Annotated in this window: 847 protein-coding genes, 8 tRNA genes, 1 rRNA gene, 7 pseudogenes and 3 riboswitches (2 of these 866 cut by a window edge); of the genes and pseudogenes, 442 read left to right on the forward strand and 421 right to left on the reverse strand. The window is 67.7% G+C overall.

Going from position 1 to position 877,297, the window contains the following annotated elements; genetic code table 11:
• Together JL11_RS01625 and fzlA are read left to right on the forward strand one after the other, a co-directional pair.
• A protein-coding gene (locus tag JL11_RS01625) for a cation diffusion facilitator family transporter (RefSeq protein ID WP_054764145.1) crosses the window boundary here: on the forward strand, positions 1 to 851 show its 3' portion. The gene continues 160 nt to the left of window position 1, outside the view; only the last 851 of its 1,011 coding nucleotides appear in the window; the start codon falls outside the window, past its left edge; its stop codon occupies positions 849 to 851.
• Positions 852 to 909: 58 nt separating this feature from the next.
• Positions 910 to 1,596 carry an FtsZ-binding protein FzlA gene (gene fzlA, locus JL11_RS01630; protein WP_054764146.1) on the forward strand — a complete coding sequence of 229 codons (687 nt, stop codon included), beginning with the start codon at positions 910 to 912 and terminating at the stop codon, positions 1,594 to 1,596.
• On the opposite strand, the gene JL11_RS01635 is transcribed toward fzlA, so the two are convergent.
• Positions 1,593 to 1,928, reverse strand: coding sequence for a GIY-YIG nuclease family protein (locus JL11_RS01635; RefSeq protein WP_054764147.1), 336 nt, complete (start codon positions 1,926 to 1,928; stop codon positions 1,593 to 1,595). The two genes, fzlA and JL11_RS01635, sit on opposite strands and share 4 nt — an antisense overlap.
• Positions 1,929 to 1,986: 58 nt before the next feature.
• Here JL11_RS01635 and JL11_RS01640 point away from each other — a divergent pair, with 58 nt between their 5' ends.
• Together JL11_RS01640 and queG are read left to right on the forward strand one after the other, a co-directional pair.
• Positions 1,987 to 2,526, forward strand: coding sequence for a DUF2239 family protein (locus JL11_RS01640; RefSeq protein ID WP_054764148.1), 540 nt, complete (start codon positions 1,987 to 1,989; stop codon positions 2,524 to 2,526).
• A gap of 195 nt (positions 2,527 to 2,721) precedes the next feature.
• Positions 2,722 to 3,849, forward strand: coding sequence for a tRNA epoxyqueuosine(34) reductase QueG (gene queG / locus JL11_RS01645; protein ID WP_054764149.1), 1,128 nt, complete (start codon positions 2,722 to 2,724; stop codon positions 3,847 to 3,849).
• 221 nt (positions 3,850 to 4,070) lie between these two features.
• On the opposite strand, the gene JL11_RS01650 is transcribed toward queG, so the two are convergent.
• Positions 4,071 to 4,586 carry an FKBP-type peptidyl-prolyl cis-trans isomerase gene (locus tag JL11_RS01650; protein WP_054764150.1) on the reverse strand — a complete coding sequence of 172 codons (516 nt, stop codon included), beginning with the start codon at positions 4,584 to 4,586 and terminating at the stop codon, positions 4,071 to 4,073.
• The gene (locus JL11_RS01655; RefSeq protein WP_054766757.1) at positions 4,567 to 5,769 is read right to left on the reverse strand and encodes a threonine ammonia-lyase; all 1,203 of its coding nucleotides are present in this window, start codon (positions 5,767 to 5,769) and stop codon (positions 4,567 to 4,569) included. The genes JL11_RS01650 and JL11_RS01655 overlap by 20 nt, the downstream gene beginning before the upstream one ends.
• A gap of 188 nt (positions 5,770 to 5,957) precedes the next feature.
• On the opposite strand from JL11_RS01655, the gene JL11_RS01660 reads away from it, so the two are divergent.
• The 3 genes from JL11_RS01660 (at position 5,958) to JL11_RS01670 (ending at position 7,401) form a co-directional block, all read left to right on the forward strand.
• On the forward strand, positions 5,958 to 6,467 hold the full coding sequence (locus JL11_RS01660; protein WP_054764151.1) for a hypothetical protein: 510 nt from the start codon (positions 5,958 to 5,960) through the stop codon (positions 6,465 to 6,467).
• A gap of 67 nt (positions 6,468 to 6,534) precedes the next feature.
• Positions 6,535 to 7,077, forward strand: a complete 543-nt coding sequence (locus tag JL11_RS01665) for a BA14K family protein (protein ID WP_054764152.1) — start codon at positions 6,535 to 6,537, stop codon at positions 7,075 to 7,077.
• 129 nt (positions 7,078 to 7,206) lie between these two features.
• Entirely contained in the window at positions 7,207 to 7,401 is a 195-nt protein-coding gene (locus JL11_RS01670; RefSeq protein ID WP_054764153.1) for a hypothetical protein, read from the forward strand.
• Positions 7,402 to 7,415: 14 nt separating this feature from the next.
• On the opposite strand, the gene JL11_RS01675 is transcribed toward JL11_RS01670, so the two are convergent.
• The 5 genes from JL11_RS01675 to JL11_RS01695 all read right to left on the reverse strand — a co-directional run bounded on the left by JL11_RS01675 (position 7,416) and on the right by JL11_RS01695 (position 10,763).
• The gene (locus JL11_RS01675) at positions 7,416 to 7,949 is read right to left on the reverse strand and encodes a GNAT family N-acetyltransferase (protein WP_054764154.1); all 534 of its coding nucleotides are present in this window, start codon (positions 7,947 to 7,949) and stop codon (positions 7,416 to 7,418) included.
• Positions 7,950 to 8,113: 164 nt separating this feature from the next.
• The gene (gene rpmA, locus JL11_RS01680; RefSeq protein ID WP_054764155.1) at positions 8,114 to 8,401 is read right to left on the reverse strand and encodes a 50S ribosomal protein L27; all 288 of its coding nucleotides are present in this window, start codon (positions 8,399 to 8,401) and stop codon (positions 8,114 to 8,116) included.
• Between the two features lie 97 nt (positions 8,402 to 8,498).
• Positions 8,499 to 9,065 (reverse strand): 50S ribosomal protein L21, encoded by a 567-nt coding sequence (gene rplU, locus JL11_RS01685; RefSeq protein ID WP_054764156.1) that lies wholly within the window; start codon positions 9,063 to 9,065, stop codon positions 8,499 to 8,501.
• 122 nt (positions 9,066 to 9,187) lie between these two features.
• Positions 9,188 to 9,721, reverse strand: coding sequence for a phosphoribosyltransferase (locus JL11_RS01690; RefSeq protein WP_054764157.1), 534 nt, complete (start codon positions 9,719 to 9,721; stop codon positions 9,188 to 9,190).
• Positions 9,714 to 10,763, reverse strand: a complete 1,050-nt coding sequence (locus JL11_RS01695) for an MJ0042-type zinc finger domain-containing protein (RefSeq protein ID WP_054764158.1) — start codon at positions 10,761 to 10,763, stop codon at positions 9,714 to 9,716. The genes JL11_RS01690 and JL11_RS01695 overlap by 8 nt, the downstream gene beginning before the upstream one ends.
• Before the next feature lie 71 nt (positions 10,764 to 10,834).
• Here JL11_RS01695 and JL11_RS01700 point away from each other — a divergent pair, with 71 nt between their 5' ends.
• Genes JL11_RS01700 through JL11_RS01720 form a run of 5 tightly spaced genes read left to right on the forward strand, consistent with a single transcriptional unit; the run spans position 10,835 to position 14,674 of the window.
• Positions 10,835 to 11,554 carry a cell division ATP-binding protein FtsE gene (locus JL11_RS01700; protein WP_054764159.1) on the forward strand — a complete coding sequence of 240 codons (720 nt, stop codon included), beginning with the start codon at positions 10,835 to 10,837 and terminating at the stop codon, positions 11,552 to 11,554.
• Positions 11,551 to 12,456, forward strand: a complete 906-nt coding sequence (locus JL11_RS01705; protein ID WP_054764160.1) for a cell division protein FtsX — start codon at positions 11,551 to 11,553, stop codon at positions 12,454 to 12,456. Before JL11_RS01700 ends, JL11_RS01705 begins: the two co-directional genes overlap by 4 nt.
• The gene (locus JL11_RS01710) at positions 12,453 to 13,121 is read left to right on the forward strand and encodes a YdcF family protein (protein WP_054764161.1); all 669 of its coding nucleotides are present in this window, start codon (positions 12,453 to 12,455) and stop codon (positions 13,119 to 13,121) included. The genes JL11_RS01705 and JL11_RS01710 overlap by 4 nt, the downstream gene beginning before the upstream one ends.
• Positions 13,122 to 13,853: a lysophospholipid acyltransferase family protein gene (locus tag JL11_RS01715; RefSeq protein ID WP_054764162.1), complete on the forward strand. Its 732-nt coding sequence runs from the start codon at positions 13,122 to 13,124 to the stop codon at positions 13,851 to 13,853.
• 26 nt (positions 13,854 to 13,879) lie between these two features.
• A complete protein-coding gene (locus JL11_RS01720) occupies positions 13,880 to 14,674 on the forward strand; it encodes a MipA/OmpV family protein (protein WP_054764163.1) in 795 nt (264 codons plus the stop codon).
• Between the two features lie 278 nt (positions 14,675 to 14,952).
• On the opposite strand, the gene hisC is transcribed toward JL11_RS01720, so the two are convergent.
• From hisC to JL11_RS01745, 5 genes are read right to left on the reverse strand one after another with little or no spacing between them, the layout of a single operon-like run.
• On the reverse strand, positions 14,953 to 16,050 hold the full coding sequence (hisC, locus tag JL11_RS01725) for a histidinol-phosphate transaminase (RefSeq protein WP_054764164.1): 1,098 nt from the start codon (positions 16,048 to 16,050) through the stop codon (positions 14,953 to 14,955).
• A 14-nt stretch (positions 16,051 to 16,064) separates the two neighbouring features.
• Positions 16,065 to 16,751 (reverse strand): hypothetical protein, encoded by a 687-nt coding sequence (locus JL11_RS01730; protein WP_054764165.1) that lies wholly within the window; start codon positions 16,749 to 16,751, stop codon positions 16,065 to 16,067.
• Positions 16,751 to 17,803, reverse strand: coding sequence for a DUF2125 domain-containing protein (locus JL11_RS01735; RefSeq protein ID WP_054764166.1), 1,053 nt, complete (start codon positions 17,801 to 17,803; stop codon positions 16,751 to 16,753). The genes JL11_RS01730 and JL11_RS01735 overlap by 1 nt, the downstream gene beginning before the upstream one ends.
• Positions 17,804 to 17,857: 54 nt before the next feature.
• A complete protein-coding gene (gene ybaK / locus JL11_RS01740; protein WP_054764167.1) occupies positions 17,858 to 18,331 on the reverse strand; it encodes a Cys-tRNA(Pro) deacylase in 474 nt (157 codons plus the stop codon).
• A gap of 1 nt (position 18,332) precedes the next feature.
• On the reverse strand, positions 18,333 to 21,212 hold the full coding sequence (locus tag JL11_RS01745) for an ATP-dependent DNA helicase (protein ID WP_054764168.1): 2,880 nt from the start codon (positions 21,210 to 21,212) through the stop codon (positions 18,333 to 18,335).
• 96 nt (positions 21,213 to 21,308) lie between these two features.
• Here JL11_RS01745 and JL11_RS01750 point away from each other — a divergent pair, with 96 nt between their 5' ends.
• The 4 genes from JL11_RS01750 to pdeM are packed head-to-tail and all read left to right on the forward strand — an operon-like array spanning position 21,309 to position 25,346.
• Entirely contained in the window at positions 21,309 to 21,545 is a 237-nt protein-coding gene (locus tag JL11_RS01750) for a hypothetical protein (RefSeq protein ID WP_054764169.1), read from the forward strand.
• Positions 21,542 to 21,976, forward strand: a complete 435-nt coding sequence (locus tag JL11_RS01755; RefSeq protein WP_054764170.1) for a type II toxin-antitoxin system VapC family toxin — start codon at positions 21,542 to 21,544, stop codon at positions 21,974 to 21,976. The genes JL11_RS01750 and JL11_RS01755 overlap by 4 nt, the downstream gene beginning before the upstream one ends.
• Complete coding sequence (locus JL11_RS01760) at positions 21,973 to 24,564, forward strand: ligase-associated DNA damage response DEXH box helicase (RefSeq protein WP_054764171.1); 2,592 nt, start codon at positions 21,973 to 21,975, stop codon at positions 24,562 to 24,564. The genes JL11_RS01755 and JL11_RS01760 overlap by 4 nt, the downstream gene beginning before the upstream one ends.
• Positions 24,561 to 25,346 (forward strand): ligase-associated DNA damage response endonuclease PdeM, encoded by a 786-nt coding sequence (gene pdeM / locus JL11_RS01765; protein WP_054764172.1) that lies wholly within the window; start codon positions 24,561 to 24,563, stop codon positions 25,344 to 25,346. Before JL11_RS01760 ends, pdeM begins: the two co-directional genes overlap by 4 nt.
• A 421-nt stretch (positions 25,347 to 25,767) precedes the next feature.
• Here the strand turns inward: pdeM and JL11_RS01770 are convergent, their stop codons facing one another.
• Positions 25,768 to 27,099: an ATP-binding protein gene (locus JL11_RS01770; RefSeq protein WP_035308677.1), complete on the reverse strand. Its 1,332-nt coding sequence runs from the start codon at positions 27,097 to 27,099 to the stop codon at positions 25,768 to 25,770.
• Positions 27,096 to 27,749, reverse strand: a complete 654-nt coding sequence (locus JL11_RS01775; RefSeq protein WP_035308676.1) for a response regulator — start codon at positions 27,747 to 27,749, stop codon at positions 27,096 to 27,098. Before JL11_RS01775 ends, JL11_RS01770 begins: the two co-directional genes overlap by 4 nt.
• A 62-nt stretch (positions 27,750 to 27,811) precedes the next feature.
• Between JL11_RS01775 and dsbD the strand changes: the two genes are divergently transcribed.
• From dsbD to JL11_RS01825, 10 genes are all read left to right on the forward strand, one after another.
• Positions 27,812 to 29,710: a protein-disulfide reductase DsbD gene (gene dsbD / locus JL11_RS01780; RefSeq protein ID WP_224764426.1), complete on the forward strand. Its 1,899-nt coding sequence runs from the start codon at positions 27,812 to 27,814 to the stop codon at positions 29,708 to 29,710.
• Complete coding sequence (locus JL11_RS01785) at positions 29,707 to 30,501, forward strand: TlpA disulfide reductase family protein (protein ID WP_035308673.1); 795 nt, start codon at positions 29,707 to 29,709, stop codon at positions 30,499 to 30,501. The genes dsbD and JL11_RS01785 overlap by 4 nt, the downstream gene beginning before the upstream one ends.
• 23 nt (positions 30,502 to 30,524) lie before the next feature.
• Complete coding sequence (locus JL11_RS01790) at positions 30,525 to 31,199, forward strand: DsbA family protein (RefSeq protein ID WP_035308672.1); 675 nt, start codon at positions 30,525 to 30,527, stop codon at positions 31,197 to 31,199.
• Positions 31,200 to 31,207: 8 nt separating this feature from the next.
• Positions 31,208 to 32,635: a bifunctional metallophosphatase/5'-nucleotidase gene (locus JL11_RS01795; RefSeq protein WP_035308671.1), complete on the forward strand. Its 1,428-nt coding sequence runs from the start codon at positions 31,208 to 31,210 to the stop codon at positions 32,633 to 32,635.
• A gap of 11 nt (positions 32,636 to 32,646) precedes the next feature.
• The gene (locus JL11_RS01800; RefSeq protein ID WP_035308670.1) at positions 32,647 to 33,264 is read left to right on the forward strand and encodes an SAM-dependent methyltransferase; all 618 of its coding nucleotides are present in this window, start codon (positions 32,647 to 32,649) and stop codon (positions 33,262 to 33,264) included.
• 29 nt (positions 33,265 to 33,293) lie between these two features.
• Positions 33,294 to 33,818 (forward strand): DsrE family protein, encoded by a 525-nt coding sequence (locus tag JL11_RS01805; RefSeq protein ID WP_052005017.1) that lies wholly within the window; start codon positions 33,294 to 33,296, stop codon positions 33,816 to 33,818.
• Positions 33,819 to 33,917: 99 nt separating this feature from the next.
• Positions 33,918 to 34,568, forward strand: a complete 651-nt coding sequence (locus tag JL11_RS01810; protein WP_054764173.1) for a peroxiredoxin — start codon at positions 33,918 to 33,920, stop codon at positions 34,566 to 34,568.
• 64 nt (positions 34,569 to 34,632) lie between these two features.
• The gene (locus JL11_RS01815) at positions 34,633 to 35,532 is read left to right on the forward strand and encodes an MBL fold metallo-hydrolase (RefSeq protein ID WP_052005015.1); all 900 of its coding nucleotides are present in this window, start codon (positions 34,633 to 34,635) and stop codon (positions 35,530 to 35,532) included.
• Entirely contained in the window at positions 35,532 to 36,305 is a 774-nt protein-coding gene (locus JL11_RS01820) for a substrate-binding domain-containing protein (RefSeq protein ID WP_054764174.1), read from the forward strand. The genes JL11_RS01815 and JL11_RS01820 overlap by 1 nt, the downstream gene beginning before the upstream one ends.
• Positions 36,306 to 36,340: 35 nt before the next feature.
• Positions 36,341 to 37,831: a L,D-transpeptidase family protein gene (locus JL11_RS01825; RefSeq protein ID WP_054764175.1), complete on the forward strand. Its 1,491-nt coding sequence runs from the start codon at positions 36,341 to 36,343 to the stop codon at positions 37,829 to 37,831.
• A 3-nt stretch (positions 37,832 to 37,834) separates the two neighbouring features.
• Here JL11_RS01825 and JL11_RS01830 read toward each other — a convergent pair whose 3' ends face one another.
• From JL11_RS01830 to JL11_RS01840, 3 genes are read right to left on the reverse strand one after another with little or no spacing between them, the layout of a single operon-like run.
• Entirely contained in the window at positions 37,835 to 38,230 is a 396-nt protein-coding gene (locus tag JL11_RS01830) for a cupin domain-containing protein (protein WP_054764176.1), read from the reverse strand.
• A 25-nt stretch (positions 38,231 to 38,255) separates the two neighbouring features.
• Positions 38,256 to 38,675, reverse strand: coding sequence for an ArsR/SmtB family transcription factor (locus JL11_RS01835; RefSeq protein ID WP_054764177.1), 420 nt, complete (start codon positions 38,673 to 38,675; stop codon positions 38,256 to 38,258).
• Positions 38,672 to 39,331 carry a peroxiredoxin gene (locus JL11_RS01840; RefSeq protein ID WP_054764178.1) on the reverse strand — a complete coding sequence of 220 codons (660 nt, stop codon included), beginning with the start codon at positions 39,329 to 39,331 and terminating at the stop codon, positions 38,672 to 38,674. The genes JL11_RS01835 and JL11_RS01840 overlap by 4 nt, the downstream gene beginning before the upstream one ends.
• A gap of 104 nt (positions 39,332 to 39,435) precedes the next feature.
• Between JL11_RS01840 and JL11_RS01845 the strand changes: the two genes are divergently transcribed.
• The 13 genes from JL11_RS01845 to JL11_RS01905 all read left to right on the forward strand — a co-directional run bounded on the left by JL11_RS01845 (position 39,436) and on the right by JL11_RS01905 (position 49,615).
• Positions 39,436 to 40,377, forward strand: a complete 942-nt coding sequence (locus tag JL11_RS01845) for an MBL fold metallo-hydrolase (protein WP_054764179.1) — start codon at positions 39,436 to 39,438, stop codon at positions 40,375 to 40,377.
• A gap of 12 nt (positions 40,378 to 40,389) precedes the next feature.
• Positions 40,390 to 40,824 carry a YeeE/YedE family protein gene (locus JL11_RS01850; protein ID WP_054764180.1) on the forward strand — a complete coding sequence of 145 codons (435 nt, stop codon included), beginning with the start codon at positions 40,390 to 40,392 and terminating at the stop codon, positions 40,822 to 40,824.
• Positions 40,821 to 41,240 carry a DUF6691 family protein gene (locus JL11_RS01855; RefSeq protein ID WP_197273334.1) on the forward strand — a complete coding sequence of 140 codons (420 nt, stop codon included), beginning with the start codon at positions 40,821 to 40,823 and terminating at the stop codon, positions 41,238 to 41,240. The genes JL11_RS01850 and JL11_RS01855 overlap by 4 nt, the downstream gene beginning before the upstream one ends.
• A gap of 29 nt (positions 41,241 to 41,269) precedes the next feature.
• On the forward strand, positions 41,270 to 41,692 hold the full coding sequence (locus JL11_RS01860; RefSeq protein ID WP_054764181.1) for a TIGR01244 family sulfur transferase: 423 nt from the start codon (positions 41,270 to 41,272) through the stop codon (positions 41,690 to 41,692).
• A complete protein-coding gene (locus JL11_RS01865) occupies positions 41,689 to 42,966 on the forward strand; it encodes an NAD(P)/FAD-dependent oxidoreductase (RefSeq protein ID WP_054764182.1) in 1,278 nt (425 codons plus the stop codon). The genes JL11_RS01860 and JL11_RS01865 overlap by 4 nt, the downstream gene beginning before the upstream one ends.
• Before the next feature lie 8 nt (positions 42,967 to 42,974).
• Positions 42,975 to 43,769: a sulfite exporter TauE/SafE family protein gene (locus tag JL11_RS01870; protein ID WP_054764183.1), complete on the forward strand. Its 795-nt coding sequence runs from the start codon at positions 42,975 to 42,977 to the stop codon at positions 43,767 to 43,769.
• 9 nt (positions 43,770 to 43,778) lie between these two features.
• Positions 43,779 to 45,206 (forward strand): cytochrome ubiquinol oxidase subunit I, encoded by a 1,428-nt coding sequence (locus tag JL11_RS01875; protein ID WP_054764184.1) that lies wholly within the window; start codon positions 43,779 to 43,781, stop codon positions 45,204 to 45,206.
• Positions 45,196 to 46,197: a cytochrome d ubiquinol oxidase subunit II gene (cydB, locus tag JL11_RS01880; RefSeq protein ID WP_054764185.1), complete on the forward strand. Its 1,002-nt coding sequence runs from the start codon at positions 45,196 to 45,198 to the stop codon at positions 46,195 to 46,197. The genes JL11_RS01875 and cydB overlap by 11 nt, the downstream gene beginning before the upstream one ends.
• The gene (locus JL11_RS18055) at positions 46,197 to 46,325 is read left to right on the forward strand and encodes a hypothetical protein (RefSeq protein ID WP_257720137.1); all 129 of its coding nucleotides are present in this window, start codon (positions 46,197 to 46,199) and stop codon (positions 46,323 to 46,325) included. The genes cydB and JL11_RS18055 overlap by 1 nt, the downstream gene beginning before the upstream one ends.
• The gene (locus JL11_RS01885) at positions 46,322 to 46,807 is read left to right on the forward strand and encodes a methyltransferase family protein (RefSeq protein ID WP_054764186.1); all 486 of its coding nucleotides are present in this window, start codon (positions 46,322 to 46,324) and stop codon (positions 46,805 to 46,807) included. Before JL11_RS18055 ends, JL11_RS01885 begins: the two co-directional genes overlap by 4 nt.
• Before the next feature lie 315 nt (positions 46,808 to 47,122).
• Positions 47,123 to 47,665 carry an alginate export family protein gene (locus tag JL11_RS01890; protein WP_054764187.1) on the forward strand — a complete coding sequence of 181 codons (543 nt, stop codon included), beginning with the start codon at positions 47,123 to 47,125 and terminating at the stop codon, positions 47,663 to 47,665.
• A 179-nt stretch (positions 47,666 to 47,844) separates the two neighbouring features.
• Positions 47,845 to 48,378: a TnsA endonuclease N-terminal domain-containing protein gene (locus JL11_RS01895; protein WP_054764188.1), complete on the forward strand. Its 534-nt coding sequence runs from the start codon at positions 47,845 to 47,847 to the stop codon at positions 48,376 to 48,378.
• Positions 48,379 to 48,425: 47 nt separating this feature from the next.
• Positions 48,426 to 49,615 (forward strand): IS3 family transposase gene (locus tag JL11_RS01905; protein ID WP_165906610.1). Its coding sequence is split into 2 segments (ribosomal slippage): positions 48,426 to 48,678 and positions 48,678 to 49,615, totalling 1,191 coding nucleotides; the frame shifts between segments, so codons are not numbered across the junction.
• Positions 49,616 to 49,789: 174 nt separating this feature from the next.
• Here the strand turns inward: JL11_RS01905 and JL11_RS01910 are convergent.
• The 3 genes from JL11_RS01910 to JL11_RS01920 are packed head-to-tail and all read right to left on the reverse strand — an operon-like array spanning position 49,790 to position 51,722.
• Positions 49,790 to 50,356, reverse strand: coding sequence for a hypothetical protein (locus tag JL11_RS01910; RefSeq protein ID WP_156314135.1), 567 nt, complete (start codon positions 50,354 to 50,356; stop codon positions 49,790 to 49,792).
• 20 nt (positions 50,357 to 50,376) lie between these two features.
• On the reverse strand, positions 50,377 to 50,898 hold the full coding sequence (locus tag JL11_RS01915) for a hypothetical protein (RefSeq protein WP_035305723.1): 522 nt from the start codon (positions 50,896 to 50,898) through the stop codon (positions 50,377 to 50,379).
• Positions 50,895 to 51,722: a DUF5677 domain-containing protein gene (locus tag JL11_RS01920; protein ID WP_035305726.1), complete on the reverse strand. Its 828-nt coding sequence runs from the start codon at positions 51,720 to 51,722 to the stop codon at positions 50,895 to 50,897. Before JL11_RS01920 ends, JL11_RS01915 begins: the two co-directional genes overlap by 4 nt.
• Before the next feature lie 98 nt (positions 51,723 to 51,820).
• On the opposite strand from JL11_RS01920, the gene JL11_RS01925 reads away from it, so the two are divergent.
• Positions 51,821 to 55,873, forward strand: coding sequence for a helix-turn-helix domain-containing protein (locus tag JL11_RS01925; protein ID WP_052004698.1), 4,053 nt, complete (start codon positions 51,821 to 51,823; stop codon positions 55,871 to 55,873).
• An 18-nt stretch (positions 55,874 to 55,891) separates the two neighbouring features.
• On the opposite strand, the gene JL11_RS01930 is transcribed toward JL11_RS01925, so the two are convergent.
• Positions 55,892 to 56,815 (reverse strand): HEPN domain-containing protein, encoded by a 924-nt coding sequence (locus tag JL11_RS01930; RefSeq protein ID WP_054764189.1) that lies wholly within the window; start codon positions 56,813 to 56,815, stop codon positions 55,892 to 55,894.
• A gap of 352 nt (positions 56,816 to 57,167) precedes the next feature.
• On the opposite strand from JL11_RS01930, the gene JL11_RS01935 reads away from it, so the two are divergent.
• From JL11_RS01935 to JL11_RS01945, 3 genes are all read left to right on the forward strand, one after another.
• Positions 57,168 to 60,347: a hypothetical protein gene (locus JL11_RS01935; protein WP_054764190.1), complete on the forward strand. Its 3,180-nt coding sequence runs from the start codon at positions 57,168 to 57,170 to the stop codon at positions 60,345 to 60,347.
• Positions 60,348 to 60,432: 85 nt separating this feature from the next.
• Complete coding sequence (locus tag JL11_RS01940) at positions 60,433 to 61,110, forward strand: hypothetical protein (RefSeq protein WP_054764191.1); 678 nt, start codon at positions 60,433 to 60,435, stop codon at positions 61,108 to 61,110.
• Between the two features lie 2 nt (positions 61,111 to 61,112).
• Positions 61,113 to 62,150 (forward strand): hypothetical protein, encoded by a 1,038-nt coding sequence (locus tag JL11_RS01945; RefSeq protein ID WP_054764192.1) that lies wholly within the window; start codon positions 61,113 to 61,115, stop codon positions 62,148 to 62,150.
• 443 nt (positions 62,151 to 62,593) lie between these two features.
• Here the strand turns inward: JL11_RS01945 and JL11_RS01950 are convergent, their stop codons facing one another.
• Entirely contained in the window at positions 62,594 to 63,223 is a 630-nt protein-coding gene (locus JL11_RS01950) for an HAD hydrolase-like protein (protein WP_197273335.1), read from the reverse strand.
• A 142-nt stretch (positions 63,224 to 63,365) separates the two neighbouring features.
• Between JL11_RS01950 and JL11_RS01955 the strand changes: the two genes are divergently transcribed.
• A complete protein-coding gene (locus tag JL11_RS01955) occupies positions 63,366 to 63,665 on the forward strand; it encodes a hypothetical protein (protein WP_054764194.1) in 300 nt (99 codons plus the stop codon).
• Positions 63,666 to 63,687: 22 nt separating this feature from the next.
• Here JL11_RS01955 and JL11_RS17085 read toward each other — a convergent pair whose 3' ends face one another.
• The 19 genes from JL11_RS17085 to JL11_RS02050 form a co-directional block, all read right to left on the reverse strand.
• Entirely contained in the window at positions 63,688 to 64,071 is a 384-nt protein-coding gene (locus JL11_RS17085; RefSeq protein WP_082382559.1) for a helix-turn-helix transcriptional regulator, read from the reverse strand.
• Positions 64,061 to 64,246: a hypothetical protein gene (locus JL11_RS01965; protein ID WP_054764195.1), complete on the reverse strand. Its 186-nt coding sequence runs from the start codon at positions 64,244 to 64,246 to the stop codon at positions 64,061 to 64,063. The genes JL11_RS17085 and JL11_RS01965 overlap by 11 nt, the downstream gene beginning before the upstream one ends.
• Complete coding sequence (locus tag JL11_RS01970; protein WP_231681368.1) at positions 64,243 to 64,440, reverse strand: hypothetical protein; 198 nt, start codon at positions 64,438 to 64,440, stop codon at positions 64,243 to 64,245. Before JL11_RS01970 ends, JL11_RS01965 begins: the two co-directional genes overlap by 4 nt.
• Positions 64,441 to 64,550: 110 nt before the next feature.
• Positions 64,551 to 65,159 carry a lytic transglycosylase domain-containing protein gene (locus JL11_RS01975; protein WP_054764196.1) on the reverse strand — a complete coding sequence of 203 codons (609 nt, stop codon included), beginning with the start codon at positions 65,157 to 65,159 and terminating at the stop codon, positions 64,551 to 64,553.
• The gene (locus JL11_RS01980; protein ID WP_082382560.1) at positions 65,153 to 65,656 is read right to left on the reverse strand and encodes a S26 family signal peptidase; all 504 of its coding nucleotides are present in this window, start codon (positions 65,654 to 65,656) and stop codon (positions 65,153 to 65,155) included. The genes JL11_RS01975 and JL11_RS01980 overlap by 7 nt, the downstream gene beginning before the upstream one ends.
• Positions 65,653 to 66,831, reverse strand: a complete 1,179-nt coding sequence (locus JL11_RS01985) for a TrbI/VirB10 family protein (RefSeq protein WP_082382561.1) — start codon at positions 66,829 to 66,831, stop codon at positions 65,653 to 65,655. The genes JL11_RS01980 and JL11_RS01985 overlap by 4 nt, the downstream gene beginning before the upstream one ends.
• Entirely contained in the window at positions 66,828 to 67,877 is a 1,050-nt protein-coding gene (locus JL11_RS01990) for a TrbG/VirB9 family P-type conjugative transfer protein (protein WP_054764198.1), read from the reverse strand. Before JL11_RS01990 ends, JL11_RS01985 begins: the two co-directional genes overlap by 4 nt.
• Positions 67,856 to 68,539 (reverse strand): conjugal transfer protein TrbF, encoded by a 684-nt coding sequence (gene trbF / locus JL11_RS01995; RefSeq protein WP_054764199.1) that lies wholly within the window; start codon positions 68,537 to 68,539, stop codon positions 67,856 to 67,858. Before trbF ends, JL11_RS01990 begins: the two co-directional genes overlap by 22 nt.
• A 2-nt stretch (positions 68,540 to 68,541) precedes the next feature.
• On the reverse strand, positions 68,542 to 69,927 hold the full coding sequence (gene trbL, locus JL11_RS18125) for a P-type conjugative transfer protein TrbL (protein ID WP_261339035.1): 1,386 nt from the start codon (positions 69,925 to 69,927) through the stop codon (positions 68,542 to 68,544).
• A gap of 11 nt (positions 69,928 to 69,938) precedes the next feature.
• On the reverse strand, positions 69,939 to 70,712 hold the full coding sequence (locus JL11_RS02005; protein ID WP_156314136.1) for a conjugal transfer protein TrbJ: 774 nt from the start codon (positions 70,710 to 70,712) through the stop codon (positions 69,939 to 69,941).
• Positions 70,651 to 73,104 (reverse strand): conjugal transfer protein TrbE, encoded by a 2,454-nt coding sequence (gene trbE / locus JL11_RS02010; RefSeq protein ID WP_054764201.1) that lies wholly within the window; start codon positions 73,102 to 73,104, stop codon positions 70,651 to 70,653. Before trbE ends, JL11_RS02005 begins: the two co-directional genes overlap by 62 nt.
• 9 nt (positions 73,105 to 73,113) lie before the next feature.
• A complete protein-coding gene (locus tag JL11_RS02015; protein WP_054764202.1) occupies positions 73,114 to 73,392 on the reverse strand; it encodes a VirB3 family type IV secretion system protein in 279 nt (92 codons plus the stop codon).
• Positions 73,392 to 73,712: a TrbC/VirB2 family protein gene (locus tag JL11_RS02020; protein WP_054764203.1), complete on the reverse strand. Its 321-nt coding sequence runs from the start codon at positions 73,710 to 73,712 to the stop codon at positions 73,392 to 73,394. The genes JL11_RS02015 and JL11_RS02020 overlap by 1 nt, the downstream gene beginning before the upstream one ends.
• Before the next feature lie 513 nt (positions 73,713 to 74,225).
• Positions 74,226 to 76,067: an ATP-binding protein gene (locus JL11_RS02025; protein ID WP_054764204.1), complete on the reverse strand. Its 1,842-nt coding sequence runs from the start codon at positions 76,065 to 76,067 to the stop codon at positions 74,226 to 74,228.
• Between the two features lie 6 nt (positions 76,068 to 76,073).
• On the reverse strand, positions 76,074 to 76,292 hold the full coding sequence (locus JL11_RS02030; RefSeq protein ID WP_054764205.1) for a hypothetical protein: 219 nt from the start codon (positions 76,290 to 76,292) through the stop codon (positions 76,074 to 76,076).
• 135 nt (positions 76,293 to 76,427) lie between these two features.
• Positions 76,428 to 77,348, reverse strand: coding sequence for a P-type conjugative transfer ATPase TrbB (gene trbB / locus JL11_RS02035; protein ID WP_054764206.1), 921 nt, complete (start codon positions 77,346 to 77,348; stop codon positions 76,428 to 76,430).
• Positions 77,345 to 77,758 (reverse strand): hypothetical protein, encoded by a 414-nt coding sequence (locus JL11_RS02040; protein ID WP_054764207.1) that lies wholly within the window; start codon positions 77,756 to 77,758, stop codon positions 77,345 to 77,347. Before JL11_RS02040 ends, trbB begins: the two co-directional genes overlap by 4 nt.
• Positions 77,745 to 79,622, reverse strand: a complete 1,878-nt coding sequence (locus JL11_RS02045) for a type IV secretory system conjugative DNA transfer family protein (RefSeq protein WP_082382754.1) — start codon at positions 79,620 to 79,622, stop codon at positions 77,745 to 77,747. Before JL11_RS02045 ends, JL11_RS02040 begins: the two co-directional genes overlap by 14 nt.
• A 193-nt stretch (positions 79,623 to 79,815) precedes the next feature.
• Positions 79,816 to 80,220: a thermonuclease family protein gene (locus tag JL11_RS02050; RefSeq protein WP_035306061.1), complete on the reverse strand. Its 405-nt coding sequence runs from the start codon at positions 80,218 to 80,220 to the stop codon at positions 79,816 to 79,818.
• Positions 80,221 to 80,306: 86 nt separating this feature from the next.
• On the opposite strand from JL11_RS02050, the gene radC reads away from it, so the two are divergent.
• The 4 genes from radC to JL11_RS02070 all read left to right on the forward strand — a co-directional run bounded on the left by radC (position 80,307) and on the right by JL11_RS02070 (position 88,437).
• Complete coding sequence (gene radC / locus JL11_RS02055) at positions 80,307 to 81,002, forward strand: RadC family protein (protein WP_231681370.1); 696 nt, start codon at positions 80,307 to 80,309, stop codon at positions 81,000 to 81,002.
• Positions 80,999 to 81,910: a toprim domain-containing protein gene (locus JL11_RS02060; RefSeq protein ID WP_054764208.1), complete on the forward strand. Its 912-nt coding sequence runs from the start codon at positions 80,999 to 81,001 to the stop codon at positions 81,908 to 81,910. The genes radC and JL11_RS02060 overlap by 4 nt, the downstream gene beginning before the upstream one ends.
• 38 nt (positions 81,911 to 81,948) lie before the next feature.
• The gene (locus JL11_RS02065; RefSeq protein ID WP_052004749.1) at positions 81,949 to 84,015 is read left to right on the forward strand and encodes a ParB/RepB/Spo0J family partition protein; all 2,067 of its coding nucleotides are present in this window, start codon (positions 81,949 to 81,951) and stop codon (positions 84,013 to 84,015) included.
• Between the two features lie 141 nt (positions 84,016 to 84,156).
• Entirely contained in the window at positions 84,157 to 88,437 is a 4,281-nt protein-coding gene (locus JL11_RS02070; protein WP_035307822.1) for a strawberry notch-like NTP hydrolase domain-containing protein, read from the forward strand.
• Positions 88,438 to 88,607: 170 nt separating this feature from the next.
• Here the strand turns inward: JL11_RS02070 and JL11_RS02075 are convergent, their stop codons facing one another.
• The 11 genes from JL11_RS02075 to JL11_RS02120 form a co-directional block, all read right to left on the reverse strand.
• Complete coding sequence (locus JL11_RS02075; protein WP_035307824.1) at positions 88,608 to 88,913, reverse strand: hypothetical protein; 306 nt, start codon at positions 88,911 to 88,913, stop codon at positions 88,608 to 88,610.
• A gap of 115 nt (positions 88,914 to 89,028) precedes the next feature.
• Positions 89,029 to 89,466 (reverse strand): CopM family metallochaperone, encoded by a 438-nt coding sequence (gene copM / locus JL11_RS02080; protein WP_035307825.1) that lies wholly within the window; start codon positions 89,464 to 89,466, stop codon positions 89,029 to 89,031.
• Between the two features lie 30 nt (positions 89,467 to 89,496).
• Positions 89,497 to 92,058, reverse strand: a complete 2,562-nt coding sequence (locus JL11_RS02085; RefSeq protein ID WP_035307827.1) for a heavy metal translocating P-type ATPase — start codon at positions 92,056 to 92,058, stop codon at positions 89,497 to 89,499.
• A gap of 11 nt (positions 92,059 to 92,069) precedes the next feature.
• Positions 92,070 to 92,201 (reverse strand): hypothetical protein, encoded by a 132-nt coding sequence (locus JL11_RS18060; protein WP_255347087.1) that lies wholly within the window; start codon positions 92,199 to 92,201, stop codon positions 92,070 to 92,072.
• Between the two features lie 7 nt (positions 92,202 to 92,208).
• Entirely contained in the window at positions 92,209 to 92,808 is a 600-nt protein-coding gene (locus JL11_RS02090; RefSeq protein ID WP_224764254.1) for a methyltransferase family protein, read from the reverse strand.
• 8 nt (positions 92,809 to 92,816) lie between these two features.
• A complete protein-coding gene (locus JL11_RS02095; RefSeq protein ID WP_035307831.1) occupies positions 92,817 to 93,422 on the reverse strand; it encodes a cation transporter in 606 nt (201 codons plus the stop codon).
• The gene (locus JL11_RS02100; RefSeq protein ID WP_054764209.1) at positions 93,419 to 96,643 is read right to left on the reverse strand and encodes an efflux RND transporter permease subunit; all 3,225 of its coding nucleotides are present in this window, start codon (positions 96,641 to 96,643) and stop codon (positions 93,419 to 93,421) included. The genes JL11_RS02095 and JL11_RS02100 overlap by 4 nt, the downstream gene beginning before the upstream one ends.
• A 9-nt stretch (positions 96,644 to 96,652) precedes the next feature.
• Complete coding sequence (locus tag JL11_RS02105; RefSeq protein WP_054764210.1) at positions 96,653 to 97,855, reverse strand: efflux RND transporter periplasmic adaptor subunit; 1,203 nt, start codon at positions 97,853 to 97,855, stop codon at positions 96,653 to 96,655.
• Positions 97,855 to 99,108, reverse strand: a complete 1,254-nt coding sequence (locus JL11_RS02110; RefSeq protein WP_054764211.1) for a TolC family protein — start codon at positions 99,106 to 99,108, stop codon at positions 97,855 to 97,857. Before JL11_RS02110 ends, JL11_RS02105 begins: the two co-directional genes overlap by 1 nt.
• 56 nt (positions 99,109 to 99,164) lie before the next feature.
• The gene (locus JL11_RS02115; protein WP_197019742.1) at positions 99,165 to 99,521 is read right to left on the reverse strand and encodes a hypothetical protein; all 357 of its coding nucleotides are present in this window, start codon (positions 99,519 to 99,521) and stop codon (positions 99,165 to 99,167) included.
• 28 nt (positions 99,522 to 99,549) lie between these two features.
• The gene (locus tag JL11_RS02120) at positions 99,550 to 100,218 is read right to left on the reverse strand and encodes a cation transporter (protein ID WP_054764212.1); all 669 of its coding nucleotides are present in this window, start codon (positions 100,216 to 100,218) and stop codon (positions 99,550 to 99,552) included.
• Between the two features lie 53 nt (positions 100,219 to 100,271).
• Between JL11_RS02120 and JL11_RS02125 the strand changes: the two genes are divergently transcribed.
• Positions 100,272 to 100,718: a MerR family transcriptional regulator gene (locus tag JL11_RS02125; protein WP_035307839.1), complete on the forward strand. Its 447-nt coding sequence runs from the start codon at positions 100,272 to 100,274 to the stop codon at positions 100,716 to 100,718.
• On the opposite strand, the gene JL11_RS18220 is transcribed toward JL11_RS02125, so the two are convergent.
• Positions 100,615 to 101,034 carry an NRDE family protein gene (locus JL11_RS18220; protein ID WP_368664386.1) on the reverse strand — a complete coding sequence of 140 codons (420 nt, stop codon included), beginning with the start codon at positions 101,032 to 101,034 and terminating at the stop codon, positions 100,615 to 100,617. The genes JL11_RS02125 and JL11_RS18220 overlap by 104 nt on opposite strands.
• Positions 101,035 to 101,049: 15 nt before the next feature.
• Here JL11_RS18220 and JL11_RS02130 point away from each other — a divergent pair, with 15 nt between their 5' ends.
• The 5 genes from JL11_RS02130 to JL11_RS02150 all read left to right on the forward strand — a co-directional run bounded on the left by JL11_RS02130 (position 101,050) and on the right by JL11_RS02150 (position 105,220).
• Positions 101,050 to 101,415, forward strand: coding sequence for a single-stranded DNA-binding protein (locus JL11_RS02130; RefSeq protein WP_035307841.1), 366 nt, complete (start codon positions 101,050 to 101,052; stop codon positions 101,413 to 101,415).
• Between the two features lie 37 nt (positions 101,416 to 101,452).
• A complete protein-coding gene (locus JL11_RS02135; protein WP_035307844.1) occupies positions 101,453 to 101,878 on the forward strand; it encodes a single-stranded DNA-binding protein in 426 nt (141 codons plus the stop codon).
• Between the two features lie 125 nt (positions 101,879 to 102,003).
• The gene (locus JL11_RS02140; RefSeq protein ID WP_066555132.1) at positions 102,004 to 102,411 is read left to right on the forward strand and encodes a GcrA family cell cycle regulator; all 408 of its coding nucleotides are present in this window, start codon (positions 102,004 to 102,006) and stop codon (positions 102,409 to 102,411) included.
• A 312-nt stretch (positions 102,412 to 102,723) separates the two neighbouring features.
• The gene (locus tag JL11_RS02145; RefSeq protein ID WP_035307847.1) at positions 102,724 to 103,662 is read left to right on the forward strand and encodes a DUF2493 domain-containing protein; all 939 of its coding nucleotides are present in this window, start codon (positions 102,724 to 102,726) and stop codon (positions 103,660 to 103,662) included.
• A gap of 379 nt (positions 103,663 to 104,041) precedes the next feature.
• Positions 104,042 to 105,220 carry a DUF3363 domain-containing protein gene (locus JL11_RS02150; protein ID WP_231681456.1) on the forward strand — a complete coding sequence of 393 codons (1,179 nt, stop codon included), beginning with the start codon at positions 104,042 to 104,044 and terminating at the stop codon, positions 105,218 to 105,220.
• Positions 105,221 to 105,233: 13 nt separating this feature from the next.
• Here the strand turns inward: JL11_RS02150 and JL11_RS02155 are convergent, their stop codons facing one another.
• Positions 105,234 to 105,812: an SOS response-associated peptidase family protein gene (locus tag JL11_RS02155; RefSeq protein WP_035307852.1), complete on the reverse strand. Its 579-nt coding sequence runs from the start codon at positions 105,810 to 105,812 to the stop codon at positions 105,234 to 105,236.
• 198 nt (positions 105,813 to 106,010) lie between these two features.
• Here JL11_RS02155 and JL11_RS02160 point away from each other — a divergent pair, with 198 nt between their 5' ends.
• The gene (locus JL11_RS02160; protein WP_035307855.1) at positions 106,011 to 106,769 is read left to right on the forward strand and encodes an ImuA family protein; all 759 of its coding nucleotides are present in this window, start codon (positions 106,011 to 106,013) and stop codon (positions 106,767 to 106,769) included.
• Positions 106,684 to 108,204: a Y-family DNA polymerase gene (locus JL11_RS02165; RefSeq protein WP_054764214.1), complete on the forward strand. Its 1,521-nt coding sequence runs from the start codon at positions 106,684 to 106,686 to the stop codon at positions 108,202 to 108,204. The genes JL11_RS02160 and JL11_RS02165 overlap by 86 nt, the downstream gene beginning before the upstream one ends.
• A gap of 12 nt (positions 108,205 to 108,216) precedes the next feature.
• Here JL11_RS02165 and JL11_RS02170 read toward each other — a convergent pair whose 3' ends face one another.
• The 3 genes from JL11_RS02170 to JL11_RS02180 are packed head-to-tail and all read right to left on the reverse strand — an operon-like array spanning position 108,217 to position 111,943.
• Positions 108,217 to 110,274, reverse strand: coding sequence for a DUF3732 domain-containing protein (locus tag JL11_RS02170; RefSeq protein WP_035307860.1), 2,058 nt, complete (start codon positions 110,272 to 110,274; stop codon positions 108,217 to 108,219).
• 3 nt (positions 110,275 to 110,277) lie between these two features.
• Entirely contained in the window at positions 110,278 to 110,772 is a 495-nt protein-coding gene (locus JL11_RS02175; protein ID WP_035307862.1) for a three component ABC system middle component, read from the reverse strand.
• Positions 110,762 to 111,943 (reverse strand): ABC-three component system protein, encoded by a 1,182-nt coding sequence (locus tag JL11_RS02180; RefSeq protein WP_035307863.1) that lies wholly within the window; start codon positions 111,941 to 111,943, stop codon positions 110,762 to 110,764. The genes JL11_RS02175 and JL11_RS02180 overlap by 11 nt, the downstream gene beginning before the upstream one ends.
• Before the next feature lie 185 nt (positions 111,944 to 112,128).
• On the opposite strand from JL11_RS02180, the gene JL11_RS02185 reads away from it, so the two are divergent.
• The 3 genes from JL11_RS02185 to JL11_RS02195 all read left to right on the forward strand — a co-directional run bounded on the left by JL11_RS02185 (position 112,129) and on the right by JL11_RS02195 (position 117,052).
• On the forward strand, positions 112,129 to 112,758 hold the full coding sequence (locus JL11_RS02185) for a hypothetical protein (protein ID WP_035307865.1): 630 nt from the start codon (positions 112,129 to 112,131) through the stop codon (positions 112,756 to 112,758).
• 68 nt (positions 112,759 to 112,826) lie between these two features.
• Positions 112,827 to 116,063, forward strand: coding sequence for an error-prone DNA polymerase (locus JL11_RS02190; RefSeq protein WP_054764215.1), 3,237 nt, complete (start codon positions 112,827 to 112,829; stop codon positions 116,061 to 116,063).
• Between the two features lie 83 nt (positions 116,064 to 116,146).
• Positions 116,147 to 117,052 (forward strand): hypothetical protein, encoded by a 906-nt coding sequence (locus JL11_RS02195; protein ID WP_052005029.1) that lies wholly within the window; start codon positions 116,147 to 116,149, stop codon positions 117,050 to 117,052.
• An 18-nt stretch (positions 117,053 to 117,070) separates the two neighbouring features.
• Here the strand turns inward: JL11_RS02195 and JL11_RS02200 are convergent, their stop codons facing one another.
• The 6 genes from JL11_RS02200 to JL11_RS02230 form a co-directional block, all read right to left on the reverse strand.
• Entirely contained in the window at positions 117,071 to 117,292 is a 222-nt protein-coding gene (locus JL11_RS02200; RefSeq protein WP_035308709.1) for a hypothetical protein, read from the reverse strand.
• 98 nt (positions 117,293 to 117,390) lie between these two features.
• Positions 117,391 to 117,777, reverse strand: coding sequence for a hypothetical protein (locus JL11_RS02205; RefSeq protein WP_054764216.1), 387 nt, complete (start codon positions 117,775 to 117,777; stop codon positions 117,391 to 117,393).
• Positions 117,778 to 118,478: 701 nt separating this feature from the next.
• The gene (locus JL11_RS02215; RefSeq protein WP_035308713.1) at positions 118,479 to 119,714 is read right to left on the reverse strand and encodes a tyrosine-type recombinase/integrase; all 1,236 of its coding nucleotides are present in this window, start codon (positions 119,712 to 119,714) and stop codon (positions 118,479 to 118,481) included.
• A 175-nt stretch (positions 119,715 to 119,889) separates the two neighbouring features.
• The gene (locus tag JL11_RS02220) at positions 119,890 to 120,450 is read right to left on the reverse strand and encodes an HNH endonuclease (protein ID WP_054764217.1); all 561 of its coding nucleotides are present in this window, start codon (positions 120,448 to 120,450) and stop codon (positions 119,890 to 119,892) included.
• A 131-nt stretch (positions 120,451 to 120,581) separates the two neighbouring features.
• Complete coding sequence (locus JL11_RS02225) at positions 120,582 to 121,232, reverse strand: trimeric intracellular cation channel family protein (protein ID WP_054764218.1); 651 nt, start codon at positions 121,230 to 121,232, stop codon at positions 120,582 to 120,584.
• On the reverse strand, positions 121,229 to 121,885 hold the full coding sequence (locus JL11_RS02230) for a DNA-3-methyladenine glycosylase family protein (RefSeq protein WP_054764219.1): 657 nt from the start codon (positions 121,883 to 121,885) through the stop codon (positions 121,229 to 121,231). The genes JL11_RS02225 and JL11_RS02230 overlap by 4 nt, the downstream gene beginning before the upstream one ends.
• 214 nt (positions 121,886 to 122,099) lie before the next feature.
• Between JL11_RS02230 and gluQRS the strand changes: the two genes are divergently transcribed.
• Positions 122,100 to 122,960, forward strand: a complete 861-nt coding sequence (gluQRS, locus tag JL11_RS02235) for a tRNA glutamyl-Q(34) synthetase GluQRS (protein ID WP_054766763.1) — start codon at positions 122,100 to 122,102, stop codon at positions 122,958 to 122,960.
• On the opposite strand, the gene JL11_RS02240 is transcribed toward gluQRS, so the two are convergent.
• From JL11_RS02240 to JL11_RS02250, 3 genes are all read right to left on the reverse strand, one after another.
• Positions 122,944 to 123,765, reverse strand: a complete 822-nt coding sequence (locus tag JL11_RS02240; protein ID WP_054764220.1) for a TIGR02186 family protein — start codon at positions 123,763 to 123,765, stop codon at positions 122,944 to 122,946. The two genes, gluQRS and JL11_RS02240, sit on opposite strands and share 17 nt — an antisense overlap.
• The gene (locus tag JL11_RS02245; protein ID WP_054764221.1) at positions 123,765 to 124,688 is read right to left on the reverse strand and encodes a sulfite exporter TauE/SafE family protein; all 924 of its coding nucleotides are present in this window, start codon (positions 124,686 to 124,688) and stop codon (positions 123,765 to 123,767) included. The genes JL11_RS02240 and JL11_RS02245 overlap by 1 nt, the downstream gene beginning before the upstream one ends.
• Positions 124,689 to 124,803: 115 nt before the next feature.
• Positions 124,804 to 127,701 carry an SEL1-like repeat protein gene (locus JL11_RS02250; protein WP_231681371.1) on the reverse strand — a complete coding sequence of 966 codons (2,898 nt, stop codon included), beginning with the start codon at positions 127,699 to 127,701 and terminating at the stop codon, positions 124,804 to 124,806.
• Between the two features lie 214 nt (positions 127,702 to 127,915).
• Here JL11_RS02250 and JL11_RS02255 point away from each other — a divergent pair, with 214 nt between their 5' ends.
• Both JL11_RS02255 and JL11_RS02260 read left to right on the forward strand, forming a co-directional pair.
• A complete protein-coding gene (locus tag JL11_RS02255; RefSeq protein ID WP_054764223.1) occupies positions 127,916 to 128,128 on the forward strand; it encodes a hypothetical protein in 213 nt (70 codons plus the stop codon).
• 70 nt (positions 128,129 to 128,198) lie between these two features.
• The gene (locus JL11_RS02260) at positions 128,199 to 128,699 is read left to right on the forward strand and encodes a pyridoxamine 5'-phosphate oxidase family protein (RefSeq protein WP_054764224.1); all 501 of its coding nucleotides are present in this window, start codon (positions 128,199 to 128,201) and stop codon (positions 128,697 to 128,699) included.
• 46 nt (positions 128,700 to 128,745) lie between these two features.
• On the opposite strand, the gene argF is transcribed toward JL11_RS02260, so the two are convergent.
• From argF to JL11_RS02280, 4 genes are all read right to left on the reverse strand, one after another.
• Positions 128,746 to 129,660, reverse strand: coding sequence for an ornithine carbamoyltransferase (gene argF / locus JL11_RS02265; RefSeq protein WP_054764225.1), 915 nt, complete (start codon positions 129,658 to 129,660; stop codon positions 128,746 to 128,748).
• 144 nt (positions 129,661 to 129,804) lie between these two features.
• The gene (locus JL11_RS02270; protein WP_257720138.1) at positions 129,805 to 130,998 is read right to left on the reverse strand and encodes an aspartate aminotransferase family protein; all 1,194 of its coding nucleotides are present in this window, start codon (positions 130,996 to 130,998) and stop codon (positions 129,805 to 129,807) included.
• A gap of 121 nt (positions 130,999 to 131,119) precedes the next feature.
• Positions 131,120 to 132,013, reverse strand: coding sequence for a M28 family metallopeptidase (locus tag JL11_RS02275; protein WP_054764226.1), 894 nt, complete (start codon positions 132,011 to 132,013; stop codon positions 131,120 to 131,122).
• A 38-nt stretch (positions 132,014 to 132,051) separates the two neighbouring features.
• A complete protein-coding gene (locus JL11_RS02280; RefSeq protein WP_054764227.1) occupies positions 132,052 to 132,885 on the reverse strand; it encodes an ABC transporter permease in 834 nt (277 codons plus the stop codon).
• Positions 132,886 to 133,195: 310 nt separating this feature from the next.
• On the opposite strand from JL11_RS02280, the gene gcrA reads away from it, so the two are divergent.
• A complete protein-coding gene (gcrA, locus tag JL11_RS02285; RefSeq protein WP_054764228.1) occupies positions 133,196 to 133,732 on the forward strand; it encodes a cell cycle sigma 70 cofactor GcrA in 537 nt (178 codons plus the stop codon).
• A 249-nt stretch (positions 133,733 to 133,981) separates the two neighbouring features.
• Here the strand turns inward: gcrA and apaG are convergent, their stop codons facing one another.
• Complete coding sequence (apaG, locus tag JL11_RS02290; protein ID WP_054764229.1) at positions 133,982 to 134,389, reverse strand: Co2+/Mg2+ efflux protein ApaG; 408 nt, start codon at positions 134,387 to 134,389, stop codon at positions 133,982 to 133,984.
• 81 nt (positions 134,390 to 134,470) lie between these two features.
• Between apaG and JL11_RS02295 the strand changes: the two genes are divergently transcribed.
• Positions 134,471 to 135,496: a 2'-deoxycytidine 5'-triphosphate deaminase gene (locus JL11_RS02295; RefSeq protein WP_054764230.1), complete on the forward strand. Its 1,026-nt coding sequence runs from the start codon at positions 134,471 to 134,473 to the stop codon at positions 135,494 to 135,496.
• Positions 135,497 to 135,583: 87 nt separating this feature from the next.
• Here the strand turns inward: JL11_RS02295 and JL11_RS02300 are convergent, their stop codons facing one another.
• Together JL11_RS02300 and JL11_RS02305 are read right to left on the reverse strand one after the other, a co-directional pair.
• Positions 135,584 to 136,876, reverse strand: a complete 1,293-nt coding sequence (locus JL11_RS02300; RefSeq protein WP_442320090.1) for an MFS transporter — start codon at positions 136,874 to 136,876, stop codon at positions 135,584 to 135,586.
• Positions 136,873 to 137,349: a cupin domain-containing protein gene (locus JL11_RS02305; protein ID WP_054764231.1), complete on the reverse strand. Its 477-nt coding sequence runs from the start codon at positions 137,347 to 137,349 to the stop codon at positions 136,873 to 136,875. The genes JL11_RS02300 and JL11_RS02305 overlap by 4 nt, the downstream gene beginning before the upstream one ends.
• Before the next feature lie 42 nt (positions 137,350 to 137,391).
• On the opposite strand from JL11_RS02305, the gene dapE reads away from it, so the two are divergent.
• From dapE to JL11_RS02320, 3 genes are all read left to right on the forward strand, one after another.
• Positions 137,392 to 138,579 carry a succinyl-diaminopimelate desuccinylase gene (gene dapE, locus JL11_RS02310; RefSeq protein WP_054764232.1) on the forward strand — a complete coding sequence of 396 codons (1,188 nt, stop codon included), beginning with the start codon at positions 137,392 to 137,394 and terminating at the stop codon, positions 138,577 to 138,579.
• Between the two features lie 196 nt (positions 138,580 to 138,775).
• Complete coding sequence (locus JL11_RS02315) at positions 138,776 to 139,129, forward strand: hypothetical protein (RefSeq protein ID WP_054764233.1); 354 nt, start codon at positions 138,776 to 138,778, stop codon at positions 139,127 to 139,129.
• A gap of 41 nt (positions 139,130 to 139,170) precedes the next feature.
• Entirely contained in the window at positions 139,171 to 139,602 is a 432-nt protein-coding gene (locus JL11_RS02320; protein WP_054764234.1) for an SRPBCC domain-containing protein, read from the forward strand.
• A gap of 4 nt (positions 139,603 to 139,606) precedes the next feature.
• On the opposite strand, the gene JL11_RS02325 is transcribed toward JL11_RS02320, so the two are convergent.
• The 9 genes from JL11_RS02325 to JL11_RS02365 all read right to left on the reverse strand — a co-directional run bounded on the left by JL11_RS02325 (position 139,607) and on the right by JL11_RS02365 (position 149,001).
• Complete coding sequence (locus JL11_RS02325; RefSeq protein ID WP_054764235.1) at positions 139,607 to 140,587, reverse strand: type II secretion system F family protein; 981 nt, start codon at positions 140,585 to 140,587, stop codon at positions 139,607 to 139,609.
• A gap of 9 nt (positions 140,588 to 140,596) precedes the next feature.
• Positions 140,597 to 141,577 carry a type II secretion system F family protein gene (locus tag JL11_RS02330; protein WP_054764236.1) on the reverse strand — a complete coding sequence of 327 codons (981 nt, stop codon included), beginning with the start codon at positions 141,575 to 141,577 and terminating at the stop codon, positions 140,597 to 140,599.
• 4 nt (positions 141,578 to 141,581) lie between these two features.
• A complete protein-coding gene (locus JL11_RS02335; protein ID WP_054766766.1) occupies positions 141,582 to 143,036 on the reverse strand; it encodes a CpaF family protein in 1,455 nt (484 codons plus the stop codon).
• Positions 143,037 to 143,225: 189 nt separating this feature from the next.
• The gene (locus JL11_RS02340) at positions 143,226 to 144,794 is read right to left on the reverse strand and encodes an AAA family ATPase (protein ID WP_054764237.1); all 1,569 of its coding nucleotides are present in this window, start codon (positions 144,792 to 144,794) and stop codon (positions 143,226 to 143,228) included.
• Between the two features lie 5 nt (positions 144,795 to 144,799).
• A complete protein-coding gene (locus JL11_RS02345) occupies positions 144,800 to 145,483 on the reverse strand; it encodes a CpaD family pilus assembly protein (RefSeq protein ID WP_054764238.1) in 684 nt (227 codons plus the stop codon).
• Between the two features lie 4 nt (positions 145,484 to 145,487).
• Entirely contained in the window at positions 145,488 to 147,146 is a 1,659-nt protein-coding gene (locus tag JL11_RS02350) for a type II and III secretion system protein family protein (protein ID WP_054764239.1), read from the reverse strand.
• A complete protein-coding gene (gene cpaB / locus JL11_RS02355; protein ID WP_231681373.1) occupies positions 147,143 to 148,120 on the reverse strand; it encodes a Flp pilus assembly protein CpaB in 978 nt (325 codons plus the stop codon). Before cpaB ends, JL11_RS02350 begins: the two co-directional genes overlap by 4 nt.
• A 76-nt stretch (positions 148,121 to 148,196) precedes the next feature.
• Complete coding sequence (locus tag JL11_RS02360) at positions 148,197 to 148,718, reverse strand: A24 family peptidase (protein WP_054764240.1); 522 nt, start codon at positions 148,716 to 148,718, stop codon at positions 148,197 to 148,199.
• A 106-nt stretch (positions 148,719 to 148,824) separates the two neighbouring features.
• Positions 148,825 to 149,001, reverse strand: coding sequence for a Flp family type IVb pilin (locus tag JL11_RS02365; protein ID WP_054764241.1), 177 nt, complete (start codon positions 148,999 to 149,001; stop codon positions 148,825 to 148,827).
• A 240-nt stretch (positions 149,002 to 149,241) separates the two neighbouring features.
• Between JL11_RS02365 and JL11_RS02370 the strand changes: the two genes are divergently transcribed.
• From JL11_RS02370 to JL11_RS02380, 3 genes are read left to right on the forward strand one after another with little or no spacing between them, the layout of a single operon-like run.
• Complete coding sequence (locus tag JL11_RS02370; protein ID WP_054766768.1) at positions 149,242 to 149,655, forward strand: pilus assembly protein N-terminal domain-containing protein; 414 nt, start codon at positions 149,242 to 149,244, stop codon at positions 149,653 to 149,655.
• 3 nt (positions 149,656 to 149,658) lie between these two features.
• Positions 149,659 to 150,189, forward strand: coding sequence for a TadE/TadG family type IV pilus assembly protein (locus JL11_RS02375; protein WP_054764242.1), 531 nt, complete (start codon positions 149,659 to 149,661; stop codon positions 150,187 to 150,189).
• Positions 150,189 to 150,743 carry a TadE/TadG family type IV pilus assembly protein gene (locus JL11_RS02380; protein WP_054764243.1) on the forward strand — a complete coding sequence of 185 codons (555 nt, stop codon included), beginning with the start codon at positions 150,189 to 150,191 and terminating at the stop codon, positions 150,741 to 150,743. The genes JL11_RS02375 and JL11_RS02380 overlap by 1 nt, the downstream gene beginning before the upstream one ends.
• Here the strand turns inward: JL11_RS02380 and JL11_RS02385 are convergent.
• From JL11_RS02385 to JL11_RS02405, 5 genes are all read right to left on the reverse strand, one after another.
• The gene (locus JL11_RS02385) at positions 150,695 to 152,041 is read right to left on the reverse strand and encodes an anthranilate synthase component I family protein (protein WP_054764244.1); all 1,347 of its coding nucleotides are present in this window, start codon (positions 152,039 to 152,041) and stop codon (positions 150,695 to 150,697) included. The genes JL11_RS02380 and JL11_RS02385 overlap by 49 nt on opposite strands.
• Positions 152,038 to 152,829 carry a tyrosine-protein phosphatase gene (locus tag JL11_RS02390; RefSeq protein WP_054764245.1) on the reverse strand — a complete coding sequence of 264 codons (792 nt, stop codon included), beginning with the start codon at positions 152,827 to 152,829 and terminating at the stop codon, positions 152,038 to 152,040. The genes JL11_RS02385 and JL11_RS02390 overlap by 4 nt, the downstream gene beginning before the upstream one ends.
• A gap of 144 nt (positions 152,830 to 152,973) precedes the next feature.
• Entirely contained in the window at positions 152,974 to 153,276 is a 303-nt protein-coding gene (locus tag JL11_RS02395; RefSeq protein ID WP_054764246.1) for a winged helix-turn-helix domain-containing protein, read from the reverse strand.
• A complete protein-coding gene (locus tag JL11_RS02400; protein WP_054766769.1) occupies positions 153,276 to 153,899 on the reverse strand; it encodes a hypothetical protein in 624 nt (207 codons plus the stop codon). The genes JL11_RS02395 and JL11_RS02400 overlap by 1 nt, the downstream gene beginning before the upstream one ends.
• 255 nt (positions 153,900 to 154,154) lie before the next feature.
• Positions 154,155 to 155,600, reverse strand: a complete 1,446-nt coding sequence (locus JL11_RS02405; protein WP_054764247.1) for an AMP nucleosidase — start codon at positions 155,598 to 155,600, stop codon at positions 154,155 to 154,157.
• Positions 155,601 to 155,728: 128 nt separating this feature from the next.
• Here JL11_RS02405 and JL11_RS02410 point away from each other — a divergent pair, with 128 nt between their 5' ends.
• Together JL11_RS02410 and JL11_RS02415 are read left to right on the forward strand one after the other, a co-directional pair.
• Complete coding sequence (locus JL11_RS02410) at positions 155,729 to 156,973, forward strand: multidrug effflux MFS transporter (RefSeq protein ID WP_054764248.1); 1,245 nt, start codon at positions 155,729 to 155,731, stop codon at positions 156,971 to 156,973.
• Positions 156,974 to 157,057: 84 nt separating this feature from the next.
• Positions 157,058 to 159,010 (forward strand): M1 family metallopeptidase, encoded by a 1,953-nt coding sequence (locus tag JL11_RS02415; protein ID WP_054764249.1) that lies wholly within the window; start codon positions 157,058 to 157,060, stop codon positions 159,008 to 159,010.
• A gap of 179 nt (positions 159,011 to 159,189) precedes the next feature.
• On the opposite strand, the gene JL11_RS02420 is transcribed toward JL11_RS02415, so the two are convergent.
• Positions 159,190 to 159,621, reverse strand: a complete 432-nt coding sequence (locus JL11_RS02420) for a DUF488 domain-containing protein (protein ID WP_054764250.1) — start codon at positions 159,619 to 159,621, stop codon at positions 159,190 to 159,192.
• A 529-nt stretch (positions 159,622 to 160,150) separates the two neighbouring features.
• Here JL11_RS02420 and JL11_RS02425 point away from each other — a divergent pair.
• From JL11_RS02425 to JL11_RS17620, 3 genes and pseudogenes are all read left to right on the forward strand, one after another.
• Positions 160,151 to 161,128, forward strand: a complete 978-nt coding sequence (locus tag JL11_RS02425; protein WP_054764251.1) for a complex I NDUFA9 subunit family protein — start codon at positions 160,151 to 160,153, stop codon at positions 161,126 to 161,128.
• A gap of 85 nt (positions 161,129 to 161,213) precedes the next feature.
• Positions 161,214 to 163,076, forward strand: a pseudogene (gene recQ, locus JL11_RS02430) (DNA helicase RecQ); the annotation flags it as partial.
• Between the two features lie 72 nt (positions 163,077 to 163,148).
• Positions 163,149 to 163,445: an endonuclease domain-containing protein gene (locus JL11_RS17620; RefSeq protein WP_197273363.1), complete on the forward strand. Its 297-nt coding sequence runs from the start codon at positions 163,149 to 163,151 to the stop codon at positions 163,443 to 163,445.
• A gap of 164 nt (positions 163,446 to 163,609) precedes the next feature.
• Here the strand turns inward: JL11_RS17620 and JL11_RS02435 are convergent, their stop codons facing one another.
• The 3 genes from JL11_RS02435 to mutM all read right to left on the reverse strand — a co-directional run bounded on the left by JL11_RS02435 (position 163,610) and on the right by mutM (position 166,294).
• Positions 163,610 to 164,524, reverse strand: coding sequence for an alpha/beta fold hydrolase (locus JL11_RS02435; RefSeq protein ID WP_054764252.1), 915 nt, complete (start codon positions 164,522 to 164,524; stop codon positions 163,610 to 163,612).
• A 53-nt stretch (positions 164,525 to 164,577) separates the two neighbouring features.
• Positions 164,578 to 165,363: an enoyl-CoA hydratase gene (locus tag JL11_RS02440; RefSeq protein ID WP_054764253.1), complete on the reverse strand. Its 786-nt coding sequence runs from the start codon at positions 165,361 to 165,363 to the stop codon at positions 164,578 to 164,580.
• 67 nt (positions 165,364 to 165,430) lie between these two features.
• On the reverse strand, positions 165,431 to 166,294 hold the full coding sequence (mutM, locus tag JL11_RS02445) for a bifunctional DNA-formamidopyrimidine glycosylase/DNA-(apurinic or apyrimidinic site) lyase (RefSeq protein WP_054764254.1): 864 nt from the start codon (positions 166,292 to 166,294) through the stop codon (positions 165,431 to 165,433).
• 198 nt (positions 166,295 to 166,492) lie between these two features.
• Here mutM and JL11_RS02450 point away from each other — a divergent pair, with 198 nt between their 5' ends.
• A complete protein-coding gene (locus JL11_RS02450) occupies positions 166,493 to 167,227 on the forward strand; it encodes a phosphatase PAP2 family protein (protein ID WP_231681376.1) in 735 nt (244 codons plus the stop codon).
• A 78-nt stretch (positions 167,228 to 167,305) separates the two neighbouring features.
• The gene (locus JL11_RS02455; RefSeq protein ID WP_054764256.1) at positions 167,306 to 169,366 is read left to right on the forward strand and encodes an OPT family oligopeptide transporter; all 2,061 of its coding nucleotides are present in this window, start codon (positions 167,306 to 167,308) and stop codon (positions 169,364 to 169,366) included.
• Positions 169,367 to 169,416: 50 nt separating this feature from the next.
• On the opposite strand, the gene ubiG is transcribed toward JL11_RS02455, so the two are convergent.
• Positions 169,417 to 170,232, reverse strand: coding sequence for a bifunctional 2-polyprenyl-6-hydroxyphenol methylase/3-demethylubiquinol 3-O-methyltransferase UbiG (ubiG, locus tag JL11_RS02460; RefSeq protein WP_152949159.1), 816 nt, complete (start codon positions 170,230 to 170,232; stop codon positions 169,417 to 169,419).
• Positions 170,233 to 170,288: 56 nt separating this feature from the next.
• On the opposite strand from ubiG, the gene JL11_RS02465 reads away from it, so the two are divergent.
• From JL11_RS02465 to JL11_RS02490, 6 genes are all read left to right on the forward strand, one after another.
• Positions 170,289 to 171,563 carry an aspartate kinase gene (locus JL11_RS02465; RefSeq protein WP_054764257.1) on the forward strand — a complete coding sequence of 425 codons (1,275 nt, stop codon included), beginning with the start codon at positions 170,289 to 170,291 and terminating at the stop codon, positions 171,561 to 171,563.
• A gap of 61 nt (positions 171,564 to 171,624) precedes the next feature.
• Complete coding sequence (gene ptsP / locus JL11_RS02470) at positions 171,625 to 173,883, forward strand: phosphoenolpyruvate--protein phosphotransferase (RefSeq protein WP_306414842.1); 2,259 nt, start codon at positions 171,625 to 171,627, stop codon at positions 173,881 to 173,883.
• Between the two features lie 184 nt (positions 173,884 to 174,067).
• Positions 174,068 to 175,189 carry a helix-turn-helix domain-containing protein gene (locus tag JL11_RS02475; RefSeq protein WP_054764258.1) on the forward strand — a complete coding sequence of 374 codons (1,122 nt, stop codon included), beginning with the start codon at positions 174,068 to 174,070 and terminating at the stop codon, positions 175,187 to 175,189.
• A 49-nt stretch (positions 175,190 to 175,238) separates the two neighbouring features.
• Entirely contained in the window at positions 175,239 to 176,384 is a 1,146-nt protein-coding gene (gene ispG / locus JL11_RS02480; RefSeq protein WP_054764259.1) for a flavodoxin-dependent (E)-4-hydroxy-3-methylbut-2-enyl-diphosphate synthase, read from the forward strand.
• A gap of 118 nt (positions 176,385 to 176,502) precedes the next feature.
• Positions 176,503 to 176,973: a PEGA domain-containing protein gene (locus tag JL11_RS02485; protein WP_054766772.1), complete on the forward strand. Its 471-nt coding sequence runs from the start codon at positions 176,503 to 176,505 to the stop codon at positions 176,971 to 176,973.
• A complete protein-coding gene (locus tag JL11_RS02490) occupies positions 176,973 to 177,503 on the forward strand; it encodes a hypothetical protein (RefSeq protein ID WP_156314137.1) in 531 nt (176 codons plus the stop codon). The genes JL11_RS02485 and JL11_RS02490 overlap by 1 nt, the downstream gene beginning before the upstream one ends.
• 43 nt (positions 177,504 to 177,546) lie before the next feature.
• On the opposite strand, the gene JL11_RS02495 is transcribed toward JL11_RS02490, so the two are convergent.
• The 3 genes from JL11_RS02495 to JL11_RS02505 are packed head-to-tail and all read right to left on the reverse strand — an operon-like array spanning position 177,547 to position 179,517.
• On the reverse strand, positions 177,547 to 178,323 hold the full coding sequence (locus JL11_RS02495) for a sulfite exporter TauE/SafE family protein (protein ID WP_054764261.1): 777 nt from the start codon (positions 178,321 to 178,323) through the stop codon (positions 177,547 to 177,549).
• 15 nt (positions 178,324 to 178,338) lie between these two features.
• Positions 178,339 to 178,794, reverse strand: a complete 456-nt coding sequence (locus JL11_RS02500) for an RrF2 family transcriptional regulator (RefSeq protein ID WP_054764262.1) — start codon at positions 178,792 to 178,794, stop codon at positions 178,339 to 178,341.
• Between the two features lie 45 nt (positions 178,795 to 178,839).
• On the reverse strand, positions 178,840 to 179,517 hold the full coding sequence (locus JL11_RS02505; protein WP_054764263.1) for a response regulator: 678 nt from the start codon (positions 179,515 to 179,517) through the stop codon (positions 178,840 to 178,842).
• 187 nt (positions 179,518 to 179,704) lie between these two features.
• On the opposite strand from JL11_RS02505, the gene prfA reads away from it, so the two are divergent.
• Positions 179,705 to 180,772, forward strand: a complete 1,068-nt coding sequence (gene prfA, locus JL11_RS02510) for a peptide chain release factor 1 (protein ID WP_054764264.1) — start codon at positions 179,705 to 179,707, stop codon at positions 180,770 to 180,772.
• A 149-nt stretch (positions 180,773 to 180,921) separates the two neighbouring features.
• Here prfA and JL11_RS02515 read toward each other — a convergent pair whose 3' ends face one another.
• From JL11_RS02515 to JL11_RS02560, 10 genes are all read right to left on the reverse strand, one after another.
• Entirely contained in the window at positions 180,922 to 181,266 is a 345-nt protein-coding gene (locus tag JL11_RS02515; RefSeq protein ID WP_197273337.1) for a hypothetical protein, read from the reverse strand.
• Between the two features lie 225 nt (positions 181,267 to 181,491).
• Entirely contained in the window at positions 181,492 to 182,997 is a 1,506-nt protein-coding gene (gene odhB, locus JL11_RS02520) for a 2-oxoglutarate dehydrogenase complex dihydrolipoyllysine-residue succinyltransferase (RefSeq protein WP_054764266.1), read from the reverse strand.
• Positions 182,998 to 183,036: 39 nt separating this feature from the next.
• Complete coding sequence (locus JL11_RS02525) at positions 183,037 to 186,048, reverse strand: 2-oxoglutarate dehydrogenase E1 component (RefSeq protein ID WP_054764267.1); 3,012 nt, start codon at positions 186,046 to 186,048, stop codon at positions 183,037 to 183,039.
• 256 nt (positions 186,049 to 186,304) lie between these two features.
• Entirely contained in the window at positions 186,305 to 187,207 is a 903-nt protein-coding gene (gene sucD / locus JL11_RS02530; RefSeq protein WP_054764268.1) for a succinate--CoA ligase subunit alpha, read from the reverse strand.
• 18 nt (positions 187,208 to 187,225) lie between these two features.
• Positions 187,226 to 187,648 carry a PIN domain-containing protein gene (locus JL11_RS02535; protein WP_082382563.1) on the reverse strand — a complete coding sequence of 141 codons (423 nt, stop codon included), beginning with the start codon at positions 187,646 to 187,648 and terminating at the stop codon, positions 187,226 to 187,228.
• The gene (locus JL11_RS02540; protein ID WP_054764270.1) at positions 187,632 to 187,889 is read right to left on the reverse strand and encodes a ribbon-helix-helix protein, CopG family; all 258 of its coding nucleotides are present in this window, start codon (positions 187,887 to 187,889) and stop codon (positions 187,632 to 187,634) included. The genes JL11_RS02535 and JL11_RS02540 overlap by 17 nt, the downstream gene beginning before the upstream one ends.
• Positions 187,890 to 187,960: 71 nt before the next feature.
• Positions 187,961 to 188,845 (reverse strand): hypothetical protein, encoded by an 885-nt coding sequence (locus JL11_RS02545; protein WP_156314138.1) that lies wholly within the window; start codon positions 188,843 to 188,845, stop codon positions 187,961 to 187,963.
• A 117-nt stretch (positions 188,846 to 188,962) separates the two neighbouring features.
• Positions 188,963 to 190,153 carry an ADP-forming succinate--CoA ligase subunit beta gene (gene sucC / locus JL11_RS02550; protein ID WP_054764271.1) on the reverse strand — a complete coding sequence of 397 codons (1,191 nt, stop codon included), beginning with the start codon at positions 190,151 to 190,153 and terminating at the stop codon, positions 188,963 to 188,965.
• An 87-nt stretch (positions 190,154 to 190,240) separates the two neighbouring features.
• Complete coding sequence (locus tag JL11_RS02555; RefSeq protein WP_054764272.1) at positions 190,241 to 191,767, reverse strand: spinster family MFS transporter; 1,527 nt, start codon at positions 191,765 to 191,767, stop codon at positions 190,241 to 190,243.
• A gap of 142 nt (positions 191,768 to 191,909) precedes the next feature.
• Positions 191,910 to 194,156 carry a TonB-dependent receptor gene (locus tag JL11_RS02560; RefSeq protein WP_054764273.1) on the reverse strand — a complete coding sequence of 749 codons (2,247 nt, stop codon included), beginning with the start codon at positions 194,154 to 194,156 and terminating at the stop codon, positions 191,910 to 191,912.
• 324 nt (positions 194,157 to 194,480) lie between these two features.
• On the opposite strand from JL11_RS02560, the gene JL11_RS02565 reads away from it, so the two are divergent.
• Positions 194,481 to 195,242: a TetR/AcrR family transcriptional regulator gene (locus JL11_RS02565; protein WP_054764274.1), complete on the forward strand. Its 762-nt coding sequence runs from the start codon at positions 194,481 to 194,483 to the stop codon at positions 195,240 to 195,242.
• Here the strand turns inward: JL11_RS02565 and JL11_RS02570 are convergent.
• Positions 195,235 to 195,759, reverse strand: coding sequence for a DUF2306 domain-containing protein (locus JL11_RS02570; RefSeq protein ID WP_054764275.1), 525 nt, complete (start codon positions 195,757 to 195,759; stop codon positions 195,235 to 195,237). The genes JL11_RS02565 and JL11_RS02570 overlap by 8 nt on opposite strands.
• A 162-nt stretch (positions 195,760 to 195,921) precedes the next feature.
• Between JL11_RS02570 and JL11_RS02575 the strand changes: the two genes are divergently transcribed.
• Positions 195,922 to 196,686: a LytTR family DNA-binding domain-containing protein gene (locus JL11_RS02575; RefSeq protein WP_054764276.1), complete on the forward strand. Its 765-nt coding sequence runs from the start codon at positions 195,922 to 195,924 to the stop codon at positions 196,684 to 196,686.
• Between the two features lie 34 nt (positions 196,687 to 196,720).
• Here JL11_RS02575 and JL11_RS02580 read toward each other — a convergent pair whose 3' ends face one another.
• Positions 196,721 to 197,170: a COG3650 family protein gene (locus tag JL11_RS02580; RefSeq protein WP_054764277.1), complete on the reverse strand. Its 450-nt coding sequence runs from the start codon at positions 197,168 to 197,170 to the stop codon at positions 196,721 to 196,723.
• A gap of 82 nt (positions 197,171 to 197,252) precedes the next feature.
• Between JL11_RS02580 and JL11_RS02585 the strand changes: the two genes are divergently transcribed.
• Entirely contained in the window at positions 197,253 to 198,407 is a 1,155-nt protein-coding gene (locus JL11_RS02585; protein WP_054764278.1) for a DNA cytosine methyltransferase, read from the forward strand.
• Positions 198,408 to 198,428: 21 nt separating this feature from the next.
• Here JL11_RS02585 and JL11_RS02590 read toward each other — a convergent pair whose 3' ends face one another.
• The 3 genes from JL11_RS02590 to JL11_RS02600 form a co-directional block, all read right to left on the reverse strand.
• Entirely contained in the window at positions 198,429 to 198,788 is a 360-nt protein-coding gene (locus JL11_RS02590) for a DUF1318 domain-containing protein (protein WP_054764279.1), read from the reverse strand.
• Positions 198,789 to 198,821: 33 nt separating this feature from the next.
• Positions 198,822 to 199,010, reverse strand: a complete 189-nt coding sequence (locus tag JL11_RS02595) for a YnbE family lipoprotein (protein ID WP_054764280.1) — start codon at positions 199,008 to 199,010, stop codon at positions 198,822 to 198,824.
• A gap of 76 nt (positions 199,011 to 199,086) precedes the next feature.
• Entirely contained in the window at positions 199,087 to 202,278 is a 3,192-nt protein-coding gene (locus JL11_RS02600; protein ID WP_082382564.1) for an intermembrane phospholipid transport protein YdbH family protein, read from the reverse strand.
• Positions 202,279 to 202,616: 338 nt separating this feature from the next.
• Between JL11_RS02600 and JL11_RS02605 the strand changes: the two genes are divergently transcribed.
• Positions 202,617 to 203,972: a M23 family metallopeptidase gene (locus JL11_RS02605; protein WP_054764281.1), complete on the forward strand. Its 1,356-nt coding sequence runs from the start codon at positions 202,617 to 202,619 to the stop codon at positions 203,970 to 203,972.
• 211 nt (positions 203,973 to 204,183) lie between these two features.
• Here the strand turns inward: JL11_RS02605 and JL11_RS02610 are convergent.
• A tRNA-Arg gene (locus JL11_RS02610) sits at positions 204,184 to 204,260 on the reverse strand.
• 144 nt (positions 204,261 to 204,404) lie between these two features.
• Here JL11_RS02610 and JL11_RS02615 point away from each other — a divergent pair.
• The gene (locus JL11_RS02615; RefSeq protein WP_054764282.1) at positions 204,405 to 206,150 is read left to right on the forward strand and encodes a gamma-glutamyltransferase family protein; all 1,746 of its coding nucleotides are present in this window, start codon (positions 204,405 to 204,407) and stop codon (positions 206,148 to 206,150) included.
• 15 nt (positions 206,151 to 206,165) lie between these two features.
• Here the strand turns inward: JL11_RS02615 and JL11_RS02620 are convergent, their stop codons facing one another.
• Both JL11_RS02620 and JL11_RS02625 read right to left on the reverse strand, forming a co-directional pair.
• Complete coding sequence (locus JL11_RS02620) at positions 206,166 to 206,996, reverse strand: lipid A-modifier LpxR family protein (protein WP_224761120.1); 831 nt, start codon at positions 206,994 to 206,996, stop codon at positions 206,166 to 206,168.
• A gap of 217 nt (positions 206,997 to 207,213) precedes the next feature.
• On the reverse strand, positions 207,214 to 209,103 hold the full coding sequence (locus JL11_RS02625; RefSeq protein WP_054764284.1) for a ribonucleoside-diphosphate reductase subunit alpha: 1,890 nt from the start codon (positions 209,101 to 209,103) through the stop codon (positions 207,214 to 207,216).
• Between the two features lie 274 nt (positions 209,104 to 209,377).
• On the opposite strand from JL11_RS02625, the gene JL11_RS02630 reads away from it, so the two are divergent.
• The 3 genes from JL11_RS02630 (at position 209,378) to JL11_RS02640 (ending at position 212,394) form a co-directional block, all read left to right on the forward strand.
• Complete coding sequence (locus JL11_RS02630; RefSeq protein WP_054764285.1) at positions 209,378 to 210,160, forward strand: phosphatase PAP2 family protein; 783 nt, start codon at positions 209,378 to 209,380, stop codon at positions 210,158 to 210,160.
• Between the two features lie 82 nt (positions 210,161 to 210,242).
• Positions 210,243 to 211,562, forward strand: coding sequence for an acetyl-CoA hydrolase/transferase family protein (locus JL11_RS02635; RefSeq protein ID WP_054764286.1), 1,320 nt, complete (start codon positions 210,243 to 210,245; stop codon positions 211,560 to 211,562).
• A 56-nt stretch (positions 211,563 to 211,618) separates the two neighbouring features.
• Positions 211,619 to 211,800: riboswitch (yybP-ykoY riboswitch) on the forward strand.
• A gap of 30 nt (positions 211,801 to 211,830) precedes the next feature.
• Positions 211,831 to 212,394 (forward strand): TMEM165/GDT1 family protein, encoded by a 564-nt coding sequence (locus JL11_RS02640; RefSeq protein WP_054764287.1) that lies wholly within the window; start codon positions 211,831 to 211,833, stop codon positions 212,392 to 212,394.
• Between the two features lie 58 nt (positions 212,395 to 212,452).
• On the opposite strand, the gene JL11_RS02645 is transcribed toward JL11_RS02640, so the two are convergent.
• Both JL11_RS02645 and JL11_RS02650 read right to left on the reverse strand, forming a co-directional pair.
• On the reverse strand, positions 212,453 to 213,034 hold the full coding sequence (locus tag JL11_RS02645; protein WP_054764288.1) for an NUDIX domain-containing protein: 582 nt from the start codon (positions 213,032 to 213,034) through the stop codon (positions 212,453 to 212,455).
• 22 nt (positions 213,035 to 213,056) lie between these two features.
• Positions 213,057 to 214,295, reverse strand: a complete 1,239-nt coding sequence (locus JL11_RS02650) for an argininosuccinate synthase (RefSeq protein WP_054764289.1) — start codon at positions 214,293 to 214,295, stop codon at positions 213,057 to 213,059.
• A 196-nt stretch (positions 214,296 to 214,491) separates the two neighbouring features.
• Here JL11_RS02650 and JL11_RS02655 point away from each other — a divergent pair, with 196 nt between their 5' ends.
• Positions 214,492 to 217,395, forward strand: coding sequence for a M16 family metallopeptidase (locus JL11_RS02655; protein WP_054764290.1), 2,904 nt, complete (start codon positions 214,492 to 214,494; stop codon positions 217,393 to 217,395).
• Here the strand turns inward: JL11_RS02655 and JL11_RS02660 are convergent.
• Both JL11_RS02660 and secA read right to left on the reverse strand, forming a co-directional pair.
• A protein-coding gene (locus tag JL11_RS02660) for an IS3 family transposase (protein WP_165906610.1) occupies positions 217,365 to 218,554 on the reverse strand; the annotation gives its coding sequence in 2 pieces (ribosomal slippage) (positions 217,365 to 218,302 and positions 218,302 to 218,554; 1,191 coding nt in all). The genes JL11_RS02655 and JL11_RS02660 overlap by 31 nt on opposite strands.
• A gap of 157 nt (positions 218,555 to 218,711) precedes the next feature.
• Positions 218,712 to 221,561: a preprotein translocase subunit SecA gene (gene secA / locus JL11_RS02670; RefSeq protein WP_054764291.1), complete on the reverse strand. Its 2,850-nt coding sequence runs from the start codon at positions 221,559 to 221,561 to the stop codon at positions 218,712 to 218,714.
• Positions 221,562 to 221,900: 339 nt separating this feature from the next.
• On the opposite strand from secA, the gene JL11_RS02675 reads away from it, so the two are divergent.
• The 4 genes from JL11_RS02675 to JL11_RS02690 are packed head-to-tail and all read left to right on the forward strand — an operon-like array spanning position 221,901 to position 224,840.
• The gene (locus JL11_RS02675; protein WP_054766775.1) at positions 221,901 to 222,830 is read left to right on the forward strand and encodes a peptidylprolyl isomerase; all 930 of its coding nucleotides are present in this window, start codon (positions 221,901 to 221,903) and stop codon (positions 222,828 to 222,830) included.
• Position 222,831: 1 nt separating this feature from the next.
• Positions 222,832 to 224,226 carry a bifunctional glutamate N-acetyltransferase/amino-acid acetyltransferase ArgJ gene (gene argJ / locus JL11_RS02680; RefSeq protein WP_054764292.1) on the forward strand — a complete coding sequence of 465 codons (1,395 nt, stop codon included), beginning with the start codon at positions 222,832 to 222,834 and terminating at the stop codon, positions 224,224 to 224,226.
• Complete coding sequence (locus JL11_RS02685; protein WP_054764293.1) at positions 224,223 to 224,636, forward strand: (deoxy)nucleoside triphosphate pyrophosphohydrolase; 414 nt, start codon at positions 224,223 to 224,225, stop codon at positions 224,634 to 224,636. Before argJ ends, JL11_RS02685 begins: the two co-directional genes overlap by 4 nt.
• Positions 224,637 to 224,660: 24 nt before the next feature.
• A complete protein-coding gene (locus tag JL11_RS02690) occupies positions 224,661 to 224,840 on the forward strand; it encodes a Flp family type IVb pilin (RefSeq protein WP_054764294.1) in 180 nt (59 codons plus the stop codon).
• An 18-nt stretch (positions 224,841 to 224,858) separates the two neighbouring features.
• Here the strand turns inward: JL11_RS02690 and JL11_RS02695 are convergent, their stop codons facing one another.
• On the reverse strand, positions 224,859 to 225,788 hold the full coding sequence (locus tag JL11_RS02695) for a methyltransferase domain-containing protein (protein ID WP_054764295.1): 930 nt from the start codon (positions 225,786 to 225,788) through the stop codon (positions 224,859 to 224,861).
• Here JL11_RS02695 and JL11_RS02700 point away from each other — a divergent pair.
• The 7 genes from JL11_RS02700 to JL11_RS02730 are packed head-to-tail and all read left to right on the forward strand — an operon-like array spanning position 225,787 to position 230,024.
• Positions 225,787 to 226,593, forward strand: coding sequence for a ComF family protein (locus JL11_RS02700; RefSeq protein ID WP_054764296.1), 807 nt, complete (start codon positions 225,787 to 225,789; stop codon positions 226,591 to 226,593). The two genes, JL11_RS02695 and JL11_RS02700, sit on opposite strands and share 2 nt — an antisense overlap.
• A gap of 60 nt (positions 226,594 to 226,653) precedes the next feature.
• Positions 226,654 to 226,911, forward strand: coding sequence for a glutaredoxin 3 (grxC, locus tag JL11_RS02705; RefSeq protein WP_054764297.1), 258 nt, complete (start codon positions 226,654 to 226,656; stop codon positions 226,909 to 226,911).
• Positions 226,912 to 226,915: 4 nt separating this feature from the next.
• On the forward strand, positions 226,916 to 227,755 hold the full coding sequence (locus JL11_RS02710) for a carbon-nitrogen hydrolase family protein (protein WP_054764298.1): 840 nt from the start codon (positions 226,916 to 226,918) through the stop codon (positions 227,753 to 227,755).
• A gap of 16 nt (positions 227,756 to 227,771) precedes the next feature.
• On the forward strand, positions 227,772 to 228,206 hold the full coding sequence (locus JL11_RS02715) for a DUF1178 family protein (RefSeq protein WP_054764299.1): 435 nt from the start codon (positions 227,772 to 227,774) through the stop codon (positions 228,204 to 228,206).
• 1 nt (position 228,207) lies between these two features.
• The gene (locus JL11_RS02720; protein WP_054764300.1) at positions 228,208 to 229,032 is read left to right on the forward strand and encodes an AraC family transcriptional regulator; all 825 of its coding nucleotides are present in this window, start codon (positions 228,208 to 228,210) and stop codon (positions 229,030 to 229,032) included.
• A 33-nt stretch (positions 229,033 to 229,065) separates the two neighbouring features.
• On the forward strand, positions 229,066 to 229,536 hold the full coding sequence (locus JL11_RS02725; protein WP_054764301.1) for a DUF6265 family protein: 471 nt from the start codon (positions 229,066 to 229,068) through the stop codon (positions 229,534 to 229,536).
• Entirely contained in the window at positions 229,491 to 230,024 is a 534-nt protein-coding gene (locus tag JL11_RS02730; protein ID WP_231681378.1) for a GNAT family N-acetyltransferase, read from the forward strand. The genes JL11_RS02725 and JL11_RS02730 overlap by 46 nt, the downstream gene beginning before the upstream one ends.
• On the opposite strand, the gene JL11_RS17625 is transcribed toward JL11_RS02730, so the two are convergent.
• Complete coding sequence (locus JL11_RS17625; protein WP_197273338.1) at positions 230,021 to 230,329, reverse strand: UrcA family protein; 309 nt, start codon at positions 230,327 to 230,329, stop codon at positions 230,021 to 230,023. The genes JL11_RS02730 and JL11_RS17625 overlap by 4 nt on opposite strands.
• 225 nt (positions 230,330 to 230,554) lie before the next feature.
• Between JL11_RS17625 and typA the strand changes: the two genes are divergently transcribed.
• The 5 genes from typA to JL11_RS02760 all read left to right on the forward strand — a co-directional run bounded on the left by typA (position 230,555) and on the right by JL11_RS02760 (position 238,394).
• Positions 230,555 to 232,387 (forward strand): translational GTPase TypA, encoded by a 1,833-nt coding sequence (typA, locus tag JL11_RS02740; RefSeq protein WP_054764304.1) that lies wholly within the window; start codon positions 230,555 to 230,557, stop codon positions 232,385 to 232,387.
• Between the two features lie 44 nt (positions 232,388 to 232,431).
• A complete protein-coding gene (glnD, locus tag JL11_RS02745) occupies positions 232,432 to 235,134 on the forward strand; it encodes a [protein-PII] uridylyltransferase (protein ID WP_054764305.1) in 2,703 nt (900 codons plus the stop codon).
• Between the two features lie 36 nt (positions 235,135 to 235,170).
• Positions 235,171 to 236,766, forward strand: a complete 1,596-nt coding sequence (gene murJ, locus JL11_RS02750; RefSeq protein ID WP_054764306.1) for a murein biosynthesis integral membrane protein MurJ — start codon at positions 235,171 to 235,173, stop codon at positions 236,764 to 236,766.
• A 123-nt stretch (positions 236,767 to 236,889) separates the two neighbouring features.
• Positions 236,890 to 237,930, forward strand: a complete 1,041-nt coding sequence (gene trpS, locus JL11_RS02755) for a tryptophan--tRNA ligase (RefSeq protein WP_054764307.1) — start codon at positions 236,890 to 236,892, stop codon at positions 237,928 to 237,930.
• On the forward strand, positions 237,930 to 238,394 hold the full coding sequence (locus tag JL11_RS02760; RefSeq protein ID WP_054764308.1) for an OsmC family protein: 465 nt from the start codon (positions 237,930 to 237,932) through the stop codon (positions 238,392 to 238,394). Before trpS ends, JL11_RS02760 begins: the two co-directional genes overlap by 1 nt.
• Position 238,395: 1 nt before the next feature.
• Here JL11_RS02760 and JL11_RS18065 read toward each other — a convergent pair whose 3' ends face one another.
• From JL11_RS18065 to JL11_RS02775, 4 genes are read right to left on the reverse strand one after another with little or no spacing between them, the layout of a single operon-like run.
• Complete coding sequence (locus JL11_RS18065) at positions 238,396 to 238,524, reverse strand: hypothetical protein (RefSeq protein ID WP_255478926.1); 129 nt, start codon at positions 238,522 to 238,524, stop codon at positions 238,396 to 238,398.
• A 58-nt stretch (positions 238,525 to 238,582) separates the two neighbouring features.
• Positions 238,583 to 239,533 (reverse strand): NAD(P)/FAD-dependent oxidoreductase, encoded by a 951-nt coding sequence (locus JL11_RS02765; RefSeq protein WP_227976018.1) that lies wholly within the window; start codon positions 239,531 to 239,533, stop codon positions 238,583 to 238,585.
• The gene (locus JL11_RS02770; protein ID WP_054764309.1) at positions 239,534 to 239,989 is read right to left on the reverse strand and encodes an Rrf2 family transcriptional regulator; all 456 of its coding nucleotides are present in this window, start codon (positions 239,987 to 239,989) and stop codon (positions 239,534 to 239,536) included.
• Positions 239,990 to 240,046: 57 nt separating this feature from the next.
• Positions 240,047 to 240,796: a dienelactone hydrolase family protein gene (locus JL11_RS02775; RefSeq protein ID WP_054764310.1), complete on the reverse strand. Its 750-nt coding sequence runs from the start codon at positions 240,794 to 240,796 to the stop codon at positions 240,047 to 240,049.
• A gap of 108 nt (positions 240,797 to 240,904) precedes the next feature.
• Here JL11_RS02775 and JL11_RS02780 point away from each other — a divergent pair, with 108 nt between their 5' ends.
• Both JL11_RS02780 and JL11_RS02785 read left to right on the forward strand, forming a co-directional pair.
• Positions 240,905 to 241,534, forward strand: coding sequence for a PadR family transcriptional regulator (locus tag JL11_RS02780; RefSeq protein WP_054766777.1), 630 nt, complete (start codon positions 240,905 to 240,907; stop codon positions 241,532 to 241,534).
• Positions 241,531 to 242,340: a siderophore-interacting protein gene (locus JL11_RS02785; protein ID WP_054764311.1), complete on the forward strand. Its 810-nt coding sequence runs from the start codon at positions 241,531 to 241,533 to the stop codon at positions 242,338 to 242,340. The genes JL11_RS02780 and JL11_RS02785 overlap by 4 nt, the downstream gene beginning before the upstream one ends.
• Here JL11_RS02785 and JL11_RS02790 read toward each other — a convergent pair.
• A complete protein-coding gene (locus JL11_RS02790) occupies positions 242,327 to 242,950 on the reverse strand; it encodes an alpha-ketoglutarate-dependent dioxygenase AlkB (RefSeq protein WP_054764312.1) in 624 nt (207 codons plus the stop codon). The two genes, JL11_RS02785 and JL11_RS02790, sit on opposite strands and share 14 nt — an antisense overlap.
• Positions 242,951 to 243,186: 236 nt before the next feature.
• Here JL11_RS02790 and dnaK point away from each other — a divergent pair, with 236 nt between their 5' ends.
• From dnaK to dapB, 3 genes are all read left to right on the forward strand, one after another.
• Positions 243,187 to 245,085 (forward strand): molecular chaperone DnaK, encoded by a 1,899-nt coding sequence (gene dnaK / locus JL11_RS02795; protein WP_054764313.1) that lies wholly within the window; start codon positions 243,187 to 243,189, stop codon positions 245,083 to 245,085.
• Between the two features lie 173 nt (positions 245,086 to 245,258).
• A complete protein-coding gene (dnaJ, locus tag JL11_RS02800; RefSeq protein ID WP_054764314.1) occupies positions 245,259 to 246,458 on the forward strand; it encodes a molecular chaperone DnaJ in 1,200 nt (399 codons plus the stop codon).
• Positions 246,455 to 247,204 carry a 4-hydroxy-tetrahydrodipicolinate reductase gene (gene dapB / locus JL11_RS02805; protein WP_054764315.1) on the forward strand — a complete coding sequence of 250 codons (750 nt, stop codon included), beginning with the start codon at positions 246,455 to 246,457 and terminating at the stop codon, positions 247,202 to 247,204. The genes dnaJ and dapB overlap by 4 nt, the downstream gene beginning before the upstream one ends.
• 31 nt (positions 247,205 to 247,235) lie before the next feature.
• Here the strand turns inward: dapB and JL11_RS02810 are convergent, their stop codons facing one another.
• Positions 247,236 to 247,601, reverse strand: a complete 366-nt coding sequence (locus JL11_RS02810) for a hypothetical protein (RefSeq protein ID WP_054764316.1) — start codon at positions 247,599 to 247,601, stop codon at positions 247,236 to 247,238.
• Between the two features lie 135 nt (positions 247,602 to 247,736).
• On the opposite strand from JL11_RS02810, the gene JL11_RS02815 reads away from it, so the two are divergent.
• Together JL11_RS02815 and JL11_RS02820 are read left to right on the forward strand one after the other, a co-directional pair.
• Positions 247,737 to 248,675 (forward strand): DMT family transporter, encoded by a 939-nt coding sequence (locus JL11_RS02815; protein WP_054764317.1) that lies wholly within the window; start codon positions 247,737 to 247,739, stop codon positions 248,673 to 248,675.
• Positions 248,676 to 248,882: 207 nt separating this feature from the next.
• On the forward strand, positions 248,883 to 249,926 hold the full coding sequence (locus JL11_RS02820) for an aspartate-semialdehyde dehydrogenase (protein WP_054764318.1): 1,044 nt from the start codon (positions 248,883 to 248,885) through the stop codon (positions 249,924 to 249,926).
• A gap of 18 nt (positions 249,927 to 249,944) precedes the next feature.
• Here JL11_RS02820 and truA read toward each other — a convergent pair whose 3' ends face one another.
• Positions 249,945 to 250,688 (reverse strand): tRNA pseudouridine(38-40) synthase TruA, encoded by a 744-nt coding sequence (truA, locus tag JL11_RS02825; protein WP_054764319.1) that lies wholly within the window; start codon positions 250,686 to 250,688, stop codon positions 249,945 to 249,947.
• Positions 250,689 to 250,700: 12 nt separating this feature from the next.
• Here truA and JL11_RS02830 point away from each other — a divergent pair, with 12 nt between their 5' ends.
• Positions 250,701 to 250,943, forward strand: a complete 243-nt coding sequence (locus tag JL11_RS02830; protein ID WP_054764320.1) for a hypothetical protein — start codon at positions 250,701 to 250,703, stop codon at positions 250,941 to 250,943.
• On the opposite strand, the gene fmt is transcribed toward JL11_RS02830, so the two are convergent.
• The 8 genes from fmt to JL11_RS02870 all read right to left on the reverse strand — a co-directional run bounded on the left by fmt (position 250,935) and on the right by JL11_RS02870 (position 257,415).
• Entirely contained in the window at positions 250,935 to 251,858 is a 924-nt protein-coding gene (gene fmt / locus JL11_RS02835; protein WP_054764321.1) for a methionyl-tRNA formyltransferase, read from the reverse strand. The two genes, JL11_RS02830 and fmt, sit on opposite strands and share 9 nt — an antisense overlap.
• A gap of 18 nt (positions 251,859 to 251,876) precedes the next feature.
• Entirely contained in the window at positions 251,877 to 252,119 is a 243-nt protein-coding gene (locus tag JL11_RS02840) for a hypothetical protein (RefSeq protein ID WP_054764322.1), read from the reverse strand.
• Entirely contained in the window at positions 252,119 to 252,697 is a 579-nt protein-coding gene (def, locus tag JL11_RS02845) for a peptide deformylase (protein WP_054764323.1), read from the reverse strand. The genes JL11_RS02840 and def overlap by 1 nt, the downstream gene beginning before the upstream one ends.
• 44 nt (positions 252,698 to 252,741) lie before the next feature.
• The gene (locus JL11_RS02850; protein WP_054764324.1) at positions 252,742 to 253,143 is read right to left on the reverse strand and encodes an acyl-CoA thioesterase; all 402 of its coding nucleotides are present in this window, start codon (positions 253,141 to 253,143) and stop codon (positions 252,742 to 252,744) included.
• Positions 253,144 to 253,256: 113 nt separating this feature from the next.
• Positions 253,257 to 253,916 carry a hypothetical protein gene (locus tag JL11_RS02855; RefSeq protein WP_197273339.1) on the reverse strand — a complete coding sequence of 220 codons (660 nt, stop codon included), beginning with the start codon at positions 253,914 to 253,916 and terminating at the stop codon, positions 253,257 to 253,259.
• 5 nt (positions 253,917 to 253,921) lie between these two features.
• The gene (locus tag JL11_RS02860; RefSeq protein WP_054764325.1) at positions 253,922 to 255,094 is read right to left on the reverse strand and encodes a polysaccharide biosynthesis/export family protein; all 1,173 of its coding nucleotides are present in this window, start codon (positions 255,092 to 255,094) and stop codon (positions 253,922 to 253,924) included.
• Positions 255,095 to 255,125: 31 nt separating this feature from the next.
• Positions 255,126 to 256,415, reverse strand: a complete 1,290-nt coding sequence (locus JL11_RS02865) for a glycosyltransferase family 4 protein (RefSeq protein ID WP_224764298.1) — start codon at positions 256,413 to 256,415, stop codon at positions 255,126 to 255,128.
• Between the two features lie 7 nt (positions 256,416 to 256,422).
• Positions 256,423 to 257,415 carry a KpsF/GutQ family sugar-phosphate isomerase gene (locus JL11_RS02870; RefSeq protein WP_054764326.1) on the reverse strand — a complete coding sequence of 331 codons (993 nt, stop codon included), beginning with the start codon at positions 257,413 to 257,415 and terminating at the stop codon, positions 256,423 to 256,425.
• Between the two features lie 168 nt (positions 257,416 to 257,583).
• Here JL11_RS02870 and otsB point away from each other — a divergent pair, with 168 nt between their 5' ends.
• From otsB to JL11_RS02885, 3 genes are read left to right on the forward strand one after another with little or no spacing between them, the layout of a single operon-like run.
• On the forward strand, positions 257,584 to 258,342 hold the full coding sequence (gene otsB, locus JL11_RS02875) for a trehalose-phosphatase (protein WP_227976023.1): 759 nt from the start codon (positions 257,584 to 257,586) through the stop codon (positions 258,340 to 258,342).
• A 4-nt stretch (positions 258,343 to 258,346) separates the two neighbouring features.
• Positions 258,347 to 260,131 carry a glycoside hydrolase family 15 protein gene (locus tag JL11_RS02880; protein WP_054764327.1) on the forward strand — a complete coding sequence of 595 codons (1,785 nt, stop codon included), beginning with the start codon at positions 258,347 to 258,349 and terminating at the stop codon, positions 260,129 to 260,131.
• 42 nt (positions 260,132 to 260,173) lie between these two features.
• A complete protein-coding gene (locus tag JL11_RS02885; protein ID WP_054764328.1) occupies positions 260,174 to 261,586 on the forward strand; it encodes an alpha,alpha-trehalose-phosphate synthase (UDP-forming) in 1,413 nt (470 codons plus the stop codon).
• A gap of 13 nt (positions 261,587 to 261,599) precedes the next feature.
• On the opposite strand, the gene JL11_RS02890 is transcribed toward JL11_RS02885, so the two are convergent.
• The 6 genes from JL11_RS02890 to JL11_RS02915 form a co-directional block, all read right to left on the reverse strand.
• Positions 261,600 to 262,580, reverse strand: coding sequence for an esterase-like activity of phytase family protein (locus tag JL11_RS02890; protein WP_054764329.1), 981 nt, complete (start codon positions 262,578 to 262,580; stop codon positions 261,600 to 261,602).
• Positions 262,577 to 264,460, reverse strand: a complete 1,884-nt coding sequence (gene cobT, locus JL11_RS02895) for a cobaltochelatase subunit CobT (protein ID WP_054764330.1) — start codon at positions 264,458 to 264,460, stop codon at positions 262,577 to 262,579. Before cobT ends, JL11_RS02890 begins: the two co-directional genes overlap by 4 nt.
• 41 nt (positions 264,461 to 264,501) lie before the next feature.
• On the reverse strand, positions 264,502 to 265,743 hold the full coding sequence (locus JL11_RS02900) for a DUF418 domain-containing protein (protein WP_054764331.1): 1,242 nt from the start codon (positions 265,741 to 265,743) through the stop codon (positions 264,502 to 264,504).
• 50 nt (positions 265,744 to 265,793) lie between these two features.
• Positions 265,794 to 266,339, reverse strand: coding sequence for a hypothetical protein (locus tag JL11_RS02905; protein WP_054764332.1), 546 nt, complete (start codon positions 266,337 to 266,339; stop codon positions 265,794 to 265,796).
• Complete coding sequence (locus tag JL11_RS02910) at positions 266,336 to 267,217, reverse strand: 3-hydroxybutyryl-CoA dehydrogenase (RefSeq protein WP_054764333.1); 882 nt, start codon at positions 267,215 to 267,217, stop codon at positions 266,336 to 266,338. The genes JL11_RS02905 and JL11_RS02910 overlap by 4 nt, the downstream gene beginning before the upstream one ends.
• A 106-nt stretch (positions 267,218 to 267,323) precedes the next feature.
• Positions 267,324 to 267,629 carry a YggT family protein gene (locus JL11_RS02915; protein WP_054764334.1) on the reverse strand — a complete coding sequence of 102 codons (306 nt, stop codon included), beginning with the start codon at positions 267,627 to 267,629 and terminating at the stop codon, positions 267,324 to 267,326.
• Positions 267,630 to 267,793: 164 nt separating this feature from the next.
• Here JL11_RS02915 and JL11_RS02920 point away from each other — a divergent pair.
• Positions 267,794 to 267,869 (forward strand) — tRNA-Ala (locus JL11_RS02920).
• Between the two features lie 14 nt (positions 267,870 to 267,883).
• On the opposite strand, the gene JL11_RS02925 is transcribed toward JL11_RS02920, so the two are convergent.
• Positions 267,884 to 268,261 (reverse strand): hypothetical protein, encoded by a 378-nt coding sequence (locus JL11_RS02925; RefSeq protein ID WP_054766780.1) that lies wholly within the window; start codon positions 268,259 to 268,261, stop codon positions 267,884 to 267,886.
• Between the two features lie 281 nt (positions 268,262 to 268,542).
• Here JL11_RS02925 and JL11_RS02930 point away from each other — a divergent pair, with 281 nt between their 5' ends.
• Together JL11_RS02930 and JL11_RS02935 are read left to right on the forward strand one after the other, a co-directional pair.
• Complete coding sequence (locus JL11_RS02930; RefSeq protein ID WP_054764335.1) at positions 268,543 to 271,146, forward strand: TonB-dependent receptor; 2,604 nt, start codon at positions 268,543 to 268,545, stop codon at positions 271,144 to 271,146.
• 65 nt (positions 271,147 to 271,211) lie between these two features.
• Positions 271,212 to 272,045: a hypothetical protein gene (locus JL11_RS02935; RefSeq protein WP_054764336.1), complete on the forward strand. Its 834-nt coding sequence runs from the start codon at positions 271,212 to 271,214 to the stop codon at positions 272,043 to 272,045.
• Positions 272,046 to 272,049: 4 nt separating this feature from the next.
• Here the strand turns inward: JL11_RS02935 and JL11_RS02940 are convergent, their stop codons facing one another.
• From JL11_RS02940 to fsa, 3 genes are all read right to left on the reverse strand, one after another.
• On the reverse strand, positions 272,050 to 272,973 hold the full coding sequence (locus JL11_RS02940) for a tyrosine recombinase XerC (protein ID WP_054764337.1): 924 nt from the start codon (positions 272,971 to 272,973) through the stop codon (positions 272,050 to 272,052).
• A 157-nt stretch (positions 272,974 to 273,130) separates the two neighbouring features.
• On the reverse strand, positions 273,131 to 273,844 hold the full coding sequence (locus JL11_RS02945) for a DUF484 family protein (RefSeq protein ID WP_054764338.1): 714 nt from the start codon (positions 273,842 to 273,844) through the stop codon (positions 273,131 to 273,133).
• A 36-nt stretch (positions 273,845 to 273,880) separates the two neighbouring features.
• On the reverse strand, positions 273,881 to 274,534 hold the full coding sequence (gene fsa, locus JL11_RS02950) for a fructose-6-phosphate aldolase (RefSeq protein ID WP_054766781.1): 654 nt from the start codon (positions 274,532 to 274,534) through the stop codon (positions 273,881 to 273,883).
• 30 nt (positions 274,535 to 274,564) lie between these two features.
• Here fsa and JL11_RS02955 point away from each other — a divergent pair, with 30 nt between their 5' ends.
• The gene (locus JL11_RS02955; protein ID WP_054764339.1) at positions 274,565 to 276,727 is read left to right on the forward strand and encodes a primosomal protein N'; all 2,163 of its coding nucleotides are present in this window, start codon (positions 274,565 to 274,567) and stop codon (positions 276,725 to 276,727) included.
• 52 nt (positions 276,728 to 276,779) lie between these two features.
• Here the strand turns inward: JL11_RS02955 and JL11_RS02960 are convergent, their stop codons facing one another.
• Positions 276,780 to 277,193, reverse strand: coding sequence for a hypothetical protein (locus JL11_RS02960; RefSeq protein WP_054764340.1), 414 nt, complete (start codon positions 277,191 to 277,193; stop codon positions 276,780 to 276,782).
• Positions 277,194 to 277,329: 136 nt separating this feature from the next.
• Here JL11_RS02960 and ahcY point away from each other — a divergent pair, with 136 nt between their 5' ends.
• The 3 genes from ahcY to JL11_RS02975 all read left to right on the forward strand — a co-directional run bounded on the left by ahcY (position 277,330) and on the right by JL11_RS02975 (position 280,559).
• Entirely contained in the window at positions 277,330 to 278,721 is a 1,392-nt protein-coding gene (gene ahcY / locus JL11_RS02965) for an adenosylhomocysteinase (protein ID WP_054764341.1), read from the forward strand.
• Between the two features lie 24 nt (positions 278,722 to 278,745).
• On the forward strand, positions 278,746 to 279,951 hold the full coding sequence (locus JL11_RS02970; protein WP_054764342.1) for an NAD(P)/FAD-dependent oxidoreductase: 1,206 nt from the start codon (positions 278,746 to 278,748) through the stop codon (positions 279,949 to 279,951).
• A gap of 302 nt (positions 279,952 to 280,253) precedes the next feature.
• On the forward strand, positions 280,254 to 280,559 hold the full coding sequence (locus JL11_RS02975; protein ID WP_054764343.1) for a TFIIB-type zinc ribbon-containing protein: 306 nt from the start codon (positions 280,254 to 280,256) through the stop codon (positions 280,557 to 280,559).
• 3 nt (positions 280,560 to 280,562) lie between these two features.
• Here JL11_RS02975 and JL11_RS02980 read toward each other — a convergent pair whose 3' ends face one another.
• Together JL11_RS02980 and JL11_RS17845 are read right to left on the reverse strand one after the other, a co-directional pair.
• The gene (locus tag JL11_RS02980; protein WP_231681381.1) at positions 280,563 to 281,699 is read right to left on the reverse strand and encodes a hypothetical protein; all 1,137 of its coding nucleotides are present in this window, start codon (positions 281,697 to 281,699) and stop codon (positions 280,563 to 280,565) included.
• Entirely contained in the window at positions 281,591 to 282,280 is a 690-nt protein-coding gene (locus tag JL11_RS17845; protein WP_231681383.1) for a hypothetical protein, read from the reverse strand. The genes JL11_RS02980 and JL11_RS17845 overlap by 109 nt, the downstream gene beginning before the upstream one ends.
• Positions 282,281 to 282,477: 197 nt before the next feature.
• Between JL11_RS17845 and JL11_RS02985 the strand changes: the two genes are divergently transcribed.
• The 5 genes from JL11_RS02985 to JL11_RS03005 all read left to right on the forward strand — a co-directional run bounded on the left by JL11_RS02985 (position 282,478) and on the right by JL11_RS03005 (position 285,998).
• Positions 282,478 to 283,182: a response regulator transcription factor gene (locus JL11_RS02985; RefSeq protein ID WP_054764344.1), complete on the forward strand. Its 705-nt coding sequence runs from the start codon at positions 282,478 to 282,480 to the stop codon at positions 283,180 to 283,182.
• The gene (locus JL11_RS02990; protein ID WP_054764345.1) at positions 283,151 to 284,776 is read left to right on the forward strand and encodes an ATP-binding protein; all 1,626 of its coding nucleotides are present in this window, start codon (positions 283,151 to 283,153) and stop codon (positions 284,774 to 284,776) included. Before JL11_RS02985 ends, JL11_RS02990 begins: the two co-directional genes overlap by 32 nt.
• Entirely contained in the window at positions 284,773 to 285,207 is a 435-nt protein-coding gene (locus JL11_RS02995; protein ID WP_054764346.1) for an HPr kinase/phosphorylase, read from the forward strand. Before JL11_RS02990 ends, JL11_RS02995 begins: the two co-directional genes overlap by 4 nt.
• Before the next feature lie 117 nt (positions 285,208 to 285,324).
• Positions 285,325 to 285,729 (forward strand): PTS sugar transporter subunit IIA, encoded by a 405-nt coding sequence (locus JL11_RS03000; protein WP_054764347.1) that lies wholly within the window; start codon positions 285,325 to 285,327, stop codon positions 285,727 to 285,729.
• On the forward strand, positions 285,726 to 285,998 hold the full coding sequence (locus JL11_RS03005) for an HPr family phosphocarrier protein (RefSeq protein ID WP_054764348.1): 273 nt from the start codon (positions 285,726 to 285,728) through the stop codon (positions 285,996 to 285,998). The genes JL11_RS03000 and JL11_RS03005 overlap by 4 nt, the downstream gene beginning before the upstream one ends.
• Before the next feature lie 12 nt (positions 285,999 to 286,010).
• Here JL11_RS03005 and JL11_RS03010 read toward each other — a convergent pair whose 3' ends face one another.
• Positions 286,011 to 287,114, reverse strand: coding sequence for a phytase (locus JL11_RS03010; RefSeq protein WP_054764349.1), 1,104 nt, complete (start codon positions 287,112 to 287,114; stop codon positions 286,011 to 286,013).
• Positions 287,115 to 287,351: 237 nt separating this feature from the next.
• On the opposite strand from JL11_RS03010, the gene JL11_RS03015 reads away from it, so the two are divergent.
• The 3 genes from JL11_RS03015 (at position 287,352) to lpdA (JL11_RS03025) (ending at position 293,804) form a co-directional block, all read left to right on the forward strand.
• Positions 287,352 to 290,201: a TonB-dependent receptor gene (locus JL11_RS03015; protein WP_054764350.1), complete on the forward strand. Its 2,850-nt coding sequence runs from the start codon at positions 287,352 to 287,354 to the stop codon at positions 290,199 to 290,201.
• Positions 290,202 to 290,404: 203 nt separating this feature from the next.
• Positions 290,405 to 292,285, forward strand: a complete 1,881-nt coding sequence (locus tag JL11_RS18130) for a PAS domain-containing sensor histidine kinase (RefSeq protein WP_082382567.1) — start codon at positions 290,405 to 290,407, stop codon at positions 292,283 to 292,285.
• A gap of 112 nt (positions 292,286 to 292,397) precedes the next feature.
• A complete protein-coding gene (lpdA, locus tag JL11_RS03025; protein WP_054764351.1) occupies positions 292,398 to 293,804 on the forward strand; it encodes a dihydrolipoyl dehydrogenase in 1,407 nt (468 codons plus the stop codon).
• An 88-nt stretch (positions 293,805 to 293,892) separates the two neighbouring features.
• On the opposite strand, the gene JL11_RS03030 is transcribed toward lpdA (JL11_RS03025), so the two are convergent.
• Together JL11_RS03030 and mutS are read right to left on the reverse strand one after the other, a co-directional pair.
• On the reverse strand, positions 293,893 to 295,719 hold the full coding sequence (locus JL11_RS03030; RefSeq protein WP_054764352.1) for a methyl-accepting chemotaxis protein: 1,827 nt from the start codon (positions 295,717 to 295,719) through the stop codon (positions 293,893 to 293,895).
• Positions 295,720 to 295,805: 86 nt separating this feature from the next.
• A complete protein-coding gene (gene mutS / locus JL11_RS03035; protein ID WP_054764353.1) occupies positions 295,806 to 298,490 on the reverse strand; it encodes a DNA mismatch repair protein MutS in 2,685 nt (894 codons plus the stop codon).
• A gap of 98 nt (positions 298,491 to 298,588) precedes the next feature.
• Positions 298,589 to 298,728, forward strand: a riboswitch (cobalamin riboswitch).
• A 165-nt stretch (positions 298,729 to 298,893) separates the two neighbouring features.
• On the opposite strand from mutS, the gene JL11_RS03040 reads away from it, so the two are divergent.
• Positions 298,894 to 300,717, forward strand: coding sequence for a TonB-dependent receptor plug domain-containing protein (locus JL11_RS03040; protein WP_054764354.1), 1,824 nt, complete (start codon positions 298,894 to 298,896; stop codon positions 300,715 to 300,717).
• Here the strand turns inward: JL11_RS03040 and JL11_RS03045 are convergent.
• The 3 genes from JL11_RS03045 to JL11_RS03055 form a co-directional block, all read right to left on the reverse strand.
• The gene (locus tag JL11_RS03045) at positions 300,701 to 301,621 is read right to left on the reverse strand and encodes an aldo/keto reductase (protein ID WP_054764355.1); all 921 of its coding nucleotides are present in this window, start codon (positions 301,619 to 301,621) and stop codon (positions 300,701 to 300,703) included. The two genes, JL11_RS03040 and JL11_RS03045, sit on opposite strands and share 17 nt — an antisense overlap.
• 90 nt (positions 301,622 to 301,711) lie before the next feature.
• Positions 301,712 to 302,347 (reverse strand): maleylacetoacetate isomerase, encoded by a 636-nt coding sequence (gene maiA, locus JL11_RS03050; protein ID WP_054764356.1) that lies wholly within the window; start codon positions 302,345 to 302,347, stop codon positions 301,712 to 301,714.
• A complete protein-coding gene (locus JL11_RS03055) occupies positions 302,347 to 303,000 on the reverse strand; it encodes a fumarylacetoacetate hydrolase family protein (protein WP_054764357.1) in 654 nt (217 codons plus the stop codon). The genes maiA and JL11_RS03055 overlap by 1 nt, the downstream gene beginning before the upstream one ends.
• A 137-nt stretch (positions 303,001 to 303,137) precedes the next feature.
• On the opposite strand from JL11_RS03055, the gene JL11_RS03060 reads away from it, so the two are divergent.
• The 3 genes from JL11_RS03060 (at position 303,138) to JL11_RS03070 (ending at position 304,186) form a co-directional block, all read left to right on the forward strand.
• Positions 303,138 to 303,482: a DUF883 family protein gene (locus JL11_RS03060; RefSeq protein ID WP_054764358.1), complete on the forward strand. Its 345-nt coding sequence runs from the start codon at positions 303,138 to 303,140 to the stop codon at positions 303,480 to 303,482.
• Complete coding sequence (locus JL11_RS03065) at positions 303,482 to 303,892, forward strand: hypothetical protein (RefSeq protein WP_054764359.1); 411 nt, start codon at positions 303,482 to 303,484, stop codon at positions 303,890 to 303,892. Before JL11_RS03060 ends, JL11_RS03065 begins: the two co-directional genes overlap by 1 nt.
• A gap of 114 nt (positions 303,893 to 304,006) precedes the next feature.
• A complete protein-coding gene (locus JL11_RS03070; RefSeq protein WP_008262305.1) occupies positions 304,007 to 304,186 on the forward strand; it encodes a DUF1328 domain-containing protein in 180 nt (59 codons plus the stop codon).
• A gap of 100 nt (positions 304,187 to 304,286) precedes the next feature.
• On the opposite strand, the gene JL11_RS03075 is transcribed toward JL11_RS03070, so the two are convergent.
• From JL11_RS03075 to JL11_RS03085, 3 genes are all read right to left on the reverse strand, one after another.
• Positions 304,287 to 305,138 (reverse strand): metallophosphoesterase family protein, encoded by an 852-nt coding sequence (locus JL11_RS03075; protein WP_054764360.1) that lies wholly within the window; start codon positions 305,136 to 305,138, stop codon positions 304,287 to 304,289.
• Positions 305,138 to 306,094 (reverse strand): diacylglycerol/lipid kinase family protein, encoded by a 957-nt coding sequence (locus JL11_RS03080; RefSeq protein ID WP_054764361.1) that lies wholly within the window; start codon positions 306,092 to 306,094, stop codon positions 305,138 to 305,140. Before JL11_RS03080 ends, JL11_RS03075 begins: the two co-directional genes overlap by 1 nt.
• Before the next feature lie 66 nt (positions 306,095 to 306,160).
• Positions 306,161 to 306,427 carry a hypothetical protein gene (locus JL11_RS03085; protein WP_183216454.1) on the reverse strand — a complete coding sequence of 89 codons (267 nt, stop codon included), beginning with the start codon at positions 306,425 to 306,427 and terminating at the stop codon, positions 306,161 to 306,163.
• Positions 306,428 to 306,560: 133 nt separating this feature from the next.
• On the opposite strand from JL11_RS03085, the gene JL11_RS03090 reads away from it, so the two are divergent.
• The 3 genes from JL11_RS03090 to JL11_RS03100 all read left to right on the forward strand — a co-directional run bounded on the left by JL11_RS03090 (position 306,561) and on the right by JL11_RS03100 (position 309,735).
• Positions 306,561 to 306,902, forward strand: a complete 342-nt coding sequence (locus JL11_RS03090; protein WP_054764362.1) for a YMGG-like glycine zipper-containing protein — start codon at positions 306,561 to 306,563, stop codon at positions 306,900 to 306,902.
• Between the two features lie 193 nt (positions 306,903 to 307,095).
• A complete protein-coding gene (locus tag JL11_RS03095; protein WP_227976024.1) occupies positions 307,096 to 307,455 on the forward strand; it encodes an OmpA family protein in 360 nt (119 codons plus the stop codon).
• Between the two features lie 51 nt (positions 307,456 to 307,506).
• Positions 307,507 to 309,735, forward strand: coding sequence for a protein-disulfide reductase DsbD family protein (locus JL11_RS03100; RefSeq protein ID WP_082382568.1), 2,229 nt, complete (start codon positions 307,507 to 307,509; stop codon positions 309,733 to 309,735).
• A 28-nt stretch (positions 309,736 to 309,763) separates the two neighbouring features.
• Here the strand turns inward: JL11_RS03100 and JL11_RS03105 are convergent, their stop codons facing one another.
• Together JL11_RS03105 and JL11_RS03110 are read right to left on the reverse strand one after the other, a co-directional pair.
• Positions 309,764 to 310,516, reverse strand: a complete 753-nt coding sequence (locus JL11_RS03105; protein ID WP_054764364.1) for a hypothetical protein — start codon at positions 310,514 to 310,516, stop codon at positions 309,764 to 309,766.
• A gap of 137 nt (positions 310,517 to 310,653) precedes the next feature.
• The gene (locus tag JL11_RS03110; RefSeq protein WP_054764365.1) at positions 310,654 to 311,130 is read right to left on the reverse strand and encodes a hypothetical protein; all 477 of its coding nucleotides are present in this window, start codon (positions 311,128 to 311,130) and stop codon (positions 310,654 to 310,656) included.
• A 113-nt stretch (positions 311,131 to 311,243) separates the two neighbouring features.
• On the opposite strand from JL11_RS03110, the gene pgi reads away from it, so the two are divergent.
• Entirely contained in the window at positions 311,244 to 312,851 is a 1,608-nt protein-coding gene (gene pgi, locus JL11_RS03115; protein ID WP_054764366.1) for a glucose-6-phosphate isomerase, read from the forward strand.
• A 3-nt stretch (positions 312,852 to 312,854) separates the two neighbouring features.
• Here pgi and JL11_RS03120 read toward each other — a convergent pair whose 3' ends face one another.
• Entirely contained in the window at positions 312,855 to 313,424 is a 570-nt protein-coding gene (locus tag JL11_RS03120; protein WP_054764367.1) for a DUF1826 domain-containing protein, read from the reverse strand.
• Between the two features lie 93 nt (positions 313,425 to 313,517).
• Here JL11_RS03120 and zigA point away from each other — a divergent pair, with 93 nt between their 5' ends.
• Positions 313,518 to 314,738 carry a zinc metallochaperone GTPase ZigA gene (zigA, locus tag JL11_RS03125; protein ID WP_269464969.1) on the forward strand — a complete coding sequence of 407 codons (1,221 nt, stop codon included), beginning with the start codon at positions 313,518 to 313,520 and terminating at the stop codon, positions 314,736 to 314,738.
• 48 nt (positions 314,739 to 314,786) lie between these two features.
• Here the strand turns inward: zigA and JL11_RS03130 are convergent, their stop codons facing one another.
• Positions 314,787 to 315,221 carry a hypothetical protein gene (locus JL11_RS03130; protein ID WP_054764369.1) on the reverse strand — a complete coding sequence of 145 codons (435 nt, stop codon included), beginning with the start codon at positions 315,219 to 315,221 and terminating at the stop codon, positions 314,787 to 314,789.
• A 281-nt stretch (positions 315,222 to 315,502) separates the two neighbouring features.
• On the opposite strand from JL11_RS03130, the gene groES reads away from it, so the two are divergent.
• The gene (gene groES / locus JL11_RS03135) at positions 315,503 to 315,790 is read left to right on the forward strand and encodes a co-chaperone GroES (RefSeq protein WP_054764370.1); all 288 of its coding nucleotides are present in this window, start codon (positions 315,503 to 315,505) and stop codon (positions 315,788 to 315,790) included.
• A gap of 137 nt (positions 315,791 to 315,927) precedes the next feature.
• Complete coding sequence (groL, locus tag JL11_RS03140; protein ID WP_054764371.1) at positions 315,928 to 317,574, forward strand: chaperonin GroEL; 1,647 nt, start codon at positions 315,928 to 315,930, stop codon at positions 317,572 to 317,574.
• Between the two features lie 99 nt (positions 317,575 to 317,673).
• On the opposite strand, the gene JL11_RS03145 is transcribed toward groL, so the two are convergent.
• Positions 317,674 to 318,414 carry a glycosyltransferase family 2 protein gene (locus JL11_RS03145; RefSeq protein WP_054764372.1) on the reverse strand — a complete coding sequence of 247 codons (741 nt, stop codon included), beginning with the start codon at positions 318,412 to 318,414 and terminating at the stop codon, positions 317,674 to 317,676.
• A gap of 75 nt (positions 318,415 to 318,489) precedes the next feature.
• Between JL11_RS03145 and JL11_RS03150 the strand changes: the two genes are divergently transcribed.
• From JL11_RS03150 to JL11_RS03160, 3 genes are all read left to right on the forward strand, one after another.
• The gene (locus JL11_RS03150; RefSeq protein WP_054764373.1) at positions 318,490 to 320,193 is read left to right on the forward strand and encodes an ArnT family glycosyltransferase; all 1,704 of its coding nucleotides are present in this window, start codon (positions 318,490 to 318,492) and stop codon (positions 320,191 to 320,193) included.
• The gene (locus JL11_RS03155) at positions 320,190 to 321,104 is read left to right on the forward strand and encodes a hydroxymethylglutaryl-CoA lyase (protein ID WP_054764374.1); all 915 of its coding nucleotides are present in this window, start codon (positions 320,190 to 320,192) and stop codon (positions 321,102 to 321,104) included. The genes JL11_RS03150 and JL11_RS03155 overlap by 4 nt, the downstream gene beginning before the upstream one ends.
• Positions 321,105 to 321,171: 67 nt before the next feature.
• Positions 321,172 to 321,594, forward strand: coding sequence for a hypothetical protein (locus JL11_RS03160; protein ID WP_054764375.1), 423 nt, complete (start codon positions 321,172 to 321,174; stop codon positions 321,592 to 321,594).
• A gap of 179 nt (positions 321,595 to 321,773) precedes the next feature.
• Here JL11_RS03160 and JL11_RS03165 read toward each other — a convergent pair whose 3' ends face one another.
• The 3 genes from JL11_RS03165 to trhA all read right to left on the reverse strand — a co-directional run bounded on the left by JL11_RS03165 (position 321,774) and on the right by trhA (position 323,550).
• Positions 321,774 to 322,136, reverse strand: coding sequence for a hypothetical protein (locus JL11_RS03165; protein WP_054764376.1), 363 nt, complete (start codon positions 322,134 to 322,136; stop codon positions 321,774 to 321,776).
• Positions 322,133 to 322,750 (reverse strand): polyhydroxyalkanoate synthesis repressor PhaR, encoded by a 618-nt coding sequence (phaR, locus tag JL11_RS03170; RefSeq protein ID WP_054764377.1) that lies wholly within the window; start codon positions 322,748 to 322,750, stop codon positions 322,133 to 322,135. The genes JL11_RS03165 and phaR overlap by 4 nt, the downstream gene beginning before the upstream one ends.
• 86 nt (positions 322,751 to 322,836) lie before the next feature.
• Positions 322,837 to 323,550: a PAQR family membrane homeostasis protein TrhA gene (gene trhA / locus JL11_RS03175; RefSeq protein WP_054764378.1), complete on the reverse strand. Its 714-nt coding sequence runs from the start codon at positions 323,548 to 323,550 to the stop codon at positions 322,837 to 322,839.
• Positions 323,551 to 323,707: 157 nt separating this feature from the next.
• Between trhA and JL11_RS03180 the strand changes: the two genes are divergently transcribed.
• Complete coding sequence (locus JL11_RS03180) at positions 323,708 to 324,883, forward strand: acetyl-CoA C-acetyltransferase (RefSeq protein ID WP_054764379.1); 1,176 nt, start codon at positions 323,708 to 323,710, stop codon at positions 324,881 to 324,883.
• A 191-nt stretch (positions 324,884 to 325,074) separates the two neighbouring features.
• On the opposite strand, the gene JL11_RS03185 is transcribed toward JL11_RS03180, so the two are convergent.
• Together JL11_RS03185 and htpX are read right to left on the reverse strand one after the other, a co-directional pair.
• Positions 325,075 to 326,679, reverse strand: a complete 1,605-nt coding sequence (locus tag JL11_RS03185; RefSeq protein ID WP_054764380.1) for a M20/M25/M40 family metallo-hydrolase — start codon at positions 326,677 to 326,679, stop codon at positions 325,075 to 325,077.
• Between the two features lie 147 nt (positions 326,680 to 326,826).
• The gene (gene htpX / locus JL11_RS03190) at positions 326,827 to 327,825 is read right to left on the reverse strand and encodes a zinc metalloprotease HtpX (RefSeq protein ID WP_054764381.1); all 999 of its coding nucleotides are present in this window, start codon (positions 327,823 to 327,825) and stop codon (positions 326,827 to 326,829) included.
• Between the two features lie 93 nt (positions 327,826 to 327,918).
• Here htpX and JL11_RS03195 point away from each other — a divergent pair, with 93 nt between their 5' ends.
• Both JL11_RS03195 and JL11_RS03200 read left to right on the forward strand, forming a co-directional pair.
• The gene (locus tag JL11_RS03195) at positions 327,919 to 328,176 is read left to right on the forward strand and encodes a DUF1674 domain-containing protein (protein ID WP_054764382.1); all 258 of its coding nucleotides are present in this window, start codon (positions 327,919 to 327,921) and stop codon (positions 328,174 to 328,176) included.
• A gap of 60 nt (positions 328,177 to 328,236) precedes the next feature.
• Positions 328,237 to 329,064 (forward strand): hypothetical protein, encoded by an 828-nt coding sequence (locus JL11_RS03200; RefSeq protein WP_054764383.1) that lies wholly within the window; start codon positions 328,237 to 328,239, stop codon positions 329,062 to 329,064.
• Here JL11_RS03200 and pyrF read toward each other — a convergent pair whose 3' ends face one another.
• The gene (gene pyrF / locus JL11_RS03205) at positions 329,065 to 329,796 is read right to left on the reverse strand and encodes an orotidine-5'-phosphate decarboxylase (RefSeq protein ID WP_054764384.1); all 732 of its coding nucleotides are present in this window, start codon (positions 329,794 to 329,796) and stop codon (positions 329,065 to 329,067) included.
• Positions 329,797 to 329,884: 88 nt separating this feature from the next.
• Between pyrF and JL11_RS03210 the strand changes: the two genes are divergently transcribed.
• A complete protein-coding gene (locus JL11_RS03210; protein ID WP_054766783.1) occupies positions 329,885 to 330,580 on the forward strand; it encodes a MarC family protein in 696 nt (231 codons plus the stop codon).
• 4 nt (positions 330,581 to 330,584) lie between these two features.
• On the opposite strand, the gene JL11_RS03215 is transcribed toward JL11_RS03210, so the two are convergent.
• Positions 330,585 to 330,995, reverse strand: a complete 411-nt coding sequence (locus JL11_RS03215; RefSeq protein WP_054764385.1) for a metallopeptidase family protein — start codon at positions 330,993 to 330,995, stop codon at positions 330,585 to 330,587.
• Between the two features lie 128 nt (positions 330,996 to 331,123).
• On the opposite strand from JL11_RS03215, the gene JL11_RS03220 reads away from it, so the two are divergent.
• A complete protein-coding gene (locus JL11_RS03220) occupies positions 331,124 to 333,496 on the forward strand; it encodes a sensor histidine kinase (RefSeq protein ID WP_054764386.1) in 2,373 nt (790 codons plus the stop codon).
• Between the two features lie 14 nt (positions 333,497 to 333,510).
• Here JL11_RS03220 and JL11_RS03225 read toward each other — a convergent pair whose 3' ends face one another.
• A complete protein-coding gene (locus JL11_RS03225) occupies positions 333,511 to 334,737 on the reverse strand; it encodes an NAD(P)/FAD-dependent oxidoreductase (RefSeq protein ID WP_054764387.1) in 1,227 nt (408 codons plus the stop codon).
• Positions 334,738 to 334,800: 63 nt separating this feature from the next.
• Between JL11_RS03225 and greA the strand changes: the two genes are divergently transcribed.
• Positions 334,801 to 335,280 (forward strand): transcription elongation factor GreA, encoded by a 480-nt coding sequence (gene greA, locus JL11_RS03230; RefSeq protein ID WP_054764388.1) that lies wholly within the window; start codon positions 334,801 to 334,803, stop codon positions 335,278 to 335,280.
• Between the two features lie 6 nt (positions 335,281 to 335,286).
• Here greA and JL11_RS03235 read toward each other — a convergent pair whose 3' ends face one another.
• The 12 genes from JL11_RS03235 to JL11_RS03290 form a co-directional block, all read right to left on the reverse strand.
• Entirely contained in the window at positions 335,287 to 335,700 is a 414-nt protein-coding gene (locus JL11_RS03235; protein ID WP_007390016.1) for a helix-turn-helix domain-containing protein, read from the reverse strand.
• Between the two features lie 22 nt (positions 335,701 to 335,722).
• Complete coding sequence (gene lnt / locus JL11_RS03240) at positions 335,723 to 337,273, reverse strand: apolipoprotein N-acyltransferase (protein ID WP_054766784.1); 1,551 nt, start codon at positions 337,271 to 337,273, stop codon at positions 335,723 to 335,725.
• A gap of 106 nt (positions 337,274 to 337,379) precedes the next feature.
• On the reverse strand, positions 337,380 to 337,841 hold the full coding sequence (gene ybeY, locus JL11_RS03245) for an rRNA maturation RNase YbeY (RefSeq protein WP_054764389.1): 462 nt from the start codon (positions 337,839 to 337,841) through the stop codon (positions 337,380 to 337,382).
• Positions 337,838 to 338,824 carry a PhoH family protein gene (locus JL11_RS03250; RefSeq protein ID WP_054764390.1) on the reverse strand — a complete coding sequence of 329 codons (987 nt, stop codon included), beginning with the start codon at positions 338,822 to 338,824 and terminating at the stop codon, positions 337,838 to 337,840. The genes ybeY and JL11_RS03250 overlap by 4 nt, the downstream gene beginning before the upstream one ends.
• Positions 338,824 to 340,239, reverse strand: a complete 1,416-nt coding sequence (miaB, locus tag JL11_RS03255) for a tRNA (N6-isopentenyl adenosine(37)-C2)-methylthiotransferase MiaB (protein WP_054764391.1) — start codon at positions 340,237 to 340,239, stop codon at positions 338,824 to 338,826. The genes JL11_RS03250 and miaB overlap by 1 nt, the downstream gene beginning before the upstream one ends.
• Before the next feature lie 44 nt (positions 340,240 to 340,283).
• Positions 340,284 to 340,769, reverse strand: a complete 486-nt coding sequence (locus JL11_RS03260) for a Fur family transcriptional regulator (RefSeq protein ID WP_054764392.1) — start codon at positions 340,767 to 340,769, stop codon at positions 340,284 to 340,286.
• Between the two features lie 27 nt (positions 340,770 to 340,796).
• Positions 340,797 to 341,240, reverse strand: coding sequence for a ribosomal protein S18-alanine N-acetyltransferase (gene rimI / locus JL11_RS03265; RefSeq protein ID WP_054764393.1), 444 nt, complete (start codon positions 341,238 to 341,240; stop codon positions 340,797 to 340,799).
• Entirely contained in the window at positions 341,237 to 341,917 is a 681-nt protein-coding gene (gene tsaB, locus JL11_RS03270; protein ID WP_054764394.1) for a tRNA (adenosine(37)-N6)-threonylcarbamoyltransferase complex dimerization subunit type 1 TsaB, read from the reverse strand. The genes rimI and tsaB overlap by 4 nt, the downstream gene beginning before the upstream one ends.
• An 82-nt stretch (positions 341,918 to 341,999) precedes the next feature.
• Positions 342,000 to 342,407, reverse strand: coding sequence for a helix-turn-helix domain-containing protein (locus JL11_RS03275; RefSeq protein ID WP_054764395.1), 408 nt, complete (start codon positions 342,405 to 342,407; stop codon positions 342,000 to 342,002).
• Between the two features lie 45 nt (positions 342,408 to 342,452).
• On the reverse strand, positions 342,453 to 343,034 hold the full coding sequence (locus tag JL11_RS03280; protein WP_054764396.1) for a helix-turn-helix domain-containing protein: 582 nt from the start codon (positions 343,032 to 343,034) through the stop codon (positions 342,453 to 342,455).
• 58 nt (positions 343,035 to 343,092) lie between these two features.
• Positions 343,093 to 343,653 carry a NifU family protein gene (locus JL11_RS03285; protein WP_054764397.1) on the reverse strand — a complete coding sequence of 187 codons (561 nt, stop codon included), beginning with the start codon at positions 343,651 to 343,653 and terminating at the stop codon, positions 343,093 to 343,095.
• 45 nt (positions 343,654 to 343,698) lie between these two features.
• Positions 343,699 to 345,228, reverse strand: a complete 1,530-nt coding sequence (locus JL11_RS03290) for a helicase HerA-like domain-containing protein (RefSeq protein ID WP_054764398.1) — start codon at positions 345,226 to 345,228, stop codon at positions 343,699 to 343,701.
• A 110-nt stretch (positions 345,229 to 345,338) separates the two neighbouring features.
• Here JL11_RS03290 and JL11_RS03295 point away from each other — a divergent pair, with 110 nt between their 5' ends.
• The 3 genes from JL11_RS03295 (at position 345,339) to JL11_RS03305 (ending at position 352,220) form a co-directional block, all read left to right on the forward strand.
• Positions 345,339 to 346,463 (forward strand): AI-2E family transporter, encoded by a 1,125-nt coding sequence (locus JL11_RS03295; protein WP_054764399.1) that lies wholly within the window; start codon positions 345,339 to 345,341, stop codon positions 346,461 to 346,463.
• Positions 346,464 to 346,817: 354 nt separating this feature from the next.
• The gene (locus JL11_RS03300) at positions 346,818 to 351,674 is read left to right on the forward strand and encodes an NAD-glutamate dehydrogenase (protein WP_054764400.1); all 4,857 of its coding nucleotides are present in this window, start codon (positions 346,818 to 346,820) and stop codon (positions 351,672 to 351,674) included.
• Positions 351,675 to 351,752: 78 nt separating this feature from the next.
• The gene (locus tag JL11_RS03305) at positions 351,753 to 352,220 is read left to right on the forward strand and encodes a universal stress protein (protein ID WP_054764401.1); all 468 of its coding nucleotides are present in this window, start codon (positions 351,753 to 351,755) and stop codon (positions 352,218 to 352,220) included.
• Between the two features lie 514 nt (positions 352,221 to 352,734).
• Here JL11_RS03305 and JL11_RS03310 read toward each other — a convergent pair.
• Positions 352,735 to 353,859, reverse strand: coding sequence for an MltA domain-containing protein (locus JL11_RS03310; RefSeq protein WP_054764402.1), 1,125 nt, complete (start codon positions 353,857 to 353,859; stop codon positions 352,735 to 352,737).
• Complete coding sequence (gene timA, locus JL11_RS03315; protein ID WP_054764403.1) at positions 353,859 to 354,500, reverse strand: TIM44-related membrane protein TimA; 642 nt, start codon at positions 354,498 to 354,500, stop codon at positions 353,859 to 353,861. Before timA ends, JL11_RS03310 begins: the two co-directional genes overlap by 1 nt.
• Before the next feature lie 188 nt (positions 354,501 to 354,688).
• Here timA and secB point away from each other — a divergent pair, with 188 nt between their 5' ends.
• Positions 354,689 to 355,201 (forward strand): protein-export chaperone SecB, encoded by a 513-nt coding sequence (secB, locus tag JL11_RS03320; protein WP_054764404.1) that lies wholly within the window; start codon positions 354,689 to 354,691, stop codon positions 355,199 to 355,201.
• A 75-nt stretch (positions 355,202 to 355,276) separates the two neighbouring features.
• On the opposite strand, the gene dnaQ is transcribed toward secB, so the two are convergent.
• Genes dnaQ through JL11_RS03345 form a run of 5 tightly spaced genes read right to left on the reverse strand, consistent with a single transcriptional unit; the run spans position 355,277 to position 358,963 of the window.
• Positions 355,277 to 356,005 (reverse strand): DNA polymerase III subunit epsilon, encoded by a 729-nt coding sequence (gene dnaQ, locus JL11_RS03325; RefSeq protein ID WP_054764405.1) that lies wholly within the window; start codon positions 356,003 to 356,005, stop codon positions 355,277 to 355,279.
• 6 nt (positions 356,006 to 356,011) lie between these two features.
• On the reverse strand, positions 356,012 to 356,662 hold the full coding sequence (gene coaE, locus JL11_RS03330) for a dephospho-CoA kinase (RefSeq protein ID WP_054764406.1): 651 nt from the start codon (positions 356,660 to 356,662) through the stop codon (positions 356,012 to 356,014).
• On the reverse strand, positions 356,659 to 357,489 hold the full coding sequence (locus tag JL11_RS03335) for a shikimate dehydrogenase family protein (protein ID WP_054764407.1): 831 nt from the start codon (positions 357,487 to 357,489) through the stop codon (positions 356,659 to 356,661). The genes coaE and JL11_RS03335 overlap by 4 nt, the downstream gene beginning before the upstream one ends.
• Entirely contained in the window at positions 357,486 to 358,079 is a 594-nt protein-coding gene (locus JL11_RS03340) for a Maf family protein (protein ID WP_054764408.1), read from the reverse strand. The genes JL11_RS03335 and JL11_RS03340 overlap by 4 nt, the downstream gene beginning before the upstream one ends.
• Positions 358,079 to 358,963, reverse strand: a complete 885-nt coding sequence (locus JL11_RS03345; RefSeq protein WP_054764409.1) for a pyruvate, water dikinase regulatory protein — start codon at positions 358,961 to 358,963, stop codon at positions 358,079 to 358,081. Before JL11_RS03345 ends, JL11_RS03340 begins: the two co-directional genes overlap by 1 nt.
• A 460-nt stretch (positions 358,964 to 359,423) precedes the next feature.
• Here JL11_RS03345 and hemE point away from each other — a divergent pair, with 460 nt between their 5' ends.
• The 11 genes from hemE to JL11_RS03400 all read left to right on the forward strand — a co-directional run bounded on the left by hemE (position 359,424) and on the right by JL11_RS03400 (position 369,841).
• Positions 359,424 to 360,494 (forward strand): uroporphyrinogen decarboxylase, encoded by a 1,071-nt coding sequence (gene hemE / locus JL11_RS03350; protein ID WP_054764410.1) that lies wholly within the window; start codon positions 359,424 to 359,426, stop codon positions 360,492 to 360,494.
• Positions 360,491 to 361,552 carry a ferrochelatase gene (hemH, locus tag JL11_RS03355; protein WP_054764411.1) on the forward strand — a complete coding sequence of 354 codons (1,062 nt, stop codon included), beginning with the start codon at positions 360,491 to 360,493 and terminating at the stop codon, positions 361,550 to 361,552. The genes hemE and hemH overlap by 4 nt, the downstream gene beginning before the upstream one ends.
• On the forward strand, positions 361,549 to 362,016 hold the full coding sequence (locus JL11_RS03360; RefSeq protein ID WP_054764412.1) for a CopD family protein: 468 nt from the start codon (positions 361,549 to 361,551) through the stop codon (positions 362,014 to 362,016). Before hemH ends, JL11_RS03360 begins: the two co-directional genes overlap by 4 nt.
• Before the next feature lie 200 nt (positions 362,017 to 362,216).
• A complete protein-coding gene (gene rho / locus JL11_RS03365; protein WP_054764413.1) occupies positions 362,217 to 363,635 on the forward strand; it encodes a transcription termination factor Rho in 1,419 nt (472 codons plus the stop codon).
• A gap of 43 nt (positions 363,636 to 363,678) precedes the next feature.
• A complete protein-coding gene (locus JL11_RS03370; protein ID WP_054764414.1) occupies positions 363,679 to 363,903 on the forward strand; it encodes a DUF6489 family protein in 225 nt (74 codons plus the stop codon).
• A gap of 39 nt (positions 363,904 to 363,942) precedes the next feature.
• Complete coding sequence (gene mnmE / locus JL11_RS03375) at positions 363,943 to 365,256, forward strand: tRNA uridine-5-carboxymethylaminomethyl(34) synthesis GTPase MnmE (protein ID WP_054764415.1); 1,314 nt, start codon at positions 363,943 to 363,945, stop codon at positions 365,254 to 365,256.
• Between the two features lie 114 nt (positions 365,257 to 365,370).
• Positions 365,371 to 367,251 (forward strand): tRNA uridine-5-carboxymethylaminomethyl(34) synthesis enzyme MnmG, encoded by a 1,881-nt coding sequence (gene mnmG, locus JL11_RS03380; RefSeq protein WP_054766785.1) that lies wholly within the window; start codon positions 365,371 to 365,373, stop codon positions 367,249 to 367,251.
• A 14-nt stretch (positions 367,252 to 367,265) separates the two neighbouring features.
• On the forward strand, positions 367,266 to 367,883 hold the full coding sequence (gene rsmG / locus JL11_RS03385; RefSeq protein WP_054766786.1) for a 16S rRNA (guanine(527)-N(7))-methyltransferase RsmG: 618 nt from the start codon (positions 367,266 to 367,268) through the stop codon (positions 367,881 to 367,883).
• A gap of 4 nt (positions 367,884 to 367,887) precedes the next feature.
• Entirely contained in the window at positions 367,888 to 368,685 is a 798-nt protein-coding gene (locus tag JL11_RS03390) for a ParA family protein (protein WP_054766787.1), read from the forward strand.
• A 44-nt stretch (positions 368,686 to 368,729) separates the two neighbouring features.
• Entirely contained in the window at positions 368,730 to 369,611 is an 882-nt protein-coding gene (locus JL11_RS03395; protein ID WP_197273340.1) for a ParB/RepB/Spo0J family partition protein, read from the forward strand.
• 26 nt (positions 369,612 to 369,637) lie between these two features.
• A complete protein-coding gene (locus JL11_RS03400; RefSeq protein WP_054764416.1) occupies positions 369,638 to 369,841 on the forward strand; it encodes a hypothetical protein in 204 nt (67 codons plus the stop codon).
• A gap of 16 nt (positions 369,842 to 369,857) precedes the next feature.
• Here JL11_RS03400 and holA read toward each other — a convergent pair whose 3' ends face one another.
• The 4 genes from holA to JL11_RS03420 form a co-directional block, all read right to left on the reverse strand.
• On the reverse strand, positions 369,858 to 370,910 hold the full coding sequence (gene holA / locus JL11_RS03405; RefSeq protein WP_054764417.1) for a DNA polymerase III subunit delta: 1,053 nt from the start codon (positions 370,908 to 370,910) through the stop codon (positions 369,858 to 369,860).
• Positions 370,907 to 371,386, reverse strand: a complete 480-nt coding sequence (lptE, locus tag JL11_RS03410; protein WP_054764418.1) for an LPS assembly lipoprotein LptE — start codon at positions 371,384 to 371,386, stop codon at positions 370,907 to 370,909. The genes holA and lptE overlap by 4 nt, the downstream gene beginning before the upstream one ends.
• On the reverse strand, positions 371,386 to 373,950 hold the full coding sequence (gene leuS, locus JL11_RS03415) for a leucine--tRNA ligase (RefSeq protein ID WP_054764419.1): 2,565 nt from the start codon (positions 373,948 to 373,950) through the stop codon (positions 371,386 to 371,388). The genes lptE and leuS overlap by 1 nt, the downstream gene beginning before the upstream one ends.
• Positions 373,951 to 374,135: 185 nt before the next feature.
• Entirely contained in the window at positions 374,136 to 374,588 is a 453-nt protein-coding gene (locus JL11_RS03420) for a DUF3576 domain-containing protein (protein WP_054764420.1), read from the reverse strand.
• A 358-nt stretch (positions 374,589 to 374,946) separates the two neighbouring features.
• Here JL11_RS03420 and JL11_RS03425 point away from each other — a divergent pair, with 358 nt between their 5' ends.
• A complete protein-coding gene (locus JL11_RS03425) occupies positions 374,947 to 375,339 on the forward strand; it encodes an NtrZ family periplasmic regulatory protein (RefSeq protein WP_054764421.1) in 393 nt (130 codons plus the stop codon).
• Here JL11_RS03425 and JL11_RS03430 read toward each other — a convergent pair.
• On the reverse strand, positions 375,329 to 375,985 hold the full coding sequence (locus JL11_RS03430) for a thiamine phosphate synthase (RefSeq protein WP_054764422.1): 657 nt from the start codon (positions 375,983 to 375,985) through the stop codon (positions 375,329 to 375,331). The two genes, JL11_RS03425 and JL11_RS03430, sit on opposite strands and share 11 nt — an antisense overlap.
• Here JL11_RS03430 and JL11_RS03435 point away from each other — a divergent pair.
• Positions 375,984 to 376,724: a YggS family pyridoxal phosphate-dependent enzyme gene (locus tag JL11_RS03435; protein WP_054764423.1), complete on the forward strand. Its 741-nt coding sequence runs from the start codon at positions 375,984 to 375,986 to the stop codon at positions 376,722 to 376,724. The two genes, JL11_RS03430 and JL11_RS03435, sit on opposite strands and share 2 nt — an antisense overlap.
• A gap of 62 nt (positions 376,725 to 376,786) precedes the next feature.
• Positions 376,787 to 377,473, forward strand: a complete 687-nt coding sequence (locus JL11_RS03440) for a response regulator transcription factor (RefSeq protein WP_054764424.1) — start codon at positions 376,787 to 376,789, stop codon at positions 377,471 to 377,473.
• A gap of 21 nt (positions 377,474 to 377,494) precedes the next feature.
• On the opposite strand, the gene yczE is transcribed toward JL11_RS03440, so the two are convergent.
• Positions 377,495 to 378,130: a membrane protein YczE gene (yczE, locus tag JL11_RS03445; RefSeq protein ID WP_082382574.1), complete on the reverse strand. Its 636-nt coding sequence runs from the start codon at positions 378,128 to 378,130 to the stop codon at positions 377,495 to 377,497.
• 60 nt (positions 378,131 to 378,190) lie between these two features.
• On the opposite strand from yczE, the gene yczR reads away from it, so the two are divergent.
• Entirely contained in the window at positions 378,191 to 379,675 is a 1,485-nt protein-coding gene (gene yczR, locus JL11_RS03450) for a MocR-like transcription factor YczR (protein ID WP_054764426.1), read from the forward strand.
• 86 nt (positions 379,676 to 379,761) lie between these two features.
• On the opposite strand, the gene JL11_RS03455 is transcribed toward yczR, so the two are convergent.
• The 4 genes from JL11_RS03455 to JL11_RS03470 all read right to left on the reverse strand — a co-directional run bounded on the left by JL11_RS03455 (position 379,762) and on the right by JL11_RS03470 (position 386,987).
• Positions 379,762 to 382,479 (reverse strand): TonB-dependent receptor, encoded by a 2,718-nt coding sequence (locus JL11_RS03455; protein ID WP_054764427.1) that lies wholly within the window; start codon positions 382,477 to 382,479, stop codon positions 379,762 to 379,764.
• A gap of 132 nt (positions 382,480 to 382,611) precedes the next feature.
• Positions 382,612 to 383,409: an exodeoxyribonuclease III gene (locus JL11_RS03460; protein WP_054764428.1), complete on the reverse strand. Its 798-nt coding sequence runs from the start codon at positions 383,407 to 383,409 to the stop codon at positions 382,612 to 382,614.
• Between the two features lie 256 nt (positions 383,410 to 383,665).
• Positions 383,666 to 384,364, reverse strand: coding sequence for a LolA family protein (locus JL11_RS03465; RefSeq protein WP_082382575.1), 699 nt, complete (start codon positions 384,362 to 384,364; stop codon positions 383,666 to 383,668).
• 187 nt (positions 384,365 to 384,551) lie between these two features.
• Entirely contained in the window at positions 384,552 to 386,987 is a 2,436-nt protein-coding gene (locus JL11_RS03470) for a DNA translocase FtsK (RefSeq protein ID WP_054764429.1), read from the reverse strand.
• A 133-nt stretch (positions 386,988 to 387,120) separates the two neighbouring features.
• Here JL11_RS03470 and JL11_RS03475 point away from each other — a divergent pair, with 133 nt between their 5' ends.
• A complete protein-coding gene (locus tag JL11_RS03475) occupies positions 387,121 to 388,374 on the forward strand; it encodes a UbiH/UbiF/VisC/COQ6 family ubiquinone biosynthesis hydroxylase (protein ID WP_054764430.1) in 1,254 nt (417 codons plus the stop codon).
• Here the strand turns inward: JL11_RS03475 and JL11_RS03480 are convergent.
• The 5 genes from JL11_RS03480 to dapF form a co-directional block, all read right to left on the reverse strand.
• Complete coding sequence (locus tag JL11_RS03480; protein ID WP_054764431.1) at positions 388,371 to 389,186, reverse strand: SirB1 family protein; 816 nt, start codon at positions 389,184 to 389,186, stop codon at positions 388,371 to 388,373. The two genes, JL11_RS03475 and JL11_RS03480, sit on opposite strands and share 4 nt — an antisense overlap.
• Before the next feature lie 9 nt (positions 389,187 to 389,195).
• The gene (locus JL11_RS03485) at positions 389,196 to 389,615 is read right to left on the reverse strand and encodes a YraN family protein (RefSeq protein WP_054764432.1); all 420 of its coding nucleotides are present in this window, start codon (positions 389,613 to 389,615) and stop codon (positions 389,196 to 389,198) included.
• Positions 389,612 to 390,484: a 16S rRNA (cytidine(1402)-2'-O)-methyltransferase gene (gene rsmI, locus JL11_RS03490; protein ID WP_054764433.1), complete on the reverse strand. Its 873-nt coding sequence runs from the start codon at positions 390,482 to 390,484 to the stop codon at positions 389,612 to 389,614. Before rsmI ends, JL11_RS03485 begins: the two co-directional genes overlap by 4 nt.
• A 2-nt stretch (positions 390,485 to 390,486) precedes the next feature.
• A complete protein-coding gene (locus JL11_RS03495; RefSeq protein ID WP_054764434.1) occupies positions 390,487 to 392,844 on the reverse strand; it encodes an NADP-dependent malic enzyme in 2,358 nt (785 codons plus the stop codon).
• A 138-nt stretch (positions 392,845 to 392,982) separates the two neighbouring features.
• Entirely contained in the window at positions 392,983 to 393,813 is an 831-nt protein-coding gene (gene dapF / locus JL11_RS03500; RefSeq protein WP_054766790.1) for a diaminopimelate epimerase, read from the reverse strand.
• Positions 393,814 to 393,854: 41 nt separating this feature from the next.
• Between dapF and JL11_RS03505 the strand changes: the two genes are divergently transcribed.
• The 4 genes from JL11_RS03505 to JL11_RS03520 all read left to right on the forward strand — a co-directional run bounded on the left by JL11_RS03505 (position 393,855) and on the right by JL11_RS03520 (position 400,109).
• The gene (locus tag JL11_RS03505; protein WP_054764435.1) at positions 393,855 to 394,649 is read left to right on the forward strand and encodes a potassium channel family protein; all 795 of its coding nucleotides are present in this window, start codon (positions 393,855 to 393,857) and stop codon (positions 394,647 to 394,649) included.
• Positions 394,650 to 394,740: 91 nt separating this feature from the next.
• The gene (locus JL11_RS03510; RefSeq protein ID WP_054764436.1) at positions 394,741 to 396,900 is read left to right on the forward strand and encodes a prolyl oligopeptidase family serine peptidase; all 2,160 of its coding nucleotides are present in this window, start codon (positions 394,741 to 394,743) and stop codon (positions 396,898 to 396,900) included.
• 149 nt (positions 396,901 to 397,049) lie between these two features.
• On the forward strand, positions 397,050 to 399,257 hold the full coding sequence (locus JL11_RS03515; RefSeq protein WP_054764437.1) for a prolyl oligopeptidase family serine peptidase: 2,208 nt from the start codon (positions 397,050 to 397,052) through the stop codon (positions 399,255 to 399,257).
• 69 nt (positions 399,258 to 399,326) lie between these two features.
• Positions 399,327 to 400,109 (forward strand): DUF1223 domain-containing protein, encoded by a 783-nt coding sequence (locus JL11_RS03520; protein WP_054764438.1) that lies wholly within the window; start codon positions 399,327 to 399,329, stop codon positions 400,107 to 400,109.
• A gap of 12 nt (positions 400,110 to 400,121) precedes the next feature.
• On the opposite strand, the gene JL11_RS03525 is transcribed toward JL11_RS03520, so the two are convergent.
• Positions 400,122 to 401,213: a phosphotransferase family protein gene (locus JL11_RS03525; RefSeq protein WP_054764439.1), complete on the reverse strand. Its 1,092-nt coding sequence runs from the start codon at positions 401,211 to 401,213 to the stop codon at positions 400,122 to 400,124.
• Between the two features lie 48 nt (positions 401,214 to 401,261).
• Complete coding sequence (glpK, locus tag JL11_RS03530) at positions 401,262 to 402,758, reverse strand: glycerol kinase GlpK (RefSeq protein ID WP_054764440.1); 1,497 nt, start codon at positions 402,756 to 402,758, stop codon at positions 401,262 to 401,264.
• 58 nt (positions 402,759 to 402,816) lie between these two features.
• Between glpK and JL11_RS03535 the strand changes: the two genes are divergently transcribed.
• The 3 genes from JL11_RS03535 to JL11_RS03545 all read left to right on the forward strand — a co-directional run bounded on the left by JL11_RS03535 (position 402,817) and on the right by JL11_RS03545 (position 405,704).
• Entirely contained in the window at positions 402,817 to 403,797 is a 981-nt protein-coding gene (locus JL11_RS03535; protein WP_054764441.1) for a threonine ammonia-lyase, read from the forward strand.
• A 66-nt stretch (positions 403,798 to 403,863) separates the two neighbouring features.
• The gene (locus JL11_RS03540) at positions 403,864 to 404,331 is read left to right on the forward strand and encodes a MaoC family dehydratase (RefSeq protein ID WP_054764442.1); all 468 of its coding nucleotides are present in this window, start codon (positions 403,864 to 403,866) and stop codon (positions 404,329 to 404,331) included.
• Between the two features lie 215 nt (positions 404,332 to 404,546).
• Positions 404,547 to 405,704: an OmpA family protein gene (locus JL11_RS03545; protein ID WP_054764443.1), complete on the forward strand. Its 1,158-nt coding sequence runs from the start codon at positions 404,547 to 404,549 to the stop codon at positions 405,702 to 405,704.
• 487 nt (positions 405,705 to 406,191) lie between these two features.
• Here JL11_RS03545 and JL11_RS03550 read toward each other — a convergent pair whose 3' ends face one another.
• Positions 406,192 to 406,866, reverse strand: a complete 675-nt coding sequence (locus tag JL11_RS03550; protein ID WP_054764444.1) for an OmpA family protein — start codon at positions 406,864 to 406,866, stop codon at positions 406,192 to 406,194.
• Between the two features lie 229 nt (positions 406,867 to 407,095).
• Here JL11_RS03550 and JL11_RS03555 point away from each other — a divergent pair, with 229 nt between their 5' ends.
• A complete protein-coding gene (locus tag JL11_RS03555; protein ID WP_054766791.1) occupies positions 407,096 to 408,007 on the forward strand; it encodes an isopenicillin N synthase family dioxygenase in 912 nt (303 codons plus the stop codon).
• Between the two features lie 12 nt (positions 408,008 to 408,019).
• On the opposite strand, the gene JL11_RS03560 is transcribed toward JL11_RS03555, so the two are convergent.
• The 6 genes from JL11_RS03560 to JL11_RS03585 all read right to left on the reverse strand — a co-directional run bounded on the left by JL11_RS03560 (position 408,020) and on the right by JL11_RS03585 (position 415,341).
• Entirely contained in the window at positions 408,020 to 409,960 is a 1,941-nt protein-coding gene (locus JL11_RS03560; protein ID WP_054764445.1) for a pilus assembly protein TadG-related protein, read from the reverse strand.
• A gap of 111 nt (positions 409,961 to 410,071) precedes the next feature.
• A complete protein-coding gene (locus tag JL11_RS03565; RefSeq protein WP_054764446.1) occupies positions 410,072 to 411,976 on the reverse strand; it encodes a M2 family metallopeptidase in 1,905 nt (634 codons plus the stop codon).
• Between the two features lie 119 nt (positions 411,977 to 412,095).
• Entirely contained in the window at positions 412,096 to 412,806 is a 711-nt protein-coding gene (mtgA, locus tag JL11_RS03570; protein WP_054764447.1) for a monofunctional biosynthetic peptidoglycan transglycosylase, read from the reverse strand.
• Positions 412,806 to 413,771, reverse strand: a complete 966-nt coding sequence (locus tag JL11_RS03575; RefSeq protein WP_054764448.1) for a WD40 repeat domain-containing protein — start codon at positions 413,769 to 413,771, stop codon at positions 412,806 to 412,808. Before JL11_RS03575 ends, mtgA begins: the two co-directional genes overlap by 1 nt.
• 103 nt (positions 413,772 to 413,874) lie before the next feature.
• Complete coding sequence (locus JL11_RS03580; RefSeq protein ID WP_054766792.1) at positions 413,875 to 414,813, reverse strand: pirin family protein; 939 nt, start codon at positions 414,811 to 414,813, stop codon at positions 413,875 to 413,877.
• 39 nt (positions 414,814 to 414,852) lie between these two features.
• Positions 414,853 to 415,341, reverse strand: coding sequence for an Lrp/AsnC family transcriptional regulator (locus tag JL11_RS03585; protein WP_054764449.1), 489 nt, complete (start codon positions 415,339 to 415,341; stop codon positions 414,853 to 414,855).
• 150 nt (positions 415,342 to 415,491) lie between these two features.
• Between JL11_RS03585 and JL11_RS03590 the strand changes: the two genes are divergently transcribed.
• From JL11_RS03590 to lpdA (JL11_RS03605), 5 genes are read left to right on the forward strand one after another with little or no spacing between them, the layout of a single operon-like run.
• Positions 415,492 to 416,739 carry a 3-methyl-2-oxobutanoate dehydrogenase (2-methylpropanoyl-transferring) subunit alpha gene (locus JL11_RS03590; protein ID WP_054764450.1) on the forward strand — a complete coding sequence of 416 codons (1,248 nt, stop codon included), beginning with the start codon at positions 415,492 to 415,494 and terminating at the stop codon, positions 416,737 to 416,739.
• A gap of 2 nt (positions 416,740 to 416,741) precedes the next feature.
• Positions 416,742 to 417,866 carry an alpha-ketoacid dehydrogenase subunit beta gene (locus tag JL11_RS03595; protein WP_194166996.1) on the forward strand — a complete coding sequence of 375 codons (1,125 nt, stop codon included), beginning with the start codon at positions 416,742 to 416,744 and terminating at the stop codon, positions 417,864 to 417,866.
• Position 417,867: 1 nt separating this feature from the next.
• The gene (locus JL11_RS03600; RefSeq protein ID WP_082382578.1) at positions 417,868 to 419,586 is read left to right on the forward strand and encodes a 2-oxo acid dehydrogenase subunit E2; all 1,719 of its coding nucleotides are present in this window, start codon (positions 417,868 to 417,870) and stop codon (positions 419,584 to 419,586) included.
• 4 nt (positions 419,587 to 419,590) lie between these two features.
• A complete protein-coding gene (locus tag JL11_RS17345) occupies positions 419,591 to 420,052 on the forward strand; it encodes a hypothetical protein (RefSeq protein WP_156314141.1) in 462 nt (153 codons plus the stop codon).
• Positions 420,049 to 421,446, forward strand: a complete 1,398-nt coding sequence (lpdA, locus tag JL11_RS03605; RefSeq protein ID WP_054764451.1) for a dihydrolipoyl dehydrogenase — start codon at positions 420,049 to 420,051, stop codon at positions 421,444 to 421,446. The genes JL11_RS17345 and lpdA (JL11_RS03605) overlap by 4 nt, the downstream gene beginning before the upstream one ends.
• A gap of 18 nt (positions 421,447 to 421,464) precedes the next feature.
• Here lpdA (JL11_RS03605) and JL11_RS03610 read toward each other — a convergent pair whose 3' ends face one another.
• The gene (locus tag JL11_RS03610; RefSeq protein ID WP_054764452.1) at positions 421,465 to 422,262 is read right to left on the reverse strand and encodes an SDR family NAD(P)-dependent oxidoreductase; all 798 of its coding nucleotides are present in this window, start codon (positions 422,260 to 422,262) and stop codon (positions 421,465 to 421,467) included.
• Between the two features lie 7 nt (positions 422,263 to 422,269).
• On the reverse strand, positions 422,270 to 422,740 hold the full coding sequence (locus tag JL11_RS03615; protein WP_054766795.1) for an Rrf2 family transcriptional regulator: 471 nt from the start codon (positions 422,738 to 422,740) through the stop codon (positions 422,270 to 422,272).
• 167 nt (positions 422,741 to 422,907) lie between these two features.
• On the opposite strand from JL11_RS03615, the gene JL11_RS03620 reads away from it, so the two are divergent.
• From JL11_RS03620 to JL11_RS03650, 7 genes are all read left to right on the forward strand, one after another.
• The gene (locus JL11_RS03620; protein ID WP_054764453.1) at positions 422,908 to 424,884 is read left to right on the forward strand and encodes a potassium transporter Kup; all 1,977 of its coding nucleotides are present in this window, start codon (positions 422,908 to 422,910) and stop codon (positions 424,882 to 424,884) included.
• A 47-nt stretch (positions 424,885 to 424,931) separates the two neighbouring features.
• Positions 424,932 to 426,275, forward strand: a complete 1,344-nt coding sequence (locus tag JL11_RS03625; RefSeq protein ID WP_156314227.1) for an RsmB/NOP family class I SAM-dependent RNA methyltransferase — start codon at positions 424,932 to 424,934, stop codon at positions 426,273 to 426,275.
• A gap of 47 nt (positions 426,276 to 426,322) precedes the next feature.
• Positions 426,323 to 426,994 (forward strand): ribulose-phosphate 3-epimerase, encoded by a 672-nt coding sequence (rpe, locus tag JL11_RS03630; RefSeq protein ID WP_054764454.1) that lies wholly within the window; start codon positions 426,323 to 426,325, stop codon positions 426,992 to 426,994.
• Positions 426,991 to 428,844 (forward strand): heparinase II/III family protein, encoded by a 1,854-nt coding sequence (locus JL11_RS03635; RefSeq protein ID WP_054764455.1) that lies wholly within the window; start codon positions 426,991 to 426,993, stop codon positions 428,842 to 428,844. Before rpe ends, JL11_RS03635 begins: the two co-directional genes overlap by 4 nt.
• 89 nt (positions 428,845 to 428,933) lie before the next feature.
• The gene (gene purH / locus JL11_RS03640) at positions 428,934 to 430,538 is read left to right on the forward strand and encodes a bifunctional phosphoribosylaminoimidazolecarboxamide formyltransferase/IMP cyclohydrolase (RefSeq protein ID WP_054764456.1); all 1,605 of its coding nucleotides are present in this window, start codon (positions 428,934 to 428,936) and stop codon (positions 430,536 to 430,538) included.
• 138 nt (positions 430,539 to 430,676) lie between these two features.
• The gene (locus tag JL11_RS03645) at positions 430,677 to 431,576 is read left to right on the forward strand and encodes a dienelactone hydrolase family protein (protein ID WP_054766797.1); all 900 of its coding nucleotides are present in this window, start codon (positions 430,677 to 430,679) and stop codon (positions 431,574 to 431,576) included.
• A 271-nt stretch (positions 431,577 to 431,847) separates the two neighbouring features.
• On the forward strand, positions 431,848 to 433,899 hold the full coding sequence (locus tag JL11_RS03650) for a S8 family peptidase (protein WP_231681387.1): 2,052 nt from the start codon (positions 431,848 to 431,850) through the stop codon (positions 433,897 to 433,899).
• Positions 433,900 to 434,026: 127 nt separating this feature from the next.
• Here JL11_RS03650 and grpE read toward each other — a convergent pair whose 3' ends face one another.
• Positions 434,027 to 434,665 (reverse strand): nucleotide exchange factor GrpE, encoded by a 639-nt coding sequence (gene grpE / locus JL11_RS03655; protein WP_054764457.1) that lies wholly within the window; start codon positions 434,663 to 434,665, stop codon positions 434,027 to 434,029.
• Entirely contained in the window at positions 434,662 to 435,714 is a 1,053-nt protein-coding gene (gene hrcA, locus JL11_RS03660; protein WP_054766799.1) for a heat-inducible transcriptional repressor HrcA, read from the reverse strand. Before hrcA ends, grpE begins: the two co-directional genes overlap by 4 nt.
• 106 nt (positions 435,715 to 435,820) lie before the next feature.
• Here hrcA and rph point away from each other — a divergent pair, with 106 nt between their 5' ends.
• Both rph and JL11_RS03670 read left to right on the forward strand, forming a co-directional pair.
• A complete protein-coding gene (gene rph, locus JL11_RS03665; protein ID WP_054764458.1) occupies positions 435,821 to 436,546 on the forward strand; it encodes a ribonuclease PH in 726 nt (241 codons plus the stop codon).
• A 61-nt stretch (positions 436,547 to 436,607) separates the two neighbouring features.
• Complete coding sequence (locus tag JL11_RS03670; RefSeq protein ID WP_156314142.1) at positions 436,608 to 436,982, forward strand: hypothetical protein; 375 nt, start codon at positions 436,608 to 436,610, stop codon at positions 436,980 to 436,982.
• A gap of 69 nt (positions 436,983 to 437,051) precedes the next feature.
• Here JL11_RS03670 and pnp read toward each other — a convergent pair whose 3' ends face one another.
• The 8 genes from pnp to JL11_RS03710 all read right to left on the reverse strand — a co-directional run bounded on the left by pnp (position 437,052) and on the right by JL11_RS03710 (position 444,857).
• The gene (gene pnp, locus JL11_RS03675; protein WP_054764460.1) at positions 437,052 to 439,274 is read right to left on the reverse strand and encodes a polyribonucleotide nucleotidyltransferase; all 2,223 of its coding nucleotides are present in this window, start codon (positions 439,272 to 439,274) and stop codon (positions 437,052 to 437,054) included.
• 245 nt (positions 439,275 to 439,519) lie between these two features.
• Positions 439,520 to 439,789, reverse strand: a complete 270-nt coding sequence (rpsO, locus tag JL11_RS03680; protein ID WP_054764461.1) for a 30S ribosomal protein S15 — start codon at positions 439,787 to 439,789, stop codon at positions 439,520 to 439,522.
• Between the two features lie 80 nt (positions 439,790 to 439,869).
• Entirely contained in the window at positions 439,870 to 440,799 is a 930-nt protein-coding gene (truB, locus tag JL11_RS03685) for a tRNA pseudouridine(55) synthase TruB (RefSeq protein WP_054764462.1), read from the reverse strand.
• A 134-nt stretch (positions 440,800 to 440,933) separates the two neighbouring features.
• A complete protein-coding gene (gene rbfA / locus JL11_RS03690; RefSeq protein WP_054764463.1) occupies positions 440,934 to 441,383 on the reverse strand; it encodes a 30S ribosome-binding factor RbfA in 450 nt (149 codons plus the stop codon).
• 65 nt (positions 441,384 to 441,448) lie between these two features.
• The gene (locus JL11_RS03695) at positions 441,449 to 442,108 is read right to left on the reverse strand and encodes a DUF2459 domain-containing protein (protein WP_231681389.1); all 660 of its coding nucleotides are present in this window, start codon (positions 442,106 to 442,108) and stop codon (positions 441,449 to 441,451) included.
• Between the two features lie 95 nt (positions 442,109 to 442,203).
• The gene (locus JL11_RS03700; RefSeq protein WP_054764464.1) at positions 442,204 to 442,716 is read right to left on the reverse strand and encodes a hypothetical protein; all 513 of its coding nucleotides are present in this window, start codon (positions 442,714 to 442,716) and stop codon (positions 442,204 to 442,206) included.
• A 47-nt stretch (positions 442,717 to 442,763) separates the two neighbouring features.
• Positions 442,764 to 443,696, reverse strand: a complete 933-nt coding sequence (locus tag JL11_RS03705) for a Gfo/Idh/MocA family protein (protein WP_054764465.1) — start codon at positions 443,694 to 443,696, stop codon at positions 442,764 to 442,766.
• Positions 443,697 to 443,699: 3 nt separating this feature from the next.
• Positions 443,700 to 444,857 carry a DegT/DnrJ/EryC1/StrS family aminotransferase gene (locus JL11_RS03710; protein WP_054764466.1) on the reverse strand — a complete coding sequence of 386 codons (1,158 nt, stop codon included), beginning with the start codon at positions 444,855 to 444,857 and terminating at the stop codon, positions 443,700 to 443,702.
• A 310-nt stretch (positions 444,858 to 445,167) separates the two neighbouring features.
• On the opposite strand from JL11_RS03710, the gene JL11_RS03715 reads away from it, so the two are divergent.
• Together JL11_RS03715 and JL11_RS03720 are read left to right on the forward strand one after the other, a co-directional pair.
• Positions 445,168 to 445,677 (forward strand): D-glycero-alpha-D-manno-heptose-1,7-bisphosphate 7-phosphatase, encoded by a 510-nt coding sequence (locus JL11_RS03715; RefSeq protein ID WP_054764467.1) that lies wholly within the window; start codon positions 445,168 to 445,170, stop codon positions 445,675 to 445,677.
• 69 nt (positions 445,678 to 445,746) lie between these two features.
• The gene (locus JL11_RS03720; RefSeq protein ID WP_054764468.1) at positions 445,747 to 446,622 is read left to right on the forward strand and encodes an alpha/beta fold hydrolase; all 876 of its coding nucleotides are present in this window, start codon (positions 445,747 to 445,749) and stop codon (positions 446,620 to 446,622) included.
• On the opposite strand, the gene JL11_RS03725 is transcribed toward JL11_RS03720, so the two are convergent.
• A complete protein-coding gene (locus tag JL11_RS03725; protein ID WP_054764469.1) occupies positions 446,619 to 449,288 on the reverse strand; it encodes a TonB-dependent receptor in 2,670 nt (889 codons plus the stop codon). The genes JL11_RS03720 and JL11_RS03725 overlap by 4 nt on opposite strands.
• 72 nt (positions 449,289 to 449,360) lie before the next feature.
• On the opposite strand from JL11_RS03725, the gene JL11_RS03730 reads away from it, so the two are divergent.
• Positions 449,361 to 450,239 (forward strand): DUF6528 family protein, encoded by an 879-nt coding sequence (locus tag JL11_RS03730; protein ID WP_054764470.1) that lies wholly within the window; start codon positions 449,361 to 449,363, stop codon positions 450,237 to 450,239.
• 40 nt (positions 450,240 to 450,279) lie between these two features.
• The gene (locus tag JL11_RS03735; RefSeq protein WP_054764471.1) at positions 450,280 to 451,461 is read left to right on the forward strand and encodes an ROK family protein; all 1,182 of its coding nucleotides are present in this window, start codon (positions 450,280 to 450,282) and stop codon (positions 451,459 to 451,461) included.
• A 65-nt stretch (positions 451,462 to 451,526) separates the two neighbouring features.
• On the opposite strand, the gene JL11_RS03740 is transcribed toward JL11_RS03735, so the two are convergent.
• Positions 451,527 to 452,501: an ABC transporter ATP-binding protein gene (locus JL11_RS03740; RefSeq protein WP_054764472.1), complete on the reverse strand. Its 975-nt coding sequence runs from the start codon at positions 452,499 to 452,501 to the stop codon at positions 451,527 to 451,529.
• A 106-nt stretch (positions 452,502 to 452,607) separates the two neighbouring features.
• On the opposite strand from JL11_RS03740, the gene JL11_RS03745 reads away from it, so the two are divergent.
• From JL11_RS03745 to polA, 4 genes are all read left to right on the forward strand, one after another.
• The gene (locus JL11_RS03745; RefSeq protein ID WP_054764473.1) at positions 452,608 to 452,847 is read left to right on the forward strand and encodes a zinc-finger domain-containing protein; all 240 of its coding nucleotides are present in this window, start codon (positions 452,608 to 452,610) and stop codon (positions 452,845 to 452,847) included.
• A gap of 70 nt (positions 452,848 to 452,917) precedes the next feature.
• Positions 452,918 to 453,358: a VOC family protein gene (locus JL11_RS03750; RefSeq protein WP_054764474.1), complete on the forward strand. Its 441-nt coding sequence runs from the start codon at positions 452,918 to 452,920 to the stop codon at positions 453,356 to 453,358.
• The gene (locus JL11_RS03755) at positions 453,358 to 453,993 is read left to right on the forward strand and encodes a DUF6655 family protein (protein WP_054764475.1); all 636 of its coding nucleotides are present in this window, start codon (positions 453,358 to 453,360) and stop codon (positions 453,991 to 453,993) included. Before JL11_RS03750 ends, JL11_RS03755 begins: the two co-directional genes overlap by 1 nt.
• 38 nt (positions 453,994 to 454,031) lie before the next feature.
• The gene (gene polA / locus JL11_RS03760; protein ID WP_054764476.1) at positions 454,032 to 456,947 is read left to right on the forward strand and encodes a DNA polymerase I; all 2,916 of its coding nucleotides are present in this window, start codon (positions 454,032 to 454,034) and stop codon (positions 456,945 to 456,947) included.
• Positions 456,948 to 456,966: 19 nt separating this feature from the next.
• On the opposite strand, the gene JL11_RS03765 is transcribed toward polA, so the two are convergent.
• The gene (locus JL11_RS03765; protein WP_054764477.1) at positions 456,967 to 458,118 is read right to left on the reverse strand and encodes a hypothetical protein; all 1,152 of its coding nucleotides are present in this window, start codon (positions 458,116 to 458,118) and stop codon (positions 456,967 to 456,969) included.
• A gap of 99 nt (positions 458,119 to 458,217) precedes the next feature.
• On the opposite strand from JL11_RS03765, the gene JL11_RS03770 reads away from it, so the two are divergent.
• From JL11_RS03770 to JL11_RS03840, 15 genes and pseudogenes are all read left to right on the forward strand, one after another.
• Positions 458,218 to 458,418 (forward strand): twin transmembrane helix small protein, encoded by a 201-nt coding sequence (locus JL11_RS03770; RefSeq protein WP_054764478.1) that lies wholly within the window; start codon positions 458,218 to 458,220, stop codon positions 458,416 to 458,418.
• Between the two features lie 13 nt (positions 458,419 to 458,431).
• A complete protein-coding gene (locus JL11_RS03775; RefSeq protein WP_054764479.1) occupies positions 458,432 to 459,004 on the forward strand; it encodes a cob(I)yrinic acid a,c-diamide adenosyltransferase in 573 nt (190 codons plus the stop codon).
• Between the two features lie 47 nt (positions 459,005 to 459,051).
• Positions 459,052 to 459,768 (forward strand): tRNA (guanosine(46)-N7)-methyltransferase TrmB, encoded by a 717-nt coding sequence (trmB, locus tag JL11_RS03780; protein ID WP_054764480.1) that lies wholly within the window; start codon positions 459,052 to 459,054, stop codon positions 459,766 to 459,768.
• A 109-nt stretch (positions 459,769 to 459,877) separates the two neighbouring features.
• Positions 459,878 to 461,831 (forward strand): annotated as a pseudogene (locus JL11_RS03785) (methyl-accepting chemotaxis protein).
• A 75-nt stretch (positions 461,832 to 461,906) separates the two neighbouring features.
• On the forward strand, positions 461,907 to 462,410 hold the full coding sequence (locus JL11_RS03790) for a DUF1993 domain-containing protein (RefSeq protein WP_054764481.1): 504 nt from the start codon (positions 461,907 to 461,909) through the stop codon (positions 462,408 to 462,410).
• Positions 462,411 to 462,538: 128 nt separating this feature from the next.
• Positions 462,539 to 463,138 (forward strand): ribosome maturation factor RimP, encoded by a 600-nt coding sequence (gene rimP / locus JL11_RS03795; protein WP_054764482.1) that lies wholly within the window; start codon positions 462,539 to 462,541, stop codon positions 463,136 to 463,138.
• Complete coding sequence (nusA, locus tag JL11_RS03800; RefSeq protein WP_054764483.1) at positions 463,138 to 464,856, forward strand: transcription termination factor NusA; 1,719 nt, start codon at positions 463,138 to 463,140, stop codon at positions 464,854 to 464,856. The genes rimP and nusA overlap by 1 nt, the downstream gene beginning before the upstream one ends.
• Positions 464,857 to 464,874: 18 nt before the next feature.
• The gene (locus tag JL11_RS03805; RefSeq protein ID WP_054764484.1) at positions 464,875 to 465,549 is read left to right on the forward strand and encodes an RNA-binding protein; all 675 of its coding nucleotides are present in this window, start codon (positions 464,875 to 464,877) and stop codon (positions 465,547 to 465,549) included.
• 106 nt (positions 465,550 to 465,655) lie between these two features.
• A complete protein-coding gene (gene infB / locus JL11_RS03810; RefSeq protein ID WP_054764485.1) occupies positions 465,656 to 468,682 on the forward strand; it encodes a translation initiation factor IF-2 in 3,027 nt (1,008 codons plus the stop codon).
• A gap of 232 nt (positions 468,683 to 468,914) precedes the next feature.
• Positions 468,915 to 469,331 carry a DUF2141 domain-containing protein gene (locus JL11_RS03815; protein WP_197273341.1) on the forward strand — a complete coding sequence of 139 codons (417 nt, stop codon included), beginning with the start codon at positions 468,915 to 468,917 and terminating at the stop codon, positions 469,329 to 469,331.
• 43 nt (positions 469,332 to 469,374) lie between these two features.
• On the forward strand, positions 469,375 to 470,853 hold the full coding sequence (locus JL11_RS03820; RefSeq protein ID WP_054764487.1) for a carotenoid oxygenase family protein: 1,479 nt from the start codon (positions 469,375 to 469,377) through the stop codon (positions 470,851 to 470,853).
• Between the two features lie 82 nt (positions 470,854 to 470,935).
• On the forward strand, positions 470,936 to 472,087 hold the full coding sequence (locus tag JL11_RS03825; RefSeq protein ID WP_054764488.1) for an acyltransferase family protein: 1,152 nt from the start codon (positions 470,936 to 470,938) through the stop codon (positions 472,085 to 472,087).
• A 48-nt stretch (positions 472,088 to 472,135) separates the two neighbouring features.
• Positions 472,136 to 472,666 carry a CHAP domain-containing protein gene (locus JL11_RS03830; RefSeq protein ID WP_054764489.1) on the forward strand — a complete coding sequence of 177 codons (531 nt, stop codon included), beginning with the start codon at positions 472,136 to 472,138 and terminating at the stop codon, positions 472,664 to 472,666.
• A 40-nt stretch (positions 472,667 to 472,706) separates the two neighbouring features.
• A complete protein-coding gene (locus tag JL11_RS03835) occupies positions 472,707 to 473,504 on the forward strand; it encodes a tryptophan 2,3-dioxygenase (RefSeq protein WP_054764490.1) in 798 nt (265 codons plus the stop codon).
• Positions 473,505 to 473,596: 92 nt separating this feature from the next.
• Positions 473,597 to 474,082: a PA2169 family four-helix-bundle protein gene (locus JL11_RS03840; protein ID WP_054764491.1), complete on the forward strand. Its 486-nt coding sequence runs from the start codon at positions 473,597 to 473,599 to the stop codon at positions 474,080 to 474,082.
• A gap of 77 nt (positions 474,083 to 474,159) precedes the next feature.
• On the opposite strand, the gene rplS is transcribed toward JL11_RS03840, so the two are convergent.
• Together rplS and trmD are read right to left on the reverse strand one after the other, a co-directional pair.
• A complete protein-coding gene (gene rplS, locus JL11_RS03845; RefSeq protein ID WP_054764492.1) occupies positions 474,160 to 474,582 on the reverse strand; it encodes a 50S ribosomal protein L19 in 423 nt (140 codons plus the stop codon).
• A gap of 1 nt (position 474,583) precedes the next feature.
• On the reverse strand, positions 474,584 to 475,309 hold the full coding sequence (gene trmD / locus JL11_RS03850) for a tRNA (guanosine(37)-N1)-methyltransferase TrmD (RefSeq protein ID WP_054764493.1): 726 nt from the start codon (positions 475,307 to 475,309) through the stop codon (positions 474,584 to 474,586).
• A gap of 112 nt (positions 475,310 to 475,421) precedes the next feature.
• On the opposite strand from trmD, the gene JL11_RS03855 reads away from it, so the two are divergent.
• Positions 475,422 to 475,559, forward strand: coding sequence for an entericidin A/B family lipoprotein (locus JL11_RS03855; protein WP_054764494.1), 138 nt, complete (start codon positions 475,422 to 475,424; stop codon positions 475,557 to 475,559).
• A gap of 45 nt (positions 475,560 to 475,604) precedes the next feature.
• On the opposite strand, the gene JL11_RS03860 is transcribed toward JL11_RS03855, so the two are convergent.
• The 7 genes from JL11_RS03860 to trxA all read right to left on the reverse strand — a co-directional run bounded on the left by JL11_RS03860 (position 475,605) and on the right by trxA (position 483,553).
• On the reverse strand, positions 475,605 to 477,359 hold the full coding sequence (locus JL11_RS03860) for an AmpG family muropeptide MFS transporter (RefSeq protein ID WP_054764495.1): 1,755 nt from the start codon (positions 477,357 to 477,359) through the stop codon (positions 475,605 to 475,607).
• 39 nt (positions 477,360 to 477,398) lie between these two features.
• A complete protein-coding gene (locus tag JL11_RS03865) occupies positions 477,399 to 478,919 on the reverse strand; it encodes a response regulator (protein WP_054764496.1) in 1,521 nt (506 codons plus the stop codon).
• Between the two features lie 72 nt (positions 478,920 to 478,991).
• Entirely contained in the window at positions 478,992 to 480,596 is a 1,605-nt protein-coding gene (locus JL11_RS03870) for a YifB family Mg chelatase-like AAA ATPase (protein WP_054764497.1), read from the reverse strand.
• A gap of 61 nt (positions 480,597 to 480,657) precedes the next feature.
• Positions 480,658 to 481,614, reverse strand: coding sequence for a glutathione synthase (gene gshB / locus JL11_RS03875; protein ID WP_054764498.1), 957 nt, complete (start codon positions 481,612 to 481,614; stop codon positions 480,658 to 480,660).
• A gap of 88 nt (positions 481,615 to 481,702) precedes the next feature.
• Complete coding sequence (locus tag JL11_RS03880) at positions 481,703 to 481,897, reverse strand: Trm112 family protein (protein WP_054764499.1); 195 nt, start codon at positions 481,895 to 481,897, stop codon at positions 481,703 to 481,705.
• A gap of 80 nt (positions 481,898 to 481,977) precedes the next feature.
• A complete protein-coding gene (locus JL11_RS03885) occupies positions 481,978 to 482,634 on the reverse strand; it encodes an LON peptidase substrate-binding domain-containing protein (protein WP_054764500.1) in 657 nt (218 codons plus the stop codon).
• A gap of 13 nt (positions 482,635 to 482,647) precedes the next feature.
• On the reverse strand, positions 482,648 to 483,553 hold the full coding sequence (gene trxA, locus JL11_RS03890) for a thioredoxin (protein WP_054764501.1): 906 nt from the start codon (positions 483,551 to 483,553) through the stop codon (positions 482,648 to 482,650).
• A gap of 193 nt (positions 483,554 to 483,746) precedes the next feature.
• Between trxA and JL11_RS03895 the strand changes: the two genes are divergently transcribed.
• Complete coding sequence (locus tag JL11_RS03895; RefSeq protein ID WP_054764502.1) at positions 483,747 to 485,216, forward strand: amidohydrolase; 1,470 nt, start codon at positions 483,747 to 483,749, stop codon at positions 485,214 to 485,216.
• The gene (locus JL11_RS03900; RefSeq protein WP_054764503.1) at positions 485,216 to 486,556 is read left to right on the forward strand and encodes an amidohydrolase family protein; all 1,341 of its coding nucleotides are present in this window, start codon (positions 485,216 to 485,218) and stop codon (positions 486,554 to 486,556) included. Before JL11_RS03895 ends, JL11_RS03900 begins: the two co-directional genes overlap by 1 nt.
• Positions 486,557 to 486,618: 62 nt before the next feature.
• Here the strand turns inward: JL11_RS03900 and JL11_RS03905 are convergent, their stop codons facing one another.
• On the reverse strand, positions 486,619 to 488,028 hold the full coding sequence (locus JL11_RS03905; protein WP_054764504.1) for a coniferyl aldehyde dehydrogenase: 1,410 nt from the start codon (positions 488,026 to 488,028) through the stop codon (positions 486,619 to 486,621).
• A 104-nt stretch (positions 488,029 to 488,132) separates the two neighbouring features.
• On the opposite strand from JL11_RS03905, the gene JL11_RS03910 reads away from it, so the two are divergent.
• The 3 genes from JL11_RS03910 to arfB are packed head-to-tail and all read left to right on the forward strand — an operon-like array spanning position 488,133 to position 490,395.
• Positions 488,133 to 489,491 carry a PAS domain S-box protein gene (locus JL11_RS03910; RefSeq protein ID WP_054764505.1) on the forward strand — a complete coding sequence of 453 codons (1,359 nt, stop codon included), beginning with the start codon at positions 488,133 to 488,135 and terminating at the stop codon, positions 489,489 to 489,491.
• 44 nt (positions 489,492 to 489,535) lie between these two features.
• On the forward strand, positions 489,536 to 489,994 hold the full coding sequence (locus tag JL11_RS03915) for a YaiI/YqxD family protein (RefSeq protein ID WP_054764506.1): 459 nt from the start codon (positions 489,536 to 489,538) through the stop codon (positions 489,992 to 489,994).
• On the forward strand, positions 489,991 to 490,395 hold the full coding sequence (gene arfB / locus JL11_RS03920) for an alternative ribosome rescue aminoacyl-tRNA hydrolase ArfB (protein ID WP_054764507.1): 405 nt from the start codon (positions 489,991 to 489,993) through the stop codon (positions 490,393 to 490,395). Before JL11_RS03915 ends, arfB begins: the two co-directional genes overlap by 4 nt.
• 7 nt (positions 490,396 to 490,402) lie before the next feature.
• Here the strand turns inward: arfB and JL11_RS03925 are convergent, their stop codons facing one another.
• From JL11_RS03925 to JL11_RS03940, 4 genes are read right to left on the reverse strand one after another with little or no spacing between them, the layout of a single operon-like run.
• The gene (locus tag JL11_RS03925; RefSeq protein WP_054764508.1) at positions 490,403 to 490,882 is read right to left on the reverse strand and encodes a hypothetical protein; all 480 of its coding nucleotides are present in this window, start codon (positions 490,880 to 490,882) and stop codon (positions 490,403 to 490,405) included.
• A 13-nt stretch (positions 490,883 to 490,895) separates the two neighbouring features.
• Entirely contained in the window at positions 490,896 to 492,476 is a 1,581-nt protein-coding gene (gene ubiB / locus JL11_RS03930) for a 2-polyprenylphenol 6-hydroxylase (protein WP_054764509.1), read from the reverse strand.
• Complete coding sequence (locus tag JL11_RS03935; protein ID WP_054764510.1) at positions 492,464 to 493,252, reverse strand: class I SAM-dependent methyltransferase; 789 nt, start codon at positions 493,250 to 493,252, stop codon at positions 492,464 to 492,466. The genes ubiB and JL11_RS03935 overlap by 13 nt, the downstream gene beginning before the upstream one ends.
• 40 nt (positions 493,253 to 493,292) lie before the next feature.
• Complete coding sequence (locus JL11_RS03940; protein ID WP_231681392.1) at positions 493,293 to 494,021, reverse strand: Crp/Fnr family transcriptional regulator; 729 nt, start codon at positions 494,019 to 494,021, stop codon at positions 493,293 to 493,295.
• A 166-nt stretch (positions 494,022 to 494,187) separates the two neighbouring features.
• Between JL11_RS03940 and JL11_RS03945 the strand changes: the two genes are divergently transcribed.
• The 3 genes from JL11_RS03945 (at position 494,188) to JL11_RS03955 (ending at position 495,556) form a co-directional block, all read left to right on the forward strand.
• Positions 494,188 to 494,493, forward strand: a complete 306-nt coding sequence (locus JL11_RS03945; protein ID WP_082382579.1) for a 4a-hydroxytetrahydrobiopterin dehydratase — start codon at positions 494,188 to 494,190, stop codon at positions 494,491 to 494,493.
• Positions 494,490 to 495,290, forward strand: a complete 801-nt coding sequence (locus tag JL11_RS03950; RefSeq protein ID WP_054764511.1) for an SDR family oxidoreductase — start codon at positions 494,490 to 494,492, stop codon at positions 495,288 to 495,290. Before JL11_RS03945 ends, JL11_RS03950 begins: the two co-directional genes overlap by 4 nt.
• A gap of 189 nt (positions 495,291 to 495,479) precedes the next feature.
• Positions 495,480 to 495,556 (forward strand) — tRNA-Arg (locus JL11_RS03955).
• Positions 495,557 to 495,661: 105 nt separating this feature from the next.
• Here JL11_RS03955 and JL11_RS18170 read toward each other — a convergent pair.
• The 4 genes and pseudogenes from JL11_RS18170 to JL11_RS03970 all read right to left on the reverse strand — a co-directional run bounded on the left by JL11_RS18170 (position 495,662) and on the right by JL11_RS03970 (position 498,185).
• On the reverse strand, positions 495,662 to 496,213 hold the full coding sequence (locus tag JL11_RS18170; RefSeq protein ID WP_335337465.1) for a TolC family protein: 552 nt from the start codon (positions 496,211 to 496,213) through the stop codon (positions 495,662 to 495,664).
• A 78-nt stretch (positions 496,214 to 496,291) separates the two neighbouring features.
• Positions 496,292 to 496,660: pseudogene (locus JL11_RS18175) on the reverse strand (TolC family protein); the annotation flags it as partial.
• Positions 496,661 to 496,676: 16 nt separating this feature from the next.
• Positions 496,677 to 496,880 (reverse strand): YgaP family membrane protein, encoded by a 204-nt coding sequence (locus JL11_RS03965; protein WP_054764512.1) that lies wholly within the window; start codon positions 496,878 to 496,880, stop codon positions 496,677 to 496,679.
• A 27-nt stretch (positions 496,881 to 496,907) separates the two neighbouring features.
• A complete protein-coding gene (locus JL11_RS03970; protein ID WP_054764513.1) occupies positions 496,908 to 498,185 on the reverse strand; it encodes an NAD(P)/FAD-dependent oxidoreductase in 1,278 nt (425 codons plus the stop codon).
• Between the two features lie 117 nt (positions 498,186 to 498,302).
• Here JL11_RS03970 and JL11_RS03975 point away from each other — a divergent pair, with 117 nt between their 5' ends.
• From JL11_RS03975 to JL11_RS03985, 3 genes are read left to right on the forward strand one after another with little or no spacing between them, the layout of a single operon-like run.
• Positions 498,303 to 498,641, forward strand: coding sequence for a rhodanese-like domain-containing protein (locus tag JL11_RS03975; RefSeq protein WP_054764514.1), 339 nt, complete (start codon positions 498,303 to 498,305; stop codon positions 498,639 to 498,641).
• Between the two features lie 31 nt (positions 498,642 to 498,672).
• On the forward strand, positions 498,673 to 499,698 hold the full coding sequence (locus tag JL11_RS03980) for an efflux RND transporter periplasmic adaptor subunit (protein WP_054764515.1): 1,026 nt from the start codon (positions 498,673 to 498,675) through the stop codon (positions 499,696 to 499,698).
• Complete coding sequence (locus JL11_RS03985) at positions 499,695 to 502,916, forward strand: efflux RND transporter permease subunit (protein ID WP_054764516.1); 3,222 nt, start codon at positions 499,695 to 499,697, stop codon at positions 502,914 to 502,916. Before JL11_RS03980 ends, JL11_RS03985 begins: the two co-directional genes overlap by 4 nt.
• Positions 502,917 to 502,977: 61 nt before the next feature.
• Here the strand turns inward: JL11_RS03985 and JL11_RS03990 are convergent, their stop codons facing one another.
• The 7 genes from JL11_RS03990 to JL11_RS04015 all read right to left on the reverse strand — a co-directional run bounded on the left by JL11_RS03990 (position 502,978) and on the right by JL11_RS04015 (position 507,831).
• A complete protein-coding gene (locus JL11_RS03990) occupies positions 502,978 to 503,397 on the reverse strand; it encodes an ArsR/SmtB family transcription factor (RefSeq protein ID WP_054764517.1) in 420 nt (139 codons plus the stop codon).
• A complete protein-coding gene (locus JL11_RS03995; RefSeq protein WP_054764518.1) occupies positions 503,394 to 504,053 on the reverse strand; it encodes a peroxiredoxin in 660 nt (219 codons plus the stop codon). Before JL11_RS03995 ends, JL11_RS03990 begins: the two co-directional genes overlap by 4 nt.
• A gap of 174 nt (positions 504,054 to 504,227) precedes the next feature.
• Complete coding sequence (locus tag JL11_RS17350; protein ID WP_156314143.1) at positions 504,228 to 504,395, reverse strand: hypothetical protein; 168 nt, start codon at positions 504,393 to 504,395, stop codon at positions 504,228 to 504,230.
• A 72-nt stretch (positions 504,396 to 504,467) separates the two neighbouring features.
• Entirely contained in the window at positions 504,468 to 505,658 is a 1,191-nt protein-coding gene (locus JL11_RS04000; protein ID WP_054764519.1) for an alkaline phosphatase, read from the reverse strand.
• A 110-nt stretch (positions 505,659 to 505,768) separates the two neighbouring features.
• Positions 505,769 to 506,062 carry a DUF167 domain-containing protein gene (locus JL11_RS04005; protein ID WP_054764520.1) on the reverse strand — a complete coding sequence of 98 codons (294 nt, stop codon included), beginning with the start codon at positions 506,060 to 506,062 and terminating at the stop codon, positions 505,769 to 505,771.
• A 73-nt stretch (positions 506,063 to 506,135) separates the two neighbouring features.
• The gene (locus tag JL11_RS04010; protein WP_054764521.1) at positions 506,136 to 507,065 is read right to left on the reverse strand and encodes an electron transfer flavoprotein subunit alpha/FixB family protein; all 930 of its coding nucleotides are present in this window, start codon (positions 507,063 to 507,065) and stop codon (positions 506,136 to 506,138) included.
• A 1-nt stretch (position 507,066) separates the two neighbouring features.
• A complete protein-coding gene (locus tag JL11_RS04015; protein ID WP_054764522.1) occupies positions 507,067 to 507,831 on the reverse strand; it encodes an electron transfer flavoprotein subunit beta/FixA family protein in 765 nt (254 codons plus the stop codon).
• Positions 507,832 to 507,946: 115 nt separating this feature from the next.
• On the opposite strand from JL11_RS04015, the gene JL11_RS04020 reads away from it, so the two are divergent.
• A complete protein-coding gene (locus tag JL11_RS04020) occupies positions 507,947 to 508,291 on the forward strand; it encodes a hypothetical protein (protein WP_054764523.1) in 345 nt (114 codons plus the stop codon).
• 339 nt (positions 508,292 to 508,630) lie between these two features.
• Here JL11_RS04020 and JL11_RS04025 read toward each other — a convergent pair whose 3' ends face one another.
• Positions 508,631 to 509,140 (reverse strand): prolyl-tRNA synthetase associated domain-containing protein, encoded by a 510-nt coding sequence (locus JL11_RS04025; RefSeq protein ID WP_054764524.1) that lies wholly within the window; start codon positions 509,138 to 509,140, stop codon positions 508,631 to 508,633.
• A gap of 53 nt (positions 509,141 to 509,193) precedes the next feature.
• Between JL11_RS04025 and JL11_RS04030 the strand changes: the two genes are divergently transcribed.
• On the forward strand, positions 509,194 to 509,961 hold the full coding sequence (locus JL11_RS04030) for a DUF6065 family protein (protein WP_152949343.1): 768 nt from the start codon (positions 509,194 to 509,196) through the stop codon (positions 509,959 to 509,961).
• A gap of 45 nt (positions 509,962 to 510,006) precedes the next feature.
• On the opposite strand, the gene JL11_RS04035 is transcribed toward JL11_RS04030, so the two are convergent.
• From JL11_RS04035 to JL11_RS04060, 6 genes are all read right to left on the reverse strand, one after another.
• Positions 510,007 to 510,594 (reverse strand): CC0125/CC1285 family lipoprotein, encoded by a 588-nt coding sequence (locus JL11_RS04035; protein WP_054764525.1) that lies wholly within the window; start codon positions 510,592 to 510,594, stop codon positions 510,007 to 510,009.
• A gap of 114 nt (positions 510,595 to 510,708) precedes the next feature.
• Positions 510,709 to 511,347, reverse strand: a complete 639-nt coding sequence (locus JL11_RS04040) for a LysE family translocator (protein WP_054764526.1) — start codon at positions 511,345 to 511,347, stop codon at positions 510,709 to 510,711.
• Positions 511,348 to 511,407: 60 nt separating this feature from the next.
• Positions 511,408 to 512,025 (reverse strand): hypothetical protein, encoded by a 618-nt coding sequence (locus tag JL11_RS04045; protein ID WP_054764527.1) that lies wholly within the window; start codon positions 512,023 to 512,025, stop codon positions 511,408 to 511,410.
• 80 nt (positions 512,026 to 512,105) lie between these two features.
• Positions 512,106 to 512,564 (reverse strand): hypothetical protein, encoded by a 459-nt coding sequence (locus JL11_RS04050; protein ID WP_054764528.1) that lies wholly within the window; start codon positions 512,562 to 512,564, stop codon positions 512,106 to 512,108.
• Between the two features lie 80 nt (positions 512,565 to 512,644).
• Positions 512,645 to 513,445, reverse strand: a complete 801-nt coding sequence (locus JL11_RS04055) for a metallophosphoesterase family protein (RefSeq protein ID WP_082382580.1) — start codon at positions 513,443 to 513,445, stop codon at positions 512,645 to 512,647.
• Positions 513,446 to 513,463: 18 nt separating this feature from the next.
• Positions 513,464 to 514,243, reverse strand: a complete 780-nt coding sequence (locus JL11_RS04060; RefSeq protein WP_054764530.1) for a hypothetical protein — start codon at positions 514,241 to 514,243, stop codon at positions 513,464 to 513,466.
• Positions 514,244 to 514,370: 127 nt separating this feature from the next.
• Between JL11_RS04060 and JL11_RS04065 the strand changes: the two genes are divergently transcribed.
• On the forward strand, positions 514,371 to 516,512 hold the full coding sequence (locus tag JL11_RS04065; protein ID WP_082382581.1) for a hybrid sensor histidine kinase/response regulator: 2,142 nt from the start codon (positions 514,371 to 514,373) through the stop codon (positions 516,510 to 516,512).
• Between the two features lie 168 nt (positions 516,513 to 516,680).
• A complete protein-coding gene (locus JL11_RS04070; RefSeq protein ID WP_054764531.1) occupies positions 516,681 to 517,730 on the forward strand; it encodes a ribonucleotide-diphosphate reductase subunit beta in 1,050 nt (349 codons plus the stop codon).
• A gap of 6 nt (positions 517,731 to 517,736) precedes the next feature.
• Here JL11_RS04070 and JL11_RS04075 read toward each other — a convergent pair whose 3' ends face one another.
• Positions 517,737 to 518,231: a hypothetical protein gene (locus JL11_RS04075; RefSeq protein WP_054766805.1), complete on the reverse strand. Its 495-nt coding sequence runs from the start codon at positions 518,229 to 518,231 to the stop codon at positions 517,737 to 517,739.
• 150 nt (positions 518,232 to 518,381) lie between these two features.
• Between JL11_RS04075 and JL11_RS04080 the strand changes: the two genes are divergently transcribed.
• On the forward strand, positions 518,382 to 518,645 hold the full coding sequence (locus JL11_RS04080) for a hypothetical protein (RefSeq protein ID WP_007390203.1): 264 nt from the start codon (positions 518,382 to 518,384) through the stop codon (positions 518,643 to 518,645).
• Between the two features lie 3 nt (positions 518,646 to 518,648).
• Here the strand turns inward: JL11_RS04080 and JL11_RS04085 are convergent, their stop codons facing one another.
• Together JL11_RS04085 and JL11_RS04090 are read right to left on the reverse strand one after the other, a co-directional pair.
• Positions 518,649 to 520,121: a sensor histidine kinase gene (locus tag JL11_RS04085; protein ID WP_054764532.1), complete on the reverse strand. Its 1,473-nt coding sequence runs from the start codon at positions 520,119 to 520,121 to the stop codon at positions 518,649 to 518,651.
• The gene (locus tag JL11_RS04090; RefSeq protein WP_054764533.1) at positions 520,118 to 520,879 is read right to left on the reverse strand and encodes a TVP38/TMEM64 family protein; all 762 of its coding nucleotides are present in this window, start codon (positions 520,877 to 520,879) and stop codon (positions 520,118 to 520,120) included. Before JL11_RS04090 ends, JL11_RS04085 begins: the two co-directional genes overlap by 4 nt.
• Before the next feature lie 126 nt (positions 520,880 to 521,005).
• Here JL11_RS04090 and rpmH point away from each other — a divergent pair, with 126 nt between their 5' ends.
• Genes rpmH through yihA form a run of 4 tightly spaced genes read left to right on the forward strand, consistent with a single transcriptional unit; the run spans position 521,006 to position 524,033 of the window.
• Positions 521,006 to 521,140, forward strand: a complete 135-nt coding sequence (rpmH, locus tag JL11_RS04095) for a 50S ribosomal protein L34 (RefSeq protein ID WP_003164000.1) — start codon at positions 521,006 to 521,008, stop codon at positions 521,138 to 521,140.
• Between the two features lie 30 nt (positions 521,141 to 521,170).
• The gene (gene rnpA, locus JL11_RS04100) at positions 521,171 to 521,587 is read left to right on the forward strand and encodes a ribonuclease P protein component (protein ID WP_054764534.1); all 417 of its coding nucleotides are present in this window, start codon (positions 521,171 to 521,173) and stop codon (positions 521,585 to 521,587) included.
• Positions 521,584 to 523,383: a membrane protein insertase YidC gene (gene yidC, locus JL11_RS04105; protein WP_054764535.1), complete on the forward strand. Its 1,800-nt coding sequence runs from the start codon at positions 521,584 to 521,586 to the stop codon at positions 523,381 to 523,383. The genes rnpA and yidC overlap by 4 nt, the downstream gene beginning before the upstream one ends.
• On the forward strand, positions 523,380 to 524,033 hold the full coding sequence (yihA, locus tag JL11_RS04110; RefSeq protein WP_054764536.1) for a ribosome biogenesis GTP-binding protein YihA/YsxC: 654 nt from the start codon (positions 523,380 to 523,382) through the stop codon (positions 524,031 to 524,033). Before yidC ends, yihA begins: the two co-directional genes overlap by 4 nt.
• Positions 524,034 to 524,042: 9 nt before the next feature.
• Here the strand turns inward: yihA and hemW are convergent, their stop codons facing one another.
• Together hemW and rdgB are read right to left on the reverse strand one after the other, a co-directional pair.
• The gene (gene hemW / locus JL11_RS04115; protein ID WP_054764537.1) at positions 524,043 to 525,215 is read right to left on the reverse strand and encodes a radical SAM family heme chaperone HemW; all 1,173 of its coding nucleotides are present in this window, start codon (positions 525,213 to 525,215) and stop codon (positions 524,043 to 524,045) included.
• Positions 525,208 to 525,825, reverse strand: a complete 618-nt coding sequence (gene rdgB, locus JL11_RS04120; RefSeq protein ID WP_054764538.1) for an RdgB/HAM1 family non-canonical purine NTP pyrophosphatase — start codon at positions 525,823 to 525,825, stop codon at positions 525,208 to 525,210. The genes hemW and rdgB overlap by 8 nt, the downstream gene beginning before the upstream one ends.
• A gap of 463 nt (positions 525,826 to 526,288) precedes the next feature.
• Between rdgB and JL11_RS04125 the strand changes: the two genes are divergently transcribed.
• The 3 genes from JL11_RS04125 to JL11_RS04135 are packed head-to-tail and all read left to right on the forward strand — an operon-like array spanning position 526,289 to position 527,771.
• Positions 526,289 to 526,900, forward strand: coding sequence for a DUF2975 domain-containing protein (locus JL11_RS04125; protein WP_054764539.1), 612 nt, complete (start codon positions 526,289 to 526,291; stop codon positions 526,898 to 526,900).
• Positions 526,901 to 526,923: 23 nt separating this feature from the next.
• A complete protein-coding gene (locus JL11_RS04130) occupies positions 526,924 to 527,163 on the forward strand; it encodes a helix-turn-helix domain-containing protein (RefSeq protein ID WP_054764540.1) in 240 nt (79 codons plus the stop codon).
• Complete coding sequence (locus JL11_RS04135) at positions 527,160 to 527,771, forward strand: Smr/MutS family protein (RefSeq protein ID WP_054764541.1); 612 nt, start codon at positions 527,160 to 527,162, stop codon at positions 527,769 to 527,771. Before JL11_RS04130 ends, JL11_RS04135 begins: the two co-directional genes overlap by 4 nt.
• Before the next feature lie 394 nt (positions 527,772 to 528,165).
• Here JL11_RS04135 and JL11_RS04140 read toward each other — a convergent pair whose 3' ends face one another.
• Positions 528,166 to 528,807 (reverse strand): TetR/AcrR family transcriptional regulator, encoded by a 642-nt coding sequence (locus tag JL11_RS04140; RefSeq protein ID WP_054764542.1) that lies wholly within the window; start codon positions 528,805 to 528,807, stop codon positions 528,166 to 528,168.
• 203 nt (positions 528,808 to 529,010) lie between these two features.
• On the reverse strand, positions 529,011 to 530,846 hold the full coding sequence (locus JL11_RS04145; RefSeq protein ID WP_054764543.1) for a cation:proton antiporter domain-containing protein: 1,836 nt from the start codon (positions 530,844 to 530,846) through the stop codon (positions 529,011 to 529,013).
• A 155-nt stretch (positions 530,847 to 531,001) separates the two neighbouring features.
• Here JL11_RS04145 and JL11_RS04150 point away from each other — a divergent pair, with 155 nt between their 5' ends.
• Positions 531,002 to 533,122 (forward strand): M13 family metallopeptidase, encoded by a 2,121-nt coding sequence (locus JL11_RS04150; protein ID WP_054764544.1) that lies wholly within the window; start codon positions 531,002 to 531,004, stop codon positions 533,120 to 533,122.
• 369 nt (positions 533,123 to 533,491) lie between these two features.
• On the opposite strand, the gene hisS is transcribed toward JL11_RS04150, so the two are convergent.
• Positions 533,492 to 534,982: a histidine--tRNA ligase gene (gene hisS, locus JL11_RS04155; RefSeq protein WP_054764545.1), complete on the reverse strand. Its 1,491-nt coding sequence runs from the start codon at positions 534,980 to 534,982 to the stop codon at positions 533,492 to 533,494.
• A gap of 127 nt (positions 534,983 to 535,109) precedes the next feature.
• Here hisS and JL11_RS04160 point away from each other — a divergent pair, with 127 nt between their 5' ends.
• Both JL11_RS04160 and JL11_RS04165 read left to right on the forward strand, forming a co-directional pair.
• Positions 535,110 to 535,337 carry a hypothetical protein gene (locus JL11_RS04160; protein WP_231681395.1) on the forward strand — a complete coding sequence of 76 codons (228 nt, stop codon included), beginning with the start codon at positions 535,110 to 535,112 and terminating at the stop codon, positions 535,335 to 535,337.
• Positions 535,334 to 535,915, forward strand: coding sequence for a hypothetical protein (locus tag JL11_RS04165; protein ID WP_054764546.1), 582 nt, complete (start codon positions 535,334 to 535,336; stop codon positions 535,913 to 535,915). The genes JL11_RS04160 and JL11_RS04165 overlap by 4 nt, the downstream gene beginning before the upstream one ends.
• A 10-nt stretch (positions 535,916 to 535,925) precedes the next feature.
• On the opposite strand, the gene hslV is transcribed toward JL11_RS04165, so the two are convergent.
• Positions 535,926 to 536,480 (reverse strand): ATP-dependent protease subunit HslV, encoded by a 555-nt coding sequence (gene hslV / locus JL11_RS04170; RefSeq protein ID WP_054764547.1) that lies wholly within the window; start codon positions 536,478 to 536,480, stop codon positions 535,926 to 535,928.
• A 237-nt stretch (positions 536,481 to 536,717) separates the two neighbouring features.
• On the opposite strand from hslV, the gene JL11_RS04175 reads away from it, so the two are divergent.
• Together JL11_RS04175 and JL11_RS04180 are read left to right on the forward strand one after the other, a co-directional pair.
• Positions 536,718 to 537,137 (forward strand): BLUF domain-containing protein, encoded by a 420-nt coding sequence (locus JL11_RS04175; RefSeq protein ID WP_054764548.1) that lies wholly within the window; start codon positions 536,718 to 536,720, stop codon positions 537,135 to 537,137.
• Between the two features lie 51 nt (positions 537,138 to 537,188).
• The gene (locus JL11_RS04180) at positions 537,189 to 537,926 is read left to right on the forward strand and encodes a HesA/MoeB/ThiF family protein (RefSeq protein ID WP_054764549.1); all 738 of its coding nucleotides are present in this window, start codon (positions 537,189 to 537,191) and stop codon (positions 537,924 to 537,926) included.
• Positions 537,927 to 537,936: 10 nt separating this feature from the next.
• Here the strand turns inward: JL11_RS04180 and JL11_RS04185 are convergent, their stop codons facing one another.
• On the reverse strand, positions 537,937 to 538,188 hold the full coding sequence (locus tag JL11_RS04185) for a hypothetical protein (RefSeq protein ID WP_054764550.1): 252 nt from the start codon (positions 538,186 to 538,188) through the stop codon (positions 537,937 to 537,939).
• 116 nt (positions 538,189 to 538,304) lie between these two features.
• The gene (locus JL11_RS04190; protein WP_054764551.1) at positions 538,305 to 539,291 is read right to left on the reverse strand and encodes a 2-hydroxyacid dehydrogenase; all 987 of its coding nucleotides are present in this window, start codon (positions 539,289 to 539,291) and stop codon (positions 538,305 to 538,307) included.
• Between the two features lie 63 nt (positions 539,292 to 539,354).
• Here JL11_RS04190 and JL11_RS04195 point away from each other — a divergent pair, with 63 nt between their 5' ends.
• From JL11_RS04195 to JL11_RS04210, 4 genes are all read left to right on the forward strand, one after another.
• Positions 539,355 to 539,927, forward strand: a complete 573-nt coding sequence (locus JL11_RS04195; RefSeq protein ID WP_224761158.1) for an SH3 domain-containing protein — start codon at positions 539,355 to 539,357, stop codon at positions 539,925 to 539,927.
• 78 nt (positions 539,928 to 540,005) lie between these two features.
• Entirely contained in the window at positions 540,006 to 540,542 is a 537-nt protein-coding gene (gene fabA / locus JL11_RS04200) for a 3-hydroxyacyl-[acyl-carrier-protein] dehydratase FabA (protein WP_054764552.1), read from the forward strand.
• 65 nt (positions 540,543 to 540,607) lie between these two features.
• Positions 540,608 to 541,825 carry a beta-ketoacyl-ACP synthase I gene (gene fabB, locus JL11_RS04205; RefSeq protein ID WP_054764553.1) on the forward strand — a complete coding sequence of 406 codons (1,218 nt, stop codon included), beginning with the start codon at positions 540,608 to 540,610 and terminating at the stop codon, positions 541,823 to 541,825.
• A 103-nt stretch (positions 541,826 to 541,928) separates the two neighbouring features.
• Complete coding sequence (locus tag JL11_RS04210) at positions 541,929 to 543,656, forward strand: ATP-binding protein (RefSeq protein WP_054764554.1); 1,728 nt, start codon at positions 541,929 to 541,931, stop codon at positions 543,654 to 543,656.
• Between the two features lie 86 nt (positions 543,657 to 543,742).
• Here the strand turns inward: JL11_RS04210 and dut are convergent, their stop codons facing one another.
• Entirely contained in the window at positions 543,743 to 544,201 is a 459-nt protein-coding gene (gene dut, locus JL11_RS04215; protein ID WP_054764555.1) for a dUTP diphosphatase, read from the reverse strand.
• On the reverse strand, positions 544,198 to 545,421 hold the full coding sequence (gene coaBC, locus JL11_RS04220; RefSeq protein WP_054764556.1) for a bifunctional phosphopantothenoylcysteine decarboxylase/phosphopantothenate--cysteine ligase CoaBC: 1,224 nt from the start codon (positions 545,419 to 545,421) through the stop codon (positions 544,198 to 544,200). The genes dut and coaBC overlap by 4 nt, the downstream gene beginning before the upstream one ends.
• A gap of 108 nt (positions 545,422 to 545,529) precedes the next feature.
• Here coaBC and JL11_RS04225 point away from each other — a divergent pair, with 108 nt between their 5' ends.
• Positions 545,530 to 546,057 (forward strand): S-type pyocin family protein, encoded by a 528-nt coding sequence (locus tag JL11_RS04225; protein WP_224761159.1) that lies wholly within the window; start codon positions 545,530 to 545,532, stop codon positions 546,055 to 546,057.
• Between the two features lie 42 nt (positions 546,058 to 546,099).
• Positions 546,100 to 546,960, forward strand: coding sequence for a haloacid dehalogenase-like hydrolase (locus JL11_RS04230; protein ID WP_054764558.1), 861 nt, complete (start codon positions 546,100 to 546,102; stop codon positions 546,958 to 546,960).
• 2 nt (positions 546,961 to 546,962) lie between these two features.
• On the opposite strand, the gene JL11_RS04235 is transcribed toward JL11_RS04230, so the two are convergent.
• From JL11_RS04235 to sdhC, 12 genes are all read right to left on the reverse strand, one after another.
• Positions 546,963 to 547,310 (reverse strand): PilZ domain-containing protein, encoded by a 348-nt coding sequence (locus JL11_RS04235; protein ID WP_054764559.1) that lies wholly within the window; start codon positions 547,308 to 547,310, stop codon positions 546,963 to 546,965.
• Between the two features lie 112 nt (positions 547,311 to 547,422).
• The gene (locus tag JL11_RS04240) at positions 547,423 to 547,743 is read right to left on the reverse strand and encodes a 2Fe-2S iron-sulfur cluster-binding protein (RefSeq protein WP_054764560.1); all 321 of its coding nucleotides are present in this window, start codon (positions 547,741 to 547,743) and stop codon (positions 547,423 to 547,425) included.
• 160 nt (positions 547,744 to 547,903) lie between these two features.
• Positions 547,904 to 549,037, reverse strand: a complete 1,134-nt coding sequence (locus tag JL11_RS17355; RefSeq protein ID WP_156314144.1) for an adenine methyltransferase — start codon at positions 549,035 to 549,037, stop codon at positions 547,904 to 547,906.
• On the reverse strand, positions 549,034 to 550,293 hold the full coding sequence (locus JL11_RS17360; RefSeq protein WP_231681397.1) for a hypothetical protein: 1,260 nt from the start codon (positions 550,291 to 550,293) through the stop codon (positions 549,034 to 549,036). The genes JL11_RS17355 and JL11_RS17360 overlap by 4 nt, the downstream gene beginning before the upstream one ends.
• 63 nt (positions 550,294 to 550,356) lie before the next feature.
• Positions 550,357 to 551,847, reverse strand: coding sequence for a DGQHR domain-containing protein (locus JL11_RS17095; protein ID WP_082382583.1), 1,491 nt, complete (start codon positions 551,845 to 551,847; stop codon positions 550,357 to 550,359).
• Positions 551,848 to 552,004: 157 nt separating this feature from the next.
• Positions 552,005 to 552,316, reverse strand: coding sequence for a gamma-glutamylcyclotransferase family protein (locus JL11_RS04255; RefSeq protein WP_054764562.1), 312 nt, complete (start codon positions 552,314 to 552,316; stop codon positions 552,005 to 552,007).
• Positions 552,258 to 553,447 (reverse strand): IS3 family transposase gene (locus JL11_RS04260; protein ID WP_165906610.1). Its coding sequence is split into 2 segments (ribosomal slippage): positions 552,258 to 553,195 and positions 553,195 to 553,447, totalling 1,191 coding nucleotides; the frame shifts between segments, so codons are not numbered across the junction. The genes JL11_RS04255 and JL11_RS04260 overlap by 59 nt, the downstream gene beginning before the upstream one ends.
• A 60-nt stretch (positions 553,448 to 553,507) precedes the next feature.
• Positions 553,508 to 553,630, reverse strand: coding sequence for a hypothetical protein (locus JL11_RS18070; protein WP_257720139.1), 123 nt, complete (start codon positions 553,628 to 553,630; stop codon positions 553,508 to 553,510).
• Between the two features lie 34 nt (positions 553,631 to 553,664).
• Positions 553,665 to 554,462, reverse strand: coding sequence for a succinate dehydrogenase iron-sulfur subunit (locus JL11_RS04270; RefSeq protein ID WP_054764563.1), 798 nt, complete (start codon positions 554,460 to 554,462; stop codon positions 553,665 to 553,667).
• 12 nt (positions 554,463 to 554,474) lie between these two features.
• Complete coding sequence (gene sdhA, locus JL11_RS04275) at positions 554,475 to 556,259, reverse strand: succinate dehydrogenase flavoprotein subunit (RefSeq protein ID WP_054764564.1); 1,785 nt, start codon at positions 556,257 to 556,259, stop codon at positions 554,475 to 554,477.
• A gap of 7 nt (positions 556,260 to 556,266) precedes the next feature.
• Complete coding sequence (sdhD, locus tag JL11_RS04280; protein WP_054764565.1) at positions 556,267 to 556,671, reverse strand: succinate dehydrogenase, hydrophobic membrane anchor protein; 405 nt, start codon at positions 556,669 to 556,671, stop codon at positions 556,267 to 556,269.
• Positions 556,668 to 557,132 (reverse strand): succinate dehydrogenase, cytochrome b556 subunit, encoded by a 465-nt coding sequence (sdhC, locus tag JL11_RS04285; RefSeq protein WP_082382585.1) that lies wholly within the window; start codon positions 557,130 to 557,132, stop codon positions 556,668 to 556,670. The genes sdhD and sdhC overlap by 4 nt, the downstream gene beginning before the upstream one ends.
• A 265-nt stretch (positions 557,133 to 557,397) precedes the next feature.
• Between sdhC and JL11_RS04290 the strand changes: the two genes are divergently transcribed.
• A complete protein-coding gene (locus JL11_RS04290) occupies positions 557,398 to 558,276 on the forward strand; it encodes a pirin family protein (protein ID WP_156314146.1) in 879 nt (292 codons plus the stop codon).
• 87 nt (positions 558,277 to 558,363) lie between these two features.
• On the opposite strand, the gene JL11_RS04295 is transcribed toward JL11_RS04290, so the two are convergent.
• Positions 558,364 to 558,876: a hypothetical protein gene (locus tag JL11_RS04295; protein WP_054764567.1), complete on the reverse strand. Its 513-nt coding sequence runs from the start codon at positions 558,874 to 558,876 to the stop codon at positions 558,364 to 558,366.
• Between the two features lie 360 nt (positions 558,877 to 559,236).
• On the opposite strand from JL11_RS04295, the gene alaS reads away from it, so the two are divergent.
• Positions 559,237 to 561,885: an alanine--tRNA ligase gene (gene alaS, locus JL11_RS04300; protein WP_054764568.1), complete on the forward strand. Its 2,649-nt coding sequence runs from the start codon at positions 559,237 to 559,239 to the stop codon at positions 561,883 to 561,885.
• A gap of 85 nt (positions 561,886 to 561,970) precedes the next feature.
• On the opposite strand, the gene JL11_RS04305 is transcribed toward alaS, so the two are convergent.
• From JL11_RS04305 to JL11_RS04315, 3 genes are all read right to left on the reverse strand, one after another.
• Positions 561,971 to 562,522 (reverse strand): DUF2939 domain-containing protein, encoded by a 552-nt coding sequence (locus JL11_RS04305; RefSeq protein WP_054764569.1) that lies wholly within the window; start codon positions 562,520 to 562,522, stop codon positions 561,971 to 561,973.
• A 45-nt stretch (positions 562,523 to 562,567) separates the two neighbouring features.
• Positions 562,568 to 563,149 carry a DUF2939 domain-containing protein gene (locus tag JL11_RS04310; protein WP_054764570.1) on the reverse strand — a complete coding sequence of 194 codons (582 nt, stop codon included), beginning with the start codon at positions 563,147 to 563,149 and terminating at the stop codon, positions 562,568 to 562,570.
• A gap of 188 nt (positions 563,150 to 563,337) precedes the next feature.
• Positions 563,338 to 564,558 (reverse strand): NADP-dependent isocitrate dehydrogenase, encoded by a 1,221-nt coding sequence (locus JL11_RS04315; protein ID WP_054764571.1) that lies wholly within the window; start codon positions 564,556 to 564,558, stop codon positions 563,338 to 563,340.
• A gap of 176 nt (positions 564,559 to 564,734) precedes the next feature.
• Here JL11_RS04315 and JL11_RS17365 point away from each other — a divergent pair, with 176 nt between their 5' ends.
• Genes JL11_RS17365 through JL11_RS04330 form a run of 4 tightly spaced genes read left to right on the forward strand, consistent with a single transcriptional unit; the run spans position 564,735 to position 567,128 of the window.
• Positions 564,735 to 564,902 carry a hypothetical protein gene (locus JL11_RS17365; protein ID WP_156314147.1) on the forward strand — a complete coding sequence of 56 codons (168 nt, stop codon included), beginning with the start codon at positions 564,735 to 564,737 and terminating at the stop codon, positions 564,900 to 564,902.
• On the forward strand, positions 564,866 to 565,078 hold the full coding sequence (locus tag JL11_RS04320; protein WP_054764572.1) for a DUF2945 domain-containing protein: 213 nt from the start codon (positions 564,866 to 564,868) through the stop codon (positions 565,076 to 565,078). Before JL11_RS17365 ends, JL11_RS04320 begins: the two co-directional genes overlap by 37 nt.
• The gene (locus JL11_RS04325; protein ID WP_054764573.1) at positions 565,075 to 566,223 is read left to right on the forward strand and encodes a DUF1176 domain-containing protein; all 1,149 of its coding nucleotides are present in this window, start codon (positions 565,075 to 565,077) and stop codon (positions 566,221 to 566,223) included. Before JL11_RS04320 ends, JL11_RS04325 begins: the two co-directional genes overlap by 4 nt.
• The gene (locus tag JL11_RS04330) at positions 566,220 to 567,128 is read left to right on the forward strand and encodes an NAD(P)/FAD-dependent oxidoreductase (RefSeq protein ID WP_054766809.1); all 909 of its coding nucleotides are present in this window, start codon (positions 566,220 to 566,222) and stop codon (positions 567,126 to 567,128) included. The genes JL11_RS04325 and JL11_RS04330 overlap by 4 nt, the downstream gene beginning before the upstream one ends.
• A gap of 9 nt (positions 567,129 to 567,137) precedes the next feature.
• Here JL11_RS04330 and JL11_RS04335 read toward each other — a convergent pair whose 3' ends face one another.
• Together JL11_RS04335 and glmM are read right to left on the reverse strand one after the other, a co-directional pair.
• On the reverse strand, positions 567,138 to 568,973 hold the full coding sequence (locus JL11_RS04335) for a DUF885 domain-containing protein (RefSeq protein WP_054764574.1): 1,836 nt from the start codon (positions 568,971 to 568,973) through the stop codon (positions 567,138 to 567,140).
• Positions 568,974 to 569,221: 248 nt separating this feature from the next.
• Complete coding sequence (gene glmM, locus JL11_RS04340; RefSeq protein ID WP_082382587.1) at positions 569,222 to 570,571, reverse strand: phosphoglucosamine mutase; 1,350 nt, start codon at positions 570,569 to 570,571, stop codon at positions 569,222 to 569,224.
• Between the two features lie 166 nt (positions 570,572 to 570,737).
• On the opposite strand from glmM, the gene glmS reads away from it, so the two are divergent.
• Entirely contained in the window at positions 570,738 to 572,552 is a 1,815-nt protein-coding gene (glmS, locus tag JL11_RS04345; protein ID WP_054764575.1) for a glutamine--fructose-6-phosphate transaminase (isomerizing), read from the forward strand.
• 15 nt (positions 572,553 to 572,567) lie between these two features.
• Here glmS and JL11_RS04350 read toward each other — a convergent pair whose 3' ends face one another.
• From JL11_RS04350 to JL11_RS04365, 4 genes are read right to left on the reverse strand one after another with little or no spacing between them, the layout of a single operon-like run.
• The gene (locus JL11_RS04350; RefSeq protein WP_054764576.1) at positions 572,568 to 573,311 is read right to left on the reverse strand and encodes a Crp/Fnr family transcriptional regulator; all 744 of its coding nucleotides are present in this window, start codon (positions 573,309 to 573,311) and stop codon (positions 572,568 to 572,570) included.
• Positions 573,308 to 573,571, reverse strand: a complete 264-nt coding sequence (locus tag JL11_RS04355) for a DUF6894 family protein (protein WP_054764577.1) — start codon at positions 573,569 to 573,571, stop codon at positions 573,308 to 573,310. Before JL11_RS04355 ends, JL11_RS04350 begins: the two co-directional genes overlap by 4 nt.
• Before the next feature lie 59 nt (positions 573,572 to 573,630).
• Positions 573,631 to 575,130, reverse strand: coding sequence for a phosphomannomutase/phosphoglucomutase (locus JL11_RS04360; RefSeq protein WP_054764578.1), 1,500 nt, complete (start codon positions 575,128 to 575,130; stop codon positions 573,631 to 573,633).
• Between the two features lie 56 nt (positions 575,131 to 575,186).
• Positions 575,187 to 576,272, reverse strand: coding sequence for a glycosyltransferase family 4 protein (locus JL11_RS04365; protein WP_054764579.1), 1,086 nt, complete (start codon positions 576,270 to 576,272; stop codon positions 575,187 to 575,189).
• A 358-nt stretch (positions 576,273 to 576,630) separates the two neighbouring features.
• Between JL11_RS04365 and JL11_RS17100 the strand changes: the two genes are divergently transcribed.
• Positions 576,631 to 577,485: an FkbM family methyltransferase gene (locus JL11_RS17100; RefSeq protein WP_082382588.1), complete on the forward strand. Its 855-nt coding sequence runs from the start codon at positions 576,631 to 576,633 to the stop codon at positions 577,483 to 577,485.
• A gap of 70 nt (positions 577,486 to 577,555) precedes the next feature.
• Here the strand turns inward: JL11_RS17100 and JL11_RS04370 are convergent, their stop codons facing one another.
• Both JL11_RS04370 and JL11_RS04375 read right to left on the reverse strand, forming a co-directional pair.
• The gene (locus tag JL11_RS04370; protein ID WP_227976034.1) at positions 577,556 to 579,772 is read right to left on the reverse strand and encodes an AGE family epimerase/isomerase; all 2,217 of its coding nucleotides are present in this window, start codon (positions 579,770 to 579,772) and stop codon (positions 577,556 to 577,558) included.
• A 124-nt stretch (positions 579,773 to 579,896) separates the two neighbouring features.
• The gene (locus JL11_RS04375) at positions 579,897 to 580,358 is read right to left on the reverse strand and encodes an Lrp/AsnC ligand binding domain-containing protein (RefSeq protein ID WP_054764580.1); all 462 of its coding nucleotides are present in this window, start codon (positions 580,356 to 580,358) and stop codon (positions 579,897 to 579,899) included.
• A gap of 109 nt (positions 580,359 to 580,467) precedes the next feature.
• Between JL11_RS04375 and putA the strand changes: the two genes are divergently transcribed.
• From putA to JL11_RS04415, 6 genes and pseudogenes are all read left to right on the forward strand, one after another.
• On the forward strand, positions 580,468 to 583,599 hold the full coding sequence (gene putA / locus JL11_RS04380; RefSeq protein WP_054764581.1) for a bifunctional proline dehydrogenase/L-glutamate gamma-semialdehyde dehydrogenase PutA: 3,132 nt from the start codon (positions 580,468 to 580,470) through the stop codon (positions 583,597 to 583,599).
• 115 nt (positions 583,600 to 583,714) lie between these two features.
• Positions 583,715 to 584,494, forward strand: a complete 780-nt coding sequence (locus tag JL11_RS04385; protein WP_054764582.1) for an ABC transporter permease — start codon at positions 583,715 to 583,717, stop codon at positions 584,492 to 584,494.
• A 379-nt stretch (positions 584,495 to 584,873) separates the two neighbouring features.
• Entirely contained in the window at positions 584,874 to 585,689 is an 816-nt protein-coding gene (locus JL11_RS04390; protein ID WP_227976035.1) for a hypothetical protein, read from the forward strand.
• Entirely contained in the window at positions 585,686 to 586,363 is a 678-nt protein-coding gene (locus tag JL11_RS04395; protein ID WP_156314148.1) for an ABC transporter ATP-binding protein, read from the forward strand. The genes JL11_RS04390 and JL11_RS04395 overlap by 4 nt, the downstream gene beginning before the upstream one ends.
• Positions 586,364 to 587,259: 896 nt before the next feature.
• Positions 587,260 to 587,877: pseudogene (locus JL11_RS17860) on the forward strand (transposase); the annotation flags it as partial.
• Between the two features lie 63 nt (positions 587,878 to 587,940).
• A protein-coding gene (locus JL11_RS04415) for an IS3 family transposase (RefSeq protein WP_165906610.1) occupies positions 587,941 to 589,130 on the forward strand; the annotation gives its coding sequence in 2 pieces (ribosomal slippage) (positions 587,941 to 588,193 and positions 588,193 to 589,130; 1,191 coding nt in all).
• Positions 589,131 to 589,158: 28 nt separating this feature from the next.
• Here JL11_RS04415 and JL11_RS18225 read toward each other — a convergent pair.
• The 6 genes and pseudogenes from JL11_RS18225 to JL11_RS17105 all read right to left on the reverse strand — a co-directional run.
• Positions 589,159 to 589,407 (reverse strand): annotated as a pseudogene (locus tag JL11_RS18225) (transposase); the annotation flags it as partial.
• A 77-nt stretch (positions 589,408 to 589,484) separates the two neighbouring features.
• The gene (locus tag JL11_RS04420) at positions 589,485 to 591,518 is read right to left on the reverse strand and encodes a glycosyltransferase (protein ID WP_082382591.1); all 2,034 of its coding nucleotides are present in this window, start codon (positions 591,516 to 591,518) and stop codon (positions 589,485 to 589,487) included.
• A 15-nt stretch (positions 591,519 to 591,533) separates the two neighbouring features.
• On the reverse strand, positions 591,534 to 592,091 hold the full coding sequence (locus JL11_RS04425; protein ID WP_194167000.1) for a tetratricopeptide repeat protein: 558 nt from the start codon (positions 592,089 to 592,091) through the stop codon (positions 591,534 to 591,536).
• A gap of 4 nt (positions 592,092 to 592,095) precedes the next feature.
• Complete coding sequence (locus JL11_RS04430) at positions 592,096 to 593,097, reverse strand: NAD-dependent epimerase/dehydratase family protein (RefSeq protein ID WP_054764587.1); 1,002 nt, start codon at positions 593,095 to 593,097, stop codon at positions 592,096 to 592,098.
• A 1-nt stretch (position 593,098) separates the two neighbouring features.
• The gene (locus JL11_RS04435; protein ID WP_054764588.1) at positions 593,099 to 594,445 is read right to left on the reverse strand and encodes a nucleotide sugar dehydrogenase; all 1,347 of its coding nucleotides are present in this window, start codon (positions 594,443 to 594,445) and stop codon (positions 593,099 to 593,101) included.
• A 158-nt stretch (positions 594,446 to 594,603) separates the two neighbouring features.
• On the reverse strand, positions 594,604 to 595,992 hold the full coding sequence (locus JL11_RS17105; protein WP_082382593.1) for a glycosyltransferase family 4 protein: 1,389 nt from the start codon (positions 595,990 to 595,992) through the stop codon (positions 594,604 to 594,606).
• 72 nt (positions 595,993 to 596,064) lie between these two features.
• Between JL11_RS17105 and argB the strand changes: the two genes are divergently transcribed.
• The 5 genes from argB to JL11_RS04460 all read left to right on the forward strand — a co-directional run bounded on the left by argB (position 596,065) and on the right by JL11_RS04460 (position 601,231).
• Positions 596,065 to 596,994 carry an acetylglutamate kinase gene (gene argB / locus JL11_RS04440; RefSeq protein ID WP_054764589.1) on the forward strand — a complete coding sequence of 310 codons (930 nt, stop codon included), beginning with the start codon at positions 596,065 to 596,067 and terminating at the stop codon, positions 596,992 to 596,994.
• Positions 596,991 to 597,650, forward strand: a complete 660-nt coding sequence (locus JL11_RS04445) for a pyrimidine 5'-nucleotidase (RefSeq protein WP_054764590.1) — start codon at positions 596,991 to 596,993, stop codon at positions 597,648 to 597,650. Before argB ends, JL11_RS04445 begins: the two co-directional genes overlap by 4 nt.
• Complete coding sequence (dapD, locus tag JL11_RS04450) at positions 597,647 to 598,516, forward strand: 2,3,4,5-tetrahydropyridine-2,6-dicarboxylate N-succinyltransferase (protein ID WP_054764591.1); 870 nt, start codon at positions 597,647 to 597,649, stop codon at positions 598,514 to 598,516. Before JL11_RS04445 ends, dapD begins: the two co-directional genes overlap by 4 nt.
• A 97-nt stretch (positions 598,517 to 598,613) precedes the next feature.
• Positions 598,614 to 600,086, forward strand: coding sequence for a D-glycero-beta-D-manno-heptose-7-phosphate kinase (gene rfaE1, locus JL11_RS04455; RefSeq protein WP_054764592.1), 1,473 nt, complete (start codon positions 598,614 to 598,616; stop codon positions 600,084 to 600,086).
• A gap of 2 nt (positions 600,087 to 600,088) precedes the next feature.
• Positions 600,089 to 601,231, forward strand: a complete 1,143-nt coding sequence (locus JL11_RS04460) for an AGE family epimerase/isomerase (RefSeq protein WP_054764593.1) — start codon at positions 600,089 to 600,091, stop codon at positions 601,229 to 601,231.
• Between the two features lie 52 nt (positions 601,232 to 601,283).
• Here JL11_RS04460 and JL11_RS04465 read toward each other — a convergent pair whose 3' ends face one another.
• The 6 genes from JL11_RS04465 to JL11_RS04490 all read right to left on the reverse strand — a co-directional run bounded on the left by JL11_RS04465 (position 601,284) and on the right by JL11_RS04490 (position 606,217).
• A complete protein-coding gene (locus JL11_RS04465) occupies positions 601,284 to 601,784 on the reverse strand; it encodes a YciE/YciF ferroxidase family protein (protein ID WP_054764594.1) in 501 nt (166 codons plus the stop codon).
• A 90-nt stretch (positions 601,785 to 601,874) separates the two neighbouring features.
• Positions 601,875 to 603,809, reverse strand: coding sequence for a threonine--tRNA ligase (thrS, locus tag JL11_RS04470; protein ID WP_054764595.1), 1,935 nt, complete (start codon positions 603,807 to 603,809; stop codon positions 601,875 to 601,877).
• Entirely contained in the window at positions 603,806 to 604,054 is a 249-nt protein-coding gene (yidD, locus tag JL11_RS04475; RefSeq protein ID WP_054764596.1) for a membrane protein insertion efficiency factor YidD, read from the reverse strand. The genes thrS and yidD overlap by 4 nt, the downstream gene beginning before the upstream one ends.
• An 88-nt stretch (positions 604,055 to 604,142) precedes the next feature.
• Positions 604,143 to 604,598, reverse strand: a complete 456-nt coding sequence (locus JL11_RS04480; protein ID WP_054764597.1) for an iron-sulfur cluster assembly scaffold protein — start codon at positions 604,596 to 604,598, stop codon at positions 604,143 to 604,145.
• Positions 604,599 to 604,648: 50 nt separating this feature from the next.
• On the reverse strand, positions 604,649 to 605,314 hold the full coding sequence (locus JL11_RS04485) for an HAD-IA family hydrolase (RefSeq protein ID WP_054764598.1): 666 nt from the start codon (positions 605,312 to 605,314) through the stop codon (positions 604,649 to 604,651).
• A 51-nt stretch (positions 605,315 to 605,365) separates the two neighbouring features.
• Positions 605,366 to 606,217 carry a tetratricopeptide repeat protein gene (locus tag JL11_RS04490; protein ID WP_054764599.1) on the reverse strand — a complete coding sequence of 284 codons (852 nt, stop codon included), beginning with the start codon at positions 606,215 to 606,217 and terminating at the stop codon, positions 605,366 to 605,368.
• Between the two features lie 76 nt (positions 606,218 to 606,293).
• Between JL11_RS04490 and JL11_RS04495 the strand changes: the two genes are divergently transcribed.
• Positions 606,294 to 607,676, forward strand: coding sequence for a leucyl aminopeptidase family protein (locus tag JL11_RS04495; RefSeq protein WP_054764600.1), 1,383 nt, complete (start codon positions 606,294 to 606,296; stop codon positions 607,674 to 607,676).
• A gap of 2 nt (positions 607,677 to 607,678) precedes the next feature.
• On the opposite strand, the gene JL11_RS04500 is transcribed toward JL11_RS04495, so the two are convergent.
• Complete coding sequence (locus JL11_RS04500; RefSeq protein ID WP_054764601.1) at positions 607,679 to 608,164, reverse strand: hypothetical protein; 486 nt, start codon at positions 608,162 to 608,164, stop codon at positions 607,679 to 607,681.
• 173 nt (positions 608,165 to 608,337) lie between these two features.
• Between JL11_RS04500 and JL11_RS04505 the strand changes: the two genes are divergently transcribed.
• Positions 608,338 to 609,123: a C40 family peptidase gene (locus tag JL11_RS04505; protein WP_054764602.1), complete on the forward strand. Its 786-nt coding sequence runs from the start codon at positions 608,338 to 608,340 to the stop codon at positions 609,121 to 609,123.
• Positions 609,124 to 609,447: 324 nt separating this feature from the next.
• Here JL11_RS04505 and mmcB read toward each other — a convergent pair whose 3' ends face one another.
• The 3 genes from mmcB to JL11_RS04520 all read right to left on the reverse strand — a co-directional run bounded on the left by mmcB (position 609,448) and on the right by JL11_RS04520 (position 611,195).
• A complete protein-coding gene (mmcB, locus tag JL11_RS04510; protein ID WP_054764603.1) occupies positions 609,448 to 609,903 on the reverse strand; it encodes a DNA repair putative endonuclease MmcB in 456 nt (151 codons plus the stop codon).
• Between the two features lie 105 nt (positions 609,904 to 610,008).
• A complete protein-coding gene (locus tag JL11_RS04515; RefSeq protein ID WP_054764604.1) occupies positions 610,009 to 610,542 on the reverse strand; it encodes a carbonic anhydrase in 534 nt (177 codons plus the stop codon).
• A 134-nt stretch (positions 610,543 to 610,676) separates the two neighbouring features.
• On the reverse strand, positions 610,677 to 611,195 hold the full coding sequence (locus JL11_RS04520) for a lipocalin family protein (RefSeq protein WP_054764605.1): 519 nt from the start codon (positions 611,193 to 611,195) through the stop codon (positions 610,677 to 610,679).
• 304 nt (positions 611,196 to 611,499) lie between these two features.
• Between JL11_RS04520 and JL11_RS04525 the strand changes: the two genes are divergently transcribed.
• Positions 611,500 to 613,053 carry a methyl-accepting chemotaxis protein gene (locus JL11_RS04525; RefSeq protein ID WP_054764606.1) on the forward strand — a complete coding sequence of 518 codons (1,554 nt, stop codon included), beginning with the start codon at positions 611,500 to 611,502 and terminating at the stop codon, positions 613,051 to 613,053.
• A gap of 261 nt (positions 613,054 to 613,314) precedes the next feature.
• Here JL11_RS04525 and JL11_RS04530 read toward each other — a convergent pair whose 3' ends face one another.
• Together JL11_RS04530 and thpR are read right to left on the reverse strand one after the other, a co-directional pair.
• Positions 613,315 to 613,863 carry a GNAT family N-acetyltransferase gene (locus tag JL11_RS04530; protein WP_082382594.1) on the reverse strand — a complete coding sequence of 183 codons (549 nt, stop codon included), beginning with the start codon at positions 613,861 to 613,863 and terminating at the stop codon, positions 613,315 to 613,317.
• Positions 613,860 to 614,399: an RNA 2',3'-cyclic phosphodiesterase gene (gene thpR / locus JL11_RS04535; protein ID WP_054766814.1), complete on the reverse strand. Its 540-nt coding sequence runs from the start codon at positions 614,397 to 614,399 to the stop codon at positions 613,860 to 613,862. The genes JL11_RS04530 and thpR overlap by 4 nt, the downstream gene beginning before the upstream one ends.
• 130 nt (positions 614,400 to 614,529) lie before the next feature.
• Here thpR and JL11_RS04540 point away from each other — a divergent pair, with 130 nt between their 5' ends.
• Complete coding sequence (locus tag JL11_RS04540) at positions 614,530 to 615,279, forward strand: Bax inhibitor-1/YccA family protein (RefSeq protein ID WP_054764607.1); 750 nt, start codon at positions 614,530 to 614,532, stop codon at positions 615,277 to 615,279.
• Between the two features lie 52 nt (positions 615,280 to 615,331).
• Here the strand turns inward: JL11_RS04540 and JL11_RS04545 are convergent, their stop codons facing one another.
• Both JL11_RS04545 and JL11_RS04550 read right to left on the reverse strand, forming a co-directional pair.
• Complete coding sequence (locus JL11_RS04545; RefSeq protein ID WP_054764608.1) at positions 615,332 to 615,676, reverse strand: DUF2794 domain-containing protein; 345 nt, start codon at positions 615,674 to 615,676, stop codon at positions 615,332 to 615,334.
• A gap of 295 nt (positions 615,677 to 615,971) precedes the next feature.
• Complete coding sequence (locus JL11_RS04550; RefSeq protein WP_054764609.1) at positions 615,972 to 617,342, reverse strand: trypsin-like peptidase domain-containing protein; 1,371 nt, start codon at positions 617,340 to 617,342, stop codon at positions 615,972 to 615,974.
• A 159-nt stretch (positions 617,343 to 617,501) separates the two neighbouring features.
• On the opposite strand from JL11_RS04550, the gene JL11_RS04555 reads away from it, so the two are divergent.
• Positions 617,502 to 617,801, forward strand: coding sequence for a DUF6356 family protein (locus JL11_RS04555; protein WP_054764610.1), 300 nt, complete (start codon positions 617,502 to 617,504; stop codon positions 617,799 to 617,801).
• 80 nt (positions 617,802 to 617,881) lie between these two features.
• Positions 617,882 to 619,042 carry a 23S rRNA (adenine(2503)-C(2))-methyltransferase RlmN gene (rlmN, locus tag JL11_RS04560; RefSeq protein ID WP_054764611.1) on the forward strand — a complete coding sequence of 387 codons (1,161 nt, stop codon included), beginning with the start codon at positions 617,882 to 617,884 and terminating at the stop codon, positions 619,040 to 619,042.
• Here rlmN and JL11_RS04565 read toward each other — a convergent pair.
• Both JL11_RS04565 and JL11_RS04570 read right to left on the reverse strand, forming a co-directional pair.
• The gene (locus JL11_RS04565; RefSeq protein WP_054764612.1) at positions 619,014 to 619,475 is read right to left on the reverse strand and encodes a hypothetical protein; all 462 of its coding nucleotides are present in this window, start codon (positions 619,473 to 619,475) and stop codon (positions 619,014 to 619,016) included. The two genes, rlmN and JL11_RS04565, sit on opposite strands and share 29 nt — an antisense overlap.
• Complete coding sequence (locus tag JL11_RS04570) at positions 619,472 to 620,383, reverse strand: acyl-CoA desaturase (RefSeq protein WP_054764613.1); 912 nt, start codon at positions 620,381 to 620,383, stop codon at positions 619,472 to 619,474. The genes JL11_RS04565 and JL11_RS04570 overlap by 4 nt, the downstream gene beginning before the upstream one ends.
• 90 nt (positions 620,384 to 620,473) lie before the next feature.
• On the opposite strand from JL11_RS04570, the gene JL11_RS04575 reads away from it, so the two are divergent.
• From JL11_RS04575 to JL11_RS04585, 3 genes are all read left to right on the forward strand, one after another.
• On the forward strand, positions 620,474 to 620,806 hold the full coding sequence (locus JL11_RS04575; RefSeq protein WP_054764614.1) for a metalloregulator ArsR/SmtB family transcription factor: 333 nt from the start codon (positions 620,474 to 620,476) through the stop codon (positions 620,804 to 620,806).
• A 69-nt stretch (positions 620,807 to 620,875) separates the two neighbouring features.
• Entirely contained in the window at positions 620,876 to 621,316 is a 441-nt protein-coding gene (locus tag JL11_RS04580) for a DUF350 domain-containing protein (protein ID WP_054764615.1), read from the forward strand.
• Between the two features lie 19 nt (positions 621,317 to 621,335).
• The gene (locus tag JL11_RS04585) at positions 621,336 to 622,166 is read left to right on the forward strand and encodes a S1 family peptidase (protein WP_054764616.1); all 831 of its coding nucleotides are present in this window, start codon (positions 621,336 to 621,338) and stop codon (positions 622,164 to 622,166) included.
• A 104-nt stretch (positions 622,167 to 622,270) separates the two neighbouring features.
• Here the strand turns inward: JL11_RS04585 and JL11_RS04590 are convergent, their stop codons facing one another.
• On the reverse strand, positions 622,271 to 625,138 hold the full coding sequence (locus JL11_RS04590) for a M16 family metallopeptidase (protein ID WP_082382595.1): 2,868 nt from the start codon (positions 625,136 to 625,138) through the stop codon (positions 622,271 to 622,273).
• Positions 625,139 to 625,215: 77 nt separating this feature from the next.
• Entirely contained in the window at positions 625,216 to 626,088 is an 873-nt protein-coding gene (locus tag JL11_RS04595; protein ID WP_054764617.1) for an isoaspartyl peptidase/L-asparaginase family protein, read from the reverse strand.
• Between the two features lie 141 nt (positions 626,089 to 626,229).
• On the opposite strand from JL11_RS04595, the gene JL11_RS04600 reads away from it, so the two are divergent.
• Positions 626,230 to 627,231: an NADPH:quinone oxidoreductase family protein gene (locus JL11_RS04600; RefSeq protein WP_054764618.1), complete on the forward strand. Its 1,002-nt coding sequence runs from the start codon at positions 626,230 to 626,232 to the stop codon at positions 627,229 to 627,231.
• A gap of 159 nt (positions 627,232 to 627,390) precedes the next feature.
• Here the strand turns inward: JL11_RS04600 and JL11_RS04605 are convergent, their stop codons facing one another.
• On the reverse strand, positions 627,391 to 627,789 hold the full coding sequence (locus JL11_RS04605) for a YkvA family protein (protein WP_054764619.1): 399 nt from the start codon (positions 627,787 to 627,789) through the stop codon (positions 627,391 to 627,393).
• Positions 627,790 to 627,844: 55 nt separating this feature from the next.
• On the opposite strand from JL11_RS04605, the gene JL11_RS04610 reads away from it, so the two are divergent.
• Both JL11_RS04610 and JL11_RS04615 read left to right on the forward strand, forming a co-directional pair.
• A complete protein-coding gene (locus JL11_RS04610; RefSeq protein ID WP_054764620.1) occupies positions 627,845 to 628,627 on the forward strand; it encodes an SDR family NAD(P)-dependent oxidoreductase in 783 nt (260 codons plus the stop codon).
• Between the two features lie 266 nt (positions 628,628 to 628,893).
• A tRNA-Gly gene (locus tag JL11_RS04615) sits at positions 628,894 to 628,968 on the forward strand.
• A gap of 72 nt (positions 628,969 to 629,040) precedes the next feature.
• Here JL11_RS04615 and JL11_RS04620 read toward each other — a convergent pair.
• A complete protein-coding gene (locus JL11_RS04620) occupies positions 629,041 to 629,502 on the reverse strand; it encodes a DUF3429 family protein (RefSeq protein ID WP_054764621.1) in 462 nt (153 codons plus the stop codon).
• Between the two features lie 147 nt (positions 629,503 to 629,649).
• Between JL11_RS04620 and JL11_RS04625 the strand changes: the two genes are divergently transcribed.
• From JL11_RS04625 to JL11_RS04635, 3 genes are all read left to right on the forward strand, one after another.
• Positions 629,650 to 630,006: a thiol-disulfide oxidoreductase DCC family protein gene (locus JL11_RS04625; protein ID WP_054764622.1), complete on the forward strand. Its 357-nt coding sequence runs from the start codon at positions 629,650 to 629,652 to the stop codon at positions 630,004 to 630,006.
• 3 nt (positions 630,007 to 630,009) lie between these two features.
• Positions 630,010 to 631,548 carry a cryptochrome/photolyase family protein gene (locus JL11_RS04630; RefSeq protein WP_054764623.1) on the forward strand — a complete coding sequence of 513 codons (1,539 nt, stop codon included), beginning with the start codon at positions 630,010 to 630,012 and terminating at the stop codon, positions 631,546 to 631,548.
• A gap of 81 nt (positions 631,549 to 631,629) precedes the next feature.
• Positions 631,630 to 632,400 carry a M48 family metallopeptidase gene (locus tag JL11_RS04635; RefSeq protein WP_054764624.1) on the forward strand — a complete coding sequence of 257 codons (771 nt, stop codon included), beginning with the start codon at positions 631,630 to 631,632 and terminating at the stop codon, positions 632,398 to 632,400.
• Here JL11_RS04635 and JL11_RS04640 read toward each other — a convergent pair whose 3' ends face one another.
• The 6 genes from JL11_RS04640 to ccmA all read right to left on the reverse strand — a co-directional run bounded on the left by JL11_RS04640 (position 632,401) and on the right by ccmA (position 635,612).
• A complete protein-coding gene (locus tag JL11_RS04640) occupies positions 632,401 to 632,655 on the reverse strand; it encodes a hypothetical protein (RefSeq protein ID WP_054764625.1) in 255 nt (84 codons plus the stop codon).
• A 69-nt stretch (positions 632,656 to 632,724) separates the two neighbouring features.
• A complete protein-coding gene (locus JL11_RS04645) occupies positions 632,725 to 633,291 on the reverse strand; it encodes a DsbE family thiol:disulfide interchange protein (RefSeq protein ID WP_054764626.1) in 567 nt (188 codons plus the stop codon).
• Positions 633,288 to 633,506 carry a heme exporter protein CcmD gene (gene ccmD, locus JL11_RS04650; protein ID WP_054764627.1) on the reverse strand — a complete coding sequence of 73 codons (219 nt, stop codon included), beginning with the start codon at positions 633,504 to 633,506 and terminating at the stop codon, positions 633,288 to 633,290. Before ccmD ends, JL11_RS04645 begins: the two co-directional genes overlap by 4 nt.
• 1 nt (position 633,507) lies before the next feature.
• Positions 633,508 to 634,227 (reverse strand): heme ABC transporter permease, encoded by a 720-nt coding sequence (locus JL11_RS04655; protein ID WP_054764628.1) that lies wholly within the window; start codon positions 634,225 to 634,227, stop codon positions 633,508 to 633,510.
• Between the two features lie 57 nt (positions 634,228 to 634,284).
• On the reverse strand, positions 634,285 to 634,992 hold the full coding sequence (ccmB, locus tag JL11_RS04660) for a heme exporter protein CcmB (protein ID WP_082382596.1): 708 nt from the start codon (positions 634,990 to 634,992) through the stop codon (positions 634,285 to 634,287).
• On the reverse strand, positions 634,989 to 635,612 hold the full coding sequence (gene ccmA / locus JL11_RS04665; protein ID WP_054764629.1) for a heme ABC exporter ATP-binding protein CcmA: 624 nt from the start codon (positions 635,610 to 635,612) through the stop codon (positions 634,989 to 634,991). The genes ccmB and ccmA overlap by 4 nt, the downstream gene beginning before the upstream one ends.
• 366 nt (positions 635,613 to 635,978) lie before the next feature.
• On the opposite strand from ccmA, the gene acnA reads away from it, so the two are divergent.
• Positions 635,979 to 638,705, forward strand: coding sequence for an aconitate hydratase AcnA (gene acnA / locus JL11_RS04670; protein ID WP_054764630.1), 2,727 nt, complete (start codon positions 635,979 to 635,981; stop codon positions 638,703 to 638,705).
• A 111-nt stretch (positions 638,706 to 638,816) separates the two neighbouring features.
• On the opposite strand, the gene JL11_RS04675 is transcribed toward acnA, so the two are convergent.
• Positions 638,817 to 639,278 carry a hypothetical protein gene (locus JL11_RS04675; RefSeq protein WP_054764631.1) on the reverse strand — a complete coding sequence of 154 codons (462 nt, stop codon included), beginning with the start codon at positions 639,276 to 639,278 and terminating at the stop codon, positions 638,817 to 638,819.
• A 117-nt stretch (positions 639,279 to 639,395) separates the two neighbouring features.
• A pseudogene (locus tag JL11_RS17865) lies at positions 639,396 to 639,563 on the reverse strand (ketopantoate reductase C-terminal domain-containing protein); the annotation flags it as partial.
• Between the two features lie 163 nt (positions 639,564 to 639,726).
• Between JL11_RS17865 and JL11_RS04680 the strand changes: the two are divergent.
• Entirely contained in the window at positions 639,727 to 641,202 is a 1,476-nt protein-coding gene (locus tag JL11_RS04680) for a hypothetical protein (RefSeq protein ID WP_156314149.1), read from the forward strand.
• Between the two features lie 7 nt (positions 641,203 to 641,209).
• Here the strand turns inward: JL11_RS04680 and JL11_RS04685 are convergent, their stop codons facing one another.
• Complete coding sequence (locus JL11_RS04685; RefSeq protein WP_054766817.1) at positions 641,210 to 642,109, reverse strand: hydrogen peroxide-inducible genes activator; 900 nt, start codon at positions 642,107 to 642,109, stop codon at positions 641,210 to 641,212.
• Between the two features lie 144 nt (positions 642,110 to 642,253).
• On the opposite strand from JL11_RS04685, the gene katG reads away from it, so the two are divergent.
• Complete coding sequence (katG, locus tag JL11_RS04690; RefSeq protein ID WP_054764633.1) at positions 642,254 to 644,524, forward strand: catalase/peroxidase HPI; 2,271 nt, start codon at positions 642,254 to 642,256, stop codon at positions 644,522 to 644,524.
• Between the two features lie 116 nt (positions 644,525 to 644,640).
• Positions 644,641 to 645,222, forward strand: a complete 582-nt coding sequence (locus JL11_RS04695; protein ID WP_054764634.1) for a DJ-1/PfpI family protein — start codon at positions 644,641 to 644,643, stop codon at positions 645,220 to 645,222.
• Here the strand turns inward: JL11_RS04695 and JL11_RS04700 are convergent.
• The 3 genes from JL11_RS04700 to JL11_RS04710 all read right to left on the reverse strand — a co-directional run bounded on the left by JL11_RS04700 (position 645,209) and on the right by JL11_RS04710 (position 647,785).
• On the reverse strand, positions 645,209 to 645,982 hold the full coding sequence (locus JL11_RS04700; RefSeq protein WP_054764635.1) for a glutaminyl-peptide cyclotransferase: 774 nt from the start codon (positions 645,980 to 645,982) through the stop codon (positions 645,209 to 645,211). The two genes, JL11_RS04695 and JL11_RS04700, sit on opposite strands and share 14 nt — an antisense overlap.
• Positions 645,983 to 645,984: 2 nt before the next feature.
• Positions 645,985 to 646,812: a TerC family protein gene (locus JL11_RS04705; protein ID WP_082382597.1), complete on the reverse strand. Its 828-nt coding sequence runs from the start codon at positions 646,810 to 646,812 to the stop codon at positions 645,985 to 645,987.
• A 97-nt stretch (positions 646,813 to 646,909) separates the two neighbouring features.
• The gene (locus JL11_RS04710) at positions 646,910 to 647,785 is read right to left on the reverse strand and encodes an endonuclease/exonuclease/phosphatase family protein (protein ID WP_054764636.1); all 876 of its coding nucleotides are present in this window, start codon (positions 647,783 to 647,785) and stop codon (positions 646,910 to 646,912) included.
• 258 nt (positions 647,786 to 648,043) lie between these two features.
• Between JL11_RS04710 and JL11_RS04715 the strand changes: the two genes are divergently transcribed.
• The 6 genes from JL11_RS04715 to JL11_RS04740 all read left to right on the forward strand — a co-directional run bounded on the left by JL11_RS04715 (position 648,044) and on the right by JL11_RS04740 (position 654,317).
• Positions 648,044 to 648,598: a F0F1 ATP synthase subunit delta gene (locus tag JL11_RS04715; protein ID WP_054764637.1), complete on the forward strand. Its 555-nt coding sequence runs from the start codon at positions 648,044 to 648,046 to the stop codon at positions 648,596 to 648,598.
• Positions 648,599 to 648,669: 71 nt separating this feature from the next.
• Entirely contained in the window at positions 648,670 to 650,202 is a 1,533-nt protein-coding gene (atpA, locus tag JL11_RS04720; protein WP_054764638.1) for a F0F1 ATP synthase subunit alpha, read from the forward strand.
• 33 nt (positions 650,203 to 650,235) lie between these two features.
• On the forward strand, positions 650,236 to 651,114 hold the full coding sequence (locus tag JL11_RS04725) for a F0F1 ATP synthase subunit gamma (RefSeq protein WP_054764639.1): 879 nt from the start codon (positions 650,236 to 650,238) through the stop codon (positions 651,112 to 651,114).
• A gap of 37 nt (positions 651,115 to 651,151) precedes the next feature.
• Positions 651,152 to 652,687, forward strand: a complete 1,536-nt coding sequence (gene atpD / locus JL11_RS04730) for a F0F1 ATP synthase subunit beta (protein ID WP_054764640.1) — start codon at positions 651,152 to 651,154, stop codon at positions 652,685 to 652,687.
• A 2-nt stretch (positions 652,688 to 652,689) separates the two neighbouring features.
• Complete coding sequence (locus tag JL11_RS04735) at positions 652,690 to 652,959, forward strand: ATP synthase F1 subunit epsilon (RefSeq protein ID WP_054764641.1); 270 nt, start codon at positions 652,690 to 652,692, stop codon at positions 652,957 to 652,959.
• A 224-nt stretch (positions 652,960 to 653,183) separates the two neighbouring features.
• Positions 653,184 to 654,317, forward strand: a complete 1,134-nt coding sequence (locus JL11_RS04740) for a serine hydrolase domain-containing protein (protein ID WP_054764642.1) — start codon at positions 653,184 to 653,186, stop codon at positions 654,315 to 654,317.
• Here the strand turns inward: JL11_RS04740 and rarD are convergent.
• Positions 654,314 to 655,237, reverse strand: a complete 924-nt coding sequence (gene rarD / locus JL11_RS04745; RefSeq protein ID WP_054766818.1) for an EamA family transporter RarD — start codon at positions 655,235 to 655,237, stop codon at positions 654,314 to 654,316. The genes JL11_RS04740 and rarD overlap by 4 nt on opposite strands.
• A 136-nt stretch (positions 655,238 to 655,373) precedes the next feature.
• Complete coding sequence (locus JL11_RS04750) at positions 655,374 to 656,420, reverse strand: aspartate-semialdehyde dehydrogenase (protein WP_054764643.1); 1,047 nt, start codon at positions 656,418 to 656,420, stop codon at positions 655,374 to 655,376.
• Positions 656,421 to 656,567: 147 nt separating this feature from the next.
• Here JL11_RS04750 and zapE point away from each other — a divergent pair, with 147 nt between their 5' ends.
• Positions 656,568 to 657,671, forward strand: a complete 1,104-nt coding sequence (gene zapE, locus JL11_RS04755; RefSeq protein WP_054764644.1) for a cell division protein ZapE — start codon at positions 656,568 to 656,570, stop codon at positions 657,669 to 657,671.
• 231 nt (positions 657,672 to 657,902) lie between these two features.
• On the opposite strand, the gene mdh is transcribed toward zapE, so the two are convergent.
• The gene (gene mdh, locus JL11_RS04760) at positions 657,903 to 658,865 is read right to left on the reverse strand and encodes a malate dehydrogenase (protein ID WP_054764645.1); all 963 of its coding nucleotides are present in this window, start codon (positions 658,863 to 658,865) and stop codon (positions 657,903 to 657,905) included.
• A gap of 106 nt (positions 658,866 to 658,971) precedes the next feature.
• On the opposite strand from mdh, the gene JL11_RS04765 reads away from it, so the two are divergent.
• The gene (locus JL11_RS04765) at positions 658,972 to 659,373 is read left to right on the forward strand and encodes an HIT domain-containing protein (RefSeq protein ID WP_054764646.1); all 402 of its coding nucleotides are present in this window, start codon (positions 658,972 to 658,974) and stop codon (positions 659,371 to 659,373) included.
• 15 nt (positions 659,374 to 659,388) lie between these two features.
• On the opposite strand, the gene JL11_RS04770 is transcribed toward JL11_RS04765, so the two are convergent.
• Positions 659,389 to 660,225: an aldo/keto reductase gene (locus JL11_RS04770; protein WP_054764647.1), complete on the reverse strand. Its 837-nt coding sequence runs from the start codon at positions 660,223 to 660,225 to the stop codon at positions 659,389 to 659,391.
• A 59-nt stretch (positions 660,226 to 660,284) separates the two neighbouring features.
• Between JL11_RS04770 and JL11_RS04775 the strand changes: the two genes are divergently transcribed.
• The gene (locus JL11_RS04775; RefSeq protein WP_054764648.1) at positions 660,285 to 661,280 is read left to right on the forward strand and encodes an alpha/beta fold hydrolase; all 996 of its coding nucleotides are present in this window, start codon (positions 660,285 to 660,287) and stop codon (positions 661,278 to 661,280) included.
• Positions 661,281 to 661,385: 105 nt separating this feature from the next.
• Positions 661,386 to 661,994, forward strand: a complete 609-nt coding sequence (locus JL11_RS04780) for a DUF1134 domain-containing protein (RefSeq protein ID WP_054764649.1) — start codon at positions 661,386 to 661,388, stop codon at positions 661,992 to 661,994.
• A gap of 18 nt (positions 661,995 to 662,012) precedes the next feature.
• On the opposite strand, the gene prmC is transcribed toward JL11_RS04780, so the two are convergent.
• Positions 662,013 to 662,927 carry a peptide chain release factor N(5)-glutamine methyltransferase gene (gene prmC, locus JL11_RS04785; RefSeq protein WP_054764650.1) on the reverse strand — a complete coding sequence of 305 codons (915 nt, stop codon included), beginning with the start codon at positions 662,925 to 662,927 and terminating at the stop codon, positions 662,013 to 662,015.
• 9 nt (positions 662,928 to 662,936) lie between these two features.
• Here prmC and JL11_RS04790 point away from each other — a divergent pair, with 9 nt between their 5' ends.
• On the forward strand, positions 662,937 to 664,268 hold the full coding sequence (locus JL11_RS04790; RefSeq protein ID WP_224761167.1) for a YihY/virulence factor BrkB family protein: 1,332 nt from the start codon (positions 662,937 to 662,939) through the stop codon (positions 664,266 to 664,268).
• On the opposite strand, the gene hslU is transcribed toward JL11_RS04790, so the two are convergent.
• Together hslU and JL11_RS04800 are read right to left on the reverse strand one after the other, a co-directional pair.
• On the reverse strand, positions 664,258 to 665,559 hold the full coding sequence (hslU, locus tag JL11_RS04795) for an ATP-dependent protease ATPase subunit HslU (protein WP_054764651.1): 1,302 nt from the start codon (positions 665,557 to 665,559) through the stop codon (positions 664,258 to 664,260). The genes JL11_RS04790 and hslU overlap by 11 nt on opposite strands.
• A gap of 63 nt (positions 665,560 to 665,622) precedes the next feature.
• The gene (locus JL11_RS04800; protein ID WP_054764652.1) at positions 665,623 to 666,906 is read right to left on the reverse strand and encodes an arsenic transporter; all 1,284 of its coding nucleotides are present in this window, start codon (positions 666,904 to 666,906) and stop codon (positions 665,623 to 665,625) included.
• Between the two features lie 79 nt (positions 666,907 to 666,985).
• Here JL11_RS04800 and JL11_RS04805 point away from each other — a divergent pair, with 79 nt between their 5' ends.
• Both JL11_RS04805 and arsC read left to right on the forward strand, forming a co-directional pair.
• Complete coding sequence (locus JL11_RS04805) at positions 666,986 to 667,321, forward strand: ArsR/SmtB family transcription factor (protein WP_054764653.1); 336 nt, start codon at positions 666,986 to 666,988, stop codon at positions 667,319 to 667,321.
• Between the two features lie 7 nt (positions 667,322 to 667,328).
• Positions 667,329 to 667,754 (forward strand): arsenate reductase (glutaredoxin), encoded by a 426-nt coding sequence (gene arsC, locus JL11_RS04810; RefSeq protein WP_054764654.1) that lies wholly within the window; start codon positions 667,329 to 667,331, stop codon positions 667,752 to 667,754.
• 60 nt (positions 667,755 to 667,814) lie between these two features.
• Here arsC and ppa read toward each other — a convergent pair whose 3' ends face one another.
• On the reverse strand, positions 667,815 to 668,375 hold the full coding sequence (ppa, locus tag JL11_RS04815; protein ID WP_054764655.1) for an inorganic diphosphatase: 561 nt from the start codon (positions 668,373 to 668,375) through the stop codon (positions 667,815 to 667,817).
• 127 nt (positions 668,376 to 668,502) lie between these two features.
• Here ppa and JL11_RS04820 point away from each other — a divergent pair, with 127 nt between their 5' ends.
• Positions 668,503 to 669,189, forward strand: coding sequence for a DUF599 domain-containing protein (locus JL11_RS04820; RefSeq protein ID WP_054764656.1), 687 nt, complete (start codon positions 668,503 to 668,505; stop codon positions 669,187 to 669,189).
• A 262-nt stretch (positions 669,190 to 669,451) separates the two neighbouring features.
• On the opposite strand, the gene JL11_RS04825 is transcribed toward JL11_RS04820, so the two are convergent.
• Entirely contained in the window at positions 669,452 to 670,333 is an 882-nt protein-coding gene (locus tag JL11_RS04825; protein ID WP_082382598.1) for an N-formylglutamate amidohydrolase, read from the reverse strand.
• A 58-nt stretch (positions 670,334 to 670,391) separates the two neighbouring features.
• Between JL11_RS04825 and cpdR the strand changes: the two genes are divergently transcribed.
• Positions 670,392 to 670,748 (forward strand): cell cycle two-component system response regulator CpdR, encoded by a 357-nt coding sequence (gene cpdR, locus JL11_RS04830; RefSeq protein ID WP_054764657.1) that lies wholly within the window; start codon positions 670,392 to 670,394, stop codon positions 670,746 to 670,748.
• A gap of 124 nt (positions 670,749 to 670,872) precedes the next feature.
• Positions 670,873 to 670,947, forward strand: a tRNA-Val gene (locus tag JL11_RS04835).
• A 49-nt stretch (positions 670,948 to 670,996) separates the two neighbouring features.
• On the opposite strand, the gene JL11_RS17110 is transcribed toward JL11_RS04835, so the two are convergent.
• From JL11_RS17110 to JL11_RS04845, 3 genes are all read right to left on the reverse strand, one after another.
• The gene (locus JL11_RS17110) at positions 670,997 to 671,164 is read right to left on the reverse strand and encodes a lipocalin family protein (RefSeq protein ID WP_227976037.1); all 168 of its coding nucleotides are present in this window, start codon (positions 671,162 to 671,164) and stop codon (positions 670,997 to 670,999) included.
• A 33-nt stretch (positions 671,165 to 671,197) separates the two neighbouring features.
• Entirely contained in the window at positions 671,198 to 671,755 is a 558-nt protein-coding gene (locus JL11_RS04840) for an ActR/PrrA/RegA family redox response regulator transcription factor (RefSeq protein WP_054764658.1), read from the reverse strand.
• A gap of 108 nt (positions 671,756 to 671,863) precedes the next feature.
• A complete protein-coding gene (locus tag JL11_RS04845) occupies positions 671,864 to 673,354 on the reverse strand; it encodes an ActS/PrrB/RegB family redox-sensitive histidine kinase (protein WP_224764455.1) in 1,491 nt (496 codons plus the stop codon).
• 44 nt (positions 673,355 to 673,398) lie between these two features.
• Here JL11_RS04845 and JL11_RS04850 point away from each other — a divergent pair, with 44 nt between their 5' ends.
• Positions 673,399 to 674,019: an SCO family protein gene (locus tag JL11_RS04850; protein WP_054764660.1), complete on the forward strand. Its 621-nt coding sequence runs from the start codon at positions 673,399 to 673,401 to the stop codon at positions 674,017 to 674,019.
• On the opposite strand, the gene JL11_RS04855 is transcribed toward JL11_RS04850, so the two are convergent.
• Positions 674,016 to 675,659: a peptide chain release factor 3 gene (locus JL11_RS04855; RefSeq protein WP_054764661.1), complete on the reverse strand. Its 1,644-nt coding sequence runs from the start codon at positions 675,657 to 675,659 to the stop codon at positions 674,016 to 674,018. The genes JL11_RS04850 and JL11_RS04855 overlap by 4 nt on opposite strands.
• 188 nt (positions 675,660 to 675,847) lie before the next feature.
• Between JL11_RS04855 and JL11_RS17630 the strand changes: the two genes are divergently transcribed.
• Positions 675,848 to 676,003, forward strand: coding sequence for a hypothetical protein (locus JL11_RS17630; protein WP_191554957.1), 156 nt, complete (start codon positions 675,848 to 675,850; stop codon positions 676,001 to 676,003).
• 22 nt (positions 676,004 to 676,025) lie between these two features.
• Here the strand turns inward: JL11_RS17630 and JL11_RS04860 are convergent, their stop codons facing one another.
• Complete coding sequence (locus tag JL11_RS04860; protein WP_054764662.1) at positions 676,026 to 676,400, reverse strand: hypothetical protein; 375 nt, start codon at positions 676,398 to 676,400, stop codon at positions 676,026 to 676,028.
• A gap of 140 nt (positions 676,401 to 676,540) precedes the next feature.
• Entirely contained in the window at positions 676,541 to 677,191 is a 651-nt protein-coding gene (locus JL11_RS04865) for a DUF1345 domain-containing protein (RefSeq protein WP_054764663.1), read from the reverse strand.
• A gap of 172 nt (positions 677,192 to 677,363) precedes the next feature.
• Between JL11_RS04865 and JL11_RS04870 the strand changes: the two genes are divergently transcribed.
• Positions 677,364 to 679,481 carry a malate synthase G gene (locus JL11_RS04870; protein ID WP_054764664.1) on the forward strand — a complete coding sequence of 706 codons (2,118 nt, stop codon included), beginning with the start codon at positions 677,364 to 677,366 and terminating at the stop codon, positions 679,479 to 679,481.
• Between the two features lie 49 nt (positions 679,482 to 679,530).
• Here the strand turns inward: JL11_RS04870 and JL11_RS04875 are convergent, their stop codons facing one another.
• Both JL11_RS04875 and JL11_RS04880 read right to left on the reverse strand, forming a co-directional pair.
• Positions 679,531 to 680,586: a mechanosensitive ion channel family protein gene (locus JL11_RS04875; protein WP_054764665.1), complete on the reverse strand. Its 1,056-nt coding sequence runs from the start codon at positions 680,584 to 680,586 to the stop codon at positions 679,531 to 679,533.
• A 57-nt stretch (positions 680,587 to 680,643) separates the two neighbouring features.
• Complete coding sequence (locus tag JL11_RS04880; RefSeq protein WP_082382599.1) at positions 680,644 to 682,518, reverse strand: PAS domain-containing hybrid sensor histidine kinase/response regulator; 1,875 nt, start codon at positions 682,516 to 682,518, stop codon at positions 680,644 to 680,646.
• 191 nt (positions 682,519 to 682,709) lie between these two features.
• Here JL11_RS04880 and JL11_RS04885 point away from each other — a divergent pair, with 191 nt between their 5' ends.
• The 10 genes from JL11_RS04885 to JL11_RS04925 all read left to right on the forward strand — a co-directional run bounded on the left by JL11_RS04885 (position 682,710) and on the right by JL11_RS04925 (position 692,432).
• Positions 682,710 to 683,015: an STAS domain-containing protein gene (locus JL11_RS04885; protein ID WP_082382600.1), complete on the forward strand. Its 306-nt coding sequence runs from the start codon at positions 682,710 to 682,712 to the stop codon at positions 683,013 to 683,015.
• Positions 683,012 to 683,380, forward strand: coding sequence for a response regulator (locus JL11_RS04890; protein WP_054764668.1), 369 nt, complete (start codon positions 683,012 to 683,014; stop codon positions 683,378 to 683,380). The genes JL11_RS04885 and JL11_RS04890 overlap by 4 nt, the downstream gene beginning before the upstream one ends.
• A complete protein-coding gene (locus JL11_RS17870; protein WP_231681399.1) occupies positions 683,377 to 684,291 on the forward strand; it encodes an Hpt domain-containing protein in 915 nt (304 codons plus the stop codon). The genes JL11_RS04890 and JL11_RS17870 overlap by 4 nt, the downstream gene beginning before the upstream one ends.
• Positions 684,258 to 685,421 carry a chemotaxis protein CheA gene (locus JL11_RS17875; protein ID WP_224761172.1) on the forward strand — a complete coding sequence of 388 codons (1,164 nt, stop codon included), beginning with the start codon at positions 684,258 to 684,260 and terminating at the stop codon, positions 685,419 to 685,421. The genes JL11_RS17870 and JL11_RS17875 overlap by 34 nt, the downstream gene beginning before the upstream one ends.
• Complete coding sequence (locus tag JL11_RS04900) at positions 685,418 to 685,930, forward strand: chemotaxis protein CheW (RefSeq protein WP_054764669.1); 513 nt, start codon at positions 685,418 to 685,420, stop codon at positions 685,928 to 685,930. The genes JL11_RS17875 and JL11_RS04900 overlap by 4 nt, the downstream gene beginning before the upstream one ends.
• A 23-nt stretch (positions 685,931 to 685,953) precedes the next feature.
• On the forward strand, positions 685,954 to 688,008 hold the full coding sequence (locus JL11_RS04905) for a HAMP domain-containing methyl-accepting chemotaxis protein (RefSeq protein ID WP_054764670.1): 2,055 nt from the start codon (positions 685,954 to 685,956) through the stop codon (positions 688,006 to 688,008).
• A 99-nt stretch (positions 688,009 to 688,107) separates the two neighbouring features.
• Entirely contained in the window at positions 688,108 to 689,943 is a 1,836-nt protein-coding gene (locus tag JL11_RS04910; protein ID WP_054764671.1) for a methyl-accepting chemotaxis protein, read from the forward strand.
• Entirely contained in the window at positions 689,943 to 690,455 is a 513-nt protein-coding gene (locus tag JL11_RS04915; RefSeq protein ID WP_054764672.1) for a chemotaxis protein CheW, read from the forward strand. Before JL11_RS04910 ends, JL11_RS04915 begins: the two co-directional genes overlap by 1 nt.
• 41 nt (positions 690,456 to 690,496) lie before the next feature.
• The gene (locus JL11_RS04920) at positions 690,497 to 691,351 is read left to right on the forward strand and encodes a CheR family methyltransferase (RefSeq protein WP_054764673.1); all 855 of its coding nucleotides are present in this window, start codon (positions 690,497 to 690,499) and stop codon (positions 691,349 to 691,351) included.
• Positions 691,352 to 691,355: 4 nt separating this feature from the next.
• Positions 691,356 to 692,432, forward strand: coding sequence for a protein-glutamate methylesterase/protein-glutamine glutaminase (locus JL11_RS04925; RefSeq protein WP_054764674.1), 1,077 nt, complete (start codon positions 691,356 to 691,358; stop codon positions 692,430 to 692,432).
• An 89-nt stretch (positions 692,433 to 692,521) separates the two neighbouring features.
• On the opposite strand, the gene JL11_RS04930 is transcribed toward JL11_RS04925, so the two are convergent.
• From JL11_RS04930 to JL11_RS04940, 3 genes are all read right to left on the reverse strand, one after another.
• Positions 692,522 to 694,279, reverse strand: a complete 1,758-nt coding sequence (locus JL11_RS04930) for a hypothetical protein (RefSeq protein WP_054764675.1) — start codon at positions 694,277 to 694,279, stop codon at positions 692,522 to 692,524.
• Between the two features lie 147 nt (positions 694,280 to 694,426).
• Positions 694,427 to 694,502 (reverse strand) — tRNA-Ala (locus JL11_RS04935).
• 221 nt (positions 694,503 to 694,723) lie between these two features.
• Positions 694,724 to 695,185 carry a TIGR02300 family protein gene (locus JL11_RS04940; RefSeq protein ID WP_054766821.1) on the reverse strand — a complete coding sequence of 154 codons (462 nt, stop codon included), beginning with the start codon at positions 695,183 to 695,185 and terminating at the stop codon, positions 694,724 to 694,726.
• A gap of 124 nt (positions 695,186 to 695,309) precedes the next feature.
• On the opposite strand from JL11_RS04940, the gene aroA reads away from it, so the two are divergent.
• From aroA to mscL, 7 genes are all read left to right on the forward strand, one after another.
• On the forward strand, positions 695,310 to 696,629 hold the full coding sequence (gene aroA, locus JL11_RS04945) for a 3-phosphoshikimate 1-carboxyvinyltransferase (protein ID WP_054764676.1): 1,320 nt from the start codon (positions 695,310 to 695,312) through the stop codon (positions 696,627 to 696,629).
• Positions 696,630 to 696,633: 4 nt separating this feature from the next.
• The gene (locus JL11_RS04950; RefSeq protein ID WP_054764677.1) at positions 696,634 to 696,960 is read left to right on the forward strand and encodes a type II toxin-antitoxin system RelE/ParE family toxin; all 327 of its coding nucleotides are present in this window, start codon (positions 696,634 to 696,636) and stop codon (positions 696,958 to 696,960) included.
• Positions 696,950 to 697,258, forward strand: a complete 309-nt coding sequence (locus JL11_RS04955; protein ID WP_054764678.1) for an addiction module antidote protein — start codon at positions 696,950 to 696,952, stop codon at positions 697,256 to 697,258. Before JL11_RS04950 ends, JL11_RS04955 begins: the two co-directional genes overlap by 11 nt.
• On the forward strand, positions 697,258 to 697,902 hold the full coding sequence (cmk, locus tag JL11_RS04960; protein ID WP_054764679.1) for a (d)CMP kinase: 645 nt from the start codon (positions 697,258 to 697,260) through the stop codon (positions 697,900 to 697,902). The genes JL11_RS04955 and cmk overlap by 1 nt, the downstream gene beginning before the upstream one ends.
• 160 nt (positions 697,903 to 698,062) lie before the next feature.
• Complete coding sequence (gene rpsA, locus JL11_RS04965) at positions 698,063 to 699,766, forward strand: 30S ribosomal protein S1 (RefSeq protein WP_054764680.1); 1,704 nt, start codon at positions 698,063 to 698,065, stop codon at positions 699,764 to 699,766.
• A 402-nt stretch (positions 699,767 to 700,168) separates the two neighbouring features.
• Positions 700,169 to 700,459 carry an integration host factor subunit beta gene (locus tag JL11_RS04970; protein WP_054766822.1) on the forward strand — a complete coding sequence of 97 codons (291 nt, stop codon included), beginning with the start codon at positions 700,169 to 700,171 and terminating at the stop codon, positions 700,457 to 700,459.
• 23 nt (positions 700,460 to 700,482) lie between these two features.
• Positions 700,483 to 700,899: a large-conductance mechanosensitive channel protein MscL gene (mscL, locus tag JL11_RS04975; protein ID WP_054764681.1), complete on the forward strand. Its 417-nt coding sequence runs from the start codon at positions 700,483 to 700,485 to the stop codon at positions 700,897 to 700,899.
• A gap of 458 nt (positions 700,900 to 701,357) precedes the next feature.
• On the opposite strand, the gene JL11_RS04980 is transcribed toward mscL, so the two are convergent.
• Positions 701,358 to 702,494, reverse strand: coding sequence for a hypothetical protein (locus JL11_RS04980; protein WP_054764682.1), 1,137 nt, complete (start codon positions 702,492 to 702,494; stop codon positions 701,358 to 701,360).
• A gap of 271 nt (positions 702,495 to 702,765) precedes the next feature.
• Between JL11_RS04980 and JL11_RS04985 the strand changes: the two genes are divergently transcribed.
• Positions 702,766 to 704,529: a peptide MFS transporter gene (locus JL11_RS04985; protein WP_054764683.1), complete on the forward strand. Its 1,764-nt coding sequence runs from the start codon at positions 702,766 to 702,768 to the stop codon at positions 704,527 to 704,529.
• Between the two features lie 70 nt (positions 704,530 to 704,599).
• On the opposite strand, the gene JL11_RS04990 is transcribed toward JL11_RS04985, so the two are convergent.
• On the reverse strand, positions 704,600 to 706,672 hold the full coding sequence (locus JL11_RS04990; RefSeq protein WP_054764684.1) for a TonB-dependent receptor plug domain-containing protein: 2,073 nt from the start codon (positions 706,670 to 706,672) through the stop codon (positions 704,600 to 704,602).
• A gap of 144 nt (positions 706,673 to 706,816) precedes the next feature.
• On the opposite strand from JL11_RS04990, the gene JL11_RS04995 reads away from it, so the two are divergent.
• Positions 706,817 to 707,788 carry a TraB/GumN family protein gene (locus tag JL11_RS04995; RefSeq protein ID WP_054764685.1) on the forward strand — a complete coding sequence of 324 codons (972 nt, stop codon included), beginning with the start codon at positions 706,817 to 706,819 and terminating at the stop codon, positions 707,786 to 707,788.
• 14 nt (positions 707,789 to 707,802) lie between these two features.
• Here the strand turns inward: JL11_RS04995 and JL11_RS05000 are convergent, their stop codons facing one another.
• The 8 genes from JL11_RS05000 to thiC all read right to left on the reverse strand — a co-directional run bounded on the left by JL11_RS05000 (position 707,803) and on the right by thiC (position 715,605).
• The gene (locus JL11_RS05000) at positions 707,803 to 708,105 is read right to left on the reverse strand and encodes a hypothetical protein (RefSeq protein ID WP_054764686.1); all 303 of its coding nucleotides are present in this window, start codon (positions 708,103 to 708,105) and stop codon (positions 707,803 to 707,805) included.
• A 60-nt stretch (positions 708,106 to 708,165) separates the two neighbouring features.
• Positions 708,166 to 709,596 carry a metalloprotease TldD gene (gene tldD / locus JL11_RS05005; RefSeq protein WP_054764687.1) on the reverse strand — a complete coding sequence of 477 codons (1,431 nt, stop codon included), beginning with the start codon at positions 709,594 to 709,596 and terminating at the stop codon, positions 708,166 to 708,168.
• A gap of 59 nt (positions 709,597 to 709,655) precedes the next feature.
• Positions 709,656 to 710,567 carry a hypothetical protein gene (locus tag JL11_RS05010; protein ID WP_054764688.1) on the reverse strand — a complete coding sequence of 304 codons (912 nt, stop codon included), beginning with the start codon at positions 710,565 to 710,567 and terminating at the stop codon, positions 709,656 to 709,658.
• 230 nt (positions 710,568 to 710,797) lie between these two features.
• Positions 710,798 to 711,307 (reverse strand): hypothetical protein, encoded by a 510-nt coding sequence (locus JL11_RS17370; protein WP_156314150.1) that lies wholly within the window; start codon positions 711,305 to 711,307, stop codon positions 710,798 to 710,800.
• Positions 711,308 to 711,311: 4 nt separating this feature from the next.
• Complete coding sequence (locus tag JL11_RS17375) at positions 711,312 to 711,488, reverse strand: hypothetical protein (RefSeq protein WP_156314151.1); 177 nt, start codon at positions 711,486 to 711,488, stop codon at positions 711,312 to 711,314.
• Between the two features lie 76 nt (positions 711,489 to 711,564).
• The gene (locus JL11_RS17380; RefSeq protein WP_156314152.1) at positions 711,565 to 712,704 is read right to left on the reverse strand and encodes a hypothetical protein; all 1,140 of its coding nucleotides are present in this window, start codon (positions 712,702 to 712,704) and stop codon (positions 711,565 to 711,567) included.
• A complete protein-coding gene (locus JL11_RS17385) occupies positions 712,704 to 713,522 on the reverse strand; it encodes a hypothetical protein (protein ID WP_156314153.1) in 819 nt (272 codons plus the stop codon). The genes JL11_RS17380 and JL11_RS17385 overlap by 1 nt, the downstream gene beginning before the upstream one ends.
• A 64-nt stretch (positions 713,523 to 713,586) precedes the next feature.
• Complete coding sequence (thiC, locus tag JL11_RS05020) at positions 713,587 to 715,605, reverse strand: phosphomethylpyrimidine synthase ThiC (RefSeq protein WP_231681404.1); 2,019 nt, start codon at positions 715,603 to 715,605, stop codon at positions 713,587 to 713,589.
• Positions 715,606 to 715,663: 58 nt separating this feature from the next.
• Positions 715,664 to 715,773: riboswitch (TPP riboswitch) on the reverse strand.
• Positions 715,774 to 715,900: 127 nt separating this feature from the next.
• Here thiC and JL11_RS05025 point away from each other — a divergent pair.
• From JL11_RS05025 to JL11_RS05035, 3 genes are all read left to right on the forward strand, one after another.
• On the forward strand, positions 715,901 to 716,866 hold the full coding sequence (locus JL11_RS05025; protein WP_054764690.1) for a nucleoside hydrolase: 966 nt from the start codon (positions 715,901 to 715,903) through the stop codon (positions 716,864 to 716,866).
• Complete coding sequence (locus JL11_RS05030; protein ID WP_054764691.1) at positions 716,863 to 717,708, forward strand: ribokinase; 846 nt, start codon at positions 716,863 to 716,865, stop codon at positions 717,706 to 717,708. The genes JL11_RS05025 and JL11_RS05030 overlap by 4 nt, the downstream gene beginning before the upstream one ends.
• A 126-nt stretch (positions 717,709 to 717,834) precedes the next feature.
• On the forward strand, positions 717,835 to 720,297 hold the full coding sequence (locus JL11_RS05035; protein WP_082382601.1) for a S9 family peptidase: 2,463 nt from the start codon (positions 717,835 to 717,837) through the stop codon (positions 720,295 to 720,297).
• Between the two features lie 4 nt (positions 720,298 to 720,301).
• Here the strand turns inward: JL11_RS05035 and JL11_RS05040 are convergent, their stop codons facing one another.
• Together JL11_RS05040 and JL11_RS05045 are read right to left on the reverse strand one after the other, a co-directional pair.
• On the reverse strand, positions 720,302 to 720,922 hold the full coding sequence (locus tag JL11_RS05040; RefSeq protein WP_054764692.1) for a hypothetical protein: 621 nt from the start codon (positions 720,920 to 720,922) through the stop codon (positions 720,302 to 720,304).
• Between the two features lie 78 nt (positions 720,923 to 721,000).
• The gene (locus tag JL11_RS05045; RefSeq protein WP_054764693.1) at positions 721,001 to 722,131 is read right to left on the reverse strand and encodes a zinc-dependent alcohol dehydrogenase family protein; all 1,131 of its coding nucleotides are present in this window, start codon (positions 722,129 to 722,131) and stop codon (positions 721,001 to 721,003) included.
• Between the two features lie 157 nt (positions 722,132 to 722,288).
• On the opposite strand from JL11_RS05045, the gene JL11_RS05050 reads away from it, so the two are divergent.
• Both JL11_RS05050 and JL11_RS05055 read left to right on the forward strand, forming a co-directional pair.
• Positions 722,289 to 722,723 carry an acyl-CoA thioesterase gene (locus JL11_RS05050; RefSeq protein ID WP_054766825.1) on the forward strand — a complete coding sequence of 145 codons (435 nt, stop codon included), beginning with the start codon at positions 722,289 to 722,291 and terminating at the stop codon, positions 722,721 to 722,723.
• An 87-nt stretch (positions 722,724 to 722,810) separates the two neighbouring features.
• On the forward strand, positions 722,811 to 723,959 hold the full coding sequence (locus JL11_RS05055; protein ID WP_054764694.1) for a serine hydrolase domain-containing protein: 1,149 nt from the start codon (positions 722,811 to 722,813) through the stop codon (positions 723,957 to 723,959).
• Positions 723,960 to 723,995: 36 nt separating this feature from the next.
• On the opposite strand, the gene JL11_RS05060 is transcribed toward JL11_RS05055, so the two are convergent.
• Together JL11_RS05060 and JL11_RS05065 are read right to left on the reverse strand one after the other, a co-directional pair.
• Positions 723,996 to 724,625: a DsbA family oxidoreductase gene (locus JL11_RS05060; protein ID WP_054764695.1), complete on the reverse strand. Its 630-nt coding sequence runs from the start codon at positions 724,623 to 724,625 to the stop codon at positions 723,996 to 723,998.
• A gap of 26 nt (positions 724,626 to 724,651) precedes the next feature.
• The gene (locus JL11_RS05065) at positions 724,652 to 725,272 is read right to left on the reverse strand and encodes an FMN-dependent NADH-azoreductase (protein WP_054764696.1); all 621 of its coding nucleotides are present in this window, start codon (positions 725,270 to 725,272) and stop codon (positions 724,652 to 724,654) included.
• Positions 725,273 to 725,411: 139 nt separating this feature from the next.
• On the opposite strand from JL11_RS05065, the gene JL11_RS05070 reads away from it, so the two are divergent.
• Both JL11_RS05070 and JL11_RS05075 read left to right on the forward strand, forming a co-directional pair.
• On the forward strand, positions 725,412 to 725,735 hold the full coding sequence (locus JL11_RS05070) for a winged helix-turn-helix transcriptional regulator (RefSeq protein ID WP_197273343.1): 324 nt from the start codon (positions 725,412 to 725,414) through the stop codon (positions 725,733 to 725,735).
• 97 nt (positions 725,736 to 725,832) lie between these two features.
• Positions 725,833 to 727,575, forward strand: a complete 1,743-nt coding sequence (locus JL11_RS05075; RefSeq protein ID WP_054764698.1) for a cellulase family glycosylhydrolase — start codon at positions 725,833 to 725,835, stop codon at positions 727,573 to 727,575.
• Between the two features lie 331 nt (positions 727,576 to 727,906).
• Here JL11_RS05075 and JL11_RS05080 read toward each other — a convergent pair whose 3' ends face one another.
• Entirely contained in the window at positions 727,907 to 728,104 is a 198-nt protein-coding gene (locus JL11_RS05080; protein WP_054764699.1) for a hypothetical protein, read from the reverse strand.
• Between the two features lie 146 nt (positions 728,105 to 728,250).
• Here JL11_RS05080 and JL11_RS05085 point away from each other — a divergent pair, with 146 nt between their 5' ends.
• The 18 genes from JL11_RS05085 (at position 728,251) to JL11_RS05170 (ending at position 741,903) form a co-directional block, all read left to right on the forward strand.
• Positions 728,251 to 729,024 carry a YebC/PmpR family DNA-binding transcriptional regulator gene (locus JL11_RS05085; protein WP_054764700.1) on the forward strand — a complete coding sequence of 258 codons (774 nt, stop codon included), beginning with the start codon at positions 728,251 to 728,253 and terminating at the stop codon, positions 729,022 to 729,024.
• A gap of 123 nt (positions 729,025 to 729,147) precedes the next feature.
• The gene (locus JL11_RS05090; RefSeq protein WP_054764701.1) at positions 729,148 to 730,500 is read left to right on the forward strand and encodes a hypothetical protein; all 1,353 of its coding nucleotides are present in this window, start codon (positions 729,148 to 729,150) and stop codon (positions 730,498 to 730,500) included.
• A 58-nt stretch (positions 730,501 to 730,558) separates the two neighbouring features.
• Complete coding sequence (locus tag JL11_RS05095; protein ID WP_054766826.1) at positions 730,559 to 731,254, forward strand: MgtC/SapB family protein; 696 nt, start codon at positions 730,559 to 730,561, stop codon at positions 731,252 to 731,254.
• A gap of 38 nt (positions 731,255 to 731,292) precedes the next feature.
• Positions 731,293 to 731,868: a hemerythrin domain-containing protein gene (locus JL11_RS05100; protein WP_231681405.1), complete on the forward strand. Its 576-nt coding sequence runs from the start codon at positions 731,293 to 731,295 to the stop codon at positions 731,866 to 731,868.
• Positions 731,869 to 731,948: 80 nt separating this feature from the next.
• Positions 731,949 to 732,467, forward strand: a complete 519-nt coding sequence (gene ruvC / locus JL11_RS05105; protein WP_054764703.1) for a crossover junction endodeoxyribonuclease RuvC — start codon at positions 731,949 to 731,951, stop codon at positions 732,465 to 732,467.
• A 142-nt stretch (positions 732,468 to 732,609) separates the two neighbouring features.
• The gene (gene ruvA, locus JL11_RS05110) at positions 732,610 to 733,239 is read left to right on the forward strand and encodes a Holliday junction branch migration protein RuvA (protein WP_054766827.1); all 630 of its coding nucleotides are present in this window, start codon (positions 732,610 to 732,612) and stop codon (positions 733,237 to 733,239) included.
• 166 nt (positions 733,240 to 733,405) lie between these two features.
• The gene (ruvB, locus tag JL11_RS05115; protein WP_054764704.1) at positions 733,406 to 734,437 is read left to right on the forward strand and encodes a Holliday junction branch migration DNA helicase RuvB; all 1,032 of its coding nucleotides are present in this window, start codon (positions 733,406 to 733,408) and stop codon (positions 734,435 to 734,437) included.
• Positions 734,434 to 734,694, forward strand: a complete 261-nt coding sequence (locus JL11_RS05120; protein ID WP_054764705.1) for a BrnT family toxin — start codon at positions 734,434 to 734,436, stop codon at positions 734,692 to 734,694. Before ruvB ends, JL11_RS05120 begins: the two co-directional genes overlap by 4 nt.
• Entirely contained in the window at positions 734,687 to 734,962 is a 276-nt protein-coding gene (locus tag JL11_RS05125) for a BrnA antitoxin family protein (protein ID WP_054764706.1), read from the forward strand. Before JL11_RS05120 ends, JL11_RS05125 begins: the two co-directional genes overlap by 8 nt.
• Before the next feature lie 66 nt (positions 734,963 to 735,028).
• Positions 735,029 to 736,495: an alpha/beta hydrolase gene (locus JL11_RS05130; RefSeq protein ID WP_054764707.1), complete on the forward strand. Its 1,467-nt coding sequence runs from the start codon at positions 735,029 to 735,031 to the stop codon at positions 736,493 to 736,495.
• A gap of 3 nt (positions 736,496 to 736,498) precedes the next feature.
• Positions 736,499 to 736,888 carry a hypothetical protein gene (locus JL11_RS05135; protein WP_054764708.1) on the forward strand — a complete coding sequence of 130 codons (390 nt, stop codon included), beginning with the start codon at positions 736,499 to 736,501 and terminating at the stop codon, positions 736,886 to 736,888.
• Positions 736,885 to 737,355 carry a tol-pal system-associated acyl-CoA thioesterase gene (gene ybgC / locus JL11_RS05140; RefSeq protein ID WP_054764709.1) on the forward strand — a complete coding sequence of 157 codons (471 nt, stop codon included), beginning with the start codon at positions 736,885 to 736,887 and terminating at the stop codon, positions 737,353 to 737,355. The genes JL11_RS05135 and ybgC overlap by 4 nt, the downstream gene beginning before the upstream one ends.
• A gap of 29 nt (positions 737,356 to 737,384) precedes the next feature.
• Positions 737,385 to 737,810, forward strand: coding sequence for a hypothetical protein (locus JL11_RS05145; protein WP_054764710.1), 426 nt, complete (start codon positions 737,385 to 737,387; stop codon positions 737,808 to 737,810).
• A 35-nt stretch (positions 737,811 to 737,845) separates the two neighbouring features.
• Positions 737,846 to 738,943 carry a helix-turn-helix domain-containing protein gene (locus JL11_RS05150; RefSeq protein ID WP_054764711.1) on the forward strand — a complete coding sequence of 366 codons (1,098 nt, stop codon included), beginning with the start codon at positions 737,846 to 737,848 and terminating at the stop codon, positions 738,941 to 738,943.
• 58 nt (positions 738,944 to 739,001) lie between these two features.
• Entirely contained in the window at positions 739,002 to 739,715 is a 714-nt protein-coding gene (locus JL11_RS05155) for a CPBP family intramembrane glutamic endopeptidase, BDIM_20840 family (protein WP_054764712.1), read from the forward strand.
• 126 nt (positions 739,716 to 739,841) lie between these two features.
• On the forward strand, positions 739,842 to 740,597 hold the full coding sequence (gene tolQ, locus JL11_RS05160; protein WP_054764713.1) for a protein TolQ: 756 nt from the start codon (positions 739,842 to 739,844) through the stop codon (positions 740,595 to 740,597).
• A 3-nt stretch (positions 740,598 to 740,600) separates the two neighbouring features.
• Entirely contained in the window at positions 740,601 to 741,068 is a 468-nt protein-coding gene (gene tolR / locus JL11_RS05165) for a protein TolR (protein WP_054764714.1), read from the forward strand.
• A 4-nt stretch (positions 741,069 to 741,072) separates the two neighbouring features.
• Complete coding sequence (locus JL11_RS05170; RefSeq protein WP_054764715.1) at positions 741,073 to 741,903, forward strand: hypothetical protein; 831 nt, start codon at positions 741,073 to 741,075, stop codon at positions 741,901 to 741,903.
• Between the two features lie 3 nt (positions 741,904 to 741,906).
• Here JL11_RS05170 and JL11_RS17115 read toward each other — a convergent pair whose 3' ends face one another.
• On the reverse strand, positions 741,907 to 742,344 hold the full coding sequence (locus JL11_RS17115) for a TA system VapC family ribonuclease toxin (protein WP_054764716.1): 438 nt from the start codon (positions 742,342 to 742,344) through the stop codon (positions 741,907 to 741,909).
• Positions 742,341 to 742,568: a hypothetical protein gene (locus tag JL11_RS17635; protein ID WP_054764717.1), complete on the reverse strand. Its 228-nt coding sequence runs from the start codon at positions 742,566 to 742,568 to the stop codon at positions 742,341 to 742,343. Before JL11_RS17635 ends, JL11_RS17115 begins: the two co-directional genes overlap by 4 nt.
• A 144-nt stretch (positions 742,569 to 742,712) precedes the next feature.
• Here JL11_RS17635 and tolB point away from each other — a divergent pair, with 144 nt between their 5' ends.
• The 6 genes from tolB (at position 742,713) to ftsH (ending at position 750,223) form a co-directional block, all read left to right on the forward strand.
• Positions 742,713 to 744,083, forward strand: a complete 1,371-nt coding sequence (gene tolB / locus JL11_RS05185) for a Tol-Pal system beta propeller repeat protein TolB (protein ID WP_054764718.1) — start codon at positions 742,713 to 742,715, stop codon at positions 744,081 to 744,083.
• Between the two features lie 153 nt (positions 744,084 to 744,236).
• Positions 744,237 to 744,794, forward strand: coding sequence for a peptidoglycan-associated lipoprotein Pal (gene pal, locus JL11_RS05190; protein WP_054764719.1), 558 nt, complete (start codon positions 744,237 to 744,239; stop codon positions 744,792 to 744,794).
• Between the two features lie 113 nt (positions 744,795 to 744,907).
• Entirely contained in the window at positions 744,908 to 746,017 is a 1,110-nt protein-coding gene (locus JL11_RS05195; RefSeq protein WP_054764720.1) for a DUF3667 domain-containing protein, read from the forward strand.
• 42 nt (positions 746,018 to 746,059) lie between these two features.
• Entirely contained in the window at positions 746,060 to 746,902 is an 843-nt protein-coding gene (locus JL11_RS05200) for a hypothetical protein (RefSeq protein ID WP_054764721.1), read from the forward strand.
• Entirely contained in the window at positions 746,893 to 748,209 is a 1,317-nt protein-coding gene (gene tilS / locus JL11_RS05205; protein ID WP_082382602.1) for a tRNA lysidine(34) synthetase TilS, read from the forward strand. Before JL11_RS05200 ends, tilS begins: the two co-directional genes overlap by 10 nt.
• Before the next feature lie 49 nt (positions 748,210 to 748,258).
• Positions 748,259 to 750,223, forward strand: a complete 1,965-nt coding sequence (ftsH, locus tag JL11_RS05210) for an ATP-dependent zinc metalloprotease FtsH (RefSeq protein ID WP_054764722.1) — start codon at positions 748,259 to 748,261, stop codon at positions 750,221 to 750,223.
• 71 nt (positions 750,224 to 750,294) lie between these two features.
• On the opposite strand, the gene JL11_RS05215 is transcribed toward ftsH, so the two are convergent.
• Positions 750,295 to 750,909 (reverse strand): malonic semialdehyde reductase, encoded by a 615-nt coding sequence (locus JL11_RS05215; RefSeq protein WP_054764723.1) that lies wholly within the window; start codon positions 750,907 to 750,909, stop codon positions 750,295 to 750,297.
• A 161-nt stretch (positions 750,910 to 751,070) separates the two neighbouring features.
• Here JL11_RS05215 and JL11_RS05220 point away from each other — a divergent pair, with 161 nt between their 5' ends.
• The 7 genes from JL11_RS05220 to JL11_RS05250 all read left to right on the forward strand — a co-directional run bounded on the left by JL11_RS05220 (position 751,071) and on the right by JL11_RS05250 (position 755,688).
• Entirely contained in the window at positions 751,071 to 751,400 is a 330-nt protein-coding gene (locus JL11_RS05220; protein WP_054764724.1) for a YbaB/EbfC family nucleoid-associated protein, read from the forward strand.
• The gene (gene recR, locus JL11_RS05225) at positions 751,400 to 752,002 is read left to right on the forward strand and encodes a recombination mediator RecR (RefSeq protein ID WP_054764725.1); all 603 of its coding nucleotides are present in this window, start codon (positions 751,400 to 751,402) and stop codon (positions 752,000 to 752,002) included. Before JL11_RS05220 ends, recR begins: the two co-directional genes overlap by 1 nt.
• Positions 752,003 to 752,049: 47 nt before the next feature.
• Entirely contained in the window at positions 752,050 to 753,264 is a 1,215-nt protein-coding gene (locus tag JL11_RS05230; protein WP_054764726.1) for a DNA recombination protein RmuC, read from the forward strand.
• Between the two features lie 83 nt (positions 753,265 to 753,347).
• Positions 753,348 to 753,806, forward strand: coding sequence for a hypothetical protein (locus JL11_RS05235; RefSeq protein WP_054764727.1), 459 nt, complete (start codon positions 753,348 to 753,350; stop codon positions 753,804 to 753,806).
• Positions 753,807 to 753,817: 11 nt separating this feature from the next.
• Positions 753,818 to 754,021, forward strand: a complete 204-nt coding sequence (locus JL11_RS05240) for a helix-turn-helix transcriptional regulator (protein WP_054764728.1) — start codon at positions 753,818 to 753,820, stop codon at positions 754,019 to 754,021.
• A complete protein-coding gene (locus JL11_RS05245) occupies positions 754,018 to 754,671 on the forward strand; it encodes a hypothetical protein (protein ID WP_054764729.1) in 654 nt (217 codons plus the stop codon). The genes JL11_RS05240 and JL11_RS05245 overlap by 4 nt, the downstream gene beginning before the upstream one ends.
• 42 nt (positions 754,672 to 754,713) lie before the next feature.
• Positions 754,714 to 755,688, forward strand: a complete 975-nt coding sequence (locus JL11_RS05250) for a TraB/GumN family protein (protein ID WP_054764730.1) — start codon at positions 754,714 to 754,716, stop codon at positions 755,686 to 755,688.
• A gap of 18 nt (positions 755,689 to 755,706) precedes the next feature.
• On the opposite strand, the gene JL11_RS18075 is transcribed toward JL11_RS05250, so the two are convergent.
• Positions 755,707 to 755,838, reverse strand: a complete 132-nt coding sequence (locus JL11_RS18075; protein WP_257720140.1) for a hypothetical protein — start codon at positions 755,836 to 755,838, stop codon at positions 755,707 to 755,709.
• Positions 755,839 to 755,916: 78 nt separating this feature from the next.
• On the opposite strand from JL11_RS18075, the gene JL11_RS05255 reads away from it, so the two are divergent.
• From JL11_RS05255 to JL11_RS05265, 4 genes are all read left to right on the forward strand, one after another.
• Positions 755,917 to 755,991 (forward strand) — tRNA-Gly (locus JL11_RS05255).
• 276 nt (positions 755,992 to 756,267) lie between these two features.
• On the forward strand, positions 756,268 to 756,531 hold the full coding sequence (locus JL11_RS17390; RefSeq protein WP_152949508.1) for a hypothetical protein: 264 nt from the start codon (positions 756,268 to 756,270) through the stop codon (positions 756,529 to 756,531).
• A gap of 67 nt (positions 756,532 to 756,598) precedes the next feature.
• Positions 756,599 to 757,321 carry a hypothetical protein gene (locus JL11_RS05260; RefSeq protein WP_054764731.1) on the forward strand — a complete coding sequence of 241 codons (723 nt, stop codon included), beginning with the start codon at positions 756,599 to 756,601 and terminating at the stop codon, positions 757,319 to 757,321.
• A 30-nt stretch (positions 757,322 to 757,351) separates the two neighbouring features.
• Positions 757,352 to 758,104 (forward strand): hypothetical protein, encoded by a 753-nt coding sequence (locus JL11_RS05265; protein ID WP_054764732.1) that lies wholly within the window; start codon positions 757,352 to 757,354, stop codon positions 758,102 to 758,104.
• A 102-nt stretch (positions 758,105 to 758,206) separates the two neighbouring features.
• On the opposite strand, the gene JL11_RS05270 is transcribed toward JL11_RS05265, so the two are convergent.
• On the reverse strand, positions 758,207 to 759,028 hold the full coding sequence (locus JL11_RS05270) for a DUF1365 domain-containing protein (RefSeq protein WP_054764733.1): 822 nt from the start codon (positions 759,026 to 759,028) through the stop codon (positions 758,207 to 758,209).
• Entirely contained in the window at positions 759,025 to 760,407 is a 1,383-nt protein-coding gene (locus JL11_RS05275) for an NAD(P)/FAD-dependent oxidoreductase (protein ID WP_054764734.1), read from the reverse strand. The genes JL11_RS05270 and JL11_RS05275 overlap by 4 nt, the downstream gene beginning before the upstream one ends.
• Before the next feature lie 98 nt (positions 760,408 to 760,505).
• Here JL11_RS05275 and JL11_RS05280 point away from each other — a divergent pair, with 98 nt between their 5' ends.
• Together JL11_RS05280 and chrR are read left to right on the forward strand one after the other, a co-directional pair.
• The gene (locus tag JL11_RS05280) at positions 760,506 to 761,111 is read left to right on the forward strand and encodes a sigma-70 family RNA polymerase sigma factor (protein ID WP_054764735.1); all 606 of its coding nucleotides are present in this window, start codon (positions 760,506 to 760,508) and stop codon (positions 761,109 to 761,111) included.
• The gene (gene chrR, locus JL11_RS05285; protein ID WP_054764736.1) at positions 761,108 to 761,746 is read left to right on the forward strand and encodes a cadmium/peroxide/UV radiation responsive anti-sigma factor ChrR; all 639 of its coding nucleotides are present in this window, start codon (positions 761,108 to 761,110) and stop codon (positions 761,744 to 761,746) included. Before JL11_RS05280 ends, chrR begins: the two co-directional genes overlap by 4 nt.
• Before the next feature lie 67 nt (positions 761,747 to 761,813).
• On the opposite strand, the gene JL11_RS05290 is transcribed toward chrR, so the two are convergent.
• A complete protein-coding gene (locus JL11_RS05290) occupies positions 761,814 to 762,206 on the reverse strand; it encodes a hypothetical protein (protein WP_054764737.1) in 393 nt (130 codons plus the stop codon).
• A gap of 281 nt (positions 762,207 to 762,487) precedes the next feature.
• On the opposite strand from JL11_RS05290, the gene JL11_RS05295 reads away from it, so the two are divergent.
• From JL11_RS05295 to JL11_RS05315, 5 genes are all read left to right on the forward strand, one after another.
• Complete coding sequence (locus JL11_RS05295; RefSeq protein ID WP_054764738.1) at positions 762,488 to 762,835, forward strand: hypothetical protein; 348 nt, start codon at positions 762,488 to 762,490, stop codon at positions 762,833 to 762,835.
• A 2-nt stretch (positions 762,836 to 762,837) separates the two neighbouring features.
• The gene (locus JL11_RS05300) at positions 762,838 to 763,518 is read left to right on the forward strand and encodes a response regulator transcription factor (RefSeq protein WP_054764739.1); all 681 of its coding nucleotides are present in this window, start codon (positions 762,838 to 762,840) and stop codon (positions 763,516 to 763,518) included.
• A 10-nt stretch (positions 763,519 to 763,528) separates the two neighbouring features.
• Positions 763,529 to 764,956 (forward strand): sensor histidine kinase, encoded by a 1,428-nt coding sequence (locus tag JL11_RS05305; RefSeq protein WP_054764740.1) that lies wholly within the window; start codon positions 763,529 to 763,531, stop codon positions 764,954 to 764,956.
• Positions 764,957 to 765,025: 69 nt separating this feature from the next.
• Positions 765,026 to 765,937, forward strand: a complete 912-nt coding sequence (locus JL11_RS05310; protein ID WP_082382603.1) for a DUF1206 domain-containing protein — start codon at positions 765,026 to 765,028, stop codon at positions 765,935 to 765,937.
• A gap of 141 nt (positions 765,938 to 766,078) precedes the next feature.
• A complete protein-coding gene (locus JL11_RS05315; RefSeq protein ID WP_054764741.1) occupies positions 766,079 to 766,747 on the forward strand; it encodes a DsbA family oxidoreductase in 669 nt (222 codons plus the stop codon).
• Between the two features lie 6 nt (positions 766,748 to 766,753).
• Here JL11_RS05315 and ppk2 read toward each other — a convergent pair whose 3' ends face one another.
• The gene (gene ppk2 / locus JL11_RS05320; protein WP_054764742.1) at positions 766,754 to 767,503 is read right to left on the reverse strand and encodes a polyphosphate kinase 2; all 750 of its coding nucleotides are present in this window, start codon (positions 767,501 to 767,503) and stop codon (positions 766,754 to 766,756) included.
• Between the two features lie 230 nt (positions 767,504 to 767,733).
• On the opposite strand from ppk2, the gene JL11_RS05325 reads away from it, so the two are divergent.
• The 3 genes from JL11_RS05325 (at position 767,734) to JL11_RS05335 (ending at position 769,541) form a co-directional block, all read left to right on the forward strand.
• Positions 767,734 to 768,303 carry a chemotaxis protein CheD gene (locus JL11_RS05325; protein ID WP_152949515.1) on the forward strand — a complete coding sequence of 190 codons (570 nt, stop codon included), beginning with the start codon at positions 767,734 to 767,736 and terminating at the stop codon, positions 768,301 to 768,303.
• Between the two features lie 76 nt (positions 768,304 to 768,379).
• A complete protein-coding gene (locus tag JL11_RS05330) occupies positions 768,380 to 769,141 on the forward strand; it encodes an extensin-like domain-containing protein (protein WP_054764743.1) in 762 nt (253 codons plus the stop codon).
• A gap of 196 nt (positions 769,142 to 769,337) precedes the next feature.
• The gene (locus tag JL11_RS05335; RefSeq protein ID WP_008264090.1) at positions 769,338 to 769,541 is read left to right on the forward strand and encodes a cold-shock protein; all 204 of its coding nucleotides are present in this window, start codon (positions 769,338 to 769,340) and stop codon (positions 769,539 to 769,541) included.
• A gap of 110 nt (positions 769,542 to 769,651) precedes the next feature.
• Here the strand turns inward: JL11_RS05335 and JL11_RS05340 are convergent, their stop codons facing one another.
• Entirely contained in the window at positions 769,652 to 771,841 is a 2,190-nt protein-coding gene (locus JL11_RS05340) for a histidine kinase dimerization/phosphoacceptor domain -containing protein (protein WP_054764744.1), read from the reverse strand.
• A gap of 235 nt (positions 771,842 to 772,076) precedes the next feature.
• On the opposite strand from JL11_RS05340, the gene JL11_RS05345 reads away from it, so the two are divergent.
• The gene (locus tag JL11_RS05345; protein WP_054764745.1) at positions 772,077 to 772,853 is read left to right on the forward strand and encodes a transglutaminase-like domain-containing protein; all 777 of its coding nucleotides are present in this window, start codon (positions 772,077 to 772,079) and stop codon (positions 772,851 to 772,853) included.
• 14 nt (positions 772,854 to 772,867) lie between these two features.
• Here the strand turns inward: JL11_RS05345 and JL11_RS05350 are convergent, their stop codons facing one another.
• Complete coding sequence (locus JL11_RS05350) at positions 772,868 to 774,640, reverse strand: M1 family metallopeptidase (protein WP_054764746.1); 1,773 nt, start codon at positions 774,638 to 774,640, stop codon at positions 772,868 to 772,870.
• Between the two features lie 109 nt (positions 774,641 to 774,749).
• Entirely contained in the window at positions 774,750 to 775,046 is a 297-nt protein-coding gene (gene rpmB / locus JL11_RS05355; protein WP_054764747.1) for a 50S ribosomal protein L28, read from the reverse strand.
• A 275-nt stretch (positions 775,047 to 775,321) separates the two neighbouring features.
• Here rpmB and JL11_RS05360 point away from each other — a divergent pair, with 275 nt between their 5' ends.
• Positions 775,322 to 775,783, forward strand: a complete 462-nt coding sequence (locus JL11_RS05360) for a DUF3617 domain-containing protein (protein ID WP_228185138.1) — start codon at positions 775,322 to 775,324, stop codon at positions 775,781 to 775,783.
• A 3-nt stretch (positions 775,784 to 775,786) separates the two neighbouring features.
• Here the strand turns inward: JL11_RS05360 and JL11_RS05365 are convergent, their stop codons facing one another.
• The 3 genes from JL11_RS05365 to fdxA all read right to left on the reverse strand — a co-directional run bounded on the left by JL11_RS05365 (position 775,787) and on the right by fdxA (position 777,602).
• On the reverse strand, positions 775,787 to 776,167 hold the full coding sequence (locus JL11_RS05365; protein WP_224764379.1) for a hypothetical protein: 381 nt from the start codon (positions 776,165 to 776,167) through the stop codon (positions 775,787 to 775,789).
• 253 nt (positions 776,168 to 776,420) lie between these two features.
• On the reverse strand, positions 776,421 to 776,951 hold the full coding sequence (locus JL11_RS05370) for a CarD family transcriptional regulator (RefSeq protein ID WP_054764749.1): 531 nt from the start codon (positions 776,949 to 776,951) through the stop codon (positions 776,421 to 776,423).
• Positions 776,952 to 777,260: 309 nt separating this feature from the next.
• Positions 777,261 to 777,602 carry a ferredoxin FdxA gene (fdxA, locus tag JL11_RS05375; protein ID WP_054764750.1) on the reverse strand — a complete coding sequence of 114 codons (342 nt, stop codon included), beginning with the start codon at positions 777,600 to 777,602 and terminating at the stop codon, positions 777,261 to 777,263.
• Positions 777,603 to 777,782: 180 nt separating this feature from the next.
• On the opposite strand from fdxA, the gene JL11_RS05380 reads away from it, so the two are divergent.
• Complete coding sequence (locus JL11_RS05380) at positions 777,783 to 778,424, forward strand: YceI family protein (protein ID WP_224764380.1); 642 nt, start codon at positions 777,783 to 777,785, stop codon at positions 778,422 to 778,424.
• On the opposite strand, the gene JL11_RS05385 is transcribed toward JL11_RS05380, so the two are convergent.
• The 4 genes from JL11_RS05385 to JL11_RS05400 all read right to left on the reverse strand — a co-directional run bounded on the left by JL11_RS05385 (position 778,414) and on the right by JL11_RS05400 (position 783,168).
• Positions 778,414 to 778,692, reverse strand: coding sequence for an RNA-binding S4 domain-containing protein (locus JL11_RS05385; RefSeq protein ID WP_054764751.1), 279 nt, complete (start codon positions 778,690 to 778,692; stop codon positions 778,414 to 778,416). The two genes, JL11_RS05380 and JL11_RS05385, sit on opposite strands and share 11 nt — an antisense overlap.
• A complete protein-coding gene (locus JL11_RS05390; RefSeq protein WP_054764752.1) occupies positions 778,689 to 781,178 on the reverse strand; it encodes a helicase-related protein in 2,490 nt (829 codons plus the stop codon). The genes JL11_RS05385 and JL11_RS05390 overlap by 4 nt, the downstream gene beginning before the upstream one ends.
• Before the next feature lie 68 nt (positions 781,179 to 781,246).
• On the reverse strand, positions 781,247 to 781,858 hold the full coding sequence (fixJ, locus tag JL11_RS05395) for a response regulator FixJ (protein ID WP_054764753.1): 612 nt from the start codon (positions 781,856 to 781,858) through the stop codon (positions 781,247 to 781,249).
• Positions 781,855 to 783,168, reverse strand: a complete 1,314-nt coding sequence (locus tag JL11_RS05400) for a sensor histidine kinase (protein ID WP_224761249.1) — start codon at positions 783,166 to 783,168, stop codon at positions 781,855 to 781,857. The genes fixJ and JL11_RS05400 overlap by 4 nt, the downstream gene beginning before the upstream one ends.
• A gap of 523 nt (positions 783,169 to 783,691) precedes the next feature.
• Here JL11_RS05400 and JL11_RS05405 point away from each other — a divergent pair.
• The 13 genes from JL11_RS05405 (at position 783,692) to JL11_RS05465 (ending at position 793,670) form a co-directional block, all read left to right on the forward strand.
• Positions 783,692 to 785,626 carry a methyl-accepting chemotaxis protein gene (locus JL11_RS05405; protein WP_054764754.1) on the forward strand — a complete coding sequence of 645 codons (1,935 nt, stop codon included), beginning with the start codon at positions 783,692 to 783,694 and terminating at the stop codon, positions 785,624 to 785,626.
• Between the two features lie 74 nt (positions 785,627 to 785,700).
• Entirely contained in the window at positions 785,701 to 785,988 is a 288-nt protein-coding gene (locus JL11_RS05410; RefSeq protein WP_054764755.1) for an STAS domain-containing protein, read from the forward strand.
• Positions 785,985 to 786,350: a response regulator gene (locus tag JL11_RS05415; RefSeq protein WP_054764756.1), complete on the forward strand. Its 366-nt coding sequence runs from the start codon at positions 785,985 to 785,987 to the stop codon at positions 786,348 to 786,350. Before JL11_RS05410 ends, JL11_RS05415 begins: the two co-directional genes overlap by 4 nt.
• Positions 786,351 to 786,380: 30 nt before the next feature.
• Entirely contained in the window at positions 786,381 to 788,645 is a 2,265-nt protein-coding gene (locus JL11_RS05420; RefSeq protein ID WP_054764757.1) for a chemotaxis protein CheA, read from the forward strand.
• A 3-nt stretch (positions 788,646 to 788,648) separates the two neighbouring features.
• Positions 788,649 to 789,104 carry a chemotaxis protein CheW gene (locus JL11_RS05425; protein ID WP_054764758.1) on the forward strand — a complete coding sequence of 152 codons (456 nt, stop codon included), beginning with the start codon at positions 788,649 to 788,651 and terminating at the stop codon, positions 789,102 to 789,104.
• The gene (locus JL11_RS05430; RefSeq protein WP_054764759.1) at positions 789,101 to 789,961 is read left to right on the forward strand and encodes a CheR family methyltransferase; all 861 of its coding nucleotides are present in this window, start codon (positions 789,101 to 789,103) and stop codon (positions 789,959 to 789,961) included. Before JL11_RS05425 ends, JL11_RS05430 begins: the two co-directional genes overlap by 4 nt.
• Positions 789,961 to 791,001, forward strand: coding sequence for a protein-glutamate methylesterase/protein-glutamine glutaminase (locus JL11_RS05435; RefSeq protein ID WP_054764760.1), 1,041 nt, complete (start codon positions 789,961 to 789,963; stop codon positions 790,999 to 791,001). The genes JL11_RS05430 and JL11_RS05435 overlap by 1 nt, the downstream gene beginning before the upstream one ends.
• A 17-nt stretch (positions 791,002 to 791,018) precedes the next feature.
• Positions 791,019 to 791,408 carry a response regulator gene (locus JL11_RS05440; protein ID WP_054764761.1) on the forward strand — a complete coding sequence of 130 codons (390 nt, stop codon included), beginning with the start codon at positions 791,019 to 791,021 and terminating at the stop codon, positions 791,406 to 791,408.
• Positions 791,405 to 791,950 carry a chemotaxis protein CheD gene (locus JL11_RS05445; RefSeq protein ID WP_054764762.1) on the forward strand — a complete coding sequence of 182 codons (546 nt, stop codon included), beginning with the start codon at positions 791,405 to 791,407 and terminating at the stop codon, positions 791,948 to 791,950. Before JL11_RS05440 ends, JL11_RS05445 begins: the two co-directional genes overlap by 4 nt.
• Entirely contained in the window at positions 791,950 to 792,291 is a 342-nt protein-coding gene (locus JL11_RS05450) for a hypothetical protein (RefSeq protein ID WP_054764763.1), read from the forward strand. The genes JL11_RS05445 and JL11_RS05450 overlap by 1 nt, the downstream gene beginning before the upstream one ends.
• A 4-nt stretch (positions 792,292 to 792,295) precedes the next feature.
• Positions 792,296 to 792,889, forward strand: a complete 594-nt coding sequence (locus tag JL11_RS05455; RefSeq protein WP_054764764.1) for a response regulator — start codon at positions 792,296 to 792,298, stop codon at positions 792,887 to 792,889.
• On the forward strand, positions 792,886 to 793,377 hold the full coding sequence (locus JL11_RS05460) for a hypothetical protein (protein ID WP_054764765.1): 492 nt from the start codon (positions 792,886 to 792,888) through the stop codon (positions 793,375 to 793,377). Before JL11_RS05455 ends, JL11_RS05460 begins: the two co-directional genes overlap by 4 nt.
• Before the next feature lie 216 nt (positions 793,378 to 793,593).
• Positions 793,594 to 793,670 (forward strand) — tRNA-Arg (locus JL11_RS05465).
• 350 nt (positions 793,671 to 794,020) lie between these two features.
• On the opposite strand, the gene JL11_RS05470 is transcribed toward JL11_RS05465, so the two are convergent.
• Positions 794,021 to 794,728, reverse strand: a complete 708-nt coding sequence (locus tag JL11_RS05470; RefSeq protein WP_054764766.1) for a hypothetical protein — start codon at positions 794,726 to 794,728, stop codon at positions 794,021 to 794,023.
• 170 nt (positions 794,729 to 794,898) lie between these two features.
• Positions 794,899 to 796,005, reverse strand: a complete 1,107-nt coding sequence (locus JL11_RS05475; RefSeq protein ID WP_054764767.1) for a helix-turn-helix transcriptional regulator — start codon at positions 796,003 to 796,005, stop codon at positions 794,899 to 794,901.
• A gap of 220 nt (positions 796,006 to 796,225) precedes the next feature.
• On the opposite strand from JL11_RS05475, the gene JL11_RS05480 reads away from it, so the two are divergent.
• From JL11_RS05480 to JL11_RS05490, 3 genes are all read left to right on the forward strand, one after another.
• Positions 796,226 to 797,926 carry a ShlB/FhaC/HecB family hemolysin secretion/activation protein gene (locus JL11_RS05480; RefSeq protein ID WP_054764768.1) on the forward strand — a complete coding sequence of 567 codons (1,701 nt, stop codon included), beginning with the start codon at positions 796,226 to 796,228 and terminating at the stop codon, positions 797,924 to 797,926.
• Positions 797,927 to 797,934: 8 nt separating this feature from the next.
• Positions 797,935 to 801,882, forward strand: a complete 3,948-nt coding sequence (locus JL11_RS05485) for a beta strand repeat-containing protein (protein WP_054764769.1) — start codon at positions 797,935 to 797,937, stop codon at positions 801,880 to 801,882.
• A gap of 298 nt (positions 801,883 to 802,180) precedes the next feature.
• A complete protein-coding gene (locus tag JL11_RS05490; RefSeq protein WP_054764770.1) occupies positions 802,181 to 802,792 on the forward strand; it encodes a MarR family winged helix-turn-helix transcriptional regulator in 612 nt (203 codons plus the stop codon).
• A gap of 78 nt (positions 802,793 to 802,870) precedes the next feature.
• Here JL11_RS05490 and JL11_RS05495 read toward each other — a convergent pair whose 3' ends face one another.
• Complete coding sequence (locus tag JL11_RS05495) at positions 802,871 to 804,625, reverse strand: methyl-accepting chemotaxis protein (protein WP_224762151.1); 1,755 nt, start codon at positions 804,623 to 804,625, stop codon at positions 802,871 to 802,873.
• Positions 804,626 to 804,925: 300 nt separating this feature from the next.
• Between JL11_RS05495 and JL11_RS05500 the strand changes: the two genes are divergently transcribed.
• The 4 genes from JL11_RS05500 (at position 804,926) to ligD (ending at position 809,834) form a co-directional block, all read left to right on the forward strand.
• On the forward strand, positions 804,926 to 806,428 hold the full coding sequence (locus JL11_RS05500; RefSeq protein WP_054764772.1) for a methyl-accepting chemotaxis protein: 1,503 nt from the start codon (positions 804,926 to 804,928) through the stop codon (positions 806,426 to 806,428).
• Positions 806,429 to 806,433: 5 nt separating this feature from the next.
• A complete protein-coding gene (locus tag JL11_RS05505; RefSeq protein ID WP_054766834.1) occupies positions 806,434 to 806,946 on the forward strand; it encodes a chemotaxis protein CheW in 513 nt (170 codons plus the stop codon).
• Positions 806,927 to 807,196 (forward strand): hypothetical protein, encoded by a 270-nt coding sequence (locus tag JL11_RS05510; protein ID WP_054764773.1) that lies wholly within the window; start codon positions 806,927 to 806,929, stop codon positions 807,194 to 807,196. The genes JL11_RS05505 and JL11_RS05510 overlap by 20 nt, the downstream gene beginning before the upstream one ends.
• A gap of 82 nt (positions 807,197 to 807,278) precedes the next feature.
• Complete coding sequence (gene ligD, locus JL11_RS05515) at positions 807,279 to 809,834, forward strand: DNA ligase D (protein WP_054764774.1); 2,556 nt, start codon at positions 807,279 to 807,281, stop codon at positions 809,832 to 809,834.
• Positions 809,835 to 809,970: 136 nt separating this feature from the next.
• Here the strand turns inward: ligD and ku are convergent, their stop codons facing one another.
• Complete coding sequence (gene ku / locus JL11_RS05520) at positions 809,971 to 810,816, reverse strand: non-homologous end joining protein Ku (RefSeq protein ID WP_054764775.1); 846 nt, start codon at positions 810,814 to 810,816, stop codon at positions 809,971 to 809,973.
• A 142-nt stretch (positions 810,817 to 810,958) separates the two neighbouring features.
• Between ku and JL11_RS05525 the strand changes: the two genes are divergently transcribed.
• On the forward strand, positions 810,959 to 811,705 hold the full coding sequence (locus JL11_RS05525; RefSeq protein ID WP_054764776.1) for a cytochrome c oxidase assembly protein: 747 nt from the start codon (positions 810,959 to 810,961) through the stop codon (positions 811,703 to 811,705).
• A complete protein-coding gene (locus JL11_RS17880; RefSeq protein ID WP_054764777.1) occupies positions 811,702 to 812,421 on the forward strand; it encodes a cytochrome b in 720 nt (239 codons plus the stop codon). Before JL11_RS05525 ends, JL11_RS17880 begins: the two co-directional genes overlap by 4 nt.
• A 46-nt stretch (positions 812,422 to 812,467) precedes the next feature.
• Here the strand turns inward: JL11_RS17880 and JL11_RS18180 are convergent.
• Positions 812,468 to 813,058, reverse strand: a pseudogene (locus JL11_RS18180) (c-type cytochrome); the annotation flags it as partial.
• Between the two features lie 96 nt (positions 813,059 to 813,154).
• On the opposite strand from JL11_RS18180, the gene JL11_RS05535 reads away from it, so the two are divergent.
• The 4 genes from JL11_RS05535 to JL11_RS05550 all read left to right on the forward strand — a co-directional run bounded on the left by JL11_RS05535 (position 813,155) and on the right by JL11_RS05550 (position 817,370).
• Entirely contained in the window at positions 813,155 to 813,559 is a 405-nt protein-coding gene (locus JL11_RS05535) for a c-type cytochrome (RefSeq protein ID WP_054764778.1), read from the forward strand.
• The gene (gene coxB, locus JL11_RS05540; protein WP_054764779.1) at positions 813,549 to 814,526 is read left to right on the forward strand and encodes a cytochrome c oxidase subunit II; all 978 of its coding nucleotides are present in this window, start codon (positions 813,549 to 813,551) and stop codon (positions 814,524 to 814,526) included. The genes JL11_RS05535 and coxB overlap by 11 nt, the downstream gene beginning before the upstream one ends.
• Positions 814,523 to 817,084 (forward strand): cbb3-type cytochrome c oxidase subunit I, encoded by a 2,562-nt coding sequence (locus JL11_RS05545; protein WP_054764780.1) that lies wholly within the window; start codon positions 814,523 to 814,525, stop codon positions 817,082 to 817,084. Before coxB ends, JL11_RS05545 begins: the two co-directional genes overlap by 4 nt.
• 91 nt (positions 817,085 to 817,175) lie before the next feature.
• On the forward strand, positions 817,176 to 817,370 hold the full coding sequence (locus JL11_RS05550) for a hypothetical protein (protein WP_054764781.1): 195 nt from the start codon (positions 817,176 to 817,178) through the stop codon (positions 817,368 to 817,370).
• A 5-nt stretch (positions 817,371 to 817,375) separates the two neighbouring features.
• On the opposite strand, the gene JL11_RS05555 is transcribed toward JL11_RS05550, so the two are convergent.
• From JL11_RS05555 to JL11_RS05565, 3 genes are read right to left on the reverse strand one after another with little or no spacing between them, the layout of a single operon-like run.
• Positions 817,376 to 817,756 (reverse strand): hypothetical protein, encoded by a 381-nt coding sequence (locus JL11_RS05555; protein ID WP_224761258.1) that lies wholly within the window; start codon positions 817,754 to 817,756, stop codon positions 817,376 to 817,378.
• 4 nt (positions 817,757 to 817,760) lie between these two features.
• The gene (locus tag JL11_RS05560; RefSeq protein ID WP_054764783.1) at positions 817,761 to 818,591 is read right to left on the reverse strand and encodes a TIGR02587 family membrane protein; all 831 of its coding nucleotides are present in this window, start codon (positions 818,589 to 818,591) and stop codon (positions 817,761 to 817,763) included.
• A 46-nt stretch (positions 818,592 to 818,637) separates the two neighbouring features.
• Entirely contained in the window at positions 818,638 to 820,038 is a 1,401-nt protein-coding gene (locus JL11_RS05565) for a UDP-N-acetylmuramate--L-alanine ligase (RefSeq protein ID WP_054764784.1), read from the reverse strand.
• A gap of 68 nt (positions 820,039 to 820,106) precedes the next feature.
• Between JL11_RS05565 and JL11_RS05570 the strand changes: the two genes are divergently transcribed.
• A complete protein-coding gene (locus tag JL11_RS05570) occupies positions 820,107 to 820,946 on the forward strand; it encodes an LD-carboxypeptidase (protein WP_054764785.1) in 840 nt (279 codons plus the stop codon).
• Positions 820,947 to 821,171: 225 nt separating this feature from the next.
• On the opposite strand, the gene JL11_RS05575 is transcribed toward JL11_RS05570, so the two are convergent.
• Positions 821,172 to 821,456, reverse strand: a complete 285-nt coding sequence (locus tag JL11_RS05575; RefSeq protein WP_054764786.1) for a transcriptional regulator — start codon at positions 821,454 to 821,456, stop codon at positions 821,172 to 821,174.
• Positions 821,453 to 822,103, reverse strand: coding sequence for a hypothetical protein (locus tag JL11_RS17890; protein WP_054764787.1), 651 nt, complete (start codon positions 822,101 to 822,103; stop codon positions 821,453 to 821,455). The genes JL11_RS05575 and JL11_RS17890 overlap by 4 nt, the downstream gene beginning before the upstream one ends.
• Positions 822,104 to 822,215: 112 nt before the next feature.
• Here JL11_RS17890 and dnaG point away from each other — a divergent pair, with 112 nt between their 5' ends.
• The 4 genes from dnaG to rpoD all read left to right on the forward strand — a co-directional run bounded on the left by dnaG (position 822,216) and on the right by rpoD (position 827,085).
• Positions 822,216 to 824,078, forward strand: coding sequence for a DNA primase (gene dnaG, locus JL11_RS05585; RefSeq protein ID WP_054766835.1), 1,863 nt, complete (start codon positions 822,216 to 822,218; stop codon positions 824,076 to 824,078).
• 45 nt (positions 824,079 to 824,123) lie between these two features.
• Complete coding sequence (locus tag JL11_RS05590; protein ID WP_054764788.1) at positions 824,124 to 824,369, forward strand: hypothetical protein; 246 nt, start codon at positions 824,124 to 824,126, stop codon at positions 824,367 to 824,369.
• An 8-nt stretch (positions 824,370 to 824,377) separates the two neighbouring features.
• A complete protein-coding gene (locus JL11_RS05595; protein ID WP_231681408.1) occupies positions 824,378 to 824,773 on the forward strand; it encodes a PIN domain-containing protein in 396 nt (131 codons plus the stop codon).
• 365 nt (positions 824,774 to 825,138) lie between these two features.
• Positions 825,139 to 827,085, forward strand: a complete 1,947-nt coding sequence (rpoD, locus tag JL11_RS05605) for an RNA polymerase sigma factor RpoD (RefSeq protein ID WP_054764791.1) — start codon at positions 825,139 to 825,141, stop codon at positions 827,083 to 827,085.
• A 42-nt stretch (positions 827,086 to 827,127) separates the two neighbouring features.
• Here the strand turns inward: rpoD and JL11_RS05610 are convergent, their stop codons facing one another.
• Complete coding sequence (locus tag JL11_RS05610; RefSeq protein ID WP_054764792.1) at positions 827,128 to 827,391, reverse strand: DUF2798 domain-containing protein; 264 nt, start codon at positions 827,389 to 827,391, stop codon at positions 827,128 to 827,130.
• Between the two features lie 203 nt (positions 827,392 to 827,594).
• Between JL11_RS05610 and JL11_RS05615 the strand changes: the two genes are divergently transcribed.
• Genes JL11_RS05615 through JL11_RS05625 form a run of 3 tightly spaced genes read left to right on the forward strand, consistent with a single transcriptional unit; the run spans position 827,595 to position 829,058 of the window.
• On the forward strand, positions 827,595 to 827,774 hold the full coding sequence (locus tag JL11_RS05615; protein WP_054764793.1) for a DUF2256 domain-containing protein: 180 nt from the start codon (positions 827,595 to 827,597) through the stop codon (positions 827,772 to 827,774).
• Between the two features lie 56 nt (positions 827,775 to 827,830).
• Complete coding sequence (locus JL11_RS05620) at positions 827,831 to 828,571, forward strand: extensin-like domain-containing protein (RefSeq protein WP_054764794.1); 741 nt, start codon at positions 827,831 to 827,833, stop codon at positions 828,569 to 828,571.
• Positions 828,572 to 828,608: 37 nt separating this feature from the next.
• On the forward strand, positions 828,609 to 829,058 hold the full coding sequence (locus tag JL11_RS05625) for a hypothetical protein (protein WP_054764795.1): 450 nt from the start codon (positions 828,609 to 828,611) through the stop codon (positions 829,056 to 829,058).
• A gap of 5 nt (positions 829,059 to 829,063) precedes the next feature.
• On the opposite strand, the gene JL11_RS05630 is transcribed toward JL11_RS05625, so the two are convergent.
• Genes JL11_RS05630 through JL11_RS05645 form a run of 4 tightly spaced genes read right to left on the reverse strand, consistent with a single transcriptional unit; the run spans position 829,064 to position 830,834 of the window.
• Positions 829,064 to 829,411, reverse strand: a complete 348-nt coding sequence (locus tag JL11_RS05630; RefSeq protein WP_054764796.1) for a DUF1428 domain-containing protein — start codon at positions 829,409 to 829,411, stop codon at positions 829,064 to 829,066.
• A gap of 22 nt (positions 829,412 to 829,433) precedes the next feature.
• Entirely contained in the window at positions 829,434 to 829,916 is a 483-nt protein-coding gene (locus JL11_RS05635; protein WP_054764797.1) for a VOC family protein, read from the reverse strand.
• Positions 829,916 to 830,374, reverse strand: coding sequence for an SRPBCC family protein (locus tag JL11_RS05640; protein WP_054764798.1), 459 nt, complete (start codon positions 830,372 to 830,374; stop codon positions 829,916 to 829,918). The genes JL11_RS05635 and JL11_RS05640 overlap by 1 nt, the downstream gene beginning before the upstream one ends.
• A gap of 13 nt (positions 830,375 to 830,387) precedes the next feature.
• Positions 830,388 to 830,834 carry a VOC family protein gene (locus tag JL11_RS05645; RefSeq protein ID WP_054764799.1) on the reverse strand — a complete coding sequence of 149 codons (447 nt, stop codon included), beginning with the start codon at positions 830,832 to 830,834 and terminating at the stop codon, positions 830,388 to 830,390.
• Positions 830,835 to 830,890: 56 nt separating this feature from the next.
• On the opposite strand from JL11_RS05645, the gene JL11_RS05650 reads away from it, so the two are divergent.
• Together JL11_RS05650 and JL11_RS05655 are read left to right on the forward strand one after the other, a co-directional pair.
• Positions 830,891 to 831,586, forward strand: coding sequence for a winged helix-turn-helix transcriptional regulator (locus tag JL11_RS05650; protein ID WP_054764800.1), 696 nt, complete (start codon positions 830,891 to 830,893; stop codon positions 831,584 to 831,586).
• Between the two features lie 91 nt (positions 831,587 to 831,677).
• A complete protein-coding gene (locus tag JL11_RS05655; RefSeq protein ID WP_054766836.1) occupies positions 831,678 to 833,585 on the forward strand; it encodes a methyl-accepting chemotaxis protein in 1,908 nt (635 codons plus the stop codon).
• Positions 833,586 to 833,598: 13 nt separating this feature from the next.
• On the opposite strand, the gene JL11_RS05660 is transcribed toward JL11_RS05655, so the two are convergent.
• Positions 833,599 to 833,808 carry a flagellar basal body rod C-terminal domain-containing protein gene (locus JL11_RS05660; RefSeq protein ID WP_054766837.1) on the reverse strand — a complete coding sequence of 70 codons (210 nt, stop codon included), beginning with the start codon at positions 833,806 to 833,808 and terminating at the stop codon, positions 833,599 to 833,601.
• 206 nt (positions 833,809 to 834,014) lie between these two features.
• Here JL11_RS05660 and JL11_RS05665 point away from each other — a divergent pair, with 206 nt between their 5' ends.
• The 3 genes from JL11_RS05665 (at position 834,015) to JL11_RS05675 (ending at position 837,273) form a co-directional block, all read left to right on the forward strand.
• The gene (locus tag JL11_RS05665; protein ID WP_054764801.1) at positions 834,015 to 835,928 is read left to right on the forward strand and encodes a DEAD/DEAH box helicase; all 1,914 of its coding nucleotides are present in this window, start codon (positions 834,015 to 834,017) and stop codon (positions 835,926 to 835,928) included.
• 38 nt (positions 835,929 to 835,966) lie between these two features.
• Positions 835,967 to 836,290 (forward strand): Mpo1-like protein, encoded by a 324-nt coding sequence (locus JL11_RS05670; protein ID WP_054764802.1) that lies wholly within the window; start codon positions 835,967 to 835,969, stop codon positions 836,288 to 836,290.
• Between the two features lie 92 nt (positions 836,291 to 836,382).
• A complete protein-coding gene (locus tag JL11_RS05675; protein ID WP_054764803.1) occupies positions 836,383 to 837,273 on the forward strand; it encodes a hypothetical protein in 891 nt (296 codons plus the stop codon).
• Between the two features lie 72 nt (positions 837,274 to 837,345).
• On the opposite strand, the gene JL11_RS05680 is transcribed toward JL11_RS05675, so the two are convergent.
• From JL11_RS05680 to JL11_RS05700, 5 genes are all read right to left on the reverse strand, one after another.
• Positions 837,346 to 837,906 (reverse strand): 3D domain-containing protein, encoded by a 561-nt coding sequence (locus JL11_RS05680; protein ID WP_082382608.1) that lies wholly within the window; start codon positions 837,904 to 837,906, stop codon positions 837,346 to 837,348.
• Positions 837,907 to 837,990: 84 nt separating this feature from the next.
• A complete protein-coding gene (locus tag JL11_RS05685; RefSeq protein ID WP_054764804.1) occupies positions 837,991 to 838,815 on the reverse strand; it encodes a sulfite exporter TauE/SafE family protein in 825 nt (274 codons plus the stop codon).
• 35 nt (positions 838,816 to 838,850) lie between these two features.
• A complete protein-coding gene (locus JL11_RS05690) occupies positions 838,851 to 839,540 on the reverse strand; it encodes a hypothetical protein (protein ID WP_054764805.1) in 690 nt (229 codons plus the stop codon).
• A 75-nt stretch (positions 839,541 to 839,615) separates the two neighbouring features.
• A complete protein-coding gene (dusA, locus tag JL11_RS05695) occupies positions 839,616 to 840,632 on the reverse strand; it encodes a tRNA dihydrouridine(20/20a) synthase DusA (RefSeq protein WP_054764806.1) in 1,017 nt (338 codons plus the stop codon).
• Between the two features lie 219 nt (positions 840,633 to 840,851).
• The gene (locus JL11_RS05700) at positions 840,852 to 841,781 is read right to left on the reverse strand and encodes a LysR family transcriptional regulator (protein ID WP_054764807.1); all 930 of its coding nucleotides are present in this window, start codon (positions 841,779 to 841,781) and stop codon (positions 840,852 to 840,854) included.
• 93 nt (positions 841,782 to 841,874) lie between these two features.
• Here JL11_RS05700 and JL11_RS05705 point away from each other — a divergent pair, with 93 nt between their 5' ends.
• The 6 genes from JL11_RS05705 (at position 841,875) to mmsB (ending at position 847,392) form a co-directional block, all read left to right on the forward strand.
• On the forward strand, positions 841,875 to 843,377 hold the full coding sequence (locus JL11_RS05705; RefSeq protein ID WP_054764808.1) for a CoA-acylating methylmalonate-semialdehyde dehydrogenase: 1,503 nt from the start codon (positions 841,875 to 841,877) through the stop codon (positions 843,375 to 843,377).
• Between the two features lie 143 nt (positions 843,378 to 843,520).
• Positions 843,521 to 844,660 carry an isobutyryl-CoA dehydrogenase gene (locus JL11_RS05710; protein WP_054764809.1) on the forward strand — a complete coding sequence of 380 codons (1,140 nt, stop codon included), beginning with the start codon at positions 843,521 to 843,523 and terminating at the stop codon, positions 844,658 to 844,660.
• Between the two features lie 57 nt (positions 844,661 to 844,717).
• Positions 844,718 to 844,987: a type II toxin-antitoxin system Phd/YefM family antitoxin gene (locus JL11_RS05715; RefSeq protein WP_082382609.1), complete on the forward strand. Its 270-nt coding sequence runs from the start codon at positions 844,718 to 844,720 to the stop codon at positions 844,985 to 844,987.
• Complete coding sequence (locus JL11_RS05720) at positions 844,968 to 845,396, forward strand: type II toxin-antitoxin system VapC family toxin (protein ID WP_054764810.1); 429 nt, start codon at positions 844,968 to 844,970, stop codon at positions 845,394 to 845,396. Before JL11_RS05715 ends, JL11_RS05720 begins: the two co-directional genes overlap by 20 nt.
• A complete protein-coding gene (locus JL11_RS05725; RefSeq protein ID WP_054764811.1) occupies positions 845,393 to 846,436 on the forward strand; it encodes an enoyl-CoA hydratase/isomerase family protein in 1,044 nt (347 codons plus the stop codon). The genes JL11_RS05720 and JL11_RS05725 overlap by 4 nt, the downstream gene beginning before the upstream one ends.
• A 53-nt stretch (positions 846,437 to 846,489) precedes the next feature.
• Positions 846,490 to 847,392, forward strand: a complete 903-nt coding sequence (gene mmsB / locus JL11_RS05730; RefSeq protein WP_054764812.1) for a 3-hydroxyisobutyrate dehydrogenase — start codon at positions 846,490 to 846,492, stop codon at positions 847,390 to 847,392.
• Positions 847,393 to 847,537: 145 nt separating this feature from the next.
• Here mmsB and JL11_RS05735 read toward each other — a convergent pair whose 3' ends face one another.
• From JL11_RS05735 to JL11_RS05750, 3 genes are all read right to left on the reverse strand, one after another.
• Positions 847,538 to 849,679 (reverse strand): TonB-dependent receptor plug domain-containing protein, encoded by a 2,142-nt coding sequence (locus tag JL11_RS05735; RefSeq protein WP_054764813.1) that lies wholly within the window; start codon positions 849,677 to 849,679, stop codon positions 847,538 to 847,540.
• 104 nt (positions 849,680 to 849,783) lie between these two features.
• Positions 849,784 to 850,263, reverse strand: a complete 480-nt coding sequence (locus JL11_RS17395) for a hypothetical protein (RefSeq protein WP_156314155.1) — start codon at positions 850,261 to 850,263, stop codon at positions 849,784 to 849,786.
• A 217-nt stretch (positions 850,264 to 850,480) separates the two neighbouring features.
• Positions 850,481 to 853,486 carry a TonB-dependent receptor gene (locus JL11_RS05750; RefSeq protein WP_054764816.1) on the reverse strand — a complete coding sequence of 1,002 codons (3,006 nt, stop codon included), beginning with the start codon at positions 853,484 to 853,486 and terminating at the stop codon, positions 850,481 to 850,483.
• A gap of 225 nt (positions 853,487 to 853,711) precedes the next feature.
• Here JL11_RS05750 and JL11_RS05755 point away from each other — a divergent pair, with 225 nt between their 5' ends.
• Entirely contained in the window at positions 853,712 to 855,382 is a 1,671-nt protein-coding gene (locus tag JL11_RS05755) for an FAD-binding dehydrogenase (protein ID WP_054764817.1), read from the forward strand.
• Between the two features lies 1 nt (position 855,383).
• On the opposite strand, the gene JL11_RS05760 is transcribed toward JL11_RS05755, so the two are convergent.
• Positions 855,384 to 855,836, reverse strand: coding sequence for a DUF2147 domain-containing protein (locus JL11_RS05760; RefSeq protein ID WP_054764818.1), 453 nt, complete (start codon positions 855,834 to 855,836; stop codon positions 855,384 to 855,386).
• Complete coding sequence (locus JL11_RS05765) at positions 855,836 to 856,621, reverse strand: ubiquinone biosynthesis protein COQ4 (protein ID WP_231681410.1); 786 nt, start codon at positions 856,619 to 856,621, stop codon at positions 855,836 to 855,838. The genes JL11_RS05760 and JL11_RS05765 overlap by 1 nt, the downstream gene beginning before the upstream one ends.
• Before the next feature lie 59 nt (positions 856,622 to 856,680).
• Here JL11_RS05765 and JL11_RS05770 point away from each other — a divergent pair, with 59 nt between their 5' ends.
• Positions 856,681 to 857,295 (forward strand): TetR/AcrR family transcriptional regulator, encoded by a 615-nt coding sequence (locus tag JL11_RS05770; protein ID WP_054764819.1) that lies wholly within the window; start codon positions 856,681 to 856,683, stop codon positions 857,293 to 857,295.
• A gap of 4 nt (positions 857,296 to 857,299) precedes the next feature.
• Here JL11_RS05770 and JL11_RS05775 read toward each other — a convergent pair whose 3' ends face one another.
• Both JL11_RS05775 and JL11_RS05780 read right to left on the reverse strand, forming a co-directional pair.
• Positions 857,300 to 859,207: a PAS domain-containing sensor histidine kinase gene (locus JL11_RS05775; protein WP_054764820.1), complete on the reverse strand. Its 1,908-nt coding sequence runs from the start codon at positions 859,205 to 859,207 to the stop codon at positions 857,300 to 857,302.
• The gene (locus JL11_RS05780; protein ID WP_054764821.1) at positions 859,208 to 860,020 is read right to left on the reverse strand and encodes an alpha/beta fold hydrolase; all 813 of its coding nucleotides are present in this window, start codon (positions 860,018 to 860,020) and stop codon (positions 859,208 to 859,210) included.
• Positions 860,021 to 860,237: 217 nt separating this feature from the next.
• On the opposite strand from JL11_RS05780, the gene JL11_RS05785 reads away from it, so the two are divergent.
• Positions 860,238 to 861,131 carry an SDR family oxidoreductase gene (locus JL11_RS05785; RefSeq protein WP_054764822.1) on the forward strand — a complete coding sequence of 298 codons (894 nt, stop codon included), beginning with the start codon at positions 860,238 to 860,240 and terminating at the stop codon, positions 861,129 to 861,131.
• Positions 861,132 to 861,167: 36 nt separating this feature from the next.
• Here the strand turns inward: JL11_RS05785 and JL11_RS05790 are convergent, their stop codons facing one another.
• Genes JL11_RS05790 through JL11_RS05800 form a run of 3 tightly spaced genes read right to left on the reverse strand, consistent with a single transcriptional unit; the run spans position 861,168 to position 862,553 of the window.
• Positions 861,168 to 861,770 (reverse strand): cysteine hydrolase family protein, encoded by a 603-nt coding sequence (locus tag JL11_RS05790; protein ID WP_054764823.1) that lies wholly within the window; start codon positions 861,768 to 861,770, stop codon positions 861,168 to 861,170.
• 2 nt (positions 861,771 to 861,772) lie between these two features.
• On the reverse strand, positions 861,773 to 862,003 hold the full coding sequence (locus tag JL11_RS05795; RefSeq protein WP_054764824.1) for a hypothetical protein: 231 nt from the start codon (positions 862,001 to 862,003) through the stop codon (positions 861,773 to 861,775).
• Positions 862,004 to 862,007: 4 nt separating this feature from the next.
• Positions 862,008 to 862,553, reverse strand: a complete 546-nt coding sequence (locus JL11_RS05800; RefSeq protein WP_054764825.1) for a hemerythrin domain-containing protein — start codon at positions 862,551 to 862,553, stop codon at positions 862,008 to 862,010.
• Positions 862,554 to 862,727: 174 nt separating this feature from the next.
• Between JL11_RS05800 and JL11_RS05805 the strand changes: the two genes are divergently transcribed.
• The 3 genes from JL11_RS05805 (at position 862,728) to adhP (ending at position 866,533) form a co-directional block, all read left to right on the forward strand.
• A complete protein-coding gene (locus JL11_RS05805; protein WP_054764826.1) occupies positions 862,728 to 863,696 on the forward strand; it encodes a GAF domain-containing protein in 969 nt (322 codons plus the stop codon).
• Between the two features lie 146 nt (positions 863,697 to 863,842).
• Positions 863,843 to 865,360 carry an acetaldehyde dehydrogenase ExaC gene (gene exaC, locus JL11_RS05810; protein WP_054764827.1) on the forward strand — a complete coding sequence of 506 codons (1,518 nt, stop codon included), beginning with the start codon at positions 863,843 to 863,845 and terminating at the stop codon, positions 865,358 to 865,360.
• Positions 865,361 to 865,501: 141 nt separating this feature from the next.
• A complete protein-coding gene (adhP, locus tag JL11_RS05815; protein ID WP_054764828.1) occupies positions 865,502 to 866,533 on the forward strand; it encodes an alcohol dehydrogenase AdhP in 1,032 nt (343 codons plus the stop codon).
• Between the two features lie 14 nt (positions 866,534 to 866,547).
• Here the strand turns inward: adhP and JL11_RS05820 are convergent, their stop codons facing one another.
• Positions 866,548 to 867,324 (reverse strand): DeoR/GlpR family DNA-binding transcription regulator, encoded by a 777-nt coding sequence (locus JL11_RS05820; protein WP_054764829.1) that lies wholly within the window; start codon positions 867,322 to 867,324, stop codon positions 866,548 to 866,550.
• A gap of 145 nt (positions 867,325 to 867,469) precedes the next feature.
• On the opposite strand from JL11_RS05820, the gene JL11_RS05825 reads away from it, so the two are divergent.
• Positions 867,470 to 870,121: a TonB-dependent receptor gene (locus JL11_RS05825; RefSeq protein ID WP_054764830.1), complete on the forward strand. Its 2,652-nt coding sequence runs from the start codon at positions 867,470 to 867,472 to the stop codon at positions 870,119 to 870,121.
• A 75-nt stretch (positions 870,122 to 870,196) separates the two neighbouring features.
• Positions 870,197 to 872,014: a phosphocholine-specific phospholipase C gene (locus JL11_RS05830; protein ID WP_442853664.1), complete on the forward strand. Its 1,818-nt coding sequence runs from the start codon at positions 870,197 to 870,199 to the stop codon at positions 872,012 to 872,014.
• Between the two features lie 39 nt (positions 872,015 to 872,053).
• On the opposite strand, the gene JL11_RS05835 is transcribed toward JL11_RS05830, so the two are convergent.
• Positions 872,054 to 873,271, reverse strand: coding sequence for a sensor histidine kinase (locus JL11_RS05835; RefSeq protein ID WP_054764832.1), 1,218 nt, complete (start codon positions 873,269 to 873,271; stop codon positions 872,054 to 872,056).
• A gap of 712 nt (positions 873,272 to 873,983) precedes the next feature.
• On the opposite strand from JL11_RS05835, the gene JL11_RS05840 reads away from it, so the two are divergent.
• The 3 genes from JL11_RS05840 to JL11_RS05850 all read left to right on the forward strand — a co-directional run.
• Positions 873,984 to 875,696, forward strand: coding sequence for a methyl-accepting chemotaxis protein (locus JL11_RS05840; RefSeq protein ID WP_054764833.1), 1,713 nt, complete (start codon positions 873,984 to 873,986; stop codon positions 875,694 to 875,696).
• Entirely contained in the window at positions 875,696 to 876,208 is a 513-nt protein-coding gene (locus JL11_RS05845) for a chemotaxis protein CheW (RefSeq protein WP_054764834.1), read from the forward strand. The genes JL11_RS05840 and JL11_RS05845 overlap by 1 nt, the downstream gene beginning before the upstream one ends.
• A gap of 709 nt (positions 876,209 to 876,917) precedes the next feature.
• Positions 876,918 to 877,297 (forward strand): 16S ribosomal RNA (locus tag JL11_RS05850) (it continues 1,081 nt past the right edge of the window).

An 877,297-nucleotide genomic window follows, 5' to 3' on the forward strand; every position in this document is an offset into this window, starting at 1 on the left:
TGGCCAGTCTGACGGATTCGGTTCTGGACCTGGCGGCCTCCCTGGCCACCTTCTTCGCCGTGCGCTGGGCCGCCGCGCCCCCGGACGAGGATCATCGCTACGGCCACGGCAAGGGCGAGGCCCTGGCGGCCCTGGTCCAGGCGGGTCTGGTCTTCGCCTCGGCCCTGTTCATCGGCTGGGAGGGGCTGCAGCGCATCTTCGACCCGCGTCCCGTCACCGCCGGAAGCTGGGCCGTGGGGGTGGTCATCGCCTCCATCGCCGTCACGGGCTGGCTGGTCTGGATGCAGACCCGCGCCCTGAAGACCAGCGGCTCCCTGGCGGTCGCGGGCGACCGCGCCCATTACGCCGCCGATCTGGCCTCCAATCTGGTGGTGCTGGTCGGGGTGATCTCGGGCGCCTTCCTCGGGGCGCCGGGCCTGGACGCCGCCGCCGGACTGGTGGTCGCCGTCTGGCTGTTCTGGGGCGCGATCGGCATGTTGAGGGCCGCCGCCGACCATCTGCTGGACCGCGCCGTCCCGGAAAGCGACCGCGCCGCCATCGCCCAGGCCGTCCTGGCCGACCCCCGCATCCAGGGCGTCCACCAGCTGCGCACCCGGATGGCCGGTTCGGTCATGATGATCCAGATGCATGTCGATCTGGACCCTGACCTGCGTCTGGAGGCGGCCCACGCCATCGTCGTCGAGGCCGAACGCCGCGTGCTGAGCCATTATCCCACGGCGGACATCCTGATCCACGCCGACCCGCGCGGGCGCGCCGTCGCTGCCGCCCCGTCCGAACCGGCGCCCGCCGCCGAGGTCCAGGCCCCTGCTGCGGACACGCCGCCGGCCCCGCCCAAAGGCCCCTGGTCCTGACCGCCCCGCCGTCGATGCGGTAAACGGACATTAACGGGTGCGGGCGCATCTAGGGCCTATGTCCGGCTCCTGCGTCCTGTTCCACTTCCCCTTCCAGCCCGCCTCGCGCGCGGCGCGCCTGGGCCTGGGCGAGGCGCGGATCGAATGGACCGATACGCCGGTTCGTCCGTGGGAAGAGGATTGCCCGGTCAATGATCTGAACCCCTCGGGCCTGCCGCCCGTCGTCCAGACCACCGATCGGGGCCGCCCCCTGACCCTGTGCGAACTGCCCGCCGTCCTGGGCTGGATCGAGGACCAGCAGAAGGCGCCCCTGCTCCTGCCCGCCGACCCCGCCGAACGGGCCGAGGCGCGCCGCCTGACCGGCTGGTTCGAGCGCCGCTTCACCGACGAAGTCGACGCCGTCCTTCTGCACGAGCGGATGGAGAAACCCCTGCTCAAACTGGGCCCGCCCGAGGCCCGCGCTTTGCGCCACGGCCGCGACGCCCTGAAATCCCACCTCGCCATGCTGGAAGACCTGGTCGCCGCCCGCGACTGGCTGGCCGGCCGCCGGCTGTCCCAGGCCGACCTGATCGCCGCCGCCCACCTGTCCGTCTTGGACTATTTCGGCGAGGTCCAGTGGACCCACTGGCCCGCGCTGAAGCTCTGGTACTCCAAGGTCAAATCCCGCCCCTGCTTCCGCCCCCTGCTGGCCGACCGCTTCGTCGGCGTGCCGCCGTCGGGGTGGTATGCCGATCTGGACTTCTAAAGCGCCTCGGCCCCCAATCGCGCGATCCACAGCTTCGCTCGACTGACCAGCTCATCCTTGCGGCGCAGGTCCGAGACGTCCTCCGGCAGACGGTCCAGCTGTTCGAAGCGGAAATCCTCGGGTGCGTGCGCCTTCCAGGCCGCCTGGAGCGACCGATAGGGGCTGCCGCCGTGACGCAGCGCGAACCACAGGCCGTTCTGTTCGGTGTCGATGTGGCGGCTCTTGCCGACCCAGACCTGGCCCGTCGCGCTGCAGATCACAGCATAGACCCCGGCGATGGTCGGCCGCTCCTTATATTCCGCGATCAGGGCCTTGCGATCTGTCTGGGTCATGGCGCTCTCTTATTTATCCGGGTATAAATATGACGACTAATTTTATCCGGGTAAATACATGGGCGACGAAAATCGCAATCTGGTTCTGTTCGACGGCCCCCGCCGCATCGCCAGAGGCTCGGACGCCGCTGTAGCGGCCGCCTTGCGCAAGGCCCTGGAGGCGGCGCCTCAAGCCGCGCTGCGCGTGTTCGATCTGGCGACCGGTCGGCCGGTCGACCTGGACCTCCGCGAGACAGAAGCCGCTCCGGCCGCCAGGCGCGGCCGTCCGCGCCTGGGCGTCGCCGCGCGCGAGGTCACGCTCCTGCCCCGCCACTGGGACTGGCTGGCCAGCCAGCCGGGGGGCGCCTCGGCCGCCCTGCGGCGTCTGGTGGACCAGGCCCGCAAGACCGGCGCAGACGACGACGCGCGGCGCCGCCGCACCGAGGCCGCCTATGGCTTCATGGTCGAGATGGCCGGCGACGCCCCCGATTTCGAAGAGGCCAGTCGCGCCCTGTTCGCCGGCGACCGCGACCGGCTCGCCGCCCTGATCGCCCCGTGGTCGCCCGACATCCAGGCCCAAATCCTTGAGCTGTTCGACGGCGCCGCATCGACCGAATGACCGCCCCAGGATCCTCTCCCGCTTGCGGGAGAGGCGGCCCGGCGTCCGCGCAGCGGACCAGGGTCGGAGAGGGAAGTGTCGCCAAAGGCTAGACTTCCCCCATCGTCAGGCGTGTCGCTTCGCGCCACGGCCTGACACTTCCCCCGCAAGCGGGGGAAGGTCTTCCTCGCCCGATTTCGTGCTATCCCCCGCCCCGTGTCCGACCGCCTGAAAACCTTCATCCGCCGGCGCGCGGCCGAGCTCGGCTTTGACGTCTGCCGCTTCGCCTCGGCCGCCGACGCCTGGCCGGCGGGCGAGCGGCTGCGCGAGTTTGTCGATCAGGGCCGACACGGCGACATGGCGTGGATGGAAACGACGCTGGACCGCCGCGCACACCCCACCGCCATGTGGGACGAGGCGAAGACGGCCATCGTGCTCGGCATGAACTACGGCCCCGACGACAATCCGCTGGACCAGTTGGCCGACCGGTCGGCCGCCTATATCTCGGTTTATGCGCGCGGCGACGACTATCATGAGGTCATCAAGGGCCGGCTGAAACAGCTGGCGGGCCAGATCGCCGCCCGCAACGGCGCCGACATCAAGGTCTTCGTCGACACCGCCCCCCTGATGGAAAAGCCCCTGGCCCAGCGCGCCGGACTGGGCTGGCAGGGCAAACACACCAATCTGCTCAGCCGCACCCACGGCAACTGGCTGTTTCTGGGCACGATCCTGACCGCCGCCGAGATCGAGCCGGACGCGGCCGAGACCGAACACTGCGGCCGCTGCACCGCCTGTCTCGACGCCTGCCCCACCAAGGCCTTCCCCGCCCCGTTCCAGCTCGACGCCCGACGCTGCCTCTCCTACCTGACCATCGAATTCGGCGGTCCCTGGCCGGTCGAGTTCCGCACCCTGACCGGATCGCGCATCTATGGCTGCGACGACTGTTTAGCCGTCTGTCCGTGGAACAAGTTCGCGCAAGAGGCCCGCGAGATCCGGCTTCAGCCCCGCCCGGCCCTTGAAAGCCCACGCCTGGACGACCTGCTGGGGCTGGACGACCCCGCCTTTCGCGCCCTCTTCGCCAAGAGCCCGGTCAAGCGGATCGGCCGGGATCGGTTTCTCAGGAACGTGCTCTACGCCGTGGGAAACTCGGGTGACGCGACGCTGATCGCCCCGACGAAAGCCTTGCTGGCCGACCCCTCGCCCCTGGTGCGCGGCGCCGCCGTCTGGGCCCTGTCGCAGCTGACGCCGCCCGCCGAATTTGCGGCCTTGGCCCAGGCGACGACCGAAACCGATCCCCAGGTTCTGGAGGAATGGCGGCGGTCCGAAACGGCTTGGTCCTCATGACCCACGCGATGGACGGACGCGATTTCAAAAGCTTGCTCGAAATCAGCGCTCTTCAACCCACCGCGCGCGCCGAGACGGTTATACTGCCGTCCTGATCTTTGACATTCACCGCAACGCTGCGAGCCGATCGCAAAAATCTGCACGAAAGTGCACTCAAAAAATTCGCAGTGCACTTTTCGTCTCCTCCCCACGACGTGGGGAGAAGACGGATCGTGCGGGCCTCACCCCATCGCGGTCCCGACGCCCGATCCGCCGCCCGGCGCCTTGGCCACGTCCAGCAGCTTCAGCCGGAAGATCAGGACCGAATTGGCCGGGATCTTGGGGCTGGCGCGTTCGCCATAGCCCAGCTCGGGCGGCACATAGAGGATCCATTCGTCGCCGACGTGCATCTTCTGCAAGGCCTCGGTCCAGCCCTTGACCACCTCCTCGGGGGTGAAGATGGCCGGCGCCCCGCGCGCGAAGGAGCTGTCGAAGACGGTGTCGTCGATCAGCTTGCCCTCGTAATCGACCTTGACCAGGTCGTTGCGGTCCGGACTGACGCCGCCGGCCGGGCCCGACTGGACGACCTTGTACTGAAGCCCGCTGGGCAGGGTGACGACGCCCTCTTCCTTGGCGTTCTTCTCCAGAAAGGCGACGGCCTCGGCCTTGCCCGCGTTCGGATCGACCGGCTCGGATCGGCCGCAGCCCGCCAGCAACACGGCCGCCAGCAGCGCCGCCCTACCCCATCCGAAGTTCATAGCCGCGTTCCTTCAAGGCCTCGCCGATCTCGTCGGCGTGGGTGCTATCGCGCGTTTCGACCATGATGTCGAACTCGGCGCCCTTGGCCGGCACGTCCAGGGCCAGGCGGTTGTGGACCACGTCGATGATGTTTCCGCCCAAGCCGCCGATCACCGCCGCCATGGCCGACAACATGCCCGGCCGGTCGTCGCCCAGGATGCGATAGACGATCAACCTCCGCTCACGGACCATCTCGCGGTTCAGCACCACCGCCAGCATCCGCGGATCGATATTGCCGCCGCACAGCTCCAGCCCGACCTTCATCCCCTTGAACCGATCAGGATAGGCCAGAAGCGCCGCCAGACCGCCGGCGCCCGCCCCCTCCGACACCGTCTTCTCATAGGTGACGTAATAGGAGACGGCCCGTTCGAAGTCCGCCTCCTCGCAGACGAAGACCTCGTCGACCAGCGGATTGGCCAGGGCGAAGGGGATGTCGCCGACCGCCTTGATGGCGATGCCCTCGGCTATGGTCTGGCCGGTGCAGACCGGGGGCTTTCCGGCCCGTTTGGCGGTGAAGGAGGGATAGCGCGCCGCCTCGACCCCGAAGACCTTGATGTCCGGCTTCATCGCCTTGGCGGCGATGGCGCAGCCGGCGATCAGGCCGCCCCCGCCGATCGGAATGACCAGGGCCTCCAGATCCGGCGCATCCTCCAGGAACTCGATGGCGCAGACCCCCTGGCCCGCCACGATCCCCTCGTCGTCGAAGGCCGAGACGAAGACGTATCCCTTCTCCGCCTCCAGCCGCTTGGCCGCCTCGGTCGATCCGGTGAAGTCCAGCCCCTCGATCACCACTGTGGCCCCGTGGGAGCGGGTGCCGTTGATCTTGGCGAAGGGCGTGCCCTCCGGCATCACAATGGTGACCGGCACCCCCAGCCGTCCGCCGTGATAGGCCAGGGCCTGGGCGTGGTTGCCGGCGCTGGCCGCGACCACGCCGCGCTTGCGCTCCTCGGGGGTCAGCATCAGCAGCCGGTTCAGCGCGCCGCGCTCCTTGAAGCTGCCGGTGAAGTGCAGATTGTCGAACTTGACCCAGACCTCGGCCCCCGTCAGCTGCGACAGCTTGCGGGAATAGCGGGCGGGGGTGCGGTCCACCTGACCGGCGATCCGGCCCTGGGCCGCCTCGATATCGGCGAAGGTGACGGTCATATAGGCGGGCTCCAGTACTGCCTGCCGGGCGCTGCGCCCGAGCATTTCCGCCGCCTCTTTCGCGCTTTGTCGGTTCCGGGTCCAGAGGGTGCAACCTTGACCGTGGCGAGGGCGTTGTGGGTCGTGCGATAATGGACCGTCGCATCCCGGCCCTTCCCCTGGGGCCGGATACTCGGAAGGAAGCCCCCATGTCGATCCGCCCCCTCGCCCTGGCCGCCGTCGCGGCCGCCGCCCTTTCGGCCTGCGCCCCCACGACCTTCCCCGCCGGCGCCCCGACCGGCGGCCCCGCCGCCTTCAACGCGGCCGACTTCGCCTGGTCCCAGCGCACCGGCCAGGCCGCCATAGAGGGCCGCGTCGCCTACGCCCAAGACGGAAAGTCCTACGCCTGCGTCGCCTCGGCCGGCCTGACGCCCGAGACCCCCTATACCCGCGCCCGTTTCCGCACCCTCTACGGCTCCACCGACCGGGCCGCCGTCCCCGCCGCCGTGGTGCGGGCCCGCACCGTGCCCGACGCCAGCGCCGACTACACCGGCTTTGTCCGATCCGAGCCCTGCCGCGACGGCCGGTTCCGTTTCAGCGACCTGCCCGACGGCGGCTGGTTCCTGATCGTGCCGGTGCGGACGGGCGACGAGCCGCCCCTGGTCCTGATGCGGCGCGTTGACACGCGCGGCGGCCGCGTCGTCAACGTCACCCTGTAAGCTGATCCGTAGCGTCCCCACGATCCTCCGCCCGGCGAACCGCCGGGCCCCGTTCAGGGAGACTGACATGAGACCCGCCCCGATCCTCGCCGTCCTCCTCCTGTCGTCGGCCGGCCTTTCGGTCGCCGCCCCGACCCAGGCCCAGGCTCAGACCTATTCCAGCTACGGCTCCTACCGGACCTATGAGTACGGCTATGGTCATGAGGACCGGGCTTGGCGCCGCGACGCCCACCGCCGCTACGACTTCAACGGCCAGGCGGATCGGCCGGGCGACTATCGCTGCGACCGCTATTGGGACGCCGGCCGCAGCGACTGCGGCGCCGCCTGGCGCGACCAGCGGCCGGTCCGCGATCGGGCCTGGAGCGATCGCCGCTGGGCGCCGGATTACGGCCATGGCCGCCCCGGCGTCTATCCCGGCGCCTACGGTCGCCCTGACCTGATCTATCCCGGCGGCGGCGTCGGCTACGGCCAGGACTATGGACGGGGTTACGGCTACGGCGCGGCGCGCGATCCCTATCGCGTCGCCTGGTGCCGCGCCTCCTATCGCTCCTATGACCCGGTCGGCGGCTACTACCGCACCTACGACGGGCGACTGGTCTTCTGCGACTGAGCCGCAGAACCGTCTTCGTACGGATGAAGCTCACGAAGTTGCGATTCCGGTAACGGGGATCGCCATCTTCTGGCCGCGACCGGCCCCGACTTATCCCCCCCTGTCGCCGAAGATCAGGGGAGGGTCTTGATGTCCCAGCGTAATATCATCGGGTCCGAAGCCTTCACCCGGGGTCCGATGATCCTGGTTCGCCAGTATCGGGCGGGCGGCGCGCGCCGTCGCCGCGCCCGAACGGCGGCCGCCTTCATCGCCGGGGCGACCGCCATGCTGCTGGCCGGCCTGGTCGGAGCGGCCGTGGTCTACGGCCCCGGCCTGGCAGGCTGATCGAGAGGCGCGGCTCAGGCCAGCCAGACCATCATCCGCGTGTCCGCCTCGGCGCCCCGCGCGCGGCTCCAGGCGCGGCGGGTCTCTCCCGTATAGAGAAAGCCCGCCTTCTCCAGCACCCGGCCCGACGCCGGATTGTCGGCGAAATGGCCGGCGACCAGAGCGCGCCGCTTCCACCGCCGTCCGGCCCAGACAAGGGCGCCGTCCAGCGCCTCGGTCGCAAACCCGCGCCCCCAATAGTCTCTGCCGATCCAATAGCCGGTCTCGGGCACCCGGTCCTCGCCTTCGAACAGGCCGATCACCCCGATCGGCCCTTCCGCCTCATGCTCGATGACGAAGGTGTTGGCCCGCGCCGGGTCCTGGGAGGCGACCTGAATGACGAAGTCTTCCGCATCCTCGATGCGGAACGGGTGCGGCATGCGCTTGGTCATGCGCGCAATGTCCAGATCATTGGCCAGGGCCGCGATGCGCGGCGCATCCTGCGGCGCGGGCGCGCGCAGGATCAGGCGCCGGGTCTCCACGACGGGAGAGGTTTCGATGACGCACATGGCGTTCGCCTCCGTTCGGACCGCCTCCTTGGAGGGCTCGGGCGGTCTTCGAGGCGGGGAAACGCAAACGGGGAGCCTGGTGATCCAGACTCCCCGCGGAATAGTTCCCTGGTCCGGATCGGCTGCTTCGGTGAGCAACGCGATCCGGTATGTTCCAGACTGCGTTACTCGGCGGCGAGCGCCTGGGCGGCGTCGTCATTCGCCGCAAGGATCGACACGTAACAACGGCCGCCGCGTTTGGTGGTGAACTTCACCGCGCCGTTCGTCAGGGCGAACAGGGTGTGGTCGCGGCCCATGCCGATGTTCTCACCCGGGTGGAAGGTGGTGCCGCGCTGACGCACGATGATGTTGCCGGCCAGCACGCGCTCGCCGCCGAACTTCTTCACGCCGAGGCGCTTCGACTCAGAGTCGCGACCGTTGCGCGACGAACCGCCGGATTTCTTGTGAGCCATCTTGCCGCTCCGTCTTTCCTGAGTGTCCTATCGGCCTGTCGGCCTACTTGAGGACGTCTCTCTTAATTGGTCTGGCGCCGGGGCGCCGGTGAATGTCTTAGGCTTCGTCGCCGGCGGCTTCAGCCTTGGGCGCGGCCTTCTTCTTGGCCGGAGCCTTCTTGCCGGAGTCTTGGGCGGGAGCCGAGCTCTCGACCACGGCCGCCTTGACGTCGGCGCCGTCGGCTTCGGTCACAACCGTTTCGGTCGATCCCAGCGACGAGGTCGCGCCGCGGGTCGCGAGACCGCGGGCCCGCAGATTGATCTCGGCCTTGGTGATCAGCTCCACCTTGCCGTCCCACTTGGCGGACTGGCCGGCGCCTTCGATGCCGGTGATGCGCAGGACCGATTCCATCTGACGATGGCCGTTGGTGCGGCGATAGCCCTGGCGACGGATCTTCTTGAAGATCTTGACCTTCTCACCCTTGCGGGTCTCGATCAGGGTGGCGCCGACGAAGGCGCCGTCGACCAGGGGCGCGCCCACGGTCACGCCGTTGTCGCCGCCCAGCATCAGGACGCTGTCGAACTTCAGCTCAGCGCCGGCGTCGCCGTCGAGCTTTTCGACGACGATGGTGTCGCCCGGTTGAACCCGGTACTGCTTGCCGCCGGTCTTGATCACCGCGTACATGTTGAAGCCTCAGCGCAAACGCAAAAAAGAATACGCCCTCCGGGAGGACCCCCGGGGGCGAAGAGCGGCGACATATACGGAAGGGCGTCTCAGAGTCAACGCCGAACCGGCCGCTTTTATCGTCAGTCCAGCGCGCAGATGTCCGGCAGGCCGCGCAGGCCGCCGGCGTTGTCCAGGCCGTAGCCGACCAGAAACCGGTTCGGCGCCTCCCAGCCGACGAAGTCCGGCTCGGGCGCGCGGGGGGCGGGCCAGGGCTTGCGGGCGAAGACGCAGGTCAGGACTTCGGACGCCCCGCCTTCGCGCGCGATCCGCGCCGCCTCGGCCAAGGACAGGCCGGTGTCGAAGACGTCGTCCAGGATCAGCACCTTGCGCCCAGCGATCGGCCGCTGGAACGGCGCATAGACGTCGATCGCGCCCCGGCTGGTCTTCTCGTCCCCATAGGAGGCGAGCCAAAGCGCGTCGAAACGAAGGTTGCGGCCGATGCGGGACAGGGCGCGAGTCAGGTCGGCGGCGAACCACAGCCCCCCGGTCAGAAGCACGGCCGCCACCGTCTCGTCGTCGGTGACGGGGGCGATGCGGGCGGCGAGGTCCGCCACGATACGGGCGATGTCGGCCTCGGCCAGGAGAACGGTCGGCGTGGGGGAGGGATCAGCCATGAGAGGCGGATACCGCCTCCCCATGAGCCCTGTCCACCGTCGCGAGGGGTCGAGCCTCGATCGGAGCAGGCTGACGCTCGCCCATCCCCGGTGCCACCGCCGAGCGCAGGCCGTTGGAGGCCGGCGCCAGTTCCGCATGGGCGTCGGCGGGCGCGTGGCCCTCGGAGGCGGCGGCCGGGGAATGATCGGCGGGAGCGTGGGCGGCGGCGGGCGGCGCATGGGCCTCGCCGTGGGCCTCGGCCCCATGGCCTTCGTCTCCATGGCTTTCGGGCGATCCGTGGGAAGCCGCTGCGTGGCCGTTCGGCGCTCCGTGCGCCTTGGCCGGCGGGGCGTGCGGCGTCTCGGCGGTGACGAAGTTGACGCCGATGTCGGCGGCGTGTCCGCCGGGGTCGGGGATCAGGACGGCGAAGCCCTGCACCTTGCCGGGCAGGACCGGAGCGGCGTCGATGGTCACCAGTTTGAAGCCGATCTCGGCGCCGTGTTCGTCCAGCAGGGCCACCCGCACCGGCGGGGCCACGATCTCGGTGTCACGGACGTTGCGCAGGGCCCCGGAGACCAGGACCATGCCGGGCCGCGAAGGAACCTCCTTGGCGCTCATGGCCTCGAAGTCGAGGCCGACGGGGTTCACCGGGGCGCCGACTGCGGCATAGGCGGCCGCAGCGCGGGGAAAGGCGTCGACCACCTCGATCCGGAACAGGAAGGCTGAAACGATCAGGCCCACGAAGACGCTGGCCAGACCGGCCCAGACCACGCCGTGGGTTGCGGCCCGACGCAGGCGTCGCTGATGTTCGGCGCGGGCGCGGAAGGCCTTGGGCAGTTCCGGCGCCGGGGTTTCGGCCAGGCTGGCGGGCTCAGAGACGGCTTCCGGCTCGGGCGTAGAGATGACGCGCGGTTCGGGCGCGACGCTCAGCTCCAGCGGTTCATCGGGGCTCGCCCGCCACACCTCGCCGCAGGATTTGCAGCGGACCTTGCGGCCGTTCGCCCCCAAGGCGTCGTCGGGAATGAAATAGCTGGTGGCGCAGGCGGGGCAGGTCAGTATCATGTGGCTGACTGCGAGGCTGTCGCCCCCTCCCGTAAGGCGCGGTCCACGCCCTGTCCCTGAAAACAAACCCTATGCCGTCCCCGCCCCCCAGCGCCGCCGATTCCGCCTCCGTCGCCGAGACCGCCCGCCTGTCGGGCGTGGGTTTCGGCTATGCGGACGCGCCCGACGTGCTGCGAGACGTTAACCTCATTCTGACGCGAGGCTCTTTCCACTTCCTTACCGGACCGTCCGGCGCCGGAAAGTCGTCGCTGCTGCGGCTTCTGACCCTGGCCGACCGGCCGACCAAGGGAAGCCTCCGCCTGTTCGGGACCGACGTTTCACACATCGACCGGCGCGACATCCCCGCTTTTCGGCGCCGCATGGGGGTGGTGTTTCAGGATTTCCGCCTGCTGGACCATCTGTCCGCCTTCGACAATGCGGCCCTGCCGCTGCGGCTGGCGGGCGGGCGCGAGGCCGACTACGCCGCCGATGTCGAAGAGATGCTGAAATGGGTCGGGCTGGGCCGCCGGATGGACGCCCGTCCGCCCGCCCTGTCCGGCGGCGAGAAACAGAGGCTGGCCATCGCCCGCGCCGTCATCACCCGTCCCGGCCTGATCGTGGCGGACGAACCGACCGGCAGCGTGGACGCCGTCATGGCCGACAAGCTGCTGCGCCTGTTTCAGTCGCTGAACCGCCTGGGGGCTACCGTCCTGATCGCCAGCCATGACCAGGCCCTGGCCGAACGGTCGGGGGCCAGGGTGCTGAAGCTGGACCAGGGCCGGTTGAGCGAAGCCGGCAGGATGGTCGCATGACGCCGTCGATCCTGGCCCGGAGCCTTCCCCGACGTCGACCCGGCCTGCTGCCCCCCGCCGCTGCGGGCGAGCCCTGGCTGATGACGGTCATCGCCGTCCTGTGTTTTCTGGCCTGTCTGGCCGCCGTCGCCGCCTCGGCCGCCGATCGGGCCGCCCACGGCTGGGCGCGTCAACTGGGGGCGGAGGCGACCGTCCAGGTGCGGCCCCGCGTCGGCGAAAGCGGCGACACCGCCGCCGCCCGCGCCGCCGAAACCCTGGCGGGCGTCAACGGCGTCGAAGAGGCCGCCGCCCTTGACCGCAAGGCGGCCGAGGATCTGCTGCGGCCCTGGCTGGGCGACGCCGTCCTGCCCGACCTGCCCCTGCCGCATCTGGTGACGGTCCGGCTGGACCCCGACGCCCCGGCCAGCGCCGTGACCCTGAGCCGCGCCCTGGCCGAGGCCGGTCTGGACGCCACGGTGGACGACCACAGCCTGTGGCGAGGCGAGGTCGAACGGTCGGCCGCCCTGATCACGGTCCTGGCGGGCGCGGCCTTCCTGGCGATCGCCTTCGCCGCCGCCGCCGCCATCGCCTACGCCACCCGCGCCGGCCTGGCCGCCGGCCGAGGCGTGATCGAGACCCTGAGCCTGAACGGGGCGACCGACGGGCGCATCGCCTGGCTGTTCCAGCGGCGGTTCGCCCTGATCGCGGCCGGCGCCGGCGCCGTCGGCGCCGTGCTGGCGGCCCTGCTTCTGGCCTTTGTGCGGTTCCTGGGCGGATCGGGCGGCCTGACCCAGGCCCTGCCCGTGACCTGGGGGGATCTGCTGTTGCTCTCGCCATGTCCGCTGCTGGCGGCTACGGTGGCGCTTGTCGCGGCCAGATTCGCCGCCATGCAGGTGCTGGGCTCAGGCAGGGGGAAGGCATGAGACTGCTCGTCGTCATCGGCATCGTCGCCCTGATCTGGCTGGTCGGCCTGTTCGCCTTCGCCCATCGGGTGCGCGAACTGACCCCCGCCGACGAACCCGCCCCCGCCGACGCCATCGTGGCCCTGACCGGCCCCTCGTCCGAACGGGTCAACGCCGCCATCCGCCTGTTGGAGCAGGGCAAGGGCGAACGGGTGCTGATTTCGGGCGTGAACCGCGAGGTCCGCCGTCGCGAACTGCGTGAACTGACCCCTGGCTCGAGCCGACTGTTCAACTGCTGCGTCGATCTGGGCTTCGAGGCCGAGGACACGGTGGGCAACGCCCAGGAGATCGCCGCCTGGGCGCGGGCCAAGGGCTATGACCATCTGATCGTCGTCACCTCCGACTATCACATGCCCCGCTCCCTGGTGGAGATCCGCGGCCAGGCGCCGGGCGTGGAACTGACCCCCTACGCCGTCTCCACGCCGTCGCTGGACAATCGGCACTGGTGGCGGGCCACGGTCACGGCCCGACGGATGACCCTGGAATATATGAAATACCTCGCCGCCCTGGGGCGCGAGGCCGTGCGACGGCTCAGCCGAGACGCCCCAAACCCAGCCCCAGCCCCAGCCCCAGCCTCAGCCTCAGAGCCCGAAGCTTCCGCCCCGACCGAAAAGGCCCCCGCCTAAGTGAACACCCTGCGTTCCCTGCTCTTCACCGCCTGGCTCTATCTGTCGATGCCGATCATCGCCATCGGCCTGTCGCCCATCCTCCTGGCGCCGCACCGCTACGTCCAGGGCGTCTGCAAGCTGTGGGCGCGGATCGCCCTGTTCGGGCTGCGCTGGATCGCCGGCGTCAAGGTGGAGGTGCGCGGGCTGGAGAACGCCCCGTCCGGCGCCGCCCTGATCGCCTCCAAACACCAGGGGATGCTGGACATCGTCGCCCTGCTGGCGGTCCTGCCCGACGCCTGTTTCGTCATGAAGAAGGAGCTGATGCCCCTGCCCTTCTTCGGCTGGTTCGCCTGGCGCGCCAAGATGATCGCGGTGGATCGCGCCGGTCACGCCAAGGCGCTCAAGGACATGACCCGTCAGGCCAAAGACCGCCTGGCCGAAGGCCGTCAGATCGTCATCTTCCCCGAAGGCACGCGCAACGCACCCGGCGTCCCCGGCGATTACAAGCCCGGCGTCGCGGCCATCTATCGCGATCTGGAGGGGCCCTGCTGGCCGGTCGCCACCAACTCGGGCGTCCACTGGCCCGCCCACGGCTTCCGCCGCTATCCGGGGACGGTGGTGTTCGAGTTCCTGGAGCCCATCCCCGCCGGACTGAAACGCGGACAGATGATGGCGTTGCTGGAAAGTCGCATCGAGACGGCTTCCGCCGCCCTGTTGGAGCCAAAGGCCGCGCTCGAACGTATGGGGTGACCGATCCCGTATGAGGAAGCTCCCCCATGTCCCTGCGCCGCCTGGTCCTGACCGCCGCTGCCTTCACCGCCGCCGCCCTGACTGCGGGCGCCGCCCTGGCCCAGTCCCAGCCCTATGAGCAGATCCGCCCCGCAGCCGACGGCTGGACCGTCGATCTGGGCGTCGGCGCCCTCTACAGCAAGGACAGCGGCGGCGACACGGGCTCTGAGACGCGGGTCGTGCCCTGGGTCTCGGCCAACTATCGCGACGTCGTCTATCTGAACGCCATCGACGGCCTGGGCTGGAATGCGATCAAGACCGACAGCTTCCGCGCCGGGCTGCAATTGCGCCCTCGCTTTTCGCCGGAAGACATCGAGGGCCTGGACCTGGATCGGCCGGACTTCGGCGCCGACGTGGCCGCCTACGCCTTCCAGCGCCTTCCCGGAAACATCGTGGTGGGCGGCCGTGTCAGCCGCGACGTGTCGGACGTCAGCGAGGGTACGGAATACTACGCCTCGGTCGGCCATCAGCGGGTGACGCCCATCGGCCTGATGAACGTCTCGGTCTATGCGCGCGGCGGCGACGCCAAACTGGCCGACGCCTATTACGGCGTCAGCGCCGAAGAGGCCGCCCGGAACGGCATCGCCCCCTATTCGCCGGGCAGCGGTCTGCAAGGCGCCGGCGCCAGCCTTTTCCTGCTGGTCCCGCTGAACGACAAATGGGGCGCCGGCGCCCTGGTCAACTATGAACGCCGCCTGGGCGACGTGGCCGACAGCCCCCTGTCCCAGGAAGACGACACGATCCGCACGGGCGTCTTCTTCGCCCGTCGCTTCGGCGGCTGATCCGCGTCAGCCTCCCGAGTTGTGATGCTCTCGCCAAGCCCGCCTGGCTTGGCGTACATCCTTTTCGCTCGTGTGAGGGTCTAGGTTGCACCCAAGGAACTGACCGCGCTCCACCTTGCTGTCGGATGTCTGAATAGGCGGCCCCTCAAGCACGAGGCCGCCCAGGGCTTCGCATCGCTGAGCCGGGTCAGTGGGCAGCGGCGGCAAGGGCGTGGCGCAGGCGGACACGCTCAACACGATCCCTCCAACCAACACTCCTGCCGACCGCAAGCCCATGCCTATTGAGCCGCGAACTCGCTCAAGGCGTCGATCACGGCGCGGTTCTGATCTTCCGTGCCGATGGTGATGCGCAGGGCCTGGGGCAGGCCATAGCCGCCGACCGGCCGCACGATGATCCCCTTGGCGTTCAGATAATCATTGGCGGCGGCGGCCCGTTCGGCCCCGTCGAACACGACCAGCACGAAGTTTCCGGCGCTGGGCAGGACCTCGAGGCCGAAGCCGCGCAGGGCCTGGGTCAGGCGCGGCTTCCAGGTCGAGATCAGCTCGCGCGACGCCTGTTGGTGCGCCTCGTCGCCCAGCGCCGCCGTCGCCGCCTCAAGCCCCGGAACCGAGACGTTGAACGGCAGGCGGATGCGGTCGATCGCCTCGGCCACCTTTAGCGGCGCATAGCCGAAGCCGATCCGCAAACCGCCCAGGCCGTGAATCTTGGAGAAGGTGCGGGTGACGACGATGTTGTCGGCGTCGCGGGCCAGGGGGAAGGCCGTCTCCCAGTCCGGCTCGGTCACATATTCGGCATAGGCCTCGTCGATCACCAGAATGACGTGAGCCGGCAGGGCCGCATGCAGGCGGCGGATCTCCTCGCCTGAGTTGTAGCTGCCGGTCGGGTTCGACGGATTGGAGACATAGACGATCTTGGTCCGCTCATCGACCTGGGCCAGAAGCGCGTCCACCTCGGCCTTGTAGTTGGGCTCGGGCGCCAGCTTGACCTGGGCCTCGCAGGCCATGGCGCTGATCCGATAGGCCAGAAAGCCGTACTGGCCGCAGACGATGTTGTCGCCCGCAGTCAGATAGGTCTGGTTCAGCAGGGCGAAGACCTCGTCCGAGCCGTTGCCGAAGATCAGCCGCTCGGGCTCCAGCCCGTGGGTCTGGGCCACGGCCGTCCGCAGCTTGGTCGCCCGCCCGTCGGGATAGATGTGGATGTTGCGAACCGCCGCCTCATAGGCCGCGCGCGCCTTTTCGCCGGCGCCCAGCATGTTCTCGTTGGACGAAAGCTTCATCGGTTCGGCGACGCCGGCGATGGACGACTTGCCCCCGACATAGGGGGCGATGTCGAGGATGCCGGGCTTGGGCTGGGGGCCCTGGGGCGCGTCGGTCATGGAAAACCTTGATCTCAGAAGATGGGGGCGGCGCCGATGACGCCGGTCAGGCGGCCGGGGGCGTTCGTCAGCCGCCCGTCCTCGGCCTGCACATAGCCTGCCAGGGCGAACAGCTTCAAGCCGCCTGCCGCAGCCAAAGGATCGGCGATCAACCCGGCCTCGCCCATGGCTTCCACGATCTTAGTGTCGGACCAGCCGCTGTCGGTGACCCAGAAGGTCCGATCCTCGCCGGTCGGCCCGGACCCCTCGCGCGTCACCAGAAAGGCTTGGGGACGGGCGCGGGCGTCGTCCGGCAGGGCCCCGGCGATCTTCAGCTCCGGCCGGGCCAGCAGCCGACCCCACCAGGGACGATCAGACGACAGGTCGATCAGAGCCCGCGCCCCGTCCTCGGCGGCCTTCAGCGCCTCTTCGGCCGGCAGAGGCCGCCCGCCCAGGCCGTACCGGTCAGCCGCCAGCGCCTGGGCCAGGCCGCCGCTGGTGATCAGGGCCGGCCCGACGGCGGCCTCGATCCGCCCCCATAGGGCCTTCAGCACCTTCGCATCGACAGGCTGCGCCCCAGCCAGAAGCGCGCGCAGACTCAGGGCCGAGGCGTCCAGGCGCGTCCTGGGGCCGGCGGCCAGGCGCGCCCGCACCGCCTCGACCACCGCGCGGTCCAGGGCGTCCAGGGCCGCATCGGCCGGGGGTTCGTTCAGGAACGCCATCAGAACAGCTTGGGCGCAGGGGCCAGGGCGAAGGGCCCCAGCCAGGTCCGGCCGTCGCGGAAGACCAGGGTCAGCGGAACCTCTTCGCCCCCGGCCGCCTGGGCGGCGCCCGCCGCTGCGGCGGCCCCGGCCGCGCCCAGACGTTCGCCGGGCCGGCTGCGGCTTTCCAGCAGGCCCGAAAGCGCCGGCAGCGGCTTTTGGGACTGGACCGTCACCTGGCCGGTCAGCCGCCCGTCGGCGTCGGCCCTCAGAACGTCGCTGCTCAGGGTGGCGCGGCTTTCGCCGGCCTGAAGATCGCCGCGCAGATTGCGGAAGGTCCCGCCGCCCTTGGTCCAGGCGGAAAAGACCCCGGCGGCGTCCGCCCCCTTCAACAGACTGGCCCGGCCGATCGTGGCCTCCAGCTGGGTCGTCAGCTGCCCGTCCTGAGCGAAGCCTTCGACCGGTCCATCGCGTCGCCCCTGGCCGTCGACCAGTCGGAACATGACGTCGATGTCGTCGGTCGCAACGGTCGAGCCTTCCAGATGCGGCCGCGTGTAGAATTCGATCCGCGCCGCCCGGGCGATGGGGAAGGGCTCGCCCTGGGGCAGGGCCGTGAAGATCGGATTGACCAGCTCCAGCGCCAGATTGGGCCAGCGCTGGTCAATGCCGCCGGCGCTCATGCGGATCGCATCGCCGTGGACCGCCACCTTGCCCTTGCCGGCGCGGGTCAGGACCAGCCCCTCCGGCGCCGCGACCACCCATTTGGTCGGCTGATAGGCGTTGGCCTCGGCCTCCAGCTCCGGCGCCGCCAGCGCCAGGCCCGACGGCGCGGCCACGGTGACGTGGGTCAGGCGCACATGGGCGCGGAACGGCCAGCCGACGATCCGCTTGTCGGCGTAGCGGACCTCCCACCCCTGCTGGCGCAGGCTCGCCGCCTGGGCCTCCAGCCCCGCGTCGATCCGACGGGTCAGATAGAACCACCAGCCCGTCCAGGCGGCCAGGCCGATCAGCACCAGGATGGAGGGGCCGTAAAGGCCGGCGCGGCTGTGTCGCGGGGTCGAGGGCTCGGTCATGCAAACTCCGGTTTAAGGCCGCTATACCCCAACCGGCCCCGCCCGCATAAGGCGTCAGGCCGTCAGATCGACCAGCCGCGCGGCCGCCGCCCGCACCGCCTCGTCCGGCGCCAGACCCAGCAGCAGCCCCCTCTGGCCGCCGTTGATCAGGATCTGGTCGAACAGCGCCGCCGTCTCGTCGAACAGGGTCGGAACGGCCTTGCGCTGGCCGAAGGGACTGACCCCGCCGACCTTGTAGCCCGTCAGCCGTTCGGCGTCGGCGGGCTTCATCATCTGGGCCGATTTGGCGCCGAGGGCGGCGGCCAGCTTCTTCATGCTGACCTCGGCGTCGGAGGGAATGACGACACAGGCGGGCGCCCCGTCCGCCAGGGTCATCAGGGTCTTGAACACTTCTTCCGGCGGCCGCTCCAGGGCTTCAGCCGCCTGAAGCCCCACGCGCGGCGCATCGGGATCATAGGAATAGGGAAACAGTTCGAAACCGACGCCCGCCTTGGCGAGGGCGACGGTGGCGGGCGTGGTCTTCGACATCTCAATCGGTCTCGGTCTGGGGCGTCGTCTGAAGAAAGTCACGGGTCAGGGCGACGGCGTCGGCCAGACCCATGCGCTGCACCTCTATCCCAGGCGGCAGGCTGGCGAACAGCCGGGTCGGGGTGGCGGCGTCCAGCATCAGGAAGACCCCCTTGTCGTCGCCGCGCCGGATCAGCCGCCCGAAGGCCTGGGCGATGCGGGCGCGGGCCAGGGCGTCGTCATAGCCCCTGCCCTGCCCGAACTGGCCGCCCAGCCGTTCGCGTCGCGCCTTGTGCAGCAGGTCCGGGCGCGGCCAGGGCGCCCGGTCGAAGGCCAGGACTCGCAGCGACCGGCCCGGCACGTCCACCCCGTCCCGCACCGCGTCCGTGCCCAGCAGGCAGGCGTTCTCCTCGACCCGGAACATGTCGACCAGGGCGCCCACCTCCAGCGGATCGACGTGCTGGGCGTACAGCGGCACTCCGGCTTTCGCGAGGTCCGGCCCCAGCCGCTCATAGACCGCCTTAAGACGTCGGATGGCGGTGAACAGGCCCAGGCCCCCGCCCCCGGCCGCCAGGAACAGCTCACGCATCGCCGCCGCCGTCTGGCGCGGATCATCCTTGACCAGGTCGTTGACCACGATGACCCGGCTGTTGGCGGCATAGTCGAACGGGCTTTCGACCTTCAGGGTGCGCGGCGGCTCGATCAGCCGGGCCGAGCCGGTCCTGAGCCGCGCCAGGTCGAACGGATCGTCCTGCAAGGGGTCCGACAGGGTCGCCGAGGTCACCAGCACCCCGTGCGAGGGTGCGATCACCGCCGCCTCCAGCGGGACGGTGGGATCGATCCAGTGGCGGCGCAGGGCCACGTCGTGGATGCGGCCGAAAGCGGTCTCGGCCGACAGCCAGTCCACGAAGTCGGGATCAGGTTCATCCCCGCCGTCCTCCAGCGCCGCCAGCATCGACCGCCAGCCGGGCAGGGTCATGCGGGCGCGCCGGTCCAGGCCCCGCAAGGCCCCCTCGATCCGCGACCGCTGCGACCCGTCCAGCTCGGCCGCCTCGTCGTCGAGGACGTCCTCCAGATGCCGGGCCAGGGCCAGAAGCGGGGCCTCGACCGCCGCCAGGGCCTGGGCCGCCGCCCGCGCCGTCTCCGCCACGGGATCGGTCACGGGCTTGAGCGCGCACTCCATGCCGAACTCGGCCCCGCCATAAGGGGTTTCGGCCGTGCGGGCGCGCAGCTGATCCAGGGCGGCGGCTAAAAAGGCCTCGATCGGCCCGATCGGATTGACCTCGCCCGAGGCGGGGGCCACCCGGCCGGACACGCCCTCGCCCGGCAGGGCGGCGGCCGCGCGGATCGCGTCCTGAAGCGCCTTCAGCGCCGCCTCATTGTCCCCGACCAGATCGCCCAGCCTCTGTTCCAGACCGCGTCCGCGCCGCCCCCGCCCCTCGGGTCCGCGAATCCAGCGGCGCAGCTCGGCGGCCTCCTGGCCCGACAGACAGGCGGAAAAGGCGCTGTCGGCGGCGTCGAACAGATGGTGGCCCTCGTCGAAGACGATCCGCTTCAGCGCCGCCGTCTCTCCGTCCTGCTGCTGGCCCCGAGCCGAGCGCGCCCCGTCGAAGGCGGCCTGGGTCAGGACCAGGGCGTGGTTGGCGATGACCAGGTCGGCGCGACGGCTGGCGCGTATGGTCTTTTCGACGAAACAGGTGCGGTAGTGGGGACAGGCGGCGTGGACGCACTCGCCCCGCCGGTCGACCAGATTGGCCGCACCCGCCGCATGGGCGGGCGGAACGGCGAACAGGCCCGACAGCCAGCCGGGGAAGTCGCCGCCGGTCATGTCCCCGTCGCGCGTGTGCAGGGCCCACCGTCCGGCCAGGCCCAGGCCGATCAGGTCGCCATTCCCCAACTGGGCCGCCTGGACCATGTCCTGAAGATTGAGGACGCACAGATAGTTCTCACGCCCCTTGCGGATCACCGTCTTTCGGCGGCGCTCCTCCGGATCGGGCCACAGAGCATGGCTTTCCCGGTCGATCTGGCGTTGCAGGGCCCGCGTATAGGTCGAGATCCAGGCCGCCCCCTGGTTCCGCTCGGCCCAGAGTGAGGCCGGCGCAAGATAGCCCAGGGTCTTGCCTGTCCCCGTCCCCGCCTCGGCCAGCAGCACCCGCGGCCGCCCCTCTTCATTCCTCGGCGAAAAGGCGAAGGCGGCCTCGGCGGCGTAGTCGGACTGGGTCGGCCGCGTCTCGTCCAGGCCCGAGGCCTGAAGCAGCTTCTCCAGCCGGATGCGGGCGCTCTCGCTGTCGACGGGCGCCGAGCCCGCCTCGCCGCGCGGCGCCTCGTCCTCCCATTCCGTCAGCCGGCTCCAGACGTCCAGGCCCGAGCCGCGATGCTGGCGCGCCCGCACCCCGCCCGCCTCAAGGGCCTGAACCACCCGCTCGCCCCAGGCCCAGCCCGCCCTTTGCAGAGTCAGGGCCAGAACATAGGCGGCTTCACGTTCGGGATAGGCGGGCGCCGCCAGCTCACGCAGCAGCACGGCCGCCGCTTCACGCAACACCGCCGCCTGCGCCTCGGGCGACTTCGGCTCCGCCAGCCCCAGGACCAGGGCCAGGCCGGTCGGCGAGGGCGCGCAGAACTGAGCGGGCCGCACGAAGGCGTAAAGCTCCAGCACATCCATCAGGTCGCCGGACCGAGGCGGCGGCGTCAGCCCCAGCCGCCGCGCCGTCAGCGACGCATGCGCCACCAGCACCGGCCCGCCGGTGAAGAACCCCTCGGCCGCCCCCCGCCCGATCTTCCGCGCCCCCTGGTCGTCGCACACCGCCCCCGCGCCGGGCGGGGTGGCGAGCGCTGGCGGCAGGTCCAGCCAGGGCTCGGCGCCGCTCAGGCGGGATTCGGCGATGACGGATTCGTCGGACACGGCCGCAGCATAGCGAGCCGACCAGCGAAACGGAACGGGAACATCTGGTTTCGCCGGCCTTCTGCCTCTATATGTCGTCCAAACGAGGAGATCGCCGTGAACAAGCCGATTGATCCCGATGCGTGGCTGGAAGCGCTCGCCGCTCGTGTCGAGGCTGACGGCCCTCAAAAGCTGGAGGTCGAAGGCCACGATCCTTTGGTCGTGATCCCCCTGAATCGGTTCCAGGAAATGCAGAAGCGCAAACCGACCATGCTGGAGATTCTCCGTGGCATGGACTGGTCCGACGTCGATCTTACCCGCGACCCCCGGCCGGCGCGCGAGGCTGATTTTTGAGGTTTCTGCTCGACACCAACGCCATCAGCGAACTGGGCAAGCCTCGCCCCGACCCCGGCTTCATGGCGTGGCACGACCAGCAGGCCGAAACTGCGGACCGGCAAGAGGGAATTTTCCTAAGCGTTCTTCTACTGGGCGAGATGGATCGCGGCATTCTGAACCTGCCTGACAGTCCCAAGCGGGCCGAGCTTTCGAAGCGGCGGGATTTGATCCTGTCGGTTTATCGAAAGCGGATCCTGCCCGTCGATGTCGACGTCGCGCGGCGATGGGGCGCCGTCAGCGACGCACATCGGAGGCAGGGTCTGACGCCCGGCGTGATCGACGAACTGATCGCGGCGACCGCCTTAGTCCATGATCTGACCCTCGTCACGCGCAACACCCGCCATTTCGAACACAGCGGCTGCCGTCTGCTGTCGCCGTGGAGCGGATGACGACGCTTCCGCCCCTGTTCGCCGACTGGTTCGCGTCGCGCGGCTGGTCGCCCCGGCGGCATCAGCTGGAGATGGTCGCGGCGGGCCAGGCGGGGGCGCACGCCCTGCTGGTCGCGCCCACCGGCGGCGGCAAGACCTTGGCGGGGTTTCTTCCCAGTCTGATCGAGCTGGCGGAACGCGGACCCAAGCCGCAGACAGGACCAGGCTCGGGCGTCCACACCCTCTATCTGTCGCCGCTCAAGGCCCTGACCACCGACGTCGAACGCAATCTGATGACGCCGATCCGCGAGATCGGGCTGAACATCCATGTCGAGACGCGGACGGGCGACACCAAACAGTCGAAACGCCAGCGTCAGCGCGACTTCCCGCCCGACATCCTGCTGACCACGCCGGAACAGTTGGCCCTGTTCTGCGCCTGGGAAGGCGCCCGGTCCTATTTCGCCGATCTGAGATGCGTCGTGCTGGACGAGGTCCACGCCATCTGGAGCGGCAAGCGGGGGGACCTGCTGTCGCTGGGCCTGGGGCGATTGCAGAGCTTCGCCCCCGGGATGCGACGGGTGGGTCTGAGCGCGACGATCGAAGACCCGGACCTGATCCGAAGGTGGCTGGCGCCGCGCTTCAATCCTCCCCCATTGGGGGAGGGGGACCGCGAAGCGGTGGAGGGGGCCGACTTAGACGCCGAGTTCGAAGCAAGCCCCCGTCACCAGGCTTCGCCTGGTCCCCTCCCCCCATCGGGGGGAGATTTGGTGCGCCTGGTCAAGGGCGATCCCGGCGCTCCCGCCGTCATCGACGTGCTGATCTCCGAGGGCCATGTGCCCTGGGCGGGGCACACCGGCCGGCACGCCATCCCCGAGGTCTATGCCGCCATCCAGCGCGCCAACCTGGCCCTGATCTTCGTCAACACCCGCTGGCAGTCGGAGTTCGTCTTTCAGCAGCTGTGGGAAATCAATGATGCAAGCCTGCCCATCGGTCTGCACCACGGCTCCCTGGCCGCCGAACAAAGACGCAAGGTCGAGGCGGCCATGGCGCGGGGCGACCTGCGGGCCGTGGTCTGCACCTCGACGCTGGATCTCGGCATCGACTGGGGCGACGTCGATCTGGTCATCCAGATGGCGGCGCCCAAGGGCTCCAGCCGTCTGGTCCAACGGATCGGCCGCGCCAACCACCGGCTGGACGAACCGTCGCGCGCCCTCTTGGTGCCCGCCAGTCGGTTCGAAATGCTGGAATGCCAGGCGGCGCGCGAGGCGGTCGCCGACAACGCCTTCGACTGGGAGCCGATCCATATCGGCACGTTGGATACGCTGGCCCAGCATGTGATGGGCGTGGCCTGCTCCGAGGCCTTCGACATGCAGGCCCTGTACGACGAGATCACCGGCTGCGGCCCCTATCGCGGCCTGAGCTGGGAACAGTTCGAAGAGGTGGTCGATTTCGTCGCCACCGGCGGCTATGCGCTGCGCACCTACGACCGGTTCGCCCGCATCGTCAGGACGCCGGACGGCCGCTGGAAGGTGCGCAACCAACATATCGCCCAGCGCCACCGGATGAACGTCGGCGCCATCGTCTCGGCCGGAACCTTGAACGTGCGCGTCGCCGGCCGTCGCGGCGGGGCCTCGCGTCAGCTGGTCCCCGGCCGCAAGGTGGGCGAGGCCGAGGAATGGTATTTCGAACAGCTGACGCCCGGCGACACCTTTCTGTTCGCCGGTCAGGTCTGGGCGTTCCAGGGCATTGTCGGAACGGACGCCCTGGTCACCCACGCGAACGACAAGGAGCCCAAGATCCCCTCCTGGGGCGGGTCGAAGTTCCCCCTGTCCACCTCTCTGGCCGATCGGGTGCGGACGATGGTTCAGGACCCCGACCACTGGCGCGTCCTGCCGCCGGACGTGCAGGAATGGCTGGCGCTCCAGGCCGAGCGCTCCGCCATCCCCGACGCCGAATCCATGCTGGTGGAGACCTTTCCGCGCGGCAGCCGGCATTTCCTGGTCGCCTATCCGTTCGAGGGCAATCTGGCCCACACCACCCTGTGCATGCTGCTGACCCGGCGGCTGGACCGGCTGGGCGTCGGGCCGCTGGGCTTCGTCGTCACCGACTATTCCCTGGCCGTCTGGTCCATCAAGCCGATGGCCCGGATCGACCTGGACGCCCTGTTCCAGCCGGACATGCTGGGCGACGATCTGGAGGCCTGGCTGGAGGAGAGCTTCATGATGAAGCGGTCCTTCCGCAATTGCGCCCTGATCTCGGGCTTGATCGAGCGCCGCCAGCCGGGCGCCGAAAAGACCGGCCGGCAGGTGACCTTCTCCACCGACCTGATCTATGACGTGCTCCGCCGCCATCAGCCCGACCATCTGCTGCTGAAGACCGCCCGCGCCGACGCCGCCTCGGGCCTGCTGGACGTGGCGCGCCTGGGCCAGATGCTGACGCGGATCGAGGGTCGCATCCGTCATCAGCGGCTGACGCGCCCCTCGCCCTTCTGCGTGCCGGTCCTGGTCCAGATCGGGCGCGAGCGGGTCGGCGGGGACGCCGCCGAAATGATCCTGGACGAAAGCGCCGAACAGCTGATCGCCGAGGTCATGGACGAGGCGCCCGCATGAACGCCGCCCTGCGCCAGACCCTGTCCCCCACGCGCAAGCCCTGCGGGTCCTTGCGGGTCCAGATCGCGGGCGAGACCTGCGTGCTGCGCTGTTCCGGGGCTTTGTGGCTTCCCGCCCATCGCACCCTGGTCGCGGCGGACCTGCACCTGGAGAAGGGCTCGGCCTTCGCCGCACGCGGCCAGATGCTGCCGCCCTACGACAGCCGCGCCACCCTGGACCGGCTGGAAGCCGAGATCGCCGAACTGGACCCGGTCCGGGTCATCCTGCTGGGCGACAGCTTCCATGACCGAAAAGCCGTGCCACGCATGGCGGTGGAAGACCGCCTCCGCCTGGACCGGCTGGCGGCCGGGCGCGACTGGACCTGGCTGGAGGGCAATCACGACCGTGAAGCCCTGACCGCCTCCACGCTCGGTTTGCCCGGCGTGGTCCTGGCGGAGATGCGGCTGGGCGGGCTTCGCCTGACCCACGAGCCCGAGCCCCGCACCGGGACGGACGACCGCCAGGGCGAGGTCGCCGGCCACCTGCATCCCGCCGCCCGCGTGGTCGCCTATGGCCGCGGCGTTCGCCGCCCCTGTTTCATCACCGACGGATCGCGCCTGATCCTGCCGGCCTTCGGCGCCTTCACCGGCGGGCTGGACGTCTGTGATCCGGCCATAGCCGACCTGTTCGGCTCAGAACCGATGGCCGCCGTCCTGGGGCGCGACAAGGTCCATGCCGTGTCATGGAAGACCTGCGCCGAGCCCGCCGCCCCCGACCGCCGGCGTCCGAGTCGGTTCGCCTGACGCCGCGCCTCGACGGGATTCAGGGCTCCAGCTCAATGTCCCAGTAGAGGATATTCGATGCCGCGAACTCTCGTTCTATCCTATTGATAAAGCTGATTTTTCTAAGAACTTAGGAAATCTCAGCGACGATTGGTCACCATATGGTCACCAGAAGAGGGGAAGAGCCAGCAATCTGGATCAATACCCACTTCCTGAAATCCCATAGCAGAAACCCGGTCGGAAATCTCCCGACCAGCGGCCGCTGAGCCGCCGAAAGCCCTAGCCCAACTTAGTGAGCCAGCAGTGGGGTGCGTGCGGGCTATCCTCGCTGTGCGACCAGCAGCCGTTTGCATCAGCAGACGCTGGAGGTGAGAACATCTAATGTCCGCCTCCGATCCGCGATCGGCCCCGAGCTCACCCTTTCGGCGTGCCGAGATCGTTGTTAGTCGGTCAGCGTGCTAGGCTTATGCATCGACCCCGAAGCCTCAATAGCAACTATCACCTCGACACGGAGACCGCCTCCTGGTGAGCGCAAGAACTGCACCTGTCCCCCATGGGCCTTCACTGTGGCGAGGACGATAGAGAGGCCCAGACCGCTCCCTCCGGAAGGTGCATTGGCCGCACGGAAGAAGCGCCTACCCAGCCGATGCAGATCCGAGAAGGCCACGCCCGGGCCGTCGTCCTCGACGATTAAACGCCCGGAAGTCGGGTCGTAACTGATCACGACTGAGGATGCCGCATGCGCCTGCGCGTTGGCGAGGAGATTGGCAGCCGCTGCCTCGAAGCGATCTGGATCCACGTTAAGCAGCGCGTCACCTTCAACGATCGACACCCGATCATCGCCTTCCGCTCCTGCAAACAGCGACCGAAGCGTCACCCAGCGGCGATCTTCGTCGCTAACCGGCATCTCGTCCTCGCGCGCCAAGACGAGAAGACCTGTGACGAGGCGGGCAGTGCGATCGACAGAGGTCTGGATCTGCTCCAGCGCGCGTCTTCGAACGGCCGTATCCGAAGACGACGCCGCAATCTGCGCCTGGACGCGCAGGCCTGCCAGAGGCGTACGCAATTCGTGCGCGGCAGCGGCCGTGAACTCGGCCTCGCGACGTCGCGCTGCGCCAAGGCGTGACATCAAGTCGTTCAGCGCCAGGGCGAAGGGACGGAGTTCGCGGGCGTCCGGCGATACGTCCAACGCCGTCAGATCTTCCGCATCCCGTACCGCAAGGCTGCGGGTCATTTGTCGAATAGGGGTCAGCCCCCGCCCTACCGACCACCAGATCAATACGCCAAGCACCAGCAGACCAAGGACCGCCGGACCGATCAAAGCGGTGACGACATTGCCGACCAGGTGCTCGCGAACGGCCAGATTGTCCCCGACCATGACCCTGAAACCGGCATCACGATCATGCACCGTGTAGACGCGCCAGCGCTCGCCCCGGATCGTGCGTTCTGAAAAACCGTCGCCCCCTTCCGACAACCGCTCCGCAGGCGCGCTTTGGGACCGACCAATCAGATCGCCTTCCAGCGACCAGATCTGGCAGGAGAGCTGACGGTCGTAGACATCGGCGGCCCCGCTTTCCGGAGCCTGCATCGCCGGGCGCACGCTGCCGGCCTGCATCAGGGACGAGACCATGCGGGCCGACTCCATCAGGCGCCGGTCCAGCACCCGTTGCACCTCGGCCCGGGTCTGGATCTCGACCCAGACGACCGCGCCGCCCCAGACGAGGGCGGTCACGAGCGCGAGGGTGGCGAACAGACGCAGGCGGATCGAGCTCATTGCAGGGTGTATCCTACGCCGCGGACGGTGCGGATGAAGCCGGCTCCCAACTTGGCCCGGAGATAGTGGATGTGCACTTCCACCGCGTTAGAGCCGATCTCCTCCTGCCAACCGTACAGGCGTTCTTCTAGCTGACTGCGCGAGAGGACCTGTGCAGGCCGTTCCATCAGGGCCTCCAGGATGGCGAACTCACGTCTCGAAAGGGGCAGGTCCCCCTCTTCACGCCAAGCCAGACGCGACTGGGGATCAAGGGTCACCCCGCCGTGGCGCAAGGCGGGCGCCGAGCGCCCAAGCAGGCGACGCCGCACCGCGCGCAGTCGCGCCGCCAGTTCGTCGAGATCGAAAGGCTTGCCGACATAGTCGTCCGCGCCGGCGTCCAGACCCACAATGCGGTCCCGACTGTCATCGCGCGCCGACAAGACCACCACGCCGACATCCATGTCGCGCTCGCGAACGAAACGCAGCACCGAAAGGCCGTCGCCATCAGGAAGACCCAAATCCAGCACGACCGCATCGAACGCCGAGCTTTCCAGCGCCGCGAGGGCGTCCTCGACCCGCCCGACGACTTCGACCGTCCAGCCGCAGGCGCTGAGCCCGACCTGGAGGCCGTCGGCGAGAACGGGATCATCTTCTATGGCGAGCAGTCTCATGCGGCGTGAGGTGGAAGTTGCGGCTTAAGCCTGACTTAAGCTCGTTTGCCGACGAGATGGCCATGAGGTTTTTCCGCCGACTGTTGCCCGCCGCTCTCGCGATCCTGTCCTTCACCCTTCCGGGTTCGGCATTGGGTCAGGCTCCGCTATCGCCTGACAAGGCCTTCTCCCTGACGGTGACGCGTGAGGCTGACGGCGACCTGGCCTTCGCCTGGGACATTGCGCCCGGCCATTATCTCTATCGTGACCACACCGTCGCCAGCACGCCGGGCGGGAAAGCATCGCTGCCTCTGGAGCTTGCGACCGGCGAAACCAAGGACGATCCGGGCTTTGGCGTCGTCGACGTCTGGCATGACGAGGGTCGCGCGACCCTATCGGCGCAGACCCTGACGCAGGTTGGCGGCCCGACGTCGGTCAACATCACCTACCAGGGGTGCCTCGAGGACTCGATCTGCTACCCGCCGATGACGCGGACAGTGGACGTGCCGACCCGGCCGCAGTCCGAGGTTGCCGCTCGGGAGGCCGATGCGCAGACCGCTCAGGCCGCCGCTCTGCTGGCGATCCAGGCGCCGGGCGCTGCACCCACACCCGCACTCGCGAGTGATGAGGGCGCGTTGGCGCCTCCGCCGGTCGCGCCATCGCCGGCGGTCATCCCGGACCCCAGCCCGGGCTTCGTCGATCGCTTGGCGCTGCAGGGCGGGGCCACCTGGGTCCTGCTCGCCTTCTTCGGTTTCGGCGTGCTTCTGGCCTTCACGCCCTGCGTCTTTCCCATGTACCCGATCCTGGCCGGCGTCATCGGACGCGGCGTGGACGGGCGCGGTACGCGCCGAGGCCTGATGCTCTCGGTCGCCTATGTGCTGGGCCTTTCCGTCGCCTTCGCCCTGCTGGGCGTCGCGGCCGCCTGGTCCGGACAGAACCTGCAGATGGCGCTCCAGTCGGTTTGGGCGATCGGCGCTCTGGTTGTCGTCTTCGTCGTTCTCGCCGCGTCCATGTTCGGCGGCTTCGAGTTGCAACTGCCCTCGGCCTGGACCAGCCGCCTGTCCCGCGACAGCGGTGACGGACGGCGGTCCCTGCCCTCAGCCGCAGGTCTGGGCTTCGTCTCCGCCCTCATCGTGGGCCCTTGCGTCACCGCGCCCTTGGCGGGCGCCCTGCTCTATATCGCACAGACCGGCGACGTTGGGCTGGGCGCGGCGGCCCTGTTCTTCCTGGGCCTGGGCAAGGGGGTGCCCTTGATCGTGTTCGGCACGGTCGGCGCGCGCTTCCTGCCCAAGGCTGGGCCGTGGATGGACCGGGTGAAGATGCTGTTCGGCTTCATCTTCCTGGGCATGGCCTGGTGGCTGGCCGGCCGCATCCTGCCGCCGAGCGCGACGCTGGCTTTCGGCGCGGCGCTGGCGCTCGGTCTGGCGGCGGCTCTCGGCCTGTTCCAGCCGCTGAGCCCGAATCTGAGAAACGGCGTCGCACGTGTCGCTGGCCTGGCGGCCGCGACCTGGGGCCTGTTGCTGCTGGTCGGCCTCAGTCTCGGGGCGGACGACCCGTGGCGTCCGCTTGAGCCCCTGGCGCGGCCCGCTGGAATCTCAGCCGCCGCGCCGGTCGAAACCGCAGCGGTCGTGCTGGATCAGACGGCGCTCGACCGCGCCGTCGCCGATGCCGCCGCGCGCGAACGTCCCGCCCTGGTCTATTTCACCGCCGACTGGTGCGTCAGCTGCAAGGTGATCGAGCGGACGGTGTTCGAGGACCCCGCGGTCATCGCCGGCCTTTCGAACACCGACCTCATCAAGGTCGACGTCACGCGCAGCACGCCCGAGGCGCGCGCGCTTCTTGAGCGGCACGGAGTGATCGGACCGCCGACGATGATCTTCCTGTCGCCCTCGGCGACCGAAGCGCCGGGCAGCCGACTGATCGGAGAGATGTCGGCCCAAGACGTCGCCTCCGCCCTGCAGAGCGCCGGAGCCGCCGCATGAACGCCATCACCCTGGGCCCGCTCGTCCTGTCGGGCGAGCGGTTCGCCATCATCGCCGGCGTGTTCGTCTTCATGATCGGCGTCGGGCTGTTGGCCAGCCGGGTCAGCCCGCGCTTCAACCTGTGGAGCACGGTCCTAGTCTTCGGCGGTCTGGCGGTCGCCCGCCTCGGTCACGTGGCGACGCACTGGGAGTATTTCGGGGCTGACCCGTGGCGGGCGCTCGCGGTCTGGCAGGGCGGATTCAGTTGGATCTGGGTCGCGCCGGTCGTGATCCTGGCCACCATTCTGCTGCTGCGCACGACGCGCGAACGCGCCTGGGCCATTGCGCCTGTGCTGGCCAGCGCCTTGGTTTGGACCACCGCCCATCAGTTGGCCTCGGCGACGCAGCCCATGGCGCCGCCCGCCCTGACGCTGGCCGCGATGGACGCACCGGCGATCGACCTTTCGGCGCCGATCGATCGGCCTACGGTGATCAATCTCTGGGCCACCTGGTGCCCGCCCTGCCGGCGCGAGATGCCGGCTTTGGCCCAGGCCGAAAAAGCCCATCCGAATGTGCGCTTCCTCTTCGTCAACCAGGGCGAGGGCGAAGCCGGCGTTCGGGCCTTTCTGCAGAGCCAGGGGCTGGCCCTCGACCATGTGCTGTTCGACGAGGCCATGGCGCTGCCCCGCCACTACGGTACGGCCGGCATTCCGGTGACCCTGTTCCTCCACGCCGACGGCCGTCTGGCCAAGGCCCACATGGGGGAAATCGCCCCCGAACAGATCGCGACCGAAATCGCGCGTCTGCACTGACCCCCTCGCCTCACGGAGCTTCCATGAACCGCACCTTCGCCCCTGCCTTCGCCGCCGTCCTGGCGCTCGCCGCCTGCGGCCCGGCCGACGCCGACAACGGCGCGGCGCCCGCCAGCCCTTCCGCCGCCTCCGGACAAGACATGCCGCCCATCGCCCAGGTCGGCTTCAATGACCTGCTGCGCGATCCCGCAGCGCCCTTCATCGGCGCCGAGAACGCCGATGTGACCATCATCGGCTTCGTCGATTACAACTGCCCCTACTGCAAGAAGATGCAGCCTGAGATCGACGGCCTGCTGAAGGCGGACACCAAGGTGCGCGTCCTGTACAAGGATTGGCCGATCTTCGGCGACGTCTCGGAGACCGCCGCCCGGACCGCCCTCGCCGCCGCCTATCAGGGCAAGTACGAGGCCGTCCATAACGCCTTCATGCTGTCGCCGTCGCGCATCGGCGACCAGGCGGACATCACCCGTCTGGTCCAGTCGGCCGGCGTGGACATGGCGCGCCTGAATCAGGACCTGGCCGAACACCGCGCAGACATCGACGCGGTGCTGGACCGAAATGGTCGAGAAGCGGCGGCCCTGGCCCTGCAGGGCACGCCCGCCTTTATCATCAACGGCAATCTGATCCCCGGCGGCATGCCCCAGGCGCAACTCGAAGCGGTGATCGGTCGTATCCGCTCCGGACAACCGCTGCGCTGAAGCCGACCATGACCACCCTGACCCTGCTCCAGCTGAACGACCTCCACGGCTATCTCGAGCCGCATCCCGAACTGGTGCGCACCGAAGGCGGCTGGCGGTTCGAACGGCTGGGCGGGGTCGCCCGCATCGCGCGCCTCTTCGAAGAGGCGCGCGCCGAAGGTGCATGCCTGACCCTGGACAACGGCGACACCTTCCATGGCACGCGGGTCGCCGTCGCCAGCCGGGGCGAGGCGCTGGTTCCGATCATGAACGCCCTGAAGATCGACGCCATGACGGCGCACTGGGAGTTCGCCTATGGCCCGGCGGGGTTCAAGGCGTTGGCGGCGGGACTGGATTATCCCGTCCTGGCCGCCAATGTCTTCCGCAAGGATGACGGCGCGCCGGAGTTCGACGGGCGGTGGGTGTTCGAGCGCGGCGGTCTGAGGATCGGCGTGATCGGCCTGGCCTGCCCCATCATCGACAAGACGATGCCCCCCGCCTTCTCTGAAGGCGTGCGGTTTGAAATGGGTGTGGCCGAAGCCCGCGAGCAGCTGCACCAGCTCCGCGAGGAAAAGGTCGATCTGGTCGTCCTGCTGTCGCACCTGGGCTTTCCGCAGGATCTGAAGCTGGCCGCCGAAACGCCGGGCATCGACGTGATCCTGAGCGGTCATACCCATAACCGCCTGCACGAACCGGCCCGCGTCGGCGACACCCTGATCATCCAGTCCGGCTGCCACGGCGCCTATATCGGCCGGCTGGATCTGGAGATTGCAGAGGGCCGCGTGTGCCTGCGGCGCCATCGGCTCATAGCCGTGGACGCTGGCCCAGAAGACGATCAAGTCGCCGGCTTGGTGGAGATGGCCCTGGCGCCCGAGCGCGAGCGTCTGGCGCGCATCGTCGGCCGCACCGCCATCCCCCTTCACCGCTACGCCATGGCCAGCGCGCCGATGGACGACGTCCTGCTGGCGGCGGCGGCGCAGGCGGCGGGCGTGGACATCGCCTTCTCCAACGGCTGGCGCTACGGCGCGCCCGTCGCGCCGGGTCCGGTCACTCTGGGCGACCTCTACAATATGGCGCCGATGAATCCGCCGATCTCACGCACGACGCTGACCGGGGCCGAGTTGCAAGCGATGCTGGAAGAAAATCTGGAGCGCACCTTCGCCGCCGACCCGTATGAGCAGATGGGCGGCTACATCAAACGTTGCCGGGGTCTCACGGCCTTCGTGAAGCTTGAGAATCCCAAGGGGCAGCGCCTCGACCGCCTGCTGGTCGGAGACCGCCCTGTCGAGCCGGAGGCGGACTATCTGGTGGCCTTCGTCACCGCCCAAGGGGTGCCCGAACATTACGGGCGAGACCGCCGGACGCTCGACATCGACACTGTGGGCGCGCTTGAATCCTGGTTCGCCGACCATACGCCTGGCGAGACCGATCTGCCCGTCAGCGTCCTCATCATCTGAAGGAACACCTTATGGACTCCGTCGCCGCCCGCGACTTCTGGAACAGCCGCTATGACCGCCAGGACTATCTGTTCGGCGAGACGCCCAACGCCTTCCTGGCCGCTCAGATCGCGCGGCTCCAGCCCGGCATGACCGCTCTGGCGGTCGCCGACGGCGAGGGCCGAAACGGCGTGTGGCTCGCCGAACAGGGCCTGGCCGTCACCACCACGGATATCGCCCCGCGCGCGGTCGAGAAGGCCCTCGCCCTGGCCGAGCGACGTGGCGTCACACTGGACGCCCAGGTGGCGGACTTCGAGACCTGGGGCTGGCCGCAGGGTGCGTTCGACGTCGTGGTCGCCGTCTTCATTCAGTTCGCCCCGCCTCCCCAGCGCGACCGACTTTTCGAGCGTATGAAGGCGGCCGTGAAGCCTGGCGGCCTGGTCCTGTTGCAGGGCTATCGGCCGGAACAGATCGCCTATGGCACCGGCGGTCCGGGGCAGGTCGAGAACCTCTACACCGAGGCGCTGCTCCGCGACGCCTTCGCCGACTTCGACATCCTGCATCTGAAAAGCCACGACAGCGACGTCTCCGAAGGCGCCGGCCACAGCGGCCGGTCCGCCCTGATCGATCTCATCGCCCGCCGTCCCTGACCCCCAGCGCCCGCACACCGGAACCCGCCATGAAAACCCTCGTGATCGCCCTGTCCTTGGCCGCCTCCCTGGCGGCCTCCCCGAGCTTCGCCCAGGCTGTCTCAGGCTTCGGCGGCTTCAAGCCCCTGCCCGAGGCCGGCGAACAGCCGGATCCGTCGCGCATCTATCGGGTCATCTTCGACGTGTCCCAGGGCGGTGCGGACGACAGGCCGCTGAAGGGATTGGATCGCGTCGCGCGGCTGGTGAATATGCTGGCGGCGGGCGGCGTGGACGCCGACCACCGTCAGATCGTGGTCGTCCTGCACGGCGCCGCCACCCCTGCAGTTCTCTCCGACGCCGCCTGGACCGCGCGCGGCAAGGGCGACGCCAACCCCAACAGCGCCCTGATCCGCGCCCTCATCGCCGCCGGCGTCCAGGTTCGACTGTGCGGCCAGGCCATGGCGGGGAACGGCATCGCGCAAGCCGATCTCGAAGCGGGCGTGAGCGTTGATCTCGCCGCCCTGATGACGGTCATCCACCTTCAACAGGCCGGATACGCCCTGGTTGTGAACTGACGGCTCGGCATAGGCGGAACCTTTCCTGAGCATAAGAACTATTAGTTTGCGTAAGTATTTATGTAATTGTTCATTGGGGCGTCTGAAGGAGATATCGACATGACCGGACTGCCCCGCCTCAACGAACCCGCCCCCGACTTTCACGCCCGCACCACGCACGGGGATCGCAGCTTGGCCGATTACCGCGGCAAATGGCTGATCCTCTTCTCGCACCCGTCGGACTTCACCCCGGTCTGCACGACCGAGTTCATCGGGTTCGCCAAGCATGCGAATGAGTTCGCCGCCATGAACTGCGAGCTCCTGGGCCTCTCGATAGACAGCATCTTCTCGCACCTAGCCTGGACCCGGAACATCAAGGAGAAGTTCGGCGTCGAAATCCCCTTCCCCATCATCGAGGATCTGAAGATGGAGGTGGCCCAGGCCTACGGAATGATCCACCCCGGGGCGGCCGACACCTCGGCTGTTCGCGCCACCTTCCTGATCGATCCGGAAGGCAAGCTGCGCGCCATGGTCTACTATCCCATGAGCAATGGCCGCAGCATCGAAGAGTTCGTTCGGCTGCTCACCGCGCTCCAGGCGTCCGACGCCAACGGGGTCGCGACGCCTGAGAACTGGCGCCCTGGCCAACCGGCCATCGTCCCCCCGCCCAAGGCCGCCGAGGCGGCCGAGGCTCGCGCTTCCGAGGGTTACGTCTACACCGACTGGTATTTCTCGACGCGCGACCTCCCCGACGCCCCGAAAGCCGCCTGATCGGATTCCGGCCGGACCTCGCAAGCGGTCCGGCCTTTTTCTTCGCAAACCAAACGGAGCCTTCATGCAGATCATCGACCACGGCGGAGCGCGCATCGCGGCGCTCCACGACAAGAAGACCGGCAGTTGGCAGTATGTCGTCTCCGACCCGGTCAGCCGCAAATGCGCGATCATCGATCCGGTCTGGGATTTCGACGAGAAGGCGGCGGCGACCTCGACCCGCAACGCCGACGCCATCCTGGACTACGTCAAGGCGGAGGGCCTGACCGTCGAGTGGCTGCTGGACACCCATCCCCACGCCGACCACTTCTCCGCCGCGCCCTTCCTCAACGAGAAACTGGGCGCGCCGACCGCCATCGGCGAAAAGGTCATCGGCGTCCAGAAGCTGTGGAAGGACATCTACGGCCTGGACGACGACTTTCCGGCCGATGGTCGCCAGTGGGACCGACTCTTCAAGGCTGGCGACACGTTCGCTGTTGGCGACCTGCCGGCGCGGGTGATGTTCTCACCGGGGCACACCATGGCCTCCATCACCTATGTGATTGGCGGCAACGCCTTCGTCCACGACACCCTGATGATGCCCTATGCCGGCACCTCGCGCGCCGACTTTCCGGGCGGCGACTCGAAGACTCTCTTCCGAAGCATCCAGGACATCCTGGCCCTGCCTGAAGAGACCGCCGTCTTCGTTGGCCACGACTATGGCCCGGATGGCCGCGAGCCCGCCTGCTTCAGCACCGTGAGAGAGCAGAAGGCGGACAACATCCATGTCGGCGGCGGACGCGGCGAGGCGGATTTCGTGCGGCTCCGCGACGATCGGGACGCCACCCTGCCCTTGCCGAATCTGATGCTCTACGCGCTTCAGGTGAACATCCGCGGCGGGGTGCTGCCGCCGGCCGCGCCGGACGGGCGCGTCTATTTCAAGATTCCCGCCAATCACTTCGCCCCACCCCAGGAGAATTCTTGATGCGCCCGTCCGCACTGACGCTGGCCGCCCTCCTGAGCGCAACGGCCCTGGCCGCCCACGCCCAGACGCCCGCCGATCCACTTCATGTCTACGGTCCCGGCGGCCCCTCCCCCGCCATGCGCGACGCCGCGAAGGCCTATGAGGCGCGCACCGGTCGCGCCGTGGCCGTCGTCGCCGGACCCACGCCCCAATGGCTGGACCAGGCCAAGGCGGATGGCGACCTGATCTTCTCAGGCTCCGAGACGATGATGACCGACTTCGTCAGCGCCCTGGAGGGCCGCATCCGCGCCGAGGCGGTCGAGCCGCTCTATCTGCGCACCGCCTCCATCCTCGTTCGGCCGGGAAATCCGGACGGCATCGGCGGCCTTGAGGATCTTTTCCAGCCCGATCGCCGGGTCTTGGTTGTCAACGGCGCGGGCCAGAACGGCCTGTGGGAGGACATGGCCGGTCGCACCGGCGACATCGCCAAGGTGCGCGCCCTGCGTCGCAACATCGTCGTCTACGCCCGCAACAGCGCCGAGGCCCGACAGGCCTGGATCGACGACCCGACGCTGGACGCCTGGATCATCTGGGGCATCTGGCAGGTCGCCAATCCGGACCTCGCTGATGTGGTCGAGGTCAAAGAGCCCTATCGCATCTACCGCGACGCCGGCGCCGTTGTGACCGAGACCGGCCGCCAGGACGCCGACGCCCAGCCCTTCCTAGACTTTTTGAAGTCCGACGAGGGGGCCGCCATCTTCGCGCGGTGGGGCTGGCGGACCGGCCAACCTTAAGCCTGCCTTAAGGTGAACCCTGCGGTGTCGGCGGCATGGCCAACCGTCGCTCCTTCACCCTGAACCGCCGACACCTGCTGGCGGCCGCGGCGCCGCTCTGGCTCTCGACGACCGCGCGAGCCGCGTCGGCGCCCGCGACATCGAACATCACCGCCCTGACCGCAGCCTTTTACGCCGCCCGCGGCGGACGCCCCGCCTGGGCGGGGCCAGCGCGCCGGCAAGCCATGGACGCCCTGGCTCTGGCGGACCGCCACGGCCTATCAGCGCCCGACGGCCTCGCCCTGGGCGAAGCCGAGCTGACACAGGCCGTCCTGACCCTGGCCGAGGCGCTCGCCCATGGCCGGGTCGACCCGGCAACGGTCGAGACCCTTTGGGAGATGGATCGCAACCAGGTCGACACGCCGCCGCTGTTGGCCAAGGCCGTCGAGGACGGAACGTTGGCCGAGACGATGGCGGGCCTTGCGCCCCAGGACCGCGGCTATCAGGGCTTGTGCGACGGCTTCCTCCGCTATCGCGCCATCGCCGACCGCGGCGGCTGGCCGCCCTTCGCCATGGGCGCGACGATCGAACCGTTTGCGTCCGACCCCCGCCTTCCCGCCCTCCTGCCGCGCCTTCGGGTGGAAGGCGATCTCAGCGACGCCGCCGCCTCCATGATCGGCCCGTCTGGCGGTGACTACGGCTCTGTTCTGCAAGAGGCCGTTCGGGCGTTCCAGGTGCGCCACGGTCTGGAGGCGGACGCCCGCATCGGCCCGGCGACCCAGCGGGCGCTGTCGATTTCGGCCGAGGCCCGTGCTCGCCAGATCGCGCTCAATCTGGAACGCCGCCGTTGGCTAAAGAGAGACGTCGCCCCGGAGCGGATCGAGGTGAACACCGCCGCCTCCATCATGGTCTACTGGAAGGACGGCCGGCCCGTGCATTCGATGCGGGTCGTAACGGGTGACGCCGACAATGCGACGCCCAGCCTCGAACGGCCCTTCGCCTCGGTCGTCGCCAATCCGCCCTGGACGGTGCCGACCTCCATCGCCCAGCGCGAGATCCTGCCGCGCGGCGCCGCCTATATGCGGGCGAACAACATGACGATTCAGAATGACATGGTGGTTCAGCGCGCCGGCCCGAACGCCGCCCTGGGCCAGGTCAAGTTCGAACTTCAGGACAGCTACGCCATCTTCCTGCACGACACCCCGTCGCGGGGTGCGTTCGAGGGGAGCTTCCGCCATCTCAGTCACGGCTGCGTGCGGGTGCAGGACGCGGTCGGCTTCGCTCGGCTACTGCTCGCGCCCGACCCCGCAAGGCTCGCCCGATTCGACGCCGCGCTGGACAGCGGCGAGACCGTCCGGGTGGCGACCGGTCGGCCGATCGACGTGCGCCTGCTGTATTGGACGGCCTTTCTGGACGGCCAGGGCCGCGTCGCCTTTCGCGATGACATCTATCGTCGCGACACCCGTCTGGCGGAGGCGTTGGGTATCGCCTTGCAGCTGCCGCGGCCCGACGACCGGCGCGCCGATGCGGACGACGTCGGCCCCTGACGGTTATTCGGTCGTGCGGCCGTCGAAATGCTCGTGGTCGGCGGAGGCCTCTTCCACCGTGGCGTGAACCGTACCGTCGCGATGCTCCGGCGGACCATAAAGGGTGTAGAGCCGAAGCGGTTCGGACCCCGTGCTGACCACATTGTGGCGGGCGCCCCGAGGGACGATGACCCCGTCGTCCGCCTTCACGGCATGACGAACGCCGTCGATCCAGATTTCGCCCTCGCCCGCCTCGATGCGGAAGAACTGGTCGCGGTCGTCGTGGACCTCTTCGCCGATCTCCTGGCCGTGCGGAATGGCCATGAGGACGAGCTGCAGATTGTGGCCGGTGTAGAGAACGCGGCGAAAGTCTGTGTTCTCTTCCGTCAGACGTTCGATATTGTCGATGAAGCCCTTCACGAGAGTCTCCTGTGCGGGTTTGCCGTCAGCGCCGTGCGACGGCGGTGATGCGGGCGAATTGCGCCGTGTCGCCGCGCGCCGGCGTCGATGTGCGGGGCGCCGGGGCGGCGGCTCGCGCGCCGACCGCCTTCGCATCGCCGCAGAAGATTTCGTAGAGCATGCCCATGACCGCCTGGGCCCGGTCGTCGGCGATCGAATAGAAGATCGAGCGGGACTGACGGCGGGTCTTGACCAGGCCATACTGGCGCAGCTCAGCCAGTTGTTGGGATAGCGCCGGCTGCTTGATGCCAAGGTCCGCCTCGAGCTGGCCCACCGAGCGCTCCTCTTCGGCGATGTGACACAGGATCAGCAGCCGGTTGGCGTTGGCCAGCTGGCGTAACAGCTCTGCGGCCTCCGGCGCCTTTTCCTTCAACCGCTCCATGGCGGCCGCTTGATCGTCGGTCATGCGCGGCGCTCGCGATAGTACCAGGGCGCATCGCCGTCACCGTCGGCGATGGCGGCGTCCAGAGTGGTGGCGGCCGGCTCCAGCAGGGCGTCGCCGGGCGTCCAGCCCGCCGGCGTGGAGGCCGCCTCACGGTCAGACGTCTGCAAGGCGGTGACGAGACGCAGCAGCTCATCAACCGAGCGGCCGATGTTCATCGGGTACCAGCTGATGGCGCGCACCACGCCTTCGGGATCGATCACGAAAGTGGCGCGCACCGTCGCGCTGTCGCTTGAGCCGGCGTCCACCATGCCGAAGGCGTGGCCGATGGCCATGGAGGGATCTTCGATGATCGGGAACGGCACCTTCACGCCGAAGCGGCGGTAGATGTCCTTCAGCCAGGCCAAGTGCGAATACAGACTGTCGACTGACAGGGCCATCAGATCGCAGTCGATCGCCGCGAAGGCGTCGGCCTGTCGGGCCAAAGCCACGAACTCGCTGGTGCAGACCGGGGTGAAGTCCGCCGGATGCGAGAACAGCACCAGCCAGCGTCCACGGTAGTCGCTGAGGCGCTTTTCGCCCTGGGTCGTGCGCGCGGTGAAATCCGGCGCCGTGTCGTTGATGCGCAGGGCGCGCATCGCGGCGGTGTCGACGGTCGGCGCAGTGTCTGTCGTTTCCATGGCGGCAAGCTAAGCGCTTCACGCCCTTTCCGCTACATTAAAATACATACTTGTATGAACTATGAATGGGTATATGTGTTGAGTCACCGAAACGGAGACACGCCATGTCCTCGCCCATCCCCGATCCCGCCCGCGACCACGCCGCCGACATCGTGCGCGCCGCGCTCGCCGATCCCGCTCAACGCCCCTTGGTCAAATCATTCTTCGACGAGGCCACCTTCACCGTCAGCCATGTCGTGCGCGATCCCGGCTCCGATGTCTGCGCCATCATTGACAGCGTGCTGGACTACGATCCGGCTTCGGGCCGCACCACGCACGCTTCGGCCGATGCGCTCATTGATTACGTAAAATCCGAAGGTCTCACGGTTCAGTGGCTGCTCGAGACGCACGCCCATGCCGATCACCTGTCGGCGGCGCCCTATCTTCAGGAAAAGCTCGGCGGTCAGCTCGCCATCGGCCATGAGATCCTCACCGTCCAGGCGGTCTTCGGCAAGATCTTCAACGAAGGAACCGACTTCCGCCGCGACGGCAGCCAGTTCGACCATCTGTTCAACGACGGCGACCGGTTCGAGATCGGCGGGTTGAAGGCCACGGTCCTGCATGTGCCCGGCCACACCCCGGCCTGTCTGGCCTATGTCATCGGCGACGCCGTCTTCCCCGGCGACACCATGTTCATGCCCGACTACGGCACGGCGCGCTGCGACTTCCCTGGCGGCGACGCCCGGACCCTGTATCGCTCGATCCATCGCCTGACCTCCCTGCCGGACGAGGCGCGGGTCTTCCTGTGTCACGATTACAAGGCGCCCCCGGGCCGGACCGAGTTCGCCTGGGAGACCACCATCGGCGCCCAACGCACCGGCAATATTCATATCCGCGACGACGTCAGCGAGGACGAGTTCGTGGCCATGCGCACCCAGCGCGACGCCACCCTTCCCATGCCCAAGCTGATCCTGCCGTCGGTTCAGGTGAACATGAACGGCGGCCGCCCGCCCGAGCCCGAGGACAATGGGGTGCGCTACCTCAAGGTCCCGCTCAACGCGCTGTGAGACGAGCCCCCGATGCTTGAGCCCCTCCCCTTCATCTGGCCGCTGGCCGGCGGTCTGCTGGTCGGCCTGTCGGCTGGCCTCTATCTGCTGCTCAACGGGCGCGTGGCCGGGATTTCCGGCCTGACCGCCGCAGCGACCGGCCTGTCAAAAGGCGCGCCGCGCATTCTGGGCCTGCTTTTCATCGCCGGCCTGCTGGGCGGCGCGGCCCTGGCCTCGGCGCTGATCCGCAGGCCCGAGGTGCAGATCACTTCGGAGGTCTGGCTGCTGGTGCTCGGCGGCCTGATCGTCGGCTTCGGCACCCGCTGGGGCTCGGGCTGCACCAGCGGCCACGGCGTCTGCGGCCTGGCCCGCCTGTCGCCCCGCTCCATCGTGGCCACCGGCGTCTTCATGGCGGTCGCGGCGCTCACCGTCTTCATCACCCGACACCTGTTGGGAGGCCTGGCGTGAACCGGCTGATCGTCGCAGTCCTGTGCGGCCTGCTGTTCGGCGCCGGCATGGTGGTGTCCGACATGATCAACCCGGCCCGCGTCCTGGCCTTCCTGGATGTGACGGGCGCCTGGGACCCCTCGCTGGCCTTCGTTATGGGCGGGGCGCTGATCCCCTCCGCCATCGCCTATCTGATCCGCCGGCGCATGGAGGCTCCGGTCGCGGCTGACACCTTCCATGTGCCTGAGAGCCGCAACATCGACACCCCCTTGGTCGGCGGGGCCGTCCTGTTCGGCCTGGGCTGGGGCCTGGTCGGTCTGTGCCCCGGCCCCGCGCTGGCGGCCCTGACGACCGGCGCCTGGCAGGCCTTCGTCTTCGTGGGCGCCCTCGTAGCCGGCATGGCGCTGTTCCGCCTGACGCTCGACCGAAACGCCTGAACCAGAAAAGACCCTAGGGAGACAAAGCCATGGATATCCGCCCCCTGGACGAGGCCCTGTCCGCCTCGCCCCAGATCGCCCCGGAAGACCTGCCCGCCATCGCGGCCCAGGGTTTCCGGTCGGTGATCTCCAACCGACCCGACGGCGAAGAGCCCGGCCAGCCCAGCGCCGAAGATCTGCGCCAGGCCGCCGAGGCTGCGGGACTGGCTTTCGCCCATGTCCCCGTGGTCGGCGGCGCCATCTCCGACCAGGACGTGGCGGACTTCCGCGAGGCTCTGGCCAACCTGCCCCAGCCTGTGTTCGGCTTCTGCCGCACCGGTACGCGCACGACCACCCTGTGGGCGCTGGCGAACGCCGGCGCACAAACTCCTGAAAATCTGATCGCCCGCGCCAAGAGCGCCGGCTACGACCTCGGCGCCCTGCGTCCCCGTCTTGAAGGAGCCGCATCATGAGCGCCCAGTACGCCCCCTTGGAGTCCTGCGATGTCCTGATCGTCGGCGGCGGATCCGCCGGCATCGCCACAGCCGCCAGCCTCCTGCGCCGTCGCCCGGGTCTCGACGTCCGCATCGTCGAGCCGTCCGAGCATCACTACTATCAGCCTGGCTGGACCATGGTCGGCGCCGGCGTCTTCACGCCCGAGCGGACCCGGCGCCGCACCGAGGACCTGATCCCCCGAGGCGCCCAGTGGGTGCGGGGTTCGGTCGCGGCTTTCGACCCCATCCACGATCGCGTCGAACTGACCGACGGCCGCTGGATCGGCTATCGCATGCTGGTCGCGGCGCCGGGACTGAAGCTGGACTGGGGCGCCATCCCGGGCCTGGCGGAAACGCTCGGGCGCAACAACGTCACTTCCAACTACGGCTATGAGACGGCGCCCTACACCTGGAAGCTGGTGCAGGCGATGAAGAGCGGCCGGGCGATCTTCACCCAGCCGCCCATGCCGATCAAATGCGCCGGCGCCCCGCAGAAGGCCATGTATCTGTCGGCCGATCACTGGCGCGACCACGGCCGAAACGACATCGAGATCGAATTCCACAACGCCGGGCCCGTGCTGTTCGGGGTCAAGGACTACGTCCCGGCCCTGATGGAATATGTTCGCAAATACCGCATCGACCTGAACTTCGGATCGAAACTGGTCGCGGTGGATGGTCCTGCCAGGACGGCGACCTTCGCCGTGACGAACGCGGAAGGCGAAGTCAGTCAGGTTCGGCGCGAGTTCGACTTCCTGCACGTCTGCCCGCCGCAGACCGCGCCGGACGTCATTCGCGAAAGTCCGCTGGCCGCCGAAAGCGGCTGGATCGAGGTGGATGACGCCACCTTGCGCCACAAGCGGTTCGAAAACGTCTTCGGTCTGGGCGACGCCTGTTCGGCGCCCAACGCCAAGACTGCTGCGGCCGCCCGCAAACAGGCGCCCGTGGTGGCCGAGAACATCCTGTCGCTGCTGGACGGCCAGCCGATGCGGGCGGTCTATGACGGCTATGGCTCATGTCCGCTCACGGTCGAGCGCGGCAAGATCGTGCTGGCCGAGTTCGGCTATGGCGGCAAGCTCCTGCCCAGCTTCCCGAAATGGATGCTCGACGGGACCAAGCCGACCCGTCTGGCCTGGCATCTGAAGGCCCAGGCCCTGCCCGAAATCTACTGGCTTGGGATGTTGCGCGGTCGCGAATGGCTGGCCGGCCCCCACCACATCGAACCCGCCCCCCAGCTTCGCCCTGCTGTCGCCTGAGCCTGATCATGGACCTGTCTCCGCTGCAGTACGGCCTCGGCGCCGGCGCCGGCTCGCTCGTCGGCTTCACCCTGGGCCTGGTCGGCGGCGGCGGGTCCATCCTGGCCGTGCCGCTGATCGTCTATCTGGTCGGGGTCAAGGAGCCGCATCTGGCGATCGGCACCAGCGCCTTCGCCGTGGCCGCCAACGCCTTCGCCAATGTGATCAATCATGCCCGCCACGGCACGGTGAAATGGAAAATCGCCAGTCTGTTCGCGGTCGCTGGGGTGCTCGGAGCCTTTCTGGGTTCGAGCCTGGGCAAGGCCGTGGACGGTCAGAAGCTGCTGGCCCTTTTCGCCGTCCTGATGCTTGTCGTCGGGGTGCTGATGTTGCGGGGCCGCTCCGCCGGCGGTGACCCGAACGTCCAGCTTGATCGCCGCAATGCACCCAAGCTCGTCGGCACGGGCCTGGCCACGGGCGTGATGTCGGGCTTCTTCGGCATCGGCGGCGGCTTCCTGATCGTGCCCAGCCTGATGTTCTCGACCCGGATGCCGATCTATTATGCGGTTGGCTCATCGCTTGTCGGCGTCACCGCCTTCGGCCTGACCACGGCCTTCAACTACGCTCTGGACGGCTGGGTCGACTGGCCCCTGGCGGCGGTGTTCATCGGCGGCGGCGTTTTGGGGGGCCTCGTCGGCGCGCGGTTGGCCAAGGCGCTGTCGGGACAAAAAGGCGTCTTGAACACCGTCTTCGCCGGGCTGATCTTCGTCGTCGCCTTCTATATGCTTTACCGCAGCGCCGGCGCGCTCGGCCTGATCGGGTGAGACCACACCATGGAACTTGACGCCCTGATCCTGGCGCGGATGCAGTTCGCCTTCACCGTCGCCTTCCACATCGTCTTCCCGGCCTTCTCCATTGGCCTCGCCAGCTATCTGGCCGTGCTGGAGGCCCTGTGGCTGAAGACGGGGCGAGACCTCTATCTGAACCTGTTCAAATATTGGCTGAAGATCTTCGCCGTCGCCTTCGGCATGGGCGTCGTCTCGGGCCTGGTCATGTCCTACCAGTTCGGCACCAATTGGTCGGTCTTTTCCGACAAGGCCGGTCCGGTCATCGGCCCCCTGATGGCCTATGAGGTGCTCAGCGCCTTCTTCCTGGAGGCGGGTTTCCTGGGCGTGATGCTCTTCGGCCTGAACCGCGTGGGCAAGAAACTGCACTTCCTGGCCACCCTGATGGTCGCAATCGGCACCTTCGCCTCGGCCTTCTGGATCCTGTCGGTGAACAGCTGGATGCAGACGCCGCAAGGCTACGCCATCAACGAGGTCGGCCAGTTCGTACCGGCCGACTGGTTCAAGATCGTCTTCAATCCCTCCTTCCCCTATCGCCTCGCCCACATGCTGCTGGCGGCCTATCTGACCACCGGCCTCGTGGTCGGCGCGGTCGGGGCCTGGCACCTGATGAAGGAGCGGACCAACAAGGGGGCGCGTAAGATGTTCGCCATGGCCATGGGCATGATCCTGGTCGCCGCCCCGGTCCAGATTTTCATCGGCGACATGCACGGGCTGAACACCCTGGAGCATCAGCCCGCCAAGGTCATGGCGATGGAAGGCCATTTCGAAAGCCACCCGGACGGGGCGCCGCTGATCCTGTTCGGCATTCCTGACCGAGAGGCGGCCACCGTCCACGGCGCGGTCGAGATCCCCAAGCTGTCGTCCCTGATCCTGAAGCACGATCCGAACGCGCCCCTGGCGGGTCTGGACACCATCGATCGTGCAGACTGGCCGCCGGTGGAGATCGTCTTCTGGTCCTTCCGCGTCATGGTTGGCCTCGGCATGGCCATGCTGATGCTGGGGCTGTGGGGGCTGTACGCCCGGCTGCGCAAACGCCTTTACGACGCCCCCTGGCTGCACCGCTTCGCCCTGATCATGGGACCGATGGGCTTCGTCGCCGTGCTGGCGGGCTGGATCACCACCGAGGTCGGCCGCCAGCCCTGGACCGTCTATGGGCTGCTGCGCACCGCCGACAGCGCTGCGCCCCTGGCGGCGCCCGCCGTCGCAACCTCCCTGGCCGCCTTCGCCGTGGTCTATTTCACCGTCTTCGGCGCCGGGGTCTTCTACATCCTGCGTCTGATGAGCCATGCGCCGCACCGGGACGAGCCGGGCGTGGCGGAAACCCCGATCCGCACGGCGGGCATCACCCCCGCCCCCGCCATCGACCCGGACCGCCCCATCCCGACCGGCGAGGAGACCGATCATGAGCGTTGATCTGACCCTGGTCTGGGCCGGCCTGCTGGCCTTCGCCGTCTTCGCCTATATCGTCATGGACGGGTTCGACCTGGGCGTCGGCATCCTGTTCCCGACACTGAAGGCCGGCGATCAGCGCGACAAGGCGATGAACTCGATCGCCCCGGTGTGGGACGGCAACGAAACCTGGCTGATCCTGGGCGGCGGCGGTCTGTTCGCCGCCTTCCCGCTCGCTTACGCCGTGTTGATGCCGGCGGTCTACACGCCGATCATCGCCATGCTTCTGGGGCTGGTCTTCCGGGGCGTCGCCTTCGAATATCGCTGGCGGACGGTGCGGGCCAAGCCCATCTGGGATGTCGCTTTCTTTGGCGGCTCCCTGCTGGCCGCCTTCTCCCAGGGCGTGACCCTCGGGGCCATTCTGCAAGGGGTCGAGGTGTCCGGTCGCGCCTACGGCGGCGGCTCGTGGGACTGGCTCAGCCCCTTCAGCCTGCTGACCGGCGCCGCCGTCGTCGTCGGCTACGCCCTATTGGGCGCCACCTGGCTGAACATGAAGACGGAAGGCGCGCTCCAGACCCACGCGCGCTCGCAGGCCTGGAAACTGGGTCCGGCGACCCTGCTGATGATCGGCGCGGTCAGCCTGGCCACCCCGTTCCTCGACGGCGAATACGCCCGCCGGTGGTTCGACTGGCCCGGCGTGCTTCTGACGGCCCAGGTGCCGTTGCTCGTCCTGATCGTCGCGGCCGCCTTCTTCTGGACCATGCGTCAGAAGCGTGAGGTCTGGCCCTTCCTGCTGTCGCTGGGCCTGTTCGCGGTGACCTTCGCCGGGCTGGGCGTCAGCGTCTTCCCTTACGCCGTACCCGACGAGATCACCCTCTGGCAGGCCGCAGCTCCCGCCTCCAGCCAGCTGTTCATGCTGGTCGGCGCCCTGATCCTGATCCCGATCATCCTAGCCTACACCGCCTACGCCTACTGGGTGTTCCGCGGCAAGGTCGGCGACGACGGTTACCACTGATGCGTCGCGGCTCCACAAACGGGCTCCGGCAGGGCCTCAGGTTCGTCGCGCTCTGGGCGCTGGGCGTGGGCGTCCTGGGCATCGTCGCCTATCTGCTGCGCGGCGTTCTCAAGCTGGCCGGGGGGTGAGCCCGCAGGCGCCGAACCGCTGGCCCTGGCCGCCGCTCATCACGGGCGGCGCCGTCCTTGTCGCGCTCATCACGGCGCGTCTGTGGTCCCCGCCCGCTCTCTTCCCCGGCGCCTTCGCCGCTGGCGGCCTCCTGGTCGGGCTCGCCCTTGGTTTGGACCTCTGGGCCATGCTGGTGATGCGGCGGTGGCGCGCCAACATCCTGCCGCACCGGGCGGCGACCGCTCTGGTCACGACCGGTCCGTTCGCCTGGAGCCGCAACCCGATCTATCTCGCCAACGGCCTGCTGCTGCTCGGCCTCGGCGGCCTGTTCGACAACGCCTGGTTCTTCGTGGCCGCCCCCGTCGCCGCCTTCGCCACCGACCGCCTCGCCATCCGGCGCGAGGAACGACACCTGACGGCCCTCTTCGGGCCAGCCTGGTCCGCCTACGCCGATCGCGTGGACCGCTGGTTTGGGCGGCGGATGCCGTCGCAATCACCTTAAGGCTGGCTTAAGCTTGGCCCGGCCTGTTGCGACAAAACGCAGCAGGAAACGACGATGGGAGACATCAAGAGGCCCGCGCCAACCACGGGAACGCTTGTCCGGTGCTGATGGGCCTCCTCATGAGCGGTGCGATCGCCGCCGCCGGGCAACCCACGGACGCCCAGGATAGCTGGCGCGTCTCCGGATCGGCGCGCGCGCGGGGAGAGACGCTGTCAGGCCAGTTTTGTCCGATGGCGGAGCCAAGCGACGCCGTCCTGACGACGCGGCTGACGCTGGCCGTCGAGCGGGATGTGGGTCACGTGACGTTCGGGCGAGGTGTTCGATTCGCGGGCGTTCGGGCAAGGTCCGCTGTCGTCGGTCGGCGTTGGCGAGGTCAATGCGCTGGAGTTGGTTCAGGCCTACGCCAAGATCCGTCTCGGCGCGCGACGTGAGCGGACACTGAAACTCGGCCGCTTCACCATGGATCTGGGTTCCAAGCGTTTCGTTTCTCGCCAGAATTTTCGCAACACCACCAACGCCTATACCGGCGCCCGTTTCGACACGCCCCTGGCCGACGGCGCGCTGACGGCCTTCTGGGTCATGCCGCAGGTGCGGTTGCCGGACGACAGGGCCGCCATCGAGGACAATCGGATCGCGTGGGATCGAGAGAGTTCCAACCTGCAGTTCGCCGGCCTGTTTTGGACTCGCGACCTCGGCCAGCGGCGGTCGCTCGACCTCTATGTCTACGGCCTGACCGAAAGCGATGACGCGGACCAGCAGACCCGAAACCGCCGGCTGGCGACGCCCGGCGTCCGTTGGCGCCATTCGCCGGCGGCCGGGGCGTGGGATGTCGAGGTCGAGGCGGCGGCCCAGGTGTGAGTTCCGGCACCCGATGCGACAAACCAAGCCTGAAATGACCCGTTAGCGGTGCCCAAAGCTCCGATTTCATCCACCAAAAACTGCGACAAAATCTAGGACTTTGGCAAATAATGCGACAAGATACCGAAGTGCATAAGCGCCGACGCATTCCGCCGGGCCGCCGCTCAGTGACAGGGCAGATGCCCTCGCGCTATCCGAGCGGACCGCTTCTTTACGAGTCCAAACTGGAACGCGATTTCCTGATGTCGCTGGAGGTGGACGGCCACATCCGCGACGTGGTCACTCAGCCGATGACGATCAGTCTTACGGTCGATGGCCAGGCGCGTACCTATACGCCCGACATCATGGCGGTCTGGCAGACACGCTCGCCTTGGCCTCACGGCTTTCGACGCGTGGTCTTCGAGGTGAAACCGCTGGCGATCCTACGCTCGGGGTATGGAACACTGGCGCCGAAGTACCGCGCCGCTCGCCGGTATTTCGCCGAGAGAGATGTCGGCTACCGCGTGGTGACCGAACGCACCATTCGCACACAGCGTCAGGTGAACGCCGAGCTGATCGCCCCGACCCTGCGAGGCAGCGTAGATCAGGAAATGGTGCGTCGGGTGCAGGCGATTGTCCTCGCCAAGGGGACGCACCGACTAGGCGACATCCGTTTCCGGCTGGAGGAGGAAGGGGCCATTCGCGGCGTCGTTATGGATGACGTGACCCCCTGAAACTCCTCCAGGAATAGCTAGAGTCCGCCCAACGAAGGACGGACAGAATGAAGCGATCGAGGTTCACGGAAGAGCAGATCATCGGGATCCTGCGGGAGCAGGAGGCCGGTGTAGCGACGGCGGAGGTGTGCCGACGCCACGGGGTCAGCTCGGCGACCTTTTACAAATGGAAGGCCAAGTTTGGCGGGCTCGACGTGTCGGAGGCTCGGCGGCTCAAGGCGCTCGAGGATGAGAACGCCCGGCTGAAGCGGATGCTGGCGGACGCGATGCTGGACAACGTGGCCCTGAAGGACCTGCTGGGAAAAAAGTGGTGACGCCCGCCGGCTATCGCGAGGCGGCTGGCCATCTGCAGGCCGCCTACGAGATGAGCGAAAGGCGGGCGTGCCGTGTTCTGGGCGTCGATCGGACGAGCGTGCGCTATCAGGCGACGCGCCCGGACGACGGCGCTCTGCGCGACCGGCTGAAGGCCCTGGCCCAGGAACGTCGACGGTTCGGCTATCGTCGCCTGCACGTGCTGCTGCGGCGCGAGGGCCATGCGGTCAACAGGAAACGGGTCCAGCGGATCTATCGCGACGAGCAACTGACGGTGCGCCGGCGCGGCGGCCGGAAGCGAGCGATGGGCACGCGGCGACCGCTGGACCTGCCGCTGGCGCCCAACCAGCGCTGGTCGCTGGACTTCGTCGCAGACCAGCTGACGGACGGGCGGCGCTTCCGCATCCTGACGGTGATCGATAACTGTACGCGCGAGTGCCTGGCGCTGGTGGCCGACACCTCGCTGTCGGGCGCGCGGGTCGTGCGGGAGTTGGACGCCGTCATCCGGCAGCGAGGGCGGCCCGACACCATCGTCAGCGACAACGGCACGGAGTACACCTCGAACGCGGTCCTGGCCTGGGCCGACGACACCGGCGTCGGCTGGCACTACATCGCGCCGGGCAAGCCCCAGCAGAACGGCTTCAACGAAAGCTTCAACGGGCGGCTGCGTGACGAGCTGCTGAACGAGACGCTGTTCCGCTCGCTGCCGCACGCTCGCGCCGTGCTGGAGGCGTGGCGACGCGATTACAACGAGCAGCGTCCGCACTCGAAGCTCGGGTGGCTGACGCCGCAGGCTTATGCAGAAGCGCTCACCGGACACATCGGCCGGCCTGCTGCGCTGGTTGATGGCTGCGCAGACCGGCCTCTTGCCAACCCAGCCGATCACAGCTCAGATCAACCTAGGACTCTCGTTATGGCTGGATGAGAAACGGGGGTCACGTCACGACGCACTCAAAGCTTGAATCATGGCGGCGGGGTTTGCAAGCGGTGGCGCATTGGGTGCGCATGTCATCCACGACAAGCCAGCCGCGCGAGCCTCACCGCGCCTAAGCGCCCCATCGGGACACGCGCGTCTTGTCTGAATTCGCTGTCGCGGTCTTCAGGCGGTGAACGGTCTCATCGATGCGACCTTGCGTATCCGATCGACGACCTCCTTCGCCGCTCGCTTGGCCTCCCCTCGTTTCATGCCCTTTCGGCGCAGCTTCAGGGCGGTGTGGGCGAGGAAGAGCCGGTCCCAGGTCGCCTTGAAGCCCGTGTCCGCCACCTCGACGATGATCTTCGGCTTCTGTGGATCGTCCTTGAGACGATCCCCTGGCCGGCCAGGTTGCACATAGAGGCCGCGATTCTGGAGGATCTGCTCCACGATGACCCCATGGTTCTTGTTGAGATCGAATTCCACCATCACCACTGCTTCCACCGGGCGAAGAAGGGTCAGGATGAGGGTCACCGTCTCCTCACGGTGCGGAAGCCTACCCCACTGGACCCGGACGTCTCCCGGCGGCCCATGGTCGTGAGCTGCGATCGCCGCGTCGATATCGGGACGCTCCGTGGTGTCGAGGATGACCAGGGGAAACATCCGACCGTCGCCCACCCCCACGGTGGCGAGCGATCCGTCGGCGATGATCGGCGCGATCAGCTTCTCGTGGCTATGGTTCAGGGCGATCATCGCCTTGCGGAACGCTCCGATCATCGGAGACTCCAGGTCAGCATGTGGGTCTCGAGCGTCGTCTTCTCCTGATGCGTATCGGTCGCGACCAGCTCGTAGCCCTCGATGGTCGAGCCCTTCAAAAGGTCGGCGGCGACCGCGAACCGCACCCAACCTTCGACGGTGTGATGGGCGTCGATGCGCAACGGCATCAGGAGCATCGGCACGCTCTCGTCGGCATTGGGGATCGCCGGCGCCAACAAGGTCAACGGAATCTCGCGGCGGTGGCGGATGCACAGTTCCAGCCCGGCGACACTGTTGGCTGTGTCGGTTGGGTTGGCGATCTGGAGGTGGATGGCGAACGATCTCTTCCCGTCGATGTCGGAGACCTTGGAGTCGATGAGGCGGAGATCCAGCCGGGGCGCGCGACGGGCTTCCTGCCGCTCCGCCAGTCGCTGAGCGCGGTGCGCAGTGATCCAGCTCATGATCGCAACGACAAAGGCGGCGAGGGAGACGAGACCGGTCGCGATGGCGATCACGTCAGACGAGGTGAGACCTTTCATCCGATCGCCTCGCGCTTGCGGGCGATGCGCACTTCGGCAGCCGCATCCTGTGACGCCCTGAAAGGCCCATAGTCGGCCGAGATTTCCCCGAGGCGAGTGTTGTTCTCCTCATCGCCGACGATCTGGGTGAAGGCGACTCCCAGGGCGATCCCGATCATCAGGATGCGATCGAGCGTGTCGGCGATCCGCTCGGGATCCTCGGGACCGACCAGATAGCCGTTCCAGCTCTCACCGTCGTCAGCCATCCTCATGTGCCGCTGCAGGGACTTGCCGGAGGGGTGAACGGCATCGTCCGACATCACGCGATAAAGGAGGTACAGGTGTCCCAGAGGGCCGAGCTCCGCGAGCTTCGAGATGTTCAGGTTCGACACGGATCCGATGCTGTCCACAACATCCTGAAGCATCGCGGCGTCCGCGGACATACCGCTGCGGAGGATCGTTTTCGCCTGCCCCTTCTTGGCGGCGGCGGCATCCTCGATCATCACCGCGCGCGCCTTGTCCGGATTGTCGTGAAGCGCGGCCATCAGCAGGGTGTTCTCCAGCAGTCCGCGCGCCAGTGTCCGCGCCTCAACATCCATGCCGCGTTCGGCCATCAGCACCGCTCCCTGCAACTGGGCGCAGGACCGATGCAGGAGAAGCAGGGCCATCGGCTCGCGGTCGAACGGCATGCCCCGCACGGTTTCGCAGGCCGCGGTGGCGGCCTTCTGAAGGCAGGCATTGAGGGCTTCGACGAGTTCGAACCCGAGGGCGTTGCCGTTCCGCCTGGCCTGGATGCGGTCCGAGATCGCCGTCGACAGAAAGCCTGCTTCGTTGAAAGTCGTCATGCTGCGGATAACACGGTCGTCCCGTCTTGAAGGCAAGGGTCGTCTCTCCCTACCTAGGATTCACGCCCAGGGCGCACGGGGAGGGACTATTCGGCGGGATGACGCAGCAAGGGTTCAGCGCGAAGGACATGGTCGGGGCCCGCGCCTTGTTGGCGTGGTCGCAAGCTGACCTGGCCAAGGCGGCGAATATTCACCCCAGCGAGGTCGCTGACTTCGAGCTCGATCGGCGTGAGGTCAGGCCTGCCGCCATCGAGGCCATGACTGAGGCGATCGCAGACGCCGGCGTCCGGAACGACGATCAAGGCCTCAGCCTCATTGAAGATCCCGCTGCGCCGACCCCCTTCTCCGGCGGGAACCCGACCCGCTTGATCGAGGCTTCCGACCTCGTCGTCTGGGCCGACAGCCGCGACGGCCAGGCTGGCATGCCCGAGCTTCTGAGCCGTTTGATCCGCGCCGAGCGCGGGGTCGCCGCCAGAGTTCGATTCCCGTCCGGCGACAGCGTCGCTCAACATGGCTGGGACGGCGAGGTCCGCGTTGTCGGCGCGTCGGTCAGGATTCCGGATGGCCAGTCGGGGTGGGAAACCGGGACCGACCAGAACAAGAAGTCAAAAGCCGATGGAGACATAGAGGCCCGAACGACGGATCACGGCGACCTCGACCCGGCGGATACGACGTTCGTCTTCGTAACGCCCCGTCGTTGGGCAAAGCAGAAGGACGTCTGGGCCAAGGCGCAGCGCGCCAAGCGCATCTGGAAGAACGTCCTGGCCTATGACGCCGACGACCTGGTGGACTGGATCGAGTGCCATCCCGGCGTCGGCCAGTGGCTCGCAGTCCGCCTTGGCAAGCGCCCTAGAGATCTGAAGTCACTCGCGGACCTCTGGGCGGACTGGTCGGGCGCGACCCAGGTTCCGTTGAGCGGAGAGCTTACATGCATCGGACGCGACGAGGATGCTGCGGTCGTCCTGCGGTGGCTTTCGGCCCCCGCCTCAGAGCCGCTGTTCGTTCAGGCCGAGTCCGTCGAAGAGGCGGCGGCCTTTTTCCATGCGACGATCGAGATGTTGCCTGATCGGTACTATCGCGCCGTGGAAACCCGCGTCCTGGCGCCGGAAACATCGGCAGCGGCGGCGGAGCTTGCCGACGGCCTGACGCCGCTCATCCTCATCCTCAACGAGACGGAAGCCGGCGTCGCTCAGCGGCTCTCTCGAAAGGGCCATTATATCTACGTCGCCCTGGGCCCGAACTCGGAGGCGCCTGACTCAGCGCGTCGGTTGGCGAAGCCGACCCGGAACCAGCTGCAGCAAGTGTTGGAGCGGATGGGCCTCGAGTACGGCCAGGCGCAGAATCTCTCGCTCGACGCCGGCCGTAGCCTCGCCGTCCTTCGCCGTCTCATGCCTGCGGCACCGGGCAGCCGTCCATCCTGGTCGATCCCGCAGCCGCCTCGTCCGATGCTGGGTGCGCTTCTCGCCGGCGGATGGCTCGAGACGCTGGACGGCGACAAGGCCGTCATCGAACAGCTGGCCGGCGTCCCGTACGAAGAGGCCGTCAGAGCGCTCGGGCCATACGCGACCGCTCTGGACGGGCCTCTGCGCAAGCGCGAAGACGCGTGGCGACTGAAATCGCCTCGCGACGCCTGGACCCTCCTCGCGCATAGTCTGACGGCTCCGGACATCGACCGCTTCCTGTCCGTCTATTGCGAAGTCTGCGCCGAGATCGATCCGACATGGGACATGGCGCCGGACGAGCGCTGGCTGGCTCCCATTCGGAACATCCACCCGCGTTTCTCGTCATTCCTGAAACAGTCGATGACGGAAACGATGGCGCTTCTGTCGTTGTACGGCGACCGGGCGGGTCTGGTGGACGGCGTCGAGGCGAAAGTCGCCAGGTCCCTCACCACAATTCTGGACGGCGCCACGGAGGCGATCTGGTGGTCCCTCGGACCCGTCCTGCCGAAGCTGGCGGAGGTCGCGCCTTCGGCCTTCCTTGGCGGCATCGAACGTGCGCTCGGCCCGACGCCCAGCCCACTGATCGCCTTCTTCGAGCCCGAGACGTCGACCCACACCGTCACGCGGCTTCCCCAGCTGATGTGGGCCTTGGAAAGACTGGCCTGGGATCCGGCTCTTCTGCCTCGGGTCGCCGACGTCCTGGCGCGGCTCGATGCGCTGGATGGGGGCGGCAACAACGTCGCCCGTCCGAAGCAGGTTCTCACCACGATCTTCCTGTCGTGGTCTCCTCAAACCCACGCGACGCTGAAGCAGCGGCTGGCCGTCATCGACGGCCTGCGCAAACGACATGGAGACATCGCCTGGGATCTCATGATCTCACTCCTGCCGCGCTCGCACGCGATCACGATGCCGACGTCGTCTCCGCATTGGCGCAAGGCCGCGCCAACCGACCGCGAGGCGTCGCCTGAGACGGTCGTCCACGACTGCGTCGTAGAGGTCTCAGACCGGCTGATCGAGGATGTCGGCAATCGGCCAAAGCGTTGGAAGGCTCTGCTCAAGGCCATGGAGCTCCTTCTGCCCGACGCTCGGGCTGGGATCGGCCAGAAGTTGCTGGAGGCGGAGCCGACGATCATCGGCGAAGAGGATCGCGACTTCACGCGCACGGCCCTTCGGAAGGTCCTGGCTCGCCACCTGGAATTCCAGGACGCGGACTGGTCGATCCCGGCGGATGAATTGACGGTCTTCCAGACCACCCTCGAGCGGTTCAAACCCGAGGATGTCCTCTGGAGGCATGCCTGGCTGTTTTCCAACGGCACCGGCTGGATGGGTTCCGTGCGCGAGTGGCGTCAGTCGCTGGACGAAGCGACCGCCGCCCGTGCGGCGGCCTTCGAGGAGATCGTCGAGGTGCGCGGAATCGACGGCGCGCTGGCCCTCCTCGACCGATGCGATCAACCCCGGTGGGTGGGAGAGGCGGTAGCGCACTCGCCCGCCGCAGCGTCCTGGCGGTCAGACTTCATCGAACGCGGACTGGCCTCCGATGACGGGCCGCTCTGGCAGGCCGCAGCCGAAGCGATCGGCCTTCTACGCGAGAAGGAAGGCGGCGCCGATTTCGTCACCCGCCTGCTGCCGGCGCCGGCCCCCCAACTTGACGAACGCGTGGTCGGACGCCTGCTCCACTTCCTCCCGGCGCGCCCCGAGACCTGGTCGGCGGTCGCGGCCTACGGCCTCTCGTCAGAAGATCGCTACTGGCGTACTCTCGCGGGGTGGGCGGTGGCTGAGACCAAAGAGGAAACCGAGCACGCGATCCGGCGCTTCAACGTCGTCGATCGCGCTCGTGACTCTCTCCATCTGATCGGAAGCCGCCTTGAAGTCGACCTCGATCCAAAGCTGATCGTCGAGACGCTCCACTTGGCGCTGAAGACGATGAACCAGGCGAGCGAGGACACGAACGAGCCGGTGATGCGGCTCCACTACCTCACGCGGATCCTCGCCCACCTCGAAAACCATCCCGAGGTGTCGGACGAAACCTTGGTCCTGCTCGAGTGGTACTACTTCCACATGCTGCGGTACTCCGAGCGACCCAGCCCGGCTTTACACCGCGAACTGGCGAGGAACCCGGACTTCTTCCTCCAGGTGCTGACCATGGTCTTCCTGCGGGACGACGACGGCGGCGGCGCAGACGAGGACCTCCCGGGCGGACCCGCGACGCCGGAACAGCGGGCCGCCATGGCCCGGCACGGCTACGATGTGCTGGATGCTTGGAACCGCATCCCCGGCGCAGACGACAAGGGGCGGATCGACGGCGCCGAACTCGAGCGGTGGGTCACGGAAGTGCGCCGCCGCGCGTCGGAACTGGGACGCAGCCTGCCGGCTGACCTCCGGATCGGCCGCATCCTCGGGATGAGCGCAAAACCAGCCGGCGAGGTTTGGCCTCCCATCGCCATCCGCGAGATTCTCGAGAGCGCAGGATCAGAGACCCTGGAGGATGCTTTCGTCTCGGGTGCGTATTCATCGCGCGGAGTGATCACCCGTGACCTGAGGGAAGGCGGTCGCAAGGAGCGGACGCTGTCTGACCGCTACAGAGATCACTCGTCGGCGATGGCGTCAGACTACCCCGTCACCGCCCGGCTACTGAATGACATCGCCGATATCTACGACGGGCGGGCGAAGCGCGAAGATGACGAGGTCGAGGAGCGGAGCTGGCACTGAGATGCCAGCCGAGCGTGATCAGCTTGCTGCGCCTCGAAGCTGATTGAGGCGCTCGCGGCAGACTTCGGCGACGACGGCCCCGAGGCGGCGGGCCGAAATCGCCAGCATTTCGAGGTCTTCCCGGCTGACATCGTACTGGTCCGAATAGCGGGCCTCGACATAGGCGCGCTTCAGCGTCTCGAACCGCCGCCGTTCGGCCCGCTGCTCACGCGGCCACGCCTCGACAAGGCGCTTGTCGATGTCCTCGGCCAGCGACCTCAGGAACTTGATGTTGTGGGACCGCGGGAAATAGAACGTGTGGACGAGCAGGAAACAGATGTAAGCCGCCTCCACAGTCTGGTGGAGTTGGAACGCTGCGTTCTTACGCCTCGAAAGCGTCGACTCCTGCGCCAGCAGGTGCGCGACGGTGTCGAGCCAGACTTCAATGTCCGCCTGCTTCGTATCGAAGTACCGCTGCGCCATCTCCAAGGCGTCAGCCGGCGTCATCGGCTTGGGAGTCGCCAACGGATGGCCCGGCAGCTCGTAGAGCATGACCCCGTCGCGGGCGATGTCGGTCCAGAAGTATTCGCCGCGTCCGAGAGCCTGGTTCACCTCGGCGAGGTCGTGCACGATGATGTTGACGATCCGGCCAACCGACGGGTCGTGGAGGATCTTATTCTCGGCCTCCCACCAGTAGTCGGCGATGTCGGTCAGCTTGGGGTGGCTGACGATGACCAGCAGATCAAAGTCCGAGAGGTAGCCGTTGTCCGGTTCGTCCACCCAGTCGGTGCGGGCGTAGCTGCCGAACAGGATGATCTTGAGGACCTTGCCGCCCTTGCGCCAATCCGACGTGCCGCCCGCGCCTTTCCGGAGCGCCGCTTCGAACTCCGTCAGCAGGGTCGCGCGGACGTGCGCCAGCTCCTGCTGCTGACGTTCGGGGAGATGGTCGAGGGTCGTTTTCATCGCGATGACTCTAGCGAGAAATTCGCGTTCTGCCGGATATATTTTGGCCGACCGGCACAGATACCCACGAAGCTAGGCTGGAGGCCGCACAACCGTTAGTCTCACTCCGAGAGCGGCGGTCACGCCGGTGGGATCATCGCTGAAAACCACCCTAGAACCTGCCCCTCGCGCCACAGAGGCCGTCGCCAGGGAGCCGCGCATTCTTCGAGTCTTCGCCCACCTCGCCAACCTCACCCAAGGACTGGCCGCACTTCGAAAGCCGTCGCTCCAGCGGATCACGACACGGCTCCACCGCGAGCATCTCCGGCGGAACGTCGCGTCCGCCGGGCTGCGGCATGGATCGGGCCGTCGCATGCTCGCGTTCGTCCGTCGACACTGGCGGGTGTCGCTCCTTGTGGCGATCGCCCTCTACGGCGTTGTCGGCACGATCACCGCCCTTGTGCCGCCCACCGATTACGGACCGCAAATACCGGGCGATCTGGCCGACTATTTCCGCGATCTCCAGACCATCAACCTGGCCCTGCTGGGCGCGCAGGCGACCTTGCTGGGCCTGGTCTATCCCCTGGTGATCGCCTTGGTCGGAATGCTGTTTGAGACGCGGTCCTCGACCGGCCACCGGCTTCAGATCTATTTCTCCGAGACCGAGGCGGCTTCCGTAGGCGGCCTGGCGCTGACCTACATCGCCTTCGTGGCCCTGCAGTCGCTCCTCTACGCCCAGCTCGAGCTCAAGGTCGTCGGCGCGATCACCGTGCTCAACGTGATCTGGTTCGCCATCAATCTCCTGGGCCTGGCCTTCTTTGTTCTGAGAAGCCTGGATTTCATCCAGCCGACCCGCCGCGTTCGACTGACGCGGAGCTACATCGCCAACATCGCCTGGCGCGATCAGTTGCGCGGCCTGATGCTCGCGAACCGCTGGGTGAACGCCGCGAGGTACAAATATCTGCCCGAGGACGCGGCCGAGTCCGAGTTCACCATCACGCCTTTCATCAGCGACGCCGACCTCGTCGCCCGCGAATTCTCCAGCCCACGCCGGCTGCGTGACATCCGCTTCGGCGTACTGTCCGTGGCCCTCAAAGCCAGAACGAAGCGCGCTTCGGCCGAGGACAAGGAAATCCGCACGACGTTAGCGGGATGGCCCGGTCAGGACTACGCCAGCCGCGCGGTCCTGGTTCGAGGCGTGGGTGAAGCGAGCTGGTCCGAACGCCGGCTATTCCTCGCCGCCTTCCGGTTCGGTCCCGTCTCACACGCGGACCCAATCCCGACGACCGAGGGCCTTCTGGCGGAGGGCGCCGCCGATCTCGTCTCGCTGTTCGATGCTGGTCGGCTCGATGATTTCAAGGCGCGCCTGAGGGAACTGCTCGAACAGCACGCGCTCTACTATCAGCTGGCGCAAACGCCCCAGAACCCCGGCGACCCACCCTTCAACTACGGCGCCATGGACGCCGGTTTCCAATCGCTCGCGATGGAATGGGTGCGCGCCTACATCCCCTTGCTGGACCGTCTTGCGGAACGGCTGAGCAGCGACCCCAAGTTTCTGGAGAGCGCGGCCTCGCTTGCCGCCCGGCTTCAGCACCGTGTTGGGAGCGCTCCGCACGAAGCGACCCGCGCATTGTTCTTCCCGACCATGTATCTGGTGCGCGGCCTGCTCCTCACCGCGACGCGCAGTCGAACCCTGTCGCCAGGGACGACGCCCGAGCCGACCTTCGCGTTCTCGGGTCCGAAGGCGGACGCCTATACCCGCGCCTGGCAAGATGTTGTCGGGGGCTGGGAGACCTTCGCCGAAGCTCTCGCTCCGCTCGGGACCAGCAAGCCGGCGCCAGGATGGCCCCAGATCCGGGCCCTGGCGCCGGGTTTGGCGCGACATCTGCGCGACACGGCGATGATGGTCGCCGTGGCGGCTCAATCCGGCGAGACCATCGCCATCCGCTGGACCATCGATCTCATGCTCAAATGGGACGAGCGCAATCGGCGGATCTGGCCGACGTCAAGCCAGGGTTGGGCCGTCGGGCGCGCACTGCCTACTCTGGAGCTGACGTCCCGGGAATGGGAGGCCGTGCCCGCCTCTCTCTACCGTCACGACGATCGCCCCGCAGAACCGATCGATGTCTTCGACGCGGCGATCGAGAACGCCTGGCGAGACACCCTTCTGGTGCTCGTCTGCAGCCTGATCGGACGCTCCGTTTCTCCCGCTCCCGGCGTGGTGAATGACGGCGCGGCCATGGCCGCCTGCGCCCTGTTCCAGAATCGGGAGTTCGACGCCGGCGCCTCCTATCACCCGCGTTCCGCCCCGCTGGTCACGGAGGAAATCCTGCGCTCGATCCTCCGCCTCGTCGGCGAGTCCGGTCGTGACGACGCAGCCTACGGGCGGTCCATCGAGGAGCTCGCCGAGCAAATCAGCCGCCTGGAGGGGCCGAACTACATCTCCGGTCGGGTCTATGGGTGGTCGGGAGAGGCGTCTCTCTGGGGTCAGAACACGACCCATGGCCTGCTGATCGCCGCCAGCCTGAATACACTGCCCGCCGGAAGAACGGGCAAGATCGGCGTGTCGGGCACGATCAGAACCCTTCTTCTGCCAGCCTCCGATGAAGCGCGACGAGCGATCATCCGGCATCTGGAGGGAATCCGCGATGCATTGCCCGGGATCGATCGTGTCCACGGAGCGGGGATAGCGTCCGCACTGACCGCATCCGTGATCGATGTGCCCGAGCTCGAGACACGTCTGGACCGGGTGCGGGAGTGGTTGGAGGAATGCCTTTCGCTCATCCACGTCGCGCGTGAGCAGGTCCTGTTGTCCGCTCCAGTCGACACCGCCGCGCTGAGGGCGATTTCCGACGCCGCCCAAACCAAGGGCTTCTCCAAGGCAGAAGGGGCCTTCCCGGTATCGGCCTTCGCCGTGATCGATCAATCCTCCGACGCTCTGAAGCCTAGGGTCTATCGCCAGACGCACGTCCGCCGAGGAAGCTACGTCTTGCCCCCGATGGACGACCGGATGGGCAGCGAGGGAGAGTGGTGGGCGCACGAACTCGTGGGTCGCGTGGGCGAGATCGTGCTTCTCGATGTGCTCGAGGCCTCCACCCCGTCGCGACGATCCCCGCGCAGCGCAGCGACCTATTGGAAGGCTCTGTCCGAAGCGCTCGAGGCCGTGCGCGCGACCGGGCAATCACCCGTGGTGATCCGGCCTCATCGGCAGGACCCTAAATGTCTCTGGGACTGGACCCACGGCAGCGGCGATCGCCCATCGGACTTCGCCTTCGTGCGCCAGCCGAATGAAGACGACAGCTACGACTTCCATCTCAACGGTACGCCCGTCTACTCGTCGAGAGCCGCGAACGGAGCCACATGGGTGTTCGGCGTGGAGCGGCTGGATCGGCTGACGTTCCAATCCTTCGGCGAAGAGGGTCTGACGAAACTGACGCTGGAGCCGGATGCGGCGAATCCGTGGTCGGCCTCCCTGCGTCTTGAGTGGGCACGCAGGGTCCGCCTGTCCGACGGCCCGGCGTTCCGCATCTCGCACCCCAAGCCATCGTCGTGACAGCCCGGCGATCGCGTTCCCGCCATGGACGGCGCTCGGCCGTGTTCCTACAGTTGCCCCACCTGAATGTTCGGAAGGTCACGCAGTGACAGAGGCGCTCCTCAATCAACTGGTCGAAACGGTAGAGGCGCACTACGCCGCCCCCGAGGCGCCGCCGCTGCTCGCATCGCGCTTTGGGCATAGCAACAAGGCCCTCCTGAACGACCTGAAGGGCGCCTATGGCGGACTGCTGGCTGCCGTCCGGGCCGCCGGCGAGGACCGCCTCAGGATCGCCGACACCCGCCCCGGGCGGGAGGTCATCGCGCCGGCGGACCGGGCCGCCGATATCGGCAATGAGGTGCAGCAACTGTCTGCGACGGCGCGGGCGGCCGGCTCCAGTTTCGACAGTCTTCCGAAGTCCGTTCAGATCGCCTTCTGTGTTCGGACCGAGGCCGGGGAAGTCGTCACCCTTCGTGTGACCTCGCCCTACGACTACAAACGCATCAAGGCCGGTGAAATGGTTCGGCCCGGCTTCCGCATCATCGCGGAAGAATATCGCAAGCCCGGTCTCGCCCTCGCTTCAGCCACCGTCCAGGACAAGCAGGCTTTGTGGCGACAGTTCCTCGCCTGGGCCCAGCAGGAGCAGCTCGACCCTGCGACCTTCCAGGCCGCCAAGAAAGACAGCAACGCCCTGGCCCGGTTCCTCGCCGCCCAGCCTTCGGACATTATCGGCCGCATCGTCATTCCGGCCGATATCGCAGAGATGCTTCTTCGGCGGAGCTAGGCGTGGCGGGGAAGGTCAAGACCAAGGCGAAGCCTGTTTCGCGAGCGAAGACACGCGGCGTCGCCGGCCGAGCGCCGCTGCTTGTGCTCGCGGGCTTGCCGCAAGCCAGCGCCGCCGCCGCCGCGAACACGATCAACAACGACGGAAGGACGCCGTGGCGGGCGACTACGGTCGCCTTCCCGGATCGCGACCCCGTTTACGACGTCGCAGCCGTCGAGGAGCTCGCTGCTCAGGTTCTCGCCTATGCCAGGGAGAACTATCAGGGCGAAGAGAACCCGGTGAACCCGACCCGCATCGTTCTCGCCTATGTCGACGATGAGTGGACCCAACCGTTATGGGAGGTCTTCGGCAGCGCCGTCTTCCCGATACGCATGGCGGACCCTGGCTGGGAGTGGCCGGACGGTCGCCCATGGCGTTTTGACGCTGATGCCGTGCATGCAGCCGTGAACCGCGCACGCGTCACCGCCGAAAGTGAGGAGGTGAACGGCACCCGGCGAAGGCTCGAAGCCCATCGTCGCGACGATCCGTTGCTTCTGCCGGCCCGAAACTTCGAGCTGGCCCGAAATGCGGTGTTTCATGACCGCTTCCTCGCCCTGCTGGAGAGCGGGATCGCACCTGCGGACATCGCCGCGATCGACGAGGACGTCGAGCGCCGCAAGTTCCCGTTCAAGCATCTGCCGAAATTCTACGCCAAGACAGGCGGGCAGAATAAGAGCTTCGCAATCGACCGACGCGACCTCGTCTTTGCGAAGGCTCATGTGGGCCAGGACGGAGGGGTCCACGATATCCCTGCGGACGCCGAAGAGGACCTGACCGCGGCCAGGCTGCGTCGGGAACTTGAAAGCCGCTTCCGGTTCGGGACCCCGCTTCAGCCCCCCGGCTTTCAGCACGATGTTCAGAGGGAGTTCGGCACCCCTCTGGTCCGGGAGCGCATGTTCTGCATCGATCGCGGCCCGGTGCATGTGTTTGGGGATCACGCCAACGTCTTCGGCAGCGACATGATCACCGCACACCGGATCGAAGACGCCCAGAATGAGTAAAGGGCGGGTGCTGGTGCACCCGCCCGATACATAGTCGCGTTATCTTCGTTTACCGCCGATTCAGTTGAGGTCTCAACTGCGTCGGCCCCAAAGCTCCAAGGCCCTATGTCCCCAGTGCCCGGTTTCAACGGATCCAAGATCCTCGGCGACGGCGAGAGAGGTGTTATCCCCTCGTCAGTCCCGTGCACTTCCACCAAAAATGGCTCAGGTGCGAATTAGGATAACGCAAAAACCTGCGTACTATTTAGGCGCAAACCGCCTTCACGACAAGCCGCACGCTTTAAAGCGCGCTGTGGAGGTGCGCCGGGCGTTGAGAACATGTGAGATTCGCATGCGCTCACGCCTTTAGCCGAAGCCTGTACATACGCGTGAGCCGCACCGGGCGGCGCCATTCTAACGTAGAGACAGGCCGACAGGTAGGTCGCGGCGATCGTGAACCGTCGTCAGGCCAAGAGCACAGCGGCAGCCTCGGCCGGCGTATGGACCATGTAGTCCGGCACGGCGGCGCTGAGAGCCGAGGCCGCTCCGTATCCCCAGGACACGGCCATGGCGGCCACATGAACGTGGTGCGCCGCTTCGATGTCCCGCACCTCGTCGCCGACGGCGCAGACGCGGGCCGGTTCGACATCCAGTTTACGGATCAGGGAAGAGAAGCGCGCCCCCTTGCCGAACAGCGACGCGCCGCAGCTAAAGGCGGAGATCAACGCCGCCGATGGCCCGAGCACCGCGCGGACGTTCTCTTCGCTGTTGGAGCTGACCACGGCAGACCGGACGCCGCCGTCATGCAGCCGCCGCAGAAGATCGGGGACGCCTTCGAACAGCGCGATCTGGTGCGCCTCATCGGCCATTCGCTTGCGCAAATCGGCGGCGATCCCCGGCAGGCGGAGCGGCGACACGCCCAACGCCTTGACGACGTCTCGGGTCGGCAGGCCCCGAAGACGTTCGATCTCCGCCACATCGGGAGACCGGAAACGATGAGCCTCGGCGAGGCTCGGCAGCTGGGCGATGAACCATGCCGCGCTGTCGGCGAGCACGCCGTCGAAGTCGAACAGGACGAGTTTGTATTGGGCCATTCGGATCGCCATAGCGGGAATACGGTCGGCGGGCACGGGGTCCCGCCCCGCTACGTCCCGCTGGCGATAAGAAACAGGGTGAATGGGGCCGTTAACGGCGACGCTTAAACGAGCCTTCAGCGCCTCGCACTAGGTGTCGGGAATGAGCTTCCCCGTCGCCAGACCCGATCGCCGCATTCTCGCGCGCCGCCGGTGCGCCGAACAGTGCGTCATCGAGTACGGCCAGGGAGAGACAGCGCCCGGGGTGCTGCGCCAGCTCGATCTGCACGGCGCTCGCGTCAGATTGCTCCAACGGGGCGCCTCGCTCTCGGGCGATGTCCGCATCCTCACGCAGGCCGGCGACGAGGTTTTCGGCGCGACGGCCTGGCGCATCGGCGACGTGCTCGGCGTGCGGCGGCACTCCCGATCCGAAGCCAGGATCAGGGCGCTCGGGGCAAGCTGAACCCCGCACTAGACCCAAGGCGCTAGAAGTCGAAGCCAAGCTGACCCTCTGCAATGACAGGGCCGCTCCGACGCCGGGGGCGCGACTTCGGCTTGCTTCCTCGCGGTGACGGCGACGGGTTCGGCTTTGCCGTCGGCGTCGCGATGACGCGGTCTTCGCGAGGACGGGGCGGCGTCGGCCTGATCGGTCGTGTCGCCGGCTGGGGTTCCGGTGCCGTGGAACCGCGGCTCTCGTTCCAGCGGGCGATATCGCGCTCGCGCCAGGCCACCCGTCCGGGCGAGATCGACACCGGCTCCGGAAAGTCTCCGGCCTGACGCATGCGCCAGGCGGTCGTGCGGCCGAGGCCCGTCAGGTCCCGGACCTGCCGCCAGCCCAGGAACCGCTCGAGCCCGTCGTCATGGGCCATGACGCTGCTCCAGAAGCGCCGTCGCGCGATCCCCCATGACCGAGGCGAGCGCCGCCGCATCGTTGGCCGCGTCCAGGGGATCCCGGCTCCACCAGACCAGCAGCACGGCCTTGAGCGGATAGCTGACCGTCGGATCGTTCATCAGGGTCTCGAGACTGGGGCGGGTGGTCGTCATGGGGTCGCCTCCCGACGCCGGGCCTCCCGCCGCAGCCGCTGGCGCTCGCTGGATGAGGCGGCGGGCGCCGTGATCTGGGCCTCGGCCCAGGTCTCCAGCAAGTCCAGCGGGTAGTAGGGCTTGTTTCGGATGTGCCGGCACGGCGGGCCGCCCGACCCGGTCGAATAGGCGCGCGCCAGGGTCGTCGGCTTCATCCGGATGCCTTTGCCCTCCAGGAATACGGACGCCTCCGCGCGGGTCAGGAGCGTCTCCCGGGGCGACGACGCGGCCGCCTCCGCGCCGTCATGAGGGGCCGTCGCGAAGGTCACAGCCCGGCCTCCGCCGGGACGCATTCCCGCGACGATCGCACCCCGCGCCCCGCCGTGAGCGCCAGGTAGCAGTTGATCACCGAGACGACGTAATTCTGGGTCTCGGTGATGTTCGGGATCCGGCCCAGCCGGGCGACCCGATCCGGTCCCGAATTATAGGCCGCGAGGGCAAGGCGGAGGTCGCCGAAGCGGAGGATCTGCCGGGCCAGATAGTCGGCCCCTCCCCGCAGATTCTCATAGGGATCGAAACGGTCGCGCACGTCGAGATCCGCGGCGGTGCCCGGCATCAGCTGGGTCAGGCCGCAGGCGCCGGCGTGAGAGCAGGCCTGGGCGCGATAGGCGCTTTCCACCACGACCAGGGCATGGAGCAGCTTGCGATCCAGACCATGCCGGTCGGCCGCTTCGGCGATGGCGTCGGCGAAGGGCTGGTCAAGGTCCGCCAGACGAACGGCCTCGAGGCCAGCGGCCTCCGGTGCGGGTGCTTCCGGAACGACGCCCACGAACAGGTCGCCGCCGGCCGGACGCCAGTCGACGCGGGTCTGGGCCGCGACCGGCGTCGCCGCCATGGCGATGACGGCGGCAAGAGGAAGAAGGTGGCTCACCATGTCAGGGTCTCCCGATAGACGCCCTCGATCTGGGCGGTCCTCACCGGCCCGAAGTACCGGCTGTCCAGGCTGGACGGCGTATCGCCGAGCAGAAGTCGTTCGTCGGCGGCGAGCCTGCGACAGCCTCGCCAGGCCGGAAGCGCGACGCCCGCGCTATCCCGGGCGTGGATGCGGACGGTGCGCATCGGCGCGATCAGCCACCGGCCGTCCGAACACACCATCTCGCCGCCCGTCGCCGCCACCCGTTTGATCAGCCGCACCTCGCCGGGCATCCCCTGGCGCGAGAGATAGGGCCGCACGATCTCGGGCTGACGAATGGCGACCACCGCGCCGCGCTCGATGTCCCGGGCGTCGGCGCGGACATAGACGCCCCGAGGCAGGCTCGGGCTCTCATTGATCAGGGCGACGGCGGGCCGCTGCGCCGCGACCCCGCCGACGGCGAAGAGGCCGACGGCGGGCGCGACGGCCGCCACGAGAAGACAACGAAGACGGGTCATCGGCGGTACGGCTCCAGAATGAGGTCGCGGGTGATCATCACCCGAACCGGAGCCCCCGCCCGGACCCTTATGGACGGCTGGACGCCGAGCTCGCGATCGACGAGCCGTCCGCCGACCTGGGAGGCCTCGATCGAGGCTGCGCTCCCCGCACTGGCGGCGAACGAGCGGTCCTCGGATCCGCCGCGCGCCAGTTCGCCCAGGGTCGTGATGGCGCCCGCGAACAGGGTCGCCACGCCGAGCGGCAGAAGCCTTCGATCCACCTCTCCCCGCACGCCGACCGCGCCCTGCGCGTCCACGCCCGGTTCTTCGGACAGGATCAGGCTCTTGCCGTTGGGAAGGATCAGCCGATCCCAGACCAGGAAGGCCCGACGGTCGCCGTGGGCGCTCTCGCCTTCGTGGCGTCCGATCAGGCGCGTCCCCTGCGGGACGACGAGATGGCGACCGGTGATGGAGTCGAACACATTCTGGCTGACCGTGGCCACGACCGGGCCGGGACGCGAGGTGTCCACGGCCGTCAGCAGCACGCCCGGGATGATGGCGCCGGCCTTCAGCTCATAGGGGGAAACCGGCGCCAGGAGGCCGTGGGGACTGTAGATCGCGCCATAGTCCCGCATCGCCGGGGACGGCGGCGCATCCGATCGCCCGCCTCCGGCCGGAGCGGCGGCCCCGCTCGACGGGCCTCCGAAGAACAGCCCGGACGCCGCCGCCTGCTCCACCGGTCGCGGCCCTCTGGGCGTCGCGGCGTATGAGGGCGCCGGCACGCGAGCGGGCGGCGGCGAGGCGACGGGAGGTTCATCTTCCGGCGTGGCGCCCCGGCGCTCCGGCAAGGCGTCCGCCCGGGCGAGCCGGTCATAGCTCGCGGGCTGGTCGGTCACCCGCTCCGAGGGTCGAACGCTGCCCCGGGCCTCGCCCGCGCCACCGGCCTCGGCGGCGTCCCGGGCCTGACGCGTCATCTGCGGCTGGACGACGAAGGCCCAGGCGAGCGAGCCGGACACAAGCAGGGCGGCGACCATCACCGCGCCCTGGACGACGAGCTTGCGGATGCGGACGGCGCCCGGCCGCGGCGCCCGGCCCATCAGGGGCGGCGGAGGCGCCTTGGGCGTCGCTGTCGGGGTGGACGGAGGCGGGGCGACGTCGTCGCGAGGGGTGTCTGGAGAGAGATTGGGATCGGTCATCGGGCGGCTCCCGGAATGCGACGGATGCGGACGATTTGCGGACGACGGTCTCCGAGCCGGAGCTCGGCTTCGTCGAACAGCCTGTCGACGATCAGGACGCCGTCTGCCTGCCGGTAGTTGACCAGCTGGAGTTCCTCGCCGGCCCGGACGAAGAGGGCCGGCGCCTCATCGATCGAGGCTCCCGGCGACAGGGTGATGAAGGTCCGTGCGCCGTCATTGAAGACGGCGGTCGGAGCCCAGCGCGGGGAGCGGCCTCGCGCCTCGATCCTGTAGCGGGCGTCGAGGGGCCCCTGAGGCGTCGCCGCCTGCACATCGACCGGCGGCAGGCCCGACAGCGGGTCGGCGACCGGGCGGCTCGAGGCGGCGAAGCCATAATCCCAGGCGATGGCGGCGTTGAAGGCGTCGGCGGCGCCGCTGCGCAAGGTCAGGAGATAGACCCGCTGGCTGGTGGTCAGGACGAGGTTGGTCTCCAGACCCGCCTGCAGGGGTTTGATCAGGACATGGGTCCGGGCGGAGGCGCCGGCGCCCGACTGGCTCTCGCCGATCTGCCAGCGCACCGTATCCCCGGCCGCCTTGGCCGTGACCGTCTCGCCCGGCGCCAGGGTGAGGGTCGTGACCCGCAGGGGGGCGGTCCAGACCTCGTAGACCCGACCGTCGGACCAGCCGAACACCTGGACTCCGCCCACGAAGCCGTCGGCGCTGGAGGCGGCGCGAGCGGATCGATTGGCTTGTGCGATCGCGGCGCGTCCGGACGGCGTCTCCGGCGGCGGCGTCTCGGCACGACGTCGACGCGGCGGCTCCGCCTGGGCGACCGCCTCGAGGTAGGGTCGTGCGGTGGAGTCCGGCTCTACGGGAGGCGGAGCCGGGTCCGCCTCAGACGAAAGGACGGGCTCGGGCGCGACTTCGGGGGTCGGGACCTCGGGCGTGATCGCCTCGGCCAAAATGACGGGGTCGGCGTCCGGCCCTCGCAGCAGGGCGCAGCCGGAGAGCGCGATAGCGGCGAACGCCGAAAGGGCGGTCACGCTCAGGAAGCGTCGGGGGTCCATGAGACATCCTCGATCTTGAGGCCAAGGGGATTGCGCATCAGCTCGGCCTCGTTGCGCGGCGGCTGATGGGCGACGGTGATCAGGGCGCGCCAACGCTCGGCCCCGGCCTGCTGGCCGTTCACGAACCGGGTCTCACGCCATTGCAGGTCGAAGGTGCGGTCGCTGCGGCGGACCACGTTCAGCACCTCGACATTGACCGCCTCGCGGCCGGCCTCCGCGAACGGATCATTGGCCTGGGCCCAGTCGTTCAGAAAGGCCGAGGCCTTCGGCGTGAGGAGGTCGTAGGCGCGCAGCCAGTTCTGCCGGATCACGATCGGATCGATCGATTTCGACCGAACGTCCCGGATCCATTGCGCGAGGGCATAACCGGTCTGGGCCTCGGTCGGTTCGTACCGGCCGTCCAGGGCCGTGATCCTCTGGGTCTGCCCCCAGTCGGACACCTCCACGACGAAGGGCCGCACCACCGCCCGATCGGCCTGGACCCACCAGCCGGCGCCGAGAAAGGCCGCCAGCGCGAGGTTGGCCAGGGCGATACGGCGCCAGTTGCGGGCATGGGCGATGGAGAGCCCCATCCGGTCGTCCCAGACCTGGCCTGCCCTCTGGTAGGGAGTGGCCTCGGGCGACGCAGTCAGGGCGCGCTTGGGCTTGAAGAAGGGATGCATGCTCAATCCTCGGATCTGACGGTGGGCTTGAGGGCGCCGCTGTTCTCGCCGGCCGGCATCAGGGCGCGACCGGAGTTGGCGATAAAGAAGGCCTGGAGGGCGGCGGATCGGCCGGCGGCGCGTCCCCCCTTCGCGCCCCCGCCCAACGACCGGTCCTCGGACAGGGACGGCCGGGAACGGGTCTCAGCCTGGGGCCCGGCCTGGCCCGGAGGCGGCCCGGACGAATCCGGCTGAGGGGGCGGCGCCTCCGACGGCGCCGGGGTGGGAGAACTCGGGGCCGCCGCAGCGCCCGAGGTCGGCGCGGCGCCGCCGGTGGAGGGCGCCGGATCTCGCGTGCGCCCGGCGGGCCCCAATCCGGGTCCAGGGCCCGGTGATGGCCGCGGTCCGCCGCCCGAGGGCGCGCCTCCCGAGGAAGGGCCGGGTCCCGATGGTCGCGCCGCGGACGCGGCCCCGGCGGCGGATCGCGACGACCCGCCGATCGCCGCGGCCCGTCCGGCCATGGCGCCGACGCCCGCGACCCCGCCGGCGACGAGGGCTCCCGCCCCGGCGACGGCGAGCCCGCTGGTCAGGGCCGCGCCCGCCCCGAGGGCGGGGCCGCCGGTCACCAGGGCCGAGGCCAGGTTGGGGATGAAGATCGCCAACATCGCCAGCAGCAGGGCAGCGACCAGGATCGTGAGGGCTTCATAGATGTCGGGATTGGCGGAGGGCTGAAGCTGGTCGAAGATCGTCCGCGCGCCGGAGACGACGATGGCCAGGGCCAGCACCTTGAGCCCCGAGGAGACGACATAGCCGAGCGGTCGTTCGGCCAGGAAGGCGGTCTTGTTCCAGATGCCGAACGGCAGGAGGACGAAGCCGCCCAGGGTGACGATCTTGAACTCGAGCAGGGAGACGATGATCTGCAGGGCCAGGATGGCGAAGGCCAGCATGATGCCGATCATCGCCAGACCGAGAATCAGGGCGTCGGCCATATTGCCCATGACGTCGAGCGGGTTCTCGACCGGGGCCGGCGTCTCTCCCAGGGCCTTCACGATCTCCCAGCCCTGCTGAAGGATGGCTCCAGGGTTGAGGAACTCCTCGCGCGACAGCGAGCCTCCCCCGGCCGTCAGACCCAGCTCCAGAAACCCGGCGTAGAGGGTCTCGGACAGGGCCTGCCAGTCGTTGATGATCCAGGCGAAGGCGCCGATCAGCAGGACCTTTCCGAAGCCGGACGCCAGGACCTCCCTGTTGGGCGAGAGCGCCCACTGGATCCCTGTCAGGGCCACGACGAGCGCGATCAGCAGACCGAAGACACCGTTGACCGACCCGGACAGGGCGTCGAAGCCGGCGGTGACGGTGTTGGAAAACACCACCATCAGCTCGTTCGGGGTCTCCATTCCGGGGCCGGCCATGACAGCGCTCCTCAGTCCCGGGCGTGGGGCAAGGGGTTGAAGGACGGAGCGGCCGGCGTGGCGGTCCCCCGTTCCCAGAAGCGGCGGCGCGCCTCGATCGCGGCTTCGCGGTCGGCGGCCTGACGCGCCGCGCCCTCGGCCATCAGCCGGGACTGGGCCAGAAGCACGGTCCGCATGCTGGCCAGATCCTCGGCCAGAACGGACAGCATCTGGGTCGAGGACTGGATCGCGGCCGTCTCGCCCTCCGCCGCCTCGCTCGCGGCCATGGCCCCGCGCAGGCGGCCGTCGCGGCTCTGGGCCAGTCGCTCCAGCTCGGCCGCCGTGCGCGCCAGGTCCTCGGCGGTCCGGCGCGCGGTCGTGGACCGATCGGCGCCGAGGGCCGTGAGGTCCGAGAGGGAGAGATCGTCCGGATACAGATCCGCGAACTGCCGCTGAACGCCATCGAGGGTCGAGGCCGTCCCCCGGACCGTGCGCGCCAGCTCGCCGATGTCGCGCAGGGTCTCAGACGATCCCGCGAGATGGCTGTAGGGCGAAGCGGCGAGGCTGCGGGCCTGATTGGCCAGAGTGCGAGCCTCATTGGCGAGGCTCTCGATCTGCCTGGCGGCCGAGAGCATCGCCTCGACATCGGCCTTGGCGTCATACACCGCCCATTGCGCGCTCGCCGGCTGGGGCGCCGCCGCAAGGGTCAGCGAAAGCGCTGCAAGCCCGCAGAGCCAGCGTCGGCTATTCGGCCGCGAGACGATGGGCGACGGCCGGATCGAAGCTGTCGAAGACGTTGTCGACATGATGGACTCCCTTGGCTTTGAGGAATTCGCGGGCGAAGCGGTCAGGCCGCGGATCGGCCGGATCGAGAGCCGCCAGCACGCTCTCGATGAGAGTCTGGTCCTCGGGAGACGAGGCGCCGCAGAGGGCGAGCCCGGCTCCGCTGAGCTTGAGGTCGAAAAGCCGCCGCCCTTCGGGCTGACGCAGGTAGTAGGTGCGCTTGGGGGTGGCCCAGGCGATCAGCTCCAGCTGGCGGCGGTTGAGACCGAACATCCGGTAGAGGTCCGCCGAGGCCGGCTCGAGCGCGCGGGGGTTGGGCAGGAAGATCTGGGTCGGGCAGCTTTCGATCAGGGCCGAGGCGATCGACGAGCGCACGACGTCGTCGAGCGACTGGGTGGCGAAGACCACCGCCACGCCCTTCTTGCGGAGCGTCTTCAGCCACTCGCGGATACGGGCGGCGAACGCCGTCTCGCCGAGGAACAGCCAGGCCTCGTCGAGGATCAACAGGGTCGGCCGGCCGTCGAAGCCGCGCTCGATCTCGTGGAACAGCGCCGCGAGTACAGGCGCGACCGCCGACGGGGTCGCCATCAGGCTCTCGAGCTCGAAGCATTCGAAGGCGGCGAGCGTCTCGTCTTCCGGAGCGACGCCGTCGATCAGGGTGCCATGAGGCCCCTTGAGCGTCAGGGGCTCGAGAGCCGCGGCCACGGCCTTGTCCTGGACCAGGGCCGTGAAGACGGTCAGCGTCCGCTGCGCCACGGGGGCCTGGGCCAGGGCGCCGAGCGCGGCCCAGATCTCCTCGCGAATGCGCGGCGTCGGCTCGAGGCCCGCGAGCCGGACGGCATCCGCCAGCCACTCCGAGGCCCAGGCCCGTTCGCCGTCATCCTCGATGCGCGCCAGGGGCTGGAGGGTGAACGCGCCGCCGGGCTGGAGCGGATGCCAGCGCCCGCCGACCGCCAGGGCCGCGGCCCGCGCGCTGCGGCCCTTGTCGAAAACCACGACCCGCCCCTCGGGATAGCGGAACCATTGAAGGGCGAGGAAGGCGAGCAGCGCGCTCTTGCCCGAGCCGGTCGGCCCAACGACCATCGCATGGCCGACGTCGCCCACATGCAGGGCCAGCCGGAACGGCGTCGATCCACTGGTCCTCGCGACCGCGAGCGGCGGCCCCTGCAGGCGCGGGTCCGATGTCGGTCCGGCCCAGACCGCCGAGACCGGCAGGAGGTCGGCGAGGTTCAGGGTGGAGACCAGAGGCCGACGCACATCCGCATAGGGCTCGCCCGGCAGGGAGCCCAGCCAGGCCTCCACGGCGTTCAGGTCCTCGGTGCGGGCGACGAAACCCTGGGCGTTGAGCGTCGCCTCGATCGCCCGGGCCTGTTCCGCCGCCCGTTCGGGATCGCGCGCCATCACCGTGATCGTCGTGGTCAGATAGCCGTAGGCGCAGGCGTCCGAGCCGAGGGCTTCGAGCGCGCCGTCGCACTCGTCGGTCTTGGCCGCCGCATCCGTATCGAGGAGCGGGACCTCCTCCTTGGTGATGGCCTCGCGCAGGAGAACCCCGACCCCCTTGCGCTTGGCGAACCAGCGCTTGCGCAACTTGACGAGCTCCACCTCGGCGTCCGCCTTGTCCAGACCGATCCAGCGCGCGCTCCAGCGATAGGGGAAGGGCAAGGCCCCGAGGGCGTCGAGCAGTCCCGGCCGCGTGCTCGCCGGAAGCCCCCGCACCGAGACCACCTTGAGCGTCTGGCCGTCCAGTGTCGGAGACACGCCGCCGAGCAGGGGCGCGTCCGCCAGCCAGGCGTCGAGGAACATCGGCGTCGCGGGCAGCGCGAGCCGGACCGACCTCGGAGACACGCAGTCGTGCAGCCAGGTCAGGATCTCCACGTCGTCGAGCATCGCGACTTCCGGAAGGGCGTCGGCCAGAAGGTCGACGATCTGCGCGGTCTCGCGGGCGAAGGCGTCCAGGGCGGTGCGCCAGTCCCGGCTCGCCGGATCTGCGCCGTCGAACAGGACGCGCTCCACCCGGCGGGTCTGGTCCGCCGGCGGAAGCCAGGTCAGGGCCGCCCGATAGTCGGTCTCGTAGGCCGGCTCGCTGGTCTCGAAGAGGGAGCGGCGCTCGGCGTCGACCAGCCAGGCCGCGGCGATCTCGAACTCACTCGTGGGATAGGGCTGGGCGGGGCGGCGACGGGCCTCGACATGGAGGCACCATCCGCTGCCCAGACGCTTCAGGGCGTTGTTGAGCCGCGCTCGAACCGACATCAGCTCCAGGTCGGAGGCTGACTCCAGATCCGGCCCCCGGAACCGCAGGCCGCAGGTGAAGGAGCCGTCCTTGTTCAGCACCACCCCGGGAGCGACCATGGCCGCCCAGGGCAGATGATCGGCCAGAAGCGCGGGCCGGCGGCGATGTTCATCCAGAAAGCGCATGCTCAGGTCTCACGCATCGAGATGGCCCGGCAGGGCCAGATGGCGGCGAAGGACGTCGAAGAACCGCTTGTCAGCCCGTGCGGCGTAGAGTCCGATCGCGTGGGCGACCGCCCACCACAGGAGGCCCAGCCACCAGATCCGCAGCGCCAGCCCCAACACAACCGCCACGGTGCCCATCAGGATGGCGTAGTCGCGAGGCATCCCCGCCAGGGTGACCGGCTCGGTCAGGGCTGCCGCGACCGGAAGATCCCAGCCTGGCGGGCGGTGATCGGACGACGTCTCGGACATCAGGCGATCTCCGCCCCGCCGGCGAAGCCGAAGAACTGCAGGAAGAAGGTCGAGGCGGCGAAGGCGATCGAGAGGCCGAAGAGTATCCCGAGCCCTCGCCGCATGGACGATCCGTTCTCGCTCATGGCGACCCCGGCGCCGAACAACACCACCGCCACGACGGCGGCGGCCTGGACGACCGGCCCGGTGATCGATTCCACGATCTGCTGGAGCGGTCCCTCCCAGGGCATCCCGGATCCGCCCGCCAGGGCCTGTCCGGCAAAGAACAGGCCGCAAGTCACCGTCGCGGCCGAAAGGCCACGTTGAAGTAAACGTCGCATGGTTTGAGTTCCTGTGGTCGGGCCGGAAGGTCGGCGTTGACGATCCACAGCAAGCAAAACCATCCACAGCCTGTCAACGCGGCCTGTGAATATATTTTTACGGCGGAGTCTTGCTTCTAGATCGCCCTCGAAATCCAGCGACCGTCCATCAAAGTCTTGCAACGGCGCAAGTCGTCCGCGACTTTCTTCGATTCACCCGGAGGGCCCGTCATCATTGACTTCAGACCTCAATGCGTCCGGATTTCGCCGGAATGCGCGACAGGGCGCCGACGAGAGAATCGGATCGACGCCAGGCCTCCCGAAAGCGCGAAGCGCATGACGTCAGAAGCTTGTCGGACCGCCGAATATTGTCGGGCGTGGCCTGCGACGGATCAGCATGGGACCGGCGGATGCCGGCGGCCCCTTAAACAGGGGCCCGCCAAGACGTCCGCGACCGCCTGGAAGACGGCGGACACGCGGTCGAGGCGGTCGTCCATCGATGTCGACGATCGCGCCGACAGTCTCTGAGCCGAGTCAGGCGGTCTCGCGCAGGAAGTCGTCCTCGTCCTCGACCTGCGCCTCCTCCCCCTGTCGGTTGGGACGGAACTGACGCCCCATGCTTCGACGGGCGCTCTGGATGGAGTCGTAGAAATCGTCGGCCGCCAGGCTCAGGCTTTCCGGCGCGAGGGCGTGACGCACGGCGTCGGGATCCCATTCCTTGTTGAGCTGCTTGGCCAGGGCGAACACCACCGCCCGACCGACGCGCAGGACCATGCTCTTCTCCGCCTGTCTAACGGCGGCTTCACGCATGGTGTCGAGGTCGGCGACGGTCGCATAGGATGCCTCGAGCGCATCCTTCATCTCGCCGATCGACGGATAGAGCATGTTGAGAAACAGCTGGCCGTTCTCATAATACCGACCGGCCCGCCCCTTCAGCTGCTTCTCCTCGATCTCCTCGGCTGTCCTCAGCAGGACGATCTCGGGCGCGCGTTCGCGGTCTTTCCAGAGATCGGCCGCCTTCGACCCCTGCGGGGCAAGGTTCAGATCGATATGCTTTGTCTTCGGCCTGGAGGCCCCGCCGGCTCCGCCCTCGCCGTCACGCTGGGGTTGGGCGCCCACGCCGCTCGCTGTATCGACCAGACGGATTCCCGTGGTCGTCGGCCTCGGGGAGACCCGGCGAACCCGCAGGTCGTAGAGCAGCTTCTGAAGTTCGTCACGGATGTCGTCGCTGGAGGTGCTCTCCGGCGCGAACGACCGAATGACGTCGATGAGCCACTGGGGGCGATGCTGGGCGACGAGGTCGCCGAAATGGGCGGCTTGAACGGTGTCCTGCTCACCAGCCTGGTATCGCAGGAACTGACGGTAGGCCTCCGGCAGCACGTCTGCGTCGTCCGGCAGTTCGATATGGACAGAGATGTGCTTCGATCCGAAGGGGATGCCGAACAGGGGGGCGTTGATGGACCAGCCGCGCCCGGTTTTCACATCATAAAGCTCGTCGCGATAGACGACGCCGGCGAGACTCAGGGCCGACTGGATGGCGCCGCTGATCGAGCGGTTATGGCTCGGCGACTTCTCATAGGGCGGGTCGTAGAAATAGTGAATCTTCACGCCGCCCGGCGCCTCGACCGTCTCGGTCCGCTCAAAGGCTCCGGCGGCGGCGCGTCGCGGCAGGGGCTCGAAAGCCCGGGTCCCGTCTCCGAGCTTGTGCGTTCCAGCCAGCAGGGTCACGCGCACGCCTTCAGGCAGGCGGTAGAACCGGTGATACAAGTAGGTGGCCAGCCACTGCGCATCGACCACCGGATCGCCGTTGTAAGGCGCACGGGCGGTCTCCTGATCCGCCTCGTTCCCCAGCAGGCGAACTTCCGTCCAGTCCTCCGTCAGGTCGTATCCTTCCTCGGCGGCCAGCTCGGTCACATCGATGACCTCGACGAGGTCGCCGTTCTCCAGCGTTCGCCGAAGACGCCCGTACCGCCCGTCGCGCTCGCAGAGGATCACCTCATTGACCGCGCCGGATTTGCAGGAGCGATAGACCATCCCCAGTCGGTTGGACGGCAGGGACGCCACCTTCGCGCCCATCCCGAAGTTCGCGTCCAGGCCCTTCTGCTTGCGGATGGACGAGGCTAGATCGCACATCCGGTAGAGCTCGGCGGCGTCCATCCCCGGTCCGGTGTTCCAGATCGCAAGCTTGGGCGTGTCGTTGAACGTCACAGTGCGGAAGATGACCTGACGACTGCCTTCGGGCGCGAGGGACGCGGCCTCCATTGCGTTCTTGGCCAACTCCCGCACCATCATGGTGCGCGGGCAACGCTCGATGGTGGTCGAGACGAGGAAATCGACATCGTCGATAAGGATCGGGGTGATGCTGGACTGGGTCATGGCGGCCTACAGCTTGAAGCCGGACTTGCGGGTCCGGGGAGCCTCGAAGCGGGCCTCGACCTCCGCGACGGCGTCACGCAGCGCCCGCATGATCTTCTTCACCTCCACGTCCTCGTACTCATAGACCTGCCGGTTCGACAGGTTGCCGATCCGGGCGATCGCATCGAGCGCCTTGGTGGTGCGACCTTCCGCCAGTTCACGGAATTTTTCGCGTTTCTGAGTCACGAATGAGCATCCTTGTGATCGTATTCGTCGATATTTTCGTCGAATACGAACCACACATCCGCACGATTTGCAATCACGCGGATATTTCAGGCCTATGGGGGAGCTGCCTCTCAGCTCCAGCGCGCGGTACCCTCGTCAGCTTTCAAGGGGCAGCAGGTCATCGACGACCCGGCCCGTCCGGGTCCGGCGGATGTGGACGATGATGTCGATGGACTGGGTGATCATACGGTGCGGGATCGCTGGCCCGACCTCGGCGATCAGATCCTCGATCCGGGACACAGCCTCGCGGGCGGAATTCGCGTGGATCGTCGAAAGGCCGCCCGGATGCCCGGTGTTCCAGGCCTTGAGGGTTTCGAGCGCCGCCGACCCTTCGCGCATTTCTCCAACGACGATCCGATCAGGTCGCATGCGCAAAGCGTCACGGACCAGGTCGACGACCCCGATCGGCACAGGGTGGCGGCGTGTGAGGGTGGCGACGAGATCCCACGCGGAACATTGAAGTTCGGGCGTATCTTCAATCAGGAAGACACGGTCGTTCGCAAACGCCGGCTCTGCGAGCAGCGCATTGGCCAGCGTCGTCTTCCCCGAACCCGTACCGCCCGAGATCAGCAGATTCCGGCGATCCCGCACCGCGGCGCGCAGGACCTCGGCCTGCCCCTCCGTCACCACGCCGTCACGGACATAGTCATCCAGGGTCCAGATCACGGCGGGTCGTTTCCGGATCGAAAAGGCAGGCGCGGCGGTTACCGGCGGGAGAAACCCCTGGAACCGCTCCCCGGTGACCGGAAGTACCCCTGCCAGACGTGGATTCTCCCGGGTGACCGGATCCCCGACATAGTCCGCGATCAACCGGATGACCCGTTCCCGGGCTTCTGACTCCAACTCGTGGCCGGTATCGGCGCGCCCGGTCCCGACGCGATCCAGGACCAGGCGCCCATCCGGGTTGACGAGGACTTCGACCACAAGCGGATCGGTGAGCGCCTCCAGGATGTCGGGCCCCAGCGCGTGGCGAAGCGCCTCCAGCTTCCGTTCGCCGACGATAGGATGGACGCTCATTCGGCCGTCCCGCGCTGCGGCCTGCCGCCCGAGATCAACCGGGCGGCCGTGTCATCGAGAAGCTGTTCGATCCGGCGGTCCACTGCGGCGCGGGCGACAGGATCCTGATCCGTGACGGCGTCCGGCAAACGCATGAAGAAGGCGCGGGCGACCTCGATGACCAGCTCCTGGATGATTTGCACGTCTCGCGCCGTCGACCGCATGTGGTCTCTTAGCGCGCGGTCGAGCTGAAGCAGACGGTCGTCCGGATCGGCGGGGAGGCTTCTGGCCAGGCCCTTCGCAAGCGAGCGTCCGGCGGCCTGGCTGATCGGAATATTGGCCGAGCGCGCTTCCCGCTGCAGGGCGGCGACCACGCGGGGGTCGGTGAGATAGACCTGAACCCGCGTCGCCCCGGTCTCACGCCCGCCCATCCCCGCCTCCCTGCAACCCGTCAAGCACCGCCTGTTCCGCCGCGAAGGCGGTCGAAATCCGCTCGTAGGTCTCGGCCGCCCTGGCGGCGACGCGTCGGTCATGGATCGCCGCCTCCACCTCTTTGAACAGCGGCAGGGCCGCCTCCGGATCCTCGCCCAGCCCCCGTCGTCCCGCCCATGGGTGAACCGGTGCGCCAGGCGTGTCGACGCCAGCCGCCTGATCCGGCGGCGGCAGGTCCGCGCGCGTCCGGAAGGGCCGCTCCCTGTCGTAGAGGACCTTGCGTGTCCGCAGCGGTCTGTGCCCTGCCGCAAAGGTCAGCTGCACCTCGTCCGGCAGCGCCCGGACTTCGCCCGGCTCCAGCAGGGGCCGTTCGATCTCGGAGCGGGACACCGAGCTCCGGCCGGCGCCCAGCCCCGCCGGACCGCTGCGGCTGGTCTTCCGCTCCAGCACGGTGCCGGTGAGCTTGGACACCTTGTCCTGTGTTAGCGGATCGAGAGCGCTGAAGGCGGTGTAGACATGGCAGTTGTCGAGGATGGTGTTGTTGGCCCCATAGGTCTCGACGATGTCGTTCAGGGACTGGGCGACGAACATTGTCTTGATGCCGTAGCCGCTCATCAGGCGCAGGGACTTCTCGAAGAAGGCCAGTCGGCCCAGCAGCGGGAACTCGTCCATGAGCATCAAAAGGCGCCGGCGCTTCTCGCGGCCCGCGTCGTCGGCGTGCTCTGCGGCGGTCAGGGCCTGGGCCGCCGCGTAGAAGAGAAGCCGGATCACCGGTCGCAAGGCGACGGCGTCGGCCGGAGCGACCTGCACATAGAGGGAGACCGGCGCCTCGGCGCACATCAGATCGCCGAGCGCGAAATCCGATGCCGACATCGCCCGAACCAGATCGTCGCCGGCCAGCCATTTGAGATAGCTGCGCGCCGTGCCCTGCACCGAGGTGCGAAAGCGGTCGTGCATCGCCGCGTAGCCCTTCACCGCCGTGGAGATGAACGGATGGACCTCGGGGACGCCCTCGGGACCCAGACGATGAAGGGTCCGGACCATGACGTCGGCGGCGGCGTCCAGATCGGCGAGGATCGTTCTCACCGTCAACAACGTCTTGTCCGCGTCCGGCGCCGTGTAGAGGACGTGCAGGATCACGGCTTCGAGAATCTCGGACGCCGCCTTGTCCCAGATGGCCTCGTCGTCCCGTGCGCCTCCCGGATCGCTGAGGATGGCGACCAGCCGCTGGACCTGCGCCAGTTCCTGGGGCCCCGGTCTGATCTCCGCCAGAGGATTGAAGCGCGCGGACGCCGGGTCTCGCGGGTTGAAGTAGAGCGCATGACTGTGCTGGGCGCGCCAACCGGCGGTCACCCGCCACAGCTCCCCCTTGGGATCATGGACCAGGACGCTGTCGGTCCAGCTCAACAGGGTGGGGACGACATGGCCCCGTCCCTTCCCCGCGCGGGTCCCGCCCGTCACGAGCGTCGGGCGCAGGTCGGTCGTCGCCAGAAGACGGCCCTGCAACCGCCCGAGGACGCACCCCGCGTCGTGCCTCAGGCCCGCACGGCGAGCCTCCGCCAGGCCGCCCCACCCGCGCGTTCGCTTCACGGCGCCGCCGTCGAACAGAAGCAGGCCCCCGGCGCCCGCGGCCATCACGAGCATGAAGACCGAGAGCGGCAGGGCGAAGGCGTCCCCCTCCGCCGCCCCGAACCTCTGGCGCCAGACGAGGATCATCCAGGGCCAGTAGACGCCTGTCTCGTCCAGCCGGAGCGCCGGCCCCAGCGTCACATGATAGCGATAAAGCCAGGCGAAGGTCTGGGTGGACGCCTGAAGCGCGACTAGTAGTGCGGCGACAAGACCGGCGAGGCGTGCTGGCGGCATGACGACCATCCGTTCGAAGACCATCGAGACTTCGAGGGAGAGGGCCGTTTGAGGCGACTTTCTGGCCGCAAATCCGGTCCTCGGGCGCCGTCGACGCCGATATAGAGGCGTGTCACGCGGGTGAGCCGTTTTGCCCGATCCGGCCGGACCGCAATATATTCTCGCTGTCGGCTCGTCTCCGAGCCGTGACGGGTCAGTTGCCGCCTTCGCGCACCCCGGCGGCCCTCAGGAGGTCGCCGACACGACGACCGTCGAGCCGGCAGGTCGCGATCACCCGATCATAGACGATCACCCGGCCGCTACGTCCTCGCGTCGCCACGCATTCGAGGCGTCGGCCCATCACCAGACGGCGCAACTGGTCCCGGGCGGCGCGTCCGCCCGGTGCGTTGAGCTCCGGGGCATTGAAGTCCGCGAGCCTCACCTCGATCCAGGTGGAGGGGTTCGTGCTGTCGCCGACGCAGAGCCCGTCGCCATCGCCGACATAGCGGGTTTGCCCCGAGAAAACCTGTCCGGCGCGATCTGGCAGTCGCCCCTCGCACGGATCGGCATGGGCGATCGCGGGCGCGGCGAGGAGCGGGAGGATGAGCCACCATTTCATCGGATCAACCTGGGCCGATCCGGTCGGATCGAAAAGCGCGATCGGGAAGAAAGGAAGGGCGGCCGGGAATGCTCCGCTTGGGAGCCTTGCTGGAGACCGCCATGCGCCCGCTTCCTGACCTCGAACCCGCGATCGCCGCGGCTGGGCGTTCGCCCGACACGAGTTCCCTCGCCAACCTCGACGACCGCGCCCTCCTCGCGCTTCTGCTGGGCCGCAGCATGCGACAGACATCAATGCCCGCCGTGGACGCCCTGTTCGACCGGTTCGGCGACATCGCCGCCATTGCTTCCGCCGATGTGCCGGAACTGGCGCGCGCCAGCGGACTGGGACCAGCGGCTCTCACCGACCTGAAACTGCTTCGTGTGCTCAGCGAACGGCTGGTCCGCGCCGAGGCTTCGAGACGGCCCGTCATCACCAGCTGGACGGCCTTGCTCGCCTATGTTCGGGTCGCATTGGCCGAGGAACCCCGCGAGCAGTTCCGGGCCCTGTTCCTCGACAAGCGCAACCGGCTCCTGAGCGACGAACTGGTCGCCCAGGGCACGATCGACCATGCCCCCGTCTATCCGCGCGAGGTCGTGCGGCGGGCGCTGGAGGGGTCGGCCGCGTCCATCATCCTCGTGCACAATCACCCTTCGGGCGATCCCGAGCCGTCCCGCGCCGACATCGAGATGACGCGGAAGATCGTCGACGCCGCCAAGGTCTTCGACATCCAGGTTCACGATCATCTGGTCGTCGGGAGGGACGGTACGGCCAGCCTGCGCACCCTCGGGCACTTCCGGTGAGCCTGCGCCAGATCGTGGCGATCCTCGGCGGAGACCTCTACCAGAACGGCTTGCGCGCCAATGTGCCGGCGCCCGGCCATGGGAAGGCGGACCGTTCCGTCTCGCTCCTGCTCGATGGCGGCCGTGTCGTCATCCACACCTTCGGCGCGGCCGATTGGCGGGAGGTGCGCGACGACCTGCGGCGTCGCGGACTGGTCGATCACGGCGGTCGGCTCATGGGTGTCGCGGACACGCCGGACAGGCCCGTGATCGACCACCCCCGACGGCGGGCGGTCGCGGGTGCGCTCTGGCAGGATGGGGTAAGGCCCGCCCGGACCGGCGTGGTCGCACGTCACCTCGCCGTGCGCGGCGTCGCTTGGCGGGAAGACCTCGACGACCTGCTCGAACATCCCCGCGCGCCCCTCTCGGTCTACCGGCCGGGGCGGCGCGTCGGACGCGCGATGATGACCGGGATCCGGTCGCCCTCGGGGGATCTCACGGCCGTCGAGCTCACCTATCTCGCGACCAACGGGCAGGTCGCATCGGGTCTGAGCGTTCCCCGCAAGACCGTGGGCCAAGTCCCGCCGGGATCGGCCGTACGGCTGCGTCCCGCGGCGGCGCGGATGCTGGTGGCCGAAGGCGTCGTCACCACCCTGTCCGCCATGGTCCGCTTCGACCTGCCGGGCTGGGCGCTCATGTCAGCCGGAAACCTCTCGCGGTGGCATGCACCCCACCATGTTTCGACGGTTCTAATCGCCGGAGACCGGGGCGAAGCCGGGGAGATCGCCGCGATGCGGCTGGCCAGGCGGCTCGAGCGCGATGGCGTGGAAGCGATCGTCGCCTTTCCCCCAGCCCCGTTCGGCGACTGGAACGAGGCCGCTCGAGACCATCAGAAAGCGGGAAAGGAAGAGCGCGGACGGGCGCCGTAAAGGCGGGGATGGACCTCGCCTACGGCAGGAGAGCCCTCATGTCCCGTTCCACCGCCGTCGCCGTCGTCGCCACCCCCTTCCAGGTCGCGTCGACCCGTAACCGCCCGCTGGTCCATCTCCGTGATCTCGACATCGCCCCGGAGAACCTTCGCTTCGGCGAGCCCTCCGACGATGACATTCCGCTGCTTGCCGAGACTCTGTTCGCCGCCGGTCAGCTGCAGCCCCTGACCGTCCGGCCCGGTCGAAAGAAGGAAGCCGCCAACATGGCGCTCGACGGCAGGCGGCGCTTGCTGGCGCTTCGTCTTCTGGTCGAACAGGGACGTATCGACGACAGCTTCCTCGTCGATGTCTTCGTCGAGACGGATCCCGCCCGCCAGGCCGCGGCCGTCCTGCTCACCAACACGGCCGTGCCGGTCCATGTCGCCGACATCATCGCGGCGATCGGCCGGATGCTGAAACGCAAGCTCGGCGTGCCCACGATCGCCAAGGCGCTGGGATACGCGGAAATCGACATCAAACGTCTCGCGGCCCTTGCCGCCCTGCCGGATGTCGCGCTGCAGGCGCTGCGGCTCGGCCGGCTGAACCTGCGCCAGGCGCGCCTGCTCGCCAGGCTCTCCGACCCCGACGAGCAGGCGGAGCTGGCCCGGATGACCCTCGACGGTCACGGTTTCCAGGATTGGCGCGTGACCGAAAAGCTCGACGAGGCTCGCGTCACCGCGCGCGACCCTCGCTGCGCCCTCATCGGCCCGGAGCGATACGCCGAGGCCGGCGGCCGCTCCGAGACCGATCTGTTCGGCGAGCTGCCGCCGGTGCTGCTGGACCCGGCCATTCTCACGGAGGCCTGGACCCGACGTGCACGGGAGATCGCCCTGATCTACGAGGCCGAGGGCCTGGCGGTCCACGTCACGGCGGGCCCCGAACCGGACCTGCCGGACGATCTGGAAGCCGCCGGTTACGTCTACGGCGGCATGCTTCCGGCCACGGAGATGGCGGCCTACCGCGACAAGCGAGACGCCTTCAACGCCGCCGTCGAAGGGGTCGAGGCGGTCCTGACGGAGACGACCGACGCCGAGGCGGTGGACGCCGCGCTCGACGTCATGATCCGCGACCGCCTGGCCATGGATCAGGCGGGATGGAGCGGCCGGGCAGCCACGACCCTGGTCCTGCGTCCTGCACTACGCACCGGGATCGAAGTCCGGTGCTTCACGCCCGTGGAACCGGAAGTCGAGGACGAGACCGACGATGAGGCGCCCGCCTCCGCGGGGGGCATCGCTGCCGCTCCCGTCTACCGGCCGCCCGAGGTCGATACGCCGGAACCCGAGACCGAGGGCGTCAACCACGCCCTTCACGCCGTGCGCACCGACGTGGCCACCCGCGGTCTGATCCGCGCCCTCGCCGACGATCCCGGCGTCGCCTTCACGGCGCTGATCGCCCGCCTGTTCAATCAGCTGGCCGTCAGGACCTCCGGCCAGAGGTCCGAGTCCGCCCTCGCCCTGACCGCGTCCGCCTTCAAGCCGACCGGCGGTCGCGTCATCGAGGCGTTGGACGGCGAGGTCCGCCAGAGGCTCGACGATCGACGCGCCGCGTGGGAGGCGTCGGGCCAGACGGTGATCGCCTGGGTGCATGGTCTCGCCCATGGCGACAAGATGGGTTTGCTGGCCGAGCTCACCGCCCTCTCCCTGGATGTTCGGGAGGAGCGGACCACACTGATCCGCAAGTCGGCCCGGGCCGAAGCCGCTGAACTCGCCGAGCTTTGCGGCGCGGACATCAGTCTGCACTGGACCCCGGACGCCGAGTTCCTGAAGCCGCATTCCAAAACCCTGCTGCTGAAGATGCTGGAAGAGATGGACCGGGCCGATGTGAGAGCGGCCCTGCTGAAGAAGGCCGATCTGATCCCCTGGGTCGAGGAGAATGCGGCCGAGAAGGGATGGGCGCCGGCCAGCCTGTCCTGGACCACACCGCCCGACGTCGACGAGGTCGCGGCGTCGGACGCTGACGGTCCGGAGAGCGATACGGCGGAAGAGAGCGAAGGCGATGCTGACGACGGCGTCGGCGCCTTCGAGGTCACCGCTGAAGGCGAGGCGGCGCTCGACGACGCCGCCTGATCCAGGCGTGAAGACGACGAGGCCCGTCGCGACATCGTCGCGGCGGGCCTTCGTCATGGAAGGCGGGAGGAAGGGCGGCTGGGCGCGAGCCTGGAGGACCGGAGGGATGAGCCCGCCGCTCCAGGCGACGGAGCCCTTCCCATGACCGCCGCGCAGACACCGCCTCAGACCGCCAGCCTCTCGCTCTTCAGCGCACCACGCCCGTGCGACCGCGCCGCCAACCTCATGGCCGCAGCCCGGGTGCTCGCCACCCACCTGGCCCGGTCCCGCCCGCTGCACCGCAAACTGGTCTCCAGCGTCATGACCACCGGCTTCGGCGGGTCGGACGCCGAGGGCTTGTGGAACTGGCGGGACGCCTATGAGGCCATCGAGGCGGCGACCGTTTTGCAGATCCGCCGGCTGGCGCCCCAGGTGTCGCGGCTCGAGGACGCGCCGGCCGCCATCGCCGTCCTTCTGGCGACGGTCGGCGCCCTGGGTCTGACCCACAGCCGACGCAGCGAAGATCAGATCGCGCTGGACCAGTTCTCCACGCCGCCGGAACTGGCGGCGCTCGTGGTGCTGGCCGGTCAGGTTCGCCCGGGTGACCAAGTGCTGGAGCCTTCGGCGGGCACCGGGCTGATCGCTATCGTGGCCGAGGCCTGCGGCGGAGTTCTGACGCTGAACGAACTGGCCGAGGGTCGCGCCGTCCTGCTCGACGGCCTCTTCGTTTCGGCGACGCGGTCACGTCTTGATGGACGACGCGTCCAGAACCTGTTGCCGGGCGCGGGCGGGTTCGACGTCGCGGTCTGCAATCCGCCCTTCACCGATCTGGAGGCGCATCTGACCGGGGCCTTCTCGGCCCTGGCCGATGGCGGGCGCCTGGCCGCCGTCGTGCCGATCACCGCCCTCATCGACGAGGGTCTGATGCGTCGGTTGAGCGCCAGGGGGCGTGTCGTCGCCCGGATCGGCTTTCCGCCACGCGCCTTCTCCAGGCACGGCACCAGCGTGGAGACCGGGTTGCTGGTTCTGGACCGGCTCGAGGGCGGCGCCGCGGTCGCTGCGCTCGCGAACGGTGAAGATCTCGCCGCCTGTGCCGCCCTGGCCTCGGCTGTGCCCGAGCGCGTCAAGGCGAGGCCGAGGGTTCGCCTCGAACTCGGGGCGCAGACCTTGCTGGCGCCCCGGGACCGGTCACTCGCCCTGCCGTCCGGGCGTCTCGGCTTCCTCGCGGGAGCGTCCCCCATCACCTATCAGACCCTCGCCTGGACGGGCGAGGGCCGCGATGTCGGCCTCTACCAGGCGCACCGGCTGGCGCGGATCGCCCTGACGGCGCAGACGCCCCACCCGTCAGCCCTGGTCGAGTCCGGTCCGATGGCCTCGGTCGCCCCGCCCGCCCCGTCATACCGGCCGGTCCTTCCGGCGGCGGTGCGTCTCGACGGCCGGATCTCCGACGCCCAGCTGGAGACGGTCATCTACGCCGGCGAGGCTCACGCCGGCATGCTGCCCGCCTGGTGGACGCCGGGAGAGTCGGCTCGTCAGCTCAGGTTGTCGCGGGAGGAGGATGAGGGTTCCGTCCAGCTCCGGCGCGGCTTCTTCCTTGGCGACGGCACCGGCTGCGGCAAGGGCCGGGAGATCGCCGCCGTCATCGCCGACAACATGGCCCAGGGGCGGACCAAGGCCCTGTGGTTGTCGAAGAACGACTCCCTGCTGGACGACGCCCGGCGCGATTGGGCCGCCATCGGCGGCGGGGCCCACGACATCGTGCCGCTCAACAGCTGGAAGTTGGGAGATGGCGTGCGGCTGGATCGCGGGATTGTCTTCACCACCTACGCCACCCTGCGTCAGCCTGCGCGCGGCCAGAAGATGTCGCGGCTCGACCAGATCGTCGCCTGGCTGGGCGAGGATTTCGACGGGGTCATCGCCTTCGACGAGGCCCACGCCATGGCCAACGCCGCGGGGGGCGGCAAGGGGGCGCGGGGAACGAAGAAGGCCTCCCTGCAGGGGATGGCCGGCCTGGCGCTTCAGAACCGGCTGCCGAACGCCCGGGTGCTCTATGTCTCGGCGACCGGCGCCACCACCGCGGAGAATCTGGCTTACGCGGCCCGTCTGGGTCTTTGGGGCGGGCCGGAGGCGCCCTTCGTCACCCGCGACGACTTCCTCGACGCCATGGACAAGGGCGGGGTCGCCGCCATGGAGCTCGTCGCGCGCGAGCTCAAGGCGCTCGGCCTCTATGTGGCGCGGTCGTTGTCGTTCGAGGGCGTCGAGTACGAGCCGCTCTTCCACGCCCTGACCGAGGACGACATCAGCATCTGGGACGCCTGGGCCGACGCCTTCCAGCTGATCCACGCCAATCTGGGCGAGGCGCTGAAAGCGACCGGCTTCAATGATGAGGAAGGCAAGGCCAAGAGCGGCCTGGCCGCCTCAGCCGTCCATTCCGCGTTTGAAGGCGCCAAGCTGCGCTTCTTCGGCCACCTCCTCGCGGGATTGAAGGCGCCGACGCTTGCGGCGTCGATCCGGGCGGACCTGACCGAAGGGCGTTCCGCCGTGATCCAGATCGTTTCGACGAACGAGGCGGTGATGGAGCGAAGACTGGCGTCCATCCCGCCGGAGGAATGGAACAACCTCTCCATTGACCTGACGCCGCGCGAATATGTCCTCGACTATCTGCGCGAGGCTTTCCCGGTGAATCTCATGGAGGCGATCGAGGGTGACGACGGCTCGGTGACGCTGGTCCCGGTCATGGTCGACGGCCGGCCCGCCGTGAGCCAGGAGGCGTTGCGCCGGCGCGAAGACCTGATCGAGAAGATGGCGCTCCTGCCCGCCGTGCCCGGCGTTCTGGACGCCCTTCTGGACACCTTCGGAACAGAGGCGGTCGCAGAGATCACGGGACGGTCGCGTCGCGTCGTCGCGCGCGACGGACGCCGGCTCGTCGAGCGCCGCGGCGCCTCGGCCGCGCGGTCGGAGACCGACGCCTTCATGTCCGGCCGCAAGCGTATCCTGGTCTTCTCGGACGCAGGCGGCACAGGACGCAGCTACCACTCCGACCTCTCGGCGCCGAACCAGCAGCGCCGCTCGCACTACCTGGTCGAACCGGGCTGGCGGGCGGATGCCGCCATCCAGGGTCTGGGGCGCAGTCATCGCACCCATCAGGCCTGTCCGCCGCTGTTCCGCCCGGTCACCACCGACATCCACGGCGAGAAGCGGTTCACCTCGACCATCGCTCGACGGCTGGATTCGCTGGGAGCCCTGACGCGCGGCGAACGCCGAACGGCCGGGGCCGGTCTGTTCCGGGCCGAGGACAATCTGGAAAGCCCGTGGGCGCGACGCGCCTTGCTCGTCTTCTATGGCGCGCTCGGCTTTGGCGAGCTGTCGTCCATGACGCTGGAGGACTTCGAGACCAGGACCGGCCTGAAGCTGCGCGACGCCGACGGGGGGCTCAAGCTCTCCGACGACCTGCCGCCGATCCACACCTTCCTGAACCGGCTGCTGGCGTTGCGCATCGCCGACCAGAACGCCCTGTTCGCCGACTTCGACGGCATCCTTTCAGGCATTCTCGAAAGGGCCGCCGCCTCGGCCGACCTGGACCGCGGGCTGGAGGACATCGAGGCTGAGGAGTTGGCCGTGGTGGAGGAGGAGACCATCCGGACCGACGTCTCGACCGGGGCGGAAACCGCACTCGTCACCTTCGAACTCAAGGTGCGGCGTGAACTCGTCAGCTCGGACGCGGCGTTGGCAGGCGCTGAAGGCTCGGCCTTCCGCCTGGTCGTCAACGACCGTTCCGGCCGCGCCGCCCTGGCCGAGTTCGGGTTGACCACCACGACCGATGACGACCGGCTTGTTCCGGCGGTGCGCCTCTTGCGGCCTGACCAGCATCAGGTCACGCCGGAGAAGACGTTCGAGGAGTCGGCCTGGGCCCAGACCGATGAGGCGGCGTGGCGGGCGGTCTGGGACGCCGAAGTCGCCGCGACCGATCCGTGGCGGACGCGCCGCCTGACCCTGGCGACCGGCCTTCTGTTGCCAATCTGGGGAAGGCTGCCGTCCAAGGGCTGTTCGGTTCGCCGCGTACGCGCGCCGGACGGTCGGCGTTGGCTGGGCCGCGTGCTGGACGAGGTTCAGGCCGCCAGCCTGAAGACGGCGCTGGGCCTGACCGAGGTCGGCGACGCCTGGGCCGATGGCGGGCGCACCGCTGCGGCCGTACTCGACCGCAATGTCCAGCTCGCCCTTTCGGGCGGCCTGTGGCTCAAGCGATCGCGGGTCATGGACCGCTGGCGGCTGGAAGTGGTCGGGGGCCGCACCGACCGTGACGCCCTGGTCTCGCTCGGCTGCTTCGTCGAGATCATCGCCTATGCCCCACGGGTCTTCGTTCCGGTGGACCGGCCCGATGTCGTGGAGGGGGTGCTGCGCCGCCATCCGGTCCAGTCGATCCTGGAGGGTGCCGCAGCCTAGCGAAACAGCGACTTACGCTTGCCGGCTCACTGCGGGTCGCCGGGCGCGATACCGACAAGTCCGGCGACTGGAATCAACAGCGGCAGCGCGCCGACGATTACCAAATGGGAAGAGCGACACCGTCCCGCGAAACCCAGACCGGCTGCGGCCTGGCGGTCTGCGCTGCAGTCTCAAGGCCGTGCCGCTTCGGCCACTCCGGGGTGATCGTGATGACGCGGACCGAACTGCAACTGATCTCGCGTCAGAACAAGAAGGCCGAACCCCAAGAGACATACAGTCGCCATGGCGGCGGTCATGACCCGTCCAGCCTGCCCCTTCCGCCCGAGACGATAGGTCATGATCGCCAGGAGCGACATGAGAACGCCGAAGGACACGAACACCGGGATGCGGTAGGTCGCCGCCAGCGGTACGGCGAGACAGACGACGATCGCGCCGGCGACGAGGCTCGCGCCAATCGCGATCAGTGTGTCCTGCACCGGCCGGAACGGCTCTGGCCTCCCGTATAGCTTGGACCGGCCGCGCCCCTTGTAGCGCCCTGGACGCCATCGAGGAGCCTTGCTCCGGATCGGGGATCGCTTGCCCCCCATGGCTTCAGCCCTGCGCGTCCGCCGGGCGAGCCGCGCGGTTGGCCAGCCACACCCGCATACGGACAATTTCAGCTTCCTGAGTCCGAATGATCTCCTCCGCGAGGCCCTTGACCTCGGGATCCGAACCTTGGTCGAGCGCAATCCTTGCCATGGCGACCGCCCCCTCGTGGTGGGCGATCATCCCGCGCATGAAGTCGACATCGGCGTCGCCGCTGTAGTCGATGTTCATAGCGGCGTGCATCCGCTCGTTCGCCTCCTTGTAGGAACGGGTGGCGGGATTATCCGAGGCGGCATCGCCGTGCCCGGCATGCTGGTCGATCGGGCGTGCATCGACTGCCGTCGGCTCCGGCGCCGGGCGACCCTGCCGCGAGAGCATCCCGAAGCCGAAGACCGAGATCAGGAGAAAGGCGGCGATGACGCCAACCCAGCCGAGACGTTTCATTGGACTATCCTTTGCTTTCCTGAAGGCGGGTCATTCGACGCCGCGCGGACCGCGCCACGCCAGAAGGCGAAGCGCGTTGAAGACGACCAGCAGGGTGGAACCCTCGTGGAGGGCGACGGCAGGGCCGATGCCGAGACCGAGGATCGTCGCCGGGACGAGGAACGCCACGACCCCGAGGCTGACGAACAGGTTCTGGCGGATGATGCGGCGGGTTTGACGGCTGAGACCCACGGTGAAGGGCAACTTCGACAAATCATCCGCCATCAAGGCTACGTCGGCGGTCTCCAGGGCGACGTCCGATCCCGCCGCACCCATGGCGACGCCGACCGTCGCGGTGGCCATCGCCGGAGCATCGTTGACGCCATCGCCGACCATGGCGACCTTGGTCTCCGCCCGGAGTTTCTTGATGGCGTCGACCTTGTCCTCCGGCATCAGGTCGCCCCACGCCTCGGTCAGCCCGACCTGACCGGCCACCGCCTGGGCCGCCTTCTGGTGGTCGCCCGAGATCATGATCATGCGGCGAATGCCGAGCGCGCGGAGCGCGGTAAGGGTCTCGCGCGCCTTGGCCCGAGGCGTGTCGAGAAGGCCGATGACCCCGAGATCCTTTGTCCCGCGGCGAACCACCATGAGCGTCCGTCCCTGGTTTCGAAGGCCCGCGACGGCGATCTCGGTGTCCGGTGCGAGCGGAGCGATGGCGTCCGAACCGAACATCTCCGGTTTGCCGATCCAAACATCCTGGTCGTCCAGGCGTGCCGTGACGCCCTTGCCAGTCAGGCTACGCAAATCCGTTGCGGTTCGAACGGGGGCGGCGACCAACCGCTGGCTTCCGTCGCGGACGATCGCTTCCGCCAAGGGGTGATCGCTGAGCCGTTCGACCGCGACAGCAATCTCCAGGAGCTCGCTCTCTGTCGTCTGGCCGAACGGAACGACATCGGTGATCCGCGGCCGCCCCTCGGTCAGCGTCCCGGTCTTGTCAAACGCGATGGCGTCGAGCGCTCCCAGGTTTTCGAGCGGCGCGCCACCCTTGACGAGAACCCCGGCGCGGGCCGCCCGGGCGACCCCGGACAACACCGCGCTCGGCGTGGCGATCGCGAGAGCGCACGGACTGGCGGCCACCAGCACGGCCATCGCCCGATAGAAGCTGTCGCGGAACGGCTCGTCGACGACAACCCATGCAAACAGGAGGACGAAGGCCAGACCGAGCACGAGGGGCACGAAGACGCGCTCGAAGCGATCGGTGAAGCGCTGGGTCGGCGACTTTTGGGTCTCGGCCTCACTCACCATCCGGACGACCTTGGCCAAGGTGGTGTCGTTGGATCGACGCGTCGTTTCGATCTCGATGGCGCCGCCGCCGTTAATGGTGCCGGCGAAGACCACCGACGCCGCCGAGACATTCGCCGGCTTGGCGCGGGCCTCCTCGGGGTTCAGGACAGGCTGCTTGTCCACCGGAATGCTCTCCCCTGTCACGGGAGCCTGGTTCACGCTGGATGTTCCCTTCACGACGAAGCCGTCGGCCGGGAGACGCTCGTTCGGCCGGACGACGACGAGGTCGCCGACTTCCAGCTCTTCGACCGGAAGTTCGACGACGGCCTCTCCTCGCCGCACATGAGCGGTGCGCGGGGCCAAGGCGGCCAGAGCCTCGATCGCCTTCTTGGCGCGACCCATCGCGAAGTGTTCGAGGGCGTGCCCGAGGCTGAACAGGAACAGTAGCAGCGCCCCTTCCGCCCAGGCTCCGAGCGCCGCGGCGCCGGCTGCGGCCACCAGCATCAGGGTGTCGATCTCGAAACGCTTGCGCCGCAGATTCCCGACAGCCTCGCCGACCGTGAACCAGCCGCCCAAGGCATAGGCGATCAGGAAAAGGCCGAAGGGCAGCCATCCCGGCACGCCCGGAATGAATTTCTCGATCAGCCAACCAATCGTGAGCGCGACACCGCTGCCGACCGCGAAAATGAGCTCCGTGTTGGGTCCGAGGAAGCCGCCATGACCATGGTCGTGCCCGTCGCCTTCGGAATGTCCGTGGTCATGGCCATCGCCATCGAAGTGGCCATGGCCGTGACCGTCATCGGGCGTATGACTGGCCTCGTCATCGGATGGCGCAGTCGGCTGCGCATCAGGGCGCTTTGCAGTGGCTGAAGCAGCGTCCTCCGTCGCTCCGACCAGTGCGAGGCCGTGGCTCGCAAGGCGATCGACAAGCGTCTCACGGTTCGTGATCTGCCGGTCGAACTCCAGGCGCAGAGCGCCAGCCGGATCCAGCACCGCCTCGATCACGCCGGCTTCTTCGCCGAGCGCGGCCGCGAGCGTGCGGGCGTGCCGGGCGTGGCGGACACCCTCCACTCGCCCGACGAGATGCCCGAAACGCTCACTGACCTCGGCTCCGGCCTGACGCGCACGGCGACGGACCTGAGCCAGCGACAGCTGGTCGGGGTCGTAATGGATGCAAAGCTCTGGGCCTCCCTCGCCTTCGGCGACATGCGCCTCAGAGACGCCGGGTTCGGCCCGCAACAGCGCGATCAGCCGTCCAACGCAGCCGTCCTGCACATCGGGCGCATGAGGCAGGAGGACGGGAATGTTGAGGCGGAGGGTCTTGGGCATGATCGGGCTCCTCAGGAGACATCACGGGTAGGGATCGAGCGGTCAGGCACGAACATCCCGGCGCGCTGGGCGACGGCTCCAGCGACGAAGGCGGCGATCGCCAAAGCCGCACTCAGGAGGATGACCAGTCGCTTGCGGTTCATCTCGACCTCACGGTAGGGCGATGAGAGCGTCGAGCCAGCCGAGGTTCTGGAGGTGCTCCAGTCCCTCGAACACGGGCAACGCCAGAAGGAAGACAAGGCCGTCGCGGACAGTCCGGAGGAAGAAGGCCGGCCGGACGGACAGTTCCGCCTCATCACGCCAGAGGCGCAGGTTCGGAACGAAGCGGGGGGTGCGCACGACGTAGCTGCGGTAGGTGTCGCCGAAGGCCGACGTCAGGAAGCTTTCCTCTCGGCTCGCGACGATGCGGAACACGATCCAGCAGGCGACGGCGAAGGTGGCGCCGACGGTCAGGCTGCCCGTCTGTGCGCCGATCCCGAATGCGCCGATGAAGCTGAAAACATAAAGCGGGTTTCGACACAGCGAATAAGGCCCGCTGGTGACGATCTCCTGCTTCTTTCGGCCGCCGATGTAGAGCGAGCACCAGGCGCGCCCCAAGACGCAAACCATGATGGCGATCAGCCCGAGATGTTCGACGGGATGCTCGAGCTGTGGCTGGGCCTTCACGAGAGCGGTCCAGGCCAGCAGGGCGAACAACCCGGCGGCGATGAAGAGTTTGCGCCAGCGCTGGACGGAGGCGATGTCGATCAACGGCGGGCTCATGTCACCGAGCTCTCCGCGTCGCGTCGCGCAAGGCGCGCATCGCGTAGAATGTCGAAGCCGCCCTTGGCGGCTATGGCGGCGACCAGCACCCCCACCAGCAGGTCGGGCCACGACTGGTCCAACCACATCACCAGGCCGCCTGCGACGAGGATGCCGCCGTTCGAGGCGAAATCGTTCAGGCTGAATGTCTCGGCCGCCTTCATGTTGACGTCGCTGCTCTGCTGACGACGGATCAACAGCAGGCAGATCAGATTGATAACCGCCGCTACGACAGCGAGCACCATCATGGTCGGTCCGACCGGCTCGGTTCCCGTCAGCGTCCGGCGCAGGGCGTCGAGCAGGACGAGGACCGAGAAGATCAGCAGCATCACGCCGGAGACCTGAGCCGCCCGCGTCTTCCAGATCAGCGCGCGCCCGACGGCGAGGAAGCTGATCAGATAGACGGCCGCGTCGGAGCCGTTGTCGACGGCGTTCGCGAGCAGAGCGCTGGAGTCGGCGGCGAGGCCGCCGACTCCCAGGCCCACGAACAGCAGAGCGTTCAGGAACAGCACCACCAGGAGGGTGCGGCGCTGGACCTGCTCTGTTTCGTGGGCCCCGCTCATTCCTCGATCCCTTCCGCCTTCCGGTGTTTCACGGCCTTGGCCGCGAAGGTCGGAAGGACAAGGAGCGTCAGCGCGGTGGCCGTGAGCAGGCCTCCGATGACCACGGTGGCCAGCGGCTTCTGCACTTCGGCGCCGGCGCCGTGAGCGAATGCCATCGGGATAAACCCGACGATGGCGACGAGAGCCGTCGTCAGGACGGCGCGAAGCCGGCTTGTCGCGCCTTCGATGGCGGCAAGACGCGGCGCCGCTCCGCCCGTGAGACGCTCCCGAATGGCCTGCATCAGCACGAGACCGTTCAAGGTCGCGACGCCGGACACGGCGATGAAGCCGACCGCTGCGGAAACCGAGAACGGCATCCCCCTGAGGACAAGCGCCAGGGCGCCGCCGACCAGAGCCAACGGAACGCACGCGAACACCAGGCCCGCCTCGGCGAAGGATCCCAGAGCCATGAAAAGCAAGACCCCGATCAGGATGAAGACGATCGGAATGACCAGCCCCAGACGCTGTTCGGCCCGCTTCAGGTTCTCGAACTGGCCACCCCAGGTCAGGGAGTAGCCGGTCGGAAGATCGACGTCGGCCTCCACCTTGGCCTGGGCCTCGGTGACGAAGCCGCCCAGGTCGCGCCCGCGAACGTTGGCCTGCACCACCATCCGCCGGCTGCCGTCATTGCGGCTGATCTGGTTCTGTCCTTCCGCGACCTGAATCCGGGCGACGGAGGAGAGCGGCACGGTCACGCCTGTGGCGGTCGTTACCGGCAGAGCCGCAAGGGCCGCCGGATCATTCCGTGCATCATCCGCGAGACGGACGACGACGCTGAAGCGACGATCGCCTTCGAAGATTTGCCCGGCCTCGGCGCCGCCGACCGCGGCCGAAACCGCCTCGGAGACATCGGCGGCCGACAAGCCGTAGTTGGCGGCCGCGAAACGATCCACGCTGACGGTCAGGGTTGGGAGCCCCGACGCCTGCTCGACGCGAACGTCCGCAGACCCGGGCGTCGCGCGAAGGGCGTTGGCGACCCGGTCCGCCGTGGCCTGCAGCTGGGTGAAGTCATCGCCGTAGACCATGACCGCGAGGTCAGTCCGGACGCCGGAGATCAGCTCATTGAAGCGCAGTTCGATGGGCTGGCTGAACTCGAAGCTGTTGCCGAGCTGGCCGGCGGCGAGCTCTTCGAAGCGCGCGATCAGTTCCTCCTTGGGGAGGTTCGGATCGGGCCATTCCTTGCGGTCCTTCAGGACAATGACCGCATCGGAGATGTTCGGCGGCATCGGGTCCACAGCCGCCTCGGCCGTCCCGGTCCGGGCGAAGATGGTCTTCACCTCGGGCTGGGCCTTGATGACGCGCTCGAGCGCCATTTGCATCGCCAGGGATTGCTCCAGCGATGCTGACGGCACGCGAAGCGCCTGCATGGCGATGTCGCCTTCGTCCAGGGTCGGGATGAACTCACGCCCCAGGGTGCTGAAGGCGATGCCGCCGATGACGAGAGCGCCGAGCGCGGACGCCAGGACGATCTTCGGACGATCGACGGCCGCGCGGATGGCCGGTTCGATCCATCGGCGCGCATAGCGGAGGATGAAGGTCTCGTGCTCGTGCGCGTGGCCGTGCTCGTCGACCTCCACCTTCTTCGGATCCCGCACCAGCAGGGCCGTCATCGCCGGCACGAAGGTGAAGGAGAAGATGAAGGCGCCGACCAGGGCCAGCATGACCGTCGCGCCCATCGGGATGAAGGTCTTGCCCTCCACGCCCTCGAGCATGAGCAGGGGCGTGAAGACCAGCAGGATGATGAGCTGGCCGAAGGCGGCCGGCTTGACCATCTGACGCGCCGCGGCTCCGGCGACCGCCAGACGTTCCCGACGCGTCAGCATCCGGCCGGCCTCGGCCCGCTTCTGGCTGAGCATCAGCAGGGTGTTCTCGACCACCACGACCGCGCCGTCGACCAGAAGGCCGAAGTCCAGCGCGCCGAGGCTCATCAGGTTTCCGCTGATGCCGAAGCGGTTCATGCCGATGACCGCGAACAGGAAGCTGATCGGGATCATCAGGGCGGTAATCGAGGCCGCCCGGATGTTGCCCAGGAGCAGGAACAGAACCACGATCACCAGCAGGGCGCCTTCGATCAGGTTCTTGGCGACCGTCGAGATGGTCTTGTTGACGAGCGAACTCCGGTTCAGGACCGGTTCGGCGACGACGCTCGGCGGCAGGCTCGCGGAGACTTCCTCCAGACGTTCGGCGGCGGCCTGGGCCACCGTCCGGCTGTTGCCGCCGGCCAGCATCAGCGCCGTACCGACGACCGCTTCGTGGCCGTCGCGGCTGGCGCCGCCGAGACGCGGCGCCTGGCCGATTTCGACGGTGGCGACATCGGCGACCCGCACGACCAGTCCGTTGCGGTTGACCACGGGGGCCTGGGCGAGATCCGGAATGGTCTGCGCCAGGGCGTCGGTTCGGACGGTCAGGGCTTCACCGGACCGCTGAACATAGCCCGCACCGGCCTGGGTGTTGGCCCGCTCCAGAGCGACGATGAGGTCGTTGAGGCTCAGGCCGTATCCCGCCAGACGCGCAGCGTCGGGCCGAACCGCATACTCCTTCACATAGCCGCCGTTCACATCGACGCCGGCCAGGCCCTTCGCGGTCCGCATGCGCGGGGCGATGATCCAGTCCTGGACCGTGCGGAGATAGGTCGCGCGGGCCTGTGGCGTGGTCAGCAGTTCGCCTTCGGGCGTCAGATAGGCGCCGCCGGCCTGCCAGCCGGGCTCACCCGGTTTGGCGAGATTGGCGCTGTTGAACGGCTTGAAGTCGACCGTCCACATGAGGACTTCGCCGAGGCCGGTGGTGATCGGCGCAAGCGCCGGCTCCACACCCTCGGGCAGTCGCTCGCGCGCCTGGGCCATCCGTTCGGCCACCTGCTGGCGGGCGAAGTAGATGTCCGTGCTGTCGGAGAAGATGACCGTGACCTGGCTGAAGCCGTTTCGGCTCAGCGACCGGGTGGTCTGGATCCCCGGAATGCCCGCCATGGCGGTTTCGAGGGGATAGGTGACCTGGCGTTCCATCTGCTCGGGCGCGAGCGCCGGGGCGATGGTATTGATCTGGACCTGCCGGTTGGTGATGTCCGGGACGGCGTCGATGGGTAGCTGCGTCAGGTTGTAGAGGCCGAAGGCGGCGACAATCGCCGTCGCCAGGACCACGAACCATCGGAAGCGAACCGAGGCTTCGATAATCGCTTTGAACATGACGCCCCCCTAGTGCCCGTGCTCGGCTTCGCCCTTGGCCATCTCGGCCTTGAGCAGGAAGGCGTTGGCGGAGGCGACGCGTTCGGAGCCGGTCAGTCCCCGCAGGATCTCGGTGCGGCCTGCGGCCTGACGGCCCGCCAGTACCTGCACGGCCTGGAAGCCGCCCTCGACCTGAACGAAGACGACGGTGTTCCCGTCGACCGTTTGAACCGCCTCCGTGGGAACGGTCATCCCGCCGGCAGCCTGGCCGGTCACGACCGCGCCGGTGACGGCCGACCCGGCCGGCGGCAGGGTCGCGCCGGAAGGCCGGGCGCGGATCACGGTCGCACCGCTCTCGCTGAGACCGGCGTCGGCCGCGACACCGGTGACGACGGCGTCGAACTCCCCGTTCGGGCCGGTGACGCGCATGGGCGAGCCCGCGCGGACATTGGCCGCCAGGGCCGGCGGCGCGTTGAAGACCATTTCGACCCGGGCCGGGTTGCTGACCTCAGCCACCACGCCGCCCTGGGCGACGAAGCCGCCCGGTCCGACCTGAACGCTGCTGACCACACCGGAGATCGGGCTGGTCACGCTCAGCCGTCCCGAGGCGTTCGGCGATCCTGCGGCCGCGGAACGGGCGCGGGCGGCGCGGGTCTGCGCCTCTGCACTCAGGAACTGGGCGCGTGACGCTTCGACTTCCTGACGCGCGACGATGCCCTGATCCGACAGGCTGCGATTGCGCTCATAGGCCTGACGGGCCGCCTCGGCGGAAGCTCCGGCTGCATCGGCCTCGGCGCGGAAGGTCGCCGCCTCGCCGCTGACGAGGCTGACGAGCGGCTGGCCCGCCCGGACCGACTGGCCCGGGGCGACGAGGACCCGCTCGACGCGCCCGCCGACGGCAGCGGCGACGGCGGCGCGGGAATCGACCATCGGCTCGACGCGACCGGCCAGACGGGTTTCGCCCCCGCCACCGCCGCCAACGCCGACGATCGTGATGCCCGCTGCCTGGATTTCTGCGGCGGTCAGTTCGACCCGCCCCTCGGTCTCGGTCTCGGCGGCCTCGCCCTCGGTATGTCCGCCCTCCTCTTCGGCATGGCCGGCCTCGCCTTCAGCGGCCGGCGGCGCAGCCGGTTCGGCGGACCGGGTAGCGAACCAGAGGCCGCCGCCTCCGAGTACGACCAAGGCGGCGACGCCGCCGATCAGCAGTGTCTTGTTGGATGTGCCTTTGCGCATCACTGGGCTCCTTCGAAGGGGGCGCGGCCGTTGAGGCGCGCGAGATCGATCTCGGCGCGGACACGCGCGAGACGCGCGTCCACGGCGGCGGACCGGGCGTTGACGAGGGCTGTGCGGGTGACCCGCAGTTCGACCTGGGAGATCCGGCCGGACTCGAAGCCGATCCGCGACAGGCGGTAGGCTTCCTCGGCGGCGGTGACGCCGGCGTCGGCGGCGTTGACGCGGCTGACGGAGGCCGCGAGGCGGGCGACCGCAGCGGCGCGATCCGCCTGGGCCTCCTGCCGTGCGCTCATCAGCCGGGCGTCGGCCGCGCGAAATTCGGCCTGGGCCGCCTCGATGTTCCCCCGGTTCCGGTCGAACAGCGGCAACGGCATGCTGATCCCGAAGGTCAGGGCCGTCGCGTCCTCCGCCTCGAAGCGGCGGATGCCGATGCTGGCGTTGATGTCCGGGCGGGCCTGAACCCGTTGAACATCGATGCGCCGTTCGGCTGCGGACCGCTGCGCCTCGGCCACGCGGACCGTAGGAGCGTCATCGATCACGGAGCCGATCGTCGCGGGCGTCTCGTCCAGGAGACTGTCGTCGATCCGGGTCACGGCGACCGGGGTCATGGCGACCGCGGTCAGGCGCGCGTAGGCGGCGTCGCGCTCAGCGACGGCCTCATCCCGCGTAGCGCGGGCCGAGGCGGCCTCGGCCTCGCCCTGGATGCCGCGCAGCAGGGGCTCGCGTCCCTCCTCCACCAGCGTCAGGGCGGCGCGGGCGTCCGCGACCGTGAGGGTCAGGGTTTCCTCGGCGAGGGTCGCGCGCCTCTGCGCCGCTTCCGCCTCGGCGTAGACGAGGGCGAGACGGCCGGCGGCGTCGACCACGGCGAGATCCCGCTGCAGCCCGACCGCACCGGCCTCGGCGCGGGCGGCGGCGATACGCGTCGAACGACGCCCCCACAGCTCGAGATCCTGGCTCAGCGCCAAGGTCATGTCCGCGTTGTTCAGGCCTGAATAGGGACCTGAGCCGTAGGCGTTCTCGACATCGAAGCCGAGGACGGGGTTGGGCCGCACCCGTGCCTGACGGACACGGGCCTCGGCGGCGTCATAGTTGGCGCCGGCTTCGAGTGTCGCCGGAGCGTCCCCGAGCTGGGCGAGGAGTTGGGCATAGGTCGGGGCCGGGTCAGCCCATACGGGACTGGCCAGGGTCGCCGCGATCGCAGCGAGGGCGCAGCCGACCGCGTAACGCGGCCGCCTGCGAGATGTGGGAGACATGATTCATTTCCAGAGTTTCTGAGGACGAAGAGGCGCGCTAAGGCGCAGGTCTTCGGTCAGACTCTGGGAGGACGCTTCAGGCCGTCAGGCGTGATGGACGCCCGGAAGTCATCCTGTCGGCCGCTTTGCAGAGGAGGCTCGCCGAACGACGGAGCAAAGGCGTCCACGGCAGGACCGCGCGCCGTTGAGGTGTGGTGGCAGTGGCCGTGCGAGCAGATCCCGTGACCGCCGCTCTTGCCGCTGTGGTCGCCCTCGCTTTGATCATGATCGACGACCGCGTGAGCCGCAGGCGGTTCCGGCAGACAGGTCGCGGCGTCGACGGCGGGCGCAAAGAAGAAGGCGGCGAAGACAAGAGTCATCGCCACGATCAGCTTCGCCCATGTCGTCATCGACCAGGTCATCGCGCGCTGCATACTTTCGTTCTCGAAGTTAGGCAATGCGTTACAAAGTCCGAACAGCGGCGTGGGCTGCGCGGCTCTCCGCCCTAGCCTGCACCAAGATCGAAATGGCGGACTGGAGGAAGACGCCGCCCAGCAGAAGGCCCGCCAGCAAGTCCGGCCACCGGGATCCAGTCAGCCAGACCAGCCCGCCGGCCGCGGCGACGCCCAGGCTGTGGATCAGATCGTTCCGTGTGCAAAGCCAGACGGAGCGCACGTTGGCGTCACCGTCACGGAAACGCACGAGCAGCAGGGCGGCGATTAGATTCGCGGCGAAGCCGACCAGTCCCAGACCGGTGATGACGACGCCTTCGGGCGGCTGCCCCGTGACCGCTCTCCAGACGGCGTAGCCGAGAATGCTCACGGCCATGACGAGGAGGCTTGCGCTTTTGAAGACTGCGGCACCGGACCGCACCCGCACGGACTTGCCGATGGCCCAGAGGCTGACGGCGTAGGTGGCGCTGTCGGCCAGGAAGTCCATCGCATTGGCGGCGAGAGCCGCCGATCCCTGCATGAGACCGCCCGCGGCGACCGCGAAGAACCCACCCAGATTAAGGGCGATGACGGCCATCAGCACGCGCCGATAGGCGGGCGAGGCCCCGTCGAACCGGACCTGATGGCCGCAGCAGCCTCGGGCCGGGGCGCAGGATTCTGTCGGAGCGGGCGTCGTCATGCACCCTTCATGCATCCTCTAGCCACTAGAGGATCAAGCCCTATATTTCGAGCATGGCCAGAGACCCATCCCCTCCCCCGCTCCGGACGATCGGGCGCCTTTCGGCCGAGACCGGCGTGAAGGTTCCGACGATCCGGTTCTACGAGAAGATCGGACTGCTGGAGGAGCCGCCCCGCACCGCGAGCGACCGACGCCTTTACGACGGCGCTGCGACGCGGCGGCTCGCCTTCATTCGCCACGCGCGGCAGCTGGGGTTCGAGATCGACGACATCCGCGCCCTGCTGGCGCTGTCCGACGAACCCGACCAGCCCTGCACGGAGGTCAACCGGATCGCCGAACGCCAGCTTGCGGCGGTTGAGACTCGCATCGCCGGGCTTCAGGCGCTGCACGCCGAACTCACCCGTATTCAGGCGGCGAGTTGCTCAGGTGGGCGGATTTCCGACTGCCGAGTGATTGAGGCGCTTGGAAACCATGCGCACTGTGACGGTCTCCACGCATGACGACGGCCCTTCGCGTTCCGTCACTCCAAACAACCTTGGCCGTATCGGTCAGGTGAACGACCCGGCGGAGCACCAGTGGTTCCGAAAGTCGAGCGTACTCTTCGTCGCGGTTGCCGGCCGCCACGAGCGGCCAGTCCGGGTGGATATCCCAGGCGAGGGTGAGAACGCACATGCCCCAGCATCGCGCGAAAGCGGATCGATAGCGACAGTCCAGGCGGTCACGCCCGGGGCGAAAGCGCCCGGCCGGGAGCTGAGGAGGAAGGGAGGTCTCGGGCGAAGCGGGATTGGGGAGATCGGCTCCCCGGCGGCTTCGCATCAACAGGAGACTGATATGCAGACCATGGTGTTCACGGGCCGCCTCGCGGCCGACCCCCAGATCAGCGACGACTTCGGCAAGGCGGTCTTCCGCCTGCTCGAACAGCGCGGGACCGACAATGCCGGCAAGGCCCGGCTGGTCGGCGTCAACTGCGTCAGCTGGTCGAAGGGCCTCAACGAGAAGGTCATCGCGCGCGGGCTGGCGCAAGGGTGCGAGGCCGTCGTGATCGGCGCCTTCATCGACACCGCCTACACCGCCCGCGACGGGTCGGAGCGGACGGCCAAGGAGCTGGTGATCAATCGGCTCACCGTCCTCGACTGGGCGGAAGACCGCCAGGCCGATGCGAGCGCAGACGCGGCGGACGACCGCGCCGCCGCCTGATCCTCAACCGCTCATCCTGATTTCAAGGAGACTGACCATGCAAACCCTGACCCTCGAAGGCTACCTGGCCGCAGACCCTTCCATCCTGTCGGCGCAAGGCTCCGGCAAGAAGCGCGCGAGCTTCCGCGTGGTGGAAACCACCCGCTTCCGGCGCGCCAACGGTGAACCCGGCGAGCGGACCACCGGCTTCAACTGTATCTGCTTCAACGAGGCGACGGCTGAAAACTACATCCAGCCCTATGCCCGAAAGGGCAGCCGCGTCGTGATCCAGGGCCATGTCGAAAACGACACCTGGACCGGCAAGGACGGGGTGGAGCACTACGACCTTCGCCTCGTCGTCAGCGACATCCGGTTGAAGAACCGGCGCGTCGTCGGCGAACCGTCCGAAGACCGCTCCGGCGTCGCCGATCGCGGCGTCGAGGCGGGCGGCGGCTACGATCTCAACGACGACATCCCGTTCTGATCCGAAGGGGAGATTTGAAGGGCCCGGGCGCGCTGCGCCTCGGGCCCTTCTTCGTGCTGGCGACGGAAAGGCCGGAGGAAGGGCGCGGTCGGACGAGCCATCGGGGCTCGCCGAAGGAGACCGCCATGTCCGCATGGACCCAAGCCCGTATCAATCTGCTGAAGCGCCTGTGGCCCGAAGGGCGGAGCGCCGAGACCATCGCCCTGGAACTCGGCGGCGGCCTCACCCGCAACGCCGTCCTCGGCAAGGTCGCTCGCCTCGGCCTCTCGGAGGGGCGCACAGGCGCCCGGACTCGTCGCGAGGCGGCGCATCACGTGGCGCCCGAGCCGCCGCCCGATGGCGTTGCGACCATTCTGTCGGTGAGGCGGATGGATTGCCGTTGGCCGTATGGCGAACCGGGCGACGCCGCCTTCAGCCTCTGCGGTCGTCCGTCTGAACGCGGCGCCTTCTGCGCCGCCCATGCAGCGATCGCCTATCGGCCCACACCGCTGTCGGTGGAGGGCCTTATGCGCCTCGCGGGCGTGGCGCCTTGAGGACGGCTCGCTCGCCTGGGGATGCGCCGCCGGCCCGCCGGCGTCGAGGGACGAGAAGATCGACGCCTTCTCGTCCGTATCGGCGCGACGGCGCCGAATGGAGTCGTCGTCGCGAAGGGCGACGACGACTTGCCCCCACACAACGCCCTCCGACTTTGTCACGGCACCCCGGAAGTCAACGGCTGCGCCGTTCCCCTCCACGGAGGGCAAGCGGCCCTCCGCTCCGGTGACTGCCGAGGACCCCGCCGTGGCCAAAGCCGGGGTCGTTGCGCATGGGGCGCTTCGACAGTCTCTTTTCAAAGGAATGGTTCGATGACCCACTTCAACACCGCCTTCTCCGCCTCTTCGAAGACCGACTCCGCCTTCGACGACCTGACCGCGTCCTTGGGGGATGCGCGTCCGCACCCCACCGAGGACGCCCTGATCCAGCTGGGGCGCGCGCTCATGACCGAGCTCGTGGACGTGATCTCCGACACCGCTCTGGAGGACTATCAGACGATCCTCGGCGAAGCGCTTATCGGCGCCTTCCACTCGGCCGCGGGACGGATTGAACGGGACGCCGACCGCGCCCGTGACGCGATGCGCGCCCTGGATCGGGATTTCGACGGATCGGAAGCGGCCGATGTCGAACTTCAGGACGCAACGGCGAAAGCGAGATCCGGAGATGCGGCGACGCAGGCCTGCGAACTGATCCGGGATGCGGCCTCCGAAACCTGGACGATCGCGACCGGGGAGGTCTGGACCGCCTGGCGGGGATCACGGCGCGGCACCCATCTGACGGCGGCGCAGCTGGAGGCGAAACAGGCGATCCGGGCGATCCGGAATCGTCGGTCCGGAGAGGCCGATCCGGGCGGTCCGGTCGTCGCCTTCCGGGGCGCGCCGATGGCGGACACGGCCGAGGACGCCGGGCGGATCTTCGACGCCCTCAACTGGGCTAAGGGGGAGTGGCCGGACATGGCTCTGGCGACGACCGGGGCGAAAGGCTCCGAGAAGCTGGCGATCAAATGGGCCCAGCAGAAGGGGGTGAAGCTGATCCTCGCCCGGGCGGATTTCGACAGGAACGGAAAGGCGGCTCCCTTCCGGGCGAACGACGAGTTGATCGCGCTGGAGCCGGAGGTCTGCCTGACCCTGGTCCATTCGCTGGCCGGGGTGCGGGAGGATCAGCGGCCGTTCGGACCGGCGCTCAACCTCGGCCAGAAGGCGATGGAGAACGGGCTGCGGCACGTGCCCATCAAGGCCCGGGCCGCCTGAGACATCACGATCTGGATCAATGACCCGCTCGGCTTCGGCCGGGCGGGATTTTTCTTGTCATCCGGCGGACCCGAAGCGGTCTGAACGCCGGGGTCGCCTGGGTCTTGCCGAGGTTTGATCGGCTGTGTTCACTGTTGGAGAGGCTGGTTGGAAATCGTCAGATTGAGGGCTTAGGGCAAGATAAAAGAGGGGTTTTGGCCTTCTGTTTTCCTGAGCCCGGGCAGACACTTGCGAGGATTGCGGAGACCGACGTCGACTTGCGCTGAGTTGACGCCTGATTCCGCGACGACGACAGGCCGGAGCCCCGATCATGCAGGTCCGAACCGCCATTGAGGTACGCCTCGCCCAAGCGTCAAAGGATGACGTCTCGACCTTGAAAGTGCGCCTTCCGCAGAGGTTGAAGTCGGACAAGACCAGCGTCCGGATCGCCATGTTCCAGAGGCTCGCGGCCTCGCGCCTGTTCGCCTACGGGGACCGCGCCGGGTGTCTGCGCGCGGCCCAGAACCGCTCGGGTCGTCCCTTCCGTCTCGACGTCCGGCAGCGCGTCACGGTCAAGGCGCTGGTGTCCCGGCACATGGGCAAGGGGTTCGCCCGGGGCGCGGCGCTCGCCGCCCATATCGCCTATCTCGGCCGCATGGGCGCGGGCGAGGACGGCGAGCGCGCGGCCTTTTTCGGACCGGTGCGTGAGAGGGTCGATCCGACCGGCGCCACGGAGTGCTGGGCGAAGGACAGGCACCATTTTCGCTTCATCATTTCACCCGAGCACGGCGATCGGATTTCGGACCTCCAGGGCTTCGCCAGGGAGGTCATGTCGAGGGTCGCCGACGACCTTGGAGAACCGGGTCTGAACTGGATCGCCGTCTGCCATTTCGACACCGACCAGCCGCACGCCCATGTGCTTGTGCGCGGCCGGAGAAGCGACGGCCGGGACCTCGTGATTCCGCGCGACTACATCGGCTACGGCTTTCGCGCCCGGGCCCAGGAAGTGGCCCAGGAGCGGCTCGGCGACCTCAGCCGTCAGGACGCCGAACGGCGGGTCTGGCGTGAGACCGAGGCCGACCGGTTCACCGCCTTCGACCGCCGTCTCCTGGCAGCTGCGAACAACAACGGCTGTGTCGATGACGGGATCGGGGGCACTGACGCCTGGACGGCGCTGACCCGGGGACGGTTGCGCCATCTGGAGACCCTGGGCCTCGCCGAACGAACAGGGCGGCGCTTCCGGCTGGCCCCGGATATGGAAGCCCGACTTCGGAGGCTGCAGCTCTCGAAGGACGTCATTCGCACCCTCAACCAACGGCGTCTTGACGGCGCGCGGTCGGCGGAACAGCTGGGCAAGGCGCCGGTCCAGGGCAAGGTCGTGAAGACCGGCTTCCACGACGAACTGGGCGGCTCCGCCTATGTGGTGGTGCGCGCCGCTGACGGCTCCGAACACTATGGGCGGCTGGGTGTCGGCGAGACCCCGCCAACCGTGGGAAAAGCGGTCACGCTTTCGCTCGATGCGCGCGGCTTCGCCCAGGTCCTCAGCGGCAAGCATCTGGGTCAGGATCTGGGTCGGTGACGATTTGCCGAACTCATGCCGCTTCCGGGAAGACCTTCTCGACAGACAGGCTGCCTTCCGGCAGGGGGCGCAGCAGCTCGGCCTCGGGTTTGCGCAGGTCCAGCCAATCGAGGGCCGCATCGGGTCTCAGCAGGACGATCTGGCGGTCGTGGTAGGGGGCGATGTCCGGTCCCGGCTCGGTGGTCAGCATGGCGAAGGCGCCGTCTCGAACCAGGCCGGCGACCCAGAAGATCGGCGCGTCGGCCATGGTGAACCGCCACTTGGTCTTGCGCTTCTGACCCGGCTCGGCATCGGTGAACTCGAAGAAGCCGTCGGTGGGGATCAGGCAGCGGGTGACGCCGTCGAAGGATCGACCGTCGGATCGGAAGTTGAACACGGGTCTTCCCTGTGGCGACTTCCAGGCCCAGGGCGACACGATCAGCTGCGAGCCATCGGGGCCTCGCGTGATGATGGGCGCCCGGTCGCCGATACGGATCGAGGCCATGGGTCCGAAGTTGGGCATGCCGCCGGGAAAGACGAGACGGTCGCCGGTTCGGTTGAAGGTCTCGATCACCTCGTCGAACGGCAGGATGAGCTGATACTCGTTGCACATGCGGACCTCCGTCTACCGCCCCATTGATCGCCGACTTCGCTGAAAAAGCCAGCGGCGACCGTCCCTGGCCGTCCTGGCGCGCGGTCCACAGGTCGTCCGGCGAAGGGGATAAGAGATGAGCGAAGGTTGACTCTTCGCATCATACAGAACCAGAACATTACAGGAACATTCATCAGCCTTGGGAACAGGAGGCTTCTCATGCGCGCCCGCCTGCCTGCCGGGCTCGACATCCTGCGCGATCGGATCCGCGCCCTTGAACAGGGCGGCCGGAACACCACCGGGGTGTTGCCCTTCGGCGTGAAAGATCTCGATCGCCATCTCCCCAGCGGCGGTCTTTCACTGGGCGCCGTTCATGAGATCGCAGGCGGCGGCGAGGAGGCCGTGGACGGCGCCGCAGCCGCCCTGTTCGCCGCAGGCATCGCCGCCCGGCGGCCCGGCCAGGTGTTGTGGTGCGTAACCCGCCCCGACCTCTTCGCACCGGCCCTGCGTCAGGCCGGTCTGGGGCCGGACCGGGTGATCTATGTCGAGGCCGGGGACGAGCCTTCCCTTCTCGCCTGTTTCGAGGAAGGCCTTCGTCATCCCGGTCTGGCCGCCGTCGTGGCCGAGACCGCCCGCCTCAGTCTCGTCGCGTCCCGACGGCTGCAACTGGCCGCCGAAGACTCGGGCGGCCTGGGTCTGGCGGTGCGCCGATGGCGACGGGCTTCGGAAGCCGCCGACTTCGGTCAGCACACCGCCTCCGCCACGCGCTGGCGCATCAGCCCGGCCCCCTCCTCGCCCTTGCCCGTGCCCGGCGTGGGGCGGGCGCGCTGGTTCGTCGAACTCATCCGTTGTCGCGGCGCCGAGGCCGCGGATTTCACCTTGGAAGCCTGTGATGAGACGGGTCGTCTCGCTCTACCTGCCGAACTGGTCCGTCGATCGTCTGCGACGCGGACTGGCGGACGTCGCGCCGCCGCCTGAGCTTCCCCTGATCCTCGCGGGTCGGTCCGGGCGCCGTCGGATCGTGCTCGCCGCCAACACGGCGGCGCTGGCCCAGGGCGCACGCGTCGGCATGGCGGCGACCCAGGCTCAGGCCCTCATCCCCGGCCTCGACGTTCGGGTGGCGGATCCGGCGGGCGACGAGGCCGCGCTCGGTCGTCTCGCCGTCTGGGCCATGCGCCGGTACGCCCCCGTCTGCCAGCCCGATCCGCCGGATGGCCTCGCCATCGACGCCACCGGGGCCGCCCACCTTCAGGGCGGGGAGGCCGCCATGCTGGCGGACATGATCCTACGCCTGAAGGAGGAAGGCATTGAAGCCGACGCCGCGATCGGTCCGACCTATGGCTCCGCCCATGCCGTGGTCCGCTTCCGACGCGCGCACCGTATGATCGCGCCCGACGCCGTCGACGCCGCCATCGCAGGATTGCCGCTGGCGGCGCTGCGGCTTCCGGAGGCGTTGATCGCGCATCTGCACCGGATGGGCTTCGACCGGATCGCCGACGTCGCACATCGGCCTCGCGCGCCTCTCACGCTCCGGTTCGGTCATGACCTCGGCCGTCGCATCGACCAGGCCTACGGGCGTGTGGACGAGCCGCTCGTCCCGGTCGAGGCGCCGGAGATCCCGACGGTGTCGCGGGTGTTCGGGGAGCCGATCGGCGCGCCGGAGACCCTCGAGCGCCATGTCACGGCGCTCGCCTCGGAACTGTGCGCGGCGTTGGAGATCCTGAGCCTGGGAGCCAGACGGCTGGACTGGTTGTGCGTCCGTGTCGACAACCGGGTCGAGGCGCAGAGGGTGGGCCTGGCCCGACCGACCCGGGATGCGGCCCGGCTGTCGCGCCTGCTGACCGACCGGATCGAAAAGATCGATCCGGGGTTCGGCATCGAGCGCATGACCCTGTCCGCAGTCCAGGCCGAACCCCTCGATTGGCGGTGGGGCAAGAGCGCCTTGGGCGAGACCGAGGGGCCAGACCTGTCGGATCTCGTCGATATGCTGTCCAACCGCATCGGCGCCCAGCGCCTGTATCGACTGGTCCCGGTCGAGAGCGACGTGCCCGAGCGCTCCGTCGGCAAGGCGCCGCCCCTTTCTGTCGCTCCGGTTCTGGACTGGACGCCGGATTGGCCGCGTCCCGCACGCCTGTTGAAGCGGCCCGAGCCCGTCGAGACCATGGCCCTGCTGCCCGACAATCCCCCGACCCACTTCACATGGCGAGGCGTACGGCGTCGGGTAGTCCGCGCGGACGGCCCTGAAAGGATATTCGGAGAATGGCGACGGCGGGACGCCGAGGTCTGGGCCGTTCGTGACTACTTCCAGGTTGAGGATGAGGTGGGGCGGCGGTTCTGGTTGTTCCGGGCTGGCGACGGCGAAGATGGTCGGACGGGGTCGCAAGCCTGGTTTATCCATGGACTGTTCGGGTGATCGATTGTCGCGTCAATCCGGGGTCACCTCGTTGGGCGCGTCGGGAGCGGCCTCGTCGGCCAACCAGTGCGAGGGGATGAGGAAATCGGCCTCGCCGCGCCAGTTGGCCACCTCTTTGACGCCCTCGATGTCGCCCCATGCATGATGGTCCGCATGATCCAGCACGATGATCTGCAGGCGGGAGTTGAACGACCCGTGCGCGCGAGCGAGGCTCGCGAAAATCTTGCGCGTACTCTCCAGATCGCCGAGCCGACCTTTGCGCCCACGAGCGGCGCCAATCGACTCTCCAGGCTCGTCAAGATCGGCTTCGCCGGTGACGATCTGTTCGAAGGTGTCGCTCGGGAAATAGACCTGGCTCGGCTGATCTATGACGAGGAAGGTCGGCACCGGATTGTTCTGGAGACGATTGAGGAAGACCCCGTGAAGCGCGAGCAGGGCGGCGAGATGGTAGGCCATCCAGTTCTCGCCGCTGCCGATTTCCCAGAGAAAATCCGCGCCCTTGGCGCCCTCGCGTTCGAACCGGAGATTCAGCTCGCGCTCATCGAGCATGGGCCGGCCTTCGGCGCCTTCGATCCCGAGATGCTCGATGAAGCGGACGATGTAGCTTGAGATACGGGCATGGACGTCCGAAGCGCGGCGGCGGCGTTCTTCGTCGTTGCCTTGCCGCTCGATATCCCGGATGTCGCCGCGAAGTTTGGCGACCTGGGCCTCCAGACCCTCGTCACCCTGGATATCCCCGAGCATGCGCAAGGCCTGTTCGGTCGATCCGATAAATCTGAAGATGTTCTCCAGGCTCTGCGACTGGCCGCGTTCCTTATCGACCTGCGCCTCGAACTCGCGTCGGGTGCGTTGCAGGGCCTGAAGATCGTTTTCCGCCTGAAGCAGGGAGCCCTGAACAGCGATAAGGTCACGATCAACCATAGGCCGAGCGGTCGTCGCGCCAGTCGAGAGGCTCTGCAGCTCAGCGATCGGGTCGTTCAGTTCCTCCAGGGCGTCTTTCGCCGCTTCGGTGTCCGATCCACACAGAACGCAGGACTCTCCCGCGACATGAGCCTTGAACCAGCCGACACCTTTCACGCTCGCCGACTGCTCAGCCAGCACATCGGCATAGTCGACCACCGCTCGGGAAAGGCTGCGCAGCTTGCGTAGGCGACGCCGTTCGGCGCCGATCTTCTGGTCGAGCGCCTGCTCCTGACGACGAATGTCGTCCAGCCGGGTCACCGCAGCCGTGACCCGGCCAGGAGCGGCGACAGATTGACCGCCGGCGGCGACCACCTCGGCGAGCACCGAGAGCAGCCCGCGCAGGTCTCCGGGCGGCTCTCCGGGCGGCACGAGACTGAGCTCCTGGGCGCGGAAGAAGGCGCCGCGTGCGTTTGCGCTCCAGTTGTCGATGGCGTTGCGCCGGGTCCGCAGCTCTGTCTCGACCTTGCGTAATTCGTCACGCAGCAGCCGAAGGCGATGGAGTCTCACCAAGTCTTCGTTGGTCACGATCCCCAAAGCGAGAGGCAGCACGTGGCGCAAGGTCTCGCGATGCTCCGAAGAGTCCGCCTTGAAGAAGAGCGTGTAGGGATTGGCCACGACATGTTGTGGCAGAAGGTTGAAGGCCGCCAGATCGCGGAAACTCGCCCGCCCGCCGAAGCCTTTGTCCTTCTCCGGATCGAGCGCCAGATTGGACAGGCCGGAATAGATGTCGAGCAGCGCTTTAAGACGCGCGACGTTGGAGTTCGCCGCCGGGCGCATGGGCAGGGGCTGCTCCACCTCAGGCCCCTGTTGCAGCCATATCTCCTCGGACACCTGACGCGCCGCCGGCTTAGGGCGGGCGATCCTCATAAGGCCGGCGTCGGTTTCGATGGTTAGTCCGAACCAAGAAACCGCGTTGCGGATCACACCGACAGCGATCGAGCAGGAGCCCGACCCGAGCACATAGTCGATGATGTTGACGATCGAGGATTTGCCAGTGCCGCTCCATCCGGTCACCACCGACACCGCGCCCGGGTCGAAGGTCAGCGTCCGGGGTTCGAAGCGAACGTCTTCCGGCCAGATGATGATTTCGCGGATGAAGAGCTTCATGGGTCAGAACTCGATGTTCAGCTGTCGCTGGGCGGCTTCAAAGCCGTCCATGGCGAACCAGGTCCCGAGCCGCTTGGCGGCGCTCAGGACGTGAGAGACCGGGGGGTCGAGATCCCGGATAGCTTGCGGAAGATCGGCGCCGCTCATCGCCCTGAAGCGAGGAAAGCCTTCTCCGCCTTCGCGGATCAGAAGGCCCGAGGCGACACCCACCTGCAGCGCCTTGAGCGCGGTGTCGGCATGCGCCTCCACACGGCGTTGCAGGCCGGCGAGCAAGTCGGGCCGCTCCACGACGGCTTTGAGGAACCCGCTGTCGAAATTCATGCCGTGGACCTTGTCCACCGTCGCGCGGTGAAGAAGCAGGGCGGCGCTGACCACAAAGATGGGCAGGATCGGCGGCGCGCCATGGGCTTTGCCGGCGTGGCGCTGGGCGACATGCCAGAAGGCGCTGGCCATCAGAGCCGGGTTTCTGGCCAGCAGTTCCTCGTGATCAATCTTCACCGGAGGGCTCCGGGGAATAGTTAGGGTCCCACCAGACCTGATTCTCGTCTGCCAGGCGGTGGTAGTGGCCGGACGTCATGTAGAGCTCGCCGCAGGGCTGACCATCCAGCGGTTCCTGGTGATCATAAGTGGCGTCGGCGAGCACGGCTTGTCCGATCTCCGTCGGCGGCTTGGGCTTCATCTCCCGGGTTCGGCGCCGCATCAAATTCTGCCATCGGGTGCGCAGGCGGTCACCCCGATCGCGCCATTCCCCGTCGGCGACCTCGCCCTCGATGACGAGCCGGTGCTTTTCGGCATTGAACTTCAGGAAATGATCGACGGCGTCGACAACATCCTCATCCTGGGCTTCGATCCGGCCGAGGTGCTCGACAAACGTCCGCGACAAGGCGCCGGCACGATCGGCGTCGGACACCCGTACATCCGAGGCCGCCCTCGGAAGAAGGCGGCTCCGCGCCTGGCGAGCCTGGAGGGCATCCTTCTGGAGTAGAATCGCGGCACGCGACACCATTCCGGGACGCCCGGCATTCCATTCCTCACGCACCAGCCGCGTCAGCCATCCGAGCAGGCCGTCCAGAATGTCCTCCGCATTCGCCCTGGGGCTCAAACCGAGGCCGTTCGCCATGGCGGCGCGATCCTCTGCCGGGTCGCCGGCCTCGACGATCTCGATGCGTCCGATCAGGTCGAGCAGTTCGTCGTCGGAGCGTTGTAGCACCCGGTCGATCAAGGCCTGCGCCTGTGTGACCTTGGTCGTTTTCTTGGACGGCGCCGTGCCTTCGGCTCGCAGGGCGACCAACACCTGCGCCGCGCTCGCCTCGCCAAGCTTGCGCTTCTTCAAGAGGGTGGAAATGGCCGTCTCCACAGGCCGATTGACGAAGAAGAGATATCGCTCGCAGGCGATCGCCTCAGGCGTCTCCTGCTGGAGCAACCAGATTTCCAGCGTGCGCCAGATCGCCTTGCTGCGGTCAGAGAGCAATCGGGCGCTGGGCGTCGCCGTGCTCTTGTCCTGTTCCTGAACGACGGCCTTACCATCCTTGAGGACGACCACGTCGTCCAGATGTTCCACGGCGATCACGGCCCCCACACCGGCATGGGCCAGATGGTGAAGCGCCCTTTCGAGTTGAAGGATGTAGCCGGCCGCCTGCGGCGCCGCCGTGTTGTTTATCGCCGCCAACCCCGACCCTAACTTCAACGGCGTTCCGCTTCGCCGGACAGCGGTTAGTTGTACGGATTCCTGCAAGAACGCCAATAGCTGGCTGGAACGAAGACTTTTTAATCCCGGCAGCCTCGACAGTTGGGATAGCGTCGGTCTGCGTTGCACGTCTAGATTATCGATCGGGCCGGAAGGGAGCGAGGGACGTGGAGCATTACACCAGCCGGGTGCGCGACAGCATCCTGCCCCTGTCCATCGCCAAAACCCTGCCTGCGGCGTTCCGCGAATGGCGGTTCACCGAGCGGACCGAGGACCACGGCGCGCCGGTCGAGACCTGTCGCCTCTGCGGTCAGGAAGGGCTCCGCTACCACTTCGAGATCGGCAACGAGCGGACCGACGAGACCCTTTGGGTCGGGTCACACTGCATTCTGAAGTTCGACGTCGCCATCGTCCAGGAAGGACGCCGACTGACGCCACAGGAGGCCAAGCGGCGACTGACCGAACTGACCAATGAGATGCAGCTCAAGGCCTGCATCGCCGCGCTGGAGAAGCTGGCTGCTGCGGAGAACAACGCGATCCTTGAAGGCGCGTTGGAATACTACAAGCGGCACGGGACATTGACGCCGAAATACGCAAACGTGGTCTTCTGGCGTCTGAAGACCAATGGGATCGACCACCAGCCCAGCTTCTTCAAGGTCGAGCTCAAACGTCAGCAGCACATCGACGATTTACAGTCGATGCCCACTGGACGCGTGCACAGGTTCTGGGCAGCGCTTAGTCCTGCCCAGCGAAAGAAGGCCATCGCCCTCGGTCACACGCCACCGCCCCCTGAATAAGAAAGTGATCTCGCTTTCCTGGCGTCGAAGAATGTGAACATAACGGGAACAAACCTCCCGTTGGGCCCATGTCGTACGTCGAACTCCAATGCGCGTCCCACTTCTCGTTCCTGAGAGGGGCGAGTTCTTGCGAGGAGCTGTTTGCCCAGGCGGCCGCCTGTGGGCTCGACGCGCTGGCGGTGACGGACCGGAACAGTCTGGCGGGCATCGTCCGGGCGCACGAGGCAGCGCGGGCGACCGGGGTTCGGCTGATCGTGGGCTGCCGTCTCGTGCTGGAGGATGGGGCGGAGATTCTCGTCTATCCCCGGGACCGGGCGGGCTACGCCCGGCTCTGTCGCCTGCTGACGGTGGGCAAGCGGCGGGCGGGCAAGGGCGGATGCCGGCTCGGGTGGGACGACCTGGAGACTTGGGGCGAAGGATGGATCGCCGTGCTGGTCCCCGACGGCCTGACGGCGGCGCGTCGGAACCTGGTGCATCTGGTCGAAGTCTTCGGCGACGACGCCCATCTGGCCCTGACCCTGCATCGGCGGCCGCGCGACCAGATGAGACTGCATCAGCTCTGCGAAGCCGCGAGGGCCGCGGCGGTGCGGACGGTGGTGACCAACGACGTTCTGTTCCACCATCCCGACCGCAGGATCCTGCAGGATGTCGTCACCTGTATCCGGGAAGGCTGCACCATCGACGACGTGGGCTTTCGCCGGAGCCGGACGGCCGACCGGCACCTGAAGCCGGTGGGCGAGATGCACCGACTGTTCGCGCGCTATCCGGAGGCCCTAGCGCGCACGGTCGAGATCGCCGATCTCTGCCGCTTCAGCCTGGACGAGCTGGCCTACCAGTATCCGCGCGAGGCGGCGGCGGGACAGACCCCGCAGGAGGCGCTGGAGGCCCTGACCTGGGCGGGGGCGGCGGACCGGTATCCGGAAGGCTTGCCTGACAAGGTGCGGGCGGCGCTGAAACACGAGCTCGGACTGATCGAGACCCTGGGCTATGCGCCCTACTTCCTGACCGTTCACTCCATCGTCCGCTTCGCCCGCAGCCGGGACATCCTGTGTCAGGGGCGAGGGTCGGCCGCCAACTCGGCGGTCTGCTTCGTGCTGGGCGTCACCTCCATCGATCCGGGGCGCAACGACCTCCTGTTCGAACGCTTCGTCAGTCAGGAGCGCAAGGAGCCGCCGGACATCGACGTCGACTTCGAGCACGAGCGCCGCGAGGAGGTGATCCAGTGGATCTATGACACCTATGGGCGGGACCGGTCCGCCCTGTGCGCCACCGTCATCCGCTACCGCTCGCGCGGCGCCCTGCGCGATGTCGGCAAGGCGCTGGGCCTGACCGAAGACCTGATCAAGACCCTCTCGTCCCAGGTCTGGAGCTATTCGTCGGAGGGGGTCGAGGATCGGCACGCCGAGGAGCTGAACCTCAATCTGGAGGACCGGCGTCTGAGGTTGGCGCTGGACCTGTCACGACAGCTGATCGGGTTTCCGCGCCACCTGTCCCAGCATCCCGGCGGGTTCGTCCTGACCGACGACCGGCTGGACGATCTCGTGCCCATCGAGCCGGCGGCGATGAAGGATCGTCAGGTGATCGAATGGGACAAGGACGACATCGACGCCTTGAAGTTCATGAAGGTCGATGTCCTGGCGCTGGGCATGCTCAGCTGCATGCGGCGCGGTCTCGACCTGTTGCGCGATCACAAGGGCATGGATCTGGACCTGGCCTCCATCCCGGCCGAGGATCCCAAGACCTACGCCATGATCCGCAAGGCCGACACGCTCGGGGTCTTCCAGATCGAAAGCCGCGCGCAGATGGCCATGCTGCCGCGCATCAAGCCGCGCACCTTCTATGACCTGGTGATCGAGGTCGCCATCGTGCGACCGGGCCCCATTCAGGGCGACATGGTCCATCCTTACCTGCGGCGCCGCGAGGGGAAGGAGCCGGTCGTCTTTCCCAAGCCGGAACTGGAGGAGGTTCTGGGCAAGACGCTCGGCGTGCCCCTGTTCCAGGAGCAGGCGATGCGGGTGGCGATCGAATGCGCCGGATTCACCGCGTCGGAAGCCGATCAGCTGCGCCGCGCCATGGCGACCTTCAAATTCACCGGCGGGGTCAGCCACTTCAAGGACAAGCTGGTCGGAGGGATGGTCGAGCGGGGCTATACGGCCGAGTTCGCGGAGAAGACCTTCAGCCAGCTGGAAGGCTTCGGATCCTACGGCTTCCCGGAAAGCCATGCGGCGTCGTTCGCCCTGATCGCCTACGCCTCCTCCTGGCTCAAGTGCTGGCATCCCGATGTCTTCTGCGCCGCCCTGCTCAACGCCCAGCCGATGGGGTTCTACGCGCCGGCCCAGATCGTGCGGGACGCCCGCGAGCACGGGGTCGAGGTGCGGCCGGTCTGCGTCAATGCCAGTCGCTGGGACTGCACCCTGGAGCCCACGGAGCGGGAGGACCGGTTCGCGGTGCGGCTGGGACTGCGCATGGTGCGGGGCCTGGCCAACGGGGACGCGGCCCGGCTGGTGACGAACCGCGGGGATCGGCCCTTCGCCGGCATCGACGATCTGTGGCGACGGGCCATGACGCCCGTCGGGGCCCTGACGCGACTGGCCGAGGCCGACGCCTTTCTGGAGGGGCTCCGCCTGTCCCGCCGCGACGCCCTGTGGTCGATCAAGGCGCTCCGCGACGATCCCCTGCCGCTGTTCGCGGCGGCCTCGGCGGAGGCCGGCGAACTCGTGCCGGAGGTGGATGAGCCTGATGCTGCCCTGCCGGCCATGCCCGCCGGTCAGGAGGTGGTGGAGGACTACACCCATGTGGGCGTGACGCTGCGGGACCACCCGCTGGCCTTCCTGCGCGACGAACTCCAGGTCCGGCATGTGATGACCTGCGCCGACGGGACGGCCATGCGCGACCGCCGCCTGACCCGGGTCGCCGGCCTCGTTCTGGTCCGTCAGAAGCCGGGATCGGCCAAGGGGGTGATGTTCATCACCATCGAGGACGAGACCGGTGTGGCCAATCTAGTGATCTGGCCGAGCCTCTACGAGCAGCAGCGGCGGGTGGTGCTGGGCGCCAGCCTGCTGGTGGTCGACGGCAGGGTGCAGCGCGAAGGCGAGGTGGTGCACATCGTCGCCGAGCGGCTGCACGACGGCTCGGACCTCTTGGCGTCGCTGGGCCGGAGGGGCGAGTTCCGGTTGCCGCATGGGCGGGGCGACGAGGTCTATCGGGGCAGTAAGCCGGACGCCCGGACACCCAAGGCCCGGGACATCTACATTCCGGACCTGTCGCTCGAGGGCATTCGAGTCAGGACGCGGGACTTTCGGTAGGCATGAGATCGCACCACTTTCCCAGCCGCCTACGGCATCCTAAAGCTCCGCATTAAGGACGAGACCAACCCCGGGGCTATTTGATGGACAAGATGGAGTGGGCAGTCGAGAGCCTGGAGTATCTTCGTAAAGCCCGCATCGCGATCGACGATGAGTTTCGCGGCGCCATGCAAGATGCGAAGGGCTACCCAGGGTCCTGGAAGGATCCATGGCATGGCACATCGCGCGATATCATTTCCAATCTCTACCACTACTCCGAGGAGTTTGTGGCGGACGTCCGGATCCCAAATGAGATGTTCGCCTCACCTGAGCGATTTGAGCAGGGGCTCGTAGCGTACCGGGCTTTCGTGCAGGCAATGGTCGACGACCTCGACGAGGAGCAGGCCGCCTACGAACTCAAGCACAAGATCGTCGGCGCACCACACATCGTCGACGTCGCCCGCCGGCAGGTTTTCCACGTTCTCGGAGCCATTGATTACACCTTGGCACGCAAACCCTCGCCACCCGCTGCCACAGTCAGTTCCGAAACCGCGGATCTGGACCTGATCGTCACACTTGCCCGCCGTTTCCACGAGAGTGTCCTTGCTTTGAAGACCCACCCGCACGGTGGAGCGGTTTATGCCATCAAGGACGAGTGGGACTGCCAATACCTGTTCCGCTCGATCCTCGCCGCCTACTTCCCGGATGTGCGTGAAGAGGAATGGAGCCCATCCGTCGCCGGCAGCGCGTCGAGGTGCGAGTTCTTTCTCAAACCGCTGCGGGCGATGGTGGAACTCAAATACGTCCGCAAGTCCGACACGACCAAGATCAAGAAAGAACTCGCCAACGACTTTGTCGATTACGGCGGTAACAGCGAAGTCGACCGGCTCATCTGCCTCGTTTACGATCCCGACAACCACCTGAAAAACCCTGCAGGCTTCCAGTCCGATCTGTCTAAACCACGGACCGGCCTGATTGACGTGAAGGTCATCGTCTCTCCACCGCGATGAGGGGTGATGCCGCAGGCGTCAGTGCATTTCGGACCGATGCATGGGCGGTGGCGGCTCGGTCATATCCAGGCTGTCGATCATGATGTCGATTTCCGCCTGCACAACATCGAGGTCACGCCCTTCGAACATCTGTTCGGCGGCCTCACGCCAAGCCGCTCGGAGCAACTCTCGGGCATCGTCGGGTAACATATCCTCGAGATAGTGGAGGCCGCGCTCCGCGAGCAGGCGCTGGGCGACCACGCCGGCGCGCGTCGCAATATCTCCTGCGGGGGCCGCGTCGCCGGCCGCACCTCGCTTCAGTGACTTTGTGCGCCTTGGCATGACGAAGGATGTCCCGGCTAGGCGTGTCCGCGCACAGCCGCGTCGGCCAGCACGCGCGCGCGGAAAGACTCGAGATCGAATCCGACTGTGTGATCATCGATCGCCAGAAGCGGCTCAACTGCCGCGGCAGCCACTACGTCGGCATGTATGTAGTCAGCGCCTTCGGCGTCCCCCGGAAGCGTCCAGGCTCGCAGACCACGATCATCATGCAACCGCGCGAGCGCCTCCAGCCGAAGCTGAATGGCAAAGGCATTAAGCGCTGCCTCATCCGCTTCGTCACGCTCCTCGAGTAGTCTGAACAGGCGGAAGGCGCGACCTTCGAACGAACCACGTTGATCCGCAGGCAGTTCGCCGATGGCTTCCAACGACGCCGCAAAAAGCTCGGGCGATACCTCGGCGCTCATGGCTCGATCCGTGAAGCTAGACATGCAGTTCCCCTGAACGGCTGTGGTTCACCAGTATGGGCGTAAAAGCCCGCTCGACTATGTCCGCACTCGAGGGCAACGCCAAGGCCACCTTCATTCACCACCGCTTGATGTCTTGCTTCTCCGCGGGATCCAAGAAAAACCGAAGTTCATAAGCGACCCATCTCACAAGGCTGTGATCGATTTCCTTACTCAGAACCAGATCGGAACAGGCCGAAACAGATCGAACAGGTCACCTATTCATTCCGTCCATCAGTTCTCTACGTCCGCCGGTTGCGGTTTATTTCCGTCGATGCTTGCTTGGTTGCAGTTCTGGTTCAGACGGAAAGGAGCGCCACATGGCCGGTCTACATCTTCACGGAACTGAGGAAATGCTGCTGACCCGCAAGGAAGCGTCCACCGAGCTTCTACGTATGGGCATCCGCCGGTCACCGTCGACACTGGCGAAGGTGTTCTGCACCCGGTCTGACGGACCGCCCTGCACCCACCTCGGGCGGACCCCCTACTACCCCAAGAGCCTGCTGCACGAGTGGGCGCGCAGCCAGCTCTCGGGCCTCCGGTCTTCGTCGAGCCAGCCTCGCCAGGCCGGACATTGGGGCGAGGCCGCTCACGAGGGCGCCTAGCTCCCCAGTCCATCGCGACAACTTCGGCCGCCCGGCGACCCGCCGGGCGGCCGTCTTTCAATGGGCCGTCTGTCCGTCTTCAACCGACCAGCCCGCGAGAGAGGCGGCGACGCTCTCGCTGATCCTGTCGGCGGCGGCACGGACCGGGTCGTCCGCCAGGTGGGCGTATCGACTTGTGGTGCTGACGTGACTGTGGCCGAGCAGCTTGCCGATGAGCTGAAGCCCTTCGCCGCCGGCCAGCCCGGCGCTCGCGAAGCTGTGCCGAAGGTCATGGATCCGCAGGTCTTCCATCCCGGCGCGTTTGCGGATGCCGACCCAGGCCCAGTCGAGATTGGCGATCGGACGCTTGGGATCCTTCCGATCCGGGAACACGTAGATGCTCCCGTTCGAGAGCAGGCCCTCGATCAGCTTCAGCGCCGCGCTCCCGAGACGGATCACCTTCGCCCCGGTCTTGGAATCCTCCAGCCGGAGCATCCCCATGGTGCGGTCGATCTCCGACCACTTGAGCCTGGCGATCTCGTTCTTGCGGGCGCCGGTCAGCGCCAGCAGGCGGATGATGTTGATGTGGCGCGGATCGCCCCCATGCTTCTCGAGCTCCGCCAGGACATCGCCGAGCCGGGCCAGTTCGGCCGGGGAAAGGAAGCGGTCCCGACGGTTGTCCTTGTAGCGTTTCACCCCTCGCGTGGGGTTGGTCTTCACGAACTCCCGCTCAACGGCGAACGTGAAGATACCGCCCAGCAGTCCGACCGTGCGCGAGGCCGCATGAATACCGCCGCGAGTGTGCGGCGTCGCCTCTCCACGAATGCGTCCCGACCCGACATCGACCATCAGCCGCTCGATGTCCGCTCGGCCGATATCGGTGACCTTCATCTTGCCCAGGCGGGGTTTGATGTGGCGGGCGATGCGGATGCGATCGATCCGAAGGGTCGTCGCTTTCTTCATCGTCACGCCCTCCTTCATGTAGAGGTCGCAGAGCTCCGACATGGTCAGTTCTTCGCGTCGTTCGACTTTGGTCCCCTGAGGGTCACCACCTGACGCGACTTCGGCCAGTACAGCGGCCGCTCGTTCGCGGGCTTCCTCGGCGGTCACGACGCCATGGCGAGCGATGTGAAGGAGGCGGTCAGCGCCGCCGATCGTCCTGTATCGAACGACGTAGGTTTTGGTATCGCTGACGGCGACGCGCACCCCGAAACCCTTGAGCTGCGTGTCCCAGAGGGTGAAGCGCACCCCTTCAGACGTCAGGGCGTCGACCAGGCGTTTGGTGATCTTTCCGGACCTCGGGTTCTGAACCATTCGATCTCTCCTCGGGCCCACGAGGGGTCCCGTTTCTGGTCCCGGTTTTGGTCACCACATGGTCACCAGCCGGGAGGATTTCGGAGGATAATCGAGAAATCAGCGGTAAAAGAACGAACCCTGAACCTGCCCACCACAAGGGTGTTTGAGCCATTTCGAGCAACTGAAAAGAACCCTAAGGTTCGAGCTCTATGTCCCAGTAGAGGTAATCGAGCCAGCTCTGGTGCAGATAATGGGGCGGGAAACGCCGTCCCGCCTCCTGAAGCTGCCAGGCGTTGGGGCGGTAGGGTTCGCGCCGGATCGGCATCAAGGCCTGGCGCGGCGTCCGCCCGCCCTTGGTCAGATTGCAGGGACCGCAGGCGGCGACGATGTTCTCCCAGGTCGTGCGTCCGCCCTGGGACCGAGGGATCACATGGTCGAACGTCAGTTCGGTGGAGGCGCCGCAATACTGACAGGCGAAGCCGTCGCGCAGGAAGACGTTGAACCGGGTGAAGGCCGGGCTGCGATCCTGATCCACATAGGTCTTGAGCGCGATGACGCTGGGCAGTTGCATCTCCATCGACGGAGAGCGCACCACCTTCTCGTACAGGGACACCACGTCCACCCGATCCTGATAGACCGCCTTGACCGCCTCCTCCCACGGCCAGAGCGACAGGGGATAGTAAGACAGGGGCCGAAAATCCGCGTTCAGCACCAGGGCCGGAAAGCCCGACGGCGGTCGATGGAGAACCTGCATCAGGCCCTCCCGCTCACAGCGGAGGATATGGAGGCGACAGGATTGAAGACGGATCTCCTTCCCTAGTCAGAGGTCGATAGCCTAACGCCGATTCGAAGACGTCGCCATGACGAACCGACGACGAAACCGGGTCAATTTCGCGCCGGGAACCCCGGCAGGGTCCATCCCCAGCGCAGGGCGCCCGCGCGCAGCATGAAGCCGGCGATCGCTGCGACGATGGCGGCGGGCCAGATCGGCGTCTCGGGCATCCTCAGGACGATGTAGAGGGTCGCGGCCAGGATGGCGGCGGTGACGTTGATCTCGCGCCGCAGCAGGATCGACGGCTGGCCGGCCAGGGTGTCGCGCACCACCCCGCCGAAACAGGCGGTCAAGGTGCCCATGACGATGCAGATCAGCGGATGGGCCCCGGCCGCCTCGGCCTTGGCAGCCCCCATCACCCCATAGGCGCCCAGGCCGACGGCGTCGAGCCACAGAAGGGCGCGGAACCGCCAGTCCCTCTGGCCGATCAGCCACAGCACCACCGCCGCCGACAGGCAGACGGCCATATAGCGCCAGTCCTGGACCCAGAAGACCGGCAGGCCCAGCAGCAGGTCGCGCAGGGTCCCGCCCCCGACGCCGGTGATGGCGGCGAAGAAGGCGAAGGTGACGACGTCGTGCTTTTCCCGCGCCGCCGCCAGGGCGCCCGTGGCGGCGAAGACCGCCACCCCGGCGAAGTCCAGGGCCGCCAGCATGGTCTGGGGGTTGCGCAGCGGCTCGGTCAGGGCGGGGTCCAGCGGGGTCATGGCGTGTGATCCTCCAGCGCGATCTCGCCGCGCCGCACCCCGCCATACCATCCCCACAGCAGATGCGCCGCCACCCCGCGGTGCGGCCGCCAGATTTCGGCGCGCGCATAGGCCTGTTTCTCGTTCGGCCGGACCTCGGCCCGGTCGGCCCAGCGCATGGCCTCCTGCAAGGCCACGTCCCCGCCCGGAAACACGTTCAGCCGCCCCTCGCAGAACATCAGATAGGTCTCGGCCGTCCATTTGCCGACGCCCCGGATGGCCGTCAGGGCGGCGATCGCCGCCTCGTCCGACAGGGTCTGCATATGATCCAGGTCGATCCGGCCTTCGACCTGGGCCAAGGCGATCTCTCGCCCGTAGCGGGCCTTCTGCCCCGACAGGCCGAAGGCGCGCAGCGCCTCGACGTCGTGGGCCAGCACCGCCTCCGGCGTCACGGCCCCGCCCAGCCCCTCGACCGTGCGCCCCCAGATGGAGGCGGCGGCGGCGACCGAGACCTGCTGTTCCACGATCATGCGGAACAGACCCTCATAGCCGCCAGGCCGCAGCCGCCATTCGAAGGCGGGCGTCTGGGCATGGGCCCGCGCCAGGGCGGGATCGGCCTTGGCCAGAGCGTCTCGAGCGGCGGCGATATCCTGGACTGTCGGGGCGACGGGCATCGCCCACGCTTAGAGCATGATCGTTTCCGGCGGAACCGCGAGGCGGTTCCGGCAGAAGCGTGAATCATGCTCTCGCTCTAATCCGGAGCCTGATTCACCGTTTCAGCGGAACCGCGAAGCGGTTCCTCCTCAACGGATCAGGCTCCGGGACCGATGTGGGCTCTCGAAAAGGGCGGGGCGCCGTTCGGGTCCGGAAACCGCTAGGATCATGGAGATGTCCGCCACCCGTTTCGCCCCCTCCCCCACCGGCCGCCTGCACAAGGGCCACGCCTTTTCCGCCCTGACCGCCTGGACGGCGGCTCGGAGGGCCGGGGGGCGGTTCGTCCTGCGGATCGAGGACATCGACCCGACCCGCTGCCGCCCGGAGTTCGAGGTCGGGATTCTGGAGGACCTGGCCTGGCTGGGGCTGGATTGGGAGACGCCGGTGCGGCGCCAGTCGGCGCATCTGGACGATTACGCCGCCGTTCTGGACCATCTGCGGCGTCAGGGGCTTCTGTACCGCTGTTTCCGAACGCGCAAGGACATCCTGGACGGCCTGGGGGATGCGCCCCACGGGGCGATGGAGGCGGTGCGCCCTGGCCCCCATCCGGAGGAGGAGGAGGCGAGGTTTATGGACGAGGGCCGGCCCTTCGCCTGGCGGCTGTCGCTGGATCGGGCGCGCCAGGCCCTGGGGGAGGCGATCTGGACGAGCCTGACATTCGTCGAGGAAGGGACGGGACCGGGCGGCGAGACCGGCGTGATCCCGGTGCGGCCCGAGGCGGGGGGCGATGTGGTTCTGGCCCGCAAGGACGCGGGCGTCGCCTATCATCTGGCGGTCGCCCATGACGACGCCCTGCAAGGGATCGACCATGTGATCCGAGGCCAGGACCTGTTCGAGGCCACCCATGTGCAGCGGTTGATCCAGACCCTGATGGGCTGGCCCGCCCCCGTCTATCGCCACCACCCCCTGCTGACCGGGCCGGACGGGCGGCGCTACGCCAAGCGGGACCGGTCCGTGACCCTGGCGGAACTGCGCGCCGGCGGCCTGACGGCCGAGACCCTGCGGGCCGAACTGGGCTTCAGTTCCGGCGACTGAAGACGCGCGAGGCGCCGTAGCCCGTCAGGGCCGCCAGCAGGACGCAGACCAGGCCGTAAAGCCAAGGCCGACGATGGGCGAACTCATAGATGTCTCGCTCCAGACCCACCTTCTCCACCGTCAGGGTCAGGTTCGAAACCGACTGGGGCTCCCCGTCCTGGAACAGCCAGACCTCGGCGTAATATTTGCCGGTCGGGGCGACGGTGGGCAGTTTCACCTCGGCCCGGAACAGGCCACGGTCCACGAACTCGACCCCCTTGGGATCGGTGTCGTAAAGGGCCGCCGCCTCCTTCAGCCGGATCACCGCGCGCCGCCAGTCCAGATAGTCGTCGCCCAGACGGCTGACCACCACGTCGCGCACGCCGTAGCGGGTGACGGTGCGGCTCTCCTCCGGCGCGTCGATCCTCAGGTGATCGACCCCCACCCCCAGCCGCCGCAGCTGGCCGAACTCAGCGATTTCGGACAGGGGCCGGGTCGAGGCGGTCATGTAGAAGCCGGGCGCCCCCTCGAACAGTACCGGGCGGCTGTTCAGCCAGACGCCCATGTTGCGCGTCTTCTTGACCAGACGCACGGGCGCGTCCGGTCCGCGCACCACCACCACCACATCGGCGGGTTCCGGCGTCGGATTGAAGACGGCGCCGAACAGCACGATCGAGGCGCCGCGGAAGCTGGAATCGACCCGCACCCGCGCGTCGGTCAGGGCGGCTGCGACGCGCAGCTCCCCGGTCGTGGCCTCGGACCGGTCGGGCGCCGGAAGCGTGAGAGGGGCCTCGATCGGGGGCGGAGGGGGTGGAAGCGCCTGCATCAGTCGGCGACCCCGGGCGCGATCAGGAAGATGTCGCTGGGCCGGACGAACAGCTCCAGCCCCATCTGGATCCCCACCAGAAGAACGATCAGCCCCAGGGCGGCGCGCAGTTCCTCCGCCCGGAACCGACCGGCGAACCGGGCGCCGATCTGGGCCCCGACGACCCCGCCCAGAAGCAGGATGGTGGACAGGACGATGTCGACCGTCTGGTTGCGTCCGGCCTGAAGGATAGTGGTGATGGCGGTGGTGATGATGATCTGGAACAGGCTGGTGCCGACCACGGCGCCGGCCCGCATCCGCAGGACGTAGAGCATGGCGGGCACCAGGATGAAGCCGCCCCCCACCCCCATGATGGCCGACAGCACCCCTGCGAAAACGCCCAGGCCGAACGGCGGCAGGGCGCTGATGTAGAGGCCCGACTTGGGGAATTTCATCTTCAGCGGCAGGCCGTACAGCCACAGGGGCCGGCGGCGCTCCTTGCGCGGCGCGGGCAGACCCCGTCGGCGACGCAGGATCTCGGTCAGGCTCTCGTTCAGCATCAGCCCGCCGATGACGCCCAGGAAGACCAGATAGGACAGGGCCACCACCAGGTCCGCCTGGCCCAGCAGCCGCAGATAACGGAACAGCTCGACCCCGGCCAAGGCGCCGACGGCGCCGCCGCCCGCCATCACCAACCCCATGCGGAAATCGACCGCCCCCTGGCCGGCGTAGCGGATCACGCCCGAGGTCGAGGAGGCCACGACGTGGCTGGCCTGGCTGGCGACCGCCACGGTCGGGGGAATGCCGAGGAAGACCAGGATCGGGGCCATCAGGAAGCCGCCGCCGATGCCGAACAGGCCCGAGACGAAGCCGACCACCGCCCCCAGGATCACCAGGGTCGGCCAGTTCACCGAAACCTCGGCGATCGGCAGATAGATATCCAAAGGACGCGCCTTCGGCTGGAGCGAAACGGAAAGCGCCGAACGGCGACAGCTGGTCTTTAGCGACGGGGACGGCGCGCCGCCACCCTGGTCTGGGGCTTTGATCCGAAACCCGGCCTCAGCCCGTCAGCTTGGCGGACTGCTGCGACACAAAGGCCTCGGCGGCGGTGCGGGCGGCGCGCTGGGCCGTGGCGCTGGCGGTCGGGCGCAGACGGTTCACCGCAGCCTGAGCCTCGCTGTCGCCGCCGCGCGCGGCGATCATGTACCACTTCAGCGCCTCGGTCAGATTCTTGGCCACCCCGTCGGCGCCCGTCTCATAGATGCGCGCGACATTATACTGGCTGTCCGGCAGGCCGTGTTCGGCCGCCTTCACCAGCCAGATCAGGCCTTCCGCCTGATTGGCCGCTCCGCCGTCGCCTTCATACAGCTGCATGCCGTAAAGGTGCATGCCGCGCGGATCGCCGTTCTCGGCCGCGCGACGGCCCCAACGGCGGCTCTCGACCGGATCGGCCGCGACTCCGTCCGCCCCGGCCAGATAGAGCTGTCCCAGATAGGTCTGGGCCGGGGCGTAGCCGAGGTTGGCCGCCTTCTTCAAGGCTTCGACGCCTTCCGGATCGCCGCTCTCGATCTGTTCCACGGCGCGGTCATAGGCCTCCGCCCCCGCCTCGGCGGTCGGAACGGCGTCGGCGGGCGTCACCGCCATGGCGAGAGGCGGGGCCGCCGGCTCGGCCGTCGCCGGCGCCGCCTCCCGCCCCGGCAGGCCGGGCAGGTTGATGTCAGGCAGGCCCGAACCGTCGGCCAGGCTGAGCGAAGCATAGGCGCCGCCCGTCAAAGCCACCGCCGTCACCGAGGCCAGAAAGGCCTTCTTGACGGTCGAACCGTCGCGGGCGGCCTGTTTGTCCAGACGTTCCTGCAGCTTGGACTTGCCGCCGCGTTTCGGCGCCAGGCCGAACCCCTGGCGCGGCGCCTCGACCGGGGTCGGGACGGTCATGGCGGCGCGGGCGGCGTTGATGGTCGAGCGGGTCGAGGAGGCCCGGCCCGCCGCCGCGGCGGCGCCCATGGAGGCGCGCAGACGCCGGGGATCGACGAACTCCGTCTCGCCGCCGAAATCATCCTCGCGTGCGGATACCTCCAGGTCGGGGGTCTCCGCCGAAGCCGGAGCCGCAAAGGCCGAGGTCGCAGCCGGGGCCGTGGCGTCCAGCGCATCCTCGACATCGGCCCCGCCGAAGCCGCCAAACGGCTGAATGACCGGCGCGGCCTCGACCACAGGCGCGGGCTCGGGCGCAGGCGTGACGGGTTCAGGCTCGGGTTCGGGCGTCGCCGGGGCGGCGGCGAAGGACGAGGGGAAGGGCGCCGCCTTGGGCGTCGCCGCCGCATCGCTGGACCAGTCGTCGCCGTCGTCGAAGGAGTCGTCGGGGAAGACGGCCGCGCGCCAGTCCGGCTCCACCGGGGCGGAGACGGCGGCCTGGGCCGTCCGCGCCGCTACGGCGCGGGGCCTGGGCTCGGCCTCGGGAATGTCCCATCCCCCCGCCTCGACCGCGATGTCGGCGGTCGGCGCGGCCCGGTCTTCAAAGGCGGGACGGTCGGCGGAACCGGCTTGGCGAGCGTTGATGCTCTCGCGGGCTTCCGCCAGCAGGCGGGCCGTGCGCTCCTCGCTCAGCCGCATCCGCTCGGCCAGTTCGCCCGAGGCGCGGTCGTAACGCTGCTCGATCTTCTCGGAGCTTTCCGACAGACGCCGCGCGATGTCGTCCAGCGCCTGCTGCGAGCGACGCTCGGACTGGACGATCCGGTCGCTGAGCTGATCGGAGATGCGGGTGATCTCGCCGCCCAGCTTCTCCAGCGCCAGGGCGTGGCGGTCCTCTGTCGCGGTCAGCCTCTGTTCGACCCGATCGACATGGCGGGCGAAGGTCTGATCGACCTGGGCCGAATGGCGCGCCAGGTCTTCGTCCACCTTGCGGCTGACGGCGCGGGTCACGGCCTCGGCCTGATCGGCGCCCGCCCGTTCGGCGGCCTGCATCCGCGCATTCAGGTTCTGGGCGATCTTCAGGACTTCGCGGCCCATGGCCTCCAGCCCGTGGGCGCCCTTGCGCTCGGACGCCTGGACCTGGTCGTTGACGGCCTGAACCGCCCGTTCGATCCGGTCGATCCGGGCGCCCGTCTCGGCGGCGTCGAGCCGCTGCATCATCTCGGCGCGGTTGCTGTCGATCTGACGCGACAGGGTCTCGGCCAGTTTTTCGAACCGGGCGGCGTCGCGGGCCCCTTCCGGCTCGACCCGGCCCTCGGCGGCGCGCAGCCTCTGATCCAGATCGGCGAAGGACCGTTCCAGCGCCTTCAGGGCCTCGGTAGTGCGGCTTTGCGCCTGGTCCAGACGCGCCCCGACCTGGGCCAGAAGATCCGAGCCGGCGCCGGGTCCGGCGGCCTTTTCGACCGCCTCCATCCGCTGGCGCAGATCCGCCACGCCGGCGCGTTGACGCTCTTCGATGTCGTACAGCCGCCCCGCCAGGGCGCCGATGGACTGTTCGACCTTGCCGAAGCTCTCCTGAACCTGAGGACCGGTGTCCCGTTCGAAGGCGCGCAGACGGCGGTGCCCTTCGCGCAGCTCCTCGGCGATGTCGTCAATGCGCCGGGCCTGCCCTTTGGTCTGGGCGTCATGACCGTCCAGGCGACGCACCAGGCCGGCGACGGCCTGATCGACCCCCTGGATGGCGACGGTCGAACGGCGCTCGGCCGCCTCCAGCCGGGCGGCCAGGGCGTCGATCGAGGCGCTGACCCTCTGCCATTTCTCGTCCGACGGCTCATAGGCGTCGTCCAGACGGCGGGCGCGATGGCGGCGGTCATAGGTGTCGGCGACAGGACCGCGGCGCGGAAGCGTGGCGTAGCCCTCTTCCTCGTCGTCCATGATCATGGAGTTCAGCCACTCGCCCAGGGTCATGCCTGAACGGCGCGCAAGATCCTTGGCGACCTCGCGGGCTTTCGGGTCGATGCCCTTAACACTCCAAGGCGCGGCTGCGCTCACTGATTCGGCTCCCGACCCATGCGGCAAGGCTATAACGCCAATATCGAGGGTGTAAACGTGTGGTTAACCGCAAGATGTTGCGGCCTCTCTCCAGCCTGTGGAAATCTCGCCGCACCCTGTGTTTCTGGGCCGATCAGGGTTAACGTCGCCTTAAGATTAAGACTTCGGCAAGACTTCCCTTGCGCAACCGACCGGGCTTGGGCAGGTGCAGCCGATGGACCTGAACGCCACACTGATCCTGCTGGTCGCCGCCCTGGCGGTCATGGTCTTCGCCGGCTGGCGGGGCGCCCAGCCGCCCAATCCGTTCAAGGGGCCGCGAATGACGCCCTGGCGGTTCATCATGCTGGGCGCCGCGGCCCTGGCCCTGCTCTTGCTGATTCATCTGGCGACCCTGTTCGGCGCCGAACGCGCGCCCTGGACTCCCTGAGCCGTCCCCCGTTAGGAACCCGATCCGAGCCCGACCATTGTCTCCGCGACCCCAAAAGGAGACGCACGACATGGCCGACACCCTGACCCCTGCCCAGGCCGAGAAGGAATTCTGGGACAGTCTGAAGGACTCCAACACCGGCATGCTGGGCCTGGACCAGGCCGGCTACCACCATCAGCCGATGACCGGCTTCGGCGAGCCAAAGACCGGGACCATCTGGTTCTTCAGTCGCGACGACACCGATTTCGCCCGTGACGTGGCCGTGGGCGGTCAGGCCGGCATGTTCTGCTACCAGGCCAAGGACCAGAAGGTTCAGGCCTGCATCCACGGCGCCCTGTCGATCGACCAGGACCGCGCCCGGATCGACAAATACTGGAACCCGGTCGTGGCCGCCTGGTACCCGGACGGCAAGGACGACCCCCACCTGACCCTGATCCGCTTTGACGCCGAGGACGGTCGGGTCTGGGTGTCGGACAAGGGCGGCGTGGGCTTCGGCTACCAGATCCTGAAGGCCAATCTGACCAAGACCCAGCCGGACGTCGGCGGCGTGTCGGACGTGAACCTGAGCTAGGATAGAGGAAGCGGGGCCGAGGTATTCACCCCGGCCCCTTTTTGCATCAGCCTGCGAAACACCAGGCCAGCACCGCCTTCTGGGCATGGATGCGGTTCTCCGCCTCGTCCCAGACCAGGGAACGGGGGCCGTCGATGACGGCGTCGGTCACTTCCTCGCCTCGGTGCGCGGGCAGGCAGTGCAGGAAGACCGCATTCGGATCAGCCAGGTCCATCAGGGCCTCGTCCACCGTATAGGGCTCGAAGGCCGCCAGGCGGGCCTCATAGTCCTGATCGCCCATAGAGACCCAGGTGTCGGTGACCACGACGTCGGCGCCCTTGACCGCCTCGCGCGGATCGCTGGTCAGGGTCACGGCGGCCCCGCCCTTTTCCAGGTCGCGCAGGTCGGGATGGTATTCGGCCGGACAGGCGACGTTCAGGTGGAAGCCGAACTTGGGTGCCGCATGCATGAAGCTGTGGCAGACATTGTTGCCGTCGCCGACCCAGGCGACGGTCTTGCCCGCGACCGGGCCGCAATGTTCCTCGATCGTCTGCAGATCGGCCAGGATCTGGCACGGGTGCGACCGGTCGGTCAGGCCGTTGATCACCGGCACGGTCGAAACCCGGGCGAAGCGTTCGACGTCCTCATGCCGATTGGCGCGGATCATCACCGCATCGACCATGCGCGACAGGACGCGGGCCGTGTCCTCAACGGGTTCCCCCCGGCCCAGCTGCATGTCCGAGGCGGTGGCGATGATGGAGGCGCCGCCCAGCTGGCGGATGGCCGCGTCGAAGCTGAACCGGGTGCGGGTCGAGTTCTTCTCGAAAATCATCGCCAGGACGCGGTCCTTGGCCGGGGCGTCGGCGTCGGGACGCCCCTGGGGCCAGCCCTTGCGGGCGGCCTTTCGGGCGTGGGCGTCGTCCAGAATGGCGCGCAGGTCGGCGGCGTCCAACTGATGGATGTCGAGGAAGTGCCGGGCCATTGCCTAACTCCGCTCATCCCCGCGAAAGCGGGGACCTAGTGCTTTGGGCGACGGGCGCCCGATGTCTGTTACATCCGCCGGTCCAGGCGCTTTCGCGTAAAAGGCCTGGGTCCCCGCTTTCGCGGGGATGAGCGGTTTTGAGGATCAGGCGGCCCACTTCTCGCGGGCGGCCTCGCAGGCGGCTTCGAACCGGGTGATCAGTTCGCGGGCCTCGTTGAGCGTCAGGTTCAGCGGCGGCAGCAGGCGCACGCAGTTGTCGCCGCCCCCGGCGATCAGCAGCTGTTGCGTGTCGCGCGCCAAGGCCATGAACTCGCGATTGTTCGGGACCAGCTTGACCCCGATCAGCAGCCCCTTGCCGCGGACGTCGACGATGACGTCCGGGAAGCGGGACTGAAGCCCGGCCAGCTGCTGCTTCAGATAGCCGGCGATCTCATTGACGTTGTTCAGGATCTCGGGCGTGTTGATCAGGGACAGGGCCTTGCCGCCCACGGCCATGGCGAGCGGATTGCCGCCGAAGGTCGAGCCGTGCACCCCGACCGTCATGCCCGAGGCGGCCTCGGCCGTGGCCAGGCAGGCGCCGATGGGGAAGCCGCCGCCCAGGGCCTTGGCCACCGCCATGATGTCGGGCGACATGCCGGCCCATTCGTGGGCCCACAGCTTGCCGGTCCGGCCCACGCCGCACTGGACCTCGTCGAAGATGATCAGGACGCCGTGCTGGTCGCACAGCTCACGCAGTCCGCGCAGGCACTGTTCCGGCATGGCGCGGCAGCCGCCCTCGCCCTGGACCGGCTCGACGATGACGGCCGCCGTGGTCGGATTGGCGACGGCCGCCTTGATGGCTTCGTGGTCGCCCCACTTCAGCTGGTGAAAGCCCTGCATGGCGGGGCCGAAGCCCTCGGTATAGCTGGGGTTGGCGGCGGCGTTGATGGCGCCGTAGGTGCGGCCGTGGAAGGAGCCGTCGAAGCCGTAGATGTCGATCCGCTCGGGATGGCCCTTGGCCGAATGATATTTGCGCGCCGTCTTCAGGGCGCACTCGACCGCTTCCGTGCCCGAGTTGGTGAAGAAGACCACGTCGGCGAAGCTCGATTCGCACAGGGCGTCGGCCAGGGCCTCCTGGCCCGGAATGCGGAAGATGTTGGACACGTGCCACAGCTTCTCGGCCTGGTCCTTGACCGCCTGGACCAGTTCGGGATGGGCGTGGCCCAGGCCGTTGGTCGAGATGCCGGCGACGCAGTCGAGATATTCGGTCCCGTCGGTCGACCACAGGCGAGCGCCTCGGCCGCGTTCCACTTCCAGCGGCGCGCGATTGTAGACACCCATCAGATGGTTCGTGGACACGGGACTAAGACCTCCAAAAGCGATACGGCCCCGACGCGAGGCGCGACGGAGCCGGTTTCATAGGGACAGGCGTTGTCGGACGGGCGACAGTGTTAGTCAACACCGGCGCCATGGGCTTTCGTCAGGGCGCCGTCCGGTCCAGCCGCAGGGTCAGGTCGGCGATGAAGCGGCCGAAGCGGGCCACGTCCTCGCCGTTCAGATAGGACAGCTTGTCCTCGGTCGAGTGGATGCGCTGGAAGACCGGCGGGACGAAGCCCTCCTTCAGGCCGTTGTCCTCGCCGCCGTTGAAGGCCAGCCACATCTGGTGGGCGCCGACGGCGTCCTGGGTTCCCAGCGAGACTACGGGCACGCCGGCCGCTGAGAAGACCCGGTCGTCGCTGGGCGGATAGACGGGAAAGGCGATGCAGTTGACGCCCTGTTCCGCGCACTGGCTGCGCAGGGCGGTCAGGACGAAGCCCGACGGGGCGCCGTTGTTCTCGCCGTACATGACGGTGCGGCCGTAGGCGGCGACGTCGGCGTTGATCACGGCGTGGATGCGGCTCTTGTCGTGGCTCTCCAGCCAGGCCTTGGCGCCGATCAGGCCCAGCTCCTCCTGGTCGGTCAGGACGAAGATCAGCCGGTGGCCGGTGGTCTGGCCCTTCAGCGCCTTCATCGCCTCGATCATGGCCAGGACCGAGCCCGCGTTGTCGACGATCCCCTGGGACATCGACCCGTCGCGCAGCTTCACGGCGTCATAGTGGGCGGTCAGGACGATGTCCTTGGGGCCGTCGCCCAGGGTGACGACAACGTTCGAGCCGGCCATCGGCCCGGTGCGTTGATTGCCGCCGTCGAAGGCCTGAATCTGGTGCGGCAGACCGGCGGCCGTCAGCTGATCGACGATGACGGCCATGCGCTCGGCGTTCGTCGGTTTGACGAAGGCGGCGGCGGCCGACTGGATCGCGGCGCCGAAGTCTTGGGCGGCGGCCGGAAGGGCGACAAGAAGCGCCGCAGCGGCGACGAGCGAACGGAACAGCATGGCGGACCTCCCCAGGGTGATCCGCCAGAGTTAGCGGGCTAGCTCTTCAGGCGCCAGCCCGAACGGAACACCAGCCAGCAGATCGTCCCCATGATAACCATCAGCACGGCCGATCCGATCACGCCGACCGTCAGATTGCTCTCGGCATGGCCGATGAAGCCGTAACGGAAACCGTCGATCAGATAGAAGAAGGGGTTGTAGCGGCTGATCGTGCGGAAGGGTTCGGGCAGGTTCTCGACCAGATAGAAGGTGCCCGAGAGGAAGGTCATCGGCATGACGATGAAGTTCTGGACCGCCGCCAGGTGATCGAACTTCTCGCTCCACAGGCCCGCCAGCACCCCGGTCATCCCCATGATGAAGCTGGCCGCGAGCGCGAACCAGACGATGGCCAGCACATTGGCGACCCCGAGCGGCGCGAACGGCAGGACGCACAGGGCCGTGACCAGACCGACCACCGCGCCCCTCGTCGCCGCGCCCAGGGTAAAGCCCAGGGTCAGCTCCAGCGGGCTGAGCGGCGGGGTCAGGAAGTCGGTGGCCGTGCCCATGATCTTGGCCTGGATCAGGCTGGACGAGGCGTTGGCGAAGGCGTTGTTCAGCATGGCCATCATGATCAGGCCGGGCGCCACGAACAGGGCGAAGGGCGTGCCGTGCAGCGGCGGCCGGGCGTCCTGAAGCGCGACCACGAAGACCAGCATATAGAGCAGGGTCGTCACCACCGGCGCAGCCACCGTCTGGGCCCCCACCTTCCAGAACCGCCGCACCTCGCGCAGATACAGGGTCTGCACCCCGATCCAGTTGATCCCCGGATAGCGCCGCGGCTGCGGCAGTCCGGACGGGCGGGTGGCGATCAGGTCGGGCGTGGTCTCGGTCATGAGCCGCCAGATGCGCTTTGCGCCCTTGCTGCGCAAGGGAGTGGCGAGTGGTTAGTGGCGAGTGGCGAGTAGGCGCGGGCCTCGGAGTGCGCACCACAGCCGACCGAGGGGCTCAGAGACCGCGGCAGACCCCACTCGCCACTCGCCACTCGCCACTCGCCACTCCGGCGATTCAACATCTGGTTTCTGTGGACAGTGCGATTCGCACATATTGCGTCTGTTAACGGCTGGTTTACGATTAGTGGTAGGTCAAGACCCCAGAGGGGGAGCCTGAACCTAGATATTGAATCCAAACTCGCTGGAGGGTGGCATGACCGCAGGCTGGACTGACGACCGCGTAGGCGCGCTGAAGAAGCTCTGGCTGGAAGGCCAATCCGCGAGCCAGATCGCCAAACAACTGGGCGGCGGGGTCACCCGCAACGCCGTGATCGGCAAGGTGCACCGTCTGGGCCTGTCGGGCCGGGCCGCCCCGTCCCAGCCGGCCCGCACCGCCGCGACCTTCCGCACCGCCCGCCCGCGCCCTGCGGCCCCGGCCGCGACGGCGGCCGCCCAGCCGGCCGCGCCGCGCCGCCTGGAAGTGGTCCAGCCCAAGGCGGTTCAACCGGCCGCTCCGGCGCCCGCCCCGATCCCGGACCTGCCCGGCACGGCCACGGTCATGACCCTGGGCGCCCATATGTGCAAATGGCCGATCGGGGATCCGTCGTCGCGCGAGTTCAGCTTCTGCGGCCGCCGCGCCTCGGAAGGCGTCTATTGCGTCGAACACGCCCGCGTCGCCTACCAGCCCCAGGTCAAGCGCGGCAAGGACGGCTCGTCCGACCTGGCCCGCAGCCTGCGCCGCTACATTTAAGGGCGACATGTTTGGAGGCGCTACCGCGCTTCGCGCTACTTGAGCGCCGCGCGGCAGCGGCGCTCTGCGCTCAAGTCCTGAGCGACCGCGTCGCGAACATAGCGCACTAAAATGAAGCGGGTCATGCCCGCGTCACAGATGCTCCTTATGGAGCCGACCTCCCCCTCGCCGGTCGCGCAAGCGGCCGGCGAGCCTCTAGGGGGCGGGGCTGCGGTTCATCCGGGTTGACGCAGCCCCATCCGCTTTCGCTCAGTTCAACACCCGTCTTGCACCGGGCGTATCCAGCGAGAAGGCCGGGATATCCACCTCGAAACTGCGCCCCTCCGCGTCGGTCATATAATAGGCTCCGACCATGGACCCGCTGTCGGTCGGCAGGGGACAACCCGAGGCGTAGGCATAGCTGCCGCCCGGCTCGATCACCGGCTGTTCGCCCACCACGCCCGGGCCGCGCACCTCCTCGACATGGCCGTGGCCGTCGGTGATGGTCCAGCGGCGCGCCATCAGCTGGACCGTCGTCCCGCTCAGGTTCACGATCTCGACCTGATAGGCCCAGACCCAGCGACCCTCGTCCGGGTCCGACTGGCCCGCCAGATAGGAGGGCCGGACCCGGATCAGTATGCCGTTCGTTTCGGCGGTATAGGCAGGACCATCGTGCATGGGCTATATGCTCGCCCCGCCGCGCGCGGGCCGCAAGCGCGACTTGGCGACAGGTCGCGAAAACCGTGTGAGACTGACGCCATGAGTTCCTTCCAAGCGCCCCGTCCCGGCATCCTGCCCGCCCAGTCCATCGAGACCCTGATCGCCGCCGGCGCCATCACGTCCGACACCCCCTTCGATCATGACCAGGTCCAGCCCGCCAGCCTGGACCTGCGCCTGTCGGACCAGGCCTGGCGCGTGCGCGCCTCCTTCCTGCCCGGCCGGCGCAAGGTCGAGGAACGGATCGCCGACGTGGCCATGCACCGGATCGTGATCACCGACGCCGGGGTCGTGCTGGAAAAGGGCTGCGTCTATATCGTGCGCCTTCAGGAGCGGCTGAACCTGCCCAAGGGCCTGATCGCCCGGGCCAATCCCAAGTCCTCGACCGGCCGGGTGGACGTCTTCGTGCGCCTGCTGACCGACCAGGGTGCCAGTTTCGACGATGTGGCCGAGGGCTATGACGGCCCCCTCTATATGGAGGTCGCGCCCCAGACCTTCTCCATCCTGGTGCGACCCGGCACCCGGCTGAACCAACTCAGGCTGAAGGCCGGCGATCCGCCCAAGCTGGAGACCCGCTCGGTCGGCGTTGATCTGCAGGGCGGCGACATCGTCGGCTTCCGCGGGCGCCGCCACGCCGGGGTGGTGGATCTGGACCATATCGACGGCCACGACCCGCGCGACTTCTGGGAGCCGCTGACCCTGCGTCGCGGCGAACTGCTGCTGGATCCGGGCGAGTTCTACATCCTGGCCTCGTCAGACGACGTCGAAATTCCGGTCGATCAGGCCGCCGAAATGACCCCCATCGACCCGTCGGTAGGCGAGTTCCGCGTCCACTACGCCGGCTTCTTCGACCCTGGCTTCGGCACGGATGAGGCGCACGGCGCCGGCTCCAAGGGGGTGCTGGAGGTCCGCACCCACGACACCCCCTTCCTCCTGGAACACGGCCAGATCGTCGCCCGCCTGGTCTATGAGCCCCTGACGGAGCGCCCCGTGCGCCTATATGGCGAGAGCGGCAGCCACTATCAGAACCAGGGCCTGAAGCTGTCGAAGCATTTCAGGGGGTGGTGATTAAGGGAGTGGTTAGTGGCGAGTGGCGAGTGGCGAGCCAGCCCCGCCTCTCTGGCCACTCGTCACTCGTCACTCGCCACTAACCCCTCACGTCAGCCGATCCGCCTTCCTCAGTCCCGGGAACATCGCCGACCAGGCGCCGGTCGCAGCCAGCGCGCCGAAGCCGCCGAACACCGCCGCCCCGACCGCGCCCAACATGCGGACCATGACGCCGGAATAGGCCTCGCCCAGTTCGTTCGAGGCGCCGATGAACAGCATGGAGACCGACGAGACCCGCCCGCGCATATGGTCGGGCGTGGCCAGCTGGATCAGGGTCTGGCGCACATTGACGCTGATCATGTCCGCCGCCCCGCCGATCAGCAGGGCCAGGCCGGACAGCCAGACGATCTTGGACAGGCCGAAGGTCAGGGTGCACAGGCCGAACACCGCCACGGCCGAGAACATCCAGCGCCCGCCGTTCCGTCGGATCGGGAAGCGGCTCAGATAGATGGCCATGCCCATGGCCCCGACGCCGAAGGCCGCGCGCAGCAGGCCGAAGCCCTGGGGTCCGACATGAAGGATGTCGCGGGCGAAGATCGGCGTCAGAAGCGCCACCCCCGCCAGCAGGACCACGACCAGGTCCAGCGAAATGGCGCCGAGCACGATCTTGGTCTTCCACACATAGGCCAGCCCCTCCTTGACCGCGTCGATCGGCGACAGCGGATTGGCTTGGGGCGCCGGCTTGCCGCTGGTGCGGATCAGGATGAAGGCGGCGACGGCCAAGAGGAACATCCCCAGCGACACCGCATAGGCCAGGGGCACATTGACGCCCACGATCACCCCGCCCAGGGCCGGACCGGCGATGGCCCCGGTCTGGAAGGCGATGGACTGGGCGGCGATGGCGGGCGGCAGGGCCTTGCGCCCCACCACCATCGGCAGGAAGGCCTGGCTGGCCGGCGCCAGGAAGGCGCGCGCGGCGCCGAACAGGGCCGCGACCGCCAGCAGCCCCCACAGGGGCGGGTTTCCGTGCAGGGCCATGGCCAGAAAGGAGCCGGCGCAGGCCGCCTCGACCAGGATGGAAATCCAGACGGTGCGTTTCCGGTCGCGCCGGTCGGCCATGGCCCCGGCCGGCAGGGTGAAGGCCAGAAGCGGCAGGAACTGACACAGGCCGACCAGGCCCAGATAGAGACTGGCCTGTTCGATCGGATGATCGCGCCGGGCGATCTCATAGACCTGCCACAACAGGGCCGAGGACTGGATCTGGATGGCCAGAACCGCGACCACGCGCCCGAACCACAGAAGGCGGAAATCGCGGATGCCCCAGGGACTGTCGGGGCCCTCGGGCGGAGGCGGCGGAACCGGCGGGGCGGCGGGGGCGGTGTCGAGGGTTTCGGTGCTCACGTGCGTCTGGGGAACTTCGGATAGGGCGAACCGTCGCGGTGGAAATAGCGGTCCGCGCCCGCGGGCAGGACCATGTCGATGTCGGGGTAGTCGCAAGGGGTGACGGTCGGGCTGCGCGTGCCGACCTCGAGCAGAACCGCGTCACGACCGGATCGGTTCTCGATCCGGTGGCCGTTGGGGACGCCGGCCTTGAAGCCGGCGCAGTCGCCGGGGCGCAGAACCGTCTCGCCGTCCTCCTCGACCAGGACGACCTCGCCCTCGACCACCATGACGAACTCGTCTTCGGCCTCGTGCCAGTGGCGCTGGCTGGACCAGGCGCCGTCGGGCAGGCGCAGCAGGTTGACGCCGAACTGGGTCAGGCCCGCCGCATCGCCCAGCTTCCAGCGGCGGCGCGACAGACAGGGGCCGGCGAACGCGTCCGGATAGGTCGTGCCGTCGCCTCTGGGCGCGCTGTCGATGTCGATCTTGGGCATGGGCCTTCTCCCCGTTGCGCGATGTCCCTAAAGCATAGGCGCATGAGCCGCGCATCAACTCCTGTGATCGATCCTGTCGAACTGACCCGCGACCTGATCCGTATTCCGTCCGTCACCCCCGCAGACGAGGGGGCCATGGACGTGCTGGAACGCCATCTGACGGCCCTGGGCTTCCACTGTCGCCGCCTGGCCTTCGAGGGACCGGGGGGCGAAGGGGTCCATGCGCGGATCGAGAACCTGTACGCCCGGCGCGGAACCGCCTCGCCCAACCTGTGCTTCGCCGGCCATACGGACGTGGTGCCGACCGGTCCGTCCGATCAGTGGTCGGCCCAGCCCTTCAACGCCGAGGTCAGGGACGGTCTGCTGTACGGCCGGGGCGCGGTGGACATGAAGGGCGGGATCGCCGCCTGGGTCGCCGCCGTGTCCCAGGTGCTGGCGGAAGGTGAGCCGAAGGGCTCCCTCTCCTTCCTGATCACCGGGGACGAGGAAGGCCCGGCGCTGCACGGCACCAAACGGGTGGTCGAGACCCTGGCGGCCGAGGGCGAGGTGATCGACGCCTGTATCGTGGGCGAGCCCTCGTCGTCGCAGCACCTGGGCGACATGATCAAGGTCGGGCGGCGCGGCTCGCTGAACAGCTGGATCACGGTCACGGGCAAACAGGGCCACGTCGCCTATCCCGAACGGGCGGCCAATCCGGCCCCGGTGATCGCCCGGCTGATGAGCCGGCTGAACGACCATGTGCTGGATCAGGGCTACGAGAACTTCCCGCCGTCGAACCTGGAGATCACCACGATCGACATCGGCAATCCGGCGACCAACATCATTCCGGCCGAGGCCAGGGCGCGGCTGAACATCCGCTTCAACCCCAGCCATACGGGCGATGCCTTGATCGGCTGGCTGAACCGCGAGGCCGGCGCCATCCAGGCCGAGACCGGGCTGCAGATCACCCTGGACCACCTGTGTTCGGGGGAGGCCTTTCTGACCGAGCCCGGCGCCTTCGTCAGCGCCGTGCAGGACGCCGTCGAGGCCGAACTGGGCCGCCGCCCCGAAGCCTCCACCACCGGCGGCACCTCCGACGCCCGCTTCATCCGCGCCCTGTGCCCGGTGCTGGAGCTAGGCCTGGTCGGCCAGACCATGCACCAGATCGACGAACGGGTGCCCACGGCGGAGGTGGAGGCGCTGACGGCTGTGTATCGCCGGGTGATCGAGACGGTGTTCGAGCGGTTGTAGTCATATCCGTCTCCTCCCCGCTCTGCGGGGAGGGATCGCGAAGCGGTGGAGGGGCCTGTCCGCCGCACCGAGTTCGGATCAAGAACCCCTCCGTCACGGCGCTGAAGAAGCGCCGCGCCACCTCCCCGCGAGGCGGGGAGGAGACGACGAACCCATTCCGCTTGTGCAACGACCATCGCTCGGCGACACTCGAATCATGGCCGTCGAAGAGTTCAAGAGCGCAAAGACCGAGTGGAAGGATGTGGTCCTGGTCTGCCGCAAATGTTCGAAGAAGCTGGACGGCGGGTTCGGGCCGGACGGGGACCTGACCCTGAAGAAGGCGCTGCGGAAATATCTGCACCTGAAGAAGGGCAAGAAGGGTCGGAAGGGGGCGCTGACCGTCACCAGCGCCGACTGTTTCGACATCTGTCCCAAGGGCGCCGTCGTCGCGGTCAACGCCGCCCAGCCCAAGAAGCTGCTGATCATTCCGGCCGGCGCCGACCTGTTCGAGGTCAAGACGCGGTTGGGGCTGGACGACGGGCGGCGGCTGAAGATGGTCGTTCCCGACTGAGACGTCTTCCTTCCGCCGGCCAGCCGTGTCAGATCGGCGCCATGGAAGACGCCAAGATCGAACGACGCGCCGGGGTGCAGGCGACCTCTGACCGGCTCTGGGAGCTGGTCTCGGACCTGCCCGGCTGGAACCGCTGGAATCCGCACGAGACCGATGTGGAGGGCGCCATCGCCTTTGGCGGCCAGCTGACGATCACCGAGGCCTTTCCCGGCCAGGGCGAGCGGCGGGCGGCGGCCCGGGTTGCGGAATGGCGGCCCTATGTGCGGCTGGTCTGGACCGAGAACCGGGGCTTTCTGTTCCGCACCCTGCGCTACATCGACATCGAGGAGCTGGAGAAGGGGCGCTGCATCGTCTCGTCTGGCCACAAGTTCGCGGGCCTGCGCGGCGAACTGTTTCACGACAAGCACAGAAACGCCCTGCGCGAGGCGCACCAGGCCATCGTCGACGGATTGAAGGCCGCCGCAGAAGGCTGACGCTTCAGCCCTTGGCCATGGTGTCCATGATGTTCAGGATCGCCGGGCCCAGGATGACGATGAACAGGACCGGCAGGAAGAACAGGATCATCGGCACCGTCAGCTGGGCCGGCAGGGCCGCAGCCTTCTTCTCCGCCGCCGACAGGCGCAGTTCGCGGTTCTCCTTGGCCATGACGCGCAGGGCCGAGGACAGGGGCGTGCCGTAGGTCTCGGCCTGGGTCATGGCGACCGCCACCGACTTGACGCCTGGATGGTTGGTGCGCCGGCCCAGGTTCTCATAGGCCATGCGGCGGTCCGGCAGATAGCTGAGCTCGGCCGACAGCAGGGACAGTTCCTCCGCCAGTTCGATCGAGGAGGAGCCGATCTCCTGGCTGACCTTGTTGACGGCCGCCTCAATCGACATGCCCGCCTCGACGCAGATCAGCAGCAGGTCCAGGGCGTCGGGAAAGGCCAGCATGATCGAGGCCCGGCGTTTGGCGATGCGGTTCTTCACATAGAGGTTCGGCGCATAGAAGCCGGCGACCACGGCGCCCATACAGGCGCTGATCTTGTTCATCGTCGGCCAGTCGACGATCTTGAGCACGAACAGATAGAAGACCGCCACCGCCAGGAACAGGAAGGGCGAGGCGAAGCGGAAGAAGTAGAAGGTGGTCAAGGGACGCGGACCGCGATAGCCGGCTTGGGCCATCTGGTCGGCGACCTTCGGGTCTTCCAGCAGCTTGGTCAGGTTCAGCCGGTCGACGAGCAGCTTCTTGAAGCCCTCGTCATCGCTGTGGCGCAGCGCGCCCTGGCCCGACTGGATCGCAGCGCGTGAGCGACGCTTCAGGTCGTCGCGGCGCTCCGAAACCGCCTTCATCCGCTTGTCCAGCTGAACGCCCCGGGTCATGGAAGACAGCAGGGTCAGGACGGTGGCGAAGACCAGCACCCCCACCCCTATGCTGAGCAGGTTTTGCGGGTCGGTGATGAAGCGAATGAAACCGTCCATGTCCCCGCCTCAGATCTTGAACGAGATCATGCGCTTCATGACGAAGACGCCCAGTCCCATCAGAACCCCCGCCAGCAGCAACAGGGCGTTGCCGCGGATGTCGGTGAACAGGGACATCATGTAGCCGGGACTGGTGAACATCACCATGGCCATGACGGCCGGCGGCAGGGAGCCGATGATCCCGGCCGACGCCAGGGCTTCGGACGACATGGCCTTGACCTTTTCGGCCATCATCCGGCGGGCGCGCAGAACCGCCGACAGATTGCCCAGGGCCTCGGCCAGATTGCCGCCGGTCTTCTGCTGGATGGCGATGACGATGGTGAAGAAGCGCAGCTCGGGCGACGGCATGCGCTCGTACATCCGCTCCAGCCCCTGTTCCAGGGTCATGCCGACCCCCAGGCCCTCGACCAGCAGCTTGAACTCGGGCCCCAGGGGCGCCGGGCTTTCGCGGGCGATAATCTTGAAACACTCGTGGACCGGCAGGCCGGACTTGATGCCCCGCACGATGACGTCGACGGCGTTGGGGAACTCCAGGGAGAATTTCTTCATCCGGCCCTTGGCCAGGAAGCTGACGATCCAGCGCGGCAGGCCCAGCGCCACCCCCACGCCCAGACCGAGCGCCAGAATGACGTGCAGCCCGAACACCAGGCCCAGCAGGGCCGCGATCCCGCCGGCGACGGCGCTGACGATGTAGAAGGTCCGCACGCCTATGCTCAGGCCCGCCTGTTTCAGCCGCACTGACATGGTGGCGCGGGCCTTGCGCTCGCGGCGATCGGCCTCTTTCAACTGTTCGGCGATCTGTTTGCGGCGGGCCTCGGGCGTGCTGGCCGCGGCCGCCGCCCTGCGCGCCGTGGCGGCGTTTCGCTTGGTCTCGCCCAGCTTGTTGGCCCGCTTCAGGGCCTGGCTCGAGGAATCGTCTCCGCCGACGAAGACCCAGCCCAGGCCGCCGATGGTGATGAAGGCCAGAACAGCGGCGAGAATCGGCAGCATGCCCCTACTCCGCCGCGTCCAGGGCGTCGGCCAGCTCGCGCTCCAGCCCATAGTAGCGGGCGCGGTCCCAGAAGCGGGGACGGGCGATGCCGGTCGAGCGGTGGCGGCCGATGATCTTGCCGTTCTCGTCCTCGCCGGTGATGTCGTAGACGAACAGATCCTGGGTGACGATGACGTCGCCCTCCAGCCCGACCACCTCGGTGATGTGGGTGATGCGGCGCGAGCCGTCGCGCAGGCGGGCGGCCTGGATGATGACGTCGACCGAGCCGACGATCATCTCGCGTATGGTCCTGGACGGCAGGCCGTAGCCGCCCATGGTGATCATCGACTCCATCCGGCTGATGGCTTCGCGCGGGGAGTTGGCGTGCAGCGTGCCCATCGAGCCGTCGTGGCCGGTGTTCATGGCCTGGAGCAGGTCGAAGGCCTCGGGCCCGCGCACCTCGCCGACGATGATCCGCTCGGGCCGCATCCGCAGACAGTTCTTGACCAGGTCCCGCATGGTGATCTGGCCCTGGCCCTCCAGGTTGGGGGGCCGGGTCTCCAGGCGCACGACGTGCGGCTGCTGGAGTTGCAGTTCGGCGGCGTCTTCGCAGGTGATGACCCGCTCGGTCGGGTCGATGAAGGCGGTCAGGGTGTTCAGCAGCGTCGTCTTGCCCGAGCCGGTGCCGCCCGAGATGACCAGATTGCAGCGTGAAGCGCCGATGACGCCGAGGACGCGCGCCCCCTCGGGACTGATGGAGGCGTACTCCACCAGATTCTTCATCGTCAGCTTGTCCTTCTTGAACTTGCGGATCGTCAGGGTCGGTCCGTCGATCGCCAGGGGCGGAGCGATGACGTTGACGCGCGAGCCGTCGGGCAGGCGAGCGTCGCAGATGGGGCTGGATTCATCGACGCGGCGACCGACCTGAGAGACGATCCGCTGGCAGATGTTCATCAGCTGGGCGTTGTCGCGGAAGCGGACATTGGTCAGCTGGACCTTGCCCCCCACTTCGATGAAGACCCGGCCGGCGCCGTTGACCATGATGTCGGCGATGTCGTCGCGCGCCAGCAGCGGCTCCAGCGGGCCATAGCCCAGGACGTCATTGACGATGTCCTGGACCAGGTGCTCCTGCTCGGCCACCGACATGGAGACGTTCTTGATCGCCACCAGTTCGGCGACGATGTCGCGGATCTCTTCCGACGCCGTCTTGTTGTCGAGCTGAGCCAGGTTGGCCAGGTCGATGGTGTTCATCAACGCATTGAAGATGGTGGTCTTCGTGGCGTGATAATAGTCGCTCTGTTCCCGGACGATCTCGGCGACCGCCTGGGCCTTCTTCAACTGTTCGAAACCGGCGGTCGGCCGGGGCCCTGCAGCCTTGCCCCCCGACGGGGGCGGGGGCGCCTCGGACGGGGATGAAGGTCGGGCCGCCAGGGCGTCCAGCCGGTCCGGCTTGGGCGGGGCCGCCCCGACCGGGTCCATCTCGCCGAAACCGGCCGCCGCAGTCAGATCGTCAGGTCCGCCGAAGGCAAAGGCCTCGGTCTGGACGCCGGGCGTCGGCTGACGCAGGGGCGCGTCGAAACCCGTGGCTGCGGGCGGCGCGGCAGAGGGCGCCTCGCGCAGGGGCGCCGCGCCGACGCCGGGTTGACCTGTGCGTTTGCCGAACATCCGTCAGCGTTTCTTGAACAGAGAGCCGAACAGGGATTTGGACGCCCTGTCCTCCTCTGCGGGTCGCGCCGCCTTGACGGGCTTGCCTGCAGCCGCAGCCGGCAGCTCTCGGCGCGAGACGATCTGGGCCAGGGTCTGGAAGGCTTCGGCCGCCTTGGTCTTGGCGCCGGCGTCCAGGATCATCTGGCCGTTGTTGGCCGCCGCCCCGAAGGTCTTGGCGTCGAACGGGATGATCAGGCTGGGATGCACGCCCAGGGCGGCGCCGAAATCCTTGGCCGGAATTTCCGGCCGGCCGGGCACGCCGACCTGGTTCAGCACCAGACGCGGCGGAGCGTCGTTGGGCCGGCCCTGACGGATCAGGTCGATCATGTTCTTGGCGTTGCGCAGCGCCGCCAGATCGGGCGTCGCCACCACTACCACCTCGTCGGCGCTGATCAGGGTGCGGCGCATCCACGGCGACCACAGATGCGGCAGGTCCAGGATGACGAAGGGGGCGGTGGCGCGGATGCGGGTCGTGACCTCTTCGAACGCCTCGGTGGAGATGTCCCAATCGGTGTCCAGGGTCGCCGGCGCGGCGAACAGGCTCAGCTTGTCGGTGCAGCGGACCATCATCCGGTCCAGAAGGGTCGCATCCAGCCGGTCCGGCTGGCCCAGGGCGTCGACCACCCCGTTCAGCGGATCCTGGTTGAAGTCCAGCCCGGCCGTGCCGAACGGCAGATCATAGTCGACGATGACCGTATTGGCCCCGATCCGCTCGGAAATGGCGTAGGCGGTGTTGTGCGCCACGGCCGAGGCCCCCGCCCCGCCCCGCGCGCCGACGAAGGCGATGGAGCGGCCGACGAAGGGCTGGGCCGGGTCGTTGAACAGGCCGCCGATCGCCGCGATCAGCTGCAACGGCTGAAGCGGCGCGACCAGATATTCGCTGACGCCGCGCCGCATCAGTTCGCGGAACAGAAGGATGTCGTTGGTCGCCCCGATCACCACCACCTTGGTGCCGGTGTCGCAGACCTCGGCCAGCTGATCCACCTCCCACAGCAGGGTCTGGGGGTCCTTCAGGCATTCGACGATGATCAGGGGCGGGGTCGGCTCATGACGATAGGTCTCGACCGCCCCCATGACCCCGCCGATGCGGATCTGGGTGGTGGCGCGCGACAGGCGCCGGTCCTGGGCCGCGCGCTCGGCTGCGGCCAGGGTGTCCTGACGTTCGGCGAAAACATGGATGGCGATGCGGGGCACCGACACCTCGCCTATGGCGCCGACGGGCGCCAGGCTGGTCTCGGCCGACATCATGGGCGCCAGAGCGGGCGCCGAATGGGGCGTCGCCGCAGGCGCGGGCGCAAGCGTCGACTGCGCCCTGGCCACCATCTCGCCGACAGGATTGAAGCTTGAGGACGCGGGGGCCTGGGGCGAACCCCCGCCGGAGGGCGCCGGCTGGCCCGGATGGGGGCCGGCGCTCAGGAAGGCGGCCGATCGGGCGTCCGAGGTCGGGAAGGCGGACGGCTCGGAAAAGTCCATGTCGACGTCGAAACCGTCGTCCAGGGCGTCGAAGGGGCGAGGCGCGGCGGGGTTCATCAGGCTCAGTCCACCGCCGTCGAAATGCGCGCGCTCTCCACCAGCGTCTCCTGGGGTGCGGCGGTCTGCTCGCCGGCGGCGTATTTGTCGAACACCACCGTGCGCCGCCCGGCCGAGGCGGGGGTCATGGCGCGCGGCCCTGCAATGTCGCGCGGATCAGCGATCTGGGCCGCCAGATTGGCGTTGACCGCGCAGCCGAAGTTGGACGAGGACCTGTTGTCCCCGGTCCGGCTCAGATTGCCCCAGGCCGTTCCGCAGCGGGGCACGGCCGCCTGGACCGTCTCGAAACCGACCAGGACCGGCGCGCGCGGATTGGGTCCGTCGTAGCCGACGATGCGAAGCCGGTCTCCACCCACACCGAGGCGCGTCAGGGCGTCGCGCACGGCGTAGGCGGTCTGGGCGGCGACCGGATCGTCCCCGGCTGGCGCCTCGATCGTGATAGAACCGGCGCCGACGGCGGCGAACCGTTCGACCAGGGCGGCTAGGGCGGCGTTCTGATTGGCCGAAAGGCCGTCGTCGTGAACGGCGAGGGCGATCCGGTCCAGGCCGGTCTCCACCTGGAGCGCATAGCGGGAGGCCGGCGTCAGGGGCGGTTCACCGCCCAGGCTGGCCGGGCCGCCGACGCAGGCGGAGAGGCCGAGCGCCGCGCCGGCCAACTGGGCGAGAGGCAAGAACGAGAGACGGGTCATGAGCTCACTCGATCACATAGCCGACGGCGCCCTGCCAGGCGGCGCCTGAACCGGCCGGTCCGGGAGCGGGCGCGCCATAGACCTGGTTCAGCTGTCCGAACAGGATGGTCTGGGAATCCGTGGCGATCCGCAGGCCGTCGGCAGGGGTCTGCATCCGATCCGGCGAGGTGGGACTGACGATATAGGGCTCGACGATGACGACCAGCTCGGTCTCGCCGTTCAGATAGTCGCGCGAGCGGAACAGGGAGCCCAGCACCGGCAGATTGGTCATGCCGGGCAGGGAATCGACCGCCTGCCTCGTGCTTTCCTGCAACAGGCCGGCGATCATCATCGCGCCGCCTGACGGCAGTTCGACCGTGTTTTCGCTGCGTCGGACGGTCAGGCCCGGCAGGGTGATGGACGAGGCCGTGCCGGCGCCGATGGTGAACCCGCCCTGTTCGGTCAGTTCGGACACCTCGACCTTGACCTGAAGCGAGATGCGGCCGCCCGACAGGACGATGGGCCGGAAGGCCAGGCCCACGCCGTAGGGCTTATAGGTCACGGTGATGTTGCCGTCCCGATCCCGCCCGGTCGGCAGGGGAAACTCGCCCCCGGCCAGGAAGTTTGCGGATTCGCCGTTCACCGACGTCAGATTGGGCTCGGCCAGGGTCCGGGCCAGACCGACCCGCTCGAACGCCTCCAGACAGCCGGTGGCGTTCGTGCCCGTCATGGTGCGGAAGGCGGTGGAGGCGATATCCTGGATGGCGTTCGAGACCGAGGCCGCGCTCGAGGAGCCGGTCGACGCCTGGGCCAGGGCCGTTCCAGGGACCTGAACCAGATTGCCGTTGACGTCGGTGACCGTAACCGTTGTCGGGAAGGGGGCGCCCGTCCAGGTCTGGGAGGCGCTGGCGTTCGAGCCGGCGCTCGTCTGACTGCCGCTGGAGACCGTGCTGGTCCCGTTCGTCGTCCGACCGCCGGTCTGATTGTAACACAACCCCCCGCCTCCGACCGCCGCCCCGTTCACCCCATAGGTGTTGGGGCGACTGAAGCCGTAGGAGTGGATGCCCGAGCCCTTCAGGATGTCGGCGTTGAAACCCAGTTGCTTCAGGCTGCTGCGCTGCACCTCGACCACGCGCACCTTCAGCGTCACCTGGTCCGAGCCGGAGACGCTGATCATATTGATCACCTTTTCCGGGGCCGAAACGAAGGCGCGGGCGACCTGGGCCGCCTGGGCCGCCTGGGCCGGGCTGTCCGCCGTTCCGGTCAGTATGACGCTGTCGTTGACGGCCTCGGCGTGGATGCCGCCGCCGGGGGCCACGCGGCTGAGGGTGTCCTGCAGGGCGCTGACGCCCGCATCGACCCGGACGCGCAGGCTCAGAATGGTGCGGCCGGCGGCGTCCAGGAAGACGGCGTCGGTCTCACCCGGCGCGATCCCGATCACGGTGATCCGGCGCGGCGAATGCAGCATGGCCTCGGCCACCTGCGGATTGGAGACGATCACGTCACGGGCGTCGGCCGGCAGATCCACGGCGAAGGAGGTGCCGCGCGGCAGGTTGATCAGCCGCGGCGCCGTCCCCATCGACACGGCGGCGCGCGTCTGGGCCGTTCCGGCGGCCGGCGCCAGGACCAGGCCGGCGGCGGCGACCGTGATCAGGACGGCCTTGGACAGGATCGAGGCTCTCACGGCGTCACCACGGTTTCAGGCGCCCCGCCGCGATAGACCCTCACGCTGCGCGTCTGGGCCGTCGCCTGGGGCGCGCGGGTCGCGCCGGACGGCCCCGCCGTATCGGCGTAGGAGCGCAGCGACAGGGACAGTTCGCCCTCGGACTTGGCCTGGGCCAGAAGCACGGCGTCTTGGGGGCGGACCTCCAGGGTGGCGGTCGCCCCGACCACGGCCTGGGCGTCGTCGCCGACGCGGGTGGACTGGTCGATGGCCAGGACCTTGACGTTCTGCATCACTGTGGCCGACGAATATTTGGAGCCCGAGCCGCCGCCTTCCACCGCCCCGGAAGGAGTCTCCTTCTGGGCGGTCAGGACGACGTCGACCCGGTCGCCGGGCAGGATGAAGCCGCCGGCGGCCGATTCCACCGTGACCGCAATGGCCATGGCGCGCATGCCGGGCTCCAGATAGGCCGCCAGATAGCCGCTGTCGCCCGCGCGCACGATCTTGCGCGCCACGATCGGCTCTCCGGCGAGAATGGGTTCGCGCACGACCGAGCCGACATAGTCGGACTTGACTCCGGTCCCGACCAGGCGGCCGGCGGCCTCGCCGACCCGCTGAACCGCGCCGGCGGTCTTGTCGGCGACGGCCTTTTCATCAGCGGGCTTGGCCTCGGCCGGCTTGTCGGCGGCGGCGGGAAGCGGGACGGAGCCGTCGCTGATGAAGGCGGGGTTCAACTGATCGACCGGCCAGTCCTTCCAGGACAGGTCGCCGTCGGTCAGGCGTTTGCCGGGCTCCAGATCGCGGGCAGCGACCAAAATCTTGGCCATGGGGCGCGCCTCGACAGGCGCGGCGGCGGCCGGCGCGGCGGGCTCGCCCTGCCCCATGGCGCGCACGACCAGAGCCAGGCCCAGTGCGGACACGGCGGCGATGCAAAGGACGACGATGCGGGCGGGCTTCATCCAGACGATCTCCGGCAGGCGCGGCGAGCCGGACATGATCCTCGCCCCCTACCGTTAACGATCATGAGGCCCGAGAGTTAACGCTTCCTAAGCGACGCCCGCTTGCGCAACCTCAAGAAACCGCCAAGGCGCGAACGACCATGTCGCCCTCGGGAAAGGTCAGCAGGGCGCCGATGGCGATGGCGACGCCATAGGGAATATCGCCCTTGGGCTCCAGCAGGCGGGCGACCCACGGAAGGCGCGGCGGGAGCGGAGACAGCAGAGGATAGTATTGGCGGGCGAGGATCAGCAGGAGGCAGAAGCCGCCGCCGGCCAGGGCGATCCACAGCAGCAGCGGCCCCAGATCGCCGAACCCCAACCACAGGCAGGCCGCAGCCAGGGCCTTGGCGTCCCCGCCCCCGATCCAGTTCAGGGCGAACAGGCCCATGCCGAGGATCAGGGCGGCGAAGCCGACGCCCAGATGGACGGCGATCTCAGGCAGGGTCAGGCCGACGAGCAGGGCCGCCGGAAAGAAGGCGGCCAGCAGGGCCAGGGAGATCCAGTTCGGAATCCGCATCGTGGTCAGGTCGTGCAGACCCGTGGCCACCATCAGGATCGGAAAGACGGCCAGGAAGGGAAGGCTCAGAAGGTCCATGACCCCATGCTGGCACGGGCGGATTAAGGCCGGGTTGCCGCGCCGCAAAGAAGAAGGGCCGGAGCGTGCGCTCCGGCCCTTCCCAGGCTTCAAGACGTCGGGCGTCTTATTCGCCCTTCTTCTCCAGACCCGTGGCGACTTCCTCCAGACGGGCGTTCAGGTTGGTGCCGACGGTGCCGAGCACGGTGATGATCACGACGGCGATCAGAGCGGCGATCAGGCCGTATTCGATGGCGGTGGCGCCGGATTCGTCCTTAGCGAAACGCGAGATGAACTTAGTCATGGTGAGTTCCCTTGTGTAAATGTCTAGCGAGCAAATTGGCGGGGGGAGCCGGTAGCCCGCTTGACCCCCAAAACGCACGGTTAGAATGACCAAGAGGCGTTAAGGGCAGGTCACGGTTTTTAGTTACCTGCGGATTCACCACAGAAAATCCCGGATCGACGAACTTCAGCCTTTGTTGAGGAAGCCTGGGCCATCATGCGCGCGTCCGCGCTGATGCGCGCCCTTGTTTCAGAGCCGCCGATGCCCCGCTTTTCCATCGCCGTCATCACCGCCGTCCTCGCCCTGGCCGGCCTGCCCGCCCAGGCCCAGAGCCCGAACGGCGCGCTCAATGTCGAGATCGACCGCTCCGCGCGCGTCCAGCTGCGGGGCGCCGCCGCCTCGGTCATCGTCGCCAATCCTCAGATCGCCGACGTCACCGTGGTGGACGCCAACACCCTGTTCATCGTCGGAAAGGGCTATGGGGTGACCGAGGTGGTGGCGGTCGACGGCGTGGGCCGCACCCTGTTCCAGCGCGAGATCGTGGTTACCGGCGGATCGACCGGATCGGTTCGGGTCTGGCGCGGGGCCCAGGCCACGGAAATGACCTGCGGCGCCTCCTGCGCCCCCAGCCTGCGCGCCGGCGCCGCCGCGACCGGCCCGGCCTCGGCGCCCTGATCCATGGCGGCGCTGGATCGTTCTCCCCGTCGCGGCTCCGCCGGTCACCGTGAAGGCGCGGCGGCGGTGGAGTTCGCCCTGGTCGCCACCCCCTTCTTTCTTCTGCTGTTCTCGATCTTCCAGCTGGGTCTGGTCTTCATCACCGACGCCGTCGCCGAAAACGCCCTGTTGACCGTCAGCCGCGAAATCCGAACCGGCGAGGCCCAGGCCAAGGGTCTGGATCAGGCCGGGTTCAAACAGGCCTTCTGCGATCAGATGAGCGTGTTCAAGAGCGACTGCGCCGCCCGCGCCACCGTCGATGTCCGGGTCGTCGCCAAATTCTCCGACAATATCGACCCGCCCAAGGACGAGAACGGCGTCCTGGACCTGTCCAAGACCGGCTACGACCCCGGCGCGGCCCAGAATCTGGTCGTCGCGCGTGTCTGGTACAAACAGCCGATGATCGTGCCCGCCCTGACCCAGTCCGTGAGCGCCGCGGGGCCCGGACAGATCATGATCTCCGCCACCACCGCCTTCCGCAACGAGCCCTTCTGATGCGCCGGTCCCTGATGCGCAGGCTGGCGCGCGACGAGACCGGGGTCTCTGCGGTCGAATTCGCCCTGATCGCCCCGGTCATGATCCTGTTCTATGCAGGCATGGTCGATCTGTGTCAGGGCTATATGGCTGTGCGTCGCACCAGCCATGTGGCCGCTTCGGTCGCGGATTTGACCGCCCAGTCCCGCGACATCACCAAGGCCGACATCGACAACGTCTTTTTGGTGGGCCCCTCCATCATGGCGCCCTTCGCCCCGGCCTCGCTGGAACAGAGGGTCAGCAGCGTCAGCCGGGACACGACGACCAAATATACGGTGAACTGGAGCCGCAGCTGGGCGGCCTCGGGCGGGAGTGGGGCCCTCAGCGGCCGACTCACCGTCGCGGACGCCGACATTCCCGCTGATCTCCTGCCGGTCGGGTCGTCGATCATCATCGCCGAGGCCCGCTACACCTACGCCTCGCCGTTCCAGCGCTTCCTGCCGTCCGCCAGCTTCACCCGCCGCGCCTATCTGAATCCGCGCGAGGTGACGCAGATCGCCTGTACGGACTGCTGACCCGTCAGAGCCTGTCTCAGGGCGGCGATCTTTGTTTCGGTCTCGGCAAGTTCGGACTGAGGGTCGCTGTCGGCGACGATTCCGGCGCCGGCCAGGGTGCGGAAGGTCCAACACTCGTCCCGGCGCTCGAACGCGGCGGTGCGGATCAGGACCGAGGCGGTCAGCCCCCCGCCGTCTTCCAGAATGAACAGCGACCCGCACCAGGCGCCGCGCGGCGGCTCATATTCGGCGATGACCTTCATGGCCTGGTGTTTGGGCGCCCCGGTGATCGAGCCCGGCGGGAAGGTCGCCTCCAGCAGGTCGGCCGGCGTCACCCCCGGCTCGGCCCGGCCGACCACGGTCGAGACCAGATGGTGGACGGTCGGATGGCTCTCGATCGCGAACAGCCGTTCGACCGCGACCGAGCCGACGCGCGAGGCGCGGGCCAGGTCGTTGCGCATCAGATCGACGATCATCAGGTTTTCGGCCCGGTCCTTGGCGCTGGCCTGAAGCGCGGCGGCCAGGGCCGCGTCCTCGAGCGGGTCGGCCGACCGGGCGCGCGTGCCCTTGATCGGCCGCGCCTCGATGCGCCGGGCCTCGCCGTCCAAGGCCAGGAAGAGCTCAGGCGAATTGGACACCAGGGCCCGGTCCCCGATCCGCCAGAAGGCGCCGTAGGGCGAGGCCCGCCCCTGTTGCAGCCGCAGGAAGACGTCGAACGGATCGGCCTTTGGCTTCAGCGCGCCGCCCCAGGCGCGGGCGATATTGGCCTGAAACAGTTCACCGGCCGCGATCCGGGCGACCACCTCGGCCACGCAGTCGCGATAGGCCTGGTCCGGCGCCTCGGCCGCAAAGGTCTCGGCCGGAGCGTCGGGCGTCGCAGGCGTGACCGCCGCCGCCCGCCATTTCGACGCCTGAACGGCCGCCGCCTCGGCCTGCGCCGCCGTCGCCCCCCGGCCGACGGCGCGAACACGCCGCTGATGATGGTCGAAGCTCAGCATGGCCGGATAGCGGGCCAGGATCAGGTCGGGCCACACCAGGGGCCGCTCGCCGGTCGCCGGTCGCGCGCCCGCGTCATAGGCGGCCAGTCCCACCGTCCCTGCGCTCCAGGCCGGATCGCGCAGGGGGTCGAACAGATCGGCTTCGACCCCGCCCACATGAACCCGATCCGGCACCGTCGCCACATGGGACCAGCGGCCGCCGGGACCGCCGTCCGACAGCAGGGCCAGGGCGCCGTCCGTCCCACCGATCCCGGCCGCGACAGCCAAGGGGTCCGTCCACGGATGATCGCGGACGACCACATGGGTCAGGGCGCCGTTCACGCCGACAGCCGCGCCTCGATTCGGGCGCGCAGGGCGGCGTCGACGCCCAGGGCCTGTTCCAGATAGGCGTCCAGGGATCCGTATCGCGCCTCGACCTCGGCGAAGGCGGCGTCCAGATAGGCGGCCTCCACCCCGAGGAAGGCCACCACCGCGTCGTCGGAGGCGACACGGCCGGTCATCTCGTGCAGACGCCGGGCAATGGCGGGGGCGCGACCGACCAGATCGACGGCCGTATTGGTCAGCAGATAGTCCTCGATCAGGTCGTCGTGGCGGACGCCCAGCAGATGGTGGGTCAAGGCGGCGAGAAAGCCGGTCCGGTCCTTGCCCGCCGCGCAGTGGATCAACACGGGTCGGTCCTGATCGCCCCCCATCTGTCCCAGGGCTTGGAAATAGCGGCCGAAAACGTCGATGTGGGCGGCGTCGAACGGCAGGCTGCGATAGGTCTGGGTCATGAAACGCCGACCCGAATCCGGCGTCAGATCCGCCGTTTTCAGGAAGGTGATGTGGGGCGCCTCGGCCCCGTCATCGATCCCGCCCTCGATCACCAGGGCGTCGAAACCGTCATGCCGTCGCGAGGGCTGGTCGCGCCTTTCGCCCGGTCGGCGCAGATCGACCACCGCCCCCAGGCCGAACCCCTTCAGCCGCTCCAGATCGGCGTCGCTGGCCCGGGCGTGATGGCCCGAGCGCAGCAGGCGGCCGGGGCGGATGCGTCGCCCGGCCGCCGTGGCGTAGTCGCCATAGTCGCGGAAGTTGTCGATGGCCTCGAAGGCATGGAGACGGTGGCTCATGCCCCGCTTCTAGAGCCTGATCCGCTGAAGAGGAACCGCTTCGCGGTTCCGCTGAAACGGTGAATCAGGCTCCAGATTAAAGCGAGAGCATGATTCACGCTTCTGTCGGAACCGCAAAGCGGTTCCGTCCGAAACGATCATGCTCTAGCGCGCCGGCAGCAGGCCCGCCATGGCGTCCAGATAGGCGACGAAGGCGGCGCGGCCCTCTTCGGTCAGACTGGCCTGGGTCAGGGGCTTGCGGCCGATGAAGCTCTTGGTCACGGCGACGAAGCCCGCCTCCTCCAGCTTTCTCAGATGGACCGACAGATTGCCGTCGGTCGTCTGGAGCCGGGTCTTCAAGGTGTTGAAGTCGGCTGTGTCCGCGCCGGACAGATAGGCCATGATCCCCAGCCGGATCCGCCCGTGGATGACCTCGTCGATCCGGCTGATGTCGAAGTCATCGGCCATCAGACGATCTCCGACGGTTCCTGCCGCATCAGGATCAGACCGGGGACCAGGGCGACGGCGGCCAGGACCAGGGCATAGACCAGATAGATGGCCGGACTGTCCGCAAACCAGGCTATGGCGACGGCGCCGGCGTAGGACAACAGGGCCGTGACGCTCATCCACCGCACGCGCGTCATGGCCGCCGCGACCATCCAGGCCGATCCATAGGCCGTCAGAACCACCGTCGGCATGACCGCCATCCAGGCCCAGCTTCCACTCTTCACCGACAGGGCGGTGAGGGCCAACCAGGTGACGAAGATGCCGAAGCCCACGCCGGACCAGGCCGCGCCCACCGCCCGATTGCCCGACGAATTATAGCCGGGGCGTCCCTTCATCCGCCCGATCAGCACGACCAGGGCGGCCGCGAAGACCAGGGCCGAACCGATCCAAAGCCAGAGCGCCGCCCAGGGATTCAGCGCGATCAAGTCGGTCTTGAGCGCCCACTGCCCCAGGCTGGCGCCTCCGAAGATGATGGCCGCAGCCACCAGTATGGGGCCCGCCAGCAGGGGCGCGTGCCGACCTTCGTGAGCCAAAGCCCGCATATAGGCGATGTCGTCTTGGATCGTCTGCGTGTCGCGCGTCATGGCGAACTCCTCCTGAAATCCGATGATCACAGGATGCACAATGCGCTTTGCATTGTAAAGCGCTTTCTTGATCTGCGACAGCGAACAGACCTTCCCCCGCTTGCGGGGGAAGTGTCAGCTCGTCGAGCGCAGCGAGACGGCTGACGATTGGGGGAAGTCTTCTTTTCAAGTGAAACCTCCCCCTCCGACCCTGGTTCGCAGCGCGAACGCCGGGCCACCTCCCCCGCAAGCGGGAGAGGGTCTATCGCGCCCCTCTTAACGGAACGGCGGCTCGTCGAAGGCGCGGAGCTTGCGGGAGTGGAGTTTCGGTCCCTCGTCCCGCATCAGGCCGACCGCCTGGATGCCGATCTGCAGATGTTCCGAGATCGAGCCTTCGTAGAAGCGGTTGGCCTGGCCCGGCAGTTTGATCTCGCCGTGCAGCGGCTTGTCCGAGACGCACAGCAGGGTGCCGTAGGGCACCCGGAACCGGTAGCCTTGCGCGGCGATGGTGGCGCTTTCCATGTCGATGGCGACGGCGCGGCTCTGGTTGAAGCGAAGCGCCGACTTGGAATAGCGCAGCTCCCAGTTCCGGTCGTCGGTGGTGACCACCGTGCCGGTACGCAGCCGCAGCTTGACCTCGTCGCCCGGCATGCCGCTGACCGACTTGGTCGCATCGTACAGGGCGCGCTGGACCTCGGCGATCGAAGGGATCGGAATGTCCGGCGGCAGGACCGCGTCCAGTACATGGTCGTCGCGCAGATAGGCGTGGGCCAGCACATAGTCGCCGATGGTCTGGCTGGCGCGCAGGCCCCCGCAGTGGCCGATCATCAGCCAGACGTGCGGGCGGGTGACGGCCAGGTGGTCCGTGATCGTCTTGGCGTTGGACGGGCCGACGCCGATATTGACCAGGGTCACTCCTTGGTGGCCCGGCGCCGTCAGGTGATAGGCCGGCATCTGGTGCTTCTTCCAGGCCGTATCGCTGATCGCCGTCTCGGGATTGGGGGTGTCGCGCGTGATCACCACCCCGCCGGCGCAGGACAGGGTCTGATAGGGCGTGCCCGGCGTCTGCAGCTGTTCGATGGCCCAGCGCACGAACTCGTCGACATAGCGGTTGTAGTTGGTGAACAGGACATAGGACTGGACGTCGTCCACCGGGGTTCCGGTGTAGTGTCTCAGCCGCGCCAGGGAGAAGTCGGTCCGCAGGCCGTCGAAATGCGACAGGGGGAAGTCGCCGCCCATGTCGAACAAACCATCGGCGATCTCGTCGCCGATATGGGCCAGGTCCGTGGTCGGGAACCAGCGCGCCAGGGCCGCCGTCATCGACCGGTCCAGCGCCACCTCAAGCCCGTCGGTCACATAGGGGAAGGGGATTTCCTGGTTCGAAATCCCGACCTCGAAGGTCGCGCCGTATTCCTTTTCCAGCAGACCCAGCTGTTCGGTCAGATAGGGGCGGAACAGGTCCGGCCGGGTGACGGTGGTCGAATAGACCCCCTGTTTGGCCAGCCGGGCATAGGCGCGCGGCTCCAGGTCCTGGGGGCGATCCCCGTCCCAGCGGATGCGAAGTTCGGGATAGGCGAACACCCCTTCGGCGCGTTTGACCGGATCGGGCCGGGCGCCGGTGTTGACGAAATCCCGCACGGCGTCGCGCAGGTTGGTCACGGATTGGGTGTAGAGGGTTTCGAGGCGGTCCAGCGCCGCCTGTGCTGTCATCTGTTCTGTCATGACTTCCTCTAGCGAAGCTTCATGACATTGGCGAGGCGCCCGGCGTTCAACCTCGATTTCGCTGCATTGCAGCAATTTATAGCCGGCGACTGGTTGCGGTTCGCGGCGCGGCGGGGCATCTGGCCCGGATGTCCGTTTCCGCCGCGTCAGCCCCCGCCAGAAGAGAACCCGGATTCGTCGAGTTCGTCTGTCTGATCGCCCTGATGATGGCGCTGAACGCCCTGGCGATCGATTCCATGCTGCCCGCCCTGCCCGCCATAGGCGCCGACCTGGGCGTGGCGAACGAAAACAGCCGTCAGTGGGTGGTGACCGCCTATCTTCTGGGCTTCGGCGCGGCGCAGCTGATCTATGGTCCGGTCGCAGACCGGTTCGGACGCAAGTCGGTGCTGCTGTTCGGCGTCGGCGTCTATGTGATGTTCAGCCTGCTGGCGACCCTGGCCCCCACCTTCGAGACCCTGATCCTGGCGCGGATCGGCCAGGGGCTGGGCAGCGCCTGCACCCGCGTGCTGGCCGTCTCCATCGTGCGCGACCGCTATGAGGGGCGCACCATGGCCCGGGTCATGTCGTTCAGCTTCCTGGTCTTCCTGGGCGTGCCCATCCTGGCGCCGTCGCTGGGGCAGTTGATCATGCTGGTCGGGCCGTGGCGCTGGATCTTCGCGGGCCTCGGCCTGATCGGCGTGGCCCTGATCGTCTGGGCGTCCTTGCGCCTGCCCGAGACCCTGAAGCCGGAGGATCGTCTGCCGATCCAGGTCAAACGCCTGACCTCGGCCTATAAGACCGCCCTGACCGACCGCACCGCCATGGGCTACACCCTGGCCATGACGGCCATCACCGGCGCCCTGTTCGGCTTCATCAACTCCTCCCAGCAGATCTTCGCCGACGTCTTCGACGCCGAGGCCGCCTTCCCCGCCGTCTTCGCCCTGATCGCGGGCGGCATAGCGGTCGCCTCCCTGGTCAACGCCCGGCTGGTCGTGAAACTGGGCTCGCGCAAGATCTCCCACACCGCCCTGATCGGCTTCACCACGGTGTCGGCGGTCCATGCGGCGGTGGCCCTCAGCGGACATGAGACGATCTGGACCTTCGCGGTCCTGCAGACCCTGACCATGTTCTGTTTCGGCCTGATCGCCGGGAACTTCGGCGCCATGGCCATGGAGACCATGGGCCATATCGCCGGCACGGCCGCCTCGATCCAGGGCTTCATCTCCACCGTCTTCGGCTCCCTGCTGGGCTTTGCGGTGGGTCAGCAGTTCAACGGCACCACCGTGCCCATGTCCCTGGGCTTCACCGTCTTCGGCCTGACGGCCCTGGCCCTGGTCCTGTTCGCCGAGCGGGGCCGGCTGTTCCGCGCCCATCACGCGCCACCGACCGCATAGGCTGCGGCCGCGTCGAGGCTTGATCTTTTTCGCGTTTCCGCGCGTTCTCCGGGCCAAGCTCATGATCTGATCCGGAAAGCCTCGATGACGCGCAAAGCCTTCGGCCTCGTCTCCGCCCTCGCACTCGCCTCGGCCCTGGGCCTTTCGGCCTGTTCGACCACGACCGGAAGCGCGGCCCTGGCGCCGCCGGCCGTCGCGCCCGCCCCCGGCCCGGACGCCGTCGACAGCCACACCTACGCCCGTCCCGAGATCGCCCGCGTCGTCGATGTGGCCCTGGACCTGACCGCGAACTTCGAGGCCAAGACCCTGTCGGGCACGGCGACCCTGGACATCCTGGCCGTCCCCGGCGCCAACGAGATCATTCTCGACATCCGCAATCTGGACATTCAGGACGTGCGCGACGCCTCGGGTCAGCCGCTGCGTTACGTCGTCGGCGACAATGACGCCATCAAGGGCCAGCCCCTGACCGTCTATTTCCCGGCCTTCGCGCCCAACGAACGGCGCAAGATCACCGTCCGCTATTCGACCCGGCCCGACGCAGCGGCCCTGCAATGGCTGTCGCCCAGCCAGACGGCGGGCGGTCAAAAGCCCTATCTGTTCAGCCAGGGCCAGGCCATCCTGACCCGCACCTGGGTCCCGACCCAGGACAGCCCCGGCATTCGCCAGACCTATTCGGCCCGGATCACCGCGCCCGAAGACCTGACCGTGGTCATGAGCGCCGACCATCTGACGCCGAACGGCGAGCCCGCCGCCGACGGTATGAAGACCTGGCGCTTCCGGATGGACAATCCGATCCCGCCCTATCTGATCGCCATCGGCGTCGGCGACATCGCCTTCGCCCCCTTCGACGAACGCACCGGGGTCTGGACCGAGCCCAGCCGCCTGCGCGCCGCCGCCCATGAGCTGGAGCCGACCGCCGAGATGGTGGACGCGGCCGAAAAGCTCTACGGCCCCTATCGCTGGGGCCGCTACGACCTCTTGGTCCTGCCGCCCTCCTTCCCGTTCGGCGGGATGGAGAACCCCAAATTGACCTTCGCCACCCCGACGATCATCGCCGGGGACCGGTCGCTGGTCTCGCTGGTGGCGCACGAACTGGCCCACTCCTGGTCGGGCAATCTGGTGACCAACGCGACCTGGAACGACTTCTGGCTGAACGAGGGCTTCACCGTCTATTTCGAGAACCGGATCATGGAGTCGGTCTATGGTCATGACCGCGCCATGCAGGAACAGGTCCTGGGCTGGGGCAGCCTGCAGGACACGCTGAAGTCCCTGCCCGCGCCCGACACCCGCCTGCATCTGGACCTGAAGGGCCGCGACCCCGACGACGGCATGAACGACATCGCCTATGAAAAGGGCGCCCTGTTCCTGCGGACGGTCGAACGCACCGTGGGCCGGGATCGGTTCGACGCCTGGCTGCGCGGCTATTTCGACCGCAACGCCTATCGCCCCATGACCACGGCCATGTTCCTGGACGACATCCGCACCCATCTGGTGAAGGGCGACGCGGCCCTGGAATCCCAGCTTCAGCTGGACGCCTGGGTCTATCAGCCCGGCCTGCCGTCCAACGCCGTGGCGCCCGTTTCGAACGCCTTCAAGCCGGTCGATGACGCGGCATGGGCCTTCTTTGTCGGCAAGGGCCCCGCCTCGGCCGTCCCCTGGAAGGACTGGAACACTCAGCAGCGCCAGCGCTTCCTCGGCTGGCGCCCCCCGGTTGGAAACGGCAGCGGCGACTGGCTCACCGACGCCCAGCTGGCGGACATGGAGCGCACCCTGAACCTGGCGAACGAGGGCAACAGCGAACTGACCTTCGCCTGGCTCCAGATCGCCCTGGCCCACCGCTATCAGCCCGCGGTCGCCACGGCCGAGCGGTTCCTGACCAGCCAGGGCCGACGCAAATTCGTCCTGCCCCTGTTCCAGACCCTGTGGAACGAGGGCGACTGGGGCCGGCCCATCGCCCGCCGCATCTACGCCGAGGCCCGGCCCCTGTATCACCCGGTGACCAGCGGCTCGGTCGACGATCTGGTGGGCCGGCCGTAAGGCAAAAGACCCTCTCCCGCTTGCGGGAGAGGTGGCCCGGCGTTCGCGAAGCGAACCAGGGTCGGAGAGGGGGAGTCTTATTTCAGAAGAAAAACGCCCCCCATCGTCGGGCGTGTCGCTTCGCGCCATGACCTGACGCTTCCCCCGCAAGCGGGGGAAGGTGGGCCTCGCCACCACCCCTACAGATTGACCACCGTCGCCCCGTCCTCCTCCGCCAGCCGCTCGGCCAACACCGCGCGGTGGCATCCCGCGTGATCGGCCTCGAAACACAGCAGGGCCACGCGCTTCTCCCCCGCCAAATCCTTCAGCCGCGCATACTCCAGCTGGGCCTGGGGCTCGGCCAGATGGTCGGCGAAAATCGCGCGCATCTCGGCGACATGGCCCTTGCGGGCCGCGTCGCGACCGGCCTTGGGCGTGCCCAGCCCCCGCAGATGCAGATAGTCGATCCCCTCGGCCTTCAGGCTTTCGCCCAGGACCGTCTTGGAAAAACCGGCGCGGCGCGAGGCGGCGACCGCCCGGACGTCGATCAGCAGATCGACCCCGGCGCCCTTCAGCCGCTCGATCACCTCCGCCTGGGTCACCCCCTCATATCCGATGGTGAAAATCTGCATGGGCCTTAGAGCCTGATCCGTTGAGGAGGAACCGCTACGCGGTTCCGCTGAAACGGTGAATCAGGCTCCAGATTAAAGCGAGAGCATGATTCACGCTTCTGCCGGAACCGCGAAGCGGTTCCGTCCGAAACGATCATGCTCTAGATGGGCGAGCGCCGCTCGATCGCCAAGCCGCCCTCAGCCTTTCCAACCGGTTAGGACTCCAAACCCGCCTTCTACGCCCCTGGGCCGCCCGCCGTGCGACAGTCGCGGATCGACGGGGACGAGCGGAGGCGGCGGACGGGCGAAGAGATCGGATCGGACACATCGGACACTTCGGACACCTTTTTTGGGAGCGCACGACCGCGCGAACCGGACACATCGGACACATCGGACACTCTTTTTCAGGAGCGGACGACGGCGCGGATCGGACAAATCGGACAAATCGGACTCTGTTTTTCGTTTCATCCGCCCGGACCGGGTCGCCCGCGTTGCGATGCGGCGCCCCATCGGCTATCCCGCCGACACGGAATTCACTGGAGCTTCTCCCATGGCTGACCTCGCCCCCGGCGTCGTGACCCTCTTCGGAGGTTCGGGCTTCATCGGAGCCCAGGCGGTGCGCGCCCTGGCCCGTCGCGGCTGGCGCATCCGCGTGGCGGTGCGCAACCCGGTTCTGGCCATCGAGGTCCAGACGGCCGGCGATCCGGGCCAGATCCAGTTCATGCGCTGCGACGTCACCAGCGCCGAGGACGTGGCGGCGGCCGTGCGCGGCTCGAACGCCGTGGTCAATCTGGTCGGCGTCCTGCACGACGGCGGCGGCAAGCGCGGCTTCAAGAGCGCCCACGTCGAGGCCGCCAGGAACATCGCCCAGGCGGCCCAGGCCGCCGGCGTCGAACGTGTCGTCCAGATCTCGGCCATCGGCGCCGATGCGAACAGCCCCTCCGCCTACGCCCGCACCAAGGGCGAGGCCGAAAACGAGATCCGCGCCGTCTATCCCGACGCCGTCATCCTGCGTCCTTCGCTGGTGTTCGGCGCCGACGACGGCTTCCTGAACCGGTTCGCCGCCATGGCGACCCTGGCGCCCGCCTTGCCGCTGATCGGCGGCGGCAAGACCCGGTTCCAGCCGGTCTATGTCGGCGATGTGGCCGAGGCCGTGGCCCGGGCCGTGACCCGAGGCGACGCGGCCGGCCGCACCTATGAACTGGGCGGACCGGACATCTATACGTTCCGCGAGGTGCTGGAGCTGGTGAAGCGCGAGACCCACCGCGACCGTCTGCTGGCCCCCATTCCCTTCCCGGTCGCCCGACTGCTGGGCTCGCTGCTCCAGACCGTCAGCCTGATCGGTCTGACCCCGCCCCTGACCCGCGACCAGGTCGTCATGCTGCAGAAGGACAATGTGGTCTCGCCGGGCGCCGAGGGTCTGGCCGCGTTGGGCGTCGTCCATCCGGCCAGCATGGAGTCGATCGCGCCCTCCTATCTGTACCGTTATCGCGTCGGCGGCCAGTTCGCCCCCTCGCTCGCGCACTGATCCGTCCCCAGCCGCGTCAGCCGCTCGGCCGTGAAAGCGGTCGAAGGGGCTTCGCAGGTCGGAACAAAGAGTGCACAACCTTCGGATGCCGGCTACGCAGACCCAGCCCCGCCCCGCCACGACGCCCGGTCTGGCCGACGCCCGCTCTCTGCTGTCGCGGGTCTGGGGCCATGGCGACTTCCGCGGCCTGCAAAGCGAGGTGGTGGCCGAGGTCCTAGCCGGGCGCGACGTCCTGGCCGTCCTGCCGACCGGCGGCGGCAAGAGCGTCTGCTATCAGATCCCGGCCATCCTTCGCCCCGGCCTGGGCCTGGTGGTCTCGCCCCTGATCGCCCTGATGACCGACCAGGTCGAGGCCCTGAAACAGCAGGGGGTGGCGGCCGCCCGGCTGGATTCCGGCGTCTCGCTGGACGAACGGTCGGCCATCTGGGCCGCCGCCCGCTCCGGCGCTTTGGACCTGCTGTACGTCTCGCCCGAAGGCCTGGCGGCCGGCGCCATGATGGACCGGCTGGCCGAGCTGCCGCTCAGCCTGATCGCCATCGACGAGGCCCACTGCGTCAGCCAGTGGGGCCACGACTTCCGCCCCGACTATCGCAACCTGGGCCTGCTGGCCGAGCGTTTTCCCAACGTCCCGCGCATCGCCGTCACCGCCACCGCCGACGCCCGCACCCGCGACGACATCCTGCGCTCGCTGCGGCTGGAGGGCGCCCGGGTTTTCGTCGACAGTTTCGCCCGCCCGAACCTGCAACTGTCGGCCGAGCGCAAGGAGAGCGCCTCGCGCGCCAGGACTGACGCCCGGGTCATCGAACTGGTGCGCGAGCGGCGGGGCAAGTCGGGCGTGGTCTATTGCGGCAGCCGCGACGGCTGCGAACGCGTCGCCCAGGCCCTGCGCGACGCCGGGACCAACGCCATCGCCTATCACGCGGGCATGGACAACAAGGAGCGGGACCGCCGGCTGGAGCGGTTCCTAGCCGAGGACGGCGCCGTCATGGTCGCCACCATCGCCTTCGGCATGGGGGTGGACAAGGCCGACGTGCGCTTCGTCATCCACGCCGATCCGCCCGGCAGTCTCGAGGCCTATTGGCAGGAGATCGGACGGGGCGGCCGCGACGGCGAACCGGCCGAGGGCATCACCCTGTACGGCCCGTCCGACATCGCCTGGACCCTGCGCCGGCTGGACAGCCGGCCGATGGCCGAGGAGGTCAAACAGGTTCAGGTGCGCAAGGCCCGCCAGCTGTTCGCCATGCTGGACGGCGCCGTCTGCCGCGCCCAGGCCGTGCGCCGCTATTTCGGCGAGACCGATGCGGCCCCTTGCGGCGTCTGCGACATCTGCAGCGACCCGCCCCAGACCTATGACGCCACCGTCCCCGCCCAGAAGGCCCTGGCGGCGGTCCAGCGTCTGGGCGGCCGCTTCGGCCGGGGCCGGGTGATCGACCACCTGACCAGCCGCACCAAGGATGTACAGCCGTGGGAGCAGCAGCTGTCCACCTGGGGCATAGGCGCCGACGTCTCGCCCAACGGCTGGCGCGACATCATCGACCACCTGCTGTTCGAGGGCCTGCTGGTCGAGGATCCGAACGACGGCAAGCCCCTGGTCGGCCTGGGCGACCCCGAGGCGGTGCGCGCCGTCTACAAGGCCGAACGCAGGATCGAGGTGCGCCGGCTTCGCGTCCGCGCCTCCAGCTCCGGCCGCCGCGACCGCTCGGGCGAGGGCCGCAACGCCGCGCTCGAGACCATGGACGCCGACGTCCGCGCCCGGTTCGAGGCCTTGCGCGCCTGGCGCCGCGAGCGTGCTTCGGAACAGCACGTCCCGCCCTATGTCATCTTCCAGGACAAGACCCTGCTGGAGATCGCCCAGGCCGAACCCGGCGACCTGACGGCCCTGGCCGCCCTGCCCGGCGTGGGCCAGTCGAAACTGGACCGCTACGGCAAGGGGGTGCTGGAGACGTTGGCGAAGGGTCTGGAGTCCGTAGACGGTCGTCCTTCCGACATCATCGACAAGGCGCGCGATCTGCGGCGGGACATGAGCCTGCCCGAGGTCCAGCTCTGGCAGGCGCTGCGGGGCGAGAAATTGGGCGGGCTGAAGTTCCGACGCCAGCACCCGATACCGCCCTATGTGCTCGACTTCTACTGCGCCGGCGTTCGACTGGCGGTCGAGATCGACGGCGACAGTCACGACGGCCGTGCGGCGCAGGACGCGCGCCGCGACGCCTTCCTGCTCGAGCAGGGCATACGCACCCTGCGGATTCCGGCCCGCGACGTGCTGAACGATCTTCCCGCCGTGACCGATCACATTTATCGCGAGGCCAAAGGCCAATAGGACCCTCTCCCGCTTGCGGGGGAGGTGGCCCGGCGTTCGCGCAGCGAACCAGGGTCGGAGGGGGAAGTCTTCTTTCTTGCAGAAGCGGAACTTCCCCCATCGTCAGCCGTCTCGCTGCGCTCGACGAGCTGACACTTCCCCCGCAAGCGGGGGAAGATCTTTGCCTATCCCAGAAACTGCTCCACCGCCGCCTGGAACCGGGCCGGTTGGTCGATCATCACCTGGTGGTCGGCGCCTTCGATGCGGACGAACTGGGCCGGACGCGGCAGGGTGGAGAAGCCGTAGCGGTAAAGCCCCTCCAGCCGGTTGCGCGGATTGTTCGTATCCCGCGTCCAGCCGTAGACCACCGTCACCGGGGCGGTGACGTCGCGCAGCCGAGGCCGCAGGTCTACGGTCAGGGCCTCGTACAGCCCCTGGGCCAGAACGCGCCGGTCGCCGCCTTGAAGACCCAGGCCGTCGAACACCATGTCGCCCGCCAGACCCAAGTCCCCGCCCAGGGCCGAGACCTGGCCCTTCAGCGCCTGGTCGCCGAACAGCATCAGGGCCTGATAGCCCAGGCGCGCCAGGGGCTCGACCTCGCGCGTCGTGACGCGGGAATCGACCAGGGCCGGAAAGAAGGGGGCGGAATCGACCACCATCACCCGCCCGACTCGGCCACGCATGTCCGCCGCCACGCGCAGCGCGATCTGACCGCCCAGCGAATGGCCGATCAGAGCGGGCCGGGACAGCCTGTGCTCGCGGATGTAGCGTTCGATCTCCAGCGCAGCCGGGGCGGCCAGGGCGCCGCGGGCGTTGGCGCCGATGTCCGTCTGACCAAAGCCGCGGATCGTCACCAGATGAACCCGATAGCGGCCCTCCAGCCTGTCCGCCGTCGACCGCCAGGCCGCCCCGGTCGATCCCAGGCCGGGGATGAAGATCACGTCCGGCCCCGCGCCTCGCGTCTCCACGATGATCCGATCAGAGCGGAAGGCGGGGGCCAGAGACGCTGGGGCTGGGGCTGGGGCTGGGGCTTGAGCCAAGGCGAGGCCCGGCAGGACGAGGGTCAGGATAGCAAGGAGCGAGAGCAGAAGGCGGCGCATGACGCCCTCCTAACGCCGGATCACGGCGATCGGTTGACGGTCGCGGCCTTGGATCACCGCCCCTTGAAGTCGGCTTTGCGCTTTTCGACGAAGGCGGCCATGCCCTCCTTCTGGTCGTCGAAGGCGAACAGGGAGTGGAACAGGCGACGTTCGAAACGGACGCCCTCGGTCAAGGTCGTCTCCAGGGCGACATTGACCATCTCCTTGTTCATCATCACCGCCAGGGGACTTTGCGAGGCGATCTTGGCGGCCGCCGCGCGGGCCTCGTCCAGCAGGGCCTCGGGGGCGACGACGCGGCTGACCAGGCCGGCGCGCTCGGCTTCCGCCGCATCCATCATCCGCGCGGTCAGGATCATGTCCATGGCCTTGGACTTGCCGACCAGGCGCGTCAGCCGCTGGGAGCCGCCGATGCCGGGCGCCACGCCCAGATTGATCTCGGGCTGGCCGAACTTGGCGGTCTCGGAGGCGATGATGAAGTCGCACAGCATGGCCAGTTCGCAGCCGCCGCCCAGGGCATAGCCCGACACCGCCGCGATGATCGGCTTTCTGAACCGGGTGATCCGGTCATGGCCCAGGGCGAAGAAATTGCCCTTGAACATGTCGGCGTAGGACTGGTCCGCCATCTCCTTGATGTCGGCCCCGGCGGCGAAGGCCTTGGCCGAGCCGGTCAGGATCAGGCAGCGCACGCTGTCGTCGGTCTCGACCGCGTCCAGGAAGGCCGCCAATTCGCCGAACAGGGTCGAGTTCAGGGCGTTCAGCGCCTCGGGCCGGTTCAGGGTCACGACCGCATAGCCGTCGGCGCAGCGTTCGATCAGAAGGGTGGAATAGGCGTCGGCCATGTGCGGTCTCCTCTGTTGACGCCGGTCATAGAGGATCGACGGCCGTTCGTCATGACGGCCGGTCGCCTCAGCGCTTCTGGCAGGACGGGCAGTAGAAGGTGGAGCGTCCGCCCTGGACGATCCGGGCGACCGTCCCCGTGCAGCCCTCGCCCCGGCACGGTTCGCCCTCGCGGCCGTAGACGTCGAACCGGTGCTGGAAATAGCCTTGGCCGCCCTCGGCGTTGGCGAAGTCCTTCAGGGTCGATCCCCCGGCGGCGATGGCGTCGTTCAGCACGTCGCGGACCACCGAGGCCAGGGTCTCCAGCCGCGCCTTCGACAGCGATCCGGCCGCCACCAGGGGCGAGATCCGGGCCCGGTACAGGGCCTCGCAGACATAGATGTTGCCCAGGCCGGCGACGATCCTCTGATCCAGCAGGGAGACCTTGATGTTCTGGCTCTTGCCCGCGAAGGCCTCGGCCAGATGGGCGCCGGAAAAGCCATTGCCCAGCGGCTCGGGCCCCAGGCCGGCGAACCAGGGGTGGGCCTCGACCTGGGCGGTGGGGATCAGGCCCATGAAGCCGAACCGGCGCGCGTCGGCGTAGCCGATCCGGGTCGCAAGGCCGTCGCGCTCGGCGCAGCCGCTGAAATGCTCGTGCTTGCCCGCGATGGGCGCCGCCTCCTCGAACTCGCCCAGCTGGGCGCCGTCCAGGGTGAAACGGCCGGTCATGCCCAGATGGGTGATCCAGGTCTCGCCGGTGGACAGGGGCAGAAGCAGATATTTGGCTCGCCGGTCCACGCGTTCGACCGTCGCCCCCTCCAGCCGCTCAACGAAGCCTTCCGGGAACGGAAAGCGCAGGTCGGGCCGGTTGATCCGCACCCGCGACAGACGCGCGCCCGCCAGCACCGGCGTCAGGCCGCGCCGGACGGTTTCGACCTCGGGAAGTTCAGGCATGGGGCGCTCCTAGCCGGTCTTGGAACCTAGGCCAAGTCGATCGTCCGTGCTCGCCCGGATGTTCGGAAAACATTGTTCGTAATGACGCGGGAACGACACCGCGCTCTGGCATTGGCGTCTCCAGACCAATCCGGGGGGAATGTGTCTCAGTCCGTCATCACGCCCGCGCCGCGTCTGCGCCTCTCGTCCTGGACGGACTTGAGCGCTCGCCTTCGTCTCACGCGCGACGACGCAGCCGTTCTGGCTGCGGCGGCCGTCCTGGCGATCAGCGCCTATTTTCTGGTCTTTCCGGGCGTGGACATCGCCGTGAGCCGCCTCTTCTACCGACCTGAGGCCGGCTTCTTCCTGGCCGGCGATCCCGTGCTCAAGGCCTTGCGCAAGAGTTCCACCCTGGTCCTGGCCCTTCTGCTGCTGGGGGTGATCGGCCGCCTGATCTGGCGGGCCCTGCGCGGGCGTTCCGTCGGCGCCGCAGCGCGGCGGGCGATGTTCGCCGTCGCGGCCCTGGCCCTCGGACCGGGGCTGGTCGTCAATCTGCTGTTCAAGAGCCTTTGGGGGCGCGCCCGCCCGGTCCAGATCGACCAGTTCGGCGGCGACGCGGTCTTCACCCCGGCCTGGGTGATCAGCGACGCCTGCCAGTCCAACTGCTCCTTCGTCTCCGGCGAGGGCTCCAGCGCCGCCTGGATGGTGGGCGTCCTGCTGGTCGTCACTCCGGCGCGGTGGCGACCGGCCGTCCTGCCGCTGGGGCTCGTCTACGCCTTGGCCCTGTCGATGAACCGGCTGGCCTTCGGTGGGCATTTCCTGTCCGATATCCTGCTGTCCTGGGCCCTCACGGCCCTGGTCATGGCGGGGGTCTATCGGGTGACGGTGGCCGCCCCGGGCCTGATCCGACGGGCGCGGCGCCGCCTTCGCTGGAGCCAGCCCCTCCCCGCCTGAGGAGTCCGCTGAGCGTGACCAGTTGCCGCAGCGGCCGTTATGGGCTTACGTCCCGGTCGAACGTGGGAACCGATCTTCATGACTGACGCCGTCGCTGCGCCCCAAACCCGAAAGGGCCGGCTTGAACTGACCCTTCGCGCCCTTGTGCTGGGCTGCCTGCTGGCGGTGATCTTCACCGCCGCCAACACCTATCTGGGCCTGCTGGTCGGCCTGACCTTCGCCTCGGCCATTCCGGCGGCGGTCATCTCCATGGCCGTGCTGCGGGCCTTCAAGACCTCGACCATCTGGGAGAATATGACGGTCCAGACCGTGGCCTCGGTCGGCGGGGCCATGAGCTCGATCATCTTCGTCCTGCCGGGCCTGGTGATGATCGGCTGGTGGCTGGAGTTTCCCTTCTGGCAGTCGGTGGCCATCTGCATCCTGGGCGGCGTCCTGGGGGTGACCTTCTCCATCCCGCTGCGCCGCGCCCTGGTGACGGGCGGCGGCCTGCCCTATCCCGAAGGCGTCGCCGCCGCCGAGGTGCTGAAGGTCGGCTCGCGCGGGTCCGAACAGACCGAGAGCGCGGTGCGCGAGAACAAGTCCGGCCTGTGGGTCGTGGTCGGCGGGGCGGTCGTCTCGGCCGGCTACGCCCTGCTGGTCGCGGGTCGCGTCTTCGCCGGCGAGGCGGCGAAGTTCTTCAAGCTTCCGGCCGCTCTGGGGGGCGGGGCCACCGGCATGGGCTTCGGCATGCAGTTCGCCCTTCTGGGCGCGGGCCATCTGATCGGCCTGACCGTCGGCCTGGCCCAGCTGTTCGGTCTGATCCTGGCCTGGGCGATCGCCGTGCCGATCCTGACCAGCCCCGACACCGTCGCCTGGCTGACGGCGCACGGCATTCCTTCCATCGCCTCCACCCTGCCCGCCGGAACGGGCGCAGAGGAGCTGGCCGGACGGGTCTGGAGCCGCGAGGTCCGCTTCATGGGCGCCGGCGTCATCGGCGTGGCCGCCATCTGGACCCTGATCAAGCTGGCCGGCCCCCTGGTCGGCGGCCTGACCTCGGCCCTGGCCGCCAACGCCCGCCGCAATCACGGCGAGGCGCTGGAGCTGACCGAACAGGATCTGCCGATCAAGCTGGTCGGCGGGATCTCGGTCGTCTGCCTGATCGGCATCGCCGGCCTTCTGGCCTGGTTCGCCCAGACCGCTCCAGCCCTGGCCGGATCGACGCCCCTGCTGGTGATCGGCGGCCTGGTCTATGTGGTCCTGATCGGTTTCGCCGTGGCCGCCATCTGCGGATACATGGCCGGCCTGATCGGCTCGTCGAACAGCCCGGTCTCGGGCGTCGGCATACTGGCCGTCGTGATCGCCTCCCTGCTGATGCTGGGCGTGATGGCGATCGCGGGCGTGCCCGCCGATCCGTCCATCATCGCCTTCGCCCTGATCGTGACCGCCGTGGTCTTCGCCGTCGCCGTCATCGCCAATGACAATCTCCAGGATCTGAAGACCGGCCAGCTGGTCGAGGCCACGCCCTGGCGCCAGCAGGTCGCCCTGATCGTCGGCGTCGGCGCCGGCGCCCTGGTCATTCCGTTGATCCTGAACCTTCTGAACCAGGCCTTCGGCTTCGAGGGCGGCCCGCCCGCCATCGTCGAGGGGGCCAAGACCCTGGCGGCGCCTCAGGCCACCCTGATCTCGGCCCTGGCGCGCGGCGTCATCGGCGGCGACCTGCGCTGGGACCTGATCGGCCTGGGCGCGGTGATCGGCGTGGTCATCATCATCCTGGACGCCGTGCTGGAGAAGGCGACCGGCAAGAAGATCAAGCTGCCGCCCCTGGCCGTCGGCATCGGCTTCTATCTGCCGGCCGCCGTCACCACCATGCTGGTCATCGGCGCCGTCTGCGGCTGGATCTACGACAAGGCGGTCTCCAGCACCCGTTACGCCGATGTGGCGCGCCGCATGGGCGTGCTGCTGGCCTCGGGCCTGATCGTGGGCGAAAGCCTGTTCGGCGTCTTCACCGCCGGCGTCATCGTGGCCACCCGCGACGACGCGCCGTTCGCCATGCTGCCCGAGGGCTCGACCTGGCCCGCCATGCTGGCGGGGATCGTCGGCTTCGCCGTCGCCGTGATCGGCCTCTACGCCTGGACCCGCAGCCGCGCTTCGAAGGTGTGAGGCTTCGGCCCAAAAAGGAAAGGCCGCCCTTCGGGGCGGCCTTTCGCGTTTCAGGCCCGCGTGGCCACCATCATATAGTTGATCCCCGCGTCGTCGCTCTGGCTCCAGCGATCCGTCAGCGGGTCATAGTTCAGGCCGTAGGGGCCCTCGACCGTCACCGGCTCCGCCGCCAGCATTTCCCGGATCTCCTGGGGCTTCAGGAACTGGCGCCAGTCGTGCGTCCCGGCCGGCACCCAGCGCAGCACATATTCCGCCGCCACCTTGCCGAGCGCCAGGGACTTCAGGGTGCGGTTCAGGGTGGCGACCATCATCACCCCGCCCGGCCGGACCAGGCGCGAACAGGCGCGCACGAAGCCTTCCGGATCGGCGACATGCTCGATCACCTCCATGGTCAGGACCACATCGAACGGCCCCGCCTTTTCCGCCTCCATCTGTTCAACGGTCGCCGGGCGATAGGCGATATCCAGCCCGACCATCTCGGCATGGGCGCGCGCTGTGCCGATGTTCTCGGTCGAGGCGTCGATGGCGGTGACGGTGAAGCCCATCCGCCGCATCGGCTCGGCGATCAGCCCGCCGCCGCAGCCGACGTCCAGCAGGGCCAGACCCTCGAACGGGCGGCGCGCTCGCGAATCCCGGCCCAGCCGGGCGCACAGCTGCTCGCGGATCAGCTTCAACCGCGCCGGATTGAACCGATGCAGAGGCGCGAACGGCCCGTGCGCATCCCACCATTCGGCCGCCTGGGCCGAGAAGCGGGCGACGTCGGCCGGGTCAATCGATGCGCCGAATGCGCCTTCGGGCGAATTTTGCGAAAAACCATGCCCTTCGCGGGGTAGGCGAGACGGTGCGGCGTCGCTAGAAGCGGTCATGACGCGAGGGATGGACCTTCGCGCCCTTTCACGCAAGCAGGGGGCGGAACGCCACGATGACGCGGCCCGAAACCACACGACTGGTGATGAAGTTCGGCGGCACCTCCATGGGGGACCTCGAACGCATTCGTCGCGCGGCGCGGATCGTCGCCGCAGAGGCCGCCTCGGGCAAGAAGGTGGCCGTCGTCGTCTCGGCCATGGCCGGCAAGACGAACGAGCTGGTCGCCTGGACCGACGGCGCCGGTCCGGCCGCCGCCGGCCTGCCGCTCAGCGACGACGAATATGACGTGGTGGTGGCCTCGGGCGAACAGGTGACGTCCGGCCTCCTGGCCATGACCCTGCGCAACATGGGTCTGAACGCCCGGTCCTGGATGGGCTGGCAGGTGCCGATCGTCACCGACGACGCCCACGGCCGCGCCCGCATCGTCGACATTCCCGGCGAGAAGCTGGGCGCCGCCGTCGACGCCGGCGAGATCGCCATCGTGCCCGGCTTCCAGGGCGTGACCCCGGACGGCAAGATCACCACCCTGGGCCGGGGCGGATCCGACACCTCGGCCGTCGCCGTGGCGGCCGCCCTGTCCTGCCCCTGCGACATCTACACCGACGTGGACGGGGTCTATACGACCGATCCCCGCATCGAGAGCCGCGCGCGGCGTCTGAACAAGGTCTCCTTCGAGGAGATGCTGGAAATGGCCTCTTTGGGGGCCAAGGTGCTGCAAACCCGATCGGTCGAACTCGCCATGGCCAAACAGGTGCCTGTGCGGGTTCTGTCCAGCTTCATCGAACCGGACGAGTCCGGCCAAATGCCCGACAAGGGCGGAACCCTGATCTGCGACGAGGAGGAGATCGTGGAAAAACGCATCGTGTCCGGCGTGACCATGAGCCGTGACGAGGCCCGCATCACCCTTTTGGGCCTGTCCGACCGGGTGGACGCTCCCGCAGACGTCTTCACCCGTCTGGCCGAGGCCAACGTCAATGTGGACATGATCGTCCAGAGCCAGGCCCGCACCGCCAATACGGTGAACCTGACCTTCACGACCGGCCGCCGCGACGCCGTGCGCGCCGCCGACATCATGAAGGCGGCCCAGGCCGACCTGGCTTTCGAGGAGATCCGCGTCGACGAGGACGTGGCCAAGGTCTCCGTCGTCGGGGTCGGCATGCGCAGCCACGCCGGCGTGGCCCAGACCATGTTCAAGGCCCTGGCCGACAAAGGGGTCAAGTTCCAGGCCATTTCGACCTCGGAGATCAAGATCAGCGTGCTGATCGACGCCGCCTATGCCGAACTGGCCGTGCGCGCCCTCCATTCGGCTTACGGCCTGGACGCTGTATAGGTGATTTGAACGGGCGCTGCGGCGCCGAGGCGCGGGAGCCATGATGCCGGCAGGCGGCGCGATGACCAGGGGACCACGCAACCTCCTGCGCCAGATCCGCGAGGCTCTGGGCGGGGCGGGCGCGGGCGCGACCCCGGCTCAGGACCGTCTGAACATGGTGGTGCAGATCATCGCCCGGTCGATGGTCGCCGAGGTCTGCTCCATCTATCTGCGCCGCGCCTCGGGCGAGCTGGAGCTTTTCGCGACCGAAGGTCTGAACCCCGGCGCCGTCCACAACACCCGGCTGCGCCCCGGCGAGGGTCTGGTCGGCGAAGTGGCGCGGACCGCCCAGCCGATCAGTCTGTCGGACGCCCCGTCGCATCCGGCCTTCTCCTATCGTCCGGAAACGGGCGAAGACCCCTATCACGCCTTCCTGGGCGCCCCGCTGCTGCGCGGCGGCCGCGCCATTGGCGTGCTGGTGGTGCAGAACCGCACCGAGCGGCGCTATGACGAGGACGAGGTCGAGGACATCCAGACCATCGCCATGGTCCTGGCCGAAACCGTCTCCTCGGGCGAACTGCTGGACCAGGAGGAGCTGCGCGACGTCGAACTGGCGCCGCATCGGCCGGAACGGCTGAAAGGCCAGAAGTTCGGCGACGGCCTGGCCTTCGGCCATGTGGTGCTGCACGAGGCGCCCCTGCCGCCGGAAAAACTGCTGGCCGAGGACCCCGGTCTGGAGGAGGCCCGCCTGAAGCTGGCCCTGGCCTCGCTGAAGACCGGCCTGGACGCCATGCTGGACAAGGGCCAGGGCCTGGCCGGTCCCTCGTTCGAGGTGCTGGAGACCTATCGGATGTTCGCCGACGATCGGGGCTGGAACCGGTCGCTGGAAGAGGCGGTGAGGAACGGCCTGACCGCAGAGGCGGCGGTGGACCGAGTCAGGAACGAACACCGCGCCCGCTTCGCCCAGGCGCGCGACCCCTATATCCGCGAGCGGCTGCACGACTTCGAAGACCTGGCCAACCGGCTGCTGCGGGTGCTGGCGGGCGACAAGCCCGGCGAGCGCGAACTGCCCGACGACGCCATAGTGGTGGCGCGCAACCTGGGTCCGGCTGATCTGCTGGAATATCCGCGCGACAAGCTGAAGGGCCTGCTGCTCGAAGAGGGATCGGCGGCCAGCCACGCCGCCATCGTGGCCCGCGCGCTGCAGATTCCCTGCGTCGGTCGTCTGATGGGACTGCGCGACCGGCTGTCGGAAGGCGATATGGTCATCGCCGACGGCGAGACCGGCGAGGCCTATCTGCGCCCTCGCCCCGACATGATCGAGGCGGTCCAGTCGCGGATGGCCGTGCGCGACCAGCGCCGGGCCCAGTTCGCCCAGCTGCGCGACACCCCAGCCGTGACCCTGGACGGCCAGCGGATCAGCCTTCTGACCAACGCCGGCCTGGCGGTGGATCTGGAGAATCTGAACGAGACGGGGGCGGAAGGCATCGGCCTGTTCCGCACCGAATTCCAGTTCATGGTCTCGGACGAACTGCCCCGGCTGGACGCCCAGACGGCCCTTTACAAGCTGGTGCTGGACGCGGCCGGCGACCGGCCCGTCACCTTCCGCACCCTGGACATCGGCGGCGACAAGGTCCTGCCCTATCTGGAGGCCGAGCGGGAGGAGAACCCCGCCCTGGGCCGACGCGCCATCCGCCTGGGCCTGGACCGGCCGTCCCTGCTGCGGATGCAACTTCGGGCCCTGCTGACGGCGGCGGCGGGCCGCGAACTGCGCGTCATGTTCCCGATGATCGCGACGGTGGACGAGTTCCGGGCCGCGCGCGAACTGGTCGACGTCGAATGCGCCTGGGCTCGGCGGCGCGGCCGCGCCCTGCCCGCCCTGTTGCGCGTCGGCGCCATGGTCGAATGCCCGTCCCTGCTGTGGCATTTGGACGCGCTTCTGCCCCTGACCGACTTCGTCTCGATCGGCACCAACGACCTGTTCCAGTACATGTACGCCGCCGACCGGACCAATCCCCTGGTGTCGGACCGCTACGACCCTCTGTCGCCGCCCACCTTGCGTGCGCTCCAGACCATCCAGAAGGCGTGCGCCGACACCGGCACCCCGGTCTCGATCTGCGGCGAGCTGGCGGGCCGGCCGCTGGAGGCCTTCGCCCTGATCACCCTGGGCTTCACCCGCCTGTCGGCGCCTGCGGGCGGGGTCGGGCCGGTCAAACGGATGATCCTGTCGGCCGATCTGACGGCCGCACGGCGCGGCCTGAACAATCTGCTGAACCTCTCCACCGGTTCGATCCGCAACGAGATCGAATCCCTGGCCCGGAAGTTGAACGTCGCCGCCTGAGGATTGGCGCGCGCATCCCGATTCGGGAAACGCCGTTGATGGGGCTGACGATATGGTTTATCCACAGAACGCATGGGGTCCGCCGAAGGGGAGAGGCGCGTCCCGTCGCGAAGACATGCTACCGGACGGGTCCGTTGCGAGTACGGGGCGGCTCTCTGTCGTTCCGAGTGTGGGGTCAGGCGTCATGGCGCTGGATGCGGGGAACGCCCCCGAAGAGTTCAAGGCTCATCCGGACTGGAAGGACCTCGCGCCCTCCATCACCGAGGCCGCGACTCTGGGCGACGGCCTGCGCCGCGCCCGCGAACAGTCGGGAAAGTCCCTGGCCGATCTCTCCGCCGAAACCAAGGTCCATACCCGCTTCCTGATCGCTCTGGAGCAGAACGACTGGTCGTCCCTGCCCTCGCGCGTCTTCGCCATCGGCTATGTGCGGGGCTATGCGGCGGCCCTGGGGCTGGACGAACAGCTGGCCGTGGAGCGGTTCAAGCGCGAAAGCCCGGACACCTCCGCCCCGTTGAAGGCGCCGATCGGCATCGCCTTTGAGGACGTCAAACGCTATTCGCCGCGGATCATCGGTCTCGTCGCCATAGTGGCCGTCGCCCTGATCGGCTGGAACGTGTTTCAGCGCCTCAACATCCACCAGGAGGTCCGCCCGTCCGACATCGCCGCCGTGCCGGAAAGCTGGCGGCTGGGAGAGGTGCCCGGCCAGGCCGCCCCGATCGCGCTGGGCGCCCCCAGGGCTGCGCCGCCGGACCAGACGACGCCCGCCCTCTATGTCACGCCCGGCCTTGAGGCTCAGCTGACCGGGATCGATCCGAACGATCCGGCGGTGATCGCGGCGGCCCAGGCGGCGGACGCCGCTCCGGTGCAGAAGGCGTTCAATCCGCGCGGCGCCGTCTACGGCGCCCCGGCCACCGCGTCGCAGGTGGTCATTCAGGCCAAGAAGGCCGGCGCCCTGGTGGTCCGTTTGGGCGGGGGTCAGGCCCTGTTCGCCCGGCAGATGGCGCCGGGAGAGGCCTGGCGCGCCCCCATGGGCGTCAACGCCACGATCGACGTGTCTGATCCAGCCGCCTTCGACGTCTATCTGAACGGCGAGCACAGCGGCGTCCTGCCCGCCCTTCTGACCCCGTTGGCCCAGCTGAACAGCCGCGCCGAACAGGCGGCCCGGCAGGTGGCGGAGGAGCAGGCGCGCCGTCAGGCCCAGCTTCAGGCCGAACGCTCGGCTCAGTTTCTGCGCACTCAGGACGCCGCGCCGCCCGTTGACGCGGCCGCCAATCCCGGCGTCGGCGCCGCCGTGACGGCGAACTGATCGTCACGCCGGTGGTCGCGGAGCCGCAGAGCGCCTATATGGGCCGGAAATGAGCGACCACACTTCAGAACTCGGCCACGTCCGTCCCTGGCGCCATATCGAACGGCGCAAGAGCCGCCAGATTCGCGTCGGCTCAGTCCTGGTCGGCGGCGACGCCCCGATCAGCGTCCAGTCGATGACCAATACGCCGACGTCCGACGCGGGGGCGACGATCGATCAGATCCGTCAGCTGGAAGAGGCCGGCGCCGACATCGTTCGCGTCTCCTGCCCCGACGTTGAATCGACCCAGGCGTTTCGCACCATCGTCCGCGAGGCCAAGGTTCCCTTGGTCGCCGACATCCATTTCCACTACAAGCGCGGCATCGAGGCGGCCGAGGCGGGCGCCGCCTGCCTGCGCATCAATCCGGGCAATATCGGCAGCCCGGATCGGGTCCGCGACGTCATCCAGGCCGCCCGCGACAACGGCTGCTCCATGCGGATCGGCGTCAACGCCGGTTCTCTGGAGAAGGAGCTGCTCGAGAAGTACGGCGAGCCCTGCCCCGACGCCATGGTCGAGAGCGCCCTGAACCACGCCCGCATCCTGCAGGACAACGACTTCCACGAGTTCAAGATCTCGGTAAAAGCGTCGGACCCCTTCCTGACCGTCGCCGCCTATCAGCAGCTGGCGGACGCCATCGACTGCCCCCTGCACCTGGGCGTGACCGAGGCGGGCCCCTTGCGCACAGGGACGATCAAGTCGTCCATCGGCCTGGGCTCCATGCTGTGGGCGGGGATCGGCGACACCATCCGCGTCTCCCTGGCCGCCGATCCGGTCGAGGAGATCAAGGTCGGTTTCGACATTCTGAAGTCGCTGGGCCTGCGTCACCGGGGCGTCAACATCATCGCCTGCCCCTCCTGCGCGCGTCAGGGCTTCAACGTCATCGAGACGGTCGGCCTGCTGGAGGAGAAGCTGGCCCATATCTCGACGCCGATGAGCCTGTCGGTCATCGGCTGCGTCGTGAACGGCCCGGGAGAGGCCCTCTATACCGACATCGGCTTCACCGGCGGCGGCAAGGGCGCGGGCATGGTCTATCTGAACGGCAAGATCGCCCACAAACAGGCCAATGACGGCATGATCGACCATATCGTCGAGCTGGTGGAACAGAAGGCGGCCGAGTTGGAGGCCGCCCGAACCGCACCTGCTGCGGCGGAATAATCCATTTACACACCCATAGATTGACGTTTTTCGCGTCAGGATTGACTACGCCGCCCCCAAGTGCAAGGTGAAGCCTATGGCCGCCTGGGGCGCGGGCCTGTCTTCTCCTGGGGGTTTCATGATTTCCGACTTCATAACGCGCGCCGGCGTGCGCGCCTTCCTGCTCGCCGGCGTGGCCTTCTCCTTGCCCGCCTGCGCCACCGTGACGCGCGGCTCCAGCCAGCAGTTCACGGTTCAGAGCACGCCGCCGGGCGCGCAGGTCAGCACCTCGAACGGCTTCGAATGCCAGGCTACGCCCTGCACCTTCCGCATGCCGCGCAAGGATGCATTCCGCATCACCGTGTCCAAGGACGGCTATGTTTCGCAGACCTATGACATCACCAGCAGCGTGTCAGGCGCCGGCGGCACGGCCATGGCGGGCAACATTCTGATCGGGGGCCTGATCGGCGGGGCGATCGACGCCACCTCGGGCGCCATGAATGATCTGAAGCCCAATCCGCTGATCGTCACCCTGCGCACCCCGGCCGAAGAAGCCGCCGCACGCGCCGCCGCGCCCGCCGCAGGCGCCCAGGCGGCGACCCAACAATGATGTTGCGTCGTCTCGCCATGGCCGGCTGCGCGGCCGGGTTCTTAGGCGTAGCCGCCTGCGCCAGTCCGTCCAACCCCGCCATGATGACCCTGCCGGCCACCGCCGGTCTGACCGCCTCTTCAGGCGATCTGGGCTATCGCTCGGTGACGACCGTGACCGTTTCCGGCGGTCAGGCCACCAATCCGATGTGGACGTCCCAAGTTTCCAACGCCGACTTCAAGACGGCGCTGGAGAATTCCCTAGCCGCCGCCGGCTACATGGGAAGCGAAGGGCCGCCCATGATGGTCGCGGCCTCTCTGATCGACCTGAAGCAGCCCCTGGCGGGCTTCGACATGTCGGTGACGAGCCAGGTCCGCTACACGGTGTCCCAAGCAGACCGCACCGTCTTCGATGAAACGGTGGCCGCCACGGGGACGGCGACCATGGGCCAGGCCTTCATGGGGGTCGAACGTCTGCGGATGGCGAACGAGGCGTCCATTCGCGAAAACATCAAGGCCTTCCTGACCCGCTTCCGCGCCCGCGCGCGTTAAGCCGCCTTTCGGCGACGGCGGCCCGCCGCCGTCGCCCCTCGCTTCAGATGACCTTGAACAGCCTCAGCGCCTGATAGCCCGCCGACAGCAGAACCACGGCCCCGACCCCATAGGTCAGCACTCGGCGCGGCGCGATCCGCGCGATAATCCCGGCGAAGGGTGCGGCGATCAGCCCGCCCAGGATCAGGCCCAGCACCGCCATGGCGTGGGTGGCGACGCCCTCGGCCTGGTCCCAGTGGCCGGTCAGCAGGGCCGCCAGGAAGGTGGCGGAGATGGCGGAGGTGACGAAGAACTCGGCCGTATTGGTGGTGCCGATCGAGGCGCGGGGGTCCTGGCCGGATCCGACCAGGGTGGTGGTGACCGTCGGGCCCCAGCCGCCGCCGCCGATGGCGTCGAAGAAGCCGCCGACAAGGCCCAGAGGCCCGGCGAACTTTCGCGGGAAGAGGCGCTCGCGGGTCTGGCGAGTTGCACGCCAGATGATGACGACGCCCATGACGGCCAAATAGGCGGTGATCCAGGGCTTGATCAGATCCCCGTCAATGCTGGTGAGGACGAAGGCGCCCAAGCCTCCCCCGACCACCCCGCCCAAGGCCAGGGGGGTGAAGAGTTTCCAGTTCACATTCCTGTTGACCGTATGGGAGCCCGCCGAAGCGGCCGTGGTGAAGACTTCGGCCGCGTGAACGCTGGCCGAGGCCGTCGCGGGCGGCACGCCGAATGAAAGCAGGACGGTGGAGGAGATCACCCCATAGGCCATGCCCAGGGCGCCGTCGACGACCTGGGCCAAGAACCCGACGCACAGAAACAGCAGGAAGTCTTGCATGGCCCCTCCAGAGGGTCACGAGGTTGGGGCTTTATCTCCTACTGGGTCAATAGGAGAAAACTTCGCAGCGGCTTGCAGAAGGGTTCGCGTCTCGAAAACGGCGGCGACGGCGTCGCGCCCGTCCTGCAGCACCGGGCGAAGCGGACAGGTGTCCAGGTCGGGACAGGTTTCACAAGGCCCGAAGGCGGTGCGGGATGCGCAGGGCGCGAGCGCCAGAGGGCCTTCCAGCGCTCGGATCACATCGGCGAAACTGATGCGGTCGGCCGGCGCGGCCAGGGCGTAGCCGCCGGTCCTCCCGCGTTTGGACACGAGCAGATGCCGCCGACGCAGGTCCAGCAATATGGCTTCCAGGAACTTTCGCGGCGCCGCGGCGGCCTCGGCGATCTCGCCGATGGTGGCGGGCCCCCCGCCCGGCAGGCCGGCGAGATGCACCATGGCGCGGAGGGCGTAGCGGGATCGGTTCGACAGCATGCCGTCTGATCGCCCGCCCACCGGCCGGACGCAAGCGCCTCGCTGTCAGTCCTCGCGTCGCCTACCGGCCAGGGCCGCCAGAATCTGCGCCCCCGTATAGGGTTTGAACACGACAGTCTCGGCCGGATCGGCGCGGCGGACCGCCTCGACGTCACCCGACGTCAGCACCACCCGCATGTCCCAGCGTCGTTTCAATCGCTCCGCCAGTCCCCTTCCCGTCGCCCCGTCCGACAGATTGACGTCCAACAGGGCGGCGTCGATGGCGTGCAGCGCCGCGGCCGCCTCAGCCGGCGCCGCGCTGTGGAACGGCCCGACCACCCTGTGCCCGGCCTCGGTCAGAAGCTCGGTCAAGGCGGCTGCGGCGTCTGGATCGTCTTCAACGACCAGCACCGTCAGTGGGCCTGTTTCCACGGGGGCTGGGGTCTGGGTCGGCGCAGGGGCCGGTTCGGCGACCGGTTGGTCCGACGCCCGCCCCACCGTCCGGCTGATGACGGCGCGCAGATCGCGCCAGACCATGGCGGCGGTACGGTCGACGGCCAGGCCGTATCGAACCGCCAGGGCATCCAGTTCGCGCCTGCGGCTCGGCGACAGATCGCCCCCTCGCTCCGCCAGGCGCCGGTCGTAGAGGCGGCAGAGTTCCTCCACGTCATGATCGACCGACGGTTCCGCCGACCGGATGGGGTAGGGGGTTTCAGAAGCGCGATGGGGCAGGCGGTCGAACATGGCGTCCTTCTCACAGCGTCGGCGACTCCACGGCCAGCTAAACCCGGACCATGACGTTCGCCACCTCGGCTGACGCCATCGTTATCATAGTTCACGAACCCGGCGCCGGGCGGCGTTGCGATGATCGACATCGCCCCCCCAGGCGGGCTAAGGACGGCCCCTCTCATTGTCCCAGGATGGTTCCGCCTTGCGTCTGCCCCAGGCCCGTCTCGATCAGGTGCTCGACCGTTTCCACGAGGTGGAGGCCCGGATGGGCGCGGCGACCGACGGGGCCGAGATCGTCCGCCTGTCCAAGGAACACGCCGAGCTGAAGCCCGTCGCCGACGCGGTCCAGGGCCTGGCCCGGCTCCGCGCCGAAATGGCCGATCTGGAGGTGATGGCGTCCGACCCCGAAATGGCCGCCATGGCCCAGGAGGAGCTGCGCGACCTGACCGAGCGCCTGCCGCAGTTGGAGCGCGACGTGGCCCTGCTGCTGGCCCCGCGCGACGCCGATGAAAACGCCTCGGCCGTGCTGGAGGTCCGCGCCGGCACCGGCGGAGACGAGGCGGCCCTGTTCGCCGGCGACCTGTTCCGCATGTATTCGCGCTACGCCTCCACCCGGGGCTGGCGGGTGGAGATCGACAGCGTCTCCGAGGGCGACGCCGGCGGCTACAAGGAAATCGTCGCCACCGTCACCGGCGAAGGCGTCTTCGGCCGGCTGAAGTTCGAGAGCGGCGTCCACCGGGTCCAGCGCGTGCCGACCACCGAGGCCGGCGGCCGCATCCACACCTCGGCCGCCACCGTCGCCGTCCTGCCCGAGGTCGAGGACGTCGAGATCGAGATCCGCGACCAGGACATCCGCATCGACACTTTCCGCAGCTCCGGCGCGGGGGGCCAGCACGTCAACAAGACCGACTCGGCCGTGCGGATCACCCACCTGCCGACCGGCATCGTCGTCACCTCGTCCGAAAAGTCCCAGCACGTGAACCGGGACAAGGCGATGAAGAACCTGCGCGTCCGCCTGTACGACATGCAGCGCCAGGCCAAGGATCTGGCCCGCGCCGACTCGCGCAAGTCCCAGGTGGGATCGGGCGACCGGTCCGAACGGATCCGCACCTACAACTTCCCGCAAGGGCGGGTGACCGACCACCGGATCGGCCTGACCCTGCACAGCCTGCCCCAGGTGCTGGAGGGCGACATCGACCCCCTGCTGGACGCCCTGATCGCCGAGGACCAGGCCGCCCGCCTTGCGGACCTGGAGGCCGAGTTCGGCTAGGCCTGGTCTTCGCCTGGGTCCGCGTCGTCCGCGCCTCCCCTGGGCGCGGGATCGGGCTCGGTTTCTTTAACGATGATCGGGTGCGACCCTGCCGGGGCCTTGCCGCCCTTGCCAAATTGTCGTCGCAGCCACGTCCAGGCCGCCCCTATTCAGCCCAGCACGCCGACCGTCGGGAGCCAAAGGACGATCCCGGTGGCGGCGGTGTAGCCGGTAAAGGCGTAGACTGACTGGCGGCGTCCGCTGACGGCCTCAGGCTCCCCGATACGAGAGACATGATCGGTCCAGAGCAGGTACAGCGCCTGGACCGTCCATCCCGCCATGAAGGCGACGACAGCCCAGCCGCTGAGGGCCGCCAGGGCTGCGCCAGAAAGCATGACCAGCACACCGGCCAGAACAATCACGCTATCGCCGAACTGCTCGGCGACGGGGATGGCGACCAGGTCCGACAAGGCCCTTTGCAGACGCCAGTTGAGCCAGGCCTGATACAGAAGCATCAGACCGCCCAAGACGTAGAACACCCCTATCGCGCGCGCCGCCCATTCCATGGCGAGAATAGGGCGCGCCTTTTGGGCGGTTTGTCAGTGCGGAAGAACCCGTAGTCACGCAATGACTCCACCTCTGACGTCGCCAAGACACAAACGTCGATATTCGACACTACGGGCTCGGCCCGACATCAGGCCCAACAAAAAAGGCGGCGAAATCGCCGCCTTTTCAGTTTCTTACAGGTCCAGCAGGGCCCGCTGCGGGTCTTCCAGCAGCTCCTTGATCCGGACCAGGAAGGTCACGGCCTCCTTGCCGTCGACGATGCGGTGGTCATAGCTGAGGGCCAGATACATCATCGGCCGGATCTTGACCTCGCCGTTGATGGCCATCGGACGCTGGACGATGTTGTGCATGCCCAGGATGCCGGACTGCGGCGCGTTCAGGATCGGGGTCGACATCAGCGACCCATAGGTGCCGCCGTTGGTGATGGTGAAGGTGCCGCCTTGCAGCTGATCCATGGTCAGATCGCCGTCGCGGGCCGCCTTGCCCAGGGCGCCGATGCCCTTTTCGATACCGGCCAGGCTCAGGGTGTCGGCGTCGCGCAGCACCGGCACCACCAGGCCCTTGTCGGTGCCGACGGCGACGCCGATGTCATAGTGGTTCTTGTAGATGATGTCCGTGCCGTCGATCTCGGCGTTGACTGCGGGGATTTCCTGAAGCGCGGCGACCACCGCCTTGGTGAAGAAGGACATGAAGCCCAGCTTCACCCCGTGGCGCTTCTCGAAGACTTCCTTGTACTGGGCGCGCAAGGCCATGACGTTGGTCATGTCCACCTCGTTGAAGGTGGTCAGCTGGGCGGCCGTATTCTGGGATTCCTTCAGGCGACGGGCGATGGTCTGACGCAGGCGCGTCATCTTCACCCGCTCCTCGCGCGGGGCCAGAGCGCGCGGGGCCGAAGGTGCGGCGGCCGGCGCCGGAGCGGCCGCAGCGGCCCCGATCGCGGCGATGGCGTCGCCCTTGGTGATATTGCCCTTGGGTCCGGTGGCGGAAATCGCCTTGGGATCCAGGTTGTTTTCAGCGACCACGCGCTGGACGGCCGGCGAAAGGGTCTCGTTCTTCACCTGGGCCGAACCGGTATTGGCCGGAGCGGCGACCGGCGCCGGGGCGGCGGCGGCGGGCGCAACAGCGGCCGCGCCGGAGCCCGACACCGAACCGATCTTCTGGCCCGGCGTGACGGTCGCGCCTTCGTCGGCGGCGATGGTCAGGACCCCGTCGGCGGGCGCCGACACCTCGACGGCCACCTTGTCGGTCTCGATCTCGACCAGCAGTTCATCCTTCTTGACCGCCTCGCCGCTCTTCTTGAGCCACTTGCCCATCGAGCCCTCGGCGACGCTTTCGCCCATCACCGGCACGGTGATGTCGATGCTGGAAGCGGCGGCGGCTGCAGCCGCCTTGGCCTCGCCCTTGGCGGACTTGGCGGGAGCAGCGGCCGGGGCGGCGGCCGCGCCCCCTTCGGTCACCGAACCCAGGACCGTGCCGGGAACCACGGTGTCGCCCTCGGCGGCGTTGATCGCGCCCAAAACGCCGTCGGCCGGAGCCACGACTTCCAGAGAGACCTTGTCGGTCTCCAGTTCGACGAGCAGTTCGTCCTTCTTGACCGCGTCGCCGACCTTCTTGGTCCATTTCGCGATGGTGGCTTCGGTGACGGATTCACCGAGGGCGGGGGTCAGGATGTCGGCCATGTCGGGTCCAGCTGTCTCTAGGTCTGTCTTAAACGCTTATCAGGCGAAGGCTTCGTTGGTGAAGGCCTCGAGCTCCTTCAGGTGCCGGCTCATCAGGCCGGCGGCCGTGGAGGCCGAGCCGGGCCGTCCGACATAGCGGGCGCGCTTGGCCGCGACGTCCAGCTTGTCCAGCGTCAGCTCCAGCCACGGATCGACGAAGGTCCAGCCGCCCATGTTCTTCGGCTCTTCCTGGCACCAGACCAGCTCGGCCTTCGGGAAGCGGGCCAGTTCCTTGCGCAGCGACTGGATCGGCCACGGATAGAACTGTTCCAGACGCAGAATGTAGACGTCGTCCACCGCCTGGCCTTCCTTCATCTTCTTCTCGCGCACGTCCAGCAGGTCGTAATAGACCTTGCCCGAGCACAGGATCACGCGGCGGATGTCCTTGTCCGCCTTGATCTTGATCCCGGCGACCTCGGGGCGGGTCTGGGCGTCGTCGTGCAGCACGCGGTGGAAGGACGAACCCTCGGCCAGGTCGCGCAGCGGCGAGACCGCCTTCTTGTGCCGCAGCAGCGACTTGGGCGTCATCAGGATCAGCGGCTTGCGGAACGGCCGGTGCATCTGGCGACGCAGGATGTGGAAATAGTTGGCCGGGGTCGTGCAGTTGGCGACCTGGATATTGTCCTCGGCGCAGGCCTGGAGGAAGCGCTCCAGGCGGGCGGAGGAGTGTTCCGGCCCCTGGCCTTCATAGCCGTGCGGCAGCAGCATGGTCAGGCCGCTCATCCGCAGCCACTTGCGTTCCCCGGAGGTGATGAACTGGTCGATCACCACCTGGGCGCCGTTCACGAAGTCGCCGAACTGGCCTTCCCACAGCACCAGGGTGTTCGGGTCGGCCAGCGAATAGCCGTACTCGAAGCCCAGCACCGCCTCTTCCGACAGGGCCGAGTCGATGACCTCGAAATTGGCCTGGCCTTCACGCAGATTGTTCAGCGGCATGTACCGCTCTTCGGTCGTCTGGTCGATGATGCCCGAGTGGCGCTGGGAGAAGGTGCCGCGCACCGAATCCTGTCCGGACAGGCGCACGGGGAAGCCCTCGTCCACCAGTGAGGCGAAGGCCAGGCTTTCGGCCGTGGCCCAGTCCAGGCCCTCGCCGGTCGAGACCGCTTCGCGGCGAGCCTCGATGACCCGCTTCAGCGTCTTGTGCATGTCGACGCTGTTCGGAATGGTGGTCAGGCGCGCGCCCAGGTCCTGAAGCTTGGCCAGGGGCACCGCCGTATCGCCGCGCAGCTCTTCCTTGGCGGCGCCCATGCCCTTCCACTGGCCGTCCAGCCAGTCGGCCTTGTCCGCCTTGAAGGTCTTGCCGGCCTCGAACTGTTCGTCGAGGAATTTCTCGAACCGCTCGATCTCGGCGTCGACCTCGGCCTGGGAGATCACGCCTTCAGCGATCAGGCGCTGCGAATAGAGTTCGCGCGTCGAGGGCTGGGCGCGGATCTTCGAATACATCAGCGGCTGGGTGAAGGTCGGGTCGTCGCCTTCGTTGTGGCCGAACCGGCGATAGCAGAACATGTCCACCACCGCGTCCTTGTGGAACTTCTGGCGGTATTCCGTCGCCACCTTGGCGGCGAAGACGACCGCTTCCGGATCGTCGCCGTTCACGTGGAAGATCGGCGCCTGGACCATCAGGGCGACGTCCGACGGATAGGGCGACGAGCGCGAGTTCCGCGGGCTGGTGGTGAAGCCGATCTGGTTGTTGATGACGAAATGCAGGGTGCCGCCGGTGCGGTAGCCCTTCAGCCCCATCAGGGCGAAACATTCGGCCACCACGCCCTGGCCGGCGAAGGCGGCGTCGCCGTGGATCAGCAGGGGCACGACCTTGGAGCGGTCCAGCGCCCATTCGGCCTCGGGCTTGCCGGCGTTGGCCTCACGGATGTCGAAGGCCTGTTTGGCGCGCGCCTTGCCCAGGACGACCGGGTTGACGATTTCGAGGTGCGACGGGTTGGCGGTCAGCGACAGGTGGACATGGTTGCCGTCGAACTCGCGGTTCGATGAAGCGCCCATGTGATATTTGACGTCGCCCGAGCCCTCGATGTCGCTGGGCACGGCCGAGCCGCCCTGGAACTCGTGGAAGATGACCTTGTAGGGCTTGCCCATGACGGCGGCCAGCACGTTCAGGCGGCCGCGGTGGGCCATGCCCAGCACCACCTCGTCGACGCCCAGATTGCCGCCGCGCTTGATCACCTGCTCCAGGGCCGGGACCATGGCCTCGCCGCCGTCCAGGCCGAACCGCTTGGTGCCGGGGAAGCGTTTGTGCAGGAAGCGCTCGAAGCCCTCCGCCTCGATCAGCTTGTTCAGGATGGCCAGCTTGCCTTCCTTGGTGAAGGCGTTCTGCTCGAACTTGTCCGGCCCCTCGAACCGCTGCTGAAGCCAGGCCTTCTCCTCCGGCTCGGCGATATGCATGTACTGGATGCCGATATTGCCGCAGTAGGTGCGCTTCAGAATGTCCAGCACCTGGCGGATGGTGCCGGTCTGCAGGCCCAGCACGCCGTCCAGGAAGATCGGCCGATCCAGGTCGGCGCCGCTGAAGCCGTAGAATTCCGGCGTCAATTCAGGATTTTCCACCGGCTGTTCGATGCCCAGCGGGTCCAGATTGGCCTGGAGGTGGCCGCGCACGCGATAGCTGCGGATCAGCATCAGGGCGCGGATGGAATCGTGGGCGGCGGCGCGGATCGCCTCGGGCGAGGCCTCGGCCGGCGCGGCCTTGGAGGCTGCGGGCGCCGGGGCGCCGGGCTTCTTGGGATCAGGCTTGGGCGCCGGCCAGCGGCCGTCGAACACGGCGGTCGCCTCGGTCGGCTCGGCGACGGCGGCGCGGCCCCAGCCGCCGGCCTCGGCCGAGGCCTTCACGGCGGCGGCGTTGTCGCGCAGCTGGTCGAAGAAAGCCTTCCATTCCGCCGAGACCGAGCCGGGATCATTGGCCCATTTCTCGTGCAGCTCCTCGATATAGGCCGCGTTGGACCCGTAGAGGAAGGAGGTCTCGGCAAAGACCTGGTTCAGCCGACCCGCATCGTCCGCCATTGTTCTCGTCTATTCCCTGGCCCCTGCGGACACATCTCCGTGAGGGGCGCGCCCGTCATATAGGCCCGCTTTCCTTATGGGTCATGACCGAAACGGGGCAATTCGGTGAGAAATTGGTCGCATGCCGAAAGAAAAACGCCCCCGGCCGAAACCAAGGGCGTCCATTTCTGCGTCACACGGCATTTTGATGCCGCGAAGGCGCTCAAGCAGCGAGCCGCCGCGCGGCGAGCGGAGCGCCCGCGCGCAGCGCGAAGCCTCAGCCCTTCAGCACTTCCACCAGGGTCTTGCCCAGACGGGCCGGCGATTGCGACATGCGGATGCCGGCGGCCTCCATCGCCGCGATCTTGGATTCCGCATCGCCCTTGCCGCCCGAGACGACGGCGCCGGCGTGGCCCATGGTGCGGCCCTTGGGCGCCGTGCGACCGGCGATGAAGCCGGCCATCGGCTTCTTGCGGCCCTTCTTGGCCTCGTCGATCAGGAACTGGGCGGCGTCTTCTTCCGCCCCGCCGCCGATTTCACCGATCATGATGATCGAGGTGGTCTCCGGATCGGCCAGGAACATCTCCAGCACGTCGATGAACTCGGTGCCCTTGACCGGGTCGCCGCCGATGCCCACGGCCGTGGTCTGACCCAGGCCCTCATTGGTGGTCTGGAACACGGCCTCATAGGTCAGGGTGCCCGAACGCGACACGATGCCGACCGAGCCCTTCTTGAAGATATTGCCCGGCATGATGCCGATCTTGCACTCGTCCGGCGTCAGGACGCCCGGGCAGTTGGGGCCCAAGAGGCGCGAGTTGGAGCCTTCCAGCCGGCGCTTGACCTTGACCATGTCCATCACCGGAATGCCCTCGGTGATGCAGGTGATGAAGGGGATTTCGGCGTCGATGGCTTCGATGATGGCGGCGGCGGCGCCCGACGGCGGGACATAGATGACCGAGGCGTCGGCGCCCGTGGCGTCCTTGGCTTCGGCGACCGAGGCGTAGATCGGCAGGGTTTCGCCGTGCGAGCCCGTCCAGTTCGTGCCGCCCTTGGTCGGGTGAACGCCGGCGACCATCTGGGTGCCGTGATAGGCCAGGGCCTGTTCGGTGTGGAAGCCGCCGGTCTTGCCGGTCAGGCCCTGGACGATGATCTTGGTGTCTTTGTTGACGAGGATGGACATGGGGTCTCGCTGGTTGGGTTAGGCGGGAAGGAAGGGGTTTTCGACACGGACCGACCCATAGGTCTGACCGTGATTGAGGTCTTCGGAATAGAGCACCTTGGCGCCCAGCCGTTCGGCGGCGGCGATGATGGTGCCGTCCCAGTAGGAAATCATGTAACGCTGGGCGTTCTCGATACCGCTGCGGACCACCCTGTAGTCGATGGGCTGGAAGGGCTTCTTGGACAACCGAAACACCCACTCCTGCGCCTCCTCCGGAGTCAGAGGGCGCGCACCCTTGCGTTGGACGGTGACATAGAATTCGGCCAGAACCTGACCCGAGGTGCCGAAGCGTCGGGTCAGAAGCTCAAGCGCACGATCGTACTTCGCCGGTTCATCGACAGAACCGAGCGCGGCGTAGATCAGGATGTTGGTGTCCAGGAAGACGTCAGCGCCAGCGATCAAAACGAGGCTCGCCGCTATATGCATCTTCTCTGGCGGGGCGCCAGTCGCCCATCCGGCCTTCGCTTTCGCGGGCCAGCTTCAGCAAGGCTTCGGTCGCCTCGTCGTGTTCCGTCTCTTCCTCGACCAGTCGAGCCAGGAAACCGCGCACCATCTCATTGACGCTGGTCCGCTTCATAGCGGCCAGAACACGCACCTTGTCGAGCAGGGCGTCATCTATGGCGAGGGTGATGTTGCGGGTCATGTTCGCGAGCGGGCGGCTTACACGGGTTATGTGGAGCACATAGGCCGCGTGGACAGACCAGGCAAGCCCGGTCAGATATTCAGTAACAACCCGAGCCGTCGCAAGATCGCCTGCTGCCAGGGTTTCAGGGCGTAGAGGTCCGCGAACAGGGCGGCTTCCTCACCCGCTTCTCGCGCCTGAACATAGGCCGCCTGCTGGCGGCGGCGACGGCGCCCCATTTCGGCGGTGTCGCCCGCCGCGACGCGCCGGTCCCACTTGGCCCGCCAGGCGTCCAAGCCGATGGCGTCGTGATGCAGCAGCCAGGCCGTGCGCCCCGTCCCGGGATCGCGCGCCCGCGCCGCCTTCAACGGCCGGTCCCCGCGCTTGGACTCATGGATGCAGACCATGACGTCAGGCAGGCCACGCCGCACCGCGTGCTTGCCCATGTGATGCGCCAGAAGACCACGAACGAAGAAGCGCCCGCGTCCCGGATAGATCAGGTCTGCGAACTGGTCCGACAAAGGGCCGTGATAGGGTTTGCGCGCCAGCGTGGCTCCATACTCGCGCGTCAGGTCGTCGCCGGCCCGCCACACCGCCTCGAGCGAGGGGAAGATGACCGCCTCGCGTTCGGCCGCCACGGTGCCGAGCACAGCGGACACGTCGACATCGCCCAGGATCATCTCGTCGATGTCCACGACCAGCAGCCAATCGGAGGCCAGGGTGGAATAGGCCTCGGCATAGACGACCCTCTGGCGATCCTCGACCGCCTGGGGCCGACCACCGCGCGTCGCCCAGAAGGCCGCGTCGCAGACTATAAGATCCTTGGGATCGAGCCCGACCTGGACCGGGTCAGGTGCATCCTCGCCGTCGAAATAGATTCTGATCCGCGCCGGGTGCTTAGCCCGATAATGGTCGGTGAAGGCCGCGAGATGACGCGCGGGCGCCAAAGCCATCGCGACCACTTCGAAATCCGGCAAGGCTCCCTCCGTCCATAGGCGACGACTATGGCGGGGCGTCGCAGCCCTCCGCAACGAGAAACGGCGACGCTGCAAGCAGCGCCGCCGTCAGAGCCATCAAAGACGGTCTCTTGACGTTTAGCCGACCGCCGCGACGATCTTCTGGGCGGCGTCGTCCAGATCATCGGCGGCCTGGATGGTCAGGCCCGACTCGTTCAGGATTTTCTTGCCCAGTTCGGCGTTGGTGCCTTCCAGACGCACGACCAGCGGCACCTTCAGGCCCACTTCCTTCACGGCCGCGACCACGCCCTCGGCGATGACGTCACACTTCATGATGCCGCCGAAGATGTTGACCAGGATGCCCTGGACGTTCGGGTCGGCGGTGATGATCTTGAAGGCCGCCGCGACCTTCTCCTTGCCCGCGCCGCCGCCGACGTCGCAGAAGTTGGCCGGCTCCTTGCCGTACAGTTTGATGATGTCCATCGTCGCCATGGCCAGGCCGGCGCCGTTGACCATGCAGCCGATGTTGCCGTCCAGCGAGACATAGGCCAGGTCCCACTTGGAGGCTTCGATTTCCTTGGCGTCTTCCTCGGTCTCGTCGCGCAGGGCCTTGATGTCGTCGTGGCGGAACAGGGCGTTGCCGTCGAAGCTGACCTTGGCGTCCAGGACGCGCAGATGGCCGTCCTTCATGACGATCAGCGGGTTCACCTCCAGCATGTCCATGTCCTTCTCGACGAAGGCCTTGTACAGGGCGGGGAACAGCGACTTGCCGTCTTCGGCTGCGGCGCCCGTCAGGCCGTAGGCGGCGTTGATGGCGGCGACGTCGGCGTCGGTCACGCCCGTGGCGGGGTCGATGACGATGTTCTGGATCTTCTCGGGCGTGTCGTGGGCGACGGTTTCGATGTCCATGCCGCCCTCGGTCGAGACGACGAAGGCGATGCGGCCATAGGCGCGATCAACCAGCAGCGAGCAATACAGTTCACGATCAATGTCGGCGCCGTCTTCGATATAGAGGCGGTTGACCTGTTTGCCGGCCTCGCCCGTCTGGGCGGTGACCAGGGTGTTGCCCAGCATCTCCTTGGCGTGGGCGACGACTTCCTCGATCGAGAAGGCGAGGCGCACGCCGCCCTTGGCGTCGGCCGGCAGTTCCTTGAACTTGCCCTTGCCGCGGCCCCCGGCGTGGATTTGCGACTTCACCACATAGAGCGGGCCAGGCAGTTGCTTGGCGGCGGCCTCGGCCTGATCGGCCGAGGTGATGGGCACGCCTGCGGCGACGGGGGCGCCGAAGCCCTTGAGAACCTGCTTGGCCTGATATTCGTGGATGTTCATGGAGACCGCCGCAATCTTTGCTGGGAAGAGTTTGCGGGGCTTATAGGCCCCGCGCCTTCGCAGGTGCAACCGTCTGATTATGACCCTTCAGTCCACCCAGTCCCGCTTCAGCGTCCGCGAGGCCCCAAACAGCAGAATGGCCGCCAGCACATAGAAGCTCATGCCGGTGTAGATGGCCCACCTCAGGCTCTCCTCTCCGAACCGGGGCGCCAGGAGGTCGCTCATCCAGCCGAAATAGTAGAAGCCGACCGCGATCCCCAGCAGATTGTTGATCAACAAAAACAGGGCCGAGGCGGTGGAGCGCATGGCCGCCGGGACCAGATGCTGGACCGCCGCCGTGATCGGCCCCAGCCAGGCCAGGTTCAGCCCCGTGGGCAGAAGAAAGATCAGGAAGGCCAGGATCAGCTGCTGCGCATGGCTGCCCCCGCCCGGCAGGACCAGGCCGATCAGCCAGGGGGAGTTCATCGCCAGAATGAAACAGGGCGCCGAGATCAGAAAGGCCACGGCCGGGGTCAGGGGATAGGCGCCCTTGCCCTTCTTCGACAGCTTGTCGGCGATCATTCCGCCCAGCCAAATGCCCAGGAGGCCGCCGATCAGGGCGATGCCCGAATAGTACCAGCTGGTCTGGCGCAGGCTCAGGTCGAAACTGCGCATGAAGAAGAGGGGCAACCAGCCGGCGACGCCGTAGCCGCAGACGGACGACGAGGCTGCGCCCAAGGCCAGCAGCCAGAAGCTGGGCTTCTTGATCACCACCGATGCGGTGCGCCGCGCCACCATCAAGGAGGCGCCGATCACCCCAGCCAGCAGGCCGCCGAAGCCGAGCACCAGCGGATTGCCGAGCGACAGACCCAGCAGCCAGTCCAGCCCCCCCAGGACCAGAAGACCGGCGCCCAGGCCCAGCATGATCTGGGCCGCGATCTTGCCCGCCCGATCCGTCCCGACCGGCGAGGCGGCCAGAGCCGCGACCTGGGCTTCGGTCTTCACTGCATCGGTTCCGCCGCGCTTGGGATCCTTGACCGTCAGCCGCAGCAGGGGCGCGACCAGCAGACCCGACAGGCCGACGACGATGAAGGCCGTGCGCCAGCCGTAGGTCGCCGCCAGCAGTCCCCCAACCAGGGTGCCCGCGGCCATGCCCAGCGGAATCCCGAAGGCGAAGGCGGCCAGGGCCCGCGCTCTCTGATGCGGCGGGAAATAGTCGGCGATCAGCGAATAGGCCGGCGCCACCCCGCCCGCTTCGCCCACGCCCACGCCCATCCGGCACAGGAACAGCTGGCCGAACGAGCCGGCTATGCCGCACAGGGCGGTGAAGCCCGACCAGACGGCGAGCGCCCCGGTCATGATCCACACCCGGCTGAACCGGTCGGCCAGCCAGGCCAGGGGAATGGCCAGGGTCGAATAGACCGAGGCGAAGGCGATGCCGCCCAACAGACCGAACTGGCTGTCGGACATGCCGAACTCTTCCTTCAGCGGCGCGGCCAGGATGCCGATGATCTGCCGGTCCAGGAAGTTCAGCATGTAGATCAAGATCAGCACCGCCAGCACATAGTAGCGGTAGCCGGGCCGCTCAGGCCGCTCGGGCCGCGCATCCTGGACCGTCAGCGTCTCCGTCGTCATCGGCGTTTCCCCTCGGCGTCTTGTTGTTCGTTGCGGAGAGCCTAGCCGCAAGTCCGCCCTGTGCAAAATAGGCCTGGCGGAGCGAAAAGGGGCGGCGGCCCGGAGACCGCCGCCCCTCGTCGTCAGGCGTGATGAATGGGGATCAGAACTTCAGACCCAGGGTCGCCGTGACGGTGCGCGGCGGGCCGTAGAAGCCGATGATCGAGTCGCCGGTCAGGGCGCCGGGGAAGGTGTAGCCGCCGACGCGATAGCGTTCGTCGCCCAGGTTCTTGCCGTGGACGCCGAAGGTCAGGCGGTCATCGGACGAGGTCCAGACGATGCTGGCGTCATACATCCAGTAGGCATCCTGATCGAGCAGCGGCGCGGGCGTCTCGAACTGTTGGTAGGCACCGCGATAGGCGATCGACGGGATGAAGGCGATCGACGAGCCGTTCTCCATGACCCAGTTGTAGTTGGCCGAGATCGATCCGGTCCATTCCGGCGTGTTCTGGAAGTCGCGCTGCGACGACACATCGACGAAACAGCCGACAACTGTGGGGCAGGTCGTGTTCAGCGGGCCTGTCGGGATGTAGGCCAGGAACTCGTCGAACTTGGCGTCGATGTAGCTCAGCGAGGCGTTGAACGTCAGGGCGTCGGTGGCGCGCAAGCGGCCTTCGAACTCCCAACCGCGGATCGAGGACGAGCCGACATTGTCCACCACCGAGGCGATCGTCGCGCCGGCCGGATACTGGGTCGTGATCTGCTGGTTCTCGTAGCTGGAATCGAAGATCGCGGTGGCGAAGGTCAGGCGACGATCCAGCAGCGAACCCTTCAGCCCGATCTCGTAGGTCTCGACCGTTTCCGGCGCATAGCCGTTGACGGTGGCGGGATACAGGACCGCATCGCCGCGCATGTCGAAGCCGCCCGATTTGAAGCCCTCGCCCCACGAGGCATAGGCCGTCAGGTCGGGGCCGAACTTGTAGTTGACCGCGATGCGGGGCGTGAACTTCTCGAACTCGCGCGTGCGGGTGTAGTTGGTGCGGGGAGCCTCGCCCAAGAACGGCACGGCAGTCGTATTGCCGAAATAGGGGCTGCGGATACCCAAGTAACGCTGACGGAAGACCGTACCTTCTTTCTCGTCCTTGGTGAAGCGACCGCCGACCGAGACCGACAGGGCGTCGGTGACGTCATAGGAGAAGTCGGCGAAGACGGCGTAGCTCTTGGTCGCCACCGAACCCGAGGTCAGGGTCGTCAGATTGGCCAGACCCACGACGGTGTCGAACGCGCCAGAGGCGTTGGCGTCCATATAGTAGACGCCGGCGACGCCGTTCAGACGGCCCGCGCTGACCAGAACCTGGAATTCCTGGCTGAACTGGTCGTCGTCATAGGCGGCGGGGATGTCGAGGATGGGCTGGGGCAGGTTGTCGAAGTCGATATTGCCGCGCGTCAGGCCTTCACGATAGGCGGTGATCGACTTGAAGGTGAACATGTCGCTCATCTCCCACTCGCCGGTCAGCGACACGCCGCGCGTCTGGACGCGGTTCTTGTCGCCGGCGCCGGCGTTGGTGTCATAGACATCGGCGGGCGACGGGGCGAACTCGCGGTGGCCGTGGCGCGCGTTGGAGTCGTCGTTCACCAGATCGCCGGCCAGACGGAAGAACAGGCTGTCGGTCGGGCTCCACTCCGCGCTGGCGCGGAAGGCGGTCACGTCCTTGTTGTAGTGTTCGTTGCCGGTGTTCAGGTTCTTGCCGTAGCCGTCGCGTAGATAGCGGGCCAAGGCGGCCGAGACCTTGAACTCGTCGCTGAAGGGCAGTTGGGCGCTGGCGATCACGTCGCGCTGGTTATAGCTGCCGTAGGAGGCGCGCAGGCGTCCCTCGGGCTCGTCGGCATTGATGCGGCTGGTCACGTATTTGATGGCGCCGCCGATGGTGTTGCGGCCATAAAGCGTGCCTTGCGGTCCGCGCAGCACCTCGACCCGCTCCACGTCGAAGATGTCCAGAACGGCGGCCTGCGGACGGGCCACATAGACGTCGTCGATATACAGGCCGACGCCGGGATCGAAGCCCCACAGCGGATCCTGCTGGCCCACGCCGCGAATGAAGGAGATAAGGGTCGAGTTCGAGCCCCGCGCGGCGTTCAGCGTCAGGCTGGGCGTCGAGCGCGCCAGTTCGGTGATGTCCAGGGCGCCGCGCGCCTCAAGCTGTTCGCCGGTGACGGCGGTCACGGCGACAGGCACATCCTGCAGGCTTTCCGCGCGGCGGCGCGCGGTGACGACGATGTCGTCGACGGTGGCGGCGTCCTGAGCATTCGCGGCCTGAGCGGTCGCCTCCGCGTCCTGGGCGACCGTGGCCCCCGCCAGCACGCCCCACGCCGCGCCGGCCAGCAGCGCGCACTTCACATGACGATTCATGATCCTTAACCCCTTTGTCGTTTCCAGCCTGGTTGACGCTTTTATTCAGCGTTCAATGATTTTCTTGAACCTGACCCGGTTTCGACCGTCTGTCAAACCCCGGGGCTGCCGCAACGTCGTCATCCGCCCACACGGACCGTGCAGCGTGGCGCCGTTGCACCGGCGCCGGCCCTGGCCTAGAGCCTGATCCGTTGAGGAGGAACCGCTTCGCGGTTCCGCTGAAACGGTGAATCAGGCTCCAGATTAAAGCGAGAGCATGATTCACGCTTCTGTCGGAACCGCAAAGCGGTTCCGTCCGAAACGATCATGCTCTAGCGTCGCCGCATGAGCCAGATCCCCGCCGCGCCCCGTCCCGTCGCCGCCGCCCGGCGCAAGACGGCCGCGCCGGATGCGACGCCTGCGCGGCGCGGCCGTCCGCCCAAGGCCCAGGCCAAGGCGGCGGGTGAAACCCGCGACCTGATCTTGGATGCGGCCGAGGATCTGTTTTCCAAACACGGCTTCTACGGCGTCACCATCCGCGAGGTGGCGCGCGAGGCCGGCGTCGACACCGCCCTGGTCCACTATTATTTCGGAGCCAAGCGAGACCTGTTCGACGCGGTCTTTCTGCGTCGCGCCGAGGTCTGGAACAATGAACGGGTCGCCGCCATCAACCGTTACGCCGCCCAGGCTGAGGAGACCGGTCAGCCCATGACGCTGGAGGGGCTGCTGGAAGCCTTTCTGCGACCGCCGTTCGAATGGTCGCTCAAGGGCGGGCCGGGTTGGAAACACTATTCCGCCCTGGTGGCCCAGACCAACGCCAACCCGACCTTCGGCGGCGAAACCATGGCCCGGTATTTCGACCCGGCCATCCGGCGGCTGATCGAACTGATCGCCCAGGTCCTGCCCGAGGCCAGCGAGGTCGATCTCTACTGGGGCTATCACAATCTGTCGGGCGCCCTGACCCTGACCCTGGGCGAGACCGGACGTCTGGACCGACTGTCGGGCGGTCGCGCCCGATCCGGGGATCTTCAGACGGCCGGCGACTATATGGTCCGGTTCGCGGCGGCCGGCTTTCGCGCCGTGGCGGGGCTGTCGCCTTCTAGCTGAAGAAGACCGCCCACATCAGCCGGCCCGGCAGGAAGGTCAGAAGGCCCGCCACGATCAGTCCTCCGACGAACATGGAGGTCATGGCCCGCCGATGGGCCTGCACCCTATGGCGGCGGGCGGCGTAGACCGCCATGGGCAGGCCGACCACCGTCCAACCGCTGAGCAGATGGATCAAGGACAGGCCCGCAGGCCCGCCGGGATTGATGGCGTGAATGAAGAAGGAGCTGATCGCCGTCGTTCCCATGGCCAGCACCCAGGCCCAGCCCAGCGTCCGGTGCAGCCGCGTGCCCTTTATCCCCGCGAGCAGCACGGTCCCGATCCCCAGGGCCGTCAGGGCGGCCGCCACATGGACCTGGATCGCCGTCGGCGCCGCAGCCAAGAGGTCCAGCTTCGGCGCGTGCGGACGGAAGCCCAGCCGTGCGATCTGACCATCGTCTCGTGTCAGATAGAAGAGGATCGGAACGCCGAGCAGGAGAAGACCGGCGGCGGACGGCAGATGACGGGCGAGGCGGGACATGGGACGAAGGCTCCGGGAAAACTCGCCCCCTTCCTGACGGGGCTGCGATCGCCGCGCACCCGCCTCTGCGCGAACGACCACATCGACTTCGCGAACGTCCGCCCCCTTCCGCCCTGAAGGAAATCATGGTTTCAGATCGGCCTTGGAAGACAGAAGGCCCTCATGACGTCACCCGCCGCCGACCGCCGTCGAACCTTTCTGCGCGGGCTTGTCGTGGCTGTCCTGGTCGGCGTCTTCCTGGCCTCGACCGGCGCCTTCGGCAGCGCCGGCGCGCCCTATCTGGAACGTCTGGCCTATTGGGTTCTGGTGATGATCCTGGGCGGCCTTTGGGGCCACCTGTGCAGCGGTTTGGTCACGCGCTTCATCGACGTGGACGACCGGCCGTGGCTGACGGTCGGCCTGATGACGGCAGTCATCACCGGCCCGCTGAGCCTGATCGTCTGGGCCGCGACGGGCCTCTTCTTCGCCCAGCGGCTTTACCCGCTGTCCGCCCTGCCCCAGCTGTTCGGCCCGGTCCTGATCGTCACCCTGGCGGTGACGACGGTCAATGTCTTCCTGGGCCGCGCCCAGCCGGTTCAGACCCACGCCGCGCCCTCCAGCCAGCCGACCCGTCCGGCGCGCTTTCTGGATCGCCTGCCGCCCAGGCTGAAGGGCGCGACCCTCTACGCCGTTCAGGCCGAGGACCACTATCTGCGCCTTCACACCGATCGCGGCTCGGACCTGATCCTGATGCGCCTGTCCGACGCGGTCGAAGAGTTGGAGGGACTGGAAGGCGCCCGCACCCACCGCAGCTGGTGGGTGGCCCGTTCGGCCGTGCGCGGCGTCGAACGCGGCGACGGCCGCGCCACCCTGACCTTGGAGGGCGGGCTGAACGTCCCGGTCAGCCGCCGCTACGCCCGCACCCTGCGCGAAGCCGACTGGTGGTGAGGCGGGCGTCTGGCGCCTATGGCGGAAGCCGGCTTCAGGGGGCCGGCTCCGCCTCCAGAGCCGCCACCGAAGCGGCGCAGCCGGTCAGGGTGTCGTCGCCGATCTCGACCTTGGCCGTCAGCGGATAGGTGCGATCGCTCATGCCGTCCGAACATTCGGTAGCGATCAGGACGACGTTGAGCGCTTCGTTCAGATCGGTCGAGGTGGCGTAGGTGGCGACCGTACCCTGCACCGTGGCGCCCCGGTTCGGCGCATGCTGCGCCGGTTGATCCACACGGGTATAGGTCAGGCCGTCCGGCGTGATTTCGACGCTCCAGAAGGGTTCGGTTCCGAGAGCGCGCACCGGCTTGCCCAGATCGACGCCCGCCAGGACGGGGGCCGGCTCGGGCGGCGGCGCCGCCTCCGGCGTCTGATCCTTGCGGTCATAACAGCCGCCCACCAGGGTCAGGACGGCCGCCGTCAGGGCGGGGGCGATCGGACGCATGCACAGCCTCTTTTTGATTCGCCCCGCAAGTGTGGGCGACATCCTCTTCGGTCAAGGGCGGCGGCTGAGTTATGGTGCGGGAATGTCGATTCGCCTGACCGCATACGAGTTCTTCGCCGGCGGCGGTTTGGCCGGCCTGGGCCTGAACGGGGCCAATCCCGGCGGCGTCTCGGGAATAGAGACCGTCTTCGCCAATGACATGGACCGGGCCAAGGCGGCCGCCTTCACGGCCAATCATCCACGGGTCCCCTTCCATCTCGGCGACGTCTGGGACCTGACGACGGCGGACCTGCCCGGCGCGCCGGACCTGGCCTGGGCTTCGTCCCCCTGCCAGGACGTCAGCCTGGCGGGTGGGCGCGGCGGGCTGACGGCGGGGCGGTCCGGCGCCTTCTGGGGTTTCTGGCGTCTGATCGAGGGCTTGTCGCGCGAGGGACGCGCGCCCGGGATCATCGTTCTGGAGAATGTAATCGGTCTGTTGACCTCGGGCGCAGCGCAGGGCGAGGACTTCGCCGCCGTCTGCACGGCCATGGCGGCCGGCGGCTGGCGGATCGGGGCCTTGGAGATGGACGCCGCCCACTGGCTGCCCCAGTCGCGCCCGCGTCTGTTCGTCGTCGCCATGGCCGAAGAGATTGCTGCGGCGGCGCCGCAGACGCGCGCGCCGAACGGGCCTTTCCACTCGTCCCGGCTGATCGCGGCTGAGGCCCGTCTGCCGCAGGCGGCGCGTGACGCCTGGACCTGGTGGAGCCTGCCGGTCCCCTCGCGCCGCAATCTTGATCTCGACGCCCTGCTCGAACCGGACGAGACCGCCGTCTGGCTCGACGACGGCGAGGCGATCCTGGCCCTGGCCGCTCCGCTGCACCGCGCCCGGCTGGAGGCGGCGATCGCCTCGGGCCGGCGCACGGTCGGCGCGGCCTATCGCCGGGTTCGCCGAGAAAACGGCCGCAAGGTCCAGCGGCTCGAAATCCGGTTCGACGGCCTGGCGGGCTGCCTCAGAACGCCGGCCGGCGGTTCGTCGCGCCAATATGTCGTCGTCTGCGACGGGGGACGCGCCCGGGTGCGGCGGCTGACCGGCCGCGAAGCGGCGCGCCTGATGGGCGTGTCGGACGACTATCTGTTGCCGCCCAGCCAGAGCGCGGCCCTGAAGCTGATGGGCGACGCCGTCGCCGTGCCGGTGGTGCGCGCCCTGGCGGAGGGACTGCTGAAGCCCGCGCTTTCGGCGCGGCGGGCGGCGGCCTGAGGCGTCAGGTCGCCCAAGACCTCAGCGCTGGACCCACTGGCCCTGGGCGTTTCGATACCATTGGCCGGCCGGTATCCGGGGCAGAAGCTGGCTCTGGAACATCCGGGCCCCGGCCACGTCGGGGGTGGCGCCCGCCTCGGCGGCGCTGCGGGCGTAGGCGGCGCGGCGGCCGGCGTTGGTCGCTTCGACGGCCGCGCGCAGATCGGCGTCGGCGCTTGAGGTGCGGAAGCCCAGATAGCCGTCCGCCTGTTCACCCACGACCCCGGCGGCCTTGGCCTGATCGATCATGGCCTTCTGGGCGCTGGTCTGAGCCAGGGCGGCGCCGGCCATGGAGACGGCGGCGGCGACGGCGCCGACGGCGATAAATCTGCGAAAGCTCATGTCAGCCTGTCCTTTCAGGAAAAAGCGAGGCGATCAGAAGAGGTTGGGGTTCTGTTGCAGCAGCTGCTGCAACTCTTGATCCAGCCGGACGCGCACGTCTGCGTCCAATTTGGCGTAGATCTGGATGGGCGCAACCTCCAGACGGACCGTCGGGGCGCAGGCGGCGACGGCGGCGGCGGCGGCTCCGAGGCCCAGTCCGGCCAACTGGCGCTTGGTGATCATGGCTTAGACTCCGGCTCGATCAGGTTTGAAGATGCAATAGCACGGCTGCGCGTGAACGGTCTCTGAATGGCCGGGCTCACGGCGCCGCCTCTTCCTGCTGCCCTTGGCGGGCGCGATTCACCGCCAGCAGATCCGAGAACAGCTGATTGGCGTTCAGGGTCGTATCCAGCGTCAGGTCGATCTGGGTGCCGGACGGCAGGGGCAGTTCCCGCTTGAGGAATTCGCGACTGATCAACTCCGCCAGAGTCAGACGCAGTTCCTGACGCTGGGGCGGCGCGTGCCGGCCGCGAATACGGAACAGGACCGACAGCCGCCCGCCGTCCAGACTGTTCACATCGGCGCTGAGCACGTCGAAGGCCAGGTTCTCCATCGCCTGATAGGCCAGATCCTCGACCATGTTCGGCGGCACCTCCGCTCCGCCTCCGCCGGCGTCCACGTCGGTCAGAACCTCGCGCTTGATCGACAGCCGTCCCGGCTGGACCGCCGCCAGGGTCCCGTTGCGGATCGTCAAGCCGGTCTTGGGATCCATGGTGAAGGGCAGACGGCCCGAGACCACCGCATCCAGCACCACCTTGTCGTCGAAACCGGTGTCGGCCACCACATCGCCCAGTTGGACCCGGTCCAGCACCACCACCCCGTCATAGGGCTGGGCGGCGTCCAGCGGCACGACGAACGGCTCCACCGAGACGACTCCGCCGCCGGCCTGAACCGAGCCTGCGGAGATCTTGATCCCGGCCGCGTCGACGGCGAAGGTCAGGTCCAGATCCGTCGCCTCCGTCCCCACGGCCAGACTGTCGACCGTCAGCTTCTGATCCGGCGCGGTGATCAGCGGCGTCAGGCTGGTGAAGACGATGTCGCCCTTGACGCCCTTGACCGCCCCGGCCGGGCTGACGAAGTCCAGCCCCGGCACGCTCAGACGCCCGCTCGACGTCGGTTCGGCGGTCTTGGTCCAGTCGAACCGGCCCTCGAAGGCGACCGAACCGGTCGCCGGCGACTGCACCAGGTCCGCGACCAGGGGCGTCAGCATGGCCGGTTGCAGGCCGCCCTCGACGAAGGTCACCGGGGGAACCGAAATCTGGAGGCCGCCGGCGCCGCTGCGGCCGTCGTGGATCAAGGTCAACCGCCCCAAGGCGGCCCCTGCCGCCTTGCCGGTCCCTTCCAGGTCGAAACCGCCGCGCCACACCTCCTCGGCCAGCCGCACCTGTCCGACGGCGGCGAGCGGTTCGAACCGCTTCGGGGTCAGGGCGTCCGCCGCCCGCGCCTGGGTCACCGTCGCCGTCAGCCCCACGCCGGAGGATGCGCCGTCCACCGTCACCCGACCGGCGGCCCCTTCGAACCGCATGCCCAGGAAGGGCGCCTGGGCCGAAAGGCGATCAAAGCCGCCGACGACGCGCCAGACCCCCTCCTTGGCGCTGAGCAAGGGCGCGTCCGTGGGACAGAGGGCGCCGGCGACTTCATGGACGTCGTTCTCGTCCAGCTCCAGCCGTTCGACCGTCAGATCCGCACATTCGGGGGTGGTGTAGGTGATCCGTCCGTCCGCAAGGGCCAGAAGCCCCCGCGTCCGGGCGTCGATCCCGCGCGCCACGTCGAAATCCAGTCGCGCACGGCCGTCCATTTGAGCCTCGAAGCCGGCGTCGGTCAGCCGCCACTGCGGCACGTCCACCTCCATTTCCGGCAGTCCCCGTCCCCGCGTCGCCGTCAACCTCAGCGCGCCGCCGCCCAGCCGTCCCGGCTCGGCGGCGTAGGCGGTCTGGCCCGCGGGCTGCGACAGGGTCAACACGCCGCCGTTGGCGGGCTTGGCCGTGACCGGTCGCAGGACGCTGGCCTCCGTCCCGGCCGACCCTGTGACCAGGCGAACCGCCGGGGCGTTCAGGGCGAAACCGCCCAACGCCCGCTTCATCTCGGCCAGTTCGGCGATGTCGTCGGGCCCGACCGGCCCGAACAGGGGCCAGGCGCCGTCCGCCGACCGGATCGCGCCCTGGGCGACGATGCGGACCGCCTCGTCCTTGACGACGTCCAGGCTCAGATCGGCGGTCCCACGCCTTAACGTCAGGTCGCCCCAGCCGATACGGTCGAAACCGGCCTTGACCGGCCCGGTCGCCTCGAAAGCCGCGTCGCGCCCGCCCAACGTCAAGGCTCCGGAACGGATCGAAAGACCGCGCGTCTCGACCCCGCCCGCCGCGCCGGCCTCCGCGGTCAGGACCAGCGGCGTCTCCAGCCCCCAGCCCAGGGCGTCTGCGCGCTTGACCTCAAGGCGTCCGCCTTCGGCTCGGACCCGCGCCTGCGTCGCCTTCAGGCCGGGGCCGTCCACGGCCGCCGCCGTCAAGGCCAGGCCGGTCTCGCCGTCCAGCTGGAAGTCTTCGATCCATCCGGCGGTTCGACCGTCGAACCGGGCCTGGATCTCTGCATCACGCGCCTGGGTCGCCCCCAGGCCGAGAACCTCGCCCGTCAAACGCGCATGGAGGCGCGCGCGGCCATCGCCGCGTCGCGTCTTCAAATCCCGATAGGGCAGGTCCCCGTCCAGGCTCAGCAGGGCGCGACGCCCGCTCAGGCCGGCGCCGACGAAACGCTCGGCCTCACCCCGCAACCTTAATTTCACCCGGTCGCCGGTCGTCGTCAGATCGATCGCAGCGGCGAACCCCTGGGCCTGAACCTCGCCGCTTTGAAGCGCGGTCGCCGGAACCGCCGCCTTCAGCCGCATCAGCTTGCCGTCGTCCACCCGCGCATCGCCCAGAATCCGCACGGCGCCGTAGTCCGTCTCCAACAGCGCCCGGCCGTCTTCGACGATGACCTGGGGCGCGCGCGCATCCGGACGCGGCGGGCCGCCCGTGAAGGATTTGATCACCGGGTCCAGCGATCCGAACGCCAGCTTCCCGTCCTTCCAACTGGCGCGCATCACCGGCCTGACCAGTCGAACGCGGCTGGGCGTCACTCCCAGCCCCGTCTTCGACCAGGGCCAGGCCACGGCGTAGTCCACCTCGACCCGCTCGACCGTCACGTCCGGATTTTTGGGATCGCCGATGCGGATACGCCCGACGAAGCCGTCCAGCTCGATCCGCTCGACCTCGACCTCCGCCTGGACCCCGCGCCGGTCCAGCCAACCCACCAGGACCTCGCGCGCCGCCGCTCGACGATTCAGATAAAGCGCCGCCAGCAGGAGGGCGACGACCAGCACCCCAACGCCGGCGACGCGGCCGAGCCGACGCAGCGGATCGTTCCGCCGGGACGGCGGACGCGACCGGTCGGATGGCGTCGTCGTATCGGTCAAACGTCCAGACCGGAAAGCGAAAGAACCATTTTCCAGACCGCCATCGCTGCCCCCGATGAAGATTTACGCCCCAAGCGTCGCCTTGAAGACGCGCGTCCGCAACGTCCGTTCTCATCTTCCGTTGCAGCCAAGCGGGGCGACAAGAGGGCAACCTATGGAACGGGGGCAGGACGACTACGCACCCTTACGGGCTTGAGCCGTCTCTTAACGCCTTGTAAGCAACCGCCTTCCCAAAGTGGAACAGGCGAGGTATAGGCCTAGCCTTCGCATTTTCAGGAATGCGGCGCAGTTTGGTGACTATGGTTTGACGCCTCTGGCGTTGCAGCACGACGAGACCGATGGCTCAGTTCGACCCTCGCCGACAGCCGATGCGCCTCGCCCCGCACGCTCTGACCGCCGCCGCCGCGGTCTCGGTGGCGCTTCTGGCCGGCAGAGTCTATCAACCCGCCAGGGCTGAAGAAGTTCCCGTCCCCTCCTCGGCCCAGATGGCCGCCATGGAGGTTCAGGCCTTCGCCGCCGCCAATGCTCCGGCCGGCATGACCGCCCCGGAGGCCGTTCCCGTCCAGATCCGTCGCGGCGAAACCTTTGAAGAGGCCGTGCGCCGCACCGGCGTCGCCCCGGAAGAGGCCAGCGCCGTCGCCGCCACCGTCGCCAACGCCTTCGACCTGTCCGACCTGCGCGCCGGCCTTCGTTTCGAGACCGCCATCGCCAAGCCGCGCGACGGCCGAGGCGACGCCCGCCTGATCGGCCTGACCATGCGAACCGGCCCGGCCAGCCAGCTGACGGTGTCGCGCAGCTTCGACGGCGCCCTGCGCCTGCGCTCGCTTGAGGAAAAGGTCACCCACGAGACCGTGGTGCTGAAGGGGGACGTCGAACGCTCCCTGTCCGCCAGCGCCCGCGAACTGGGCGCCACCGCCTCCATCGTCCGCGCCGCCAGCCGACTGTTCGCCACCAAGTTCGACATGCAACGCGACATCCGCGCCTCGGACGAGTTCACCATGGTCTTCGACCGGGACGTGACCGAGGCCGGCCGCACCGTCGCCGTGGGCGATCTGGTCTATGCCGAACTGCGCGGCGTGACCTTCTATCGCTTCAAGCCGGCCGGCGCCAAAGAGGCGCAGTTCTTCGACGCCTCGGGCAAGAACCTGCGCTCGGCCATGATGCGCACCCCGCTGCAGAACTTCCGACGCGTGTCCTCGGGCTTCGGCTTCCGGACCCATCCGATTTCCGGCTATCGCAAGATGCACCAGGGCATCGACTTCGCCGCCGGCACCGGGACGCCGGTCGTCGCCCCCGCCGACGGCGTGGTGGTCGAGGCGCGCCGCTGGGGCGGCTACGGCAACTGGCTGCGCATTCGCCACAACAACGGTCTGGAAAGCGGCTACGGCCACCTGTCCCGCTACGGGGCCGGCATCCGCGCCGGCCAGCGGGTCAGCCAGGGCCAGATCGTCGCCTATGTCGGCTCGACCGGCGCCTCCACCGGTCCGCACCTTCACTACGAAATTTGGCGCAACGGACAACGGATCAATCCGGCCGGCGTCAAAACCCAGGAGGGCACCGAACTGTCCGGCGCCGACCTGGCCGCCTTCCGCGCCGAAAAAGCTCGGATCGACCGCATCATCGCCTCCGGCGGCCAAAAACGCCCCGCCCTCCAGCAAGCCTCCGCCAACGGTCTGCGCGCCGCCCAAGGCTGAGTCTCAGCTGAGATCTAGACGTCGCTGGGCGCTTGGCGCTGCCCCGAGCCTCTCAGAATCCTACTGCATCGCCATGCCGAGGCGGGGCATACGGCCTGCATCGTCTACCACGAGGCTTGGCTGTTAGATGAATTCCGTCTCGACCGTTGCGCGTCTGGCGCCGGCAGGCTCCAAGAGGGCGATCAACCGCAGAGCGCCAAACAAAGGAAAATGGCGCACCCGAAGAGATTCGAACTCCTGACCCCCAGATTCGTAGTCTGGTGCTCTATCCAGCTGAGCTACGGGTGCGTCTGCCTTGCGGCGAGGGCGGGTCTTTAGCCGCTGAACGGGGTGGACGCAAGCGGGGGAATGCAGTTTCTGTAGCGGGGTTGATCGGCGTGGTCCCCTGGCGGGCCTCGTCGCCCGGACCTCTCCCCCTGTCGGACCGCCTGAATGTTGTTTTTGCGTCGTCGTCTCGTGTCCCTGTTGGTCGCGGCGGTTTCCGTCCCGACGCTTCTGGCCGGATGCCAGACCCCGGCCGCGGCGCCTTCGCTGGAGGCGCGGTCGGACCCGGCCGGGGCCCCGTCGATCGCGCGGGGGCCGTTCGTCGCCGCCGCCAATCCCCTGGCGGTCGAGGCCGGGATGAAGGTGCTGCGCCGGGGCGGCTCGGCGGTAGATGCGGCGGTCGCCGTCCAGGCGGTGCTGGGGCTGGTGGAACCCCAATCGTCAGGCCTGGGGGGCGGGGCCTTTCTGATGAGCTATGAGGCCAAGACCGGCCGGATCACCGCCTATGACGGGCGCGAGACGGCCCCCGCCTCGGCCACGCCCGAACTGTTCTATGAGGACGGCGAGCCCCTGCCCTTCATCGACGCCATACTGTCGGGCCGATCGACCGGAGCGCCGGGGGCGGTGGCCATGCTGGCCATGGCCCATCAGGACCAGGGACGGCTGGCCTGGCGCGATCTGTTCGACGACGCCGAACGGCTGGCGCGCGACGGCTTTGTGGTCAGTCCGCGCCTGGCGGGCATGATCAATGGGTCATCGCCCCAGGCCAAGACCCGGTGGGCGACCGCCCTGTTCACCGGCCCAGACGGCCTCCGCTACCGGGCCGGGGATGTGATGCGCAATCCGGCCTACGCCCGAACGGTTCAGACCCTGGCGGCCGAGGGGCCCGGCGTCTTCTACGGGGGACGCATCGGCCGGGAGATCGCCCGCACCGTCGCCGAGGGTCCGCGCCCGGGCGGCCTGACCGAGGCGGACATCGCCGCCTATCGTCCGCTGCGCCGGGACGCCCTGTGCCGGCCCTATCGGATCTATGTGATCTGCGTTCCGCCCCCGCCGTCCAGCGGGGTGGCCCTGTTGCAGTTCCTGGCCATGGCGGAACACACGCCCGACATCCAGAAGGGGGCCGACAGTCCCGAGGCCTGGGTGGCCTTCGGCCGGCTGCAAAGGCTGATGTATGCTGATCGTGACCGCTATGTCGGCGATGCGGATTTCGTGGGCGTGCCGATCGCGGGCCTGCTGGACCCCGCCTATGTGGCCCAGCGCGCGGCCCTGGTCCCGGAGGTCGACGGGCCGGTTCCGGCGGGCGCGCCGCCCGGCTCTGCGCCGCGCAGCGCGGACGCCACGGCCGAGCCGGGCGGAACCTCGCACATGGTCATCGTCGATGCGGACGGGAATGCGGTCAGCATGACCACCACGGTCGAAAGCATCTTCGGCGACGGGCGGGTGGTCGAGGGCTTCTTCCTGAACAATCAGCTGACCGACTTTTCCTTCACCCCGTCCGAAGACGGCCATCCGGCGGCCAACGCCGTAGCGGCGGGCAAGCGGCCGCGCTCGTCCATGACCCCCGTTCTGATCCTGGATCGACAGGGGCGTCTGGTCGGGGCGATCGGGTCGCCCGGCGGGTCCAGCATCCTGGCCTATGTGGCCAAGGCCCTGGTCGGGATGATCGACTGGAACCTGCCGGTCCAGGAGGCGATCGCCCTGCCGAATCTGGTGGTGCGGGGCGGTTCGGTCGGCGCTGATACGGCGCAGATCCCGCCGGACATCGCCCAAGCCCTGGGAGCGGCCGGCATGGGGCTGAGGCCCAACGCCACGGAGACCTCGGGCCTGCATGGCGCGATGTGGCGCGACGGCCGCTGGGACGGCGGGGCCGATCCTCGACGGGAGGGGGTCGCGGTGTCGGAAGCGCCTTGAGGCCCCGATCCGCGATCAGCGGCGAGGCTTGATCGAGAGCTGGAAGGCGATCAGCCCCTCATCCACGTCGGTGTCCAGCCCGTTCATGCCGCGCAGCCCCTTGCCGGCGTCGATTTCGCGATAGACCAGACCGACCGAGGTCTGGACCGCGCCACGGCGATAGGCCACCCCCACGGAGGCGTCGCCCAGGAAGGATCCGCGGTCCTGAGTGTAGCCGGATCGAGCGTAGTCGCCGTCGCGAGTGCGGGCGAAATTATAGCCGACGGCGCGGCCCGAGCCGGCGGCATACAGGTACCAGCGCGGACGCTGGCCGAACCGGGCGTCGCCGTCGGGCGCCAGGCGGTCTAGCCCCTCGCCGATCTTCAAAGTGGCGCCGGCCTCGGCCGATCCGCCCTCGCTGCCCAGGCCGACGCCGGCATGGGGCGTCAGACTGACCTCCAGGCCAGAGGCCGTGCGGCCGACCGCGCTGCGGAAGCCGCGCACATAGCGCAGATCATAGGCTTCGGGCTCCAGAACGGCCCGGTCCTGGAGGGTGACCGGCAGAGGGGAGCCGTCGGCGCGTGTCAGGCGGCCCGCGGTCTCTAGGCTGAGCCGATCGGTGAAGCCTTGGCGGTCGATCCAGATGTCGCGGCGGGTGCTGGCGGCGATCCCTTGAGCCTCACCCGAGATCGCCAGGGGCGTCTTCATCTCGATCTCAGGGCCGAAGGGCGCGTCGGGAGAGACCCGAAAACTCTGCTGTTCGTTCAACCGAGCCGTGACGTTCGATCCGGTTTCGGGTGCGGCGTCAAAGGCGTCGGGGACCCAGGCCTGGGCGCGAGCATCGACCGCGCCGGCGGACGCCAGCACGCTTGCCACTCCAAACAACCAGGCCGCTACACGCATTCGGTCTCCCCACCGTCCGCTGTTCTCCAGCTTGCACCATGCAGGGCGGGAGTCCAACAGACATTTTCACGACATTCTTTGGTCGTTTTTCAACGCCGCGCCTTGTGGCGAGTTCCGAACACGAAAAAAGGGCTCCGTGACCACGGAGCCCTTTCACGCCAGTTGCTGCGGCGCAGGAGGCCTATTGGCAGGCCAGACACTCGTCGTAGTCGGTCTTGGGCATGGAGAAGAGGTCTGGCTGGTTCGGGTCGATCTCGGCCTCGGCCTTGTCCTCGGCGCCGGCGAAGGCGGCGCGCTGAACCGACTTGGATCGCAGATAGTACAGGGACTTCACGCCGCGTTCCCAGGCCGACCAGTGCAGCATGTGCAGGTCCCACTTGTTGACGTCTCCGGGGATGAAGAGGTTCAGCGACTGGGCCTGGCAGATTTCCGGGGCGCGGTCGGCGGCCAGTTCCACCACCCAGCGCTGGTCCAGTTCGAAGGCGGTCTTGAAGATCCCCTTCTCGTCCTCGCTGAGGGCGTCCAGATGCTGGACCGAGCCCTCGTGCTGGAGGATGGAGCTCCAGACCGCCTCGGTGTTGATCCCCTTCTCGTCCAGCAGACGCTCCAGATAGGGGTTCTTGACGGCGAAGGAGCCCGACAGGGTCTTGTGGGTGTAGATATTGGCCGGGATCGGCTCGATGCCGGCCGACGTCCCGCCGCAGATGATCGAGATCGAGGCGGTCGGGGCGATGGCCAGCTTGTGGCTGAACCGCTCCATCACGCCGCGCTCCTCGGCGTCCAGGCAGGGACCCTTCTCCTCGGCCAGAACGCGGCTGGCCTTGTCGGCCTCGCGACGCAGGTGCTTGAACAGGCGCATGTTCCACGACTTGGCCATGGCGCTCTCGAAGGCCACGCCCTGCGACTGCAGGAAGGAGTGGAAGCCCATTAGGCCCAGGCCCACCGAACGCTCGCGCTTGGCCGAATAGACGGCGGCGGCCATGGCCGGCGGGGCGCGGCGGATGAAGTCTTCCAGAACATTGTCCAGGAAGCGCATCAGGTCCTCGACGAAGCGGGGCTCCTCGCGCCATTCCAGGAAGGTCTCGGCGTTGACCGACGACAGGCAGCAGACGGCGGTCCGGTCCACGCCCAGGTGGTCGCGGCCGGTGTGCAGCATGATCTCGGCGCACAGGTTGGACTGTTTGACCTTCAGCCCCAGCTCCCTCTGGTGCGGCGCCATCTGGCGGTTCACCGTGTCGGAGAAGATCATATAGGGCTCGCCGGTCTGCATCCGGATGTCGAGCAGCTTGGTCCACAGCGAGCGGGCGTCGACGGTCTTCAGCACCTCGCCGGTCTTGGGCGAGCGCAGGCCGAAGGTGGAGCCGGTCTTCACCGCCTCCATGAACTCGTCGGTGACGTTGACGCCGTGGTGCAGGTTCAACGAGCGACGGTTGAAGTCGCCTGAGGGTTTGCGGATCTCGAGGAACTCCTCGATCTCCGGGTGGTGGATGTCCAGATAGACGGCGGCCGAGCCGCGACGCAGAGACCCCTGGCTGATCGCCAACGTCAGCGAGTCCATCACGCGGATGAAGGGGATGATGCCCGAGGTCTTGCCCGCGCCCTTGACCTTCTCGCCGATCGAGCGGACGCCGCCCCAGTAGGTGCCGATGCCGCCGCCGTTCGAGGCCAAGGCGACGTTCTCGTTCCAGACGTTCTGGATGCCGTCCAGACTGTCGCCGACCGCGTTCAGGAAGCAGGAGATCGGCAGGCCGCGATCGGCGCCGCCGTTCGACAGGACGGGCGTCGCCGGCATGAACCACAGGCGGCTCATATAGTCGTACAGGCGCTGAGCGTGATCGGCGTCGTCCGAGAAGGCGGTCGAGACGCGGGCGAACATGTCCTGATAGCTCTCGCCCGGCAGCAGGTAGCGGTCCTCCAGCGTCTTCTTGCCGAAATCGGTCAGCAGGGCGTCGCGCGAACGATCCACCTGGACCGATTTCACGACGGTCAGATGCGGTTTCTCAGGCGCCGCGTTCGTCGCAACACCTTGGAATTCCGCTGTCTTCAAAGCCTCGCCGCCAGCCATAGTCATCTGCGTCCTGAACAATAAACTGCCTAGAGCCACCTGCGCCGTAACCACATCATCTAGTGGCTCCAACGCTCCCCGAGCCCACATATAGGGCGCACATGCCTAATAAGCCGTCAACGTCTTGACGCTCGCTTTGTCGGCGAATCGGTCGGACAAGTCGGCCTCGCCTGGGGAAAGTTCAGCGTGCAAGCCAGCAAACCCCTCACGGGCCTCCGCAGCCGCGACATCACGAAGGCGTGATCGGAACTTCGCTCCAGCTTGGCCGTTTCGACGCCCCATGGCCGTTTTCGACCTCCGTCCCTTTTTGATACGCCTGCTGACGGTCGCGCGCGCCGAGACGGCCGCTCTGACGGCCCTGTTCGTCGCCGCCTTGGGCGTGACGGCGTTCGTCGAGATCGCTGACGACATGACCGAGGCCGACGGTCAGAGCTTTGATCGCCAGGTGCTGGGCCTGATGCGGCCCTATGCCGACGATCCCGGCCGCCCCTGGGGGCCGTGGTGGCTGAAGGAGGCGGCGGCGGACCTCACATCGCTGGGCGGCATATCGGTGCTGGGCCTGTTCGCCCTGATCGTCGTCCTCTTTCTGCTGAGCCAGAGGAAATGGCTGTCGTCGCTGCTGCTGGTCCTGGGGCTGACGGGCGGCGTCATGCTGAGCGAGGGGCTGAAGGCGGTGTTCGAACGCGAGCGTCCGCCCCAGGCGCTTCAGGCGGTCGAGACGATCAACGCCAGCTTTCCCTCCGGTCACGCCCTGCTCGCGACGGTCTTCTATCTGAGCGTGGCCGTCATGCTGACCCGCGCCTTTCCTCGCAGGCGGTTCAAGATCTTCGTCCTGGGCGTCGGCATGGTCATGGCCCTGCTGGTCGGCCTGACCCGCATCTATCTGGGCGCCCACTGGGCGACGGACGTCTTCGCCGGCTGGGCCGTGGGCTCGGCCTGGGCCATGCTTCTGTGGCTGGTCGCCTATGGGGTCGCGCGTTGGCAAAAGCGTCGCCGGGCGCCCTTGCAGGACGAACCGTCTCCGACGGCGGACGAGACGCCCGGCGATCCGACCAAAGTCTAGAACCCGCTCAACCGCAGGAGGCCGCATAGTCGGCGCCGACGACGCCTCGTCCGAACAGGGGCGCGCAAACGGGAGAGACGCCATGGATCACGCCGCCTTCTACGCCGAGCGGCTGAAGACGCCGGACCAGGCTGCGGCCCTGATCCGATCCGGCGCCAGGATCGCCATGGGCCTGGGCGTGTCCCAGCCCCCGGCCCTGCTGAAGGCCCTGGCCGAACGGGCAGAGCGCGGCGAGGTCGAGGATGTGAACCTCTATTATCTGCTCTCCACCGCCATCGCCGGCGATACGGTGCTGCGTTACGAACTGATGGACCGCATCCGGCCCTGGAGCCTGTTCCACAGCGCCGTCGAACGCCGGCTGGAGCAGCGCGCCTTTGAGGAGGGGCGGCCCAGCCCGGTCCAGTTCATCCCGACCGGCTTCCAGCAATCGCCCCGCCTGCTGTGCGACGAGGTCGGCGTCGATACCTTAGTCTGCACCGTCTCGCCGATGGACGCCGACGGCTTCTTCTCCTTCGGCACCAATACCGACTACGCCAAGCCGGTGTCGGAGACGGCCCGCACCATCGTGGTCGAGGTCAATCCGCATATGCCGCGCGTGTACGGCGACTGCACCGTCCATGTTTCCCGGGTGTCCGGAATCGTCGAACACGCCGCTCCGCTTCTGGCCGTGCCCAGGGCCGAGCCCCAACCGGCCGACCTGGCCATCGGCCGGATCATCGCCGACCTGGTCGAGGACGGCGCGACATTGCAGATGGGGATCGGCGCCCTGCCCAACGCCGTCTGCGACGCCCTGAAGAACCACCGCGACCTGGGCGTCCACACCGAAATGCTGACACCGGGCCTGGTCGAGCTGATGCAGGTCGGGGTGGCGAACCATACCCGCAAGACCCTGCACCCCGGCGTCGGGGTCTTCGCCTTCTCGATGGGCGACCAGAACACCTATGACTTCCTGCACGAGAACCGGGGGCTGGAGGCCCGGCCTGTCTCCTATGTCAACGATCCGGCCGTCATCGCCCGCAACGCCAGGATGGTCTCGGTCAACGCCACGCTACAGATCGACCTGAGCGGCGCCTGCTGTTCGGAGTATCTGAACGGCCGCCAGTTCACCGCCTCGGGCGGACAGCTGGACTTCGTGCGCGGCGCCTATGGCTCCGACGGCGGCAAGTCGATCATCGCCTGTCATGCGACGGCGGCCAGGGGGAGCTGCTCGCGCATCGTCGCCCGGCTGGACGGCCCGGTCACCACGCCCCGCAACGACGTGCATATCGTCGTCACCGAGCACGGGTGGGCCAACCTGAAGGGCCGATCGACCGGCGAGCGGGCCCGCGCCCTGATCGCCCTCGCCGCGCCCGAGTTCCGCGACGGCCTCACGGCCGAGGCCAGGCGGCAGGGTCTGATCTGAACCCCTTCTTGCGAGTCGTTATCAGCTTTTCATTTCCGGCCTCCTGGCCTAAACCCCGCCCCGTCATCGGGGAGTAGCCGCCCGCAACCATCAGCGGGGCCCGCGTCAACATACTTCCTCTCCCGGAGAGGATGGCGCGGGAACGGTCCAGGGTCTTTCAGATCCGGATCACGGCAAGACCGGCGGCTTTCGCAGGGACGTCCATGCGGGGCTCGGCTGCGAACGCCACAGGTCCGTCCGCCGAGGCTCCCGCGCATATAGGTTCCCGTTGGAAGCCTTCCTCATTTCGACCGGCCTGGTCTCCATCGCGGAGATCGGGGACAAGACCATGTTGCTGTCCATCGTGATGGCGGCGACCTGGCGACGGCCCACGCCCATCATCCTGGGCATTCTGGCGGCCACCCTGCTGAACCACGCCTTCGCCGCCCTGGCCGGCACCGTCCTGGCCCATTTCATCACGGGCGAGTGGATGCGCTGGATCGTCGGCCTCGCCTTTCTGGGTTTCGCGGCCTGGGCCCTGATCCCCGACACCCTGGACGAACAGAAGGGCGAGGTTCAGCGCGGCTTCTGGGCCATCTTCTGGACCACCGCCTCGGCCTTCTTCCTGATCGAGATGGGCGACAAGACCCAGGTGGCCACCGCCATGCTGGCCGCCCGATTCGAGAATCTGCCGGTGGTGGTCGCCGGTTCGACCCTGGGGATGATGCTGGTCAACGGGCCCGCCGTCCTGCTGGGCGAGACGGCGGCGAAGAAGCTGCCGCTGAAGTGGATCCGGCTGGCCGCCGCCGCCGGTTTCGCGGCGACAGGCCTGTGGATTCTGCTGACGCCTTAGAGCCTGATCGGTTGAAGCGGGATCGCTTCGCGATCCCGCTGAAGCCGTTAGGCATGCTTCAGCGGAAGACCGTCAAAGCGAGGTGCTGCAACAGCATGATGGTTTTGGCGTCGCGGATGCGGCCGTCGGCGATCATGGCCAGGGCCTCGTCCACGGTCGGCTCCAGCACCTCGATGTCCTCGCCCTCGTCCGGATGGCCGCCGCCGTCGCCGATCCGCATGGACGCATCATATTCGGCGACGAAGAAGTGCAGGATTTCGGTGACAGAGCCGGGGCTCATGAAGGCCTCGAACACCTTGCGCACCGCGCCGAGGCGATAGCCCAGCTCCTCCTCGACCTCGGCGCGGATCCGCACCTCGGGCTGGGCGTCGTCCAGCAGGCCGGCCGCCGCCTCGATCAGCAGGTCGTCATAGCCGTTCAGATAGGCCGGCAGCCGGAACTGCCGCACCAGCAGCACGGTGCGCGCCGCCGGATTATAGGGCAGAAGCACCGCCCCATTGCCCCGGTCGTAATGCTCCCGCTCCTGGGTCTGCCAGACGCCGTCGCGCCGTTTCCAGTCGAAACGGGTCGTCTTCAGCACATACCAGTTGTCCGAGAGAAGCCGGGTCTGATGGATCCTGATGCGGTCCTTTACGGTCATTCGGCTTCTCCCGCGACGCAGCCTAGCCCTGGCGCGCGCCGCGCTTGGCTAGAACACGCAGGCGGAGCGCATTCAGCTTGATGAAGCCGGCGGCGTCCTTGTGGTCATAGGCCTGGACGCCTTCTTCGAAGGTCACCAGATCCTGGTCGTACAGGCTGTTGGGGCTCTCGCGGCCGATGACCGAGACATTGCCCTTGTAGAGCTTGACCTTGACCGTGCCGGAGACCTTCTCCTGGCTCTTGTCGATGGCGGCCTGCAGCATCTCGCGCTCGGGCGAGAACCAGAAGCCGTTGTAGATCAGCTCGGCGTATTTCGGCATCAGCTGGTCCTTCAGGTGCATGGAGCCGCCGTCCAGGGTGATGCTTTCGATGCCGCGGTGGGCCGCGATCAGGATGGTCCCGCCGGGGGTCTCATAGACGCCGCGCGACTTCATGCCGACGAAACGGTTCTCGACCAGGTCGAGACGGCCGATGCCGTTGTCGTGGCCGTACTGGTTCAGGGCGGTCAGGAGGGTGGCCGGGCTCATGGCCTCGCCGTTGATCGAGACGGCGTCGCCCTTCTCAAAACCGATCTCGATGACGGTCGCCTTGTCCGGCGCGTCCTCGGGCGAAATGGTCCGCTGGTGGACGAACTCGGGGGCCTCGACCGCCGGGTCTTCCAGCACCTTGCCCTCGGAGGACGAGTGCAGAAGGTTGGCGTCGACCGAGAAGGGCGCCTCGCCGCGCTTGTCCTTGGCGATCGGGATCTGGTTCTTCTCGGCGAAGTCCAGCAGGGCCTCGCGGCTGCGGAACGCCCATTCGCGCCAGGGGGCGATCACCCGGATGTCGGGCTCCAGGGCGTAATAGCCCAGTTCGAAGCGGACCTGGTCGTTGCCCTTGCCGGTGGCGCCGTGACAGACGGCGTCGGCGCCGACCTGACGGGCGATCTCGATCTGGCGCTTGGAGATCAGCGGGCGAGCGATGGAGGTGCCCAGCAGATAGTCGCCCTCGTATTGCGCATTGGCGCGGAACATCGGAAAGACGAAGTCGCGCACGAATTCCTCGCGCAGGTCGTCGATGAAGATGTTCTCGGGCTTGATGCCCAGCTTCAGCGCCTTTTCGCGCGCCGGGCCAAGCTCCTCGCCCTGACCCAGGTCGGCGGTGAAGGTCACGACCTCGGCGTTATATTCGGTCTGCAGCCATTTCAGGATGATCGAGGTGTCCAGCCCGCCCGAATAGGCGAGGACGACTTTCTTCACGGGCTTGTCGGCGGGGGCGGACATGGCGGCTCTTTCGGTAAATTCGACGGCGCGATGGGGAGAATTGACGCGCGCATAAGACCGGGGGTCCGGCGATGCAACCTTTTCCGGGGCGGCCCCACGGAAAGATGAAGCTTTGTTCATGTTCACTTGGTCGCGTTGCCAGTGGATCGACCGTCGTTATGGTCGTCGTTCATCTGTCACCAAGGATGTCGAACCCATGCGTCGCGCCTCTTCCCTCGTCGCCGCCGCCGCCCTTCTGGCGGTCTCTACCCCGGTCTGGGCCTCAAACGCCGCCGTGTCGGCCCCCGCAGCCTCGGCCCAGGCCGCCGCGCCCGCCCTGCGGGCCGCACCGGTGTCCGAACTGGTCGCCGAGGTGGACATTCCCTACACCCGCTTCACCCTGGACAACGGCCTGACCGTTCTGGTGCATGAAGACCACAAGGCCCCGGTCGTGGCCGTATCGGTCTGGTACAACGTCGGCTCCAAGGACGAGCCTGAGGGCAAGACGGGCTTCGCCCACCTGTTCGAACACCTGATGTTCGGCGGCTCGGAGAATGCGCCGGGCAGCTATTTCACCCCGATGCGCAACATGGGCGCGACGGACATGAACGGGACCACCTGGTTCGACCGCACCAACTATTTCGAGACGGTTCCGACCCCGGCGCTGGAACAGGCCCTGTTCATGGAAAGCGACCGCATGGGTTATATGCTGGGCGCCATCAGCCAGGAGACGCTCGATCTGCAGCGCGGCGTGGTCCAGAACGAGAAGCGCCAGGGCGACAACCAGCCCTACGGCCTGAACGAATACAAGCAGCTTGAGGCCCTGTTCCCGGAGGGCCACCCTTATCGCCACTCGACCATCGGCTCGATGGCCGACCTGGACGCGGCCTCGATGGAGACGGTGCGGGACTGGTTCCGCTCCAACTATGGTCCGAACAACGCCGTCCTGGTCCTGGCCGGCGACATCACCCCGGCCAAGGCGCGGGAGCTGACCGAGAAGTATTTCGGCCCGATTCCGCGCGGCCCGGTCAACACCCCGGCCCAGGCCTCCGTACCGACCCTGCCGGCGCCGGTCAGCGACACCACCCACGACCGCGTCTCCAACGCCCGAATTCAGATCAGCTGGGCCGTGCCCGGCCTGTTGGACGCGGACACCGTGCCGCTCAGCATCGGCGCCTCGGTCCTGGGCGGCCTGGCCAGCTCGCGGCTGGACAATGAACTGGTGCGCGGGGAGCAGACCGCCGTCTCGGTCAGCGCGAACAACGGCGCCTTCCACCGCGTCGGCATGTTCGAAATCACCGTCGACGTGAAGCCGGGCCAGGACCCGGCGGCCGTCGAGGCCCGCGCCCGCCAGATCCTGAACGATCTGATCGCCAACGGCCCGACGGCGGCCGAGGTGGAACGGGTCAAGACCCAGTACGTCTCGCGCACGGTTCAAGGTCTGGAACAGGTCGGCGGCTTCGGCGGCAAGGCCGTGGCCCTGGCTGAGGGCCAGCTCTACGCCGGCGATCCGGAGCACTACAAGAAGGAGCTCCAGGCCTATGCGGCGGCCACCCCCGCCCAGGTCCAGGCGGCCATGCAGAAGTGGCTGACCCGTCCGGCCTATACACTGACCACCCTGCCGGGCGAGCGTGAGGCTTATCAGGAGGCGGCGGAGGCTCCCTCGGGCGCCAACCGCACCCCGGCGCCCCCGATCAAGCGCGTGGCCCGCATGCCCAAGCCCGAGATCGCCGCCGTCGCCAACGTCGACTTCCCCACTGTGGAGCGCACGCGCCTGTCGAACGGGGTCGAGGTGGTCTACGCCCAGCGCGACGCCGTGCCTGCGACCAAGATCGCCATCGAGTTCGACGCGGGCATCGCCGCCGACGAGGCGTCCAAGCTGGGGCTGCAGACCCTGATGCTGGACCTGATGGACGAGGGCACCCGCAGCATGAACGCCACCCAGCTGGCCGAGGCGCAAGAAACCCTCGGCGCCGCCATCTCGACCGGCGCCTCGATGGACCGATCGGTGGTCCAGTTGTCGGCCGTGACCCCAAACCTGGAGCCCTCGGTCGCCCTGCTGGCCGAGGTGGTCAAGACCCCCGCCTTCGCCGCATCCGAGCTGGAGCGGCTGCGCGCCACCCGTTTGGCGCGGATCGCGGCGGAACGGACCCAGCCGGCCGCCCTGGCCAATCGCGCCCTGCCGGAACTGATCTACGGCTCGGCCAGCCCCTATGGCCGCCCGTTCAGCGGCAACGGCGACGAGGCCAGCGTCAAGGCCATCACCGAGGCCGACATCCGCGCCGACTACGCCGAGTGGATCCGGCCCGACAACGCCAAGATCTTCGTGGTCTCGGACAAGCCTCTGGCGGAGATCAAGCCTCTGCTTGACGCCCAGTTCGGCCATTGGGTCCCCTCGGCCACCCCCAAGGGCGTGAAGGATTATTCCGCGCCGATCCCCGCGACCCCGTCGAAGATCGTGCTGATCGACCGGCCGCAGTCGCCTCAGTCCTACATCATGGGCGGGACGGTCTTGTCGGCCAAGGGCTCGGACGACCTGCTGGTCTTCAACGCCGCCAACAATGTGCTGGGCAACGACTTCCTGTCGCGCATCAACTCGGACCTGCGCGAGACCAAGGGGTGGTCTTACGGCGTCAACGCCTCGACCGCCGGCTTCGTCGGCCGCGTGCCCTATCTGATCACCGCCCCGGTCCAGGCCGACCAGACCGGGCCGGCCATCACCGCCCTGAACGCCCAGTTCAACGACTTCCTGAAGGGCGGCAAGGGCGTGACGCCGGCTGAGCTGGAGCGGACCGTCAACGGCAATACCCGCCGTCTGGCCGGCAGCTATGAAACCTCCTTGGCGGTTCTGAACGCCATGCGGATCAACGACATGCTGGGCCGTCCGGACGACTATCCGGAAACGGTGGCCGCTCGCACCAACGCCCTGACGACGGCCGAACTGGACGCCGCGGCCCAGGCCGCGCTCGACCCGTCCCGCTTCGTCTGGGTGGTCGTCGGCGACGCCTCGGTGGTCAAGCCCCAGCTCGACGCCCTGGGCCTGCCGGTCGAGGTTCGCTCGGCGAGCGGCGCTGACGTGACCCCCGTTTCTCATCCAGCCATAACGAGAGTCCTAGGTTGATCTGAGCTGTGATCGGCTGGGTTGGCAAGAGGCCGGTCTGCGCAGCCATCAACCAGCGCAGCAGGCCGGCCGATGTGTCCGGTGAGCGCTTCTGCATAAGCCTGCGGCGTCAGCCACCCGAGCTTCGAGTGCGGACGCTGCTCGTTGTAATCGCGTCGCCACGCCTCCAGCACGGCGCGAGCGTGCGGCAGCGAGCGGAACAGCGTCTCGTTCAGCAGCTCGTCACGCAGCCGCCCGTTGAAGCTTTCGTTGAAGCCGTTCTGCTGGGGCTTGCCCGGCGCGATGTAGTGCCAGCCGACGCCGGTGTCGTCGGCCCAGGCCAGGACCGCGTTCGAGGTGTACTCCGTGCCGTTGTCGCTGACGATGGTGTCGGGCCGCCCTCGCTGCCGGATGACGGCGTCCAACTCCCGCACGACCCGCGCGCCCGACAGCGAGGTGTCGGCCACCAGCGCCAGGCACTCGCGCGTACAGTTATCGATCACCGTCAGGATGCGGAAGCGCCGCCCGTCCGTCAGCTGGTCTGCGACGAAGTCCAGCGACCAGCGCTGGTTGGGCGCCAGCGGCAGGTCCAGCGGTCGCCGCGTGCCCATCGCTCGCTTCCGGCCGCCGCGCCGGCGCACCGTCAGTTGCTCGTCGCGATAGATCCGCTGGACCCGTTTCCTGTTGACCGCATGGCCCTCGCGCCGCAGCAGCACGTGCAGGCGACGATAGCCGAACCGTCGACGTTCCTGGGCCAGGGCCTTCAGCCGGTCGCGCAGAGCGCCGTCGTCCGGGCGCGTCGCCTGATAGCGCACGCTCGTCCGATCGACGCCCAGAACACGGCACGCCCGCCTTTCGCTCATCTCGTAGGCGGCCTGCAGATGGCCAGCCGCCTCGCGATAGCCGGCGGGCGTCACCACTTTTTTCCCAGCAGGTCCTTCAGGGCCACGTTGTCCAGCATCGCGTCCGCCAGCATCCGCTTCAGCCGGGCGTTCTCATCCTCGAGCGCCTTGAGCCGCCGAGCCTCCGACACGTCGAGCCCGCCAAACTTGGCCTTCCATTTGTAAAAGGTCGCCGAGCTGACCCCGTGGCGTCGGCACACCTCCGCCGTCGCTACACCGGCCTCCTGCTCCCGCAGGATCCCGATGATCTGCTCTTCCGTGAACCTCGATCGCTTCATTCTGTCCGTCCTTCGTTGGGCGGACTCTAGCTATTCCTGGAGGAGTTTCAGGGGGTCACGTCAGCGCCGCCCAGTAAGAGCCTCGTCAGTCGCAAACGACAAAGGCCCGGAGCATTTGCTCCGGGCCTTCTTTTTCGTCCTTACCGCGCCGAAAGGCTCAGATCAGGGCGCCGTGGCAGTGTTTGAACTTGCGGCCCGAGCCGCAGGGGCAGGGCGCATTGCGGCCGGTCATCTCCCAGCCCGGCGGAAGCGCCTCGACCGGCAGTTTCGACCGGTCGTCGCCGATCAGCTGGCCTTCGGGGTTCTGAGCGGCCGGATCGGCCATCTCATTTTCGCCGGTGCCGGGGTTCAGGTGGATTTCCTGGAACTCAGGCAGTTCAGGCGGCGCCTGGAAGCGGAACTCCACCGTCATCAGCCAGCGGGTGACGTTGTGGCGCAGGTCGTAGAGCAGACCTTCGAACAGGTTGAAGGCCTCGGTCTTATACTCCTGCAACGGGTCGCGCTGGCCGTAGCCGCGCAGGCCGATCACGCCGCGCAGATGGTCCAGATGGACCAGGTGTTCGCGCCACTGCATGTCGATCATCTGCAGCATGAATTGCTTTTCCAGGCCGCGCGTCTGTTCGGCGCCGATCAGCTCCAGACGTTCGGCCGCGCGGGTGTCGGCGGCGGCGAGCAGCCGCTCCTCGATCTCCTCGTTGGAGACGCCTTCCTCGGCTGCCCAGTCGTGGAGCGGCAGCTCCAGCCCCAGGGTCGAGCGGACCTTTTCATCCAGGCCGTCGATGTCCCACTGTTCGGCATAGGCCTTGGGCGGCATGTAGCGTTCGACCAGGTCGGACACCACGTCGCGGCGGAAGTCGCCGACCAGTTCCGACAGATCCTCGGAATCCATGAACTCCTGGCGCTGTTCGAACACGGCCTTGCGCTGGTCGTTCACGACGTCGTCGTACTTCAGCAGGTTCTTGCGGATGTCATAGTTGCGGGTCTCGACCCGCTTCTGGGCGGTCTCGATGGCGCGGTTCAGCCAGGGGTGGGTGATGGCCTCGCCTTCCGCGACCCCGAAGGTCTTCATGATCGAGTCCAGACGATCGCCGGCGAAGATGCGCAGCAGGTCGTCCTCGCAGGACAGATAGAATTTCGACACGCCGGGGTCGCCCTGGCGGCCGGTGCGGCCGCGCAGCTGGTTGTCGATCCGGCGGCTCTCATGGCGTTCGGTGCCCAGGACGAACAGACCGCCGGCGGCCAGGGCCTTCTCGCGGTTGACGGCGATCTCGGCCTTGAACTCGGCCTCCTTGGCCGCGTGCATCTCGGGCGTGACCTCGACGGCCATGTTCCGCTGTTCCAGCAGCCATTTCTGCATCTTCATCTCGAGGTTGCCCCCGAGCTGGATGTCGGTGCCGCGGCCGGCCATGTTGGTGGCGATGGTCACCGCGCCCGGCAGACCGGCGTCGGCGACGATATAGGCCTCCTGCTCATGCTGGCGCGCGTTCAGGACCGAGTGCGGAATGCCGCGCAGCTTGGTCTCATAGGTGATGTCATAGGCGGCGTCGCCGATCTTCTCGGCCTCCTTGGCCTTGCCCTCGTACTGGGACTTCAGCTTGCGCGAGACCTCGACCTTGTACTCATAGGTGCGCAGCAGCTCGGACAGCTGTTCGGAGCGCTCGATCGAGACCGTGCCGACCAGGATGGGCTGGCCGGCCAGGTGGCATTCGGCGATCTGCCGGGCGATGGCCTGGCTCTTTTCCGCATGGGTCCGATAGACTTCGTCGTCATAGTCCTTGCGCTGGATCGGCCGGTTGGTCGGCACCTCCAGCACCTCCATCTTGTAGATGTCGCCGAACTCCTGGGCCTCGGTCGCGGCCGTGCCGGTCATGCCGGACAGCTTCTGATACAGGCGGAAGTAGTTCTGGATCGTGACTGAGGCCAGGGTCTGGTTCTCGGGCTGGATCTTGACGTCTTCCTTGGCCTCGATGGCCTGGTGCAGGCCTTCGGACAGGCGCCGGCCGGTCATCATCCGACCGGTGAACTCGTCGATCAGAATGATCTCGCCGCCCTTGATGATATAGTCCTTGTCGCGCTGATACAGGGTGTTGGCGCGCAGGGCCTGGTTGGAGTGGTGGACCAGGCTGATGTTGGCGGCGTCATAAAGACCGGTGGTGTCGGGGGCGAAGTGGCCGCCCTTCTCCAGGGCCTCTTCCAGACGCTCGGAGCCCAGCTCGGTCAGCAGAACCTGTTTCTGCTTCTCGTCCAGTTCATAGGTGTCCTTGTCCTTGATCAGATCTTTGATCAGGGCGTCCAGCACCTTGTACAGGTCCGACCGATCCTCGGTGGGGCCCGAGATGATCAGGGGCGTGCGCGCCTCGTCGATCAGGATGGAGTCGACCTCGTCGACGATGGCGAAGTTGTGGGGGCGCTGCACCATCTCGCGCCGGTCATAGACCAGGTTGTCGCGCAGATAGTCGAAGCCGAACTCGTTGTTGGTGCCGTAGGTCACGTCGGCCGCGTAGGCGGCCTGGCGCTGGCCCTGGGACAGGCCGTTGACGATGACCCCGACCTCAAGACCCAGGAAGCGATAGACCCGGCCCATGGTCTCGGCGTCGCGGCGGGCCAGATAGTCGTTGACGGTGATGACGTGGACGCCCTTGCCTTCCAGGGCGTTCAGATAGACCGGCGCCACGGCGACCAGGGTCTTGCCTTCGCCGGTCCGCATTTCGGCGATGCCGCCCTCATGCAGGATCATGCCGCCCGCCAGCTGGACGTCATATTGACGCTGGCCCAGCACCCGCTTGGACGCCTCGCGCACGACGGCGAAGGCTTCCGGCAGGATCTTGTCCAGGCTTTCGCCATTGCTCAGACGGTCGCGGAAAGCGTCAGTCATCATCCGCAGCTCGTCGTCCGACAGGGCGGCGAACTTGGGCTCTAGCGCATTGATGCGCTGGGCGTGGTCCTGGAAAGCCTTGATCTTGCGGTCGTTGGAAGAGCCGAAGAGTTTCTTGGCGAAGCCGAGCATGTCAGATCCGGTAAAGGTCGAGCGTCATTAAGGAGCGGCTCTGAAATCCCGTGAGGGGCGGCGAGGATCGCGCCCCAAGCGGCGTTCGGACCGATGACGACCCCGCCGCGCCGACACAGGCGCGCGCGAAGGGCCGCGCAGACGATCAAAACCCCTCGACTTGGGCGCAGGCGGGACTTAAGCACCGCCCTAACCCCTGTCAACGCGGGGGCTTTCGGCCGCCTTCGACGGAGCGTCCCCTTGATCCCATTCCGGCGCCTCCATTTCCGACACGCCCCTTCCCGAGGGGGCCTTGGATCGGTCGGCGGCATCGCCTTGGTCGCCGCGACGGCCTTGGCGATGACGCTGGCCGCCTGTTCGCGCGGCGGCGACGACGATCGGGCGCCGCTGCCGGGCGACCAGCAGGTGGCCAAGGTTCAGGACCAGATCATCTGGGCCTCGGACGTCAAGCGCGAGGCGGTGGCGCAGGGTCTGGTCGGGGAAGGCGAGCCCCTGGATGTGACCTCCGAGCTTTTCCGCCGGGTTCTGGACGAGGTGGTCGATCAGAAGCTGCTGGCGCGCGAAGCGGAGCGCCGTCGCCTGGACGCCTCGCCTCTGGCGCAGCGTCGGCTGGAGGCGACCCGGGAGCGGATTCTAGGCGACATGCTGGTCGAGAGCGTCGTCAACGGCGCCATCTCCGATCAGGCGATCCAGACGCTTTACAATGAGCAGCTGCGCCTGGCGAAGACGTCCGAGGAGATTCGGGTCCGCCTGATCCTGTCGCGCACCAAGCCCGAGGCGGACGCCGTCATCGGCATTCTGGGCCAGGGCGCCAGCTTCGAAGCCGTGGCTATGGAGCGGTCGATCGACGAGGCCACCCGCTTCTCGGGCGGCGACCTGGGCTATTCGACCCTGGACGTCATGCCCCAAGCCTATGCCGGCGCCCTGCGCGACAAGCCGGCGGGTTCGACCGTCGGCCCCTTCCAGACCGAGGGCGGTTGGGCCGTGCTGCGGGTCGAGGACCGACGCAAGGAAAACCCGCCGACCCTGGAACAGGCCCGGCCGCAAATCGTCCGCTACCTGACCTATGAAGGGGTGAGACGTCTGTTGGAACAGCTGCGCGGCAAGGCCAAGGTCGATATTCTGCTGCCCGGCGATCCCGGCGCCGGTGACGAGGAGCCGGCGTCGGCGCCGTCGGCGGGCCTGCCCCGCCCCGCTCCCGCCCCCGCTTCCGCCCCGCCTTCCGCCCCGCCTTCCGCGTCTGACACTCCCCTCTCACCGGCCGCCTGACATGACCAAGACCCCCACGACCGGCCAAAAGATCGAACAGGCGTTCGAAAAGGCGCTGGACCCCTTTGCTGCAGCCCTGAAGCGCGCCACCCGTCCGGCCGAGGCCGCCGCCGCGCCCGTCGCCCCAGCCGCCGGAAAGCCCGGCCTGGCCGTCTCGCCCCTGGCTGTGCCCTTCCCGACCATTCCCCCCATCGGCGGGGTCGAGATCGCCACGGCCCGCGCCGGCTTCTACAAGCATGAGCGCGACGACCTGGTCGTTTTCCGCTTCGCGCGCGGCACCAGCTGCGCCGGGGTCTTCACCCGCCACAAGATCGGCTCGGCGCCGGTCGACTGGTGCAAGAAGCATCTGGGCGGGGCCGAGGGCGGCAAGGACGTGCGCGCCCTGGTGGTCAACGCCGGCTGCGCCAACGCCTTCACCGGCAAGCCCGGCGCCGACGCCGCGCGGCGGGCGGCCTCTGAGGTGGCCAAACGGTTCGGATGCCGCCAGCGGGACGTCATGATGGCCTCGACGGGCGTGATCGGCGTGGTGCTGGACGAAAAGAAGATCATCGCCAAACTGCCGGACATCGAGGCCGGTCTGGACGCCGACCTCCATCCGTCCGAACAGTGGGCCCGCGCCGGGCGCGGCATCATGACCACCGACACCTTCCCCAAGGGCTCCTACGCCGAGGCCGAGATCGAGGGGTATAAGGTCCGGATCGCCGGGATCGCCAAGGGGTCGGGCATGATCGCGCCGGACATGGCGACCATGCTGGCCTTCATCGTCACCGACGCCGACATCCATCCGAACGTGCTGAAGGCCCTGCTGGGCCTGCACGTCCGCACCACCTTCAACTCGGTGACGGTGGACGGCGACACCTCGACCAACGACACGGCCCTGCTGTTCGCCACCGGAACCTCGGGCGCGCCGCGGATCGGCCGGGTCGGCGACCGGCGGCTGAAGAGCTTCTCGGCCGCCCTGGACAAGGTCATGCTGGATCTGGCGCACCAGCTGGTGCGCGACGGCGAGGGGGCGACCAAGTTCGTCAAGGTGACGGTGGACGGCGCCGCCAGCCCCGCCTCGGCCCGCAAGCTGGCCAAGTCGATCGCCGACAGCCCCCTGGTCAAGACCGCCATCGCCGGCCAGGACGCCAACTGGGGCCGGGTGGTCATGGCCGTGGGCAAGACCGAGGAGCCGGTGGACCGCGACCGTCTGGCGATCAGGTTCGGCCCGCACCAGGCCGCCGTCGATGGCGCCCCGTCCCCAACCTACGACGAGGCCAAGATGACCGCCTATATGAAGAATCCCGAAATCGACATCACCGTCGACGTCGGCGCCGGCCGGGCCTCGGCCACGGTTTGGACTTGCGACCTGACCAAGGGCTATATCGAGATCAACGGCGACTATCGGTCGTGACCGAGACGCCGCTCCCCATCGTCCTCGTCGTCGCCGTCGCCCTGATCGACGTCGATGGGCGCGTGCTGATCGCCAAACGACCCGAAGGCAAGAAGCTGGCCGGCCTGTGGGAGTTTCCCGGAGGCAAGGTCGAGCCCGGCGAGCGGCCCGAGGCGGCCCTGATCCGCGAACTGCGCGAGGAACTGGGCATAGAGGTCAGCGAGAGTTGCCTGGCGCCCTTCGTCTTCGCCAGCCACGCTTACGATTCCTTTCACCTGTTGATGCCACTGTATCTGTGCCGACGGTGGGACGGCGTGGTCACGGCGCGTGAGCACGCCGGCCTGGCCTGGGTCAGACCGGAGAAGCTTTCGGACTATCCCATGCCTCCGGCGGACGAACCCCTGGTCGCCTGGCTGCGCGACCTGTTGTGACCACCGCCGTCCATGGAGCGGGACATGAACGGATTCATCGCCCGGTTCCTGAGCGACGAGCGCGGCGCGACCGCCATTGAATACGGTCTGATCTGCGGCTTGATCTTCGTCGCCATCCTGGGCGGTTTGAACGCCCTGGGGGGGGCCAACGGCGCCCTCTACAAAGACGTCATGCAGAAGATCGCGGACGCCCTGGGACGCTGACGCGTTCCCGCAGCGCGATCAAGCCGGATCGCCCTCCTCCCCCGTCAACTCCTTGACCCCCAAGGCGTCGGCCAGCCGGACCTTGGCCGAGCCGCGCGGCAGCGGCTTCTGCTGGCTCTCGTGCGGCTTCCAACCGGCCAGGTGAATGATTTCGAAGGTGGCGGAGATCCGCCCGTCCGCGTCGCCGTAGCGTTCGGCGTAAAGATGCGCCGCACGGCTGATGATTGCGCGATTCAGGGGGCGGATCGGCCCGTGCAGCACATTGGTCTCGCCCATGGCGCGGAGATCGCGGACCAGGGCGAACATGTCCGGATAGCGCACCACGAAACGGTCCACGTCCGAGACCGGCAGGGCGAAGCCGGCGCGTTGGAGAAGGGCGGCCCCGTCATAACCGTCGGCGAAGGGCGAAACACGCGCCTGGGCCCCGCCGCGTTCGGCCAGCTCGGCCTCGGTCAGGACGGCCCGAAGCTCCTTCAGGGCGCCCGCCCCGAACAAGGCGCCCAGAAACAGCCCGTCCGGTTTCAAGGCGCGCCGGATCTGGGCCAATGCGCCGGGCAGGTCGTTGGCCCAGTGGAGATTGAGCAGGGAGACGATCAGATCCGTCGTCCCGTCTTCCAGCGGCAGGGCGTCGCGACCGGGCGCGGCCCGCTCGGCCCGCGAGGTCGGAGCGACGATCCGCCCCACCCGATCCGCCGCTTCGCTGGACGCGAGGGCTCGGGCGAAGGGGCCCGGATGGGCGGACAGATCGACCGCGACGGGAAAGTCGCGCAATATGGCCTCGAGACTGCCGACCGCGTTTTCGGCCGCGCGGACGTGAAGAAAATCGGCCTGCGTCAGCCGCCTTTCGGACCGCGCCAGTCGCGCCTCTCGACGCCCGGCGTCAAAGATGCGCGGGGGGGCGGTCGTCGGCGGCACGGCGTCGGGGCCGGAGGAGGGGGAAAGGCTCATGGACCTTCAGGATGGGGGTTTGGGGCGCGCCTGGGAAGGGGCGGCGCGTCATTTGCGGCGGGCCGGCCTGGACTTCGCGCGGGGACTGGCCGATCTGGTCCTGCCGCCCCTGGCGCATGACAGCCCCGAGGCCACGGCCGCTGCCGGCCTGACGCCCGACGCCTGGAGCCGCATACGGTTCTTGGAGGCGCCGGTGTGCGACGGCTGCGGCGCGGCCTTCGAATTCGACGGCGGCCCTTTCGCCGAAACCCGCTGCGCAGCCTGCATCGCCCAACCCTATGTCTTCGCCCGCGCCCGCGCCGCCTGCGTCTATGACGAGGCGTCCCGAAGCCTGATCCTGCGCTTCAAACACGGGGACCAGCAGCAGTTCGCCGCCCTGTTCGCGCGCTGGATCAGCCGAGCGGGCGCTGAACTGGTCGCTGAGGCCGACGCCGTGGTCCCCGTGCCCCTGCACCCGTTGCGACTGCTGTCGCGCCGGTTCAACCAGGCCGCCGAGATCGCCCGCCCCCTGGCCCGAAGGGCGGGGCTGGACTATCTGCCCGACGCCCTGATCCGGGCCAGCCATACGGCGAGCCAGGGCGGCAAGAGCCGCCGCGGCCGACGGCTGAATGTGAAAAAGGCCTTCGCCGTGACCGAGGCCGGGCGACGCCGCCTGAAGGGGCGCCGCATCCTTCTGATCGACGATGTGTTGACCACGGGCGCGACCGGCGAGGCCTGCACGCGCGCCCTGCTCGACGCCGGGGCGCGGGCCGTGGATCTGGCCGTGATCGCGCGGGTGCGAAACGCCCGTGAACTGACTATGTAGTCCCTATCGCTCCCCGCGCGGCTCGCTGCTTGAGGGACATGCTTAATCTGGAGTTCTGATTTGGCCGACGTCGTCATCTACACCAAGCCCGGCTGCCCCTATTGCTACAGCGCCATGGCGCTTCTGAAGAAGAAGGGAGTCGATTATCATGAGATCGTCGCCTCCAACGACCCCGACAAGAAGGCCGAGATGGTCGAGAAGTCGGGCGGGCGCATGACCTTCCCCCAGATCTTCATCGACGGTCAGCACGTCGGCGGCTCGGACGACATCCACGCCCTGGACCGCGACGGCAAGCTCGACCCGCTTCTGACGGCCTGATGCGATGAGCGGCGGGCTCGACATCGCCCTGATCCAGACCCGCACGCCGGCGACGGCCGAGGCGGCCCTGGCTCATGTCGAGCCCCTGATCCGCGAGGCGGCGGCGGGCGGGGCGAAATTCGTCCTGACGCCGGAAGGGACCAATGTCCTGGAACAGCGCCGCGACCGACGCGACGCCGCGATCAAGGATGAAGAGGCCGACGTCGCCGTCCTGGGTCTGCGCCGTCTGGCGGCGGAACTGGGGATCTGGCTTCTGATCGGCTCGGCCCTCGTTCGGTCCGGCCAAACGGGCGATGGGCGAGCGGCCAACCGGTCGCTGCTGGTCGATCCGGCGGGCGCGATCACGGCCCGGTACGACAAGCTGCACGTCTTCGACGTCGAACTGCCCAATGGCGAAAAATATCGCGAAAGCGCCACGGTGCGCCCCGGCGACGGGGCGGCCGTCGCCGACACGCCCTGGGGCCGGCTGGGCCTGACCATCTGCTACGACATCCGCTTTCCCCACCTGCACCGCCAGCTGGCCAAGGCCGGGGCCTTGATGATCGCCGTGCCCGCCGCCTTTACGGTTCCGACCGGAGAAGCCCATTGGGAGGTGCTGCTGCGGGCCCGGGCCATCGAAACCGGCGCCTTCGTCCTGGCCCCGGCCCAGGGCGGGCTTCATGAGGACGGGCGCCGCACCTGGGGCCGTTCGACCGTGATCGGCCCCTGGGGCGAGATTCTGGCCAAGGCGGATCACGACGAGCCTTGCATTCTTACGGCCAGGCTGGACATGGAGGCGACGGCCAAGGCCCGGACCGCCGTGCCGGCCCTGACCCACGACCGCGACTTTCTGCCCGCCCGCTGATTCAGCCCCAACCCTCATGATCCGATACGCCCTCAATTGCGACCAGGCCCACGGTTTTGAAGCCTGGTTCGGCTCGTCCGCCGACTATGACGACCAGGCCGCGCGCGGCCTGGTGGAATGCCCGTTCTGCGGTTCGCGCGCGGTGCGGAAGGCGATCATGGCCCCGGCGGTCAGCGGGACGCGCAAGTCGGACGCGGCCCCCGAGATCGCCGCCCGGATGCAGACCATGATGATGGAGGCCGCGCGCGAGGTGCGCGCCCATGTCGAGGCGAACTTCGACTATGTCGGCGACGCCTTCGCCCGCGAGGCCCGCGACATCCATGAAGGCCGGTCCGAAAAGCGAGAGATCTACGGCGAGGCCACGCCCGCCGAGGTGAAGAAGCTGAAGGAGGACGGCGTGCCGGTCGCCCCCCTGCCCGCCCCGCCGCCGGACCCCTCCAAGGTCAACTGAAGTGGCCTCGGGGGAGGAACGGTATCAGGAGTTCGCGCCGCCGCCGGCGCTGGCGCCCTTCGTCCGCGTCATCTGGACCTACGCCGCCCCCGATCCCAGTCCAACCATCCAGCGTATCGCGCCTGACGGCTGCCCCGAACTGGTGTTCGACCTCGGCGCCCCCTACGCCGAACAGGGCGAGGACGGCGCCTTCCGCCTTCAGCCTCCGGCTCTGTTCGCCGGACAGATGACCCGCCCCCTGGCCATGAAGCCGACCGGCCCCACCGAACTGGTGTCCGTCCGGTTCGAACCGGACGGGGCGCGTGACTTTCTGGGTCGTCCGCTGGGCGAGGCGACCGACCGCCGACTGGACATGGTCGAGCGCCTGGCCGGGTTCGATCCCCCGCCGGGCGATCCGACGGGCCAGGCGGAGGCCTTCGTCGCCTGGCTGACCCGCCAGAAGCAGCGCGGGGACTGGACGATCGACCCGATCGTTCGCGCTGAAGTCGAGGCGGCCGCCGAGGAGCGGGCTGCGGCGTCACGCTCTTCAGGCGAGCAACGGGCGCTTCAGCGGCGCTTCGCCGACCGGGTCGGGGTCTCGCCCCGCCTGCTGCGTTCGATTTTCCGCTTTCGCCGGGTGTTCGACCACGCCGCCCAGCCCGACGGCGAGGCTCAGGGCTGGCTCGAAGCGGGGCTTGAGGCCGGCTATTTCGACCAGCCGCAGATGGCGCGCGACTTCCGGCGCTTCCTGGGCTGCACCGCCACGGAATGGGCGCGGGAGCAGCACGCCCTGGCCCGAGCCATAGCGTCGCAAACCTACAAGCCGTCCAGCCCGCACGCCGCCTAGCCTGTCGACGTCGACCGGAGAGGAAAACCGACCATGCTGACCCCGCTGCTTCTCGCCGCCGCCCTTCAGACCGGGCCGGACCTGCGTCCCGATCTGGGCTGGATGGCCGGCTACTGGCTGTCCTGCGAACCGGGCCGCGAAGTGTCCGAAACCTGGACCGATCCGCGCCTGAAGCTGATGCTGGGAACCTCGCTGACCGTTCGCGGCGGACGGGCGGGGTGGGAGCTGTCGCGCATCGCTCCGGTCGATCCGACCCCGGCCGCGCCCCTGGCCTATTTCGCCCAGCCGGAGGGCCAGCCTGCCGCCGTCTTTCCGGTGGTCGCCTCCGGACCGAGCCGGGTGGTGTTCGAACAGGCGGCCGACGACGACTTTCCAAAACGGGTCGTCTATGAACGCGACGGCGACATCCTGAACGCCCGGATCGAAGGCGTGCTGGACGGCCAGGAGAGGATTATTCGATGGCGTTTCCAGAAGGCGGAGCTGAACGCGCGCTGCCCCGGCTAGTCTGGCGTCCGATGCGGCCGAGCGACATCGACGCCGTGGTCGAGATCGCCCGTCTGTCCTTCCCCGATCATTTCGAGGCGCGGGCCTGTTTCGAGAACCGGCTGGCCCTTTATCCGCGCGGCTGTTTCGTACTGACGGACGGGGACGCCCCCGCGCAGGGCTATCTGATCGCCTATCCCTGGCGGGCCGACGGGGCGCCGCCCTTGAACACGGTGATCGAAGGCCTGCCGACGGACCCGGCTGTCCTCTATCTACACGACCTGGCCCTGCACCCCGAGACGCGGGGCGGCGGGCTGACGCACGCGGTGGTCGAACGGCTGGCGGAACAGGCGACGGAGGACGGCTGGCCCGCCGTCGCCCTGGTGGCCGTCAATGACGCCGTCGCCTTCTGGTCCCGCCACGGCTTCGTTGAGCAGACGGCGCCGGGCATGGCCGCCAAATTGGCCAGCTACGGCGCCGACGCCCGCTATATGGTGCGTCGTCTCTAAAACTGGTTCAGCAGGCGACGCCCGCCGGCCTTGACGAACAGGCGGCGTTCGGAAGCAGGCAGCTGATAATAGGCGCGGCGCCGCATTTCCCGCTCGCACACCTGCGGCAGCCCCAGGTCGCTAGGCGTCAGAACCGCCCGATGCTGGGCGCACCATTCTCGGCTGGCCGTCTGAATTCGATCGGCCAGAACCGCTGCGTCCCCCGTCCGGCCCATGCTCAGCCCCTTGGCGTCCACGCGCATGTCCGGCGCGCCGCCGGGCGCCAGAACGGCCGCCGCCAGCATCAATCCCATTAAGCCCGTCATCATCGTCTCCCTTGTCCAAACGGTCACGCCGTCGAGGGGTAGAGGAGTGGGCTCGACCGCGCGGATGCGGCGTCGGGAATGAAATATCGGTAAGGCGGCGGCAGGCGGCGAAACGCCCGCTCTGGTCTTTCCGTCCACATGGCTGTAAGAGGCGCGCGCTCCCTGCATGCCTTTTCATGACCAGCGGCCGCCCGCATCTCGGCCGCGCCTTTTCGCGATTATCAAATGAACCTGCGCAACGTCGCCATCATCGCCCACGTCGACCACGGCAAGACGACCCTGGTGGACCAACTTCTGGCCCAGTCCGGCGTCTTCCGAGCCAATGAGGCGACCACCGAGCGCGCCATGGACTCCAACGACCAGGAAAAGGAACGGGGCATCACCATCCTGGCCAAGTGCACCTCGGTGCTCTGGAACGGCGAGGCCGGCGAAACCCGGATCAACATCATCGACACCCCCGGCCACGCCGACTTCGGCGGCGAGGTGGAGCGGATTCTGGGCATGGTGGACGGCTGCGTCCTGCTGGTCGACGCCGAGGAAGGCGTCATGCCCCAGACCAAGTTCGTCCTGACCAAGGCGCTGAAGATGGGCCTGCGCCCCATCCTGTGCATCAACAAGGTCGACCGCGCCCACGCCGATCCGGACCGGGTCCACAACGAGACCTTCGACCTGTTCGCCGCCATCGGCGCGACCGACGAACAGCTGGACTTCCCCCACATCTACGCCTCGGGCCGCAACGGCTGGGCGACGCTGGACCTGAACCAGCCGAACGACAATCTGGCGCCCCTGTTCGACCTGATCGTCCGCCACGTCCCGCCGCCCAAGCAGCAGCAGAACGTCGACAAGCCGTTCCAGATTCTGAACGTCCTGATCGAATCCGACCCCTTCCTGGGCCGTCTGCTGACGGGCCGGATCGAGAGCGGCAAGGCCGTGCCCGGCATGGCCATCAAAGCCCTGGACCGCGACGGCAAGGAGATCGAGCGCGGCCGCATCACCAAGGTCCTGGCCTTCCGCGGCCTGAAGCGCCAGCCGCTGGACGAGGGCTCCGAGGCCGGCGACATCGTCGCCATCGCGGGCATGTCCAAGGCGACCGTGGCCGACACCCTGTGCGCCATGGAGGTGACCGAAGCCCTGCCGGCCCAGCCGATCGACCCGCCGACCATCTCCATGACCGTCTCGGTCAACGACAGCCCCCTGGCCGGTCGGGAGGGCGACAAGGTCCAGTCGCGCGTCATCCGCGACCGCCTGCTGAAGGAGGCCGAGGCCAATGTCGCCATCCGCGTCACCACCACCGAAGGCGGCGACGCCTATGAGGTGGCCGGCCGCGGCGAACTGCAGCTGGGCGTTCTGATCGAGAACATGCGCCGCGAGGGCTTCGAACTGTCGATCTCGCGTCCGCGCGTGGTCTTCCAGGAAGGTCCGAACGGCGAGAAGATGGAGCCGATCGAAGACGTCATGATCGACGTCGACGACGAGTTCTCGGGCATCGTCATCGAGAAGCTGTCGGCCCGTAAGGCCGAAATGACCGACATGGGTCCGTCGGGCGCCGGCAAGACCCGTATCCAGCTGAAGTGCCCGTCGCGCTCGCTGATCGGCTATCAGGGCGAGTTCCTGACCGATACACGCGGTTCGGGCGTGCTGAACCGGGTGTTCAGCCACTATGAGCCGCACAAGGGCGCCATCGCCGGCCGTCTGAAGGGCGTGCTGATCTCGAACTCCGACGGCGAAACCGCCGCCTTCGCCCTGTGGAACCTGGAAGACCGCGGCGTCATGTTCGTCGGCGCCGGCGAAAAGACCTACCAGGGCATGATCATCGGCGAGAACGCACGCTGGGACGACCTGGACGTCAACCCGATCAAGGGCAAGCAGCTGACCAACGTCCGCGCCGCCGGCAAGGACGAGGCCGTGCGCCTGACCCCGCCGCGCCAGATGTCGCTGGAACAGGCCATCGCCTATATCGACGACGACGAGCTGGTCGAGGTGACGCCGAAGTCCATCCGTCTGCGCAAACAGGTGCTGAACCCGTCGTTCCGCAAGAAGCGCGTTCGCCCGGAGTGATCCTTCACTGACGCATAGGGGTTCGGCGCCTATATGGGGCGGCCATGACCCTTGTTTCGCCCAGCCTGGATGACCGCCTTGACGAGGCCGCCCGCGCGGAAGACCCGCGCGCGGCGGTCTCTGTCGTTCTGCGCGAGGCTTATGACGCCGCCCGAGCCCGGGCCGAGCGGAAGCTGGACGGGGGGATGAAGGGGCGCGATGTCGCCCGGCTCTACGCCAAGGCCGCAGACGACATGCTGGCGGCCCTGTGGCGTGTGGCGACCGAGGTCCTGTTTCCGGTCTCGCCGGTCGAGAGCGAGCGTCTGTCCCTGGTGGCGGTCGGCGGCTACGGCCGGGGCGTTCTGGCGCCCTATTCCGACCTGGACCTGTTGTTCCTGCGGCCGGCCAAGGCGACGCCGCGCGGGGGGACGGTGATCGAATTCGTCCTTTATGTTCTGTGGGATCTGGGCATCAAGGTCGGGCCTTCCGTGCGATCGGTGGAGGAATGCCTCAGCCTGTCGCGCACGGACATGACGGTGCGGACCACCCTCTTGGAGGCGCGCCATCTGGCGGGGGACGCGCGCCTGTCCGAGCTGATGATCGGCCGGTTCCGCGACATGGTGGCCAAGGCCGACCCCCGGCCCTTCATCGCCGCCAAGCTGGAGGAACGCGCCGCCCGGCACCAGAAGGCCGGCGTGACCCGTTACAAGGTCGAGCCGAACGTCAAGGACGGCAAGGGAGGCTTGCGCGACCTCAACACCCTGTACTGGATCGCCCGATCCCTGGCGCCGGACAGCCGACTGGGCGCGGCGGTGATGGACGAACTGTTCACCCCGCGCGAACGCCGGACGTCCGACGACGCCTTCGACTTCCTGTGGCGGGTGCGGATCCATCTGCATCTGGTCGCCGGGCGGGCGGAGGAGAAGCTGACCTTCGACATGCAGCCCGAGGTCGCCCGGCGCATGGGCTGGCAGGGTCGGGGCGACGAGCCGGCGGTCGAGCGGTTCATGCGGCGCTATTTCCTCTATGCCCGTGACGTCGGCGCCCTGACGCGGGCCATGTCGGCCAAGCTGGAGGCCCGACACCAGAAGACGGCCCATGGTCTGTCGCGCCTGATCGCCTTTCGGCCCAGTCGCCGAAAACTGGACATCGAGGGCTTCTGGATCGACCAAGGGCGGCTGTCGGTCGAGGACGCCTCGGTGTTCGAACGCGATCCGGTCAAGCTGTTGACCCTGTTCGTCTGCGCCGACCGGCACGATCTGGACCTGCACCCCGACGCCTTCTCCGCCGTGACCCGCTCCCTGTCGCTGGTGACGCCCCGTCTGCGACGCGATCCGGTGGCGTCGCGGGCCTTCCTCGACGTCCTGGCGCATGGTCAGAGGCCCTATCGCACCCTGACCATAATGAACGAGACGGGGCTGCTGGGGCGGTTCCTGCCGGAATGGGGGCGGATCGTCGGCCAGACCCAGTTCAACATGTACCACGCCTATACGGTGGACGAGCACACCCTCCAGGCCATCGGCGTCATCAACGACATCGCCCGGGGCAAGTTGAAGGCCGACCACCCGATGGCCAGCGAGATCGTGCACCTGATCTCGGACATGGAAGCCCTGATGCTGGGCATGCTGCTGCACGACGTCGGCAAGGGGGGCGAGCGCGGCCAGCTGGAGGACGGGGCCATCGCCGCGCGCCGGGCCTGCGAGCGACTGGGCGTCGATCCGCGCCGCATCGAACTGGTGGTCTGGCTGGTGCGCAGCCACCTGGCCCTGTCCGACTACGCCCAGAAGCGCGACCTGTCCGATCCGGGCACCATCCGCGCCTTCGCCGAACTGGTGGGCGATCCGGAGCGGCTGCGGATGCTGCTGGTCCTGACCGTGGCCGACATCCGCGCCGTTGGGCCGGGGGTCTGGAACGGCTGGAAGGGCCAACTGATGCGGACCCTCTATGACCAGGTCGCCGCCCTGTTCCGGGGCGAAGACGTGGCGCGCGCGGATCCGCTGGCGGCCCATCCGGCCCTGGTGGAGCGGGCGCGCCAGACCGGCGCCGCCGCCCAGGCCGCCCCCCTGACGCCGGTCGAGGGTCTGCCGGTCCAGGCCACGGAAATCTCCATCGCCGCCCTGGACCGGCCCGGCCTGTTCGCCGACCTGGCCCAGACCATGGCCGCCCTGGGCGCCGACGTCACGGACGCCCGGGTGGCGACCACGGACGAGGGAGTGGTGCTGGACGTCTTTCGGGTTCAGGACGGGGCGGGCCTGCCCTACGGCCAGGCCGAGCCGCGCCGGCTGAACGCCCTGATCGAGGCGCTGGAGAAGGCCGCGCGCGGCGAGGGCCGCATCGGCAAGGCGCCCGCCCCCGCCGGCAACGCCAGAAAGGCCGCCTTCGAGGTCCGGCCCGTGGTCATGGTCGATCACCACGCCAGCGAGACCGCCACCGTGGTCGAGGTCTCGGGCGCCGACCGGCCCGGCCTGCTTGCGGCCCTGTCGCGGGTCTTCAGCGACGAAGGGCTGAACATCCGCTCGGCCCATGTCGCCTCCTATGGCGAGCGGGCGGTGGACAGCTTCTATGTGGTCGATCGCAAGGGTCGGAAGATCACCTCGGAACAGCGGGTCGCCGAACTGCGCGCGGCCCTGGAAGCGGTACTGGACAGCCGCGCCCCGGCGCCGGAGGGCCGCAAGGTCGCCTCGGCCCGCGCCAGCGCGCGCGACGTCTCCGAACTGGGGCGGCGGACCCGCGCCAAATCCGTATCGCCGCCGACGGAAGCGCGCTAAGCCTCGCCTTTCTCCAGCCTTCCTCCCCCGGTCCGCATGAGCCTCGCCCGCAACACCCTGGTTCAGTCCAGCCTGACCCTGGGCAGTCGAATTCTGGGATTTGTCCGCGACATGGCGCTGGCGGCGCGCTTCGGCCAGGGGCCGATGATGGACGCCTTCACCACGGCCTTGATGCTGCCCAACATGTTCCGCCGCCTGTTCGCCGAGGGCGCCTTCGCCCAGGCCTTTGTCCCCGTCTACGGCGGGGTCCGGGCGCGCGAGGGCGAAGAGGCCGCCGCCGTCACCGCATCCGAGGCGCTCAGCTTCATGCTGGCGGTGGTCGCCGGCTTCTGCATCCTGCTTCAGGTCGTGATGCCCTGGATCATGCCCTGGCTGCTGTCGGCCTATCAGGGTCGACCCGAGGTGCTGCGCGCCGCTGTGATCGCGACCCAGCTGGCCATGCCCTATCTGGCCTGCATGACTGCGGCCTCGCTGCTGTCAGGGGTGTTGAACACCGGCGGACGGTTTGCGCTGTCGGCCGCCGTACCGGTGTTTCTGAACCTGTGCACCCTGGCCGCCCTGCTGCCGCCGATGTTCCTGCCGATCCCGCAGGAGACCGTGCTGCTGATGGTGACGGCTGCGGTGACGGTGTCAGGCGTCATTCAGGCGGGCCTCTTGTGGTGGGGCGTGCGGCGGCTGGGCGTGCGACTCAGGATCGGCCTGCCCCGGATCACGCCCAATGTCCGCCACACCCTGGCTCTGGCCGTGCCCGGCGCCCTGGCGGGAGGCGCCCTGCAGATCAACTCCCTGGTGTCGCAGTTCCTGACCGGATCGGACGAAGGCGCGCGGTCGGTGCTCTATAACGCCGACCGGCTGTACCAGCTTCCCCTAGGTCTGGTCGGGGTCGCCATCGGCCTCGCTTTGGTGCCGCGCCTGACCAAGGCCTTCGTCTCCGGGGATCACGTGGGCGGGCAGAAGACGCTGGATGACGGGATCAACCTGGCCATGGCCTTCACCCTGCCGGCCGCCGTGGCCCTGTTCGTCATCCCCTTCTTCATCATCGACGCCACGGTGACGCGCGGCGCCTTCACCAGCGCCGACGCCGCCCGAACCGCCGATGTGCTGCGCCAATTCGCCTGGGGCGTGCCGGCCTTCGTCCTGGCCAAGGTTCTGACCCCGCCCTTCTTCGCGCGCCAGGACACGCGCCGGCCGATGATCTTCGCGGTGGTCAGCGTGGTCATCACCGTCATCCTGGGCTCGGGCCTGTTCTTCTGGTTCAGCGCCCAGGGCTGGGACGGGGTGCTGGGCCTGGCGATCGCCACCAGCGTCTCGGCCTGGATCAATGTCGGCCTGTTGGCCGGGGTTCTGGTTCGCGAGAACAGCTGGCGGCCGTCGCCGGCCTTCGTTTCCCGGCTCTCGCGCGTCCTGGCCGCCAGCGCGGTCATGGCCGGCCTGCTGCTGCTGGCGGGGATCAACTACGGACTGCTCAGCCGTTTGTTTCTGGCCAAGGAGATCGCCGTGCTGGTGGTCTGCGGCCTGGGCGCGGGCGTCTATGGCGTCTGTCTTCTGGCCTTCCGCGCCGTCACCGTGGCGGAGCTGAAGGCGACCCTGCGCCGCGAGCCCGGCGGTTCGGCCGCCTCCGGTCTGGACTGAACCTCTTCGAGGCGATAAGCGCGAGCCATGATCCTTTCGGGCCTGATCTCCACCTGGCGATGGCGCGGCTGAACCGCCGCCCCCTTCGTCACGCCTGATTCCGACTTTCCGAGACCCGACCCCATGACCGATCAAACCCCTCCGGCCCTCTACACCGGCCCGCGCCGTATCCTGTCCGGCATCCAGGCCTCCGGCGCCCTGCACCTGGGCAACTATCTGGGCGCCCTGAAGCGGTTCGTCGAACTGCAGGACCAGGGCGCGCCGGTCTTCGTCTTCGTCGCCGACCTGCATGCGATCACCGTCTGGCAGGAGCCCGAGAAGCTGGCGGCCCAGACGCGCGAGATCGCCGCCGCCTATCTGGCCTCGGGTCTGGACCCGGCCCGGTCGATCATCTTCCCGCAATCGGCCGTGCGCGCCCATGCCGAACTGGCCTGGATCTTCAACTGCGTCGCCCGCCTCGGCTGGCTGGACCGGATGACCCAGTTCAAGGAGAAGTCGGGCAAGCACAAGGAGCGGGCCTCGGTCGGCCTCTATACCTACCCCGTGCTCCAGGCCGCCGACATCCTGCTGTACAAGGCCACGGAAGTGCCGGTCGGCGAGGACCAGAAGCAGCATCTGGAGCTGACCCGCGACATCGCCGCCAAGTTCAACAACGACTTCGGCGCGCCCGGCTTCTTCCCCCTGCCCGAACCGGTGATCCAGGGGCCGGCGACGCGCGTCATGTCCCTGCGCGACGGGGCGGCCAAGATGTCCAAGTCGGACCCGTCCGACAACAGCCGGATCAATCTGACCGACGACGCCGACACGATCGCGTCCAAGATCCGCAAGGCCAAGACCGATCCCGAGCCCCTGCCGGCAACCCTGGACGGGCTGAACGACCGACCGGAGGCCAAGAATCTGGTGGCCATCTACGCCGCCCTGGCCGGGCTGACGCGCGAACAGGTGATCGAACAGTTCGGCGGCCAGGGCTTCGGCGCCTTCAAGCCGGCTCTTGCGGACCTCGCCGTCTCGGCCCTGGCGCCGGTCACGGCCGAGATGCGCCGGCTGATGGACGATCCCGTAGAGATCGACCGGGTGCTGAAGGCCGGGGCCGAGCGCGCCGCCGAAATCGCCGATCCGGTGGTGGAAGAGGTCAAGAAGATGGTCGGCTTCTGGAGGACGTGATGGGCAAGTACGAGGCGAAGGTCGCCTGGAGCCGCGGTGATCAGCCCTTCCTCGACAAGCGTTACAGCCGCGCCCATTCCTGGACCTTCGACGGCGGGACGGTCGTGCCGGGGTCGTCGGCGCCGGCCAGCGTGCCCCTGCCGATGTCCGATCCTTCCGCCGTCGATCCCGAAGAGGCGATGATCGCCTCCCTGTCCAGCTGCCACATGCTGTGGTTCCTGGCCTTCGCCGCCAACGCCGGCCTGGTGGTCGACACCTATGTCGACGAGGCTTTCGGCAAGATGGGCAAGAACGACCAAGGGCGCGGCTATATCGCCGAAGTGACCTTGAACCCATGCACCAGTTTCACGGGTCGCGTGCCGACGCAGGACGAGTTGGACGCCTTGCACCACCAGGCCCACGACCATTGCGAAATGGCCCATTCCGTACGCGCGACGATCACGACGATCGCGACGATCGGCTGACCTAGCCGTTCAGCGCCATCGCCATGAAGACCGGCGCGCCGAGAATGCCGACCGCCGCGACGAGCGCAACAAGGCCGCCCAGAACGAGCAGCCCTTTGAGCGCGATGGATGTCTTGGCGGAAACTTGCATGCGCACAACCTAGCCTGATCAGACTCGCGCGGAAGGCGACATGTTGTCGCCGCGCCAATCAGGCCGCGCGCTGCGTCTCCTCCTCCACCAGCGAGCGGAACAGGGCGTGGCCGGCGATCATGCCGTCCGAGGTCGCCAGGGTGATGTTGGACGCGGCGCGGGCCAGGTCGCCGGCGGCGAAGACGCCCGGCTGGGTCGTCTGCTGCATCCCGTCCACCTTGATCACCCGGCCCATGGGCGTGTCGGTCATTTCGCACCCCAGGCGCTCGGCGAAAGGATTGCCGACCTGGATCTGGGCTCCGACGAAGAGGGCCTTCAACGCCACAAACCGCCCGTCGGCCAGGCGCGCGCCCGTCAGGGTGGGGGCGTCGCCCTCCAGCCGCTCTATGGGCGTGGTCTCGATGGTCACGCCGCGCCGGTACAGCAGATGGGCGTCCTCGGGCGACAGTCCGACCTCCAGCCCCATGAACAGGGTGACCTGGCCCCACTCCGCTACAGTGGCTGCGTACTGGACCGCATGGTCGCCGCGCCCCAGCACCCCGATCGAGCCGCCGCCGATCTCATAGCCGTGGCACCAGGGACAGTGGAGCGCCGTCCGGCCCCAGCGTTCCTTGACGCCCGGAATGTCCGGCAGCACGTCCTCGACCCCGTGCGACAGCAGCAGACGGCGGCCGGTGGTCCGCGTCCCGTCGGCGAAGGCGACCGAGAAGCCGCCCTCGATCCGCTCGACCTCGACCGCCTCGGCCATGCGGAAGGCGGCGGTGGGATAGGCGGCGACCTGGGCGCGGGCGGCGGCGGCGATCTCGGCCCCCGGCCTGCCGTCCTGGCTCAAAAACCCATGGGCGCGCGCGGCGAACCTGTTGCGCGGCTTTCCGTCGTCAATGACCAGCACCCGGCGACGGGCGCGGACCAGTTGCTGGGCGGCGGACAGGCCGGCGTAGGAGCCGCCCAGGATCAGGGCGTCGTGCGGCATGGGCTCACTCGGGACGATGGAGGTTGAGACGGGCATTCAGCAGATCCTTTTTGGGTGGTCGGCCATTCGGCGCGCGAAGTCCGCCGCCAGATCGGCCAGGGTGATCTCGTTCAGCCGTGCGACCAGCAGGGCGCGGGCCTCGGCGTAGGTCTCGGCCAGAGCGTCGTTGACCGCCGCCTCGACCAGGCAGCCGTCGGCCTCGACCGGCGGGGTTTCAGGGAACAGACCGGGCTCGCCCAGAGCGGTGTTGACCTGGCCCAGAGTGACCTGATCCAGCGGCCGGGCCAGCCGCCAGCCGCCGCCACGCCCCTTTTCCGAGACCACCAGCCCCTGTTCGCGCAGGCCCGCCATGGTCCGGCGCACCACGACCGGATGGGTCGACAGGCAGACGGCCAGCTGATCCGACGTCATGGATGCGCCGCTCCGCGCCTCGTACTCGGCCATGTGGAGCAGGGCGTGGAGGATGTTGGAGAGGCGGGAGTCCCTTTTCATGTAACTTCAATTGTTACGTGATAAGCCGATCGTCAAGACGGAGACGGCACTCTTTTTTCAAACGTGCGGCGCGACGTCGGTCAGAAAGGCGCGGAAGCGGCGCAGGGATTCCTCGGTCAGGTCCGGGTCGTGGCGCATCGGGCCGTTGTTGGTCGGTTCGTCGAAGGCGTGGGTGCCGGCGGCGACCCAGCTCTCGACCTCGGCGCCGCAGTTGCGGATCATGGCGTTGACCAGTTCGGCGTTGCGCACCGTGGTCAGATGGTCGCGTTTGCAGGTGACGGCCAGCACCCGGGGGCAATGCCGCCAGGGCTTCATCCGGTTGAAGGCGAAGGGCCCTATATAGGGATAGGCCAGCCAGACGGCGCGAACACCCGACAGGTCGGCCGCACCGGGATCGGCCACGCCCAGGGTGTTGGGCGCAGGGTCGGCGCTCATCATCTCCATGATCGACCAGCCGCCGTGGCTCCAGCCGGCCAGGGCCAGCCGGGTCGCGTGCACGTCCGGGCGGGCCGAAATCCCCTGGATCGCCGCCAGGACGTCGCCGGCCCGCTCATAGCCCCGGAAGGCCAGGCCGGTGCAGACCGCCGTCAGGGTGAAGGCCCGGCCCCATCCGCGCGGCCCATAGGAATCGACGATGAAGGCCCGCCAGCCGGCCGCCTTCGCCGCCTCCGCATAGCGGGGCAGATGGCTGCGCAGACCGCCGCAGCCGTGGAACAGCAGGACCGCCGGGCGGGGCCGATCGTCGTCCGGGCCGACGATGGTCAGATGGGGTTCGAGGCGGGCCCAGCGGCGTTTCAGATCGTCCATCCTGGACATACGCCGCAGCGGCGCGCCGAAAACCAGCCCCCCTTGCGGATTTCGATATTTCGATATATCTGAAAACTTATGAATAGATATATCGAAAAGGAAGCGATGATGAGGACCACGGGGATGTTCCACGGCCGCAACGGATGCGGCGAAAAACATGGCCGTCACGGCGGCTTCGGCCACGCCTTCGGGCGAGGCATGCGCGGCGGACGCGGCGCGGGCTTCGGTCCGGGCTGGGGCGGCGAAGGGCGAGGGCGCGGCCATGGGCCCGGACGCCACGGCGGCGGCCGCCTGTTCGACCACGGGACCCTGCGCTGGGTCCTGCTGTCGCTGATCGCCGAAAAGCCCAGCCACGGCTATGAGTTGATCAAGGCGGTCGAGACGAAACTGGGCGGCGCCTATTCGCCCAGCCCCGGCGTCATCTATCCCAGCCTGACCCTGCTGGAGGAAATGGGCGCGCTGGACTCCGAGGCCCAGGGCGGCAAGAAACTCTATTCGATCACCGAGGCCGGGCGCGCCCTGCTGGCCGAGAACGAGGCGATCCTGCGCGCCGCCGAGGCGACGATGGACAAGTTCGCCGCCCGCGCCCTCAGGCCGACCGCCATCCAGGACGCCATCGGCCGCCTGCGCCACACGATTCACGGCCGTCTGACGGGCGAGACCGCCCTGACCGAGGCCCAGATTCAGGCCATCGCCGCCATACTGAACGAGGCCGCCGACAAGGTGGAACAGGCATGACCGGGCTCTTGCGCATCCCGCGTCGCGTGCGGCACGAACTGAAGTTCCGCACCCTGGCCGTCGCCTCGATCGAGGATCTGACGCCGACCTATCGCCGCATCGTGCTGGAAGGCGCGGATCTGGACGGCTTCGTCTCCCTGGGCTTCGACGACCATGTGAAGATCTTCCCGGTCGCCGAGGGTCAGGCGCCGGTCCTGCCGACGCTCGGGCCGGACGGTCCAGTCTTCGCCGAGCCGCGCCCGGTGATGCGCGACTACACCCCCCGCGCCTATGACGCCGCCGCCCGTCGCCTGACCCTGGACTTCGTCACCGGCCACGGCGGTCCGGCGACCGAATGGGCCATGGCGGCGAAGACCGGCTCGGTCCTGGGGGTGGGGGGGCCGCGCGGCTCCTTCATCGTCCCCACCGCCTATGCCGATCATGTGCTGATCGGCGACGAGACCGCCCTTCCGGCCATCGCCCGCCGTCTGGAGGAACTGCCCGCCGACGCACGCGCCCATGTGGTGGTCGAGGTTGCGGATATGGAGTCGACCTGGACCTTCGAAAGCGCCGCAGATGTCGCCTTTACCTGGGCGATCCGCGACGGCGCGCCCCGAGGCCGTTCCGACGCCTTGCTGACGGCGGCGGATCGGGCCCTGACCGAGGTGGATCGCAAGGACGCCTATGTCTGGATCGCCGCCGAATCCGCCGTGGCCAAGGCCCTGCGCACACGCGTGCTGGCGCTCGGCTTTTCGGCCAAGTCCGTGAAGGCGGCAGGCTATTGGCGCCTCGGCGGCGCCGGCGCCCACGAGGTCATCGAGGATTGATCCCCGCCACGCGCAGGGTCAGATTCAGCCGTCCCCCGCCCGGGATCAGGCGCGACGAGCCCGCCAGGACGCGGTCGACCCCGTGCCGGGCCAGTCGCGCCGGCCCGGTCAGGGCGCAGACGTCGCCGCTGTCCAGCCGCAGCGTCGCAGTGCGACCACCCTCGACCGCCCCGATACGGAACAGGGCCGCCTCGCCCAGCGACACCGAAAGAACCGGAGCCGTCAGGTCCGCCTCGTCCCTGTCCTGGTGCAGGCCCATCTTCGCCCCCTCGCGGTACAGATTGACCAGACAGGCGTCCGGCTGCTGAGGCCCGCCGACGGTCGCCCGCCACAAGTCGAGCAGCACCGGCGGAATATCCGGCCAGGCCCGCCCGGTCTGCGGGTGCGTCGGCTGATAGCGATAGCCGCTGCGGTCCGAGACCCAGCCCAGCGGCCCGAAATTGCTCATCTGCACCGAAAACGGCCGCCCGCCAGGGGTGATCGGCCGATAAAGGGGCGCAGCCTCCAGACGCGCGAACACCGCATCGACCAGATCGGCCTGGGCCGGACCGTCCAGGGCGCCGGGCCACAGGCGGAAGCCTTGAACGGCGGTTTGGACCTCTGAAATCATGCTGAAACCGGGGACATGGCCTCATCCTGCGGGAAAACCGGGGCCGGCGCATCGCTGAATCGCAGAACGCCCTTGCAGGCCTAGGGGACTTTCCCATATCGGGGCCAGCTTCGGAGAAACCCCGCGAAACCTGGGGCTATCCGGCACCATCACGCCAACCCACAGGGGGCGGTCACGCGCGGCGCTTCATCGAAGGCCGCCGCATCGCCCGCCGATACGGAGAGAACAGTACGCCCATGGCCAAGATTATCGGCATCGACCTCGGCACCACCAACTCCTGCGTGGCCGTCATGGACGGCAAGAACCCCAAGGTCATCGAGAACGCCGAAGGCGCCCGCACCACCCCCTCGGTGGTCGCCCTTCAGGACGGCGGCGAGACCCTGGTGGGTCAGCCGGCCAAGCGTCAGGCCGTCACCAACCCGGCCAACACCTTCTTCGCCATCAAGCGCCTGATCGGCCGCAACTTCGACGATCCCGTCGTGGCGAAGGACAAGGGCATGGTGCCCTATGAGATCGTCAAGGGTCCGAACGGCGACGCCTGGGTGCGTGCGCACGGCAAGGACTATTCGCCCCAGCAGATTTCGGCCTTCACCCTGACCAAGATGAAGGAGGCCGCCGAGGCCTATCTGGGCGAGAAGGTGACCCAGGCCGTCATCACCGTCCCGGCCTATTTCAACGACAGCCAGCGCCAGGCCACCAAGGACGCCGGCAAGATCGCCGGGCTGGAAGTCCTGCGCATCATCAACGAGCCGACTGCGGCCGCCCTGGCCTATGGCCTGGAGAAGAACGACGGTCAGAAGATCGCGGTCTATGACCTGGGCGGCGGCACCTTCGACGTCTCCATCCTGGAGATCGGCGACGGCGTCTTTGAGGTGAAGTCGACCAACGGCGACACCTTCCTGGGCGGCGAGGACTTTGACCTGCGCCTGGTCGACTATCTGGCCGACGAGTTCAAGAAGGAGCAGGGCGTCGACCTGCGCCAGGACAAGCTGGCCCTGCAGCGCCTGAAGGAAGAGGCCGAGAAGGCCAAGAAGGAACTGTCCTCGACCACTCAGTACGAGGTCAATCTGCCGTTCATCACCATGAACGCCTCGGGCCCGCTGCACCTGAACATCAAGCTGTCGCGCGCCAAGCTGGAGGCCCTGGTCGACGACCTGGTCGCCCGCACCATCGAGCCGTGCAAGAAGGCCCTGGCCGACGCCGGCCTGAAGGCGTCGGACATCGACGAGGTCGTCCTGGTCGGCGGCATGACCCGCATGCCCAAGGTCCAGGAGGCCGTGAAGGCCTTCTTCGGCAAGGAGCCGCACAAGGGGGTGAACCCCGACGAAGTCGTGGCCCTGGGCGCCGCGGTTCAGGCCGGGGTGCTGCAAGGCGACGTCAAGGACGTGCTGCTGCTGGACGTGACGCCCCTGACCCTGGGCATCGAGACCCTGGGCGGCGTCTTCACCCCGCTGATCGAGCGCAACACCACCATCCCGACCAAGAAGAGCCAGACCTTCTCGACCGCCGACGACAACCAGTCGGCCGTGACGATCCGGGTCTTCCAGGGCGAACGCCCGATGGCGGCGGACAACAAGCTCCTGGGTCAGTTCGACCTGATGGGCATCCCCCCGGCGCCGCGCGGCATGCCGCAGATCGAGGTCGCCTTCGACATCGACGCCAACGGCATCGTCAACGTCTCGGCCAAGGACAAGGCGACCAACAAGGAACAGTCGATCCGCATCCAGGCCAACGGCGGCCTGTCGGACGCCGACATCGAGAAGATGGTCAAGGAAGCCGAGGCCAACGCCGCCGCCGACAAGGCCCGCAAGGACCTGGTCGAGGCCCAGAACGCCGCCGACAGCCTGATCCACTCGACCGAAAAGGCCCTGGCCGACCACGGCGACAAGGTCGAGGCCGACGTCAAGACCGCGATCGAGACCGCTCTGGCCGATCTGAAGACCGCCCGCGAGGGTACGGACGCCGAGGACATCCGCGCCAAGACCAACACCCTGGTCCAGGCCTCGATGAAGCTGGGCGAAGCCATGTACGCCGCCCAACAAGGCACGCCCGCCGAAGGCCAGCCGGCTGACGACGGCGTGGTGGATGCGGAGTTCGAGGACGTCTCGGACACCGACGAGAAGAAGAGCGCCTGATCCGCAACAGGTCGCTGAAATGATACGGCCCCGCTTGTCTTGCGATAGGCGGGGTCTTTTCATGAAACTTGCATCAAGCGTTCCGGCCCCCATGTCAGCCGGGACACCGCCTTTTCCAGAGCCCGCAGAGGTTCGGGCCGGGCGGCAGGGGAAGTAATGAGGACTGACGCCCGATGGCGCGTGACTATTACGAAATTCTGGGCGTCGAGCGGACGATCGACGCCGCCGGCCTGAAATCGGCCTACCGCAAACTGGCCATGATCCATCACCCGGACCGCAACGGCGGCTCGGAAGAGTCGATGGCCAAGTTCAAGGAGATTTCCGAGGCCTATACGGTCCTGTCCGACGACCAGAAGCGGGCGGCCTACGACCGGTTTGGCCATGCCGGGGTCAACGGCGGCGGGGGCGGCAATCCCTTCGGCCAGGGCCAAGGCTTCTCCGATCTGAACGACATCTTCTCCCAGGTCTTCGGCGACGCTTTCGGGGACGCCTTCGGCGGCCGCCAAGGCCGGGGCCAGCAGGGCGGACCGCGCCGCGGCTCGGACCTGCGCTACGACCTGGAGATCTCGCTGGAGCAGGCCTATCGCGGGGCCGAGGTCCAGATCGACGTCCCCGCCACCCTGACCTGCGAGACCTGCGAGGGCTCGGGGGCCAAGCCGGGCACCAAGCCGGTCACCTGCACCACCTGCAACGGCGCGGGCCGCGTGCGCCAGGCCAACGGCTTCTTCCAGGTCGAGCGGACCTGCCCCCGCTGCCACGGCGCGGGCCAGATGATCGCCGACCCCTGCCCCGCCTGCCACGGCCACGGCCAGGTGCGAAAGACACGCACCCTGAACCTGAAAATTCCCGCCGGCGTCGACGACGGTTCGCGCATCCGCCTGACCGGCGAGGGCGACGCCGGCCAGCGCGGCGGCCCGCGCGGCGATCTGTACGTCTTCCTTTCTGTGACGCCGCACGACCTGTTCGAGCGCGACAACCTGGACCTTCTGGTCACCGTGCCTGTGCCGATGACGGTGGCGGCCCTGGGCGGCGAGATCGACGCCCCCTGCCTGGTCTCTGACGCCTGTGACGGCAAGTGCAAGGCCGCCGTCCAGGTGCCCGCCGGCGCCCAGACCGGCAAGACCGTTCGGATTAAGGGCAAGGGCATGCCCCATCTGAACGGCCGCACACGCGGCGATCTGGTCGTCGAACTGTTCGTCGAGACCCCCACCGACCTGACCCCCCGTCAGAAGGAATTGCTGCAAGAGCTTGCCCTGTCCTTCGGCGAGGCGCAGAACCCCCGGAATTCCAGCTTCGCCGGCAAGGCGAAGCGCTTCTGGGCCGACATCCTGGGCAGCCAGGATGCGGACGGGTCGAAAGAGAACGCGGCTTGAGCGCAATCTTCCACGCCGGCATTTCCGGCTATCGCGGCCGGATGGGCCGCGCGGTGTCACAGGTTCTGGATGCGCGCGAGGACGTGGTCGTCGCCGCCCGGTTCGACTGGGGCGAGACGGCCGACATCTCCCTGTGCGACGTCATCATCGACTTTTCGACGCCCGACGCCTCGGTCGCCCTGGCCCAGTCTGCGGCCGAGCGCGGCGGCCCGGCCCTGGTCATCGGCTCCACCGGCTTCACCCCGGCCCAGGAGGCCGAGCTGATGAAGGCCGCCGAGAAGATCGCCATCGTCAAGAGCGGCAACTTCTCCCTGGGCGTGAACATCCTGATCGGCCTGGTCCAGCACGCGGCCCAGCGTCTGGACGCCCAGGACTGGGACATCGAGATCACTGAGGCCCACCACCGCCGCAAGGTGGATTCTCCCTCCGGCACCGCCCTGATGCTGGGCGAGGCCGCCGCCGAGGGCCGCTTCACGGACCTGGCCGAGATCCGCTCCAAACCCTATGACGGCGTCCAGGGCGAGCGCGAGACCGGCAAGATCGGCTTCTCCTCGATCCGGGGCGGCGGCATCATCGGCGAACATACGGTGCTGTTCGCCTCGGAAGACGAGGTCCTGACCCTCAGCCATTCGGCCATCGACCGGTCGCTGTTCGCCAAGGGGGCCGTTGCGGCGGCCGCCTGGGTCCGCACCCGCCGAGCCGGTCTTTACGATATGCAGGACGTCCTGGGCTTCCGGCAGGCTTGAAGCCGCGCCCGGCCACCCGAGCCCGCTGAACTCAGTGCAGCACCCTGCGGCGCCCGAAGGCCGTGCCCGTCAGCAAGGTCTTGATGAAGAAGAAGACGGCGATGACGATGGCGTAGCCCAGGAACAGGGCCAGGCCCGTCAGCCAAAACCCCGCCGTCAGGATGGCCGGCAGGGCGAAGTCGCCGCCGTTCAGGACCGGCAGGACGGCCAGGACGATCAGATGAACCAGGGTCGCCCCCAGGGCCGTCGATCCCAAGGATCGCCAGTCGACCATCATCAGGGCGGCGATCACGGCGATGATCAGACCCATGACCTGATTGACGCCGTCGAAACCGGCGCTGGCCAGGCCCAAGAGGCCGTTCAGAAATTGACCGATCTGATCCAGCAGATTTTCCATAGAGCGCCTCCGAACCCTGTCGATGTTGCAGCGAAGCTTGCCGATCCGCAGGCTTAACGCGGCCGGATGGAAATCGCTCCGCCGGGGTGGGCGGCGGCGACGCGAAGGCCTATGGGTTCGTCCGACAGGAGCGGCATGAGCAAGACGACCGGAAGCGAAGACATTGCGAGGGGCATCGCCCTTCGGATCGCCGCGGCGGGCGCCTTTTCCATCATGGCGGCGGTTCTGAAACTGGCCTCCCTGGACGGGGTCACCGCGCCGGAGATGCTGTTCTACCGCGCCTTCTTCGGCCTGCCGGTGGTGTTGATCTGGGTGCTGACCCAGCCGGGCGGCCTGGCGGGCCTGGCCACGCGCCGCCCCCTGGCGCATCTGGGCCGCAGCGCCCTGGGCGTCGCCTCCATCCTGTGCGTCTTCCAGACCCTGACGCTTCTGCCGCTGGCCGAGGCCACGACCATCAGCTTCACCGCCCCGATCTTCGCCACCATCCTGTCCTTCCTCATTCTGAAGGAGGCGGTCGGCCCCCGGCGCTGGGCGGCGGTAGCGGTCGGATTCATTGGAGTGCTGATCGTCACCCGCCCCCTGTCGCTTGTTTCCGGGGCGAACTCAGCCCCCTTGCCTTTGGCCGGCGTCGGCTTCGGCCTGGCCGCCGCCCTTCTGACGGCGGCGGTCACGATCACCCTGCGGCAGCTGCGCGACACCGAACATGTGGCGGCGATCGTCTTTTGGTTCTTCGTCTGCTCGTCCATCGTCGGCGCCCTGCTTCTGCCCTTCGTCGGCCGGATGCACGCCCTGACGACCTTCGCCCTCCTGGCCGGGTCGGGCGTGGCGGGCGGCGTCGCCCAGCTGTTGATGACCGCCTCCCTGCAAAAGGCGCCCGTCGCCGTCGTGGCCCCGTTCGACTATCTGCAGATCCTCGGCGCCGTCGCCTTCGGCGCCTGGCTGATGAAGACCACCCCGACCGCCGACACCTTGGCCGGCGCCGCCCTGATCGCCGCCAGCGGCCTCTATACGGCTTGGCGTGAACGTGTCCGCCGCCGCCAGGCCCTGTTGCAGACGACCGCCCCGCCCGTCTGAGGTTTACACACTGCGGTTTCGGCCCTAGACAGCTCAGCTGTGACCCTCTCCATGACCAAAGCGATTACCCTGAAAACCACCAGCTTCGGCGGGGCGGTTTCGGGTATGCGCGAGGTCTGAAGCGCCCACTCGAACCCAGCCCCGCCGATGCGCGGGGCGGTCGATCCGGCTGAACCCCGCGCCTCCATCCTCCCAGGAGACGCCTGAATGTCCTTTTCCCCGTCCAATCCGCCCCGTGTGGGCATCGTCGGCGCCACCGGCCTCGTCGGCGAGATGATGCGCGGCCTGCTGGCCGAGCGGAACTTCCCCCTGGCCTCGCTTCGCCTGTTCGCCTCGGCCCGGTCGGCGGGCAAGACCATCCGCTTCGGCGAGACCGACGTTGTGGTCGAGGATGCGGCGACGGCGGACTACGCCGGCTTGGACATCGTCTTCTTCTCGGCCGGCGGGGATACCTCCAAGGCTCTGGCGCCCAAGGTGGCGGCCGTTGGGGCGGTGGTGATCGACAACTCGTCCGCCTGGCGCAGCGACCCCGAGGTGCCGCTGGTGGTGGCCGAGGTGAACCCCCACGCCCTGGCGAACCTGCCCAAGGGGATCATCGCCAACCCCAACTGCACCACCATGGCCGCCATGCCGGTGCTGAAGCCTCTGCACGACGCGGCGGGGCTGAAGCGTCTGACGGTCTCGACCTATCAGGCCGTCTCGGGCGGCGGGATCGAGGGCATCCGCGTGCTGGAGGACCAGTCGCGGGCGGCCGTGGGACAGGGCGCGGCCCTGGCCCGCGACGGCGGGGCCGTGGACTTCGGCGCGCCGGAAAAGTGGGTCGTGCCGATCGCCGCCAATGTGGTGGCCCTGAACTACAAGCTGGGCGAGGACGGCTATACCGACGAGGAGCTGAAGCTGCGCGACGAGAGCCGCAAGATTCTGGAGATCCCCGGCCTGCCGGTCTCGGGCACCTGCGTCCGGGTGCCGGTCTTCACCGGCCACTCCCTGTCGATCAACGCCGAGTTCGAGCGGGCGATTTCGGTCGAGGCGGCGCTGGAGCTCCTGGGCCAGGCGCCGGGCGTGGTGGTCACGGCCGTGCCGAACCCGCTGGAGGCGGCGGGTCAGGACCCGGTCTTCGTCGGCCGGGTGCGTCCCGATCCCACGGTCGAGCACGGCCTCGCCCTATTCGTCTCGAACGACAATCTGAGGAAGGGCGCGGCCCTGAACGCGGTGCAGATCGCCGAGGTCCTGGTCCAGCAGCGCGGCTGACCCGGTCCCAGGCGGGGTTCAGTCGTAGCGCACGCCGCTGAGATAGAGCCCCGCCGAGGGGGCGACGGGGCCGCACCGGGCGCGGTCCTTCGCCTCCAGCGCCGCCTTGACGTCACGGGCGGTCCAGCGGCCCAGCCCCACCTCGACCAGGGTGCCCGCCATCGACCGGACCTGGCGGTGCAGGAAGCTGCGGGCCTGAAAGACCAGATGCACCTCCTCGCCGAACCGGCTGACCCGGGCCACGTCCAGGGTCTTGACCGGCGACTTGGACTGGCAGCCCACGTCGCGGAAGGTGGTGAAGTCGTGCAGGCCGACCAGGACCTGGGCCGCATGGTGCATGGCCTCGGCGTCCACGCTCTTCTTGACGTGCCAGACCCGGTCCCGCTCCAAAACGGGTCGAGGCCGGCGGTTCAGGATCCGGTACAGATAGCCCCGGCCGGTCGCGGAGAATCGCGCGTGCCAGTCGGGATCGGGCGCGTATTCGGCCGCCAGGACGCAGACATCCTGTTTGATCAGATGGGCGTTGACGGCGTTCAGCACCGTATCGACCGGCCAGTCGCGCTCCAGATCGGCATGAATGACCTGGGCCGTGGCGTGGACGCCGGTGTCGGTGCGGCCGGCGGCGGCGATCCGCACCCGCTCGCCTGAAAAGGCCAGTATGGCGGCCTCGACCGCGCCCTGCACCGTCGGCTGGTCCTCCTGAGCCTGAAAGCCGTTGTAGGCCGTGCCGTCGTATTCAATAGTCAGTTTGTACCTAGGCACTCAGGACTCCACATGGCCGTCATCGACCAGTTCCAACCGCTCGATAAAGAGCGGGAGCTCAAGCTGCACCCAACTCACGTCGTCGGCCACTATGGCGTCTTCAAACGTGATGGCCGCGCCTTTTTGCAGATCGACACCTTCGGATCAGCAGATAGAGCCAAACCGAACAGCCAGAGCCAAACGTTTCAGCTGACCTCGGACAGCGCCAAGGCTCTTTGGGAGATCCTAGGCCGCGAGTTCAATCTCTCAGCCTAATAGCGTTCCGGCCGGCAGGGCAAAGCCGCGCAGCATCTCATCCGCCGACTGCGCCGCCTTGCCCTCTCTCTGAACCCGGGTCAGGCGCACCGCGCCGGTCCCGCAGGCCACGGTCAGGGCGTCGTCCAGCACGGTTCCGGGCGCGCCCGATCCGTCGGCGAGGGCCGACAGCAGGGCCTTGACCCGCACCGGTCCCGTCTCGGACGGGGCCTCGAACCAGGCGCCGGGGAAGGGCGACAGGCCGCGGATATGGGCGTCGACCTCGGCCGCCGAACGGGTCCAGTCGATCCGGGCCTCGGCGGGGGTGATCTTCCGGGCGTAGGTGGGTTCGCCGACCTGTTCGGTCGGCGTCACCCCGCCCCGATCGATGGCGGCCAGGGCGCGGGGCCAAAGGGCGGCGCCGACATGGGCCATGCGCTCGGACAGGCTGGCGGCCGTGTCGTCGGGCCGGATGTCCATGATTTCGCTGAGCAGGATCGGCCCTTCGTCCAGGCCCAGGCTCATCTGCATGATCTGGACCCCGGTCTCGGCGTCGCCGGCCATGATGGCCCTCTGGATCGGCGCGGCGCCGCGCCAGCGGGGCAGCAGCGAGCCGTGCAGATTCAGGCAGCCCAGCCGGGGCGCGGCCAGCACCTCGGCGTTCAGGATCTGGCCGTAGGCGACGACGCAGGCGGCGTCGAGGTCCAGGCTCTGGAAGTCGGCGACGGCCTCGGGCGACTTCATGCTCTCGGGCGTGAAGACTGGCAGGCCCATGGTTTCGGCGAAGGCGTGAACCGGCGACGGCGTCAGCTTCTGGCCCCGGCCCTTCGGGCGCGGCGGCTGCGAATAGACGGCGACGATCTCGTGGCCCGAGGCGAGAAGCTCGGCCAGGGACGGCACGGCGAAATCTGGAGTTCCCATGAAGGCAAGGCGCATGGGCTCGCCTTTAGAGGTTTACTGCCAGCGGGTGAAGACGCCGCCGCCCTCATCCCACTCGCCGCCGGCGTCCAGGGCGTCGTCGAAATCGAGCAGCCGGTCCAGCAGCAGGCCCGCCACCACGCCCAGCAAGGCCACGCCGGCGAGGGTCGCGACCCCGGCGACGCCAATCTTCTGGCTGCGCGTCAAGCGACGGCGCCCTTGGGTGTCGATGACCAGGGACTGGCCGCGCCGGATGGGGCGAGGGTTGCGCTTCGTCATCAGGCGGCGATCCTGTCCTTGGCGGCCTTCTTGACCTTGGTCACGGCGCGTTCCCGCTTCAGCCGCGACAGGTGGTCGATGAAGAGCACGCCGTTAAGATGGTCCATCTCGTGCTGGATGCAGACGGCGTAGAGGCCCGAAGCCTCTTCCTCCACCGACTGACCGTCACGGTTCAGATAGCGAATGCGAACGCGGGCCGGACGTTCCACCTTGTCGAAATACTCGGGAATGGACAGGCAGCCCTCTTCGTAGGTGTAGAGCTCGTCCGAGGCCCACAGGATTTCCGGATTGGCGAAGAAGCGCGGGTTCTTGCGCGCCTCGGCGGCCTCCGGCGTGTCTTCCTCTTCCGTTTCGCACACGGCGCCGTCGCGATCGCCCAGATCCATGACGATGACGCGGTCTAGGGCGCCGACCTGAACCGCGGCCAGGCCGATGCCGGGCGCCGCGTACATGGTCTCCAGCATGTCGTCCATCAGGGCGCGCACGGCGTCGTCGACGCCCGCGACCGGCTGGGACACCTGTTTCAGGATCGCCAGGTCGGCGGCGTTGTCGATGGTGAGGATACGTCGGATGGCCATGGTCGGGACGTAGGCGCGACCCGGCGCGAGGTCAAGATTTCCGCCTATTCCTTGCCCGGCAGGGGGCGCGGCTTGCGGTACTGGTCGATGGCCACATAGGTGAAGACGCCTTGGGTCACGCGCACGGACGTGGCCAGCGGCTGACCGCGCGACCGCTTCCAGGCCTCGACATGGATGCGGATCGAGGTGCGGCCCGTGCCGACGACCTTGGCGTAGATGCTGACCTCGTCGCCGACGGAGACGGGCTGGTGAAACACCATGCCGTCCAGGGCCACGGTGGCGCAGCGTCCCTGGGCCAGTTCAAAGGCAGGAGTCGCGCCGGCCACGTCCATCTGGGCCAGCAACCAGCCGCCGAAGATGTCGCCTTCGGGGTTGGTGTCGGCCGGCATGGCGATGATCCGGCCGACCGGCTGGGTTTCGGGGGGGAACTGGGGCGCGTCGGACATGGGAGGCTCTGGCGTTCGAGGACAGCTCGCTCTTAGATCAAGTTTGCGCGATACAAAACAGAGCCGGCAATATTGTTGCGAGTTACGCCGCCTGCAGAAACGGGCCGCCCGCCTCAGCCCGGCTTGGCGGGCTTATACGCCGTTGCAGCGGAGGCGGCCTTGGACCGGCGCTTCCTAGGGGGCATGGCTGCCGGTTCGGTCGAGGGTTTGGCCGAAGGCTTGCGGGGCGTCTTGCGGGGCTTGGGTGCGGGTGGGGCCGCCGACGCAGGCGCGGCCTTGGCGTCCCTCAACGCCCGCCAGGCCCCGCCGAGTTCCATGGCGACCAGCAGATGATCTTCGGTCAGAACGCCCCTCCGCGCCAGGCGCAGGTCGGCGATCTCGTTCAGCAGCCGTGAGGCCGCGCGCAGGTCGGGACGACCGGATCGCGCGCCCAGGTCCTGAAGCCGGGCGAAGCGCCAGCCCGTCTCCGGCGGATGCTCCAAGGCCAGGGCGAAGCGCGCCTGAGGCGTCAGATCCGCAGCGAGAAAGTCCCAAACCGTCTGGTTCGGCGCACGGCGATAGTGTCCGGGACGGGTGGGAAGACCCGCGCCGGCGTAGACCTCCAGAGCGCCCGCCTCGATCTCATCCAAGGCGCCGTCCAGAGGCGAAGGATCGCCCGAGGGGATTTCGGCGGGGCGGGCGAAGGGGTCGGCGGCGGTCGGATCGACCGCATCACTCCCGACGGCGGCGGCGCGCCCCGTCAACTGGGACAGAAGGGCGCGCCAAGCCTGCACAGGCGTCAGTCGACGTTGATCGCACTGGTCACCGACACGTCATAGACGACGCGGGTCACGCTCTGAACGAACTCGAAGAATTTGCGCGCCTCTGCGGCGCCGGCCAGGGGCACATAGATCACGTCCTCGGGCATGATCTCCAGATTGGTGGCGGCGAAGACGTTGGCGGCGTTGTTGAAGTCCAGCTGATAGACCACCGGCACCCCCTTGGGCGTAGCCGGCTGGTTGATTCCCAGAGCCTGGGCCACCTCAGGTCGCTCGAAGCGGAAGACCAGAACACGCCGGGCGTTGGCGGTGGTTGTGTTCAACCCCCCGACCTTGGACATGGCGCCCGTAAGCGTCATCGGCCCCGCAGGCATATCGACCTGGGCGACGGCGTTCAGAGCGCCGAAGGTGGAGAACCGACGCGGCTTGTACTGGACGTTGATCACATCGCCCCTTTGCAGGCGCACGTTCTCGCCGAACTCGGTGGTCACGGCTGAAAGAGGGGCGGTGTAGGTCTGACCGCCGCGCTGGATGCTGATCGTCAGATCGTCGGTCGGGCGGGCCGATCCGCCGGCGGCGGCGATGACGTCCAGAATTCGGTCGCTGTTGACGCCCAGAGGCGCGCGGCCCGGCTGGCGCACGTCGCCCAGGACGTTGACGGTGTTTGAGGCGTTGCCGGCGATGCCGACCAGGACCTGGGGGTTGGCGACCTTGCCGGCCAGGGCCCGGCGGATCGCGGCCGCCGCCTGGGTCGAGGTCAGGCCGACGACGCGAACCGGACCCGCGAAGGGCACGGAAACAGAACCGCTGCGATCGACCGTCACCCCCGGCAAGGCCTGGGACCCGCCGGACAGGCTGGGAACCGTGCGCGCCGAAGCCGACGTCCCGCCCAGGCTGCCGCCGAACAGGGCGCCGGAGGGATCATAGATCGAGATCGCCAGCGTATCGCCCTCGCCGATCACATCGACCGGCTGTTCGCTGGAAGCGGCCGCCAGGGTGCCGAAGAACTGAGGCGGCACCGCCTTCATCCGCTCCGTCACCTCATAGGTCAGGGGCACGAGGGCGTAGCTGCCCAGGGCCTGGGGCGTCGAAGCCCCGGCGTCGATGGAGGCGCCCGAGGGTCCGTCGCGCGGCAGGGTGGAGCACCCGCTCAGGATGGCGACGATGGCAAGCGGCAGGATGGTGCGAGTCATGGAAACGGATCGGCCCTTGTTCGCGCGTTGATTACCCGCCTTTCGCACCGCCCGCCAGAGGCGAGGCCGCCGCCAGGCCGACCGCCCGAGCGACGATGTCGAAATGGGCTTCCCACGACGGCGCAGCGCGACCTTCCGAGGCGGCGGGCGGAGACGTCATGGTCGCCCGCTCGATCGCCGCCAGCCAGCCCAGCCCGTCCAGGGGATCGATCAACTCGGCTTGGGGCGTCAGTTCCCTGTGCGGCGGAATGTCGGAGGCGATCAGGGGGCGGCCCATGGCCACCGCCTCGACCGCAGGCAGGTCGAACCCCTCGACCGACGACGGCGCCAGCACCGCCCGCGCGCCCCGCATCAGGCGCGCCAGCACCTCGTCGGACAGGTTGGCCGCCTGGTGAACGATCCCCCGCAGATTGGGCGAGCGCTGCAGATGATCCAGCACCGCCTCATTCTCCCAGCCGTAGCGCCCGACCAGGACCAGGGAGGGGGTGCGTTCGCCCAGCCGTTCCTCCAGCCGCCGCCACAAGGTCAGCAACAGGGCCAGGTTCTTTCGCGCCTCTATGGTGCCCACATGGACGAAATAAGGACGGCTGGTCGCCACCGCATCGCCGGCGACGAAGGCCGGTTCCAGGCCCAGGTGCGCCACATGGACCGGCGGCTGCGGCAAACCTTCTCGCGCCGCAAAGGCCCGCAACTCGTCGCGGGTATAGGCCGAGTTGACGATCACCCGACTGGCGTGACGCAGGGCGTGGGTCACTCGGGCGTGGTGTTTGGCGCCGTCGCCCGGCCGACAGAACTCCGGATGGGTGATGGGGATCAGATCATGGATCAGAACGACCCGTTCCACACCCGCCGCTTCCAGATCCCTCAGAGCGTCGGCCTGATGCAGGGTCGTATGGCCCACGTTCAGATAGAGGTCGGCGGCCGGCAGGGGCGCGACGTGACGGGATTTGAAGAACTGTTTCAACACCCGTCCCTTGTCCGCCGGCTTCTCACGCTCCGGCGGGGGCGGGGGACTGATGACAGACTCTGCGGGTCGGGCGGGGGCGGCCAGAGCCTCGAGCAACAAGGCTTCATGCGCCACGTCGGCGGGGGCGACGCCCGCCCCGCTCCAACGCGCGCGCAGATCGACCACGAAGTCCCGGAACCACTCGGGCTGGACGGCGACCAGGCGGTTCTTGCGCCCGCGAACCGGCAGGGTGACGACGTCGGGCCGTGACAGCAGCCATTCGGCATAGGCCAGACAGACACGATCGACGCCGGTGGGGGCGGAACGTTCGGCCCGGCTCATCAGCCGGCTGGCGTCATAGAGGATACGCATCATCAGCGGCTCAGGCGACGTAGCCGGCCTGCATCAGTTCCGCGATATGGACGATGGCGGTCGGCCGCCCCTCCTCCACCACGAACAGATTGGAAATCTTGTTCGCGGTCAGCAGGTCGACGACGTCGCTCATCCGCGCGTCCGGATCGACCGTGATCGGATTGGCCCCCATGATGTCGGCGGCGGTCAGGCCGGTGATGTCGCGCTGGAAGGCGCGACGCAGGTCGCCGTCGGTGACGATCCCCGCCAAGGCGCCGTCCGCCTTCAAGACGGCGACCGCCCCCTTTCGGCCTTCCGTAATGGCTGAGACCACTTCGCTGAAGCTGGCGTTCAGCGGCACGCTGGCCGGGGCCGCGGCGTTGTCGCCCATCCATTCCCGCACGCTTTGCAGGCTCATGCCCAAGGCGCCGCCGGGGTGGTGCAGACCGAAATCCAGGGCGCTGAACCCGCGCCGGTCCATCAGCACCATGGCCAGGGCGTCGCCCAGGGCCAGGGTCATCAGGGTCGAGGTGGTCGGCGCCAGGCCGTTCGGACAGGCCTCAGCCACCTTGGGCATGGTCAGGCAGACCGCAGCGTTGCGTCCCAGGAAACTGGTCGGACGCTGGGTGATGGCGATGACCGGAATGCCGTTGCGCTGGCAGAAGATCAGAGGATCGCGCAGTTCGCGGCTCTCGCCCGAGTTGGAGATGGCCAGGACCGTCACATCCGGTCGCAGCATGCCCAGGTCGCCGTGGCTCATCTCCGCCGGATGGACGAAGAAGGCGTTGGTACCGGTGGACGCCAGGGTGGCGGCGATCTTGCCGCCGATGTGGCCGGACTTGCCGATGCCGGTGACGACCACATAGCCGGGACGGCTCATGATCACATCCACCGCCCGCGCGATCGAGACGTCGATCATCCGCTCCAGCGCTTCCAGCGCCTCGATGTTCAACCGCATGACCTCGCGGGCGCGCCCCGTCATGGCGGCGATGTCTTCGGGCGAGGAATGGGCGATCTCGGTCATGTTTGGTCAGGCCCGCGGCCGGGCTCTCCTTGTTTCAACGCACGGCCGCAGACAGTCCCCTCGGCGGCGCGCACCGCCTCTTTCAGACGACTTTGTCGCTTTCGGGTCAACCTTTGCCGCTTTGGCGCGTTATGGGGGCCTGGGGAAGCCGTAAAGAGTCAGATACCTATGCCGTCTCACGCCGGAGCCGCCGATCTGTTGTTGCCCCGACCGCCGGTCGCCGCCCAGGGAATCGCCCTGTTCCTCGACCTGGACGGCGTCCTTGCGCCCATGGCGCCGACGCCGGACGAGGTCGGTCCCGTGGCCCGCCGCACGGCCGTGCTGAAGGCGGTGCAGGATCGCCTCGACGGCCGGGTGGCCGTGGTCAGCGGCCGCACCATCAGAGAGATCGACCGGATCACCGACCGGGCCCTTGAATCCGCCTCGGGCGTTCATGGACTGGAGCGGCGCCTGAAAGGCGGCCCGGTCCAGAGGACGACGGCCGACGCCGCCGTCGCCAGGGCTTTGGACGCCTTTCACGCCTTCGCCGCTGACCGGCAGGGAGTGATCGTCGAGGACAAGGGAGTCTCTGCGGGCCTGCATTATCGACTGGCGCCCGACCAGGGCGCGGCGGCGCAGCGACTGGCCCGGCAGCTGCAGGCCGAGACAGGCCTGGCGCTGCAGCCTGGCCATATGGTGCTGGAGTTGAAGACGCCGGGCGCCGACAAGGGCACAGCCGTCGCCGCCTTCATGCAGGAGGAGCCGTTCAAGGGAGCGACCCCCGTCATGCTCGGCGACGATCTGACCGATGAACATGGTTTCGAGGCCGCCGCCGCCCTAGGCGGCTACGGGGTATTGGTCGGGCCTGAGCGCGAAACCGCGGCCCGCTATCGGCTGGACGACGTGGACGACGTCCTGACCTGGCTGGAAGCGGTGGCGGGGGCCTGAATCGATGACGCCCAATCTCGATCTCTTCCCCATCGGCAATTGCGCGATCAGCGCCCTGATCGACCGTCAGGGCCGGTTCGTCTGGGCCTGCGCCCCGCGCGTCGACGGCGACCCCGTCTTTTCGGCCCTGATGAACGGAGAAGCGCCCGAGCATGGCTATTGGTCCGTCGAGCTGGAGGGGCTGAAACACGTCAGCCAGGCCTATGTCCGCAATACGCCGGTGCTCAAGACCGTTCTGACGGCCGAAGACGGGGCCGCGGTGGAGATCATCGACTTCGCCCCGCGCCATCCGAAACATTCGCGAACCTACCGCCCCCTCGCCTTCGGGCGGATCATTCGACCGCTGCACGGCACGCCGCGTATCCGCGTCCGGCTGCGCCCCTCGTCCGACTGGGGCGCGCGGCGGGCGCCCCACACCTCGGGCTCCAATCACATCCGGTTCCTATGCCCGGACGTCACCTTCCGTCTGACGACCGACTGTCCCGTCTCTCACGTTCTGGAGGAGCGGATCTTTCGGCTGGAACGGCCGCACGCCTTCTTCTTCGGCCCGGACGAGGGCTATGATCAGGATGTGGGACCGGGGGTTCAGGCCGCGCTGGACCGCACGGTCGCCTATTGGCAGGACTGGGTCCGCAAACTCTATCTGCCGCTGGACTATCAGGAGGCCGTCATCCGTGCGGCCATCACCCTGAAGCTCTGCGCCTATGAAGAGACCGGCGCCATCGTCGCGGCCATGACCACCTCCGTTCCCGAATTCAAAGAGAGCGGGCGCAACTGGGACTATCGCTACTGCTGGATCCGCGACGCCTATTATACGGTGCGGGCGCTGAACCGGCTGGGGGCGGTCGACATTCTCGAGAACTACTTGGGCTATCTGCGCAATCTGGTTGACGCCTCGGCCGGCGGCCATGTCCAGCCGGTCTATGGGGTGGGGCTGGAGCCGGGCATCGGCGAGAGCATCGTCGATACGGTCGAGGGCTATCGCGGCATGAAGCCGGTGCGGATCGGCAATCAGGCCCATGAGCACCTGCAGCACGACGTCTACGGTCAGATCGTCCTGCCCCTGGTTCAGGCCTTCTATGACCAGCGCCTGCTGCGCCCGGGCACGATCGAGGATTTCCACGCCCTGGAGAAGGTCGGCGAGCGGGCCTTCGCCATGCACGACCAGACCGACGCAGGCCTGTGGGAGTTCCGCACCATCGCGCGGGTTCACACCTATTCCTCCGTCATGTGCTGGGCGGCCTGCGACCGTCTGGCCAAGGCGGCGGATCATCTGGGCCTGCAGGCCCGCGCCGACGTCTGGCGTCAGCGGGCGGCGGCCATCCGAGAGCGGATCGAGGCGGAAACCTTCCTGACGGACGAGGGGCGTTTCGCCGCCAGTTTCGGCGGACGCGAACTGGACGCCTCCCTGCTGCAACTGACGGACCTGGGCTTTCTGGACGCGCATGATCCGCGCCAGGTGGCCACCTTCGATGCAATCGAGCGGGATCTGAAAAAAGGACCCTTCCTGTTCCGCTATGTCGAGCCGGACGACTTCGGCGAGCCGGAGACCGCGTTCAACTTCTGCACCTTCTGGTTCATCGAGGCCCTGCATCAGAACGGCCGGGTGGAGGAGGCGCGCGCCATATTCGAAGAGATGCTGGCCCGTCGCACCCAGGCCGGCCTCTTGAGCGAAGACATTTCCGTCGAGGACGGGGAGCTGTGGGGCAACTACCCCCAGACCTACTCCCTGGTCGGGATCATCAATTGCGCCGTGATGTTGAGCCGATCCTGGACCGACGTGCGTTGATCTTTCTGGTCCCGGGGCTGGGATCGCTGCCGAAGTGAAGTCATGAGCCGTCTCATCGTCGTATCCAACCGGGTTTCGGCCCCGACCGATCCCGCTGCGGGCTCCGCCGGCGGCCTGGCCATGGCCCTGTCTGCGGCCCTGCGAAAATACGACGGCCTCTGGTTCGGCTGGTCTGGAGAGACGATCGACAGCTTCACCGGCGAGATGAAGGTGGAGGACCGCGCCGGCGTGACCGTCGGACTGGTCGATCTGGAGCCCCAGGACGTCGAGGAATATTACAACGGCTACGCCAACAAGACCCTGTGGCCGCTGTTCCACCACCGGATCGACCTGGCCCAGTACGAACGGTCCTACGGCGAGGGTTATGAGCGGGTGAACCGCCGCTTCGCCGAGGTTCTGGCGCCGGTGATCAAGCCGGACGACGTCATCTGGATCCACGACTACCATATGATCCCCATGGCGCGGGATCTGCGTCGTCTGGGCGTCCGCAACCGGATCGGCTTCTTCCTGCACACCCCCTGGCCGACGCGCCAGCTGCTGGTGACCCTGCCGCATCACCGGCGGCTGGTGGAGTCCATGTTCGACTTCGATCTGATCGGCTTCCATACGCGCGAATGGTGCGACCTCTTCACCGACTATGTGGTCAGCGAGGCCCAGGGCGAGCTGTTCGGTCATGGCGGGCTGGAATGTTTCGGCCGCCGGGTTCAGACCGGCGTCTTCCCCATCGGCATCGATGTGGACGGCTTCCTGGCGGCGAAGAACTCGACCCTCGGGGCCCGGACCTATGATCGGATGGCGGCCTCGGCGGCCTTCCGCGCCATGATCGTCGGCGTGGACCGGCTCGACTATTCCAAGGGGCTGGAGGAGCGGCTGCTGGGCTATGAGCAGTTTTTGCAGGACAATCCGTCGATGCGTGGCGAGGTCTTCCTGCTCCAGGTCACGCCGATCTCGCGGGACGATGTGGATTCCTATCAGGACATGCGGGCGCGGCTGGACGCCCTGGCCGGGCGGGTCAACGGGGCCTTCGCCGACATGGATTGGCAGCCGATCCGCTATCTGAACCGCACCTACCGCCGCGACCAGCTGGCGGGGATCTATCGCGCCGCCAGGGTTGGGCTGGTGACGCCGCTGCGCGACGGGATGAACCTGGTCGCCAAGGAATATGTCGCCGCCCAGAACCCCGACGATCCCGGCGTCCTGATCCTGTCCCGGTTCGCGGGGGCGGCGGAACAGATGCGTGAGGCGCTTCTGGTCAATCCCTACAGCCGCGAGGAGCTGTCGGACGCCATCCAGAAGGCCTTGACCATGCCCCTGGCCGAGCGGGTGCGGCGATGGGAGGCCCTGATGCAGGTGGTGCGCGACACCGACGTGGGCATCTGGCGCGACGCCTTCGTCAAGGCCCTGCTGGCGGTCGAGACCGAGCCGGAAAAATCCCAATGGGCGGGCGCGGCCTGATCCAGGGCCCGGTCTAGCGAATGTCGAAGGCCAGCAGCAGGGTGCGCTGGGCCGGATTGGCGTTGTCGTCCGACAGCAGATAGAGCCGGGTCGTCTGGCCGCGCCGCTCGGCCGCGACGCCTTCGAAATTGTCCGTTGTGCCGGGCAGCTTCAGTTCGATCAAGGCAGGTCCCAAAGACCCATCTGCCGCCATGCGCCGCACCCGGCCCCGCATGTCGATCGGCGGCGTATAGCGGCGCTCCACCACGAACCAGCCTTCGCCGGACGGATCGCGATCCAGACCGGTGAAGCGATAGTCGGAATCGCGGGGCGCCTCGGCCGGCGGCGAGACGACGGTGCGACAGCCGTTCATCGTGCAGTCCCAGACGCCGCCGCCTTCGCCGACCGCGCGCCAGCCGTCTGTCTGAGCGTGCGAAGCGGCTAGGCCCTCCATGCCTTCATTGTCCGCAAAGGCGACGGCGGGCGACGGAACCGGTCGGGGGGCGCGCACGGCCGACAGCGGGCCGTAATTCCAAATTCGATGGCGACGTTCGAAGCTGACGAGCAGGTCGCCTGATTGCGTCAGGGCCAGACCCTCGGCGTCTCCGTCGCGCTTGTCGCTGATCGGCGTCCCGTCCTCCAGGGCCAGCCGGTGAGACGCCAGACCATCGACGCCGACGAGCCGCCCCTGGGCGTTGAGCCGCAGACGGCCGCGAACCAGGTCCCCCGCGTCGGATACGGCGACAAAGCCGCCGCCTCCGCTCAGTTTAAGATCGGAAAGCCCATGCAGCGGCGATCCCAGGCCGGCGACGATCTCGATCCCGCCCGCGAAACGCACGCCGGGCGCCAGGACGGCCCCGGGCAGGCCCAGACCGACCGGCTTCAACGCGGCGGCGGCGAAGGACCAGCCGTCTTCGTCTGAAAGGGACGGTTGTGGCGGGCCCAGAGTCGCGGCGCAGGCCGTCAGGGCCAGGGCCGCCCAGGCCGCCGCGAGACGCGGTAGACGACGTCTCATGCGGCGATCTTCTGACGCGGCCGGCGAGCGAGCGTCGCCGCGGCGTCCGCCTCGAACAGTTCGGCCAGTTTTTCGGTCATGGCGCCGGCCAGCTGCTCCACGTCGACGATGGTCAGGGCCTTGCGGTACCAGCGGGTCACGTCATGGCCGATGCCGATGGCCAACAGTTCGACCGGCGAGCGATCCTCGATCTCGGCGATGACCTGGCGCAGGTGTTTGTCCAGATAGAGGGCGGCGTTGGCCGACTGGGTCGAATCATCGACAGGCGACCCGTCGGAAATGACCATCAGGATGCGGCGCTGCTCGGTGCGGGCCAGCAGGCGATTGTGCGCCCATTGCAGGGCCTCGCCGTCGATATTCTCCTTCAGCAGGCCCTCGCGCATCATCAGGCCCAGATTCTTCTTGGCCCGGCGCCAGGGCGCGTCGGCGGCCTTGTAGATGATGTGGCGCAGGTCGTTCAGCCGGCCGGGATTGGCGGGTTTGCCGGCGCTGATCCAGGCCTCGCGGCTCTGTCCGCCCTTCCAGGCGCGGGTGGTGAAGCCCAGGATCTCGACCTTGACGCCGCAACGCTCCAGCGTGCGGGCCAGAATGTCGGCGCAGACCGCCGCCACCATGATCGGCCGCCCGCGCATCGAACCCGAATTGTCGAGCAGCAGGGTCACGACCGTATCGCGGAACGGGCTCTCGCTCTCGGCCTTGAAGGACAGGGGGGCGGTCGGGTCGGTGACGATCCGGGTCAGCCGGGCCGTGTCCAGCATCCCCTCCTCCAGATCGAAGGTCCAGGCGCGGTTCTGCTGGGCCAGCAGGCGGCGCTGCAGCTTATTGGCCAGGCGCGAGACGACGCTGGCCAGCAGGGTCAGCTGTTGGTCCAGCAGATTGCGCAGCCGCTCCAGCTCCATCGGATCGCACAGGTCGGCGGCGTCCACCACCTCGTCATAGGCGGTGGTGAAGACGCGGTAGAAGTCGACCGCCCGCCCGTCGTCGGCGGTCTGCTGGCGATTGGGCTGCTGGCCCTCGTTCAGTTCCGGCCCGTCCTCGGCGCCTTCGCCTTCCGGGTCGGCGGGGGCGCCTTCGGGGCGGCTCTCGCGCTCCTGCTCCGACGACTGATCGTCGGCGTCGCCCTCCATGGACTGGGAGCCCTCGCCGCCCTCCTCTTCCTCGTCCTCGTCCGGCTGATCGTCGGCGTCGGGCTCCTGGGTATCCGGCTCCTGATCGCCCGGGTCGTCCGAGGCGTCCTCGCCCTGGCCGTCGCCGGGATCCAGGTTCAGGGCGCGCAGCACTTCGCGCATCTTTTCGGCGAACAGAGCCTGGTCGCCGGCGGTCGCGGTCAGGGCGTCCAGCTGATCGCCCGCCTTGGCCTCTATGCCGGCTCGAACCAGATCCAGCAAGGATTTGGTCCCGTCGGGCGAAGGCCGGCCCGTCAGCCGTTCACGCACCAGGAGGGCCACGGCCTCCGAAACCGGCGCCCGCTCGGGCTCGAGGATGCGCAGAGCCCCGGTCTTCTCCAGCCGCGTCACCAGGGCGGCGTCCAGATTGTCCCTGACCCCCGCCAGGAATTCGGAGCCCACGGCCTCGACCCGCGCCTGTTCAACCGCGTCGAAAACCTCGGCCGCCTGGGTGTCGGCGGGGCGCATACGGGCGTCGATCCCCGCGTCATGATTGGCCAAACGCAGGGCCAGGCGGTCGGCCTGGCCTCGCAGGGACGCGCTCTCGTTACCGGAGGGGTCGCGTGGGGGATGCGGCAGAGTCAGAATCCCGCCAGCCAGCTTGGGTCCGTCCGACCCGAACACCACCTCCAGCTCAGGCTGCTCGGCCAGGGCGCGGGCGGCGTGGCTGAGCGCGCGTTTGAAGGTTTCGGCGGGAGTGTCCGGGGCGGCCATGCTCCTCAGTTAATCTTTTCACGCCGCTGATAAAAGCGCGATCAGGCGGCTTTTCGGATCGGCACGCGCCGCCCATAGGTCAGGCAGCGCCACACCCATTCCAGCGGCCCCATTCTGAACCGCGCCAGCCACAGCGGAGACCAGATCAGCTGGACCGCCCAAACGGCCGCCACCAAGCCCCACATGCCGACATAGTCCACCTGACCGAACAGACGCGGCCCCCAAGGCATGTAAAAGAGGGTGGTCATGATCAGCGTCTGGCTCAGATAGTTGGTGAGGGCCATCTGCCCCACCGGCCGAAGCGGGGCGACCAGCCAGGCCGGTCCGCGCGTGGTCACGAGCACGATCAGGCTGACATAGGCCAGGGTCACCAGGATCGGGAAGGCCGCGACCGCCTCCGCCAGCCCTTGCGTCGGATGGGCGTCGGGCGCGGCCATGATTTCGGTCCAATGGGTCGTCGCCACAAGGGCCAGGACCGCGCTCCCGACCGCCAGGACGAAGAGATAGAGCCAGGTCGGCGCCCGGCCGCTGAGGAAACCCGCCTTGAACAGACCCATGCCGGTCATCATCAGGGCGACGGTCGAAAAGACGAACATGGCCAGGCTGGCGCCCTGGAGGAAGAACCAGGCGGTCAGGTTCTGGCCCATGGCCCCGGCCCAGCCGCTGCGATAGGCGGCGATGGCGGCGGCGACGGCCTCCTGGCTGTTCTGCGGCTGGCCCTGTTTCATCGCCTCGACCACTTCTGCGGGGCCGGCGACCATCAGCCAGCTCAACCCCGCCTGCATCGCCCCCAGCGCCAGGGTGACCCCCAGCCCGACCCCGATCAGAACGGGGGCGGAGAAGGACCGCATCAGCATGACGAACAGGCCGGACCAGGCGTAGAGCAGAAGGACGTCGCCGTACCAGAAGGCCAGGCCGTGGATCAGGGCGATCACAGCCAGCCAGAACAGGCGCCGGCGCAGCAGCCGCCCCCGCGCCGCATCGCTTCGTTCACCGCCCACCAGAAAGATCGAAGCGCCAAACAACATGGCGAAGAGGGTGATGAACTTCTGGTGGAAGAAGACGTCCATCGCCCAACGGGCCACGGCGTTGGCGCCCGTCACAGGAAAGGGGCTGAGGTCCGCATCGCCATAGACCATGAAGGGCAGGCCGAAGGAGACGACGTTCACCGCCAATATGCCCAGGACCGCCAGCCCCCGCATCACATCCAGAGAAGCGATACGGGCGGGCGCCTCGACCGGCGCCAGTCCGGTCGGTTCCGTCGTCTGGTTCACCGTCGACATTCACAGCCTCCCCCGAAGCGATTCAGCGCCTGAGCGGCGCTCGGATAAGCTTAGCGACGCCGCCCGACCTCGATCGTCGGCCGCGCCTCAAAGGCGATGAAGGCCACGCAAAGACCCGCCCACAGGGCGTAGCTGACGCCGACGATCATGGCGATGGGCAGGCCGCCCACGCCGAAGATCAGGAGGGTCGTCTCGGTCGCACCGAGACCCTGCATCAGGTCGCCCGCCTCCAGCCAGCCCAGGACCACCATCACCAGGCTGACAACCACCTGGACCAGGGCCGCAGTCAGGCCGCCGAACAGCATGAAACGCCAGACCACGCCCAGCCGCGACCCCGGCCGACCCTCGCGACGGCGCTCCTGATTGATCCGCCACAGGCCCGCAGGAACGGCCGCCAGACCGATCAGCAGCACCAGAATCCGCCAGTCGATGTCACGCCCCGCGCCGATGGCGTTGGGCGGCCAGAAGGGCAGGGTCAGAATCAGCGGGGGCCAGGCGGCGCCGGCCAGAGAGGCCAGGATCGGATACAGCGGCGCCGGCCGCGACTGGATGGTCGCCTGGCCCGGCAGGTCGGCATAGGTCTCGAACCGGCTCATCGGGTCGGGGCCGGCGTCTCGCCGGAATAGTCATAGAAGCCCCGCCCGCTCTTGCGGCCCAGCCAGCCGGCCTCGACATATTTCACCAGCAGAGGACAGGGGCGGTATTTGCTGTCGGCCAGCCCGTCGTACAGGACGTTCATGATGGCCAGGACCACGTCCAGCCCCATGAAGTCCGCCAGCTCCAGCGGCCCCATCGGATGGTTGGCGCCCAGGCGCAGCGCCTTGTCGATGGAGGCGACGTTGCCGACCCCTTCATACAGGGCGAAGATCGCCTCATTCATCATCGGCACCAGGATCCGGTTGACGATGAAGGCCGGGAAATCCTCGGCGTCGGTCGTGGTCTTGCCCAGGCTTTCGGCGAAATCGACGGCCGCCGCATGGGTCTCGGCCGAGGTGGCGATGCCGCGCACGATCTCGACCAGACGCATGACCGGCGCCGGCTTCATGAAATGAAGGCCGATGAACCGGTCCGGCCGATCCGAGGCCGAGGCCAGTCGGGTGATCGAAATGGAGGAGGTGTTGGAGGCCAAAAGGGTCTGGGGGCCCAGATGGGGGGCGACCTCGGCGTAGAGGGCCTTCTTGACCGCCTCGTCCTCCAGCGCCGCCTCGATGACCAGGTCCGCGTCGGACACGGCCTCGGCCATGACCGTCGTGACGGCGATCCGGGCCAGGGCGGCGTCGGCCTCGGCCTGGGTCACCAGATGGCGGCCGACGTGGCGCGACAGGCTGGCGGCGATCTCGCCCTGGGCCAGCGGCAGTCGCGCGGGCGCCACGTCGTAGAGTCGGACCGAATAGCCGCCCAGGGCCACCGCATGGGCGATGCCTGCGCCCATCTGTCCGGCGCCCAGGACGGCGACTGTGGTGATCGTGCTCATGAACCGTGGTCAATAATGGTCGGGGCCGGCACCTTTAGGAAGCTGGCGGCGGGGCGCAAGGGCGGAATCGCCGTCTCGCGTCGGAATCTCCCGCCGCCGTGGCGCCTCAGCCCAACATGCCGATCAGGACCGGGGCCGCCGAGGCGTTGAACAGGATGCGGACGAACTGAAGCAGCAGCAGGACGACGATGGGCGAAATGTCGATCCCGCCCAGCGGCGGAATGATCCGACGGAAGGGTTCCAGAATGGGGGCGGTGATCCGGTCCAGGAAGTCGGCGACCTGGCTGACGAACCGGTTGCGATGGTTGATCACGTCGAAGGCGAACAACCAGCTCAAGATCGCCTGGATGATGATGAACCAGACCATCAGGCCGATGACGGTGTTCACAAGCCAGACCAGGGCGGTGCCCATATGTATTCTCCTGCAAGGCGCGAACCTCGGCTTCTAGCCGTCCCCCGCCCATCCGACAATCTTCTGCGGTCGCCTGCGCGGATTGCGCGCACAAGCCCGTTGACACCACGCCCGCCCGCCTTCTATGTCCCGCGCTCGCCTGGAGGCCTGCTCCTGACTGGAACGGGGCCGTAGCTCAGTTGGTAGAGCGCGTCGTTCGCAATGACGAGGTCAGGGGTTCGACTCCCCTCGGCTCCACCAGGCGTCCTTAGAGCCTATTTCAACACCACATAGCCGCGCTCGACCATGCGGCGCAGGGCTTCGTAGACTTCGGCGAGTTCGTCGAAGGCGGTGCGGGCGGCGGTCAGGCGGGCGACCTGGTCGGGGGTGACGGGCGAGCCCGAATGGGCCAGGCGCAGGGCCTCGGCCCCCCATTTGGCGCGGGCGCCGGCGGTCAGGACCGCCAGTTTCTGAAGAGAGGCGGCGTCCAGACCGGTCAGGGTGTGGCCGATCAGCTCCTTGTTGGCGACATAGGCGGCGTAGTCGATCTGCTCCAACTGGCCGCGCAGGCGGCGCTGCTCGTGCGGATCGGTGTCCTGCGGTTCGAAATGGTCGCTGTGGCGACGCACGCTCGAAGTCATCTTGGTCGACATGGGCCGGCCCTCCACGGCCGACCAGACGTTTCCGGCGGCCACATTGACAAGAGGGTGCGCCGCTTCGGTTAACGTCCCGTTTGCGCCGAGGCGGCTCAGGTTTTGACAGTCGACCGACTGTCGCAATCTCCGCACAGCCTCGGGTCGCAAAGGGCGCGTAGCGGCGAAATCGCCATCGAATCTCCACCCACTGTTGTCGGGCGCGACACAGAACAGACGCCTGCACGTCGCCTCCGCCCCCTATGCGAGCCCCGTCGAAATTCGACGTTGGGGGATAGAACATGTGTTTTTCGTCACAGAGCCGGCAACGGTTTCTGCTCGCCACCACCGCCCTGATCAGCGCCGGACTTGCGGCCAGCGCCCAGGCCCAGGTTCAGGACAACCCGACCGCCGAGGTCGATGAGATCGTCGTGACCGGCCAGCGCGAGGCGCAGCGCGCCGCCATCGCCGTGAAACGCGCTGAGTTCGAGGTGATGGACGCCGTCTCCGCCGACGACATCGGCAAGCTGCCGGACCACAACACCGCCGCCGCCCTGCGCCGCATTCCCGGCGTCTCGGTGATGGAGGATCAGGGCGAGCCGCGCTGGCCGATCCTTCGGGGCCTGGCCTCCACCTACAACCGCACGACCATCGACGGCGCCTTCGTGGGTTCGGTAGATGAAAGCGCCCGCACCGTGCCGATGGACATCGTGCCCTCCGTGATGGCCGGCCGGGTCGAGGTGATCAAGACGGTCACGCCCGAGAACGACGGCAACGCCATCGGCGGCGTGATCAATGTCGCCACCCGCAGCGCGTTCGACGCAGCCAAACCCTTCTTCAACGGCATGGCCTCCTACGGCGTCTATGAACAGCACGGCGACGTCCGCAACGACGATCCGTCCTATCGCCTGGCCTTCGCCGCCGGTCGCCGCTTCGGCGCGGCCGACGAATGGGGCGTGGTGATTGGCGCCTCCCACGAGCAGCTCGACTACGACATTCCACAGGCGGAGTCGGCCGCGCCTTCGATCCGCGAATACGACGCGGCCGGCAAGCCGGTGAACTCGGGCGCTCCGACCGGCAACGGAATCCAGGTGCCGACCCAACTGCGCCTGTTCTGGTACAACAACACCAAACAGCGTTCGGGCGCGAACGGAAAGTTGGAATGGCGGCCGAGCGTCGATTTCCGCTGGGAGGCCTCGGCCCTGTACGCCCGGATGGAGGACGATGAGGAGCGGACCGAGTTCCGCACCGAGCCGGTCGGCAATGTGACCAACCAGACCCGCACCTCGGGAACCTTCGCCACGGGCCGCAACATCATCGGTCTGAACCAGCCCATCACCCGTCGCGAGATCGGCCTGGGCCGTACCGCCTTCCGGTGGGACGCCGCCCCGCAATGGCGGCTGGACGGCGATCTGGTCTATTCACAGGCGGGCTCAGAAACCCCCAACACCTCTATGGAGTTCCGCACGGCGTCGAACGCCAACTTCGGCTTCCGCTACGACACCTCGAACTTTTTCCCGGTGTTCACGCCGACCAATCCGACGGCCTTCCACGATCCGGCCCTGTTCAATCTCCAGCAACGGCGCGTGTCCTTGCTGCGGACCGATGAAGACACCACCCAGGCCCGGTTCAACCTGGCCTTCGACGACGGCGGCGAGACGCGGAACCTGAAGGCGAAGGTCGGCGCCGTGTGGCGCTCCAGCGATCGCAGCTATCGGTCCAGCCGCACCGACTACACCCCCAAGACCGGCTTTATCTATACGCTGGACAAGGTCGATCGTCCCGGGCCGGACAAGCTGATCGAAGGCCAGTATCGTCTGACGCCGCGCATCGACGTCGCCACGGCGGAGGCCTTCTATGCGGCCAACGCGGCCAGCTTCGACGCCAAGACCGCTGCCCCGACCGGCGACTATGACGTCACCGAGGACGTCTTCGCCGGCTACGCCCAGGCCAGCTACAAGATCGGCGACCTGACCCTGCTGGGCGGACTGCGCTATGAGAAGACCGAAGTCAGTTCAGACGCCGCCCGCCTGTCCGGCGGCGTCCTGACGCCGGTGTCGAACAGCGGCGACTACGACAACTGGCTGCCCAGCCTGCACCTGCGCTGGAATCTGCGTCAGAACATGGTCGTCCGCGCCGCCTGGACCAACACCATCGGCCGGCCGGACTTCGGTTCGCTGGCCGCCAGCGAGAGCATCAGCTTCGACGGCTCGCAGCCGACCCTGTCCCGCGGCAACCCCGGCCTGAAGGCGCGCGAGAGCGAAGGTCTGGACCTGTCGTTTGAATACTATCCGACCGACGGGCTGATGTCGGTCGCCCTGTTCACCAAGGACATCGACAACGAGATCTTCACTCTCAGCTCGGTCCAGAACCTGGACGTGGGCCGGGGCGTGGAGGCGGTGATCGTCTCGACGCCGACGAACGCCGAAACGGCCAAGATTCGCGGCGTCGAAGTCGCCTTCCAGCAGGCCCTGACCATGCTGCCGGCGCCGTTCGACGGCCTGGGCGTCAGCGCCAACGCCACCTTCCTGGACACGGAGTTCACCTTCCTGACCACGGCGGGCAAGCGTCACACGGGTCTGTTCCAGCAGCCGGCGACCACCACCAATGAATCGATCTGGTATCAGCGCGGCCCCATCGAGGCCCGCGTCTCGCACAACTATATCGGCGGCTTCCTGGAAACGATCAACGACACCATTCCGAACGCCGACCAATACTGGAAGGGCCGCCACGTCTATGACGCCTCGGTCAGCTGGCGCTTCGACAACGGCCTCACCGTCTTCGTCGAAGGCCAGAACCTGTCGAACTCGGGACGCCGGGAAGTGACCGGCCCGGGTCGAACCTATCTTCAGGAATCGGCCAACTACGGCCGCACCTACTGGGTCGGTCTGTCCGCCAGCTTCTAATCCCGACGATCAAAGGGGCCGCCTTCTCCGGGACGCGGCCCCTGTCCTTTTGAGGAACGCCTGTCATGCTCGCCTCCGTCCTGTTGTCGCTGCTTGTCTCGGCCGCCCAGGCCACACCGACGGCCGAAGGCGACGCGGTTGCGCCGCTCGTCCTGTCGGGCGAAGCTCGGACTCTGCGGCGCTACCCCGCTGAGGCGCGCCAAGGCGTGGCCGTGGGACCCGATGACGTCTACGCCGTCTCCAACTGGTCGATCGTGCGCTATGACAAGAAGACGGGCGCCAAACAGGCCGAATGGACCGGTGACCGAGCCCGATTTCCGCACATCAACTCTTGCGCCCTGATCGACGGCGAACTGGTCTGCGCCAGCTCCAACTTTCCCGCCGTTCCTCAGATCAGCACGGTGGAGGTCTTCGACGCCGTCGACCTGCATCACAAGCGCAGCGTCGCCCTGGGCATGGGGACGGGTTCGATCACCTGGGTCGATCGACATGACGGCGCCTGGTGGGCCATGTTCGCCAACTATGACGGTCGCGGGGGCGAGGCGCCGCGCGACCACCGCCACACCACCCTGGTGCGGTTCGACGACCAATGGCGACGGCTGGAGGCCTGGGGGCTGCCGGCCTCCATTCTGGAGCGGATTGCGCCGATGAGCATTTCCGGCGGCGGCTGGGGACCGGACGGACGTCTCTATCTGACCGGCCACGACCGGCCCGAACTCTATGTCGTCGCCCTGCCCGACGGCGGGGGAGTTCTGGATCATCTGGAGACCCTCGGCATAGAGGCCGAGGGACAGGCGATCGACTGGGATGAAAGCGAGCCCGGCGTCCTCTACGGCATCACCCGGCGAACACGGGAAATCCTGGCGATGCGCACGCCCGTCACGACCACGGCGCCCTGATCTGTCAGGCGCCGCTCGCGCGCGGATGGGCGGCGGAATAGGCGCTTAACAGGCGCTCCGCATCGACGCCGGTGTATTTCTGAGTGGTGGACAGGCTGGCGTGGCCGAGCAGTTCCTGGATGGAGCGCAGATCGGCGCCGGCCCCCAGCAGATGGGTCGCGAAACTGTGGCGCAAGGCGTGGGGGGTGGTGCGTTCGGGCAGGCCCAGCCGGCCGCGCAGTCGCTGGACCGAGGCCTGGACGTGGCGCGGGCTGAGCGGGCCGCCGCGCCGAGCCCGGAACAGGGGGTCGGCGGGCTGAAGGATGAAGGGCAGCAGCGCCAGATAGGCGTCCACCGCCGATCGCACGGCGGGCAGGACCGGGACGATCCGGGTCTTCGATCCCTTACCGACGATCCGCAGGGTGTCGCCCAAAGGAGCCTCTGCGCGAGTCAGGGACAGGGCTTCGGAAATCCGCAGCCCGCAGCCGTAGAGAAGGCTGAGCACGGCGCGGTCGCGGGCGGCCTCCCAAGGCTCCGCGTCGGGATCGGCGTCGGGTTCGGCCAGCAGGCCGCGCGCCTGGTCCTCGCTGACGGGGCGGGGCAGGGACGGCTTGATCCGGGGACCGCGCACCAGAGCCAGCTGGGGGGCGGGCGTGTCCAGCCGCCGGTCCAGAAAGGCGTGAAAGCCCCGAACGGCCGACAGGGTCTGGCTCAGGGATCGGGCCGCCAAGGGGTGATCGCCGCTGCGGCGGTCGGCTAAATGGGCGCGCACCTCGGCGGCGGTGATGGTTCCCAGGCCTTTCAGCGTCAGGGTCTCGCCGCGATGGCGTTCGAGAAAGGCGACATAGAGCCGGCCGATATGGCCGTAGGCCTCAAGGGTGCGGGGCGACAGCCGTCGCTCGTGCGCCAGATGCTCCAGCCAGGCGTGGAGGGCCTCGGCGGCGGTCATTCGCCCGTTTCCTGTCCGTCATCCTCGGGCTTGACCCGAGGATCGGGCGTTGATCGAGGCGAATGGCGGGGATCGTGCGCCAACCCGTACGCATTTGCGACGGAGCGTCCGACCCTCGGGTCAAGCCCGAGGGTGACGGTGAGCGAAGTACGGAAAGTCAGTTCAACACCGGCCATCGCTCGGCCATCCGCTCCACCACCCGCGCCAGAAAGGCCGCCAGTTCGCAGCCCATATTGGGGGTGAAACCCTCGGGCTCAGGCGAGCCGAAGGCGCACAGGCAGGGTCGGGGCGGTTCGCCGGGGGTCAGATGCGGCGCCATGCGGACCAGGGCCACCGACTTCACCTGATCGCCGGCCGCGCCGAACAGGTCGAGCCCGTCGAACATCGGCCCCAGCCAGCTCAGGCCGTGGTCGCCCAGCAGGCGGTCCACCTCGCCGGCGTCCAGTCCGCGCCAGCCGAACGGCACCCCGCCGGGTCTTTCGAGGGCGATGGCGGCGCCGGCCAGGCCGAACCGGCCCTGGGCCGCGGCGTCGAGGCGACGCGCCAGATCGGAATGATTGCGCGCCTCCATCAGATCCAGGGCGGCGACGTGGGTCTGGGTCTGGGCGGCGAAATTGGCGCGGGCGATCATCTCGACCTCGCGCCGGGCGCCGGCCTCGCGCTCGACCACCGCCTCAAGCCGCGTCAGGGCGGCGGCGCCGAACTCGACCACATTGCGTCCGTGCGGACGCAGGCCGATCTCTTCCAACAAGGAACGATCGTCCAGCAGGGTCTGGGAATGGGTCTGGAGCCAGCCGCGCACCTCGGGCCAGGTCAGGCCGTCGCCCAGATGGGGAACCGGCTCCGCTTCAGCGGTTTCGAAAAGGTCCAATGAGCCGCTCAACAGACCTTCTCCGTGACGCGTGAGTTACAGGATGGACTGACCGGTCTTGGCCCAGTCCGCCACGAAGGCATCAAGACCCTTGTCGGTTAACGGGTGCTTTACCAGGGCCTTGAAAGTGTCGGCGCCGAAGGTGGCGGCGTCCGATCCGGCCACGGCGGCGGCGGCCACATGGGCCACGTTGCGCAGCGAGGCGGCCAGGATCTGGGTCTCGAAACCATGGACGTCGTACATCACCCGGATTTCTTCCAAGAGGGCGATCCCGTCGGCGCCGTTGTCCTCCAGCCGCCCGACGAAGGGCGAGACGAAGGTAGCGCCGGCCTTAGCGGCCAGCAGCGCCTGGGCGGCCGAGAAGCACAGGGTGACGTTGGTCTTGATCCCCTTGTCGGTGAAGACGCGACAGGCGCGCAGACCGTCCCAGGTCAGGGGCAGCTTCACGACCACATTGGGGGCGATGGCGGCCAGCTTGTCGCCCTCCTTGACCATGGTCTCGAAATCGAGCGAGACGGCCTCGGCGGAAATCGGGCCCTCGACCAGGGCGCAGATTTCGGCGATGACCTCGGCGATGTTCCGACCCGACTTGGCGATCAGCGACGGATTGGTGGTGACGCCGTCCACCATGCCGGTGGGAACCATGTCCTTGATGACGGCGACGTCGGCGGTATCGAGAAAGAGTTTCATGGACGGCTTCATAGCCGAGGGCGCAGTTCGGTGAAAGTCGCCTCAGTCCTCATTCCCCTGCCCGTGCCGGAAGCCTTCGATTACGAAGTTCCCGAGGCGCTGAGCCTGGCGCGCGGCGATCAGGTCGCCGTCCCCTTGGGTCCGCGCCTGATCCGGGGCGTGGTGGCCGAGGTGTTCGAGACCACCGGCTCGAACCGGCGGCTGAAGGCGGTGGACTCGAAACTGGACGACCCCGCCCTGCCGGCAGGGGTGATGGACTTCGTCGAATGGGCCGGGCGCTGGACCCTGTCCCCCCCCGGAGAGATGGCGGCCACCGCGCTGAAGGGGCTGCGCGCGCCGCGTCCCCGGCCGGAACGGAGGGTGCGGCGGGTCGGCGACCGTCAGCCGGCCCGCGCCACCCCCGCGCGAACGGGCGTGCTGGAGGCCCTGGGCGCGCGATCAATGACGGCCGCCGATCTGGCGCGGGACGCCGGGGTGTCGGCGGGCGTGGTGAAGGGATTGATCGACGAGGGGGTTCTGGAGATCGTCGAGATCGCCGCCGAAGCCGCCTTCGCCCCGCCCGATCCCGACCATGCGCCGGCGACCCTGAACGGCGACCAGGCGGCGGCGGCTTCAGCCCTGGCGGCCGGAGCGACCCAGGGCGGGTTTCGACCCTTTCTGCTGGACGGGGTCACGGGGTCCGGCAAGACCGAAGCCTATCTGGAGGCGATCGCGCGGGTGCTGCGCGCCGATCCGGCGGCGCAGATCCTGATCCTCTTGCCTGAAATCGCCCTGACCCAGGCCCTGATCGAACGGATTGCAGCCCGCTTCGGCGCGGCCCCGGCAGAGTGGCATTCCGGCGTCGCCCCGCCCCGCCGCCGCCAGGTGTGGGAGGCGACCATCGCGGGCCGTTGCAACATCGTGGTCGGCGCCCGGTCCGCCCTGTTCCTGCCCTTCGTCAATCTGCGGCTGATCATCGTCGACGAGGAGCACGACGGCTCGTTCAAACAGGAAGAGGGGCTGGTCTATCACGGCCGGGACCTGGCCGTGGCGCGGGCGCGGATCGAGGGGGCGGCCGTAGTCCTGGCCTCGGCGACCCCGTCGCTGGAGACGCTGTGGAATGCGCAGAACGGTCGCTACGACTGGTTGAAGCTGGGCGCGCGGCATGGGACCGCCGTCCTGCCGGACATCGACCTGATCGACCTGCGCGCGGCGCCTCCGGATCCGCAGACCTGGCTGTCGCAGAGCCTGAGGGAGGCGATCGGCGAAACCCTGGCGCGCGGCGAACAGACGCTGCTGTTCCTGAATCGACGCGGCTATGCCCCCGTGGTCCTGTGCCGCGCCTGCGGGCACAGGCTGACGGCGCCGGACACCGACAGCTGGCTGGTCGAACATCGCTACACCGGCCGACTGGTCTGTCACCTGACCGGCTTCTCCATGGCCCGGCCCAAACTGTGCCCGTCGTGCGGGGCCGAAGACAGTCTGGTCTCGGTCGGACCCGGCGTCGAACGGGTCGAGGAGGAGGTGCGCCAGCTGTTTCCCGAGGCGCGGACGGCGGTGTTCAGCTCGGACACCGCACCCGACGCCAGATCGGCCCGGGCCCTGATCCAGCGGATGACCGACGGGGAGATCGACATACTGGTCGCCACCCAGGCGGCCGCCAAGGGCCACAACTTCCCCCGCCTGACCCTGGTCGGAGTGGTGGATGCGGATCTGGGCCTGAGGGGCGGCGATTTGCGGGCGGCCGAGCGCACCTATCAGCTCTTGGCCCAGGCGACGGGACGGGCGGGACGGGCGGATCGGCCGGGACGGGCCCTGTTGCAGACCTGGACCCCCGAACATCCGGTGCTTCAGGCCCTGGCGGCCGGCGATCGGGACGCCTTCGTCGAGGCGGAGATGGCCGAGCGGGAGGCGGCGTCCCTGCCCCCCTTCGGCCGGCTGGCGGCGATCATCCTGTCCAGCGAGAATGCGCAGGCGGTGGAGAAGACCGCCGCCGACCTGGCCCAGGCCATTCCCAACGCCGAACGGCTGGAGGTCTATGGCCCCGCCGATGCGCCCCTGGCCCTGGTGCGCGGCCGTCGGCGCAAGCGGCTCTTGGTGCGCGCGGATCGCGACGTCGATCTGCAAGCCTTTCTGCGCGCCTGGCTGCAGCGGGTGAAGGTTCCGGCCTCGGTCCGGCTGGCCGTGGACGTCGATCCCTATTCCTTCCTCTGAGGGGGCCTCTGAGGGGGCCTCTGAGGTGGACGCGGCCGTCCGAGAGGGCGGATCAGATCGCCATGACCGTGCCCAGCAGCAACCGGGCGCCGGGGCGGCCCAGGGTGGCGTTGGTCGCCGCCTGCAAGGCGTTGGCCAGGCGGTCGATGTCGGGCGCCGCGCCGGGCCGCAGGCCTGCGGCGAACTGCTGAGCGGCGGTGTTATAGGCGGCGCGGAGGCGGGGCGTGGACTGCTGGGCGCGAAGACGCAGGGCCGCGTCAGGCACGTCCAGACCGGTTTCGATCGACAGAACCCCTCGGCGCCCGGTCAGCCCGGCGATGGAGGCGGTGACGACCGGCAGTCGGAAATAGGTTTCGGCGGAGGCGCCGCCGCCCTCCTTGCTCGAAGAGGCTGCGGCGGGCTCCGGCGAGGCCGAGGCGGCGGCCGTTGCGACAAGGGCGAGACCGAGGAGGGCGCGGCGTTCCATGGCGTGACCCTAACGCGCGGCGCTTAATAAACGGCTACGCCCTCGCATATAAGGACATCCTTATATGTTTATTGCTCCTTCAGGCCTGCCGGGCTATGAGGCGCGCAATACCCCCTTACGGCCAGGAGCCCCTGCCATGACCGACTACATCATCCGCGACATCTCTCTGGCCGACTGGGGCCAGAAGGAAATCGCCATCGCCGAGACGGAAATGCCGGGCCTGATGGCGCTGCGCGCCGAGTTCGGCAAGGACCAGCCGCTGAAGGGCGCCCGGATCGCCGGCAGCCTGCACATGACCATCCAGACGGCGGTTCTGATCCAGACGCTGGAAGCCCTGGGCGCCGAGGTGCGCTGGGCCTCGTGCAACATCTTCTCGACCCAGGATCACGCCGCCGCCGCGATCGCCGCGGCCGGCACCCCGGTCTTCGCCGTCAAGGGCGAGACCCTGGAGGAATACTGGGACTACGCCCACAAGATTTTCGAATGGGCGGACGGCAGCTATCCGAACCTGATCCTGGACGACGGCGGCGACGCCACCCTGCTGTGCGTGCTCGGTCCGAAGGCCGAGAAGGACCCCTCGGTCCTCGACAACCCGACCAATGAGGAAGAAGAAGCCCTCTACAAGGTCATGAAGCGGTATCTGAAGGAGAAGCCCGGCTTCTATTCGGCCATCCGCGACGCCATCGGCGGCGTGTCGGAAGAGACCACCACCGGCGTCCACCGCCTCTACCAGATGTCGGAACGCGGCGAGCTGCCCTTCCCGGCCATCAACGTCAACGACAGCGTGACCAAGTCCAAGTTCGACAATCTGTACGGCTGCCGTGAATCCCTGGTCGACGCCATCCGTCGCGGCACCGACGTCATGCTGTCGGGCAAGGTGGCCGTGGTCTGCGGCTACGGCGACGTGGGCAAGGGCTCGGCGGCCTCGCTGCGTCAGGGCGGCGCCCGCGTGATCGTGACCGAGATCGACCCGATCTGCGCCCTGCAGGCGGCCATGGAAGGCTATGAGGTCCAGACCCTGGACGACGTCGCCGACAAGGCCGACATCTTCGTCACCGCCACCGGCAACAAGGATGTGATCACCGTCGATCACATGCGCCGGATGCGCAACAACGCCATCGTCTGCAACATCGGCCACTTCGATTCTGAAATTCAGGTCGCGGGCCTGAAGAACTTCAAGTGGGACGAGATCAAGCCCCAGGTCCACCACGTGGAATTCCCGGACGGCAAGAAGATCATCCTGCTGTCGGAAGGCCGTCTGGTGAACCTGGGCAACGCCACGGGCCACCCCTCCTTCGTGATGTCGGCCTCCTTCACCAACCAGACCCTGGCCCAGATCGAACTCTGGACCAACAAGTCGGCCTATGAGACCAAGGTCTACACCCTGCCCAAGCACCTGGACGAAAAGGTCGCCGCCCTGCACCTGGGCAAGCTGGGCGCCAAGCTGACCGTGCTGAACAAGGAACAGGCCGATTACATCTCCGTGCCGGTCGAAGGGCCGTTCAAGCCCGAACACTATCGCTACTAAGACTCTGATCCCGGAGCCGGTCTCGTGAGCCGGGCGTCGTTCGACGTCCTGGTGGTCGGGGCCGGCGCCGCCGGCATGATGTGCGCCGCCGAGGCCGGACGGCGCGGCCGTCGGGTCCTGGTCGTCGATCACGCGGCCCATCCCGGCGAAAAGATCCGCATCTCCGGCGGCGGACGGTGCAACTTCACCAATCTGGGCTGCGGGCCGGCGAACTTCCTGGGTGAAAACCCCCGGTTCGCCACCTCGGCCCTGCGCCGGTTCACGCCCCAGGACTTTATCAAGCGGGTCGATCAGGCGGGCATAGGCTGGCATGAGAAGACGCTCGGCCAGCTGTTCTGCGACGGCAGCGCCAAACAGATCATACGCCTGTTGACCGAGGCCATGGCCGAGGCCGGGGTCGAGCTGAGGATGAGGACCGGGGTGGACCGGATCGCCCGAAAGGGCGAGGGCTGGTCGATCGGCCTGTCTGACGGATCCGAGATCGCGGCGGCGTCCCTGGTGGTCGCCACAGGCGGAAAGTCCATTCCCAAGATGGGAGCGACCGGCTGGGCCTATGAGGTCGCGCGGCAGTTCGACATCCGCGTGACCGAGACCCGTCCCGCTCTCGTGCCGCTGACGTTCGAGGCGGGCCTGCTGGAGACCCTGGCGCCGCTCGCCGGGGTGGCGGTGGAGGCTCGCGTGGCTTCGGCCCCGGCCGAGAAGACGCGCAAGGCCCGGTTCGACGAAGCCATGCTGTTCACCCACCGCGGCCTGAGCGGTCCGGCCATACTTCAGATCAGCTCCTACTGGCGCGAGGGCGAGCCCATAGTCGCCGCCATGGCCCCGGATCACGACGTGTTCGAGGCGCTGAAGGCCGCCAGGGCGGCGAACGGACGCCAGGCGGTCCACACCGCCCTGGCCCAGATCGTGCCGCGCCGCCTTGCCGAGAGCCTGTGCGCGCGCGAAGGCGTGGCGGGCAATCTGGCCGATCTGTCGGACAAGGCGCTGCGGCGGCTGGACCAGGCGGTCAACGGCTGGACCGTCAAGCCGGTGGGATCCGAAGGCTACCGCACGGCCGAGGTCACCCTGGGCGGGATCGACACCGCCGCCCTGGACCAGCAGACTCTCGCCGTGAAGACCGCGCCGGGCCTCTATTTCATCGGCGAGGCGGTGGACGTCACCGGCTGGCTGGGCGGCTATAATTTCCAGTGGGCCTGGTCGTCGGGCTGGGCCGCCGGCCAGGTCTGCTAGAGCCTGATCCGTTGAGGAGGAACCGCTTCGCGGTTCCGCTGAAACGGTGAATCAGGCTCCAGATTAAAGCGAGAGCATGATCAAGCCGCGCCCTGTGGCGCCACGACGCATGGCGGCGCAGACGCCGACCCCCTAGCTTGGGTTTGCGGAACGGGCCCCTCTGGCGTCGTCGCGGCCGGGTTCCCCTCCCCTGGGCGTGCGATGCGATGTCGGACCGCACGGGTGCATCGACGCGACGGGTCTCGGACCCCTTGCCTTCCCGTCGCGTCGCACCCGATCGTCAACCGACCCGGAGCCCCGCCATGCCCCTTCTGATGTGCCCCAACGACAACAGCCCGATGCAGAGCCTGGATCGGAACGGCGTCCAGTTCGACATGTGCCCGACCTGTCGCGGCGTCTGGCTGGATCGCGGCGAGTTGGAAACCCTGATGGCCTCGGCCGTCGATGAAGGACGCGCCGCCGCCTCCGCCCCCTCGCCGCAGACCCGCCCCTGGAACGCGCCGTCCGACTATGGAGAGGTCAAGGGCTACAGGGACGATCGCCGCCGCGACGACGGCTATCACTACAAGAAGAAGAAGCGCGACAGCATCTTCGACATTTTCGACTGACGCCTAAAGCCGAATCCCGGCGGCCGGCATCAGGGCGTTCAGCGCAGCCGACGCCTCCGGCTCGACGCTCAGGGCGTCCTTGACCTCGGAAGCGCGCAGCATGCGCAGCGCTTCCGTCCGGGCGCGATCGGCGGCCGGTCCCAGAGGCGCCGTTTCGCCGGCCGCCATTCTCAGCAGGACGCCCAGCTTCTGCGTCACGGCGGCCGAGGCGCGGGCGATCTGGCTGATCAGGCCGGCGTCCGCCTCCAGGGTTCCGCCCAAGGTCCCGATCGAGGCGGCGATCTCACGCTCGTCGATCTCTCCCAACTGCACCGCGCGCACCGAGCGCTGCAGCCGCGCCAGAGTGAGCAGTTTCTGCGAGGCGTTTGGACCGCCCGGAGTCGATTGCCGGAGCTCGGCCTCAAGCCTCACCGACTTGACGCAGCCGCTCAGCCATCGCGCCGCAGCCCGCTTGTTGGCGGCGCCGGTCACATTCTCGCAAAGCCGCGTCAGATGTTCGGCCTCGGCCAATACGGTCGCGCACGACTGAACATAGGAGGCGACGAAGTCGGGCGTGACCAGGCTCCTGGACCGATCGACGAAGGCGTTCTGAACCTCCTCCAGGCTCAAAAGCCGACCCGAAGCGGCCGTCAGGGCCATGGCCAGGGTTCGAAGAATATCGATCTCGCCCGCCGGATCAGCGGGGCGCAGGCGGCGGGAACTGGACAGTTCACGCGTTATGAATCGGGCCAAGGCGGCCGACACACGCGGAAAGTCGCCGGCGGCGATCCGGCTGCCGAGCCGGGCTGCGGGGCCGTCCACGGGCGGGGTCAGAAGCCCCGTCCGGGGATCCAGGGCGATCAGCCGCTCCACCTCCTTGGGCGCCACCATACGCACCAGGGCCGCCAGAGTGGCTCCGTGATCCAAGGACGGACCCAGGATGTCCGCCAGATTCGACCGCGTCGCCAGCATCTCCGTCGCAATCTGCTCGACGACGCTCGCGACCAGGGCGCGCGGCGGCCCTTCCGTCGGCGCGCCATCCATCAGATCCATCAGCCGGTCCAGCCGCGCCCGTGCGCCCTGACGATCGGCCAGGGCCTGGGCCGCCACGCCGCCCATGATGAAGGCTCGGTCGGCCGATCCCGACAGGCGATGGGCCACATCGGCGATCGAAAGATCGTCCAGTGACGGAAACTGGCCGCTTCGGCCGCCTTCATCAGCTGGGAGATCGTGGCGTCGGCCAGCCGCTGGTAGTGGCGCACCATCCCATGCAGATCCTGGCCGCTGGCCTGGCTTTCGGGCACGGCCACCTTCTGAACGGCATGTTGAAGTTCGACGCCCGAGGCGTCCAGCCGTTCCGCCAGATCCGGCCGGTGCAGAAGCTCGAAGGCGGTCACCCCGTGCCGCTTCAGCCAGTCCTCGAGGACGCGGCCGATCAGGGCCCGAGCATGGGGCGCATAGAGTTCCTTGGGCGAGCCGCAGGCGGGACGGGCCGCCGCTTCCGGCTTCTTCTTCGACTTTTCTTCCGGCAGCCCGAGATTCAGAATCGTCAGGCTGTTGAACTCCATCGTCTCGGGGTCCAGCGTCTCCTTGGTGACCCGCACCGCGACCGCCTGTTTGGCCTGAAACTGCTCTTCGGCGGTTTCCAGCGCGGTTTTTCGGTCTTCGGTCGCGATCAGCAGGGCCCAAGCCGCCGGAGCGGTCCTTCGGACATAGACTTCATAATGGATTGGGCCGGCCATGCGACCACCCTAGGCGCCAAGGCTTTAAGGCGGGGTTGCCCGGTAAATTGTCAGTTTTTGACCCATCCGCCTATCGCCGTCGTTGAAACCTGCGGCTTGGCGGCCCATCTGTCTTGGCCCTAATGTAACCGCGATCGAACGGTTACGCTTGCCGTGCGTTCTCGGTTTCGGGAACGGGAAGTTCAGGAGAAGACCCCTTGGCCAATATCACCCTGGTCGACGACGACGAGAACATCGTGACGTCCGTCTCGCTGGCGCTGGAAAGCCATGGCCATAAGATCACCGCCTATCACGACGGCGCATCGGGTCTGGCGGCCTTGGAGAGCACGCCGCCCGATCTGGCCATTCTCGACGTGAAGATGCCGCGCATGGACGGGATGGAGGTTTTGCGCCGGCTGCGCCAGACCTCCCAGCTCCCGGTCATCATGCTGACCTCCAAGGACGAAGAGATCGACGAGATTCTCGGCTTCAACCTCGGCGCCGACGACTATATCCACAAGCCGTTCAGCCAGAGGCTGCTGATCGAGCGGGTCAAGGCCCTGCTGCGCCGCACCGGCGCCGACGGCGTCGAGCCCGAGCCCTCGGCCGAGGTCTCCGGCAAGGCGATAAAGCGCGGCAAGCTGAGCATGGACCCGGCCCGCCACGAATCGACCTGGGACGGCAAGCCGGTGAAGCTGACCGTCACGGAATTTCTACTGCTTCAGGCCCTGGCCCAGCGCCCCGGCTTCGTGAAGAGCCGCGACAATCTGATGGACGCGGCCTATGACGACCAAGTCTATGTCGATGACCGCACCATCGACAGCCACGTGAAGCGGATGCGCAAGAAGTTCCGCGCCGTGGACCCCGAGTTCGACGCGATCGAGACCCTGTATGGCGTCGGCTACCGATACCGCGAAAGCTGATCTTCCCGGCCGCGAGACCGAGGAAGAGCCTCATCGACGGCCGCTGTTCCGCTTCGGCGGCTCGCGGCTCGGCGGCTTCATCCTCGCCCTCAACCTGCTGAGCCTGCTGATCCTGTTCGGCGGCGCCCTCCTGCTCAATGAATGGAGCAAGGGGTTGATTCAGGCGCGCCAGGAATCGCTGAAGGTCCAGGCCGAACTGCTCGGCAATGTGCTGGGGCAGCTCAGCATCACGCGAGGCGAGCCCACCCCGGAGCTGGACGTCGGCGAGGCGGCCCGCTGGCTGCGCGACAACTTCGTGCCCGAGGGGCAGCGGGTGCGCCTGTACGACATCAACGGCCTGCAGGTCATCGACAGCTATCAGGTCACCGAAAACATCCCCGGCCAGGCCTTGCCGCCCGCCCGCCCGGCGGGCTCCAAAGCGCCCGGCGATCTGGCGCGCGTCAACGCGCGTCGGGCCGAACAGAAGGACGCGGCGGAGCGCGAGGTGACGGCCGAGGTGGAGCTGGCACTGGCCGGCGCGCCCCAGACCACGCTCCGGCGCAATGAGTCGGGCGATCGCGTCGTCTCCGTCTCCATTCCAATCCGACATGTGCGTCAGGTCTTGGGGGTGCTGACGCTTGAGGCCGGCAATGTCGATGAGATCCTCGGCGCCCAGAGGCGCGCCCTGGTGCCCTTCGCCCTGGTGGCCCTGGGGGTGAATCTCCTGGCCTCCCTGCTGCTGCATCTGTTCGTGGCGCGACCGATCATGCGGCTTTCGGCGGCAGCGGACGGGGTCAAGCTGCAACGGGCCCGATCCATCTCTCTTCCCGATCTGGAAGACCGCAAGGATGAGATCGGCGACCTGGCCCGGTCGCTGGAATCGATGACCGACACCCTGTCCACGCGGATGGACGCGATCGAACGGTTCGCCGCTGACGTGTCGCACGAGATCAAGAACCCCCTGACCTCGATCCGCTCGGCCCTGGAGACCCTGCCCCTGGTGAAGACGGACGCTCAGCGCGAAAAACTGACCGCCCTGCTGCAGCAGGACGTGCGGCGCCTGGATCGGCTGATCACCGACATATCCAACGCCTCGCGGCTGGATGCGGAACTGTCGCGCGATCGGCCCCGCCCCATCGCCCTGAACACCCTGCTGAGCGACATCGTCAACGTCTATGAGACGACGGCCAAGCCCGGCGACATTCCGGTCCTGTATGATCCGCCGGCTCAGGCGCTGCGGGTGGTGGGGCGCGACGGGCCTCTGGGCCAGGTCTTCCGCAATCTGATCGACAACGCCCGCTCCTTCAGTCCGGCCGACGGATCGGTGCGCGTGACCCTGGAAGAGACGGAGGGCGAGCTGCCGATCCGGATCCGCATTGAGGATCAGGGGCCGGGGGTGCCGCCCGAAAATCTCGAGACGGTATTCGAACGCTTCTACACCTCGCGACCCAAGGGCGCGGCCTTCGGATCGAACTCAGGTCTGGGCCTGTCCATCGTCCGCCAGATCGTCGAGGCGCACGGGGGGCGCGCCTGGGCGGAGAATATGACCGAGGGCGACCGCATCCTGGGCGCCCGCTTCGTGGTGGCCCTGCCGGCGAACGGCCGCCGGCCGTGACCGGGGCCGCCCCCATCCACGCGACCACGGTGGCCCGGCGCGGACCGGGCGAGGGCGTGTGGCGGGCGGTGATGATCCTGGGACCCTCAGGCGCCGGAAAAAGCGATCTGGCGCTGCGGCTGATCGGACGCGGTTGGCGACTGGTCAGCGACGACTATACTCGGGTCTGGGCCTCGGACGGAGCGCTTTACGCAACGGCGCCCCAGTCGATCGCCGGCCGGATCGAGGCGCGCGGGGTCGGAATCGTGTCCGCCAGAACACGTTGGATCGCCCGTGTCGTCATGGCCGTCGCCTGCGCGCCCGAGGCGGTCGAACGCCTGCCCGAGACGCAAACCCGCCGGTTCGCGGGGGTGGATCTGCCGCTCCTGGCGCTGGACCCCCGCCCCCCGTCCGCCGTCGAGATGGTCGCAGTCGCGCTCGGAACGCTTTGAACCGGCGCGCAACGAGTCTATGACACGGCCCTTGCGGTCCCGAGGTGGGCGCGTCCGGCCTCCCTGTCGGACAGGGAGAGGTCCGGGGATGGTTCGGGGGATGCGAGTGACGTTCTCATGATTGGCCTTGTTATCGTCACCCACGGGGGACTGGCCTCGGAGTTTCTTTCGGCGATGGAGCATGTGGTCGGCCCGCAGCGCGGGGTGGCGGCCATCTGCATCGGGCCCGAAGACGACATGGAGCGCCGTCGGCGCGACATCGTCGACGCCGCTGCCGCCGTGGACGACGGCGACGGCGTCATCCTGCTGACCGACATGTTCGGGGGCACGCCGTCCAATCTGGCGATTTCGGTGATGGAACAGACCCATGCCGAGGTCATCGCCGGGCTGAACCTGCCCATGCTGATCAAACTGGCCAGCGTGCGCGGGCGCGAGACGCTGGAGGCCTGTGTGGCCCATGCCCAGGACGCCGGTCGCAAATACATCTCCGTCGCGTCCTGGGTGCTTGCAGGCGAGAAATGAGCGTCACCGCCACACTGGACATCTGCAATGCGCGGGGGCTGCACGCCCGCGCCTCGGCCAAGTTCGTCAAGCTGGCGTCCAGCTTCGACAGCGAGATCCATGTCTCGCGCGACGGCGTCACCGTGGACGCCCGGTCGATCATGGGCCTGCTGATGCTGGGCGCCGGGATCGGCTGCCAGATCGAGGTCTCAGCCGAAGGCTCCGACGCCCAGGAGGCGATCGAGGCCCTGACGGACCTCGTCGCCCGCAAGTTCGACGAGGATCAGTAGAACCAGCGGGTCCTAGAGCCCCAGGGCGCGGCGGATGTCGCGCCAGTCCACATATTTGAAATTCTGGGTCCCGACGTCGTTCACATCGTCCTGGATCACCACCACGCCTTCGGGGAAGGGGCCGACTGCGCCGCCGGCGGCGGCCAGGCCGTCGGTGCCGGTGATCCCGTCCACCGCCCCGTCCACGACCTTGAACCGGCCCTTGTATTCGGGCGCCGCGCCGTCGATGCGCCAGACGGGGAAGGTCGAATCGCCCTGGCTGGAGGCGATCAGATAGCGTTTGTCGCCATCGGCCAGGGTCGTCAGCCCTTCGGCGTCGGCGACAAGGCGGTCCTTGGCGATCGGCTGGACCAGCGTGCGTGCGGCGCCCGTCGCCGGATTGAGGCCATAGCGCCACAGGCCGACGTTCTCTTCGTTAATATAGAGGGCGTCGGTCGCCTCGTCGGCGGCGCAGCCTTCGGAGATCGAACCGATCTCGGCCCGGCGCACCTCGCGCGACGCCGGACGGCCGGCGGCGTCCACGCTCAGGATGAACTGGCGCAGCTCGCCCTCATGCCCGACCAGGATCGCATGGACCTCATCGCCCCGACGCGCGAAGCAGAAACCATAGGGTTCGACCACGTCCGTAGCGATGGCGCCCCAGGGCCGCACGCGGTTGTCGCCGGTTCCCGCCGGGTCGAACAGATACAGAGACACCCCCGTCTTGCCCGGCGTGCGGTCGCTGGCGCCCAGGACGATCTGCGGACGGCCCTCGACGGTCAGACCTTCGACCAGATCGACGTTGTTCAGCAGGCCCTCCGGCAGGAATTGCAGGATCCGCCCGTCGAGGCCGTAGATGTAAAGACCCGACTTCTTGTCCGTGCCGGCGACGAAACCGAGCGTGGTCTGGCCCCCGACCGTCACCGGGGTTGACGACGCCCAGACGGCCGGGTCGTCGGCGGCGTCCTGGCCCGCCGTGCCGACCGAGGGGGTCTCCAGCACCGCCTGAACCTCCGCCCCCGGCCCCACGAAGCCTTCGCCTTCGCCCTGGAAATCCACCTCATGGGTCGCGCAAGCCGCGAGCAGGAGTGCGGAGATCGAGATCCCGGACCAAACGGCGCCTTGATTGACCTTCATGATATCCCCCTAAGGAATGAGAAGCGCCTGATCCGCAAGACGCCGCACGGCGTCAACGGCGAATGAGTGACGTTTTCGAGACGACAGAACGATGATTCGCCAGCTTACTGACGATTTGTCACACCAGCGACGCCGAACCGATCCGCAAGCGTCGCTGAACCGTCGCGATCCTTTCGCCGCTCGGCGCTAAGCGCGGCTGTATTCGTCGGGATTGAACCCGGCATTGGGGACATCGTCATGAAATTCCATCTCCTCGCGGGCGCCTCGCTCGCGTCGCTCGCCGCTGTGACCGCCGCCCTGCCGGCTCACGCCTATGAGAGCTCCGCCCTGGCCGCCTCGGTCGCCGTCGCCGGCGAAGTGGTTCACGGACGGGTCACCAACGCCGCCGGCGACGCCCTCCCGGGTGCGGAGGTGGTCGTTCGCGCTACCGGCCAACGCGCCGTGACCAACACCCAGGGCGAGTTCGACCTGGTTCTGCCGACCGGTACGGCGGTTCTGGACGTGCGCTACATCGGCCAGCCCTCGGCCAGCCAGACCGTCAATGTGGTTCAAGGTGGAACCGAAGTCGCCATCGCCCTTGGCGCGGCCGAGGCCGCCACGGTCAGCGACGTGATCGTCACCGGCGTCATCACCGACGGCGTGGCCCGTTCGCTGAACCAGCAGAAGAACGCCGACGGCACCATCAACGTCCTGTCGGCCGACGCCATCGGCCGCTACCCCGACCCCAACGTCGCCGAGTCCCTGCAGCGCGTCCAAGGCATCGCCATCCAGCGCGACCAGGGCGAAGGCCGCTACATCAATGTCCGCGGCGCGCCGTCCAGCTTCACCGCCATCTCGGTGGACGGGGTGGCCGTCCCCGCCGTGTCGCCGTCGACCCGCGCGGTCGATCTCGACACCCTGCCGTCGGACATCGTCTCGACCGTCGAGGTCTCCAAGACCCTGCGCCCCAGCCAGGACGCGGATTCCATCGCCGGCGCCGTGGACATCAAGACGCGCTCGCCCTTCGACAAGCGCCGCCTGGCGCTCAGCGGTTACGCGGGCGGCAGCTACAATGATTACGGCGGCGAGGACTATCGCGGCGGCCTGACGGCTTCCAACGTCTTCGGCCCGAACCAAACCTTCGGCGCCCTGGTGTCGTTGAGCTATTCCGAAACCAACCGCCGTCCCGACAACGTCGAGAACGGATGGGTGCTGATCAACCGCAACCCCGCGCAGGGCGGCGGCCAGATCTGGGGTCTCGAGAACACCCTGTTCAAGGACTACGAGACCGAGCGCACCCGCAAGGCGGTGACGGGCGCCCTGGAATGGCGTCCCAGCGAGGCGACCCGCGTCTGGCTGAAGGGCTCCTACGCCCAGTTCCGCGACGACGAGTTCCGCAACACGCTGAACTTCACCTACAGCGACGGCACGCTGCAACCGGGATCGACCGACACCAGCGCCACCTTCAACAACGCCCGCATCTACAAGCAACTGCGTCACCGCACGCAAGAGAACGACATCTCCACCGTGCAGTTGGGCGGCCAGCGGACGTTCGGCAACGGGGCGGTCTGGGACGCCGTCCTGTCGTTCGCCGACAGCGAGCAGACCTATCCGCACCGTGACGAACTGGTCTATCGCTCGGACCCGGTGCCGACGATGTTTTACAACACGGCCGACCACTATCAGCCGACCTATTCGGTCTTCACCGACCCGACCGGCTTCTACCTGAACTCCAACAACTATAAATTCCGCGAAAACACCTTCCGGTCCAACTCGACCGAACAGGACGACGTCGCCTTCAAGACCAACTTCGAACTGCCCACGATCATCGGCGGACGAGAAGTCGAGCTCAAGTTCGGCGCCAAGTACAGCGCACGCGAAGTGACGGCCGATGAGGAGCGTTTCCGCGACCGCTCCGCCGCCGCAAATCCGGGTACCCTGGCTTCGCTGCTCAGCGATCGTCCGTCGCAGAACTACGACTATAACCTCGGCTTCAAATTCGACGCCGGTTTGGTGACGGACTATTTCGACCGGGTTCGGGCTGGCTCGACCAACCCGGATTCGGCCGCTGGCGTGCGCCGCATTCCCCAGTCGATCACCGCCGACTACACCGCCAAGGAAGACATCCTGGCGGGCTACGCTCAGGCCAGGTTCGACCTCGGCGCGACCGATGTCCTCGTGGGTCTGCGCGTCGAGAAGACGGACTTCGAAGGGTCGGCGACCAGCGTCGCCCTGTCGGGCGCCCAGACCCCGGTCACGGTCGATCGCGATCAGACGGACTTCTTCCCCAATCTGACGCTGCGCCACAGCTTCAGCGATCAGCTGATCGGACGGTTCGCCCTGACCCGCGCCATCTCGCGTCCGGACTATACGGACATCGTCCCGCGCGTTCTGGAAACGACCGACAGCGGCCGCACGACCGTGACGCGGGGCAATCCCGATCTGAAGCCGACCCTGTCGAACAACGTCGATCTGGGTCTGGAATACTATCTGCGTCCTCTGGGCGTGATCTCGGCCAACGCCTTCTACAAGGACCTGTCCAACTACCGCTTCACCCTGGTGACGGACAATGTGCCCTACGTCACCCCGACCAGCACGGTCGCCCAGGTGACCGAGGCCCGCAACGCTCGCGACGGCCACATCGCCGGCGTCGAGTTCAACTGGCAGCAGACGTTCGACTTCCTGCCGAGCTGGGCGTCCGGCTTCGGCGTCTTCGCCAACTACACCCTGACGGATGCGGAAATCAAAACCAGCCGCGCCTTCGCCGGCCGTGACACCTTCGCCCTGCCGGGTCAGTCGGACGAAACCTACAACGCCGCTCTCTTCTATGAGCGGTACGGGTTCAGCGCGCGGATCTCCTACACCCACCGCGGGGACTTCCTGGAGGCGATCGACGCGACCAATCCGGGCAAGGATCTGTATGTCGAAGGTCGCGGTCAGCTGGACTTCACCACCAGCTACGACTTCGGCAACGGCGTCGAAGTGTTCGGCGAGGCCAAGAACCTCACCGACTCGGCGGGCGTCCGCTACTACGGGGTCAAGGAAAGGACCTACGAGTACGAGAAGTTCGGCTACAACGTCTTCTTCGGCGTTCGCTTCAAACTGTAAGGCTCAGCCGAGCCGCGAATAGAAGGGGCCGGGCGGCGACGTCCGGCCCCTTTTTCGTTGGGGCTGAGAGGGTTGGAACGGCTTGACGACGCCCGTCGCGATGTCGTGTGGTTAACCCGCTAAGTCTCCGCTTCACCGGTTCGCCTTTTGCACGGGGACGCCGATGCGGGGGATGTGAGCCCCAAATTGAAACGGATCGACTGATGTTCCTCGAAGGCGAGGTCAACTGGACCCTGGTGCTTGGACTCCTGGCGGGCTTCGGCAATGTCGCGGCGGTCATCGCCATCTGGTTCGCCATCGCCAACCGGGTGCGCCACGCCAGCGCGACGGATCAGCTGGACATCGTTCAGAAGGTGGCGGAATCCTCGGATCGTCGCCTGTTCGAAACCCTGAACGCCGTGCCCGTCGCCATGGTCGAGACGGACCAGACGGGCAAGTTCGTCTTCGCCAACCGCGCTGCACATCAGTTGCTGGGCCGTCGCGACGCCGAACTCCTGGGGCTGCGATTCCATTCCGCCACCTGGGGCATCACCTTTCCGGACGGCAAGACCGTGCCGCCCGACCTCCTTCCCAGCGCACGGGCCCTGCGGGGCCAGACGGTGCGCGGCTTTCAGCACCTGATGGTCAATGCGGCGACCCGCAAGAAGATGCTGGTTTCGGTGACGGCCATGCCGATCGAGAACGAGCACGGCCAGATCACGGGCTCGATCGCCGCCATTGTCGAGACGGACGTCCTGACCACCCCGGCGATCGAACCGATGACGCCTCCGCCGGCGCCCCCGGCCGCGCCCTCCGCGCGCCCGGCGGGACCGAGCCTGTCCGACCGCGTCTTCGACGCCGCCTCCAGCGCCCTGGTGGTGGTCGGGCCCGACGGCGCGATCCGCCAGGCCAACCGCGCCGCCCTGGTCATGCTGGGCCGCAGCGAGGGCGTGGCCGGGGCCGATTTCGCCGACCTGTTCCTGCCGCCCGACCGCCGGGTCGAGGCTCGCCAGACCCTCAGAGCCGTTCTGACCGCTCCGAGCGAGGATATCCCTCCGATAGAGACGATCGACGCCGAGGGCGCGGCGATCCGCTGGACCCTCCTGCCTCTGACCGACGAGGCGGACGCTGCGGATGCCATCCTTCTGGCCGGCTCGCCCGTGTCCGAGGCCCAGGATACGGCCCCGGCTGCGCCCGCCCTCGCCGAGGCAAACGACGATGCGGCCGCCTCCGACGCGGTCGCCGCCGCCCTTACCGCCGCCCAGGCCGAATTCTCCCGCCGTCAGGAGGCCCAGGCGCTCGCCCATGAAAAGGCGCTGGCCCAGGCGGAAAAGGCGGAGCGCGATCTGCGTGAGGCCTTGGAGGCCGAACGCCGCATGGCCAATGTCGGCCGTTTGGCGGGCGGGGTGACGCAGGATTTCGCCGCCCTGCTGAACGTCATGACCTCCGCCCTGGACATGCTGTTGCGCCACTCCGACGATCCTGACCGCGTCCGCCGGCTGGGCCAGGCGGCCCTGACGGCGGGGCGACGCGGCGAACAGATGACCCGCCGGCTGAGCGCCTTTTCTCAGGACGAGGACCGCACCCTGCTGCGGCGCCTGGACCTGGGCGTACTGTTGGCGGGGCTGGAGGGCCGGCTGCGCCAGATCGCCGGACCGGACGTCGATCTGATGATCGAGACCCCGAACCAGCCCGCGCCGGCGCGGGTCGATCCCGTCGCATTCGAGGCGGCGGTCATCGCCTTGACCCGCAATGCGGTCGAGGCCTCGAACGGCGCCGGATCGGTCGCCGTTCGTCTGGCGATCGCCTCGGCCGGCGACCTGCGGCTCAGCGTGCGCGACTCCGGCCCCGGCATGGATTCGGACACTCTGCGTCGCGCGCCCGAACCCTTTTTCACCACCCGAAGCGACGCGGCGGGGCTGGGTCTGTCTCAGGCCTTCGCCTTCGCCCGACAGGCGTCCGGCGCCCTGACCGTGGAGAGCGCCCCGGGCGAGGGGGCTGAGGTGGCCATCACCCTGCCGCTGGATTTGACGCCTGAAGGCGCCGCCGGCGCCCAGCCCGAGCCGTCGCCGCAGGAGCAGACCAGGGCCGAGCCGGTCGTCTGACCCCCTGCAAAGGTCGATTCCGCGCCCCATATGATGCGCGGCGGTTGACCCGTGCGGGGTCGGCGCTAGTGTCCGCGCGCTTTTCCCGCGCGCCAGAAGACCAGAGGATATCATGGCCGAAGCCCCCGCTCCCTACGACGTCGTCATCATCGGCGGGGGGCCCGGCGGCTATAACGCCGCCATCCGCGCCGGCCAGCTGGGCCTGAAGGTCGCCTGCGTCGAGATGCGCGCCACCCTGGGGGGCACCTGCCTGAACGTCGGCTGCATGCCGTCCAAGGCCCTGCTCCACGCCTCGGAAATGTTCGACGCCGCCAACAGCGAGTTCGCCAAGATCGGCATTGAGGTCCAGCCCAAGCTGAACCTGGGCCAGATGCACAAGTCCAAGGACGACAGCGTCACCGCCCTGACCAAGGGGATCGAGTTCCTGTTCAAGAAGAACAAGGCCGACTGGATCAAGGGCAAGGGCAAGATCGTCGGAAAGGGCAAGGTCGAGGTGACCGCCGCCGACGGCTCGGTCCAGACGGTGGAGGCCAAGAACATCGTGATCGCCACCGGCTCGGAGCCCACTCCGCTGCCGGGCGTCGCCTTTGAAGCGGGCAAGGTGATCGATTCCACCGGCGCCCTGTCCCTGCCGGCCGTGCCCAAGAAGCTGATTGTGGTCGGCGCCGGCATCATCGGCCTGGAGCTGGGTTCGGTCTGGCGCCGCCTGGGCGCCGAGGTGACGGTGGTCGAGTTCCTGGACCGCATCACCCCCGGCATGGACACCGAGGTCGCCACCGCCTTCCAGCGCACCCTGACCAAACAGGGCATGGCGTTCAAACTGGGCGCCAAGGTCACGGCCGCCAAGTCGGGCAAGGACGGGGTCGAGCTGACAGTCGAGCCCTCGGCCGGCGGCGCCGCCGAAACCCTGAAGGGCGACGTCGTCCTGGTCGCCATCGGCCGCCGGCCCTATACGGACGGCCTGGGTCTGGAGACCATCGGCGTCACGCCGGACAAGCGCGGCTTCATCGACCATGATCACTTCAAGGTCGCCGACGGCGTCTGGGTGATCGGCGACGTGACCCATGGCCCGATGCTGGCGCACAAGGCGGAGGAAGACGCCGTCGCCGTGATCGACACCATCGCCGGCAAATACGGCCACGTCGACTACGCCCTGGTGCCCAGCGTGGTCTACACCTTCCCCGAAGTCGCCTGGGTCGGTCAGACCGAGGATCAGCTGAAGGCCGCAGGCGTCGCCTACAAGAAGGGCAAATTCCCCTTCACCGCCAACAGCCGCGCCAAGATCAACCACGAGACCGACGGCTTCGTTAAGGTTCTGGCCGACGCCGCCACCGACAAGGTTCTGGGCGTCCACATCATGGGCCCCCAGGCCGGCGAAATGATCCACGAAGCCGCCGTCACCATGAGCTTCGGCGGCGCCTCGGAAGACATCGCCCGCACCTGCCACGCCCACCCCACCCGTTCGGAAGCCGTCCGTCAGGCGGCCATGGACGTCGAAGGCTGGATGATGCAGGCCTGATCCGGCCCCCGTCGACCTGTCAGTCGATGTGACAAGGCCCGCCCGGAGGATCCGGGCGGGCCTTTCATTTGCGCCTGTTCGATCCCGCTCAGGCGGCCCAGACCGTCCGTTCGTCCTGAGCGTCGCCGTATGGCGCCCCGTCGCCCAGACGGAAGCGCGACACCAGTTCGGCCAGCCGTTCCGCCTCCTGGCTGAGCGCCTGGTTGGCGGCGGTGGTCTGTTGGACCATGGCGGCGTTCTGCTGGGTGGTCTGGTCCATCTGGTTGACGGCCGTATTGACCTCGGCCAGCCCCTCGGCCTGCGCCTTGGCCGAGGCGGCGATCTCGCCGGCCAGCTGGTTGATTTCGGCCACCTGGCCGATCAAGGCGGTCAGGGCCGCACCGGTCTGGGACACCAGTCGAGCGCCCTCGCCGACGCTGGCGCTGGAGGCGGCGATCAGACCCTTGATCTCGCGCGCGGCCCCCGCCGACCTCTGGGCCAGGGCGCGAACCTCTGAGGCCACCACCGCGAAACCGCGACCGGCCTCGCCCGCCCGCGCCGCCTCGACCCCGGCGTTCAGGGCCAGGAGATTGGTCTGGAAGGCGATTTCGTCGATCACCCCGATGATTTCCCCGATCCGGCCCGAGGTCGCCTCGATCTCGCCCATGGCGGCTGTGGTCTCGGCGATGATCTGTTCGCGCGTCGCGGCGCCGCTTCGGGCCTCGGCGGTGATGTCGGCGGCGGACCGGGCGCCTTGCGCAGTCTTGCGCACCGTGACCGTGATCTGATCGAGGGCGGCGGCGGTCTGTTCCAGGGCGGCGGCCTGTCTTTCGGTGCGGCGCGACAGGTCGTCGGTCGCCGTCGTCACCTCCGATGTTGCAGCCCGCATCGCCTCAACCAGGTCTACGATGTCGGCCATGGTCGCCGCCAGCGTGTCCACGGCGGCGTTATAGTCGTCCTTCAGCTTGCGGCTGCGCTCGGCGAAGTCTGCGGTGATCCGATGGCTCAGATCTCCGCGCGCCAGGGCCGCCAGACCTTGTCCGAGCGCCTCCGCCACCAGGGCGTTTTCCTCAGCCAGACGGTCCCGTTCCGCTTCTCCCGCCTCTTGCGTCACACGGGCGGCCTCACGCATGGCCTCGGTCTCGGCTTCCGCGGCCTTCTGGCGCACCGCAGCGTCGCGGAAGGCGGCGACGGCGCGGGCCATCTGGCCGATGTCGTCTTCACGCATGGCCCAGCGCGTGTCGAAGTCGGTTCGGCCCTGGCGCAGGGCTTCCATCCGCTCGCACAGAGCCTTGAGAGGCGAAAACATCCGGCGGGAAACGATCAGACACAGCCCGACCCCCAGCAGGGCGGCGGCCAAGCCGCACACGAACAGGGCGATCATCACCTGGTTCACCGAGGCCATGAAGTCCGCCTTGGGGATGCCGACATACAGCACGCCGATGGTCTGGCCGGCCCTGGTCTTGATCGGGTCGTAGGCGACGAAATAAGGCTTGCCCAGAATGTCGGCCTGGCCTCGATAGGGCTCGCCCGCCTTCAGCACCGCATCATAGACGGGGCCGGGCTTCAGCCGAGTGCCCACGGCGCGGGAGCCGTCATCCTTGACCACATTGGTGGTCACGCGCAGGTCGTTCAGGAAGACGGTCGCGGTTCCCCCGACCAGGGCCTTGATCCGGTCCACGGGCTCGACGAAGTCGTTCATCGGAGTCGATCCGACATACAGCCTGCCGTCGCGCGCCGTGAAGCCGTCGCCGTAATCGGCCAGCACGTCCCAGGCGACCCGCATATTGGCCTCCTGACGCTCGGCGGCCTGGGCCTCAGCGTCGCGGGTCAGCAGGACCGCAGCGACGGCCGTCAGCACCAGGGTCAGGACGCCGAGGGCCGTAATGACCATCAAGGCCGTCTTGCCGGAAAGGGAAAGCGCGCTGGGCTTCATGGCCGATCCTCAGCGATTCGGTCTGGCGGACCACGACTGTTACCGAACAGGGTCTGGATTTCTATCCCTGGCAAGGGCCGACCTTCTCAATCAGCCAGGCTCTTCAACCTGTAGAGCGTCTCCAGAGCCTCGCGCGGCGTCAGGGCGTCGGGGTCCACCGCCTGCAAGGCCGCCTCCAGCTTGGAAGGCGCGCGCGGCGGCTCCGGCTCGGCCACGGCGAACAGCGGCAGATCGTCCAGGCGGGCCGCTGCCGCCTTCTCCCCTTCCAGCCGCTCCAGCACCGCCTTGGCCCGCGCCACCACCGCGGCCGGCGCCCCGGCCAGCTTGGCCACCTGAACGCCGTAGGATCGGTCCGCCGCCCCCGGCGCCGCCTCGTGCAGAAAGACCAGATCGCCGTTCCATTCCTTGGCCGTCATGGACAGGTTGCAGACGTGGTCCAGCCGCGTCTCCAACTGGGCCAGCTCGTGATAGTGGGTGGCGAACAGGGTGCGGGCGCGATTGACGTCGTGCAGGGCCTCGGCCGTGGCCCAGGCGATGGCCAGGCCGTCATAGGTGGCCGTGCCGCGGCCGATCTCGTCCAGAACCACGAAGCTGCGCGGCGTGGCCTGGGTCAGGATGGCGGCGGTCTCGACCATCTCCATCATGAAGGTGGACCGGCCCCGCGCCAGGTCGTCGCCGGCGCCGACGCGGCTGAACAGCCGGTCGACCACGCCCAGACGCATGGCGCGCGCCGGTACGAAGGCCCCGGCCTGGGCCAGGATCACCAGAAGGGCGTTCTGGCGCAGGAAGGTCGACTTACCGGCCATGTTCGGCCCGGTGACGATAGCCAGGCGGGCGCAGTCCGATCCAGACCCGTCCAGGCGGGCGTTGTTGGGCGTATAGGGATCGCCGGCCGCCTTGACCGCCGCCTCGACCACCGGATGCCGCCCGGCCTCGACCGAGAAGACCAGACTGTCGTCCACCACCGGCCGAGTCGCCCCGGCCTCCTGGGCCCATTCCGCCAGGGCCGCATGGGCGTCCAGCTCGGCCAGAGCCTCCGCGACCGCCTGCAGCGGCTGGGCCAGGCGGGCGACTTCGCGCCGCCAGCCCTCGAAGGTCTCGGCCTCGATGGCCAGGGCGCGGTGACCGGCCTGGCTGATCCGGGCGTCCAGCTCCGACAGTTCGACCGTGGTGAACCGTACCTGGCTGGCCAGGGTCTGACGGTGGATGAAGGGACTGTCCGGCCCGGCCCGCAACAGACCCTCCGCCGCCTTGGCCGAGGTCTCCAGGAAATAGCCCAGGACGGCGTTGTGCTTGACCTTGAAGGGTACGCCGGACTCGGCGACCGCCCGCGCCTCCAGATCGGCCACCACCCGGCGGCTGTCGTCGCGCAGGGTGCGGGCGGCGTCCAGTTCGGGGCGATAGTCGGGGCGCACGAAGCCGCCGTCGCGGGCCAGATGCGACGGCTCGTCCACCAGGCCGTCGATCAGATCGGCCTTCAGCCGCGACACCTCGGGCGACAGGCTCAGACGATCCAGGGCCAGGGCGATGCGGCGCGGCCGGCCGGTGAGCGGGTCCACCTGACCGATGAACAGGCCCGCGATCCCCTCGGCGACGGACAGGCCCACGCGCACCGCCGCCAGATCGCGCGGACCGCCGCGCCCCAGGGCCAGCCGTCCGACCGCCCGCGCCACATCGGCCGAGGCCTTCAGCCCGTCGCGAAGGGCGCGCCGCAGATCGCGCCGCTCCAGCAGCCATTCGACCGCGTCGAGCTGTTCATTGATCGCCAGGGGGTCGCGCAGCGGCCGGGCGATCCGTTCCGCCAGGGCCCGGGCCCCGCCCGAGGTGACGGTGCGGTCGATACAGGCCAAGAGCGAGCCTTCGCGTTCGCCCCTCTGCGTCCGGTCGATCTCCAGACTGGCCCGGGTCGCCGGGTCGATGGCCAGAAACCCGCTCTCGCCCAGACGGCGGGGCGGGGCCAGGGCCGGAACCTTGCCGGCCTGGGTCGTCTCCAGATAGGCGGCGATCAGGCCGAGCGCCGAGACCTCGGCCTCCTCGAAGGCGCCGAAACCGTCCAGGGCCGCAACCCCGTACAGCCGCTCGACCCGCGTCCGCGCCGCCTGGGGCTCGGCGATGGCCGAGGCCAGGGCCTGAACCACGCCGCCGGACCCGTCCAGGGCGTCCCGCGTCGTCGGGTCGGAATAGATGCGGTCAGTGACCAGGACCTCGGACGGGCGGAAGGCGGCCAGGGTCGCCCCGAGATCCTCCAGCGCACAGGCGACGCTGTCCACCGCGCCGGAAGACAGTTCGACCACCGCCACGGCCGCGCGACCCTTGCGCACCGCTGCGGCGGCCAGCCGGTTGGCGCCGCGCGCATCCAGCAGACTGTCCTCGGTCAGGGTGCCGGGCGTCACCACCCGCACCACGCCGCGCTGGACCACGGCCTTGCCGCCGCGCTTCTTGGCCTCGGCCGGGTCTTCCAGCTGTTCGCAGATGGCCACCTTGTGACCCAGGCGGATCAGCCGGGCCAGATAGCCCTCCATGGCGTGGACCGGCACCCCGGCCATGGGGATGTCCTCGCCCTGGTGCTTGCCCCGCCTGGTCAGGGTGATGCCGAGCGCCGCCGCCGCCACCTCGGCGTCCTTGAAGAACAGCTCGTAGAAGTCGCCCATGCGGAAGAACAGGATGGCGTCCGGCTGTCCGGCCTTGGCCGTCAGATACTGGGCCATGAAGGGCGTGGCGCCCTCCAGAGCGGCGGCGATGTCAGGCGGGTGAGAGACAGGGGCGTTCATGTTGCGACAGGGTGACGGATCGCGTCCTGGCGCTCAAGCCCGTTGACCGGCTCTTGCACAGGCTTGTCGCCCCTGCGATAGGCCGGATCAGGCGGTTAAGGGAACACGGTGTGACGCCGTGGCTGTGCCCGCAACTGTAGGCGGCGAGAGCGTCGTCCGTCCGGGGTCTCGACCTCGGCGCCACTGGGTGACTGGGAAGGCGAGGACGGCGGTTTATGACCCGCAAGCCAGGAGACCTGGCCGCCGACGTCGCTCGCTCCTGTCCGGGACCAGACAGAGGCGCGGTTTCTCCGTGGAAGCGACCCGATCTTGCGTCGTCCCGACCTCGCGGCCGGGCGGATCGGCTCGCTGGTCACGACCCTGCGCGCGCATTCGCCGGGCCGATACGGGGATATCGCTCACAATGAAGCGCTCCATTCTTCTGTCGACGGCGGCCATGGCCGCCGTCATCGCCGCACCCGCTTTCGCCGATGAGGCGACCCAGCTGGACGAGGTCGTGGTCACCGCCACCCGCCTGCCCGCCATCGTCGCCGAGACGCCCGGCGCCCGGGTCATCGATTCCAGGATCATCGAGCAACGCGGCGCCGTCTTCGCCGCCGACATCCTGTCCGACGTGCCTGGCCTGTCGGTGACGCGAACAGGGGCCTTCGGCGGGATCGCCCAGGTCCGCATGCGCGGCGCGACGCCGGGCAAGACCCTGGTGCTGGTGGACGACGCGCCGGTCAATGATGCGGCCGAACCGAACGGCGCCTATGACTTCTCCAGCTTCGAACTGGCCGACATCGACCGGATCGAGGTGCTCAGCGGTCCGCAGTCGTCCCTGTGGGGATCGGACGCCATCGGCGGGGTGATTTCCTTCACCACGCGTGAAATCGACGGCGTTCGCGCCGAGGCCGAGGCCGGCAGCTTCGACACGGCGCGCGGTCGTCTGTCGGCCGGCGTCGCCAATGAGACCTACGCCTTCAGCGCCTATGTCTCGCGCTTCCAGACCGACGGGATTTCGGCGGCGGACAAGGCGGACGGCAATCCCGAGACCGACGGCTTTCGCAGCACGACCCTGGGCGCCAAGGGCCGCTATGTCCTGTCCGACGCGGTCAAGGTCGACGGCGCCGTGCGCTGGAACGACAGCCACGCCGACATCGACGGCTTCCCCGCGCCTGACTATGTGCTGGCCGACACCGGCGACGCCCAGGACAGCGAACAGTGGTCGGGCTTCGGTCGGGTGACGGCCCAGGCTTTCGGTCTTGATCATCAGTTCAGCATCTCGGCGTCCGATCTGGAGCGCACCTCCTACAGCGACGGCTTCGGCTCGACCTTCAGCGGTGACCGTCAGGCCTACCGCTGGCAGGCGGACGGTCAGGCGCAAGGCGTGGACTACGCCTTCGGCGTCGAACGCAACGAGGCCTCGGCGGCCCTGTCGTCAGGTCTGTCGCGCGACCTGTCGATAACCTCGGTGTTCGGCGTGGCCCGGTATGACGCCGGCCCGCTGAACCTGAGCGGCGGATTGCGGTACGACGACACGGACGATTTCGGCTCAAAGACCACGGGGCGGATTTCGGCGGCCTATGATCTGGCCGGCGGCTTCATCCTGTCGGGCGCCTATGGCACAGGCTTCAAGGCCCCGACCGTCAGCCAGGCGGTGTGCGACTATTGTTTCGCGCCCCAGCCGTGGCCCGCGCTGAAGCCGGAGACGGCCGACAGCGTCGAGATCGCCCTGGGCTGGGCCTCCGCCGGCGGTCGGTTCGAGGGACGCGCGACCCTGTATCGGCTGAACGTCGAGGACCAAATCACCTATTCCGCCGGCCGCTACGTCAACGTCGCCAAGACGCGGTCGGACGGGCTCGAGCTGGAAGGCCGCGCGCGCCTCGGCGCCGGTTTCGACCTGACCTTGGCCTACGCCTGGACCGACGCTGCGGACCGCACCACGGGCGCTCGCCTGCTGCGCGTGCCCGAACACGCCGGTTCGGCGACCCTGGGCTGGACGGGGGATCGGCTGTCGGGCGCCCTGACCGTGCGGGCGGAAGGCGATCAGGACGACTCTGGCGGCTTTTCCACAGTGGTCCGCGAGAGCTTCGTCACGGCCAATCTGAACGCGGCCTACGCTTTGACGGACAAGGTCGCCCTGACGGCGCGGATCGAGAACCTGGGCGACGAACACTATCAGCAGGTGTTCGGCTATGGAGAGCCCGGCCGGTCGGCCTATGTCGGGGTCAGGCTGCGCTACTGATCAGGTTGCGGGCGTCGGCGGCGAAGGCCGCCGGCGCCTCCAGCGCCAGTTCCGACCAGTCCAGGTCGGGACCGGGCGCATGGGCGGCCGCCAATATGGCGCGCAGCTCGGCGGCGGAGGCCACGCTGGCCACCACCCGGTCCACCGCCTCCAGAGAAAAGGCGTAGGCCAGGGCGGCCTGCATCGGATCGCAGCGCCGTTCCGCCAGGCGCCGTCGGATGCGCGACAGGGCCTGATCATAGCCGGTCAAATGGGCCGGAAGATCGTCGCCGGGGGCGAACAACAGGCCGCCGGCGAAGACCGAAGACAGGTGGACCTGGGCCCCCAGGGCCTTGATCTCATCCAGAATTCCCTCGGCCGCCGCGCGCTGATCCAGAAGATTGCAGGCGACCTGAACCACATCGGCCTCCAGGCGCCGGGCTAGGAGGACGGGTCCGTCCTCGACCGTGGCGCAAAAGCCGATGCTGCGAAACAGGCCGCGGGCCTTCAAGGCCTGCAGCCGGTCCCAAAGGGCCCGCCCCTCGGCGCCGGCCAGGTCGGCGGGATTGTTGACCAGCAGGGCCTCGCCCCGCGGCAGGCCCAGACGTTCCAAGGAGCGGCGCGCCCGCGCCTCAACCCGATCCAGTCCTTCGCCCAGGCCGACGGTGCGAACCGTGACGCGGAAGGGGGAGGGGAAGGGCCAGGCCTGGCCCAACAGCCGTTCGCCGTCGCCGGTCGGCTTGGTCGCGATCACCTTGACCCCCGCGTCCGCTCCCGTCTGCAACAGGAAACGCATCGCGTCCTCGCGGGCGCCCGACGGGGCGGCCATGAGGGGCTTGGCGGCGCGCTCGGGCTCGGTCACCACGGCCAGGGCCAGGCGATCGACCGGCGATGGCGCCGAGGGAGAGGGTGGGGACTGCGTCACCCCCCGATCATGCCCCCCAAAGCTTAAGGGAGGTTGATCAAGACCTTACGCGAGTCTTACTCATCGACCGCCGATATGGGTCGGGCGCGCTCAGCCGTCGGCGTCGGGCTGCCGGTCCGGGTGGGCCGCCTGAAAGGCCGGATGGGCCTGGGCGGCGGCCTCGACCGCCAGAAGGCGCGGCCAGGGCGTCAGGGCCAGATTGAACCGCCGCGCCGAATAGAGCTGTGGAATCAGATAGCAGTCCGCCAGTCCGGGACGATCGCCGAAACTCCAACCCGCACCGTGGCGCGCGACCAGGACCTCCAGAGCGTCGAAGCCCGGCGTAATCCAGCGCCCCGCCCAGGCGTCGACCGTCGCCTGATCGGCGCCGAACTCCTGACGCAGGGCGGTCAGGACGCGAAGATTGTTCAGCGGATGGATGTCGCAGCCGATCAGGGCCGCCATGGCCCGGACCTGGGCGCGGTCCTGGGCGTCCTTCGGCAACAGGGGCGGCTCGGGATGGGTCTCCTCCAGCCATTCCAGGATCGCCGGACTTTGGGTCAGGACCGTCTCCCCCTGCTGCAAGGCGGGGGTCATGCCCTGGGGATTGATCGCCAGAAAGGCCGGGGCCTTCTGTTCGCCCTTGCGCAGATCAAGGGCCGCAGTCTGATAAGCCAGTCCTTTCAGCCCCAGGCCGATGCGGACCCGATAGCTGGCGCCGGACCGCCAATAGCCGTGCAGGATCATCAGACGATCTCGAAGCTCAGAGGCGCCAGACCCTCGATGGCGACCGCCACCTTGTCGCCGCGCACGATCGGCCCGACGCCGGACGGGGTTCCGGTGAAGATCAGGTCGCCCGGCTGAAGCGTCCACAGCCCGCCCGCCGCCGCGACGATCTGGTCCGGGTTCAGGATCATGTCGCTGAGGACGCTGGATTGGCGGACTTCCCCATTGACGGTCAGGACGATGGACCCGTCCGGGTTCGGCAGGGCGCCCAGGGTTACGGCGCCGCAGGGCGCCGACTGATCAAACCCCTTGGCGGCGTCCCAGGGGCGGCCGGCCGCCTTGGCCTGGGCCTGCAGATCGCGTCGGGTCAGATCGCAACCGGCGGCCCAGCCGACGATCCGCCCGCCTTCGCCGATGGCCGCCACCAGCTCGGCCTCATAGTGCAGCTGGGCCGTCGCGGACGGGTAGGCCGGGTCGGCGCCGTCGGTCACCACGGCGTCGGCCGGCTTCGAAAAGAAGAAGGGCGTCTGCTTCTCGGGATCCGACCCCATTTCGCGCGCATGGGCGGCGTAGTTCTGGCCCACGCACAGAATCCGCCGCACGGGAAACCGTCGCGCATCGCCGATGATCGGCAGGCTGGGCTGGGGTGGGGGCTCGAACAGAAAGGCGGTCATGGCGCCAATCTAGGGCGCCGGGACGGAGGTGACGAGGCCTTCACCGACATTGGCGACGACGGAACCTCGACAGGGGTGTGGCGTTGGCAGACGGGGTTCCCTATTCTAATGCCAAGCTTGAAACTGGAGCGCGCATCATGGCCACCACCAAGGCTCGAGAAGACATCAAGGCCGATCTGAAGACCCTGAAGGAGGATCTGAAGGCCGGCGCTCGCGAAGAAACCCAGCGCCTGCGCGAAAAGGCCGAGGAGGCCGAGGCCCGCCTGCGCGCCAAGAGCGAGGAAGTGCGCGAACAGGCCCGCACCTATTACGACGCCGCCCGCGTTCGGGGCCGCGAATATTACGACGACGCCGCCGAGCGCCTGGACGAAGCCCAGCGCTATGTCGTCGAACGGGTGCAGGAGCGTCCGCTCCAGTCCACGGCCATCGCCCTGGGCGTCGGTCTGGTGCTGGGCATGCTGCTGGCCGGCCGCCGCCGCTGATGTTCAAGGGCATCCTCAAGCGCGCCGTGGCGACCGCCGTGGTCGCCGCCAGCGTCTTTTTGGCCGTCATCTTCCTGGGCGTCGCTGTGTTCTACGCCCTCCAATTGATGACCACGCCCTTGGGCGCGGCCGCCATCACCTTCGGCCTGTTCGCCTTGACGGCCCTGATCGTCGCCCTCGTCTTCCTGAAGCGCGCCGAAGGGGACGATGAGGACGAGGAGGAGGAGCCGGAGGGTCTGGCCGGCAAGATCCTGCATATGGTGCGCGAGCGCCCTGTCATCGGGGTGGTCGGCGGACTGGGGGCCGCCTTCCTGCTGCTGCGCAATCCCGCCCTGGCCGCGATCGTGGCAGGCATGGTGGCGGACCGCAAGATGGAGCATCGCGGCTACGGCCGTCGCCGGCGGCGATAGTCTTTCCTTTCTCTGTCGCGGGCGGAACGCCCCGCGACCGGGAACGTTGATCCACCGACGGACGAACGGCTGCGAGGCCGCCGTCGGAAACATCAACGCAGGAGAGCTAAACCCATGATTCGCTGGGCAATTATCTTCCTGGTCGTGGCTTTGATCGCAGCCGTTCTCGGCTTCGGCGGCATCGCGAACTTCTCGTTCGAGATCGCCAAATTCATCGCCGTGATCGCCATCATCCTGTTCGTCATCGCCCTTGTGGCCGGCGGACTTCGCGGACGCGGCGCGCCTCGATTGTAAAGGGCGTCGAGCTTCAAAACGGAAAGGGCCGGAACGCGAGTTCCGGCCCTTTCTTCATGCCGAGGTCCTTATGGGCCGTGGCCGAGATGGAAGGGCGGCGTCAGACCGCCGCCTTTTCCAGCATGCCCGGCGCGTTCGGATCGGGCGCCGTCGCCGCGCGGCGGGTGTCCTGCCGACGCGGAAGCCTCCACACCTGATGCGGCCTGTAGGCCGCGCCGTCCCAGGCCAGGGCGGTGACCGTGATGGTCTTGGCGTCCCACTCCACCTGATTGAAGCCGGGCGGCGATCCCCGCTCCCGATGCGACAAGGTTCCGCAACCCACCGCATAGGAACAGCGATCCGCCAGGTCGATCGCCAGGGCGAAGGGCACATGGACATGGCCCGTCATGATCAGATCCACGCCCGCCTCGGCGAAGATCAGCGCCGCCTCGTCCCCGCGCTTGACCTCACCGGTCATCGGCGCCCCGATCATCTCGATCAGCGGATGGTGACAGGCGAGGATGCGCAGCGCCCCGATCGGCGCCTGCCGCAGGGCCTCGGCCGCGCGCCGGGTCTGGTCCAGATCGATGACCCCCTTTGACCAGTTGGGCCGGGCCTGCCAGCCGCGTGCGGTGACGACGCCGCGCACCATGACGGTCTCATTGCAGAACTGGCCGTCGTGGGCGGGAAACCCGGTCGCCGTCTCGAACGCTTTCCAGGGATGGAACAGCCTTGCGACCGCGTCCCAGTAGGGGACGTCGTGGTTGCCGACGATGACGAAGCGCGGCTCGGGCATGGCGCGCATCCAGCGACCCGCCGCCGCGAACTCCTTGGGATAGCCCTTCTGGGTGATGTCGCCTGTGATCAGGACCAGGTCGTTGGGCGTGGCGTGGGCGTATTCCAGGGCGGCGGCGACCGCCCCCTTGTGCTCACATCCGAAATGAACGTCGGAAAACTGGAGAATACGCCCCATTACAGACTGTCCTCGGCGGCGGGGGGTTTGGGCGCCAGGGCGCGAAACGCCTTGGGAATGAACCGCACCGTCGCCTCGGGGCTCAGAAGAAGGGGTTCGCCGTCGATCACGGCGGGAATCTTGGACCGAGCGCGCACGTCGATCCGCTTGGCGGGGCGGGTCGAGACCGCGGGATCATGGCGCCAGTCGCTGAACAGGGCCGTCGCCGCCAGTCGGAAGGCCTGGGTGGCGTCCGACGGATCCAGCGCCGCCGCCTCCAGCCCCGTCGGCTCCTCCATCGCCTTGGAGATCATCGGGCTGATCAACACCAGGGCTTCGGCGCGGCGACGGCCGCCTCCGTCCAGGCTGAACCTCAATCGGCCGGAAAAGGCTCGCTTCAGCGCCCGTCGAGCATAGGCCCAGGCCAGTCTCAGCTTTCCGGTCCGCATCGCCTCCCGCGCCGGGGCCCAAAGGGCCGGCGATCCCAGGATGGCCGCGCAGTAGAAATATTCCCCGCCGACCTCGCCGCCGGACACCGTCTGGGGCTCGCCCTCCTCCAGGGCGTGGCGCAAGGCCGCCTTCCAATCGCCGGTGCCGTAAAGCGCCTTGGGCAACATATTCATGGTGCCCCCGGGCAGGGGGGCGATCATCGGACCGTCCGGCCTGGCCTTGGCCGCCACCGAACGGGCCGTGCCGTCCCCGGCAAGAACGAAGATGACGTCGGGCGTTGCGGCGAAGGCGTCGGCGATGGCCTGGTCGAAGCCGCCGCCTTGCAACAGCACGACCTGGCTCTCCACCTCATAGTCGGTCAGGATCGCCTCGACCTCTGCGACGGCGCGCGGTCCGACGCCGCCTGACAGCGGATTCACCAGAATGACCAACCGCTTCAGCGACGCATGAGGCGTCAGGACGCGGCCCGCGTCCGGGCGCTGCCCGCCCGCCCCTGTGTCGGGCTCAGAGCTCAGGATGTCGGTCATGTCGGGCCGAACGCCTGCCAAGCCGAGCCGTTCCCCTCAGTGAGATGCGGACGTCGCTTTGACGCCTCAGCGGCTGGGGCTGGGCGTTCGGTCGATCAAGGCCTGCCCGTGGGCCCAGGCGGTCGCGATCCATCCGTCCATGGTCCGGCCGGCGGTCTCGACTGAACCCGCCCTGATCGACAGAACCAGCGTCAGGGCGCCGATCAGGGCCAGCAGAACCAGAAGGGTGTTGACCAGGGACGCCGCCGAGACTCTGCGTTTGCGTTTGCGAGGCCGCGACCAGATCGGTCCCTCGGCGCCGGTCGAAGCCCGCGTGAGTGTGGAAAATCGCATCGTCCTGCCCCCATAAGCTTGACTGCCGTGCGGCGATTTTAGCCGCTTCAGCGGAACAGTGATAGACAAGGGAACCGGTGCGGGAGTCCAGCGTTCTCGTATTCGGGGCGAACCCAGGATAAAGGAATTCACCATGAACAAGGCCATCATCGCCATAGCCGGCGCCGGTCTTCTGGCTTCGGCCTGCGCCAGCGATCCTTACGGCGGCACCAACCAGACGGTGCGCCAGGGCGCCATCGGCGCGGGCCTCGGCGCCGTGGCGGGCGCGGTCATCGGCAACAATGTCGGCGGCGGCAATGCGGCCACCGGCGCCCTGATCGGCGGCGCCCTGGGCGGTGCGGCCGGCGCGGTGCGCGGCTCTCAGGCGGACCGCAACAACCAGCAGCGTTATCGCGACAGCCAGGGTCGCTACTACTACTGCTACGACAACCGCCAGGACGAATGCTACTGGGACAATGGCCAACGGCGCTATTGAGCCTCAGGGTTTCTGAACGGACGTGAGACGGTTCGCGTCCGTTCAACCGGGCGGCTCGTCGGCGACGGGCCGCCCTTTTTGCGTCTGCAGACGCACAACCGAGGGGGACGGTATGAGATATCTGACGATTTCGGCATTGGGTTTGGCTGCGGCCGTGTCAGCCTGCGCCACCGCGCCTTCGCGAGACGCAATCGTGACGGGGGAATCTCCGTGCGCGCCGGTGCGGTTCGACATCTATTTCCGTGAAGGCGAGGCTCGGCTTACGCCTGCGGCCGATCAGGCGATCACGGCGGCGGCGAATGTGCTGAAGACCTGCGACGTTCGGCGGGTCCAGGTGCTGGGCCTCGCGGACGCCACGGGCGGGTCTGCGGCCAACCTCAGCCTCTCTCAACAGAGGGCGCGGTCCGTGGCCCAGGCCTTGAACACCGCCGGCCTGCCCGCCCCCGTCTTCGACGTGGCCGCCGCCGGGGACGTCGGCGCAGTCACGACCGAGGGCGCTGCCGAGCCGTTGCGCCGCCGCACCGAGGTGGCGATCGACGCCCATCCTCGCTGATCCCGTAAAGGCGCCCTGACAGGGGCGGTCTCCCGGCCTAAAAGGCCGATCATGCGCCTTCTTTTCTCCATCCTGTTCAAGGCCGGCCGGCTCCGCGACGGCTCCAGAGTCGGGGTGCGCCTGCTGCTGGTCTTGAACCTGGGCCTGCTGCTGGGCCTGGCCTCTCCGGCCCTGGCCCAGGTCCGAAGCCAAGCCCCCGTCGAGACGGGCGCTCAGGGCGCGCAGAACATCCGGGCGGAACTCATTCCTCTGACGCGCTGGGCGGCGCCGGGCTCCACCGCCGTGGTGGCGGTGCGACAGCAGATCGCCGAGGGGTGGCACACCTATTGGCGCAACCCCGGCGATTCCGGGGGCCCCACCACCCTGAACTGGCGCCTTCCGCCGGGGGTCGAGGCCGGCGACATCGTCTGGCCCCTGCCGACCCGCCAGCGGCTGATGAGCCTGGTCAACTACGGCTATTCGGGCGAGGTCTATCTGCCCGTGCCGATCGAGATCCCGGCCTCGGCCCGACCCGGCACCACCCTGCCCCTGGTCGCCGACGCCCTGCTTCTGGTGTGCAGCGACCAGATGTGCGTGCCGGTGCAGATGAGCCTGAGGCTGGACCTGCCGATCCGGGAGGGGGCGCCGCCGCTGGACCCGGATCACGGCCGGGCGCTCCAGGCCGTGCTCGAGGCCGCGCCACGCCCTGCGGGGATCGAGGCGCGCGCCGCGCTCGAGAACGGCGTCCTGACCCTGTCGGCGGCGGGCGGACCGCTGGCGGAGATCATGGGCCGCGCGCCGGGCGTGACCCAGGCCTATTTCTATCCCTATGACGGCGGCGTGATCGACCATGCGGCGGCCCAGTCGGGCCAGGCCGGCCCCCGGGGGCTGAGCCTGACCCTGACCCCCGGCGCCGATCTGAAGGCCCAGGGCCTGACCCGACCGGTGTCCGGCGTCCTGGCCACCGACGCCGGCGCCTGGGAGATCACGGCCCGGCCCGGTCCCCCCCTGCCCGGAACGGCCGGCGGCGCGGCCCTCAGCGGCGAGGTCGTCCCCCCCGCCGAAGGGGCCGGCGCGGGCCTGATCCTGCAGTCGATCCTGTTCGCCTTCGTCGGCGGACTGATCCTGAATCTGATGCCCTGCGTCTTTCCCATACTGGCGATGAAGGCCGCCGCCCTGGCCGCCTCGGCCCATCAGGCCGGCGAGGCCCGGCGCGACGGCCTGCTGTTCCTGGCCGGGGTCCTGTCCAGCTTCCTGGTCCTGGCGGGCGCCCTGCTGATCCTGCGCGCGGGCGGCGAGGCCATAGGCTGGGGCTTCCAGCTTCAGTCGCCGGCGGTGATCGCGGGCCTGGCCCTGCTGATGCTGGGCGTCGGCCTGAACCTGTCGGGCGTCTTCCATGTCGGGGCAGGACTGCAGGGGGCCGGCGCCGGTCCCCTGTCGCGACTGCCCGGCGGCGTGGGGGCCTTCTTCACCGGGGTGCTGGCCGTGGTCGTCGCCGCCCCCTGCACCGCCCCCTTCATGGCCGCCGCCCTCGGCGCAGCCCTGCTGGCGCCCTGGCCGGCGGCCCTGGCGATCTTCCTGATGCTGGGCCTGGGCCTGGCCCTGCCCTATGTGGCGATCAGCCTGTCGCCCGGCCTGTTGCGACGCTTCCCCCGGCCGGGGCCGTGGATGGAGCGGCTGAAGGCCCTGCTGGCCTTCCCCATGTACGGCGCGGCCCTGTGGCTGGTCTGGGTCTTTTCGCGCCAGACGGGACCCGACGCCTTGGCCCTGGTCCTCGCTGCGGGCCTGATGCTGGCCTTCGGTCTGTGGCTGTCCGGCATGAACCAGGCGCGCCGGGCCCAGGGCGGGACCGCCGTGGTCAGCGCCGTCGCCGCCACCCTGGCCCTGCTCTTCGCCGTCGGTTTCGCCGGTCTGGCCGCCACCCGGCCGCCGTCCGCGGCGGCGGCCGAGACCGGTTCCCTCACAGCCGCCCACTGGTCGGCCGAGGCCGTCCGCGCCGCCCAGGCCGCAGGCCGTCCCGTCCTGGTCAACTTCACCGCCGACTGGTGCGTCACCTGCAAGATCAATGAGCGCGCCGCCCTGTCCTCGCCCCGCGTCGCCGAGGCCCTGAAGGCGTCGAACACCCTCTATCTGGTCGGCGACTGGACCCGCCGCGACGACGCCATCAGCCGTGAACTGGAGCGTCACGGCCGCTCGGGCGTGCCCCTGTATCTGTTCTATCCCGCCGCCGGCGGCGAACCCCGCATCCTGCCGCAGTTGTTGACCGAGGGTGTGGTGGTCGAAGCGCTGACGGGACGGTGAAGACGCGGCGAGCGTCGGATGCGGCGGCTCAGTGGCGGATGACCAGCGTCCTCCGGATCTCGACCGCCTCCAGGCGGTCGATGCCCTTCAGCACCACGATCCACGACTGGCCGTCCGGAGGCGTGCTGTCGAAATGGACCTCGGCCTCGGGCCAGCGGTCGTCGACGACCGGCTGCATCTTTCGAACCCGCACCCGGCCCTCGGTCGGCTCTTCCTGATAGACGGTGTTCTTCAGCCGAACGCCCAGCAGCCGATCCAGCGGCAGGTCGGCCAGGGCGCGTCGCGGATCAGCGCAATCTTCCGGCTTGTCCGAACGACACGACAGGGCGAACCCCAGTTCGTCGCGGCCGGCGGCCCGCGCCATCGCCCGCGTCAGCCGGTCGAGCATTCGCAGGGTCGGTTCAAGCTCGCGCTCCGGGGCGCCGATCCAGCCGCCCTCTGACAGACACCCCGCATCAGAGGCGAGGTTCGGATAGGTCGGGGCGTAGAAGACGACGGTCTGAAAAGGCGTCAGCGCCAGCGGCGTGTCGTCGGCCGCCTCCTCGCCCACGCGCGGCGCCCCGGCCGAGGCGACGTGGGAGGTGCGGCGGCACAGGCCGTCCGAATGGACGCTCGGGCGCTCGTCGAAGCGAATGAAATAGCTCTGACCCGGAAGCCACTGTCGCCGGACGAGGCCGCCCTCGATCCGCGCCGCCGTCTCCGGCGGCAGTATCCGCTGCGCCAGGGCGACCGGCTCGGCCCCGCGCACCGCGCCGAGCGGAACGGTCGCGGATTCGACCATTGACGCGGCCATTGATGCGGCAACGGCGATCAGGGGCGCAAGACCAGCCATGGGGACTCCGGAAACGGTTTCCCCCAGCCTGCACCCGCACCGTCACCCCCGCAACCCGCAACCCGCAGAGGTCGGGGTTTCGCTCGCTAGACCTCAGGCTGAGGCGGGGCGGTGATCACTTCGACATTGTCGTTCAGCAAATAGGACAGTTCCGACAGGGCCGTAGCGCGCTCTGCGGGGGTAGCGGCGGCCTGAACCGCCTGGACCTTTTTCGGCATGTCCTCGGAGATGCCGCGCAGGATGCATTTCAGATCGCCGTCGGTGCCCCGTTCCTTCAGAATCAGATGGCCCTGCAGGTCCAGGGCCGCCAGTTCGTCCGCCTGGGCCTTAAAGCCGGTGAAGGCCTGGCTGGTGAAGAAACCGGCGTCGTCCGCAGCCTTTGACGCCGCCCAGCCGTCCACCATCGCCTTCAGCCTCCCGGACCGGGCCACGATGTCGGCGAACAGGGGCTCGGCCGCCACGGACACGGGGGCGCCGGCGGCCGCAGCGGGCTGATCAGCCGCCAGGGCCACGGCGGGATTGGACAGGGTCAGGGCGATCGTGAGAGCAAGGCCGCAGGACATGGGTGACTTCCTGTTTCAGCGTCGGCTAGGACGTTGAACCGGCATACGCTCGACCCGTAAACGAGTGTTTACCTTCCTTGTCTTCCCAAGATTTCTCCTCCCGAGGACGACTGATGACCCGCAACGACGCCTGGACCGCCTTCGACGCCGCCGCCGCAACGGCGGGCAAAGCCCGTATCGTGGACCAGTTCGCCGCCGATCCGGACCGGCTGGCGCGGATGTCGGTCGAGGCGGCGGGTCTCTATCTGGATCTGTCGAAACAGAGCTGGACCCGGGACGCCTTCGAGGCCTGTCTGGACCTGGCCCACGCCTGCGACGTCGAGGGCCGTCGCGCCGCCCTGTTCGCCGGCGAGGCCGTCAACCTGACCGAGGGGCGCGCCGTCCTGCACCCGGCCCTGCGCGCGCCCGCCGGCGCCGACTTCAGGGCCCTGGGCGAGCCGGTCTCGGCCGAGGTGGACGCCGTCCGCGCCGACATGAAGACCTATGCCGAGGCCGTCCGCTCGGGCGCCGAGGCGGGGGCCACGGGCCGCAAGTTCGAGGCCATCGTCCACGTCGGCATCGGCGGGTCGGACCTGGGTCCGCGCGTGGTCTGGGACGCCCTGCGCCCGCTGGACCCGTCCATCGATCTGCGCTTCGTCGCCAATATCGACCCCCGCGACATGGCTGAGGCCCTGACCGGCCTGAACCCGGAGACCACCCTGGTCGTGGTGGTGTCCAAGACCTTCACGACGCAAGAGACCCTGGCCAACGCCGAGGCGGCCAAGGCCTGGCTGGCCGCCGCCCTGCCGGCCGAGGGCATGACCAAACACTTCATCGGGGTGACGGCGGCGCCGGACAAGGCGGCGGCCTTCGGCTGCGGCCGCACCTTCGCCTTCCGCGACTGGGTCGGCGGACGCTATTCGCTGTGGTCGGCGGTCAGTCTGTCGTGCGGCATCGCCCTGGGTTGGGACGTGTTCGAAGCCATGCTGGCCGGCGCCGCCGCTATGGATGACCATTTCGTCTCGGCCCCGCTGGAGCGGAACGCGCCGATCCTTCTGGCCCTGGCCCAGGTCTTCAACGTCGACGGGCTGAACCGCCCCGCCCGCACCGTGGCGCCCTACGCCCACGCCCTGCGCCGCCTGCCGTCCTTCTTGCAGCAGCTGGAGATGGAGTCGAACGGCAAGCGGGTGCACCGCGACGGAACCCCCGTGACGCGCCAGACCTGCCCGGTGGTGTTCGGCGAGCCGGGCACCAACGGCCAGCACGCCTTCTTCCAGCAGATCCACCAGGGCCCGCAGATCGTCCCGGCCGAGTTCGTGATCGTCGCCAAAACCCATGCCGACGCGCCGGAATCGCCGCTCTGGTCCAACGCCCTGGCCCAGGGGCAGGCCCTGATGCTGGGCAAGACGACCGAGGCGGCCAAGGCCGAAGGCCTGGCCCAGGGTCTGTCGGAGGAAGAGGCCGCCCGTCTGGCGACCCACCGTACCTTCACCGGAAACCGCCCCTCGACCGCCATTCTGATGGACCGCCTGACGCCCGAGACCCTGGGCGCCTTGCTGGCCCTCTATGAACACAAGACCTTCGTTGAAGGCGTGATCTGGGACATCAACAGCTTCGACCAGTGGGGCGTCGAACTGGGCAAGGTCCTGGCCAAGGCGATCCTGAAGGACGTCCACGCCGGCGACCCCTCCGCCGATCTGGACCCCTCGACCGCCGGCCTGATGACGCGGTTGATGGGCTGACGCTCACGCCGGCGCGGCGTCGATCGTCAAGACGCGCCGGGGGGATCGTCTCCCGGCCGGCGGCGAGCGGTGCAGAACCTCCGGAAACTCCGGCCAGGCCTCCCAGCCCGGCGCCGTGCCCTTCATGACGGCGACATCGCCGGGGTGAAGGGTGCGGACCCGACGACGCGTGCCGATCAGGCGCCCGTCAAGATCCTCGCCGATCTCGCCGGCGAAGGCCCATTCCGGCCCCGGCCCCTCATAGGCGACGATCAGGCGCACCGGCACGGCGTCCTGGTGAAACCGCGGGCAGGCGCGCCGGGTCACGGTCTCGCACCGCGCACGCCAGGCCTCGCATCCGCTGATCGTCGCCACGATCTCCGCCAGTCTTTCGATGTCCTGGAGAAACCACTCGGGCGCCGCACCCGATAGGGCGATCCAGCGCCCGTCGCATTCGGCGGTGAAATCGGCCGGGGGCGGGGCGTCCGGCGGCATGGGGCTGGGCCTCGACCAGATCGCCATCCGCACCTGGGGCTCGAACAGGGTGGTGAAGACCGTGGGCGCAAGCCCCTGGACGACAGCGCCGACCGCCATGGAAATCCTTGCTGACGAAGAACGTTATACTATAACGTAACTCTCATGGCCGCCGCTCACGGTCAAGCTGGCGCAGCCCTGTGGAGCCCTCTCGTGTCCGAATTCAAGAAACTGCCCGTCACCGTCCTGTCCGGCTTCCTCGGGGCCGGCAAGACGACCCTGCTCAACCACGTCCTGTCGAACCGCGAGGGTTTACGGGCGGCGGTGATCGTCAATGACATGAGCGAGGTGAACATCGACGCGGCCCTGGTGCGCGACGGCGGCGGGGCGGACCTGTCGCGCACCGAGGAACGGCTGGTGGAAATGTCCAACGGCTGTATCTGCTGCACCCTGCGCGAGGACCTGCTGATCGAGGTCGGCAAGCTGGCGCGCGAGGGACGGTTCGACTGTCTGCTGATCGAGTCGACCGGAATCTCCGAACCCATGCCGGTCGCCGCCACCTTCGACTTCCGCGACGAGGACGGCTTCAGCCTGTCGGATCTGGCCCGGATCGACACCATGGTGACCGTGGTGGACGCCTTCAACTTCCACCGCGACTATCCCTCGACCGACCGGCTGAAGACGCGCGGCGAGCATCTCGGCGAGGACGACGAGCGCACGGTCGCCAATCTGCTGATCGACCAGATCGAGTTCGCCGACGTCATTGTGCTGAACAAGTGCGACCTGCTCGATGCGACGCAGCTGGGGGTGCTGAAGGCGATGATGACCCAGTTCAATCCCCGCGCCCAGATCCTCGAGGCGGTGCGCGGGGCCGTCGCCCTGGATCAGGTCATCGGCACGGGCCTGTTCGACATGGAACGAGCCGAACAGGCCGCCGGCTGGTCCCAGGCCCTGCGCGGCGAGGTGACGCCCGAGACCGAGGAATACGGCGTCTCGACCTTCGTCTATCGGGCGCGCAGACCCTTTCATCCCCGGCGCTTCTACGACCTGCTGAAGCGCGAATGGCCCGGCGTCTGGCGCTCCAAGGGCTTCTTCTGGCTGGCCAGCCGGATGGACTATGTCGGATCCTGGAGCCAGGCCGGCGCGGTGACGGAACATGAATGGGGCGGCCTGTGGTGGGCCTCGGCCCCGCGCGAGCGCTGGCCCGACGACAACCCCGAATGGCTGAAGGCCATCGAGGCCGTCTGGCGACAGCCCTACGGCGACCGTCGTCAGGAGATCGTCCTGATCGGCAAGGACATGAACCGCGACCTGCTGACCTCCCTGTTCGACGCCGCCCTCCTGACCCGGTTCGAGATGGAGCGCGGACCCAAGGGCTGGGCCAGGCTGGAGGATCCCTTCCCGCATTGGGGGCCGCGTCGGAACGCGGCATGACAAAAGGGGCGCCTCGATCGGCGCCCCTTCGTCATTCAGGCCTGTTGCCTACCAGCGGCGATCATAGCGGTAGTCGCGGCGGTCGTCCCGGCGATCGTAACGCTGCTCCCGACGCCAGTCGCGATAATCGCGGCGCTGCTCCCAGCGCGGATCGCGGCTGTTGATGCCGTGTTCGCGCTCCCAGTGGCCTTGGTTCCGGTAGCAGCGGCCGCCGCGGTAGTATTCGCAGCCCGAACCCCGGTTGGTCGCCACGGCGCCCAGGGCGGCCCCGGCCAGGGCGCCTCCGGCGATATAGCGGCCGTCGCCGTTGCCGTAGAGGGCGCCGGCCAGACCGCCGACGGCGGCGCCGATCAGGGCGTTCTTGGCGCTGTCGTCGTCGCGGTCGCGATCACGATAGGACTGGGCCGAGGCGGGTGCGGCCGTCAGGCTCAGGGCCATGACGGGCGCGGCGGCGACAGCGATGATCTTCGGCATCTTCGACATGGTCGATCTCCTTCTTCATTGCCCGATTGCGGTCCTTCACCGGATTGCGTCGAGCGTTGAAGCGGTTTTAGCCGGCCCAGTTTGAACCTCCCCGGCGCCTCGCGTTCATTTCGGGTTCATTTGTCTCTGAAGTTTCGCGCAGGCGTCGCTTGACGCCCGCACCCTCTCTGCCTAACTCCCGCTCGCGTTAGCACTCTCCCCTGCCGGCTGCTAAACGGCGACGGGGAAGGGCTGACCCATTGTTCAAATCGCCCCATTCGGGGGATCAAGGGAGACAACCGATGGCGTTTCGTCCGCTCGGCGACCGCGTGCTGGTCAAGCGCGTTGAAGAAGAATCCAAGACCAAGGGCGGGATCATCATCCCCGACACCGCCAAGGAAAAGCCCCAGGAAGGCGAAGTCGTCGCCGTCGGCCCCGGCGCCCGCGACGACTCGGGCAAGGTCAACGCCCTGGAGCTGAAGGCCGGCGACCGCATCCTGTTCGGCAAGTGGTCGGGCACGGAAGTGAAGATCGACGGCGAAGACCTGATCATCATGAAAGAGTCGGACGTGCTTGGAGTGCTGAGCTAAGGCTCAGCCCTCAGTGGCGAGTGATCAGTGGCGAGTGGCGAGCAGGTTTCCGGACGAAACCGCCGCCGTCGCCCCAATCTCAGATCCTCGCCACTCGCCACTAACCACTCGCCACTCACACAAAAGGAGCTGCCCGCATGGCCGCTAAAATCGTACAGTTCAACACCGACGCGCGCGACAAGATGCTGCGCGGCGTCAACGTCCTCGCCAACGCCGTCAAGGTGACCCTGGGTCCGAAGGGTCGCAACGTCGTGATCCAGAAGTCCTTCGGCGCCCCGCGCTCGACCAAGGACGGCGTCTCGGTCGCCAAGGAAATCGAGCTGGAAGACGCCTTCGAGAACATGGGCGCCCAGATGATCCGCGAAGTCGCTTCGAAGACGAACGACAAGGCGGGCGACGGCACCACCACCGCGACCGTCCTGGCTCAAGCCATCGTGCAAGAGGGCCTCAAGGCCGTCGCCGCCGGCATGAACCCGATGGATCTGAAGCGCGGCATCGACAAGGCCGTCGGCCTGGTGCTGGAAGAGGTCAAGACCAACTCCAAGCCCGTTTCCAACAACTCGGAAATCGCCCAGGTCGGCACCATCTCGGCCAACGGCGACTCCGAAATCGGCGAGCTGATCGCCCAGGCCATGGCCAAGGTCGGCAATGAGGGCGTGATCACCGTCGAAGAAGCCAAGACCGCCGACACCACCGTCGACGTCGTCGAAGGCATGCAGTTCGACCGCGGCTATCTGAGCCCCTACTTCATCACCAACGCCGACAAGATGGAGGCCGTTCTCGAAGAGCCGCTGATCCTGCTGTTCGAGAAGAAGCTGACCTCGCTGCAGGCCATGCTGCCGATCCTGGAAGCCGTGGTGCAGTCGGGCCGTCCGCTGCTGATCATCGCCGAGGACATCGAAGGCGAAGCCCTGGCCACCCTGGTGGTCAACAAGCTGCGCGGCGGCCTGCGCGTCGCCGCCGTCAAGGCGCCGGGCTTCGGCGACCGCCGCAAGGCCATGCTGGAAGACATCGCCATCCTGACGGGCGGCCAGGTCATCTCGGAAGACCTGGGCATCAAGCTGGAGAGCGTCACGCTCGACATGCTCGGCAAGGCCAAGAAGGTCTCGATCACCAAGGACGACACCACCATCGTCGAAGGCGTGGGTGAGAAGGCCGACATCGAAGCCCGCGTGGCCCAGATCAAGCGCCAGATCGAAGACACCACCTCCGACTACGACAAGGAAAAGCTGCAGGAACGTCTGGCCAAGCTGGCCGGCGGCGTCGCGGTTCTCCGCGTCGGCGGCTCGACCGAAGTCGAAGTGAAGGAAAAGAAGGACCGCGTCGACGACGCCCTGAACGCCACCCGCGCCGCGGCTGACGAAGGCATCGTTCCCGGCGGCGGCATCGCCCTGTTGAAGGCCTCCAAGATCCTGGCCGACGTCAAGGGCGACAACGCCGACCAGAACGCCGGCATCGCCATCATCCGTCGCGCCCTGCAGGCCCCGATCCGTCAGATCGCCGAAAACGCCGGCGTCGAAGGCTCGATCGTGGTCGGCAAGGTGCTGGAGAACAACGACGCCTCCTTCGGCTTCAACGCCCAGACGGAAGAATACGGCGACCTGGTCAAGATGGGCGTCATCGACCCCGCCAAGGTCGTCCGCACGGCCCTGCAAGACGCCGCTTCGGTGGCCGGCATCCTGATCACCACGGAAGCCGCCGTCGCCGACGCCCCCAAGAAGTCGGGCGGCGCCGCCGCTCCTGACATGGGCGGCATGGGCGGCATGGGTGGGATGGACTTCTAAGTCCAAGCCTTCCGACGCTGAAATGCAGAAGGGCGGGACCGCGAGGTCCCGCCCTTTTCTCTTGTCGCGCCCGTTCTGTGAGCGTCTGGATTATCGCGCTCAGAATTCGGAGATCGCGCCCGGCCGGCGCGACCGGCTCTTCAGCCACATGACGCCCAAGAGATCGGCGAAGGCGACCTTCAGCCGGCCCCAGTTGGTGTATTTCGACCGGCCCGTTTCGCGGTGCCGGTGATCGACGTCCAGATACTGGTTTCGGTAACCCTCGCGGATCATCAGGGCCGGCAGATAGCGGTGGATGTGATCGAAATAGGGAAGCCGCAGGAAGACGTCGCGGCGAAAGGCCTTCAGCCCGCAGCCGGTGTCGTCGGCGTCGTCGCCCAGCAGTCGACGACGGATGCGGTTCGCCCAGACCGAGGCCTGGCGTTTGGCGGCGCTGTCCTGGCGCTTGGCCCGTCGCCCGCCGATCAGACCGACGTCTGCGGGGGCCGCAAGCAGGGCGTCCACCAGCCGGGGCGCATCGGCCGGCGGGTTCTGACCGTCGCCGTCCATCGTCACCACCACCGATCCCCGCGCCGCCAGCACCCCGGTGCGCACCGCCCGGCTCTGGCCCGCATTGGTTCCGTGGGCCAGAACCCGCAAGGTCGGCAGTTCGGCCATGGCCGCCTTCAGCTCGGCCAAGGTCGCGTCCCTGGAGGCGTCGTCGACGAAGATCATTTCATAGGACCGGCCGGCGAAGGCGGCCGCGATTTCACGCGCCAGGGGCACGGCGGCGCCGGCCTCGTCGTGAACGGGAACCACGACGGAGATCTGGGGCGCGTCAGGAGCGATTTGGGCGGTCATGCCGCTCCATAGACGAGATCGACGGCTTAGGGGAGACGGCTGACGCCGGCCCGGTCCCCGTGTAAGGAGTCTCTCATGAAGAGCTTCGATCTGGATCGCCGCATCGCCGGCTGGAGAGGCCCCCTGCTGGCGGCCCTGTTGACGCTGGTCGCCGGCCTGCCGGGCCTGCTGCTCCTGCCGCCGCTGGATCGGGACGAAAGCCGCTTCGCCCAGGCCACCGTCCAGATGCTGGAGAGCGGCGACTATGTGGACATCCGCTTCCAGGACGAGCCGCGCTGGAAGAAGCCGGTCGGCATCTATTGGCTGCAGGCCGCCGCCGTCGCCCTGACCTCGGACCCCGAGGATCGCGAGATCGCCCCCTATCGGATCCCCTCTCTCCTGGGGGCCATGCTGGCCGCCTGGGCTGTCGCCTGGGCGGGTTCGGCCCTGCTGGGCGCGCGCGTCGGCTTCTTCGGCGGCGCGATCATGGGGGCGACCTTCCTTCTGTCCACCGAGGCCGGGATCGCCAAGACGGACGCCATGCTGTGCGGCGCCACCACCCTGGCCATGGCCGCCCTGGCGCGAATCTATATGGCGACCCGAGCCGGGGAACGACCGATCCGGCCCCACAAGCTTCTGTTCTGGCTGGGCCTGGGGCTGTCGATCCTGATCAAGGGGCCGATCGGCCTTCTGGTCGTGGCCCTGGCGATCCTGGCCCTGTCGATCTGGGACCGGGACGTCCGCTGGCTGGGCCGGCTGGGCTGGGGCTGGGGCCTGCCGCTGGTGGCCCTGATGGTCGGCCCCTGGGCGATCGCCATCACCATAGCCACCGACGGGGGCTTCTGGCGCGAAGCCATCGGCGGCGACCTGGCGCCCAAGATCGCCGGGGCCCATGAAAGCCATTCCGGCTTCCCGGGAATGTATGTGCTTCTCGCGCCCCTGCTGTTCTTCCCCTCGACCCTGCTGCTGCCTGCCGCGGTCGCGACCGGCTGGTCCCGTCGGGCCGAACCGGCCATCCGCTTCCTGGTCTGCTGGCTGGTTCCCGGCTGGCTGATGTTCGAACTGGCCCCGACCAAGCTGTGGCACTACACCCTGCCGACCTTCGGCGCCCTGGCCCTTTTGGCCGCCGCCGCCCTGGCCCGGCCGATCGGCAAGGTCTCGCGGATCACCGGCGCGGTCCTGGCGGTGTTCGCCGCCGTCCTGATCTGCGGCATCACCGTCTATGGCTTGACCGTCTACGGCACCTCGACGGCCCAGACCTGGGCGGCCCTGACGGTCGGTTCGGCCCTGGCGGCCGCAGCCGTCGGCGGTTTTCTGCTGCTGAACCGGGCGCCGGCGGCGGCGCTCGTCGCCTCCCTGGCCTTTGGGATCGTGGCCCACGCCGCCCTGTCGGGCACGATCCGGCAGCTGCGTCCCCTGGCCATCGCACCTCGGCTGGAAAAGACCCTGGAGGCGGCCGACCTGCATCCCCGCCAGGGCCGCACGCCCGGACCGGTCGCCATCACCGGCTTCCATGAGCCCAGCTTCGTCTTCCTGACGGGTCGGGACACGGATCTGACGGACGCCCAAGGCGCCGCCCGCGCCCTGGCCGAAGGGCGGCCGGCCATCGTCGAAGGGCGAGACGCCGACGCCTTCCGCGCCGCCGCCGGGCGGCTGGGTGTGGCGGGCCGGGCGGTCGGCGTGGTGCGGGGCTACAACTATTCCGCCGGAGACGAGGTGAGCCTGACCGTCTATGCGCCCCCGCCCCGCACGGCGGAGCCTGCGACGCAAGCCGCCCCCGCGACGGCGGCGACGCGATGAGCCGCCTCATCCAGATCGTCGAGGTCGGGCCCCGTGACGGGCTTCAAAACGAAAAGGCCGTGCTGGACCCCGCCGTCCGCGCCGAGCTGGTGCGGCGGCTGGAGGCGGCCGGAGCCCGGCGGATCGAGGCCGTCTCCTTCGTCCATCCTAAATATGTGCCGCAGATGGCCGGGGCGGAAACGGTGATGGCGGCCCTGCCTCACGAAGCCGGACGCAGCCGCATCGGTCTGGTGCTGAACGGCCGAGGCTATGATCGCGCCCTGACCACGGCCGTGGACGAGGTCAATGTCTCGCTTTCCGCCACCGACGGCTTCGGCCTGAAGAACCAGGGCCTGGCCGTCAAGGACCAGCTGGCTATGCTGGGCGAGATCGTCGCCCGCCGTCACAACAGCCAGACGTCCGACGTTGTCCCCTCTCTGTCGGCGACCCTGTCATGCGTCTGGGGCTGTCCGTTTGACGGAGAAGTCTCGGTTCAGCAGGTCGGCGACCTTGTGGGGGCGATCGGCGCCTTGGGCGTCGGTGAAATCGCCCTGGCCGACACCATCGGCGCCGGAGATCCCTGGGCGGTGACGCGCAAGGTCGAGGCCGCCCGCCGGGCGGCGCCGGAGGCGCGCCTGCGCCTGCATTTCCACGACACGCGCAACACCGGCCTGGCCAACGCCTATGCCGGCGTGGAGGCGGGGGTGGACGTGTTGGACGCCTCGGTCGGCGGCATCGGCGGCTGTCCCTTCGCGCCCGGCGCCACCGGAAACATCGCCACCGAAGATCTGGTCTATATGCTGGAGCGCGCGGGTTTTCAGACCGGCTATGATCTGGACGCCCTGATCGAAACGGCGCGCTGGATCGGTGCGGTGCTCGGCCGCCCCGCCCCGTCCGCCCTTAGCCGGGCAGGCGGCTTTCCCCGCAGGTGACGAACGGACGCAATAGGGTTAATCAGACTTAAGAAGCGCAGCCGTTGCGCCGGGGAGAGGAGCCGCCATGCTGATCGCCATACCCCTGCTGCTGATCCCGGTGGTCCTCTACAATATCGTCGTGCTGTTCGGCGCAGACGGAAACGGCGGCATGAGCCAGGCCGACGCCCTGCTGCGTGATCCGCTGTTCTCCATTCCCATGGCGTCAGGGGCCCAGTGGAATGTGGGCTCGGGCGACCTGATCCTGTTCGTCGGCCTGATCCTGCTGTTCTTCGAACTGGTGAAATCGACGTCGAGCCAGAGGGTGGCCATCGTCAATCACGCCCTGTCGATGGTCCTGTTCATCATCGTCCTGGTCGAATTCCTGCTGATCCGCGGCTTCGCCACCTCGACCTTCTTTCTGATCGTGGTGATGATCCTGCTGGACGTGCTGGCCGGCTTCATCGTGACCATCATCGCGTCGCGCAAGGATTTCGACCTAGCCAACTGACGGCCGGTGCGCGGGGCGGCGAAAAGACGATTTAGGAAAAGGCGGTGAAGATCAGCGCCACGACGGCGACGTCGAAGACCTTGGCGGCGAGGCTGAGGGCGGCGGGCATGGTGTGTCCTGGCGGAGGCGTTTCGATACGCCTTCAGCAAGTTCCGTGCCGCCCGACGCCTAACGCCCGATCAGACGTCGGTCTTGGACGCGCGCCCGACCGGCGGCCGTCGCTCGGCCTCGCCCGAATACTCAGCCCCCAAATAGGCGGCGCGCGCGGCGTTCAGAACCGGAGGACCGCCCTTCAGGCCGCGCCTTTGCCCCTTCTGGCCCATCTGCTGGGCCACAAAGGCCGCCGCGCCGGGTTCGCCGGCCGTATGGACGGCAGGTCTTGCCGAGGACCCCGTTGCAGCCTCGGCCTCAGCCTCGGTCAGCGGCGCCGGGACCAGGGCCTTGGCCGCCGCCTGCTGAGCGCGCCGTTCGCGCTCGCGCCTTTCACCTTCGCGGCGATCCACGCGCTCAGGTCCGCTGACCGCCTGGATCCGATCGGTCATTTCGGCTTGGACTCGGCGAGACGGTCGATCTGGGCGCGCATTTCGTCCATCTGGCGGCGCATCTCCTCCAGGGCGTCGCTGTCTGCGGCCGCCTTGGTTTCCGCCGCCGGCGGGGCGGCCGTCTCGCTTCGGCCATAGCCGAAGCCGGGGAACATCTGCATCGCCCGTTCGAACACGGCCATATTGGTCTTGGCCGCCTCCTCGATCAGGGTCGCGCCGGCGCCGGCGCCGAAGGCCCGGCTCATCTGACTGGCGAACTGCTCCTGCTGACGGCTGAAGTTGGTCAGGGACATTTCCAGATAGGAGGGCAGAACGCCCTGCATCGAGCCGCCGTAGAAGCCGATCAGCTGACGCAGGAACTGGACCGGCAGCAGGGCCTCGCCCCGGCTTTCCTCTTCGAAGATGATCTGCGTCAGGATCTGGCGCGTCAGGTCGTCGTTGGTCTTGGCGTCATAGACGACGAACTCGGTCCCCTCGCGCACCATGGCGGCAAGGTCGTCCAAGGTCACATAGGTGCTGCTGCGCGTATTGTAGAGACGCCGGTTCGCATACTTCTTGATGACGACCTGATCGCCTTCGCCGGTCTTTCCGCCCTTGATGTTTTCGTCAGCCACGCTTGTTCTCGCGATTTTGCAACGCGCCACTATCGTCCGTTGCGGCGCGAAGCGCTAGAGGCTGATCCCAAGCGCGCCGCAAGGCCTCAGTGGCTCATCGCCGGGGCCAGTACGACCCCGACCAGGACGGCCGTCCAATGCACCGTCGCCCCGGTGACGACGAAACCGTGCCAGATGGCGCGGCGGAACGGCACCTTCGGGCTGATGAAGACCAGCACCCCGGCCGTATAGATCAGCCCGCCCAGAACCAGCAGGGCCAGGGCGACGGGGTGGACCGTCTCCACCATTGGCTTCAGAGCTGCGACGGCCAGCCAGCCGAAAACGACATAGACCGCGCTCCAGAACCGGTCGGATATGCGCGGCGCGAACAGCTTCACCCCGGCGCCCACGAAGGCCAGGGTCCAGATCAGGGCGGTGAAGCCGATCGACCAGAGACCTTCGAACCTCTGGGTGGTGAAGGGGGTGTAGCTGCCGGCGATCATCAGGAAGATGGCCGCCTCATCCAGGCGGCGAAGCACCGGACGGGCCGCGCACGGGTTGGTCCAGTTATACAGGGTCGAGGCGGTCAGCATGCCGATCAGGCACAGGGCGTAGATGGCCGTGGCCAGAACGCCTCCGACCCCCGTATAGACCCCTGCCAAGCCCGCCAGAACGACGCCGCCGACGGCCGCCAGCATCAGACCCACCGCATGGACCCAGAGGTCCGCCAGCCTTTCGGCCCGGGTCTGATAGTGCTCGATCATGTCCAGCTCGTCCGGCGTGCAGACATGGGTGACAAGGCGTTTCAGCGTTCCCAGCATGGCCAATCAAATCCAAGATCGTCCCTATCGTTCCGACAGAATGCGCCGTCAGGATGACGAAGGACTGAATCCGGCGCGGTGTTTCGTCCGCTAGGTGACGAAGCCGCCCATATGCGGCAAAAGAGCCACTCGATAATTCCGCAGAGAGTGAAATCCCATGACCGAGGTCGTCATCGTCTCCGCCGCCCGCACCCCCGTCGGGTCGTTCCTCGGCGCCCTGTCGTCCTTGCCCGCCTCCAAGTTGGGCGAGATCGCCATCAAGGCGGCGCTGGAGCGGGCCGGGGTCGCGGGTGATGAGGTGGACGAGGTGATCCTGGGCCATGTGCTTCAGGCTGCGGCCGGCCAGGGCCCGGCGCGTCAGGCGGCGGTCGGCGCCGGCGTGCGCCAGTCCGCCCCGGCCTGGAGCCTGAACCAGATCTGCGGTTCGGGCCTGCGGGCCGTCGCCGTCGCCGCCCAGCAGATCGCCCTGGGCGACGCCGGGATCGTGGTCGCCGGCGGACAGGAGAGCATGAGCCAGGCGCCCCACGCCCAGCAGCTGCGCACGGGCCACAAGATGGGCGACGTCGCCCTGATCGACACCATGATCAAGGACGGGCTGTGGGACGCCTTCAACGGCTATCACATGGGCCAGACCGCCGAGAACATCGCCGACAAATGGGGCATCACCCGCGAGGCCCAGGACGAGTTCGCCCTGGCCAGCCAGCACAAGGCCGAGGCGGCGCAGAAGGCCGGCAGATTCGCCGAGGAGATCGCCCCGGTGGTCATCCCCGGCAAGAAGGGCGACGTGGTCGTGGACCAGGACGAATACATCCGCCACGGCGCCACCCTGGAGCTGATGCAGAAGCTGCGGCCCGCCTTCGCCAAGGACGGCAGCGTCACCGCCGCCAACGCCTCGGGCTTGAACGACGGCGCCGCCGCCCTGGTGCTGATGAGCGCCGAAGAGGCGAAGGCGCGGGGGCTTGAGCCCCTGGCCCGCATCGCCGCCTCCGCCACCGCCGGGGTCGATCCGTCGATCATGGGCACGGGGCCGATCCCCGCCTCGAAGAAGGCGCTGGAAAAGGCGGGTTGGACGGTCGCGGATTTGGACCTGATCGAATCCAACGAGGCCTTCGCCGCCCAGAGCCTGTGCGTGGTCAAGGAGCTGGGCCTCGACCCGGCCAAGGTCAACGTCAACGGCGGCGCCATCGCCATCGGCCACCCCATCGGCGCCTCGGGCGCGCGCATCCTGACCACGCTTCTGTTCGAGATGAAGCGGTCCGGCGCGAAGAAGGGCCTCGCCACCCTGTGCATCGGCGGGGGAATGGGCGTGGCGATGTGCGTGGAGCGGGGGTGACCTGAAACTTCCTTCTCCCTTTGGGAGAAGGTGGCCGCGAAGCGGACGGATGAGGGACAGGCGGTGCGCCAAGTCGCACCCACCGAACCCTCACCCTTCGGCTGCTTCGCGCCGCCCTTCGGATCGCACAAAGACGACGGCTCCGCCGCCGTGTGCTCAAGCCCTCTCCCGCCGGGAGAGGGAGTCCAACTTCAGTCCGCCGGATATTCGAAGGGATCGGTCGGCGTCGGCTCGGTCGGCAGGGGCATGCGCGGCAGGGGCTCGTCGCGGTTGGCCGCGTTCAGCAGGAAGCTGGCCAGGATAATCGCCGCCTGACGCATGTCCTCCGGCTTCAGGTGGTCATAGCTGTCGATACTGGTGTGGTGCAGGCGGCTGGAATAGTCGAGCGGATCCTGAATGAACTGATACCCCGGCACGCCGACCGTCTGCATATAGACGTGGTCGGTGCCGCCCGAAGGGCGCAGGGACACGGTGGTCGCCCCCATGCTGGCGAAGGGCGCAAGCCATTCCTGGAAGATCGGGACTGCGGCCACATTGCCCTCGGCGTTGATGCCCCGAATCTTGCCCGAGCCGTTGTCCAGGTTGAAATAGGCGACCAGATCCCGATAGCCTTCGCGCGGCTCGATCGGCCAGCGGCTGCGCCAGGTTCGGTTGTTCGGCAGGTTCGCCAACGCTGGATCGTTCGAGGGCGCGCGAGTGGCCAGATGCCTGTCGACATAGGCCAAAGAGCCCAGGATGCCCTGTTCCTCGCCGCTCCATAGGGCGAAACGGATGGTGCGTTTGGGCCTCACGTTCAGGGTCTTAAGGATGCGTGCGGCCTCCATGACCACTGCGCTGCCGGCGGCGTTGTCCACCGCTCCGTCCGAAGCGACCCAGCTGTCCAGATGGGCGCCCGCCATGACGTATTCGCTGGTTCCCCCGCTGCCGGGGATGTCGGCCAGGATGTTGTAGGCGTTGACGTCCTCGTCATGGAACTGGACCTCGCTCATCAGTTCCAGCGTGGGCGGCGTATCGGTCAGGGCCAGTCGGGCCAGACGACGATAGTCCTCAGCCGCCAGCTCCATGCCCGCCAGCTTGGGCGTCGCGCCGACCTGATAGGTATAGCCCGTGCCGTGCAGCAGGCCGCCGTCCCGCTGGGAAATCCTCACCCAGGCCAGGGCGCCCTGTTCGACCAGGAAGGCGTCGAGCCGCGCCGCGAAATCGGCCGTCTTCAGCTGACGCTCGATCGCAGCGGGCGAATACTGGGGTTGGACATAGGTGTTGCGCTCGGCCAGCTCGGCGCTGGTCCAGCGTTTGAAGGCCGGCTCGGTCGGTTCGGACCCCGTGCCGGGCTGGGACAGCATGACGATCTTGCCCGACAGCTTGCCCCGCCATTTGTCGAAATCCTCGACCTTGGAGATCGGCGCCACGATGACGCCGCCGCTGATCACCCCGTTGGTCGAAGGCGTCCAGGCCACCGGAATGGCCCTCAGGTCCAGCGGCCGCGGGGCCGTCATGCGGGCGCTGGAGCGGACGATGGACCAGCCCCGCCCGAACTCGAACCCTTCGGCCCGGACGTTCGACAGGCCCCAGTCGCGGAACTGCTGTTGGGTCCAGCGTTCCGCCTCCCGCATCTGCGGCGAATTGGTCATTCGCCCGCCGATCCGATCCGTCAGATAGGCGGCCGTCTGCATCACCTGGCTGTGGTTCAGCCCCTGGTCGATGATGCCGTTGACGGTGGTCCGGTTGACGGACTGGGCCGCGACCGGCGTGGCCAGAAGAGCGGCGGCGGAAACGAAGGCGAGCAGACGCGACATAGGACCCCCTGATTGGCTTAGAGCATGATCGTTTCGGACGGAACCGCTTCGCGGTTCCGACAGAAGCGTGAATCATGCTCTCGCTTCAATCTGCTATCTGACGGAATCCTCGACTGAAGTGCAAATCCAAAAGGCCCGGCGCGACGCTCAACCCCAGGGACCGCGCGGTTCGGCCGGCGTGGCGGGCACGCCAGTCGTCAGGCGCCGATGCGTCGCGGGGACCGCCGAGAGCGGAACCGCCGGGGCGGACGCGGGCGCCGCCTGGCGCGGCCGCATCCCCATCTTCGCGCCCAGCTCCACCAGAGCCCGAACGCGATTTCCGGTCGCCGGGTGGGTCGAGAACAGACTGTCCGCCCCGCGCCCGGCCAGGGGGTTGATGATGAACAGCTGTCCGGAGGCGGGATTGCGCTCGGCCGTCGGATTGTGGATCCGCTTGGCGTAGGCCTCGATCTTCTGCAGGGCGGAGGCCAGGGCGTGAGGGTCATTGGCGATCTCCGCCCCGACGCGATCGGCCTCATATTCGCGGCTGCGCGAGATCGCCATCTGCACCAGGCCGGCCGCCATGGGCGCCAGGATCATCAGGGCCAGGGTTCCGATAAGGCCGCCCGAACCGCTTTCCTGGCGCTCGCGGTCGTCGCCGCCCTGGAAGAACAGGGCGAAATTGGCCAGGGCGGCGATGGCCCCGGCGATGGTGGCCGTCACCGTCATGATCAGGGTGTCGCGGTTCTTCACATGGGCCAGCTCGTGCGCCATCACGCCGCGCACCTCGTCGCGGGTCAGCATGTCCAGAAGACCGGTGGTGGCGCAGACGGCGGCGCGTTCAGGGTTCCGGCCGGTGGCGAAGGCGTTGGGCTGGTCGCTGGGGATGATGGCGACCTGGGGCTGGGGCAGGCCGGCGTCGCGCGCCATCTGGCGCACGTCGGCGACATAGTTGCGGACCACCGCATTGGGATGCTGCTCATCGACCGGCTGGGCCCGGTACATCTTCATGACGATCTTGTCGGCGTTCCAATAGCTGAACAGATTCATGCCGCCGGCGAAGACCAGGGCGATCGCCATGCCGGTCGCGCCGCCGATCAGATAGCCGAGCCCCGCGAAAAGGGCGGTGAGGGCGGCCAGAAGAATGAAGGTCTTCAGATGGTTCATCGTCGTTCCGGGACCGTCGGCGGCTTTTTGTGGCGTCGCGGCTTTGATCGACTATTTGAGGCCATGAGCCGCCGTCCTCAAGGGAGCCGACCTGTGACCGAACATCCCACCCCCGATCCGGCCGAAGCTGCGGCGGAGGATGGGGAAACCCCCGCCTTCAACCAGGACGTCCCCCACGCCACGCCCGAAAGACCGCTGAGCACGGTCGCCCGCCGCGCCCTGCTGGAGGCGGCCGAACGCCGCATGGCCGAGGAGGGCGCGGCGGCCGAAACCGAATACGGCGGTCCGACGGGGCCTGAACCGACCCGCTACGGCGATTGGGAGAAAAAGGGCCTGGCCGTCGATTTCTGACGGGCGACGACGGCGCGACAATTGCCGAGACAAGACTTAGGTCAAGGAGTCTGTCCCGCAATGACACAGCCCATCATCGCCGCCGCGTCTGCGGTCCTCCTGCTTTCCGCCGCACCCGCTCTGGCGGGCGGTCCTTCCGGCGCTCACGGCGGCGGCTGTGGAGGCTGCGGCGGCGGGCATCAGGGCGGACACCCCGGCGGCGGTCATTACGGCGGCGGCCACAACAGCAACGTCAATGTGAACGTGAATGCGAATGCGGGGGCCAACGCCTCGGCCTACGCCGGGGCTTCGGCCTATTCGGCGATCAACGCCCGCGCCTATTCCCAGTCGTCCAGCTTCAGCCGTCACGGCGGAGGCGGGGGCGGGGTCGTTTATGTCGGGGGCGGCTATGCCGAGGGCGGCGCCGTCGGCGGGAGCTATGCGTCCGCCCCGGCGGTGGTCTTCGTGGGGCCTGCGCCCGTCAGCGCCCCTGTCGGCTATCCGGTCTATGGCTTCGGTCGCGACTATATCGGCTGGCGCCCCTATCGGCCTCAGCCGCCGATCGACTGCGGCTGCCGCCCGCCGTATCCCGGTCACGACCGCGAGATGCGCTACGAGGATCGGCGCGACCTGAGCCGCCGAGACGCCTATGAGGCGCACGTCTACGAAGAGCGCGCCTATGAAGAGCGGGCCTATGAGGCGGGCGGCTATTATAGGGAGGAAGGGTCCGTTCCGGCGCCGACGCCCTATGTCGAATACCCGCCGATCTACGGGGAGCCTGAACCCCTGCCGCCGCCTCCCCCTCCGCCGCCGACGGACTATTACGGCGACCTGCCGCCGCCCGGCAATGTTCCGCCGCAAGCCCCGCCCCGCCAGTACTACGCCCAGGAACCGGGCGAGCGCGGCTGATCAGATCAGGGCGATGCTTTCGGCGACGGCCAGGGCGGCGGCGCGGGGGTCGGCCGCCGCCGTGATCGGCCGGCCGATCACCAGATGGGTGGCGCCGGCCTGAAGCGCAGCCTCGGGCGTGGCGGCGCGGGCCTGATCGTCCAGGGCCGACCCCGCAGGCCGAACGCCGGGCGTCACGATCAGAAAGTCGGGCCGGCCGGCGGCCTGTGCGATCTCGCGCACCCGGGCCGCCTCCTGCGGGCTGGAGACCACCCCGTCGATCCCCGCCTCAAGCGCCTGCCGCACACGCAGCTCCACCAGTTCGGCCGGCGACAGACTGTGGTCGTCCGCCGCCAGATCCTCGGCCGTCAGGCTGGTCAGAACGGTCACGCCCAAAACCTTGAGCCCTGATCCGGCCACGCCCCGCGCCGCCGCCGCCATGACCTGGGGCCGGGCGTGGACGGTCAGGAGGTCGCAACCCGAGGCCGCCAGATTCGCCGCCGCCTTTTCGACCGTCGCGCCGATGTCGTGCAGCTTCCAGTCCAGAAACACCTTGCGGCCCTCGGCCTTCAGGTCGCGCGCCAGCTCCATGCCGCCGACGGCGAACAGCTGCAGTCCGATCTTGTAGAAGCCCGCCGCATCCTGAACCCGCCCGACCAGGGCGGCGGCCTCTGCGACCGTCGGCACGTCCAGGGCGCAGATGATCCGTTCGTCGGGACCGCGATTGGGGGCGACGGTTTGGACCTGGGTCATCGACGGACTCGCGCTGAGCGGCTATGCCGGGACGCTGAAGGTGCGTCGGCGCGGCCGGCGTGTTGAATTTCAAGAGCGAGGCGAGGCGATGAACGCGGTCGATCTGGGTGTCAACCTGTTCGTGACCCTGTTCGCCCTGTTGGACCCGATCGGCAATCTGCCGATCTTCGCCGCCGCGACCGCCGGGGCCACCCTGCGTCAGCGGATCTCGGTCTCGGCCCTGATCTGCCTGTTCGCCATGCTGTTCCTCAGCTTCTTCCTGTTCACGGGCCTGGGCCTGCTGCAGTTCTTCGGCATTTCCCTGGCGGCCTTCCGCATCGCCGGGGGCATTTTGCTGCTGTTCCTGGGGCTGGACATGGCGCGCGGGGACTTTCTGGCGATGTTCGCCGACAAGGACGCCTTGAGCGACAGCAAGGATGTGCGCGGCTACGCCCGCCGGCGGTTCCAGCGTCTGGTCGTGCCCTTCGCCATCCCGCTGATGATCGGTCCGGGCGCCATCTCGGCCGTGATCATCAATGCGGGCGAGGCCGCTCAACTGGGTTACGCCGGCATGGCGGGCTCGGTCGTCGCCATCGCCGCCGCCTGCGTCGTCTCCTGCATCTGTTTCGCCCTCACCGGCTATCTGAGCCGGGTGCTGGGCGAAGTCGGCATGGCCATCATCGTCAAGGTGCTGGGCCTGATCCTGTGCGCCCTGGCCATCCAGTTCATCCTGCTGGGCCTGGGCGAAGCCATCCCCGGCATGATCTCCGGCGCCGTGACCACCCCCTACCCCGCCGCCTCCTGACGATTCAGTCGGCGGCGTCCTCGATGGCGTGGATGTCGTCGTCGGACAGGCCGAAATGATGGCCGATCTCGTGGATCAGAACATGGGCGATCAGTTCGGCCAGGCCCACGTCGCCGCGCTCGCACCATTCGTCCAGTATGGGGCGGCGATACAGGAAGATCCGCGAAGGCTCCGGCGCCGGCCCCAGACTGTCGCGCCGCCCGATGTCCACGCCGTAATAGAGGCCGGTCAGTTCGAAGGGGTCTTCGATCTCCATCTCGGCCAGGGTCTGTTCGTCGGCGAAGTCGTCGATGCGGAACACCACCTCCCCCGCCGCCGCCCTGAATTCGGCCGGCAGGGCGTCGAAGGCCTGACCGGCCAGACGCGCGAAATCGTCCAGAGAGGGGGCGAAAAGGTCGGGAGCGGGCTCTGTCATCCGTCCGCTATCGCCCCGGTCGGCGGGGCGCGCAACGGGGCGCGATGACGCGATCGGAGGGTCTGACTTTTTCGTGCTGCATTGAGGTATGGTAAAGGCGAATCAGGGCGCGGGACCCAAGGACAAGAATGGCCGAGGCCGACATCGCCTATGTCGCCACTGCAGGCGCAGCCGGACTGGCCTTGGGTGTCAGCGCCTGGGCCTTGCGGCTGCGCGCGCGTCTGAGCGCCGCCGCCGCCGCCGCCGAGCGGGACCGTGACGCCGCCCAGGCCGATCTGAGCCGCCACGACAGCATGTTGCGCGCCTTCGACGACGTCAGCCTGGCCTTGACGGCCGAAGGCGAGGCGAGCGGCGCGCCCATCGGCCCCGCCGAACTGATCGCCCGACTGACCGCCTCGGACGCCGCCGCGGGGTCGGGCATGGATCAAGGCGAGGCGGGCGAGGCCATACTGACGCGGCTGAGGTTGAGCCATGCGGTTTCGATCGACGCCCTGGTCGAGGCCGGAAAGGCGTTCGAGAGCTTGATCGATCTCGGCGACGTCGAGCCTTGGCGCGTCGAAGGCCGGGTCGCCGGCGGGGTGGCCTGGCTGCGCCTGTCGCCGGCGTCGCGCGTGGTCCTGACCGGAGCCGATGCGACCGAGAGCGGCCTGTCTCTGCTGGGCGACGCCTCGCCGATTCCGACCTGGATCGTGGACGGCGCCGGACGACTGGCCTGGGCCAACCGCGCCTGGCTGACCGAGATCGGTGCCCAGACGGTGGATGAGGCGCTGGACAAGGGCCTGTCGTTCGACCGCGGGGCCGACGCCCTGATCGCCGAGGCGGGCCGGCTGGGGCTGCGTCAGGAAGGGTTCCGCTGGACGACCGGCGGCGGCCATCGCCGGGCCTGGCGGATCATCGCCGAACCGGCGGCCGGCGGCGCCGTGACCGCCTTCGCCATCGAGGTGACGGAGGCCGAAGAGACCCGCGACACCCTGCGCCGCCACGTCGACGCCCACGACGAGACGCTGAACCACCTCGCCGATGCGGTCGCCATCTTCGGCCCCTCCAAACGCCTGGCCTTTCACAACACCGCCTTCCAGACCCTGTTCGACCTGGACCCCGCCTGGCTGGACGAACGGCCGACCCATGCCGAGCTGCTGGACCGGCTGCGCCAGCGCCGCCGCCTGCCGGAGGTCGTGGACTACGCCGGATGGAAGGCCCGCGAACTGGAATTCTACGGCGCGTCCCAGGCCGCGCCGGACGACAGCTGGTCCCTGCCCGACGGGCGGACGCTCCGGGTCGTGCGCCAGCCCCATCCGCTGGGCGGCATATTGCTGATCTTCTCGGACATCACCGACGAACTGAATCTGCGCAGCCGGTTCAACGCCCAGATCCAGGTGCAGAGGGCGACGCTCGACAAGCTGAACGACGCCGTCGCCGTCTTCGGCTCGGACGGACGGCTGCGGCTGCACAATGAAGCCTTCGAAAGCTTCTGGCGTCTGCCCAGCGATCGGATCGCCGCCTCGATCGACTTCGACGCCCTGGCCGAACTGTGCAAGGCCGTCCTGCCCGATCCGGCCCTGTGGCTGGGATTGAAGGCCCGCGTCGCCGATCCGGACCCCGAAAGCCGCATCGCCATCTCGGGCGAGGGGCGCACGATCGACGGCCGCATCGCCGCCTGGCAGACCCGCCCCCTGCCGGACGGCGCCACCCTGGTCGCCTTTTCCGACGTGACGGCCCGTCGGGGCCTGGAACAGGCCCTGGTTCAGCGCGAACAGGCCCTGGCGGAAAGCCAGGCCTTGAAGCGCGAGTTCGTGGGCAATGTCTCCTATGAACTCCGCACGCCTTTGACGACGATCGTCGGCTATTCCGAACTTCTGGAGACGATGGGCGATCTGCCCGAGCGCAGCCGCCAGCATGCGGGCGCCATCCGCGTCGCCGCCGTCCAGCTGGCCCGCTCGATCGACGACGTTCTGGACATGGCCCAGATCGACGCCGGCGAGATGGAGCTGTCGCTGGGCGACGTCCGGGTCTGCGACCTGCTGAACGAGGCGGCCGAAAAGGTCCGGCCCAAGGTCGAGGGGCGCGGCGCCGTCCTGACCGTCGCCTGCGCCGCCGATCTCAGCCCCATTCGGGCCGACGAGCACCGGATCGGCCAGGCCCTGGATCATCTGCTGGAAAACGCCGCCCGCGCCGTTTCCGAAGGCGGGGCCGTCACCCTGACGGCCGAGGCCGGCGCGTCGGAGGTACGGCTGACCGTTTCCGACACCGGCCGCGGCATCCCCTATCATCTGCAGGCCCATGTGTTCGATCGCTTCGTCCGGCGCGAGCGGGGCGGACCGGGCGTCGGCCTGGCCCTGGTCAAGGCCCTGGTCGAACTGCACGGCGGCTGGGCCGAGGTGGAAAGCGAACCCGGAAAGGGCGCCGCCTTCATCCTTCATCTGCCGCTGGGCGCGGCCACCACCGCCGCCCCGCCGGAACTCCAGTTGGATCGGCCGCAAGCCGTCGAGACGGCCGACTGAGCCGGAGCCGTCTCTCAGCCCTTCGACGCCAACCAGTCGAGCAGGCCGCGCGCGGCCGCGACGCCTGAGGCGAAACTGGCCTGAAGCAGATAGCCGCCGGTCGGCGCCTCCCAGTCCAGCATCTCGCCCGCGACGAAGACGCCCGGCCTGGCGATCAACATCGAGCGGGCGTCCACCGCCTCCAGCGCCACCCCGCCCGCCGTGGAGATGGCCCGCTCCAGCCCTTGGAACCCCGTCAACCGCAAGGGCGCGGCCTTGATGCGCTGCGCCAGGCTGAGAGGATCGGCCGGCAGGGGGCCGGTCTCGCGCAGGAGGGCGACGGCCAGAGGGTCCAGTTTCGCCGTCTTGCGCAGATGGGTGGCCACACTGGCCTTGGCCCGCGGCCGCGCCAGGCGCTCCGCCAGCTGTTCGACCGTCAGGCCGGGCTTCAGATCAAGGTGGATTTCGACCTGACCGTCGGCCTCGATCGCCTCACGCAGGGCCGCGGACAGGGCGTAGATCGCCCCGCCTTCCAGTCCATAGCGCGTGAGCATGACCTCGCCCGGGACCGTCCGATCCTTCAGGCGGACCGAGACAGGCTTCAGAGGCCGCCCGGCGAACCGCGCGCGAAAGGCGGCGGACCAATCCACGTCAAAGCCGACATTGGCGGGGCGGAAGGGGGCGACGGCCACGCCCTCGGCCTCCAGCCACGGCTTCCAGTCGCCGTCCGACCCCAGGCGCGGCCAGCTGGCGCCGCCCAGGGCCAGGACGACGGCGTCAGGCCGCTCTCGCCGCTCGCCGTCAGGCGTTTCGAACACTAGATCCGCCCCCGACCAGCCGATCCAGCGCGACCGGGTGCGGATTTCGACGCCCAGCCCTTCCAGACGCGCCAGCCAGGCGCGGAGCAGGGGCGAGGCCTTCATGGCGCGCGGGAAGACGCGCCCGCTGGAGCCGACGAAGGTCGGCTGGCCCAGGCCCTCGACCCAGGCGATCAGATCATCCGGCCCGAAGTCGGCGATCCAAGCCCTCGCTGTTTCAGCCGCCGGGCCGTACCGGCCCAGAAAACGCTCCATCGGCTCCGAATGGGTCAGGTTCAGACCGCCGCGCCCCGCCATCAGCAGTTTTCGCGCCGGAGACGGCGTCTGTTCATGCACCACGACCTTCAATCCCGCCTGGGCCAGGCGTTCGGCGGCCGTCAGGCCGGCCGGTCCGGCGCCGATCACATGGATCGCGGGCTCGGCTTGACGGTCGGATTGGGTCATCGCCCCGCTTTGCCCGCTCGCCGCGACGCTGGCTATAGGGGGCGGGATGGTTATGTTCGGCCGATGAGCGTCGCCTTCACCCGAGAAGAAGATCTGGAAGCCACCGCCGCCGACTTGGCGGACCGGCCGATCTCGCCCCACCCCAATCTGGTCACGGCCGAAGGCCTGGCCCAAATCGAGGCCGAACTGGCCTCGGCGCGCGCCGCCTACGCCGCCGCCCAGATCAAGGGGTCGATCGAAACCGATCGGACCGCCATGGCGCGCGCCACCCGCGATCTGCGCTACTGGTCGGCCCGCAGGGCGTCGGCCCAGCTGGTGGAGCCGGGCGAGGCCGACGGGCGCGTTCGTTTCGGCGGTCCGGTCCGCATTGAGCGCGACGACGGGCGATCCCAGACCTGGCGCATCGTCGGCGAGGACGAGGCCGATCCCGCGAAGGGTTCGGTCAGCCATGTGTCGCCGCTGGCCCGCGCCGTTCTGGGCCGGCGCATCGGCGACGAGGTGGTGGTGGCGGGCCGGACGGTGGAGATCACGGCCGTCGGCTGACCGCCTTCAGCTCGGCTTTTCGGCGGCGTCTCCCAGCATCTCGCGGATCATGTCCAGGATCAGCTTCTGATTTCGCAGGGGCAGATGCGGCGCCAGACGGGCGATCTCGACACTGTGTTTGGTCATCCGGGGCTCGTGGTCGAAGGCGGGCGCCTCCTCCTCGCCCACGCCGGCCTGGGCCACGCGAAAGCCCGAAAAGAAGTAGGGAATCTCCACCTTCATGAAGTCGGCCATTTCGAACAGTTTCGAGGCCGAGACGCGGTTCGTGCCCTTCTCGTACTTCTGAACCTGCTGGAAACTGACGCCCAAGGCGCGCGCCAGGGCGCTTTGGGTCAAACCCAGGCCCAGACGCTTCTCCTGAACGCGGCGGCCGACGTGGATATCGACGGGATGGGGCTCCTCGAGTTTTTCGCGCGCCATCCCGATTGCCCTCGTCCCGCTGTCAGCCCCTAAGGCGAAGCCTAGTGGGAGAGGTCAACGGCCACAAGCCGGGACGGCGGCCGGCGAAAAGGGAAATCGCCAAGGCGGCCAGAAGACCCGCGAAAAAGAACGCGTCGCCCCATCGGCCGTAGGGGGTCACCGCCGTCGGGCGCGGCAAGGGCGCATCGATCACCCCGGCGACGCCGGGATCAAGCCTTTGATTCTGAACGATCCGGCCCCAGGGATCGATCATGGCCGAGATTCCCGTCGGCGTGGCTCGCGCGATGGGCAGGCCGGTCTCGATGGCGCGATAGCTGGCCAGGTTCAAATGCTGGCGCGGCCCGGAGGTCGCGCCGAACCAGGCGTCGTTCGAGGCGTTGACGATCCAGTCGGGACGCCCGTCCGCGCCGGGCGTGAAGCCGGGATAAAGGCTTTCATAACAGATCAGCGGCTGGACCGGCGGAACGCCCGGAACGCGGATGGGCGCAGGAATGGGCCCGGCGGAGAAATCGCTCGGCATGTGAACCAGGCTGCGAAGCCCGACGGCCGTCATGATCGAACCCAGCGGCAGATATTCGCCGAACGGCACCAGCCGATGCTTGTCATAGACGGCGGCGATCCGCAGGCCCGGCCCGGCTTCGTCCACCAGGGCGAACAGGCTGTTGTAATAGCGGGCGCCCTCTGGGGCCGTTGGATCAGGTTCGCCCCGCGCCAGCCCCATCATCAAGGTTTGCCCCGGCCGCACGGCGCCGGCGATGGCGGCCGCATCCGCCGAGGCGAAGACGTCATTGGCCGAGGCCGGCAGGGCGCCCTCGGGCCAGACCACCACGTCGGGCGTTCGGGCGGCCGGCTGTCCCGTCAGGGCGACGTAGCGATCGACGATGGAGCGATAGGCCTCGGGCGACCACTTGGTTTCCTGTTTAACGTCGGCCTGGACCAGGCGAACCACGGTGTCGGTGACCCGCAACTCGGCCTGGGCCAGCCGCACGGCGCCGAAGAGGCCGACGGCGGCCAGAACCAGAAGGCCCGACCCTGCCGAGATCAGGCGGCCGCGCGCCGCGCCGGGTCCGATCAAGGGCGCCAGGGCGGCGGTCGAGGCCACTGTGATCAGACTCAATCCATAGACCCCGACCACCGAGGCGAACTGGGACATGCCCCCGCCCGCCCGCCAGGTCGCGCCAGCCGGGTTCCAGGGAAAGCCGGTCAGCACATGGCCGCGCAGCCATTCGGCGGCGCAGAACAGGGTGGCGAACAACAGAACCCGAACGACGCCTATGGGTGCGAACCGGCGATAGAGGGCGCAGGCGACGCCCCAGAAGAGCCCCAAGCCCGCCGGCAGCAGGCTGGCGGCGAAGGGCGCCATCCAGGCCTGTTCCGGATTGACGAAGAAGGCCTCCGCCACCCACCAGCAGCCGATGAAGAAATAGGCGAAGCCCGCCAGCCACCCCATCCAGAAGGCGCCGCGCGGGGCGTCCGATCGCTCCGACAGGATCATCAGCAGCGGATAGCCCAGGAGGCCGACCAGCACCCCGAACGGCGGATGGGCCAGGGCCGTCCCCGCCCCGGCCGACATGGCCAGACCGATGCGGATCAGACGCCAGGTCCAGGCGCGACGTTTCTCGGGAAGGGCGCGAACGCGGGCGGCGAAACGGTCGAGCGCGGCGTCAGGAAACATGGGGTCAGTCCTGCCCATCTACAGAGACATCGGCGGCATAGGGGTCGGCGACGCCCAGTTCGGCCAGGATCTCGCGCTCCTCGGCCTCCATCGCCTCGGCCTCGGCCTCATCCTCGTGGTCGCGGCCCAACAGATGCAGCACCCCATGGACGACCAGATGGCTCAGATGGTCCGACAGGCTCTTGCCCTGAACTTCCGCCTCGGTCGCGCAGACGCCATAGGCCAGGACGATGTCGCCCAGATGCGGCGCGGCGTTCTCGGGCGCAGGAAAGGACAGGACATTGGTCGGCTTGTCCTTGTCTCGGAACCGGGCGTTCAGTTCCCGCACCGCCTCGTCGTCGGTCAGCAGGACGACGACGTCGCCCGCCACGGCGCCCAGGGCCGCCGCTGCGGCCCGTTCCGCCACGGCTTCCGCGTCAGGCAGGGCGGCGCTCCAGGCCTCGGCCTCGATTTCGATGTCGATCATTCGGCGTCTTCAAGGTCCGGGGTCGGTCGGGACCGGGCGGCGTCGGCGTCATAGGCGCGCACGATCCGCTCGACCATGGCGTGGCGCACCACGTCCTCGGCTGCGAACCGCAGGATGCCGACGCCCTGGACCCCGTCCAGAATCCGCAGGGCATGGGCCAGGCCGGAATCGCGGGGGTTCAGCAGGTCGATCTGGGACGGATCGCCCGTCACCACCATCCGCGCCCCCTCGCCGAGACGCGTCAGGACCATCTTCATCTGCAGACGCGAGGTGTTCTGGGCCTCGTCGACGATGACGAAGGCGTGGCTGAGGGTTCGGCCGCGCATGAAGGCGATGGGGGCGGCCTCGATCTCGCCCTTGTCGCGACGGCGCTGCACGTCCTCGGCGCCGAGAATGTCGTTCAGCGCCTCCCAGATCGGGGCCAGATAGGGATCGACCTTTTCGTTCAGGTCGCCCGGAAGGAAGCCCAGCTTCTCGCCCGCCTCGACCGCCGGGCGGGTGATGACCAGCCGGTCCACCTGGCCGCGCCGCAGCAGGGAGGCGCCGTAGGCGGCGGCTAAGAAAGTCTTGCCCGTGCCGGCCGGACCGACCCCGAAGCTGAGCTCGCAGCGGCCCAGCATGTCGACATAGGCGGCCTGGGCCTTGGTCTTGGGCACGATGGCGCCGCGCTTGCCGCCCGGCAGGGAGACGCCCGCGGCCGCCAGGCCCGGCGCGCCCTTGCCGCCGCGCGCCTGACCCAGGGCGGCGCGTACATCGGCCTCTGTGACCTCGGCCCCCAGGGCGGCGCGCTTGGCCAGATCCTCGATCACGCGGCGGGCGTCGGCCCGATCGCGCGTGCCCCCGTTGACGGAGACCCCGCCGCCGGGCGCCTCGACCAGAACCTTGAAGGCGTCCTCGATCAGGGCGACGTGACGACTGTTCGGTCCGATCACAGCGCGCAGCTCGGCGTCGTTCAGCGGAACGAACTCGGAATCTCTCGCCACTAGGCCGCCTTTTCCTTTTCCGCCGCCCCTGGGGCGACAAGCCGGCCCGTCAGACTGTTCTGCTGACCGGAAATGATTTCGACCGGAACGATCTGGCCGATCAGATGATCCGCGTCGTCGACATGGACCGACTGGAGATAGGGCGAGCGACCGATGGCCTGGCGGCGATCGGGATGGCGGCCCTTGCGGTCGAACAGGACATTCAGGGTCCGGCCCGCCTGGGCCTGGTTGAAGGCCGTCTGCTGTTCCGTCACTAGGTCAATCAGCCGGTGCAGCCGTTCCTTGGCGACCTCGGGCTCGATCTGTCGGCCCATGCCGGCGGCCGGCGTGCCGGGCCGGGGCGAATACATGAAGGCGAAGGCCGAGGCGTATCGGACCTGGCGCACCAGATCGAGCGTCTCCTCGAACTCGCGATCCGTCTCTCCGGGGAAGCCGACGATGAAGTCGCCCGAGAGGGCCATGTCCGGCCGGGCTTCGCGGATGCGGGCGATCAGATCGAGGTAGGTCTGGCGGCCGTGCTTGCGGTTCATCAGCCGCAGGATGCGGTCCGACCCCGCCTGGACCGGCAGGTGGAGATAGGGCATCAGGGCGTCCAGATCGCCGTGGGCGGCGATCAGGTCGTCCGACATGTCGTTGGGATGGCTGGTCGTATAGCGGATCCGGTCCAGGCCGGGGATCTCGGCCAGGGCGTAGGCCAGTTCGGCCAGGCTGGACTTGCGCCCATCCGGCCGCTCGCCGTCATAGGCGTTGACGTTCTGGCCCAGCAGGGTGACCTCGCGCACGCCGCGACCGGCCAGCTGTCGCGCCTCTTCCAGCACCGAGGCCAGGGGCCGCGACCATTCTGCGCCCCGCGTATAGGGCACCACGCAGAAGGTGCAGAACTTGTCGCAGCCTTCCTGCACCGTCAGGAAGGCGGTCGGCCCCTCGGTGAAACGGGCGGCAGGCAGGGCGTCGAACTTGTCGTCAGGCGCGAAGTCGGCGCCGATCCGTTCACCTCGGGCCCGCGCCGTGCGGGTCAGAAGCTCGGGCAGCTGATGATAGGCCTGGGGGCCGACGACGATGTCGACCGCCGGCTGGCGTTTGATGATCTCCTCGCCCTCGGCCTGGGCGACGCAGCCGGCGACGGCGATGGTCATGTCGCCGCCCGTCTGGCGCTTGAGGTCGCGCAGTTCGCGGATCTTGCCGAGCTCGGAATAGATCTTCTCGGCCGCCTTCTCGCGGATGTGGCAGGTGTTCAGGATGACGAAGTCGGCCGCCTCGACCTCCTCCGTCACGGCATAGCCCAGCGGTCGCAGCACATCGGCCATGCGCTCGCTGTCATAGACGTTCATCTGACAGCCGTAGGTCTTGATGAACAGCCGCTTGGAGGGCGTGTTCTGCGCGGCCTCGGCTTTGGGAACCAGGGTCTCGGTCATGTCGGGCTTATGATCGCCCGCACCGGCGAGGACAAGACCGGGTTTCAGCCCGCATCCACGTCTTCGGGCGCCACGCGCGCGGCATGGCGTTTGAAGATGAGCCCTTCACGCTTGGACGGTTCGGCGCCGTCGATCGGGACGCCGTAAAGCTCCAGCTTGTGGCCGATCAGTTCGAACCCCAGCCGTTCGGCGATCTCGGACTTCAGCTTTTCGATCTCGGCGTCGAAGAATTCGATCACCTCGCCGGTCTTAGTGTCGATCAAGTGATCGTGATGGTCGTCGCCGGCCTCTTCATAGCGGCTGCGGCCGTCGCCGAAGTCGTGCTTCTCGACCACGCCCGCCTCTTCGAACAGGCGCACGGTGCGATAGACGGTGGCGATCGAAATATGCGGGTCGATCGAGGAGGCGCGGCGGTACAGCTCCTCCACATCGGGGTGGTCTTCCGCCGAGGAGAGCACCCGGGCGATCACCCGGCGCTGTTCGGTCATACGCATGCCGCGGTCGGCGCAGAGTTTTTCAATCCGGTCCATAGGCCTAGAATAGGGGCTCAGGCCGCTTCAGGGAAGCGGCGCCGTGTCCGGATTCATCGCAAGATCGCGTCCCAGCACCAGGGCGTCGGTTCGACCGCCGTCGGGCCGCGCATAATAGGCCTTGCGTCGCCCGATCGGGCGGAAGCCGGCGCGGTCGTAAAGGGCGCGGGCGGCCGCATTGTCCTCGGCCACCTCCAGAAACAGGCGCACGGCCCCGGCCTGGGCGGCGGCGACGGCCGCCTGACCGACCAGTCTCCCGCCTAGGCCGGCCCGCCGCGCCTCGGGCCGCACCGCCAGGGTCAGGATCTCGGCCTCATCCAGCACGATCCGGATCAGGATGAAGCCGTCCGGTTCGACCACCGCCAAGACGCCGGGCTGGGCCAGGAGGGCGGCGAACTCGTCCCGGCTCCAGGGCGCCGGAAAGGCTCGCGCATGCACGGCGGCCAAGGCGGCGGGATCGGGACGGATCATGGCGCGGTCTGGCGGGGCTGTCCCGGCAGACGGGTGGGCGGCGCCGCATCGGGCGCGCGCAGATACAGGGGCCGGGGCGGATGGGCGGCGGGATCGACTGACCGGGTCAGCCGAGCCAGGGCCGTCGGCGCGGGGGCGACGACGGGATCGGCCGAGGCCAGGCTCAGCTCAGGATAGGCTTCGCTCAGAAGACCGGCCCCGCTGCCGACCGCCTGAACCTTCGTCCCAAGAGCGGCGATGCGGTCGGCGGCCGCCTCCAAGGGCAGGGCCTCTTCCGGGCCGAGGGTCCGGCCGTCCGAGAAGAATTTGGCGTAGACCTGACCCCGCCGGGCGTCGATCAGGGCCGCGACCGGGACGCCCGCCGTCGCCAGGGGATCAGCCAGGGCGTCCAGCGTGGACACCCCCACGACCGGCCGCCCCAGGGCGGCGCCCAGACCCTGGGCGAAGGCCAGGCCCACTCTCAAACCAGTGAAGGAGCCCGGCCCGACCGTGACGCCGATCCGATCAAGACGATCGAAACCGCCCCCCGCCTCGGTCATGACGTCGCGCACCAGACCGCCCAGCCGTTCCTGGTGGCCCTTGGCCATCGGTTCGAACCGCACCGACAGGGGCCGGTCGTCCTCAAAAACCGCCGCCGTACAGGCGCCCAGCGCCGTATCAATGACCAAGAGTCTCATGCCGGCCTTCTAGAGGCTGACAGGCGGATGGGAAATCGCTTTGCGGCCTCAACCCGCCCTCAGCCGCCGCTCAGACCGTGCGTCAGGCCGCGCGCGACAGAACCTCGACCAGCTGCGTCAGGGCCTGTCTTACGGAACGGTCCTCAATGGCGGCGAAGCCGGCGGCCATGGCCAGGCCTTCCGGCGTGGCGGCGAGGGTTCGCATGATCGAGAGGTCGGTCGGCTCGCCGGCCTCCGCCCGCGCCGGAAAAAAGGCGCTGATCGGCATGGACAGGGCGATCGCCAGATTGTGCAGCCGGGCGGCCGATATCCGGTTCTGCCCGCCTTCGTACTTCTGCACCTGCTGGCAGCTGACCCCCACCATCTCGCCCAGCGCCGTCTGAGACAGGCCCAGGGCCTGACGCCGAGCGGCGATCCGCGCCCCCACATGCAGGTCCACAGCCTCGACTGAGCGGGCGTTCCGACGGGGAGCGGCGGGGCGGCTGTTCATGGCTCGAAGATGGCGCAACCTGTCCGGGTATGCAACCTTTTCGTTTCATGGCTCGTGGCGCGCCGTGACGAGGCAGAGCTGCGCCACCCGGCTAGGGTCGATGACTTCCTTCCCTTCCAGACGGCCGGCGCCCCGCACGTGCAGGCCGTCGGCGGCCGAGCGATCAAAAATGCGCGCCAGCCGCCGGCCGTCGGTCGTCAGGATTACGCAGCCCTGCCCCGGTCGCGGGCGACCTGGCCGATATTCCAGAACGACGCCGCGATCCGCCCAGGGCGACAGGGCGTCGTCGGCCACTTCAAGCCTATGGGTCCGGGGAATGGACGCGCCGGAGAAGGCGCGACCCCGCGCTTCGAGACCGGCCGCCGGACCGGTCGCCGCCGCGTCCGGGCCTCCGGCCGCCAGCAGAGCCAGGGCCTCGGGCGTGGAATCCAGGGCGCCGGTCAAACGCCGCTGGACATCAGGCCGAAACAGGCCCGGCCGACGACCGGCCTCGTACAGGCCCCAACCCTGGCTGGTCATCTCCAGTCGAGCGCCCGCCTCGGCCTGGGACAGGCCGCGTTGGCGACGCAGGGCGGCGAGGGCCTCGCCGAGACGGAGAACATGAGGATCAGGGACGAAGCGCGCCATCAGAAGTTAAAGATGGCGCCTCCTTGCACGTCTGGCGATAATTTAAAGCGGGATCGCCCTAGATCGTCTGCTCGACCCGCGTCACCTCAGGCACATAGTGGCGCATCATCTGTTCGACCCCCGCCTTCAGGGTGGCGGAGGACGACGGACAACCCGAACAGGCGCCGCGCATCCGCAAGGACAGGACGCCGGTGGCCTCGTCGAAGGAATCGAACAGGATGTCGCCGCCGTCCTGGGCCACCGCCGGGCGGATGCGGCTGTCCAGCAGGGCCTTGATCTCGGCGACGATCTCGCTGTCGGCCTCGACGTTCTGATCGGCTTCGCCCGTCTGACCGCGCGTCAGGGGCGCGCCCGAGACGAAATGGTCCATGATGACGCCCAGGATCGGCGCCTTCATCTCCGACCATTCCGGCCCGGAAACGCTGCGGACGACGGAAACATGGTCGGCGCCGAACAGGACGGCCTCCACCCCCTCCAGCTCGAACAGGGCTTCGGCGAGCGGCGAGGCGGTCGCCTCGTCGATCGTCCGGTATTCCAGCGTGGCCGACGGCGAGACCTCCCGCCCGGGCAGGAACTTCAACGCATTAGGATTGGGCGTGGGCTCGGTCTGGATGAACATGGGCCGGAGATGCGCATGACGCCGACGGCTTGCAAGTCTTAAACGCTAACGCCGACGCAGGCTTCCCAGAACGCCGCGCAGCAGTTCGCGGGTCAGGGTCGATCCGGCCGTGCGCAGCACGGACTTGGTCAGGGCCTCCATCGGGGTCTGCCGATTGGATGTTCGCTTGCGCCGCGCCGGCGCCGGTCGGACATCGTCCCCGTCATGGTCCTGGGCGGCCCCTGCTCCCCCCTTGACCCGGCCTTGGGCCTTGAGATCCGCCTGGACCTCGGCCTCCCGTTCGACGGCGGCGTGGCGGGCGGCGAGCACTTCTTCAGCGGATTCGCGGTCCAGGACCGGCTCATACCGGCCCTGGACCGGGCTGGCGGCGATTACGGCGGCGCGTTCGGCCTCGGTCGCCGGCCCCAGCCGCGAGGCGGGCGGCCGGATCCTTGTGCGGGCCACGACCGTGGGCGCGCCCTTGTCGTCCAGAACCGACACCAGGGCCTCGCCGACCCCCAGGGCCTGGATGGCTTCGGCCGTGTCGAAGGCGGGGTTGGGGCGGAAACTCTGGGCCGCAGCCTTCAGCCCCTTCTGTTCGGACGGCGTATAGGCGCGCAGGGCGTGCTGGATGCGATTGCCCAGCTGCGCCAGGACGCTGTCGGGAATATCGGCCGGATTCTGGGTGACGAAATAGACGCCGACCCCCTTGGACCGGATCAGCCGCACCACCTGTTCGACCTTCTCCAGCAGGGCGCGCGGCGCGTCGTTGAACAACAGGTGGGCCTCGTCGAAGAAGAAGACCAGACGCGGCTTCTCCGGGTCCCCGACCTCCGGCAGCTGTTCGAACAGTTCCGACAGCAGCCACAGCAGGAAGGCCGCATACAGACGCGGACTGTTCATCAGCCGCGTGGAATCCAGCACATTGACCTGGCCCCGGCCGTCCAGGCCGACGCGGATGACGTCCTCCAGCTTCAAGGCCGGCTCGCCGAAGAAGGCCGCGCCCCCCTGCTGTTCCAGCTGAAGAATCGCCCGTTGAACGGCGGCGATCGAGGCTGGGGCGACATGGCCGACCTCGCGTCCGATCCGCTCGGCGTTCTCCCCGACATAGGCCAGAAGGCTGCGCAGATCGTCGATGTCCAACAGGAGCAGCCCCTCCTGATCGGCGACGTGGAAGACCACCGTCAGCACGCCCTCCTGGACCTCGTTCAGGTCCAGCATCCGCGCCATCAGCACCGGGCCGATCTCGGAGACCGTCGTGCGGATCGGATGGCCCTTTTGACCATAAAGATCCCAGAACACCGTGGGCGCGGCGGACGGGGTCAAGGCCAGGCCCATGTCGGCGGCGCGGGCCAGCAGCTTTTCGTTCGGCGTCCCGATCTGGGAAATCCCCGACAGGTCGCCCTTCACATCGGCGCAGAAGACCGGGACGCCCGCGTCCGAAAAGCCCTGGGCCAGGATCTGCAGCGTCACCGTCTTGCCGGTTCCCGTCGCCCCGGCGACCACGCCGTGGCGGTTCGCCCGATGGAACAGAAGGGCCTGGTCCTGGCCTTCGTCGGACTGGCCAAGGAAAAGACCGGCGGGGGTGTCGGACATCGAAAGGTCTCCAGAAGCGGGACGAAGGTCTAGCGCAGTCGCGAGCGGGTCGGAACCGCCGCCTTCAAGGCCGGTTGACGGCGTTCTTCGCCCCACCGACAAGGGTGGCCATGAAGAGCCCCATCACCATGCAGTCTTCGGCCGTCTCGCGAAACGCCCTGGTCTTGATCGCCACCGTCGCGGCCGGTGCGGCCCTCTACTGGCTGCGCGACATACTGACGCCCCTGGCCATGGCCGTTTTCCTGTTGATCATGATCGACGGGGTCAAGCGGTCCGTGGCGGCGCGCACTCCTTTGAACGACCGCTGGGCGGGGACAGCGGCCCTGCTGCTGGTGGTCCTGGCCTTCTTCGCCTCCATCGCCATCATCGTGAACGGCGCCGCCGGATTCTTCGGCGAGGCGTCGGGCGTGTCGCAGAACATCGGGCCGCGCATCGACCAGATCATCCGCGACGTCTACGCCCTGATCCGGCTGAACAATCCGCCCACGGCCCAGGACCTGATCAACGGCGTCGATCTGCGCGGCTATCTAACCTCCGTGGCCTTTCAGGTGCAGGGCATCGCCTCGGGCGCCTTCTTCGTCCTGGTCTATCTCGGTTTTCTTCTGGCCTCGCAGATCGGCTTCCGGCGCAAGATCATCGCCATGTTCCCCCACAGGCATCAGCGCGACGAAGCGATCGCGGTGTTCAACCGCGTCCGCGGCGGGGTCGAGGGCTATCTGTGGGTCCAGACCGTGACCGGGGCCCTGATCTGCGCCGCAGCCTGGATATTGATGCGAGCTGTCGGGCTTCAGAACGCGGAGTTCTGGACCTTCGTCATCTTCATCGTCGGCTTCATCCCGGTTCTGGGCGGGGCTGTGGCGGGTCTGGCCCCGCCCCTGTTCGCCCTGGTGCAATTCCCCAGCTACTGGCCGGCGCTGATCCTGCTGGTGGGGCTTCAGACCATTCTGTTCATCGTCGGCAATCTGGTCCAGCCGCGCATGCAGGGCGACAATCAGAACATCGACCCGGTGGTGGTCCTGCTGGCCCTGGCCTTCTGGGGCAAGCTGTGGGGCGTGGTCGGCATGTTCCTGTCGACCCCGCTGGCCGTGATGGCCATGGCGATCCTGGCCGAGTTCAAGGGTTCGCGCTGGATGGCCGTCCTGCTGTCGGGCGACGGCGAACCCTATGCGGACGAACACAAGACGGCGCATCACAGGCGGGGCTCATTCTCCAAGGACGACGCTGACGAAGCCTGAAGCCGCCGTGCGGCGTCAGGCCGCAGAGAAACCTGTGACGCCGGCCTCTTGAAACCCGCCCCGGACCGCCCATCTCAGCCTCAACGCCGCGGCCATCCCCCCTCCGACCGCGGCCGAGCGAGGCCGACGCCCCTCCCCTCCCCATGCGTCGGTCCGCGCAGGCCGCCGAGTTCCCCCACTCGGCGGCCTTCTCGTTTGCGGCGCCGCACAACCGTTCCAACGTGAACGCTGTTCATGAGAATCTTCGCCCCTCAGGGGCTTCCCGAGCGATCAGTCCTGGCCTAGTCAGCGGTGTGGCGCTGCGTCGCGCCAGCCCCCAGCGGCCCCGGCCGCGTCGCCCGAGACTGGAAGTCCATGACCGCCCTCGATCCGCGCTCTGCAACGGTTCAGCCGATCACCCCGGCCCTGCTGGAAGCTTCATTCGCGCGGATTCTGGGAACCAGCCCGGGCGAGGCGGAGCGCTCCTTCCTGGCTCAGGCGCACGAGGACTACGCCGCCGACGAAACGCCGGAGCTGGACGGCGAGGATCTGGCCGCCCTGCTCGCCGCCTCCTGGCGCGCCGCCGGCGACTATCCGGCCGGCTCCCCGCCCCTGATCACCGTGGGGCCGTTGTCGGGCGCCGACGGCCAGGCCCTGGACTATGACCTGGTCCGCATCGTCCAGAACGACGCCCCCTTCCTGGTGGACAGCGTCATGGGCGTCCTGGCCGAGGCCGGGGTCTCTGTGCGCGCCCTCTTCCACCCCGTCGTCGCGCTGGACGGACGCCGACTGTCGGTCATCATCCTGGTCATCGATCCCGTGCCCCAGGAACGCCGCGACGCCCTGGGCGAGGGCCTGGCCCAGAGCCTGAGCGACGTCCACGCCGCGGTCGAGGACCACGAGGCGATGGCCGCCCTGATGCGCCAGGCCGTGCAGAGGTTGGAAACCACTCCGCCCGCGGTCGATCCGGCCATACTGGAAGAAAACATCGCCTTCCTGAAATGGCTGAAGAGCGACCATTTCGTCTTCCTGGGCGCACGCGACTACGACTATCCGCGCGGGGCCGACGGCGACTATGAGGCCGAGGCCCCCCTGAGCCAGTCGGGCGCCGGCCTGGGCATTCTGGCCGATCCGGAACGCACCGTTCTGCGCCGCGCCTCCGAACCGGCCGTCCTGACGCGCCAGATGCGCCGCCAGCTGGACTTCAGCGACCCCGTCACCGTGGCCAAGGCCAACGCCCGTTCGCGGGTCCACCGCCGGGCCTATATGGATTATGTCGGGGTCAAGCGGTACGGGCCGGACGGCAAGGCGACCGGCGAAACCCGGTTCGTGGGCCTGTTCACCTCCGAGGCCTATGACCGTCTGGCGACCGAGACCCCGCTGATCCGCCGCAAGGTGGCCAACGTCCTGTCGCGCGCCGACAAGGCGCCGGGCAGCCACAATGAAAAGCGGCTGAAGAACATCCTCGACAACTATCCGCGCGATGAGCTGTTCCAGATCAGCGAGGACGAGCTGCTGTCCATCGCCCTGGGCATTCTGCACCTCTACGACCGGCCGCGCATCCGCCTGTTCACGCGCCAGGATCCGTTCGACCGCTTCGTCTCGGTCCTGTGTTTCATTCCGCGCGAGAAGTTCGACGCCTCGGTGCGCGAACGGATCGGCCAGATCGTCGCCCGCGCCTGGGGCGGACGCGTCTCCGCCTGGTATCCCCAGCTTTCGGACGCGCCCCTGGTTCGGGTGCATTTCATCATCGGCGTGACGCCCGGCGAACATCCGGTTCCCGATGCAGCCCAGCTGGAACAGGATGTGGCCGAGGCCGGTCGCAGCTGGATCGAACGGTTCGAAGCCGCCCTGCGGCGGGCCGAGGTGGCCGATGTCGAGGTCGGCCCGCTCAGCGCACGCTGGGCTCGCGCCTTCGGGGCCGCCTATCGCGACCGCTATGACGCCGACGAGGCGGCGGTCGATCTGCGTGAAATGGATCGGCTGAACGCCACCGGCCAGGTCGGCGCCGGCGAGCCCGTGGCGGTCCGCGCCTTCCGCAATCTCGACGACAGCCCGCTTCAGTTCCGTTTCAAACTCTACCGCCGGGGCCCCTCCGTCCCCTTGTCCGACGTCCTGCCGATCATGACGGACATGGGCCTGAAGACGCTGGAGGAATACGGCTATTCCATCCGACCGATGGGCGAGGAAGAGATTCACGTCCATGAATTCCTGATGGAGGATCCGCGCGGCGAGGATCTGGTCTTCGCGGACGTCAAGGAGCCGTTCGAGCGCGCCTTCGCCGCCGTCTGGAGCGGCCTGACCGAGAGCGACGGCTTCAACCGACTGGTGATCGAACTTGGGATGGAATGGCGCGAGGCCGCCCTGATCCGCACCCTGGCCCGTTATCGTCAGCAGACGGGTCTGGACCCGTCCCAGGCCGTGCAGGAAGAGGCCCTGCGCGAATATCCCGAGGTGTCGCGCGCCCTGCTGGCCCTGTTCAAGGCCAAGTTCGAGCCGAACGGCGCCGCCGTGGAGACCCGCCAGGAGACCGTCGACGCCCTGACGGCCCAGATCGCCGCCCTTCTCCAGGCGGTGAAGAGCCTGGACCACGACCGCGCCCTGCGTCGCATCGCCGCCCTGATCGGCGCGATCAAGCGCACCAACTACTTCCAGCAGGACGCTGACGGCCTGCCCAAGCGGCACATCTCGATCAAGATCGCCTCCAGCGAGCTGGAAGACCTGCCCCTGCCCAAGCCCTATCGCGAAATCTTCGTCTGGGCGCCGCACGTCGAGGGCGTGCACCTGCGCTTCGGCCCGGTCGCGCGGGGCGGCCTGCGCTGGTCGGACCGTCGCGACGACTTCCGCACCGAGGTCCTGGGCCTGGTCAAGGCGCAGCAGGTCAAGAACGCCGTCATCGTGCCGGTCGGCTCCAAGGGCGGCTTCTATCCGAAGCAACTGCCCCGCACGACCGACCGAGAGGCTGTTCAGGGCGAGGCCATCCGCGCCTATCGCACCTTCCTGTCGGGCCTTCTGGACATCACCGACAACATCGCCGCCGACGGCGCGGTGACCCGTCCGGCCCATGTGGTCGCCTGGGAGCAGGACGATCCCTATCTGGTCGTCGCGGCCGACAAGGGCACGGCGACCTTCTCGGACATCGCCAACGGCGTCTCGGCGTCCTACGGCTTCTGGCTGGGCGACGCCTTCGCCAGCGGCGGTTCGATCGGCTATGACCACAAGGCCATGGGCATCACCGCCCGCGGCGCCTGGGAGGCGGTGAAGCGCCACTTCCGCGAACTGGGCAAGGACATCCAGACCGAGCCTTTCACAATGGTCGGCGTCGGCGACATGTCCGGCGACGTCTTCGGCAACGGGGCCCTGCTGTCGAAGGCGACCAAGCTGGTCGCCGCCTTCGACCATCGCGACATCTTCATCGACCCGGATCCCAACCCCGAAGTCAGCTGGGCGGAGCGCAAACGCCTGTTCGACCTGCCGCGCTCGTCCTGGCAGGACTATGACAAGGGCCTGATTTCGGCCGGCGGCGGCGTCTTCTCCCGCTCAGCCAAGTCGATCCAGCTGACGCCTGAGATCAAGGCGGCCCTGGACATCGCCGAGGACGAGCTGGACCCGGTCAGCCTGATCCGCGCCATACTGAAGGCGCCGGCCGAGCTGCTGTATCTGGGCGGGATCGGCACCTATGTGAAGTCCGCCGCCGAGACCGACGCCCAGGTGGGGGACAAGGGCACCGACCCCCTGCGGATCAACGCCGACGAACTCAGGGTCAAGGTGGTGGGCGAGGGGGCCAATCTGGGCTTCACCCAGGCCGGGCGGATCGTCTTCGGTCAGAACGGCGGGCGCATCAACACCGACGCCATCGACAATTCGGCGGGCGTGGACACCTCGGACCATGAGGTCAACATCAAGATCCTGGTCGGCTCGGCCGTGACCAACGGCGTCCTTCCGGCCGAGGAGCGGACCCCGCTGCTCGCCTCCATGACCGAAGAGGTCGGGCGCAAGGTTCTGGCCCACAACTACGACCAGACCCTGGCCCTGACCCTGCAACAGGCGGAAGGGGCCGGCGCCCTGGACGCCCAGCAGCGGTTCATGCAGAGCCTGTCGGCGCGCGGCAAGCTGGACCGCAAGGTCGAGGGCCTGCCCTCCGACGCCCGCATCAAGGAGATGATGGCCTCGGGGATTCCTCTGGCGCGGCCCGAGCTGGCGGTCCTGACCGCCTACGCCAAGCTGGAACTGTCCGAAGAGATCGTGGCGTCCCAGGCGCCCGAGGATCCCTTCTTCGAGCAGATTCTGGTGCGCTACTTCCCCGACGCCCTGGCCCGGTTCGAACCGCAGATGAAGAGCCACCGTCTGCGGCGCGAGATCATCGCCACGGTCCTGTCGAACGAAGTGGTCAATATGTGCGGCCCGACCTTCCCCGACCGCCTGCGCGGCTCGGCGGAATGCGACACCACCGCCCTGATCATCGCCTTCGAGGCGGCGCGGCGCATCTTCCGACTGGATGAGGCCTGGGACGCCGTCTCGAACCTGGATCTCAAGATTTCCGCCGAGGCGCAGACGGCCCTCTATCGTGAGATCGCCGTGGTCCTGCGCCGCCAGACCTTCTGGCTGGCGCGCCGCGCCAAGAACGGCGCTTCGGTCCAGGCGCTGATCGACCGCTATCGCCCCGTCGCCGACGCGCTCCAGGCCGAAGGCGCGCCGGTCCTGTCCCGTTTCGAGCAGGGACGATTGGACGAGCGGGTCAAGACCTTCGCCGACCACGGGGCGCCGGAGGATCTGACCCGGCGGATCGGCGTGATGCGGCCCCTGGTCGCCGCCGCCGACATCGGCGACATCGCTCAGGAGACGGGCTGGCCGGTCGCCGCCATGGCCCGGCTCTACCACCAGGTGGGCGCCGCCTTCGATTTCGACCGGCTGCGCGCGGCCGCCGGCTCGATCCCGTCGGTCGATCATTTCGATCGCCTGGCCGTTCGCCGCCTGATCGAGGATCTGATGACCGAACAGGCGACGCTGACGCGCGCCGTGGCGCGGGCGTCGGACGCTTCGGTGGGGATCAGCGAAGACGCCGCCGAAGGGGCCGTCGACGCCTGGATCGGCTCGAAACTGGCGGTGGTCGAGGGGGTTCGCGCCTCGGTGGACGAGATCGAACAGTCGGGCGCAGGCTGGACCTTCGCCAAGCTGACGATCGCCAACGCCACCATTCGCGACCTGGCCTCCGCGGCCGGCAAGGGCTGAACCGGCTGCGGCCGAGACTTGACGAGGGGGCCGCATCCCGGCCTCCTCCGTCAGGGAAAACCGGCTGGGGAGGCCGTCATGCCGAGAAAGTTCCTGGTCGTCGTCGACGACAGTCCTGAGTTCGAAGCCGCCCTGCGCTTCGCCTGCCGGCGGGCCAAATCCACCGGCGGGCGGGTGGTCATGCTGCGTGTCCTGGCGTCCCACAGCGACGCCCACTGGTCCGGCGCGCGCGAGGAGATCGAGCGGCAGCAGCGCGAAGAGGCCGAGGCCCTGCTGAACCGGCTGGGCGAGGAGGCGATGGAGCGGTCGGGCGCGCCGCCGGTCTTCCTGATCGAGAAGGGCGAGCCCCAGGCGGCGATCAAGAAGGTCGTGGGCGAAGATCCGGACATCAAGATCCTGGTCTTGGCGGCAGGATCAGGCTCGCGCGGGCCCGGCCCCCTGGTCTCCGCCATATTGAAACAGGGCGCCCATGTGGGGGGCCGCAAACTGCCCGTCACCATCGTCCCCGGCGAACTGACCGAGGCGGAGATCGAGGACCTGGCCTAGAGCCAATCCAGGAGAAGCGCCTCGGACGTTGAAGAATCTATTCCATTAAGTGTCGGTCTTCCTTCCCGCGTCAGCGGAAGGGACAACGTCTGGCGGCGGAACGCCGATTGAGGGTGAGTTCATCACAACGTGCACGACGAGGTCACGGCGGTCACGGCGAGTTCCGACGGCGTCGTGACCGCTGTGAATCCGCCGTGCTCGCCGTGATGAACCCGGTCGCCGCATCAAGGCCCTCTGACGCGGGAAGAGCGGCTCGGCGCGATGTCCGCCTTAAGGCCGCGCCAATTCAGAGGCTTGCAGATCCGATCGAGGATCTGCCCGGCGCCCCTTCAGCCGCGCCTATAATGGCGCCTCGGTCTTTGACATCGCCAAGAGGGCAGAGCGCGTCCGACACCGGACAGTCCGGTCGGTGTCCGACAGTTTCTTCATAGAAAACAAGGGCCGTCGGACAGATCGGACACATCGGACACCTTTTTTCGAGCCGACGGACCGCCCAGGCCGAAGCGCGGCGTCCTCAGCCCTTGGGGATCAGCCGCCACATATGCAGGGGATGGCGCACCGTCCCGGCCTCGGCGCCGGCGGCGTCTCCACGACCCATATAGAGGTCGGCCCGCACCGGGCCGCGAATGGCCGACCCCGTATCCAGGGCCATGGCCAGACCGCGATAGGAGGTCGTGGCGCCGCGCAGATTTCCGCCGTCCGCCTCCAGCCAAACCAGGTCCCCGTAGCGCCACTGGGACGGATCGACCGCCACCGCCCGGCGCTCGATCAGGGGCAGGCCCGCCGCCCCGGCGGGATGGCCGTCGTCGTCGGGGTCCAGCCGGAAGAAGATGTAGCGGGGGTTCAGGGCCATGACGGCCTGGGCCTCGGGCCCGCGATGGTCGGCCAGCCAGGCGCGGATCGCCTCTCCGGACGTGCCGTTCTCCGGCAGCAGGCCTTGGCGCGCCATCGGCCGGGCGATGCCGACGAAGGGCCGGCCGTTGTCGCCGGCGTAGGCCGCGCGGGCGCGGGTTCCGTCCTCGAAGGTCAGATAGCCGGAGCCCTGGATCTGGAGGAAGAAGAGGTCCTCGGCCCGCATCCAGGCCAAGGCCTGGTCGGGGCGGGCGTCGGCTTCGACGGCCGCCCGGTCGCCGGCGGCGCGGGGATCGGCCGGCTTGGCCAGGACGGGCGCCGAGAACTCGGCGTCCGGGGCGCGGCGCGCCGAATATTCCGGGGCGAAATAGGCCGTCAAAAGGCCGGGACGCCCGTCTGAGGTCTGAGCCGGGACCGCGCTGAAACGGGCTTCGAAAAAGGCCCGCGCGTCGGACGGAGTGACGGGAGCGGCCGCCATGGCCTGAGCGCGGCTGCAGACGGCGCGGCCGGCCGCATCCCGCGCGGCGGCGCAGCCGCCGACATAGGCGCGAAAGGCCGCCAGATGATCCTCGTCGTTCCAGCCGGGCAGCACCGCCGGGCTGACGCCCTCGGCGGGGCTGGGCGCGGGCAGATAGGGGCGGGGACCCGCCTCAGTCTCCGAGGGCCGGGACGCCGGCGGCGTCTGAGGAAGAGGCGGGGTGATCGCCGGGCCCGTGGAGCAGGCGGCGACCGCCAGCAGGGGCCACAGACGCGCCGTCCGCCGGCCGAGCCGGCGCGAGACCGACATCAGGCGCTGGCCGGCTCGACGCGGGCCAGGACCCAGTTGGGATCGGCGGCGCCCAGGCTGCGTTCGAAGGTCCAGTGTTCGGCGGTACGGCGTTCCTCGACCAGGGGCTCGCCGGTCACGGAATCGGCGGTCTCGCCCGAGGCCTTGGTCACGCGGCTGCGCAGTTCGGCCAGGAAACGGACCTTGGCCACGGCCTTGTCGCCCTGGACCGTGGCGCCTTCAAGATCGGCGCGGGGCGGGAAGAGGAATTCGACCGTCTCCGTCTCGCCCCGGGTTTCCCGCGCCGCGATGCCGGCCTCGAACGAGGCCATGACGGTCGGCGTCAGAAGGGGCTTCAAGGCGGCGCGATCGCCGGCGGCGTAGCCGCGCACGATGGTCTCATACGCTTGACGCGCCCCTTCCAGGAACCGGTGCGGATCGAAGGCGGGATCGCGCGCCTTCAAACCCGCGATCGACGCCAGAAGGGCGGCGTCCAGGGCCGGCGTCTTCGAGGCCTCGGGGGCAGTCGGGCTGGGCGTGGCCAAGGTCTTGGCGTCCTCCTGCGGCTGTCGCCCCACCTTCTTGCCCAGCACATTGTAGAGCTGGAACAGGACGAAGGCCGCGATGACGGCGAAGATCACGATCTGGAACTGGACCGGCAAGGGGACTTCCTGAATGTCGGCGCGCGAAGGAGAAGGCGCGAGGGAGACGATTAGGGGCTGATATAGGAGGAAGCAAGGCGCGGCGCGCCCCCCGGCGCAGGTGCGACATTGCGGCCGGCCGCCCCGACGTGTTAGTCGCGGCGCCTTATTCCGGCCCTATCGGCCCTTTTTCGCAATCGAACACGCCCATGACCGACGCCGCTCCGCCCGCCGACACCCCCGCACCGGCCCAGCCTCAGCAGGGTCAACCCGCAGGCCCCGGCTTCCGCATCCTGGCCCAGTATGTGCGGGACTTTTCGTTCGAAAACCCGCGCGCCCCGGAATCCCTGCGTATCGACGGCAAGCCGGCGATCGACCTGGGCGTCGAAATGTCGGCCCAAGGCCGCCCCGACGGTCTGTTCGAACTGGACCTGAAGCTGTCGGTCAAGGCGACCCACGAGAACCAGGCCGTCTTCCACGTCGAACTGGTCTATGGCGGTCTGTTCCAGCTGGCGAACGTCCAGGAGCAGGACATCGAGCCCTTGCTGCTGATCGAATGCCCCCGTTACCTCTTCCCGTTCGCGCGTGAAATCATCGCCCGCGCCACGGCCGACGGCGGCTTCTATCCGCCCTTCATGCTGGACCCGATCGACTTCGCCGCCATCTATATCGCGCGCCAGCAGCAGATCGCCCAGCAGCCGATCGAGACCGGCCAGGCCTGAGCCGAACCCAAATTGACGAGGGAAGGGCGGTCCTCAGAGGGGCCGCCTTTTTCGTTTCGGCCGAGGCGCGTGGAATCAGGCCGCCGCCTCTTCGTCGGCCCCGACGCCGTAGGCCGCCCAGAGCGACCGGTCCTTCAGGGTCTCGGCCAGGAAGGCTAGATGGTCCGCCTGCTCCTCCGGCGTCGAACGCGGAGCCAGGGGGCGGGGGCGGGGGCCGTAAGCAGCCGCTTGAACAGCGCCGGTCGCGCCGCGGCTCGCCGCCGGGGTCGACGACAGGTCCAGCACCCGCTCCTTGCCGCCGCGCAGCTCCAGATAGACCTCGGCCAGCAGACGGGCGTCGATCAGGGCGCCGTGCAGGGTCCGCTCGACCAGGGACACCTTGAAGCGCTTGCACAGGGCGTCCAGCGAGTTGGGCATGCCCGGGAACCGGGTCTGGGCCAGTTTCAGGGTGTCGATCCAGCGCGCCTCGCCGGTGATCGGCCGGCCGCAGCGCGCATATTCGAAGTCGATGAAGTTGCGGTCGAAGGCGGCGTTGTGGGCGATCATCGGGGCGTCGCCGATGAATTCGATCAGATCGTCGACGATCTCGTGGAATTTGGGGGCGTCCTTGACCTTCTCGTCAGTGATGCCGTGGACGCGGATCGCGTCCGGCGGGATCAGCCGCTCGGGATTGACGAACCGGTGGAAGGTGCGGCCCGTCGGCAGCAGATCCAGCAGTTCGATACAGCCGACCTCGATCAGCCGGTCGCCCGTCTTGGGGTCGAAGCCGGTGGTTTCGGTGTCCAGAACGATCTCGCGCGCCATCGCGCCTTAATGGCCCCGTTCGTCAGACGGTGAAAGAGCCCCCGCGCGGCGACGCGGAGATATCCACGCCGGATCCAGCACGGTCTGAACCACGGCGGCGACCTCGGCTCGGGCAGGCTCCAGGCCGTGGCCGGTGTCGATAACGAAGTCGGCGCGGGCGCGTTTTTCCGCGTCGGGCAGCTGGCGGGCCAGAACGGCCTCGAACCGGTCGCGGGTCATGCCGGGGCGGGCCAGAACCCGTTCGGCCTGGACCTCCGGATCGGCGGTGACCACGACCACGGCGTCGACATGGGCGTCGCCGCCGGTTTCAAACAGCAGAGGAATGTCCAGGACCGCCAGCCTGACCCCCATGGCCCTGGCCGCCGCCAGATCGCCCGCCCGGCCCTGGGCCACCAGGGGATGGACGATGGCTTCCAGCCGCCGAAAGGCGGTTTCGTCCCGCCCCAGGGCCTCGGCCAGACGGGCGCGGTCCACGGCGCCGTCCACGACCACGCCGGGAAAGGCCGCGCCGACCGGCTCGACCGCCGCGCCGCCGGGGGCGTAGAGGCGGTGCACGGCGTCATCGGCGTTCCAGACCACGGCGCCCAGGTCGGCGAACATGGCGGTCGTCGTCGACTTGCCCATGCCGATGGAGCCCGTCAGGCCGAGCAGGATCATGCCGTCTGATCCATATGGGCGGTCAGCAGGGCGCGCAGATCCAGCGGCGGGGGCGGTCGGCGGAACAGGGCCCGGAACGAGGGCGCCGCCTGGCCGATCAGCATGGCCAGGCCGTCGACCGTCGGCAGGCCCCGCACCCGCGCCGCCGCCAGGAAGGGGGTGGTCAGGGGCTTGTAGGTCATGTCCATCATCACCGTGCCGGGGGCGACGGCGTCGAAATCGAAATCCGGCTGGACGCTGAGGGCGTTGATGACCAGGGCGGCGCCGTCCAGGGCCTCAGACGCGGCCATGACGCGGACCGAGGCGCCGAGATCGGCCGCCAGGGCCTCGGCCCGGTCGCGCGAGCGGTTGACGATCCGAACCTCGGCGCCCGCCTCGACCAGGGCGCCGGCCCCGGCCCGCGCCGCGCCGCCCGCACCCAGCAGCACAACCGGACGGCCCTGCAGCGCCAGATCCGGCGCCTGTTCCTTTAGGCCCAGCATCAGGCCGACGCCGTCCGAACTGTCGGCCGAGACCCGGCCGGCGTCGAAGGTCAGGATGTTGGCGGAGGCGGTCAGCCGGGCCGCCGCTGTGGCCTGATCCGCCAGGGCGAAGGCCTGTTCCTTGAACGGGGCGGTGACGTTCAGGCCCTGGATCAGACCGGCCCGACCGGCCGCGACCAGGGTCTCGAACCCCGCCGCATCGGCGGGGGCGAAGGGGACATAGGCGCCGTCGATGTCCCCGGCCGCCAGCCAGGCGTTGTGGATGACGGGGCTGAGGGAATGGGCCACCGGATTGCCGGCGATCCCGGCGACCAGGGCCGCGCCCGTAATGCGATGACGGCTCATGCGGACAGGACCCCGACGCGACGCAGCTCGGTCAGGACCGGCCAGAGCGGCAGGCCCAGGACGGTGAAATAGTCGCCGTCCACCGCCTCGAACAGCTGGGCGCCCAGTCCCTCCAACCGGTAGGAGCCGACACAGGCCAGCAGGGCCTCGCCCTCGGCGGCCAGATAGGCGTCCAGAAAGGCGTCGGAGAAGTCGCGCATCCGCATCTCGACCGTGTCCACGCCCGACCAGACGATCTCGCCCTTGACCGCCAGGGCGGCGCCGGAATGGAGATGGTGGGTGCGGCCGCGCATGGATTCCAGCCGCGCGCGGGCGGCCTCGAGCGATTGGGCCTTGGAGACCAGCCGCCCGTCGAAGGCCAGGGTCTGGTCCGAGCCCAGAACCCAGGCGGTTGGATCGTCGCGCGAGACCGCCAGGGCCTTGGCCTCAGCCAGACGCACCGCGAGGGCGGCGGGGTCCAGCTCGGTCGAGACGGCCTTGATCGCCGCCTCGTCCACATCGGCGATGCGGATGTCGAAAGGCACGCCGGCGTTTTCCAGCATGGCGCGGCGGGCGGCGCTCTTGGACGCCAGGATCAGGGTCTCGGCCATCACCAGCTGGTTCCGATCTTGTGGGTGCGGTGCTCGCTCAGCAGATTGGTGATGGCGGCCGCCGTCTCCTCCACCGAACGCCGGGTGACGTCGATGGTGGGCCAGCCCCGTCGAGCGAAGGCGCGCTTGGCCTTGATCGTCTCCTCTCGGACCGCGTCCTGGTCCGTATAGCTGGACGACTGGTTGGCGTTCAGGTTTTCGATCCGGTTGCGGCGGATCTGGACCAGCCGGTCGGGCGAGACGGTCAGGCCGATGACCAGGGGATTCTTCAACTGGGTCAAGCGCTCGCCGTCCTCCTGGCCCGGCACCAGGGGCACATTGGCCGCGCGGATGCCGCGATGGGCCAGATAGATGCAGGTCGGAGTCTTGGACGTTCGGCTGACGCCGCACAGCACGACGTCCGCGCCCTCCAACTGCTCCAGGGTGCCCTGACCGTCGTCATAGGCCATGGCGAAATCGAGCGCGGCGATCCGATTGAAATAGTCGTGATCCAGAGCATGCTGGGCCCCGACGCGGGTCGAGAGGGCCGCCGCGCCGAGATAGCGGGACATGGCGCCGACGAGGGGGTCAAGGGCGCCGATCTGGGGCATTTCCAGCCGGCGACATCCCTCCTCCAACTGTTCGCGCAACTGGCGGTCGACCAGGGTATGCAGCACCACCCCCGGCGCGGCCTCCACCTCCTGCAGAACCCGGTCCATCTGCTTTTCCGAGCGGACCAGGGCGTAGATATGTTCGATCGGAATGACGCCGTCGAACCGCGCCGTCACCGCCTTGGCCATCGCGTTCAGGGTCTCGCCGGTCGAGTCCGACACCAGATGCACGTGAAAATAGGTGGCCAGGCGGGCAGGGCCGGGGCGGGCGGCGGCGGGTCGCGCAGGACTCATTCGGGGATCGTCTCTCTGTTGAAGGACGGGTCGCGCCCTGGGGATGGCTGGGGACCGTCCGGGCGTTTCTCTCCTTAGACCCAGACGGCGACGGCGGCGAGCGGGGATGAGGGTGGACGACGAAAACCCTCCGGCCCCGGTTCATCCCAAGGCGGAAAACCGTTTTCCGCCTCTTTGTGGAAAATCCTAATGAAGGGTTAACACCGGTTTACCTCGTTCACAGGCCGAACGCCCCGCAAAGCCTTTGCCGTTAAGGTTTCATTAGGGATTGTCCACCGGCCGTATAATCCTGTTCCGCATCCCCGAAGGCGCCTGGAGGCGCGTGGATATCCGCTTTTGTTCCGCCACAGCCGCCGCATTCATCCCCGCCGTTCCACCGCCCTACCTGCCACTACGAATCTTTTAATTCTTAACTTGATTAGGGATTGAGAGCGGGGGGCTGTGACCTTAATCGTCCGGCATGACCGATCCGACCCAGAACGCCGTTCAGACGCCCCAAGAGGCGCCGATGATGATCCGGGCTCTCCGAGGAGAGACGCTGGATCGACCGCCGGTCTGGTTCATGCGTCAGGCGGGACGGTATCTGCCCGAGTATCGCCGACTGAGGGCCGAGGCGCCGGATTTCATCAGTTTTTGCCTGAACCCGGAAATGGCCGCCGAGGCGACGCTCCAGCCGATGCGTCGGTTCGGCTTCGATGCGGCCATCGTATTCGCCGACATCCTGCTGATCCCCCAGGCCCTGGGTCAGGACGTGTGGTTCGAGACGGGGGAGGGACCGCGTCTAGGCGCCATGCCCATTCCGGGCCGGATGATGGAGTTGGCCGCCGGAGCGGGCGAGCACCTGTCCGCCGTGGGCGAAACCCTGTCGATCGTGCGCGCGGCGCTCGAGCCGGAGCGGGCCCTGATCGGTTTCGCCGGCGCGCCCTGGACCGTGGCCACCTATATGCTGGACGGCGAAGCCCGGACCATCGGCAAGGGCGAGCGGGCGGCGGCGCGGACCTATGCCTATGCCGATCCCAGGCGGGTGGATGAGACACTGGAGGTACTGGTCGAGGCGACGGCCCGGTATCTGAAGATGCAGGCCGACTCCGGCGCCCAGGTGCTGAAGATCTTCGAGAGCTGGGCTGAGGGCCTGCCCGACGATCTGTTCGAAAGGCTGGTCCTGAATCCCCACCAGGCGCTTGTGAAGCGCACGCGGGAGTTGGGCGTCACCGTGCCCCTGATCGGTTTCCCGCGGGGCTCTGCAGCCCTGGCGGAGCGGTATGCCCAGGCGGTCGAGGTCGATGCGGTCGCCCTGGACACCGCCTGTCCGCTGGAAGTCGGCGGACGGGTGCAGCAGATCAAGCCGATCCAGGGCGCGCTGGACCCCCTGCTGCTGCGCGCCGGGGGCGAACTGTTGGACCGCCGGGTGGATCAGCTGATGGAGGCATGGGGCCAGGGGCCGTGGGTGTTCAACCTGGGTCATGGCATATTGCCCGACGTGCCCATCGACCATGTCGAACAGGTTCTGAAAAGGATCGGCGCCCAATGACCCAACCCTTGCCGGGCCGCCGCATCGCGGTGGTGCTGTTCAATCTGGGCGGACCCGACGATCAGGCTTCGGTGAAGCCCTTCCTGTTCAATCTGTTCAATGATCCGGCCATCATCGGCCTGCCGGGGATCGTGCGAACGCCCCTGGCGAAGCTGATCTCCAGCCGGCGGGAGGCGAGCGCCCAGGCCAACTACGCCTTGATGGGAGGCGGGTCGCCCCTGCTGCCTGGAACCCGGCTGCAGGCTGAGGCCCTGGAGGCGGTGCTGAACGCCCGGTTGGCCGGGGACGAGGTCCGGGTCTTTATCGCCATGCGCTACTGGCGGCCGCTGACCGATCAGACGGCGGTCGAGGTGGCGGCCTTCGCGCCCGACGAGGTGGTGCTGCTGCCCCTCTATCCGCAGTTCTCGACGACGACGACCCAGTCCTCGCTGAAGATCTGGAACGAGACCTATGCCGGGTCGGGCGTCAGCCGGACGGTCTGCTGTTATCCTCGCGCCGACGGCTGGGTCGAGGCCCAGGCCCAGGCGATCGCATCCAAACTGGATGAGGCGGGCGACGGACCGGTGCGGGTGCTGTTCTCGGCCCACGGCATCCCGGAGAAGTTGGTCAGCGGCAAGGGCGACCCCTATCAGGAACAGGTCGAGACGACCGTCGCCGCCGTGGTCGCCGCCATCGAGCGCGACCGGGGCCCCATCGACCATGCCCTCTGCTACCAGAGCCGCGTCGGACCGATGAAATGGCTGGGGCCGTCCACGCCTGAGGCGATCGAACAGGCCGGCCGCGACGGGGTCGGGGTGGTCATCACCCCCATCGCCTTTGTCTCCGAACACATCGAGACCCTGGTCGAGCTGGACATCGAATACGGCGAACTGGCCCATGATAAGGGGGTCAGGCCCTATCTGCGCGCGCCGGCGGTCGGCACTGCGCCCGTGTTCATCGAGGCCCTGGCGGCGGCGACGATCGACGCCCTGGGCCGCACGGGGGTCGCTCCCTTCGGTCTGGGCTGTCAGACGGACTGGAAGGCCTGTCCCTGTCGTAACGAAAGGAGCGCAGCGTGAACCTGTACGATCTGGCCCGGGGCCTGCACATACTGGCGGTGATCGCCTGGATGGCGGGTCTGCTGTTCCTGCCGCGGCTCTATGCTTATGACGTCGAGCAGAACGCCAAGCCCGAGCCCCTGCGCGGCGAGATGCAGGCCCTGCTGAGGCTGTGGCAGACGCGGCTGCTGCGCATCATCCTGAACCCGGCTATGATCCTGGCTTGGGGCTTCGGCCTGTGGCTGATCCATATCGACGTCTCGGCGCGGGGGGCGGCGCTTCTGGCCGAGCCGTGGATGGTGGCCAAACTGATCGGCGTCCTGCTGTTGAGCGGCTGGCACGGCTTCCTGGCGGCGCAGCGCAAGAAGATCGCGGCGGGGACGTCGAAATATTCCGGCAAGTTCTGGCGGATGACGAACGAGGTCCCGTTCGTCCTGGCCATCATCATGGTGCTGTCGGTCACCACGGAGTGGACGTTCGGGTGAGCGGCTCCGCTTGACCTGACCTCTCGCCTGTGGTTCCGCTGGTGGTGAACCGTTCGGTCCGTCCAGCGGTCCCTCTCTTTTCGCGACGCCCGCCGGTTCGACCAGCGGGAGACCGTCGTGCCCCCCTTCGGCCGAAAGGCCAGACATTTCCAGAGACCTGACGCCGTGCGGTTCCGTGCGCGCGTCCGCGAGCCTGTATCATGACCGACGTCACCGACACTCCCGAGACCGAAATCGAGGCCGAAGCCCCGACCCATCACGGCGCCGCGCACGAGGCCGGCGAGGCGGCGGGCGCAGACTCGGGCGTGGACACCACGGCGGACGAGGATGAGGACGGCGAGCCGGTGGTGCCGAACGGCCGGATCACCCTGGCCGAGCTGAATGAGAAGACGCCGGCCGACCTGGTCGCCTTCGCCGAACAGCTGGAGGTCGAGAACGCCTCCAACCTGCGTAAACAGGATCTGCTCTTCGCCATCCTTAAGGCCCTGGCCGAGGAAGAGGTCGAGATCATCGCTGACGGGGTGCTGGAAATCCTGCCCGACGGTTTCGGCTTCCTGCGCAGCCCGGACGCCAACTATCTGCCCGGCCCGGACGACGTCTATGTGTCGCCGTCCCAGATTCGCCGTTTCGGCCTGCGCTCGGGCGATACGGTCCATGGCGCCGTGCGGGCGCCGCGCGAGGGCGAGCGCTATTTCGCCCTGCTGAAGGTCGACACCATCAATCTCGAAGACCCCGAGATGGTGAAGACCAAGGTTCTTTTTGACAACCTGACGCCCCTCTATCCCGAGGAGCGGCTGCACATGGAAATCCAGGATCCGACCCTGAAGGATCGCTCGGGCCGGGTCATCGACATCGTCGCCCCCCTTGGCAAGGGCCAGCGCTGCCTGATCGTGGCGCCGCCGCGGGTCGGCAAGACGGTGATGCTGCAGAATATCGCCAAGTCGATCGAGCGGAACCACCCGGAGGTCTTCCTGATCGTCCTGCTGATCGACGAACGGCCGGAAGAGGTCACCGACATGCAGCGGACCGTCAAGGGCGAGGTCGTGGCCTCGACCTTCGACGAGCCGGCCACGCGCCACGTCGCCGTCGCCGAGATGGTGATCGAAAAGGCCAAGCGCCTGGTCGAGCACAAGAAGGACGTGGTGATCCTGCTGGACTCCATCACCCGCCTGGGCCGGGCTTACAACGCCACCGTCCCGTCGTCGGGCAAGGTGCTGACCGGGGGCGTGGACGCCAACGCCCTGCAACGGCCCAAGCGCTTCTTCGGCGCGGCGCGGAATGTGGAGCAGGGCGGGTCTCTGACCATCATCGCCACGGCCCTGATCGACACCGGCAGCCGGATGGACGAGGTGATCTTCGAAGAGTTCAAGGGCACCGGCAACTCGGAAATCGTGCTGGACCGCAAGGTGGCCGACAAGCGCATCTTCCCCGCCATTGACGTGTTGAAGTCCGGCACCCGCAAGGAAGACCTGATCACGCCGAAGGACCAGTTGGCCAAGACCTATGTGCTGCGCCGCATTCTGAATCCGATGGGTCCGCAGGACGCGATCGAATTCCTGCTCGACAAGCTGCGTCAGTCGAAGAACAACGCGGACTTCTTCCAGTCGATGAACACCTGATCCGTCATCTGATGGTTTCACGTGAAACAGGAGGCACGGCGTCATGAAGGTTCAAATCGAGATCGATTGCACTCCGGCGGAGGCGCGCGCCTTTCTGGGACTGCCTGACGTCACCCCGCTGAACGCAGCCATGGTGGTCGAGATGACCAAGCGGATGGAAGCCAATGTCGCCGCCATGCAACCGGACGAACTGCTGAAGACCTGGACCAGTTTCGGCCTTCAGGCGCAGGATCAGTTTCGGCGGTTGATGGAAGCGGCGGTGAAGTGAGCCACAGGTTTCTCCGCAGTTGGAGAAGCCCCTGAGACCATGACCCAGGACACCATCTTCGCCCTCGCCACTCCGCCGGGCCGAGGCGCCATCGCCGTCTTGCGTCTTTCGGGGCCGTCCGTCGCGCCGACGCTGACAGCCCTGGGCGCGGGGGGGCTGAAGCCGCGGCTGGCCTCGGTCCGGGAGCTGAATCATGATGGCGTCGCCATTGATCAGGCCCTGGTCCTTCGGTTCGTCGGACCCCATTCCTATACGGGCGAGGACGCAGCCGAACTTCATCTGCACGGCGGCCGGGCGGTGGTCGAAGCGGCCAGTCGCGCTCTGATCGCCTTGGGACTGCGGCCCGCCGAGCCGGGTGAGTTCACCCGCCGCGCCTTTCAAAACGGCCGGATGGATCTGGCCCAGGCGGAGGCGGTGGCCGATCTGATTGATGCGGAGACGGCGGCCCAGGCGAGACAGGCTCTGGGTCAGCTGGACGGGAGGCTCAGCCAAACCTACGCCGGTTTCCGTCGCGACCTGCTGAAGGCCCTGGCCCTGGTCGAGGCCGAGATCGACTTTCCCGACGAGGAGGTGCCGGACAATCTGGCGCGGACGGCGGGGCCTGTGCTTGAGCAGCTGGCGCGCGATCTGCATCGCGCCGTCGAGGATGGGGCGCGGGGAGAGCGCGTTCGGGACGGCTATCGCATCGTGCTGATCGGTGAGACCAACGCCGGTAAGTCGTCGCTGTTCAACGCTCTGATCCAGCGCGAGGCGGCGATCGTCACGCCGATCGCCGGGACGACGCGCGATGTTCTGGACGCCGAACTGGTGATCGGCGGCTATGCCGTCACCCTGTCGGACACCGCTGGATTAAGAGACAGCGACGACCCGGTAGAGGCGGAAGGGGTTCGGCGCGCGCGGGCGCGCGCAGAGGAGGCGGATCTGAGGCTATGGGTTCGAGCACCCGGCGATGTGGAAGGCGTGGCGGCGGACTATGTTCGGTCGGGTGATCTGATCGTGGCCAATAAGAGTGACCTCGCATCGGCCGATATCCGCTCCCAAGGCTGGGATCAGATCGCCGTAAGCAGTCATACCGGCGCGGGCCTGGGTGAGCTTCATGACTGGATCGCCGCGCGATTGGAGCGAGATCTTTCGGGGGCGGACTTCCCGGCGATCACGCGCGAACGGCATCGGCTTCGGCTGAGCGAGGCCCTGTCGGATGTAAAGGCGGGCCTGAGGGCGCTGGAGGCTTCGCCTGAAATGGCGGGCGACGATCTGCGCCGGGCCGCTCGATCCCTGTCACGTGTCACCGGCGAGATCGGTGTCGAAGAGGTGTTGGGCGAGGTCTTCTCGACCTTCTGTATCGGCAAGTAATACCGATGTTTCACGTGAAACGCCTTAAGTAGGACTACGTTCAGCGAACCCTGTCGTCGCTGTCGAGCGCGCTCACCTCTGGCGAAATCCGGCTTTTTGGCCTATGTGGCGCCCATGATCCCCACAAGCGACCATTCGTTCGACGTCGTCGTCATCGGCGGCGGCCACGCCGGCTGTGAAGCCGCCGCCGCCTCTGCGCGCGCGGGGGCCCGAACCCTGCTTCTGACCCAGAAGCTGGAGACCATCGGCGAAATGTCCTGCAACCCCGCTATCGGCGGCCTGGGCAAGGGGCATCTCGTGCGTGAGATCGACGCCATGGACGGGATCATGGGCCGTCTGGCGGACGCCTCGGGCATCCAATTCCGACTGCTGAACCGGTCCAAGGGCGCCGCCGTTCGGGGACCACGCAGCCAGATCGACCGACGCCTGTATCGGGAAGCCATGCAGGCGGAACTGGCTCAAACGGCGAACCTGACGCTGATGGCCGGCACGGCGGAGCGGCTGATCTTGGACGGCGATCGCGTCACGGGCGTCATTACCTGGGCAGGGGAGAGGATTCGAGCCGCTGCTGTCGTCCTGACGACCGGCACCTTCCTGAACGGCGTCATTCATCGGGGCGAGGAGCGTATTCCGGCAGGCCGGCACGGCGAGGCGCCCTCGACGGGTCTGGCCGTTGATCTGCACGCCGCCGGCCTGACCATGGGCCGGTTAAAGACTGGAACGCCGGCGCGACTGGATGGGCGGACCATCGCCTGGGACCGGCTGGAGATGCAGGAGGCCGACGAGATCCCCAGCGCCTTCTCCTTTCTGACGGATCGGATCACCGTTCCCCAGATCGCCTGCGGTGTCACCCACACGACCGAACAGACCCATCGCCTCATCGCCGAGAACCTGGGTGAAAGCGCAGTCTATGGAGGGCGTCTGTCCGGGCGCGGCCCCCGCTACTGCCCTTCGATCGAGGACAAGGTCGTGCGGTTCGCTGACAAGACCAGCCACCAGATCTTCCTTGAACCGGAAGGTCTGGATGATCCGACCGTCTATCCCAACGGGATTTCGACCTCCGTATCCGAAGCCACCCAGCAGGCCTTCCTGCGGACCATCCCCGGTTTGGAGACTGTTGAGGTCTTCCGTTACGGCTATGCGATCGAATACGACTATGTCGATCCGCGCGAACTGACGGCCGCTCTCGAGGTCAAGAAGCGACCCGGTCTCTATCTGGCCGGCCAGATCAATGGGACGACCGGCTATGAGGAGGCGGCGGCCCAGGGCTTGATGGCCGGGCTGAACGCCGCCCGAGCGGCGACGGGTCAAGACGCTGTGATCCTGGGTCGTGACCAGGCCTATATCGGCGTCATGGTCGATGACCTGGTGACGCGGGGCGTCACCGAACCCTATCGCATGTTCACCAGCCGGGCCGAATACCGTCTGACGCTGCGGGCCGACAATGCGGATCAGCGGCTGACGCCGCTGGCGATGAAGCTGGGGATCGTCGGCTCCGACAGGGCCGCGCGCTTCTCGGACAAGGCCGGCGCCTTGGCCTTGGCGAGCTGTGTTTCACGTGAAACGCTTTTTACGCCGAAAGAGGCCAATGCCCTGGGCATTCCCGTGAATGCCGACGGCCGTCGCCGCTCCATGCGTGAACTGCTCGCCTTTCCGGGCGTCACCCTGCAACAGTTCATGCCGACCATTCCAACCATTGCGGACTGGACCCCTGAAGTTCGTGAGCAGGTCGAAATCGACGCCGGATACGCCAACTATCTCGATCGCCAGGCGATCGACGCCCAGGCCCTTCGCTCCGAGGAGGATTTGATCCTGCCGGTCGATCTCGACTACGCCGTCATCGGCAGCCTGTCCAATGAGGTGCGCGAAAAGCTCAGCCGCATCAGACCCCGCACCCTCGGCCAGGCGGGGCGTATCGAGGGCATGACGCCGGGCGCCCTGACGGCCCTGCTCGCCCATGTCAAAAAGTCGCCCAAGGTCGAGGCGGTCGCCTGATGTTGGAGGGGGAGATGGCCGCCTTCCGGCGCAAGGCGGGCGCTTCAGATGCGCAGATGGCCGATCTGGAGGCCTTTCGCCTGCGGTTAGGCGAGGCGAACGCGGTAATGAATCTCGTTGGGCCGGACAGCCTGCCGGATTTTTGGAACCGCCACGCCTGGGACAGCGCGCAACTGCTGCAGACGGCGCCCTCGGCGCGTTGTTGGGCGGACCTCGGCGCGGGCGCGGGTTTTCCCGGCGTGGTCCTGGCGATCATGCTGAAGGGACGATCGGACGCCCGGGTTTGGCTGATCGACAGCTTGGGGAAACGTTGTCGGTTTCTGCAGGAGGCGGTCGATGCGTTCGCCCTGCCCGCCACGGTGATCAACGGCCGGGCGGAGGATCAGACCCTAAAATGCGACGTGGTGACCGCTCGCGCTGTGGCCCCAATGGAGCGGCTGCTGGGTTATGCACAGCCCTACTTTGAAAGGGGTGCACAAGGTCTGTTCCTCAAGGGGGAAAGGGTCGAATCCGAGTTGATCGAGGCCCGTAAATCCTGGCATTTCGAGGCTGAACTGGCCCCGTCGCAAAGCGACCCGCGCGGCCGCATCGTGACCGTCCGGAGTGTTCGTCGTGCCCGTTCCAAGCACTAACAAACTGCCTGCCCGTGTTCTCGCCGTCTCCAACCAGAAGGGCGGCGTGGGCAAGACCACGACGGCGATCAATCTGGGAACCGCCCTGGCCGCTATCGGAAAGCGGGTGCTGATCGTCGACATGGACCCCCAGGGCAATGCCTCGACCGGTTTGGGCGTTCCACGTGAAACACGACGGGTCACCATCTATGATGTGGTGGTGGATCAGCGCTCTATCGAAGACGCCGCCGTCCAGACCACTGTTCCGGGGCTCTGGATCGTCCCTGCCGATGCGGACATGTCGGGGGTTGAGATCGAGTTGAGCCAGGCGGATCGGCGATCCTATCGCTTGAGGGACGCTCTTCGGCAGCATGACGACGGCCCTACCGCGTATGACTATGTGCTGATCGACTGTCCGCCGTCGCTGAACCTGCTGACCCTGAACGCCATGGCGGCGGCGGATGCGGTTCTTGTGCCGCTCCAATGCGAGTTCTTTGCGCTTGAAGGGCTCAGCCAGTTGATGCGGACCATCGACATGGTCAAACAGAGCCTGAACCCGTCTCTCGAAATCCAGGGGCTGGTGCTGACGATGTTCGATCGGCGGAGCGCCCTGTCGGGCCAGGTCGCCAATGACGTGCGCGCCCATTTTGGCGACAAGGTCTATGACAGCGTCATCCCGAGAAATGTTCGGGTCGCCGAGGCGCCGTCGTTCGGAAAGCCCGCCCTGATCTATGATCTCAAATGCGCCGGCAGTCAGGCCTATCTGCGCCTGGCCAAGGAAGTGGTGAAGCGCGAACGCCAGCGCCAGAAGCTGGCCGCCTGAACGGCCGCTACACGCCTGATTAGAAGAAGAAACGGAACAGTATTTTGGCTGAACGACAAAGAGGTCTGGGCCGCGGCCTGTCGGCCCTGATGGGCGAGAACATCGAGGCGCCGACGGCGCCCAACGCCGCAATGCCTTCCGGCGTGCAGCGCGTGCCGATCGAGAGTTTGAAGCCCAATCCCGATCAGCCTCGGAAAATCTTCACCCAGGAACAGCTGGATGAACTGACGGCCTCCATCCGTGACAAGGGGGTGCTTCAGCCGATCCTGGTCCGCACCCATCCCAAGGAGGAGGGGGTCTGGCAGATTATCGCCGGTGAGCGCCGCTGGCGCGCTTCCCAGGCGGCCCGGCTGACGGAGGTGCCGATCGTCGTCCATGAAATGGATGACGTCGAGGTTTACGAAGTCGCCATCATCGAGAACGTCCAGCGCGCCGATCTGAACCCGCTGGAAGAAGCCGACGCCTATCGGATGCTGATGGAGCGGTTCGGCCGCACCCAGGATCAGGTCGCCGGCATCGTCGGCAAGAGCCGCAGCCATGTGGCCAACACCCTGCGTCTGCTGCAACTGCCTGAAGAAGTGCTGTGGTATGTGCGGAACGGCAAGTTGACGGCCGGCCATGCCCGCGCCCTGGTGACGGCGCCCAACGCCGGCGCCCTGGCCGAGCAGGCCTATAATGAGGGGCTGAACGTTCGCCAGGTCGAGGCCCTGGCCCGCCGCGCCGCCGAGGGCCCCAAGCCGGTCAAGGCCAAGCCCGCCCCCAACGAGGAAGGAACCGCCGACGTCGCCGCCCTGCAACAGGATTTGGCTGACGCCCTGGGCCTGTCCGTTCAGTTGAACGACCGCGCAGGCAAGGGCGAGCTGACCATTCGCTACGGCTCTCTGGAACAGCTCGACGACCTGTGCCGTCGATTGATGCGCGGCTGAGCCCCGCGATGTGCTAGACAGGTGGAATGACCGATGATGTTCCGCCGCCAACCGCCGCCGAAAATCTGAAACAGGCGCTGGCCGCCAAGAAGGCGCGCCGGCAGGGCGGAGCGAGCCAGGGTTTCGGCGGTCCAGCCGGCGCTCAGTCCGCCGGCGACGAGCGCAGCGTGGCCGCCCGCAACATGGCCCTGGCCAAGCCCGCCTTCCGCAAGGCGTCAAAGCGAGGCTGAGCCGCAGCAGCTCCGCTCAAAGCCCCAGACGCTTTGCCCGTCCGGCGATCTCCAGCAGCAGGCGTTCGGCGATCAGCTGGTCGGGCATGCCGGTCGTCTTGGTGGCGACGTCGGCGGTGTTGACGCTGTCGAGCACCTCGTCCAGCGCCTCCAGACGCCAGGCGCGGGCCTGACGCAGCATTTCCGCCTCCTGTTTCCAGAAGACGCCCGCCGCCTTGGCGGCCTCCTTGGCGCCGGCGCCGTTGGCCTGAAGAATATTGATCCGCCGCAGCCGCCCCAGATGCAGGGCGGCGGACCGGACCGCCAGGACCGAGGATTCGCCCTCTGCGAAGGCGCGACGCAGACCCGCTTGAGCCGGACCGGGCCGCCCGCCGAAGGCCTGAAGCGCGGCGTCGGACAGGGAGGCGTCCGGCTCGACCCCCAGATGCTGGTCCAGAAGCTCGCTGTCGATCGTCCGCCCGGAACCGGGACCGATGAACAGGGCCAGGCGTTCGATCTCCTGGCGCATCAGACCCCGCTCACGCGGCAGGCGAGCCACGAAACGATCGAGGGCGTCGGCGGTCAGACCCACCTTGTCGGCCGCCAGGGCCTCGCGAGTCATGCGGGCGACGTCGCCGGTCTCGTCTTCATAGCAGACGATGCCGACGGCGCCGGCCTCCTTCTCGGCGGTCTTGCGCAGGGCGGAGTCACGGCCCAGCTGGTCGGCCTCGACCACCAGCATGGCGTCGGGATTATAGCCGCCCTCGGCATGGATCTTGACGGCGGCGGCCACCGCCTTGTCCACTCCGGGTTTCAGCGCCGACAGCCGGATCCGCACCAGACGGCGCCCGCCCATCAGGGACATGGCCGTCAAGGCCTCTTCAAGCTTGCTTTCTTCGCTGTCGATGTCGCTGTCGGTCAGGACGGTGACGTTGAAAGGGTCGTTCAGGTCCGGGGTGATCGCCCTGCACAGGATCTCGGCCCGTTCGGCGACGCCCGACCGATCCTTGCCGTGGATCACCGCTGCTCGGATCGCCGGATCGGGCGCCTTCAGAAAGCGGTCGATCTCGGGGCGTTTGGCCAGAATCACCGGTTCGACAGGGCCTGCATCAGGTCCAGCCGGATCAGACGCGCCAGTTCGGCGGCCGCGCGTTCTTCACCGTCCTGCTGGGCGGCGATGGCGGCATAGGGCTGGTCGTCGGCGGCGTAGGTGGTGGTGACGGTCTCCACCCCGGTCGTGGGCGCGCCTCCCGCGATGGGCGTCAAGGTCCAGGTCGCCTTGACCGTCAGCTCATAGCGGGTGGCGGTGTCGTCGATCCGGCGCCCCAGGGGCCGCCGGTCCTGTTCGACACGGGTCGTCAGCCGGTAAAGCGGCGCGGCGGACCGGTCCGAGGCCAGGGCGTCCTCCAGCTGTTCACGCAGGCGATAGCCCAGTCGGTCGTCCTGGGCCGTCACCGCGATCCGGCGCAGGGGCGAGCCCACGCCCGGCTCGGCGTACATGGGCGTAAAGCCGCAGGCGGAGAGCGCCAGGACGCTTAGTAGGGCAAGGCTGGTTGGGACGCGCATCAGCCGGCCACCAGATTGACGATCCGATCCTTGACCACGACGATCTTCTTCACGCTCAGACCCTCCAGACGCGCCTTAACCGTCTCATCGGCCAGAACCAGGGCCTCGACCTCGGCCGGCTCCATGCCGCGCGCAACGCGGATTTCCGCCCGACGCTTGCCGTTGATCTGGATGGGCAGAACCACCTCGTCGTCGGCCGCGAGCGCAGCGTCCCACACCGGCCAGGGCGCGTCCAGAACCATCCCGTCCTCTCCCAGCCGGGTCCAGCATTCTTCAGCCAGGTGGGGGGTGAAGGGGGCGATCAGGCGCGCCAGGGCCGAGAGGGCCTGACGCTTGGCTTCGCCGCCCGCCTGGGCGCTGTCACGCACCGCGGCGACGAAGGCGTAGAGCTTGGCGATGGCCGAGTTGAAGCGGAAGCCTTCGACCCCCTCGGACACGGCCTTGATGGCCTTGTGGGTCTCTCGCAGCAGTTCGGCGTTGGCCTTGTCCTCGCCGGCGAAGCCGGGGTCATAGGCGTCGAACAGGCTCCAGGTCCGCTGCACGAACCGGCTGGCGCCCTCGACCCCGCCCGGCGTCCATTGCACGTCCCGCTCGGGCGGGCTGTCGGACAGGACGAACAAACGCCCGGCGTCCACCCCGTGGCTTTCCAGGATTTCCTGAGGCGCGACGACGTTCTTCTTGGACTTGGACATCTTCTCGATGTCGCCGATCGAAAGACGCGCGCCGTTCGACAGGCGGGTGGCGATTCGCTGGCCGTCGATCGTCTCGATGCGGACGTCGGTGGGTTCGACCCAGCGCGGCTTTCCGACCTCGTCCTGGCCTTCGAAATAGGTCTCGTGGACCACCATCCCCTGGGTGAACAGGCCCGCGAACGGCTCCTTCACCGCCAGCATGCCGGCGTCCGACAGGGCGCGGGTGATGAACCGGGCGTACAGCAGGTGCAGGACCGCGTGCTCGACCCCGCCGATATACTGATCCACCGCCAGCCAGCGGTTCGCCGCCTCGGTGTTGATCGGCTCGGCCGCCTTCGGGTCGGTGAAGCGGGCGAAATACCAGCTGGAGTCGACGAAGGTGTCGAGCGTGTCGGTCTCGCGCGTCGCATCCTGGCCGCACGACGGGCATTTGACGTGTTTCCAGATCGGATGGCGGTCCAGCGGATTACCGGGCACGTCGAAGGTCACATCCTCGGGCAGTTCGACCGGCAGCTGGTCGGCCGGAACCTCCACCGGGCCGCAGGATGGGCAGTGGATGATCGGGATGGGGCAGCCCCAGTAGCGCTGGCGTGACACGCCCCAGTCGCGCAGCCGATAGATGGTCGCGCCCTGGCCCGTCCCGGCCGCCTCGACGCGGTGGATCGCCTCGGCCTTGGCCGCCTCAATGTCCAGCCCGTCTAGGAAGTCGGAATGGAAGATGGAGCCGGGGCCCGTATAGGCCTCCTCGCCCACGGCGAAGTCGTCGCCGGCGCCCTCGGGGCGGACCACCGGGATCACCGGCAGGCCGTATTTGCGGGCGAAGTCCAGGTCGCGCTGGTCATGAGCCGGGCAGGCGAAGATGGCGCCCGTGCCGTATTCCGACAGGATGAAGTTGGCGATCCAGACAGGGATTTCGGCGCCGGTGAAGGGATGCAGAACCTTCAAGCCCGTGTCCCAGCCGATCTTTTCGGCCTGTTCGATCTCGGCCTGGGAGGCGCCGCCCTTGCGGCATTCGGCGACGAAGTCGGCGACGCGCGGATCGGCCTCGGCCAGTTGCTTCGAGATAGGGTGATCCGGGGCCAGGCCCAGGAAGCTGGCGCCGAACAGGGTGTCGGGCCGGGTGGTGTAGATTTCGACGCCGGTCTCGTAGCCGGCGGGGGCCTGGCCGGAGAAGGCCCAGGTCATCTGCAGTCCCTTGGACCGCCCGATCCAGTTCTCCTGCATCAGCCGAACCTTCTCGGGCCAGCGATCCAGGGTCTTCAGCCCGTCGATAAGGTCGTCGGCATAGTCGGTGATGCGCAGGAACCACTGGTTCAGTTTGCGCTTCTCGACCACGGCGCCGGAACGCCAGCCGCGCCCGTCGATCACCTGCTCATTGGCCAGGACGGTGTTGTCGACCGGGTCCCAGTTGACCACCCCGTCCTTGCGATAGACCAGACCGCGCCGATAAAGCTCCAGGAACCAGGCCTGCTGCTTGCCGTAGTATTCCGGGTCGCAGGTGGCGAATTCGCGCGACCAGTCCAGCGACAGGCCCAGCAGTTTCAGCTGCTCGCGCATGTTGGCGATGTTGGAATAGGTCCAGCCCTTCGGGTGGATGCCGCGTTCCATGGCCGCATTCTCGGCCGGCATGCCGAAGGCGTCCCAGCCCATCGGGTGCAGGACGTCGTAGCCTTGCGCGCGCTTGGACCGCGCCACCACGTCGCCCATCACATAGTTGCGGGCGTGGCCCATGTGGATGTTGCCCGACGGATAGGGGAACATCTCCAGCACATAGTACTTCGGCCGGCCGGTGTCCTTGGTCACAAAGGCGGCGGCTTCGGCCCAGCGAGCCTGCTGGCGGGGTTCGGCGGTCTTGGGTTCGTAACGGGCCACGGTCGTCCTGAAGTCAAAAGGGCGCTGCCGCCCTCCCGGCTCACTAGCCCGAAGGACGACAGCGCCCAAGAAGTAATGCGTCTCGGCTATCCGAGAACGGCGGCTGAGTCTAAGCCAAACGGTGCTCAAGCAGCCCGAAGGGCGGTCGCACCTACAAGGAAGGCTAAAGCAGGCGTTCGCCTGCTTTAGCCCGCATTAGACAGGTTCAGCTGGCGGGCCTTGGTCAGGATGGCGTTTTCCAGGTCCGCCTCGGTCTGGGCGGCGACCGGAGCGGCGGTCCACTGACCGTCGGGGCCCTTGATCTCCTTGGTCACGGTCACGTTCAGCGCATCGGCGCGCAGACGGGTGTCCAGGATGAAGACGGTGGCCTTGAAACGCTCGTTCGGCGTCTGGGGATTGATGTACCAGTCATAGTTGATGACCCCGCCCCACGGATCGGCGGTCAGCAGGGGCATGAAGCTGAGGGTGTCCAGCGAGGCGCGCCAAAGATAGCCGTTGACGCCGATGCCCTGCTGCACGTCCGTCTTGGCCTTCTTCTTGCCGTCTCCGACAAAGGGAAGGCTGGAGCAGGCGCTCAGGGCCAAGCCTGAGACCAAGGCGACAGCGACGCCGCGAACCAGGGCCTTGTTGAGGCTCATCAAGGAAGTCTCCGTAAACTCAGGGACGTGAAGGCCCTCGCCCCCACGCGCGCGCGGCGTCGCTCTGACGGTCTGCGCCGTTGCGCTGTTCTATAACACGGGCAAAAGGGGCGATGACAAGGCGAACTCGGCCGTGAGGCGTCGCGGGAGCGGTCTCGCGGCGGAGGAGACGACGGTTTTGGCCCGAATCTCGTGACGCTTGAGCCACATCGCGCTGCAACAATGCGGAGGAACCCCGCCCCGGGGCCAACGTTGCGTTGACCGCAAGCGCCCCCGGTGTCTAATCGCGGCGTTCACGGCCCAGAGCGCCGGGGCAGGGTTGAAGGCGTCGCCGTCGGCGGCGTTCGAAGGGTTTGGAATGCGTTTCGGCGGTTTCTCGGCTGGACTGGTTGTGGCGACGGCTCTGCTCGCCGGCACGCCTGTGCTTGCGCAGAGCGCAGCGTCGCGCGGTTCGGGCCTGTCTCTGTCGGAAGCCCAGTCGGCTCAGCGCCACGCCCCCGCGCAGCAGCGTCGCGGCCTGCGTCTGAACGACAGCGGACGCTGGGCCCTGGATTTCAGTCTGAACCAGCCTGTGGGCCGCGAGACGGACTGGGGAGACGTCGAAGCCGGCGCCTACTACCGGCTCAACGACCGTCTGCGCGTCGGCGCCGCCGCGGCTGTGGCCTCGCCGGAGGCTGATCCTGCACGAGCGCCGGAGACCAGCGCCCGCACCCAGCCCCGCGTCCGTCTGGAAACAATCTTCAAGTTCTGACGCCGCCGAAGGCGGACTGGATCGTCTCCACCGCCGCCAGGCCGCAGGCGCCCGATCCCGTCAGCAGAGCAACCCGGTCCGGACGCAATCCTCCCAGGGCGTAAACCGGAACCCCGGCGCGTTCGACTAGGGTTTTGAACGCCGGCGCCCCAAGAGCCGGCTTGGTCGCCGACGCGCCCCCAGCCGGAAAGACCGGCGACAGGATCAGGGCCTCAACGCCTGAAGCCGGCGGTCCGGCTCCGTGCCAGGCCGCCGTCAGCCGCCAATCCGGGCGCCGTCTTCGCACATCGGCGGCGCGATCAGCTTCTCTCTCCGGCAGATGCAGGCCGTCGGCCGACACGGCGTCGGCGAGATCGGCGTCCTTTCCCACCAGAAGTTCAACCCCGGCCTCTCGCGTCACGGCGCGCAGGCGAAGGCCGATCTCAACCGCCTGATCGGCGCCGAAGGCGCGATAGACCACGCCCGATCCCGGCGGCAGGCGCGCCGCCGTTTCCCAGGGGCGGGGGGTGCGCGCCGGGTCGGTGAAGAACAGCAGCGGCGGCAGACGCGCCGCCGCCGGGCTGACAGAGGCGGCGGCGCGGTTTAGAGCGGTGGCCGCATCCCAGAGCATGCGCGCATCGTCGCTGTAACCGGCCGGCAGGATCATGACCTCTTCTTCTCCCGCTTTGGCGTCTCCGTCCACCGATGCCGCCGCAATCTCCGACAGGCTGGCCGTCGTCCGCGCCCGTATCGCAGAGGCCTGCCGTGCCGTCGGGCGCGACCCCGAAACCGTCGTTCTGACCGCCGTCTCCAAGACCCAGCCGCCGGGGGCCGTCGCGGCCATGAGGGCGGCGGGCCAGAGGGTGTTCGGCGAAAACCGAGTGCAGGAGGCCCAGGGACGTTGGGCCGAGGGCCTGTACGGCCGCCCCGGCGGAGTGGAACTGGAGCTGCGTCTGATCGGGCCGCTCCAGACCAACAAGGCCGAAGACGCCGTGGCCCTGTTTGACGTCATCGAGACCCTGGACCGGGAGAAGCTGGCGCGGACCCTGGCCGAGGCTGCGGCGAAACGGGGCCGATCGCCTCGTCTGCTGATCCAGGTCAATACGGGGGCCGAGCCGCAGAAGGCCGGCGTCCTGCCCGACGCCGCCGAGTCTCTGATCGCGACGGCGCAGAAGACCTATGGGCTGACGGTCGAGGGGTTGATGTGTATTCCGCCCGCCGATGAGCCGCCTGAACCCCATTTCCGGCTTCTGGCGCGGTTGGCGGAGGACAATGGCCTGTCGGTCCTGTCCATGGGGATGAGCGGCGATTACGAGACGGCGATCCGCTGCGGCGCGACCCATGTCCGGGTGGGAACGGCGTTGTTCGGGGAACGAAAACCATCCGAAACAGTCTCTAGGCCGTAACTCGACGTGAATTCGCACCCCCAAGCCTTGGCGCGGGGGCCAAGCCTCGCCATTGTCTGTCCATGCCCACGCCCAAGACCATCCTGATCATCGATGACGACGACGACCTGCGCGAGGCCTTGGCCGAGCAGTTGAATCTGCACGAAGAGTTCAAGACCCAGCAGGCCTCGACCGCCGCGGACGGCGTTCGTATGGGGCGCGAGATCCGCGCAGACCTGATCCTGCTGGACGTCGACCTGCCCGACATGGACGGCCGCGAGGCCTGCCGCCTGCTGCGCAAGGACGGGGTCTCCACCCCGGTCATCATGCTGACCGCCCAGTCCGCCGACGCCGACGCCATTCTGGGCCTGGACGCGGGCGCCAACGACTATGTCACCAAGCCCTTCCGGTTCGCGGTCCTGCTGGCCCGCATCCGCGCCCATCTGCGCAGCCACGAACAGTCGGAAGACGCCGTCTTCTCCATCGGCCCCTATGAGTTCCGGCCCGCCGCCAAGGTTCTGATGGACGCCAAGGGCAAGAAGGTGCGGCTGACGGAAAAAGAGACGAACATCCTGAAGTATCTCTACCGCGCCGGCGCCAAGCCCGTGTCGCGCGAGGAGCTGCTGACCGAGGTCTGGGGCTATAACGCCGGTGTCACCACCCACACCCTGGAAACCCACATCTATCGCCTGCGCCAGAAGATCGAGCCTGAGCCGGGTCAGGCCAGGCTTCTGCTGACCGACGCGGGCGGTTATCGGCTCCAGCCCTGAGGGGTTCCGAACAAGGCGCCGTTAGGCTGGACGCGTCGGTTTTCCGCCAGGAAGCGTTTTCCGCCCGTCCTCCTTTCCGACCGTGAACGCCGGAAGGAAGATCTGGACCAGCGGGCCGATGGCGAGGGCGTAGAGGATCGTCCCGACCCCGACCGAGCCGCCCAGGGCCCAGCCGGCGGCGACGACGGTCAGTTCGATGGCGGTCCGCACGGCCTTGATCGGCCAGCCGGTGCGGGCGACCAGACCTGTCATCAGGCCGTCGCGCGGTCCTGGACCCAGGCCCGCCCCGATATAGGCGCCGCTCGCCACGCCATTCAGCACAATCCCCGTCGCCAGGAACAGGCTCCGAACCGGTAGGACCGCGTCCGTCGGAATGTGCCTCAGCGCCAGGCCGGCGACCGAGCCGATGACCAGAACATTGGCGATCGTGCCTATCCCCGGCTTCTGGCGCAGCGGAATCCACAGCAGCAGCACGGTCATACCGATCAGATTGACCACCATGCCGAAGCCGAGACCGGCCGGTTCGGCGAACCGTTCGAAAACGCCCTGGCTCAGGACGTCCCAAGGGTCGAGACCCAGATCCGCCCTGACGATCAGGGCGATGGACAGGCCGTAAAGGCTCAGGCCCAGGAAGAGTTGGATCAGGCGGCGGGTCATGAGAGGCGTTTCGCCTGAACTGGCTGTGGAAAAAAGGTCCAGTTCTGTCATTCTGGCCCCATGTCCTCGCGCTCTATCGGCACAGCCTCACTGATCCGCCACTTAGGCGTTTGGCGCGCGCCGGGCGCCGGCCCGGCCTACCGTCAATTGGCCGGAGCCGTCAGACTTTTGATCCTGGACGGACGACTGCCTCTGGCGGCGCGACTGCCGGGCGAGCGCGAAGCGGCGCAGGCGCTGGGTTTGAGCCGTACGACCGTGTCGGCCGCCTATGGGCGACTGCGGGATGACGGGTTTCTGACGGGGGGACGCGGCGCCTCGGCGCGGACCAGCCTGCCGGGGGAGGCGCCGACGGGCGGCTCGCGCGGCCTTCCTGAAGCTAGAACCTCTTCCCGCGCGGACGAGGTACTCGACCTGACCGCCGCCGTCCTGCCGGCCGATCCCAGCGTTCACGCCGCCTATGTCCGGGCCTTGGAGCGGCTGCCGATCCGTTTGCCGGGCCACGGCTATGAGGCCTTGGGGGTTGAGGCCCTGCGCGAGGCGGTGGCGGCCGCCTATCGCCAGCGCGGCTTGCCGACCTCGCCCGCCCAGATTCTGATCACCCACGGGGCGCACAATGGACTGGTTCATCTGCTGCGGCTGATGGTCAGGCCGGGTCAGCCGGTCGTCTTCGACCATCCCACCTATCCCCAGGCGCTGGACGCCATTCTCGCGGCCGGCGCGCGTCCCACGCCGGTCGCCCTGCCGGACGACGCCGGGGCGGGAGCGGGGACTGAGGGGTGGGATGTGGAGGGTCTGATCGCCGCCTGTCGGACCAGTGGCGCGCCCCTGGCCTATCTGGTCCTCGACCATCACAATCCCACCGGGCGGATGATGCGGGCGGCGGATCGGCTGCGGCTTCTGGCGGGGCTGAAAGGGTGCGAGACCCTGCTGGTGCTGGATGAGACCCTGGTGGAGCTGACCCTCAGCGGCCCGCCCGCCCTGACGGCCTCGGCGGTCGATGCGCCGCGTGTCGTGCGCCTGGGCTCCCTGTCCAAGAGCGTCTGGGGCGGGTTGCGCATCGGGTGGATTCGCGCGGACCGGGCGGTGATCCAGCGGCTCGCCCAAAGCCGCGCCAGTTTCGATCTGGGCGCGCCGATCCTGGAGCAGCTGGCGGCGGTCGAACTGGTGGGCGACGGCGGCGCCGGCCTGGCGGCGCGACGGCCTCTGCTGCGAGCGCGACGCGACCATCTGCGGATGCGGCTGGCGGAACGGCTGCCGCTGTGGGCCTGTCCCCGGCCGGCGGGCGGCCTTTCCGTCTGGGCGCAACTGCCGGCGCCGATCAGCTCGGCCCTGGTGGTCCAGGCGGCCGAGCGCGGCTTGAGATTGGCGTCCGGTCCGCGCTTCGGCGTGGACGGCGCCTTCGAACATCGGCTGCGGCTGCCCTACACTCTGCCGGAGCCTGTTTTGGACGTGGCGGTCGAGCGATTGGCTCAGGCGGCCGAGGCGCTGGAGCGCAAGACACGGCCGGTTTCCGCGCCTCCGCCCCGTCGCGTCGCCGTCTATTGAAGGCGCGGTTCGCCTATCCGGAAACGATAGAGGGCGGCGGATTTGCTCCGCCGCCCTCCTGAGCGTCAATCGACTGGGTCGTAGGATCAGAAGGTGGCGTTGACGCTGACCTGGAAGATCCGACCGGTTTCCAGATAGCCGCCCTTGCGGTCGGGCGAGACATAGCGTTCGCCCGCCCCGACGGTCGACCAGCGGGTCGGTTCGTCGGTCAGGTTGCGGACCGCAGCCCCCACTTCCAGTCCCGGCGCCAGGGTCAAGGCCACGCCCAGGTTCAGCTCCTTGGACGGCTGGATGTAGATGTCGGGCTGGCTGTCCTGAACCGTGTCCAGGCGACGACCGGTGTAGTTGTACCAGAGGCTGGCCCGCAGCGACCCATGCTCATAGCCGGCCTCCAGATTGTACATCAGCTCGGGCGCCTGGGGCAGGTCGCTCTTGCGGATGTCGGTCGAGGAGAGGCGGTATTCGGCCTCCGTCTGCTGATAGGTCAGGTTCCCGCCCAGCGACAAGCCGTCCATCCAGCCGTCGACCGGCAGGACATAACGACCGCCCATTTCGATCCCGGTGGCGGAGCCGCCCAGGCCGTTGAACGGCTTGATCAGGATGACGCCGTCGCTGGTCTTGCTCGTGCCCGTCCGCAGGGCGGTCGGCACGACGATATTGTCCAGATCCTTGTGGTAGACGGCCAGTTGCAGGTTGGAGCCGACGGCGTACCATTCCAGACCCAGGTCATAGCTCCAGCCCTCAACCGGTTTCAGATCGGGGTTGGGCTGGCTGATGCTGATGACGGCGTTGGTGACGGGGTCGCGGCTGACGGTGGTCGGACCCGCCAGCTGGCTGCCCGCAGGCCGGCTGTAGCTGGAACGCGCGGCCGCCCGCACCACCAGGGCGTCGCTGGGACGCCAGGCGGCGATGACGCTGGGATCGACATGGTCGTAATCCCGATCTGCGGTCGCGAAACGGGCGCCGTCGGCGTCCTTCACGAAGAAGCGGGCTTCGAAGTGGTTGTCCTCGTAGCGGACCCCCGGCGTGATCTCCAGGACGCCGCCGGCCAGTTTCAGTGTGGCGGCGGCGAAGGCGGCCGTCCGGTCTTCCCGGCTGTCCGACAGGCCCTGGTTCAGCTTCTCTTGCGAAACCACCACGGTCGAGCCGTACAGATCGCGTTCGTTTTCGACGAAGCGGCGATCGACCAGCTTCACCGGGCGCACCGTGCCGTGGTCCATGAAGTCGGTGATCAGGCGGCCGGGCGTCGCGCCGATCGACGGGCCGTCCACGGTTCCAGCCTGCAAGGACGTGCGGAAACGGTAGCGGGTGTCGTCCGGGGCCAGGCTGCGGCCGTCCTGATCGGCCGTCTCGTACAAGCCGCCGACCGAGGCGCTGGCGAGCACGCCGGAACCGGCCCAGGTCAGGTCGCCCTTCACCGTCTTCTTCACCTCCGACAGATAGCCGTAGCCCTGCTGGACATAGATCTGGCTGGGACGGTCCTGGCTGGCGACATAGGCGGTCGCGCCGGCCGACAGCACCGGCATGGGCCAGCGAGGGTCCGACAGGTCCAGCTTCAGCCCTTCGGTCGAGGCGCCGGTATTGCCCGTCGCGCCGTTATAGGCGACGCCTCGCCAGGCGGCCTCGATCGTATTGGGCGAGTCCAGACGGCCGTCGGCATAGGCGGCTTCCAGCGAGGCGGTGAAGTCGCCGAAGCGCAGCTTGCCCCCCGTCTGGACCGACAGCAGCTCCTGTTCGACGTCCTCGACGCGGAAATAGTTGGCCGGATTGATGCCGTAGGGCGTGTAGTCGCCGGCGGCGTTGTAGTTGGCGCCGCCCGGATTGGGATTGGTCTGGCCCGAGGTCCGCTCGCTGCGAAGCCCCGTCTGGTTCATCGTATTGGTGTTGGTGTAGGTCGCATAGTTGACCCGGGCGAACAGGTCCAAGGGCTGGGTGCGATAGTCCAGAGAGGCCGTGGCGCCGTAGCGTTCCACCGTGGAGTTGAAGAAGTTCCACTGAAGACCGTCCGCCGACAGGGCGTTCTCATTCTCGCGGGCCGAGCCGACATTGGCCCTGGAAGTCTTGTAGTCGTTCTGAACAGCGACGCTTTCGGCGGCGCTGTCCTTCTGCTCGTAATAGGCGGAAGCATAGACGCCCAGGCGACCGTCGGCGAAGCGACGCGCCATGTCCACGCCGACTGCGCCGCCCAGGCTGTCCTGACCGCGATCCTGGGCCAGTTCGGCCATCTGGCCGACGGCGCGCAGGCGCAGCATCTGGTCACCGAAGTCGAAGGCGGTCGGCGTGACCAGATTGACGATACCGGCGATGGCGTCGGCGTCGAGCGTCGCATCCGGCGTCTTTTCGATGCCGATGGTCTGGATAGCGAAGGGGCTGAACAGGTTCAGCGAGATCGAGCGGCCGCCGGCCGTCTGGGGCAGGCGCAGGCCGTCCAGCGTATAGGCGTTGAAGCTGGTGTCGAAGCCGCGGATGGCGACGTATTGGGCTTCGCCGGTGGCCGACTGGTTGCGGCCCTGGTCCTGACTGACCGACACGCCGGGCAGGCGCTTGGCCAGGTCGGCGATGGTGGTTTGGGGGTTCAGGCTGACGTCGCCGACGGCGACGGCGTCCACGACGCCGGTCGCCTGGCGTTCCTCGACCAGAACCGTCTGGGCGCGCCGGGCGCCGGTCACGACGATCTCTTGCAAGGTGGCTGGGCCGGTAGCGGTCTCGGACTGGGCCCAGGCCGAACCGCCGGCGCAGAGCGCGGCGAGGCTGCAGGAAACGCCGAGAAGGGCGCGCCGAGTGGACGAACCTGAAATGGTCATTGGAAATCCGATTAATGAGGCCGCGCCCCCATGGGCGGCGCGGGCTCCTTAGTGCGGGTCAATGACAGGCTGCCTAAAGCTATGCGCCTGAAAGGCTAAGCTTTTGCGACGCTTGTGGGACAGTTGTCGGGGTCAGACGGACAAATCGACCGTCACCGGCGCATGGTCGGACGGCCGGTCCCACTCGCGGACGTCATCATGAATCCGGGCCGTGTCCTTGATGACGGCCGGGGTCAGGCCGGGCGAGGTCCAGATATGATCCAGGCGCAGGCCGCGGTTCGACTTGCGGAAGTCGGCGGCTCGATAACTCCACCAGCTGGCCAGCTTCTGCGGTTCGGGGAAACGGTCGCGCAGCACGTCGGCGAAGCCGCCTGTGGCCTGAAGTCGGTTCAGCACCTCCACCTCGATCGGCGTGTGGCTGACGATCTTGGACATGTAGCGGTGGTTCCACACGTCGCCCTCGCCCGGTGCGATGTTGAAATCGCCGGCCATGACCAGGGGGCGAGACCGATCCTGTCGGGCGACGATCTCGGTCAGCTGTTCGTAGAAGTCGAGCTTGTGATCGAACTTGGGGTTCAGCGTCCGGTCGGGCACGTCGCCGCCGGCGGGAATGTAGAAGTTCTGAACGTCGATCCCGGCGACCCGGGCCGAGACGCAACGGGCGTGGCCCAGTTTGCAGACCTGGAAGGTCTCGCTGTCCTCAAGCGGCAGGCGGCTGGCGATCGCCACCCCGTGCCAACCCTTCTGGCCGGCGACACGCATATGAGGCAGGCCCATCTCTTCGAAGGCGGCGCGCGGGAACTGATCCGTCGTGCATTTGATCTCTTGCAGCATCAGAACGTCGGGAGCCCGTTCGGCGACGAACCGGGCGACCTGATCGATGCGCAGGCGGATGGAGTTGATGTTCCAGGTGGCGAGGCGAAGGGTCATGCTTCGCTTTAACAGGCCGCGCTCCGGAAGAACCACCCAGAAAAAAGGCCCGGCCTCTGCGGGCCGGGCCGATCCAGTTTCGTCTCTCTCGCCGCCGGGGAGGGGGATGCATCCGGGCGGTAGAGCGGCCGCCGCCGCTCTGTGTTCTAGATGTCACGACCGAAGGAAAAGGTCAAATTGTCACATTTCTCGCTTGGCCGTGATTCTCCGGCAACGGACGGATACCGGTGATTCGCGACTCCCGCTCGCACAGGCGCTAATTCCGACCGGGTCGGCGGGTGGGGTCTCGCAGTTGGAACAGGCTGGCCGCCAAGCCGGAGGCAGGCTGAAGCGAGGTCAGCTGAGTGCGGGTCCGCGATCCCTGGGCGTCGGAAATGGTCCATTCGTGCAGGCGGATCGGATCACCGGCGAAGGCCAGAACCACCTGGCCGTCGTTGGGCCGATTGGCGTCGCGGGCGGTGATGGCGAAGGCGCCGGACTGCATCCGCGTGACGCGGTCGATACGGACGCCCTGGTCCAGCCGCACATTGCGCGCAAGGAAGGTCGAAAGGGGCGTTCGTCCCAGCGGAACCTGCTGGAAATTGTTCAGTCGCGGGTCATAGCGTTTGACGTTGTAGCCGTCCGACACGACCAGCAGGCCGGCCGGATTGGTGTATTCGAACCGCATCTTGCCGGGGCGCTGCAGATAGAAGCGGCCCTCGCGGCGCTGTCCGCCCGGACCCGTCTCGACGAACGTGCCCTGGGCCGAGGTCAAGCCTTGGAGATAGGTCTGGGCCCTTTGAACCACCGCCCGATCCTCGGCCGATAGATTGGATTGGGCCTGGGCCGCGTCGAACATCCCCAGGGCGGCCAAGCCCGTCACAAGTCCGGCGCCCAGCAGCAGGGCGCGGCGTTGGGAATCGACGGCGGCGCCGATCTGGGCGGCGAGGCTCTCGGCGACGGCGGTGGTGGTCATGAAGTCAGTCTCCCGTTCGGGATGGTCAGCGATGCCGCCGTCTTGCCCGATCGGCTTGGCGTCGGAATGACGCGAGCCTGACCATATTCCGGCGCTCCGATGAAGCCCTGTTCATCGAAATGCTGAAGCTTGGACGCGACGGCGGGTCAGACAACGGCTGGAAGGCGCAGCCGTTCCTCGGCTTGGCTCACACCATCGGCGGCGGGCCGGCCAGGACATCGCGCTTGCCGGCGTGGTTGGCGGGGCTGACCACGCCTTCCTGCTCCATTCGTTCGATCAGGGAGGCGGCGCGGTTGTAGCCGATCTGCAGACGACGCTGGACGTAGGAGGTCGAGGCCTTGCGGTCGCGGGTCACGACGGCGACGGCCCGGTCGTACAGATCGTCGCCCCCGCTCCCATTTGGGCCGCCGTTTCCGCCCTCGTCGAAGCCGCCGTCCCCGTCGCCGTCCGGTTCGTCGGTGATCAGGTCCAGATAGTCGGGCTCGGCCTGGGCCTTCAGGTGTTTGCAGACGTCCTCGACCTCCTTGTCGTCGACGAAGGGGCCGTGCAGGCGGGTGATGCGGCCGCCGCCGGCCATATAGAGCATGTCGCCCTGGCCCAGCAGCTGTTCGCCGCCCTGTTCGCCCAGGATGGTCCGGCTGTCGATCTTGGAGGTGACCTGGAAGGAGATCCGGGTCGGGAAGTTGGCCTTGATGGTGCCGGTGATGACGTCGACCGACGGGCGTTGGGTCGCCATGATCAGGTGGATGCCGGCGGCGCGGGCCATCTGGGCCAGGCGCTGGACGGCGCCTTCCACATCCTTGCCGGCGACCAGCATCAGGTCGGCCATCTCGTCCATGACCACCACCAGATAGGGCATGGGTTCGGGGCGGATCTTCTCGGATTCGTAGACGGGGCGGCCCTGGTCGTCGAAGCCGGTCTGGACCGTGCGCTCGAAATGTTCGCCCTTGGCTTGAGCTTCGCGGGCGCGCTCGTTGTAGCTGGCGACGTTTCGCACGCCCAGTTTGGACATGCGGCGATAGCGGTCCTCCATCTCGCGCACCGTCCATTTCAGGGCGACGACCGCCTTCTTCGGATCGGTGACGACGGGGGCCAGCAGGTGCGGGATGCCGTCATAGACCGACAGTTCCAGCATCTTGGGGTCGATCATGATGAAGCGGCACTCGGCCGGGCTGTGACGATACAGGATCGACAGGATCATGGCGTTGACCCCGACCGACTTGCCCGAGCCGGTGGTGCCGGCGATCAAGAGGTGGGGCATGCGGGCCAGGTCGGCGACATAGGGCTCGCCGCCGATGGTCTCGCCCAGCGCCAGAGGCAGCAGGTGGCCCTTCTTGTCGTATTCGGCGCTGGACAGAAGGTCGCGCAGATAGACGGTCTCGCGCTTGGCGTTGGGCAGTTCGATGCCGATGGCGTTCCTGCCCTGAACCACCGAAATCCGGCAGGCGCGGGCGGACATGGAGCGGGCGATGTCGTCGGCCAGGGCGACCACGCGGCCGTGTTTCACGCCGGGGGCGGGGACCAGCTCGTACAGGGTGACCACGGGGCCGGGGCGGATCTGGTCGATCACGCCGCGCACGCCGAATTCCTGCAGCACGCCTTCCAGCATCTTGGCGTTCTGCTTCAGGGAGTCCTCATCCACCGAACCGACGCGCTGGGCGGGCTTGGTGAGGATGCCCAGCGGCGGCAGGTCGAAGGCGCCTTCGGGACGGTCGAAGACGAAGGCCTGCTGGTCGACGTCTTCCTTGCGCGGCTTGGGCGCCTTGACCGCGGCGACGCGGGGTTCGACCGCTCGCGGCGCGGCGCGGGCGGCGGGGGCGGGCTCCTCCTCCCAGGGCGGCAGGTCGTCATAGGCCGTCTGGGGACCGTCGGCGTCCTGATCCGGCGCGACGGCGGCGTCCGGGGCGGGGGCGGGCGTGCGAACCTCGGGCTTGGGCGCCGCCTTTTCGCGTGCGGGGGCGCGCGGCTTTTTGGCAGCGACGGCAGGCGGGGGCGCGGCGGGGGCGCGCAGCGAGCGGCCCCAGTGCAGGGCGTCGATGAAGTCCATGGCGCGCAAGCCGATGGCGAAGCCCGTCAGCCACAGGCCGCCGCCCAGGAACAGCAATCCGGCGATGATCCGCCCGCCGGGAATCCTCAGGGCGGCCAGGCCCTGGGCGGTCAGGCCGGTGAAGGCGTCGCCCCACAGACCGCCCAGGCCGGCGGCTAAGGGCCAGGCGGCGGGGGCGGCCAGGGCCGCGAGGGCCCCGGACAACAGCAGGGTTCCGGCCGTGGCCGACAGGGCCTTGATCGGGCTGGGTTTCAGACGTTGCTGGATGGCGTCGCCGATGGCGCGGGCCAGGCCGAAGGCGATCGCCAGCAGGGCGGCGGGCCAGGCGGCCAGGCCCAGGGACTGCATGAACAGGTCCGCAAACAGGGCGCCGTTCGCCCCCAGCCAGTTGGTGGTCGGCAGGCTGGAGGCGGCGTTCAGACTGGCGTCCGCCGGATTCCAGGAGATCAGGGCGATCAGCAGCAGGGTCGCCAGCAGGGCCTGAAGCACACCCCGGAAACGCACGACAAAGGGCGCCTCCCAAAGGATGCGGGCGCTGATCCAGGCCTGGCGGCCGACGGCGAGGGCGGTGGACATGAAAGGCGAGACCTTCCGGGCGGCTGACGTTCGACCCGCCTTGTCGCATCCCCAGGGTTAAGGGCTCATTTACCAGGCGCCGGAGACAAACCGTCCTCTGGACCTTTTGAGCGTGCGGCGCGACAAGCCTGCCATGGCAGAGACCGAACGCTACGACATCATCATCGCCGGCGCGGGCCTGGCCGGGGCGAGTTTCGCCCTGGCGGCGGCGCAGGGCGGGCTGAAGGTGGTGCTGGTCGATCCCCAGCCGTTCAGCGCCCAGCTGGCGCCCAGCTTCGACGGGCGTTCGACCGCGATCGCCTTTTCGACCTTCCGAATGTTGGACGCCCTGGGCCTGGGCGAGACCCTGCGGCCGCACGCCTGCCGGATGGATCACATTCTCGTCACGGACGGCCGTCGGCCGGGCGCGGCCAGCAAGTCGCCCTCGCCGGCCTTCCTGCGCTTCGACGCCGAGGAGATCGGCGGGCGGACCGGGGGCGAGCCCCTGGGCTATATGGTCGAGAACCGGCGGATCCGGGCGGCCCTGGCCGAGGCGGTGACGGCGGCGGGGATCGAGGTGCGGGCGCCGGCCTCGGTCGTCTCGGTCGAGCGGGATGCGGGCAAGGCGACCGTGACCCTGGCCGACGGCTCGATCCTGACCGCCGCCCTGGTGGTGGGGGCGGAAGGGCGCGGCTCGACCGTGCGCCGCGCCGCCGGGATCGAGACGGTCGGCTGGGCCTATGGCCAGAGCGGGGTGGTGGCCACGGTCCGGCTGGGCCGCGACCACGGCAATGTCGCCCACGAATATTTCCTGCCCAGCGGCCCCTTCGCCATCCTGCCCCTGACGGACCAGCGGGCCAGCCTGGTCTGGACCGAGACGACCCGGCGGGCCGAGGCCCTGCGCGACGCCTCGGACGCGGCCTTCCAGTCGCATCTGATGCGGCGGTTCGGGGCCTTTCTGGACGGGATTTCGGTCGAGGGGCCGCGCTTCGTCTATCCGCTGTCGCTCAGCCTGGCCGAAAAACTGGTCGCGCCGCGTCTCGCCCTGATCGGCGACGCCGCCCACGGAGTGCATCCGGTGGCGGGCCAGGGTCTGAACATGGGGCTGAAGGACGCCGCCGCCTTAGCCGAGGTTCTTGCCGAGGCCGCGCGACTGGGCGAGGATCTGGGGGCCGAGACGGTTCTGGAGCGTTACGCCCGCTGGCGCCGGTTCGACAACGCCGCCCTGGCGGCAGGTTTCGACGCCTTCGTGCGGCTGTTCTCCAACGACATCGGCCCGGTCCGGCTGATGCGGGATCTGGGCATGGCGGCGGTGAACCGGATCGGGCCGCTGCGCCGGGCCTTCATGCAGGAGGCGGGCGGGGCGACCGGCGACCTGCCGCGGCTGCTGCGCGGCGAACCGGTCTAGTTCAACCGCATTCGAACGCGCTCGAAGGTCGTCGATCGACGCGCTTCTTCGACGCCGTCCAGGCCGCGAGCCCGCGACAGGGCCTCCAGTGAACCGGTCAGCGCGCCCTGTTTCTCGCGGGCGGCGGCGACGTCCAGCCAGGGCCGGTGGTCTTCCGGGTCCAGCAGGGCCCGGCGCAGGGCCGAGCGTTCGGCCGCCTCATAGTCGTGGCTGCGGATGGCGCGGCTGAACAGCAGGTTCTGCAGCCGGATCAAGGCCTGACGATCGCTGACCGGGGCCATCAACAGGTCCAGCCGGTCGGCGACGTGCGGCGTCAGACCGGCCCGAAGCGCCCGCCGGGTCAGTTCGCTGGGCAGGACCAGCCGACCCTGGCTGAAGGGATCGAGCGCCACCGGACCCTCGGCCGTCTCGACCCGGACCAGGAAATGGCCGGGGAAGTCCACCCCCGCCGCCTTCAGCCCCGCCGCACGGGCGGCGTGGAGATAGAAGACCGCCAGGGCGGCGGATAGGCCGCGGCGGCGCTCGGCCACCTCGATCAGATCCGTGTTGGCGGGATGGTCGTAATGGAGCAGGTCGCCGTTCAGACGCAGGTCGGCGGCCATGGTTTCCGACAGGGCCTCTTCCGGGCTTTCGCCCCCGAGCCGCTCCTTCAGCCTTTCGCAGGCGCTGCGGGCCAGGGTGCGGACGGGTTGGGGGTCACGGAAGGGATGATCGTGGATGGCGCAGGCGATCGCCGCCTCCAGCAGGGGGAAGCCCTCGTCGCCGCCGTCACCGGCCGACGTCAGGATGGCCTCGGCCTCTTCCCGGGTCATGCGATCCCTTCAGTTCCCGCGCCTCTGAACGCCGCGAAGATGACGCGGAAATCGACCGGGAGCCAGCGCCACCATATCAATTCTCAATTCAAGTGGTTGCAGGGCCGGGCGATTGCGCCGGACCGCCTCGCCCGCTGCAACCAGCCGATCATGCTGGGCGGGCTTCAGCGCCAGGACGGCGAGGTCGAGCCGGGCGCGGCGCTTGACCTCCACCACGGCAAGGGTTCGCCCGCGACGGGCCAGCAGGTCGATCTCGCCGGAGCGGGTCTTCAGCCGAAACCCCAGAATCTGATAGCCCTTCAGCATCAGCCAGAGGGCGGCGATCCATTCCGCCGCATGACCGGCCTTGAAGGCGGCGCCCCCCTTGGCCTGACGCCAGGCCGCCTTCGGACGTCGCTCCGGCGTCGGGCGGGGCAGGCGGGGGCTCACTTGCCCTGAAGCTCCAGGGCGCGGCGGTACAGGGACTTGCGGTTCAGGCCCAGGGCGCGGGCGACTTCCGAGGCGGCTTCTCCGGTCGAAAGCCGGGTCAGGGCGTCGGTCAGGGCCGCGTCGGCGTCCGCCTGGGTCGCTTCTTCCGCTTCGCCGGGGCCGATGACCACGACGATCTCGCCCTTGGGCGCATCCAGTCGGGGATCGACCGCCAGTTCGTTCAGCGAGCCCCGCACGCATTCTTCGTACAGCTTGGTCAATTCACGCGCCACGGCGGCCGGGCGAGGGCCGAGAACCGCCGCCATGTCGGTCAGGCTGTCGCGCAGGCGCGGCCCGCTTTCGAAGAAGACCAGGGTCTGGCGCTGGCCTTTCAGCCCTTCCAGGGCGGCGGTCCGCCCGGCGGTCTTGGGCGGCAGGAAGCCGGCGAACAGGACGCGGTCAGCGGGCAGGCCGGCGATGCACAGGGCGGCCAGCAGGCTGGACGGGCCGGGAATGGGGTGGACCGGCAGGCCCTCGGCGATGACGGCGCGGGCGACGACGAAGCCGGGATCGGACACCAGGGGCGTGCCGGCGTCGGAGACCAAGGCCACCACCTCGCCGCTCCGGAGGCGCTCGATCGCCTGTTCGGCCGCACGACCGGAAGCGTGGTCGTCGCAGCGTTCCAGCTTCGCCTTCAGTCCATAGGCGGACAGGAGTTTGGCGGTGACGCGGGTGTCCTCGGCCAGGACCAGGTCGGCGGCGGCCAACACGTCCAGCGCCCTGAGCGTCATGTCGCGCAGGTTCCCGATCGGCGTCGCCACCAGATAGAGACCCGGCTCCACCCGCCGGGGCGGGGGGGCGGCGGGGGGGAAGAGGCCGGGTTCGCTCATGATCAGACGGTGGGGGGCACCGCCGTGCTCGGCTTTTCGACCACGGCGGCGGGCGGACGCGGCGCCGAGGTCAGGCCCGAGCCCTGGAAGGCGGGGCCGGCGTCATAGGCGGCGAAGGTGGCGGCGGTGATGATCTCGCTGACCGAAGCGCCCAGGGAGACGATCTGGACCGGCTTCTCCAGCCCGACCAGCAGCGGTCCGATGACGGTCGCGCCGCCCAGGGCCTGGACCAGCTTGGTCGAGATGGCGGCCGAGTGGATGGCCGGCATGACCAGGACGTTGGCCGGCTTGGTCAGGCGGTTGAAGGCGTAGGCGGGATGGCCCTTGGGATCCAGGGCGACCTCGGGGGGCATTTCGCCCTCGTATTCGAAGTCGACGCCCTTCTTGTCCAGGATGCGGATCGCCTCACGGACCTTTTCGGCCCGGTCGCCGGGCGGATTGCCGAAGGTGGAATAGCTGAGGAAGGCCACGCGCGGATTGCGGCCGAGTTTGCGCACCGTCTCGGCGGCCTTGATCGCGATGTCCGCCAGCTCAGCGGCGTCCGGCAGTTCGTGAATGGTGGTGTCGGCGACGAACAGGGTCCGGCCCTTGGCCAGCAGGATCGACAGGCCGATCAGGGTGTCGTCCACGTCCAGGACGCGCTGGACCTCTTTCAGGGCCATGTTGAAGTTGCGGGTGACGCCGGCGACCATGGCGTCGGCCCGGCCCTTGGCGACCAGGGTGGCGGCGAAATAGTTGCGGTCCTGGTTGATCATCCGCTGAACGTCGCGGCGCAGATAGCCGCGACGCTGCAGCTTCTCGTACAGCCAGTCGGTGTCCTCGACATTGTGGCCGGAGACGCGGGCGTTGGTGATCTCTATGCCCAGATCGTCGAAATTCAGCCCGGCCTCGGCGGCGTTCTGGCGGATCAGATCCTCGCGTCCGACCAGGATGGGGGTGCCCAGATCGGCCTGTTTGAAGCCCCAGGCGGCGCGGATGACGGCCGGCTCCTCGCCCTCGGCGAAAACGATGCGCTTGTTGGGTCCGCCGCGCACGGCCGAGTTGATCTTCTGCATCAGGGCGGCGGACGGATCGACGCGCGAGCGCAGGGCGTTGCGATAGGCGTCCATGTCGTCGATCTGGACGCGGGCCACGCCCGAATCCATCGCCGCCTGGGCGACGAAGGGCGGGATGTACCAGATCAGCCGAGGATCAAAGGGGGTCGGGATAATGTAGTCCGGGCCGAACTTCAGCTTGCGGCCGCGATAGGCGGCGGCGACCTCGTCCGGCACGTCCTCGCGCGCCAGGGCGGCCAGGGCCTGGGCGCAGGCCACCTTCATCTCATGGTTCACCCGGCGCGCCCGCACGTCCAGGGCGCCCCGGAACAGATAGGGGAAGGCCAGGACGTTGTTGACCTGGTTCACATAGTCCGAGCGGCCGGTGGCGATGATGGCGTCCGACCGTACCGACTTGACGTCTTCCGGCGTGATCTCGGGATCGGGGTTGGCCATGGCGAAGATGATCGGATTGGGGGCCATGGAGGCCACCATCTCCTTGGTGATCGCGCCCTTGGCGGACAGGCCCAGCACCACGTCGGCGCCGACCATGGCCTCGGCCAGGGTGCGCAGCGGGGTGTCGGTGGCGTGGGCCGCCTTCCACTGGTCCATGCCGTGTTCGCGGCCCTTGTAGACGACGCCGTCCTTGTCGCAGATGACCGTGTTCTCGGCCTTGACCCCGGCGGCCTTCATCAGGGCGATGGAGGACAGGCCTGCGGCGCCGGCGCCGGCGAGAACCACCTTGACCTCGTCCAGCCGCTTGCCGGCGACATGACAGGCGTTGATCAGGCCGGCGGTGGAGATGATGGCGGTGCCGTGCTGGTCGTCATGGAAGACGGGGATGTCCAGCAGGTCCTGAAGTTCGCTCTCGATGACGAAACATTCGGGGGACTTGATGTCCTCCAGATTGATGCCGCCCCAGGTGTCGCCGATGTTCTTCACCACGGTGATGAACTCGTCCGGATCGGTGGTCTTCACCTGGACGTCGAAGCTGTCCACATCGGCGAAGCGTTTGAACAGGACCGACTTGCCCTCCATCACCGGCTTGGAGGCCATGTGGCCCAGATTGCCCAGGCCCAGAATGGCGGTGCCGTTCGAGATGACGGCGACCAGATTGCCCTTGGAGGTGTATTCGTAAGCCTTGTCCGCATCCTGGGCGATGGCCAGGACCGGCACGGCCACGCCCGGCGAATAGGCCAGCGACAGGTCGCGCTGGGTCGCCATCGGCTTGGTCGGGGCCATCGAGATCTTCCCCGGCGTGGGGATGCGGTGGAAATCCAGCGCCTCCTGGTCGGAGAAGGTCTGTTTTTCTGTCAGATCGGGCATCGGGACGTCCAGGGTTCGGCGCGGCTGTAACCGTTCGTGTCCTAGAGCTTGGGACGCGCCGCGCCAAGCCTTGACGCTCCGGAAGGGGCACACGCCTCAGCGCAAGCTTCCCTTCACGTCAGCGTCACCCCCATCGTGTCAGAAGGGCAGGGCGCCGGTGCGCTCGACCTCGACCGGGCCGGTCATCAGCACATGGTCCGTCGCCGGATCCCAGTCGATCGTCAGCTCGCCGCCGTCGACGACCACGGTGGCCTTGCGGTCGGTCAGGCCGCGCCGGACCGCCGCGACCTGGGCTGCGCAGGCGCCGGTGCCGCAGGCCTTGGTCAGGCCGGCGCCCCGCTCCCAGACCCGAAGCCGGATATGGCCGCGGTCCAGCACATGGGCGAAGCCGACATTGACCCCTTCGGGAAACAGGGGGTGGTGTTCGACCAGGGAGCCGGAACCGGTCACGAAGGCGTCGTCCTGCCGGTCGGTGAAGAAGACGACGTGCGGATTGCCCATGGAGACGGCGCCCGGCGTGTGCAGGATCGGCGCGTCGATGGGGCCGAGCTGAAGCTCGATGCCGCGGGTGTCCATCTCTTCGGCCAGGGGGACTTCGGTCCAGTTCAGCCGGGGCCGGCCCATATCGACCGTCACCCTGTGGTCGCCGGCGCGGGACGCCGTGGTCGGGCCTGCGGCGGTGTCGATGACCACCCGGTCGGAGCCCTTGGCCTCCATCAGCAGCCAGCCCACGCAGCGCAGGGCGTTGCCGCAGGTCTCGACCATGGAGCCGTCGGCGTTCCAGACCCGCATGAAGGCGTCTGCCGTGTCGGACGGTTCGATGGCGATCAGCTGGTCGAACCCCTCGCCCTTGGCGCGGTCGGCCAGGGCGCGAATCTGGTCCTCGGTCGGACGAAACGGGGTTTCCAGCGCGTCGATGACGATGAAGTCATTGCCGGCGCCGTTCATCTTGACGAAAGGACGGGTCATGCAGGCCATATAGGCTCAATCCCCGCCGTCCGGAAACCGCTGTGTCCCAGACCGAAACCGACCCCAAGGACGACGGCCTGCGACTGCGCGCACGGCTCCGATATCTTTATCACGGCGGTCAGCCGGCGGCGGTGAAGTTCCGGCTGACGGTCATCGTCATCGACTTCGCCATCATCGCCTTCTTCCTGGCGGCTCCGATCCTGAAGAACATGGGCTGGGCCTTCTATGTTCTGGACTATCTGATCGCCGCCGTGCTGGCGGCCGATCTGGCGGCGCGGGCCTACGCCTATTCGGATGTTCGCGACTGGCTGAAGAAGCCGATCGTCTGGTTGGATCTGTTCGTCCTGGCGACCCTGCTGTTCCCGGCCTGGCTGTTCAATCTCGGCTTCCTGCGGATGTTGCGGCTTTGGACCCTGCTGAACTCGGACTTCTTCTGGCGCACGGTGGGCGCGCGGTTCGACGACACCCGCGTCGAGGCCATAGTGCGAGCCTTGTCGGGCCTTGTGACCTTCGTCTTCGTCGTGACCGGCTTCGTCTATGCGACCTTCCGGGGACACGACGGGATCAGCGGCTATATCGACGCCCTCTATTTCACCGTCGCGACCCTGACGACGACCGGCTTCGGCGACGTCACCCTGCCGGGGCCGCTGGGCAAGCTTCTGTCCATCGCCATCATGCTGGTGGGGATCACCCTGTTCCTGCGTCTGGCCCAGGCCCTGATCAAGCCGCACAAGGTCCGCCACCCTTGCGACCGCTGCGGCCTCCAGACGCACGATCCGGACGCGGTGCACTGCAAGGCCTGCGGGAACCTGATCTGTATTCCCGACGAGGGTTGAGAAAGATGACAAAACCGTAAGGGCGGATTCGTCGCCTTGTCGCCCGGCCGACCGCCGTTAAGGTGCCGGTCTTCAATTCCGGGGACTGTCCATGATCCGCTCATCCGCCGCCGTGCTCGCGGCCCTTCTCGCCTCCACCAGCCTGACCTCGGTATCCATGGCCCAGACCGCCCCCTCCGCCCCGGCCTTTGCGACCAGCGAGGCGAGCGACCCCTATGTCTGGCTGGAGGAGGTCGAGGGCGAGCGGGCCATGGAATGGGTCAAGGCGCACAACGCCCATTCCCTGGGCGTGCTGCAGGGCGATCCCCGCTATGAAACCCTGCACCAGCAGGCGCTGGAGATCGTCCAGTCGCGCGACCGCATCCCCGCGCCGGGCTTCACCCACGACGGCCATATCGACAACTTCTGGCAGGACGCCCAGCATGTGCGCGGCGTCTGGCGGCGCACGACCCTGGACTCCTACAAGACCGCCGAGCCCCAGTGGGAGACGGTTCTGGACATCGACGCCCTGGCCGAGGCCGAGAGCGCCAACTGGGTCTATAAGGGCTCGACCTGCCTGGCGCCCGATGAACGCTACTGCCTGATCAGCCTGTCGAACGGCGGCAAGGACGCCGTGACGATGCGCGAGTTCGACAGCGTGACCCGGAGCTTCGTCGAAGGCGGCATCTATCTGCCGGAATCCAAGGGCGGGGCGAGCTGGATCAACAAGGACACCCTTCTGGTCGCGCGCGACTTCGGCCCCGGCACCCTGACCAACTCGGGCTATCCGATGGTGGTCAAGCGGATGCGGCGCGGCGAGAGCCTGGATCAGGCCGACGTCCTGTTCATGGGCGAGCCGACCGACGTCTCGGTGTCCGGCTATACGCTGCGGGACGCCGACGGGGAGCTGAAGGCGACCCTGATCAACCGGTCGATCGACTTCTATTCGTCCGAGACCTATCGCGTGACCGACGACGGAGCCGTGGTCAAACTGGCCCTGCCGGCCAAGTCGGACATCACCGGCCTGGTGGACGGCCGGCTGGTGGTGTCGCTGAAACAGGACTGGACCGCGCCCTCGGGCCAGGACTTCAAGAGCGGCGACCTGATCGCCTGGCCGCTGGACGCCTGGCTGGAAGACCCCGCCACGCCCGCCGTCTTGGTGCTGCGGCCCACGGAACGTCAGGCGGTCGAGGGGGTGAACGCCACCCGCAACACCCTGGTCGTGGCCCTGTACGACAATGTGCGCGGTTCGGTGCGGGTCTATCGCCCCGGCGAGACGGAATGGACCTATTCGACCCTGGACCTGCCGCAGAACGTCTCCGTCGGCGTCGGTTCGGCCTCGGAGACCGACGACAAGGTCTTCGTCAGCGTCACCGGCTATCTGAACCCGTCCAGCCTGTGGCTGGCGGACGCCGCGACCGGGGCGGTCGATCAGGTCAAGTCCATGCCGGCCAAGTTCGACGCGACCGGCATGACGGTGGAGCAGCACGAGGCCCGTTCGGCCGACGGGACGATGATCCCCTATTTCGTGGTCCATAAGGCGGACATGCCGCTGGACGGGACCAATCCGACCCTGCTGTACGGCTACGGCGGGTTCGAAAGCTCGCTGCTGCCCGGCTATTCGGCCACGGTAGGCAAGCTGTGGCTGGAGCGGGGCGGGGTCTATGTCATCGCCAACACCCGCGGCGGCGGCGAGTTCGGCCCTCGCTGGCACGAGGCGGCCCTGCAGCAGAACCGCCAGCGCGCGCACGAGGACTTCCAGGCCGTGGCTCTGGACCTGATCGCGCGGAACATCACCAGTCAGCCCAAGCTGGGGATCATGGGCGGCTCGCAGGGCGGGCTGTTCATGGGGGCGATGCTGACCCAGCGCCCGGACCTGATCAATGCGGCCGTCATTCAGGTGCCCCTGTTCGACATGCTGCGCTTCCACAAGCTCTTAGCCGGGGCCAGCTGGATCGGCGAGTACGGCGATCCCGAGATTCCGGAGCAGCGCGCCTGGATCCAGCAGTATTCGCCCTATCAAAACCTGCGGGCGGGCCAGCCCTATCCGGAGGTCTTCATCCACACCTCGACCAAGGACGACCGGGTCCATCCGGGCCACGCCCGCAAGGCGGCGGCGCGCCTGGAAGAGCTGGGCTATCCGGTGCTCTTCTATGAGAACACCGACGGCGGCCATGCGGCGGGGGCCAACCTGCAAGAGACGGCGCGGCGGTTGGCGCTGGAATACACCTATCTGTCGCGCCGGCTGATGGACACGCCGGCGAAGGAATAGGGTCTTTTCTTTCCGCTCATCCCGGCGAAAGCCGGGACCCAGTGCTTTCGCGAGGTTCGGCGGCTGGGATCGAGTTCAGTACGAATGGGCGGCGCCGAACGCCCAAAGATCTGGGTCCCGGCTTTCGCCGGGATGAGCGGAGTTTTTAGATGCGTCAACTGATCCTGTCCGCCGCCATTCCGGCGCTTCTGATGGGGGCCTGTGCGGGCACGCCCGTTGAGATCGGTTCAGATGAAGTCGTCGTATCGACCAACGACGCTCCCCCGCCGCACTTCCCCCGCGACCTGACCCCGGCCGGCGTCGCGGCGGCCGACGACCATCTGGCGCTGGAGCAGGTGGACGGGGCTGAGGCCATGGCTTTCGTGGCCGAGGAGAACCGCAAGTCCCTGGCCGTCCTGACCGGCGACCCGCGCTATGAGACCTTCCGGGCCGAGGCCCAGGCGATCCTGACCGCCACGGACCGGATTCCCAGCCCGTCCTTCCTCGGCGACGGCGTCGGCAACTTCTGGCAGGACGCGACCAATCCCAAGGGCGTCTGGCGTCGCACGACGCTAGAGAGCTACCGCACCGCGACCCCGCAGTGGGAGACCCTGCTGGACATCGACGCCCTGTCGAAAGCCGAGGGCAAGGACTGGGTGTTCAAGGGCGCCGATTGCCTGGCGCCGGACGAGACCCGCTGCCTGATCAATCTGTCGGACGGCGGCAAGGATGCGGTGGTCGTGCGCGAGTTCGACCTGACCACAAAACGTTTCGTGGACGGCGGTTTCAACCTGCCCGAAGGCAAGCACCGGATCGAATGGCTGGACCGCGACACGCTTCTGGTCGCCACCGATTTCGGTCCGGGCAGTCTGACGGAGTCCGGCTATCCCTTCATCGTCAAGACCTTGAAGCGCGGCCAGACCATGGCCCAGGCGGTCGAGGACTATCGCGGCGACGCCTCGGACGGCGGCTACGGCGTCAGCCCGGCCGTCTATCGCGACAAGACCGGCCGGGTCACGGCGGTGATCATCACCCGCCCGTTGGACACCTTCCGCTCCGAAACCTGGATGATGGCCCATGACGGATCGACGGTGAAGCTGGCCCTGCCGGACCGGGTCAGCGTCTTCGGAGCGCAGGGGGGCCTGCTGATCGTCTCGAATGACGAGGCCTGGACCTTCAACGGCCTCGCCTACAAGCCCGGTTCCCTGCTTTCCATACCCTTGAACCATCTGCGGTCCGACCGCGACGATCTGAGCGTCAGCAACCAGGCCCTTCTGATCTATGAGCCGGCCGCCCGTCAGTCGTTGGGCGACGTGCGGGTGCTGGATCGCCAGGTCGTCGCCTCCCTGTCCGACAATGTGGCCGGGCGGCTGGCGATCTTCGAGAACCGGGGCGAATTCGGCTGGCGCCGCCAGGATGTGGCGACGCCAGAAAACATCGCGGTGGGGCTGGGCGACTCCTCCAAGTCCAAGGGCCAGGTCTTCGTCTCGACCCAGGGCTTCCTGACCCCGCCGACCCTGAGCCTCGCCTCGGTCGGCTCCACCACCCTGACCGAGCTGAAATCCGCTCCGGCCAAGTTCGACGCCTCGACCCATGTGGTGGAGCAGTACGAGGCGACCTCGACCGACGGGACCAGGATCCCCTATTTCATCACCCGCCCGCGCGACATGAGGCTGGACGGGTCGAACCCGACGATCCTGTTCGGCTACGGCGGGTTCCAGGTCAGTCTGAACCCGGCCTACAAGCCCGAGATGGGCAAGCTGTGGCTGGAGCGGGGCGGGGTCTTCGTTCAGGCCAATATCCGCGGCGGCGGCGAGTTCGGGCCCGACTGGCACCAGGCGGCCCTGGACGGAAACCGCCAGAAGGCCTTCGACGACTTCGCCGCCGTGGCGCGCGACCTGGAGCGGCGCGGGACCACCAGCCCGCGTCGTCTGGGCATCTATGGCCGGTCGAACGGCGGGGTGCTGACCTCGGTGTCGATCACCCAGCACCCGGAGCTGTTCAACGCCGCAGTGATCGAGAGCCCGCTGATCGACATGCTGCGCTATCACGAGCTGCCGGCCGGCGCCTCCTGGATCGGCGAATACGGCGATCCGCGCATTCCTGAGGAGGCGGAATGGATCGCCCGATATTCGGCCTATCAGCAGCTGCGGCCGGACGTGGACTATCCGCGCGTCTACATCACCACCAACACCCGCGACGACCGGGTGCATCCGGGCCATGCGCGCAAGTTCGCCGCCCGGCTGGGCGACCAGGGCCACGACCATCTCTATTATGAGGACACGGCCGGCGGCCATTCGAACGACGCCGACCCCGTGGCCAACGCGCGGCGCTGGGCCCGCCACTATGTCTATCTCTCCCAGCAGCTTATGGACTGAACGCCGCCGCAGGCGAGGGTCACGCACTTATGACCCCCGCTTGCGCGCCCGGCGGCTAAGAACGTCGCCATGAGACACAGGATCGGGATCATTGCAGCGGCAATCACGGCGGGCGCCGCCCTATGCGCTGGATCGGTCGCCCAGCCCGCCGCCTCGCGGCCGGGGCGGCACGCCGTCGCCGCCGGACCGCCGGTGGTGGTCGAACTGTTCACCGCCCAGGGGTGCGGCGCCTGTCTGGAGGCCAATGCCACGGTCGAACGGGCTGCGGCCGAGCCGCGCGTCATCGCCCTGACCTACGGGGTCGACTATTGGGACTATCTGGGCTGGACCGACACCTTCGCCCGGCCTGAGTTTTCTCAGCGCCAGCGGGCCTATCGCGCCGCCCTGCGTCAGCGCGGCGTCTCCACGCCCCAGGTGGTCATCGACGGCCGCCGACAGGTCTCGGGCGTGCGCGGACCTGAGCTTGAGACCGCCATCCTCGAGGCGGCGGGCCGCCGCGCTTGGCCGCCCGAGATCGAGTTCCGCCAAGGCGGCGATCAGGTCGGCGTCGGCTCGGGCCGCGTCCCGGCGGGCGGGGCCGAGGTTCTGGCCGTCACCTATACGCCCGGCGTCCAGGTGGTCGAGGTCGGTCGCGGCGAAAACCGCGGCCGCGAGGTGCGCCAGCTGAATGTGGTCCGCGACGTCACGCGCCTGGGCGACTGGCGGGGCCGGCCGATGTTGTACCCCCTGCCTCAGACGCGGGATGAGGACGCTGTGGTCGTGATGATTCAGGACAAGGCGGATCGGCGCATTCTGGGCGCCGCCGTCCGCAGGCCGACCTCCGGGTCCGGCGGGGCGGATCGAGACGGCTGAAGCCGAGGCGGATCAGGCCCCCGCCTTCTTGGCAAACGTCCAGGCCGCCTCGCTGAGCGGCCCGACCTGGGCGGCCATGCTGCGAGCGTGGGCGCTGGCCGCCGTGCCGTCGCGGACACGGCCGGCGATGCCCTGGCAGATGGCGGCGAGACGGAACAGATTATAGGCGTAGAGCCACTCGAGATCGGCAGGTCGCATCCCAGTGGCGGCGGCGTAGCGGTCCACCGTTTCCTCGACCGAGGGAATGCCCAGGGCCTCCAGATCGGCGCCGGCGAGGCCGTTTCGCAGGCTGGCGGGGATGGCCCAGGCGATCAGCAGATAGGAGAAGTCGGCCATGGGGTCGCCCAGGGTCGACAGCTCCCAGTCCAGAACGGCGCGGACGTCCGCCCGATCTTCAGCCAGGATCATATTGTCCAGGCGGAAGTCGCCGTGGACGATGCGGCAGGGACCCTCCGGCGGCAGGCTGGTCGGCAGGAAATCGATCAGTCGGTCCATGGCGGGAACGGCCTCGGTCTCCGAGGCGCGATACTGTTTGGTCCAGCGGCCGACCTGACGGGCGAAATAGTTGCCGGCCTTGCCATAGTCGGCCAGGCCGATGGCGGCGGGATCGAAGGCATGAAGCCGGGCCAGGGCGTCGGTCTGGGCGTGATAGATGGCCCGGCGCTCGGCGGGGCTGAGGCCGGGCAGTTTCAGATCCCAGAAGATACGGCCCTCCACCTTGTCCATCACATAGAAGATCGAGCCGATGACGCCCTCGTCCAGGCAGAGGGCGTGGGGCCTGGCCACGGGAAAGCCCTGAGCGGCCAGGGCGGAGATGACCTGGAATTCGCGATCGACGGCGTGGGCGCTGGGCAACAGCAGGCCCGGCGGCTTGCGGCGCAGCACATAGGCGGCGGTCGGGGTGGTCAGCTCATAGGTGGGATTGGACTGACCGCCCTTGAACTGGCGCACCGTCAGAGGGCCGGCGTAGCCCGCGACGTTTTCGGTCATCCAGGCGTCCAGCCCCGCCTCGTCCAGCCGATAGCGGGGATCGACCTCGCGCGTGCCGGAAAAGGCGGCTTGAGCATCCTGAAGAGGCGCGTCGGCGGCGGAGGCGTCGGTCATGTACAGCCCAGTCGGTTCTTTCAGCGTTTCCCTAGAGCCGCCCGCGTCTTAGGCGCGCTCCGGCGCGGCGATGATGGCGGCCTTGACCGCGCGACGCCAGCCCGAAAGCAGACGGTCGCGTTCGTCGGGCTTCATCCGGGGCTTCCAGCAGGCCGGGGCCTCAACCGGACGGGCTTCGAGATCGGAAATCAGACCCACGCCCAGGGCCGCCAGACGCGCGGCGCCCAGGGCCGTCATCTCCTGGAAGGCCGGACGTTCGACCTCGACCTCGCAGATGTCGGCGACGAACTGCATGGCGAAACTGTTGGCGGTGACGCCGCCGTCCACCTTCAGGGTCTTCAGCGGCGGGGCGCCGTCCTGGGCCAGGGCGTCGAGCAGGTCGCGGGTCTGATAGGCCAGGGCTTCCAAGGCGGCGCGGACGAAATGGGCCGGGCCTGAATCCCGCGTCAGCCCGACCACGGTCCCGCGCGCCTCCGGCTCCCACCAGGGGGCGCCCAGGCCGGTGAAGCCGGGGACCAGATAGACCCCGCCGTTGTCGGCCAGGCTCTGGGCCAGGGCTTCGGACTGGCGGGATTCGGAGATCAGCTTGACCCCGTCCCTCAGCCACTGGATCGCCGAACCGGCCGAGAAGATCGACCCCTCCAGCGCATAGGCGGTGCGGCCCTCGGCCCGGTAGCCGAGCGTGCCGAGCAGACGACGGGTCGAGGCGACCGGCGTCTCGCCGACATTGGCCACCAGAAAGGCGCCGGTGCCATAGGTGATCTTGGCGTCACCGGATTTCAGCGCGCCGTGGCCGACCAGGGCGGCCTGCTGGTCGCCGGCCGATCCGGCGATGGGCAGGGGGCGGCCGAACAGCGCCGGATCGGTCTCGCCGATCAGGCCGGCGCAGGGGACGACGGCGGGGAGGGCCTGGCGCGGCACGTCGAACAGGACGCACAGGTCGTCGCGCCACTCGACCGTCTTCAGATCCATCAGGGCCGTCCGGGCCGCATTGGTCGCATCGGTGGCGTGAACCCGGCCGCCGGTCAGTTTCCAGATCAGCCAGGCGTCGATCGTACCCAGCTTGACCTCGCCCCGCGCCGCCCGATCGCGCGCCCCCGGCACGGCGTCCAGCAGCCAGGCGAACTTGGTCGCCGAGAAATAGGGATCGAGGATCAGGCCGGTGGCGGACTGGACACCCGGCTCACGCCCCTCGGCGGTCAGGCGGGCGGTCACCTCGGCGGTGCGGCGGTCCTGCCAGACAATGGCGCGGCAAAGGGGTTCGCCGGTCGCTGCGTCCCAGATCACCGAGGTTTCGCGCTGGTTGGTTATGCCTATGGCGGCGAACCGGTCGACGCCGCCCGCCTGGCGCACCACTTCGCGGCAGGTCTGCAAGGTCGCGGACCAGATTTCGCCCGCGTCATGCTCGACCCAGCCGGAGTGGGGGAAATGCTGGGCGAGTTCGATCTGGCTGACGGCGACCGGGCGCAAGTCGTGGCCCCGGACCTCGAAGGCGATGGCCCGGGTCGAGGTGGTGCCCTGGTCGATGGCGAGGATCAGGCTCATTGTCTTTCTCTCCCTGCGCCGTCTTGGGCGACGCCTGCGGTCGGGCTAAGGGGAGCATATGACGACGCACCTGCCCAGCTATGAAGGCGTTCTCGACGCCGCCCGCCAGATCGACGGTGTCGCCGTCCGCACGCCCCTGATCGAGAGCCCCGCCCTGAACGCCGTGGTCGGCGGCCGGGTTCTGATGAAGGCGGAGAACCTGCAAAGGGCCGGGGCCTTCAAGTTTCGCGGCGCCTATAACCGCATCAGCCGGCTGAATGCCCAGGAAAAGGCGCGCGGGGTCGTGGCCTTCTCGTCCGGCAATCATGCCCAGGGCGTGGCCGCCGCCGCGGCTCTGGTGGGATCTCCGGCGATCATCGTCATGCCGTCGGACTCGCCCCAGGTGAAGGTCGAGGGGGTGATCGGTTTCGGCGGCGAGGTGCGGCTCTACGATCGCTGGACCGAGAGCCGGGAAGAGATCGGCGCCGCCATCGCCGCCGAGCGGGGCTGCGTCCTGGTGCCGCCGTTCGACGATCCCTTCATCATCGAGGGCCAGGGGACGACGGCGCTGGAGATGCTGGACCAGGCCGACGCGCCGATGGACCAGCTGTTGTGCGGCGCCTCCGGCGGGGGACTGATGGCCGGGATCAATTTGGTCATGGCCGAACGCAGTCCCGAGACCCGCGTCCTGGTGGTCGAGCCCGAAGCCTATGACGACACGGCTCGGTCGCTGGCGGCCGGGGAACGGGTCGGGCATCCGGCCGGGCCGCCCTCGATCTGCGACGCCCTGATGAGCCCCATGCCGGGGGTTATGACCTGGCCGATCAACAGGCGGCTGGCCGGTGCGGCGACCGTGTCCGACGCCGAGGTCGCCGAGGCGGTGCGGTTCGCCTTCCGCCATCTGAAACTGGTGGTGGAGCCCGGCGGGGCGGTGTCCCTGGCGGCCCTGCTGGCCGGAAAGGTCGAGGGCGCGGGCCGGACGACAGGCCTGATCCTGTCCGGCGGCAATGTCGATCCCGGGCTTTACGCCGCGATCATCGAGGGGCGGTTCGAGGGTTGACCCTTTTCACTGCTCCGGAGCTGGGTCAAGGTCTTGGAAAATAGAGAGACGGAGGAGAAGACGGCCATGACCCGGACACAGGATGTTCACGCCTTGATCGGTCAGGAAGTCGGGGTGTCCCGATGGTTCGAGATTGGTCAGGATCGGATCGACGCCTTTGCGGACTGTACCGAGGACCATCAGTTCATCCACGTCGATCCCGAGGCGGCCAGGGCGACGTCCTTCGGCGGAACCATCGCTCACGGTTTTCTGACCCTGAGTCTGGCGTCCGCCATGAGCTATGACGCCGTGGCGCCGCTGGATGGGCTGACCATGGGCGTCAACTACGGTTTCGACCGGCTGAGGTTTCTGGCGCCCGTCCCGGCGGGATCTCGCGTGCGGGGCCGGTTCCGCCTGTTGGATGCAACCGACAAGGGCGAGGGGCGCTGGCTTCTTAAACATGAATTGACGATCGAGATCGAGGGCGCCGACAAGCCGGCTCTGGTGGGCGAATGGCTCGGATGCAGATCGTTTCCGCAGAGAGCTGAAGGTTGAGCCGCCCTCGGCGGAAGACGGGAAAAACGACGGAACTCGGACGAATCTGCGTGTGAAGGCCAATTACATCTGTAGCATCAATGGCACGGCGCCTCATTTCGGGGCTTGCGTCGTCAAGTTTCAGCCTCGACCTTCCACGGCAACGCTGGTAAGAGCCGCCTAGGCGGTAAGATCCGCCCTAGGTTCTAACAGGCGGAGGGCTATACCCTATGCGTATGAAGACTATCGTGCTGGCCTCCAGCGCAGCGGCCGCCCTGGCCCTGTCGGCTGGCGCGGCCTCGGCAGATCCCAACGGTTGGTATGGCGCGATCGACGCCGGCTACCACATGATCGACGACATCAACGCCGAGTCGTCGACGACCGGCGCGAACTGGAACTATGAGGTGAACAACGGCTGGGCGGCCTTTGCTCGCCTGGGTTATCGCTTCAACCCCAACTGGCGCGTCGAGCTCGAAGGCGGCTACCGCTCGGGCGACATCGGCACGGTGCGCGCCGTTTCGGGCACTCAGGGTCTGTGCAATCTGACCCCGGCGACGGGCGGCTGCTATTCGCCGGAAGGCGACATCGAGTCCGCCACCCTGATGGCCAACGTCATCTATGACTTCGGCTATGAAGCCTGGGGCGTGCGTCCCTTCGTCGGCCTGGGCGCCGGTGTGAACCACGTTGCCACAAACATGCTTGGCAACCAGCGCGCCAATCGCGCCGCGACCATTGATGTCGACGACAACTCGACCAAGTTCGCCGCCCAGGCGATCGCCGGTCTGGCCTGGGCCGTCAGCGACCGCGCCAACATCGACCTGACCTACCGCTATCTGACGGGCGACGCCTCTTGGGAATCGGTTTCGGCCGGTGTGACGGGCGCGACCCAGTTCGGCGAATGGGACGGCGACTACGACCAGTCGCACACCGTGACCCTGGGCCTGCGCTACAGCTTCGGCGCCGAAGAAGCGGCCCCGCCGCCTCCGCCGCCTCCGCCGCCCCCGCCGCCTCCGCCGCCTCCGCCCCCGCCGCCCCCGCCGCCGGTTCCGCAGACCCCGGCCGCGCGTCAGTTCGTGGTCTATTTCGACTGGGATCGCTCGGACCTGACGGCTGAGGCTCGCTCGGTCGTGACCCAGGCCGCCAACTACGCCAAGACGGGCCGTCCGACCCGCGTCCTGATCGTCGGCTACACCGACACCTCGGGCTCGGCCGCCTACAACGTCGGCCTCTCGAACCGTCGTTCGCGCACCGTCGCGGACGCCTTGGTCGCCCAAGGCGTCAACGGCGGCGTCATCGCCCTCGACGGCAAGGGTGAAACCGCCCTGGCCAAGCCCACCGCCGACGGCGTGCGCGAACCGCTCAACCGTCGCGCCACCATCGACATCAACTTCTAAGACAGGCGAAGGATCGACCCGGTTTCACCGGGTCGATCCCGCCGATCTCGAAGCTGAAGAGCTGAACGCCGTCTCCGAAAGGGGGCGGCGTTTCTGTTTGCGGAGGGGGTGTCTGCGACAGGTCGCCCCCCGTGCCGTGTTTTCCAGCATGTGGCGGCGAAGAGGACGGAGGGGCGGCGCGGCGTCTCAGCCGGCTGTATTGGTCAGAGCCGGAGTTTGCGCGGCGGATGTAGGCAGAGAGGGGGCGAGAAGGGCCTCGCCGGCCGTGATCACGAGGGTGGCGCTCAGGACGGCGCAGATCACAGCGACTGCTGCGAGTGTCAGACTCTTGGCCAGGTCCCGGTCATCCGGCGTCATGGTTCCTCCCCCGACGTCCTTCTGGGAGGATCACGACGCGCGCGGGGATGCAAGTCACGGAACGGTGTCAGGCGGACAAAGGCGGCGTCGCGAGACGCCGCCTTCCGGATTGCGGATTTTTCTGAAAGTCTCAGCCGGTGAAAGGCCGGATCAGAATCTCGACGCGGCGGTTCTGGGCCTTGCCTTCGGGAGTTGCATTGGACGCCACGGGGTTCCGGGAACTGGCGCCGGCGACATAGAGGCGCTCGGCCAGGATGCCGCGACGCACGAGTTCCGCCGCCACGCTGCTGGCGCGGCGCTCCGACAGGGGCTGGTTGATCGCATCGCCACCCGAGGAATCCGTATGACCGATCACGTCGATGGTGGAGCGATCATATTCCTGCAGCACCCGGGCGACGTCATCGAGCACGGGCAGGAAGCGCGGGTCGATCGAATACTGGTTGGTGGCGAAGGTGACGTCGGACGGCATGCGGAGCACCAGATTGTCGCCCTGGCGCGCCACGCCGACGCCGGTGCCGGAGAGCTGAGCCTCCATGGCGCGTTGCTGGCGGTCCATATACTGACCGACCGCAGCACCGCCCAGCGCGCCGACGCCCGCGCCGATCAGGGCGTTCTTACGACCCTGTTCCCCGTTGGATGTATTGGTCAGATAGCCGAGCAGGGCTCCGCCCAGGGCGCCCGCGATGGCGCCGGTTCCGGTGTTGTTGCGGACGGGGGTCGAGCGATAGGGGTCGGTGGTGGTGCAGGCCGCCGCGCCCAGTAGGGCGGCGATGGAGACACCGGCGACGAAAATCTTGGCGCGCATGGATTGGTCCTTCCGATTGGCAGTCTGGCGCGAGAAACGCCCCCCTACTGTCTAGGTTCCAAGCTGTACCTTAGGTGAACGGGCGAGCGGTTCTTGCGGGACCGACGGCTTGAACCTGACAGGGGCGCGGAATGGGGGTAAGGAACCGCCGCACATTGTCTGAACAAGGACGACGCCCGTGAGCGCGATCTCGGCCCCAACCGCCGCCTCAACCATCACCCCTGTCTCCATGACCTTGTATGACGAGGATTTTCAGGCGTTCAGCGATGAGCTGGGCGCCTCCTTCACCCGGTTCGGCTTTGGGGTTGTGGCCGACCATGGTCTGGACGAGGCGCGTATCGCCGCCGCGATCGACGCCGCCAAGACCTTCTTCGCCCTGCCGGAAGCCACCAAACGCCAGTACCACCAGCCGGGAACCGGCGGGGCGCGGGGCCTGACCCCTTTCGGGGTCGAGGCGGCCAAGGGGGCGACCGCCGTGGATCTGAAGGAATTCTGGCACGTTGGTCGCGAACTGCCGCAGGACCATTCTTATCGCCGCTTCATGCGCGACAACCTTTGGCCCGAGGAGGTGCCCGGTTTCCGCGACCATCTTTACGGCATGTATGAGGATCTCGACGCGCTGGGGCGGCGCATTCTCCGGGCCATCGCGCGGTACCTCAAGCTGAGCGACGACTATTTTGACGACAAGGTCGAGATGGGCAACAGCGTCCTTCGCATGTTGCACTATCCGCCGGTGCCCGCCGATGCGCCGGGCGTGCGGGCCGGCGCGCACGAGGACATCAACGTCATCACCCTGCTGCTGGGCGCCGAAGAGGCTGGGCTGCAGCTGAAGGAGAAGGACGGCAGCTGGCTGGACATCGCGCCGCCGGCGGGCGCCCTGGTGGTCAATATCGGCGACATGCTGCAACGGTTAACCAACCACGTCCTGCCGTCGACGACGCACCGGGTGGTCAATCCCGCGCCCGAACGTCGGGGCTTCGCCCGCTATTCGACGCCCTTCTTCCTGCATTTCAACCCGGACTTCCCGATTGAGACGCTGCCGAGCACGATCACGCCGGACAATCCCGATCGCTATGCCGGCAAGACCATTCTGGCAGAGGACTATCTGACCGAACGTCTGCGCGAAATCCGCCTGCTCTGAGGCGAGTCGTCCCTAGCGGGAGATGCGCAGCCGGGTGATGTCCCGTCCGATGTCTCGGAAGGCGTCGGAAAGGTCGGTGGAGCTGGACGCCTGGAAAGCCCGGTCGGGGTTGGTGGCGCACCGCGCCATCAGCTCGCCGGCGGAATCGATCGGACCGGTCATATTCTGGGCTGCGCCGATATCGAAGCCGACCGTATAGACGATGACGCCGGCGGCCTTCATGTTTTGACAGAGCCGATAGGCTTGGTCGAAGGAAGAGCCGTTGGTGGCGGGCTGGTTGATATGGGTGTCCGCCCCGCCGCTGCCGACCCCTGCGTCTCCGGCGATCACGCCCCGGAAATAGGGGGTGTTGAACTCCCCGTCGGTCATCAGCACGACGGCCTTCAAGGTCTTGGTCGAGTCATAGGCGGCGGGCGCGCCTGCGCCTGACCACAGGCCGAAGGTCGGCGAAACCAGATACCAGCCCCAAGCCAAACCGATATGGCCCGCCGTCGATCCGACCGCCGACATTCCGTTGATGGCGTCGGTCAGGGTCTTCTTGACGTTGGTCAGGGGGACGATTCGGGAGGCCGGGCAGGCGTTGCCGGTTCCGGCGTAGCTTCGTCCAACCCAGGACGAGGTGGACGGGGCCGCATCCGTATAGGCCTGCGCCCCGGCTCTTTCCGACACGCAGGTCGTTCCGGGAAAGCGCGTCCAGGTTCCTGCCGCATTGACGAAATCTCGGTTCGAACAGCCGTCCACGCCGCAGACCAGCTGGCCGCCCGACGTATAGGCGGCTCCGCCCATGGGGGCGTTCGCCAATTGGGCTTGAGAGGCGTCGAGCGCCAAGGTCGCCGTGGTCGCGCTGACGCCGGCGACGCGGAAACCGATGTCATTCAACTGGCTGAGGCCGCCCATGCCGCTCAGGACAGCGGCGTCCCCATCGGGCGAGAGGCCGTGGCGGGCCATTGTAATGACGATGTTGCAGTCCGCCCGGGCGCATTTGGCGACATAGGCCCGGCCTGAGAAGGCGGAATAGTAGCGGGTGTCCCTATCGACGAGGCTGAAGGTGTTTGTCGTGGCGTTGCCAACTGTAAGAGCTATGCCGTTCAGGCCCCCCATCGTCTCCGCGCTCCAGATCGTCACGATGTCGCCGTTTTTGAACCCGTGCTTCGAAGCGGTGACCACCGGGGTGTAGGCGCGGGTGATGCTGGTGATCGTCTTGACCGAGCCCGTCAGCCAGGTCGCCGCGGTGATGGATTGGGTGCTGGAGGCGAGCGCTCCGCGCGCCCTATCAGCATAGGTGTCGCCTACATTGACGCCCATGGAATATGGAGCCAGGGCCACCTTGGAATAGAAGGGCGACTGGTTGTCTTGGACGACGATGTCGATCAGCTCCTTGGCCGCCGACTTCAGATTGTCGATCTTGCGGCCGCTTGAGCAACTGGCGGCGCAGTCGTTCATCGAGCCGGTGATGTCCAGGACCAGGGCCACCTCCACATCGCGCGAGGAGCGGTTGACCTCGGATCGCACCGAGACGGGCAGGGTGTCGTCCAGCAGTTGGCCGTAGGGCGGAAGCACGATGTTGGCGACCAGGGTCTTTACCCGCCCCTGAGCGGTGGCGATGACGACGCTCTTGTCGTTCATGGCGACCTGAACGTCGCCGTCCTGAACCGGCTCGAGCTCAATCCCCTTCAGATTGGCGCGAAGATTGACCAGGGTGATGCTCTTCAGCTCTTCCGGCGTCGTATAGGGAGACCGCGCGGCGGCCAGGGCGGCGGCGTCCAGGGCGTCCTGAAACTGGGCCTTGGCCGTGGTTATGCGGTGAATGTCGACGCCGCCCAGGGCCAGCATGACGATGACGGGCAGGCTGAGAGCGAAGATGATCGCCACATTGCCGCGCCGGTCGCCGCCCAGCCGGAAGGCCAGGGCCCGAAGGCCGCTGAGGACCTTATGGATCGGTTGTGGCGCCAATGTCGTCGCTTCCTTACAGGCGCGCGCCGCCCGCATGAGGCCACAATGGCCTCATGCGGTTAAAGGAAGGCTGACGGATCGCGGTTAACAGACCCGGCCTAAGGACCGTCTTCAGGCCTGCGACCAGCCGCAGTCATGGCCGCGGTTTTGGACCGTCAGCCATTGATTCAAAGGGGCGAAATAGTCGGCGACCGCCGAGGCGTCGTTCCGCGTCTCGCCGGTGAAAGCCTCGAGCGCCTCGGGCCAGGGCTTGGACTGGCCCATTTCCAGCATGGCGTTGAAACGGGCGCCGACGTCCTTGTTCCCGTAAACCGAGCAGCGGTGCAGCGGGCCGGTCCACCCCGCCTGCTTGCAGGCCGCGCGCTGGAACTGGAACTGGTAGATGTGGGCCAGGAAATAGCGGGTGTAGGGGGTGTTGCCCGGCACATGGTATTTGGCGCCGGGGTCAAAGGCGTTGGCCGGACGCGGGCCGGGCGGAACCAGGCCCTGATACTTCAGCATGTCCGCCGTCCAGGCGGCGTTGTACTGGTCCGGCGTGGTCTCGCCGGAGAAGACGCCCCAGCGCCAGCGGTCCACCATCAGGCCGAAGGGTAGGAAGGCGATCTTGTCCAGCGCCATCTTCAGCAGGAAGGGAATGTCCTCTTCCGCCCCCGGCGTCGTCTTCAAAAGGCCGATCTGGTTCAGATAGGTGGGGGTCAGGGCCGACAGGCCGACGAAGTCGCCGATGGCCTCGTGGAAGCCGTCATTCGCGCCGTTGCGGAACAGCATCGGCTGGTTCTTGTAGGCGCGCTGGTAGTAGTTGTGACCCAGCTCGTGGTGGACGGTGTAGAAGTCGTCGCCGTTGACGTTGGTGCACATCTTGATGCGGATGTCGTCGGCGTTGTCGAGATCCCAGGCCGAGGCGTGGCAGACGACCTCACGGTCGCGGGGGCGCACGATCTGGCTGCGTTCCCAGAAGGTCTGGGGCAGAGGATCGAGGCCCAGCGAAACGTAGAAGCCTTCGCCCGTCCTGACCATTTTCACCGGGTCGTAGTCGGCGGATTTGAGCAATTCGGTCAGGTCGTAGCTGGAGGCGCCGCCGCTGGTCGGGGCCACGACATCATAGATATTGCCCCATTGCTGCGACCACATATTGCCCAGCAGATCAGCGCGGATCGGGCCGTGGTCGGGTTGAACGGCGTCGCCGTATTTGGCGTTCAGCCGGGCGCGGACATAGCAGTGAAGGTTCTCGTAGAAGGGCTTGACCTGGGCCCAGAGCCGATCGGTCTCCTCGGCGAAGTCGTCGGCGGGCATGTCGTAGCCCGAGCGCCACAGGGCGCCGGTGTCGGAAAAGCCCAGTTCGCGCGCCCCCTCGTTGGCGATCTCGACCATGCGGGCGTAGTCGTTCTTCATCACCGGCGAGATGGTGCGCCAGCCTTCGTAAAGGGCCTTGGTTTCGTTCGGGTCGCGGCTGTCGGCCAGGATCAGCGAGGCCTCGTCCAGGGTGATCTGCCGTCCCTTGAAGTCGAACTTGCCGGTCGAATAGGTCGAATCCAGACGGGTGGTGATCTGCGACAGCTCCTCGGCGGCGCCGGGGCGGTTCGGGGCGGGCAGGACGATGCCGAGCCGCAGCAGGTTCAGCTTGCGGCGGACCACCGGATCGACTGCGACGTCGTTGAACTTGGCCGCCTGGTTGGCGAACTGGACCTGGAGCTCGGTCGCCTCGGCGTTGACCTTGGATTCCAGCCACATGGTGTCGAAGGTGATGTTGGTGGCCCGGGCCCACTGCACCCGGGCGGCGTATTCGCCGAAGGTCAGCATCTTGGCCTCGGCGTCGGCGACGAACTGGGTCGCGCCTTCGGCGGTCGTGGGGTAGTCGGCCCTCAGGCCGGTGGCGGTGACCGGGGCGGGAGTGAAGGTCTGGGCGCCGGCTTCGGCCTGAAGCGGCAGAGCCTTGTCCGGGGTCGGGGCGGCGGCGCAGCCGGCGGCGAAGGCGAGGGCGCAGACCGCAGCGGCGGTCGTCATCTGACGCTTCATGATGGATCTCCTGAACAGCGGGCGCAGGAGAGGTCAGGGGCGGCGCCGCGTCAAGCGGGGCGGTTCAGCGGGGATCATTCTGGGCTACCGGCCTTCGGCCTACTTGAGCCGTCTCCGGGCTACCGGCCTTCGGCCTGCTTGAGCCGGACGCAGCTGTCCAGGCCGTCATTGCGCACCGTTCCCATGGCGGCCTGGATGCGGGCGGCGCGGCGACGGACGTAGGGGCCGGGGGCTGCGGCCTGATAGCGGCGCGGCGCCGGCAGGATGGCGGCGAGGCGCGCCGCCTCGCGCCGGCTCAGGTCGGCGGCGTCCTTGCCGAACCAGTGCTGGGCCGCCGCCTGGGCGCCGTAGACGCCCGGCGCCCATTCGACGACGTTCAGATAGACCTCCATGATCCGCCGCTTGGACCAGACGGTCTCGATCAGGACGGTGTAGCCCGCCTCAAAGCCTTTGCGGACCCAGTCGCGGCCGGGCCACAGGAAGACGTTCTTGGCCGTCTGCTGGCTGATGGTGGAGCCGCCCCGGATGCGCCCGCCCTCGGCGTTGTGGTCCAGGGCCTTCTGGATGGCCTCCATGTCGAAGCCGTGGTGGCTGCAGAAGCGGGCGTCCTCGGCGGCGATGGCGGCGTCGACCAGATGGGGCGAAATCTGCTTCAGCCCGCGCCACTGATAGTCCAGCCCCTCGCCGCGCACGGCTTGGCGCAGCATCAGGATGGTGGGCAGGGGCGGGAAGAGGGCGACCCAGAGGACGCCGCCGACCGGCACGGTGGTCAGGATGGCGGCGGCGATGACGACCGCCCGGAGCCAGGATGGACGAGGCCACCTCGCCATCAGAGGATCGCCACCCCGGCGGCCCCGTCCTCGTCGGCCCAGGCGACCGCATCAGCCGCCGGGCTGAGGCAGAGGGCGACGATGACCGGGCCCTTGTTGGCCTTGACGAAGTTCAGGCCCTGGGCGGCCGGATGGGCGACCCAGACCCGGCCGTCGGTCAGGCCGGCGGCCAGCAGGCCGTGGTTCACGCGGGCCGAGACCAGATTGATCAGGCTGGCCTCGTCATAGCCGATCTCGGTCGCCTCGCGGCCCATCGGGCCGTTGGAGCCGATGAAGGGCCAAAGCACGGCGCCCTGGGCGCCCGAGGTGGCCAGCAGCTGGCCGTTCGCCAGGAAGGCCAGGGAGCGGACCTTGGATGGATAGCCGCCCATCCGCAGATTCTTGGCGTCCTTCAGCCGCCAGCCGTGAAGCTGATTATCCTGCATGGTGGTGACGACGAAGGCGCCGTCGGGCGAGAAGGCCACGCCGGTGTGCGACCCGGCCCAGCTCAGCCTGGTCGGCTGCTGCTTCTCGATCCGGGCGTACCAGAGGGCCGCGCCGCCGTAGGTCGAGGCGGCGATGCGCCGTCCCTTGGGTTCGAAGGCCACGCCGGAGACGGTGCGTTCATGCTGGAAGTCGCGCCGGAAACCCGGTTCGGACGGATCGATCACCGACAGGGTGCGCCCCCAGGAAAAGGCGATCAGGCCCGACGCTGGCGAGGCGTCCACGGCGTCGATCCACTGGTTCTTCGCCTCGGCCAAGACCGCAGGCTCGACGCCGGGGCGGCTCCAGACCAGCCGACCGTCGTCGCCGCCGGTCACCACCCCTTCGCCGGACGGATGAACCGCGGCGCACAGGACGGCGCCGTCATGCGCCTGGACCGTCGCGCCGTCGGCGAACCGGACCGAGCCGTCGCCGAGGGCGAAGACGGCGCCGGTGTTGTCGAACAGGGCGGCGGTGACCTGGGCGTCGAATGCGAAGTTCATGCGCGAGGCGTTAGCCGGTTGCAGGGGCGGGGGCAAATGGGGGAGAACAAGTCATCCGTTTCTCCCCCCCCCCGGAACGGGGAGAGAGAATGCGGGTGCGCCCTCAGACCGGATCTGTCGGCTTGGGTTCGACCGGGGCCGGGGCGGCCTGGGCTTGGACCGGCTCCTCCGGAAGGGGGATGAACTCCAGATCGTCCTCGCTCGGGAGTTTCATCCGACCGGCCTTCCAGTCGGCCTTGGCCTGGTCGATGCGGGCCTGGCTGGAGGCGACGAAGTTCCACCAGATCAGCCGTTCGCCCACCGGCTCGCCGCCAAGGACCATGACGGTCGATTGCACTAGGGCCTTGACCGTCGGCTCGGCCGTCGGCTCCAGCACGATCATCTGGCCTTCATGGAAGGTGCGGTCGCCCACTTCGATCGCCCCCATGGCCACGAACAGAGCGCGCTCGCTCATGCCGCCGCCGCCCTTGCCCGGAGGCGGAGCGGTGCGGACGCCGGGCTGAAGCTCCCAGTGCACATAGAAGAGGGGCGAGGACACCGGCGCGCTCGCCTTGGCGCCATAGGCTTCTCCGGCCACCAGACGCGCGAACAGGCCGCCGTTCTCATAGGAAGGCTGGGCGTCCTCGCCCAGATGATGAAAGGAGGGGTCGATTTCCTCGGCCTCGTCGGGCAGGGCGACCCAGGCCTGCATGCCGTGCATCGGCCCGCCGCGGCTCTTCTTCAGTGGATCGGTGCGCTCGGAATGGACGATGCCCTTGCCGGCCGTCATCCAGTTCACCTCGCCGGGGCGGATGGGCTGGTTATAGCCGAGATTGTCGTGGTGCAGGATCTCGCCCTCGAACAGATAGGTGAGGGTCGACAGGCCGATGTGGGGGTGCGGCCGCACATCAATGGCGGCGGCGCCCGGCGCAAACTCGGCCGGGCCCATCTGATCCAGGAAGATGAAGGGCCCGACCATCCGGCGCGAATGGAAGGGCAGGACGCGGCCGACCTCGAACCCGCCCAGGTCCTTACGGCGCGCGTCGATCACCAGTTCGATCATGTTCGGCATCCCCTCGGCGGAAGACGCCGCCGAACGGTCTTATCCGACGTGAGGGGTCACTATGCCAAGAGGCAGGGCGGTCACATTCTTCACGCCGCGGGTGACGATATGGCTCTCGCAGTCTGAGACGATGCCCAGGGCCAGCAGCTTTTCGCGCAGGAACTTGTCGAAGGCGTGCATGTCGGAGGTGATGATTCGCAGCACATAGTCCTCGCGGCCCGTGATGGTGGCGCACTGGACCACTTCCGGCCATTTGGCGACCGCCGCCTCGAAGATGTCGAGGTTCTCGGCCGAGGGCAGCATCAGTTTGACGATGGCGTAGACCTCGAAATCCAGGCCCAGCAGCTTGGCGTTCAGCAGGGTGACGCGCTTGGTGATCAGGCCGGAATCTTCCAGCCGTTTGATGCGCCGCCAGCAGGGCGAGGCCGACAAGCCGACCCGATCCGCCACTTCGGCGACCGACAGTCCGGCGTCTTGTTGCAGGATATCCAGGATCCGGGCGTCGATGGGATCGAGTTCGTCCGCCAATGCGTTTCTCCGATTGTGGTTATGGCGAAATAAAATACCCTAAATAGGGATTTTGCAAGGTCAATTTGAGCGAGCGCCTGCTTAGGGGCCGTGTTATCACACGTCCAGAGGAAACACGGACGCATCCTCCGAACGGAACCGGACGCCCGCATGAACGACAAAATGAGCCAAAAGAACAGTCGCCCCCTTTCTTTGCGCGTGCCTGAACCCTCGGGTCGGCCGGGCGACGCGCCGGATTTTAGCCATCTGACGATGGACCCCGCCGGAGCCGTGGATCGGCCGGAGGTTTCGACGGCGCCCTATGAGATGCGCGATCACGCCTTTCGACTGATCCGGGTGCTGGACGAGGATGGAAACGCCGTCGGGCCGTGGAATCCGCGCCTGGACCCCGAGACACTTCGTCGCGGCCTGAAGGCCATGATCCTGACCCGCGCCTTCGACGACCGGATGCACCGCGCCCACCGTCAGGGCAAGACCAGCTTCTATATGAAGTGCACCGGCGAGGAGGCCATCGCAGTCGCCCAAGGCATGATCCTGAGCCGCGAGGACATGGGCTTCCCCACCTATCGCCAGCAGGGTCTGCTGATCGCGCGCGGCTATCCGCTGACGGCGATGATGAACCAGATCTATTCCAACGCCGAAGACCCGATCAAAGGCCGCCAGCTGCCGATCATGTATTCGGCCAAGGACTACGGCTTCTTCACCATCAGCGGCAATCTGGGCACCCAGGTCCCCCAGGCGGTCGGCTGGGCCATGGCCAGCGCCTACAAGGGCGACGACAAGATCGCCATCAGCTGGATCGGCGACGGCGCCACGGCCGAGGGCGACTTCCACAACGCCCTGACCTTCGCCAGCGTCTATCGCGCCCCGGTCATCCTGAACATCGTCAACAACCAGTGGGCCATCAGCTCCTTCCAGGGCATCGCCGGCGGGCTGGAGACCACCTTCGCCTCCAAGGCCATCGGCTACGGCCTGCCGGCCCTGCGGGTGGACGGCAACGACTTTCTTGCGGTGTGGGCCGCGACCCAGTGGGCCGAGGAGCGCGCCCGCTCGAACCAGGGCGCGACGGTGATCGAACTGTTCACCTATCGCGGCGCCCCGCATTCGACCTCGGACGACCCCAGCCGCTATCGCCCCGGCGACGAGCACGAGAAATGGCCGCTGGGCGATCCGATCGAGCGGCTGCGCCAGCATCTGACGCTGATCGGCGAATGGGATGACGAGCGCCACATGGCGGCGCTCAAGGAGGCGGTCGAACAGGTTCGCGCCGCCGGCAAGGAGTCCGAGGCCATCGGCACCCTGGGCCAGTCGCGTCCCAGCGTGAAGACCATGTTCGAGGAGGTCTATGCGACCGAGGACTGGCGCCTGGTCGAACAGCGTCGCGAGGTGGGGGTCTGATCATGAGCGAGCAAACCACCTTTATCGAAGCGGATCGTACTGACGGAGTCGAACCGGACATGGTCGATCAGAACGCCGCTCCCGCTTCGGAAGCGACCGGCGCCGGCGTCGTTCCGATGAACATGATCCAGGCCCTGAACTCGGCCCTGGACGTCAAGATGGCCGAGGATCCGAACGTCCTGTCGTTCGGCGAGGACGCCGGCTATTTCGGCGGGGTCTTCCGCGTCACCGACAAGCTGCAGCAGAAGCACGGCCTGACCCGCAGCTTCGACGCCCCGATCAGCGAATGCGGCATCGTCGCCGCCGCCATCGGCATGGGCGCCTATGGCCTGCGCCCGGTCGTCGAGATCCAGTTCGCCGACTACATCTATCCGGCCTATGACCAGATCGTCTCCGAAGCGGCCAAGATGCGCTATCGCTCGGGCGGTCAGTTCACCAGCCCGATTACGATTCGCAGCCCCTACGGCGGCGGCATCTTCGGCGGTCAGACCCACAGCCAGTCGCCGGAAAGCCTGTTCACCCATATCGCGGGGCTGAAGGTCGTCATTCCGTCCAACCCCTATGACGCCAAGGGCCTGTTGATCGCCGCCGTCGAGGATGACGACCCGGTCGTCTTCTTCGAGCCGAAACGTCTGTACAACGGCCCGTTCGACGGCTGGCACGAGAAGCCGGTCTCGCCGTGGAAGGCGCAAGAATTGGCGCAGGTTCCGACGGGCAAATATGTCGAGCCGATCGGCAAGGCGCGCGTGATGCGCGAAGGAAACGACGTCACCATCCTGGCCTATGGCACAATGGTCTGGGTGGCGCTGGCGGGAGCCGAACACGCCGGCGTGGACGCCGAGGTGATCGACCTGCGCTCGCTCGTGCCGCTGGACATCGAGGCCATCGAGGCCAGCGTGAAAAAGACCGGCCGATGCGTCATCGTGCACGAGGCGCCCAAGACCTCGGGCTTCGGCGGCGAACTGTCGGCCCTGGTTCAGGAGCGCTGCTTCTATCACCTGGAGGCACCCATCGCCCGCGTCACCGGCTGGGACACGCCCTATCCCCATGCTTTCGAATGGGAATATTTCCCCGGACCGCAACGGGTTTCAGACGCCGTGAAGAGCGTCATGTCGGGAGGTCGTTAAGATGGGTCGTTTCGTCTTCAAACTGCCCGACGTGGGCGAAGGCACCGCCGAGGCCGAACTGGTCGGCTGGCACGTCAAGGTCGGGGACACGGTCGCTGAGGACCAGATCGTCGCCGATGTCATGACCGACAAGGCCACCGTCGAGATCACCGCCCCGGTCAGCGGCAAGGTCGTTGCCCTGCACGGCGAACCCGGCGCCATGGTGCCGGTGCGCGGGCCCTTGGTCGAGTTCGAGGTCGAGGGAGCGGGGAATGCGGAAGAGAGCCCCTCCGTCTCTCCGCTGCGCTCCGAGCCACCTCCCCCCGCTTCGCGCGGGGAGGAGACAGTAGCGGCATCGTCTCCTCCCCACGCCAGTGGGGAGGGGGACCGCGCGAAGCGTGGTGGAGGGGCTCTTGACGCCCCCCAGGCCTCCACCGGCAACTATGTCTTCAAACTGCCCGACGTCGGCGAAGGCACGGCCGAGGCCGAGCTGGTCGGCTGGCATGTCCAGGTCGGGGATGCGGTCGAGGAAGACCAGATCCTGGCCGACGTCATGACCGACAAGGCCACGGTCGAGATCACCTCGCCGGTCGCCGGAACGGTCGTCGCCCTGTACGGCGAGGCGGGCAAGGCCGTGCCGGTCGGCGGGCCGCTGGTGGCCTTCGATGTGGCCGGGGCCGGCAATGTCGCCAAGAGCCCCGTTCAGGCCCCCTCCGTCGCCTCCGGCGCTGCTTCCCCCAAGGGGGGAGGATCGACGCCGGCAGCCCCACCAAAATCTCCCCCCCCTGGGGGGAGCGCCCGCGCAGCGGGGGAGGGGGGCAAACCGGCCCCCGCCCTGACCGGCCGGGCCCCCGGCGAACGCCCCCTGGCCTCGCCCGCCGTGCGCAACCGCGCGCGCGACCTGGGCGTCGATCTGACCTTCGTGCCCGGCTCCGGCCCGGCCGGACGGATCACCCACGAGGATCTGGACGGCTTCATCGCCCGCGGCGGATCAGTTCCGACGACGGCGCCCGTCTCAGGCGGCACGACCTTCGCCAAGGCCGAGGGAACCACCGAGGTCAGGATCATCGGCCTGCGCCGCAAGATCGCGGAGAAGATGGCCGAGAGCGTGCGCCGCATTCCCCACATCACCTATGTCGAGGAAATCGACATGACGGCGCTGGAAGACTTGCGCGCGCACCTGAACGCGACGAAGCAAAAGGACCAGCCCAAGCTGAACGTCCTGCCCTTCATCGCCCGCGCCATCGTGGTCGCCCTGCGCGACCAGCCCCAGATCAACGCCCATTATGACGACGAGGCGGGCGTCCTGATCCAGCACGCCCCGGTCCATCTGGGCATAGCCGCCCAGACGCCGAACGGCCTGATGGTGCCTGTGGTCCGCCACGCCGAGGCGCGCGACGCCTGGGATACGGCGCTGGAGATCGCCCGCGTCTCGGGCGCGGCCAAGGACGGTTCGGCCAAGCGTGAGGAGCTGTCGGGCTCGACCATCACCATCACCTCCCTGGGAACCCTGGGCGGGGTGGTCCACACCCCGATCATCAACCACCCCGAGGTCGCCATCGTCGGCCCTAACAAGATCGCCGAACGGGTCGTGGTCCGCGACGGCCAGATGGTGGTGCGCAAGATGATGAACCTGTCGTCGTCGTTCGATCACCGGATCGTGGATGGGCATGATGCGGCGGTGTTCGTGCAGCGGATCAAGGGCCTGCTGGAGCAGCCCGCGACCTTGTGGATGGGGTGAAGTGATGCTCCGGCTCACCGGCGCCTTAGCCTTGGCAACTGTGATGATGGGCGGCCCAGTTTTGGCCTGCTCGCTGGCGCTTGGGGACCAGGTCGAAGTCCGAGCTCGCGACCTTCGCGCCGTGACCGGCGTCTACGAAGCGAGGATCGAAAACACGGCTTGGCTAGATCAATACGGGAACAACGTCGACTTCACAGTAAGGCCGACCTTGGCTGTCTGGGGACCAGTATCGCCGCGATCTTTACGTCTGTCATACAGAGCGGGAGCCTGCACGAATTGGCTTTTTCTCATGGATGACGAAGGTGAGCCGCGGAATGGCTCGAGGGTATTGGTTTTCGCGAGCCCTGAAGCCGAAACGGACAAGACTTGGCTCTACATCGTGAAGGCTGACGCCGAATATATCGAAAGCTTTATGAGCGACTGGCGTGCGGCAATAGCTGGCCAGCCTCTACCGGGACCCAAATGACCCAGACCCTGAAGACCAAAGTCCTGATCATCGGCGCGGGCACGGGAGGCTATGTCGCCGGCATCCGTTGCGGCCAACTGGGCCTCGACACCGTGCTGGTGGACGGCGGCGATGGGCTGGGCGGGACCTGCCTGAACGTCGGCTGTATTCCGTCCAAGGCCATCATCCATGCGGCGGGCAAGTTCGAGACCGTGGCCAAGGCGGCCGGGGGCGGGACCCTGGGCATCACGGCGGCCAAGCCGGCGATCGACCTGAAACAGACGGTCGCGTGGAAGGACGGCATCGTCCGTAAGCTGAACGCCGGGGTCGCGGCCCTGCTGAAGAAGGCCAAGGTCAAGGTGATCAAGGGCTGGGCGGCCTTCGAGGACGCCAAGACCTGCATGGTGAAGACGGAAGACGGCGACATCCGCATCACCGCCGAACACGTCATTCTGGCGACGGGATCGGAGCCTGTCGAACTGCCCTTCCTGCCGTTCGGCGGCGACGTCATCTCCTCGACCGAGGCGCTGAGCCTGTCGGATGTCCCGAAGAAGCTGGTCGTCGTCGGCGGCGGCTATATCGGGCTGGAGCTGGGCATCGCCTATCGGAAGCTGGGCGCCGAAGTCGCCATCGTCGAAATGGCCGACCGGATCCTGCCCCTCTATGACAAGGCCCTGACCGATCCGGTCGCCAAATGGCTGGAGAAGCACGGGGTCGAGCTTCATCTGGGCGCGCGGGCCGGCGGCTTCGGCGACGGAAAACTGTCGATCACGACCAAGGACGGCGAGCCGCTGCAGCTGGAGGCCGACAAGGTGCTGGTCACGGTCGGCCGTCGTCCGCGCACCCAGGGCTGGGGTCTGGAGAACATGGGCGTGGCCATGGCCGGTCCGTTCGTGAAGATCGACAACCGCTGCGCCACCAGCATGAAGAATGTCTGGGCCGTCGGCGACCTTACCGGCGAACCCATGCTGGCGCACAAGGGATCGGCCCAGGGCGAGGTGGTCGCCGAGATCGTCGCCGGCCACGACCGGGTGTTCGATCCCACGACGATCGCCGCCGTCTGTTTCACCGAGCCGGAGATTGTTTCGGCGGGTCTGGGTCCCAGCGATGTCGAGGGCCGCGACGATGTGATCACCGCCGTCTTCCCCTTCGCCGCCATCGGCCGGGCCCTGGCCATCGAGGCCGGCGAGGACGGCGGCTTCGTGCGCGTGATCGCCTCCAAGGCCGACCACCGGCTGCTGGGGATCCAGGCCGTGGGCCAGCATGTGTCGGAACTGTCCAACAGCTTCGCCCAGATGCTGGAGATGGGGGCGGTGCTGGAAGACGTGGCCGGGACCATCCACGTCCACCCGACCCTGGGCGAAGCCTTCCACGAGGCGTCCCTGCGGGCCCTGGGCCACGCGATCCATATCTGACCTCGGCCTGGAGCGGTCCTACAGCCGCTCCAGCCGCCTGGCGTGGTTCGCCACCATCTTCAGGGCCAGACCGTCGGGCAGGACGCGCGCCAGGCCCGCCATGACATTGTTCATGACGCCGGGCGTCACGCTGGCCCGGTTCGCCTCGCAGGCGTCGTAGCCGATCTGCGCCACGCGGCCGGCGTCCATCCACATCCAGGCCGGATAGGCGCGCGACACCTGATCGCGAGACCCATTGACGTCGTGGAACTCGGTCAGGGTGTAGCCGGGGTTCAGCACCGTCACATGGACCCCCGTCCCCAGGGTCTCCAGATGCAGGCCCTGGGAGGCCTTGATCAGGAAGCTCTTGATCGGACCATACAGGGTGTCGCCGCCCGTCGCCGGCATCTGGCCCGCCAGCGAGGCGACGTTCAGCACCCGGCCGAAGCCCCGCCCGACCATGCCGGGCAGGACCAGGCGCGACAGCTCCACCGGCGCGGTCAGCATGACCTGGATCATGGCCCGGTGGGCGGCGAGGTCGGTGTCGAGGAAGCCTGTGACCCGGCTGAAGCCCGCATTGTTGACGAGGCCGTCAACCGTCAGGCCCCGTGCCGCGACGGCGGCGATCAATCGTTGCGGGGCCGTCGGATCGGACAGATCCTCGGGGATCACGGTCGCGGTCACCCCGTGGGCGGCGGTCAGTTCATCGGCCAGGGTCTGCAGCGGCCCCTCGCGTCGCGCGGTCAGGATCAGGTTCCAGCCCTTGGCCGCATAGGTCCGGGCCAGGGCGGCGCCGATGCCAGCCGAGGCGCCGGTGATCAGGACCGTTCGGCTCATCGGGGCGTCAAGCCGCGACAGGGCAGGATTTGTGCGGCGTAAAGGCCGCCAGGGACACAGGATTTTCCGCCAGCAGATCGGCGATGGTGATCTTGGACAGGGCCTCGGTCGCGGCCTCGTCGGCGGCGGTCAGGGCCTTGGCCACCTGGCGCGGGATATGTTCGCTGATCGGGCAGCCCTTGGCGCCGGACGGCGGCGAGCCGATGTGGGCGCAACCGTTGACGGCCTTCAACACCTCGTCCAGCCGGATGTCCTGCGGCTGACGCAGCAGCCAGGAGCCGCCGGTCGCGCCGGGGCGGGTGGCGATCAGACCGGCCTTGGCCAGCAGGGCCGTCACCCGGCGCACCACAACCGGATTGGTCGGTATGGAAGAGGCCAGAACGCCGCTGGGCGCCGCGCGGTCAGGCGAAAACGCGCCCTTGTGGGCCATATAGGCCAGGGCGTGGGCGGCGACGGGGAAGCGCTGGCTGTCTGACATGATCGTGTTCCTGAAGGGAAAATAGGCGTTCGCGCGCCGAATCACAAATCTCCGCCCGTCTGGAGAAACCGAATCCCGCGCGCCGCGATTGAAGCGGACGCGGAATGAGCCTAAAGGCTCGCCGCTTTGAAGGGCTCGACCTGTCGTCGACGACCCGGAGGATACGCATGGCCGGGGACACTCCCCACGACGCGGGCGCTCTCCCCGCCGCGTCGAACCCGCCGAACAAGTCCACCCACGCCACGGGACCCGAGTCCCAAGCTCCAGCAGGCCAGATCGCCAAACACGGCGGCTTCTGGGCCCTGACGGTCGGCGCGATCGGCGTGGTGTTCGGCGACATCGGCACCAGCCCGCTCTACGCCCTGCGCGAGGCGATCGACCATGCCCGGTCGGGCGTGGGCGGCGACCTGGCCGTGGTCGGCGTGGTCTCCCTGGCCTTCTGGGCCCTGATGGTGGTGGTGACGTTCAAATACGTCTTCTTCCTGATGCGGGCCGACAACAAGGGCGAGGGCGGCACCCTGTCCCTGATGGCCCTGGCCCAGCACGCGGTCGGACGGCGCAGCGCCTGGATCTTCATTCTGGGCGTCTGCGGCGCGGCCCTCTTCTATGGCGACGGCATCATCACCCCGGCCATTTCCGTGCTGTCGGCCGTCGAGGGCCTTCAGGACGCGCCGGGCCTGGCTGGACGTCTGGATCCCTTCATCGTGCCGATCTCGGCCGGGATTCTGGTGGCCCTGTTCATGGCTCAGTCGGGCGGCACCGCCAGCCTGGCCAAATATTTCGGCCCGATCACCGCCGTCTGGTTCCTCAGCCTCGGCGGGCTGGGTCTTTATCACATCTTCGACGACGTCAGCATTCTGCGGGCCCTGTCGCCCCACTACGGCGTCATGCTGCTGATCAATGACGGCTTCCTGGGTTTCGTCATCCTGGGCAGCGTCTTCCTGGCCGTGACCGGCGCCGAGGCCCTGTATGCGGACATGGGCCATTTCGGAAAGGCGCCGATCCGCATGGGATGGCTGGCCTTCGTCCTGCCCTGCCTGACCCTGAACTATCTGGGCCAGGGCGCCCTGATCCTGGACAATCCGGCCGCGTCGGAGAACCCCTTCTGGAACATGGTGCCGGAGATGGCCTATTGGCCGATGCTGATCCTGGCCACCGCCGCCACCGTCATCGCCTCCCAGGCCGTGATCACCGGAGCCTTCTCGGTCACCCAGCAGGCGGTGCAGCTGGGCCTGCTGCCCCGGATCGACATTCGCAACACCTCCGAAACCCAGGCGGGCCAGATCTTTGTGCCGGCGGTCAACACCTTCCTGATGATCGGGGTCCTGCTGCTGCTGGTGGTCTTCCAGAGCTCGCACAATCTGACCGCCGCCTATGGTGTGGCCGTCACCGGGACCATGCTGGTCAACACCCTGATGAGCTATTCGGTGATCACCAAGGGCTGGAAATGGCCGATGTGGGCGGTCGCCGGAACCCTGATCCCCTTCGCCTTCATCGACAGCGTCTTCCTGACCTCCAACCTGCTGAAGATTCCCGACGGCGCCTGGATGCCCCTGGTTCTGGGGGCGATGCTGGTCCTGATCATGTGGACCTGGGTGCGCGGCACTCAGATACTGACGACCAAGACCCGCAAGGATAGCCTGCCTCTGACCGACCTGATCGAGATGCTTCAGGCCCGGCCGCCGCACCGCGCGCCAGGCACGGCCATCTTCCTGACCAGCGATCCCGACGTCGCCCCGGTCGCCCTGATGCACAATCTCAAGCACAACAAGGTCCTGCACGAGAAGAACGTCATCCTGACCGTGCGCACCTCCGAGCGGCCCCGCGTCAAGGAGGCGGATCGGGTGCGGATGGAGCCGATCAATGACGACTTCAAGAAGCTGACCATCACCTATGGCTTCATGGAGACGCCGAACGTGCCGCGCGCCCTGGGTCTGTGCCGCAAACAGGGACTGAAGTTCGACATCATGTCGACCAGCTTCTTCCTGGGCCGCCGGTCGCTTATCCCGTCGGCGCGCCAGGGCATGCCCCTGTGGCAGGACCGGCTGTTCATCTTCCTGATGCGCAACGCCGCCAATCCGACCGACTTCTTCCACATCCCGCCCGGCCGCGTGGTCGAGCTGGGCGCCCAGGTGGCGGTTTGAGGCCGGGCGCCCGGCCGGGCCAGAACTCCGAGGCGCGGGGCCGCCGGATGGCGACCAAGGGCAGGCCGCGTCCAGCTTCTGCGTCGGAAGCCTCGTCTGAAACCCCGCACCAGGACGATATCGGGGTGGAGGCCCGCCTCGTCGCCGGCCTGTTGCTGAACGCGGCGCTGGAGCGACGCAACGGACTGGACGAGGCCCTGGCCCAGCCGCCCGCCCGCGCCCTGGCGCCGGTCGATCGCGCCTTCGCCCGCGCCGTGGCCATGGCGGCGCTCCGTCGCCTGGGCGAGATCGACCAGATACTGGATCGCCGCCTGCAGAAGTCTCCGCCCGAGGCCGTCCGCACCCTGATGCGCATCGCCCTGGCTCAGACCCTGGTGCTGGAGACCCCGGCCTTCGCCGCCGTCTCCACGGCCGTGAAACTGGCCGAGCGGGACCCCAAGACCCGGCCGTACAAGAACCTGGTCAACGCCGTGCTGCGCGGCGTGGGCCGCGACGGCGCCGGCCTGACCACGGCCGAGAGCAATCTGCCCGACTGGATCGCCGCCCGCTGGCGGGCGACCTATGGCGAGGCGGCCCTGACCGGCCTGGCCTTGGCCGCGCGCGAGGAGCCGCCGACCGATCTCAGCCTAAAGCCCGGCGTCGATCCCGCCGCCGTCGCCGAGGCGGTGGAGGGCGAGGTTCTGGACGGGGGTACGGTCCGCACCGGCCGTCGCGGCGATGTCGCCGCCTGGCCCGGCTTCGAGACCGGCGATTGGTGGGTTCAGGACGCCGCCGCCGCCGTCCCCGGCCGCCTGCTGGACGTCAAGCCCGGCGAGACCGCCCTGGATATGTGCGCCGCCCCCGGCGGCAAGACCCTGCAGCTGGCGGCCGCCGGCGCTTCGGTGGTGGCCCTGGACCGTTCGGCCCCGCGTCTGAAACGCCTGACCCAGAACCTGGAACGCACCGGACTGACCGCCGAGGTGGTCGCCGTCCCCGCCGAGGACTGGGAGGACGACCGCACCTTCGACGCCGTGCTGCTGGACGCCCCCTGCACCGCCACCGGCACCTTCCGCCGCAATCCGGAGGTTCTGCGCGCCACCAAGCCGGCCGAGGTCGCCAAATTGGCCGACGTCCAGCACCGGCTGCTCGACGCCGCCGCCGAACGGGTCAAGCCGGGCGGCCGTCTGGTCTATTGCACCTGTTCGCTGGAGCGCGAGGAAGGGGAGACCCAGGTGATCGCCTTCCTGCGCCGCAACCCCGGTTTTCGCACGGTTCCCGCCGACCCCGCCGCCGTCGGCGCCCCGGCTGAGGCCCTGACGCCGGAAGGCTGGCTGCGCATTCTGCCGTCCCAATGGGCCGAACGCGGCGGCCTGGACGGCTTCTTCGCCGCACGGCTGGAGCGGATTTCCTGACGGTCGGCGGCTTGCCCCCGTGGGCAAGCCGTCCTATCCGAGGGCCCATGGCCGCACCCCTGATCTGCCCGTCCATCCTCGCCAGCGATTTCGCGCGCCTGGGTGAAGAAGTCCGCGCTCTGGAAGCCGCCGGCGCCGACTGGATCCACATCGATGTGATGGACGGCCATTTCGTGCCCAACATCACCCTGGGCCCGGACATCGTGAAGGCCATCCGACCGCACACCCGTCTGCCGTTCGACGTCCATCTGATGGTCGCGCCAGTCGATCCGTGGCTGGAAGCGTTCCGCGAGGCGGGCGCAGACGTCCTGACCGTCCACCCTGAGAGCGGAGCGCACCTGCACCGCACCCTGGGCCGCATCCGCCAGCTGGGCGCCAAGGCGGGCGTCGTGTTCAATCCCGCCACCCCGCTGTCGATCCTGGAAGAGGTGGTCGATCTGGTGGATCTGGTTCTGATCATGTCGGTCAATCCCGGCTTCGGCGGCCAGAAGTTCATCGACAGTTCGCTGAAGAAGATCGAGACGGCGCGCGCCATTCTGGATCGGGCCGGGTCGGCGGCTCATCTTCAGGTGGACGGCGGCGTGACCTCGGCCAATGCGGGTTCTTGCGTCGCCGCTGGGGCTGACGCCCTGGTCGCGGGCTCCTTCGTCTTCAAGGGCGATTATGCGGCCAATATCGCGGCCCTGAAGTCCGCTCCGAACCCTTGGACCGCCGGGTGAGCCCCTTGGGTCCCTTCGCTCCGCGGCGCGAGGCCGAGACGCCGGACGTCGCCTCGGGCCAGATTCCGGGCCTTCCGGGCGCGCCGGTCCGCACGCCCGTCCGGGCGGGGCAGGCGGCGACCAGCGCCGGTCTTTGGCCCGCCATCGCCGGGCGTCTGATCACCCGTCAACTGTGGATCGAGCTTTACGGCCTTCCCGGCTATGGTCTGACCCTGAGCCCCGTGCTGGCCGGGGGCAAGGTCACGGCCTTCGCCGCGACGCCGCGGGATTTCCGGCCGCACGATCCCGCCCCGGGCAAGAACCTGCTGGTCGGGCGCTTCATCCTGGCCGGCGCCTCCATGGAGGTGGAGCCGCCGTCCGATCCGTGGAACCGACCCAGTCCGTCGCGGCCCTTCGCCGTCGAACTGCACGCCTTCAACTGGCTGCCGGCCCTGATGGCCCAGGGCGAGCGCGGCGCGCGCGAGGCCCTGCGCCTGACCCTGGCCTGGGCGGACGCCTTCGCCCGCTGGTCGCCCTTCGCCTGGGGCCCGGAGATTCTGCCGCGCCGGGTGATCAACCTGGCCTGCGCCGCCCGCCGCATGGGGGCGGTGGCGACCGAGGCGGAACGGCTGAGGCTGGCCGACAGTCTGGCGCGTCAGACGCGCCAGCTGTTGCGTCCGCCGGGCGGCCTGGCCACGCGGGCCGAGCGTCTGACCGCCGCCGCCATCGGGGGCTGCGTCCTGGCCGGAGCGCCGGGTCAGGGGCTGAGACGCCGCGCGCTGGGCGGTCTGGCGGGGGCGCTGCGCGTCACGGTTCACGACGACGGTTCGCATGCGTCGCGCAGCCCGGAGGCGGGGCTGGAGCTGCTCTTGGACCTCCTGACCCTCGATGACGCCCTGGCCCAGCTGTCTGAACCGACGCCGCAGCCGGTGTCGGAGGCGATCGACCGCCTGACCCAGGGCTTGCGCCTTCTGACCCTGCCCGACGGGCGGCTGGCCGGTTTTCAAGGCGGCGGCCCCTCGTCGGCCGCCCGTGTGGCCGCCGCCCGAGCCCATGACGAGGCCGCCGCCACGGCGCGCGCAGCCGATCGGACCCATCCCCCCGTCGGCCGGATCGGCGGCTTGGTGCGGATCGCCAGCCCCCTGTTGTCCATCATCGCTGACGCCGCCTCGCCCGCGCGCGGCGCCTGGGGCGCGACGGCCTGCGCCCAGCCCCTGGCGCTGGAGATCGCCTGCGGCAAGGACCGTCTGGTCACCGGCTCCGGCTGGACCCCCGCAGCCACCGATCGTCAGGCCCTGCGCCTGACCCCCGGCCATTCGACCCTGACCCTGGGCGAGCGGTCGCTGAACGAACCCTTGGGCGGCTGGAAGGGAGAGCTTCTGGGACCGCGCCTGGTCGGGCCGCCGATCCATGTGACCACCGACCAGAGGGAAGCCGAGGGGGCGGTCTGGCTGGAGATGGAGCATGACGGCTGGAACGAAGCCTTCGGCCTGAACCACCAGCGGCGCCTGTATCTGGACCAGAGGCTGGACGAGTTGCGAGCGGAGGAGAAGCTTTTCCCGACGCCCGGCCGCAAGGAGGTGATCCGCCAGATCGCGGCCCCCTACGCCATCCGCTTCCATCTGGAGCCGGGGGTTCAGGCCTCGCTGGCGCGCGACCGGCGCTCGATCCTGCTGCGCGGCGCCTCGGGCCGGGGCTGGTGGTTCCGCACCGACGGCCCCGACGTGGCCATAGAGCCCAGCGTCCATATCGACGCCGGGCTGACCCGCCGATCGCTGCAGATCGTCGTGCGGGGATCGGCCCGCACCGACAGCGAGACCAAGATCCGCTGGAAGCTGAGCCCAGCGGGCGCGAGCGGCGATCCGAGCTGATCCTCGTCAGAAACCGTCCGTGGGGTGACGAGGCGGCCGTTTGGCGCTAGAGGGCGCGCCATCCTCCCCAAGCCTTCACGGACGCCGCCATGCCCGCCGCTCCCGACTTCCCCCCCGCCCCTGACCGGGTCAAGCCGCAACGCGCCCTGATCTCCCTGTCCGACAAGGCCGGGCTGGAAGACGTCGCCCGCACCTTGAACGACCTGGGCGTCGAACTGGTCTCGACCGGCGGCACCAAGGCGGCGATCGCCAAACTGGGCCTGCCGGTCAAGGATGTGGCCGATCTGACCGGCTTCCCCGAGATGATGGACGGCCGGGTCAAGACCCTGCACCCCGTGGTCCACGGGGGCCTCCTGGGCGTGCGCGACGCGGCCGACCACGCCCAGGCCATGACCGACCACGGCATCGGCGCCATCGATATCGTCTGGATCGACCTCTATCCGTTTGAATCAACCGTTGCGGCGGGCGGTTCGTTCGAGGCGGCGGTCGAGAACATCGACATCGGCGGCCCGGCCATGATCCGTTCGGGCTCCAAGAACCACGGCTATGTCGCCGTCGCCGTCGACGGCGAGAGCATCGGCCTGATCCTTGAGGCGCTGAAGGCGGAAGGCTCGACCGATCTGGCCCTGAGAAAGCGGCTGGCCGCCCGCGCCTTCGCCCGCACCGCCGCCTATGACGCCGCCGTCTCCGCCTGGTTCGCCCAGCAGGTCGAGGACGCCGCCCCGGCCCGCAAGTCGATCGCCGGTTCTCTGGCCCAGACCCTGCGCTATGGCGAGAACCCGCACCAGACCGGCGCCTTCTACCGCACCGGCGAGCGCCGGCCGGGCGTGGCCTATGCGACCCAGGTCCAGGGCAAGGAGCTGGGCTACAACAATATCGCCGACGCCGACGCCGCCTATGAGCTGGTCGCCGAGTTCGAGGCCCCGGCCTGCGTCATCGTCAAACACGCCAACCCCTGCGGCGTGGCCGTGGGCAAGGATCTGTCGGAAGCCTATGCCCGCGCCCTGGAATGCGACGCCGTCTCGGCCTTCGGCGGCGTGATCGCCGTCAACCGGCCGCTGAACGGCGACGACGCCCGCGCCATCACTGGAATCTTCACCGAGGTCGTCATCGCCCCCGGCGCCGACGACGAGGCCAAGGCCGTCTTCGCCGCCAAGAAGAACCTGCGCCTGCTGATCACCGACGGCCTGCCCGATCCGCACGGGCCGGGCGAGGTGTTCCGTTCGGTCGCCGGCGGCTTCCTGGTCCAGAGCCGCGACCGGTCGCTGATCAAGCCGTCGGACCTGAAGATCGTGACCAAGCGCCAGCCGACGCCGACCGAGATCCAGGACATGCTGTTCGCCTTCACCGTGGCCAAACACGTCAAGTCCAACGCCATCGTCTACGCCAAGGACGGCCAGACCGCCGGCATCGGCGCGGGCCAGATGAACCGCCGCGACAGCGCCCGCATCGCCGCCATCCGCGCCAAGGAGGCCGGGGAGGCCAAGGGTCTGACCACTTCGCTGGCCGAGGGGTCGGCCTGCGCCTCGGAAGCCTTCTTCCCCTTCGCCGACGGCCTCTTGGAAGCCGTCGCGGCCGGGGCCACGGCGGTGATCCAGCCCGGCGGCTCGATGCGTGACGCCGAAGTTATCGCCGCCGCCGACGAGAAGGGGATCGCCATGGCCTTCACGGGCGTGCGGGTCTTCCGGCACTGACCCTAGGGAAAGAAGGCCGCTACCGCTCGCGACGCGGTGAGCGGCCTTCTTTCCATCGTTGACGTCCTCGCGTTCGTGACTGGACGCCCCCCGCGCGCCGTGATGGTCTGGCGGTTCCCCCGTTTCTGGAGCCGTCCCATGACCACCCTGATCCGTCCCGAAGGCCAGACCGCCGATGATCTGAAGCTCAGCCGCAGGGCGGTGGGGGCGCTTGGGGGGCTGTTCTTTTCCGGCTATGCGGTCGCTGCCCTGGCCAGGGAGGCCAAGCCGATCACCACCGACGCCGCCGGATTGGAGACGGCGGAGGTCGCCTATCCGGCGCCGGACGGGTTTCAACTGCCGGCCTATGTGGCGCGTCCGACCGGAGACGGCCCCTTCCCCGTCGTGATCGTCGTGTCCGAAATCTTCGGGGTCCACGACTATATCAAGGACGTCTGCCGCCGCCTGGCCAAACAGGGCTACGCCGCCATCGCCCCGGCCTTCTTCGTCCGGGTCGAGGATCCGGCGCCCCTGTCCGACATGGGCCGGATCATGCAGATCGTGGGCGCGGCGAACTATGAACAGGTGATGGGCGACCTGTCGGCCACCCTGGAATGGGCCAGCCAGCAGCTGTGGGCGCGCGACGGCAAGGTCGGGATCACCGGCTTCTGCTGGGGCGGCAAGGTGGTGTGGCAGGCGGCGGCGCGCTTCGCCGCCATCGGCGCGGGCGTGGCCTGGTACGGCCGTCTGGCGCCGGCGGTGGACGCGACCCCGGCCCAGGTCTCGTCCGGCCAGCCTTGGCCGGTCGATCTGGCCGACGACCTGAAGGCGCCGGTGCTCGGCCTCTACGGCGGTCAGGACCAAGGCATTCCCCTGGCCAGCGTCGAACGGATGCGCCAAGCCCTGGCGCGCGCCGGTCAGACCCAGAGCCGGATCGACGTCTATCCCGACGCCCCGCACGGCTTCCACGCCGACTACCGCGCCAGCTACGCCGAGGCGGAGGCCAAGGACGGTTGGGCCAAACTGCTCGCGGTTTTCGATAAAGCGTTAAAGAATTAGGCGGTTATTGGGTGAAGGCGCGGCGACCGACCGCGCGGCTCGGGAGGAACGACGTGGTCGGAAAACGGTTGAAGCGGACGATTCTGCTGAGCGTCGGTCTTCTGGCCCTGCCGCTGGCGGCCTGCGGCGGGGTGGCGGCGGAGGAGGCGGTTCCGGTTCGGTCACGCCGGTGATTCCCCTCCTCCTCCTCCTCCCCTCCCCGCCTCCACCGCCGCCACCTCCCCCTGCGCCGCCGTCCACCACGTCCGCCGAATATGAGCGCAACTATGGCGTGGCCAATGTGAAGGCTGAGGCGGCGTGGCGGGCGGGCGCCACCGGGAGCGGTGTGACGGTCGCCGTGGTCGATTCCGGCGTCAGCCGAGACACGGCGGATTTGGTGGGGCGGATTTCCGCCGCCTCGACCGACGTGGTTCCCGGCCGCAATACGCCCTATGTCGCCGACAGCAGCCACGGGACACGGGTCTCCGGGGTGATCGCCTCCAACTTCAACGGCCAGGGCACGATCGGCGTCGCCTATGAATCCACGATCTTGTCGATCCGCACCGACATCTCCGACTGCGAGGAGAAGAACACCGACGTCTGTTTCAGCAGTTCGGACCTGGTCCGGGCCCTGGACTACGCCGTGGCCAATGGGGTCAAGATCATCAACATGTCCCTGGGCGGCGACGACCGTCTGGGTTCGGCCTTTGAGGCCGCGCTGCTCCGGGCGGTCAATTCGGGGGCGGTGATCGTCGCCTCCTCCGGCAATGACGGCGAGGCCAATCCCGGCTGGCCGGCGCGCTACGCCGTCGATCCGCGCTTCGCCGGGGCCGTGATCGCGGTGGGATCGCACAACGCCTCCAACGCCATGTCCAGCTTTTCGAACAGGGCCGGGGTGGCGGCGGCGGGCTATATCTCGGCGCCGGGCGAGGCGATCGTCACAGGCTGCGATACGACCAGCTGCTGGCGGGTCAGCGGCACGTCCTTCTCGGCCCCGCACGTCGCCGGCGCCCTGGCCCTGTTGATGGACGCCTTTCCCAATCTGACCGGCCGCCAAGCCCTGTCCCTGCTGATAGAGACTGCGCGGGACGCCGGGGACGCCGGGACCGACGTCGTCTATGGCCGCGGTCTTCTGGACCTGGCGCGCGCCTTCCAGCCGGCGGGGACCACTTCTGTGCCCCTGGCGGACGGCGCGACCCTGGTCGCCGCGACGGAGCCCGGCAGTTTTGTCGGCTCGGCCTTCGGCGACGCCTTTGCACGCCAGACGGCGCTCGAGACCGTGCTGTTCGACGGCTATGATCGAATGTTCGCGGTCCAGCTGGGCGGCGCTTATCCGACGGCGCCCAGCCGTTCGTACCAGGCTGCGCCGTTCGAACGCAGCCGCACCGCCACGACCAGCCTCAGCCTGCCCCGCGGCGGGCGGCTGAGCCTGACGGCGGCCCAGCTTGACGAACCGGTCGAGGCGGTGACGGCCCGCCGCGACCTGACCGACGCGCCCTGGCTGGGCGACGAACCCCGCCAGGAGGCCCTGCTGGATCTGGAGATCGGCCGCCTGAACTTCGCCACCTGGCAAGGTCGCGGCGGCGCCGTCTCTCCGTTCAAGGGCGCGGCCGGCGACGGTTTCGCCGCCCTGGCCCAGGCCGATCATGCGGCGCGCGGTCAGGTTCGGCTCGGCGCCTTCACCCTGGCGGCCGAGAGCGGCGGGGGGGACCGTCGCATGCCGCTGCGTCGGGTCGAGGAAGCGGCCTCGACCTACAGCCGCGCCACCCTGGCCTGGCGCGGCGCCGACGGCGGCCTGTCGCTGAGCCTGGGCGCCCTGGACGAACGGCTGGGGCCCTTGGGGGCCTTCATCCCGGGCGGTTCGGACTTCGCCCTGCCGTCGCGGACCCGCTTCTATGCGGTCGGCGGGGACTGGGCCCTGCGACCGGGTCTGGCCCTGCTCGGCGAGGTCGGCGTGGGCGCCACCGAGACCGAAGGCCGTTTCCTGTCGACGGACGGGGCGGCGATCAGCTCCAACTGGCGGCTGGCCCTGCTGACGGGTTGCACCGCCCTGTGCGATCGGATCAGCTTCACCGTCTCACAGCCGCTCCGGATGGAGCGGGGGACCTTCTCGGCCTGGCTGGCGGACGTGCCGGTCGATTATTTCGACCCCCTGACCTATTCGCGTCGCCGCTTCTCGGCGGCGCCCAGCGGGCGTCAGATCGACTTCATCCTGGGCGGCGAACGCAGTCTGAGGGACGGCTCCAGCCTGTCGCTGCAAGCCGTGGCCAGCCGCGAGCCGCGCCACACCGCCGACGCCGCGCCCGAGTTCGCCCTGATCGGGGGCTGGCGACGCCGGTTCTGAGGGGGTGTCGGCGCTGGTGAAGGTGAGCGAGAATTGTGCGGCCTCGAACGTCGTGCCGAACGCCTCGCTCACCTGCCGCTCACCAGCACTATTCACTAGCACAAACCCCCTCAGAGGAGGGCGGTGATCAAGCCTTGCCGTCGAAGGCGTGAGTCTGGGGTTCGCCGCCGCCGCCGCCATAGGGGTTTGACGGCTGGGCGCCCGATCCCTTGGCGGCCACCACCACCATGGCCGGGCGGATCGTGCGGCCGAACAGTTCGAAACCGGACTGCATGGTCTGGACCACGGCTCCGCCCGGCACCGTGTCCGACGGCTGTTCAATCATGGCCTGGTGCAGATGGGGGTTGAAGGCCTCGCCGGCCTCGGGCGCGACCCGCTTCAGACCGTTGGTCTCGAACGCCTGCAGCAGGGCCTTCTGCGTCATTTCCAGACCCGTCACCAGACCGGCCGTGGCGCCCTCGGCCTCCTTGGGCGCGGCCATCAGGGCGCGCTCCAGATTGTCGGCCACGCCCAGCAGATCCTTGGCGAAGCGCTGGATGGCGTAGGCGCGGGCGTCGTTCTGCTGGGCCTCTGAACGGCGCTTCAGATTCTCCATCTCGGCGGCGACGCGCAGGGCGCGGTCCTTCCACTCGTCCCGCTCGGCGATCACGGCGTCCAGCGGCGCCAGATTGTCCGAGGGATCGGCGTCCAGCCCGTGTTCGGCGTTGGCCTGGGCCATGTCGGCGTCCAGTTCGTTGAAATCGTCGTTCTGGGGTTTGTCGCTCACGTTTCTTTCCCGTCCAGCATTCGGCCCAGCACCCGGGCGGTATAGTCCACCAACGGAATGACACGGGCGTAGTTCAGTCGCGCCGGTCCTATGACGCCTATGGCGCCCAGAACCCGCTGTCGGCCGCTCATATAGGGCGCCGCGATCACGGCGGAACCCGAAAGTGAAAACAGACGGGTTTCAGCGCCGATGAAAATCCGCACCCCCTGCGCCGCATCCACCCCGTCCAGCAGGCCGATCAGCTGTTCCTTCTGCTCCAGGTCGTCGAACAGGACCCGCACCCGCTCCAGATCGGCCAGGCCCTCGCCGTCCTGCAGCAGATTGGCCCGACCCCGCACGATCAGGGCCCGCTCGCGGTCCGGCCCGCCGGACCAGGCGGCCAGACCGTCCTCGACCAGCCGGGCGGCGGCCTGGTCCAGCTCGCGCCGGGCGATCTCCAGCTCCTGGGTCATTTCCCGCTTGGCCTCGGCGAAGGGCCGGCCGCGCAGCCGAGCGTTCAGGAAGTTGGAGGCCTCCGTCAGGGTCGAGGGGGTGACCCCCGCCGCCAGGGTCATGATCCGGTTCTCCACCGTGCCGTCGTCGGCGACGATGACCGCCAGGGCCTGATCGCCGCCAAGCGCCACGAACTCCACATGTTTGACCCCGGCGTCGCGCACCGGGCTGGAGACCACGCCTGCGCCCCCCGCCAGGCCCGACAGCAGGTTGGACGCCTCGTCCAGGGCGGCCTCGAAATTGCGGCCCCGGCCGGCCAGGCGGGCGTCGATCTCGCGCCGCTCCTCCTTGGTCAGGTCGCCGATTTCCAAGAGGCCGTCGACAAACAGGCGCAGACCCGCATGGGTGGGAATCCGCCCCGCCGAGGCGTGGGGCGAGGCCAGAAGGCCCGCCAGGGTCAGGTCCTGCATCGTATTGCGGATCGAGGCCGGCGACAGGGCGATCCCGCCCAGCGACAGGGTCCGCGACCCCACCGGCTCGCCCGTCTCCAGATAGCTCTCCACAATGCGCCGGAAGATGTCGCGCGCGCGCGCGTCCAGGCCGGCCAGCCCCGCCAGAGACTGGCCCGTCGCCGGACCGCCGTCGAACGGCGGGGTTTTGGGGGCATACAGGCTCACGTTTTCAGGATAATCACCGCCGCCCCAGCTTCCAAGGACTCATCTCATGCGCCATTCGCAACGCACCGACGCCCAGCTGCGTCCCGTGACCATCGAGACCGGCGTCAATCGCTACGCCGAGGGCTCGTGCCTGATCACCTTCGGCCACACCAAGGTTCTGGTGACGGCCTCGGTCGAGGAGACCATTCCCGGCTGGATGCGGGGCAAGGGCCAGGGCTGGGTCACGGCCGAATACGGGATGCTGCCCCGCGCCACCCACACCCGCGGCCGCCGCGAAGCCGCCGCCGGCAAACAGACGGGCCGGACGCAGGAGATTCAGCGTCTGATCGGCCGCAGCTTGCGCGCCGTCGTCGATCTGAAGGCGCTGGGCGAGCGTCAGGTGGTGCTGGACTGCGACGTGATCCAGGCCGACGGCGGCACCCGCACCGCCGCCATCACCGGCGCCTGGGTCGCCATGGCCTCGGCCCTCAACTATCTGCGCGACGAAGGCGTGCTGAAGGCTGATCCAATCCTGGACCAGGTGGCGGCGGTGTCCTGCGGCGTCTGCGACGGGGTTCCGGTGCTGGACCTGGACTATGAAGAGGATTCCGAGGCCGAGGCCGATTCCAACTTCGTCCTGACCGGTTCGGGCCAGATCGTCGAGATCCAGGCCACGGGCGAAAAGCGCGGCTTCACCCGCGCCGAGTTCGACCGCCTGTTCGCCCTGGCCGAGACCGGCTGCGCCGAACTGTTCGCCCTGCAGAAGGCGGCGCTGGAGGCGGTGCGCTCTTAAGGAGTTTCGTGCGTTCAACAGGCGGGTCATCGTGGCTATGACCCTCAGCCCGGAGATGTCGATGCGCCCTTTCCTGTCCGCCTGTTTCGCCCTGTCGGCCGCCCTCGCGGTCGCCGCCTGCCAGTCCGGGGAGGACAGGACCGCGCCCGCTGCGGACCCCGGTTCGGGCGCGCAGACCATAGCAGAGACGGCTCCGGGTCCGGCGTCTTCGGATCAGCCCGATACGGGCGCTGAACGAGGCCTCGCAGCCCAGACCGCATGCCGCGCGGATATCGGCGAGGCGGCGGCGGCGCGTCTGGTCGAGCGCTGCATCAAGGTCAGCCCGGCCACCCATCCGCCCTGCCACGCCGACAATCCCTGCGCCCTGATCCGGGGCGAGATCGACCGGTCCTGCAAGCTGTGGGACAAGGATCCGCCCGCCGAATGCCGCTCTTGAGACGGCTGTTATGAAAAAGGCCCCGCCGTCGCCGGCGGGGCCTTCGTCATTCAAACCTCAGGCCGAGGCTCAGTCGCGACGGCGACGGCCGCGATCGCCGCCTTCGCGCTTGGGACGGCCGCCGGTGTCTTCCGACAGCGGCTCCTCGCCGCGTTCGGCGCGTTCGGCGTTGATCTTGTCGGTGATGTCTTCGCCGGTGGTCTGGTCCACGACCTTCATCGACAGCTTGGTCTTGCCGCGGTCGTCGAAGCCCAGGAACTTGACCTTGACCTCCTGGCCTTCCGACAGGACGTCGGCCGGGTTGGCGACGCGTTCCAGAGCGATCTGGGACACGTGGACCAGGCCGTCCTTGGCGCCGAAGAAGTTCACGAAGGCGCCGAAGTCGACGACCTTGACCACCTTGCCGGAGTAGATGGCGCCCACTTCCGGTTCCGAGGCGATGGACTGGATCCAGGCCTTGGCGGCGTCGATCTTCTCCTGGTCATTGGCGGCGATCTTGATCGTGCCGTCGTCGCCGATGTCGACCTTGGCGCCGGTCTTCTCGACGATCTCGCGGATCACCTTGCCGCCCGAACCGATCACTTCACGGATCTTGTCGACCGCGATCTTGATCGTCTCGATCTTGGGCGCATGTTCGCCCAGCGAGGCGCGCGGGGCGTCCATGGCCTTGGACATCTCGTCGAGGATGTGCAGGCGGCCGGCAGAGGCCTGGGTCAGGGCCTGTTTCATGATCTCCTCGGTGATGCCGGGGACCTTGATGTCCATCTGCAGCGAGGTGATGCCTTCCGAGGTGCCGGCGACCTTGAAGTCCATGTCGCCCAGGTGGTCTTCGTCGCCCAGGATGTCCGACAGGATGGCGAACTCGCCCGACGGCTCCAGGATCAGGCCCATGGCGATGCCCGAGACCGGACGGACCAGCGGCACGCCGGCGTCCATCAGGGCCAGGGACGAACCGCAGACCGTGGCCATCGAGGACGAGCCGTTCGACTCGGTGATCTCGGAGACCAGGCGGATGGTGTAGGGGAAGTCTTCCTTCTTCGGCAGCATCGGACGGATGGCCCGCCAGGCCAGCTTGCCGTGACCGATTTCGCGACGGCCGGGCGAGCCCATGCGGCCGGCTTCACCCACCGAATAGGGGGGGAAGTTGTAGTGCAGCAGGAAGGACTCCTTGTAGGTGCCCTGCAGGCTGTCGATGTACTGTTCGTCCTCGCCGGTGCCCAGGGTGGCGACGACCAGGGCCTGGGTTTCGCCGCGGGTGAACAGGGCCGAACCGTGGGTGCGCGGCAAGACGCCGACTTCCGATACGATGGCGCGGACCTTGTCCAGGGCACGGCCGTCGACGCGGTGAGCGTTCTCGATGATGTCGCGACGCAGGACGTCGGCTTCGCATTCCTTGAAGGCGGCCGAGAATTTGGAGCTGTCGACGCCCTCGGGGTTCTCGTCGGTCTTCACCAGGGCTTCGGCGGCCTTCTTCTTGGCGGCGTCGACGCCCGAGCGGCGCTCGTACTTGCCCGGCTGGGCGTAGGCGGCCTTGATCTCCTCGCCGACCAATTTCTTGATCGCGGCGACGACGTCGGAATGGTCTTCGGCCTGGAAGTCGAAGGGCTCCTTGGCGGCGTGTTCGGCCAGATCGATGATGGCGTCGATCACCGGCTGCATGCCGGCGTGGGCGAACATCAGGGCCTTCAGCATGGCCTCTTCCGACAGCTCCTTGGCCTCGGATTCCACCATCATCAGGGCGTCCTGGGTGCCGGCGACCACCAGATCCAGGTCGGAGCCTTCCATCTGGTCCACGGTCGGGTTCAGAACCAGCTCGCCGTCGATGAAGCCGACGCGGGCGGCGCCGATCGGACCCATGAAGGGCACGCCGGAAATGGTCAGGGCGGCCGAGGCGGCGACCATCGACAGGACGTCGGGGTCGTTCTCCATGTCGTGCTGCAGCACGGTGACGACGACCTGGGTCTCGTTCTTGAAGCCCTTGACGAACAGGGGGCGGATCGGGCGGTCGATCAGGCGGGAAACCAGGGTCTCCTTCTCGGTCGGGCGGCCTTCACGCTTGAAGTAGCCGCCCGGGATCTTGCCGGCGGCGAAGGTCTTTTCCTGGTAGTTGACCGTCAGGGGGAAGAAATCCAGGCCCGGCTTGGGCGAACGGCCGTAGACGACGGTGGCCAGAACCACGGTCTCGCCGTAGGTCGCCAGCACGGCGCCGTCGGCCTGGCGGGCGATGCGGCCCGTCTCCAGAGTCAGCGGGCGTCCGGCCCACTCGATCGTCTTGCGTTTGATATCGAACATATTTCGTCTTTCGTATCCCGGACGGCGTATTCCGTGCGGGGTCCCATCATTGGGCGGATGCGTCGGCGTTCAGTCCTTCGATCCAAGGGCCGCCGCGCCATCGCGGAGACCCGGTTGAGGACCGGCTCGGCCCTCGCGTCTGCGCCGTTAAAGTCCTGCGGCGCGCAGGTCGGTTCTAATCGCACAACGAGGCGCGGACGTGACCGCCCGCGCCTCGTCATACAGTCTTACACGGATCCGCGCCCTTAGCGACGCAGACCCAGCTTGGCGATGAGCGCCTGATAGCGCCCGGCGTCGACCTTGTTCAGGTGGTCGAGCAGACGGCGACGTTGCGACACCATCTTCAGAAGGCCACGGCGAGAGTGGTTGTCCTTCTTGTGCGTCTTGAAGTGTTCGGTGAGGTTGGCGATGCGCTCCGACAGGATCGCGACCTGAACCTCGGCCGAGCCGGTGTCGCCGGCGGTGCGGGCGTTGTCGGCGATGATTTCGTTCTTGCGTTCAGCAGTGATCGACATCGAAGGAGTCCTTTCTTGGCCTATCGCGCTTCGCGCTGCTTGAGGCCGTGGGGTCTCGGCCCTTGCCGAATGGCCCGGGCCTAGAGGTTGAAAACGCGGTCGGGTTCTAACCGGCCGGCCCGCAATTGACAGAGTGCGACGAGGGTCTGGCCCTGGAAGGCTGAAACCGTTCGCGAGCCGTCCGACAGACGGGTCTTGAGGGTTTCCACCTGACGGGGGAGCAGAACGATCGGGCGTCCCTGCCGAAGCGAGAAGGCGTCCTGTTCCGTCACGGCCAGATCCGGGATGTCGTCCAGAGCGGTCGCGACGGGAAGCAAGCCTTCCGAGGCGGCGCCCCTATGCACCATTTCCTCCAGAGAATCCAGAGTGACGGCGTTTTCCGTGCTGAAGGGCCCGACCCGCTCGCGCCGCAGGGCCGACACATGACCCTCGGCGCCCAGGGCCAGGGCCAGGTCGCGGGCCAGGGAACGGACATAGACGCCCTTGCCGGTCAGGATGCGGATCTCGACATGATCGGCGTCCGGCGCGGCCGTCGCCTCGGCCGAATGGATGATCACCCGCCGGGACGGCAGTTCGAAATCCACCCCGTCGCGGGCCAGATCATAGGCGCGGGCGCCGTCCACCTTGATGGCCGAGAAACGCGGCGGCGTCTGGTCGATCTCGCCGACGAAGGCGAACAGGGCGGCCTTCACCTGCTCAAGGGTGGGGCGCACGTCGGAGCGGGCGATGATCTCGCCCTCGCGGTCCACGCTGTCGGTCGAGACGCCCCAGTTGATGGTGAAGCGATAGACCTTCTGCGCCTCCATCATCATCGGCACGGTCTTGGTCGCCTCGCCCAGGGCGATCGGCAGGATTCCGCTGGCCAGGGGATCCAGCGTCCCGGCGTGACCGGCCTTCTGGGCGTTGAACAGGCGGCGGATGCGGCTGACCGCCTCGGTCGAACCCATCTCGAACGGCTTGTCCAGGCAGACCCAGCCGTCGACCACGTCGCCCTTCTTCTTGCGGGCCATCTAAATCCTCCCCCGTTGGGGGAGGGGGACCGCGCGCAGCGGGGTGGAGGGGGCTGATCCGCGCGTGGTGTCTGGGGTGAGCCCCCTCCACCGCTTCGCGGTCCCCCTCCCCCAATGGGGGAGGATCGCCGGCATCAGTCTTCAACCTCGTCGCGGCGCTCCAGGTCGGCGCGGACGCGGGGGTCGTCGAACAGACGGTCAATGTGGCTGGCGGCGTCGAAGCTCTCGTCGTGGCGGAACTTCAGGTCGGGAGTAAACTTCATGTCCAGCCGGCGGCCCAGCTGGCCGCGCAGGAACTTGGCGTGGACGTTCAGCGCCTTGATGATCTCGCTCTCATGGCCGGCGACCGGGGCGGTCTCCACGCCCGCGCCCAGGGGCTCGACGAAACAGGTGGCGTGTTTCAGGTCCGGCGACAGGCGGACCTCGGTCACGGTGACCGAGACCCCGGCCAGGGCCTCGTCGTGGATGTCCTCCTCGCGCAGGATGTCGACCAGGGCGTGGCGGATCAGTTCGCCGGCGCGCAGCTGGCGCTGGCTGGGACCGGCAAGGCCGGATGAATTTCGGGTGTGTTGCTTACGGGCCATCGGCCGCTCCTTCTTCATCGCCCGCCGGGGTTCGGACCCGGCCGGATAAGCGAAAGGCGGGCGGTCTAGGCGTGTGGGACCGCCGTGTCCAGTTCTGCGGCCCGGACGGACCGCATCACCTCGCTGGAAAAGATCGACCGCGCGGGGCGGATCGTCACGCCGCCGGCGTTCAGGACGCCGGCCGTCCAGTGGTTGCAAAGATGCAGGATGGAAAAGGTTTCGCGGCTGGCGAAGAAGCGGGCGTCGTCGCCGGGGCGGGCGGCGGCGACGCGGGGCGCGCCGCTCGACAGATCCAGCGACGCCTCGATCCGATCCGCCATCCGGTCGAAGGCGACGGGCGTCAGATGAAGGGCGGCCCGCCGATCGGGGGCGTGTCGCGCGCGCGGGTCGTCCGCCTCCGGGTCCAACATGACGACGGACGGATTGCCGGGCCGGAAGAAGGCGCGCGCGCCGTCGGGCAGGCGGTCGGAGATCGGGCTCTGATCGACATAGAATCGGGCGTCGCCCCAGCCGACCAGAATCCAGTCACCCGGCGCCAGGGTCTCAACCGCCCGTCCCAGGGCGCCGCCTCGTCGTTCAAGCGCCGCGCGCGGCAAGGCCAGATCGGAATGAAAGCCGTTGTCCAGAAGATAGACCACGATCGGCACGTCGGTCGCCGGCGGCGCGGCCGGACCGAGGCGGGTCCAGGTCAGAAGGGCGGCGACAAGGCCGACTAAAACCAACACGGGCAGGGCCCATCGCATCGCCGTCATCTCCGAAGGTTCGGCCGATCGCCAGACTAGGCGATCAAGCGGTGCGGTTGGAAGGCGGGTTCGCCCAATCAGGCGCCGGGGGCGTCGGCGAAGGGGGAGGCCGGCGCCGTCTGCCACTCTCCACGCCATTCATAGGTCAGGGTCACGCAATGGCGGTGGGTCCCGTCGGCCCAGCGACCGACTGCGTTCAAGGTCAGGGGGCGTGGCGCGCGGATGCGGCTTGCCGCCAGCCAGACCTGATCGGCCCCCGGACACAGGGCGCGGGCCAGACCGCGCCCGTCGCCGATCTGCTGCACTTCATAGAGGTCCGCGCCTCGGGCGTCCTCCGGCAGGATCCGCCGGGCTGCATCGGGGCCGCCGCGCGCCAGGTCGGCCGATCCACGGGCGGTGGTCGAGAACAGCCGCTCTATGGCGACGGCGCCGAACAGGCCGCGCCGCACCTGAAGGGTGATCCCCTTGGTCAGGGCCTGGGTGATCCGATCCGAGGCGTTGTAGGAGAAGTAGCGGGTGTCGGCCTGGGCCGGGGCGGCGGCCGACACGGTCAACAGGGCGACGGACAGGGCGGCGAGGGGCGTGCGCATGCCTCTTTCCTTCCTCTCCATTGCGGCGACTTTAGGCCTCGCCCCGATCAGTGTTCACCCAGGCAGCGCAGGGCGACCTCCAGATTGCGCAGGCCGTCCTCGCCGGTCACCGCCGGGGTCTCGCCGGTATGGATGGCGCGGGCGAAGGCCTCCAGCTCCTTCTTCAGCGGTTCGGCGGGCCAGCTGTTCAGCATTTTCGTCGAATAGGAGCCGTCAGGCTGCTGGCCGAAATATTCGGTCACCTGGCGGGTGATCAGGTCGGCGACGATGAACTTGGTCTTGGTGGCGACCTGCAGGGTGCGGGTCTTGTAGGGGGTGACCCAGTTGGTGGTGATGTGGGCGATGACGCCGTTGTCCAGCCGGAACTGCAGCAGGGCCGTGTCCTCGCGCTCGGCGCGGGTGCGGGCCAGCTGAGGCTGGACCTCGACGATCTCGGACCCGGTCAGGTGGCGGATGATGTCGATGTCGTGAACCGCCAGGTCGATGACCACCCCGACCTCGCCCATGCGGGGCGGGAAGGGGCCGACGCGGGTGATCTGGATGGAGATGATCTCGTCGTCGGCGACGGCTCGCTTGACCGTCTCGACGGCCGGATTGAACCGCTCGACCTGGCCGACCATCAGGACGCGGTCATTGGCCTTGGCGGCGTCGATCATCCGCTGGGCGTCGGCCACGGTGGCGGCGATGGGCTTTTCGACCAGGACGTGGACGCCCTTTTCCAACAGGGCCACCCCGACTTCGGCGTGGAAGCGGTTGGGCGTGGCGACGACGGCGGCGTCCAGGCCGGCGTCGACGAAGGCCTGGGCCGTCGTGACCGGGGTCGCCTCATAGGCGGCCGCAACGCCCTCGGCGACGACCGCATCGGGATCGAAGACCGTGGTCAGGTCGAACTCGCGCATCTCGGCCGCGACGCGGGCATGGTTGCGGCCCATGACGCCGACGCCGGCGACGCCGAACTTGAGGACGGGGGTGTTCGGCATGGTTCAGCCCTTGTAGCCGGCGACGGCGGCGATGATCCGGTCCTGGGTCGCCTCATCCAGGTCCGAGTGCATGGGCAGGCTGACGACGACGTCCTTCAGCCGCTCGGTGACGGGCAGACCCCCGGCGCCTTGGGGGAAGCGCTCATAGGCCGGCTGCAGGTGCAGCGGGATCGGATAATAGACGGCGGTCGGCACGTCATGGGCCTTCAGATGGGCGATCAGGCCGTCGCGGTCGGGGTGTTCGATCGTGTACTGCGCCCAGTTGGAGACATTGCCCGCCGGGACGTCGGGAACCTTGGCGACGTGGGGGCGCAGGCCTTCATTGTAGCGGGCGGCGATGCGGTTGCGCCATTCGATCTCCTCGCCGAAGACCTTCAGCTTTTCGATCAGGACTGCGGCCTGGATCGTGTCCAGACGGCTGTTCAGGCCGATGCGCATGTTCAGATATTTGGGGTCGTGATCGAAGACGCGGTCCTTCAGGTCCACCGCCACGGCCTTGCCGTGCACCCGGACGGAATCGATCAGCTGGGCCAGTTCGTCGTCATTGGTCAGAACCGCCCCGCCGTCGCCGTAGCAGCCCAGGGGCTTGGCCGGGAAGAAGCTGGTGGTCGTGATGTCGGCCCATTTCAGCGGGTGCTCCCCGCCGACGGTGCAGCCGAAACCCTGGGCCGAATCCGCGATCAGCTTCAGCCCGTGCCTGTCGCAGATCGCCTTGATCGCCGGATAGTCCGCCGGCTGGCCGAACAGATCGACGGCGATGACCACGCGCGGGGTCAGGCGGCCCTCGGCCTTGATCCCTTCGATGGCGCGCTCCAGGGCGGCCGGATCCATGTTGTAGGTGTTCGCGTCCACATCGACGAAGACCGGCTCGGCGTCGAACCAGGGCACGACCTCGGCTGTGGCGGCGAAGGTGAAGCTGGGCACGAAGACCGCGTCGCCGCGTCCGACGCCCCAGGCCATCAGCGGCAGGGCCAGGGCGTCCGTGCCGTTGGCGCAGCCGAGCGCATGCTTGGCCTGGCCGAAGACGGCGAGGTCGGCCTCGAACTGACGGACCTGGGGCCCCATGACCCAGGCGCCGCCGACGACGGCCTCCTGGACGGCGGCCTCGATCTTGCCGGCGAGGCGCAGGCGCTGGGCCTGGAGGTCGATGAAGGGGATCATGCGGGCGCTCTCCACGTGATTCGGGGGCGGCGGACCGACGGATCGGCCGCGAGGGTGGCCGCCCTCCTAGCAAGATCGGTCCCAGGGGCCAAACGGGGCTGCGTCACTTCGCGTTGCCCTTTGCAACGTTAGAGCCTGATCCGTCGAGGAGGAACCGCTACGCGGTTCCGCCTGAAACGATCATGCTCTAGGGCGGCGTTCGACCGCTCTTGGCGCCGGCCTGTCCTCATCCTAAGCCAGGTTCCTTTTCTAACCGTCCCTTTGCGCCGCGCCTTGCGGCGTCGATACGGCTACGTTCGAGACAAGACGCATGACTGGTGTTCCCGCGGTTTTTCTGGATCGCGACGGGGTTCTGATCGAGGATTCGGGCTATCCGCATCTGCCTGAACATCTGAGACTGATTCCCGGCGCCTCGGCCGCGGTGCGCCGGCTGAATCGACTGGGCTATCTGGCGGTGATCGTCACCAACCAGTCGGGCGTCGCGCGCGGTCTGTTCAGCGAAGATCAGATGCATGCGTTCAACGGTCTGCTGACCAGACGGCTGGCCCAGGACGGGGCGGTGATCCACGCCGTCTACGCCTGTCCCTTCCATGCCGACGCCCAGGACGAACGCTATCGCCATCCGGATCACCCTGACCGAAAGCCCAACCCCGGCATGCTGCTGAGGGCGATCGCGGATCACCAGATCGATCCGGCGCGGTCCTTCATGATCGGCGACCAGCAGACCGACATGGCGGCGGCCCGAGCCGCCGGGGTCTCGGGTTTTCTGTTCGAGGGCGGCGACCTGGACGTCTTTGTGAAGGAGTTGCTCGGCGGCTGACGCCATCGCAATTCGTCGCGCGGTGAATTACTGTGGCGGCTTCTCGGTTCAAGGAGACCGCCCGTGACTATGGCCGCCGCCTATGTCGAACGTCGCTGGAAATCGCCGGACGGCCTGGATCTGTTCGCCCGCGACTATGCGCCCGGCCCCGGCCCGGCGCGGCCGCCGGTCATCGCCATCCACGGGCTGACGCGAAACAGCGCCGACTTCGAAGCGATAGCCCCGCTTCTGGCCCAGAGCGGGCGGCGGGTCCTGGCGGTCGATGTGCGCGGACGCGGACTGTCGGACCGCGCGCCCGATCCGATGACCTATCGACCGGACGTCTATGCGGCCGACGTGCTGGCGCTGATGGACCAGGCGGCCGTGGGCCGGGCGGTCTTCATGGGCACCTCCATGGGCGGGCTGATCACCATGGCCCTGACCGCCCTGCGGCCGAAGGCGGTGGTCGCCGCCATATTGAACGACATCGGCCCGGAAGTGGCGCCCGAGGGTCTGTCGCGCATCGCCGCCTACAGCGGACAGCCGGTCGAGATCGACAGCTGGGCGGACGCGGCGGCCTATGCGAAGCGGATCAACGCCGTCGCCTTCCCCCACTATTCGGATGCGGACTGGGACGCCTTCGCGCGACGCATCTTCCGCCAGGGGCCGGACGGCGAGATCGGCCTGGACTATGATCCCGACATCTCCGTGCCCATCCGGGCGGCGGGCGCCAAGGCCCTGGTTCCCAATCTGTGGCCCATGTTCCGGCGGCTGGCCCGCAACCGGCCGACCCTGCTGGTGCGCGGCGGCGTCTCGGACCTGCTCAGCGCCGACATCGCCGCGCGCATGCGTAAGGCGGCGCCGGACATGGCCTATGTCGAGGTTCCCCAGATCGGCCACGCCCCCATGCTGGACGAGCCGGAGGCCAAGGCGGCCATTTTCGAATTTCTGGCTGAGCTGGACTAGTACCTGAACAATGCGCCGGCGTAGAAGGCGCGGCCGTTGTCGAGCTCCTCGCGCAAGAGGCCGAAGCCGGGGCCGAACATTCTGCGGCGGCGTTCGTTGGTCAGGTTCTTGGCCTGGGCGACGAGCGTGAGGTTCCGGCTCAGGCGATACCGGGCCTGGGCGTCGAACCTGTCATTGGCTTCAACGATCCGGTCCTGCAGCGGGTCGCTGCTGGACACCGAATAGAGCATGTCGCCGACATGATTCCAGGCGCCCTGCACCGTGAAGGGGCCTGAGATGTAGAAGACCTTGAGGTTGCCGACCCGGTCGGCGCTTTCAAACAGCCCCGGCAGGCGACGTTGCGTGAAGTCGCTCATGGCGACACTGGGCGGCGTCCCGTCCAACAACGTCAGATTGGCGGACACCCCTAACCCTTGGAACGGGGTCGGCAGGAAGTCCATGCGCGAAACCACCAGGTTGAACTCGATCCCCTGGACCTTGAAGTCGCCAGCGTTGACGGGACGTACGCGAGTGACGGATTCCAGCGAGCCGTCGATGATTTCGTCTGCCGTGGACCGCAGGACGATGATCTCGTCCGAAACATCCTTCTCGAAAACGCCGACCGAGGCCATGGTGTCACGGCCCGCGTAATATTCCAGGCTCAGATCCGCGTTATTCGACCGGCGCGGTTTGAGAAAGGGATTGCCGCCCTGAATGGTGTAGTCGCCCTCGGTGTTGACCGTCCGCACTTCGCGCGCAGCGAGGTCGTCATAGTTGGCCCGCCCAATGGTCCGGCTCCAGGCGGCGCGGACTTTCAGGTTTTCGGTCAGATCGTAGTTGGCCTGGAATGACGGAAGCCAGTCGTCATAGTCTGTCTCCTGAACGCCATAAAGGTAGGCGCCGGCGGTCAGGGCGGCGGAACCGGACCGGAGTTTCGTGTGCTCGTAGCGCAGGCCGCCTGAGACGGTGAGGCGATCGGCGCCGAACCGCGCCATGGCGTAGCCCGCGTCAATATCCTCGTCGATGTCATAGTCGGCGGAGATGCTGCCGGCCGCATTCGTCGGGGTCGCCGCGAAACCCGCTCGGTTGGCTTCGAAGAACGCCCGGGCCAAGCCTGGATCAACGATCAGAATTCGTGTCCCCCGCGCATTGAAGGGCGAGTAGTCGGACAACCGGCCTACTGCGGACAGGCGATAGTCGCTGGAGCTCAGCGGCCGGTGGTTGTCAACGCCCCTATCGTAGCTGCGCTCAAGGCGACGCGCATAGGCGCCTATCTGCAGACCCAGGCCGCGGTCGCTTCGATCGACGTTGAACCCCCAGTCGAGATGCGCGGTTTTGGCCTGTTCGCGGGCGTCGTCCAGCGTCGTGCCGTATTCAAACTGCCGGTAGTTGGCGGGATCGAAGGCGAAGGCCGGGTTGGCCACGTCGAAATAAGGAAACGCGCCCCGCTCGATCTCATAGGTGAAGGCGAGGTTCGTCGTATTGGCGATGCGATAAGTCGCCAGATGCGCGTCCTGGCGGTAGGTGGCCACGGCGTCGTTCAAGCCGAAGTCGACGAACTGACGCGCGCCGGGCGCCCAGCGCACCCGGAAATCGACATATCGGATGCCGCGCGCCTGGTCATATTGGACCAGATCGACTTGGGCGTTGGCGGAAGTCACGCTTCCCCCCGTGGCGGAAATGCTGGCCGATACCGGATTGCCGTTCGCGATCAGGATGTTGCTCTGGCGGTCCTCATCGTTGGTATGGGTGAAGTCCGCCGCCGTGAGGCGCGCCTCCAGGCCGCCGTGACGGTATTCGAACTTGCCGAACACGCCCTCTCGCTTACGCACGTTGTCGTAGGCCAGCCAACGACGACGCTGAGGCGCGACGTCCGCCGTATCCAGACCCGGCGCCGTCACAGCCAGTCGCGCATGGGTGACCGGATCAAAGAAACTATAGTTGTCGACGGCCGAGTTCAGTGACGAAGAATCGCGGATATAGCGGCTCGCCGACACGACGAAGCCAAATCGGTTGTTGGGCCCGAAGGTGTTGGAGACCACGACCTCGCCTTGACCGGACGGTCCGCCGTCTCTGAAATGCCGTTCGTTGTCCCAAACGCCAATATCGAACCGTCCAGCGATGAACAGATCGCCGCGTCCGTCAAAGGCGCTGCGGGTCACGAGGTCGGCCGCGCCGCCGATGGCGTTTCCGTTCATGTTCGGGGTCACGGACTTGGAGACATCGACCCGCCGCGCCAGCGACGAGGGGATGACGTCGAGCGAAACGTTGCGGCGCCCGAGTTCGTTGGCCGGAAGGGCGACCCCATCGACCTGGACCAGATTGTAATCGGCGTTCAAGCCGCGAATGGACAAGAACTGCGCTTCGCCGCGGTCATTGTTCTGAACCGTCGAGACCCCTGGAACCCGTTCGAGCGCCTCGCCCAGACCAAAGTCCGGCAAGCTGCCGATTTCGTCCGAACTGATCGAATCCGAGATGATCGCGGCCGTGCGCTTCATCGAGATTTCGTTCTGCGCCTGTAGTCGAACCCCGGTGACGACGATCTCATCCAACTGGGCGGCGGGAGCGGTCGGGACCGTCTGGGCCACCGTCGGCGTTGCGAAGAGAACGGTGGACGCCAACCAGAGTTGACGAAGCGAAGAGTGGCGAACCGACATGTGGGCCTCCGTGATCGGGATGCGCTCCATTTACTCACTCATAGTGAGATATTTATGACATGATCCGTCGTTATAGGTTCCGGGTCACTTTCAGGAGCCTCCATGATCCTCTCCGCCCTCTTCACCCTCGCATCGGCGCTCTCCGCTTCGCCCGCCCTTCTGGCCTGTGGAGATGATCAGGTCCGGCGCTATGAACTCGCCGCCGAAGGACCGCGCGAGACCTGGCGCTGGGACGCCTCGGAGGCCGAAAACCTGCCGCAGGGGTTTCGCGCGGGGCTCTTGGAAAAGATCGATGAGTGCAAGCCCGTCGCCGATGGTCGTGTGCTGATCACAGCCTCAACGGGGGGCGTGGTACTGCTGGACGGTGCGTCTGGAGACGTGCTTTTTCGCGCTGAAGCGCCCATGGCGCATTCGGCCGCCGTCCTGCCCGGCGATCGCATCGCCGTGGCGCTCTCGATTCACGACAGGGGTGATCGACTGAACGTTTACGATCTCACGGACGGCGAAAAGCCGGTTCTCAGCCTGCCATTGCCGTCGGGTCATGGGGCGGTTTGGGACGCAGAGCGTCAACGTCTCTTCGCCCTATCGCACGACACCATCCAGGCCTTCGCCCTGGTGGATTGGGAGGGTGACGAGCCGCGACTTCAGGAGACGGCGCGGTGGACGCTGCCCGGCGCCCGCGACGGACATGATCTGTCCAGGGCAGCCGACGGATCGGATTATCTGGTCACGACCCACGACGGAGCCTGGCGCTTCGATCCCGAAGCCAACGCCTTCAAGGCTCTGGAGCCGCTGAATCCTGCGCTGCAGGTCAAATCCGTCGACGTCGACGCCGAGGGTCGTCTGGCCTGGGTCAAGGCTGAGGAACGTTGGTGGGCGTTCGGCTTCTCGGTCATGCAAGACGGCCGCGTCGTCCGTGTCCCGATCAACGACATGCATTTGTACAAGGTGCGGTGGATTCCTGCGCCGCCCCGACCATAAGGTAGGTGCTTGGCTGGCCGTTTCCGCTATGCATCCCTCTATGGTGGGAGTCGGTTACGGATCAATCGCGCCGCGTTTCCTGCGTGAGGACGGCGTACGCACGGCGACGGCCAACGAACGTCGGCTGCTGTCCCTGCTGCGCCGGGACGGGCCGATGACGCGCGCGCAACTGGCGCGCGCCACTGAGCTTACGGAACAGTCGATCGCTCGGTTGGTCGAATCTCTTTTGCAGCGCGACCTGCTGATCGAAGGCGCGCCCGTCGTGGCAGGTCGTGGGAAGCCGGGTCTTCCCGTGAGTCTCAATTCAAAGGCGCTTCACGCGGTCGGCGTCTCCGTCATGACCGACGCCGTCGCCGCAGCCGTCATGGATCTGAGCGGCTCGATCCTGGCCCGTCGCCAGATCCCGATCCGCGACGTGTCCCTGACGGCCGCCATCGCCGAGATGCAGAAGCTCGTCAGAGATCTGGAAACCCAGGCGGGCGTGTCCGCCTCTCAAAGGATCGGCGTCGGCGCCGCCGTGACGGGATATTTCATCGGCGACGGGGCCCGCCTCAACCCGCCGCCTGCGCTGGACGCCTGGGCCCTTCAACCTTTGGACGGGATTCTCTCCAAGGCCTTCGACGGCCCGGTGTGGATCGAGAACGACGGCACGGCGGCGGCCATCGGCGAGGCCATGTTCGGCGTCGGGCGCCGGTTGGACAATTTCGCCTATCTGTACTTCTCGGCAGGATTCGGCGGTGGCGTCGTCGTGCGAGGCGAACCCCTGCGCGGCGACAACGGCAATGCAGGCGAGTTCGCCTCTGTCATACCCGTTGACTGGTTCCAACCCAATCTGACCGCCCTGCTCCGGATGATGCAGGCTGGCGACGGCGACCGGTGGGCGTCGCTCGGCGACCTTCTGGCCGACTTCCCCGCCGATCATCCGATCATCGACCAGTGGCTGGACGCGGCGGAACAGCCGCTAAACCTGGTGCTTTCCGCCATATCGGGCGTGCTGGATCCCGGCGGGATCGTCCTGGGCGGGCGGCTGCCTCACGCCCTGGCTCTTCGCCTGATCGAACGGCTGCGCTTCACCAACCCGCAACGTCGCGGGCATTGCCGCCCTGTCCCGAAGGTCGAGGCGTCGCCGATCCTTGGCGACGCCTCGGCGGCGGGGGCCGCCGCACTCCCTTTGCGAGCCGCCTTTTTCTCGCTCGCGTCGCACGAATCCGCCGGTTCTTGACCTCTAACCGGCCCCCTTCATGAGCGGGCCGTTCGGCGCCGTCGTCTGATTGTCTTCGCCCCCTTCTAGTCCCTGGTCGGATCGACCTGACTGGCGTCCCCATAGGTCAGGGCTAGGAAGACGTCCTCCAGGTCGGGGTCCTCGGTGGTGATGTCGGCGATGGTGACGCCTGCGGCGCGGACCGCATTGATCACCTGCTCCACCGACGACTGCCCCTTCTTATAGGTCACGGCGAAGGCTCCGCCCGCCCGCGGCGCGACCTGGAAGCCGTTCAGGGCCGGGGGGGTCTTCTGCGGCGTCTCGGGCGTGACCACCACATTGCGGCTGTCCAGCCGGCGCAGCAGCTGGGGCGTGGGCTCACAGGCCACCACCCGGCCCCGATTGACGATGGCGATCGTGTCGCACAGCTCCTGGGCCTCCTCCAGATAGTGGGTGGTCAGGACGATGGTCACGCCCTCGGCGTTGATCTGGCGCACATAGGCCCAGAGCTGACGGCGCAGTTCGACGTCCACCCCCGCCGTCGGTTCGTCCAGGATCAGAATAGGCGGATTGTGGACCAGGGCCTTGGCCACCATCAGGCGACGCTTCATGCCGCCGGACAGGGCGCGGACATAGGCGTTGGCCTTGTCCGACAGGCCCAGGGCCGCCAGGAGCTCGTCGGAACGGCGTTCGTTCTTGGGCACGCCATAGAAGCCCGCCTGAACCTCCAGCGACTCGCGGGGGGTGAAGAAGACGTCGGCGACGATCTCCTGCGGGACGACGCCCAGGGCCGCAGCGGCGTCGCGCGGCTCCTTGTCGATGTCGCGGCCCCAGATGGTCACGGTCCCCTCGGACTTCTTGACCACCCCCGCCAGGATGTTGATCAGGGTCGATTTGCCGGCGCCGTTCGGACCCAGGAGTCCGAAGACGGACCCGCGTTTCACCGCCAGGTCCACGCCGTGCAGGGCGGTCTTGGGAGCGGCCTTCTTGGAGCCGGCGTAGGTCTTTTTGAGCCCCCGCACCTCAATGGCGTTGTCGGGCAGGGTGGTGGCGTCGGTCATTCGGTCGGGCTTTGATCGGACAGGAAGGGGCGCGGCGGTTTGACGCCGCCGAATGGGCCGCATAGGTATGCGTCCGACGCCTCCTCGCCAAGATACGAGCCGAATAATGCCGCCCCGTCACCCCGATGCGATCATTCCGCCCCCCGAAGAGATCGTGGTCTCGACAAAGCGTGTCGCCTGCGACGGCGGCGGCGGCGCCCTGGGCCATCCGCTGGTCTATATGGACATGGGCGAGGATGATTTCGTCGAATGCGGCTATTGCGACCGTCGCTTCGTCCTGTCGGCCCAGCCGCATGACGAAAGCGAATATCTGAGCCCCGCCGCCCGCGCGGCCGAGGCGCACTGAGGCTGCGGTTTGGCCGCTCAGCCGCTGTAAGAGACGCTCGACCCCGCCTTTGAACTGAAAAGAGACAGAGTTGCGCTATCTGCACACCATGGTCCGCGTTCGCGACCTCGACGCCTCTCTGCATTTCTACTGCGATCTGCTGGGGCTTCAGGAGGTGCGTCGCACCGAGAATGAAGCGGGACGTTTCACCCTGGTCTTTCTGGCGGCGCCCAAGAATCTGGAGCAGTCGGCGGCGGAACGGTCGCCTGAGCTGGAACTGACCTATAATTGGGACCCGGAAACCTATCAGGGCGGCCGCAATTTCGGACATCTGGCCTATAAGGTCGATGACATCTATGCCGCCTGTCAGCGGCTGATGGACGGGGGCGTGGTGATCAACCGACCGCCGCGCGACGGCAATATGGCCTTCGTCCGCTCACCGGACGGTATTTCGATCGAACTGCTTCAGGACGGTCCGCCCCTGACGCCGGCCGAGCCCTGGGCGTCCATGCCCAATACGGGGAGCTGGTGATGGGCGGATTTCGCGCGACGTCGGCGCGCCTCGTCGCCGCCCTTTCGATGACAGCCCTTCTGGCCTCGGCCTGCGCCTCAACCACGGAATCCAACATCGGCCGCACGGCGACCGAAAACCTGCTGCTGGCCCGGGCCGCAGACAAGGCGGTGGAGGGCCTGTCCCTGCCGCTTCCGACCGGCGCGACCGTGTTTGTCGATGAGACCTATTTCCAGACCGAAAACTCCCGCTACGCCATCAGCGCAATCCGCGGGGCCCTGTCGGACGCCGGTTATCGGCTGACCCGCACCCGGGAGGACGCCGACGCCGTGTTCGAAATCCGCACCGGCGCCCTGGCGCTGGAGCAGATGCGCCGCGTCTTCGGCATTCCCGAAATGCGGATTCCGATCAACGAGAACTTCAACGTCGTCTCGCTGCCGGAGCTGTCGGTTTACAGCAATCGGGACCGGGCGGGCGTGGCCGAATTCTCCGGCTTTCTCTATGAGGCCAAGACCGGAGCGCCCTTGGGCGCGGTTCTGCCGATGATCGGACAGTACCGGATTCGCAGCCACAAGCTGTTCATGATCGTGACCTGGGGCCAGCAACAGGCGCAGCCGGGTCAGCGCGATCCGGGATCGAGCTGGACGGAATTCTGACGGCTGACGCGGCGGCTCGGGCCGCCTATGTTCCGGCCATGACCGACGCTTCCGCTTCCGACGCCGCCCCCTCCCAGGACCGCCCGCTCACCCAGGACGGACCCGCCCTGCGGCTGTGGATGATTGACGCCTCGGCCTATATCTTCCGCGCCTATCACGCCCTTCCGCCCCTGACGCGAAAGTCGGACGGCATGCCCGTGGGGGCGGTCCAGGGCTACTGCAACATGTTGTGGAAGCTGCTGAAGGACATGAAGGGCGCCGACGGCCCCACCCATCTGGTCGCCATCTTCGACCATTCGGAAAAGACCTTCCGCAACGACCTGTACGACCAGTACAAGGCCCACCGCCCGCCGGCGCCCGAGGATCTGGTGCCGCAGTTTCCTCTGGTGCGCGAGGCGACGGCGGCCTTCGGCGTCCATTGCGTCGAGCTGCCCGGCTATGAGGCCGACGATCTGATCGCCACCTATGCCTGCAAGGCCCGCGACGCCGGAGGCGAGGCGGTGATCGTCAGCTCCGACAAGGATCTGATGCAGCTGATCGGCGGCGGCGTCGTCATGTGGGATCCGATGAAGGATCGGCGTCTGGCCGAGCCCGAAGTGTTCGAAAAGTTCGGCGTCGGGCCGGGAAAGATGGTCGATCTTCAGGCCCTGATCGGCGACAGCGTCGACAATGTGCCGGGCGCGCCCGGCATCGGCCCGAAGACGGCGGCGCAGTTGCTGGACGAATACGGCGACCTGGACACCCTGCTGGCGCGGGCTGGGGAGATCAAACAGCCTAAACGCCGCGAGACCCTGATCAATTTCGCCGACCAGATCCGCCTGTCGCGCGAACTGGTCCGCCTGACCTGCGACGCGCCGGCGCCGGAGCCGATCGAGGATTTCGCCGTGCGCGATCCCGATCCCGAAACCCTGTCGGCCTTTCTGGACAAGATGGAGTTCCGGTCGCTGCAGCGTCGGGTCGGCGACGGCAAGGCGGGGCCCAGCGAAACCTCGGCCTTCGCGCCCAAACGCGCGCCCAATCTGAACGCCCCGGTGGCCACGCCCCGCTATGGCCAGGCGGCGGACGGGCCAGCCGAGGCGCAGTCCTTCGATCTCGACGCTTATGAATGCGTCCAGACCGAAGAGGCCTTGGACCGCTGGATCGCGCGGGCGACCGAGGCGGGGGTGGTCGGCTTCGACACCGAGACCGACGCCCTGTCAGCGACCCATGCCGGCCTGTGCGGCGTATCCCTGGCGGTCGGACCGAACCAGGCCTGCTACATCCCCCTGACCCATGAGCATGAGCCCCAGGCGGGCGAGGGCGGGCTGTTCGGGGAAGCGGGCGAGCCGCGCGAGCCTATTCAGCAACTGGACAAGGCGACGGCCCTGACGAAGCTGAAGTCGCTGCTGGAAGACCCGTCGGTCCTGAAGGTGCTGCAGAACGCCAAATATGATCTGGCGGTCATGGCGCGGCGCGGAATCCGGGTCGCGCCTTATGACGACACCCTGCTGCTCTCCTATGTGCTGGAAGGCGGATTGCACGGTCACGGGATGGACGAGTTGGCGCGGCTCCACCTCGGCCACGAGCCGATACCCTTCAAGAGCGTGGCGGGGACCGGCAAGAGCCAGAAATCCTTCAAGCACGTCGCTCTGAAGTCGGCCACCACCTACGCCGCCGAGGATGCGGACGTCACCCTGCGTCTGTGGCGCATACTAAAGCCCCGGCTGGCGCGCGAGGGCCTGTCCACCGTCTATGAGACCCTTGAACGGCCCATGCCCGCCGTCCTGGCCGAGATGGAGACCGCCGGCGTCCGCATCGATCCCGACCGCCTCAAGCGTTTGTCGAGCGAATTCGGCCTGCGCATGGCCGAGTTGGAGACCCAGGCCCATGAGATTGCGGGCCGTCCCTTCAACATCGGCTCTCCCCGCCAGATCGGCGACATTCTGTTCGGCGAGCTGAATCTGCCGGGCGGGAAGAAGACCGCCTCCGGCCAGTGGGGCACCGACGCCAGCGTTCTGGAGGACCTGGCCCAGACCCACGCCTTGCCGCGTGTCCTCCTGGACTGGCGACAGCTGTCCAAGCTGAAAGGCACCTATACCGACGCCCTGATCGCCGCAGCCGACCCCCGGACCGACCGCGTCCACACCTCCTATCAGCTGGCCGCCGCCTCGACCGGCCGTCTGGCCTCCAGCGATCCCAACCTCCAGAACATCCCCATACGCACCGAGACCGGCCGCGAAATCCGCCAGGCCTTCATCGCCGCCCCCGGCCATCTTCTGATCAGCGCCGACTACAGCCAGATCGAACTGCGCCTTCTGGCCCATATCGGCGACATCCCCGAGCTGAAACGCGCCTTCAAGGCCGGGCTGGACATCCACGCCGCCACCGCCAGCGAAATGTTCGGCGTCCCCGTCGAGGGCATGCCGTCCGAGACTCGCCGCCGCGCCAAGGCCATCAATTTCGGCATCGTCTACGGCATCTCGGCCTTTGGCCTGGCCGCCCAGCTGGGCATCGATCAGGGCGAGGCCGGCGCCTATATCAAGACCTATTTCGACCGCTTCCCCGGCATTCGGACCTATATGGACAGGACCAAGGCCGAGGTCCGCCAGGCCGGCTTCGTCTCCACCGTCTTCGGCCGCCGCATCCACATCCCGGCCATCCATTCGAAATCTGGGGCCGAACGCCAATTCGGCGAGCGCGCCGCCATCAACGCCCCCATCCAGGGCGCCGCCGCCGACATCATCCGCCGCGCCATGATCCGCATGCCCACGGCCCTGGCCGAGGCCGGTTTGAAGACGCGGATGCTGTTGCAGGTGCACGACGAACTGGTCTTCGAAGCCCCGGAAGCGGAGGCCGAGCGCGCCATTCCCGTGATCAAGCGGGTCATGGAAACCGCTTCGGACCCCGCCGTCGCCCTGACCGTGCCCCTGGTGGTCGAGGCCCGCGCCGCCCCGAACTGGGACGAGGCGCACTGACACGCCGGCGCGGCGGCGTTCAGGCCGCCAGGACGACGATGTCGTCAGGGCTTTCCCCGCGCCCCAAAAGGCCGGTTTCGAAGTCCATGAAGATGTCCATCAGCTCGGCCACCCCCGCCGGATGGGCGCCGGCGCCGAAGCGGAAACGCCAATAGCTGACGATGTGCTGGACCGCGCCCAGCTGGTCGCCCAGGCGGGCGAACATCGACGGGGCGTCCAGCAGGAAGTCGCGGAAGGCGATGGGTTTGCCCTCGCGCGTCAGCCGGGCGTAGGCGTCGTCATAGACGCTGAGGGTGCGGCTGACCTCGTCGCAGGTGCGAATGATGCGGCCCCGCAGGACGGCGCGGCTGCGGTCCAGATATTCGCGGGCCTGTCGATCGACCTTACCGACCGGCTTGATGGTGCGCACCGCCTCGGCGACGGCCGCCACCTCGCCCAGCAGGGTCGACAGGGTCCATTTGTAGTAGAGGAAGCCTTTCCAGCAGAAGACCCCTTCCTGATACTGTTCCGGGGCCAGACGCAGGGTCTCGCGCAGGGCCTCCAGCTGGTCGCCAGGGGTGTTGGACAGGATCTTGGCCGTCATCCGCGCCGCTGAATCGGCGGCTTCGCTGTTGCCTGCGCCCAGGCTGAGGCTGACCAGGGGTTCGATCTCGCCCCGGACGAAGGTGGTCATCCGCTGAAGATCGCTCTCGCTGATCGAGAAATAGCAGGGCGCCGGCTCCAGGCCGCACCGGCGCAGCTGTTCGCGAAGCAAAAAGGGGTCGAGCGACGGCAGGCGGTCGATCTGGCGCAGGGTGACGATGTCCGCGTGGGTCGCGGGGACGCCGAACGATTCCATCATCATCCGTTCGAAGCCGATCTGATTGACGAAGACATAGCGGCCGCCGGTCTTCAGATCCTCGTCGTCGATCGGAATGATCACCTTGGTCGCCACATGGCGACGGCCGGTGAACAGGTCCGTCTCGTTGCGTCGGAGCCGGTGTTTGATGATCAGGGATCGGTTCAGCACCGGGGTGCGGAAGATCGGGCGTGCGGCCCAGTCGGGATTGCGCAGGGCGCCGTCTGCCCGGCTGTCGCCGTTCTCTTCCCACACCTTCAGCAGGTTCAGCACGCGGGCGGTGGAGGCCGAGCCCCTCAGGTGATCGAGATTTCGGACGGCGCGATCGGTCATGAGCGGGACCTTGCACCACAAATCGTCACCAATGGCTTAGCTGGCGGCCAATTCGACCGATGCTGGCGCCGGAAGCACGACACGCCTAAAAGGATGTCCATGCAGATGCTGGACATTCTGATCCTCCTCGCCATCGCCGCCGTGACGGTGACGCTGGGCCTGGGGCTGTATTCCCTGTTTCGCGGCGGCGCCTATGCGCGCAGCCATTCCAACCGGCTGATGCGCTGGCGGGTCGGGTTGCAGGCCCTGGCGGTCCTGCTTCTGGTGATCGGCATGCTGTGGAAGGCGACGGCGTCTTGACCGGAGGTCGTCCATGGTGACGCTGAACAAGATCTACACCAAGACTGGGGACGAGGGCCTGACGCGGCTGGCCTCGGGTGCGCCGGTGTCTAAGACCGATCTGCGGGTCCAGGCCTATGGGGCGGTGGATGAACTGAACGCCGTCCTGGGGGTGGCCCGGCTCAGCAGCGGCCAGAACGACCGGATCGACGCCATGCTGGGGCGGATTCAGAATGAACTGTTCGATTTGGGGGCCGATCTGGCCACGCCGCTGGACCCGCCCCCGGCCTGGGAGGCGCTGCGAATTCTGGACAGCCAGGTCGAGCGACTGGAACAGGAGATCGACTGGATGAACGAGAGCCTGAAACCGCTGGACAGTTTCATCCTGCCCGGCGGTTCGCCCTTGTCGGCCCATCTGCATGTGGCGCGCACCGTGTGCCGTCGCGCCGAGCGGGACGCCGTGCGTCTGGTCGAGGCGGGGCAGGCGGTCAACGGCGCGGCCCTGCGCTATCTGAACCGGCTGTCGGACCATCTGTTCGTCGCCGGGCGCCGCGCCAACGCCAACGGCGCCAATGACGTCAAGTGGAAGCCGGGCGCGACCCGCTGAGGCGTCGCTTATGGACGCCGGGGTTCCGGACGGCTAACGGCAGGCGGATGAAGACCGACCTGCCCCCCGAGGACGACAATCCGCATCTGGAGCGGCCGCTGCGGTCGTTCGGCCGTATCAAGGCCCGACCCATCAAGCCGCGTCAGGCCGCCCTGATGGAGACGCTGCTCCCCCGGATCGCCGTGCCGGACCCGAAGGCGGGACCGGTGAACCCGCAGACTCTGATGCCCAACGCCGCCGAGGTCTGGCTGGAGATCGGATTCGGCGGGGGCGAACATATGGCGGCCCAGGCGGCGCGGCGGCCGGACGTTCTGGTGATCGGCTGCGAACCCTTTCTGAACGGGGTCGCCTCGGCCCTGCGCCACGTCGAGGAAGGCGGGCTGGAGAACGTCCGCATCCACGCCGACGACGCGCGCGACCTGGTCGAGGTCCTTCCCGACGCCTCGGTCGATCGGGTGCTGATCCTGTTTCCCGATCCCTGGCACAAGGCCCGGCACAACAAACGCCGCCTTTTGCAGGACGAGACGGCCCAGGCCTTCGCCCGCATTCTGAAGCCCGGCGGGACGCTGCGGTTCGTTACCGACTGGCGGGACTATGCGGAATGGACGCTGGAGCGATTGGAGAGGGCGCCAGGGCTGAAGCGGATCGGAGCGGCCGAGGCCGACTGGCATGTCGCCCCGTCGGACCATGTGATCACCCGCTATGAGGAAAAGCGACTGGGCGACACCGCGCCGATCTTCCTGGAATATCAGAAGGCGGCCTGAGGGAACTTGTGCGGGGCTGATTGTCGCATAAGGGTATCTACCTAGCCCCCTCATAGCCCCCCGTTTAACCTCGTTCTTTAGGCATGGTCCGATGCTTAGGGAAACAACCATGAAGGCTTTGACGATCGGCGGGCGGATTAATCTGCTGGCGCTTGTGACGGTGGCCGGCCTTCTGGTGGTGACGGCCTTGGCCCTTTTCCGGCTGGATGCGGTCATGCGTGACGACATCGCCGACCGCACTAAAAAGTCCGTCGAGATCGCCCACAGCGTGGTCGCCTATTACCAGGGTGAGGAGGCGGCCGGACGGATGAGCCGGGATCAGGCCCAGACGGCGGCCAAGGCGGCGGTCGGGGCCATGCGGTACGGCCAGGACGACTATTTCTGGATCAACGACATGCATCCCACCATGGTGATGCACCCGATGAAGCCGGCGCTGAACGGCAAGGATCTGAGCGAGAACAAGGACGCTGACGGCGTGCTGATGTTCAAGGAATTCGTCGCCGTGGTGCAGAAGGACGGCGAGGGCTTCGTCGAGTATCAGTGGGCCAAGCCGAACCAGGACGAGGCCTCGCCGAAGATCTCCTATGTGAAGGGCTTTGCGCCCTGGGGCTGGGTGATCGGTTCAGGCGTCTATACCGACCAGATCGCGGCGGCCGTGGGCAAGTCGGCCCTGGCCTTGGGCTCCATGGCCCTGCTGGTTTTGCTGGCGGTCGGGGCGGCGGGCTGGTTCATCGGCCGGTCGGTGTCGGGGCCCGTGGTGGCGCTCGAGCGGCGGATGCGCGGCCTGGCGGAGGGGGATACGGCCTCCGAGATTCCTGGCGTCGCGCGCGGCGACGAGATCGGCAAGATGGCCTTGGCGCTCGCGACCTTCCGCGACGCGGCCATCGAGAAGGCGCGTCTGGCGGCGGAGGCCCTGTCGCAGCGCTCGATGAGCGAGCAGGAGCGGGCCGCCCGCGAGGCCGAGAAGGCGGCGGAGGCCGAGGCCGACCGGGTGACGATCGAGGCCTTGGGCCGGGGTCTGGCGGCCATGGCGGACGGCGACCTGACCTATCGGATCGAGACCGAATTCGCGCCCAAGGCGGCGCAGCTGAAGACGGACTTCAACGCCGCCATCGCTCAGCTCCAGCAGGCCCTGTCGGTGGTGGTGGGCAATATCGCCGGCATCCGCTCCGGCGCCGGCGAGATCAGCCAGGCCGCCGACGACCTGTCGCGTCGTACCGAACAACAGGCTGCGGGGCTGGAGGAGACGGCGGCGGCTCTGGACGAGATCACCGCCACGGTGAACAAGACGGCGTCGGGCGCGCGCCAGGCCTCGGACAGTGGTCCAGGCCGCCAAGGGCGACGCCGAGACCTCGGGCGTCATCGTTCGCGACGCCGTCCAGGCCATGCAGGCCATAGAGGGCTCGTCGGACCAGATCAGCCAGATCATCGGCGTCATCGACGAAATCGCCTTCCAGACCAACCTCCTGGCCCTGAACGCCGGGGTCGAGGCGGCCCGTGCGGGCGAGGCCGGTCGCGGCTTTGCGGTGGTGGCCTCCGAGGTCCGCGCCCTGGCCCAGCGGTCGGCGGAGGCCGCCAAGGAGATCAAGACCCTGATCTCGACCTCCAGCACCCAGGTCGGTTCGGGGGTGAAACTGGTCGGCCAGACCGGCGAGGCCCTGCAGCGGATCGTCGATCGGGTGGCCGAGATCGACGGACTGGTGTCGGAAATCGCGGCCTCGGCCCAGGAACAGGCGATCGGCCTGGCCGAGGTCAATACGGCCGTCAACCAGATGGACCAGGTCACCCAGCAGAACGCCGCCATGGTCGAACAGTCGACCGCCGCCAGCCACTCTCTGGCCCAGGAGGCCCAGTCGCTCCAGGCCTCGGTGGCCCGGTTCAAGGTCGGCTCAGCGGCCCAGGTCGTCGCCGCCCCCGCCCGCGCCCCTGCGCCCGCGCCTGCGTCTTCCGCACCGGCCAAGCCGGCCCATCGAATGGTCCAAGCCCTCAAGACCCTGGGCCGCGGCGGCGCCGCGCCCGCCCAACAGGCCGCTCCCGCCGAAGACGGCTGGGAGGAATTCTAGGCGGCTTCGTCGAGGACGGTCTGGCGCGGCGGCGATGAACCGACCAGCTTAGGCCGTCTTCACCGGAGCCCTTGAATGACCCTCTCGATCTACGACTTCGCCACGCCCGTTCTGGCGCGCGGCCTCACCAATCTGTCCGGTTTCCTGGACAAGGCCCTGGCGGAGGGCTTCGACGAGACAATCCTGATCCAGGCCCGGCTGCACGACGACATGCGCCCCCTGGTCGCCCAGGTGCAGCTGGCCTCGGACACGGCCAAGGGCGCCGTGGCGCGGCTGGCCGGCGTCGACAATCCCTCCATGGCGGACACGGAGACAACCTTCGCGGAATTGAAGGACCGGATCGCCCGCACCCTGGCCTTCATCGACAGCGTCGACCCCGCCGCCTTCGCCGGCGCCGAGGCCCGGCCGATCCGCCTGAAGACGCCGAGCCGGGAGCTGAACTTCGACGGCCTGGGCTATCTGACCAGTTTCGTCCTGCCCAACTTCCATTTCCACGTCACGACCGCCTACGCCGTCCTACGCAAGGAGGGCGTGCCGCTGGGCAAGATGGATTATCTGGGGCGGCTGGCGCTGGTTTGAACGAATAGGGCTGACAAGCGAATGTGAAGGGCCTATATGGCGCTCCACATCGTTAGACCGGCGTCCAACGGCGTCGTTCAAAGCGGCGGCCCGGACGGACCGCCGCTTTTGTTTTGGATATTCGCCGCTTGCGCGCAAAGACCGCCCAGGACCGCCAACTGCTGGAGCTGATCGACCCGATCGCGGAGTCGCTCGGGCTCGAGGTCGTGCGCGTTCGTCTGATGAGCGGCTCCAAGCGCCAGCGCCTGCAGATCATGGCCGAACGCCCGTCCGACCACGACATCTCGGTGGAGCAATGCGCCAAGCTGAGCCGGGCCGTGTCGGAGGTGTTCGACGCCGCCGATCCGATCAGTGGCGAATATCTGCTGGAGGTCTCCTCCCCCGGCATCGACCGGCCCCTGACCCGTCCCATCGACTTCGACCTGTTCGAGGGCGAGGAGGCGCGGCTGGAGACGGACCGGATGATCGAGGGCCGCAAACGCTTCAAGGGCGTGCTGGCCGGGTTCGAGGACGGCAATGTCCTGATCGACCTGGAGGGCGAGGAGGACACCGCCCTGATCCCCTTCGACTGGTTGAGCGATGCGAAACTGGTCCTGACCGACGCCCTGATGAAGCGGGGCGCCGCCATCCGCGCCGCTCGCGGCGAACCTGAAGACGACGGCCTGCCCGAAGGGGAAGCCGACGACGCTGACACCGACACCACGACCCCTTCTGAGGACAAAGCCTGATGGCCGTCACCGGTATTTCCGCCAACCGCCTCGAACTGCTGCAGATCGCCGAGGCCGTGGCCCGCGAGAAGAACATCGACCGCGAAATCGTCATCGAGGCGATTGAGGAGGCGATCCAGAAGGGCGCCAAGTCGCGTTACGGAGCGCACCACGACATCCGCGCCAAGATCGACCACAAGACCGGCGAACTGTCCCTGACCCGTCACGTCACCATCGTCGAGGACGACTGGCAGCCGGAAGACGAGCTGGAGGAGTTCAACGACAGCGCCATGGTGCGTCTGCGCGACGCCCTGAAGCGCGACCCCGAGGCCGAGGTCGGCAAGGAATATGTCGAACAGCTGCCGCCGTTCGAGTTCGGCCGGGTCCAGACCCAGATGGCCCGCCAGGTCGTGACCGGAAAGGTCCGCGAGGCCGAGCGCGCCAACCAGTACGAAGAGTTCAAGGATCGCGTCGGCGAGATCGTCAACGGCACGGTCAAGCGCGTGGAATACGGCAACACCATCGTCGACCTGGGCCGGGGCGAGGGCGTCATGCGCCGCGACCAGTCCATCCCGCGCGAGGTGTTCAACATCGGCGACCGGATCCGCACCTACATCTACGACGTCCGGCCCGAGGCCAAGGGCCCGCAGGTCATGCTGAGCCGCGCCCACCCCGGCTTCATGGCCAAGCTGTTCGCCCAGGAAGTGCCGGAAGTCTATGACGGCGTGATCGAGATTCGCGCCGCCGCCCGTGACTCGGGTTCGCGCGCCAAGATGGCCGTCCTGTCGAACGACAGCTCCATCGATCCGGTCGGCGCCTGCGTCGGCATGCGCGGCTCGCGGGTTCAGGCGGTCGTCGCCGAACTGCAGGGCGAGAAGATCGACATCATCCAGTGGAACCCGGACGAGCCCACCTTCATCGTCAACGCCCTGGCCCCGGCCGAGGTGTCCAAGGTGGTGCTGGACGAGGAAGCCGGCCGCGTGGAAGTGGTCGTGCCCGACGAACAACTGTCGCTGGCCATCGGCCGTCGCGGCCAGAACGTGCGCCTGGCCAGCCAGCTGACCGGCTGGCAGATCGACATCATCACCGAGAGCCAGGACTCCGAGCGTCGCCAGCGCGAGTTCGGCGAGCGCACCGCCCTGTTCCAGGAAGCCCTGGACGTGGACGAGGTCATCGCCCAGCTGCTGGTCACCGAAGGCTTCGCCACGGTGGAAGACCTGGCCTATGTCGACCCCTACGAGGTCTCGGAAATCGAGGGCTTCGACGAGGAGACGGCCGAGGAGCTTCAGACCCGCGCCCGCGAATATCTGGACAAGAAGGCCGCCGAACTGGACGCCAAGCGCACTGAACTCGGCGTTGAGGACGCGGTTCTGGACGTGCCGGGCGTGACTCTCGCCATGGCGGTCGCCTTGGGCGAAGGCGGGGTCAAGACCGTCGAGGATCTGGCCGATCTGGCGACCGACGAAATTCGCGGCGGCTACGAGGTGAAGAACGGCGAACGGGTCAAGGTCCCGGGTGTTCTGGAAAGCTTCAACCTGGCCCAGGAAGAGGCCGAACTGCTGATCCTGCAGGCCCGTGTGGCCGCCGGCTGGATCGACGCCTCGGAACTGCCGCAGCCCGAGCCGGAGTATGAGGACGAGGGCGACTACGCCGAGGGCGAGTACGATCCCGACCAGGTGTTCGGCGAGGCCGGTGGCGAAGGCCAGGCGTCCGACGACGCCGAACCGTCGAACACGTGATGGGAGACCTGGCCCTTCATGAGCTTGCGCGACGCGACGATCGATAGGGAACGCCGGGACCTGGTCAGCCACCAGGTCATGGACGAATCTCGTCTGATCCGTTTCGTCGCCGGGCCCGAGGGTCAGGTGGTTCCCGACCTGGGGCGCAAACTGCCCGGTCGCGGCCTGTGGGTCGAAGCCAGTCGCGCCTCGGTCGAGGCGGCGGTCAAGAAGAACGGCTTCACGCGCGCCGCAAAGACGAAGCTGACCGCCCCGGCCGATCTCGCGGATCTGGTCGAGCGGCTGCTGGTCCGGCGTTGTTTGGACCAGCTGGGTCTTGCCCGGCGCGAAGGCGTGCTTATCTCAGGCTTCGAAAAGTCCGCTGCGGCCCTGCGGGCCGGCAAGGCCGACTGGGTGATCGAGGCCTCCGACGGGGCCGCCGATGGCCGTGGCAAAATCCTCGCATTGGCCCGCCATCAGACCGCCAAGGTCTGCGGCGCCTTTACGGCGGACGATTTGAGTTTGGCCCTTGGGCTGGAAAATGCGATACACGCCGTCCTGCTTGCGGGCGGACGCGCCGATCGGTGGACCCTAGAGGTCGAACGACTGGCTGGATTTCGGCCGCTTCGCCCCCTTCACTGGGAGATTTCCGGTGTCGAGGACGGACCGGCGGGCGCACCCCCGACTGATTTTAATCACGGTGGGGCGAGCTGAGGATTTTGGCGGCCGAGGGCCTGTCTCCAGGGGCGGAGACGGGCTCACGGCCGTTTATGGGTATTGAGACGACGGCGGGCTTTTCCGCCCCAAGTAAAGCGACCGGATGAGCGACGAAAACGACAAGACCAACCAAGGCCAGGGTTCGAACACCGGCGGAACGCCGTCCCAGACGGGGCCGCGGGCGCCGCTGAGCCTGAAGCCGCGCGCCGCGGGATCGGTTTCGACCGGCACCGTGAAGCAGAGCTTCAGCCATGGCCGATCCAAGACGGTGGTGGTCGAGACCAAGCGACGCCCCGGCGCCGGCGGGCCGCAACGCCCGCAAGGCTTCGATGTCGCTCGCCCGCAGCAGGCGGGACAGGCGCCGCGTCCGCAGGGCCAGCGCCCGGCCCAGCCCGCCGGCGGGGGTCTGTCGCCTGAGGAGCAGGAGGCCCGTCGCCGCGCCATCGCCCTGGCGACCCAGGCCAACGCCGAACGCGAACGCGCCGCCGCCGCTGAAAAGGCCGCGCGCGAAGCCGCCGAGCGTGAGCGCGCCGCCGCCAATGAACGCGCTGCCCAGGCCGCGCGCGAAGAGGCCGCCGCCGCCAAGGCCGCAGCCGAGGCCGCCCGCGCCGAGGCCGCCAAATTGGCCGCCGCCGCGCCTCAGCCGGTCAAGACTGCGCCCAAGCCGACCCCAGCTCCGACGCCGGCTGCGTCCGCGCCCGCCCCGGCGCCGGTCGCTCCGACGCCGGCGCCTGCCCGTCCCGCCGCCCCGGCGCGTCCGACCGTCAACTTCGGCCAACGCGCGCCCAAGCCCGGCAATCCGCAGCGTGCGGCGCCGGAACGCCCCGCCTTCGGCGGCCGTTCGGCCCGCGAACAGGCCATGGGCGGCGGCGACCGGTCCTATTCAGATCGTCCCCAGTCGTCCGAGCGTCCGCAAGGCGACCGTCCCCAGGGCGGCCGCCCCGGCCCTGGCGGCCAGCGTCCCCAGGGCGCCAAGCCGGCCGAGCCGGTCCGCTATTCGGCCCTGAACCCCCGCCCGGCTCCCGGCGCCGCCCGTCCCGGCGGCCCGCGCACCGGCCCCGGCGGCCGAGCGGCTCCGAACGCCCCGCCCGCCACCCCCGAAGTGGCCCGTCCCAGCCGCGCGCCCGGCGCCGGCTTCGGCCGTCCCGTGGGTCGCGACGACGATCGTGAGAAGCGTTTCTCCGACGCCGGCAAGGCGGTCAGCCGCACCCGCGGCGAACCCAAGCGCCGCGAAGGCCGGATGACCATCCAGTCCGTGGTCGGCGACGGCGACGCCGCCGAGCGGATGCGCTCCCTGGCCTCGGTCCGCCGCGCCCGCGAACGCGAGAAGGAAAAGCGCAAGGGCGGCTCCACCGATACGCCGAACCGTCCGCGTGAAGTGGTCATCCCCGACGTCATCACCGTGCAGGAGCTGTCCAACCGGATGGCCGTGCGGGGCGTCGACATTATCAAGTTCCTGATGAAGCAGGGCATGATGATGAAGATCAACGACGTGATCGATTCCGACACCGCCGAACTGGTGGCCGAGGAATTCGGCATGGCCGTCAAGCGTGTGTCCGAGTCCGACGTGGAAACCGGCTTCCTGGGCGAGGCGGACGACGCCGATGCCTCCGAAGTCCGCGCCCCGGTCGTGGCCATCATGGGCCACGTCGACCACGGCAAGACCTCGCTGCTGGACGCGCTGCGCACCACCGATGTGGCGGGCGGCGAAGCCGGCGGCATCACCCAGCATATCGGCGCCTATCAGGTGCGTCTGGAAGACGGCCAGAAGGTCACCTTCCTGGACACGCCCGGCCACGCCGCCTTTTCGGCCATGCGGGCGCGCGGCGCCAATGTGACCGATATCGTGGTTCTGGTCGTGGCCGCCGACGACGGCGTCATGCCCCAGACGATCGAGGCGATCCAGCACGCTAAGGCGGCCGAGGCGCCGCTGATCGTCGCCGTCAACAAGATGGACAAGCCCGGCGCCACCTCGCAGAAGGTCGTCAACGAACTGCTGCAGTACGAAGTGATCGCCGAGAGCCTGGGCGGCGACACCCAGATCATCGAGGTCTCCGCCAAGGAGCGGATGAACCTGGACGGCCTCTTGGAAGCCATCCTGGTCCAGGCCGAGGTCATGGACCTGCGCGCCAACCCCGACCGATCGGCCGAGGGCGTGGTCATCGAGGCCAAGCTGGACAAGGGCCGCGGCCCCGTCGGCACCGTCCTGGTCAAGCGCGGCACGCTGAAGCGCGGCGACATCGTCGTGGCCGGCGGCGCCTGGGGCAAGGTTCGCGCCCTGCTGAACGAGCGCAACGAACAGCTGACCGACGCCGGCCCGTCCGTCCCGGTCGAGATCCTGGGTCTGGACGAGGCGCCGTCGCCGGGCGACGTCTTCGCCGTGGTGGATTCCGAAGCCCGCGCCCGCGAGCTGACCGAATATCGTCAGCGGGTGAAGCGCGAAAAGGCCCAGGTTTCGGGCGGCTCGGTCTCGCTGGTCGACATGATGGCCAAGCTCGGCTCCAAGAAGATCAACGAGCTGCCGGTGGTCATCAAGGCCGACGTCCAGGGTTCGGGCGAAGCCATCGCCGCCTCGCTGGAGAAGATGGGCAACGACGAGGTCCGCGCCCGCATCGTCTATTCCGGCGCAGGCGGCATCACCGAGAGCGACGTCAACCTGGCCAAGTCGGCCGGCGCGCCGATCCTCGGCTTCAACGTCCGGGCCTCGAAACAGGCACGCGATCTGGCCGACCGCGAGGGGGTCGAGATCCGCTACTATTCGATCATCTACGACCTCTTGGACGACATGAAGGGCGTGCTCTCGGGCATGCTGGCGCCGCTGCAACGCGAAACCTTCCTGGGCAACGCCCAGGTGCTTCAGGTCTTCGACATCTCCAAGGTCGGCAAGATCGCCGGCTGCCGCGTCACCGAAGGCGTCGTGCGCAAGGGCGCCCGCGTCCGCATCATCCGCGACGACGTGGTGGTGCTGGAGCTGGGCGTGCTCAACACGCTCAAACGCTTCAAGGACGAGGTCAACGAGGTGCCCTCGGGCCAGGAGTGCGGCATGCAGTTCCAGGGCTTCCAGGACATCAAGGAAGGCGACTACATCGAGTGCTTCACGGTCGAAGAGATCAAGCGCACCCTGGACTAGGTCCGGCGTTCGAAAGCACCCAGAGAGACAGGCCCGGAACCCAGGTTCCGGGCCTTTTTCTTTGCGCGGCGGATCCGACGTGGGCGTTCACGCTTCGCCGGCGGCGGCGCACGGTCACTGGCGAAAACCGGCTGTCCAGCGCCGCAAGTCCGCTGGCGGCGGCGGCTGACGGGCGGCACGGTTCGGTCATCGAGAGCCGGCCGTCGGTTCTCACCCCGACAGGATCGCCGCCGTGAAGTTCTCCGCCCTCATCCTTTCCGCCGCCGTCGCCGCTCTCGCCGCCGCGCCAGCCTTCGCCGCCGACCTGACCATCGTCTTTCCGGACGCGGCCGCAGAAGGCCGGATCATGGTCGCCGTCTTCGACAGCGCCGAGGCCTATCAGGCGGGCCGACCGGTCAAGGCGGCCCAGCTGGACGCCGCAGCAGGCGAGACCCGCGTCACCTTCGACGACCTGCCCGACGGCGACTATGCGGTGCGCGCCTTCCACGATCTGAACGCAGACGGGCGGATGAACACCAATCCCTTCGGCATGCCGACCGAGCCCTTCGCCTTCTCCAACAATGCGGTCGGCAATATGGGCCCGGCCTCCTGGGACCGCGCCCGCTTCCCGGCGGCCGGGTCGGTCGAACAGACGATTACGCTGAAATAGATCCCGCCGCCGACCTGCCGTTTTCAACTTCAAGAGCCTGATCATGATCCCCTCCCGCCGCGCCTTTCTGATGGGCGCCGCCGCCCTGTCCGCCGCCGTGGCCACGCCCGAAATGACGCGCGCGGCCGCCGCCTTGAACGCCGTCGCCGAAATGAAGGCCGACTGGGCCCTGGCGACGCGCGATGTCGCCGCCGACGCGCCCCGTCACGCCCTGCGCCTGATCCACGGCCGCGCGCCGTCGGGTCTGGAGGGCGTGCTTTATCGCAACGGGCCGGGGCGCTTCCGTCGGCCGGGCGGATCGGCGACCCACTGGTTCGACGGCGACGGCCTGATGCGGGCCTTTAGGATTCAGGACGGTCAGGCCACGCTGGAGGCCCGTTTCGCCGATACGCCCAAGCGCCGAACCGAGACGGAGCTGGACGCCGTCGTCACCCCCGGCTTCGGCACACGCGGCGACGCCCGCGCGCGAGTCGGCTCCAATGACGACGCCAACGCCGCCAATACGGGGATCATGCCGGCGGGCGATCGGGTCTGGGCCCTGTGGGAGGGCGGGTCGCCCCTGGCCATGGACGCCGCCGACCTGTCCACCCAGGCGTTCGTCACCCTGCGGAGCGATCTGAAAGGCATGCCCTTCCAGGCCCACCCGCGTCGAGGACCGGACGGCTCGATCTGGAACGTCGGCGCGGCAGGCGATCGGGCGGTGATCTGGCGGTTAAACCCCGACGGGGGACTGAATCAGGCGGAGGTGCTGCGTCTGCCGCGCGCCAGCTACATGCACGACTTCACGGCGACTGACCGGCATCTGATCCTGGTGATGCAGCCCTGGCTGTTCGAGACCCAGGCGACGCCGATCATCAACGGCCTGGTTTGGCGGCCTGAGGCGGGAACCCAGGTCATGGTGCTGGACAAGGACGATCTGAGCCGGCGGAGGATCTATGAACTGCCCGGCTTCTTCCACTTCCACCTGGGCGACGCCTGGGCCGAGGCGGACGGGACCATTCGCTTCGATGTCGCCGCAGCCGAGGATCCGCGCTTCGCCGTCGATGGGGCGAGGGTGCTGGTGGAGGGGCAGGGCACAGTTCCAGGGGATCCGGCGACCCTGGCCTTGATCACCCTTCGACCTGACGGGCGGGCCGAAATGACGCGCTCCAACGCCGTCGGGGAGTTTCCGCAGAGCGATCCGCGTCGTCGGGGGCTTAAGCGACGCCTGACCGTCCATACGGGCGGAGAAACGCGCGGCCGGCCTCTGCCCACCGGCCTGGCCTTGCAGGACTGGGAGACGGGTCGATCCGAGGGCTTCACCTTCGGCCGCCATCAGGTCGTTGAAGAGGTGCTGTTCGCGCCCAAGCCCGGCGCGACGGCCGAGCGGGACGCCTGGCTGATCGGCCCCTCCATCAATCTGGACGCCGGTCGCACCGAACTGCATGTGTTCGACGCCGCCCGGATCGCGGACGGGCCGGTCGTCAGCTGGGCTGCGGACTTCGCCCTGCCCGCCGGCTTCCACGGGGCCTGGGTCGGTTAGTGCCCCGGCCGGGCCAAAAGGCGGCAGGCGCCGTTCTTGCGGCCTTCATGGTTCGCAAAGCCTGACGTGCCAAGGTGAGACCATGACCCCGGTTCAGACGCCTGCCGATCTTCGACCCTTGACGGCCCTGCGGTTCGCCGCAGCCCTGTGGGTCGCCGTCTACACCTTCTGGCCCAATCTGGCCGGGGCGCCGCAGACGGCCGTGGTCGCCAAAGGCTATCTGGGCGTCGAACTGTTCTTCGTCCTGTCCGGCTTCATTCTGAGCCACGTCTATCTTCAGGCGGCGGGCGAGAAGCGGTTTTCCTATCGCGGCTTCCTGTGGGCGCGGATCGCCAGGGTCTATCCGCTGCATCTCGCCACCCTGATCGGGGTCGGAGGGCTGGCGGCGGCGGCTCTGATCGCGGGAATGAGCGTGGACGCCAACGTCCTGTCCTGGTCGTCGCTTCCCGCCAATCTGCTGATGCTCCACGCCTGGGGCTTGGCGCCGGTGGCCGGTTGGAACCATCCGTCCTGGTCGATCTCGGCGGAATGGTTCGCCTATCTGTGCTTTCCCCTGTTCGCCTTCGTCTTCTGGCGTCTGCGCGACAAGCCGGTCGCGGCCGTGGTTGGGGCGGCGGCCTTTCTGACGGTGCTGTATTTCGTGTTCGAGCAGGCGGCGGGTTTTCCTCTGACGGAGGCCACCATCCGCTGGGGGGCGCTTCGGATCGTGCCCTGTTTCGCCCTCGGGTGCGCCCTCTATCTGGTCTATCGCAAGGTGGGGCAGCGGCTGTCCGCTCTCCTGGCGGGCGGGGCGGCGGCGATCGCCTTCGTCTTGATGATGGTCAGCGCGGCCCTGGGGCTGTGGGATGGGATCACCGTCCTGTGCGCCGGCGCTCTGATCCTCGCCCTGGCTGTCCTTCCCAATGCAAGCGCCGGCTGGCTGGCCTCGCGCCCGGCCGTCTATCTGGGTGAGATCAGCTATTCGGTCTATATGGTCTGCGTGCCGTGGAATCTGCTGGCCGTCGGCCTGGCGGCGAAGCTGACGGGCGCCGCTGACAAGCAACTTCAAATTTTCGTGTGGCTGGCGATTCTGGCCCTTTTGCCCGTCGTGGCGGCGGTCTCCTATCACCTGGTCGAACGCCCGGCGCGACAGGCTTTGAGGGGGTTGGCCGAGCGGCCGAAATCCGTGTCAAGCGCTACAGAAGACCGTCCGTCGCCTGACGGCGGTATGTCGAAAACGGTTGTCGAATCCTGAGAGCCTGTGTTCTAAAAACACCATCGGCAGTCGGGATACGGCCTCAGCATGACAAAACGGCTCAAAGCCGCCGCGGTTGCGGCGACCCTCGGTTTTTTTGCACTGGGCGCAGTTCCCTCCAATGCAAAGGCTGACGAGCCGTACTGGCAGTGCGTGACCTTCGCCCGCATGTTCTCGGGCATCAACATCTTCGGCGACGCCTGGACCTGGTGGCGTCAGGCCGCCGAGAAGTTCCGCACGGGCAAGGCGCCCGAGACCGGTTCGGTCCTGGTCTTCCGCCCGGAAGGCCGGATGAGCCGCGGCCATGTCGCCGTCGTTTCCGACATTCTGACCGACCGGGTGGTGCGCGTGACCCACGCCAACTGGGGCGGCAGCCGCGGCAAGGTCGAGGAAAACGTCACCGTCGTGGACGTCTCGCCCGCCAACGACTGGTCCCAGGTCAAGGTCTGGTACAATCCGATCAACGGCCTGGGCACGACCGTCTATCCGACCTACGGCTTCATCTATAAGGGCGCGCGCGACGCCTTCGACGCCGGCCGACAGATGGCCGCCAACGTCTCGGGTCAGGGTCAGCAATAGGCGGACTTGCGCCTTTCCCGGCCGCGGGCGATAGCGGCGCATGACCCAATCCCGCGACATGACCTACGCCGGCTATCTGGCGTTGGACGATCTGCTTTCGACCCAGCATCCGCTGTCGGATCAGCACGACGAAATGCTCTTCGTCGTCATCCACCAGACCAAGGAGTTGTGGCTGAAGCAGATGCTGCACGAAGTGGCCCTGGCCCAGACCCTGGTGCGGGCCGGCGACCTGGTCCCCGCCTATAAGAGCCTGGCGCGGGTCAGCCGCATCCAGGCGGTGATGACCCAGAGCTGGGACATTCTGGCGACCATGACCCCGGCCGACTATCTGCGGTTCCGGGGCGTGCTGGGCGCGTCCTCCGGTTTCCAGAGCGACCAGTTCCGTCGCTTCGAGGCCATGCTGGGGCTGAAGGACCCCGCCTTCCTGAAGTTCCATGTGGACCGACCCCAGGCCCATGCGGCGCTGGAGGCGGCGATCGCGTCGCCCAGTCTGTATGACGACGCCCTGGCCCAGTTGGCCAAGGCCGGCCTGCCGGTGCCGCAGGCCGTGCTGAACCGCGACGTGACCCAGCCCTATGAACCGTCCGAGGCGGTAGAGGCGGCTTGGCTCGAGGTCTATCGGGACACGGAGCGCTGGTGGGCCCTGTATCAGCTGGCCGAGAAGCTGGTCGACCTGGACGACGCCCTGCTGACCTGGCGACATAAGCACGTCGTCACGGTCGAGCGCATCATCGGCCGGCGCCGTGGGACGGGCGGAACGGAAGGGGCGGCCTATCTGGCCACGACCCTGACCAAGCGGTGCTTTCCTGAGCTGTGGTCGCTGCGGACCGCCCTCTGACGGCCTGTTGATCGGGCGCGGCGCCGCATCCGGCAACCTTCGCCGCGTCCGGCCATTGTCCGCTTGACCGCCAAAGCGGAGGAGCCGACGCAATGAGCAATCCCAATGCCCATGACATCAAGGTCTTGAACGGCCTGATCGAGACCACCCTGGACAGCGCCGACGGCTACGCCCAGGCGGCCGAAGAGACGACCGATCCCCATTTCCGCAGCCTGTTTGAACGCCGCAGCGAGGAGCGCCGCCAGGTGGTCGAGGATCTGTCGGCCGCCGTGCGCGGTCTGGGCGGCGACCCTGAGGCTCACGGCTCGATCCTGGCCAAGGCCCACCGCGCCTTTCTGGACGTCAAACACGCCCTGCTGAGGAATGACGACAGCGTGGTGGGGTCGATCAACAGCGGCGAGGGGTTCATCGCCGCAAAGTTCGACAAGGCTCTGGATGACACGGCCATCTCGGCCACCACCCGCGAAACCATTCGCCGCGCCTACGCCTCCATCAAGACGGGCCATGATCAGATGGAAGGCCTGAAACACAGTCTGGAAGGCCAGAGGGATGCGTCCAATCCGCTGTTTCCGCAGTAAGGGGGCGCGCGCCGGACAAAGAAAAAGGCCCCGGCGTCGCCGCCGGGGCCCTTATCGTTTTGCGAACGCGCCTGGGATCAGGCTTCGTCGCCCTTGTCGGCGGCGCCGGTCTCCGGGACCACCACGCCCTTGGCGGGACGAACCGTCTGACGCTCGGCGATCCGGGCCGACTTGCCGCGACGGTCGCGCAGATAATAGAGCTTGGCGCGACGCACGACGCCGCGGCGCTTCACCTCGATCGACTCGACGTTCGGCGACAGAATGGGAAACTTCCGCTCGACGCCTTCGCCGAACGAAATCTTGCGGACGGTGAAGGTCTCGTTCACGCCGCCGCCGTCACGGGCGATGCAGACGCCTTCGAAGGCCTGGACGCGCTCGCGCTCGCCTTCCTTGATCTTCACATTGACGCGCAGGGTGTCGCCGGGCTGGAAGTCCGGGATCTTGCGGTCGCCCAGAACGCGGGCTTTTTCTTCAGCTTCCAGCTGTTGAACGATGTTCATGTCATTTCTCCTCGAGCTTGGCGCTCTTTACCTGTGAGTTGGCGAGATGCGCCTGCCAGAGGTCCGGCCGTCGCTCCCGCGTGGTCTGCTCCCGCTGCGCCTGACGCCATTCGGCGACCTTCTTATGGTCGCCCGACAGCAGCACCTCGGGAATCTCAAGCCCCTCAAACGTCCGCGGTCGCGTGTACTGCGGATGCTCCAGAAGCCCGTCCTCGAAACTTTCGGACGACAGGCTGTCGCCTGAACCGAGCACTCCGGGGATCAGTCTTACGCACGCCTCGATCACGACCATGGCCGCCGCCTCGCCGCCGGCGAGGACCGCGTCTCCGACCGAGACCTCCTCGAACCCCCGGGCGTCCAGCACCCGTTGATCCACCCCCTCGAAACGGCCGCACAGCACGACGATTCCGTCCGCTGTCGCCCATTCCTTGACGCGCGCCTGGGTCAGGGGCCGACCCCGGGCGCTCATGTACAAAAGCGGCCGTTTCGGCCCAGGCAGGCTATCGACCGCCCTGGCCACCACGTCCGCCTTAAGCACGGCTCCCGGACCGCCGCCCGCAGGGGTGTCGTCCAGGAAGCCGCGCGTATCTGTGGAAAAGGCGCGGATGTCAACCGTATCCAGGCTCCACAGCCCCTTCTCGCGCCAGGCCGTGCCGATCAGCGACACCCCGAGCGGGCCCGGAAAGGCTTCGGGGAACATGGTCAGGACGGTGGCAGTGAAGGACATGGCGGCCCTTTAGCCCCGAACGACGGCGAAAATCCATTGTTTGCGACAGGGATGCGCAACCGAGGCCAAGCTTGGGCGTTCGTGCGGAGCTTGACCATAAACGAGGTTCGCCATGCGCAAGATCATCACCCTCTCGCTCGTCGCCGCCGCCCTGGCCGTCTCGGCCTGCAACACCATCGCCGGCGTCGGCCGCGACGTTTCGGCCGCCGGATCCGCCGTCAGCTCGGGCGCGGAACGGGCGAAACACTGATCGGATGATCCGCAAGGCCCGTCCGTACCAGCGGGCCTTCGCATTTCAGGACGGCTGGCCCTCGGTCGCCGCCACGGCGGGATCCACGTCTTCGGCCGTCTGACGGGCCTGAAGCGCGGTCTGTTTTCCGGCCACGACGAAGGCCAGGACGATGCCGAACAGGCCGATGACGAAGGAATAGAGGAAGAAGGCCACATAGCCGGCGCCCAGGGCCGCAGGCGTCACGCCGCTGGCCGTCGCGCCGGTGGTCAAAACGCCCTCCTGTAGATTGGCGAACAGGCCGCGCAGGCCCGCGAAGGGGCCGTTCCCTTCCGCCGCCCGGGCCGAGGCCTCCACGATCCGACCCGACTGCGAGGCGATCAGCTTGCCCGGCAGGGCGTACAGCGAGGTGAAGAGGGCGTACTGGGTGGCCGTAAAGCCGATCGAGGTCAGGCTGGACATATAGGCGATCAGGGCCGTCCCGGCGTAGCCGCCAGAGACGTTGTCGACGCCGATGGCCACCGTCAGGGCCGACAGACTGTGCCCCTGGGTCGCCAGCCAGGCGAAGACCAGGTTGGAGACCGGGCTCATGAAGGCGCCGATGACCATGGTGCGGATCAGGCCCAGCCTCGCCACCGACCAGCCGCCGATGAAGACGCCGAGCGTCGTCATGACCACGCCGAACACCTTGCGCACCTCGGCCAGCTCGGTCTTGGTGAAGCCCAGGTCGATATAGAAGGGCGGCATGATGTTCAGCACGAAGTCGGCCAGGCGATAGACGCAGATCAGGGCCAGGATCAGGGTCGCGACGCCGGCGAACCGCTTGTAGAAGTCGGCCACCGGCTGGCCGAAGGATCCGGCCAGATAGGCGCCGGGGCGGGTCTTCAGTCCCGGCAGAGGCCAGCAGGCCAGAACCATGACGCCCAGGCCCAGGAAGACCGAGACGAACTGCAGATAGACGCCTTCGGGCTTGGCCGACAACGCCGCCTTCACCGCAGCCTGGCCCTCCGCCCCCAGGCCGAAGAGACCGAACAGGGCGTTCAGCGGCGCGGACTGGCCTGTCAGGCCCGAGCCGAGGAACATGGCGGCGACGCCGATGATCGCCAGACGGGCGACCCACTCCAGCACCTCCAGCCTAGGCCGCGACGGCACGTCGCCGACGGGGATGGGGCGGATCGAATGGGCCTTTTCGCGGGGCGCGAACAGGACGCCGGCGATCCCAAGACCCATCAGGGCCGCCATGACGGCGTAGGACAGGTTCCAGTTGTAGAGATCGGCCAGGATCAGGGGGACGGCGCCCGCGACGATCATGGCGACGCGGTAGCCCATCTGGTAGGCGGCGGCCATGGCGCCGTGGCGGCTGTCGTCGGCCGCCTCGATCCGCCAGGCGTCGATGACGATGTCCTGGGTGGCGCCGAAGAAGCCGACCAGGGCGGCGAAACCGGCGACGGCGATCAGGGCGTTCGCGGGATTCAGCGTTGAGATGGACCATAGGCCGAAGATGATCACCCCCTGCGTCACCAGCATCCAGGCCCGGCGGTGCCCCAGCAGGGGCGTCAGCAGGGGAATGGCTGTCCGGTCGATCAGCGGCGCCCAGACGAACTTCAGCGAATAGGACAGGGTCGCCAGGGCGAAGAAGCCGATCACCTCCAGCGTCAGGCCGCTTTCCCGCAGCCAGGTTGTCAGGGTGTCGAAGATCAGCAGATTGGGCAGACCGGCCGAGAACCCCAGCAGCAGCATGATGAAGACGCGCCGCTCGCCATAGACGGCCAGGCCGCCGAAACGGCTTGCGGGTTCGGCGGGGGTGGTCTGGTCGGTCATGCACGGCTCCGGCGGCGGCCGGAGACGGACGCCGTTAACTCAGCCGACCTTGGCGCGGATGTCGCGCTTCGTCCAGCGGGTCAGGGCGGCGCGCAGGGCCTCGGCGTCCAGCGGCTTGACCAGATGGTCGTCCATCCCCGCCTCCAGGCACAGGCGGCGGTCTTCGGCGAAGGCGTTGGCGGTCAGGGCCAGTATGGGGGTGGCGTCGCCCGCAGCACGGATGGCGCGGGCGGCGGCGGGGCCGTCCATGCCCGGCATCCGCATGTCCATGAAGACCAGATCATAACGGGCGCGGGCCAGGGCGGCGACGGCCTCCTGACCGCGGGCGGCGGTTTCGACGATGCAGCCCTCGCGCTGCAACAGGGTGCGGGCCAGCAGGGCGCCGACCGGATTGTCCTCGGCCAGCAGGACCCGCGTCCCGGCGAAGCGGGCAGGGACGACCCGGTCGTCCTCAGCCGCCGGAGAGGCGGCGCCGGCCTCGCGCATGGGATCGTCCTGGGCCGCGACGGCCAGCACCCGTTCGGCGAGGGAGGCGCGGCGCAGAGGCTTGATCAGATAGCCGTGGAAGCCCTGGGCGCGGTAGCGCGCGATCAGATCGCGCTCGGACGGTTTCAGCAGGATCACGCCCCGGCCGTCCGATGGCGGAAGCGCCAAGTCGCCGGACAAGGCGCCGACGTGATCGACCAGAACGACCGGCGCCGATGCGGCGAACCGCCCACCGGACGCCTCGATCTGGGCGATGGCGGCGGCCTGGACGAAGGGGTTGGGCGAGCGGACGGCGACGGTCAGGCCCGCCAGAGGCTGGCCTCGCGTACCGGGAACGACATCGAAGGCGGCCTCGAAACAGAAGCGGGCGCCGCCGCCCGGGCGGTCTGCGACCTGGACAGACCCGCCCATGGCCCGCGCCAGTTTCCGGACAACCGCCAGCCCCAGGCCCGCCCCGTCATGTCGCACGGCGTCGGAAACGTCGGCGTGGCCGAACTCTTCGAAGATGCGCGTGTGGGCTTCGTGCGGCACGCCGGGGCCCGTGTCATCGACGATGAAGGCCAGGTGCGCCGCCCCGCCGGCGCCGTTTCGCCGTTCGACCGCGATGTAGACGCCGCCGGTCTCGGTGAACTTGACCGCATTGCCGGCCAGGTTGAACAGAACCTGCTTCAGCCGGCCCTCGTCGGCCCTGATGTCGGGCACGTCGGCGCCGACGGACCAGACGATCTCCAGCCCCTTGTCATGGGCGCGCGGACTCAGCAGTTCGGCGACGCTGCGGACCAGGGGTTCCACATCGACCGGCGCCAGGTCGAACTCCAGCGCCCCGGCCTCAAGCCGCGCATAGTCCAGAAGGTCGTTGACCAGTCCCAAAAGGTGTTCGGCCGACTGGCGGGCGTTCTCGGCATAGGCGCGCTGGGCGCCGTCCAATCGGGTCCGCTGCAACAGATGGATCATGCCCAGCACCCCGTTCAGGGGGGTGCGCATCTCGTGACTCATCAGGCGCAGGAACTGCTGGGCCGGATCGGCCGTCGCCGCCGAGCCTTCGGTTCGTTTCGTCGCCGCCCGCCGCGCCATGGTCTGTTCCGTCTCTGCGAGGGGACGACGTCTAAGCCGAGCGGAGTTAAGGACGCTTCAAGAGGCCCTGGATCAATCGTGGATGAAGGCCGCCCGACCGGCGGCCTCGGCCAGGCTGGAGCGGGCGGCGACGCGGCGGTCGAAATCGGCCTCGGCGCCGACCGTGTTGCGGCGATAGATCAGGGCCTCGGCGACATGGCGGCGCAAGACCCCGTCGCAGCCGTCCAGGTCGGCGATGGTGCGGGCCAGCCTGAGGGTGCGGGTCCAGCCCCGCGCCGTCAGCCCCCCGGCCTCGCCCGCCCGCATCAGCAGCATCCGCCCCGCCTCGTCCGGCGTGGCGAACCGGTCCAGCGCCTCGCCGGAGGCCCGGGCGTTCAGCCCCTGGGCGGGATCCAGGCCTGCGGCCCGCACCCGGTCTTCCTGCAGGGCGCGTGCAGCGGCGACGCGCGCCTTGGCCTCGGCCGTGCCCTCGGACGGGGGCGGCAGGATCATGTCGGCGGCGGTGACGGGCGGCGTCTCGACCGTCAGGTCGATCCGGTCGAACATCGGGCCGGACACCCGGTTCTGATAATCCCGCTGGCAGCGGGGCGCCTTGCCGCAGGCGCCGCGCCCGGCCCCGCCCATGCCGCAGCGACAGGGGTTCATCGCCGCCACCAGCTGGAACCGAGCCGGATAGCGGATATGGGCGTTGGCGCGGGCCACGACGATCTCGCCCGTCTCCAGGGGCGCCCGCAGCGAGTCCAGGGCCTGGGCGCTGTATTCGGGCAGTTCATCCAGGAAGAGGACGCCGTTATGGGCCAGCGACGCCTCGCCCGGCTTGGCCCGCAGACCCCCGCCGGTCAAGGCCGCCATCGAGGCTGAATGGTGCGGGCTGCGGAAGGGACGGTCCCTTGTCAGGGCGCCCCGCTCGATCAGGCCGGCGACCGACCAGACCATGGAGGTCTCCAGCAGCTCCTGCGAGGTCAAGGGCGGCAACAGGCCGGGCAGGCGCTGGGCCATCATCGACTTGCCCGATCCGGGCGGGCCGATGAACAGCAGATTGTGGCCCCCGGCGGCCGCGATCTCCAGCGCCCGCTTGGCGCCTTCCTGACCCTTGACCTCGCGCAGGTCTGGCACGGCCTTGCCGCCGGCCAGGGGGCCGGGCTCAGGCGCGCGCAGCACCTGGCTTCCCTTGAAATGATTGATCAGGGCGATCAGGGACCGCGGCGCCAGAATACGCGCCCCGCCGGCCCAGGCGGCTTCCGGCCCCGTTGATTCCGGGCAGATCAGGCCCAGGCCCAGAGCGTCGGCGGCCACGGCGGCCGGCAGGGCGCCGCCGACCCTGGCGATCTGCCCGTCCAGCCCCAGCTCGCCGATGGCGGCCCAGCCGTCCAGGGCGTCCGGCCCGATCACCCCCATGGCCGCCATCAGGGCCAGGGCGATGGGCAGGTCGAAATGGCTGCCTTCTTTTGGCAGGTCGGCGGGGGCCAGATTGGCGATGATTCGCCGTGAGGGCAGGGCCAGACCGATCCCGGCGAAGGCGCCGCGCACCCGCTCGCGGCTTTCAGCCACCGCCTTGTCCGGCAGGCCGACGATGTTGAACACCGTCTGCTGATCCTGGCCGACCAGCTGGACCTCGACGTCCACACGCCGCGCCTCGACCCCGTCAAAGGCGACCGTAACGACTCGCGCGACCATGGCTCCGTCCCCCCTTGGAGCGAGGAACGAACCATGAACTGAACTCTAATTCAAGTGGCGATTACGCAACCTGTGCGGCGCGTTTCGCTTCTATGACCTCCCACATCCGCGCCGTGGCGTCGACGCCGGTGAAGGTCTTCAGCTGCTGGGCCCCCGTGGGAGAGGTGACGTTGATCTCGGTCAGCCAGTCGCCGATCACGTCTATGCCGACGAAGATCAGGCCGCGTTCCTTCAGGGTCGGACCAACGGCGGCGCAGATTTCGAGATCGCGCGGCGTCAGCTCGACCGGCGCGGCCGTGCCTCCGACCCGCAGGTTGGACCGGACCTGGTCCTTGGCGGGAATTCGGTTGATGGCGCCCACCGGCTCGCCGTCCACCAGCAGAATCCGCTTGTCGCCCTTGGACACGGCGGGAATGAATTTCTGGATCACCAGAGGATCGCGCGATCCCATGGCGTGGATTTCGATCAGAGCATCCAGATTGGGATCATCCGCCTTCAGCCGGACCACGCCCGAGCCTGCGGCCCCATGCAGGGGCTTCAGCACCACCTCGCCGTGGCGCCGGTGGAAGTCGCCCAGCTGGACGGGGTCGGAACTGATCAGGGTCGGCGGGGTCAGGTCGGGGAAGCGTGTCACGAGCAGCTTCTCCGGCGCCGAACGCACCTCGGCCGGATCGTTGACCACCAGGGTCGAAGGGTGGATCGTTTCCAGGAGATAGGTGGCCGTCACATAGGCCATGTCGAACGGCGGGTCCTGACGCATCAGAACCACGTCGACGTCCTGTCCCAGATCCAGCCGAACGGGGTCGCCGAAATCGACATGATCGCCGGCCTTGCGACGAACGGCGACCGGACGGGCGCGGCAGTAGAGCCGACCCTCCTCAAGGGCCAGGGTGCGGAAATCATAGACCCACAGCCGGTGCCCCCGCGCCTGGGCCGTTTCGGCCATCAGAAAGGTGGTGTCGGACTCAATATTGACGGCCTCGATCGGGTCCATCTGGATGGCGACTTTGAGGGTCATGGTGTCTGGGGCCTATCGCGCCTTGCGCTGCTTGGGCCCGATCGGCGCGAGGCGCCCGAGCCGTGGGTTCGTCTTCGTCTGCTGCGGTTCAGTCCAGCGGCCTGGCTTCTTCGGCCAGCATGATCGGCACGCCTTCCCGGATCGGATAGGCCAGTTTGGCGCCCGGCGAGATCAGTTCGCCGGCCTCGCGGTCATAGGTCAGGCGGCCCCGCGTCACCGGACAGACCAGCACCTCGAGCAGGCGGGGGTCGACGGAAACCGGCGTCTGGAAGGCGTCGCTCATGAGGGCTCCTGTCGTCTGCGAAAACCAGGTCGGAAAGGCTGTTTAGGGTCACGGCGTGCTTTGCGCCATATGGGCGGGCCTTATTGGATCGACGATGCGGCGTCGTCGCCCCCGTCGGCGGCGTCGATCCGCAACAGGGCGGTCAGGGCCTCGGCGCGCGACATCAGGCTCATCGACTCCAGCAGGGCCTGTTTTTCGGCGGGTTCGAACGGCAGGGCCATGGCCAGGCTGTTGACCAGGGCCTCCATAGGCGCGGTCTCGGCCGTGTCCCAGTCGATTTCCAGGGCGCGGTGAGCCATGTAGTCCCGCAAGGCGTCCAGAAAGGCGTGGCGGTCGAAATCCGGCTCCTCAGGCGGGGGCGCCAGATCGTCCTCATAGGCGTCGAACGCCGCCCGCACCTGTCGATACGGCGTCTTGGTCGGCAGTTCGGCCGCGACGCGGAACCGCGACACGCCCGTCAGGGTGATCAGATAGCGCCCGTCCGACGTCTCGGCGAAGCCGGTGATCCGTCCCGCGCAGCCGACCGAAGACAGGCCGGGCAGGGCCGGCGTCCCGCCCTTGGGCTGGATCAGGCCGATGATCCGGTCGCCCGCCATGGCGTCGTCCACCATGTTCAGATAGCGCGGCTCGAAGATGTTCAGCGGCAGCTGTCCGCGGGGCAGCAGGATGGCGCCGCCCAGCGGAAACACCGGAATGACCTGGGGCAGGTCCAAAGCGCGCACATAGCCCTGGGGCATGGAAGGGTCCGCCCTAGGAGAAGAGGATGGAGGACAGGCGGCGCCGCCCGTCCTTGGAGACGTCCGACCCCAGGCCGGCCGCCTCGAAGATGACCAGAAGCTGTTTGCGCGCGGCCTGATCGTTCCATTCGCGATCGGCCTGGACGATGGACAGAAGATTGTCGATCGCCCCCTTGAAGTCGCCGGCCGCGCTCAGGGCTTCGGCCAGGTCGAAGCGCGCCTGATGATCGTTCGGATCGGCCGCGACCTTGGCTTCCAGCTCGGCCGATGCGCCGGCGGGCGCCTTGGCCGCCAGGGCCAGCTGGGCCCGCACGCTCTGAACCGCCGGTTCCTTGGACTCGGCCGGCGCCATGGCGATGGTCTGGGTCGCCTGTTCGACGTCGCCGCCCGCCATATAGACACGCGCCAGGCCGGCGATGGCCTTTTCATTCTCCGGCTCGATCGACAAGACGTGGGCGAAGGCCTGGGCCGCGCCGCCGAAGTCGTTCAGGCCCAGCGATTCTTCACCCAGCTCCAGCAGTTGAGCGATCTCGGCGGACCCGCCCTGGCCGCCGGTCAGCTTGTCGATGAAGGCCTTGATCTGGCTCTCCGGAATAGCGCCCTGGAAGCCGTCCACCGGCTGGCCGTTGACGAAGGCGTAGACGGTCGGGATCGACTGCACGCGCAGCTGGCCCGCATAGGCCGGGTTGGCGTCGACGTCGATCTTGACCATCTTGACCGCCCCCTTGGCGGCGCGCACGGCCTTCTCCAGCGCCGGCCCCAGGGTCCGGCAGGGGCCGCACCAGGTGGCCCAGAAGTCGACGATCACCGGCTGGGTCTTCGACGCCTCGATCACGTCCTTCATGAAGGAGGCGTCCGTGCCTTCCTTGATCAGGTCGCCGGAAGGGCGCGGGTCCAGGGTCGGGTCGGCGAAGGTCATGGGGAAGTCCGTGTATCGAAGAGCCTTAGAACCCCAGATGGTCGCCTTACCGGCCCAACACAACTCCCCAGGCGGTGCGAGCATGGCGCGATCGAGAAAGAACGTCGAAATCTTTTGACGGCCGGGCGGCAAGCCCCTTCTATGACTGCTGCAAGACACGCCGGGGCTGGCGTGTCGTCGGGAGAGGGATCTGATGATCAGACATCATCTGCGGGGCGTCGGCCTCGCGGCCTTGGCGTGCGCCTTGGGCCTGTCGGCCTGCGCCACGACGGAGCCGGACCAGGGCGGGACCGCCCCGGCCAAGGACAGGAGCCTGGCGGCCGGGCTGGACCCGGCGACGAGGTCGGACCCCTATCCTTCGACCTATCAACCGTTGCCGCGCGAGAATTTCGCCGTGGTCGGGGCTACGGTCCTGACCGGGACGGACCGCAAGATCGAAAACGGCGTGGTCGTGGTCACCGACGGCAAGATCGCCGCCGTCGGCGACGCCTCGACCCCCGTCCCTGCGGGCTATCGGCTGATCGAGGCGCGCGGCCGCTATGTCACGCCGGGGATCATCGACGTCCACAGCCACCTGGGCGTCTATCCGTCCCCCGGGGTCCAGGGCATGAGCGACGGCAATGAGGCGACCAGCCCGAACACCGCCCAGGTCTGGGCCGAACATTCGCTTTGGCCCCAGGATCCGGGCTTCAACACCGCCCGCGCCGGCGGGGTGACCACGCTCCACATCCTGCCCGGCTCGGCCAATCTGTTCGGCGGCCGGGGCGTCACCATCCGCAATACGCCCTCCATCACCATGCAGGGCATGAAGTTTCCGCAAGCCCCCTATACGCTCAAGATGGCTTGCGGCGAGAACCCGTCGCGGGTCTATGGCGGCCGCAACCAGAGCCCGGCGACCGGCATGGGCAATATGGCCGGCTATCGCGCCGCCTTCATCGCCGCGCGCGAATACAAGGCCAAGTGGGACAAGTGGCAGGCGGATCACGAGGGTTCTCCCCCGACCCGTAACCTGCAGAACGAGACCCTGGCCGGGGTGCTGGACGGCTCGATCCTGATCCAGAACCACTGCTACCGCGCCGACGAAATGGCGCTGATGATGGATATGGCCAAGGAGTTCGGCTACCGCATCACCACCTTCCACCACGCCACCGAGGCCTATAAGCTGGCCCCCCAACTGGCCCAGAACGGCATCTGCGCCGCCATGTGGACCGGCTGGTGGGGCTTCAAGATGGAGGCGCTCGACGCCATCGAGGAGAACGCCGCCCTGGTGGACGCGCCCGAAGGCTCCTGCGCCGTCATCCATTCCGACGACGCCGAACTGACTCAACGGTTGAATCAGGAGGCCGCCGCCGCCCTGTCGGCCGGTCGCCGCGCCGGCCTGAACATTTCGGAAGAACACGCCATCAGCTGGATCACCTCCAACGCCGCCAAGGCCATCGGCGTCGCCGACCAGACCGGCTCGCTGGAGGCCGGCAAGCGCGCCGACGTGGTGATCTGGAGCGCCGATCCCTTCTCGATCTACGCCCGCGCGGATCAGGTCTTCATCGACGGCGCCCTGGCCTTCGACCGGACTGACCCCGCCTATCAGCCGACCAGCGATTTCGAGCTGGGCCAGCCGGGCTATGGCCTGACCGCCGCCAACGTCGCCGAAGGAGCCCGCTGATGCGTCTGCCTCACATCCTTGCGGCCGCTGTGGCCGCCCTGTCTGTCGCCGCGCCTGCGGTCGCCCAGGACACTGTTGCGATCACGGGCGGGCGGGTTCTGACCGGAACCTCCGTCATCGAGCGCGGCACGGTGGTGATCCGCGACGGCAAGATCGTCTCGGTCGGAACGGGCGCCGCCCCGGCCGGCGCCCGCGTCATCGACGCGACCGGCAAGACGGTCGCCCCTGGCTTCGTCGCCGTCGATTCCGGCCTGGCCGGGACCGAGGTGGGCTCGGTCGGCGGCACCAATGAGCTGCGCAACGCGTCCAACACCCTCAGCGCCGCCTTCGACATCTCCTATGGCCTCGACCCCTGGTCCTTCACCCTGCCGGTGGCGCGTCTGGGCGGCATCACCCGCGCCGTGGTCGTGCCCCAGCACCCCGGCTCGTCCGGCGGCCATGTGCATGAGGACGAGACGGCCGGCGCCGGCGACGGCGGCTATCAGACGCCGGGCCTGTTCGCCGGCCAGGCGGCGATCATCGACCTGGGTCAGGATGCGAACATCCTGGTCAAGCCGCGCGTGGCCATGGTCGCCCCGTTCGGCGAGGCCGGGGCCGACATCGCCGGCGGCGCCCGCGGGGCCCAGTTCGTCCTGTTCAAGGAGACGATGGCCGAGGTCCGCCTCTACGCCCGCAACAAGTCGGCCTATGAGCGGGCGGGCCTGCGCGACCTCAGCCTGTCGCGCGCGGACCTGGAGGCCCTGATCCCGGTCGCCAATGGTTCGATGCCCCTGATCGTCACCGTCCACCGGGCGTCAGACATTCAGCAGGTGCTGCGCCTGGCGCGCGAGGAAGGGATCAGGCTGATCCTGGACGGCGCCGAGGAAGGCTGGCTGGTCGCCGGCGAGATCGCCGCGGCCGGCGTGCCGGTGCTGCTGAACCCCATCTCCAACCTGCCCAGCGATTTCGAGATGCGGGCGGCGCGGATGGAGAATGCGGCGGCCCTGAACGCGGCCGGCGTCGTCATCGCCATCAAGGGCAATGAGGGTTCGACCCACCGCGCCCGCGAGGCTCGCTACAACGCCGGCAACGCCGTCTCCCACGGCCTGCCCTACGGCGCCGCCATCGCCGCCCTGACGGTCAATCCGGCGAAGATCTTCGGCATGGGCGGACAGTTCGGCCAGATCGCGCCGGGCGCCGCCGCCGACGTCGTGGTCTGGTCCGGCGACCCGCTGGAGCCGCTCAGCCAGCCCTCGGCCGTCTTCATCGACGGGGTCGAGCAACCCTTGACCAGCCGGCCCCTGCTGCTGCGCGACCGTTATCGTCAACAGACGCCGATGCCGCCGGCCTATCGCAACTGACGGCCTTTCAGGTCCGAACGGAAAGGGCGGGGCCGCAGGGTTCCGCCCTTTTTCGTCTCCGCCTATCGGGCCAGAAACCGCAGGGCCGCGCGCGCCAGCCGGCCCGCCGCCCCGTCCCACGGCGGCCCCAGCCGTTCAAAGGCGTTGACCGGCCCCACGTCATAGACCGCCCGCGCATGGCTGAAGCGCTTGAAGCCCTCAGGCCCATGATAGGCGCCCAGGCCGCTGGGGCCGACCCCGCCGAACGGCAGGTCGTTCTGGGCGATATGGAGCATGGTCCCGTTCAGGGTCACCCCGCCCGACAGGCCGGAGCCCAGGATCCGGTCCCGCGTCCGCGTCTGGTTGGTGAAGCCGTACAGGGCCAGGGGCCGGGGCCGGGCGGCGACAAAGGTCAGGGCTTCATCCAGGCTGTCGTATCCGACCACCGGCAGGACCGGGCCGAAGATCTCCTCCTGCATCAACAGGCCGTCGCTCGGCGGGTTCAGCACCAGGGTCGGGGCGATCTTGCCGGTGTTCCCGTCGCCCGCATCCGGGTGCTCCAGCACCTCGGCCCCCGCCGCCCGCGCCGCCGCCACCGCCTCGCGCAGCCGGGCCCGGTGGCGTTCGCTGATCACCCCGCTGTAGTCGGGATTGTCCTGAAGGGTCGGATAGGCCCGCCGCGCCTGATCCAGCACCGCCTCGGCGAAGGCCCGGACCTGACCGGCCGGGACCAGGGCGTAGTCGGGGGCGATACAGGTCTGGCCCGCGTTCAGGAATTTGCCGAAGGCGATCGACCGGGCCGCCTTGTCCAGCGGATAGTCGGGGGCCACGACCGCCGGCGACTTGCCGCCCAGCTCCAGCGTCACCGGGGTCAGGTTTTCCGCCGCCGCCCGCATCACCTCCCGCCCCACCCGCGTCGATCCGGTGAAGACCAGATGGTCGAAGGCCAGGCGCGAAAAGGCCTGGGCCACGTCCACCCCGCCGTTGACCACGGTCAGGACCGCCGGATCGAACCGCTCGGCCACGGCGGCCTCCAGCAGGGCGCCGAAGGCGGGCGTCAGCTCGGACGGCTTGATCATCACCCGATTGCCCGCCGCTAGGGCGTCGACCGTTGGCCCGAGCGCCAGCAGCAGCGGATAGTTCCACGGCGCGATCACCCCGACGACGCCCAGGGGCTCATGCCGGATCCAGGCCCGCGACGGCTGGAACATCAGGTCCACCGGACGCCGCTCGTCGCGCATCCACCGCCCCAGATGGGCGCGCGCATGGTCCAGGCTGCGGATCAGGGGCGTGACCTCCAAAAGCCCCGTCTCCATCGCCGACCGCGCCCCGAAATCCGCATCTATGGCCCGCGCAAAGGCCTCGCGCCGCTCCAGCACCAGGGCCTTCAGCGTCTCCAGCCGCCCGCGCCGCACCTGGGCCGACGCAGCCCCCTCCGCCCGCGAGGCCGCGTGCTGAAGCCCGAACCGGTCCGAGAGCTGATCCTGGGTCATCCTGTTTCGATCCTTCGCACTGATTTTCTCCTTATAATCAAAATCATTGCCAGAGAGAGGCGGCTTATCTAGGTTCGCCGAACCATCGGAGACAGGCGCCGGGCATGACCAGATCCATCGCGGTGACCAGCGAGCGCCTGGGGCGGATCGTTGAGGAGGCCGCGAGCGAGGTCTATATCTTCGGCGTCGAGGACTTCTATTTTCGACTCGTCAACAAGGGCGCCCGGGACAATCTGGGTTACAGCGCCGACGAACTGTCCCGCCTGACGCCCTGGGATCTGAAGCCCCGCATCCGTCGCGACGACTTTCTGGCTCTGATCCGGCCGCTGCTCGCCGGCGAAGTCGATCGGCTCGACTTCGACACCGTTCATCGACGCAAGGACGGGTCCGAATACGACGTCTCCGTCAAGCTCCAGCTGTTCGACGACGGCGACGACCCGGTCTTCTACGCCGCCATTCAGGACACGACCGAATACCGGCGTGTGGAGCAGCAGCTGCGCGACACGGCCCAGCGGCTGGACGTCATCCTCGACAATACCACCATGGCGGTCTTCCTGATGGACGACCGGCAGCACTGCGTCTTCATGAACCGGGCGGCGGAAAAACTGACCGGCTACGCCTTCGAGGAGACCACCGGGCGACCGCTGCACGACGTTATCCACCACACCCGTCCGGACGGATCCCACTTCCCCCTGTCCGAATGCGCCATCGACCGCGCCTTCCCCGAGCGGGCCGGCGTCCAGGGGGAGGAGGTCTTCGTCCACAAGGACGGCGGCTTCTATCCCGTCGCCTTCACCGCCAGCCCCATCCACGGCGAGGGCGCCCAGGTGATCGGGACCGTGATCGAGGCGCGCGACATCAGCGAGGAGAAGCGCAACGCCGAGGTCCGCAACCTCTTGATGCACGAGGTGGACCACCGGGCGCGCAATCTTCTGGCCATCGTCCAGTCCCTGGTGCGCCTGACCCGCGCCGACGAATTGGAAAACTACAAGTCGATCCTGGCCGGGCGGATCGGCGCCCTGGCCCGCGCCCAGACCTCCCTGGCCAGCCGGCGCTGGGAGGGCGGGCGGCTGGAGGACGTGGTCTGGGAAGAACTGGACGCCCTGTGTCCGAAAGAGGCGGTGGAGGTCGAGGGGCCGCCGGTCGATCTGTCGCCCGACCAGGTTCAGCCCCTCAGCATGCTGCTGCATGAGCTGGCGACGAACGCCAGCAAATATGGAGCCTGCAGCCGCAGCGGCGGCCGCATCCGCGTGGACTGGGCGATCAAGGACGGTCAGGCGACCCTGAGATGGCGCGAGGTTGGCGGCCCGCCCGTCAGTGCGCCGACGCGCCAGGGTTTCGGCTCTTCGCTGCAAACCAATATGGCCCGGCAACTGGGCGGCGCCTTGAGTCGAAACTGGGCGAGTGAAGGATTGGAGGTGGAGATCGTCTTCCCTCTGGAGCCCCCGTCGCCGGTCGCATGAGGGAGGGTGTGGCGCCCCACCCCCGTCCGCGCTAGGTCAGGCCCATGCCGACCGCCCTCTACATCGACGCCGACGCCTGCCCGGTGAAGGAGGAGGTCTATCGCGTGGCGCGGCGCTATGGGCTGAAGACCTATGTGGTCTCCAACGGCTGGATGCAGGTGCCGCGCGAGGCCCTGATCGAACAGGTGGTGGTGGACGCAGGCCCCGACGTGGCCGACGACTGGATCGCAGAGCGGGCGGGTGTGGGCGATGTGGTGATCACCGCCGACATTCCCCTGGCGGATCGCTGCCTGAAGGCCGGGGCCCAGGCGCTGAAGTCGAACGGCCAGGCCTTCACCCCGGATTCCATCGGCTCGGCCCTGGCCGGGCGGATGGTGGGCGAGCATCTGCGGTCGATGGGGGTGGCCACCTCCGGCCCGCCGCCCTTCTCGGCCGCCGACCGCTCGCGCTTCCTCCAGGCCCTGGACCAGGCCGTGGTCAAGGCGCGCAAGGCCGCCTCATGAGCACCGTCATTCCCGAGGAGGAGCTGGAGTTCCGCTTCTATCGCGCCGGCGGCCCCGGCGGGCAGAACGTCAACAAGGTCTCGACCGCCGTCCAGATGCGGTTCGACGTGAAGAACTCCTCCAGCCTGACCGAACCGGTCAAGGCGCGGCTGATGAAGCTGGCCGGCAGTCGGCTGACGCTCGACGGGGTTATCCTGATCAACGCCGTCCGTTTCCGCACCCAGGAACGCAACCGCGCCGATGCGATCCAACGGCTGCAGGCCCTGGTGGACGAGGCCTCGATCAAGCCGGTCTTCCGCGTCCCGACCCGGCCCACCAGGGCGTCGAAGGAGCGCCGGCTGAAGGCCAAGACCAGCCGCGCCTCGATCAAGTCGGGGCGGGGCCGACCGTCGCTCGACTAGGCTCGGATCACTCTTCGACCGGGCGGAAACGCAGGCCCGCGATCCGATCTTCGGGATCGAACAGGATCATCCATTCGGTCACCTTGTTGTCGAAAGTAATGCGGAACAACTGGGCGTCGCCTTCGGCCGCCACGAAATCGACGGAGCGGACCTCCCCGAAGCTCTTGATCAGGGGGATCAGCTGGGGCGCCAGCTGGCGCATGCGCCCGCCCAGGTCGGGGGTGAAGACGGCGTAGTTGAAACCGGCGCCTTGGGCCGAGGCGATGACGTTGCGCAGCGCTTCTTCCGCACGAGCGATGTCGGGCGCCTGGGCTTGGGTCTGAGGTTCGGCTTGGGCCTGGGTGGGCGTTTGAACGGGGGGGACCTGGGCCGCCGGGGCTGCGCCGTCGAAGGTGTTGGCCACGGCGCCGGCCGCGACCTGGCTGAGGGCGGCGTGCGGCGCGGCGACAGCGGTCAATGCCAGGGCCACGATCAGGATGGTCTTCATGCGAAGGCTCCGGTCAGTGCAGATAGGGCCAGAGCGAAAGGCCCAGGGCCGTCAGGGCCGCGACGACCGCGACCGTCAATGAAGCCGCGACCCAAGCCGGAGTTCTCGGCTTTTCGATGACCATCGCCGTTGGGGCGGGCGGATCCTGGATCAGGCGCGAAAGGGCCCGCGCCGCCGCGATCACCTCGTTCAGGGCGTCGCGCGCCTGGGCCTGGGGCCCCAGTTCGCGGCGAATCCACCGCTCCACCACCGGCTGGGCCGCCTTCCAAAGGTCGTGGTCCGGCTGAAGCCGGCGGGCCACCCCCTCGACCGAGACCATGGTCTTCTGCAGCAGGATCAGTTCGGGCCTCAGCCGCATGTCGAACAGGGCGGTGATCTCGAACAGCTGGCCCAGCAGACGGCCCATCGACACCTGGCTGGCGGCGCGTCCGATCACCGGCTCGCCCACGGCGCGCAGGGCCTGGGCGAAGGTCTCCACCGAATGGTGCGGCGGCACATAGCCCGCCTCGAAATGGACCCGGGCGATCCGGTCGTAATCCCGGCTGATGAAGCCCCACAGGATCTCGGCCAGATAGCGCCGCTCGGCCGGGCCCAGCCGCCCAACGATTCCGAAGTCGATGGCCGTCAGATGGGCCGGGGCGCTGGCGAACAGATTGCCCTCGTGCAGGTCAGCGTGGAAAACTCCGTGATCCAGGGCCTGAACGAGGAAGGCGCGCACCACATTGTCAGCCAGGAGGTCGGTGTCCAGCCCCGGCAGCTCGGCCAGGGTCGGGTCGGTCATGGGCAGACCTGGCGCCCATTCCAGGGTCAACACCCGCTTGCCGACCCCGTCCCAGACGACGGCGGGGGCGGACATATAGCCGTCCTTGGCCAGGACGTCGGCCATTTCGCTGGCCGCCGCCGCCTCCAGCCGCATGTCCAGTTCCAGCTCCAGCGAATTGGCGATGGTCTCGACGAAGGCCTGGGGCTCCAGCCGGCGCGACAGGGGAACCAATCGGTACACCAGGGCGGCGCCCAGCCGCATGGCGTCCAGACCGTCGGCGACGCGCCGCTCGACCCCCGGCCGCAGCACCTTGACCGCCACGGCCCGACCGTCCGCCAAGGTCGCCCGGTGCGCCTGGGCCAGGGAGGCGGCGGCGACCGGCGGGCTCAGGTCGATGAACAGGCTCTCGACCGAGCGACCCAGGGATTTCTCGATCTCGCGCCGCGCCTCTTCCAGCGAAAAGGGCGGCAGGGCGTCCTTCAGCCGGCCCAGGTCGCGGGCGAACTGAATGCCGAAGATGTCGGCCCGCGTGGCCAGGACCTGGCCCAGCTTGATCGCCACCGGCCCCAGATGCTCGAAGGCCTTGCCCAGCCTCTGGCCCGGCCGACCCTCGCGCCCGTCACGGCCCGACAGCATCTGCACGAACCGGGCGAAGGGCCGGGTCCAGACCGGCAGAAGGGGGGTGACCTCGCGCGGGATCAGGGCGTCGTGGCGCGCCAGCACCCACAGCCAGCCGACCAGGCGCAGAAAGGCGGCCACGGGGTTGCGCACCGCCACGGCGGCGGGCGGCGGCGGAGCCGTGCGATAGATCCGGCCGGTCAGATCGCCCACCCGTGGTGGATGGCGGCGATCCCGCCCGACAGATTGGTCACCGACACCCGCTTGAAGCCGGCGTCCTCGATCAGGGTCTTGAAGGCCGCCTGGTCGGGGAAGCGGCGGATGCTCTCGACCAGATACTGATAGCTGTCGCGATCCTTGGCCACCCAGCCGCCGATGCGCGGAATGGCGTGGAAGGACCAGGCGTCATAGAGCTTGCGCACCGGCCCCGCCGTGGGGCGCGAGAACTCCAGGCACAGGAACCGCCCGCCGGGTTTCAGCACCCGCCGCGCCTCGGCCAGGGCCTTGTCGATATGGGCCACGTTGCGGATGCCGAAACTGATCGAATAGGCGTCGACCGATGCGTCCGGCAGGGGCAGGTTCATCGCGTCCCCGACCGACCAGCTCATCTCCGGCTCGCCGCCCTTGTTGACCCCGGCCAGGATCATCTCGGCGTTATAGTCCAGCACGATGACCGATGCGTCCGCCCCGCCGCGCCGCTCCTGGGCCGCGCGCGCCATCTTGGAATAGCGCCGCGCCATGTCGCCGGTGCCGCCGGCCACGTCCAGAATGGTCTCGCCGGGGCGCGGGTTCAGCTTGGCGGCGGCGATGTCCTTCCAGACGCGGTGGACGCCGACGCTCATCAGATCGTTCATCACGTCATAGTTGGAGGCGACGGAGTCGAAGACCCCGCGCACCATCTTGACCTTTTCGCGCGCGTCGACGTCGCGGAAACCGAAGGAGGAACGGTCGCCCGACGAATGCGGGCCGTGAGAGGAGGCGTCGGTCATAATCGGGGGTCTAGCGCGTCGCGAGCCGCCCGTCACGCGATCAGGCCGCTTCGGATTCGGCTTCAGGCCCGGCTTCCGGCTGGGGCAGGGCCAGATCCTTCATCACCTGGCGCATCAGGCCGTAGCAGCCGCAGGACGCCGCCTCCAGACCGTCGCGGTCCCGCACCCGGACCCAGCCCCGGCCGCGCTGGATCAGCTTCCTGTCCTCCAGCACCGCGCCGACCTCGGATACGGTGGCGCGCCGCACGCCCAGCATGCCGGCGATGTCGGCCTGGGTCAGGTCGATCCGGTCGTTCTCGGCCCGGTCGTGCAGGGTCAGCAGCCAGCGCGCCAGCCGCTCGTCCAGCCGGTGCTGGGCGTTGCAGGCGGCGACCTGCTGCACCTGGGCCATCAGGCCTTCGGTGAAGCGCGACAGGGCCTGGCGCAGGGTTTCGCTGGCGTCCAGCGCCGCGCCGAACGCCGCGGCCGAGCAGCAGGCGGCGACGCCGTCGCCCTGGGATATGGCGCGGCTGGCGGCCCGGGCGTTGAACGGGCCGCAGGTCACCCCGACCAGACCCTCGCGGCCGATGGCGGCCGTCTCCACCGTCTTGTCGTCAGGCAGGACGGTCATCAACGACACCACCCCCTTGATCGGGAACCAGACCTGACCGACCGCCTCGCCGGCGTCGTACAGCATCTGGCCACGCGCGACCTCGCGTTCCTCCAGATAGGGTTTGATCCGCTCGCGGTCCGCCGGATCGAGGGCGGCGATCCACAGATTGTCCATCATCCTCTTTCCTCTACATCCGACGTCAGCAGCAACGCTTTTCGTCCACGCCCAACGCCCAAGCTTGATCCCGCGTTCCGCGACCCTTTCGGGGTCATGTTGCGGCGTCGCCTGTACGCTTGCGGCGCTCTCCCGAACGCCTTACGCCTTGGAAAAAAGAGGAAGCCCCATGACCGATGTCCGCATCGAGGTTGCGAAAGCGCTCGAAACCCTGCCCGCCTGGCGCGCCGACGACGGCGACCGCCCCGCGATCGCGCGCTCGCTGAGGTTCGCCGATTTCAACGCCGCCTTCGGCTTCATGACCCGCGTCGCCCTGATGGCCGACAAGATGGACCATCATCCGGAATGGTCGAACGTCTACGACCGCGTCGAGATGCTGCTGACCACCCATGACGCCGACGGGGTGACGGACAAGGACGTCGCCCTGGCCCGGTTCATCGATCTCGCCGCCGCCGAAACGGGGGCGATCTCGTGAGCGCTCCCCACGCCCGCCCCGGCCGCGTCGCCGGCAAGACCGTCCTGATCACCGGCGCCGCCGGCGGCCTGGGCGAGGCCATGGCCTTCATGATGGCCCGCGAGGGCGCCCGCCTGGCCCTGACCGACATCGACGGCGACCGCGCCGCCGCCCTGGCCGCCCGCATCAACGCCGAAATCCCCGGCGCCGCCTTCGCCTACGCCCACGACGTGGCCGACGAAGCCCAGTGGGAACAGGTGATCGCCGCCGCCGTGGCCGACCTCGGCGGCCTGTCGGTCCTGGTCAACAACGCCGGCGTCGGCGGCCCCCTGGCCTTCGTCGAACAGGACACGGTCGACAACTGGCAACGTCAGTACGAGATCAATCTGCGCTCGATCATGCTGGGCGCCAAATACGCCATGCCGCACCTGCGCGCCGCCGCACCGGCCTCGATCATCAACATCTCGTCGATCGCCGGCCTGGTCGCCGCCCCCGGCATGGGCGCCTATAACGCCACCAAGGCCGCCGTCTGGATGTACACCAAGACCCTGGCGCTCGAGGCGGCCAAGGCCGACTGGAATGTGCGCTGCAACTCTGTCCACCCGGTCTTCATCAAGACCCCGATCCTGGATCCCTTCATCGCCATGGCCGGCGGCGACGAGGCCAAGGCCCACGAACGCCTGACCCGCGGCATTCCCCTGAAGCGGATCGGCGACCCGGACGACGTGGCGTACTGCGTCCTCTATCTCGCCTCCGACGAATCCAGGTTCGTCACAGGGTCCGAATTCAAGATCGACGGCGGCATGACCGCGCAATAGGGCCCAGGCGCCCTATGGCTTTCTTTTGGGGGCCTACCGCGCTTCGCGCTGCTTGAGGCCGTGGGCGCGCTCCGGCATTTCGCACCGACGCCAGTTTGGAACGGTATCCGCCCCTCATCTGCGTATTCGGGGATTGAGGCCGCCCGCCGCTTGCTGTAAGCGGCCTCTTCCGGCCTTCTCGCCGACCACGCACCCGTAGCTCAGCTGGATAGAGCGTTGCCCTCCGAAGGCAAAGGTCACACGTTCGAATCGTGTCGGGTGCGCCACTTCGGTTTAAAATCGAGAACTCCGCCAGCGGCGGCTTGACGCCCTCGTCGCGTGCCGAAGGTCCGGGCAAGCTCGGTCTGGGAAGCGGATCACCGGCTCTGATCTCAAGCCGATCCGATCAGGGCCCTCAGCCGATAGGCGGCGACGATCCGGGCGGTCCTGGCCTGGGCGGCGGCGGCGGCGGCGGCCGCGGCTTCGCGTTCGGCGTTCAGCAGGTCGATCTGCGGCTTCAGACCGACGCGGACCTCGTGCCGGACGCTGGTCAGGGCCTGGTCTGCGGCCGTGCTCTGTTCGTCGGAGGCCTGGGCCACCAGTTCGGCGGTGTGGATGTCCTGCCAGGCGGAGAGCACCTGTTCCTCCAGGCCCATGCGGGCGGCGCGCAGGCGGGCAAGGGCGGCGCGGACATCGGCGGCAGTCTCGGCGATCCTGCCCGACGTCAGGCCGCCGCTGAACAGGGTCCAGCGTCCACGGATCCCCACGGTCGCGCTGTCGGCGCGATAGTCGGGGAAAAACTGATCCCGAACCGATCCCGCCTCGACGAAGGCGCTGACGGTGGGCCGGCGTTCGCCGCGCGCGGCGCGGGCGCCGGCCTCGGCCGCCTCGACATCGGCCTGCGCCCGCCGCAGGGCGGGACTGGCGCCGAGCGCAGTCGCCATCGCGTCCTCAAGGGAGGCGGGCAGGGGCGGATTGGGCGGAATCGGCTGCAGATCCACCGGCTCCAGGCCGGTCAGATTGCGATAACGGGCGCGGGCGGACACCTGCATGCCCTCCGCCCGGGCCAGATCGGCGCGGGCCTCGGCGGCGCGCGACGCGGCCTGGGCGACGTCCGTGCTCGGGGTTTCTCCCGCCCGGAAGCGCTCGCGCGCCTGTCGCTCGATTTCCGTCATCTGAGCCGCCAGCGCGCGATACAGCCTCAGCACTTCATCGGCCGCGAGCATGTCGCCATAGGCCTGAACCACCGCCGTGACGACCTGGCCTTGAACGGCCTCGCCGCCGGCCTCGGCTGCGGCCATGTCGGCGCGGGCCCGAGCGATTCCCGCCGTCGCCCGACCGCCGGTGAACAGGGGCTGTTCCAGCGTCAGCTGGGCCGCCCGAGGCAAGGGGCGGCGCGTCTCAGGCTCATCGGAAGGCGTTCCCGGGGCGCAGGCCCATGGCCTTGAAAACCATGGCCGCCGGACAGAAGCCCGTGAACCCGGCCTGGATCATGTTCAACCCCGCGAAGACGGTCACGGCGATCCACCACGGATGGACGGCGTAGGACAGGGTCACGCCCGCCAGCACGACGCATCCGGCGAAGATCATGACGGCGCGATCGAGGTTCATCGGTAGGCTCCAGATCTAGAGGAAGGGTCACATGCGAAGCTTGCGGATGCCCATGATGTGCATCGCCAGCCGTTCGTAGGAGGGTTCGCTCTCGCCCTTGCGCACCTTGCGCAGGAAGTATTTCTCGAACCCCACCTTGGCCAGATGGACCCATTTGCCGCTGGCGGCCCAGTTGACGTTGCGGGGCGGAATCTGCGGCTGGGCGACGAAGGCGACGCCGCCGTCGCCGAAATCCGCCAGACAGACGGCGTTCCAGGTCGCCTCCGCAGTCGGCGTCTCGCCGGCGACGAGGGCGGCCAGATTGGCGGCCACCGCCGTCACCATGCTCTCGATCATGAAGCCGGTCTTGGGCGCCCCCACAGGCACAGGCGTCGGATCGGTGGGGGCGATGGCGACGCAGACGCCCAAGGCGAAGATTTCCGGAAAGGCTGGGTTGCGCTGGTGCTCATCGACCAGGATGAAGCCCCGCGGATTGGTCAGTCCGGCGATGTCGCGGACAGCCGGCACGCCGCGGAACGCCGGCAGCATCATCGAATAGCCGAAGGGGAGCTGGTGGGTCTTGGCGACGGCCCCGTCCTCGGCCACCTCCTCCACATGCATCAGGCCGGGCTCGACCTTGGCGACGCGGGCGTTGGTGATCCATTTGATGTGTCGATCGCGCAGCTTGCTTTCCAGAAGCGACTTGGTGTCCCCCACCCCGTCCAGGCCCAGATGGCCGATATAGGGTTCGGCGGTGACGAAGGTTATCGGCGCCCGGTCCCGGATCTTTCGCCTGCGCAGCTCGGTGTCCAGGATCAGGGCGAATTCGTAGGCGGGGCCGTAGCAGGAGGCGCCCTGGACCGCCCCGACCACGATCGGGCCGGGGTTCTCCAGATAGGCGTCGAACAGGGTCGCGGCGTGGGAGGCGTGAGCCGTCTGACAGACCGAGGCCGTATAACCGCCTGGACCGAGCCCCTCGATCTCATCGAAGGCCAGATCCGGCCCTGTCGCAATTACAAGATAATCGTAATCAACGCTCTCGCCGTCATTGAGCTCGACCCGCTTCTCCGAGGCGTGAAGCCGTTTCGCGCCGATGGCGGTGAAGCCGATCTTCTTGCGGGCGAAGATCGGCGGCAGATGAACCTGGATTGCTTCGGGCTCCCGCCACCGGACGGCGACCCAAGGGTTTGAAGGGACGAACGAATATGTCTCAGACTCGGCGATCATAAGGACGTCGGCGCGCCCCTTGAGCGCCGCCTTGATCTCATAGGCGGCGATCGTTCCGCCCAACCCCGCCCCGATGATCACAATCCTGGGTTTGGCCATGTCTTCCTCCAGCAGGCGTTTCCATCACCGTTATGCGCTTGACCGGATATAATGATTACATGATATATACAATTATAAAATTGTGAGACTGCAGCCTGCGGACCTCGGGAGATTGGAATGTTCGGATCTGGAAAGAGCGCAAAGCATCGCGAGATCGGCCCGGCCGAGCTGAAGGCCCTGCTCGATCAAGGCGAGGCGCTGGTGATCGATGTGCGCGAGCCGGGAGAGTTCGCAGCCGAACACATCGCCGGCGCCGTCAACCTGCCCCTCTCCTCGTTCGATCCGGCCCGCCTGCCTGCGGCGGACGGAAAGACCGTCATCCTCCAGTGCGCCGGCGGAAAGCGATCCGGCATGGCGCTGGACCGCTGCGCCGAGGCTCAGGCCGCGATCGACACCCATCTGGCCGGGGGCCTGGGCGCCTGGAAGTCGGCGGGCCTGCCGGTCGAGCGCGGTTGATCGGCGCGGTGACGACGGAAGGACGACGCCGATGAAGAAGTGGACCCTCATGGCTGCGGTCGCCCTAACCCTGTCCGCCTGCGGCGGCTCGGAAGAGAGCAGGACGCCGGCCGCCCGGACCGCGCCTGCCGGCGAGGAGCTTGTTCTGACGTCGAACGCGCTTGCCGACACCAAGACGGTGGCGGGTGAGATCACCACCCGCGACCAGTCCCAAGCCCGGGCGCGCATTCCCGGCCTCCTCGTCGCCCTGTCCGTGCGCGAAGGGGATAGGGTCGGCAAGGGCCAGCAGATCGGCCGGGTCGTCGACGACCGGATCGGTTTCGAGACCCGGGCCTATGACGCCCAGGTCGCGGCCGCCGAGGCCGAGGCGACCCGTGCCCGCGCCGACCTGGCGCGGATTCAGGATCTGTACGACCACAATATCTACGCCAAGGCGCGTCTGGACCAGGCTGTCGCCGCCGCCCGCGCCGCCGACGCCCAGACCGCCGCCGCTCGCGCGCAACGGGGCGCCAGCGCCAGTATGGCGGGGCAGGGCGCGATCCTGGCGCCCGCCGCCGGACGCGTGCTGAAGGTCGAGGTTACGGCGGGGTCGGCGGTCAGCCCCGGCATGTCCATCGCGACCATCACCGCCGGTCCGCCCGTCCTGCGTCTTGAACTGCCGGAATCGCTCGCCGGCCAGGTCAAGCCCGGAGCCCGCGTCCTGCTGGCGGCCGATGATCTTCCGGCCGAAGCGCGCCAGGGACAGGTGACCCAGGTCTATCCCGCCATCGTCGGCGGGCGGGTTCAGGTCGACGCCTCCGTTCCGGGCCTGACCACCGAACTGGTCGGTCGTCGCGTCGCCGCCTCGATCGAGATCGGTCAAAGGCAGGCCCTGACCGTGCCCCGGCGCTTTGTCACGACCCGCTACGGCCTGGACTATGTCGAGGTCGTCTCTCCTGACCGCAAGCGCAGCGCCGTTCCGGTCCAGACCGCGCCGACGAACGATCCCGACACGCTGGAAATCCTGAGCGGCGTCAGAGCCGGCGACCGGCTGGTCGCGACGAGGACGCCGGGATGAAACTGGGCCTGTCCGGGCGCCTGACGCGCTTCACCATCGCCTCGCCTCTGACGCCGCTGTTCCTGCTGGCGGCCATAGCCGTCGGCCTCCTGGCCCTGGTCTCGATCCCGCGCGAGGAAGAGCCGCAGATCAGCGTGCCCATGGTCGACATCCAGGTGGCGGCGCCGGGCCTGGCGGCCGCCGACGCCGTCGAACTGATCGGCGTTCCGCTCGAGACCATCGTCAAGAGCGTGAACGGGGTCGAGCACGTCTACACCCAGGCCGAAGACAACGGAGTGCTGGTGACGGCGCGCTTTCTGGTGGGATCAAACCCCGAGGACGCCGCCATACGGATCGAAGAAAAGCTCCGCGCCAACCAGGACCGGATCCCGGTGGGCGTTCCCGATCCCAAGGTGACGGTGCGCGGCATCGACGACGTGCCGGCCATCGTCCTGACCCTCACGCCCAAACCGGGCGCGGCGGGCCAGTGGACCGATCAGGCCCTCTATGACCTGGCGCACAAGCTGCGCACCGAAATCGCCAAGGTCGACGACGTGGGCCTGACCTTCATCACCGGCGGCCGGCCCGACGAAATCCGCATCGCCCCCGATCCGGCCAAGCTCAACCTTTACGGCGTGCCGCTGGGCCATGTGCTGGAGGCGGCGTCCCAGGCCAACCGCAGCTTCCCCGTCGGCAATGTTCGCGAAGACGGTCAGGCCGTCGCCGTCACCTCCGGCCGCACCCTGGCCTCGGCCCAGGAGGCCGGGCTGCTGACCGTCCGTTCCGTCACCGGCGCGCCGGTCTATCTGCGCGACGTCGCGGACGTGGCCCGGGGGCCGCGCGAAGACCAGGCTCGCGTCTGGCGCTGGGCTCGCCACGAGGGGCAGTGGACCAGCACGCCCGCCGTCAGCCTCGCCGTCGCCAAACGCGCCGGCGCCAATGCGGTGGTGGTGTCCGAGGCCGTGCGTCAGCGCGTCGAAAACCTGGAAGGCAAGCTGATCCCCGAGGGAGTCGAGGTCGCGGTCAGCCGCGACTACGGCGAGACGGCGAACGAAAAGGCCAATGAACTGCTGTTCCACCTGGCCCTGGCGACCGTGTCGATCGTCGTGCTGATCGGCTTCGCCATCGGCTGGCGCGAGGCCGCCGTCACCGCCATGGTCATTCCCACCACCATCCTGCTGACCCTCTTCGCCTCCTATGTCATGGGCTATACGATCAATCGCGTCAGCCTGTTCGCCCTGATCTTCTCCATCGGCATCCTGGTCGACGACGCCATCGTCATGATCGAGAACATCGCCCGTCACTGGGGGATGCGCGACGGCCGCAGCCGAACGGAGGCGGCTGTCGAGGCGGTGGCGGAGGTCGGCAACCCCACCGTCGTGGCGACCCTGACCGTGGTGGCGGCCCTGCTGCCCATGCTGTTCGTTTCGGGGCTGATGGGCCCCTATATGGCGCCGATCCCGGTCAACGCCTCGGCGGCGATGATCTTCTCCTTCTTCGTCGCCGTGGTGATCGCGCCCTGGCTGATGATCCGGTTCGCGCGAAAGACCCTGGCCCACGGCGGGCCCGATCACGCCCATGAAGAGGGCGGCGGCAAGCTGGGGCGGCTGTACGCCCGCGTGGCCCATCGCGTGATCGGCACGCGCGCCTCGGCCCGCAACTTCCTGATCGGGGTCGGCGTGGCCACCCTGCTGGCCTGTTCGATGTTCTATTTCAAGGCGGTGACGGTGAAGCTGCTGCCCTTCGACAACAAGTCGGAGATCCAGGTGGTGGTCGACATGCCCGAAGGGACCAGCCTGGAAGCCACCGCCCGCACCCTGGACGAGGCTGCGGCCCAGATCCGCGCCCTGCCGGAGGCCGAGGCCATGGAGGTCTATGCTGGCGCCTCGGCGCCGTTCAACTTCAACGGCCTGGTGCGGCACTATTTCCTGCGCGACCGGCCCGAGATGGGCGATCTGATGATCTCCCTCCTGCCCAAGGACGCGCGCAGCCGGTCCAGCCATGCCGTCGCCCTGGATCTGCGCGCCCGGCTGAAGGCCCTGTCCCTGCCCGCCGGAGCCTCGATCAAGGTGGTGGAGACGCCGCCCGGCCCGCCTGTCCTGGCGACCCTGCTGGCGGAGATCTACGGACCCGACGCGGAGACTCGTCGCAAGACGGCCCTGGAGGTCGAGAAGCTCTTCCGCTCCGTTCCCTATATTGTCGACGTCGACAACAGTTTCGGCCAGGAACGGCCGCGGCTGCGGCTGATCCCCATCCGGGACCGTCTGGACTATTACGGCCTGTCCGAACGCGAGTTGCAGGATTCCATAGGCGCGATCCTGACCGGCTCCACGGTCGGTTACGCCCCGCGCGGAGACGGTCGCGCCCCCCTGCCGATCACCGTCGCCCTGCCCCAGTCGGCGCGCAGCTGGAGCCGCACCCTGGTCACGACGCCGGTGGCCGTGACGGCCGGGCCCGCCGGTCCGCGCCTGATCGAACTGGGCGAGGTCGTGGACAGCCGGCGCGAGACCGGCAGCTACGCCGTCTTCCGCCGCGACGGACGACCGCTCGACATGGTGACCGCCGAACTGGCGGGCCAGTACGAGGCGCCCGTCTACGGCATGCTGGCGGTCAATCGCGCCATTCAGGCCCATGACTGGGACGCCCTGGGCCTGCAAAAGCCGGCGATCCGTCTCAACGGCCAGCCGGAGGACGAGTCCGTCCCCTCGCTGCTGTGGGACGGCGAGTGGGAGATCACCTGGGTCACCTTCCGCGACATGGGCGCCGCCTTCATGGTCGCCCTGCTGGGCATCTATGTGCTGGTCGTGGCCCAGTTCCGCAGTTTCAGACTGCCCCTGGTCATCCTGACCCCCATCCCCCTGACCTTGATCGGCATCGTCATCGGCCACATGCTGTTCGGCGCGCCGTTCACGGCCACCTCGATGATCGGCTTCATCGCCCTGGCCGGCATCATCGTGCGCAATTCGATCCTGCTGGTGGACTTCATCCGGCACACGGCTTCGCCCGACAAACCCTTGCGCGACGTCCTGATCGAGGCAGGCGCCATCCGGTTCAAGCCGATCCTGCTGACCGCCCTGGCGGCCATGATCGGGGCGGCGGTGATCCTGACGGACCCGATCTTCCAGGGTTTGGCGATCTCGCTGCTGTTCGGCCTGGCCTCCTCGACCCTGCTGACCGTCCTGGTCATTCCCGCCATCTATGTCGTGTTGCGGGATGACGGAAAACCGGCGACCCGATGACGCCGTGCTGCGAGCGGCGGGGACGCAGAGGGGCCGCTCAGATTGAAGCGTGGATCATTCTCTAGCGGCGGAGAACGGGCGCGACGCGAGCGAACTGGGCCGCATCCCCGCGGGGACGCGCCGGCGTTTCCACGCGGGGGTTCTTGGCGCGCGTGGAAACCGGCTGTCCGTCGCCGCAGAAGATGTCGTACAACATGTCCATCACCGCCTGGGCTCGATCATCGGCGATGGAATAGTAGATCGACCGCGACTGCCGCCGGGTCTTCACCAGGCCGTACTGGCGCAGCTCGGCCAACTGCTGCGACAGAGCCGGCTGTCTGATGCCCAGATCCGTCTCGAGCTGTCCGACCGATCGTTCCTCTGCGGCGATGTGGCAGAGGATCAACAGCCGATTGGCGTTGGCCAGCTGACGCAACAGTTCGGCGGCCTGGGGGGCCTTGTCCTTCAGCCGCTCCATGGCGGCGATCGAGTCGTCGCTCATGCGCTGCGCTCGCGATAATACCAGGGCGTCTCGCCCTCGCCGTCGGCAAGGGCCGCGTCCAGGGTGGTGGCGGCCGGCTCCAGCAGGGGCTCGCCCGGGGACCATCCCGCCGGGGTCGACGCCTGTTCGCGGTCGGCGGTCTGCAGCGCCGTCACCAGCCGCAGCAGTTCATCGACCGAACGGCCGATGTTCATCGGATACCAGCTGACCGCCCGCACGATTCCGTCCGGATCGATGACGAAGCTCGCCCGCACCGTGGCGCTGTCGCTGGAGCCCGCATCCACCATGCCGAAGGCGTGGCCGATGGCCATGGACGGATCCTCGATGATCGGAAAGGCCACCTTGACGCCGAAGCGGCGATAGATGTCCTTCAGCCAGGCCAGGTGGGAATACAGACTATCCACCGACAGGGCCATCAGGTCGCAGCCCAGGGCCTCAAACGCATCCGCCTGCTTGGCCAGGGCGATGAATTCGCTGGTGCAGACCGGGGTGAAATCGGCCGGATGCGAAAACAGCACCAGCCACCGCCCCCGGTAGTCGCTGAGCCGTTTTTCCCCCTGGGTCGTGCGCGCGATAAAGTCCGGCGCCGGATCATTGATGCGAAGGGGGCGCAGGGCTGCGGCGCTGGGGGAGGGGGCGATCTCTGTCGAATTCATGGACCCTACGCTAGCGATTCCCAGCCCCTCTCGCCACCCTGTGATACATAGTTTCGTCAACTATAAAGGTATCAACACGGCGCCTGTTTAACAGCGGCCTGCGCTGTTTCCGAACCCAAGACCTCGGCCGGACGCGGCTGGTTGGCCGAAGACGGCAGACTGTCGGCGATCGACCTAGGGGACGACCCCGGTCTGCGGACCGACGCCCGCGTCGTCTTCAGCCGGCTTGGGCAGGACGCCGTCGTCTTCAGCCCGCTCTTCCAGGCGGTTGGCCTCGTCGCCAACGGCGTCGATGTCTTCGGGGCGGGGCGCCTCGGGCGCAGGGGTGTCGGCGGGCTGCATGCCAAGGCAACCCGCGAGCCGCCGCTCCGTTCCGTCCGAGGTCGGTCTCTGAACCCGCCCGAAACGAAGCCTTCACTCGCCGGACGAGGGCGTCCAGCCGAAGGCCTTCATCATGACGTCGAACAGGTGGGTGTTGGGGAAATAGCCCCGCACCCGCTCGGCGCCGACGCCGACGGCCAGGGCCGGGACTTCCTCGGCCGTATGGGTGCGGTTGACCGTCACATTCTCCAGCCGCACCACGCGCTCGTCGCCGTCCCGCGCCTTCCAGGCCTCATAGCCTTCCAGCAGGGGCTCTCCGCGCCGCCCGCCGTCGACCTGCAGGCCGAAGGAATGGTCGGCGGTGAAGATCATCAGGGTCTCGTCCAGATCGACCCGCGCCTGCACCTCGGCGATCAGCCGGTCCAGATTGGCGATGTTCTGCAGACCCTCGCGCGGGTCGTCGGTATGGGCGTCCCATTCCACCACCAGCAGATAGCCCTTGTCCCCGGCCTGCAGCAGGTCCAGCGCCCTCAGGGTCGCCGCCCGCACGTCGACCTCTTCGGCCACGACCACGGGCCGCCGGTTCCCCGCCGGCGCCGCCTCCAGGGTCGCATAGATCGGCCGGTCGTGCGCCCGGGCCAGGCTGTCGAAGCTGACGCCGTTGGCCGCCATCTGTTCGGCGATCTCCGCCCGGCCCGAGCCGATCAGCACGTCCACCCCGTCGCCGAAGCGCGGCGAAAAGGCCTGGGGGAAGATCTCGCCCCATTTGCCGCGATCATTGGAATGGGCGTAGGTCGCCGCCGGGGTCGCGTCGGTGATCGGACGGTCGGTCACCACTCCGGTCAGCAGGCCGTGCTCCTCGGCGTATTCCAGCACCGTCTTGGTCGGCGTCCCGTCGCGCCGGCCGCGTTCGCCGTCCGGCCCCTGACTGATCACCCCGTTGTGGGTCTTCACCCCGGTGACGATGGCGCTCATGCCGTTGGCCGAGTCCGAGACGAAGGCGTCGACCGGCGAGGTCTCGCTCAGCCCCAGGTTCGGCCACTGCTGGACGTGCAGCCTCAGCGGCTCGCCATAGGCCATCACACTGGCGGCATGGACCGAGGCCACGCCCCCGGCGTCGGCCAGGAACAGGATCACATTCTTCGCACGGGGCTGGCTCTGGGCCTGTTCGACAGGCGGACGGGCCGCCGTCTGGGCCGAGGCGCCCCCAGAGGCCCCCCCCGAAGCACAAAGACCGATCGCAAGCGCGAGGGCGGAAACCAGGCGGAGAGAGGCAGGGGTCATGGGCGTCGGTCCAGCAAATCAGACAAGGCCGCCCGCGTCCCCCGAACCGCCCCCGCCTGTCTACCGCGAACCTGTGACAGTCGCCGTCGCCCGCCACGGCTCCGGACGGCTCAGCCCGCCTCGCCCGTGGCCGCGTCGATCCGCGCCTTCAGCCCGGCCTCGTCCAGCCCCTCGACCATGATCATCTTCAGCCGCGACTGCCCGCCCCGCTCCAGCACGACCGAGGACCGCGACACCCCCAGCGCCTTGGCCAGGAATTTCACCAGGGCGGCGTTGGCCTCGCCGTCCACCGGCCGGGCGCGCACCCGCACCTTCAGCACGGACCGGCCTTCGGGATCGGCGTCCCAGCCGTCGATCCGGTCGCCCGAGGCGCCGGGCTGCAGTTTGATCGGAAGTCGGGCCATGGGTCCTGCGCCAAACCAAAAGGGCGCGACGTCCGGCGTCGCGCCCTTTCCTTATCGGATCGTCGCGCCGGCCTCAGCCCAGGGCGGACATCAGTTCCGGCACGGCGGTCTTGTAGTCGGCGACCAGACCGAAGTCCGCGACCTGGAAGATCGGGGCGTCCGGATCCTTGTTGATGGCGACGATGGTCTTGGAGTCCTTCATCCCGGCCAGGTGCTGGATGGCGCCCGAGATGCCGATGGCGATGTACAGCATGGGGGCGACCACCTTGCCGGTCTGGCCGACCTGATAGTCGTTGGGGGCGTAACCCGCATCGACCGCCGCGCGGCTTGCGCCGATGGCGGCGCCCAACTTGTCGGCCAGGGGCTCCATCACGGTGTGGAACTCTTCCGCCGAACCCAGGGCGCGACCGCCCGAGACGATGATCTTGGCGGCGCCCAGTTCCGGACGGTCCGACTTGACCATTTCCTCGGCGACGAAGGTCGTCTTGGGGGCCTCGGCGCCGGCCACGCTCTCGACCGGGGCCGAGCCGCCCTCGGCGGCGGCGGCGAAGGCGGTCGGACGCACGGTGATCACCTTCTTGGCGTCGCCCGACTGGATCGTCTCAAGCGCATTGCCGGCGTAGATCGGGCGCACGAAGGTATCAGCCGAGACCACTTCGACGATGTCCGAGATCGGGGCCACGTCCAGCTTGGCGGCGATCCGGGGGGCGAAATTCTTCCCGTCCGTGGTCGCGGGCGTCAGAATGGCGTCGTAGCCGCCGGCCAGCGGCAGGACCGTGGCCTCGACGGCCTCGGCCAGAACCTTGCCCAGGCCGGCGCTCTCGGCCAGTAGCACCTTGCGGACCCCGGCGATCTTGGCGGCGCCGTCGGCGACGGCCTTGGCCCCCTGGCCCACGACCAGAACGTCCACCTCGGACGACAGGGCCAGGGCGGCGGTCACGGTCTTGTGGGTGGTGTCGCGGACGGCCGAGCCGTCGTGATCGGCGATGACGAGGACGGCCATCTTACAGCACTCCTGCGGACTTGAGGGATTCGACCAGCTGGGCGGCGCTCTCGACCTTGACCCCGGCGGCGCGCTTGGGCGGCTCGGTGACCTTGACCACCTTCAGACGGTCGGCGACATCGACGCCGTAGTCGGCGACCGCCTTCATGGCGATCTCCTTCTTCTTGGCCTTCATGATATTGGGCAGGGAGGCGTAGCGCGGCGTATTCAGCCGCAGGTCCACCGTCACCACCGCCGGCAGTTCGGCGGCGATGGTCTGCAGACCGCCGTCGACCTCGCGCGTCACCGTGGCCTTGCCGCCTTCGATCACCAGCTTGCCGGCGAAGGTCGCCTGGGGCCAGTCCAGCAGGGCGGCCAGCATCTGGCCCACCGCATTGTTGTCGCCGTCGATGGACTGTTTGCCCATCAGCACCAGGTCGGGCTTCTCCTCCTCGACCACGGCCTTCAGCAGCTTGGCGACCGCCAGCGGCTCCAGATCCGTATCCGACTGGATCAGCACGCCCCGGTCCGCGCCCATGGCCAGGGCGGTGCGGATGGTTTCCTGGGCCTGGGTCACGCCGATGGAGACCACGACGATCTCGGTCGCCGTGCCGGCGGCGTGATGTTCCTTGCCTTCCTTCAGACGAACCGCCTCTTCGACGGCGATTTCGTCGAAGGGATTCATGCTCATCTTGACGTTGGCCAGATCGACGCCGGACTGGTCGGCCTTGACGCGGGCCTTGACGTTATAGTCGATCACCCGTTTGACGGGGACGAGAACCTTCATGGGTCTATCCGTGAATTCGCCTGAATGTAGGGGCAGGACATGGAGCGGTCGCGAAGGCCTGTCAACGTAACGCCGGGTCAAGCTCCCGTGCAAAACCCGCCTAACGGATGCTGAGATGAAGCGTTTTCTGACCTTTCCCCGCCTTTCGATGATCTTTCTGGGCCTGTTCGGCGTCGCCGTGGCGGGGGTTTTCGCGGTCCAGGCCTATTGGGTCACGCCGGGCGAACGCTGCGAGGCGGCGGGCAAATGGTACGACATGGAAAACCGCATCTGCGCCCAGCCCATCTCCATCGCCGAAATCACCGGCCGCCCCAACGGCGTCTCCCGCGCCCAGGCCTCGGCCGAAAAGAATCGCGAACTGATCCGCATCGAGGACGAACTGGCCGCACAGGACCGCGCCCGCGACGCCGAAATCGCCCGTCAGAAGGCCGCCTTGGCCGCCGCCCGTCCGGCGAACTGACGGCCTAAGGGCCAATCGACATTGGGCCTGCCGCCGTCCTGCCGGGCGGCGCGCAGCCGCCAACCCAAGAGAGGCGCCTCGGGCGTTGAAGACTATTCCATTGAGTGTCGGTCTTCCTTCCCGCGTCAGCGGAAGGGAAAACGTCTGGCGGCGGAACGCTGATTGAGGGCGGGTTCATCACAACGGGGCACGACGAGGTCACGGCGAACACGGCGCGTTCCGACGGCGTCGTGACCGCTGTGAATCCGCCGTGATCGCTGTGATGAACCCGGTCGCCGCATCAAGGCCTCTGACGCGGGAAGAGCGGCCTGACCGCAGTAGGCTGAATGTCGATTGAACCTAGGGCAGGGCGGCGAAGTCCACCACCAGAGGCTCCCGCTCCAACAGGGCGAGGACGCGGCGAAAGCCCGCCTGATCCAGCGCCGTCGTGGCGGTGTTGATCAGGGGGTGGAAGTTGACGACCTCGGCCTCCCACAGCCTCCGGTCCAGGACGAAGGTCACGCGCCGCTCGGCGTCGTTGATCAGGCCGAGCGCCGTGACCGAACCTGGCCGAACGCCCAGGGTATCGAACATCAGCGTTTCGTTTCCGAACGAGAGCCGGCCTGATCCCATGGCGGCGGCGGCGCGTTTCAGGTCGATCACCGTGTCCTGACGGGCCGAGATCAGCCACAGCCGGCCCCTATGATCCTTCAGGAACAGGTTCTTGGTGTGGGCGCCGGGCAGGGCGGCCTTCAGTTCGAGCCCCTCTTCGACGCGGAAGACGGCCGGATGGTCGTGGGTCCGGTAGTCTACGCCCTTTTCGGCGAACCAGGCCAGAAGGCGGTGGCGGTCGAAAGCCGGGTCGTTCATCTCGGTCGTTCTCATGGTTGAGTGGCCGCCGATCGGGCGTTAGGAACAGGGCCATGGTCGATACAGCGCCCGCCCGCCAACTGGAACTGGAATGCTATCCGATGACGGCGCGGCCGCCGGACCTCGTTCCGGGCCGCCAGTCGCGCAACTGGATGGACGCCTTCATCAGCCGCCATCCCTATCGGTGCCTGCCGCTGAACATGGCCAACACCACGGGCTGGGAAATCCTGTGCCCGTTCGGCTTCTCGGCCGAATGGAACGGCGGGCCGCGTCAGGAAGACATCGTCATCACGCCCGATCGGCCCCAGCACGACCTGGACCATTTCGTCACCTCCCACTTTTCGCGGGGGGTTCTGACCATGCATCCCCAGTATCTGTTCCGCACCCCGCCGGGCTGGGGCATGATGTGTTCGGGTTCGCCCAACCATGTGAAGGACGGAATCCAGCCCCTGGTCGGGCTGATCGAAACCGACTGGCTGCCCTTCCCCTTCACGATGAACTGGATCTTCACCCGGCCGGGCCGCGTGACCTTCGAACGGGGCGAACCCTTCTGCTTCATCAATCTGATCGAGCACAAGAAGGTCGAGCAGTTTCAGCCGGTAATCCGGACCCTGCAGTCCAATCCCGTCATGAAGGGTCAGTTCGAGGCCTGGAACCGCGCCCGGACCGACTTCAACCAGCGTCTGGCCAGCGGCGACCCGGACGCGGCCAAGGAGGCGTGGCAGCGCTATTATTTCAAGGGCGAGGTGCCCGAGGATCTGGGCGCGGCGCCGGCCACCCATTCCAACAAGCGCCGGCTCAAATCCCCCCGCGTCGGCTGACCGAAAAGCCCGCCCCGTCCGCGCGGCGGACGGGGCGGTTCGACGTCAGGCGCCGGGCCGGGTGACGCGCGAGCCCAGGTTCTGGATCACCTCGCGGGCGTCGAAGGCATTGGGATCGCCGGCGGGCTTGGGACCGCGACCCATGATGATTTCGGCGCTGGCCTCGTAGCGGTCGATCTGGCGGGTGTCGATGTCCTGCGGACCCCAGGGGCCCCAGCGATCCCAGGGGCTCCAGAAACCGCTCCGGTAATAGCGCCAGGACGGACCCCAGTAGGGGCCGTAGAAGCGGGAATAGGGGCCGTAGAAGGGGTCGGGCGTCGAGACGAAGCGGGTGTCGCGCTCGGTCGCGCGGTTGACGGTGGCGAACCAGTCATAGCCGCTTTCGACCGTCAGCTCGGCCGAGCGCAGCAGCAGGGACATTTCGACCTGTTCGCGCGAGGTCACCGAATTGCCTGCAAAGGTCACGCGATAGCGGTTGCTCTCGACGCGCTGTTCGGAATAGCCGCCGCGCTGACCGTTGTAGCCGGCGGGCTGATAGGGGGTGGCGGTGGCGCAGGCGGCCAGGACGAGGCCGGCGACGGCCGTCGTCGCCAGCACCTTGAGCGCGGACGTCGTTCTTGAGGGGGCTTTCATGAAATCAACTCCTTGATCGCCCATTCGGGCGCGCTGCCGGCTGAACGGGGCATGAACGAGCCTGTTCCCTCGGCACTCTAGACCGAAGCTCGACCGCGTCCAGACCTGCAGGAGCTAGGCTTGCAGGCGCGAAACGATCAGGACCGCGGCGGTCAGCAGCAAGAGGCCGACGAAGAGGCCGAAGCCGCGGCGGAACCGGGGCGTCTGCATCCGCCGCGACAGGGCGGCGCCGGACAGGGCGTAGGCGCTCATCGACGTCAGGTCCATGCCGATCACGGCCAGGGCGAACAGGGCCAGCTGCGGCGCCACAGGGCGGGAGATGTCCAGAAACGGCGGCAGGACGGCGGTGAAGAACAGAATCGCCTTGGGATTGGCGATCTGGACCATGAAACCGTCCAGAAAGGCGTTGCGGCTCTTGTGGATCTCGACGGCCTCGGGCTGGGCGGCCGTGGCGAAGGCCCCGCGCAAGGCCTTCACGCCCAGCCAGGCCACATAGAGGGCCCCCAGGATCGCGATCAGGTGAAAGACCCGAGGAAAGGCCTTGACCAGGGCGCCCAGGCCCAGGGCGGCCGCGCCGAACCAGACCAGGGTCGCCGCATTCATCCCGACCACGCCGATCAGGGCCGGGGCGCGCCCCCGCTCCACCCCGGCGGCGACGGCGAACAGATTGGCGGGTCCGGGCGTGATCGCCATCACCACCATCACCCCCAGAAAGGTCAGATAGAGGTGCGGATCGACGGGCAGGGCGGACATGCGGCGTCGTGTCGCTGCATCGGCCCCAGTGGTCAAGGCCCGAGAGGCGGGCCTTGCGTCCTATCTTGCGCGAGGCGCCTTGGGCGGGGCGGGCGGTTCAGGCGCCTCGGGGGCCTCGGGCGCTTCGGCCTCTTCCGGCGCTTCGTCCGCCTCGGTCAGGACGGCGTCCTGGGCCTGGTCCAGCGCATATTGGGCGATCAGCCCATAGGTCTCCATCTGTTCGGGATCGGGATTGGTCCAGGCGCTGTTGCGGGCGATGCCGGTTCCGGCCGCCAGACCCTGCTCCATCGCCTGTTTCACCTCGGGGTCGTTCAGGGCCTCCTGAACCAGGGCGTCGACGTCGATGTCCTTCAGAGCCTCGGCCGCCGCCTCGGAGGCGTGGCGCGTGGCCTCGGCGGTGAAGGCGGCCACGTCCGGCGCATATTCGGACCAGAGGGCGGCGATCCTTTGGCCGCGCACGGCCTCGTCCAGGCTCTCGTCTTCGGAAATCGCTTCGGCGCGCTTGCCGAAGGCCTCCATCCGCGCCTCGAAGGCGGCGGCCGCCGTCTCCAGGCGGGTTTCAGCCTTCGACTCGGCGGCCTCGGCCCGGTCTTCCTGAGGGGCGGCCAAGGCGCCGGCGAATGCGCAGGACAGGGGCGACAGGGCCAGGGCGGCGGTCAGGCTGAGCAGGCGGATCATGGGAAATCTCCCTTTGAATGACCCGCGCAAACTCCGCCGTCAGCCGCCCCGTCTCAAGTGAAATCGCGGTAAGGCTGGGCCTACTGCGGTTGGGCCGGGGGCGCTGCGGCCGGCGCTGCGGCGGCTTGTTCGATCTCGGTGCGGGCCTGCAGCGGAATGCCTTTGATCTGCTGCATCGCCATCGCGACCTGTTCGGCGGGCGCGGCTTGGCTAGTGGCGAAGGTGTTGACCGCCTCAGCGAAGGCGTCGACCTCAGTCTGATATTTGGCTTGGATTGCGTCGAGATCGGCCTTGGCCTTGGCCTTGTCGGCCTGGGCGGCCGCGGCCTGCATCTCGGCCACCATGGCTTCCATGCGTTCGCCGAAAGCCTCCGCCTTGGCTTCGAAAGCGGCCTCGTCGGGGCTGTCGTCCTCCTCGGCAGGCGCAGGCGCCGGAGCGGCCTGGGGCGCTGAAGATGGGGCGGCGGCCTGGCCGGCCGCGAAGGCCGGGGTGGTCAGGGCCAGGACGGCCACGGCCGCGATGGAAGAGGCAAGGCGCATGGGAAACTCCAGGACGGACTGCCCTCGCAGCCCAGGACGAGGCTGCATCCCAGCCCCGGTCACACCCTCCTACAGTCCGATCAGATTTCAAAGACCCGATAGGGTTTGTCGCCCAGGGTACGCAACACCGGCAGGGCGACGTTATAGACGGGCACGCCCCGATTGGTGCGCCCCTCCGGCCCGCCGCGATGGGCGTGGCCGTGCGCCACCAGGCTGATGTTGTCGTATCGGTCGATGGTTTCCGCCAGGCGCGACGAGCCCAGGAAGGCGTGGATTTCGGGCGGCTCGCCCATCACCGTCTCGACCACGGGCGCATAGTGCAGCAGGACGACCGACCGCTCGGTGCGCAGCATGCGGATGGAGTTTTCGATCAGATTGGCGTCCTCGACGGCCTCCTGGACGAAGGTCTTGACCGCCGCCTCGCCGAAGGCGCTCAACATATAGCGGCCGAAGCCGCCGACGAACCCCTTCCCCCCGGCGAAGCCCACTCCGTCGATCTCATAGGCCTGGCCGGTCAGCATGCGGACCCCGGCGTCCGCCAGCATCCTGGCGACCTGATCGGGCTGGCCGCATTCGTGTTCGTGATTGCCCAGAACGCCCACCATCGGAATACGACACAGCCGCAGATCCTCCAGCAGCCGCTCCACCTCGGCCGTCTTGCCGTAGTTGACCAGGTCGCCGCACAGGCACAGCACGTCGGCCTCGTCCGACACCCGTTCGAACAGGTCGCGATAAGGGCGGCGCGCGTCCTCGCCGACGTGCAGATCGCCAACGGCGGCGACCCGCATCTTCTTGGCCGGTCCCGGCTCCAGTCCCGGCTGGGGCGTCTGTCCAGAGGCGGGGGAAGGCGCGGAGGAAGGGGGTTGGGGGGCGTCGGTCATCGGTCGCTCCGGCGGGGCTCAGGTCACGGGATCGTGGCGTTCTTCCAGCCCCTTGCCGACCACGTCGCCGAAGCCCCATTCGGCGACGTCGATCACATAGTCGCGCGGGCTCAGAAGACGGCCGCGGCACACCTTCACCCGCGGGGGCGGCAGGTCGATTTGGGCCGCCAGCCGTTCGGTCAGCTCTTCCATCAGCCAGCGCGGCACCCGGTCGCGCTCGGTCGGATAGGCGAAGCGGAAGTTCAGCAGATGGGCGGCCAGCACCTCCCAATAGAGGTCCATCTGGTCCAGCAGGCTCTTCCAGTCCACGGCGTCGGACTGTTTCAGAATGACGTGGTTCACATCCGCCCCGTCGTAACGATAGCGGTCCTGGATGAAGACCTTGGACAGGATCAGGGCCGTGGGCGGGGTGATCCGCACCTCATGGCCATAGACCCGGATCACATCTCCGCCGAACCAGCTGTCCGACACGGCGATGGCGCCGTTCGACATGGCGAAGATGACGTCGAAGAAATGCCGGTCGTCCTTCCAGACCTTGGCGATCCAGCGTTCGTCCTCCACGTCGGTGCGATAGCCGCGCTTCTGGAAATAGGCGAGAATGCGGGGATAGTCGCCGGGCTTGCAGAAGACGTCCAGATCCTTGGTCGGGCGGCGCACCCCCGTATAGGCGGTGACGGCGTAGGTGCCCGAGAGCAGGAAGGGTATGCCGCTCTCCTTCAGCAACCCCAGGCTTTCCTCATAGAAGGCCAGGGCGTCCGGCGGCGGCTCGAAGGTCGGTTCGGCGATGACGTCGGACATGGCGGGCCCTGGATTGGCGAGGGCAGTGGAACGACGGCCCGCATCGGCGGTTCCTGCGCCCCTTCTCCGCAATTCTACCTAGGCGTCGCAAAACCGTATTCTTAGGATATTCATTCACGGGTGAAGCATGGTCGGTCTGACGACATCCATGCGGCGCGGGCGCTGGCGGTTCTTCCGCCATGACGCCGGACAGGAGGCGGGTCCCCCGCCCTCCGTCTATCTGCTTTTGTTCGTCGCCTCCCAGCTTCTGGGGCTGTGGAGCGTGGCCGCGCTGGACGCCAAGGTGATGTGGCCGGCTAATGCGGTGTTGCTGGCCGCCGTCCTGCAGTTGTCGCGTTACAAGGCCCTGGGGGTTCTGGTCGGGTGCGCCCTGATCAATCTGGTCAGCAATGTCATACGCGGCGACGCCGCCGTGATCGCGGTCACCAACGTCGCCTTCAACATGACCCAGGTGATCGTCGCCACCCTGCTGATCCGTCGCTTCTGCGGCGCCGCCCTGGACATGCGTCGTCCGAAACGGCTGCTGCGGTTCGCCCTGATCGCTGCGGCGCCCTCCGTCGCCTTCACCACCCTCCTGGCCGGCCTTGTCGCCGTCGTCGTCAGCGGACCGCCGTTGGAAAGCCTAGGCTTTCGGATGCGGCACCTCTTCGACATGGAATTGCTGGCGATGATGATCGTCACGCCGACCCTGTTGCTGGTGGCGCGCAGTCACCGCTTCCGCTCCGACGCCCAGGCCCGACCCGCTGAATTCGTGCTCCTGATGGTTCTTGTGACCGCCGCCGTGGTCTGGGCCTTCGGCCAGAACCAGGCGCCGATCCTGTTCATGATCCTGCCGCCTCTGATCCTGCTGGCCTTCCGACTGTCTCCGCCCTGGACCGCAGGGGCGGTTCTGTGGGTTACGGTCATCGCCGTGGGCGCCACCGTGACGGGTCACGGCCCCGTCACCCTGACGCGCCTTCAGCCTGACCCGGTTCTGGACACGGTCCCGACCGTCATGCGGCAGATGAGCGTCCTGCATCTGTTTCTTCTGACTCTGGTCGTCACCGCCCTGCCGATCACCACATTATCGACCGAGCGGCGGCGGCTGATGACGCGATTGGGCGTGCGCACCGAGGCCGCCCTAGCCGCCGTCAAACGGGCCGAGACGGCCGATCAGGCCAAGTCCCGCTTCCTGGCCATGATGAGCCATGAGATGCGCACGCCTCTGACCGGCGTCACCGGCTATGCCGACCTTCTGGCCCGACGTCCTGGGCTGGACGACGAGGGGCGCCGTCAGGTCGAGGCGATCAAACAGTGCGGCGAGGCCATGCTGCGCCTGATTGAGGATCTGCTGGAGGTGTCCCATGGCGGGGCCGAGGTGGCGCTGAAACCGACCGACATCCCCGCCTTGATCGAAGAGGCGGTCGCGCCGTCGCGGGAGTGGGCGAATGTTCGCGGCCTGGACTTCACCGTCAGCATCGCCCCCGAGGCCCAGGGCGCGGTCTGGACCGACGGCCGGCGTCTGCGCCAGATTCTGCACCATCTCAGCGCCAACGCCGTGAAATTCACCGGCCTGGGCGGCGTGCGGGTCGTGGCGGACCGACGGGGCGATCATCTCCGCGTGCAAATTCACGACACCGGCTGCGGCATGACGGATGAGGTGCTCTGCGGCGTCTTCTCCCTGTTCCAGCAGGCGGACGCCACCACCAGCCGGGCGCATCAGGGCGCGGGAGTGGGTCTGGCCCTGGCTAAGAGCCATGTGGACCGACTGGGCGGAACCATTTCGGTGGTGAGCGCGCCCGGCATGGGAACGACCTTCACCGTCGAAATCCCAGCCGAGCCGGTCGAAATCGTTCAGAGCGACGCCCCCCAGCCGTTGGAGGCGCGGCGCATGCGGATCCTCGTCGTGGACGACCATCCCCTGAACCGCAATCTGATGCGGGTCATGCTGGAGGCGGCCGACTGCGACACGGCCGAGGCGTGTGACGGCGCCGAGGCGGTGGAGGCCGTCGCGGCCGGCGCCTTCGACCTAGTCCTGATGGACGTCCGCATGCCGGTCATGGACGGGATCGCCGCCACCCGCGCCATCCGCAGTCTGATTGGACCGGCCGCCGACGTCGCCGTCCTGGCCGTCACCGCCGAGGCCATGCCCGAAGACGCCGCCCGCTGCCTGGCCGCCGGCATGGACGGTCATCTGGCCAAGCCCATCACCCAGGCGGCCCTCTATGCGGCGATCGACGCCGCCCTGGCTGCGGCGTCTGACCGTCGGGACGACGCCCAGGCCGCCTGAGGCGGGGCGCCCATCCCCAGGGCCGTCCCCAGCTTCTTAACCGCCGCACACAAGATGTAGCGGTAGGACAAAATGTGATCGCAACATAGATGATTTCCGACTTGGCGCCGGGCGCGCCGAGTCGCATGGTGCAGGCCTCTCCGGAATCGCTCTCTCAGGTCCAGTTCGATGAACGCCATCACCCCGATCATCCGCCCCGACCGCGCCGGTCTTCTGACGCCCTCCGTGGCCTACAAGCCCTTCCGCTATCCGTGGGCCTTCGACATGTGGAAGAAGCAGCAGCAGGTCCACTGGATGCCCGAAGAGGTGCCGCTGGGCGAGGACGTCAAGGACTGGGCCTCGACCCTGAACGACAATGAACGCAATCTGCTGACCCAGATCTTCCGCTTCTTCACCCAGGCGGACATTGAGGTTCAGGACAACTACATGGAACGCTACGGCCGGGTGTTCAAACCGACCGAGGTGAAGATGATGCTGGCCGCCTTCGGCAATATGGAGACCATCCATATTGCGGCCTACGCCCTGCTGCTCGAGACCATCGGCATGCCCGAAAGCGAGTTCGGCGCCTTCATGGAATATGAGGCCATGCGGGACAAGCACGACTATATGGGCCAGTTCGGCGTGGATTCGGACGCCGACATCTGCCGGACCCTGGCCATGTTCGGCGGCTTCTCCGAAGGGGTTCAGCTGTTCGCGTCGTTTGCGATGCTGATGAACTTCCCGCGCATGAACAAGATGAAGGGGATGGGCCAGATCGTTTCCTGGTCGGTTCGCGACGAGAGCCTGCACTGCGAGGGCATCATCAAGCTGTATCACGCCTTCAACAAGGAGACGGGCGCCGTCACCCAGGCCGTGGCCGACGACATCGTCGACTGCTGCAAGACGGTGGTGAAGATGGAGGACAAGTTCATCGACCTGGCCTTCGAAATGGGCGCGGTCGAGGGCATGACCCCCGACGACATCAAACAGTACATTCGCTTCATCGCCGACTGGCGCCTGCGTCAGCTGAAGCTGCCTGAGGTCTATGGGGTCAAGGAAAACCCGCTGCCCTGGCTGCAGGCCCTGCTGTCGGGCGTCGAGCACGCCAACTTCTTCGAGGCCCGCGCCACCGAATATTCGAAGGCGGCGACGCAAGGCAGCTGGCACGGCGCCGACGGCGTCTGGACCGAGTTCGACCGGATGATGGCCCGGCGCGACATGAGCCTGGTCGCCGGCTGATCCGGTTCAGGGCTGCGGCCTTACCCAGGCGGGTCGGGCCGTGCAGGCCTCGCGGAAGCCCGACTGGCACAGCCGCACCTGTTCGCGCCAGGCGGCATAGTCGCGGTCGTACTGCTCCTGGGCCGCCCGCGTCGCCTCGGCGGCCGCCCGCGCCTCCTCCTCGATCCGCCGGATCTCGATCTGGCGCCGGGCCACGGCGGCGTCATACTCCAGCCGAGCGGCCTCGTCGGCCTTGTCGGCCAGGGCGTTCTGGGCGGCGATCTCGGCGTTCAGGGCGCGCGTCGTGCGCAGCTCCTCCTCGGTCTGTTTGGAGTCGTCGGCCCGGTGATAGGCCTCGCCCCGCGCCCGCTCGAGCGCCTCGCGCGCCTTGGGGTCGTTGGGATCGGGCAGGACGCGCTGATCGCCATAGGGGTCCGACGCCTGCTGGGCGGCTGCCGAAAGGGGCGCCGCGACGGCCGTCGCCGCCAGCAAGGCGGACATCAGGGACGTGCGAATGGTCATGGACATCTCCCGGTTCAGACCCTCGCGGCCAACCTTGGCCGTAAAGGGCGGTTGCGGCAACAACGTCGTCGCGACGAAAAGGTGGCGCCCGGCCGCGCTTCGCGTCATGGTTCCGCTTCCTGAAGCCGCACCCCCGCCGAGTCGCCGCCCATGATCCTGAGCACTTCGTCCGGAGACTTCCCGATCCCCGCCGATGTGGCGCGTCAGCTGCCCAATGTCCCGGCCCTGCCGGACCCGGCCGCCCCCAACGCCCGGCTGCAGATCGAGGACTTCCGCCACTGGCTGGACGCCTCGCCCGAACACGCCATCAGCTATGAACGCCTGCGTCGCTGGCACCTGGTGCAGGAAGAGCTGGCGGCCCAGGCCAAGGCCGCCGACCGACCCTTCGTCGTCACCGACGACGGGCTGGAATAGCTGTCAGGCCGGCAGGCGCAGTTCGAACACCGCCCCGCCGCCGTCGCCGGGAACCAGTCTCAGATCGCCGCCGTGCAGGGCCGCCAGTTCGCGCGATATGGTCAGGCCCAGGCCCGATCCGTCCGAACTCTTGGAGCTGACGAAGGGTTCGAACAGCCGTTCGGCCAGGCGCGGCGGAATGCCCGGCCCGTCGTCGGCGATGCGGATCACGCAGACCCCGTCCTGCCCGAAGGCGCTGACCGTGACGGCGCCCTTGCCGCGCCGCTCGGGGGAGCGGCCCGGATCGGCCTCTATGGCCTGACGGGCGTTGCGCATCAGATTGACCAGGATGCGGTACAGCTGATCCGGATCGGCCTCGACCGCGAACCGGGCGGGCACCTGTTTGATCAGCCGCACCCCGTCGGGCTCCAGGCCGGCGTCCTCCGCCGCCAGGGTCAGGGCCTTGGTCAGGACCACGCGGGTCTTCTGGGGCGCGGGTTCCTCGCTGCGGCCGTATTCCAGCACATTGCGCGACAGGCTTGCGGCCCGGCTCAGCGCCCGCTCCAGCCGGGGCAAGGCCTTGGCCACCTGGGGGTCGGCCGAGGTCGCCAGACGTTCGGACGCCATCTGGGCCGAGGTCAGCATGTTGCGCAGGTCGTGGTTGATCTTGGCCACCGCCTCGCCCAGCGCCACCAGCCGGGCGCGGGAGCGCAGGGACTGGCGCACCTCCTCCTGCATCCGGGCCAGTTCGCGCTCGACCCGGCCGATCTCGTCGTGGCGGTCCGACGGCGGCTCGGCCGCGCTCTCGGGATCGGCGGCGAACCGCTCCATCGACCGGGTGACGCGCTGGAGCGGCCGCAGCACCAGAAGCGCCAGCCCCCCATAGAGCAGGGCGCCCGCCGTCAGGGACACCAGCAGGCTGACCAGCAGACTGTTCAGAAGGAAGGCCTTCAGCTCCAGTTTCAACGGCTGGGCCGGGGTGACGATCTCGATGAAGTCGCCCGAGCGATAGCGGGGCTTGGCCTGGACCCGCAGCGAACGGTCCGGATGGCCGAACAGGGTGCGCCAGGGGTCGGTCAGCCGCGCCCAGCTGTTCTGCTGACGCAGGTCGATCAGCTCGGGCGCGCGCGGCAGGTTGGGCGCCTGGAGCAGCAGCCGCCGCACCCCCTGTTCGGTCAGGGCCACGGCCTGGACCCCGCCGATCCGCATCAGCTCGGCGGCCGTGTCGTCCTCGACCGCGCTGTAGGGCAGGGCCTCCACCCCGACCGAGGCCAGTTCGGCGGCCTGGAGCCGGTCGCGCAGCCAGCGCTCGTGGAAGGCGGCCAGGTTCGGCCCCATGATCAGGGCCTCCACCGCCAGGGTGAAGGCGAAGGTCAGCAGCAGCAGCCGGGCCGACAGGCCGTCGGGCGCCCGGGGCCGCAGCCGTTCGCGCCAGGTCTCCGCCGTCTGGGGCGACAGCTTCAGCGCCGTCGCGAGCCGATCGAACAGGGGGATCATGCCGGGGCCGCCCCTCCCTGGCTTCGGGCGCGTCGGGCGCGGATCATCTGGACCAGTTTGATGCCGATCGGCAGCAGCAGGGACAGGAAGGCCACCCCCATCAGCGGCCAGAAGAACTGGCGCAGCAGCATGGGCAGGTCCGGCTGCACCCCGGCCCGCAGCAGGTCGCCCAGCTGCGATCCGATCCAGGTGTAGATGAAGGTGGACGGCAACAGGCCGATGAAGGTCGCGACCACATAGGGGCGCAGCGGCACCGCCATCATCCCCGCGGTGGCGTTGACCAGGACGAAGGGGACGCTGGGGATGACGCGCAGGGTGAACAGGGTGGTGAAGGCGTTGCGGTCGATCCCCTTGGCCAGCCGGTCCATGAAGCCGGCGTCCGCTTCGAACTTGGCGCGCAGCCAGGTTCCGATCGAGGTGCGATAGACCATATAGATCACGACCGAGCCGAGGGTCGCTCCGCTGGCCTGGGCCAGGGCGCCGACATAGGGGCCGAACATCATCCCGCCCAGCAGGGTCAGAAAGACCGGCCCCGGAATGGTGGAGGCGGTGGCGACGGCGTAGACGGCGATGAAGGCGACCAGGGCGGTCCACCAATGGGCCTGGGCGTAGGCCTGCAGGTTCAGCCCATGCTCGCGGATCAGGTCCATCGACAGATAGCGATTCCAGCCCAGGGCGAAGAAGGCGGCCACCAGGCCGGCGATGACCGCCAGCGGGGTCAACCGCAGGGCCCAGTCCTTCGCCGTTCGTTTCGCCATACGCGCTTCAATCCCGAATTGCCGGTCGAGCGTTGACTCGCGCGACCATGCGACTTATACGCCCGCCCTTCCTGCGGCGGACGCCTTTCGCCCCGTCGCCCAACCTTTTAACGTCAGGAGCCGACCGTGAAGCGGACCTATCAGCCGTCGCGACTCGTGCGCAAGCGCCGTCACGGCTTCCGCAGCCGGATGGCCACCAAGAACGGCCAGAAGATCGTTGCGCGCCGTCGCGCCAAGGGCCGCAAGCGCCTGACGGCGTAAGCGGCTCTCGCGTCCGAAAGCCAAGGACGCATGAGCGACCCTTTACAGATCAAGCGTCTGTTGCGGCGGCCCCAGTTCCTGGCGGCCGCCAAAGGCGTTTCCGAGGCGCGCGGCGGGGTGGTGATCCAGAGGCTGGATCGCGGCGACGGTTCGCCGCACGTCGGCCTGGGCTTCACCGCCACGCGCAAGATCGGCGGGGCGGTGGTCAGGAACCGCGCCAAACGCCGCCTGCGCGAGGCCGCGCGGGCCATGCTGCCCCAATATGGCGTGCCCGGTAGCGACTATGTCTTCATCGCCCGCATGGGCACCACCGAGCGGGCGTGGGACCGTCTGCTTGACGATGTGAAATCGACGCTTACAAGGCTGGCGACACCGAGAAACGATCGGGGGGCCGACCGGCCTTCGCCCGCCCCCGCCCCCTCCGGCCAGGACCGCCCGAATCCATGAAAAACGAGAACTCGCGCAACACGATCCTCTTCATCGTGTGCTCGGCCCTGATCCTGGGGGTCTATTGGTTCGCCGTGCTGCGGCCCCAGGCCGAGCGCCGCGCCGTCCAGCAGCAGGCCCAGGCCGAACAGTCTCAGACGGCCAGGAACGCCGCTCGCACGGCGCTGAGCCCCCAGGGGCCGGTCTTCGTCACCGATCGCCGCCAGGCGCTGAGCACCGCCGCGCGCGTGCCGATCCAGTCCGGCACCCTGAAGGGCTCGCTGTCGCTCCAGGGCGGTCGGATCGACGACCTGTTCCTGACCGACTACAAGGAGGTCCAGGACAAGCCTGAGCCGGTCGAACTGTTCCGCCCCCAGGGGATGCAGAACGCCTATTTCGCCCAGTTCGGCTGGACCGGCCCCAATGTGGCCGGCGGCGTGCCTGGTCCCAACACCGTCTGGCGCCTGACGGCCGGTTCGACCTTGACCCCCACCTCGCCGATCACCCTGACCTGGGACAATGGGCAGGGTCTGCGCTTCACCCGCGTGGTCTCGGTCGATGACCGCTACGTCTTCTCGATCAAGGACACGGTCCAGAACCTGGGAACCCAGGCCATCACCATCGCCCCCTACGGCAGCGTCCAGCGCCAGGGCGTCCCGCCCCTGGCCGGTTCGTCCCACATCGTCCACGAAGGCGCCATCGGCGCCTTCGGCAAGCCGGGCGAGTACCGGACCGAGCAGAAGAAGTACAAGGACTGGCTGAAGGAGCCGCGGATCGAGAACGCCTCGATCGGCGGCTGGCTGGGCATCACCGACAAATACTGGCTGGCGGCCCTGCTGCCGCAGCAGGACGAGGCGGTCGAAACCGAATTCCGGGTCCGCGAGGTTCCGGGCGGCCAGCCGCAGCTGGAAGCCAACGTCCTGGGCGCGACCCGCACCATCCAGCCCGGCGGAACCGCCACCGAGACCCAGCGCCTGTTCGCCGGCGTCAAGCGGGCCGAGGTGCTGAAGACCTATGAGACCAACCTCAACCTGCCGCGCTTCGTCTATGCGATCGACTGGGGCATGTTCTGGTTCCTGACGCGCCCGATCTTCTGGATCCTGGAGAATGTCTACGGCCTGGTCGGCAGCTTCGGCGTCGCCATCCTGGCCCTGACCGTCATCGTCAAACTGGTGATGTTCCCCCTGGCCAACAACGCCTACGCCTCGATGTCCAAGATGCGGAACCTCCAGCCCAAGATGGAGGAGATCAAGAAGAAGTTCAAAGACGATCCGCAGAAGCAGCAGCAGGAGACCATGGCCCTGTACCAGAAGGAGAAGATCAATCCGGTCGCCGGCTGTCTTCCGCTTCTGCTCCAGATCCCGGTCTTCTACGCCCTGTACAAGGTGCTGACGGTCACCATCGAAATGCGCCACCAGCCGTTCCTGGGCTTCATCCACGACCTGTCGGCGCGCGATCCCTCGGTGGTGTGGAACCTGTTCGGCGTGATCCCCTGGGATCCGGCGACCCTGCCGCTCCTGGGCGGGCTGCTGGTCGGGCCTCTGGGCATCGGTCTGCTGGCGGTCGCCTACGGCCTGACCATGTGGCTGCAGACGGCGATGAACCCGCCGGCGGCCGATCCGGTCCAGCGCCAGATCTTCCAGTTCATGCCCCTGGTCTTCACCTTCATCATGGCGCCCTTTGCGGCGGGCTTGCTGGTCTATTGGGCCTGGTCGAACATCCTGACCATCCTGCAGCAGTACGTCATCATGCACCGCTACAAGGCCGAGAATCCGATCGACGACTTCATCGCCCGTTTCAAGAAAAAGCCCGCGTGATCGAGGAAACCGAGTTCAGCCCCGAAGAGATCGAGGCCGCACGGATTCTGTTCGCGCGGCCGGCGACCTTCGTCATGGGGGCGGCCAAGATCGAGCAACTGCCCGATCCCGACCTGCCGGAGATCGCCTTTGCGGGCCGCTCCAACGTCGGCAAGTCCAGCCTGATCAACGGCCTGGTCGGCATGCACAAGCTCGCCAGAGCCTCCAACGAGCCGGGCCGCACGCGCGAGGTCAACTTCTTTGATCTGGACGGCCGGCTGCGCCTGGTCGACCTGCCCGGCTACGGCTGGGCCAAGGCGTCCAAGACCACGGTCAAGAAGTTCCAGGACCTGGGCCGCGACTATCTGCGCGGCCGGGTGACGCTGAAACGGGTCTATCTGCTGATCGACAGCCGCCACGGCCTGAAGTCGGTGGATACGGAGGCGCTGGACGCCCTGGATCTCGCCGCCGTCTCCTATCAGATCGTCCTGACCAAGGCCGACAAGCTGAAGAAGGGCGAGGGCGAACGGATGCAGGAGGCCACGCTGAAGGCCATTTCCAAACGCCCCGCCGCCTTCCCCGTGGTGGCCCTGACCTCCTCCGAAAAGGGGCTGGGCCTGCCTGAGCTGCGGGCCGAGATCATGCGCACCACCGGCGCGACCCTGGACTGAGGCGCGGCGTCAGGTCAGCAGGGCCTTCAGCACTCCGTCCAGAACCGGCCGTCCGCGCGGCGTGGCGACCAGCCGCCCGCCCGTGACCGTCAGAAAGCCGTCGGCGATCAGGTCCGCGGTCGGTTCCGCCTCGGGCGACAGGCCCAGGTCCCCCAATACGCCGACCGGCGCCCCCTCCACCGTCCTCAACCCCAGCAGCAGCCGCTCCTCCGCCGCCCCGGCGGCGTCCAGCCGTTCGACCTCGGCCCAGGGGGCGCCCGCCTGCACCCCTGCCGCATAGTCGCCGATGCGGCGATGGGCGACGGTTGCGGTGCGAACGCCGTCCAGGGTCAGTCGCCCATGCGCCCCCGGCCCCAGGCCCAGATAGTCCCCGCCGCGCCAGACATGCAGATTATGGGCCGACCGGGCCGCCACGCCCCGCGCATGGTTGGACACCTCATAGGCGTCGAAACCGGCGGCCTCGAGCACCGCCTGGGTGGTCTCGTACAGGGCCGCGGCCTGGTCCTCGTCCGGCGGGACCAGGGTTCCGCGCGCCAGGGCCCGGCCGAAGGCCGTCGTCGGCTCGAGCGTCAGCTGATAGGGCGAGACGTGTTCGAACCCCATGTCCAGCGCCGCGCCCAGCTCCGTCGCCCAGTCGTCGGGCGTCTGGCCCGGCCGGGCGTAGATCAGGTCGATGGACAGCCGGTCGAAGGCGCGTCCGGCCAGGGCGACCGCGCGCCGCGCCTCGGCCGCCGAATGGTCGCGCCCCAGGAACCGCAGGGCGGCGTCGTCCAGGGCCTGCACCCCCATGGACAGCCGATTGATCCCGGCCTGGGCCAGGGCGTCGAACCGGGCCGCCTCCGCATCGGTCGGATTGGCCTCCAGCGAAATCTCGATCGGTCCTGACGGCGGGAACAGGTCGCGGGCCTGGTCGATGATCCGCGCCACCGCCTCGGGCGCCATCAGCGACGGCGTGCCCCCGCCGAAGAAGACCGAGGCCAGCCGGCGCGGCCCGGTCAGGGCGCGCTGGGCCCGCAGATCGGCCAGGATCGCCTCGACCAGCCGCCCCTGTTCCTCGACCCGCCCCCGGTCGCGCACCACGTTGAAGTCGCAATAGGGGCAGATGCGCGCACAATAGGGCCAGTGGACATAGAGGCCGATGTCGGTTCCCGGATCGACCCAGGTCTGGGCGGGATCAGTCAATCAGGGCGGCTCTCAGCTTGGCGAAGGCGCGGGTGCGGTGGCTGATCGCCTCCTTGGCCTCAGGCTCCATCTCCCCGAAGGTCAGGCCGCTTGCGTCATCAGGCGCCTCATCCGGAATGAAGATCGGATCATAGCCGAAGCCCCGGTCGCCGCGCGGCGGAAAGCTCAACCGCCCCCGCACCACTCCCTCGACCACCACGCTGGGCCCGTCAGGCCAGGCCACCGCCAGGGCCGAGGTGAACCAGGCGCTCATGTCCGCAGCCTGGATCTCCTCCAGCCTTTCCTCGACCTTCTTCATCGCCACGGCGAAATCCTTGCCCGGCCCGGCCCAGCGGGCGGAATAGATCCCCGGCGCCCCGTCCAGGGCCGCGACCGACAGGCCCGAATCGTCGGCCAAGGCGACCTCGCCCGACCGATCGGCCGCCTGCCGCGCCTTCAGCAGGGCGTTGCCGGCGAAGGTGGTCTCTGTCTCCTCGGGTTCAGGCAGATTCAGCTGCCCCGCCGTGAGGATCGTGTAATCTTCGCCCAGCAGGGCGGCGATCTCGGGAACCTTGCCCGGATTGTGGGTGGCGAGGACGATCCGCATCCCCTTGAAAAGCTTGAGACTCATTGCCGATCACAGTCCTGAAACAGTCTATTGCCAAAGTTTAATATCGTTAAACGATATGTAACGTGATTTTCCGCAGGACACGGCCTATCTATTGATCGTCAGGAACGAGGCCGCAACGTTCAAGACGCCGGAAAAAGCCGGCATGATCATGCGGGAAAAACACGAACCGGGCGATGATCGCCCAACAGGAAAAACGGAGACACATTATGCATACGATGAACCTCTCGCTGCTGCTGGACAAGGTCGGCGCCGCCTTCGTCAACACGGTTCTGATCGCCGCCCTGCCGACCGCCCTGGTCGCCATCCTGGTCCAAGCCTTCTGATCGTCCTCAAGTCCAGTCCTTATCGATCACGAGAGCTTTGACGACCTTGACGAAGATCGCGATGTATAGGGCTGCGTGCGGGTTCGCCGGACCCCGCGCAGCCGCCGCGTCCCTCCTTCCGGCCTGAGCACCGATCGACCATGCGCCTGCCCCTGCCCCATCTGCTGAAGCGAGGCGAGGGGCGCACGCCGCAGCTGTGGGCCCCGATCACCGCCCCGTTTCGCGCCCTGGGACCGGGTTCGGTCTCCAGCGTGCTGAAGGTGGCCCTGGACGTGGCCTATGTCCTGCTCTGGCTGGTCACCGGCCTTCTTCTTCTGCTGCTGATCGCGGCCGTCTTCATCCCGCTGGACAATGTGAACATCACCGTCAGCGGCGAGACCGGCGGCCGCCAACTGCCCCTGACCCGGCTGCTTCTGCTGTTCGGCCTGGGGGCGGCCACCGCCTATTTCGGCGGCTTCATGCTGATTCTGCGCAGCCTGCGCCTCATCTTCCGTACTCTGATCATGGGCGACCCCTTTCATCCGGCCAATGTGCGCCGCCTGCGTCAGATCGGCCTGATCCTGGCCCTGGTCACCGGCGGGGTCTGGCTGGCCCAGGGCTTCGTCGCCGCCCGCCTGGCGCCCGGCGTCATGGACCCGCAAGGGCTGGGCGAACTGCTGACCCCGGTGTTTTCCGTCCTGATCGTCTTCGTCCTTGCGGAGGTCTTTCGCGAGGGCGCGCGCCTGCGCCGCGAATCCGAACTGACGATCTGAACCGTTTTCGCTAGGATTTCCCCATGGCCATCCGCGTCCAGCTTGATCGCGTCCTCGTCGAACGCCGCATGTCGCTGACCGAGCTGGCCGACCGGGTCGGGGTCACGGTGGCCAATCTGTCGGTCCTGAAGACGGGCAAGGCGCGGGCGGTGCGGTTTTCGACCCTGGACGCCCTGTGCCGTGAACTGAACTGCCAGCCGGGCGATCTCCTGGTCCATGAACCCGGCCCCGCCGACCCGATCGAGGACGACGAAGCGGCATGAGGCGCAAGGGTTCCGGCCGGGACGAGAACGGCCTGACGCCCGAGGACCGTCGCATCTGGAACCGCATCACCGGCACGGTCTCGCCGCCCCGAACGCGCAAGGCCGCGCGGGTCACGCCCGGCGCCGAGGCGCCGGCCCATCTGATCGCCCCGACCCCGGACCGCCCTCTGTCGCGCGCGGAAAAGCCCCCGGCCAAGACCTCTCCGGCGCGGTTCGCCCGCACCGAGCCCACGTCCGAGCCCCGCCTCCCGGTTCGCCCCGCGCCCTCTCGCCTCCGGCCCGCGCCCGAGGATCTGGAGCCCCGCCGCAAACAGCGGCTGTCGCGCGAGCGCGATCCGATCGAGGCCCGGATCGACCTGCACGGCTTCGGCCGGTTCGAGGCCGAGGACCAGCTTCGGGCCTTTCTGACCGGCTGCCAGGCGCGGGGCCTGCGGGCGGTCCTGGTCATCACCGGCCAGGGGCGGCTGGGCGGCGGGGTCATCCGCGCCTCCTTCGCCGAATGGATGCAGTCGCCGGCCCTGCGCGGCGTGGTCTCGGGCTTCACCTCGGCCCATCGGCGCCACGGCGGCGACGGCGCCTTCTACGTCACCCTGAAACGCCGCGGCTGAGGGTCGATCCTCGCAAGTTCAAAGACAAGGTCCTGGCTTTTCAAGGGACAGGCTCTCACGGGCGGCCTCGACCCGGCGCTCCTCGAAACCGTGTTAGGCTTGCGGGCCGGTCTTTGACATTGTGCGGCTCTGGACGTCTCTCCACCTCCCGCCCGCCGGACGCCGATCGGACTGTCCGATACGATGCGCCCAAAATCCACTTTTAGAACAAAGGGCGTCGGACACATCGGACAGTCTTTTTCGATGTCCGAAACCGCGATCACGGCGTCGGACCGATGGGACTCATCGGACTGTTTTTCTCGGTCCGATGCGAGGCCCGGCCCCAGACGGACGAAGGCCCGCCGGCGACGGGCGCGGGCGGGCCTGAAGGGCGCTCTGAAAAGGGAAAGGCGGCCTATTTGGCCGACAGGGCCCCGGCCAGGATAACGTCGATCTGCTTGCCCATATGGTCCGACAGGGCGGCTGCGTCCCATTCGTCATAGGCGGCGCGGCGATAGTTGGACAGATAGGCGTCCCAGATCAGCTCGACCAACAGGCGCAGATCGGCGTCCTGGCGCAGCTCGCCCTTGGCGACCGCCTCTTGAAGAATATCGCCGATGGTCAGCAGCAGCTTCTTGGTCGCGGCCCGGGCGCGCATCTCGGCCGCCAGGGGCTGGAACCAGGATCGGGCGACGATGGCCTGGAACAGGGGCAGATGCTCCAGCGACGAATGATAGCCGGCGCTCAGCGCGCCCAGCAGACGCTGGCGGACCGGCTCGCCCTCGGGCGCCCCGGCCTCGACCACCTCGGCCAGGCGCGACATGTCCTCGGTCAGGACCGCCTCGAACAGCTCGGCCTTGTCCTGGAAGTTGGCGAAGACCGCGCCGGTCGACATGCCCGCGCCCTTGGCGATGTCGCGGATGGTGGCGGGTTCATAGCCCCGCTCAGCGAACAGGGAGCGGGCGGCGTCCAAAACCTTCTGGCGGGTCCGCACCTTGGCCGCCTGACGACGGTTCAGGCGGGGCGCAGCTTCGGTCGATAGGGCGGATTCGGTCATGAAATCAGGTTGAACTCTACGCAATTTCGGATGCGCCTAGGCGGTCCGAGTTGACTTTGGGTGAAGCGCCTTGAGCTGACGGGAGAGGCGTTGCGGCCCGGACCTCGTCATCGGCGCGATACTGAGGGACGGCTTGCATCACGGAACCATGACGAAAATGGGTCGGCCGATTTTTCTCCTGTGAGGCGAGAGAATATTCAAGGTTAACTTTCAAGCTTGGCTGTATTGATTTGGGACATTCTCAACGCGCGGGTGGTTCTACTGCGTCCTCCTGCGGGCATGGCGGCCTGGAAGGCTTTGCGGAATTGTTCGCGCTTCTCATGGATGGAGACCAGGACCCGGCCCATGGGCACGCCCAGATCGACCAGGGTGTTCTCGGCCAACTGCAAACTGGCCTCGGTCGTCTCCGGCACCGCGTCCGTCACGCCCAGGGCGTACAGGCGCGCCGCATGTTGGTCGTCGCGCGCACGGGCGATCAGGATCAGATCCTCGCGCAGGGCGCGGGCCGCCGTCACCACCTCATCAACCTTGCCCGGCGCGTCCATGGTGACGATCAGGGCGCGGGTGGTCTGAACCCCGCAATGGGACAGCATCTCGGGCCGGCCGGCGTCGCCGTAGAAGACGTCGAACCCGTCCCGACGCCCCGCCGCCACGGCCGCAGCGTCCGTGTCCAGGGCGATGAAGGGCTGGTCGTGCGCCTTCAGCAATTCGCCGATCAGGCGGCCGACGCGGCCGAAGCCGACGACGATCACCGCCCCGTCCGCCTGTTCCGGCGGCGCGGCGCCCTCTGGCGTGGTCGGGCGGTCGGGGGCCTTGGCGCGCGACAGCCTCTGGCCCAGCAGGGCCAGAAGCGGGATGGAGAAGATGCTCAGGGTCGCCGACAGGGCCACTGTGCTGGTCAGGGCGGGCGGGGCGATGCCCTCCACCATGCCGGTGGCGAAGACGACGAAGGCGAACTCGCCCGCCGGCGCCAGCACCAGGGCCGTCTCCAGGGCGGGCCGGGCGCCCATGCCCCACAGCCGGGCCAGGGCGAAGATGACGCCGGTCTTGACCACTGTGACGGCCAGGGCCAGGCCGAACAGCAGGACCGGATCGGCCGCCACCGCGCCCAGGTCCAGCCCCAGCCCCACCCCGACGAAGAAGACCCCCAGCAGCAGGCCCTTGAAGGGCTCGATCGACACCTCCACCTCGCGCCGGAACTCGGTTTCGGCCAGCAGCACCCCGGCGACCAGGGCGCCGATGCTCATCGACAGGCCGACCGCCTGGGCCGCCAGGCCGGCGCCCACCACCACCAGCAGGCTGGCGGCGACGAACAGCTCCCCGCCCTGGGCCGCCTTGCGCGCCCGCGCCACCGACCGGAACATGGGCCGCAGCACCACCCGGCCCAGCAGCACCAGAAGGCCCAGGCCCATCGCCGCCGGGACCAGGGTGAACAGGGCGCGGCCCAGGACGGCGGGGTCCAGCGTTCCCCCGCCCTGGGCCAGGGCCGCCATCACGCTGACGGTGATCAGAATGGGGGCCACGGCCAGGTCCTGAGCCAGCAGGACGGCGAAGGTGGATCGGCCGACACTGGTCTTCAACCGTCCGCCCTCGGCCAGAACCGGCATCACCACCGCCGTCGACGACAGGGCCAGGCCCATGCCCAGGACGGCCGCGCTGACCAGGCTTTGGCCGAGCAGCATGAACAGGCCCGCCAGCACCAGGGTGCAGGCCGCCACCTGCATCAGCCCCAGGCCGAACACCAGCCGTCGCAGGGCCCGCAGCCGTTCCCACGACAGCTCCAGCCCGATCATGAACAGCAGGAAGGCGACTCCCAGCTCCGACAACTGGGCCAGCTGGCCGGGGTCGCTGATGGTGAAATAGGACAGCCAGGGCAGCCGGTCGGCGAAGCGCGCCAGGCCGTCGGGGCCCAGCACCACCCCTGCGGCCAGGAAACCCAGGACGGGGCTGATCTTCAGACGATTGACCAGGGGCACCATGACCCCGGCGGCCGCCAGAAACACCACCAGATCCTTATAGTCGCCGCCGTGCGTCTGCATTCGCCCTCCGAGCTCTGCCGGCATGTGACCCGGAACCGGCGCCTGTGGCGAGAGGTCGCGGCGCTTTCATGAACTTTTTTTAAGGCGACAGGCCCCGCGTCGGGTCTAGGGTCCGCTCCGACCCGCCCGTGGGGGGTGGAACCGAGGATAGAGTGATGAAAAGACTGCTTATCGGGGCCGCGGTCGGCGCCCTTCTGCTGCCGGCCGCCGCCCTGGCCCAGGACGTCGATCACGACCACGCCTGCCTGGACGAAACCTGCTCCGTCGTCTCGCTCTTCTCGGGCGAAGAGACCGCGGCGGGCTGGCAGGGAACCCAGGCGCCCAAGTACGGGACCTGGGGCTTCGACATGGCCGGCCGCGACACCTCGGTGAAGCCGGGCGACGACTTCTTCCGCTACGCCAACGGGACCGCGATCGACAAGATCGTCATCCCATCGGACCGCACCAGCTACGGCTCCTTCGCCCTGCTGCGCGAACTGTCCGACAACCGGATGAAGGAGCTGGTGCTGGGCCTGGCCGCGCGCACCGATCTGACGCCCGGCTCCGACGAGGCCAAGGTGGCTGACGCCTATCGCTCCTACATCGACGAGGCGCGGATCGAACAGCTGGACGCCCAGCCGCTGCAGCCCTATCTGGCCGCCATCCGCGCCGCCGACAGTCATGAGAAGATGGCCGTCTACATGGGCCAGACGGTCGGCCGTTTCGGCGGCTCCTTCTTCGGCAGCGGCATCACCATCGACGCCAAACAGCCGACGCGCTACGTCGTCTCCACCGGTCAGTCGGGCATCGGTCTGCCGAACCGCGACTATTATCTGGACGCCCGCTACGCCGACAAGAAAGAGAAGTACCAGGCCTATGTCGCCGACATGCTGGGCATGATCGGCTGGGCCAATCCGACCGAGACCGCCGCCCAGATCGTCGCCCTGGAGACCAAGATCGCCGAGGCCCACTGGAGCCCGGTCGAGAACCGCAACCGCGACCGCACCTACAACGAATACACCATCGCTCGCTTGGCTGAAGACGCGCCGGGCTTCGCCTGGCAGTCCTATTTCGACGCGGCCAAGCTGGGCGGCGTTCCGCGCCTGATCGTGCGTCAGGACACGGCCATGCCCAAGATCGCGGCCATCTACGCCGAGACGCCGGTCGAACTGCTCCAGGCCTGGGAAGCCTTCCACACCGCCGACGACATGGCGCCCCTGCTGTCCAAGCGGTTCTCGGACGCCCAGTGGGGCTTCCGCGCCCGCGACCTGTCGGGCCAGCCCGAGCAGCGCACCCGCGAGAAGCGCGCCATCTCCTTCGCCGAGGGTTCGCTGGGCGAGGCGACGGGCCGGCTCTATGTCGCCCAGTACTTCCCGGCCGAATCCAAGGCCAAGATGGAAGAGCTGGTCGCAAATCTGCGCACGGCCCTGTCGCACCGGATCGACAACCTGACCTGGATGGGCGACGAGACCAAGGCGGCCGCGCAGGAGAAGCTGCGCAAATTCACCGTCAAGATCGGCTATCCCGACAAGTGGCGCGACTATTCGGGTCTCGAGATCCGCGCCGACGACCTGGTCGGCAACGCCGAGCGTCGCGGCCTGTTCGAATGGAACTACGATCTGGCCCGCCTGGACGAGCCGGTCGACAAGTCCGAGTGGGGCATGACCCCCCAGACGGTCAACGCCTACTATAACTCGGCCAATAACGAGATCGTCTTCCCGGCCGCCATCCTGCAGCCGCCCTTCTTCGATCCGAACGGCGACCCGGCGGTCAACTACGGCGGCATCGGCGGGGTGATCGGCCACGAGATCGGCCACGGCTTCGACGACCAGGGCTCCAAGTCCGACGGCGACGGCGTGCTGCGCAACTGGTGGACGGCCGAGGACAAGGCCAATTTCGAAGCCCTGACCGCCCGTCTGGGCGCCCAGTACGCTACCTATGAGCCGATCGCCGGCTATAAGATCAATCCGGGCCTGACGATGGGCGAGAACATCGGCGACGCCTCGGGCGTGGCCGTGGGTCTTGAAGCCTATCACCTGTCGCTGAACGGCCAGCCGGCCCCGGTGCTGGACGGCACGACCGGCGACCAGCGCTTCTTCTACGGCTGGGCCCAGGTCTGGCAGTCGAAATATCGCGACGAGGCCCTGAAGCAGCAGGTCGCCACCGATCCCCACTCGGCCGCCCAGTTCCGGGTCATCGGCCCGCTGCGCAACGTCGACGCCTGGTACGACGCCTTCGACGTCCAGCCGGGAACCAAATACTATCTGACGCCGGAAGAGCGCGTCCGCATCTGGTAGGTCGCCGGATCGCAAAACGGGAAAAGGCCGGGGTTCGCCCCGGCCTTTTTTCATGAGCCCTTGGACACATCAGACTGAAAATTTGTCGATGGCCGCGACAGTTTCTCCGAATTTCGATGTCGGCCTGGACTCCAGACGCGAAAAAGCCCGCTGCGGGGGATACATCGCAGCGGGCTTTCGCGCTCTTTAAAGAGCGGACGTTTCCTCCCCGAAACGCCTTCGAGTGCTGCGCGCTTGAGCAACGCTTGCCCTCGAGTGAGTTCATTTGACGCAACCCCGCCGAGGTCGTCAACGGGCTTCTCGGACGGAATCGAACTTTCTTCGACTTATCGTCGATAACTAACCCTGCCCAGAGTTATTTATCGAAGCTTATTCGATAATGGCCCGAAGGGCGCCGACCAGCCCCGTTCGGGCGACACGCATTTGCCCCGGCCGTTGCGCCTTCCAGGCGTCATTGTCGGCGATGGCGGCGGCGGCGGCGCGCCCGGCGTCCAGATCCTTGATCGTGACCTCGCCGGCGGCGATCTCGTCCCCGCCCAGGATGACGACCGCAGGCGATCCGCGGCGGTCGGCGTATTTCATCTGGGCCTTCATCCCGGCCCGTCCCAGATAGAGTTCGGCCGCGATCCCCGCGCCGCGCAGTTCGGCGACGGCCGTCAGATAGTGGGCCATGTCCTCTTCAGAGAAGACGATGACCACGACCGGCCCGCGCACGGCGTCCTCCGCGCCGCGTCCGGCCGCGCGCAGGGCGGAGGCGAGGCGCGAGACCCCGAAGGAGAAGCCGGTCGCCGGGGTGCTCTGGCCGGTGAAGCGCGCCACCAGGTCGTCGTATCGGCCGCCGCCGCCGATGGAGCCGAACCGCACCGGGCGGCCCTTGTCGTCGGTCGTCTCCAGCAACAGCTCCGCCTCGAAGACGGCGCCGGTGTAATATTCAAGGCCCCGCACGATGGTGGGGTCGAACTTCACGGCGTTCTGGCCCGCCGACATGGCGTTCAGCGCCCGGTCGATCGCCGCCAGCTCGTTCAGCGCCGCCTCGCCCGCCGCCCCCAGGTCGCCGGACCGGGCCACCGCCTCCAAGGTCTCTGCCCGGGACAGGCCGGGCGTGTTGGCGGACGCCAGGAAGGCCTCGATTGCGCCCTTCACCTTTGCGGGCAGATTGGCGCCCTTGGTGTAGTCGCCGGACTCGTCCAGTCGCCCTTCGCCCAGCAGCTGGACCACGCCTTCCCAGCCCAGTCGGTCGAACTTGTCGATGGCGCGCAGGGCCGTCAGCCTCTGGCCGGCCTCGGTCACGCCCCCCGCGTCGAACAGGCCGTCGAACAGTTTTCGGTTCGAGACGCGGATCTGGGCTTGACCAGCGTCCAGGCCGGCGGCGGCCAGGCCTTCGCAGGCCATGGCGATGATCTCGGCGTCGGCCTCGGGCCGATCCGAGCCGACGGTGTCGGCGTCGCACTGCCAGAACTCCCGGAACCGGCCCGGACCCGGCTTTTCGTTGCGCCAGACCGGCCCATAGGCGTAGCGGCGGAACGGCTTGGGCAGAGTCTCCCAGGTCTGGGCGGCGAACCGGGCCAGGGGGGCGGTGTGGTCGTAACGCAGGGCCATCCATTCGCCCGGCTCGTCCGAACCCGCATCGTCCTGCAGGGCGAACACCCCCTCATTGGGCCGGTCGGCGTCAGGCAGGAACTTGCCCAAGGCGTCGGCGTATTCGAAGGCCGGCGTCTCCAGCGGCTCGAAGCCCCAGCGCTCATAGACTTCGGACACGCGCGCCACTAAGCGGCGTTCGGCGGTCAGGTCGCGGCCGCGCTTGTCGGCGAAACCGCGTGGATTGCGGGCGAGGGGGCGAGGAGGGGCGGCGTCGGTCATGCCGGGCGCTTAAGCCAAGGGGCGGCGCGGCGCAAATGGTCCGGCGCCGAGCGGCGGCGCCCTCTTCGCGTCAGTCTGTGCAATGCACTGACCCTAAAGGAAAAACACCCACACAGACGGAACGGGCGTGGGCCGTCGCCGTTTCAGCGCCATGATCCCCCACGCCCTCGTCTTCACGCGGACCTGCAGAACCTCCGACCGGCGAACCATCCGGTGGTATGAGTGCGAACTGGTCGACGACCAGGGCGCGCGTCGTCTGCGCAACCGGGCCTTCTTTTCGCTGGACGAGGCCAAGTCCTGGGCCTCGTCCGAAGGCTATCCGGTGGATGACGCCGACATCCAGGACGCGCGATGATCGGCGCCGCCCCCTCGGGTCCGCTCGACGCCTCGGCCTTCGACACCCCGCGCATCCTTCTGGCCGGCGCCGTAGACTACGCCATGTACGACCGGTTCCGCGACCGACTGACCCAGGCGCCCGACAGCGGCCTGGTGGTGATCGAACTGTCCACCCTGGGCGGCGATCCGGAGGTGGCGCGGATGATGGGCGAGGACGTGCGGTTTCAGAGCGACATCAATCCCGCGCGCCGGCTGGTCTTTCTGGGCAAGGCCGCCATCTATTCGGCCGGCGCGACCTTCATGAGCTTTTTTGCGGTGGAGAACCGCTATCTGACGCGCGGCGCTCGGGTGATGATCCATGAGCGAAAGATGGACAAGACGCTCCATATCGCCGGGCCGCTGACCACCTGCATCGCCTCGGTCAAGGCGATGTTGAACGAGCTTGAGCACTCCATCGCCATTCAGAACGAAGGGTTCGAGAACCTGGTGCGCGGCAGCGCCGTCACCATGGACGAGGTGCTGCGGCGCGCGCCGGAGAACTGGTACATCGAGGCTCAGGAGGCGAAGGCCCTGGGCCTGGTCGCCGACGTGCTCTGACCTGGCGGCGTCAGTTCCCCAGGGTCTCCACCGTCAGATTGCCGTTGGTGTAGACGCAGATTTCGGCGGCGATCTTCATGGCCTTGCGGGCGATCGCCTCGGCGTCCAGATCGGTTTCCTCGATCAGGGCGCGGGCCGCCGACAGGGCGTAGTTGCCGCCCGAACCGACGGCCGCGACCCCATGCTCCGGCTCCAGCACGTCGCCCACGCCGGTGACGGTGAAGATCGACGTCTTGTCCGCCACCAGCAGCATGGCCTCCAGCCGCCGCAGATAGCGGTCTGTGCGCCAGTCCTTGGCCAGATCGACGCAGGCCCGGGCGAGCTGGTCCGGGTACTGCTCCAGCTTGGCCTCCAGGCGTTCGATCAGGGTGAAGGCGTCGGCCGTCGCCCCGGCGAACCCCGCCAGAACCTTGCCGCCGGCCAGGGTCCGCACCTTTCGCGCCGCGCCCTTGACGATGGTCGGTCCCATCGAGACCTGACCGTCGCCGGCGATCACCGTGCGGCCGTTTTTGCGAACCGCCAGTATCGTGGTGCCGTGCCAGTCGGGAAAATTGGATTGGGTCATGGTCCGCAGATGGAGCGGCGGCCCGTCGCGATCAAGCCTCGCTCGCCTGTTGAGGGGTGTGTCACATTTCCTTGGCCTTACCTGGCTACCGCAGAGGTTCCGGCGTCCGTCAGCCTTAACCTAAGCGAGAGCGGCGCCGGCCGCAGTGTGCGATGGGTCGAACCAAGGGGGCTTCGTTAACCCTCTCGCTCCTAGAGCCTTTTTCGTCGGTCGAGTTGTTAAGCGTATGAGTACCCTATGAGTTTGTTTCGCATCTTCTATGTCAGCGACGCCGTGGGCGACGCGGGCGCGGGGCTTCTGCCCTTGATCGACATCATCGGGGCCTCGGATCGGAACAATCGGCGCGACCACGTGACCGGTTTCCTGCTGCGGCATCAGGACCGATTCTTCCAGCTGCTGGAAGGCGGGCGGGTTGATCTGGAGCGGTTGATGGGCCGGCTGGCGGCCGACCGCCGTCATCAGAATATTCGGGTCCTGGTCGATACGCCGGTGGACCGGCGTCTCTTTCCGCAATGGGCCATGGCCCAGATCGACCCCCTGCCCAGTCTTGAACCGATCTTGACCCGTTTGGCCGGGACGCGGCCCCTGTCGGAAGTGACCTTCGAAGTGGATCAGGTGATCGCCGACGCCCGTCTGGCCCTCGACGGGACGCGCTGACGGGGCCGCACGCGCCATTCCACCGCCCTCGCCGACGGTCTAGAGACGGGCATGGCCTTTTCTGACGATGAAGTCGAACGCTACGCCCGCCATCTGGTGCTGGCCGAGGTCGGAGGGCCGGGGCAGCAGGCGCTGAAGCGCGCCCGCGTCCTGGTCGTCGGCGCGGGCGGGGTCGGAGCGCCGGCCGCCCTCTATCTGGCGGCGGCGGGCGTCGGGACGTTGGGCCTGATCGACGACGACGTCGTGGCCCTTTCCAATCTTCAGCGTCAGATCCTTTTCGCCACCGCCGACGTGGGTCGGGCCAAGGTGGAGGCGGCGCGGGACCGATTGGCCGGCCTCAATCCGCATGTCGCGATCCAGACCTTCGCCGAACGTCTGACGCCCGAAAACGCAGCGCGCCTGATCGCCGACTTCGATCTGGTTCTGGACGGGACCGACGACTTCGCCACGCGCCATACGGTCAACGCCGCCTGTGTGGCGGCGGGCAAGCCCCTGGTCTCGGGCGCCCTGGGTCGGTGGAGCGGTCAGGTGGGGGTGTTTGCGGGTCGGCCCTGCTATCAGTGCCTGACGCCCGAGGTTCCGCCGGATGCGGAGACCTGCGCGCGCGTGGGGGTCGTCGGCGCCCTGGCGGGGGTGATCGGTTCGATGGCCGCCCTGGAGACGATCAAATGGATCGTAGGCGCGGGCCAGAGCCTTCAGGGGCGGCTGCTGATCTATGACGGCCTGGCGGGAACGGCGCGAACGGTGCGGATCGCGCCTGATCCCGCATGCCCGGTCTGCGGCGGCTGATTTGTCCGACTCAGGCGGCGGTTTCGAACCGCACGTCGTCCAGGGCCAACTCGGGCAGGGGAGCGGCGAAGCCCAGGGCAGGATTGCTGAGCACCGTCACCAGCCGCTCGCCGCAATAGAGGCAAAGAGTTTCGAATCCCGGCCAAGTCGCCGCCACATCGGCCAGGGCCCGGTCGGCGGCGCGATCGTCCTCGGCCTTCAGAACGCAGATGTCACGCACCGGAACACCCGGCAGGTTGACGATACAATAGTAGGAGTCCAACGCACGCTTCCCTTACAGGCCGCCGAAACGATCCCTGATCGCGGCGGTTCCTCCAGTGATCGGCGTTTTCGACAGGGGTGTGAGGCCCCCCCGACAGTCCTGTGAAATCGCAGGTCCTAAAGCATCGCCGGAATGACCCGGTCGGGCGGGCGATGGCCGTTCTGGAAGGTCATGACATTGGCGATGACCCGGTCGCCCATGTCCTGGCGCGCCTCCAGCGTCGCCGAACCGAGGTGGGGCAGGAGGACGACGTTGGGATGGCCCATCAGGCCCGGATGAATGGCCGGCTCATGTTCGAATACATCCAGGCCCACGCCGGCGATCGCCCGCGCCGCCACCGCCTGGGCCAGAGCCGCCTCTTCGATCAGTTCGCCGCGCGCGGTGTTGATCAGGATGGCATGGGGCTGCAGCCGCGCCAGGCGTTCGGCCGACAGAAGATGATGGGTCTCCCGTGTGGCTGGACAGTTCAAGGAGACGATGTCCATCCGCGCCAGCATCTGGTCCAGGTCGTCCCAATAGGTGGCGCCCAGCTCCTCGGCGATCAGGTCCGAGACGGGCTTGCGATTGTGGTAATGCACCTGCAGGCCGAAGGCCTTGGCGCGACGGGCCAAGGCCTGGCCGATCCGGCCCATGCCGACGATCCCCAGCCGCTTGCCCCACAGCTTGCGCCCGCACATCCAGGTCGGGGTCCAGCCCTCGAAACGGCCTTCGGCCACCACCTGGGCCCCTTCGACGATGCGGCGGCTGACGGCCAGGATCAGGCTCATGGCCAGGTCGGCCGTATCCTCGGTCAGGACGCCGGGCGTATTGGTGACGATGATGCCGCGCGCCACGGCCGCCTCGACGTCGATATGGTCGACCCCGGCGCCGAAGTTGGCGATCATCTTCAGCTGTTCGCCGGCGCCGTTGATCAGGTCTGCGTCAATGAGGTCGGTGATGGTGGGCGCCAGGACCTCCGCCCGCTGAACCGCCGCCTCCAGCGCCGCCCGGTCCATCGGCTGGTCCTTAAGGTTCAGCTCGGCGTCGAACAGTTCGCGCATCCGCGTTTCGACCGCGTCCGGCAGGCGTCTGGTTAATACGACCTTAAGCTTGCGAACGGACATTGCGGGCCTTGGTTAGCGGGCGATGGTTCAGGATCGAAGCCCGCGCGACGGGTCGTTCCAACTGTGTCTAGCAAAGCCGCCGCCATCTTCCAAAGCCTGCGACGCCGCACCGCCGTCGCCCTGGCCGTTCTGGGCCTGGGGGTGATGGCCGGCGCCGGCGCGACCATGCCCGATGGGCGCCCCACCCCGACGGGGCTGGAGGTGCCGCGCTGGATCTCGCTGAAGTCCTCCCACGTCCGCGCCCGACAGGGGCCGGGGTTGGATTATCCGATCCTGTGGGAGTATCGCGCCGCCGGCCTGCCGGTCCAGGTGATCGCCGAGACGACCGAATGGCGAAAGATCTGCGATCCGGACGGGGCCGTGGCCTGGATTCACCGCACCGTCTCTTCCGGCCGCCGCTATGTCTTCAACACCTCGGCCGAAGAGGTGATGATCCACGCCGGCAAGTCCCAGGCCTCGGCCGTCCGTGCGCGCCTGTCGCCCCGGTCCCTGGTGTCCCTGGACGAATGTGAGGACGGCTGGTGCCGGGTGCGGGCGCGCCGCCTGCGCGGCTGGATTCAGGAAAGGGCCGTCTTCGGCGTCCAGCAACGCGCGCTATGCAACGCCAACCGGCCTGCGGGAACCGGTCGAGGCTGAAGGTCGACGACCGCCGGTGTTGAGCGAAGCGGCGCGGTCGTGTAACCCGCAGGCAACAGCAGACCTGACGGAACCGCCTTGACCCAGTCCCAATACCCCTCGTCCTTCGATCACGAGGCCCTGCTCGCCTCCGGGCGCGGCGAACTGTTCGGTCCCGGCAACGCCCAGCTGCCCGCTCCGCCCATGCTGATGTTCGACCGGATCACCCAGATCACGGCCGACGGCGGCGCCCACGGCAAGGGCTATGTGGAGGCCGAGCTGGACATCCACCCCGACCTTTGGTTTTTCCAGTGCCATTTCATCGGCGATCCGGTCATGCCCGGCTGCCTGGGCCTGGACGCCATGTGGCAGCTGGTCGGCTTCTATCTGGGCTGGATCGGCGGCCCCGGCCGCGGCCGCGCGCTCGGCGTCGGCGAGGTCAAGTTCACCGGTCAGGTGACGCCCGACATCAAGAAGGTCGTGTACAAGATTGACCTGAAACGGGTGATCAATCGCAAACTGGTGATGGGCATAGCCGACGGCGTGCTGGAGGCCGACGGCGAGGTGATCTACACCTGCAATGACATGCGGGTGGGACTCTTCGGCGCCGCCAAGGACGAGCAGGCGGCCGCCTGAACCCCTATATAACCGCGGACAGCGCGGAAGACCCCAGGGTCGAGAAGCTAGAGTAAGGAAACACCATGCGTCGTGTCGTCGTCACCGGCCTGGGCATCGTCTCTTCCATCGGCCACGGCGCCGAAGAGGTGACCCAGTCCCTGCGCGAAGCCCGGTCGGGCGTCGTCCATGCCCCCGACCACGCCAAATACGGTTTCCGCAGCCAGGTCTGGGCCCCGCCCAAGATCGGCCCGTGGGAGGAACTGGTGGACCGCCGCGCCGCCCGCTTCCTGGCCAACGGCACGGCCTGGGGCCATATCGCCTTCGAAGAGGCGCTGAAGTCGTCGGGCATGACGGCCGAGGAAATCCGGGACGACCGCATCGGCCTGATCGTCGGCGAGGGCGGCCCCTCGACCCAGGTCATCCTTCAGGCCGCCGCCACCACCATCGAAAAGACCTCGCCCAAGCGCATCGGGCCGTTCGCGGTGCCGAAGGCCATGGCGTCCGGCCCCTCGGCCGTGCTGTCGACCTGGTTCCAGATGCGCGGCGTCAACTATTCGATCAGCTCAGCCTGCGCGACCTCCGCCCACTGCATCGGCGCCGGGGTCGAACAGATCCAGTGGGGCAAGCAGGACGTGGTCTTCGCCGGCGGCTGCGAGGACATCGACTGGTCCATGTCGAACATGTTCGACGCCATGGGCGCCATGTCGTCGAACTTCAACGAGACCCCCTCGGTCGCCTCGCGCGCCTATGACGTCAACCGCGACGGCTTCGTCATCGCCGGCGGCGCCGGCATAGTGGTGCTGGAGGAATACGAGCGGGCCAAGGCGCGCGGCGCGACCATCTATGCCGAGGTCACCGGCTATGGCGCCAATTCCGACGGCTATGACATGGTCGCCCCCTCGGGCGAGGGCGCCCAGCGCTGCATGAGGATCGCGCTGGAACAGGCCGGCAACCCGAAGATCGACTATCTGAACCCGCACGGCACCTCGACCCCGGTCGGGGATTCGAAGGAGATGGAGGCCGTGCGCGCCGTCTTCGGCGATCAGATGCCGATGATCTCCTCGACCAAGTCCCTGACGGGCCACTCGCTCGGCGCGGCGGGCGCTCAAGAGGCCATCTACTGCCTCTTGATGATGCAGAACGGTTTCGCCGCCGAGAGCGCCCATATCGAGACCCTTGATCCGGCCTTCGAGGGCATGCCGATCCTGCGTCAGCGCCACGAGGGCGAGCTGACCCACGTCATGTCCAACAGCTTCGGCTTCGGCGGCACCAACGGGACCCTGATCCTGTCGAAGGTGTGAGACGCGCAGGGGCGACCCTCCGACCCTAGGTAGTGTCCCTCGGCCCGGCGAAAGCCGCGGTTAGGGAATCCCGTGCATGCTGCAGGCCGGGAGAAACACAAGAATGCACGCGCGTTACGCACGGATCGCCGAGGCCAGGCAACGCGAGATTAAGGTCAGGGTCGGCTTCGCCGTCTTCATCGCCTGCACCGTCTGGGCGCTAGCGCCATCGAAATGGCCGGCGATCTGGCTGGCGCTGGTCTTCGCCGGACAGTCGGCCGACTGGATCGTCTTCGGCGCCATCCGCAGGCTGGGAGGGGGAACGCCCTCGCGGGGGCTCAGGATCGCCGCCTGCATCAGCCTGTTCGTAAACAGCGTCTTCTATTCCGCCATCGCCGCCTATCTGTGGGCGGACGGGGGTGGGTCCCAGATGGTGTTCGGCAGCATCCTAATCGCAGGGGCGCTGCTTCATGTGACCATACACCTCTATCATGAGCGTGAAATCCTCATCAGCGCCGCCACGCCGCCCGTCGTCTACTTTCTGGCCCTGCCCGTCATCCACGGCTATGTCCTGGGCCAGCCGACCGATCTTCTCGTGGCCGTGGGTTGCGTCCTGTACATGACCCATCTGCTGGTCGCGGTGCGGCAGAGTTCACAGACCAACCGCGCCATTCAGATCGCCAACGACCGAGCTCAGGAGGAGCGCCGCAGGGCCGAGGTGGCCAGCGCCGCCAAATCCGACTTCCTCGCCGTGGTCAGCCACGAAATCCGCACCCCCATGAATGCGGTGGTCACTTCGGCCAATCTGTTGGAACGGTCCCAGCTCGATCCGGCGCAGAAAGAGCACGTGGTGATGCTCAAGGACGCCAGCGAGGTTCTGATCGGCCTGTTGAACGACGTTCTCGACTTTTCGAAGATCGAGGCCGGAAAGATGGAGCTGGAAGAGGCGCCCGTCGATCTGGCGGACAAGCTGAAGGCTCTCGAGCGGATGTGGGCGCCCAAGGCGCAGGCCGCCGGCGTCGCCTTTGAGGTCTCCCTGCCTGACGACCTGCCGCGCCACGTGCGGACCGATCCGCTGCGGCTGCAACAGATTCTGTTCAATCTCGTCTCGAACGCCGTCAAGTTCACGGCGACGGGACGGATCGAGGTCCGGGCCCGCTGGAACGCCGCCCTGGGCCGGTTGACCGTCGCGGTGACCGATACCGGATGCGGTATTCCCGACGACCGCCTGCCCTATGTCTTCGACGTGTTCGAACAGGTCGATGCGGGGGTGACGCGCCGGCACGGGGGCTCAGGCCTCGGCCTGGCCATCACCTGCAAACTGGCCCAGCTGATGGGCGGGTCCGTGTCGGTCGAAAGTCGATTGGGAGAAGGCTCTATCTTCACGGTCGATCTGCCGATGGGGATCGCCGCCGCCCCCTCGGCGACCCTGGCGGTCAGCGCACCCTCGACCTTCGCACACGGGCTGGACATTCTGGCGGTGGACGATCACCCCGTGAATCGTCGGATCGTGGCCCTGCTGCTCGAGCCCATGGGGTGTGTCCTGACCTTCGCCGAAAACGGTCAGGAGGCTGTGGAGGCGGCGGCCCTGCGCCGGTTCGACGCCATTCTGATGGACATGCAGATGCCGGTTATGGACGGATTGACGGCGACGCGGGCCATTCGCTCGGACGGGCCCAATGCCGGCACGCCGGTCATCGCCCTGACGGCCAACGCCCTGGAGACCCATCGCGCGGCCTGGGCGACGGTGGGGGTGGACGACTTCGTCACCAAGCCGATCGACCCGGCGCGCCTCGCCTCGGCGCTGGAGGCGGCCGTGCGAGGCGAGGCCGCCGTGGCCGCGACGGCCTGAGCGGCGCGCAATCGGATCAGCGCGCCGGGGCGGCGCCGTCTCCGACAAGGCCGGCCTGAGGCCGTGGTCCCGCCTTCAGGTGAGCCCTACCGCCCCGTCGAACCGAACCCCCCCGCGCTCCGCGCGGTGTCGTCCAGGGTCTCGACTTCGATCCAGTCCGCCCGTTCGTGTTTGGCGATCACCAGCTGGGCGATGCGTTCGCCCCGGCGAATGACGAAGTCTTCATCGCCGATATTGGCCAGGATGACCCCGCACTCGCCGCGATAGTCGCTGTCGATCGTGCCCGGCGCATTGGGGCAGATGATCCCGTGCTTCAGGGCCAGGCCCGAGCGGGCGCGGACCTGGGCCTCATAGCCCAAAGGCAGGGCGATCTTCAGCCCCGTTGGCACCAGGGCGCGCCGGCCCGGCGCCAGGGTCAGGGGCTGGTCCTCGGGCACGGCGGCGCGCAGGTCCATGCCCGCCGACCCGGCCGTCTCATAGGCGGGCAGGGGCAGGCCCTCGGCGTGGGGCAGGCGCAGGATCTGAACGGAGACGGCTTCGGTCATTGGGCGCTCTTGAAATGGTCGGCGATACGGTCGGCCAGGGCCTGGGCGACGGCGGTCTTGGATTGGCGGGGCCAGACCTCGGCGCCCTGGGCGGTGACCAGCAGAACGGCGTTGCCGTCGGATCCGAACACCTCGTCGGACACGTCGTTGCCGACGATCCAGTCGCAGCCCTTCCTCGACAATTTGGCGCGGGCGTTGGCCTCGAGATCGGTGGTCTCGGCGGCGAAGCCGATGACCAGGGCGGGCCGGTTCGGTCCCGGCGCGGCGACCCCGGCCAGAATGTCCGGGTTCTCGATCAGGGCCAGGGTCGGCGGCCCGCCCGGCCCCTTCTTGATCTTGCCCCCGGCGACGGTGTCCACCCGCCAGTCGGCCACGGCGGCCGACAGAACGGCGATGTCGGCCGGCAGGGCGGCTTGCGTCGCCGACTGCATCTCCAGGGCGCTTTCCACCTCGATCCGAGTGACGCCGGGCGGAGCGGACAGGGCCGTGGGGCCGGACACCAGCGTCACCTCCGCCCCCCGCTGGGCCAGGGCGACGGCGACGGCGTAGCCCTGTTTGCCGCTGGAGCGATTGGTCAGGCCGCGCACCGGGTCGATCGGCTCGAAGGTGGGGCCGGCCGTGACCACCGCCCTTCGTCCGGCCAAAGGTCTGGGGCCCGTCAGCAGGTTCTGGATCGCCTCCACTATGGCCGCCGGCTCGGCCATTCGGCCGGGTCCGTACTCGCCGCAGGCCATCTCGCCCTCCTCCGGCCCGACCACGGCCGCGCCGTGGAAGCCGGGGAAGGATTTCAGCCGCTCCATATTGGCCTGGACCGCCGGATGCTCCCACATCCGCACATTCATGGCCGGCGCCAGCAGCACCCGCTTGTCCGTGGCGATCAATGTGGTGGAGGCCAGGTCGTCGGCGATTCCATTGGCCGCCTTGGCGATAAGCCCGGCCGTCGCCGGCGCCACGACCACCAGATCGGCCCAGCGCGACAACTCGATATGGCCCATGCTGGTCTCGTCGTCCGGGTGGAACAGGCCGGACCGCACCGGATGGCCGCTGAGCGCCGCCAGGGACAGGGGGGTGACGAACTCGGCCCCCGCTTCGGTCAGGATAACCCGGGTTTCGCCGCCCGCCTTGGCGATCAGACGCACCAGCTCCAGCGCCTTATAGGCCGCTATGCCGCCGCCGACGATCAGCAGCACCTTTCGGTCGGTAAGCGCGCGCATGTCCATGGCCCCGCTCTAGCGGTCTCAGGCGACGGCGTCGAGACGATCGAAAAGAACATTGTGCGAACAATCGAGTTGTGCTTACGTCGCCCTAAGCGAGTGTCGGAGGGGAAGATGATCGCGCTGAGGATAAGAGGGGCCGTTCCGGTCTCGTTTGGCTTGATGCTGTGCGGCGTTATGGGTCTGGCGGCTTGCGACAACAGTTCGGCGGTGCAGACGCGGGATCGGACGGCGTCGGCGCCCGTCGGGGCCGGCGATCCGTCGTCTGGGTCGGTCGAGGCGCCGGCGGCGGAAACGGCCAAGCCGGTCTTGACCGCCAGCCGGCGGGAAACGGTGGACGCCAAGATCGCCCGCCTCTATGCGCGCAACGGCGCCGATTTCGGCGCGACCTCGGCCGAAGCCTATCTGGACAAGGTGACCGCCTTCACCACCCGGCCGCCCGGCGACGCCGAGACCGTGAAACGGCCGAACGGCGACACCCTGATCTATCAGGCCTCGACCAACACCTTCGCCGTGGTGGCCAAGGACGGCACGCCCCGCACCATGTTCAAACCGACCACCGGGGCCGACTACTGGGCCGAGCAGAAGGCGGCGGCCCCGACCTTCGGTCAGAGGCGGAGATCGACGCAGGAGGCCGGCTGATATAGAGGGCGGGGTTCCCTGCCGATCTTCCGGACCTCGCCCATGGCTGACGCCCCCTCTGCCGCGCCCCCGCTCAAGACCGCCCTGATCTATGATTTCGACGGGACGCTGGCGCGCGGCAACATGCAGGAGGTCAGCTTCATCCCCTCGGTGGGCATGGACGTCGGCGCCTTCTGGGGCGAGGCCGAGGCCCTGACCAAGGACGCCGACGGCGACGGCATACTGATGTACATGCAGCTGATGCTGCACCATGCGCGCCAGAACGGCGCCCCTGTGACGCGCGAGACCCTGCGTCGCCACGGCGAGGCGGTGGCCCTGTTCGAAGGTCTGAAGGACCTCAGCTGGTTCGACCGGATGAACGCCTTCGGCGCCCGATACGGGCTGGAGATCGAACACTATATCGTCTCGGCCGGGCTGGAGGAGATGATCGACGGCACGCCGATCCGCCCCGCCCTGACCCACGTCTTCGCCTCCCACTATGTCTATGACGAAAAGGGCGAGGCGGCCTGGCCGGCGGTCGGCGTCAACTACACCACCAAGACCCAGTATCTGTTCCGCATCAACAAGGGGGTGAAGAACCACTGGGAGCACGAGCGGATCAACCACTTCATCCCCGACGACCAGCGGCCGGTCCCCTTCGACCGGATGATCTTCATCGGCGACGGCGACACGGACGTGCCGACCATGAAGATGATGCACACCAAGGGCGGCTTTTCGATCGCCGTCTATGACCCGCGCTCGAACGAGAAGGACCAGAAGAAGGTCTATTCCCTGATCTCGGAGGACCGGGTCAATTTCGTCGCCGCCGCCGACTATCGCGAGGGGTCTGCCCTGGACCTGATCGTCAAGGGGCTGATCGGCCGGATCGCCATCAACGCCGGGGCCATGCCGGCGGGGATGTAGGCCTAGCGGCCCCCGGCCCTCACCCAGGCGTCGCGCGCCCCGGCCAGCCGGGCGGGCGCCAGGCCGCGCAGGGATTTGGCGCCCGTCTGTTTCAGACCCGCCTCCTGCCCCTTTTGCCAGACCAGGGCCGCCTCATAGGCCAGGCCCTCGGCCACATCGATCACCACCACCTGGGCGGGCAGGGCCGCGCTGCGGTCCAGCCTCAGCCGCATTCCCGTGTCCGACAGATCGACGATGACGCAGACCGTCTCCAGCCCCGCCGCGCTGACCACGCCGCGCGCATTGACGGTGCGACGAGCCTCGCCGCGTCGATCGGCGGGCAGGGCGGGCTTGGATCCGAACAGACGCATGGGGAAACTCGGCCTTGGAAACACTGCCGTCCTGCAACGCGCACCGACGACAAAGGCGCCGGGCGGCCTGACCTCAGTACGGGGTCTTGGGGCGGGTTCTTAGGGCGGGTTCTCAGTGCTGGTTCTGCGGCAAGCGCACGACCAGGCCGTCCAGCGCCTCCGACACCCGGATCTGGCACGACAGCCGGCTGTTGGGCTCGACCTCCTCGGCGAAGTCCAGCATCGACTCCTCCATGGCCGAGGGTTTGCCCGTCGCCTCGCGCCAGGCTTCATCCACATAGACATGGCAGGTGGCGCATGCGCAGGCCCCGCCGCAATCCGCATCGATCCCCGGCACATTGTTCCGGATCGCGCCCTCCATGACGGACAGCCCCGGTTTCACGTCGACCACGTGCTCGGTTCCGTCATGCTCGATATAGGTGATGCTGGCCATGCGCCGCTCATATCAAGCCGGGGCGATGGTGCAAGGGAGTATGGAAAGGGGCGGGACCTTTGAAGCGGAGTGCATGAGACGGAACCTCACGCATAGCGGCGGGTCGAAGCGTTCGCTTTCGGCGCGAACGCGGGGACAATGTACCCTACAGCAGGCTCTCTTAACGCGGGGAAAGTCTCAAGATTAGCTCGACGGTATTCTGTCGAGCAGCGCGGTGGGTGCGATTTCCACCTAAGGTCGACATCCGGCTTGAAACTTTTTCCTCGACAATACTGTAGTGAACCGAAGCCAGATCTCGAAGATCGTCGCCTGAAATACCGGTCGACGCTCCGTTAGCCGGAAATGTTACAATCGCATCCGCCCCTACCGAAGCTAGTTCGGCGAACAGCGATGAGAATGCGGAAGGCGCTTTCGTGGGAATGCTGAAGTCGGATGCCGGACGTTCGGAAGGAGCTGGATACCGACCGCTTCCCGACACGTCACCGACCGTGCCCCGCGCTAGGCTTTCAAGCACATGATAAAAGCGGCTGTAGTGCACGCTTGAATAGGGTGGATCTAGGAAGGCGAGCCAACCCTCGGAGAGCTTTCGAGAATGCGCAGCAGCCGGGCCAATGGAACTTTGTCCCAAAGTTAGAGCATACCGCTGTCCCAGCTCGGACGCTACACGGCTCACCGAGCTCAACGGGTCCTTTCGCCATGCTTCGCGAAGAAAGGGGCCTGCCGTCTCGTTGGCTTTAAACGGTTGAGCGGTGTGTCCCGGTGCCGCTGCACAGGTGCTTGCGGCTGAGATAAGTGCACCCAGGCCGACCTTTGATAAGTCGGCCTGCGGGGGCAAAGAGGCTCGTAGCCCGTCTAGGATAAGCGCTTGAGCAGGCGAAAAATACCAGCCGCCGTAGGCCCTGCAAAAGGGTCGCTCATGGGTACGACACAGCTCTCGGCTTTCATCTGCAAGGCCGCCAATGTCGCCGGTGGCCAGACGCGACTGAATCCTTATCGCCTCTTTCCAAGAACTTGATCGTTCTGCGAACATGCGAGCTTCAGAAAACCAGCCGTCGATCCAATTGTCGGAATCAACTGCTGACACCCGCCCGACAACGCTGTCTGCAAGCGCAACGGCGAACTTCTGGAGGTCACCAGCCAGAACTGGCACAGAAAATCGCTCGGCAACATGGCAGGCAACGGTTCCCGACCCTGTAAAAAGATCGGCAAATCCTACTGCTTTTGGGGCGCTAGAGGCGATTACTTCCCCGAGGCCGTTCAAGAGCATGGACCGTTTTGAGCCCATGTACTTCAAGCGGTTAAACTCCACAATCCGATGCGCTCTGCCTCTGACACAATTGGCATTCGCTTCGCCGCCCTGCTTAGCCAGCCTCCCGAACCGACACCGGCCTTGAGGTCCATAAAATCGACGAGCTCGTACTCGACGTCGAGCCAAAGGTCACCCAAGAAATCGAGAGGCGCAGCTGATGGCCAAAATCCTCTGGCCACCGCTATGTCATCCAGCCAGGGACGTAGGGCACCTTCTGCGACAGGAAGACCCGCATCAACCATGTTTGAATGCGTAAATGCCGTTGCGAGGCGCAACAGAAGCAGTGCCCGAGAAAGCATTTCCGTCGGGCCCGCTTGTGGTCCTGATCTCAACGCTAAGGAGATTATGAGCGGGCGATCATCAACTTCCGGGATCGCCAAGAAGGCTTTCGGAACGATAGCCTGGATTTGAGCTGGGAGGCGTTCGTATTCCTTTCCAATTTGGCCCGCGAGATAGTCAATTCCATCGTGAGCTAAATTGTGGAGGCTCTGAAGTAGACGGCGAATTAGGTACGCATCAACGCGGTCAAACTGACTTGCCCCGGCCGGTTGGAACAGATCCCAAAAATTATCGACGAAATCGATGTGCTCTTCGGGTGCATTCGGAAGACTGTTGAGGGCGGTCGGATAGTAGCTTGATCGGTTGCGAGACAGCTTGTCATCGCGGCCTTGCTTGAGGTCCGCACCCCAACTGGCGATCAGACCAGACGCGACAGCTTCCGGCGCATATCCGGGCCAAATTTCCTTCAGAATGTCATGGAGCGACGCGCCTTGTATCCGGACCAGTTGAAGGAAAGACGCTGCCAAAACCGTGTTGGCACTCCAAGTCTCCAAGGAGTCCCAGACTGCCGTGTGCGTCCCTTCGCCTCGTTTCGCGGGAGGCGAGCCATCCGCCTTAGGCTCGAGCGGAATGATCGCTCCCTCAGCATCAACGGCGAAGTTGATGCCGTCAACTACACCGACACCCAAATTTGCGAGAAGGCTGAGCGCTGCTCTCAACTGAGCATAATAAGCGAGGTGGCGTGCAGCGTGGGGGTCGCCCGATAGCAGCGCGGATAACGATCTGGAAACATATGACCAGCCGTCCATGCAGTGGTTTGGTGCCGACGCTGCTAAGATTTTGATGATCTGATCAGGGGCCAAGGCCTGAAACTCGGGCCAACGCTTGGGCAGCGCACCGTCGTAACCGGGTTTGGTCGGATCCAGCCATTGCGTAATCGGTTTGCCGCCGAACTGGGCCATCGCCGCCATAACATGAGCGCGATCAGCCAAGGCGAGCGAAGCTGCAGATATTGAGCTCACTAGCTATTCCAGTTCGCTCAAAACGACGGAAGCAATCACAGCGATTGGGCCCTCGCTTTGTGCAAGCGTCTCTAGGGTGTCATTCCTGAGCGCGACATAACCTCCGCTACCTCGATAGATCCGCTTCTGATCCTTTTGCTCCTTTTCTAATCCTGGTCCGTCAAACGATCTCCAGTCTGCGCTTGCGAGTTCGTTGGCCAGACTGACCATGTAGCCGTGGAAATGTGCCTTCTGGATTGAACCCAGTGCCTCGGTAACGTCATCAAGGCTAGTTTCCGGGTTTTCGACCCGTGACTCTCGCCAAACGTCCAACCTCCAATCGGAGGCCTTTCGGAAAAAGATCTCGTTCGCGACGCCGAGCAGCGCGCGTATACCCATGTCTTGGTTCAGCAGATTTCGCCGATCAGCCAAGGCCTTTTCAGCGTCGCCAAATGCACGGATCCACGCGTGTTTTGTTTCGCCCTCTTTAACCTCAGCTATGAACAGCCGCCCAAGTTCGATCACGAACGCTGCTTGTTGTGCGCGAGACCATTCAAGAGGTTCATCTGCTGGCAAGATAGGAGCGCTAAACAGCCCCCTTCGACCGGTGCCTCTCCCGGTTGCCATCAGCGTCGCGAGCAATGCTCTAATCCAAGCGGCCTGGCTAACCGTGCCTGCGCCCTTCTCGCCAAGCATGTTGATGCGGTCCATCCAAGGACTGGCAGGGTGGGACTGGAGTATTGAGGTTAGCTCTTGGGCACGCGCTTCTCGATAAACCGTGAGTTCACCGACACGATCAAGCCATTCCTCCCCTCGCAAGAGCGGATAAAGATCGAAGGCGTGGCTGGGGTTGATCCGCTTCGGCGATACGTTGATCGACCAGAATAGGTACGCTTGCCACGCGATGTCCAAGCCGACAAAGGCGACCACTGGAAATGAGAAGTCGTCGGGAATTTCTTGGTCACCAGTCGCGGGGTCGAATGCCCAAAGGCGATGTTGGCCATCGATTACTTCAAACGGCGCGAGACTGGTTTCTTCGTCGAGATCTGTCTGGTCTGGAATCTGAAGGAAGAAATTGCCGTTCTGTTCGGTCAACGCGACTGCATGTCGGTCCGCGAGTTTCCGCCCGCGGCGCTCATCATCTGGCCGGAGAATATTGACCACGATAGCAGTGGGTAGCCAACCGGGCTTCCGAAGTCCCAGCATGTCCGTGGTGCGCTGCGGTTCTTTCAGGTCACCGTAGGGATAGCCGAACTTCACGTATTCACGGATGCGAGCAGTCCGGGCTTCGTCTCGAGCTCGTTGGATACCCTCAGGACCACCATGATCATGGCTGCGCCGATACACGTCGCAGAGTTGCCTAAGCTGCGCGGCCGGCATCGCGAACATGAGCATGAACTGGTCCGGCTTGCGGCGGGGGGCGGCGTCTCCATAAGGAAACGTGTCCCACTGTTCCAACCATTGCTTAAAGCGGATAACCGGCACGCGCGCGGTTACCGTGTGCGGTTCTTTCATTGCTCCCCCTCAGACTAGCAAGCTTTTTAGCAGCACCCGCACGGGTTGCCACCCCATTAACTTTGACGACAAAGCGTGCTCAACGTCCAACGACACTACGCTGAATTTTTAGCCTTGGGGTCTCTTGTGAATGGCCGAATCTGGCGCAATCCCACCCTCACTCCTCCGCCGCCACATACACCCACGCCCCCACGCCCGCCTCCGTCGTCACGCGCACCCGGCGATAGGCCTCGCCCTCATAGGCGTCGGCGGCGGTCAGGTCGGCGGGGGTCACAGGATAGAGGCGGCCGGGGACGGGCGGGGCGGCGTCCGGCGTCGGGATCAGGATCGGATAGTGGATCAGGCCGGTCTCGGCCGTGATCTGGGGATCTTCGACGGGGATGTGCGACAGGTGACGTGACCCCCGTTTCTCATCCAGCCATAACGAGAGTCCTAGGTTGATCTGAGCTGTGATCGGCTGGGTTGGCAAGAGGCCGGTCTGCGCAGCCATCAACCAGCGCAGCAGGCCGGCCGATGTGTCCGGTGAGCGCTTCTGCATAAGCCTGCGGCGTCAGCCACCCGAGCTTCGAGTGCGGACGCTGCTCGTTGTAATCGCGTCGCCACGCCTCCAGCACGGCGCGAGCGTGCGGCAGCGAGCGGAACAGCGTCTCGTTCAGCAGCTCGTCACGCAGCCGCCCGTTGAAGCTTTCGTTGAAGCCGTTCTGCTGGGGCTTGCCCGGCGCGATGTAGTGCCAGCCGACGCCGGTGTCGTCGGCCCAGGCCAGGACCGCGTTCGAGGTGTACTCCGTGCCGTTGTCGCTGACGATGGTGTCGGGCCGCCCTCGCTGCCGGATGACGGCGTCCAACTCCCGCACGACCCGCGCGCCCGACAGCGAGGTGTCGGCCACCAGCGCCAGGCACTCGCGCGTACAGTTATCGATCACCGTCAGGATGCGGAAGCGCCGCCCGTCCGTCAGCTGGTCTGCGACGAAGTCCAGCGACCAGCGCTGGTTGGGCGCCAGCGGCAGGTCCAGCGGTCGCCGCGTGCCCATCGCTCGCTTCCGGCCGCCGCGCCGGCGCACCGTCAGTTGCTCGTCGCGATAGATCCGCTGGACCCGTTTCCTGTTGACCGCATGGCCCTCGCGCCGCAGCAGCACGTGCAGGCGACGATAGCCGAACCGTCGACGTTCCTGGGCCAGGGCCTTCAGCCGGTCGCGCAGAGCGCCGTCGTCCGGGCGCGTCGCCTGATAGCGCACGCTCGTCCGATCGACGCCCAGAACACGGCACGCCCGCCTTTCGCTCATCTCGTAGGCGGCCTGCAGATGGCCAGCCGCCTCGCGATAGCCGGCGGGCGTCACCACTTTTTTCCCAGCAGGTCCTTCAGGGCCACGTTGTCCAGCATCGCGTCCGCCAGCATCCGCTTCAGCCGGGCGTTCTCATCCTCGAGCGCCTTGAGCCGCCGAGCCTCCGACACGTCGAGCCCGCCAAACTTGGCCTTCCATTTGTAAAAGGTCGCCGAGCTGACCCCGTGGCGTCGGCACACCTCCGCCGTCGCTACACCGGCCTCCTGCTCCCGCAGGATCCCGATGATCTGCTCTTCCGTGAACCTCGATCGCTTCATTCTGTCCGTCCTTCGTTGGGCGGACTCTAGCTATTCCTGGAGGAGTTTCAGGGGGTCACGTCACAGGCGAAAACCGCTCAGTCGGTCCGGGGCGCCGGGCCCCAGGTCGCGGCCGAAGACGGCCGTCTGGACCGCCGGGTCCTGAAGCGTGCCATAGGCGAACAGCAGGCTCCCGGCGGTCATGGACGCGGCGTCGGCGGCGGCCAAGCCGTCTGGATCAGGCCGCCTGTTTCTTGCGGCCGGGGGCGACCATCAGCTTCTTGGTTTCGGCGATGGCCTTGGCCGGGTTCAGCCCCTTGGGGCAGACCTGGGCGCAGTTCATGATGGTGTGGCAGCGGTACAGTTTGAACGGGTCTTCCAGGTCGTCCAGACGTTTCTGGGTGGCGTCGTCGCGGCTGTCGGCGATCCAGCGATAGGACTGCAGCAGGGCCGCCGGGCCCAGATATTCCTCCTGGTTCCACCAGTAGCTGGGGCAGGAGGTGGAGCAGCAGGCGCACAGGATGCACTCGTACAGGCCGTCCAGCTTCTCGCGCTCGGCCGGGGTCTGGAGCCGTTCCTTCTCGGGGTCCGGCTCGTCCGACTGGAGATAGGGCTGGATCGAGTCATACTGGGCGTAGAACAGGCTCAGGTCCGTCACCAGGTCCTTGACCACCGGCTGGTGCGGCAGGGGGGAGATGGTGATGTTGTGCGAGGCGCACTCGTCCCAGCCCTTGGTGCAGGCCAGGGCGTTGCGCCCGTCGATGTTCATCGAGCAGGAGCCGCAGATCCCCTCCCGGCACGAGCGCCGGAACGACAGGGTCGGGTCGATGGTGTTCTTGATGTGGATCAGGGCGTCCAGCAGCATCGGCCCGTGATCGTCGGACGAGACCTCATAGACGTCCCAGCGCGGGTCGGCGTCGACCTCGGGGTCGTAGCGGTAGACCTTGTAGGTCTTGACGTTCTTGGCGCCGGCCGGGGCCTTGTGGACCTTGCCCTTGGTGGGCTTGGAGCCGCGGGGGAGGGAGAGTTGAACCATCTGCGTTCGACCTCAGTAAACCCGAGCCTTGGGCTCGATGTACGCGATGTCGTCGGACATCGTGTAATTGTGCACGGGGCGGTAGTCGATCTGGACCTGTTCGCCCGGGCGCTTCCACGCCAGGGTGTGTTTCATCCAGTTCGCGTCGTCCCGGTCCGGATAGTCCTCGCGGGCGTGGGCGCCGCGCGATTCCGTGCGGTTCAGGGCGCTCTCGATGGTGACGACGGCCTGGGCGATCAGATTGTCGTACTCCAGCGTTTCCATCAGATCCGTGTTCCAGATCAGGCCGCGGTCCGTGGTCTTGATGTCGGAACCGGCGGCGTCGATGGCGCGCAGCTTGTCCGTGCCCTGTTGCAGGGTGTCGCCGGTGCGGAACACCGCCGCATCGGCCTGCATCGCCTTCTGCATCGCCAGCCGCAGCTCAGCCGTCGGGGTGGAGCCGTCAGCGTTGCGGAAGCGGTCCAGTCGGGCCAGGTGGGCGTCGGTCTGGGCCTTGGAGGCGCTGGGCACGGCCGATGCCTTGTCCACCACCTCGCCGCAGCGCAGGCCGACGGCGCGGCCGAACACCACCAGGTCGGTCAGGGAGTTGGAGCCCAGGCGGTTGGCGCCGTGCACCGAGACGCAGGCCGCCTCGCCAACGGCCATCAGGCCGGGCACGACGCTGTCGGGGTTTCCATCACGAAGGGTCAGCACCTCGCCGTGATAGTTCGTGGGAATGCCGCCCATATTGTAGTGGACCGTCGGCAGGACCGGGATCGGCGCCTTGGTCACGTCCACGCCGGCGAAGATCTTGGCGCTTTCGGAAATGCCCGGCAGGCGCTGGTGCAGGATCTTCGGATCCAGGTGGTCCAGGTGCAGGAAGATGTGGTCCTTGTTCGGGCCCACGCCGCGGCCTTCGCGAATCTCGATGGTCATGGAGCGGCTGACCATGTCGCGGGGGGCCAGATCCTTCACGGTGGGGGCGTAACGCTCCATGAAGCGCTCGCCTTCCGAGTTGGTCAGATAACCGCCCTCGCCGCGGGCGCCCTCGGTGATCAGGCAGCCGGCGCCGTAGATGCCGGTCGGGTGGAACTGGACGAACTCCATGTCCTGCAGCGGCAGGCCGGCGCGCAGCACCATGGCGTTGCCGTCGCCGGTGCAGGTGTGGGCGGAGGTGGCCGAGAAATAGGCCCGGCCGTAGCCGCCGGTCGCCAGCACCACCATCTTGGCCCGGAACTGGTGAAGCTGCCCATTGTCCAGCTGAAGCGCCGTCACGCCGGTGCAGGCGCCGTCCTGCATGATCAGGTCCAGCGCGAAATATTCGATGAAGAACTTCACCTCGCGGCGCACCGACTGGCCGTACAGGGTGTGCAGGATGGCGTGGCCGGTGCGGTCGGCGGCGGCGCAGGTGCGCTGCACCGGGCCTTCGCCGAAGTTGCGGGTCATGCCGCCGAAGGCGCGCTGATAGATCTTGCCTTCCTCGGTCCGCGAGAAGGGCACGCCCCAGTGTTCCAGCTCATAGACGGCCTTGGGCGCGTTCCTGACCAGATATTCGATCGAGTCCTGGTCGCCCAGCCAGTCCGACCCCTTGACGGTGTCGTACATGTGCCACTGCCAGCTGTCCTCGCCCATATTGCCGAGCGAGGCCGAGATGCCGCCCTGCGCCGCGACGGTGTGGGAGCGGGTCGGGAAGACCTTGGTGACGCAGGCGACCTTCAGCCCCTGCTGGGCGGCGCCGAGCGCGGCGCGAAGGCCGGAGCCCCCGGCGCCGACGACGACGACGTCATATTCGTGATCGATGAGTTCGTAAGCGGCCATCTGGGGATCAGGCTCCGAAACCGGCGGGCAGGGGCGCAGAACCCAGCGCCAGCCGCACGATGAAGAAGACGCTGGCGGCCGCCAGCACGAGAAGGACCAGGTTCAGCAGGCCCGTCAGGGCCTTGCGGGCGCCGACCTGGGGCACATAGTCCTCGAGGATGACCTTCCAGGCCAGGCTGAGGTAGCCGAACAGCAGCACCGCCGTGACCGCCGTCAGGCCGGCGTTCAGCGGCCTGGCGAACCAGGTCATGACGGCGTCATAAGAGGCGCCCGCCAGGGTGAAGCCGGTCGAGGCGACCCAGACGCCCAGCGGCAGCAGCGCCGTCAGCAGCACCCGCTCGGTCAGCCATTCGCCGCCGCCGTGGCGCTCGGAAATCTTGACCTTGTTCTTGAACTTGGCGGCGCCGCTCACAGCGAGACCCTCCCGGCAGCGAACAGGACGACCCAGAACAGGATCGCCAGGGGAACGGGCGCCCAGACCGCGATGTTCGACAGTGCAGTCGCCGACTTGATGGTCAGGCCGTTGCCCGTGTCGTTGATCGTGTGGCGGGCGCCGTTCAGGATGAAGGAGAACAGGACCACCGTCAGGCCGAAGCCGACGAACAGGCCCAGCGGCGAGCCCGCCAAGGCCAAGGCCGTCTCATAGGCCTCGGGCCCGAAGGCCAAGGCACCCAGCCAGGCGACGACGAAGACCAGGCCGACGGTGCCGGCGATCAGGGTCGCGCGGAACAGGATCGAGGCGGCCATGGTCACGTGCCAGCGCCAGATTCCCATATGGGGCGAGAGCGGGGTCAGATGGCCGTTGGGCTGGATGACGAAACGACCGGTTCGGTCGCCCGATGCAACCCCCGGGTTCGGCTTGGGCTGAGTCATGCGAATGCTTCTCAAAAGCGAATGAATTCAATCGCCGTGTGCGGTTGCGAAGGCTTTTGTGACCCTAGAGGGACGGTGTCAACGGACCGTTGATCACTTAGCGGATTCTAGCGTCGCTCAGGCCGATGCGTGTCGAAATCGCGATATTCAAGGCATGATCGATCCACGCTCCGCCTGAGATGCAGGTTTTACGCGGCGCCCTGGGTTTTGGATCGCTGCGCGCCGCCAAGCTCGCCAAAGCCGCGCCTGCCCCTATATGGACCCCATGACCGAGACCACGCCCCGCCCCGTCCTTCGGCTGCATCCGGCCCACCGGGATGACATCGGCGACCTGATCACGCGTCGGCCGGTGCCCGGTCCGGGCTTGGATCAGGTCGATCCCTTCCTGTTCCTGAACCATCACGGCCCCCAGACCTATCCGCCGAACAACGCCGGCCTGCCCTTCGGCCCCCACCCGCACCGGGGGTTCGAGACCGTCACCTTCATTCTGGACGGCGAGCTGGCCCACAACGACTCCGGCGGCGGCGAGAGCATCATCAAGGCGGGCGGGATCCAGTGGATGACCGCCGGCTCGGGCCTGATCCACGCCGAACTGTCGCCGGCCGACTTCAAGCGCGACGGCGGGCCGATGGAGATCCTGCAGCTGTGGGTGAACCTGCCGTCCCGGCTGAAGATGACCCGGCCCGCCTATGTGGGGCTTCAGGCCGCCGACATCCCCACCTTCACCACCGAGGGCGGCGTGGTGGTCGAGCCGGTCTCCGGCGAATGGCTGGGGGTCAAGGCGCCGATCCAGTCGCTGATCGACATCCATCTGGCCGTCGTCCGCATGCCCGCCGGCGCTCGGTTCGAAGTCCCGATCGCGCCCGGCCGCACTGTCTTCTTCTATGCGATCAAGGGCCAGGTGTCGGTCGCCGGAACCCCCGTGCCCGAATGGAACCTGGCCGCCCTGGGCGACGGCGACGCGGTCGAGATCACGGCCCAAAGCACAGACAAGACCGGGGCCGTCGTCCTGCTCGGCCACGCCGAACCGATCAAGGAGCCGGTCTTCAGCCACGGCCCCTTCGTCATGACCACCCGCGAGGAAATCATCCAGGCCATTCAGGACTACCAGTCCGGCAAGTTCGGCCCGCCGCCGCGGGTGTGAGGCTGGCCTTTGGCTTTTAGGCCTCGTCGGCTGTGCAGAACGCAGACATTCCGAAGGGCTGTTCGGGGTGGTTGGAGGACCTTCCGATCAGTCCCAGTCGCCGTTGTTGATCTTGGAAACCCAATCCTCGTCAAGGTTCATGACCGCCTCCGCGAGCGCATGGTGACTTTTCGAGACAGCCATGGCGGCCATAGCGGCGACAGTCATGTCTCGACTCCAACTCTCGCCTCGATGAGCGAGCACACAGTCCGGCAGGCGAGAGATGGCTAAGTCGTAGGCGGGCAGGAGAAAGTCCGGCACCTCTGGCCCTCGACCATTTGTCCGAGCCACATCAACCGACGCCGGAAAGAGCAAAAAGCCGAAATCAATCGGGTTCGCTTGTGATAGCGCGATTTCCACGACATGCGGGATCGCTGCGTATGACGCGGTGTAGACGTCGCCTTGATGGCAAAGGCTCGACCAAAGCGTAAGCCACGGCTCGTCGTTTGGACCCTGCTGCTCTGGCCGTTTCGCCAATGCGTGGAGAAGATCGGGAATGTCCGATGCCGCCCCGTAAGCGTGAGTGAGTTCAGACCAGCGGTTATCGTCGAGTTCAAGCATGGCTACTAACCTTCCACGGGAAAGCACTCATGCCAATGTCCGCAACGGGTCGTGAGGCGTCTTATCTAATCGTAGCCACAGCAGACGCTGACTTTCGCTGATGCTATGTATGGCAGTGCGGTGGGGGGAGGACACCCCGCTAGGGGCACCAGAGGGTAATGCTGACCGCGCCCAGGGTCTTGGGCACCGTCTGCGTAATAGTCAGGCGCAGATCTAGCCCCACCGCACATTGATGCCGAAATGGGTCGAACCCAGGAAATCGCCCCGCCTCGCCCCCACCTCGCCCAGATGATGCGTTCCCCGACAAAACCCTATATGACGCCGGTTCCTTAGCGACCGCCGAGCCGAAGACACGCCCAAATGCCCAGCCTGAACGAGATCCGCGCCACCTATCTGAACTTCTTCGCGGCCGACGGTCACGAGAAGGTTCACTCGGCGCCGCTGGTGCCGCAGAACGATCCGTCCCTGCTGTTCGTCAATGCGGGCATGGTGCCGTTCAAGGACTATTTCACCGGCGCGTCCAAGCCGCCCTATCCGCGCGCCACCAGTTCGCAGAAATGCGTCCGCGCCGGGGGCAAGCACAATGACCTGGACAATGTCGGCTACACCGCCCGCCACCTGACCTTCTTCGAGATGCTGGGTAACTTCTCCTTCGGCGACTATTTCAAGGAACACGCCATTGACCGGGCGTGGAAACTGGTGACCCAGGACTTCGATCTGGATCCCAAGCGCCTGCTGGTCACCGTCTATATCGATGACGACGAGGCCGCCGCCATCTGGAAGAAGGTCACCGGCTTCTCCGACGACAAGATCATCCGCATCGCCGGCTCGGACAATTTCTGGGCCATGGGCGACTCAGGCCCCTGCGGCCCCTGCACCGAGATCTTCTGGGACCACGGCGATAAGATCGCCGGCGGCCCTCCCGGCTCGCCGGACGAGGACGGCGACCGCTTCGTGGAGATCTGGAACAACGTCTTCATGCAGTTCGAGAAGGAGAACGACCAGATCGTTCGCAACCTTCCCAAGCCCAGCGTCGACACCGGCATGGGGCTGGAGCGGATGACCACCGTGCTCCAGGGCGTGCATTCGGTGTTCGAGACCGACCTGTTCAAGACCCTGATCGCCGCCTCGGAAGAGGCCACATCGACCAAGGCCGACGGCGACCAGGCCGCTAGCCACCGGGTCATCGCCGACCACCTGCGCTCCTCCTCCTTCCTCATCGCCGACGGGGTGACGCCGTCGAACGAGGGCCGGGGCTATGTGCTGCGTCGGATCATGCGCCGCGCCATGCGCCACGCCCACCTGCTGGGCGCGGCCGATCCCCTGATGCACCGTTTGGTCCCGACCCTGGTCGATCAGATGGGCGACGCCTATCCGGAACTGGCCCGCGCCCAGCCCTTCATCGAGGACACGCTGAAACAGGAAGAGGTCCGCTTCCGCACCACGCTCGGCCGCGGCATGGCCCTGTTCGACACGGCGGTTCAGGGCTTCAAGCCGGGCGACATGCTGGACGGCCAGACCGCCTTCACCCTGTCCGACACCTACGGCTTCCCGCTGGACCTGACCCAGGACGAGGCCCGTCGCCGCGGCTTCTCGGTCAATGTGGACGGCTTCGAGGCCGCCATGGCCGAACAGCGCCAGCGCTCGCGCGAGAATTGGAAGGGCTCGGGCCAGTCGGCCAACGCCGGCGAATGGCTGGCCGTGCGCGACCGCATGGGACCGACCGTCTTCACCGGCTATGACTCCCTCGAGGGCTCGGGCGAGGTCTTGGCCGTCATGAACGGCGGCGCGCCCGTCGAGGCGGCCGAGGCCGGCGAGATCGTCGAGGTCTTGCTCGATACGACCCCCTTCTACGCCGAAAGCGGCGGTCAGACGGGCGATCAGGGGACGCTGGAATGGCCGGGCGGAGAGGCCGAAGTTCTCGACGTCAAGAAGCACGCCGGCGACCTGCACGTTCTGTCGGTCCAGATCACGGCCGGCCGGCTGGAGATGGGCGCCCGCGTCGCCCAACTGGTGGACGCCGACAAGCGTATGACCACCCGCGCCAACCATTCGGCCGCTCACCTGCTGCACACGGCCCTGAAGAATGTGCTGGGCCCGGCGGTCGCCCAGAAGGGCCAGCTGGTCGATTCTGAGCGCGCGCGCTTCGACTTCAGCCACGGCGCCCCCGTGACCGAGGACGAGCTGGCCGCCATCGAGGCCGAGGTCAACGCGGTCATCCGCCAGAACGTCCCGGCGGAGACCAAGCTGATGGCCCCCGCCGACGCCATCGCCGCCGGCGCCATCGCCCTGTTCGGCGAGAAATACGGCGACGAGGTCCGGGTGCTGACGCTGGGCCGGTCGCTGACCAGCGACAACGCCCCCTATTCGGTCGAACTCTGCGGCGGCACCCACGTCGCCCGCACCGGCGACATCGGCCTGTTCAAGATTGTTCAGGAGACCGGCGTCGCCGCCGGCGTCCGCCGTATCGAGGCCCTGACCGGCGAGGCGGCCCGCCTCTATCTGGAAGGTCAGGCCGGCGTGGCCCGCAAGCTGGCCCGCGACTTCAAGATCCAGACCCCCGACGTGCCCGCTCGGGTCGAGGCCCTTCAGGGTTCGGTCAAGACGCTGGAGAAACAGGTCGCCGAGCTGAAGAAGCAACTGGCCCTGGGCGGAGGTTCGGGCGGGTCATCCGCGCCGGAAGAGATCGGGGGGATCAAGCTGATGGCCCGCGTCCTGGACGGGGTGGACGGCAAGGGGCTGCGCGGCGTGGCCGAGGACTTCAGGAAACAGGTCGGAACCGGCGTCGTCGCCTTGATCGGCGTCACTGAGGGCAAGGCCGCCGTCACCGTCGCCGTCACCTCTGATTTGACCGACCGCGTCAACGCCGCAGACCTGGCCCGCGCCGCCGTCATCGCCATGGGGGGACAAGGCGCCGGCGGCAAGCCCGACTTCGCCCAAGGCGGCGCTCCCGACGGCTCCAAGGCCGAAGACGGCCTCACCGCCGTCCGCGAGGCGCTGAAGGCCTGAGCATACCCCGACCCTCTCCCGCCTGCGGGAGAGGTGTCGCGTCGATCGCGAAGCGATCCAGCGACGGAGAGGGCGATCGCCGCGCCTAGCCCATCGGGTCCGGCGTCAGATCCACCCCCGCCAGTTTCCAGCTCAACGGCCCCCGCCGCTCCATGATCAGCACCAGGGGGTCGTCGGGTCGGTCGTCGCGGGTCAGGGTGACGGCGAACCGGTTGACGCCGCGATAGGCCCAGGACTGATGAATCCGCTCCTTCGGAGCCGCCGGCGTGTCGGCCGAGGGGACCGGTTTTTCGGGCCGGGGCTTGTCGCCCGACCGGACCATGGCGGCTACGCCCTCCGGCGTGACCAGGCCGTCCACGGCGCCCTCGACCAGGGACGGGGCCAGCATCATGCCCAGGGCGGCCAGAGCCCGGTTCTCGCCGGTCCGGTCGCGAATCTCCATCGCCGCCCGGGCGTTCAGCTCGGCCTTCAGACTGGCCCTGAAGGCCGGGAAGTCCACCGTCTGCTCCAGGCCGGCCACATCCCCCATCCGCGCCGCGCGGATCAGCCTTTGGGCCGCCACGAAGGGCGAGATGAAACAGGCGACCAGGGCCAGTCCCAGAATGGCCGCGACCAGACCAATGGCGATCTTCTTCATGGGTGCTCCTTCAGTCGAAACGTCGAGACGGGCGGGATGTTGCGTCTAGGGTTTCGACGAGGGCTTGGCCGGTGCGGGCGCGGCGGGCGCCGCCCCATCGGGCAGGCCGATCTGGACCAACACCCATTCGAACGGCCCCCGCCGTTCAAAGGTGAAGACGGTGCGCGATCCGCCCTGGTCCTGAACCGCCATCCGCGCCCGGTTAACGCTCCAGAACACCGGCTGAGGCCAGGGCTTGGGTGTGTCCGCCGCCGCCGGGTGCGCAACCGCTCCGGACCAGTGGCTGGCGTAGCGCCCCTCGCCCCGCGTCAGGGCCGAGATGGCCGCCGGGGTCAGATAGGCGTCCACGTCCGGGGCGTTCAGCACCGGGTTCCGCTCCATCTGGCGCCTTACCGCCCCGATCGGGTCTTCCAGGAAGGAGGGCGCCGGCGCCTGAACCCCGCCGCTCAGCTGCGGCCGCAACGACTGGCGAACGGCCTGGAAGTCGATCAGCCGGGTCAGGCCCTGGACGTCGCCCGCCTCCGCCGCCGACCGGATGGCGAAAAAGCCCACCGCCGGCGCCGCAAAAAAGGCCGCGACCGCCGTCACGAGCGCCAGAACCACCAGATTGCCGAACAACCGTTTCACGTCGCTTCCCCCACAGTGGGCCCGATCATGCACGGCCCATCGGAGGACGCAACGAAAAGCCCCGCCGGACGGATCCGGCGGGGCTGTCTCTCTCTCTCTCTCTCTCTCTCTCTTGGTGTCCTACCGCGCTTCGCGCTGCTTGAGGACGGCTGTCGTCCTACCGCGCTGTGAGCGGCTTGAGGACGGGCTCAGCCGACGTCCGGCAGGGCGGCCTTCAGGTTTTCGGCGACCTTGTCGAGGAAGCCCTCCGTGGTCAGCCAGCCCTGCTGATCGCCGACCAGCAGGGCCAGGTCCTTGGTCATGTCGCCCGACTCTACGGTCTCTACGACCACCTTCTCCAGGGTGTCGGCGAAGACGCCCAGGGCTTCGTTGCCGTCCAGCTTGGCGCGGTGTTTGAAGCCGCGGGTCCAGGCGAAGATCGAGGCGATCGAGTTGGTCGAGGTGGCCTCGCCCTTCTGGTGCTGACGATAGTGGCGGGTGACGGTGCCGTGCGCGGCTTCCGTCTCCAGCACCCTGCCGTCCGGCGTCATCAGCACGGAGGTCATCAGACCCAGCGAGCCGAAGCCCTGGGCCACCACGTCGGACTGGACGTCGCCGTCATAGTTCTTGCACGCCCAGACGAAGCCGCCCGACCACTTGATCGCGGCTGCGACCATGTCGTCGATCAGGCGGTGCTCATAGGTCAGGCCGCGCTTCTTGAACTCCTCGGCGTATTCGGCGTCGAACACCTCCTGGAAGATGTCCTTGAAGCGACCGTCATAGGCTTTCAGGATCGTGTTCTTGGTCGACAGATAGACTGGATAGTTGCGCGCCAGGCCGTAGGCGAAGGAGGCGTGGGCGAAGTCGCGGATCGAGTCGTCCAGATTGTACATGCCCATGGCGACTCCGGCGCCCGGCGATTTGAACACCTCATGTTCGATCACCTGGCCGTCGTCGCCGACGAACTTGATCGTCAGGGTGCCGGCGCCCGGCATCAGGAAGTCGGTGGCCTTGTACTGGTCGCCGAAGGCGTGACGGCCGACGACGATGGGCTGGGTCCAGCCCGGCACCAGGCGCGGCACGTTCGAGCAGATGATCGGCTCGCGGAAGACCACGCCGCCCAGGATGTTGCGGATGGTGCCGTTCGGCGACTTCCACATCTTCTTCAGGCCGAACTCCTTCACCCGGGCCTCGTCCGGGGTGATGGTGGCGCACTTCACGCCGACGCCGTGCTTCTGGATGGCGTGGGCCGCGTCGATCGTCACCTGATCGTCGGTGGCGTCACGGTTCTCCATGCCCAGGTCGTAGTAGTCCAGCTCGAGATCCAGGAACGGGAAGACCAGCTTGTCCTTGATCATCTGCCAGATGATGCGGGTCATTTCGTCGCCGTCGATGTCGACGATGGGGTTTTCGACCTTGATCTTGGCCATGCGTGCGGTCCGCCTGTGACTGTGGGAAGGGAATGTCGTGGCGGCGGTATAGCGAGGCCAAGCGCCCGCGCAAACCCCGCCGCCCGTCGTCGGCGCGCGGAATAACGCAGATCCCGCCTGAACCCTTTGGCGCCCTTGGCCTTCTCCTTAGCCTAGCAACAAGGACGGACGCCAGGATGACGGAGGAAGAACGCCAACTGGTGGATCGGTGGATCGTCACCTTCTGCGAGGCGCCGCCGGTGGTCGATGCGGAACTGATGCGCAGGCTGATCGCTGAGCAGGAAACGATGCAGCAGGAAGCGCAACCATGTCAGAAAAGACCTTCAAGGCCGGCGACAAGGTGAAATGGGACCACAGCCAGGGCGTGACGACCGGCAAGGTGGTCAAGAAGGTGACCTCCGAAACCAGGATCAAGGGCCACAAGGTTGCGGCCTCCGAGGACAATCCGGAGTATATCGTCGAAAGCGCCAAGACCGGCGCACGCGCAGCGCACAAGCCGTCGGAGTTGAAGAAGGCATGAAGCTGAACGCACTGTCGCGCGGCGTCCCCCTGTCCTCTCTTGTTCTGGCTGCGTTCGCCGTCGCCGGGTGCGGCGATAAGGATGCGGCCCAGGCGCCCTCTGCGACCAGGGCCGCCAGTCCGGCCGCGCCCGCTCTCGCCGCGCCGGTGCTGAAAATTCGCCCCGAGACCAAGACCTTCCGCGACTGGCGCGCCACCTGCGGCAATGACGGGACCTGCTGGGCCTTCGGCTTCGCGCCCGAGTTCGCCGCCGGCTGGGTCCGCATCGCCCTGGCGCCCGGACCGGACGCCCAGCCGCAAATCCTCTTCGGCTACTGGCCCGACGGCGACGCCAAGGGCGCCAACCCCCTCGGCTTGACCATCGACGGCCGCGCTTATCCGGCCGCGCTCAGCGAGGCGAGCAACGCCGACGCGCCCATCGGCGAAATCCGCACTGGGGTCCGCGGCGCCCTTGACGCCCTTGCCCAGGGAAAGGTCATGACCATTCGCGGCGCCTCCACCCAGGAAGTCTCGCTGCACGGCGCCGCCGCCGCCCTGTTGTGGATCGACGAGAAACAGGGCCGTCTGGACACGCCCACCGCCCTGATCCGACGCGGCTCCCGTCCGGCCGCCCTCGTCCCGGTCGCGCCGCCGCTGCCGACCGTCACCCCCGCTCCGGCCGTGGACCAGTCGGGGTTCGGTGATCAGAACCAGCGTGTGCCCGCCGCGCTGCGCGCCCGCACCGAGGTCGGAAACTGCCTGAAAGAGTCCGCCATGCCCGCCGTCAGCGACATGGTCATGTCAGCCCGACTGGACGCGCGGACCGAGCTGTGGGGCGTGCCCTGTGGCGCAGGCGCCTATAACGTCACTCACAACTGGTATCTGACGGGGCCGGGCGGTCGCGATCCTCGTCCTGCGATCCTCGCCGGAACGGAAGGCCCTGGCTCCGATCCGGTGACGCCCGACAATGCGACCGTCAACGGCGCCTATGATCCCAAGACCCGCACCCTGTCGGCCTTCGCCAAGGGGCGCGGCATCGGCGACTGCGGCGCGGCCCAGACCTGGGCCTGGACGGGGCAGGGCTTCACGCTGACGCAGGAAAGCGTCATGGGCGAATGCGCCGGCGTGCCGTCCGATCTGTGGCCCGTCGCCTGGCGCACCCGATGACGGACCCCGAGGTTCTGATCATCGGGGCCGGGCCCGCCGGCCTGACGGCCGCGACCTATCTGGGCCGGTTCAGACGGCGCACCCTGGTGATCGACGCGGGCGAACCCCGCGCCTGCTGGATTCCCTTGAGCCACAATATGCCGGGGTTTCCCTCCGGCGTCTCCGGCGCCGACATCCTGAAGCGGATGCGCGAGCAGGCCGAGGAGTTCGGCGCGGTCATCCAGGCTGGACGGGTTGAGACTCTGACCGGCGCGGGCGACGGTTTCGTCGCCCGGATCGGCGGCCGGTCGATGCCCGCGCGGGCGGTTCTCCTGGCGACCGGGGTCGTGGATCACCACCCCGACCTGCCCGGCGTGGAACGGGCGGTTCAGCGCTCGCTGGTTCGCATCTGCCCGATCTGCGACGGCTATGAGGCGACGGACAAGGCCGTGGCGGTGATCGGACAGGACGACAAGGGCGCGCGCGAGGCCGCCTTCCTGCGCACCTATTCGGACCGGGTGACCCTGATCCATATCGGCCCGCCCGACGCCCTGACCCAGGGCGACGAACTGCGCCGGCTGGGCGTCGAGCTGATTGCGGCGCCGCTCGAAAGCGTCGTGCTGGAACAGGATCGGGTCACGGCCCTGGGCTGGGGCGGCCGGACCCGCGCCTTCGACCTGGTCTATTCCGCCCTGGGCGTGTCGCCGAACGCCGAACTGGCGCGGGGCCTCGGCGCCCGGCTGGCCGCCGACGGCCGGCTCGAAGTCGACCTGCATCAGGCCACCAGCGTGCCCGGCCTCTACGCCGCCGGCGACGTGGTGCGCGGCCTCAACCAGATCGCCGTCGCCACCGCCGAGGCGGCTGTGGCCGCCACCGACATCCACAATCGCCTGCGCCGGATCGACGGGCTGACAGTCGCCGACTAGGGTCCCCTACTAAGCCTGGGTTGCGATCCAGCCGTCCACGATCCGCTCCAGCACCGACAGGGGCACGCCCCCGGCGGCCAGGGCCGTGTCGTGGAAACCCTTCAGATCGAACTTGGCCCCCAGGCTGGTCTTGGCCTTCTCGCGCAGGCGGACCCATTCATTGTGGCCGACCTTGTAGGCGCAGGCTTGGCCGGGCCAGCCGCAGTAACGTTCGACCTCGGACACAGCGGCCCCTTCCTGATCGCCATAGGCCTCCATCATGTACTGGATGCCCTGTTCGCGGCTCCAGCCCTTGGAGTGGATGCCGGTGTCCACCACCAGGCGCGCCGCCCGGAACATCAGCGACTGGACATAGCCGATCTGGCCGATCGGATCGTTTTCATAGGCCCCCAGCTCGTCCGCCAGCTGTTCGGCGTACAGGCCCCAGCCTTCGGCATAGCTCGAGAAGCCCAGCAGGTTCATATATTTGGGCGCCGTCGCGCTCTCCTGTTGCAGGCTGATCTGCAAATGGTGGCCCGGCGCGGCCTCGTGATAGGTAAGGGTCGGCAGGGTCCAGGACGGCCATTCCGCCGTGTCCTTCAGATTGATCCAGTAGATGCCCGGCCGCGACCCATCCAGACTCGGCGAGTTGTAGTAGCCCATGGGCGCGCCAGCCTCGACCGCAGGCGGGACGCGCTTGATCTGGACCGAAGCCTTGGGCAGGCGGCCGAAGGCGCCGGGCAGACGGGCCTGCATGTCGGCCATCTGGGCGTTCAGCTTCTCGATCAGCTCGGCCTTTCCGGCGTCGGTGTTCGGATAGACGTATTTCGGGTCCTGGCCGAGCGCGCGGATCCGTTCCGCCACGGCGCCCTGGGTCAGCCCCTGGGCCTTCAGCAGGGTGTCCGCGCGGGCGGTCAGCTCGGCCATCTGGGCGCGGCCGGTGCGATGAATCTCGTCCGCCGTCAGCCGGGTGGTGGTGATGAAGCGCAGGCTGTTGGCGTAATACTGCTGGCCCTGCGGCAGGCGGCGGACCGAGGCCTCGTGCCCGGCGCGCGGCAGGGCGGCCTTCAGCAGGGCGTTCTGGGCCGACAGGGCGGGATAGACCTTTTGGGTCAGCAGGGCCTCGACCTGGGCGCCCCAGTCCCCCGACAGGCCCTTGGCCCGCGTGCGGTCCACCACCGAGGCGACCATGGGCGAGGCGGCGGCGGCGGTGGCCAGAATCCCGTCCTGCTGGCCGATGGCCTTGGCCAGGATGAAGTCCGGCGGGATCACCCCCAGGGCGTAGTCCTCGCGCAGACGTTCGGTCTCGGCGGTCAGGACGTCGGCGAAGGCGGAGATGCGGGCCACATAGGCGTCGGCGTCCTCGGCCGTCTCAATCGTATGCTGGTTGGCCAGGAAGTCCGGCGTCGACTGATAGGCCCCGCCCTGCTGGCTGACCCGGTAGGGATTGGGCCAGCCGCCCTGGCCGTAGGGGATGGCGAAGGTGGCGATCACCCCGTCCAGATTATCGGCGATTGTGTCGTAGTAGATGCCGTCCTGGGCGTCCATGGACGACCGATCCAGAGCGCCGAGCGCGGCCCGCTGGGCTCTGGTGAAGGCGCGGAACTTCTCCTCGTTCTCGGCAGTCGGAACGGTCAACTGCGACTTGGCGGCCGCGCGCGCGCCGGCGTCCAGGCCGAAGGCGGTCACGGTTTCGGGACTGAGGTCCAGGGTCTTTTCGAACGCCTGGTCCATGAAGGCGGCCAGGGCGGCCTTGGACTGGGCGGCGTCGCCGGCCGGGGCGTTCAGCGCAAACGCCTGGCCGTGGGCGGCGGCGAGACCCGCGCCCGCAGCGGCGGACAGAAGAAGGCGGCGACGGTCGATCATGGAAGGCCCCAGCGAGTATGTCTGACCCCAATGGAGCGCCGGTCGTCTCGACCCGCAAGTGAAATCGCGGACAGGCGCAGACCACCTTCCCCCGCTTGCGGGGGAAGTGTCAGCTCGTAGAGAGCAGCGAGACGGTTGACGATGGGGGAAGTTCCGCTTCTGCAAGAAAGAAGACTTCCCCCTCCGACCCTGGTTCGCTTCGCGAACGCCGGGCCACCTCCCCCGCAAGCGGGAGAGGGTCTTGAAAGTCACCCCGCCGCCTTCACCGCCGCCGAAACCTCCGACACCACCCGCTTCACCAGGGCCGCGTCGTCGCCTTCCGCCATGACCCGGATCAGCTTCTCCGTGCCCGAGGGCCGCACCAGCAGCCGCCCCGAGCCGTTCAGCGCCGCCTCGGCCTCAGCGATCGCCGCCTTGACCTTCTCGTTCTCCAGCGGCTTTGCGGCGGTGAAGCGCACATTCTCCAGCTTCTGCGGCACCGGGTCGAACTGGCGGGCCAGTTCGCTCATCGGCTTGCCGGACTCGACCAGAACCGCCAGCACCTGCAGCGCCGCCATCAGGCCGTCGCCGGTAGTGGCGTGGTCGTGCAGGATGATGTGGCCCGACTGTTCGCCGCCGATGTTGAACCCGCCCTCGCGCATCCGCTCCATCACATAGCGGTCGCCGACCTTGGTCCGCTCCAGCGTCAGGCCCTCGGCCTTCAGCCGCCGCTCCAGCCCCAGGTTCGACATGACGGTGGCGACCACCCCGCCGCCCGCCAGCCGGCCGCGCCGGGCCCAGTCCAGGCCGACCAGGGCCATGATCTGGTCGCCGTCCACCACCTGGCCCTTCTCGTCGCAGATGATGACCCGGTCGGCGTCCCCGTCCAGGGCGATGCCGATGTCGGCGCGGTAGCGTTTGACCGCCTCGACCAGGGTTTGCGGGTGGGTGGAGCCGCATTCGGCGTTGATATTGGTCCCGTTCGGGGCCACCCCCACGGGGAAGACCTCGGCCCCCAGTTCGAACAGGGTGGTGGGCGCGACCTTGTAGCCGGCGCCGTTGGCGCAATCGACGGCGATCCGCAGCCCCTGCAGGCTCAGCCGCTTGGGGAAGGCCTGTTTGGCGATCTCGATGTAACGGGCCTGGGCGTCGTCGATCCGCTTGACCCGACCCAGCTTGTTCGACGGCGCCAGCCCCTGGTCCAGACCGTCGTCCATCAGGGCTTCGATCTTCAGCTCGATCTCGTCCGACAGCTTGTAGCCGTCCGGCCCGAACAGCTTGATCCCGTTATCGGCATAGTCATTGTGCGAGGCTGAGATCATCACCCCCAGGTCGGCGCGCATCGACCGGGTCAGCATGGCCACCCCCGGCGTCGGCACCGGGCCGAAGGTGCGCACGTCCATGCCCACTGAGGCGAAACCGGCGACCAGGGCCGGCTCGATCGTATAACCCGACAGGCGCGTGTCCTTGCCGATCACCACCAGATGGCGACGGTCGTCGCCGGTGCGGAACAGTTTCCCGGCGGCCAGCCCCACGCGCAGCGCGACCTCGGCCGTCATCGGATAGGTGTTGGCGCGCCCGCGAATGCCGTCGGTGCCGAAATATTTCCTGTCGCCCAAGGCGTCGTCCTTCGTTTCGGGTAACGTTCCGAAACCCCATTTTTGATGCAGTCCGCCTTAAGATTGCCTAGACGGCCGGTGGGGCTCGATGCGTGGCTTAGCCCCGGATCGCCGCCAGTGCAAAGCGGCGCCCTTCTGTTTCCTTCTTCTTCGGAGTTCCCAGCGCATGTGCGGCATCATCGGCGTCACCGGCAATGGACCCGTCGTTCCCCGGCTGATCGACAGCCTGAAACGGCTGGAATACCGGGGCTATGACTCGGCCGGGGTCGCCGCCGTCGTGGACGGCGCGGTCGAGCGCCGCCGCGCCCAGGGCAAGATCCGCAATCTGGAAGCCGTCCTGGCCGAAGCGCCGCTGAAGGCGACCGTGGGCATCGGCCACACCCGCTGGGCCACCCACGGCGCGCCCACCACCGCCAACGCCCACCCGCACAAGGCCGGCCGCGTCACCCTGGTCCACAACGGCATCATCGAGAACTTCGCCGAGCTGAAGGCGGAACTGGCCGCAGAGGGTCATGTCTTCGAAAGCCAGACCGACACCGAGGTCATCGCCCACCTGCTGGATGCCGAGCTGAACACCGGTCGTAGCCCCCTGGAGGCGTTCAAGATCACCCTGGACCGTCTGACCGGCGCCTACGCCCTCGCGGTGCTGATCGACGGCGAGGACGATCTGATCCTGGGCGCCCGTCGCGGCAGCCCCCTGGTCGTCGGCTGGGGCGAGGACGAGATGTATCTGGGCTCGGACGCCCTGGCCGTGGGGCCCTTCACCCAGAAGATCAGCTATCTGGAAGAGGGCGACTATGTCGCCGTCACCCGAACCGGCGCCCAGATGTTCGACGTCGCGGGCAGGCCGGTCGAACGGGCCGTCGTCCAGGTCTCGGCCTCCTCGGCCATGGTCGAAAAGGGCGAATACCGCCACTTCATGGAAAAGGAGATCCATGAACAGCCCGACAGCGTCCAGCACACCCTGTCGGAATACCTCGATCTGGTGACCGGAAAGGCCAAGACGAACGCCGTCGACTTCGCCGCCGTCGAGCGGATTCAGATCGTGGCCTGCGGCACCGCCTTCTACGCCGGCCAGATCGGTCGCTATGCCTTCGAGAAGCTGGCGGGACTGCCCTGCGACGTCGAGATCGCCTCCGAGTTCCGCTACCGCTCGCCGGCGGTGTCGCCCAAGACCTTGGCCGTCGCCGTCAGCCAGTCGGGGGAGACCGCCGACACCCTGGCCAGCCTGACCTGGTGCAAGGCCCAGGGGCTGAAGACGGCCGCGGTGGTCAACGTCCACTCCTCCTCCATGGCGCGAGAGGCCGAGGTGCTGTGGCCCACCCATGCCGGGCCGGAGATCGGCGTGGCCTCCACCAAGGCCTTCACCGCCCAGGTCGCGGCCCTGCTGGCCCTGGCCGTCGCGGCCGGCGTGGCGCGCGGTCGGATCGATGCGGCCCAGGAAGCCGAACTGGTCAAGGCCCTGTTCGAAAGCCCTCGCCTGATTGCCGAAGCCCTGCGTATGGACGCCAGCATCCGCGCCGTGGTCCAGGATCTGGCCAAGGCCGACGACGTCCTGTTCCTGGGCCGGGGCGCCATGTTCCCCCTGGCCATGGAGGGCGCCCTGAAGCTGAAGGAGATCAGCTATATCCACGCTGAGGGTTACGCCGCCGGCGAGCTGAAGCACGGCCCGATCGCCCTGATCGACGAGGAAACCCCGACCATCGCCCTGGCCCCCCTGGACGATGTGTTCGAAAAGACCGCCTCAAACCTGCAGGAAGTCGCCGCCCGCGGCGGCCCGGTGATCATGATCGCCCCGCAAAAGGCGCCCGATCCGCACGGCGCCGGCATCCGCCGCATCCACGCCCCGGACTGCCATCCCCTGATCGCGCCCTTGGTTTACGCCGTGCCGATGCAGCTTCTGGCCTACTACACGGCCGTTCAGAAAGGCACGGACGTCGATCAGCCCCGCAATCTGGCCAAGTCCGTCACGGTGGAGTGACGCGCGGGGCGCGAGTCACACCGGTTCTCGCTGCAGACGCAGATAGGCGGGATCGAATTCCGCGATCGCGGCCAGCCGCGGCCAATCCAGGATTTCGACTTGGCCGCCGGTCCAGTTGACCAGGCCCTGGGCGCGCAGCTCGGCGACCAGACGATTGATATGGACCGTCGACAGGCCCAGCATGTCGCCCAGTACGGATTGCGTCAGTGGAAGCCTGAAGCTTCGGTCTTCCACCCGTCCCACGACCTCAAGGCGCAAATAGAGTTCGCACAACAGATGGGCCAGGCCGCCGAGGCCGCTGCGGCGGCCGATGACGGCCAGCCACTGCCGGTGGATCGCCGCGTCGATCAAGGTGTCCAGCCACAGCAGTCGGGCCAGATGCGGGTGATTTTCCGTAAGGGCGATAAGTTCCGCGTGCGGCGCCTGGGCGATGACGCAGTCCGTCAGGGCCTGCACGCCGTGATCCATCTGCTTCATCAGCAGGCTGTGCAGATCGACGAAGTCGCCATCGACATTGATCTCGGTGATCTGCCGGCCGCCGTCGGCGAGGGACACATGGCGCGCTGCGAAGCCGCTAATCAGAAGGGTGCTGTGGGTCGGATGGCCGTGGCGCTGGACGAAGTCCGCCCCGCTGCGGACCTCCCTCGGCGGACCGAGCACCTTGTCCAGGGCGGCGATCTCCTCGGGCGACAGCCGGTCGCGAAGCGCCAGCTTATCGACCAGGGTTCTTATGGTCGGATCGGTTGGGACGGCGTTCATTCGTCGGCGTCCGCCAAGGCCCAACCCTGGGGGGCCTCTTGGGACGCCTTGGCCGTAACGCTGACCACCGTCACGCCCTCTGCATCGGTGACGATGACGCTGAAGACGCCCGTGTCCCAAAATCCGGCGCTGCGATAGCGCAGAATTTCCCCCAGGATCGTGACCGCCTCCTCTCGTGCGGCGTCGACGTTCGGCAGGTCCTCGCCCTGGTCGTCGCGAATGCGGTCCCCGTTCTGGGTATGAAAGAAATAGCGCGGCAACCCCACCTCCAGCAGCAGACCTGCAAGAAGCGACGATCGGCCGGATTGGTTCAGCCTTTTTAGATTTCCTGATTAAAGGCGCCGATCTCGGAATAGGCGGCCAGGCGCGGCTTGATCTCCTTGCGGAACAGGTCGCGCATGTCGTCTTCTGAGCGCATGCTCTCGACCACCACGACCAGCTCCGGCTTGTTGGACGAGGCGCGGACCAGGACCCAGGAGCCGTCCTCCAGGTGCACCCGCACCCCGTTGACGGTGATGGCCTCGACGATCTTGCGCCCCAGGATCTCGCCGCCCGCTGCGGCCAGATCGGCGTATTCCTTCACGATCCGCTCCAGCACCCCGTACTTCAGCTCGTCGTCGCAATGGGGCGACATGGTGAGGCTGGTCCAGGCGTCGGGCAGGGCCGCCTTCAGCTCGCTGAGCTTTTTGCCGGGATTGCGATCCAGCATGGCCAGGACTGCGCCTGCCGCCACCAGGCCGTCGTCATAGCCGTGGCCCAGGTCGCCGGCCATGAAGAAGTGGCCCGACTTCTCGAACCCGGCCAGGGCGCCCAGTTCGGCCGTCTTGCGCTTGATGTAGGAATGGCCGGTCTTCCAATAGACCACCTCGGCGCGGTTGGCCTTGAGGATCTCGTCGGTCTTGTAGAGGCCGGTCGACTTCACATCGACGACGAAGGTGCTGTTCGGGTGGACCTTGGACAGGTCGCGCGCCAGCATCAGGCCGATCTTGTCGGCGAAGATCTCCTCGCCCGTGTCATCGACCACGCCGCAGCGATCCCCGTCGCCGTCGAAGCCCAGGGCCAGGTCGGCGCCGGTCTCCTTCACCCGCTCAGCCATCTGCACCAGCATGGCGTGGTCTTCCGGGTTCGGATTGTATTTGGGGAAGGTGTAGTCGAGGTCTGTGTCCATCTCGATCACCTCGACGCCCATCCGGCGCAGGGCGTCGGGCGCGAAGGCGCCGGCCGTGCCGTTGCCGCAGGCGCAGACCACCTTCAGCGGGCGTTTGATCTGCACCTTGGAAGCGACGTCGGCGACATAGGTCTCCCGGAAGTCCTCGACCCGGACGAGTTTGCCGTTCGGTCGCGCCACGCCCTCGCCGTTCAGCACGATCTGTTTCAGCCGCCCCATCTCGTCGGGGCCGAAGGTCAGGGGCTTGTTCGCGCCCATCTTCACCCCGGTCCAGCCGTTCTCGTTGTGGCTGGCGGTGACCATGGCCACGCAGGGCGCCTTGAGGGCGAACTGGCCGAAATAGGCCATCGGCGATAGGGCCAGACCAACGTCCAGGACCTCCATCCCGCCTTCCAACAGGCCGATGATCAGGGCCTGTTTGACGCTGAGGCTGTAGCCGCGGAAATCATGGCCGACGACGATCTTCGGCGCCACGCCGATCTCGTGGACATAGGTCGCCAGCCCCAACCCCAAGGCCTGAATCCCCAGAAGATTGATTTCCTTTTCCAGAATCCAGCGCGCGTCGTATTCGCGAAATCCCGTCGGCTTCACCAAGGGTTCTGTTTCATAGGCGGCCGTGTTCGGCTTCAGGTCCTGGCGGGGCTTGAGCATGGAGCGTCCTTGAAGGCGTAAGTTTATCGGTGGTGAGAGTTGCCGGCCGCGCAGAGCTAAGCGGCGGCGCGTTTGCGGATTCGGGCGATGCGGCGCAGGCGTCGCCAGAAACGGCCGCGTTCGGGCTCAGGATAGGCCTGCAGATTCTCCACGAACTGCTCGGCCGAAGCCCGCCAGCTGAACTTCTGCGCATAGGCCCGGACCGTCCCCCGATCCAGATCAAGGCATTTCAGGCAGGCGGTCTTCAGATCGTCGTCGATCACCCCGGCGTTTGACCCGGGAATGATGTCGATCGGCCCGTGGGCGGGATAGGCGGCGACCGGCGTGCCCGCCGCCATGGCCTCCAGGATCACCAGGCCGAAGGTGTCGGTCCAGCTGGGGAAGACGAAGACGTCGGCGTCCCGGAAGCACCGAGCCAGTTCGCCGCCGAAGCGCGCGCCCAGGAATTTGGCCTCGGGGTATTTTTCCTGAAGTTCCGCGCGCGCGGGGCCGTCGCCGACGATGATCTTGGTGCCGGGCAGATCCAGCTCCAGGAAGGCCTCGATATTCTTCTCAACCGCCACCCGGCCGACGTTCAGGAAGAAGGGGCGGGGCCAGTCCTTTGCGCCCACCTCCTCATAGATGGGCTCGAGGTCGGGCCGGAACACCTCGGTGTCCACGCCGCGCGACCAGGGCGAAACGTTCTTGAAGCCGTGCTCGACCAGTTCGTCACGCAAGGTCGGGGTCGCCACCATCAGACGGCCCGACGGCTTGTGGAACCACTTCATATAGGCGTAGCCGACCTGGACCGGGATCGGGAAACGCGCCGACACATATTCCGGGAATTTGGTATGGTAGCTGGTGGTGAAGGGCAGTTTCCATTCCACGCATATGCGGCGCGTGGCGATGCCGATCGGCCCCTCTGTGGCGATATGGACGGCCTCCGGCTCGAAGGCCCGCAGCATTTCGCGGATTTCTTCCTCGGCCCCCAGCGCCAGTCGGATTTCCGGATAGGTGGGGCAGGGGATGGTCTTGAACAGGCTGGGCTCGATGACCTCTACCTCATGGCCCATGCCGCGGCATTCCGCGACCGTGCGGGTCAGGGTGCGGACGACGCCGTTGACCTGAGGTTCCCAGGCGTCGGTGGCCAGAACGATGCGCATGGAGGCGGGCGGACCCTGAGCCGTTGAGTAAGAGCGGAACTTCTAGACGGTTCGAATGACGATGGCGAGACTGCAGAGGTCGCTACGCCGTCATTTGGTCAGTTGGCGACGAATGTGAGCCGCGCAGTCGGCACCCAAATTAGACGTGGATTTGCGACAGTGAATCTGGCTCGTGCAGAGTAAGGATGGTTGCCAAACATTCAGGGGCGCCGCGCCCGACCGCAATCTATGCCTATTCTACAGACAGTATCTAGCTATTTGCAGTTGTTTGATCTGTGTCAATCAGCTAAGCGGCCAAATTAGCCGAGGGGCGGGGTTGGGATCAGACGCCTGATCCGCATTTGAGCCGGAAAGCGCTATGAAAAAATCGTTGAAGTCATTGTTCCGGGCGCGAGGCTCGAAAAGAGTTGTCGAACGTAATTTGGCTACCGATAGGCCTTATTTTTACCTTGGAGAAGGTCTGGCTCTGACGAGACTTAAGAGTGGTCATTACATTTATGTTGATCCGCTTGAGGAGAGCGTATGCGCGCATCTCATTGCTCACGGAACTTGGGAGCCTTGGATTCAGAGAGTCGTATTGAGTTTACTCAGGCCTGGCGATCATGTCGTGGAGGTCGGTGGACACGTAGGATTCTACACGCTTGAGATGGCTCACCGGGTAGGGCGGCAGGGAAGCGTTCTCACTTTTGAAGCCAATCCAAGGCTTGCAACTCTATCCGCTCGATCAGTCAGATTGAACGGCTATGCGCCATGGGTGCAAATCGTTCAAAAGGCCGCAAGTGATGCTTCCGGTCTCGTCCGCTTTTCGACATCCAGGCAATACGGGGGTGGCGGCCACATTTACGTCGGAGAAAACACGCTTGGTAATGACACGCAGGTGCTCGAGGTGGAAACCGTTCGGTTAGATGATCTCAACCTGCCGACTGTCCGATTGCTGCGCATTGATGCCGAAGGCTCAGAACCCTTGATCCTGGGCGGCGCGGAAAATCTCTTAAGGCAGCCGGATATTATTCTCTGTATCGAGTGGGACGTAGTGCAGATGCGTTCGAGAGCTGACCCCCAAAAGTTCGCGGATCGTCTCAGCCAAATGGGGTTCAAATTTTGGCGGATTTCTGTTTCGTCTGAAATTGTGCCTGTCGAGTGTAATCAACTGGGTAATTTGAGCGCTTGTGATCTTGTGATTGCTCGATCAGAGCCAGTCATAATATCCTAGGTTTTATCTGGCGGGTTTATGTTTTCCTATTTCATGTTGTTAGTGTCTTTCTTCTGTTCTTAGATCAAGATTATAGATCGATACTCTTGGAGTTAGGAAATTTTAGCACGGCCATGGTCCGCCGCAACTCACAATAAGCTGCCATAATGTGGTAGAAAGAGCTTGCTGGCGCGGGCTCGTCAATAAAGCTTCCATTTTCGAGCATCTTGTCGCGCCAAAGACCTTGCGGCGTTAAATACCGCCATAGCGCTCGCAGTGCGTGAGCTGCCTGTTCGAGGCAATCATTCCGTCGCCCCCCCTCGTTTAGTTCTGCAAGGATTAGAGACGCCTTTAGCCATTCGGTCTGGGGCCAAAGCCGAGAGCGTCCATTGCGAACGCTTCCGTCCATGTTCATTGCGTCGATGGCGACGCCTCGCTTGGCGGGGACGCCACGCAAGCCGGATTCGTAAAGCCGCCATGCATCCGAGATCGCCTTCGAATCCTTTCGAGCCTTACCATATCGCGCCAGTAGCCATGCCCACTCGAACTGGTGGCCGGGCTCGATCAGTTCACCGTCCTCGCCGCTGGCAGGCGACCAGTCGGAGTTGAAATACTCGCGCAGGCTGCCGGTTTCTGCGTCGATGAAACGGGTGCGTGCCAGGAGGACAATCTGATCGGCCAAAGCGCTCCAGAGCGGCTTGCCGCCGCTCTGCTCCCAGGCCAGGGCCGCCTCCAAAAGATGCATGTGGGCGTTGGACTGATATGGATGGCCTCCCGCTTCCTTAATCCCCCCTTGGGCGTCCGCTGTCTGGATCAGGAGATTGTGAATCTCCGCCGCCTCACGCTCCAACTCAACATTTTCCGTGGCCTCGGAGATGGCTGCTAGGGCAAAAATCAAAAATGCTTGATCGTAAACCATGGCGGTTTCGTCGAGCGGCCTCCCCTCAGGCGACAGCAGCGTGCGCATACGTCCGTCCGGTCGCAAGTAGGATAGCCTAAGACGATCAAGGCCGCTGGCTACGACAGATCTCCAAGGCCCACGCCAGCCCTGCCGACCTGCTTCGGCGTACACCTGCAACTGGCGGGCCTGGACGCGCGCGCGGCGTGGCGTAGCGATTTGGCGGCCGTCCAGCGCGAGGACCTCTTCAAACCCGCCCGCCGCGTCCTGGCCGAGCGTCGACCAGATCGGCAGGGCAGCCTGCCTCATCCAGGTGGCGAGGCGGGCGGCGCCGGCTTCTAAAGACTCAGGAGAAGGATCGGCCGGAAAATCGAGATGCTGCGGCGACGAGATCCTCAGTCGCTCGACGACACGCTTGACGTCCTGGCTTCGTTTGAGATCGGTGACCAGGACCGCGTCTCGTTCGACAATGACGCCGACATCTCTCAGTCCTATGGCCGCCACCATGACGCCGTCGCAAGCCCTGACCAAACAGCCTTCGGAATCTTCCAGTATATGAAGGCCCACATCGCCCTCGCCCGACGCATGCACGGCGTCCCAGGCGCCGAGATCAGACCATTCGAATTTGACAGGGAGGACAGACGCTCGGGTCGTCTTTTCCATGACGGCGTAGTCGATTGAAATTTTCGGAGCCGATTTGAAGCCGTCGCCTAGAGTCAAGCACGATCCGTCGCTTTCCGCCTGTTCCAAAGCGACACGAACCACTTCTCCGACGGCAGGCGCGCGATCAGCGATCTCTTGGGCCAAGACATCAGCACGAACAATGAAGTTGCCGCTGTTCCAGAGGTAGCCCTCAGCGATGTATCGTTGGGCGGTGATCGGATCGGGCTTTTCTACGAAAGCCAGCACGTTCGAAAGCCCGAGACCTGTCGGCGCTATATAGCCGTAGGCGGAAGAGGGCTCTGAAGGAACGACTCCCAAGGTGACGATGCGCCCTTCAGCCGCTGCGGCGACCGCCTCCGCAATGGATTGCCGGAAGGCTCCGGCGTCCGGGATATGATGGTCCGACGCGACGAAGAGGTTGACGGCGGTCGGTTTGCGTCCCGCCGTCCACAAGGCGGCGGCGGCCATGGCCGCAGAAGAGTCACGTCCCTCAGGCTCCAGAATCACGGCGGCTGTGACGCCAATTTCTTCGAGCTGATCCAGTATCGTCTGCTTGTGAGACGCGCCGCCCACCACGACCAGTTCCCCGTCTTCACCCGCAAGTTCGGCGACCCGGGCGGCGGTTTCCTGGAACAGCGACCTGTTGCCCGCCAGGGGGATGAACTGCTTTGGGCGCGAAGGCCGGGACGCGGGCCAGAGGCGCGTGCCGGAGCCGCCGCACATGATGACGGGATAGATGGTGGTCATGCGTCTACGCCGGGATTTGTCAGATGGTGAAGCCTTTTAAGGGAATCGTTTTCCACCGTCACGCCTTTTACCGATTCTCAGTTGTATCGTGTGGAGCCGGCTACCGGACTTCGATATCCCGATATCAAATCGGCAGCACCGTCGTCGATTTCACCTCTTCCAACACCGCATAGGTCCGGGTTTCCCGCACGCCGGGCATCCGCACCAGCACGTCGCCCAAAAAGGTGCGATAGGCGTCCATGTCGCCGACACGGGCCTTGATCAGATAGTCGAACCCGCCGGCGACCATATGGCACTCCAGCACCTCCGGTTGGCTGCGGACGGCGGCGGCGAAGGCTTCGAAGACGTCGCCGGTGGTGCGGTCCAGCAGGACCTCGACGAAGATCAGCAGGTCACGCCCGACCTTGGCCGGGTCCACCAAAGCGGCGTAGCCGGTGATGATCCTGCGCTCGCGCAGCCGCTTGACCCGCTCGAAACAGGCGGCCGGCGACAGGTTGCACTGGCGGGCCAGTTCGGCGTTGGACAGGCGGCCATCGGTTTGAAGCACCCGCAGAATGCGGCGGTCGACGGCGTCTATATCGATCATCAGAAATCGGTCCCTTGCGCCGAATTATATTCGGATCAACCTCATATCATACGAAGCACCTTCAACGAACTCCGGCATATACGGCGTAAATCCACAGGATTTCTCGCCGATGACCACGCCCGCCTTCACGCCTTCGAGCCTGGCCGCCTGGGACGGTCTGGATCGGGACAAGTTCCGCGACGAGCGCGCGGTCGTCGCCGACAATCTGGCGCGCATCCAGCTGGACGCCGCCGAACGCGCCGCCGTGGTGGCGGAGGCGACGGCCCTGGTCGAACACGCCCGGCGCAGCCAGAAGAAGCAGGGGGTAGTCGAAAGCTTCCTGCAGCAGTTTTCGCTGGGCACCCGCGAGGGCCTGGCCCTGATGTGCTTGGCCGAGGCCCTGCTGCGCGTGCCGGACGAGGAGACGCGCGACCGGCTGATCGCGGAAAAGATCGGATCCGCCGACTGGGCGTCTCACCTGGGCCAATCCGACAGCCTGTTCGTCAACGCCTCGACCTGGGGTCTGATGCTGACCGGCAAGCTGGTGGATGTGGACGACCAGGCGCGCAGCGACCTGCCGGGCTTTCTGAAGCGGATCGCCGGTCGTCTGGGCGAGCCGGTGATCCGTCAGGCGGTGGCCACCGCCGTCAAGATCATGGGTGAGCAGTTCGTGGTCGGCCGCACTATCCAGGGCGCGCTGAAACGGTCGAACAAGGAAGGCTGGCTGTGCAGCTTCGACATGCTGGGCGAAGGCGCCCGCACCGTCGCCGACGCCGACCGCTACGAAAAGATCTACGCCGACGCCATTGAGGCGGTCGGCAAGACCTCGAAGGGCCAGGGACCGGAACACGGTCATGGCGTCTCGGTGAAACTGTCGGCCCTGTCGCCCCGCTATGAGGCGACGCACGAGGACGACGTCTGGGCGACCCTCTATCCCCGCATCCTGCGCCTGGCCCAGATCGCGGCCAAGTACGACATCAACTATACGATGGACGCGGAAGAGGCGGACCGCCTGGCCCTATCGCTGAAGCTGCTGGATCGGCTGGCGCACGAACCCAGCCTGGGCGGCTGGACCGGCCTGGGCCTGGCGGTTCAGGCCTATCAGAAGCGCGGGCTGGAGACGATTGAGCGGGTCGCCGACCTGGCCCGCCGCTCGGGTCGCCGGCTGATGGTGCGCCTCGTCAAGGGCGCCTATTGGGACACGGAGATCAAGCGCGCCCAGGTCTTCGGCCGCACCGACTACCCGGTCTTCACCACCAAGGCGGCGACCGATCTGAACTATCTGGTCTGCGCCCGCGCCATGATCGAGGCGGCGCCGGCCCTCTATTCCCAGTTCGCCAGCCACAACGCCCATACCCTAGCCGCCGTCCGCCGCATGGCGCGGGATCGCGGCGTCGCCGTCGAGCATCAACGGCTGCACGGCATGGGCGAGGCTCTTTACGACGCGGCGCAGGAGGCGTGGAAGGACGAGACCGTCATCGTTCGCGCCTATGCTCCGGTCGGCGGACATGAGGAGCTTCTACCCTATCTGGTGCGGCGCCTGCTGGAAAACGGCGCCAACTCCTCCTTCGTCCACGCCCTGCTCGACGAGCGGGTGCCCGCCTCGGCCGTCGCGGCCGATCCCATCTCCCTGGTCGAGCAGGCGCCCGACCGCCACCCCAAGATTCCGGTTCCCAAAGACATGTACGGCGATCGTCAGAACTCCCTCGGCCGCGACTATTCCCAGGCCGCCGACCGCGAAGCCCATGCCAAGGCGCTGGAGACGGTCGACCGCGAGAAGCTGACCTCCGGCCCGATCATCGGCGGCAAGCTGCGCGCCGGGATCGACCCTCAGGCGGTGACCAATCCGTTCGACCGGTCCCAGGTGCTGGGCCATGTTTCGGAAGCGACGAGCACAGACATAGACGCCGCCGTCGAAGCCGCCGGCCGCGCCCAGATCGATTGGGACCGCCAAGGCGGAGCCAAACGCGCCGTCGTCCTTCGCGCCATGGCCGACGCCCTGGAAGCCGATCTGGACCGACTGGTCGCCCTGCTCAGCCGCGAAGCCGGCAAGACCCTGAACGACGGCGTCGCCGAGGTGCGCGAGGCCGCCGACTTCTGCCGATACTACGCCCTGCTGGCCGAGCGCGACTTCGCCGCGCCCCAGACCCTGAAGGGACCGACCGGCGAGACCAACCAGCTGATCCTGCACGGGCGCGGCGTCTTCGCCTGCATCAGCCCGTGGAACTTCCCCCTGGCCATCTTCACCGGCCAGATCGCCGCCGCCCTGGCCGCCGGCAACGCCGTCCTGGCCAAGCCGGCGGAACAGACGCCCCTGATCGCGGCGGAGGCGGTGCGCCTGTATCACAAGGCCGGCCTGAACCCGGACCTGCTGGCCCTGGTTCCTGGGCGCGGCGAGACGGTCGGCGCGGCCCTGGTCGCCCATCCGGGGATCGACGGCGTCGCCTTCACCGGCGGAACCGACACGGCCGGCGCCATCAACCGGTCGATCGCCGCCCGCCCCGGCGCCATCATTCCCTTCATCGCCGAGACCGGCGGACTGAACGGCATGTTCATCGACACCACGGCCCTAAAGGAGCAGGTGATCGACGACGTGATCCAGTCCGCCTTCGGCTCGGCCGGCCAGCGTTGCTCGGCCCTGCGCATCCTCTATGCGCCCAAGGAGTCGGCCGACGCCCTGATCGAGGGGCTGAAGGGCGCCCTGGCGGTCCAGACCGTCGGCGACCCCGCCGATCCCAAGACCGACATCGGCCCCGTCATCGACTCCGAATCGCGCCGCGCCCTGGAGGCCCACGTCGAACGTCTGGCCCGCGAAGCCAAGGTGATCGCCCGCGCCGCCCTGCCGCTGGGTTCGGAAAAGGGCGATCTCTTCGCCCCCACCATCGCCGAAATCCCCACGCCTGACTTCCTGGAGCGCGAGGTGTTCGGGCCCATCCTGCACATCTACCGCTACGAGCCGTCCGAGCTGCAATCGGTCGCCTCGCGCCTAGCCGCGCGCGGCTATGGCCTGACCCTGGGCGTCCACAGCCGTATCGAAGCCTTCGCCGCCGAGGTGACGGCCCTGGTCCCCGCCGGCAACGTCTACGTCAACCGCTCCATCACCGGCGCCGTCGTCGGCGTCCAGCCCTTCGGCGGCGAGGGGCTGTCCGGAACGGGCCCCAAGGCCGGCGGACCGAACAGCCTGATCCGCTATGCGGCGGAAAAGGCGATCAGCGTGAACATCGCCGCCCAGGGGGGCGATCCGGCGCTGTTGAATCTTTAAGGCGCCCAAGACTTGGGGTGCTTGCACTGAACGCGAACCGGTCTATGTTCCCCGCCAAATCGGGCTGGGCGGCCTTGGTCACGCTCACGGCGAAGATGGCGAGCACCCGTTCCTCATGAGCGTGATCAATTTAGCGAAGCGAAATCGCCGCATCATTCATGCGTTGATGATGCGCGAAATCGTGACTCGATTTGGTCGTGAGGGGTTGGGATTTTTCTGGCTCATCGGCGAGCCTCTTTTGTTTTGCCTGGGCGTGTTGGTCATGTGGTCGATCATCAAGCCTGAGTACGAGCACGGGGTAAGGCTTGGCCCATTTGTTATGACCGGGTACATGTCTCTTTTGCTTTTGCGACATCAGATCAGCTTCAGTATGGGTGCTTTGCAAGCAAATATAGGGCTTCTTCATCACAGACAAATAAAAGTGCTCCACCTTTATTTGGCACGAAATATTTTAGAAGGTCTTGGTGCCACCGCGGCCTTTATTGTGGTGTACGTTATTCTCATGCTTCTCGGTCAGGTGGCGCTACCGAAAGACCCAGGTCTTCTGTACCTGGGCTGGCTCATTATGAATTGGCTGGGTATGGGCTTGGCCATAACGCTTGCGGCGCTGTCTATACGGTTTGAGGTGATGGAGCGCTTGGTTCCTGTCCTATCGTATGCATTGATCCCGATTTCCGGGGCCTTCTTCATGGTCGATTGGATACCTGCCGCTTATCGGGATCAGTTTCTGTTGCTGCCGTTTCCTCATCCGATTGAAATGATACGTGCTGGCGTTTTTGGGGAATTCACGCCCACGCACTTTGATCCATGGTATGCAGTCCTGTGGGGCTTCATACTGAATTTCGTTGGTATGATCTTGTTGGCTGGCGCGCGCGACAAGGTGGATATTGAATAGGCGTGTCAGCATTTCGGACCTTGGAAATTTGATGTCTCAATCCCACCTCCGATATCTCGGGCCGCTTCAAGATAGCATTCTTGGAAGCAATAGGCCTGCGTACTTGAAACGTGTACCATGGCCATTCTTTTTAGTGGTTGTTTTGCCCACCCTTGTCGCAGCTGCGTATTTTTTACTGATCGCTTCTCCGCGGTACGTTTCCGAAGCGCGGTTCGTTGTCAGGTCGCTGGACACGCAGCGCCTCCCGTCCTCCCTCGGAGTCGCGCTTCAAAGTGTGGGGGTCGGTCCAAGTCAGACTGACGCCTTTGCTGTCCACGAGTATATCACTTCAGCTGAAAGCATTTCGGACCTTAAAAGGACCATCGATCTAGAGCGAGTCATGGGCCCTCCGTCGGCGGACTTTTTGTCGCGGTATCCGCGTTTGGGGGAGAGTCAGAACTCTGAAGAACTGCAAAAGGCCTTCGAACGGTTCGTAACGGTGGGGTACGATTCGACGACCGGCATTAGCACCTTGCGCGTTCAAGCATTCAATGCCCGTGACGCCAAACGCTTGAACGAGGCTCTTCTCAGGGGAGGGGAAGCCCTAGTGAATCGATTAAATGAGCGTGCGGCGGTGAATGCCGTTCTCGAAGCGACGCGAGCACGGGACGAGGCGCAAGAGAATGTCTCAAAAGCGCAGGCGCAACTCACGAATTTCCGCAACCGAGAGCGGATCGTGGATCCTGCGCGTGTAGCCGCAGAAAGCGTTCAACTCGTCGGCTCGTTGATGGCGACCTTAGCCCAGCTTGAGGCGGAACGCGCCCAATTGGCGAGCCAAGCGCCAGAGAGTCCTCAAATTTCATCTATTGACGCTCGGATCGTGGCCTATCGCCAACAGTTGGAGGTCGAAAGAGAGAAGATTGCTGGTCGTTCCTCTTCAATTGCACCACAGATCGGTGCCTATGATCAGTTGGTTTTGCAGCGGGAAATCGCAGATCAGGAACTTGCGCAGGCCACCGCGAATCTAGTTTCCGCGCAGCAGGAGGCGCGCCGACAGAAGCTCTTTCTGGAGCGTATAGTCTCCCCCGCTCTTCCTGATTCGCCCCAAGAGCCGCGCCGCCTAAAGGCGATTCTTATAGTGTTCGGGAGCGCGTTTTTGGCTTATGCAGTCGGGTGGTTGATCTGGGCCGGAATTCGCGAGCATCGACAAGAATGACGCAACCCGAACAGCCGCAGATTGGACTGCGCGTTGAAAATCTTGGCATGCGTTACAGGACTGCGAAGACGGCGACGTTCAATAGCCTACACTTTGACGTCGAGCGTAACGGGCGCCTAGCTATACTCGGTCGTAACGGGCAGGGAAAATCCACCTTAATCCGACTTTTGGGGGGGATCCTTCCTCCGACTAGTGGCCGAATACGTTGGTTTATGAAGCAGTCCTGGCCGATTGGATTTGGCGGCGGCTTCCAAGGCAGCCTCAGCGGTTTAGATAACATTAGGTTTCTCGCCCGTCTTTACGACCGAGATTTCTCCACTACCTATGCGCTCGTCGATGAGTTTGCAGAGCTTGGACGATCGTTGAGTGAGCCGGTGAAATATTACTCGTCTGGAATGAGGGCTCGCTTAGCGTTTGGTCTCTCGCTTGCGATTGAGTTCGACTGTTACCTAATCGACGAGTTAGTGGCTGTGGGCGATAGTCGGTTTCAGGATAAATGTCGAGTTGAGCTTTTTGAACGCCGGCGGGATCGTGCGTTTATGATGGCGTCCCATGATATGGGGTTAATCGCTCAGCACTGTGAAAAAGCGATCATAGTCGAAAGCGGAGTGGCGCGACAGTTCGACGATATTGAAGAGGCAATCGACGTTTACAAATGGCTTCGCGCTTCGTGATGGATGGAAGCGAAATGGCGAGCACAGCTTGTCTTGTGTATGTTGAATCGTCTCCACAATTTGAGTTTTGGGCAGAGCAAATACGCCGTGCTAATTATTTGCCGACGAGCGACATCGATTTCTTTGAGAACGCCCAGCAACCGCGGCTTATTCTCTGGCCCACGCTATATTGTGGGGCAGGGGACGACGGATCTACAGATGCTCTTCAAGCAAAAATCAGGGAGAAAACGGCGGTCCTCGCTAGGTTGAGTAACCTAAGCGTTCACCAGGTCCCACTAGTCGAACTTTCGCCTCAGAGCCTGTGTCCGATTTTACCCAATGGTGTTGAACTGGTACAGCCAGCAACTCACACTCAACATGAGACTGTTGAACAGGCATTAGGACTGTATCGTGGAGGGGCACCAAAAATTGGGGCCAAGGCATTCTGGCCGTGTGCGTTATTTAATCTCGACCAGAGAGGCGCTCATCTACGATCGCGGCTTAACGAGATGGAGTTGGTCGGTCGGGCCCGGCATCTGGTGTTTGGTCCGTATTTTCACCTACCGCCGGGTTTATGGCGAATAACAGTCTTTTTTCGCTGCGACGACGTGGCTGCTAAGCAGTGGCTTCGCCTAGAGTGGGGCGGGGGAGGCTTCGCCACCTACGATCTGACACCTGGCAATGGCGGAGGGCGTTACGAAGCGGTTATTGAGACGCGATTGAACGAACCCCAAGAGGTAGAGTGTCGCGTCATACTAACCGCGAGCGCGCTGGATGGGTGGTTTGCATTCGACGGGGCTGAAGTTGAAAAGATCGCCTAGTTGGGGTGTTACGCCAGTGGCGGAGCAAAGGAGGTGAGGTGCTCCCTTCCTGATCCCTTGTTTTGAGTGAGAGTCCGTTTCATCAAGGAGACGGACGTGAAGAAGAGCAGGTTCAACGAAGGGCAGATCCTCGGCGTGTTGCGGGAGCAGGAGGCAGGGAGCCCGACGGCGGAGGTTTGTCGTCGGCATGGGATCAGCGAGCAGACCCTCCATTGGTGGAAGGCGAAATACAGCGGCATGTCGGTGTCGGACGCGACGAAGCTGAAGGCGCTGGAGGACGAGAACCGGCGGCTCAAAAAGCTGCTGGCGGAGTCGATGCTGGACGTTCGGCGCTGAACGATCTTCTGGGAAAAAACTGATCGGGCCTGCAGCGCGCATAGCGGCCGTGCTTCGCCTGATGGCGGAGCGCGGCTTCTCCCAAAAGCGCGCCTGCGGGCTGGTTTAGATCGATCCCAAGACGGTGCGTCACGAGCCTGAACCGGGCGACGCGGAGGTGCGCGAGCGGCTGCGCAGCCTGGCGGCCGAGCGCCGGCGGTTCGGCTACTGGCGCTTGGGCATCCTGTTGGAACGGGATGGCGTCAGCATGAACAAGAAGCGGCTGTTCCGGCTCTATCGGGAGGAAGGCCTGGCGGTGCGGCGACGACGGGGCCGAGGCGCGCCACCGGAACCCGTGCGCCCATGGCCCTGCCAAACGGGCCCAACCAGCGCTGGAGCTGACGTGACCCCCTGAAACTCCTCCAGGAATAGCTAGAGTCCGCCCAACGAAGGACGGACAGAATGAAGCGATCGAGGTTCACGGAAGAGCAGATCATCGGGATCCTGCGGGAGCAGGAGGCCGGTGTAGCGACGGCGGAGGTGTGCCGACGCCACGGGGTCAGCTCGGCGACCTTTTACAAATGGAAGGCCAAGTTTGGCGGGCTCGACGTGTCGGAGGCTCGGCGGCTCAAGGCGCTCGAGGATGAGAACGCCCGGCTGAAGCGGATGCTGGCGGACGCGATGCTGGACAACGTGGCCCTGAAGGACCTGCTGGGAAAAAAGTGGTGACGCCCGCCGGCTATCGCGAGGCGGCTGGCCATCTGCAGGCCGCCTACGAGATGAGCGAAAGGCGGGCGTGCCGTGTTCTGGGCGTCGATCGGACGAGCGTGCGCTATCAGGCGACGCGCCCGGACGACGGCGCTCTGCGCGACCGGCTGAAGGCCCTGGCCCAGGAACGTCGACGGTTCGGCTATCGTCGCCTGCACGTGCTGCTGCGGCGCGAGGGCCATGCGGTCAACAGGAAACGGGTCCAGCGGATCTATCGCGACGAGCAACTGACGGTGCGCCGGCGCGGCGGCCGGAAGCGAGCGATGGGCACGCGGCGACCGCTGGACCTGCCGCTGGCGCCCAACCAGCGCTGGTCGCTGGACTTCGTCGCAGACCAGCTGACGGACGGGCGGCGCTTCCGCATCCTGACGGTGATCGATAACTGTACGCGCGAGTGCCTGGCGCTGGTGGCCGACACCTCGCTGTCGGGCGCGCGGGTCGTGCGGGAGTTGGACGCCGTCATCCGGCAGCGAGGGCGGCCCGACACCATCGTCAGCGACAACGGCACGGAGTACACCTCGAACGCGGTCCTGGCCTGGGCCGACGACACCGGCGTCGGCTGGCACTACATCGCGCCGGGCAAGCCCCAGCAGAACGGCTTCAACGAAAGCTTCAACGGGCGGCTGCGTGACGAGCTGCTGAACGAGACGCTGTTCCGCTCGCTGCCGCACGCTCGCGCCGTGCTGGAGGCGTGGCGACGCGATTACAACGAGCAGCGTCCGCACTCGAAGCTCGGGTGGCTGACGCCGCAGGCTTATGCAGAAGCGCTCACCGGACACATCGGCCGGCCTGCTGCGCTGGTTGATGGCTGCGCAGACCGGCCTCTTGCCAACCCAGCCGATCACAGCTCAGATCAACCTAGGACTCTCGTTATGGCTGGATGAGAAACGGGGGTCACGTCAGACTTTACCATTCCGAGAGTAGACCCCGCAGCGTCGCCTTCTGCAAGATGGCGGCGGCCAGCAGCCGTTTGAGTTTGGCGTGCTATCTGCCAGCGTCCACAGGCGTCGGGCGTTCGACACGCGCATTCCGCCGAACTTGGCAGGCGTAGGTGATGCCTTCCGACATGCAGTGCTAGCGCGCCAACTCGCCCGCCTTGGCTCCAGCCTCGTTCCCGAAGAATCCCGTTGATCTGCTCTTCCGTAATCTCGTCCGCTTCATATCCGCCCTCTCGAGGTCCGGACGGTGGCGTCGCGTGGAAACTCTCAGAGGCAGGTCAGGCGTCCGTTTAAGCCTTCCTACATCATTCCAAGTTCGACCAAGCGACGGCGATAGTTCTCGGCAAGAGCCTTTCGCCCGAAGTTCTCTGCGATATGCGTCTTCGCGTTCTCTCCGACCTTCTTGGCCTGTTCAGGATTCTCATAGACATGGCGAATGAATGCGGCTGCCTGGTCTACATCTACCTCGGCCCAGGTCATTTCTGGACGCCAGTAAAGGTACTCGCGCTGAAGGACGGGAACTTGGTGGGCATCCACCAAATAACAGGCGTCAACGCCAGCAAACTCGGCGTTGGCTGAGTAGTTCGTCATGATCACCGGCTTACCCAAGGCCATGGCCTCCGCGGGGCCGTAACCGAACCCTTCCGATCGATGCAGACTGATATAGCAGTCAACTTCCTTCTTGAGCGAATAAAGCTCATCCAGCGTCATGGTTCTATTCACTAACGACACTCGAGGATCCGAGTCCACAAGCTCCATCAGCTCTTCGCCGCGGCCGTTAATAGCGTTCCAGTGATTGTTGGAGAAGTTCTGCGTTTTTATGATCAACCGGGCCTTCTCGGATCCTTCGGGGAAGGCCTTGAGGAAGACGCGTACTACCGCGGCTGGGTTCTTCCGGTGGATGACAGAGTAGGAATCGAAAGAGAACATAACGATGAACTCGTCACGTTCCAATCCGAGGTCCGAACGGCTGAAATGGCGCTTCAGTACAGGAAGATCGACCGAAGTTCCTACATTGACAACTGGGACGCCCTTTTCACTGTAGCAGTCCTTTACGAACTCGCTGGGCGCCCAAATTTCATCGACCATGTCACAACCAAGTTGGTGATTGACCGGCATGGCTTCTGTTTCCCAGAAGAAATATCCGACGTTCCGTTCCTTGTTAATGAACATCGGTATCGTCGCGATGGCTTCAGAAAGAAACTCGGCATTATAGTGCCAAAGCGTTAACTTGGGCCTTTCGCCACGATAGTGGAGCTCTTTAGGTACGGACTCCAGCGGCGCCGACGGATTATCGAACATAAAGTTCATAACCCTCAGCCGACAGCCCAGAGTTTGAAGCGCATTCACCGACCGACGGGTGCCGGTACCCAAGCCCGACGCGGCCGAGAAGGGGCCGATCAACAGAATATCGATATCTTCCTCCTTGTCGCCAGGAAGATAATCGACCCCATACTGCGTCTTGAGACGTTGCCGAATCTGATCTTGTTCAATGCTCTCAACATCCGCTGTTTCGACATCCGGTGCGAGAATTTTCATCCGAGGGAATCTTGGAAGAACATCTTTGGCAAACCAGCTAACGATCGCATCCGCTTGCCTCAGGGCTTCGGCTGGATCGTTGAAAGCAAATCGCTCGGTCATCATGGCCAGGATCAGCATGAAGCGGCTGACACGTCGTTCCGCCCGTGCCGCAGGAGCTGCCCAATAGGCGATGACTTCTGGAGCAACCCCAAGATCATTCCCATCGCGAACGAAACTATGGACAATCAAGTCGAGGTTAAACGCTTCCCGCTCGCGCCAATCTGCCCAGTTGTAACGAGACCGATATATATCGACACGATCGTGGTGCGCACGAGCGCCCTTGGAAGAATAGTGCCTCCCGTCATAGGTATCTGGGGCGTTTAGTGCTGCGACCAGCGCTTGTGGCACCAATGGCCTCACGAGAACTGAGGATGCCAGCTCATAAATAACCAAACTGGAGAAACGGAGATACCCGATCTCAGTATAGATGTTGAACTGCTCGTCGTGTCTAAATCGCGTTCGCCAAACTTCATGCAAGAATGTCGTCATGGGGCCAAAGGCGCTGACGGGCTTATTCAAAACTTGAATCAGGGAGTCATCTATGCGCGGCAAATCGAACGGCCGGCCCGGCACGTATTCCAGTAGATACCAAACAATGAATGACAGCCGATCGCGATCCGAATTCAGGTGAAAACGATCTCGCATATCGTATCGATGCCACGTAGCCCACATATGGGCGGTCAGTGGAATGGGTGAATCCTTAAAAAGTGGATCCACCTTGCACAGAGTCGCCAGATTAGTGCGAGTGGTCATGTGAATATCTCTGGATTATCGGCGTGTCGGGGCACGAAAGACGGGGTCTTGGAAGAGAGCAAAACCCTCTGCGTGCTTTGCCTTCAACGCTCTAAGAAGTTCCTGGATTTCGATGCGTTCAGGCATGGTGAAGGTGCTGGTGCTGACTTCGTTCAGAACTTTTGAGCTCGGTTGTAGATCCGCCAAGGCGACGAAGGCGTGCAGGTTGTCCTTATCAAGGCTAAGCGCCGTCTCATAGTTTGCTTGGGCATCGTTGGGGCGGCCAGCCAGCTTCATCAGATGCCCCAGTTGAAGATAGGTGTCCGAATGGTTGGGGCGTAGGCGAAGCGCCGTGCGATATGCGGACTCTGCTTCCTCGTGGCTGCCAATATCCTTGAGCATATTGCCCAACTGGACCCAAACCCCGGCTTGGTCTTCACGAACCGATATGGCACTGCGGTAGCCAGCGATCGCGCCGACGAGATCACCGGCATCGCGAGCCTTGTCCGCCGCTTGGACATGCTTTCGAAAGCTGGTGTCCATGGGAGAGATGACCTTGGCGGCCTTTGCGGCCTGTCTGATCGGGGACTTCACGACATCAAACCTTGTACTCATTGAGCGGATTGAGCGCGTCAGCGAGTTCATCGCGCAAATAGAAATCGGACGTGGCTTTTAAGCCGTCCGCCATAGATATACGCTCGTTGAAACCTGTAAGGTGCTTGAGCTTAGATACGTCGGGAGCGCGTCGCTTGACGCTGCCGGCTGGCGAAGGATGGAGAGTGATGTCTTCGGCTACACCTTCTTGACGAAGCATGCGTTGGCCGAGCTCAAGCATGGTTATTTCTTCGGCCCCGCCGATATTGATGATTTCGCCTGCGGCAGCGTCCGCTTCGGCGACCATAATCGTCGCGCGTACAGAGTCGTCCACATATAGAAAAGACCGGGTGTCCTCGTAGCCGAACAGTTCGTAACGTCCCTCACGCATGCGGGCGTAGAAGTCAGGAACGACATGCTTGTCGCCCATGCGGGGGCCATAGGCGTTGTGGTACCGAATGATGGAGAAAGGAAAGCCGTAGGTCCGTCCAGCCTGAGCGGTGACGACTTCCCCGTGCATTTTCGAACCGGCATAGGACCAGCGCGGGTTCATGACATCATCCAGGCCTAACGGGACGTCTTCACCGGTCGGGACAGGCCAGCCGAAGCGAGTTACCGTCGAGGCGTAAGATTCGCTGGTCCCCGCATACACAAAACGCTTCATTTGCGGTGACCGCCCATAGCGTTCCGCCAGATAGATTGTAGGTAATGTGCACCCCTTGATTACGGCCATTGGACGCTCGTAGAAGTTCTGCGTACCGTTAAGCGCCGCCAAGTGATACACGTAATCCGCATCTGGCAGCGCATCGCAAGCAGACGGATCCGTCAAATCAACGTCTAGACGCTTCACGTTGGGGCGAGCTGTCAACGCATCATAGTGGGCGTCGTTTTCACCGCGGGCGAAGTTGTCTACGCAGATGACTTCGAATCCCTCTCGAGCAGACAAAGCGCGCGCAAGGTGAAAACCGAGGAAACCGGCGGCGCCGGTGACTAGGCAGGTGGTCATGTCAACGGGCCTCGATGTTGAGGTTCAGTGCGCCGAGACCGCGATAGGTGACGCGGTTCGGCAGCTGCAAATGCCGAGCATTGTGCTGATTCCAAAGGTCGTAAATTATACCGTCGTTCGCCATGCTGCTGGCGAGCGAGCCGATATTCATACGGCCGAAGACTTCATGGTTATTTTGAACAACGACAACATCCGCCTCAGCGAAGGCTGCTTCTAGAGATGTTGATGTTTCTACGCCAAGCGTCGCGACGTCTTCCTCTGAAGCAACCGCGTCCCATCCAAAGAGCGTAGCGTCGGGGAACTCGGCCCGGAGAGCGTCGATGAGGGGGGCTGCCAATGTGCCCCGTAAGTCGCTGGTGGCCGGGCGGCCTTTGAAGGCGACGCCGGCGATCACCACCTTCCGTGCTGATCGTTTCGCGATCCGCTCAAATTCGCGAGAGACTTCAGCGGCGACGCGAGTGGGCAGCGATTCGTTCCAACGTCGGCCGGCAAGACTTAGCGATGGGACGAAACCGTACCGCTCCAAACCTTCCGCGAGAATGTAGGGGTCCTTTTCAAGGCAAGGACCGCCGACCGGACCTGGCAGCGGAAGGTTGGCTCGCGGGTAGCCCAGATTGCCTGCATCGATGACTTCCTTGGCGGATATTCCCACGGCGTCGCACATTGCGGCCACCTCGTTTGCAAAAGCAAAGACGAAATCGCGCTGAGTATTATTGACCAACTTAACCATTTCCGCCGTCTCTAGATCGTTCACGCGAACGACCGACGGGGTTAGGAAAGAAAAGATTTGGCTGGCGCGGAAGGTGGATGCGGCGTCAACGCCACCCACAATTTGAGGGAGGCTGCGCAGTTCCACAAGCGCCTTGCCTTCAAGTGTGCGTTCTGGGCAAAAAGCCAACTGGTAATTGCGGCCCGTCGCGTCGAGGATCGGCTTAACGGTGTCCCGGCTCGTACCGATACGCACCGTAGACCGCAATATGACCAAATCTCCATCTTTCAGAACATCAGCGATCATATTCGTGACGGCCATGAGGCCAGCGAACTGAGTCCGCTTATCGTTGCCTACCGGAGTGCCGACGGTAACGATGAAGACCGTGGCCTTGGTGTCTTTTTTTATCCCCTTGTTGAAGCTGAAGCGGCCGGCCGCAATCTGATCCGCCAGTACGGAGTCGAGGCCCGCTTCGCTGAAATGAGCCCTACCTGTGGCGAGCGCATCCAGAACCTTCTGGTCACGCTCCACGCCTTCTACGGAGAAACCGGCTTCGGCCATCGCCACCGCCAACGTCAATCCAACGTAGCCAAGCCCTATGATGCAGACGTTTGGGTCTTTGAAAGTATCTGGCAGCATGAATTTCTTCTGAGGTAGGGAAGGATGCCGACGGAGGTAGCAGCTTCACTCGGCAAAGAGAAGGCGGGGAGATAGTTTTGCTGATTGCGGTCGGTTCTTTGACGATGCCGTCTCAGCGTTGTGGCCGAGAAAGTTATAGGCGATTTTTAGCCGGTCAATTAGGTCGTTACCCCCACCTTGGAGTAGAGGTCGCTTAGCCGTGCTTGATAGGCTTGGGGAGAGAACTGAGCCGCCTGAAGTAAGCCCGCCCTTTCCAGTTCGGTGCGAAGATCCCGATCAGCATCTAACGCTTGGATGCCTCGAGTCATTGCTTGAACATCGTATGGATCGACGATTATAGCAGCCTTTCCCGCGACTTCCGGGAGGCTTCCTCCCGTAGAGGTCAGAACGGCGGTGGACAGCGCCATTGACTCCAGAACGGGGAGTCCAAATCCTTCAAAAAGCGACGGAAACAGAGTGGCTTTTGCGCCACGTATCAACGAGATCAACATCGAGAACGGCATGTACTCGTATTGGCGAATTCGGGCGGCGTTGGGTCCGCCGTCCGCCTTGATTTGACGTAGAAGGGCCGTCTCGGGTTCGTCAAGCCAGGCACGACCGCCTATCAAAATCAGCGGCGTCGAAACGCCTGAAGAGAGGTAAGATTCTACAATTCTACCCAAGTTTTTCTTAGGTTCTACTGCGCCAAAATGAAGGAAGTACTGCTTCCATTCGAGTCCAAAAACCCCTTCTAGTTCAGTCGCGACTTCTTCTTGCGAGCGTGTGGCAAGGTGATCGGGTATTTTGACGGCCTGGTACGTATTGGTGACTCGATCTTCAGGGACGCCAAGAATGCGAATTACGTCCTGCCGGGTCGCCTCCGACACCACCGCGATATGATCGGCCCGTTTAACCACTTCTTGGCATAGGCTCATGAATACTGATTTGTCGTCAAGGGTGGCGTGAGGTAATCGAATGGGTATCAGGTCGTGGAAAGTATATATGTTTGGAACTCCTTTTGCGTACAAGGGGAGGGGCGTTGTCCAATGCATTACATCAGGCGTGGGTGAGGATTTATTATGCTGAAAACGAAGAGGCGTTACTGCTTTATAGGTTTGGAAGCATCGTATTGAATGGAAAAAAATTTCCTGGCTAGACCAGAAATAGTCTGCGGATGGACGTCCGCCGGAACGTGACGGCCATATTACCTCGCCGGATGGTTGTATGGGGTCGGCCGTGCGACCAAACCTTGAGAGGAGGGTCCGGCGCATGCGGACTGATTTCTCCTTGCGAGAAAGTTTAGTCGCCGGCCGCTCCGCATCGACTAACATTGCCTCGCTAAGGACCTGATTCCGTCTCTTGGGAGATTTAGGTCCATATAAAACCTGTGTTCCCATGCCTACGGATCGCACGTTCTCCAGGAGGTTTCGACCATACGTGGCAATACCTGACCCCTGTGATAGAGCGATGTTGAAGCCGTCGATGCAGATGGATTTCATGGACTCTGGGTCAGCTTGAATTTGGTGCGCCGATGGAAACTGAGCGCGATATCGTAGGTGTAATGTCATAGTCGGCTATGTGCCGTAGTCCAGCCTTTCCCTCGTGACTCCCCGCCCATCCCCCGCTATCTCGCGCCGGTGATGAACGAAACCGAGCGCCAGTCCGAGGAACGCAGCTGGGAAACGGCGAAGACGCTCGCCGAGGCCCTGCCCTATATTCAGGTGTATGACCGCGAGACCGTGGTCATCAAATACGGCGGTCACGCCATGGGCGAGAGCGCCGTGGCGAAACAGTTCGCGGCCGATGTGGTGCTGCTGAAGCTGATGGGGGTGAACCCGGTCGTCGTGCACGGCGGCGGGCCGCAGATCAGCGCCATGCTGGACAAGGCGGGGGTCAAGTCGGCCTTTGTCGATGGTCTTCGCGTCACCGATCCGGCGACGATGGAGGTGGCCGAAATGGTCCTGTCCGGGGCGGTCAATAAGGAGATCGCCCACTGGATCACCATGGCGGGCAAGGAGGCGGACGTGCGCGGCGTCGGCCTGTCGGGCAAGGACGCCGGCCTGCTGACGGTCGAGAAGACCCGCCGGACCAAGCGCGATCCCGACAGTATGATCGAGCATGAGGTCGATCTGGGCTTCGTCGGCGAACCGACCAAGGTGGACCCCAAGCTGATCAAGGGGCTGATCGCCTCGGAGACCGAAGACTGGGTGCCGGTCATCGCCCCGATCGGGGTGGCCGAGGACGGCCAGACCTATAACGTCAACGCCGATACGGTGGCGGGCGCCGTGGCCGGTTCGCTGAACGCCAAGCGGATGCTGCTGCTGACCGACGTGCCGGGGGTCAAGGGGGCGGACGGCGAGATCATTCGCCAGATGACCCTGGAGGAGGCGCAAGGCCTGATCGACACCGGCGTGGCCTCGGGCGGCATGATCCCCAAGCTGGAGACGGCCATGGCGGCCGTGCGGGCCGGGGTCGAGGCCGTGGTGATTCTGGACGGCCGCCGGCCCCATGCGATGCTGGTGGAGCTGTTCACCGAATTCGGCGCCGGCACCCTGGTGAAGGCGTCTTGATCGACCTGTCGCACGTCAACGCCTGGGTGTTCGACATGGACGACACCCTGTATCCACGCGAACAGGGGCTGATGTCCCTGGTTCAGGCGCGGATCAACGCCTATGTGGTCGAGGCCGTCGGCCTGGCGCCACAGGAGGCGCGGCTGTTGCAGCGCCAGTTCCTGGACGAGCACGGCACCACCCTGGCCGGGCTGATGGCCAACTACACCATCGATCCCGAGGACTTCCTGCGTGTGGTGCATGATGTGCCCCTGGACGGGGTGGAGCGAAATCCCCGTCTGGCCGAGCGGCTGAAGATTCTGCCCGGGCGCCGGTTCGTCTTCACCAATGGGGCCAGGGACTACGCCCATCGGGTGCTGGCCCGGATCGGGATCGCCGACTGTTTCGACGGGGTCTTCGCCATCGAGGACGGCGACCTGACGCCCAAGCCGGCCCCCTCGGCCTTTCGTCGCATGATCGAGCGGTTCGATTTCGAGCCGCGCTGCGCCGCCTTCTTCGAGGACACGCCTAGGAATCTGGAGCCGGCCAAGGCCCTGGGGATGAAGACCGTCCTGATCGGCGACGGCCACGGAAAGCCCCTGGGCGATCATATCGACCATATCGCCCCCGATCTTCTCGACTTCCTCAACGCCCTGACCTTCAAGGACGCCGCATGACCGACCTGTCGCATCTCGAATCCGTCGTCGAGGCCGCCTGGGACGACCGCGCCAATGTCTCGTCCGCCACGCACGGCGACGTGCGCGACGCGGTCGAGACGGCCCTGGCCCTGCTCGATTCCGGCCAGGCCCGTGTGGCGTCGCGGGGGGCGGACGGCGCCTGGACCACGCACCAGTGGCTGAAGAAGGCGGTGCTGCTGTCCTTCCGCCTGAACGACAACCAGATCATGCGGGCCGGCCACGCCTCCACCATCCCTCTGTCGGCCGATCATCCGGCCGCCCTCGGCCCGTTCTGGGACAAGGTTGCGAACAAGTTCGGCGACTGGAGCGCGGGCGACTATCAGGCGGCCGGCTTCCGCTCGGTTCCCGGCGCCGTCGTCCGGCGGGGCGCGCACATCGCCAGGAACGTCGTCCTGATGCCGTCCTTCGTGAACATCGGCGCCTTCGTTGACGAGGGGTCGATGGTCGACGCCTGGGCCACGGTCGGCTCCTGCGCCCAGATCGGCAAGAACGTGCACCTGTCGGGCGGCGCCGGCATCGGCGGGGTGCTGGAGCCGCTCCAGGCCAATCCGACAATCATCGAGGACGGCTGCTTCATCGGCGCCCGAGCCGAGGTGGCCGAGGGCGTGATCGTGCGCGAAGGCGCGGTGCTGGCCATGGGGGTCTATCTGTCCGCCTCGACCAAGATCGTCGATCGGGCGACCGGTCAGGTCTTCCGGGGCGAGGTGCCCGCCTATTCGGTGGTGGTGCCCGGCGCCCTGCCGGACGCCGACGGCGGGCCTTCGCTCTATTGCGCCGTCATCGTCAAACGGGTGGACGCCCAGACCCGCGCCAAGACCGGCGTCAATGAGCTGCTGCGCGACTGATCGTCCGCCGCCCGCCCTGGCTTTGACGCCGCGGCGTCCGAGGGCGCACACTGCGTCGCGCCCGCCGTTCTGACCCCGCCTTCCGTTGAGACCTGCAATGACCGATCGGACTTCGCCGCTGGACCGTTTCACCAGTTTCGAGGGCGTGACGGTTGTGGTGATCGGCGACGTGATGCTCGACGCCTATCTCCAGGGCCACGTCAGCCGCATCTCGCCCGAGGCGCCGGTGCCGGTGGTGAAACATGCGCGGGACCGGTTCACGGCCGGCGGCGCGGCCAATGTGGCCTTGAACGCCGTGGCGCTCGGCGCTTCGGCGCGTTTGATCGGGGTGGTGGGCGATGACCAGGCCGCCGATCAGCTGCGCGCGATCGCCGAACAGGCGGGCGTCTCCTGCCGGCTGCTGGGACTGAAGGGCGGAGAGACCACGACCAAGACCCGGGTCCTGGCGGGCGCCCACCAGGTGGTCCGGATCGACCGCGAAGGCTCAAACGCCCTGTCGGCCGAGGATGAGGCCGCCCTGATCGCCCTGTTCGAACAGGCGCTGGATCAGGCGGATGCGGTGATCGTGTCGGATTACGCCAAGGGATGTCTGACCGATGCGGTTCTGGCGGCCGTGTTCGATCGGGCGCGCGAGGTCGGGGTTCCCGTCTTCGTCGATCCCAAACGTCCCGATTTTTCCGCCTATCGCGGCGCGGCCTATATCAAGCCGAACCGGTCGGAGCTGGCGGGCGCGACCGGTCGGCGCTGCGACGACGACGCGGCCGTGGGCGAGGCGGCCCGGCAGGTGGTGGACCAGACCGGCGCCAATCTGTTGGTGACCCGCTCCGAACAGGGCATGGCCTTCTATGGCGTGGACGGGGAGGCGATCCTGCTGGAGACGGAGGCGGCGGAGGTGTTCGACGTCTCGGGCGCCGGCGACACCGTCATGGCCGCCTTCGCCCTGGGCGTGGCTTCGGGCCTGCCGGTCGTGCGGGCGATGCGCCTGGCCAATACGGCGGCCAGCATCGTGGTGTCCAAGGCCGGGACGGCGGTGGTGTCCGCCGCGGAGCTGCGCACCGTGCTGAATCACCAGGATCAGCGCGACGACCATCGCGACGGACTGATCCTGTCGCGCGCAGACGCCCGGGCCGTCCGCGGCGCCTGGCGGGATCAGGGGCTTTCGGTCGGCTTCACCAACGGCTGTTTCGACCTGCTGCATCCTGGCCATGTGGCCCTGCTGCGTGAGGCCGCGAGCCATTGCGACCGGCTGATCGTCGGGCTGAACAGCGACGCCTCGGTGCGGCGGTTGAAGGGCGAGACTCGGCCGATCCAAAGCGAGGGGGCGCGCGCCGAGGTGATGGCCGCCATCCGACATGTGGACGCGGTGGTCCTGTTCGAAGAGGACACCCCCTATGAACTCATCGCCGCCCTGGAGCCCGACGTCCTGGTCAAGGGCGCGGACTATCAGGAGCATCAGATCGTCGGCGCCGATCTGGTCAGGGCCAAGGGCGGGATCATCGTCCGGGTCGAGCTGAGGGCCGGCCATTCCACCACCGGCCTGGTGGACCGCAGCCGCACGCCTTCGGCCTAGATATGAGCCCCGATCCCAGCACCGAGCTGAAGGCCGCGTCGCGCCAGGCGACGGCCTGGCTTTATGAGACGGCCCTGCCGCTGTGGCTGGAACACGGCGTCGATCGTCGGCGCGGGGGCTTCTATGAGGCCCTGTCTCACCACGACCTCAGCCCGGTCCACGACTATAAGCGGCTGCGGGTGTTGAGCCGCCAGATCTATGTCTTTTCCCAGGGGGCGCAGCGCGGCGTCTCGGGCGCCGGCGCGGCGGTTGAGCATGGTCTGGATTTTTTGCTGAACCGCGCCCGCCATCCGGACGGCGGCTTCATCAGCCGACTGGACCTGGACGGGGAGGGCCTGGATCAGACCCGCGATCTGTACGACCTGGCCTTTGTCCTCTTCGCCCTGGCCCATGCCTATAGGCTGACGAGGGACGGTCGGCTGAAGGCCGAGGCCCTGGCGCTCTTGGACTTCATCCAAACGTCCATGCGCCATCCTGCAGGCGGCTATGTCGAGGCCCTGCCGCCGCGCGCCCCGCGTCGGCAGAATCCGCATATGCATCTGCTGGAGGCGGCCCTGGCCTGTGTCGAACATATGCCGGACCCTGCCTTCTCGGCCCTGGCGGCGGAACTGGTCGGCCTGTGTCGGCGACGGTTCATGGACGGGGCGCGGGGGCTTCTGTTTGAGTATTTTCAGGACGATCTGACGGCCCCGCTGCGGCCGAAAGGGCGGGCCGTGGTCGAGCCGGGTCATCAGATGGAATGGGCCTGGCTGTTGCGGGAGGCGCAGCGGCTGGGCATGGACACGAGCGCAGGCGCCGACGGCGAGGCCGAGCGGCTGGGGCGGTTCGCCCTTGCGCACTGCCTGGACCCGGCGTCGGGCCTGTTGCGGGGCGAGGTGTTCGAGGACGGCGCGATGGCCGTCGCGGGCGTCCGGCTTTGGCCGCACGGTGAATGGCTGAAGGCGGCTCTGCGCGTCCCGGCCTTGGCGCCGAGCTGGTCTGACGCCTGGGCGGCGCTGAGCCGGTTCCTGAACACCCCGACGCCCGGTCTCTGGTTCGAACAATGGGATCCGGGGGCGGGCGGCTTTTTGGACACGCCGGTCCCGGCCAGTTCGCTCTATCACATCGCCACGGCCGTGGCCGAGCTGGAGCGGGCGGTCCCTTAGGGTGAAGGGCGGGAGGGGACGCGGTCCGGCCTCCCGCCTCGCTTTAAGAGTCTCAGGCGGCGCTCTTCATCGCGTCCTTGTTGACGGCGGCGTCGGCGATGCCGGTCAGGTCTTCGTCGGTTTGGGATTCTTCCTGCAGGGTCTCGTCCAGCAGGGCGACGGCGTCCTTCAGGCCCAGGACATTGGCCCAGCGCTTCAGCGTGCCGTAGCGGGTGATCTCATAGTGCTCCACCGCCTGGGCGGCGGCCAGGAGGCCGGCGTCGAGGGCCGGGTTGTCCTTGTATTCTTCCATGATCTCGTCGCCCTCGGCCAGAATGCCTTCGATGGCGTCGCAGGTCTTGCCGCGGGGGGCCTTGCCGATGATTTCGAACACCTGCTGCAGGCGTTCGATCTGACCTTCAGTCTGGTCCTTGTGCTTTTCAAAGGCCGCCTTCAGCTCGGGCGACTGGGCGGCGCGGGCCATCTTGGGCAGGGACTTCAGGATCTTGCGCTCAGCGTAATAGATGTCCTTGAGCGTGTCGTGGAACAGGGTGTCGAGGGTTTTCTCGGCCATGGATCGTCTCTCGCAATGGTGATGGGGCGCGGGGGCGCACCCCATCACAAGCGATCAGGCCGGCTTATGTTCCTGTGTCGGAATCCGGGCTTAGGCGGTCGTCGCCCGCTTCAGATCCGGCGGCGTGGCCTCGTCGGTCAGAAGGCGAATGGCCTCCTCGACCGTCACCACCGTCTGCTCCTGGGAGCCCAGGCGGCGGATGGCGACCTTGCCCTCTTCGGCCTCCTTGCGGCCGACGACGGCGATGACCGGGACCTTGCCGACCGAGTGTTCGCGGACCTTGTAGCCGACCTTCTCGTTACGCAGGTCGATCTCGGTGCGCAGGCCCGCCGCCTTGAACCGGTCCATGACCTCGCGGGCGTAGTCGTCGGCGTCCGAGGTGATGGTGGCGACCACCGCCTGGACCGGGGCCAGCCACAGGGGGAAGGCGCCGGCGTAGTTCTCGATCATGATGCCGATGAACCGCTCGAACGATCCCAGGATCGCCCGGTGCAGCATGACCGGCCGGTGCTTCTGGCCGTCCTCGGCGATATAGGTCGCATCCAGGCGTTCCGGCAGGACGTAGTCCAGCTGGATCGTGCCGCAGGTCCATTCGCGGCCGATGGCGTCCTTGACGATGAAGTCCAGCTTGGGCGCGTAGAAGGCGCCGTCGCCCGGGGTGACGACCGGCTCGGAGCCGGCGGCGCGGGCGGCCTCCAGCATCTGGGCCTCGGCCTTGTCCCAGAATTCGTCGGTGCCGGCGCGTTGCTCGGGCCGCGTGCCCAGGCTGATGTAGGCCGTCTCCATGCCCAGATCCGCATGGACGCTGCGGCACAGTTTGATGAACTCGGCCGTCTCCTCGACGATCTGGTCCTCGCGGCAGAAGATGTGGGCGTCGTCCTGGGTGAAGCCGCGCACCCGCATCAGGCCGTGCAGCGAGCCCGACGGCTCATAGCGGTGGCAGGCGCCGAACTCGGCCATGCGCAGCGGCAGTTCGCGATAGGAGCGCTGGCCCTGGTCGAAGATCTGGACGTGGCCGGGGCAGTTCATCGGCTTCAGGCTCAGGGTCTCGCCCTCGACCGTTTCGCAGACGAACATATTGGGCCGGTACTTGTCCCAGTGGCCCGAGGCCTCCCAGAATTTGCGGTCCAGAACCTGGGGCGTCTTGACCTCGACATAGCCGGCGGCGTCCAGGCGGCGGCGCATATAGGCCTCGAGCACCCGCCACAGCACCCAGCCCTTGGGATGCCAGAAGACCATGCCCCGGCCCTCTTCCTGCATGTGGAAGAGCTCCATGGCCTTGCCGACCTTGCGGTTGTCGCGCTTTTCGGCCTCTTCGAGCCGTTGCAGATAGGCGTCCAGGTCCTCCTTGGTCGCCCAGGCGGTGCCGTAGATGCGTTGCAGCTGTTCGCGCTTGGAATCGCCGCGCCAATAGGCGCCCGCCAGCTTGGTCAGTTTGAAGGCCTTGCCGACGTGGCGCGTCGAGGGGAAGTGCGGCCCGCGGCACAGGTCGATCCAGTCGCCCTGTTTGTACAGGGTGATGGTCTCGTTCTCGGGCAGGTCCTTGATCAGCTCGGCCTTGAACTTCTCGCCCCGCGCCTCGAAGAAGACGATGGCCTCGTCGCGGTCCCAGACCTCGCGCTCGAACTTGGCGTCGCGATCGACGATCCGGGCCATCTCCTTCTCGATGGCGGCGAAGTCGTCGGTCGAGAAGGGCTCCTCCCGATAGAAGTCGTAATAGAAGCCGTCCTCAATGGCCGGGCCGATCGTGACCTGGGCGCCGGGGAACAGGGTCTGAACCGCCTCGGCCAGGACGTGGGCCGTGTCGTGGCGGATGGTGTAGAGGGCCTCGGGATCGTCGCGCATGATCAGGCGGAAGTCGCCGCCCGTCTCCAGCACCCGGCCCATGTCGCGCTGCTCGCCGTTCAGCTCGGCCAGGACGGCCTTCTTGGCCAGGGACGGCGAGATCGAAGCCGCCACGTCGCGCGCCGTCGAACCGGCCGGATACTGACGCACCGCGCCGTCGGGGAATTTCAGATCGATCATGACTGTTCTTTTTCGTCGGTCTTCAGAGGCGGGACCGGGTCATAGCCCGAGCCGCCGAAGGGATGGCATTTACAGAGACGGCGCACGGTGAGCCATCCCCCCTTGAGCGGCCCGTGCCGGATCAGGGCGTCGCGCCCATAGTCCGAACAGGTCGGCAGAAATCGGCACTGCTGGCCGATCAGGGGAGACAGCGTCAGCTTATAGCCCCGATGGGCCGCGCGGACGCCGCGTTCATAGAGAGACATAGGCCGGTCTGGGCCCTTCGCCGGGGGCTGGATGGGTTCGCCGCGCTTATCCCCCGTCATTGCAGGGGGATCAACCGGTCAGAGCCCGTCAGGCCGCGCCGGCGAGACGAGTTCGATGGGCCAGGGCCTGATCGACCGCCTCAAGCGTCGCCTCGATCGCCACCAGGGTCGAGGCGTGACGGGCGGGATAGTCGGCGACCTGTTTCAGGACGCGGAGCCCTTCGAAACGGCCGTCGGGGCCTTCGCCGCCGGACTTCAGCATGGCGGTCATGGCGTCGCGGGCCTCCCTGATCTCATCCGCCGAGGCGCCGAGGACGGACTGGCCCAGGACGCCGGCGGCCGCCTGGCCCAGGGCGCAGGCTTTCACGTCCTGGGCGAAGTCCATGACCCGCCCCTGGTGGTCCAGGCTCACATCGACGATCGCCCGCGAGCCGCACAATTTGGCGACCCGCTCGCCGGTCCCTTCCGGCGACGCCAGCCGACCGGCATGGGGCAGGTTGGCCGCCAGGGTCAGGATGCGCGCGCTGTAGAGGTCGTCGATCATGGCCGGAAGATAGGGGGCTGAAGGGGCGAGTGGAAGGCGTGAAACGTCCGCTAGACGCTCAGCGTCAGACCGCCGTCCGCCTCGACCACCAGGGTCGCGGTTCCATAGTCGGACAGCTGCGGGTGGTCCGTCGCCAGAGGGTGGGACCAGGCCGCGGTCACCACCAGAACCTCCGCCCCGGCCGCCTCGCCGGCCGCGATGCCGGCCGGGGCGTCCTCGAACACCAGACAGTCGGCGACGTCCACGCCCAGCCTCTGCGCCGCCAGCCGATAGCCGGCGGGATCGGGCTTGCCGCGTTCCACGTCCTCGGCCGTGATCAGCACGGCGGGCGGTTCGACCCCTGCGGCCTTCAGCCGGGCCTGGGCCAGGGGCGCCGTAGCCGAGGTGACGACGGCCCAGCGGTCGGGCGGCAGGCGTTTGACGAAGTCGATCGCGCCGGGAATGGGGGCGACGCCCTCGACATCCTCGATCTCGCCCCGTTCGACCCAGGCGACCTCGGCCGCCAGGTCGACGCCCGGCAGGTTCTGGCGGCGGATGGTGTCGGCGGTGCGCACCCCGTGGATGGTGGGGATGAAGGCGACCGGGTCGATCCCGTGCCGTTCGGCCCAGCGGGTCCAGACACGCTCGGCCGCAGCGGTGGAGGTGATCAGGGTGCCGTCCATGTCGAACAGGAAGGCGCGATAGGCGCGGGGGGCGGACCCGGGGGAGACGGTCATGTCCCTATCCAGCACGGCGCCGGCCGGGCGGCAAGCCGAGGTTCCTGCCGATCAGCCGCCTTTCAAGGAGGACCAGGTGCGGGCGGTTTCGCTGGTCGATGGGGCGGAGGCGACCTCCGGCTGGGGCGCGGCCGGCGTATTGCGCGCCGCCAGCCAAGCCAGGTTCTGATCGGCCAGCTCGGGGGGCAGTTCGCGGCGCAGGATCTGTTCGGCCTCGCCCATCTTGCCTTGCAGGCCCAGGGTCATGGCCAGGGTCTGGCGCACCTTGCTGGAGGCCGTCGGCTGGGCCGCAGCCCGTCGCAGCAGGGCCTCGGCGCCGGGGGCGTCGCCGTGGGTCAGGGCCGCCGTTGCGGCGTTGGTCAGGACGTCGGGATTGTCGGGCGACAGGACCAGGGCCTGGTTCCAGGCCGCGCGCGCGTCGTCGAACCGGCGCACCTGCTCATAGGCCACGCCCAGCAGCGAATAGGGCCGCCAGTCGCGGGGCGCCAGGTCACGGGCCTTTTCCAGCGGGGCGATGCCGTAGAAGGCCTGGCCCCGGCCGATGTGGGCGCGGCCCAGCTCCAGCAGGGCGTCCAGATTGGCGGGCTGGAGGGCCAGCAGGGTCTCGGCCGTCTGGGCGGCCTGATCATAGCGGCCCAGTTCGCGCAGGGCCTGGGCCAGCTTGACCGCCGCCACGGGATCGGCCGGGTTCAGGTCGTGCTCGCCCGACCAGAAGACCGAGCGCGCCAGGGCGTCCATCCGGTCATAGGCGGCGCGGACCTCGGCCGAGGCGGGCGCGCGGGTCGCGCTTTGGACGGCGTTCTGGGGCGCGCCCTGGGTCTGAACCGGGGCGGCCGCGAGGGCGGGGCCCGCCGACAGGCTGAGAAGGGCGACGGTTGCGAGAAGGGCGGGCATGGGCGACATGGGGGGAGTCCTGACGGTTCCTCGGTCCGCCTCAGAATCGCCGGTTCGCGTCAACTCTTGGTTAAGAAGGTTCGCCATGCTCGCCCCCCATCCCCTGCTGGTCGCCGCGAACGCCGGAGAGCGGGCCGTTCCGATCCGCCTGTCGGCGCCGGGCGCGGTTCTGGACGGGGCGGCGAAGTCCTGGGGCGAACGGCACGGCTTCTCCGGCAAGGCCGGGGAACTGCTGATCGTGCCGGAGGGCGATGGGATCGGTCAGGTGCTGCTGGGGAGCGGCGCGGCCTTCGATCCGGTCCTGGCGCGCGGCCTGTCGGCGCGGCTGCCCGGCGGCTTGTACCGGCTGGAGGCCGAGCCTGAGACGGCGCGGGCGGCGGCCCTGGCCTTCCTCCTGGGGGCCTATGTCTTTGACCGCTACAAGGCCCGGCCGGATCGTCCGCCGGTTCGGCTGGTCGCGCCCGAGGGGCTGGACCTGGATGAGACGACGCGGATCGTCGCCGCCTGCGCCCTGGCGCGTGAGATGGTCGACACCCCGGCCGCCGACATGGGGCCCTTGCAGATCGAGACCATCGCCCGCGAGATCGCCGAGAGCGCCGGGGCGACCCTCACCGTGACCGAGGGCGAGGCCCTGCTGGACGAGAACTACCCCGCCGTCCACGCGGTCGGTCGGGCGGCGGCCCCGCACCGGGCGCCGCGGCTGATCGAGATCGGCTGGAAGCTGGACCGGACCGACCTGCCTCTGGTGGCCCTGGTCGGCAAGGGGGTGGTGTTCGACACCGGGGGGCTGGACCTGAAGCCCGCCGCCGGCATGCGCAATATGAAGAAGGACATGGGCGGGGCCGCCCACGCCCTGGCCCTGGGGCGGCTGGTCATGCAGGCCGATCTGCCGGTGCGGCTGGTGGTCATCGTGGCGGCGGTGGAGAATGCGGTTTCGGGCGACGCCTTCCGGCCGGGGGACATACTGAACAGCCGAAAAGGTCTGACGATCGAGATCGGCAATACGGATGCGGAGGGGCGGCTGATCCTGGCCGACGCCCTGACGCGGGCGGGGGAGCATTCGCCCGATCTGACCCTGGACTTCGCCACCCTGACGGGGGCGGCGCGGATCGCCCTGGGGCCGGAGCTGCCGCCTCTCTACACGGATGACGAGGCCCTGGCCGCCGATCTGCTGGCCGCAGGGCGGGCGGTGGGCGACCCCCTGTGGCGCATGCCCCTGTGGCCCGGCTATCGCGCCGCCCTGGACACCGAGATCGCCGACATCAAGAACGACGCCTCGGCCTGGGCGCAAGCCGGGTCGGTCACGGCCGCCCTGTTCCTGCAAAGGTTCGCCCCCGCCAGCGGCGCCTGGGCCCATATGGACATCTTCGCCTGGAATCCCCGCGCCCGGCCCGGCTTCCCCGAAGGGGGAGAGGCCCAGGCCATAAGGGCCTGCTACGCCGTGCTGAAGGCGCGCTACGGCGGTTGAGGTCAGGCCGGGCTCAGCCCGAAGGTCCACGCCCCCTGAGGCTCATCGTCGGGCGAGCGGGGCCGCGGCGGCCGGAGGCGGCGGACGCGGCGGGCGCGGGTGCGGGATCGCAGTCGCTGCACCGCAAGGCGGGTCTGGGCCCGGACGGCCTCGCCCGCCCTGACCAGGCCACGCCAGCCGGCGACGGCGCGAAGGCTCAGGGCCAGGATGGCGAGATCGAACAGCACCGTCACGTCGAACATCAGGACCCAGGCGATCAGGTCCGGCGCGGCCATGGCGAACAGCCGCACGCCTTCCGCCTCGAACAGGGCGACCGCCGCCGCACCGAGACCGATCACGAGGATCACGCCCAGGATCTGACCGCGCGTCAGACGGGACAGGATCGACGCGGGGCGCTCGACCAGCCAAAGCCGGAGGACGGTTCCGACGGGCCCCTGATCGAACCGCGTCAATCCCAGGACGATCAGCAGACACAAAGGCGCGAGCATCGAAACCCCAGGACGGCGGACGGCGGCTTGGCCGTTCCGCATCGAGATGGGCGTCGATCGACCAGACGCAAGGTCGGCCTGCGGACGAGAATTCCACAGAAAGACCGTGCCCATTAACGGCCGATTCGGCTTCCGGGGATAAGACTGCCGCTTCAGCCAATGCGAGCCCAGGTTTGACCGACCGCCTCGATCTTCTCCCGCCCGGCGATCGTCTCGCCCGCCCGGACCTGGCCGAACAGGCGCTGGAGGGCCTTGTGCGGGCGGCCGCCTATCGGGCGACCGAAGCCATGTCCTGCCGCGTAGCCGTCGCCGACGTCTGGTCGGACGCGGGCGAGCGGATCGACCAGCTTCTGCATGGCGAGATTTTCGACGTCCTGGATCGGGCGGACGGCCGGGCCTGGGGTCGGGCGCGCCGCGACGGCGTGGTCGGCTGGGTGGTTCTGGACAGTCTGTCGGCCGGCGCGGCCTTGCCGACGCGAAGGGTGGCTGCGGTCGATGCGGCCCTGCCGCTGAACGCCCTGGTGGTCGAGACGGCGGAGGGCGTTGCGGACGCCGACCTGGCGCCGATCGGAACCTTTGAGCGGGATCCTGTCTCCGTGGCCGAACGCCTGCTGGGCCGGCCGCATGAACTGGGCGCCCGGTCCTCGGTCTCGACCGACTGTTCGGGTCTGGTGCAGCAGGCCCTGCTGGCCTGCGGCCTGCCGGGGCCGCGCCGGTCCGACGCCCAGGCGGAGCTGGGCCGGGCCGTGTCGGCCGAGGCCCCGGCGCGCGGCGACCTGGTGATCTGGCTGGCGCCCGGCGGCGACCACGACTGGACCGGCCATTCGGCCCTGATGATCGACGCCGAACGGATCATCCACGCCACGGGCGGCAAGGGGGTTCTGATCGAACCCCTCGCCGAGGTCGAGGCCCGGCTGACCGCCGAAGGCTTTGCGACGGCGATCTTCCGCCGCCTCTGAGACCGGGCGGGACCGTCGGGGTTGTGACGCCCCTAAAAAGACTGTCCGATGTGTCCGATGTGTCCGATGTGTCCGATGTGTCCGATGTGTCCGATGTGTCCGATGTGTCCGATGTGTCCGATGTGTCCGGTTCAGGCTGCGGCGGGCGGTTTCATTTTTGAAATTCGGCATTGAATCTAGCGAGTGGAGGACGGTCGGCGTCCTCTCAGTCGGTTCGCCATGTCAAAGACCGGATCGCCAGCCTAGCCCCGGCCGCGCCCCGGTCGCGTCGAACCGCCGGCCTGTTTCGCAACCGATTGAATCGACGAGGGACTCCTTGCGAAACTAGGGGCGTTCGTCGCGGAAGGTCCGCAGGGCGCCCAGACGGGCGAAGGCCAGGGTCAGGGCCTTGCGTCGGGCCGGCGCCAGGGGGGTGGCCGGCGCCTCGCGCACCACCGCCCCGCCGAAGCCGTCGGCGACGATCAGCCCCGGCGCCTCGGGCAGAATGTCCTGGGGAAACTCGGGCGCCACGGCGAAATAGAAGGCGTCGCAGAAGGGGCCGTACGCCTGCCATTTGCGATCGACGCGATAGTCGTCGACGCCGGACTTCACCTCGCAGATGACGACGTCGCCGCGCGGCCCCAGGGCCATGACGTCGGCCCGTCGCCCATTGGGCAGGCCGACCTCCAGCAAGGGCGCATAGCCCAGGTCCAGCATCAGCCGCGCCGCCCCGCGCGTGACCGAAAGCGTGGTTTCCGGCCGGCTGAAGACCAGTTCGAGATGAAGGGCGGCGGCGGCCATGCCGACTTATGTTCCGGCTATGTTCCGAATGCAAGCGGCCTGCCGCCCAGGCGGGCGGCAGGCCGAGACGTGCAGGCCGTGTGCGGCGTGGGGACGGCACCCCGCCTAGGCGATTTCCTCGACGTGGCCGTCCAGGTCCATCAGGGCCAGTTCGACCTCCAGATGGGGGTGGCGCTGTTTGATGGCGTCGCGCAGGGCGTGAAGCTCCTGCGTATGGACCGCCAGTTCCTTTTCGGGAGTGTCCACCGTCTCGGCGCCCAGGATGACCTTGTAGGCGCCGCAGTCGCGGTGGTCGATCACCACGACCTTGTGGATGTGATGCAGGTCGATGGCGACGTCCAGATGGCTCCAGAAGGTCTGGCCCCAGCTGGGGAATTTGTCGGTCAGGGCGCCCAGGGAGGCGCCGGCCAGAACGACGTGGTCGTATTTGTCGTGCAGACCGTGGCCTTCCATATAGGCGACGGTGTCGTCGGTGAGGCGGTAGTCCATGCAGGTCAGCAGCAGGATTTCCGTATGGCCCCGCGCCCGGGCTACGCCCGGCGCCAGGGTGGACATAAGGCTGACCCCGCCGGCCATGGCCAAGAGGCCGAAGGCGCCGCGGCGGGACAGGGACGGGGTGTGGGCGCAGCAGTCGGGCATGGCGATCGCTCCGGATTGATCAGGCGATCACGGGTATCGGCGTTCGTTCAGTGCGCATAGTTCGTACCCTTCCGGAGCCGGTTGACAACCTGTCGTTAACGATCGCGCATCGGGTCCGCCTCAACCGATCAGGCTTAACGGCCGGTGCTGACGACCCGGCTCATGTCCAGCCCCAGGGCCCTGGCGCGGGCCAGCAGGCGGGCGCGATCCGCCGCCGAGGCGTTCTGGTCGCGATGCCAGATCCACCAGTCCGACTTGTTCGGGAGGGCCAGGATGGCCCAGTCGTAGTTCGGGTCGTGATCCCACACCCAGTAGTTCTGGCCCGCCAGGCCGCCGAAGCTGAGCAGGCCGGGCAGGGTGAAGCGGAACTTGGCGTTGGTCGTCGTATCGGTGATCCGGGCGTTGGCGCGCAGCACCTCATTGCGGCCGTCGGCGCGGCGGGTGCAGGTGACGACAATGCCGTAGCGGTCGGCCCGATTCTGGGGGGTGAAGTCGATCTGGGCCCGGCTGCAGTCCTTCTGGACGTCGTTGTGGCTGCGCTCGATCTCGAACCATCGGCCGTCGAACCGGTCCAGATCGACGGCGCGCGACTGGGCCAGGGCTGCGGACGGCGCAATGATGAGCGAGGCGGCGATTAGGGTGGCGCGAAGCATTGGGCGTTGTTCTCGTTGATCTCGCCTTGATACGCCCGACGGCGCGGCGCGGTTGCCCTCCACCCACAGCGACGCCTCAGCCGGGCGAAATCCGCAGCGAGGCGCCGGCCCGGGCCTGAAATCGAAAAATCCCGACACCTGTCGCAGTTCTGAGACAGGGGCGCTCCGCCATCTCGAACCTTGGTCTGCGGGGCAGGATGAAGTTCACGCCTCGTTAAGAGCGCCGATTGCCTCAGTAAATCGAAATAGAGATGCCAATATCGCATATGCTTAGGCCCAAAAGTATTTAGAAAGGCGAGACGAAATGTCTGACATCAGCGAGAAAATCGTCACCTGGAACGCGCAGCAGCGTGAAGTGGGTGAAGTGGTCTATAAGCGCGCAGGCAAACATCTCGAACAGGCCCTGCTGGACGCCTATCGCGTAATCGACCCGACGCTGGACGCCCTGCCTCGTGACGTGTGGGAGAACGAGAAGCGGAAGTTCGCCTTCATTTCGCGCGGCGACTTTCCGCCCGAATATTTCGAACAGCAGGCGGTGATTACCGAGAACATCTCGAGCAGCCTCGATTACGCGACCTATTTGAGCAAGACCTATGCGGCCTACGCCGCCGGTCTGGCCTCGGGGCTGGTGAAGGAAAAGCCCTGGAACGAGAAGGCCGACCATGCCCTGATGCTCAGCCTGATGCGGTCGGTCTTTTCTGACGCCAGCGTCGTCATGTTCAACTATTTCCAGATCCTGAACGCCAAGGCCGACGAGGAGCGCGCCCTGGTCGAGGCGGAGCGGCGGCGCGTCGCCGAGGAGCAGGATGCGGTGGTCGCCGCCCTGGCCGACAGTCTGAACCGGCTGGCGCGCGGCGATCTGACGGCGGTGATCACCGCGCCGTTCAACGGGCGCTATCAGCAGATCAAGGACGATTTCAACGCGGCGATCGACAGTCTGCGCGAGGCCATGAGCGCGATTTCGACCTCCACCAGCGGGCTGCGGGCCGGCTCGGATGAGATCGCCTCGGCCTCGGACGACCTGTCGCGCCGCACCGAACAGCAGGCGGCCAGTCTGGAACAGACCGCCGCCGCCCTGGACCAGATCACCGCCACCGTGAAACGCAGCGCCGAGGGCGCCAGACAGGCCTCCGCCGCCGCCTCCGAAGCCACCGTCGGCGCCGCCCGCTCAGGCGAGGAGATGCAGGAGGCGGTCGCCGCCATGGGCGAGATCGAGGAAAGCTCCAAACAGATCACCAACATCATCGGGGTGATCGACGAAATCGCCTTCCAGACTAATCTTCTGGCCCTGAACGCAGGCGTGGAGGCGGCGCGCGCCGGGGACGCCGGGCGCGGCTTCGCCGTGGTGGCCCAGGAGGTCCGGGCCCTGGCCCAGCGCTCGGCCGAGGCGGCGCGCGAGATCAAGGCCCTGATCGCCAACAGCACGGCCCAGGTCGAGCGCGGCGTCAAACTGGTCGGGGAGACGGGCAAGGCCCTGGGGGGGATCGTCAAGCGGATCGCCGACATCGACGGGCTGGTGTCCGAAATCGCCCAGTCGTCGCAGGAACAGTCCACGGGGCTGAACGAGGTCAACACCGCCGTCAATCAGATGGACCAGGTCACCCAGCAGAACGCCGCCATGGTGGAGGAGACCACCGCCGCCGCCGCCAATCTGCGCAACGAGGCGGGCGAGCTGGAGCGGCTGGTCGCGCAGTTCCAGACCGGCCGGCCCGCCCAGGCGGCGAAGCGGCCTCAGCCGGCCCAGGCCGGCCGCCACGCCCCGGCCGACAATCCGGTCGCCAAGGCCCAAAGACGGCTTGCCGTTGCGGTCGGAGCCACCCAGGGCAACGCCGCGCTCAAGGACTGGGAAGAGTTCTGACGGCGCCCCCGGGCGCCTGATCGGCTCCAGGTTCAATCGACATTCAGCTGACTGCGGTCAGGCCGCTCGTCCCGCGTCGGAGGGCCTTGATGCGGCGACCGGGTTCATCAAAGCGAACACGGCGGATTCACAGCGGTCACGACGCCGTCTGAACGCGCCGTGTTCGCCGTGACCTCGTCGTGCCCCGTTGTGATGAACCCACCCTCAATCGGCGGTCCGCCGCCAGACGTCTTCCCTTCCGCTGACGCGGGAAGATTGGCCCTAGCCCGCCAGGGCGAGGCGGTTCCTGGCCCAGTCGGCGCGCGTCTGGCCCCACAGATGGACGGGCAGGTCGGCGAAGGGCTCGGGCAAGCGGGTGGGGCCGCGCAAAGTCGAGCCCAGCCGTTCGGCCAGCCGGATCGAGGCCGTATTGTCCAGGTCGATCGTATGCACCACCTCGTCCCAGCCCAGGACGTCGAAGGCGTAGTCGATCGCAGCCGCCGCGGCTTCCAGCGCATAGCCCTGCCCCGTGGCGTCAGGGTGCAGGGACCAACCGACCTCCGGCCCCGGCCAGCCGTGGGGTCGCCACGGCCCGATCCGCCCGAGCCACCGGCCGGTGGCTTTCTCAAGCACCGAGAAGAAGCTCTCGCCGGTCAGGCTCCAGGCGCCGGCGACGGTCGCCATGATCCGCCAGGTCTCGGCCGGCGTCTTGGGGCCGCCGATGAAGCGCGTCGCATCGGGATCGGCCTGGAACTCGGCCCAGCGCGGAAAATCCTCCATCGTCGGGGGACGCAGGATCAACCGTTCGGTCTCGATGCGGATCTCGGTCACAGCAGATACTCCCGCTCCAGCTCATAGTGACTGCCGTCGTCGGTCAGGACGCTGGAATAGAGGCCGAAACGGTCGATGCGGATCGGCGGCGAATGCAGCAGATTGTGGCCCGCCATCCAGGCCCCGATCCGGTCCGGATTGGTCTGGGGCTTCAGATAGGCCAGGGTGACGTGGGGGCGGTAGTCGCGCTTCTCCAGGACGATGTCCGCCCGTTCGCCCGCCTTCCTGCAGCGGCGGGCGAGAACCGACAGGGGTTCGTTGGGCGTCTCGACGCCGGCCCAAATCGTGTGGCTGCGATGGTTGTCGCCGAAGGCGCCCACCCCCTTCAGCACGATCTCGAACGGGGCCCCGGCGACGCGGGCCAGTTCGGAGGCCAGGTCGTCGGCCCGGCGCTCGTCGGTCTCGCCGTAGAAGGCCAGGGTGACGTGAAGCGCCTCCAGCGGCCGCCAGCGGGCGCCCGGCAGGCCGGACTGACGCCGCTGAAGCGTCTCGCCGACGTCCGGCGGCAGGGTCAGGGCGGTGAACAGACGCAACATGCGACTGTTGGTAGCGGTCGGAACCGCCGTTTCCAAGTCCGGTTTTCCTTGCACTGGGAGCCTCGGCTTCCGATATTCAAGGCCTGTGACCGGGGAAGTCTCCCCGGCCTATCGGAGAAGGTTCGTCGCCATGAGCGATTTCAACAACGGCTTCGCCCGCCCGCTTCCGCAGACGGCCGACATGTCGGTCGACGCCGGCCTGCGCAGCTTCATGCTGGGCGTCTACAACAAGCTGGCCCTGGGCCTCGTTGTCGCGGCGGCCCTGGCCTATGTCACCGGCAATGTGCCGGCGGTGCAGCAGCTGCTGTTCGGCGTGACGCCCGACGGCCGCGTCGGCCTGACGGTCCTGGGCATGGCGGTCCAGTTCTCGCCCCTGGTTCTGCTGTTCGGTTCGATGTTCTTCATGAAGAACCCGACGGCCAAGGGGGTGAACCTGCTGTATTGGGCCGTGGTGGCCTCGATCGGCGCGGGCCTGGGCATCCTGTTCCTGCGCTATACGGGCGCCTCGCTGGCCTCGACCTTCCTGGTCACGGCGGCGGCCTTCGGCGGTCTGAGCCTGGTGGGCTACACCACCAAGAAAGACCTGTCGGGCATGGGCACCTTCCTGATCATGGGCGTGATCGGCCTGATCATCGCCATGATCGTCAACATGTTCCTGCAATCCGGGACCTTCTATCTGATCATCTCGGGCCTGGGCGTGCTGATCTTCGCGGGCCTCATCGCCGATGACACCCAGCGTCTGAAGATGACCTATTACGCCCTGGGCGGTGACCAGAACGCCATGGGCGTGGCCACGGGCTTCGGCGCGCTGAGCCTGTTCATCAACTTCGTGAACCTGTTCCAGTTCTTGCTGGCCTTCATGGGCGGCAACCGGAACTGAGGTCGGTCGCAAGACGGATGCGGAAAGGGCCCCTCGCGGGGCCCTTTTTTGGTCAGTCCACCACCTGAAACTTCCGGCCGTCGAACACCCGCAGGGCCTGGGCCAGGTCGCGGCCGCGTTTCAGGATCTGGCCGCCCTCCCCGATGACGGCCCACTGGCCCTGGCGGGTCTGGAGCGCCGGGCGTTTTTCGATGCGGTACAGGGGGGCGTCGCCCGAGCGGCGGAAGACGGCGAATTCGGCGAAGTCCTTGTGGCCCACCATGGCGTAGTCGCGCCAGTCGCCCAGGGCCACCATCCGGCCGTAGACCCGAAGGATCAGGTCCAACTCGCGCCGTTCGAAGAAGACCGGGCCGGCCTGTGGAGATGGGGGCGGCGGCTCGTGCGGGGTCAGGCTCATGATCTGAACTTAGGCGCATCGGCGCGGGACGCCAGAGGGGGTGGAAAAAGCGCTTCAGACACCAAATGGCCCCGTTTCGGTCCTTCGCCCGCCCGTTTGGGCGGCGAAATAACAATCATCGGCTCGTCGGAGTTCGGAAGCGTCCGGATCCTGAACAGCCCCCCCAGCCCCCTGGATGTTTCCAACAAGGGCTCCGGCGGCCGATGCTTCCTCCAAGCGAGCGCCCGCCCTGCCGATCCCCTCCCCCTCCCAGGCAAGGCGGGCGTTTCGCTGTCTGGAGCCCGGCTGGAGCCGCTCAGGCGGGCGTCTTCTCCTCAGCCGTCTTCTCCCGGGGCGTCTTCTCCAATGTGATCGTTTGGGTGTCGCCGCCGCGCCGCACCTCCAGGGCGACGGAGCCGGCTGCGGCCTCCAGCGCCCGAGCCGCCGCGCGGATGTCCGCCGTCGCAACGCCGTCGATGGCGAGGACCAGGTCGCCGGCCAGCAGTCCGCCCTGGGCGGCGGGCGTGCCGGCCTCGACGGCCGAAACCTGAACCTCGCCCTCCATGTCCCGCAGGGTGGCGCCATAGGCCAGGACGCGATCCGCGCCGACCTGGACCGGGGCCTCGACCGGCGGCTCGACGGCGAGGGCGGTCGTGGCCTCGCGCCCTCCGCGCAGATAGACGACGCTCAGGCTGGAGCCCGGCGCGGCGACGCCGACGGTGGCGTTGATGGAGCCGGCGTTGGCGACCGGTCGCCCCTGGAGGCGCAGGATGACGTCATCCTCGCGCAGGCCCGCGCGTTCGGCGGGCGAGCCGGGGGCCACATCGGCCACCACGGCGCCGCGCACGATGCCCAGCCGCATCCGGCGCGCCTGCTCGGGCGTCAGGGAGGCGAAGATGGCGCCGGTCTCGCCGCGCTTGACCTCGCCCTGGGTGCGCAGCTGGTCGGCGACATAGAGCATGATGCGGGTGGGGACGGCGAAGGCGATGCCGTCATTGCCCCCGCCCATGCCGCCCGACAGGATGGCGGTGTTGATCCCGATCAGCCGGCCCCGGCTGTCCAGCAGCGGCCCGCCCGAATTGCCCGAGTTCACGGCCGCATCGGTCTGGATATAGTCCTCCACCGCATCGCCCAGGCCCGATCGGTTCAGACCCGAGATCACCCCCATGGTCAGGGTCTGGTCCAGCCCCAGGGGATAGCCGACGGCGAAGGCCAGGTCGCCCGTCCGAAGGGTGTCGGAATCCACCGTCTGCACCTGTTTCAGGTTCAGCGGCCGCCCGTCGGGCGTGATCCGCAGCACGGCGATGTCGGTGGCCTTGTCCGCCCCGACCAGGACGGCGTCGAACAGCCGGCCGTCGATCAGATCGACAGTGAATTTCCGCCCGTTCTCGACCACATGGTTGTTGGTGATCACCAGGCCCTGGGCCGCGTCGATGACGACGCCGGAGCCGGAGGCGTAGGGTTTGGGATCGTCCGCATCGGAACTGGGGCCGCGCGACTGGCCCAGGGTCGTCACCTTGACCACGGCCGGCAGCGAGCTTTCCAGACCTGCGGCGAAGCTGAAGACGCCGCGGCGCGCGTCATAGGGCAGGACGGTGGGCGCCGACTGGGCCAGGACGGGGCCGGCAGCGGCCAAAAGGGCGGTCGCGACAGTCAGGGAGGCGGCGGCCGAAAAGCGAAGCGTCATAGAATGTCCCTTGATCGAGCCCCGACCTTAGCCCGACTTGATCAAACTGACGATGGGCGCCGTCCCGATCGAAGGCCGTCGCGTCGGATCCGCGAAACAGGGCTTGCGCGGCGACCGTTCCCGCGTGACCATCGTCGGGCGAACACCGGGAGCCGCCGCATGAGCCAGACGACGATCGACCGCGCCCGCCGGTGCTCGACGCCGTTCGACCGTCTGTTCCGCGATCATCCGCGCGAGGTGGGCGAGACCTATTTCCAGCACATGGCCGCCTCGGGCGGTTTCGGTTTCCGCCTGCTGCGGCTGGCGGGCGCCGCCTTCGCCCACGCCCTGGTTCCGGGCGTGCACAAGACCACCGTCTCCACCGCCATCCGGGGCATGGCCCAGGAGATGGGCGGCCGGGCGGAGGAGGCGAAACAGAGCCGGATGCGCGACGCCGGGGTCTGGGACGTGGGGCTTTAGGGCGCTCCGACCGGCCCGGTCATGCAATTGCCGGGGTTTGTGCTATAGAGGCGGGCTAAACCGCATCCAGGATCGCCGCCTTGAGCATTACGCTCGATCTTTCCCGTGTCTCGAACGCGCCCGCTGTGAAGGCCCCCGTCAACCTGTCCGGTCTGACGCGCGCCGGCCTGCGCCAGGCCCTGATCGATGCGGGCGTCTGCCCGCCTGAAAAGGCCAAGATGCGCGCCAGCCAGGTGTGGAGCTGGATCCACCACTACGGCGTCACCGACTTCGCGGCCATGTCGAACGTCGCCAAGGACATGCAGGCCAGGCTGGCCGAGCATTTCACCCTGGCCCGTCCCGAGATCGTGGAACGCCAGGTGTCCAAGGACGGCACGCGCAAATGGCTGATCCGCACGGCGCCGGGCATAGAGATCGAGACCGTCTACATCCCCGACGTGGGTCGGGCCGGGGCGCTTTGCGTCTCGTCCCAGGTCGGCTGCACCCTGAACTGCACCTTCTGCCACACCGGCACCCAGAAGCTGGTCCGCAACCTGACCGCCGCCGAGATCGTGGCCCAGGTCCAGGTGGCCCGCGACGACCTGGAGGAATGGCCGTCGCCCAAGGAAGACCGCCGCCTGTCCAACATCGTCTTCATGGGCATGGGCGAGCCGCTCTACAATTTGGACAATGTCTCGGACGCGATCGACATCATCTCGGACAATGAGGGGATCGCCATTTCGCGGCGGCGGATCACCGTCTCGACCTCGGGCGTCGTGCCGATGATCCCCGAGCTGGGCGAGCGGACCGGGACCATGCTGGCCATCAGCCTGCACGCCACCAACGACCCGCTGCGCGACGTCCTGGTGCCGCTGAACAAGAAATATCCGCTGGACCAGCTGATGGCCGCCATCCGCGCCTATCCGGGCCTGGGCAACGCCAAGCGGGTGACGTTCGAATATGTCATGCTGAAGGGCGTCAACGACAGCCCCGAGGAGGCGTGCGCCCTGGTCAAGCTGATCCAGGGCATACCGGCCAAGGTTAACCTGATCCCTTTCAACCCCTGGCCCGGCACGGACTATCAGTGCTCGGACTGGAAGACGATCGAGGCCTTCGCCGCCATCCTGAACCGCGCCGGCTACGCCAGCCCCATCCGCACCCCCCGCGGCCGCGACATCCTGGCCGCCTGCGGCCAGCTGAAGTCCGAAAGCGAGAAGCTGCGGGCGAGCGCAATCAGGAAGGCGGAGCAGGCGGCGGCGTGAGCGGCCTGTAACTACGCCTCCAAATGATCCATCCGGCCAGCCCGCCTGGGATCGCCAACAGTGGGGCGGCTAATTCCGTGCCCGGGGCAAGAAGCCGAAAGACGATTGCGCCCGCGATAACGCTTTCGATTGCGGCCGTAATCGAGAAGGCGCCTACGCTGGTTCGGCCTGAATTATGCAGAATCCACCAAGTTGGAATTCCGACGACGATCAGGCCAACAAGATAGACCGGGAAAGAGATTATGAAGCCGTAGAGGGCTGCGAGCAGCCCGAACAGAAGTCCCCCGCCCAGGGCGTTGCCCAAGCCAGTTTCGCCGGGCGAAACGATTATGCTGATCCACATTCCTATGGCCGACATTCCAGCTGTGGTGCTTGCGGCAAGGACGTTTGCAATGATGAGCGTACCAAGCCGATCCGACATCGACTTGATCATATCTTAGCCACAACTCTGTTTAGAGGTCTCGGACCCATGCTTTCCGGCGTCCGCACATCCCAGGCCAGACCCAGCCGTTCCAGCAATTGAATGAACCGGAACCCCCAGTCGCTCTGGCCCGGGTAGAGGCCGATCTTCGCCGAGCCGGGATAGGCGTGGTGGTTGTTGTGCCAGGCCTCGCCCATGGTGGGGATGGCGGCCCAGGGGACGTCATGGGCCTGGACGCCCGCCTCGCGCACCAGCCAGGTTTGCGGACCGCGACGGTGGGCCAGATGGCCGACGAACCAGTGGCCGATGACGCTGGCCGAGACCCGGGCGCAGACGCCCCAGACCACGAAACCCCAGCCGCCCATCAGCCACAGCGCCGCCGCGACAGGAAGCTGTTGCAGCATCCAGGTCCGTTCCAGGAACCGATAGAAGGGATCGCGGCCGATCCGGCCCAGCTCGAACTGGGGCGGCCGTTCCAGCACCAGCCGGCAGTGCATCTGCCACCAGGCGTCGACCGCCATCGGCCGCCGGTGCGCCAGATAGTCGTGACAGTCGGTCTGGCGCTGGGCCCAGTCGCGGATGTCGTGGGTGCGGATCATCCAGAAGGGGCCGCTCATGCCGACCAGGGTCCCGAACCAGGCCAAGACGCGCTCCAGCCACAGCGGGCAATCGAAGCTGCCGTGGATCAGCCGACGGTGAAATCCGACCGAATGGCCCAGCAGAAGCGTCGTCCCTGTCACGACGACGAAGACTGCGACAGCGGCGAGGCTGAAGGTCTTGGCGCCGAAGATCAGGGCGGCGGCCAACATGGCGCCGTTCCACAGCGAGTGACGCGGGTCCCAGACGACACGGCCTTCGATCGGGCTGCAGCCGGGCGTCTCGACGAGACTGTTCACGGCGCAGGGATCAGCGTGGTCCATGTCGGCCTCCCTTCGTAGGTAATTAGGCAATCACTTAAACATTGAAATGACCCGCTGGCAAGCGCTTAGCAAATCGCTTAAATACCGCCCATGCAACGCGTGTTCGAAGCCCTTTCCAGTCCCGTCCGCCGCAAGATCTTGGCCTATCTGGCCCACGCGGACCTGACCGCCGGGGAGATTGCGGCCAAGTTCGAGATCTCCAAGCCGGCGGTGTCCCAACACCTGTCGGTGCTCGAGGTCGCGGGTCTGGTGACCAGCGAGAAGAAGGGCCAGTACGTCCATTACAGCTTGGCGCCGGACCAGTTGACCAACACCCTGAACGGCTATGTCCAGGAGGTCTGCCCGGTCGCCAAGCCGTTGAAACGCGAGAGCGCGGCCCTGGCCAAGGCGCGCGCGAACAAGCCGGATGACGCAGGCCTGTAATCTTTCGTCACAAGGTGTTGCTTCGCCGCGCTTGCGGATTGGGGCGGCAATCGGGCAAGGCGTAGAGACATGGACCCTTCATTGACGAACGTCCTGTCGAGCGCCGAGGTGCAGGCTTTCGCCTCGGGCTTTCCGGTCATGGTCACGCACCTGATCGTCACCCTGCTGCTGCTGGCGGCGGGGGCGACGGTCTACGCCCTGCTGACGCCGTGGAAGGAGATCGCCCTGATCCGCGAGGGCAATCCGGCCGCCGCCGTGGCGTTCGCGGGCATTCTGGTGGGTCTGGCCATTCCCTTGGCGGTGTCCCTGTCGGTTTCGACCTCGGTGCGGGACGTGGCCATCTGGGGCGTGGCGACCCTGGTGCTGCAGCTGCTGGCCTTCCGGGTTGTGGACCTGATGCTGCACGGCCTGCCGCAGCGGATCAAGGACGGCGAGGTTGCGGCCTCGGTGGTCCTGGTCGGGGCCAAGCTGGCGACCGCCCTGATCCTGTCGGCCGCCCTGACCGGCTGAGCGGCGAACGGATCGCGTCATGCAATTCCCCCGCCTGCCGGACTGGGCCATCTACGGAGCGGTGGCGGGCGTGCTGCTGGCGGTGTCGCTGGGCCGGCGCGAAAACGCCGACGCCCCGCCCGCCCCGCCGCCGCCCGACGAGATCGAGGGCGCCCTGCTGGGCCCCATCACCCCCTTCGACACGGCCGTCACCCTGGACGCGCCGGACACGCCCTTTACGCCGAAATCCGGCACCGCCTTTTCGATCGCCGGGCGCGGTCGCTGGGTCACGGCCCGCCATGTGGTCGAGGGCTGTCGTCGGCCGGCCCTGGTGGTGGGCGGCGGCCGGGCGGTGGCGGCCGATGTGCGCCTGGCTCCCCGGGCCGACGTGGCCCTGCTGCTCACGGAAGGCGGGCCGCCCGCCCTGCCGGTCGCGGCCGAGGCCCCGCTGCGCAAGGGCCAGCGCGCCTTTCACCCCGGCTTTCCCCAGGGGCGGGCGGGCGAGGTGACCTCGCGCCTGCTGGGGCGCGAGACCCTGAAGGTGTTCGGCCGCGGCGCCCATGACGAACCGGTTCTGGCCTGGGCCGAGGTCGGGCGCACCGACGGGCTGGAGGGGACCCTGTCGGGACTGTCGGGCGCGCCGGTGATGGACGGGCGCGGGCGGGTGCTGGGCGTCACCATCGCCGAGGCGCCGCGCCGGGGCCGGATCTACACCACGGCCCCTGAATCCTTCGCCCCCGCCATTCGCGGCGAACAGCGGGCGGACGAGGCGGCGCTGGGCGAGCCGGTGACCATCGACAACTACGGCCGGGTCGCGGATGCGCTGAGGCGCGATCTGCGGGTGGCGCAGGTGGTGTGTCTGTCGGTTTGAGAGAGGCCATCCGTGCTAGTGAGTGGTGCTAGTGAGCAAGGGGCGCACGAAGCCGAGGCTGCCTTCCATTCTGCTCACTAGCACCAGCACTTTTCACTTCACCCCTACTTCAGCGAACCGCTGTTCAGATTCAGCTCGCTCGCCTCGATGACCTCCAGGTTCGGGTGTTTGGCCCGCAGGGCGTCGAGGAACAGCGACCCGTCGCCGACGATCACCAGGCTGGCGCGATTGACCGGCAGATGTTCGGCGAAGGCGGCCTGGACCTGTTCCGGGGTGACCGCGCGGACGCGGCCGGCGTAGTCGGCCAAGTCGCTCATCGGCAGGTCGTAGAGGGCCAGGTTGGCGACCAGGGCGCCCAGGCCGTCCACCGTCTCCAGCGACCGACCAAAGCCGCCGATCAGGGTGGCGCGGCGGGGCGCCAGGTCGGCCTGGGTCGGGGTCTCGGCGCCCAGTTTGGCGATCTCGGCCAGGATCAGATCGGCCACCTCGTCGGCGGTCTCGTTCTTGGTCTGGGTCGAGGCGGTGAACAGGCCCGCATCGGCGCGCGCGCCCAGGGAGGAGCCGGCGCCGTAGGACAGGCCGCGCTTGATGCGGATCTCCTGGTTCAGCCGCGACGAGAAGCCCCCGCCCAGCAGGGTGTTGCCCAGGGTGAGCGGGAAATAGTCGGCGTCGGTGCGCGACACGCCGCGAATGGCGGCGACGACGGCGGCCTGACCCGCGCCGGGCTGGTTCACCACGACGATGCGCGGGGCCAGGGCCTGACCGGCCGGGGCGGCGACGGGCGCGGCCGCCTGACCCGCCGGGCGCCAGTCGCCGAACGCCTGTTGCGCCAGGGCGCGGGCGGCCGCCGGGGTGATGTCGCCGGAGAAGACCAGGGTGGCGTCCGAGGGGCGATAGCGGGCGGCGTGGAAGGCGGCGACGTCCGCCGGGGTGATGGCGGGCACCGACTGGACCGTGCCCGAGCCCGGCGCCCCATAGGGGGCGTCGCCATAGACGACCCGGCCCACGGCCTGGCCGGCGATCGAGCCCGGCTGGCTGAGGGCGACGCGAAGATTGTCCAGGGTCTGGGCCTGCTGGCGCTCAAGCTCCTCGGCGGCGAAGGTCGGGTTCTTCACCAGATCGGCCATCAGGGCGACCGTCTGGGGGAAGGCGTTGGCCGGGGCGTTGGCGTAGACATTGGTGAAGTCCACGCCCGCGCCGGCGCCGATGGAGGCACCCAGCTGTTCGATCTCGGTCGCGATTTCGGGCGCCGACTTGGTCTTGGTGCCCTGGGTCAGAAGGGCGGCGGTCATCGCGGCGATTCCGGCCTTGCCCGCCGGGTCGTCGGACGAGCCGGCGTCGAAGCTGAGGCGGGCCGAGACCAGAGGCACGCCGTCGGTCGGGGCCACCAGGACCCGCAGGCCGTTGTCCAGGCGGAAGTCGGCGACGGCGGGGGTGGCCGGGGCCACTTCCGCGCCGGGCTGCGGCAGGGGCGTGCGCTGGGCTTCCGGCAGCAGGACCGCCGGGGTTCCGGCCGGGGCCAGATCGGCGACCTTGACCGGAGCATCCACGTTCATCTTCTGCACCGAAGGCGGGTTCTGTTCGTCGGCGGGCAGATAGCGGATCGTCGACTGGCGCTGGGGCGTCAGATATTTGCGGGCGACGCGCTGGACGTCGGCGACGGTGACGGCCTGGATCTGGGCGATCTCGCGGTCGGCGGCGGCGGCGTCGCCGGTGTTGATCAGGGCGAAGCCCAGCGCCGAGGCGCGATCGTCCACCGTCTCGCGATTGCGCAGGGCGTCGGCGACGATCTCGTTCTTGGCCTCGGTCAGTTCGGCGGCGGTGACGGGGGCGTCGCGCAGCTTGGCGATCTCGGCGTTCAGGGCGGCGATTCCCTCTTCCGCCGTATGACCCTGGGCCATGATGGCCAGGGCGGTCAGATTGCCGGCCTGCTGGGCGAAGTCGGGGGTCGAGCCGATCTGGGCGGCGATCTGCTGATCATAGACCAGGGAACGATACAGGCGGCTCGATTCACCGGTGGACAGTATGCCGTCCAGCACGGTCAGGGCGGCGCGGTCGGCGTCGGCGTATTTGACCGTGGGCCAGCCGATCACCACGGCGGGCAGGGGGACGTTGGGCGCATAATAGGTGACGTCGCGCGGCCCGGTCGGCTCGGGCTCGGCCACATTGTTGGTCGGCAGCGGCGTGGCCGGGTTCTTCAGCGGCGTGAAATACTGGTCGATCCAGCGGTCCAGCTGGGCCTGGTCGAAATTGCCGGCGACGATCAGATAGGCGTTGTCGGGCCGGTAGTAGGTGGCGTGGAAGCGCAGGACGTCGTCCAGGGACGAGGCGTTCAACTCCTCGATCGAACCGATGCCGGGACGGCGATAGGGGCTTTCCTGATACAGGGTCTCGGGCACAAACAGGCCGAACAGACGGCCATAGGGGTTGGCCAGGATGCGCTGGCGATATTCTTCCTTCACCACGTCGCGCTCGGCGACGAAGGTCGGTTCGTCCACGACCAGGGAGCCCATCCGCTCGGCCTCGGCGAACAGCATGCGCTGGAGGTGGTTGGCGGGGACAGTCTCGAAATAGGCGGTGGTGTCGTCGGCGGTGAAGGCGTTGTTGGAGCCGCCCACATCCTCGGTCAGCCGGTCGAAGGTCTCGGGCGGCAGGTTCTTGGTCGCCTTGAACATCAGATGTTCGAACAGGTGGGCGAAGCCGGAGCGGCCGGCCGGATCGTCCTTGGACCCGACCTTGTACCAGACCTGAACCGTCACGTTCGAGGTGTCGGCGTCGCGGGCGGTGTAGACCTCCAGCCCGTTCGGCAGGACGCGCTTGGTGAAGCCCAGGGGCGGGACGACCACGCCCTGCTGGGCCTGGGCCGTGACAGGCGCAGGCGCGAGTGCGGCGGCCGGCGCTGCGAAGGCGGGCGCGGCGAGGCCCAGCAGCAGGGCCGAGGCGGCGACGGTGGCGGTGAGGCGAAATTTCATGCGGGTCTCCAGGCCCGGAGCGCCGGGCGATGAGACCGTATCAGCCCTCGGCTGACATGCACCTTACCGAGCTGTAATTATCGTCGTTCAAACACCTCGACGCCGATCTCGCCGTCCGGCGTCAGCCAGGCGTGTTTCATTCCCTGGCTGTTGAAAGGGGCGGCGATGTTTCCGGCGGCGTCAAGGGCGATCAGGCCGCCGTCGCCGCCCATCTGGCCGATCTCGTCGATGACGGCCTGGGTCGCATCGGCCAGCGACTGACCGGCGGCGACACGCCAGGCGACCTGGGCGGCGGCGGCGACGCGGATGAAATATTCGCCCTGGCCGGTGCAGGAGGTCGCGGCGTGGCCGTCGGCCCAGGTTCCGGCGGCGGGGATGGGGGTGTCGCCGGCGCGGCCCGGCATCTTGCCGAAGACCCCGGCGGTCGAGGTGGCGGCGGCGAGACGGCCCTGGCTGTCCAGCACGCAAGCGCCGACCGTGCCGTGGCTCAGGGTTCCGGGCGGATGATTGTCCTCGCCCTGACCGGCGCCCGTATACCAGGCGGCCTCGTCGGCGATCGGCTCCAGCCCCTGATCCTGGGCGAACAGGGCCGCGCCCTCGCCCACCAGCATGACGTGGGGGGTGCGCTCCATCACCGCGCGGGCCGCGACGACAGGGTTGCGAAAGCCCTGGAGGGCGGCGACGGACCCGGCCCGTTTCGTCGATCCGTCCATCAGGCTGGCGTCCAGCTCATAGGCGCCGGCCAGATTGGGCGAGGCGCCCTTGCCGGCGACATAGAGGCCGGAATCCTCCAGCATGACGACGGCGGCCGTGGCGACGTCCAGGGCGCTCTCGCCCGCGTCCAGACGCGGTTTCATGGCCTCGACCACCTGGCGCATGTGGGCGACCTCGGCGTCATAGTTGCGTTCGCGCCGGGCGCCGGCGCCGCCGTGGAGGATGAGGGCGGTCATGTCGTCTTCCTGAGCCTGTCTCTGTCGCCTCTTTCAATCGGGCGTGGCGCTCTTTAGCGTCGGGATGAAGGCCGCGCCATGTCGGTCGAACACAAGCGGGCCTCAAGTCGCGCTAAGCGCGGTAGGCCCAAGGGAGGAATAATGCGCGCAGTTCTGTCCAAGGCCGCCGGTGGTCCCGAAACTCTCGTGGTCGAAGACGTGCTCGATCCGACACCCAAGGCGGGCGAAGTGGTCATCGAGGTCAAGGCCGTGGGGATCAACTATCCCGATACGTTGATCATCGAGGACAAATACCAGTTCCGCCCCGAACGGCCCTTTTCGCCCGGCGCTGAGGTGGCGGGCGTGGTCGAGGCGGTGGGCGAGGGCGTCAAGGGCGTGGCCAAGGGCGACCGGGTCATCGCCGTGCCCGGCTGGGGCGGGCTGGTGGAACGGCTGGCGGTCAGGGCCGAGACGGTCATTCCCATGCCCGAGGCCATGAGCTTCGAGGAGGCGGCGGCCCTGATCATGACCTACGGCACCAGCTATTACGCCCTGAAGGACCGGGCGCAGCTGAAGCCGGGCGAGACCCTGCTGGTGCTGGGCGCCGCAGGCGGCGTCGGCGCCGCCGCCGTGGAGCTGGGTAAGGCCATGGGCGCTCGCGTGGTCGCCGCCGCCTCGACCAATGACAAGGTCGAGTTCGCCCTGGCGCTGGGGGCCGACAACGGCCTGATCTATCCGACCGGGCCGATGGACAAGGCGGCGCAGAAGGAACTGTCCGGCGAGTTCAAACTGGCGACCGGGCGGGACGGGGCCGACGTCGTTTATGACGCGGTCGGCGGCGACTACGCCGAGCCGGCGCTCAGGGCCATGGACTGGAACGGCCGCTATCTGGTCGTCGGCTTCCCGGCGGGCATCCCGGCCCTGCCGCTGAACCTGACCCTGTTGAAATCGGTGTCGGTGATCGGGGTCTTCTGGGGCGCGGCCGTGGCGCGCGATCCCAAGGGCCACGCCGCCAACATGGCCGAGCTGATGCAGATGTACGCCGAGGGCAAGATCAAGCCGCGCGTGTCCAAGACCTTCCCGCTGGAGAAGGCGGGGGCGGCGATCAAGGCCTTGGGCGACCGTCAGGCCCTGGGCAAGATCGTGGTGGTCGTAGGGGATTAAATCAGACCCTCTCCCGCTTGCGGGAGAGGTGTCGCGGCGTCCGCGTAGCGGACCAGCGACGGAGAGGGGAGTTTCGCCAAAAGGAAGACTTCCCCCATCGTCAGGCGTGTCGCTGCGCGCCACGGCCTGACACTTCCCCCGCGAGCGGGGGAAGGTCGGTCATCCGCCCCTCAGCCGCTCAACCGCCTCTTCGGCCTGGTCGCGGTGGCGGCGTTTGATGTTGGCGCCCAGGGTGGCAATCAGGGCGGCGATGACCGCCGCGTCGTCGGTGTAGCCTATGCCGGCGAACAGGTCGGGAATGGCGTCCACCGGCATGACGAAATAGGCCAGGGCGGCGAAGATCATCCCCTTGGCCGGAAGCGGAGTCTGGGGATCGCGGGCGGCGTACCAGGCGGCCAGGGCCTGATCCGCGAAGGGGATGCGTGCCGCCGTGCGCTGGATCTTGGGCCAGAAGCCGCGCGTCACCCGCGCCTCATTGACCTTCACCACGGTCGGGACCAGGGCCTTTTTCGGGTCCAGGGCGTCTTCGGGCGAGACGGGTTTGGCTTTGGCGGTCATGGCCGCTAAATCCTCAAACGAAACTCAGGTTCATTACAACATAGGAAAGACCGAGATGAAACTCGACAGCAGCATCGCCGCCGTGGTCACGGGCGGGGCGTCCGGCCTCGGCGAAGGCACGGCCCGCGCCATCGCCGCCACGGGCGCCAAGGTGGCCCTGTTCGATCTGAACGCCGAGAAGGGCGAGGCCATTGCCGCCGAGATCGGCGGCGTCTTCTGCCAGGTGGACGTGACCGACGACGCCTCGGTGGCCGCCGCCTTCGAAAAGGCGCGCGCCGCCCACGGCCAGGAGCGGCTGACCGTCAACTGCGCGGGCATCGCCACCGGCATGAAGACCGTCTCGCGCAAGAAGGACACCGGCGAGATCAAGGCCCACGACATGGCCCAGTTCGAACGCACCGTGCGGGTCAATCTGTTCGGCACCTTCCGCGTCCTGTCGCAGTCGGCGGCGGGCATGGTGACCCTGGAGCCCATGGCGGACGGCGAGCGCGGCCTGATCGTCAACACCGCCTCGGTGGCGGCCCAGGACGGCCAGATCGGCCAGGCGGCCTATTCGGCCTCCAAGGGCGGGGTCTACGCCATGACCCTGCCGATCGCGCGCGACCTGGCCCAGGAAGGGGTGCGCTGCAACACCATCCTGCCCGGCATCATGTGGACGCCGATGATGGCCGGCATGGACCAGAAGATTCAGGACGCCCTGGCCGCCGCCATCCCCTTCCCCAGCCGTCTGGGCACGCCCGCCGACTACGCCTCCCTGGTGCTGGAGCTGGCGCGCAACGTCTATATCAACGGGGAGTGCATCCGCCTGGACGGGGCCATACGTTTGGCGCCGCGCTGACATCTTTAGCGCGCTATCGCTCGCCGCGCGGCGGCTCGCTGCTTGAGCGCGGAAGGGCGCTACGCTCGCGATGCGTTCCCGCCTTCGCGGGAATGACGAGGCTCGCTGCTTGAGCGCGAAGGGGCTCCGGCCGTGATCAAAAGGCGGTCTCTCAGCCTCAAGCAGCACGAAGTGCGATAGGCCGAAAAAAAGGGGTTGCGGTCCGCCGCAACCCTCCGCTATACGCCCCCTCCTCGACGGGGCGCACACTTAGCGCCTTACGGATTGCGGGCGTAGCTCAGTGGTAGAGCACAACCTTGCCAAGGTTGGGGTCGGGCGTTCGAATCGCCTCGCCCGCTCCATGTCGGGATGCAAAATCAGGGGCCTGTCGTTCTCGGCAGGCCCCGATTTTTTGCCTGAAACCCAACGATGTCTCAGAGCAGGGCGGCCGCCAGCGTCAGGGCGCCGAGGCCCAGAGACAAGGGTAGCCGCAGCCCCAGCCAGCCCTCGGGCGTCAGGCCCAAGGCCTTCAGCCGGAGATCGACCAGGACGCTGAGGGCGATGAAGCCGCCCAGCAGGCCCAGCGACAGTCGGAGATCGCTCTCGCCCGCCGCGAGGGGCCAGGCCGCAGCCAGGGCCAGCAGCGACGGAAGCACCGCCACGCCCCAGACCCAGGCGGGGGCCTTGCCGCGCGCGGCCGCCGCCAGTCCCCACCAGACCCCGCCCAGGAAGCTGAAGATCAGGGCGGCGTAACCAAAGGCCAGACCCAGGGCCAGGGGGCGCAATTCGGCCCCGCCGCCGACCAGCAGGGCGACCGCCGCCGCCTGGGGCAGCAGGCCCGAGAAGCCCAGCTGGCGGGCGAGGGAGGGAAGGCGGGCGGGGGCGTTCGTGTCCATCTCGATCCGGCGTCTGTGCGGGGAGGCAAATCCGATCCCCGGCGCCGGTTCGTATATCACGATCACCGCGCGCCGCGCCCTCCGGAAGCTCTCCTCCCCGATGATCCGACGTTCAGCCCGCCCCGCGCCCTGTTCTGAACCAAGCCGATGAGCCGGCTGGTCGTCTGGCACGACGGGGCCTGTCCCCTGTGCCGCCGCGAGATCGTCCTGATGCGACGGCTGGATCGCCGCGGCGTCATCGAATTCGTCGATGTGGCGGGCGACGGGGATGTCGCCTGCCCGCTGGATCGCGAAACCTTGCTGGCCCGGTTTCATGCACGCGAGGACGGGCGGATCCTGTCGGGGGCGGCGGCCTTTGCGGCCATGTGGCGGGCCATTCCCCTGCTGCGGCCGCTGGGCCTCGCGGCGCGGTCGCCGATTGTGCTGGCGGGGCTGGAGGCGGCCTATCGCCTGTTTCTGAAGGTGCGGCCCCGGCTTCAGGCCCTGGCGCGAAGGGCAGGTTGAGGCGTGGCGGTTCTGAGACTGGTGCTGGGCGATCAACTGTCGGACAGGCTGACCGCCCTGGAGGGGCTGGATCCCGCCGCCGACACGGTGCTGATGGCCGAGGTGCGCGACGAGGCGACCTATGTCCGCCATCACAAGCAGAAGATCGCCCTGGTCTTCGCCGCCATGCGGAACCACGCCGAACGGCTGAGGGCTCGGGGCGTGCGGGTGCGCTATGTGGCGATCGACGATCCGGACAACAGCGGCTCGATCACCGGCGAACTGGCGCGGGCCCTGGATGCGGGCGTCTATGACCGCGCCGTCCTGACCGAATGCGGGGAATGGCGCCTGGCCGAACATCTGGCGGCCTTCGCCGAAGGGGCGGGCCTGCCCGTGGAGATCCGCGAGGACCGGCGGTTCCTGTGCTCACACGACCGGTTCCGGCGCTGGGCCTCGGGCAAGTCGCAGCTGCGGATGGAGTTCTTCTATCGCGAGATGCGGCGCGCGACCGGTCTGCTGATGGACGGCGATCAGCCGGAGGGCGGGCGCTGGAACTATGACGCCGAGAACCGCAAGAAGTTGCCGCGCGGGGTGAGGCCGCCCAAACGCCTGCGCATCACGCCCAACGCGATAACACAGTCGGCCATGGCGGACGTCGCCTGCCTGTTTCCCGATCATTTCGGCGCCCTGCACGATTTCGGCTGGCCGACGACGGCCGAGGAGGCCGAGACGGTTCTGGAGGATTTCCTGGCGAACATCCTGTCCGGCTTCGGCGACTGGCAGGACGCCATGGCGGAGGATCAGCCGTGGATGTGGCACGGGCTGATCTCGACGTCGTTGAACCTGGGCCTGCTTGATCCGATGGACGTCTGCCGCCGGGCCGAGGCGGTCTATCGCGCCGGACGGGCGCCGTTGAACGCGGCCGAGGGCTTTATCCGCCAGATCCTGGGCTGGCGGGAGTTCGTGCGCGGAATCTACTGGCTGAAGGCGCCGGAATATCGGGCAAGGAACTTCCTGGACGCGGACCGGAATCTGCCCTGGTTCTACTGGTCGGGCGAAACCGACATGGCCTGCGTGGCCGATGTGGTGAGGACGACGCGGGAGAACGCCTACGCCCACCATATCCAGCGGCTGATGGTGACGGGCAACCTGGCCCTGCTGCTGGGCGTGCATCCGGATGCGGTCGACGACTGGTATATGGCCGTCTACGCCGACGCCTATGAGTGGGTGGAGATGCCCAATACGCGGGGCATGGCCCTGTTCGCGGACGGCGGGATCGTGGGGTCGAAGCCCTATGCGGCTTCGGGGGCCTATATCGACCGGATGAGCGATTACTGCGGCGGCTGTCGCTATGATGTGAAGAGCAAGAGCGGCGACGCCGCCTGCCCGTTCAACCGGCTGTACTGGGGCTTTCTGGAGCGGAATCGGGGCCGGCTCAGGGACAATCCGCGCCTGGCCATGCCCTATCGGACCCTGGACGGTTTTGGGGAGGCGAGGCGGGCGGCCCTGGCGGCGGAAGCCGAGGCGTGTCGCACCCTGCTGGGCGCGACGCCCAGGGACTGAGGGGCAGCTTGGCGGGAACCTCGACGGGAGCTGCGGGATTTGCTTGGCTGTTTCCCCGTTCGAGCCAGAGAGGTCGCCTCCATGATCGCCCTTCGCCGCCCCGCCTCCCGTCTTCCTGTCCGTCTGCTGGCCGCCGCCGTCGCGGCCTCGGCCCTGTCGGCCTGCGCCTATAATGAGGCGCTCGGTCGCAACCAGCTGCTTCTGGTCGACAACGCCGCTCTGGCTCAGCAATCGAACGCCGCCTGGCGCGAGGCGATCAGCAAGCCGGGCGTCCAGACCTCGGGCGCCCAGGTCGATCGCATCCGTCGCGTCGGCAACCGTCTGGTCCAGGCGGCGGGCCTCGGCGACCGGACCTGGGACTATGCGGTCTTCAGCGAGAAGAGCCCGAACGCCTTCGTCCTGCCGTCCGGCCAGATCGGCGTGACCGACAGCCTGCTGGCCCTGGTCCAGAACGACGACCAGTTGGCGACCGTGATCGGCCATGAGATCGGCCATGTCGTCGCCAACCACGCCGCCGAGCGGGCGTCGAGCCAGGCGGCGACCTCCATCGGCCTGGCGGCCGTCGGCGGGGCGGCGGGGCGTTACGGCGACGCGGTCAACGCCTATGGCGGTCTGGCGGCCCAGTACGGTCTGCTGCTGCCCTATTCACGGCGCGACGAGCTGGAGGCCGACCGGCTGGGCGTGGACTATATGCAGGCCGCCGGTTTCCGCCCGTCCCAGGCCGTGGCCCTGTGGCGGCTGATGGCGGCCCAGCGTCAGGCCAGCATTCCGCAGTTCGCCTCGACCCACCCGTCGGACGCGACCCGGATCGACCTGCTGCAGCAATATATCGCCGGCAAGGGCTGGAGCTGATCAGACCTTGATGTCAAGATAGGTCCCCGGACGCATGATCCGGGGCGGCTGTCCGTCGGTCGATGGCGAGGGCGGGGTCGGCCGCGTCGGGCTTGCGGCGGGCGTCTGAGGCTGGATCGGAGCAGCCTGGATCGGATTGGTCTGGACCTGGTTCAGGGCCGCGCGGAAGAAGGCGGCCTGGGCGTTGCGCGCCGACGAGGTCTCGCCGCCGGACGGCGGAAGGGTCTGGGGCAAACCTGGACGAATCGCGCTCATAGCCAACCGTTAACGCATCGCGGGGCGACAATCGTTAACAAGATCTCAGGAAAGAAGGTTAATCCCGGCTTAACGGCTGCTTTTTGAAGGCGGGGCGCGGGCCGGCGCCTGCATGGAGGCGACCAGCCGCTCGATGTCGGCGTCGTTCAGCAGGGGGCCGGACTGTTTGGCGGTGATCCGGCCCATGGCGTCCACGGCGAAGGTCTCCGGCACGCCGGATATGCCCAGGTCCAGCCCGGCCCGACCTTCGCGATCGACCAGGACCATGGAATAGGGATCGCCCAGCTCGTCCAGGAAGGCGCGGGTGGCGACCGGCTCGTCCTTATAGGCCACGCCGACGACGGCGATCCCGCGCGCCTTGAGGGCCAGAAGCTTGGGGTGTTCGATCCGGCAGGGGGCGCACCAGGAGGCGAAGACATTGACCAGCATGGGCCGTCCCACTCCGGCGGTCTTCAGGTCCAGATTGCCCGGCCCGGCCGTGTCGCCTTCCAGCATGGGCAGGACGGTCTCGGGGATGGGCTGGCCGACCATGGCGTCGGGCTTGAAGGCCGGATCGCGCTTCAGCGACCAGCCGGCGAACAGGGCGAACAGGGCGACCGCCACGACGAGCGGCAGCAGGGCCAGCCAGCGGTTCATTTTAAGGGCCCTATCGCGCTTTGCGCTGCTTGAGGGCGCGGGGAGACTGCCGCGTCTGATGTCGCGCTCTGGTCTTTTTCCAGACGCTCGAGTTCGCGCTTCCATTTGCGCGAGGCGACGACGGCGCGGGCCGTCAGGGCGGCCAGCACCAGGGCGCTGACGCCCCAGGCAGGCCAGACGAAGGCGGCGTAGGGCGCCATGTCGAGGTCGAGCATCTTAGGCCTCCAGCGCCTTTCGCGCGCGCAGGGAGAGGACGCGGCGGCGGCGGATCTCGGTGCGGATCGCCGTCAGCCACAGGGCCGCGAACAACACCCCATAGGCCGCCAGCATGGTCAGGAAGGGGGGCAGATAGACGGGGTCTAGGCCCGAGGCGCCCGGCGTCAGGAAGCTGGCCGGCTGGTGCAGGGTGTTCCACCAGTCGACCGAGAATTTGACGATGGGCAGGTTGATCAGCCCGACCAGGCCCAGGACGGCGGCGGCGCGGGCGCCCTTCTGCTCGTCGTCGATCGAGGCCCGAAGCGCCATATAGCCGAGATAGAAGAGGAACAGCACCAGGACGCTGGTCAGGCGCGCGTCCCAGACCCACCAGGTTCCCCACATGGGCTGGCCCCACAGCGAGCCGGTGAAAAGAGCCAGGGCGGTGAAGGCGGCGCCGGGCAGGGCGGCGGCCCGGGCGGCGGCGTCGGCCAGGGCGTGGCGGAAGACCAGGGCGAAGAAGCTGGAGACCCCGAGCGCCGCATAGGCCCCCAGGCCCAGGCTGGCGGCGGGCACATGGACGAACATGATCCGCACCGTGTCCCCCTGCTGATAGTCGGCGGGAACGGTGAAGCTGAGCCAGGTTCCAACCGCCAGCAGGACGGCGGCGGCCGTCCACAGCACCGGCGTCAGCGGGCCGGTGAAGCGCATGAACCGCTGCGGATTGGACAGGCCGAACATGGTGTCAGCGATTACGCGGCGGGACGGCGGCGGGCAAGCGGCGTGTCACGGCGTCCCCTAGCCTTGGGCGTTCCTGACCGCCGCCGCCCCGGCGAAGGCGGCGATGACCCCGGCGAACAGGACGTAGGCGGTAAGGAAGGCCAGGGCCGGGGCCGGCGACTGGCCGGACGCCGCCCGCTCCAGCGCCCCGGCGCCGAACACCACGGGCGGGATGAACAGGGGCAGGACCACGACGGCGATCAGCAGGCCGCCCCGCTTGGCGCCCAGAGCCAGGGCGGCGCCCAGGGCGCCGGTCAAGGCGAAGCCCGCCCCGCCGATCAGGGCCGACAGGGCGGCGAGGGGCGCCAGCGAAACCGGCAGGCCCAGGGCCAGGGCGGCGACCGGCGCGGTCAGGGCCAGGGGCAGGCCGACGGCGATCCACTGGGCCAGGGCCTTGATCAGAACCACCGATTCCAGCGGCAGATGGCCGATGGCCAGCAGGTCCAGCGCCCCGTCCTCCAGGTCCCGTTCGAACAGCCGCTCCAGCGACAGCAGCGAGGCTAGCGCCAGGGCCAGCCAGGCGATCCCGCCCGCCACCGGCGAAAGCGTGCGCGGATCGCCCCCCGCCGCCAGGGGCAGGACGGCGGTCAGGCAGGCGAAGAAGCCGCAGGCCAGAAGCGGGCCGCCCCCGCCGCTCCAGGCCAGGTCCAGCTCCCGTTCCAGCAAGACGCGCGTCGCGCCCCGCAGGCCGGGCGGGCGGGGTTCGGCGTCCACCGGCCGCCTCACGCCAGACCTCCCAGGTCCAGGGTGCGGGCCGGGATGGGCAGGGGGTCGTGGACGGCGGCGAGGATCAGGCCGTCGGCGTCGAGGTGACGGCGCATCTGGTCGGCGAAGACGGCGCGCCAGCGGGCGTCCAGCGGGGCCATGGGCTCGTCCAGCAGCCACAGGGCGCGGGGCGATCCGACCAGCCGGCCCATGGCCAGACGACGGCGCTGGCCGGCGGACAGGCGCCGAACCTCAAGGTCCAGCAGGGGCTCAAGGCCGAACGCCTCGACGGCGTGATCGAAGCCGGTCTGGGTGTGGCCCAGCCAGTCGCACTGGAAGCCCAGCTCCCGGCGGGCCGTGCGCCCGGTCTTCAGTCCGTCCTGGTGGCCGAGGAAATGCACTTCGCGCCCGCGCGCCAGATGATCGTCCAGCCGATTGCCGTCGCCGTCGTGAAAGGCGATCTCGCCCGCGTCGGGGCGCAGCAGGCCGGCGACGGTCCGCAGCAGACTGGTCTTGCCCGCCCCGTTGGCGCCGGTCAGCGCCACGGCCTCTCCGGCGCGCAGATCAAGGCTCAGGCCCGAGAACAGGCGACGCTCGCCGCGCGAGACGGTCAGGTCGGAGATCGAGAGGGTGTGGATCATGGGACCATCTCTCTCCCCCCGCGGGGGAGGGGGGGCGCGCAGCGACCGAGTGGGGGCGGCCCGGCGTGGATGCGCTGTTTTGCGCCGATCAGGTCCGTGGGGCGTCGCCCGGCCCTTCCCACCCGGCCTCGCTTCGCTCGCCCACCCTCCCCCGAGGGGGGAGGGAGATAGAAGGCTGTTTTGAGAACCCTTCTCAATGTCCACGTCGGGGGTGTGGACACATGGACGGTGCGATCGAGCGGGTCTATAGGCACGCTTGCCGCAGCAGGCTTTCGCCGCGCGCGCAGGGGCCCTGTGAGCCGCTGCGTCTGCCGCGCGAAGGCGCAACCGGATTGTCGGGCGGCGCTGACCAGAGGAAAACTCTCCATGCCGTCGATCGACAGCTTCAACACCCGCCAGGACCTTTCCGTCGGGCGCAAGAAATACGCCTATTACAGCCTTCCGGCCGCCGAGGAAGCGGGTCTGGCCGGGATTTCCCGCCTGCCGCGCTCGATGAAGGTGCTGCTGGAGAACCTGCTGCGCAACGAGGACGGCGTCTCGGTGACGCAGGACGACCTGAAGGCCGTCGCCGCCTGGGTCGAGAACAAGGGCTCGGTCGAGCACGAGATCGCCTTCCGCCCCGCCCGCGTCCTGATGCAGGACTTCACGGGCGTGCCCGCCGTGGTCGATCTGGCCGCCATGCGCGACGCCATGAGCGCCCTGGGCGCCGACGCCGCCAAGATCAACCCGCTGGTGCCGGTCGATCTGGTCATCGACCACTCGGTCATGGTCGACCACTTCGGCACGCCCAAGGCCTTCGGCCAGAACGTCGAGCGCGAATATGAGCGCAACATCGAGCGCTACAACTTCCTGCGCTGGGGTTCGTCGGCCTTCAACAACTTCCGCGTCGTGCCCCCCGGCACCGGCATCTGCCACCAGGTGAACCTGGAGAACCTGGCCCAGACCGTCTGGACCCTGGAAGAGGGCAAGAAGACCGTCGCCTATCCCGACACCGTCGTCGGCACCGACAGCCACACGACCATGATCAACGGCCTGGCCGTTCTGGGCTGGGGCGTCGGCGGCATCGAGGCCGAGGCGGCCATGCTGGGCCAGCCGATCCCGATGCTGATCCCGGAAGTCATCGGCTTCAAACTGACCGGCCGTCTGCCGGAAGGCACGACCGCCACCGACCTGGTGCTGACCGTCACCCAGATGCTGCGCAAGAAGGGCGTGGTCGGCAAGTTCGTCGAATTCTTCGGCGACGCCCTGCCGAACATGACGATCGAAGACCAGGCGACCATCGCCAACATGGCCCCGGAATACGGCGCCACCTGCGGCTTCTTCCCCGTCTCGGCCGCCACCATCGGCTATCTGACCGCCACCGGCCGCGACAAGGCGCGCGTCGCCCTGGTCGAAGCCTACGCCAAGGCCCAAGGCCTGTGGATCGACGAGACCTCGGAAGACCCGGTCTTCACCGACGTGCTGGAGCTGGACCTGGCCACGGTCGTGCCGTCGCTGGCCGGCCCCAAGCGTCCCCAGGACCGCGTCGAACTGACCGCGGCCGCCCCGGCCTTCGAGACCGCCCTGACCGAGGTCTTCAACCGTCCCGCCGACGCTCCGCGCGCGGCCGTCGAGGGTGAAGGCTTCACCGTCGGCGACGGCGATGTGGTCATCGCCGCCATCACCTCCTGCACCAACACCTCCAACCCCTCGGTCCTGATCGCCGCCGGCCTGGTGGCGCGCAAGGCCAACGCCCTGGGTCTGAAGGCCAAGCCCTGGGTCAAGACCTCGCTGGCCCCCGGCTCGCAGGTCGTCACCGACTATCTGACCGACGCCGGCCTGCAGAAGGACCTGGACGCCCTGGGCTTCAACCTGGTCGGCTACGGCTGCACCACCTGCATCGGCAACTCGGGCCCGCTGGACCCGGCGATCTCGAAGGCGATCAACGACAACGCCCTGGTCGCCACCTCGGTCCTGTCGGGCAACCGCAACTTCGAAGGCCGGGTGAACCCCGACGTCCAGGCCAACTATCTGGCCTCGCCACCGCTGGTCGTGGCCTACGCCATCGCCGGCTCGATGCGGATCGACATCACCAAGGATCCGATCGGTCAGGACAAGAACGGCAATGACGTCTTCCTGAAGGACATCTGGCCCACCACCCAGGAAATCGCCGACATTCAGCGCAAGTCGGTCACCCCGGCCATGTTCGCCAAACGCTACAAGGACGTGTTCAAGGGCGACAAGCACTGGCAGGCGATCAAGGTCGCCGGCGGCCAGACCTATGAGTGGGACGACGCCTCCACCTATGTGGCCAACCCGCCCTATTTCGACGGCCTGTCGATGGAGCTGACCCCGGTTCAGGACGTGGTCGAAGCCCGCGTTCTGGCCATCTTCGGCGACTCGATCACCACCGACCACATCTCCCCGGCCGGTTCGATCAAGAAGACCTCGCCCGCCGGCGTCTATCTGACGAACCACGGCGTCGAGGCGGCCGAGTTCAACAGCTACGGCGCCCGCCGCGGCAACCACGAAGTCATGATGCGCGGCACCTTCGCCAATATCCGCATCAAGAACCGGATCACGCCCGAGATCGAGGGCGGCGTGACGAAGCACTTCCCGTCGGGCGACACCATGTCGATCTATGACGCCGCCATGCGGTATCAGTCGGAAGGCCGGCCCTTGGTCGTCTTCGCCGGCAAGGAGTACGGCACCGGCTCGTCGCGCGACTGGGCGGCCAAGGGCACGCGCCTCTTGGGCGTTCGCGCCGTCATCGCCGAAAGCTTCGAACGCATCCACCGTTCGAACCTGGTCGGCATGGGCGTGGTGCCGCTGCAGTTCAAACAGGACGGCTGGCAGAAGCTGGGCCTGACCGGCGAGGAGATCGTCACCATCCGCGGCCTGTCCGACGCCAATGTCGGCAAGCTGCGCCCGCGCCAGGACCTGTGGGTCGAGCTGTTCCGCCCGTCGGACGGCAAGATGGCCCGCTTCCCGGTCCGCTGCCGCATCGATAACCAGACCGAGATGGACTATCTGCTGGCCGGCGGCGTCATGCCCTACGTCCTGCGCAACCTCGCGCGCGGCCCGGAAACCGAGGCGCCGATCGCGGCCGAATAGGCAGCGGTTCGCCGAGATACAAAGAGGGCCGGCGGAGCGATCCGCCGGCCCTTTTCGTTGGGCGCCATGCCGCGCCGGTTCTGCCTTGAGGTCACGCGAACGGACCTCGCCTTACCGGACGGTCGATCCGAAGATTTGAGCACACAGGCCATGCCCGGTACGGGCGCCTGCGTCGCTTTGGTTCGGAGCTCCTGTGTCAAGCACCAGCGGCGCAATCTCGTCGATCCCAATGCGATAGCGGCCCACCACGCGATCATTGTCTGCTGGATCGGTCAACTCGAACGTGGTGACGAGATGGGCGCGATCCGGCTGTTCGATATGCGCTCTGAGGTCGAGTTCGCGATCCCCGGTGGCGCAATGGTTCAACGCCGCTCGCAAATCCTCGCTGAAATGGGGCAGGGGCATGTTGTAAAGGCTGGCCGAGGTTATGTTCATGTTTCGTACGCGCGCCTGGGCGGCGAGGTCGGAAGAAGGAGCGAATTCAGCGCCGCCGGAAATCGCTTTCGGCGTGGCGGCGCAGCCTGCGGCGCCGATGACGACTCCAAACACAATCGCCGCCCGATATTCCGCCATCTTCGTCCCCAAGCACAACCTGATCGTGACGACCTTATAGCCGGAGGGCGAGTGGCGCTACGTCCATGTATTTCGCCGTTTGCAGGTGTCGCTCTCCCTGGCCTGACGCGCCGCACCTTAAAGCGCAGCGGCGTTCAGCAGGGCGATGATCATGGCGTTGGCGAGTGTCGCTACGCCATGGCGGGCGTCCAGGCGGACGATGACCCGTTGCGGGCGTCCAGCTCCAGGGGGGGCGGCGGCGCGGTCGGCGTGGAGCGAGTTGACCCCGTCTGGGTCAGCGGAGCGATCCGCCGGCCCTTTTCGTTTGATTTCCGCGCGCGTTCAGGTTGAGTGTCTCGGACGGCCTGGGGGTAATTTAATGTCGTTCGCGTGGTGCGCCTTAATTCTTGGGCTTGTCGGTTCACAGATCGAACCTCCTTCGTCGCCCGCGCCGACGGCGGAGGCTGTCTTGACCCAGACGTCTGAAGGCATGGTCGTGAGATACGCACTGTCCGCGCCCTCAGACAGTTTCGCATTCGCGGACAAGGACATCATCCGAGATCAGTGGCGCGTGACGACGCCCGGACTGAAGCTTTCGGACGGCGTCGTGACGGGGGATGGGCCGATCTCCGGGTTCGAGCTTATGATCACTCCCGATCTCGCAGAGGTTGACCGCGTCTATGTGGGGCTGAGCCGAACCGGAAACGGCTTCGTCCTCTATGGCCCCGGTTTGAAGGGCGAGGGTATTTCGACCACCCTGAGGGCCGAAATAGACGGCGCGTCCGTCGCCGTGCCGTCCAGCGACGCGATAGATGGATACGTCTTTGTCGGGCCCAAGGACTATGTCGCCGACTACGGCGACGCCTTGGTGATCGCCCCGCCGCAATTGGCGTCTGAACTGGACCAGTCCATCCGCAACGAGTTTGCCGGGTCGCGAGCGTTTTATCGGTCGCGGTTGGGTATCGCTCCGACCTTGAAGCCCGTGCTCGTGGTCAGCGTCGATAGTCCGGGGCCTTCGGCGTTCAGGGGGGACGTCACGGATACGGGCGTCATATCCCTACGTTTCAAAGGAGAAGGATGGCGGTCCGCTCAAGAGGAGGTGTCGCCCTTCGTCTGGCATGAGGCCTTCCATCTGTGGAACGGTCACGGCGTGCACAACAGGGACGGAGATACGGCCCCCTGGCTGCATGAAGGTTCCGCCGAGTATGCCGCAATCACGGGGCCGGTCTCCAGCGGCGGCATGTCGGAAGATCAAGCTCGCGCCCGGATGAGTACAAAAATGAACGGCTGCCGCCGCACGTATCAGAACGCAGGTGGGCGACGGCCGGCGCTGAGATCCGGCAGCGCTGTCTACGACTGTGGAACGGTGGTTCAATGGATCGCCGACTTGGAACTCCGGCACGCCGGCAAGGGCGATTTCTTTTCCTTGTGGGGGAGAATGTTGGAAACCGCCCGCAGCCAAGCCGACGGGTTTGGCACGGCCGAGTTTCTGGCGGCCTTGTCCGACACAAGCGCCGTACACCTGGTTCTGGACCCGCAGGTAGAAGGGCGTTGGGACAAAATCCGAGACCGTCTGGCGGACCTGGGCGTGACGGTCGTCAACGCACCCACGGATCAGGAGTTTATGGCGGCGGCGCTCTTTCACGTCGCAAAGGCCAACTGTCTCACAGGCTCCTATGGCTTCTACAACGAGCCTGGGGCGTTGAAGCTTGATGGAGAGAATTGCGGCCCCTTGTCCGGCGGGCCGATCATTGATTCTGTCGAAGGTTTCAATCCCCAAGCGGTTGGTCAGGCCATGTTCGACGCCGTAAAGGCGCGCTGCGCGGCGGGGCAGTCGGTGCGCTATCGGACGCGGGACGGGCGCACCCTGGAGGCGGCGTGTCCAACAGAGCCTGCGGTCCCGCAGGCGTGGCGGATCGTGGAAGCGCCGAGCTTCGGTCGCTGAGACGCCCTCAATCCAGTTTCAGCGCCTCGGCCAGCAGCCGGGCCTCGGCCGCGCGGCTGGAGCCGGAGCGCCAGGCGACGACGATTTCGCGGTGGGGCGGGACGCCGTCGGCCTGGTTCTCGAAGGGGCGGATGACGACGGACGGGGTGTCGGCCAGGCCGGCCTGGACCGCCATCCTGGGCAGGAAGGAGACGCCGAGCCCTGAGCCGACCATCTGGATCAGGGTGTGCAGGCTGGTGGCGGCGAAGACGTCGTCGCCGCGCGGCGCCTCTATGTCCAGGGCCGCCAGGGCGTGGTCGCGCAGGCAATGGCCGTCCTCCAGCAGGATCAGGTCCTGGGATTTCAGCGAACCGGGACGGATCGGGCCGGGGGCCGCCAGGGCGTGGTCGGCCGGGGCGGCGGCCAGGATCTCGTCGTCGCCGATCCGGGCGTGTTCGATCCCCGGCGCCTCATAGGGCAGGGCGATGACGGCGGCGTCGATCTGACCCGCCTTGAGCGCGGCGATCAGACGCGGCGTCAGATCCTCGCGGATGAAGAGCTTCAGGTTCGGATAGGCCGTCTTCAGCGACGGTAATTTGGCGGGCAGCAGGAAGGGGGCGACGGTCGGGATGACGCCCAGCCGGAACCGCCCCGACAGCGGACGGCCGGCGTTCTGGGCAGCCTCGACCAGATCCTCGGTTCGGGCCAGGACGTCCTCGGCCCGGCGCACGGCCTCGGCGCCGACGGCGGTCATGATGACGGCGCCGCGCGCCCGCTCGACGACGGGGGCGCCCAAAATCCGCTCCAGTTCCTGCACCCCGGCGCTGAGGGCGGGCTGGCTGACGTGGGCGGCCTCGGCGGCGCGGGAGAAGCTGCCGTGTTCGGCCAGAAGCTTCAGATACTGGAGTTGGCGCAGGGTGGGGAGCATGGCGCGATACATAGGCTCGGCCTATGCAAAATACAAAGACAATCGATTGGAGTTATTCTCGGCCGCGTGTCCAATATCCCTCACATCACAGGGGCCATTGAGGCGCGCCGCTTGGCGCCGTCTCGAAGCAGAAGGACACGCCGCATGACCACCGAAGCCAAATGCCCCTTTTCGGGCCGCACGACGGAGTCCGTCGCGGGCGGCGGCGTCCAAAACCGCGACTGGTGGCCAGGCCAGCTGCGCGTGGACCTGCTGAACCAGCATTCTTCGCGCTCCAATCCCCTAGGCGAGACGTTCAACTATCGCGAGGCCTTCGCCAAGCTGGACTATGAGGCGCTGAAGGCCGACCTGCGCGCCCTGATGACGGATTCTCAGGACTGGTGGCCGGCCGACTTCGGCCATTACGGGCCCCAGTTCATCCGCATGGCCTGGCACAGCGCCGGCACCTATCGCGTCGGCGACGGCCGGGGCGGCGGCGGACGCGGCCAGCAGAGGTTCGCCCCGCTGAACTCCTGGCCGGACAACGTCAATATCGACAAGTCGCGCCGTCTGCTGTGGCCGATCAAGCAGAAGTACGGCCAGGCCATCTCCTGGGCCGACCTGTTCATTCTAACCGGCAATGTGGCGCTGGAGACCATGGGCTTCCGCACCTTCGGCTTCTCCGGCGGTCGCGAGGACACCTGGGAACCGGATCAGGACGTCTACTGGGGTCGCGAGACGACCTGGCTGGGCGGCGACGAACGCTATGCGCGCGGCTCGCACGGGGTGGACAAGCCGGCCGACGAGGCGGTTCTGGTCGCCGACGACACGGCCGACGGGGTCCAGCATACGCGCGATCTGGAGAACCCGCTGGCGGCGGTCCAGATGGGCCTGATCTACGTCAACCCGGAAGGCCCGGACGGCAATCCCGATCCGATCGCCGCCGCGCGCGACATCCGCGACACCTTCGCCCGCATGGCGATGAACGACGAGGAGACCGTCGCCCTGATCGCCGGGGGCCACACCTTCGGCAAGACCCACGGCGCCGGGCCGGCCGAGCATGTCGGCCCCGAGCCCGAGGCCGACGAGCTGGAGGCGCAAGGGTTGGGCTGGAGCTCCAGCTACGGCAGCGGCAAGGCCGGCGACGCCATCACCAGCGGCCTGGAGGTCACCTGGACCCAGACCCCGGCCCAGTGGAGCAACTTCTTCTTCGAGAACCTGTTCGGCTTCGAATGGGAGCTGGAGAAGTCACCGGCCGGCGCCCACCAGTGGGTGGCCAAGGACGCCGGCGAGATCATTCCCGACGCCCATGATCCGTCCAAGAAGCGGCGGCCGACCATGCTGACCACCGACCTGTCGCTGCGGTTCGACCCGGAATACGAGAAGATCTCGCGCCGCTTCCTGAACAATCCCCCGGCCTTCGCCGACGCCTTCGCCCGCGCCTGGTTCAAACTGACCCACCGCGATCTGGGCCCGCGCTCGCGCTACATCGGGCCGGAAGTCCCCAAGGAGGAGCTGGTCTGGCAGGACCCGGTTCCGGCCGTCGACCATCCGCTGATCGACGCCGCCGACGCGGCCGTCCTGAAGGCCCAGATCCTCGCCACGGGTCTGAGCGTGTCCGAACTGGTCGGCGTCGCCTGGGCCTCGGCCTCGACCTTCCGCGGCGGGGACAAGCGCGGCGGCGCCAACGGCGCCCGCATCCGCCTGGCCCCGCAGAAGGACTGGGACGTCAACCAGCCTGAACAGCTCGACCGTGTCCTGAAGACCCTGGAGGGCGTCCAGTCCGCCTTCAACCAGGCCCAGGTCGGCGGCAAGAAGGTCTCGTTGGCCGATCTGATCGTCCTGGCCGGAAACGCCGGGGTCGAGGCGGCGGCGCGCGCGGCCGGTCATGAGACGACCGTCCCCTTCAATCCGGGTCGGACCGACGCCCGCCAGGACCAGACCGACGTCGAATCCTTCGCCTATCTGGAGCCGGTCGCCGACGGCTTCCGCAACTATCAGAAGGCCCGCTACAGCGTCCCGGCCGAGGCTCTGCTGATCGACCAGGCCCAGCGCCTGACCCTGACGGCGCCGGAGATGACGGTGCTGATCGGGGGCTTGCGCGCCATCAACATCAATGTGCGGGGCTCGACCCACGGGGTGCTGACCGAACGGCCCGGCGTCCTGAGCAACGACGTCTTCGTCAATCTGCTGGACATGGGGGTGAAGTGGACCCCGACCAGCCCGGCGCGCGACGTCTTCGAAGGCCGCGACCGCAACACCGGCGCCCTGCGCTGGACCGGGACGCGCGTGGACCTGGTGTTCGGTTCGAACGCCGTGCTGCGCGCCTTGGCCGAGGTCTACGCCGCCGCAGACGCCCAGAAGAAGTTCGTCGAGGATTTCGTGGCGGCCTGGACCAAGGTCATGGAGCTGGACCGGTTCGACCTGCGCGGCTGATCGGGCTTTGAAGCAGAGGCGAAGGGGGCGGGCGTCGCAAGACGTCCGCCCTTATCCTTGTCTGATGAACTGTCACGCAGCGCCGTTAAACTGGGGCGACAGCAGGGGACGCCGCCATGACCACCATCGTAACGCTTCTGACGCCGGACTATGCGGATTGGGAGACCGCCCTGATCATGGCGGGGGCGCGCAGCCATTATGGGTTTGAGACCCTGTTCGCCTCGCCCGATGGGGAGGAGGTGGTGTCGGCCGGCGGCCTGTTGGTCGTTCCCCATCTTTCGATCGAAGACATCGACGTCGAGGCGGTGGACGCCATCCTGGTCAACGGCGGCTCCATCTGGCGTCAGCCCGGCGCGCCGGACGTCTCGGACCTGCTGCGTTGGGCGCATGGGGCGGGCAAGACGGTGGGCGGCATCTGCGACGGAACTCTGGCCCTGGCGCGCGCGGGGCTTCTGGACCAGAGGCCCCATACCGCCAACGGGCCCGACAGCCTCTCCATCACCGGCTACGGCGGGGCGGCCCATTACCGCGACCAGCCTCGCGCCGTTCTGGCCGATCGGGTCGTCACGGCGGCGGGCACGGCGCCGGTCAGCTTCATGGGGGCGGTGCTGGACTCGCTGGGTCTGAAAAGCGCCGAGCTGGACGCCTATCTCAGCCTTTTCGGCGCGGAACACCTCGCCCCGGTCAGCGCAGCCTGATCTCGTACAGCTGGGGCCAGCGCTTGCCGGTGACGAACAGCCGCTTGCCCGCCGCGTCCCAGGCGATGCCGTTCAGGACGTCGTCGTTCGGGTCCAGGCCCGCGTCCTTGGGGACCAGGTCCGTCAGGTCGATGAAGGCCTTCACCACACCGGTCTCCGGGTCGATGCGCGCGATGCGGTTGTCCTGCCACAGATTGGCGAAGACCTCGCCGTCGATCCATTCCAGCTCATTGATCTGGTCCAGCGGCCGACCGTCGGCGGTGACGGAGATCCGGCCGGTCTCGGCCAGGGTGTCGGGATCGAGGAAGCGGATCTGATCGGTGCCGTCGCTCATGATCAGTCGGCGCCCGTCGGTGGTCAGCCCCCAACCCTCGCCCGGATAGGAGAAGCCGCCCAGGGGCGAGAAGTCCTCCAGCTTGAAGATGAAGCCGATGTGGTTGCGCCAGGTCAGATTGTAGAGCTTGCCGTTCAGGGCGGCCAAACCCTCGCCGAAATAGACGGTGGGCAGGTCGCGCCGACGCAGGATTTCACCGTCCTGCAAACGCACCTGGCGCACCGACGACGGATAGAGGCCCGTGCTCTCGTAAAGGGCGCCCTCGTGGAAGAAGAGGCCCTCGGTGAAGGCCGTCCGGTCATGCGGATAGGCGTGCACCACCTGATAGGCCTGGGTCGGAACCTCGGCCCGAACGGGCAGGGTCGCGCCCACCGCCAGCAGCAGGCCGACGATCAGGCCGGCGAAGCGCAGGGGCGGGCGCGGCATGGTCAGGCGCCTTCGGCGGCGGCTTCCGCCTCGGCCTTGCGGGCGCGGGCCTCGGCGCGTTCGGCTTCGGCGCGGGCGGCCTCGGCCTTTTCCTTCTTGGAGGCGGAGCGACGGCCCAGCATGTTCAGGGCCTCGACCCCGGCCGAGAAGGCCATGGCGGCGTAGATATAGCCCTTGGGCACATGATAGCCGAAGCCGTCGGCGATCAGCACCATGCCGATCATCAGCAGGAAGCCCAGGGCCAGCATGACGACGCTGGGGTTGTCGTTGATGAAGTTCGCCAGCGGGTCGGCGGCCAGCAGCATCACCGTCACGGCGACCAGGACGGCGACGACCATGATGGGCAGGTGCTCGGTCATGCCCACGGCGGTCAGGATGGAGTCGATCGAGAAGACCAGGTCCAGCAGGATGATCTGGAAGATGGCCGCCCCGGCGTTGGTGATCATCACGTCCTTCTTGTCCATGACGTCATGGGTGGGCGTGGGATCGACCGTGTGGTGGATCTCCTTGGTGGCTTTCCAGACCAGGAACAGGCCGCCCGCGATCAGGATCAGATCCTTCCACGAGAATTCGTTGCCCGCGACGGTGAAGACCGGCTGAACCAGGCCCACCAGCCAGGCGATGATCGACAGCAGGGCCAGGCGCATGACCAGGGCCAGGCCGATGCCGATGCGCCGCACCTTCTGGCGCTGATGCTCGGGCAGTTTGTTCGACAGGATCGAGATGAAGATCAGATTGTCGATGCCGAGCACGACCTCCATCACTACCAGGGTCACCAGGGCCGCCCAGGCGGCCGGGTCGGAGAGAAGGGGCAGGATGCTGTCGAGCATGGAATGTCCAGGAGGGGAAAGGCGTCGGCGGGAACAGCTAGGCCCGGCTCAGGTTCCGATCAAGCGCGGGGGTGCGGCGCAATGGTCGCACCCTGGCTCACCGCGCGGCGAAGGTCACATCGACCACCAAGGGGAAGTGGTCCGAGATCACCTGGCCCGAAAAGGAGTCCGTCAGGACGCCGAACCTTTCCACCGCCAGGCGGCGATCGACGAAGACATGGTCGATGGGCGCCCCGTCCGCGGCCTTGGCGAGGTCGAAGCCGTTATAGGTGGTCGAAGGGCCGAAGACGACGGGGCTGACGGTGCGGGCGTCACGCAGGCCGGCCGACACGATCCGGCGATAGGGGGCGCTGTCGGGCCCGATGTTGAAGTCGCCCAGCAAGACCACGGCCGCCGTTTCGCCCTCGGCGGTCGCAGGCGGCAGGTCCGCAGCCAGGGCGGCGCACTGTTCACGGGCGACCACGCCGACATGGTCGAAATGGGCGTTGCGGACGTCCAGCAGACGACCGTCGGAACGGTCGCGCAGCACCACCCGCGTCAGGGTGCGGGGCAGGGCCGCGTCCCAGCCCTTCGAAGGGCGATCCGGGGTCGGCGAACACCAGAGAGTCTGTTTGCGGACGACCTCGAATCGGTCGCGTCGCCAGAACAGGGTGGTGGTCTCGCCCCCCTCGGCCCCGTCGTCGCGACCCAGGCCGTAGTGGTCGTAGTCCGGCGCTTGTTCGGCCAGATAGGCGACCATGGGAATCAGGGCCTCCTGAACGCCCAGCACGTCCGGGGCGAAGAAGGCGATCTGACGCGCCATGTGCGGGCGCCGTTCGGGCCAGTTCGGCCGATCGTCAGGGACGTCGTAGCGGATGTTGTAGCTCATCAGCCGGATCGGCTGTGGCTCGGGCGCTGCGAAAGGCTCGGCGCGAGCGGCGGCCGTTCCCGTCAGGACGGTGACGAGAGCGATCATCAGGACGCGGAACTTCATGGCGAATCTCTAAGACGACGAGAAGAAAGACGAATGTCGCACGGGGCTATGACCGAGGTGCGACGCCGGGTGCGGCTTCTTCACCCTTCACGCAATGTTGCGAGCGGCAAAACCCCGTGCTATCAGGCGCCCGGCTTGAAGGGGGCGTATTCACCAATACGGCCTCTGTCGTGCTTTCCGCAAGCATTTCAAGCTTTTGACCGTTGCGACCCTCGCAGTCGGTCGCGACCCTGACACAACGACCTCGGACCCTAATCAGTGGCTGATGATTTCAGAACGACGGAAGTCGGCGATCGCTACGCACAGGCGCTGTTTGATCTGGCGCTGGAAACCGGCCGCCTGGACGCCGTTCGCGCCGACGTCGTCTCGCTGAAGACCGCCTGGACCGAGAGCGCCGATCTGCGCCGCCTGGCGACCTCGCCGGTCATTTCGGCCGACGACCAAGCCAAGGGCCTGACCGCCGTCGCCGCCAAGGCCCGGTTCGAACAGAACACCGTCAACTTCCTGGGCCTGCTGGCCCAGAACGGCCGCGCCCGTGATCTGGCCGCCGTGATCGCCGGTTTCGAGCGCCTTTACGCCAAACACGCCGGGATCGTGGCCGCCGAAGTGGTCTCGGCCCAGCCTCTGGACGCCAAACAGCTGGCCGCGATCAAGACCGCGCTGAACAAGAGCCTGGGCAAGGCGCCGGAACTGACCACGCGGGTCGATCCGGCCATCCTGGGCGGCCTGAAGGTCAAGGTCGGCTCGAAACTGTTCGACGCCTCGCTGAAGACCAAGCTCGACCAGATGAAGTTCGCCCTCAAGCGGGCGTAAGCCCGCTCCCGCCCAACGAATGCGCGCCTGAACGGCGCACCCGCAGAAGACTGAAGAACAGAGAGCCCGTCATGGACATCCGCGCCGCTGAAATCTCGGCCATCCTCAAGTCGCAGATCGCCAACTTCGGCGTCGAAGCCGATGTCTCCGACGTCGGCAGCGTGCTGTCGGTCGGCGACGGCATCGCCCGCATCCACGGTCTGGACAATGTCCAGGCCGGCGAAATGGTCGAATTCACCAAGGCCGGCGTCAAGGGCATGGCCCTGAACCTGGAACGCGACAATGTGGGCGCCGTGATCTTCGGCGCCGACGCCGCCATCGCCGAGGGCGACGACGTGCGCCGCCTGGGCGAGATCGTGGACGTGCCGGTCGGCAAGGGCCTCCTGGGCCGCGTCGTCAACCCGCTGGGCGAGCCGATCGACGGCAAGGGTCCGATCCAGTTCACCGAGCGCCGCCGCGTCGACGTCAAGGCGCCGGGCATCATCCCCCGCAAGTCGGTCCACGAGCCGATGCAGACCGGCCTGAAGGCCATCGACACCCTGATCCCCGTCGGCCGCGGCCAGCGCGAGCTGATCATCGGCGACCGTCAGGTCGGCAAGACCGCCGTCGCCGTCGACACCATCCTGAACCAGAAGAACGTCAACAAGACCGACGACGAGAGCGCCAAGCTCTACTGCATCTACGTCGCCATCGGTCAGAAGCGTTCGACCGTCGCCCAGATCGTCAAGACCCTCGAAGAGTCGGGCGCTCTGGAATACACCATCGTCGTCGCCGCCACGGCGTCCGAGCCCGCCCCGCTGCAGTTCCTGGCGCCCTTCGCCGGCACCGCCATGGGCGAGTTCTTCCGCGACAACGGCATGCACGCCCTGATCGTCTATGACGACCTGTCGAAACAGGCTGTGGCTTATCGCCAGATGTCGCTGCTGCTGCGCCGCCCGCCGGGCCGCGAAGCCTATCCGGGCGACGTCTTCTACCTGCACAGCCGCCTCTTGGAGCGTTCGGCCAAGCTGAACGAGGACTATGGTTCGGGCTCCATGACCGCCCTGCCGATCATCGAAACCCAGGCCAACGACGTTTCGGCCTATATTCCGACCAACGTCATCTCGATCACCGACGGCCAAATCTTCCTGGAATCGGACCTCTTCTATCAGGGCATCCGTCCGGCCGTGAACGTCGGCATCTCGGTGTCGCGCGTGGGCTCCTCGGCCCAGACCAAGGCGATGAAGAAGGTCGCCGGCACCATCAAGGGCGAACTGGCCCAGTATCGCGAGATGGCCGCCTTCGCCAAGTTCGGCTCGGACCTGGACGCCTCGACCCAGAAGCTGTTGGCCCGCGGCGCCCGACTGACCGAGCTGCTGAAGCAGCCCCAGTATTCGCCCCTGTCGATGGAAGAGCAGGTCGTCTCGGTCTACGCCGGCACGCGCGGCTATATCGACGGCATCGCGGTCAGCGACGTCGGCCGGTTCGAGAAGGAGCTGCTGGCGCGCATCCACGCCAACCACGCCTCGCTGCTGGAAGGCATCCGCACCAAGAAGGATCTGACGGCGGAGCTGGAAGCCGAGCTGAAGGACATCCTGGCCGCCTTCGTCAAGACCTTCGCCTGAGTTCAACCGGATAAGCTGAGAGAGTAGCGCCGGATGGCCAGCCTCAAGGAAATGCGCAATCGGATCGGAAGCGTGAAAGCCACGCAGAAGATCACGAAAGCCATGCAGATGGTCGCCGCGGCCAAGCTGAAACGCGCCCAGGACCAGGCCGAAAGCGCCCGGCCCTATGCGAAGAAGATGGCCTCGGTCATCGCCAACCTGGCCGCCGGCGTCTCGGGCGCCGATGCGCCGCGCTTGCTCGCCGGCACGGGTCAGGACCAGCGTCACCTGATCGTGGTGGCGACGGCGGACAAGGGTTTGGCGGGCGGTTTCTCGACCAATGTCATCCGCGCCGCGCGCGAACGGATCAACAGCCTGATCGCGAACGGCAAGGACGTGAAGATCATCGCGGTCGGCCGCAAGTCGCGCGATCAGCTGTCGCGCCTGTACGGCGACAAGCTGGTCCGCACCTTCGAACTGAGCGAGCACAAGACGGTGGGCCTGCCCTCGGCCCAGCCCATCGCCGAGATGATCGCCACGGCCTTCGAGGACGGTCAGGCCGATGTGGTCACCCTGTTCTACAGCCAGTTCAAGTCGGTGATTTCCCAGGTTCCGACCGCCAAACAGCTGATCCCGGCGGTGGTCGAGGGTGACGCGGCCCCGATCGACCTAAACGGCGCGGTCTATGAATACGAGCCCTCGGAAGAGGAAATCCTCGAGACCCTGCTGCCGCGCAACCTGACGACCCAGATCCTGGCCGCCCTCTATGAGAACCAGGCGGGCTTCTTCGGGTCGCAGATGGCGGCGATGGACAATGCGACGCGCAACGCCGGCGACCTCATCAACGCCCTGACGCTGCAGTACAACCGCAAGCGCCAAGCCCAGATCACCACCGAGCTGATCGAGATCATCGCCGGCGCCGAAGCCCTCTGATCCCGACCGAACAGACATTCCGATACGGACCCCAGCCATGACCGACACCGTCGCCCCCAAAAAGCCCGCCGCCCGCAAGCCGGCCGCCAAGAAGGTCGCTCCCGCAGCGGCCCCCGTCTCCGCCGCCGCCACGGGCCGCATCGCCCAGGTCATCGGCGCCGTCGTCGACGTCGAGTTTGACGGCCATCTGCCGGCCATCCTCAGCGCCCTGCACACCCAGAACGTCGATCAGAAGACGGGCGAGCCCTTCACCCTGGTTCTGGAAGTCGCCCAGCACCTGGGTGAGAACATGGTCCGCGCCATCGCCATGGACACGACCGAGGGCCTGACCCGCGGCCAGCCCGTCACCGACACAGGCTCCTCGATCCAGGCGCCGGTCGGCCCCGGCACCCTGGGCCGCATCATGAACGTCGTCGGCCAGCCGATCGACGAAGCCGGCCCGATCAAGACCGAGCTTTACCGTCCGATCCACAAGGAAGCCCCGAGCTTCGACGAGCAGTCGACCTCGGCCGAGATCCTGGTCACCGGCATCAAGGTCATCGACCTGATGTGCCCCTACACCAAGGGCGGCAAGATCGGCCTGTTCGGCGGCGCCGGCGTGGGCAAGACCGTGACCATGCAGGAACTGATCAACAACATCGCCAAGGCTTACGGCGGTTATTCGGTTCTGGCCGGCGTGGGTGAGCGCACCCGCGAAGGCAACGACCTGTATCACGAGATGATCGAGTCCAACGTGAACGTGGACCCGGCCAAGAACGGCGGTTCGACCGAGGGCTCCAAATGCGCCCTGGTCTACGGCCAGATGAACGAGCCCCCCGGCGCCCGCGCCCGCGTCGCCCTGACCGGCCTGTCGATCGCGGAATACTTCCGTGACGAGGAAGGCAAGGACGTGCTGCTGTTCGTCGACAACATCTTCCGCTTCACCCAGGCCGGCTCCGAAGTGTCGGCTCTGCTGGGCCGCATCCCCTCGGCCGTGGGCTATCAGCCGACCCTGGCGACCGAGATGGGCAACCTGCAAGAGCGGATCACCTCGACCAAGAAGGGTTCGATCACCTCGGTCCAGGCCATCTACGTCCCCGCCGACGACCTGACCGACCCGGCGCCCGCCGCCTCCTTCGCCCACCTGGACGCGACGACCGTTCTGAGCCGCGACATCGCCGCCCAGGCCATCTTCCCGGCCGTGGACCCGCTGGACTCCACCTCGCGGATCATGGACCCGCTGGTGATCGGCGAGGAGCACTATCAGGTCGCCCGTTCGGTTCAGGAAGTCCTGCAGCAGTACAAGGGCCTGAAGGACATCATCGCCATCCTGGGCATGGACGAGCTGTCGGAAGAGGACAAGCTGATCGTGGCCCGCGCCCGCAAGATCCAGCGCTTCCTGTCCCAGCCCTTCCACGTGGCCGAACAGTTCACCAACACCCCCGGCGCCTTCGTCGACCTGAAGGACACGATCCGCTCGTTCAAGGGCATCGTGGCCGGCGAGTACGACCACCTGCCGGAAGCGGCCTTCTACATGGTCGGCCCGATCGAAGAGGCCGTCGCCAAGGCCGAGAAGATGGCGGCGGACGCCTGATCATGGCCGGCAAGCTGAACTTCTCCCTCGTCTCGCCGGAACGCGAGGTCTTTTCGGGCCTCGTGGACCAGGTGGATGCGCCGGGCGTCGAGGGCGACTTCGGCGTCCTGCCGGCCCACGCCCCCTTCATGACGGCCCTGCGCGAGGGCCTGGTGACCGTCTATGTCGGCGGGACCAGGACCCAGTACGACGTCAAGGGCGGCTTCGCCGACGTCAACGGCGAAGGCCTGACCATCCTGGCCGAACAGGCGACTGAGGTCGTCGCGGCCTGATCCTTTCTCAGGGTCGTAAAGAGTGAGGCCTCCCGTTTCGGCGGGGGGCCTTTTTCTTTGCCCTCTCCCGCTTGCGGGGGAGGTGTCGCGTCGATCGCGAAGCGATCCAGCGACGGAGGGGGAGGTTTCACTCCGGAAGAAGACTTCCCCCATCGTCAGCCGCCTCGCTCCGCTCGACGAGCTGACACTTCCCCCGCAAGCGGGGGAAGGGCTAGAACGCCTCCATGACCGAAGCTCTCGACATCCACGGCGTCTGCGATCCGCGTTTCGCATCGGTGAAGGACGCCTTCGCCGCCAACTTCACCGATGCGCCCGAGGGGCTGAACGAGGTGGGGGCGCGGTTCTGCTTGATGATCGAGGGGGCGCCGGTCGTCGATCTGTGGGCGGGGCACGCCGATACGGCCAAGACGACGCCCTTCGCCGAGGACACCCTGACCCCGGTCTTCTCGACCGGCAAGGCGGTGATGGCCCTGCTGATGGCCACGGCGGTCGAGGCGGGCAAGGTGGCCTATGACGAGAAGGTCTCCCATATCTGGCCCACCTTCGGCCAGGCCGGCAAGGACAAGGTCACCGTCGCCCAGCTGATGAGCCACCAGTCGGGCCTGCCCGGCTTCTCGGAGCCGGTGGAGCCGTCGCTGTGGTTCGATCCGGCGGCGGTCAACGCCCGGCTGGCGGCCCAGGCGCCCATGTGGGAACCGGGGACGGCCTCGGGCTATCATCCGGTCACGGTCGGCTATCTGGCCAATGAGGTGTTCCGCCTGACGACGGGCCGGACCATGGGCCAGGCCCTGCGCGCAGACTTCGCCGATCTGGACCTGTGGATCGGCCTGCCGGAGGACCAGCACGGGCGGGTGGCCCAGATGCGCAAACCCTCGGCGGCGCCCAGCCTGGGGACCATCGACCCCATCAAACAGGCGGCCTTCCTGGACCGGGGCTCGGCGCCGGGCGGGCGCGGTTCGGCCGAATGGCGCAAGATGGAGATCCCCTCGGCCAATATGCACGCCACGGCGGCGGGCCTGGCGCGGATGCTGGGCGTCGTGGCCAATGAGGGGATGCTGGACGGGCGAAGGGTGCTGTCCAAGGGCGTGCTGCGCGACCTGACGCGCGAGCGGATCCACGGTCAGGACAAGGTGCTGCCCTATGTGATCAGCTGGGCGGCGGGCCTGATGCGAAACGACGGGCTGAACGTCTTCGGGCCGGGCGAGTCCCTGGGCCACTACGGCTGGGGCGGATCCATGGCCATGGCCGATCCGTCGCGGCGCCTGTCGGCCGCCTATGTGATGACGCGCCAGTCGCCGCACCTGATCGGCGACCCGCGGCCCCGGCGCCTGCTGGAGGCCCTGTACGCCGCCGTCTAGACGGTTTCCGACAGGGCGACGGCGCGTCGGGCGGCGCGCGACCGCTGCGCGGCGCCCAGGGCGAAGACGCCCGCTCCGGCCCAGATGAAGCCGAAGGAGACGATCCGCAGTGGGGTCAGGGGCTCGCCCGCCCAGACGCCGCAGGCGAACTGCAGCGTCGGCGCCAGAAACTGGATGAAGCCGACGGTGGACAGGGGCAGACGCCGCGCCGACCAGGCGAACAGCACCAGAGGAATGACCGTCGCCGGTCCGTTGACCAGGGCCCAGGCCAGTCCGGCGGGCGAGGAAAAGCCCGTCGCCTGCCCATGGGCCGCCAGCCAGGCCAGGAACAGGGCGCCGAACGGCAGCAACACCAGGCACTCGACAAACAGGCCGGTCTGGGCCGAGGCGGGCACGCGCTTTCTGATCACCGCATAGGCGCAGAAGGTGACGGCGAGCGTCAGTCCGATGATCGGCACATGGCCCAGGGCGACGGTCTGGACGGCCACCCCCACGGCGGCCAGGGCGATGGCGACGCCGCTCCAGCGGTCGATCTTCTCGCGGAACAGCAGGGCCCCTGCGGCCATGTTCAAGAGCGGGTTGATGTAATAGCCGAGGCTGGCCTCCAGCGTCGCATGATGGGTGGTGGCGAAGACATAGAGGCTCCAGTTGACCGCGATCATCGCCGCCGACAGGGCCAGCCAGCCGAAGACGCGCGGCGTCGCCAGCGCCTGTTTCGCCTCGTTCCACTGTCCCGCCAGCAGCAGGACCAGACCCGCCACGAAGACCGACCAGACCGCCCGGTGAGCCAGGATCTCGGGCGCGCTGAAGCCGTGGGCCGCCAGGGCCATGAACAGCAGGGGCAGAAGACCCCACAGGGTGTAGCAGGCGATGGCCGTGCCGACCGCGCGGGGATCGTTGGGGGAGGGGGAGGCGGTCATGGGATCCTTCATCCCCGCCGTCATCCTCGGGCTTGACCCGAGGATCGGGCGCGGCGGGCGCCTGTGCGTCGCTCGTTCGCACCGGCGGCGGAACATCCGGTCCTCGGGTCAAGCCCGAGGATGACGGGGTGGAGCGTCAGACGGTGATCGAACGATACCCCGACGACGGCTTGATCGTGCCCGTCTCGTCCAGCAGCTGGGCGATCTGGACGGCGTTCAGGGCCGCGCCCTTGCGCAGATTGTCGGACACCACCCAGAAGCTCAGGCCGTTCTCGACCGTCGGGTCCTTGCGGATGCGGCTGACGTAGACGGCGAACTCGCCGGCGGCGTCGACCGGGGTGATGTAGCCGTCATGCTCCTGCTTATCGACGACCAGCACGCCCGGCGCCTCGCGTAGGATGGCGCGGGCCTCGTCCGGTTCGATGGGGCGATCGAACTCGACCGTCACCGCTTCCGAATGGCCGACGAAGACCGGCACCCGCACGCAGGTGACCGTCAGCTTGATGTTCGGATCCAGCATCTTGTGGGTCTCGTCCCACATCTTCTGCTCTTCGTCGGTATAGCCGTCCTCGTTGAAGGCGCCGATGAAGGGGATGACGTTGAAGGCGATCTGTTTGGGGAACTTCTTGGGCGTGGCGTCGCCCAGGCCGTAGATGGCCTTGGTCTGGTTCCACAGCTCGTCCATGCCTTCCTTGCCGGCGCCGGACACCGACTGATAGGTCGAGACCACCACCCGCTTGATTTTGGCCGCGTCATGCAGGGGCTTCAGCGCCACGACCAGCTGGGCGGTCGAGCAGTTGGGGTTGGCGATGATGTTCTTCTTCTTGGCGTCCTTGACCGCGTCGGGGTTCACCTCGGGCACGATCAGCGGCACGTCCGGGTCCTTGCGGAAGGCCGAGGAGTTGTCGATCACGATGGGGCCGGCCTTGCCGATCCTTTCGGACCACTCCCGCGACACCGCGCCGCCGGCCGACATCAGAACGATGTCGACGGATGCGAAGTCGAACTGTTCGATGTCCTGGCATTTGACGGTCCGGTCGCCGAACGAGACCTCGACCCCCTTGGACTTGCGCGAGGCGATGGCGTGGATTTCATCGACGGGGAAGTTCAGCTCCTCGAGGATGTTCAGCATTTCGCGGCCCACATTGCCCGTGGCCCCGACGATCGCGACGCGATAACCCATGATGTTTGGTCCTTCGGACGCGCTGACGCTCGGCCTGCGGGGCCCTGCTGCTTCAGCGCGAAATAGAGGGGAGAAGCGTCCTGCATTTAGGCGTTCGCAGCCGCGAAGCAATCGCTTTTCGGCGGATGGGGCTTTAAGAACGCCGCCATGACCTCCCGCATCCGAAACGCCTACGACATCCGCGTGGACGAGGGCGTTCTGTCGCCCGATCCGGCTCAGGCCGAAGTCCTGCTCGCCCTGGAGCGGCTGGAGCGGGATCTGGCCCGGCGCGGCCTGTTCGGCCGCCCGCCCGAGGTGAAGGGGATCTACCTCTACGGCCCGCCGGGACGGGGCAAGTCCATGCTGATGGACCTCTTCTATTCGGCCACGCCCGAGCCGCGCAAAAAGCGCGCCCATTTCCACGCCTTCATGGCCCGGGTCCACGACCTGGTGCGCCAGTGGCGCGAGGGGGACGCCAAGGCCCGAAAGGCCGTGTTTGGAACCCAGCACTCCCGCAAGGGGGGCGACGACCCCATCCCGCCCGTCGCCCGGCTGATCGCCTCGGAAGCCCGGCTGCTGTGTTTCGACGAGCTTCAGGTGACCGACATCGCCGACGCCATGATCCTGGGCCGGCTGTTCGAGGCCCTGTTCGAGGATCGGGTGGTGCTGGCCGTCACCTCGAACCGGGCGCCGGAGGACCTCTATAAGAACGGCATCAACCGCCAGCTCTTCACCCCCTTCATCGACATCATCCGCGACCGCTGCGAAGTGGTCCAGACGGCGGGCGCGCGCGACTGGCGGCTGGACCGGCTCAGCTCAGCCCAGGTCTGGCACACGCCGGACGACCGCGCCGGGTTCGAGGCCCTGTGGCGCGAGTTGAAGGGCGGGGAGCCGGAGGAGCCGACGCACCTGACCGTCCTGGGGCGCGACGTCGTGGTGGAGCGGACCGTGGGGGCGATGGCGCGGGCGAGCTTTGCGGACCTGTGCGGTCGGCCGCTGGGGCCGCAGGATTATCTGGCCGTGGCCGAACGGTTCCACACCCTGTTCCTGGAGGATGTGCCGATCCTGGGCGCGGCCAACCACCATGAGGCGCGCCGTCTGGTGACCCTGGTGGACGCGCTTTACGAGGCCCGGACCAGGCTGATCGTCTTGGCGGCGGCCCGGCCCGAGGCCCTCTATACCGAAGGGGTGGGCGCTTTCGAGTTCGAACGCACCGTGTCGCGCTTCAACGAGATGCAGAGCAGGGACTGGCTGGCCCACGTGCGGGAGTAAGCGCAGACCCTCTCCCGCTTGCGGGAGAGGTGGGCCGGCGTCCGCGCAGCGGACCAGGCTCGGAGAGGGGAGTCTTGCTTGGCTGAAAGACGACTTCCCCCATCGTCATGCGTGTCGCTGCGCGCCACGACCTGACACTTCCCCCGCAAGCGGGGGAAGGTCTGAGCATCCCAAAGAAAAGGGCCTGCGGATCTCTCCGCAGGCCCTTCGTCATTCGAGCTGGCGCCTAGCTTAGGCCAGCGAGGAATCGATGTCCTTGCACGCCTGGATCAGGCCCTGGACCGAGGCGACCGACTTGGCCAGCATCGCCTTTTCGTCGTCATTGGTGGTGAACTCGACCACCTTCTCGACGCCTGCGGCGCCGATCAGGGCCGGGACGCCGACATAGAGGTCGGACAGGCCGTATTCGCCCGACAGCCAGACGGCGCAGGGCAGGACGCGCTTCTCGTCCTTCAGATAGGACTTGGCCATGGCGATGGCCGATTCAGCCGGGGCGTAGAAGGCCGAACCGGTCTTCAAGAGGGCCACGATCTCGCCGCCGCCCTTGCGGGTGCGCTCGACGATGGCGTCCAGCTCGTCCTGGCTCAGGAAGCCGGCCGAGACGGCGTCAGGCAGGGGCAGGCCGCCGACGGTCGAGTGGCGCACCATCGGCACCATGTCGTCGCCGTGGCCGCCCAGGGTCCAGGCGTGGATGTCCTGAACCGACACGCCGGTCTTTTCAGCCAGGAAGTAGGCGAAGCGGGCGCTATCGAGCACGCCGGCCATGCCGACGACCTTCTCCTTGGGCAGGCCCGAGAACTTCTGCAGGGCCCAGACCATGGCGTCCAGCGGGTTGGTGATGCAGATGACGAAGGCGTTGGGGGCGTGGGCCTTGATGCCCTCGCCGACGGCCTTCATGACCTTCAGATTGATGCCGATCAGGTCGTCGCGGCTCATGCCCGGCTTGCGCGGCACGCCGGCGGTGACGATGCAGACGTCGGCGCCCGCGATGTCGGCATAGTCGTTGGCGCCCTTCAGGGCCACGTCCGAGCCGAAGACGGCGGTGGCCTCGGCGATGTCCAGCGCCTTGCCCTGGGGGGTGCCTTCGGCGATGTCGAACAGGATCACGTCGCCCAGCGCTTCGCGGGCGGCCACGTGGGCCAGGGTGCCGCCGATCATGCCGGCGCCGATAAGGGCGATCTTCGCGCGAGCCATGGATGTCTCCGGTTATTGCGTGTGCGAAAGGGGATTAATCGTGCGGGCGGTCTAGACCCGCAAGGGCGGCGCTGCAAGGCTGGCCGACGTTCGATCAGGAGCCCCAATGACCGACTTTCGTCCAGACCCCGCCTTCGCCGCCGGCTCCATCGCCGCCGCCGAATGGCCGCTGTGTCATGTGCGGCTTCAGGACGACGCCCGCTTCCCCTGGCTGATCCTGATCCCGCGCGTCGAAGGCGCGGTGGAGCTGGAGGACCTCAGCGTCGAACGGCGGGCCGTGCTGATGGAGGAGACGGTGCGGGCGGGGGCGCTGGTGCGGAGACTGGGGCCGGTCGATAAGCTGAACGTCGGGGCCATCGGCAATGTGACGGCCCAGTTGCACGTCCATGTGGTGGGGCGCCGCCGCGACGACGGCCTGTGGCCCGATCCGGTCTGGGGGCGAGGACCGGCGGTTCCCTATGCGGGGGAGGCGCGGGCGCGGCTGTTGGATTTGATCGCGGGCGGGTGAGCCGCCGCGCGCCCGTCAGATGATGTCCAGCGGCGTCTCCCGCGTCGGCGGGGGGAAGGCTTCGTCGAGGCGGTGCAGGTCCTCGGCGTCGAACTGGATCTCCAGGGCGTCGGCGTTGGCCTCCACGTGCTCGACCGAGCTCGCCTTGGGGATGGCGATCACCCCGTCCTGGCGCAGGACGGCGGCCAAGGCCACCTGGGCCGGGTCGGCGTCGTGGCGGTCGGCGATGTCGCGGATCAGCGGATGGTCCAGCAGGCCGCCGCGCCCCAGGGGCGAATAGGCCATCATCGGCATGTCGCGCGCCTGCAGCCAGGGCAGCAGGTCGAACTCGACCCCGCGCGACCCCAGATGATAGAGCAGCTGATTGGCCGCGCAGTCCTCGCCTCCCTCGATCTCCATCAGCCGCTTCATGGCGCGCAGGTCCAGGTTGGACACGCCCCAGCGGACGATCATCCCTTCATCGACCAGTTCCTGGAAGGCGGCGACCGTCTCCTCCAGGGGGACGCGGCCCTCCCAGTGCAGCAGATAGAGGTCCAGACGGTCCGTCCCCAGCCGCTCCAGCGACTTTTCGCAGGCCAGCATCATCTTCAGTTCGGAGGCGTTCTCGGGCCGGACCTTGGAGACCAGAAAGACCTCGTCGCGGCGGCCGGCGATCACCTCGCCCACCAGACGTTCCGAGCGGCCGTCGCCGTACAGTTCGGCCGTGTCGATCAGGGTCAGGCCCAGGTCGATCCCCCGCGCCAGGGCCTGCTGTTCGGCGTCGCGCCGGGCGGGATGGTCGCCGATCTCCCACGTCCCTTGGCCCAGGGCGGGAACGGTCGTACCGTCTGCAAAGGTGACGAGGCGGGTCATGTCGGTCCTGTTCCATTCGCGGCGAAAGGCCGCCTTGGCTTGGGTATGGAGAGGTTGAGATGCGTACCCGGCTTATCAAGACCGACGGCCTTGTCCAACAGGTGCTGGAGGCGGGATATGATCAGCCTAACGCGCCCCTGGTCCTGCTGATCCACGGCTTCCCCGAACTGGGCGTCAGCTGGCGCGCCCAGGTCGAGGCCCTGTCCCTGGCGGGATATCATGTCGTGGCGCCGGACATGCGCGGTTACGGCGGCACGGACAAGCCCCAGGGCGCCGCCGCCTTTTCGATCCTGCATCTGGTCGGGGACATGGTCGACCTGGTGCGGGCCCTGGGTGAACAGAGCGCCATTGTGGTGGGCCACGACTGGGGCGCGCCGGTCGCCTGGTGCTGCGCCCTGCTGCGGCCCGATCTGTTCACGGCGGTGGCCGGCCTGTCCGTGCCCTTCCAGCCGCGCCGACCCCAGGGACCGCCGACGACCGTCATGGCGGTTCTGTCCGAACGGGCCGGTATGGGCGACCTCTATATCAACCGGTTCCAGGCGGCCGACGCCCATCGGGCGCTGGAGGCCGATCCGGCGATGACGCTGAGGAAGCTGTTCTGGGCCTATGACGGCGCCACTCCGGCGTCGAAACGGGCCACCGGCTTCATGGCGCGGGGCGTCGGCCTGCTGGACAGTATTGATGACGCCGCCGACCTGCCGCCGTGGATGAGCCCGGCCCATTTCGCCGAATATGTGGAGGCCTTTTCGGCCGGCGGCTTTGACGCCCCGCTGAACTGGTACCGCGCCATCGACCTGAATTGGTCGCTGACGGCCTTTGCGCAGGAACAGCGAATCCTCCAGCCGGCCCTGTTCATCGTCGGCGAGAACGACCCGGTGCGCCACTACGCCGGATCGGCCGAGGCGGGGCTGAAGGACTGGGTTCCGAACCTGAGCCGGTCGGTGGTCGTGCCCGGCGCCGGTCACTGGATTCAGCAGGAGAAGGCCGAGGCGGTGAACGCCCTGCTGCTGGCCTTTCTGAAGGATCTGCCGGAGGCGGACGGGGGCCAGACGTAAGCCTGCGTTAACCTTGAAGCCGCAAGTCTGCCGTAAAGGTCGGGGACGGTGCCGCGAACCTCGGCGGACCCGCCGACCCGTCTTCTCGCCGTTCTCGGAGCCCCCATGCATCGCCGCCAAATGATCCTGTCCGGCCTGGCCACCGCCGCAGGGGCCTCGTCTCTGGGCGCCTGCGCCTCGGCGCCGGCCAATCCCAACTATCCGATCAGCTCCGACAATTCGGCGCCCGCCTACACCTTCGACGAACTGGTCGCGGCCGGGTCCAAGGAGCTGGGCATCGCCGCCGAGGTGGTGGGCGGGGCGATCGAGCGGGTCTTTGCGGATCAGGGCGATCGCCCCACCGCCTATATCGCGGGTGAGGAAGGCTCCGGCGCCGTGGTCGTCGGCGCCCGCTACGGCCGCGGCGCCCTGCATATGAAGGACCTGTCGGCCTCTCAGGAAGTGTTCTGGCAAGGCGCCTCGGTGGGTTGGGACTGGGGCGGCAACGCCAGCCGCGTCTTTACCCTGGTCTATGGCCTGTACCACCCGGACATGATCTATCGCCGCTATCCGGGCGTCGAAGGCTCGGCCTATCTGATCGCGGGGCTGGGCGTGAACTATCAGCGGGCCGACGGGATCACCCTGGCCCCGATCCGCACCGGCGTGGGCCTGCGCCTGGGCGCCAATGTCGGCACCATGAGCTACAGCCGCCAGCGCAATCTTCTGCCCTTCTGAACCGGTCGAGGCCCGACCCTATTCCTGCGGAATGGGGTTGGTGCGGGGGTCGGGGCCGTTGGTGACGACGCGGTCGCGGTCGCCCAGATCCTTGACGATCTTGACGTCCGCAAAGCCTTCCGCCTCGAACAGGGCCTTGACCTGCGGGCCCTGGTCCCAGCCGATCTCGACCGCGAAGACGCCGCCGGGCTTCAGGATGCGCCGGATCTCGGGGGCCAGGTCGCGATAGGCCTGCAAGCCATCGGGGCCGCCGTCCAGGGCCAGGTGAGGGTCGTGATCGCGCACCTCCGGGTCCAGGCCGGGGATATGGTCGGTCGGAATATAGGGCGGGTTGGACAGCACCAGGTCAAAGCTCGCGTCGCCGAAACCGGCCGCCCATTCCGTGCGCAGGAAGGTGGCGCGCTCGTTCAGATCCAGATTGGCGGCGTTCTCCTTGGCGACCGCCAGGGCCTCGGTGGAGATGTCGGTGCCCACCCCCTTGGCCGCCGTCCGCTCGGCCAGCAGGGCCAGCAGAATGGCGCCTGAACCCGTGCCCAGGTCGACGGCGGTGAAGGCTTCGTGCCGGGCGAAGGCCAGGAGGGCGACGTCCAACAGGGTCTCGGTGTCGGGCCGGGGGCTGAGGACGTCGGGGGTGACGTTCAGCATGATCTTCCAGAAGCCCTTCTTGCCGACGATGCGCGAGACCGGCTCGCGGCGCAGGCGGCGGTCGATCATGGCCGTATAGGCGGCCTGCTGCTCGGGGGTGACGATCCGATAGGGGTCGGTCAGTATGTCGGTGCGGCTGGCGCCGGCGGCGGCCTCCAGCAGCAGGCGGGCGTCGATGGCCGGGCTGTCGATGCGGCCGTCCTTCAGTCGGGCCTGGGCGGCCTTCCACACGGTCAACAGGGTCGCGGCGCCGTCGGCGGGCTTGGGGGAGAGGGGCTCGAGGGTCATGACGGCTGATTGGCCCTTCGCACAGGGGATTTCAAGCGCGACCGGGCGCCGTGGCCTGGGAACGCGGGGGGCGGCTTCGCCGTTCGCCTGCTGATGTTCAGGTTCAGATCTTCGCCGCAGCCCCGTCGTCGTCCCTGGTGGAGGTTCGTCGCCGCCGCCCTGGGCGGCCTGACCGCCGGGGCGGGCGCGGCCCATCTGCTCTATACCCAGGGGCATAAGGTGGGGGTGGAACTGCGCCCCAAACGCCCCGAACCCCTGCCGCCCAAGCCGCCGACGCCCGAAGACTATGAGGCCAGGGAGCCGGGCCGGGGCCGGCTGGCCAGACGGCCGGAACAGATTCCGCACAAGGGCTGGATCGACATACTGTGGCGGACCGGCGGCTCCTATTTCGGCGACCGGGTCGGTTTCGTCGCGGGGGGCGTGACCTTCTTCACCCTCTTGTCCCTGTTTCCGCTGCTGGGGAGTTTCGTCACCCTTTACGGCCTGTTCGCCGATCCGGCCGACGCCTGGAGCCGGCTGCAGTTCCTCTACGCCGTCATGCCCGACAGCATCGCCCAGTTCCTGGGCGGAGAGATGGAGCGGCTGGCCCGGAACTCCAGCGGCCAGCTGACCTTCACCCTGATCTGGACCCTGGCCCTCTCGCTGTGGACCGCCAACGGGGCGGTCAAGGTGCTGTTCTACGGGCTGAACGTCGCCTATCACGAGGTCGAGCGGCGCAACATCGTCCGCTATAATCTGCTGTGCATGGGCTTCACCATCGGGGCCATTCTGGCCCTGTTGCTGACCTCGGCCCTGGTCGTCGGGGCGCCGGTGGTGATCCGGCTGTTCGGCCTTCAGGAGGAATGGGGCCTGTTCGCCCTTTTGCGCTGGCCCCTGCTGCTGGTCGGCTATGTCGCGGCCCTGACCCTGATCTATCGGTTCGGCCCCTGTCGGCAGAAGGCGCGCTGGCGCTGGCTGACGCCGGGCGCCCTCTTCGCCGCCTTGCTCAGCCTGACCGTCTCCTTCCTCTTCAGCTGGTATCTGACCAACTTCGTCCGCACCGACTCCTACGGCCCCCTGGCGGCCATTATGGGCTTTCTGCTGTGGACCTGGCTGTCGGTGCAGGTGATCCTGATGGGGGCCGAGCTGAACGCCGAGATCGAGCACCAGACGGCCATGGACACCACGACCGGCAAGCCTCAGCCGATCGGGGATCGGGGCGCCAAGGTCGCCGATACGGTGGGCGCGCGCCGGGGCAATCCGGCCGCCCTGGCCTTCACCCAGCGCCACGCCGAGGCCATGGCCGACCGGCTGACGCGCCGCCGCAGCCGCCGCGAGCGGGACGCGGCCGCTACAGAATGAAGCGGCTCAGGTCGACGTCCTTGGTCAGCAGACTCAACTTGTCGCGCACCGCCGCCCCGTCGAAGGTGACGGTCTGGCCCGCCAGGTCCGAGGCCTTGAAACTGGTCTCCTCCAGCACCCGCTCCAGCACGGTCTGAAGCCGCCGGGCGCCGATGTTCTCCACCGCCGAATTGGCCGCCACCGCCGCATCGGCCAGGGCCTCGATCGCGTCCTCGGTGAAGGTCAGGGTCACGTCCTCGGTGGCCAGCAGGGCCTGGTTCTGACGGATCAGATTGGCCTCGGGCTCGGTCAGGATCCGCTTGAAGTCGTCGCGCGTCAGGGCCTTCAGCTCGACCCGGATCGGCAGCCGCCCCTGAAGTTCGGGCAGCAGGTCCGACGGCTTGGCCACATGGAAGGCGCCCGAGGCGATGAACAGCACATGGTCGGTCTTCACCGGCCCGTATTTGGTCGAGACCGTGGTCCCCTCGATCAGGGGCAGGAGGTCGCGCTGCACCCCCTCGCGCGACACATCGGCGCCCGAGGCCCCCTGGCGCGCCGCCACCTTGTCGATCTCGTCCAGGAAGACGATGCCCTCGTTCTCGGCCAGGATCAGGGCCTCCTTGGTCAGGCTGTCCTGATCCAGCAGCTTGTCGCCTTCCTCGGCGATCAGGGGGGCGACGGCGTCGCGGACCGCCAGCTTGACCGTCTTGGTGCGGCCCCCGCCCATCTTGCCCAGCATCACCGACAGGTTCAGCAGCCCCACGGCCCCGCCGCCGGGGATGTCCAGCCCCTGGATCGGGGAGGCGGTGTCGGCCAGGGCGATCTCGATCTCCTTGTCGTCCAGCTCGCCGGCCCGCAGCTTCTTCCTGAAGCTGTCGCGGGTCGCCGGTCCCGCGCCGGGCCCGACCAGGGCCTCCAGGATCCGATCCTCGGCCGCGCCTTCCGCCCGCGCCCGCACCTCGCCGCGCCGCCGCTCGCGCACCATGACCAGGGCGCTCTCGACCAGGTCGCGCATGATCTGATCGACGTCGCGGCCGACATAGCCGACCTCGGTGAACTTGGTCGCCTCGACCTTCAGAAAGGGCGAACCCGCCAGCCGCGCCAGCCGCCGGGCGATCTCGGTCTTGCCCACGCCGGTGGGGCCGATCATCAGAATATTCTTCGGCGTCACCTCGTCGCGCAGATCCTCGGGCACGCGCTTTCTGCGCCAGCGATTACGCAGGGCCACGGCCACGGCGCGCTTGGCGTCGTCCTGGCCGACGATGTAGCGATCCAGTTCGGAGACGATTTCGCGGGGGGAAAGGTCAGTCATGGCGCTCACATAGGAGGCCGAGAACCGTTGCGGGAGAGGGCAGGGCGTCGCGGCGCTGTTTCGCTAGACCGCCAGCCTCAACGCCAGGGCGGTCAGGGTGACGGCGAGGACGGGGAGGGTCAGAATCAGGCCGATCTTGATGTAATAGACCCAGCCGATGCGGACCCCCTTTCGGGCCAGGACGTGCAGCCACAGCAGGGTGGCCAGGGAGCCGATGGGGGTCATCTTGGGGCCCAGGTCGCTGCCGATGACATTGGCGTAGATCATGGCCTCCCGCACCGGGCCGGTCGCCGAGGAGGCGTCGATGGACAGGGCGGCGATCAGGACCGTGGGCAGGTTGTTGGCGACGGCCGACAGGGCGGCGGTCAGGAAGCCCGTTCCGAAGGTCGCGCCCCAGACGCCGCCTTCGGCGAAGCCGTCCATCAGCTGGGCCAGATGGCGCGTCAGCCCGGCGTTGCCCAACCCATAGACCACCAGATACATGCCCAGCGAGAAGATCACGACCTGCCACGGCGCCTCGCGCAGGACCTTGGTCGTGCTGATCTTGGAGCCGCGCCCGGCGACGATCAGCAGCACGACGGCGCCGGCGGCGGCGATGGCCGAGACGGGAAGGCCTCGGGGCTCCAGAACGAAGAAGCCCAGCAGCAGCAGACCCAGCACCAGCCAGCCGGCGATAAAGGTCGCCCGGTCCTTGATCGCGGTCTCCGGCCGGGGCAGGCGGTCCACCTCATAGGCCCTGGGGATGTCGCGTCCGAAGACGGCGAACAGGACGGCCAGGGTGGCGGCGACCGAGGCCAGGTTCACCGGAACCATGACCGCCGCATAGCGATCAAAGCCGATGTCGAAGAAGTCGGCCGAGACGATATTGACCAGGTTGGACACCACCAGCGGCAGGCTGGCCGTGTCGGCGATGAAGCCCGCCGCCATGACGAAGGCCAGGGTCGCCTTGGGCCCATAGCCCAGGGCCAGCAGCATGGCGATGACGATGGGCGTCAGGATCAGGGCCGCCCCGTCATTGGCGAACAGGGCCGAGACGGCCGCGCCCAGCAGGACCACCAGGCCGAACAGCCGCCGCCCATGGCCCCCGCCCCAGCGACCGATGTGAAGGGCCGCCCATTCGAAGAAGCCGGCCTCGTCCAGCAGCAGGCTGATGACGATGATGGCGACAAAGGCCGCCGTCGCATTCCAGACGATGCCCCAAACCACGGGGATGTCGTTCAGGGCCACCACCCCCAGCAGCAGGGCCGCCGCCGCCCCGCCCAGGGCGCTCCAGCCGATCTGCAGCCCCTTGGGCTGCCACAGCACCAGGACGATGGTGACGGCGAAGATCAGAAGGGCGACGATCATGGGGCGGATCCTGTCGCGGACCGGCGTCCGCAGCGAACCTGTAGCTTGCGCCGCGTCATATTTCCAGTATCTTGGAATAATGGAATCCGAACCCGCCATGCTCGCGCTTGCGGCCCTGGCCCAGCCCACCCGGCTGGAGGCCTTTCGCCTGCTGGTTCGCAGCGCGCCGGAGGGCCTGGCGGCCGGCGCGGTGGCGGATCGGCTGGCGGTGCCGGCCAATACGATGTCGGCCCATCTGGGCGTGCTGTCGCGGGCGGGGCTGATCCGCGCCCAGAGACGCAGCCGCTCGATCGTCTATCGCGCCGATCTGGATCGGCTGGGCGACCTGGTGCTGTTCCTGCTGAAGGACTGCTGCCAGGGACGCGCCGAACTTTGCCAACCCCTGCTGGCCGAACTGGCCCCCTGCTGCGACTGAGGCCCCTATGGACATCGTCATCTATCACAATCCCGCCTGCGGGACGTCTCGCAACACCCTGGCCCTGATCCGCCACGTCGGGATCGAGCCCCACGTGGTCGAATACCTGAAGACCCCGCCCAGCCGGGCCCTGGTGGCGCAGATGGTCGAACGGACGGGCGGATCGGTGCGCGACATCCTGCGCGAAAAGGGCACGCCCTATGCCGAACTGGGCCTGGGCGCCCCCGGCCTGTCGGACGATCAGCTGCTGGATGCGATCGAGGCCCATCCGATCCTGATGAACCGGCCCATCGTGGTCTCGCCCCGCGGCGTGAAACTGTGCCGCCCGTCCGAGGCGGTGCTGGACCTGCTGCCGGCGGAGGGACTGAAACCCTTCACCAAGGCGGACGGCGAGGTGGTGATCGACGCCGACGGCCGCCGGGTCGGGGGATAGCAAAAAGGCGTCCTCCCGGATCGGAGGACGCCTTCAGGGTTTTTAGCGTGGGTCGCCCGTTCAGGCGGCCTTCCCGGCCTTCTTGGCGGCCAGCTTGTCCTGGTGGGCCTTCATGCCGGCTGAGATCAGTTCGGCGGCCTCGCCGGCGTCGCCCCAGCCCTTGACCGTGACCGACTTGCCCTTCTCCAGGTCCTTGTAGCGGGTGAAGAAGTGTTCGATCTGTTCGATCAGGATGGCCGGCAGCTGACGATAGCTGGCGATCTCGGTGTAATAGGGGTTCAGCTTGTCGACCGGCACGGCCAGGATCTTCTCGTCGCCGCCGGCCTCGTCCACCATCTTCAGCACGCCGATCGGGCGCGAGCGGATGACGCAGCCCGGCACCACCGGCGTCGGGTTCAGCACGATCACGTCGCAGGGGTCGCCGTCGTCCGACAGGGTATGGGGAACGAAGCCGTAGTTGCCGGGATAGTACATGGCCGTGTGCAGGAAGCGGTCGACGAACAGGGCGCCGGACTCCTTGTCCATCTCATACTTCACCGGCAGACCGCCTTGCGGGATCTCGATGATGACATTGATGTCCCAGGGAGCGTTCGGGCCGACCGGAATGGCGTCGAGGTTCATGGCGGGTCTTTGCTGCGACTGCGAAAATCTTGAAAGCGAGGGGTGATAGGACGGGCGGGCCGCCTGGGCAAGGGCGACGTGCGTTCAGACCCTTGCGCCCGGCGTCGGAGCGGGTTCACTAGGCGCCATGACCTGGATCGACTGGACCGCCCTGACCCTCTTTTTCGTCTGCTGGCTGGGCTATGGGCCGATCCTGAGATTCATCGCCCGGCACGGCGGCGCCCTGAACGAGGACATGGTCCATGTCCGCAATCGGTGGATGGCGGCCATGACCCACCGCGAGATCCGGCTGGTGGACAGCCAGCTGATGGGCCATTCGATCAATTCGGCCTCGTTTTTCGCCTCGACCAATCTGCTGCTGATCGCGGCGGTGGGGGGGATTCTGTTCGGCGGGGAGAGCAAGCTGGAAGGCTTCGCCGCCGTGGGGGCCGAAAACGTGCCGATCCGCATTCTGGAGGCCAAGCTGGCCCTGGTGCTGATGTGCCTGGCGCGCGGCTTTTTGGACTTCATCTGGGCCCTGCGTCAGATGAACTACGCCCTGGCCCTGATCGGGGCGGCGCCCGAGATCCAGTCCGAAACGGACCGCAAGGCCTATGGCCAGGCGGCGGGGGAGTTGCTGAACCCCGCGCTCAGCGCCTTCAGCCAGGGGGTTAGGGGCTATTATTTCGCCCTGGCGGCGGCGGCCTGGCTGTTCGGCCCGATGTGGCTGGCCCTGGGCGTGGCTTCGGCCTTCGGCCTTCTGATCTATCGCCAGGAGGCGTCGCCGGCCGCGCGCGCCATTCGCAACGCCCGCCGTCTGCTGGGAGAAGGCTGATCATTGTGCAGGCGCACAACGGGCTTCCCGCGCGGTGTGGCGCCTATGAGGCGAATTAGGACCGTAACCGCCGTAATTGCGTAACATCCTGTGACCGTCAGGACGCGCAGAGCCCTTGACCGTTTGTGCGTTGCAACCTAAGTTCTCCTCTGACGCCTCCGGGCGTCTTGCCCTTCCTGGGCGTTTCCTCCCTATAGACTTTCATGCCGCGCCTCCGGGCGCGGCTTTTTTTTTTGGCTGATCGCCGATAAGTCGCGCCGGCCTAAACGCCCCAGGGCTCAGAGCACAGGGCGGCGATGACGCGGGTCAGGGCCTTGTGCGTCTTCTGATAGGCGGCGTTGGGCGCCTGGCGGCCCTCGTCCAGATACAGACGGCGGTTCAGTTCGATCTGGACGGCGTGAAACCCCTCCTTCGGCCGGCCCCAGACCTGGGTGGACCAGCCCCCGGCGTAGGGGTGGTTCAGGCCCACCCGCCAGCCCAGCCCCTGGAACAGGTCGCGCAGCCGCCGCGTCAGCCGCGGATCGCAGGCGGCGCCGTGTCGGTCGCCCAGCACCACCTCCACCCCGGCGGCCCGCGCCGGCATCGAATGCCAGTCGATCAGCAGTGCGCGCCCCTGGCGGGCCAGGGTCTGACGCATCAGGCCCTCCAGCGCCTGATGATAGGGCCGGTGGACCGCCGCGATCCGGGCCTCCCCCTCGGCCCGCGACAGGCGCCGGTCATAAAGCGGCAGGCCGTCGCCGCTGCGGCGGGGGATGACGCCGTATCCGGCTCGGGTCTTGGCCCCGACCGCACCGTCAGCCCCTTCGATCAGTTCGGGGTCCAGTTCGGCGGGGTCACGGTTCAGATCCACATAGGCGCGGCCGATCCGGCCCTCGATCAGGGGCGCGCCGCACGCCGGCCCGGCCTGCACCAGGGCGTTGACCCGGGCGTCCTCCGCGCTCTTCAGACTGGCGTCCGCCAGGCCGGGGGCGGGCGCCATGTCCGCCGGATAGAGGTCGCCGGAATGGGGTGAGGCGAAGACCAGGGCCGTCTGGGGCGCGTCCGCAGGCGGCGTCGTGATCGCGAAATTGGCGCCGGCCGGGGTCATGTCCACCGCATAGCGCGTTTCGCTGTGGAAGGAAGTCGTGCGACCGGCGAATTTCATCGCCGGTTTACCGTTGTGAGCCTAGCGTCGCTCCTCTGAATTCAAGGGGCCTTTTCGAATGGCGCGCATCCTCCTGGCCGAAGACGACAGTTCGCTGCGCGGGTTCCTGACCCGCGCCCTGGAGCGGGCGGGCCATCAGGTCATCGACTGCGAAAACGGCGACGACGCCATCGACGCCCTGGAGCACGGCCCCTACGACCTGCTGCTGACCGACATCGTCATGCCCGGCGCCGACGGGATCGAGGTGGCCCGCGTCGCCGCCGCCCGCCAGCCCGGCCTGCGCATCATGTTCATCACCGGCTTCGCCGCCGTCGCCCTGACCGCCGCCCAGGCCTCGCCCCAGGCCAAGGTCCTGTCCAAACCCGTCCATCTGCGCGACCTGGTCAATGAGGTCGAACGGATGGTGGCGGCCTGAGCGTTGAAATCGCTACGGTTTTCCAGAAATCTCGTTGCGGCGGTCAAAGCCGCTTGATGCGGGCCGGTCGTGCCGCTATACGACCGCCCTTCCCGCTCTCGAACCGATCGAGAGCCGCCACGGCGGACGCGTAGCTCAGCGGGAGAGCACTACGTTGACATCGTAGGGGTCACAGGTTCAATCCCTGTCGCGTCCACCATTCCTCCCCAAGACAATCGAAGACTTGTCGAGCCCAGCGCATGCGCCGTTCAGGGCTGTGGCTGTTGTGTCGGTCGCAGCAGGGTCAGGTCGTAGCCCAGGTCGCGGGCGCGGTTCATCAGGGCGTCGCGGACCTGAGGCGAAGGTTGGGGCGTGCGCGACATCAGCCACAGATGGCGGCCCGGAGGTTCGCCAACGATCGACCAGGAAGCGAGCACGACCGCTCTCAGCCCCCCGCCCCGCCTCGCCCCTTACCGCGGCGCGCGCTTGGCCAGGATGCGTTGCAGGGTGCGGCGGTGCATGCCCAGGCGGCGGGCGGTTTCCGAGACATTGTGGTCGCACAGCTCATAGACCCGCTGGATATGCTCCCAGCGCACCCGGTCGGCGCTCATCGGGTTTTCGGGCGGCTCGGGGGCCGCGTCGCCGCTCGCCAGCAGGGCCTTGACCACGTCGTCGGCGTCGGCGGGCTTGGACAGATAATCGACGGCGCCGGCCTTGACCGCCGCAACCGCCGTGGCGATGGCGCCGTAGCCGGTCAGCATCACGATCCGGGCGTCCTCGCGCCGCTCGCGCACCGCCTCGACGATCTTCAGCCCGTTGCCGTCCTCCAGCCGCATGTCCAGGACGGCGAAGGCCGGGGCCTTTTCGTTCAGCCGCAGCTGAGCCTCGGCGACCGAGGCGGCGGTGGTCACCTCGAAGCCGCGCGCCTCCAGCGCCCGTCCCATCCGGGTGCGCAGGGCCTGGTCGTCGTCCAGCAGCAGCAGGGACTTGTCGGGCAGGGCGGCGATGCGGGTCTCAAGCTCGGGCATTCTGTTCTCCTGCTGAATCAAGTCGGGGCCGGAAGTCGTTCGGTCAAGGGCGAGCGGCCGCCTGCGACGCTTCGACCCAATACGGGCGGGGACGGGGTTTGGACGCGCTCAGGCCGCCACCTCCAGCGCCGGACGGGCCCATCGCACCGCCACACGCGCGCCGCGCAGGGGGGCGCGGCCGTCGGGGGCGGCGCCCGGCCGCGGCAGGCCCTGGCCCACGCTGACCACCCCGCCGGTCCGCTCCAACAGGGTGCGGGCGATGAAGAAGCCCAGGCCCATGCCGCCCTGGCTGGGGGCGACCGTGGTCTCCGGCCCGCCGCGCCCGGCGCCGGAGGCCGCAGCGGCGATCTGGGCCGCCAGGGCCAGGCGCGCCTTGCCGTGCGGGCGGCTGGTCACATAGGGCTCGCCCAGCCGGGGCAGGATGTCGCTGGGAAAGCCCGGCCCGTCGTCCAGAATGGCGATCTCGATCCAGCCGGCGTCGACCTGGGCCTGGACCCGCACGGTGGAGGCGGCGAAGTCGGCGGCGTTCTCGACCAGCGTCGACAGGCCGTGCACCACCTCGGGCAGGCGGCGCACGCGCGGGGCCGGCTGGCCGGGCGGGGTCTTGACCAGGACCTCAAAGGCCAGGTCGAAGCCCCGGTGCGGCTCGACCACCTCCTCCAGCAGGGCCTTCAGAGCCACGTCGGCGTACAGGGCGTCGTCCCCCTCCGGCCGGCGCGACAGCTGGGCCAATATGCCCCGGCACCGTTCGGCCTGTTGCAGGATCAGGGCCGCGTCCTCGGCGGCGTCGCTGTCGGGCGCCGAGGCGCGCTGAAGTTCCTTGGCTACGACCTGGATGGTGGCCAGCGGCGTGCCCAACTCATGGGCCGCGGCCGCCGCCAGACCGCCCAGGGCCGCCAGTCTCTGTTCGCGCTGCAGCACGTCCTGGGTCGTGGCCAGGGCCAGCTCCAGCTTCTCGGCGTCGGCCGCCACCCGCCAGGCGTAGCCGGCGGTGAAGACCACACCGGTCACCAGGGCCATGGCCATCCCCAGCCGATAGAGCAGGGGCAGGTGAAAATTCTCTCCCGGACGCCAGGGCAGGGGCTCAGACCAGAAGAACAGCACCCCCACGGCGATCAGGGCCAGAAGGCCCAGCGCCACGGCCTGGCGCGCGGGCAGGGCGGCGGCGGCGATCGTCACCGGCGCCACCAGCAGCAGACAGAAGGGGTTCTCCAGCCCGCCGGTCAGGCCCAGCAGAAGGCTGAGCTGAAAAATGTCGAACCCCAGGTGCAGGGCCGTGGTGCGTCCGTCCGGCAGGCTGGCCTCCAGCCGCCGCACCCGCGCCATGGCGCCCACGTTCACCGCAGCGCTGACGGCGATGACGATCAGACAGGGCCACAGCGGCAGGGGGAAATGCAGCCCCTGAGACGCCGTCAGGATCGCCGCGCTCTGCCCCAGTATGGTCAGCCAGCGCAGGACGATCAAAGTCCGCAGGGAAAAGCCGCGTCCCCTACGGGCGCCGTCGGCGGGGCCGGGCTGCGACAGGGCGCTGTCCACGGCCGCCCCCTCTGAAAGGGACGGCCGCCCGTGCGGCGCGATGTGGTCTTCTGTCGAGGTCACCGGCCTTCTATAGACCGGGGCCGAGGTTTTCGTCAGAGGTCGTCATGCCGCGTCGTTCCATCCTGCTGTTCGCCGGCGCCTGTCTCGCCATCGCCGCCGCCCTGGCCATCGTCACCGTGGTGGTGGTCGGCAATCGGCCCAGCGCGACCCGGGGCGAGATCGGCGCGACCGGCCAGCCCCTGGTCGGCGGCGACTTCCAACTGGTGAACCAGGACGGGCGTCCGGTCGATCAGACCCTGCTGAACGGCAAATGGAGCCTTGTCTTCTTCGGCTTCACCTACTGCCCCGAATTCTGCCCCACCACCCTGGCCGAGCTGGCCGCGGTGCAGCAGCGGCTGGGCGACAAGGCCGACGATCTCCAGATCGTCTTCGTCAGCATCGACCCCGAACGCGACACGCCTCAGCAGCTGAAGGACTATCTGTCCTCAGACGGCTTCCCCAAGGGGACCATCGGCCTGACCGGAACGCCGGACCAGGTGGCCCAGGCGGCCAAGGCCTACCGCGCCTATTACGAAAAGGTCGGCGAGGGGGAGGGCTATACGATGAACCACTCCCTGACCGTCTATCTGATGGGGCCCGACGGCCGGTTCCGCACCGCCGTCGCCTATGGCCTTGGGCCGGACAAGGCGACCCGGATCATCGAGGACGCGATGGCGCGGGGTTAACCCCGCTCCCTGGTCTTGGTGAAAGCCACCTTGGGGAACCGTTCGCCGACATAGCCGGTCTCCCAGCTGGACTTGGCCAGGAAGACCGGGGCCTGGTCGATGTCGCGGGCCATCTGGGGGCGGTATTTGCCCATGAAGTCCTCCAGATCGGCGTCGGACGCGTCGGAGGTCGGGGCGATCCAGCGGGCCTCGGCATAGGGGCTGGGTTCGAAGACGACGTCCAGGCCGTATTCCTCGCCCAGCCGGTCGGCCATGACCTCGAACTGCAGCTGGCCCACGGCGCCGACGATGAAGTCCGCCCCGATCTCCGGGCGGAACAGCTGGGTCACGCCTTCCTCGGCCAGACCCTCCAGCGCCTTCTTCAGGTGTTTGGCCTTCAGCGGATCCTTGACCCGGACCCGTTGCAGGATTTCAGGCGCGAAGTTCGGCAGGCCGGCGAAGCGCACCACCCCGCTTTCCGACAGGCTGTCGCCGACCCGCAGCACCCCGTGGTTGGGAATGCCGATCACGTCGCCGGCGAAGGCGTCCTCGGCCAGTTCGCGGTCCGAGGCGAAGAACATGATGGGCGCATTGACCGACAGGGACTTGCCGGTGTTCTGGACCTTCAGCCTCATGCCGCGCTTGAAGGCGCCCGAGGCCATGCGGAACATGGCGATCCGGTCGCGGTGGTTGGGGTCCATATTGGCCTGGACCTTGAAGACGAAGCCGGTGACTTCTTCGGCGCCGGGCTCCACCGTCGTCTCCACGGGCGCCGGGGCGTTGCGGGTCTCAGGCGGGGCTTCCTTCCGGGCCTTCATGACCTTGGGCGCCGGCGCCCAGTCGCCGATGGCCTTCAGCAGTTCGTCTATGCCGAAATGGCGCAGGGCCGAGCCCCACAGGACCGGCGTCAGATGGCCCTCCAGGAAGGCCTGGCGGTCAAAGGCCGGATAGCCGCCCTCGACCAGTTCGACCGCCTCGCTCAGCGCGTCCTGCTCGCCCGCCTCGAAATAGTGCGCCGCCTGGTCCAGGGGCAGGGCGGGGGGATGGTCGGGGTCCTCGGCGGCGCCGGCGGCCTTGCGGGCATAGGGCTGGAACCGGCCGGTCCCGACCTCGACCATGCCGCGCAGACGATTGCCGCTCTCGGCCGGCCACCAGATGGGCGCCGGGTCCAGTTGCAGCCGCGAGGCGATGTCGTCCAGCAGGGCCATCGGGTCCTGGGCCTCGCGGTCCAGCTTGTTGATGAAGGTGATGATCGGAATGTCCCGAAGACGACAGACCTCGAACAGTTTCAGCGTCTGCGGCTCGATCCCCTTGGCGGCGTCCAGCACCATGATGGCGCAGTCGGCGGCGGTCAGGGTGCGATAGGTGTCTTCCGAGAAGTCCTCGTGCCCGGGCGTATCGAGCAGGTTGAACATCTTGCCGTCGTGCTCGAACGTCATGACCGAGGCGCTGACGGAAATGCCCCGCTCCTTCTCGATCTTCATCCAGTCAGAGCGGGTGCGGCGGTTCTCGCCCCGCGCCCGCACGGCGCCGGCCGCCCGGATGGCGCCCCCGGCCAGCAGGATGTGTTCGGTCAGGGTCGTCTTGCCCGCATCCGGGTGGGCGATGATGGCGAAGGTGCGCCGGCGCGCGGCTTCTTCAGGCAGGGTCAGTGAGGACATGGCGCGCGACTAGCGCGCCCGGCGCAGAAAGTCACTCGCCGGAGCGCTGCGCCTTTGCGCCACATCAAATAACCCCTCGCCATAAGGGGCTATTGGAGTCATGCTCGGCTTTGAGGAAGCGATCAGGCCGTCAGAGCCGGGCGTTCCTCTCCCGGAGCGATCCGGGTTCATAGGGAAAGGAAAAGACGATGGCTGTGATCCATCCAGAAGACCGCGTTTCCGGCCTCGATCGCTCGTCCTACGAGCGTCCGCACAAGATGCACCCGGCCATAGGGCTGGCGATGGGCTTCGGCTTCATCTTCGCCGTGGCCGCCGTCGTGCACATCCTGTTCACGGCGCTCTGACGCGGGTTTGAAGGCCGCCGCTTCAGGCGGCGAGGCGGTTCCAGACGGCGCGATCGGCGGCGATCGCGTCGAGGCGACGGCCCTTGTCGTGCAGCTGTCCCATGACGGCGTCGGGCAGGGTGCAGAAGCGCGGCTCGACCAGATCGGGATTGCACCCGGCCTCGGGCGCGGCGAACAGGGCGGCGTTGACGTCCGGGCTGCGCTCGGCGATCAGCCAGGCCAGGCGGCGCGCCCGAGCGGGATCGTTGCGGTGCAGCAGCGGATCCTCGGCGAACAGCTCGCAACCCAGCTCCAGCACATAGTCGAAGCCCAGCTTCTCGAACCGGCGCGCGTCGGCGGGCGTGACCGGGCAGGCCTCGTCCAGGTCGAACACGACGTCGTTCAGAAGAAACAGCATGGGCGCGACGCCTTCGGCGATCCGGACGCGATGTCGTCCGTGATCCCCGTTCTAGCCGCCTTGGCTTGCAGTCCCGTTCACGGACGCGGTTAAGCCTTTGTGACCGGCGGGCTCACCCCGCGCCCATCACCCAGCGCCCATTACCCCGCACCTAGGGCGCCCACCGCCAGATTGACCGCCAGGGCCACGATCACGGTGTTGAAGACGAAGGCGGTCAGGCTGTGGACGCTGGACAGCCGACGCACGCCCCGGTCGCTGATCTGCACATCAGCCGTCTGGCAGGCCACGCCGATGATCAGGGCGAAATGCAGAAAATCCCAATAGTCGGGCTGGGTCTCGCCAGGAAACATCAGGCCGCCGCGGTCCCCGCCCTCGTGGTCCCGCTGATAGAAGGCGTGGGCATAGTGCAGGGCGAACATCAGATGGATGAAGGTCCAGGACAGGGCGACCGTCCCGAGGGCCAGCAGGCCGCCCGTCAGGGGAGAGCCGTGGCTGCGCGCCTCGCCGACCACCACGACGACGCTGGCCGCCGCCGCCAGAAGGCTGAGCGGCAGGACGGCTGCGCCGGTCTGATCCAGGGCGGCGGCGCGCCGGCGGATCGCATCGGCGTCCTGGGCCCGGGCCATCCGCGCCAGGGTGGCGGCGATGAAGACCGCGACCCCGGCGATCCAGCCATAGGCCGTCCGGGTCAAGGCGTCGTCGGCCACGGGGGTGAGGAGGGCGACGGCGATCACCACCCCCAGGCTGGCGAGGAGGACGCCGTAGAGGCGAAGGGGGCGAAACAGGCTCATGACCGCCGATCATGACGCCGGGCGCGCCCTCGGCAAGAGGCGACCGAGCCCCCGCGTCCCCCTAGACGAAAAGCGAAGGGGCTGACGCGACGTGACCCTTGCGAAGCCCGGCGTGGTCGGCTTACGTGATCACGCATTGTTACAGCCTGGCCGCCGCCGGAAAGGGTTCCCCATGACCGTTTATGAAGATCGCGCTGGATTGCAGGTCGCGGCCGAACTCGCGGCCCTGATCGAACAGGAGGTCCTGCCGGGCCTGGGCCTGGACCCGGCGGGCTTCTGGTCGGGAACGGCGGCCGTCTTCGCCCGGTTCGCCCCGGAAAACCGCGCCCTTCTGGCCCATCGCGACGCCCTTCAGGCCCGGATCGACGACTGGCACGACGCGCGTCGAGGCCGGCCCTATGACGTCGCCGCCGCCCAGACCTTCCTGCGCGAGATCGGCTATCTGGTTGAAGAGCCTCAGCCCTTCACCATCGGCACGACCGGGGTGGACGCCGAGATCGCCCGGATGGCGGGGCCGCAGCTGGTGGTCCCGATCCTGAACGCCCGCTTCCTGCTGAACGCGGCCAATGCCCGCTGGGGCAGTCTGTATGACGCCCTTTACGGGACGGACGCCCTGGGCGACCTGCCGAAAGGCGGCGGCTATGATCCCGAACGCGGCGCCCGGGTCGTGGCCCGCGCCAAGGCGTTTCTGGACGAGGCCGTCCCTCTGACCGACGGTTCCTGGTCCGATCTGACCGACGCGGACGCCGTCGTGCTGAAGGATGCAGCCCAGTTCGTGGGACGGACGGAAGGCTCGCGCCTGTTCCGCCACAACGGCCTCCATATCGAGGTGATCGTCGACCGCGCCCATCCGGTCGGGCGCAGCGACCCGGCGGGAATCGCCGATGTGGTGCTGGAATCGGCCCTGACCACCATCTGCGACCTGGAGGATTCGGTGGCCGCCGTCGATGCGGCGGACAAGGTCTGCGCCTATCGCAACTGGCTGGGTCTGATGAAGGGCGATCTGGTCGAGACCTTCGACAAGGGCGGCAAGACCCTGACCCGTCGTCTGAACCCGGACCGGGCCTTCATCGCGCCGGACGGTTCGACCCTGACAATGAAGGGGCGTTCGCTGCTGTTCGTGCGCAACGTCGGCCATCTGATGACCACCCCCGCCGTCCGGCTGCCGGACGGGTCCGAGGCGCCGGAAGGGATTTTGGACGCCGTCGTCACCAGCCTGATCGCGCTCTACGACATCAAGGGGCTGGGCGGGCTGTCCAACAGCGCGACCGGCTCGGTCTATATCGTCAAGCCCAAGATGCACGGGCCGGACGAGTGCGGCTTCACCAACCGTCTGTTCGACGCGGTCGAGGATCTGCTGGCCCTGCCGCGCCACACGATCAAGGTCGGGGTCATGGACGAGGAGCGTCGCACCTCGGCCAATCTGGCCGCCTGCATCCATGCGGTGAGGGACCGGATCGTCTTCATCAACACCGGCTTCCTCGACCGCACCGGAGACGAGATCCACACCGCCATGCGGGCCGGCCCGGTGGTGCGAAAGGGCGACGTCAAGTCCAGCGCCTGGATCGCCGCCTATGAGGCGCGCAACGTCGCCATCGGCCTGAAATGCGGCCTGTCGGGCAAGGCCCAGATCGGCAAGGGCATGTGGGCCGCGCCCGACCGGATGGCCGACATGCTGGAGCAGAAGATCGGCCACCCCAGGACCGGCGCCAACACCGCCTGGACGCCCAGCCCGACGGCCGCGACCCTGCACGCGCTCCACTATCACGCGGTCGATGTCTTCGCCGTCCAGGCCGAGGTGGCGACGCGGCCGACGCCGGGGCTGGACGATCTGCTGACCCCGCCCCTGGCGAACGGCGTCAACTGGTCCGAGGACGAGGTGAAGGCCGAGCTGGACAATAACGCCCAGGGCATCCTCGGCTATGTCGTCCGCTGGATCGACCAGGGGGTCGGCTGCTCCAAGGTGCCCGACATCCACGACATCGGCCTGATGGAGGACCGCGCCACCCTGCGGATCAGCTCCCAGCATATCGCCAACTGGCTGTTGCACGGCGTCTGCACGGCCGAACAGGTGGACGCGGCCCTTCTGAGAATGGCCGCCAAGGTGGACGCCCAGAATGCGGGCGACCCGCTGTATCGTCCCATGGCGCCCGATCCGGACGCCAGCCCCGATACAAACCTGGCCTATCAGGCGGCCCGCGCCCTGGTGTTCCAAGGGGTGGAGCAGCCGAACGGCTATACCGAGCCCCTGCTTCACGCCTATCGGCTGAGGGCCAAGGGGCAGCGTTAAAACCCTCCGTCACCCTCGGGACAAGCCCGAGGGTGACGGGTTTCATGGTCTAATCCCCCGTCCTTCCCGGCGGCTTATCCGGCGCGGGCTCCAGCGGGCCTTCTTCATCCTCGGCCTTCATCAAGTCCTCGGCGGCGTCGTTGCTGGCGGCTGTCTGCCTCTGGGGCGCGGCGGGCGTCGGCTTGGTTCCGCGACCATAACCCAGCCGGCCCAGCGCCTCGTCGCCCTCCAGGCCGAAGGCGCTGCGAATCCGCAGGTCGGTCTGGGGGAAGGGGACTTCGATTCCGGCCCCGTCCAGGGCGTCGGCGATCAGCCAAGTATAGGCCGCGTGCATGGCCGCCGGTCGCTTGACCGCCTCGCGCGTCGGCCAGACCAGCAGTTCGAACTCCAGGCCCTTGTCGCCGAACCCCACCAGCCAGACCTGGCTCTTGCGCGCCTCGGTCTCGGGCAGGGTGAAGGGGCTGGACCGGGCGCAGGCCAGCACCGCCTCGCGCACCCTGCCCCGATCCGACCCATAGGCGACGGCGAAGGGGACATGGATCCGCCGGGTGTCGCCCTTCAGCGTCCAGTTGGTGACCGGCTGTTCGATCAGCCGCGAATTGGGCACCAGGACATTGACGTTGTCATTGGTCCTGACCCGCGTCGCGCGCGGCCCGATCTCCATGATGGCGCCGCGAATGCCGATGTCCTCGATCTCGATATAGTCGCCGACAGAGACCATCCGGTCGAAGATCAGGAACAGGCCCGAGACGAACTCCTTGACCACCCCTTGCAGGCCCAGACCCACGCCTATGCCCAGGGCGCCGGCGAAGACCGCCAGGGACGACAGGTTCAGCCCCGCCGTCGACAGGGCCGCCATGACGCCCAGTATGATCACCGCATAGCCGGACAGCCGCTCCAGCAGATACAGGGCCTGACGGCTGCGTTCGGCCCGTTCGCGCACGCGCCGCAGGGCGCGGGTGATCAGCCAGCTGACGCAGAAGGCGCCGATCAGGATCACGCCTGCGCCGACCAGACCGCCGACGGTCAGGCTGGCCCCGGCGATCCGCAGGACCGGCGACTGTTCGATCGCCTCCAGGTTCAGCTTCTCGATCGTAGAGACCATCCGCCTCAAGCGCGCGGCGAAAGGCCAAGGTTCCGCCCGCGATGACGCGCGTTTCCGTCAGTGACCCATGACGGCCTGGATTTCGCCGAACAGCCCGGCGGAGGTGAAGGGCTTGCCCAGGTGACGGTTCGCCCCGGCCTCCCGACAGGCGGCCACATGCTCCGCCTGGGTATTGGCCGTCAGCATGATGATGGGCGCCGGCGGCCGACCCGCAGCCTGTTCCCGGTCGCGAATGCGAGCGACCGCCGTGATTCCGTCCATCCGAGGCATCTGGATGTCCATCAGGATCAGGTCGAACCGTTCGCGCTCCACGGCCTCCACCGCCTCCACCCCGTCCTCCGCCATGACCACGTCGGCGACGCCGTCCAGCATCATCTCGACGATCCGCCGGTTGGTGGGGTGATCGTCGACGACCAGGACGTTCATTCGCCCTTGCGCCGCCGCAGCCCCCGGGTCGTCGCAGACGGCGGCGAGGGGGATGTCCAGCCAGAAGACCGAGCCCCCGCCCTCGCGCGGTTCGCCGTCCACCTCGCCGCCCATAGCCCTTGCCTGCTCGCGCGCCAGAGCCAGACCCAGCCCCATGCCGCCGAAGCGCCGCGTCAGGGCGTCGTCGCTCTGATGGAAGGGGGTGAACAGGGCGTCCTTCTTTTCAGGCGCGAAGCCGACGCCCGTATCCAGACAGGCGAAACGGATCACGCCGTTCTCGCGGCCTTCGATCCTCAGGCGGATCTCGCCCCGGTCGGTGAACTTCAGTCCATTCTGCAACAGGGGCGTCAGGATGCGCCCCAGGGCCTCCGCGTCGCCCAACAGCCGGGCCGGGAGGTCGGGCGAAATCTCGAGATGCAGGGCCAGACCCTTGGCCTCCGCCGCCGCGCGGTGGGGCGCGACAAGCTGTTCGGCGAAGGCGGTCGGCTCGAACGGCCCGGCCTTGGGCGCGCTGGGCGCAGCGCCCATGCGCGACACGGCCATCAGATCCTCGAAACGGTGCTGAAGCGACGTCGCCGAGGCCCGAATCATTGCGGCGATCTCGCGGATGTCGACGGTGTCGGCGCGACTGTCCAGAAGGTCGGCGCCGGCGATCACCCCGTTCAGCGGCGTGCGGATCTCGTGGGTGATGTTCGATATGAAGGCGCTGCGGGCGTGATTGGCGCGTTCGGCCTGCTCCAGGGCGGATCGCAGGGCGTCTGCGTCTCGCTGTCTCTGGGTCACGTCTTCCGCCAGGCCGATCAGATGGCGCAGACCGTCGTCGTCATAGGTGGCGACCTTGGTCGCCTCCAGATAGCGGACGCCGCCGCGGCCGTGATCCTCATGCACGGCGGTCTCTCGGCCTCTGGTCATGGCGGCGGCCGTCCATTCGGCCAGGCTCGAAGGCAGGACCTCGGCGGGCTTCAGCCCCGCCAGGCCCCCCACCCGGTCGAACAGGGTCTCTGCGGCCCTGTTGGCCAGGATGAAGCGTCCGGTCCGGGCGTCCTTGACCGTCAGGGCCAGGGGCAGGACATCGATGACCGTATTCAGAAAGGCGCTCGATTCCGTCTCGGCCGTCACGTCCTCCGACTTGGCCAACAGCCGCACGATCCGGCCTTGATCGTCGCGGACCGCGCTGACCAGGGTGTTCAGATAGAGGCCCGCGCCGTCCTCAGCGCCTTCGGACCTGGAAAGCCGGGCGCGGAAGGAGAAGGCGCGACCGGCCCGCGCCTCCCTGACCGCAAGATCCACCGAGGCGCGGCAGGCGGACGGCCATATGTCGCGCCAATCCTGGGCGGGGTCGTTCGGAGCGGAAGTTCGAAGTCGCCGCGCCGCGCTGTTGACGTAGACTATTCGCCCCGAGGGGTTAAGCAGCCATACATTCGCTGGACAAGCTTCTGCGAGTTGGGCGTGAAAAGCATCGCCTTCGTAAGCCGTCTCGGCTTGAGGAGCGAACCTGTTCAACATTGAACTCCTAAACACTCAACACGATTCAGCTCCTCAGTATGCCGCACGGAGATGAAGTCGGAGTAAATCGGGCCGGTGAAATATTGCCCGCGCAAGTCTAGGTACATCTGCGTATGGCAAGCTTGAGCGGCATTTAACCATCCACGTCAATGATGCTTCCAGTTGTAGCGCCATAGCCGTGCGGGGGATGGATGAGACGAGTGTTGGTGGATGCGGCCCTGGTGGTTCGCAATGTCGCGGGTCTGCGCCAGTCCATTCTGGACGCCTTCGAAGAGGACGACGCCGTCACCCTGGACCTGGTCGAGGATCAGGCCGTCGATCTGTGCGGCGTCCAGCTGATCGAGGCGGCGCGCCGTCAGGCCCAGGCCGTCGGCAAGACCTTGAGCCTGGCGCATCCGGGCGAGGCGTTTCGCCCGGTGCTGGAAGCGGCGGGTTTTCTGACCGAGGCGTCCGAGGACGACCTGCGGTTCTGGTTTCATGAAGGATCGGTTCAATGACGGCTTCCATCCTGACCGTTGACGACTCGCCCAGCATCCGCATGGCCTTGAAGATCGCCCTGACCGGCGCCGGCTATTCGGTCGCCGAGGCCGGCGACGGCGCCGAGGGCATCGCCAAGGCCAAGGCCAGCGCCTTCGACCTGATCATCACCGATCTGAACATGCCGGTCATGGACGGCCTGACCATGATCGAAGAGATGCGCCGCATGCCCGAACAGATGGGCGTGCCGATCGTCTTCCTGACCACCGAGTCCGACGAGGGCATGAAGGCGCGGGCCAAGGCCGCGGGCGCCACGGGCTGGCTGACCAAACCGTTCGATCCCGACCAGCTGGTGCGGATCGCTAAGAAGGTGCTGGGCCGATGAACGAAGCCATCGCCATCTTCCAGGTTGAGGCGCGCGAGAACCTGGAACTGATCGAACAGGGCCTGCTGGACCTGCTGGATCGTCCCGAAGACCGGGATCTGGTCGATGCCGTGTTCCGCGGCCTGCACACGCTGAAGGGGTCGGGGGCCATGTTCGGCTTCGACGCCCTGGCCGGCTTCACCCACCATTGCGAAACCGCCTTCGACCGGGTCCGCAAGGGCGAGGTGGCGGCGACCACGGATCTGGTCTCTGCGGTTCTGGCCGCCCGCGACCACATGCGACAGCTGCTGGAGGATCCGTCGGGCGATCACGGCGCCGCAGGCGACGCCCTGCTGGCCGATCTGGAGCGCGCAGTGCGCGAGGCTGACGGCGCCGCCGCGCCGGAAACACCGAAGGCCGGCGCGACGACCTGGCGCGTGAAGTTCGAACTGCCCGCCGACGCCTTCCGCAACGGCGCCAACCCCCTGGCCCTGCTGAACGAGCTGCGCGACCTGGGCGAGGCCCATGTGGTGGTCGATACCTCGCGGGTGCCGCCGCTCAGCCGGATGGAGCCGACCGACCTCCATCTGGGCTGGACCGTCACCCTGACGACCGAGCACGGCCGCTCGGCGATCGAGGACGTCTTCATCTTCGTCATGGACGAGATGACCCTGAGCATCGAAGCGGTGGACGCCGAAGCCGCCGCGCCGCAAGAGGCTCCCCAAGCCGCCCCCCAAGCCGCCCCCAAGACGCCCCCCAAGACGCCCCGGTCCAGGCCGCCGCCGAGCCGGCTCAGGCTCCGGTTTCGGCGGCCAAGCCCGCCGCCGTCGCCCCTGCTGCGCCCGCCGCCGAACCGGCTGAAGCAGGCGGCGCCAAGGCCGCCAAGGCTGCTGAGAGCGTGCGCGTTCCGGCCGACCGCCTGGATGAGCTGATGGACCGGGTCGGCGAACTGGTCATCGCCCAGTCCCGCCTGAGCCAGATCGCCGCCGGCGGGACCGACGTGGCCCTGCGCGCCGTGTCGGAAGAAATCGAGCGCCTGTCCGGCGAACTGCGCGACACCATGATGGTGCTGCGGATGGTGCCCGTCTCGACCCTGTTCGGCCGTTTCCGCCGCCTGGTCCACGACCTGGCGCGCGAGACGGGCAAGGCGATCGAACTGTCGACCGACGGCGAGAGCACCGAGATCGACAAGACCGTCATCGAGCGTCTGGCCGACCCCCTGGTCCACCTGATCCGCAACGCCGCCGACCACGGTCTGGAAACGGCCGAGGACCGGGCCGCCGCCGGCAAGCCGGCTACGGGCCGCATCCGCCTGTCGGCCCATCAGTCGGGCGGCGAAGTGGTCATCACCATCCGCGACGACGGCCGGGGCATCGACCGCGACCGCGTCCGCGCCAAGGCCGAGAGCCAGGGGCTGATCGAGCCCGGCGCGGCGATCAGCGACCATGACCTGCTGCAGATGATCTTCCATCCCGGCTTCTCGACGGCGGCGGCGGTCACCAACCTGTCGGGCCGCGGCGTCGGCATGGATGTGGTCAAACGCACCATTGAGGGCCTGCGCGGCTCCATCGACATCGCCAGCCGGCCCGGAGAGGGGTCGGAGGTGTCGCTGCGCATCCCCCTGACCCTGGCCATCATCGACGGCCTTCTGGTTCGCGTCGGCCACGGCCGCTACGTCATTCCGCTGGACGCGGTCGAGGAGTGTCTGGAGCTGTCGCTGGACGAGGATCTGCGTTCGCGCGGCCGCAGCTTCATCTCCCTGCGCAACAGCCTGGTGCCCTTCCTGCGCCTGCGCGAGATGTTCGACACCGGCACCCCGCCCGAACTGCATCAGAAGGTGGTGGTCGTCTCGACCGGCGCCGAGCGGATCGGCCTGGTCGTCGATCAGATCATCGGCGACCACCAGACGGTGATCAAGTCGATGTCCAAGCTTCATTCCGGCCTGCCGACCTTCTCGGGGGCCACCATCCTGGGCGACGGCGGCGTCGCCCTGATCCTGGACGTGGGCCACCTGGTCGCCAAGGGCCAGCAGCAGGAGGCGCAGATGCGTGAGGCGGTATGAGCGAGACGGCTGAAACCACCGGCTGGACCGGCGCGGAGCAGATGGAGGTCCTGACCTTCGAGCTGAACGGCGAACTGTTCGCCCTGGAGGCCGTCGCGGTGCAGGAGATCATGGACCTGGCGCCCGAGACGGTGGTGCCGGGGGCCGGCGCCTTCGCCGGCGCCGTGATCAACTTCCGCGGCAAGGTCATCCCCTTGTCGGATCTGCGCGTCGCCTTCGCCATGGAGCGGGGCGAGCCCACCATCGACAGCCGCATCGTGGTCATCGAGATCGATCTGGACGGAGAGCCGACCCTGGTCGGCCTGCGCACCGACAAGGTCCATGAGGTCACCACCCTGGCCCGCGCCGACGCCGAGGCCCCGCCCAGCGTCGGCATGCGCTGGCGGCCCGAGTTCATCCAATGCCTGGTCAAGCGCGACGGCGAATTCATCGTCGTTCCCGCCCTCCAGACCCTCTTCAACCAACAGCACGACGCCCGCTCGCCGGTCGCGTCCGCCACGCGTCACTGACCGGCTCTTCGGGGAGAACAGCCATGCGTTTCACGATTAAGGCCAAGCTGGCCGCCGGCTTCGGGATGATGATCGTCCTGCTGATCGGGATTGCGTTCCTCGGGATTCACAGCCTGGGCAGCTTCAACAAGGCCATGGACGACGTCATGTCGGGCCCGGCCAAGCGACTGGAGAATTCGCAGACGGCGAACATCCGCCTGCTGGAGTCGATCCGGGCTGAAAAGAACCTGATCCTCTCGACCACGCCGGAGGAAATGCGTCGTCACATCGAAACGGGTGAGACGGCCCGCGAGGAGATGGCTGAACTTCTGAAAGCCGGCGAGGAGAAGGCGTCCGAGGTCAACAAGCCTGACTGGCAGCGGCTGGAGGCCCTGCTGGCTCAGATGACGACGATGGAGGGCCGCATGGCCGACCTGGTGCGCTCGGGCCAGCACGCCCAGGCCATCGCTCTGTCGACCGGCGAATCGCGCGAGATCGCGGTCGAGATGTCGGAGATCTTCGCCAAGATCGTCGAGCGCAACCAGGCCGCCATGGTGAAGGCCGATCAGGACACGTCCAAACAGTACGCCGACACCCGCAACCTGGTCATCGGTCTGACGATCGCGGCCCTGGCCATCGCCGTCGCCTTCGCCCTGTGGATCGCCTTGGGCATCAGCGCCGGCCTCAGCCGTCTGATGACGGTCGCCGACGCCGTCGCCATCGGCGATCTGGACCAGCGGATCGAGATCAAGTCGAACGACGAGATCAAGGACCTGGTCGGGGTGTTCAACACCATGACCGACAATCTGAAGGCCACGGCCGCCATGGCCGATCAGATCGCCATGGGCGACCTGAGCGTCGAGCCCAAGCCCCTGTCGGACAAGGACACCCTGGGTCTCTCGCTGCAAGGCATGACCCGGAACCTGCGCGCCACGGCCGCCATGGCCGATCAGATCGCCGTGGGCGACCTGAGCGTCGAGCCCAAGCCCCTGTCGGACAAGGACATCCTGGGCCAGGCCCTGCAACGGATGACGCTGAACCTGCGCACGACGGCGGCGATCGCCGACGAGATCGCCCAGGGCGACCTGACGGTTCAGCCCAAGCCGCTGTCGGACAAGGACACCCTGGGCCTGTCGCTGCAGTCGATGGTGGAGCGTCTGCGCGGCGTGGTCGCCGACGCCCTGTCGGCCGCCGACAACGTCTCCTCGGGCAGCCAGGAGCTGTCGGCCACCTCCGAACAGATGAGCCAGGGCGCCACCGAACAGGCCGCCGCCGCCGAACAGGCCTCGGCCTCGATGGAGGAGATGGCCGCCAACATCAAACAGAACGCCGACAACGCCGCCCAGACCGAGAAGATCTCGCGTCAGTCGTCGAGGGACGCTGAGGCCAGCGGCGAGGCGGTCAACCGCGCCGTGGACGCCATGCGCACCATCGCCGACAAGATCGGCATCGTGCAGGAGATCGCGCGTCAGACCGATCTGCTGGCCCTGAACGCGGCGGTCGAGGCCGCCCGCGCCGGGGAACACGGCAAGGGCTTCGCCGTCGTCGCCTCCGAGGTCCGCAAACTGGCCGAACGCAGCCAGACGGCCGCCGCCGAGATCAGCGCGGTCTCGGGCGACACGGTCAAGGCCGCCCAGGAAGCGGGCGAGATGCTGCAACGTCTGGTGCCGGACATCCGCAAGACCGCCGAACTGGTCTCGGAAATCTCCGCCGCCTGCCGCGAACAGGACGTCGGCGCCAGCCAGATCAACGAGGCCATCCAGCAGCTGGACAAGGTGACGCAACAGAACGCGGGCGCCTCGGAAGAGATGTCGGCCACCTCGGAAGAACTGGCGGCCCAGGCCGAAGAGCTTCAGACCTCGATCGCCTTCTTCCGCACCGACTCGGCCGGCGGTCGCGGCGGACGGGCTCCGGCCCGCGCCCCCCGCACCTCGACCTTCAAGGCGCCCGCCAAGTCCGCCGCCCGTCCGGTCGGCAAGTCGGCGTCCCCTGCGAAATCCCCGGTCCACGCCCAGCAGGCCCGGGCCCAGGGCTTCGCCCTGGACCTGACCAGCGGCGGCGCCGACGCCGAGGACATGGACTTCCGGGAAAGCGCCTGATGTCCGGAATCTCCGTCCTCCAACATCGCCGACCCAGTACCGTCCTCAGTAACCCGCGTCCGCCATTCGCCGACCTGACTTCAGAAAAGGGGCTCTGAAATGCGCCTAACGATTAAAGCAAAACTGGCCGGCGCCTTCGCCGCCGTCCTGGCGATCGCCATGGTTCTGGGCGTCGTCGGCGTCATAAAGATGAGCGCGGTCAACGATCAGTCGACCGTCATCACCGAAAACTGGATGCCGAGCATCGACGCCATCCACAGCCTCAATACGGCGACCTCGGACCTGCGGGCCCAGCAGTACGCCCACATCACCTCGACCGATCCGGCGCGCATGGCCGAGGTCGAAAAGGACATCGCCGCCACGCTCGACACGATCAAGAGCGAACGGACGAAGTATGAGGCCCTCATCTCCTCGGACGACGAGCGGGCGCTCTACAATCAGTTCGCCGGCAAGTTCGAAAACTATCTGCGGGACGGCGAGCGGATGCTGACCTTCTCGCGCGTCAATCAGAACGAGGCCGCCGCCGAGGCCATGCGCGCCAGCAAGCCGCTGTATGACGACCTGTCGGCCGACCTGCTGAAGCTCGTGAACCTGAACGTCGACGGCGGCAAGGCCGCCAGCGTCGAAGGCGACAAGGTCTTCGCCGAAGCCCGGACGATGTTCATCGCCCTGGTGGTCGCCGGACTGGTGATCGGCGTGGTCGCCGCCCTGTGGATTTCGCGCACCGTCACCCTGGGCCTGCGCAAGGTCTCCACGGCCATTGAGGCGGTCGCCATCGGCGACCTGGATCAGGACATCAAGGTCACGACCAATGACGAGATCAAGGATCTGGTCGATACGGTCGATCGCATGACGGCCAATCTGCGCGCCACCGCCGCCATGGCCGACGAGATCGCCCAGGGCGACCTGACGGTCCAGCCCAAGCCCCTGTCGGACAAGGACACCCTGGGCCTGTCGCTGCAGTCGATGGTCGAGCGCCTGCGCGGCGTCGTCGCCGACGCCCTGTCGGCCGCCGACAACGTCTCTTCCGGCAGCCAGGAACTGTCGGCCACGTCCGAGCAGATGAGCCAGGGCGCCACCGAACAGGCCGCCGCCGCCGAACAGGCCTCGGCCTCGATGGAGGAGATGGCCGCCAACATCAAACAGAACGCCGACAACGCCGCCCAGACCGAGAAGATCTCTCGCCAGTCGGCCAAGGACGCCGAACTGAGCGGCGAGGCCGTGACCCGCGCGGTGGACGCCATGCGCACCATCGCCGACAAGATCGGCATCGTGCAGGAGATCGCGCGTCAGACCGATCTGCTGGCCCTGAACGCGGCGGTCGAGGCCGCCCGCGCCGGGGAACACGGCAAGGGCTTCGCGGTCGTGGCTTCGGAAGTGCGCAAACTGGCCGAACGCAGCCAGACGGCCGCCGCCGAGATCAGCGCGGTCTCGGGCGACACGGTCAAGGCCGCTCAAGAGGCCGGCGACATGCTGCAGCGCCTGGTGCCGGACATCCGCAAGACCGCCGAACTGGTCTCGGAAATCTCCGCCGCCTGCCGCGAACAGGACGTCGGCGCCAACCAGATCAACGAGGCCATTCAGCAGCTCGACAAGGTGACGCAACAGAATGCGGGCGCCTCGGAAGAGATGTCGGCGACCTCGGAAGAACTGGCGGCCCAGGCCGAAGAGCTTCAGGCCTCCATCGCCTTCTTCCGCACCGACTCGGCCGGCGGCCGCAGCGGACGGGCTCCGGCCCGAGCTCCCGCCCGCGCCTCGACCTTCAAGTCGCCGCCCAAGCCCGCCGCCCGTCCGGTCGCCAAGGCGGCTGCCCCGGCCCAGTCTTTCGCCAAGTCTCCGGTCCACGCCCAGCAGGCCCGGGCCCAGGGCTTCGCCCTGGACCTGACCAGCGGCGGCGCCGACGCCGAGGACATGGACTTCCGGGAGAGCGCCTGATGTCCGGCCCCGTGGAAAAAGCGGGTGCGGCTGAAGGTCAATACGTCACCTTCGGCCTGGGCGAGGAGGTCTTCGCCGCCCCGGTCGGGCTGGTGCGGGAGATCCTGACCTATCAGCCCCCGTCGCGCATCCCCAACAGCCCCGCCTATCTGATGGGTCTGACCGATGTGCGCGGCCAGGGCGTTCCCACGGCGGATCTGCGGATCCGCCTGGGGATGGCGCCGGTCGAACCGACCCTGAACACCCGGATCCTGGTCCTGGACATCCCGCTGGAGGACCGGACCCTGAGCCTGGGTCTGGTCGCCGACCGGGTGTTCGAGGTGACCAGCTTCGCCGCCGACCAGATCGAGCCCTCGCCCGACATCGGCATCAAATGGCGCTCGGACTATATCTCCGGCGTGGTGCGGCGCGACGACGGCTTCGTCGTCCTGATCGACCTGCCTCGCCTCCTGTCCACCACTGGCGATGCGGCCGATCTCGCCGCCTTCGCCCCTGTCGAACGCGCCGCCTGAGGGCGGCGCGAACGGCCCATAAAAAAGAAGAGAGAAACGCCTTGTCCCAAGCGGCGCTAGAACGGTCCGCCCCCACGCTTGATCAGATCAGCGCCCGCAACTTCGAACGGTTGGCGCGCTACATCTATGACTACAGCGGCATCAAGATGCCCTCGTCCAAGCGCACCATGCTGGAGGGACGGCTGCGTCGCCGGCTGCGCGTCACCGGCCATGAGACCTTCGACCGCTATTGCGACTATCTGTTCAAGGACGGCGGTCTGGAGACCGAGTCCGTCTTCCTGATCGACGCGGTCACGACCAACAAGACCGACTTCTTCCGCGAGCCGCGCCATTTCGACTATATGGCCAGCCACGTCCTGCCGGAGTTCAAGGCCGCCGGGCAGCGTCGCATCCGCGCCTGGAGCGCGGCCTGTTCGACGGGCGCCGAGCCCTATACGATGGCCATGGTCCTGCAGAAGTTCGCCGACGAAGAGGGCGGGCCGGACTATCAGATCCTGGGCACCGATCTGTCGACTGAGGTGCTGGAGACGGCCCTGCGCGGCGTCTATCCCGACGAAATGCTGACGCCCGTGCCGGCGGACATGAAGCGCTGGGTGATGAGGGCGCGCGACGCCAGCCGCCGCGAAAGCCGCATTCATCCGTCCCTGCGGTCCAAGCTGTCGCTGGCGCGGCTGAACCTGATGGACGACGCCTATTCGGTCGGCGATCCGTTCGACATGATCATGTGCCGCAACGTCATGATCTATTTCGATAAACAGACCCAGGCCAAGGTTCTGAACCGTCTGTGCGCCCGTCTGCGGCCCGGCGGCTATCTGTTCATCGGTCATTCGGAAAGCATCACCGGCATCGAACTGCCGCTGGTCACCGTCGCCAACACCATCTTCCGGAAGACCTGACCTCATGCCCAAGGTTCGTGTTCTGGTGATCGACGATTCCGCCAGCGTGCGCCAGACCCTGGTGGACGTGCTGTCGGCGGATCCGCAGATCGAAGTCATGGGGGTGGCGTCCGATCCCTTCGTCGCCGCCCGCCGCATCGCCGAGGACGTGCCCGACGTCATCACCCTGGATGTGGAAATGCCGCGCATGGACGGCATCACCTTCCTTCGGAAACTGATGTCTCAGCGCCCGATCCCGGTGGTCATGTGCTCCTCCCTGACCGAGGCGGGCTCCGAGACCCTGATGCAGGCGCTCGAAGCCGGCGCCGTCGACATCATCCTGAAGCCGCGGATCGGGGCGGCGGACCATCTGGCCGAGAGCGGCGACCGCATCCGCGACGTGGTCAAGGCCGCCGCCCGCGCCCGCGTCGGCGCCCGCCGCCCGACCGCCCGGACGCTGGATCCCGGCACCAAGCTGACGGCCGACGCCATGCTGCCGCCGCCCAGCGGCGCGGCCATGGCCCGCACCACCGAAATGGTCGCCTGTCTGGGCGCCTCGACCGGCGGCACCGAAGCCCTCCGCGAAGTCCTGCAGGCCCTGCCGGCCAATGCGCCGGGGATCGTCATCGTCCAGCACATGCCGGCCGGCTTCACCGCCGCCTTCTCCAAACGGCTGAACAGCCTGTGCGAGGTCGAGGTCAAGGAGGCCCAGCACGGCGATCCCGTCCTGCGCGGCCACGTCCTGATCGCGCCGGGCGACAAACACATGCTGCTGGAACGCCAGGGCGCCCGCTATCAGGTGGCGATCAAGGACGGTCCGCCCGTGTCGCGTCACCGGCCCTCGGTGGACGTCCTGTTCCGCTCGGCCGCCCGCGCCGCCGGCCGCAACGCCATGGGGGTCATCATGACCGGCATGGGCGACGACGGGGCGCGCGGCCTGCTGGAGATGAAGGAGGCCGGCGCCGTGACCGTGGCCCAGGACGAGGCCAGCTCGATCGTCTTCGGCATGCCCAAGGAGGCCATCGCCCGGGGCGCCGCCCAAAAGATCATGGCGCTGGAACATATCGCGCGCGAAATCATGGCGGTCGATCGGTCGCGCTGAACCAGGCCTGGTCTTCGGCCTGTTCGACAGTTGACGCCGCGCCGACGGAGACGTCGGCGCGGCGTTATCATTTCAGGGCTGCGTGATCTTCAGAACAGCAGGTCGGCGAACTCGTCCGCCTCGGCCGGCGCCGCTTCGACGGCCGCCGTCTCGGCCTGAGCCTCTTCGCCTTCCGGCGCAGCGTCCTTGGGAACGGCGTATTCGGCATGGATCAGCCGTTCGCGCGCCATCGTATAGCAGCGCCCGATCTCGTTCATCGCCTCGTCCAGGGCGGCCTCGATCTGGGACAGGTCGTCCACCTCGGGCCCTGCGGCCTCGACCAGGGCGGCGGCGGCGGCGTGAAGGGCGTCGCCCATGTCGGCCTTCAGCCCCAGCTGTTCGGCGGCGACGGTCAGGGACCGCGCCGTGGCGGCGCCCTGGTCGCTGAGGCCGCTCAGGTCGTGCTCGACCACGTCGGCGGCCTGGCGCAGACGGCTGCGCACCCCGTTCAGACGACCGGCGTCCACCCGCCCGTCCTGATCGCCGCCCGCCGGCCTGTCATTGGCGACGCCCGCCAGGGCGTTCAGGGAGCTGAGCGTCAGATCGGCCTCTTCCTCCAGCTGGCCGGCGTGGCTGCTCAGCTCGATGGCGATCACGCTCAAAGGCTTGCCGATGTCGCCCAGGCGGTTGGAGCGCAGGCTGCTGTTGATGGCCATCTGCTGGATGTCGCGCTTGACGCCCTGGATGGCGCCGACCCGGCGCGACAGGGCCTCGACCGCCGAGACGGTTTCGTTGCTGATCCTGTGGGCGTTGGCCATGGCCGCAGTCACGTCGCCGACGAGAAGGCCCGCGTGTCCCAGGCTCTCTTCCAGTTCGCGCAATCCGCCCTTGCCGCCCCGGCCGCCCAGGGCGTTGACCGCCAGGATCTGGGCCGTGTCCGCCGCCATGCCGTTCAGGCTCTGGGTCACCTTGACCGCTTCCGCCTCGAAATCGGCCGCGATATCGGACATCTGGGCCGCCAGCATGTGCAGCAGCCGACGTTCGGCCCGGTCGCGCGCCTCCTCGGCCAAGTCCGACTGGGCCGCCAGGCGGCTGGCGACGCGCAGGCCCAGCTGGACGTGTTCGATGCGCTGACGGGTGATGTCGCCGATCTGAAGCGCCATCAGGGCCTTGCTGACCTTGGTCTGGATGTCGCGGGCTATGGCCGCGATCGAACGGGCGACGTCGGCGATCTGGGTATGCTGTTCCTGAATGGCGCGGGCGTCGACCGCCAGCCGGTCCGGCACGGCGGGGATCAGGGCGGCGTATTTGCCGCTCAGGGTCTGTTCGAACTCCAGGGCCTGTTGCAGGCGGGTCGACAGATCCGTCAGCTGATCGGCGAGTTCGTCCAACTGGCCGACGCCCAGGTCCAGCTGGCTGCACATCCGCTCGGCGAAGCCGGCGAACTCGTCCGACGCGCGGATGGTGGACCCGGCCGTTATCTTGACGTTCAGCGCAAAGGCCCGGAGGTAGCGCAGCGTTGTGCGCATCGAGTCGATATTGGCCTGAAGCTGGGCGCCGGCGACCTTGATGTTGGCGAAATAGGCGATCCGGTCCTGCTGGGCCTCCGGCAGGGCGTTCAGTCCCTCGGCCGTGGACAACAGGTCCTGGGTCGTGTCCGACACGGATTTGGCGTCCAGGGTGACCTCAAGCCGATCCAGGGATTCGATCAGTCGTCCCACCATTTCCAACGACCCCGCCAGCCGGCCCCCGGCGTCGGAGAAACGGCTTTCGATCAGCGCACGCGCTGTTTCGAGCTGGTCGATGATGGCTGTCGGCTGGACGGGGAAACCGGCCGTGACGGCGAAGTCATGATGCTGGATGTTCACTAACCGTCTCGTTCTGAGCGTCGTTCGGTGAAACATAGGCCGCAACTTACCAACTGAGGGTAAACGCCTTTGCGGCGGCGGGCGGAGTCGATCAGGGTCCGGAAAATTAAAAGGGGCCGGCTGCGTCGCAGCCGGCCCCTTGGAAACTGGTGGAGCTTAGCGGAGTCGAACCGCTGACCTCTTGCATGCCATGCAAGCGCTCTACCAACTGAGCTAAAGCCCCGGACCTTGCGGTCTGGTTCGCCCGGTTCATCTTGCGATGGCCCCCGGCGAGGCGGCGGAACCTATGTCAGAGCTTTTTTAGGATCAAGCCCGTTTCGACATTTATTTTCACATCGGTTCCAGGTGTGAAAAAGGGCAGAGATTTCAAACCGCAAGGGTCCGAAAGCCTGTCCGCCCGCCGCGTCTCCCTAAAGGGAAATACGGCGGGCGCAACAAAAAAGATCAGTCGTCGTCGTCGCGCGACGGCTTGGCGATTTCGTCGTCCAGGTCGTCGTCGTCTTCGTCCTCGATGAAGGGCACCGAGTCGTCGTCATCGTCGCCCAGGTCGTCATCGTCGCCGTCGGTCGAACCCATGCCCGGCTCGTCTGCGGCGTCGGCGGGGGAATCGTCGTCGTCGTCAGGCGTCAGGATCGGCTCGTGGCCTTCCTCGTCGATTTCCGGGGCGCGGATCTCTTCGTCCTCGTCCTCTTCGCCGTCGGCCGCCTTGTCCTTGACCTGATCTTCGGCGTCCTCGTCGTCGGTCGGATAGCCGGGACGGGCGCGGCGGCTGCGCAGCTTCAGGGCTTCTTCGGGATCGAAGTCCGTGCCGCATTTGGGGCAGTGGGCGGGGCGGCGGTTCAGGTCGTAGAACTTAGCCTGGCAGTTCGGGCAAACCTGTTTGGCGCCCAGTTCGGGATTGGCCACGTTTGGAACCTTCAACGGGTTGAATTCGGGGCGGTCCCTTGCCACCCCTCGGAGCCGCTGTCAAAAGCTGTCTTTCGCGCCGCCCGCGCGGCCCTTTCGACAAGCCAGCCTGAAGCGGGTGAAAATGCCGTCCCAACTGACCGCCAGCCGTTCGAACGCTCTCGCCGGAACGGTGCGGGCGCCGGGCGACAAGTCCATGTCCCACCGTTCGATGATCCTGGGCGGCATGGCCTCGGGCGTGACCGAGGTCGAGGGCCTTTTGGAGGGCGACGACGTCCTGGCCACCGCCCGGGCGGTCCAGGCCTTCGGCGCCAAGGTCGAACGGATCGGCGAGGGGCGCTGGCGGATCGAAGGGGCGGGGGGCTTCAAGACGCCCGCCTCGGTGATCGACTGCGGCAACGCCGGCACCGGTGTTCGCCTGCTGATGGGGGCGGCGGCGGGCTATCCGCTGACGGCGACCTTCGACGGCGACGCCTCCCTGAGAAGGCGGCCGATGAAGCGCGTCACCGGCCCGCTGGCCGACATGGGCGCCCGGTTCGACTGGCGGGCCGCCGAGGATCGGCTGCCGGTCGCCCTGACCGGCGGGACGCTGACGGCGATCGACTATGTGCAGACCGTGGCCTCGGCCCAGATCAAGTCGGCCATACTGCTGGCCGGACTGAACGCCCAGGGCGTCACCTCGGTGACCGAGCCGGAAAAGAGCCGCGACCACACCGAGCGGATGCTGCGCGCCTTCGGCGCCGAGGTAGGTGTCGAAGAGATGGGCCAGGGCTGGGTCGTCTCTTTGAAGGGGGGACAACCCCTGACCGGAACCTTCGTCGCCGTGCCGGGCGATCCGTCGTCCGCCGCCTTCCCCCTGGCCGCCGGCCTGATCGTTCCGGGTTCGGCGGTGACGGTCGAGGGGGTCATGCTGAATCCCCTCCGCACCGGCCTGTTCGCTGCCTGGCGCGACATGGGCGCCGACCTGACGATATCGAACCGGCGCGAGGCCGGCGGGGAAGCGGTCGGCGACGTCACCGCCCGGCATTCGGCGCTCAAGGGCGTGGTCGTGCCCGAAGACCGCGCCGCCTCCATGATCGACGAATATCCGATCCTGGCCGCCACGGCCGCCTTTGCGGAAGGCGTCACCGTGATGCGCGGGGTGGGCGAAATGCGGGTCAAGGAAAGCGACCGGATCTCGCTGATGGTCGAGGGCCTGCGCGCCTGCGGCGTCCAGGTCGAGGAAGAGCCGGAAGGCTTCATCGTCACGGGCGCCGGGGAGGGCGGGTCGGTGCGCGGCGGCGGCCTTGTCCACACCGCCCACGACCACCGCATCGCCATGAGCCATCTGATCCTGGGCTTGGCTTCGGATCAGCCCGTCTCGGTCGATGAGCCCGGCATGATCGCCACCAGCTTCCCCGGCTTTGTCGAGATGATGAACGGCCTGGGCGGGCGGATCGCTTGATGAAATGTCGCCTATAGACGACAGTGGGGATGTTGAGATTGAACTGACGCCGCAGTTCGTCGCTTGGCGCGCTAGGCTGCGGGACGCACGGGCGTTGGCGAAGATCGCCGATCGGCTGACAAGGCTTCAGTTCGGGCACTGGGGCGACGTCAAACCCATCGGGGAGGGCGTCAGCGAACTGCGGATCGACGTCGTTCCCGGCTACCGCGTGTACGCGTTCCAACGGAACCGCACCTGGGTCGTCGTGCCTGGCGGAGGCGACAAGTCGTCCCAAAGGCGGGACATAGAGGCGGCCTTGCTTCTGGCGAGAGAGTTGAGAAATGCCGATTGAGACTGTCCCCTTCGACGCCGCCGACTTTCTCGACACGCCGGAGGCGGTTGAAGAGTTTCTGGTGGCGTCGTTTGAATCCGCCGCCGAACTGGGCGATCCGCGCCTGATCACAAATGCGCTCGGCGTGGTCGCCCGGGCCAAGGGCATGAGCCAGATGGCGCGCGACGCCGAACTGTCGCGCACCGCCCTCTATCGCGCCCTCAGCGAAGACGGGCGGCCTGAGCTTTCGACCATCTTCAAGGTGATGCAGGCCCTGGGTCTTCGCCTCGCCCCTGTTCGCGTGGACTCCGCCGCCTGATGTCCCTGATCATCGCCGTCGACGGCCCGGCCGCCTCGGGCAAGGGCACCATCGCCGCGCGGCTGGCGCGGACCTATGGCCTGCCGCATCTGGACACCGGCCTGCTGTACCGGGCCGTGGGCGTCAGACTGCTGGAGGCCGGCCGGTCTCTCGATGACGAGGCGGCCGCGACCGAGGCTGCGCGGTCCCTGGACGTCGCCGCCCTGTCCGACGATCCCCGCCTGACGACCGGCGAGGCGGGCGAGGCGGCCAGCCGCGTGGCGGGCCATCCCGGCGTCCGCGCCGCCCTGTTGGACCTGCAGCAGGCGTTCGCCGCCCAGGCGGGCGGGGCGGTTCTGGACGGCCGCGACATCGGCACGGTCATTGCGCCCCACGCCCCCGCCAAACTGTTCGTCACCGCGACGCCGCAGGTGCGCGCGACGCGCCGCTGGAAACAGCTGACGGCGCGCGGCTTCGACATCGGCTTCGAAGAGATGCTGGCCGATATCCAGCGCCGGGACGCGCGCGACGCCGGCCGGGGCGCGGCCCCCATGGTCCAGGCCGAAGACGCGGTCTTGCTGGACACGACCGATATGGATATAGAGGCCGCCTTCGATGCGGCCCGCCGTATCGTCGAGGCGGCGCGCGCGAAACGGGGTCTTTAGACCTCTCCCTCGCAAATCCAACGCGCCACCCTCGGCTTCCGCGGGCGTTCTGACCGATCCGGCCTCGCATCCTGACGACCTGCCTATCCTTTTTGACGTCCACCTCGCGCGAGGCCGTTCGGTCGCGCGCCACAGCCCCTACGGAACGCTTTTCAGCTCCATGACTGACACCCTCACCCCCACCCGCGACGATTTCGCCGCCCTGCTCGACGAACAACTGTCGGGCCGCGACTTCGGCGAAGGCCAGGTCGTTCACGGCCGCGTCGTCGGCATCGAAAAAGACATCGTCATCATCGACGTCGGTCTGAAGACCGAAGGCCGCATCGCCATGCGCGAATTCGGCCAGGGCGAAGACGGCGCCCTGCCCAAGGTCGGCGACAATGTCGAAGTCTATCTGGAGCGCGTCGAAAACGCCCTGGGCGAGGCGGTCATCAGCCGCGACAAGGCCCGCCGCGAAGAAGCCTGGACCCGTCTGGAAGCCGTGTTCGCCGAAGGTCATCCGGTCAACGGCGCCATCGTCGGCCGCGTCAAGGGCGGCTTCACCGTCGACCTGGGCGGCGCCTCGGCCTTCCTGCCGGGCTCGCAGGTCGACATCCGTCCGGTCCGCGACGTCGGCCCGCTGATGGGCAAGGAACAGCCGTTCCAGATCCTGAAGATGGACCGCCCGCGCGGCAATATCGTCGTCTCGCGTCGCGCCATCCTGGAAGAGGCCCGCGCCGAACAGCGCACCGAGCTGGTCGGCCAGCTGCAAGAGGGCGAAGTCCGCGACGGCGTCGTCAAGAACATCACCGACTACGGCGCCTTCGTGGACCTGGGCGGCATCGACGGCCTGCTGCACGTCACCGACATGTCGTGGAAGCGCGTCTCGCACCCGTCGCAGGTTCTCGCCGTCGGCGACACCGTCAAGGTCCAAATCGTCAAGATCAATCCGGACACCCAACGCATCTCGCTGGGCATGAAGCAGCTGCAGTCGGACCCCTGGGACGGCGTGGAAGCCAAATATCCGGTCGGCGCCAAATACACGGGCCGCATCACCAACATCACCGACTACGGCGCCTTCGTGGAGCTGGAAGCCGGGGTCGAGGGCCTGGTGCACGTCTCGGAAATGTCCTGGACCAAGAAGAACGTCCATCCGGGCAAGATCGTCTCCACCTCTCAGGAAGTGGACGTGGTCGTCCTGGACGTCGACGCCTCCAAGCGCCGCATCTCGCTGGGCCTGAAACAGGCTCAGGACAATCCGTGGGACGCCTTCGTCGCCAACCACCCGATCGGTTCGACCGTCGAGGGCGAAGTCAAGAACGCCACCGAGTTCGGCCTGTTCATCGGCCTGGACAACGACATCGACGGCATGGTCCACCTGTCCGACCTCGACTGGTCGGTCTCGGGTGAAGAAGCCATCCAGCGCTATCGCAAGGGCGAGATGGTCAAGGCCAAGGTCCTGGACGTCGACGTCGAGAAGGAACGCGTCTCGCTGGGCATCAAGCAGCTCGGCGGCGATCCGATCGGCGAGGGCGATGCGTACCGTCGCGGCCAGCAGATCACCGTCACCGTGACGGCGATCGAGTCGGGCGGCATCGAGGTCAAGTTCGGTGAAGACGACGCCCCGGTCACCGCCTTCATCCGCAAGTCGGACCTGTCGCGCGACCGCAACGAGCAACGTCCGGAACGCTTCGCCGTCGGCGACCGCGCCGACGCCATGATCACCGCCGTGGACAAGGCCTCGCGCCGCATCTCGGTCTCGATCAAGGCGCTGGAAATGAAGGACGAACAGGAAGCCATCGAACAGTTCGGCTCGTCCGACTCGGGCGCTTCCCTGGGCGACATCCTGGGCGCCGCGCTGAAGAACGCCGGCTCCAAGGAGTAAGGCGCTCGCCGCAAGGCGTCAGGCGCTTCGCTCAAGCAGCGAAGCGCCGCGCGCTTCGCGATAGCGGACCTCGCTCAAGCAGCGGAGCGCCGCGCGCTTCGCGATAGCGGACCTCGCTCAAGCAGCGAAGCGCCGCGCGCTTCGCGGTAGCGGACCTCGCTCAAGCAGCGAAGCGCCGCGCGCTTCGCGGTAGCGACGAAAAAAGATCAAGGCGGCGGGAGCGATCCCGCCGCCTTTTTCCTGTGCGGCGGCGGCCAATGACCGGAACCGGACATAATTCATGCAAATCCGAGGGCTCGGGGCCCGATAGGGGCTTTTTAGAGGGGCGGGCGGCGGTTAGGGTGCCGTACAGTGGATCATCGGCGGGCGCGGCCTGCCGATCATGAGCTGGCAGGGGCCCTGATGATCAAATCCGAGCTGATCGAGAAGCTTGCGGCGGAAAACACCCACCTGACCCATGCGGAGGTGGAGCGGCTGGTCAACGTCATCCTGGGCGAAATGACCGGCGCCCTGGCCGACGGCGGCCGGGTCGAACTGCGCGGCTTCGGGGCCTTTTCCGTCCGTTCGCGACCGGCCCGCGTCGGTCGCAATCCCCGCACCGGCGAGACCGTGGACGTTCCCGCCAAGGCCGTGCCCTTCTTCAAGAGCGGCAAGGAACTGCGCGAACGTCTGAACGCTTCTGGGGACGCCTAAGCCTAACGACCGAAAGACCCCGCATGAGCCTTCTGTCCGAGTTCCGCGAGTTCGCGATCAAGGGTAACGTCGTCGATCTGGCGGTCGGCGTCATCATCGGCGCCGCCTTCAACGGCATCGTCAAAAGCCTGGTGGATCAGGTGGTGATGCCCCCGATCGGTCTGCTGACCGGCGGGGTCGATTTTTCCGAGCTGGAATGGGTGCTGCGGCCTGAAAACCCGGCGACCGAAGCGGTCGAGAAGGTGACGATCCAATACGGCGCCTTCGCCAATACGGTGATCCAGTTCCTGATCGTGGCCTTCGTCGTCTTCCTGCTGGTCAAGGGGATCAACAGCCTGCGCCGCCAGGAAGCCGCCAAGCCGGATCCGGCGCCCTCGGCCCCGACCCCGACCGAGGCCCTGCTGACCGAGATCCGCGACACGCTGAAGGCCCGGCCCTAGAGCCTGATCGGTTGAAGTGGAATCGCTTCGCGATTCCACTGAAGCCGTGAATCAGGCTCCAGATTAAAGCGAGAGCATGATTCACGCTTCTGTCGGAACCGCGAAGCGGTTCCGTCCGAAACGATCATGCTCTAGAGCCTGATCGCTGAACGACGCCGCGACCCGGTCCGCGCCTCGCCTTCGCGCCGACGTCCCTATAGGTCAGGGCGTAAAGAGATCGATTTTTCAACGCCTTGCGGATCGAGCCGCCCAATCGGCCGTCGGTCCTTCCGCAGCGCCTAGACTGGCGTTTCGGTCTTTGACATCGCAAAGGACGGCGCGACCGTTCGCCGACGGACTGTCCGGTCCACGGCGGACTATTCTTCAGCAAAATCAAAGGGCGTCGGACAGATCGGACACATCGGACACCTTTTTTTCGTGTCCGATCGCCGGCCCGCCCCGGAGCAAGACCGGTCGGCTCAGACGGCGGCGTCTCGCTCGATTTCGCGCCTGATCGACGACCGGCGGGGCGCCGGCACGGGGCGCAGGCAGACGGCGTAGTCCCCGTCGAACGGGGTGGGGCTCCATTCCTCGGCGGAGACGGGATCGCGGAAGACGGCGTGGCCGTGGCCCCATCCGCCCTCGCGCCGGGCCTTGGCGGCCAGCGGCCCCAGACGCTCCAGCATCAGGGGCGTCGTCACCTGCAGCCTGACCTTGGCCGCGCCCAGGCCCCGCGCATTGTCGATCAGGGTCCGGGCCAGGATTTCGATCGCGTCGTCCGCCCCGTCCAGCGCCGCCAGATCCAGGATGTCCAGACAGGGCGGATCGATCAGACGGGTCTTGTTCATGTGGGCCAGGGCGACGCCTTGCAGCCGGTCCCGGTGAAAAAGGCCCAGAACCACAGGCGCCAGGGTCATGTCGGGGTCGCTCATGCGCCAGGCCATGATCTCGGGGCTGCGGTCGGCGATCAGCCGGCCCTCGGCGACCAGGGCCCGCCAGAAGTCGGCATAGGGCGAACCCTCGCCCAGGTCGGTCAGCACCCGGACCCCGTCCGGCAGCTTCAGGCGGCGGGGTTTGAACAGGCGGCGGTTCATCAGCCGGTCGCCCAACCGCCGGGCCGTCTCCGCCGACACTCCGCCCAGCAGTCCGCGCAGCAGCCGGCCCTTCGCACAGGTCAGGGGATCGACCCTCCAGGCCAGCTTCAGGGCGTGGGTCTGGGCCGGCGCCGGCTTGAAGCCGAACAGGGGATAGAGTGGCGCCGACCGGGCGTTGGCGTTCAGGGTGTAGCAGGCGAACAGGCCCGACTGGGCCAATATGGCCTTGATCAGGGGCCGGCTGGCGCCCCGTCGTTCGGGCGGAACGATGATGGAAAAGCCGGTGGCGGCGTAAAGAACCTCGGGGCCGCGCCGAAACCTCTGGACCAGATTGCCCAGCATGGCCTGGGGCGCATCGGCCTCATCGACGACGACCCAGCCGGTCGGGGCGTCCAGGTCCCGTCGCGCCGGATTGGCCTCCAGCCACCGCCACCCCGCCTCGGACCGCTCGGGCCAGCCGACCTGGCGGTGCAGGGCGTTCAGCGCCGCATAGTCGGATCGGCGGATCGGCCGCACAGCCATTCAACACTCCCTCCCGTCCTCGACCGGGCCATATTGGCGCCCCGGCGGCGGGATGCGGGAACCTCTGCATATCGGGCGCCAGTTCGGCGCATCGCCGGGTGCGGCGAGGGGGCGCATAACCTTAACTCTTGTTCGGGTTTGCTCCCTGTGCTGGGTATGCGCCTTTCGCGCGCCCCGTTGAGGCGCGGCAGTTGGGAGTGAGCCGTTGACAGTGACGGATGGGGGGGCGCTCGCGCCTCGTAAGACTTTCCTAGGGCACCCGCGGGGGCTGGTGATCCTGTTCTTCACGGAAATGTGGGAGCGTTTTTCCTACTATGGCATGCGGGCCCTGCTGGTCCTCTATCTGACCCAGCACTTCCTGTTCGGCCCGGCCGAGGCTCAAGGCATCTACGCCGCCTACGCCGCCCTCGTTTATCTGATGCCGGTCCTCGGCGGCCTGATCGCCGACCGCTATCTCGGATCGCGCAAGGCCGTCATCATCGGCGCCGTTCTGCTGGTCCTGGGTCACTTCACCATGGCCTTCGAAGGCACCGGCGGTCGCGAGCGCCTGACCATCGGTGACACCACCTATGAGCTGCAGGTCGAGGGCCGCGACCAGAACCGCCGCATCTTCGCCGTCAACGGCGATGAACGGGTCCAGGTCGCCATATCGCCCGAAGGCGTCTCCGCCGTCGGCGCCGAGCCCTCCGCCGCCAACGCCTCCGATGTGGCGGCCGTCGCCACGGGAGCGGCGATCAACGCCCAGCCGACCGGAGCGCTGGATCCGGCGACCGCAGCCGCGCCCGAGGCCGCCGCCAAGGCCGGCTTCCCCGCCTTCACCGCGACCGGCGCCTATACGCTGGAGACCACGCGGGATCTGGCGCTCGGCGAGCCGGTTCTTTTCCTGGCCCTGTCCCTGATCATCGTGGGCGTCGGCTTCCTGAAGGCCAACATCTCAACCGTCGTCGGCGCTCTCTATGAAGAGAACGACCCCCGGCGCGACGGCGGCTTCACCATCTTCTACGTGGGGATCAACCTCGGTTCCTTCCTGGCGACCATCGCCTGCTCCTATCTGGGCATCAAATACGGCTGGGCCTACGGCTTCGGCCTGGCCGGCATCGGCATGCTGTTCGGCCTGCTGACCTTCGTCCTGGGCCAGTCCTGGCTCGAAGGCCGCGGCGCGCCGCCGGTCCCCGTTCAGGGCCGTTCCATCCTGGGCGTGCCGCTGGTGCCTTTCTTCTGGATCGCCGGCATCGTCGCCGTCATCCCGACCTGGCTGCTGATGCAGCGCCACGAGATCATCGAGACGGCCCTGCCGTGGATCGCGGGCGTCATCTTCGCCGCCGTGGTGGGCTTCACGGTCTTCCGGCTCAAGGGCGCCGAGCGGTCGCGCATGCTGGTCGCCCAGGTGCTGATCTTCTTCTCGGTCCTGTTCTGGGCCCTGTTCGAACAGGCAGGGTCGTCCCTGACCCTGTTCGCAGACCAGTCCACCCAGATGCCGTCATGGTTCAACGCCGCCATGACCCAGACCTTCAACCCCGGCATCATCGTGCTGGGCGGGCCGATCATCGCCGCCCTCTGGGTCTGGCTGGCCAAGCGCAAGCTGGAGCCTTCGACCCCGGTCAAATTCTCCTTCGGCCTAGTCTTCGTCGGTCTGGGCTTCCTGGTGCTGACCTGGGCTGCCGCGACCCAGGCCAACGACGCCTTCCGGGTGCCGCTGATCTTCCTGTTCCTGACCTACTTCTTCCACACGATCGGCGAGCTGTGCCTGTCGCCGGTCGGCCTGTCGATGATCACCAAATTGTCGGTGGCGCGGGTGGTCGGGATGATGATGGGCGTCTGGTTCCTGTCCAGCTCCGTCGCCCATATCGTCGCCGGCATCATCGCCAAGGCGACGGCGACTGACACCGTCGCCGGTGTCGTCACCAGCCCCGAGCTGGCGCTTCAGACCTATGGGTCGATCTTTGGCACCATCGGCTGGACGGGCGTCGGCGTCGGCGTCTTCCTGCTGCTGATGTCGCCCCTGCTCAAGAAGGGCATGGCCGGGATCCACTAAAGCCCGCCTGTTCGACGCAAGAAGCCCCGGCGGAGCGATCCGCCGGGGCTTTTCGTTGACGTCAGCCGCCTCAGAAGGTCTTGCGGACCCGGATGGAGGCGAAGGTGCGCGGGTCGACGACGCTGTCCTCGACGAAGGCCACCGCGCGGGTGTCGCGGTCGGCGAAGACGGTGCGGCTTTGGGTGAAGTCGTCCCACAGGTTCAGCTGGGCCCGGATCGCCAGGGTCGGGCTGGGCTTGTATTCGGCGAACAGCTCGAAATAGTCGGTTCCGCGCCAGCGCGAGACCTGATCGGGCGAATAGCTGGGCTGGCCCAGATACGGCAGCCAGTTCACCCCCCATTGCAGCTTCAGGCGCGTGATGTCCTGCTCGAGGCCGACATTGGCCTGGGTCGGGCGGACGCCGGAGATGGGCCGCGTCTCGCCCGTGGTCGGATCGGTGACCTCGGTCTTGTTCCAGTCGTTCCTGAAGGTGAAGCGGGCGCCTGAGACGCCCAGCTTGTCCAGCGGCACGGTCACGTTCAGCGACAGCCGGTCCAGCGTCCCCTCGCCGATATTGCCCACCGCCGACAGGCCGCCGGCCAGGGGGATGCGGTCGATGGCGTCGATGATCTCGTCGTGGCGATAGCCGATGGACACCACCCCCTCGCCCCAGAAACGGCGCTCATAGGTCAGTTCGGAGATCCAGCGCTGCTCGGGCTCCAGATCGACATTGCCGCCATAGACGTTCTGTTCCTCCAGGTCGGCGGAGGCGGCGAAGTCGGAGAAGTCGAGCTGGCCCAGTTCGCGCTCGAGGCGGAAGCGCAGCTGGTTGTTCGGCATCGGCGTCCAGGTCGCCAGCAGGCGCGGCTTGGCGAAGAAGAAGCTCTTCTCCTGATCGGCGTCGCCCGACTGGCTGATGGTCGAGGCTTCCAGGCGCAGACCCGCCTCCAGGGTCAGGTCGGGGTGCAGCCGCCAGGTGCCCTTGGAGAAGGCCTCGCCGCGCGTCTCCTCCACCTTGACCGAGGCGCTGGGCAGGGCCACCGGGGCGCCGCCCACGCTATAGGCCTGATCAGTCTGGCGCATGTTGTAGGCCACCTCGCCGCCGGTCTCGATCGTCAGCTTGGGCGACCGCTCGTGACGGATCAGGGCCCGCAGGATGGTCTCGGACCGCTCGCCCGAATAGACGAACCGCTCTTCCGGGGCGTCCAGACCGTTGCTGAGGACGTTGTAGGTCGAGACCCCGTCCCAGCTGCCGAACTCATGCATCAGCCGGGTTTCCAGCTTGAACCGGTCGTTCAGCGGCCGCTCCCAGGTGACGCCGAACTCGCCGCTCTTGTTGTCCTCCTGGTCGAGGCTTTCGCGGAAGGCGGTCGCCGACCGGCTGTTGTAGTAGCCGTTCCAGTCGTTGATCCCATAGCGGGCGGTCAGGTCGACCTTGCCGCCGGCGATCGGACCCGCATAGGTCCCGCGGATCGAATTGCCGCCGCCGTAGCCGTCGGTGTCGGTAACCTCGTCGCGCAGCACATTGCCTGCCACGTCACGGCGGATCGTCCGGCCGGGGCCGTTCGAATCGCTCATGCTGATGCCGTCGGACAGGGTCACGCCCCAGCTGCGGTCGCCGTCTCGGGCGGTGAACTGATAGCTGCCGCCGTAGAGATCCTGGCCCGCGCCTTCGAACTGGGTCGTGTTCCACGTCAGGATCGACTGGCGGCTGGCCTCGGTCTTTAGGATGACGTTCACCACCACCGAGAAGCCCTGCATGTCGATGCCGGGCGCGCCGCCGCGGATCAGCTCGATCCGTTCCACCTGACGCGCCGGGGTGCGGCTCAGCACATTGGAGCCGCCGTCGTTCTTGGAGGCCGGACGGGCGTTGTTGATCAGCACATTGCCGACCGCCCCTTCAAAGCCGCGCGCCCCGGAACCGTCGTCGACCTCGAAGCCCGGCACGCGATTGACCATGTCGAGCGCCGTATTGGGGCGCTGGGCCGCGAAGAAGTCGGGCGTGAAGACCAGAACGCCGCGCTGGGTCGCGTCGGCCAGGGGCGCCTGGCCCGCCGGGCCGGTCGGAACCGGCGCCTGGGCCACCTGGGGCTCGTCCCCCGCGAAGGCCGATGCGGCCGACAGGAACAGGGCGGTGCTGGCCAGCAGCAAGGTCTTCGTCATCGGTCTTCCCCTCGAATGTTGTCGAGGGGTGTGCCGTCAGCGGACGTTCATCTCCAGTTACAAGGCGGAAAGGTGGATTAAATCGCGGCCATCATTACAGACATTCCATTACGAAAATGAAAGGCGCGCGAATACAGTGAAGTCATGAACCGTATCCCCGCTCTTCTCTGTTCTATTCTGCTTGCCGCAAGCGCAGGCTGGCGGGCGACAGCCCAGGAGGCGGACCCGCCGGCCGATGCGGTGGAGGACATCGTCGTCACCGCCCGTCGGATCGAGGGGCCGATGTGGGAGGTCAGGCGCGGGGACGCGACCCTGATCCTGGTCGGGTCGATCGACGGCCTGTCGCGCGACATGGATTGGCGGACCGAGGCCCTGACGACGGCGGTGGAGCGGGCGGATCGGGTGCTGTTCCCGGTGCAGGGGCGGGCGTCCCTGGCCGATCTGGGGCGAGTCATCTGGCGGGCGCGGACCCTGACCCGCCTGCCCGAGGGCCGGACCACGGCCGACTATCTGCCGCCGGAGCTGGAGGCGCGGCTGGAGCGGGTCACGGGCGAGGGGCCCAGCCGCACCAGCCTGCTGCTGCTGTCAGCCGAGCTGATGGAGCGGGGCGGCTACGCCCGGCGCGAGCGGCCGGTCTCGGACGTGGTGCGGCGGGCGGCGCGGACCAACCGCAAGCCGGCCGAGCCGGTCGGCACCCTGCGGGGGGACGAGATCATCGATCGGGTGCTGACCACCCCGCCCGAGCGGTACCTAGATTGCATGGAGCGGGCGGTGACGGCGGCCGAGCTGGGCGAGGCGGAGGGCGAGCGGCGGGCCGAGGCCTGGCGCCGGCGCCGCGTCGCCGAGGTGCTCGCCTCGCCCCTGGATCAGGCCGTCAGCGCCTGCTCCTACTGGGTGGTGATGGGCCAGGGGCCGGCGCTGGAGGCCCTGTGGGGCCAGGCGGTGGACCAGGCCCTGGCCGAGGGCGGGACGACGGTCGCCATCGCCCCGCTTCGCCTGCTGGCCCAGCCGGGCGGCCTGCTGGACCGGCTGGAGGCCCAGGGGCTGGAGCCTCTGGGCCCCGACTGGCGGCCGCAGCCGCCGGCCGAGGCCCCCGGCGGCCCGCCTATTTCGTAATTATTATCAATGGGTTAATTGGCAGGCGTCGCGCGATCGGGCACGGCGTCGCGGGCGGCCTCGCCGACGGTGTCGGCGGCGTTGCCGACGCTTTCGGCCGCGCCGGCTACGGCGTTGGACTCTATCGCCTCATTGCGGTTCATGTTCATCAGGAACCAGCCGATGATCAGGACCAGGGCCAGGCCGACGATCAGGGCGATGACCCCGCCCATTCCGCCGCCGCTGCGGCGCTGCTCGACGATGGTCGGGCCGGTCGAGTTTTCGCTGACGCGCTCGACCCGGCCGTCGGGGTGTTTGATGGTGCGTTCGGTTGCCACGGTAAGTCTCCTCTCCTGTGTGGCGGGGAAACTCACGGTCGCGCGATCCGGTTCCGCCCCCTAGACCGCCGTTCCGCCGACGGTCAGGCCGCCGATCTTGAGGCTGGGCTGGCCGATGCCGACGGGCACGCCCTGTCCGGCCTTGCCGCAGACCCCGACGCCGGGGTCGAAGGCGAAGTCGTCGCCGATCATCTGGATCTTGGTCAGGGCCGTCGCCCCGTCGCCGATCAGGGTCGCGCCGCGCACCGGCGCGGTGATCACCCCGTCCTCGATCAGATAGGCCTCATTGCACTGGAAGACGAACTTGCCGTTGGTGATGTCGACCTGACCGCCCGAGAAGTTGGCGGCGTAGAGGCCGCGCTTCGTATTGGCGATCATGTCGGCCTTGGAATCCCGCCCCCCCTCCATGAAGGTGTTGGTCATGCGCGGCATGGGCATGTGGGCGAAGGACTGGCGACGGCCGTTGCCGGTGGCGGCGACCCCCAGCTGACGCGCCGACAGCCGGTCGTGCATCAGCCCGACCATGATCCCGTCCTCGATCAGGACGGTGCGGCCCGTGGGCGTGCCCTCGTCGTCCACCGACAGGGAGCCGCGCCGCCCGGCGATGGAGCCGTCGTCGACCACGGTCACGCCCGGCGCCGCCACCCGCTTGCCCATCATGCCGTTGAAGACGGATGAGCCCTTCCTGTGAAAGTCGCCCTCGAAGCCGTGGCCGATGGCCTCGTGCAGCAGGACGCCGGGCCAGCCGGCCCCCAGGACCACGTCCATCTCGCCCGCCGGACAATCGACGGCCTCCAGATTGACCAGGGCCTGGCGCAGGGCCTCGTCCACCTGGGCCTGCCAGCGTTCGGGCGCCACCCAGGCCTCGAAGCCCGCCCGGCCCCCGGCGCCGGAGGAGGCGCTCTCGCGTCGGCCGTTCTGCTCGACCGTGACCGAGACGTTCAGCCGCACCAGGGGCCGCACGTCGCGCACCGCCCGGTCGTCGGCCCTCAGGATCTCGATCGCGCGCCGCTCGCCGACCAGGGAGGCCGAGACCTGGACCACGCGCGGATCGCGGGCCCGGGCCCAGGCGTCGATCTCGGCCAACAGGGCGATCTTGTCCGAGAAGGCCGGCGAGGCCAGGGGATCGACCTCGGCATACAGTTTCTGGTTCGTGGCGCGCGGCCCCTCGGCGACGCGGGCCTCATGCCCCGCCTTGGCCAGGGCGGCGCTGTCGGCGGCGCGGCCCAGGGCGGCGGCCGAAATCTCATTGGCGTGGGCATAGCCGGCGGTCTCGCCCGCCACCACCCGCAGGCCGAACCCCTCGGTGGCGTCATAGGCGGCCGATTTCAGCCGCCCGTCGTCGAAGACCAGGCTCTCGCTCTCGGAGCGTTCCAGAAACAGCTCCCCGTCGTCCGCCCCGACCAGGGCGGACTTCAGGATCGACAGGGCGTCGTCGGTCGAAACGCCGGCGGCGTCGAGGAGGGGCGGCGGGGCGGCATGAAGGGTCATGACGCCTAGGTAGGGGCTGAAGCGCCCCTCGTCACCTGTTCAGGACCGGATCGGAACCGTCAGGAGGGGACGGGCGTGGAAAAAACAGTGTCCGATGTGTCCGATGTGTCCGGTTGGTCCGGTTGGTCCGGCGCCGGATCGACCGGATCGGGCCCCATCAGGACGACCGCCTTCACCGCCTTTTCCAGCAGGCGGCGATAGACGGGATTGCTCAGGTCCAGGCCGGCGAAGGACCGCTCCAGGTCCGTCAGGGCCTTCATCTGGCGTTCCAGCACCTCAAACCGATCGCAGTCCGACAGGGGTTTGGGGCCGGAGCGGCGCTTGGGCGCGGGCGGTTGGGGCGCGGCCGGTTTGGGCGCGGGGGCCGGGGCGGCCTCGGCCGACGGCGGACTCGGAGTCTGGGCCTCAGCCTGCGCCTTCGCCGCCGCCTTCATCGCCTCTTCCGCCTGGGCCATGGCCGTCAACTGGGCGTGCAGCCGCATCCAGCGCCCGGCCTCCACCCCTCGGCCCGCCAGGATCGCCCGCTGCATCCGCACCCGGGCGTGACCCGCCAACAGGCCGTAGTCGCACAGGCCCGCCGCCGTCTCGGCCTCCAGGTCCACGGGCGCGTCCGCCCCGTCCGCCTCGAACCCATAGTCCAGGGGGTCGGCCTGATCCTGATCCTGGCGCAGCCACCCCTCGTCGCGGGCGCGGGCGTAAAGGGTCGAGCGCGCCAGGCCGAACCGCCGACAGACCGAGGCCCCCGGCTCGCCCGCCGCATAGGCCCGCTGGATCGCATCCCACCGGTCCTCCGATATCCGGCTGTAACCCCCGCCCCTCTGATAGGGATCGCGCACCCGCCGCCCGTCATAGAGGGGCCGGTCGTTCAGGGGTTCATCGTCCCAGGCCCGCTCGGCGCCCGGCTCCGCCATCCCCTCCGCGCCCCAATCCCCGTCCCCGTCCTGGCCCCAGCCGCCTGCCGTCGCGTCCATCCGTCCCTCCCGACCGATCCGCCCCGATGCGGAGCCGCCTCAGTATGAGGTCGGGGGAAAGGGGTGATGGGTCGATTGTCGGGAAGCGCCGAAAAGCCGTGGGGAATCAGAGGGCGGTGTGGGGGAAGGGGTGGGGGCAGGGGGCTTCGCACCCTCCTTTCGTCATCCTCCGGGCCGCGCAGCGGAACCGGGGGACCCCCAACGTGGGCATGGGCCGCGAACCCCTGAACCTATGGCCGGACGGAATAGCCGTCCGTGGGGGAGACCCAGATCACCGGCTGATTCAGGTCGGGGCGGGGGCGGCCGTCGATGAAGGCCTCGGCCAGCCAGCCCTCGCCCTGGGGCGTATAGCGGGTGCAGACTTCCGTCCCCAGCTGGGCGAAGGCGGCGCTCAGCTGACCCCGGAGCATCTCTGCCGTCTGGGGGTCGGCCGGCTGGCCGTCGATTGTGAAGACGGCGCCCTCAAGGCCGGTTAACGGCCCGCAGACTGCGCCGTCGCGGACGACAACGGGGGTTTGGTCCCGCATGACGATGAGCGGCGAGGGATTCAGCATCACCTCGGCTTGGTTCGAAATCGTCCCGTCCGCCGCAAAGCTGTAAGTCGCGATGGCGCCGCAGGTCTTTCGCGCCGCACCTGGCGAATGGCACTGCAGCCGGCCCTCGCGCGCCGGACCCAGTGGGTCGGCGGGTTGCTGTGGGGCGACTGCGGCGAGCGCGAAGGCGAGAGCGAGCGATATCACGGGGTCAGGCCCGCTTCTTCTTCGGCGCGGCCGGAACATCGGCGGCCGTGACCAGATGCCCCTTCCAGCCGGGCGGCGGCAGGAACTTGCCGGACTTCTCCTCGCGCGTGCCTTCGCGCGCGATCCGGGCGGCGTCGCGTCCGGCTTTGAGGACGGTTTCTCGGTCGAAGAGGGTGTTCACTGCGGTCTTAACTCAAGAGATCTCATGCGCCGTCGTGAGAGGCTAAGCAGCCAGATTTTCAGTAGAAAGTGCTCTCCTATTTACGTCGGGAGTTCCTTCGATTTAAAGACTCATTAATTTCCTTTCGAAGGATATTGACGCTGAACGAGTTGCTTCTGAGAAGTGCGCTCTCAATCTGTGCGCGTATTAGGTCAAAATCTGCAAGATGTTCGGAAAAGAAAAATATAGTCTCACCCTTTCTCATAGGATAAGATGCGCTGATAATTTTACGAATTAGAAGCGACATGCGGAATTCAACATCTAATTGATCTTCGATGTCAATCAGTGATATGGATTGCCGAATTATATTGACCGCATCTAATTCAAACTGTGCGTTGTGTGGGTAATTCTCAAGAAAATGAATTCCCTGACGGGGTGAGAGAAGAATGCTCCTAATGAGGATGGCAATCCTTTCTTCCTGTCGTTTGGACATTCTAACAGCTTGAACAATATCGTTGTACGATAGGTCAGCTCCCCCCATGTTTGATAAATCAGCTTTTGAAGGTATTTGATTGACAGTTTTTATGCCTTTCATCTCGTTCGATATTATGCGCGTGATCTCGTCAATACCGATAGTAAAGTCATCGGTAGACATCGATCCTAGGCTTATTTCTAGATTATCGTCCTTGAAATTGGCGGTAACATTAGCGCGAAAAAGAGCGAGTTTGTTAGATGCATCCATGGTTACTGTATTCCGCTCCAGGAGTCGCCAAGTCAAATCAATGGCGATTGAATTCCTGTAAGCGTAGGCAGATGATGCGCCAAGTTCATCGGCTGTGCACTCAATCGATTTTAAGCGATGATGTAATATTTGATCGTTGTCGCCGATAAGTTCGTAAGCTGACAGCTTAAATGCTTCGCTCGCTTCTCTACTTTCGCATGCAATACGGAGTTGCTGAATTAGGTTAGATCGCTTGTCGCAGTATATGTTTCCGCGGCTGTTCGTAAAAGAAATTATAGGTTCATCATTCTTAGCAATGTTAATTATTTGGTTTTCTTGTGGTGACCACCAAGGGTTTTCTGCAACGGGATGAAAGTCCCGCACATTCCCGGAGGGGTCATAGATCTGAGCGTAAAGCGTTTCTTCTCCAAAAAATTTAAATAGAGGGAGTAGCATGCTCGGGTTCTGATCAGTGAGCTGAGCACATCCAACTAAGGAAGCGATACCTGCGCCCATCACAGGAGCCCTTTGTTGGCCAGGAACTCGCGAACTTGGACCTCTATCGCGTCATGGTAGTGCGAGGGTTCCCGTCCCATCGTGTGGCGATAGGGTAAAATGGATACGCCGCGTTCTGAAAACGGTTTTAACCATTCGGCCGAATAGGATTTGTTCCAAATGTTATCTGGAACAACTATGGACAGAAGCATCGGCCCGAGATCCACCGTTTCATCTACAACAACCTCGATCGTAGCGACGCGATCATCTGGCTCGTTCTGGCCTCGAGATGTGATAAGATCGATGTAGGCTTGGGCTAAGTATTCGTCTGGCTCGGCATCGCGAACTATCGAACGTAGCTTTGACCGGTCTCCCAAGATGTAATTTTCATTATTCTCGAAAATGCGTGATATTAGACGGCCTATTCTTTTTAAGTCGCCAGAAATGTCGAAGTCTGGAATATTAGCTTCTTCAATCATAGCATGCTTGTAAAGCCGTGCGGCGAAGGCCCCGGTGTCAAATGGGAATATATTGGAGGCACGATCGAGTAGATTTTCAGAAAAAACGAAGCAAACTGGGCACATCGAGTTCTGCGTAACCACCGCGTTCCCGCGTGGGCGATAGGCTGGCCTACCGTAGAAAAAATAGGAAACTGACCTGCCGATTACGCTGCATTCGCGGGGCCTTATCTCGCCGTCGCGCACTATATCGCGGGCGACGAGCGCCTTAGCCGTGTGAATTAGCGGTAGCTTGGCTTGTTGCGGAGCTTCTTGCCGGTCGAGCCACTCGCGAAACTCTGGCCTGCCGGGGCGATTGGCGATTTTCGGGAGCGTGCTCATGAGGGACAGTTGGGAACCCAACTGTCGCGGAGTCAACCTGCATACATGGCGCGAATAGTCCCCCTCACACCTTTACCTCCACCACCCCGCCCCCGGCCCGGAACTTCGCCGACATCTCCGCCATCCCGGCTTCCGCCTCCGCCAGGCTCGCCCCCGCGTCGTTCTGCGCCGCGGCCGCATCCCGGATATCCTGGCTGATCTTCATCGAGCAGAATTTCGGGCCGCACATGGAGCAGAAGTGGGCGGTCTTGTGGGCTTCCTTGGGCAGGGTGGCGTCGTGGTATTTGCGGGCGGTTTCGGGGTCGAGGCCCAGGTTGAACTGGTCCTCCCAGCGGAACTCGAACCGGGCGCGCGACAGGGCGTCGTCGTGCAGGCGGGCGGCGGGGTGGCCCTTGGCCAGGTCGGCGGCGTGGGCGGCGATCTTATAGGTGATGACGCCGTCCTTGACGTCCTGACGGTCCGGCAGGCCCAGATGCTCCTTGGGCGTGACGTAGCAGAGCATGGCCGTGCCGAACCAGCCGATCATGGCCGCCCCGATGGCCGAGGTGATGTGGTCATAGCCCGGCGCGATGTCGGTGGTCAGCGGCCCCAGCGTATAGAAGGGCGCCTCGTGGCAGTGCTTCAGCTGCTCGTCCATATTCTGCTTGATCTTGTGCATCGGCACATGGCCGGGGCCTTCGATCATCACCTGGCAGCCTTTGGCCCAGGCGATCTGGGTCAGTTCGCCCAGGGTCCGCAGCTCGGCGAACTGGGCCTCGTCATTGGCGTCGGCGATCGAGCCGGGGCGCAGGCCGTCGCCCAGGCTGAACGACACGTCATAGGCCCGCATGATGTCGCAGATGTCTTCGAAATGCTCATACAGGAAGCTCTCCCTGTGGTGGGCCAGGCACCATTTGGCCATGATGGAGCCGCCCCGGCTGACGATGCCGGTGACCCGCTTGGCCGTCATCGGCACGAAGGGCAGGCGCACCCCGGCGTGGATGGTGAAATAGTCGACGCCCTGTTCGGCCTGTTCGATCAATGTGTCGCGGAACACCTCCCAGGTCAGGTCCTCGGCTATGCCGCCGACCTTCTCCAGCGCCTGATAGATGGGGACGGTGCCGATGGGGACGGAGGAGTTCCTGATGATCCAGTCGCGGATGTTGTGGATGTTGCGGCCCGTCGACAGGTCCATGACATTGTCGGCGCCCCAGCGGGTGGCCCAGACCAGCTTGTCGACCTCGTCGTCCACGCTGGACAGAACCGCGCTGTTGCCGATGTTGGCGTTGATCTTCACCAGGAAGTTGCGGCCGATGATCATCGGCTCGACCTCCGGGTGGTTGATGTTGTGCGGGATGATGGCCCGGCCGCGGGCGATTTCGGAGCGCACGAATTCGGGCGTCACATAGTCGGGGATGCTGGCGCCGAAGGATTCGCCGTCGCGCTCCAGTGGCGAGTGGCGAGTGGCGAGTGGCGAGGTCGATGCGGGAAGCGGCACGGTCGAACCGTCGGCCAGGGTGATGGTGGAGGCGACGTCACTCGCCACTCGCCACTCGCTGCTCGCCACTGCCTCCCGCCGCAGATTCTCCCGGATCGCCACATATTCCATCTCGGGCGTGATGATCCCGGCCTTGGCGTATTCGTACTGCGTCACCGGGCGGCCCTCCACGCCCTTGAAGACGCGGTGGTTGGAGGTGTCGAAGCGGGGGGCCAGGTGGCGGCCCGAGGCGTGGCCGTTGTCCTCGGGCTTGACCTCGCGCGGGTTCAGGACGGGGGCGATGTCGCCGCGGTCCAGCTGCCAGCGGGTCTTCACATGCGGCAGGCCCTTCTTGATGTCGATGACCACGTTCGGGTCGGTATAGGGGCCCGAGCTGTCATAGACCGTCACCGGCGGCTCGTTCGCCGACGGATGCAGGGCGATCTCGCGGAAGGGGACGCGGATGTCGGGATAGAGGACGCCCTGGACATAGACCTTGCGGCTGCCGGCCCGTTCGCCGGTCGGGATACGGCCGGTCTCAGCCTCGACCGCCTTGCGCGCCTCGGCCAGGGCCAGATCCACATTGGGCTCTTCGGGCAGGACGGGCGGGGTGACTTGGATGTTCATGGCGGCCTCAAACGGTTTGAGGTCCGCCGACGTCGGGCGCGAGGGTCCTGTGGCGCATGGACCTAAAGCGTACTCATCCCTTCGCCGGCATGACCCGGATCAGGTTCGACGGGTCAGAGGAGGAACCTCTATCTCAGCCGCTCGATTGCGACCCCCCGGAGAACGAGGCTCAGGGTGACGCCGGGGGAGGCGGACGTCAAGCCGGGCGGGCCGCGCCGGAAAAAGACGCCCCTTCCCACAGGCTTAGCCATGAAACGGACTTGCCCCCCGGCGTTCGGGCGGCCAAACCACGGGGGTGACTGTCCAATCCCTGATCATCGACTGCGACCCCGGCGTGGACGACGCTGCGGCCCTCTTCCTGGCCTTCGCCGCCCCCGAGCTGGAGCTGCTGGCCGTCACCACCGTCGGCGGCAACGTCCCCGCCCATCTGACCCAGCGCAATGCGCGCATGCTGCGCCAGATCGCCGGCCGAGAGGACGTGCCCGTCTTCGGCGGGGCCGAACGGCCGCTGAAACGCCCGCCCGCCGGCGCCGGCGAGTTCCACGGGCCGGAAGGGCTGGGCGACCTGGAGCCGTTCGAGCCTCACGGCATCATCGGCGACGGCCCGGCGGCCAACGCCATCGTCGACCTGGTGATGAAGCGCCCGGCCGGATCGGTGGCGATCGCCGTCCTGGGGCCGATGACCAATCTGGCCCTGGCGATGAAGCGCGAGCGGCGGCTGGCCGAACACCTGGGCCCGGTCGTGGTCATGGGCGGGGCGCGGTCGGAGGGCGGCAACATCACGGCTTCCGCCGAGTTCAACATCTGGGCCGACCCGGATGCGGCGGCCGTGGTCTTCGGCTCGGGCTGTCAGGTGATCGCCTTCGGCCTGGACGCGACGCATCAGGTGCGGGCGACCGAGGCCCGCATCCGCGCCATAGAGACGATCCGCACCGAACCGGCCCGCACCACCGCCGCCCTGCTGCGCTTTTCCCAGAGGACCGAACGGACCCTGGTCGGCTGGCCCAGCCCGGACTGGGGCGCGCCCCTGCACGATCCCTGTCCGATCGCCTGGCTGATGAGGCCCGACCTGTTCACCCTGAAACCCTGCCGGATCGAGGTCGAGACGGGATCGGACCTGACGCGCGGCCATACGGCGGTGGAGTTCCGGGTGGATTCAGCCACGGCCCGGCATCGCTGGGCGGTCGCGGCGGACGCTCAAGGGGTGTTCGACCTGATCGCCGAGACCCTGAAGGCCGCTGAAGGGACGCGGGGGGCATGAGGATCACCGTCGTCGGCTCGATCAACCTGGACCTGGTGGCGACGGCGCCCCGCCTGCCGGCGCCGGGCGAGACGGTGACGGGGGCGACGCTCGCCCGCTATCCGGGCGGCAAGGGCGCCAACCAGGCCTATGCGGCCGAAAAGCTGGGGGCCGAGGTCAGCCTGATCGGCCGGGTCGGAAACGACGCCATGGCGGGCGAGGCCCTGGCCCTGATGTCGGAGCTGGGCGTCGATCTGGCGGGGGTGGAGGTCGATGTGGCGGCGCCCACGGGCGTCGCCCTGATCGCCGTCGATCCGACCGGCGAGAACCAGATCGTGGTGGCGGCCGGGGCCAATCATCTGGTCACGCCCGAACAGCTGCCCCAGCGGATCGAGGGCGCCCTGATCGTGCAACTGGAGCTGCCGGTCGAGACGGTGGAGGCGGCGGTGGGGCGGGCGACCGGTTTCGTCTGCGCCAATCTGGCGCCGGCCGCCCCGGTGTCGGAGGCCCTGCTGCGTCGCGCCGACCTGATCGTGGTCAATGAGACCGAGGCCGCCTTCTATGGCGAGGCCCTGCACCGGGGCGGCGGCCGGGTGGTGGTGACCCAGGGCGCTCGCGGGGCGGTGATGTATCAGCGCGGCGTTCAGACGGCCTGGGCCGAGCCGCCCGCCGTCCAGGCGGTGGATGCGACGGGCGCGGGCGACGCCTTCGTCGCCGCCATCACCGTGGCCCTGCTGGAGGGGATGGAGCCCGCGCAGGCGCTGCGCTTCGCCTGCGCGGCCGGGGCCTTTGCGGCGACGCGGCCGGGGGCCCAGCCGTCGGCGCCGGAACGGGATCAGGTCGAGGCGCTGCTGGGAGGGTGAGGGGGCGGGCCCCCTCCGTCTCTTCGCTGCGCTCAGAGCCACCTCCCCCAAGGGGGGAGGATTGGGGTTGCCGCCGTGTTGCGGCTGTCGTTAGTCTGACACTTAAATCAGTGGGGACTTCAGACGATGATGATGCGTGTTCGCGGTTCCGGCCTTGCGCTGGCGGCGGTGTTGCTGGCCACGACGGCGAGCGGGGCCCTGGCCCAGTCCGCGGCGCCCGGTCAGATGACCTATCAGCAACCGCCCCAGCCGATCGCGGACATTCTGGACGCCAAGCCTACGCCGTCGTCGATGCTGAGCCCGGACCGCAAGACCCTGGTCCTGATGGACCGGTCGAACCTGCCCAGCATCCAGGCCCTGGCCGAGCCGATGCTGCGGCTGGCGGGGTCGCGGATCAATCCGCGCAACAACGGGCCGGCCGAGAGCCGGGTCTCGTGGCTGACGGGGCTGACGCTTCAGGCCGTGGATGGAGGATCGCCCCGGGTCGTGGCCCTGCCGGCCGGGGCGCGGTTCACGGGGGCGCGCTTCTCGCCCGATGCGAAACACCTGGCCTTCGTCATGGACCGGCCGACGGGGCTGGAGCTGTGGGTCGTAGACGTGGCGAGCGCGCAGGCGCGCAAGCTGACCGACCCGGTGGTCAATATGACGGGCGGGGCCGGCTATGACTGGCTGCCGGACAGTTCGGGCCTGCTGGTCGAGGCGGTTCCGGCCGGGCGGGGGGCTGCGCCGGACGTGACGGCGGCGCCGACCGGGCCGAACATCGAGGAGACGGCCGGGCGTGCGGCGCCGGTCCGGACCTATCAGGACCTCTTGTCCAATCCGGGCGACGAGGCCCTGTTCGACCACTATTTCACCAGCCAGCTGACCCTGGTTCCGCTGAACGGCCGTGCACGGACGATCGGCGCCCCGGCCGTCTATCTGGACGCCTCGCTGTCGCCCGACGGGAAGTACATTCTGCACGAGATCGCCAAACGGCCCTATTCCTATGCGGTGCCGGCGGGCCTGTTCCCGACCGAGATCGTGGTGACGGACATGGCCGGGCGGGTGGTGCGGACCGTCGCCGACCTGCCGCTGAGGGACGACGTGCCGACCGCCTTCGACGCCGTGGCGCCGGGGCCGCGGTCCGTGGGCTGGCGGGCCGATGCGCCGGCGACCCTGACCTGGGTCGAGGCCCTGGACGGCGGGGACATCCGCCGCGAGGCCGAGTTCCGCGACCGGGTCTTCATGCAGGCCGCCCCCTTCACGGCCGAGCCGGTCAAGCTGATCGACCTGAAGGAGCGGTACGCCGGGATCGTCTGGGGCAAGGATGACTTGGCTGTGGTCAACAGCCGCTGGTTCAACACCCGGCATGAGAGCCGCTTCGTGGTCGATCCGTCCAATCCCGGCGCGGGCCGGCTGCTGCTGGAGCGGAACTATCAGGCCCGCTACGACAATCCGGGCCAGCCGGTGACCCAGCCGAATGCGGCGGGCCGGTCGGTGATCCGCTTCACCCCCGACGGCAAGATCCTGATGCAGGGGGCGGGCGCCACGCCCCAGGGCGAATTCCCCTTCCTGGCCGCGATGGACTCGGCAACGGGGCGCAGCGAGCGGCTGTGGACCTCGGCCCAGACCGACTATGAATATGTGGTCGGTTTCCTGGACGCGGACGGCAAGCGGGTGGTGACCCAGCGCGAGACGCGGCTGGACCCGCCGAACCTGCAGATCCGCGACCTGACGACGGGCCAGACCACGGCCCTGACCAACTTCCCCGATCCGGCGCCGCAGCTGGCCGGAGCGACGCGCCAGCTGGTGACCTATGAGCGGGCCGACGGGGTCAAGCTGTCGGGGACCCTGTATCTGCCGGCCGGCTATGACAAGGACCGCGACGGGCCCCTGCCGATGCTGATGTGGGCCTATCCGGCCGAGTTCACCGATGCGGCGGTGGCGGGCCAGACGGTGGACGTTCAGAACCGGTTCGTGCGACCGGGCGGGTCCAGCCATCTGTTCCTGCTGACCCAGGGCTATGCGATCTTCGACAACCCCTCCATGCCCATTATCGGCAAGGATGGGGCAGAGCCGAACGACACCTATGTCGAACAACTGGTCGCCGACGCGAAGGCTGCGGTCGATGCGGTGGTCGGCATGGGGGTGGCGGATCGCGACCGGATCGCCGTCGGCGGCCACAGTTACGGCGCCTTCATGACGGCGAACCTCTTGGTCCATTCGGACCTGTTCCGGACCGGGATCGCGCGGTCGGGCGCCTATAACCGCACCCTGACCCCGTTCGGCTTCCAGTCGGAACAGCGCAACTATTGGGAGGCGACCGAGGTCTATACGGAGATGTCGCCCTTCACCTACGCCGACCGGATGAATGAGCCGATCCTGCTGATCCACGGCGAGGCGGACGACAACTCCGGCACCTTCCCGGTCCAGTCCGAGCGTTTCTATGCGGCGCTGAAGGGGCTGGGGGCGACGGCGCGTTACGTCACCCTGCCGCTGGAGGCGCACGGATACCGGGCGCGGGAATCGGTGGGCCATACGCTGTGGGAGATGACCCGCTGGCTGGACCAGTATGTGAAGAACGCGCCGCCGAAACCGGCGGCGAACTGAGCGATCAGGGCCTGGACGCCGCAGCTTCGGCTGCGGCGTTGACGGCGGCGAGGCGAGCGTCCTGTTCCGCCTGGGGCGGGACGCCGAAGACGGCCCGCAAGCTGTCGGGGACCAGGGCGCGATCGTAAGGTTCCAGGGTGGCCGGGGCGTCGCGGGTCTTGCGGGTCTGGGTGCCGTAGATCTGGGGCTTGTCCGTCATCTGCAGATAGCGGTCCAGGGTGGCGGCGGCGATCCAGGCGGCGTCCGCATCGCCCTTGGCCACCGCTGCGACGGCCAGGCTGTGGGCCAGCAGATAGTCCTCGGGCGTCGAGCCGTGCTGGAAGACGAAGGCGGCGGCGCGATAGTCGGCGCCGGTCTTCAGCGCCCCGGCGTCCAGCAGGGCGCGGGTCTGAACGCGCCGGGCGGCGTCGGCGGCGTGCATCTGCTCGACGAAGGCGCGGTCGCGAAACTTCTGGGGGTCGATGTTCTGGCGGACGGCCTGGTCGGCGGCGAAGATGGCCGCCATTTCGGCATTGTCCTGCCCCCGGGCGTTGTCGGATGGGGCGTCCTGGGCGAAGGCCGGGGCGGCGAAGGCGAGGACGACGGCCGACATGGCGGCGGCCAAGGACGGGCGGGACAGGCGCATGGTAATCTCCGCTGAAGCTTGGGCCGGGATTGGCGCTCGGCTTTGCGGCGGAAAACGGGCGCCGGAATTACCGTCTCTTCACGGGCGAACGATCAGCCGCACCACCTCCCCGGCGTGAAGCCGGTCGAAGCCGGCGTTGATCTCATCCAGCGGGATGACGCCGCTCATCAGACGGTCCACCGGCAGGCGGCCCTGGCGGTACAGGGCGACGTAGCGGGGGATGTCGCGGCTGGGGACGCAGGTTCCGATGTAGGAGCCCTTCAGGGTGCGTTCCTCCCCGACCAGAGAGACAATGTTGACGGCGAGCGCCGCCGCGGGCGGGGGCAGGCCGGCGGTGACGGTGGTTCCGCCGCGCCGGGTCATCTTCCAGGCGTTCTCCAACGCCCGAACCGAGCCGGCCATTTCGAAGGCGACCTCGGCGCCGCCGTTCGTCAGGGCGCGGACCTGATCCACCGCATCGGGATCGGCGGCGTTGACGGTCTGGACCGGACCCAGGCTGCGCGCCAGGGCCAGCTTGTCCTCGGACAGATCGACGGCGATCACGGGAGAGGCGCCGCAGGCCAGGGCGCCCAGGACGCTGGCCAGGCCCACGCCGCCCAGGCCGATGACCACGACGCTCTGGCCCGCCTTGACCCCGGCGGTGTTCACCACGGCGCCGACCCCGGTCAGGACGGCGCAGCCGAACAGGGCCGCCTCTTCGAACGACAGCTCCGGGTCGATCTTCACCAGGGACCGGCGCGACACCACGGCCCGTTCGGCGAAGGCGGAGCAGCCCAGGTGGTGGTTGACCGGCTCGCCTTCGCGAAAGAGGCGGCGGGCGCCGGACAGAAGCTCGCCCCGGCCGTTGGCGGCGGCGCCCGGCTCGCACAGGGCGGGACGGCCGCCGGCGCACGGGTCGCAATGGCCGCAGGACGGCATGAAGACCATGACGACGTGATCGCCGACAGCCAGATCCGTGACGCCGTCGCCCAGGGCCTCGACCACGCCTGCGGCCTCATGCCCCAGGGCCATGGGCAGGGGGCGGGGACGGTCGCCGTTGATGACGCTGAGGTCCGAGTGGCACAGGCCGGCGGCCTTGACGGCGACGAGGACCTCGCCGGGGCCGGGCGGGTCGAGCGTCACCGTCTCGAGCGACAGAGGGCGGCTGTCGGCGTAGGGAAGGGCGGCGTTGCTCCTCGACAAAACAGCCGCGCGGGTCGTGATGCTCATAGTCAAGCTTCTCCTTGCGCTATCGCCGAGGACGCGGTCGTCAGCCGCTTGAGCGCTTGTGATCGTCCGCCTACCGATAGGCGCTTGACGCCACGTCGTCCAAGCCCGAGCGTCACCTGGACGGCGACACGGACGATCGCCGGGGAGGATGATGACGATGCCGAAGACGGAACTGGGCCCCCTGGCCGAACGCGCGACCTATCGCGCCTTTCACATGGTCTCGACCCGCTGGGCCGACAACGACCAGTACGGCCATATCAACAACGCCAAATTCTACGAGTTCGTGGACTCGGCGGTGAACGCCCATCTGCTGATCGCCGACGCCCTGAACGAGTCCATCGGCCTGGTGGTGGACAGCGGCTGCCGATACACCTCGGCCCTGAAGTTTCCCGATGTGATCGAGGTCGGGATCAAGGTCGACCGGATCGGCACCTCCAGCGTCACCTACGGCTTTGCGGTGTTCAAGCGCAGCGTCGACATCCCCGCCGCCGTCGGCCATTTCGTCCACGTCTATGTCGACGCCGAAACCCGCCGGCCCAAGCCCCTGCCCGCCAAGCTGAGGGCGGTGGTGGAGAATCTGAAGGCGGGGTGAGGCCGCGCTGACAGGTCGTATTACCGAAGCTTCATTGGCCCCGTGCGGGGCGGCGTGGTGGACTGGGGGCCTATCGGAGCAGCTCGCATGACGTTTCGCCTTCCTGTCGGTTCGGCCGCCGCCCTTGCGCTGGCCTGCGTCGCCGTCTGGACGCCGCTCGCCGCCTGTTCGGCCCAGCCTGTCCAGAGCGCGGCGACGGAGCCCTCACAGGGGACGGCGATCTTGGGCGAAGCGGCGATCCTGGCGGCGGCCGCCGCGGAGGTGACGCCGCTGATGGCGGATGGGCGCTATCAATCCGTGTCGGGCGCCGTGGTCTATCAGGGGCGGGTCCATACCTTCCACTACGGCCGATCGCCGTCCGGGCGGGCGCCGGACGACCAAACCCTTTATGAGATCGGCTCCCTGACCAAGACCTTCACCGGCCTGCTGCTGGCCCAGGCGGTGCGGGACGGCAAGGTCGCGTTGGACGCGCCGGCCGCCCTCTATCTGCCGCAGGTCGATCCCTCGCGGCTGACCCGCAACGGCAAGCCCGTCACCGTCCGTCATCTCGCCACCCACATGTCGGGCCTGCCGATGCTGCTGGCGTGCGAAGACCAGGCAGCCGATCCGGCCCGCATCGCCTGTCTGGCGGCCCATGACGATCGGGATTTTCTGAGGCGGCTGAACGCGGTCGAGCTGCGGTCCGATCCCGGTGAAACCTATCTGTACAGCAACGCCGGCGCCCGGCTGATCGGTCTGATTCTGGAACGGATCTACGGCGCCCCCTATCCCGAACTGGTGCGGCGGTTCCTTCAGGCCCGCGACGGAGCGATCGACGTTCGATGCGGCGCTGCGGTCGAGGATCCCGCGCGTCTGGCGGTGCGCGACCGGGCCGCCGAAACCTGCGACGGGGCCGGCGGCCTGGTCGCCACGACCGCCGACATGGGGCGATATCTCGCCCTCTATTTCGACCGGCGGGACCCGATCCCTGCCCAGGCTACGACGCCCCTGTTCCAGGACGGCGACTTCGGCCGCGCCTATTTCTGGAACACCTACAGACCCGAAACCGAGGGGCAGCTGTACCATGGCGGCGGCACCTTCAACACCTCGTCCTGGATCTCGCTTTATCCGCGCCAGGGCCTGGCCGTCTTTCTGATCTCGCCAACGGTGGCTGAGGGCGCCCAAGGCGCGCTGAACGAAAGGGCCAACGCCATTGCCGACCGCGTTCGAGCGGCGGCGGGCGAGCCGGGGCGGTAAGGGGGGCGATCAGGACGGCGCCAGGACAGGCCAATCTCAGGCGGATGCGGCGGCGCGGATGGCCGAGGCGATCTCGTCTTCGCTGCGTCCGCCGTTGATGGCGATGCGCCCGCCGAAGACGAAGTGGGGAACGGACCTCACCCCGGCCGCCATTGAGCGCGCCGCCTCCTGTTCGACGTGTCGATGCTGCTCGGGATCGAGCGCGATCGCGCGGGCTTCTTCGCGTTCGAACCCATGGTTCACGGCGATATCCGCCAGGACATCGGGGTCCGAAATGTTCATCGCCCCCAGGAAGTGAGCGTCGGTGATCGCGACCGCCAGCCGGTGCTGCGCGCCTCGGGCTCGCGCCGCCAGGATCAGCCCGTGCGCCGGCTGCGTCCTGTAGGTCCAGAGCTGGCGGCTCAGATCGAGGTCGAGCCCCGAGGCCCTCGCCTCCGCCTCGGGCCGAGCGAATGACGCCTTCGGATCCGTCACGCCGTAGCGGGACAGCAGAAGATCGGGAATGTAGAGGCCTTCCGCCGGCGCATCGGGGAGCAGAAGCACCGGATGCTGGCGGATATCGACGTCCAGATCAGGAAAACACTCCTCCAGAACCTTGTCGAGGCGGTGATGTCCGACGATGCACCAGGGACAGGTGATCTCGGCGTAAAGGTCGATCTGCAACATTTTGGGGTCCCTTCCGCCAGGCGTCGTCAGGCGGCCCGTTCCAGGACCGAGCGAACCTGGGCTTCCGTCGCGGCGACGGCGGCCTTGGCCGCCTCGGGCCCGAAGACGGTGCCTTCCACACGGATGAGTTCGACGTCGGTCAGGCCGATGAAGCCCAGGAGATGGCGCAGATTGCCGGTCTGGAAATCAAAGGGCGCCCAGTCGCCTTCAGAGAAGACGCCGCCTGTGGCGGTGACGAGATAGACCTTCTTGCCGGTCAGGAAGCCCCACGGCCGGCCGTCTTCGCCGTAGCCGAAGGTCACGCCGGGCCAGGTGATGTGATCGAACCAGGCCTTGAGCTGCGAGGAGGGGCCGAAATTGATCATGCCCGAACCCAAGACGATCACGTCGGCGGCCTTCACCTCATCGACGAGTTCATGGGCGAGGGCGACCGCTGCAGCCTGTTCGGGCGTGCGCGCCTCTGGGGGCGTGACGCGGCCGTGGATATAGGCCTGAGTAATATGGGGCGGCGGGTTGGCGGTGAGATCCCGCGTCAGAAGGGCGCCGCCCGAGCGGGCCTTCAGGCCTTCGGCGATCTCGGTCGCGAAACGGGTGGAGAGGCTTTCTGCGCCCCGAGGGCTGGACGTCACGAGGAGGATGCGGGTCATGATGGCTCCGATGGAAAGAGTAGTGAAATCTTGTTACCAACACTATTAAAGTGACCCCCTCCGTCGCCCGCAAGAAGGCACTCCGATGACCCTTAGTGACATTGATTTTCCCACCCCCGGGGAAGGGAGCGACTGTCGGATGGTTCGTGAAATCCTCGATCTCATCGGCGACAAATGGACCCTGTACATCATCGCGACGCTCAAGGACGGCCCTGTGCGGTTCAATGAACTGCGGCGTCGCATCGACGGCATTTCACAACGGATGCTGACGATTAACCTGCGCGGCCTGGAACGTGACGGGCTGGTGAAGCGGACCTTGTTTCCCACCATTCCGCCGCGCGTCGATTACGAGCTGACGGATGTCGGGCGGACGCTGCTCGCGCCCGTGATGGAGCTCGTGACGTGGGCGGATCAAAATCAGGACAGCATCAAGGGCGCCCGCCTCCGATACGACGCCGGCTAGGAGATCTGGGATATTCCCGGCCGGGACAGGCGTCGCCGCCCTAGCCAATCCGCTCTGCGCGTGAGAACGTTCCCACAAAAGCGCGTGGAGGAACGCCATGAGGACGGGATGGATCGCGGTCTTGGCCGCGAGCGCGGTGCTTTGCGCCGGCGGCGCGGCGGCCCAGACGGCGGCCCAGACGGGCGGTTTCCTGCGGGCCGAAGGGGCGCGGATCGTCGATGAGACGGGGCGGCCCGTTGTTCTGCGCGGCATGGGTCTGGGCGGCTGGGTGCTGCAGGAAGGCTATATGCTTCAGCTCGGCGCCCTGGGTCAGCAGCATGTGATCCGGGGGCGGATCGCCGATCTGATCGGCGAGGAGAAGACCGAAGCCTTCTACGCCGCCTGGCGCGCCAACCATACGACCAAGGCCGACATCGACGCCATGGGGCGCTGGGGATTCAACTCGGTGCGGCTGCCGATGCACTACGACCGGCTGACCCTGCCGGTCGATCAGGAGCCGGTCGCGGGACGCGACACCTGGAAGGAGGAGGGCTTCGCCGAGATCGACGCCCTGCTGGCCTGGGTCAAGGCCAATGGGATGTACCTGATCCTGGACCTGCACGCCGCGCCGGGCGGGCAGGGGAGCGACCTGGCCATATCGGACCGGGATCCGGCAAAGCCGTCGCTGTGGGACAGCGCGGAGAACCGCAGGAAGACCGTGGCCCTGTGGCGGCGGCTGGCCGAACGCTATGCGGACGAGCCGGCCATCGGCGCCTATGACCTGATCAACGAACCCAACTGGGATTTCGAAAAGCCCGGCGGCGGCCACGGCTGCGAGCAGACGGCCAACGTCCCGCTGCGGTCGCTGATGATGGAGATCACAGCGGCGATCCGCGAGGTCGATCAGCGGCACATGATCGTCATCGAGGGGAACTGCTGGGGCAACAACTATCGCGGCGTCACGCCTCTGTGGGACGACAATACGGTCATCAGCTTCCACAAATATTGGAACGCGACTGACCGGGCCTCGATCGCCGAGATGCTGCGGTTGAGGGAGGAGACCGGCGCGCCGCTGTGGCTGGGCGAATCCGGCGAGAACTCCAACACCTGGTTCACGCAGACCGTGGCCCTGGTCGAGGGCGAGGGGATCGGCTGGGCCTTCTGGCCGCTGAAGAAGATCGGCTTCAACCAGCCGCTGGAGATCAAACCCAATCCCGGCTGGGCGCGGCTGGTCGCCTATTGGACCGGCAAGGGAGAGCGGCCGTCGGCGGCGGAGGCGGAGGCGACCCTGATGCAGCTGGCGACCCAGGACGTCCGGTTCGAGAACACCGTCAAACATCGCGACGTGGTCGACGCCCTGCTGCGCCGGCCCCATTCGGACGCGGCGGTCCCCTTTGCCGATCACCGCATCGGGACGTCGGGGGCGACGATCCGGGCGGCGGACTATGACCTGGGCCGGGCGGGCGCGGCCTGGTCGGACGTCTATGATTCCGACATCGACGGGCCGGGTGAGCGCGTGCCCTGGTGGAACACCGGCCGGACCTTCAGGAACGACGGGGTGGACATCGCCCTGGTCGAGGGCGAGCCGGTGGTGGCCGAGTTCGAGACAGGGGAGTGGTTGCGCTATACGGTGACGGCCGAGACGGCCGGGACGCGGGCGCTTACGGTGGTCGGAACCGGCGGCCGGGTGTCGGTGTCGCTGAACGGAGGGAAGGCGACGGCGATTGATCTTCCGGCGGGCGACGGCTGGGGCCAGGCGACGACGCCGGCCCTGCCCTTCCTGGAAGGGACCAACACCCTGATCGTGCGGGCGGCGGATTGCGCGGCCTGCCGGGTGAAGGCGTTGCGCGTGGAGCCTTGAACGGCGGACCTCAGGACGGGGGCCTGGGCCGGCTCGGCGCCGGAGGCCCGTCGTCGCTAGAGACGCGCTCCACCAGGACCGGGCTCGGCGCGTCCGTCGTGGCCGAGCTCTTGGCGCCGGCGACGACGCGGACGGCGACAGGCCGGCCGTCGTCGGAACGCCTCGGATGAAAGAACAGGCTGAACATCGGCGCCCCCCTCGGCTGTGCTGAAGGGCAGATGGGGCGAGGCGTCGTCGCTTCAAGGTTAAACGGCGAAGACCCTTATGGTTCGGGCGTCGCTGCGCGCCACGGCCTGCTTCTTCCCCGCAGGCGAGGGGCTGGAGGGTGACTTCAGTCGTCCAGCTGTCCCGTCAGGAACAGCACGCCCACCGCCGTCAGGGCGCCCAGGGTGAAGGCGGCGATGATGGAGCCGGCGGCGACGGCGGCGGGGACGGTGACGGGGCGGGCCTCGTACCATTCGACGATGTCGGCCTCGTGCAGGTCGTCGTCGGCGCGGCCCTCGGCTTCATAGATGTCGGTCGCGTTCATCGGGGGCTCCTTATCGGCTTCAGGGATCAATACCCCCAAATGGTTGAGGTTCCACTGCGCTTCGACGCCGTCGCGGCGGCGTGACAGCCTGCCGCGCATCGGCTAGGGAGCGCGGCTCAGGTTTCAGACTGTCGAAGACGATCCCCATGGCCGGCCACTCGAAATTCAAGAACATCATGCACCGCAAGGGGCGCGCGGACGCGCAGCGCTCCAAACTGTTCTCCAAACTGTCGCGCGACATCACCGTGGCGGCCAAGTCGGGCCTGCCGGACCCGGCCGCCAATCCGCGCCTGCGCCTGGCCATCAACAACGCCAAGGCCGAAAGCCTGCCCAAGGACGTGATCCAGCGGGCGATCAACAAGGCCTCGGGCGGCGACGTCGATACGATGGAAGAGGTCCGCTACGAGGGCCGGGGCCCCGGCGGCGTCGGCATCATCGTGGAAGCCCTGACCGACAACCGCAACCGCGCGGCCTCCAACATCGGCACGGCCTTCAAGAAGAACGGCGGCGCCCTGGGCGAGATGAACTCGGTCGCCTTCATGTGGGACAAGGTGGGCAAGATCGTCTATCCGGCCGAGGCCGGCACAGAGGACGCCGTGATGGAGGCCGCCATCGAGGCCGGCGCCCAGGACGTCGAGAGCGATCTGGTCAAGCCGGACATCTATGAGGACGCGCCGGGCCACACCATCTGGACCGCCTTCGAGGACCTGAACGAGGTGGCCGAGGCCATGTCCAAGGTGCTGGGCGACCCCAAGTCCACCGCCATCGTCTGGAAGCCCCAGTCGGAGGTGACGGTGACGGGCGAGGCGGTCGGAACCCTGTTCAAACTGCTGGACGCCCTGGACGCCGAGGACGACGTGTCCGCCGTCTATTCCAATGAGGATATTTCCGACGAGGATGCGGCGAAATACGCCGGCTGATCGGCGAACGCGGGTCTCGACTTGGGTGCGCCTCGCGCTTAACCTTTCGTCAACGCTTGGGGCGCGGCTGATTCGACCTGGGGTCGAGCCGGCTGGCCGGAGCGAAGACGGAGGGGCGCGATCATGAAGTTGACCAGAATAGACCGGGTTCTGTCCCGCGGCGGCAAGGCCCAGAGCAATGAGGCCCCGGCCGCCGCCCCGGTTTCCCGGGCGGAGGAGCAGGACGTCGCCGGCCTGATCGGCGAACGGTTCGAAACCATCCAGGACAGTCTGGATCAGCTGGCCGAAATGGCCCAGCGGTTCGGGACCTTCGAGACCCTGCTGGGTCAGCTGCGCGATCCGCTGGAGGCCGAGTTCCGGTCGCGGCGCGACAATCATGTCGAACTGGTCAATCTGCGCAACGCCCATGACGAGGCGGCCCGGCAGCTGGGTCTGGCCAACGCCGAGGTCCGCCGCCTGTCCGAGGCCCTGGCGGAGGCCGAGGCCAAGGTGGACGATCTGGAGGCGCGCGGCGCCGAGACCACGGCCAATCTGCAGGAGGCCCGGGTCGAGATCGGCCGTCTGCGCGCCGACCTGGCCCAGTCCGCCACCCGGATCGAAGGCTTCGAGGCGGTCGATCGCGCCGCCGTCCAGCGCATCCGCGAACTGGAGCAGGACCAGGAGTCGCTGCGCATCCAGCTGACCCAGGCCGAGACGGCGCGGTCGGAGCTGGAGGCCGCCCGCGCCCAGATCCAGCGCGACCACGCCCTGGTGCTGGAAGAGAACACCGTGCTGCGCCGCCGCGTGGACGAGGTGGGGACCGAGGTGGCCGCCCTGGCGCGCGCCGCGGCGACCGGCGAGGGCCAGCTGGCCACCGAACGGGCCCGCGCCGCCTCCGAACAGGCCGAGGCGGCCCGCGCCATCCGCACCCTGGAAAGCCAGGTCGAGGCCGCCCGCGCCGAGGCCGCCTCCCTGACCGCGCGGCTGGACACGGCCACGGCCCGGGCCAACGGCCTGGAGGTGCTGAACAGCGAACTGACCTCGCGCCTGGGCGAACTTCAGACCGGGGGCCATGCGGCCGAGCGCCGGGCGGACACGCTGCAGATCAATCTGGACCGCGCCGTGGAGCGGGTGCGCGCCCTGGAGAGCGAGATCGAGGAGGCGCGTCAGCGTCAGGCCGCCATGGAGGTCGCCCGCGTGGCGGCCGTGGACCGCGCCGACGCCCTGGCCAAGGCGGCCGCCGGCCACGACAAGGCCATCGCCCGGGCCGAGGACCGGATGGTCAAGCTGCAGGCCAAGCTGAGTGCGGCCCAGGACGAGCATGAGAAGCGCGTCCAGACCCTGAACCAGCAGATCAGCGCCCTGCGCGAAGATCTGGAAAGCGTGCGGGCCGAGGCCGCCATGTCGGCCGCCGCCCTGGACGCCGCCCGTCGGGGCCGGGGCGGCCGTCCCAGCATCGCCGACGCCGCCGCCCAGCTTCAGGCCATCGTCGGCTGATCGTCCGAAATAGGACGCGCCCGGAACATTCGGGCGCTCCCGTCGCTTGATCGGCATGATGAGCGACCTGTTGAACGGCGCGCTCTGGCCGATCCTCGGGGCGGTCGTCGCCGGCGGGACGATCGGGCTGGAGCGCGAATGGCGCGGCCGCGCGGCCGGGTTCAGAACCCACATCCTGGTCAGTCTGGCCTCGGCCCTTCTGATGCTGGCGGCCATGCGCCAGGCCGACTGGGCGTTCCGCGCCCTGCCGGATGAGAACATCGTCACCGATCCGACGCGGATGGCCCATGGGGTGCTGACCGGGATCGGTTTTCTGTGCGCCGGCGTGATCTTCCGCACTGGATTTTCGGTGCACGGACTGACCACCGCCGCCTCCCTGTGGATCACCTCGGCCATAGGGCTGCTGTTCGGGGCGGGGCTTTACGGCCTGGGCGCCCTGGGGACCGGGGTTACGGCCCTGATCCTGGGGGGGCTGCGGCTGATCGACCTGCGCCTGCCCGACCGCAAGGTGGTGGATGTGGTCGTGGCCTGGGACCGGGCGGCGCCGTCGCCGGAGGATCAGGTCCAGGCCGCCATTCGCGCCATCGACCCCCAGGCCCATTCCGGGCGGCTGGAGCTGATCCATGACGGGCGCCGAATCCGGCGATCCTGGCGGCTGAAGGCGGCGACGGACGATGAGCTGGAGCGGCTGGCCGCCCTGTTGTGCGCCGCGCCGGGCGTCGCCGCCTATCGGTTGAATCCGCGCGACGGCTGAGCGGGGCGGGAACCGTCGCGGGCCGCGCGGATTAGCGGGTGGACCGTCAGACCCGCCACGCCCGGCGCCGGTCCGGTCGAAGGATGCAGACCCCGATGGACATCACCCAGCTGATCCTGGACGACCACGCCGAACAGCGCCGCCTGTTCTCGATCATCGAACAGATCGACCCGACCGACGTGGACGCCCTGAGCGCGGTCTGGCTGAGGCTGTCGGCCTTTCTGGACGTCCATGCCGAGGCCGAGGAGCGGTTCTTCTATCCCGACCTGATCAAGCTGGGCGAAGGGGCCAATGACGCCGACGACGGGACGGTGGAGGGCGAGACCGAAGACGCCATCGAGGACCACAACAAGCTGCGCGATGCGGTCAAGGCGGTGGAACAGCATCCGGTCGGCAGCCCGGCCTGGTTCGAGGCGGTGGGCCGGGCCAATGTGGTCAACTCCAAACATATGGGCGAGGAGGAGCGGCAGGGGCTGACCGACTTCCGCCTGAACGCCGACCTTGACCTCCGCCACGACCTGGCGGTCAGGTTCGCCGCCTTTGAGGCCGAACACATCACCGGGGTGAAGCCGGTCAACAAGGACCCGGAAACCTATGTGGAGGCCCACGGCTGAGGTCGATGGGGCCGGGTTTCTGACCCGCAGATCAAGCTGTTCATTGCCCGCTAACCCTCTTTGCGGCATGAGGGGAACGGATGGCGAACGAAACAGTCAGAATCATCGGCCTGGACCCCGGTCTGCGACGCACCGGCTGGGGCGTGATCACAGCCGACGGCGCGCGCCTGCGCTGGGTCGCGCACGGGGTGGTGGCCCCGCCCGAGGCCGCGCCCTTTTCCGAACGGCTGCTGTTCCTGTTCGAGGCCCTGGGGACGATCTGCGCCGACCACGGCTGCGAGGAGGCGGCGGTGGAAGAGGTGTTCGTCAATGTGAACCCGTCCTCGACCCTGAAGCTGGGCCATGCCCGGGCGGCGGTGATGCTGGCGCCGGCCCAAAGGGGCTTAAGGGTCGCCGAATATTCGCCGAACCTGATCAAGAAGGCGGTGGTCGGGGCCGGTCACGCCGACAAGGGCCAGATCGCCTTCATGATCAAACGACTGCTGCCGACCGCCGGGGATGTGAAGGCGGACGCCGCCGACGCCCTGGCCGTGGCGATCACCCATGCGCAACTGAGGAAACGGTCCTTGCTGGAAGCCATGCACCGGGGGGCGGCGTGAGGCGCGACATTGAAATCCTCCCCCGTTGGGGGAGGGGGACCGCCCGAAGGGTGGTGGAGGGGGCCTGCCGCGAACAGGGTGTCTGGGGCAAGCCCCCTCCACCGCTTCGCGGTCCCCCTCCCCCAACGGGGGAGGATTGGTCGTGATCGGACGTCTGAGAGGGGTGCTGGCCGAGGTCGGGGAGGCGGACTGCCTGATCGACTGCGGCGGGGTGGGCTATGTGGTGTCGTGCGGGGCGCGGACCCTGGGCCGGCTGCCGGCGCCGGGGGACGAGACGACCCTGCATGTCCATTCGCAGTGGAGCGAGGACGCGGGCCCGCGCCTGTACGGTTTTCTGACGCGGGACGAACGGCGGGCGTTCACGACCCTTTTGGCTATTCAGGGGGTGGGGCCGAAGGCGGCCCTGGCGGTGCTGGACGTGTTGCCGCCCGGCGAACTGGCGTCGGCTGTGGCGCGCGAAGACAAGGCGGCCGTGGCGCGGGCCAACGGCGTGGGGCCGAAACTGGCGCTGCGGATCGTCACCGAGCTGAAGGGCAAGCCCCTAAGCAGTATAGTGGGTGACGTCAGCTTTGCGCCGGCCGCACCCGGCATGCACGTCGAGATCGCACCGCCGGTTCCGTCCATCACCGGCGAGGCCGTGTCGGCCCTGCTCGGGCTGGGCGTCGCCGAGGTCAATGCGCGCCGCGCCGTGGATCAGGCGTTGATCCGTTTGGGCGAAGAGGCCGAACTGTCGGCGGTGATTCGCGCGGCCCTGCAGGAGCTGGGGCGGTGATTGGAAGGGGGTGGCGAGTGGCGAGTGGCGAGTGGCGAGCGCTGTCGTGTGGCCTCACCGGACTGTACGCCGCTTTTGCCGATGATGGGCCGAAAGCGGGGCGGCTTTCTCGCCACTCGCCACTCGCCACTCGCCACTCGGCAGCCACTCGCCACCCAGGTCGACCATGACCCGCATCATCTCCCCCGAGGCCGAAACGGGCGAAGCCTTCGACCGCGCCCTGCGGCCCCAGACCCTGGCGGAGTTCGTCGGTCAGTCTCAGGCCAAGGGCAATCTGAAGGTCTTCATCGACGCCGCGCGCGGCCGGGCCGAGGCCCTGGATCATGTGCTGCTGTTCGGCCCGCCCGGTCTGGGCAAGACGACTTTGGCGCAGATCGTGGCGCGCGAGCTGGGGGTGGGCTTCCGGGCCACGTCCGGACCGATCCTGGCCAAGGCGGGCGACCTGGCGGCGATCCTGACCAATCTGGAGCCGCGCGACGTCCTGTTCATCGACGAAATCCACCGCTTAAGCCCTCAGGTCGAGGAGATCCTGTATCCGGCCATGGAGGACCATGTGCTGGACCTGATCATCGGCGAGGGGCCGTCGGCGCGGTCGGTGCGGATCGACCTGGCGCCCTTCACCCTGGTGGGAGCCACGACCCGGGCGGGCCTCCTGGCCACGCCGCTGAGGGACCGGTTCGGCATCCCCCTGAGGCTTGAGTTCTATACCCCCGACGAACTGACGGCGGTGGTGCGCGGCACGGCGCGCAAGATGGGCGCCGGGATCGACGAGGGCGGGGCGCGCGAGATCGCCTCGCGGGCGCGGGGCACGCCCCGGATCGCCGGGCGGCTGCTGCGCCGGGTGCGCGACTTCGCCTCGGCCGAAGGGGCGGAGACCATCTCGAAGCTGGTGGCGGCGCGGGCCCTGGCGCGGCTGGAGGTGGACGAGGCCGGGCTGGACAGTCTGGACCGGCGGTTCCTGAAGGCCCTGATCGAAAACTACGGCGGCGGCCCGGTGGGGATGGACACTCTGGCGGCGGCCATCGCCGAGGCGCGCGACGCGGTCGAGGACGTGATCGAACCCTATCTGCTGCAACAGGGCTTCATCATGCGCACCCCGCGCGGCCGCATGGCCTGCGCCAAGGCCTATGCGCATCTGGGGCTGACCCCGCCGCCGAACCCGAGCGCCGGCCCGGTTCCCGGCGACCTGTTCGAGTGACGATCGCCTTCGATCCGGGCAAGGATGGGATCAACCGCGAGAAACACGGGCTGTCTTTGGCGCGCGCCAGCGAAATCGATCTCCGCACCGCTTATGTGCTGGTGGATGACCGTCAGGATTACGGCGAGCCACGCTGGCGCGCCTATGGTATGTTGGACGGACGGCTGCATATGCTGGCCTTCACCGTCCGCGACGGCGTAATAAGGGCCATCAGTCTGCGGCGCGCGAACGTCAAGGAGGTCCGACGCTATGGCTGATCCCGAATTCAGCCTCGATCCGAACGACTATGAGGATGGCGAGATCGACGATCCCCAGAATCCGGAGTGGACGGATGAGGATTTCGCCAGGGCGCGGCCTTTGCGGGAAGCCTTGCCTGAGCTTTACGCCCAGATCGTCGCCGAGCGCGAAGTCGGTCTGAAACTGCCTGCCGACACCATTCGCGCCTTCGCCGAAGAGGGCGAAGACTGGAAGGAGCGGATGGCCCAGACCCTGACCGAGGCGGCGCGCAAGAAACACGCGGCCTGATCGTCGATAGGCGTTGCCAAGCGAGGCGGGCGGGGGTTTGCTGGGACGAACCGGAGCCCTCGACCCATGATCCTGCGCACCCTGGCCTTAGTGGCGTTTGCGGCCGGCCTGACCAGTCTGGCGCCGCCTGCGAAAGCAGCCGCCCCCGTCTTCACCGAAAAGGCCTGTCCGGCCGACTGGCCGACCGAGGTGCGCCAGGTGCGGTGCGGAACCCTGACGGTGGACGAGGCGCGCGACGGGACGGTCAGCGACCGGCGCATCGACCTGGCCCTGGTCATCATCAAGGCCGCCGCCCCCTATAAGGACGCCTCGGATCAGGCCCTGCCGACGGTGGTGATGTTCCACGGCGGGCCGGGCGGGGCCATGGTCGGCGGGGCCGGCCGGATGCTGACGGCCCTGCGCCGCAATCCGGAAGCCTTTGCGGTGGATCAGGACGTGATCCTGTTCGATCAGCGCGGCGGCGGGGCCGGCGCCCCGTCGATGGATTGTCCGGGCGTCGAACTGACCGATGCGGGGCCGCCGTCGGATGCGGATCGCGATGGGCTGATCGCCTGTCTGAAGGGGTATCAGGCCCAAGGCGTCGATCTGAACCAGTACAACGCCGCCGCCACCGCCGCCGACGTCAAGGACATGGTCCAGGCCCTGGGCCTGTCGAAGATCGACCTGTGGGGCGGCTCCTACGGCCCGCGCATCGAGGCGGCGGTCATCACCCACCAGCCTCAGATCGTCCGCGCCGCCGTGATGGACAGCCCCTGGCCGCCCGAGGGCAACTGGGCGGTTGGAACCCCGGAACAGGTGTCGACGGCGGTCAAGATCATCCTGGGCAAATGCCAGGCCCAGGCGGACTGCGCGGCGCGCCATCCGGACCTTCAGGCGCGGTTCGAGGCCGAGGCGCGCAAATGGCTGGCCGGCCCCGTGACGGGCAAGGACGGTAAGACCTTCACCGTCGACGACCTGTCGGCCTTTCTGATGGACACCACCTACAGCGCGCGGGGCGTGCGCAGCCTGCCGGCCGATCTGGAGAAGATCATCGCCGGGGACCTGAGCCCGGTCGCAGAGATCGCCGAGGACCGGACCTATTATTTCGAGGGTCAGCACATGGCCCATCTGTGCAAGGAAGAACTGCCGTTCGAATCCAAGGCGCGGCTGGCGGCGGGCGCCGCAGGCGATCCGGTCGCTGAGGTGCTGGTCCCCTCGCTGTCGCGGCTGTTCGACGTCTGCGCGGCGGTAGGGGAACGGCCCGCGCTGCCGATCGAGAACCTGCCGGTCCAGACCGACGTCCCGACCCTGTTCGTCGCCGCCGAGATCGATCCGGGCTGCCCGCCGCCCCTGACCGAGGCGGCGGCCAAGGGCTACTCCAACAGCCAGGTGGTGATCGTGACCAATGCGACCCACGGCGTCATCAACGCCAGCCCCTGCACCCGCAAGATGGCGCGCGACTTCCTGCGCGATCCGTCGGCGCCGGTGGATCGCAGCTGCCTGCCGCCGGCGGACACGCCGCTGGACTTCATCGAGGCCGCGACGGCGGGCTGAGGCATGAAACGGGCCTGGGTTTTTCCATCCGCACCCCGCGCGGTCGCCGCCCTGTTCGTTGCGGCGGCTCTGACGGCGGCCGGGGCGGGGCTGTGGATGATGAGCCACCGGTCGCGGATTGCGCCGCCCGAGACGCCGTCGCATCGGGTCGTGCGCCAGATCGGCGAACAGCTGGGCCCCGGCGCCGAGCTGCGCTACGCCGAGGCGGGCGAGAAGCGGGCCGTCTGCGGCTATGTGGGCCGGTCCAGGGGCGGGGCGGCGGTGGGTTTCATCTCCGTGCCCAACCGCATCCTGTTCAGCGACGATCCCCTGCCGACCGAGTTCCGCGAGATGCGCCGACGCTATTGCCCCGGCTTCCTGACGCCGCCGCCCAGCGTTAGGCTGGGGACATGACCGATCTTCCAAGCGATCTTCCGACGGCGGGCCGTTTCGACGGGCGCGACCACCTGCTGCCGGTGCGGGTCTATTATGAGGACACCGACTTCACCGGCCTGGTCTATCACGCCAACTATGTCCGCTATTTCGAGCGGGGGCGGTCCGACTTTCTGCGCGCCGTCGGGGTGGGGCACGCCGACCTGCTGGAGGAGGATCAACCCCTGGCCTTCGTCGTGGCCGAGCTGAACATCCGCTATCTGAAGCCGGCGCGGATCGACGACGCCCTGGTGGTGCGGACCCAGTATGAGGCGATCCGGGGGCCGCGGCTGATCATTCGACAGACGGTGGAGCGCGGGGGCGAGGTGCTGTGCCGGGCCGAGGTGACGGCGGTCTGCATCCATCTGGACGGACGGCCGCGTCGCCCGACGAAGGGGCTGGTCGAGAAGGTGACGCCGTGGCTGGCGAAAGCCACGGGCGCCGATTAGGATTGGATGAACTCGGGGGAGGCTAGACCATGGAAAATCAGGGAATCACCGCCAGCGCGGTCATCGTGAGCTTCCTGCTGCTGGTTCTTGTGATCGGCGGCGGTCTGGTCGGCTGTCCCTATTACAAGGTCTGGGAGCGCAAGATGGCGGGCCAGGCCGAGCTGCAATATCAGCAGGGGGCGCGTCAGGCCCTGATCGCCCAGGCCGCCGCAGAAGACGAGGCGGCGATCAAACGGGCCGAGGCGGCGACGCGTCGGGTCCTGGGCTGGACCGATGCGGCCAAGCGCGGCTGCGAGGCCCTGGGCCGTCCGGGCGACCGCCAGTGCGAGGAACAGCTGCTGAAGGACGCCGCCACCTATTCCATCGCCAAGGAAGGCCATGAGGGCGTCATCATCAGCGTCGGCGCCCCCGTGTCGGTCGCTGTCGATCCGAACCGGCGGCCGAGCGCCGAGTGAGGGTCTGAGGCGAGCGATCGGCCCTAGGCGAGGCCGTGATCATCGACCAGTTGGACGTCGCCGTCCGGGCCGCGGCGGCGTCGACCCTGCTTTTGCCCGCCGCCCTGCTGCTGCGGCAATGGCGGCGGATCGGGCTGCCCGCCCTGCTGTTGGCGCCCCTGGCCCTGTGTCTGACGGGCTTCGTCCTGGGCAATACGCCCCTGACGCTCAAACCCGACGGACCGGTCGGCGCCGCAGCTCGGGTGCTGAGCGGCTTTACGGTCATCTTCCTGTGGTGGTTCTGTCTGTCATGTTTCGACCGGCGGTTCCGGGTGCGGGGGCCGGTCCTTGTGGTCGGCCTGATCTGGGGGCTGATCGCCGCCCTGGATCGGGGCCTGTTCGGTGCGGCCCTGGGACAGTGGGAATGGTCGCGGCTGCTGTTGCCGCTGGGGTTCGCCATCGTCGGCCATCTGGTCTGGCGGCTTCTGGCCGAACGGGAGGACGACCTGATCCAGCAGCGGCACGACGCCCGCGTCCTGACCGCAGTCGGGCTGGGCGGGATGTTGTTCGTCGATCTGTCGGCCGACCTGCTGTTCGGCTTCGACTGGCGGCCGCTGGCCTTCGCCCTGAGCCAAAATCTTATGATCCTGATCTTCGGCCTTTGGCTGGCCGGGCGGCTGCTGACCGTGCGGCCCGAGGCCCTGACCTTCGGCGTGACGAACGCCGAGCGGGCGCCGGCCGAAGCGCCCGACCCGGGGGTGAGGGATGCGGCCCTTCATCGCCGTCTGACCGATCTGATGGAGGGCGAACGGGTCTTTCTGGATCCCGCACTGACCTTCGCCGCCTTTGTGGCCCGCATGGGGGCGTCGGAGCGGGCCGTGCGGACCCTGATCAACCACGAACTGGGCCATGACCATTTCCGCAGCTTCCTGAACCATTATCGGGTGGCCGAGGCGCGGCGGCGGCTGAGCGCGCCGTCGCACGCCGAAGACAAGCTGATCGCCGTCGCCCTGGACAGCGGCTTCGCCTCCCTGGCCAGTTTCAACCGGGCCTTCCGCGCGGTCGAGGGCTGCGCTCCGAGCCGCTACAGGGCGGCCGCCCGCGCCGCCTCCTCGACAAAGGCAGGTTCTGAGGAGCCGAAAGCCGGGTTCTGAGGAGACGGCGCCGTCCCTGGGGCCCTAGTGCGGGCGGGTCTGACACAAGGGGACTAAAGTGAACGGATTGATCGGTTTGGCGGGGGTTCTGGCGCTTCTGCTGGGGCTGGGGACCGCGATCGGCTTGATGGACCGGCGCGGCTTTTCGTTTCGGTGGCTGCTGATCGCGGCCGGGCTGGTGGCGGTGAACGACGCCCTGCTCACCAATCTCTACGGCCTCTTGCCCGATGTGATCGGCGGGTCGTGGAACTGGCAGGGCAAGATATTGGCCCTGGCCGCCACCCTGGCGATCGCGGCCTGCCCCGGCTTCGGCCGGCGCCGCAGCGGCCTGACCCTGGTCCAGGCGCCGGGCAGTCTGAAAGCGGCCCTGCCGGTCGGCCTGCTCTATTGCGCCTTCTTCCTGGTCCTGGCCCTGGCCTTTTCGGGGGAGAGGGCCACGGGCGAAGAGATCGCCTTCCAGCTGACGATGCCGGGCCTGGAGGAGGAGCCCTTCTATCGCGGCGTGCTGTTGCTGGCGCTTTGCCAGGCCTTCACCGGGACCAAGCGCGTCCTGGGCGTGGATTGGAGCTGGGGGGCGGTTCTGTCGTGCCTGTTGTTCGGCCTGGCGCACGCCTTCGGCTTTTCGAAGGGGAGCTTTTCCTTCGATCCGCTGACGATGGCGATGACCGCCCTGCCCGCCTTCATCGCCGTCTGGCTGCGTCTGCGGACCGGAAGCCTGCTGGCGCCTGTCCTGCTGCACAATTTCGGAAACGCCGTGTCCCTGTTCCTCTGACGGGGCGCGCCTTTCTGGTGACGGCGGCGCGTGGGGCGGCTAAACGGGCGGGACGCCACACAATGGTCACGCCCGCTCGGTCGAAGAGGGGACGTGACCGATCCTGATCTCGCCCGGAGCGCCTGAATGACTACGCCCGTCGACGCCTCGATGATGAACCCCGTCGAGCTGTTCATGACCGCCGACTGGGTGGTGAAGTCGGTGATGGTGGGGCTGGCGGCGGCCTCGATCTGGTCCTGGACCATCATCATCGACAAAGCCTTCCGCTTCACCGCCCTGAACCGCCAGGCCGACGACTTCGACAAGGCGGTGCAGTCGGGCCGGTCGCTGGAGGATGTGGCGGCCCAGGCGGGACCGCAGCCGGAACACGCCCTGCCGCGCATGCTGGTGATCGCCCTGTCCGACTGGCGCGAGGCGCGTCAGAAGGGGGCGCTGAACGAACACCAGGGCGACCTGCTGATGACCCGGATCGACCGGGCCATGAACAGCCTGATCCAGCGCGAGGGCCAGAGGATCGAAAACGGCCTGGGCGTGCTGTCGGTCGTGGCGACGGCCTCGCCCTTCATCGGCCTGTTCGGCACGGTCTGGGGGATCATGAACGCCTTCGGCCGCATCGCGGCGGCGGGCAACACCAATCTGACCACGGTGGCGCCGGCCATCGCCGAGGCCCTGTTCGCCACGGCCATCGGCCTGGGCGCGGCCATTCCGGCCTATATCGCCTACAACAAGTTCTCGATCGACGCGGGCAAGTTCACCGGCCGGCTGGAAGCCTTCGCCGACGATCTTCAGGCGGCGGTGGCGCGGCGTCTGGGGGCTCCGTCCGCCCCGCCGCCCCCTCCGGTCGAGCCCGCCTCTGGCCTGAACCTGAAGCGGGGCGTCTGAGCCATGGCCCTTAATGGCGGTGGGGGCGGCGGTTCGAGCGGCGGCGGGTCGCGTCGCGGACGGCGGGGGCGAAAAGGCCCCCTGACCGAGATCAACGTCACGCCCCTGGTGGACGTGATGCTGGTGCTGCTGATCATCTTCATGATCTCGGCGCCGCTTCTGACCGTGGGCGTGCCGGTGGAGCTGCCCAAGACCGAGGCCAGCGCGGTCGAGACCAATAACGAACCCCTGTCGGTCAGCATCGACCAGCAGGGGGCGATCTTCATCGGCGACAGCGAGACGGCCTTCGACGATCTGGCGGTGCGGCTGCTGACCGAGGCGGGCGGGTCGGACAAGGCGTCCGAGCGGCCGGTCTTCGTGCGGGCCGACGGCCGGGCGCCCTATCAGGCGGTGGCGCGGGTGATGGCGCGGCTGAGCGCCTCGGGCTTCACCAAGCTGAACCTGATCACCGACACGGCCCCGGAGGGCTGAGCGATTGCGTCGGCCGAGCCCCGCCATTCTGGGATCCATCGCCCTGCACGCGGGGGTGGTCGCGCTCGCCTTCGTGTCGTTTTCGCAGAAGGCCGAGGAGGCGCCGCCGCTGGTGAACTCGGTGCCGGTGTCGATCGTGTCCGAGACGGTGATCGCGGCGGCGGCCGCCGACAATCCGCAGCCCGAGCCCTCGCCCGACGACGCCGCGACCGCCCCGGTCAGCGCCCCGGAAGAGCCGACGCCGCCGGTCCCTGAACCGACCCCGCCGCCGCCGACGCCTGCGCCGGCCCTGAGGCCCGCGCCCAAGCCCACGCCGACCCCGACGCCCCGGCCGACCCCGCCGCGGCCTGCGCCTCCGACGCCGGAAAAGGCCCGACCCACGCCGCCGCGTCCGACCCCGCCGACCCCGACCCGACCGGCGCCGAAGCGCGAGGAGCCGAGCCTGGACCTGGACGCCCTGGCGGGCCCGACGCGCCCGACCAACAATCGCGGCCGCCCGGCGACCGGTCAGCAGGGGTCGGGAACCGCCTCCCAGGCCACGGGGCCGCAGGTCACGGCCATCTTCAACCAGGTCTATCCGAACTGGATCCTGCCCTGCGACATCCCCGGGGCGGACCAGTTGCGCATTCAGGTCGAACTGACCCTGTCGGCCGACGGGCGGATCACGCGCGGCCCGACCCTGGTCAATCCGCAGTCGTCCTCGGTCTATCGGGCGGCGGCGGACGGGGCGCTGCGGGCCCTGCGCCAGACCGCCCCCTTCGACGTGCCCCAGGGCTTTCCGGGCGGCGCCTATCGCCCGACCTTCAACACCGAACGGGCCTGCCGGAACCGGTGAGGCTCAGGTGTCTGTGATCAGGTGAAGGGCCGATCGTCCGCCTTTGACGGCGTCTGGGGACAGTCGGCGATCGAAGGTCGCAAGCCGGCCCCCGTTCGAGACCGCCAGAGCCAGGAGATAGGCGTCGGTGATCTGTTCCGGCTTGGTCAGGGCCGAGGGCTCGAACAGGCGTTCGTCGGCCAGACTGACGGCATCCGGCCAAAAGACGTGACCAGCCATGTCTCGCAGCAGAGCGAGAATCCGAACGACATCGGAAGGCGGCCCGACCGGATTGCGATAGCGGCTGCTGCCGACGATGCGGACCAAACCGTTCTCGGTTATCGGACAGGTGGCCCAGGACGGAGCGGCTTCGCGTTGGAACCAGGTATTGGCAGGATGGTGAAAGACGTGGCGGGGATCGACGAGGGCGATCAGCACGTTCACGTCCAACAGATAGGTCAAGGCAGCTCGTCACGCAGGGCGTTGACGTCTTCCAGCGTGACCATGGGCCCAGGCCGATCGGGCAGAAGAGGAACCCCGTTGCGGAAGCGCACCGTGCTCTCACGCTTTTGCAGCGCCTGACGAGCGAGTTCAGACATCACCTCACCCACCGTGCGGTCCTGGTGGGCGGCAAGGGCGCGAGCCGCATTCAGCACGTCGTCGTCTATGGCGAGGGTGGTGCGCATACCGCCGAAGATAATGCATCACGCATCACGCATCAATGTGAGGCGCGCCTCCTCAAAGTCGCCCCATTCGCCGTGAGAAGCTGGCGATTGTCATACGAACCGGCGATAAGGTCGGCGATCTTTCGAGATTTACGGGAGCATTTGATGCGTCTGAACCTTCTTCTGGCCTCGGTCGCCGCCGTGGCGACGACCGTCTCTTCCGCCCAGGCCCAGAACGTCGCAGCGCCCCAGCAGAGCCAGCCGGTCGAGGTCGAGATCGACCAGGGGGTGCTGCGCCCGCTCCAGATCGCCATCGTGCCCTTCAGCGGCGACCACGGCGCCGACATCTCCAGCGTGATCAGCGGCAATCTGAAACGGTCGGGCTTCTTCGAACCGCTGAACCCGGCCGGCTTCATCGAGACCGGCCTGACCCTGGCCAATGCGCCCAACTTCCCCCAGTGGACCCAGATCGGCGCCCAGGCGGTGCTGTATGGGGCGGTGACGCCGCGGGCCGACAATCGGGTGGACGTGGGCTTCCGCCTCTATGACCCGTACCGCCAGTGCCAGCTGGTCAGCTATCAGTTCACCGCCACGGCCGAGCAGTGGCGCCGGATCGCGCACAAGATTTCCGACGTCATCTATCAGCGGATGACCGGCGAGGCCGGCTTCTTCGATTCCCGCGTCATCTTCGTCTCCGAAGAGGGGACGCAGCTGAACCGGATCAACCGCCTGACCATCGCCGACCAGGACGGGTTCAACCCCGTCTATCTGACCCAGGGCGACGAGGTGATCATGTCGCCGCGCTTTTCGGCCTCCCAGCCGGACGAGATCACCTATGTGGCGCTGGGCAAGGATTACAGCCGGATCTATCTGTACAATCTGACCACGGGCCGGCGCGAAAGCCTGGGTCAGTTCGACGGCCAGGTGCTGGCGCCGCGCTTCTCCAACGACGGCAACAAGATCGCCTTTTCGATCATCCGGGGCGGCAATACCGACATCTATGTGATGGACCTGCGCAGCCGCCAGCTGTCGCGGCTGACGTCGGACCCCGGCATCGACACCTCGCCCTCCTTCAGCCCGGACGGCAGCCAGATCGTGTTCAACTCGGACCGGTCGGGGACGGCGCGCCTCTATGTCATGCGGGCCGACGGCTCGGGCCAGCGGCCGATCTCGCGCGGCGGCGGCGTCTATACGGCGCCGTCCTGGAGCCCCACCGGCGACCTGATCGCCTTCACCAAACAGTCGGGCGGCCGGTTCTCCACCGGGGTGATGAATTCTGACGGCTCGGGCGAGCGCATCCTGTCGTCCAGCTATTTCGAAGAAGGCCCCAACTGGGCGCCCAACGGCCGCTATGTGATGTTCGCCCGCCAGACGCGGGGCGGGGACACCCGGTTGTGGACGGTGGACCTGTCGGGCCGGGTGGTGGCCCAGGCGGGCTACAACGGCCGCGGCACCGACCCGGCCTGGTCGCCGCTGTTGGATGCGCCGCCGTCGAACCTGGGCTTCGGCCAGGGCCCCGACAGCTGCCCAGCCTGAGGTCGGGCGCCGTCGCGTGACGCTGTTCGCCGTCAGACGGAGCCATTCGGCTCAACACTGCGTTATCACCCCTGGCGCCCAAAATCCGCCAAGGGCAGAACTTAAGGCCAAGCTTGAGGCCGCCGTCCTCATAATCCTTCAGGAGACGACCCGATGAAAAAATCCCGCATCATGACCGTGGCCATGGTCGGCTGCGCCGTCGCCGCCATGGCCGCCTGCGCCCGCAAGCCGGTCGAGGGCGTCGTGCCGAACGAACCCGCGACCACCGCCCCGACCGGCCCGGCCTATCCGACCGCTCCGACCGGCCCGGTGTCCGGCGGCAATATGGGCGCCGCCGCCCCCGGCACGGAACAGGACTTCGTCGTCAATGTCGGCGACCGGATCTATTTCGACCTGGATTCCTATGAGGTCCGGCCCGAGGCCATGCCGCGCCTGGACGCCCAGGCCCAGTGGCTGCAACGCTATCCGTCGGTCACGGTGCGGATCGAGGGCAACGCCGACGAACGCGGCACCCGCGAATACAACCTGGCCCTGGGCGCCCGCCGCGCCGAGGCCGTCCGCACCTATCTGATCAATCGCGGCGTGCCCGCCGGCCGGATCGACACCATCAGCTTCGGCAAGGAGCGCCCGATCGCCGAAGGCTCGAACGAAGAGGCCTGGGCCCGCAACCGCAACGCCCACACCGCCATCGTCTCGGGCGCCGCGCGCTAAGGGGCGAGAGCCGAAATCGAGACCGGAGAGGCGTCGGCGAAGGCCGGCGCCTCTTTTCTTTTCCGCCCGCCCTCCGCAAGGTGGCCTTCGCAAGACGACGGGGGATCAAGGGCGTGGATATCGAAGGAGCCGGCGGGGCCATCACCGGCGGGCTGATCGCGGGGGCGATCGAGAAACCGGCGGGCCAGGCGGGCGAGGCCGGCTACGGCGTCTGTTCGGACTGCGGGGCCGAGACCAGCGGAAACTTCTGCGCCCACTGCGGCCAGCCGACCCATGTCCACCGCACCTTGCTGCATCTGGGCGAGGAGCTGCTGCACGGCGTCATGCATTTCGACGCCCGGGTCTGGCGCACCCTGCCGCTGTTGGCCTTGAACCCCGGCCGTCTCACGCGCGAATGGGTTCAGGGCAAACGCACCCGCTATGTCTCGCCCCTGGCGATCTTTCTGTGCACCCTCTTCATCATGTTCTTCGCCCTCAGCTTCATGCCCCAGCCGGGGGCGCATGAGGGTGAGGCGGAACGCACCGCCCGTCTCCAGGCCGAGGTCGCCGAACAGCGGCTGGGTCTGGTCGAGGCGGAAAAGACCGTCGCCGAACTGCGCGCCGACCCCGAAGTGAACGACAGTCCGATCGCCGCCCAGACCCTGAAGACCGCCGAGGGGGTGGTGGAGAACCGCCGCCAGTCGCTGAACCGGCTGGAGACCGAGCTGCGCGACGGCCGGTCCGACGGCCTGGCCCCCGGCACCTGGCAGGCCCAGGTCAAGGACTTGGCCGCCGACGGCAAGGTCAAGGGCCACGGCCTGGGCGCCGTGCTGCTGAAGAAGCTGCAGAACCCGGACCTGGCCCTCTATAAGCTGCAGCAGACCCTCTATAAGTTCGCCTTCCTGCTGGTGCCCTTCTCCCTGCCGTTCGTGGCCCTGCTGTTCCTGTGGAAACGGGGCTTCACCCTGTACGACCACGGCGTCTTCATCCTGTATTCCCTGACCTTCATGGCCCTGCTGCTGATGGTCATGGTCCTGGCCGGGACGATCAACGGCGTCCTGGGCGGCTTCGTCGGCCTGATCGGGCTGGCGGTCATACCGGCGCATATGTTCGCCCAGTTGAAGGGCGCCTATGGTCTGTCGATCTTTTCGGCCCTGTGGCGGACGGCGGCCCTGCTGTTCTTCTGCAACATCGTCATCGGCCTGTTCGTCACGGCCATCGTCTATCTGGGTCTGGGTCATTAGGTCCGCCTTGCGGCGGCCCCAAATCGGTGAAAGCTAGAAGCCATGATCAAGCTGTCCTTCCCCCGTCTCCTGGCCCTGACGGCCGTCGGCCTGGTTCTGGCCGGGGGCGGCGTCGCCGTCGCCCAGCAGGCCGCGCCCAACATCATGCAGCCCATCGAATGGGACAAACGCCGGCTGGACCAGCTGGACCGCAATGTGCGTCGGCTGGAACGCGCCCTGACCCAGAGGAACGCCGCCGGTCAGCCGGTGCTGGTCGAGCCCGACCCCGAGGTGGTCACCCTCCAGGGCCAGTTCGGCCTGTTGAGCCAGAGGCTGGAGGACCTGGAGGCCACGGTGCGCCGGATCAACGGCGACAACGAACGGCTGACCTTCCAGCTGGACGAGGCCCAGCGCGACAATGCGGCGCTGAGAACCCGGATCGTGGACGCCGAGGGCCGGATCGAGAAGCTGGAGCGGGCGGCCGAGCTGAACGCCCCGATCGAGGCCAATTCCCCGACCGGCGACGCCGGGCAGGACCTGGCGGCGGCCGTGCGGCTGATGGGCGAGGACCGGGCGCGCGGCGCGCGGGCGCTGGAGACGGTGGTCGTGACCTGGCCCGACACCCCCCAGGCGCGCGAGGCCAACTCCCGCCTGGGCGACATCCGCGTCTCGGCCAATGACAAGGCGGGGGCCGTGGCCTTCTACGCGGCGGCCCTGAAGGACTGGCCGCGCATCGGCTGGGCGGCCGATACGACGCTGAAACTGGCCGACGCCCTGTTCGCCACCGACCGCAAGACGCAGGGTTGTGCGGCCCTGGCGGAGTTCACGCGCCGCTACGCCCCCTCGGCCTCGGATCCGCAAAAGGCCCGCGCCGCCCAGATGAAGACCGCCGGCGGGTGCAGCTGACGGTCGCGCCGGGCGGCCGGACTGGGGGGCTCCAGTCCCGGCTGTTTGCGCGGCTGGATGATCGGTTGACGGTCGATGACGACCGACCCGTCGCCCTGGCCCTGTCCGGGGGCGGGGATTCCATCGCCCTGATGCGGCTGACGGCGGCCTGGGCCCAGACGCGGGGCCGGCCGGTTCTGGCCCTGACGGTGGATCACGGACTGAACCCCGACAGCCCCGCCTGGACCCGGTTCGCGGGCGAGGCGGCCCAGGCTGCGGGCTGCGCCTGGCGGGGTCTGGTCTGGACCGGGGACAAGCCTGTTGCGGGCCTGACGGCGGCGGCGCGGGCGGCCCGGCACCGGCTGATCGCCGAGGCCGCGCGGGCCGCCGGGGCGCGGGTCGTGCTGATGGCCCACACCGCCGACGACGCAGCCGAGGCCGATCTGATGCGGGCCGAGGGCTCGACCTTGGGGCGGGTGCGCGAATGGGCGCCCTCGCCGGCCTGGCCCGAGGGGCGGGGGCTGATGCTGCTGCGGCCCCTGCTGGGCGAACGGCGCGAGACCCTTCGGGCCTGGCTGAGAGATCAGGGCGCCGATTGGATCGAAGACCCCGCCAACGCCGATCCGCGTTTCGGCCGCAGCCGGGCGCGGCAAGCCTTGGCCGATCGGGCCGCAGCGGACCTCCCTGCCGAAGCCCCCCCGGCCACAGCTCCCAGAAAGTCCGGCGCCGTCCAGCCTGTGCGTTTTTCTTCGGAGGGCTTGATCCAGACCTCGCGCGACATCGAGCCTCGCGTCCTGGCCACGGCCCTGGTCTGTATCGGGGGCGGATCGACCCCGCCGCGGGGCGAGCGGCTGGCGCGGCTGATCAGGCGATTGCGCGCGGGCGAGGATTTCGCCGTCGTCCTGTGCGGGGCGCGGATCGAGGCCGAGGGGCAGGCGGTCCTGATGATGCGGGAAGCCGGAGAGCTGGCCCGGGCGGCGCGGCCCGATCTGGACCTGATCCCTGGGGTGGAGACGGTCTGGGACGGCCGGTTCGTGTTTGAAGCCGACGAAGCGGGCTGGCGCGTCGGCGCGGCGCGAGGCCGTCTGGCCCAGTTGGCCCCGTCGGACCGCGCGGCCCTGGGGCGGCTGCCGTCGGCGGCGCGGGGCGCCGAGCCCGTGCTGATCCGGGACGATGAAGGCGCCCCGGTTCTTGCAAGCCCGGCCGTGCGGTGGCGCGATCTGGCGCCCGAACGGCTCAGACTGGCGCTGGGCGAAACGACGCATGAGGACGATCTGATCGCGCCGCCATGGCGTAACGCGGCGGAAGCGCCTATTTTCCGAGACTGACAATCCAGCCGTCGGGCCAGAGGGCGCCGGCGGACGACCGAGGACCTCAATGAACCTGCGTAATCTGGCGATCACGGGCGTCATCATCCTGGCCCTGCTGGCGGTCTATGCGGCGGTGTCGCAGGGCGGCGCCATGACCGGCATGGCGGCCCAGGGCGGCCCCGGCGCCGGCCGGCCCGAGACCATCACCTATTCCCAGCTGGTGCAGCGGGTCGAGGCCGGCGACATCAAGGAAGCCACCGTGCGCGGCGACCAGGTGACCGGCGTCTATAAGAACGACGGCCGCTTCTCCGCCACCACCCCCTATCCGAACGAGCAGCTGGTCAACTCCATGCTGGCCAACGGCGTCAACGTCGACGCCAAGACCACGCGCCAGTCGATCTGGATGAGCCTGCTGATGGGGATTCTGCCCATCGCCCTGCTGGTCGGGGTTTGGATCTTCTTCATGCGCCAGATGCAGGGCGGGGCGCGCGGCGCCATGGGCTTCGGCAAGTCCAAGGCCAAGCTGCTGACCGAGCACAAGGGCCGCAAGACCTTCGACGACGTCGCCGGCGTGGACGAGGCCAAGGAAGAACTGACCGAGGTGGTCGAATTCCTGAAGGATCCGGGCAAGTTCCAGCGCCTGGGCGGCAAGATCCCCAAGGGCGCCCTGCTGGTCGGCCCTCCCGGCACCGGCAAGACGCTGTTGGCCCGCGCGGTCGCGGGCGAGGCGGGCGTGCCCTTCTTCTCCATCTCGGGCTCCGACTTCGTCGAGATGTTCGTCGGCGTCGGCGCGTCGCGGGTCCGCGACATGTTCGAACAGGCCAAGAAGAACGCCCCCTGCATCATCTTCATCGATGAGATCGACGCCGTCGGTCGCCATCGCGGCGCCGGCCTGGGCGGCGGCAATGACGAGCGCGAACAGACGCTGAACCAGCTGCTGGTCGAGATGGACGGCTTTGAAGCCTCCGAGAACATCATCCTGATCGCCGCCACCAACCGTCCCGACGTGTTGGACCCGGCCCTGCTGCGTCCCGGCCGTTTCGACCGCCAGGTGGTGGTCCCCAACCCTGACGTCTCGGGGCGCGAGCGTATTCTGCGCGTCCATATGAAGGACGTGCCTTTGGCCGCCGACGTCAACGTCAAGACCATCGCGCGCGGCACGCCCGGCTTCTCGGGCGCCGATCTGGCGAACCTGGTCAATGAGGCGGCCCTGATGGCGGCCCGCAAGGACCGGCGCATGGTCACGCACCGCGACTTCGAAGACGCCAAGGACAAGGTGCTGATGGGCTCGGAACGTCGCTCCATGGCGATGAACGAGGAAGAAAAGCGCCTGACCGCCTATCACGAGGCCGGTCACGCCATCGTCGCCATGAACGTCAAGATGGCCGACCCCGTGCACAAGGCCACCATCGTGCCGCGCGGCCGGGCCCTGGGCATGGTCATGCAGCTGCCGGAAGGCGACCGTTATTCGATGAAGTACCAGCAGATGATCGACCGGATCGCCATCATGGCCGGCGGTCGGGTGGCGGAAGAGCTGATCTTCGGCAAGGAGAACATCACCTCCGGCGCCTCGTCCGACATCGAACAGGCGACCAAGCTTGCAAGGGCGATGGTCACGCGCTGGGGCTTTTCCGAAAAGCTCGGCACCGTGGCCTATGGCGAGAACCAGGAGGAGGTCTTCCTGGGCCATTCGGTCGCGCGCAGCCAAAACGTGTCCGAGGAGACGGCCCGCACCATCGACGAGGAGGTCCGCCGTCTGGTCGCCTCGGGCTGGGACGAGGCGCGCAAGATACTGACCGAAAAGGCCGAGCATCACGAGAAACTGTCCCAGGCCCTGCTGGAGTACGAGACCCTGTCGGGCGAGGAGATCAAGGACCTGCTGGAGAAGGGGGTCGCGCCGAACCGCGACGAGAACAACTTCCCCAACGCCGGGCCTTCGGTCTCGGTGCCGGTGACGCCAGTGTCGGACGGGACCGAGATCGAGATCCCGGTCGAAAAGCCCGCCGTGACGAGTGTGCCGACGGTCCACTGAGGGTCAGGCGCAGACAAAAGAAGAAGGGGCGGCCTGCGAAGGCCGCCCCTTTTTTTGACGTCGGACAGGGTTCAGAGAATCTGCGCCGCCTGGTCGAAGCTCAGGCGCGGCGAGCGGGGGAACAGGTTCTCGTCCGTGCCGTAACCCAGGTTCAGAATGTAGTTGGGTTCGACATGGCTGTCGGGGAAGAATTCGGCCTTCACCCCCGCGGCGTCGAAGCCCGACATGGGGCCGACGTCCAGACCCAGGGCGCGGGCGGCGATGGTCAGATAGCCGCCCTGGAGCGAGGCGTTGCGGAAGGCGGTCTCGCGCCGTCCGGCCTCGTCGGCGAACCAGTCGCGCGCGCCCGGAGCATGGGGAAACAGGGTCGGCAGATGGTCGTGGAAGTCGAGGTCCTGAGCCAGGATCAGATTGACCGGCGCCTGCTGGGTCTTGGCGCGATTGCCCTCGCTCATCAGCGGGATCAGCCGGGCCTTGGCCTCGGGCGAGGTGACGAAGACGAAGCGGGCCGGGCCGGCGTTGACGGCCGTAGGGCCGAACTTGGTCAGGTCGTAAAGTTTCTTCAGCAGCTCGGGCGCGACCGGCCGGTCGCTCCAGGCGTTGCGGGTGCGCGCCTCGGTGAAGAGTTGCGCCAGGGCGGCGTCCGACAGAGGGAGGTCGCGGGGGGAGAGAGCGTCATAGGCCATGGGAGTGCGTCCTGATCTGCAAAAGCAACAAATTCTGGTGCTTATTTAGACCCTTCAGCAACTGTCACAAGTGCAAATACGGCAATCCATCGTTTCTGAATCTGGACCGGCGCGCCCGCCGCCCCCTGTCGCAAGACGCGGCTTCGTCCTATCTAGGCAGGATGAAAGACCTGACCCAACTGATGCAGCAGGCCCAGGCGATGCAGCAAAAGCTGCAGGACGCCCAGGCCAAGATGGCCGAAACCACCGCCGAGGGCTCCTCCGGCGGCGGGCTGGTGAGCGTGGCCCTGAAGGGCGCGGGCGAGATCACGGCGATCAAGATCGACGACAGCCTCTTGACCCCCGGCGAGGGCGAGATCCTGGCCGATCTGATCGTGGCCGCCCATGCCGACGCCAAGCGCAAGCTGGACGAGGTGAACGCCGCCCTGATGCGTGAGGCCGCCGGCCCCATGGCCGGGATGAATATTCCCGGAATGCCGAAACTGTTCTGATGGCCGCCTCCGCCGGGCCGGAGATCGAGCGGCTCATCTCCCTTCTCGCCAAGCTTCCGGGTCTGGGACCGCGCTCGGCCCGGCGCGCGGCCCTGGCCCTGCTGAAGCGGCGCGAGCAGCTGCTCGTGCCGCTGGCGGCGTCTCTGGCCGAGACGGCCGACAAGGTGGTCTCCTGCTCGGTCTGCGGCGCGCCCGATACGCGCGACCCCTGCGCCGTCTGTTCGGACGGGGCCCGCGACAACGGCCTGATCTGCGTGGTCGAGGAGGCCGGCGCCCTGTGGGCCATGGAGCGGTCCGGCGCCTTCCGCGGCAAATATCATGTGCTGGGGGGGCTGTTGTCCGCTCTGGACGGCGTCGGCCCCGAACATCTGCGCATCGCCGAACTGGTCGGCCGTGTGAAGGGCGGCGCCGTGCGCGAGGTCGTCCTGGCCCTGCCCGCCACGGTCGACGGCCAGACCACGGCCCACTATGTCGCCGAGCGGATCGCCGGCCCGGACGTCCAGGTCACCTCCCTGGCGCGCGGCGTGCCGGTGGGCGGCGAACTGGACTGGCTGGACGACGGCACCATTGTTCAAGCGCTGCGGGCAAGGCGGCCGGCCTAGACCTCGCGCGTCTTTCGCCGCGCGGCGACTCCGGCTAGGAACGGAGCATGAACACGCTCGTGCTGATCCTCGCCGTCGTCGCCGTCGCTCTGGGCGGCGGTTTTCTGTGGGCCTTTATGGGCTGGCAGAGGGCGCGGGGGGATCTGGCGGCCGCCCAGGTGCGGATCGACCTGGTCGAGGAGAGCCGGGTCACCATGGGCGAGCTGCTGAAGGCCCAGGCGGCTCAGTCGGCCCAGGCGGTCGCGGACCAGATGGTGACGCGCGCGACCGAGACCTTCCGCGCCCAGGACCAGCTGGCGCGCGAGCGGATGGCGGCCCAGCTGAAGCCGGTGGCCGAGACCCTGACGAAGTTTCAGGAACATGTGGCGGCGCTGGAAAAGGCCCGGGCCGAGGAGACCGGCGGCCTGAAGGAACAGCTGACCCAGCTGATGGCCGCCTCGTCGGCGACGCGGGACGAAGCGCGTAAACTGACCGAGGCCCTGCGCGGCAACACCGGGCGGCGCGGCCGCTGGGGCGAACAGACCTGCCGCAATGTGCTGGAGGCCGCGGGCATGGCCGGCCGGTTCGACTTCACCGAACAAACCTCCAGCGCCGACGACGAGGGGCGCCAGAACCGGCCCGACTTCCTGGTGCGGTTGCCCGGCGGCGGCCTGTTCGTGATCGACGCCAAGGTGCCCCTGGCCTTCGACGAGGAGGAGGGGGACGAGGAGGCGCGCGCCCGGTCGGTCGGCCTGCGCATCGCCGCCAGCCTGAAGACCCATGTGCGCCAGCTGTCGTCCAAGGCCTATCAGGACCAGTTCAAGCCCAGCCCCGATTTCGTCGTCCTGTTCGTGCCGGGCGACAGCTTCCTGTCCACCGCGCTCGACCATGCGCCGAACCTGCTGTCGGACGCGATGGAATCGCGGGTCGTCATCGCCACCCCCTCCACCCTGTTCGCCCTGTGCAAGGCCGTCGCCTACGGCTGGCGGGCCGAGGAACAGGCGGCCAACGCCGACAAGGTCGCGGCCCTGGGGCGCGAACTCTACAAGCGTCTGTCGGTCATGGGGGAGCACGCTTCGGCGATGGGTAAAGCCTTGGGTCAGGCGGTCGGGAAGTACAATCAGTTCGTCGGCTCGCTCGAAACTCAGGTCATGGTCTCGGCCCGTCGCTTTGAGGATTTGCAGGTCAATCACCAGGGCAAGGAAATGCCCGAACTGGGTCAGGTCGAGATCCAGCCCCGCGTCATAGCCCGGCCCGAGCTGACGGGGCCGACAGACAACTGACCTTGTCTCTTTGACAAGTGTGCTTGACATAATGGGCGCACGGTGAGACAAGCGTCCTTGTCATAACGACAAGGAGCATTGTCATGGCCAAGGGCCTCTGGAAAATCATCGCCCTCTCGCTCGCCGGCGTTCTCGCCATTGTGGTGCTGGTCGTCGTCGGCGGCGTCATTGCGGTTCTGGCCTCGGACAAGGGGCTGATCGCCGAGGACGCCGCCCTCCTGATCATCTCCGCCGTCATGGCTGTGCTGATGATGGCCCTGTCCCTGTGGCTGGGCGTCGCCTGGATGGCCCGTATCGACGAGGCGGCGCGCGAGGCCCACAAGGCCTCCTGGTTCTACGGCGGATCGGGCGGTCTGGCGGTGGGCGGGGTCTTCATCATCCTGGCCTCCACGCCGCCGGCGGCTCGGCTGACCGTGCCCGCCTGGTTCGACGGGCGCACCGATCCCGCCGCCTATGCCGCCACCGGCGCCGTGGGTCTGATGACCCTGATGCTGATCGGCTATGGCGTCGTCTGGGGCTGGTGGTGGCTGGCGCGGCGGTGAGGAGCTGAACCATGAACAACCGCCTCAAGGTGCTGCGGGCCGAGCGCGACTGGTCCCAGGCCCATCTCGCCGAACTGCTGGGCGTGTCGCGTCAGACGGTCAATGCGCTGGAGACGGGGCGTTACGACCCCTCCCTGCCGCTGGCCTTCAAGATCGCCCGGATCTTCGAACAACCCATCGAATCCATCTTTTCGGAACCGGAGACCCACGGATGACCGTCTCTTCTCCCAGGACTTCCCGTATCCCGCGTCGCATCCTGGTCGCCTTCGGCATCGGGGCGGTGCTGGGCGCGGCCGGCTATGTCTTCGGCCGCTCCGTCCTGCCGCAGCTTATCGGGCCGGACGCCCTGGAGGGCGTGGAGCTTCGCTGGTCCGACGCCATGGCCGCCCTGACCGGGGTCGCCCTGATGATCGGCGCCGCCGCCGTCATCCTGATCAGCTTCGACCCGCGTCGTCTGGCGCAGATGTACGGGATGGAGGAGCCGGCCTCGGCCGAGGAGGGCCGGCAGGCGCGGCTGCAGGCGGCGGTTATGGGCTTCTCCGGCTTCATCCTGCTGCTGCCCATGGTCTTCGCCGTCATCGGACTGGCGCCGGCGATCGCCCTGGGCCTGATCGTCCTGCTGTTCGCCGCCCACACGGCCCTGAACCTCAAGGTCTGGGGCAGCGTCGACGAACTGCTGCGCCGCGCCACCCTTGAGGCTGCGACGGCCACCTTCTTCCTGGGCCAGGGGCTGCTGTTCCTGTGGGCGGCGGGCGAACGGCTGGGTCTGCTGGCGCCCATCACCGCCTGGGACGTCTACGCCGTCCTGATGACCCTCTATCTTTTCGTCTCCGCCGTCGTGTCCACCCGACGCGGCCTGGCCTGACCCCCCTGTCCACCCCTGTCTTTTTAAACGAAGGAAACACCCATGACCCTCGCCAAACGTCTCAAATCCTCCGTCTCCAACCTGGCCCAGGGCGCCGTCGGCGTCGCCGCCGGACTGGCCATGGTCTTCGCCATCGCCGGCGCCCCGTCCCAGGTTCTGGCCCAGGCCGCCCCGGCGCCCGCCGCCCCGGCCGCCGCGCCCGCCATCCAGGGGCAGGGCCCGGCCCTGTGGGTGATCAAGGACGCGGACTCGACCCTGTATCTGTTCGGCTCGGTCCATGTGCTGCGCCCGACCACCGGCTGGGCCAGCCCCCGCGTCAACGCCGCCTTCGACAGCGCCTCGGACATCTGGTTCGAGATCACCAATCCGGAAGACCAGGCGGCCATGATGCCCCTAATCCAGCAGTACGGCCTGTCGCCCCAGACGCCCCTGTCCAGCCGTCTGACGCCGGAAGAAGTGGCCCAGTTGGACGTCGCCGCCAAGACCATCGGCGCTTCGGCCGCTCAGCTGGATCCGCTGAAACCCTGGCTGGCCGCCCTGTCCCTCTCGGTCGCGCCTCTGGTCAAGGCGGGCTATGATCCTCAGTCGGGCGTCGAACTGGCCCTGAAGGCCCGCGCCCAGGCCGCCGGCAAGCGCCTGCACGGCTTCGAGACCCTGGAGAAACAGGTCGGCATGCTGGCCACCCTGCCGGATGACGTCCAGCTGGAGTTCCTGCGCGAAACCCTGAAGGACTTCGACGAGGCGGTGGAGATGCTCGACTCCATGGTCGAGGCCTGGGCCAAGGGCGACGTCCAGGCTCTGGACCGCATCGTGGTCGAAGAAATGAAGACCGATGCGCCGGAACTGTACAAGGTGCTGCTGGTCGACCGGAACACCGACTGGGCCAATCAGATCCAGACCCTGCTGCAAGGCTCCGGCACCGCCTTCATCGCCGTGGGCGCCGCCCACCTGACCGGCGACGACAGCGTCCAGTCCATCCTGCAATCGCGCGGCGTGGCGGTCGAAACGGTCGAATAGGGCGACAGGCGGCGGCGCTCAGGCCTGGTTGACGTCCCAGACGAAGACCACCCACAGCGCCGCCGCCGCCGCCGCCGCTGCGGCCGTCAGGGCCGCCGCCAGACAGCCGAAGGCCAGGCCCTGCGGCCCCTGTCCGTCACCCTGGTTCATGCTCTGGCGCTCCCCTGCGCGCCCATACTGCCCCAAGCCCTTGAGCCCCGCCACCGCCCCGTCTATGGAAACAGGCGCGCGGGCGTAGTTCAGAGGTAGAACGTCAGCTTCCCAAGCTGAATGTCGTGGGTTCGATTCCCATCGCCCGCTCCAGTTTCCCGCCCATCCTCCGATCGCGCCCCTGGACCCCGACGCCTCTGCACGACGCGCCGTCCGCCCGTCGTGAGGCGCCCGGCACGCCGTGTGCGGGCGGCGTCCCCAGGGCGGAAAAGGATTTAGCACCGCAACTCAGAATTTTTTTAAGTTGAAGCGCCCGTAGGTTGTGCCTGCTAAGGGTTTTTGCATCGACATCTGAGCTTTTAGAATCCCCCAGGTTGTGGCTGTACTTGGCCGACGGAGCTGATCCGTCTGCAATGCGGATGTCGTCACATGCGTCGTTTGCTTGTTTCAGGCGCCGCCCTGATCGCCGGCCGGCCGTCGCGGGGCCGCCTCGGCCCAGGGCCAGGGAAAGCGGGCCCTCGATGCAACACCTTCACCACCACGATGACCCTGTCGTCCAAGGGCGTCTGGTCGTTCCGCTTCACCGCCACCCCCTATGGCGAGAACACCACGGCGGTCTGCACCTTCGAGCCCACATCGACCAATGCGTCGACCGGCCGATACTACGCCGACGCCAAGGTCTCCGGTCTCTGATCGGTTTACGTCTTAAAAGGGAAGAGATCGCAATCTGCGATCTATTTCTCCTTCAGGGAAGCCCGCCATGACCGACGCCCTCAATCCCAAACCGCCTTCGGCTGCGGCCTCGGCCGCCGCGCCCAAATCCGACGCCGCGCCAAATCTCGCGCAGAACATGGAGCGGCTGCGGACCCTCGCCGCGATCATTACGGATGAGAGCGGGAACGTCACCACACAGGCCAAGCATGCGGCGGCTCTGGAGGAGCGCCGGATGTTTCTCGACGGAAAGTTCAAGGGGTCAGGTACGGAGACGACGCCGATATATCTTCAGATCAGCAACAGCGAGTTCAGAAAGAAAATAGATTCTATAAGAACGGAAATGATGAACTTAGACCTCAGTCCTGCGGACGAGGTGAAATTCGTTAATTCATACTCATCAGAAGACCAGCAGATCATATTCGATTTCATTTTAAGTCCCACATACGGAGACGGCTCTCGGCAGTACGCCGACCTCGACAGCTGGAAGAAGAATATGGAGGCCCTGTCCAAGGTTCAGGACTTCATGGCGAAGGCCAAGACGGACCCGGCGGTCAAGGCCGATCCCAAGTACGCCGAGGTGGAGAAGCTGTGGATGATGGCCGACACCTCGGCGCCGTCCTGGACCGCCCTGGTGCTTCAACTGTTCGGCGAGACGCCCAGTTCGAAACTGGACCTGTCGGACAAGGCCAGGACCGTCGTCGGCGACGTCAAGCCCAACGCCCAGCCCGCCCCCTATGAGCCCGGCGCAGTGGCGTCAAAGCGCGTCTGATCCCTTCCTCCGACATCAAGTACCGCCCTAATGACAGACGCCCTCAATACCGCCTCGACCCCCGCCGCCGGCGCCTCCTCAACGGCGGCGCCTCCGATGACGCCGAAGCTGGCGGAGAACCTGGAGAAGCTGCGCGGTTTGGCGGCGATCATCGCCGACGGCGACGGCAAGACGAACGTGGAGGGCAAGAAAAACGCCTATGCCGCGATGCGAAATATGATCATCACGGGAGCGTTTTCAGATGCCGCCAACAATAATCAATCGCTCTTGTCGACGCTGAACACAATATACGAGAGTCCGTTTGGAAAGCGGGTAAGCGAGTTGGACAATAGGTACGGTGAGGAGGTGACGGCCCTCAACCAGGATGGTCGTCTTGGTGAGGCGATGGTTTCCGTCATCAGCACCTACTCAGAAGAAGACCAGAGACTGATATTTGATCTTAACATCAATGCGGCGGACGGCGGAGGGGCGAGAAAGTACAGCGATATTGACAGCTGGAAGAAAAATGTGGCCGCCGTTTCTAAGGTCCGGGACTTCATGGCGAAGGCCAAGACGGACCCGGCGGTCAAGGCGGACCCCAAGTTCGCCGAGGCGGAGAAGCTGTGGATGATGGCCGATACCTCCGCGCCGTCCTGGACCGCCCTGGTGCTTCAACTGTTCGGCGAGACGCCCAGTTCGAAACTGGATCTGTCGGACAAGGCCAGGACCGCCGTCGGCGACGTCAAGCCCAACGCCCAGCCCGCCCCCTATGAGCCGGGAACGGTGGCGTCAAAGCGCGTCTGATCATCGACCGACCGCGCTAGAGCATGATCGTTTCGGACGGAACCGCTTCGCGGTTCTGACAGAAGCGTGAATCATGCTCTCGCTTTAAATCTGGAGCCTGATTCACCGTTTCAGCGGAACCGCGAAGCGGTTCCTCCTCAACGGATCAGGCTCTAAAGCACCAGAACCCCCGGGCTCGGGCGCCGGCTTGCGGGTCAGGGGGGTGCGTTTCAGCCACAGTTTCAGCGCCTCCCAATGGATGGCGGCGACGACCTTCAGCGTCAGCAGCGGCATGGACAGGGCGGCGGCGACCAGGGCGCGGTCGGTCAGGGGGCGACGGCGGCCGGTCATGGCGGTGGCGATCAACAGGCCCTGGGCGTCGCGGCCGTCGATCGCCAGGCTCAGGGTCTCGCCGGGCGGGCGGCCCCGGAAGACATAGTCCATCTCCATCCCCATGAAGGGCGAGACATAGAGGCGTTTGTCGGTCTGCTGGCGGAACCGGTCGTCGTCGACCTCGGCCGCAGGGACCGGCAGGACATAGGACCGGCGCTCGCCGAAGGTGCTGGTGACTTCATAGACCATGGCCGCCAGCCGCCCGTCGGCCCGGTGGCAGTAGTAGAGGCTGATCGGGTTGAAGACGAAGCCCAGCACGCGGGGCATGGCAAGGAGGCGGATCGCGCCGGAACCGACGTCGATCCCCGCCTCGGCCAGGCGGGCGACGATCTGGCCGCGCAAAGGGGCGCCCGAGCCGTCGCCGTGGTCGCGGTCGTAAAAGCCCATCAGGTTTAACCGGCCGCGCGAAAAGGTCTTGAGCCGCCGGTCCAGGGCGTCGATCTCGTCCAGGTCCAGCATCAGCCAGAAGACGCGGTATTTCAGCCGGTGCCGCCGGGGCCTCAGACGGGTGTGAAAGACCCCGCCGACATAGAGGGCCGAGGCCCCCGTCACGCGACGCGCGCCAGGGAGGCGGCGCCAGAGGTCAGATGGATGCGACCGCTCTCATTCTCGACCGTCCAGGGGCGGCGCACCCCGCCCAGCTGTTCGGCGACGGCGAGGCCCGACTGAAGCCCGTCCTCATGGAAGCCGGCGCCGAAATGGGCCCCGCAGAACCAGACGCCGCCGTGACCTTGCAGGCTCCACAGGTCTTTTTGCGCCCGGACGGCCGCCGGATCGAAGATCGGATGTTCGTACAGTTCGCTGCGCAGCAGCGTCCCGGCCGCAGGCGGGCGGGGCGGGTTCAGGGTGACGAACAGGTCCTGGCCCGGCAGGCCCTGAAGCCGGTTCATCCAATAGGTGACGCAAAGGCCGTCGTCCGCCCCGATATAGTTCCACGACGCCCAGGCCCGGCGGCGGCGAGGCATCAGGCCGGGGTCGGTGTGCAATATGGTCAGGTTGCGGCTGTAGCGGAAGGCGCCCAGCAGCTCGCGTTCGCGCGCCGTCGGCTGGGCCAGCATGGCCAGGGCCTGGTCTGCGTGGGCGCCGATGACGACATGGTCGAACCGTTCGGTCGCCCCGGTCGCGTCCTGAACCAGAACCCCGCCCTCGATCCGTCGGACTTGGCTCACGGCCCGGCCCAGGCGCGACCCCTCGCCGCCGCGGCCGGCGGGGGCCGGATTGGCCGCGATCTGGTTGGCCGAAATCTGGCGCGCCAGTTCCTGGACATAGACCCGGCTGCCCCCGACCACGGTGCGCCACAGCGGCCGGCCGACCAGTTTCAGCAGGCCGTGATTGCCGCAGAACCTCAGGAAGGACTCGGCCGGATAGTCCAGCAGCGTATGGGCCGGCGACGACCAGATGGCGGCGGCCATGGGCAGAAGGTGATCGTCGCGGAAGGCCTCGCTGAAGCCCTCGCGCTTCAGATAGTCGCCCAGGGTCACGTCGCTGTCGGCCAGGGCCGCCAGCCCTTCCGGCGCCGAGCGATAGAAGCGCAGAATCTCGCTCAGCATCGACCAGAAGCGCGGGCGCAGCATGTTCCGGCGCTGGGCGAACAGGCCCGGCGCCGCATATTCGAACCGGCCCTGATCCAGGGAGACGGCGAAGGACATGTCGGTGGCCTGGGTCTTCAGCCCCAGATGGGCGAACAGGGCGATCAGGTTCGGATAGGTGGCGTCGTTGAAGACGATGAAGCCGGTGTCCACCGCCGTCTCGCCCTCCGCCGAACGGACGTCGACCGTGTTCGAATGGCCCCCCAGCCGATCCTCGCGCTCATAAAGGGTCACGTCGTGACGGCCCGACAGCAGCCAGGCGCAGGACAGGGCCGAGACGCCGGAGCCCACGACGGCGATCCGCAGGCGGGGACCAGTCTGTACGGCGGCTGAAGGGGGCATTGGGTTTCCAGAAGGGCGGATGTTTGCGACGATACGCCGCCCGCTCTGCGGCGGATCACGAAATGATCCAGACTTCGACCTGAACCGTATTAGGGTCGATGCATGAGCAGATTTCCATCCTTCGGCCGATTCGGACGCCCGTGATCCCGGCGGGCGACGATTTCGACCGCCTGATCGAGGCGGTGGCGATGCGACGCGATCGGGACGCCTTCGCGCGCCTGTTCGACCATTTCGCCCCGCGGCTGAAGGCCTATCTGATGAAGGCGGGGGCCACGGCCGGCGCGGCCGAGGACTTCGCCCAGGACGCCATGCTGACCGTCTGGCGCAAGGCCGAGCTGTTCGACCGCACCAAGGCCCATGCCGCGACCTGGATCTTCACCATCGCCCGCAACCGGCGGCTGGACGTGCTGCGCCAGGACGCGCGGCGTCTGCCCCTGCCCGAGATCGACCTGGTTCAGGACGAGCCGGAACAGCCCGACACGGTCGTTCTGGCCGCCGAAAACGCCGCCCGGCTGAAGGCCGCCATGGCGCGGCTTTCGCCCGATCAGATCGAGGTGCTGCGCCTGGCCTTCTTTCAGGACAACCCCCATTCCGAAATCGCCCGGCGGCTGGAACTGCCGCTGGGCACGGTGAAGTCGCGTATTCGCAAGGCCATGATCAAGCTGAGAACCCTGCTGGACGACGAACAGGGAGGGGTGGCGTGACCGGCGTGCACAATCCCTCCGAAGAGCGGCTGTTGGCCTATGCGGCCGGGACCCTGAGCCCGCCCGAGGCGGTGGTGGTCGCCGCCCATCTGGCGATGCGGCCCCAGAACGAGGCCTGGGTCAGGACGCTTCAGGCCGTAGGCGGCCGTCTGCTGGACGAGCTGGAGCCTCAGGCCCTGGCCGAGGACGCCCTGGCGCGGGTGATGGCGCGGGCCGAAACAGACGCCGGAGAGGTTCTGGCCTCCACCCCGCTGAACGACATGGCCGGCCTGCCCGAGCCGTTGCGCCGCTACGCCCTGGGGCCGTGGCGCTGGCTGGGACCGGGCATGCGCGCGCGCGACGTCCATGCGCCGCGCGACGGCGATTGCCGCGTCATCCTGCTGGAGATCGGGCCGGGGCGGGAGACGCCCAAACACACCCACGGCGGGATCGAGCTGACCTGCGTCATCCACGGCGCCTACGCCACCGAGACGGCGGTGTTCGAGCCGGGCGATTTCGAAGAGGCGGACGGCGAGGTGCTGCACCAGCCGCGCGTGGTCTCGCCCGACCCCTGCCTGTGCGTGGTGGCCCTGGACGGCCAGATCCAGCTGGACGGCTGGCTGGGCAAGCTGATGCAGCCCTTCATCAAACTGTAGGCGCACAAGGAAAGACGCCCGGTCCGCAGGGACCGGGCGTCTTGGTTTTCAGGCCGGGAGAGGGCGATCAGCCGCGACGATTGTCCCAGTCGCGGCGCTCATAGCGGACCTGGGCCGCCAGGCGATCCAGGCGGCGGTCCAGATCGGCGCGCTCCCAACCGCTGAGGCCGCCCCGGCGGTAGCCGGCTTCCAGACGCTGGACGCTGTTGAGTTCGGCGCGCAGACGGCCGGCTTCGCGGCGGCTCAGCTGGCCGGTGCGGAGGCCCTGGTCGATGCGGCGGTCGAGTTGGTCGATGCGGACGTTGACCGAGGGGCCGTAGCCGTAGCCGGCGGGCTGGGCGTGATGCGGACGACCATGAGGGCCGTAGGATTGGCCATAAGACTGGGCGGCGGCGGGCAGGGCGGCCGAGGCCGCGGCGGCCAGGACCAGGGCGGGGATGAGGGCTTTCTTGTTCAGCATCGGATCAATCCTTGCGTTGGGGACGCTCCGAGGGGGAGCGCCGATGAAGCCAAGAGACCACGCCCCGCCTGAGCCCGATCTGAACGGCGCGTTTCAGGCGCCGTTCATCTGTTCGCCCCCGTTGTTCGCCCCCGTCAAACGAGCGAACGGGGCGCACTCCGCTGTCTTTGGCGCGGGCCGTCTTTGGTGTAAGGGCGGTTGACGGGGATTTTCATCAGTCTGGCCCCTTTCCGACACCCTTGTTCAGCGGCTGTTCAGAGCCGTCCGCCTAGAACCGCCCCATGACCCGCACCCGCGCCCTTCTCATCGCCGCCGTCCTGGCCCTGGTCCCTGCGACCCTGGTTCCCGCGACCCAGGTCTCGGCCCAGTCGCGCGAGGCGTCGCGGGATCAGGATCGCGAGGCCGCCCAGGACCGTCGGGGTCCGCCCCCGCGCGACAGCCGGGCCATGGACGCGCCCCGCGCCGACCTGGGGGCCGTGGTGCGCCGGGTCGGCGCCGGTCGCGAGGGCCGGATGCTGGGCGTCAGCCCGCGCGGCGACACGGTGGTGGTGCGCTGGGAATATCCCGGCGGCCGGGTGGCGGATATTCGCGTGGACGCCCGTTCGGGCCGCGTGATGGGAGAAGACTGAAGATGCGTGTCCTGCTGGTCGAAGACGACGCCGATCTGTCGCGGCAGCTGAAGGGCGCCCTGGCCGACGCCGGCTATGCGGTGGATCACGCCGCCGACGGCGAGGAGGCCTGGTTCCTGGGCGACACCGAACCCTATGACGTCATCGTTCTGGACCTGGGCCTGCCCAAGATCGACGGGGTGTCGGTGCTGGAGCGCTGGCGGCGCGAAGGCAAGGCCACGCCGGTCCTGATCCTGACGGCGCGCGGCGCCTGGTCGGACAAGGTGTCGGGCTTCGACGCGGGGGCCGACGACTATCTGACCAAACCCTTCCATACGGAGGAGCTGCTGGCCCGGCTGCGGGCCCTGCTGCGCCGTTCGGCGGGCATCGCCTCGGCGACCCTGTCGTGCGGGGGGCTGCGGCTGGACCCGCGCGCGGCCCGCGCCAACGTCAACGGCGAGCCGCTGCGCCTGACCTCGCTGGAGTACCGGCTGCTGCACTATATGATGATGCATCAGGGCCGGGTGATCAGCCGCACCGAACTGGTCGAACATCTGTACGATCAGGATTTCGATCGGGATTCCAACACCATCGAGGTCTTCATCGGCCGACTGCGCAAGAAGATCGGCTCGGACCGGATCGAGACGGTTCGGGGTCTGGGCTATCGGCTGGCCCCCCTGGCGGGCGAGTCCGAGGCGGCGTGACCCTGAATCGATGAACCGGGACGGGGGGACGAGGCGCGCCGGCTGGGGCCGATGGTTCGGCCGGCCGGGGCGGTCGCTGACGCGGCGGCTGATCTGGCTGGCCTCCGGCTGGATCCTGCTGGCTCTGGTCGCCACGGGCCTGGTCCTGACCAATCAGTTCAAGGAATCGGCTCTGCGCCGCCTGGGCAACGTCCTGGCCGAGACGACCGACGAACTGGTGGTGCGGACCGTCACCGCCAGCGGAACGGTGATGACGCCCCAGATCATGGACGCCCCGACCTTGCGGGTCTTTTCCGGCAAATACTGGATGACGGCCGAGCCGACCCTGGCGGGGAGCTTGCGCATCCTGACCCGGTCGGACTCCCTGTACGGCGAAGACCTGGTCGCGCCGCCGGATCTGCCGGCGCGGCTGGACGACGCCTATGGCCAGACCATCACCTATAACGCCGTCGGTCCGGCGGGCGAGCCGCTTCGGATCGCCGCCAGCATGAAGTCCCTGCCGGGGCGGGCCGCGCCGGTGGTCTTCTTCGTCGGGATCGACCGTTCCAATGTCGAGGCGGATGCGCGCCAGTTCGCCACCGTCACCTGGGTCGCCCTGTTGCTGCTGGGTTTCGGCCTGGTCTCGGCGGTCTTCATCCAGGTCCAGGTGGGCCTGCGGCCCCTCTATGATCTGAGGAATGAGATCGCGGCGGTCCGCAAGGGCCAGGCGGCCCGGATCGAACGCGCCTATCCGCTGGAGATCCAACCCCTGGCCGAACAGGTCAACAATCTGCTGGACCACAATCAGGAGGTCGTGGACCGTCAGCGCACCCATGTCGGCAACCTGGCACACGCGCTGAAGACGCCCATCTCCGTCATGCTGGCCGAGGCCGGGACGACGCAAGGGGCCCTGCCGGAACTGGTGCGTCGCCAGACCCAGATCATGCAGGGCCAGGTCGATCACCATCTGCGCCGCGCCCGCGCCGCCGCCCGCGCCGCCCACGGCCTGGGCGAGACCACGCCCGTGCCCGAGGTGCTGGACGAGCTGGCGGTGATGATCGAACAGGTGTTCCGCGACAAGGGGGTCGAGATCGACTGGCGCGCGCCCGACGACCTGGCCTTTCTGGGCGAACGCCAGGATCTGCAGGAGATTCTGGGCAATCTGATCGAGAATGCGGCCAAGTTCTCGCGGCGGCGGGTGCGGGTCTCGGCCGGGGGCAACGGCCTGGGCCAGATGATCGTCGTGGTCGAGGACGACGGACCGGGCCTGCCGGCCGATCAGCGCGAGGCGGTGATGAAGCGCGGCGCCCGGCTGGACGAAAGCGCGCCCGGATCGGGCCTGGGTCTGTCGATCGTAGAAGACCTGACCCGCGCCTATGGCGGGCGGCTGACGCTCGGCGACAGCGACATGGGCGGGCTGAAGGCGGTGCTGGAGCTTCCCGCCGCCCACGGAGCCTGAGGCGGCGGGCGGGGCGGGAGCCATAGGCGGCCGGGCACGTTGAACGGCTCCGCCTCTTCAGGAACCCGCATGGCCGTCGCCCGCCTTCGTCACGCCGCCGCCGCCCTGGGACGAACCGTGCGTGATCGGATTCCGGTCGCGCGCCGGACGCCGCCGCTTCATGTCCTGGTCGAGCAGGCGGCGCGGATCGGCTATGGGGCGCGGGGCTTCGTCTATCTGTCGGCCGGCGCCCTGACCCTGCTGGCGGCCCTGGACCGGATCGGCGATGCGGTCGGCACGGGCGGGGCGGCGGGCTGGCTGGCGGAACAGCCCTTCGGTCGGGTCTGGCTGGTGGCCCTGGGGCTGGGATTGTGGGCCTTCGTCGGCTGGCGCGTCCTGCAGGCCGTCTTCGATGCGGACCATGCGGGGCGCGATCTGAAGGGCTGGGCGACGCGGGCGGGCCAGGCGGCCAGCGGCCTGTTCTACGGCCTGCTGGCGGCGGGGGTGTTCGAATATCTGGACGAGGCGGGCGGCGCGACCAGCCAGGCGGCGGACCAGGCCGAAAGCATCGCCGAAAACCAGGAGAAGGCGGCCATGGTCCTGGACCTGCCGTTCGGCGACCTGCTGCTTATGTCGGCGGGGCTGGTGGTGCTGGGGGTCGGGATCGGCAACATCGTGCGGGCCTTCCGCGACGACTTCGACGCCGCCCTGGCCTGTCCCGACGGCCTGCGCCGTCCGGCCTCGATCCTGGCGCGGATCGGCTATGGGGCGCGGGGCTTCGCCTATCTGCCGCTGGGGATCTTCGTCGTTCTGGCCGGTCTGCACACCCGATCGGGCGAGGTCACCAATACGGCGGCCGCCCTGGAGACGCTGGAAAGCCAGCCCGGCGGCTCATGGATCCTGGGGCTGACGGCTGTGGGTCTGATGGCCTTCGGCGCCTTCGCCTTCGTCGAGGCCCGCTGGCGACGGATCCGTCCGCCGCGCGATCTGAAACTGGGGTGAGTGAAGCGCGCGGGTGCGGGTGAACAAGCGGTGCGCGGGGTCTGCGGCGGCAGACCCGCCCTGCTCACCTCCTGCTCACTGGCGCCAGGGCAGCGGCCCTCCCATATGATCCGAAACCAAGGCTGTTTCAGAAGGCGCGCCATGTCCCAAACCGCTTCCAAGACCCTGAAGATCGACTTCGTCTCCGACGTGGTCTGCCCCTGGTGCGTGGTGGGGCTGGGCGGCCTGGAGGCGGCGCTGGACCGGCTGAAGGATGAAGGCGTCCAGGCCGACATCACCTTCCATCCGTTCGAGCTGAACCCGCAGATGGCGCCGGAGGGCGAGAACATCGTCGAACACATCGGCCGCAAATACGGGGCGAGCCCGGAACAGTCGGCCGCCAACCGCGCCATGATCCGCGAGCGGGCAGGGGAGGTCGGCTTCGACATGCGGATGACCGATGAGAGCCGCATCTGGAACACCTTCGACGCCCACCGGCTGTTGCACTGGGCCCACGAGACCGCGCCTGAAAAGCAGAAGGCGCTGAAACAGGCCCTGTTTACCGCCCATTTCACCGAAAACCGCAACCTGACCGACGCCGGGGTTCTGACGGCCGCCGCCGAGGCGGCAGGGCTCGACCGGGCCGAGGCGGGCGAGGTCCTGGCGTCGGGCCGCTACGCCCAGGCGGTGCGCGCCGAGGAGGATCTGTGGCGGTCGCGGGGGATCAACTCGGTCCCGGCCGTGGTGGTCGAGAACAAATATATGATCAGCGGCGGCCAGCCCGCCGAGGTGTTCGAACAGGCCCTGCGCCAGATCGCCGGCGAAGCCTGACCTCTTTTAGCGCGCCAGCCGGCCCTTGGCTTCGGCGACGGTCAAGACCACTTCGTCGTCCGGTGCGGCGATCTCCTCGCCGCAATGGTCCAGCACCTTCAATATGTGCCGGATCAGGTTCAGCCGGGCGGTCTTCTTGTCGTCGGTGGCGATGACGGTCCAGGGGGCGTAGGCGCGGTCGGTCTCGTCCAGCATCCGGTCGCGGGCGGCGGAATAGGCGTCGAACCGGGCCTCGGCCTCGGCGTCCAGGGACGACAGTTTGAACTGTTTCAGCGGATCGACCCGGCGCTCCTTCAGCCGCTGGGCCTGCTCCTTGCGCGAAATGTCGAGCCAGATCTTGATCAGAATGATCCCGTCCTCGGTCAGCATTCGCTCGAACCGGGGGGCGTCCTTCAGGAACTGGGCGTATTGTTCCGGGGTGCAATAGCCCATGACCGGCTCCACCCCGGCGCGATTGTACCAGGAGCGGTTGAAGATGACCGTCTCGCCCGCCGCCGGCAGATGCGGGACATAGCGCTGGAAATACCACTGGGTGGTTTCGCGATCGCTGGGCTTGGGCAGGGCGACCACGCGGGTCTGGCGCGGCGACATATGTTCAGTCAGCCGTTTGATGGCGCCGTCCTTGCCCGCCGTGTCGCGCCCTTCCAGCACGATCACCACGCGCAGCCCATGTTCGATCGTCCAGGCCTGGGTCTTCACAATGGCGAGCTGGAGCCGTTCCAGCTCGGCGTCATAGGCGTCGGTCTTTTTTCCCATCGGGGCATGGTGAAGGGTCCGGCGCGTCGGGACAAGCGGAGCCTTAATGAGGGTGTCGCCGATTACGGCTGTATACTTAGGAAGACAACCGTCGGCTACATGGTAGGCGGCCAATTGTCTATGCAATTCCAGCAATTTAACTTGAAAATAAGGAGCAATACCGACCTATCCTATACTGTTTATACACCCAGAGCGCTCATGGTCGGCGGATCAGTCAAACGGGTTCGCAGATGTTGATCGGCAATTTCTCAGTGGTGAACAGGGACCCCCTCGGGAAGGGGCGTCGGTTCTCCCTGGGACAGGGCGAATACGGGGTGTCGGACGAGTCGGATCTGGCCCTGACCACGGTCCTGGGCTCGTGCGTGGCCGCCTGCATCCATGATCCGGTCGCCGGCGTGGGCGGGATGAACCATTTCGTGCTGGCCCGCCGCAACCGCGGCGCCAGCGGCGATCCGGCCCGCTACGGCGACCATCTGATGCCGCTTTTGATCGAGGGGCTGTTGCAGGCCGGGGCGAAGCTGAACCGGCTGGAGGCCCAGGTGTTCGGCGGCGCCAGCCCCGGCAATTTCGTCAACTCCATCGGTCAGGACAATCTCGCCTTCGCCTGCGGCTTTCTGGAAGAACTGGGCGTGCCCGTCGGCGTGGGTGAACAGAGCGGCCCGGCGGGATGCCGGATCGTGTTCTGGCCCGCCAGCGGCCATGTGACGCACAAGCCCCTGACGCGCGTCAAAGAGACCAAGGTGCGGCGCATTATCCTGCCGCTTGTGAAACCGCTGAACCTGACGCCGGCCGCCGCCTGAGACTCCCTCGGCGTTGAACGCGCGCGCCCCGCTCGCGTTTGCCAGCGGGGCCGTTGGCGGTCCATGCTGGGGCCTCATGAAGCGCGACTTCGCCGATTTCTGGAATCTGATGTGGGAGGTCGGGCTGTTGGCCTGCGCCGCCTTCGCCCTGCTGAACGCCTATGCGCCGCCGCAGGATCTGCCCTGGAAACCGCTGGACTTGAACCAGCCGGTCGGGCGGGCGACGGCGGCCAAGGTGGCGGACTTCGACCTTTCCCCCACCGCCGCGCCTGAAGAGGTGCAGGGCGCGACCGAGGCCTGTATGCAGGTGCTGCGTGAGGCGGGGGTCGAGGTCGAACGGGCCGCCGATCGCGACGACGGCGGCTTCTGCGTCGTGCGCGGCGCCGTTCGGATCACCGGGGGCGCGGTGACGCCCCTGGCCCCGGCCGATGTGGTGATGCAGTGCCCCCTGGCCGTGCGCTACGTCATCTGGGACCGTCAGGTGCTGCAGCCCGCCGCCCGCGACATCCTGGGCTCGGCCCCGGCCCGGGTCGAAAACTATGGGACCTATTCCTGCCGCCGCATCTACGGCTCTCAGGACGTCAGCGAACGGCCCAGCGAACACGCCCGCGCCAACGCCCTGGACGTCGCGGGCGTGACCCTGGCGGACGGGCGCACCGTGACCGTGCTGGACGACTGGCGCGGCGAGGGGCGGGCGGGACCGGCGGGGTCTCGCTTCCTGCACGCCCTGCGTGACGGCGCCTGCGGCCTGTTCGCCACGGTCCTGACGCCCGACTATAACGCCGCCCACGAGAACCATCTGCACCTCGACGCCGCCGACCGGGGCGTCTGCCGTTAAGCGCGATAGGCGAAAAGGCCCGCCGCTTTGCTGTTGACCGTCTGGAAAAGCCGGGTGACAACAGAGGCGCAGTCCGGATTTTGCGTGGGGTCCACACCCGCGTCTCGCTCCTTCGCCTGAACGAGCTGTCCAGATGGATTGTCGGGTCCTCCCGAGGGAGATCCGCCTGGAAAAGCGCGTTTACGGAGACGCAGACATGGCGACCGGTACGGTCAAGTGGTTCAACCCCACCAAGGGCTATGGTTTCATCCAGCCCGACAGCGGCGGCTCTGACGTGTTCGTTCACGTCACCGCCGTTCAGAAGGCCGGCCTTCAGGGCCTCGATGAAAACGCCAAGGTCGAATACGAGCTGGAAAATCAGCGCGGCAAGACCTCGGCCATCGACCTGAAGCTGCTTTAAGTCGAAGAATGGAAACGGGCGCGGAGATGATCTCCGCGCCCGTTTTTCCTGTTGACTGCGGCCTTCGCCGCGAAGCTTGTTTGACGCGGCGTCCGCCGCAGGGCCTGGCTTCAGGCCGGCGCCTCGATGCGCGTGCGCAGGGCGACCTCCAGTCCCGGCTTCTGATCGCGATAGTCGATCTGACCGCCAAGCTGGGCCACCAGACTGCCGATCATCATCGAACCGAAGCCCTTGCCGGCCTTGTGGCCGCCCTTGCCGTCGTCGGACACCACCAGACGCAGGCTGTCGTCCGCCTCGGTCAGGCCGATGCGCAGCGGACCCGGCGCCCCGTCATAGGCGTATTTCTGAGCATTGATGATCAGTTCGGTCAGGATCAGGCCGATGGTCACCGCCCGGTCGGCCCCGACGCAGACCGGCGCCAGATCGGTCTCGATCGCCGAGACCCATTCCGGCCCCATGCTTGAGCCCAGATCCTCGACCAGTTCGCCGATATAGCGCGACAGGTCGATGGCCGCGTCATGATCCCCGCGATAGAGGCGGGTGTGGACGGTCGAGACGGCCCGCACTCTGCGCCGCGCCTCCTGCAAGGCGACCTTGGCCGGGCCGTCGCCCAGGTCGCGGGCCTGAAGTCCCAGGAAGCTGGACACCAGGGTCAGGCTGTTCTGGACCCGGTGATTGACCTCGCGCATCAGGAACTCCTGCTGCTCCAGCCGCAGGTCGCGCTCGGACAGGCGGGCCTGAAGCGACTGGTTCAGGCTGCGAAGCTGGGTGACGGAGGTGAAGTCCGACAGGGCGTCGCGCAGGCGGGCGGCGGATTCGACGGCGGCGGCGCCCCAGCGGCGGGCGCGGCCCGACACGGTCTCGCGCCATTCGGCGAAGGAGGCGCGGGGCGTCAGGGCGCCGCCCCCGTCCGTCGATTTGACGGCGGTCGAGGGATCGCCGGCCCAGCGCACCGTCTCCAGAATCTCGGCGCGGAACCATAGCAGGCTGAGCGGCTGCGGCCCCGGCAGGCGCACGGCCAGAAGGCCGCTGGCGTGGGTCCGCCAGGCCTCGGCCTCGGGCAGGAGGGTGGACAGGGCGTTGGTGGCGACCGGACGAAGCCCCGGCTGCGCCTCCAGCCAGTCCGCGATCTGACGCTGGGCCTCCGGCGGCGGGACATGGCCGAACCCCTCGATCCGGTCGCCCTGGACGATCGCCACGCCGTCGGCGCCGACCAGGTCCTTCAGCGCGCCCGCCTGATCCCCCAGGCCCGAGGCCAGGTCGCGGTCGCGCGACAGACCGATGATCAGCTCATCCTCCAGCCGACGCAGCCGGACCCGTTCGCGATACAGTTCGGCGTCCGCCTTGGTCTTCAGCTGGCGGGCCAGGGTGCGGGCCAGGGTGGTGCAGGCCACGCGCAGTTCATAGGACAGCAGCAGGGGCGTGCTGCTGTGGCAGGCGACCAGGCCCCACAGAACATCATCGACGATGATGGAGACCGAGGCCGAGGCCCGCACCCCCATATTGTGCAGATACTGGATATGGATCGGCGACACGGAGCGCAGGCCGCTGTCGCTCATGTCCAGCGGAGGCTCGTCCGGATACGGCGGCCGCAGCGGCTGGGGCGTGTAGCGGGTGTCGGGAATGACCCGCACCGGATTGCGCAGATAAAGGGCCCGCGCCTGGCGGGGAATGTCGGTCGCCGGGAAATGGTGGTTCAGGAAGGAGGTCGCCTCGCCCGCGCGCGATTCCGCCACCACCTGGCCCGCCTCGTCGTCCAGGAAGCGATAGATCATGACCCGCTCAAAGCCGGTCAGGCTTCGGAAGGCGTCGGCGGCGCGTTCGCAGACGCCTTGGACCGTGGCGCTGCGTTCGAGAGCCGCGCCGGCCGTATCGAGCCGGGTGATCAGTTCGACGCCCAGCCGGGCCTGTTGCGAGCTCTGCTCGACCTCGACCACCATTCGAAGGGCGGAGGCGGCCTCCGTCCCGGCCGCCTTTGCGGCGGGCGCATAATAGACGACGACGTCGTATTCCAGCCGGTTGGTCGCCCGCCAACGGCCGGCGAAGCCCGCCTCGCGGATGGCCGCCATGTCGCGCAGACGACGCCCCACCACCTCGCCCAGCAGGTCGGCGATCGGCAGGCCGATCCAGCGGGTCTGGCCGGTCAGATCCTCGATCGCCCCGGCCCCCTGTTCCAGGGTCAGGGCGTCCAGGTTCAGCACCAGCAGCAGGCCGTGGCCCTGGATCGCCTGGGGGATGTGGATCGGCTCCCGGTCGCAGTCGTTCAGGGCGATCTGGGCGCGGACGTCGTAGTCCGTCATGATTTCGTCTTCCCGTTGCGGCGGGTTCGCTCCCAGCGGAAGGCCGCAGGTCCGACCTGCGAGGCAGACGGCAGGTCAGATAGGGAGAGGTCCATAGGGCTCACACCGTAACACATTGGCGAGGCTTGTCTATTTAAGCCTTCCGTGTACGGCGGCGTACAGTCTGGAGGGACTGGACATGGAACGGCCGCAGTCGCATGGCGTTAGCCCCATTCCCTTCCACCGGTCAGACCCCATGAAATTGCGCGTTCGCGCCGAGCTCGTTTACAGCTTTGATCCGCCCACGGACGCCATCTACAAGATCCAGGTCGCCCACTGGCCCGGCCAGGAAATCCTGGAGGAGCGACTGACCTTCGATCCGCCGGTCCAGTTCCAGGAAGACGAGGACGTCGATTTCGGCGCCCGGACCCTGCGCTGCCACGTCCAGGGCGAGGTCAGCCTGGTCTATGAGGCGGTGGTCGACAATGGGGTGTTGAAAGGGCTGCCGCCCAGCGTCTCGCAGCACGACTGGGGCGATCTGCCGGCCGAGGTCCTGCCCTATCTTCAGCCCAGCCGCTATTGCCCGTCCGACCAGTTCGGCCGGTTCGTGACGCGCCAGTTCGGCGAGACGGCGGGCGGGGCGCGGGTTCTGGCCATTCTGAACTGGATCGCCGAGAACATCGACTATGAGCACGGGGTCTCGGACACCGAGACGACGGCGGCCCGCACCTTCATTGATCGGGCGGGCGTGTGCCGCGACTTCACCCATCTGGGCATGACCTTTTGCCGGGCCTCGGGCGTTCCGGCCCGCGCCGTCAGCGCCTTCGCCCATCAGCTGAACCCGCCCGATTTCCACGCGATCTTCGAGGTCTGGCTGGACGGGGGCTGGTGGCTGGTCGATCCGACGGGCCTGGCCCCGGTCGAGGGGCTGGTGCGGATCGCCTGCGGCCGCGACGCCGCCGACATCGCCTTTCTGACCACCCAGGAGCGCTGCCGGATGGTGCGCCAGTCGGTGACGGTGGAGGCGGCTTAGGACGCCATCACACTCTAGGGCTTGGCCGCCGCCCTCTGCTCGGCCTTATAGGCCTGAAGCCGGTCGATGACGTCCATCTGGCGCAGCACCTTGTTCTGCGGGTCGATCAGGACATGGGCGCCGGCCGGGACCGCGATCTCGCCCCGGCCGCCCGTCATGGCCACGGTCCGAACGCGGCCGTCGATCTCGACCTCGACCGGCATGGGGAAGACGCCGCCGTCGCCGGTGGTCCATTGCAGGCTCAGCCGGCCGTCACGCCGGGTCTGGGTCAGGACCGGCAGGGCGGCGTTGTACAGATAGCCGCGGAAGAACCAGCCATAGTCTTCGCCCGTCACCGCATTGACGATCTGCAGATAGTCCTGGGTCGAACGGTACAGGGGCGTAAAGGCGCCGGGGCGAGGATCGTCGGTCCCATAGACCAGCCGCGTCAGGGACCGATGGAAGGCGTCGTCGCCGATCAGCATCCGCAGCGAATGGGCGATCAGCGAACCCTTGGAATAGATGTCGCCGCCGGGACCCACGTCGCCCTTATAGACCTCGTCCTCAGTCTTGGGCGTGCCGGACACCACGGGGTATTTATTGACCAGCCCCTCGCGCTGATTGGCCAGTTCGCGCTGCATGTAGCGGTCGCCCAGCAGCCAGCGGGCGTACAGCGGCTGCATATAGCTGCCCAGTCCTTCGTGCAGCCACATGTCGTCGGCGTTGGCGTTGGTCAGCTGGTTGCCGAACCATTCGTGGGCGAATTCGTGCTGCAGCAGCCAGTCATAGCCCCGGCCGTCGATCTTGTAGCCGTTGCCGTAGGCGTTGATGGTCTGGTGCTCCATGCCCAGGTGCGGGGTCTCGACCACGCCCATCTTCTCGTCGCCGAAGGGGAAGGGGCCGACGTTGGCTTCGAAGAAGTCCAGCATCTGGGGGAATTCGGCGAACAGGGCCTGGACCTTCTCGGGCGCGTCCGACTTCAGATGCCAGTAGTGCAGCGGGATCGTATTGCCGAACCGGCTCTGATACTGGCCGCTGACCTCCTCATAGGGGCCGACGTTCAGGGCGATGGCGTAGGTGTTGGGGGTCTTGGCCGACCAGTTCCAGGTGGTCCAGCCGTCGCCGTGATCGACCTTGCCCAGGAAGCGGCCGTTGGACGGAGCCGACAGGTCGGACGGGACGGTGATGTGCAGATCGACCCGGCCGGGCTCGCCGTGCGGGCTGTCGATACAGGGCCAGAAGATGTCGCAGCCCTCGCCCTGGACGGCCGTGGCGATCCAGGGCTCGCCCGAAGGGGCCGTGGACCAGACGAAGCCGCCGTCCCAGGGCGCGCGCGGGGCGACGCGCGGCTGTCCGGCATAGGCGACCCGCAGGACGACCGACCCGCCCGCCGCCAGGGTCTGGGGCAGTTCGACCGTCAGCCGCCCCTCGGGGTTGGACCAGCGGTCGGCGGCCAGTTCGACCCCGTCGATCTGGACCGAAGAGATGGGCAGCAGCGTATCCAGATCGACCACCAGCCGCTCCAGCGGCGCCTTGGCGGTGAAGCCCAGAACGGCGACGGCGTCGATGGCCTTGTCCTGGGGAATGACCTTGATCGACAGATCGGCCGTGTCGAACCGCATGGCCTGCTGTTCGACGGTCAGGGGCTGGTCGGTCGCCAGGGTGTAGGGGGTCGAATCGCGCACCGGCGTCGCCGCCTGCGTCTCCTGCGCCTGGGCGATCGACGGCGCGACGGTCAGGGCCGACAGGCCCGAAACCGAAAGACCCAGGGCGGCGGCCGAGGCGGCCAGGGTGCGGGCGACAGTCATGCGATTCCCCTCCAGTTGCCTGTCAGGCTTAATCCGGGCTTGGAAGGCGCGCAAAGAAAAAGGCCGGCGTCGCCGCCGGCCCTTTCCAGATCATGATGCGTCGCCCGACTTAGGCGGCGGCTTGCTCGGCCAGCTTGGCGCGGACCTGGCGCTTGATGCGCTGGGCGGCGATCGACAGCTGCTCGTCGCGGGCCTTGACGATGAAGGCGTCCAGGCCGCCCTTATAGTCCAGGGTGCGCAGGGCGGCGTTGGAGATACGCAGCGAGAAGGTCTGACCCAGGGCGTCCGAGGTGACCTTGACCGTCTTCAGCGACGGCAGGAAGCGGCGCTTGGTCTTGATGTTCGAGTGGCTCACGCTGTGGCCGACCATCGGGCCGATACCGGTGAGTTCGCAACGACGCGACATCGTCAGATCCTTAAGGTGCGGCGTCCGGCCCGAAGCGTGGGAGCGGACGCATGAAACAGTTGCGCGCGGGAACCAGCCCGCGCGAGAGGGGGCCGTATAAGGGAAGAGGCGGTCGGGCGTCAAGCCGAGTCTTGAACGCCGAGGCCGGGCGCGCCGGCGGCGGCCGAAATCCAAGCCTGCGGCTGGATGGCGGGGAACAGCCTCGTTCAGCCGTCATTCAAATGACGCGCTCTATACGCCATATCATGAAGACTTCCGCTGAACAGAAGGCCGCCATGTCCCGTCCGTCTCTTAAACTGCTGGCCGCCCTGGCGCCCGTCGCCGCCGGCGCCCTGATGCTGGCCGCTCCGGCCATGGCGCCCGCCCAGACTCCGGCCCAGTCGGAAGTGCTGCCGGGCTATTGGGAATACACCACCAGCGCCCTGGGCCAGAACGAGACCCATCAGAAATGCGTCCGTCCCAGCGAGATCAACCGCTTCTTCGGCGGCCTGTCGACCAACCGCTGGCGCTGCACCTATCCGACCCGGGTGGTCGGCGACGGCCGCGCCCGGTTCGAGGGGACGTGCCAGGACAAGAAGGGGCGGCGGATTCAGGTCCGGCTGAACGGAACCTATGAGGACACCAGCTTCAGCTTCCGCGGCGGCGCCCAGCTGCTGCGCGGCACCCCCTATATTCCGGCCAGCATCACCGCCCGGCGCATCAGCGCCCAGTGCCCCGCCAACGCCGAATATTTCTGACGCTCAGACCGGCTCGGCCCGCGCCACCACATAGGTGTGGGTCTGGTCGCCGGTCGACAGGCTGAGATATTCGCCGGTCTGGATCACTTCGTCGGCCAGGCGGAAGCCGTGGGCGTCGTCCGCCTCGCCGGGTTCGAAGTCCAGGAACCAGCGGTCCGGCGCCGCATGGCGCAGCCGTCCGAAGGCCAGGGTGGCCCCGTGCGAGAAGCGGCGCACCCGGCATTTCTCCGGCGCCTCGCGCCAGACGGCGGCGTCCAGCCGGCGCTCGGCCGTCAGGGGCGCCAGTATGTCATAGCCCATGTCAGGGTCGCCTTCGGGGTGCTGGGGCTCGCGCGCCAGCTCCAGGCGGATGTGGTGAAATCCAAGCGGGGCGGCGTCGGTCATGGTCGGCTCCTTGTCGCCGGCCATCTGAGCGGATGAGGCCGCGCCCCGCCTTGACGTCGGTCAAAACAAAAAGGCCCCGGATCGCTCCGGGGCCTTTTCATTGTTCCGATGCGGACGCTTAGAGCATGATCGTTTCGGACGGAACCGCTTCGCGGTTCCGACAGAAGCGTGAATCATGCTCTCGCTTTAATCTGGAGCCTGATTCACGGCTTCAGCGGAATCGCGAAGCGATTCCACTTCAACCGATCAGGCTCTAGGCGGCTTCGGCGGTCGGGACCGGCTTTTTGGCGCTGAGCGACTTGGCCAGCAGCTCGACGGCGGCGTCCTTGTCAATCTTGTTGGCGGCGGCGACTTCGCGCGCCATCCGGTCCAGAGCCGATTCATAGAGCTGGCGCTCGGAATAGGACTGTTCCGGCTGGGTGTCGGCGCGGTGCAGGTCGCGGACCACCTCGGCGATGGAGATCAGGTCGCCCGAGTTGATCTTGGCCTCATACTCCTGGGCGCGGCGCGACCACATGGTGCGCTTGATGCGGGCGCGGCCCTTCAGGGTGGTCAGGGCCTTGGTCACGACGTCGTCGGCGGCCAGCGAACGCAGACCGGCGGTGGCCGCCTTCTTGGTCGGGACGCGCAGGGTCATCTTCTCGTGGTCGAAGGTCACGACATAGACTTCCAGCGACATGCCCGCGACTTCCTGCGTCTCGATGGCCGCCACCTTGCCGACGCCGTGCGCCGGATAGACGACCGCGTCGCCAACCTTGAACTCCAGACCAGTCTTGCTCGTCATATTCGTCCTTTCCCGGTCAGGGCCGGGCGAAGCGAAGGCGCATCAAACGCAATGCAGTCTCGCCGCCGGAAGCTTCCGTCGGTCGATGAAATGCGGACGTCAGATGCGGAAACGGATCACCAAACCTCTGGCCGATCCCGTCTATGGGCGGGATTCTGTCGCAAACACGGGCGGCGCGAAGGTTTCGCGGACCGCCCGATCCAATGAAACAGAACCTATCACAAATTTGCGGAATTTCAAAACGTCCACACAGCCGACGCGGAATGTCGCGAAGGTTTGAACGCGCGGCCCTGCGTCGGCCGCCCCGGCTCAGGAGCCCTTGCCCGGCTTGGGGCTGAAGTATTTCTCGAACTTGCCGGTCTCGCGCTCATACTGTTCGCGGTCGGCGGGGGGCGTGCCCTTGACGGTGATGTTGGGCCAGACCTTGGCGTATTCGGCGTTGACCTGAAGCCATTTGCCGTCCGGCTCGTCCTCGGTGTCCGGCACGATGGCGTCGACGGGGCATTCCGGCTCGCAGACGCCGCAGTCGATGCATTCGTCCGGGGCGATGACCAGGAAGTTCTCGCCCTCATAGAAGCAGTCCACGGGACAGACCTCGACGCAGTCCATGAACTTACATTTCACACAGGCGTCGGTGACGATGTAGGTCATTGGGCGGCGAAGAGATCACGATTGCGAGCGGGAGGTCTGCGACATGGCGACCGCGCAACCAACTGTCAACAGCAGGGCTTAATCTGAGAGGCGTTCGCGGCCCTAGCCCGACCGCTTGACAAAGGTCGGGCTTAACCGCAACTGTGTAGATTACATATCAACCCCTACCGGAACATGACCATGCGCGCTCCCCTGATGAAATACGCCTTCGCCAAATACGCCGTGGCCGGCGCCCTGGCCCTCAGCCTCGCCGCCGGTGGCGCCGTCGTGGCCCAGGCCGCCCTGACCCAGAACCCGGCCGAGGTCCGCGCCGGCGACTATGCGCTGGAGTCGAGCCACGGCAAGATCACCTGGTCGGTCAGCCACTTCGGCCTGTCGACCTATACGGGTCAGTTCGTGAACGTGAAGGCCGAGTTGAAGCTGGACCCGGCCAACCCCTCCGCCTCGACCCTGACCGCCACCGTCCCGCTGACCGACGTGGCGCCCAATGACGACCGGCTGAAGGCCCATCTTCAGACGGCCGACTTCTTCGACACCGCCAACCATCCGACGGCGACCTTCGTCTCGCGCTCGGTGACGGTCGATCCGTCCGATCCGAATGAGGCGACGGTGGTCGGCGACCTGACCCTGCGCGGCGTGACCAAGCCGGTGACGATCGAGGTTGAGTTCAATGCGGCCGGATCCGTCATGGGCGCCTATAAGGCCGGCTTCGACGGCGAGGCCACCATCAAACGCTCGGACTTCGGCATCAACTACGCCCTGCCGGCCGTCTCCGACGAGGTGAAGCTGCACATCGAAGGCGAGTTCGTGATCAAGTCGTAAGGCGGCTATAGAGGGCGCGGGCCTCTTCGGCGGGCCCGCGCCTTTCGCCCAGGGCCTCCACCCGCAGGGTCGTGACCTCGCCGTTCTGGACGAAGGTCAGTAGGTCGCCGGGGTGGACGCAGCGGCTGGGCTTGTCCAGCCGGGTCTCGCGCCCCTGATGGGTCAGCCGCACCGCGCCCCGCTCCACGAGGGCGGCGGCCAAGCCCCGCGTCTTCACGAAGCGCGCCCGCCACAGCCAGACGTCGATACGACAGGCGGTTTCGCTCAAGAGGCGGCCTTTCGGCGCGGACGCCGCCGCTTGGGTCTGGCGGTCGGCGCCTCGGTCAGGGCGGCCAGGGCGGCGAAGGGCGAATCCTTGACGATCTTAGGCGCGGCGCCCGGCTTGTCGGGCCGGCGCGCGCGTTCGGTTTTCAGGGCGGCGATGAGCTGTTTCGCCTGATCGGCGCTCCACCCCAGATCGGTCAGCGCCTCGTCCGACAGCCGGCCGTGATTGGCGGCCCGCAACTCCGCCATCTTCTCCAGGGCCTCCACCGGCGCCAGCCACCGACCGGCGTGGCGCAGACCCGAGGCCGACAACAGGCGCGGGGAGGGGGGCTCGACCGGGGCGGGGATCAGGTCGGGGCTGGCGGGGATCAGCGGGGCCGTGACGAAGGCCTGGGCGAAATGGCGGGCGCGGGGTTTTTGCAGGCCCGGCAGCCAGACCGAATGGACGCCGACGCGGATGGCGAAGCTTTTCAGGGTGCGGCGCTCCACCTGGCTCAGCGCCGCCAGATCCCGATCCACGTCGCGCCGGTCGATCAGCCCGCCGGCCTCGATCAGGCGGAAGGCGAGGCCGCGCGGCAGGCCCTTCAGCGCGCCGGATTCGACCGCCTGTTTCAGCCGCCGCAGATCGCGCAGCGCCCGACCCGCCTCGGACGCCAGCCAGGCCTCGATCCGTCGACGGGCGCGTTCGCGGGCCGGCGTCGCCCCCAGGTCGCCCAACAGGCGCACCGACGGCGAAAAGGGATCGGCCCCGGTCGGCGTCGCCTGAATCTGGGCGGTCAACACCCCGCGCCACAGCACCGCCCCGTCCGGCGTGACGGCGAAACCCTCGTCGGTCTCGGACGCCAACTGCCCCAGACGGCGATTGATCTCGGGCGTCACGGCCCGCACCGCCGCCTGGCGCAGGGTGCGGTCCTCCAGGGCCGAGGCGCCCTTTTCCATCTGGAAGCGGACGCCCTCGAGCTGACCCACCACCTGGCCCTCCACCGTGACCTCGCCGTCCTCGGCGACGCCCGCAAACGCATCCTCCCGGACGTTCAGCGCCCGCATCAGGGCCGTGGTGCGTCGATCGACGAAGCGGGCCGTCAGCCGTTCGTGCAGCACGTCCGACAAACGGTCCTCCAGGGCGCGGGTCCTGTCGCGCCAGCCCTGGGCGTCATGGACCCAGTCGGGGCGGTTGGCGATATAGGACAGGGTCCGCACCGCCGAGAGCCGGGCCGACAGCTGGTCGATCTGGCCGTCGTCGCGGTCCACGAAGGCGAAGCGCGGCGCCATCCAGTCGTCGGTCAACCGCCCCCGCTTGCCGGTCAGGGCCTGGAAGACGTCCTTGGCCAGGCGGGCGTGCTCGTCCAGGGTCGTCTTCTGGAAGTCGGGCAGCTGGCAGGCTTCCCACAGCCGCATCACCGCCCCGCGCGAGCGGCCGATCCGGGCGACCTCCTCATCCTTGATCAGGCGGCGCAGCAAGGTCTCGTCCAGGGCCTCGGCCGTCAGGCTGAGCCCCGCGCGGCCCGGCGTCACCGTCAGGGACCGCAGAAGGTCGGGCAGGGTGTCGAAGTCCAGTCGGGCGTTTCGCCATTCGGCCGCCTCGATCGGATCGAACCGATGCTCGACCACCTGTTCGACCAGATCCACGTCCAGATCCTCGGCCTCGGCCGTGACGCCGAAGGTTCCGTCGCGCAGATGGCGGCCGGCCCGCCCGGCGATCTGGCCGATCTCATGGGCGTGCAGCCAGCGGGTGCGGCGACCGTCGAACTTTCTCAGCCCCGCAAAGGCGACATGGTCCACGTCCATGTTCAGCCCCATGCCGATGGCGTCGGTGGCGACCAGGAAGTCGACCTCGCCCGACTGGTACAGGGCCACCTGGGCGTTGCGGGTGCGCGGGCTGAGCGAGCCCATGACCACGGCCGCCCCGCCCCTCTGACGCCGGATCAGTTCGGCGATGGCGTAGACCCGCTCGGTGGAGAAGGCGACGATGGCGCTGCGGCGGGGCAGGCGGGTCAGCTTCTTGGAGCCGGCGTAGGACAGGGTGGACAGCCGATCCCGGGTCACGATCTCCACATCCGGGATCAGGCGACGGATCAGGGGCTCCATGGTCCCGGCGCCCAGGAACATGGTCTCGAACCGGCCGCGGGCGTGCAGCAGCCGCTGGGTGAAGACGTGGCCGCGTTCAGGGTCCGCAACCAGCTGGATTTCGTCGATGGCCAGAAACTCGACCGACCGCTCCAACGGCATGGCTTCGACCGTGCAGACGAAATAGAGGGGGCGGGCCGGGACGATCTTCTCCTCGCCCGTGATCAGGGCGACGGCGGCGGCCCCGCGCTGTTTGACGATCCGCTCATAGATTTCGCGCGCCAGGAGCCGCAGGGGCAGGCCGATCATGCCTGAGGCGTGACCCAGCATCCGCTCGACCGCCAGATGGGTCTTGCCGGTGTTGGTGGGCCCCAGGACCGCAGTGACGCGCGATGGGGGCAGGCCTGCGGACCGGTCACTCATGACAGGACAAGGTGGCGACGATCGCGCCCGGGCTCAAGTGAGTCTTTTGAGCCCAGAGGCGGCGGGCGTCAGGCGTCGGCCACGCTGAGCCCCAGCCGCACCAGCATGGACAGGCTCTGGGCCTGCATCTTCTGCATCACCTTGGCGCGGAAGATCTCGACCGTGCGGGGGCTGATGTCCAGGGCCAGGGCGATCTCCTTGTTCGACTTGCCGTCGATCAGGGCGTCGAACACCTGGCGCTCGCGCGGCGTCAGGCTGGCCAGCCGGGCGGCGGTCTGTTCGCGCGCCTCGCTCTCGACGCCCTGGCGCGCCAAGGCCGACAGACAGCCGCGCACCGCCTCCAGGATGCGGTTGGGATCGAAGGGTTTTTCGATGAAGTCCACGACCCCGGCCTTCATCAGCTGGACGGCCAGGGGCACGTCGGCGTGGCCGGTGATGACGATCACAGGCCAGGCCTCGCCCTTCAGCGCCTTGAGCCGCTGGATCAGTTCGGAGCCTTCAATCTGGGGCATCCGCAGGTCGGTGATGACGCAGGCGGACTTGTCGTCCGGCAGCTGTTCCAGAAACTGCATCGCGCTGGCGAAACCCCGCGCGCGGATGCCCTCGCCCCGCAAGAGCATGAGCAAGGAATCGCGCATGGCTTGATCGTCGTCGATGACGAAGACGGAATGGTCGGTCATGCGGCTTCGAGCTCCGTGACAGGCGTGAGGCGAAAGGAGAAGGCGGCGCCGCCCAGGGCGCTGCGGCCTACGGCCAGGGCGGCGTCGTGGCTCTCTATGATGGAGCGGGTGACGGACAGGCCCAGGCCCATGCCGCCGGCCTTGGTGGTCATCATCGGTTGGAAGATCCGGTCCATCTGATCCTCGGCGATGCCGGGGCCGTTGTCCTCGATCCGGATCTCATAGCCCTCATCGGCTAGGCTGCGGCCCGTGAGCGATACGACCGCACCGGGATGGTCGCCGACGGCGTCGACGGCGTTGCGCACCAGATTGGTGATGGCCTGCTGGAACTGGATTCGGTCGGCCAAGACCCGATCCCCGGCCGTATCGACGTCGATGCGGACGGCGATACCGGTTTCCTGCCGGATCAAATCGAAGAGGGGGCGCAGGTCGTCCACCATGGAGGAGACCCGCTCTTCCGTCAGCTGGGACGCCCCGGTCGCGATCAGTTCGCGCATGCGCCGGATGATGTCCCCCGCGCGCAGAAGCTGGGTCTTGGCCAGGTCGAGGGCGCGGCCCGCGCTGTCGCCGATCGGTCCAGCGCGCGCGATGTCGGTTTGGCACGCATGGAGATAGACGGTGGCGGCCGTCAGGGGCTGGTTCAGCTCATGCGCCAGGATAGCCGCCATCTCACCCATGGAATTGAGCCGCCAACTCTTGCTGAGCTGGTCCATCAGGTCGCGCATGCGATCGTTGACGGCCAGGCTCGGACGCTGGTCCGCCAGGGACAGGACCACCCGCTCGGAGGCCATGCTGTGCGCCAGCAGCCCGCCGTGGATGATCACCGGCACGATCTCGCCGTTGGGACGTCTCACCAGCCAATAGCCGGAGGGCGGGGCGGCCAGGGGGGCGTCCTTGACGAAACTCGCCAGGATGTCCTCGCCGAAGTCCGGCGCGAACAGGCTGAAAGGGCGTTCGTGAGCATCCTCGGGCGCCACGCCCAGCAGATCGGCCGCCGGGCCGGTGATGCGGCGAATACGCCCCTCGTCGTCCAGCGTCACCACGGGCACCGAGGTCAGTATGCTGTGCAACAGGGCGGTCCGGCTGGTCAGCCGATGACCGACTTCGGCCAACAGCAGGGATACGGCGATGAAGAGGCCGGCGCCGACCGCCGCATCGAAGAGGTCGCTTCGCCCCTTCATCGCCAGATCGGCGGCGATGGAGACGCCGATGACGAAGAGGGTCGCGGTGCGGCTGCCGACCAGGGCGGTCGCCATGACGGCTCCGAACAGCGGCAGGTAGTGCACGTGATCGACGTCGCGAAGAGCCACGCTCGTCGTAACCGCCAGCGGGACGCAGACGCATGCGAGCAGAACGGCGTTCTTCGGAGATGCGTTCGCGGATTTTCCGATGACCCGCTTCAACAACTCAGTAAAGGCGTCCGCCCGCGCCCCTGTCATGTTGGATCTCGCCGTTGCGAAATCATCTGGACTTCACCGTCGCCGCTTTTCTGACGAATTTACTACAACGACAATGGCGTGGCTGGGAAGCGATATCGTCGTCTTTTCACACGCCTCGCGACTATCGAGCGCACTTCGTCCGATGCGATTCAGGAGATCCGCCGCGTTCGCTGCGCCGGATGGCGCCGCCCCTCAGCCCGCGCCAACCTTCGCTACGCATTCCTACCTAAGCCGCAGTTCAGAAATCGTATTAATCATCCTTCCATCCTTGGTCGGACAGATGCGGGTTCATCGCAGAGGGGCGGCTGGCGCGCCGCAAAGGGCCGTTTCGGCCGTGGCGGCGCGCTCAGATCGACGAAGACCGTAGGAGTTTGGGTTGCGTTTTATTGAGAACATGTCCGTCGGACGGAAGCTCGCCGTGGCTTTCGGCGTGGTCCTGGCCGCCATCGCCGTCATGGGCGTGGTGGTGGTGACGAACCTTCTGGCCTTGCAGCGCGCCGACCACGCTCGCAACCTAGAAGGTGAGATCAATCAAGTGCTCGCCGTCGCCGAGTTCCGCCTGTCAAAGCAGGAAAACTCCTATCGCGGCTATCTGCTGTCGCAGGACCCCTATTACGCCGAACGGCTGGATCTGCACCGCGCCAAGTTCAAGGAAGCGCTGGAGGAGGTGCGGGCAAAACTGCCCGCCGATCGCGCCGCGCCCGTCGACGAGGCCATCAAGGCCGCTGACGGCTGGTACGCCAACATCGTCCAGGTCGGTAAGGCGATGGTCGCCGAGGGGCGGATCGCCGAGGCCAGCCGGATGGTCGGTCAAACCGGCGTCGCCGACCAGTTCATCGCTCCAGTTGAAGAAGCGATCGACGTCCTGAGGGCTGAGAACGAGGCCGCCCGCGAGGCGACCCGCAAGGCTCAGGCCGAGGCGGCCCAGGCCGCCCTCATGGCCGTGATCGTGGGCATGGTCTGCGCCCTGCTGATGGCCCTGGCTGCAGGTCTGGTCGCCACCCGTTCGATCGTGCGGCCGACCTTCACCATGATCGGCTATATGCAGAAGCTGATGGCGGGCGACACCGCCATCCAGGTCCAGGGCGCCGACCGCAAGGATGAGTTCGGCAAGATGGCTCAGGCCATCGTCGCCTTCCGCGACGCGGCCATTGAGAAGGCGCGTCTGGCGGCGGAGGCGCTTTCGCAGCGCTCGATGAGCGAGCAGGAGCGGGCCGCCCGCGAGGCCGAGAAGGCGGCGGAGGCCGAGGCCGACCGGGTGACGATCGAGGCCTTGGGCCGGGGTCTGGCGGCCATGGCGGACGGCGACCTGACCTATCGGATCGAGACCGAATTCGCGCCCAAGGCGGCGCAGCTGAAGACGGACTTCAACGCCGCCATCGCTCAGCTCCAGCAGGCCCTGTCGGTGGTGGTGGGCAATATCGCCGGCATCCGCTCCGGCGCCGGCGAGATCAGCCAGGCCGCCGACGACCTGTCGCGTCGTACCGAACAACAGGCTGCGGGGCTGGAGGAGACGGCGGCGGCTCTGGACGAGATCACCGCCACGGTGAACAAGACGGCGTCGGGCGCGCGCCAGGCCTCGGACGTGGTCCAGGCCGCCAAGGGCGACGCCGAGACCTCGGGCGTCATCGTTCGCGACGCCGTCCAGGCCATGCAGGCCATAGAGGGCTCGTCGGACCAGATCAGCCAGATCATCGGCGTCATCGACGAAATCGCCTTCCAGACCAACCTCCTGGCCCTGAACGCCGGGGTCGAGGCGGCCCGTGCGGGCGAGGCCGGTCGCGGCTTTGCGGTGGTGGCCTCCGAGGTCCGCGCCCTGGCCCAGCGGTCGGCGGAGGCCGCCAAGGAGATCAAGACCCTGATCTCGACCTCCAGCACCCAGGTCGGTTCGGGGGTGAAACTGGTCGGCCAGACCGGCGAGGCCCTGCAGCGGATCGTCGATCGGGTGGCCGAGATCGACGGACTGGTGTCGGAAATCGCGGCCTCGGCCCAGGAACAGGCGATCGGCCTGGCCGAGGTCAATACGGCCGTCAACCAGATGGACCAGGTCACGCAACAGAACGCCGCCATGGTCGAACAGTCGACCGCGGCCAGCCACTCTCTGGCCCAGGAGGCCCAGTCGCTCCAGGCCTCGGTGGCCCGGTTCAAGGTCGGCTCAGCGGCCCAGGTCGCCGCCGCCCCCGCCCCCGCCCCTGCGCCCGCGCCGGCGCCTTCCGCACCGGCCAAGCCGGCCCACCGCATGGTCCAGGCCCTCAAGACCCTGGGCCGCGGCGGCGCCGCGCCCGCCCAACAGGCCGCTCCCGCCGAAGACGGCTGGGAAGAGTTCTAAAATGCTCCGTTCTTCAAGCGATATTTACCAACCGCGTGAGACGAAGCGGACGGGGCTGAAACAAGGAAACACCAATGGCTGAGGTCATAAGTCTCGCATCGGTCCTGGACATGAACGCAGCCGAGCCGCTGAAGGCCGAACTGTTGGCCAAGCGCGGCCAGGCCGTAACGGTGGATGCGAGCGGCGTCGAACGCCTGGGCGGTCTTTGTCTCCAAGTCCTTCTCTCCGCCCGCAAGACCTGGGCGGCCGACGGGGTCGATCTGATGATCACGCCCCAATCGACGTCTTTCGCTGAACAATGGGCCGCCTTCGGCGCGTCCGAAACCAACGCACCAGACCTCACTGAAGGAGCGCTCGCGTGAGCAAGACCGTTCTGACCATCGACGATTCCCGCACCATGCGGGACATGCTGCTGATGGCCCTGGAAGACGCCGGCTATGTCGTCATCCAAGCCGTAGACGGCGTGGACGGCCTGGAGACGCTCGCCGCCCAGGGCGCCGACGTCATCATCACCGACATCAACATGCCCCGCATGGACGGTTTCGGCGTCATCGAAGGCGTGCGCGCCGATCCGAACCACCGCACCACCCCGGTGCTGGTGCTGACGACCGAGAGCGACGCCGAGAAGAAGGCCCGCGCCCGCGCCGCCGGCGCGACCGGCTGGATCGTCAAACCCTTCGACCCGGTGAAACTGGTCGACGCCGTTCGCCGCGTGGCGGCCTAACACTTTTCCAGATCGGTCGGGCCAACAGCCATGGACGCCTTCGAAGCCATCAAAGCCACCTTCTTCCAGGAGTGCGACGAACTGCTCGCCGAACTGGAATCGAAGCTGATGCTGTTGGAGCAGGGTCAGACCGACCTGGAGACGATCAACGCCGTCTTCCGCGCCGTTCACTCGGTCAAGGGCGGGGCGGGGGCGTTCGGCCTGGAGGCTCTGGTCCGGTTCGCCCACGTCTTCGAGACCTTGATGGACGAGCTGCGGGGCGGCCGCAAACCCTGCGACGCGGTCACGATCAAGACCCTGCTGCGGGCCTCTGACGTGCTGGCCGACCACATCCAGGCCGCCCAGGGCCTGGCTCCTCCGGTGGACGAAGAGCGTTCGGCCGGCCTGGTCCAGGAGCTGGAGCTTCTGACCCACGGCGGCGAGGCGCCGCCCGCCGTCGAAGAGGAGGAGGAAGACGACTTCGGCTTCACCCCCATGGCCTTCGACGCGCCGCTGGACGACCCGGCGCTGGCGGTCGAGGCTCCCGCTGCGGATGCGGCGCCCGCAGGCCAGCCCGGCTGGCGCATCGTCTTCAAGCCGCACGGCCGCATGTACGGCAGCGCCAATGAGGCGGGGCTGCTGCTGCGCGAAGTGGGCCGGCTGGGCCCCATCACCGTCTCTGTGGACGAGGCCGCCCTGCCGACCCTGGACGTGCTGGTCGCCGAAGACGGCTATCTGACCTGGACGATCGACCTGGTCGCCGATGTCGATGAAAAGGCCGTGCGGGAAGTGTTCGACTTCGTCGAGGCCGACTGCGACCTGACCATCACCCCGCTGGGCGGCGCCCCGGCCCTGGTCTTCGAGGAAGAGCCGCCGGCCGTCCTGCCCGCCAGCGACGAACTGGACATCGCCGCCCTGCTGGCCAAGGCCGCTGCAGGCGCCGCGCCCGAAACGCCCGCCGCCGCTCCGGCGCCGGCCCCCGCGCCCCAGTCGGTCGCGCCCGAGCCGGCCGCGCCTGCGCCGGTCGCCGCCCAGGTCTCCGCGCCTGAGCCCGCACCGGCCCCGGCCGCCGCCCCCATTCCCCCCGCCCAGGTCGCCACCCCCGTGGCGCCGGCGCCGGTCACCATCCGCGTCGACCTGGATCGGGTCGATCGCCTGATCAACGTCGTCGGCGAATTGGTCATCCAGCAGGCCATGCTGTCCCAGCGCGTGCTGGAAAGCGGCCTGGCCCGCTCTTCGGGCATCGCGCTTGGGATGGAAGATCTGGAGCTTTTGACGCGCGAGATCCAGGACAGCGTCATGGCCATCCGCGCCCAGCCGGTGAAGTCGGTGTTCCAGCGCATGCCGCGCCTGGTCCGCGAAGTCGCCGACATGGTCTCCAAACAGGTCCGTCTGGTCACCTCCGGCGAAGACACCGAGGTCGACAAGACCGTGGTCGAACGCCTGGCCGAGCCGATCACCCATATGCTGCGCAACGCCATCGACCACGGGCTGGAGACGCCGGAGGAGCGGATCGCCGCCGGCAAGCCGGCCGAGGGTACGGTGCGCCTCGCGGCCCTGCACCGCTCGGGCCGGATCGTCATCGAAATCGCCGACGACGGCCGCGGCATCAATCGCGAACGGGTCAAGAAGATTGCGGTGGACAAGGGGCTGATCGCCGCCGACGCCGCCCTGACCGACGAACAGATCGACAATCTGATCTTCCTGCCCGGCTTCTCCACCGCCGCCGTGGTGTCCGACATCTCGGGTCGGGGCGTGGGGATGGACGTGGTCAGGCGGTCGATCCAGGCCCTGGGCGGCCGCATCTCGATCAGTTCGGTCCCCGGCAAGGGCTCGACCTTCACCCTCAGCCTGCCGCTGACCTTGGCGGTTCTGGACGGCATGGTGGTGACGGCCGCCGACCAGACCCTGATCGCCCCTCTGCCGGCCATCGTCGAAAGCCTGACGCCGCAGGAAAGCGACCTGCACTATGTCGGCGGGCTCGATCCGGTGATCCGCTTCCGCGATCGCTTCCTGCCGCTGATCGACGTGGCCCTGACCATGGGCTTCCGCGAGACGCCGATGGTCCCTTCCGAAGGCGTCGCCGTGGTGGTCGAGACCGAAGGCGGCCAGCAGGCGGCCCTGCTGTTCGACGCCATCCAGGGCCAGCGCCAGGTGGTGATCAAGAGCCTGGAGACCAACTACCGCCAGGTCGAGGGCGTCGCCGCCGCCACCATCCTGGGCGACGGCCGTGTGGCCCTGATCCTCGACGTCGACGTCCTTGTCACCGACATGCGCCGCAAATCTCCCCGATCCGACTTCAAGCTCGCGAGCTGACCCATGACAGAAGCCAACGACACCCAGCGCGAACTCATCGCCTTCCGCATCGGCCGGCAGGAATTCTGCGTCGACATCATGTCGGTGCGCGAAATCCGCGGCTGGACGCCCGCAACCCCCCTGCCGCGCTCGCCCGGCTATATGAAGGGGGTGATCAATCTGCGCGGCACCGTCCTGCCGATCATCGACCTGGGCGCCCGGTTCGGGCTTGAGACGTCCGAGCCGACCGCCCGCCACGTCATCATGGTGGCCCATATCGGCGGCCGCATGGTGGGGCTGCTGGTCGACGCCGTGTCCGACATTCTGGAGATGAACGACGCCGCGGTTCAGCCGACGCCCGACGTCGCCAGCGACCAGGTCAAGACCTTCGTCAAAGGCATCTTCTCGATCGACGGGCGGATGATCAGCCTGATCGAACTGGACCACATCCTGCCCCAGGTCGAGGCCGAAGCCGCATGAACCCCGCCCCGGGACGGGGGTCGATCGTCGAAGGCGAGTTCGTCTTCACCGCCGACGACTTCCGTCAAATCGCCCAGATGCTGCATGCCCACGCCGGCATCGCCCTGAACGAGGGCAAGGCCGCGCTGGTCTATTCGCGCCTGGCCAAACGGCTGCGGACCCTGGGCCTGACCAGCTTCCGGGACTATTGCGCCCTGGTCGAGGGCGCCGACGGCGTGGACGAGCGTCAGAAGATGACGGCGGCCCTGACGACCAACGTCACCCGCTTCTATCGCGAGCCGCATCATTTCGACGATCTGCGCGACCGCGTCATGCCCGACCTGGCCGCGCGCGCCCGCGCCGGGGGCCGGGTGCGGCTGTGGTCGGCCGCCTGTTCGAACGGGCAGGAGCCCTATTCGATGGCCCTGACGGTGCTGTCGGTCCTGCCCGAGGCGGCGGACCTGGACGTGCGCATCCTGGCGACGGACATCGACCCCAATATGGTGGCCCAGGGCTATGACGGGGTCTATTCCGAAGAGGCGCTGGAGCCGGCGCCGGCGACCCTGTGGCGCAAATATTTCAACCGCGCGGATCGTGGAAACTGGGTGGCGGGGCCGCAGCTGAAGCGGCTGGTCACCTTCCGCGAACTGAACCTGATCGGCGACTGGCCGATGAAGGGCCGGTTCGACGTGATCTTCTGCCGCAACGTGGTCATCTATTTCGACGATCCGACGCAGGAGCGGATCTGGAGCCGGTTCACCCCGCTGATGAACCCCGGCGCCACCCTCTACATCGGTCATTCCGAGCGCGTGTCCGGCCCGGCGAGCCGCCAGCTGCAGACCGCCGGTCTGACCACCTACCGCCTGGGAGCCGCCTGATGGCCGATCGCGTCAAAGTCCTGATCGTGGACGACAGCCTGACCATGCGCGGCCTGATCTCGGCCGCGCTGAAGTCGGACCCCGAAATCGAAGTCGTCGGCACCGCCGCCGATCCGCTGGAGGCCCGCACGGCCATCAAGGAGCTGAACCCCGACGTCCTGACCCTGGACGTCGAAATGCCCAATATGAACGGGCTGGAGTTCCTGGAGAAGATCATGCGGCTGCGGCCCATGCCGGTCGTCATGGTCTCGACCCTGACCGCAGCGGGCACGGACGTGACCCTGGCGGCGCTGGAGATCGGCGCGGTGGACGCGGTCGCCAAGCCGGCCGTGGCCAGCGCCGAGGCCTTCCACGAACTGATCGGCAAGGTGAAGACGGCGGCCCGGTCGCGGGTCCGCGCCCGCGGCGACGTGCCCGCCGCCGCCGCCGCCCCCAGCGCCTATCGCCCCGCGCCCAATCACGTCCTGGCCATCGGCTCCTCCACCGGCGGTGTCGAGGCCCTGCTGACGGTCTTGAGCGGCTTTCCCGCCAACTGCCCGGCGACGGTCATCACCCAGCATATGCCGGCGACCTTCACCTCCAGCTTCGCGGCGCGCCTGGACCGGGTCTGCGCCCCGGCGGTCAGCGAGGCCGTGGACGGCGCGCCGCTGAAGCCCGGCCACATCTATCTGGCGCCCGGCGGCGCCGCGCACCTGGAGCTGACGCCGGGCCTGTCGCCGCGCTGCCGCCTGGTGAACAGCGAACCCGTCAACGGCCACCGTCCGTCTGTGGACGTGATGTTCGATTCCGTCGTCCGTCTGAAACGGCCCATGACCGGCGTGATCCTGACCGGCATGGGCAAGGACGGCGCCAAGGGGCTGAAGGCCATCCGCGATGCGGGCGGCCGCACCCTGGGTCAGGACGAAGCCACCTCGGTCGTCTATGGCATGCCCAAGGCCGCCTTCGAACTGGGCGCTGTGGAGCGGCAACTGCCGCTGCACCGCCTGGCCCCAGCCATCCTTGACCTGTGCGCCGATCCGGCCGCACGGTCCGTCGCCTGACACCGGGAGCCGTACTCATGCCCGCCGCCGCCTCACTCCACTGCCTGGTCGTCGACGATCAGATGACGATGCGCTCTCTGGTCCGCACCAGCCTGCAACAGCTCGGCGTCCGCGAGATCCGCGAAGCCGCCGACGGCGAGATCGCCCTGCGTGACATCATCGCCAAGCCGGCCCATCTGATCATCTCCGACTACAACATGCCCAATCTGGACGGGCTGGGTCTGTTGCGCGCGGTGCGTGCCCACCCCCCGACCTCCAAGACCGCCTTCATCATGTTGACGGGTCGCGCCGACCGCGAGCTGGTCCAGCGCGCGGTCCAGTTCGGCGTCAACAATTACCTGGTTAAGCCTTTCACCGTCGCCCAGCTGAAGGGCAAGATGGAAGCCGTCTTCGGCGCCCTGACATGACCTTTTCCGCCCTGAAGGACACGCAAGAAAAGCGTCTGCACGTCGGACAGGGCGAACACCATGTCACGCGCGATCCCAATGTGGTGCTCAGCACCATTCTGGGCTCCTGCGTCGCCATGTGTCTGCGCGATCCGGTCGCCGGGGTGGGCGGCATGAACCACTTCCTGCTGCCCGAAGGGTCCGGCGCCGGCACCGACGCGGGCCGCCGCTACGGCGCCTACGCCATGGAACTGCTGATCAACGACGTGCTGAAGGCGGGCGGCCGGCGCGATCGGCTGGAGGCCAAGCTGTTCGGCGGCGGCCGCATGTTCGACTCCCTGCGCGACGTGGGTCGCTCCAACGCCGATTTCGCCGAGAAATTCCTGCGTGACGAAGGCATTCCGGTCGTCGGCGGCAGCCTGCGCGGAGACGGCGGGCGCCGGGTCCACTACTGGCCCGTGACCGGCAAGGCTCTGCAACGCGCCGTGACCGACACTGTGGCGCCGCGGCCCGCGCCCGTCGCCCCGCCTCCGGTCGATACCGGCGCCCTGGAGCTGTTCTGATGCACGCCCCTCCCGAACACGCCGAACTGCTGGTCGCCGTCGCCGACGAGCTGACACGGGTGCGCGAGGGGATCGACCATGTCGAGGCCCTGGTCAGCCGTCTGGTGCGCCGCGCCCCGGCCGAGGATCGGGCCGAGGCCCTGACCGAGGCCCAGGCCCTGGACGCCCTGACCCAGCGGCTGGAGGCCCTGTCCGGCGTCCTGCGTATGCTGGGCGACGGGGCCACCCCGGCCGAGTCCGTCAGCCGCATCTCCCTGGCCGACATGGCGGTGCGGCTGCGGCCCGCCGCCGGCGTCAAGGTCTCGGCTCCGCCCGATTCGGGCGATCTGACCCTATTCTAACGCCGTGACCAAGGCGCCCGATAAGGTCAATCTGGCGCATTCCACCCTGCTGCTGGTCGATGACCAGCCGACGTCGCTGGATCTGCTCAGCTCGATCGTCCAGGGGTTCGGAGTGCGCGAACAGCTGAAATGTCCGTCCGCCAAGGAGGCGGTCGAACTGCTGCGTCGTCGGGCGGTGGACCTGATCCTGGTCGATTGCGCCATGCCGGAGATGGACGGCTACGACTTCGTCACCTGGCTGAGGCGCGAGGCGCCCGAGCCGGCCCGTTTCACACCCGTGATCATGATCCTGGGCCACGCCGCCCAGGCGCGAGTCGCGCGCGGCCGCGACTGCGGCGCCAGCTTCATCGTCGCCAAACCCCTGACGCCGTCGGTCCTCCTGCGCCGCATCGTCTGGCTGGGCGCCCAGAACCGCCAGTTCATCGAGGCCGAAAACTATGTCGGGCCGGATCGGCGCGTCCACAACTACGGCCCGCCGCCCGGCGAGGATGGCCGCCGCAGCACCGACCTGTCGGGCGAGGTCGGCGAGGCGGTCGGCGAAAACATGAACCAGGACGATATCGACATGCTGTTGAAGCCGATGAAGGTGAACCTGTGACCGCCGCCTCCAAAGCCGTTTCTCAGGATGTCTCAAAGCCCGCCGTGCGGATTCGCGACATCACCACCTCGCTTCAGCGGCAGATGGCGCGCCCCGGCGGCATAGATATCGAGGCCGCCGTCGCCGCCGCCGAACAGGGACTGGAGGGGCGCCGGGAGGAAACCCTGCGGGTGATCCAGGACAAGGTCCAGGCCTTGGCGGCCTTCTGCGCCGGTCGGCCCGCCGCCCCGGAGGCCGAGCTCTACGCCATCGCCTCCGTCCTGGTGGATACGGCGGGTTTTCTCGACATGCCGGCCTTCTACGAGGCCGCCTACAGCCTGTGCGAGGTCGTCAGCCGGATGTCGGCGGCCGAGGCCTGGTCCTGGCCCTCGATCGACGTCCATGTCCACGCCCTGTCGCTGATCCTGGGCGAGGGGGGCGTCGCCTCGGACGCGACCCTGCTGGCCGGCCTGCGCGCCGTCGTGGACCGCACGCCCGCGCCCGGTTAAAGCGCGATGCGCAGCCGGCGGAACAGGGGCGAAACGAATCAGGACCGAATCGCGGACTCGCGCCGATTCAGCCTTTGTTCACCCCAAGATATTGTATCTTAAGACAGATTAACCACAATCGAGTTGGGGCGGCTCCGACGACGCGGCCAAGAAAATGCAGTTCGCCGCGCCCACCGTCTTCCCCCCTCCGCCCCGACCCGCTAGTTCACCCCTGCGGGCCCCGTAGCTCAGCTGCATAGAGCAAGGCTTTCCTAAAGCCGAGGTCGCAGGTTGGAGTCCTGCCGGGGTCGCCATGAAGTCGGGCAATGGGAGTTCATCTGGACAGCATCAGCCGCGAGCACCCCGCCTTCCGCCGCGAGCAAGACGGGGAAGGCTTATCCTTGTCCGCAAGGAGGGGCAGGATTCAGCCTTCAACGAGATAGCACGAGACTTGATCAACTCTGCCGGCGAGGAGTTTCTGGTCTTCCCCACCACAGATGGTCAGACAGGATATGAACGGGTTTTCGTCCTTCCTGTTTGAGAAGGTCTCGGGCTCTCGACGCCCAGAGCCCGTCTCGACGCCCTTTGCCGATACTGACCCTGTTACTCTTAGGCATCATGGCGACTTCGCGGATGTGAAGGGCACCGTGATCCGTCAATCTGGCTATTGACGGGCGCTCAAGACCTTGCGGAGCGAAGCCTCGATATTTCCGCCGCTCCAGGTGTCCCCGTAATCTGACCGCGCCTTATTGGCCAAGTCGGCCAAGGGCGAGAGGGCGGCCACCCTGCTGGACAGGGCCGCTGTCATCGGTGCGGCATCCCTGATCAAGTCCTCGAGGGGCTGGAACCGGTCGGCCAGGGTGGCCCAGAGCGTCGCTGTCACAAGATCCGCCATCTGTGGTTTTGCGCTGCCGAGCAAGAAGCCGGAGATCCCCGTTAGGCCGTGACGTCGGCCGGTCTCCTCCCAGAGGGACATCCATTTTCTCAGACGCGGCTCGAAGTCGGCCCATCGCGGGTTTGTCCACATCTCACGGCCGCCGTCGAGAGTGAGTTCGTCGATCAGATCATTGGCGTCATTGATGATCTTGAGCGTCAAAGCCCGAGCCCCGGGCGTTGCCGGCAGCAAATCGAGAGTTTCGCCGAGATAGAGGAGAATGGCCGGCATTTGGGAGAGCGCGACCTTATTCTGTTCGTCGATGAGAACCGGCGGCCCCATGAAGGGCACTGGCATGGCGCGGACCGGCCCCTCCATCAAGCGGGAAATCTCTCTGTCGTCGGGCTCCCGCCAAGTCTTGCCGGAATAGGCCAGAACCGCGCGAACGAACTGCCCCCGAAAGGGCAGGGACCAATAATAGAGGGTGTAGTCCGTCATAGCGAACCTTTGATCCATGAGCTCACTGACGAACGCGGGCGGGCGTCAGGCGTTCACGGCGCCACGCCCTGGGCTTCAGAACAGCCCGTCGCAACGGATCGCCAGCGCGGTCGCGATCCGGCGCTCCGACTTCGCCGGTCGCCAGGATGGGGATGCCGACATAGTCTTCGTCATGAAAGTCGCGCCAGAAGCGCCACGAGTTCCAGTTGGCTCCGCACGCCGCATTTCTCGAATATGCGGCGTACATGTGTGCGTACCGTTCCGACGGCGACGCCGTTGGCTTCGGCAATTGCTTGGGGCCCCATTCCGGCGGCTAGTTTGGCGGCGACTTCCGCCTCTGCTCTGGTCAGGTGAAACAGGCTGCGTGTTGCGGCGACAAGGCGCGCCTCCTCCTGTCGCGGCGGGCGAATGACCACCAGGGCGGCGGCCCCGAACCTCAGGGCATAGTCTCCAGGTGCGGCACAGACTTCGGCAAGGGTCGGCCGGTCTCCTCTGGCGTCGCGCAGCACGACGGGTCGGGGCGGCGGCCGGAGGCCGCCGGTGCTCGCCGCCGCCGCAGCGATCGCGGTGCGAAGGGCGGCGGTGTCCGCATCGCGAGCGCCGGCCGCCATGCCGCGCGTCACGCGCAGGATCTCGCCCGAAGTCGCCATCGCCTCAGCGGCGGGGGAGAGCGCCAGGACTCGACCGTGCCCGTCACAGATGAGGATGGCGTTTGAAAGCGTATCTAGAAGGCCCAGGGCGAGGTTCAATCCTCGCGCGTCCAGGACGATCTGGGTCCGGACGGCGGCGCGGACGTGAGGAACGACGGTTGCGAAGGCCCGACGCTGTTCCACTGTCACATTGCCCTGAGACTCGCTCCGCATCAGCGCCAGACCCACCAGCAGGTCGTCCTGGCGCAGCAGCGGGGACAGGCAGGCGAAGGCCAGATCATGCCGACGCAACCAGGCGCCGTATTCCGGAAAGCGCGCGGCGTCCTGCGCGCTGGTGAAGGCCGTTTCGTCGAGCACCGCCATCTCGGGCGCCGCCATGCCGATTCGAACGCGCGAGTTCACGCGCGGGTCGCCGCCGCCCGCCGTCACGAACTCGGCGGAGGCTTCCGGCGGCAAGCCCGTCATCCAGTTGAACGGCACCGCCGCCTCTCGACCCAGGCCGATCAGTTCGCCGCCCTTTGAACCGGTCAGCCTGGCCAGGCCTTCCAGCGCCTCCACCCAGGTCCGGTCCCCCAAACCCACGCCCTGGAAGGCGGCGGTCGCCGCCGCGACATCCTCTTCGGTCACGCTAGAAGCTCTGAGCCGGCGAGCGAATGCTGATTCATCCGTGCGTCTTCCCTTCTGTCCGAATGTCCTGGACCGACGGAACCTCTACAAGATTGTAGATGCAGACAAGACTGAGGGAGTCTAGTTCAGCGAACAAGGACTGGATCGCCGCCCTACGGCGGTTGGGGAGAGGGCAGGCGTGATGGGTGGTATTGCAAGGCGCGGCGCCTCTTGGCGACTTATGGGAGGCGCATCGACCCTGGCCGTCGCGCTGTTCCTGGCCCCAGGCGTCGCCTCAGCCCAGGTCGTCCCCGGCCAGACCCGCGAAGAGATCGATCCGGCGCGTCAGGCGCGCCCGCTGGCCGCACCGGTCGTTGATCCAACAACCTTGTACCAGCCCGGACAATGCCCCTTCACAGGTCAAGGTCGCACGACCCTGACGCGGATCGAGGCGCAGGGCGCCAGCCTGATCTCCGACGCCGAGATTCAAAACGCGGTGGCGGATCTGATCGGTAAGGACAGCGATCTGTCGGTGCTCTGCGTCGCTCGGGACCGCGTCGCCGCCCTGTACGGTGCTGAGGGCGAAGCCCTGGTGCGGGTGGATCTGCCCCAACAGCGGATGACGGGCGGCGTCCTGGTGATCGCCGTGACCGAAGGTCGAGTGGTCAGCGCCTCCGTGATTGACGCCGACAAACTGGGCCCTGCGGCCGCCCTTGCCGCCGACCATCTGAGCGCTCTGAAAACGGAACGGGCGACGCGCTGGCGCGAAGTCGAACGCGCCTTTCTCTTGGTTCGCGACATTCCCGGCGCCGACCCGTCTTTCAGCATCCGTCGCGCGGAGACGGGCGAAGCCAATGGTCTGGAAGCCGTGGCGGCCTTCGCCCCTCGGCGGAAGCTGGACGTCACCCTGAGCGGCCAGAACTTCGGTTCAGAAGAAGTCGGGCGCGAGGGCGCCTCGATCCGCCTTGACGCCAACAGCTTCACCGCCTTCGCCGAGCGCACCAGCCTGATCCTGTTCTCGGGTTTGGAAGGCGATCAACGAGTGGTCCAACTGCTGGAGGAATTCCGTATTGGAGCCTCCGGCCTGACCGTTCTGGGCGATGTGGCCTACAGCGAATCCGAGCCCGGCGGCGCCCTGGCGCCGCTAGAGTTGGAGGGACGCTCGACCGTCAGCCGACTCGGCGTCCAGTATCCGGTCGTCCTCACTCGGCCCCTGCGCATGGATGTGGGCGCCCGGTTGGAGTGGGTGGATCAGAAGAACGATCTGGGCGCCTTCCGCCAGCCGAACGGCGATGCGACCGCCCTGTTCGAGGAAAGCCTGCGGGTCCTTTCCGCCGAGGTCGTCGCCACCTGGCGGCCGAGGCAGACGCCGGGGCTTCAAGGCGGGTTCCAAGCCGAGTTGCGCAAAGGTCTGGAGGCTTTCGGCGCCAGCGAAGCCGGCGATCCCTTGTTGTCGCGGCCCGAAGGGCGGCCGGACTTCACCTCGGTTCGAGGTCAAGCCTCGATCCGCAAGGACGTCGTCCTGTCGCCGGGACGCGGCCTCTATGCGGCGGCGGCTTTGCTGGGGCAGTGGGCGCCGGATCCGCTGCCGGCCTATGAAGAGTTCCAGGTGGGATCCTACACCGTAGGCCGGGGCTTTGATCCGGGAGCGGCGTCCGGCGATCGGGCCCTGGCGACCCAGATCGAGGCGGGCTGGGAGGCGGCGTCCGCCCAGGCGGTCTGGACCGTCTTCGGCTTCGTCGATGCGGCCAAGCTGTGGAACCAGGACGCCTTCGGCTACGACAGCCGGCCCTGGTCCGTCGGCGCCGGGGTGCGCGCCCGCACACGCAGGGGGCAGGTCAGCCTGGTCTATGCGGCGCCGCAGAACGCGCCGTTCCCCGGCGCGGACCGGCCGAAGGATCGGCTGCTGCTGTCGCTCTCCACCACCTTCTCGTTCCGTTGAGGCTCGCCATGAACAACGCTCACGCCGCTCGTCGTCGCGTCTCGCTTCTTCTGAGCGCCGCGGCCCCCGTCGCACTTTTGCTGGCGTTGGCGGCGCCGGCCTCGGCCCAGATCGCAGCCGGCGGTGGAAGCACGGCCGCCGGAACCGTCTCCAACACCTATAACGGATCGGGATCGGCGACCGTCTTCTCGGGCGCGGCGTCCAACACCGGCGGCGCCGACACCTCGACCATCACTTTGAGCGGCTCGCGGACACTTTTGAACTGGAACGGTTTCAATCTGGCGCCCGGCGACACGCTGAACTTCAACCAGAGCGGCTCGACGAGCATTGCCGTCAATCGGGTTCTGGGCGGAGGCGGCACGATCATCAACGGCGCCGTCAACAGCAACGGCCAGGTCTGGTTTCTCGATTCCTCCGGCGTAGCGGTGGGAGGGACCGCGGTTCTCAACGTCGGCGGACTGTTGTTGTCGTCTCTAGGGCTGACCGACGCCGATATCTTTGACAACGACAGCAGTTTCAACTTCACCGGCGTGGGCGGCTCCGTCGCGGTGAACGGGGGCGCGGCGCTGAACGCCGCCGCCGGCGCGGTGACCGTGGTGGGCCCCGAAATCAACTTCTCAGGCAGCGCGACCGCCAGCGGCAGCATCGCCCTGATCGCCGCGCGTGACGCGACGCTCGTCTTCGACGGTGATCTCGACGCCTATCTTGCGCTCACCGTCGCAACGGGTACCGACAAGAACACCGCAATCAGCGTCGGATCCCAAGCGCGCTTCGACACCGCGTCGGCTGCCGCCGGAGGACGCACCTATCTGATCGCCGCCGGCTACAACGGCGGTCTCGGCTCCATTCTGTTGGGCGGTTCGGCGGCTGACGCAGTGGAGTTCGTCGATGGCGACGTCGTGCTTTACGCAGCGGGAGAGGAGTCCTTCAGTCGCCACTTCATCGCCGGAGGGGCGTTGCAAACACCGACGGGGGCTCCCGCAGGGGATGTGACAATCGGCGCCGCCACGGTTTCCGGGGGCGATCTGAACGTGATTGCGTCCGATGAAGTGATCATCAACGACCTTATCTCAGTCCCCACCGGAAGCGTGCGGCTGGAGTCAGGCAATTTGACCACTGTTTCCGTCTCGGTCGAGGTGGGTCAGAACTATACCCTAAAGGCGCCGGACTGGACCGGAGGCGCCGCTTTTTCGCCGGTCTTCCTCAACGCGGCTTCGGGGATCGGCAAGTTCATCATTCAGGACATGGCCTTCGGCGTAACCCTGGGCGGGCTCAGCGCGCCGGATGAACTTCGCATCACCGCCGAGAACGGCGGCGCCGTCAACGTGGTGGGGACGCTCACCGCGGGCAACGGCCTCTATCTGTCGGGGCAGTCGCTCCAGCTCGGCGGCGATCTGACCGAGACCGGAGCGGACGGGGTTCTCAGCCTGACGTCCAGCGACGGAATTTCTCAGACCGCCGGAGCCTTGACGGCGGGAGTCCTGACGATCTCGGCGATCAACGGCGTGACCTTGAATGGTGCGGCCAATGCGATCGGCGCCCTGGGCGCGTCCAACGCGAACGGTTTGAGCCTGGTCGATACAGGCGGCCTGACGGTCAGCGGCGCGCTCAACGGCGGAGCCACCGGGGTCTCTCTGACCACCACGGGCGACTTGACGGTGCAGGCGCCGATCACCGCCAGCGGAATCACCCTGTCGGCGAGCGGGGCGAGTTCGGACATCGTGCTCAATGCGGCGCTCGATGCGGGAACCTCCACGGTTCTTCTCAACGCGGGCGGCACGATCGGCCAGAGCGCCCTGGGGCGGATCACTTCGGGTTATCTGACGGGTGGATCAGGCGGGGCCACCGATCTGACGGCGGCCGTCAACCGTGTTCGCGATCTCGACGTCTTTACGGCGAACGGCTTTTCGCTCGTTGATGAGGGTGGGCTGACGGTGACGGGCGGCGTCAACGCCGGCGCCGGCGACATCCTGGTCCGCACCACCGGAGGAGCCTTGTCGTTCAGCCCCTCGGGGATCGCAAGCGGTCGCGACATCGTCCTTTCCACCGACGGCGACTTCATCAACCAGTCGGGCTCTTCTGCGCTTGCCGCCTCGGGCAAGTGGACGATTTATGCGGCGTCTCCGAACTCCAGCACCTTCGGCGGTTTGGACAGCGGCTCCACGGCCCTCTGGAACGGAACCTTGGCGACACGAGCGCCGGCGGGTCTGAGCGGCAACCGCTACGTCTTCGCCGCCCAACCCACTTTGACGGTCACTACCCTTTCCACGAGCAAGGTTTATGGGACCGATCTGACGGGTTCGGTGGGCGCCCTTTACACCGTCAGCGGCTATCATCCGGGCGTGGCGGGGGCCTTCCTGGCCGATACGGCGGCGACGGCCTTCAGCGGGGCAGCTGCGATCAGCTCTACCGGATCAGCGGAGCGCGCCTCCGTCGCCGGCGGCCCCTATGCCGTCACCGCCGCGCAGGGCACGCTCACCAGCAACAGCGGCTACGCCTTCGCCTTCAGCAACACCGGCCAGATCACCGTCACGCCCAAGGCCCTGACGAGCGCCCTGACCGCCTCGAACAAGACCTATGACGGCACGACCGCCGGTTCCGGCTCGGTCGCCCTGTCGGGCGTCGTCAGCGGCGATACGGTCGGCGCGACGGCGGGAACCTGGACCTTCGCCGACCGCAACGCCGGAACCGGCAAGACGGTGACGGTCAGCGGCGTCGGTCTGACGGGGGCGGATGCGGGCAACTACACGGTGACCATTCCCGCCACGGCCCTGGCCGACATTCTTCAGCGCAGTCTGACCGCCACCCTGACGGCCTCGAACAAGACCTATGACGGCACGACGGCGGGCTCCGGCTCGGTCGCCCTGTCGGGGGTCGTCAGCGGCGATACGGTCGGCGCGACGGGGGGAACCTGGACCTTCGCCGACCGCAACGCCGGAACCGGCAAGACGGTGACGGTGAGCGGCGTCGGTCTGACGGGGGCGGATGCGGGCAACTACACCGTAACCATTCCCGCCACGGCCCTGGCCGACATTCTTCAGCGCAGTCTGACCGTCACCCTGACCGCCTCGAACAAGACCTATGACGGCACGACCGCCGGTTCCGGCTCGGTCGCCCTGTCGGGCGTCGTCAGCGGCGATACGGTCGGCACGACGGCGGGAACCTGGACCTTCGCCGACCGCAACGCCGCAACCGGCAAGACGGTGACGGTCAGCGGCGTCGGTCTGACGGGGGCGGATGCGGGCAACTACACCGTGACCATCCCCGCTACGGCCCTGGCCGACATCCTTCAGCGTGCGATCACCGCCAATGTGTCTGCGTCTAACAAGACCTATGACGGCACGACGGCGGCCGCGGGAACGGTGACATTGAACGGCGTGCTCGGCGGTGACAGCGTCGGCGCCACCGCCGGATCCTTCGCCTTCACCGACGCCAACGCCGGAACCGGAAAGACCGTGACGGTCAGCGGCGTCGGCCTGACCGGCGCCGATGCTGGCAACTATACTCTCACCGTGCCCGCATCGACTCTTGCGACCATCCTTCGACGGTCGATCACCGTGTCCGCCGACGCGGTTTCCAAAACCCAGGGCGCGCCGGATCCCGCGCTAACCTACGCCGTCACTACCGGCAGTCTTGTAACCGGCGATGCGCTGACCGGCGCGCTTACACGGTCCCCAGGCGAGGCGCCAGGCGCCTACGCCATCACCCAGGGAAGCCTTGCGGCCTCGGCGAACTACCAACTCACATTCATCGGCAACAGCTTGACGATCACGGCGGTCCCGGTCGCTCCGACCACGCAAACAGCGACCGTTCAGGAAATCCAGGGTCTCGTCGCCTATCTCGCCTCGTATGAGACGCCAGGCAGCCGCGAGGGTGCATTGAGTGTCGTAGACGAGCGCGGCGACTGCAATGGCGACCGGGGGACAAGCGACTGCGCGATTGACCCAACACGCTGACCCTGACCGCTGAAGGGTATCCAGGTTCTGCGGGATGCCTAGTCTGTTATTTTTATAGCGTCTCATGAGCGGCGCCTGTGGTGACACCGTCATGTTGCGCGGCCTTGCGGTGGCGGCTTTAACCTGGGACAGGGTCTTGCCGATCGCCCATCATTCAGGCGTGGCCGGGCTTATCCCACGACAGCCTTAACTTGGCCCGACAATGTCTGTTGACGATTACATACCCCGCCCACTCGGGAAAATCCTTATTGCGTGCAGGGTCTTTGGGTGAAACTGTCAGGCTAGGAGGAAACCTGACATGCACGACGGCGCCCGACTCGCCGCGCCAGAAGATCGACCCCTCGTCTGTGGCGATCCTACGACCTGCGCAGGTCATGGCCCGGACGCGAACTGCGGCCACGGCGGCAAGGGCGACGCCGGCAACACCCTGGGGCTGACGGTTGCGATCCTGGCGCGGCGGTGGGCCGCCCACCTGGACGAGGTTTTGGCCGAAGCCGGCTTCGGCGTCGGCCAGTTGGCCGTGCTGACGCTGTTGCAGAACCGGCCTGCCGGCCTGACCCAGCGCGAGGCCGCCGACCTTTTGGCTGTGTCAGAGGCGGTCATGTCCACCCGCACGGCCGCCCTGCTGTCGGCGGGGTTGGTGAGCCGTCAGACCCTGATCGGCGACCGACGGGCGCATCTATTGCAGATCACCGCCGAGGGACGGTCGGCCCATGACGTCTGGTCTAAGTGCCTGTCCTGCGTTCAGGAGCAGATTCTCGAGTCTGTCGGCGCCGAAGACTTGGCCGTGACCCAGAGAACGCTCGAAAAGATCGGCGCGGCGGTCGAACGGCTGTCTGAGCAGGAGGGGCGCAAGCTCAAGCCCGCCCCGCGTCGACGCCCGCCCGCTGCGTCCGGTCCCAGGGCCTGATCGGCTGAAAATCCAAGCGAGCGCTTGACTGACGCTTTGGCCGGAACCGCTGCGCGGCGCCGGCCGAACGATCGGGTTCTAGAACTCTTCCCAGTCCGCCTCGACGCTCTGGGCGGCGGCGGTCTGACGGCCGGCGACGGCGGCCAGCTTCACCGGCGCGGGACGGGGCGGCGAGGCGGGGCGAGCGGCGGCGAGCGGGGCGGCGGCGAGCAAGTTTGATCCGGCGCCCAGGCGGAACCGCCCGATCATCGAGGCGAGGTTCTCGGTCTCCTGGCGAAGCGAATGGGAGGCGGCTGTCGACTCCTCCACCATCGCCGCATTCTGCTGGGTGACCTGGTCCATCTGGTTCACGGCGGTGTTGACCTCGGCCAGGCCGGTCGACTGTTCGCGCGCCGAGGTGGCGATTTCGGTGATCAGGCCGTCGATCTCGGCGACCCGGTCCACGATGACGGCCAGGGCCTGGCTGGTTTCGCCGACCAGTTTCACCCCCTTGCCCACCTGACTGGTGCTGCCGGCGATCAGGCCCTTGATCTCTTTCGCCGCCTCAGCCGACCGCTGGGCCAGGGCTCGGACCTCAGACGCCACGACCGCAAAGCCGCGGCCGGCCTCGCCCGCGCGCGCCGCCTCGACCCCGGCGTTCAGGGCCAGAAGATTGGTCTGGAAGGCGATTTCGTCGATGACGCCGATGATCTGGTTGATTTCGCCAGAGGAGCGCTCGATCTCGGCCATGGCGCCGATCGCTTCTTCCATGACGGCGCCGGACCGTTCGGCGTCGCCGCGCGCCCCGGCGGCGACGGTCGCGGCCTGCTGGGCGTTGGCGGCGCTGCGTTGGACGGTGGCGGTCAGCTGATCCAGAGCCGCGGCGGTCTCCTCCAGACTGGCGGCCTGCTGTTCGGTGCGGCGCGACAGGTCGTCGGAGGCCACGCCGATCTCGTCGGCGCCGGAACGGATGGCGCCCGCCGTCTCGCCGACGCTTTTCATCGTCGCCTGCAAGGCGTCGACGGCCGCGTTGAAGTCGGTTCTCAGCTTGTCCAGTTCCGGGATGAAGGCCGTGGTGATGCGGCGCTCCAGGTCGCCCTGGGCCAGGGCGGTCAGGGCGTCGCCGATCTGTTCCACCGCCTCGACTCGACGGGTCACGTCCACGGCGACCTTGACCACCTTGGCCACCTTGCCGTCCGGATTGACGATGGGGTTGTAGGAGCCCTGGATGATGACGGCCCCGCCGTCCTTGCGGACGCGCCGGAACTCGCCGGACTGGAACTGGCCGGACGACAGGGCGGCCCAGAACTGGCTGTACTCAGGACTGTCGCGATAGGCCGGCTCGGCGAAGATGGCGTGCTTGCGCCCGACGATCTCTTCTAACTGATAGCCCATGGCGTCCAGGAACAGGCGGTTGGCGTTGACGATGGTCCCGTCCAGGGTGAATTCGATCATGGCCTGAGATCGGCCGATGGCCTCGATCTGGGCCGCATAGTCCTCGCTGGCGAGCCGATAGCGGGCGTCCGCCCATTCCACGACGAAACCGGCGGCCTTGCCGCCCTGTTTCAGCGGCGTGACCAACAGGTCGAAGGCGCGACCCCCGACCCGGATGGTGGCCGAATGGGGTTCGCTCAAAGTCGCCAGCATCCGCCGCTGGTGGGCCGGGTTCTTGTGGAAGACGTCGATGTTGGAGCCGACCAGCCGATCAACGCTGAAGTTGGGCAGGTCTGACCGTAGCTCGGCTTCCGCCTCTTGCAGAAGATTGCGAACCGCCGGGTTCAGATAGGTGATGTTCAGGTCCTTGTCGGCCAACATGATGTTGGTGCGAAGAGCCTCTACAGCCGTTTCCAGCATGCCGCTCGCCGGCTTTTTCCCCTTGGCCCACATATCCGCTCTCGATGCTGCGGGCGTTCGTCGCCCTTTGGCTGCAGCGTTAGTGCTCACTCATTACTGGAAAGTGTACGGAATGTTTATCTGAACCCAACATCGCTGTGCTTTTCAGGGATACTAGTACTTTTACTTACAAACGAAGTTAAACTGGTAGTGGCATAGCGGCATCGACCAAGGTTGTAAAAGCTTCGGGCGCGAAGCATCGTATAGCGAAGCGGTAATGTGGATCTGGGAAAAGGCGGCAAAGAAGAGAAAGCCACCCGAATGCGTAAGCTGTTCAATCGACCGCAGGCGGAAAGCGAGGAGCTCTTGGAGCTTCGCGCCGTCGTCGCGGCCGTTCATTTGTCCCAGGCGGTGATTGAGTTCGATCTCGACGGCGTGGTGCTCGACGCCAACGCCAACTTCCTTGCGGTGCTCGGCTATGAACTGTCCGAGATCAAAGGCCGGCATCACCGGATGTTCGTCGATCCGGCCGAGGCCCGCTCGCCGGCCTATGCCGAGTTCTGGAAACGGCTGAACGCCGGGGAATTCGTCGCCGACAAGTTCGTCCGTTACGGCAAGAACGGCAAGCGGGCGGTGATCGAGGCGTCGTACAATCCGATCTTCGACGTGAACGGCAAGCCCTATAAGGTGGTCAAGTTCGCCATTGACGTCACCGCCGTCGAAGAGGAGCGCGAACGCCGCGCCGAGGCTGATCGTCAGGCGGCGGCCGTTCAGGCCATGGTGGTGCGAAATACGGGCCAGGGCCTGTCGGCCATGGCCTCGGGCGATCTGTCCTATCGAATCGAAGAGGATTTTCCGGGCGAGTACGCCGCTCTGCGCGAGAACTTCAACCGCGCCATGGCGGCGCTGGACCAGGCGATCGCCGTCATCGGCGGCAACGCCGAGACCATGCAGTCCGGCGCCAAGGAAATCAGTTCAGCGGCCGAAGATCTGTCCCGTCGCACTGAACGTCAGGCGGCCAGCCTGGAAGAGACGGCGGCCGCCCTGGATCAGATCACGGCCACCGTCCGCCGGACGGCCGAGAACGCCCAGGAGGCCGACAAGGTGGTCAGCCAGACCCGCGCCCAGGCCGAAACGGGCGGCGCCGTGGTCCAACGGGCGGTGGACGCCATGGGCGAGATCGAACGCTCGTCCGACCAGATCAGTCAGATTATCGGCGTCATCGACGAGATCGCCTTCCAGACCAACCTTCTGGCGCTTAACGCCGGAGTGGAGGCGGCGCGCGCCGGCGAGGCCGGGCGGGGCTTTGCGGTCGTGGCCTCAGAGGTGCGGGCCCTGGCTCAGCGGTCGGCGGACTCGGCCAAGGAGATCAAGACCCTGATCTCCGCCAGCGGCGCCCAGGTCAAATCCGGCGTCGTCCTTGTGCGTGAAACCGGCGAGGCCCTGACCGGCATCGCCGGCCGGATCGTCGAAGTCACTCAGCTGATGAGCGAGATTCGCGGATCGACCCAGGAACAGGCGGTCGGCCTGGCCGAGGTCAACACCGCCGTCAATGAAATGGACCAGGTGACCCAGCAGAATGCGGCCATGGTCGAGGAGTCGACGGCCGCCAGCGTGGCCCTGAGCCGCGAGGCCGCCGAACTGGCCCAGCTGGTCGGCCGGTTCACCACCAGCCAGGACGGCGGCTCCAGCCGACCTGCGCCGCTGCAAGAGGCCCATGGCCGGATCGCCGCCTTCGCGGCCGACCGCCCTGCGCCCCGACTGAAACTCGCCGCGGGCGGAGGCCGACAGGCCGCCGTTCACTCCGAATGGGAGGCCTTCTGATGTCCATGGCGCATACTCAAACCGACGCCTTTTCCGTCAACCGCGCCGGCGCCGGCCGTCGTGAGATGGTCGGCTTCCGGGTCGGGGACCAAGCCTTCTGCATCGACATCACCTCGGTGCTGGAGATCCGGGGCTGGACCCCCGCGACGCCCGTGCCCCAGTCGCCCCATTATATGAAGGGGGTGGTCAATCTGCGCGGCAGCGTCCTGCCGATCATCGACCTGGCCGCGCGCCTGGGCCTGCCGACGACTGAACCCTCAGCGCGTCACGCCATCATGGTCGCCAACTGCGGCGGGCGGACCGTGGGCCTGCTGGTCGAGGGAGTGTCCGACATCGTCCAACTGGACGACGCCGACCGCCAGGCGACGCCGGACATGGGCCATGGCCAGGGTGGGGTCGTCGCCGGAATCTTCGCGGTGGACGGCGCCATGCTCAGCCTGCTGGACCTGGACAATCTGCTGCCGCCGGACCGCAGCCGTCCCGCCGACGAGGCTTTCGATGCGATCGCCGCAGCTTGAGATCCCGGCCGCAGACGCCTCCTGGCCCCCGTACGGCGTGGCGGCCTGGCTGGCCGATGAGGTCGATGAGCGCGATCTGAGCCCTGTCATGCCGGACGGCTGCGACAGGGCCGGCATGGTCTCGGCCCTGCTTCAGATGGCCCTGTCGGTGTCTGAAGAGGGCGCGCCCTGGGCCGACGACGTCTGCGTCCTTCTTCTGTCGGGATGGGGCGCCTTGCAAGCCGCCGCTTCGGCCAACGAAACCGTCTGACGGTCGCCGGAGAGCCGGGTGATCGAATTCGCCCCATGCACGTTGTCGTCCGACCAGGGACGAAGACGGGCGAGGCGGCGACATGGCGAACGGATTGGAAGCCTATCGGGCCAAGCGCGACTTCACCCGCACCCCCGAACCGGCCGGAAAGACCAAGGCCGGACGCAAGGGCCGGCTGACCTATCTGATCCAGCGCCATGCGGCGACCCGGCTGCATTACGACTTCCGCATCGAACATGACGGGGTCCTGAAGTCCTGGGCCGTCACCAAGGCGCCGTCGCGCGATCCGGCGGTCAAACGACTGGCGGTGGAGGTGGAGGACCACCCCCTGGCCTATGGGACGTTCGAGGGGACCATTCCTTCCGGCAACTACGGCGCCGGGACCGTCCAACTGTGGGACCGCGGCGAATGGGAGCCGCAGGAGCCCGACATAGAGGCGGCGCTGAAGCGCGGCTCGCTGAAGATGATCCTGCACGGCGAGCGGCTGAGCGGCGGCTGGGCCCTGGTGCGGCTGAAGTCTGATCGCGGCAAGCCGTCCAAACGCAACAACTGGCTGCTGATCAAGGAGAAGGACGAGGCGGCCGTGCCCGGCGAGGGCGACGCCAATATGGAGATCGACGCCTCCGTCGCCAGCGGCCGCAGCTTGGCCGAGATCGCGGAGGGCAAGACCCAATGGACCGCCTCTCGCCCCGTGGCGCGCAAGGGCCCCAAGCCGCCGAAGGCCAGGCCGCGCGAAGCCGACCTGGCCCAGCCGCCCGCCTTCCAGCCGATCCAGCTGTGCAAGGTGGCGGACCATCCGCCCGGGGGCGCCGGCTGGGTGCATGAGATCAAGTTCGACGGCTATCGCATCCAGATCGCCGTCGGCGGCGGGCAGGCGCGCCTCTACACCCGTCGAGGCCATGACTGGACCGACCGCTTTCCCGAACTGGCGGCCGATGCGGCCCAGTGGCCCGACGGGGTGGTGGACGGCGAACTGTGCGCCCTGACCGAGGACCACACGCCGGACTTTTCCGCCCTTCAGGCCGCCATCGCCGACGGAAAGACCCAGGACCTGGTCTATTTCGCCTTCGACCTGCTGAAGGAAGGACGGGACGATCTGACGGCCCTGCCTCTGTCGCACCGCAAGGCGCGGCTCCAGGCCCTGATCGACCGGATCCCGGCCAAGGCGCGGGGGAGGGTGCGCTATGTCGATCACTTCGCCTCCACCGGCCAGGCGGTGCTGGACAGCGCCTGCCGGATGGATCTGGAAGGGGTGATCTCCAAGACGCTGAACGCCCCCTATCAGCCGGGCCGGTCCTCGACCTGGGTCAAGTCCAAATGCCGCGGCAGGGACGAGGTCGTCATCGGCGGCTGGTCGTCGGAGGGCGGGACGCGCTTTCGCTCCCTCCTGGTCGGCGTGGCGGAGGAGGAGGGGCTGCGTTACCTCGGCCGGGTCGGGACCGGCTATTCCGCCCCGCTGCTGAAGACCCTGCTGCCCGCGCTGAAGGCGGCGGCGGCCGAGACCTCGCCCTTCGTCGGAAAGGGGGCGCCGCGCGGCGGCAAGGACATCCACTGGCTGCGGCCGGTCCTGGTGGCCGAGCTGGAACACGGCGGTCTGACCGAAGGCGGCTCCCTGCGCCATGCGGCCTTCAAGGGGCTGCGCGAGGACAAGCGGGCTCAGGAGGTGGTCGATGATCCGCAACCGCCGTCGCCGAAACAGGCGGAGAAGGCCGCGCCGACGCCGCGCCGAACGGGCAAGGACAAGGTGGTCGTCGCCGGCGTCACCCTGTCCAGCCCGGACAAGGTGCTGTGGCCCGCCGCCGGGGGGCGGCCGGCCATCACCAAGACGGGCCTGGCCCGCTACTATGAACAGGCGGCCGAACGGATCCTGGCCCATGTCGCCGACCGGCCGGTGTCGATCATCCGCGCGCCCGACGGGATCGAGGGCGAGACCTTCTTCCAGCGCCACGCCATGCCGGGCTCGAACCCGCGGCTGAAGCTGATCGACGTGCATGAGCGCAAACCCTATGTCGCCGTGGTCGATGTCGGGGGGCTGGTCGCCGTCGCCCAGTCGGGCGGGCTTGAGCTGCACCCGTGGGGCTGTCGGCCCGGCGATCCGGAGACGCCCGAACAGGTCACCTTCGACCTGGATCCCGACGAAGGTCTGGACTTCGAAGCGGTCATCGCGGCGGCCAAGACGGTGCGAAAAACGCTCGAGGCCAAGGGGCTGAACCCCTTCGTCAAGACGACCGGCGGCAAGGGGCTGCATGTCGTGGTTCCGATCCGCTCGGACGGCCGCAGCCGGATCGAATGGGACCGATGCAAGGCCTTCGCCAAGGCCGTGGCCGAAGAGGTGCGACGCGCCGATCCCGACCGGTTCACCACCACCCTGGCCAAGAAGGCGCGCGGCGGAAAGATCTTCATCGACTATCTGAGGAACGGCCGGATGGCGACGGCGGTGGCGCCCTGGTCTGTGCGGGCGCGGCCGGGCGCAGGCATCGCCTTTCCCCTGTCCTGGGGCCAGGTCAAGGCGGGCCTGGATCCCCGGGCCTTCACCCTTCACGACGCCCCGGCCCTGCTGAAGAAGTCCGATCCGTGGAAGGACTTCAGGGCCGGCGAGGTCAGCCTGCGGCCCGTGCTGAAGGCGATGGGGCTTTAGAGGGGCGGTTCTGGTGAGTATTGCTAGTGCTAGTGAGCAAGGCATGAGCAGTGGAAGTGTCCGCTGGTCCGCGCCCAGCCCACCTCTTGCTCACCAGCGCTAATCACTAGCACTAATCACTATAACCCCGACCCCATCACGCCGCCGTCTTGCGCGTCGCCGGCTTCTTCTTGGCGGGGGCCTTTTTCTTCGGCTTGGCGCCGGTCGCGGAGCCCTTGAGGCTGTTGCGCAGGGCCTCCATCAGATCGATCACATTGGTGTCGTCGGGCTCGGGCGCCTCGACCACCGACTTGCCGCCCTTCTGCTTGGCCTTGACCATCTCGCGCAGGGCCTCGTCATAGCGGTCCTTGAAGTCGGTCGGGTCGAAGTCCGTCTCCTTCTGGGCGATGATCCGGCTGGCGATCTCGACCATGTCCTTGTCCGCCTTGACCGAGGGAATGTCGTCGAAATAGTCCTCGGCGGGCCGCACCTCGTCATGCGCCCGCAGGGAATAGGCCACCAGCCCCTTGCCGCGCACCTCCAGGGCCAGCTGCCGTTCCCGCCCGCGCAGGACCAGGGTCCCAATCGCGATCTTGCCCGCCGACTTCATCGCGTCGCGGATGACGGCGAAGGCCTCGGCCCCCACGCCCTTTTCGGGCACCACATAGAAGGGGTCGTCCCAGTACAGACGGTCGATCTCGTCCTCGTCCACGAAGCTGTCGATGCAGATGGTGCGGGTGGTCTCCAGCTTGACCTTGTCGAAGTCGGCGTCGTCGAACAGGACATATTCGTCCTTGGCCACCTCATAGCCCTTGACCAGATCCGACCGTTCGATCGGGCCGGTGTCGGGGTCGGTCGGCACCATGCGGATGCGGTTGTTGGTCTCGGGGTTGATCAGGTGGAAGCTGACGTGGGCGTTGGAGGCGGTGGCGGTGTAGAGGGCGACCGGACAGGTCACCAGCGACAGTTTCAGATGCCCCTGCCAGGTGGGTCTTGCGGCCATGATCGTCTCCTCGCCTCGGGTTCGGTGACCTAACGCCGCAGGGCTGCGGGCGTTTCCGCGCGGAACCGGCCGGCCTGTCGCACCTTTCCGATGTGAAGCTTGCAGCAAGGGCGGGGCGCATGCGGCCGACCAGACCATTTCGATGAGCCAGAGCCTGACCCCCATTTCGGGCTGGGCGCCCTATTGCGGCCCCGCGCCCGCCGCCGGCGACTGGCGCTGGAACCTGGACCCCGTCCTGCTTCTGATCATGGCCGGGGCCACGGCCCTGATCCTGATGCGGACGCACGGTCGGTCGCGGGGCCTGGGCCTGGCCGCCATGGCCGTGCTGGGCGTCAGCTTCGTCTCGCCCCTGTGCGCCCTCAGCTCCGCCCTGTTTTCGGCCCGGACCGTGCACCACGTCCTGCTGGTCGCCGTGGCCGCCCCCCTGCTGGCCGAGATGGCGCCGCGACGGCGATACGGGTCTCTGGCCCTGGCGAACTTCGTCCAGGCGGCGGTGCTGTGGGTGTGGCATGCGCCCGCCGCCTATGGCGCCGCCCTGTCCAGCGACCTGGTCTACTGGATCATGCAGCTCAGCCTTCTGGCCTCCGCCGTCTGGTTCTGGGCGGCGGCGCGGGCGGCCAGCGCGCCTGCGGCGGTGGTCGGCCTGTTGGCGGCCATGCTGGCGATGGGGCTCTTGGGCGCGGTCCTGACCTTCGCCGGCCAGGCCGTCTATGCGCCCCACGCCTATACGACCCTGGCCTGGGGCCTGACCCCGCTGGAGGACCAGCAGGCGGCGGGGCTGATCATGTGGGCGCCGGCGGCGGGCCTCTATCTGCTGGCGGCCCTGTGGCGGCTGGGCCGGATGCTGGGGCCGGACCTTCCCGCCGAGGCCGGGGTGCGTCCGGCGTGATCGAAAAGCTCTTCACCCAACTGCTGGAATGGGCGGCGGGCCACCATGACCAGGGCCGATATTCGCCGGTCGGCATCCTGTTTCACTGGGTCATGGCCGCCCTGGTGATCTTTCAGCTGGGCTGGGGCTGGTGGATGGGGCGTCAGCCGGTCGGCGGTCAGATGCTGGCCGCCTATGATCTGCATTTCGCCGTGGGCGTCCTGATGCTGATCCTTGTGATCGGGCGGCTGTCCTGGCGGCTGCTGGCGCCGGACCTGATCAATGACGCCGACAAGCCGGGGTGGGAGAGCTGGGCCGCCCACGTCACCCACTATGTCTTCTACATCTGCCTGTTCGGCCTGCCCCTGTCGGGCTGGGCCATGATCTCGGCGACGGACCGGACGCGCGAACTGGAGGCGCTGGGCTTCATCCCCTGGCCCTTGCTGCCGTTCCAGGACCTGTCCAACAGTCAGCTATGGGCGATCGAGGCGGCGGCGGAATGGATGCATTGGGGCCTGGTGGTCACCCTGCTGCTGATGATCCCCATCCACGCCGGGGCCGCCCTCAAGCACCATCTGATCGATCGGGACGACGTGTTTCACGCGATGCTGCCGGTCGTGCCGCTGCGTCGACGGAAGCGGACCCGGTGGCAGAGGCGCTGGCGGGCGCTGGAGAAGCAGGTTGCGCGGACAGCCAAAGCCCTATGGCGCGGACTTCTGGGTCCGAAAGCGGTTTGACGGCGGCGGCCATGACGCCGCGCGGATCGTTGCGGCGTTCGCCCGACTTCCACCGCTCGATCTGTTCGACCAGATAGGGGTAGGGCTGGCCCGCGATCTGAGGATTGCCGCCCAGGCCGGTTCCTTCGCCGTTCAAGCCGTGACAGGCGGCGCAGGCCACCACCCCCCGCGCGGGATCGCCCCTCAGATAGACCGACGGCGCCGCGGCGGCGGCGTTCAGCTCCGTCGGCGGGATCGGCAGTGCGGCGTAATAGGCCGCCACCTCGCGTCGGCTTCTCTGATCCAGGGCCTTGGCGATGCGCGTCATCTGGTCGTCGGCCCTGAGGCCCGAGGCGTAGTCCTCCATCTGTTTCTGCAGATAGCCGACGTCCAGGCCCGCCAGGCGCGGCGCGGCGGCCCCGTCGCCGCCGCCGTCCAGGCCGTGACAGGTGAAACAGGCGTTGGCCGCACCGCCGGCGCCGCCGCTGAGGGCGATGACTTCGCCGTTGGCCGAAAGAACGCGGTCGGTGTCGGTCGCCGCCGCCTCGCATCCGGCCAGCAGCATCAGGAGCATCAGAGGGGCAAGGGGCGCGCGCACCTGCATCCAACCCCCGCCTACGGCCCCGGTTCCGAAGGCGCCGCCCGACGGAGACGCCATGTCGCAGCCGGGGAACTTCCTCCTCCTGCGGGGATTGGTCTGGCGAAGCTTTCGAGGCCTGGCCCGAGGCGATTCAGGGCGGGGGACCGGGCGGCGATGAGATGGGGCGGACAGGGCGAGGCAGGGCGGACCGCCGCCGCGGCTCTGCTCGCGCTCGCCTCGGCGGGCCTTGGCGCCTGCGTCGACAAGGCGGATCAGCCCCGGCCGGTGGCCCAGGGCGATCCGGCGCGCGGCCTGGCGGTCATCGAGGCCGTCGGTTGCGCCGCCTGCCACACGATTCCCGGCGTCGCCTGGCCCGAAGGCCGCAGCGGCGGCGACCTGGCGGGCTTCGGGGCGCGCCCCTTCATCGCCGGGCGCCTGCCGAACCAGCCCGGCGTCCTGACCCGCTGGCTGATCGACGCGCCGTCCCTGGATCCCGGAACCGCCATGCCCCCCATGCCCCTGAACCACGCCCAAGCCCGCGACGTCGCGGCCTATCTGTATACGCTCGATGACGACTGAACCGACGCCGGGAACCGCGGGCTGGCCCCCGCCTGTGCTGGACCCGGCCGGCCCCTTCGCCGGGCCGATCGAGGTGGTGGCCTGGGTGCTGTTCGTCATGGCGGCGGTGGTGATGACCGTGGTGCTGATCGCGCTGGGGATCGCCCTGTTCGGCCCCCGAAGGTGGAAGCGGCGGGTCAGCGGCGAGCGTCTGGTCTGGATCGGCGGCCTGGCCTTTCCGATCGTGGTTCTGACCGGCCTTCTGATCTACGGCCTGACCACGACCGCGCGGGTCGCCGAGGCGCCGCGACCGGGCGAGATGCGGGTCCGCGTCACCGGCGAGATGTGGTGGTGGCGGGTCGCCTATCTGGACGACCAGGGGCGCGAAATCCTTCAGGACGCCAATGAGGTCCATATCCCCGCCGGTCAGCCCGTGGTGTTCGAGCTGGAAAGCGCCGACGTGATCCACAGCTTCTGGGTTCCGCGCCTGGGCGGCAAGACCGACATGATCCCCGGCCGGCGCAACTTCATGCGGCTGCAGGCCGATCAGCCGGGAACCTACGGCGGCCAGTGCGCCGAATACTGCGGCGGGCCCCATGCGCTGATGGGGCTGGTCGTGGTGGCCCATACGCCCCAGGAATTCGCCGCCTGGCGCGCGCGTCAGGCCGGGCCGGCCGTAGCCCTGGATGCGGCCGCGCCGACCGCCGCAATGATCGCGCGCGGCCGCGACGTCTTCGCCGCCTCCGGCTGCGGCGCCTGCCACACCATTCGCGGAACCGAGGCCAATGGTTTGGCCGGTCCCGACCTGACCCATGTCGGATCGCGCCAGACGATCGGGGCGGGCATATTGCCGAACAATCAGGGCACTCTGGCGGGCTGGATTTCGGACAGCCAAGGGATCAAGCCCGGCAACCGCATGCCCTCCTATCCGGTCCTTACGGGCCAGGACCTGCGCGCCGTCTCGGCCTATCTGGACAGTCTGAAATGAGTTCGGAAACCGGGTTCGATCCCGAACTCTACAAACGCCTGCCGACCCGCGAACCCCGCCCCGAGGGCGAGCTGGAGCAGCTGGAACAGGTCTGGTGCGCGCCGCGCAAGCCGTGGGAATGGATCACGGCGATCAACAACAACTATATCGGCGTCTATTACGTCGGCGCGGCCATGCTGTTCTTCGTGCTGGCCGGGGTTCTGGCCCTGTTGATGCGGACCCAGCTGGCCCTGCCGATGACGGGCTTCCTGGCCCAGGAGACCTACAACCAGATCTTCACCATGCACGGCACGGTGATGATGTTCCTGTTCGCCGTGCCAGCGGTCGAGGCCCTGGGCGTGCTGCTGCTGCCCCAGATGCTGGGGGCGCGGGACCTGCCGTTCCCGCGTCTGAGCGCCTACGCCTTCTGGGCCTATCTGATCGGGGGGCTGTGCTTCTTCTGCTCCCTGTTCTTCGGGCTGGCGCCGAATGGGGGCTGGTTCATGTATCCGCCCCTGACCTCCATGGCCTATTCGCCGGGGATCAACGCCGACTTCTGGCTCCTGGGCATCGGCTTCATCGAGATTTCGGCCATCGCCGGCGCCATCGAGATCATCGTCGGGGTTCTGAAGACGCGGGCGCCCGGCATGACCCTGGACAAGCTGCCGATCTTCGCCTGGGCCATGCTGATCTTCGCCTGCATGATCATCATCGCCTTCCCGTCGATCATCCTGTCGACCCTGCTGCTGGAGCTGGAACGCGCCCTGGGCTGGCCCTTCTTCGACGCGGCGCGGGGCGGGGATCCGATGCTGTGGCAGCACCTGTTCTGGTTCTTCGGTCACCCGGAGGTCTACATCATCTTCCTGCCGGCGGCGGGCGCCATGTCCACCATCATCCCGGCCGTGGCCCAGACCCGGCTGGTGGGACACAGGCTGGTGGTCCTGGCCATGCTGGCGACGGGCTTCATCAGCTTCGGCGTCTGGGCCCACCACATGTTCACCACCGGCATGCCCCAGATCTCGATCAACTATTTCAGCGCGGCCTCGATGGCGGTCAGCGTGCCCGCAGGGGTTCAGGTCTTCGCCTGGATCGCCACCCTGGCGGCGGGGAAGATGCGGTTCAACACGCCCGGTCTGTTCGCCGTCGGGGGGCTGGTCATCTTCGTCATGGGCGGGCTGACGGGGGTGATGGTCGCCATGGTCCCCTTCGACTGGCAGGCCCACGACAGCTATTTCATCGTCGCCCATCTGCACTACGTCCTGATCGGCGGCATGGTCTTTCCGCTGTTCGCCGCCATCTACTATTGGACCCCCATGTCCAGCGCCCGGCCGCTCAGCGAGCGGTGGGGCAAGTGGGTGTTCTGGCTGATGTTCGTCGGCCACAACGTCACCTTCCTGCCCATGCATCTGACGGGGCTGATGGGTATGCCGCGGCGGGTCTACACCTATCTGCCGGACCGGGGCTGGGACCTGCCCAATATGATCTCGACCGTCGGCGCCTTCCTTTTCGGCCTGGCGGTGCTGATCTGGGGGGTGGACATGATCCGCAACTTCCGCCCCTTCGGGCGACGCGAGGCGGGCAATGTCTTCAATGGGCCGGGGCTGGAGTGGCTGCCGGCCGGCCTCTATTCGCTGCGCTCCATTCCGGTGATCAAGAGCCTCTATCCCGGTTGGGAGCAGAAGGGGCTGGCCGAGGACGTCGAGGCCGGCCGCTATTTCCTGCCCGGCGCCCCGCGCGGCGAACGCGAGACCATCGTCACCAGCCCGCTGAACGCCGAACCCCAGTATCTGCTGCAAATCCCCCGGCCCTCCAGCTGGCACGTCTGGGGGGCGGTGTTTACGGCGGGCTTTTTCCTTATCCTGACCATCCAGGCCTATCTGGCTTCGGTGATCAGTGGAATTCTGGCCGTATATTGCATCCTCAAATGGTGCTGGAAGCTGGACCGGCCGGACCGGCCGGACCGGCGCGAGGGCGGGGCGGGTGTGGTGGACGTCGGGGCGGGCGTGCGCCTGCCGACCTATGTCTCGGGCCCGACCAGCCACGGCTGGTGGGCCATGGTCATCACCCTGATCGTCGCCGGCATGGTCGCGGTCATGGCCGGCTTCTCCTACGTCTTCCTGTGGAGCCGTCGTCCCGATCTGTGGCAGGCGCCGCCGGAGACGGGGTCTCTGATCCAGGTCGTCGGCCTTTGCGCGGCGGCGGCGCTGCTGGCCTGGGCCGCGCTGAGGGTCCTGGGACTGGATCGTCCCCGCAGCGGGATGATCGCCGCCGTCCTGATGCTGCTGGCGGGCCTGACGATCGGGGCGGGCTGGGCGGTCGAGGCGTCCGCCTGGTGGGGGGCTGGCCTGCGTCCCCAGGCCAGCGGCCAGGGGGCGACCGTCTTCGCCCTGATCGCTTGGCAGGGGCTGTTCGCGGCCATCTGCGCCATCATGGCGGTCTTCGCCCTGATGCGCTGGGTCTTCGGCCTGCTGTCAGCCCGGAGGCCGGCGACCTATCAGCTGATCGCCCTGTTCATCGGTTTTTCCGCCGCGCAAGGAACGGCCGCCGCCCTGTTGACCCATCTGTTCCCGGGAGGCTGACATCGGACGCTGGCTGATCCTGACGGGCGGGCTGCTGATCTGGGCGGCCCATTTCCTGGGCGTCTATCTGATCTCGTCCACGGCGGACGTGGTGGCGAGGGCCGAGGCGCCCCTGTGGCGCCTGATCGGCGGGGGATTCAGCCTGGCCTGTCTGGCGGGCGAGGCGGGGCTCGCCCTGTTGATCCTGAAGACCCGTCGGGGATTCGAGCCGGCCATCGGCGTCGGCGGCTGTTTCATCGGCGGGGTCGGGGTGGTGTTTCAGACCCTGCCCCTGCTGCTGATCTGAGCCCTTCAGGGCGCCGACCAGCCCTTGACCGTCACCACCGCCGCGCGCGGATCGGCGTCGAACCGCATATAGGCGGTCGCATGGCCGCGGCCGGGCACATAGTCCAGGGTGGCGGTCGCCGTCTGGTCGCCTGCCACGGCCTCGACATCGACCCCGGCGGCGGTTTCGTCGCCGTCATTGACCACCTTGATCGCGGCCACGTGGCCGTGGGCGGTGGTCTCGACCCTCTCGATCCGGGCGCTCAGGGTCGCCGGGGCGGCGGGTTGCACGGCCTCCCACACGATCACCCCGACGGCGGCCAGGGTCACCACCCCGCCCAGAGCGGCCATGGCGGTCTGCAAAAGCGGGCGGGGCGGGGCGGTTTTTCGGCGCGTGGCTCGGTTCATCGGATCAGACCAGCAGACGGGCGGCCGCCGCGCCGATCGCGGCCGGAAAGCCCAGGACCGCCGTCGCCTGGACCACCCCGGCCAGAGAATGCCCTTCGATCCGCCCAAAGACGAACAGGGCGAACAGGCTGACCCCCAGGGCGATGGCGTAGCCGGGCAGGGTGAAGTGGAAGAAGGCGTGGGCCGGTCGATCCGCCTCTTCCTGACCGGCGAAGCCCGCGCGAAAAACGATGAGGTGCAGCAGCAGGATCGACACGGCCATCAGCCCCAGGACGTTGAGGGCGCCGGCCTTGTAGGCGATCAGGATCATTTCCTCGGTCGGGGCGACGTTCAGGGCGAAGAACAGGGCGCCGGCCGCCATCAGAAACAGCTCCCCGACATAGGAGGCCTGATCCTCCTGGGTCTCGCCGCCGTCCGCGTCGCCGCTCAGCTGGCGGCGGGCCAGCAGGGCGCCCATGGCGCCCGGAACGGCCTGAAGCGCAATCATGCCCAGGGCTTCTCGCGGGGGATCGCCCCATCGGACCACGCCGAACAGGCTCAACAGCAGGCCGGCGGTCAGGAAGCCGACCGCCAGGGCGACGGCCGTGTCCATCAGATCGTTCACCAGCCCCCGCCGGTCGGAGAAGCCCGCATAATAGGCCAGGCCGTAAAGCAGGGGCAGGCCCGCGACGATGAAGGCCAGCAGCCGGCCCCGGTCCATGGCCACCCCCTGCTCCCACATCTCCATCGTCATCAGCAGGGGGATGCTGAACACCAGGGCGCCCCCGAACGCGCGGCCCAGGTCGCGCAGATAGGCGCGTTCTCGGCTCAGATCGATCAGGGCGGCGGCGCTCATCTTCCGCCAACGTCCGAAGCGGCGCCTTGGCTCCGAACGTCAGGCGTCAGCGCGCGCCCAGCCGCTCCAGCAGATCGGCGGCGAAGCTGGACAGGGTGTCGTCGCGCGCCCCCATGACCAGGATGCGGTCGCCAGGCCGGGCCATTTCGACGATGCGGTCTCCGCAGGCCGCACGGTCGGGCAGGGCCTCGGCCTGGCGGCCGGCCTCGCGCACCCCTTCAGCGACGGCCTCGCTGCCGACGCTGCGGTCGGTGGTTCCGCCGTAATAGACCGGCTCGGGCATCAGCAGGACGTCGTCTTCGCGCATCAGGCCGACGAAACCGTCGATGAACTCCCGCCGCATCAGTTTCAGGGGGCCGAAGCCGTGGGGCTGGAACAGGATCAGCAGGCGGCCGTCGAAGGCGTGCAGCGTCTTCAGCGTGGCGGCGATCTTGTCGGGGTTGTGGGCGAAGTCGTCGATGACGGTGACGGCGTCGACGGTCCCCACCACCTCCATTCGCCGCCGGATGCCGGCGAAGCTTTCCAGGGCCTTGACCGCCTCGGCCGTCGAAACGCCTAGGGCCTTGACCGCGCCGAGCGCCGCAAGCGCATTGGCGACATTGTGGGCGCCGGGCACGTTCAGCCTGACGTCGAACTCGCTCCAGCCCTCGATCAGGCGGAACCGCATGCCGGTCGGCTGGGGCTGAAGGTCGTGGGCCGACAGGTCGGCCGCCTCCTCGCCCAGGGCGAAGGTGATCGCCTTTCCGGGCGTCAATTCCTGCGCCAGAGCCGCCGTCTCGGGATTGTCCAGGTTCAGCACCGCCGTGGCCGCCCGCTGGACGAAGCCGCCGAACAGGTCGCGCAGCTCCTCCATCGACTTGTGGTCAAGCGAGATGTTGGAGACGACCGCCACGGTCGGGACGTAACGGGCGATCGAGCCGTCCGATTCATCGACCTCGGACACGAACAGATCCGACCCGCCGATCAGGGCGCTGGCGAACGGATGGTCGGCGTCGGCGAAATTCTTCATCACCGCCCCGTTCATGACGGTCGGATCGCGGCCGGTCTGGTGCAGGATCCAGGCGATCATGCCGGTGATGGTGGACTTGCCGCTGGTGCCCGCCACCCCGATCGAGGTGGGGGCGGCGTTGAACAGCTCGCTGAGCAGTTCGGGCCGGGTCTTGATCGCCGCCCCGACGCGGCGGGCCGCGCCGATGTCGGGCACCGTCTCCTCGACCGCGCCGGTGGCGACCACGATCTGATCGGGCCGGGTGACGCCCGATCCGTCCTGGGGGTGCAGGGTGACGCCGTGGGCGCGCAGCCAGTCGAACTTTTCAGGCGTGCGGCCCTGGTCCAGCGCCCGGTCCGAGCCTTCGATCCGGGCGCCCTGGGCCTGGACGATCAGGGCCAGGGGCAGCATGCCCGACCCGCCGATGCCGCAGAAGAAATAGGAGGCGTCTTGGTTCATGCCCCCTTAGAACAGGGGATCGGGCCGATCCGCCAGAGGCGGACTGCAATTTCGACGAAGAAGACGACGTGACGAGCAACACCTTCAAGATCGGCGTGGTCTGCGCCAGCTCGCGTTTCTCAAAGGAGCGGGCCGAGGCGGTCGAGGCCTGGATGGCCCAGCACCATCCGGACCGTGAGGTCTCGGTCGTGTTTCACCCCGCCTGTTTCCTGAAACACGGCCATTTCGCCGGCGACGACCGGGCGCGGGCCGACGCCTTCGTGGAGTTCGCCAACGACCCGCGCATCGACGCCGTCTGGTTCGCGCGCGGCGGCTATGGCTCGTGCCGCATCGCCGCCTCGGTGATTCCGCGCCTGAACGCGGTGGCGCGCAAGAAGCGCTATCTGGGCTATTCCGACGCCGGCAGCCTGCTGGCCGGCATGTACAGGGCCGGGTTCGAACATCTGGCCCACGGGCCGATGGCGTCGGATTCGGTGCGGGACGACGCGACGGCCAAGGGCGCCCTGGCCTGGCTGACGACCGGGCGGACGGACTGGATCGAGCCGTCGCTGGCCGGCGACCCCCGACCCGCCGTCGCCTTCAACCTGACTATTATCGACCAGTTGGTCGGCACGGATCTGGAGCCCGATCTGTCCGGGCACGTGCTGATGCTGGAGGAGGTGTCGGAGGCCGCCTACCGGATCGACCGGATGATGTTTCACTTGACGGGTCAGGACTCCATCCGACGTGTTGCAGGAATTCGCCTGGGACGTGTTTCTGATGTCACGCCAAACGATCCCGACTTCGGCCAGACTCCGGAGGAGATCGTTCGCTACTGGTGCTTGAGGTCCGGCATAGAATTTCTCGGGTCGGCTGATATCGGGCATGATGCCGCCAACAAAATCGTGCCCTTCGGCCCCCATAGGTAAAAAGACGGCGCGACGTGAAAGACACAGTCCGGCCATGATCCGCATCACGTCGGTCGGCGCCCTCTCGACACAGGGTGCGAGTGAACGTCAGATGAAGGTCCGCGAGGCGTTAGGACTTCGTTAGCCAAGGCGTTGGGGGACGCTGCGGTTACGCCTTCTGCGATGCGGCGGTTCGTTCGGACCTCGGGGGATGCCCGGACGAACCGCCTGATCGTTCTGCGACAGTCATTCAGTCCTACTCCGCTCATCCAGATACGACATCCACGCTGCTCGTCCGGCGTCGGTCGGGACGACCCGGGTCCGCGGCTTGCGGCCGAGGAAGCCCCGTCGCAGTTCGACGTATCCGGCGTCCTCCAGCCGCGACAGGTGACTGGACAGGCTGTTGTTGGGGACGGCCAGGGCCTGGGCGAGTTCGGTGAAGTCGGCGGCCTCCGCGGCCGACAGATAGGCCATCACCCCGGTCCTTATCGGGTGAGCGAAAGCGGGATCGACGGCGGCGTGTGCAGTCACCTCCGCTTCTCGCGTATGAGAAGAACGGCCGGAACGAAGGCGAGGAAAATCAGGCTGGCGCAGATGATCGGCAGGGCGATCGGAGACTCTAGGCGGGACCAAGCCAAGCCTCCTGCCGCTGCGAAACTCCCGACCGCCACCAGAAAGAGCCATCGCCGATCGCTTGACAGGGCGGTGATCCACCACGCCGCGCCCCAAAGGACCAGTATGATCGACAGCATGACGGGGCTGGTGTGAACGGCGTCGGTAAAGGGCTCGTCGCGTGTGTAGATGCGGAAGACGATATAGGTCACGATCAGCGCCACGAAGCTGGCGGACCATGTCGCGGAGGCTGTTCGGCGAAGGCGAACCCGGTTCGGACCGAGGGTGCGCCAGGCGGTCCAGATCAGGGTTCCAAAGAAGGCCAGGTGGGACGTAATGATGGCCCAACGGCCTACGAAGTTGGAGATTGGTCCTTCGACAGGAGAGCCGGGCTTGGGCAATCCCTCGATCATGACGCCCGCCAGGATCGCCAGAAGCGCAAAACCATAGGCGCCGCCGAATACGGCGATCAGCAACAGGAAGGGCGCCGGTTCTCCACGACCCGCAACCGCCAGTCGTTTGAGGTAGGCGAGATCGTCGTCTTGGCGAGAAGGGGCATCGGTCATGAACTGTCTCCATTGCGACGTGACTACTTTAAATATTAAACTAGTCCAGTCAAGCGCCGCAGCCGTTTGACGAGAGTCGCTTGTGAGCGCTGCGGGCGCTATGGATCGCCGGGTGCGTTTCGACGAAAGATTCATTGATGAACTGAAGGCTCGCCTTCGGCCGTCCGACGTGATCGGGCGGACGGTGAAGCTCAAGCGGCAGGGGCGGGAATATGTCGGCCTGTCCCCCTTCTCGAAGGAGAAGTCGCCGTCCTTCTTCGTCAATGACGACAAGGGCTTCTTCCACGACTTCTCGTCCGGCAAACACGGCGACATCATCTCCTTCCTGCAGGAGACCGAGCGGCTGAGCTTCGTCGAGGCGGTGCAGCGGCTGGCGGGCGAGGCGGGCATGCAGCTGCCGGCCGAAGACCCCAAGGAGGCCGAGCGCGAGCAGAAGCGCTTAGGCCTGTCCGAGTGGATGGACCTGGCCCAGAAATGGTTCGCCGCCAATCTGCGCCGCACGCCGGGCAAGGCGGCGCGCGAATATCTTGAGAAACGCGGCCTGCCCGAGGATCAATGGGAGCGGTTCGGCCTGGGCTATGCGCCCAATGACCGGGAGGGGCTGAAACAGGCCCTGGTCCAGCGCGGGGCGCGGCCGGCCGAACTGGTCGAGGCCGGGCTGCTGATCGCGCCGGACAGCGGCGGCCAGCCCTATGACCGGTTCCGCGACCGGTTGATCTTCCCCATTCTGGACGCGCGCGGGCGGATCGTCAGCTTCGGCGGCCGGGCCATGAACCCCGACGACCGGGCCAAATATCTGAACGGGCCGGAAAGCCCGCTGTTTCACAAGGGCTCCACCCTCTACGGCCTGCCTGAGGCGCGGCGCATTCTGGGGGCCGAGAGCCGGAATGACCAGCCGATCATCGTGGTCGAGGGCTATATGGACGTCATCGCCTGCCAGCGCGCGGGCCTGCCGGCCGTGGCCCCCATGGGCACGGCCCTGACCGAAGAACAGATGGAGCGGCTGTGGCGGGTCAGCCATGAGCCGGTGCTGTGTTTCGACGGGGATGCGGCGGGCCTGCGGGCCGCCTATCGCGCGATCGAGCGGTCGTTGCCGCTGCTGAAGCCGGGGCGGTCGTTCCGCTTCGCCCTGCTCAGCGGCGGGCAGGACCCCGACGACATACTGCGCGACAAGGGGGCGCCGGCCCTGCGCCAGGCCTTGGCCGAGACATACGGCTTCGCCGAGGTCCTGTTCCGTCGCGAACAGGATGTGGAGCCGCTGGACACGCCCGAGCGCAAGGCCGGGTTCAAGGCGCGGCTGCGGGCGGCGGCCGGCGCCATTCAGGACAAGGATCTGGCGGAACAGTATCGCCGCGACCTGTTCGACCGGTTCGACGCCCTGTTTCCCCGCAACCCTCCGCGCGCGCCCTGGACGCCCGGACGGGGCGGCGGTCGGTTGGGCCCGCCGCCGAAGCTGGGCCAGACCGTCGAGGGGGCCCAGGCCATGCAGTCGCTGTTCCGCGCCGTCAGTCCGGTGGCGGCGGCCCTGGCCTATGCCGCCATCGACGACATCGAGCGGCTGGACGATCATCTGGAAGAAGTCAGCGTCCAGGGATTTGGCGACGCAGCCCTGGAGGGGTTGGCCCAGGAGCTGGTGCGGCTGCGGCTGTCGGGCCAGGCGTCGGACGCGGCCGTGGTGCGACATCGGCTGCGTGACTCCGGCTTTGATCCGCTGTTGAAAGAGATCGAGAAGGCGGCGTCCAAGTCGGGCGCCTCCTTCCTGTCGTCCGATCTCCCCGTGGCCGAGGCGCGCGCCCAATGGCTGAAGGTGTTCGGCCTGATGACCCATCTCGCCGCCCTGTCGCGCGCCATAGAGACGGCGAAACAGGACCTGGGCCAGGGGACGGGCATCGAGGCTCTGATCCGGCTGAAGGCCGAGCGGGACGCCATCACCCGCTCGTTCGCGGCCCCCGACTTCTGGACGACCCTGGTTTGAGCCGCGCCGATTGGCGGGCTTCACGATCTGGAGTAGTCTCGCCCCATGGATGGCTCCCAACCCGTCAGGATCACGCGCGAAGGCGATCATCAGGTCGTCCACCTGCCGAGCGGCGTCGCCGTTCCGGCGGACGCGGTGGTGCGTCAGGAGGGGGAGCGGCTGATCATCGAGAAGGCCGGGCCGTCGATGGGGTCTTCCGCCCGTCTTCTGGCGGTGCTGGCGACTCTGCAGCCGATCGATGAGCGTCTCGACCCCTTCGATGATCAACCGCCTGAACCGGTGGATCTTTGAGCGGCTATATGCTGGACACCAACGCGGTGTCGGACCTGATGTATGATCCGATCGGCCCCGTCGGTCAGCGACTGGCCCTTCTGGGCCCCGTGGACGTCTGCGTCAGTCTGATCGCCGTGGCGGAACTCCGCTTCGGGACTTGCAAATCCGGTTCTCCCAGGATCGCGATGCAGTTGGAGCGCGTGCTGTCAGGATTGGCGGTGAAGGCCTGGGACGCCCCGGCGGATCGCCTCTATGGGGAGGTTCGCGCGGAACTTCAGCGTTCGGGCCGCTTGATCGGCGCCAACGACCTGCTGATCGCCGCCCACGCCCTGGCGCTGGACTGCATCCTCATCACCGACAATGAACGCGAATTCTCGCGCGTTCCGGGTCTGCGCGTCGAAAACTGGTTGCGCGAGCCGTAGGGCGGCCTTGACTCCGCCGCCTTGCGACGCCATCTGGCGCAATCGGATCATGACGCCTTAGTGCGCGAGGTCGAGAAGGCGGCGGCGAAGTCCGGTGCGCCATTCCTGGCCGCAAATGCGCCCCTCGCCGAGGCAAGGGTCCGATGGTCGCAGGCGTTTGACGACGCCTCGGTCCCGGCGCGAGAGGCGTCGGGGCGGGATGAGGGGGTTCCGTCGGCGGCAGCTGCGCGGGATGCGCTTCGCCGTGCGATCAAAGCCGGGACGATTTGGGAAGACAGCGCGGGCGCGTAACCTTACGCCTCGCCAAGCATTGTATTTTCGCCGGGGCGGATTGATCACCCCCTCCGGCCGGAGACAGACTGACTATGAACGCACAGACCGAGACGCAGGACACCGAGGTTTCGACCGACGGGCCCCTGCTCGATCTGACCGACGCCGGCGTCAAGAAATTCATCAAACAGGCCAAGGCGCGCGGCTATGTGACGATGGAGGAGCTGAACAAGGTCCTGCCGTCCGAAGAAGTCACCCCCGACGCCATCGAAGACACCCTGGCCATGCTGTCGGAAATGGGCGTCAACGTCGTCGAGGCCGAGGAGGACGCGCAGGAGCAGCAGTCCACCGACGTCGCCGCCGCCGCCTCCACCGGCGTGGCCGAGACGCCCGCCAAGGCCGCCTATGACCGCACCGACGACCCGGTGCGGATGTATCTGCGCGAAATGGGCTCGGTCGAACTGTTGAGCCGCGAGGGCGAGATCGCCATCGCCAAGCGGATCGAGGCCGGCCGCGACGCCATGATCTCGGGTCTGTGCGAAAGCGCCCTGACCTTTGAGGCCATCATGGTCTGGCGCGACGAGCTGGAGAACAACCGCATCCTGCTGCGCGAGGTCATCGACCTGGACGCCACCTACGGCGTGCTCAACCCCTCCTCCCTGCCGGGCGCCGCCCAGCCTGAGGGCGAAGAGGAGGAAGAGGCCGAGGACAAGCCGGTCGCCGAGGACAAGCCCGAATCCGACGACGAGGACGAGGACGACTTCGACGACGGCGGCGGCATGTCGATCTCGGCTCTGGAGGCCGAGCTGCGCGACGGGGTGATGGAGGTTCTGAACGCCATCGCCGCCGACTTCGGCGCCTTCCGTGCGTTGCAGGACAAGCTGGTCCAGGCCCGGCTGAAGGGCGAGACCCTGAGCGCCAAGGACGAAAAGACCTATCAGACCCTGACGACGACCATTTCGGATCGTCTGAAGACGATGAAGTTGAACAACAACCGCATCGAGGCCCTGGTCGAGCAGCTGTATGCGATCAACAAGCGCCTGATCGGTCTGGAAGGCCGGCTGCTGCGTCTGGCCGACAGCTACGGCATTTCGCGCCCCGAATTCCTGAAGGCCTATTTCGGCTCCGAGCTGGACCCCACCTGGACCGATCGGATCAAGGATCAGGGCGTGCGCTGGACCAAGTTCAGCGAGAACGAAGCCAGCCAGATCGCGACCATCCGCGCCGACGTCGCCGCCGTGGCCCTGGAGGCCGGCCTGCCGATCGACGACTATCGCCGCATCGTCCAGACGGTGCAGAAGGGCGAGCGTGAGGCCCGTCAGGCCAAGAAGGAGATGGTCGAGGCCAACCTGCGCCTGGTGATCTCCATCGCCAAGAAATACACCAACCGCGGCCTTCAGTTCCTGGACCTGATCCAGGAGGGCAACATCGGCCTGATGAAGGCGGTCGACAAGTTCGAATACCGCCGCGGCTACAAGTTTTCGACCTACGCCACCTGGTGGATCCGTCAGGCGATCACCCGCTCCATCGCCGACCAGGCGCGCACCATCCGTATTCCGGTGCACATGATCGAGACGATCAACAAGATCGTCCGCACCAGCCGCCAGATGCTGCACGAGATCGGCCGCGAGCCGACCCCGGAAGAGCTGGCCGAAAAGCTGGCCATGCCGCTGGAGAAGGTGCGCAAGGTCCTGAAGATCGCCAAGGAGCCGATCAGCCTGGAGACCCCGATCGGGGACGAAGAGGATTCGCACCTGGGCGACTTCATCGAGGACAAGAACGCCGTCCTGCCGATCGACGCCGCCATCCAGTCGAACCTGCGCGAGACCACCACCCGCGTCCTGGCGTCGCTGACGCCGCGCGAGGAACGGGTGCTGCGCATGCGCTTCGGCATCGGCATGAACACCGACCACACGCTGGAAGAAGTCGGCCAGCAGTTCTCGGTGACGCGCGAACGGATCCGTCAGATCGAGGCCAAGGCCCTGCGCAAGCTGAAACACCCCAGCCGGTCGCGCAAGCTGCGGTCCTTCCTGGACAGCTGAAGACGATCAGGGGCGGCGCCGAAAGGGCCGCCCCTTTTTCGTTCAGCGGGCGGGCTCGACCAGGGCTGCGACGATGCGCCGGACCAGGGGCAGGATCAGCAGCAGGACCGGGAAGGCGATCAGCCAGGACAGGCCCCAGGCCTGCATCCAGGCGCTGGGAAAGGCCGGGGCGAAGCCCAGGGTTCGAGCGGTGGCGATGGCTGAGACCACAAAGGTCATGATCAGCGACAGGATCAGCGGCATGACCAGTCCGGCGTAACGCGCGGGCAGGCGTCGGAACCGGACGACGGCGGGATGAGGGTGCATGGTTTGCGTCTCTCTTTAAACTCAGGTCTTCGGCGCGGGCATCCGCCGGACGAACCGGCCCCGGCCGAAGACCGGGATGGATGCGTTGCCTGACGTGAGACGCTTACGGCCGCCGAGGCGACGTGCGCCCTGTAGCAAGGTTGAGAGTGTTTCGCAACAATGGCGGCGCGGTCCCTCGCCCGCCGTTTCAAATAGAGGACCGGATGGGCCGCAAACACGTCAATCTGGGCACGGCGCCGGCCAAGGCCGATCTGCCGCAGAAGGTCTGCGACGCCTGCGGCCTGCCGTTCGTCTGGCGCAAGAAATGGGCGCGGGACTGGGATCGTGTGCGGTTCTGCTCGGACCGCTGTCGGGCCAAGGGCGTGTCGGAAGAGCGGCGATAGGCGGCTCTCCGCCTCGTGACCGGCGGACCCGGCGGGAATCGGCTAGGACCGGAGCCATGTCCTCGTCGCCTCGTCTGATGCGCCTTTGCGCCGGCCTTTCGGTCCTGCTGGTCTTGGCCGGCTGCGTCCGGCGCGCGCCGGAGCCCTTGCGGCCGTCGCCCTATCCGGGCCAGACGGCGGCGCCTCTCGTCGGGGGGCTGATCGACCGGCCGATCGACGGGGGCACCCAGGCGGCGGTGGTGCGCGAAGGCTCTGAGCTGGGGCGGTGCATGGCCCAGCTGACCGCGGCGCGGGTGCGGTTCAGCCCCGTGCCGGATCGGCAGAACTCGGCCGTCTGCGGCCTGAGACAAGGCGGGGTGCTGGGGCCGGACCTGGGGACGGTGGCGCGGATGGCGCCCGGCGACGTCGAGATGACCTGCCAGACCGCCCTGGCGCTGAGCGTCTGGCGGCGTCAGTCGCTGGAACCGGCGGCGCGCGAGATCCTGGGGTCGGACGTGGTCCAGATCGACCATATGGGCGCCTACGCCTGTCGCAATGTGAACAACGGCGTGGGCTCCAGCCGGATCAGCGCCCACGCCCAGGCGGCCGCCCTGGACTTCGCCGGGGTGCGGCTGAGGGACGGGCGGCGGATCACGGTGACGAAGGATTGGAGCGGCGACGCGCCCGAGGCCCGATTCCTGCGCCGTATCCGCGACGACGCCTGCCGCATCTTCGGAACAGTGCTGAGCCCAGACTACAACGCCGTCCATTTCGACCATCTGCATCTGGAAGCGACCGACACACGTTTCTGCCGCTGAGGCGGCGCCGAGTGGGGCCGTCGGCCGGGAGAGGCGCATGGCGAAACGGTTGAAGGTCTTCACCTGGTCGGACGGATTTCACGCCTTCACGGTGGCGGTCAGCTCGCGGCCCAAGGCGCTGGAGGCCTGGGGCTCCAAACAGGATCTGTTCGCCACGGGCCTGGCCAGCGAACTGAGCGGCGGCCCCGACTATGAGGCGGCCTTAGCCGCTCCAGGCGAGGTGATCGAACGCGGCCTGGCCATCGACGTCGGCAAGATCAAGAAGGCGGCCGGACCGAAGAAGGCCGCCGGTCCGTCCAAGGCCCGGCGCGCCAAGATCCAGCGGCTGGAAGCCGAGCTTGAGACCCTGGACGCCGAACATCAGCAGGCGATGGCGGATCTGGCGGATCGGCTGAAGGCCTTGGAGGACGAACAGGCCGAGCGGGAGCGGACCCATGCAAAACGCCGCAAGGCCCTGACGGCGGCCCTGAAGACGGCGCGTCGTTGAGCCCCCTACGACTGGAAGATGGTTTCGAAACCGCCCCACATCATCCGCTTGCCGTCGAAGGGCATGTCCATCTCGGCGAAGCCGGGGTCGGTCTCCATCTGGGCCCAGCAGGCGTCGGCGGTGGCGCGGTCGGGCCAGGTGACCCAGGAGAAGACCACCACCTCGCCCGGCTCCAGCTTCACGGCCATGGGAAAGCTGGTCAGCTTGCCGTCGGGCACGTCCTCGCCCCAGGTCTCGACCTGGGACAGGGCGCCGTATTTCTGAAACAGGGGCCAGGAGGCCTGGGCGGACTTGACGTAGCGCGCCTTGTCCTCGGATTTCACGGGGGTCAGGAAGCCGGTCACATAGGTCATGGGGTCGTCCTTTGCTGAGGGGTCAGAGGTCGGCGACGGCGCGGTCCAGGGCCGCGACGTCGATCTTGATCATGTCCATCATGGCCTGCATGGCGGCCTTGGCGCGGGCGGGGTTCGGGTCGGTCGTCAGTTCCATCAGGCGCCGAGGCGTGATCTGCCACGAGAGGCCCCAGCGGTCCTTCAGCCAGCCGCAGGCGTTCTCGCGGCCGCCGTCAGCGGTCAGGGCGTCCCACAGCCGGTCGGTTTCGGCCTGATCCTCGGTCATCACCATGAAGGAGACGGCCTCGGTGAAACGGAAGTTCGGCCCTCCGTTCAGGGCCAGATACTCACGGCCCGCCAGGACGAACTGCACCGTCAGGACCGAACCGGCCGGGCCGGACGGCGTGTCGACCGGCGAGCGGTTGACGGCGGTGATACGGCTGTCGGGTAGAAGCGACACATAGAAGGCGGTGGCGGCTTCCGCCTCGCCGTCGAACCACAGGCAGGGAACGATCTTGTCGGCCATCACGCCACGCCCTCGGCCAGTTCGGCCAGTTGATCGGCGACGGCGGCCCAGCCCTGTTCGAAGCCCATGGCTCGGTGCGCCGACATGGCCTTTTCGTCCCAATGGCGGGCGACGGCGGTGTAGAGGGTCGCATCGTCCTCGGCCTCGAAGGTGTCGATGCGGACGAAGTTCATCTCGCCGGCCTGGGGAACCCAGCCCTCGGTGAAGGCGCCGGTCGAGACCAGTCTGCGGCCCGGAACCACCTCCAGGAAGACGCCGGAATAGGGATGACGCTCCCCCTCGGGCGAGGCCATTTCGACATTGGCCCGGCCGCCGACGCGCAGGTCCCAGTCCACCACCGGCGTGGTCCAGGGGCGGGGGCAGAACCATTCGGCGGTGCGTTGCGTATAGACGTTCCAGACCGTTTCCGGCGCGGCCCTGATCAGGCGGCTGATGCGGAGTTCGAAAATCTCGGACATGACGATCTCCGCCTCAGGCCGGCGTCAGGTCATGGGCGGCGAAGGCCTCGGGCCCGGCGGCGACGGCTGTGGGGTCCATCCACATGACCTCCCAGATATGGCCGTCGGGATCGGCGTAGCTGCGGCCGTACATGAAGCCGTAATCCTGGGGGCTGTTCGGGTCGGGCAGACCCCCGGCGCCGGCGGCCTGGGCGACCGTCGCATCCACCGCCGCCTTGTCCTCGCGCGACAGGCACAGCAGCATCTGGGCCGAGACCTGGGCGTCGGGAATGGCCCGGTCGGTGAAGCTGCGCCACTTGTCGTGGGTCAGCAGCATGACGTGGATCACGTCCGACACCACCATACAGGCGGCCGTCTCATCGCTGAACATCGGGTTTTTCGTCGCCCCGACGGCTTCATAAAAGGCGATCGAACGGTCAAGGTCGGCGACGGGCAGGTTGATGAAGATCAGTTGGGTCATGCGGCGGTCCTCTCCCTCTTTGCGGACCGTGCCTTTGGTAGTTAGAATAGTCAATAATGAAGTTAGAAAAAGTAACTGCAAAGCCAGGGCGTCGTTATCATGACGCCTGCGGGGCCGCCCATGGGCTGGATCTGATCGGCGAACGCTGGGCCCTGCTGGTCGTGCGCGAGCTGATGCTGGGCCCGCGCCGGTTCGGCGATCTGAAGAAGGATCTGCACGGCATATCGGCCAATGTCCTGACCCAGAGGCTGGAGGGGCTGGAGGCGTCGGGAGTTCTGCGGCGTCGCAAACTGCCACCGCCCGCCTCGGTCCAGGTCTATGAGCTGACCGACTGGGGGCTGGAGATCGAGCCGGTCTTCATCGTCCTGGGGCGCTGGGCGGCGCGGTCGCCCCAGCATGATCCGACCCTGCCGATCAGCGCCGTCTCGATCATGCTGTCGTTCAAGACCATGTTCGATCCCGCCCTGGCCGGCGACGCGCCCCTGGTCCTGGGCTTCGTCTTTGAAGACGAGACCTTCCGGGTTGAGATCCGGGACGGCGGTCTGGACGCGCGGCGGGGGCCGATCGACGACACCGCCGTGGTCCTGACCACCCGCCCCGAACTGGTGGCGGCGGCCGTTTACGGCAAGGTTCCGACGGCGGCGCTTGAGGCCGAAGGCGGGCTGAGGATCGTCGGCGACCGGGCGGTCTTCGAACAGTTCACTGGGTATTTCCACCTACCAGAAAAGGTCGGATTGGAAGCGTCGCCTTAGAAGGTTTGGTAAGGCTTGTCCGGTAGTTGCGACGGGTTAACCGCTTTCGGAGCCGGTCGTGTTCAAGTCCTTGTCCATATCCATCAAGCTGATGATCGCGCTCGGGGCGATGATGAGCGCGTGCGGCGTGGCGACCCTGGTCGTCCTGTTCAGCCTGGTGACGCTGCAACGGTCGGACACGGCCGAACGGTCCGCCTATCAGATCAGCGAGGCGGCCACTCTGACCCTGGCCGCCGCCGTCGAACAGCAAAACGCCCTGCGCGCCTATGTGGCGACGGGCCAGGAGACGGCGCGACGGGACTATCTGGCGCGCAAGGCCGCCTTCGACCAGGCGGCCCAGGCCCTGGACGCCAGCGACGCCGATCATGTCTACGCCGCCCAGCATCAGGCGCTGAAGGCCGCCAGCGACGCCTTTCACCAGCAGTCGCAGGGGCTGATGGCCCAGGCCGCCGATCCGGCGACCCGGCTCCAGGCCGAAGCGCGGCTGTTGCAGACGGCGGACCTGAAGGACATTCGCGCCGCCGTCGCCGCTGTCGATCAGGCCGCCGATGCGGTGCTGAGTCAGAGAAGCGCCGCCAAGAAGGCGGCTTTCGGACGGGGCTATGCGGCCCTGGTCGTCGGCGGGATCCTGGCCCTGCTGGTCGCCGCCGCCATGACGGTCTGGCTGGTCCGGGCGCTCAGCCAGCCGATCGTCGCCATGACCCGCGCCATGGCGCAGCTGGCCGGCGGCGATCTGAAGGTCTCCATCCCGGCCCAGGAGCGTGGCGACGAGATCGGCCGGATGGCCGCGGCCGTCGGCACCTTCCGCGACAACGCCGTCGAAAAGGCCCGGCTGGAAGCCGAGGCCCAGTCGCAGCGGGCGGTCAGCGAGGCCGAACATCGCGCCAATGAAGCCGAAAAGGCCCGGATCGCCGAGGAGGATCGGATCGCGCTTACGGCCCTGGCCGAGGGGCTGTCGGCCATGTCCAACGGCGACCTGACCTATCGGATCGAAACCGAGTTCGCGCCCAAGGCCGCCCAGCTCAAGTCCGACTTCAACGCCGCCATCGCCCAGCTGCAACAGGCGATGGGCGTCGTCCTGGGCAATGTGGCGGGCATCCGTTCGGGCGCGGCCGAGATTTCCCAGGCCGCCGACGACCTGTCGCGCCGCACCGAACAGCAGGCCGCCTCTCTGGAAGAGACGGCGGCCGCCCTGGACGAGATCACCGCCACGGTGAACAAGACCGCCGCGGGCGCGCGCCAGGCCGCTGACGTCGTCGACGCCGCCAAGGGCGACGCCGAGACGTCGGGCGTCATCGTCCGCGACGCGGTCGAAGCCATGCAGGCGATCGAGTCCTCGTCCAGCCAGATCAGCCAGATCATCGGCGTCATCGACGAGATCGCCTTCCAGACCAATCTTCTGGCTCTGAACGCCGGGGTCGAGGCGGCCCGGGCGGGCGAGGCCGGTCGCGGCTTCGCCGTCGTGGCCTCCGAGGTCCGGGCCCTGGCCCAGCGGTCGGCGGAGGCGGCGAAAGAGATCAAGACCCTGATCTCGACCTCCACCAGCCAGGTGGGCACCGGCGTGACCCTGGTCGGACAGACCGGCGAGGCCCTGCAACGGATCGTCGACCGGGTGGCCGAGATCGACGGCCTGGTGTCGGAAATCGCCGCCTCCGCCCAGGAACAGGCCATCGGCCTGGCCCAGGTCAATACGGCCGTGAACCAGATGGACCAGGTCACCCAGCAGAATGCGGCCATGGTCGAACAGTCGACCGCCGCCAGCCACGCCTTGGATCAGGAAGCCCAGTCCCTGCAAGCCTCTGCGGCCCGGTTCAAGGTCGGGACCGTGGGTCAGGCTTCCCCCGCCAAGTCCGCGGCGCAACGTCCGGCGGCGCCGGCTCCGGCTTCGGCGCGGGCGTCTACGCCCCATATGGCGGCGGCCTTGAAGACCCTGGGGCGCGGCGGCGCGGCCCTTGCGTCCAAGGCGGCGCCCGAAGCCGACGGCTGGGAAGAGTTCTAAGCGGCGACGCGGCTCAGGCCAGGATGTCCAGCAGGGTCGCCGTCATTTCGTCGGCGGTGCGGACCACGGCGGCGTTGGCGCTGAAGGCGGTCTTGGCCTGGAGGCGTTCGACGGTTTCCTCAGCGAGGTTGTCGAGCGGCGCGGTCGCAGTGCGGCGCGCGCTGTCGTCGAACCGCGTCTGGGCGCTGGTCATTCCGGCGGCGGCGATGGAAAGCGCTTGCATGATGAAGCTCCAGGCGAGGCGGGTTTGATCGCCAGACTGCGTCTGTCCGGTCAACGTCGCCTGAAGGAACAGGGTGAACGGCGTTTTCCGCCCCGCTTCAGCCTTTATCCGTGTATAGAGCGCCCTTCATTCGCCCGGCCTGAGGTCTGTCCTCGGCCGGGCGCGGTCGTTTCGACGACCGCCTCGTCCGTCATTCCAGGTAGCCGATGCCCTTTCCCGCCGTTCACCCCGCGCTCGACCGCGCTCTGATCAACAAGGGCTATGCCGAACCGACCCCGGTTCAGGCCGCCGTCCTGGAAGGCGAGCACGCTGACCGCGACCTGCTGGTCTCGGCCCAGACCGGGTCGGGCAAGACGGTCGCCTTCGGTCTGGCCGCCGCGCCGACCCTGCTGGGCGACAGTCCCCAGTTCGGCCCCGGCGGCGCGCCCCTGTGCCTGGCCATCGCCCCGACGCGGGAGCTGGCCATGCAGGTCGCCGCCGAGCTGCAATGGCTGTACGCCGACTCCGGCGCCAAGATCGCCACCTGCGTCGGCGGCATGGATGCGCGTCGTGAAGCCCGCGCCCTGGGTTTCGGCGTCCATATCGTCGTCGGCACGCCCGGCCGTCTGAAGGACCATATCGACCGGGGCAATCTGGACCTGTCGCAGCTTAAGGTCGCGGTGCTCGACGAGGCCGACGAGATGCTGGACATGGGCTTCCGCGAGGATCTGGAGCACATCCTGGACCAGGCGCCGCCCGAACGCCGCACCCTGCTGTTCTCGGCCACCCTGGCGCGCGAGATCGTGACCCTGGCCAAGCGCTACCAGAAGGATGCGGTGCGGATCGACGCGACCGACAAGTCGCGCCAGCACGCCGACATCGAATACAGGGCCTATCGCATCGCGCCCAATGAGATCGAACATGCGGTGGTCAACACCCTGCGCTGGTTCGAGGCGCCGCGGGCCATGGTCTTCTGCTCCACGCGCGACAGCGTGCGGCATCTGCAATCGTCGCTGCTGGAGCGGGGCTTCTCGACCGTCAGCCTGTCCGGCGAAATGGGCCAGCGCGAGCGGACCGACGCGCTTCAGTCGCTGCGGGACGGCCGCGCCCGCGTCTGCGTCGCCACCGACGTCGCCGCGCGGGGTCTGGACCTGCCCGACCTGGGCCTGGTCATCCACGCCGAACTGCCGATGAACCGCGCCGGCCTGCTGCACCGTTCGGGCCGGACGGGCCGGGCGGGCAAGAAGGGCGTCTCGGTCATGCTGGTGCCCCACTCGCGTCGCCGCAAGGCCGAGCGTCTGATGGACGAGGCGGGGATCGACGCCGTCTGGTCCGGCGCGCCCACCTTCGACGAGATCCGCAAGGCCGATGAGGACCGTCTGCTGTCGCCGTCGCATTTCGAGGCCGAGGTGTCGGACGAGGACATGATCGTCGCCAAGCGGATGATCGCCGAGCGCACGCCCGACGAGATCGCCGCCGCCCTGGTTCGCCTGCTGCGCAAGGAACAGCCGGCGCCGGAAGAACTGTCCGATCCGGGCGCCGATCGCGGACCGGCCAAGCGCGACCGGGCCGCGCGCACCGACGACGGGACCGCCGCCCAGCCCTGGCCCGGCGAACGCCTGGGCGCCGATGAGGTGGTCTGGTTCCGCCTGGACGTGGGCCGCAACAAGAACGCCGACCCTAAATGGCTGATCCCGCTGATCTGCCGCATCGGCGGTATTTCCAAACCCCAGATCGGCTCGATCCGCACCTTCCCTGAAGAGACCCGGTTCGAGATCGCCAAGACCCATGAAAAGGCCTTCCGCGAGGCGGTCGCCGCTTCGAAGGAAGAGGTGAAGATCACGCCGTCGGAAGCGCCCACGCCGGGGTCGATGAAGGCGTCCCGCTACGCCGGCAAGCCGCGCGAGGACGGCGACCGCCCCTTCAAGAAGACGCCCTACAAGCGCGCCGAAGGCGGGGAGGGCGACGCCCGTCCGCCGTTCAAGAAGAAGCCCTGGGCGCCCAAGACAGACGGCGCCGCCAATCCGCGTTCGAATGCGGCGGGCGACAAGCCCTTCGCCAAGAAGCCGTTCAAGGCCAAGCCGGGCTTTAAGAAGGACGGGTTCAAGAAGGACGGATTCAAGGGCAAGCCCAAGGGCTGAGACTTGATTGATCCTTGGCGGAGGCGCACCCTCCGCCCATGACCACGCCGTCCGAACCCCAGGGCCGATACGCCTCGTTCGAGGCCTTCTATCCCTATTACATCCATGAGCATTCCAACCGGGCCTGTCGGCGCATCCACGTCGTGGGCACCGGACTGGTGATCCTGGCCTTTCTCGCCTTCGTCGTGACCCTGAACCCCTGGTGGCTTCTGGCCATGCCCCTGGTCGGCTACGGCTTCGCCTGGATCGGGCATTTCTTCTTCGAGAAGAACAGGCCTGCGACATTCCGATATCCGCTGTGGAGCCTGATGGGCGATTTCCGCCTGTTCTTCGAGACCGTGTCCGGCCGACGCAAATTCTGACGCTGCGGGGCCGCTTCCCAAAGCTGCGCCATTCTGAAAAATGAGTTATGCAAGGAGCGCGGCGAGGGGCCGCAGGGAAGGGGACCAGCTTCATGAAACGCATCGCCGCCGCGGCCGTCGCCGCCCTCATGCTCACGCCGGGCGTCGCCCTGGCCCAGAAGTCGGGCGGCCGGCCGGACTTCACCCTGTCGCCCAACTATGGCGAGGTGGAGCTGGAAAGCGGCTTCACCCCCGATCCCTGGACCAAGTCCATCCTGGCGGGCGGTTCCGTGGCCGCCTCGGCCGCCCGTTCGGGCTGCGAAGGTTCGGTCAGCGCCGCGCCGGATCTGCAACTGACCTATGAGGCCGGCGAACTGGACCTGACCGTCCGGGCCACGGCCTCGGAAGACACCACGCTTCTGATCAATACGCCCGACGGTCAGTGGCTGTGCGACGATGACAGCGGCGGCGATCTGAACCCTCAGGTGCTGATCTCCGATCCGCAGAGCGGCCGCTACGACATCTGGCTGGGCACCTATAATGACAAGATGGTCCAGGCGACGCTGGAGGTCAGCGAACTGGGCGGCTCCAGCAGCGGCGGCGGCGAAAGCCCCGATACGGATAAGGAGCCGAACTACGGCTCGGTGCGCCTGCGCACCGGCTTCACCCCCGATCCCCACGAAAAGTCGATCCTGGCCGGCGGCTCGGTCCCGGCCGCCAACGCCAAGGCGGGCTGTGAAGGTTCGGTCAGCGCGGCGCCCGACTATCAGGTCTTCTTCGAGGCGGGAAATCTGGACCTGACCTTCCTGGTCGAGGCGTCGGAAGACACCACCCTGTTGATCAATACGCCGAACGGCCGCTGGTACTGCGACGACGACAGCGGCGGCAGTCTGAACCCCAAGGTCCAGATCACCAATCCGCAGAGCGGCCGCTATGACGTCTGGGTCGGCACCTATGGCGACGACATGGTCCAGTCGACGCTGAAGGTCAGCGAACTGGACTGAGCCTTCGCAAATCCCGCACATGAAAACGCCGGCCCCTGACGGAGCCGGCGTTTTTCACGTCTTGAAGGTGATTTAGCGGGCGGCGCTTTCCCAGGCCGGGGGGCAGCCGTCGAAACGACCGGCGTCGGCGATGGTCAGGGTCCGCATGTTCAGACGACGCGCCTGGGCCATCGAGCCGCGGCCGTTCCCGGTATAGAGGTCGATCTTCTGACCCTTGATCGCCCCGCCGGTGTCGGAGGCGTACCAATAGCCGTCATGGATCGAACCGTCGGCCAGACGCATCCCCACAGTTTCGCGGATGAAGAGTTTGGTGCGACGCGGAATGACGCGCGGATCGACCGCCACGGTGCGCATGGCGATGGGGCGACAACCCAGGGAGTCGTTGCCCGTCGCCCCGCCGCCGCCCGCGTGGTACAACCGGGCCGAGGCGCGCCAGTCGGGATCGCCGGCCATCAGCTCGGCCTGTTCCTCGGTCAGGGCCGCAGCCTCCAGATCGGGGGAACCGATGTCGTCCGCCGGGGTTTCAACCCTGGCTGCATCCGCCGCGACAGCGACATTGTAAGGGACAGGCTCGCTCGAAACCGAGGACAGAGCGGTCCACAACAAGGCGAAGGCAGCGGAGGCGCCGATCATCCGATTTGCTCATAGAGGCGCCGGCTCCCAACGCCGCCGGCGCGCGTTTTGTCGCCGGGACTTGTGGCCAGAAAGGGGCGCGGCTCAAAACGCCTTGATGACGACCGATAGGGCTGTCGCCAACAGATAGACTGCAAAGGCTTTTTTCAGGACGCGCCGATCCAGCCGGTGCGCCAGCCGCGCGCCCAGCGGCGCCGACAGGGACGTCATCGTCCCCATGATCACGGCGGCGGGCAGATTGACATAGCCGAGCGACAGGGGCGGGCGGCCCGGCGCGTCCCAGCCGAAGACGACGAAACCGGCCGCCGCCGCCGCTCCGATCGCGACCCCGAAGCCCGAGGCCGTCGCCACCGCCTGGTGGATCGGCCGGCCGAACAGGCTCATGGTCATGCCGCCCAGACTGCCGCCCCCCACGCCCATCATGGCCGAGAACAGGCCGATCAGGCTTCCCAGGACGCCTCGGGACCAGCCCGTCGGCATGTCCTTGCGCAGCACGTAGCGCTCTGGCAGCAGGCCCATCTGGGCCGCCACCAGGATCAGCAGGACGCCGTAGACCAGGGCCAGCCCCTCCATGGAGGTCACGCCGGCGATGGCCGCCCCCGCCACGGCGCCCAGGGCCACCCAGGGCGTCCAGGTCCGCAGCACCTGTTCGTCCACCGCCCCGTGCTTGCGGTGGGCGGCCAAGGATCGCAGGGCGGTGACCACGATGGTCGCCAGCGAGGTGCCGATGGCGGTGTGCAGATCGCCCTCTCCCCCGACGCCCAGGACGGTGAAGGCGTAGAACAGCACCGGCACCAGAACCGTGCCGCCGCCCACCCCGAACAGGCCGGCGATGATCCCGCCGAACAGCCCCGCCCCGATCAGGGCCAGAACCAGCAGGGCGATTTCAGACAGGGGCAGGCCGAACATGCCGCGCCCTTAGCAGGCGCGGGGCGCCTTCACCATCAGAACCGGTAGTTGAGCCCGATCTGCACGACGGGCAGGACCTTGTAGTCGTCGGCGTCGGCCTGAATCTCACGCTCCTCTTCCGCCAGACGATCCTGGAAGGCCGGCTGGTCGGACAGGGTCCCGCCCGAGGCGTTCAGATCGACCTGGGGCGCATCGCCGAAGGCCGCGCCGGCCAGCAGCCTCAAGCCCCAGCGCCCGTCATGGGTGAAGGTGTTGTCGAACCCCAGGCCGACGAAGGGGGCCGTGCTTTCCAGGTCGATGCGGCCGGTCAGGGTTCCGACCTGCTCAGGCGTGAAGACCAGGCCGCCGATATTGACCGGCTCGGTCGGGGTGGCGTTCAGATCGACCTTGCGCGTGCCGAAATAGGCGCCGCCCGAGACGAAGAAGGGGTTCTTGAACGGGTGCAGATCCACGAAGGCGCCCGGCGACTTGAAGTCGATGTCGGCCTCATAGTCGATGCCGTCATAGGTGTCGTCGCGGTCCCACTGAAGCGCGTCATAGCCGCCGCGCAGCACCAGATAGTCGTTCACGGCGAACTGGGCCTGAAGCCCGGCGCCCGGCGTGCCGACCTGGGCGCCCAGGGCGAACCGGCCCCGCTCCGCACTGGAAACGGGCGTCTGGGCTGCGGCCTGGGCGGCGGGCAGGAGGGCGGCCGCGGCGGCGGCGGCGAGGGCGATGAGCTTCATGGCGGACTCCGGTCGCGAAAAGGGTTCGACGCTGAAAGGCGCGGCGACCCGGACGGTTCCCGTCCCGGCTGGGCGTCAGGCCGCCGCGTCGCGCCGCGCCTCGGCCTCGCGCACCGCCTCGGCGGCGCGGTCCAGAACCTCCAGCCCAGCGCCCGGCCGGATGGCCTCGACCGTCAGGATGCGGCGGAAGGCCCGCGCGCCCGGCCGTCCGTGCATCAGCCCCAGCATGTGGCGCGTCATGGCCGCCAGCCGCACCCCCTCCGCCAGCCGGGCCGCCATATAGGGGCGATAACGGTCCAGCGCCGTAAAGGCGTCGACGTCGATCGTCTCGGCCCCGAACAGGCGCCGATCCGCCTGACCCAGGAGGGCCGGCTCATGATAGGCGGCCCGGCCCAGCATCACCCCGTCCAGCCGCACCCCGTCGGTGTCGTCCAGCAGGGTCTCGGCCTGATCCAGATCGGCGATCCCGCCGTTGATCGAAATGTTCAGCTGGGGCCGCTCGCGCTTCAGCCGGCGCACCAGTCCATAATCCAGGGGCGGCACGTCCCGGTTCTCCTTGGGCGACAGGCCCTGAAGCCAGGCCTTGCGCGCATGGACGATGAAGACCTCGATCCCGACGGCGGCGCAGGCGTCCACGGTGGCGAACAGGCTGACCTGGGGGTCCTGGTCGTCGACGCCGATCCGGCATTTGACCGTGGCGGGCACGGACACGGCCTCCCGGATCGCCGCCATACAGTCGGCGACCAGCGCCGGCTCGCGCATCAGACAGGCGCCGAACCGGCCCGACTGAACCCGGTCCGAGGGACAGCCGACGTTCAGATTGATTTCGTCATAGCCGTAGGCTTCGCCGATCCTGGCCGCCTGGGCCAGTTCTTCAGGATCGGACCCGCCCAGTTGCAGGGCGACCGGATGTTCGACCGCATCGAACCCCAGCAGATGATCCCGATCCCCATGCAGCACCGCCGGCGCCGTCACCATCTCCGTATAGAGCAGGGCCCGCGCGCTGAGGGCGCGGTGAAACGCCCGGCAATGCCGGTCGGTCCAGTCCATCATCGGGGCCACGGACAGCCTACGTGCGTGGGTTATAGGCATTGTTCAGTAATATCAAAACTTTGGTTGGCAGACTGTGCGCTCGATCTTGCGCCGGTTTGCGACGTTGTTTCCGGCTTTTCGACATCTCAGCGCACGCAGGGCGCACACGAAAATGGCGAGGTATTCGAAGCTCCCGTCCGGAACATGCGAGTCCAGGAGGAAGGGTCGCTATATAGGCGAGACCGTCCTCAAACGCGATGATGCGCGGGACAGCGGCCGTCAGCGCCGCTTCGATCCCTGTCGAGCCGGACGGTCCTGATCGGACCCGCGACGCTCGTGGGGAGACAGTCGTGTGCGGTGCATGTCGCAGATGTCCTTTATCCAGGCGTGAACAGCCTTGATCCGTGCACTGCCGTGGACCTCCCGGTGGGTGCTGAGCCAGAAACGACGCTCTATCCAGAGGTCTGGAAGCACGCGTTGGAGGCCGGTCGCCATGAAGCAGGGCAGGACGCCGATTCCCCCGTTCCCGGCGATGATTTCCCTCTGCGCGCGGATGGATGAAGAGGAAAGGACGGGCTTCAAACCCGGTGAAACCTCATCGAGATACCTGAGCTCCGGCGCATAGATCAGATCCTCGACATAGCCGACGATGTCGTGCCCGGTCAGGTCATTGGCGTCCTGGGGCGTCGGGTGTCGCTCGAGATACTCCGGCGAGGCGTAGAGCCCGAGCTGATAGGGCGTCAGCGGCTCCACGACCAGGCGAGCGCTGTCGGGCGCGCTCAGGGTGACGGCCATATCCACCTCGCGACGGCTGGGAGAGAGAAAGCCCGAACTGGCCGCCAGTTCTATCCGGAGATGAGGATGCTGTCGGCGAAGCCCGGAAAGGGCAGGCGCCAGGATGGTGGCGCCGAATCCCTCGGCGGCGCTGATCCGCACGGTGCCCGCGATGCGATCGGGATGGCCGACGCTCGCCGCAGCTTCCATCGCCACCTCAGCCTGGGCGCCCGTTTCGAGGAGGTAGGCGCCGGCGGCTGTCAGCCGAAGGCCGCTTTTGGACCTCACAAGCAAAGTGGCCTTCAGGGCCGACTCCAGCCTCGCGATCCGGCGGCCCACGGTCGCCGCGTCAATCCCGAGCCGGATGGACGCTGTCGAAAGGGAGCCGCTGCGGGCTGCGGCGAGGAACACTCGGAGATCGTCCCAATCGAACATGCAGAAATGCAATCTCAAACACGCAAAAACGCAGTTCAAGTCCGTAGATGAACAGTCTAGGTCTGGGCAAGATAAAAAAAGGCAGGAACGCTCATGCGCGACATCAACCATTTCATCGACGGCGCCGTCTTCGCGGGCGCGTCGGGCCGGTTCGGCGAGGTGTTCGATCCCAATACGGGGGCGGTTCAGGCGCGGGTCCAGCTGGCCACGGCCGGCGAGGTCGATCGCGCCGTCCAGGCGGCCCAGAACGCTTTCGAGGGCTGGTCCAGCACCAATCCCCAGCGTCGCGCCCGAGTCATGTTCGACTTCAAACGCCTGGTCGAGGCGAACATGAACGAACTGGCCGAACTGCTGTCCAGCGAGCACGGCAAGGTCATCGCCGACTCCAAGGGCGACATCCAGCGCGGGCTTGAGGTGATCGAGTTCGCCTGCGGCATCCCCCATGCGCTGAAGGGCGAATACACCCAAGGGGCCGGGCCCGGCATCGACGTCTATTCGATGCGCCAGCCGCTGGGCGTGGTGGCGGGCATCACCCCGTTCAACTTCCCGGCCATGATCCCGATGTGGATGTTCGGCGTGGCGATCGCGGTGGGCAACACCTTCGTGCTGAAGCCGTCCGAACGCGATCCGTCGGCGCCGGTGCGGCTGGCCGAACTGATGCTGGAGGCCGGGGCGCCCAACGGCGTGCTGAACGTGGTGCATGGCGACAAGACCGCGGTCGACGCCATCCTGACCCATCCCCTGGTCCACGCCGTCAGCTTCGTCGGCTCGTCCGACATCGCCCACTATGTCTATCAGACAGGCGCGGCCAACCATAAGCGGGTCCAGGCCATGGGCGGGGCCAAGAACCACGGGATCGTCCTGCCTGACGCCGACATGGATCAGGTGATCAAGGATCTGGCGGGCGCGGCCTATGGCTCGGCCGGCGAGCGCTGCATGGCCCTGCCGGTGGTCGTGCCGGTCGGCAAGAAGACGGCGGACGAACTCCGTGAACGGATGGTCGCCGAAATCCCCTCGCTGCGGGTCGGCGTCTCGACCGACGCCGGCGCCCACTACGGTCCCGTCGTCACGGCCCAGCACCGCGAGCGCGTCGCCGGCTGGATCGAGAAGGGCGTCCAGGAAGGCGCCGAACTGGTCGTCGACGGCCGCGACTTCAGCCTGCAGGGGCATGAGAAGGGCTATTTCATCGGCCCGTCCCTGTTCGACCATGTGAAGCCCGAGATGTCGTCCTATCAGGAGGAGATCTTCGGCCCGGTGCTCCAGATCGTCCGCGCCGAAACCTTCGAGGAGGCCCTGGCCCTGCCGTCGAACCACCAGTACGGCAACGGCGTCGCCATCTTCACCCAGAACGGCCGCGCAGCCCGCGACTTCGCCGCCCGGGTCAATGTCGGCATGGTCGGGATAAACGTGCCTATCCCGGTGCCGGTCGCCTATCACACCTTCGGCGGCTGGAAGCGTTCGGCCTTCGGCGACATCAACCAGCACGGCATGGAAGGGGTCCGCTTCTGGACCAAGACCAAGACCGTGACCGCCCGCTGGCCCGACAGCGCCCTGGAGCATTCGGACAGTTCGTTCGTCATTCCGACGATGCGCTGACCCTTCGCCGCCGTCACCCTCGGGCTTGACCCGAGGGCCGGATTGTCCGCGCTTGTGCGCCGACGCGGATGAACAGACGCGCCCGCCTCCGATCCTCGGGTCAAGCCCGAGGGTGACGGGGTCGGGGCGGGGAGTGACGATAGATGGACTTCGCCCTTACCGACGACCAACGCGCCATCCAGGACGCGGCGCGCGCCTTCGCCGAGGCCGAGCTGGCGCCCCATTCGGCCCGCTGGGACGAGGAGAAGCAGTTCCCCGTCGAAGTGATGAAACAGGCGGCCGAGATGGGCTTCTGCGGCATCTATACCGGAGAGCAACACGGCGGCATGGCGCTCGGCCGGGTCGAGGCGGCGCTGATCTTCGAGGAGTTGTCGCGCGGCGATGTGGCGACGGCGGCCTTCATCTCGATCCACAATATGGCGACCTGGATGATCGACCGGTTCGGATCGGACGCTCTGCGCGCGCGGTTCGTGCCCGATCTGGTCGGGATGGAGAAGATCGCTTCGTACTGCCTGACCGAGCCGGGCTCCGGCTCCGACGCGGCGGCGCTGCGGACCACGGCGGTGCGCGACGGCGACCACTATGTGCTGAACGGTTCCAAGGCCTTCATCTCGGGCGCGGGGACCAGCGACCTCTATGTCGTCATGGTCCGCACCGGCGGCGAAGGGCCCAAGGGGATCAGCGCCCTGGTGGTCGAGGCTGGGACGCCCGGCCTGTCGTTCGGGGCCCAGGAGCGGAAAATGGGCTGGAACGCCCAGCCGACCGCCATCGTCCAGTTCGACGACTGCCGCGTGCCCGTCGCCAATCTGCTGGGCGAGGAGGGGGCGGGCTTCCGCTACGCCATGGCGGGTCTGGACGGCGGGCGTCTGAACATCGCCGCCTGTTCGCTGGGCGGGGCGCGGCTGGCGCTGGAGACGGCGCAGGATTACGTCGCAACCCGCAAACAGTTCGGTCGGCCGATCGGCGAGTTCCAGGCGTTGCAGTTCCGCCTGGCGGACATGGCGACCGACCTGGAGGCGGCGCGGCTGATGGTGCTGCGCGGGGCCTGGGCCATCGACGCCGACCATCCGGAAAAGACCAAATGGTGCGCCATGGCCAAGCGAATGGCCACCGACGCCTGTTTCCAGATCGCGGACGAGGCCCTGCAACTGCACGGCGGCTACGGCTATCTGAAGGACTATCCGCTGGAACGGATCGTGCGGGATCTGCGGGTCCACCGCATCCTGGAAGGGACCAATGAGATCATGCGGGTGATCATCGCACGGGAGATGGGACGGGGATGATGGCGGTCGGCGCCGCGATCTGTTATTCTGACCAGAATTCTGATCAGGAATTCGACCATGCGCTCCATCGGGGTTCTCGAGGCCAAGACGTCGCTGTCGGCCTTGCTGGACGAGGTTCAGACCTCAGGCGAGACCATCGTCATCACCCGACACGGGCGACCAGTGGCGCGGCTGACGCCCGAGCCGCGTCGTCGCCGACTGTCCGGCGCCGAACTGGCCGCACGGTCTCAGGCCTTTATGGCCGGGCAGGCGGCGGATGCGGACTGGGCGCAAATGAGCTGGGACCAGTTGAAGGCGATTGCGCGCGATGAAGACCCTGGTCGTTGACGCCTCGGCGGCGGCGTCCTGGCTGCTGGCGAGCCAATCCACGGCTCCAGCGCGTCGTCTGCTGGCGGCGCTGGACGACTATGAACTGATCGCGCCAGATGTCTTTCAGTGGGAAATCGGCAATCTGCTGGTCCGGCAATCGCGGCGCGACGCCGGGTTCGACCTGTCCCAAGCCTTCGCGCGGCTGGACGAGTATGAGATCGGTCTCGCCCCTGTCATGTCCGCTGCCGAGGTGCGGCGGATGGCCTTTCTGGCCCAGGGTCGGGGCTTGAGTCTGTTTGACGCGGCCTATCTGTGGCTGACGCTCGAAAGGGACGCCGGCCTGGCGTCGCGGGACGCCGATCTTCTGAACGCCGTGGCGGACGCCGGCCAGGATGTTCTCGATCTCAGGGAAAAGGAACGTCCATGACCGAAGCCGAAATCATCGCCCGCATCGAGAACGGCGTGGGCCGCATCACCCTGAACCGGCCCAAGGCCATCCACGCCCTGAACCGGCCGATGTGCGAGGTCATGACCCAGGCCCTGCTGGCCTGGCGCGACGATGCGGCGGTCACGTCGGTGCTGATCGACCATGCCGGCGAGCGCGGCTTCTGCGCCGGGGGCGACATCCGCACGCTCGCCAAGAGCGGGGCGGGCGATGCGTCGGAGGCCAGGGCCTTCTTCCTGGCGGAATACCGGCTGAACCATCTGATGTTCGACTATCCCAAGCCGATCACGGCGATCGTGGACGGGATCGTCATGGGCGGCGGCGTCGGCATATCGGAACCCGCCGCCATCCGTATCGCCACCGAGCGGACCACCTACGCCATGCCCGAGACGGGCATCGGCCTGTTCCCGGACGTCGGCGGCGGCTGGTTCCTGCCGCGCCTGCCGGGCCAGACCGGCGTCTGGCTGGCGCTGACGGGGGCGCGGCTGAAGGCGCAACAGACGATCGAACTGGGCATCCACACCCACTATGTTCCGTCCGATCAGATCGAGGCGCTGAAGGCGGACATAGTGAACGGCGGCGAGCCGATCGAGGCCGTGGGCAAGCACGACATGCCGATTCCGCCGGGCTTCACGTTCGAGCGCAAAGCCATCGACCGGCTGTTCGCCTTCGACACGGTCGAAGAGATTTTCGCAGCCCTGGAGGCGGACGGTTCGGACTGGGCACTGGCTCAGCTGGCGGTCCTGAAGACCAAGTCGCCCCAGTCGTTGAAGGTCTCGCTGCGCCAGATCCGCACCGGGGCCAGGCTGACCGCCTTCGCCGACAATATGGCGATGGAATACGCCCTGGGCGGCCGGATGGTGCGGACCCACGACTTCCAGGAGGGTGTCCGCGCGGTGATCGTCGACAAGGACAATGCGCCGAAATGGTCCCCCGCGGACCTGTCGGGCGTTACCGAGGCGACGCTGGCCGCCCTGTTCGCGCCTCTGCCTGAACATGAACAATGGACGCCGCTGCCCTGACAGCGTCCCCGCTGTCGCGGGGATGAGCGGGCGACAATAGGGAGAGAGAGACCATGACCAAGATCGCCTTCATCGGCCTGGGCAATATGGGCGGGGGCATGGCCGCCAACCAGGCCAAGGCCGGCCACGCCGTCGCCGCCTTCGACCTGTCGCAGGCGGCCCTGGACAGGGCCGCCGCCGCCGGCTGCACGCCTGCGGCTTCGGTCGCCGAGGCCGTGCGCGACGCCGAGGTGGTGATCACCATGCTGCCCGCTGGCCCCCATGTGCATAAGGTCTATGCCGAACAGATCATCGGGGCGGCGCCGTCCAGCGCCCTGCTGCTGGACTGCTCCACCATCGACGTGGAGACGGCGCGCAAGGTGGCGGGCCTGGCCAAGGCGGCCGGCTACGCCTTCGCCGACGCGCCGGTGTCGGGCGGGACGGCGGCGGCCGATGCGGGAACCCTGGCCTTCATGGTCGGCTGCGACGAGGGCGATTTCGCCCGGGTCGAGGCGGCGCTGGAGGCGATGAGCCGGATCACCATCCGCGCCGGCGATCACGGCGCGGGCCAGGCGGCCAAGATCTGCAACAACATGCTCCTGGGCATTTCGATGCTGGGCACGTGCGAGGCGATCGCCCTGGCCGAGAAGCTGGGCCTGGACCCGGAGCGCTTCTTCGAGATCGCCTCCAAATCCTCGGGCCAGTGCTGGAGCGTGACCAGCTATTACCCCTGGCCCGGCCCCGTACCCGCCGCCCCGTCGAACCGCGGCTATCAGGGCGGATTCGCCACCGCCATGATGCTGAAGGATCTGAAACTGGCCCAGGACGCGGCGGCCAAGTCCGGCGCCTCCACCCCCCTGGGCGCCCAGGCCGAGGCCCTCTACGCCCTGTTCGACGGCCTGGGCCACGGCGGCCGCGACTTCTCGGCCATGCTGCAGATGCTGCGCGGACGGCTGGACGCGCTGGAGGCCCAATGATGGCCGACACCCCCGGCCCGAGGCGCTGAATGCGCTAGAACGGCCCTATGCCCGAGCTTTCGGTCAAGGGCTGCTGGCAGGGGTGCGATCCGGGCGGGTGTTCATAGACATCGACATGCGGGTTCTCGCTGTGGGGCCTCCACATCTAGAACCGCTTGCCCAGGGTGATCTCGATGCGGCGGCCGACGGGGTCGCGGCTGTCGCGCCCGTAGCCGGCGGCGGGTGCGCCGTCGGCGAGGCGGGCGGAGGGGCGTTCGTCGGTCAGGTTCTGGATCGACAGCTCCAGCCGCGCCCCTTCCGCCCGCCGCCCGGACACGTCCCGGAAGAGGCGATAGGTCGCCTTCAGGTCCAGGCGGGCGAAGTCGCTGATCCGCAGGTCGGCCGGGCCGTCTTCACCGATGGTCGCCCGGCTGCGATAGCCCGCCGTCCACCGGCCGGTGACGTCGATTTTCAGCGGACCCTTCATCCGGCTGAGCGTCCATCCCAGGTCCTGGCCGGACACGCCGCCGCCGTCGCCGGCCAGACGATCCAGGACCGGCAGGCCCCGGCCCAGCTCGGTCCGGTCGGTCAGCCGCCAGGTGTGAAACAGGTTGACCGTCCAGGTCGCGGCGGAGGCCTCGGTCGGATCGGCCGGCGGGTTCAGGCTCAGACTGGTGGTCAGAGACCGGGTCTCTGAAGCCGTGGCGTTGAAGGGGCGCAGGTCGATCCGAACGAGACGGCCCGACGCATCGCGCAGGAACCGGTCGGGATAGGCGGCCTCGGTCTGTGGCGTCGGCTGAAGACTCGACGAGATCCCGTCGCGCGCGCGGGCCAGGGACAGGCCCTGGTTGAAGCCGACGCTCCACCGGGTGAAGGGGCCCAGCGACAGGTTTAGAGCCGCGCCTTCGGACCGGGCGGCGGTCAGGTCGGGATTTCCGCCGACCAGGGTCTGGACCTCGACCGCCTCACCGGTGCGGAAGTCATAGACGACGGCGTTCGGGCCCTGGCGCGGCGGGGCGAAGCGGTCCAGGTCGCTGGGCGCGGTCAGGGTGCGGTTCCAACTGGCGCTGAGGCTGACCTTGTCGCGCGGCTGCCAGGCGGCGCCCAGGTCCAGACTGCTTCCGCCCCCGGCGTCGGTGTCGCGGCCCCCCGCGCCCAGGCTGACGGACAGGCCGCCCAGGCTCACGCCCCCGATCTTGAGGGTCTTCGCCTCGTCCTCCAGACCAGGCGGCGGCGCAGGCTGGGACAGGGGAACGGTGATCTGCCCCTGCCAGGCGGAGGCCGTCGTGGCGCGCCGGTCCGCCTCTCCCACAGCCTCCGTCCGGGTTCGGTTCCGGTTCGCATCGGCGGACAGATTGACGGCGATCGGGCCGGCGCCCAGGCCCGGCAGGCTGCGGTTCAGGGCGACCGCGCCGCTCCAGCTCATCAGGTCGGTCTGGGAAGGCGTCGGGCCTTCGGCCTTTACGACATCGGCCGTGGCGAGGAGATTGACCTGGGCGGTCCAGTCGAGAACCGAACCGCTGAGGCCGCTGCGCACCTCCCAACGGCGGGTGTCGGTGGAGAGAACCGTCAGGCCGTCGGCGTCCCGCGTGGTCGATCGGCTGGAGGTCTGGCTCGCCGAGGCGTTCAGGCTGGCGGCCCAGTCGCCCAGGCTGCGGTTGAAGGCGGCGTTGGCCGACAGAAACCGGCTCTCGGGCGTCAGGCTGACGCCCGCGCTGTCGGGGTGATCACGCAGATAGGCCTGGCGATCATCGGCGAGAAGCGCAGAGACGTCGCGCAGGGTCAGGGTCAGGTTGGTGATGTTGCGGTCCTGGAGCCCGGACTGGCGCGCCGTGGCGGAAAGCTCGCGGAATCCTCCGGCGGTCGGAGCGGCCGCCGTCAGGGCGCCGTCGCGGCTGGCGAAACTGCGCTGAAGGACCAGGTTGAAGACCCGGCCGGAGGGAGAGCCGCCGTATTCCGCCGCCGAACCGGCCGGCAGGACCTCCAACCGCTCCAGGGCGTCGGGCGGCAGGTCCAGAAAGACGGAGGGGTCCGGCATGCGGACGCCGTTGATGATGATCACGGGCGGCTGGCCGGGGCTGAACTGACGCGCGGCCTGGCCCAGGACGTCGCCGACGCTGCCGCCGGCGAGGGCGTCGATGCGGGCGGCGTCATATTCATACTGGGGCGGGGTGCGCGCCGCTCCTCGCCGGGCGGCCACCTCCACGTCGGGCAGGACGGTCACCGGGGGCGGATCGGCCTGCGGCGCCGGCGTCGCCTGGACGGCGGCGGCGCTGAACCCGGCGAGCGTGAGACAGAGGGAGATCACAGGGACAATCTAGGAGCGAGCCGGACCGCGCGGAAAGAAAAAAGGCCGGGCGTCGCGGACGCCCGGCCAGGCTTTCAGGTTTAGGATCCGGGGACCAGCCGAGCCTAGAGGATTTGCAGACCCGGAATACGGATCGAGCCGCTGACGATGGTGCAGTTGCGACCGCCGGCGTTCACGGGGGGCAGGACGTTGTTGTTGAAGGTCGCCGTGCTGGTCGCATTGTTCCAGGCGACCACCACCGTGCCGTAGCAGGGATCGTTGGCCACGGTGTTGGCGCCGATGGTCAGGGCGATCGAGGTGGTCGATCCCGGCACCACGGCCGCGCTCCAAGCGCCGGACGGCGCAACGGCCAAGCAGGCGATGCCGCCGGGCGAGATGCTGCGAGTCGGGATGGGCGCGCTGGTCGCGCTCAGCGGGCTTGCGGTGATGGAGACGTTGCAGGTGACGCTGATCGTTTGCGACAGGGTCACAGAACCCGATCCCGATACGCTGCCCGAGCTGGGCGAGAAGGATTGGGCGAAGCTGGGGGAAGCGACGGCGACGGAAGCGAGCGCCGCAGCGGCGATGGAAAGCGTCTTGATCATGATAGTCCTCCCTTTGAGTGGGTCCTTGGCCGGACCCGTTGAGCGTGTGTTCACCCGCTAGGGGCGATGTACTTACAACGCGGAAGGTAGGTCGGAGTCAAGGAGAAATACGTATATTTTTCAATGACATAAAACGACATAAGGCCGTCCGATCGGCGTCTCTCGACGCCGGGGACGGCCTCACAGGGCGGCCGGGAAGACCGGCCTGTCGTCAACCTCAGAACGACTTGGTCAGCCGCACGGCGAACAGCCGCGGGTCCAGGGTGAAGACGTTGGTCGTCAGCCCAGTGTCGTCCGAGTTGGTGAAGGCGTCGACGATGGGCGCATCGTCGAAGACGTTCTTGACGTAGGCCTGGAGCTTCAGGCCTCGCGCCTCATTGGTCAGGGACACCGACAGGTTCAGATTGTCCCAGCCCTCCAGCCGGTCGTATTCGGTGTTGTAGACGCGGAAGAAGCTCTCGCCCTGGCGATAATAGTCGCCGCGCAGGGTCAGGTCCCAATCGCCCAGGAACCAGCTGTACTGGGCTCCGATGTTGGCGGTCCAGTTGGGCGAATTGGGCAGTTCGTTGCCGCCCAGGTCGGCCTCGAAACCCCGTCCGCCGTTCGGCGCCTCGGTCAGCGGGTCGTAGGTGAAGCCGTACAGGGCCCAGAAGGGAAGGATGGACTCGAAGTTGGGGTTGAAGGTGCCGAACCGCGACGAGCCGGCGCACAGGGCGCTCAGAGCCAGATTGGCCGCGTCGGGTCCGAAAGCGCTGTTGAGGATGGTTTCAGCATAGGCGCGCGGGGCGATGCAGTTCGACGGCACCTGGATCCAGGGACGGATGGTGATCCAGTCGGGGTCGCCTTGGGTGCGGTCCATGACGTTGATGGACCGCTCGCCGTCGGCGATGCGGGACTTCAGATAGCCGAGATTGCCGTCGATCTGGAAACTGGGCGTCGGCCGGTAGACCGCTTCAAGCTCCAGACCCCAGATTTCAGCGTCGAAATTCTCATTCAATGAGATGCGATCGACGATCTGGGAAACCTGATAGTCTTTGTAGTCATAGTAGAAGCCGGTCGCGTTCAGCCGCAGCGCCCCGTCCATCAGCGTATTCTTGGCGCCGATTTCGAAGGCGTTGACGTATTCGGGATCAAAGGTGCTGGCCAGGGGCTGGTACTGGACGACCTTGGGGTCCAGCTCCAGGCGAGGCGGATTGGTGCCGCCCCCCTTATAGCCGCGGGAGAAGGAGGCGTAGACCAGGGTGTCGTCGGTGAAGGACAGATCGGGTGTCCAATCCAGCACGATCCGGCCGGTGACCGCCTCCCACTTCTGTTCGATGTCCGGCAGGGCGTAATAGCCCCGACGCACGAATCCGCCCGACCCCGGACCGGACCCGCCGCCGAGCGGCGCGCCCAGCAGCAGCTGGCTGGGATAGGGTGTCGTGTCCTTGCGGTCCTCGGTATAGCGCAGGCCGGTCGTCAGCCGCAGTTCTGGCGTCAGGTCCCAATAGCCCTCGCCGAAGACGGCCCAGGAGCGGGTGTGGACGACGTTCTTGCTGCGGAAATAGTTGTGACCTTCGCCGTTGATTTCGCTCAGCGGATTGGGGTCGACATAGACGCATTCGAACACGCGATCGTCATCGCAGGGTACGGTTTGCGAACTTCCGTCCGGACCCAGCTCGAAGTTGTAGAAATATTCGGCGAGGTAGGAGAAGGTGTTGTTGAAAACGTAGTAATCGTCCTGCGACTTGAAGTCCAAATAGTTGGCGCCGAGGCTGAAGTTGAAATCGCCCGCCATGTCGGACTGAAGGCGGAACTCCTGATACCATTGTCGATTGTCGGACTGGCTGATGTCGGCCGACAGGATCCGGTTTGACGGCCCCAGTTGCGGATCGGTGTAGACGCCGCCGGGCGCGGCCGGCGACGGAATCAGGTCGCCGAAGAAATCGAACACCTGGCTGCTGTCCGAGAAGGCGGGGTTGGAGACGTAGCGCGCATAGTCCTGCGACGCATAATAGTCGTCCTTGGCGTAGGCGGTCTGTGAGAACAGGGTCAGGGTGTCGGTCAGGTCGAATTCGAGATTGACCTGGACGACGTCGTTCTCGGCCCGGAAGACGGGATCGTAGTTGGTGGCGATCTCACGCAGGTCTCGCGACTGCACGACGCCCTCATAGGGGTCGAAGCCCTGTGGGATCGGATAGACGCTGGCGCCGTTTGCGTCGAAGCCGCCCAGGCTGAAGAAACCGGACAGCAGCCGGATCGGCCCGAAGGAACCACCGTTGGGCGCTCCATAGGCGGCGTCGGAATACAGTGAACCCGGCAGACAGCCCTGGCTCAACTGATCTTGATTGTAAGGGGTGGTGATGGTCGCCGATCCGACCTGGGTCGGGCCCGGATCGGTGGTGCACAGCTGTTTGCCGGTGCGGGAGCGGTGGTCGTCTTCCTCGAAATGCTCCCAGATCGCATTGGCGCGGAACCGCGCGGTCGGCTCCCACCGGGCCGACAGACGGGTGGTGAACAGGTCGCGGTCGTTCACATGGGTGTCGTTGAAGCTGTTGTAGTCGAAGCCGTCGCGCTGGGTGAAGCCGAAGGCGCCGCGCACGGCGAAGGTGTCGCCGAAGGGGACGTTGAGCATGGCCTGGCCGCGCCGGCTGTCATAGTTGCCCAGTTCGCCCGTGGCGAAGCCCTCCGACCGGAACTTGGGCAGTTCGGGGAACATGTTGACGACGCCGCCGGTGGCGTTGCGGCCGTAAAGCGTCCCCTGCGGCCCGCGCAGCACCTCGACCCGGGCGACGTCCAGATACTCCTGCTCGAACAGCCGGTTGCGGATCAGGGGAGTGTTGTTGAAGCTGACGGCCACGGCCGGGTCGCTGGAGGCGGACACCGCCTTGGTCCCGATCCCGCGGATCGAGAAGTTGTACATGCTGAAGTTGGATTTGGAGAAGGCCACGTTCGGCACGGCGCGCAGCAGTTCCGATCCCCCCTCGATCTGCCGCGACGCCAGGGCCTCGGCCGACAGGGCCGAGACGGCGATAGGCACGTCCTGAACCGACTGTTCGCGCTTCTGGGCGGTCACGATGATGTCGTCCACCACGGCGGGCGCGGCCTGCGGCGACTGACCGGCCTGCGGCGCTGGGGCTGCGGGCGGCGTCGTCTGGGCCAGGGCGGGCGCCCCGGCCATCAGCAGGGCTGTGGCGGAGACCGAGAGCGCAAGGCGCGCGCGAGTGCGGACGGCTGAAACCATGTGATCCTCCCTGAGCACGCCGGGCTGAGACGGCGTCCTGATGTGCGTTTCCTCCCGCCTGATGTTTCCGCTCGGCGGGGCGGGGCCACCGGCGGTTGTCGCCAGCTTCGCACTACTCACTCTCATGTCAATACCTATTGACAATGATGTCGGTTGACGGCCATCCGCAGACGGTGCGATTTCAGACTTTCGCGAGGGCTGAGGGCGCGGATCAGGAGGGACGAAATGGACTGTGACGCCATAGTCGTCGGGGCGGGCCTGGCCGGCCTGGTCGCCGCCAATGAACTGGTCCAGGCCGGGCGCAGGGTGGCGGTGGTGGATCAGGAGAACGCCGCCAATCTGGGCGGCCAGGCCTATTGGTCCTTCGGCGGCCTGTTTCTGGTCGACAGTCCCGAACAGCGGCGTCTGGGGGTGCGCGACAGTTTCGACCTGGCCTGGTCCGACTGGCGCGGCAGCGCCGGCTGGGACCGGCTGGACGGCGCCCTGGCCGAGGACGAATGGGCCGCCCGCTGGGGCCGGGCCTATGTCGAGTTCGCCGCCGGCGAAAAGCGCGACTGGCTGCGGCGACACGGAATCCGGCTGACGCCCATGGTGGGCTGGGCCGAGCGGGGCGACGGCCGGGCCGAGGGGCACGGCAACTCCGTCCCGCGCTTCCATGTGGCCTGGGGCACGGGCACGGGCGTCAGCGGTCCCTTCGCCGCCCGCGCCCTGGAGGCCCAGGCCCAGGGTCGGCTGACCTTCCATTTCCGCAGTCGGGTGGATCAGCTGATCGTCGAGGCGGGCCGTGTGACCGGCGTCGCGGGCGTCCGCCTGGCGCCCAGCGAGACTCCGCGCGGCGCGGCCTCGAGCCGCGAGGTCGTGGGCGATTTCACCCTGCGCGCCCCGTCGGTCCTGATCGCCACCGGCGGCATCGGCGGGAACCACGAAAAGGTGCGCCGGTTCTGGCCCGAGCGGCTGGGGCGGCCGCCGCGCGAGATGGTCACGGGCGTGCCCGCCTATGTGGACGGACGGGGGCTGGACATCGCCGAGGCGGCGGGCGCCCGGCTCGTGAACCGCGACCGGATGTGGCACTATGTCGAGGGTCTGCGGAACTGGAACCCGATCTGGCCCGGACACGGCATCCGCATCCTGCCCGGCCCCTCGTCCCTGTGGCTGGACGCCCTGGGGCGGCGGCTGCCTTTCCCCGCCCTGCCGGGCTATGACACCCTGTCCACCCTGCGCTATCTGCGCACCGCGCCGGACCTGGCTGAGCACGACCATTCCTGGTTCATCCTGACCCAGTCGATCATCGAAAAGGAGTTCGCCCTTTCAGGGTCGGAGCAGAACGGCGACATCACCTCGGGCGACTGGCTGCGGGTGCTGAAGACGCGGCTGGGCAAGGGCGCCTCGCCCGAGGTCGAGGCCTTCAAGGCCAGGGGGGCGGACTTCGTGGCAGCCCGGGATCTGGAGACCCTGGTGGCGGGCATGAACGCCCTGACGCCGACGCCCCTGCTGAAGGCCGAGGCGGTGCGGCGGGTGGTGGAGGCGCGCGACGCCCAGATGGCCAACCCCTTCGCCAAGGATCTGCAGGTCCAGGGGGTCCACAACGCCCGCCGCTATCTGGGCGACCGGCTGGCGCGGGTGGCGAAACCGCACCGTCTGCTGGACCCGGCGGCCGGCCCCCTGATCGGGGTCAAGCTGAGCGTTCTGACGCGCAAGAGCCTGGGCGGGGTGCAGACGGATCTGGACAGCCGGGTGTTGCGGGCCGACGGAACGGTGCTGGAGGGTCTCTATGCGGCGGGCGAGGCGGCGGGGTTCGGCGGCGGGGGCGCCCACGGTTACAACGCCCTGGAGGGGACCTTCCTGGGCGGTTGCCTGTTCACCGGACGGGCGGCGGGACGGGCCATGGCGGGCTGATCTAGCGCAGCCGGGTCCAGGTCTGGGTGCGGCACAGAAGGGGGGCGATACAGCCCCGCACGGACAGACGATCGTTCTCGACCAGGGTCAGGGTTCCGCGCGACGCGCGCTGGCCGCTGTCCGGATCATAGAGGGGGCCGCCGGACCAGGTCGTGGGGCCGCCGGTGAAGCCGTCCAGAACGCGCAGCCCCCTGAGCGGCCGGCTCCGCAAGTCCGGGTCGCGGTTGCGCACATCGGTCTGATCGGGGTTCCGACGCAGGGGGGCGGCGTCCACCACTCGGCCGCACAGGGCGGCGCCGCAGCGGTTGATTTCGACCACCCCGCCCTGGGCGGCGGTGCGCCACCGCCCAAGCAGCGGATTGTCCTGGGCCGAGGCCGGGGCGGCGGCCATCACCACTCCGGTCAGGACCCCGCCGGCCAGGGTCAGGGCGGCGGGCCAGGTCGGGCGACGCATCAGCCCCGGACCAGCAGGCGGTTGCGGACCTCGACCGGGATGCGGTCGTAGAGGGTCGGCCCTCCCAGGCCCAGCCGCGCCCGCGCCTGATCCAGCGGCTCCGCCATCAGGGCCTCATAGTCCAGGGCCGGCAGCCAGGCCGCCCGCCGCCCGCGGCGCCAGGCCTCGAAGACGGCGCGGGCGCAGGGATAGCCGGTGCGGGCCTTGGTGATCTCGACGGCGGCGCCGATGGCGATCAGACCGAAGCCCTTGCTGCCCGTCTGGGGCAGCGACAGGGCGACCACGCAGGCCTCGCCCAGCGCATCCGTGCGATAGCCCGCCAGAACGTGCCACAGATCATGGATGTCGCGCAGGCGCCGGGCGTACCAGGCGTAGGGGTGGGCCGCCTCTATGTCGCTGTCGGCCACCTTGCGGCTCTCGTTCGCCAGGCCGTAGGCCGACAGATTGCGTTCGTCGATGAAGTCCAGATAGGCGCGGCCCACCGAGCCGGCGGGCATGGATTCCAGCCAGGGGCGGTCGTGCAGCCGGTCCGCCAGCTCGACCATCTTGAAGGCCTGGCGCGCGCCCTCGGGCGTCTCCAACATGCGCATATAGCCGCGCCGCACCGAGTTTCCGGCCAGGGCGTTCATGATCTCGAAGACCTGGGTGGTGTCTTCCTTGTTCGCGATCAGGCGGCGCAGGGCGCGAAAGGCCCGGCCGATTTCGATCCGACGGGGGCGCACCAGACTGTCCCCTTGGGGCCGGTCGTCGATGGGAGCTTGGTCCAACAGTAGTTCAGCCGTCACTTGCTCTCTCCGGGCGCTGAGCTTAACCAGTGCTATCTACATGGCTGTAACTAACAAAAATGTCAATAGAGCGCGTTCGTCGCCGTCGTCGCACCCCTGAAGAAGCCCGGCTGGAGGTTCTGGCCTGCGCGCGCGCGCGCCTTTTGGCGGGCGGGCCGGACTCGGTCACCCTGAAGGCCGTCGCCGACGACCTGGGCATGACCCACGCCAATCTGATCCACCATTTCGGTTCGGCCGAGGGGCTGCAGTCGGCCCTGATGGGGTCGATGGTGGCGGATCTGTCGAACGCCCTGGACGCCGCCATCGCCCGGCTGCGCACCGACGAGGGGGCGCCGCTGGAGCTGATCAACGCCGTCTTCGACGCCTTTGCGGAAGGCGGGGCGGGCAAGCTGGCCGCCTGGATCGTGCTGAAGGGCGACCTGACCCATCTGGAACCGGTGCGGGCGGCGGTGAACGGTCTGGTCGAGGCGATCCGCGACAAGCTGGGCGATCCCCTGACCACCTCGCCCAAACAGCTGTCGTCGGCGGTTCTGTTCATTGCGCTCAGCGCCTTCGGCGAGGCCCTGATCGGCCCGCCTCTGCGCGACATGCTGGATCAGGACGAGGAGGCCAGCCGCCAGGTGGTCGCCGGCTTGCTGCCCTATTTCCTGCTGAAGGCCGAGCGGGGGGAGTAGCCGTTCAGGCGGCTCTCCACGCCTGTTCCGCCGCCGCCTGAAGGACGGCGCCGACGGTCTGCAACAGCACGGCGGCGCCGACGGGCTTGCCCAGCACCTCGACCGCGCCGGCCGCCCGCGCCTCGGCGACCTCGGGGCGAGAGACGTTGGCGCTGACGACGATCATCGGGGGCGGACAGGGGTGTTCGGCCCGGATCGTCCGCATCGCCGTCAAACCGTCCATCACCGGCATCTGAACGTCCATCAGCACCAGGTCGAAATCCATCGACCGGCTCAGTTCGACCGCTTCCAGCCCGTTCTCGGCGCAGGTGACTTCCGCGCCCGTAGCGGCCAGAACCGCGTTCAGCACCGCCAGATTGGCGGGATTGTCGTCCACGGCCAAGATGCGGAGGGCGGCGGGCTCCGCATCGGTCGCGGCGGACCTGCCCCCGGGCGTCGACAGCAGAACCGCCGGCGCGCGCAAGGTCACGCGGCTGCCGACGCCGATCGTGCTCTGGGCGGTCAGTTCGCCGCCAACGGCGCGGGCCAGGCCGTCGGCCAGAGCCAGGCCCAGACCCATGCCGCCGTGTTTCCGTGTCGCAGTGACGTCGCGCTGATGGAAGGGGCGGACGAGGGCGTCGAAACTGTCGATGTCGAAACCGCAGCCGGTGTCGGCGACGGTGAAGACCAGGGCGTCGTCTTCGTATTGGACATCCAGAGAAACTGCGCCGGTCTCGGTGAACTTCACCCCATTGGCGACCAGCTGGATCAGGATGCGCTTCAGGGCGTCGCCGTCGGCCGAAACCTGGACGTCGGCGCCCGCGTCCGGGCCGCTCAGGACGATCGGCCGGTCGCCGATCAGGTCGGCGCATTCCGTCAGCACCTCGTCGCACAGGGTCCGCACCGACAGGGGCGACGACTGGGGCGTGAAGCCTCCGCCTTCCAGCTGCGAGAAGTCCAGCAGGGTGGTGATGCGGCGCGTCACCTCGGCCCCGGCCTGGGCCACGGTCTCCAGCGCCTTGTGGGCCGCCTCGGGCAGGGCGTGTCCGCGCAGCAGTTCCAGCGGCGCCAGGACGCTGTTCAGCGGCGTGCGCAGTTCATGGCTCAGATTGGCCAGGAAGCGCGACTTGGCCGCGTCGGCGGCGGCGGCGGCGTCGCGCGCGCGGACCAGGGCGGAGACGTCGAAATTCATCAGCAGCAGGCCGCCGATCGCCCCTTCGGCGTCGCGCCAGGGTATGACCGCCCATTCGAACCACATGTCGACAAGGGCCGAGCGGACGGGCCCCTCGCTGCTCATCGCCTCTCCGGCGAGGGCGCGGGCGTAGACCTTGGGCCAATCGATCTGGGCCGGGCGCGCCCTGGCCGGCGAGTCCACCCTCTGTCCGACCATGTCCTGCGCCGGTCGGCCGTAGGTCTTTTCCCAGGCCTGGCTGACGCCGGTCGCCACCAGGTCGGCATCCGTCATGATCAAGGGCACAGGGCAATGGCGCACGAAGGCGGAGATGACGTCGCGGGCGGACCGGCGTTCCGCCTCGGCGCGCTTTTCGGCCAGGGGCGCCGCAGCCTCATAGGCGCGACGAACGGGCGCGCGCGAGACGCACAGTTGAATCAGCGGCCCTTCGGTCCCCTGGGTCTGGGCGGCGCTGACCATGACCGGAATCCGATCGCCGTTGGAGGCGAGCACATCCAGGGCCAGCTCCTCCAGCCGCCCGCCCATCGCCAGCTCCTGACGAAGCCGCGTCTGAACCATGATCCGGCTGGCGGGCGTCAGATGATCGACCAGACGGCGATCCTCGGCCTGGTCTCCGGCGTGCAGGTCCAGCAGGTCGGCCAGATAGTCGTTCAGCCACAGCAACCGACCATGGGGATCGACCAGGCCCAGGCCGCCCGGCGCCTGGCTCAACAGATCCAGCAGGACGGACGGACTTTGCATCTAGGCCGCCAGGTCCAGCGGCGGCAGGTCCAGATGGCGACGCAGGGCCGCCTCGACCAGATCGGGTTCGGTCATATGGGGACAGTGGCCCTCGGTCGGCAGGACGACCCGGCGCGCCTGGGGGATGTGGCGCTCCATCCAATCCCCGACGAAGGTCGGCGCCACGGCGTCGTCGCGGCTGTCCAGCAACAGGGTGGGGAGAGCCAGGGCCGCAAAGGCGTCGCGGTCGTCGGCGTGGAAGGTGGTGCGGGCGAAATGGCGGGCGATGTCGGGATCGACCCGGCACACGCTGGCGCTCCAGTCGGCCTGGCCCTGAGCCGCTGACGGCCCGAGGATCGCGGGCGCCACGGCCGTCGTCCATTCGGCGATGTTCTTGTCCATCAGGGCCAGCAGATCGGCGATGTCAGCCGGGGCGAAACCGCCGCGGTAGCCTTCGGCGTCCGTATAGCGGGGCGAACCGCACACCAGGGCCAGGGACTGGAACAGGTCGGGTCGCCGGACGGCGGCGATGACGCCGATGCTGGCGCCCACCGAATGGCCGATGAAGACGACCGGACCCAGGCCGACCGCCTCGATCACCTCGATCAGGTCGTCGGCGTAGCCGCCCAGATCGGCGTGACGTTCGGGATCGAAACAGGCGCTGTCCGAGGCGCCGGCGCCGACATGGTCGAACAGGACGATGCGGGCCACGCCGTCGAACCGATCGGCGACCGATCTCCACATGCCCTGGTCGCAGCCGAAGCCGTGCGAGAACAGAAGAACCGGACCCGTGTGACCCGTGACGGCGACGTTGTTGCGGCTCAGAATCGTCATGGCGTCGTCCGCTCAACTTTCATTTGCGACGACTGTCAGGCCGACCTGAGCAGTTATTTCGAAAAAACCTTAAAAATCCGCTTCTTGCGTTTCGCAACCACAGATCGGCGTTACGCGGGCTTCGTCAGTTGTCCGCGCTGGGCTCTGTGACGGCTTTTGATCGGAACGGGCGCGGGAGCCTCGTGTTGTTCACGCGACCCAGCCGAGAGGAGACGTCATGGCCGATCGTTTGACGATGCAGGACCCCCGCGACCAATACCCCCGCCCGCCCTTCCCCGAGCAGCCCCAGCCGGCGCCGGGCCTGGCGGTGGAGATGGACCCGAAACCGGACCATGGGGAGACCAGCTACAAGGGCTCGGGCCGCTTGGCTGGGCGCAAGGCCCTGATCACCGGGGGCGATTCCGGCATCGGCCGGGCCGCCGCCATCGCCTACGCCCGCGAAGGGGCGGACGTCGCCCTGTCCTATCTGCCGTCCGAAGAGAAGGACGCCGCCGAGGTGGCGCAGCTGATCGAGGCCGAAGGGCGCAAGGCCGTCCGCCTGCCCGGCGACGTGACCGACGAGGCCTGGTGCCGCGATCTGGTGTCCCAGGCGGTCGAGGGTCTGGGCGGGCTGGACATTCTGGTGGTCAACGCCGGTCGCCAGCAGTACCGCGAGAGCGTCGGCGAGGTCTCGACCGAGGATTTCGACCGGACGATGAAGACCAATCTCTACGCCCTGCACTGGATCGTCCAGGCGGCGGTCCCCCACCTGCCGGCCGGGGCGGCGGTGATCACCACCGCCTCGATCCAGGCCTATGAGCCCTCGGCCATTCTGCTGGACTATGCGACCACCAAGGCGGGGATCGTCGCCTACACCAAGGCCCTGTCCAAACAGCTGCTGGAGAAGGGAATTCGCGTCAACGCCGTGGCGCCCGGCCCCTTCTGGACCGTGCTTCAGCCCTCGGGCGGCCAGCCGATGGAGAAGGTGGTCCACTTCGGCGAACAGAGCGTCTACGGCCGGCCCGGCCAGCCGGTCGAGATCGCGCCCGTCTATGTGCTTCTGGCGTCCCAGGAGGCCAGCTACGTCACCGGCGAGGTCTATGGCGTCACGGGCGGGGCGGGCATCGCCTGACGAAGAGGGCGGACCGGCCCCTGACCGGTCCGCCTGTCAGCGCCAGCCGTCCAGGATCTCGTCGACCGTCGCCGTCTCGATCTGCTGCGAGAAGCGGTCGTGATAGAGGCGCAGGAGATCGTCATGGGGCCCGTCGGCCGAGCTGCAGACCGCGTCCTGGGCGATCACGACCCGATAGCCCAGATCGACCGCCGCCAGGACGGTCGCCAGAACGCAGACGTCGGTCTCGCCCCCGGTGACGATCAGCGTATCCACCCCGCTGCGGCTCAGGACCGCGTCCAGGTCCGAGCCGACCCAGGGCGAATAGACGTGTTTGTCGATCAGCCGGCCGGGCGGGACGAACCGCTGAAGCGGCAGGGCCAGATCGACCAGGCCGGGGTCGATTCGCTCCAGGGTCATGGAGGCCCAGCGCGTCCAGTAGCGGCGCCAGGCCCCCCGCCCTTCTCCCGGTCGGGCGGCGGGGATGAAGCGGGTGAAGGCCGTCCGTTCGGGCCGGCGTTCGCACAGGCGCACGATCTGGGGCATGACCCGCTCGGCCCAGTCCAGTCGCCACGCCGTCTCCTCGACGAACATCCGCTGCATGTCGATGCACAGATGCACCGCATTCTCCGGCACGGCCTCGCGCAGACCCTCGGCCATGGTCAGGCCGCGCCTGCCGCGCCGCTTCCGGCGTTCGGAGAGGAGGGTTCGATCTCCTCGGCGTCGGGCGGGGTCTGGGTGTTGGAGTGGTGTTCGATCCGCCCCGTCTCGACCTCTTCGCGGGCGAAGACCTCCTCCTGTCCGGCCTCCAGCAGCTGATCCTCCGGCCCGCCCAGCCCGCCCTGGGCCAGACCCGAGGCGGCCGATTCGCGGCTGTGGTTGCGGTCGCTCATCGGCTCAGGCGGCCTGACGCGCCGGGGCGCCGGTGTAGCGTTCATATTCCTCGCAATAGCGGTCGGTCAGCCGCGCCTGGTGCTCGCCCTTCTGCTTCAGGGTGATGAACCAGCCCTTCTCCTCCTCATACATATGGGTCAGGACGGCGCCTTCGATATGCTCCCACTTGTCCCGCCAGGCGGTGTCGGAAGGGGCGATGTTCTCCAGCTCGGCCATCTGCGCCTTGGCGGTGGTCTGTTCCAGATAGGCGTGGGCGGCGTGCATCTTCTCGCCGGCCTGTCCCAGGGCGGGGTACAGGACCAGCTCCTCGGCGATCGAATGGCCGTTCAGCACCAGGGCCAGGGCCTTGAGGGCCGCCTGGCGGTCGGCCGCCGACTTCACCTGGCGTCCGCGGGCGAAGGCGTCGCGGATTTCGTCGTGATGGTCCAGAACCAGCGACAGCCAGTCGCCGGGCGCGGCGGCCGCGCGCGCCTGGGCTGTGGCTTCGGCGCGGGCCTCTTGGCCGGGTTGGGGGGTTACGGCGGCCAAGGCCTTGTCGATGATGGACATTCGGGTCTCCTGCGATGCGGAGACAAGGCCGGGGATCAGCAGCCGGTTCCCAATGTCGTCTTTCCAACCTGGGCTGACCGGGCGACGAGGCGGGGGAGGGGGACCAAGGTCGGATTGACGCGGAGGCTTTGCAGGCGTCTGATCCGGGGACTGTCGATCTTTCGGAGGTCGTCCATGAGCCTGCGGTCCCAGACCGATCACGCCAGCCTGATCCAGCAGGCGCTGGACGAGGGCGCCGGCGCGCGCTCCGCCCTGGCGGCCTCCTGGCGTCGGTCCATCACCCTCTACGGCCTCGATCCGGTGCGGGCCGGGGCTGTGGAGACGATCTCTGAACAGGCGCTGCAGGACGCCCGTCAGGCGATGGAGCCGATGACCCGCGCGGCCGAGGGGGTGCTGGACCGGCTGTTTCTGGCGGTCGGCGGGGTCGGCTGCTGCGTCCTGCTGACCAATGCCGAGGGGGTGCCGGTGGAGCGGCGCGGAGCGGCGGCGGACGACGAGACCTTTCATCGCTGGGGCCTGTGGCCGGGCGCGGTCTGGTCCGAGGCGCATGAGGGCACCAACGGCATCGGCACGGCCCTGGCCGAACACCGCCCCGTCACCATCCACCGCGACCAGCATTTCCACGCCCGCAACACCGGCCTGAGCTGCGTCACCCATCCGATCCACGACCCCTTCGGCCGGCTGGCGGGGGCGCTGGACGTCTCGTCCTGCCGGGCGGATGCGACCGAGGCCATACTGGGTCTGATCTCGGCCGCCGTGGCCGACGCCGCCCGGTCGATCGAGGCCCAGGCCTTCCGTCAGACCTTCTGCGACGCCCGCATCGTCCTGGCCGGAAGCGCGGGCGAACGGAATGCGGCGGCCCTGCTGGCCGTGGATCGCGACGATCTGGTGATCGGGGCGACGCGGGCGGCGCGCCTGTCCCTGTCGATCACCGACGAACGGATCGCCGCCCAACTGCCGGCCTCGGACCTTCTGACGCCCGGCGCGGCCGAGGCGGACCTGTTGGAGGCGGAACGGGGCGCGGTGCGCCGGGCCCTGGCGCGCAGCGGGGGCAATGTCTCGGCCGCCGCCCGCCTGTTGGGCATCAGCCGCGCCACCCTGCACCGCAAGCTGCATCGCCTGGGTCTGAACGACGCCCAGTAACAGCCTCCTGTGATCTGTCGCAGATCTGCGACAGGTTTGCGCCGCATCATGAAACGGGCTTCTGGCGCCGCGCGCCCTGCGGACCGAGTTTGCCTCAAACGACGCCGGACAGTCGGCGCCCGAGGAAACCGCAAGGAGACGCACTCGTGACCAAGCCCGAATTCGCCCGCGCCGTGACGCCCAAGTTCAAGACGCGCTATGACAACTTCATCGGCGGCCGCTGGGTCGCCCCCGTCAACGGCCGGTATTTCGAGAACACCTCCCCGGTGAACGGCCGCGTCCTGTGCGAGGTCGCACGCTCGGACGCGGCCGACGTCGAGCTGGCCCTGGACGCCGCCCACGCGGCGAAGGACGCCTGGGGCAAGACCAGCGTCGCCGAACGCGCCGTGATCCTGAACAAGATCGCCGACCGGATCGAAGCCAACCTCCAGGCCGTCGCCGAGGCCGAGACCTGGGACAACGGCAAGCCGGTGCGCGAGACCCTGGCCGCCGACATTCCGCTGGCGATCGACCACTTCCGCTATTTCGCCGGCTGCATCCGCGCCCAGGAAGGCGGGATCTCGGAACTGGACCACGATACGGTCGCCTATCACTTCCATGAACCGCTGGGCGTGGTCGGTCAGATCATCCCGTGGAACTTCCCGATCCTGATGGCCGCCTGGAAGATCGCGCCGGCCCTGGCGGCGGGCAACTGCATCGTCATGAAGCCGGCGGAACAGACCCCGGCCTCCATCCTGGTCGTCATCGAACTGATCCAGGATCTCTTGCCCGCCGGCGTGCTGAACATCGTCTCCGGCACGGGCGCCGAGGTGGGCGAACCGCTGGCCACCAATCCGCGCATCGCCAAGATCGCCTTCACCGGCTCGACCGCCGTCGGCCAGAAGATCATGGAATATGCGACCCGGAACATCATTCCGGTGACGCTGGAGCTGGGCGGCAAGTCGCCGAACATCTTCTTCAAGGACGTGATGGACGCCGACGACGCCTTCCTGGACAAGGCGCTGGAAGGCTTTGCGATGTTCGCCCTGAACCAGGGCGAGGTCTGCACCTGCCCCAGCCGCGCCCTGATCCACGAAGACATCTATGAGGCCTTCATCGAGAAGGCGATCGCCCGGGTCGAGGCCATCGTCCAGGGCGATCCGCTGGACCCTGCGACCATGATCGGCGCCCAGGCGTCGGACCAGCAGCTGAAGAAGATCCTGAGCTATCTGAAGATCGGCCGCGAAGAGGGCGCGCAGGTCCTGACCGGGGGCGACCAGGCCCAGCTTCAGGACGATCTGGCCGGCGGCTACTACGTCAAGCCGACGGTGTTCAAAGGCACGAACGACATGCGGATCTTCCAGGAGGAAATCTTCGGTCCCGTCCTGGCCGTGACCACCTTCAAGACCTTCGAAGAGGCGATGGAGATCGCCAACGACACCGAATACGGCCTGGGCGCCGGGGTGTGGTCGCGCGACATGAACACCGCCTATCGCGCCGGCCGCGCCATCCAGGCCGGGCGGGTCTGGACCAACTGCTATCACCAGTATCCGGCCCACGCGGCCTTCGGCGGCTACAAGAAGTCGGGCATCGGCCGTGAAAACCACCGGATGATGCTGGATCACTATCAGCAGACCAAGAACCTTCTGGTCAGCTACAGCCCGAACAAGCTGGGCTTCTTCTGATCTGCATCAAGGATGGCCGGCTCCGGATCGGCCATCCTCCGATCGCTCTCTGATCCGTCTGTCCGGAGAGCGGCTCCCAGGCGGGCGGGCCGGTGTCCTGCTTCCGGTCCGCCCGTTCCCCCTTCTGATCGAGGATGAACCATGGCCAAAACCATGAAGGCCGCCGTCGTGCGCGAATTCGGCAAGCCCCTGGTGATCGAGGATGCGCCGATCCCCACCCCCGGACCCGGCATGATCCAGGTGAAGGTCGTCGCCAGCGGCGTCTGCCACACCGATCTGCACGCCGCCGAGGGCGACTGGCCGGTCAAGCCCAATCCGCCCTTCATTCCGGGCCACGAAGGCGTCGGCTACGTCTCGGGCGTCGGCGCCGGCGTCAAACACGTCAAGGAGGGCGACCGCGTCGGGGTGCCCTGGCTCTATTCGGCCTGCGGCCATTGCAAACACTGCCTCGGCGGCTGGGAGACCCTGTGCCACGAGCAGCAGAACACCGGCTATTCGGTGAATGGCGGATTCGCCGAATATGTGGTGGCGGACCCGAACTACGTCGGCCATCTGCCGAACAACATCGGCTTTGAAGAGATCGCGCCGATCCTTTGCGCCGGCGTCACCGTCTATAAGGGGCTGAAGGTCACGGAGACCAAGCCCGGCGACTGGGTGGTGATCTCGGGCGTCGGCGGCCTGGGCCATCTGGCGGTGCAGTACGCCAAGGCCATGGGGATGAACGTCGCGGCCGTCGACATCGACGACGCCAAGCTGGACCTGGCGCGGCGTCTGGGCGCCTCGGTGACGGTCAACGCCAAGACCTCTGACGACCCCGCCGCCGAGATCAAGCGTCAGACCGACGGCGGCGCCCAGGGGGTGCTGGTCACCGCCGTCTCGCCCAAGGCGTTCGAACAGGCCCTGGGCATGACGGCGCGCGGGGCGACGGTCGCCCTGAACGGACTGCCGCCCGGCGACTTCCCCCTGTCGATCTTCGACATGGTGCTGAACGGCACCACGGTGCGCGGCTCTATCGTCGGCACCCGCCTGGACCTTCAGGAGGCGCTGGACTTCGCCGCCCAGGGCAAGGTCAAGTCCACCATCGCCGTGGAGCCCCTGGACAACATCAACGACATCTTCGCCCGGATGCACAGGGGCCAGATCGAGGGCCGGATCGTGATGTCGATCGACTGATCGGCCGGTGCGGATCAGGCGATCCGCACCTCGACCCCGCCGTCGCGCGCCGCAGCCGCGACGGCGGCGGGGGGCGGCTGGTCCGTGACGATCATGGCCACCTGGGACCAGTCCGCCGCCTGGGCGCGGCCCGCCGCCCCGAACTTGGAGGCGTCCGTCAGACAGACCGCCTTGCGCGCATTGGGCAGCACCGCCCGGGCATAGGCCGCCTCTTCCGGCTCGTGATCGAGAAAGCCGTGCGCGGCGTCCACGGCGACGATGGAGAAGAAGGCCAGGTCCGGCACGAACCGGTTGGCGTAGGCGGCGGCGTCCGCATCGAAACTGGCCCGATAGGCGGGGTTGACCGCCCCGCCCGCCAGGAAGATCCGGGCGTCCGACAGGGCCGCCAGCTCGCCCGCCGTCTCCAGACTGTTGGTCACGACCGTCAGATCGCGCACGGAGGCGATCCGGCGCGCCAGCCAGAAGACGGTGGTGCTGGAATCCAGCAGCAGGGTCATGCCTGGTTCGACCAACTCGGCCGCGCGGGCCGCGATCCGCTTCTTGGCCTCGGCGTTGATGTTCAGTCTCTGCCGCCACGGCGCCTCGGCGCGGCGATCAGGCAGGCGGACGCCGCCGTGCACCTTTCGCACCGCCCCTTCCTGCTCCAGCCGTCGGATGTCGCGGCGGATCGTCTCCTCGGACACATCAAAGGCCGTCGCCAGATCGGCGATCGAACAGGCGCCCTGATCAGCCAGGGCGGACAATAGGGCTTCGAGCCGTGCGGACTGATTCAACGCCGTGCCTTGGGTCATGCAACTCGTGTGACATGTGGCGCCTGCCTTCGTCAAAATCCACACAAAAACACAAAATGCCACAATAGTTCACATCGATGTCACAGGCCCGGCGTAGATCGTTCGAAGACGGCTCAGCGCCGTCCAAACGTCAGGGGATGTCATCATGGTTCTTTCAAACACGCGCTTTTGCGCGCGCGCCCTGCTGTGCGGCGCAGCGCTCGCAGCGATCCTGCCCGCCGCCGCCTTGGCTCAAACCGCGCCGGCCCAAGGCGGGACGGCGGACGCCGCCAACCTCGCCGACATCATCGTGACCGGTTCGCGCAGCGCCACCCGCCGCGCCGAGGCGGAGCAGCGCCAGGCCGACATCGTTTCGGAAGTCATCTCCGCCGATGAGCTGCTGACCATCCCGTCCACCAGCGTGGCGGCGGCGCTGAAGCGTCTGCCGGGCGTCAGCACCGTCAACGACCGCGGCACGGGCGACGCCCGCTACGTCAGCATTCGCGGCCTGGACAGCGCCCTGAACGTCTACACGATGAACGGCGTGCGCCTGGCGACCTCGGGCCGCGACAACCGCGCCGTGGCCCTGGACCTGCTGCCGCCCGACGGCCTGGACACGGTGCGGGTGGTCAAGAGCGTGACCCCGGATCTGGACGGCGACGCGGTCGGCGGCACCATCGACTTCCGCCTGCCCAGCCCCTTCGACTTCGGCGACGGCATGGCCAGCCTTTCGGTCCGCGCCAGCCGGGAAAACATCGCGGACAAGACGGCGACCGACCTGACCGGCGCCTTCTCGACCTTCCTCGATTCCGACCGGACCCTGGGCCTTTACGGCGTGGTCTTCCACACCGAACGGACCATTACGGGCGAGCGCAACGAGAACATCAGCTACAACACCAGCTGGCGTCCGGACGGCCTCCTGCCGGATAGCGACACCGTCCTGTCGGAAGACACCCCCCTGCGGCTGGTCTCGCACGGCCTGGACCGGTTCGTGAACGACATCGACCGCACCGGCGGCAACTTCACCCTGGAATACCGCCCGACGTCGAATGACGAACTTCACCTGCGCGGCCTGTACTCCCAGTGGAAGAACGATCAGCTGCACGACTATATCGACGTCAGGACCGGTCAGGACGACAAGGGCGCCATCAACAGCTTCTCGTCCCTGATGGGTTCCGACTTGAAGCAGGAGGACAACCGCCTGGGCGTGCTGAACCTGGGCGGCCGCCACGTCCGCAGCGCCTTCGAGCTGGACTACGACGTCGCCTACACCTACGGCCGGACCGAGACGCCGAACGAGTGGTATATGGAGTATGTCACCGACGACAGCCTGCCGATCTACAGCACCCCGATCGGCTTCGACGCCTCGGACAGCAAACATCCGACCTGGATCATGAGCGAGGCCCAGTCGTCGGCCATGCTGAACCCGGCCAATCTGAAATTCGACTACGCCGAACTGTATCGCCGGATCTCCGAAGACTCTCAGGCCTACGCCGCCGTCAACCTGGCCTGGTCGCCGGAAGACAAGGGCGTGCTGAAGACCGTCAAGGGCGGCTTCCGCTTCCGCCGGTCGCAACGGGACTATGATCAGCAGCAGGACGTCGACAGCGGCACGCGCGCGATTCCGGGTCTGACCCGCGGGTCGCCCCTGTCGGATCACAGCGACCTGATCGCCGGTTCGATCGACCATTTCGACGACGACCACTACCGCGGCCTGACGCGCTTCGGCACGATCCTTGAGATGAACCGCGTCCTGGCCGTGCTGCAGGCCGCGCCGCGCGTGACCGACGACGAATACCCCTGGAACCTGAACGACTCCTCGGGCCGCGAGACCAGCTACAGCGGCTACGCCATGGCGGTTCTGGAGCGGGGCGCCTGGTCGGCCACGGCCGGGGCGCGGGTGGAGCGGACCGACATCCACAACGAGGCCCTGGTCACGACCGAGGACCCTGCCGCCAAGAAGGTGAAACGCGAGTTCGGCGGCGCCGCCGGCACCACCGAGGCCAGCTACACCCAGGTCCTGCCCAGCCTGCACGTCGATTGGCGCCCGAACGCCGACTGGACCGTGCGCGCCGCCGTCTGGACCTCCTTCGCCCGTCCGAACTTCACCGACATCTCCAAGAGGATCAACATCGAGTCCAACGGTCCGCGGATCGTCTCCATCTCCAAGGGCAACCCCGATCTGAAGCCGGCCGAGGCGCTGAACTTCGATCTGGGCGTCCAGTACGCCGGCGACCAGGGCTTCCTGTCCGCCGGCCTGTTCCGCAAGGAGATCGACAACTTCATCTACCAGTCGGCGGGGTCGCAGGTGATGGTCGGCGCCGACGGCGTGCCGATCACCACCTCGGCCAACGGCAAGGACGCCACCATCTGGGGCGTCGAGCTTGCGGGGCGCCGCGACCTGATCGCCGGCTTCTCGGCCTGGGCCAACTACACCTACCAGCCCAGCAAGGCCGATCCCGGCATCGCCTGGCGCGAAGGCGTCGAGGTGGGGCTGCCGAATGCGCCCAAGGTCCTAGGCAACGTCGGCCTGAGCTACAAGCGCGACCGCTTCGACGCCGACCTGGGCTACAGCTATCGCGGCCGCTACATCGCGACCCTGCGCGCCAATGCGCTGGATGAATACATCCAGCCCCAGGCGACGCTGGACTTCGGCGCCCGCTTCCAGCTGACCGACCAGCTGGTGCTCAGCGCCTATGGCGAGAACCTGACGGGCGAGGCCGGATACTGGGCCACGCGCGGCAAGTCGGAACGCTACACCATCGGCTATCAGACCGCCCCGCGCATGCTGGGTCTGGGCCTGACCTGGCGTCACTGAGGCGTTCGCCCTCATCGTCGCAAACCTGTCGCCCGCGCCGGTCATAAGATCGGCGCGGGCCTTGTTCGGAAACATCTGATGTCTGTCGATCGGCGATCTCTTCTGGCGGGCGGCCTTGCAGGCGGCCTGGGCGCGGTCTTGGCGGCGGGGCTTCCGGCCTCTCTGGCGCGGGCCCTGTCCATCCCCGCCGACGTCCGCAAGGGCACGATCGAGGACGTGGCCCATGTGGTGATCCTGATGCAGGAGAACCGCAGCTTCGACCACTATTTCGGCGCCCTGGCCGGGGTGCGGGGCTTTGGCGATCCCCATCCCATTCCCGTCGCACCCGGCGCCGACGGCGCCCCGCGCGACGTCTGGACCCAGGTGGACCGCACGGTCCAGCCCCCGGCCGAGGTCGGTCCCTTCCACCTGGCGACGACCGCCGACTTCGACCTGATGCGGATGGAGGGGACGCCCCACCACTGGCCCGACGCCCAGGCGGCGTGGGACCAGGGGCGTATGGCCCATTGGCCCGAGGCCAAGACCCAGCGCGCCCTGGGCTACTATCGGCGTGAGGACATCCCGTTCCAATACGCCATGGCCGAGGCCTTCACCCTGTGCGACGCCTATCACTGCTCGGTGCAGACGGGGACCAACACCAACCGCCTGTTCCTGTTCAGCGGGACGAACGACCCGCACGGCCGCGCCGGCGGCCCGGTCATCGATAATGTCGACGACGATCTGAACAAGCCCGACGCCGACCAGCCCCGCTATGACTGGACCACCTATGCCGAGCGGCTTCAGGCGGCGGGGATCGACTGGCGCCACTATCAGAATCTGGCCGACAATTTCGGCGACAACCCGGTCCAGAACTTCATGGCCTATCGCCGCGCCTGGCGTGGCGAGCCGGGTTCGGACCCGGCGCTGAAGGAACGGGCCCTGTCCACCCGCGACCTGGATCAGCTGAAGGCCGACGTCCTGGCCGGCCGCCTGCCGCAGGTGTCGTGGATCATCGGCACGGCCGAGGGGTCCGAACACCCCGGCCCGTCCAGCCCGGCCCAGGGGGCGGACTATATGTCTCGCGTCATCGACGCCCTGACAGCCGATCCCGCCGTCTGGGCGCGGACGGTGCTGTTCATCAACTTCGATGAGAACGACGGCTTCTTCGACCACGTCCCGCCGCCCGCCCCGCCGTCGCCCGACGCCGATGCGCCCGGCGGTTTCGCCGGCGCCTCCACCGTCTCGACCGAGGGGGAATACCACCGCCTGCCGGCGCCCGGCGCCGACGGGGACGAGGCCCAGTTCCGGGGGCGGCCCTACGGCCTGGGGCCGCGGGTGCCCATGTATGTGCTGTCGCCCTGGTCGCGCGGCGGTTTCGTCCATTCGGAGGTGGCCGACCACACCTCGGTGATCCGGTTTCTGGAGCGTCGCTTCGGGGTGATGGAGCCGAACATCTCGCCCTGGCGTCGGGCGGTGTGCAGCGACCTGACGACCGCCTTCGACTTCGCCACGCCGAACCAGACGCCTTTCGTCGATCGCCTGCCCGAGACCGCAGAGGTCCGGGCGCGGGCGGCCGCCATTCCCGAACAGCCGTCGCCGACCGCTCCGGTCCGGCCGGCGCGCCCGGTGCAGGAGCCGGGCCAGAGGCCCATGCGGCCGCATCGCTATCGGCTTCAGGCCCATTGCGACGTCGATGCGGCGGCGGCGCGCGCGGAACTCACCTTCGTGTCGCAGGGGGATCTGGCCGCGGTCTTCCATGTCTATGACCGGTTGCACCTGGATCGGCTGCCCCGGCGCTACACGGTGGGGGCGGGCGGACGGTTGACGGGCGCCTGGGACCTGTCGGCCGACGGCGGACGCTACGACCTGTGGGTGTTGGGACCGGCTGGCTTCCACGCCCATTTCGTCGGCTGAGGCGCAACCGAGGCGAGCCGCTTGCCGTTTCGGGCGGTTCTAATTCAGGCGTGAAAACACGGCGCCCGGGCCGATCGGCGCCCGGCTGACCACCGCAGCGCCGCCGCTGGAGGCGCGCGCCAGCAGGAGCAAGTCATCGCTCCGGTTCGATTCGGCGGGGCGGGGCGCTTCGGTCAAGGTCTCGTCGGCCAGGTTGAAGGCGAAGGCCGCCCCACCCAAGGGGCTGGGCGTCAGGGCGAGGGTTCCGCCGTGGGCCTCCACCAGGGTGCGGCAGATCGACAAACCCAGGCCCATGCCGCCGGGCTTGCTGCTGGCCAGGGGCTCGAACAATTTGCCGGCCATGTCAGGGGCGACGCCGGGGCCGTTGTCGGCGACCGACAGCTGGTAGCCGCCGTCGACCGGGCCGCCCGTAATCTCAATCCAGCGGCGCTTGCCGTTCTCCGGGGCGTCGAGCGCATTGCGGATCAGATTGATCAGGACCTGCTGAATCTGCACGCGGTCGCACCAGGCCGTATCCGCCGGGTCCAGCCGCACCTGTATGTCCGCCCTCGTCCCGCCCACGTGCATCCTGAGGATCGGCAGGATTTCCTTGACCACCTCCGACACATTTTCCCGAACCCGAGGACCGGATTCGTGACGCATCATCTGGCGCAGGCGGCGAATGATGGCTGACGCCCGGTCGATCTGGCCCTTGGCGGCGATCAGCGCCTGAGGGAGGTCGTCCGCAGCCTCCGGCCGGGCCTCAGCCATCCGCCGGGCCGCCTCCAGAAAGTTCGCGGCGGCGGACAGGGGTTGGCTCAGATCATGGGCCGCCATCGAGGCCACTTCGCCCAGCGAGTTCAGCCGCCAATTGTACATGATCTGAAGCCGCAGATCCTGGACGGCGGTCTCGGCGGCGACCCGGGCGGACACGTCCTGAATGAACAGGGTGGCGCAGTCGCAGGTCTTGTGGGTGAAGCGGGTGGCCTGGATCTCGACGAAGGCGTCTTCGCCGTCGGCGCGACGCGCTTGCCAGATGGGGGCCTGGCCCGACGGATCGCGGCGGCCATTGAAGGCCTGGGCCGCCTCGGGGGTGGCGACGTCGTCCAGATTAAAGCCTTCAAACAGGGCGTCGATGCTCAGGGACGGATCGTCCAAAACGGCGCCGAACAGCTGTTGAGCCGCCGGATTATGGTTGCGGACACGGCCGGTCCGATCGACGGCCACGATCGCCATCGGCGCGCCGACAAAGACGCTGCTCGCCAGCGAATCTTCCAACAGCTTTCCTCCTCCTTCGACGCCGGCCCGCTTCTCGATGGTCGAGTCCTGGTCACCATTGAGAATAGATGCCTTGCGTCTCTGTGCAATGGATTACGACCTTGGTCGATGATCGGATTACTGATGAGAATCAGACGCAGACTTATTGACGTTTGCGGTCTTTGGTCCGGCGGCATCTTTCGCTCGGCAAGAGCATGATCGTTTCGGACGGAACCGCTTCGCGGTTCCGACAGAAGCGTGAATCATGCTCTCGCTTTAATCTGGAGCCTGATTCACCGTTTCAGCGGAACCGCGAAGCGGTTCCTCCTCAACGGATCAGGCTCTAGGAGCGAGGCGGTCGGCGCCGCCGAAGGCCGTTCCTACGCCGCCTGGGTCTATGGCGAACACTCAGGGCTGCATGGTTAGCCTTGCACGATCAGGGCGCGGCCCAGCCTCTTTGCGCGGTTTTCAGTATAGTTGCTGCGCTAAGTACAACCCCCTAACCCAGGGTTGAAGCCGGTTTAACCATGCAAGCTAATGATGCTTCTGGTTGTGTGGCTAAGGCTGCGGAAGGGGACTGAGATGACTGTTACTATTTCGACCAAGAGGGGGCGTTGCGCGCCCCCGGCGAGGTCTGACCTGACCGCACTTCGCCCCTTCTTCAATTTTCAGGACGCCCCATGGCCGGTCGCGTCCCTCGCCCACCCCTAACCGGCCATTGCGGAGAGAGATCATGCGTTTCACCATAAAGGCCAAGCTGGCCGTAACCTTCGGCCTGTTGATCCTGGCCCTCGTCGGCATCGTCGCCCTGTCGATCAGCCGACTGGGGACGTTAAACCAATCCATCACCGAACTGATCGAGGGGCCGGCGGCGCAGCTGAGCCGCGCCCAGAGTGTGGACGCCGAGTTCGGCGGCGTGGTGCGGCGCGAACGCGGCATGGTGCTGGCGACCGACCCCGCACAGGTCCGGACCTTTTCGGAAGAGGCGAAACAGGCTGCAGGACGCCTTGAAGATCAGCTGAACCAGGCCCTCGCCGCCGCCTCGCCCGAGGCCAAGGGCGACTGGACCAAGCTGGCCGACACCTGGGCCCAGTACAAGCTGATCAGCAACGAGGTTCATCGTCTGGCCCTGGCGAACGACAAGGCCGGCGCCGGCGCCCTGATGCTGAACGAGGCCCGGACCTTGGCGGCCGAACTGGAGAAGTCCACCCACCGCATCGTTGAAATCGACAGGGAGAAGATGAAGGAGGCCGAGGCGGCCACCACAACCGTCTTCGAAAACGCCCGAACCGGCCTGATCATCACCGCCGTGGCGGCGGTTCTGGTGGCCCTGGGCGGCTGCACCCTGGTGTCCTTCATCATCAAGCGGGGTCTGCATCGCGCCAATGAGGCGGTCCGCGCCGTGGCCGAGGGGGATCTGACCAGGACGGTCGCCGTCACCACCCGCGATGAGATCGGCGACATGCTGGGCAATCTGAACACCATGATCGAACGGCTGCGCGGCGTGGTGTCCGACGCCCTGTCGGCCGCCGACAATGTGTCGTCCGGCAGCCAGGAACTGTCTTCGACGTCCGAACAGATGAGCCAGGGCGCCACAGAACAGGCGGCGGCGGCGGAACAGGTCTCCTCTTCGATGGAGCAGATGGCAGCCAACATCAAACAGAACGCCGACAACGCCGCCCAGACCGAGAAGATCTCGCGCCAGTCGGCCAAGGACGCTGAGGCCAGCGGCGAGGCGGTCAACCGCGCGGTGGACGCCATGCGCACCATCGCCGACAAGATCGGCATCGTGCAGGAGATCGCGCGTCAGACCGATCTGCTGGCCCTGAACGCGGCGGTCGAGGCCGCCCGCGCCGGGGAGCACGGCAAGGGCTTCGCGGTGGTGGCTTCGGAAGTGCGTAAACTGGCCGAACGCAGCCAGACGGCCGCCGCTGAAATCGGCACCGTCTCATGCGACACGGTCAAGGCCGCTCAGGAAGCCGGCGACATGCTGCAGCGTCTGGTGCCGGACATCCGCAAGACCGCCGAACTGGTCTCGGAAATCTCCGCCGCCTGTCGTGAACAGGACATCGGCGCCAACCAGATCAATGAGGCGGTCCAGCAGCTGGACAAGGTGACGCAACAGAACGCGGGCGCCTCGGAAGAGATGTCGGCGACCTCGGAAGAACTGGCGGCCCAGGCCGAAGAGCTTCAGACCTCGATCGCCTTCTTCCGCACCGACGCCTCGGGCGAAGGGCGTTCGGCGCCGCGCGCCTCAGCCTCGCCGCGCCACCGTGCGACGGGCGCCAGGGTCACCGTGCTCAGCTCCGCGGCCCGATCGACGTCGGCCCCGGCTTCGGCCAAATCCCCGGTCCACGCCCAGCAGGCCCGAGCCCAGGGCTTCGCCCTGGACCTGACCAGCGGCGGCGCCGACGCCGAGGACATGGACTTCCGGGAGAGCGCCTGATGTCCGGCCCCGTGGAAAAAGCGGGTGCGGCTGAAGGTCAATACGTCAGCTTCGGCCTGGGCGAGGAGGTCTTCGCCGCCCCGGTCGGGCTGGTGCGGGAGATCCTGACCTATCAGCCCCCGTCGCGCATCCCCAACAGTCCCGCCTATCTGATGGGTCTGACCGACGTGCGCGGCCAGGGCGTTCCCACGGCGGATCTGCGGATCCGCCTGGGGATGGCGCCGGTCGAACCGACCCTGAACACCCGGATCCTGGTCCTGGACATCCCGCTGGAGGACCGGACCTTGAGCCTGGGCCTGGTCGCCGACCGGGTGTTCGAGGTGACGAGCTTCGCCGCCGACCAGATCGAGCCCTCGCCCGACATCGGGATCAAATGGCGTTCGAACTACATCTCCGGCGTGGTGCGGCGCGACGACGGCTTCGTCGTCCTGATCGACCTGCCTCGCCTCCTGTCCACCACCGGCGATGCGGCCGATCTCGCCGCCTTCGCCCCTGTCGAACGCGCGGCCTGAACCGGACGCCCCCGTCTCGCCCGAACGACGCGGCCGCGTCAGGCTCAGTCGATATCGGAGGGACGGGGGCGGGAACCGTCAGGCGTCCTCGTTCGTTGACCGCCACTTGGGCAGTTTTTTCATCGAACCTTCAGAATCTGGTTGCGGGTTAGGAGGGTGGCCCGTATAGGGCTGCCTCGCTCGGAGACGGGCCGGCCTTTGAGGCTTTTGGGACTTTGGTTTCGGGAGTTTTGGGGGAGTTGAGGGGTTGAAAAACTTCTTGCTTTCCTGGGTTGGTTTCAATAGGTTCCGCGCTCCAATCGAATCGCCGAACGGTTAAGAGGAAGGCCTCTTGGTTTTCCTTGCGGTGGTTTTTTGTGGTTTTGAGGCCTTGGTCTTGGATCTGCAAAATCTCTGAAAAGAGCGGTTGACATGAGGTTCGGCGGTCTCTAAATCGCCGCCTCCGCCGACGACGAGGCGCTAAACAAGTCGGGCCGCTTTGGCGGTTCTGGTCTTTGACATTGTTGATATGGAAAGAGAAACGCAGGCGGCGGTGTCCTTGCGATAGTCCTAGGGGCTATCATACGACACTGACTATCTGCGGTCTTTTTGAAAAGATACCATGCGTCGGTCTTAGGATCGACGGGTGGGAACTCGTCAAACAAATACGTAGAACTAACGCCAAGACGTCCTTTGGGATGGTCTTAGTGCTTTAGGTCAGAAGTCAACTCAACCTGAGAGTTTGATCCTGGCTCAGAGCGAACGCTGGCGGCAGGCCTAACACATGCAAGTCGAACGAAGTCTTCGGACTTAGTGGCGGACGGGTGAGTAACACGTGGGAACGTGCCTTTAGGTTCGGAATAACTCAGGGAAACTTGTGCTAATACCGAATGTGCCCTTCGGGGGAAAGATTTATCGCCTTTAGAGCGGCCCGCGTCTGATTAGCTAGTTGGTGAGGTAAAGGCTCACCAAGGCGACGATCAGTAGCTGGTCTGAGAGGATGATCAGCCACATTGGGACTGAGACACGGCCCAAACTCCTACGGGAGGCAGCAGTGGGGAATCTTGCGCAATGGGCGAAAGCCTGACGCAGCCATGCCGCGTGAATGAT

The sequence above is a fragment of the Brevundimonas sp. DS20 genome (assembly GCF_001310255.1).
GTDB classification, from domain to species: Bacteria; Pseudomonadota; Alphaproteobacteria; order Caulobacterales; family Caulobacteraceae; genus Brevundimonas; species Brevundimonas aurantiaca.

Coding starts and splice junctions, on each gene's coding strand:
- JL11_RS05200 (WP_054764721.1), top strand. CDS start 746,060: ATGATCAAGCTGTCCTTCCCCCGTCTCCTGGCCCTGACGGCCGTCGGC.
- apaG (WP_054764229.1), bottom strand. CDS start 134,389: ATGCACGATGGTCCTGCCTATACCGCCGAAACGAACGGCATACTGATC.
- JL11_RS04820 (WP_054764656.1), top strand. CDS start 668,503: ATGACCTGGATCGACTGGACCGCCCTGACCCTCTTTTTCGTCTGCTGG.
- JL11_RS02140 (WP_066555132.1), top strand. CDS start 102,004: ATGTCCGCATGGACCCAAGCCCGTATCAATCTGCTGAAGCGCCTGTGG.
- trmB (WP_054764480.1), top strand. CDS start 459,052: ATGAAGACCGACCTGCCCCCCGAGGACGACAATCCGCATCTGGAGCGG.
- JL11_RS04240 (WP_054764560.1), bottom strand. CDS start 547,743: ATGGCCAGCATCACCTATATCGAGCATGACGGAACCGAGCACGTGGTC.
- JL11_RS02315 (WP_054764233.1), top strand. CDS start 138,776: ATGGCCGTCGAAGAGTTCAAGAGCGCAAAGACCGAGTGGAAGGATGTG.
- JL11_RS03805 (WP_054764484.1), top strand. CDS start 464,875: ATGAGCTTGCGCGACGCGACGATCGATAGGGAACGCCGGGACCTGGTC.
- JL11_RS02905 (WP_054764332.1), bottom strand. CDS start 266,339: ATGAGCCGGTTCGAGACCTATGCCGACCTGCCGGGCCAGGCGACCATC.
- JL11_RS05315 (WP_054764741.1), top strand. CDS start 766,079: ATGTCCCAAACCGCTTCCAAGACCCTGAAGATCGACTTCGTCTCCGAC.
- JL11_RS02230 (WP_054764219.1), bottom strand. CDS start 121,885: ATGCCCGTCGCCCCGACAGTCCAGGATATCGCCGCCGCTCGAGACGCT.
- JL11_RS03420 (WP_054764420.1), bottom strand. CDS start 374,588: ATGAGCCTCAACAAGGCCCTGGTTCGCGGCGTCGCTGTCGCCTTGGTC.
- JL11_RS03465 (WP_082382575.1), bottom strand. CDS start 384,364: ATGACCACCACCGCCGTCGCCGAGAGCCTCGCCGCCCAGATCGGCGCC.
- JL11_RS02280 (WP_054764227.1), bottom strand. CDS start 132,885: ATGACCGAGACCACGCCCGACCTGATCGCCACCCGCCCGTCCGGACTG.
- JL11_RS04580 (WP_054764615.1), top strand. CDS start 620,876: ATGGACCCTTCATTGACGAACGTCCTGTCGAGCGCCGAGGTGCAGGCT.
- JL11_RS04060 (WP_054764530.1), bottom strand. CDS start 514,243: ATGTCCGACGTCATCGCCGAACCGACCTTCGAGCCGCCGCCGGACGCC.
- JL11_RS03880 (WP_054764499.1), bottom strand. CDS start 481,897: ATGAGCGACGCCTTCCAGACGCCGGTTTCCGTCGACCCCCGCCTGCTC.
- JL11_RS02375 (WP_054764242.1), top strand. CDS start 149,659: ATGGCGGCGCTGGATCGTTCTCCCCGTCGCGGCTCCGCCGGTCACCGT.
- JL11_RS03925 (WP_054764508.1), bottom strand. CDS start 490,882: ATGAAGACCATCCTGATCGTGGCCCTGGCATTGACCGCTGTCGCCGCG.
- JL11_RS04870 (WP_054764664.1), top strand. CDS start 677,364: ATGACCGTTTATGAAGATCGCGCTGGATTGCAGGTCGCGGCCGAACTC.
- JL11_RS05470 (WP_054764766.1), bottom strand. CDS start 794,728: ATGACGGACTACACCCTCTATTATTGGTCCCTGCCCTTTCGGGGGCAG.
- JL11_RS02515 (WP_197273337.1), bottom strand. CDS start 181,266: ATGCTTCTGTATCAGGCCTGGCTCAACTGGCGTCTGCAAAGGGCCTTG.
- JL11_RS04565 (WP_054764612.1), bottom strand. CDS start 619,475: ATGATCAAGTCGATGTCGGATCGGCTTGGTACGCTCATCATTGCAAAC.
- JL11_RS01860 (WP_054764181.1), top strand. CDS start 41,270: ATGGATATCCGCCCCCTGGACGAGGCCCTGTCCGCCTCGCCCCAGATC.
- JL11_RS01795 (WP_035308671.1), top strand. CDS start 31,208: ATGACCACCCTGACCCTGCTCCAGCTGAACGACCTCCACGGCTATCTC.
- JL11_RS02590 (WP_054764279.1), bottom strand. CDS start 198,788: ATGAGCTTTCGCAGATTTATCGCCGTCGGCGCCGTCGCCGCCGCCGTC.
- rph (WP_054764458.1), top strand. CDS start 435,821: ATGCGCCATTCGCAACGCACCGACGCCCAGCTGCGTCCCGTGACCATC.
- JL11_RS03865 (WP_054764496.1), bottom strand. CDS start 478,919: ATGGCGCGGCGGGCGGCGACGAAACGAACCGAAGGCTCGGCGGCGACG.
- JL11_RS03070 (WP_008262305.1), top strand. CDS start 304,007: ATGATTCGCTGGGCAATTATCTTCCTGGTCGTGGCTTTGATCGCAGCC.
- JL11_RS02045 (WP_082382754.1), bottom strand. CDS start 79,622: ATGCCGCCAGCACGCCTCGCCGGTCTTGTCGCCGCACTACTAGTCGCG.
- rho (WP_054764413.1), top strand. CDS start 362,217: ATGACCGACGTCACCGACACTCCCGAGACCGAAATCGAGGCCGAAGCC.
- JL11_RS05595 (WP_231681408.1), top strand. CDS start 824,378: ATGCTGGACACCAACGCGGTGTCGGACCTGATGTATGATCCGATCGGC.
- JL11_RS04080 (WP_007390203.1), top strand. CDS start 518,382: ATGATCCTGAGCACTTCGTCCGGAGACTTCCCGATCCCCGCCGATGTG.
- JL11_RS03495 (WP_054764434.1), bottom strand. CDS start 392,844: ATGCCCGATCTGACAGAAAAACAGACCTTCTCCGACCAGGAGGCGCTG.
- JL11_RS03580 (WP_054766792.1), bottom strand. CDS start 414,813: ATGATCGAACTGGTGATCGACGCGCGCCGTAAGGACCTGGGCGGGTTC.
- JL11_RS18065 (WP_255478926.1), bottom strand. CDS start 238,524: ATGCAAGTTTCCGCCAAGACATCCATCGCGCTCAAAGGGCTGCTCGTT.
- JL11_RS02850 (WP_054764324.1), bottom strand. CDS start 253,143: ATGTCCGACGCGCCCCAGTTCCCCCCCGAAACCCAGCCGGTCGGCCGG.
- JL11_RS04430 (WP_054764587.1), bottom strand. CDS start 593,097: ATGACCACCTGCCTAGTCACCGGCGCCGCCGGTTTCCTCGGTTTTCAC.
- pal (WP_054764719.1), top strand. CDS start 744,237: ATGAAAAAATCCCGCATCATGACCGTGGCCATGGTCGGCTGCGCCGTC.
- JL11_RS04925 (WP_054764674.1), top strand. CDS start 691,356: ATGCCCAAGGTTCGTGTTCTGGTGATCGACGATTCCGCCAGCGTGCGC.
- cmk (WP_054764679.1), top strand. CDS start 697,258: ATGTCCCTGATCATCGCCGTCGACGGCCCGGCCGCCTCGGGCAAGGGC.
- JL11_RS04600 (WP_054764618.1), top strand. CDS start 626,230: ATGCGCGCAGTTCTGTCCAAGGCCGCCGGTGGTCCCGAAACTCTCGTG.
- JL11_RS05080 (WP_054764699.1), bottom strand. CDS start 728,104: ATGAACGCGACCGACATCTATGAAGCCGAGGGCCGCGCCGACGACGAC.
- JL11_RS05085 (WP_054764700.1), top strand. CDS start 728,251: ATGGCCGGCCACTCGAAATTCAAGAACATCATGCACCGCAAGGGGCGC.
- sdhA (WP_054764564.1), bottom strand. CDS start 556,259: ATGGCCGCTTACGAACTCATCGATCACGAATATGACGTCGTCGTCGTC.
- JL11_RS03310 (WP_054764402.1), bottom strand. CDS start 353,859: ATGTCGGTCTCGCGCCGGCTCGGCCGGCGGACGGCGCGTCTGTGGCCC.
- JL11_RS02890 (WP_054764329.1), bottom strand. CDS start 262,580: ATGAGACGTCGTCTACCGCGTCTCGCGGCGGCCTGGGCGGCCCTGGCC.
- JL11_RS03870 (WP_054764497.1), bottom strand. CDS start 480,596: ATGGTCGCGCGAGTCGTTACGGTCGCCTTTGACGGGGTCGAGGCGCGG.
- coxB (WP_054764779.1), top strand. CDS start 813,549: ATGACGACTGAACCGACGCCGGGAACCGCGGGCTGGCCCCCGCCTGTG.
- JL11_RS03980 (WP_054764515.1), top strand. CDS start 498,673: ATGAAGAAGTGGACCCTCATGGCTGCGGTCGCCCTAACCCTGTCCGCC.
- rimI (WP_054764393.1), bottom strand. CDS start 341,240: ATGATCCGTCCCGATCCCGCCGCCTTGGCCGCCGTGCATGCGCGAGCC.
- JL11_RS03550 (WP_054764444.1), bottom strand. CDS start 406,866: ATGCGCGCCAAGATTTTCGTCGCCGGTGTCTCCATCGCCGCCCTACTG.
- JL11_RS05345 (WP_054764745.1), top strand. CDS start 772,077: ATGAAATTGCGCGTTCGCGCCGAGCTCGTTTACAGCTTTGATCCGCCC.
- JL11_RS03575 (WP_054764448.1), bottom strand. CDS start 413,771: ATGAACTTCGCATTCGACGCCCAGGTCACCGCCGCCCTGTTCGACAAC.
- JL11_RS18130 (WP_082382567.1), top strand. CDS start 290,405: ATGTTCCTCGAAGGCGAGGTCAACTGGACCCTGGTGCTTGGACTCCTG.
- JL11_RS04030 (WP_152949343.1), top strand. CDS start 509,194: ATGGTCGATACAGCGCCCGCCCGCCAACTGGAACTGGAATGCTATCCG.
- JL11_RS02630 (WP_054764285.1), top strand. CDS start 209,378: ATGGCCGTTTTCGACCTCCGTCCCTTTTTGATACGCCTGCTGACGGTC.
- JL11_RS02615 (WP_054764282.1), top strand. CDS start 204,405: ATGTTGTTTTTGCGTCGTCGTCTCGTGTCCCTGTTGGTCGCGGCGGTT.
- JL11_RS04775 (WP_054764648.1), top strand. CDS start 660,285: ATGCGTACCCGGCTTATCAAGACCGACGGCCTTGTCCAACAGGTGCTG.
- JL11_RS03775 (WP_054764479.1), top strand. CDS start 458,432: ATGGTGACGCTGAACAAGATCTACACCAAGACTGGGGACGAGGGCCTG.
- maiA (WP_054764356.1), bottom strand. CDS start 302,347: ATGATCCTGCACGGCTATTGGCGGTCCGGCGCCAGCTATCGGGTCCGC.
- JL11_RS03280 (WP_054764396.1), bottom strand. CDS start 343,034: ATGGCGCGCTTCGTCCCTGATCCTCATGTTCTCCGTCTCGGCGAGGCC.
- ppk2 (WP_054764742.1), bottom strand. CDS start 767,503: ATGGGAAAAAAGACCGACGCCTATGACGCCGAGCTGGAACGGCTCCAG.
- JL11_RS02505 (WP_054764263.1), bottom strand. CDS start 179,517: ATGTTCGACCGCCTGCCCCATCGCGCTTCTGAAACCCCCTACCCCATC.
- JL11_RS04290 (WP_156314146.1), top strand. CDS start 557,398: ATGACCGAGACCACGCCCCGCCCCGTCCTTCGGCTGCATCCGGCCCAC.
- gshB (WP_054764498.1), bottom strand. CDS start 481,614: ATGACCCTCAAAGTCGCCATCCAGATGGACCCGATCGAGGCCGTCAAT.
- JL11_RS04915 (WP_054764672.1), top strand. CDS start 689,943: ATGTCCGGCCCCGTGGAAAAAGCGGGTGCGGCTGAAGGTCAATACGTC.
- JL11_RS03790 (WP_054764481.1), top strand. CDS start 461,907: ATGACCCTCTCGATCTACGACTTCGCCACGCCCGTTCTGGCGCGCGGC.
- JL11_RS01775 (WP_035308676.1), bottom strand. CDS start 27,749: ATGAGACTGCTCGCCATAGAAGATGATCCCGTTCTCGCCGACGGCCTC.
- yidC (WP_054764535.1), top strand. CDS start 521,584: ATGAAAAACGAGAACTCGCGCAACACGATCCTCTTCATCGTGTGCTCG.
- JL11_RS02675 (WP_054766775.1), top strand. CDS start 221,901: ATGACGCTGGCCGCCTGTTCGCGCGGCGGCGACGACGATCGGGCGCCG.
- prmC (WP_054764650.1), bottom strand. CDS start 662,927: ATGACCCTCGAGCCCCTCTCCCCCAAGCCCGCCGACGGCGCCGCGACC.
- JL11_RS05275 (WP_054764734.1), bottom strand. CDS start 760,407: ATGCCCCCTTCAGCCGCCGTACAGACTGGTCCCCGCCTGCGGATCGCC.
- JL11_RS02040 (WP_054764207.1), bottom strand. CDS start 77,758: ATGGGCGGGCGTGAGACCGGGGCGACGCGGGTTCAGGTCTATCTCACC.
- secA (WP_054764291.1), bottom strand. CDS start 221,561: ATGCTCGGCTTCGCCAAGAAACTCTTCGGCTCTTCCAACGACCGCAAG.
- JL11_RS02130 (WP_035307841.1), top strand. CDS start 101,050: ATGCAGACCATGGTGTTCACGGGCCGCCTCGCGGCCGACCCCCAGATC.
- JL11_RS02700 (WP_054764296.1), top strand. CDS start 225,787: ATGGACCTTCAGGATGGGGGTTTGGGGCGCGCCTGGGAAGGGGCGGCG.
- JL11_RS02910 (WP_054764333.1), bottom strand. CDS start 267,217: ATGAGCACGATCACCACAGTCGCCGTCCTGGGCGCCGGACAGATGGGC.
- rbfA (WP_054764463.1), bottom strand. CDS start 441,383: ATGGCCCGTAAGCAACACACCCGAAATTCATCCGGCCTTGCCGGTCCC.
- JL11_RS01950 (WP_197273335.1), bottom strand. CDS start 63,223: ATGGCCCAATACAAACTCGTCCTGTTCGACTTCGACGGCGTGCTCGCC.
- JL11_RS02690 (WP_054764294.1), top strand. CDS start 224,661: ATGAACGGATTCATCGCCCGGTTCCTGAGCGACGAGCGCGGCGCGACC.
- JL11_RS03480 (WP_054764431.1), bottom strand. CDS start 389,186: ATGACCCGGGAAGAGGCCGAGGCCATCCTGACGTCGGCCGGTGACGGC.
- JL11_RS02650 (WP_054764289.1), bottom strand. CDS start 214,295: ATGTCCGCCCCCGCCGACAAGCCCGTGAAGAAAGTCGTCCTCGCCTAT.
- JL11_RS03995 (WP_054764518.1), bottom strand. CDS start 504,053: ATGAATTCGACAGAGATCGCCCCCTCCCCCAGCGCCGCAGCCCTGCGC.
- JL11_RS04735 (WP_054764641.1), top strand. CDS start 652,690: ATGGCCGGCAAGCTGAACTTCTCCCTCGTCTCGCCGGAACGCGAGGTC.
- JL11_RS04515 (WP_054764604.1), bottom strand. CDS start 610,542: ATGCCCGACTGCTGCGCCCACACCCCGTCCCTGTCCCGCCGCGGCGCC.
- JL11_RS02830 (WP_054764320.1), top strand. CDS start 250,701: ATGGCCGTCATCGACCAGTTCCAACCGCTCGATAAAGAGCGGGAGCTC.
- JL11_RS04150 (WP_054764544.1), top strand. CDS start 531,002: ATGAAAAGACTGCTTATCGGGGCCGCGGTCGGCGCCCTTCTGCTGCCG.
- sdhC (WP_082382585.1), bottom strand. CDS start 557,132: ATGACTCAGCCCAAGCCGAACCCGGGGGTTGCATCGGGCGACCGAACC.
- JL11_RS05260 (WP_054764731.1), top strand. CDS start 756,599: ATGACCGACGCCCTCAATCCCAAACCGCCTTCGGCTGCGGCCTCGGCC.
- copM (WP_035307825.1), bottom strand. CDS start 89,466: ATGAAACGTCTCGGCTGGGTTGGCGTCATCGCCGCCTTTCTCCTGATC.
- JL11_RS05035 (WP_082382601.1), top strand. CDS start 717,835: ATGATGATGCGTGTTCGCGGTTCCGGCCTTGCGCTGGCGGCGGTGTTG.
- JL11_RS05720 (WP_054764810.1), top strand. CDS start 844,968: ATGAAGACCCTGGTCGTTGACGCCTCGGCGGCGGCGTCCTGGCTGCTG.
- JL11_RS01805 (WP_052005017.1), top strand. CDS start 33,294: ATGAAAACCCTCGTGATCGCCCTGTCCTTGGCCGCCTCCCTGGCGGCC.
- JL11_RS02465 (WP_054764257.1), top strand. CDS start 170,289: ATGACGCGGCCCGAAACCACACGACTGGTGATGAAGTTCGGCGGCACC.
- JL11_RS02580 (WP_054764277.1), bottom strand. CDS start 197,170: ATGCGTCCGATCGCCCCCGCCCTGACGGCGGCCGTCCTGACCCTGGTG.
- JL11_RS05565 (WP_054764784.1), bottom strand. CDS start 820,038: ATGAACCAAGACGCCTCCTATTTCTTCTGCGGCATCGGCGGGTCGGGC.
- JL11_RS05525 (WP_054764776.1), top strand. CDS start 810,959: ATGAGCCAGAGCCTGACCCCCATTTCGGGCTGGGCGCCCTATTGCGGC.
- JL11_RS03910 (WP_054764505.1), top strand. CDS start 488,133: ATGACCAGATCCATCGCGGTGACCAGCGAGCGCCTGGGGCGGATCGTT.
- JL11_RS05435 (WP_054764760.1), top strand. CDS start 789,961: ATGGCCGATCGCGTCAAAGTCCTGATCGTGGACGACAGCCTGACCATG.
- JL11_RS05135 (WP_054764708.1), top strand. CDS start 736,499: ATGAAACGGGCCTGGGTTTTTCCATCCGCACCCCGCGCGGTCGCCGCC.
- rpmB (WP_054764747.1), bottom strand. CDS start 775,046: ATGTCGCGTCGTTGCGAACTCACCGGTATCGGCCCGATGGTCGGCCAC.
- JL11_RS05430 (WP_054764759.1), top strand. CDS start 789,101: ATGAACCCCGCCCCGGGACGGGGGTCGATCGTCGAAGGCGAGTTCGTC.
- JL11_RS03430 (WP_054764422.1), bottom strand. CDS start 375,985: ATGATCCTGCCGGCCGGTTACAGCGACGATGCGCGCATGCTCTGGGAT.
- JL11_RS04525 (WP_054764606.1), top strand. CDS start 611,500: ATGTCTGACATCAGCGAGAAAATCGTCACCTGGAACGCGCAGCAGCGT.
- JL11_RS04555 (WP_054764610.1), top strand. CDS start 617,502: ATGAGCCAGACGACGATCGACCGCGCCCGCCGGTGCTCGACGCCGTTC.
- JL11_RS18060 (WP_255347087.1), bottom strand. CDS start 92,201: ATGAACCGCAAGCGACTGGTCATCCTCCTGAGTGCGGCTTTGGCGATC.
- atpA (WP_054764638.1), top strand. CDS start 648,670: ATGGACATCCGCGCCGCTGAAATCTCGGCCATCCTCAAGTCGCAGATC.
- JL11_RS02135 (WP_035307844.1), top strand. CDS start 101,453: ATGCAAACCCTGACCCTCGAAGGCTACCTGGCCGCAGACCCTTCCATC.
- JL11_RS04090 (WP_054764533.1), bottom strand. CDS start 520,879: ATGGCGAAACGAACGGCGAAGGACTGGGCCCTGCGGTTGACCCCGCTG.
- JL11_RS05795 (WP_054764824.1), bottom strand. CDS start 862,003: ATGAGCGACCGCAACCACAGCCGCGAATCGGCCGCCTCGGGTCTGGCC.
- JL11_RS03055 (WP_054764357.1), bottom strand. CDS start 303,000: ATGACCGCCTTTCTGTTCGAGCCCCCACCCCAGCCCAGCCTGCCGATC.
- JL11_RS02500 (WP_054764262.1), bottom strand. CDS start 178,794: ATGCTGTCGAACCGATCCCGCTACGCCCTCCGCGCCATGGTGCATCTC.
- JL11_RS04910 (WP_054764671.1), top strand. CDS start 688,108: ATGCGCCTAACGATTAAAGCAAAACTGGCCGGCGCCTTCGCCGCCGTC.
- dnaQ (WP_054764405.1), bottom strand. CDS start 356,005: ATGGCGCGCGAGATCGTTCTGGACACCGAAACCACCGGCTTCGACCCC.
- JL11_RS03820 (WP_054764487.1), top strand. CDS start 469,375: ATGATCCCCTCCCGCCGCGCCTTTCTGATGGGCGCCGCCGCCCTGTCC.
- JL11_RS02730 (WP_231681378.1), top strand. CDS start 229,491: ATGGCGTTTCCAGAAGGCGGAGCTGAACGCGCGCTGCCCCGGCTAGTC.
- JL11_RS03625 (WP_156314227.1), top strand. CDS start 424,932: ATGGCGACCAAGGGCAGGCCGCGTCCAGCTTCTGCGTCGGAAGCCTCG.
- mnmE (WP_054764415.1), top strand. CDS start 363,943: ATGACCCAGGACACCATCTTCGCCCTCGCCACTCCGCCGGGCCGAGGC.
- hemH (WP_054764411.1), top strand. CDS start 360,491: ATGACCCAACCCTTGCCGGGCCGCCGCATCGCGGTGGTGCTGTTCAAT.
- ruvC (WP_054764703.1), top strand. CDS start 731,949: ATGGCGAACGAAACAGTCAGAATCATCGGCCTGGACCCCGGTCTGCGA.
- JL11_RS05420 (WP_054764757.1), top strand. CDS start 786,381: ATGGACGCCTTCGAAGCCATCAAAGCCACCTTCTTCCAGGAGTGCGAC.
- ubiG (WP_152949159.1), bottom strand. CDS start 170,232: ATGACCGCTTCTAGCGACGCCGCACCGTCTCGCCTACCCCGCGAAGGG.
- JL11_RS04770 (WP_054764647.1), bottom strand. CDS start 660,225: ATGACCCGCCTCGTCACCTTTGCAGACGGTACGACCGTTCCCGCCCTG.
- JL11_RS02410 (WP_054764248.1), top strand. CDS start 155,729: ATGTCCGTTTCCGCCGCGTCAGCCCCCGCCAGAAGAGAACCCGGATTC.
- JL11_RS02015 (WP_054764202.1), bottom strand. CDS start 73,392: ATGTCCGAGACGTCGTCCGATCACCGCCCGCCAGGCTGGGATCTTCCG.
- JL11_RS02810 (WP_054764316.1), bottom strand. CDS start 247,601: ATGGAAAATCTGCTGGATCAGATCGGTCAATTTCTGAACGGCCTCTTG.
- JL11_RS05265 (WP_054764732.1), top strand. CDS start 757,352: ATGACAGACGCCCTCAATACCGCCTCGACCCCCGCCGCCGGCGCCTCC.
- JL11_RS18070 (WP_257720139.1), bottom strand. CDS start 553,630: ATGACCGCCGGGAGCCTGCTGTTCGCCTATGGCACGCTTCAGGACCCG.
- JL11_RS01665 (WP_054764152.1), top strand. CDS start 6,535: ATGAGACCCGCCCCGATCCTCGCCGTCCTCCTCCTGTCGTCGGCCGGC.
- JL11_RS04335 (WP_054764574.1), bottom strand. CDS start 568,973: ATGATCGACCGTCGCCGCCTTCTTCTGTCCGCCGCTGCGGGCGCGGGT.
- JL11_RS03295 (WP_054764399.1), top strand. CDS start 345,339: ATGAAGAGCCCCATCACCATGCAGTCTTCGGCCGTCTCGCGAAACGCC.
- JL11_RS05125 (WP_054764706.1), top strand. CDS start 734,687: ATGGCTGATCCCGAATTCAGCCTCGATCCGAACGACTATGAGGATGGC.
- JL11_RS05655 (WP_054766836.1), top strand. CDS start 831,678: ATGATCGCGCTCGGGGCGATGATGAGCGCGTGCGGCGTGGCGACCCTG.
- otsB (WP_227976023.1), top strand. CDS start 257,584: ATGCCGTCTCACGCCGGAGCCGCCGATCTGTTGTTGCCCCGACCGCCG.
- JL11_RS04390 (WP_227976035.1), top strand. CDS start 584,874: ATGGGCCCTCCGTCGGCGGACTTTTTGTCGCGGTATCCGCGTTTGGGG.
- JL11_RS05535 (WP_054764778.1), top strand. CDS start 813,155: ATGAGATGGGGCGGACAGGGCGAGGCAGGGCGGACCGCCGCCGCGGCT.
- thpR (WP_054766814.1), bottom strand. CDS start 614,399: ATGTTGCGTCTGTTCACCGCCCTGACCCTGCCGCCGGACGTCGGCGAG.
- JL11_RS01875 (WP_054764184.1), top strand. CDS start 43,779: ATGGAACTTGACGCCCTGATCCTGGCGCGGATGCAGTTCGCCTTCACC.
- JL11_RS04695 (WP_054764634.1), top strand. CDS start 644,641: ATGACCACCATCGTAACGCTTCTGACGCCGGACTATGCGGATTGGGAG.
- JL11_RS04065 (WP_082382581.1), top strand. CDS start 514,371: ATGGTCGGTCTGACGACATCCATGCGGCGCGGGCGCTGGCGGTTCTTC.
- JL11_RS01955 (WP_054764194.1), top strand. CDS start 63,366: ATGAGCTTCCCCGTCGCCAGACCCGATCGCCGCATTCTCGCGCGCCGC.
- lptE (WP_054764418.1), bottom strand. CDS start 371,386: ATGCGCGTCCCAACCAGCCTTGCCCTACTAAGCGTCCTGGCGCTCTCC.
- JL11_RS02770 (WP_054764309.1), bottom strand. CDS start 239,989: ATGAAAAGGGACTCCCGCCTCTCCAACATCCTCCACGCCCTGCTCCAC.
- ispG (WP_054764259.1), top strand. CDS start 175,239: ATGAGCGACCACACTTCAGAACTCGGCCACGTCCGTCCCTGGCGCCAT.
- JL11_RS02425 (WP_054764251.1), top strand. CDS start 160,151: ATGGCTGACCTCGCCCCCGGCGTCGTGACCCTCTTCGGAGGTTCGGGC.
- JL11_RS02940 (WP_054764337.1), bottom strand. CDS start 272,973: ATGACCGCCGCCGAGGCCCTCCACGCCTGGCTGGAGCATCTGGCGCAC.
- JL11_RS05650 (WP_054764800.1), top strand. CDS start 830,891: ATGAAGTTAGAAAAAGTAACTGCAAAGCCAGGGCGTCGTTATCATGAC.
- JL11_RS04365 (WP_054764579.1), bottom strand. CDS start 576,272: ATGCGCATCGTTCTGGCCACCGACGCCTGGGAACCTCAGGTCAACGGC.
- JL11_RS17630 (WP_191554957.1), top strand. CDS start 675,848: ATGGCTGTGATCCATCCAGAAGACCGCGTTTCCGGCCTCGATCGCTCG.
- JL11_RS02935 (WP_054764336.1), top strand. CDS start 271,212: ATGCTCGCCTCCGTCCTGTTGTCGCTGCTTGTCTCGGCCGCCCAGGCC.
- JL11_RS05785 (WP_054764822.1), top strand. CDS start 860,238: ATGGCCGATCGTTTGACGATGCAGGACCCCCGCGACCAATACCCCCGC.
- JL11_RS05560 (WP_054764783.1), bottom strand. CDS start 818,591: ATGAGCGCCGCCGCCCTGATCGATCTGAGCCGAGAACGCGCCTATCTG.
- JL11_RS04350 (WP_054764576.1), bottom strand. CDS start 573,311: ATGAACGCCGTCCCAACCGATCCGACCATAAGAACCCTGGTCGATAAG.
- JL11_RS04645 (WP_054764626.1), bottom strand. CDS start 633,291: ATGAACCGCTGGCTGGCCCTGCTGCCGCTCGTCGTGGCGGTCGCCCTG.
- JL11_RS05840 (WP_054764833.1), top strand. CDS start 873,984: ATGCGTTTCACCATAAAGGCCAAGCTGGCCGTAACCTTCGGCCTGTTG.
- JL11_RS02885 (WP_054764328.1), top strand. CDS start 260,174: ATGAGCCGTCTCATCGTCGTATCCAACCGGGTTTCGGCCCCGACCGAT.
- JL11_RS05090 (WP_054764701.1), top strand. CDS start 729,148: ATGAAGTTGACCAGAATAGACCGGGTTCTGTCCCGCGGCGGCAAGGCC.
- JL11_RS02415 (WP_054764249.1), top strand. CDS start 157,058: ATGACGCGCAAAGCCTTCGGCCTCGTCTCCGCCCTCGCACTCGCCTCG.
- JL11_RS02645 (WP_054764288.1), bottom strand. CDS start 213,034: ATGACCGTAAAGGACCGCATCAGGATCCATCAGACCCGGCTTCTCTCG.
- JL11_RS02495 (WP_054764261.1), bottom strand. CDS start 178,323: ATGCAAGACTTCCTGCTGTTTCTGTGCGTCGGGTTCTTGGCCCAGGTC.
- JL11_RS05305 (WP_054764740.1), top strand. CDS start 763,529: ATGAACCGGGACGGGGGGACGAGGCGCGCCGGCTGGGGCCGATGGTTC.
- zapE (WP_054764644.1), top strand. CDS start 656,568: ATGACCTCCCGCATCCGAAACGCCTACGACATCCGCGTGGACGAGGGC.
- ruvB (WP_054764704.1), top strand. CDS start 733,406: ATGACCCGCATCATCTCCCCCGAGGCCGAAACGGGCGAAGCCTTCGAC.
- JL11_RS03105 (WP_054764364.1), bottom strand. CDS start 310,516: ATGGTCGAATCCGCGACCGTTCCGCTCGGCGCGGTGCGCGGGGCCGAG.
- JL11_RS04550 (WP_054764609.1), bottom strand. CDS start 617,342: ATGACGCTTCGCTTTTCGGCCGCCGCCTCCCTGACTGTCGCGACCGCC.
- JL11_RS05680 (WP_082382608.1), bottom strand. CDS start 837,906: ATGATCGGCGCCTCCGCTGCCTTCGCCTTGTTGTGGACCGCTCTGTCC.
- JL11_RS03540 (WP_054764442.1), top strand. CDS start 403,864: ATGACCCGGACACAGGATGTTCACGCCTTGATCGGTCAGGAAGTCGGG.
- infB (WP_054764485.1), top strand. CDS start 465,656: ATGAGCGACGAAAACGACAAGACCAACCAAGGCCAGGGTTCGAACACC.
- JL11_RS04490 (WP_054764599.1), bottom strand. CDS start 606,217: ATGTCGCCCATGCCCGCCCTTCTCGCAACCGTCGCCCTTCTCAGCCTG.
- JL11_RS03130 (WP_054764369.1), bottom strand. CDS start 315,221: ATGTCGAAGATGCCGAAGATCATCGCTGTCGCCGCCGCGCCCGTCATG.
- JL11_RS05770 (WP_054764819.1), top strand. CDS start 856,681: ATGTCAATAGAGCGCGTTCGTCGCCGTCGTCGCACCCCTGAAGAAGCC.
- JL11_RS17095 (WP_082382583.1), bottom strand. CDS start 551,847: ATGAAAGAACCGCACACGGTAACCGCGCGCGTGCCGGTTATCCGCTTT.
- gluQRS (WP_054766763.1), top strand. CDS start 122,100: ATGTCCGCCACCCGTTTCGCCCCCTCCCCCACCGGCCGCCTGCACAAG.
- JL11_RS03120 (WP_054764367.1), bottom strand. CDS start 313,424: ATGGCGGTCGGCGCTGTCGTCCAGGGGCTTGCGCCCACGGTCTTCACC.
- JL11_RS04320 (WP_054764572.1), top strand. CDS start 564,866: ATGTCAGAAAAGACCTTCAAGGCCGGCGACAAGGTGAAATGGGACCAC.
- JL11_RS02525 (WP_054764267.1), bottom strand. CDS start 186,048: ATGGCGGACGATGCGGGTCGGCTGAACCAGGTCTTTGCCGAGACCTCC.
- JL11_RS03740 (WP_054764472.1), bottom strand. CDS start 452,501: ATGACCGACGCCACCACCCTGCCCGACAACGCCATTGAGGTGCGGGGG.
- dnaK (WP_054764313.1), top strand. CDS start 243,187: ATGGCCAAGATTATCGGCATCGACCTCGGCACCACCAACTCCTGCGTG.
- ccmA (WP_054764629.1), bottom strand. CDS start 635,612: ATGATCCACACCCTCTCGATCTCCGACCTGACCGTCTCGCGCGGCGAG.
- JL11_RS04900 (WP_054764669.1), top strand. CDS start 685,418: ATGAGCGAGACGGCTGAAACCACCGGCTGGACCGGCGCGGAGCAGATG.
- JL11_RS02790 (WP_054764312.1), bottom strand. CDS start 242,950: ATGATTTCAGAGGTCCAAACCGCCGTTCAAGGCTTCCGCCTGTGGCCC.
- katG (WP_054764633.1), top strand. CDS start 642,254: ATGACCACCGAAGCCAAATGCCCCTTTTCGGGCCGCACGACGGAGTCC.
- JL11_RS01845 (WP_054764179.1), top strand. CDS start 39,436: ATGTCCTCGCCCATCCCCGATCCCGCCCGCGACCACGCCGCCGACATC.
- JL11_RS03435 (WP_054764423.1), top strand. CDS start 375,984: ATGACCTCTTCTTCTCCCGCTTTGGCGTCTCCGTCCACCGATGCCGCC.
- JL11_RS03990 (WP_054764517.1), bottom strand. CDS start 503,397: ATGAGCGACGACTCGATCGCCGCCATGGAGCGGCTGAAGGACAAGGCC.
- JL11_RS04460 (WP_054764593.1), top strand. CDS start 600,089: ATGAGCCCCGATCCCAGCACCGAGCTGAAGGCCGCGTCGCGCCAGGCG.
- JL11_RS17345 (WP_156314141.1), top strand. CDS start 419,591: ATGCTCCGGCTCACCGGCGCCTTAGCCTTGGCAACTGTGATGATGGGC.
- dapD (WP_054764591.1), top strand. CDS start 597,647: ATGACCGACCTGTCGCATCTCGAATCCGTCGTCGAGGCCGCCTGGGAC.
- argF (WP_054764225.1), bottom strand. CDS start 129,660: ATGGCCCGGCACTTCCTCGACATCCATCAGTTGGACGCCGCCGACCTG.
- JL11_RS04270 (WP_054764563.1), bottom strand. CDS start 554,462: ATGGTTCAACTCTCCCTCCCCCGCGGCTCCAAGCCCACCAAGGGCAAG.
- JL11_RS04485 (WP_054764598.1), bottom strand. CDS start 605,314: ATGACCGTCTCCCCCGGGTCCGCCCCCCGCGCCTATCGCGCCTTCCTG.
- JL11_RS02820 (WP_054764318.1), top strand. CDS start 248,883: ATGTCCTTTTCCCCGTCCAATCCGCCCCGTGTGGGCATCGTCGGCGCC.
- trmD (WP_054764493.1), bottom strand. CDS start 475,309: ATGTCCTTCACTGCCACCGTCCTGACCATGTTCCCCGAAGCCTTTCCG.
- JL11_RS05780 (WP_054764821.1), bottom strand. CDS start 860,020: ATGACGATTCTGAGCCGCAACAACGTCGCCGTCACGGGTCACACGGGT.
- tsaB (WP_054764394.1), bottom strand. CDS start 341,917: ATGAGACTCTTGGTCATTGATACGGCGCTGGGCGCCTGTACGGCGGCG.
- dnaJ (WP_054764314.1), top strand. CDS start 245,259: ATGGCGCGTGACTATTACGAAATTCTGGGCGTCGAGCGGACGATCGAC.
- JL11_RS03455 (WP_054764427.1), bottom strand. CDS start 382,479: ATGACCATTTCAGGTTCGTCCACTCGGCGCGCCCTTCTCGGCGTTTCC.
- JL11_RS17390 (WP_152949508.1), top strand. CDS start 756,268: ATGCGTCGTTTGCTTGTTTCAGGCGCCGCCCTGATCGCCGGCCGGCCG.
- JL11_RS01820 (WP_054764174.1), top strand. CDS start 35,532: ATGCGCCCGTCCGCACTGACGCTGGCCGCCCTCCTGAGCGCAACGGCC.
- ppa (WP_054764655.1), bottom strand. CDS start 668,375: ATGAACCTCGACGCCATTCCGGTCGGCCCGAACGCTCCCTGGGACATC.
- ccmD (WP_054764627.1), bottom strand. CDS start 633,506: ATGCTCGACCTCGACATGGCGCCCTACGCCGCCTTCGTCTGGCCTGCC.
- trpS (WP_054764307.1), top strand. CDS start 236,890: ATGACCGATCAAACCCCTCCGGCCCTCTACACCGGCCCGCGCCGTATC.
- ybeY (WP_054764389.1), bottom strand. CDS start 337,841: ATGATCGACATCGAAATCGAGGCCGAGGCCTGGAGCGCCGCCCTGCCT.
- JL11_RS02490 (WP_156314137.1), top strand. CDS start 176,973: ATGTTGCGTCGTCTCGCCATGGCCGGCTGCGCGGCCGGGTTCTTAGGC.
- JL11_RS18055 (WP_257720137.1), top strand. CDS start 46,197: ATGCGTCGCGGCTCCACAAACGGGCTCCGGCAGGGCCTCAGGTTCGTC.
- JL11_RS04125 (WP_054764539.1), top strand. CDS start 526,289: ATGCGCCTGCCCCTGCCCCATCTGCTGAAGCGAGGCGAGGGGCGCACG.
- JL11_RS05690 (WP_054764805.1), bottom strand. CDS start 839,540: ATGAAGCTCATCGCCCTCGCCGCCGCCGCCGCGGCCGCCCTCCTGCCC.
- JL11_RS05010 (WP_054764688.1), bottom strand. CDS start 710,567: ATGGACGCGACGGCAGGCGGCTGGGGCCAGGACGGGGACGGGGATTGG.
- JL11_RS03345 (WP_054764409.1), bottom strand. CDS start 358,963: ATGAGTCCTGCGCGACCCGCCGCCGCCCGCCCCGGCCCTGCCCGCCTG.
- JL11_RS02575 (WP_054764276.1), top strand. CDS start 195,922: ATGACGTCACCCGCCGCCGACCGCCGTCGAACCTTTCTGCGCGGGCTT.
- JL11_RS02975 (WP_054764343.1), top strand. CDS start 280,254: ATGCCCCTTCTGATGTGCCCCAACGACAACAGCCCGATGCAGAGCCTG.
- JL11_RS04575 (WP_054764614.1), top strand. CDS start 620,474: ATGCAACGCGTGTTCGAAGCCCTTTCCAGTCCCGTCCGCCGCAAGATC.
- JL11_RS03710 (WP_054764466.1), bottom strand. CDS start 444,857: ATGATCCCCTTCATCGACCTCCAGGCCCAGCGCCTGCGCCTCGCCGGC.
- JL11_RS02715 (WP_054764299.1), top strand. CDS start 227,772: ATGATCCGATACGCCCTCAATTGCGACCAGGCCCACGGTTTTGAAGCC.
- JL11_RS02305 (WP_054764231.1), bottom strand. CDS start 137,349: ATGCCCAAGATCGACATCGACAGCGCGCCCAGAGGCGACGGCACGACC.
- JL11_RS04025 (WP_054764524.1), bottom strand. CDS start 509,140: ATGAACGACCCGGCTTTCGACCGCCACCGCCTTCTGGCCTGGTTCGCC.
- JL11_RS04700 (WP_054764635.1), bottom strand. CDS start 645,982: ATGCCGCGCCCGCCCCTGCGCTTCGCCGGCCTGATCGTCGGCCTGCTG.
- JL11_RS01835 (WP_054764177.1), bottom strand. CDS start 38,675: ATGACCGACGATCAAGCGGCCGCCATGGAGCGGTTGAAGGAAAAGGCG.
- JL11_RS03525 (WP_054764439.1), bottom strand. CDS start 401,213: ATGACCGACGCCTCCGCCGCCGACGCGCCTCTTCAGGATGCTCAAGCC.
- aroA (WP_054764676.1), top strand. CDS start 695,310: ATGCCGTCCCAACTGACCGCCAGCCGTTCGAACGCTCTCGCCGGAACG.
- JL11_RS05360 (WP_228185138.1), top strand. CDS start 775,322: ATGTCCCGTCCGTCTCTTAAACTGCTGGCCGCCCTGGCGCCCGTCGCC.
- JL11_RS03460 (WP_054764428.1), bottom strand. CDS start 383,409: ATGACCCTTCGCCTCGCCACCTGGAACATCAACTCCATCCGCCTGCGC.
- JL11_RS03770 (WP_054764478.1), top strand. CDS start 458,218: ATGCAGATGCTGGACATTCTGATCCTCCTCGCCATCGCCGCCGTGACG.
- JL11_RS04840 (WP_054764658.1), bottom strand. CDS start 671,755: ATGCCCGAGCTTGAGACCCGCATCGCCGCCCTGCCCGACAAGTCCCTG.
- JL11_RS05330 (WP_054764743.1), top strand. CDS start 768,380: ATGAAGCGCGACTTCGCCGATTTCTGGAATCTGATGTGGGAGGTCGGG.
- JL11_RS02915 (WP_054764334.1), bottom strand. CDS start 267,629: ATGGGCACCGCCCTGGTCTGGCTTGTGAACACCGTCATCGGCCTGATG.
- tldD (WP_054764687.1), bottom strand. CDS start 709,596: ATGACCCTTCATGCCGCCCCGCCGCCCCTCCTCGACGCCGCCGGCGTT.
- JL11_RS17890 (WP_054764787.1), bottom strand. CDS start 822,103: ATGACCGATGCCCCTTCTCGCCAAGACGACGATCTCGCCTACCTCAAA.
- JL11_RS03400 (WP_054764416.1), top strand. CDS start 369,638: ATGACCGATGATGTTCCGCCGCCAACCGCCGCCGAAAATCTGAAACAG.
- JL11_RS01915 (WP_035305723.1), bottom strand. CDS start 50,898: ATGAAAGGTCTCACCTCGTCTGACGTGATCGCCATCGCGACCGGTCTC.
- tolR (WP_054764714.1), top strand. CDS start 740,601: ATGGCCCTTAATGGCGGTGGGGGCGGCGGTTCGAGCGGCGGCGGGTCG.
- JL11_RS17845 (WP_231681383.1), bottom strand. CDS start 282,280: ATGGCCGGCCCAATCCATTATGAAGTCTATGTCCGAAGGACCGCTCCG.
- JL11_RS02860 (WP_054764325.1), bottom strand. CDS start 255,094: ATGACTCGCACCATCCTGCCGCTTGCCATCGTCGCCATCCTGAGCGGG.
- JL11_RS03535 (WP_054764441.1), top strand. CDS start 402,817: ATGACGACGCACCTGCCCAGCTATGAAGGCGTTCTCGACGCCGCCCGC.
- JL11_RS02605 (WP_054764281.1), top strand. CDS start 202,617: ATGGCTCAGTTCGACCCTCGCCGACAGCCGATGCGCCTCGCCCCGCAC.
- JL11_RS04235 (WP_054764559.1), bottom strand. CDS start 547,310: ATGCGTCTGTTCGGATCCAAGCCCGCCCTGCCCGCCGATCGACGCGGC.
- coaE (WP_054764406.1), bottom strand. CDS start 356,662: ATGATCCTGCTCGGCCTGACGGGCTCCATCGGCATGGGCAAGTCGACG.
- JL11_RS02780 (WP_054766777.1), top strand. CDS start 240,905: ATGAGGACCACGGGGATGTTCCACGGCCGCAACGGATGCGGCGAAAAA.
- JL11_RS01705 (WP_054764160.1), top strand. CDS start 11,551: ATGACGCCGTCGATCCTGGCCCGGAGCCTTCCCCGACGTCGACCCGGC.
- JL11_RS02070 (WP_035307822.1), top strand. CDS start 84,157: ATGACCGCCGCGCAGACACCGCCTCAGACCGCCAGCCTCTCGCTCTTC.
- JL11_RS03965 (WP_054764512.1), bottom strand. CDS start 496,880: ATGAACCTCGATCGCGCCGTCATGATCTTCGCCGGATGCGTCGTGCTG.
- JL11_RS03065 (WP_054764359.1), top strand. CDS start 303,482: ATGTTCAAGGGCATCCTCAAGCGCGCCGTGGCGACCGCCGTGGTCGCC.
- JL11_RS05040 (WP_054764692.1), bottom strand. CDS start 720,922: ATGCGCCTGTCCCGCCCGTCCTTGGCCGCCGCCATGTCGGCCGTCGTC.
- mmcB (WP_054764603.1), bottom strand. CDS start 609,903: ATGGCCGCCGCCGCCCTTCATCTCGAACTGGTCTTCAGCCGGCCGGAA.
- sucC (WP_054764271.1), bottom strand. CDS start 190,153: ATGAACATCCACGAATATCAGGCCAAGCAGGTTCTCAAGGGCTTCGGC.
- JL11_RS04135 (WP_054764541.1), top strand. CDS start 527,160: ATGAGGCGCAAGGGTTCCGGCCGGGACGAGAACGGCCTGACGCCCGAG.
- JL11_RS03005 (WP_054764348.1), top strand. CDS start 285,726: ATGAGCGTCACCGCCACACTGGACATCTGCAATGCGCGGGGGCTGCAC.
- JL11_RS05325 (WP_152949515.1), top strand. CDS start 767,734: ATGTTGATCGGCAATTTCTCAGTGGTGAACAGGGACCCCCTCGGGAAG.
- rplU (WP_054764156.1), bottom strand. CDS start 9,065: ATGTACGCGGTGATCAAGACCGGCGGCAAGCAGTACCGGGTTCAACCG.
- JL11_RS02930 (WP_054764335.1), top strand. CDS start 268,543: ATGTGTTTTTCGTCACAGAGCCGGCAACGGTTTCTGCTCGCCACCACC.
- mdh (WP_054764645.1), bottom strand. CDS start 658,865: ATGGCTCGCGCGAAGATCGCCCTTATCGGCGCCGGCATGATCGGCGGC.
- JL11_RS05290 (WP_054764737.1), bottom strand. CDS start 762,206: ATGCTGAACAAGAAAGCCCTCATCCCCGCCCTGGTCCTGGCCGCCGCG.
- JL11_RS03670 (WP_156314142.1), top strand. CDS start 436,608: ATGCGCCCTTTCCTGTCCGCCTGTTTCGCCCTGTCGGCCGCCCTCGCG.
- odhB (WP_054764266.1), bottom strand. CDS start 182,997: ATGGCCGACATCCTGACCCCCGCCCTCGGTGAATCCGTCACCGAAGCC.
- hemE (WP_054764410.1), top strand. CDS start 359,424: ATGACCGATCCGACCCAGAACGCCGTTCAGACGCCCCAAGAGGCGCCG.
- JL11_RS04740 (WP_054764642.1), top strand. CDS start 653,184: ATGACCGAAGCTCTCGACATCCACGGCGTCTGCGATCCGCGTTTCGCA.
- JL11_RS03835 (WP_054764490.1), top strand. CDS start 472,707: ATGACCCAATCCCGCGACATGACCTACGCCGGCTATCTGGCGTTGGAC.
- JL11_RS03085 (WP_183216454.1), bottom strand. CDS start 306,427: ATGCGATTTTCCACACTCACGCGGGCTTCGACCGGCGCCGAGGGACCG.
- JL11_RS05510 (WP_054764773.1), top strand. CDS start 806,927: ATGCGATCGCCGCAGCTTGAGATCCCGGCCGCAGACGCCTCCTGGCCC.
- truB (WP_054764462.1), bottom strand. CDS start 440,799: ATGGCCCGCAAGAAGAAGGGCGACGTGGTCGACGGCTGGGTCTGCCTG.
- dapF (WP_054766790.1), bottom strand. CDS start 393,813: ATGACCCGTCCTTTCGTCAAGATGAACGGCGCCGGCAATGACTTCATC.
- JL11_RS05640 (WP_054764798.1), bottom strand. CDS start 830,374: ATGTCCGAGATTTTCGAACTCCGCATCAGCCGCCTGATCAGGGCCGCG.
- JL11_RS04305 (WP_054764569.1), bottom strand. CDS start 562,522: ATGAAGAAGATCGCCATTGGTCTGGTCGCGGCCATTCTGGGACTGGCC.
- JL11_RS05390 (WP_054764752.1), bottom strand. CDS start 781,178: ATGAGTGACCGGTCCGCAGGCCTGCCCCCATCGCGCGTCACTGCGGTC.
- JL11_RS04210 (WP_054764554.1), top strand. CDS start 541,929: ATGCACGCGCGTTACGCACGGATCGCCGAGGCCAGGCAACGCGAGATT.
- JL11_RS01790 (WP_035308672.1), top strand. CDS start 30,525: ATGAACCGCACCTTCGCCCCTGCCTTCGCCGCCGTCCTGGCGCTCGCC.
- JL11_RS04725 (WP_054764639.1), top strand. CDS start 650,236: ATGGCCAGCCTCAAGGAAATGCGCAATCGGATCGGAAGCGTGAAAGCC.
- rsmG (WP_054766786.1), top strand. CDS start 367,266: ATGGCCGCCTTCCGGCGCAAGGCGGGCGCTTCAGATGCGCAGATGGCC.
- JL11_RS03075 (WP_054764360.1), bottom strand. CDS start 305,138: ATGGGGCGTATTCTCCAGTTTTCCGACGTTCATTTCGGATGTGAGCAC.
- JL11_RS01800 (WP_035308670.1), top strand. CDS start 32,647: ATGGACTCCGTCGCCGCCCGCGACTTCTGGAACAGCCGCTATGACCGC.
- JL11_RS04710 (WP_054764636.1), bottom strand. CDS start 647,785: ATGAAGTTCCGCGTCCTGATGATCGCTCTCGTCACCGTCCTGACGGGA.
- JL11_RS01980 (WP_082382560.1), bottom strand. CDS start 65,656: ATGACCCGTCTTCGTTGTCTTCTCGTGGCGGCCGTCGCGCCCGCCGTC.
- tolB (WP_054764718.1), top strand. CDS start 742,713: ATGCGTCTGAACCTTCTTCTGGCCTCGGTCGCCGCCGTGGCGACGACC.
- JL11_RS05440 (WP_054764761.1), top strand. CDS start 791,019: ATGCCCGCCGCCGCCTCACTCCACTGCCTGGTCGTCGACGATCAGATG.
- JL11_RS04295 (WP_054764567.1), bottom strand. CDS start 558,876: ATGCTTGAACTCGACGATAACCGCTGGTCTGAACTCACTCACGCTTAC.
- JL11_RS03970 (WP_054764513.1), bottom strand. CDS start 498,185: ATGGCCAAACCCAGGATTGTGATCATCGGGGCGGGGTTGGGCGGAACG.
- JL11_RS03600 (WP_082382578.1), top strand. CDS start 417,868: ATGGGTCGTTTCGTCTTCAAACTGCCCGACGTGGGCGAAGGCACCGCC.
- JL11_RS02870 (WP_054764326.1), bottom strand. CDS start 257,415: ATGACCGAGATCGCCCATTCCTCGCCCGAAGACATCGCCGCCATGACG.
- JL11_RS04495 (WP_054764600.1), top strand. CDS start 606,294: ATGCTCGCCCCCCATCCCCTGCTGGTCGCCGCGAACGCCGGAGAGCGG.
- JL11_RS02360 (WP_054764240.1), bottom strand. CDS start 148,718: ATGGACCTTCTGAGCCTTCCCTTCCTGGCCGTCTTTCCGATCCTGATG.
- JL11_RS03440 (WP_054764424.1), top strand. CDS start 376,787: ATGCCCACGCCCAAGACCATCCTGATCATCGATGACGACGACGACCTG.
- JL11_RS05790 (WP_054764823.1), bottom strand. CDS start 861,770: ATGGCCGAGGGTCTGCGCGAGGCCGTGCCGGAGAATGCGGTGCATCTG.
- JL11_RS02320 (WP_054764234.1), top strand. CDS start 139,171: ATGGAAGACGCCAAGATCGAACGACGCGCCGGGGTGCAGGCGACCTCT.
- JL11_RS02105 (WP_054764210.1), bottom strand. CDS start 97,855: ATGCGCAAAGGCACATCCAACAAGACACTGCTGATCGGCGGCGTCGCC.
- argB (WP_054764589.1), top strand. CDS start 596,065: ATGAACGAAACCGAGCGCCAGTCCGAGGAACGCAGCTGGGAAACGGCG.
- JL11_RS01675 (WP_054764154.1), bottom strand. CDS start 7,949: ATGTGCGTCATCGAAACCTCTCCCGTCGTGGAGACCCGGCGCCTGATC.
- rpmA (WP_054764155.1), bottom strand. CDS start 8,401: ATGGCTCACAAGAAATCCGGCGGTTCGTCGCGCAACGGTCGCGACTCT.
- JL11_RS03725 (WP_054764469.1), bottom strand. CDS start 449,288: ATGGAGCGCATCCCGATCACGGAGGCCCACATGTCGGTTCGCCACTCT.
- cpaB (WP_231681373.1), bottom strand. CDS start 148,120: ATGTCCGGCTCGCCGCGCCTGCCGGAGATCGTCTGGATGAAGCCCGCC.
- JL11_RS05405 (WP_054764754.1), top strand. CDS start 783,692: ATGTCCGTCGGACGGAAGCTCGCCGTGGCTTTCGGCGTGGTCCTGGCC.
- JL11_RS05805 (WP_054764826.1), top strand. CDS start 862,728: ATGAGCCTGCGGTCCCAGACCGATCACGCCAGCCTGATCCAGCAGGCG.
- JL11_RS04805 (WP_054764653.1), top strand. CDS start 666,986: ATGGAATCCGAACCCGCCATGCTCGCGCTTGCGGCCCTGGCCCAGCCC.
- fzlA (WP_054764146.1), top strand. CDS start 910: ATGTCCGGCTCCTGCGTCCTGTTCCACTTCCCCTTCCAGCCCGCCTCG.
- JL11_RS02455 (WP_054764256.1), top strand. CDS start 167,306: ATGACTGACGCCGTCGCTGCGCCCCAAACCCGAAAGGGCCGGCTTGAA.
- JL11_RS01990 (WP_054764198.1), bottom strand. CDS start 67,877: ATGGACCCCCGACGCTTCCTGAGCGTGACCGCCCTTTCGGCGTTCGCC.
- rplS (WP_054764492.1), bottom strand. CDS start 474,582: ATGAACATCGTTCAACAGCTGGAAGCTGAAGAAAAAGCCCGCGTTCTG.
- JL11_RS05250 (WP_054764730.1), top strand. CDS start 754,714: ATGACCCTCGCCAAACGTCTCAAATCCTCCGTCTCCAACCTGGCCCAG.
- JL11_RS02190 (WP_054764215.1), top strand. CDS start 112,827: ATGTCGTACGTCGAACTCCAATGCGCGTCCCACTTCTCGTTCCTGAGA.
- JL11_RS04015 (WP_054764522.1), bottom strand. CDS start 507,831: ATGAAGGTTCTCGTCCCCGTCAAACGGGTGATCGACTATAACGTCAAG.
- JL11_RS02370 (WP_054766768.1), top strand. CDS start 149,242: ATGCCCCGCTTTTCCATCGCCGTCATCACCGCCGTCCTCGCCCTGGCC.
- JL11_RS05295 (WP_054764738.1), top strand. CDS start 762,488: ATGACCCGCACCCGCGCCCTTCTCATCGCCGCCGTCCTGGCCCTGGTC.
- rpe (WP_054764454.1), top strand. CDS start 426,323: ATGGCCGCACCCCTGATCTGCCCGTCCATCCTCGCCAGCGATTTCGCG.
- JL11_RS04980 (WP_054764682.1), bottom strand. CDS start 702,494: ATGGCTGTGCGGCCGATCCGCCGATCCGACTATGCGGCGCTGAACGCC.
- JL11_RS04705 (WP_082382597.1), bottom strand. CDS start 646,812: ATGCTCGACAGCATCCTGCCCCTTCTCTCCGACCCGGCCGCCTGGGCG.
- JL11_RS03000 (WP_054764347.1), top strand. CDS start 285,325: ATGATTGGCCTTGTTATCGTCACCCACGGGGGACTGGCCTCGGAGTTT.
- JL11_RS04955 (WP_054764678.1), top strand. CDS start 696,950: ATGCCGATTGAGACTGTCCCCTTCGACGCCGCCGACTTTCTCGACACG.
- JL11_RS18170 (WP_335337465.1), bottom strand. CDS start 496,213: ATGGCGACTGCGCTCGGCGCCAGTCCCGCCCTGCGGCGGGCGCAGGCC.
- JL11_RS01730 (WP_054764165.1), bottom strand. CDS start 16,751: ATGGCGTTCCTGAACGAACCCCCGGCCGATGCGGCCCTGGACGCCCTG.
- JL11_RS02900 (WP_054764331.1), bottom strand. CDS start 265,743: ATGTCGACGGTGAACCAGACGACGGAACCGACCGGACTGGCGCCGGTC.
- JL11_RS03940 (WP_231681392.1), bottom strand. CDS start 494,021: ATGATGGACAATCTGTGGATCGCCGCCCTCGATCCGGCGGACCGCGAG.
- JL11_RS03900 (WP_054764503.1), top strand. CDS start 485,216: ATGCGTCTGCCTCACATCCTTGCGGCCGCTGTGGCCGCCCTGTCTGTC.
- JL11_RS17085 (WP_082382559.1), bottom strand. CDS start 64,071: ATGGCCCATGACGACGGGCTCGAGCGGTTCCTGGGCTGGCGGCAGGTC.
- JL11_RS02765 (WP_227976018.1), bottom strand. CDS start 239,533: ATGCCCGTCTCAACCTCCATCGTCCCGAGTGAGCCCATGCCGCACGAC.
- JL11_RS02240 (WP_054764220.1), bottom strand. CDS start 123,765: ATGCAGGCGCTTCCACCCCCTCCGCCCCCGATCGAGGCCCCTCTCACG.
- JL11_RS04765 (WP_054764646.1), top strand. CDS start 658,972: ATGACCGACTTTCGTCCAGACCCCGCCTTCGCCGCCGGCTCCATCGCC.
- dusA (WP_054764806.1), bottom strand. CDS start 840,632: ATGCCTATAACCCACGCACGTAGGCTGTCCGTGGCCCCGATGATGGAC.
- JL11_RS04860 (WP_054764662.1), bottom strand. CDS start 676,400: ATGCTGTTTCTTCTGAACGACGTCGTGTTCGACCTGGACGAGGCCTGC.
- JL11_RS04675 (WP_054764631.1), bottom strand. CDS start 639,278: ATGGCGGAATATCGGGCGGCGATTGTGTTTGGAGTCGTCATCGGCGCC.
- JL11_RS02865 (WP_224764298.1), bottom strand. CDS start 256,415: ATGATGCGTATCCTCTATGACGCCAGCCGGCTGATGAGCCGGGCCGAA.
- JL11_RS04635 (WP_054764624.1), top strand. CDS start 631,630: ATGATCGCCCTTCGCCGCCCCGCCTCCCGTCTTCCTGTCCGTCTGCTG.
- JL11_RS04225 (WP_224761159.1), top strand. CDS start 545,530: ATGATCGCGCTGAGGATAAGAGGGGCCGTTCCGGTCTCGTTTGGCTTG.
- cobT (WP_054764330.1), bottom strand. CDS start 264,460: ATGGCCGCCCCGGACACTCCCGCCGAAACCTTCAAACGCGCGCTCAGC.
- JL11_RS02085 (WP_035307827.1), bottom strand. CDS start 92,058: ATGCCCAAGACCCTCCGCCTCAACATTCCCGTCCTCCTGCCTCATGCG.
- JL11_RS05615 (WP_054764793.1), top strand. CDS start 827,595: ATGGGCCGCAAACACGTCAATCTGGGCACGGCGCCGGCCAAGGCCGAT.
- JL11_RS02325 (WP_054764235.1), bottom strand. CDS start 140,587: ATGGACGGTTTCATTCGCTTCATCACCGACCCGCAAAACCTGCTCAGC.
- JL11_RS05620 (WP_054764794.1), top strand. CDS start 827,831: ATGTCCTCGTCGCCTCGTCTGATGCGCCTTTGCGCCGGCCTTTCGGTC.
- JL11_RS03370 (WP_054764414.1), top strand. CDS start 363,679: ATGAAGGTTCAAATCGAGATCGATTGCACTCCGGCGGAGGCGCGCGCC.
- JL11_RS04375 (WP_054764580.1), bottom strand. CDS start 580,358: ATGATCGATATAGACGCCGTCGACCGCCGCATTCTGCGGGTGCTTCAA.
- pgi (WP_054764366.1), top strand. CDS start 311,244: ATGACCCGCAACGACGCCTGGACCGCCTTCGACGCCGCCGCCGCAACG.
- JL11_RS03060 (WP_054764358.1), top strand. CDS start 303,138: ATGGCCACCACCAAGGCTCGAGAAGACATCAAGGCCGATCTGAAGACC.
- JL11_RS05685 (WP_054764804.1), bottom strand. CDS start 838,815: ATGTTCGGCCTGCCCCTGTCTGAAATCGCCCTGCTGGTTCTGGCCCTG.
- JL11_RS04040 (WP_054764526.1), bottom strand. CDS start 511,347: ATGTCCGCCCTGCCCGTCGATCCGCACCTCTATCTGACCTTTCTGGGG.
- JL11_RS03705 (WP_054764465.1), bottom strand. CDS start 443,696: ATGCCGAACACCCCCGTCCTCAAGTTCGGCGTCGCCGGCGTCGGCGTC.
- JL11_RS01985 (WP_082382561.1), bottom strand. CDS start 66,831: ATGACCGATCCCAATCTCTCTCCAGACACCCCTCGCGACGACGTCGCC.
- JL11_RS02050 (WP_035306061.1), bottom strand. CDS start 80,220: ATGAAATGGTGGCTCATCCTCCCGCTCCTCGCCGCGCCCGCGATCGCC.
- fabB (WP_054764553.1), top strand. CDS start 540,608: ATGCGTCGTGTCGTCGTCACCGGCCTGGGCATCGTCTCTTCCATCGGC.
- typA (WP_054764304.1), top strand. CDS start 230,555: ATGAACCTGCGCAACGTCGCCATCATCGCCCACGTCGACCACGGCAAG.
- JL11_RS03620 (WP_054764453.1), top strand. CDS start 422,908: ATGGCCGGGGACACTCCCCACGACGCGGGCGCTCTCCCCGCCGCGTCG.
- JL11_RS01760 (WP_054764171.1), top strand. CDS start 21,973: ATGACGACGCTTCCGCCCCTGTTCGCCGACTGGTTCGCGTCGCGCGGC.
- JL11_RS02475 (WP_054764258.1), top strand. CDS start 174,068: ATGGCGCTGGATGCGGGGAACGCCCCCGAAGAGTTCAAGGCTCATCCG.
- glmS (WP_054764575.1), top strand. CDS start 570,738: ATGTGCGGCATCATCGGCGTCACCGGCAATGGACCCGTCGTTCCCCGG.
- JL11_RS03260 (WP_054764392.1), bottom strand. CDS start 340,769: ATGGACCGGATTGAAAAACTCTGCGCCGACCGCGGCATGCGTATGACC.
- JL11_RS03160 (WP_054764375.1), top strand. CDS start 321,172: ATGCTGATCGCCATACCCCTGCTGCTGATCCCGGTGGTCCTCTACAAT.
- JL11_RS05705 (WP_054764808.1), top strand. CDS start 841,875: ATGCGCGACATCAACCATTTCATCGACGGCGCCGTCTTCGCGGGCGCG.
- thrS (WP_054764595.1), bottom strand. CDS start 603,809: ATGATCGATCTGAAATTCCCCGACGGCGCGGTGCGTCAGTATCCGGCC.
- JL11_RS04950 (WP_054764677.1), top strand. CDS start 696,634: ATGTCGCCTATAGACGACAGTGGGGATGTTGAGATTGAACTGACGCCG.
- pyrF (WP_054764384.1), bottom strand. CDS start 329,796: ATGACCCAGGTCCAAACCGTCGCCCCCAATCGCGGTCCCGACGAACGG.
- trhA (WP_054764378.1), bottom strand. CDS start 323,550: ATGCTGGGAACGCTGAAACGCCTTGTCACCCATGTCTGCACGCCGGAC.
- JL11_RS02760 (WP_054764308.1), top strand. CDS start 237,930: ATGGGCAAGTACGAGGCGAAGGTCGCCTGGAGCCGCGGTGATCAGCCC.
- nusA (WP_054764483.1), top strand. CDS start 463,138: ATGGCCGTCACCGGTATTTCCGCCAACCGCCTCGAACTGCTGCAGATC.
- JL11_RS05220 (WP_054764724.1), top strand. CDS start 751,071: ATGAAAGACCTGACCCAACTGATGCAGCAGGCCCAGGCGATGCAGCAA.
- JL11_RS04395 (WP_156314148.1), top strand. CDS start 585,686: ATGACGCAACCCGAACAGCCGCAGATTGGACTGCGCGTTGAAAATCTT.
- rnpA (WP_054764534.1), top strand. CDS start 521,171: ATGAGCGACCCTTTACAGATCAAGCGTCTGTTGCGGCGGCCCCAGTTC.
- JL11_RS01710 (WP_054764161.1), top strand. CDS start 12,453: ATGAGACTGCTCGTCGTCATCGGCATCGTCGCCCTGATCTGGCTGGTC.
- JL11_RS05670 (WP_054764802.1), top strand. CDS start 835,967: ATGACCACGCCGTCCGAACCCCAGGGCCGATACGCCTCGTTCGAGGCC.
- JL11_RS03275 (WP_054764395.1), bottom strand. CDS start 342,407: ATGAACAGCCGCCCCGCCGCTCCCCGTCGGAACGCCCGCTCAGTCGAG.
- JL11_RS02095 (WP_035307831.1), bottom strand. CDS start 93,422: ATGAGCGGGGCCCACGAAACAGAGCAGGTCCAGCGCCGCACCCTCCTG.
- trxA (WP_054764501.1), bottom strand. CDS start 483,553: ATGACCTTCGCCGACCCGACCCTGGACCCGCGCCCTTCCGGCGACCTG.
- JL11_RS01825 (WP_054764175.1), top strand. CDS start 36,341: ATGGCCAACCGTCGCTCCTTCACCCTGAACCGCCGACACCTGCTGGCG.
- JL11_RS05410 (WP_054764755.1), top strand. CDS start 785,701: ATGGCTGAGGTCATAAGTCTCGCATCGGTCCTGGACATGAACGCAGCC.
- JL11_RS04385 (WP_054764582.1), top strand. CDS start 583,715: ATGAGCGTGATCAATTTAGCGAAGCGAAATCGCCGCATCATTCATGCG.
- JL11_RS03285 (WP_054764397.1), bottom strand. CDS start 343,653: ATGTTCATCCAGACCGAGCCCACGCCCAATCCTAATGCGTTGAAGTTC.
- JL11_RS04640 (WP_054764625.1), bottom strand. CDS start 632,655: ATGAGCGCGATTCGTCCAGGTTTGCCCCAGACCCTTCCGCCGTCCGGC.
- JL11_RS02160 (WP_035307855.1), top strand. CDS start 106,011: ATGCGCGCCCGCCTGCCTGCCGGGCTCGACATCCTGCGCGATCGGATC.
- JL11_RS03110 (WP_054764365.1), bottom strand. CDS start 311,130: ATGTCCTGCGGCCTTGCTCTCACGATCGCCCTGACCCTGTCCAATCCC.
- JL11_RS03340 (WP_054764408.1), bottom strand. CDS start 358,079: ATGGCCGAGACCCTGATCCTGGCGTCCAAGAGCGCCGCCCGCCGCGCC.
- JL11_RS02120 (WP_054764212.1), bottom strand. CDS start 100,218: ATGACGACGCCCGCTCCGACAGAATCCTGCGCCCCGGCCCGAGGCTGC.
- JL11_RS03165 (WP_054764376.1), bottom strand. CDS start 322,136: ATGACCGATCGGATCCAGGCGGTCAGCGGACCTGAGCGCGTGGATCGC.
- JL11_RS05030 (WP_054764691.1), top strand. CDS start 716,863: ATGAGGATCACCGTCGTCGGCTCGATCAACCTGGACCTGGTGGCGACG.
- gcrA (WP_054764228.1), top strand. CDS start 133,196: ATGACCGCAGGCTGGACTGACGACCGCGTAGGCGCGCTGAAGAAGCTC.
- JL11_RS17385 (WP_156314153.1), bottom strand. CDS start 713,522: ATGAGCACGCTCCCGAAAATCGCCAATCGCCCCGGCAGGCCAGAGTTT.
- JL11_RS05610 (WP_054764792.1), bottom strand. CDS start 827,391: ATGCACCCTCATCCCGCCGTCGTCCGGTTCCGACGCCTGCCCGCGCGT.
- atpD (WP_054764640.1), top strand. CDS start 651,152: ATGACCGACACCGTCGCCCCCAAAAAGCCCGCCGCCCGCAAGCCGGCC.
- JL11_RS05065 (WP_054764696.1), bottom strand. CDS start 725,272: ATGACCCGCATCCTCCTCGTGACGTCCAGCCCTCGGGGCGCAGAAAGC.
- argJ (WP_054764292.1), top strand. CDS start 222,832: ATGACCAAGACCCCCACGACCGGCCAAAAGATCGAACAGGCGTTCGAA.
- putA (WP_054764581.1), top strand. CDS start 580,468: ATGACCACGCCCGCCTTCACGCCTTCGAGCCTGGCCGCCTGGGACGGT.
- pnp (WP_054764460.1), bottom strand. CDS start 439,274: ATGTTCGATATCAAACGCAAGACGATCGAGTGGGCCGGACGCCCGCTG.
- JL11_RS05365 (WP_224764379.1), bottom strand. CDS start 776,167: ATGACCGACGCCGCCCCGCTTGGATTTCACCACATCCGCCTGGAGCTG.
- alaS (WP_054764568.1), top strand. CDS start 559,237: ATGCCCAGCCTGAACGAGATCCGCGCCACCTATCTGAACTTCTTCGCG.
- JL11_RS04180 (WP_054764549.1), top strand. CDS start 537,189: ATGGCCTTTTCTGACGATGAAGTCGAACGCTACGCCCGCCATCTGGTG.
- JL11_RS05645 (WP_054764799.1), bottom strand. CDS start 830,834: ATGACCCAACTGATCTTCATCAACCTGCCCGTCGCCGACCTTGACCGT.
- JL11_RS01910 (WP_156314135.1), bottom strand. CDS start 50,356: ATGATCGCCCTGAACCATAGCCACGAGAAGCTGATCGCGCCGATCATC.
- JL11_RS04190 (WP_054764551.1), bottom strand. CDS start 539,291: ATGTCCGTTCGCAAGCTTAAGGTCGTATTAACCAGACGCCTGCCGGAC.
- JL11_RS04070 (WP_054764531.1), top strand. CDS start 516,681: ATGAACGCCATCACCCCGATCATCCGCCCCGACCGCGCCGGTCTTCTG.
- JL11_RS03895 (WP_054764502.1), top strand. CDS start 483,747: ATGATCAGACATCATCTGCGGGGCGTCGGCCTCGCGGCCTTGGCGTGC.
- groES (WP_054764370.1), top strand. CDS start 315,503: ATGGCGTTTCGTCCGCTCGGCGACCGCGTGCTGGTCAAGCGCGTTGAA.
- yidD (WP_054764596.1), bottom strand. CDS start 604,054: ATGTCTCTCTATGAACGCGGCGTCCGCGCGGCCCATCGGGGCTATAAG.
- hisC (WP_054764164.1), bottom strand. CDS start 16,050: ATGACCGACGCGCCCCAGGGCCCCCAGCCCAAGCCCGGCATCCTCGAC.
- lnt (WP_054766784.1), bottom strand. CDS start 337,273: ATGTCGGCCGGGGCGGGGACGGCCCTGGCCCATCCGCCGTTCGGGGTG.
- JL11_RS04905 (WP_054764670.1), top strand. CDS start 685,954: ATGCGTTTCACGATTAAGGCCAAGCTGGCCGCCGGCTTCGGGATGATG.
- JL11_RS03745 (WP_054764473.1), top strand. CDS start 452,608: ATGCCGCCCCGTCACCCCGATGCGATCATTCCGCCCCCCGAAGAGATC.
- JL11_RS04165 (WP_054764546.1), top strand. CDS start 535,334: ATGATCGGCGCCGCCCCCTCGGGTCCGCTCGACGCCTCGGCCTTCGAC.
- JL11_RS04500 (WP_054764601.1), bottom strand. CDS start 608,164: ATGCTCGCGCCTTTGTGTCTGCTGATCGTCCTGGGATTGACGCGGTTC.
- rpsO (WP_054764461.1), bottom strand. CDS start 439,789: ATGTCGATCACTGCTGAACGCAAGAACGAAATCATCGCCGACAACGCC.
- JL11_RS04000 (WP_054764519.1), bottom strand. CDS start 505,658: ATGACCCCTGCCTCTCTCCGCCTGGTTTCCGCCCTCGCGCTTGCGATC.
- JL11_RS05820 (WP_054764829.1), bottom strand. CDS start 867,324: ATGACCCAAGGCACGGCGTTGAATCAGTCCGCACGGCTCGAAGCCCTA.
- dsbD (WP_224764426.1), top strand. CDS start 27,812: ATGAGGTTTTTCCGCCGACTGTTGCCCGCCGCTCTCGCGATCCTGTCC.
- JL11_RS03090 (WP_054764362.1), top strand. CDS start 306,561: ATGAACAAGGCCATCATCGCCATAGCCGGCGCCGGTCTTCTGGCTTCG.
- JL11_RS03015 (WP_054764350.1), top strand. CDS start 287,352: ATGAAATTCCATCTCCTCGCGGGCGCCTCGCTCGCGTCGCTCGCCGCT.
- JL11_RS01660 (WP_054764151.1), top strand. CDS start 5,958: ATGTCGATCCGCCCCCTCGCCCTGGCCGCCGTCGCGGCCGCCGCCCTT.
- JL11_RS05045 (WP_054764693.1), bottom strand. CDS start 722,131: ATGAGCATCACGACCCGCGCGGCTGTTTTGTCGAGGAGCAACGCCGCC.
- JL11_RS01640 (WP_054764148.1), top strand. CDS start 1,987: ATGGGCGACGAAAATCGCAATCTGGTTCTGTTCGACGGCCCCCGCCGC.
- JL11_RS03840 (WP_054764491.1), top strand. CDS start 473,597: ATGAGCAATCCCAATGCCCATGACATCAAGGTCTTGAACGGCCTGATC.
- JL11_RS03220 (WP_054764386.1), top strand. CDS start 331,124: ATGGCCGAGGCCGACATCGCCTATGTCGCCACTGCAGGCGCAGCCGGA.
- purH (WP_054764456.1), top strand. CDS start 428,934: ATGCCCGCCGCTCCCGACTTCCCCCCCGCCCCTGACCGGGTCAAGCCG.
- JL11_RS04825 (WP_082382598.1), bottom strand. CDS start 670,333: ATGAAATTCGCCGGTCGCACGACTTCCTTCCACAGCGAAACGCGCTAT.
- ptsP (WP_306414842.1), top strand. CDS start 171,625: ATGACCAGGGGACCACGCAACCTCCTGCGCCAGATCCGCGAGGCTCTG.
- JL11_RS02340 (WP_054764237.1), bottom strand. CDS start 144,794: ATGAACCCCGCCGCGCCTCGCCCCTTCGACGCCCTGGACGACGGTTTC.
- JL11_RS05350 (WP_054764746.1), bottom strand. CDS start 774,640: ATGACTGTCGCCCGCACCCTGGCCGCCTCGGCCGCCGCCCTGGGTCTT.
- JL11_RS05370 (WP_054764749.1), bottom strand. CDS start 776,951: ATGACGAGCAAGACTGGTCTGGAGTTCAAGGTTGGCGACGCGGTCGTC.
- JL11_RS02170 (WP_035307860.1), bottom strand. CDS start 110,274: ATGAAGCTCTTCATCCGCGAAATCATCATCTGGCCGGAAGACGTTCGC.
- JL11_RS02555 (WP_054764272.1), bottom strand. CDS start 191,767: ATGACGACGGAGACGCTGACGGTCCAGGATGCGCGGCCCGAGCGGCCT.
- JL11_RS03475 (WP_054764430.1), top strand. CDS start 387,121: ATGGCAGAGACCGAACGCTACGACATCATCATCGCCGGCGCGGGCCTG.
- JL11_RS17105 (WP_082382593.1), bottom strand. CDS start 595,992: ATGACATTACACCTACGATATCGCGCTCAGTTTCCATCGGCGCACCAA.
- JL11_RS04850 (WP_054764660.1), top strand. CDS start 673,399: ATGCCGCGTCGTTCCATCCTGCTGTTCGCCGGCGCCTGTCTCGCCATC.
- JL11_RS04075 (WP_054766805.1), bottom strand. CDS start 518,231: ATGACCATTCGCACGTCCCTGATGTCCGCCTTGCTGGCGGCGACGGCC.
- JL11_RS01865 (WP_054764182.1), top strand. CDS start 41,689: ATGAGCGCCCAGTACGCCCCCTTGGAGTCCTGCGATGTCCTGATCGTC.
- JL11_RS03210 (WP_054766783.1), top strand. CDS start 329,885: ATGAACGCGGTCGATCTGGGTGTCAACCTGTTCGTGACCCTGTTCGCC.
- JL11_RS04880 (WP_082382599.1), bottom strand. CDS start 682,518: ATGTTGAACAGGTTCGCTCCTCAAGCCGAGACGGCTTACGAAGGCGAT.
- fixJ (WP_054764753.1), bottom strand. CDS start 781,858: ATGACCGACCATTCCGTCTTCGTCATCGACGACGATCAAGCCATGCGC.
- cpdR (WP_054764657.1), top strand. CDS start 670,392: ATGGCGCGCATCCTCCTGGCCGAAGACGACAGTTCGCTGCGCGGGTTC.
- JL11_RS04750 (WP_054764643.1), bottom strand. CDS start 656,420: ATGGGTTATCGCGTCGCGATCGTCGGGGCCACGGGCAATGTGGGCCGC.
- JL11_RS05500 (WP_054764772.1), top strand. CDS start 804,926: ATGCGTAAGCTGTTCAATCGACCGCAGGCGGAAAGCGAGGAGCTCTTG.
- JL11_RS05555 (WP_224761258.1), bottom strand. CDS start 817,756: ATGAACCGAGCCACGCGCCGAAAAACCGCCCCGCCCCGCCCGCTTTTG.
- JL11_RS05725 (WP_054764811.1), top strand. CDS start 845,393: ATGACCGAAGCCGAAATCATCGCCCGCATCGAGAACGGCGTGGGCCGC.
- JL11_RS05230 (WP_054764726.1), top strand. CDS start 752,050: ATGAACACGCTCGTGCTGATCCTCGCCGTCGTCGCCGTCGCTCTGGGC.
- JL11_RS05660 (WP_054766837.1), bottom strand. CDS start 833,808: ATGCAAGCGCTTTCCATCGCCGCCGCCGGAATGACCAGCGCCCAGACG.
- ftsH (WP_054764722.1), top strand. CDS start 748,259: ATGAACCTGCGTAATCTGGCGATCACGGGCGTCATCATCCTGGCCCTG.
- JL11_RS03215 (WP_054764385.1), bottom strand. CDS start 330,995: ATGACAGAGCCCGCTCCCGACCTTTTCGCCCCCTCTCTGGACGATTTC.
- JL11_RS01815 (WP_052005015.1), top strand. CDS start 34,633: ATGCAGATCATCGACCACGGCGGAGCGCGCATCGCGGCGCTCCACGAC.
- ybgC (WP_054764709.1), top strand. CDS start 736,885: ATGACCGATCTTCCAAGCGATCTTCCGACGGCGGGCCGTTTCGACGGG.
- JL11_RS02125 (WP_035307839.1), top strand. CDS start 100,272: ATGGCCAGAGACCCATCCCCTCCCCCGCTCCGGACGATCGGGCGCCTT.
- dut (WP_054764555.1), bottom strand. CDS start 544,201: ATGACCGAAGCCGTCTCCGTTCAGATCCTGCGCCTGCCCCACGCCGAG.
- JL11_RS05300 (WP_054764739.1), top strand. CDS start 762,838: ATGCGTGTCCTGCTGGTCGAAGACGACGCCGATCTGTCGCGGCAGCTG.
- trbB (WP_054764206.1), bottom strand. CDS start 77,348: ATGAGCGTCCATCCTATCGTCGGCGAACGGAAGCTGGAGGCGCTTCGC.
- JL11_RS04865 (WP_054764663.1), bottom strand. CDS start 677,191: ATGAGCCTGTTTCGCCCCCTTCGCCTCTACGGCGTCCTCCTCGCCAGC.
- JL11_RS05665 (WP_054764801.1), top strand. CDS start 834,015: ATGCCCTTTCCCGCCGTTCACCCCGCGCTCGACCGCGCTCTGATCAAC.
- JL11_RS01925 (WP_052004698.1), top strand. CDS start 51,821: ATGACGCAGCAAGGGTTCAGCGCGAAGGACATGGTCGGGGCCCGCGCC.
- JL11_RS02395 (WP_054764246.1), bottom strand. CDS start 153,276: ATGGCCGATGACTTCGACATCAGCCGGATCGACGAGGTCATCCACGGG.
- JL11_RS02565 (WP_054764274.1), top strand. CDS start 194,481: ATGAGCCAGATCCCCGCCGCGCCCCGTCCCGTCGCCGCCGCCCGGCGC.
- JL11_RS01690 (WP_054764157.1), bottom strand. CDS start 9,721: ATGGCTGATCCCTCCCCCACGCCGACCGTTCTCCTGGCCGAGGCCGAC.
- greA (WP_054764388.1), top strand. CDS start 334,801: ATGAGCGTCGCCTTCACCCGAGAAGAAGATCTGGAAGCCACCGCCGCC.
- JL11_RS02335 (WP_054766766.1), bottom strand. CDS start 143,036: ATGGACCCGGTCGGGGCGGCCCCGCCCAAGCCGGACCGGCTGGACGCC.
- JL11_RS02110 (WP_054764211.1), bottom strand. CDS start 99,108: ATGTCTCCCACATCTCGCAGGCGGCCGCGTTACGCGGTCGGCTGCGCC.
- JL11_RS04330 (WP_054766809.1), top strand. CDS start 566,220: ATGACGGACCCCGAGGTTCTGATCATCGGGGCCGGGCCCGCCGGCCTG.
- acnA (WP_054764630.1), top strand. CDS start 635,979: ATGCCGTCGATCGACAGCTTCAACACCCGCCAGGACCTTTCCGTCGGG.
- JL11_RS05055 (WP_054764694.1), top strand. CDS start 722,811: ATGACGTTTCGCCTTCCTGTCGGTTCGGCCGCCGCCCTTGCGCTGGCC.
- JL11_RS04085 (WP_054764532.1), bottom strand. CDS start 520,121: ATGATCCCCCTGTTCGATCGGCTCGCGACGGCGCTGAAGCTGTCGCCC.
- JL11_RS04620 (WP_054764621.1), bottom strand. CDS start 629,502: ATGGACACGAACGCCCCCGCCCGCCTTCCCTCCCTCGCCCGCCAGCTG.
- coaBC (WP_054764556.1), bottom strand. CDS start 545,421: ATGGACATGCGCGCGCTTACCGACCGAAAGGTGCTGCTGATCGTCGGC.
- yczE (WP_082382574.1), bottom strand. CDS start 378,130: ATGACCCGCCGCCTGATCCAACTCTTCCTGGGCCTGAGCCTTTACGGC.
- JL11_RS04590 (WP_082382595.1), bottom strand. CDS start 625,138: ATGAAATTTCGCCTCACCGCCACCGTCGCCGCCTCGGCCCTGCTGCTG.
- glnD (WP_054764305.1), top strand. CDS start 232,432: ATGACCCTTGTTTCGCCCAGCCTGGATGACCGCCTTGACGAGGCCGCC.
- JL11_RS03145 (WP_054764372.1), bottom strand. CDS start 318,414: ATGACCGCCCAAATCGCTCCTGACGCGCCCCAGATCTCCGTCGTGGTT.
- JL11_RS02960 (WP_054764340.1), bottom strand. CDS start 277,193: ATGGAACGCCGCGCCCTCCTCGGTCTCGCCCTTGTCGCAACGGCCGCC.
- JL11_RS04800 (WP_054764652.1), bottom strand. CDS start 666,906: ATGATCGTCGCCCTTCTGATCTTCGCCGTCACCATCGTCCTGGTGCTG.
- JL11_RS02025 (WP_054764204.1), bottom strand. CDS start 76,067: ATGACCCAGTCCAGCATCACCCCGATCCTTATCGACGATGTCGATTTC.
- JL11_RS02840 (WP_054764322.1), bottom strand. CDS start 252,119: ATGACGAAGCGCAACCCTCGCCCCATCCGGCGCGGCCAGTCCCTGGTC.
- JL11_RS02655 (WP_054764290.1), top strand. CDS start 214,492: ATGCGTCGCGCCTCTTCCCTCGTCGCCGCCGCCGCCCTTCTGGCGGTC.
- JL11_RS05095 (WP_054766826.1), top strand. CDS start 730,559: ATGAGCGACCTGTTGAACGGCGCGCTCTGGCCGATCCTCGGGGCGGTC.
- JL11_RS04890 (WP_054764668.1), top strand. CDS start 683,012: ATGACGGCTTCCATCCTGACCGTTGACGACTCGCCCAGCATCCGCATG.
- tolQ (WP_054764713.1), top strand. CDS start 739,842: ATGACTACGCCCGTCGACGCCTCGATGATGAACCCCGTCGAGCTGTTC.
- hisS (WP_054764545.1), bottom strand. CDS start 534,982: ATGACCGACGCCGCCCCTCCTCGCCCCCTCGCCCGCAATCCACGCGGT.
- JL11_RS17380 (WP_156314152.1), bottom strand. CDS start 712,704: ATGGGCGCAGGTATCGCTTCCTTAGTTGGATGTGCTCAGCTCACTGAT.
- JL11_RS01965 (WP_054764195.1), bottom strand. CDS start 64,246: ATGACGACCACCCGCCCCAGTCTCGAGACCCTGATGAACGATCCGACG.
- JL11_RS04145 (WP_054764543.1), bottom strand. CDS start 530,846: ATGCAGACGCACGGCGGCGACTATAAGGATCTGGTGGTGTTTCTGGCG.
- JL11_RS03100 (WP_082382568.1), top strand. CDS start 307,507: ATGCGCCTTCTTTTCTCCATCCTGTTCAAGGCCGGCCGGCTCCGCGAC.
- JL11_RS05675 (WP_054764803.1), top strand. CDS start 836,383: ATGAAACGCATCGCCGCCGCGGCCGTCGCCGCCCTCATGCTCACGCCG.
- murJ (WP_054764306.1), top strand. CDS start 235,171: ATGAGCCTCGCCCGCAACACCCTGGTTCAGTCCAGCCTGACCCTGGGC.
- arfB (WP_054764507.1), top strand. CDS start 489,991: ATGAGCACCGTCATTCCCGAGGAGGAGCTGGAGTTCCGCTTCTATCGC.
- JL11_RS01930 (WP_054764189.1), bottom strand. CDS start 56,815: ATGAAAACGACCCTCGACCATCTCCCCGAACGTCAGCAGCAGGAGCTG.
- JL11_RS04465 (WP_054764594.1), bottom strand. CDS start 601,784: ATGGCCGAGAAAACCCTCGACACCCTGTTCCACGACACGCTCAAGGAC.
- JL11_RS05490 (WP_054764770.1), top strand. CDS start 802,181: ATGCACGACGGCGCCCGACTCGCCGCGCCAGAAGATCGACCCCTCGTC.
- JL11_RS03715 (WP_054764467.1), top strand. CDS start 445,168: ATGACTGGTGTTCCCGCGGTTTTTCTGGATCGCGACGGGGTTCTGATC.
- JL11_RS03610 (WP_054764452.1), bottom strand. CDS start 422,262: ATGAGCCGAACGGTCCTGATCACCGGCGCCTCGGCTGGCATCGGCGCC.
- JL11_RS04035 (WP_054764525.1), bottom strand. CDS start 510,594: ATGAAAGCCCCCTCAAGAACGACGTCCGCGCTCAAGGTGCTGGCGACG.
- cydB (WP_054764185.1), top strand. CDS start 45,196: ATGAGCGTTGATCTGACCCTGGTCTGGGCCGGCCTGCTGGCCTTCGCC.
- JL11_RS05310 (WP_082382603.1), top strand. CDS start 765,026: ATGGCCGTCGCCCGCCTTCGTCACGCCGCCGCCGCCCTGGGACGAACC.
- trbF (WP_054764199.1), bottom strand. CDS start 68,539: ATGCATCCCTTCTTCAAGCCCAAGCGCGCCCTGACTGCGTCGCCCGAG.
- JL11_RS03885 (WP_054764500.1), bottom strand. CDS start 482,634: ATGCCCCAGGGCTATGTGCGCGCTTTGGACCTGCCCCAGGTCATTCCG.
- JL11_RS05380 (WP_224764380.1), top strand. CDS start 777,783: ATGCGCGCTCCCCTGATGAAATACGCCTTCGCCAAATACGCCGTGGCC.
- JL11_RS02485 (WP_054766772.1), top strand. CDS start 176,503: ATGATTTCCGACTTCATAACGCGCGCCGGCGTGCGCGCCTTCCTGCTC.
- JL11_RS17870 (WP_231681399.1), top strand. CDS start 683,377: ATGAACGAAGCCATCGCCATCTTCCAGGTTGAGGCGCGCGAGAACCTG.
- JL11_RS05750 (WP_054764816.1), bottom strand. CDS start 853,486: ATGGTTTCAGCCGTCCGCACTCGCGCGCGCCTTGCGCTCTCGGTCTCC.
- JL11_RS03615 (WP_054766795.1), bottom strand. CDS start 422,740: ATGTCAGACAGCCAGCGCTTCCCCGTCGCCGCCCACGCCCTGGCCTAT.
- JL11_RS01920 (WP_035305726.1), bottom strand. CDS start 51,722: ATGACGACTTTCAACGAAGCAGGCTTTCTGTCGACGGCGATCTCGGAC.
- JL11_RS17620 (WP_197273363.1), top strand. CDS start 163,149: ATGAGCCTGCCCGAGGTCCAGCTCTGGCAGGCGCTGCGGGGCGAGAAA.
- JL11_RS03555 (WP_054766791.1), top strand. CDS start 407,096: ATGACCTTGTATGACGAGGATTTTCAGGCGTTCAGCGATGAGCTGGGC.
- JL11_RS02390 (WP_054764245.1), bottom strand. CDS start 152,829: ATGAGCCACCGTCTCCATGCCTTCGAGGCCATCGACAACTTCCGCGAC.
- JL11_RS01975 (WP_054764196.1), bottom strand. CDS start 65,159: ATGGTGAGCCACCTTCTTCCTCTTGCCGCCGTCATCGCCATGGCGGCG.
- JL11_RS02710 (WP_054764298.1), top strand. CDS start 226,916: ATGAGCGGCGGGCTCGACATCGCCCTGATCCAGACCCGCACGCCGGCG.
- mutS (WP_054764353.1), bottom strand. CDS start 298,490: ATGAACGCCCCTGTCTCTCACCCGCCTGACATCGCCGCCGCTCTGGAG.
- JL11_RS05825 (WP_054764830.1), top strand. CDS start 867,470: ATGGTTCTTTCAAACACGCGCTTTTGCGCGCGCGCCCTGCTGTGCGGC.
- JL11_RS02165 (WP_054764214.1), top strand. CDS start 106,684: ATGAGACGGGTCGTCTCGCTCTACCTGCCGAACTGGTCCGTCGATCGT.
- JL11_RS03510 (WP_054764436.1), top strand. CDS start 394,741: ATGATCCGCTCATCCGCCGCCGTGCTCGCGGCCCTTCTCGCCTCCACC.
- def (WP_054764323.1), bottom strand. CDS start 252,697: ATGGCCATCCGACGTATCCTCACCATCGACAACGCCGCCGACCTGGCG.
- JL11_RS02815 (WP_054764317.1), top strand. CDS start 247,737: ATGAGCAAGACGACCGGAAGCGAAGACATTGCGAGGGGCATCGCCCTT.
- adhP (WP_054764828.1), top strand. CDS start 865,502: ATGGCCAAAACCATGAAGGCCGCCGTCGTGCGCGAATTCGGCAAGCCC.
- JL11_RS03765 (WP_054764477.1), bottom strand. CDS start 458,118: ATGACCGATCGCGCCGTCCGAAATCTCGATCACCTGAGGGGCTCGGCC.
- JL11_RS02435 (WP_054764252.1), bottom strand. CDS start 164,524: ATGCGCCGCCTTCTGCTCTCGCTCCTTGCTATCCTGACCCTCGTCCTG.
- JL11_RS01735 (WP_054764166.1), bottom strand. CDS start 17,803: ATGACCGAGCCCTCGACCCCGCGACACAGCCGCGCCGGCCTTTACGGC.
- JL11_RS02225 (WP_054764218.1), bottom strand. CDS start 121,232: ATGACCCCGCTGGACCCCGCCCTGACCGAGCCGCTGCGCAACCCCCAG.
- JL11_RS04480 (WP_054764597.1), bottom strand. CDS start 604,598: ATGATCGACGACCTCTACAGCGCGCGCATCCTGACCCTGGCGGCCAAC.
- rarD (WP_054766818.1), bottom strand. CDS start 655,237: ATGACCGCCTCCCCCTCCCCCAACGATCCCCGCGCGGTCGGCACGGCC.
- JL11_RS01720 (WP_054764163.1), top strand. CDS start 13,880: ATGTCCCTGCGCCGCCTGGTCCTGACCGCCGCTGCCTTCACCGCCGCC.
- JL11_RS01870 (WP_054764183.1), top strand. CDS start 42,975: ATGGACCTGTCTCCGCTGCAGTACGGCCTCGGCGCCGGCGCCGGCTCG.
- JL11_RS04130 (WP_054764540.1), top strand. CDS start 526,924: ATGGCCATCCGCGTCCAGCTTGATCGCGTCCTCGTCGAACGCCGCATG.
- JL11_RS02365 (WP_054764241.1), bottom strand. CDS start 149,001: ATGACTAAGTTCATCTCGCGTTTCGCTAAGGACGAATCCGGCGCCACC.
- JL11_RS04005 (WP_054764520.1), bottom strand. CDS start 506,062: ATGGCCCGACTTCCGATCAAACTGCAGCCCGGCGCCTCGGGCGACCGG.
- JL11_RS03730 (WP_054764470.1), top strand. CDS start 449,361: ATGATCCTCTCCGCCCTCTTCACCCTCGCATCGGCGCTCTCCGCTTCG.
- JL11_RS04570 (WP_054764613.1), bottom strand. CDS start 620,383: ATGGACCACGCTGATCCCTGCGCCGTGAACAGTCTCGTCGAGACGCCC.
- JL11_RS03945 (WP_082382579.1), top strand. CDS start 494,188: ATGACCGATGTCCGCATCGAGGTTGCGAAAGCGCTCGAAACCCTGCCC.
- rpoD (WP_054764791.1), top strand. CDS start 825,139: ATGAACGCACAGACCGAGACGCAGGACACCGAGGTTTCGACCGACGGG.
- JL11_RS02725 (WP_054764301.1), top strand. CDS start 229,066: ATGCTGACCCCGCTGCTTCTCGCCGCCGCCCTTCAGACCGGGCCGGAC.
- JL11_RS03010 (WP_054764349.1), bottom strand. CDS start 287,114: ATGAAGGTCAATCAAGGCGCCGTTTGGTCCGGGATCTCGATCTCCGCA.
- mtgA (WP_054764447.1), bottom strand. CDS start 412,806: ATGGCGAGGTGGCCTCGTCCATCCTGGCTCCGGGCGGTCGTCATCGCC.
- JL11_RS02065 (WP_052004749.1), top strand. CDS start 81,949: ATGTCCCGTTCCACCGCCGTCGCCGTCGTCGCCACCCCCTTCCAGGTC.
- JL11_RS04230 (WP_054764558.1), top strand. CDS start 546,100: ATGGCTGACGCCCCCTCTGCCGCGCCCCCGCTCAAGACCGCCCTGATC.
- JL11_RS03155 (WP_054764374.1), top strand. CDS start 320,190: ATGAGCCGCCTCATCCAGATCGTCGAGGTCGGGCCCCGTGACGGGCTT.
- JL11_RS05630 (WP_054764796.1), bottom strand. CDS start 829,411: ATGACCTATGTGACCGGCTTCCTGACCCCCGTGAAATCCGAGGACAAG.
- JL11_RS01895 (WP_054764188.1), top strand. CDS start 47,845: ATGCCCTCGCGCTATCCGAGCGGACCGCTTCTTTACGAGTCCAAACTG.
- dapE (WP_054764232.1), top strand. CDS start 137,392: ATGAGCCGCGCATCAACTCCTGTGATCGATCCTGTCGAACTGACCCGC.
- JL11_RS02440 (WP_054764253.1), bottom strand. CDS start 165,363: ATGGCCGACGCCTATTCCACCCTTCTGATCGAACGCTGCGCCGACGGC.
- JL11_RS03425 (WP_054764421.1), top strand. CDS start 374,947: ATGCGTTTCGGCGGTTTCTCGGCTGGACTGGTTGTGGCGACGGCTCTG.
- JL11_RS01695 (WP_054764158.1), bottom strand. CDS start 10,763: ATGATACTGACCTGCCCCGCCTGCGCCACCAGCTATTTCATTCCCGAC.
- JL11_RS03030 (WP_054764352.1), bottom strand. CDS start 295,719: ATGAAGCCCAGCGCGCTTTCCCTTTCCGGCAAGACGGCCTTGATGGTC.
- fmt (WP_054764321.1), bottom strand. CDS start 251,858: ATGCGCCTTGCCTTCATGGGAACTCCAGATTTCGCCGTGCCGTCCCTG.
- JL11_RS05505 (WP_054766834.1), top strand. CDS start 806,434: ATGGCGCATACTCAAACCGACGCCTTTTCCGTCAACCGCGCCGGCGCC.
- JL11_RS05070 (WP_197273343.1), top strand. CDS start 725,412: ATGGTTCGTGAAATCCTCGATCTCATCGGCGACAAATGGACCCTGTAC.
- JL11_RS04055 (WP_082382580.1), bottom strand. CDS start 513,445: ATGACCGACGCCCCCCAACCCCCTTCCTCCGCGCCTTCCCCCGCCTCT.
- JL11_RS04360 (WP_054764578.1), bottom strand. CDS start 575,130: ATGCTCAAGCCCCGCCAGGACCTGAAGCCGAACACGGCCGCCTATGAA.
- hslU (WP_054764651.1), bottom strand. CDS start 665,559: ATGACTGACCTTTCCCCCCGCGAAATCGTCTCCGAACTGGATCGCTAC.
- JL11_RS03290 (WP_054764398.1), bottom strand. CDS start 345,228: ATGTCCGACACCCCCGCCGGTCTTTTCCTTGGCCAGTCCGACGAAGGC.
- JL11_RS03150 (WP_054764373.1), top strand. CDS start 318,490: ATGAAGAGCTTCGATCTGGATCGCCGCATCGCCGGCTGGAGAGGCCCC.
- JL11_RS05075 (WP_054764698.1), top strand. CDS start 725,833: ATGAGGACGGGATGGATCGCGGTCTTGGCCGCGAGCGCGGTGCTTTGC.
- JL11_RS05340 (WP_054764744.1), bottom strand. CDS start 771,841: ATGACGGACTACGACGTCCGCGCCCAGATCGCCCTGAACGACTGCGAC.
- JL11_RS03300 (WP_054764400.1), top strand. CDS start 346,818: ATGACCGCCCTCGATCCGCGCTCTGCAACGGTTCAGCCGATCACCCCG.
- trbL (WP_261339035.1), bottom strand. CDS start 69,927: ATGGCCGGCCCCGGAATGGAGACCCCGAACGAGCTGATGGTGGTGTTT.
- miaB (WP_054764391.1), bottom strand. CDS start 340,239: ATGACCGAGACCCTGGTTCCCAAAGCCGAGGCCGCGCAGAACACGCCC.
- JL11_RS01655 (WP_054766757.1), bottom strand. CDS start 5,769: ATGACCGTCACCTTCGCCGATATCGAGGCGGCCCAGGGCCGGATCGCC.
- JL11_RS03470 (WP_054764429.1), bottom strand. CDS start 386,987: ATGTCCACCGCCCTCGCCGTCGGCCGCCAGGCCTGGATCAGCGCCCGC.
- rpsA (WP_054764680.1), top strand. CDS start 698,063: ATGACTGACACCCTCACCCCCACCCGCGACGATTTCGCCGCCCTGCTC.
- JL11_RS03915 (WP_054764506.1), top strand. CDS start 489,536: ATGCCGACCGCCCTCTACATCGACGCCGACGCCTGCCCGGTGAAGGAG.
- JL11_RS04970 (WP_054766822.1), top strand. CDS start 700,169: ATGATCAAATCCGAGCTGATCGAGAAGCTTGCGGCGGAAAACACCCAC.
- JL11_RS17635 (WP_054764717.1), bottom strand. CDS start 742,568: ATGCGCACCACCCTCGCCATAGACGACGACGTGCTGAATGCGGCTCGC.
- JL11_RS03545 (WP_054764443.1), top strand. CDS start 404,547: ATGAAGACTATCGTGCTGGCCTCCAGCGCAGCGGCCGCCCTGGCCCTG.
- JL11_RS05445 (WP_054764762.1), top strand. CDS start 791,405: ATGACCTTTTCCGCCCTGAAGGACACGCAAGAAAAGCGTCTGCACGTC.
- JL11_RS02020 (WP_054764203.1), bottom strand. CDS start 73,712: ATGCGACGTTTACTTCAACGTGGCCTTTCGGCCGCGACGGTGACTTGC.
- JL11_RS02115 (WP_197019742.1), bottom strand. CDS start 99,521: ATGCAGCGCGCGATGACCTGGTCGATGACGACATGGGCGAAGCTGATC.
- JL11_RS02380 (WP_054764243.1), top strand. CDS start 150,189: ATGCGCCGGTCCCTGATGCGCAGGCTGGCGCGCGACGAGACCGGGGTC.
- JL11_RS04010 (WP_054764521.1), bottom strand. CDS start 507,065: ATGGCCGTCCTCGTCATCGCCGATCACGACGGCTCGGCCGTCCGCGAC.
- JL11_RS01840 (WP_054764178.1), bottom strand. CDS start 39,331: ATGGAAACGACAGACACTGCGCCGACCGTCGACACCGCCGCGATGCGC.
- JL11_RS02275 (WP_054764226.1), bottom strand. CDS start 132,013: ATGCTGTTCCGTTCGCTCGTCGCCGCTGCGGCGCTTCTTGTCGCCCTT.
- yczR (WP_054764426.1), top strand. CDS start 378,191: ATGTCCTCGCGCTCTATCGGCACAGCCTCACTGATCCGCCACTTAGGC.
- JL11_RS02785 (WP_054764311.1), top strand. CDS start 241,531: ATGACCGGGCTCTTGCGCATCCCGCGTCGCGTGCGGCACGAACTGAAG.
- JL11_RS01670 (WP_054764153.1), top strand. CDS start 7,207: ATGTCCCAGCGTAATATCATCGGGTCCGAAGCCTTCACCCGGGGTCCG.
- JL11_RS03595 (WP_194166996.1), top strand. CDS start 416,742: ATGAGCGAGCAAACCACCTTTATCGAAGCGGATCGTACTGACGGAGTC.
- JL11_RS01785 (WP_035308673.1), top strand. CDS start 29,707: ATGAACGCCATCACCCTGGGCCCGCTCGTCCTGTCGGGCGAGCGGTTC.
- rfaE1 (WP_054764592.1), top strand. CDS start 598,614: ATGACCGATCGGACTTCGCCGCTGGACCGTTTCACCAGTTTCGAGGGC.
- JL11_RS03225 (WP_054764387.1), bottom strand. CDS start 334,737: ATGACCCAATCCGACCGTCAAGCCGAGCCCGCGATCCATGTGATCGGC.
- JL11_RS03735 (WP_054764471.1), top strand. CDS start 450,280: ATGGTGGGAGTCGGTTACGGATCAATCGCGCCGCGTTTCCTGCGTGAG.
- JL11_RS03185 (WP_054764380.1), bottom strand. CDS start 326,679: ATGTCGCGTCTGCTCGCCTTCGTTTCCGCCGCCGCTCTTCTGGCCACG.
- JL11_RS02220 (WP_054764217.1), bottom strand. CDS start 120,450: ATGCAGGTTCTCCATCGACCGCCGTCGGGCTTTCCGGCCCTGGTGCTG.
- JL11_RS02205 (WP_054764216.1), bottom strand. CDS start 117,777: ATGAGCGCCGAGGTATCGCCCGAGCTTTTTGCGGCGTCGTTGGAAGCC.
- JL11_RS04995 (WP_054764685.1), top strand. CDS start 706,817: ATGAACCGTATCCCCGCTCTTCTCTGTTCTATTCTGCTTGCCGCAAGC.
- JL11_RS03975 (WP_054764514.1), top strand. CDS start 498,303: ATGTTCGGATCTGGAAAGAGCGCAAAGCATCGCGAGATCGGCCCGGCC.
- JL11_RS02880 (WP_054764327.1), top strand. CDS start 258,347: ATGACGCCCAATCTCGATCTCTTCCCCATCGGCAATTGCGCGATCAGC.
- JL11_RS04885 (WP_082382600.1), top strand. CDS start 682,710: ATGAGACGAGTGTTGGTGGATGCGGCCCTGGTGGTTCGCAATGTCGCG.
- JL11_RS04370 (WP_227976034.1), bottom strand. CDS start 579,772: ATGACCACCATCTATCCCGTCATCATGTGCGGCGGCTCCGGCACGCGC.
- JL11_RS02400 (WP_054766769.1), bottom strand. CDS start 153,899: ATGACGCGCGACACGCAGACGATCCAAGACGACATCGCCTATATGCGG.
- JL11_RS05245 (WP_054764729.1), top strand. CDS start 754,018: ATGACCGTCTCTTCTCCCAGGACTTCCCGTATCCCGCGTCGCATCCTG.
- JL11_RS02330 (WP_054764236.1), bottom strand. CDS start 141,577: ATGCTGCCGATTCTCGCCGCTGTTCTGGCCTTCATCACCATCGGCGGC.
- JL11_RS02215 (WP_035308713.1), bottom strand. CDS start 119,714: ATGGTTCAGAACCCGAGGTCCGGAAAGATCACCAAACGCCTGGTCGAC.
- JL11_RS03720 (WP_054764468.1), top strand. CDS start 445,747: ATGGCCGCCGCCTATGTCGAACGTCGCTGGAAATCGCCGGACGGCCTG.
- JL11_RS02625 (WP_054764284.1), bottom strand. CDS start 209,103: ATGACTATGGCTGGCGGCGAGGCTTTGAAGACAGCGGAATTCCAAGGT.
- JL11_RS04540 (WP_054764607.1), top strand. CDS start 614,530: ATGAGCGATTTCAACAACGGCTTCGCCCGCCCGCTTCCGCAGACGGCC.
- JL11_RS03040 (WP_054764354.1), top strand. CDS start 298,894: ATGAAGCGCTCCATTCTTCTGTCGACGGCGGCCATGGCCGCCGTCATC.
- JL11_RS01635 (WP_054764147.1), bottom strand. CDS start 1,928: ATGACCCAGACAGATCGCAAGGCCCTGATCGCGGAATATAAGGAGCGG.
- JL11_RS03645 (WP_054766797.1), top strand. CDS start 430,677: ATGACCACCCTGATCCGTCCCGAAGGCCAGACCGCCGATGATCTGAAG.
- JL11_RS01935 (WP_054764190.1), top strand. CDS start 57,168: ATGCTCGCGTTCGTCCGTCGACACTGGCGGGTGTCGCTCCTTGTGGCG.
- glpK (WP_054764440.1), bottom strand. CDS start 402,758: ATGAGCCTGATCCTCGCCATCGACCAGGGCACCACCTCGACCCGGGCC.
- ybaK (WP_054764167.1), bottom strand. CDS start 18,331: ATGTCGAAGACCACGCCCGCCACCGTCGCCCTCGCCAAGGCGGGCGTC.
- JL11_RS03305 (WP_054764401.1), top strand. CDS start 351,753: ATGCCGAGAAAGTTCCTGGTCGTCGTCGACGACAGTCCTGAGTTCGAA.
- JL11_RS02990 (WP_054764345.1), top strand. CDS start 283,151: ATGGCGTCGGCTACCGATACCGCGAAAGCTGATCTTCCCGGCCGCGAG.
- JL11_RS18220 (WP_368664386.1), bottom strand. CDS start 101,034: ATGCGAAGCCGCCGGGGAGCCGATCTCCCCAATCCCGCTTCGCCCGAG.
- JL11_RS17100 (WP_082382588.1), top strand. CDS start 576,631: ATGAAAAAATCGTTGAAGTCATTGTTCCGGGCGCGAGGCTCGAAAAGA.
- JL11_RS02775 (WP_054764310.1), bottom strand. CDS start 240,796: ATGGACGATCTGAAACGCCGCTGGGCCCGCCTCGAACCCCATCTGACC.
- JL11_RS04685 (WP_054766817.1), bottom strand. CDS start 642,109: ATGCTCCCCACCCTGCGCCAACTCCAGTATCTGAAGCTTCTGGCCGAA.
- JL11_RS01770 (WP_035308677.1), bottom strand. CDS start 27,099: ATGAGCTCGATCCGCCTGCGTCTGTTCGCCACCCTCGCGCTCGTGACC.
- fsa (WP_054766781.1), bottom strand. CDS start 274,534: ATGAAACTCTTTCTCGATACCGCCGACGTCGCCGTCATCAAGGACATG.
- JL11_RS02585 (WP_054764278.1), top strand. CDS start 197,253: ATGTCGATTCGCCTGACCGCATACGAGTTCTTCGCCGGCGGCGGTTTG.
- JL11_RS04875 (WP_054764665.1), bottom strand. CDS start 680,586: ATGGTCTCTACGATCGAGAAGCTGAACCTGGAGGCGATCGAACAGTCG.
- JL11_RS02635 (WP_054764286.1), top strand. CDS start 210,243: ATGGATCACGCCGCCTTCTACGCCGAGCGGCTGAAGACGCCGGACCAG.
- arsC (WP_054764654.1), top strand. CDS start 667,329: ATGGACATCGTCATCTATCACAATCCCGCCTGCGGGACGTCTCGCAAC.
- JL11_RS05845 (WP_054764834.1), top strand. CDS start 875,696: ATGTCCGGCCCCGTGGAAAAAGCGGGTGCGGCTGAAGGTCAATACGTC.
- JL11_RS02005 (WP_156314136.1), bottom strand. CDS start 70,712: ATGTCGACAACGTCTTCGACAGCTTCGATCCGGCCGTCGCCCATCGTC.
- JL11_RS01810 (WP_054764173.1), top strand. CDS start 33,918: ATGACCGGACTGCCCCGCCTCAACGAACCCGCCCCCGACTTTCACGCC.
- JL11_RS04655 (WP_054764628.1), bottom strand. CDS start 634,227: ATGTTCGGCCTGTCCAATCCGCAGCGGTTCATGCGCTTCACCGGCCCG.
- JL11_RS03180 (WP_054764379.1), top strand. CDS start 323,708: ATGACCGAGGTCGTCATCGTCTCCGCCGCCCGCACCCCCGTCGGGTCG.
- hslV (WP_054764547.1), bottom strand. CDS start 536,480: ATGACCCAATCCAATTTTCCCGACTGGCACGGCACCACGATACTGGCG.
- JL11_RS02595 (WP_054764280.1), bottom strand. CDS start 199,010: ATGATCACCAAGCGCCAGTTGGCCGGACTGGGCCTCGGAGCCGCCGCC.
- JL11_RS02560 (WP_054764273.1), bottom strand. CDS start 194,156: ATGAATCGTCATGTGAAGTGCGCGCTGCTGGCCGGCGCGGCGTGGGGC.
- JL11_RS04420 (WP_082382591.1), bottom strand. CDS start 591,518: ATGACCACTCGCACTAATCTGGCGACTCTGTGCAAGGTGGATCCACTT.
- JL11_RS05710 (WP_054764809.1), top strand. CDS start 843,521: ATGGACTTCGCCCTTACCGACGACCAACGCGCCATCCAGGACGCGGCG.
- groL (WP_054764371.1), top strand. CDS start 315,928: ATGGCCGCTAAAATCGTACAGTTCAACACCGACGCGCGCGACAAGATG.
- JL11_RS03080 (WP_054764361.1), bottom strand. CDS start 306,094: ATGACCGACATCCTGAGCTCTGAGCCCGACACAGGGGCGGGCGGGCAG.
- mutM (WP_054764254.1), bottom strand. CDS start 166,294: ATGCCTGAACTTCCCGAGGTCGAAACCGTCCGGCGCGGCCTGACGCCG.
- recR (WP_054764725.1), top strand. CDS start 751,400: ATGGCCGCCTCCGCCGGGCCGGAGATCGAGCGGCTCATCTCCCTTCTC.
- JL11_RS05050 (WP_054766825.1), top strand. CDS start 722,289: ATGCCGAAGACGGAACTGGGCCCCCTGGCCGAACGCGCGACCTATCGC.
- JL11_RS05545 (WP_054764780.1), top strand. CDS start 814,523: ATGAGTTCGGAAACCGGGTTCGATCCCGAACTCTACAAACGCCTGCCG.
- JL11_RS05485 (WP_054764769.1), top strand. CDS start 797,935: ATGAACAACGCTCACGCCGCTCGTCGTCGCGTCTCGCTTCTTCTGAGC.
- JL11_RS02405 (WP_054764247.1), bottom strand. CDS start 155,600: ATGACAGAACAGATGACAGCACAGGCGGCGCTGGACCGCCTCGAAACC.
- JL11_RS05060 (WP_054764695.1), bottom strand. CDS start 724,625: ATGTTGCAGATCGACCTTTACGCCGAGATCACCTGTCCCTGGTGCATC.
- JL11_RS03235 (WP_007390016.1), bottom strand. CDS start 335,700: ATGGCGCGCGAAAAACTCGAGGAGCCCCATCCCGTCGATATCCACGTC.
- JL11_RS03520 (WP_054764438.1), top strand. CDS start 399,327: ATGAGACACAGGATCGGGATCATTGCAGCGGCAATCACGGCGGGCGCC.
- JL11_RS04325 (WP_054764573.1), top strand. CDS start 565,075: ATGAAGCTGAACGCACTGTCGCGCGGCGTCCCCCTGTCCTCTCTTGTT.
- JL11_RS05235 (WP_054764727.1), top strand. CDS start 753,348: ATGGCCAAGGGCCTCTGGAAAATCATCGCCCTCTCGCTCGCCGGCGTT.
- JL11_RS03700 (WP_054764464.1), bottom strand. CDS start 442,716: ATGCGCACGCCCCTCGCCGCCCTGTCCGTCGCCCTGTTGACCGTGTCG.
- ku (WP_054764775.1), bottom strand. CDS start 810,816: ATGGCCGCAAGACCCACCTGGCAGGGGCATCTGAAACTGTCGCTGGTG.
- JL11_RS04605 (WP_054764619.1), bottom strand. CDS start 627,789: ATGACCGCCAAAGCCAAACCCGTCTCGCCCGAAGACGCCCTGGACCCG.
- rsmI (WP_054764433.1), bottom strand. CDS start 390,484: ATGAGCGAACCCGGCCTCTTCCCCCCCGCCGCCCCCCCGCCCCGGCGG.
- JL11_RS05700 (WP_054764807.1), bottom strand. CDS start 841,781: ATGTTCGATTGGGACGATCTCCGAGTGTTCCTCGCCGCAGCCCGCAGC.
- JL11_RS05280 (WP_054764735.1), top strand. CDS start 760,506: ATGCATGAGCAGATTTCCATCCTTCGGCCGATTCGGACGCCCGTGATC.
- mscL (WP_054764681.1), top strand. CDS start 700,483: ATGAGCCTTCTGTCCGAGTTCCGCGAGTTCGCGATCAAGGGTAACGTC.
- JL11_RS05130 (WP_054764707.1), top strand. CDS start 735,029: ATGATCCTGCGCACCCTGGCCTTAGTGGCGTTTGCGGCCGGCCTGACC.
- JL11_RS18075 (WP_257720140.1), bottom strand. CDS start 755,838: ATGAACCAGGGTGACGGACAGGGGCCGCAGGGCCTGGCCTTCGGCTGT.
- JL11_RS03590 (WP_054764450.1), top strand. CDS start 415,492: ATGAACGACAAAATGAGCCAAAAGAACAGTCGCCCCCTTTCTTTGCGC.
- JL11_RS02260 (WP_054764224.1), top strand. CDS start 128,199: ATGGCCGACACCCTGACCCCTGCCCAGGCCGAGAAGGAATTCTGGGAC.
- JL11_RS04625 (WP_054764622.1), top strand. CDS start 629,650: ATGAGCCGGCTGGTCGTCTGGCACGACGGGGCCTGTCCCCTGTGCCGC.
- JL11_RS05775 (WP_054764820.1), bottom strand. CDS start 859,207: ATGCAAAGTCCGTCCGTCCTGCTGGATCTGTTGAGCCAGGCGCCGGGC.
- JL11_RS05625 (WP_054764795.1), top strand. CDS start 828,609: ATGGCGAAACGGTTGAAGGTCTTCACCTGGTCGGACGGATTTCACGCC.
- JL11_RS03200 (WP_054764383.1), top strand. CDS start 328,237: ATGACACAGCCCATCATCGCCGCCGCGTCTGCGGTCCTCCTGCTTTCC.
- JL11_RS05495 (WP_224762151.1), bottom strand. CDS start 804,625: ATGCTGGAAACGGCTGTAGAGGCTCTTCGCACCAACATCATGTTGGCC.
- JL11_RS04595 (WP_054764617.1), bottom strand. CDS start 626,088: ATGACCGCCCTCATCCTCCACGGCGGCGCCGGCGCCCGGCGCGAACGC.
- JL11_RS01650 (WP_054764150.1), bottom strand. CDS start 4,586: ATGAACTTCGGATGGGGTAGGGCGGCGCTGCTGGCGGCCGTGTTGCTG.
- JL11_RS02345 (WP_054764238.1), bottom strand. CDS start 145,483: ATGACCCGTCTCTCGTTCTTGCCTCTCGCCCAGTTGGCCGGCGCGGCG.
- polA (WP_054764476.1), top strand. CDS start 454,032: ATGACCGACGCTTCCGCTTCCGACGCCGCCCCCTCCCAGGACCGCCCG.
- JL11_RS01700 (WP_054764159.1), top strand. CDS start 10,835: ATGCCGTCCCCGCCCCCCAGCGCCGCCGATTCCGCCTCCGTCGCCGAG.
- JL11_RS17365 (WP_156314147.1), top strand. CDS start 564,735: ATGACGGAGGAAGAACGCCAACTGGTGGATCGGTGGATCGTCACCTTC.
- JL11_RS17360 (WP_231681397.1), bottom strand. CDS start 550,293: ATGGCCCAGTTCGGCGGCAAACCGATTACGCAATGGCTGGATCCGACC.
- JL11_RS04520 (WP_054764605.1), bottom strand. CDS start 611,195: ATGCTTCGCGCCACCCTAATCGCCGCCTCGCTCATCATTGCGCCGTCC.
- JL11_RS03855 (WP_054764494.1), top strand. CDS start 475,422: ATGCGCAAGATCATCACCCTCTCGCTCGTCGCCGCCGCCCTGGCCGTC.
- JL11_RS05635 (WP_054764797.1), bottom strand. CDS start 829,916: ATGGCCGACAAGATCGTTCCCTGCCTGTGGTTCGACGGCGAGGCGGAA.
- JL11_RS05755 (WP_054764817.1), top strand. CDS start 853,712: ATGGACTGTGACGCCATAGTCGTCGGGGCGGGCCTGGCCGGCCTGGTC.
- mmsB (WP_054764812.1), top strand. CDS start 846,490: ATGACCAAGATCGCCTTCATCGGCCTGGGCAATATGGGCGGGGGCATG.
- JL11_RS04140 (WP_054764542.1), bottom strand. CDS start 528,807: ATGACCGAATCCGCCCTATCGACCGAAGCTGCGCCCCGCCTGAACCGT.
- JL11_RS05240 (WP_054764728.1), top strand. CDS start 753,818: ATGAACAACCGCCTCAAGGTGCTGCGGGCCGAGCGCGACTGGTCCCAG.
- JL11_RS03515 (WP_054764437.1), top strand. CDS start 397,050: ATGCGTCAACTGATCCTGTCCGCCGCCATTCCGGCGCTTCTGATGGGG.
- JL11_RS04020 (WP_054764523.1), top strand. CDS start 507,947: ATGAAGCGTTTTCTGACCTTTCCCCGCCTTTCGATGATCTTTCTGGGC.
- JL11_RS04610 (WP_054764620.1), top strand. CDS start 627,845: ATGAAACTCGACAGCAGCATCGCCGCCGTGGTCACGGGCGGGGCGTCC.
- JL11_RS03825 (WP_054764488.1), top strand. CDS start 470,936: ATGACCCCGGTTCAGACGCCTGCCGATCTTCGACCCTTGACGGCCCTG.
- mnmG (WP_054766785.1), top strand. CDS start 365,371: ATGATCCCCACAAGCGACCATTCGTTCGACGTCGTCGTCATCGGCGGC.
- JL11_RS03565 (WP_054764446.1), bottom strand. CDS start 411,976: ATGAAGCGTCAGATGACGACCGCCGCTGCGGTCTGCGCCCTCGCCTTC.
- JL11_RS02295 (WP_054764230.1), top strand. CDS start 134,471: ATGAGTTCCTTCCAAGCGCCCCGTCCCGGCATCCTGCCCGCCCAGTCC.
- JL11_RS03935 (WP_054764510.1), bottom strand. CDS start 493,252: ATGACCGACGCCTCCTCTCACGGCCCGCATTCGTCGGGCGACCGTTCC.
- JL11_RS05800 (WP_054764825.1), bottom strand. CDS start 862,553: ATGTCCATCATCGACAAGGCCTTGGCCGCCGTAACCCCCCAACCCGGC.
- JL11_RS05450 (WP_054764763.1), top strand. CDS start 791,950: ATGCACGCCCCTCCCGAACACGCCGAACTGCTGGTCGCCGTCGCCGAC.
- JL11_RS05715 (WP_082382609.1), top strand. CDS start 844,718: ATGCGCTCCATCGGGGTTCTCGAGGCCAAGACGTCGCTGTCGGCCTTG.
- ahcY (WP_054764341.1), top strand. CDS start 277,330: ATGACCGACTACATCATCCGCGACATCTCTCTGGCCGACTGGGGCCAG.
- JL11_RS03755 (WP_054764475.1), top strand. CDS start 453,358: ATGGGCGGATTTCGCGCGACGTCGGCGCGCCTCGTCGCCGCCCTTTCG.
- JL11_RS02420 (WP_054764250.1), bottom strand. CDS start 159,621: ATGCAGATTTTCACCATCGGATATGAGGGGGTGACCCAGGCGGAGGTG.
- JL11_RS05760 (WP_054764818.1), bottom strand. CDS start 855,836: ATGCGTCGCCCGACCTGGCCCGCCGCCCTGACCCTGGCCGGCGGGGTC.
- JL11_RS04175 (WP_054764548.1), top strand. CDS start 536,718: ATGAGTTTGTTTCGCATCTTCTATGTCAGCGACGCCGTGGGCGACGCG.
- trbE (WP_054764201.1), bottom strand. CDS start 73,104: ATGCGCTTTCTGGATGAACATCGCCGCCGGCCCGCGCTTCTGGCCGAT.
- JL11_RS02145 (WP_035307847.1), top strand. CDS start 102,724: ATGACCCACTTCAACACCGCCTTCTCCGCCTCTTCGAAGACCGACTCC.
- lpdA (WP_054764451.1), top strand. CDS start 420,049: ATGACCCAGACCCTGAAGACCAAAGTCCTGATCATCGGCGCGGGCACG.
- sucD (WP_054764268.1), bottom strand. CDS start 187,207: ATGTCCATCCTCGTCAACAAAGACACCAAGATCATCGTCCAGGGCCTG.
- JL11_RS02255 (WP_054764223.1), top strand. CDS start 127,916: ATGGACCTGAACGCCACACTGATCCTGCTGGTCGCCGCCCTGGCGGTC.
- JL11_RS03985 (WP_054764516.1), top strand. CDS start 499,695: ATGAAACTGGGCCTGTCCGGGCGCCTGACGCGCTTCACCATCGCCTCG.
- JL11_RS04050 (WP_054764528.1), bottom strand. CDS start 512,564: ATGCGCCTTGCCTCTTCCATCGCGGCCGTGGCCGTCCTGGCCCTGACC.
- rdgB (WP_054764538.1), bottom strand. CDS start 525,825: ATGAGTCTCAAGCTTTTCAAGGGGATGCGGATCGTCCTCGCCACCCAC.
- JL11_RS04045 (WP_054764527.1), bottom strand. CDS start 512,025: ATGATCCGCCTGCTCAGCCTGACCGCCGCCCTGGCCCTGTCGCCCCTG.
- lpdA (WP_054764351.1), top strand. CDS start 292,398: ATGGCCGAAGCCCCCGCTCCCTACGACGTCGTCATCATCGGCGGGGGG.
- JL11_RS02695 (WP_054764295.1), bottom strand. CDS start 225,788: ATGAGCCTTTCCCCCTCCTCCGGCCCCGACGCCGTGCCGCCGACGACC.
- JL11_RS02570 (WP_054764275.1), bottom strand. CDS start 195,759: ATGTCCCGCCTCGCCCGTCATCTGCCGTCCGCCGCCGGTCTTCTCCTG.
- JL11_RS05215 (WP_054764723.1), bottom strand. CDS start 750,909: ATGGCCTATGACGCTCTCTCCCCCCGCGACCTCCCTCTGTCGGACGCC.
- JL11_RS04435 (WP_054764588.1), bottom strand. CDS start 594,445: ATGCTGCCAGATACTTTCAAAGACCCAAACGTCTGCATCATAGGGCTT.
- JL11_RS17625 (WP_197273338.1), bottom strand. CDS start 230,329: ATGACGGGCTTAATGGGATTGATGCTGGCGGCGGCCGTTCTGGCGCCC.
- JL11_RS05480 (WP_054764768.1), top strand. CDS start 796,226: ATGGGAGGCGCATCGACCCTGGCCGTCGCGCTGTTCCTGGCCCCAGGC.
- JL11_RS02925 (WP_054766780.1), bottom strand. CDS start 268,261: ATGTCGACCAAGATGACTTCGAGCGTGCGTCGCCACAGCGACCATTTC.
- JL11_RS05425 (WP_054764758.1), top strand. CDS start 788,649: ATGACAGAAGCCAACGACACCCAGCGCGAACTCATCGCCTTCCGCATC.
- JL11_RS02540 (WP_054764270.1), bottom strand. CDS start 187,889: ATGACCCGCAACATCACCCTCGCCATAGATGACGCCCTGCTCGACAAG.
- JL11_RS17350 (WP_156314143.1), bottom strand. CDS start 504,395: ATGCAGCCCGCCGACACCCCTGCGCCCGAGGCGCCCCGCCCCGAAGAC.
- JL11_RS05590 (WP_054764788.1), top strand. CDS start 824,124: ATGGATGGCTCCCAACCCGTCAGGATCACGCGCGAAGGCGATCATCAG.
- secB (WP_054764404.1), top strand. CDS start 354,689: ATGACCGACGCCGCTCCGCCCGCCGACACCCCCGCACCGGCCCAGCCT.
- JL11_RS03905 (WP_054764504.1), bottom strand. CDS start 488,028: ATGACCCAGGATCAGCTCTCGGACCGGTTCGGGCTTCAGCACGCGGCC.
- JL11_RS03830 (WP_054764489.1), top strand. CDS start 472,136: ATGACAAAACGGCTCAAAGCCGCCGCGGTTGCGGCGACCCTCGGTTTT.
- JL11_RS05145 (WP_054764710.1), top strand. CDS start 737,385: ATGGAAAATCAGGGAATCACCGCCAGCGCGGTCATCGTGAGCTTCCTG.
- JL11_RS17395 (WP_156314155.1), bottom strand. CDS start 850,263: ATGATCAAGACGCTTTCCATCGCCGCTGCGGCGCTCGCTTCCGTCGCC.
- JL11_RS04990 (WP_054764684.1), bottom strand. CDS start 706,672: ATGACGAAGACCTTGCTGCTGGCCAGCACCGCCCTGTTCCTGTCGGCC.
- JL11_RS01970 (WP_231681368.1), bottom strand. CDS start 64,440: ATGAAGCCGACGACCCTGGCGCGCGCCTATTCGACCGGGTCGGGCGGC.
- ligD (WP_054764774.1), top strand. CDS start 807,279: ATGGCGAACGGATTGGAAGCCTATCGGGCCAAGCGCGACTTCACCCGC.
- JL11_RS03860 (WP_054764495.1), bottom strand. CDS start 477,359: ATGACCGACCAGACCACCCCCGCCGAACCCGCAAGCCGTTTCGGCGGC.
- pdeM (WP_054764172.1), top strand. CDS start 24,561: ATGAACGCCGCCCTGCGCCAGACCCTGTCCCCCACGCGCAAGCCCTGC.
- fdxA (WP_054764750.1), bottom strand. CDS start 777,602: ATGACCTACATCGTCACCGACGCCTGTGTGAAATGTAAGTTCATGGAC.
- JL11_RS01850 (WP_054764180.1), top strand. CDS start 40,390: ATGCTTGAGCCCCTCCCCTTCATCTGGCCGCTGGCCGGCGGTCTGCTG.
- JL11_RS02195 (WP_052005029.1), top strand. CDS start 116,147: ATGGACAAGATGGAGTGGGCAGTCGAGAGCCTGGAGTATCTTCGTAAA.
- JL11_RS04855 (WP_054764661.1), bottom strand. CDS start 675,659: ATGTCCTCACTGACCCTGCCTGAAGAAGCCGCGCGCCGGCGCACCTTC.
- JL11_RS04585 (WP_054764616.1), top strand. CDS start 621,336: ATGCAATTCCCCCGCCTGCCGGACTGGGCCATCTACGGAGCGGTGGCG.
- JL11_RS04315 (WP_054764571.1), bottom strand. CDS start 564,558: ATGGCCAAGATCAAGGTCGAAAACCCCATCGTCGACATCGACGGCGAC.
- JL11_RS04545 (WP_054764608.1), bottom strand. CDS start 615,676: ATGAGCCTGACCCCGCACGAGCCGCCGCCCCCATCTCCACAGGCCGGC.
- JL11_RS05335 (WP_008264090.1), top strand. CDS start 769,338: ATGGCGACCGGTACGGTCAAGTGGTTCAACCCCACCAAGGGCTATGGT.
- JL11_RS04780 (WP_054764649.1), top strand. CDS start 661,386: ATGCATCGCCGCCAAATGATCCTGTCCGGCCTGGCCACCGCCGCAGGG.
- JL11_RS02155 (WP_035307852.1), bottom strand. CDS start 105,812: ATGTGCAACGAGTATCAGCTCATCCTGCCGTTCGACGAGGTGATCGAG.
- thiC (WP_231681404.1), bottom strand. CDS start 715,605: ATGAACATCCAAGTCACCCCGCCCGTCCTGCCCGAAGAGCCCAATGTG.
- JL11_RS02100 (WP_054764209.1), bottom strand. CDS start 96,643: ATGTTCAAAGCGATTATCGAAGCCTCGGTTCGCTTCCGATGGTTCGTG.
- htpX (WP_054764381.1), bottom strand. CDS start 327,825: ATGAACCATCTGAAGACCTTCATTCTTCTGGCCGCCCTCACCGCCCTT.
- JL11_RS03335 (WP_054764407.1), bottom strand. CDS start 357,489: ATGAGCCGTCATCGCATTACGGGCGCGGCCCTGGTCGCCGGGATCGCC.